We start from the raw sequence: 922,746 nt of genomic DNA, 5'->3' as shown, positions 1-922,746 counted from the left end.
TTGCGGCGGATGTCGTACTCCAGGATCGTTGGGCGAAGAGTCTCTTTCTGCTTTTCAGGCAGGCCGTCGCGGATTGTCTTCTCCACCTCGTCGCGTCGCGCGTTTAGTTCGGCCTTGAGCTTCTCGCGCGCGGCTTTGAGTTCATCGATCTTGGCCGCGTCGCCGTCGCCAGATTCGATGGCACGATCAAGGTCTACGATGCGATCGTAGAGGGCGTTGAACTCTCGGTTGGAAGTAAGTTCCGCAGCGACTGCTTTATTCAAGGCCTCAGGCGATGAGGCGCTTTGCACCGCTAGCTCTTTGAAGACTTCGAGGTTCGTGATTTCATCTTCCACTTTTTCGACAAGCGATTCCAGTCGGCGGATTTCTCGCAGAATTTCCATCTCCCGCGGAGGCGTTTGGTCGACGATGCGGCGGCGGCCGTCTTCGCTTTGTTCGACCGAGAAGCGACGGTTGTCGGCTTTGAGACGATTGACGACGGCGTCGACGGCCGACTCCGGGGCGTTGGCGGGAAACTCTTGAAGGATGCCGTAGCCGCCGATGAGCGGGGCGCTGTCTTTGTCGGACAGGTTGTGGGTGAGGATGGGTTTGAAGGCAGGAGGATGCGGTTCTTGATTTCCGACCGTCTCCCCCTGGTTCGATTGACCGGGGGCGCCCACGTTTGTCGAGTCGGCAGGCGTGCCTGTCGGATCGTTTGTAGACTTGATGAAGTTGTCGATGATTTCTTGAAGGATCGCTTCATCCTCGGCGGCGACGCCTCCCTCAAGGTGAATCGCAAGGATCTCGCTGTCGCTCGGGAAGTAGGCTTTAAGTCGCTGCTGCAGCCAAGTGGCGGGCTCGCTTTGGTTTTTTACGGTCGGCAGTTCGGCGACGGACTGCGAGGTCACAACTTGTTGGAGGAGTGCCTTGCTTCGCAGGCGGGTGACCAGAGCCTCGCAATGGCGCATCGTCTGCGTCTCAAGCGGTTGATGCGGATCGAAAGCCTTTGATGGCGGGGTATGCAAATAGGCCGTTGTGCGCGAGATGTCGCCGGTGAGGCCCGTTCTGGTGGATCTGGGGGGCTGTAGCATTCTTGTCGCGGCGAAGCCGGGAGCGCTGGCGGCACTGCCCCCCGTAGGGCCGGGCTCGCGTGCGAGGAGTTCCAAGAGTCTTAACCTGAACGTCTCTAGGTTATCTTGCTCCCCCACAAGTCTCTCTTCGATAGCTTTACTGCGGGTATCGTACTCAGCGATCTGGGCTCGTAACGATTCGTCGGACGCGCTGGCAAGCTTTTTCCGTATCAATTTTTCCGCTGTTATTTGGTGTTGTGCCAACTCCTCCTCGCTTTGCCGAAGCGATGTCTGCAATCGCTTGATTGCTGAGACGTTCGGTGATCCCGAATCTTTGAGGGCCGCTTGCAACTTGTCGAACTGCTCGGCGATTTGCTGTTGATAAAGTTGAATCGTGGGGTCTTTGGCGATTTCGAGCGCGACCTTCACTTGTAGTGCAGAGCTTCCAGGACCGCTCTGATTCGCGAGCTCTTTCAGGGCTGCGAGGTTTGCGAGTTCTTGTTGCATCTCTCGAATACGAGCTTCGTAATTGCGGACCTCGATTCCAAGTTGAGATATTTCGGCTTGGATACGTGAAGGCTTTCCAGTAGCGGAAGGGGTCGGAGTGTGAACCGTCTCGACGGCGGCCGGGGCCTCGGTGAGGAGGACTTTTAGTTGCTCGTGAACGTGAATTGGGGCGCTGACGGTGACTGCCCATTGAGGGTGATCGCCGGCAATGCGTCGAAATGTGATGTCGTACCCGTCAGTGACTTCGGCAAACTTGCTCAGGGCGACAGGGTGGGCTGCGATCGGGTAGGTAACCGGAATGGCAGCGTTCTCTTGGGGCGCGGCTGCTTGCGGAGGTTGGCCGCTGCCGCCTTGCGCTTGGCTTTCCGTGGCTGTCGTGTTTGCTTGACTGGCGTCGGAAGTCCCTTCAGCGTTTGCACTACCGCCCTGCGCTCGCTCGTCACTGGCGAGCGTGCTCGGTTGGTTGGCGTCGGGAATCCCTCCCCTAGCCCCTCCCTCGAAGGGAGGGGGATTTTCGGCGCTCGCGCCGCTGTAGAGGATGGCGCCGGCGAGGATCGCGGGGAGTAGGAGCGTGGCGGCGAGCGTGCGGCGGGTGATGCGCATTGGTTCGGCCTCGATGTTGAGGATCCGGCGGATGCGGCCGGCGAGGGGGTGGCTCGCCATCGCGCTGGCCACGGCGAGCGAGGGAGCTGGGCCGCCGCGTAATGCGGCCGCGATCGAGACGAGCAGTTCGGCGTATTGGTGTGGCCGATCGGTGTGGCGAATCACCGTGGCGTCGCAGCATTCTTCGCGGTCGTGACGGACTTGCCGGCTGAGGATCCAGGCGGCGGGGTGATAGAAGAGTATTGACTCGACAATCCGTTGCAGCAGGTTGACGAGGTTGTCCCAGCGGCGGACGTGAGCGAGTTCGTGGAGGAGGATCATGTCGAGCTGCTCGGGCGTCCAGCCGGCGAGCGCGGCGGTCGGCAGCAAGATGAGCGGGCGGAAGACGCCGACGAGGACCGGTTGGGCGACGCCGTCGCACGCGGCGAGCGCGACGCGGCGGGAAATGCGGAGGGCGGTGCGCATTCGCTGGCAGGCGTCGAACGCGGGGCCGGCGACGAGCGGCGTCGCGCGGCGGCGGAGGCGTTCAGAGCCGACGAGGCCGGCGGCGAGGAGCGTGAAGGTGAGCGGGGCGCCGACGAGCCAGAGGATGGGTAGGTAGGGAATGGCGGCGGCGAGGGAGGAGAGGTAAGCGGTGATCGGTGACTGGTGATCGGCGGGGAGAGGGGCGCCTCTCGCTGGCGAGAAGCTCGGTGAAGGACTGCCGACTATGGCGCTAGGGAATGCGTCGACGGTTGCGTTGGCTGGCGCCGTCGCCGGTAGTCGGTCGAACCCGTCTCCCCATTCTCCGGTGGATTGCGGAGCTCGTGGTAAGCGGGCGAGATCGATGACTTCGCCCACAACTTGCTCTTCTGGTTCCCTCCCCTTGAGGGGGAGGGTTAGGGAGGGGTGAAGCAGCGGGGACGGGGATTGAACTGTGTCTTGGATGTCGCCTGCAGAGCCGGCGAGCTGCGGGCCGCTACCTGCACGAGTCCCCCCTCCCCAGCCCGGTGCTACGCTCGGACTACCGCCTGCGCTCGATCGCCACTGGCGATCGTGCTCGTTGCTCCCCCCAGGGGGAGGGAGCAGGACAGTATTTACGATGGGAACGCCGTTCACGCTGAGCCACGCGGCGGCGGCGAGGGGGGAGATCGCGAGCGCGGCGAGCGTCGTGAGGCTGATCGCGTAGCGCGTGCTCGGCGCGGCACGGCGGGCGACGAGGCGCAGGATGCCGCCAGCGAGGGCGACGGCGGCGCCGAGCCAGAGCGAGTGAATCATCGTCCAACCGGCGAGTTGCCAGAGCGAGGCGTTCATTGTCGCGAGCCCTTATGCGGGGATTAGCCACGAAGACGCGAAGGCACGGAGAACAGCACGAAGAGAGAACAGCGGCGAATAGAAGTTGCCCTTCAATATTTGATCTTAGTGGTCGTCTTTTCGTCTTCGAGTCTTTGTGGTTGCGATTTTCTTGTCGGTACTGCTGGATTGCTGATCAATCAATTGGCGGAGTTCGGCCAATTGGGCGGGGTTGAGCTGTCCCCCTTCGACGAGATGGGCGGCGAGGCGGTCGGCGGCGCCGGCGAAGAGGCGGTCGACGAGGGCGCCGACCATGCCGGCTTCAGTCCGTTGTTGGGTGACGACGGCGCTCCAGGTGGCGCCGCGGCCGCTGCCGGTGCGTTTGACGAGATTTTTGTCACTCATCACGCGGAGCATCGTGGCGACGGTGGTGGCGGCGACTTCGCGCTCGGTGCGGAGCGTTTCGCAGAGGAGGCTGAGCGAGCAGGGGCCGTGGTTCCAGAGGGCCTGGAGGATTTCGAGCTCGACGTCGGTGGGATGAGGGCTGGGGGCGCGGGGCATCGTGCGGGTCCTCCTGGGTGGCTGCCGTTCAGTCGTCGTCGGCGTGCTGGCGCTAATTCTAACGAATTAGAATAAAGCGAGTCAACGGAATTTTGGAGAAAGTTTGGGAGGGCGGAAGGTCGGAGAGCGGAGGTCGGGGAAGGAAATGCAACCACGAAGACGCGAGGGCGCTAAGTGGGCACGAAGGGAGAGAAGAGGGGTAGGAATAGGTGGGGAGGGGGCAGATGGTCGCGGTCTTCAGGCATGAGATGCTGCGGGCCGTTTTGGTGCTTCTAGCCCCGGGCTCCGCCCGGGGGTCGGTTACCACACCGCGCGACGTAGCCAAACGGAATGGAAGCTCACCCCCGGGCGGAGCCCGGGGCTAGAGGCGTGGCGGCGACGGTTGCTGCTACTCGAATTGCAGCACGCCGAAGTGGGCGGGGCTTTCGGGTTGGTCCGCGGGGCCTTGCCACGACTGCTGCGTTGGAGCGCCGATCGTGCTCGGCGTCGCGCGATGGAGCGAGCAGGCCCAGGCTTGGCCGCTCTTGGGAGCCTTTGGCGTTAGTTCGCTCCAGGGGATCGCGGCCTCCACAATCCAGCGGGGGCTGGCGTTGTTCGCATCGCCCGCGGCGACGTACCATTGCGGGTTCCAGGCCGAGTCGCCCCAGCAGCGCTCAGCGGTCCAGCCGCGAGCGTCGACAAGGAGTTCGTAGTACGACGCGTAGTCGCGATCGAGATCGAGCCGGATGCGAACATGGTCGGCCGCGTCGATCTGACCGTCGCGCGGGCGGGGGCCCTTGCCGGCTGGGTAATCAACGCCTGACGCTTTTTCGCAGACGACGGCGATGTAGAGGAACTCGCGATCGTATGCGAGTTGTACTTGGCTGGCAGGAAGCGGCGCGGATGAGCGCGCTTGCTGTGTACTCTGGCGAGCGAGCGGTTGCTCGGCCGAGGCGAGTTCGGCGTTAGCGTCGTTTTCGCTGGGCGCGGCGGTCTCTTCGTTCGCCTGCAGCGGCATCGGGAGGGCGAGTCCCCAGAACGATTCGGAGAGGATGCCGTCGAGTTTCGGCGGGTTGTCCGCGAAGACGACCGTGGCCGTCGGCTTGGGGGCGCGATCTTTGGCGCCTGTCTCAAGCCAAGCTTCCATCCGAGCGCAGTTCCCCCACGGATCGCCGGGATGGCGATGCCGTAGCGGCGACATGTAAGCTTGCGCTGATTTCTGCTGACCGGCGAGTCGCGCGGCGACGGCGCGCTGGTAGGCGAGTGGCACGCTGTCGGCTAGCTCAGGGTGACGGTCCATCGATTGCGTCGCTAAATGAACGGCGTAGGGGGCTGCGGGTTGGCTAGCCGCCTCGGCGGCGTCCTTCGGTTTGCGACGTTGCTTCGGGACGACGGCGGTATTCGTGCGGGCTTGCGTTAGGTCGGCGTTGGGAGGGAGTTGCCGCAGCATGTCTTGCGCGGCTTGCGACGGCTCGCGGCGGGCGTGAACCATTTCGCTGCTGGCGTAGAGTCGCACCAACCACAGGAGAGCGTCTTGGGCTCGCGGCGTGCCGGGGTATTGCTCGGAGAGGACGCGGCGGGTTTCGGCGGCGAGGTTGAGGTCGCCGGCTTGCAGGTGGGCCGTGGCGAGTTCATCGATTAGTTCGGCGGCCACTTCGTCGCTGAAGGGCCGCGCCATTTGAATGAGCTGCGCGAGCGCTGCCGGTTGGCCGCCGCGATGGCGGGCGAGTTGGCGAATGATTTCGATCTCTTCGGCCTGCTTCGCGACGGCGGCTGCATCGACTTCGCCGGCCGCGACGATCGGCTCGTGGTAGCTCGCTTGGGCGACTTCTTCGGCGAAGGTTGCTTGAGCTTGGGCAATCGATGGGGCGAGGGAGATCGCTAAGCCGCAAGCGGCTGACAGCAGGGAGCAGAGCAGAGGGAAGCGAAGAGAGCGCGAGGGCATGGCTGGCGTCATCCTTGAGGCGAGCGAAGGGCGGCGGGTGATTGTACTGCGGGGCGGGGAGGGGCCCTAGGGCACCTCGGTGTTCGTGAGGCGCTTCTAGCCCCGGGCTTCGCCCGGGGGTGGCGTTGCGCGTGACGACGTCTATCGGAATGGTTGGCGACCCCCGGGCGGAGCCCGGGGCTAGGGGAGGAGTGCGACGTGCCGCCGTGGGGCGGTTGTAGCGGTCGTGCTAGCAGCGGCGGGCGAGTGCCGCTGAAGGCAGGCGGCGACATGGCGGTTCTCCACTATGAGCTACACTTGCGCATTGCTGAATTCCCCGCCGCGCGATGGCGTTTTCGCCGCCGCGTTAGCCCCCGCTCCCGCCGTATGCCCGCCTCGACACCTGCCTCCGTGACGCCAACGTACCCCGACGCGCTCGACCAAATTGTCGGGCGCGCCGGAGCGCTGTTTACGTTGCCGGCCGTCGCGGTCGAAGTGTTGCGGCTCACGGAATCACCGCGGGTCGATGTGCACGCCTTGAAGGAGTGCATCGAACGCGATCCCGCGCTGACGGTGAAGATTCTGCGGGTGGTGAACAGCTCGCTGTTCGGGCTGCCGCGCGAGGTGAGCGATCTCAACCAGGCGCTGGCGCTGTTGGGGATCAAGCCGCTCAAGCTGCTGGCGCTCGGGTTCAGCTTGCCGGAGGGGTTGTTCCTGTCGGCGGCTCGCGACCAGCTTGATTGGTATTGGAAGACGTCGCTCGTGCGGGCGGTGTCGGCCCGCGAGATTAGCGAGCAGTTGTTCGGGAAGCCGGGCGACGATGCGTTTCTCGCCGGGCTGCTGCAAGATATTGGCGTGCTGGTGTTGCTGAGCGAATTTCGCGAGCCGTACGCGGCGCTGTTGAGCGAGGCGATTGCGTCGCAGTCGGATCTCGCCGCGTTGGAACGCGAGTCGCTCGGGTTCGATCATCGTCAGTTGACGGCGGGATTACTCAAACGGTGGAACTTGCCGTCGCTGCTTGTCACGGCGATCGGCGCCGAGCAAGACATTCGCTACTGGGCTCACAACAAAGCGGAGCATGCCCACCTGGTGCGGGTGCTGCACTTGGCGGAGTTGTTCGCGCAGCTCATCGGCCAGCGGCGGTTGAGCGTGCTGCCCGACCTGCTCGATGCGGGCGAAGCTTACTGTGAACTCGACAAATCAAAGCTGAACGACTTGATCGCCACGCTTGAGCCGAAGGTGCGGCAACTGGCGGGCGTGTTGTCGCTGCCACTTGCCGGCGGCGAAGATTACTTGCAGATCATCGTGCAAGCGCACGAACAGATGTCGCGCGTGGCCGAGTCGGTGGCGGCACCGCTGAGTCGCGGGTTGGCGAACGAGGCAGCCAATCCGATTGAAGGCGATTGCCGCGAGACGCAAGCGATGGCCTTGGCGCGGCAGCTGCGGGCGTCGTTTGAAGATTTTTACCGCGGGACGACGGCGGCCGCGTTGGCGGAAACTCCACCTACGAGTGCTGCTGCGAGCACCGAAGAGCCCAACCTCTTCGCAGCCACGGTAAGTCGCGTCGCGGCGAGCCAAGCGGCGCTGGCGGGAACGAGCGAGTTGGAAACGCGGCTTACGCTCGAAGTGGGACGTTGCCGTTCGCTGCGGCGGCCGGTGGGGTTGGCGATCGTCGCGTTCCAGCCATCGGAGTTATTGAGCTCGCTGGAAGAGGGATTGCTGGAGCGCTATCTCGATCGCGCCTGCCGCGCGGCTGACCCGCATCTCACGGTCGAGCGGCTGGGACCGTTGCGGCGCGTCGTGGTGTTGCCGGGACGCGATCGGCACGAAGCGGTGACGGCGGCCAGGCATGTGCACGATGAGCTGCGGGCGCTGATCGAGCCGCTCGTTCGTCGCGAGCAGTTGACGCCGGTGATTGCCGGCGCGGGCGTGGCGTGGGCGGCAACGCCGGCGAAAAACTTTCGCGCGGTGAGCCTGCTCGAAACGGCCGACCGCTGCCTCACGGCGGCGCTGCGGACTGGGGGCGTGAAGAGCCTCGAAGTTTCGTAGCGGCAATTTTTGGCTGCGCCTGACGAATAATAGACAGGATAACTGGACTGCGGGGGATCGACAGGATGAGGGAATGGCGGCCGCGATGCACGGGTCGTTATCGTTCGGTTCATTCTTCATCCAGTCGATCCGCACCATCCTGTGATCCTGCCCAGTCTTCAAAAAATCGCAGCGGCAACCGCAGACGGCTCCGCCTGTCCGAGGCCTCTCAGTTTGCTATGATTGGCGAATGAGCACCGGCGAAAATCCTCCCTCCGAACACCAGCCCCCGGCGACGCCCGGCGGGCAGTCGCTGGTTCCTGCCGGCCGTCCGACAAGCGTCGCCGCGGTCGATCAGCCGATCGCCAAGCGGCCGCTGCAGGGAGACTCGTTCCACGATTCGACGCTCTCGCATCTGCCGGAGTTGATGAAGTCGGACATCGAGAGCGGCGTGCAGATTCCGCCGCAGCGGCAAATCTTGGTGCCGGCAATGTTATTCGTCGCGACGTGCATTTCGACCTTCTGGGTCGGCGCCACGCGCTGGGATCCGATGCAGTTCGGCGTGAGCGTCACTTGGCCGCAAATCGGCGCCGTGGTGCAAGCGAATTGGCACATTGGCCTCGCCTATATGGGCGCCGTGCTGGCGATTTTGCTGACGCATGAGATGGGGCATTTCCTGCAGACCGTGAAGTATGGCATCCCGGCGAGCTATCCGCTCTGTATTCCGGTGCCGTTCAACTCGATCGGCACGATGGGCGCCGTCATTGGGATGGACGGCAGCCGGGCTGATCGACGCCAGATTTTTGATATCGGCATCGCGGGGCCGCTGGCAGGATTGGCCGTCGCGTTTCCCGTGTTGTGGCAAGGGATCAAGGCGCTCGATCTGAGCAGTGCGCCGCAACCGGGCGAGATTGAGTTCTACTTGCCGCTGGTGGGGCAGTGGATGTTGCAATGGGCCCATCCCGATAAGCCATGGGCGCACGAGCAATGGGTCGGGCTGTCGGAGCTGAACCCGTACTTCATGGCGGGGTGGGTCGGCATGCTCATCACCGGCCTGAACATGCTGCCGATCAGCCAACTCGACGGCGGGCACACGATTTACGCGCTCTTCCTCGACAAGGCCCACACGTTCGCGCGGTTCTTCATTTCGTTCGCGATTTTTTACGTCGTGATCAACCTTGAGGAAGCGATCCTCTGGACGCCGATGTTGCTGTTGGTGATCTTTCTGGGGATTCACCACCCGCCGACGCGCGACGACAAGGTGCCGCTGGGCCCGGTGCGTTGGGCGATTGGGCTAGCTTCGTTGCTGATTCCGGTGCTCTGCTTTCCGCTGCTGGGGTTCCGGCAGTAGCGGGGGCGGGCGACGGAATTCGGGTGGCACCGACACTCGGGCGCGAGAGTAGTAGCCAATTGCTTTGATGTGGCCGCCGGCGTGTCGGTGTTGCCGCAGGCAGCAAGAGGCGGCGCGGTCTGGAGGCTTGATCGCCTCTTTTCGCTGGCGCGACCCCGACACTCGGCCGGGCTGCAGTTGTCCCATTCGAGGATTTCTTGCGGCCGAGTGTCGGGGCCACCCATAGGTCGTGGCCGTCCAATCGGTAACGCTCCTTACTCTTTCGGCTTCTTAAAAAACTCCTTCACCGTTTGCTCGCCTTCGAGGTAGCCGAGCGATGTGAGGAACTTGTCCAGCGATTTGGTGGTCGCGTAGAAGTCTTTGCTCGGCTTGTTGGGGCGAAGGTTGAAGAAGCCGTGGCCGCGGCCTTCGTAGAGGTCGAGGTCGCAGCGGGCGCCGGCGGCTTTCATGCGGTCGGTGAATTGGCGGGAGCCGCCGATGAGGTAGTCGTTGGTGCCGATCATGATCAGCGTCGGCGGGGTCTTCGCGTCGATGTGGTCGGCGGGCGACAGCTTGGTCGGGTCGACGCCCATGCGCGCGCCGTAGTTGCCGCCGCGCTTTTCGCCGGGGATCAGCGTCGCGGGATCGAACGAGGCGGCGGGGTTGTAGAGGATCATCGCGTTCGGCGCGGAACTGACGGCGGCGTCTTCGCTCGGTTCGTCGAATTCTTTGATCGTCCCCGTCGCGGCGGCGAGATGTCCGCCCGCCGAACCGCCGCTGGCCGCGATGCGATCGGGATCGACGCCGAGTTCGGCGGCATGGGCGCGGACCCAGCGGATGGCCGACTTCGCGTCGCGGACGCAATCGACGCCCATGACGCCGTGGCGATTCTTCACGCGGTAGTCGGCGACGATGGCGACCATGCCGCGCGAGGCGAGGTAGCGAGACTGCGGCGCGAATTGCTCGGGCGATCCGCCGACCCAGCCGCCGCCGAAGAAGAAGACGATGGCGGGAGTTTTGTCGCTCGCTTTGTGACCGGCTGGTTCGAAGACGTACAGCTTCAGCTCAACGTCGCCGGCTTGCTTGAAGACGTGTTCCTTCACGCCCTCTTCGAACTTCGGCGGATAGCCGCTGCGTTGAGCGAGGGCGGGGGCGGCGATGAGCGATGCGACGGCGGCGAAGACAAGCGAGCGAAGCATTGGAAGACGGCTTTCGTTACGAGGAAAAAATAACGCGATGGGCGAAGCTCGCCCATCGCGTCAGTAGCCTCCGCCAGGCAGGCGGTCAGCCGATGATCGCACCCGCTTACGGGGCCAGCAGCAACCGGCCCGGGTGAGCGAGGTAGCCCTTCACGTCGTTGAGGAACCGCTGAGCCGCGGCGCCGTCGACGATGCGGTGGTCGTAGCTGATCGACAGCGGCATCATCAATCGCGGTTGGAACGAATTGTCGATCCACTGCGGCAGCATGCGGCTGCGGCCAATGAGCAGGATCGCCACTTCCGGCGGATTGATGATCGGCGTCGAGTAGGTGCCGCCGATCGCGCCGAGGTTGCTGATCGTGAACGTGCCGCCGCGGAGGTCTTCGACCTTGAACGTGCCGTTGCGAGCCGCGTCGGCGATCTGCACCAGCTCGCGGGCGATTTGCGGAATGTTCTTGCGATCGGCGTCGCGGAGGACCGGGACGATGAGCCCCTTCTCCGTGTCGACGGCGATGCCGATGTTCACGTATTCCTTGTAGATGATCTCGTTGCCTTCGTCGCTGACCGAGGCGTTGATGATCGGGTGATTCTTTAGCGCGACCGCGAGGGCCTTCACCAGGAAGGGCAGCGTCGTGAGTTTCACGCCTTGCGAGTCGTAGTCCTTCTGGCTTTCCTTGCGGATGCGCTCGAGGTCGGTGACGTCGACGTCGTCGAAGTTGGTGAGCTGCGGAATCGTCTGGTGCGAGTTCAGCATGTTGCGGGCGATCGTCTGCCGCATGCGAGTCATCTTCTCGCGACGGACGGCGCCTTGGCTGTCGGACTCAGGCGAGCCAGGAGGCGTGACGCCCTTGGGGGCCTTCGCTTCCGATTCGGCCTGACTGCGACGAACGTGGTTGCGAACGTCTTCTTCGGTGATGCGATCGCCGGTGGTGCGGACGCGACGGAGGTCGACGCCGAGTTCGCGGGCGAGGCGGCGGACGGCGGGGCCGGCGGCTGCGGAGGACTGACCGTCGCCGGCCTTCTCGTCCGCTTCGGCGGCAACGGGCGCCGGCTCGGCCTTCGCCGCTGGCTTGGCGGCGGGCTTCTTCGCTGGCTTCGGAGCTTCTGGCTCTTCTTGCTCATCGGCGACCGCTTCGTCGACTTGCTCTTCTTCGACGATCTCTTCCTTCGGCGCCTTCTTGGGAGCGGCCTTTGGCTTCTCTTCCTTCTTCTCCGGCTCCTTGGCGGGTTCCTTCTTGGCGGCTGCGCCGTTGCTGGCGCCGCCGGCGGCTTCGATCTCGAAGATGGCGCCGCCGACCGGGACGGTGTCGCCCTCGGAGACGAGGACCTTCACGATCTTGCCAGCCTGCGGGCTGGGAACCGGCATGGTGGCCTTGTCGGTCTCGAGCTCGAGGAGGTCTTGGTCCTTGGTAACGACGTCGCCTTCGCTCACGAGAATCGAGAGGACGTCGCCGGATTCAATGTTCTCGCCGAGCGAGGGAAGGGTGATTTGCGTGGCCATCGTGTTCCGAATGAGTAAGAAGATTAACCACGACGGCACGAAGCACACGACGAAAAATCAGATGCAACGCCAAGCATTGCTTGCCGCCCGCTATCGCAGCGTGCGGTCCGAACGAATCCGCCTACTTCCTCACGTCGTGATCGTTGTGCCGTGGTGGTGAAATGAATTACTTAGAACCGTGCGTTTAGGCGTACAAGGCCGATTTCTTTTCCGGGCTGATGCCGAGGTCCTTAATCGCTTGCGCCACTGCGGCGGCGTCGTACTTGCCGTCGAGCGAGAGCTTGTAGAGCGTGGCGACGACGATTGACTCGGCGTCGACCTCGAAGTGGCGGCGGAGGTTCGCACGGCTTTCGCTGCGGCCCATGCCGTCGGTGCCGAGCGAAAACAAGCGGCCCTTGAGCCACGGACCGAGTTGGTCGGGCAAGATTCGCATGTAGTCGCTGGCGGCAATGATCGGCCCTTCGGTCGCGTCGATTTGCTCCTGCAGGTAGGAGTGGCGCCGCGGCTTCTCGGGGTTGAGCATGTTCCAGCGTTCGCATTCCTGGGCGTCGCGACGAAGCTGGTTGTAGCTCGTAACGCTCCAAACGTCGCTGGAGACGTTGTACTTGGTCTTCAGGATGTCGGCCGCACGGATCGATTCGCGGAGAATCGGGCCGCTGCCGAATAGTTGCACGCGGAGCGAGCCGCCTTCGGCTTCGTTGCTCGAAAGCTTGTACATGCCGCGGATGATGCCTTCTTCGCAGCCGGCAGGCATCTCGGGCATTTCGTAGTTTTCGTTTTCGAGCGTGATGTAGTAGATCGCCGTCTCGTTGTCTTCGTACATCCGCTTGAGACCGTCGAAGACGATGACCGCCGTCTCGTAGGCGTAGGCGGGGTCGTAGGCGCGAACGGTCGGGAAGGCCATCGCGTTGATCAGGCTGTGGCCGTCCTGATGCTGCAGGCCTTCGCCGTTGAGCGTTGTGCGGCCGGCGGTGCCGCCGAGCATGAAGCCCTTCGCGCGGGCGTCGGCGGCGGCCCAGATCGAGTCGCCGATCCGCTGGAAGCCGAACATCGAGTAATAGATGAACATCGGAATCATCGCGACGCCGTGCGACGAGTAGCTCGTCCCGGCGGCGATGAACGACGACATCGAACCGCACTCGGTGATGCCTTCTTCGAGCAGCTGGCCGTCTTTGGCTTCCTTGTAGTAGGCAAGCTGATCGCTATCGACCGGCTCGTAGAGCTGGCCGACGTGCGAGTAGATGCCGACCTGCCGGAAGAGGCCTTCCATGCCGAACGTGCGCGATTCGTCGGGGACGATCGGGACGATCGCCTTGCCGATTTTCTTGTCGCGGAGCAAGTCGGTGAGCAGCCGGACGAAGCCCATCGTCGTCGACATTTCCTTGCCCGGGCCCTTGCTGACGAGCTTGTCCAGCGACTTCGCGTAGTCGGCGAGCCGCGGGACTTCGAGCGTCACGGGGGCGTTGTTGCGGGCCGGCACCGAACCGCCGAGCGCCTTGCGGTGCTCGCGCATGTACTTCATTTCGGGGCTGTTTTCCGGCGGACGGTAGAAGGGCGCCTCGGCGACGCGCTCGTCCGAAATCGGAATGCCGAAGCGAGTGCGGAATTCACGCAGCTCGTCTTCGTTGAGCTTCTTGTTGTTGTGCGTGATGTTGCGGCCTTCGCCTGCTTCGCCGACGCCGTAGCCTTTGATCGTCTTCGCGAGGATGACGGTCGGGCGACCCTTGGTGTCGAGGGCGGCCTGGTAGGCGGCGTAGACCTTCTCGGGGTCGTGGCCTCCTCGCTTCAGCGTGCGGAGCTTGTCGTCCGAATACTTCTTCACGAGCTTGAGTAGCTCGGGATACTTGCCGAAGAAGTGCTCGCGGATGTATTCGCCGCCGGAGACGACGTACTTTTGGTATTGGCCGTCGATGACTTCCATCATCCGTTGGGCGAGCAGACCCGAATCGTCGGCGTCGAGCAGCGGATCCCAATCGGAACCCCAGACGACCTTGATGACGTTCCAGCCGGCGCCGCGGAAGGCGCCTTCGAGCTCTTGAATGATCTTGCCGTTGCCGCGGACCGGGCCGTCGAGCCGCTGCAGGTTGCAGTTGATGACGAAGGTGAGGTTATCGAGCTGTTCGCGCGAGGCGAGCGTGATGGCGCCGAGCGTTTCAGGCTCGTCGCATTCGCCGTCGCCAAGGAAAGCCCAGACGTGCTTCTTCGACAGGTCCTTGATCTTGCGATCGGTGAGGTAGCGGTTGAAGCGGGCTTGGTAGATCGCCATGATCGGGCCGAGGCCCATCGACACCGTGGGGAATTCCCAGAAGTCGGGCATCAGCCAAGGATGCGGGTAGGACGACAGGCCGCCCCCTTCGCCCAGTTCGCGGCGGAAGTTGACGAGGTTCTGCTCGGTGAGCCGGCCTTCGAGGAACGCGCGGGCGTACATGCCGGGCGCCGCGTGACCTTGGTAGTAAACCTGGTCGCCGTCGTAGCCGCTGTCGCCGCGGCCGCGGATGAAGTGGTTCAGCGCCACTTCGTACAGCGTCGCCGACGAAGCGAAGGTGCTGATGTGACCGCCGGGGGACGCCGGGTCGCGGTTGGCGCGGGTGACCATTGCCATTGCGTTCCAGCGGACGAAGCTCTTGATGCGGCGCTCAAGTTCCCGATTGCCGGGGAACGTCGCCTGCTTGTCAGCGGGGATCGTGTTGACGTACGGAGTGGTCGCCGTGAACGGCAGCTCGACGCCGTTGCGGTGGGCGGCTTCGTCGAGGGCGGTCAGCAGCTCCTGAGCGCGCTCGGAGCCTTTGTGCTCCAGCACGTACTCGAGCGATTCGAGCCACTCGTTCGTTTCGACCGGATCGACGTCGTTCGGAATCGGCGAGCGGACTTCGGTTGCTTTTCCTGTTGCCATACGGCTCTGTCCTTAGTTCGGATACTTAACCACCAAGGCGCAAAGACACGAAGGAAGCACGGCAGAACGTCTATCTGCCGCATCATTTCACTGTCATGTCTTCTTTGTGTTGCTTCGCGCCCGTAGTGTCTTTGTGGTGATCTAGTTTTCTTGCGTTTGCTTCCGCTTGGGGCGGTAAATTTCGGTGGCGTAGCCGAGTTGGGCTTCGGCGCTGAAGCCGACCGTTTCGCTGAGGGTGGGGTGGGGGTGGACCGACTCGGCGAGGTCGCGAGCGGTGCAGCCCATTTCGATCGCGAGGACGGCTTCGGCGATCAGCTCGCCGGCGCCGGCGCCAACGATGCCGCAACCGAGGACGCGCTCGGTCACTGGGTCGACGATCAGCTTCGTGAGGCCGTCGGTGCGGCCGTTGGCAATCGCGCGACCGCTCGCTTGCCACGGGTACTGGGCGATTTCGACCTCGCGGCCTTCACGCTGTGCTTGGTCGGCGGTGAGGCCGGCCCAAGCGATTTCCGGGTCGGTGAAGACGACGGCGGGGATGGCCGCCTTGTCGAAGGCCGCCGGTTCGCCGGCGATCACTTCCGCCGCCACTTTGCCTTCGTGCGAGGCCTTGTGGGCCAGCATCGGCTCGCCCGCCACGTCGCCGATGGCGAAGATGTGCGGGTCGCTCGTCCGTTGCTGGTCGTCGATTTCGACGAAGCCCTTTTCGTTGATCTTAGCCTTCGTGTTCTCGAGTCCAAAACCAGCCGACTTGGGGCGGCGGCCGACCGAGATCAGCACGCGATCGTAGGTGTTGGTGAATTTGGCGCCGTCGGGGCCTTCCATCTCGACTTCGATCTTGCCGCCGACGTCGGTGACGCCGAGCACCTTCGTGCTGAGCATGATCGCGTGGAAATGTTCGCGGAGGCGCTTCTCGAGCGGCTTCACCAGATCGCGGTCGGCGCCGGGGAGGAGGCCGTCGAGAAGTTCAACAACCGAGACCTTCGAACCGAGTTCGCTGTAGACCGAGCCCATTTCGAGGCCGATGTAACCGCCGCCGACGACGAGCAGCGATTCGGGGATGTCGGCGAGCGCGAGGGCGCCGGTCGAATCCATCACGCGGTCGGAGCCGATCTGGAACATCTTCGGCATCGCGGGGGTCGAGCCGGTGGCGAGGATGCAGTGATCGAAGGTAATGCGTCCATCGCCGCCGTGAGTGGCGGGGTCGCCCCCTTCAAGCTGCAGCGTTTGCGAATCGACGAAGATGCCGCGGGCGTTGACGACTTTCACCTTGCGACGCTTGGCGAGTTGGCCGAGACCGCCGGTGAGGGTGGCGATCACCTTCTCTTTGCGTTCGCGGATTTTGTCGATGCTGAACTTTGGTTGCGGGAACTCGACGCCCCACTCGACCATCTCGCGGGCTTCGCTGATGACCTTGGCGACGTGGAGGAGGGCCTTCGACGGGATGCAACCGCGGAGGAGGCAGGTGCCGCCCAGGCGAGGATCGGCTTCGACGATCGTAGTTTCCAGCCCGAGGTCGGCAGCCATGAAGGCCGCTGCATAACCGCCGGGACCACCGCCGAGCACGACTACTTGCGAATGCATACCTCTCCTCAGTTCCTTTTCGTTGGCCTTCTCTCGTCGGCCGCGTCTCGATGGACGACTGAACCTAGCTGATCTAACCCTCGCGAACCCATCATTTTAACGGGGGGCGGGGTTCTCACAATGGCATGGCGCCGGGGTGGGAAACGGGCTGTTACCCGCGGGAACGGGCGATGGCGGGGGATGACGGAACCTTAATGATGCGGGGCGGGGAGCGGCGGGGCGGCCTGCGAGTTAGCCCCAGCGGATGGGACTTAACGGGCCTGGCGGGGTAGGGCGTTTTTGGCGGGGCCGGACGGGGAGCCTGGCGGCTGGCGGGGCCTTCAGTATCTCCGTGCGTGGAACGAATTCCTACTCCCTATTTTACGCAGAAGGGGGGCGGTGGTTTTGCGCAGATTGGCGGGGCGGGGGACCGGAGGGATGAACCCTCCGGCTCGCTGGTCATTTTTTGAGGAGGTGGCGGAGGGCGGGTTCTAGTTCCGGGTGCTGGAACTGGTAGCCGGCCGATTGCAGGGCCTGGGGGGCGACGCGGGTGCTGGAGAGGAGCAGGGCGTCTCCCATTTCGCCGAATAGAAGCTTTACGGCAAACGCGGGCATCGGGAGCACCGTGGGGCGGCCGAGGACCCGGCCGAGAGTTTTCGTGAAGCTGAGGTTGGTCGACGGATTGGGAGCGACGACGTTCACCGGGCCGACGACGGGCTCGCTGCGGCTGAGGAGGAAGATGATCGCGCCGACGAGGTCGTCGATCGTGATCCAGCTCATAAACTGCGCGCCGCTGCCGACCTTGCCGCCGAGGCCGAGCTTGAACGGCGTGAGCATCTTGGCCAACGCGGCGCCGTCGGCGCTGAGGACGACGCCAATGCGGATGTTCGTCACCGGAATGCCGGCGTCGCGGGCCGGTTGCGCCGCCGCTTCCCACTGTTGGCAGACCTTGGCGAGGAAGTCGTCATCGGGTGACGAGTGCTCGGTCATCACGTCGGCGCCGCGGCTGCCGTAGTAACCGATGGCCGAGGCGGAGACGAAGACGCGCGGTTTGCGTTCCAGATGGGCGAGTGCGTCGGCGATGAGGTGCGTTCCTTTGACGCGGCTGTCGAGAATCTTCTGCTTGAACGCTTCGGTCCAACGGCCTGCAGCGATGTTCTCGCCGGCGAGGTGGACGACGGCGTCGATCCCTTCGAGCTTCGCGCGATCGATCTCGCCGCGGTCAGGATTCCAGTAGAGTTCGCGGGCTTCGTCCTTCACTGGCCGGCGAACGGCAGCGACTGGCTGGGCGCCGAGCTTGGTGAGTTCAGTCGCGAGTCGCGATCCAACGAGGCCGCTGGCGCCGGTGATGAGAACGCGCTGGTTGGCGAGCGATGGCATGGAGATAAGCGGGGTTAGAGTTTAGTGGGCAGTGGGCAATTAAGCCGCCGTTACGCGAGACGTGCCTGCATAAAGCGTTCCGAAGTTCCCCGTATTAGCCCGTATTTCAGAACCCTAACGCCTGAACCCTCTAGCGTCGCTTTTCCTGATACTCCTTGCTCGCCCGTTCGAGCGTGCGGCGCTCGCGCCAGGTGAGGCTGTCTTTGCCGCTGCGTTGGATCTTTTCGAGGATGACGTCGACTTGCTGGGCTAGCGAGTCTTCCGCGTCGTCTTCGTCAGGGGCATGGACGCGGAGCTTAGGGCGCCGCTTGAGCGATTTGAGGGAGAGGTTCGAGAGCTTCTCGCTGATGGAGCGGGTCGCGTCCGCTCCGTAGTAGAAATAGTAGGTAGCATACGCGGCGCCCGCGAGGTGGACCGTGAACGCAACGGCTCCGTATTGGGCGATGGCGCCCTGCATATCCATCGCCACGCCGATGAGCGCGGCGACCCACGCCGGCATCGGGAACAGGAACATCATCTGGATTTGCATGTGGGGGTAGTTGAAGGCGAACAAAATGAAGATCGCCGTCGTCGCCCCCGAGGCTCCCACGACAGTCGAGAGCGCACCCTGAAGCGTGCAAATCAGCGACCAGACGAGCCCGCCGATGATGATCGAACTGAGATAAAAGAAGAGGAATCGAGCGCGACCGTAACGCTGTTCGATGTAGTTGCCGAAGATTCCCAGGACGACCATGTTGAACAGAATGTGCTTGATGTCGTTTGGGTTGTGAGCGAACCCATACGTCAGTAGGCGGTAGGCTTCCCAAGGGCGGCTCCACCAATCGGATCGGAGCTCAATCATGCCCGTTAGGGCTGGGAAGAGGAGTTGAGCGATATACACGCCAACCGTAATCAGGAGTAGTTGTAGCGTCGCCGTCGATGGCGCGCTGAGCCGGAAGCCCGATTCGTAGTCGCGGGCGTATTCTCGGTCGTAAAGTCCCATGGCGGCTGCTGACTATTGATTCGCCGGAGGCGGCGGAATGGATGCGGAGCGGGCCCTCGAATTGTACGTCGGCGGGGCCGGCGAGGGCGTCAGAGGGGAAGGTAGCCGCAGAAAGACGAGGGGGGAAGGCGGAACCTGGGCGGGACTGTTGCGGTGCGGAAGAAGGCCCAAGCCGGAGGCCCACGGCCTCCGGGAGGCGGGCCGGGGAGGGATTGCAGCGCGTTTGGCGGGGTTGCCCGGAACGCGTGGCGGTCCGATTGAGGCGAAGAATCTCGGGGGTGAGCCCTAAAGACCGCGGGGGATGAACCCCGCGGCTTGCTTGGCCGCTAGGGGATGGGGGTGAGAATCGAGTTGCGCGCCGGGGCGGGGGAGCGCTTGTTGATTTCTTGCAGCTCCGCCAATTGCTCAGCGATCAGCGTTTGGGCGCCGGCGGCGTTTTGCTTGAGGAGGTTGCCGATTTGAGCCTGGCCGTTCGCGATCTGCGAATTGATCTTCGCCAGCAGGTTCTTGATGAACGCGAGGTCGCGCTGCATGTGCGCGAGGTCTTCGGAAACTTCGCCCTTCTCCTTCGTGCGAAGGGCTTCGAGCTTCTTTGCACTCGCCTGGGCGGCGGTGAGATCGGCAATCTGCTGCTTCAGCTCGGCGATGTCGGCCTCCATCACGGAACGCTCACGCATCTTCTCGGGGAACAGATAGCTGTAGTCGCGAAGCGGGCGGTTGTAGAGCGTCTTCACTACCTTCGACGGATCGGCTTTCGCGTCGTCTGGGCCGATTTCATTTCCGGCTTCGTCGAACGTGGCGCGGTGATACTCGTCGTCGTCAGGATTCGCGGGCGTCCCTTGGCGGACGTACTCGTTGACCGTCGACGCGGGCAGGAGCGCTTTGAGGGCGGCTTCATCGAGTCCGGCGAAGAGGGCGTGGTTGTCCGCCGGCATCAGCTCATACAGGCTCCAGGTTTTCTTGGTCTGGATCGATTTGACGATGCGACCGCCGGTGAACGGGTTGAGGGCTTGGACGGGCTCAAGCAATACGGCCGTTTCGTTCGCATTGGCGACTTTGAATTCGCCGATGTACTGGGCGCCTTGGTCAGGAGCGGCGGGATTAGGGGCGCCGTTCTCGAACGCATAGACAATGGCGCCGACGGGCAGGCCATGGCCCTGGGGCGCTGCGGGAGCAGCAGCGGCGGCAGGGGCCTCGGCGCTTGGATCAGCGATGTCGGGATCGACCGCCGGAGCCAGCTGCGCCGGGGCAATCGTGACAGCGACCTGGCCCGTTTTCTGATCGATGCCAGTAGGGGTCGCGTTGCGCCAGACCTTGCCCCGGGCGCGTGAGAGATCTTGCAACCGCGTGATCCAGACGTCGAGGCTCGGCATGCGGCCTTCGGTCTCGGCGTCGTACGGCGTTTCACCGCCAAACGTTTCAGAGTTGAAGACGCGCATCACGGCTGGGTCGCTGCTGATCGTTCCGCGGCGCAGTGCGTAAACGTCGGCCTTCAGGTTGTCTAACTGCGCCTGTTTCGCATTGATGTTCTTGCGAATGTTGCGATTGAGGCGGAACGTTTCCATGCCCAGGAAGAGCGTGGCAATCGACATGAAGAAGATGCTGAGCAGCAGGAGCATCTGGGCCCAGTGCCAGTTCTTGATGCTCATGATGATCGTGATCAGACCGATCAGGACCACCAAGAGAACGACGATTTGCAGAATGAGGGCCAAGGGAATCTGTTCCTGCGCTGCGGGCCGCTGGGTGGCTATTGACTGTTAGCTGTCGGCTATCAGCCAGACGGAATCTCTGCGGACGTTGCTCGGCGATTCTGATTGGCTGATAGCCAATAGCTGATAGCCGACGGCCGCCCTTCAGGCGTCAAACCTGGAGGATTGGGGAAATTGTGCAGCTTTGATGTTAAGTGGCCTGCTTGGCAGCGTCAAGTTTTTGCGGGGCTGCGACTTGCGTCGCGGCGGGTGACCATTGTTTTGGGGGGAACGGGGCGATTTTGCGGGCAATCCACGGAGGCTCGGAGGGCACGAAGGAAGTCAATAAGCAAATACGGGAGAAGTCTGGCCAGGACGCCGCGCGGCCCGAGGGAAGGGCTCTTCATGCCTTCGCGTCTTCGTGGTTCGCTCCCAGGGCAGCGAGCAAGGCGTCGATCATTACCGGGGTGTGGCTGGCGGTGAGGCTGAGGCGGAGGAGGGATTCGCCGGGGGGGACCGAGGGGGGGCGGATCGCGGGGACCCAGAAGCCGGCGTCGTGGAGTCGGCGGCTGAGGGCGACGGCGTCGGCCGCGGCGCCGACTTCGATCGGGATGATCTGGCTGGCCGAGTCGCCGGTCCGCCAGCCAGCCGCTTGGAGGCGTTCGCGGAGGTTTGCGGCCGTGGCGAGTAGCTGCGTGCGACGCTCGGGTTCAGCGGCGACGATATCGAGGGCGACAATCGCCGCTGCGGCGGTCGACGCCGGTTGAGCGGTCGAGAAAACGTAGCTGCGGGCCCGATTCGCAAGATAATCGATGAGCGCCTGCGGCCCGACGACGAACCCGCCGGCGGCGCCGAGGGCTTTGCTGAGCGTGCCGATGCGGATGACGCCGTCCGGTTCGATGCCGGCAGCTTCGGCGAGCCCGCGGCCGCGCGGGCCGAAGACGCCGGTGGCGTGGGCTTCGTCAAGCAGCAGCATCGCGTCGTAGCGGCGCGCAAGCGCGGCGACCTCGGCGAGCGGCGCCACGTCGCCATCCATACTGAACAGGGTGTCGGTCGCGATCAGCGAGCGGCGGGCCATTGGGGCGTGGGCGGCGAGCAACTCGGCGAGATGCGCGGCGTCGTTGTGGCGGTAAATGTGCGTCTCGGCGCGTGAGAGCCGGCAGCCGTCGATGAGGCTGGCGTGGTTCTTGGCGTCGGCGAAGATCGCATCACCGCGATCGGCGAGAGCGGGGACGACGCCCGCGTTCGCGGCGAACCCCGAAGGGAAGAGGAGGGCGGCTTCGGCGTGTTCGAATTCGGCGAGCCGGCGTTCGAGTTCGGCGTGAATAGTGGAACGGCCGCAAACCAGCGGGCTGGCGCCGCGGCCGACCCCGGTCGTGCGGCAGGCCTCGGCAGCCGCGGCGGCGAGGCGGGGATCGGCGGCCAGGCCAAGATAGTCGTTCGAGGCGAAGTTGATCAGCGGCCGGCCGGCGACTTCGATCGTGGCGGTTTGCCGGTCAAACGGCGCCGGCAGCTCGCGCAGCAGATCACGCTGACGGAGGCCTTCCAGTTCAGCGTCGATCCAATCAAGCGGAGCCATGGAGCTAACCGGGGCAAGTAGCCGCCGGTCAACGACCGGCCGGAGCGGAGGGGGAGGAATTTATGATTTAGGATTTCTGATGTGGGGAGGATGCGGGCGACTCCGCTAAGCAAATCGGCAATCATCGATCCTACATCATACCTTTCCCGGTTTCGCTCCGGCGGGTCGTTGACCCGCGGCTGCTGGCGTGACAGCAGGCCTCTGTAACGGCCCCGTAACATGCGGTTTGACAGGGGGCGGCAGGTGCGGAAGAATGCGCGCCGGAACCTTTTCGGGGAACTTTCTCCGCCGCCCAGGCATCTACATTCTCCAGAGAAGAGCGTGAATCCAACGGTCCCCACCGACGCCGAGCTAGTCGAGGCCGCCCGCGCGGGCGATCGCGCTGCGTTTGGCGAGTTGGTGGGACGGTACCAGGATCGGCTCTTCAACACGATGCTGCGGATTGCCGGCACGCGCGAAGACGCCGCGGATGCCGTGCAAGATGCGTTCGTGCAGGCTTACTTGAAGCTCGACGCCTTTCGGGGCGATTCGCAGTTTTTCACGTGGCTGTACCGCATTGCGATGAATCAGGCGCTGACCCGCCGGCGACGAGCCCAGCCGATGGCGTCGATCGACGCGGCCAAAGAGGGAGCCGGGGAGGAACCGATGGACGAAACAGCGGCGCCGGGCGAGCAGATGCTCGTCGACGAGCGGGCCGAGCAGGTTCACACGGCCTTGGCGGAACTGGGTGACCAGCACCGGAAGATCCTGGTGCTGCGGGAAATGGAAGGGTGTTCGTACGAGGCGATTGCGGAGATTCTAGAATTACCGGTCGGAACCGTGCGGAGCCGGTTGTTCCGCGCGAGGTTGCAACTTCGCGACCGGCTGCGGAGCATGTGGGGCGAGGAAGCCCCGCAGGCGGGTTGAAATCAAAAACATTCCACTGAACTAATGACGGCTCAGGGCAACAACGACGACGAATTCGACGACGAACTCCTCAGCGCTTATGTCGATGGGGAGCTGACGGCGGCGGAGCGTGCGCGCGTTGAGGAGCGGCTGCGGAACGATCCGCTCGCTGCGGCGCTTGTCGATGAGCTGCGATCGCTGTCGAACGAGATTCAGCGCTTGCCGCGCGAGCCGCTGGGGCTCGACCTGCGTGCGAGCGTGTTGGCTGAGATTGATCAGGCTCGCGCCGATCTTGCCACGCATGGTCCGGCGACGTTGCCGGAGCCGCCGATTGATCGTTGGGCGGGGATTCGTCGCGGGCTCGTGTGGTCGGCCCTGGCGATTGCTGCGACGGTCGTGATCGCGATCTTCCAACCGCCGGAAGAAAAGCACGCGGGCGAAAACGTGGCGAAGGCGAAGAAGGCGCCCGTGATGGCTACTCCTCCGCAAGAGGAAGCTGAGCAGCTATCGCGGGAGAACGTCGCGGAGCTACGTCGCGCAGATCAGTCGGATAAGAGTCTGCTCGCGGAACAGTCGCACGAGCCGCTGGCCGCTGACAAGCAGAAGGCGGATGAAGTGCCGCCTGGGTTTCGCGCGCAGCTGAGCGCCGCGCCGCCGGCTCCGCCCGCAGGCGAGCCGACGACGCTCGGTTTCGATGCTGCAGCTGCTCCGGCGACTGTCGCACCGGCAGCACCGATGTCGGAAGCAGCGAGCGCGCCGGCCGATGCCTTGGCGACGGAATCGTCCGGGGCGGGCGGCGCTAGGGCGCTGGAATTTAAAGAAGCGTCGCCGGCCGCCGATGCGGCGCTCGCCGCAGCGGAGCCGATGAGCGATGCACCGGCGGAACGGTTTGGCATGGCTGGTGGCGCCGGCGGCGGGGGGATGCCGAGCCTCGGCAAGAAGGCCGAAGAGGTTGTGGCGACCGACGAATCTCAGCGCGCGGCGCTAAAGGCGCTCAAAGCGAGCGAAACGGAAGGAGCGACGACCGTCACGCTCGAACTCGCCAAGCCAGAAGGCGCCGAGTGGTTCCGCGAGTTGCTCGCGAAGAGCGACATTGCCGCGGCGACGCCGTCGCAGAGCGAAGGGGGCGAGCTTGGCAGGCCGCTCGCGCGCGGCATGCAGGCCCGAGGGGGTGCGGTTGCCGCGCACGACAAAGCGGAGCCGGCAGACGCCGTGAGTCGCCAACTCACGAACGACGGAGCGTTCGACAACGAAGCAGATCGTTCCGAACTCGCCGATTCTAAGACCGAAGCGAAGAATGGGGCGCCGGGCGATCGATTTTACTTCTATAGCCAAATGTCGCCGGCGCTCGGAGTGGAATTGCGCTCGCGGAGCGGCGGCGATCAACAGATGGTGTGGGTCGAGGCGTCGTCGCAGAAGATTGAGCAGCTGCTCGCCGCGTGTCGCGCGACGGGGGCGATGGTGTCGGCGGTGAGCGTCGACGGCGCTGCCGCGGTCGATGCAACCGCGCCGCAGCAAACGGGCAAACCGCAGGCGGGCGTTGCCGGCGCTGGTCAGACTGCGGAGGCGGCGGCGCCGTTCGGTGGTTTGGCGGCGTCTAGCAGCGCCGCGCCCGCAGAAGCCGCTTCTGCGGACGCGCGGGTGCGGGTGTTGTTTGTGTTGCAATCGCCGCTGGTGGAAGCATCGCCCGTGGCGCCGGCGGCGCTTCCGACCATTGCTCCGCCAGCGACTGGTGAAGCACGCTAGATCGCTAGGCCTGTCGTCCCCTCTAGCCCCGGGCTCCGCCCGTGGGTCGCGAACCTAACTTTTTCTGCTAAAGCCCCATTCTTGCCCGCCTGAAGTTCGTTGGACAGACGATTTTTCGACAAGGGAATGAGGGCATTTGGGCGAACTCAATAAAAAACCCCCACCGTTTCTGGCAGGGGTTTCTAACTGATTCGGGCTTACTGTTCTGAGTTCACTGGCCTATCCAACTAGTGTTTTGACCGCCTCAGAGACTTGGAGCTTCGATAGCGCCGCAATATTCTTGTCTTTGCAGAAGCTCTTGTAACGCTTGAAGACCTGATTCAACGCCTCACCTTTCTGAACCTGATTGGTGAAGTCTAGAAGTACATCCATTGGGCCATCGGTCTTCTGCTTAGCTTCGTAGATGAAGTGGAGCGCCTTACCCTTTACAACTAGGCCTTTCCAAGCACTGACCATTCTTTTGGCCGGAGCGTTGTAAATCAGTTCACTAGGGCCGAAGAGCTTGGCGAACTTCAATTTTGACAAGGGAAGTTTGTGGGCTGAACTCACCCAACTTAAATACTCTTCATAGGCATCGGCAACAGCTAGGCAATAAGACGAACTTGCCCTAGAAGTGAATTGGGCTTTCCACTCTTCGCCCGAATTCATCGTTTTGCCCACAACCGTTTCAATGATTTCTTGTTTGTGATAAACGGTCTTTCGCAGCAGGTTGTATAAGACCGGGCTACCATCTTCTGCCCTCAACTTTTCTTTGTCCAAGACTGTAACGATTTCGCGCAGGTTCATTCCTGAATCAATCAGTTGCTTCGCTCTAGTCGTCGCTTCTGAAGAGATAACTTTTTTGCGGCGCTCATTGGCCCGTTTGCTGTAGCTCTTGGCAGAGAAGTAATGGATGACAGAGAGAATGTCATTGGTCAGAGTCTCATCGTCGGTAATTTCCTCTTGGGCGAAGTAGATTGCTTCAATGCCCTTGCTCTTGAATATCTTTTCGCACAGAGCGGCCGAGAATCTTACCAATCTGTCTTTGTTTTCGACCAGTAGAATCGAATTGTCCCACTTGCCGGCCAAGACTTCATCTAGGAGCTTGTTCAGAACTCTGCGCTCGAAGTTCATGCCGCTCCCTTGTTCCGAGTAGATTTTGCAAGGCAGTTCGGGATATCGGGCTTGGGCTTCGTTTTTGAGCCTATCAATCTGCCGAGTTAGGTCGCTTTGCCCATCATTCTTTTCTGTCCCATCTTTGAATTTGATGGACGATTGGGCAGAGGTGCTAACCCGACAGTAGCACAGACAGACTTTGGTTGAGCTTTCCTCAGACTCACCATTCGACATAGCTACAACATCAGAGCGAAGCCATCGACGTTGACCAGTTAGGCCAACCCTGTAGCACTTGAGAATTGCATCAGGACCACTAGACCAACGCCTAGCAGTGTTTTCATGAACGCCTAAAAGCCTGCAGACTTCACGCAATGGGATTAACTGAGACTTTGGGGGAAGAACTGGCCCAACATCTTCTTTGCGTTCTGAAGGGCGATTAGAGGCCTTAGAAGAGATTTCTTGGAGTTTGGCCCCTCCCTTACCTTTTTCTCTGTCAACGTCTTTCGTCTGGGGCGCCTTTAGAGACGGCGCAGCATTACACTTAGCCTTAGCCATTGCAGTAACACCCTTACTGTCGTGGTTAGGCGGCTGGTCGTGTTAGCGCACTTCCAGTCGCCGAATTATTTAGCCGGCCATGTTTAGAGATTGGCACGGACTACTAGGAGCAATGGTAAGCTTTCCTAATCAGGGGGTAGCACCACGCGCGACGATGCTTGCCGGAATGGATGCCGACCCCCGGGCGGAGCCCGGGGCTAGAGCGGCGCGTACTTCGTCGCATCGCATGCGGTCGCTTCAAGCGTGCGGCGTCATCGGGTAGACTGGCGTCACTTCAATTCCAGTCGACGTGCCTCCGCTGGCCCGGCTCAACGCCACCGCACCGCAGGGTTTTCCCATGGCAGACGTGACCATTCGCATGCGCCCCAACGGCCCCTTCCTCGTTGAAGGGCCTTTCAAGTTGCTCGATTCTCAAGGACGCGAGTACAAGCTTGATCCTGCGAAGCCGGCGTACGCTTTGTGCCGCTGCGGCCACTCGGCGAAGCGGCCCTTCTGCGATGGGGCTCACAAAGGTTGCGACTTCGTCTCCGACGAACAAGCGCCGGTGCTTGAGTAGACCTCCGCGTGCCAGCAGTGGCGCCCCGTAGTTCCGCTCCGGCGGATCGTTGATCCGCGGCTGCCGACAGCTTATCCCCCGTCGGCGCGCGAAAGTTTGGCGGTTGGCGCGATCGGCGCGGGGCGCCGGACTCGCGAAGATTGCGGCGAATAACGGTGTTGCCGTGGCGCCGCGAGAGAACTCCGCTCTTTTCCACCGCGGCGCCCCTTGCGCCTTGTGGTTTTGCTCGTCGCTAGCGTGATAGAATCCGCGGCCCCGACGAGGCGAGCGTCTCGTCGGCGTATGGAATCTCACGCTGCAAGGAGCGATCTGCATGGCCGCCGGAAAGAACGACTCTGACACCGCTGTTGCTGAAGGAGCGTCGTCGACCGACGAAGCCGCAGGACGGTTCGTCGGACAATGGAATCGCCTGGTCAGTACGACCAATTGGGAAAAGGGGCGAATCATCTGCGAATGGCGCGAAGCGCTGCTCGCCTCCGGCGCTGCGGTCACCGAGTACTCCGATGAAGCGTGGTCGAACCTCGTCGGCCGCGTCACGAGCCAGCACGTCGGCCGGTTGCGTCGCGTCTACCAACGCTTCGGCGACGCGTTCGATCAGTACCAAGGCTTGTTCTGGAGCCATTTCCAAGCGGCGATTGATTGGGAAGACGCCGAGATGTGGCTCGAAGGGGCGATCCACAATGGCTGGTCGGTCTCGCAGATGCGCGGCCAGCGTTGGGAAACAGTCGGCAAGCCAAGCGAAACGATGCCGGCCGACGACGAGGAAGCTGCCGGCGACGATGAAGAGGCGCCATGGCTCGGCGAAGACGAGTCGGAGATGGCGTCGCGCGAAGATGCGATCACCGGCGAATCGGCCGAGGTGAAGTCGGTCGAAGGGACCGCCAAGCGGACGAAAGAAGAGTCGGACGAAGAAGAGGGCGAAGAGGCGGAATCAGAAGGGGGCGAGTCGAGCTCGTCGTCGTACGATGACGAATCGCCGAAGAGCCAAAAGAAAGAGCGGACCCGGCTGAGCGTTGAAGTGGGCGACCTGCCCGACGACATTGCCGATGCGTTTGAACAGTTTAAGCTAGCAATCATTACCCAGCGTCGGTTAGAGTGGGCCGAAACGACGCCGGAGTCGGTAATCGAGTGCCTCGACGCGTTGCGTCAACTGACGCTTGCGCCGATGGATGCGTAGGTCAGGCCTTTAGCCTGACGGCGTGACGTTAGACGTTGCGATGGAACAGAAAAGCCGCGGAGCGAAAGCTCCGCGGCTTCTTTTGTTGCGCTGTTGTTTTACTTCTAGCCCCGGGCTCCGCCCGGGGGTCGGTTTGCAGTAGGGTCGACGTTCCATCGGCATGGAAAGCGACCCCCTGGCGGAGCCAGGGGCTAGGGCGTTACGAGGTGCTGGCCGCGTATTGTTCGGCGTAGTCGAGCGTCCACTGCTCGATCATATTCTTGAACGCGTCGAGGTCGGCGTCTTTCAGCAGGTGGTAGTGATTGCGGCTGAAGTTCTCTTTATTGCGGACGGCGCCCTTCGCCACCACGTCGAGGACGTGGTACTGGTTGTGAGGGCTGACCAGAATCTCCAAGCGGCTGAAGTAGTTCTCGCGCCGGCCATGGCTCATGCCGAAGTCGTCGCGGCGGATGGCGCCTCCCCATCCCTTGTCGCTGATCACTGGTTCGTAGTTGAAGCCCGGGAAGTTTTCAGCGAGCTGCTTGAGGCAACTTTCGATGTGGTCGTTCAGGATGTTTCGATAGCTCGCGTGGAGCCGGCGGCATTCCTCTTCGCTAAGGGCCTTGGCGGCCTGGGCCTGAGCCTCGGCGTCGCGGGCCTGCTGGCCGCGGAGGGTGGCGCGTTGAAGTCGTTCGCGGAAGTCCATGGATGGGCGAAGGGGCGATGATGGAACGGGAGGGAATTTTAGCCCCAGGCTCTGCCCGGGGTAGCACTACGCACGACGATGCCTGTCGGAATGGATGCCGACCCCCGGGCGGAGCCCGGAGCTAGGGGGCGGCGTGCCTGCCGTATTTATCGTAGGCGCTCGCTCAAAAACTACAACCGAGCCGTGCCGTCAGGCCTTGCAGCAGCAGGTCGTTGTCGTGGGGTCCGGTGGCGTCGTCGAAGAATTGGCCCTGGTTGAGCCAGTCGTTTAGCTCATACCCGAGTGTCCCCGACCAGCGGCCATATTTCATGTTCAGGCCGATGATCGCCTGGAACGCGAGGCCGCCGAAGTCGCGGCTGTCGACGTCGACGACGTAGTTCGAGTTCGTCGTGCTGCCGTTCTGCGTGTTGGCGATGCGGGTGACGTCGTCGACGTCCCAGTGGCCGATGAGGTACGCCGCGTAGAAGTTGGCCGCGAGGTTGAACTCGCACGCTTCGCTGCGATAAAGGTTCAGGCCGTTCTCCAGGCCGAGCTTCGGGCCGATGCCCCAGAAGTCGTTGGTCATTGCCTCGTTCACTTGGCGATGGAGCGGCGCGCCGTTGTCGATGTAGTTGGCGTCGAACTGCGAGTCGATGCTCTGATTGATCCAGCCGGCGCGGAGGCCGACGATGGGCCGCAGCATCAGCGATTCGCTCGGTTGGAAGCGGCGGCCGAGATCGAAGTCGAACATGTTGTAGTCGATTTCGGCAGCGACCTGGCCGACGTCGAAGTAGCTTGTTGGCGCCGGGGGCTGGTTCATCTTGGCGCCCATGAACGCCCCGGTCAGCTGGCCGGTCGCGGAGTCGGACGTGTTCGTGTGGAACCGCGTGTAGTAGAACCGTGCGTCGAGATCGCCTTCATGCGACACGCCCGCGCGGAAGCCGGGGTCGAAGCCATACTCAATCGTGCGGTACGCGATGAACTGATTGGCCGGATTGCTGTTCTGATCGAGCGTCCAGTCGACGGTCTCCGTCGCCTTCCAATAAAGGAAGTCGCCGAAGAACTCGAGCGCGTGGGCGCTCGCGTCGTGGCAGAGGAGTTGCCAGCTGAGCGTTAGAAAGAGAATGATACGCCGCATGACGCCCCCTGTAATGTGAGGTCGCCGTGCATCGGTAGTTGCTGGAACGTCGGCAGTCGCTGTTGGTTGGCCCACCACTCGAGTTCATAGCCGAGATGAATCGCCGTCGACACGTGGCCGGGGCGACTCCACCGCAGGCCGAAGAAGTAGCGGATCATCAACGTGCCGAGGGCCGAGTCTTTGACGGTGGTGGTGATGCTCTCCGCGGGGTAGATGAGGAACGGATCGTGTTGGAAGCGGTCGGTGACGTTCCAGACGCCATTCATGAAGGCGCCGGAGAACGAGCCGACGAGGCTGAGGCCGCTCTCCTTCACGCCCCAACGGCCATCGATGCCGAACGCGGGGCCGAGGCCCCAGTAGTCGTGCTGAACGTCGCCGGTCGCGTGCAAGCCGATGAGCGGGTTCTGCCAATCGGTTTGGATCGATTGGTTGATAATCGCGGCCTTCAAGCCGAGCGTGGGCCGGACGGAAAGCGTCTCCGTGAGCGGGATGTCGCGACCGGCGACGAGGTCGATCGTGTTGTAATCGAGTTCCCACTTGATCGACGCAGCAGTGAAGAGGAACGCGTCGAGGCCGCTGGTAAAGCCGCTGAACGATTCGGGAAGGATGAGGTGGGCGCCGTCGGCGATCGAGGAGGTTTGCTCGGTGGGGAAGTAAGTCCAGTAGAGCTGTGAGCTCCAAAGCGACTCGTCGGGAGTGAAATCGAACCCCGCGCGGAGGCCGGCGTTCCAATCGAAGTCGACTTGCGCGGGGGTGAACGTATCGGTTGAAGTCGCGGGATCGGAACTGATGACGCTGGCCCAGACGGAGGAGGTTTCTTGAGAGGCTTGCCAGGCGAGCACGTCGGCGAACGGCGCAAGCTGCTCGGCCGCGACGGCGCTTGCGGCGTCGACGGCGAGTAAAAGCAACAAGAGATAGTTCGTGAAACGTGGCATGCAGAATCGGTTAACGCATCAAATCCAACTTCCAGGCGAGCCGCTGGCTTGATGCCAGCGGAACTCAATCAAAAATCAAAACTCAGTTCGATGAGCCCTCCCTGCAACGACGTCAGGTTATTTAGCCGCCCCATGTTGAACGAGTAAAACTGCATCTGGTTCAACCAAACCTGCGCTTCATAGCCGAAGCTGATCGCCGCCGTCGTTCCCGCGAACTGCTGCGTCCATTCAACGCCGACGAAGCCGCGGGCCATCGTGGCGGCACCGTCGATGGGGCTCGCATCGATCGCGATCGACGTCGGCGTCCCAATTGTCGTCGAGGTCGGTCCGTCATTTTGGTAACGGTCGCTAAACTTCCAGTGGCCGTACATCACCGCGGCCGAGGGCGACGCAACGAGGCGGAGCGAACGGCTCGACGACGTATGGAGCGGAGCGGTCCCTGTGACGCCGATCGCGGGGCCGATGCCCCAAAAATCTTGCTGCAGATTCTCGACCGCGGAATCGAACAGGTAGACGTGCGAGCCGTCGTTAATCGGGTTCTGCCAGCGCGAGTGAATCGTTTGGTCAATGATCGCCGCCTTCAAGCCGGCGTAGGGTCGCAGCGTGAGCGAGTGGTCGACGACGAAGGTGCGGCCGACTTCAAAGTCGATCGCGTGAAAGTCAAAATCCCAATCGACGGCGGCGTTCTCGTAGTGCGGGCCGAACGACGAGCCGTCGGTGTTATCGACGTAGAAGTTGCCGAGGAACGCAGAGTAGACGGCGCCCGAGGCTTGGTTGGTCGCCTGGGTAGAGAAGTTCGTGTAGGCGAGGCCGACGTCGAAGCCGTCGTTTAGTTGCCGGGCCATGCCGACGCGGAGGCCGGCGTTCCAGTCGAACGGGGCGTCGATCAGTTGGACCGTGCCGCTGTTGGCGATGCCGCTGGGGGGAGCGATCTCTTGGGCCCAGTTATCGGCGGCGCCTTCGCGGACGTTCAAGATGAGCAGGTCGGCGAAGAACGAGACGCGGTGAGCTGGCGACGGCGCTGGTTGGAGGAGAGCGTCGTCGAACGAGACGGGCGTTGCGTGTTCGAACTCCGCGGCGGCGAGCTCACTCGGCTGTTCGAGCACTGGCGGCAGCGGGGCGAGCTCTGCGATCGGCTCCGCAGCGCGAGCGGCAAGCGGACAGGGCGCCAGCAGTAGTAGCACGACTCGCGACAAACCTCGCCAACGGCGTTCGGCACGGTCGCCGAGCACGCAGGTGGAGGTTGGACTCTTCATGCGACTTGAGATAAGCAGGGGCCGCGGCGGCAGTCGGCGTGCTAGCAGTCGACGGCTTCGAGGCGTGATCAGGCGGCGAAATGTCGCGGCAATGTCGACCATATCGGCGCATTTTCGCGCGCGAGTGAAGGTTTGCGCCTGCTGTCGACGGAATATGCAGGCCAAGCTCCGCTAGCAGCGGCTTTGGGCACATTTCCGACTTTCGCTCTGATTGGCTCAACGTTGAAAACCGCGCCAGACGATACCACCCAATGCGTGTGAGGGGGCGCATGCGCCATTGATGGCGTGAGCGGCTCATGGATGAGCCCGATGCGTCGCACGCACTGAGTCATCGAGTTACGACATGTCACCGATGGGAGGGACCCCTCGCGATGTCTGCTAGCTACCTGAGAATTTACCGCGGTCCGGAAGAAGTCAGCACGCCGACGCTGGCTAAGTCGACCGCCGGCAAGCCCTGCGTCACCGCCCCGCTGAGCGAGGTTTTGCCGCTGCTCGCCGACGCCGTCAACAGCCGTCGCACTTGGCTGAGCGACTTCGAGGACGACGAGATCACCCTCTCGGCCGACCTGTACGAAGTGCTGCTGGCCTACCAGTATTACCGTCGTCCCTCGGCCTGAGCGGGAATGCTCGCGACCGAGTTTGAACACCTTCGAAGCAGCCCGGCGCCACCCGCCGGGCTGTTTTCGTTGCGCCTGGTTGCTAAGAATACTGAAGACTGGACAGGATTACAGGATGAGGAGGATCGACAGGATTTCGGAAAGAACGAATTTCATCCCGTCGATCCGCGACATCCTGTTATCCTGTCAAAAAAATCGAACCGCGTTCCAGCGCAGCCTCAGGGCCTGTGCGTTGCGCTGACTGTTAGAGAGAGCGAAAGAGCATGTCGACCGTTGATTCCCAGCTTCCGATGGAGCCTGACGATATTTCCGACCTGATCGCGATGTTGCGCGAGTCGACCGACAAGATGCATGCCGATCGCATCGATCGCGGCGACTTGAAGATCCTCGCCCGTACGATTCGCGAGCTGCGGTACGCGTTCAAGGTGTTCGCCGGCTATCGGGGGAAGCGGAAGGTGACCGTCTTCGGTTCAGCCCGCACGCCCTCCGACGCGCCGGCGTACGTGCAGGCGATGGAACTGGGCAAGGAGATGGCCGACCGGCAGTGGCTCGTCGTCACCGGCGCCGCCAGCGGCATCATGGAGGCGGGGCATCGCGGCGCGGGGCGCGAGAACTCGATGGGGCTCAACATCATGTTGCCCTTCGAGCAGTCGTCGAATGAAATCATTCGCGACGATCCGAAGCTTGTAAACATGAAGTACTTCTTCACGCGCAAGCTAATGTTCGTCAAAGAGTGCGACGCCGTGGTCTGCCTGCCGGGCGGCTTCGGCACGCTCGACGAAGGGCTTGAGGTGCTCACGCTGTTGCAGACCGGGAAACGCGATATGGTGCCGGTCATTTTGCTCGACGAGCCGGGCGGCACTTACTGGAAAGACTTTCACGCGTTCGTCGACAAGCATCTGTGGGGCGAGCGGATGATCTCGCACGTCGACTTCCGGTTGTACAAAGTGTTCGACACCGTCGAGGAGACGGTGGGCGAGATCATGCAGTTCTACCGCGTGTTCCACAGCATGCGGTTCGTGCGGAAGGAACTGGTGTTCCGGCTGCAGCACAAGCTGCCGGAAGAGACGCTTGCGGAGATCAACCGCGACTTTACCGATCTGCTGGCGAAAGGCGAGTTCGTGCAAAGGGAAGCGTTCAAGGAAGAGGCGGACGATTACAGCCTCTCGACGCTGCCGCGGTTGGCGTTTCACTTCAATCGACGCAACTACGGGCGGCTGCGGGTGCTCATTGATCTCATTAACGAGACAAAGCCGCCGGCGATTGAAGAAGCGAAGCGGCATGTTCCGCCGCTATCGTAGCGATGTTTCGTCGACCGAATACTAGTTAGCCGGATTCTAGAGGGCGATATTTGGATAACTCGCTCTGGACGTAGCGGCGCAGTATGTGGTAGTCAGACGGTATAGAGAGTTGGATGGTGGCCGTTTGGCCCGCCTAGGCCCGCGGAGCGTCACGGATGACCGCCTCGGAAACTTCCACTAACACCAGCGAAAAAGGCCGCCTAGCGGGCCTGGATCTCCTCCGTCTGCTCGCCGTGTTGTTGGTGCTCGGTTGCCATATGGAGGCGTTGCCCGAGGGGTGGGATTCGCCCCTGCGGCCGCTGATCCGCGAGTGGATGGACAACGGCGCCCGCGGCGTCGACCTGTTTTTCGTGCTGAGCGGATTTCTCGTTTCCGGGTTGCTGTTCTCTGAATATCGCAAGCGGAATGAGGTTTCGATCACGCGGTTCTACGCGCGGCGGGCCTGGCGGATCTATCCGCCGTTCTTCGTGTTGATCGGCGTGACCCTGCTTCATGCGAGGTACGCACTCAATTGGACGCCGCCTCAGGAGTGGGTACTCGCCGAGGTCTTCTTCCTGCAGAGTTACTTGCAGGGGCTCTGGAATCATACCTGGACGTTAGCGGTCGAAGAGCATTTTTACTTCGTGATGCCGTTACTGCTGGCGGCGATGGTGTGGAGAAATCGTGGCGCGGCGAATCCCTTTCGAGCGGTGCCGCGGCTAGTCGGAGTGGTATTGATCGCAGGAACCGCGATCCGGGTGATGAACTGGAAAATGCGCCCAGAATACAACGTTTACGCTCATACATTTCACACTCACCTGCGGCTCGATTCGCTGTTCTTCGGGACGCTGGTGGCATATGTCTACCATTTCCATGCCGAGTCGTTTCGCCGCATCGCCCATCCGCTCCGGTTCGTGCTCATCGCCGCGGGCGTCGCGTTGCTGTTCTCTCGCAGTTTCATTCCCATGAGCATCGCCTACCTGGTGACGTTCGGGTACGCGCAGTGTTACGTCGGCTCGGCGGCACTGATGATCGGCGTGCTGATGTGCGAGATTCCCAAGAACCGAATGATTACGTGGCTCGCGATGCTGGGCACGTATTCGTATTCGATCTACCTGTGGCACATGACCGTCATGCAGTGGGCCGTGCCGAAGATGCACGGCAGCGTCTCTTGGCCGCTGCGACAGGCCATCTACACGGCGGCCGCGTTCATCATCGGCCTGGGGATGGCGAAAATCGTCGAGGCGCCCATGCTGAAGTTGCGGGATCGTTGGCATCCTTCGCGGACCACCGGCAACGCGGTCGTCAGGCTAACGCCAACGACGGAAGCGGGCCAGTTGCAGCAGGCGGCTTGAGGCGCTTAACGCTTGCTCTCCGATTGCACAAAATCAACCAGCGCCTTCACGTTATCCGTCGGCGCTTGCTGCAGCACGCCGCGGCTCTGATTGAAGAAGTGGCCGGACTGCCACGCGGTCCAGGCCGCACCGCCGTGTGGGCCAGCGTATCGCTGCGTGGCGCCGCCCGGAGGCCGTGGGCCTCCGGCTACTACTGTGTTGGGGAGAGTCGGCGCAGTTTTTCGATGCACCGCAGCACTTCGGCGCGGTGCTTCGCGATGATCATCCATTCCGGCAAGCGGCTCGCCAGCGTGGCGTTGCGAATGCCGAGACGCTTCGCTTCGTCGTCGCTCAAGCCAGTTCGGTGATCGGCTTGAATGTATGATTCCAGGAATGAAAGATGTTCGAGGTTGAACGCCCAAAGAACGTCCCCGCAACAATCCGTTTGCAGCCACAGCGACAGATTGAAGTACCAATCATGCGGCTCATTGTTGTTTGCTAGGGGAGTTGTAAGGCGTTTACTCAAGCCGGGTAACTTGCGTTCGTTGGCGTAGCCGCAGTGTGCGCAGGTAAATCTGCCGGATGACTGGCGAATGGAATCGCCAACTCGCGCTACCTGAGCACACGAATCGCAACGTGGGCATCGCACCAAGAAGAGGTTTGTGAATGAGCCTATCCACGTTCCGTCGTCTTGGTGGCGTGATTGCATACTAGCGCTTGCTTTCCGCATGCACGAACTCAACGAGCGCCTTCACGTTATCTACCGGCGTTTGCTGCAGTACGCCGTGGCCCAAATTAAAAATGTGGCCGGGGCGGTTCGCCGCGGAGGCAAGCACCGCGCGGGCTTGCGATTCGATCGACTCGCGGTCGGCTAGCAAAATCGTCGGGTCGAGGTTGCCCTGCACGGCGCGGTCGTAGCCGACGGTGCGCCACGCGTCGGCCAGGTCGATTCGCCAGTCGACGCCGATGACGTCGCCGCCCGCTTCGGCCATCAGCGGCAGCAGCGACGGGTTGCCGGTGCCGAAGTGAATCAGCGGGGCGCCGGGCGAAAGGCCGTCGGCGATGCTACGAACGTGCGGCAGCACAAACGTACGGTAGTCGGCGGGCGAGAGGCAGCCGACCCAGCTGTCGAACAGTTGCACCGCCTGAGCGCCGGCGGCGATCTGGGCGTTCAGGTAGCGGGTGATCGATCGCGACAGCCGCTCCATCAGTTCTCGCCATGCCGCCGGTTCGCGGTACATCAGCGTCTTCGTGTGGAGGAAGTTGCGGCTGCCGCCTCCTTCGATCGCGTAGCTGGCGAGCGTGAACGGGGCGCCGGAAAAGCCGATGAGCGGAATGTGCTCAGGCAAATCCTTGCGAGTTTGCGTCACGGTTTCGAAGACGAAGTGGAGCGACTCGGTGCTTTCGAGTTCGATCACTCGCGACACGTCTTCCGATTCGCGGACCGGGTTGTGGATTTGCGGGCCGTCGCCGGGGGCGAATTCGAGATCGAGGCCCATCGGTTCGAGGATCGGCAGGAGATCGGAGAAGATGATCGCCGCATCGACGCCGAGGCGGTCGACGGCGGTGCACATCACTTCGCTGCAGAGCGTGGGATTCTTGCAGAGTTCGAGGAACGACTGCTTCGCGCGAACTTCGCGATACTCTGCCATGTAGCGGCCCGCTTGCCGCATGAGCCAGATCGGCGTGTAGGGAACCGGCTCGCGGCGGCAGGCCCGCATGAAGGGGCCAGCTTGCGACGGGTGGTTGTCGTGCTGCGTGAGGTCGCGCTGGGCGCCGCGCGGAGCGGCGGCTTGCGTAACGACCGTCGCGTAATGGTTCCAACCAGCGGCGATCGTTTGCTTGCGCTCCAAAATCGACTTCGCCTGCGCGGCTGACTCGGCGACGAGGTGGCCAAGCTTCGGATGGGACGGTTCAAAGTCGACCGGCAAGCCATTCGCGCGGAGCATCTCGCTAGTCGTCGGGCCGACGGAGGCGATGGCCGTTTGGCGGAAGGCGTCGCGAACTTGTTGTTCGAGGTCGAGCTCCTGCGCCACGCGCAGCACGTGCAGCACTTGTTGCGCGGAAGTGAACATCGCCAGGTCGAGTTCGCCGGCAGCGAGGCGCTTGATGTTCTCGCGCAGCGGAGCGGCGTCTTCGGGGAGGTCCCAGCGATAGACTTTGAACGATTCAACGATGGCGCCGCGAGCTTCGAGGCCGGCGACGAGGCTCACGTTCGGCACGCCGTACTCTTGAACGGCGACGGTGAGATTTGCGACCGGGAGCTTCGCATCGAGTTCGGCGAGAACTTCGCGCCAAGTGTTCGGCTCCGGCGCGACGATCGTCGGCGTGATCTGCAACTCGCGCATCACGGCGAGCGGCTTCGGTCCGCGGACGATCGTTTTCACGTCGGCGAGCGCGTCGAGAAAGCGTTGGCGATCGATGTGGCGTTCAACGCGCGCGACCATTTCGCGCGTGCCGACGCCGGTGAGCAAGATCACCGCTTCGATCTGCCCGGTGATGAGACGGTGGCCAAAGTCGACGACCGAGCGATCGGCTTCGACGGGGATTTCGCGCATCGAGGGACTCACGTGCGCGACGCCGCCGAAGCGTTCGATCATCCGCGCCGTGTCGTCGGCTTTGCGACTTTCGAACGAGGCGATGCGAAGTCCGTCGTACGACGGCGGCGATGATCCCATGAAACGGTCGACCTGTGCGTAGTGATGGCGAGCCGTGTTGAGCGACGGCGGCAAGTGTTGGTTAATCGCCCAGTTTATCACACTCGGCGGGCGTCGCCGACTGGCGGGTTTTGCGAGAAATGTCGCGGTTTTCTCGCATAACGGACGCGAGAAATGCGAAAGATGTTAACCGCGAATCTCGCGAATTGATGCGAATAAAATAATTCTGTTCACTCTTGGTCGCGTGCTTCGTTGAGAGTGATCGCGTCGGTTCGTTCTTGCGCGCCAGTGTCAACTAAAATTATTCGTGCTGATTCGCATGATTCGCGGTTCGTACTTCAGTTCGCATTTTCTGATGTGCGCATCAGCACGAGCGCAATCCAAAATGCAAGGCCTAAGGTCACGCGAGCGTCACGCGTTCGACGCTTCACGGTTTGTCAACTACCGCGCGCAACACATTTTGTGGTGTCGCACAAATGCACTGCGCGACGCGCAGAATCCATTCTGCAAAAAGTTGCTTGACACACGACGACAACTCCGCAAAATGACCGCAGGTTCGAACAGGAAGTTTGGTCGAGCGACTCGCTTCCGGCGTGTGTGATTGTGGCCCATCACGCGTCGTGCTGGAGAGTGCTTGGCGGACTTCGTCTCCTGTGGCGGCGCGACTTAGGCTGTGCGTCGCGGTTAGTTGTGTCTCATTTTGCGAGGCGTTGCGCGCATTGCGAACGCCGCCTCTCAACTGGGCACGCAACTTGCCCGTCAGGTCATCTCGATCTGGCGACGCAATTCGGACCAGACCGCTGAGGCGACGCCTGCACTCAGCGTGAAGAACAAAATTTGGCGCTCCTGCGTGGGGGGAATACTCGCAGTGAGAGACGCCATTCGATGCGTTGGGGGGCGACGACTGACTGGATCGACCGTCGGCGAAGTCATTTCGCGTGCCCGGATGTCCTCCCCAGCTTTTTTCGCCGACAAGGCGCCTAAACGGGGCTTGTGGTACCATGCCACAAGCCCCGTTTTTGTTTCATGGTCTCTTATTGCGCCTGCGGAGAGTCGTAGTCGGCTTGTTTGGCGATGGCTCACGCGCTTGTTGCCCTCGGTGCGAATCTCGGCGACCGCGCGCGGCAGCTTGGCGGTGCGATCGATGAGCTTGCGCGATTGCCGGAGTCGCAGCTGATCCGCCGCAGCGGGTGGTTCGAGACCCCCCCGATAGGCGGGCCGACGGGGCAGGGTGCGTTCCTCAATGGCGCGGCCTTGTTGGAGACGGCGCTCACGCCGACAGCATTGCTAGCAGCGCTGCAGCGAATTGAGGATGCTCTCGGCCGCGTTCGCACCGAGCGCTGGGGAGCCAGGGTGATCGATCTCGATCTACTCCTCTGCGATCAACGGACGATCGATGTGGGCGAACTTGTCGTGCCGCATCCGCGCATGGCGTTTCGGCGCTTTGTCCTCGCACCGGCTGCCGCCGTCGCGCCGGAAATGATTCACCCGACCAGCGGCTGGACGGTCGCGGCGCTGCTCAACCAACTGCAGCATGGCGCCAACGTCGCCGCGGTGATCGCGGACGACGAACGGCAGGCTGAAGCGTGGGGCGAGCGGCTGCGTGCTCACTTCCGCGACGCGTTCGTGGCGATTCCCGAGGCGCTGGCGTTGCCGCAAATCGTGACGTGGGCTGCCTATCGCGCGGGCGCCGACGAGTCGCAGCGGCGCCGGCCGAAATTAATTTTGAACTTTTCTACGGCAGCTGCGGCCGCTGGCGAATCGGCGTCGCAGCCCGCCAGACCCGCGTTCCACGCCGGGGCTGGTTCGCGTAGAATGCCTAACCTTCCAACCGGCGGCCCCGTCGCGTGGATCTCTCAACTCGGGGCGGCCGACCCGATGACCGAAGCGGCGGCGGCGATCCAAGCAGTGTGGCCGGAGCTGGCGGCGGTCGCACCCCCTTCGGATTAGCCCGCGATGCCCGCCGCCGTGCCTCGTTCCCTTCAGGTCATCAACGGCGTCGAGGCGATGCGCACTGCCATTCGCGAGGTGCAACGCGGCGGCGAGACGGTTGGCTTCGTGCCGACGATGGGCGCCCTTCATGAGGGGCATCTCAGTTTGATCGACGCGGCGGCCGCGGAATGCGATCGCGTCGCGGCAAGCATTTTCGTCAATCCAACGCAGTTTGGCCCGAACGAAGACTTTACGAAGTACCCGCGGCCGCTGGAGCGTGATCTCGATTTGCTCCGCGAACGGGGCTGCGAGTTCGTGTTCGTCCCCGAGGCGGCCGAGATGTATCCGGCGGGTTACGGTACCTCGATCGACGTCGGCGCCGTCGCCGTGCCGTGGGAGGGCGTCGCACGTCCGGGGCATTTTTCTGGCGTCGCGACGGTGGTGCTGAAGCTGTTCGAATGCGTGCCGGCCGATCGGGCGTACTTCGGGCGGAAAGATTATCAGCAGACGCTCGTCGTGAAGCGGATGGCCGCCGACCTCAACCTGCCGGTCGATGTGCGAGTTTGCGCGATCATTCGCGACGCCGACGGGCTCGCGCTCAGTTCGCGGAACGTCTACCTCAGCCCCGACGAACGGCGGCGGGCGCTGTCGCTGAGCCAGTCGCTGCGGTTAGCGGAAGAAATAATTTCCGGCGGCGAGCGCAAAGCGCTTGTGGTTCGCGAGCGGATGCTAGCACTCCTTGCAGCGGCCGGCGGCGTGAACGTCGAATACGTCGCGATCGTCCGCGATCAAACGGTCGACGAAGTCGCGACGATCGATGGTCCCGTCACGATTGCGATCGCGGCGAAAGTCGGCACGACGCGGCTGATCGACAATGTGCGGATTGGGTAGGAGTGTCAGTTGTCAGTGGTCCGTTGTCAGTCGCTAGTGGATCGCAGCGTTTGCTAGATGATCTTCACAACTGACGACTGACGACTGACAACGGACGACTGACAACGGACAACTGACAAGCCCGCCGCCAACGATCGACAACCGACCACATATTCACCCCAAGTAATATTCCCCAATGTGCTCTGAACTTTTTCGGATTCCGCTGAAATGGGACAACGTGCCGATCTTCGGCGCGGGGGTCTTGCTGTTGCTGTGGGCCGTGTTCAGCGTGCTGGGGCTGAAGTCGACGGCGCGAGCGATGGGTTGGCCGGCGGCTTTGAAAGCCCATCTGCCGACGATCGTCATCGTGTCGGCGGCGCTGGTGTTCTTTGTGCCGAAATACTTTCCCGACGGCGTGCCGATTCGCGGTTACGGGATGATGGTGCTGCTGGGCAGCATCGCCGGCATTTGGATGTCGGTTCATCGTGCGCAACAGGCGGGCGTCGCCGGCGAAGAGATTCTCGGGCTCGCCGTGTGGATGTTTATCTCCGGCGTTATCGGAGCGCGACTGTTCTACGTCGTCGAGTATTGGGACGACCGCATCCGCCAGGCCGATTGGATTTCGACGATCAAGACGGCGCTCAGCTTCACCGAAGGCGGGCTCGTCGTGTACGGCGCCTTCATCGGCGCGATGATCGGCTTCACGCTTTACATGCGGCGCCGCGGATTGCCGGCGCTAGCGATCTCCGACATGATCTGCGCCGGCATGCTCGTGGGACTCGCGTTCGGTCGCATCGGGTGCTTGCTGAACGGCTGCTGCTACGGCGGCGAGTCGAATGTGGCGTGGGCGATCACCTTCCCGCGCGAGAGCGGCCCCGAGATGATCAGTCCCCCCTACGGTGATCAGGCGACGTCGGGAGCGTTCTATGGATTCCACTTGCGTTCGAGTTCCGACGAAATGGCGCCGGCGATCATCGATCGCGTGAACGAAGGCTCAGTCGCCGCGACGGCCGGCTTGAAGGCTGGCGATCGCGTTATCAAGATTGATGAGAAGTTGCTCGCCGGAGTCGCGGGCGCCGAGATGCTTGTCTATGAAGCTTTCCTGCAAGGCAAGCCGATGGTGCTGACAACCAGCGACAAGGCGACGCACGAGTTGCCGGCGATCGAGCCGCCGCCGCGCAGCCGCCCAGTGCATCCGGCGCAGCTCTACAGCACGATCACTGCCGCGCTGTTGGCGTGGGTGCTGTGGTCGTTTTACCCCTTCCGGCGTCGCGACGGCGCCGTGACGGCGCTGATGATTACGCTCTATCCGATCGCCCGCTTTTGCGAGGAATCGATCCGCGTCGACGAGTCGGCGGTGTTCGGCACTGGGATGAGCATTTCGCAGAATGTGAGCATTCTACTGCTTGTGGCGGCCGGGGCGATGTGGGTCTGGTTGCTGCGTAAACCGGCCGGAAATCTGGCTTTTCCCGACACGGCCGTCGGTTCTTGATGAACCCTCGGGGCACTCGCTCCGTTGGGATATGAACGGCTTGCGCTCTGCCACCCCCTGGCTCCGCCAGGGGGTGGCGGTGCGATGGCGCGACGCGCTCGCGTTGTGGAGGCCGACCCCCTGGCAGAGCCAGGGGCTAAAAAATCCTTCAGGATTTTTGCCACTTTTCGTGCAAGGCAAAAGGCTGAGCGGTAACTATCCCCGTGAAGCCTGTGACATGAACTCGTCCACTGGCCAGCGTGCTGCCGAGACCGACTCGGCCGAGCGAATCGATCTGTCGTCGATCCTCTCGGAGCATGGCCGCTGGTTGCGGACGGTGCTGGCGGCGCGGGGCGTCGAGCGGGATGCGCTCGACGAGGTCCTGCAAGAAGTCGCTGCAGCGGCGTGTCGCGGGGCGGAGCAATTGAACGATCGCGAACGACTGGGCCCTTGGCTCTACCGCATTGCGGTCGTCCAAACCTTACAGTATCGCCGACGTGCGGGTCGGCGACGGCGACTCGTCGAGCGCTACGCCGGCAGCGGCGTAGCGCGAGACGAAGCCGTCGACCACGACCCGCTCGCCTGGTTACTTGCGGAGGAGACGCAACAACTGGTGCGGCAAGCGATCGCTCGCTTGTCGCCGCGCGACGCGGAGCTGCTCCTCCTCAAATATACGGAAGACTGGAGTTATCGCGATCTGGCTGAAAAGTTGGGTATGTCGGTGAGCGCCGTCGAGGCGCGACTCCACCGAGCCCGCGGCCGGATGCGATCGGCGCTAGCGAGCATGGCGCCGGAAGTGACGGAATCCATTCGATAGTCGTCTAGCGAACCATGAACCTTTCCGACGAACAACGCGACGCGATGCTGATCGATCGGTTGGTCGACGGCGAGTTGTCGAACGACGAGCGGCGGCAACTGCTCGCGACGCTCGAAGCCCAGCCCGACGGCTGGCGACGTTGTGCGTTGGCCTTCGTCGAAGCACAAGCATGGCGAGGCGCGATGGGGAGTCTCGTGCGGGAGACCCCCATCGTCGCTGAGCCTAAGACGCTCGCTGCGTCTACTGTCGAGGCAGCGGCAGTGAGCGATGCGGCTCGCAAAGAATCGTCGCGATCGCCGTTGGCGACTTGGCTCGCAGTGGCGGCTTCGGTGGTGGTCGCGTTCGGCGTGGGACGGCAAACCGGCGTGATGCGGTCGGCGAATCACACGGCCAATCAGCAGATTGCCTCGTCGCCGGCTGCGATTCCAAACAACAAAACAAGCGAGCCGCGGATCGAGCGCACAGCGCCCGGCGATGCGGTGACGCTCGTAGTGAACGATCGCCACGGCGTGCCGCAGCGCATCGAAGTGCCGCTCGTAGAAGGCCGGCAACTGGGGCGGGCGTTCGGCAATGTGCCGCACTGGTCGTCGCCGGAGTTGGACCGTCGGCTCGATGAGCAAGGGCTCGATCTCGAGGCCCATCGCCGCTACGCACCGATTTACTTCGAGCAAGAGAACAAGATTGTCCCGATGGTCGTACCGGTAGACGACGCCATCGTGCGGCCGGCGAACCGGCCGGTGTACTGAGGAAGGGTGATCGGTGACTGGTGATCAGTGATCGGGAATAGAGCTCAGTTTTTCACATCACTACCACCACTAACAACAGCCGGCGGGGCCGGCGAAGGGACGTGCAACTCAGAGAGAACCGCTAGACGCTCGCCTCAATGCAAGACTTGGGGTTAACACAACGAGTCGAGCGTCGAAATGGGTCATCCTGCCCTCTGCTTTGCAACGTCCTTTCGCCCGCTTCGTTGGAAGCAAGTTCGCGACTTCAGCTCCCGGCTTCGCCCGGGGGTAGCATCGCCCGTGCGGGGACGATTGGTGCTGGACACCGACCCCCGGGCGGAGCCTGGGGCTGAAGGCCGAACGTTCGTTGCATCGCACACGCGTTGTGTTTTATTGAGGAGCGTTATCATGAAAATTCAAAAATGGAAAAGCTTGTGGGGAGCCCTGGCGATTGCCTTCCCCGCGCTTGCGATCGTGGTTGCCCAAACGCCGTCGGCCGTTCACGCCGAAAAAGAAGTTGAAGTCAGCGAAGGTCGCATCGTCGAGCTCTCGCCCAATCGCGGCGACCGTCCCGCCGTTGTGGAAGAGGACGTCGAAGAAGAAGCCGAAGTCGCGGCCCCGAAGTATTGGATCGGCCTGCAAGGTCGGCCCATCGACAACCGTATTCTGCGGACGCAGCTGCAACTGGCGGCCGATGTGGGCGTGGCGATTGAATCGGTGATGCCCGACAGCCCTGCCGAGAAGGCTGGCCTGCGGCAGGACGACATCTTGGTGTCGGTGAACGGCGAACCGCTCGCCGATCTCGCCTACCTGCAAAGCGTCATTGCCGAGAAGCATGACAAGCCGGTGGAACTGAAGATCATCCGTCTCGCGAAGGAAGAGACGATCGAAGTAACGCCGGAAGAGATTCCGGCCGAAGTGCTTGAGCGGCTTGCGGCCCAGCAACTGCAGCAACGCAACCCGATGGGGATGATGCAGGGGGGTAATTTCGATCCGCAGGCCTTGATGGAGCAACTCCGTCAGCAAGGTGGCCAAGGCGGCATGCGAATGATTAACCCCGGCATGATCTTCGGCGGCCAGCCCGGCGCCCAGGTGCCCAACGGCGTCTCGGTGAACGTCACCCGCAACGGCGACGGCGAGGCGACCGTGACTGTCCAACGCGGCGACGAATCGTGGACTGTCGAAGCGGGCGATGAAGAGGCGCTGGCCAAGCTGCCGGAAGATATCCGGCCGTTTGTCGACCAAGTCCTCAGCGGCGGCGCCAACGCCTTTGGCGGCGTCCCGGGGTTTAATCCCCAAGAGCTACCGGGCGTTCCGGGCGACTTGCGGCAGTTCGACGCCGGCGGCAACGGCGAAGGGCTCGATCGCATGAACCAGCGGATGCTTGAACGGATGGAGCGACTGGAGCAACGGCTCCGCGATCTGCAAGAAGAACAGCGTTCGGCCCCGGCTGAGCAACCGCAGGTCGAGGAAGACCCGAGCGCTTGATTTTTGAGGGAACCGATGGGATTAATTTCGTAGTCCCGCGGGTCAGTACCTCCGCGTGCTTCGACCAGGCTCAGCGATGGTCCTGGTCGAAGCTTTTTGAAACACCAAACTAGCTTGGCCGTCGGCGTGCGTGCGGGATTCACACAGCTTCCGCGCGGACGAAAACGTCCCCTCCCAGTTCCGACGGCCAAGCGACCACGGCCGCGGCTCGACTTCGAGCCGCGGCCGTTGGCGTTTTGATGAAAGTCACTGGCTCTGCCGGTGGACGGAGTGCGAGAGAACGCGGCCTAGCGTTCGTCCACCGGCACAGCCGGTGGCTTATGGAATCGCTAGCTCAGTTCAACAACCGGCAGCGGCTGCTGCGAGCGCCGCAACTGCCCGCACGCGGCGTCGATGCGGTCGCCCTTGCGGTGGCGGAATTTCACCCGCACGCCGCCCTCTTCCAGAATCGCGCGGAACGTCTGCCGTCGCTCGGCCGTCGGCGTCCCGTACGGCAGGCCGGCCACCGGGTTGTAGGGGATGACGTTTAGCAGCGCCTCGCGGCCCTGCAAAATGCGGGCGAGCTGCCGGGCGTGCTCCGGGGCGTCGTTGAGGTCCGCGAGCAGCACGTACTCGTAGGTGATCCGTCGCCCCGAGACGTCGAAATAGCGGTCGGCCGCCTGCATGATCGGGTCGAGGCCGATGTTCTTGTTCACCGGGACGAGCTGATTGCGGAGTTCGTCGTTCGGGGCGTGCAGTGAAATGGCGAGCCGATAGTTCTGCTCGTGTCGTGCGAGCCGATCAATTGCCGGCGGCAGCCCGACGGTTGAGATCGTGATGCGGCGGGCGCTGATCCCCAGGCCATCCTCGCGATGGGCCTCGGCGAGGGCGACCAGCAGGCGATCGAGATTGGCGAGCGGTTCGCCCATCCCCATGACCACAATGTGGCTGAGCCGTTCTTCAGGCGACAGCAACCGTTGCAGCAGGAGGATCTGCTCGACGATTTCGCCGGCGGTGAGATTGCGATCGACGCCGTCGAGGCCGCTAGCGCAAAAGACGCAGCCCATGCCGCAGCCGACCTGCGTGCTGATGCAAATCGTGCGGCGGGTCGTATCACGAAGCAACACGCATTCGATTTGTCCGCCGTCGGCGAGACTTAGCAGCAGCTTCTCGGTACCGTCGTCGGCTTGGGTGTGCTTGGCGACTTCGGTGGTCCACAGCTGAAACCGCTCGGCCAGGTCGGCACGCACCGCCTTCGGCAGGTCGGTCATCGCGTCCCAATCGCCGGCCCGTTTCTCGAAGAGCCACTTCCGCACCTGCGCGACGCGATAGCGCGGCACTTTCGCCTCGACGGCCCATTCGGCCAGCGAGGCGTCGACGCTATTGAGCAGGTGTGGTTTTGCGGTTTGGGACATTAATGATGTTCTGAAGATTGAACCGCCAAGGACGCCAAGAGCGTCAAGGAGGAAATGCTATTTACCACGAAACACACGAAGCACACAAAAACGTGCACTGCTGATTGACGCTAATGTTCGCTAATAAGAATTGGAATTTATTAGCGTCCGATCAGCGTTCATTAGCGGTTAGACGTCTTCTTATTTCACTTTTAGTGTACTTCGTGTGTTTCGTGGCCAAACTCCCCGCATTTCCTAAGCGAACCTTGGCGTCCTTGGCGGTTGCCTTTATTCCCCCCGAACTACCGAGAGTTCGACAAAATCGCCGGCAGCCAGGTGCAGAGGTAGTAGGCCCGCGGGGCGGTGAGGTCGAGGACGCCAGCCAGATCGAGGCTGCTCCGTTGCGGCAGTAACTGGCTGTCGGCGCCGAGCAGAGCGCCCAGCGCCGATGGCGGCGATTCGTATTCAACGCAGCGGACGGTCTCTTTATCCTTGCCCGCCAGCGTGGCAGCGCGTTCGATCGCGGCTTCCATGAAGCCAATCTGGTCGATCAGCCCCAACTCCTGCGCTTGCTCGGCGGTGAAGATCTGACCGGTCGTCGCCTTTTTGAGATCGGCTTCGTTTCCTTTCAGCTTCGGCCGGCCCGCTTCGACGATCGCCTTGAAGCGAGCAAAGCTCTGGTCGACCAAGCCTTGCAGCAGCTTGCGTTCTTCGGCCCGCTCTTCAGGCGACAGCTCGCGCGTGGGGCTCCCCATCAGCTTGTACTTGTGGCTCGCGACCGAGTCGTCCTTCACCTTCCAGGTGCTGAGCAGCTCCGACACGTCGTAGTGCGGAATCACGACGCCGATCGAACCGGTCCATGTTGACGGCTCGGCGTAAATGACATCGTCCTGCGTCTTCTGATCGCCCGCCGCCATCGCTAGGTAGTAGCCGCCGCTGGCGCAAATACTCCCCATGCTCACGACCATCGGAATCTCACGATCCTTCACCAGCTCCTTCAGCTCGTGGTAGAGGTAATCGCTTGCCGTGACGGTGCCGCCGGGCGAATCGACCCGCAGGACGATCCCCTTCACGTCGTTGTCTTCGCGAACGCGGTCGATCTGTTTCTTTACAAACCCGTCAGGATCGAGAATCGTTCCCTCGACGCGGATAATCGCGATCTTGTCGGTCGCTTCCTTGCTGAGTGAGTGATACTTCTCTTGCGGCGCGTCGGCCGGGCTGAAGTAGCGTTGGTAGCTAGCATTCTGGCCGATGATGATCATCACGCAGATGCCGAGCACAATCAGCAGCAGCTTGCCATACCGGCCGAAGGCGGTGGGGGCCTGCTGTTGGATGATGACTTGCGACGGCGGCGAGCCGGGGGCGGGGGTGACGGTCGACATGCAAAGAACTCCTGTCCGCTGGAGGCGGCGGGTCGGCGGTGGGGAATCCACCATTCTACTGCGATGGCGGCGAGGCGACATAGTGCGAGATCGCCGGGCCCACACGCATGGTGCGAGCGATTGGCGCCGCTCCAGCGGCGCCAGCTGCCGGTGTTGCCTCGACTTGGCCGAAACCGCTACAGTACGGCATATCTTGCCCGAATTAGCCGCCAGGCTGTGAAGTTACCGCGAGGAGTGCCAGCGTGTTTGTTGCCGCGTCATCGGATTGCTTTCCCGATTTGCCCAAGGATGAGGTGTTGCCGACGCTGGTCGACCTCGAGTTCACCGCCGTCGAATTGCCCATCCGCAACGACTCTCGCTCCTGGATCACCCCGGCCGAAGTCGCCAAGAGTCCCGAGAAGGCGGTCGACGCCTTCCGCGACACCCATCGGCTGACGATCGCCGCCCTCACCGTCGAACCGACCGGCGTGAAGGACGAGTACTACGGCCAGTTCAGCGCCTGCTGCAAGCTCGCCAAGGCGCTGAAGGTCGTGCCGCTAGTGGTTCCCGCGGCCGAGCTCGGCACGCCGTTCAATGAAGAGATCGAACGCCTTCGCGAACTCGTGAAGATCGCGTCGCTCGAGGGCTGCCTCGTCGCCATGCGGACCGAGATCGGGTGCATGACTGAAGACCCCGACACCGCCGCGGTCCTTTGCAACAACGTGAAGGGCCTCGGCTTGTCGCTCGACCCGAGCCACTACATCGCCGGCCCGCGGCAGGGACGCGATTTCTCGAAGGTAATTCCTTACGTCTACAACGTCCACCTCCGCGACTCGACGAAGAGTGCGCTGCATGTGCGCGTGGGGCAGGGCGAGGTCGATTACGGAAAGCTGCTGGGGCAACTTGAGAAGGTCGGCTACAGCCGGGCGCTAACGGTCGACATGCCGCCGCTGGAAGGGCACGAGCATCGGCCCGAAATGCGGAAGATTCGCTTGTTGCTCGACAGCTTGCTGTAACGCACGAACGGTCTAGCCGGCGCATTCGGTTTTCTCGGCAGTTGCAGCGCCCGGCGGGCGCCAGCGACGTACAATTTTGCCGTGCTAAACCCCCCGCTCGCTGACTGGAAAAACCAGAAGCCGGCGGACTCCGTAGAGGGTCCGTCGGCTTTTTTCGTGGACGCGATCACCCCGCAGGCTTCCGAGCCCGATGACTCATCTTCCTAGCGGCAAGCTTGCCGAACTGGTGCGTAAACTCGATGCCCTCGGCCCGGCGCCGACGTTGGTCGATCTCGCCGAGGCGATGGCGACGACGGGACTGACGATGGAAGACGTGGCGGAGTTCGTCCGCCCCAACTCGCGGATGTACAACCGCGCGCTGGTCGCGCTCCGCGAGCAGTACGAACTGCTCGTGATGACGTGGCTGCCGGGCCAAACGAGCGTGCCGCACGATCATGCCGGTTCAATTTGCGTGATGCAGGTGCTGCAAGGCGCGGCAACCGAAGGTTCGTTCCAAGTGGCGGCCGACGGTTACGTCGACGTCGATTACGAGACGGTTGTCCCCGCCGGCGAAATCACTGCCGGGCAAGATGCCGGCGTCCATACGGTCCTCAATCCGGCGACGAGTCGCGAAACGTTGGTGACGGTGCACGCCTACGCCCCGCCGTTGCGGGACTTCCGCCGCTTTATTCAACGGCCGCAGACGCCCACGGCCCCGCAAGCCCCGCAGCGCGACGACACGCCGACGGTGGTCGTGGTCGGCGGCGGGTTCAGCGGTTCGATGACCGCCGCCCAGGTGCTCCGCAGCGCGGCTGCCGTTGGGCAGAAGTTGCGGGTCGTCGTCGTCGAGCGTCGCGGCGCCGTCGGCGAGGGGGTCGCCTACGGCACGCGTGAAACGCACCACTTGCTCAACGTGCCGGCCGGCAAGATGAGCGCCTGGCCCGATCGTCCAGATGATTTCGTCAACTGGGCCCGCACGCGCGACGCGAAGATTCGCGGCGACGAATTTCTGCCGCGGCGTTGGTATGGCGAGTACGTTCGCGAGACGCTGCTCAACACGGCTCAAGAAGTTGGCGCCGCCGCGGAGTTATCGGTTCGCTTCGATGAAGTTCGCCGCGTCGCCCGTCGGCCGAGCGGCGGCTGGCTGGTGCATCTCGCTCACGGCACGACGATTTGCGCCGACGCCGTGGTGCTCGCCATCGGCCATCGGCCCCCGTCCGATCCGATCGGTGCCCGCTGGAGCGGACCGCGGACTCGGTTGATCGCCGATCCGTGGCGGCCGTTCGCGCTCAATGTCGTTGAACCAGACGAACCGGTCGTCGTCATCGGCGCCGGGCTCACTGCCGTCGACGCGGTGTTGTCGCTCGCCCATCCGAAGCGTCAGGCGCCGATCACGATTCTGTCGCGACGCGGGCTGCTGCCGCAATCACACGCCGCGGCGCCGCAGCCGCCGATTGATCTCAAAGCATTGGTGACGGAGCTCTCGGCCAAGCCGGGCGGCATTCGCGCCGTCGAGCTGAGCCGTTGCCTCCACCGCCTCGCGCGAGAAGTCGTCGCCAAGAAGGGGGACTGGCGCACCGTCGTCGACGGCGTCCGCCCGCACACCGCCGCGATCTGGGGGGCGATGTCTGCCCAGCAGCGGCAGCGGTTCCTTGCCCGGCTGCGGCCCTACTGGGAAGTCCACCGCCATCGGATGGCCCTTTCGATTGGCGCCCAGTTCGGCGAGCTGCGCGACTGCGATTGGGTCGACGTCGTGGCGGGCAGAATCGTTTCGGCTCAGTCCGATGGCGCCACGGTGCGGCTGGCGATCGCCGAGCGCGGTAGCAACTGCCTCAAAGAAATCGACGCTGCTTGGGTGATCAACTGCACCGGTCCGGCCCCGTCCAACAGTGCCGCGGCAAACCCCGCGATCGGCTCGCTGCTGGTCGACGGCTGGCTCCAGCCCGACGCGCTCGGCCTCGGCCTGCAGACGACCTCGCATGGCAACGCGATCGGTGAGAATGGCCGCGAGACGGCCGACCTGTTTGTCGTCGGCACCCTGCGGAAGCCGCAATATTGGGAAAGCACGGCCGTGCCCGAGCTGCGGGGCCAAGCGGCCGCCGTCGCCGAACGGACGGTCGCCCTGGTAAAAGAACGCCGCGCCGGCAGCTGGCAGGTCTAATCGCGGCCGACCGGGGCGAAACTTCCGCCCCGCTTTCGGGTATTATCAAGTAGCAGCGGCAACGGCCGTTGAGCTCGCCACGAAACATCCCGAACATAGCGAGCCGGGGCGTCCCGCCCCCGGCAGCCCTTTGGCCATCAGCGATTCCACCGCCGAGCGGTACACCGCGCACGACCCCGACGTGCGCCTGATGCTGCGCGTGCGCGAAGACGACGCCGAGGCGTTCGAGGAGCTGATGCTGCGCTACCAAAATCGCGTCGTCTCGCTGCTGGCCCACATCACGGGTCGCCGCGACATGGCGGAAGACCTCGCGCAAGACGTGTTCCTGCGGATCTACCGCGCCCGCAAACGATACATCCCCGGTTCCAAGTTTTCGACCTGGCTGTTCACGATCGTCCACAACGTCGCCGCGAACGCTCAACGGACGCTGTCGCGGCGGAAGGAAGTTCACCTGGCCGGCAGCAGCGCGAGCGACACTGGGGCCAACGCCCTCGACGCCGCCGCGGTCGCCCAAAGCGGCCAGATGCCAACCCGTCAACTCGACAAGCTGGAACTGCGCGACGCCGTCAACGTCGCCGTCGCCTCGCTCAACGAACGCCAACGCGAAGCGGTGCTGCTCAACAAATTCGAACATCTCAGCTACGAAGAAATCGCCGAAGTGATGGAGATGACCCCCTCGGCGGTGAAGTCGCTGCTGACCCGCGCTCGTGCGAACCTACGCGACGTGCTGGAACCTTACTTGCAGCAGGGGACCAAGGTGGAGTGAGGACTAACCACGAAGGCTCCAAGGCACTAAGGAGAGCACAAAGGTATTAAGAACGTTTCTAATTCGGTTGATCAATTAGTTTTAGTGATTGTGTGATTTCTTCGTGCGTCCTTCGCGCCTTAGATCCTTCGTGGTGCGAATTTAATAAACCAATGCCGCCAACACCCAACGACAACCTGCAACGTCTCGAAGAGATCGTCGCCTATCTTGATGGCGAACTTTCTCCCGAAGAGAGTGCGCGCGTCGAGCAGCGGTTGGCGTCGGATGAGTCGTATCGCCGGCAGTTGCAGGGCATTGAGCAGGCGTGGACGGCACTCGATGCGCTGCCGCAGGAGTACGTCGATGATCGCTTCTCGCGAACGACGATGGAACTGGCGGTGAAGGCTGCCGCGACCGAGGTGCTCGAGCGGACGATGGCGCTGCCGGTGGTGCAGCGTCGGCGCCGGCTGTCCTCGATTTTGGCGGCGGTGGCTGCCGCGGCATTGGCGTTCCTGGTGTTCCGTCTGGCGTGGCAAAGTGCGGACCGCGCGCTCCTCGCCGACTTGCCGCTCGTCGACAACGTCGACGTTTACACGCAGTTCGATTCCCCCGGGTTCCTCCGTTCGCTGCGGAATGAATTCGGCGGCGACTTCCACGAATTCGGCTGTGCCGCCGGCAAGGCTCCGGAGCGGACGGAACGTTTTCAAACCGTGTCGCTCACCAATGGCCGCGACGATTGGCTCGCTAAGCTCGACGACGAAGAGCGCACGCAGCTGCGCGCCAAGTTTAATCGCTTCCACCAACTGCCGGTGGAAGAGCAGCAGCGGATTCGCAAGCTCCACAACGAGATTGCCACGGCGGACGACGCCGCTCAATTGCAGCAGGCGATGCTCGTCTACGCCGACTGGGTCGGCGGACTCCCTCCCGCACGGCAGTACGAACTTCGCACGATGCAGCCCAGCGAACGCGTTCGTACGATCGATCGCTGGCTCGACGAGATGCGCGACGACGCGCTGCTGACGCTTACCGACGAGGAGCTTCATCGGTTCGTGCGCAAGATTCGCGAGCCGCTCGATCAACTCCAACGCGAAGCGACGCGTGAAGCGCTGGAATCGAACGACGGTCGCGGTCGCGGTCGCATGCAGCTCAACCAAATTCCGAACGCGATGTTCCGTCGCGTCGCCATCGGCATGGGCAAGCCGGGCGATTTCCAGGATGCGGCGCTCGAAGCCCTACCGGAGCGGACTCACGAGGCGTTCAAGTCGCTATCGCCTCAGCACAAGGTCGAACGGATTATGACCTGGCTGCGGCAGAGCGAATCGCTGCAGGGCGAAGTCTCGCAGGAGGCCCTCGAAAGCTTCTTCGCTGACGAAAAGAATCTCGACGCCGAAACGCGGGCCAAGCTGTTGAGCTTGCCCCCCGGCGAGATGGAACAGGCGCTGCGGCGGTTGTATCGTTCGCAGCCGGGCCGGGGCTTTGGCAAGCCGTGGGCTTGGGATGGTCCGAAGCAAGAGGGGCGGCGCGGGCCAGGAGGCCCTGGCGGCCCTGAAGGACGCGACGGCCGCGGCGGATTCGGGCACGGAGCTCCCATGGGGCCCAGCGGCGGTCCTGGTGGACCGGGCGGTCGCGGAGGCCATTGGGAGGGCGGCCCTGGTCGTCCCGAAGGCGGCCCCGGCGGTCCGCCGCCGCACGAACGGATGGGCCCCGGCGATCGCGGCGGACGTGGGCCGTTCCCTGGGGCTGGGCCGGAGTTTGAAGGCGAGCATCACGGTCCGCATGAATTCGGCCCGCCGCCGGGGGACGAACCGGAGCCGCCAGGTCCTGACGATGGCGACGACGAAGAGCGGTAACTTACCCGCGTCGCGCCAATAACCCTGCGGCGAACCCGAGCAGGTCGTCGCGCTCCCGGCAGATCGCCGCGTAGCGTTCCCAATCGCCGCCCGCTCGCGCGAGTTCTAGCAGCGTTGGCGCGTGCGGCGACAACTCCCGTCCCGCCGGCGCGAGTTCTTCAAACGCCGCGAGCGCATCGCCCGCCCGGCCGAGTCGCAGCAGCAAAATCAAGTACGTTTCCACCGCCGCCGTGCTGCGCGGATCGTCCCCTTCGGCCCGCGCTTTCTCGCCGAAGAACTCGACCGCCGGATCGACTTCGCGGCCGAGCAGTGCGCCAAACCAGCGGCGATGCGCGGCAAACAGTTCTTCGAACGGCGACTCGCCAGGGTACTGCAAGTCGGCCGGTAGCCGTGAACCGTAATCGGCGATTTCAAACGCCTTCGTCACGAGCGCGGGATCGGTGAGCACGCGTGCATAACGGACGGTGCTCTGCAGGTGCGAAATGTCGAGATGGTAATTGCCGCCGGCGAGCAGTTCGGGATTCTGATTGATCAGCTGCTCGATCGTGAGCGTGTTCGGCGGCGCCGAACCTTTCAGCTTGTTGTAGTGGCCGCGGAGATTGCCGTGCAGCTCGCGGTAGACGTGCCGCAGCAGCACGCCGGCGCACGCGCGGATGTCGGCGGCGTCGAGTTGCTGGCTCATCCCGTCGAGCGTCGTGATCGAGTTGCACGTGCCGTTACGGCCGAGCAGCCAGGCGTAGCCGCGCTCCGGATCGATTCCCTCGAACAGTGCGAGTTCGATCAGTTCATCGGCCCGTTCGTCATCAAGCACGACGCCAGCCAGCCGTTGGCGAATGGAAAACTTGTCGCCTGCCGGCCGCAGGTACATCCACGCTTCGCGCAGTCGGCCCGATTCGAGGAGCAACTCGCCCACTTCGCGACACGCGGCGAGATAGCCCGCCTCAACCTGCGACCGCAGCGGCTCTTCAACGTCGTCGATCGGCGTGCGGCGATCGAGCGGCAAGCCATGGCGGTGGCGTTCTTGCAGCAGCCGCAGATCGAACAGCCGGTGGAACTCGCCCGCAGCAACGAGCGACTGAGCCACCTCGCGAAACATCTCTCCCGGATCGCCCGCGAGGTTGGCCAGGTCGTCGTATTTCGTGATTGCGGTCATCGTTGAGTTTCTCCTCGTTCCCACGCTCCGCGTGGGAATGGTATTCCCGCTGCTCTGCGGCAGTGTTCAGTCATTCTAGCCGATGACTTGCAAATTGGACGCAACGCGTCTGGTGCGACAACACTAGGCCTGAAAAGCCGCGCTACGGCAGCCCAGGGCGAAGCCCTGGGTGGGATTGTCAAACGCTCTCGTAGCCCTGAAGGGGCGCGCCAAGCGATGACTCCGGGGTTATTTCGCCCTTACAGGGCTACGGGAGACATAAACTTTCGTTGCCCCAGGGCTGCGCCCTGGGCTATCACGGCGCGGCCTTATAGGCCTGGAAACACCAGCTCAGTGCCAACAAAAAACCGGCCCGAAGCTGGGCTTCGGGCCGGTTCGCGTTGCGTTCAATTCATCGTCCAAGTCCAAGCGACTACAGCGAATAACCTTCGCGGTAGGTCGGCTTGACGATCGCCATCAGGCTCGGGTCGTCCGGCGTGATCGTCGCGGCGTCCCACTTTACCGGCTCGCCCTTCCAGACGGCCAGGTTGCCGAGCAAAATCGTCTCGGTCAGCGGGCCGGCATAGTCGACGAAGTTCGACACGGCCTTCTTGTTCTTCGGGTCGTGGATCGCTTCGTAGAACTCTTGGACGTGGCCGAGTTCCGGAGCGCCCGGGGGCTTCGGGTAATCGACTTCGAGCCAATCGAGGCCTTCGCTGAGCTCGATGCCGTCGTTGGCGTAGTCGCCCGCGGCGTACATCGTGCCCTTGTCGCCGACGATCAAGCAACCGCTCGCGTTGAGCGACTTTGCCTTGCCGTCCTTGCCCGGCTTCACGAATTCGGCGTACAGGTCTTCCGGCGGCAGGTTGGTGCCGTCGTACCAGTAGAAGGTGAACGGCGCGCGACCGTCGAGCTCAGGGAAGTCGAACTTGATCTTCGACTTCGCGGGGTAGCTGTCGTGATCGTGGCCCGAGGTCTCGGCGACGACCGCCGTCGGGTCGCGCATGTTGAGGCCCATGAACGGCAGGTTGCACGTGTGGCACGCCATGTCGCCGAGGGCGCCGGTGCCGAAGTCCCACCAACCGCGCCACTTGAACGTGTGGTAGCCATCGGCGTAAGGACGCATCGGCGCCGGGCCGATCCAGGCTTCCCAATCGAGTTCCGCCGGCACGGGCTTCTCGGGGCCGCGGGCTTCGCCTTGCGGCCACACCGGGCGGTTCGTCCAGACGTGAACTTCCTTCACCTTGCCGACCTGACCATTGCGGAGCTGGTAAGCAGCCTTGCGCATCGGCTCGTAGGCGGTGTATTGGTTGCCCATTTGGGTAACGACGCCCGCTTCCTTGGCGAGCTTCTGGATCTCGCGAGCTTCCCAAATCGACTTCGTGAGCGGCTTTTGGCCGTAGCAATGTTTGCCCATCTTGAGGGCCTTGGCCAGGATCACCGCGTGTGTGTGATCGGGCGTGCTCACCGTGACAACGTCGACCTGATCGCCGAGCTTATCGAGCATCTCGCGATAGTCTGTGAACTTGTTGTCGGTCTTGTTGAAGCGGGCCGACAGATCAAGGAACTTGCGGTCGACGTCGCAGACGGCGTGGATCTTGCCGAACTTCGAGGCGTTCTCGACGTCCGAACGTCCCTTGCCGTTGACGCCGCAACAGGCGATCTGCAGTTGCTCGTTAGCTGCGGCGCTGGCCTTCAGCGGAACGCCGCCGGCGACCCAATAGCCGGCGCCGGCTGCACCGGCTGCAGCCGAATAACGCATGAAATCGCGACGCGAAGCTTGCCGTTTCTGTGGTTGCATTTTTGAATGCCCCTGGGAGAGATAGTGCGCTGGTGGGAGCACGCTCGATGCGAGTCGACCAACCGGCCTGAAATGCGCGCGGTCGTTACGATCGCCAGAGCCGCCGTTACAAAACGAAAGTCACGGTTCGCGCCGTGGGGTGCGCGCTACGATCGGAGAATTGACCGGCGCCGGTGCGAATCTTGAATTTAACTCAGGGAAAGCAGGCTGGCAACGCGCGGGGCAGGGCGGGACGTTCGGCATGCGGTCTTCAGTTTGCCGAAAGGCGTACGGAGATTGCCCATGGCCGCGAGTAACAGCGATTCTTGCCGAGGTTCGGGGGGCGAGTGAACGCATGCGATGGAAACGTCGACGCAAAATAACGACGCGGCGCTAAGATTTGCGCAGTTACGGAAAGCGCGCCTCGCCAATGCGTTTGAGCGACTCTCGGAGTGCGCGACGATCCCGCAACGCCCATTCAGCTGCGAACGAGCGCACCCCGCGGCGAGTTGTCGCCTCACAATCAAGCAGGCTAGACTAACTGTTTCGCTAGAAGGCTAGTCGACGCATTCCCCCAGATGCATCGTGGCGGCCGATCTGAATATTCAACTGCGTGGGAGAATCTCGCCGTGTCTCGCTTAGCATCGCGTCGTTCGCTATCTGGTTTGTTTCGCAATGCGTGCGCGCTCGCGCTGGTTGCGGTAATCGGCTGCCTCGCCGCCGTCGCGTCGGCCGCTTCGGTTGAAGAACGCGTCGCGGAGCTTCTTGGCAAGGTTCAAAAGAACCCCGCCGGCGAGATCGTCATGATCGATCTCGAGAACCGCCCCGCCACCCCGGCCGACGTTGCCGAGATCGGCAAGCTGCCCAAGCTCGAAACCCTCACGCTGTGGGGTTCGCAGATCGACGACGCGACGCTCGACTCGCTCGCCGGTCTGTCGACGCTCAAGACGCTCACCCTCCGCAACACGGCGGTCACCAATGCGGGTCTGCCGAAGCTCAAGCCGCTGAAGGCGCTTCGTTCGCTGAACGTCCACCGTTCCGCGCAGCTAACCAATGAAGGGATGGCGTCGATCGCCGAGATGCCGGAGCTGACCCACCTGATGCTCCCCTACACGAAGGTCACCGACGACGGCGTCGCCGCGCTCGCTCCGCTGAAGAAGCTGCGCCTGCTCGACGTTCGCGGCTGCACGCTCTCGGACGTTGGCTGCAAAGACATCGGCGCCATGTCGACGCTCGCCGCGGTAAAGTTCCGCAGCCCGTCGATCACCGACGCCGGGGTCGCGGAACTCGGCAAGCTGAAGAAGCTCAAGGGGCTCTACCTCGAAGACGCGAAGCTGAGCGACGACGGCATGGTCCACCTCGGCGGCTTGCCGGAGCTCGACGACGTCAGCTTGATGCGGACGACGATTACCGACTACGGTACCGAGCATCTCAAGAACCTGAAGAAGATGCGGCAGCTCGTGCTCCGCGGCACGTGGATCGGCGACGACACGCTGCAGTACCTCGCCGGCATGCCGGAACTGTTCAAACTCGATCTCAGCGAAACGGGCGTCGAAGGCCCCGGCCTCGCGCATCTCGCCGAATTGCCGAAGCTGAACTACCTCGACCTGTGGGCGACCCGCGTTAACGACGACGCGATGGATCACATCGCGAAGATGGAAGCCTTGGAGTTTCTCAACCTCGACAACACGTCGGTGAGCGACGCCGGACTGAAGAAGCTGACAGGCCTCAAGAAGCTGAAGACGCTGCAAGTCTCGCAAACGCCGGTGACCGATGCGGGCGTGTCGGAGTTGAAGGCGGCGCTGCCGAACGTGAAGATCGTGCGGTAACCGACCGCTTGCTGCCGATGCGTTTTCCTAGCCCCGGGCTCCGCCCGGGGGTGGTAGTTTGTGGGGCGCTGCCTACCGGAATGGCAGCCGACCCCCCGGCCGAGCCGGGGGCTAGATCGTGTTAAACGAAAACCGATAAAATCCCACCTGCTTCACCACGCGCCGGCCGAGCGCGGAGTTCACCACCTCGGCAATCGCGTTCCGCAGTGCGGTCAGCTTCGCCTCTTCGAACATCGGGGCTTTCATCGCGCGGACTTCGACCAGCATCTTCGAACGCAGTTCGGCGCCGCGCATCCGCAGGGCGTCGTCGATCGCTTGCCGGTCGCCGCGCGTCACCTGCCCGAAGACATGGAAGTCGACGACGTTGTCGGTCGAGACGCCCAGCTTGTGGGGCAGCGTGATCCGATAGGTTCCGAGGTCGACCTCTTCGGTCTGGATCAGCTCGCGCGATTCCTGCCGCGCTTTCATCAAGATCGCAGTGTCGTAACAGCCCCCCAGCGGGACCGATGCGAGTGCGAGCGCGACCAAGCGACGGCAGCGTTCGGCGCTGCGGGAATTGGGCTGATGCGATGGATCCACGCGAACTCTCCTCGGCGCAATCGGTGCGATCGCTACGGCTGTAGCGGTGCGGCGGGCAGCGGTTGGAAATGGCGTCCAGACGCTACAGCACAAGTGTAGTGCGCCGGCGCGAGTCGGCTTCGTGACGTAGGCTTTCGTTGTAACGATTGTTCCGGCTCGCCGCCGGCCGCTCCGCCGTTCTTCGATCGCCCTGCTATGCCGTTCGTCGCCGCTCGTTCCATCTCGCTGATCGCCGTCGCGTTGTCGGCGGCCGCACTCGGTTGCAGCAAGCCCGAGGGGCCGAAGCTCGTCGACTATCTCGAAGAAATCGAGTTCGACGTGCCGCTGGAGACGGCGTCGTACGTGTCGCTCGGCAAGTACGACATTCCGATTGCCGCGACGCAAGATCCGACGGATGCCTCGCCGGAAATCGCACCTGACGAAGCGTTTTGGATTCGGCTGCAATTCGAACTCGCGGCGGAAACGAGCCCCGAGAATCAACCGGCCGTCGCCGCCGCCGTCGAAGCCCATCGCGGCGTGTTGAGCGACGCCGTCATCTCGATCGTGCGAACCAGCTCGGTCGACGAACTCGCCGATCCGAAGCTATCCGCCGTGAAGGCTCGCATGGCCGACGTTGCCCGACCGCTGATTGGCCCGCAACTCGTGCGTCAGTTTGTACTGAATGAATTCGACGCCGACGCGCTGGCGAATACTGAAGAAACTCCGCATGCCGAGGAAGCTGCCAGTGGCCACCACTAGTATTACCTGGTCCCGCGAACTCCCATCGTTTGCCACTGTGTTGCAGGGCGGGCGGCTGAGCGACCGCACGCGGCTCGCGCTGCGAATGTTGTTTATCCTCGCGCTGATCGCCTTTTTGCAATGCCCGACGTTTGCGTCAGGCGGCGGAGGGCACGGCGAAGCCGCCGGCGGTCATGGGGCTGAACCCGCGCCACTGCCGCCGCACGATCCGAAGCTGCCGCGCGCGATCGACCTCGGCTCGTTCGACCTCCGCAACTTTCGGCCGACCCACAACGAAATCGCCAGCCTCAAGTTCGCCGTGCACGTCGTCCTGCCGCCGGGAACGACCGACGACACGGTCCGCGAGTTCGAACACTGGAAACGCCGCCTGCGAGATCAGGCGATCACGGCGATTCGCTCGGCAACGACCGACGATCTTGCCGATCCGAAGTTGCAGCGGGTTCACCGCTTGCTTTACTTGCGGTTGAAGCGCGTGCCGACGCCGCAGGGGATCAGTGACGTGTATGTCACTGACTTTGCGATGTCGAGCGGCTGACCGCTCATCGTTGGCAATGGCTAGCCTGTTAAGCACCGCTCCGGCGGGTCGTTGACCCGCGGCTACTTGGTGGACGAGCCGCGGCTGGCGACGTCGTTCGAGCTGGCGGCGCCGAGGTAGGCGAACAAGTCCGCCACCTGCTCTAGCGTCAGCGGATTGAGCAGCCCCGTCGGCATCGCCGAGACGTCGCTCGGTTGGATGTCGTCGACTTCATTGCCGCTCAGCTCCGCCTTCTGGCCGTTCGACTGCAGCACAGTAACGCTGCCGTTCGCCTGCTGCGAGACGAGACCGGAGTAGCTTTTGCCCCCCGCGGTGACGATGCGGGCGGCGTACTGATCGCTGATCACGTGCGACGGGTACACGATCGATTCCAGGATTTCTTTGCGTTGGAACCGCCGAGCGACGGCCGTGAGATCGGGGCCCATCGTCTCGCCGGCCGTGCCGACGCGATGACACGATGCGCATTGGGCCTGCGTGAAGACACGGCTTCCGCGCTCCGCGTCGCCTTGCTTGCCTTGTTCCGAGTTGAGGAACGTCAGCAACTCTTCGTAGCTCCATTTGTCGCGACCGGCGTCGCTCGGCAGCTCCGCCGCCGGGGCGTTCGGAAACTTCGTCGCATACCACCGCTGCCAGCCAGTCATGTCCGTGCCAGCCTGGCCGCTCCAATGGGCGAGCAGCTTCGAAGCGTCGGGGCCGCCGTTCTTGCCGAGCTTGAGGCCCAACAGAATCGTATCGCGGAAAGGCGCCGCGTCGGCCGGCCGTTGGTTCACGCGCGTGAGCGCGCCGAGCACCTCTTGCGCCATCGGGCCGTCGACCGACTTCAGCGACTCAACGAGGACCTTCCAGTTCTCGCCGCCCGGATGTTGGCTGAGGCTCATCGCCACGGGGCCGCGGTACTCGGGTTCGTCGCGATAAATTGTCCGCAAGTATTCTTGCGAGTCGGCGTCGTTGTTGGCGCCGAGCACCGCGATCACGCCAACCCGTAGCCGGCGGTAGAGGTCGCTTTCACCACACTTGGGGGCGATGCGTGTGTCGAGATCGCGGACAGTCGCCAAGACTTCGGCGCCAGGATTTTCGGGCAAGCTGGCGAGCGTCGACAACGCCGAGGCGGGCCACTTATCGCCGCCGGCAATCAGATGCTGCCGTTCGGCCATCGTTAGGTTCTTCAGATAGTCGCGGGTAAAGTGCTCCACATACTTGTCGACGCTGTAGCCGCCCTTCACGGTGCGGGCCTGCTCGTAGAACTTCAACAGTTCCAGCTTCGCGGCCGTGTTCCAGCCCTTTTGGAGCCGCGCGGCGTAAGCGGCGACGTGCAGCTTCTCTTCCACAGGGATGTCGGCTTTCGCGAGCTCCGCTGCGAACTTGTCGGCGGCGCCTTCCACCTGCAGGAACGTCAACAAGCGAACGAGCTCGCGATTCGCGGCCGGTTCGTTCGTCGGATACATCGCCAGAATCGGCGCGGCAATTTGCGGCGCCTTCGCGGCGTCAAGCTTTCCGTGGAACATTGCGACTTCGATCACGCGAAGCAAATTCACGCGATCGAGTTCGGTGATCGGTTCGGCGGCCAGCAGCTTGAGCGACTTGTCGATCACGGCCAGCGAGACGGCCGGCTTCCGTTCGACGTTCACCAGCGCCGTGGCGCCGACGCAGAACGCCTGCGGCTTCGTTTCCTTCATGATGGCCGCGTTCCACGACTCGACCGGAAGTTGCTCGATGACCCGCCGCGCGGCGAACGCGGTAAAGCGGTCGTCGTCACCCAGCAGCGGCAAAATGTCGGCAGCGGCTGGCATCGTCCCGCGACGCATCAGCGATTCGCACGCACAACGTCGCACGAGCGGATCGCTGTCTTGCAGCAGCTTCGTCAGTGCCGTGCGGACGCTGGCGTCGTCGCTGATGTACATCAGGCGGGCCGCCTTCGCCCGGATGGCCGGCTCGACGTCGATCGCCAAATTTTTGAGCAGTTGATCGTTCGGCCGCGGGCCGAAGTACACCAAGAGGTCGATCGCACGAGCCCGCTCGCGAACAATCCGATCGGGGTCGGTCGCGACGGCAATGAGTTCACTTTCCCACTTGTCGCCGAGCGCCTGCCGCACGCCGGCCGCCTTGGCCCGCGCCCAGTCGGCGTCGATTTGCGGTTGCCGCAGCGCCCGCTCGATCCCTTCGCCCATGTCGGTAACTTCCGGTCCCACCGGCACGTTGCAGCGGACGCGGTACACGCCGCCGTCGGTGCCGCGGCCGCCAGTGCAGAAGTAGAGCGACCCATCGGGACCGACCGCGCAGTCGGTGGCGTTCAGCGGGCGGCCTTCGAGGAAGATTTCATCTTCGCCAACGTAGCTGGCGCCGTCGCGTTTGAAGGTGATCGCATGAATCTTGCCGGTCGCCCAGTCGCACGCGAACATCGCTCCTTGGTACTTCGCCGGGTAGGCGTAGTGATCGTAGAACTCGATGCCGGTCGGCGAGCCGGGGCCGATATTCGCGGCCGCGGGGAGGCTGTCGAGGTAGTACTCAGGCCACTTCGACCAACCGCTCCGCCAGCCCATCTCGGCGCCGGCGGGAACGTGGTTCACGCGCGTCGGCCGATACCAGGGCGCCCCGCGATCCCATTCCATGTCGGCGTCGTAGGTGAAGAGTTCGCCGTCGAGATCGAACGCCATGTCGTACGCATTCCGCAATCCGCCGGCGATGTACTCGACGAAGCTGCCGTTCGCATCGGTGCGGAAGATCGTCCCGCCCGGCGAAGGAATGCCGACCGCGTGACCTCCCGGATCTTCGTACTTCGGCAGGATGAGGTCGCCCTCGTACCACAGGCGGTACGGGCTGCGCGAGGTTGGCGTACCGTCGGCCCGCGTGAAGTTGCCGACGATCACATAGATCAACCCATCCGGGCCAAGCCGCAGGCCGTGAGCGCCATGCTCGCCCTTCGAACCCTTGAAGCTGAGCAGCTTGACGACCTCGTCGGCTTCGCCGTTGCGATCGGCGTCGCGCAGTCGGTAGAGGCCCATTCCTTCTGGGCCGTCGCCGACGACGAACAGCCGCAAGCCGATGGCGAGCAGGCCCTGAGCGTTTTGAATCTTATCGCAGTAGGTGGTCGCCTTATCGTGGATGCCGTTGCCGTCGTTGTCGGTCAACAACATCAGGTGCCCGCCCTCTTGCGAGGCGAAGATGTTGCCGCGCGAGTCGAAGGTCATCGCAATCAGCGAACCGACCTCGTCGTCCCGCATGATCCGCTCGACTTCGAACTCTTTGTCGACGGCGAACCGGGCGCCGACGCCTTCGAGGACGATTTCGTTGCCCCAGGGAAGGGCGTCGCCCATTTCGCCGTAGCTGGCGGCGGCGACCCAATCTTTGTCGTTGAACTGCGGCGCCGTCCAGTTTTCAAACTCGCGGACGCTCGTCTTCCACGACTTGTCGGTCGAGAATCCTTCGAACGTATCGCCGACCTGCTTCACAATGACGCGCGCCGCGAGACCAGCGGCGCCGGCGTCTTTGTTGTCGACGCGAATGGCGATCGTGTTGCGGCCTGGTTGCAGTAGCTCCGTAATCTCGTGAACCTGCAGTTGCCGCCAATCGGTGCCCTTGGCGACCTGTTGGCCGTTGACGAAGAGCTCGAACTCGTTGTCGGCCGTGAGATGGATCTCGGCCGCCTCGGCGTTGCTCACGTCGAACGACTTGCGGAAGTAGCAACTGCCGACGGGGATTTCGTTCCGCTTCTGTGAGGGAGACCAAATCCACTCCGCTTCGCCATCGGCGGCGTACGCGACTGGCGCGACGGCGGCCCAGGCGAACAGCAACGTGAAGAGTGCTAGCAGTGAGCGGAGCGTATACAGCATCGGAGAAATCCTTTTCAACCGGCAGCGCCGCCAGCGATCGACGGCGCGAGGGGCGGGAAGAATAGCAACGAACCCCCGTTGCCGGCAATGGAAATGTCGGCGTCGCAGGATTACGAATCCGTCCGCCATGCTGTGACGCCCATTTAACCGCGAGCCAGCGGGGTGAAATGTCCGCTGCGACATGACAGCCATTCGCGGCAGGGCAGGGGACCATAGTGCGGCTTACGCGCGGTCCCCTCGACTCTCATTGACCCGCGCCGAAGAATTGGGCTACGATCCACCCGCATGGGGCAGTTTGCCCCGCTTGCCGTTTGTCCCAACTCGCCCAATCCCCTCAGCCCTGCGGCCTCGCTGCGGGGGCAAGGTGTTTCGCTATGCCAGCATCGAGCACGTTTCGATCTCTGCTGCTTCTCCTCCCTGCCTGCTCGCTGCTCTGGCTGACCTATGGTTGCTCGTCGGAATCAACCAAGACCGAAAAGAGCGTAGAGACCAAGGAAGCACAGGAAGCAGACGCTCCAGCCGAGAGCGCGCCCGCCGAGACGTCGACCGCCGCTGCGAAGGATGGAGGGCAGCCACCCGCCGAGCCGAAGGCTGCGGATGCTGATCCCAACGTTCCGTTCGTCCTCGGCAACGCGCTCCAGAAGTTCGATCCGCCCTCGCTGGAAGAACTCGACAAGCTCTCGTGGAAGGATGGACGGATCGCGGATGGGATGGCGCTTCTGCGTGAAGAGAAGAAGGACGAGCCGGCGCCGACGGTCACCGCCGAAGAAGCGCTGAAGCTCCGCAACGACTCGCCTGAGAACAATGCCAAGATCCTCAGCGCCCTGGGAGTGCTGCAGCCAGAGGGAGGGCAGGGGGTCGAATACGATGCGAAGATGGTTCGTCACGCCGGTGGTGATCTCACCAGCACGAATCCGATGTTTCAAAGCAGCGTGACCGACGGTGAGTTCGCCGATCTCACCGGCTTGGCGATTATGAGCTTTGATCGACAGCTGAAGAACTTCGCGCCCAAGGACGTCGTTGTCTCGTGGCAGACGAGTGAAGATGGCATGATCGACCGCTTCGTCCTTCGCGACGACATCACTTGGTCAGACGGCAAACCATTCACGGCGTACGACGTTGAGTTCACGTTCAAGCTGATCATGTCCGACCATCCGCTGCTGGTCATCCCAGCGATACGCGACAGCGGCACCGACAAGATCAAGGCGATCAAAGCTTACGACGATCACACCGTCGTCATCTTCCACAAAGATCCGCTGGCGACGAACGTCACCAACATTAACTTTCCGATTCTGCCGCAGCACATCTACGAGAAGTCGGTCGCGGAAGATCCGTCGCTCAAGCGGAGCGCCTATCACACCGAGCAGGAAGCGAAGCCCGTCACCGCCGGCCCCTACGAGTACGTAAGCCGTAAACGAGGTGAGGAATTCGTGGTCAGCCGGCGCGAAAGCTACTACATGCACGACGGCAAGCAGGTCCGCGACAAGCCGAACTTTGCCGAAGTCCGCGTGAAGACGATCGAAGACATGAACACCGCGCTGCTTGCCCTGAAGTCTGGCGATATCCAGCAGATTGAACTGCGGGCCGAGCAGTGGGCCGATCAAACCAACGGCGACGACTTTTACGCCAAGAATACGAAGGTAACGGCGCCCGAGTGGACCGAATTCCACATCGAATGGAACGAGCGGACGGCCGACGGCAAATCGCCGAGCGTCTACTTCGGCGATCCTCGCGTCCGTTGGGCGATGACCTATGCGTTCGACTACGACGAACTGATCAACACCATTCTCCGCGGCTTGAACAAGCAGGGCCAAGGGACGTTCCACCCGACGGCCTGGATGTTCCCTAAGAATCCGCCGGAGAAGATCAAGCAAAGTCTCGACAAAGCAGAAGACCTCCTCGAAGAAGCGGGCTGGACCGATAGCGATGGCGACGGCATACGCGACAAGGAAATCAACGGCCGACTCGTGCCGTTTGAGTTCCAGCTGATGACGTCCCAGACGGAAACTGGCATTCAAACCGCCACGTTGATGAAAGAGTGTCTGGAACAGATCGGCGTTGTCGCCAACGTGAAGCCGACCGAGTTCGTCGTCATGCAGGACAAGCTGTTGAAGCACGAGTTCGACGCCTGCCTCGGCGGCTGGGGCGCCGGCACCGATCCCTCAATGCAGTCGAACATCTACGGCACTGGGGCGCAACGCAACTACGGGCAGTACTCCAATCCAAAAGTCGACGAGCTGTTCGAGCAAGGGCTCCGTGAACTCGACCCCGCTAAACGAGCTGAAATTTACGGGAAGATCCACCTTCAGCTCTGGGAAGATCAACCGGTCACATGGCTCTTCTATCGCAACGCATTCTTCGGCTTCAACAAGAGCCTGCGGGGGTACAACTTCGGCGCTCTGGGACCGTTCAAATACAGCCCTGGCTTCAATAGCCTGTACATCCCGGCAGCGAATCCGTAGTCGATGGCCCTCCGGCCCGCTAGCGCGTCCGCTCAGCGTTGGGCGACGGCGGGCCGCACCGCGTCACGTGATCCACGACGTTTCAAACTCTGCAGCGATGGCATGATCAGTTACTTGATACGTCGTCTTGGCATCGGCGTGATCACGCTCCTGCTGATCACGTTTTTGGTGTACGGGCTGGTGCGTAATATTCCGGGCACGCCGTTCACCAGCGACATGGCGCAGATGAACCCCAGCAAGATGATGAGCCCCGAGGCGGTAGAGAAACTGAACCGCCTCTACGGACTCGACAAGCCATGGTATCAGGCGTACTTCTACTGGATGAGTAATGTTCTGCAGGGGGACTTCGGGGTTTCTTACTCCCGCAACAACAAACCAGTCAGTACGTTGATTCTTGAGCGGATGCCGGCGACGGTGCTGTTGTCGGCGACGTCGCTCGTACTGGCCTACTTGCTCTCAGTACCAATTGGCCTCTGGTCGAGCGCGAAAGCCGACTCGCCTGCGGAACGGACGGTCAGCACGTTCCTCTACATGCTTTACTCGCTGCCTTCCTTCGTGGCCGCGCTCTACTTGCAACTCCTCTTTTACGTGAAACTAGGCTGGCTGCCGCTCTATGGCATGACCTCCGATGACTACGCCACGCTCACCACGGCCGGCAAAGCGTGGGATCTGCTGCAGCACGCAACGCTGCCGGTGATCTGTTTCACCTATACCAGCCTCGCGTTTTACTCTCGCTTTATCCGTGCGAACATGCAGGAAGTGTTGCGGCAAGATTACATTCGCACCGCCCGTGCGAAGGGCGTTTCTCCCCGGTCAATTATTCTGAAGCACGCATTCCGCAATACGCTCATTCCCTTCGTGACGTTGGTCGGGCTCTCGTTGCCAGCCCTCTTCAGCGGCGCCGTCATTCTCGAGCAAATATTTTCCTGGCCCGGCATGGGTCGGCTCTATTTCGAGTCGATCGGCCAACGCGACTACAACGTCATCATGGGGCTCACGCTAATGTTCAGCATGTTGACCCTCGCTGGACAACTTCTCGCCGACATCCTGTACGCCGTGGTCGATCCGCGCGTCACTTACAACTGACCAACCGCTGATGCTGACCACGCCCCCCGAAGTTGAGATCACGCTTGCCGAGTCGGCCGAACTCTCGGCCAGCTTCTGGCGCGAGTCTTGGCGTCGTTTCCGCAAGCGAAAGCTGGCGGTCGTTGCGCTCGCGTTCGTCGTGGCGCTCACGGCCATCGCCGTTGCCGCGCCGTTGATCGCCGGCACCAAGCCGATCGTCTGCCGTTACAAGGGAAACATCTACTTCCCCGCCATGGGCTACTACAACCGGGCGTGGGAGAATCCGATCTTTTCGAAGGATCGCTTCCGCGGTCGCTACGCCGGGACGTTGCAGGAGAAAGATCCCGACAGCTGGGCGATCTTTCCGCTCGTCTACCAAGATCCTTATCGCCGGGTGCGCGGAGGCGAGTGGCCGAATCAGCCTGAAAACCCGTTTGGCAAAGAAGGGGCTCCGAATCGCTTCAACTGGTTCGGCACGAATCCTCAAGGTTTCGACGTCTTCGCCTCGATGGTGCACGGCGCTCAGACGGCGGTGAGCGTCGGATTCGTCTCGATGGGAATCGCCGCGGCGATCGGCATCACGCTCGGCGCCCTCGCCGGCTACTTTGGCGGATGGGTCGACGTGTTGATCAGCCGCATCATCGAAGTGGTGATGTGCATTCCTTCGCTCGTGCTGATCCTCGCGCTAGTGGCCATGCTCGATCGCGTCTCGAACGTCCACCTGATGGTCATCGTCGGCTGCACCGGTTGGACTGGCATTGCCCGGCTCACCCGCGCCGAGTTCATGAAGCTCAAGCAACTCGAATTCGTTTCCGCCGCGCGGGCAATGGGCGCCGGCCCCGGGCGGGTGATGTTCATTCACATTCTCCGTAACGCCCTAGCGCCCGTCTTGGTGCCAATCACCTTCGGCATCGCCGACGCGATCCTGATCGAGAGCGGCCTCAGCTTCCTCGGCTTCGGCGCCTCGCCGCCAAATCCGAGTTGGGGGACGCTCCTCTCCGCGGGGCGCCGCTCGATCGAAGAAACCTGGTGGCTGATCGTCTTCCCAGGCGTCGCCATCTTCCTCACCGTCCTGGCGTACAACCTCATCGGCGAAGGCCTCCAAGAAGCCACCGACCCCCGCCTGCGGCAGGACGCCCACTAACTTTCTGAGAATAACCACGAAGACGCGAAGGTACGAAGGAGATCACCAAGGGAAAAGGGTATGATCATGGAGCGTTCCGCCGTTCCTTGCTTCGTGCCGTCTTTGTGCCTTGGCGTCTTCGTGGTGAAGCATTTATAGAAGCTGACAGCCATGTCCACCGCAGTCATCGACGTCGCCGACCTGAAGACCTACTTCCACACCGAAGAAGGCGTCGTCCGCGCCGTCGACGGCGTGTCGTTTCGCGTTGAGGCGGGCCGCACGCTCGGCATCGTCGGCGAGAGCGGCTCCGGCAAGAGCGTCACCTCGCTTTCGATCATGCGTCTGCTCGCCTCGTCGGCGCAAATCGAATCGGGCCGCATCGCGCTCCTCGGTCGCGATCTCGTCCGCCTGCCCGAGCCGGAGATGCGCTCGATCCGCGGCCGCGAGATCAGCATGATCTTTCAGGAGCCGATGACCTCGCTTAATCCGGTCTTCACCGTCGGCGACCAGGTGATGGAGGCGATTCTGCTCCATCAAAACGTGTCGAAGGACGAGGCGCGTCGGCGGACGGTTGAGCTATTCGACGAAGTTGGCCTCCCGTTTCCCGAAGAGCGGATCAACTATTACCCCCATCAAATGTCGGGCGGCCAGAAGCAGCGCGTGATGATCGCGATGGCCCTCTCGTGCAATCCGAAGCTGCTGATCGCCGACGAGCCGACCACCGCGCTCGACGTGACGATCCAGGCCCAGATTCTCGATATCCTCCGCAAGCTCCGCGACGAGCGCGGCATGGCGATTTTGTTCATCACGCACGACCTCGGCGTCATCGCCGAGATCGCCGACGACGTGCTGGTGATGTACCGCGGCGAAGAGGTTGAGTATGGCCGCGTGCTCGATATTTTCTCTCACCCGAAGCACCCGTACACGAAGGGCCTGCTCGCCTGCCGGCCGCGACTCGATTCGCCCTACAAGCTGCTGCCGACGGTCGACGATTTCATGTCGAGCCGCGTCGTCGACGGGCGGCTGGAGATTACCGAGAAGCAACTCGACGCCAAGCGACTGAACGAACTGAAGACGCATGGCCGCGGCCGGTTGCTTCATCCGCAGAGCGAACTCGCTGCCGTGGGCCACGCCGTCGGTGCGACGCCTGCCGCCGATACGCAGTACATCCCCGAAGGAACCAAACCGTTGCTGGCCGTGAACAACCTACAAGTTCACTTTCCCGTCCGCCGCGGCATCCTCGCTCGCACCGTCGATCATGTCCGCGCCGTCGACGGTATCAGCTTCAACGTCTACCGCGGCCAAACGCTCGGCCTCGTCGGCGAGTCGGGCTGCGGCAAGACGACTGCCGGTCGGGCCATCTTGCGACTCGTCGAACCAACCGGCGGCCAAGTCTGGCTCGACGGCGTCGACGTCGCCTCGCTCGGCTCCTCCGACCTGCGGCAAATGCGTCGCCGCATGCAGATCATCTTTCAAGACCCCTACGGCTCGCTCAACCCGCGGATGACCGTCGAAGCCGCGATCACCGAACCGATGGTGATCCAGAAGATCGGCGCCAACCGCAAAGAACGCCGTGACCGCGCCGCGGCGCTGCTTGAAGAAGTCGGTCTGCAAACGGCCCACCTCCGCCGCTACCCGCACGAATTCTCCGGCGGTCAGCGGCAGCGCATTTGCATCGCCCGCGCGATTGCCGTCGAGCCCGAGTTCCTCATCTGCGACGAATCGGTGTCCGCGCTCGACGTGTCGGTGCAGGCCCAGGTCCTCAACCTGCTCAAACGGCTCCAAGAAACCCGCGGCCTCACCTACATCTTCATCAGCCACGACCTGAGCGTCGTGAAGTTCATGGCCGACATGATGGCCGTGATGAACGCCGGCAAGATCGTCGAGTTCGGCCCGTCGGAAGCGATCTACCGCGACCCGCGCGAGGCGTACACGCGGAAGCTGATCAGCGCGACGCCCAACGACGACCTTGATCACATCCGCCAAGTGGTTGCCGAACGCGAACGGACCTGGGCGGCGAAGAAGTCCTAACGATCGACTTAAGGGCGCCTCGCATTCCTAGCCCCGGGCGGAGCCCGGGGCTACAAGGTGACGCGGCTAGGTTCCAGGCCTCGCTCTAGCGTGGCGCTGCTGGCACAAGGTAGATGTTGAGTTGAAACTGCGGCGGGCCGTTCAAGACCACCGGCCCGTTCGGACCGTGGTCTGGCGGAGCCAAGAATATATCGTCCGATGACGTTCCCGCCGCCGCAACTCCAGCGTCGTTTAGATGGATGTTTCGCATCCGTTTGTCCTCTTGCGAGAGAACGCACACCGTGTAGGGCTTCACGCAGCCAGAAGTGCTCAATACATTCTGGCGACACCCGCCGTGGCTGTTGGAGCGGAGAGCGTTCGGGCCAATGATCGGAGCATCGGTCATCAGCGGTAACTCAGCGCCGGGATTGAACTTCAGCGGCTGGACCTCGCCCTCAGCGTTGAAGTAGCCCACAGGGGCCGCATAGCTCACGTTCGCTAAGGCGATCAGCTTCAACAGTTGCAGGCCGGTGACGCTGCTTAACTCCATCGTTGATGGCAAACGACTTAGCGCACCGTCCTCGAATCGTTCCTGGGCCTGTACCGAATCAGGGCAAACGCTCAACTCGAACGCTTGCTGTGGCGTTAGATCCCCGTCATCGACCAGTCGTGTAAAAAACATGATCGACGGTTCATTGCGATTAACCGCCGGCATCAAGCCAGCGTGGCGACCGGCATAATTCTCGATCGCCATTCCCAGACTGCCCATGTTATTGGCGCACTGGTCCGTGCGGGCCGCGGCCCGGCCGTTTTGCACCGCCGGCAGAATGAGCGCCGCGAGAATCAGCCCCACGCCGCTTGCCACGGTCACGTCCGCGAGGCTCCACGAACGCTTGCACGCTCCAGCCGTCTCGGCGGTAAACGCGGCTTGCTTCTTCGAGCAGCGTTTCTTCTCGACTTTGAACTTCCCGCTCGCCGAGTCTTCGACGAAGCAGCAAGTCTTCTTTACGAGGTCGAGCGGCGGCTCGACGTCAACTTTCGCATCGTGAATGCTCGATTCATCGATGGTTGCTAAAGCAGAAGCTGCGGACTCAGCCGGCGCCGACGCGTCGCCGCACGAGTTTGCATCGCCGTCGCCGGCAGTCATGCACTCCTGCAGACGCTGCAGCTCCCAACGCCAGACGACGTCGGTTTCCAGCTTCGCGTCGACTTCCGCGCGGCGCTCCGGCGACAAGTCGTCCATCAAGTAGGCGATCAGGTCTTCAGTCATCGCGGCAAGTCCCGTCCGCGTGCGACATGCGCTTGCGATTCAAAGAAAAGTTGCGACTCAAATAAAACAGGCCCGCCGCTAGGTGCGGCAGGCCTGTTGTTGTTAATCGTCTCCACGGCAGCAGCTGGCTTGGCGCTGACCTTGCATGACGTCCCCTTACGAACGGCTAGCCGGCTGCACGTCGCGCCAAGCTTGGCCGAGTCGTTGGATAGCGGCATGCAAACGGCTTTTGACCGTTCCAACCGGTACCGACATGACCTTGGCTGCGTCACGGTATTTCATTCCCCCGAAGTAAACCAAGTTCACCGCGTTGCGGAGAGGTTCAGGCAAGGCCTCGACCTCGCCCCGCACCCAGGCGCCCTCTTCGCCGCTCTCGACGGCCAGCGCGGGGTCGCCCCCTTCGCTCGCCACCAAGTCAATCAATGTTCCTACGGACTCACTGCCGGCTTGGTGCGGTTGGTTCAAGCTCAATCGACGGTGACGACGATTTCGCCGCTGAGCGTCGATCGCTTGGTTGGTGGCGATCGTATAGAGCCAAGGACGGAACTTCCGGCCCTCCTCGAACGAGTCGCGCTTCTGGTGGACCTGGAAGAACGTCGCTTGGAACACATCCTCGGCCAGGGTGGCGTCACCCAGGAACCGACGGAGGTAATTATACAATTCACGCTGATAGCGAGAGACCAACTCCGAGAAGACGGTCGGGTCGCTAGCTTCGCGGTACGATTGCAACAATTGTTCGTCGCTGACGGCGACCGGATCCATCAGACCCTGGGTCGACGACGTCTTGGTGCGGTTCAATTCTTCCTTGGTATTCTTTTTCATCCTACGAACTCCTCATATTCAGAGAGTTCGACGGTGTTACTAGGAGAAAATCCCTCCTCCTAGCCGTCCTGATCAAAATTCCGCCGACCCGAGCATTCTAACAGTTGCATTTCCATGGGTCGCGGAAATTGCCCGCCGAAGCAGGCCAAGCCATACGATTGATTCGTTCGGCTGGCGCCCGCAGAAGGCCATGTTGACCCTCCGCGAGTACGGATCAGGAGGGATGCAAGTGGCATGCCAGGGGTATAGAAGCGGGCGCGACGGTCCGCCCAAAAAGCGGGGCAAAGATGGCCCTCTGTATGGTCTTACGTCACCGCCCCCAGGGGTGGTTCGCGGGTTCCCGAGGGATTTCCTGACTGCCAAAAACTGCAAAGCCGTGCAAAACCGGCAGGTCGCATTCAGCCAGTCGTCTCATTTTAAGAGCGGCCAGAGATCAAACGGAGGACACTTAGTAGCCGCGGGTCAACGACCCGCCGGAGCGCCCCGCCAAGCCGGCTAAATTTCCTACCCAACGGCCTAAATCCAAGCCATCCGATTCCCCGTGACCTTCTGCGCCAGCCGCCGCGATTCGAGCACCTCCGTTCTGCTATTTCCCGCCTGGATGAGGGCCAGTACAAGGCGTTGATGCTGCGAGATTTTCGCCTACTTATTCTGGTCGTTCCCCTCCTCGCGTGCAGCGGTTGCGCGGCTTCTAAATCTTGTGCACTGTTCCTACTCGAAATCTGGTCACCGGAGAAGGAAAGCCAGTGGCAAAGAGACAATGAAAGGTCTCTTGAACGTCGTGCAGAAGCTGCGGAAGAGCGGCGCCGGCAAGCCGAAAAAACGCCGGCGACCTGACGGATAGAAGCAGTACTCCGCGTCTGCGTTGACTTTAGATTCTCGCCACTCGATTCCCCGCCACCTTCCGTACCAGCCGTCGCGATTCGAGCACGCTCACCGTCGCTAGCACGCGGTGGATCGGCATCTCGCAGCTCGCCGCGACGTCATCAAGCATCGACCCCGTCGGTTCGATCGCTTGCAGCACCGCATGCTCGATGTCGTTGAGCAGCACCTCCGCCGCGATACGAATCGTGCCGCCCCTTTGGTCGGGCGCCGACTCCGCCGGTGTCGTAACTCTCATGTGTTGCTGCGGGAAAATTTTCCCGTGTTAATTATGGGCAGTTACGGAATGGCAGTTGCACCGCTTGATAGTTGACCCGGCGGGTTGGCCTTCCCATACTGTGTCCTCTTCTCAGTTTGGTGGCCAAATCAGGCGGTTTATGACAATTGCAGCTTGTTACGTCTCCTCGGAGGGGGTGGTTTTCGGCGCTGATAGCACCGCCAGCTACTCCGGCCCAAATTCGATGAGGCACTACAACCACGCCCAAAAGCTATTTGAGATCGGTGAGATGGGCAGTACCCTCGGCCTCGTGACTTGGGGACGAGGCGGTTTTCCAGCCGTCTCATACCGGCAATTAGTTGCGGAGTTGTCCGAGGATTTGATCGCGAAGGAGCCGCTCACAGTAGAAGAGGCGTGCAAACGCTGGATTCAGTTATTTTGGAAGCACTACGAGCAAAGTTTCGCGGCAGATTTGGCGGCCTGCCAAGCTCTAGCGGTTAAGTCGCCCAGGACGGTTGCGGAGGACAAGGCCCTTGAGAGCTACATCCGGGCGATGACGGTCGGTTTTTGCATTGGCGGGAGGGTGCGAAAGGACCGCAACCCGATGGCCTACCAAATTGTGTTCGATCCGAGTAAGCCAGGACCACCTATCCCGGTGCCAATTAACAGGTTTCAGCCGATTTTCTGGGGTGTCCCGAACATGATGGAGCGGCTGCTTTACGGCGTCGATGGAACCATCTGCCAAGGCATCTTGGCCTCTGGGCATTGGACGGGGAAGCCCGCGGATCTGAACAAAATCATTGCTCAGAGTGTCCTGAGTCCGAACGCCGAATTACCATTGAGAGACGCGATTGATTGGATTTTCTCGTCGATCTTCGTAACAATCAAAGCTTTGAAGTTCTCCAGTACCCCGCCGTTCTGCGGCGGGCCAATTGAAGTTGCAGTCGTGACGGCCGACCGGCCATTCCGGTGGGTCCGCCACAAAGGACTTGACCAAGCCCTGTCCGACCATGCGACCCGAGGCAAATTTTAGCATGAATCCCTTGTATTCCACGAACGAACCGCAAGTAGCAACGGACTTAGCGCAGCCGGCGTGGGTGGATGAAATGCGTTCGCACTACCAGGAAACTGGGCAAGTGCGACCAGAGGACGCGCAGCGTCTTTTGGGCGATCCTCGCCGGGGAGTGTACATGACCGCAGCGAGTGAGATGGAATGCAACGAGCATTGCATTCTTGGCAGCCGTTAGGCCGCCACTCGTTCGATCAACTCCTTCATAGTCCAAGGCTTCTCCGCTAATGCCGCGGCCATCGCCGGCGTTTGCTTGAGCGTCTTGTGCTTACGGCAAAAATTGTAAAACGCCATAAACAGAGCCTGCATCGCCTTATGGTGACGCAGGCTCTTGCTGTATCCGTTGGTCAAGCGAGTGAAGCGGCGGAGCGTCATCCGCATCGTGAGATTGAGCCGTTGGTGTTACTCCGCGGATTTTGTGGAATAATTGCTAGGCGAAACTCAAACCAAGCTGCGTGAGCATTGAGTGTGTAACCTGAATGCCAAGGCACGGGATTTCCATCGCGATCTCTTCCACGCTGACTTCATCGCGATCCAAGACGCACTGCAGGATGATGTCATCCGGCACGTCTAAATAGCCCCGCTTGGTACGGACCCAATCGCAGAATTGATGCGCCTGCCGCGGCGCTCTCACGAGCTCATGAATGCTCTCCTGCCCACGGAAATAATCGTTGAAGTCGTCCGCCATCTCGTCCTTGAAGTCCTCTAGTGTGAGGTCGATGTCGTACTGTTCGAGATCGATGTTTTCGAGAATCATGGGAAACTCCTTGTGAGGTTGGTGGCTTTACCTACTTGTCCGCCTGCTCAATCAGTTCGCGAACGGTCCACTGGTGGTCCGCGATCCCGGCGGCGACGGCGGGCGTCTTTCTAATGGTTTCGTGCTTGCGGCAGAAATTATAAAACGCGAAGAAAATCGCCTGCATTGCTCGGTGGTGTTGCAGGGTTTTCGAGTAGCCATTGGTCAATCTGGTGAATCTTCTCAGGCTCATACGCAGGGTCAAATTCAGACGTTCGACATGCGAAGTTGAGACGCGATCGAAGTCTGGCGTTCCGTAAACCGATCGCTTTTCGGTCGCTATTATCTTTCCGGGGGAGTAACGACCCGTGCTACGGCCTCCCTGGAAGTTCTTAATCACCTGTCCGAAGTCGACACGCTCACGAAAGCGAAAGGGAACTCCAAGGGTGTAGGTCGACAACCCATCCGCCGACAGTTGGAATCGTCCGGTGGTGGCGCGATCGATCTTGCCCAGGAACAGGTCGCAGGCGGCTCCATCGCGCTGCCCGACGTGATGCGCCACAACAAGTTTCGAGTCGCGATCAACTGCAATCCAAGTCCACCAGCTCCCCTCATCGCCAGTCTTTAGCTGGTCGTAGCGGGTACGCTCTTTCATCGCCACAAAACTCCAAATTTCGTCCGCTTGGATATCCTTAGCCTCGACTCCCTTGATAGAAGCGAGGAGGTTTTCGCAGCGTTCGCCGATCGTGAGAACCAAATCGCAGATTGTGTTCGGTCGCAGCCCCGTGATGCGGGCGGCGGCGCGGATGCTCATTCCCTCAAGCAGGAGTGTCATAGCCATGGCGGCGTCTTTCACGCTCGTTCGCATCGCACCCAAGGGCCGATCGGCGACAATCCAAGTCTTTCCGCAGGTGCAGCAGCGAAGGCGGGGATTGCCCTTACGATCGCGGCCGTGCTTTTTGGTTTGTTCGTGCTGGCAAGTCGAGACAACCATCGCGAGATTCCCTTAGGTCTGGGCTCTCGCTAGACTGGAGGTGTCTAGGCTGCAATTAGCGAAAGCCGGTTGCGGTTCGGCCGCGGTTGTGTTGACGCACTTCCGCGGCTTTTTCTTCTCTAGTTATTGTAGTAATAAAAATACTACGACTCAATAGTTTGGTTGACATTCGGGAATACTTTTCCTACAAAAATTGTATGGCAAAAAAGAAACGCGCAGGTCGACCCAAAAAGCCCCCCGGCCAAGTGCGGTCCTCTGACCTGAGGATTCCCGTCACCGACGCCGAAAAGGCAACCATTCAAGCCGCAGCAGAGGCCGCAGACGGCTCAGGCGGGCTAGCCGCATGGGCGCGAGCCATCCTTATGGAGGCTGCCTCCAAACGCCGATGACGACTAACACTACGACCGCGTGATTCGTTATATAAATCCGCTAAAACCGAGTGGCTACCAACGCACTGGTCACCTCCCTTCGTTCTAAGTCGTTACTGCAGGCGCACTTGCCCAAAGGGCGCAAATTCGCTTGACTGCACGACTTGCGCGATCTAGACTTCATCGCTGAGTCGGCCTCGCCGACGCTCTTTGACAATCAGCTGTAGAGAAAGTGGAGGCGGGGGGAATCGGACCCCTTCAGGCGGATTTAGAGTCCGCTGCTGTCGCCAAACAGTCCGCCCCCTCCAATTTCACAATCCTTCTAGCTGGATTCGAACCAGCGACCCCCCAGTTAGCAGCCGGGCGCTCTATCCGCTGAGCTATAGAAGGCTGGTGAGCCGAAGCGATCGTCCCTTGCAAGTCTGAACGCCTCGACCACCTAAGAATTCTCTACCGCTACGAAAAAGGGCTGGCGCGCATCGCGTGCCAGCCCTTTTTGTTTTTGGCCGTCTTTTTCGGATTTGCCTCGGTACTCATCTAGTCCTCCTCTGCAAGGTAGTGCCGCATCCCCGACCGCCTTGCAAGGCGGCCCGCTTTCACCAAGTTACTTAGCGTGGTTCGGAGCATGTGCTTTTCGTTTGCTGCCTTGGTTGCCGTTCGCCCCAGCAATCGCTGAACAACTTCGCTGGTCGTAATTCCCGGATTCTCTTTCACGGTTCGTAGTACAGCGAGCCCCGGCGGGATTGCACTTCTCTTCACCCCGGCAGGATTTGCCGCCTGCTCCTGCTCGCGAATCAAATCCTCGATCATCTCAAGCTGGGCCGCCGCACTGGCCCTGCGTTCTCGTGCTGCCTTGAGCTCAAACTCCAGGCGAAAAACTTCCGCCGTGAATTTCCTCTCCGCATCCTGCAGGGCACCGCGCCGCGTTTTTAAATCTGGTTGCATTCGGGCTGCCCGCCGACATAGCTGAGTGACGAGAGAAGTATACTCCAGCTGAATCCATGAAGTCAACCGTTTAGCGCCCATAAGGCTCGGCGCGAAATCCATATGGATTTCGCGCCGAGCTCGAAAGGCCCACTGAAGCGACTTCGCGCCGAACGATAAGTCTATTAAACGTAAGGACTTGCGTCGGCGCGGTCCATGCGCGCCCATGATATTTGCTATCACTCGGGCACATGCTATGATTATTTTGCAATGCCACGACCACCACTAAATCCCGCCGATTACGGACTGGAGATCAGCCGGACAGACCTGATCGACCAGTTTGCTGACGACTTCACGGAGTTCAGCCGGGGTAAGTGGACCATCGATGAGCTAGTGCTCCACCCCGGTGAGGCAACGAAGTTCTGCAGGTTTGTCCGTGTGTCGCGAGGCTATGACCTAGTCCCAGACGACGTGATTTTGCGCGCCCTTATGAATCGGCGCAAGGCTTCACCGCGGGCACCTAAGCCACGGTTCAGCTGGTTAGAAGAGGAGCACGGGCAACAGCGGCTGCCCGGACTTGATGAAGAGTCGGCCTAGCCGCCGGCAACGACCGCCCATCGGCCACCGGCGTCGGCCGTGAACCTTACCGAATCGTCCCGCAGCGCCGCGACCAACGACTCTGTAATTAGTCGCCGACTAGCCCCTTGTCGGCATCCGCGTGCCTGAATCGCAATCGCCAGTTCCTTGATTCCCAGCGGTCCCGTTTCGCTCAGGATCACCGCGGCGGCGTCGGGTAGGTTCATCGCCGCCAGTGGCGTCTGGGGCTCGCTGCCGATCCCGGTAGCCACCCAGATAATCTGGCCGTCAGCGTCGCGGCGAATCCGCTCCAGCGCCCTCTGGTCCTCCAGTCGCCTTAAGTGCGACCGCATCGACGAGTCGGGTATTTCGTGCCCGTGCGCTCGCAGCAGCGCCGTTAGCTCGCCCGTGCTGAATTGGCGGTCTTGGGGAATGACCTGCTTGATGGCGTCGACCGCCCGCCGCCCTTTGACGTAGTTGTTGTTGGACTTCTTGACCGGCCCTGCGGCCCCCTCAGGGCCGAGATTCTTCCGCAGCGCTGCGATGGTTCGCAGGGTAGCGGCGTACTCGTCGTGAGCCGATTGGACAGCGGCGTCGCGCTTGTGGCGAGCCTGCACGCGAAGCTTTTGGTAGGAGTCCATTCCCCGATGATAGGGCGCTATAATGCAGCTTCAAGAGACGGGCAGGTCAGCAACACACTGGGGGTACAGCGCCACTCCGCCAGCGGGCCGAGTTCTTCGAGCACGTCGTCGACGCAGGTCACGAGTTTCGCCCCGTCGCGCAGCAAGTGATGCGGGCCGGCGGAACCGGGGCTGTCGACCGGGCCCGGTACGGCGAACACCTCGCGGCCTTGCTCCATCGCGTGCCGCGCCGTGATGAGGGCGCCGCTTCGCAGGGCGGCTTCGACGACGATCGTTCCCATCGTGAGTCCGCTGATGATGCGGTTCCGCTGCGGGAACATTCCCGCGAGCGGCGGCATTGTCGGCGCGGCTTCGCTCAGCACGGCGCCTTGGTGTTCGATCTCCTCGGCCAGCTTTACATGCTCCGGCGGGAACGGATTAAGCACGCCGCTTGCAAGGACCGCGAGCGTGCGTCCGCCAGCCGCCATCGCCGCGCGATGCGCAGCACCGTCGATGCCGCGGGCCATGCCGCTCACCACGGTGATTCCCGCGCGAGCTAGTCCCGCCGCAAGCCGTTCCGCCTGCTTCTTGCCATAGTGCGTCGCCCGCCGCGTGCCGACGATCGCGACCGCCATCTGGTCGGCTGGCTCGATCTCGCCACGGACGAATAGCACGCCGGGCGGATCGGGAATCTCCTGCAGCGAGCGCGGGTACCCGGGCCACTGCGGCAGCAAGATCCGCAGCCCATGCTCGCGGGCGATCGCGAGCTGGGCGTCCAGCTGCACTTCATGCCGCGCGCCCAGAATCCGCCGCGAGATCTTCGGGCCGATTCCCTGCACGCCCTGCAGTGCCGCCTCGGACGCGGCGAAGACCTCCGCCGCGACGGCGAAGCGTTCGAGCAACCGGGCCCGCAGAATGGGCCCCACGTCGGGCGTCAGCGCGAGTAATATCTCCGCGCGGGCGGCTTCGTCGAGATTCAGCGGATCTGCAGTCGTCGCCATGGAGCCAACCATTCGCCGCGGGGTAACTGGACGCCGTCGGTCGAATTTAATTGGCCAGCCGTCGAATTGCAAATCGTGCGTTTCGCCCCAAGATGGAACCCGCGTCCCCGCATCGGACTGGTCGCTTAAGCGACCAGTCCAGTAGCACGCAGGATCCAACGCCCAATCGCTCGCAACTCGCAACTTCCTCCACCAAACAAAGAAGCCCCGACCTTGGGGGAAAGGCCGGGGCTTCCAGTTGTGGCGGGCGACTGTCGCGGGGGAGGCGGGTAGTCGCCCGCTAGACCTCTCCCTGGGGGAAGGGAGGGGTTGGGGGTCTCAAACACTCGGCCTGGTCGCCCCATTGGGCTGGTGGCTTAAGCGGCCAGTCCGCAGCGGCGTCCAGTCCGTCGCACTCAGTAATTCCACTCGACGCCCGTTTGCAGGCCGTGCAGGATCATCGAGCTGCCGGAGTTCACGTACGTCGAACCTTGGCCAGCGGTGAGCCACTGGTTCGGGTTCTGGTTCGTGGCCAGGGCGAGGCCGGTGATGCCCATCGCACGCCAGCCGCCGTACAGACGGCAATGGCAAGTCATCTGGTAGCTCGCTCCGACGCGGAGCTCGCCCAGCATCGAGACGTCGGTCTTGTCGGCCATCGCGTTGAACGCGTCGCCGCTGGAGATGTACCGAATGTTGCCGGTCGTCGAGTTGATGTACTGGTGGGTGCTGATGTCGTTGCCATACAGACCGACCAAGGTGTTCATGTGGAAGCCCCACTTGCACCCGATGCGGTACATGGCGTTCGAACCGAGTTGGAAGCCTAGCAGCTTGTTCTCGGTCCGCGAGTTGTAGTCGAGGTAGCCGGTCGTACCGCCGCTGTAGTTGACGCCGTACATGAAGTAGTCGTCGAGCTCCAGGTACCGCACGCCGCAGACGCCGGTGAGGTTGTAGCGGTTCGGAGCACAGTAACCCGTGCTGCAACCACCCGCTCCGCCGCCGATGCCGCCGCCAACTCCGCACGACCCGCCGTCGCAGCCGCCGCACGGGCCGCACATCGGGGCACAGCCGCACAGGTTGAGACGAAGCAGGTTGAGTTCGATGTTGCGAGCTTGGAAGTTGCTGCGAACGCGGACGTCGTCGATCGAGTAGGTACCGCTGCCGACTGGCGGGCCATAGTTCCAGAAGTTGTTCATCGGCATGTAACCGCCGCCGCCGTTGTACTCGAGACCCGGCATCGGCATCATCGAGTAGTAGTCCGACGGCATGCTCGGCATGTAGTCGAACGATTGCGTGGCGCCGAACAGTTCCCAGTAGACGCCTTCGACGCCCCAGCCTGGGCAGCATGGCGTGCAGCCGCACGGGTCGCCAGCGACGCCGCCGAAGGTGCGACCCAGACGGAATTCAACGCCGCCTTGGAAGCCAGGATCGACGTCGGTTGTGTCGACCGGAATGTTCGGCATCGTCGGGTAGCCGTTCGCCGGCATCGAGTCGTCGACCATGCCGAGGTTGTACTTGTCCGAGCTGTCACGCTGCATCAGCAGGCCGTAGACGCCGCCGAACCAGTAGTTGCAGCTGTTGCGGCAGAGCAGACGATCGGTCATGCCGGGCTGTTCGCAGCCATAGGTCGAGTACTCGGCGGCGCCGTAGGGAGCACAGTTGCCCGTGGCACAGCCGGCCCCTTGCGGAGCAGCGCCGTAACCCGAGGGATAGCTCTCATATCCGGCCGACGGGTAGCCGTAGTCGGGCGACGGCACGGCTTGCGGAGCGGGCGCCGGGGTCGGCATGATCGCGCCGGGAGGGACCGCCTCAGTCGGCGGGTTGAGCGTCATCGGCTGGCCAGGCGCCGGCGCCGGCGTCGGATTCTGCATCGCCCGAGCGACGTAGACCGGCTGTTGCTGCATGACCGGTTGCTGAGCGACAGGCGCCCCGGCTTGCGGGTAAACCTGCTGGAAGGCAGTCGGCTGAGCCGCACTTTGAACCGGTTGCTGAGCGACCGGATACGTTTGCGTCGGGTAGCTCTGTCCGACTGGCTGAGTCGCGACCTGAGCAACCGGCTGCGTGGCCGGGTACGTGCCGTAAACCGGCGTCGGACGCGCGGCGACATACTGCGTCGCGGCGGTGTATTGTTGGTTCGCCTGTTGGGCGACCGTGTTCACCTGCTGGCCGACTTGCTGAGCCGCAGCGTTGTATTGCTGCGCCGTCTGAGCAGTGACCTGCTGCTGAGCAGCCGAGAACTGCTGGTAGGGAGCCGTCGCGGCGACCGGCGGCGCGGCGACTGGTTGAGTCGCGGCCGGCGGAGCGGCGTACTGCTGCTGCACGGCGCCTTGCGGCATCGTGTATGGGTTCTGCGCCGCTTGGGCGTAAGGTTGAGCGGTTTGCGGATACGCGGGGTACTGCTGTGAGTACGCCGGAACGGCGACCTGCAGCGTCGCGAGCGATGACGCCGCGAGCAGCCCCCTTCTTAGGTCGTTGAACAATCGCATCGGACGCAATCTCCTGTACGTTGAGTTCGCCCGCACGGAGGACGCCGCCTGGGTCGGTCGTGGCGTCGCGGAATCCGCGGAGCGAGGTATCTTGAGCGATGCAGCCGTCGATTCCTTCGACAACGACGGCTACATCCTCCCCCGCATGATCCAATCGACCGCTACCGCCGGCAGAGTTCGCGGCATGTCGCGGCCGGCAAAGATGTTTCTGCTGCTATCAGTCGAACGACTGGAATAATCGCGCAACTTTGCCAGGAAGAGGTTGCGCGCACGGAAGAGTTTGCGCAGATTCTCGCGCAGCAGCCGCGGGTCAACGACCCGCCGGAGCGGTTCCAATGGGGAATGCTGAATGGGGAATGGGGTGAGAAGTTAGCGGGACAGTTGTAGGGTGATGCGCCCCATTCCCCATTCGACGTTGAATGTATCACCGCTCCGGCGGCTCGTTGAGCCGCGCGGCTACTGCGGCGTTACGCCGCCTGAGCGACCGGCGTTTGCTGCAGCCCGTAGAGTGCTAGCACTTCGTCGGCCAGCGCCCGGTAATCCTCCGCCCCCGCAGAACTCGGGGCGTACTTGAAGATCGATTGCTCAAAGCTCGGCGCCTCGGCCAAGCGAATGTTCCGCCTAATCCGCGAGGAGAACAACCGCCCCGAGAGCCACGGCTGCTGCCGCTCGGCGCCCTCGGAGAAGTACGTCGAAACGTCGGCGCTGATTTCGGCGGCGAGCCGCGTCGACGAGTCGTACAGGCAGAGCACCACCCCGGCGAGCCGTAGGCGATCGTTCAGCCGGCGATGCACCAGGTCGATCGTCTGCAACAACTTGCTGAGACCATGCAACGCCAGGAAGTGGGGCTGCAGCGGCAGGAAGACGTCGTCGACCGCCGACAGGGCGTTGATGGTGAGAATGCCCAGCGACGGCGGGCAATCCATCAGCACGAGATCGAAGTTTTGCGCCGCGGCGTTTTCCGTAATCGCATCGCGTAAAATCAGCTCGCGGCCCACGACGCCGGCGAGTTCCACCTCAGCCGCCGCCAGGTCGATGTGCGACGGCGCCACCCACAGGTTGTTTTCGACCGATTGCCAACATTCGCCGAGCGTCTTGCCACCGGTGAGCAGGTCGTACGTGTTGGCGAGTTCCCCGCGCTGCGGCCCCAGGCCGAAGTGGAGCGAGGCGTGAGCCTGCGGATCGAGATCGATCAGCCCGACGCGGACCCCGCTGGCGGCGAGAGCGGCGCTCAGATTGACGGCGGTCGTCGTTTTGCCGACGCCCCCCTTCTGATTGATGATGGCGATCGATCGCATGGCAAAGTTCCCGTCGAGGCAATTCAGTTCCCGGCCCCGCCGCGGCAAGTGCTTTAGCCCCCGGTTCTTCAAACCGGGGGCTAACCACCACGCGCCAGCAGCGCCGATATTGGGCCGCGGAGTATAGAACCCGCCCGACGACGCCTCCAGACCATTCGCCAAAGATGCTAGCGGCCAGCTTCGCCGCATCGCCGCCCCCTAGCCCCGGGCTTCGCCCGGGGGTCGCCCCCCATTCCACCGAGCGTCGCCCCAACGTCGCGCGAAGAAGCGTATTAAACAGCAAGCTTTTTTGGAGATCAGGCAGAAGAGAAATGTTCTGGCTCCCTCCCCCTGGAGAGGATTATGCAAGTGCCAGCAGTTCCGGTTGCCGGATTTTGATCCACCGGAGGCCGTTGAGAATGAATTTGGCTTGCACCCAATGTCGGACTCGGTGGAAGCGTCGCACCCAGGCTGGCAGCGGGGCTAAGACTCCTCCGGTGCTTGCCAAGACGCCGAACTGTCGCTCGATGGCGCCACGCTCGCGATAGAGCTCGCGGCCGAACGGCGTGGCCAACAGTTCGATCGATCGCAGGCGGCTCGGGCTTTGGCGACGATGGCCGAGGCCGTTGCGACCGCGACTGGGCGTCTTCTTGGCGACGAGTTGAAACCCGGCTTGCGCCGCCGCATCGTAGAGCCCGTTCGCGTCGTACTGCGTATCTCCCAGCAGATAACCGCCGCCTGGCAGTGATTCGAACAACTGACGCGCGACGGTCTTCTCGCTCACGTTCATCGGAGCGAGCGACCACGTCGTAAACAACGGCCCTCCATTCCACACGGCGTGCAGCTTGTAACCTTTCTGCTTCCCCTTCGCGCCGCGACCCCAGGCGGCGTCCCGGTCCTGACTGATCGGACTGACCGCCAAGGCCTTGCCGTCGATGATGTGGATCCACTGCCGCCCTAAACCAATTAAGATCAGCAGTTGCTGCTCTACCGCCGTCAACAACTCCACGGCGTCCGCCTGCTTCAGTCGTCGACTGAGCGTGCTCTGCGGCGGCAGTGGATCGAGCCGCAGATCAGCCGGCCACTCCTCGGCACACGCCGCCCAACTCGTCGGCCGATCGTGCACCACCGCCCAGAAGTAAACCGCCACAATCTCCGCCGTCGAGTACTTCCAACTTCCCCAACGCTTGTCCAATCCGCGCGCTAATAGGTAAAGTGCCAGCCAGAGTTCGCGTTCCATAAAACTCTCCTTGTCAGGGGTTTGCTACCGACAAGGTGGAACGCGGACTCCTTCTTTTCAAGACGCTGCTAGCAGTTGCATAATCCTCCTTGAGGGGAGGGCTGGGGAGGGGGGAGGAACCCAGGTACCCGCTGCCGTCACCCCTTCCTACCCCAGTGCTTCGCACGGACTACCGCCTGCGCACGGTCGCCACTGGCGACCGTGCTCGTTGCTCCCCTCAAGGGGAGGGGACCTCATGGTTCGAGTTGTTTTCCAGCGCCCCCACATCGCGCAAATACGTCGTCACCGCCGCCGCCATGCGCGCACAAGGCAGCACCTCCACCGTCGTCCCATCCGCCGACAGCTTTCCCATCACCTCAAAGTCGCGCGTGAACAACACAATCTGCTCCGCATCGCCGTCGACGAACCGCAGCGCATACGACCACTCCCGCGTCCCGCCATCCACAGGCTCGACGCCGCGCTCGTCCCACACGAAATTCCCATCCTGCGTGAACACATGCCGCAAGTGAATCAGCCCCGGCTTCTTCCGCAGGTCGTGGTGATCGACCACGTTCCGTCCCGCCACTTGATTGCTGAGATCAACCTCTGCTCCCGCCTCCTCCCCCTCGTCCCCATCGCCCGCCGGCGCCGCCGCCAGTTCCAACAACTGCAACTCCGGCGACTTCACAATGAGCGACCCCGCCGGCCCCCAAAACTCCGCCGAGTGCCGCGAGTAGCTGTACTGGTAAAGCCACGCCCCCCCCGACATCGCAATCGCGAGTGCAAAGATCACCAAAATGATCAGCCGGCCGGAGATCTGCATGTTTAATAGGGAACCGGCGACGGACGCAGGCAAACGCGAATAAATCCTATCTGCGTTAATCCGCGTTCATCGGCGGTTCCAACCCTCCCCGTATTCCCTTGGCGAACCTTGGCGTCCTTGGCGGTTGCCTTTTTGCATTTGGCGATCAGTCCCAGCGTGCATGACGCCCCGCCTGGCAAGCCTACTTTTGCACCGCGGCCCCTAGTATACTGGCTTCCCTCGTGCGGTCTTTACCCTCGTCTTCCACGGCGTTGCGTTACCATGCCCGATACGTTTGATCCCTACCGCGAAGCCCTCGTGCTCGAAACGGAAACCGTCTGGCCCGAGGAATACCTCGCCTGGCCCGCCGTCGATCGCGCCGCCTTCGCCGAACGGCTCCACGCCACTGCCGCCGATGCGGCCCACCTCGAATACGTCCGCAGCCACACCGGCTTCTGCCGGCGGATCGTCGTGACGCCGTGGGACATCGAGCGGATTTCATCTTGAGCTAATGCGGCGCCTGCGGAGCGAATGCGCCCGCCGCCGTTGATCGACAACATTTGAGGACTCGCTGTGCCCGGGAAGATTGAAACGGTTCGCGTCGCGTTGGCCGAACGAAGCTACGACATCGAAATCGGCAGCGGCACGCTCGCCTCGCTTCCCGAGTTCCTCCGCGCTCGCACCGACTCCGATCATGCCGTCGTCATCACCGACGGCAATGTCGAAGGCCTCTACGCCGACGCCGCCAGCGATCTGCTCGTCGGCGACGGTTGGGAAGTCGATCTCTTCGCCGTCGATCCGGGCGAGACGAGCAAGTCGGTCGAAGTGGTCGAAGAGCTCTGGAACGTGATGCTCGACGAAGGCGCCGATCGCAAGTCGATCGTCGTCGCCATCGGCGGCGGCGTCGTCGGCGACCTAGCCGGCTTCGCAGCCGCGTCGTTCGCCCGCGGCCTCGAGTTCTTTCAAGTCCCCACGACGCTCCTCGCGCAGGTCGACAGTTCCGTCGGCGGCAAGGTCGGCATCAATCTGCCGGGCGCCAAGAACATGGTCGGCGCCTTCTGGCAGCCGCGCGGCGTCCTCTGCGACGTCGACGCCATGCAGTCGCTGCCCGATCGCGAGTATCGCGCCGGCCTCGCCGAGGTCGTGAAGTACGGCGTCATCCTCGACGCCGACTTTTTCGCCTACCTCGAAGCCAACATCGAAGCAATCAACGTCCGCGACGCCGAGGTCCTCACGCACATCGTCCAGCGCTGCTGCCGCCTGAAGGCTGACGTCGTCGAGCAAGACGAACGCGAACTCACCGGCCTGCGGGCCTCGCTCAACTATGGTCACACCTTCGGCCACGCCTTCGAAGCAATTGGCGAATACGAAGAACTCCTCCACGGCGAAGCCGTGGCCGCCGGCATGCGCTGCGCGATGCAGCTCGCCGTCCGCCTCGGCCGCGTCGACGCGGCGACCTACGCCCGCCAAGAGACGCTACTCACGGCGCTCAACCTCCTCGTCGATCCTTTGGAAGCCGACGGCCAAGACCTGCTGCGGCTGATGTACCGCGACAAAAAAACTGCCGCTGGCAAGCTGCGGTTCATCCTCCCCAGCCGCATCGGCCACGTCGAACTCGTGAGCGACGTTGCGGAGAGCGACATCCTGGCCTCGCTAGAAGTCTAACGCCGCAATCGTAGGGCGGCGTGCTCGCACCCACCTCTCACGCTAGCCCCAGCCTAGCTAGGTCGGGGCTGCGAGCGAGCCCGTGCTACAAATTCAAAGCAAGTGGCCAAAAATCGCCAATGGTCCGCAGTCACGCGATCCAGTAGGTTCAAGTCAGTCCGCTCTTTGACAACGAACCATAGATCGCCGGCAGCCGCCCGTGGGTAGCCCTGGTTGGCGTACTCGCCTACCAGGGCGGCACAGCCGCAAGAGGCCGTCGTCGCGACATGTCGAAGCGAACTGTCGCCTCAAATGCGACATGAACACGACGGGACTCGCCGCAAACGCATCAGTCGCAACAAGTTAAGAAGACGCCTTAGTGTCGCCAAAAATCGCTCTCGCGATGCGACATGGCACGACACGACATTTAGATCGCTCCGCCGCCGCGTCGCGCGCGTTGCCGAACAGCCACCACTGCCGCGCCGATCACCGCCAACAATCCCGTCGTCGGTTCGGGCAACTCCGGATCGTTAGGATTCCCCGCCCCGACGCCCGTCTCGCGCTGGAAAACCAATTCCAGCGTATCAACCTCCGCCGGGTTCAGCGGCGCGAACACATGCGAAAAACGATCGGTATACGCAAAGTTATAAGCATCGGAGATCGTGCTCATCTTCGCTGCCCACTGATTGTAGAACGGCTGGTTCGGCTGCAGTGCGGCGAACCGCTGGCTCAGCCCGAACCACTGTTGGCTCTCCATCTGCCCGACCGGTTGGCTGTTTACTTCGACCGTGCTGCCGACGGCGCCGATGTTCAGGCCGGCGAACAAGTCGGCGATCACCCAACCGAACAGGTCGTTCTGCGGCGTCATCGGGGCGCCGTCGAGTTTGAAGTTCGGATTGGCCCCGTAGATTGCGGCCGGGTTGTCCAGATCTTGATGACTGAACGTGAGCGTGTGACTGCCGACGGCCGAACCGTTGCCGGTGAGCGTGATGTTCTGCTGAGCGTCGATCGTCGCGGTGAAGTCGTAGTCTTGCGCTTGGTGCGGCGCGGGGCCGCCGCCGGTTCCGTTGAAGTGGCCTTTGATGCGAGCGACTGTGCCGCCGTGACTTTGGCCGTACGTATGGAGATAGTTGAGGTAGCCGTCAAAATTGTCGTACGGCGAAGCAGGCAGCCCTGGTGGCGGGGGATAGACGCTGGGCCCGATGACGCGGACGAACTTGTTCGCCCCGTCGCGCACCACCGCAGCGGCGTGTGGATTGGCGATCGTTTCCATCGCCGCGAGCGTCGCGTTCGTCGGTGCGGCATGCAGCGACTTCACCAGCGTTCCGCCGATGCCCCCTTTGTAGGCGTTCAGGCCCACCGGAATGCTGAAGTAATCGAACGAAGTGGTGTTCGCCACGTCGGCCGGGTTGCCGTGGTAGGTAATCTCGACCTTGTCGTACCGTTTGAGATAGTTCGGATCGACCGAGGCCACCGGCGACGGCTCGTAACCCGCATGGGTGAAATTCCACGGCGTGCCGTAGCCGACGTAGATTCGTCCGCTGAACGAGGTGAGATCGACCCCCTGTGGCAGGGTGTTGAGCGTGTACCAATGCTCGCTGCCGAACTCGCTCTTGGCGAGCGGGGCGTTGGTCGCTTTGTTCGTCGCAGTGAGCGGCTCGCCGCCGACGAAGCCGATGTACACCTGATCGTCCGGCAGGCCCGAGGTGTTCTTGAACCGCACATTCAGCGGAGCGGCATCAGCGGCCGCGACCAACGAGAGAGCAGCGCAGACGAACAGCGACGGCAGACGGCAAAGCATACATTTCTCCAGGCGTGCAACTTCAGCGATGCGCAACAGCGCCTCGCGCCTGGCAGCGTGCGGGCCGCCAATTGATGGGCAGGTCCGCTAGTATGATTGCCGAAACGGGCCGCGTCCAACCGCCCGGCCGGAATGCACCGAAGAAAGAGGATGTCTCACGCAAAGGCGCGAAGGCGCAAAGAAGAAAAAGTCTTCCCTTTGCGCCTCTGCGCCTTTGCGTGAGATCTGTTTAAGTCTACCGAACGCGGCGACGAACCACGCCGAAGCCCAGCAGAGCGCTAACCAGCACGGCAGCGCTCGCCGGTTCCGGGACGAGAGTGAACTTCCCCGGGTTCCCGATGCCGCCGTTCACTGAAGTGACCGAGCCATACGAATCGCCCGCCACTGAGAGCTTCCACAGCGTCGAGTTATGGGCGCCCACCGCGGCCAGCGTCAGCGGGTTCGCGCTCGCGTTGTTCGTCCGCGGGCTGCCGAGCGTTTGGTCGTCGTAGGTCAGCCAGTCGATGCGAACGTTCGAGCTATCGTAGAGGTTGATCTCGTCGGCGCGTCCCAGGTTCTGCGTGTTCTCGCCGACGACCTTCACCGTTGGCGCGAGGTTCCACTCCGTCCGGAAAGCTGCGGCCGTGAGATCGGTGAGGATAACGGATTCGCCGGGAGCGACGATGCCGAAGCCGCTCAAGCTCAGCGAGCCGGCCACCCCCGTGTTGTCGTCGAAGCTCCAACCCGTCATGTCGACGGCGGCTGCGCCGAGGTTGGTGAACTCAACGAACTCGCCGCCGCCACCTTGGTAGGCCCACTCCGTGATCGAAATCGCCGCCGAGGCGCGAACGGCGCCGAAAGCCAAGAGGCACGCAGTCGCGAACGCGAGAGCCAGAGGATGCTTCATAGATGCCTGCTACTTTCTTCTCTGTTGAAACTCTGAGTGGCGCTGTCCTTCGCGGAGGAGTCGACTCGACATGAACGAATCGCGGCGGTCTAGAACCTGCCGTCGGCGAACGGTCGCGCGGTGGATTAGGTCGCCGTCACGGGCGTGACGAGGTCCCTGGAGTATAAAATGCCTCCCGTGCAATTGCCATCGTGCGACACGCCTGCGTCACTGCCGCCACGGGAGCCCTAATCGCTCCTCGCGGCGACCTGCGGCATGCTCGCCGCCGCCGATCGCAGCGTTTTCAGGCAAATAGCCGCTAGAATTAAGGTTCCCGCAGTCGATTAAATGTGTCTCTGCGTGCCAGATGCTGGCATCGAAATGAACGTAAGACTCAACAGCTTTTGAGAAGCTGCGGAGCTCAAAGGGCTTTCAAAACGTTTGTGTATTGACCGTGCTGCTCGCCGACGTGGTGAACGTTTTCTTCAGCGTCGCACCGGCCGGCGACCACGCCCCGCCGGTGAGCAGCCCCCAAGTCGTCAGCCCGCCGACATAGCTACCGCCGGTGTACGTGCCGCCAAAGTAGACGGAGTACGAAGTGCTCTTCGTCAACGCAGCGGTCGAGACATGGAAATAGGAGGCGTTGTACTTCGGCTTGTAAGTGAGGATAACGTTGCCCGCACTATCCTGGATGTGGAGCAGCGAAGTGGAAGCGAGCGCCGTGCTCGACTTGAGGAAGAAGTTCACTTGAGTTGAGCTGGTGCTGGCGGCCTTGGTCATGCTCGAGTTCGAACCGCCGCTGATGAGCGTGCCGCCATTGATGAGGAACGTGCCGTTGTAGTCGATCCCTTCTTCGACGCCGGTCGCGGGCCCATCGATGATTGTGATCCCGCCGGTGATGGTGATGTTGCCGTTCGAGTCGATCGCGTCGGAGCCAGTCACGATAACGATGCCGCCGGAGATGTTGAGCTGGCTGCCGTCGTTCGATTCCGTGCCGCCGCTGACGGTGCCGTAAGTGGCGTTGATGCCGTCGTTCGAGGCGACGATGCTGGTCACGCCGCCGGTGAAGTTGATGATCGGCGCTTCGACCCCTTCGCCGACGCCGCTCGTCGCCGAGATGGCGTTGACGACGTTCGTCCCGCCGCTGATGGTGATCGACGTATCGGAATGAATGCCGTCGTCGGTCGAGTTGAGCGTCGTCGTTCCGTTAGCGATGATGATCGCTCCGGCGGCGACGATCGTCTTCGGATGGTTGTAGTCCGAACCCGACTGCAGGAAGCGGGCGCCAGTGGTGGTGATGTTCAGCGTCGGGCTGCCGGTGGCGCTGCCGATGGTGATCGTGCCGTCGGACTTCAGCCCCTTGCCGCCAGTGCCCGAGCTGGTCGTGGTGACGGTTCCGCCAGTGATGGTGATCGCCACGTCGGCCGAGAACGCGGCGGCCGCGTACGAATCGGTCACGCCCGAAGCGTTCTTGTAGGTCGCCCCGTTGCCGGCGAGCGTCACGGTGATCGTACCGCCGGTGACGTTGATCGCATTGTCGGCCGACAGGCCGCGAGCGCCGGTGGCGGCGGCCGTCCCCGTCACCGCGATGCTGGCCGTGCCGCTCACGTTGATGCTGCCGTCGGCCTTCACGCCGCTTGGGTACGACGGATCGAAGCCGCTGCCACTCGCGGTCAGCACCGTCGCGCCGGAGAGATTGATCGTGGTCGTACCGCCGCTGAACGTCACGTTGCCGTCGGCGTCGATGCCGCGACCTGCTGCGCCGTTGTTCGTCACGCCGATCGTGCCGGCGGTGATCGTCACGTCGGTGCCGGCTTTCAGCCCCTTGCCGGTCGCCGTCGCCGTGATGCTGCCGCCCGAAACAGTGATGGAAGTCTCCGCTTCGATGCCGTCGCCGGCTGCGGTGATCGTGATGTTCCCGCCCGAGATGGTCACAAAACCTTTGGTCGCATCTTCGTCGTTGCTCGACTTGAGCCCGTCGCTACCTGCGTTCACCGTGATCGTACCGCCGCTGACAGCGAGCGAATCGCGTCCCTTGATCGCGTGCTTTACCGCCGTGACGGCAATCGTGCCGCTTGAGATGGCGAGGTCGTCCTGGCTGGCGATGCCGTCGTGGTACTTGGCCGTGACGGTCAGCGAACCAGTGCCGTCGATGGCGAGGTCGGCACGGCTGAAGATCGCCGCGTCGGGGTCGTCGGTCCCCGCGCTCGCGTAGGTGGCGCCGTCGGTTACCGAGTTTTGCGTCCCGGCGGCGAGCGTCATCGTCACGTCGTCGGCGTTGGCGACGTAGATGCCCGGCCCGTCGGCGTTCGTGATGTTGGCGCCCGCCAGGATAAGCGTCACGTCGTCCTCATCGCCCGCATTGACGACCAGCTGCCCGTCGGTCAGCGAGCCGATGATTTTGTAGTTGCCTGCGGCGGTGATCGTCACCGTCGAGCCGCTCACCGTCGCCCCGGCGCCGTCAACGGTCGCCGTCGTTCCTTGCAGCGTGATGGTGGTGACCGCCGCGACCGCGCCGAAATCAGCCTGCCAAGCGGTGAGATCGGTCGCCGTGTAAGTCGTGGCGTAGCCCCGCTGCCAAGCGAGAAAGTCGCTGCCGTCGACGAGGCCATCTAAGTTGAAGTCGCCCGCCGAGAGCGTCAGCACGCGACGGCCTTCCAGGCACTCGAACCGCAGGCCGCGACCCCGCACCGGCGTCACCTGTCGGCGGGCCGATTGCCCAAAAAGCTTGCGGATGCGGTTGGTCCAGCTCAAGTCACTTCTCACGGCGTCCCCCAATCCCAGCAGTATCCCGGCGATGTACGGCCGCGAAGGGGAGCCAAGTCACCAGGCTCGACTGCCGCCTCCGCTGTCATCGCTGGAATCTAAGGACCGAATGGACGCCCGCGACCGCACGCAGAAAATCGCAGATCGAAGAAGAATTTCGGATTTTCGAGCAACTCGCGAGCGGAGAGAAGTCTCACGCAAAGGCGCGAAGGCGCAAAGAGCCGATCCATCCCCGCCTTGCCTTTGCGCCTCTGCGCCTTTGCGTGAGATCCTTCTTCGCACAAGGGAAAGAAGAAGGAAGGCTCAGGCGATATGGCGCACGAGTCCGCCGTCAATGCGAATCGCCGCCCCGTTGATCGCACTCGCCAGCGGACTGGCGACGAACGCCACCGCAGCGCCGATTTCCTCCGGCCGAATGAACCGACCAATCAGCGAGTTGGGCCGATTCTCGGCAATGAACCGCTGCTCCGCCTCCTCGGGCGTGGCGTCGGGGAAGACGTCGCCGATGAACTTCTTCACGCTGTCGGTGAGCGTCGAACCTGGCAGGACAGTGTTCACCGTGACGGCGGTTCCCTTCGTCAGCTCGGCGAGGCTCCGCGAGATCGACAGCTGCATCGTTTTCGTCGCGCTGTAGTGGGCCATCTCGGGCGCCGGCGTGAGCCCCGACTCGCTGGAGATAAAGATGATCCGCCCGCGGCCCCGCGCGAGCATCTGCCGCAGGTAATGTCGGCTCAGCCGCACGCCGCTCATGATATTCACCTCGAAGAGCCGCTGCCACGCTTCGTCGGTCTCGTCGAAGAAGCCGACCGCTTCGTAGACGCCGAGGTTGTTCACGAGAATGTCGACCTCCGCCACGGCGGCAATCGTCGCGTCGCACCCCGCGGCCGTGCCATTGTCAGCAGCAAGCGGCACGAGGTTCGCCGCCGGATGCTCCCGACGAATCGCCTCGATCGCCTGCGCGACGCTCGCCTCGCTACGGCCATTCACAAAGACGCGAGCCCCCTCGGCAGCGAGCGCGACGGCAATCGCCTGACCGATGCCGCCGGTGGACGCGGTGACGAGGGCTGTTTGGGAAGCGAGGTTGAGGTTCATGGCTCTGCTCGGGCGAAGTGACTTGGGAGTGAAGCTGCGCCCGCATTATTCCATGATCCAATACTGCAGGCGAGATAGTCCTGCCGTCCCTAAACTCCCTTGTAGGTGAGCAGCGGCTGCAGCGTTCGCGCGATCTTCGTTAACTCTCGCTGTGCCTGCATCACTTGGCGGATGTCCTTGTACGCCGCGGGGGCTTCTTCACGGAGTGATTTCGCGCGGCGGTGGTCAAACCACAGTCGGCCGACTTGGCGGCGAAGGTCGGCGCCGTTGAACTTGCGGCTGGCTTCAGTGCGGCTGAGGCGGCGGCCGGCGCCGTGGGAGCAGGAGGCGAGGGCGAGCGTGCAGCCGCGACCGGTGGTGTGATAGCTCGGCGCACCCATCGAGCCGGGAATGACGCCCGGTTCGTCGACGGCGGCGGATTGAGCGCCCTTGCGATGGACCCAGTACTCGCTGGCGCCGCCGCTCAGTTGCGCGTGGCGTTCGCGCTGCACGTGATTGTGATCGCTATGGATGAGCGTCGACCAATCGGCTTCCACGGCGAAGTACCGCCGCATGATGCCGGAGAGAGCTTCAAGTATCGCGAGCCGATTGGCGGCGGCATAGCGACGGGCCCACCCGGCGTCGGCGAGATACGCTTCGCCGGCGGCCATATTGGAGTCGAGGTAGCCGAGACCGCAGTCCGATGGCGTGGCACGCTCTTGATGCCACAGTGCGATTGCTTGGCCGACGGCGCGCGAGCCGCTGTGGAGCATCGCCCACAGTTGTCCTTCCTCGTCGGCCTGCAGTTCCAGGAAGTGATTGCCGCGGCCAAGCGTGCCGAGCTGGTAGCGGCCGTCGCGAGCGGCAATCCTCTTGAGGCGATCGTCGCTAAGGTGCAACTCGTCGACGTTCTGCGGCAAGGCTCGCCCCTTGGCGTGCTTGTTCGCCGGGACATGCTCGTAGAGCTGCGACAGCAGGCGAGCGGCGGCGTGTTCGTTGTCGATGATCGCCGCCTCGGAGTTGAACGCAAGGGCCGCCATGCCGCAGCCGATATCGCTGCCGACGGCGGCTGGATAGATCAGCTCGCGCGTGGCGACGACGGCCCCCACGCACACCTCCTTAGCGAGGTGCACGTCGGGCATGATCGCGACGGCTGCGACGTCGTCGCTAGAGCGGAGGCGATCGATCGAGAGGGCGACTTGCCGGTCGACTGGTTCGCTGAGCCAGGCGTTGATCGGAGGCAACGTGGGTTCGCTCATTGGACGCCTCCCTGCGCGGGCGAGGCGAGGTCATCGTCGTGCGGTCCGATGATCACGAAGCTAAGGTTGGGCGCTTTGCGGCGCGTGATTGCGGCAGCCACGGCTGCACGGAGTAAGCCCGTCACCGCGGCGAGTTTTTGTTCTACCCCGACGCGATCGAACGGGACGTCACGCCCGGTGGCGACGAGCGTCACCAGCATTCGTGATGCATCGGGCGCGGGTACGACCGATGCTACGCGCAGCGCGTTGATCGCTGCGTCGCCCAGTTCGCCGGCGAGGATCTGGGCGATCGTCTCGGCCACTTGGCGGCAAAGCTGCTGGGCCTTGCGGTCTGGCTTGTCGCGGTGAGAACGGAGTTTGAAAAATTCACGGGGATCGACGCCGTCGTCTTCATGGATGGCGTCGCAGTGCGCAAGCATTTGCTCGCGCGTACGCTTGTCGAGCGACATGGAAACTCTCTCGCTGGGAGGAAGAATGGCGGCGCAACGTGAGCGCAGCCGACTGATCGATGCGAATCAGCGATGAGCGAGAGCCTGGCCCCGCGAGGCCAGCGGGCGTCGAGAAGGACGCGAGAGGCTTAGCGGAGCGACAGGCTCAGGAGGGCAATTGTGGTAATGAGCGTACGCATGATGAGCTCCTTATGCCGAGGGAAGTTGCCAGTCCGATAGCTCCCAGGACAGCCGCCCCGTCCCAAAGGTTCGCTCTGAATGTGGTAGCCGCGGCTCAACGAGCCGCCGGAGCACCCCGCAAAGTCGGCTGAACTCCCGCGATTGCCCGGCGCCAGCTCCGCCTTTCACGGATTTCCAACAATTCCCTTGACCGCCATATATTTCATATGTAAGATAATGTCATGGCGATTAAATCGCCGATAACTACTTCACGCGGAGATATTTCCCATGTCGGGCGGCTCGCTGCAAGCTGATTTAAAGAAGCGGGAGCCGTTCGCGTCGGGGGAGCAAGAGGCGATGATTGGGCTGTGGCGCGTCAGCGACTGGTCGATGAATCGGTTCGGGGCGCTCTTTCGCGAGTTTGAGCTGACCTCGTCGCAGTACAACGTCCTGCGGATCCTCCGCGGGGCGGGGGAGCCGTTGCCGGTGCAGGAGATTTCCTCGCGAATGATCCAGCCCGTGCCGGCGATGACGGGGCTCGTCGATCGGCTCGAAAAGGCGTTGCTCGTCGAGCGGCGGCGGATCGCGGAGGATCGCCGGGTGATTCACGTAGCGATCACGAAGAAGGGCGAAGCGGTGCTGAAGAAACTCGACAAGCCGGTGGTGGAGTTGCACGAGCGGATTATGGCATCGCTCACGAAGAGTGAAGTCAAGCAACTCGCGGGGCTGATGGAAAAGCTGGCGGGAAAAATTCGCGGGTGTGAGTGAGTAGCGTTTTTTTGCCACAATATCTTACATGTAAGATATTTTGGCGATGGGGCGGTCAGTTGTCAGTGGTCCGTTGTCAGTTGCTGGAAGAGAGGGGCGTCCATCCTTCTTCGCAACTGACAACGGACAACGGACCACTGACAGCGTCATGAAGAGTCGTTGTCAATTCAGAACAGGTCCAAAGAAAGGAAGGCTCAAAATGATTCGCGTACGCAAGAGCAACGAACGGGGCGGGGGTGACCATGGCTGGTTAAAGACCAAGCACACGTTTTCGTTCGGGCAGTACTACGATCCGCAGCAGATGGGTTTCCGCTCGCTGCGGGTGATGAACGAAGACTTCATCGCGCCGGGCCGGGGCTTTGGCACCCATCCGCACGACAACATGGAGATCATCACCTATGTACTCGACGGCGAGCTGGCCCATCGCGACAGCATGGGCAACGGCTCGACGCTGACGCCCGGTCGGTTCCAGCGGATGAGCGCCGGCACCGGCGTGACGCATAGCGAGTACAACGCTTCGCAAGAACGGCAGGTCCACCTCTATCAGATCTGGATCATGCCCAACGTGAAGAATGTGAAGCCGAGCTACGAGGAACTCGACGTGCCGCGGGAAGAGAAGCTGAATCGGCTGCGGCTGGTCGCTTCGCCCGACGGACGCGACGAGTCGCTGACGATCCACCAAGACGCGGCGATCTACCTCGGCGACTTGGAAGCCGGCAAGGAAACGTCGTTGCCGCTCGGCTCGGGTCGGCACGCCTGGGTGCAGGTGCTGCGGGGCGGCGCGACGGTGAACGGCGAACCGCTCACCGCTGGCGACGCGGCCGCAGTGAGCGAAGAGGCTGCCGTCGCGATCCACGCTGACGAAGCGGCGGAAGTGATGGTGTTTGATTTGGGTTGAGGCTTCGCGTCCGTTGTCAGTGGTCCGTAGTCAGTTGCTGTTGGGAATCAAAGTCTTTCAGCAACTGACAACTGACTACGGACAACTGACATTTTCAAATAAACAGGAGAGTCTGTCGTGAATAATCAATTGATCGGTGTGACAAGCTTGGCCGGGCGAGTGTTGCTCGTTGGCATCTTTTTCATGAGTGCGGTGGGGAACAAGATTCCCAACTTCTCGCAGATCACCGGCTACATGGCGAGCCAGGGCGTGCCGGCGCCGACGGTGTTATTGCCGGGGGCGATTGCGTTCTTGATCATCGGCTCCGTGCTGATCGCGATTGGCTATCAAGCCCGCATCGGGGCGGCGCTCTTGCTCATATTCCTGGCGGCGGCGACCTACTTCTTCCACGACTTCTGGACCTTCGACGACGCGGCCGAGCGTCAGCAGCAGACGATTCAGTTCATGAAGAACGCCTCGATGATGGGGGCGATGCTCTTCATCATCGCGAACGGGGCGGGGGCTTGGAGCCTTGATGATCGCCGCGCCGTCGTCGGCGATGCGACGACCGTCTAGCCAAGCATTGCGGTTTACCGATCCTTCGACGACGAAACGTCGGGAGGCAAGGCCCCGTCTGGATTTGCAAACTAGGCGATCGCTTCCTACCTCACTATCAACGACTCACTCACCTAAACACTTACTCACCAATTTTTGGAGATCACCATGGCCAACATCCTTCCCAACACCGACGCGGGGCTCATCACCGCCGACAACAGCGTGCTCGTCTTCATCGATCACCAGCCGCAAATGCTGTTCGGCGTGGCGAACAACATCGATCGCCAGCAGCTCATCAACAACGTCCTGCTGCTCGCTCGCGGGGCGAAAGAGTTCAACGTGCCGACGATTCTCACTACCGTTGAAACTGAATCGTTTAGCGGCGAGATGTGGCCCCAGTTGCTCGACGTGTTTCCCGACCAAACGCCGATCGAGCGGACCGGCATGAACTCGTGGGACACGCAGGCGTTCCGCGACGCGATCAAAAAGACCGGCAAGAAGAACATCATTCTCTCGGGGTTGTGGACCGAAGTTTGCATCACTTGGCCGACGCTCAATATGCTGGCCGAGGGGTACAACATTTACGTGGTCGAAGACGCGTGCGGCGCCACGTCGCAGGCGGCTCATGACGCGGCCCTTTCGCGGATGGTGCAAGCGGGCGCCGTGCGGATGACGACGATCGCCACGGTGCTCGAGTTCCAACGCGATTGGGCGAACCGCGATCACTACAACGCCCTGATGAGCCTGTTCCGCGAATTTGGCGGGGCGTATGGCGTGGGGATTGAGTACGCCTACACGATGGTGCACAAGGCGCCAGCGGCGCGGAAGGTGACGAAGTAGCGTTCGAAATGCAAATGCTTCACTGCGAATCACGCGGGTCTCACGAATAGAAGAATGTGCTTCAATCACTTCTTCTTATCCGCGTCAATTCGTGTGATTCGCGGTAAAAAACTTAATCGCTGGTCGTTAAGACGAGCTTCGCATTGAGGGGACAAATCATGACGCCAGAAGTTGTGCTCTATCGCGGCAAGATCACCACGCTCGATCCCACGCGTCCGGAAGTGACGGCGGCGGCAATCAGCGGTGGACGCATCGTCGCCACGGGGACCGATGACGAGATCCTGGCGCTCGCCGGCGAGGCGACGCAGCGGATCGACCTCAATCATCGCCGCGTGATTCCAGGCCTCAACGACTCGCACCTCCACGTGATCCGCGCGGGCCTCTACTTCAATCTCGAACTCCGCTGGGACGGCGTGCCGAGTTTGTCGCAGGCCCTTGCCCAACTAAAGGCACAAGCGGAACGGACTCCGCCGCCGCAGTGGGTCCGCGTCATCGGCGGGTGGAACGAATTTCAGTTCGCCGAAGGGCGGATGCCGACGCTCGAAGAGATCAACAAAGCCGCGCCCGACACGCCGGTATTCGTATTGCACCTCTACGACTCGGCAATGCTCAACCGCGCGGCGATTCGGGCGCTCGGGTTCGACCGCAACACGCCGAACCCGCCCGGCGGCATGATCGCCCGCGATGCGAGCGGCAACCCGACGGGGCTGCTCATCGCCGAGCCGAACGCCCTCATCCTCTACTCGACAATCGCGATGGCGCCGAAGCTCTCGCGGGAGGATCAGCTCAATTCAACGCGGCACTACATGCGAGAGCTGAACCGGTTCGGCGTCACCAGCGTCGCCGACGCCGGCGGCGGGTGGCAGAATTATCCCGACGACTACGCGGTGATTCGCCAACTCGACGAAGCGGGCCAAATGACGCTGCGAGTGGCGTATAGCCTGTTCGCCCAGAAGGGGGGCGAAGAACTCGCCGACTACACGCGGTGGCTCGGTATGACGCGGCCGGGCGAGGGGAGCGAGACGCTCCGTGTGAACGGCGCCGGCGAGAATCTGGTGTGGAGCGCCGCCGACTTCGAAAACTTCCTGCAGCCGCGGCCTGACTTGAAGCCGGTGATGGAGAGCGAACTCGAAGCGGTTGTCGGCAAGCTTGCCGCGGCCAAGTGGCCGTGGCGGATCCACGCGACTTACGACGAAACGATCGGCCGTTTCCTCGACGTATTCGAACGCGTCCACCGCGACTCGCCGATCGATCAGCTTGGTTGGTTCATCGATCACGCCGAGACCGTCTCGGAGCGCAATCTCGAGCGGATCGCAGCGCTCGGCGGCGGCATCGCGATTCAGCACCGCATGGCGTACCAGGGCGAGTATTTTATTCGCCGCTACGGCGTCGAGGCCGCGAAGCGGCGCCCGCCGTTGCGGAAGATGCTGGCGATGGGGCTGCCCGTCGGCGCCGGCACCGACGGTACGCGGGTGGCGAGTTATCATCCATGGACCTGCCTCTGGTGGCTTGTCACGTCGAAGACCGTCGGCGGCACGGTGCTGCACGACGAAGCCGATCGCCTCTCTCGCGAAGAGGCGCTCCGGCTCTATACCGCCGGCAGTGCGTGGTTCAGCCGCGAGGCTGACGTGAAGGGGACGCTCGCCGTTGGTTCGTACGCCGACCTCGCCGTGTTGAGCGACGACTACTTCCGCGTCGAGCCCGATGAGATTCGCGGGCTCGAAAGCGTGCTGACATTGCTTGGCGGCAAGGTGGTCTACGGCTCCGCGGAGTTCACGTCGCTCTGCCCGGAACTGCCGCCGGTGAGTCCCGACTGGTCGCCCGTCGCTCGGCCGGAAACGCGCGGCTACGACAACTCGGCGCCCGCGCCGCCGCAGCACGCGCACACCCCGATCATGGCCGCCGACGGCCGCGTCTGGGAAACCGGCTGCGGCTGCAGCTACTAGCGGCGGGCGTTGGAAAGTTGCAAAACACTGACGATCAACGGATTGAACATCACCCCGAGCATAAAAACCTGGAAGAGGCCTGGCGCCCATCGCTCGTGAGTCGACGCGCCAAACACGCAGATGGCGCCGACAATCGCCATTACCAACGTAAGCGCCATCGTAGATTGTCGCGGCCAGCCATGCTGGCAATTGAAGATCGAAGTTAAAGGTAGCGCTGTTCCCAGCGACACGAAGGCCCCAACTAGAAATACAGGGTGGTCGCAGACTATCAAACCGACGGCGCAGGCGGCGCTTAATGCGAGACAAAGGGCGAACCAGTTAGAGGCGATGCGTTGATCTCTCGAAAGTGCATGCCGACCAAAGCGGTTGAATCGTAAGAGTAGGTTAAATAGTGGCGTAGCGAACCAAGTGAGCAAAACGAAAACGACGTATAGGATGATGACCGGCAGTATCCAGAGAGCGATCGCGGGATAAGTTTCGGAAAGCGAACCAAGCATTCGCGCGCCAATGAAGCCTCCCAAGAGGATTCCCATCTGGACTTTGCCGTCGAGTCGCGCCATCCAGAGAAAGTAGCCGAGAACGAGACGATAAATCGGATTGCGAGCCTTCAGCGCCTCGACCATGCCATGCCGGGCGTACTCATTCGTCGGATCGAGCCGCAACGCCTCGCGAAACTGATCGAGCGCCGGACGCGGTTTTCCTTCGTGCAGTAGCGCCCACGCTTTGTTCGCATGGGCGTACGAATCGTCGGGATCGCGGGCGAGCGATTCGTCGACCGCCGCAATCGCCTCACGCTGCCGCCCCAGCTTCGTGAGCGCCATCGTGCGGAGATTCATGCAGTCGGCATGCTCGCCGTTGTACTTCAACCCTTCATGGGCCGCATCGAGCGTCGCCTGCCATTTGTTCTGGCTGTACAGCGTGATCGCCAGCCGCGCATAGTTGTCGGGGCTCGCCGGATCAAGCCGCACCGCCTCGCGAGCCGCCTCCTCCGCCTCGGCATACCGCCGCCGCTCTTGCAGCACGGCCGACCGGCAATAGTGGGCATGATCCCAATCAGGCGCCAGTGTAATCGCCTGATTCACCTCCGCCTCAGCTTCCGGCAACCGCTCCTGCCGGGCGAGGCAGAGCCCGAGCAGCGCATGCGCCTGCGGATCGTGCGGTTGTTCGGCGAGCGCGCGCCGCAGCTCCGTCTCGGCGTCGGCGTAGCGCGAGATCTGGAAGAGGTGGGCGGCGCGGGTGAGGGAGTGGTTGGTAGTCAACGCGATGCATCTATGTAAAGGGAACTGCGACGGAAACGCCAGGAAACAATTCGATCGGCGATCGTATCGCAGAATAACGTAATCAAGAAGAAAACGACGAGTAGCGCCACGCCGATGAACGATCCTTGGAAATTAGTCAGCACGGCGCTATAGCATCCCAAAGCCATCAGAAGTACCAGTACTGGTAGACACAGTAACCCCATCTCGCGCCCTGTTCCGGTCTTGGCACTCGCTGCTAGGAGCGGGAATGCAGCGCCGAATTGGCATGCAATAATTCCCAGCGTCGGTTCGATGCCGATCAGTATTGCGCCCGTCAGGATACTTGCGTAGGACCATGCGGATCGGAAGAAAAGCAGTGGCGAGAGAATCATCCAACGCCACGGAATTGAAAATTCGCGCCGTAGCAGCGAGGTTCCGAGTAAGTTGGCTGCGCGATCCAGCATAATTGGGAAAACGAAAAAACTAACGGCGACAATGCAAAACCACACCCAGTAATCAACGAAGTCGCTCTTTCTTCCTGACGAGAGCCCTACTTCTCTCCCGACAAGGGCAAACGCCGCGGCTGACGTTGCGAACAGCGCCCACCGCTGCTTATGAGACCATTGCCAAATGCGGACCGTGCATACGTTGAGCCATCTCAGCGGCCAGATCATGTAGCCGTAGGCGAGGGCAATCGCCGCGCTATCGTTTGCCGTAACGGGATCGAGGCGACGGGCTTCGCGCAGTAGGTCAAGAGCTTGGCTGGCGTTGCCCGATTGGAGGTGCGAGGAACCAAGAGCGTGTTGCGCCGCTGCGTCTTCCGGATTATTGGAAATAGCAGTCTGAAAAAGGGCGTGCGCCTCCCTAAGCTGGCCTGCGCGAGCGAGAAGGTTGCCTTTCAGAAGGATCGAGGGATTGTGGAGCGGGTTGAGTTGTAGGGCATGGTCGACGGCACTTAGCGCCTCACTCGTCTTGTTCCGTGAGGCTGCGATCGCCGCCAACTGGTGAAAAAAATCGCACTGCGGTTCCAATCGGATGGCTTCCCGAACGGCATCCTCGGCCTCGCGCCAGCGGCGTCGATGTTGCAGAATGAAGCTTCGAACGTAGTGCGGGTAAGCGAAATCGGGAGCCAGTGCGATAGCACTCCTAACGGATTTTTCAGCATCTGCGAATCGCTTCAGATTGACTTGAGTCGCTGCAAGCATGGCGAATACAAGCGGCTGGCTAGGGCCGTCTCCTAGCTCTGAAACGAACTCGCTTGCAGCAAGGTCGTATCTCTTTAACTCGAAGAGGACTTTGCCTCGTTCAAAAAGCGAACCCATGAAAGGCAATCCAACTGACGGATCTCAAGTTGGTGACGGTCAGCGCTCATCCCCGTTCGTCACATTTTCAAATGCTTCAAAATATCGTCGTACACGCCCCCTTGGTTTGAATAGAGCGCGTAGTTCCGCGCCGTCGCAAACCACTCCCGCGTCGACGGTTTTACATTTCCCGCGGCGGCGACTAGGTCTTTCGTCCGTAGCGGTTCCAGCTTCCCGCTCTTCATCGCGTCGCGCAGCTTCGCCTCGACCGCCACGTCGACCACCGCTTTGAGATCGGCGCCGGAAAAGTGGTCGGTCTTCTTCGCCACCGCGTCGAAGTCGACGCCGTCGGCCGGCTTGCCGGCGAGCATCAGCTGCAAGATCGACGCCCGCGCTTCGCGATCGGGCGGCGGCACGAACAAGATGCGATCGAAACGTCCCGGCCGACGAAAGGCGTTGTCGAGATGCCACGGGGCGTTCGTTGCCGCGAGGATCAGCAGCCCTTCGTTGGAATGTTCGACGCCGTCGAGTTCCGACAGAAACTGATTAATGAGATGCCGTCCGCCGCTGTGCCGCATGTCGGCCCGGCTGGCGCCGAGCGCGTCGACCTCGTCGAAGAACAACACGCATGGCCGATTGCGACGCGCCTGTTGGAACAGCTCGTGCAAATTCTTCTCGCTGTTGCCAATCCACATGTCGAGGACGTCGCTAATGCCAATGGCGACGAACCCCGCCTTCACCTGGCCGGCCGTCGCGCGGGCGAGAAACGTCTTGCCGCAGCCAGGCGGGCCGTACATGAGGATGCCGCCGCCGACCGTCTTGCCGTACGCCTTGAACAGCTCCGGCTGCTCGAGCGGCAAGATAATCTTCATGCGGATTTCTTCTTTGACCGGCTCCATGCCGCCGACCTCATCGAACGTTACCTTCGGCCGTTCGATGTCGAACTCTGGCGAACCAGGCGGCAACTCGCCGGCGGGCTCGCGATAACGTCCCTCTTCATCGGCCGTGTCGAACGATTGCGATGCACGATCGACGCCGAGCTCCCTCGCTAGTTCCGGGTCGGCGACGTCGGGATCGATGCCGATCGCTTCACGATATTGATGGGCGGCCCGCTGCGACTCGCCGGCCCGCGCGAGCAGCTTCGCGTGCAGCAGGTAGGCCCCGGCTGGCGGGTCGCTCTGCTTGATGAGGTCTTCCACGACCACTAGCGCCGGCGAATTCTTCGACTGCTGATAGTAGGCGTTGGCAAGGCCGAGCTTCAGATCAACCTGATGCGGCACGACGCCGAGCGCCGTGCGGTACGCGGCTTCCGCTTCATCGAAGCGGCCAAGCTTTAGCAGCGACTCGGCCAAATGCTTGTGCAACGGCACGTTGTCGGGCGAGTGGCGCAACGCTTCGCGAAGCGCGTTGATGGCATCGTCGGAGGGAGGCATGGGAGGCCAGGGAGCTGATGTCGGGGAAATAGAGAGGGCAGCATCAGCTTACCTGCGGTTCGGCGTCGGGTGAATAGACCGCTGCAGCCGCGGGTCAACGACCCGCCGGAGCGGTGATGGAAAGAAATGTCGAATGGGGAGTGGGGAATGAGGTAAGAACTCAGCTAGGCGAGTCCTCACCCCATTCCCCATTCAGCATTCCACATTAAAACTCGCTCCGGCGGCTCGTTGAGCCGTGGCTACTTGTCGATCTCCACATGCAGCCCTTTCGACATCCGGTCGCCCGGGTTGGTGACGACCGACTCGGTGGCGGCGAGGCCTGAGGCGATGCCGACCTCCGAACCCATGTCACGCTCGATCTGCACATCGTGCAGTGCGATCCGATTGTCCGCCGTTACCGCGGCGACTTGCGTGCCGAGCGAGTTGAAGATGATCGCGGACGAGGGAATCAGCAGCGGCGTGTAGTCGCGTTGCAATTGCAGCTTTACTTGGGCGTACGAGCCGATGAGCAGCGCGCCGTCGTCGTTCGGCACCTGAATCTCCGTGAGCAGCGTCCGCGTGTTCGGATCGATCGCGCGAGCGGTGCGGGTCACCTTGCCGACGATGTCCTGCGTCGGTTGCTCGCGCAGCACGACTTGGGCCTTGAGATCTTTCGCCACATGGGCGGCATAGACTTGCGGTACGTTGACGAAAACTCGCACCGGGTTGGTGCTCGCTAGTCGAAACAGCGCCTGCGTTTGCGCGTTCCCGGCGGTGACGAGTTGGCCAACCTCAATAGAACGAGCGGTCACCACGCCGGCGAACGGCGCCGTCACCTTCGCGAACGATTGCAACTCAGTGACGCGCTGCAAGTTCGCTTTCGCCACTTGGATCGCTGCCTCGGCGAGTTTCACTTTTGCATTGGCGACCAAGAGGGCCGCCTCGGCGTCGTCGAGCATCTGCTGCGAGGCGGCGACGTTCTTGATCAACCGTCGATAGCGTTGGGCGTTGATCTCGGCGAGGTTCGCGTTCGCCTTCTCGCTTTCGAGCGTCGCCTCGGCGCCGACCAGCTCAGCGGCCGCTTGCATCACTTCGGCGTCGACTTCAGGCGTCGCGATCTCCGCGAGCAATTGGCCCGCTTCCACCTGGTCGCCGATGTCGACGTGCCGCCGCAGCACGTAGCCATTCGTCCGCGGGTAGAGGACCGTTTCCTGCATCGCCTGGATGTCGGCCGGCAGCAGCACGTCGGTTAGCTCTTCCGCCGCGCGCGGCAACGTGACGCGCACCCGCGGTAACGCCGATTTCGAAATGTCGACTTCCCGCGCCAGCGCCCGCTGCTGATTCGCCTTCGGCGTCCAGCCTAAGTAGAACACGCCCACCGCTAGTGCCACGGCGAGAGAGGTAATCAGCGCGAGCTTCCACCGCGCCGGTTGCGGCGCCGGCGGCATGGCGCCGACTTCGTCGTGTTCGGACGCCGCGTGCTGCGGACTCTGCTGCGTGGAATGTTCTGAATGATTCATCGCGTCACCGCTGGTAATGCTTAATAGCTGGTTCGAGTTCTGCGGGTGCCACTGGCATCTTGCCAGTGCTGAAGTGGGTACTCGGTCGCCACTTCTCACTGGCAAGATGCCAGTGGCACACATTCGGTTGCTCTCGGAAGATCAAAAAATTAGTCTGCAAGTTCTGGTTCAAGAATTCGTTCCGGATTCTGCCGCCGGAGCAAGCTATACACAATCGGCACGAACAGCAGCGTGGCAAACGTTGCCATCGCCAGCCCGCCGATCACCGCCCGGCCGAGCGGCGCGTTTTGCTCGCCCCCCTCGCCCATGCCGAGCGACATCGGCAGCATGCCGAGGATCATCGCGAGCGCCGTCATCATCACCGGCCGCAGCCGCGTGACGCCGGCGGCCCACGCCGCCTCGACCGACGATTTGCCGAGTTTCCGTTGATCGTTCGCAAACGTGATGAGCAGAATCGAGTTCGCCGTCGCCACGCCGATGCACATGATCGACCCCATCAGCGCTGGGACGCTGATCGTCGTCTGCGTGACGAACAGCATCCACAAAATGCCGCTGAGGGCGCCGGGGAGCGCCATCAGGATGATCAGCGGATCGAGCCACGACTGAAAGTTGACGACCATCAGCAGGTACACCAGCACGACCGCGAAGATGAGGCCGTAACTCAACCCGCTGAACGACGTCTCCATGCTTTCGATCTGCCCACGGAGCGTGATCGACGTCCCGCGGGGCAGGGTGGGGCGGATCTCGTTGACGATCTGCTGAATCGCCGTCGACGCGCTGCCGAGGTCGGAGCCGTGAACGCTCGCCAGCACGTCGAAGCTTTGCGCGATGTTGAAGTGCGTGACGTTCGTGGCGCCGAAGGTGCGGTTAACGTCGACCAGATTGCCGAGCAACTGATTCTGCGCCGCCTTGCCACCCTGCGTGACGGGGATGTTCTTGATCGCTTCGAGCGAATCCATCGTCCGCTGCGGCGCCTGTACCACGAGCGGATACTGCACGCCCGTTTTGGTATCGAGCCAATAGTTCGGCGACGCTTGGATGCTGCTGCTGAGCGCGACAAGCAAGTCGTTCGAAATATCGCGCTGCGATAAGCCGAGCTGGCTCATCATGCTGCGATCGGCGGCGACGGCGATCTGCGGCGTCAGCGGCACTTGCTGGATGTGCGAATCGACTACGCCCGGAATCGTGGCAAGCCGCTTCGCCAGGTCGCGGGCGATCGCGTAGTTCTTTTCGTAGTTGCCGCGCGGTCCGGAGATTTGCACGTCGATCGGCGCCGCGAGGCCGAAGTTCAGCACCTGCGTCACCATGTCGGGCGGCTGGAAGTAGACCGTGAGATCGGGCAGTCGCTCGGCGAGCGCGTCGCGGATCCGCTTCACGTGATCTTCGGTGGGCCCGTGATGCTCAGCGAGCGTGATCAGCGTCTCGCCATCGGCTGAAGACATCATCGCCCCATCGCTGAGCGCGAGATTGATGCCGCTGTTCGGGATGCCGATGATGTCGACGATCTGTTCGATTTCGTCCGCGGGAATCACGTCGCGGATGACGCGATTCGCTTCGGTGAAGTACCGCTCGGTTTCTTCAATGCGGGTGCCGGCAGGAGCGCGAACGTGGAGCCGAATCTGCCCCGAGTCGACTTGCGGGAAGAAGTCGCGGCCGATCAGCGGCGCGAGGCATGCCGAGAGCGCCACGAACACCGCGAACGTCGCCACCACCGTCCGCGGATGAGAGAGCGCCCACGCAAGCACTAGGCCGTACGCGTCGCGCAGGCGGTTGAACTGTCGATTGAACGCCTCATGGCAGCGCCAAATGATGTTCTGCTTTTGCGGAACCGCCTTGTCTGACTCATTCGGATGCGAGTGATAAAGCTCTACTTCGCTCGCCAGAAAGTAATGCACCAGCGTCGGCACCAGCGTCCGGCTGAGAAAATAGCTCGTCATCATCGCGATCACCACCGCCAGCGCCATCGGCGTGAACAACGACCGCGCAGCCCCCGTGATGAACACCACCGGCACGAACACGATGCAAATGCACAGCGTCGCGACGAACGCCGGCATCGCGATCTGCTGAGCGCCGTCGAGAATCGCCGGCACCAGTCCTTTGCCGAGATGGAGATTGCGGTGGATGTTTTCGATCTCGACCGTCGCATCGTCGACAAGAATGCCGACGGCCAGCGCCATGCCGCCGAGCGTCATCACATTAAGTGAATGGCCGAGGAAGTTGAGCGCGATGATCGCCACGAGAATCGAGAGCGGAATCGAAATGACGATCACCAGCGTGCTCCGCCACGAACCGAGGAAGAGCAAAATCATCAGGCCGGTGAGCCCCGCCGCGATGGCCGCTTCCACCAGCACGCCGTGAATCGCGTGGCGGACGAAGATCGATTGATCGGTCAGCAGTGTCGCCCGCAATGTTTCCGGAAGCGACTGCAGCACGATCGGCAGTTTGTTCTTCACGCCGTCGACGATTTCGAGCGTCGAGGCGCCCGACTTCAAAATCGGCTGCAGCACGCCGCGACGACCGTTCACGCGCACGACGTTCGTTTGCGGCGCGAAGCCGTCGCGGACATTGGCGACGTCGCGGACGTATATCGTCCGATTGCCGATCGACTTCGCCGGCAGGTCGCCGACGGCCGCGGCGATCTCCGGGCTGCTGTTGAGGCGAATGCTGTATTCCTGCTGGCCCACCTTCGCGGTGCCGGAGGGGGCAATGAGGTTCTGCAGGTTGATCGCCTCCGAAACGTCGGCCGCCGAGAGGTGCCACGCATGCAGCTTCTCGGGATCGATATCGACCATGATTTGCCGCGCCATCCCGCCATAAGGGTAGGGGATCTGTGCGCCGTTCACCGTCGCGAGCCCCGGCCGGATGCCGGTGGTCGCGTAGTCGAACAGCTCCTTCTCCGAGAGGACCTCGCTGTCGAGCGAGATCTGCACGATCGGCACGTTCGCCGCGTTGTAGCGCATGACGAGCGGCGGGAACATGCCGGGCGGCATCGACCGCAGCACCTGCTGCGACGTCGCGACCACCTGCGAGATCGAGCTGTCGATACTCGCTCCCTCTTGCAGGAAGATCTTGATGACCGCGATGCCGCCGAGCGATTGGCTTTCGATATGCTCGATGTCGTTCACCGTCGACACGAGCACCCGCTCAAAGTTGCCGACGACGCGCGTCTCCATCTCTTCGGGCGAGATGCCGGAGTAGGTCCAAATGACCGCCACGACCGGAATGTCGATCTCCGGAAAAATGTCAGTCGGCATCCGTCGGATCGTGACGACCCCCATGATGGCGATCAGCATCGACATCACGACGAACGTGTAAGGGCGCCGAAGGGCGAGACGGACAATCCACATAGGTCCGTCGACTGGCAGCGAGCCAGTCGACCCGAAAGGGCGGGAGCCGCGCGGTGGCGGCTGGTAGTGGCGGGATTAATTTATTGATACTTGTGGTCCCCTCCCCTCAAGGAGGAGGGAGCCAGATATTGTTAATTTATGTGTGCGTGCGGGGTGTTTCGAAAATCACGACAAACAACTCGCCGGAACGTCGGCGACGTTCTGATCGGCAGACGGCAACTCGCTCGGCAGCGAACGATTCCGCCAGCGCTCTTTGCACGACATCGCATGCTCGCGCAGCAATCGCCCCGCCAGGGCGCCTTCGCCCCGGTCGAGCGCGTCGATAATCGGCACATGCTCCGCCGCGCGGGCGACGAGCTCCGGGTTCTGATTCCGGGCGATGTTGATCCGCACCCGCATCTCGAACCCGAGCGCTTCCCACGCGTTGAGCAGTGTCTCGTTCCCGGCGCCGCTCACGATGGCGCGGTGGAACGCAAAGTTGTGTTTTGAATAACCCTCGGCATCGCCGACGGTCGCGGCGGCCGTCAGGTCGGCGACGATCGCATGGAGTTCCGCCACATTGCCACGAAACGCCGAGCCGGCGAGTTCCCCGGCTAGCTGCTCCAGCGAGCCGCGAACGTCATACGCCTCTTCCATCTCGCGGCTCGAGATCTCGCGCACATGGGCGCCGCGGTAGGGGATCGATTCCACCAGCCGCCGCGATTCGAGCTCCTTGATCGCTTCGCGGACCGGCGCCTGGCTCGTCGCGAACTCTTTCGCCAGACTCAGTTCGATCAGCCGGTCGCCCGGCGCCAACGCGCCCGAGATGATCCGCTCCTCAAGGGCATCGCGAATCTGATCGCTCACACACGTCCGGCAGCCATCAGGCTGAGGCGAGCGGCGCGAAGTCGGCGAGTGAGTACGCTGAGAGGCCACAGGGCAGGGTCCATTTCGATCGGGAACACCGCTACCGCGTGGCAGCTGATGAATTATCGATAATGAGCTTCCGCGGGCAACGAAACTTGCCCCTAGTGGCGCCGGCGTGGTGGTTTACCACTGCGGCCGCATTCCATGGAGTCGCCGTAGCAGGGCGATTTGCCCCGCATGCACCGATTCATGGCGCGAGCACCACAGCAGCGTGTCCAGCGTCGTCTTTACGAATCGGTGCGGCAGAATCACCGGCCGATCGAGATTGGCCTCGCTTATCGCTCCGATCTCCGCGGTCACGTGACTATTAATGAGGTTCAAGTTCGCCAGCAGCTCGTCGGGTGTCGGGTAGAGACTCGCATCCGCCTGCGGCGTGCTGTCGCGGCCGAACAGTTCACGGTAGCCCGCAGGGAGCCAAGCGGCGTCCTCAGGCTTCGGTTCCCGGTGAAACGCGACCCCCAGCCGGTACTGGGCAATTGAAATGTGCCCCACCTGCCAAGCAATATGAGTGACCGCTGGCGTCGGCATGAAGAACCAGGCGTCCGCCGGCAGGTCGGCCAGCAGCCCCAGGGTGTATTGGCGGGCGTCGTCAATCTGACGCAAAGCGGTGGCGAGCTTAGACATAGAAGCTGCAGGGAATCTTAAGTGGCGAGTGGGGAGCGACATCGGTGGAGAGGGCGATTTTGCCAGTTGGGTTCGCCCAAGTCGCTTGATTCTGCGGGTTTAGGTGCGTTTGTGGGCTTGGGAGCGACCCGCTAGAATGGGGTGCTGCCCAGGCAAAGCCAGCCGCTGGGTCAGACGGGAGCGTCGTTTCCCGGCATCATGAGATACAGTAGTAGTTGCCAGTAGTAAGTGAGAACGCTGCCGCAGCCTCGCGCCGCGGCGGCGACCCGATACCCGGGGAGACCGCAAACCGTGCAGATTAGCGTTTCGACTCGACATGGGCATTTGTCCGAAGCCACGCAGGAAAAGCTGCGGGCCAAGGCCGAGAAGCTCGTTCGGATTTTCGACCGCCTGATGTCGATCGAAATTGTCGTCGACTTGAAGGACGAAGCGAAGCCGAAGGTCGACCTCCAGGTTTCGGCCGAGCACAAGCACGACTTCGTGGCTCACGAACAAGGCGAGAACCTGCTGGGCGCCCTCGAATCGACGATCGGCAAGGTTGAAGAGCAGTTGCGGCGGTATAAAGAGCGTGTCCAGGAACGCCATCGCAATCCCGAGGCCCGGCGGCAGGAAGCGCCGGTGGCGGGCGACGAAGGCGCGGACGACGCCGACGAGTAAGAGGCCGGGCTCTCAAGCCCGCCAGAAGAAACACAATCAGCCGCCGCGAGCGACTGCATCGAATCCATTATTCGATTCATTGAGCGAAGGATACTTTGAGATATGAAGTTCGTTGATTTCGTCAATCGCAACGCCATCCGCACGAACGTGGAAGCGGATACGAAGGAAGACGTGATTCGCGCCATGGCTTCGTCGCTGCTGGAAGCGGGCAAGATTGCCCAAGACCAGTTCGACGGCATTGTGGAAGCGATCCTGAAGCGCGAAGAGCTCGGCAGCACCGGCATCGGCCGCGGCGTGGCCGTCCCGCACACCAAGCACCCGAGCGTCCACGAACTGATCGGCGCCGTCGCCGTCAGCGACGAGGGGGTCGACTTCGACAGCCTCGACGGCGAGAAGGTCCACTTGCTCTTCCTGCTGATCTCGCCCCCCGATCGCCCTGGCGATCACCTGCGGGCGCTCGAGAACATCTCGCGCCAGCTGCGCGACGACACGTTCTGCCGCTTCCTGAAGCAGAGCAAGGAGCCCGGCGACGTCTGGCAGCTCTTGGAAGAAGCCGACAACAATCAGTTTGGATCGTAGTGAAGCTGTCAGCGATCAGCTGTCAGCAGTCAGCCAGAAAAATAGGTCCGCCGCGCTAGTGCGAGCGGACCGCGGATCACGGAGAAGGTTGGGCTGAAAGCTGATCGCTGAAAGCTGACCGCTACTTAGTTCATGTCATCGTCCGCGGCACAACGCGTCGTCGTCATTAGCGACAAGGACCCGTTGGGCCTGCACATCCGACCTGCCGAGCAGTTCGTGCGGCTGGCGATGAAGTTTCCTTGTGAGATTGAGGTGGTTCGCGAGAACCTTCGCGCCGACGGGAAGAGCATCATGCACATGCTCACCCTTGGCGCCGAACCCGGCGTCGAGCTGCGGCTGGAAGCTCGCGGCGACGACGCCGAACAGGCGGTGGACGCGCTTGCGCGGTTCATCGCCAACGGTTTCGTGCTAGAACAAACAGAAAGTCAGCCTCCGACGAGTTCGGACGGCGGTTGAGGTGGCGGGCCGGCTGACGCAGTACGGCCCGACGCGGTTCATCATGTCGAGGTTCGCCGAGCGTTCGCCCCAGCGGCGCTCGTCGAACCTCGGGGTGATGAATATCCACCGAAACACCGTCGCCATCCGTTGGGGATGCTGGCGGACCGAATTGACAAGGCGCGCAGGCCAAAGGCTGCCTGGGCGATAAGCAAACACCGAAGAAATCGACCGAGCCTCGCCGCCCTGCAGCGGCGCTGGCCGACGCGCAGGGCGCGTTGCACGAAGATTTTGACGACGCCGGGGCAAGGCGGGCCCTAGCGAGCGGATGCTTGTCGCAGCAGCACGAACGCCGGCGCGCCCCCAAAGCGAGGGCGCTATGGAACGCCTCCAAGGGATCGCAGTTTCGCCCGGCGTGGCAATCGGCGAAGCCCTGATCCTCGATAACGAAGGATTCCGCATACCGCGGCGGTTCGTCGGACGCGACGCCGTCAGCGAGGAGCTTGCGCGCCTCAATCGCGCCATCGAAGCCGCCACGGCCGAAGTCGACCGCAATCGCGGCCGCGTCGCCAAAGAGCTCGGCGATGAAGTCGCCGCCATCTTCTCAGCCCATCTGCAGATGCTGAACGATCGGCGGCTGCGGCAAGAACTCGAAGAGATGATCCGCACCCGGCACTACTCGCCGGAGTACTCGGTCAGCCGCGCCCTCGGCAAATACGCCAAGGTTTTCCAGTCGCTCGACGGCGAGTACATGGCCGAGCGGGCCAACGATATTTTCGACATCCAGAAGCGGCTGCTGCGGCACCTGCTCGGCACCGCCCGGCAAGAGCTGGCCCACGTCACGTCGCCCGTGCTCGTGCTGGCCCACAACCTCACGCCGAGCGAAACGGCCAACCTCAATCCGCAGTTCGTGATGGGCCTCGTCACCGAGGTCGGCGGACCCGGCAGCCACACGGCGATCGTCGCCGAAGGCCTCGGCATCCCTGCTGTCGTCGGCGTCGGCAACTTCCTCACCGACGTCTCGGGCGGCGAGACGGTGATCATCGACGGCGACCAGGGCCTCATCTTCCTCCACCCAGACGAAGAAACCCTCGCCCGCTACCGCCACGAAGTCGAAGAGCAGCGCTCGCTCGCCGTCAAACTCGAAACACTCCGCGATCTGCCGGCCGAGACGACCTGCGGTTGCCGCATCACGATGCTCGGGAACATCGAGTTCCCCTCGGAAGTGCAGCAATGCGATGAGCGCGGGGCCGACGGCATCGGTCTCTACCGCACCGAGTTCCTGTATCTCGGCCGCGACGACGACCCGCCAGAAGAAGCGCACTTTGCCGCCTACAGCGAAGTCGCTCGGGAAATGCACGGCAAGCCCGTGGTCATGCGGACGCTCGACCTCGGCGCCGACAAGATGCGGACCCTCCCTGATCCGGAGGACGAACGCAACCCGTTCCTCGGGCTGCGCAGCATCCGGCTCGCGCTGAAGAATCGCGATATGTTCCGCGTGCAGTTGCGGGCGATCTTGCGAGCTAGCGCGCACGGGCAAATCAAGCTGATGTTCCCGCTGGTCAGCACAATGCTTGAGCTGCGGCAAGCGAAGATGGTGCTTGCCGATGCGATGGAAGATCTCGAAGAAGCGGGCATCCCGTTCGATCGCAACATCCCTGTGGGGATGATGGTCGAAGTCCCCTCGGCGGTGATCATGATGGATCGCTTTGCCGAAGAGTCCGACTTCTTCAGCATCGGCACGAACGACCTGATTCAGTACTGTCTCGCCGTCGACCGCAGCAACAAGGATGTGGCGAGCCTCTACACGGCTGCCGACCCGGCGGTGATCCGGCTGATTGATATGGCGGTGAAGACGGCCAAGCGATTCGATCGGCCGATCAGCATGTGCGGCCAGATGTGCGGCAATCCCTTGTACACGATGTTGCTGCTCGGCATCGGCCTGCGGACGCTTAGCGTGACTCCTTCGGCAATCCCGGAAGTGAAGCGCGTTTGTCGCAGCGTCTCGATCGAGCAATGCGAGCGCGTTGCAGAACAAGTTCGCGCGCTGGAAACGGCCCGCGATGTGAAGACCTATTTGAAAGAAGAGCTATCGAGAGTGTTCCCGGAGTTCCCGGTTTAAGAAGATGAACCACTAAGACGCGAAGACACGAAGAACAACACGAAGAGAACAACAGAACAACAGAGTAACGGAGACGAGAGAGTATTTCTGGGCGCCAGTGGCGTCCAGGCAGTGCGAACTGGGTACACGCTTGGGGCCTCTCGCTGGCAAACTGCCAGTGTCACGCCACAAAAAAGCGCTACCAAATTTAGTTTTCATAAGCAACCATCCCGCAGCCGTTTGGCTGCGGATCGTCAGTTAGAGACTTACGTAAATTTTCGCCTTAGGCGGCCGAGAGCGACCTTGTTGAACGCGATTGCGATGAATGGCCACGATCGACGGAGCCGGCGCTTAGCGCGGCGCGTCGCTGACCGCTTCGCCGCGTCGATCGCTTCTCGTCTCGATGCCGAGGCCATCTGGTCAGCTTGCTGCGCGAGCCCGGTCGGGCGTCGCGCGGCGCCATCCAACTTAAGAAAGAGTTTCCATGAAGCAGGAGATGCTGATTAACGTCGCGCAGCCGGAAGAGTGCCGGATTGCGATCTGCGAAGACGGAATTTTGGAAGAGTTGTACATCGAGCGGAGTAGCCAGGACAACTACGTCGGCAACATCTACAAAGGCAAGATCGTCAACCTGGAGCCCAGCATCCAGGCGGCGTTCGTCGACTTTGGCGTCGGCCGCAACGGCTTCTTGCACATCAGTGACGTCGAGCCGCAATACTTCCGCCAAGGCGGATACGATCCTGACGTCGAAATCGCGCCCGGCGGACCGCCGCGTCGCGACGAGCGTGATCAACACGACGACGAGTTCGGCGATGATGACGATGACGACAACGAAGAAGACGAGTTGGAAGAGGTCGGCGACAACGGCCGCGCCACTCGTCGCGGGCCGAATGGCGGCGGAGGCGGTCGCACCGCGCAGAAACGCATGCGTCCCGGCGTCCGCCCGCGCATCAAGCCGCCGATTCAAGAGATCTTCCGCCGCGGCGACGAAGTCCTCGTTCAAGTGATCAAGGAAGGCATCGGCACCAAGGGGCCGACGCTCTCCACCTATATCAGCATCCCGGGCCGGTACCTGGTGCTCATGCCGGCGCTCGGCCGCATCGGCGTCTCGCGCAAGATCGAAGACGACGACGCCCGCCGTCGCCTCCGCGACATCCTCCGCGAACTGAACCCGCCGAAAGGCCTCGGCTTCATCGTTCGCACCGCCGGAACCGACCGGACGAAGAAGGAACTGTCGCGCGACCTCGCGTACCTCGTGCGACTCTGGAAGGTGATCGTCCGCCGGATCAAGAAGGCTCCGGCGCCGTGCGACATCTATCAAGAAAGCGACATGATCATCCGGACGATCCGTGACATCTTCACGGGCGACGTCGACGGAATCTACATCGATCAGCCCGAAGCATATGAGCGGGCGAAGGAGTTCCTGCAGTTCGTGATGCCGCGCTACGTCAGCCGGCTCAAGTTGTACGAAGGCAAGGAACCGCTGTTCCACAAGTACAAGCTCGACGATGAGATCGCGCGGATCAACCAACGCAAGGTTCCGCTGCGCGGCGGAGGTTCGCTGGTGATCGACCAGACCGAAGCCCTAGTGGCGATCGACGTCAACAGCGGCAGCTTCCGCACCGACGGCGGCGCGGAAGAGTCGGCGTTCCAACTGAACCAAATCGCCGCTCGCGAAATCGCTCGCCAGTTACGGCTCCGCGATCTCGGCGGCGTCGTGGTGAACGACTTCATCGACATGCGGAAGGATCGCCATCGTCGCATCGTTGAGCGGACCCTACGCGACGCGGTCCGCCGCGATCGCGCTCGCACGAAGATCTTGCGGATTAGTCCGTTCGGCCTGATCGAAATGACGCGGCAGCGCATTCGGCCGAGTCTCAAGCGGAGCGTCTATAAGGAATGCCCTGCGTGCGCCGGTTCGGGCCTCGTGAAGAGCGCCGAGAGCATGGCGATCGAAGTGATCCGCAAGCTGATCATGTGCGCCCAACACGCGAGCGTCGCGCGGATCGCGGTGACGGTCGAGGAGGAAGTGGCGAGCTACATCAACAACCGGAAGCGTCGCGAGCTGACGCGGATGGAAGACGAGCACACCGTGCAAGTGCTGGTGATCAGCCGCGAAGACCTCTCGCCAGAGTTCCTCAAGTTCGACTGCGAAGACGCCAGCGGGCGCGAAGTTCGCATCGAAGGGATGTAGAAGCAGGAACCGCCGATGGACGCGGATGAACGCAGATAATTCTTCATCTGCGTCTATCGGCGTTCATCGGCGGTTCCGTATTTAGTGGCAGTTAAGTAGTGATGGAAGAGAATCGCCCGCGATCGCCGTGGCTCAGCGAAGACGTTTGGTCGATCTGGCTCGGATGGACGGTGCTACTCGTGGCGCTGGCGGCGACGCTCGTCGGCTCGATGGACGGCGAGAAAGCGATCAATCCACTAGCCGTCAGGTCGACCGACCTCGGTTCGTGGGTGAGCAATCCGCTTGATGCGCTCGTCGACAAGCAGGGCGCCAGCGTCGTACCAGGCGTGGCGTGCGTTTTCATCGCGCTGCTCGCGCTCTTCTCGACCGGTCTCGCGGGAATGCGCGAGCGAGTGCGCGGCTTCCCGCTCGCCTTCGCCGCCCTCTTCGCGCTGGCGATCTTCGCCTACTTCCTCGCCGGCCAGAAGGTAGTCAAGCACCTCAACCTGGAGTACGCCCTCTGGGCGCTCACGGCGGGGCTGCTCATCAGCAATACCGTCGGCACGCCGCGTTGGCTGCAGCCGGCCGTGCGGGCCGAGTTCTACATCAAAACCGGCCTCGTGATGTTCGGCGCCGAGGTGCTGTTCCATCTGCTGCTCTCGCTCGGTCCGCCCGGCGTCTTCATCGCCTGGGTCGCCACGCCGACGACCCTGATTCTCACCTACATCTTCGGGCAGAAGGTTCTGAAGATCGAATCGAAGTCGCTCAACATGGTAATCAGCGCCGACATGTCGGTCTGCGGCGTCTCGGCCGCGATCGCCACCGCGGCCGCGTGCAAGGCGAAGAAGGAAGAGCTCTCGCTGGCGATCGGCATCTCGCTGGCGTTCACCGTGATCATGATGGTGGTGATGCCGCCGGTGATCGACTGGCTCGAACTCGGTCCAGTGCTCGGCGGCGCGTGGATCGGCGGCACGATCGACTCGACCGGCGCCGTGGCCGCGGCCGGCGACGCCCTCGGCGAGACGGGCCTGCTCGTCGCCACGACGGTGAAGATGATTCAAAACATCCTCATCGGGGCCGTCGCGTTTGGCGTCGCGATGTACTGGGTCACTTGCGTCGAGAAGTCGCCCGACGGCGCCCGCCCGAGCCTTGGGGAGATTTGGCGACGGTTCCCGAAGTTCGTCCTCGGCTTTATCGCTGCATCGATTCTCTTCTCGCTGATCTCCACGAGCGGCGAAGCGGGCAAGGCCCTCGTCGGCGCCGCGACCGCCACCTCAAAGACGCTCCGCGGTTGGTGCTTCTGCCTAGCGTTCGTCAGCATCGGCCTCGAAACAAACTTCCGCGAGCTGAAGCAGTACCTCGCCGGCGGCAAGCCGCTGATCCTCTATCTCTGCGGCCAGACGCTCAACCTCGCGATCACCCTGGCGATGGCGTGGCTGATGTTCACGAAGTTCTACCCCGACACCGCCGCCGCCCTTGCCCAATAACGTCACTCACCCATCGATCCCCACCAGCGAGCCGTGGCGTCCCGCCCCCGGCGCCCGATCTCCCCGCGCCGCCCGCCTCACCGCCTACATCCTCGCCCTCGCCGCCACCTGGCTCCTCATCCTCCCAGCCCTCGCCCGCATCCCCGCCATCCGCCAGATGATCGCCCGCCACGAGGCCCACGGCGTCGACCCCAGCGCAAAGTTCTACAGCGAACTCCCGGCAATGCCGATGATCTCCCAACGAGTCGAGGCCATCCGCCAGTCCGACCCGGCCGCGTTCGGCCTGCCGGAGCGGCCCCGCGGCGACTGAAACCGTGCCATTTTCGGCCCAAAAGCGGTGGTTCGGCGGCAAATCAGGCCGTCTGCCAGCACTCCCAGCCGGCGGGAGCGCCGTTGTGGCGAACCACCCCTCGACGCCCCGCGGCAAATCAGGTAATTTACAGGGCTCGATTGGGCTAAATCGGCCCACCCTTGGATTCACGCTTTTTTCGGACGAGTCACATGTACGCGATCATTGCAGACAGCGGTAAGCAGTTGAAGGTTGAGCAGGGCCAGGAACTGCTGGTCGATTACCGCGATTTGGCCGCCGGCGCCAAGCTGACCTTTGATCGCGTCCTCGCCGTCAGCGACGGTTCCGGCTCGCTCAAGCTCGGTGCCCCGCTCGTCAGCGGCGCGAGCGTCGTCGCTGAAGTCATCGGTCCGGAAAAGGGCCCGAAGCTCGTCGTCCAGAAGCTTCGTCGTCGCAAGAACTTCCGCAAGAAGACCGGCTTCCGCTCGGTCTGCACGAAGATCCGCATCAGCTCGATCACGGGCTGAACATCGATAACGTAAGCAGCGCCACGGTCGGCGTTGCTCGTCGCTTGGAAGCGCTTGGCTGGCGAGCCGCAGCGCTCCCCGCATGAGGGAGACGGGTTTCCGTAATCCGCTCCCCTGGCGCGACGCTGCTGCGTAGAGTTCCCCTGACGGCGATGAATGCCGGACTTGTGGGGGAGCATCAGCGTGATGCAGACGAAAGCTTTTCTTCCAGGCTTACTGGCTGTTTGCCTCGTCGCGAGCGCAGCACGCGCTGCGTCGTACAGCGAGTTCGTTGCGGGCGATCTGTCTAGCAACCCGCTGCAGCCGACGCCGTTCGCGCTGACGCCCGGCGTCAATGATCTGCTCGGCGAGGCGAGCAGCAAGGACTTCGATTTCCTGCAGATTACCATCCCGGCCAATCACGTCCTGGGCGCGATCACGGTCACGTTTCATGAGGACATGAACCCGGTCTTCGCGGGAATTCAGCAAGGGGCCGTGTGGACGGCTGGTGCGGGAACTGAAGTCATCCCGTCGGCGATGCTCGGGTGGGTCAATTTTCCAACGAACCCCCAGCTCGGCCATGTGGGCGAGAATATTCTCGACGACATCGCCCTCGGCGCCGGTGCGACCGGGTTCACGCCGCCGCTGGCGAGCGGCGCCTACACCATGCTCTTTCAGACGCGTAGCGTCGCCGTGCGGTACGGGCTCAGCTTCAGAGTGGCGCCGGTAAACCCGAACCGGCCAGGCGACTTCAACGGCGATACGGTCGTTGATGGCGCCGACCTTGCGATTTGGCGAGCCGCCTTCAACCAGAGTGATGCCGGCGATGCGAACAGCGATGGCGTCACCGATGGTGCCGATCTACTGATCTGGCAGCGAAACTCCGGATTGACGGGCGCCGCTTCGACGGCGCATGCTGTGCCGGAGCCCTCCGCCGCTTTGTTGGCGATTGGCGCCTGCGCGGGACTCGTCGCCCGGCGCCGCCGGCGGGCGTAGTTACCCCCGCACGGATGCCTACCATTGGCTAGCTACCGATCGTCGCTGCTGAAGGTGACCGTCGCCACCGTGCTGTTCGGCAGCGCACCCGCCGCGATTCGAGCGATCGGCATCGACTCGGTCGCCCTCGGGGTCTGGCGACTTGGCCTCTCCGCGATCGGCATGTCGATCATCCTGGCCGCCGGCCGTCGCGCGTCGTTCAGCGAGTTCCGCAGCGAGGTCGCTCGCCACTGGCGCTTGCTCGCAGCGGTCGGCCTTTTCTTCGGCCTTCACTGGCTCACCTACTTCCAGAGCATCAAGATGGCGAGCGCCTCGATCGGGGCCATCGGCTTCTCGACCTGCGGCGTCCAGTTGCCGCTGCTCGGCTGGCTATTCGGCTTTGGTCGGCCACGCGCGCTGGCAATGATCGGCGTCGCGCTCGCCATGGCGGGAAGCTGGCTCTGCGTGCCCATGGAAGAAGGCGCCGACGGGCAACTTCTCGGGCTACTCGTCGGCATCCTTAGCGGTACGTTCTACGCAGCGCTGCCGATGCTCCATCAACGTCACGCGCACCTCGACAACGAACTTCGCACCTGGGGCATGTTTGTCTTCGCCCTGCCGGTGTTCCTCGTGATGGCCCCGGCCGCCGAGTGGTCGATGACTGCTCGCGACGCGTGGCTGATAGTTCACCTCGGCGTCGTCGTTACGCTGCTCGGCCACTACCTGTGGGTGCAGGTGTCGACCGAATTGCCGCTGCAACTCACCAGCGTGCTCGGCTACCTGCAACTACCGGCGGCGCTGATAGTGAACTTCTTGATAGGCGAAGAGATGACCTTTGCCATGGCGGCTGGCGGCGCGTGCATCGTCGCGGGGAACCTGCTAGCGCTCTCTGGGCCTTTGCACACCGCCAAAGCTGACGAGGTGGACGAACTACCCGGCGACGCCGCGCTCCCGCTAACCGTCGAACTGGAAAACGGCGATCCGTAGGGTGGGTGCTCGCACCCACCTTTGGCCGCCGCGGCTAATTCGGAAGTCCCGACTTAGCGCTTCTCCGCGAAGAGAGTCAATACGGCATGGACGCGCGCGACAAGCAACAAACCGGCAAGGTGGGTGCAAGCACCCACCCTACAAAAAACGGCCCTGGCGAGTAGCACTCGCCAGGGCCGTTGTTTATCAACAGCAGAGAACCGCCTCGCGAACTACTTCATCGCCCGCCGCTTCGCCGCAATCGCCGCCAACCCTATGCCTGCCAACACACACGTGGCCGGCTCCGGCACCACAGGCGTGTACGGAATATCGCCGCCAAACGTAAAATTGTGGAACTCCCCGCCGCTTTGCTGCAGAGCGCTCGCCGCGACGCCGACGCCGTTAATGCCGCCGCCGTTGATCGTCAGCGCCGCGTTTGGCGCCAAGAAGCTGCCGAGCATCGCAATGTTGTTCGTCTGCACGGTCGTCGCAGTGGGATAGTTGAACAACACGCCCGCGTGGTTATTGCTCGGCGAACTGCTGCCGTTGTACGACATGCCGCCGAACTGCGTGACGTCGCTCCCCGCGATGTTGATCAGCAGCGTCGCGTTCGGAAAGCTGTTGACGATCTGCTTGTTGCTCGTCGCTTCCCACACGCTTTCCGAGACGTTGAACACGTTCAGCCCGGCGTTCGTAGCGGTGAGCGTGAGCGTCGAGTAACCGTCGAAGAAGACGGTCGCGTTCGTCGGCAGGGCGCCCCACGCAGCGCTCTTGGCGGTAAGGTCAGCCTGAGCCGCGGCAAAGTTGACCGGATTGCCCTGATAAGTGATGCCGTTGGTCGTGGTCGGCGCCGCGGTGAGGCTCGTTCCCCACACGGCGTTGCCGTTGAACACTTGCCACCCGCCCTGGGCGTTCATGTTGCCGCCGACGACTAGCACGTCGGTGCGAGGATTGGTGATCGGAACCGCGGGGCCAACGCCGCCCGAGCCGACGCCGTAGCTGCTGGCCGTGAAGTTGCCGCCGACCGCGAGACGACCTTCCGTGTCTTGGCCATGAGAGGTGAGATTCCCGAATACAAAGCCATTGAAGGCGTTAGCGGCGCCGAGGTTGGCGGCGCGAGCGCCGGTCGACAGACCGAGCGCAGCAGCGACGGCCAAAGCCGGCGCGCACAGTGAGAGCAGGCGCATTAGCGAACTCCGGATGCAGAAACAGTGGTGTCAACGAACGATGGGGTCGCGCGGAACCCCGGCGCCGGGAAAAGAGTGCGGCCTACCCCCGGCAGAGAGCCCCCAACCTGGGGGGCTGCTAACTCGATTATGGTTGGCGACTACAAACCGGGCAATAGGCCGTTTTTGACTGCATTTCTGGCCCGGGTTCCGCGTGGGGCGCACTTCCTTCGATTGGGCTGAGCCGCGAGAGGCCGTCGTCAACCCGCCATTTCCGGCCACCCCATCTTTTTTAGCCCCCGGTTCTTCAAACCGGGGGCCCGCAGCGCGCAAACGCGTCCCTCCGCTAGGTGGCCGAAAATCCTCGTTGAAGAAAATCGCTAGTTCTCTTAACGTGAACGTTCGTTCATTGCTCGACGGCCGCCGTCGCCATCAGCAATTCACCGGGGCCACAGCGTCAATCCAAATCACGGAGACATGCCATGAAACGCCAGTACATTCGCGGCCGCAACCGCATCTTCACGCCCGAGCTCAAAGTACAGTTTTGCCAGCTCGTTCGCACTAGCGCCACGCTCGTCGAGGCTGCCGAAGCGGTCGGCGTTTCGCTGCGCACCGTGCAGCGCGAACGCAAGTACGACGAAGATTTCGATCACGAACTCTGCCTCGCGCTCAGCGCGCCGCCCGATCCACTCAAGCTCATGCATGCCGCCGCACGCACTCATTGGCGGGCTGCCGCGTGGTTGCTCGAACGAACCCGGCCCGAGCAATACGCCCGCCGTCCGACCAACATGGCGCACGCTGGCCAGGTGAACCACGCGGTCAACGCGGTGATGGAGGCAGTGCTGCAGCTGTTGCCGCCCGCCGAACAAGAGCGGCTATTCCCGTTCATCGACGCCGCATGCCAACGGGCTCTCGACTGCTGCTTCCCAAATCTCGGTCCCTGGGGCCATCCGCGCTCGCCGAAGCTGCCAAACACGCCGCTCGGCAACCACCTCCGCTGGAAGCTGCTCGCTCAAGCGCCAGGCGTTCCCGCCTTCCTCAACGACGACGACCGAAAGCTAGCCGAGGCGTTCACCGAGCAGGACGAGGTAGACGCCGAGCGAGCCGAGGGGGCTGTCCAGCGAGCCGGGGGGGGCATCCCCTCGGTAGACGACGAACTCGACGACGACGCAACCGTCCTCGAAGACGCCGCCGCAACGGCACAGGCGATGCCGCTAGAATCAAGTACGGCTCAAGCCAAACCGCCAGCGCCGCAGCCATCAACTGAAGACCTCTACGAACTCGCCCTCAACGAAGCGATGGCGGAATTCGATTCCGACTGCCGCGAGCAAACAGGCTGCGCGCCAGACAAGCCGCACTGCCGCGCCGCCGATCAATCATCCCCCTGCGGCGAACGCCCGCATCCCGCAGCTTTGCCGGCGACGCCGCTTTCGGAGCAACAAGTTCCGCCGCGCGAGGCCCAGGATCATTTTGTCGCCAAAAATGCACTTGGCGACAAAATACCCGCGCCGCCAGAACTCCCGCCATCGCATCGCCGCCCAACCGCTTAGCCCCCCGGTTCTTCAAACCGGGGGCCGGATCCAACGCACGGCGCAACTGCAACAAACGACCGCAAAACTTTCTGCAGACACCAGGTTGGCGCACTCGCCTGTCAGGGCGGTACAGCCAGAAATAGTCGACATGCGGCTCCAGACTGGTTACATTCTTACGAGCTGTATGAAACGTCGTCGTTCCTTGTCGTCAACTCTTGTCGAGGCGCCTCATGAGAATCTGCTGCCTGCGTGTTTGGCTGGGAGTTATTGCGATTTTGCTGTGCGGCATGTTCGATGTGCACGCGGCGCCTAGCTATCGGCTCGTAGACTTGGCTGGCTTCCAGCCTGACGACATCAACGAGCAAGGGCAGATCGCCGGCGTGATGCCCCCCCGGTTTGGCTCGCCCGTCGCGGGGCTGCTGCAGCCAGGGGCGTCCGCTCCGACGTCAATCGCTTTCGGGACGGAACTTTGGGACGGCGTGCGGTTGAATAACTATGGGCAAATTCTCAGCATGAGCTACGGCGAACCTGGGGGAATGTTGAGCCAGCCATTCTGGACTCCCGATCTGCCCAACGGTGCGTCTGGGGTCATTTCGCAGGCGACTTACCTGCCTGTACCAGGCGCAAATCTTGAAGGGCCCATAGGCCCGGATATCGGCGAAGACGGGACGATACTTGTGAACGGTTGGGATTTCGTCGGCGGTGGTCGGCAATCTTACATTTGGAAGCCATCGACGCCAAATGGGGCGACCGGTTCGATGACGCTTTTCGGCGGCGGCGGCGGGACGAACGTCATCCTCAACAGCATCAACGAACGGGGCGATATCGCTGGCGTCGATGCCAAGGGGGCGTTTGTCTTCATTCCCACCGTCCCCAATGGCCTCGCCGGCGTGCGGTATCCGCTCAGTGCGACTCCGATGGGGCTCGCGAGTTCTGCTGCGGAGATCAATGACGTCGGGCAGATCGTCGGCGCCACGGTCGTCGGCAATCGCCGGCACGCGATGTTCTGGAATCCGCAAGTTCCCAACGGATCAACAGGCGTCATGACCGATTTGGGGCTGCTGCCCGGTAGATTGCAAAGTCGCGCGGTCGATGTCAATAACGCTGGAATGGTTGTCGGCGTCGCTGATGATAATTCCACAACCAGTAGCTCATCGGCCAATCTTATTAACGGCTTGTCGTTTCTCTGGACCAGCAGCGGCGGCATGCAGAACTTGGGCGACTTGCTCGACTCCACCGGCGCTGGCTGGCAGTTATATGGAGTTCGCGGCATCAATGACCGCGGTCAGATCGTTGGCATCGGCTCGTACGACCCCGACGGACCAGGCGGCGTGCCGTTGGAAGTTCGCGGGTTCCTGCTAAATCCGGTCCCCGAGCCGACGACATTAGGGTTGGTCTGCAGCGGATTCGCCTGTTGCCTCGCGGCGCGCCGTCGGCAACGGCGATAGTCGCTATCGCGATTTAGGGTGGCCCGGGTTGGCGTACTCGCCTGCTTGGGCGGTGCTTGCTGAGGGCGTTTCAAGCATCGCGCAAAGAAAGGGTCGAGAGCCTTTGCCGCTCGCGGCAAATAGCTCCCGACCCCATTTGGCGTGGACGCGATTAATCGCTCCGAGTCGTCCTAACCGCGACGGCGACGAACGGCGCCGCAGGCAGCGACGCCGAGCGTCGCCAATAGCAAGGTCGCCGGTTCTGGAACGAGCGTGACCGAGCCAGAGATGCCGGTGAGGTCGTTGGGGTGACCGTTGCCGCCGTTGCCGACGACGAAGTCGAGCGTGCCGCCGGCGGCCAGCGTCACCGTGTCCGTGAACGTCGGCCCGGCGCCGTTGATGCCGTTCCCGACGTCTTGAGCGCTGTTGACCAGACCGCTGTACAGCGGCGGGGCGAGGTTCCCGTTGAGGACGACATGCACGTCGGTCGTCGTGTTCGCGGGGGTGTTGCCTGTGTAGCCAACATTGAAGTTGTACGTGCCGGCGACCGGCGCCGTGAAGCGGATGACGCCGTACTCGGCGCTGCCAGGATGAATCGTCACCTGGCCGGGGGACCAGTACCGACCGAAAGCGTCGATCGTCGATGAGGCGGAGGTGTTCTTCTCGACGTAAACCTCTTCGGAAGCCGACCGCCAGTGGTAAATTGGATTGGTGCCGCCGGTGAGCGGGAGCGGGACGAACGACACGCCCGTCGAGGAGCCGTAGCTCCAGGGGCCGAGCGTGCTGGGATTGTTCGCCGTGTCGAAGCCGGCGGAGATGTCGTAAACGGTTGCCGCGTGGGCGGTGCTGGCGAATAACGCGGCAACGACCGCGACGCACAGCAAGATTCGCTTCATGATGTCTGACCTCGTGATGGAGAAAAGATGGTGTCGCGCGAGACTGCTCTCGCTCTCAGCCTGTTCCGCTGTTTTGCTTGATCGCTTCGAGTCAGTTCGTGCTCTCCGCTAAGCATGCGGGCGGCGGAGGCGTGGCAAGAATAGATCGTCGAGAAAAGGGAGGCGATTGAATGGTAATACAATTGCCAGGATGTAGATTAACTGGCCGGTGCAGGGGCGGCAATCACTTGGAGCGAACTATTTGTCATATTTTTCGGGGGCATCGGAGGCCTGTTTTTGTAGGGTTTTCTGGGTGAAGGCCGCAATTTTAGAGCCGATCGGCTGGCGACCGCCGTCCATCGGTCCCTGATCGCTCGGCGGGGCGGTTTTCAGGCTTTCCTAATCGTGGTGAGTTCGACGCCGATGGAAGCTGAGAGTGCATTACCGACGGGGCAGAGGCGCTGGAAGAGGGCCGTCGGCGTGGGGGTTGTCTCCATACTCGTGGGAGCCTTCGCCGCATGGTCCTGGCGGCCGCAAGCGACGGTCGTGCACGGCTCGATGATCGTCGACGGCGAACAACGCGACTACCGACTCGTACTACCCCGCCAAATCCAAGATCGCCGCGCCCATCCAAAGCGAACCGAGCACGTTGATAAGCGAGCCGAGGGGTTTATCCCCTCGGTCCTCCCCGAGCACGACGTCCCAGTCATCTTCGCCCTCCACGGCGCCATCGACACAGTCGACGAAATGGCCGGATACACCGAACTCGACCGCCTAGCGATCGAAAAAGGCTTCCTGCTCGTCTACTTACAAGGACGGATGCTCAACTGGCCGCCGTTCATCCCGCCGGAGAATCCCGGCATCTACGAACCCGACGTGAAGTTCTTCAACGAGATGTGCGACTTCGTCGTCCGTGAGCACGGCGTCGATCCGCAGCGGATCTACCTACTCGGCGTCTCGCAAGGAGGCGCGGCGGCCAACGCGCTCACGGCCATGTGTAGCGAGCGCATCGCCGCCACCGTCGTCGGCTGCGGCTGGCTGCCAGAACCGCTCGGTGAAACTCCGCTCCAGACTGTGCACAAGTGCCCCGTCCTGTTCCTCGTCGGCGACCGCGATCGGCAAGTGCCGCCAGAGTACGTCCGCAAAGGCTACGACGCGTTCGAACGGGCAGGGCATCCGGTGGAGTTCCGGATGGTTGAGGGTTTCGGCCACGGTTGGCCGCGACGGGAGAATGAACGCGTGTGGGAGTTTTTGCAGGGGAAAATCCTTGAGAACGCGACCAAATGATCGCGGATAGAATCGATCCGACTTGCAGCGGGAGAAATTCGAGACCCGCTAGTGAGTAATGGCGATGCATTTCCGCGACGTGTCGGAAATGTCGACGCATGCAGCTGGCGTCAACTCTGTGGTCGCGGAATGTTGTTGTCATTGACGATCGAAATACTTAGTATTCGACCTGTAGGCCAGTCCATCGCTTGCATTAAGTTCGCAGGGAGATTGCGGATGAGGTCACAATGTTCTTCCCGGCATCTAACGGGATTCACGCTCGTTGAACTGCTGGTCGTCGTCGCAATTATCGGCGTCCTGATCGCACTGCTCCTGCCTGCGGTCCAAGCGGCGCGCGAGTCGGCCCGACGGTCGACGTGCCAAAACAACTTGCGGCAAATTGCGCTCGCCGCCCAAATGCACGAAAGCGTCCACGGCTTCTTTCCTTCGGGAGGCTGGGCTGGCAACTTCCTCGCCGATCCGAATCGCGGCGTCGGCCGCACGCAGCCGGGCGGTTGGCTGTTCAGCACGCTGCCGTACATCGAGCAGCAATCGCTGTACGTCGCCCGCGGCGAGCGACTCGATCAGCCCGAGTTGAGCGTCGCGCTCAAGACGCTGTTCGAGAGCGCGCCGTCGATGTTCTACTGTCCGAGTCGACGCGAGGCGAAGGCGTATCCCTTCAAGCGGGGCGGCAACGGTTCGTGGGCAGTGAACGTGGCGCCCGGCGTACTGGAACTTGAGGGGGTCACGAAGAGCGACTACGCGGCCAACAGCGGCGACACAGAATACAGCGCGGCGGATGCGTTTTCGCACCTCCCGTCGATGTGGTTCCCCAAGGACTACGCATCGTTAGCGTCGGGACCGACTCCGTGGACCGAGACGAACGACGCGACGACGCCGTTCTACCAGACGGGAGTCAGCTTCTACCGCAGCGAAGTGCGAGCGGGGCAGATTGAGGATGGCCTGAGCAACACCTACCTCTGCGGCGAGAAGTTCATGTCGCCAATGTACTACGAAGACGTCAACGGCACCGACGCGATCGGATCGATGGGCGACAACCAATCGGCGTGGGCCGGCTACGAATGGGATAACCATCGCGTTGCCTGGAACCCAAATGCGGATTGGCCAGCGGAAGGCTACCTGCCGCAGCAAGATACAGACGCGCAGGGCCCCAATTGGACCGCAAACCTCTTCGCGTTCGGCAGCGCCCACCCTGGCTCGCTCAATATGGCAATGTGCGACGGCTCGGTGCGCAGCCTGGCGTACGACGTTGATCAAGAAGTCCACCGCCAAACAGCGAACCGGCTTGATGGCGGGCAGCAGTGAGTAGAGGGGGGCCTGGTCTCAGCGCGAATGCCGCCCACTAGCCGGCGATTTCAGAGACCGCGCGAACGATGGCTTCAGCGTTGCAGGCGTACAAGTCTGCTCCGCCGAAGGGGTTTAATTCGAGGAGGCGGAAGGCGCCGTCGCATTCGCAGACGTCGATGATGTAGGCGGTTGCGGGAGGAGGAAGGGTTTGCGCGATTTCTGCTGCCAACTCGCCGGCGGCGGAGCTTAGCGAGGCTTCGATCGGTTTGCGGGTGGCGGCGTCGTACGCCGAACCTGCGACGACCTTGCGATCGACGACGACGAACCGCCACTCGCTGCCGATGGTGCGCACCGGCGCCGCGACGACGGGGAGCGATTCGTCGTCGTAGTAGAAGCCGTGATCGAGCTTGGCGAGCGAGATTTGGTCGACGTTCAGCACCCGGCCGCTAAATGGTTTGAGCGGGCTATCGGGGCGGATGAAGAGGCGCTCTGTCGAATGGAGATCTTGCGAGATGGAGCTGGCGTGGGCGGCGAGTTCTAGCGCGGTGGTGAATCGCCATCGTTCATGGACGAGCCACGGCCGCGCGGATTCGTACCAGGCCGAGCAGCGGAACCGCTCGACGGGGCAAAGCGACCCCGGCGACCAAGCGAGTTCCTCGGCGATGCGAGCGGCGTTGCCGAGCGAGCCATGGAAGACGACGGGCGCGGAGCGAATCGCCGCCGGGACGCCGTTTGACCACCAGGAGTCAGACCAGTCGTAGAGCGGCAGCCCGAGCCGCCGGATCGCCGCCCGCAAGGGTGCGTGAGTTTCCGGAAACACGTCGGGCTCGAGCACCCAGGTCGTCGCGGGCATGTGCGTTTGTTGAAGAGGGATGGGCCGTGCGCAGGGATGTTTGAAAGGGTGGCCGCGACACTCGGCCGCGAGGTATGGTCAATTCACTGTGACGATGCCGGCCGCGTGTCGGGGTCGCGCTAGCGACAGGAGTTGATGGAGCTTATCCCTGGATAGCCTCTTGTTGCTGATGCAACATGACACGCTGGCGGCTAGAGCGGTTCGGAGTGGAGAGTAGATTCGCCAGAGTGTCGGTGCTACCTGCTGTGGTTGTCCGGAACTTGGGGAGGCATCCAGGAGAAGTCAATTCCCTCTAGGTTGAACACGACGGGCTTTTGAGGATTGGCATATTCAGTTTTCGGTGGCAATTCCTGTCTAATGAGTTGCGTCATCGCTTCTTCAAATCGAGCACGAAACGCATCTGCTAGATCGTTAACAACCTTGTGTTCAGATGTTTCGGGATGCATGTGGGCGAAGACGTGAGAGTCAAACCCATTAGTTACGTTCCACGTTGATACGCAGAAAATAGCCTCAATCTGCGTCGTGTCTTTGCGGACGAATCGTTCAACTAGAGGGCCAAATTCTTCTTCCGGAAAGCTTTCATATCCTGTGTTGAGAAATATGAGGCCACCGCGTGCGCTATCATTGTTAATTAAGCTCTTGGTAGAGCGAATCTGTTTGGAGGCAGACTTCACCTGTCCTTGGATAGGGCCGCTGATAATGTCGAAAAATTGCTGGCGGTCGATGTCCGACAGTATCGAAGGGTCGATAGCGATGCCGCTATCAGCTGTTCGGTATGGGGTGAATAGTTTAGCTAACTTCGCCTGCCTTTCGGGCTTCTCGAGGCCTTCTTCTTGCAGGTCTTTCAGCTCGAAAATCCATTCGCCAATTTGATAGTCGGCAATTCGATTGAGATTGTCTGTGTCGAGCCGGGTTCCCCCTACGTCTTCCACGACTCTGTCGATGAACTGCTCGGTCACGCGAGGCGGCAGTAAAAGAGGTAATGCATCTGGGCCTGATCCAAAGTGCCTCGGAAATACCTTCATGGAGACGCCGTTGCGGCGAGCTTCCAGGAAATGCTTCCAAGGCTCTCCGCCTTGTTGGCGAATGCGTTCCTCAATGATTCGATCGCATCCTTCGACTTTGGCGATTTCCCAATGCGTCTTCTTAAGAGCTAACCGAGCCATTTCTATGGCTTCGTCATAGGAGTCTGCTTGGACAAATAGGACTATTTTTGCAGGTTGCCACTCGCGATAGTTGCGGTTGTTACGCGTTGGTTTTGCGAGCACACATACTCGGCCAATCGGAGTAACCATGGTCCTGAAGTTTCTTTAAATGGGGGAGTTGGCTGATCTACCTTGAGTTCGAAGACTGCTTGAAAGCAGCAAAACGGGCGTCGAACAAGCTCGCGGCTCGTTCGACGCCCGTTGCGGTGTCACCCGGTTTTTACTCGCAGCGGAACTCTGGCCGGACCCCTCGGAGTACCTCGGGGTGACAGGGTTCTTGTTGCAGGGGAAGACAAGGCCGCGGGGGTGAACCCCGCGGCTCGCCTTTTTCTTCTCGCTTAGCTGCAGCCCATGCTGTTGCCGCAGTTGTGGCAGAGGTAGCAGTTGCCGTTGCGGACGGTGATCGCGCCGCAGCCGTCGCACGCCGGGGCGTCGATTTGGAACTGCGCGAACTGTTCGCTGCGGATGTTGGGGCTGGCGGCGTCGCTCTTCGTCAGGACGCCGGCTCGTTCGAGCAGCTTGGCGCTGTAGAAGGAGTTGCCGTTACCGGCGGCTTTCGGGTTCGAGCCATTACCGTTCTTGCCGTGACCGTTCGTGTGACCGTTGGTCTTGGCGGCCGGAGCCGGGGTCGGGGACGACCCGGCTCGCTCGGACGATTCAGGCTTCGACGGAGTTTGGGTCGGGAGCTTTTGGCTGCCGGCCGATGCTTCCGAGCTGCTGGTCAGCCCGCCGGCCTTCTTGGCGGCGGGCTTGTGCTGTGTGTCCGAAACCTCGTCGTCGCCGGCGGGGTTCATCGACGGGCTGACGCCTTCGAGCGGCAGGCCCAAGCTCGCTTCCTTGTAGCCGGGGAGGAACGTGATTCCCATCCAGCGGAAGATGTAGTCGATCAGGCTCTTCGCGATGCGGATGTCGGGGTTCTTCGTATGTCCTTGAGGTTCAAACCGCATATGGCTGAACTTGCGCACATAATCTTCCATCGGCACGCCGTACTGCAGGCTCATCGAGACGGCCGTGCCGAAGGCGTCCATCAAACCGCCGATGGTCGAACCTTCCTTGGCCATCGTGATGAAGAGCTCGCCCGGGCGGCCGTCTGGGTAGAGGCCGACGGTGATGTAGCCTTCGTGACCGGCCACGTTGAACTTGTGGGTGACCGACTGACGGGTGTCGGGCAACCGTTCGCGGCGAGGCTTGGCGATGACGGCGGCTTCCTTGGCCTTCGCCTTATCGGCTTCGGTGCCGGTGTTCAGCGGTTGGCTTTCCTTCGAGCCGTCGCGGTAGATCGCGAGGGCCTTCAGGCCGAGACGCCAGCCGTCGAAGTAGGCCTGGGCGATGTCCTCGGTCGTCGTGTCGCGCGGCATGTTGACCGTCTTGCTGATGGCGCCCGACAGGAAGGGCTGGGCGGCGGCCATCATCGTGACGTGAGCTTGCCAGGCGATGCTGCGGGTGCCGTTGCGCGGCGTGAACGCACAATCGAAGATCGAGAGATGCTCGGGCTTCAAGTCGGCGGCGCCTTCGATCGTGTCTTCCTTGTTGATGAAGTCGATGATCGACTCGATCTCAGGTTGCTCGTAGCCGAGGCTGGCGAGAGTGGCCGGGACGGTTTGGTTGACGATCTTCAGCATGCCGCCGCCAGCGAGCTGCTTGTACTTCACCAGGGCGATATCAGGTTCGATGCCGGTGGTGTCGCAGTCCATCATGAAGCTGATGGTGCCGGTGGGGGCGAGCACGGTAGCCTGAGCGTTGCGGAAACCGTGGGCGGCGCCAGCGGCGACGACCTCGTCCCACACCTGCCGCGACGCATCGCGGAGGTACTCGGGGCACTCGGGCTTGATGTGCTCGGTCGCGGCGCGGTGCATTTCCATGACGCGGAGCATCGGTTCGCGATTCAGCTCAAAGCCTTCGAACGTGCCGACGGCTTCGGCAAGTTCGGCGCTCGTCAGATTGGCGGCGCCGTGGAGCAGGGCCGTCATAGCGCCGCAAACGCCGCGACCAGCTTCGCTATCGTAGGCCATGCCGCCCGCCATCAGCAGGCTGCCGAGGTTCGCGTAGCCGAGGCCGAGCGGACGGAAGGCATGGCTGTTGCGAGCGATGTCTTGCGTCGGGTAGCTGGCGTGATCGACCAAAATTTCCTGGGCGATGAAGTAGAGCCGGCAAGCCGCGCGGAAGCGATCGGCGTCGAACGTGCCGTCTTCCTGACGGAACTTCATCAGGTTGATGCTCGCCAGGTTGCAGGCCGTGTCGTCGAGGAACATGTACTCGCTGCACGGATTGCTGGCGTTGATGCGGCCGCTGTTCGGGCAGGTGTGCCAGTTGTTGATCGTCGTATCGTACTGGACGCCGGGATCGCCGCAGTGCCACGCACAATCGGCCATGCGGTTGAGGACGTCGCGAGCTTGGTAGGAGGGGCCGGCCTTCTTCGGGTCGGTAACCCAACGGGTGGTCCACTCGGCGTTCTTCTCGACGGCGTGCATGAAGTCGTCCGTCAGGCGAACCGAGAGGTTCGCGTTCTGGAACATGATCGAGCTGTAGGCTTCGCCATTGAAGTTCGACTCGTAGCCGCCCTTTTCAATCAGGACGCGAGCCTTTTGCTCTTCCTTCCACTTGCATTCGATGAATTCCATCACGTCTGGATGCCAGACCTTGATCGACTGCATCTTGGCGGCGCGACGGGTCTTGCCGCCCGACTTCACCACAGCGGCGACCTGGTCGTAGACTCGCATGAAGGAGAGGGGGCCCGAGGGCTTGCCGCCGCCGGCGAGCTTTTCGCGGTGCGAGCGGAGCGTCGAGAGGTCGGTGCCGGTGCCGCTGCCGAACTTGAACAACATGGCCTCGCTGCGAGCGAGCTCCATGATGTCTTCCATGTTGTCGTCGACGTGCTGGATGAAGCAGGCCGAGCCTTGGGGGAACTCGTAGGGGTTCTCCGGCTGAACGACTTCGCGGGTTTGCGGATCCCAGCGCCAGTTGCACTTGGCGCCGGTGACGCCGTACTGGTGGTAGAGGCCGACGTTGAACCACACGGGCGAGTTGAAGGCGCCATGCTGGTGGAGGCAGAGCCACGACAGGTCGCGGCAGAAGCGCTCGCCGTCTTCGGCGGTGGCGAAGTAGCCGTCTTCGAGCCCCCAATCGGTGATCGTGCGGACGACGCGATGGATCAGCTGGCGGACGCTGTATTCGCGTTGGTCGGTGCCGACTTCGCCGTAGAAATATTTGCTGCAGATGACGTTGGTAGCGAGCTGCGACCAGAACTGCGGCACTTCGCAGTTGGTTTGCTCGAACAACACTTCGCCGTTCTCGCCCTTGATGGCGGCGCTGCGAACGTCCCATTGAACGGTGTCGTAGACGTCAGCCACCTCGACGGGGCAGAACTGGGCGTCGATCTTGAGCCGTCCGTGGAAGCGCTTGGCGGCACTGCGCGTGGAGCCAGCGGGACGGGATTGGGTGCGTGCAGCGAGCGAAGCGTCGGCCATCGCCATAATCAAACCTCCTGTTTCGAGTCAGTCAGAAGGGCATCCTACCATTGTGTACAAAAGTACACACCCCAGCAATCAATCGGCATCGTCGCCGGTCGATCGTAGTACTCTCGTACTACATTTTGGGGAGTCGCTATGAAAACCCTCGGGAAAGGCCGAGGGGAATCAATAAATTCCACTATATATGGTGGTGGATGCCCTGTTGGACACCATATCCAGCGGAGGTGAGGGGACGATCTTACACCTTCGCCAGGAGGCGTCAAACAAGAGTTTGTGGTTTCTCTAAGGTGCTATCACACAATGGGTTGTGGCTTGTGTGAAGCGGTGGCGTCAGCTGGATGAAGGGAATGTGAAGATGCCTAAACCATTATACGCTTGAGGGTTGCGGAAAACCTGGAGCAAAGCGGAGAAGGCCGGCTGATTTCAGGGCGGGGATGCGCAATTCTTAGGAGCGAAACCGAGGGCGCCTTACCTGGGATGCGCAAACCGCCAAGTCTGCCAACCCATCTGGGGGAGAGTCCCTATCGCGTCGCGGGAAGCGACACGATACGCTACGCCGCCCCTTTTCTTTCCGGTCTCCCCCAACCCCTGCGACGCGTCTCTTCATTCCATGTTGCCACGCTGGGGCATCGTGTTGCTGGGGGTAGCGCTCGGCGCCGGTTGCAGCGGTTCGCGCTGGGCTCGCGACGATCCCGACTATGCCGCGAAGTACCCGCAGCACACCGACAACGTGGCGAAGATGACGAAGCAGGCCGTCGATGCGCGGCATGTAAAGGGGAAGGGCGGCCCTTATGCCGGGCTATCGGGGGCGGGCGATCCGTTTGCAATGGGTGGCGAAGCGGGTTGGTTTCAATATCCGACATCGTATTTGGAGTGGCACGGCGGGCTCGCAGGCCTGCTGTACGAGGGCGAAGCTTCGGCCACCGGCGGCGCGACGATCGGGGCGCGTTTGCAATCGCCGTCGCGTTTGGCTCCCTTTGTCGGCGTCGGAACGTACGGCGGGTACACGCCCAAAATGTTTCAAGATAGTCCGAATTTCATCGATGACGACGCAGATGGGCAGATTGACGAGGCCGACGAACTCGGCAAGGACGGCGTTTTGGCCATCTACCCGGAGGCGGGCGTTCATTTCTGGCTGACGCCGGAATGGCGGCTCACCGGATCGGCGAGCTATTGGACGGCGGTGACTGAGAAGGCGGACGGTTTTTGGATGTGGAACATCTCGTTGGCTCGAATTACGCATCCTGGCGCCGCGACGAGCCAGTTGGGAATGGCAACGGCCGCGCGCGAGGGAGGTTGGGAGCCGGGGGACGGGGCGAATGCGGCGGAGTTCGATGCGATTCAGGCGGAGATTCCGGCAACGCTGGAACCGTAGTTTGCGGGCGGCGAGGGAGCGTGAGGGCTCGATGGGCGTTGCCGGTTGACGAGCCTTCATGGGCGCCAAAGATGCCCTCCGTCGGCGTCGCGTGGTACGATAGTGCGATGCACTTTCCACGTCGGTTTCGAATCACCACGTTGCTGATTGCTTCGGCGATGATCGCCTTGGCGGCGGGCGGCGCGCGCATGTGGTACGACGTGCAAGTGGCCCCGCAGCGGGCCGATGAGGCGGCGCTCGCAGCTCCTGAGATGCGCGGCGTGGTCGATCGGTGGTCTGGTCCTGTGGCGACGTGGCGCGGCGGCGGGAGACGCGTTCAACACCTGTGGTTCGACGAGGCCGAGACGTTTGATGCGGCCGCGGCGCATCTGGGCGACCTGACGGCCGTAGAGTCAACGTTCGTGTTGGCGCGGCAGATCATGCCGCATGCCGCCGCGGCGGCGCGCGGAGAGCGTGACGAGGTCATCGAAGCGTGGCGGCGTCATCCAGCGTTGCGGATGGTGGAGATCGACGCTTCGGTTCGCGGGGCCCCGATGGGCGGCGCCGTCGAACTGTACGATCAAGAAGATCGGGCAATGCTAGCGAAAGCGTTGCCAAAGGTGGAGATCGTGTGGATGGAAGTTCACTAGGCCGAAGCGTTGCGGCTAACCGCTGCGAACCTGGCGTCGCGATCGAGCTTCCTTCCCCGCATGAGCAACGCCGACTATCGCTGGAATCAAACGCAGGCCGTCGTCGATTACGATGCGGCGGCTCCGGTCATTCATCCGCAGTATGTGACAGTGCAGGACCAACTGCTGGCGGCGTTGCCTTATGCGGCGAACGTTGCGTTTCGGCTCGTCGACGTCGGCGGCGGTTCGGGGCGGTTGGTCGAGCGGGTGCTTGAGCAGTTCCCCAATGCGACGGCGATCGTGATGGATCAGTCGGAGCCGTTTTTGGGCGTCGCGCAGCAGCGGCTCGAACGGTTTGGCGCCCGGGCGTCATTCGCGCTGCAGCGGCTGCAAGATGACTGGCCGACGGCGATCGGGCCGGTCGACGCGGTGGTAAGCACCTCGGCGATTCACCATCTCGAACCGGCGGAGAAGCAGACGCTGTTTGCGAAGATTTTCGCAGCGCTGCCGAGCGGCGGCGTCTTTCTCAACGGCGACGAACATCGGCCGGCGAGCGATGCGGAGTTTCGTACGCTGCTCGAAGCGTGGGGGCGGCACATGGAGTCGTCGCTCGTCGCGGGGACGATTCCGGCGTCGTTCGATCAAGTGATCGCGAAGTGGCGGCGGCGGAATCTTGACGAGTTTGGCGCGCCGGCGAAGAGCGGCGACGATTGTCATGAAACGATTGAGACGCAGGTTGGGTATCTGCGAGCGGCGGGGTTTGACCCCGTCGAGGTTCCTTGGCAACGCGAGCTGTGGGCGCTGTTTGTGGCGCGCAAGGTGTAAAGCACGCAGCAGAACAAAAATAGCCCCGACCTAGCTAGGTCGGGGCTATTCGTATGTCGGCTGTTCGACTGATTGGCTCGGCGGCGTCTCTTGCGATGGACGCCGCCCCCGGGCGGAGCCCGGGGCTAGATTTGCGAGTAGTCAGTCGGTTCTAGGAACAGCTTCGTGATCGCGGGTTGCGTGTCGGCGTACTTCGCGTCGTCGCGCATGCGGATGAAGTCGGGGGATTCGAGAAACGCCTTCCAACCTTTTTCGTTCGCCGCCATGTCGGGGGCGGCGAGCATGTACTTCAGGTTCGGCTGGTCGTCGCCGACAAGCGTTTCGCCGAAGAAGACGTTTTCAAAACCGCACTTCGGGAAGATGTCGCACTCGCCGTCGTTGAACATCGCGACCTTCGCGCGGGCGCGGTCGTCGTTGTGGTTCTTGTAGGTGCGGAGTTCGAGGACGCGCGGCTTCTGGGCCGGCGGCGTGATCTTGGGTGCGGCGGTGAACGCGAGCATCAGCGAGCTATCGATGCCGTCGTAGGCGGGCGACTCGCGCTTCGCGGTGCGGTAAGCGTTGGTCGCTGCGGTGAACGCTTCGTCGGCTTCGAGTGCATCGCGAGCGGCGGCGAATGCAGCGGGGTTCGGGTAAACGAGCAGCACGTGAACCGACGGGCCGGCGTCGGGACCGATTTCAGTGAAGGCGCCGACGGGGCCGAGGCCGAGTTTCTTCCAAGCGGGGAGGGCAGCCGACTTCAGGTAGTCGTGCAGCGCGGGTTGCTGGGCTTTGTCTTTGAGTCGGTAGGTGCGCCATTCGTAGAGTTCGCGTTCGCCTGGGGCGGGAGCGGCGGCGAGCAATTGGGAAGTCGCCGCTAAGCCGCACGCGGCGACGGAGGAGGCGGTGAGGGAGGCTTTGAGGAAGTTACGGCGTTGCATGATCGCTGGACCTCGGCGGATGCGTGGGCGGAGAAGCGGCGGCGGGTCGAGAGGCGAGGCTTCGACCGTCGGCACATTGTAGTGGAATTGGCGGCCGTCTGCAGGCGAGCGCGGCGCATGAAAAAAGCCCCAACCTAGCTAGGTCGGGGCTAGTTGACGCGTTGTGGCTATTCGGACGCGGGCTACTAGTGCACGCTATTACGCGGCGCTGTGTTTGCCGTTCTTGGTGGAACTCGCAGCGTCGCTCTTGCCGCTGAACTGTGCATGCGGCGCCGGGATCGGGTGTCCATGCTGGTCGCGGAGGAAGCGGACTTTCATTTCGCGCGGCGGAGAGGCGACCTCGATGCCGCCGTTGCGGAGCTTGCGGTCGATCGTTGAGTAGAGCTGGTGGATCGTCGCTCCGCGGTGTTCGAGCGTCGGCAGGAAGCAACGAAGCGCGACCTTGAGGCCGGCTTCCGTGATTCCTTCGAAGACGGCGCTGGGCGATGGTTCCGTGAGGAGGTGCGTCTGTTCGCGGGCCGATTCGAGCAGCAACTCGCACGCGCGGTCGGTGTCGGCGCCGTGCGAGAGGAAGAGCACCACTTCGATGCGGTTCATCTGGTCGCTGAGGGTCCAGTTGAGGAGTCGCTCGGTGACGAGATCCTTGTTCGGGACAATGTACTCTTTCCGGTCCCAGTCAATGATCGTGGTCGCCCGCATGCGAATGCGGTTCACGACGCCCGTTTTGTCGCCGAGGGTGACGATGTCGCCGACGCGAATCGGGCGTTCGAATAGCAGGATGATGCCGGAGACGAAGTTGGCGAAGATTTCTTGCAGCCCGAAGCCGAGCCCGACGCTCATCGCGGCGACGAGCCACTGGATTTTACCCCAGTCGCCGTCGAGGCAGTTGAACGCGACGATCAGGCCGAGGGCGGCGAGGACGTATCGCGAGATGCTGGTGAAGGCGTAGCGGGTGCCGCCATCGAGCGGCAGATGCTGCAAGATCGCGAGTTCGAGTAATGCGGGAATGTCGCGCACCGAGACGAACGTGACGGCGAGCACAATGAGGAACGACGCGAGGTGGCCCCAGGTGAGCATCTCGGCGCCGGGGAGCTTGTGGCCCGCGGGGTAAGCGAGGGCGGGGAGGACCGCGGCCCAAATAAAGAAGAGGCCGACGGCAGTGGTGAAGCCGAGGAAGGTGCGGACGAGCGTCTGCGTTTGCTCGCTGAGAGCGGCCAGGTCGACTGTGTCGTCGGCGGCTTCCGGAGCGGGAGGATCGGCTGAGTCGGTTTCGACCGCGGCGAGGAGTTGAGCGCGGCGTTGCTTCGCTTGTTCACGCGCGAGTTGGCGGCGGTTCACGAGGAGCCAGCGGCGAGTGAGGCCGCCGAGCGTGCTGACGGCGAGCAGCATCGCGACTGTTTCAAGAATGCGGACGGCCGACTGCATCGCGGTGTAGTAGTAACCGACCGCCGCCATGACGGCGAGCGTCGCCGGCAGGAACGTTACGGCGGGACGCCAAACGACTTTGAGCGGCTTCAGCCAGCCGCCGCCGATGAAATTTACTTGGCGGAACGGCGACTTCTTCGCGAGCAAAATGCGGTGGAGGAACTTCGACAGCGATAGCATCACCGTGATGAACAACACCCGGCCGAGCGATGAGCTCCAGTGCGAAGTGATTGTCGTCGGGTCTTGTTGTTGCGTGTCGAGCCCGACGAGCCACAGCACAAGCGGCAGGCTGAAGACGGCTAGCCAGTTCATGCGGCGGCGGAGGTGGTGGAGGCAGGCTTCCGACCAATCGAAATGGGCATCGGCCAGTCCGCCGCGTCGGCAGAGGTGCCGAGTCAGCTCGATGAGCAGCCAACACACGGCGGTGAAGCGAAGCGACGCGCTGAGCGAGCGGACGAACTCGGTGGAGCTGAGGCTGTCCATCGTCCAGCCGAGGCAAGCGAGAAGCGTTGGTCCGGGGAGGGCGAGCACGATGGTGAGCCAGAGCGCGTCGACGGTGGGACGGAGGCGGATGCAGCCGCGCTTGGCGGCTTCTTCGCCGAGCTCGCGCAAACGGTTGCGGGCGGGGCGTTGGGCGACGAGCAGCAGCGTAAAGCCGATGATGAACAAGGCGACTTGGCCCGGTTTGGCCTGAGCGGATTGGACGATCGTGCGGCCGGCGTCGCGCCAGTTGGCAGGGTCGAGGCTCCAGCGACCGGCGTCGAGTGCAGGAAGCCAGTCGGCGCGCGACAGCGGCTGGCAGCTACGGATCCAAAGGACGCGCTCGGCGATGAAGCCGGCGTAGCGATCGGTTTCGGCAATAAGTTGCGTTTCGTTCGTCTGCAGCTTCGCCAGCTTACCGGAATAGTCGTTGAAGTTGTCGACGAGCTGTTCGAGCAGCTCGCGTTTCGCTTCGAGGAGTTGGCGGATCGAGGTGCGAGTGGCATCGCTCAGGTCGCCGGCTTCGGCAGCGAGCTTGTCGGCTAGGTCGTTGAGGTTGGAAAGCTGCGACTGCTGATCGATCAGTTCGAATTGTTCGAGCAAGATGTCGGCGATGCGGGCTTCGCGCTGGACGCGATGACGCCGTAGGGCGCGGAGGTTGGGGAGCTTTGCCTGCTGCTCGCGGAGAAGCTGGCCGTTGACCGCGGCGAGTTCGTCGACTTGGTCTTGCTCGACCGCCTTCGCGTACTTGTCGGAGAGATCGCGCAGCGCGGCGGTGCTGACGCTGAGTTCTTTGGCGATGGCGTTGAGCTCGGCGACGACTTCCGTGCGGCGTTCGGCAAGCACTTTGTTGTCTTGCGCGAGGGCGACGAGCTTCTCTTGCGCGAGACTGACGGTTGGTTGGCTGGCGGCGTCCTCGACTGCTTTCGCGGCAGCGGCGACTTGGCTGGCGGCCTCGTTCTGTCGGCGCTCGCTGATCTGGCTTTGCAGTTGGGCGAGGCGCTTTTCCTTGTTGGGAACGTAACGGGCGTAGTAGTCGCGGCGGAGCTTGATGAGTTGCGCGCCATCGGCGTAGAGGCGTTGTTCACGGCCGAGCAGTTGGAGCGCCGCCCGCACCGCCGTTTGGGCTTGCAGGAGCGAAGCGCGGCGAGCGATCGTGACGACGTCGCTCACTTCTTCGCTGCCGATGGCGTCGAGGTCGGCGGTCAGTTCCTTGAGGCGGAGTTGAGCGTCGGCGATTTGCTTCGGCATTTCCGAAATCCGCTGCGCGCGGCGTTTCGGCTCGGCGATCATCGCCGCGAGTTCCTTGCGGCAATGAGCGAGCGAGACTTCGTTGTTGGCGGCCCGTTCTTCGACCGCCGCGAGCGATTCGCCGCTGACGTCTTGAGCGGGCGGAAGCGGCTTGGCGAGGCGCTCCGAGTAGGTTGCCGTCTCAGCCGGCAGTTCTTTGAGTTGTTTTTCAAAACCTTGTGCGGCGGTGATCTGTTGGACGGCGACGTCGTACGACTCGATCGCTTGCTGGTAGAACGCGACCGCTTTGGTTTTGTCTTCATCGTTCAGTCCAGCCGAGTCGAGCGACTTGAGGCGTTGCTCAAGGTCTTCCTTCGTTTTGGGGTCGAGGACGAGAAGTTCGTCTCGGGGGCGGTCGCTTTCATCGTTGCCGTCGGCGGAAGCGGAGGGCGTCGGGGCGGTGGCGAGAGCGGCTTCGGGCGGCGCCGGAGTTTCTGCGGCCGCCGGTGCGGCGGCAGGCGACGCGGCGGTTTCTGGAGCGGAAGCGACTGGCGCGCTAGTGACAGGGGCGGGCTTGACGGCGGCAGGAACGGCGACCGCTGGAGACGCTGTGGGTGGCGCGGGAGTTCGCGCGGCTGGTTGAGCGAGCGCGATGCCAGTCAAGAACGTTAGGAGCAGACTAGCGACGATAAAAATGCGAAGCATGCGAATCATGGCGTGCCATCCTTGGCAGTGCGGGCGCGGCTCCCGGCGGGAGTCGTGCGCGCCCTCCTCAGCGCGCGGCGGGACGTTGTTATAGTCGCTCGGCGGCGAAGTACAAACCTCGGTGGTGCTAGCAGCGGCGAGAGATTGGAGGCGGGAGGTCGGAGGTCAGGAAATGCGGGGACTGTGGAGACGTTTTGGCATCTGAGTGCAGCGTCGAGCGTGACCTATAGTTACGGGTGGTCCGATTCTTCCAGCGACGACGAACAGGTACGACGAGGCGAGGGCATGGCGATCAATCGAAATACGAAGCTGGCGATCGGCGCGATTCTCACGCTGACGGCGCTGGCCATCGTTGGCGGCCTCTTGTTCCGCGGCGAGTACGCCACGACGCAAGGAGCGGCGCGGACGTTCACGATCAACGACAACTTCACCAGCGTGCGGAAGGTGCTCGTCCGCACCGACTCGGCGAAGCAGATCGTCACGATGGGGGGCGGCAGCGAGTTCATCAGCCAAAAGTGGCAGGCCGGCGGGGCCGACCCCGGCGGAACGCTGCGGGATCTCATCGAAGATCCGAACTGGCGGATCGAGCTCAACGGCACGCTGAAGGTGCTCACGAAAGACAGCTACATCGGCGAGCATGAGATCGCGCTCGAGCAGCACGTCGTCATCACGCCCGACTCGCTTGTGTCGGAGGTCCACCTCAAGGAGCCGACGGCGCGGCTGAAGAAGTACGACATGACGACGAGCTTTAATCGCGATCCGCAGAGCGGCAACACCGTCGTCAACCTGGCGCTGACGCAGGAGATTCTCACCAACGCGCCGTGGTTTGCACATGGGATCGCCGACCGACGGGTGTTGGCATCGGTCGAGACGACGCTGGCGAACCAGGAAGAGGCGATTCGTAAGGTGATCGCGGAGAACATCGGCGACGTGCCGATATTTCCTTTGCGGTAGCTCCCAAGCGCATTCAGACATTAAAAAACGCCGAGGCCCCGCTGGGGACCTCGGCGTTTTTGTTTTTAACTGCCGCTGCCGACCTACTTCCGCCGCGTGTACTTGATCTCCATCGACTTCCACCACTCGTCTTTCTTTCCTTCGACCGGCATCATCATTTCGAAGACTTTTGAGTCGGCGCTTTCGATGCGGGTGATCATTTTGCTGCTCGACGGTTTGCCGGTGCCCATGTCGACGCCGCTGGCGAGCATCGTCGAGGTTTTCGTCTTCTCATCGTAGGTTCCTTCCATCGTCTGCAGGAAGGGGCTCATCGTGTCGATCCAGGTGCCGACGTACTTTTTCTTTTGCGGGTCGTAGCCGAGCTGCATCCGACCGGTGTACTTCATGCCGCCAAAATCGCTTTCGAACTTGCTGAGCAGCCAAAAGCTGCCGAACATTTCGTTCGTCTCGGAGCCTTTGCTCGTCATCGGCTCCGAGTCGGCGGTGGGCCAGAGCTTCACTTCGGCATCCCAGACGCCGACTTCCGAGGCGAGGTGCTTGTGCTCGGGAAGGGCCGGCATTTGAGCGCGAACGGCGGGTGCGACGGCCGCTAGCAGTAGCGCGGCGAGGAGACAACGAGTGAGCGAACGCATGGCGAAACTCTCCTGGGTGACGGACTGTTCGGGACAAGCGAGGCGAGATTATCTCGCGCCGAGGGCGGGGCGGCAATTAGCCGGGGCGATGAGTTGCAGAAACCGGGAGAAATGCCGGGGGGATTTCTTACCGCGAGAAGACTCAGAAGACGCCAAAAGTGAAATGCGGAGAGAATTGAACCACGACGGCACGACGAACGCGACGGAAGGGAGGCTGTTCTTCGCTGTTTTTGTATTTCCTTTGCGTCTCTGCGCCTTTGCGAGAGATTTCTGAAAAACAGGTTTGACGCGAAGACGCGAAGGACCTGACAGCGGCAACCTTCCGTGGTGCTAGCACGCGTGATCGACGGGATTGACGCTCCAGCGCGGCAGTTCTATTCTCTCGGCCGCGCTCGCTCAGGAAGTAGCGGGCCGATGCTAGCTCAAACCACTGACATCCTACTGCAGGAAGCAGCACGCCGATGAACGCCGCCGATTCGACTGTCGCCCCGCCCGTTCCGATGCTCGACGTCAACCGCCAGAACGGCCCGTTGTTGGCCGAGATGGAACGCGCGATCTCCGAAATTGCCCGCACTGGCGCCTTCGTCCACGGCCCGGCCTGCAAGAATTTTGAAGAGGCGACCGCCAAGTATTGCGAGGTCGAACACGCGATCGGCTGTGCTTCTGGCAGCGATGCGTTGCTCTTGTCGCTGATGGCCCTCGACATCGGCGCCGGCGACGAAGTGATCGTCCCCAGTTTTACGTTTTTCGCCACCGCGGGCGCCGTCTGGCGGCTCGGCGCGAAGCCGGTGTTCGCTGATCTGATTCCCGGCACGTTCAACATTGACCCCGCCGACGTCGCTCGCAAGGTGACGAAGCGGACGAAGGCGATCATCCCCGTCCACCTGTTCGGCCAATGCGCCGACATGGAAGGCTTGGCGGCGGCCGCTCCCGGCATTCCGGTCATCGAAGATGCGGCCCAAGCGATTGGCGCCGAGTACCAAGGGAAGAAGGCGGGTTCGATGGGCACGATGGGTTGCCTGTCGTTCTACCCGACGAAGAACCTTGGCGGCTGGGGCGACGGCGGCCTCATCACGACCAACGACGCGACGCTTGCCGCGAAGCTGCGGGTGCTGCGCGACCATGGCCAGAATCCTCGGTACCACCACAGCCTCGTCGGCGTTTGCAGCCGGCTCGATGCGATTCAAGCGGCCGTGCTGAACGTGAAACTCGCGCACCTTGACGACTGGGCGGCGGGCCGCGAGCAGAATGCTCGTCGCTACGCGGCGCAGTTCGCGCGGCTCGGCGTCGATCGGCAGCTTGGTTTGCCGCAGGTAGCCGACGGCTGTGCGATGGTCTGGAACCAATTTACGATTCGCGTCCCCGGTGGTCGCCGCGACGCGCTGCAGCAGTTCCTCAACGAGCGGAAGATTGGTTCGGCGATTTACTATCCGATTCCGTTGCACCTGCAAAAGTGCTTTGCGGCGCTCGGCTGCCAGCCAGGCTCGCTGCCGCACAGCGAGCAGGCGTCGGAGGAAGTGCTGAGCCTACCGATCTATCCGGAGATGACCCGCGAGGAGCAAGATCGCGTCATTGGGGCGATCGCCGAATTCTGCGGCGTGGCTAGCGGCAGCGTGCAGCGGGCTGCATAGTTGCTTGGCCGCGAAGAGGCGCAAGCGACGCGAAAGAAGAATAGAGATAGGAGAGGGGCTCAACCTGTGGTTGAGCCCCTCTTGTTTGTGTTGTTTGTGCCTTCTCGGGGCTATCGCTGCAGCTCAGTCGGCTTTGAACCGCTTGAAATCTTCAGCGCGGCCGCTGGGGCGGAGGGTGCCGAGGCAGCCGAGGATGACGGTGAGGAGGACGAGGGCCCAGGCCATAGGAATACCGTTGCGAGTTGCGAGTTGCGAGTTGCGAGTGTGCTGGAGGTCTGTCGCGACCTTTTAGCCTAATCCGAAATAGGGCGGGCGACAATCCGCCATTGTTTGCTGAGGAAAACGGTGGCGAGTCTCCGCTGAGCCACGTGATTCGTGGTGTTTTTACTCCTCAGTTCTCGCTACTCGAAACCCGCGACTCGCAACTCCTCCCCAGCAGTTCGTCAAACGGGGCGGCGGCTTGGCGGAAGAGGGGGGCGGGCATCGAGACCGTTTCCCATTTAGGCGAGAGGGGTTTGGCGAAGCGGATGTAGTCGGCGGCGCGGACGGCGAGGAACGCGTACCGCTCGCCGCGGAACCAGTAGAGGTCGTCGGCCGGTACTGGCGAGCGGTCTCCGACGACGTGGTAGACGAAGCCGAACAGGGCGAGGCTTTGCGGGCCGAACTGCTCTTGCCAGCGAGCGAGACAGCGGAGGTCGTCCCAGGTCGACCAGTTACGCCAGTATTGCGGATTCGTCACTCCGCTGGGGAAGCGACGCCCTTTCACGTCGACGAGCAGCGTCGCGCCGTCGGCGGGCGAGACGAGAAAGTCGACGTTCTTCAGCGAGCCGGCGGCAATGCGACTGCGACGGGCCTCGTCGACGGCGACGTAGGCGACCTGCCGCGACTGGAGATAGGACTCGAAGGCGGCTTCGTAGTGGTTGTCGCGTTTGGCCATAGGAAAAAATCTCTCGCAAAGGCGCAGAGGGGCAAAGAAATACGCAAAGAAGAATCGATGTTCATCCTTCTGCCTTTACCTCTGCGTCTCCGCGCCTCTGCGAGAGATTTTACAGTAAAGGGTATGAATAGGACGCGGATTAATGCGGGTTGGGTGAATTGTCGCCGGTGAAATGCAGAGAAGGTACATGAAGAACCTTCGCCAACCTCCTGCAGCAACGAATTACTGCAGGTTTTTGCTTCCCGCATTTCCTTTGCGCCTTCGCGCCTTTGCGAGAGATCTTAATAAAGAATGTCTCACGCAAAGGCGCGAAGGCGCAAAGAAGGGAGAGGAGGGGAAGAAAGGCCTAGTCGGCCAGGAGGGGCTGTAGGGCGGCGAGGAGGGGGGAGGGCTCGTTGCCGTTGTAGGGGACCGTCACGCCCGTCGCGGCTTTGAGGTCTTTGACTTGGCACTCGCCGGCGGCGAATTCGGTTTCGCCGATGATGATCGCCGCCTTAAAACCCTGCTTGTCGGCGTACTGGAGCTGCTTGCCCAGTTTTTTTGCTTCGGGGTAGACCTCGACGCCGATGCCGGCGGCCCGCAGTTGCGCCGCGAGCTTGAGGTAGTCGTTGCGGCGGGCGGCGTCGAACATGCAGATGAGGACTGGCGCCGGAGTTTTCACGGCGTCGAGCCGGCCGAGCTTTTCGAGCGCGGCGAGCAGGCGGTCGAGGCCGAGCGAGGCGCCGACGCCGGGGAGTTTTTGGTTGGTGTAGAGGCCGGCGAGGTTGTCGTAGCGGCCGCCGCTGGCGACGCTGCCGATCTCGGGGAGGTCGCCCAGGATCGTTTCGACGACGATGCCGGTGTAATAGTCGAGGCCGCGGGCGATAGACGGATCGAGCTGGATTCGGCCCGCGGGGACGCCGGCCGCGGCGGTGGCGGCGACGAGTTCACGGAGTTCGGCGACGCCCCGTTCGCCGGTGACGTTGCCGGCCACCAGCGGCGTCAGCTGGTTGAGGATCTTCTCGTTGTCGCCGCTGAGCGACGCCATCGCGATGAGGGCGTCGCACTGGGCGTCGGTCGTTTCGGCAGTCCGGGCGAGCTCTTCGCGGACGCCCTTGTCGCCGATCTTGGCGAGCTTATCGAGCGCTCGCAGCACCGCGGCGGAGCGGTCGCCGAGGCCGAGCTTTTCGAGCATGCCGTTGAGCACGGCGCGATGGTTCACGCGTACGGAAAAGTTATCGACGCCGAGCGCCGTGAACAGGTCGTTGATGACGAGCGTCATCTCGATGTCGGCCGTGATCTCGGTGACGCCGATCGTGTCGAAATCGCACTGCATGAACTCGCGATAGCGACCGGTCTGCGTATTCTCGCCGCGCCATACCGAGGCGATGTGGTACCGCTTGAACGGCAGGCCGAGCTCTTGCTGGTGCTGAGCGACGAAGCGGGCGAGCGGTACGGTGAGGTCGAACCGCAGGCCGACGTCTCGGCCGCCATGGTCCTGGAACTTGTAGAGCTGCTTGTCGGTTTCGTCGCTTCCCTTGCCGGTGAGAATTTCGAGGTACTCGAGCGCCGGGGTGTCGATCGGGCGAAAGCCGTAGCTGCGATAGACCCGCCGCGCGGTCTCGATGATCCGCTCCCGCGGCATCATCGCCTCGGGGAGATAATCGCGGAAACCTTTTAATGTGCGCGGCTGAATGAGGGCCATCGGGCGGACAATCTCTTTCTAACTGATAATGCAAAGACTAACCACGAAGGCACGACGATACGAAGTAATGCACGAAGAACTCAGCTTGCAGGCTGTTGGCAATTCCTTCGTGAACCTTGGTGCCTTTGTGTCTTCGTGGTGAAGTATTTCCTACGCCAGCACCGCCAGCGGGTTCGGCTTGCGGCTGCGGATCGACTTGCCTGGTTCTTGAATGACGGCTTCGGTGTATTCCCACACCTGTTCCGGCGTTTCCAAGTAAAAATCGTAGGTCCAGTCTTCGTCGTACTCGCAGTTGTCGGTCGTGTAGTCGCGGCAGATTTGAGGGCGGGTTTCGTAGATGCCGCAGCGGTTGTCGTGGCCGAGGTGTTTGCAGGTCGTGTGGACGAGCATGTACCAATCGTCGTCTTCTTTGAACACGCTCGCCCGGTCGTGGAGCAGGAACCAGCGGAGGAATTCGAACTCCTCAAAGCTCTCGGGGGTGTCCATCGGCAAGGCGAAGTAGCGGCAGCACTTGGCCGTGCAATATTCACAGAGGTGCTGACCCTCGGGAAGGTTCTCGCGATTGATGCGAACGGCGCCAAATGGCGTGGCGGTCGGAAGGGTCGACATGCAGTGGTCTCGTGCGGGTCGGCTTGGGTTTTGGGGTGGGGGTAATTTAGCAGATTGACGGAGGAGTGTCAGTTGTCCGTGGTCTGTGGTCAGTTGCGGGGAGAAGGGGAGCGAGAGGGCGTTGCGAAGGTGCAGGGCGCGAGCCGGGGCGTCCTCGCCCCCGGGGGCGTGGCGGAGGGGGAATGCAGCGGCGACAGCAGCAACTGACGACTGACCACGGACAACTGACGAAACCGCAAATGCGCCGGGGGCGGGACGCCCCGGCTCGCCGACGACTTGCTAGTGAGCCGACTTGCGCCAGAGTCTGAGGACCGATTCTTCTTCGATCGTGGACTGCAGATCCTCCGCAGTAAACCAGCGGACGGCGTGCGATTCTTCGCTCACCTGCGGGGCGAGATCCCCCTCGGCGATGATCAGGAAGCGGACGTCGTGGTGCTCGTGGGCGTCCTCAACTTGGTTGCCGGCGGCGTCGTGGCGGGCGGGGATGATGTGAACGTCGACGTCGAGCGGCGTCGCCTCGGCGCCCGTGGCGGCGTGACGGAGGTTCGGCAGGCCGGTCTCTTCGGTCGCCTCGCGCATCGCCACGTCGGCGGCGTCGGTCTGCCCGTCGGCATGGCCCCCTGGTTGCAGCCAGCGGTTGAGCTTGCGGTGGTGGACCAGCAGGAACCGGTCGCGCTCGGGGGTGGTGATCCAAGCCGAGGCGGTGATGTGGCCGGGGCGGCAAGTGCGGTCGAAGCAGTCGGCGTGGGCGACGACAAGCTGGCGAATCCGATCAGTCATCGCCGCCTCGCTCGGATGGCGGCTGTCGTAGCGATCGAGCAGTTTCAGCAGCGGCTGACGGTGCATGATTTAATCTCGTCTCTTCTCTGCGACTCCGCGCCTCTGCGAGAGATCCGTCTTAAGAAGTCTCTCGCAAAGGTGCAGAGGCGCAACGAAATACGCAAAGAAGAATGAGGGGAGTTGGTTGTTTTTTTTTGACAGGATCAGAGGATCTCGCGGATTTACTGGATAATTCAAAAGACTGAATCGCGGACGGACAATCTCCTCCTTCATCCTGTTGCTCCGCGAAATCCTGTAATCCTGTCCATTCTTCGATCGGCTCAACCTACCACTCGACCGTGGAATAACGACTTGCCGCCAATTCAGTGGTACGGTCGCGGGGCCAGGCGGGGAGCGGTTCGGTGGCTCCCCAGGCGGCGGTGAGTGCGGCTTCGAGAGCTTCGCGTGTCGCGGGGAGGTTGGTGACGAATTGGCGGTGGTCGCGTTCGCCGCGGTACTCGGGACGGCGGGCGGGATCGGCGAGCCAGGTTTCGACTCGGTCGAGCGGAAAGTCGTAGAGCAGCGTGCCGTGGTAGAGGAGGTGGCCCCGTTTGAGTCGCAGGCTGTTGCCGGAGAATTTCACCGGCGGGTCGCCGGCGCGCTCGGCGGGAATCGTGAGATCGCTCGTGCCGTGGCGGGCGATGCCGGGGGCGAACGGGGCGAGGGCGGCGGCGATCGTGTCGAGCACCAACTCATGGGCGCGGTCGACGCTTCGCAATTCCGGCCGTCGCTCGGCGTCGAGCACCACCGCATACATCAGGCAGCCGGGGCCGGTGAGGATCGTCGCGCCGCCGCTGGCTCGACGCAACGCAGCAACGTCGTCGCGACGGCAGGCCTCGGCATGAACCTCGCTCAGCGGCGACGAACGGCCGAGCACCGCGAAGTAACCGGGCGATTCCCACAGTCGCAGGACTTCGCCCGGCAACTGGCCGTCGACGGCGGCGTCGAGGAGCGCCTCGTCGAGGGCGAGGTTGGCGGCGGGCGTTTCGAGCGTTAACGGCAGGTGGTACATTGGACAGGCTGTCGGCCCTTGGCAATCTCTTCAGAAGACTTCAGCGATGTCCTCCAGCATACCGCCGCAGAACGAGTTTTCGCAGGGCGTCTCCGATGCCGACAACCGCTACGCCCGGATGCGGACCTCGTCGGACGAGCTGCTGCCGCCGGTCGAGCCGCCGTCGGCGGGGTTCATCATTCAGCTGTTCGTCATCCCGGCGGTGATCGTCGCCGCGGTGGTGGGGATTTGGTTCGTCATCGAGACGCTCGCCCGTCGCGGCGAGCAAGATCCGGCCAAAATCGTCGCGGCGCTCCGCTCGAACAACCAGGCCCGGTTCCAGCAGGCAAAAGAGCTGGCCGACATGCTGCGGTTGCCGCAGCGTTATCCGGAGCTGAAAGTCAGTCACGAGCTGTCAGGCCAGATCGCCGCATACGTCAACGAAATGGTCGAAGCTGGCCGGCCGGAAGACGCCGAAGTGACGATGCGGATCTTTCTGGTGACGGCGCTCGGCGAGTTTCAGGTGGCCGACGGATTGCCGGCGCTGGTGAACGCGGCGCTCCACGATCCGCAGCGCGACGTGCGGCGGCGGGCGATCAACGCGATCGCCGTGCTGGCCGGTTCGATGGCCGCGCTCAAGCCGCCGCAGCCGCTCGTTGACGAGGAGCTTACCGAGGCGTTGCTGACGCTTGCCGACGATCAGGATGAACTCATCCGATCGGAGACGACGTTCGCGATCGGCGTCGTCGCGGAAGCCTCGGCGACGCAATCGTCGGAGGCCGATCCGCGGCTCGTTGAAAAGCTGGTGGTGCTCGCGGATGATCCGTACACCGACGCTCGGTTCAATGCGGCGGCAGCACTCGCGCGGCTCGGTCATCCAGCGGCGCCGGCGGCGGTGGCCGAGATGTTCGACGTCGATTCGCTCGCCGCGAGCGTGGCGGGGGAGAAGGCGCTCACCGAAGAGGTGACGGAAGAATCGCTCGCCAAGCAGCGAGCGTTCAAGCGGAACATGATCCTCAGCAGCGCCCTAAAATCGACCAATCGCCTGCGGGAGACGCCAGCGTTGCCAGCAGAGGCGTTTGCGCCGCTTGAGGAAGCGGTGGAGGGTTTTCTGAAGTCTTTGGAAAAACTTCAGAAAGAGGGACCCGTACCCGACGAACTCGTCGACGAAGCTGAGCGTACTCTCACTCGGGTCAAAGCGCGGGCGGCCGGCAAGTAACGGTCGTGCCGCCAATTCCGGCAAAGCTTGTCGATTGTGCCGGTTGTTGCGCATGGGGCGGTCTCTTTTGCCGCCGCGCGCACGACTTTCCCATTGAAGGGGTCGTGACCGCGCGTTCCGATGGAAGCAGCGTTTGCCTGCTAGCCTCGTCATAAGCGGCGTCGCGCATGACGCTTAATCCGTTGCTAGCAGAAAATTTCAAGTGTTGTGATTTGCCTTGCGCGCGTTTGTCTCCAAGACTCTCGTAGAGGGGAAGTCTCGTCGGACAACGCGAGCAGGGTAATTGCGCGTCCCGCAGATCTTCTCGGGCACTTTCGTTGGGGTGACTACGATGAAAACCGTTCGTGATGCGCTCGCCGTAGCGCTGGCCGCTGTTGTTCCGTTTGCGTCGACTCCGCAGTTGGCGATGGCCGATTGCTGCGGGCAGACCTACCGGCTGGAATGCCAGACGGTATACGACGAGCAGCAAGTCACCTCCTACCGCATGGAGCAGGAGACGGTCTACGACCAGGTGCAAGTCACCCGGCAAGTCCCCGTCTGGGAGACCCAGCAGCGCGAGCGCCGTTTCATGGTTTCGAAGCCAGTAACGGAAACGTCGACCCGCGAAGAACGCTTCACGGTGATGAAGCCGGTCTACGAGACCCAGCTGCGCGACGCCAGCTACGACGTCGTGCGCACGGTCGCCGAGACGAGCACTCGCGAAGAGCGGTTCGTTGTCCAGAAGCAAGTCTGGGAAACGGCTGAACGCGAAGAACAATTCACCGTGATGCGTCCGGTGGTCGAAACGGTGCAAACGCAACGTCGTTCGACCGTGATGCGTCCCGTGACGACGATGGCGACCCAAGTGATCGATCAAGGCTGCATGGTCAACCAAGTGACGATGTTCCAGCCGGCGCCGACCCGCCGCGGGCTGACGTGGATGGCCGCGTCGCCGACCGTCGATCCGACGACCGGCATCGCCGTCGTGCAACGTCCCGGCTTGGTGTGGGCGAACACGACGCCCCCCGCGCAAGCGGTAGTGCAACAAGTATGGAAGCCGAACCTCGTCGCCCAGCAAGTACCGGTGACGACGATGGTCGCGCAAGAAGTGGTTGAACAAGTGCCGGTGCAAGTGCAGCGCCAGGTTGCCGAGACCTGCGTTCGCAAGGTGCCGGTGCAGGTTTGCCGCACGGTGAACGAAGAGCAAGTTCGCCAAGTGCCGGTGACCACCTACAAGCAAGTCGTCGAGCGGGTGCCGCAGCAGGTCGAAGTGAAGGTCTGCAAGATGGTGCCTGAAGAGCATGTCCGCCAGATTCCGGTCACCACCTGCAAGTGGGTCCAGGAAGAGCGGGTTGAGAAGTTCGAAGTGCGGGTTTGCAAGATGGTCGCCCAGCAGGAGACCATTCAGCAGCCGCGCGTTGTCTGCAAGCAAGTGCCGGTGACGCAAACGATCCGCGTGCCGCGGACGATCGTGATGAAGGTGCCGATCGTCGAGCAACCTTGCTGTGGCGGTTGAGCCGGCGGTTTGCAATTGAATTGATAACCAATCGCAGCCCTGACCTAGCTAGGTCGGGGCTGTTTTTTGTGCGCAGTGGTTGCGGCCGCCGCGTTGACATCGTCTCGTCGCTCGTCGAGACTTGGCCACTATGGCCGACGATGCTCATGACGAACCTGCCGAAGCGGACGCGATCGCGATTCAGCGGCTCTACACGCCGGCGATGTTAGCCGAGCTCGTCGGCGTGTCGGTCGCCGCGATTCGGCGGTGGGAGCGGCAGGGGACGCTGCAGCCGGTGCGAGTGGTGCGGCGGCTCAGTCATTTTGATTTTGAGGAAGTCGGCGTCGCGCGGCGGCTGGCTCAGTTGCTCGCGGCCGGTTGCTCGCTGCGAACGGTCGACCGTCGGTTGGCCGAGATCTCCCGGCTGCTGCCCGACAATCCGCGACCGCTGGCCGATCCGCGGGTCGTCGTCGAAGGTCGACGACTCTTCCTGCGACTCGGCGACGATCTGGCCGAGCCGGGCGGGCAACTGTTGCTCGACTTCGACGAGACCTCGCTCGCGGACGACGACGAGGCGCCAGCGACAATCTCGATCGCTGCCGGCCAGCGATCGAAGCCCAGCGGCAACGGCGCTGCGTTGCAGACGCTCATCGAGCAGTTGCAGCAGGAAGCGATCGATTGGGAAGACGCAGGCCGGCTCGATCGGGCTGCCGAGTCGTACCGCACGCTGCTGCTGGCGGCGGGGCCACAGCCAGAGTTTCATTTCGCGCTCGCCGACGTGCTGTACCGGGCGAACGACTTGAGCGCGGCACGCGAGCGCTACTACTCCGCGCTTGAGATCGACGAAGAGTATGTGGAAGCGCGGGCGAGCCTGGGGTGCGTCCTCGCGGAGACGGGCGAGCTCGAACTCGCCGCGGCGACGCTTGAAGGGGCGCTGCAGTACAGCGCCGACTTTGCCGACGTTCATTATCACCTTGCGCATGTGCTCGATCGGCTCGATCGGCCGGCCGAAGCGCTGGAGCATTGGCGGACATTCCTCGATCTGGCTCCCGAAAGTCCCTGGGCCGCGGCGGCGCGCGACCGCTTGGCCGCCGCTGAGCGTGGCAATTGATGCTCACGCGTCAGTCGATGTTGCGCAGCCCTAGCCCCGGGCTCTGCCCGAGGCTAGAAATTATCTGCTCAGAATGACGACACGGCGGCCCGAACCCTGTAGTCGCAACTCCATAACCGGGTTGCACTTTGCGTCAATGCGCGTATTCTAGACCGACGGCCCAGCGGCCGCGACGAGTCCACTCCCCGCCGTCTTCTCAGCGCTTGTTGATCGCATGAGCGACATCCTGTTTCACTACGAGCGGGTTAGTCCCACGAGTTGGGCTTACTTCTCGTCGTTCTTGATGCTCGCGCTTTTCTTCAAGTTCAACCGCGTCTTCAGCATTCGGAATGTCGATTTGTTTCTGCTGATCGCGCTGGCGCCGGGGCTGCTGCTGGTGCAGTACAGCTACGATGCCGACGGAATTAGCGAGAATGCCCTCGAGATCCAGCAACTCGGTTTTCAATGGCTGTTCGCAGTGGGGATCCTGTTTCTCATTCGGCTGCTGATCGACCCCGCGATGACGCGGCGGCCGCTGCTCGATCCTAATATTAATGCCTCCGGCCTAACGTTTTTGGCTAGTTCGATTCTCTTCTTCTTGATGGCTAACGTCGTCACCGGTCGCGTGGCCCCAAACGACGCGGCTCACGCCTTGCCCGCCGCCGAGTTGAAGGCCAAAGCGCAGCAAGCCGAGGAGGACGACAGTTCCACCGATACCTTCGACACCGAAGGCCCCGGTTACTGGCTGATTTACCTCTTGCCGCGCGTCTCGACGCAGACGGTCATTGTGCAGTCCGAGGATGCGCCCCCCGAGACGACGGCAGAGAAGGAACAGCGCCAGCAGCGGATCGGTGAGATCACGACCCGCGTCGTCGCGATCTCCTCGCATGTGCTGATCGTCGTCGGCCTCGTGCTGATCGGGCTCTGGCATTTCGACAACCTCATCGCGGGAATCGCCTGCGCGACGATCTATTTGCTGCTCCCGTATACCGCGCGATGGTGCGGTGATCCAAAGCATTGCTTGCCAGCGGCGCTGTTGGTGTGGTCGATCGTCATGTATCGCCGTCCGATGGTGGCGGGACTGCTCATCGGCCTCGCCTCGGGGACGAACTACTACCCGTTCTTTCTGCTATCCCTATGGTGCAGCTTCTACTGGGAGCGGGGAATCAAACGCTTCCTGGCGGGGTTCTTCATCGCCATCGGCGTGCTGATCATCACGATGGCGTTCACCGCCGGCAGCCCCGACTTGTTCCTGGCTCAGCTGATGCAAATGTTCGGCATTCGTTGGCCGCGGCTTGCCCACTTGCAGGGGATCTGGCGGTTTTGGGATCCGGCGTACCGCATTCCGATTCTGATCGCGTTCATCGCGTTGTCGATTAGCTTCGCCGCCTGGCCGGGGCGGAAGAATCTCGGCGTATTGATCTCCTGCACGGCCGCGCTCATGGTCGGCGTCCAGTTCTGGCATGCCCACGGCGGCGGGATGTACGTCGCCTGGTATCTGCCGTTCCTGTTGCTCACAATTTATCGACCGAACCTCGACGACCGCATCGCGGCGACGATGGTGAGCGAAAGCTGGTGGGAGCAACGGCGCCGAGCCCGCTTGGCGCCGAGTCGGTAAGCATTCGAGACGCATGGCGATGGACGACGAAACTGAATCTGAACTGCCCGAACGTCCAGCGGGGCGAGCGCCAAAAGCGAACTTGGGTTTGATTCTCGCCGCGACGATCGCGATCGGCCTCTTCCCGCTAATCTTTGGGATCTACGGCTGGCGGGTCGCAGGGCAGGGCGATCAGCCGCTCGTGACCGAACGAACCAAGTGGCCAGCGTCGCTGACCGCATCGTTCACAGGTTCGCCGCTGACAGACGAGGATCTTGAGGCAATCGAACTGACGCCGATCGACGGCGGCTGGTTTTTACGGATGAAGGCAACGCCGACCGCGGTCGAGTACGTGACGACGACGTTAACGCCGCTCGACGCTGCCGCCGCAGCAAGCGAAGCGTCGGCCGTCGTAACGAAACAGTTCTGGGATTATATGCCGCACCGCTGGCGGAATCACAAGCCGTCGGCGAACGATCGCTTCTACGCAGCGCAAGACAGCGGTTGGCTCGCGAGAATCAATGACGAAGACAAGGTCGTGTTGCTGTGGAGCGGTTCCAAACAGAATCTGCGTAACGATCACTGATCGCGGCGAGCATTCACGTGCTGCCGCATTTGCATGTCGACGTACCAAGCCCGCCAGGCGGGTTCATCGTATTCAAATTTCTGGTTGCCAGAGAGTTTGAGCAGCGCTTGCAAGACGCGCTCGTTGTTGTAATCGGTCTTCACTACTTTCGGGGCGTCGCCTCCCATGCTCAGCCCGCCGCCGGGGCCAACGTTGAACTTCTGTCCTCCTTCTGGCCCTCCAGATCCTCCAACGATCTCCTTATGGGTCGTCACAAGTGCGTCGATCAGCGGGCTAAGCGCCGCCGGATCGTTGAGATGGCCAAGCGCGACGCCGGCCAAATTGACCACTGCGTTGTCCTGACTCTTCAATGCATCGACGTAGGGCACGATCGGCACCGGCCGCGGCCAGCGCGCGATGTAGTCGCGGCACTGGGCGCGGATCTCAGGATCGGTCTCAGGATCGAGCGTGTAGGCGACCAATTGTTGCAGTGCTGCGGGATGGTCAAGCTGCGCGAGTACCCGCAGCAGCATTTCAAACACGGCGTCTTCCGGTTCATCTTTCATGATCCGAATGATCGCCGGCGCCGCTTGCGGGTCGCTGATCGCCATGATCTGCGCTTCGCCTTCGCGAACGCGATCTTCGCGGCGATTGTCCATGAAGCCTCGCCACTTGCGCAGCGTCAGAAACCAATCGACGTTGACCGTGTCTTGGCCCTTGTTTCGTTCTCGCAGAGCGACATCTTGTTTCGTGCGGTACTTGCCGTCGAAGAACACCATCCCCCGCTCGGTCATCAACTGGTCGGCAGTGAGCCAGCGGTTGCCGACGCGCTGAAAGCCGAGGCTGCGCCGCGAGGCTTCGTCGTTCGGATCGAGTTCCGCCGCGCGGGCGAGGTGATGATCAGCGTCGGCGAGCATCTTCTTCGAGCGGCACCATTCAGCCAACTCGCGGTGCGCTGCGGGCGTGTCTTGGATCGCGCGACTCCGCTTCTGGTACTCGGCGTCAGCATCGCCTTGCTGCACAATCCGCTGGATCGATTGCCGTGTGAGCGAGATTTCGGCGCCGTCACTGGTGCGAATGAGGTAGTTGCCTGCTTCGTTCCGCTCAAGCGCCTCGCCGGAGACTTCGCCGCCGTCTTTGAGTTCAAAGCGGTCGGCGCGGAGCGTCGGAGCAGCAAACGAGCAAGCGATGAGCCCGAGGGCAATAAATCGTCGACGCATTCTCTTGGTTCCTGTGCTCCGTGGATGAGCCTGCGGGGCGGTCCCGGGCGGAGCAACTTTTATTATACTGAGGCCGCGGCGCGGAAGTCACGCAAATGCCGCGGCCCCCAGTCCTGCGACCCGCGAAATCGGTGCAACCCGTCATGAGCCGCTACGACAGCCCTTCCGCCGAGGAGCACCGCGCCGCCGGGACCGCGATCGCCTGCGGAGTCATCACGGTGAGCGATACCCGCACCGCGGCCGACGACCGCAGCGGCGACCTCATTGCCGAGTTGCTGGCGGCGGCGGGGCACTCAGTGGCCGGGCGGCGGATCGTCCCGGACGAACCAACTGCCGTCGCCGCCGCGATCCACGAGTTCGTCGACGCTGGCCAAGTAGCGGCGATCTTGCTCACCGGTGGCACCGGCGTCGCCCCACGCGATCAAACCCCCGAAGCAGTCGCTGGCCTCTTCACGAAAGAGCTGCCCGGATTCGGCGAACTGTTCCGCATGCTCAGCTACCAGGAGATCGGCCCGGCGGCGATGCTCAGCCGCGCGTGCGGCGGGATGATCGGCGGCGTGGCGGTCTTCTTGATGCCAGGGTCGACTGCCGCGGTCAGGCTAGCGATGGAGCGACTCATTCTACCGGAGCTGGGCCATCTCACGAAGCTAGCAGGTCGGGAGTAACGCGAACTCGCGTCACGTATGGAGTAGCCCTGAAGCAGCCGCTGGTGCCGCCAATTAGAAAATGTTGTGGCCCCCTCCCCCTGGCGGGGAGGGATGGGGAGGGGGGATGAACCCTGGTACCCGCTGCGACCACCCCTCCCTAACCCTCCCCATCGAGGGGAGGGGACCTCATGGTTAAGTTTTTCTGAACCCTTCGCCGCAAGCTGGCAAAATCTGCCAACTTGCTTACCTAACTTCTCTCGCCCCAATCGCCCGCGTCGGGTACTCTCCCGCCGCCTCTCGCCCCAACGGCCCCGTCGCCTCGCGCGCTCGACGATCGGCTGTCATGGGCGGTGCTGCGCGATCCAAGTGCAGTGCAGGCGTTCAAAACGGATTGATCGAACTCATTCGCGCCCAAGGAGCGGGCCGTGCAAAAACTATTATCACTCGCCACGCTCATCGCTATGGGCGGCGGCATTTGGATGGCGATCGGCGGCGGCGCCCTGGACCAGTTGGGGGCGGACCCCAATTCGCAAGCAGTACAAACTGCGCAGCAGACGGCCGGCGCGCCGGCAGCGAACGGGTGGAACACGGCGCCGCAGACCGCGCAGACTCCGCAGGCGACAATCGCCAACATGCCGGTCACGATCGGCGGCGCCGCGCCGCAAGGCCAAGATGGGCTAACGATCAAGATCGCGTCGTTCAACATCCGCGATTTCGGCGACAAGAAGATGAGCGAGCAGCGCGTCGTCGCCCTGCTCGCCGACGTCGTCCGTAAGTTCGATGTCGTCGCGATCCAAGAGATCAGCACGCAAAACACGCGACACATGCAAGACTTCGTGGGGTACGTCAATCAAGGCGGCGGCCAGTACGACTACGTCGTCAGCGAGCGGCTGGGAAACAGCGTGCAGAAAGAACAGTACGCCTACGTTTTCAACACGAAGACGATCGTGCTCGATCGCTCAAGCGTCTACACCGTCGGCGATCCGAATAACCTACTGAGTCGTGAACCGCATGTGGCTAGCTTCCGGACGAACGTCGATCCGAACGTGGCGTTCACGTTCATGTTGGTGAACGTTCACACCGTGCCCGAAGATCCGGCCCTCACCAGCGAACTCGACGTGCTGGCCGAGGTTTACCGGGTCGTCCGCCGCAGCAGCAACGGCGAAGACGACGTCATCATGCTCGGCGACTTCAACGCGAACGATCGCAAGATGTCGCAAACCCGGCTCGGGATGATCCCCGGTCTCACCTGCTTACTGGGCGGCAACGTTTTCACCAACGTGCGGCAGAATGCTCTGTACGACAATCTGCTAATTCACACAGCGTCGACGTCGGAGTACGCCGGCCGGTCGGGCGTCTACAACTTCGCTCAGCCGCTGAATCTCTCGCAGGCCCAGACGGAGACAGTCTCGGATCACTTTCCGGTATGGGCCGAATTCAGCGCGTATGAACTCGACTACAACGGTCGCATGGCCAACCGCGGCGGCGCGACCGTGCGGTAGCGAGATTGGCCTGCTGCCATCCCTAGCCCCGGGCTCCGCCCGGGGGTCGCGTGGCGTTACGTTGCGCGTCGTCTCTCGGCATGGTGACCGACCCCCTGGCGGAGCCAGGGGGTAGAAATGCACCGCTCGCTAACGCAACTGACGACTGCCAACGGACTACGGACAATCCAAAAATTTTCTTGTTGAAACTGGGCCACCCACTCCGCTAGAGTCACACGCACAAGCAAACGGTATTGAGCGGGGGCCAACATCGGCCATCCGCGAAAGCCCGCCGCTGATCCTTCCGAGGGTCGGCGGCGGGCTTTTTTTGTGCGCTCGCGCCACTGGCGGAAAGGGGAGGCTATGCGGTGTCACGTCAATCTCAGCGACGTGCAGCGGGAGATCAAAGACGGCGATCTGCTGCTCTTTCGCGGTAGCGGGCTCGTCTCGCGGCTGATTTCGGTCGCTGGTCGCAGCGACTACACGCACGCCGCACGGGCCGTGTGGTGGGGGAACGATCTCTTCTGCTGCGAAGTTCGCGAGCTGAAGGGAGGCCGTGCGGTGACGCTCGAAAGCCAGATCGAACGCTTCCCCGGCGCCATCGACGTCTTTGAAGCGAACCCGAGTAATCGCTGGCGCGAGTTTAACCGCTACGGCGCCGTGCGGTACATGCGACGGCTTGCCGGCTGCGACTACGGTTACCGCGGCGTGTGGCTCGCAGCGCTGCGGCATTTGCCGATTTGGCGATTCTGGATGAGAGCCGACGGCGACGATCGCCGCGTCGCAAATCAACCGCCGTTCTGCTCGCAAGCGTGTGCGATGGCTGACCGCATCGGCGGCGGCGTCGATCCCGTGCCGCATCTGGCCGACCGCATGACGGAGCCAGCCGACCTCGCGCGCAGCCCATTCTACCGCTACCGGTTCACGTTGGGGGGCCTGTGATGAAGAGCATCTTGCAAACACGTTGGTGCGAAGGCGAGTTAGCGGCGGCGATCGCGACCGTTGCGGCTTGGTCGCTCGTTGGCTTGACGCTGGCTCTGCACAATAGCTCCGCCTCGAGTAAGCGGCCGTCGCACGTCAACAAATGCCAGGCGGTCGTGGGTCAAGCGAACTCCACCGCCGCCTCCTGCCGCATCCACAATCAACTCCCAGGCGGCGTCGCCAACGCCGGCAGCGGCACGCTGATCGATGCGCTGCCCGACGGCAGCCGCGGGTTAGTCCTCACCTGCGCTCACTTGTTCAGCGAAGGAACGGGACAAGTCGTTGTCGAGTTCCCCGATGGTCGCACTCATGGGGCGCTCGTCGTCGCGATCGATCATCAAGCCGATCTCGCGGCGCTCGAGATCGCGCGACCTGCCGCACCAACGGTCGAAGTGAATCGCGAGTTGTCGACGGCCAGCCAACTGACCGCATGCGGCTTCGGACCGGCCGGCGTTTACCGCTGCATCACGGGCTTGGCGATCGGCTACTTGGAAGGGGCGGGGCAAACGAATGTGCGGATCCAGGGCGCCGTGCGATCGGGGGATTCAGGAGGCGGCGTGTTCGACAACCGCGGCCGGCTCGTCGCGGTGGTGTGGGGCGAAAGCAACGGCGTCACCTACGCCAGCACGGGCCGGCCGCTAGGTCGATTTCTTGATCGTGCGTTGGGGCGGCGTGCGACGGGTGCGCTTCCGTCTGCCACATCGCCTGCGAACGAAGCGAATGGCGCCGTTACGTGGTGCCCAGATGGAACTTGCCCGCTTGTCGGACCGCTAGCGGGCGGCGGGCAGCGGACGCCGCTATTCAAGCCGGTTGTTCCGGAGTCGCCGAATGGTTCGTGCCAGTGCGGTGATTCGTTGGCGGCGATCAACGCGCGGATCGGTGCGCTGGAGCAGCGCCCAGCGGCGGCAGCACCGATCGGAGAGGCCGAGCCGCTGAATGGTTCAGCGGAGTCGCTTGATTGGAGCGGCATGGCTCGCTCCGCGGCAACGCTGGCGACCGTACTCCTCGGCGTTAGCGGACCCGCTGGCTGGGGCGTCATCGCCGCCTCGACGGTCGGCGGCTGGCTCATCGGCCGCGGTTTGAAACGCCGCAAGCTGCGAGCGTTGAGCAGCGAGTTACGAGTAGAAGAAGCACCATCGCAATCTGAATCTTCGGCCTCGAAACTCGCTGCTCAGCCCTCGCCGCTTGCCAGTACGGAGGCGACCGCCGCCGCGGCGGGGCCGTTTCTCCGCGACGACGAACGCATTGTCTCGCTCGCCGTCGACGAGCAGGCGCCAATCGAACGCGACGATCGCGAAGCTCGAGAACTTCTACGACTTTCGCAACTGGAGGGACGTGACCCGCTACAGGATGCGGTTGCGGGACGCCTTGCACTCGACCGGCTCGACGCGCTTGCCGAAAGCGACGCTGATCCGCAGCAAGTCGCTTGGGCCGATGCGCTGAGGCGCGAGCTGCGCGAGCGGTTTAATGAAATCGCGCCGACGAAGTTTCAGATTGATTAATGGGGAATGCTGAATGGGGGAAGATGTTGATTGGCTGGGTTTGACCCACATTCAGCATTCCACATTCGCCATTCGAATCAATGTGGTAGCAACATTTTCGCAACGATTCTCAAACTAGAAGGAGTCCATCATGCCTGCCGGCGACCTTCTTGCGGAAGAACAAGTCGACGCAATTGTTGGTTGATCAACTACGGGACTTTCCGCTCGGAACTCACGACGACGGGCCCGATGCGCTGGAGATGGCGATTCGGCTGGCGCAAGGGGTGATGGCGGGCCGGTATGACGACGGGCTGGGAGATAATTTGCTGGGACGGTAATGAAGGCAGGGGAAAGGCAACCGCCAAGGACGCCAAGGTGCGCCAAGGAAATACAGAAAAGACTGCCCGCGAATAACGCGAATCAGCGCGAATCGTGAATTGGACAGGATCGCAGGATCTCGCGGATTTGCAGGATGAAATTCATCTCATCCAAAATCATGTCGATCCGCGAGATCCTGTCATCCTGTCAAAAATCAATTGCCTTCGCCTGCAACGAGGGCGTAACGTGCGGACTTTCCTTGGCGAACCTTGGCGTCCTTGGCGGTTCAATTTCATGAATCGAAACACAGATACAGCAGGGGGAAGCGATGACGCAGTATCTAGATCAGTACGAACAGCGCATCAGCGAAGCCGTCGATTCGCTGTGGGATGCGCTCGTCGATCCGCGCGAGGCGTATGTCGACGATGACGGCATGTGGTGGAACAATCTCAACGAAGCGGGCGGCGGATTCGTCCGAGCAGGGTTGCCGTATCTCAACGAGGCACAACTGGCGGAGGTGCGGCTCGATTGCCGGCGGCTCGTCGCGACGAACGAGTTTGCCATTAACGGCGTCGAGAATCGCATCAGTTACATCGTCGGCTCGGGCCACGTCTATCGGGCGGTGCTGCGCGACGATTCGGCGGCGGGCGCCGCGCTACTCACGGAAGTGCAGGGGGTGCTCAACGAGTTCCTGGCCGTCAACGCCTGGCACGCGCGGCAGCAGGAGATCGTGCGGCGGATGGATCGCGACGGCGAGGCGTTCCTGCGGTTCTTTGCCGGCGTCGACGGCATGACGCGGGTGCGGTTTATCGAGCCGGAGCAAGTTTCTACGCCGAAGGAACTGTCGCAGGAGCGCGCGGCGTCGTTCGGCGTTCACACCGAGGTCGACGACGTCGAGTCAGTTCGCGGCTACTACGTCGACGGCGAACCGATTGCGGCGGGCGAGATTCAGCATCGCAAGGCGAACGTTGATGCCAACGTGAAGCGGGGGCTGCCGCTCTACTTCCCGGTACGGAAGAACCTGCGGCGAGTCGAGAAACTGTTGCGGAACATGAGCGCGGTCGCGGAGATTCAATCGGCGATCGCGCTCATTCGCAAGCATCGTAGCGCTCTGCGAAACGGCGTCGAGCAGTTCGTCACCGACGGCTCCAGCACTTCGGGTTTCAGCCCGGCGACGGGGCGGACGCGCCGACTGGCCACGTACGAGCCAGGGACGATTCTCGACGCCCCAGCGGGGCTGGAGTACGACTTCCCCGCGGCGGGAGTGAACGCCAGTAACTTCGTAACGGTGTTGCAGGCCGAACTGCGAGCGATCGCCGCGCGGCTGGTAATGCCGGAGTTTATGTTCACTTCCGACGCGTCGAACGCGAACTACTCGTCGACGCTCGTGGCCGAGGGGCCGGCGGTGAAGATGTTCGAACGGCTGCAGGCGTCGCTGCGCAACGACGACCTGCAGGTGATGTGGCGCGTCATCGAGAACGCCGCCGCAGCAGGCCGCCTGCCGCAAGACGTGCGGCAACGCGTCGAAGTGCAGATCACGTTGCCGTCGCTCCATGTGCGCGACCAACTGCGCGAAGTGCAGGTGGAGAAGATCGCGTTTGAAAAAGGCATTCTCTCGCCGCAAACGTGGAGCCAGCGATTAGGGCTGGACTACGACCAGGAGCAGAAAAACTGGGAAGGCGCAAGCGATGAATTGCGGGCAGCGAGAACGAAAGGTAAGCCGTGAGTTTCGGCCACTTTATTACTTTCTCGCTGCTCGTAACTCGAGACTCGCAACCAAATATTTCTTCAAATTTTGTTGTCGAAACTGGGCCACTCAATTTGCTAGGATCGAACGCATGATTCAATCGAGCAAATTATCCGAGAAGACGAGCAAGCGGTCGCAAGCCCAAGCCGAGTTTGCCAAGTTGCTGGCGGCGGCCGAGACAAAAGGGTTTCACGGCACCGCGAGCATCACGCTCAGCGTGCAAGATGGCCATATCCAGCATCTGCGCGTGGCGGTCGATCGGATGGTGCGTTGATCGGTCGCAGGGGAAAGGCAACCGCCAAGGACGCCAAGGTTCGCCAAGAAAATACAGGAGGAGATTGAACCACGATGACACGACGGACCCAGCGAACACGACGCGCGGACATTGCCTCCAATTTGTATTTCCTTTGCGCCTCTGCGCCTTTGCGAGAGATTTTTTAAGAGAAAGGCGTGTCTCACGCTAAGGCGCGAAGACACAAAGAGAATTCAGTAATAGCAAGCAGGTATTGAAATGAGCTGAGCCGGCAGCGGCTGAGCATCACGACAAGCCTCGACGGTGATGTGCGATTTGAAATCGCGCATTGTCGTCGAGGCTTTTTTCGTTTCATTCGTCGGAAAGGAGCATCACATGACAGAAGTTCTGCAAGAGTTCGTCGACTCGCGCAACGTCACGCTGCGGGTCGACCGTGCGGCGGGCGTTCTGCGCGGCGTCAAGCTGATTGGGCTTGAATCGCTCAACGGCCGGCGGTATCGGCCCGAGGCGCTCGCTGCGGCGGTTGGGCTGTACGAAGGCGCCAAGGTGAACGTCAATCACCCGCAGGGCGGCCCGCTCGCGCCGCGCGACTACCGCGATCGGCTCGGCGTTATTCGGCAAGTTGAGTTTCGGCCCGACGAGGGGCTATTCGGCAACCTTCACTTCAATCCGAAGCACGCAGTAGCCGAGCAACTCGCGTGGGATGCGCAGCACAATCCGCGCAACGTCGGCTTCTCGCACAACGTCCTCGCGCGACTGACGCGCGAAGGCGCCCAATCGCTGGTCGAGGCGATCACGCACGTTCAAAGCGTCGATTTGGTCGCCGATCCGGCCGCGACGCGAGGACTGTTCGAGCAAGACGAGCGGCCAAACGGCGCGGCAAGCGGCGGTCTGCAGCAGACGGTGCTCGAACAAGCGATCGCTCGCGGCGATCGGCTGGAAGCTGATCTGCAGGCGGCGCTAGCGAGGGAAGCATCGCTGCGACAAGAACTCGCGCTCCGCGAAGCCACTGAAGCGGCTCGCCCGCGATCGAGCGAACCGTGGGCGCTCGCGCAGCGCGGCGTTCGCGTTGAAACGGCGGAGGAGTTCGCCCGCGCGATCCGCGTGCGTGCTTAGCGGTCCTTGGCGGTTCAAACTTCATTTCTTTTTTCAACGGAGAGAGAGCAATGGCGAACGTAATGCGATGGCGGTACGGCGATACGAATCCGGTGGTGTTGCCGGTCGCCGCGCTGACGGTAATCGACATCGGCGATCTGATCTACCAATCGAGCGGCGCCGCGTTGCCGGCGTCGGAACTAGCCGACGTGGGGACCGAGGCTGGCAATCAAGAAGCGTTCCACGACGTGTTCGTCGGCGTCGCAATGCAAGCGTCGCCGAGCGGCGTTTCTAATCCGATTCGAGTCGCCACGAGCGGCGTCTTCGAGTTCGAGTGCATCTCGACAACGGCCGAGATCGGCGACCTGTTCGGCTCCGACGAAGACGGGACCGGCACTGAATTGTTGTCCCAAGTCGTCGCCAAAGTCGCGACGGCGAACCTGGCGATCGGTCGTTGCGCCAAACGCGTCAACCCATCCGCGACGCGGGTGCTGCTTGAAATCGTCAGCACGGTACTGCGCGGCGGACCGCAGGTGATGGCTTAAGAGGGTTCAGCAGTCGGGGTTCAGGGGGCAGCCGAAGAGTGTGGCGTGGCATGCGATCTCTTCTTCCTTTCTGAACCCCGAACCCTGGGCCCTAACAACTTCAAACACAGGGGGAACTCCACACATGTCTCTCAACTACAGAGAACTAAAACGGCGGTTCGATCTCGACGGCGCTGAGCGAACGGCGCGGCATTTGACCGAAGCGCTCGCCAATCGAGACCTGGCGCCGGAAGACTTCAGCATTCGCGATCTTGCCGAGGCGCTCGTGCCGGACGGGCGGCAGTGGGTCGGTATGCTCGATCCGCGCACTAGCGGCGGCGTCAGCGTCGTCGAGGCGGCCGACGGGCTCGACGTGACGGCTTTTCAAACTGTCGCGGGACAGGTGATTTACGCGAAGATTCTCGACGCCTACACGCAAGAAGCGTTTGTCGCCTCGCGACTCGTGCAAACCGTGCCGACGCGACTCGATGGCGAACGAATTCCAGGGATGAAACGGATTGCCGACGACGTCGATGTCGTGGCGCCGGGGATGCCGTACCCGCATCTTGGCTTCGGCGAGGACTACATCGACACGCCGTCGACGCTCAAGCGGGGCTTCATCGTGCCGGTGACGAAGGAGACGATCTTCTTTGATCGGACGCATTTGGTCCTCGCGCGGGCGGCCGAGGTTGGCGAAATCTTGGGGCTCAATAAAGAGAAGCGGCTGCTCGATCTGATTGTCGGCGTGACGAACAACTACAAGACGAACGGCACGTCATATAACACGTACCAAACGAGCACGCCGTGGAAGAACGTCATCACGTCGAATGAGCTCGTCGACTGGACTGACGTCGACGCGGCGGAGCAGCTGTTCGCCGACATGATCGATCCCGGCACGGGCGAGCCGGTGTTGGTGCGCGGCACGACGGCGCTGGTGATGCCGGCGTACCGGCACGCGGCCCATCGCGTCTTCAATGCGGCGGAAGTCACCTACACCGGCAGCGGTGCGGCGACCGCTACGACCGCGGCCAACCCGCTGGGGAACTATCGCGTCCACGAGAGTCGACTTGCGTATCGACGAATCGTCGCCTCGGGCGTCACCGCGGCCGATGCAAAGAAGTGGTGGTTCATCGGCGACTTCAAGAAGGCGTTCGCCTACATGGAGAACTGGCCGATCACCGTGACGCAGGCGCCGATCGGCAGCGAGGCGGAGTTCAACAACGACGTCGTGCTGCGTTTCAAAGCGAGCGAGCGCGGCGCCGCGGCGGTGCTGAATCCTCGCTATGTGGTGAAGTGCACTGGGTAGGCGAGGCGAATCGGTTGCTGGTGATCAGTGACCGGTGAAGAGCGGGGCGCTGCTGGTCCCTCGAGTTGGCCGCTTGCCGTTCGATTCTTTGGCGTGCGGACGGCGAGGGCAGGTGCTCGGGACCGGTGGTTGGCTTGGCAGCCTCGACGTTGGGGTGGCGTCGGGGCTGCCGGCCTTTTCTGACTACGGCGATTGGCGAGCGATCGGCTTGCTCGCCTGAACGATCATTCGGCGGATGACGGGATCATCCAATGAGGTTTTCGTTTTTTCACTTTTAGGGGGATTGTATGTTTGCAGTTTCTGAATGTCGGGGCGTCTATGATATGCCGGCGCCGAACGGTACGGCCGATTACACGCCGCACTTGTTGGCGGCGCTAGCCACGCGGACGGCGGCGAACGAGCCGCGGGATCTTTACTTCCCGCCAGGGGAGTACCACTTTTACGGGCCGCTGCCCACGGAGGACTACGCGGAATTTTTCGACAGCTTTAAATTGTTCGCCGCGCCGACGGCTGCGACTCGGCAACATCGCGTGGAGGGCAACTCGCATCCGATGCGGCGTAACGTCCAGTTCAAGATCCACTTGGACAACGAGTCCGACGTTTGGATGGCGATCGATCGCGACTATCGCCTCGGTCCGATTGCCATCACCGGCGGTATTGCGCTGACGCTCGTTGACAAGGGGAGCATTCTTAGTTTTGGCGATCCGAACGAATCGAATCCATCTTTCGTATCGATCCGCGGATTGAAGCTGGAATGCGATCTCGACCGCGAGAAGCACTACGGTTCGCTCGATACGGGCGACGGGCGTAAATGGCTGATCGACGCCGGCGCGCACGGCTACGTGCTGAATCGCACGAACCAGTCGTTCGGTCTGCGGATGAGTCATTGCTACGACGTGCAACTCGACGTCAACACGCGCGGCCTGAAGTACGGCGTCATCAGCATTCGTTGCGATCGTCCTCGCGGAGACGTCATCGGCTTGTCAAATGGTCGAACGCTGCTAGAAACCGAAATGGACGCGGTCGCACCTTCGCAATGGACGAACGTTTGGGAAGAGAACCCGCTCATCGGATCGTTGATTTCGGGCCACGTCGCTGATTTTCGCGGCGAGACGAACGCCGGAAACTACGCGACGGCGCCGGGAGCGTATCCGTTGCCGTCGACGGTGGATTGGACCATCGGCGTCGGAGGCTCCGCCATCAACTTTACGAGTTGGGACGGCAGCTACGACGCCCGCGACTATTTCGAGCCGTGGACGGTGATCAAGGTCGATCCTGTGACGGCTGACGAACCAGATCGCTATTTGCTGGTCACCTCGGTGTCGGCGAATAGCGTGGGCTTCTGGGACTGGGAAAGCAAGTCGTACGTTTCGCGGGCGATTGGCGGCACTGGCGCCGGCATCACGCGATACTTTGGCATTCCGCTCACGGGGATGGGCTCGCGGTTTGACGCCGCGGCTCGTTCGACAGGCCAGAACAGCATCACGGGCCTGCCTGTGTGCGCGATTGTGCCTGGTCGAACTCCGATTCGACTGTCCGGAAACTCGAACAGCCAGGGACCGGACGCGAACGACCCGTACTTGCCAATCATCGTCGCCAGTTGCGTCGGCGCTGCGGAGTTGGTGTTCGGCGGCGTCGACATGATCGGCAGCGCCGATACGCCTTCGCATCCGCTCGTGAATCCGGGCGGGATCGGGCCGCGTTATGAGCGACGGACTCGCGAGGCGATCTACGATTTGGCGACCAAGTCGTTGATTGCCATGCCGGGACGCGGCGTTAGTGCGATCAACGACGTTGCCAGGCTGCTGACGTTCCATCCCAAGACCGATCCGATCTTTGGGAGCGTTTACGCTTACCGTCCTGCGGACTCGACTGTCGTCGGGTGGGAGATTCGCGATCCGCGACTCCAAAAGAACAAGGCGCCAACGCTGACCGTTCGCGTGTACAACCCGGGCGGCAGTAGCGTGAACGTTTCGGCATGGGGCGGCTCGGGAACGGTGCGCACCGTCTCGGCGGCGCCGGGATGGTCGGACGTGAGTTTCACCCTCGGCAACGCTCTGCAGATCGCGGACATGGGCGGCGACCCTGAAGGAGCAGTGATTGCGCTGCTGGGGACCGGCTACTTCGTCACGCGGGCGTGGATCAGCCAACCGTAAGGTTGATTGCACGGCTCGTTCGAGCGACGCTCCTGGCAGTGAAGGGGACGCTTCGGCTCGATGAGTGACGGCGGTTACGGCTTGGCAGCTTCGACGGGAGGGAACGTCGGGGCTGCCGGGCCTTTTTTGTAAGTTGCGAATTTTGCGTGCCACTGGCGTGTCGCCCGTTCTTAGCCCCGGGCTCTGCCCGGGGCTAGCGTCACGCGCGACAACGCTCAGCCGAATGGTTGCTCACTCCCGGGCGGAGCCCGGGGCTAGAGGTTCGCCAGCGGAGTCGGTGGCTTTTAATTTGGAGAATGATGATGAACGCAGAACAAATCACGGCGATGCGCGAGCAGGCGCTGGCCCAGATGACAAGCCTACTCGCCACGAGCGGGCCGACGATCACGGTGAACGACGAAGAGATTCCGTGGGCGCCGTTACTCGCGGCGCTCGAACGGACCGTCGATTGGTGCGATCGCAAGCTGGCGGAGTACATGCCGTATGAAGTGCGGTCCGTCGGCGAGACTTGAGCGTTCCAAGAATTGAACCGCCAAGGACGCCAAGGAAATACAAGGATGGAACCACAACGAGCACGATGAAGGCTGGCGATACTTTGGGATTCTTTGCGTCTTCGCGCCTTTGCGTGAGCTACGTCTTTCCTTTTAAAAATCTCTCGCAAAGGCGCAGAGGCGCAAAGGAAATACAAAAAAGAGAAGAATGAATTTGCTTCCGTCGTGTACGCTGTGCCGTTGCGGTTCAACTCCCTGCCCCATTTCCTTGGCGCACCTTGGCGGTTAAGGATTTTTGACTTTCACTCAATCGTCGTCACGCGCTGGTAAAGCAGCGCGATGATTTCGCTCAGGTGTTGCGACTCGGCGCTTTCGAGGATGACCGCCACTTGCGTCATCAACTCGCGGCGGCGGTTGGCGGCGGCGGCGTAGGCGAGGGCGCCCTCTTCGGTCAGCTCGCCGCCGACGGCGACGCGGCTGAAGAACTCTTCGAAGTCGGCTGGCGACCAGGCGGCAAACAGCTCAGGATGACGACGCACAATTTGCACCGCCGCCGGATTGGCGCGGCGATCGAACCGGGTCGCCTCTTCGCGGAGGTCGATGAATAAGTCGTCCACATCGATGCCGAGCCCCGTGGCTAGCTTGTGGAGCGTCCGGCTGTGGGGTTGCGTCGTGCCGCGGAGGAGGCTGCGAATCGTCCGTTCGTCGAGACCCGTCGCCTCCACGACTTGTAGCAGCGTCAGCCCCTGCTGGACCATGCAGCGGCGAACATTCTCGCCATGCAGCGTGCGGCGGGGCGTCGGCGGGGCGTCGATCGCGGGAGCTTGAGTCATCGACCGTCGGCTGGGAAACTAGAAATGGCGAGTTTCGGCGGTTGTGTACTTGTGTACACTCCCTGGGCTGCGTAGTCAACTCAATTTCCGGTGGCGGGAATTCGGGGAAATTAACCGCCAAGGTTCGCCAAGGAAATGCGGGGAGAGAATGGAAACACGACGGCACGGCGGGCACGACGTGGGATGGGTTGGTTCTTCGCTGATTTGTATTTCTTTGCGCCTCTGCGCCTTTGCGAGAGATCTTCTTAGTTAAAGAAATGTCTCACGCAAAGGCGCAGAGGCGCAAAGGAAATACGAATGCGGAGATAAGTGAATTTGCTTACGCCGTGTCCGTTGTGCCGTCGTGGTTCAGTTCTTCGTAGATAAGCTCATTTGATGATCGACCGCTCAGATAAATTTTGCATCATCGGCGCCGGCTCGTCCGGGATTGCGGCGGCGAAGAATTTTCTCGCGGCCGGCATTCCGTTCGATTGCCTGGAGCGCGAGGACGACGTCGGCGGCAACTGGTACTTCGGGGCGCCCTGCAGTCGGGTGTATGCGTCGACGCATCTCGTCTCGTCGAAGCCGCTGACTGAGTACAGCGACTTCCCGATGCCGGAGAAGTGGCCTGATTATCCGAGCCATCGGCAGACGCTCGCGTACTTGCGCGACTATGCTCGCCAGTTCGGGGTGTATGAGCGGATTGAGTTTGGCGTTGGGGTGGAGAGTGTTGAGCCGGCGAGAGAGAGTGGGCAGTGGGCAGTGGGCGGTGGGCAGGAGTTAGGAGAGGGAGGGGCGGTAGGCGGAGCGGACGTCTCGGAGTACCTCGATGTGACAGGCGCGGGCGGTACTCTGCGCGGACGTCTCGGAGTACCTCGACGTGACAGGGCTCAGGGGTGGATCGTCCGCACAACTAATGGCGAGGCGCGTCACTACCGCGGCGTTGTCATTGCCAACGGGCACAATTGGGATCCGCGCTGGCCCGAGTATCCGGGCGAGTTCGCCGGCGAGGCGATTCATTCGGCATCGTTCAAGTCGGCGGAAATGCTCCGCGGCAAGCGGGTGCTGGTGGTCGGCGGCGGCAACAGTGGTTGCGACATCGCGTGCGAGGCCGCGCTGCATGCCGACGAGGCGATTCTCAGCACGCGGCGAGCCTACCACATTCTGCCGAAGTTCATTCGCGGCCGGCCGGTCGATCAAGCGAACGAACTGTTGTTATGGCTCCGCGTGCCGTTGTGGGCTCGTCGCGTCGCCGGGGCCATCGTAAGCCATGCGGCTCTCGGCCCGGCGTGGCGCACCGGCGTGCCGAAGCCCGATCATCGGCTCTTTGAAAGCCATCCGATTCTCAACTCGCTGATTCATCACCACGTCGGGCACGGCCGGCTAGCGCTGCGGCCTGATATTGCGAGGTTCAACGGCAGCCGCGTCGAGTTCGTTGACGGCAGCGCGGCGGAGATCGACTTGGTCGTCTACGCCACCGGCTACCGCGTCAACATCCCGTTCATTGATCGCGAGCAACTCAACTGGCAGGGTGACGCCCCACGGTTGTTCATGAACGTGTTCCATCCCGAACGCGACGACCTCTTTTGCATCGGCCTCATCCAGCCCGACAGCGGCCAGTTCGGGCTCGTCGATTACCAGTCGCAACTGGTCGCTCGGTACCTGCAAGCAATCGACCGTGGGAGCGAGCGGGCCGAGGAGTTTCGGCGGCTCAAAGCGGCAGAACTGCCCGACCTGGGGAGCGGCGTGCGCTACATTCAGTCGCCGCGGCACACGCTGGAGGTGGAGCACTACAGTTACCGGCGACGGTTGCAGCGGCTGGCCAAGCGGTTGTCTCGGTAAGGGACGAGCGAATGTTGCGGCTGCTGCCGCTCTTGCTGCCGCATCGCCTCCCTGTCACGTCGAGGTACTCCGAGACGTCCGCTTCGCCTACCGCACTGCTTTGGGAGGATGATGCAGCTGCCAGCCGCATGAATTGCTAACTGTGTTGCTCCCGTGAGGAGCGACACAGTTCCCGGTCGTGATGGCGAACAGTGCCGCCCGTCGCGGGGCTCAGGGGCATCGCGGTGCTTCGAACCAGGGGCTGACGCCCCTGGCTACATCATGCCGCCCCTTCGGGGCTGGGCGTTACGCGGGGCAGCGTCTGCCGGGATGGGCGACGACCCCCGGGCGGAGCCCGGGGCTAGAAGTGATTGCCCCACCAACCGGGCAGGCGCCCCAGTTTTCTAGCGGTCTTTTGCACGGTCGTTACGATCCTTCTCCATTTGCTCGAATCGGGCTGCGGCCCGCCGCAAACTTCGGACGATCTGCCGAAAATTGCCGAAACCTTCGGTTAGCGTCAGATAAGAACCAATGGCGGTCCGGCGAAGGTTTGTCCAGTTCCGGTCTCTTCAAAGATCTACTGCGGAAGTGGCTGGCAATCGCCGGGAAAATCACCACGGTCGACGCGACGGCAGCGACGACGGCCGCGGGCTTTTGCGAACTCAAGAGTGTTAAGACCCTAGAATTCAGGCACTCTTGAGCGTTGGGCTTTTCTCGCTCCCCGATTCGGAACAACTGAGAACTTGGCCGGTCTGGCCCCCAAGCGACTCATCAAGGAACAGAACCATGGCTGTGCGGACTAAGAATGGTCGCCGGGGAGCGTCCCTCGGATTTACGTTGGTGGAACTGCTGGTGGTGATCGCGATCATCGGCGTGTTGGTGGCCTTGCTGTTGCCGGCCGTCCAGGCTGCCCGCGAGGCGGCTCGGCGGAACCAGTGCCTCAACAACTTCAAGCAGTTGGGGCTGGCGATGCAGAATCATCATGGGGCCTTCAACTACCTCCCCGTCGACGTCAATCGGCAACCGAACGATCCAAAACACCGGCTAATGCCGTACTTGCAACTCCTTCCGTTTATGGAAGGCTCGGCCTTGAAGGCTGCATACGACCCGACCAAATCAGCTAACAGCGCGCAAAACAAGCAATTGATGGCGCGTGAAGAGCCGGCGCTCAAGTGCCCTAGCGACGAGTCGTACTTAGTAACCGTCTCCGGAAACGATTCGTCGGAAGATAATGGTGGGGATCGCAAAGCCAGCTACGGCTTTAACTATGGATACGGTAACTACAGCCAACTGTATGCAGATACGTCGCGGCGCGGCCCGTTCTGGGCAAATCCAGGCGCACCTGCCGCGGCGAACAAGAATGAGAACTGGCGGTTTAGTACGGCTAACGGCGCTGCCAAAGATGACAATTCCGGACAGCAGATCGGCTACAAAAACATCAGCGACGGGCTCAGCAACACCTATCTGCAGATGGAAATGCGCCAGGTTCCTTCCGATGTCGAACAGGACCGACGCGGCCGAGTTTGGATTTCCAATCCAGCTGCGTATCAGGTCATGACGCTGATGGGCCCGAATTCAAGTTTCGCCGACGTCACGGCTTGCAGCGACTTGAATGATGCGATTGCTCCGTGCGAGAAGAAAACGGGCAATGCAGGTATTCCGCTAATGAATCTTGCGGCGCGAAGCCAGCACGCAGGCGGCGTCAATGCGTCAAAGTGCGATGGTTCGGCAGAATTCATCAGCGACGGCATTGACTTGGCCGTCTGGAGGGCGTCCAGCACGGCTGCTGGCGATGACCCGCCATTGGTTGTCAATTTGCCGGAAAGCAACGGCCTGTAGCGCCGACGTGTAGAGCGAGCCATCTGATTCAAACCGGCTCCGCCGTTCTGATCTTTTACGCAAGCCTCCCAGCTCATTCCCGCGAACTCCTTAGTTGATCGCGGCCATGAGGGGAGGCGTTGCTATGTCGTGTTCGATTCGCGTCTTTTCTCACCGCACGCGCTCCTCCGACCACAATGCAGGTAGTCCGATGAAGTTCGCCATCTCACGCGTTCGCTGCGCCGCGCTTCTCGCCTTCTCATGCGTTGTTGCGGAGGCGCAGGCCGCCCCCGTCGTCGCCACGAAGCGCACGACGCTCAATCACAGCGAGAAGACCTCAGCGTTTTTTACGGTGAGCGTCGATGGGACGGGGACATACACCGCCGAGGATGGCTGGGCGCCCATCGCCGCCACGCAGGGCGCGGTCGCGACGGCCGTCACGACCAAAAAAAGTTTCTCCATTGCCGGTGACTCGACCGCCGTGGGGAATTGGATTGACGGCAACCGCATCCCCGCCGGCATCACGCTGAAATTCGACGCCGAGCTCACCATCACAGCGATACCGGCGCCTGGAAGCTACCTCACCATGCCCGGCGTCAACTCATCGATCAGTGCCGCTAACCGCGGCATCGGCGTGACGCAGACCTTTGGCCCCACCGGCATCAACGACATCAACCTAAGCGCTGGGCTCGAGTTCAGCGCGGTGACTGTCTCGAACGTCAGCTTCACCGGCACGCCTACCGAAACGGGTTTCACGTTCACGCCGGGAGGCGTTTCCAACTTCGGCACGACCGTGTTTCGTTCGAACGTTTTCCAAGAGGCAAACCACGGCATGGTGTTAACGCCGATCAACGCCCCGGCCAACACGATCGGGTTCGGCACGGCGACGGGAGCGATCGCGAGCAATCTGGTGATGGACAACAACTTCGGCGGATCAGGCGCTTCCAGCAGCGTCTTCGCTCGCCAAACAGGTCCGTACACGCTCGTGGTGACGCAGGGGGCCGGTTGCATCAAGGGCCTCGCGATGGATTACGACGTCACCTACGACGTCTCGGCGAGCGGCGGTGCCGTCAACGCCGACTTCAATGGTGACAGCATTGTCGACGGGGCTGACTTCCTCATCTGGCAACGCGGTTCGGGGATTGCTTCCGGCGCGACGCGTGAGCAAGGCGATGCTGACGGCGACGGCGTCGTCGGGCCGCTCGACCTGGATGCTTGGAAGACGAACTTCGGAACGGGCGCTGCGGCGGTTGTAGTCGCTGCCGTTCCCGAACCGGCTGCCGCTCTGTTGATGGGGGCGGCCGTGTTGTCGATCGCCGCCGTTCGGCGACGGTAAGTGATCGGAACCCTGTCACGTCTTGAGAACCCTGTCACGTCGAGGTACTCCGAGACGTCCGGCTAGAGTACCGTTTGGTTCACCGGCAGGCTGAGCGGACCCCTCGGAGTACCTCGGGGTGACAGGGTTCTGGGGTGACAGGGATCGGCGGTGACGTAGTTCAGGGCGTTAGAGCGGAGCGCGATCGCCCCAGCGGCCGCTGAAGACGAACTCGCTGAGCGGCTTTCTCGTTCGCGGCGCGAGGTCGCGTTGGCGTTGGTGCTCAGGCAGCGAGTTCGGGTCGCCCTCGTAGCCGATGGCGATCGCCGTCAGCGGCTCGATACCGGCAGGGATGGCGAACAATTCGCGGGCTCGTTCCGGATGGATGCCAATCATTTGGTGGACCAATAGGCCGCGCGAGGTCGCCTCGAAGGTAAGGCTAGCGCTGGCGGCGCCAAGATCGTGCGGGGCGGCCAGGTTGGGCTCTCCGTTGCGAGCGTGAGTCGTTGCGTAGCAGCCGATGGCTAGGACGCTGGCGTGGCGAGCCCAAACTTGATTCGCGTCGACCAAGCAGCTGAGGACCTTTGCAAACTCTTCAGCGTTGGAACGCTTCGCGACGATGTACGACCACGGCTGCTCGTTGCGCGACGAGGCTGCCCACCGGGCCGCTTCCAGCAGCGACAGCAAGTCGGCGTCGGAGATTTCGCGATCTGCCATCGCGCAGGGGCTCCATCGCGCGGCGAGATGGGGGTGGATGGGATGGTCTGGGGTGGCTTGTTTCAGTGGGTTCATGGGGATGTCTTTCGTTAGGTCAGAAACCCTGTCGCGTCGAGGCGCCCCGAGACGTCCGGCCAGAGTACTGTTTGGTTCACCGGCAGGCTAAGCGGACCCATCGGAGTACCTCGACGTGACAAGGTTCGGGGTTCTGTCAGAAGTCGATTGCCATGCCGTCGACGCCGAGCTCCGTCTTCGGAAAGACCCGCCGAGCTGCCGTCAGATCGATGCTCGCATCGTCATCGATCAGCGGATTGACGTGCACCAGCACCAGTCGGCCGGCCTTGGCCTTCGCAGCGACGGCGACGACGTCGCTCAGGCAGCTGTGGCCCGTGAGTTCCGCTTGCTCCGGGCAGTCGTCGATGAAGTAGCTCTCGTGGATGAGCAGATCGACGCCGCGGATTTTTTCCACGTACTCGGCGTCGACGTGCGCCGTCGTATCGGTGACGTACGCCAGCGAGCGATCAGGCCAGTCGATGCGGAAGCCTACCGAGCCGCCGGGGTGCCGCAGCGGGAAGTGGGTGAGCCGGCCGCCATCTTGCAGCGTGAACTCCGCCGGGAGCGTCTGCAACTCCAGCGGCGGCATCGCGGGGAACATCAGCTCGGCTAGCAAATGTTCTCGAATGGCTTTCAACTTGTCTGGCTCGGCGTAGGCGGTGACGCGGCCTAGCTGCGGCGCCTCGGCCCGCACGTCCCACAGGTACGTCAGCCCCTGGCAGTGGTCGAGATGAACGTGCGACAGAAACACGTCGAGCGTCTCGGTCTGCACGTGCTTAGCAACGCGGTAGAACCCGGTGCCGGCGTCAAGGACGAGCCCGCTCTCGGGCAGCATCAGGCACGCCGTCTGGCGACGGTCGTTCGCGTGATAGCCGGTGGTGCCGAGGAGCAGCAATTTCATGTCGAGCAAATCGGCCTGGGGGGCGAGGCAATGGGGCCATTGTAGAAAGGGGGGGCGGAAACCACCACTATGGGGGAGCTTACCGTTAAATAGGCCCGCCTGCCGTGACGAGACCGGAGCAACTCTGCCTTACAACTCATGAAAGCGGGCGGCTAGCAATTCCGGCAGCGGAGTTGCACGTGGGCGGGAGGTTGTTGGTAGACTAGGTGCTGCGGCGGACGGCGGTGAGAAACGATGAGGCTGCAACGATGACGTGGCAATGCGTGAAGTGCGATACGCCGATCGAAATTCGGTTTGACGCCTGCGGCAACTGCGGGACGCATCGAGGGACGGCGACGACGGTTCGCCAAGCCACGCCGTTCAAGGTCCGCTTCAGCCTCCGCACGCTTCTGCTCGCCATGACCCTCTTAGCGCCGACGTTCTTGTTGAGCGCGAAGATCTGGGAACAGATTCTCCTGGCTCTGGCCGTGGGGTCGATCGCCACGGCAGTGGGCGTCTTCGTGACGCGCTCGCTGATCGACGCCATTTACCGCGGCATCGATCGTTGGACCGGACGGCGGTAGGGCCGGATGATGCGCAAATAACGTCGAGTTATCCTTCCCCGTGTTTACGCCAACGGCGTTACATCCTCCAGCCCAGGGTAGATCGCGCACGCGATCTACCCTGGGATCGTGTTACCGCACGCATCACAACCCTGAAAGGGTTGCAGATGCTAACGTTGCGGCGTCGGCTGATTCAACCCTTCCAGGGTTGCCGTTCAGCTGGCCAGCATACCCGGGGTAGATTGCTGCGCAATCAACCCCGGGCTGGATGACGGAATCCCGTTGGGATTCGTGTTGCGTGTAGAAGTCGAAGCGAGAGGTCCCGCTCCGCGCTTTCTCGGATGTCGAAGCAACTGGGCGCGTGTGCGGGGTCGCCGGTCTGTTGTTACAACCCGCGGCGATGGCGCCGTGGCGCACGCTTGCCTGGCGGTGGCGGCGGGGCGGGCTTCGGCGGGCCTTCCGGTTCGGCGGGAGTTCCCGGGGCTGAGCCGGCAGCGCCGTTCGCGTGGCCTTCTTGCGGCGGAGCGGCTTGGGCGACCGTGACGAAGCCTTCGATCTCGTCCCGCGTCAACAGCTTGTTGATCAGCATCTCGATCCGCGTTAGCTCGATGCCCTGTTCCGGCGTGACGAACGTGAACGCGATCCCTTCGCGGCCCATGCGGCCGGTGCGGCCGACGCGGTGGACGTAATCGTCCGACGACTGCGGCATGTCGAAGTTGATGATGTGCGAGACGCTGCTCACGTCGATGCCGCGGCCTACGACGTCGGTCGCCACCAGGATCGAACATTCTTCGGCGCGGAACGACTTCATCACGCGGTCGCGGACGTTCTGCGCCATGTCGCCGTGGATGCACTCGACGCCGTGGATCTTCTGCGACAGCTTGCGGTGGACCTTGTCGCAACCGCGCTTCGTGCGGCAGAAGATAATCGTCTGCGGCGGTTGCTCGCGCTTCAGCAGTTTGATCAGCAGATCGAATTTCCGCGAATCGTCGACGGTGAAGTACCGCTGCTCAATCGTGTCGACCGACTTCCCCTTGGGGGAGAAGTCCATGATCTCCGGCTCGATCATGTAACGCTGGGCGAGGCGTTCGATCGCCGGGGCGACCGTGGCGCTCAGCAGCAGCGTTTGCCGTTTGGCGGGGCAGCGGCGGAGGATTTTTTCGATGTCGGGGCGGAAGCCGATGTCGAGCATGCGGTCGGCTTCATCGAGAACGACGAACTCGAGCTGATCGAGCAGCAGCGTGCCGCGGCCGAGGTGGTCGAGGATGCGGCCCGGGGTGCCGATGACGATGTCGGCGCCTTTCTGGAGGCGGGCGATCTGCGTCTTCAGCGGTTTGCCGCCGTAGATGGCGGTGGCGCGGACCTTGCGACCGTGCGAGAGGCGTTCGATTTCGTCGCGAACCTGAACCGCAAGTTCGCGGGTCGGAACCATCACCAGCGCGCGGGGCTGGTGGTTGCGGCCGGGCTGATCGAGCTTCTCGAGGATCGGAATGCCGAACGACGCGGTCTTGCCGGTGCCGGTGCGCGCCTGGCCGAGCACATCGGCGCCGGCGAGGATTCGCGGAATGATGCCGGCTTGGACAGGGCTGGGGACTTCGTAACCGACGTGCTCGAGCGCAGCGAGCATCGTGTCGGAGAGGCCGAGTTCAGTGAAGCGGGCGGTCGGAGCGGGAGCGGTCGCTTCGTCGGCGGGGTCGAGAGTTTCAGCCAAGGGGGGAACGGTTCCGTAGAGGGGCTGCCGAGAGACGGCGGCCAGGATCGCGGCGTTTTCGCGGAAATTGATCGGGTTAGCCTAACATGGGGCAGGGGGGAGGGTCAACTTGGGCCCTTTCCGGCTTGGTTGAGCGGGGGAAGAGGCAACCACGAAGGCGCCAAAGCTCGAAGGACGCACGGAGGGAATGCGGGGAGTTTTTGCCACGAAACACACGAAGCACACTAAACAGGTTGGACGGGGAATTTCACCGCTGTTGGACGCTGATCATCGCTCATAGAACTCATTAATTAAGTCCATCAGCGGTTTAGGTATTCCCGCGATCCCCTCTGATTTGGTGTGCTTCGTGTGTTTCGTGGCAAAAATGCATTTCTTCTTGGCGCTCCTGGCGTTCTTGGCGGTTCAATTCTTCGTATTCCGTCTCTTCGTGCGTCGTCGCGTCCTTAGCGCCTTCGTGGTTCATCCGCGCAACAAAAAAAGGCCGGCCGCGCCCGAGGGCGCGGTCGGCCTGCGATCTATCGCACTTCAAAGCAAGCGGCTTACATGCCGGCCGGCTTCTTGGTGGCTGGCTTGGCAGCCGGAGCGGCCTTCTTTGCAGCAGCCTTCTTCTTCGGCGACTTCTTGGCGGCAGCCTTCTTCGCTGGCTTGGCGGCCTTGGGGGCCTTCTTCGCAGCGGCCTTCTTCTTCGGCGACTTCTTGGCGGTCGCGGCCTTCTTGGCAGCCTTCTTCTTGGGGCTCTTCTTCGCAGCCTTCTTCGGGGCAGCTTTCTTCGTAGCCATAGCCTTACGGCTCCTTCCCTGGTAGCGCCCAGAGTTTAAAAGGTCCCCTCCTAGGGCGCTGAGATAAGGAGGCAAGACCCGGTATCAGGCGAAGCCATTCAACTCGGCCCTCGCGGGCTTCGCGGAAACGCTCCGAGATGTCCTAGAAATTTAAAACGTCCTGTGGGGAAACAATCCTTGCGAACCCAGAAACGAAAGACGGTGCGTCGCGACGATCAATAGGAGGCGAACAATGTATTGATGATTCGTCAGTCGCGATCGGTCCGTGGTTGAAGCTGTTAAAGCGATGGATGAAAGAGTGATAGGACGCCGCGGGTAGTCCAACAGTTGCGGCGGCGGTCGAAGTCGTCTCGTCGTGGTTGTCGAAATCTTGCTTGGTCTTTTATTGAAATGACCTTGTCGCTGGCATGCGACCGCTAACACTGCGCGCATTGAAGCAATTATCGCGGGAACGAGTCAAGGCGAGTTGTAGAAAAATCTCGATTTCGCGCGAGAATATTTTGCGACGCGATGATGAGCACGCGCTGATCTGAGCGCGCGACGCATATGAAGCGCGTCGCTCCGAGGGACTCCGAGGAGTCCGCGAGCGTGATCGATGCGAGGCTCATTGAGAGGCAAAGCGGACCCCTCGGAGTACCTCGGGGTGACAGGGTTCGGGGCAATGCGCGGCGTCGATTATTGCGCCGCTTGAGCCCACGCTTCGAGCGCCCGGTATTGATCCGCAAACGCCGGCGGCGGGTTGCCTTGCGGGCTCTTGAAAAAGCTCGCTAGCCACGGCAACGCCCCTGTTTCGCCGCGTTTTTTCGCCAGCGCCGTGAATCGCACGAGGTCGATCGCGAGCGGCGCCGCGAGGATCGAATCGCACCCTTGCCAGGTGAACTGCAGCGTCATCGGCGTGCCGAGGAACCCTTGGAAGTGGATGTGATCCCACGCCGTCTTCCAGTCGCCGAGACTCTCGATGTGCTCGATCGAAATGAGCGTCTGCGGAGTGTATCCGAGGATGTCGGTGATGAGCCGATCCTTGCTCTGAATCTTCGCCTGCTTGTTGGCGGGGTCGTCGAGCACCTTGCCGTCGAGGTTGCCAAAAATATTATGGCCGACCCAGCTCATGACCTGCAGATTTCGCGCGGCGAACATCGGCGCCAGCACGCTCTTCATCAATGTTTCACCGGTCTTGCCGTCGCGACCGGCGTGACATGTGTGGCGTAGTCGCGCGAGCTCATCGATGCCCGCGGGGAGTGCCCCCAAAGAGGGGGTGAAGTTCACGAACGGCAGCCCGAGATCGAGCGCTGCGATCGCATAGAGCGAGCTCGCCGGCAGCGGGCAGTCGGGCCGCGCGAGCGACGCCTCGGCCTCGGCCCACGTGGCGGGCCAGAGGGCCTGATTCGGCAGCGGCTCGGTCGACGAGACGTTGAGAATCACCACCGTGTCGAGCTTGTGGCGCGTTTGGAAGTCGGTCAGATCGGCTTGCAGTCGCTTAAGAATGTCACGCGGCAGTTGCTCGGCGGGGTTCGCCGGCGGCGGGAAGTCGGCGAGCTCGGTGATCTTCGCCCCCACGTTCCAGAGCGTGCCGGGGCGGATCTCGGCATCGATCTTCTCCAACTCCGGCCGGCAGGCGGCGACCAGCTGCGGCGAAAGGACGCGGCTCTCGCGGTGGAGGCGTTCCAACTCGTCGGCCAGCGGGGCTGAGCGGATCTCGTGGCCGCCGATGACGATGTCGTCCCACTTCGCGAGCGGCAGGTGGGCGAATTGCGGCAGCTCGCTCACCAGGGCGGTGCCGTCGGCGAGGCCGAGCCGCTGGGCGATGATCCCGGCAATGGCGGTGACGGCGACGCCCCCGCGGGCGCCGATGAGCCAGAGACCGAGACGCTGAGTCGTTGCCATCGATGATTCCGTATCTAGCCCCTGGCTCTGCCAGGGGGTGAAGTGCCGGTGGGCGGAGCGTTGCGACGGTGCGACCCCCCGGCGGAGCCGGGGGCCAGGAATAGAGCCGCACGGAGTGCCGCCGGGGCTCGTCTGACGCCTTGGAACAGGCTGCCGCGGGACTTATCATTGTCGCATGCGCCGCGCGGGAGGGTCAACGGGCGGCAGTGCAAGGGATCGGTGATCGGGGATCAGTGATCCGAAGCGACCAACGGCGTTCCAATCGCCAAGAGCCATCTAGCCCCGTCGTTTGCGGTAGGTCGCAGGGCGAGCCTCGCGGCTAGATGGGTTGTCTGTATATGTCAGCCGGTGCATATGGGCGGCGGTGATTCATCACACCGATCACGGATCACCGATCACACCAAAGGGTAATCATGCTAGAGCGAATTGAGGCGGCTCCTAAGGACGCGATTTTGGGATTGGGCGAGGCGTTCAAGGCCGACCCGCGCAGCGAGAAGATCAATCTCAGCGTCGGCGTCTATCAAGACGAGAACGGCAAGACGCCCCTCCTGGAATGCGTGAAGGAAGCGGAACGCCGCCTCGCCGCCAATCCGACGACCAAGTCGTACCTGCCGATCTCCGGCCTCGCCGAGTATTGCAAGGCGACGGCCGAGCTGGCGTTCGGCGCCGGCAGCGAGCCGCTCGCGAGCAAGCGCGTCGCGTGGGCCCAGACCCCCGGCGGCACCGGGGCGCTTCGCGTCTCGGCCGACTTCATCGCGGGGAACCTCAACGGCGCCACCGTCTGGATGAGCGAGCCGACCTGGCCGAACCATCCGCAGATCTTCAATGCCGCCGGCATCACGACGAAGACCTACCCCTATTTCGACGCGCCGAACAACGCGCTCAACCTCGCCGGGATGCTCGCCGCGATCGAGAAGATGGCGCCGGGCGACGTCATTCTGCTCCACGGCTGCTGCCACAACCCGACCGGCATCGACCCGACTGCGGCCCAGTGGAAGCAAATCGCCGACGCAGTGTTCGCCCGCGGCGTGCTGCCGCTGCTCGACTTCGCCTACCAAGGCTTTGGCGACGGGCTTGAGGAAGACGCCGTCGGCTTGAAGGAGTTCTGCCGCCCGGGCGCCGAGCTGATGGTTTGCAGCTCGTACTCGAAGAACTTTGGCCTCTACCGCGAACGCGTCGGCGCCCTGTTCGTCGTCGCCCCCACGGCGGCCGCGGCGAGCAGCGTCCAGACGCAGATCGACAAGGTGATCCGCTCGAACTACTCGAACCCGCCGGCCCACGGCGGCGAAGTGGTCGCGGCGATCCTCCGCGACGCCGACCTCCGCAAGCAGTGGGAAGGCGAAGTCACCACGATGCGCAACCGGATCAACGACATGCGGCATGCCCTGGTCAAGGCGCTCGTCACCCAAGGCGTGCCGGGTGATTATTCGTTCATGACCCGCCAACGCGGCATGTTCTCGTTCTCGGGCCTCACGAAAGAGCAGGTCGAGACGCTCCGGTCCGAGTATGCGATCTATATTGTCGGATCAGGCCGCATCAACGTCGCGGGCCTCACCCCGGCCAACATCGACCGCGTCGCCCAGTGCATCGGCGAAGTCGTGGGCCAGACGGTTAAGGGATAAGTCACGTCATGCAAGGGGGCATGTATGCAGCGACCGACCCGCTACTTCCTGCTGGCACTAGACGGGGCGTTGCTGATCAATTTTTCCGTTGCGGTGGCGATGTATGCGTGCCCTATCTTTTTATTGTCGTTTTATGGCGGTCCTGATTCGAGCAGCAAAGAGATCGCGACTTCACTATCAGTTCGAGCGATTCCGTCAATTGCGATACTGCTGATCACGACAGTCGCTGCAGTACGCGTATGGAAGGAATCGCAGGGCGGAGCTGTTATCACACTACTTGCGGTATTGCTCTCGATTGCACTTTTTATCTACGAGACTCAGTTTCGCGGAGAAGATTTTGCGCTTTTCGGATCGAACCCCGATACCATTTATTTGAAGTGGTTCTGGTATTGAACAACAGACGGATAGCCATCAGTGAATATTCTGTTCGCCACCTCTGAGGCGGCTCCGTTTTCGAAGACCGGCGGGCTCGGCGACGTTTGCGGCGCCTTGCCGCGTGAGCTCGCGCGCCTGGGCCACAAGCCGATCATCATCCTGCCGGCGTTCCGCCAGGCGCGGAACGCCGACATCCCGATCGAACCGACCGGCGTCTCGGTCGAGATTCCGATTGGGCAGAAGATGGTTCGCGGCCACTACCTCCGCACGCGGCTGCCAGGCTCGGACGTGCCGGTGTTCCTGATCGCTCAGGACGATTACTACGATCGCCCGCAGCTCTATCGTGAAGATGGCGAAGACTACAAGGACAACTGCGAGCGGTTCACCTTCTACTGCCGGGCGACGCTCGAAGCGATTCAGCGGCTCGAGCTGCGGGTCGATGCGATCCACTGCCACGATTGGTGCGCGGGCCTCATTCCCGCTTACCTGAAGACCCTCTACGCCGACCGGGCGCCATGGCGCGGGCTCACGAGCCTGCTGACGATTCACAACCTCGCCTACCAGGGCAACTTCTGGCACTGGGACATGGCCCTTACCGGGCTCGACTGGCGTTACTTCAACTGGCGGCAGATGGAGTTCTACGGCAACCTCAGCTTCCTGAAGACGGGCATCGTCTTCGCCGACGCGGTCACCACCGTCAGCCCGACCTACTCCCGCGAGATCCTGTCATCGCCGCTCGGCTGCGGGCTGGAGGGAACGCTGCAGCATCGCATCGCCGACCTCAGCGGCATCATCAACGGCGTCGACTACGACCAATGGAACCCGGCGATCGATCGCTACCTCGGCCCGAACCGGTTCAGCGTCCACGATTTCGCCGCCGGCAAAGCCCGCTGCAAGGCCGATATCCAAGAGCGCGCCGGCCTGCCAGTGCGGAACGACGTGCCGCTGCTCGCCGCGATTGGCCGCCTTGCCGACCAAAAGGGTTTTGATCTGATCACCCGCGTGATGCGGCATTGGGCCGAACGCGTCGACGCTCAGTGGATCATCCTCGGCACGGGCGAACCGAAGTACCACGACTTGCTGACGCAGCTGGCCCGCGAGTTCCCCGACCGCATCGCCGTGCGGCTGGAGTTCAGCGACGAGCTGGCCCACCGCATCGAGGCGGGCGCCGACATCTTCGTGATGCCAAGTCAGTACGAACCGTGCGGCTTGAACCAGCTCTACAGCCTGCAGTACGGCACCGTGCCGGTGGTGCGGGCGACCGGCGGACTCGTCGACACGGTGATCGACGCGAACGAGCAAACCCTCGCCGACGGCACGGCGACGGGCTTTAAGTTTGAGGATTACACGTCGCTCGCCCTCGCCGAAGCGCTCGAGCGGGCCCTCGCCACCTTCGGCGACAAGGCCGCCTGGAACCGCCTGATCGAAGCCGGCATGCGGCAAGACTGGTCGTGGGGCAACAGCGCGCAGCAGTACGCAGAGCTCTACGAACGCACCGTCGCCCGCGGCCCATTGCCAATTGAGTGAGTTGCGCATCAGTAGCCGCGGGTCAACGACCCGCCGGAGCGGTGCCAGAGGATTAACCACGACGGCACAACGAACACGACGAAATGCAAAATCAGGAATTGAACCGCCAAGGACGCCAAGGTTCGCCAAGAAAAGGCAAGTTCTCCCAATCTCCTTTGCGCCTCTGCGCCTTTGCGTGAGATCCTCCTGGGAAGGAATTGTCTCACGCAAAGGCGCGAAGACGCAAAGAGAAGACGAGGCAGAGGGAATTCGTTCGCTCCTCGTCGTGCCGTCGTGGTTCAATTTTCCCGTGTTACTCGGCGGTTAAGTCAGAACGGTTCCCATGCCTGAACTTCGCATCGATCCCATCATCGGCCGGCGGGTGTACATCGCCGAGGATCGCGCGGGGCGGCCGAGTGATTATTCGGCACACGAGGCGACTGGCCGCGTCGTTTCTTCAGCGCCGGCCTCGCCGGCGGCTCATCCGAACTGCCCCTTCTGCGCCGGCAATGAAGCTTACACGCCGGTCGCGGAGCTGACGGTGAGCGATGCCGGCGGCCAGTGGCAGTGCCGCGTCGTGCCGAACAAGTATCCCGCGGTGCGGACCGATCAGCCGGTCGAGGGGGCGTTCGGCGCCCACGAGGTGATCATCGAATCGCCTGAGCATCTACTCGACGTCACCCGGCTGGGGCTGGAGCGTTTAACGGCCGTAGTTCGCGTCTACCGCGATCGCCTCCGTCACTGGGCCGCGCAGCCGGGCATCCGCCATGGGCTTGTGTTCAAGAACTCCGGTTGCGACGCCGGGGCCTCGCTCGAGCATATCCACAGCCAAGTGACGGCCGTGCCGTTCGTGCTGCCAGTGGTCGAGCGCGAACTCGCGGCGGCGGAGCGGTTTTACGGTTCGCAGGGGACGTGCATTTTCTGCGACTTGCTGCAGCGGGAACTCGCCGCCGGGCAGCGCGTCGTGGCGAGCGCCGGCGCCTACGCGGTCGTCACGCCCCACGCCCCACGGCAGCCGTATGAGATGTGGCTGCTCCCCCGGACGCATGCCGCTCGCTTTGACCAACTCGCCGACGGAGCAATCGAGCCGCTCGCCGCTACGCTGCTCGACGCCCTCGAGCGGCTGCAAGCAGTCGCCCCCGGCTGCCCCTACAACCTGCTCCTCCACACGGCGCCGTTCGACGACGAGCACGCGGCGTCGTACCACTGGCACTGGGAAATCGTCCCCCGCCTGGCCCACGAAGCCGGCCTCGAATGGGGCGGCGGCGTCCACATCTGTCCCCTCTCGCCAGAAAACGCGGCCCAACGGCTGATTCACCACGACGGCACGACGGCCACGACGTAAGGCAGAAGACTGAACCGCCAAGGACGCCAAGGAAAGGCCCGATCTCCCCGATTTCCTTTGCGTCTCTGCGCCTTTGCGTGAGATCTTCTGAGGAAGGAATTGTCTCACGCAAAGGCGCGAAGGCGCAAAGGGAAGACGAGGCAGAGGGAATTCGTTCGCTCCTCGTCGTGTCGTCGTGGTTCAACTTCTCCCCGCACAGCCGGTTTCACCTCCCCAGCCCGTCGCTTGGCTCGCGATTCGCATTGCGAATCTTCCGAATCAAATCAACTGTCGTGTCAAAACGCGCCGATTCAGTAAGCTGGGTTGACTTGGTTGCCGCTCGCGGCTGTGCCAGTTAGCCCGACGAATGCCCGCGTCAGGTCAACGTGATTTGCACAATCCGCAGCAAGAACGCTAGCCTCGCCGCGCAAAACCCGCAAATATAGTACGACTCGCCACCCCCGCGCGATTCAACAGGGAAGCCCCGCCGCGCCAGCCCCACTCTACGCCGCCATGAATCAGCCTTTGCGCCTTGTGCTCGTCCTGCACAACCACCAACCAATCGGCAACTTCGACGGAGTCTTCGAGCAGTCCTACCAAGACAGCTATCTCCCGTTCCTCAACGTCTTTGAACGTTACGAGGGGCTGAAGATTGGTCTCCACACGAGCGGCTCGCTGATGGAGTGGCTCGACGCCCGCCATCCCGAGTACGTCGACCGCTTGGCGAACCTGGTCGCCGCCGGCCGGATCGAAATCGTCGGCGGTCCGTTCTTCGAACCGATCATGACGATGATCCCGTCGCGCGATCGCGTCGGCCAAATCACCAGCTACACCGACTGGCTGCAACGCCGCATGGGCGCCAAGGTCCGCGGCATGTGGATGCCGGAACGCGTCTGGGAGCAATCGCTCACCGGCGACATCGTTCGCGCCGGCATCGAGTACACGATTCTCGACGACTTCCACTTCAAGAACGCCGGCCTCGGCGAAGAGCAGCTCGACGGCTACTACGTCACCGAAGAGGATGGCTGCATCCTGCGCGTCGCCCCGGGCAGCGAAAAGCTCCGCTACACGATTCCGTTCCAGCCACCGCAAGACACGATCGAGTACCTCCGCGGCGTCGCCGAGCGTCGTCCCGGCGCGGTCGTCTTCTTCGGCGACGACGGCGAGAAGTTCGGCACTTGGCCCGGCACCCGCGAACACGTTTACGATCGCGGCTGGCTGACGCAGTTCTTCGACGCGCTGCAGCACAATTCCGATTGGATCAAGCTCACGACGCCGAGCGAAGCGTTCGACAACGTCGCGCCGCTGGGGAAGGTCTACATCCCCGAAGGCAGCTACCGCGAAATGGTCGAGTGGGCCCTGCCGGCGTCGCGGATCAATCAGTTCGAAGACTCGAAGCACGAGCTCGAACACCACGGACAGTGGGACATGATCAAGCCGTTCGTTCGTGGCGGCTACTGGCGGAACTTCAAAGTGAAGTACCCCGAAACGAACGAGATGTACGCCCGCATGCAGATGGTCAGCCGCCGACTGCAGGAGATGGTCGACGACGGCGCCGCCGGCGACCTGATCGATCAAGCTCGCCTCGAGCTCTACCGCGGCCAATGCAATTGTAGCTACTGGCACGGCGCGTTCGGCGGCGTTTACCTGCCGCACTTGCGGAACGCCGTCTACCAAAAGCTGATCGCCGCGAACAACCTGCTCGACCAATACGAAAACCGCGGTTGGCAAGCCGACCAGCAGCCGTGGGTTGAAATCAGCTCGGCCGACTACAACCTCGACGGTCGTCCCGAAGTGAAGATCGCCAGCAACCGGCTGCTCGGCCTCGTGTCGCCGGCTGAAGGCGGCCAGCTGTACGAGCTCGACGTAAAGTCGATCTGCCACAACTTGCTCGCGACGCTCGCCCGGCGCCAGGAAGCGTATCACCGTGCGGTCCTTCGCGGCCCGTCGGTCGATGGCGAGAATGTCTCCAGCATTCACGATCGCGTCGTGTTCAAGCAAGAAGGCCTGAACGAACGGCTCGGCTACGATCGCTGGCAGCGGAATTCGCTGGTCGACCACTTCTTCGCGGCCGATGCCGATCTCGCTGCGGTCTCGCAAGGGCGTGCGGAAGAGCAGGGCGATTTCGTCCTCGCTCCGTACGAAGCGAAGCTCCGCCGCAACGATGGCCGCGTCCAGGTGCAGCTCTCACGAACCGGCTTCGTGCAAGGCCGCCAAGTGAAGCTCACCAAGGGCATCACGCTCAACGCCGGCGACTCGACGCTGGAGATCGCCTACCTGCTCGAAAACGTGCCGTCCGACATCGGGCTGCACTTCGCTCCCGAGTTCAACTTCGCCGGTCTGCCCTCGGGCGCCGACGACCGTTACTTCTCGGGCGCCCACGGACATCGCCTCGGCCAACTCGGCCACCAGCTCGACCTGCAAGGCATGACGCAGCTGAGCCTGACCGACGAATGGCTCGGCATCAGCGTCCACCTGAAGTTCGACCAGCCCGCCGCGATCTGGACCTACCCGGTCGAGACGGTGAGCCAGTCGGAGGGCGGGTTCGAACTGGTGCACCAATCGTGCGCCGTGCTGCCTCACTGGACCGTCATTCCGGACGCCGAAGGCCGCTGGAGCATGACGATGCGGATGACCGTCGACACGCAAATGGCGGAATCGCGGATGCCGCAGTGGGCCGAAGCGGCGGCTGTGTAAATGCCTCACCATTAAGGCTCGAAGGTACTGCGAGAGTCACTAAGAAGATTTCGACCGCGAGTCACGCGAGGGGGCGTGACTCGCGGTTTTTTATTATCGATTTCCTTTGCACCTCTGCGCCTTTGCGTGAGGCAATTCTTTCCTCGGAAGATCTCACGCAAAGGCGCAGAGGCGCAAAGGAAATACAAGAGTAGAGGGGCTCGTTCGTTTCTCGTCGTGCCCGTTGTGCCGTCGTGGTTCAATTCGGTTTCATCGTGGCGAGTGCAAACCAATCGACCGGCTGATCGAACGTACTCGCGCCGTATGAGATCGTCGCGAGCAGCGGTGCATCGCAGCGGGCGGCAAGCTCCTCCGCATTTGACGCCAAGCTCGCATCACTGGGCCGCTCAGTCGCCTGGTTCAACACGACGCCCGCGATCGGTAAGTGCGGCGCACGCGTCCGAGCGGTGATGAGCGTTTGCAGCGTCGCGTTGATCACGCCGAGTTCGTTCGCCGCGACGATCACCAGCGGCAGCCCCAGTTCCGCGGCGAGGTCGATGTTGTAATCGACGTCGCTCAGCGGCGACATCAGCCCGCCGGCGCCCTCGACGATGACGATCTCGCTCGCCGCGAGCCATGGTTCGAGGCCCGTCCGCAAGAGCGTCGCATCAACGCGACGCCCCTCTGCCTGCGCCGCCCGCGGCGGCGCGAGCGGCGCCAGGAATCGCTGCGGGCAAACTTGTTCCAACGTCAGCGGCCGCCCCGCCGCTTCCCACAGCGCCACCGCATCCTCGGCGATCAGCCCCTCAGCTGTCGCCAGGCAGCCGCTCGCTGCAGGCTTGTAAACGCCGACGCGCCGTCCGCTCGCGGCAAGCGTTCGCGCAATCATCGCCGCCACATGCGTCTTACCGACTTCAGTATTCGTGCCGGCGATGAGCAGACCGCGTATTGCCATGAAATACTTTTTGCCGCGAAGAGGCGCAAGCAACGCAAGAAATTAAGAATGCGGAGTGGAGATTGCTTTTTGCGTCTCTTGTGCCTTTTCGCGGCTAAAGAACAAGAAACTCTTCCACCGCTTCGCGCATCGCTTCGCGGTCCGGCTTCTCGCCGGTCCACAGCTCGAACGCCACCGACGCCTGCTCCACGAGCAACGTCAGGCCGTCGACCGTTGGCAGCGCCCGCTTGCGCGCGTCGCGCATCAGCCGCGTCGTCGGCGGGTTGAACGTCATGTCGCACACCAGCAACTCCGCCGGCAGCGCGTCAATGTTTAGCGGCAACGCCGCCTTGCCGTCGTACCGGCCGACCGGCGTCGCGTTGAGCAGCAGCCGCACGTCGTTGCCGACGGCGATCTCGCCATTCTTCGGCCACGGCGTCACCCGGCACTCAACCGCCGCCGTGCTTGGATCGCTCTTCAGCGATTCCACCAGCGGCACCGCTTGCGTCGGTTCGACGCACACGAGCTCCAGCGACGCGGCCCCGGCGAGCGCGAGCTCCGCTGCGATCGACTTCGCCGTCCGTCCGGCGCCAAGAATGATCGCGTGCAGCCCCTTCGTCGCCACGTACGGCTCGGCCAGCCGCCGCATCGCGATCCCCTCGGTGTTCACGCCACGCAGGCCGCCGTCGTGCTGCTGCAGGCAGTTCACTTGCCCGCTCAGCCGAGCGGAGTCGCTCACCGATTCGAGATAGCGATGCACCTCGCCGCGATGGGGCGGGGCGAGCATGATGCCGCGGAACTCGAAGATGCGTGCGCCTTTGAGGGCCATCTCAAAATCGACGGCCGAGACCTCGAAGGTGAGGAATCGCCAATCGAGATTCGCCACCGCGAACGCCTTCTCGAGCATGTACTGTGTCGGGTTGCCGGCCACGGGGTCGCCCATCAAGCAACAGACGTCTTGCTGGGGATGAGTCGACATGCGGCGGCGATCAAGAGAAGGCGAAGGGACGGAGAGTCGCGGTCGAACCCAGCCTGCCAGCGAACCTGGCGGCCGTGCGACTGCTACGATCGCCCCATTCTCCCCCGCCAGAGCGGTATTTTCAACCGCTCTGCCGACCGGCCCGCAACCCCGCTCGCAGGGGAATTCGACTGGGGTGACTAGAATGAAGGGAGAAGCACCGAGATCCGCCGTCATCCTTCGCTTCGCTCAGAATTACGGTGTGAGCTCTATCTATCCTCCCACTGCCCACTGCCCACTGCCCACTGCCCACTGCCCCCGTGCCCAACTTCTACCACCGCCCCCTGACTTGGCTCTTCTGGATCGCGGCCCTCTGCCTCGATGCGGTGGCGTTGTCGATCAACAACGAAGGCCCCTTCGCCTCGGCGCTCGGCCTCGGGCAGCTCTTCGTCGTCAGCGGTTGGCTCGTACTCGGCCGCAGTCACTCGCTCGCACGGGCCTCGTGGTTCGTGGCTCTCCTTATCCTCCTCGTCGCACCCGACTACCTCATCCCGCGCTGGCGTTCGTCGATGCATCAAGACGTCGTCTGGCCGCACGTCCTCGCGCTGATGACCGCGGCTGGCACCTTCACCGCATTCGCAACCGCCGTTTGGGCCGCGTTTCTCTGGAACGTCTCCATTCCCGCACCGCAGCCGCCGCGCAAGCCGCAGTATTCGATTGCCGCGCTCCTCGGTTGGATGACAGTCTTGGCGCTGAGCACCACCTGCGTCCGCCTCGCCGACTTCTCGCTCTTGAACGAAACTCCCCGCCACCTCGTTAGCGGCAGCGGCCTCGCCGGCGCCGCCGCGATCTTCATCGCCGCGAGCATTGGCCCCCACCGCGAAAGCTGGCTCGCCCGCCTCCTGAGCGCCATCGGCTTCATCGCTTGCATCGGCGTGATGGCCGCCGCCGGCGTTCCGCTCGAAGCCGCCGCCGTCGCCACAGGCGCGCTCGTGTTCGTCGTTGTGTGGACGATCGTGGTGCGGATCGATGCGCATCGCCAGACGGCGACGCCAGCCATTCCGGCGCCGGTCAGTCAGCTCCGCCTCGTCGTCGACGACGCCTAACCAATCTCGCCCGGCGACTCCGCAATCGGCTAGAATGCCGACTCGGCAAGTTTCCGTTGCCGCCTTCGCAGGCGCGAACGACAATTCTTGCTCAGGCCCGTTCGAGGTCGGTATGAGTCGCTCGCTGCTGAAGCCGTTTTCATCGCTGTATGTCGTGATCGGCTTGTTGCTGACGATTGTCCTGATTTTGGCCGAGTTCGAACCGAGTGGTAATCTGTTCTTCACGGTCGGTTTATTCATCGGCCAGCTGTGGCTCATCGGCGGCTGGGCGGCGGCCGGCCGCGCGTCGCGAATCGTGCGCGGCGTCGGGTCGCTCGGCGGCATGTTGCTGATGACGACCGTAATTAGCTTCATGACCGGCGAGTGGGGACCTGCGTTGGCCCCCAGCTGCATCATCGCGGCCCCGGCGTTCGCCGCGGCGCTCGTCATGAAAATCATTCTCGGCCGACGCGAGCGTTTTCAGTTTCAGATTACCGAAGTACTTGCCTGGATGGTCGTCGTCGCCATTGCCGCGTCGGTGCTGGCGCTAGGCGAATTTCGAGAAGTTCTTTCGGAGACCGAACCGCTCGTGCGAATCGTCATTGTCGGAGGCGTCGCCGGTCTGCTGGTCGCCTTTCACCGTTTCCGACAATCGATCCCCTGGCGACTGCGGCTATTCTGCTGGGGTGGCTTCGCGGCCATGCTGGTCGCCTTCAACCTCATCAACCATCGAACGCCGGACCAAGCCATCAACGATGCTTTTGTCGTTAGCGCCATCTATTTGGCTGGAGCACTGACGGCGAGCGCCGCCGATCGCCGGCTGATAGACGCCACAGCGGCGCAGACGCCGCCGGCGGAGCGGCTCGACGCGATCGCTCAAGAGAATTGACCGCCGCCTGGATCGCAACGTCGCAAGGAAACCTAGCTCCGGGCTCCGCCCGGGGGTCGCGCACCATGCCGATGGAGCGTCGCCCCTACTTCACGCCGACCCCCGGGCGGAGCCCGGGGCTAGAACTGACGAACGATCTAATCGCTCAATAAGATCGAACGACTTTCCAAGGAGCGCTCGCTCCCCCGCCGCGCTTTGATCCTCACATACGGCGCCACAAACTGCGCCCGATGCGCAAAGCTCCCCTGCTCGGCGTCGCGCTCGGCATGCATCGGCTCCAGCACGTCCTCAATCGCAAACCCCGCGCGGCAAATACCGCCCAGCAACTGCTCCCAGCGGTGGAGGTACTCGAGCGTCCCCCGCTCGCGCAATCGGCTTGGTTCGGCAGGGGGCAACGGCCCTTCGCGATAGTAGCGCTCGGCGAGAGCGTAGTTGCCGCCAGAGCGTTCGGGCCGCAGCGTTGCTTGCAAGCTCGTCGGCGACTTGTGCTGGCTTACGTACAACCCGCCCGGCCGCGTCACTCGCGCGACCGCCGCGAACACCGGCGCTACGTCGGCGATGTAGCAGGTGCTCACCGGGTGAATCACGAGATCGAATTCGCCCGCGGCGAACATCGACAACTCGTCCATCGACGTCTGCACGAGCCGGGCGTCGAAGCCGCGCTCGCGGGCGACGGCGCGATCGAGCGCGAGCATCTCGTCGCTAATGTCGACGACGGTGATCTGCGCCCCAGCCGCCGCGTAGAGCGAACTATGCCGACCGCCGCCGGCCGCGAGGCACAGCACTCGCCAGCCGCGAATATCGGGGCCGAGCCATCCCGCCGGATCGACCGTCGCGAGCGGATTCGCGAGTTCGTCGTCACGCGCCGGTTGAGCGAGCGGGACGCCGTCACGCGCGAGTGCATTCCACGCCCGCGCGTTGTGAGCGACGCTGGCCGATGGGCCGGGCGAGTCGTGCTGAGCGTCTCGATGCAACAGAAAAAGCCCGCGAGATGGTTCGGAAAGATAACTCCAGGTGCCCCATCGATTGAACCATCCCGCGGGCAGTTTGTCACCCAGTGATGCGAGTCACCGGTGCGTCTCTTCAACCCACAGTACCGCCCCATACGGTTTTGCCAAGAAATTGGTTCAACGATGTTTCGCCTGCAGTGCCAGCGTTTGGCGAAGGGCCCGCGAATCACGTGAATCCTCGCGAATGAGAAAAAGTTGGCCACAAGCCATTCGCAAACATTCTCGCAATTCGCGGGCTGCTTTTTGATTGCTTTCGGCCACTCAACTTTAGATACTGATCGTTTGGCCAGTAGGGCAGCTGCGCGCCGATCCGCTTCTGGATCCCGCTCGTTCGATCCAGTCGATCCGCGCAATCCTGTGATCCTGTCATAAAACCGAACCGCCCCCCATGTGAGGGGCAAATGCGACACAAAGACGACAGCCATTGCCGTAAATCATCCGGCTGCAACAAGTTACCGCCGTCGCTTAATGTCGCCAAAAATCGCATTCGACGTCACAAGCGATACGATACGACATGAAAACGAGGCGACACGGAAGCGACGCGAACGCTGAAAGCGTTCCGTCATCCAGCCCAGGGTTGATTGCGCAGCAATCTACCCTGGGTAGGCGTCCCAATAAGTCCATAACCCTGTAAGGGTTGAATCAATCGAGTTGGCCTCGGCCGATTCAACCCTTACAGGGTTGTGGAATGTTGGCGCGATAATGACCCAGGGTAGGTCGCTTGCGCGACCAACCCTGGGCTGGTTGATGGAACGCCGTTGGCGTTCTCGTACGGCTTGCGGGAAGAGTGGCCAGCGATCGTCGGTTGAGACTATCGCTGGCGACGACGGACGCTCCACAACCCGCACGCGGCGAGGGCGCCAAGCGCGAGCGTCGCTGGCTCCGGCACCGCGCGGACGTCGGCCATCGCGTCGATCTCGACGGTGTTCGTCGCGGTGAGTGGGTTCGTGATCCGCACGTAAGAAATGCTCGCGAGACCGGTCGAAGCAATGTCGACGCCAACGCCGCCGCCTGAACCGTCGTACGCCGCAATGATTTGAGCGGTCGTCATGCCGGCGACGTTGCTAAGCGCCGCAGGATTCACCGGCTTCGTGAAATCGCTGAGGACTTGGCCATGTTGCGAGGGGAACGCTTCGGTGACGTCGAGGTAACCAACCGTCGGGAACAACCCGTCGGCAACGCCGGAGACGGAGCGGAAGTCGACGCCATCGGCGCTCACTTCGATCTGCCCGCCGCCGATCGAGGCGCTGCCGGTCGCGGTGTTCGGGCCAAAGACGAGTTCGTAAAACGAGTTGCCGAAGATCAGCAGATCGATGCCGTACGGGTTGAGAGGATGGTTTTGCACCGGCTCGTCGAACTGCAACGTCAGCGAACCGCCGATGCCGATCGAGACGATTTCGTGGTCGCGGTAAGCGGAGGAGAAGGGAGTCGTCGGGCCGCCGAAGTTCGCCGGATCGCTGGCGAAGCGGGTCGGCTCGCCGAGGGCGGTCTGCGGGTTGTTGATCGGATTGCCGGTGACGAAGTCGTTGCCGACGCCGGTTCCTTGGATGTACTCGACCATTTTGTCGGCCCACGGATCCGCGGCGAAAGCGGGCGCTGCAGGGCAAGCCGCGAGCAGGCCGAGCGCGGCGGCGGTCAACTTCAGGTTCAACTTCATGAGATCTCTCCTTGGTGAAAGTTCAGTGGTGTGGTCTTAAAAGCCCCCGGCTCTGCCGGTGGACGAAGTACTGGTTGGCTCCGTGTTCGCTACGTCCACCGGCGGAGCCGGTGGCTTTGACAGTCGCTTGGATGCTTTGCGATACGGGCAGTGTCGGCAACCGTTGCCGCAGCACGTTCCGCGGCGGAGCAAATACTCCGCGGTGAGGACGAATCGGCCCCGCTCAAAATAAAAATCACGCCCCGCCACGAGCGGCGAGGAACTCGCTGCTGCCGCGGGCGGCGCGGTCATCGTGTCGGGTGCTTCCATGCGAGGGTTCCATGAGTTCGATTGATCCGTTGGCAAACCGCCGTTGCTACGAGCGCCGCGAGTGCGAGCCCCAGCGCCGTTGGCTCTGGGACTGCTGCGGCGCTACTCATAGCGGGCGCCGCGGTCGTTTGGCCAAAGGCATCGCGCCACCACTGCAGGTCGGCGGCGTCGACCGCGCCGTCGCCGTTGGCATCGCCCTGATTCGGCTCAGCGCCCGCAGCAATGCCGTAGCCTCGTTGCCACGCGAGGAAGTCGGCGCTATCGACGACGCCGTCGCCATTGAAGTCGGCGCTGCCGACGATCGGCGGCGCGGGGGCGGCGAACGGGTTGTCGGCAAACTGCTGGAAGCCCGCCTGGTTCACCGCGGGATGATAGGCCCAGCTTTCCCAGTCGCCATCTTGCAGCGCGCGGCTGCTCATGCCGACCTGCGAGGCCGTCCACGAGCCGCCCGCGAACGGATTGTTGTGCGAGTAGCCATAGTTCCAAAACCCGCGGAACCAGCCTTCGTTGTAGTAGTCGGCGGGGTCGACGGCTTTCGCGAGATCGGCCGGGCCGCTCACTTGCGCGATCCCCGCTTCATTGAACGTCGTGCCGTCGTCGAGCGCGAACGCGCCGTCGCCGTCGTCATAGCCGAGACCGTAGAGCGACGAGCCCAACCCGCCGCCGAAGCCGCCCGACTTCGCGAAGAGCCGCGGATCGGCCGTCACCACGGCATTGAGCAGCGTTTGCCCCGTCGCTGCTCCATCCCAACGAAACCCCCACGCGAGCGTCGTCCGCTCGGTCGTCCCGGTGAGCCACTCGATCGCCACGACGGCGCGGTTGCTTCCTGTGCCGACCCAGAACTCGACGTCGTCGAACGACGCGACCGGTCCCGCGGCCGCCGGCTGCGTGCCGACGCCAATCAACATCGCTGAACAGAGCGACCACCATGCGAGCGCTACGATGAACTGTCGCCGACCACTACGGAGCATGAGCCGCCTCCTCACCCGCGCGGGTCAGCATGGCGTTCAACACGCGTTGGTCGAGCTGCTCGCTCAAGAAGGCGACGTGCCCGTCGCAGAAGACGGCCTGCGCACCAGCGGCGTGGGGCGAGCCAATCTCGTTTTCGAGTCCTTCGGTCGAGTTAATCGGCGTCGCCTGCTCCTGAGCAAACACGTTTTGGCCGTTAATCCACTCGCACTCGACGCGGCGGCGAAGCAGCGACTCGGCGATGGCGACCGTTTGCGAGAGGCCGTCGACGACGTCCCGATAAGCGACCGGCTCGTCGTAGACGAACACGCCGAGCGATCCAGGCTCCAATACTTGGCCGGCAAACCACTCGCTCGGATCGATGCTGAGCGGCGCATCGCGGCCGGCGCCTTCAACGCCGTAGATGCCGCCGTAATCGGTGAACGCCGCGCCCCGCCAGAGATTCGATTCGCTCGCCGTTTCGGGTTGCAGCGTGCTCGGGCAGAGGAACACGTCGACTTGCTGCGCCGCGGCGGGGAGGTTGGGCGTCTCGTCCGACGGCTTGGTGAAGTCGAGCCGGGCGTGCAGCGCCGCTTGTTCGAGCCACGGCAGCAGTTGCGAGTTCCACGACAGGAAGAGTTGCACCCCTTCCTGCGGCGGCAAGCAACCGATGCAGCCGGCCGGCAACGTGCGGCGCTGACCCTCGTAGTCGATCGCCGCGAGCCCCTGCTGCTTGAGGTTATTCGCACAGCGACTTCGCCGCGACGCTTCACGGGCTGCTTGCACCGCCGGCAGCAGCAGCGCGACGAGCACGCCGATGATCGCGATCACCACCAGCAGTTCCACCAGCGTGAAGCCGCGCAACGGCGCGGTCGACTCGCGGCGGGTGGCTGGCGGGCAGGGCATGAGCACTTGCGTCCGTCTCGTCGCGGGCGAGCCGTGGCTCGATTACTCGCCGACCCTGCTGGGGTGCAAACGAAGATCGCCCAGACAATCGGCGGCAACGACGAAACTATCTCGCCATCCGCCCGTCCCTCGCAGGAGCGAATCGCATTGCTGCATGCAGTGGTAGGTCTTCTGACTCCCAGGCTCGACGAAACTCGCCTTCTCGCCGCGTGTGAACCTGGGCGAGGCTTGAAGCCCTCTCAGGGTTCGGACTTGTCGCTTAAGCGACAAGTCCAGCGGCAATGGCTGAAGATGCGTTCGTCGAATCGCGCCTGGTCACAGCGGCGGGGCCGTCCCGGAATCGCACCGGAGTTCCCTGTTGCGTCGGCCGAGCGACACGTGCCCAGCCGACCACCAACGCATGGTGAACCAAACTCTTAAGAGATCGAGTCTAACGCGCCCAATTAGCCGGCGTAAGGAGGGCCTGTAAGTGCTGCGGAGGGAGTAGTTTACGGCTTCACTGTCATTCCGAGCGGGGCGAGGAATCTGGGGGCTCGCTCGGCACTCCAGATTCTTCGTTGCGCTCAGGATGACTGGGGTGGGCTTCAGGAGGACGTTGTTTGCGCGGCCCGGCCCGTTTCGGCGTTGTTCGCACTGACCACCAGATAACCGCCAAGGGCCAAACCGATGAGCGAGATCAGCAACGCAAACATCACCGACCATCGCATCACGCCGGGCTGCGTCTGTTGCGACTTGGCGAGGGCCTGCCAGAACTTCGCATGCTGCCATGCCGCAACACCGATCGCAAGCGAGCCGAGCATCACCAGCCCGACGCCAATCCACGTCGACCCAGCATGCGTCGGCGCGTCGGGGGCGTTGCGAACGATCCGCAGAAATAACCCGAACCGTGCGACGACGAACCCCATGCCGACGAGCGTCAGCCCCGTGCGAACCCACGCGAGCAACGTCCGCTCAGCGGCAAAGTAAATCCGCGGGTCGTCAGCTTCAGCCATGGTTTTCAGCCACCGTTGATCGAAAAAAATGGAACCGCCAATGAACGCCGATAGACGCAGATGAATGCAGCGTGAGCATCCACCCGCGTCTAACGACTTTATCAAAACTATTAGCTTCGTGTCCTTCGTGGTTAGTAGTCTTTTTAGCCCGGGCTCCGCCCGGGGGTAGGTTCGCCGTAGGGACGATCATCCAGTGGTATGGGACGCGACCCCCGGGCGGAGCCCGGGGCTAGGGTTAGAAGTCGAACTGAGCCCGCGTGCCGAAGATGTCAGACTCGGTGTCGTTCCCCACCGGACGGTCGAGGAAGTTATGGATGTAGTTGAACTCGAACCGCGTGAACCGATTAAGGTACCAGTTCAAACCGAACGTGAGATCTTGCAAGTGACCGCCTTGGACGAACTTGTCGTTGAGGTCGAGCGTCGAGTAGCGGCCGGCGATTTCCCAGGCGCCCCAGCTGCCGTTGCCGAAGTTGACGTCGGGGACGACGCGAGTGAAGGCCGCCGTTTTGTGATCGTAGTTGCGGCGTTCGCCGGTGAGCACGTAACCGACCTGGGCGTAACCGGCCGGGAACTGCAATTGCGGACCTGTCGGTTCGTTGAGCATCGCGTACATGTATTCCGATTGGAACACGAGCGAGCCGAAGCCTGCCGCGAGTTCGCCGCCGACGACTTGGTAGCTCTGGGTCGGCAGGAAGCCGGTGTTCACATAGAACGGAATCGGGAAGTCGGTGACATTGTTGGAGTCGAGCTGCGTGAAGCCGACTTCAGGCGTCGAGCGCAGCCGCAGCGTGTTGCCGGCCGGTTCGTTGTAGGTGTAGCTGCCGCCGACGTGCACGACGTTGTTGCACTCGTCGTTGTAAAGCAGCATCGTTTCGCGAGTCGACATGCCGTAACCATTGTCGCCAGCGACGTTGCCGTACTGGTCGGTGGGGAAACGATAACCCGACCAGGCCCAGGTGGCTTGTTCTTCGAAGGCGGTGTTGAAGAAGCCAACGCCGACTTGGCGGAACGGCACGAGCGCGAAGGCGAGCGACCGTTCCATGAACAGCAGTTCGCGGAAGCTCGTGGCCGGTTCCATGCTGAACGGCTGCTTCCATTGGCCGACTTTGAAGTGGCCGACGCCGGGCAGGTCGGCGACGTCGACCCACACATCGGTGAAGTTCGGGCGACCGGGGAACGCGAAGTCGTACTCCATGCGGTACTTCACGTTCTCGGCGAGGAAGCCGTTGGCGCCGAGACGAGCGCGGCGGAAGCCAGCGACGTCGCGGGCGTCGCCGACGACCGCTTGGTTGTCGGCCGGCTGATCGAACCAGATGCCGTCGATCTGCGCGGCGCCGGAGACGATGATCAGCGGATACTTCGGCTTCTCGGCGGGCGGCGCCAACCCTGGCGGGCAGGTCGGGCACTCGCCGAGTTGGATGAAGCTCGCAATCGGGATTACCCCGTTGTCGAGCCGCAGGCCATCGGCAATCGACGAGTTCGCCGCCGCAGGCTTAGCCGGCGCGGCGGGGATCGTCGCGTCCACTGCCTCGGCAAGCGGCGTCGTGGGGACGAACGACAGCTCGGTCTCGCTGTCGACAGGCGGCAGCGCGACGAGCGCTTGTTCAAACGATTGAGCGCCGACGGGCGCTTGCAGTGCAAGCGCGACTAACGTCGAAGCGCAGTGGGGCCAGAGACCCCAGGCGGGACGCTTCATTCCTCGATTCCCTTCGAGCAACGGGCGACGGGGCGGGTAGGGGGATTAACACCAGGAAGATCGACGACGCTTGACGACGGAGCTTAGGTAATGTGAGAAGCTTTGTGCATCATGCGCTTCAGGGCGATCGATTGCATCGGGGCGGTTTTGTGCGTTCGCGTGCTAGCATCGATTGTGCGATTGAAGTCCAGTTCTCGGATCGCAAATCAGCGACGTGCATAACGCGTTTCGCGGTGCGGAAAACGAAAAGCCGCGACCGGCGGTCGCGCTTCACGGCGGCAAGAAACGAAAAAAGCCCCGGAACGCTTGCGGGCGTTCCGGGGCTTTGGGGTGTCGTGACGACTTTGCGATCCGTGGGACCGCGACCGGCGGTCGCGGCTTTATTAATCGAGGAAGCCGCTTAGTTCTTGGCTGCGGCTTGGTTGCTGCAGCTTGCGAACGGCTTTGGCTTCGATCTGACGGATACGTTCGCGGGTCACTTTGAAAATGTGGCCCACTTCTTCCAGCGTGTAGCTGTAACCGTCGCCCAGACCGTAACGCAGCTTGATGATTTCGCGTTCGCGGTAGCTGAGGGTCTTGAGGACCTTCGTAATCCGCGAGCGGAGCATCTCTTGCGCGGCGCCAATCGCCGGGCTCTCGGCGCCCGAGTCAGGCAGCAAGTCGCCGAAGTGGCTGTCTTCGCTGTTACCGACCGGACGGTCGAGGCTAATCGGGTACCGGCTCATGGCTAGCACGCGACGGGCTTCGTCGACCGAACAGCCGGCCGCCTTGGCCGTCTCTTCGATCGTTGGTTCGCGGCCCAAACGCTGCAGCAGCGCCCGCGACACGTTCCGCACGCGGCTCATGGTTTCCACCATGTGGACCGGGATGCGAATCGTGCGGCTTTGGTCGGCTACGGCGCGGGTGATCGCTTGGCGAATCCACCACGTCGCGTACGTGCAGAACTTGAAACCGCGGCGATATTCGAACTTATCGACAGCCCGCATCAGGCCGGCGTTGCCTTCCTGAATCAGGTCGAGGAACGACAGGCCGCGATTGCGGTACTTCTTGGCGATCGACACGACGAGCCGCAGGTTGCCCTCCGACAGCCCGCGCTTGGCCCGCTGGTACTTCGAGTAAACTTCCTTCAGATAGTTCACGCGGTTGCGGAGGCTCGTGGGAGTCTCTTGCGTGATCCGCAGGATGTTGCGGTACTCGATGATCAACGGCTTCCGCTCGGACGCGGGGCGACGATCCTTACGCATCTGCTCAAGCATCGTGCGAAGTTCGTCGACCCGAGCGCTGAACTGCTCCAGCGTCGAAATGTGCGGCTCGATCCGCTGGGTCCGCAAGCCAAGCTCTTCGACCAACATCACCGCGCGGCGGCGACGCTTGGCGAGGTTTTGCCAGGCTTGTTGACGGCGGGCCGGCTTTTCCGACTTGCTGGTGGCAATCCGGTAATCTTCGGCGTTGCGTTCCAGCAGGGTGTCGAGCGTTTCCAGGTTGTGCGGAAGCCGGCCGAGGATCTGCTCCTTTTCGAGCCGATCGGTGACGGATACCTGCACAGTGCGGTCGAAGGGGAGTTCGCCGCGGTGGACGCGCTTGAGCACCTTGTGAGCGGCGCGGATGACGTAATCGCAGGCCAAAAGCCGGCGACGGAAGGCGGTGCGGGTCGTCTCGATCCGGCGGGCCAAGTTGATTTCCTGCTGCCGAGTAAGCAGCGGAATCTCGCCCATCTGGGTCAGGTACATCCGCACGGGGTCGTCGGACCACGATTCGCCTTCCGGCATCTCGTCGTCGAATTCGACTGCGGCCGCTTCATCCTTCACGTCATCAGCCAAATCGAGAGACATGTCGTCGTCTTCGTCGATGTCGTCGTCGAGGCCCTTGGCATCGAGTTCGACGTCGCCGTCTACGGCTACAACGTCATCTTCCAGGTCATGATCCATTAACGTGTCGTACAACTTTACACTCCTCAGCAATCGTGATTCTTAGGGCGTCTCATCTGGCGCGGAATATTCGCTGAAAACCGCCGGGAGCTGGTCGAAGACGGGATGGCCTGAGCTGCCGGCGCGGGCGATGCTCCAAGACTTCATCACATCATCAAGACGCTGCTCGCAAGGCACGCGGTTCACTTGTTGCCGCCAAGCGAAGCGGCAACAAGTCGCGCTAACGCGCCGAATGTTCCCCCAAGAGTTTGCGACAGAGACAACTAATTTTAACACCGATCGATCGTAAGTTGTTGGCTGTTCGACATTTGGTAAGAGATTACAACTGCATTGAAATCGCCGGGGTGCATTAAGCTTTTGCCGACGCAAATGTTCGCTGCAACTGACAGTCTCTACCACTCGAGCGAGGCGCGAAGACTCATGAGAGTCGACGCAACTAGCGCGAGAATCGAACGACCAAGTCATTCGTCCGCTGAATCAAACGCTACGGCGACGAACATATCGCCGCGCCATCATTGGCATCCGCAACGGCTCAATTCAGCAGCAATCCGCTAACTATTAAGGACGCACCGCCAGTCGCCATCGCGCGCTCAGGATAAATCCTGCCGACGCTCGGCGACTGTGAACTGAGATTCGCTGCCCCGGACCCAAGGTAACGCGATCAAATGCGTGCCGTTAATGGCGTGGTTGCCGGCGGCTTGCTTCGTCGGATGACGCGTGGGGGGACACGTCAGAATTACCGAAACGGAGCATTCCGGGGCGAAACCGCGGATTGGCTATCGTGCGTCTGGCTTGATCTGCGTGAAAGGTGGGGAGGGAACCTGGCCGATTCCAGCCTTATAATTTTACCTACCGCAGAATCGGAGTCTAGCAAAAAATCGGAATTACCGGCCCGAGCCGGCCGCTGCATTGCATCCCTATTCACTATGCGCAAACGAGGGCTCGATCTGACGCACGAAGTCTGCGATTCGCGTCAGGTTGCGGGAAATCGCCTACCCATTGCGCTCTTGCGGACGAAGTTCGTCTTCCGACCTGCTAACTCCAGCTCCCTCCTTCCGCGCGAACCTTCATGGACACCTGGGTAGGCTTCGGTCGAACGCACTAGCAGAAAAGAATCGAAAAAGACGACCTCCATGCGGGCGGAGGTCGCGTCGGGGCGTCCGACAAGTGGCCCCTGGGCCGATCCCTAAGACTAGCTTACGGTTGTGCGACGGGGCGGTTCGTTGGACGCAGATCGTTGCCGCGTTTTAGCCCCGGGCTCCGCCCGGGGCTAGAAGCGAATCTAGCGCAGCATGTCCTCGCGGGAGGCCTCGTCGAGATCGAGCCAAGTTTTGCTCAGTCGGCTCCGCTGGGCGATCCGCTTGATCGTGAGCGATTCCTTGTCGATCACCACCAGCAACTGTTTCAGCAGGGAAGACGCCTGGGCGATGTACGCGGCGCTCGTTTCGGCGAGGCGCCAGCTCTTCCAGCGGTCGAGGCCGGGGTGTTCGCCAAAGATCCAGACGAGGCGAGGATCATCCTTCGAAACCTTGGCAAGCGATTGGCACGCCGAGCAGACTCCCTCGCGGAGCACGGCCTTGCTGACCCGCTGCCGGCAACGCTTGCAGTTGACGAACTCGCCGCGGAGGGCAGGGCGACCCGAGACGGGGCAAGGTTCGGTGAACTCCGGCAGGACTCGCAGTCCAGTGACGCTGCAGTCGACCAACTCGCGGCGGAGGACGCGGCGGCCCGACTTCTGGCAGACGGCGATTTCTTCGGCCGGTTCGATTTCCCCTTCGTCGGTCACGCCAAGCGAGAACGAGGCGACGCCCGATTCCTTGCCGACGTATGGCTGCGGCCGCAACAGCGAGGCCCAGCCGCTGAAGGGGTGGTCAACGGTGACGGCGCCGATGGTGAACTGCAGCCGTCCCTCGGCGTGCCGAACCCACAGCACGGCGGCGGCCAGCGGTTCGGCGAGCGCGACTGCAGGATCGCGTTCTGTCGATTGCTTCGCGGCGATCCGGCGGCCGGCGGCGATGAGCGAGCGGATGGCGGCGTCGTCGATCCGCGGCGGATGCTTCAGGATCGGCTCAAGTTCATCGAGGCTGAGTTGCGGCGTGAGTTCATCGCTCACCGCGGAACCGTCGGGAGCGACGAAGATGTGACGCACTTCGCCGTCGTCACCTTCCGCGGCATACGACAACCGCAAGAACGGGTGGTCGGTGAGTTGGCAACCCGCGAGGCGGAGCTGGCCTCCCTCGATAGTGTAGGCGCCAAAAAGCTTGGCGGTGACGTCGTTGACGGCCATCGGCTGCCGCGCGGGGCGGGCGTGCAACACGGGGCCATGCGACGCTAAGCGTTCGCGCAGCCAGCGGCCAAAACGGCTGTCCCAGGCGAGCGGTTCGCGTTCAGAGGTGGCGTGGTCGTGGTCTGCCAAGCGGAGCGTCGCCTTGCCGTCGAACGCACTCCGTTCGCTGAGCGGGAGTTGGACGATCAGTTCGTCGCCCGCCAACTCCGCGGGAATTTGCAGTTCAGCCAGCGCCCAAGCCGCGAAGTGCGCAGCCGACTCCCGATGGACCGAATCCGGCACAATATGCGTCAACGTTGGCGAAGCGGACGAACTCACGGCACTGCAAGTTGCTTGGTGACGAAACTCGACGAAAGAATTTTAACCGCCAAGGACGCCAAGAGCGCCAAGGCAATCCACTGTTCCCCGTTCTTCTTTGCGCCTTTGCGTGAGATCTTCTGATGAAAGAGTTGTTTCACGCAAAGGCACGAAGGCGCAAAGTGAATCGGTGCAGAAGTCGGTTCACGACTTCCGCTCTTCGCCTTTCTTCGTTCCGTAGCGGGTTCGCGGTAAAGGAATTCAGCCTAGGCCGACATTACCGCCGTCTGAGGATGTAAACGACATCCTCGGTAGAACCGTCAATTTCGATCGGTTCGTCAATCTCGTAGCCGAAATCGTAGGTTTCAAGGAGTTCGAACTCGCCGACCTCGCCCAGCAGCGCCGCCATTTGGGCGGCCGAGTACATACGGAAGCTTGATTCATCGTTAATGCGGAACTGCCGCGTCGGCGTGTAAACGTCGAAGCTCATGCCGACACGCTCCTGTCGGCGACGGCGGTTGCGTTCGATGACCCACAGCCGCGAGAGGACCGAAAGGTGGCCGCGACGGGCTGCCCAACTTTCGGTTTCGAGCGGTTCGCCCTTCGTTGGCGTGAGGTGCAGGCCGAGGACGTAAATGCCGTCTTTGCGGAGCGAGCGGGCGACGCACTGCAGGTGGGCGAGCGCCTGCGCTTCGCTGCCGAGGTGGCGGAAGCTGTTGATCGTGTTGAACGCGGCGTCGACGGGGCGTTTCAGCGTGAAGTCGCACATGTCGCCGACGAACGCGGTCGGCTTCAGGTCGTGCTTTTCCAGCCGCTGGTTGCAAAACTTGACCGCCTTCTCGTTGAGGTCGAGCCCCGCCACGTCGTACCCGGCTTGGGCCATGCGAAACATCAATCGGCCCGTGCCGCAGGCAGGTTCGAACAGCCGCTTCACCTTGCCACGAACATGCTTGGCGAAGCACGCCTCGAGAAAGTCGACCTCCGCTTTCCAGTCGGAGCCGTAGACGAGGTCGTAGTACTTTGGGAAGTCGTAGAGGTTGCCGTTGATCGTTTCGAGCATCTGTTTGCCAAGTTATTAAATCGGGGAAAGGCAACCGCCAAGGACGCCAAGGTTCGCCAAGGGAATGCCGTTTTCTTCTTTATTACTTTGCGTCTTTGCGTGAGACCTGTCTTTCTTGAAAAAGATCTCACGCAAAGGCGCAGAGGCGCAAAGGAAGAAATGCAGTGAGAGTTAAATGCATTCGTCGTGTTCGTCGTGTTCGTTGTGTCGTCGTGGTGAGTTCTTCCCCGCATTTCCTCGGCGGTTCATCTTTTTTATTTCTTACCAAACCAACCTTTATCGGTCTCATCCGCGTGGCGGTTCGTCGAGAGCTTTTTGAGGATCTCTGTTTTCAGTTGTTCCAGCACCGACCGCTTGTCGGTGTTTTCCAAAATCTGCGCAACGACGGCCTTTGGCGACTGCTCGCCCCAGCTGGCGCCATGTTGGAAGTAGAACCGCGCCGCCTGGCCGACGATGAACGAGCCGAAGCCCGCCGCGGCGCCTTGTGGGACGGCGGTGAGCACCGTGCCGAAGCCGACTGTGAGCGACTTGAACGCCGAGGAGGCCCAGCTGACTGTTGCTTCGAGCAGCGTGACCAAGCCCGCCGATTTGCCGATCGACATCGCGAGCGACTGGGCGTTGGCGGTGGTAATCGAGATGCCGTAAATGCGGCCGAGCGTCACGACCATCGCCGCGTCAACGGCGACGCCGCCGAGGACGTCGACGACGCCGACGGGGTTAAGCGCCACGGCGAGCGATTTCGTGACGGCAAAGCTCCAAATCGTGCGGGCCGCCTCTTCTTCGCGGAAACGAACGCGGAGAGCGGCCATGCGGTCGCTCTTGTCGGCGGCGAAGATCGCGGCGTTGAGCGCGATCAGCGCCTTGCCGTCGGCGGCGAGCAGTTCGATGATTCGTGCCTTCACCTCTTCGACCTGCGGCGGCTGTTTGCGGTACTCGCTGCGGGTGCTGCCGTCGGCGGCTTCGATCACATACTCGACCTCGCGCGGATCGGCCTGCGCGAGGACGATGTTTTCGGGTCGAATGATTCCCGCGTAGCGCGGGCCGTTCAGCACGGTGAGCAGGTCGTTGAGTTGGTCGGGGCGGTAGAGGTCGGTTTTGTTGAGTACCAAAATGAGCGGCTTGTTGGTCGCGGCGAGATCGACGAGCGCGCGGTACTCGGTGTCGTTGAGATCCGAATCGACGACGAACAGCACGAGATCGACGCGGGCCGCCGCCTCGCGAGCCATCTCGCCGCGCTTGGCGCCATCGACCTCGTTGAGGCCTGGCGTGTCGACGAGCACCACCTGCGAATCGGCGAACCCGGGGACGCAGTAGCCGGCCGACTCCCACGGCACATGCCAAACGTCTTTGGTCCAGCCGCCACGGACGTTCACCGCGGCCCGCTGCTCGCCGCAGAGGGCGTTGATGAGGGCGCTTTTGCCGGTGCTGATCTCGCCGAAGACGGCAATATCGACGCGGCCCGACTGCAACTTTTCAGCCATGCGGCCGAGCTGGCTCATGTCGTCGGCGAGCTCACGGAGCTCGGCTTCGTTGCAGCCTTGAAAGTGAGCGATCGCTGACTGCAGCGCGCGCATCGACGCCTGATAATCAGTATCCGGCTGGGCGGCGGTCGGCGATTGCGGGGCGTTGCTCATGATTTCAGGATTCAACTTCTTTCGTAGCTTCTTGGCGGTTCAATCTTCTTTGTCATCGGTTGAACTAGCAAGGTTGAGTTGCTCGCGGCCGAGCGAGATCAGCCGCCGCAGCGAATCGGGGCGCGTCAGCAGTTTCCACTCGCTGCGGGCGACCTCGGCCAAGCCGCCGGGGGGCGGTTGCATTTCGTTTTGCAGGTACTTCACGAAGACGTTGCCGACCCAACGGGTAACAAGCGCCTGCACCAGTCCCTGCAGTAGGCCGCCGGCGATTGTGCCGACGCCGGGGACCGTTTTCAGTAGCGAGGCGATCATCGTTCCCGCGACCGGCGCCGCGGCGGTGGCGCCGACCATCGCGAGCAAGTTCTTTGAAAGCTGGGCGAGGATCTTTACTGCCATGTCGGCGTCGAGCGGTTGCTTGTAGACCCTCGCTAGGTCAAGCACCATCTTCAGCGTGATCGCCGTCGAGCCGGCGATGTCCAGCAGCGGCAACGGGTTGATCCCCGCGGCCCCGCCGGCGGCCCACATGTAGCGGTTGATGATCTGGTCGGCCCGTTCGTCGAGATGCTTGCGGACTTGCTCCTTCGCATCGTCGACGAGCCCGCGTGATTGCAGCAGTAGGTTGGCCAGCAGCAAGTCGGAGCCGTCGCGCTTTACCACTTCGAGCATCCGTCGCGCGAGAGGCCGCACGTCGGGGGGCGTTTCGACAAAGTCGCGTTCCTCGCGGCCGTCGGCCAGCACGCGGACGCGGGGCCGCTCGCCAATGCCGGCCTGCACCGCCACCACGTCGGCAGCGTCGATCGACGGCAACTGCTCGGCGATTTGCGAGACGAGCTCCTGTTCTTGCCGTTTGTCGTACCAATCGATTTTGTTGAGGCAGACGAGCACCCGCTTCTCCATCTCGCGGAGCGTCTCGACGAGTTCGACCTCGTACGACTTCAGCGGCCCGTCGACCACCAGCAGCACGAGGTCGGCATGCTGGGCCGAGGCGGCGGCGATCGCGGCGCGACTTTCGCCGCGGACCTCGGCCAGGCCGGGCGTGTCGACGAGCACCACGCGATCGGCGCCCGGCCAAGGGACTTCGCAACGGGCCATCGTCGTGCCGCCGATGACGTTCGACGAGAAGATATCGCGCCCGGCGAGGGCGTTCATTAGCGTCGACTTGCCGCTGCTGATCGTGCCGAAGGCGACGATCTCGAGCCGCTCCTTCGATTGCTTTTCTTGGAGGGCGAGGAGTTGGCGCTTCAGCTCTTCGCGTAGTTCTTCTGAGGCGATTTCGTCGTCAACGAGTTCATGGCTGTGGGCGAGGTTGTCTGCGAACTCCGAACGACGTTGGCCGGCGGAGAGTTCGCTGGGATTCGCGAGCCGCTGCGAACGTCGCTGTCGTTTGGCGCGCGAGTTCTTCCAGATGCGGTAGAAGAAGTAGGCCGACGTGCCGCCGAGGACGAGCACCCCCGCCGCCACCGCGGCGAGGTAGGCGTAACCGAGCCACGGATGTCGCTCGGCGATCTTCTCGTAGCCCTCGACCAGATCGGGCACCCACGCGACGAGCGCATAGCCGAGCGCGGCTGCGTAGAGCAGCAGCAGGAAGCCAAGATTGCGCGGTCGCCAGTTCATGGGTTCACAAGTATAGGTCAACGGCCGCATTGTAGCAGGCGGGCGGATTGTGCCTGCTGTAGGCCGCGTTGCCTGCTGGTCGGTAGGGCCGCTATTCTGTCATTCGCTGACGAAACTTGTCCCTTGGATCGCTCCGCCATGAAAGCCGCCTACATCCACCAGACCGGCCCCGCCGAGAACATCGTCGTCGGCGAACTCCCCGATCCGACGCCCACCGGCAGCCAAGTGCTCGTTCGCGTCGGCGCGGCGAGCGTCAACCCGATCGATACCTACATCCGCAGCGGCCTGGCGGCGATGCCGAACATGCCGTTTCCGTTCGTCATCGGCAGCGATCTGGCGGGCGTTGTCGCGGCGGTCGGGCCCGACGCGAAACGGTTCAAAGTGGGCGACCGCGTGTGGGGCGCCAATCAGGGGAAGCTCGGCCGGCAGGGGACGTTCTCCCAGGTGGCGGCGGTCGACGAGCAATGGCTCTACGTCACGCCCGCGCATGTGAGCGACGAACAGGCCGCGGCGCTCGCGCTCGTTGGCATTACCTCGCACCTCGGCTTGGTGGAGCACGCCCAGCTGCAACCGGGCGAGACTGTGCTCGTGAACGGCGGCAGTGGCGGCGTCGGTTCGACGGTTATTCAGATGGCCCGCGCGATTGGCGCCACGGTGATCGCCACCACCAGCGGCGCTGAGAAGATGGAGTACTGCCGCACGCTCGGCGCCAACCATGTGTTCGACTACCGTCACGACGACGTGCCAAAGCACGTCGCCGAGCTGACTGGCGGCGTCGACGTGTGGTGGGAGACCTCGCGGATGCCGAACTTCGATGCAATTTTCGCTTCGATGAAGCTGCTCGGCCGCGTTATCCTTATCGCCGGGCGTGCGTCACGCGTCGAATTCCCCGTCGGCGCTTTCTACACGAAGTGCCTCAGCCTGCACGGCTTTGCGATGTTCATGGCGTCGGCGGAAGTGCAACGGCAAGCGGCGGAGCAGATCAGCGAGTGGCTCGAAGCGGGCAAGCTGCATGCGAAGATCGATCGCGTGGGGACGCTCGACGACGCGGCGGAGTTTCACCGACTGCAGGAAGCGAGCGACAACGGAGCGATTCGCGGCAAGCTGGTCGTGAAGATGTGATTTCAGCCCCTGGCTTCGCCAGGGGGTCGGTCGCCATTCCGGTACGCTTCGTCCTGAGTAGTGCCACCCGCCCCGGCGGAGCCGAGGGCTTAACTCGTTACACCAATCCCCACCGCTTCCGCAAAAACCACTCCGCCGAAAGCAGCCCGACGAACGAGACCAGCACCGGCCAGCTGTCCCACAGAGTGAGCGTTTCGACAATCTCCTCTTCAAACTCATCGGCCCGCTCTTTCAGTTTTTCGAGCAGGTCGGGGAGTTCCTCGGGGGCGAGCCCGGTGCCGCCGGCGTCGGCGGTAATGCGGGCGAGCGACGCCAACAGCAGCGGCTCGGCGGCGGGTTGGTCGAGTTCGACGTCCTGGTCCGAGATCGTGAATCGCGCGGCCGCGTTGCCGACGGTTTCGCCCTGGTCGCGAGCGGCGACGACGATGCGGTAGTCGCCCGGCTTTTCGGTGGCCGTGAAGTTGCCGATGGCGCCGCCGTTGCGCGAGGTCGTCCGCACCGTTTCGCTTGTGCCGTCGGGCTTCTCGACTTGCACGTTGAAGTCGGCGCCGTCGAGCACGCCCCCTTGGGCATCCTCGGCGCCGACTTTGAACTCGACGCGGCTTCCTTGTTGGAACCGCCGTTGGTCGAGCCGCACCCACACCCGCTCGCCGCCGGTGTCGTCCTTCTTAGCGAGCCACAGCACGAGTTGCCGCCAGAAGCGACGGTGGACTTCGCCGAAGCCTTCCATTTGCCAATGCCAAGTCGAGTCGACGGCGAGCGCGGCCGAGCGACCGTCGCCGTACGGCGAGACGATCAGCAGCGGCGAGCGGCTGCCGTCGTTCCCTTCGGCGATGACGCTGGCGATCGTCTTCTTGTTGATGCGGTCAAGCTTGTTGGCGCCGTCGAGCGCCGGCAACTCGCGCCAAATCGCTTCGTTCTGCTGCAGGTCGCCGTCGCGCATGCGGAGGATTGGATGGATCTCGCCGCCGAGCGGGACCGGCAGCATCTTGATCGGTCCGGGGACATGGACGTCTTTGCGCGGCGGTTCGCCGAAGCTTTGCCGCTCGGTGCGGCTCATCTCGATCGGCAGTACGTCTTGCAGCGGCGTGCTCGCGAAGCCGCCGGGGCCGAAGCTGTGAAACCCGCCGAGCATGGCGAGGCCCGTCCCTTGCTCGACTTGCTTGGCCATTTCGCTCCAACTGCGGGCGCTGAGGCCGTTGGCGTCGACGTCGCCGAGCAAGATGACGTCGTACTTCTCTTCGCGGAGTTGGTCGCGAATGTCGAGTTCGTTCGGCTGGTATTTGATCGCCTCGTAATCGACGTGCATGTCGGGGTTCGAGGCGAGGGCGGAGCGCACGAAGCGAGGCTCGATGCCCGGCATGCCGCCGACGCGGCCGGCGCCGGCGAGGTAGAGGATGCGGACGCCACCCTTGAGCACCGTGATGAACGTGCTTTGCTGGTTGTTCGTGGTGATCAGCTCCCCTTCGGGCGATTCGACCTGCAGCGTTACCTTGTATTCGCCAGGCGCCTTGGGCGTGTAGCTGAGCCGCACGGGGTAACGCGTTTTGCCCGGTTCGATGCGAATCGTTTGGGCGTCGACCGGCTCCTGCTTGCCGTCGGCGTTTTCCCAAAGGAGCTGCACCTTCACCTGCTGGTTCTTGTAGCCGGCGGCGGTGACGACGCCTTCGACGGTCGTCGGCGTTTCGGCGAAGACCGCGTCGCTTGCGAGCATATCGCTAAGTCGCAGGTCGTTCGATTCACCGAGCGAGGGTTGGCCGAACGCGAGCGTGTAGAGCGGGATGCCGTCGCCGGCGAGTTGCCGGGCAGCGGTTTGCGGGGGCATGTCGCGCGGGGCGAACGCCCGTTGGGCGCCGTCGCTCAGCAGCACCACGGCGACGATCCGCTGCTGAGCTTCGCGAGCGAGGATGTCTTCGATCGCGGCGCCGATTGCGGTTTGCTGGCCGGTTGGTTCCGCGGGGAGGTCGAACTTGCCCGCGGCGAATTTCAGCGGCTCGCTATCGCGGCCGAAGCCGTAGGCGTGCACGGCCCACGATTCGGCAAGCTCCGCAAACTCGCTGGCGGAGTCGGTGAGCGCCGTTCGCATCGCCTCAAAGCGTGTCTTGCCTCCGGTTGCGTCGGCGACGGTCATGCTCCGCGATAGGTCGGGCAGAACGATCAGCGTGCCGGGGAGCTTGCGGGTGGTGCGCGTTTCGAGCGCCGGCCGCAGCATTGCGAGCAGCAGCAAGATGAGCGTCAGCAACCGCAGCCCCGTGAGTGTCATCCGCCGTTGCAGTGATTGCTTTCGCTGCGAGGGCCCGATCGCCAGCAACGGCGCAAGCGCCAGCGCCGCGGCCATCACAAGCCACCAGCTGCCAACGGGATCGAAGCTCCAACCGGTCATTTCTTAAATGCTAAACCGCCAAGGAAATGCGGGGAGATTTGCCACGAAACACACGAAGCACGCAAAAACAAACAACGCCAGGACGATGTACACCGCGGATAGACGCTAATGATCGCTAATGGAATTCATAAATTAACATTTATTAGCGATCATTAGCGTTTATCAGCGGTGCCAGATTCTCCATCTCACTTTCAGTGTGCTTCGTGTGTTTCGTGGTAAAAATCTTCTCTTCATGCGCTCGGCGTCCTTGGCGGTTCAATCTTTATCTTTACCTTCGCCATAAAACCGATTTGCCAACAAATGTTCCGTTCCCCAAATGACCGCCACGAGGCAGATCGCCCAAGGAAATAGTTCGCGGCCGGAGCGGCCGACGTCGACGTATTCTTCCACCATCTCCAGGTTCTCGGCGAGGCGGAAGCGATCTTTCGGCAACGCGGCTGTCAGTTTCTCAGGATCGAACCGATCTAGATCGCTTAGCTTGCCGCGCGCGTTGACGCTAAAGCCGCGGTCGAGGCGTTGTGATTTGCCGCCGGCGGTGAGCCGATAGTTGCCGAGTTCGTCGGTGACGCTGATCGCAACCTCTTCGCCGCCGGTGGCGGCGACGCGCGAGCCTGCCTGGCCGTCGGGGAGCCGCAGCACGTAGCTGCCGACTTGTTGCTGTTGCGTCAGATGGATGCGTGCGGTTTCGCCCGCCATGTAGTCGAGTCGCTCGTCACCTTCTTGCGAGAGATAGCCGACCAGCTGGTCGACGATGCCAATGAAGGGCCACGGTTCCGACGGCAACACGTTCCAGGCGTCGCGGCCAACGGGATCGAGCGGGTCGGAGAAGGGCGTCGTCGAGACGAGCACGCGGCCACGGCCGGCGGGGCGTTCGATGAACGCTGGTTTGTCGTTGGCGAATCCCGCAATCACATAAGACTCGGGACCAAGCTTGTCGAATGCCCAGTAGCTAAATACGCGGCAGATTTGCCAGGGAAGCTCTTCTCCTGTGTTGCGCAATCCAGCGAGAGCAGGATGATCCAAGCGGCGGGGACGTAAATAGGTGTCGCCGTGCGAGACTCGCTTCAGCTTTCCCGGCAGCAGCCGTTGTGCTGCTTCGCCGTTAAACGAATCGAGGTGGTCAATCGCGTTGTGCCCGAGGAAGATCCCCACGCCGCCGCCAGCGGAGGCGAAGTCCCACAACTGCCCCCAGATCTCGTTCGATTGCGCGCCGGGATCGAGCAGTACCACGGAATTAAATCCTTCGAGCGGCGTCTTCGCCAAGTCGGCGAACGTCGCCACCGTCACGTCGAAGCGACTCGCACCCCCCAGCGAGCCGCTAAGGGCGTACTCCACGAACATCGCTTCGTTTTTTTGCTCGGCGACGATTAGCGTCTTCGCCGGGGGCCGCACCTCGACGGTGAAGTAACGCTCGTTGTCGAACATCAGTGGATCGCTTGCCGTGAGTACGATTGATCCTTGGTGCGTTCCCAGCGGCAACTCCGGGATTTCAAACACCATCCGGCCGCGGCCTTGCTCGTCGAACTCTACGAACCGCTCGGCTCGCTTTTGCGGCTTGCCATCGGCGCCTTGGAGCATGAACTCCACGAGCGGCGGCGAGCCTTTGAGGTTGCTCGTCACGTCGGTCTCGATGTGGAGCGCTTCGCCCGGCCGCAGCACGCTGTGTCGTAGTTGAGGTTCGCCGAGCGAGGCGTTTTTTGGCTCGGCGACGCCGCAATCAACGACGTAGATCCGCACGTCTGGCGCCTTGGCGAGCGCGTCGTTGATTTCCTTGACCCCGTCGTCGTTCCAGGCGCCTTGCGAGAGGTCGGTGAAGACGAACACTTCCTGCCGACGGTCTTCTTGCTCGGCGGCGAGTTGAATCGACTCCAGCACGGCGTCGACGAGCGGCTTCGCTTCCGCGGTCGGCCGCAGGTTTTGCAATCGCGACGCGGCAGCGGTGAGATCGGGAGCGTAGCCGTGCGCGGCGCGGCCGAGATCGGTGACGGCGACGATCGCATCTTCGGGAAGTTTTTCAACGAGCTCGAGCGCGAATTGCGTCGCCTTGTCGAGCCGCGACTCGTTTTGATGGATATATTCCATCCGCAGCGAGTTGTCGACGACAAGATTCACCGCGAGCGGGGCGCTATCCTTGCCGCGCAAGCCCGAGCCTTGCAGCGTCGGTCGCGCGAGGGCGGCGGCAATCCCCGCGATCAGCAGGCAGCGGAGCGCCAGCAACAGCCAATGCCGCAGCTTCATCCGCCGCCGATTCGAATCGCGCCGCTGCTTGACGAATCGCAACGCCGGAAAGGTCATCTCGCGAGGCTTTTGCCGCATAACGAGATGGAGCGCCACCGGAATCGCGACGAGCGCGATGCCTCCTAACAGCAGTGGCGTGAGGAAACCCATGTTGAATTACTTTGGCCGCGAAGATTCGCAGGCGACGCGAAGAGAAAGCTCTCGCAGAGGCGCAGAGACGCAGAGGAGAGGACGGACAGCGATGACGTAACGACGAGGAGGCATTGGTTCGATTGGCATTTGCTATTTATTGTCCATGAGCTGTTGAGAGGGATCTCATGTTCGTAGTTCGCGTTCCTTACACCCCTCTGCGTCTCTGCGCCTCTGCGAGAGATCCTTCTTCGCAAATTTTTTTGGCGTCACTTACGACTCTTCGCGGCTAAAAATCACCCCATATGCCGTCGGCTTAACAAATACTCCATCAGCGCCTTGTCGAACGGCATGCCGGTGTGGAGCGGTAGGTAATCGATGCGGCTTTTCGCGCACTCGCGTTTGTACGTTTCGCGGAACTCGCCGATCGCCTTCAGGTAGTCTTTCCGAAAGCCGTCGGCGTCGACTTGAATCCGCTCGTGCGTTTCGGGGTCGCGGAGTTCGACCAGCCCGTCAAACGGAAAATCGACCTCGGCTTGGTCGAGGACATGAAACACGATCACTTCATGCCCGCCATGTTTCAGGCGCCGCATTGCCGCGAGGACTGGTTCGGGATCGACGAGCAGATCGCTAAAGATCATCACCAGGCTGCTATGCCGCAGCATCGCCGCGAGTTGGATGAGGCTGGTGGCGATGTCGGTCTTCGCCCGCGGCTTGAGGCGGGCGAGATGCGACAGCACGTTGCCGATCTGCTGCCGTTTCGACTTCGGCGGCAATACGTCGATGATTTTCTCGCCGAAGGTCACCAGACCGACTGGGTCTTGCTGGTGGACCATCAAGTAGCAGAGCGCCGCGGCGATGCAGGTGGCGTATTCGAACTTCGACAGCTCCTTCTGGTAGCGGTACGCCATCGAGCCGCTGAGATCCATCGCCAGGTAGCCGGTGATGTTCGTCTCGGCTTCGAATTTCTTGACGTAATACTTGTCGGTCTTCGCGTAGACGAGCCAGTCGATGTCTTGCGGGTTGTCGCCCTGCGTGTACTTGCGATGCTCGCTGAACTCGACCGAGAAGCCATGAAACGGACTGGCATGCAGGCCTTGCATGAAGCCTTTCACGATGAACTGCGCGCGCAGGTCGAGCCGCGAGATCTGGCGGATCACTTCCGGCTTCAGATACTTTTCAACGGCGGCCACTTCTCGCTAGCTCCCGTACTTCGGAATTTCCGGCGTGGGGATTTCCTTCAGTAGCTTCGCGATCACGTCTTCGTTCGTGACGCCTTCGGCCTGCGCCTGAAAGTTCGTGCTCACGCGATGCCGCAGCACTGGCACGGCCACCTTCTGGATATCCTCCACTGCCACTGCAAATCGCCCGTCCATCGCCGCGAGCGCCTTGCCGCCGTAGATGAGGAACTGCCCAGCACGCGGGCCGGCGCCCCAGTCGACCCACTCGCGAACGAACTTCGGCGCCTTCTCGTCTTTCGGCCGCGTCGCTCGGACGAGCGCGGCGACGTACTTAATGATGTACTCGCTCACGGCGACCGAACCGACGAGCTTTTGCAGGTTGAGAATCGCGCGCGACGAAAGGATCTTCCGCACCTCGGGCTTCTCTTGCCGCGTGGTCGACGTGAGGATCTGCTCCTCTTCGCTCGCGGTGGGATAGCCGACCTTGATGTTGAACATGAAGCGGTCGAGCTGCGCTTCCGGCAGCGGGTAGGTTCCTTCTTGCTCGATCGGGTTCTGCGTGGCGATCACGAAGAAGGGCTCCGGCAGCGTGTAGGTTGTTTGGCCGACCGTCACTTCGCGTTCTTGCATCGCTTGCAGCAACGCGGCTTGCGTCTTCGGCGGCGTGCGGTTGATTTCGTCCGCCAGCAAGATGTTCGAGAAGACCGGGCCCTCGACGAACCGGAAGCTCCGCCGGCCATGCTCATCTTCATCGAGGACGTTCGTGCCAGTGATGTCGGAAGGCATCAGGTCGGGAGTGAACTGGATGCGTTTGAACCCCAGATCGAGAATCCGCGCGAGCGTGCTCACCATGAGCGTCTTCGCCAGGCCGGGCACGCCTTCGAGCAAGCAGTGGCCGCGGGTGAAGATCGCGGCGAAGATTTGCTCGATGACTTCGTCTTGGCCGACGATCACCTTCTGCAACTCTTGCTGCATGATGCCGCGATGCTGGCGAAACTCTTGGAGGATGTCCCCCAGGTTGCGTGATGGTTGCGTCGTCGACAACGGTCGAGCCCTTTAAGCGGTAAGTGAGTATCTATCGATTGAGGTCGGCGGAACGCGCTCAATGACAAAATGACGAAATCCGAATGACGAATGAAATGCGAAACTCGCTTGCGTCCTTCATTCGTCATTCGGATTTCGTCATTCGCTCATTCCCAGTCTATAGCTCCCCCAGAAGAGGGACAATTCAACGCTCCAGTTTCCATCTTACGCATCCGCTCATTGTTTACGCAGTCGCCGCAACCTACGATGTGAGCTAGGCGATCTTGCCGCGAAAGTAGGTCGCCGGGCCGCATGGAAGGAGTCTCTGATGCGCTGTCGATCGCTCTTCATCTCGGCATTGGCCGCCGTCGTCGCGCTAGCGCCAATGCTTCGAGTATCGGCACAACAGCCCTCGCTCACCGCCGAGCAAGTCCGCCAGTCGATTACCCAGGGGGTCGACTACCTGCTGAATGAACAGTCGGGGCAGGGGACTTGGGATGATATGGTTGAATATCCGGGCGGCGTCACCGCGCTTTGCACGCTGGCGCTGCTGACGGCCGGCGTCGAGCCGAGCCACCCGAAGATTCAAAAGTCGCTCGCCTACCTTCGCACGTTGCAGCCGGAAAAGACTTACACCGTCGCCTTGCAGACGATGGCCTTATGCGAGGGAGAACCGACCAAGGACCTGGCCCTTATTCAGAAGAACGCACTCTGGCTGTCGCGGGTTCAGATTACCCAAGGTCCCAGAACCGGCAGTTGGTCGTACCCCCTCGGCCCGGGGGTCGGCGGCGACAATAGCAACTCGCAGTTTGCCGTGCTGGCCCTGCACGAGGCCGAACGCGTCGGCGCCAAGGTCGACCCTGCCGTCTGGAAGCTGGCGGCCACCTACTGGAAAGAGTGCCAGAACCCCGACGGCTCGTGGGGCTACCAGCCCGAAAACATGCCCGGCTCAGGCAGCATGACCTGCGCTGGCGTCGGCGCCTGGATCATTTGCTCCGGCAAAGTCTCGGCCGCCGCGGCCCAGGCCGACGCTAACGGCATCCAGTGTTGCCTGCCGCCTGATCAGAACGACGTGCTGGAGCGGGCGCTTGTCTGGCTAGGCCGCAACTTTTCCGTTCGCCGCAACCCAGGGCAACCTGGCGCGGCCAGTCAGTGGCAGTTCTACTATCTGTATGGCTTGGAGCGGGTGGGTAGACTTTCTGCTCGACGGTTCATCGGCGATCACGATTGGTACCGCGCCGGCGCCGAGTACCTCATCAGCCGCCAAGATCAATTCAATCACCAGTGGCTTGGCGAAGGACACTCTGAAGACAACCCGCATGTCGCCACGTCGCTCGCGCTGCTCTTCCTCTCGAAGGGCCGCCGACCGGTCCTCATGGCGAAAGTAAAACATGGGCCGGGCGAGGATTGGAATCGCCACCCCAGCGACGTCGCGAATCTCACCGCTTACGTCGAGCGCGAGTGGAACCTCAACCTCACTTGGCAGATTCTCGACCCACAGGCGGCGACCGTTGAAGACTTGCTTCAAGCGCCTGTGCTGTTCGTCAGCGGCAGCCAATCGCCGGAACTTGGCGGGCTCGAAACGAAGTTCCGCGACTACATTGATCGCGGCGGCTTCATCTTTGCCGAAGCTTGCTGCACCGACGGGAGCGGGTTCAAGGATGGGATGAAGAAGTTCCTCGACAAGATCTTTCCCGAAGGCGAATACAAGCTGCGACAAGCGGGTCCCGAGCATCCGATCTGGCGGATCGACCGGCTCGTGCGGCCCGACTCGCCGTACGTCGGTCGGTTGTGGACGATCGAGTACGGCTGCCGCACATGCGTCGTCTTCTCCGAGGTCGACCTTTCATGCTACTGGGAAGTCTTTGGTCGCGGCCGACTTGATAACATCCCGCAGCAGACGATGCTGCGGATCGAAGATGCCAACACGATCGGCCTCAACGTGATGGCTTACGCCACCAACCGCGAGCCGAAGGGGAAAGAAGAATCGTTTCTGGCAAGCGACTTGGCTGATCTCGACGCCAATGCGGATCGCGGCGTCATCCGCATCGCGAAACTTCTGCACGGCGGCGGCTGCAACGACGCCCCGGGGGCACTGGCGAATCTGTTGCGTTCCGCGTCGCAAGGCGAACTGAAGCTGCAGATCAGCCAGCAGCCGTTCGAGATCTCGGCCAGCGATCCGGCGTTGCCGCGGTTCCACATGGCGTTCATGCACGGGCGGCACGACTTCCGCTTCACGCCGGAAGAGCGGAAGTCGCTCCGCACCTACCTGGAGAACGGCGGCCTGCTGTTCGCCGACTCGATTTGTGCGAGCAAAGAGTTCACGGCCGCGTTCCGTCGTGAGATCGAGATCGTGCTCGAAGGCGCCAAGCTAGCACGCATCCCCGCCGACAATCCGCTCTTCACCGATGCGGCGGGCGGGTTCAACATTCAGCAGGTGAGCCGCCGCGAGCCGGCCGCCGCCCAGGCGGGGCAGCCGATCCGCTCGCGCGTGCAGAAGGTGCAGCCGGAACTCGATGGAATCGAACTCGACGGCCGGCTGGCGGTGATCTTCTCGCCGTACGACATCAGCTGCGCACTCGAACAGCACGAAGCGTTGCAGTGCCGCGGCTACACCCGCGAGGATGCCGCGAAGATCGCCCTCAATGTGTTGATGTATTCGCTGAGTCCCGAGGCGGGGATGAAGGCGCCGTAAGAGCAGCCCGCAAATTACGCGAACCAGCGCGAATGGAATCGAATAGGCCAGTTATCCATTCGCATTCATTCGCGTGATTCGCGGGCTGGCATTTTCCAGCGGAAATTGCGTTCCAGTTGCTTCCGCGGCCCGGTGCTGAGAGAATAGATCGGCTCGCCCCGCAGCGGCGAGCGGCCGAGGCAACGGTCCATTCTTTCGACCCACCAGTGCACTGAGTTTGTAGGCGGCCCAGGGTAGGGGGAGCGCTCGCTCCTCATCGCTATGCCAGGGCAAACATCCCCGATGCAGATCGACCGCCTACGGACCATGCTCGACGCCCCGGCTGAAGCCGAAGGTTGGCTGCGGCCGCTCGGCTTCGCCGACATCCGCACGGGGCACGACAATCTCACCCGCCTGGCCATGGCCGGGGTGCCGCTCGATTTGCTGGGAACGCTGTGCGAGCAGTTCGCTGCGGTGGCGCCAAAGCTCGCCGATCCTGACATGGCGCTCAATAACCTTGAGCGCTACCTGCTCGCCTCGCGCAGTCCGCTGGCCGCGGCCGCGCTCTTTGAACGCGATCGGCAGGCGCTCGCGCCGCTGCTGTTGTTGTTCAATGCAAGCCAGAATCTTTCGGACATGCTCTGCACCGATCCGGAGAGTTACGACCTCTTGCGGATGACCGGCGGCCGGGCCGTCGCTCGCGACATGCTGGTCGAGGAACTCGTCGCCGACGTCCGCGCGCTCAGTAGCGAAGACGAAGTGATGGCGGCGCTGCGGCGCTTCAAGCGGCGTGAAACGCTGCGCATCGCGTACGGCGATATCGTGAAGGGCCATTCCGTGGCCAAGGTGACGCGGCAGATCAGCTACGTCGCAGACGCCATCGTCGAGGCGGCCGTCGACTTCGCTACTCGCCAAGTGACGGAAAAACAATTCAAACGCAACGGCCGCAACCTTCGGCCGCCCCACTTCGTGGTGCTGGCGCTCGGCAAGCTTGGCGGCCGCGAGCTGAACTATTCGAGCGACATCGATTTGGTGATGCTCTATCAGGACGCCGAGGGAGTGAGCGGCACGCCCGACACCGACGGCGGCGAGTTCGCCCAACGGCTTGCTCGCGAGGTGATCAAACTCCTCACCGAGTCGACCGACCTGGGCTTCGCCTATCGCGTCGATATGCGGTTGCGTCCCGACGGCAGTCAGGGGCAGCTTTGCACCCGCATCGACCAGGCGCTCGCCTACTACGACACCCGCGGCCGCACGTGGGAGCGGCAGGCCTACGTGAAGGCCCGCGCGATTGCCGGCGACATCGAACTCGGGAAGACCTATCTCCACCACCTTCGGCCGTGGATCTACCGCCGCTATCTCAGCCTCGCCGACATCACCGGCATCAAGGGGCTGAAGCGGAAGATCGAGAAGCATGCCGAGGAAGCGGGCGTTGCCGAGCGGCACGTGAAGACCGGCCGCGGCGGCATTCGCGACATCGAATTCGTCATCCAGTTCTTGCAACTGCTCAACGGCGGCGCCATCCCGGCGCTGCGCACTGGCAACACGTTCGCCGCAATTGAACGGCTCGAGCAAGCAGGTTGCCTAACCCATCAGGAACGGACGATCCTGGAGGACAACTACAGCTTCCTCCGCAAGGTGGAGCATCGTCTGCAGATCATGTTCGACCTGCAGACGCATGAACTACCGGTCACCGACGTCGAAATTCACAAGCTCGCCCGCCGCCTCGGCTACCGCGCCGCTGGCGGCGTGACGGCGCTCGAAGCATTCAAGAAGGACTACGCCGACCGCACCGCGGTGAATCGCCGCATTCTCGATCACCTGCTGCACGACGCCTTCCCTGAAAGCGCGGAGACCGAGCCGGAGATTGACCTGGTCAACGACCCCGATCCGTCGCCCGAGACGATCGAGCGGGTGCTGGAACGTTACCAGTTCCGCGACGTCCACGCGGCGTACGACAATCTGATGTCGCTCGCCAGCGAGAGCATTCCGTTTCTCTCGACGCGGCGCTGCCGGTTGTTCCTCGCGTCGATCGCGCCGCGATTGCTCGCCGCCATCGCGCAGACGCCCGATCCCGACGCGACGCTCATCACGCTTAGCCGTGTGAGCGATTCGCTCGGCGGCAAGGCGGCGCTGTGGGAACTGTTCAGCAGCAATCGCCCGTCGCTCAACCTGTACGTCACCCTTTGCGCGGCGTGCCCGTACCTGGCGAGCATCCTCACCAGTAACCCGGGCATGATCGACGAGCTGATGGACAGCCTCATCGTGGAGAGGCTTCCCGATTTGGCGCGGCTGAAGGCGTCGCTCGCCGAGCTGACTCGCGGGGCGGAAGATCTTGAGCCGATTCTGCTTAGTTTCAAGCATGCCCAGCATTTGCGGGTCGGCGTGCGCGACATCGTCGGCAAAGACGATGTGCAAGACACGCACGCCGCGCTCTCCGACGTCGCCGAGGCTTGCTTGCAAGAAATCGCCGCCGCCGAAACGGTGAAGCTGATCGACAAGCTCGGTCAACCGACGATCGGTCAGCTGAGCGGGATCGAGAACGCCGAGGGCGAGTTTCCTGCGTGGTCGCCGCGGCCGGAGCAAGTCGGTCAGCCGAGCGAACTCGTCGTCCTGGCGCTCGGCAAGCTCGGCGGCCGCGAGCCGAACTATCACAGCGATCTCGACCTCGTCTTTTTGTACGACGGCGAAGGCTCGACGATCCCCGGCCGTCGCGGCGCCTCGACGAGCAATAGCCACTTTTTCAGCGAGCTGGGGCAGCGGATCATCAAAGCCGCGACGCAGTTCGGCCCGCATGGCCGGCTCTACGAAGTCGATCCGCGACTGCGGCCGACGGGCCGGAGCGGCGCCCTGGCGATGCCGCTGTCGTCGTTCGTCCGTTACTTCCGTGAGGGAGAGGGGCAGCTGTGGGAACGGCTTGCCCTCTGCAAATCGCGGGTCATCGTCGGCTCGCCGGAAGCGGCCCAGCGGGCGATGAGTGCGGTGACCGACTCGATCTACTGTCGCCCCTGGCGTTCGCAAGACGCCCAAGAGATCAAAGAGATGCGACAACGGCTCCGCGAGTCGGCTTCGTCGCAGAATCTCAAACGCGCCGCCGGCGGTACGATGGACGCCGAGTTCATCGTGCAGATGCTGCAATTAAAGCACGGCCTCGATTTACCGCAGATTCGCGTGCCGGGGACGATCGCTGCCCTTGAGGCGTTGCAAGCGGCCGGCGTGCTCGGCAAAGACGACGCCCGCTCGCTGGCAGCGAGCTACCGCTTCCAACGGAGCGTCGAGGCCCGCATCCGGCTGATGGATTCGGCCGGCCGGCACGAGTTCCCCGACGAACCGCGGGAACTAGAAAAGCTGGCGTTCCTACTTGGCTATGCCGACGTCGATCGGCTGGTGCAGGAAGTCGACCAAACCTGGCGTGATACTCGCGAGCGGTTTGAGCGAGTCTTCAGCGAAGCGGCGGCTGAGTAGCCGCGAAGAGGGGCACGAGACGCGAAAAAAGTAGAAGAAGTCTCTCGCAGAGGCGCGGAGACGCAGAGGGATGTAAGGCGATGCCTCGCCTGAACCGCCTGCCCACGAATTGCTATCGAGTGGTTGAGCAAAGGCGAACCGATAGTTTTACCTATCTTCGCCTTTTCTACTCTGCGTCTCGTGCGCCTCTTCGCGGCCACTATTTCCCGCCCAGCACCGCTTCGTAAGACTGAGCCGACAGCACGAAGATCTTGCCGTCGCCCATCCTGCCGGTGCGGGCTGCTTCGACCATCTTGCGGATCACTTCCTCCGCACGCATGTCGTCGACCCACGCGGTGATCTCGACCTTCGGCAGGAACGCTTCGGCGTATTCGCTGTCCGCGTACTCGTCGAGATAGCTTTTCTGTCGGCCGACGCCCTTCACCTCGCGCACGTGGACCGCCTCAAGCGGCGCCCGACGCAGACCCTCAAGGATCCGCTCGGCGAGGAAGGGTTTGACGATGGCGACGACTTGTTTCATGGGAGCGGTCAGCTTTCAGCGGTCAGCAATCAGCCCAGGCAACTGCGACGAACGCCCTTTATTCTAATCGACCGCCGTCGGCCACGGGCTAGCTGAAAAAGTTCTCGCCAAACAGGTCGATCTCGGGCCCGGTTTGCACCTCGACGTCGCCGTTCACTTCAGTGTAGCAGGCGAGCCGCATCGTTTGCTCGTTGCCGACGTAGGCGAGGGCCGCCATCGGATCGGGAAGCGGCACCCGGAACTTGAACTTTTCCATGCTCCCCATCGGGGTGGTATTTTCCATCCCCTTGGTAATCAGCACCCGGCACATGCCGCATTGGCCGAGGCCGTGGCAATTGACGTACTGATTGATCGTGGCGCCGAAGCCGTTAATTCCCTGGTAAAGATTGATGCCAGCTTCGATGGCGGACTTCCGCAGGTTGGCCCCGCGAGGAACTTCAATTTCCTTTTTTTCCTTAATGAACTTGATAATCGGCATGGCCTGCTGATTCCTGTAAGCTGCATCAGGAGGGAAGAGAGGGGCGGTAGCCGCGAGGCCCCGCCGAGCGATACCATACTGTAACGCGCCCCCCGCGGCCACGAAAGTAGAGCCCCGCGGCGCGCCGATGGAGCAAAAACGCCCGCCGCCCCGTGGCCCGCTAAGCTGCCAGCGGCGGAACCCTGCAAAGATCGACCACACCGCACACCCCATTTAGCCGCGAGCCGTCAGGCCGCGCCAGGAGCACCAGCTCGATGGACCGCCAATATTCAAAGTTCCAGCAAAAGGCGATTCAGAACTTCTACGACAACCGCGAGTCGATCTCGCTGCAGCGACTCGGCGAACTGGTGACCGACCTCTACCTCGCTGAGGGGAAGGGCCGCGCGACCAAGTGGAAGCAAATCGCCACCGCCCTGGAACGCGCCGGCGTGCCGAAGACCGAGATCGACCATCTGCTGAAGAAGGACGACGTGACGCTCTTGGCGAAGAAAGTCACTGAACTGACGGGCAAATGACGAATGCCGAAGCACGAATGACGAATGAAGAAAGCGGTTGGTCGAGAGTCTGATGCGACTCCCCCATTCGTCATTCGGATTTCGTCATTCGTCATTCACTTATGAAGCAATATCTAGAGTTACTCGACCACGTCCTGCAGCACGGCGTTCACAAGAGCGACCGCACCGGTACCGGCACGCGCAGCGTCTTCGGCTACCAAATGCGGTTTGATCTGGCCGCGGGCTTTCCGCTCGTCACGACGAAGAAGGTCCACGTTCGTTCGATCGTCCATGAGCTGCTCTGGTTCCTTCGCGGCGAGACGAACATCGAGTATCTCACGCAGAATGGCGTGAGCATCTGGAACGAATGGGCCGACGCCGACGGCGAGCTTGGTCCTGTCTACGGCAAGCAGTGGCGCAGCTGGGCGATTCCCGACGGCGGCTCGATCGACCAGATGAGCGACGTGGTCGAGCAGATCAAGAAGAACCCCGACTCGCGGCGGCTGATCGTCAGCGCCTGGAACGTCGCCGACGTGTCGCGGATGGCGCTGCCGCCGTGCCACTTGCTGTTCCAGTTCTACGTCGCCGAGGGGCGGCTTTCGTGCCAGCTCTACCAGCGGAGCGCGGACATCTTCCTCGGCGTGCCGTTCAACATCGCCTCCTACGCGCTGCTGACGATGATGGTCGCCCAAGCGACCGGCCTGCAGTCGGGCGACTTCGTCCACACGCTCGGCGACGCCCACCTCTACGACAACCATCTGGAGCAAGCGCGGCTGCAACTGTCGCGCGAGCCGCGCCCGCTGCCGACGATGCGGCTCAACCCGGCGGTGAAGGATTTGTTCGCGTTCAAGTGCGAGGACTTTGAACTCGACGCGTACGATCCGCACCCGCACATCAAGGCCCCGGTGGCGGTATGATCGTCTCGCTGATCGTCGCCGCGGCGGAGAACGACGTCATCGGCCGGCAGAACGATCTGCCGTGGCGGCTCTCGGCCGACCTGCAGCGGTTCAAGAAGCTGACGATGGGCCACGCCGTCGTCATGGGGCGGAAGACGTACGAATCGATCGGCCGGCCGCTGCCGGGCCGGCGGATGATCGTCGTCACGCGGCAGGCGGACTATCAGGCCGAAGGCGTCGAGGTGGTCGGCAGTATGGAGGTCGCGGTCGAGCTGGCGGCTAGTTCCGGCGAAACGGAGCTGTTCATCATCGGCGGGGCGGAAATCTTCGCCCACTTCCTGCCGCGGGCCGAGCGGCTATACTGGACGCGCGTTCATACCAGCGTCGACGGCGACGTACGCTTCCCGGCGTTCGATCGCGACGCGTGGCGGCTCGTCGAATCGGTTCGCCACGAGGCCGACGCGAAGAACGAGCATCCGTATAGCTTCGAACTCTACGAACGAGTCCCCTGATGCCTGTCGCCAAGAAGGAAGTCGTCCGCTGCCACTGGGCCGTGGGCGGCAACGAGCTCTACCACCAGTATCACGACGAAGAGTGGGGCGTCCCCGTCTACGACGATCGGAAGCAGTTCGAGTTCCTCACGCTCGAAAGCGCCCAGGCGGGGCTGAGCTGGTCGACGATTCTCAACAAACGCGAAGGCTATCGCCGGGCGTTCGCCGATTTTGATCCAGTGCAGGTTGCCCGCTTCACCGAGAAGCGAATGGAAAAGATTCTCACCGATCCCGGCATCGTGCGGAATCGACTGAAGGTGAAGGCCGCGGTCACTAACGCCCAACGATTCCTCGAAGTGCAGGAAGAGTTCGACGGCTTCGCACGCTACCTGTGGCAGTTCGTTGATGGCCGACCGATTCAGAATCGTTGGGAAGCCCACAAGCAAGTCCCGGCCACGTCGCCCGAGTCCGACGCAGCGAGCAAGGATCTGAAGAAGCGCGGCTTCAAGTTCGTCGGCAGCACGATCATCTACGCCCACATGCAGGCCACGGGCTTGGTGAACGACCACCTCGCCAGCTGCTTCCGCTACCATCAGTGCGCGAAGCTGGCGAAGAAGAAGTTTTAGCCGCGAGGAGTCGCAAGAGACGCAAAAAAAGGAATAGAAGATTGGAGACGGGTGTGTTACTCGTCCCTTTCTTTGCGTCTTCTGTGCCTTTTCGCGGCTACCAACCAAACGCCATCACATCGTCGATGGTAGTCGCCCCGCAGGCCAGCATCGCAAGTCGATCGAACCCTAGCGCACAACCACTGCACGCTGGCAGTCCCGGATCGGTCATCGCTGCGAGCAGTCGCTCCGGCAGCGGCAGGGCAGGGCGACCATCGGCAGAACGTTGGCGGTTCACTTCTTCCAACCGCGTCCGCAGCGCCGCGGCGTCGGTCAGTTCGTGGTAGCCGTTCGCCAGTTCGATGCCGCGCCAGTAAAGTTCGAACCGTTCGCCAACGAGCGTGCCGTCCGCGCGGGTTGCCGTTACCGCGAGTGCCGATTGCGTGGCCGGGTAGTCGTACAGAATCTCCGGCCGATCGGCGCCTAGCCGCGGCTCGACCACGTCGGCCAGCAGCAGGTTCAGCCACTCATCGCGGTCGTCAGCGTGAATCCCCTCAGGCACGGCGACGTTCAAACGCTTTGCAGCCGTGGCTAATTCCTCGCACGTGGCGTGATGGGCGTCGACTCCTGCGTGCGTACGAAACGCCTCGGCATACGTTGTGTGCCGCGCCGCTGCTGAACCCGCAACCGTCTGGCACAACTCGTCGAGCAACTGCATTCCTGCCACCATGTCGTCGCCGGTGCGGTACCACTCAACCATCGTGAACTCAGGATTGTGAATCGCTCCGCGCTCGCCGTAGCGGAACGACCGCGTCGCCTGAAAGATCGCCGGCAGCCCCTCGCAGAGGAGCCGCTTCATGTGGAGCTCGGGCGATGCTTGCAGAAAGCCGAAGGCCAGTTTGTGCGATGCATCGCCCACGCCAAACGGCTCAATATGCAGCTCCGGAATAATCTCCGCATCAATAACAGGGGTCTCAACCTCAAGAAACCCGCGCTCCACGAAGAACCCGCGCAGCCGCGCGAGCATCGCTGCCCGTTGCCGCAGCCGCTCATGCCGCAACTGGAAGTCACGCGCCTCGCTCATGACGCCACGCTATCGTGAGCAAACGTCGCCGGCCCGCCCGGTAGCAGCGGCGGCATCGGGCAGTCGAGCATGTCGCAGACGCCGCGGAGGAGTTCGGCCTCGGCTACTGTTACTTCGCGGTCGGCACAGATTACCGCGGCGCAGGCTGCGACCAGCGGTCGCCGCTTTTTGTCGGCGACGCGCGAGAGGTCGTCGAGCGCCTTGCTCAGTTGGTCGAGGCCGCACTCCTCCGGCGTCAGTAGTTTGACGGCGAGGCCCGGCAGCTTCTCGGCCCCGCGGGCGAGCGCCTTGGGCGCCTCGTCGACGCGATTGTCGGCATACGCCAGCGTCGACAGCAGTACCGAACATTGCGGCCCCATCTTTTGCAGGCCGTAGTAAGCGATTCGCGGCGCCGCCGTCTTTTCGAACTGCGGCGTCAGATGCCGCAGCAGCACGCGATAGAGCGTCCACTCGAACAGCCCCAACCGATTGTCGGCGGCGACGAGCTCCTTGAAGCAGGTGAGGAACTCTTTGTATTGCGACCCCGACATCGCTCGCAGCGAGGGCAATGCCATGTCGACCAGCGGCAACCGCGCTCGCACGTCGAGCAAGTCGATATACGGGAGGAGCTTGTTCGTGAGATCAACGATGTCAGGAGTGGCTAGTTCGCGAAGTCGCTTGAGCTGCTTCGACCGAATCTCGCGATCTTTATCCGCGAGCAAACCGAACACAACGGCCCGCGCGCCGTAGGTTTCGTGAACAGAATCGCGCACCAGCGGCGGCAATGAGCTAACGAGCGCGGCAGCGTACTTGCGATGGGCCTCCTGCGGATCGCCGACTTGGTCGGCCGCCTTCGCCACAACGGCGAGCGGCACTACCTCGGCAGGGGCGCCGCCCGGAACGATTGCCGGTGCGTCGGTAGCAGCGGCCGCGGTGGCGAGGGCCGCCGCAGCACCCGCAATACCGCCGGCCGCGAGGCCAGGTACAGGAATCGCCCCCGTGCGCGGCGCGGGATTGTTGAATGTTTTCGGCGTCACCGGCGGCATCTCGAACGAGCCGTCCCACTGCGGTTCAAGTCGCTTGATTCGCGCCGGCAGCGGCGGATGCGTCGCGGTGAGCGACGTGAGTCCTTCCCACACGCCTTGGGCGAAGAAGAGGTGACTCGCCTCGCTCGCGTTCGCCGCTTGCAGCTTGGAGCCGGTGACCGCGCTGCCGATCCGCTTCAGCGCGCCCGCGAGTCCGGTTGGATTGCGAGTGAACTGCACTGCCGAGGCGTCGGCCAAGTATTCGCGTTGTCGCGAAAGCGCTGCCTTGATGATGTTACCCATCAGCGTGCCGAGAAAGCCGAGCGCCATCACAGCGAGGCCAATCAGCAAGAAGTAAATCGCGGCATTCCCCTTGTTGTCCCGGCTGCTGCGCGAGCCCCCCGAGTTGGCCGCCATGCGGAACACAATCCGCCCGATCAATCCCAGCAGCAGGATGCCGTGCAGCACGCCGATCAGGCGGATGTTGAGCCGCATATCGCCGTTGAGGATGTGGCTGAACTCGTGCGCCACGACTCCCTGCAGTTCGTCACGAGAGAGATGCTCGGCCGTGCCGCGGGTCACGGCGACGACGGCGTCGCTCGGCGAGTAGCCGGCAGCGAATGCGTTAATGGCTGGCTCTCTGTCCAGCAGAAACACCGGCGGCACCGGCACGCCCGAGGCCAGCGCCATTTCTTCGACGACGTTGAGCAGCCGACGTTCGACGGCGTCGGTGGTGTCGCTGTGAATGCGGCGGCCTTGCAAGCTCTCGGCCACGACGTGACCGCCGCCCGAAAGCTGCGCCACTTTGAACAAGCTGCCGCCGACAATCAGCAGCAACGCCGCGCCGCCGGTTCCCAACGGAATCGCTACCTCTTCAGCCGATTGGTCGAGAGGATTATCAAAGCCTTCGGGCCACTCAGGGCCATTGGCAACCATCTCTCTGGCGGGATTCATCGCCTGCGTCACGAACCACGTCACGACCATCGTCGCGCCGACGATACCGATCACTCCCAGCACGAACAAAATCACCAGCCACTTCGTGCTGCGGCGAGCCTGATCTTGCCGTTCGAAGAAATCGGTGGCCATGAGCGGACGGAGGTGTTTAGGTGAGTCGGTGCTTGGGTGAGTAAGTGATCATGGCGGCGCTACGCGTTGGAGCGAATTCAGCAGTGCGACGTTCAGGCTCCAGAGAATGAGTTTTGAGGTCCCCTCCCCTTGATGGGGAGGGTTAGGGAGGGGTGACTGGAGCTGGTACCAGCGACCTACCCCCTCCCCAGCCCTCCCCACAAGGGGGAGGGAGCCAGAGCATTCAAAACAACGGCAAGCTCCGCCGTGGGCTCAAGCTTGGAATGTCACCTACTCACCACGCGACGCAGTCGTTCAGAAGCTCACCTTCGGCGCTTCTGCAATCTGCTTGCTGTCGGCAAATTCCAGCAACTCAGCATCTTGCCCGAAGCCAAACATGCCCGCGAAGAAGACTGGCGGGAACGACTGGCGGTAGGTGTTGAACTGCATCACGGAGTCGTTGTAGGCCTGGCGAGCGAACGCGACCTTGTTCTCGGTCGAGGTCAGCTCTTCGGTGAGCTGGGCCATGTTTTGGTTCGCCTTCAGGTCGGGATACGCTTCCGACAACGCGAACAACCGGCCGAGTGTGCCGCCCAGGTTCGATTCCGCAGCAGCGAGTTGCTTCATCGCGGCCGGGTCGCCCGGGTTGGCCGAGGCCGCCTGCAGGCCGCCAACAGCGGCGTTGCGAGCCGAGATCACCGCTTCGAGCGTCTCACGCTCATGCTTCATATACCCCTTCACGGTTTCGACCAAATTCGGAATCAGGTCGTAACGGCGCTTCAGTTGGACTTCGATCTGCGCGAACGAGTTCTCCAGCCGATTCCGCAGCGTCACCAGATGGTTGTAGATCCCCACGCCGTACATCAGCGTCACAATGACGATGACGGCGACGACGATCAATGCGATCCAACCGCCGCCGATAGCGGCCAGCGTCAGCGACTCAACAGACATGGCGACGGTCCTTTTCTAGGCGCGGGATATGAAAACCGCGGATCACGCTGATTTCGCTGATGGGTGAATGGCATAAGCCCAAAAATGCCCCATCCGCGATATCCGTGGAATCCGCGGTTAGTAATTCAACACTACCTCATTCGCTCAGCTGTTCGCATCCTTGGCACGTTCAATATATTCACCCGTTCGGGTGTCAATTCGTAGGAAATCGCCGATATTGACGAACGCCGGGGCCAAAATCTCTGCCCCCGTCTCCATTTTGCACGGCTTGGTGACGTTCGTGGCCGTGTTGCCCTTGGCGCCCGGCTCGCAGTATTCGACCTGCAGGACGACGTGGTTAGGCGGGGTGACCGCGATCGCCATGTCGTTGTAGACCACCAACTGGCAGTCCATGTTGTCCTTGAGGAACTTCCAGGCCTCGCCGACCGACTCGGCCGACATTTCGTACTGCTCGTAGTCGTCGTTCTTCATGAACACGAACTCTTCGCCCTGGCGGTACAAGTATTGGGCGTTGAATTCCGACACGTCCGCCGACTCGAGCGTCTGGCCCGCCCGGTAGGTCTTGTCGGTCACCGTGCCGCGAAGCAGGTTCCGCAGCTTGCATTCGTAGAGGGCGTTCCCCTTGCCCGGCTTGCGGAAGTTCATTTCGATCATGAGGTACGGGATACCGTCGATCTGAACCTTCAGGCCCTTCCGGAAATCGCTGGTCGAGTAAGTTCCCACTGATTTGTTTCCTGTCGTCCGACTGAAAAAGTGTCTCTATTAGTTGGAGCTAGGTGCGGAGCGAGTTCGCTCCCTAGCCGGAGGGCCACGCCCTCCGGACCCGGACCGCGTGGCGGTCCGGCTAGCTGTCACGCATAATGGTCGTTTGGCCGCGCAGCGACTCCCCTTACGCGAAGCCCTTGCCGCAAACCGAATTGAGCATTCTAACCTCTCCAGAATCGGCTGTCCGCGCCCGTTCTACGGCCACTTCGGCCCCGTGGCAGCGGGAGCTGCGCGACTCGATTCGGGATCCCCGGCGGCTGGTTGAGGTGCTGGGGTTGCCGGCGGAAATGGCGGTTGAAGCGGCTGCCGCAGGGGCTGATTTCCCGCTGTTCGTGCCGCCGAGCTACCTCCGGAGGATCGAGCTGGGGAACCCGGCCGACCCGCTGTTCCGCCAAGTTTGGCCAGCCGCGGCCGAGGCCGAGTCGGCTGCCGGGTTCACCGACGACCCCGTCGAGGACGCCGCGTTCGCCCTCCGCCCGGGGCTACTGCAGAAGTACGCCGGCCGGGCCCTGATGGTGGTGACCGGGGCTTGTGCGATCCATTGCCGCTACTGCTTCCGCCGCCATTTCCCGTACGACGAGTCGCCCCCCAGCGAGCGGGTGTGGGCCGGGGCGGTCGAGACGCTTCGCAACGATCCGACGATCGAGGAGATCATCCTCAGCGGCGGCGATCCGCTTACCGTGGTCGATTCACGATTGGCGCGGCTGGCGGAGCAGTTCGCCGCGATCCCCCACCTCCGCCGCCTGCGGGTCCACACCCGGCTGCCGGTGATGATCCCGTCGCGGGTGAACGACGAACTGCTCGCCTGGCTCGCCGGAACCAGGCTGACGCCGGTGATGGTGATCCACTCGAACCACGCCCAGGAACTTGACGCCGAGGTTGCCGCCGCGCTCCGCCGGCTGCGCGAAGCAGGCGTGCTGCTGCTCAACCAGGCGGTGTTGCTCCGCGGCGTGAACGACACGGTCGACGCCCAGGCCGACCTCAACCTGCGGCTGATCGACCTCGGCGTGACGCCGTACTATTTGAACCAACTCGACCGGGTGCGCGGCTCGGCTCACTTCGAAGTGAGCGTGGAGCGCGGCCGCGAGATCATGACCGAACTCCGCCGCCGCCTGCCAGGCTACGCGGTACCGCGGTATGTGCAGGACCAGCCGGGGGCTGCTAACAAAGTGGTGCTGGCTTGATTGATCTTGCGGCTGATAAGTCTCTCGCAGAGGCGCAAAGGCGCAGAGAATCGCAAAGAAGAAAAAGAGGAAGAGGAACAAAGAAAAATAGAAGACTGATTAGTTAGGAGGAGCTGTAGAAAAGTTCTTCCCAGCTCTCTCCTGCATTTCTTTGCGTTCCTCTGCGCCTTTGCGCCTCTGCGAGAGGCATAAAAACAAACCAATGCCAAGCGAACTGAGCATCTACGACACGCCAGCGATCGACCGGCTCCGTCACGAGCTACGGTTCGATCCCCACGCGCTGCGCCGTTATCGGAATGCGTTGCTGAAGCATGGTCGAGCCGACGCCGATGCGGCCACTGAGCTGCCTGCCGGCGTTCGCGAGGAGTTCGTCCGCCGCGTTGATCTCCATCCGCTGGAATTGCACTGCCGCAACGACTCGCAGCAGGACGGGGCGTCGAAGCTCCTCTTCCGGACGCGCGCCGGGATGCTCATCGAGTCGGTGATTCTCCGCATCGCTACCGGCCGGACGACGCTGTGCGTGTCGAGCCAGGTCGGCTGCGCCGCGGCGTGCGACTTCTGCGCGACCGGCAAGATGGGGATCGCTCAGAACCTGCAGCCGGCGGAGATTCTCGATCAGATCACTCAGTCGCGGCAGATCCTTGCCACCGAGGGCCGGCAGCTGCGCAACCTCGTCTTCATGGGGATGGGCGAGCCGTTCCACAACGAAGAAAACCTGTACGTCACGCTCGAAGCGCTGCAGGCGCCCGAGCTGTTCCACCAGCCGCCGAGCCGGATCCTCGTCTCCACGGTCGGCCTGCCCGACGCGATGATCCGCTGCGCCCGGCGGTTCCCGAACCTCAACCTCGCCCTCAGCCTGCACAGCGCCAATCAAGAGACGCGGCAGCAAATCATTCCCCTCGCGAAGCGATACCCGCTGAGCGAACTACGCCGTGCGTTGGTCGAGCTGAATCGCATTCAGCCCGCGTCGACCGAGGTGATGGTCGAGTACCTGATGCTCGCCGGCCTGAACGACTCGCTCGAAGCGGCCGCGGAACTGGCTGCTTGGTTAAGCGGCTTGCGCGTTCATGTGAACCTCATCCCATTCAACTCGATCGACGACGCACCGCATCTGCAGGGAACCGACCGCCCCACGCGTGAGGCCTTCGGCGCCCACCTCAAAGCGGCCGGCCTGAAGTGCACCATCCGCTACAGCCTCGGCGCCGACGTCGCCGCCGCCTGCGGGCAGCTGGTTCGCAAAGAGAATCGCAAGCACGCAATCGCGATCAAGACAGCGAACTGATTTCGCTCTGCACGGCCACCGGTTGGGTGCCACTGGCATCTTGCCAGTGAGAAGCGTCGAGCGAGTATCCACTTCAGCACTGGCAAGATGCCAGTGGCACCCAAACGCACCGAGTGCGCTGCATCACTTCGCCGCCGCCTTACGCCGGTTGCGGGCCTCGAGCGTCACGCCATTCGCCGTGTTCGGCGAGCTCGATGCTGGGTCGGCGGGGCCGTCGAGCGGGTCGCCTGGTTTGATCCCTTTCAGCCGCTGGGTGGCATACTTGGCGTAGTCGGCGGAGAGTTCCGTGCCGAGGAATTCGCGGCCCAGCTTCTTCGCCACGGCGAGCGTCGTGCCGCTGCCGGTGAAGGGGTCGAACACCACGTCGCCTGGGTTGCTGCTCACGCGAATGATGCGGCCGAGGAGTTGCTCGGGCATTTGGCAGCCGTGAAAGCCCTGGCGTTCTTTGAACGTCCCGGCGACGCGGGAGTAGTACCAAAGGTCGTCCATCGATTGGAAGCTCTCGGGCGCGTCTTGCGGGCGGAGGACCCACGTGTCGTCGGGGAGCCGGCCCTTGGGATTCGCGCGGCTATCGCCGTAGACGAGGGCCCGCGCCGAGGGGACGCGCACTGCGGGGTCTTCGGCATTGAACGTGAACTGCTTTTCGTCCTTGATGAACTGGAACAGGTGGGCGTGCGAGCGGTTGAACTTCCGCGTGCAGTTGACGCCGAAGGTGTAGTACCAAATGACCCAGCCCCGCATGATGAACGGGCTGGCGATCTGCCGCGTCGCGGCGACCTTCAGCTCCGCGGCGTACTCGTCGCCGATCGCAAGCCAGAACGTGCCGCTCGGCTTGAGAATTCGAGAGATCTCGCCGATCCACTCGCCGCACCAGTCGAGATACTTTGCGTCTTCCTGGCTGTCGTGGTACTTGTCGTACTTGTAGCCGATGTTGAACGGCGGGTCGGCGAACGCGAGATCGACCGAGCCGGTCTCGATCTGGCCCATCAATTTCAGGCAGTCGCCCTGATGAATTTTTCCTGGCTTCAGCGGCATCGTGCGACCTGCAAACTAGGCGTCCTGCGGAGAAAAATCGTAGAGCAATGCTGTGGAACAAGGTACCAAAGGGGCGCGGCGTTTGCGACACTCATGGATGTTGAACTCGTTTACCGCTGCTCTTTTCAACTTGTCATTCTGAGGTACTCCGAAGAATCTGGCCGGACTCTTCGGAGTACCTCAGAGTGACAGGGTTCACGTTGAGGTGCCCATGAAATTCGCCTTCTGCAACGAGATGTTTGGCCAAGAGCCGTTTGATCAGGTCGCTTCGACGATGCGGGCGCTTGGTTACACGGGCGTCGAAATTGCTCCCTTCACGTTGTTGCCGCCGACCGACGCGTTCGACGCGCGGCAGGTTCCCGCGGCGCGGCGGCGCGAGATCCGGCAGCAGGCCGAGGCGGCGGGGCTGGAAGTCGTCGGCCTGCATTGGCTCCTCGCGAAGACCAGCGGGTTTTACCTCACCAGCCCCGACGGCGCAACCCGGCGGGCGACGGCGGACTATCTCAAAGCGCTCGTCGAACTCTGCGGCGAACTCGGCGGCACGCTGATGGTACTCGGCTCGCCGCAACAGCGCAACCTGCTGCCGGGTGTCGGGTACAACGACGCGGAATCATACGCCGCGGAGATCCTGCGGGAAGTGATGCCTGTGTGCGCTGCCCACAACGTAACGATCGCGCTCGAACCGCTCGGCCCGGCCGAGGGGAATTTTATGTTGACCGCGAAGAGCGGCGTTCAGCTGGCGAAGCTCGTCGACTCGCCTCATTGCCGGCTGCACCTCGACGTGAAGGCGATGTCGAGCGAGGCGGAGCCGATCGACGTCATCATTCGCGAGAGCCGCAAGTGGCTGGCGCACTTTCATGTGAACGACGCGAACCTACTCGGCCCCGGGATGGGGCATGTCGAGTATGGGCCGATCCTGACGGCGCTCGATGAAATTGGTTACTCGGGTTGGCTTTCGCTGGAGGTGTTTAAGTACGAGCCGAGCCCGCGCGAAATCGCTGAGCAGAGCATTGAGTACTTGCGGAAGATTGAGGCGGCGATTGCGAATGAAAGTTGATTGTTTTGTTTCCTCTGGTTCCCTCCCCTTGAGGGGGAGGGTTAGGGAGGGGTGATCGCAGCGTGTACTAGGTGCCCACCCCCTCCCCAGCCCTCCCCTCACGGGGGAGGGGCCAGAAGATATTTCGGAGTCGCTAGTCGGCGAGCGGTTTCGGCGGGGCGGTGAAGGCGGCAGTAAAGATGCGGCCGTCGCGGAGGCCGAGGGCGATCCAGGCGATCACGCCCATGATCACCGGGAAGATGAACTGGTCGTTGATGCGGACGTGGGTGGCGATGGCGCCGCCGAGATACGCGGTGACGAGCACGGCGCCGACGAAGGCGGTGCGGGGGATGAGGTAGAGAACCGCGACGACGATTTCGATGACGCCGATCGTCTTCATCACCTCGACGCCCCAACCCAGCTTGGCGAACATCTCTTCTTTGCCCTCAAAGTCCATGAACTTGCCTGGGGCGCTGAGGAAGATCATCATCGCTGCGATGAGGATGCTAAGGACCCAGCCGATGATTTTCTTTACGTTCATTGCGAACTCGCTTTGAGTTGTTTGAGTGTTGTTTGTTCTAGCCCCGGGCTCTGCCCGGGGGTCGGTTACCATACCGAAAACCGTCGCCCCTACGCGACGCTACGTCACCCCCGGGCGGAGCCCGGGGCTAGGTTGTTACTCGCCGTCGGGGATGCTGGGCTCGACGAGGTTCGCGAGTTGGCCGAGCGATTCTTGCCAGCCGAGGTAGCACATTTCGGTCGGGATCGCGGCGGGGATCCCTTCTTGCACGATGTTCAGCTCGGTGCCGCAGAGGACCGGCTTGAAGGTGATCGTCACGTTCATCTCGCCCGGCAGGCCGGGGGCGTCGAAGCGGTCGGTGTGGACGATCCGTTCGTTCGGCACGAGCTCGACGTACTTCGCGCTGAAGCTGTGGGCCGAGCCAGTGCCGAAGTTCGTGAACGACATTCGGTAACCGCCGCCGACCTTCGCATCGATCTCGTGGACCTTGCCGATGAACCCATGCGGCGGCAGCCAGCGGGCCATGGCGTCGCCATCGACGAAGGCCTTGTAGACGCGATCGGCAGGGGCGCGCAGGACGCGATGCAAGCGGACGGTGCCTGTTGCGGCGGACATGGTTATATCTCCCTTGGACGGTTGTGTGTTGAGTTAGGGCCTGATTTGGGCCTTCTGCTTAGTAGTCGATTGCCTGAGGCGGGAATCGACAGGGAGAGAAATAATTTCTGTGGGCAGTGGGCAGTGGGCAGTGGGCAGTCGCGGGGGCGTGGCTGCCTCGGCGCAGGGAGCACCATGCACTGCGGAGTGCCTTGGGGCATGCCACCCTTTTGGGAAGGAGAGAATTGCGCCCCGACGCCCCGCCGTTAGGCGCCGGCGCGAAGCTCGGCCAATTGTTGGGCAGTCCCCACGAGCCGGTCCCAATTCTCTTGGATATACTCCGGCGGGCCGCCGATTTCGGCCACCACGGTGGCGACCAGTTCGGTCGGCACCATTTCGATCGCGTCCCAGGGGCAGACTTTGAGGTCGTACGGGTTCGACTTTTTGCCGGGGATGTGGACGCAGACTTCGCAGCCGACGCAGCGTTCGAGGTCGATCTCGCACCACTGCTGCGTCCCCTTCACGATGCCGCGGTCGACCTTCATCAGCACGATGCAGTCGACGGGGCAGACCTCGAGACACGACTCGCAGCCGGTGCAGTTGTCGGCGTTGATGACCGCCAACTCCTTCGGAACTTTTTTCCGCGGACCTTGCTTTGCCATGTCGAACCGCCCGGACAAGAGGAGTGACCTTGTGAAAGCCTTCACAATGATAGGTGGTTTGGGGCCGAACGCCAATTCCGATGGCCTGAAATCGCCGCTGAAAGCTGCTTGACCCCCGGCGGGAGGGGGCCCAAACTCGCAGATTCCGGCTCGCCTTTCCGCGGCGCGGCTCCTTTTCCGCCGGGCGATAGCAGTTTCTTCTCTCTAGCAGGACCAGATTATGTCCCCTCTTGTTCGGTTGGCTGGCATCGTGGCGTTGGGATTCGCGTTGCCGCTGGCAGTTCGGGCCGCCGAACCGCTTACCGCCACGGGGGTGATTCATGGCGATCAGAATGGCGGGACGATCAGCCGGCATTTGTACGGGCACTTTGCCGAGCACCTTGGCCGCTGCATTTACGACGGGTTGTGGGTAGGAACCGATTCGAAGGTGCCGAACACGGGCGGCGTTCGCAACGACGTGATCGCGGCGCTCAAAAATCTGAAGATCCCCAACCTCCGCTGGCCCGGCGGCTGTTTTGCCGACGACTACCACTGGCGGGACGGCATTGGGCCGGTCGGCGAGCGGCCGCAGACGATCAACATTCATTGGGGCCAAGAGGTCGAGACGAACGCGTTTGGCACGCACGAATTTTTGGCGCTGTGCGAATTGCTCGACGCCGAACCGTACCTCGCCGGCAACGTCGGCAGCGGCACGCCCGAGGAGATGCGCGATTGGATCGAGTACCTCACGTTCGACGGGAACAGCGAACTCGCCAACTTGCGGCGGAAGAACGGTCGTGACAAACCGTGGCGGATCGAGTTCTTCGGCGTCGGCAACGAGAACTGGGGCTGCGGCGGCGCGATGCGGCCGGAGTATTACGCCGATCTTTATCGCCGATACGCCGAGTTCTGCCGCGACCTGTCGGGCAACCGGCTCACCCGCGTCGCGTGTGGGCCGAACGGTAACGACGGGAATTGGACCCGCACGGTGATGGAGCGGATCGGCGGGCGGATGCAGGCGCTGTCGCTCCACCAGTACACGCTCGCGGCGCCATGGAACAGCAAGCGGCCGGCGACCGGGTTCGACGAAGCGGCGTGGTTCGCGATCGTCCGCGACTCGCTCGCGATGGAGAAGACGCTCGACGACACCGAGGCGATTATGGACAAGACCGACCCGCAGAAGCGGATCGGGTTGTTCGTCGACGAGTGGGGAACTTGGTACGAAGCCGAGCCGGGCACGCCAGGCTACGCGCTCTTCCAGCAGAACACGCTGCGGGACGCGATGGTGGCGGGGCTGAGCCTCAACATCTTTCACGACCATTGCGAACGGGTTCGCATGGCGAACATTGCCCAGGTGGTGAACGTGCTGCAGGCGATGATCCTCACCGAGGGTGACAAGATGCTGCTGACGCCGACCTATCACGTGTTCGAGATGTACAAGGTGCACCAGGACGCGACGCGGCTGCCGCTGGAATTGAAATCGCCTGAGTATCGGCACGGCGATCAAGCGATTCCGGCGGTGAGCGCCTCGGCGTCGCGCGATACAGCGGGCAAGGTGCATGTGTCGCTGGTAAACGTGCATCCGACGGCGGCCGTGACCGTGACGTGCGAACTGGCCGGCGTCGCCGCGAAGGGGGCGACGGGGCGGGTGCTCACTGGCGACAAGCTGGATGCTCATAACACGTTTGCCGATCTCGATGCGGTGACTCCGAGGGAGTTTGCAGGCGCCAAGGTGGCGGATGGCAAGCTGACGGTGGAGTTGCCGGCGAAGTCGGTCGTGGTGATTGAGTTGGCGGAGTGATCGCTGGCATTAGCGTCGTGTCGTGTCGCGATGTGTCGCATTTCTCGTTTTTGGCGGCACTAGTCGTAAGTTCCGTGCAGCGTTGCGGTTGCAGTGTCGCGTCGGCTGTCGCCGGCGGCACCTTTCGGTCGGCTGTCGCTTTGTGTCGTGTTTCGCGTTTTTGGCGACATAAATCTAAGTTGTTGCTGCGATGGTCCTTATCGCCGGCTTGGCGGCGACAGATGTCGCGACAGTTTGTTTTCCCGTTGCTGCGGTGAACATGCTGTTGCATTGCGCTTTGTTCTAGGCGGCCCACTAGCCGGACCGCCACGCGGTCCGGTGGTAGTTCGTTTGAGATGGCGAATCGTTCGCGCTGCAGCCCGGAGGGCGTGGCCCTCCGGCTAGCGGTTGATGCTTCATCGCTGATTGTGGACAGCGTGCAGTTCTGAGTGAGATCGAGCCTAGCAGAATGGGTGGCCCAGTTTCGACAAGAAAGTTTTTGGATTTGTGGGAGTGAAAATAACCGTTGCGTGGCCGATTTTGTCGGGTTGACGCCACATCAGCGAAACATCGCGCGTATTGCGGATGTTCTTTAACGACTCTATCTTCTCGGTTTCGGCGAGTGGCCGTACGAAACGCGAGGAGGAAGGATGCTCGATCGTCTGCGTCGGCTCATTGAGGAGAATGACTCGCCGGCGGGGCGGGCGTTTGATTTGACGATTCAAGCGTTGATCGTCTTGTCGCTGGTGACGTTTTCCATTGAGACGCTGCCCGATCTTTCGCCGCGAGCGCAGCGGTGGCTTTACGGGATCGAAGTCGCGACCGTGGCGGCGTTTACCGTCGAGTATTTGCTACGGCTGGCGTTAGCGGAGCGGAAGTTGCACTTTGCATTCAGCTTCTTTGGCATCGTCGACTTGCTCGCGATTTTGCCGTTCTTCATTGCGACGGGCGTCGATCTGCGTTCGATTCGCGCCTTTCGCTTCCTGCGGCTGTTTCGCGCCTTCAAGATCGTGCGTTACAGCAAGGCGATCCGCCGCTTTCATCGGGCGTTCGTCATTGCCCGCGAAGAGCTTGTGTTATTCGTCATCATCACGCTGATGTTGCTCTATTTCTCAGCCGTCGGGATTTACTACTTCGAGCACGAGGCTCAACCAAAGCAGTTCGCCTCGGTGTTCCACAGCTTGTGGTGGTCGGTGGCGACGCTCACGACGGTCGGTTACGGCGACATCTACCCGGTGACCGTCGGCGGCAAGATTTTTACGTTCGGCGTGCTGCTGATTGGGCTCGGCATCGTCTCGGTGCCGGCGGGGTTGGTGGCGTCGGCGCTGTCGAAGGCGCGGGCGATGGAAGATGCGAGCGAGAAGGCTTCTGAGATGCGGAATCGTTAGTCCTCAGAGCCGCTTTCGACGCATGATGACGTAGCGTCGGTCGTCCATGCTGAGTTTCTCGAGGTCGATTCGCACGGTTTTGCCTTCCGGCGTGGCGAGCACGACTCGTTTCTTCTCTTCTTTGATGAAGCGCGCAACTAACGTGAAGCGGCCGTCGCTGCTTGTCCATGTTCTGAATGGTTCGTCTGCCCGCAACGCTAGTAGATTTTCTCTAGCTTTTTTCGCAGAGGAAGTTGAGGGCCAATGGCGGATTACGCGGTGGTATTCAGTGGTCGCGAGGTAATAGTCCTTGGAACTTGCTGCCGCAAGAGCCTTGGTGAACAGCTCGCTCGCGTCCGACTCGTTCTTCGCTATTTTCGCGTCGGGTTTTTCGCCTGCATCGCTCCCAGAGTTTTTACTGGCGTCATCAGCATCGAATCCTAGCAGAGATGACCAGGATCGTGAGTCGCGCGTAGTCGTTCGTGCACTCGTTCTAGCTTCAGTCGTTCTCGGCGAAGTGGGAGTGACGCGAATGCTTGGGGAGTACGACGAACTTGACGCGGAATAAGAATAGGACGATCGACCCGGGCTCGATCGGTAGTGCGGTCTAACATACGTGCCATCTTTGCGGTAATAGCCGCGGACATTCACGGCATGAGCGGTCCCGCTGCACGCGAGCGAGCAGAGTAGCGCGGCGCTAAGCAGTATGCATAGCCGAGCGGTGAGATTCATCGCGTCACACTCAAGGCTGTATTGCTGAGGAGACGACGAGTCCGAGCGAGACGATTACAGCTGCCAGGATGATGGCGATGGGAATATTCCCATTCTTGACCAGCTGCCATTCGTCGACGCCACGGGTTGCCAGCGTGAAGAGTTTTAATGCGATGACGATGCCAGCGCCCATGGCAACGGAACCAACAATTGCCCATCCGAAGGTAATTGCGTAGGCTCTGAGTAATTCTTGCATTGAAAACTCCACTAATGGGGTCGAGAGAGACGGATAGGCGATTGCAGTTTAACGGAAGTTGTGTCGTTGGCAATTGCGCGGAGCGGGGTGTGCAACCCCTACAGGGTTGTAGCTGGCGAGGCGGCGGGGTTACCCAGGGTAGATTGCTGACGCAATCAACCCTGGGCTGAGATATGGAACCCCGTTGGGGTTCTCGGAGCTTGTGGGGATTGCGGCGGCGAGAGTCGAATGGGCTAGGAACTGAGGAGGAGCGTGAGTTGCTTCACCAACAAGCTGCAAGCCTGAGCCGGCGCATCGGCGAGAATGACTCGAAGCGGATCGAGCTTGAGCGGTCGCTGGCTGAGGTCGCAGGTGTCGTTTCGGCGGAGCATCGTCGGTTGAGGTGTCGCCAATTGCAGCAGGCCATGCGTCGACCAGCCGAGTCGTTCAACCTTTGGCCGCTCGGCCTCATACTGGTGGGAGGCGTGTTGGCTGGTTCGCCGGCGTTTGTGTTTTGGAAGCTGGCGGGAGGTTCGTATGCGATCGCTTTCGCGGCGTTTTTGGTTAGCGCCGGCGTGGCGGCGTCGACGCTGGCATGGCTCCTGTTTACGTCGAGGGCGCGCGAACTAAACGAGATTATTGAGCATACGGCGTCGCGCTTGCGAACCGCGCGAGAGACTGGAAATAGGTTGCAGGCCGAACTCGCGGACGTTCGTCGCCTGCTCGCGACGGATACGCAAGCACTCGACGCAATTCGGCAATCGCTGCAGTTTCAGCGCGAGACGCTGCTGCGGGAGAATTGGAAGGCGATGCGCGGACTGGAGTGGGAAGACTTCTTGGTGCGAGCCTTTCGGTTGCTCGGCGCCGCCGTGCAGCCAACCGGAACCAGCGGCGACCAAGGAGTCGATCTCATTGCGACGATCGGCCCGCGGTGCTATGCGATTCAGGCCAAAGGATACGTGAGCTCGGTCGGCAATGGCGCCGTTCAGGAAGCGGTGGCCGGAATGGCGCACTACCGGTGCAACGCGTGCGCGGTGATCACGAATAGCCGGTTCACTGCAAGTGCGATGGCGCTGGCGGGAAGTAATCGGTGCCGAATGATTGGCGAGGACGAGGTGCCGGCGTTGGTGCTGGGGCAGTTGGCTTGGTGATATTCGGGGTAAGATGCAACCCCTTCATGGTTGTGAACATCGAGGGGCGAAGTTACCCAGGGTAGATTGCTGTTCGCAATCAACCCTGGGCTGGATGTCTGAACCCCGTTGGGGTTCGGAATGACGCAGTGCCGCATCCCGCTGAAGCGCTGGACCATCGTTAGCTCCGGGGCATCGCAATCGCTGGACTACAAGGTTGCAGGGTAGCGGCCAAGGAAACAATATCGCAATCGATTGGGCGAGCGAACGGAAATCGAACGCTGCAGGCGTTCCAGCTTCCAGCCCGGGGTTGATCGCGTCGCGATCTACCCCGGGACTGCGATCGATTCACATGTTCAACTCTGAAGGAGTTGCGTCAGTCCCAAACGTAGCGCTCGTCGAACTCAACGTCGTACCGCGTCAGCAAGGTGCGAAATTCGTCCTGGAACGAAACCTGGCGGTGATGCTCTTCCTGACGGGCGATGTACTTACGCACCGCGGCGACTTGCGAGGCGCCGATCGAGAAGGCGCCATAGCCGTTTTGCCAGGCGAAGTTTGCGAAGACGGGGTCGGCCCGTTGGAGCCAGAGCGTGGCAGCACGTTTGGTTTCCTTCACGACGTTGGCGACCGTCTGCGTGCGAGCAAGCGTTGAGAGCAGGTGGACGTGATCGGCAACGCCGCCGACGATGAGCGGTTGGCAATCGAGATTCGCGAGAATGCCGCCGAGGTAGGCGTGAAGTTCGGCGCGGAGTTCGCGATCTGTGAGAGCGCCGCGACGATCTTTCGTGGAGAAGATCGTGTGGATGAGGATTCTGGAGAGTGATTGCGCCATATGGCCATCGTGATTGTGGCCGTTTTGGATTGCAAGTTAATTTATTGGGGATGTGCGAGGGCGCTGGGGGAGAGATGCAACCCTTTCAGGGTTGCGGTTTTGAGGCGGCGTGGGTTACCCAGGGTAGATTGCTGCGCAATCAACCCTGGGCTGGATGATGGAACCCCGTTGGGGTTCGGGATGCAGCATCGCAGTACTCACGCCTAATCGCCGGACTATAGGGTCATGGCAGTATCGCAGGGCGATCGGGTGAATCGCTCAACATCGAACGCTGGATGCATAAACCCCGTTGGGGTTCGGGGGGGCGGCGCGCTTCGCTATGCGAAGAACATGCGCTGCAGATCTAGTGTGAAGACGAACAGCATCAGCGAGATCAGGAAGACGAAGCCGACGGTTTGCATTGTCATCACGACGCGTTCGCTTGCGGGGCGGCCGCGGAGGCCTTCCCAGGCTAAGAAGACCATGTGGCCGCCGTCGAGCATGGGGATTGGCAGGAAGTTGATCACCGCCAGGTTCGCGCTGAGCATCGTCAGGAAGATCAGCAGTTTGCCCCAGCCTTGGAAGGCCGAGTAGCCGGCGGCTTGGGCGATGGTGAGCGGGCCGCCGAGCATCGTCACCGGGACTTGGCCGCTGCCGAGCTTGCTGAGGAAGCGGTAGACCATCGTCAGCGAGCGGACCGTTTCGGTACGACCGCGCGTGGCGGCTTCGCTCCAGGTTTCCGCGATGCGGATGCGTTGGATCGATTTCAGGATGATGCCGCGTTCGACGGAATAGAAGTTTTCGCTGGGAACGGGGGTAAGCGTTGCGTCGAGCACTTCACTGCCGCGCTTGTAGGTGAGCTTCAGTTGCGTGCCGTGCGGCAAGTTTTGGAGTTGAGAGAGGACCCACGGCAGGCCGTAGCTATCTTTCTTGTCGCCTTGGCTGAGATCGAATTTCAGCACCGGCGGTTTGTCCTTCATGTCGGCGGGAGGAATGAACTCGGCGGACTGCAGTTCGTCGGCTTCGAGGAAGCCGGCCTCAGCGGCAGGGCTGCCGGGCTTGGCTTCGCTGACGACGGTGAGCGCGCGGTAGGCGACGCCGAGAGCGGGCGCGGGAATGGGATCGTTGCCGGCGATCGGCTCTTCGATCCAATCGACTTTGCGGAGCGGAATCGTCAGCTCCTCGGTTCCTTGGCGACTTTCATCGCCGGCGCCGCGGCGGACGGTGAGTTTGATTTCTTTGCCGGCGTCGCCGAGCTCGGCGAGGGCGGCCGGCAGCAGGAGGGGATCGCGGGTGAGCGACGGGGCGTCGTCGCCGGCGTCGGCGGCGACGATGCGTTCGATGAAATCGCCGACCTTGAGGCCGGCCTTCGCCGCGGGCGAATCTTCTTGCACCGCGGTGATCTTGCTCATCTGCATCACCAGACCGGTGGTCAGTTCAAGCTCCGGTTCAATGACGACGTCGACTTTCTTGCCGCCGGTTGGCTCGGCCTCGGGCTTGTCGGCAGGACGCGTAGCGCCGCGCAGGACGGTGAGCGTGACGGGCTTATCGGACTTCTTCAGCAATTCGGCGACGTACTGGCGGTAGTTCGCGACTGGCGTGCCGTCGACAGCGAGGATTTCGTCGCCGAGTTCGAAGGCGGGAGTCGCTTTGCCGGCGGCGGTGTGCGGGGCCAACATCGCCGGCGGAGCGACTTGCAGCGAGCGGCCGCTCGCAATGCCGACGCGGGCAAGCTTTTCACCTTTTTCCGGGACGAGTTGCAACTTGACTTGCTTGCCGTCGCGTTCAATGACAAATGGAAGACCGTTCTCGAGGTCGCCGAGGGTGACGCTGCCCATCAGTTCTTCGAGGAACGACGGCTTCACAATGTCGTCGATTTGGACGATTTCGTCCCCGGGCATGATTGCTTCGCGCCAGGCCGGCGAACCGGGGGCGGTGCGGGAGACGAACGACGGTTCGTAGGGGACGCCGATCTTGTAGGCGACCGTGGCGAAGATGAACGCGAAGATCACGTTCATGATGACGCCGGCGGAGATGATCGCCATCCGCTGCGGGACGCTCTTGGCCAAGTAGCTGCGGCGGTCGACGACGTAGCTTTTGCCGTCGGGGCCGACAATGGTCTTCGAGTCGGGCGAGTTGCCGGCGACTTGCGATTCACGGAGTTGTTCGTTGATGTTCGAGGGATCGTCGTCCTGGCCGAGCATGCGGACGTAGCCGCCGAGCGGGAGGATGCCGATGCCGTACTCGGTTTCGCCGATGGTGATCGGCGGCCCGATGGTGCGCGGAATGCCGATGCCGAAGATTTTGAACTCGCCCTCGCGGCCGAGCATGTTATTGATCATCGCTCCGAGGGGGACGTCGAAGCCGATGTAGAACTTGGGGCATTTGACGCCGCACATTTTGGCGACGGCGAAGTGTCCGAGCTCGTGGACGAAAATGACCGTGCCGAGGCCGGCGGCGACCATGAGGATGACGAGCAGCAAGTTACCCAGGGCGGCGAAGTCCATCGCCGCGATCAAGCACATACCCACCGAGATATCTCCTGCCGTGCCCAGCGATCCAGCTTCAGTAGCGCATCGAGCGTCGGGTTTGGTTCAAAGTGATGCGCCGAGAGCACGCTGCGGCATGCTGGCACGATTTCCGTGAAGTGTAGCTCACCGTCGAGGAAAGCCCCTACAGCCGCTTCATTCGCGGCATTCAGCACGGCGCCGGTGGTGCCGCCTGATTTAGCGCATTCCTCGCCGAGGGCGAGCGCGGGGAAGCGTTCGCGATCGGGCGGTTCGAATTCGAGTTTCAGCGGTTGCCGCCAATCGAACCGCCGCGCGACGCCGGGGGCGCGATGCGGGTATTCGAGGGCGTATTGAATCGGCAGCCGCATGTCGGGAGGACTCATTTGCGAAACCACCGAGCCGTCGATGAACTCGACCATCGAGTGGACGATCGACTGCGGGTGGATGACCACCGAGATCCGTTCGCCTTCGATGTTGAAGAGCCAACGGGCTTCGATGATTTCGAGGGCTTTGTTCATCATCGTCGCCGAGTCGATGGTGATTTTCGGGCCCATTTGCCAGGTGGGATGGGCGAGCGCTTCGGCGACGGTGACTTGTTGGAGTTCGACGGGTGACAGGTGTTTGAACGGCCCGCCACTGGCGGTGAGGATCAGCCGCGAGACTTCGCTTGGCTGGCCAGACTGGAGGGCTTGGAACAGGGCGCTGTGCTCGCTGTCGACGGGCAGCAACGGGCTACCAGACTTACGGGCAAGTTCGCCGATCAGTTCGCCGGCCATCACCAGCGTCTCTTTATTCGCCAGGGCGACGGTTTTCTTGGCTTCGACGGCGGCCCAGGTGCTCGCGAGGCCGGCGGACCCGACGATCGCAGCGAGGAGGACGTCGACATCGGCTTCACCGGCAACGCGAACGAGCGCGTCGGGGCCGGTGAGGAGCTCGCACTCTTTGGGCAGGTCGGACCAGTCGTACTGCTTGGCGGCGCGGGCGTCGCAGGCGATGACCCAGCGTGGGCGGTGTTTTTTGGCTTGCTCGACGAGTTCGTCGAGCTTCGAGTGGGCTGAAATCGCTACGGCCTGCAGTCGTCCCTGGCTCGCCGTGATCACATCGAGGGCGCTGGTGCCAATGCTGCCGGTAGAACCGAAGACCGCGACGCGTTTCGGGGAGGAGGGCATAAGGGTGCGGGGCAAGGTGTGGAGGTGACTTCGCGAGGGCGTCTGGGCGGCGATTCGCGGGCGTCGGGCGCTGACTTAGCGCTCACGGCGCCGGCTCCGCGGTTTGATAGGAACAATCGTTCGAATCGCACCCGGAAACGGGAAAGCAGCCGCACCATGCCGCGGGGATCGACGTAGGAGGAGCGTCGGCGAGACAGCAGTGCCGGCTGGGGTGGCAGGCGGGCGATCTCGTCTGCCGCCCCGCAAGGCGTCGATCGGGACGCAGCATTTTAGGGATGGCCGAGAATCGCGACAACCCGCGTTGGGAGTCGCCGGCGGCCCGGGGAGGCTCCCTTTCCGCGCCGCAAGTGCTATCCTACCAATAGTTAAGAGCGGCGGCCGAGCTGCGCCGGGGCGGTGATTGCCCCGATCGAGCCGGCTGCCGTACGATTTAGCCGCCTCCGCATGGTGGCTTTGAGAAATTCGACCCACCTCACGGCCGTCTCCAAGCGGCCGTGCTATTCCTGCCAAGGCATCGATCCATGGATCAACCGAAGGACGCTCCCAAGACTCCCAAGAAGCCTGCCGACAAGAAGGCCCCGCCGCAGAACAACAACATGTTGTGGTATCTGCTCGGTCTTGGCGTGCTGCTGCTGTTGCTGGTCACCGTGTGGCAGACGCAGAGCAAGCTGATGATCGGTTGGAGCGACTGGGAAAAGCTGGTCGTCGCCAGCAAGCCCGACGCGCCAAAAGACGCTGACCGCTACATCACTTACGAAGACAAGACGGTGAAGCCGTCGATCCAGTGGCGTCTCAAGGAACCGACAAACATCTACGTCGGCGCCACCGAGGTGAGCGGTACCGTGATGGCGCAGCAGAAGAAGGCGTCGGAAGATGGCAAAGAGAGCATCCTCAACCCCGAGACGCAGTGGCGCGAGTGGGCTCCGACCAGCTTCCGCGTGGCGTCGTACCCCAACATGATGCCGGCCGCGCTGGATCTGTTGTCCGCGAATAAAATCTCCGACTACAAAATCGAAGAGCAGCCGAGCCAGTTGATCGCCTACATCCCAGTGCTGGTGCTGACCGGCATGTTTGTGATGTTGATGATCGTGATGCTCCGCCGCATGGGCGGAGCTGGTTCGCCGATGGCGTTCGGCCGCAGCCGCGGCAAGCTCATCGCGCAAGAAGACATTGAAGTGACCTTCGACGACGTCGCCGGCATCGAAGAAGCCGTCGACGAACTGCGAGAAGTGGTCGACTTCCTGAAAAATCCCGAACGCTACCATCGCCTTGGCGGTCGCATTCCGAAGGGCGTGCTGCTCGTCGGCCCTCCGGGCACGGGCAAGACGCTGCTCGCCAAAGCCGTCGCCGGGGAAGCGGGCGTACCGTTCTTCAGCCTCAGCGGTTCGGACTTCGTGGAAATGTTCGTCGGCGTCGGCGCCGCCCGCGTCCGCGACATGTTCCAACAAGCGGAACAGCGGGCTCCGTGTATTGTGTTCATCGACGAACTCGACGCCCTCGGCAAGACCCGCGGCAGCGGCCAGATCGGCGGCCACGACGAACGCGAACAAACGCTCAATGCGTTGCTGGTCGAGATGGACGGCTTCGGCACGAACAGCGGCATTATCATCATGGCCGCGACCAACCGCCCGGAAACGCTCGACCCCGCGCTGTTGCGTCCCGGTCGGTTCGACCGCCACGTGTTGGTCGATCGTCCCGACGTGAGCGGCCGCGAGGAGATCCTCGAAGTCCATTTGCAGAAGATCAAGGTCGACGAAGACGTCAACGTGAAGCAGGTCGCTGCGATCACGAGCGGCTTCGTCGGAGCCGACTTGGCGAACATCGTCAACGAGGCCGCCTTGCTCGCCGCCCGCAACGGCAAGAAGGCGGTCGGCATGAAGGAACTCAACGAAGCGGTAGAACGCTCGAGCGCCGGTCTCGAGAAGAAAAGCCGCATCATGCAGCCCGAGGAAAAGCTGCGGGTGGCGTACCATGAAAGCGGTCACGCCCTCGTCGCTTATTCGCTGCCGAACACCGATCCGGTGCACAAGGTCTCGATCATTCCGCGCGGGCTCGCCGCCCTCGGTTACACGATGCAGCGGCCTGAGCAAGATCGGTTCCTGATGACCAAGAGCGAACTGGAGAGCCGCATTCAGGTGCTGCTTGCGGGTACGGTGGCCGAAGAAATGGTGTTCGAAGACATCAGCAGCGGCGCCCAGAACGACCTGGAGCGTGCGACCGAGATCGGCCGCAGCATGGTGATGGACTTCGGCATGAGTCGCCTCGGCCGCGTCAACTTCCGCGAGAGCAATCGTAGTCCGTTCCTGGCAACCGGCGGCGACTTCGGTCGCACCAGCACGCACAGCGAGCAGACGGCCCGCGAGATCGACGAGGAAGTGAAGCGGATCTTGGATGAAGGTCTGGAACGGGTTCGCCACATCCTCGGCGAACGCCGTCACACGCTCGAGGCGGTGACGAAGGCGCTGATGGAGCAAGAGACGATCGACTCCGACGTACTGCGGCAGATCATCGACGAGACGACCTCTGGAGCGCGGATCGTGCCCGGGACGGCCGTCGAACCGAAGCGTCCGTCGCGAATTAAGGCCGATGAGCCGTCGAGCTCGGCCACGACGGAGAAGGACGCGGGGGGGATGTAAACTCCGCGTTCGACGTGCCAGCGAACATGCCAGCGATTAGCCCCCGGTTCTTCAAACCGGGGGCTTTTTTTTGATGGACGCATCGACCCCCTTCACGTCGCCAAGTCGTCCATAGTCAGCGGCCGGGGGCTAGTTTTGTTTGGTCGACTTCGAATCGCGTTCTCGCGGCGACTAAGGTTTCGACTTCCGTCTTCCATGCGTCGGGAACTGCGGCTGCGTACTTCTTTCCGCTGCCGTAGAGCATCAGCCAATTCGGCAGCAGGTGATGCCAGGAGGCTCGCTTAAAGCTCTCCCATCGCAGCACGCGGCGTCGCACGATGACGCCGTGATCGCCGAGTAAGATAGGCCGCGCTTGGGCGAATGGCCGGTACAGGAAGTGGGTCGCGGCGACCATCATGAATCCGAAAATCCCGCCGAAGCAGATCGCGGGGAGGACTCCGGGGCCGCTTTGCATGTCGATCAAAGTCAGCGTGAACAAAACTGCCATGGATAGCGATAAGATCAGGAGCGACGCGAAGAAGAGAAACGCAAACGTGGCGATGATGAGCGCCGCGTTCGAATCGTTGCGTAGGTCGGGGCGTCGCAGCGTGAAGCGGATGGGACCGGCCAGCGTGAGCCGTCGCCTGTGCGCTCGCCATTGAAACGCCAAATAGGAAATGTGCGCCGCAGCGATCGTTAGCCAGCAGGTCAGTAGCGTCGCTCGCGACCCTTCAGGCGCCGCCCGGTATGCCATCCCAGCGGCGGCCGCCACGACGGCGCCGATGGCCGTGACGATGAGGAGCGTTCGCAGCGAGAATTTTGAGCCCGGCGACGCGTCATTTAGCCCCCGGTTCTTCAAACCGGGGGCGACGGCGGCATCCGGCGCGCTCGCGGCCGCTTGTTGCGGCGACGTTTGCATTATTGGAAGAGCATTTCGGCGGGCGATGCGTGGCGACCCCCGGTTTGAAGAACCGGGGGCTAAGGGGTTGATTGTGATTCGGACGCTGCTGCGGTGTCGATGAATTTCGTTTTGATGCGGACGAACGCTTCAACGGCTTCGTGCTGTTCTTCACGCACGTCGATGTAAATGTCGCCGCCCATTTGTTTCAGTCTCATGACTCCAGGTCGATCGGAAATCCAATTGGCGCTCCGAATGAATTTCCACGGCGAATAGATGGCGCCGGCGATGGATTTGTCGCAGAGGTAAACAGGACGTTGCAACAAGAGTCGCATCGCGCCTCCCAATACGAAGCCGATGAACAGGCCGTTGAAGACGGCGTGCGCCATGAGGAGGTATGTCGACGCCCACCGGCCGGTGCGGACGACAGTCAGTGATTGCAGCACAACGGCAACGACTATCAGCAGCAACGCGAATACTAGGCCTGCCCGGTTGCCGCTGGGGATCCATTTGCTGCGGCCGATCGCGGTGACTGTGTAGGCAATCGCTCCCGCCTCGGAGGGAATTCGCTCGAGTCGCCGCCAATGATAGACGGTCGTGCACGCGCCGAAGAGGAGCATCGTACTCCAATTCAGCAGTAGAGCGACTTGAACCGACGGCGATTGCTCCCGCCAATAGGGCGCTGCTGCCGCGGCGCCGATTGCCAGCAGCGTCGTTGCGATCCCGATCGCACGCAGCGGAAAGCGTAGCGGGGAGTCGGTTGAGTCGTGGGCGGGAGTTTGGGATGTCATCGCTTCGCTGATGCTCAATTGCGTTGCGTGTTGCGGCGGCGTTTGCATTGTTGGAAGTGTTTTTCGGCGGGCAATGCGTGGCGACCCCCGGTTTGAAGAACCGGGGGCTAAGGAACCGGTTGCGATTCGTGAATTGGCGCGGGGACGATGAATTCGGCCTTGGTGCGGACGAAAGCTTCAACCTCTTCTCGTATCGAGGATGGTACGGCGAATTGGCAGTTCCACTTTTGAAATTGAAGCAGGAGCTGATTGGGATAATCGTCGTTCCACAAGGCGTGGCGGACCTGCGACCATTGCATCGCGCGGCGATCGAACATGACGCCCGTTTCGCCGATATCGACTCGACCGGAGTGAGTCCAAGGGCGGGTGACGTAATCGATCGCGGCGACCATGTAGGCGCCGATCGACGCCCCGGCGATGAATACAGTGACGCAAATACCTACGAACGTTGAAGTCGCCGATCCGTTGCGAAGTTGAAATTGCCCAAAAGTATGGGTCAGCACATAGGCGCTAAAGATGGAATAGAGCAGCACGACCCACGCGCACATAATGATAATGATTGATTCGCTAGAGCGATTGACTCGCTTTAGCTGGAATCGCACAGGTCCAACGAGTTTCTTGCGGCGAATCGAGCCGCGCCATTCGAAGAGCCCAAATAACGTCAAGGCAGTTAGGACCCCCGTCCAGAAGACCAAGACGGAACTTCGCGCCTCCGGATGCGCCTGGCGATAGAGTGGCCCGACGGTTGCGGCTAATAGCGCCAAACCGGTCGTCAGCAGCAACATCGCGCGCAGCGGGAACCGCATAACGGGCGCATGGAAAGTTTGCGCTTCGGTGAGCTCGATTTCTTGTGAGTCAGAGTTGCTCATTGTTAAGCTGCTTAGCCCCCCGGTTTAAAGAACCGGGGGCTAAGGGGTTGGTTGCAATTCGGGCGTTGGGGCGGCGCCGATAAATTTGGTTTTCGTGCGGATGAAGGCTTCGACGGCATTGCGTTCACGGGCGGGGACGTCGATGTAGATGTCGCCGTCGAAGCGGCGGAGTTTCATGATGCCGGGGCGGTCGATGATCCATTCAGCGTGGCGGATGAATTTCCAGGGAGCCACGTAGTTTGCCGCGAGCGGAATTCCGTCGTCGCACAGATACACCGGGCGGCGGACAATCGTAAAGACGCACCCGGAGATGCAGAGCCCCAGCGTGAGGCCTTGGTTCAGCATTGGCCCGAGCGCGTAATCGTCGACTTTACCTGCTAACCATGATGCGAGGAGCAGATAGCCAAGGGTAAACGTGATCCACAGATAGAAGAGCGATCGTCGCGAGCCAAAATACTTGCCATGCGGCGAGTAAACGACGTGCTGGATGTTGCGAGACTGTCCCCGTTGAAATGAGGCCCTCAGGCGCAGCCAGAATGACCCGGCTGTGAGCAGAGTGATCGTCGTCCACAAGATGAAGAGATTGTTTTGCCCGGCGGGACTTACCTGGCGGTAGTAGATTCCGCCGATTGCGGCAGCAATCGCGAATATGGCCGTGACGACCAGCATCGTGCGGATGCGGAATCGAATGACGGGGGCGAGCGGCTGTGGAACGGGTTCAGCGGACATCACGGGTCCGATTGTAACGCATGGGGCGGCTCCGGGCGCAGACGCTTCCGGCTCGGGGTGGGGGAGCGTTCAGTGATGAGCCGGGAGCGTTAGCGTCCGGAGGCTTCGCGAACAGCCTTCACGTGCGACCTTAGCGGTCAGCCGAACTTTTCCGCAATTTTCTAGACGCCATTGCAACCGCAATCAGAATGAGGTTATGGCTCACGCCCCTCTTCATTCTGCGGCCGAATCCGGCATTGGCGTCAAGCTCCTCATCGCGGGAGTGGCGGTCGTCGTCTTGGCTCAGTTTTGGTCGGCGGTGCCGATGGCCGGCGCGATTGGGCTGGTGGCCTGGGGTACCGTGCTGAACGTCTCGCAGCGGCGGGAACTGCTGATTTTGGCCGCTCTGATTTACACGCCGTTGGGGATTCTGGCCGTGATGTCGGAGGTCGACCTGGCGATGGATGCGTCGCTTGCCTGGGCGGTGCTCGCGGGGCTCGACGCGGCGGCGGCGATTACGCTGCTGTACCACCTGGCTTGCCGGACGGGTGATCTGTTGGCCCGCGGTTGAGCGCGCCGTTTGGCGTTGCGGCGATTTCTTTCGTAGCCCCGGGCTTTGCCCGGGGGTGGCGTGGCGTAACGCGCGGCGACGTCTGCCGGTGTGGTGAGCGACCCCCGGGCGGAGCCCGGGGCTAGGAAATCGTCGAACGCCCGGCATCCGTCAGTCCGCATTCGGTGTAACGCGGGCCGGCCGGTGAAGCGAGGTCGCCGCGGCTTGCCAAGTAACCTCGCGCTACCAAATCGCGAAGCGCGTCGTAGAGCCGCCCGATCTTTTCCTCTTCGTAGCCGGAGTTGCAGACGGCATCCTCTTGGGCTTCGCTCCAGGCGCCGTCACTTTCGACAATCGCCCGAAGTACGGCAGCGCATTTGCTGAATACCGTCGAGCCCGCCGACGTGCAACGCTCCACCGCTTGGAGGATGGCGAGTTCTTCGGCAGATAGAGACATGCCGTCTAAGTGGTCAGCGAAAACAGCTCAGGCCCGACGTGTTGCGTGACCACGGCGCCGAAGAGCGTGTGGGCGTTGGCGTCGTAGATCGAGATCGGCAGCGTTTGGCCGACTTGGCGGAGGTTGCCGTCGAACACGACGATCCGGTCGCACATTGTGCGGCCGACCAGTTGGGTCGCTTCGCCTGTTTCTTCGCGGCGTTCGGCGGCCTTGCTGCGGCCTTCGACCAAAATCGGAACTTGCCGGCCGAGGAATCGTTGGTTGTCCGCTTCGCAGATCTCGTTTTGGATCGCGAGCAGTTCGTTGTTGCGGACGCGCTTCGTTTCTTCCGGGATGTCGTCAGCGTACAGGTCGGCGCCTTTCGTGCCCGGGCGGACGCTGTATTTGAAAATGAAGCTGTTTTTGAAGCGGCACTCGCGGACGAGCTCGCACGACAGCTCAAAGTCTTCGTCGGTCTCGCCGGAGAAGCCGACGATGAAGTCGCTGGTGACCGCCGCCTCGGGGAGCCACTCGCGAATCCGCTGGTGCATCTCGCGGTAGTCTTCGATCGTGTAGCCTCGCTTCATCCGCTGGAGCATGCGGTTCGAACCGCTTTGCGCGGGGACGTGAAGATACTTGCACGCCTTCGGGAGATCGCGGACCGCGGCGAGCAGGTCGTCGGTCATGTCCTTCGGATAGTTCGTGACGAACTTGATCCGTTCGAGGCCGTCGATCTCGTGGAGCGAGTAGAGCAGATCGCTCATCCGCGTGGTGCGGTCGCCTTCGCGGTAGCGGTAGCTGTTGACCGTTTGGCCGAGGAGCGTGATCTCTTTGCAGCCTTCGTCGGCGAGCTGGCGGGCCTCGGCGATGATGTCGGCAGGGTGGCGGCTTTGCTCGGGGCCGCGGACGCTCGGCACAATGCAGTAGGTGCAGAACTTGTCGCAGCCGATTTGAATGCGGACGTACGCCTGGAACGGCGTGGGCCGCATCGTCGGATCGCGGAGCGGGTCGAAGCTTTCGTGGCTCCGTTCGATCTCGGTGCGACTGCCATCTTTGCGGCCGAGGCTGACTTCGAGCTGCTGCCCGCCGCCGGCGACGATCTTGTCGATCAGGTCGGGAACCTGATGCAGTTGGCCAGGGCCGACCACGAGGTCGACATATGGGGCGCGTTCGAAGACGGTGCGCTGATGGTTCTGCGCCATGCAGCCGATGACGCCGATGATTTTGTTCGGGTTCTGTTGCTTGGCGTTTTTCAGGCGGCCGAGGGCGCTGTAGATCTTCTCTTCGGCGTGTTCGCGGACGCTGCAGGTGTTGAAGAGGATCGTGTCGGCGTCGCCGGTGTCGTGGGTGAGTTCGTAACCCTGCTTGCGCAGGCTGGCGACGACGAGCTCGCTATCGAGCACGTTCATTTGGCAGCCGACGGTTTCGATGTAGAGCTTTTTGGTCATGCAAACGGGAGGGGTGAATGACGAATGACGAAATCCGAATGACGAATGGGAAGACGCGAGGCGCTTGGCTCATTCGTCATTCGGGCTTCGTCATTTGGTCATTGCCGCGGCCTAGGCGGCGTCGCGATCTTCTTCCTCTTCCGCGGCCGCGGCTGCCGCGACGGCTTGGCGTTCGAGTTCTGTGCGGAGGTAGCCGACGACCTCGTCGCGGCGGGTGATCATCAGCCGGACGAGGGTGACGATCGCCACGTAGCCGGCGACGGCGAACATCAGTAGGTCGAACCGATCAACCATCGCACGGCCCTCCTTTGCCGAGACGCGGACGCTTCCTGCGAACTTGCATCATAGCGTGAAATCGGCAGACGGGACGAGGGGACTTGCGTAGGGGCGGCGTGGGCTGCGCCCGCGGCTAAATGGGCGAGGTGGGGTGGTGAGCGGGAAGGGGTCGGGGGCCTTTTGCCACTGGCCGGCTTGCCGTGTGTAGAGCACTTCCAGTGGCAAAAGGCCCCCGACCCCGTTGGCTATGTACCCAGGCGAGCGCCTACGGGGAGTTGGTAGCCGCGGAGGAATTCGGCGGCATCCATGACTCGTTTGCCGGCGGGCTGGAGGGCGAGGATTTCGAGGGCGCCGGCGCCGGTGGCGACCAGGAGGCGGGGGCCGGCTTCGAGGACCATGCCGGGGGCCGCGGCGGGATCGGGGGAGGGGGAGACGACGCTCGTGCGGTGGAGGATGAGGCGGAGGGGTTCGCCTGCCCCGCGCTGCCAGCTCGTGTAGGCTCGCGGCCAGGGATCGAGGGCTCGAACTTGGTTTTTGATCGCTTGGGCGTCGCGGGACCAGTCGATGGCGCCGTGCTCTTTTTCGAGGCGGGGGGCTTTGCTGGCTTGTTGGCGGTCTTGTTTGATCGGCATTGCCGTGCCGGCGGCGAGGGCGTCGATCACCTGCAGGACCAAGTCGCCGCCGCGGGCCGCGAGGCGGGCTTCGAGCGTGCCGGCCGATTCGTCGGGGTCGATCGGCAGCACATCGATGCCGAGGCAGGGGCCGGCGTCGAGGCCGGCGGTCATCTGAATGACGGTGTTGCCCGTTTCGGCGTCGCCGTTGAGGACCGCCCACTGCACGGGGGCGGCGCCGCGGTATTTTGGCAAGAGCGAACCGTGGAGGTTGATGCCGCCGTGCGGGGCGACGGCGAGTGCGGCGGGCTTCAAGATTTCGCCGTAGTCGCAGACGACGAGCAGGTCAGGCTTCAGCGACTGCAACTCGGCGACAGCTTCCTCGCTGTTCACCGTTTCAGGTTGCCAGAGGGGGAGGGCGAGTTGTTCAGCGGCGACTTGCATCGGCGGCGCTTCGGGACGGCGGCCACGCGGGGGGCGAGTGACGACGCGCAGCACTTGATGCGACGACGCGACGAGTTGCCGCAACGTGGGAACTGCGAAGGGGCCGGTGCCGAGCATGACTAATCGCATCGCCGATGTCCTTAAAAATGCGTTGGCCGCGAAGAGACGCAGGAATCGCAAAAAGGAAAAACATTGCTCGCGTGCTTTGCGAGCTCCATGCTTTTCTTTTCGCGTCGTTTGCGCCTTCTCGCGGCCAAAAGAATTTACGTCCGCAGACGCACGAGTTCATCGATCCGCGCGGCGATTTGTTCGTCGGAGGGAAGCTCGCCGACGTTGCGACGGCTTTCGAAGTCGATTTCGAATTCTTCGAGTTCGCCCGAGATGTCGGCGAGTTCCGTCGGCGTGAGGCGATCGATGAACAGGCGGCCGTCGAGGTGGTCGGTTTCGTGTTGCACGACGCGCGCGAACAGGCCGTCGAGTTCGCCGGTGATTTCTTCGCCGGCGAGGTTGTAGGCCTGGACGGTGATCTTTTCCTTGCGCGTCACGGGTGCGTAGACGCCAGGGATGCTGAGGCAGCCTTCTTCGCGTTCGTGTTGCCCCGAGCCCTTGAGGATCACCGGGTTAATGAAGACATGCTCCGACTCTTTTTGCTCGGGGTCGCCCGAAGGATTGCAAACGAAGAGACGGTACGGCAAATCGACTTGGTTCGCGGCGAGCCCGATGCCGTCGTGCTCGTACATCAGCGCGAACATCTCGGCGACCATTTCCTTGAGCTCGGCGTCGACGCGCTTCAGCGGACGCGAAACGTAGCGAAGCGTCGGGTGGGGGTAGTGAATGATTTCGAGGCTCAAGGAGGTCACCTTCTCGCGTAGCGGCCGATTCGTAAGCAAATAGCGACTGAACGCAAAAAAATGTCGCCTTCGTTTAGTATATGGCGCCGGAGGCGGAGGGCGTAGGTGGGAATGGGGGCGTCGAAAGGGCCTACAATGCGTGGGTTCTGGGACGGGATTTATATGACGAAATGTGAACGCGGCGACGCATCAATGCAAAAACAGCCCCGACCTAGCTAGGTCGGGGCTGCTGGGGGAATCGCGCCGCGAGGGGGATCGCGGCGTCGATTGAATCAGCGTGGCGCTGGGCGAGCGCTACGTTTGCTTACCGCTGGGTGGGATACCACGGAGCACGGACGTAATAGACGCCGAACTGGGCGGTATCTTGTGGGTGGTGGGGCGTGTACGCCCACGGACCTGCGGCGCCTTGGCCGGCGTAGTTGCGGGTGTACTGGTGGTCGATCCGCGAGACGCGCATGCTCGGGGCGCCCCAGCTCCAGTTGGTTTGGAGCTGCGCCGTCGGCGGAACGACCAGCGAGGTCGGCACGCCGTAGTTGGTGTACGCATACTGGGCGTGCCAGTTGTACATGCTCGCGCGGCGGAGCGGTTTCAGGTACGGCATCTCGGCCGTGGCGATCGCCGGGCAGGCGGCGATGGCGGCGGCCACGGCCAGCGTGCAGGCGGCAAGCGACTTGTTCACGTGACGCTTCCTTTGTGTGGGGATGAAGCAGCCAGCGGGGGAGGCGGGCTGCGTTCAGTGATTTAGGTGGGACGCGTTGGGGCGGGGCTGGACTGGTCGCTTAAGCGACCAGTCCGATGTGGCGTGAATGTTTCAGGCATTCTCCAGACTGCCGTTTAGTGGCAGCAGAAAACGGGGTCGATGCCAGCCGCCCAGTGGTCGAGCCACAGGCCGCCCGTGCGGTAACGAACCTTCGACCGCGACCAGCCGGCGCCGGGGGCGTAGGCGTAGTTCGAGCGGGTGTGCTTGTAGGTGTACTCGTGCGGCATGAAGGGCTGGTACGTCGTGTAGGTATGGCCAACGTACGCCGGCACCGGACGGGGTGCGATGTACATCGCCGTGGTCGTGCCGCTCGGATCAGGACCTTCGTAGAAGTTGTAGAACAAGTCTTGCTTGTTCTGGTAGCTGATGACGCGCTTGTAGAGGCCTTCTTCAGCCTGGGCTGACGAGGCGACCGACGCGACGACGCCGGCGGCGACGAGCGCGAGTGCCATGACGCGAATCGACATGAAACGCTCCTTCGTTTGGAGTTCGGGGAGTATTCGGTTGGGGGCAGGTAGGTGGGAAGGCGGAGCTTCCCGGTGGGGCTGGACTGGTCGCTTAAGCGACCAGTCCGAAGTGCGAGGGGATGGCCCTCGCGGGTGGGCGGGTACGGAGGGGAAGCTCGACCCTGGCCAAGCAGGCCGGTTGATCGAAAAGTCCCCCTCGTTGTTCTGTGTGTCGGATCATCCGGGCTGTGACGATGAGTTTTTGTGTGCCAGCCGTAACACCCGCGCCGCTTATGCCGGTGGTAGCATGCCGCAGCGGGTGGGAATCGCCGGATTCGGCCGCTACAATCGCTGCGATCGCCACCTTTTGACATGCGGCGAATCGTGGGCTTGCGATTGCCGATAGGGGCGTTGGAGCTTGGTTCCGCCAAGAGAATTGTGGGAGGGGTCTCCGACCCCGATGCGGCGCGGCGAAGGCGCAGCGGCTTGGTGTGGGAAGCGGAATCGTCGTCGGAGACGCCTCCCACAGAATACTTTCATCACGAAGAGACCTCGCGCGTCGACCTGCTTGGTCGACCGACTCGAACAGGAGTAGTCGCCTTGGCGACCCGCAAACCGATTCAGAAGCGTTCCGTCCCGGCCTCGGCGACGAAGAAGAAAAAGGCTCCGGCGGCGGCGAGCACCGCCAAGCGGAAAGCCGCGCCGAAAGCTGCCGAGGCGGAGGCCGAGGAGTCGGCTGGCGCAGAAGACGCGGCCGCGGAAGCGGATGACGCCGCCGATGAGGCCCCGGCTGGGGGGAAGTCGACCGGTCGTCGCGCGACCGCGCAGTCGATGGCGTCGAAGCAGCGCGACATCTCGGTGAGCGAGTTCTTTGCGAAGAACCGCCACTTGCTCGGGTTCGACAACCCGCGGAAGGCGCTGCTCACGACAATCAAGGAAGCGGTCGACAACTCGCTCGACGCGTGCGAAGAGGCGGGCATTCTGCCGGAGATCTGGGTTCACATCGAGCAGACCTCGACCGACCGCTACAAGATCGGCGTGCAGGACAACGGGCCGGGCATCGTCAAGAAGCAGATTCCGCTCATCTTCGGCAAACTGCTCTATGGTTCGAAGTTCCATCGGCTGCGGCAGAGTCGTGGTCAGCAGGGCATCGGCATTAGCGCGGCAGGCATGTACGGCGTGCAGACGACCGGCAAGCCGGTGAAGATCATCTCGCGGATCTCGGCGAAGAAGCCGGCACACTACTACGAAATTCAGATCGACACGAAGCGCAACGAGCCGAAGATTCTCAACGGCGGCGGCGAAGGGGTCGACATCGCTCCCGGCGACAAGGGCGCTAAGGATATCGAGAAGCACGGCATTGAGTGGGTCGATCAGCCGCACGGCACGCGGGTGACGATCGAACTCGAAGCGAAGTACAACCGCGGCCGCGGCAGCGTCGACGAGTATTTGCACCAGACGGCGATTGCGAATCCCCACATCACGCTCCACTATACGGACCCTGAGGGGAGCACGCGCGACTATCAGCGGGCCGCCGACAAGCTGCCCCCGGAGCCGAAGGAGATTCTGCCGCATCCGTACGGCATCGAGCTTGGTCGCCTAGCGGCGATGCTCGCCGAAGCTGAGGGGATGTCGATCACGCAGTTCCTGTCGACGAAGTTCTCGCGGGTGTCGCCCGCTGTGGCGAAGAAGATTTGCACGACGGCGAAGGTCTCGCCGCGGGCGATGACGCGCAAGCTGGGGCGGCCTGAGGCGGAGGCACTATATCACGCGATTCAGGCGACCAAGATCGCACCCCCAGCGACTGATTGCATTTGCCCCATCGGCGAAGAGCTGCTGCTGAAGGGGCTCTACCAAGTCGTGCCGGGCGAGTTTTACTGCGCGGCGACGCGGCCGCCGTCTGTCTACCGCGGCAATCCGTTTCAAATCGAAGTCGCGCTCGCCTACGGTGGCGCGGCGGCGACGCAGAACGTCGACAAAGAATTGCTGTCCGACTTGCTGGAAGAGACTGACGCCCGCACGATTCGGCAGTTTTTGATCAACACGTTCAACGGGCTCGGCAGCGACGCGGCGGATCGCATCATGAAGGCGGCGGCGCTCGGCACGCGGCAGACCGCCAAGCAGCTGAAGCCGAAAGAGCAAGAGCGGTTGCTGCAGGCGATGCAGAACGTGAACGTCGCCGAAGGCCAAACGATGGAAGTGATGCGGTATGCCAACCGCGTTCCGCTGCAGTTCCAGCAAGCGGCGTGTGCAATTACGCAAACGATCACGAGCACCAACTGGCGGAGCTACGGCCTGAGCCAATCCCGCGGCGGCATGCCGAAGGGGCCGGTTTACATCATGGTTCACATCGCCAGCGTGTGGGTGCCGTTCACCAGCGAATCGAAGGAAGCGATTGCGAGCTATCCGGAGATTCAGAAAGAGATTCGCCTTGGGCTGCAGGCGGTCGGTCGCAAGCTTGGCATGTACGTCCGCAAGCGGATGCGCGTGAAGCAGCAAGGCGACCGGCGCGATATCTTCATGCGGTATCTGAAGAAGGTCGCCTCAGCGGTGAGCGAACTTAACGGCGCCGATGAAGCGGGGCTTTATGGCCAGTTGGTGTTGGTGGCGAAACGCGTCACCGCCGATGCGGACATGAAGCTAGATGATCGCGGGCGGAAGATTAAAGAGCCGACCGAGGAGACTGACTACGGCGACAATGTGATCATCGTCGATCCGGCGAGCCATGCGGCGGCGATTAAACGCACGCCAGCGGCTGCTGCGACGGCTGAGGGAGAGTGATCTCTCGCAGAGGCGCGGAGACGCAGAGAGTAATGCAGAGGCCTCTTCGCACCGCCCTCTGCGTCTCCGCGCCTCTGCGAGATACTTCTTTGATTGAATTTCAGAAGAAATAAAACATAGATGGCCAAGAAGAAACCCCCCACTGTTGCGAAGGCTCCCAAGGTCAAACTTTCGCCGCGCGATGAGAAGACGGCGGAACGGCTCACCGGGCTCGCTGATCGCGTCGTCTCCTATGCGAATAATCGCAAGGATCCGTTCGTCGATATCCCGTCGCGGACCTTGGCGAACGTAAAATACTCGCCCAAGAAGAAGATTCTGGAGATGGGCAATGCCACCAATCGGCGGCAGCTGTTTGATCTCTCGCAGGCGAAGGCCTACATGCGGACGATGCTGGTCGCCATGGGTTCGAAGCGACTCATCGACCAAGGGAAGAGTACCAGCTTGCGGGGGCTCTTCTACATGCTCAAGGGAACGATTGAAGGAACGAAAGAGAACACATTCGAAGAACAGGGCGAGTGCGATACGATTATCGAAGACGTCGAGGTGTTGCTCTCTTCGATCCGCGAAGAACTACACTTGTACGCTGAGAATCGCGGAGCGATGGTGGGCGGCATTGTGCTCACCGATAAGGGCGACGAGATCAATTGCGCTCGCATGGGATCGGGCGGTTACGCGATTCCGTCGATCGTCGAGCCCGACGTGATCGTTTTCGACAAGAAACGCTGCACCGCGAAGTTCATCCTGCATGTTGAAAAGGGTACGGTCTGGCAGCGGTTCAATGAGGACCGCTTCTGGGAGAAGCACAACTGCATTCTTACCCACGGCGCCGGCCAGCCGCCGCGCGGCGTACGGCGGATGCTGCACCGGTTGCACAACGAGTTGGAACTGCCGCTGTACTGCGTGCTCGATAACGACCCGTGGGGGTACTACATCTACAGCGTCATCAAGCAGGGATCGATTAACCTCGCGTTCGAATCGCAGCGGATGGCGATCCCCGAAGCGAAGTACCTCGGCCTGCGGAGCATCGACTTCGAACGCTGCCAACTCTCCGACAGCGTGAAGATTGCGCTGAACGACACCGACCGCAAACGGGCGAAGCAGGTGGCGCGGTATCCCTGGTTCGAGAAGAAGCCGAAGTGGCAAACCGAGATCAAGAAGATGCTGTCGAACGACTTCAAGCTTGAAGTCGAGTCGCTCATCTCGAAGGATATTAGCTACGTGACGGAAGAGTATGTGCCGGCGCGGCTGCGGGATCAGGATTGGCTGGATTAGACCGACCGTTGCCGAGTCGATCGCGCTACCGCGTAATCTGCGCCACGAACGGCCAGCCGATCATCAGCACGCCGACGACGGCGGCGCCGATCGAGACGACCAGCACGGCCCCGGCGGCGATGTCGAGGGCGTCGCGAACTTCGGGGTGTTCTTCACGCGTTACGGCGCGAGCGAGTCGCTCGATCGCCGTGTTGAACAGCTCCGCCGACAGCACAACGGCGACGCAGATAATGAAGATGCACCACCGTTCGTCCGTCATCGTGACGATGCCGCCCGCAACGCCCGCGATCACGGCGACGAACAGGTGGACGAAGAAGTTGATCTCGCTGCGGAACGCGATCTTCAAACCGCGCAGCGCATCGCTAAACTTTCGGAACCAGGTACGCGCCTCGGGTTCGCGCAGGTCGTCTTCCGGTTCCATGTCGGGGGTCATGGCTAGTCTCATTCGAGTCCCATCGCTCCCGCCGGCGGTATGTCGATGCCGGTCGTTTTAGTTATGCGCAGGTTCGGTAGGAACCGCGGCTCGAGCATAAAGTTCACGCCGACGCTGTTCTTCGAGTGGTCGACGTTGAACCCGACTGTCATTAACATCGATTCGCCGATGCGGGTGACCGACATCGTTTCGCCAATGTCGCCTCCGGAATCGAAGTCATAGGCTGCACTGGCCGTGGTGAGCCATTTTTCGCTGAGGCGGTAGCTGTAGCTGCCCATGACGACGTTGCTGGTGATCGGGCCGGTGATCGAGCGCACGCCTGCGTAAATGTTACCGCGGGTCGGGCGATTCATCACGACGCCGCCGGAAATTGTCCGCAGCCCTTCGCCGAACACGTCGGCGTAGCCGTCGGAGACGATCGAGAACCGGTCGCCGAGGTTCCAGCGCATGTCGTAGTCGATGAGGCCAACTTCTTGCCCGAAGTTATCACGATTCGGGTCGGGGAAGAGAGTGGCGTTCATGTCGAAGGCGAACCAATCGACGATGTGCTGATTGCCGACCGGGCCGCGCTTGGTTTGCAAACGATGCCGCATGCCCATGCGGAGGGCCATGAGATCGTCGACGATTTCCGCCGATGGCGAGGTGACCCAGCCTTGGATGCCGGTGCGGAAGAGGTAATTTCGCGGATCGAACTTGGGGCTGGTGATCGTCGGCGGCAGGGCGCCGCTTTGCAGGCGACGGATCATTTCGATGATCGAGGTGTCGTCGATGAAGTCATACATGGGCAGTTCGTCGTAGTTCGCGTTCGCATCGGCGTACGAGAACTCGGCGTCGAAGACCACCTTGTGGGCCAGGCCATTCAGATTGAAGAGCGGATCGCGGACGTCGTCGTAAGTGGCCCACATCGGCAGGCTCGCACGGACGCCGGTCTGGACGTACGCCCGGTCGAGCGGTTCGCCATCGAGCGCTTCGCCCCAGCGGGCGAGTTCGCCGAGCGCGTAGGGGACCACTTTCACCGCGCCCCATTGCATCGGTAGATCAAGCTCTTGCCGCGTGATGAGTTTCTCGCCGGCCACGTTGGCTTCCCACGGCAACACGTCCCACTGCGATTGCAGCGTCGGTTCCGTCGGTTCCGAGCCAATGCGGTACTTGGAATACGACGCTTGCGAATGCTCGAACCAAGTGAGTCGGTCGTCGAGCAGCGACTCGCCGAGCCAGTAGTGATCGACGCGCGGCAGTGACTGCGTTTCGCTCCAGAAGTTGTTGACCTGGGCGTTCGCCTCGAGCATCCACTCGCGATTGTTGTTGTATCGCCGCGCGCGGACGCCGGTTCGCGGACTGCGCAGCTCGTCCCACTCCCGCTCGTAATATTGGTTGAGGAACGTAGTATCGCTGACCCAGCCCGATTCGGCGGTGAACTCCCAACCGCTTTCGAGCCGCTGACGATGCTGGCCGAAGAGGCGGAAGCGGAAGTCTTTCTCCGGCGTGATGTCGCGACGGCCGAGGCCGAGATTATCGTGGCCGTGATCTTTGATCGCCCAGAAGTCGAGGATACCGGTCGACGGGCCGACGAAGCCGAAGATCTCGTTGCGGTTCCATTGGTAGTCGGTGCCGTAGCCGAACCCACGCTCGCTGAGATAGTCGGTGCTGATGTTCCAGTCGGTGCCCTCGGGTGCGTTTTTCATGCCGAGGAGTTCGTAGGCGTCCCAGTCGACCATCGCCTGAGTGCCAAAGACATTGTCGTTGCCGATGCGGACGCGGTTGATGAAGAACGACGGATCTTGCAAGTTCGTCGCGAAGCGGGGCCAGTAGAAGACCGGCACGCCACGCATGTGGATGACGTTCGACTCGGCGGTCGCCGTCTGTTGGTGCGAGATCTCCATGCTGCCGTCGGGAGCCACCAGCGGCAACCCAGTCACGGGATCGATGACCGGCTGCTGGACGTCGGTAAACGTCATTTGCTCTGAAGAGAGATCGTAGGTCGGCTCTTCAAGGCGACTGGTTGTGACGAGTGCGTTTTGGGCAGAGAAGTGCGAGGCGTCGAGTTGGCGAATCGCGTCGGCCTTCAACCGCACAAGGCCGGGATATTGGAAGTCGCCCATTCGCGGGAGCGGCGTGAGGAGTTCGGCGTTGAGGATGACGCCAACCTGGCGGCGGACGTCGTAGAACATGCGGTCGGCGTAGACGACGCGGTCGCCTTGGCGGAACTCGATGTTCCCTTCCATATAGATTTCGAGCGGAGCGTCTTGCGATTGGACGCCGCCGCTGATGTTGCCGCCGGCGCTCCAAATGACGGCGCGATCGGTCGACAGGTCGATCGCGCCGAGCGGGCCCATGCCCGCCGGCATGCCCTCGACTTGCAGGCCTTCGATGACGATGCGCAAGCCGCCGTTGGCATCGGTGATGCGGCCGCCGGTGACCGGATCCGTACGCGAGCTGATATTCAGCGAGGCGTCGCTGCGGGGGAAGATGTCGTACTTCACCATGCCGGGCGGCAGGATGGCTGTGCCGCCGTCGGCGGCGTTGGGGACGAACTCGGTGTACTGAGCCAGCATCAACTGGCGGCGGCGATCAGGATTGAACTGCGCAAGGCCGCGCTCGTAGATCGCCGGCCGGGCTTCGGTCGTGCCGAGGGCAGGAGGGACGTTCCAGCGGAGTGGCGCCGACGTTTCGAGTCGCTGGAACCAGTTGGGGCTCTTCTGCTGACCGAGCACGGCGTCTTCGCTTGCCTTCGCATCGGCGCGGCGAAAATCGACCGCGACGTGGCCGCCGTTGGGCGCTTCGAAGTAGGCGATAACTTTCGTTGGACCTTCGGCATTGCGAGCGTCGATCCAAAGTACGGCTTCTGAACCGCGGGCGTAGGTGAGTCCCTGGTTGAGGTAGCAGTTGCCGCGGAGATGCCAGACGTCGTAGACCCCTTCTTTCCAGCGAGTGCACGAATCAGCGGCGATGCTGATCGGTTCGTGCGTGGCGGTCGAGGCGACTTGAATGTCGTCGGCTCGGGATCCACTCGTCCGTAATGCCGTGTATAGCAGAGCGACCGCGCACAGCATCGCCGTCGTCCAGCGCGACGAGCGCGCAGAGCGAGCGTTGTTCGCGCGGAGCGAACTTCGGCAGCGTGTTGCGTGCTGCGCGATGATCAGCGTGTCGCCCTCCATGGCGGCATGTCGATGAGTGAACGAACGGGGCTCTTCGCGCGCAACTCGGGCGAGTCGCTCGACCTACGACGCGGCGCCAAGAGCGCTCAACCAGAGCGGGGTCAACGGCTTGCGCGCAGCGGGGTCTGCGGAGAGGGGGCGGAGTATAGGAACCGCCGCCGGGAGGGGCAAGCCGCCTTCGCGTGGTTTTCAGCCCCTGCAAGTCGTTGCTAGTCAATGGCTTGCGTCGCGGGTTCGCTCGCTGCTAGCTTGCCATCGTGCCAAATGCGCGCCGTTTGCAGCGACGGCGGCAAGCGTCTGGCGCTGCTAGCAGTGCGTTGCAGTTCCTTGTTGAGTGCGCTGTAGACCTCCATACTGCGAGGCCCACCGCGCTCGGCTCGTCGGACCATAGAGGAAGCGTTTCCACCGCCGTGCTGTCTTTCCAGGAAGTTGAATGACCGGTTTCTCCCATCGCCGCTGGATCAAACGGATGATCCGTCACCGGTACTGGCTGCTGGGATTTGCGGCCGTGTTGGGGATTGCCGCCGCGTTCACGGGCCGCGGGTTGCGGCTCGATCGGTCGATCGAGAGTATGTTCGCGCCGGACGATCCGCTGCTCGTGCCCTATCACCGGCTGCAGCGGACATTTGGCGAGTACGAAGTCGTGCTGGCGATGTACGCCGACAAAGAGCTGGCGACGCCCAAGGGGATTGAGCGCGTGAAGAGCGTGCAGGAGCAACTCAATAAGGTTCCTGGCGTGGCGGCGACGGTGTCGCTGCATGACGTGCCGGGCGGGACGACTTTTGAGGCGAGCGAACTGGGCGACCGATACCGAGAAGTATTTTCCGGGTACACGCACAACGAGGAACTAACGGCGGCGGGGGTGATTTGCCTGATCGAGCGGCCGGGACCCGAGAAGCCGTCGCGACGGGTAACGCTGCGAGGCATGCGCGAAGTCGTCGCCGAGTTGCCGCGCGGAGCGCTTGTCGGCGAGCCGGTGTTGATCGAAGAAGCATTCGACCTGCTTGAGCAGGATGGCCGTCGACTGAACACCTGGTGCACGCTGCTGGTGATGCTAACGATCTTAGCTTGCTTCCGCAGCCCCATTTGGCTGCTGTTGCCGCTGGCGGTCGTGCAACTGACGTTGGCGCTCACCGATGCAGTGCTGGTGTTGAGCGGGCTGGAACTCAGTATGGTCAGCTCGATGCTGGGCGCGATTGTCACGGTGGTCGGCGTTGCGTCGGTGGTGCACGTGCTGGTGCATTACCTGGATGAGCGCCGCGACGGGCATGGGCGCCGGCGAGCGCTGTTCAACACGATTGACCAACTCGCAGCGCCGGTATCGATAGCGATTTTCACCGATGCCGCCGGCTTCGCGGCGCTGATGGTCTCGAAGGTCGGACCAGTGCACGATTTCGGGTTGATGATGGCAATTGGGAGCTTGCTCGTATTGCCGTCTTGCATCCTGCTGACTCCCGGGCTTGTGTGGATGAGCGACTATCAGCAGAAGCCGCAGACGCCGAGCGATGAACTAGCGCTCGGGCGTTGGTTGAACGTGCTGCTCAACTGGTCGTCGACGCATATCCGCTGGCTCGCGGCGGGGGCGGTGGTGCTCGTTGCTGTGTCGATGTGGGGTTCGAACCGGCTTGTCCACGAGACCGACTTTACGAAGAACTTCCGCGCGGATAGCGAAATCAATCGCGCGTATGGATTCGTCGAGTCGGAGTTCGGCGGAGCTGGCGTGTGGGATCTCATGATTCCGGTGCCAGAGGAGAACGACGCACGCACGGCAAAGCCGCCAAAAATCGACGCTCGCCTTTACGTTCAGGTGTTGAACCTTGAGGGCGAACTTCAATCGCAGACACCCGAACTCAGCAAGGCGATTTCGCTGTCGGACACGCTGGCTGCGGGCGTGGGGGGAGCTTCCGGGCTGGCCAGTACAGGAGACTTCGCGCTGCGCATGGGATTGGGCGCCGCTCGCGCGAGAATGCCCCAGTTCGTCGACGCGCTCTTCCAGGACGATCCGCAAGATGGTCGTTGGTGGCTACATGTCTTGCTGCGAGCGCCGGAGCAACTGAGTGCGGATGAGAAAGCGTCGATGATCGAAGAGGTACGCACGATCACGCAAGAAAAATTCCCTGATGCAGAGGTTACCGGTTATTACGTCCTCATGACGCGGCTGATCGAGAGCGTGCTCGCCGATCAGTGGAAAGCATTTATCGTGGCGACGATCGTGGTGTTGGCGATGATGATCGTGGCGATTCGCGATATTCGTCTGACGGCGGTGACAATGTTCCCCAACATCTTTCCGTCGCTCATCCTGTTCGGCGTCATGGGTATCTTAGGACTGAAAGTGAACATGGGGGCCGCGATGATCGCCGCAGTGTCGATCGGCATGTCGGTCGACAGTTCGATTCACTACACGATGTTCTACCAACGATTACGGCGCGAAGGGTTGTCGTGCAATGCAGCGCTGGCGAAGTCGCAGAGTTCGGTGGGGCGAGCGGCGGTTTACTCGACGCTCGCGCTGACTGTTGGCTTCGCCACACTGGGAGTGAGCGATTTTGTGCCGACCATCTATTTCGGGGTGCTGGTGAGTCTGTCGATGATTGGCGGGTTGATCGGGAATCTGCTCATTCTGCCGGTGCTGATTCGGCTGGTGGATGGGGATCAGGCGGCGGCAGAGGGTGTTGGGGCTTGAGATTGCAGTTTCGTCAGCTCTGGAAAGGTGAGTTTGGGATGGGGTTTGAGTGAAATTCGGCGGCTGGGGACCGCGGGGGTGAACCCCGCGGCTCGCTTGGGGAGAAAATCTTTGGAAAGTTTCGGGCGGTGTTTTCTGCGGAAGTCCCTGTCAGTAGCCAATTTGGGGATACTTGCTGCACTTTTTGGACGGAATCGACGTGTCGGAAACTTGATCGCTGTGAAGATTTGACTATTCTGACGTTTAACCGCATGTGGTTTTACACATGCGGAATTTCACCAGAATTGTGAATCGGGTCGACAGGGAAAGAGCTTCGTCAGGGCGAAAGAGATCGCCCGGCGACGTGTTTTGCCGGTGGCTCCGAGGGTGCAAGTTGCTTCAGGAGAGCAACTTACGTTCTCTGGGCTGAGCCGCGACGCATCGCGAGCAGCTCTTATCGTCCGGCGTCTGGAGCGACCGCTCGTCAGGTCCCCAGGGGCTGCCGACTTCTCGTCTGGTGAGCAGATCCTGCCAAGCGTTCTGCCGGTTCGTGCGTTCGGAACAACGCCCGGGCCTAGCCCACCTTTGAAGAGACACCACGCCTAATGAACGGGACCTCCTCGGGTAGCGCCACATTGCGCGCACCCGCGGCCAGACGATCCTTCGCGCGCCCTGTTGCGCTCGTGGGCCGGTCGGCCGCCATGAATGCGATCAAAGCTGTCGCCTCGACCGTCGCCTCGCGGCAGTGCACGGTCATGATTCTCGGCGAAACGGGCGCCGGCAAAGAAATGGTCGCCCGGTATATCCATGCCCAATCGGATCGGTGCGATGCGCCGCTGATTCCGGTCGATTGCTCGGCCCTTTCGGACTCGCTGTTCGAAAGCCAAATGTTCGGCCACGTCCAAGGGGCGTTCACGGGCGCCGTGCGGGAATCGCTGGGCTTCGTCCGTGCCGCGGATGGCGGCACGCTGTTTTTGGATGAAGTCGGCGAACTCTCGCTGCCGTTGCAGGCGAAGCTGTTGCGGGTGATCCAGGAACGCTGCGTTACCCCAGTCGGCGACACGCGACCGCACCAAGTCGACGTGCGGATTGTCGCCGCCACGCATCGCGATCTCGCAGCCATGGTGCGCGAAGGGACCTTCAGGCAGGACTTGTACTTCCGGTTGAACGTCGTCGTGACGACGTTGCCGCCGTTGCGGGAGCGGGCGGAAGATATTGTGCCGCTCGCGAATCACTTCCTGCAGAAACAAGCGGAGCTGTACGACGAACCGATGCGTCAGCTCTCTATGGCGGCCGCGGGCGCGCTGCAGCGTCACCACTGGCCGGGTAATGTTCGCGAACTGGCCAACGCGATGGAGTCGGCCCATGTGCTCGCTCAGGGCGACAGCATCGAGTTGAGCGATTTGCCTGTGAGGCTGCAATCGCCGCAGCCGGCGACGGCGGAAACTCCGGAGCTTTGTCTGACGGAACTGGAGCGGCGGACGATTGCCGAGGCGCTTCGTCGGACAGACTTCTGCAAGGCGAAGGCGAGCCGGATGTTGGGGATCAACATTCAGCGCCTCAACCGTCGGATTGAGCGGTTGAATATTTCGACGCGCGGCTAGATGAGTCGATAGAGAGAAGATGTTCTGACTCCCTCCCCCTTGAGGGGAGGGCTGGGGAGGGGGAAGGAACCCTGGTACCCGCTTCAACCACCCCTCCCTAACCCTCCCCCTCAAGGGGAGGGGACCATACAGTTCGAGTTTCTCGAGCTGCTTGGCGTTCGGCTTCATGCTGCGCGCATTCTTGCCGACTCTCGGCATTGCGATCTCCCGCTCTTCGCATTGCACGTTGCGTTTATGCATCATTCCCGCCGGAGTCTGTCGCCGGATGGTTATTTTAACCTGCCCCGTTCAAAACAACCGGTCGCGTCGTAACGTCTTTGCCGCGTTCACTCCGCCGCCGCATCTCCTGCAAACGGTAGGTTAAAACGACCATTCGGTCGGATTCCTGTGATCGATCGCGGAATTAGTTGTTTCTCTTCACAGAACCTTGTTTTCTGGGCATTTTGTCGCGATTCGCCGGCATTGCGCGCCATTGGCACGCAGTTCGCTTTAAGGGAATGCATTGAAATGAGGCGACTCGCCTCCAGTAATCCTCTCCGAGTTAGTTTGCCTCCGAGTTCGTTCGTATGTCGGCCACGGTTCAACCCACGCTCCTAACCATCGGGATCGACGGCCTGTCGAGTCCATCGGCGGTGATCGACGTTTACGCGGCGTCGACCATTCGCGAAGCGATGTCGACGATACGGCTGATTGGCTTCGACCTAGTGGTCGTGGGTTTGGATCGTCCCGAAATCGACGTGTGGGAAATCATGCATCGCGTGCTGACGGCTTGGCCGCAGCAGCGGTGGCTGGTTGCCTCAAGCTCGCTCACGCAAGAAGAAGAGATTTTGGCCCGTTCGCTTGGCGCCGCGTTGGTGCTCGACAGCGTGCCGGATGAAACATGGTTAGCCGAGTTCGCGTCGTCGCTGCGTCGCCGCGAACCGGAAGCAGTTATTTCCCCGTTGGCGTCGTCCGTCGTTCTCCAAGGCGACTGGCGGCCGGTTGAAGCGTAGTCCGTCGCAGGTGTCTTTACCCGATCAAAGCGAGACGCCTGCTCAATCCACTCATCGAAAGGAGGCCCATTCATAACAAACGCGTTTGTTGCCTGCGGAGGCGACGCCTACACACCGTTTGCTTCCGCGAAATTCTTGCTGGCGTTCCGACCCAATCGCGTCCGCAAGAATGTCTGATCCGAAGTTTTGAAGTCGTTTATTGATCGACCCAAGGCTCAGAGAGAAGTCCCGAACTGCGTCCGTCGTTTCTTTTAGCTGGAGAAATGGCGCCCGCCTCGAACTTCGCACCACGACACGAACACTCTGCCACGCCCGGTCGATCGGTTGATCTCAAGCAATCCATCACACGAGGAGGATCATCGATCCGGATCATTCGACCCTTACCGTGCCTGCTGCGGCGCCAACTCCTCAAGGCGCCGCAGCAGGGGCCACGGTTCCTGCGAAGGGAGCGTTTCACCGCGAGTTCTGTACGCAGAGTTCGCGGCGCAATGCACCAGATCAAAGCCTAGTCGTGCATCGCATGTGTTACGGGTCGGTCCTGCTCATCGCACCACGAAATGCGGGACCAAAGAGTTAGAGTCGCACCACAAGACGCAACGTCGATGTGGGCAATCAACAGGAGATCGCTAATGTCTGTTTCTAAGTTTTGGGCCGCTCTGGGCGCCTGTGGCGTCGCGGCCACGATGCTTGTCGGGAGCGCCAATGCCGCTCCGGTAAGCGTCGACGGCACGCTCGGCGCCGAATGGGCCGGGGCGACCGTGAAGAGCGTCTTGTACAATCCGTCGGCTCCGCTTGGCAACTTCGGCACGCCGACCAACGAGAACGCCACCACCGCGTACGACATCTACACCCGCGGCGACAACAGCTACTTCTACGTCGGCATCACGACGACCGGCAACACCTACACCGGCGGTCTCGACTTCGCCAACCTCTACTTCAGCACCACGCTGACTGGTTCGAACATCGGCTTCGAAGTGACGAACCAAAACGCCTTCGTTCCGGGCGTGCCAGGCAACTACCCCTACACGCCTGGCTCGGCCGACATTCACTACTCAGTGACCCCCGGCACCCCTTCGACTCCTGGCGTCCTTGAATTCGCGGCGCCGTGGGCAGTCTTCACGTCGAACTCGCTCGGCCTGTCGCCGGCCCCGGCAGTTCCGACGACCGCCGTGCAACTGCGATTGAGCCAGTCGTTCGGCTACAGCGTCGCCGGCGGGGCGAGCTACGGCAGCGACCGCTTGGGCCAAGTGGCCGTGGTGCCGGAGCCGGCGACGATCGGCCTCGCTGCGGCCGGCATCATGGGGGCCCTCGTAGCCACCCGCAAGCGTCGGGCGAGCTAGCTGGATTCAATGGGAGGCCGCCGCTCGCTGTGGCGAGCGGCGGCCGACTGCTTCAGATCAAGTTTTGAGATTCGAGTTTTCACACACACACACACACACACATTCAGTCATTTTTTAGGCGGAGAAACGCTAATGTCCATCACGAGATTCGGTTTCAAGGCAATTCTTCTTGGCACTGCTTGTGCCTTCTCGGCGAACGTCGGCTTGGCTGCGGTCGTCACTCAGATTCTCCCGGCGACGCCGAGTCCGGTCGTCGGTTCGTGGTATGAAAGCGGCGTGCAAGGCGGGGCCACGATCGGCATCGTCGACCTGACGGGTGCGGGCGGCAATCTGGAATCGGCTCAGCCGCTGCCGACCGGCGCCGGCAAGATCGTTACCCCGAACGACAACAGCGCTCGTGCCGAAGCCTACACCTACGCTGACTTCGGCGATGCGGCATCGTTCCTCGGCAACGTTCAGCTGGCTTACAACTACTACAAGACTGCCAATCCGCTGAACGCTTCGGCCGCTCCCGCTCTGAAGCTGATCGTCAACTCGACCGCGGGTACGGGCGACAACTACGGCACGCTGATTTACGAGCCCTACTGGAACGGCCCGACCCCGACGGCCGATGCGTGGCAAGCAGTCTCGATCTCGCCGACCGATGGCGGCGGCAATGATGCCAACGGCGGTTGGTGGTGGTCGGGCGGCTTCGAAATCGGCAGCGGCGCCGGCGGTCCCCCGCTTCGCTCGCTCACCGAATGGGTCGCTGCCTTCCAAACGAGCGATCCGACCGATTTCGCCACGGCTCGCGTCGTCGCCCTCGGCATCGGCGAAGGTACCTACAACCCGGGTGAAGTGAGCTACTTCGACGGCATCTCCTACACCGCCCTCGGCGGCGGCCAGACCTGGAACTTCCAAGCTGTGCCCGAGCCGGCCAGCATCGGCATGGCCGCACTCGCCGGCGTGGCTGGCCTCGCCCTGCGTCGCCGGGCTTGCAAGGCCTAACGAGTCTCCTGTCGACCGGCTCTCCCCGTCCGCGGCCTGCGGACGGGGAGGCTAGTCGAACGCGGTTCGCTGATCATTCGCTCGTTCATCTACACGTTCATCAACAAGAAAATAATCGCGACTCGCTTCGCACCACGAACTGCGGGTCGTCGATCTTCCAAGGAGAAAGCTAGTGTCCGTTTCTAAGATTCGTTTCGCTTGTCTGACCGTCGCTGCCGCTGTTGCAGTTTGCGGGGCCTCCGCTCAAGCCGCCTTCACGGGCTTCCAGATTCGAAACAACCCGACGATCAACCCGATTGGCGCCAACACGGAATTCGTCATCCAATCGGCAGGCCAGAAGGCCGCCTACGGCAGCAACGACATCAACGGCGCCAAGATCGGCCAGATCACGAACCTCGGCGTCACTCGGTTCGACGACACCACCCGCTTCACCGCTGGCTCGGGCCCGGCCGTCGGCCCGTACCTCAACATCTGGGTGACCGACGGCACGAACTTCGCCGTGCTCGCCAACGAACCGTCGAACCCCGACTTCCAGCCGCTGTTCATCGACAACGGCAACGGCACTAAGTCGTACAGCCTCGACTTCGCTGACCTGGCCGACAAGCGCGTCCAAGTCTACGAAACCCCGAACGGCGGTTTTAACTCGACGAACACGTGGGTTCACAACTTGGTCGGCATCAATGGCCCGCTGACCTTCGGCGACCTCGCGAACCTGACGATTGGCGCCCCGAGCCCGTCATACATCGCCGGCGGCAACGGCATCGGCACCGGCGCCCCGCGTCAAGACGTTACGAACGTCGCCTACGGTGTGAACTGGGTTTTCGGCGACACGCTGACCAACTACATCAGCGGGATGGAAGGCTACGTCGTCGGCAATGGCATCGCCCAAGCCGTGCCGGAGCCGACCACGGTCGCTCTCGCCGGGGTGGCTGGCCTGGGCTTGCTCTCGGCTGCTCGCCGCCGTCGCAACGCCTAGTTGATTGAAACGAGCTGCGAGTCGTCTCCCGTCTGGTTCGCCAGGCGGGAGACGAAGCAGCGAGTAACGCCTCTCTCGGAATTTAAGTCGAATCAGTTGGTTTCAACGAGCAGTTCGATCCAGGCACTCTGCTCACTGGCCGTTAAACGGCTCTCTCTACAACACACGCGGCAACGAATCAACCTTCACTCCCCGCGACGCCAACGCCCGTCGGGCTTGGCCGCAGGGACTCAGCAGATTTTCGTGGTGCGACGTCGGCGACTTTGTGTGTGGTCTGCCGACGGGCCTTCTCCTGGCTCGCTGCCTCTCGCTCAGCTGATCACTGGGCGAGAGGCGGAGACGCCGGCTACGACGCCCCACGACACCCCTCATTCGAGATCACATTCCTAGTTTTTATCTAAGCCACAACCAGCCCGTTTCGCACCACAAACTACGGGTTCAATCAGGAACACGCTCATGACCATCACTCGCTTCTCGCGCCTCGCCGCTCTGCTCGTCGCCATCGGCATGGCCCCCGCGCTGGCTTCGGCCGCACCGTTCATGAACATCGACTTCGAAGGCGATGCGGCTGGATCGGCCCCGAGCGTGAGCGCTCCGGGCAACCCGATGACGAAGCCCTCGGCGATCGGCGGGTACACGGCAACGACCTCCGACAGCCCGCCAACCGCTGCTAGCGGCACGATCGTGGTCGGCAGCGCCCCGGGCATGGCCCAAGGGGCGATCATGACCACCAATCCCGCGAACGCGGAGCTTGGCGCGCTGTGGATCGACAACAACGGCTTCGGCGCCGTTGGCCAAAAGATTCGGATGTCGTTCGACGTCAACATCCTCGCGGCCCCGACGGTGGCGCTCACCCAGCCGAAGCTACTGGCTGGCGGCGGGTCGGCTGGCATTATCCTCGGCATGAATGCTTTCACGAACAGCGGTTCGCAGCAGTCGTTCCGCTTTGCCGCCGCTCCGACAAGCGAAACGGGCGGCGTGTTCGCCCTCCGCTCGGCCGACAACACCACGCTCGTCGACTTCTTCAACTACGTCGAAGGGACGACGTACAACGTGGCGATCGAAGCCGATTACACGACGGGTAAAGTGAAGGCCTTCGTCGACGGCATCGAAAAGATCTCGAACCACACCTTCTTGCTCGCCAACGAACCGAGCGCTACCACGGGCGAGTACTTCTTCCATCTGAACGGCGAAGCTGGTTACGCGAATTCGGTCGCCATCGACAACATTCAGTCGGCGGTCGTCCCCGAACCGGCGAGCCTCGGCTTGGCCGGCGCCGCTGCTCTCAGTTTATTCGTGGTGCGACGTCGTCAACGCGGCAACGCGTAGTCGACGGGCTATCTCCTGGCTCGCTGCCTTCCGCTTGGCTGATGGCCGAGCGGAAGGCGGAGACGCCGACTGCCGCGATCGTACCGTTGCCGTAGCGATCGCGATCCTCTCAACAAGCCCCCCAATCAATCCCGCCTCGCACCGTCCTAGTCGACGGCTCTCCGCAAAGAACGCTCATGAATCGCACCGTTTGCCTTCGCTCCACTTTGCTCGCCTTCGCGGCGATTTTCCTTCTGGCCGTTCCCGCCGCCGCCGCGCTCGTCTCGCCTAGCAAAGCCAACGGCACGTTCATCGCAGGCTCGGGCATTCCGGCTGACAACTTCACCTCGGTGACGGCGAACACGGGCGATACGATTGCCCTCAAAGGTCGCCTTCGCGATACCGGGCAACCCCTCTCGCAGAGCGGCAACGTCTACTACGTGCCGACCGGGCTGGCCGCCGACAACGTGAACCCCGCCTGGTCGTTTGATTATCAGTTCACGCCGGAAGATGGCGCCGCTGATCCGAATTTCTTCTCACTGACCGACTACTGGCTGACGCTGGAAGTCGACTTCGATCCGACCCCTGGCTCGGCAAGCTTCAAGACCGTGGCTGGTCCCGTGTCGAGCTTGGCTCCGAACTTCTACGCGAACCCTGGTTCGGGCGCCTGGTCGAACAACGTGACGCCATGGGTGGTGAGCGACTCGGCAAACCTCGGTTTCTCTTCGTGGTTCTTGGCGCCGCCGATCGGACCGACTGGCTACGATCCCGACGTGGTCGGCGAGTACGAGATTCGTCTCACGGTATCGGAACTCGCTTTCTTCGGGATCATTCCTGTGCGTGGCGCCGACATCGCCGCGACGAATATCTTCGTGCAGACGGTGCCGGAACCGCGACTGCTGCAATGGCCGGCGTCGCCTGCGTTGGTCTCCTGGCTGCTCGCCGTCGTTGGAGTGCGTGAACCAACTGGCGGTGTGCTGCGTTAAGTAAGCAATCGCTGCGAGTTAGCCGATTCCTGCCAAGGCGAGCTCGCTGAGTGAGTCTCCTGTTCTGCCCGTCCTCTTTCCGGTTCGCCGGACGGAGGGCGGGCAGTTTTCGTTGGTAGCGCGATCAGACAAAAGTTTTAGCTTGCCCCGAAGCGAATGTGATATTCGTCGACCAGCAGCCACACGGCGGTAGCGGCGAGTAGCGTGGCCATCGTGAGGTTGAACGCATGTAGCGCCGCGGGGCGTTGCAGCAGTTGACGAAGTCGCTCGCCGCCCCAGGCCCAAGTAGCGACGCAAGGGAGCGCCACTGCAGCGCTAACCGTGGCGATACCGACCGCGGCGGCTATTCGTCCGTCGCGCGGCATGAACAAGATTGCCGTGTTGATCACCATCACCCACGCCTTCGGGTTCACCGCCTGGAAGAGCGCGGCGCCCCAGAAGTTGAGCGGTCGAGCCAAGTCGCGACGCTCGGGAGCACCGGCTTGGCCGATCTTGTAAGCGAGCCAAAGCAGGTAACTGCAGCCGACCATCGCCATGACCCAACGCAGCTCGCCGATCCAGGCGGAGATTGTGGCAAGCAGCGCCGCGGTCAGCAGTACCTGAATGGCGTTGCCGAAGCATATGCCGAGCATATGCGGAACCGAGCGCCGGACGCCGAAATTGACGCCCGACGCGGTGAGCATCAGGTTGTTTGGGCCCGGCGTGATTGACATCACGAACAGGTAGCTTAGCAGCGTCGACGGTTCGGCCATTGGGGATTTGGGCGCGGGCGGGGAGGTGCGGTATGAAGCCGGTTGACGGCGATACGCGCAGGGACGCGCGGCGACGCCCGGAGGTTCAGGCTGGCAGGGTACGTAGTTGCCGCAGCGTGTTTCAGTCCACGACGCCGTCGCGGATGGCAAAAAAAAATGCGGGCGATCCATTGGATCGCCCGCATTCGTTTTTAACTTCAGAAAACTGTTGCAACTAGGCGCGGCGCCGACGGCTCAAGACGCCGGCAGCGGCCAAGCCGAGCAGGCTGAGCGCGGTTGGCTCGGGGACGGGCGTCGTGAAGAATTGCAACTCCGAGAATTGAACGGAGTTCGCCGTTCCCTTCACGGTCGGGAAGACAATTTTGTACGACGTGTACGCAGTTGAATTCGCGAAGCCGATGATCGGGCCTTCAATGTTTCGCTGATCATTATTAATCGCGGGATCGCCGGGCAACGTGATGCCCCCTAGCGCGATCTGCGTCCATGTTTCGGCAGTTCCTTCGGAGTTTTCCAGGCTCGTGATCGGCGAGTTGGTGCCGTACAAAATGTACGAGGCGGGGTCGCGGGCCGGTGTATCGTTGGCGGTCGTCAGCTGGAAGCTTTTGACGACTGACGAACCGATCGCAGGGGTAATGATCAGCCCCGAACCCTCGCGGCCGAAGTTCAGGTACTTGCTGCCGGCGGTCTTCGCACCGTCAATCGCTTCGACGGGGCGTTCGGTCGGAGGAAAGAAGCTGTCGGTTTGGTCGATGGCGATCACTGCGGCGGTCGGGTTGGCGGCGACGTTCACGCCTCCGCCCGCCGGCGCGTTGAAGAGGCGCGCTTCACTCAATTGGATGCCATTCGGGTTTGCGGCGTTGGCGAGCGTCACCGGATCGAACGCGCCCGTGCCCGCTGAGCGAAGTTTGGTGAAGAGGAGCTTGTAGGAGGCGTAGGCGGTCGCGTTTGGAACGTCGATCGTTGCGCCGGTGGTGTTGAAGGCGATCGCCGGCGACGTTGGGTCGCCTAAGCCGGTGCTGCCGCTGCCGACTAGGGTCCACGAATTTTCGAGGCCCGTTCCGTTGTTGACGGAGGTGATCGCGGCGTTCGTGCCAAACAGTTGGAAAGAGACGGGGCTGCGCTCTGGGGAATCGTTGCCTGAGGTAAAGCTCAAGCTCTGGACAATGGCGGGGCCGCCAGCCGGCGTGACGATGAGCCCCGAGAAGGCTCGAGCGCCGCTAAACCACTTCGTCGTGTTGTTTTCGTCGAAGACTTTCTCAGGGCCTTCGTTGCCGGTATTCGTATTACCCGGCAGGTTACGATCGCCGTCGATGGCGATAATAAAATCACTTGGCGAGAGGATGTTGGCTGCGACCGCATCAACGGCGAGTAGCGCCGTTACTGCGACGCCCAACACAAAAGAAGACCATCTGCGACTCATTAACCAGCCCTTTCGAAGATGAGTGCTTGCCGGGCGTTGGTCGCCGGCAAACTTGCCACGGGAGGTGCGAATCTGAGTAAGAGGATAGAGGATGGACTCTGGACTTACAACAAATTAACCAAATTCCGGACTAACAAATTCGCCCTCAAAAATGTCGAAGGCCGCCTGGGGATCTCAGAGGATTGTGAGAAAACAGGGGCGGCGCCGGGCAGCGGAAGTGAGCCGCTAAGTGCAGCTATTCCGTAATGGCCGAAACTGGCTCGCGCTTAGCGGGGCGGACGTATTCGACGATTCCCGCGTCGATATATTGCCCGCCGTTGTTCTGCCGGCAGTGAATCGCCAAGACGTTTCGCCCGGCTCGGAGGGACGAAATTGCCTCGGCGGTCAGGGGGATTTCGACGTATCCGCTCGTCCAGCGCGGCAGGCGAGCGATCTCCACGCCGTTGAGGTAGATCTCGGCGTCTTCGTCGTGATGGATCCGCAGGGCGAATTCCCTGTCGTCAAACTTCGCCGTCGCAGACGGCGCGGTCGGGAGGTCGAAAGAACGGCGTAGCCAAATGTCGCGAGCGTGCCAGTCTGTCCGCACGATTGCTCCCGGCGTGCCGGTCGTGCCGAAGCCACCTGGCGCCAGCGACCAATTGGAGTCGTCGAACGAATCGGCGGTCCAGTTTTCCGAAGGCGATTCGAGCGAGTACCGCCATAGGACGGGGCTCTGCTCGGCAGTTGCGGCGATGGTGCGCGTTTCCAGCGGGGTCAAATCGACTTGGTCGAAATCGAGGCGATAGATGACGCCATCGTCGAAGCCGACCATCAGCAACTCGCCGCCCACATCTTCAGCAAATGAAACGATCCGCGTCGGCGATCGGCCAATTTCGACGATCTCCTTCGTACTGCGTCCTTCAGGAAGCAACGCCCAGAGTCGTCGAGATTCGAAATCACCGAAGACGTATCGGCCGATCAGCGCCGGAGCCCGCGCGCCGCGATAGACGTAACCTCCTGTGACTGAAACGCCGAGACGGCGCGGGTAGCTGAGAACGGGCGGGACGAAGCGTTCGTTCTCGCGGCGGTATTCGTCGGAGAAAGGCGTCGCTCCTTCGAAGACATTCCAGCCATGGTTCTCGCCGACACGGGCGAGCGTCACTTCTTCGAAACGATCTTGCCCGACGTCGCCGACCCAAAGGTCGTTCGTCTGGCGGTCGAAGCTATAGCGCCACGGTTCGCGAAAGCCGTAGGCCCAGATTTCCGGCCGGACGCCGTCGACGTCGACGAATGGATTATCAACGGGGATGGCGTATGGCTTGTCGGCTTCGGTTTGATCGACGTCGATGCGCAGCATCTTGCCGAGTAGCGAGCCGAGGTCCTGGCCGTGCCCGCGCGGATCGCGTTGCGGGCCGGTGTCGCCCGTGCCGATGTAGAGGTAACCGTCGGGGCCGAAGACGATGCTGCCGCCGTTGTGATCTTGGGTGACGCTAGGAATCTTCAACAGCTGGCGCGGAGGCTGGCCAGAATCTCGCTGAAAGTCTGGTGCGAACGATCGCTCTTCCACGATCGTGGAAATTTGTCCTGCTTCGACGACATGGTACTTCAAGAAGTACCGCCGATTCTCGTTGAACTTAGGATGAAAGGCGAAGCCGAGCAGGCCTGTCGCTCCGCCGCGACGGACGACGCGGGTGAGATCAAGCAGCGGCGTGCGTCGGTCGCCGGTGGACGTTTTCTCGACGATCCAACTCATGCCGGCATGTTCGAGGACGACGTAACGACGATCACTCCCGGGAAAGCGGCCGATCCAAACAGGGTGATCGAAGCGAAGGCTCGCGTCGAATAGTGGCACGAATTGCACTGGTTCCGCGCACGGAGGTATTTCGTTGGGCGTCGACGGCGAAGCTGAGGCGCCGAGTTCCTGGCGAAGTGATTGCAGGTAGGCGAGGAGGTCGACGAACTCGTCGCGAGTCATCGACTTCTCAAGCCCGGCGGGCATCAACGAAACGTCGCTCTCTTGCGTCGCGACGACCTCGGACGCGGGAATGCGGACGGGGCGACTGTTCTCGTCGAGCAGTTCGAGCCATTCGGCCGTGACGCGTTGCATCACCCCGGCGTGCGTTGTTCCCGCATCCGTTTGAACGATCGTGTTGCCGTAGCCGATCGCGATCGTTGCCGAGGGCTCGAGGATCGAGCGGATCAGATCAGGGAGTTCGAACTTGTCGCCAATGCTGCTCAGATCGGGACCGGCGAAGCGGCGATTGCCGTCGACAGTATGGCACTTCGCGCAGTTGGGGCCGGCCGATCGTTCGAAGACGAGCTTGCCGCGCGTGACGTCGCCCTGATGAGCCAGCGCATATTCGGCGTACTCTCGGCGTGCTTGCTCGTCAGCGGCAGAGAGAGAGGGTTCCGCGGCGTGCATCGGCGCATTCCATGCGCCGATTAGAATGACTAGCGAGAGGAGAAACGGCTTCCGCATCAATCAAGCCCGTCGCGTCGAATTACAGGTGACGTTAAACATCTCTCCAGCATGGAAGGCACGAAAAGGGCGGTCAATGAGATAGGACGCTCCTGGGTTAGCATTTACGAAGAGCGGCTCTCAATTTCGTTTGAGTCTCCTTCGACGCCAACCTTGCTTTCTCGAAATGGAGGGATGCGCGCAGCGAAAAGTTGTGGCATTACGAATAGCCCCCGGTTTGAAGAACCGAGGGCTAAGGGTCATGCGTGTTGGAGAAAGGTGCGGTCGGCGATCGATTACCGCCGGCGTCGCACGACGCCCAACGCTCCCGCCGCTAGAGCGAGCGTCAACGTCGACGGCTCCGGCACGGCGGCGATGTAGAAGAAACTGAAATGATCGGTCGTGCCGCAAACCGAGCTGGTGCTCCCTTGCTTCGGCTTTCCTTTCTGGAACTCGCCCCAGACGCCGGTCGATTCGTTGAGCGAACCGAAGACGAAACTGCTCGGGTCGGCTGGCCTGTCGAACTCGACGGCGATCGTTACTGGCGTCCGCAATTTGTGAATCGCGTTGCCGGTCGCTTGATCGATGAGCGAGACGCCGAAGACGAGGGCGCCTTTCGGGGCGGGCGGGAGATCGTCGGGGAGGCTGTCGGTGAAGAGGACCTCGAGCGTGGCCGGGGCGCCTTGCCAGAGTTCGGTTGGGGAGAAACCGAGTTCGGGAATATCGTGATGGAAGAGCGGATTGACCTCGGGCTCGTTGGAGGTGTAGAGGGGATTGGGAGCGATGACGGCCGATCCCTGGGGCGATCCGAGCAGGACTGCAAACTTCGTGGCATGTGAAACGTTGACGCTGGTCAACGCGACCATGAGGGCCAGTGCCGCGACGCTCGAACGCTGCATGAGACGACTCCAGATAAGAAATCCTGCGGGAAGGTGGTGGGGCGAGTTCCCAGCTTAGATGGGGCGTGGCTGGGGGGCAATTCTTTTCCGCAGCGCAATGACCGCATACCGGCCGTTATTGAGTCAACGGCGGCGGCGGACGAACGGCGCCATCGCGAAGATCGTCAGCGGGATGCCTGTTGGTTCAGGAATCGAGACGCTGCTCGGCATGCTGGCGGCGTTCACATATTCATGCTGCCAGATAAGGAAGTCGGCGCCATCGGTAACGCCGTCGGCATTGGCGTCGCCCGCGCGGGTCGCGCCGAACGCCGTTTGCCAGATCGCGAGATCGTCGCCATCGACCGTGCCGTTGAGGTCGAAATCGGCGGCCGGGACGGTGTCGAGAATCGCGGCGTGCATCATCGACGACAGGACTTCGACGTTGGCGAAGTGGCTCAGGTCGGTAGCGAACGTGAAGACGAGGTCGTTCTTCTGATCGATCCAACTGTGAAAGCCGCGGGCCCCGGCAGCCATCGCTTCGACCGGCGGCCCGGCTTGGACGAGTTGATTGACCCAGATGCCGACGCCGTAGTAATTGTTGTCGGCGGGGGAGTTGTTGGTCGGTTGGGAGTCAGTTGTTTGGCGGGTGAGCATCTCGTTCACCGCGGCCGACGACAGGATGCGGACGCCGGTCGCGCGATCGACGCCGTCGTTGGCAAGCATGTCCATGAAGCGGCTGTAGTCGCTGGCGGTCGACTCGACGCCGCCCGCGACGCGCGGGTTGGTATCGCTCGCGATGACGAACGAAGTATTCGTCATGCCGAGCGGCTCGGCGATGCGCTCGGCGAAGAGATCGATGTAGCGCTCGCCGGTGGCGACCTCCGCGGCGGCGCCGGCGGCTTGCATCGAGAGGCCGCCGTATGAAAACGTGCTGCCCGGAGTGAACGCGAGCGGCGTCTGCTTGATGATCGCCGCGGCCTGCCGGAGCGTGATGTTCTTCTGGTAGAGGACAAGCGCCTGCTCATCGCCGGCGATGCCGGAGGTGTGTGAGAAGGCTTGGCGGATGGTGATGTCGCGAAAGCCGGGGGCGTTGTACTCGGGGAGGAAGTCGGCGAGATGGCTGTCGAGCGAGAAGCCTCCATTGCCCGAATCGGCAATCGACATCAGCAGGGCGCCGCTGAGCGTTTTCGTGCTGCTATCGACGTTGGCGGGGCGATTGAGCGACCAGCCGCCGAAGACCTGGTGGTAGATGGGGATGCCATGTTTCAGCAGGCGGATTTCGAAGCCAGAAACGGGCGTGCCGACGTTTTGTCCCGCGAGGGCGCCGTTGGCGAGCGCCGTCAGTTCACTGAAATCGTAAGCGGCGTTTGCCTGGGGAGCGCGCAGCATTGCTGCCAGTGTGGCGATGCAAACGGCGAGCAGGCGTGGCAATGGGTGCGGAATCATACGGCAGGATGCGTGGCGGGTGGGAACTTCATCATCGCACAGCAGCGGGGAACTTCCAGTTCGCGGCGGCCACGGCGGTCGAAACCAGGGCAGTGGTGGAAGTTTTAGCAGTCTTGGCGCCGATAGGAGAGGTGGGATCGTGCAGCTGCAAGCCGGTTGCTAGCACGGCTCGGATTTTACCTCGCGACAGGACGCCACCCATGTATTGCGCGGAATGCGGGACGAAGGGGACGGGAAAATTCTGCACGGGGTGCGGCCAGCGGTTGGCGACGGCTGCGGTCGGCCAAGCGGGGGCGAACGACGGTTCCCTGCCGGCGTCGAACGACTACGACGCGACCGTCGTCCTCACGATCGATTGGTCGGACGTCATCGACTACGAGACGCTGATCGCGATTCCCGCCGTGCGTGATCGCATCGCGCGGGCGTCAGCTCAATCAAAGAAGCGGATGACCGGCGAAGAGATTCTTGATCTTTACGGCAAAGCGCTCGGCAAGCTCGCGGGCGTGCCGTTGCCGCTGTCGATGTCGACGATTGCTGGCGTCGCGCAGTCGACGTACGCGAAGCTGGGCGTGAAGACTGGCAAGTCGCTGAGCGGCGCCTACGTCGTACCAGTCGGCGAGATGCTGGTGCGGCTCTTGTGCTCGCTTGCCAAGGAAGGGCGCACGCTGCGTGACGTGCACCAGCTTTCCGATGGCTGCATTGTGCGGGCGGCGTTGCCGTCTGATCTGTTCGCGCTTGAGGGCGACGTGGTCGTCAGCGTGACGCGGATTGCCGGAGGCAGCTGTATCGAAGCGGCGACCGAGATCCCGGGGCAGATGTTCGACTGGGGGAAAAGTACGCGCTGTTTGGCGGCGATGTTGGCGGACTTGGGAGCGGCGGCCGCAGCGTAGAGGGCGTTTGCTGAATCTCCAGCGGGCGTGGTAGAATTGCTGGTGGAGAATTATCCATGGCGAATCAACTACCAGCCGACGTCGACGCGCGAGTCCAAGCTCAATTGGCTACGGGCGAGTTCCCGACCGCCGATGACGTGCTGCGCGAGGCCCTCGATGCGCTTGAGCGACGCCAACAGTCGTTGCAGCGCTTACGTGAAATGGTGCGCGAGGCGGAAGAGGACGTGACGGCTGGTCGCGTCGGATGCTTCGATGCGGAGGCGACGATGCGGGCGGTGATGGCTCGCGTCGAACAGGTTCGCTCACGGACCTAACGAGTATGCTCCAGGCTCGACGCACATTTGCTGCTGAACGAGACCTCGAGGAGATTGTCTTCCACATCGCGATGGAAGAAGAGCGACCGGTTGTCGCCGAGCGGATTCTCCGCGAGTTGATTCAGCGGTGCGATAGGATTGCGGAATTAGCGCCGATCGCGAGTGAGGGAACAGCGGCTCCGCGACTGGGCGGAGGCGTGAGGTTGCTTTCGCACAAGCGTTGGGTCATTATCTTTCGATACGACGCCGAGGGCGTCGTTGTGCTTCGCATCGCCGACGGTAGCCAAGACTACTTAAATTGGAAGGTCGGCGAATAGTCGAACGTTAGGCTTCTCACTCATGAATCTCCTCTGGATCGTCCTCCCCAGCGCCGCCGTGCTGGGCATTGCCTACGTCACCTACGGCCGATTGCTCGGCAAGCTGCTGCGTCTCGATGCGAAGGCGCCGGTACCGGCAGTGGAGCAGCGCGACGGGATCGACTTTGAGCCGATCTCCGCGGCGGAGTTGTTGCCGCAACATTTCTCCGCGATCGCGGCCGCAGGACCGATCGTGGGGCCGATTCTCGCCGGGCTGATGTTCGGCTGGCTGCCGGCGCTCCTATGGATTCTGATCGGTTCAATCTTCGTCGGCGGCGTGCAAGACATCACTTCATTGGTAGCGTCGATTCGCCATCGGGCGACCTCGATCGCCGAGGTGGTGCGGCTCTACATGACGCGTCGTTCGTACCTGATGTTCTTGGCGTTCATCTGGATCGCGCTCGTCTACATCATCGTCGCGTTCACCGGCGTGACGGCGGCGTCGTTCGTGGGGGCCCCGCTCGCGGAGAACGGCGGCATCGGCGGCGGGGCGATTGCTTCGGCATCGTTGATTTATCTGGGCATCACGCTCGTGATGGGCCTCGCGATGCGGTACGCCGGGATGCCGTCATGGCTCGCGCTCTGCGTCTTCTTGCCGATGGTAGTGCTCGCGATCGTGTTTGGGCCGAACGTGCCGCTCGACCTTGCCGCGATCACGGGCTGGAGTGATGGCTCGGCGGTGAAGCTGTGGAGCACCATTTTGCTGGCCTACTGCCTCGTCGCTGGCGTGTTGCCGGTGTGGCTGCTACTGCAGCCGCGGGGGCAACTCGGCGGGTACTTTTTGTATGCAGCGCTCGGGGCCGGGGCGCTCGGCCTAGCGTTCGGCAATGTCCGCACGGAGTATCCTGCGTTCCGTGGTTGGGAAGTCGCCACGGCAACGGGCGGGACGGCCGCGCTCGTGCCGCTGTTGTTCATCACGATCGCGTGCGGCGCTTGCTCAGGTTTCCATTCGCTGATCGCCAGTGGCACGACGTCGAAGCAACTACGCAATGAAATGGACGCCAAGCCGGTCGCCTACGGCTCGATGTTGCTGGAAGGAATGGTCGCCGTCGTCTCGCTTTGTTGCGTGATGATGTTCGCCGAAGGCTCGCCCGAGCTGGCTGGTAAGCCGAACCAAATTTACGCGCACGGCATCGGCAAGTTTCTCGACGTCGTGCATGTTTCGAAAGCGATTGGCGTCACCTTCGCGCTGATGGCGTTCACGACGTTCGTGTACGACACGCTCGACGTTTGCACGCGGTTGGGACGATTCGTCTTGCAAGAGCTCACTGGCTGGCACGGCCGGGGCGGACGGATCTTCGGGACGGCGGTCACCGCTGGCGTGCCGCTCTTCTTCATGCTGAGGCACCCCTCGGATGCGAAGGTGCCGGTGTGGCAGCTGTTTTGGAATCTATTCGGTGCGAGCAACCAGTTGCTCGCCGCGTTGACGCTGCTCGGCGTGACGGTGTGGCTCTGGCGGACGCGACGCGCGATGTGGGTTTGGTTCGTCGCCGGCATTCCCACGGTGGTGATGTATGTGATGAGCACCTGGGCGCTGGTGACGATGACCGTGCCGGCGTTCCGATCCAGCGAAGGGGCCTGGCAGGCGCCTAGCGATCCGGTGCCGTGGATCGGGCTCGTGCTTCTCAGCCTCGCAGTGCTAATGCTGGTGGAGGCGATCCGCGTGTTAGCGGGATCGAATGAGCCGCCGACAGGGAGCGAGTTGGCGCCAGCTGCGGCGTAAGGGGCGCAGTTGCGAGTGGCGCTCCGGCGGGTCGCGTACTCGCGCCAGAAGACTCGTTGACCCGCGGCTACTTTTCGGCGAGCTTGACTTCGACCATGAGGTCGGCGGCGACATTTTCTAGGGCGACGCGGAGGTCTGCTTCGCTCACGTCGGGAGGCAGGCGCAGTTGGGCGGCGGCGTGGAACAGGGGTTGGCCCGTCTCCGCGGCGGCGCGGCATTCCGTGTTTAGCTCTTCCACGTTGACGCCGAGCGCGGCGAGGACGCCGCTGATCTGGCGGACGATGCCCGGTCGGTCTTGGCCTAGCAGGTCGAGCGCCACCAGCGGACGATCGGCGATGATCGCAATCGCGGGGTCAGGATGGATGACTGTTTCGAGGCCTGACTTTGCTAAGCCGGCCAGCGCTTGCGAGAGCGAATCGGCACTGTCGGCTTCAACCTCGACGCGGAGGATGCCGGCGAACTGACCGGCGAGATGAGCCATGCGGCTTTCAAGCCAATTGCCTTGATGTTCGGCGACGAGTCGAGCGATTGATTCGACGAGGCCAGGGCGGTCGGGGCCGAGAATCGTGAGCACGAGCGAAGTTGTAGGCATGGCGGCGTCTGCAGGGCGAGCGCTTGAGGAGTGTTTAGCGGCTGATTGCCGAACCTCCAGAATAGCCAGAGAGCCACGCCCTCTGGGAGGCGCCTCGTGCGATCGCGGAAGTTTTTCTTGGCGCCGACGGACCGCGTGGCGGTCCGGCTAGTGGGGGGCCGTTGTTGGCTGCAGGCTAAGTGGGCATGGCCCAGTGGCCGCCGTCGCGATAGCGGCGGGCGAGGAGGTTGTTCGCTTCGTTGTCGTTTGCGATTGTTTCGGTTTGCGGATCGAACCTAAGCGTACGGCCGAGCCGAGCGGAGAGGTTGCCGAGGTGGGCGAGCGTCGCCGTCTGATGCGCAGCGACGATGCCTGCCTTCGGCGACGTTCCCTCGCGGATCGCATGCAGCCAATCGGCGTGGTTGTCTTCGACACGAGCGGCGAGCGCGCCGTGTAGTTCTCGTTCACTGCGCACGTTGCGCGGGCCGTATAGTTCGAACTTCCCTCGCTTGCTGAGGAACATCCGGCCGTTCGTGCCGAGGAACTCGACGCCGCTGTCGACGTTGTGCGGGTAGTTCGTTGTCCAAAGCCTTTGCTCGAAGATGAGCATTCGTCGTTCATCAGATCCGCCGGAGCCAGGCCATTCGAAGGTTGCTTGCAGCGTGTCGGGGAATTCTTGGTCATCGTCGAAGTGATACTTGCCGCCGGTGGCTGATATTGAGGCGGGATGTTCTTGCACCCCGAGTCCCCAACGGGCGAGATCGAGTTCATGGCAACCATCGTTGCCGGCGTCGCCCGTGCCGAAGTTCCGCCACCAGTGCCAGTTGTAGTGGAAGCGGTTTGCTTGGAACGGCAGCCACTCGGCAGGGCCGACCCACGCGTCGTAGTCGACCGTCGCCGGTGCAGCGGACGGTTGCTGACGGCCGATGTCCTCGCGCTGCTGGTAGTTCCAACACTTTGCAACGAGCACCTTGCCGATGGCGCCGGCGTGGAGCATCTCGATCGCTTTGATGATGCCGGGCGTCGCACGGGCTTGCGTGCCATGAGCGACGACAAGTTGCGGGCGAGCTGCGGCGGCACCGACGAGCAGCCGCCCTTCGCGAACATTGTGCGAGCAAGGTTTTTCTACATAGACATGCTTGCCTGCGTCGAGAGCGAGCAGCGCGGCCGGAGTGTGCCAATGATCGGGCAGGACAATCGTGACAGCGTCGATGGAGCGATCGTCGAGGATGCGGCGAAAGTCGGCGACCGCTTGCGCTTGATTGCCGACTCGCGCGTGCTGAGCGGCAAGCCGTTCTGAGTCGACGTCGCTGACGGCGGCGATTTCGACGTTTGGCAGGGTGAGGAGCGACTCGGCATGCCGCCGTCCTTGGTTGCCGGCGCCAAGGATGGCGACGCGGACGCGATCGTTCGCTCCGGCAGCTCGTGAGCGACGGCTCGGCAACAGCAACGCCGCTCCGCCGACGGCAGCAGCGCCGAGAAAGTAGCGTCTGGTTGAGAGGGCCATGCGAGCGACTCAACAGAAAAGGGGGCCGTGGGGCGAAAGTTCACCCTAGCCGTGGGAAAACCGAGGGTCAAGGAACAGGGGGCATGGCGTGGTTCTGCCACGGAAGCGCCCCCTCGGCGGAGTTGCATATCTGGCACAGGCATTTGCGGATTCGGAAATGTCTCCCTGCGCAGGCTGAAGCGCCTTCCTGTGGGAATAGAATGCAGAGGTCGCTCGGCGCTCACTGCCACGGCTCCTCCTCAATCATTCCGCGCACCGGCTCGCCCGCTGCGTCATCCTTCACCTCGCGCGGCTGCCGCGTTCACCTCCCATGGCTGATCGACCGCGCGACCGCAAACCGATCGGGCTCATTGGCCTCGGGCTAATGGGCACGGCGATTTGCGAACGGCTGCTCGCGACCGGCTATGAACTGGTGATCCACAACCGCACGGCCGACAAAGCGGCGCCGCTTGTAGAACGTGGCGCCCGTTGGTCGGAGAATCCGCTTCGCGAGTGCGACCGCGTCATTATCTCGCTCTACACGACCGAAGTCGTCGAAGAGGTGTTGAGCCAGCTAGAAGATGCCTACCGCCCTGGAAAGCTGCTGATCGATACGACGACCGGCGATCCGCAGTTAACGGCGTCGCTTGGTGCGCGACTCGCCACGCATGGCGTCGATTATCTTGAGGTGCCGATTTCTGGTTCCAGCGAGCAGACCCGTCGCGGGCAGACGACCGCGATGGTTGCGGGGCCGTTGCGTGCGCTCGACGCCTGTCGCGATCTGCTCGATGCGATCGCCGCGAAGACTTACTACGTCGGCCAATGGGGGGACGGCGTACGGATGAAGCTCGTCACCAATTTGGTGCTCGGGCTCAATCGCGCTGTTCTGGCTGAAGGCTTAGTCTTTGCGAAGTCGATGGGCCTGTCGACCGAGCGGACGCTGGAGGTGCTGCTGAACAGCCCAGCCAGTTCGCGAACGATGGAGAATAAAGGGCCCAAAATGGTGGCGGGCGAGTTCGCGCCGCAGGCCAAGCTGTCGCAGCATCTGAAGGATGTGCGATTGATCATCGACGAAGCGGCGCGACGGGGCCGCGAGTTGCCGCTCACGGCGCTGCATGTGCAACTGTTGGAGCGGGCCGAGGCCGATGGGTTGGGCGAGCTCGACAACAGCGTGATTATCCGCGCGATCGAAGAGGGCCTGTTGCCGGCCACGGCGAGCGGCGCTGCGACGCGAGGGATCGAGACGCTTAGTTCGTTGTTGAACGAAGTCGAGTGAGCTATCGTGACGGAAACGGCGCCCAACCGTGCGCCGGTCGCGATTGAAGTTCACCGAACTGTTCTCCTCTGGTCGAGTTGCGAGCATGAGGCAATGCGTCATCATCGCCATTCTGTGGAGTGCTTGGTGCTCGCACGCTGCTGGCGCCGACGTTCCGCGCATTAAGATCGCTCGATCTGTCGATAGCCTGAAGATTACCGTGGGCGAGGCCCCGTTCGCGACCTTCGTCTACCGCGACGAGAAGATCACACGACCCTACTTCGCCCATGTGCGGGCGCCGAACGGCGTTCAGGTGACGCGCAGCTATCCTCCCGTCGAAGGAAGCGACCCGACCGATCATCCCGAGTTCCACCCAGGCATCTGGCTAGCGTTTGGCGACGTGAGCGGCAGCGACGGATGGAGGCTGAAGGCCCCGGTTCGCTTCGAACGGTTCGTGGAGGAGCCGCACGGCGGCGCGGGGGAGGGGGGCTTTGCGGCTGAGTTCTCGCATCGCGATCAGGCAGATCCAGAGCAAGTGATCTGCCGCGAACTGCTGCGCTGCGACTTGCGGGCGACGCATGAGGGAACGCTGTTGCTCTGGGATTCAACGTTCACCGGCGATCGCGAGTTTGCATTCGGTGATCAAGAAGAAATGGGGCTTGGCGTCCGCATGGCGACGCCGCTGCGGGCAGAGCAAGTTTCCAAGTTTCACCTACCGGCCGGCAACGGCGAGATCGTGACCGCCGACGGCAAACGCAACGAGCGCGAAGTCTGGGGAACGTCGCCGGCGTGGTGCGACTATCGTGGCGTCGTCGACGGCAAGCCGGCGGGAGTAGCGATCTTCTGCCATCCCGAGAACTTTCGGCCAAGCCGATTTCATGTGCGCGACTATGGGCTGATGGTTGCTAACCCCTTCGGCAAAGCCGCGTTCAAGGCGGGCGAGCCAAGTCGCGTGACGGTGCGTCCGGGCGAAGAGTTGCGATTGCGGTACGGCGTGCTTGTGCACGGGGGGGAATCGCCGGAGAATCTGGACCTCGACAGGGCGTTCAAGCAGTATGTTGAGATCACCGGCGATTGACCTGACTCCTCTGCAATCAAATCTGAAGCCGTGACGGCAGCATCTCCCACCGAACTGACGCGCGCTGGACGCTACGCCGTCCTCGCCGCGGCGTTCTTGGGACTTGCGTTTGACGGCGTTGAGCTCGGCCTCATGCCAGTGGCGTCGCTCTCGGTGACGCAAAGTTTGCTTGGGGCGGAGTACACAGAGGCGGACGGCGGCCTCTGGTTCGCGCGATTCACCGCCGCGCTCATGCTCGGCGCCGCGATCGGCGGTAGCCTACTCGGCAACCTTGGCGATCGCATCGGCCGAGCGCGGGCGATGGGGATCAGCATCCTGTTCTACTCCGCCTTTGCAGGGCTTGGGGCGCTCGTCCGTTCGTGCGAGGAGATGTTGCTGCTGCGATTCATGGTTGGCCTCGGCGTCGGCGGCATGTGGCCGAATGGCGTGGCACTCGCTGCGGAGTGTTGGCCGCGAGCATCGCGACCGACGGTGGCCGGCATCCTGGGGGCGGGCATCAACATCGGCATTCTCGCGCTCTCGCAGATCGGCCGCTTCTGGCCGATCACGCCAGACTCGTGGCGCTGGATCTTCGCGATGGCGGCGATTCCTGCTGCGCTCGGCGTTATCGTGTTGACGCTGTTACCGGAATCACCCAAATGGTTGGCCTCTCGTGGCGTCGAGAAAAGGCCGGCGCCGCCATTGCGAACTTTGTTTCAAGGCGAGCTGCTGCCGCTGACGCTCGTCGGCATTTTGCTGGCGTCGATACCTCTGGTAGGAGCCTGGGCTGGCGGCAAGTGGATGCTTCCGTGGGCTGACAGCGTCGCGGGCTCCGCAGCGCCGGGATACAAAGCGACGACGCTGCAGTGGTGGTCGCTGGGCGCAACGATCGGCAGTTTTCTAGGAGCGCCGCTCGCCGGTTGGATTGGGCGCCGGCTTTCCTATTTCCTGATCAGCGTCGGGGCGACAGCACTGACCTGGGCGATGTTTCGCCTCACGGCGCCGCTCGAACCGTCGTTCCTGCCAGTCGTGTTCGCGCAGGGGCTCGTGGCGACGTTATTCTTCGGTTGGCTGCCGCTCTATTTGCCGGAATTGTTTCCGACGCATGTGCGAGCGAGCGGTGCAGGGGTGTCGATGAACATCGGCCGCTTCGCCACCGCCGGCGGCGTACTCGCGGCAGGCTCGCTCTTCAAGTGGTTTGGCGGCGACTACGCGATGCTCGGCGGAGCATGTGCGCTGATCTATGCAGCGGGAATGCTCGTCATTTGGCTGGCGCCGGCGACGGATGGACGCGGGTTGGAGTGAGGCGTCAGCAACTCGTGTCGATGACATGGGGTCCCGGCTTGTGGGCGTTCAGTCGAAGACAGCCGGGCGGTGATCTGCAAATGGTCGTCACTTTGCATCGCGATCACTCTTCCGACTCACTGGATGGCCAAATAGAACCTGCGCTTGTTCAAGCGTCATCGGCAGCGTGTATGCGGGACCTTCTCGCACCACGCTGTATTCAATAAACGGGGAGTTGGAGATGAAGCACACCAATTGACCGAATTGAAACTTGGCGTCAGTTCCTTGGTGGTTGGAGTATCGCGTAAAGCCGTTGGGATCGGCTCGCTTGATAAGCTTTTCCGGCGCCACCAGTTCGCGATCCGCATACGGAACTTCGAGAAAATAAGCTGCTTCCGCCTCGCTGAGGCTAGGAAGATAGATTGGTGAATCGCCGCCCTCGAAGCGGATGTAAATTGGCATCACCACGCCGCCGCCGTAACGCCGGCGATCTTCGCCGGTGGCGAGCATTTCAAACTTTCCCGATGTTTGGCCAAAAAGCCAAGCGGCGGCAAACGTCATTTCGTGCACTTCGTCGTTCTGGCGGCGCAGTTGTTCCTGCCGCTCATGTGCGGCGCGAAGCTCGTTGCGGCGCTCGCGCGTGGGAAACGATCGGTCGGGCTTGGAGGACTCCAACTCCGGCGGCAGGGCAAGCCGCCAGCCTGCTGCATCACGCTCGAAGTGGATGGTCAGGTTGCCTTGAGTGTTCTCGTGTATTTGCCCGACGGCGCGATCCCCTTCGGTCTTCAGGATCACGACTTCGCCGCTCGGAGCCGAGAGCGGGGAGCTTCGGGCTCCAAGGATTTCGCGCGCATCAAGGATGAATGATCTTGGATCGACGATCGTATTGCCAACGGTGCGCAGGACGCTTTCGGGGCCGTCCCCGCCTGGTGAGTCTGCAACTTGGAGCATGCCCATAATGTCGAGATCGTCGAGCTGATGTTTTTTCATAAGATCGAGAGCTTCGGGCGGCGCGTTGGCGCCTCTGGCCGCCATCATCTGTAGTTCGAAAGCAATTTTTGCAGCGCCTATGTGAAGCATTTCGTCTGAGAAGCAATTTAGCAAAGCCGCAGTGTTGTCCGACTCGATGGCGTTTCGATAAGCGGCGAAGCACGCTTCCGGCGTCGCGAAACCCTGCTTAGAGGTAGGTGAAGTAAGAGCGTCTCCAGCGTCGCCGACGGCCGCGACAGCGGCGGGCTTCGCCGCGTCAGGAGACGCACCCTTCGCTGATGGCGACGAAGAGGCGCTCGGTGATCGCCCGCGAGTCGCAATAACCCAACTCGTCGTCGCGCTAATCGCAGCAATGACTGCGGCGCCTGAGATGCCCAGCAGCCAAAGGCGGAGAAAGCTTTTTTGAGCTGGAGGCGATTCGGTTAACGCTGGCGGCGCGGTTGAGGCGGTTGGCGGCGTCGACGAAGCTCGTGCTGTTGGTGAAATCGCAGGAGTCGGCAGAGACGCTGGTTGCCGCTCAGATTGGTCTGAGTTGTGCGACGGAATTGTGATTGCTTGGTCGCACTGAGGGCACTTGGCGCGGCGATTCGCCTGCGATTCAGCGGCTTTGATTGCTTTGCCGCAGCTTGGGCACGAAAAACGAAGCACGCGAACCTCGTCAGCAGGAGAAACGCCGAGTTGATGGCCGTATTATGCACTAAGAAACGGCGTTTGTGCAATCAAACGAGTTTTGCTTATGGTCTTATAGTAGATTCTGCCAAATTTCGTAGTGCCACTCGATCGACCTTCCCGGTTGCATTCAGCGGCATCGAGTCGAGAAATACAATTTCTTCCGGCGCCTTGTACCCGACGCTCGCCCGCGAAAACTTGATCAGCTCGGCGGCAGTCGGCGGCGCTACGCCTGCCTTCAATGCAACATAAGCCCGCACGTTCTCGCCGTGGACGAGGTTGTCGATGCCGATCACGCCGACCGCGGCGACGGCGGGATGTTCGAGTAGCGACTCCTCGATCTCCTGCGGCGTGATATTTGAACCATCGTGCACGATGATCTGCTTCTGCCGCCCGCGGAACCACAGGTAACCGTCGGCGTCTGCCGTGACGACGTCACCCGTGTCGAGCCAGCCGTCGACGAGCGTTTCCGCGGTGGCGTCGGGGCGATTCCAGTAGCCGATCATGTTCGCGGCGCTGCGGATCCAGAGACGCCCCTCACTGCCGAGTGGAACCTCGGCGCCGGCGGCGTTGCGAATGGAGCCCTCATAGCCCGCGACAAGCTTGCCAATCGAACCGACCTTGTTGAGGCCGTCGGGCGGATTGACGGTCGACATGCCGGTCTCGGTCATGCCGTACAGTTCGTCGATCGCCTTGCCGGCGATGGCGGTGAATTCGCGTTCGAGTTCGCCCGAAACCTTGTCGCCGCCGCTGACGCAGAGTCGCAGCGAGCGGAAGTGTTCGGAAGTTGCGTTGTGGTCGCGCACTAGTGCGAACAGTGCCGCGGGCAGCATGCAAAGAAACGTTGGCTGCGTGTCGGCCAGCAGCGGCAACATCTCGTCGCCATCGAGGCGGCGGGGAACCTCGACGCGGACGCCGGCCGCCAAAGCGCCGAACGACATGTGCGTCGCGGCAATGTGCGAGTACGAGGTCGCGGGCAAGAACACGTCGGCGTCGTTGAGTTCGAACCCGGCGATCGTACTGGCGACAATCGAACCGAACGAACGATGACTGTGCGTGACCCCCTTCGGTTTGCCGGTGCTGCCGGAGGTGAAGAAAATGAACGCCACGGCGTCGGGCGACGGTGGAGTGAATTCAGCAGGTGACAGCTCTGTTTGCAGGAAGTGCTCAAAGCTCGGTTCGCGGCCATCAGTGGCGCCAAATGCGATACGTCCCAACGGCAGCGTGCCGGCAAACTTGCTAATCGCGAGGTCGGCATCGCGCTCAGCGTGGTGAAGTAGCACCGAGGCGCCGCTCACTTCGAGGGCGTGATCGATCTCCGGCGCCTGATAGCGATAGTTGAGCGGCGTCGCGGCAAACCCCGCCTTCATGCAGGCGATGTGGTGAATGACAAGCTCCGCGCAGTTCGGCATCAACGTCGCGATACGGTCGCCAGGCTTCAAGCCGAGAGCGAAGTAGTGCTGGGCGACGCGCGTGGAGACGGCGTCGAGTTCACGCCAAGTAAGCTGGCCCTCGCGCGAGACAAGCGCCGGGGCGTCGGGATTCGCCGCGAGCCCGCGGTCGAGTAGTCGCGAGATCCGAACTTCAATCGTCAGCGGCGGACCAGCGAGGGGCATGAGTCGTTCCCGAAGTGATGAGGTGAGTTGACGCTATCGGGAAGTGTAGCTTATCGCGGGGATTTCAGAACAGCGACGCATACGTCCCTTTCCAGCCTCTGGCTCCGCCAGGGGGTAGCGTTACTAGCGGCGATGCTTATCGAAGTGGCAGCCGACCCCCTGGCGGAGCCAGGGGCTAGAAGTGCGGTCACGCCTTCAGCATCGCGTGAATTACTTCACCATGCACATCGGTCAGCCGGCGTTCGATGCCGTTGTGATAGAAGCTCAGCCGCGTGTGATCGAGGCCGAGCAGATGCAAAATCGTCGCGTGGAAGTCGTAGACGGTCGAAACGTTCTCAACGGCCTGGTAACCAAACTCGTCGGTCGCGCCGTAAGTAAATGGCGCTCGCACGCCGGCGCCGGCGAGCCACGCAGTAAAACCCTTCGGATTGTGGTCGCGGCCTGACGCCCCTTTTTGGAACGTCGGCATTCGACCGAACTCCGTGCAGAAGACGACGAGCGTGTCCTCGAGCAGGCCGCGCTGCTTCAGGTCGACGACGAGTGCGGCGACCGGCTTATCGAGAATCGGGCCATGCACGGCGTACTGTTCGTAAAGCGCCTTATGACCGTCCCAATTGCCGACCCCTTCGCCCATCGCGTAGGAGCCGTTAAAGACTTGCACGAAGCGGACGCCGCGCTCGACCAGTCGGCGGGCGAGAATGCAGTTGCGGGCGAAGCCGGCTTTCACGGGGTCGGCGTCGTTGGCGCCGTAGCTGTTGAGCGTGTGGGCTGACTCGGCGTCGATGTTCGCCACGTCGGGGAGCGACATCTGCAGCTTGGCGGCGAGTTCGTAACTCGCGATCCGCGCGGCTAGCTGCGTGTCGCCCGGGAACTGTTCGAGGTGGCGATCGTTGAGCAACTTGAGGAAGTCGCGCGACGCGGCGTCGCTTTGGGGCGTCACGCCGGCGGGCGTGTCGAGGAATCGGACCGGTTGGCTGGCGTTGAACGCGGTGCCCTGGAAAACCGCCGGCAAGAACCCGGGCGCCCAGTGGTTCGTCCCCGATTGCGGCACGCCGCGCGGATCGGGGATCGCGACGAATGCCGGCAGTTGGTCGTTCTCGGAACCGAGGGCGTAGTTCACCCAGGCGCCCATGCTCGGGAAGCCGTCGAGCGTGAACCCGGTGGCCATGAAGTTTTCGCCGGGGCCGTGCGTGTTCGTCTTGCTGGTGAGCGAATGGATGAAGCAGAGGTCGTCGGCCAGCTCGCCGATGCGCGGCAGTAGGTCGCTCGTCATTTTGCCGCAGGCGCCGCGCGGGCGGAACTTGTAACGCGGCGCCGTGAGGTTGCCGTTCTCGCCTTGGAATGTCACCAGCTGATCGGCGCCCGGCATCGGCTGGCCGTTGCGGCGGAAGAGCTCGGGTTTGTAGTCGAACGTATCGAGCTGACTGATGGCGCCGGAGCAGTAGATCATCAGCACGTTCTTGGCGCGCGGCGTGAAATGAGGCGCCCGTGAGGCGTGGGGCCGCAGCGGATCGATCGCCGGACGAATGGGACCGCCCGTCGACGAGCCGGCGGCGTGAGCCAACTTGCCGTCGGCGTGCAGCAGATGAGCGAGCGCAATCCCGCCGAGCCCGATCCCCGTGTGACCGAAGAACTGACGGCGGCTGAGCAAGTCGCGGCCGGAGCGTGAAAGGGAGTTGGTCATGCGTTGTGATGTACTCGCTGCGGACAGTTTATACTCTTGGCGTTTCTTTGCGTCTTCGCGCTTTTGCGTGAGACTAATCGGTAACTTGCTCGCAAAGGCGCGAAGACGCAAAGGGTCGCAAAGAAGATGGTTGTGTTAGGGGATGAACAGTAGTTCGTTGGCGTTAAGGATGCTGCGGCAGAACGTTGGTAGGCCGTGCGAGGCGATCAACTGTTGGCTGGCGGCGAGTTCGAGCTCATCGGCATCGCGCGTGAAGGCCAGTTGGAACGCCTGCTGAATCTGCGCCGCTGCATCGTCGCCGGCTTCCGTGCGTAGCCGATCGGCCAGTCGCTCTGCTTGGTCGATCGTAAAGCGGCTGTTGAACAAGTTGAGGGCCTGAATCGCCGTAATCGACGTGCCGCGTTTGGGGCAAACTTGCCCGCCGTCGGGAGAGTCGAAGGCGCCGAAGATCGCATCGGGCCGCATTCGCACGCGGTGCATGTAGATCATCCGTCGCCATTCGGGCGGGCCAAACTCCATCTTCGGTTCGTACACGCGGACGTAGTTTTCGTTGGCGGCGAACGCACTCCACCCGGGCCCGCCCATCGTCAGGTCGAGCGAGCCGGTGAGCTGCAGTACCGTGTCGCGAATCGCTTCCGACTCCAGCCGCCGGGGCGGGTAGCGCCACAGCAGCCGCGAGGCGGCGTCGACCGCTGCGCACTGTTCGCGCGATTGGTTCGACTGCTGGTAGGTGTTCGACAGCAAGATCAGGCGATGAATCTCTTTGATCGACCAATTGCGGTTAATGAACTCTTGGGAGAGCCATTCAAGCAACTCCGCATGCGTCGGCGGCGTGCCGTTGGCGCCGAAGTCGCTCGGCGTGTCGATTAGCCCCACGCCGAAATGATGCTGCCAGATGCGGTTCACCATCACCCGCGGGGTGAGCGGATTTTGCGGGCTCGCAATCCAGCGCGCGAGTGCTAGCCGCCGCTCTTGTTCCGGTGCGTCGAGCGACAGCCCCAACGTGCCGAGCACGGAGAGGGCGTCGGGGGCGACTGGCTCTTTCGGGGACAGTGGATCACCGCGAAAGAGTCGCCGTGTCGGCTCCGCCGGTTGGCTGAACGTGCCGGCGTAGACCATGGCGCCCTGATCGTTGTAGGGGCGTCGCGTCTTTGAACTGGCGACCTCGCGCCAACTACCGTCGCGCTGCAACGCTTCGATGCGGTAGTCGACCGGCAACCGATCCGCGTATCCGCCCAAGCGGTCGCGGCCCCAGACGACGCGGTCGATCACCTGCGGCTCAGCGAAGTCGACCTGTGCCCAGCCATGGCCGTGCGTTTCGGCGATCCAACTCCAGTCGTTGCCGTACTTGCCGTCGTTGAGATTCGCGAGGCGATGTTTTGAAGTGTCGGCATAGTTGCCCGAGGAACTCGGCCGGCCGCCATGTTCGGCGAGGGCGACGTTGCGCGAAGAATTGTTGTCACCACCGGCAGGCGTCCAGGCTTCGAGTTCGTCGAGGCACGGCTCGCTGCCGTTGTTCGTCGCGGCTACCGTAAAGCGAACAGCCGTCGCTTCGATTGGATCGAAGCGTTCCTCATTCTCCAGCGAACTGACGGCGGGCTGCAGGCCGTCATTAGCCTGTTCGCGATCTGGTTTGATCCAAGGCCGCTCGCCATGGTTCACCCCCGCAAAGACTGCCTGCAACGCGTAAAAATCTTTCTGCAAGATGGGATCGAACTTGTGATTGTGGCAGCGCGCGCAGCCGACGGTCATGCCGAGGAAGGCCGTGGCCGTTGTGTTCGTCATGTCGGCAAGCTCGTCCTGCCGTTGCATGAGCGTTAGTCCCACATCCGGGCTTTTCACTTGGTCCCACGCACCGGCGACGAGGAATCCCGTGGCGGCCGACTCGCCGCTTGCATCACCGGCGAGCTGCTCAACGATGAACTGATCGTACGGCTTGTCGTCGTTGAACGCGGCGATGACGTAATCGCGATAGGGCCAAGCATTGGGACGCGGGACGTTCGTCTCAAAACCGCTCGACTCGGCGAAGCGCACCACGTCGAGCCAGTGTTGCGCCCAGCGCTCGCCGTAACGCGGCGATGCGAGTACTTGTTCCACCAGATCGGCGTAGGCATCTGGTCGCTCGTCGGCACTGAACGCCGCGACCTCTTCTGGCGTCGGCGGCAAGCCGAGCATATCGAAGTACAACCGCCGAATAAGCGTGCGACGATCGGCAGGCGGCGAAGGAGTCAGCCCCTTCTCGCGCAGCTTTGCCATGACGAAGGCGTCGACCGCCGTCGCGATCCATGGATCGCCGTCGTTCGGCGGAATCGTCGGCGCCAGCGGCTGCAACGACCAATGATTCGAAGTAAGGGGCGCCGTCACGGGCTCGTCGGCTGGCCCTGGCCAGTGCGCGCCGGCGTCGACCCAGCGGCGGATCGTTTCGACTTCGGCGGCCGTCAACTTGGCTCCGCTGGGGGGCATCTCCAACTCGCCCTCGCCGGAGACGAAGCGGACGAGCGGGCTCTCGTCGGCGTTCCCCGGTACAATCGCCGCGCCGAACAGCTCGCCGCCCGCCAGCACCGCCTTCTGCATGTCAAGTCGAAGGGCGCTCTCCTGGGCGTCGGGGCCGTGGCAATCGAAGCAGGCGCGGGCCAAGACGGGCAGCACGTCGCGATGAAAATCGACCGCCGTGGCGGCCGGCGCTTCAGCGGCCTGGCCGGTGAGAGTAATCGCCTCGCATGCGATCGTGAAAGCGGCGGAAAGTAGCAGGAGGGTTCGATGCATCGCGGCCTTTCGTTCCCTTTACGCTACCAAGGAGAAGGCCTTTCGGGGGCGACGGTCACCAATCTCGGCAAAGATTTTGTGATATGGCTGAAGCTGCGGTTTGTAGCAAAACCAGCATCGGTAGGCGCCGCTAAGCCGCCACTTCGTAGAGGCATCGATCAATAACGTCGATCGCGTAGTCGAGTTCATCAAGGGTGATGATCAGCGGCGGCGTCAGCAATAAGATGTTCCCCATCGTCAATTTGAAGCTGAGGCCCTTGTCGAGCGCGCGGTACATCACTTGTTCTGCTTGGTCGGTGGCCCGCTCGCGCGTCTTGCGATTCTTCACGAGCTCGACGCCCAGCGTGAGCCCAATGCCGCGGACGTCGCCAATGAGCTCATGCCGCCGGGCCAGTTCGCGGAGTCGATCGAGCGCGTACTCGCCGAGTCGCGCGGCATGCTCGAGCAAACCTTCACGCTCGATCACTTCAATCGTGGCGAGCGCGGCGGCGCAGGCGACGGGGCTCTTCTCATGCGTGTAGTGGCCGAGCGCGCGATCGCCCGCGATGTCGAGTTCCTCACGCGCCACTAGCGCTGCGAGCGGCATGATCCCGCCGCCAAGGCCCTTGCCCGTCACCAGGATGTCGGGCACGACGTCGAAGTGCTCGCACGAAAACCACCGGCCGGTGCGGCCGAGACCTTGCCAAATCTCGTCGAAGATTAGCAGCGTGCCGTGCCGATCGCACGCCTTGCGGATGCGTTGCCAGTATTCCGGCTTCGGAATGTAAGGAGTTGCGCGGCAGGGTTCGGCAATGACGGCCGCGACGTCGGTTTCCTTCTCGAGCATGTACTCGATGTAGTTCGAGCACTTCAGATCGCACCCGCCGCGCGTGCCGCAATCCCACAGGCAGCGGTACTCGTCGGGGGGCGGCGCATGCTCCGTGCCGGGAAGGAGCGGTCCGACGCCGGCGCGGAAGATCGCTTCGCCGCCGATCGAAATCGCATCGAGCGACGCGCCGTGAAACGAGTCCCACATGCTGATCGTCTTGTGCCGGCCGGTGGCGATACGGGCGAGCTTCAGCGCGATGCCGATCGCCTCACTGCCGCCGGGGCAGAAGAGGACTTTGTTGAGATTGCCCGGCGTGATCTCCGTCAGCTTGCGGGCGAGATCGACGGCGACTTGGTTCGTGTAGCGTCGCGTGCAGAACGAGAGTTCGTCGAGTTGTCTGCGGACAGCGGCGACGACGTCGGGGTGGCCGAAGCCGACTTGATGAACGTTGTTACCGTGGAAGTCCATGTACCGCCGCCCTTGGACGTCGGTGACATAGATTCCTTCGCAGCTCTCGAGCGCGTTCAGGCAGGGGCTCGACAGCGACTGGTGCAGGAAGTACTTCGAGTCTTCCGCGAGCAGCCGCTGCGTTCGCTCGTCGAGCGCGGAGGCTTGCCATTCAGTGCGACGGTCGGAGCGATTGACGTCGCCTTCAGACCGTTGCGTGGCGGGATCGAGTTGATGGACAAGGCCCGGTCGGGATGGAACCATGGCGTCGAATCGTGTGCCTGAGATGCCGCTGGACTGCGTCGTCTGTGATAAGTCGTACGCTGGTCGCAATCAATGGTTGAGCGCAGCTTAAATGGTGAATTCGGGAGTCTCCAGGCGAGTTAGCGGCGGGGCTCCAGTCTATTTGCGCCCCGCGGCGGCCAGATTGCGTCGGATCAAACGAGTCACGCGGAAGCGGAGCGGCCGTCATCCTGTGCTTGCGAATCAGCGGATTGGCCTCGATACTTGCCAACGCTCTCTCCCCGCACTCCCCGCCAAGCCTTGCCGATGAACGACGTCGCGCCGCCGCAATTGGAACGAGGCCTCAATACCCTCCACGCCACGTCGCTCAACGTAGCGAACATGCTCGGCGCCGGGCCGTTCATTACCATCCCGGTGCTGCTGGCGGCAATGCATGGGCCGCAGGCGATGGTCGGTTGGGGCGTGGCGATGCTGGTGGTGATGTGCGACGGGCTCATTTGGGCGGAACTCGGCGCCGCGTTCCCCGGCAGCGGCGGGACGTATCACTTTCTCCGCGAGATCTTCCGCGGATCGTGGTGGAGGCGACTGCTGCCGTTTCTGTTCATCTGGCAGTTCCTCGTTAGCGGGACGCTTGAAGTCGCCTCCGGCTACATCGCGGCGTCGAACTTCGCCATCTCGCTGGCGCCGAGTTACAGCGACGCCGTGCGCCACTGGGGCGTCAACGATACGGTCGCCGTCGGCGTGCCGGCGTGCTTGTTCGTCGGCCTCGTCTACTTATTACTGCGGCAGCGGATCGAATCGCTCGGCAAGTTGAGCCTGCTGCTCGTGAGCGGCGTGCTGGTCGCCGTCGGCACGGTGATCGTGCTTGGCGCCTTCCACTTCGACGCCAAGCTGATCACTTTTCCGACCAACGCATTCAAGTTCGACGGCAAGTTTATCATCGGCCTCGGCGCAGCGATGACCGTCGCTGTGTACGACTACCTCGGTTACTACAACATCTGCAACTTGGGCGACGAAGTTCGCCAGCCCGAGAAGACGATCCCGCGGGCGGTGCTGTTGTCGATTCTCATCGTCGCGGGAATCTACATCGCAATGAACCTCGCGTTCATCGGCGTCGTGCCGTGGCAGGAAACGGTGGAGCCGGGGACGCTGGCGAACACTAATATCGCCGCCGCGTTCATGACCAAGCTTTGCGGCGAACGCGTCGCAGCAGGCTTCACGCTACTGATTATTTGGACCTGCCTCGCCGGGCTATTCGCGATGACGCTCGGCTACTCGAGGATCCTCTACGCCGCGGCGAAGAATGGCGACTTCTTCGCCCCGTTCGCGAAGCTGCATCCTACGAAGGGTTACCCGTGGGCGGCGCTCGGACTGCTGAGCGCGATGACGGCCCTCTTCTGCTTCTTTCAACTCGAGCTAGTAATCAAGGGCGCCGTCACTGTGCGGATCCTCGTCCAGTTCATTGGGCAGATCGTCGCGCTCCACTTACTGCGCCGGGAGGGAACGCATCCGCTGCCGTTCCGGATGTGGCTCTACCCGTTGCCGAGTCTCCTCGCGCTCGCCGGTTGGCTGTTCCTGCTGAGAACGAGTGAGATCGCACTCATCTGGCTGCTGCTGGCGGTTTACGCGAGTGGCGTTGCGGCGTTCGCAGTGCGCGAGGCTTGGCTGCGGCGTGGTTGAGAGTGATTGCCTTGGCGTCAGCAGCAACGCTGCGGCATTACTTCGCGCTGGTGAGTTCCAGCGTCGGCGTGTTCTCGCCGCTGCTTACTTCGATCGTTAGACCCGAGTTCTCAGCGCTGGTGTAGCGTTGCGGGACGAGCAGCTTGCCTTGCGGAGCTTCGGGCGAAGTCGATGCACCAACTTCATAGGCGACGACGGCTACCTGGTGCGTCCCGACCATGGCGCCCGGTTCTCGACCTGACGAAAGAGTGAAGGTCCCATCCGATTGAATGGCGCCGTTCGCGCCGCGGCCGGCGGTCGGCTGCGTGAGGACTTGGCCGGTGGTCAGCGGCTGGCCATCGAGCAGCACCTTGCCGCTAACGGGCGCGAGCGAGGGCCCAGAGCCGCCGCAACCAAAGGAGGTCAACGCGGCGAACAGCGTGAGGTGGATGGCTAGTTGGAAACGCATAGCAGATTGTCAAACGTTGCTGAAAGTTGGGAGACAGCGGCGGTTCAGTTGCCGGCGATCGAAACCACCTCGCCCGAGGCGCGGCTTGCGAGCGGGCGGAGCACGCCGACGAGATCGACGTCTTCGCGAACAAACTGCACCGAGGCGTCGGCCATCGCGAAGTGGGCCCCGCCCGGGTGCAGGCTGCCGAAGCTAAGGTCGTTGTTGTAGTAACCGCTGGCCGGCTGGCCGCTTGCGGCGCGATAAGCTGTGTTCAGCGGGTGCATGATGTTCTTGGCGGTATAATTGTAACTATAAATCCCAGTTCTTGATGCGGAACCAACGAGCCACACTCGCTGCGGGCCGACATCCCAGGCGATTTCGCCGATGAGGAAAGTGTTTGTGGAACCGTCGGCGATATCCTTGAAAGAAACCTTACTGCCGGGAAACATCACGCCATTCAGAGCGCATCCTCCCGCGTCAGTGCAAGTCGGTTTGTCGGAAGTCTCGTAGGTCGAAGCAGGATAGGGGTCGGTGGAAAGTGGCGGGCAATTAACTTTGGCGCCCATTACTGCCATGAAGTGCGCTCGGAGCAAATTGAGCTCTTCGGCTTCGTTGCCGCCTGGTTGGGCGGTGAATGTCATTTCGCCGTCTTCCTTCGAAGGGCAGCGGAACGATGGCAACGGAGTTCGAGAAGCATTGTAATTGTCGTCGTGGGACCAGTGCACCTTCGTGTTAATTGTCCTGCCAACAGCCTGCTGCTCAACGTACGGCAGTATTTGGGCAAGGTAACCATGAGAGGTGTATTGCGGAGGTTTGACGACGGGCTGTAATACCGTCGTTGAAGAAGCTGAAGGAAATGCCTTCATCACATCGTGATAATTCTGCGACGCTAGCGCTAACTGCCGCAGGCGGTTCATGCAGTCGGAACGGCGCGCCGCCTCGCGGGCCGCTTGCACCGCGGGCAGCAGTAGCGCCACGAGGACGCCGATGATGGCGATCACGACCAAGAGTTCGACCAGCGTGAAGGCGTGCGGATGGTGCTTAGTTCTCATCGAAACCTCGTGAGCGGCATGGCGCCGCGTCGGTACGGACGATTGAGCGAAGGAATGAGCGTTGACTTTGTTCTCGTTTAAGCCTGATGAGCCGAACGACGGCGGTTGCCGGCAACCAGCAGCGGGATCGCGGCGCCGACGAGCAGCAGCGACGTTGGTTCCGGCAGGGCCGCGAGCGGCGAGGCGCTGACCACGGTAAGGTTCAGCGCGGTGGCGGTCTTCGACAGTTGGAACGCGAGGCCTGCGCCGGCCATGTAGCCCGACGGATCCTCGACGACGAGCGCGTCGAAGTTGCCGCTGATGCCGCTGGTCGTGCCGAACTGCCGCTGCCAAACGAGGAAGTCGCTGCCGTCGGTGACGCCGTCGCTGTTGGCGTCGCCGAGGTTGGTTGAGCCAAAGGCCATCTTCCAGACCGAAAGGTCAGCCGCGTCGACCGCGCCGCTGTGATTAAAGTCGGCCGCGGCGAACGAGGTTCCCGTGAGCGTGATTAGCGGGAAGACGTCGCCGAGCGTTGGGTTGTAAGTCGAGTTCGTGCCGGTGAAGGCGGCTGGATTGACGACGATCTTCAGCGTGCCGTCGAGCGTCACGTTGCCGGCGGCGGTGATCGTATCGTACTGGTGGGCGCCGGTGCCGTTGATCTGCATCACCGTCGTCGAGCCGTCGCCAAGCGTGAGGCTCCCCGAGCGGCCGGAGCCGCTGACGAGCGCGAGCTCTGCCACGTGGCGACCAATTTGCGAGCCGGCGATGCTCGCTTCGAAGCCGACTTCGAGCGTGCCGCCGTTGTTCACTTGGATTTCGCCGTACTCGTAGATCTTCGTCAGCTCGACGACGGGGTGACCCATGTCAACGACGGCGTGATTGTTGACGACGATCTTGGCGCCGCGGAGGTTCTTGCGAAGCTCGATGTTGACGTAGTCGCTGGCGGTCAGCACACCGGTGAAGCTGTTGTTGGCGAGCGTGGTGGGCTCAGTCTGCGTGCCGAGTTCGAACTCGTTGAGCGTCGTGCCATTGGTGCCGCCGCTGCCGAGGTTGGTCGGATCGGTGGCTGACCCGACAACGTTGAGGGCCCCGCTCCCTTGCAGCGTGTTCTCAAGGATGAAGCGGCGTTCGTCGGTCGGGAAGCTCTTGCTGAGGTCGACCGTCACCGTCTTATCGGTGGTGTTGATCACCGACGGTTGCACGATGCGGTTGCCGGTGGCAGCGTGGTCGATCTTACCGTTTTGGTTGTAGGTGAGAACGCCGCCGATCACCTGCGCCGTGTTGGCGTAGATGAAGGCATTCTCGCCGGTCGAGTTCATGTCGATGCGGCCGAAGTCTTTGTCTTTCACCAGGCGCACTTGATCGCCGGTGCCGTTAAAGCGGATCGTGCCAGTGTGAGAGGAGGCGTCCGAGATGATGAGATCCGACCCGGCGCCGTTGCTGTTGACGTCGATGTTGCCGGCGCCGCTCAGTCGTAGGCCGATCGCCACGTCAGCGCCTGCATCGGCGTTGAAGACGAGATCCTGGGCCGTTTGGAGTTCGCCTTGCGCCGAAGCGAGGCTCGCGTCGGCGAGCAACGCGGCGCTACCGAGCGTGAAGGCGCCGCTGACGGTTTCAGTGAGGTTGCCGCCGGCTTCGACGGTAATCTTGGGGATCGCTTGCCCGTTGCCCGCGGCGCTGATGTTGATCACGCCGCCCGAGAGGGCTCGCAATTCCGTACCGGGGAACGCTCCGTTGACGGTGACGGTATGGCCGCTGAGGACGTGATAATTGTGCAGGGCGTCGGGGGCCTGATTGTTAGCCCAGGTGCTGGGCGTTAGGGCGGGGCCGGTGGTCGCCGAGTTGACGGTCAGCGAGGGACCTGCCGCCGTCGATGCCGAGAACTGCAGGTCGTCGATCGCGAGGCCGTCGTCGTCCTTGCTGGTAATCTGGGTGTCGGCCCAGCGGAGCCAGAGTTCAGCTCCCGGCGCCCAAGAGAAGCCGACCGTGGAACTGATCGGCACTACGTTCGCTGGATTGACGCTCGCTGAGGTTGCCGTCACGACCGGGGCCGTGAAGTTGAGCGCCGCCACGCTGTTGTACGTCGCCGTGCTAAACCAGTCGGCGTCGGTGGCGGTGGTGCTGTAGGCGAAGGCGAGCGTTTCGCCGGAGTCGGCGCCCGAGCGGAACTGCTTGCCGTTGTAGCTGAGGGTGAAGCTATTGAGGGTGACGCCCGTGTTGTTCACGAGTTGGAGACCGATGTAGGCGGAGTCGCCGTTGGGCGTCACGGTGGCGGAGTTCACCATGCCGAGCGCTCGCTCGGTGCTGCTGGTGGTCGCGCCGAAGCTGTAAAAGGCGCCGGTGCCGCTGCTGCCGCTCCCTGCGCGGAGCCGTTGGTGACCGTTCGAGCCTCCCTCCGGAGAGACGACGGTCGGGTGCCAGAGGTGGAACCCAGCAAGGCTGAAGTTGCCGCCGGCAGGCGCCGCGGTGTCGTCGATCCAGCCGCCGGGCGTGGAACCCAACGAGCCGTTGGCCGGGTTGGTGGGCAGCGTGTTGAAGTTCTCGGTGTAGAGCCCTTCCGCAGTAGCGTAGGAGATGCCGGCGTGAGTTGTAGAGACAAGTCCCAACCAAGCCCCGCCCGAGAGGCCGACGAGCGAGAGACGTAAAACGCCTTGGCGAAGAGAGGTGCGCATCACGAAGGTAAGCTCCTGTTGAATCGAAGAGAGATGAGCAACCTCGACGGGCGAGGCATCGCCTGCAGTAAACTGCTGGGTGAAAAGCGGAGACGTCGAGTGCGGTCGAACGAATCGTCAGCGGCGGGCACGCGGCCGTTTCTTTAAGCGGATCCGACTGCTCGCGGCGAATGCTGCAACGTTGAAAAGCGGAAGAGAGCGTTGCCCGGCCTCCCCGGTCAGTCGGCTCCCTCAAGAAGTCGGCCGAGACGGGGGATTGCGGACGTTAGTTCAGGGCCGCGGTCGCGCATTTCTGGACGCGAAATATTTTGCAATCTTCAAGCTGCTCCGCGGGGGCGGCGGTCGGTGGCGTTAAGTGCTTTTGTAGAAGAAGGTTGCGGCAATTTCTGCGAGGGTTGGCGAGCGGGCGATTGAGCGGCGATGATGGGGTGCGGCAAGAAGTCGCCGCGCCGCGTTCGCACCGATCTTCAATGACTTGCGACAAATCGAAACGACTTGGCGCGATTCGGCGTCCACAATCGCACGGCTCGGCCATGGAAAATAGCTAGCTCTCCTCTCCCCCTCGTCTAGCGCTTACCAGGTACCGTCGATGACCTCCGAATCGACTCGCGAAGAGTTTGTAAGGCTGCTGACTCAGCATCAGCGCCGCGTCTACGCCTACATCCTCGGCATCGTCCCCAACTGGAACGACGCCGACGAGATTTTGCAGGAGACGAACATCCGGCTCTGGAGCGAGTTCGATCGCTTCGAGCTCGGAACGAACTTCGAGGCGTGGGCCGTGCGAGTGGCGCACTTCCAGATCCTGTCGTGGCGGAAGCGGGTGAGCCGCAGCCGACTGTTCTTTGATCACTCACTCGTGGAGTTGATCGCTCAGGAGTTCGAGGCCCACAGCGCCCTAGCCGACGTGCGGCACCAGGCGCTCCGCGAGTGCGTCGCGGCGCTCGAACCGCGGCAAAGCGAGCTGCTCGCCCGCTGCTATGCCGAAGGGGCGAAGATCAAGCAAGTGGCCGAGACGCTCGACCGCACCACGGCGTCGGTTCACAAGGCGTTACAACGGGTTCGATTGTCGCTGCATAAGTGCATTCGCCGGCGGTTGGCGGCGGAGGGGGTGACATGATCAACGAACAAGACGAAGCGTTCCGCCGCGTGCATGATTTGGTGGCGGCCAAGCTCGACGGCGCCGCCACGGCGGAAGAACTTGCCGAACTGAAGCAACTACTGCACGACGAGCCCGCGCTCCGCGAGGTGTACGTCGAGTACATTCAAGACACGGCGAGTCTGCGGTGGTCGTTCGCTCACACGACGGTGCCGATCGAAGATGACGCAGCGGCTGAGCCGTACGGATCGCTACGCGTTTCCTCAGCGGATGTTGCTGAAGCGCGAGCAACGCAACGATCGCGGCCAGCGTGGAGAGCACTGCTCGCCGTGGCGGCGGCAGCAGTCATCGGCGTGGGGACGTATTTGTTGTTCTTCGCAGGGCAGGGGAGCGGGCCGGCGGCCGGGGGGCCTGCCGGTCCGCTCGCTGCCAACAAGGCCGCGGCACAAGGCGACGAGCCAGCGGCGGCGAACGATCCCAATATGGTCGCTCCCGCGGCTGGGAAGCAGGCGGCAAGCGTGGCGACGGTAACGCGGACGATCGACGCGCTGTGGGAAAACGAACACGAGTTCCCCGAACTGAGTCGCCTGCAGGTGGGCCAAGAGGTCGCGCTCCGTTCGGGGCAGATCGAGCTGATCTTTGACACGGGCGTAGAAGTCGTCGTCATCGGTCCGGCCCACTTCAAAGTTAACTCGCATGAGTCGATGTTTAGCGATCGCGGGACGATTTCAGCCCGCGTCGGTGCGGCCGGCATCGGCTTTACGATCGATACGCCGACGGCGCGGGTGATCGACCTTGGCACGGAATTCGGCGTCGCTATCGGCGACGACGGCGAAACCGAAGTTGCCGTGTTCCAAGGAATCGTCGACTTGGAGTACGGCAGCTCACCCGACGTTGATGCGGATCGGCGCCGATTGAACAAGGGCGAGGCGCTTCGCGTTGGCGCCAACGGGCGCGTCGATCGGGTGATGGCGATCGCGAGCGATCGCTTTCCGGTGTCGGCCTCAGTGCGTCCGAGCGACGGGCCCGAGACGCCGATCATTCGCGACGTGACCGACAACATTCGCGCGGGGGACAGCAATAAGTTCTACCGCATCGTGCGATCGGGTTTGCATGAAGACTCGCCGGCGTTCGTCGATCGCGATCATCAGTGGAACAGCGTGACGGACAAGGGATTGCCGCTCGATCTCGAGGGCGCCGAGTACGTGATGCCGTTCAACGATGACAAGTTTCACGAAGACCTCGCCGTGTGGGTCGACGTCGGCCAACCGGCGAACTTGTACGTTTTCTACAGCGATAGCATGGACCCGCCGCAGTGGCTGAAGGACGACTTCGTCGACACGGGCGCCGACGTCGGCCTCGACGAAGCGAAGTCGGTCTACCACAAAAACTTCGCACTCGGCGCGGGCGCCGGTGAGAGCGTCGACATGACGTTCTCAGTGTGGAAGCAAGAAGTCCGCGAGCCGCGGGTCGTGCAACTCGGCTCGGTCAACAAGCATCGCGCGACGTTCGGCTACAACATGTATGGAATCGCGACGGCGCCGTTGAAGGCGAAGCCGATTGCGGCGGATGTGCAGTAAGCCGCGTGTCGTGTCGCATTGCTTCGCGACGCGAATGCGATTTTAGGCGACACTAAGCGATCGTTGTAAGTTGTTCTTGTGCAGTCATTTGCGGCTAATGTCGCGTTTGAGTTGATGTCGTGAGGCGACATTGAGCGACAGGCGGCAGACGGTTCGCTGCGTCGATCGCGCGTCTGCTGAAGCAGGCGCCGCCAGGGGGACTTAGTTGTCAAAGATCGGGCTCAGCGCACAGCATCGCCTGGGACATTTCTCACCATAGCAAGTCGGAGCGGCGGCGTCCGCGACGATTTTCGGCCACCCCTCTGCCTGAGTCCGCAGGCCGTCGCGAAGCACGCACTCTTGCCCGTGAGCTTCAGCGGCTCATTCGATGTTCCAGATATCGATCGCGGGCGAGTCGGGGTTGGTCGTTTCGCAGGCGGTTGCCAGAAAACGATTGTCGGCAGGCAGGCCGAACATTCCCGCGGCGCCGGCAGAGCCGTTGCGAGCCCGCTTCACAAATGATCCGAAGCCGCGACCGTGGGCGACGGACCAGAGCCGAATGGCGCCATCGTCGCTGGCGGAGATGAGCGTGCGGCCGTCACGCGTGAACGCGAGCTTGCGGACGTAACGGAGATGGGCCACAAGTTCTACCGGCGGGGCGTCACTATCGAGATGCCAGAGTCGAATCACGCCGTCGAGGTGGCCGGTGGCGAGCAGCGAGCCGTCGGGGCTGAGCGCGAGGCTGTCGACGAGCTTGCAGGGAATATTCTTCGAGCGCTTGCGGCTATCGATCGGGATGAGCGTGACGCCCTCGTCATGACCGCCGACGATGAGCGTCTTGCCGTCGTGCGAGAAGATCACGCATTTTGACTTGGGCGACAGTTTCCATTGCCCCGCTTTGCGTTCCGTTTGCGGCTCCCACAGATCAAGCTGTCCGTCCATGACGACCGCCACTGTCGAGCCGTCTGGCGAGAAGCAGACGGCGTGGGGATCATCGTCGAGAGCCAAGTTTTTCTGGACGCGTCCCGAGGCGCCTGCCACCAGCAACCGGTTGGGGCCTTCGCAGGCGACGGCGAAGCGATCGCTGCGCGGCGACCAGGCACAGTGCTTGTGTTTGCGCGTGGAGTGGGCGTATTGATAGCGCACCTCTTCGTGCTCGGCGTCGGCGACGATATAGCCGGTGTCGCCGACAAAGAGGAGGTTTTTGCCGTCGGGAGAGACCTCGAATTCGAGGAGATGATCCTTGGTGACTTTGAAATCGGGGGTGTCTCGACCGCCGAGCGACCAAATTCGAATCCGGCTATCCTGGCCGCAGGTGACGACCTTTTTCGAGCTGACGAAGCGGACCGCCAGCACTTCCCCGTTGTGGGCCTTGAAAACCTGCGGGCGGTGACCGAAGGAGGGGGCGTCGTCGAGATTGGCGTCGATGGGGCAGAGTTCGAGAATTCCATTCTCGTAGGCGATCGCGACGGTCGAGCCGTCGGGCGAGTAGGCCAAGTCGCTGAGTCGGTGGCGAGCGACCGGCGTGCTATCGATTTTATGATCGGAGTTGTGCGGGTAGAGATGGATTCGCGATTGATAGACCTCCCCCGCAACAAAGTACCTGCCGCAGGGGGACCAACGGGCGTGAGTCAGCGTCCCGCCATGTTTGCGCGAGCCGTTCACGATTTCCGATTGCATCTCGTTTAGGTCGTCAGACCAGATTTGAATCAGGCTGCTGCGGACCTCGCTCGTCTCGTCCTGGCGATTCGGAATGAGCAAACTTGGCCGCTTGGGATGAAACTCCAAGGTGTAGCCGCGGGCGTCGCAGGGGATTCGTCGGACGATTTCGCCGTTGAGAGAGAAGAGGCAAACTTCGTGATAACGGATGCCGGCGGCAATCTGCTCGCCGTCGCGATGGAACGCGAGCGACTCGATGTTGCTGTCATGCCGGAAGATTTCTTTCAGCGGCGCATTGGATTCAAGGTCGAGCAGATGAGCTGCAGTGGAGCCGACGACGACGTAGCGGCCGTTCGGCGAGACGGCGACGGAGAAGAGCTTGCTGTCGCCGACTTTGATGGTGCGGAGCAGCGATTGGGTCGGCATGTCCCAGATACGGAGCGTGCCATCGACGCCGACGCTGGCGAGGCGGCGGCGATCGGGGAAAACGGCGATTTCGGTGACGGCTCCTTTGTGGCCTTGCAGCACTGAGACGCGCGGTTTCCGCGAGGCGCCGTAGAGAAGCTTCCATTCGAAGCCCCGCTCATCAGCTTGGCCATCGCGGGGAAGTTGGCGATCGAGCGGCGTGCGGACGGCGTCGCTCCAGCCATCTTTCCAGGCTTCGAATGCCAGATTCATGTCGGCTATGTACAGAAGTTCGGAGGTTTCGTCGAGCGCGTGGCGGATGCGGATCGAATTGAAGGTCCACGTCGCCGCGAGGAGCGCTGCGAACAAACCGGCGAGCCGGACGAACGTGCGATGGCGTTGCGACCACTTCGCGACGCGGTCGACGATGCTGGGGGGCTTAGCGGCGATTGGCTCGCGATTGATAAAGCGCCGCAGATCGGCGGCAAGCGCGGCGGCGGAGGGATAGCGCTGCGCGGGATTCTTTTCGATCGCCTTGGCGACGATCGTCTCCAAGTCGACGGGGGCGTCGGGCGCGACTTGCCGCAGGCGGGGCGGTTCGTCTTCGAGGATCTGCCGCAGGAGCGCCGCTCGGTCCTGGCCGTCGAACGCCGGCCGCAGCGCGATCATTTCGTACAGCGTCATTCCCAGGGAGTACACGTCGGCCGAGGGATCGACGATGGGGTAGTTGGATGAAATTCGCTCGGGGCTCATGTAGCGGAGCGTGCCGAGCATGTCGCCGGTGGAGGTGAGCCCCGCTTCGTCGCTGAGGCGCGCGAGGCCGAAGTCGGTGACCCACAGCTTGCCGGCGTCGTCGAGCAGCAGGTTCGCTGGTTTGACGTCGCGGTGAACGATCCCCTTTCGGTGGGAAAACTCCAGGGCGTCGGCCGCTTGGGCGGCGAGCGAGGCGAGTTCGAAGTAGTCGGTTCCCGCTGCTTGGGGGGTCTTACGGCGTTTGGCGATCTGTTCGGCCAAGCTTTGGCCGTCGATCAACTGCATGGCGTAGTAATGGAGACCATGCTCGCAGCCGACGGAATAAACCGGCACGATGTTGGGATGGTTGAGCGTCGCGGCGGCGAGGGCTTCGTTCTGGAACCGCGCGAGCCGACCTTCGCTGAGGGCGGAGGCGATGGGAAGGATTTTTATCGCGACGCGGCGCCGCAGGGCGAGCTGCTCGGCCTCGTAAACGACGCCCATCCCGCCGCGGCCGATTTCGCGAAGCAGCGTGAACTCGGTGAACGACTTGTCGGGCGGCAGCGGCGCGGAGGCGGGCGCCTCGGTCGTCCAGACGCGGTGGAGGAGATCGATGCAGGCGATTTCCTCTTCGAGTCGGGTCGACGGCGCGTCGTCCGTGTCGGTCTCGCTATTGTGCAGACCGTCCTTGGCTTCGTCGTATTTGAGAAGCTGCGCGGCCAACGAGGACCAGCGATCGCGGTCGCCCGGCGGATTGTTACCCTCGATCTTTCGCATGGGCGTTGAGCTTGCGTGCTAGCTGGCTGATGGCGCGTGACCAAAGTTTTTGGGCCGCATCGGTACTGCAATCGAGCATCTCGGCGATCTCGGCGAACGAGAGCCGCAGTTCGTTGCGGAGGCGGATGACTTGTTCTTGGCGAGCTGGAAGTTGCCGGAGCGCGACTTCGAGTTGCGCGAGCTCTTCGTTCGCCGCGGCGTGCTGGCTGGGGGAACTGAGCTCGTGGGCGAGGACTGGGAGCGATTGCGAGCCTTCGCTGCGCGTGAGGGAACGTTCGCAATCGAGATTCCGTTTGGCGGCGCCGCGGAACCGGCGATTCGCGGTAAGGATGCGGTGCGTGAGGATGCCGTGGAGCCAAGCGAGCAGCTCGCCGCGGGACGTGCCTTTGAATGTTCCCAAGCCGCGGTAGGCCTCGATCAGCGTCTCCTGGACGATGTCGGAGGTGCTGACCTTCACCTGGAGCTGGGCGTCCATCTGGCCGTTTGCCATGCCCTGCAGAGAGTTGCGGAGGACGCGGAAGATTTCGCCGAGGGCTTCGCGATCGCCGGCTTGCGCAGCGGCGATCTTCGACTGCCAATCGGAAGCGGCGGAATCCATAGGTGGCCCGAATATGACTTGGAGCGGGCCCGGTGAAACAGAATAGCAAAGATAATTTGGGGAGAATTCAGTCCCGCGGCCATTGGAGTTATGACCCGCAGCGTCAGGGGAGTCAATCAATTACCTCTTCAGAGGTATGTCGCTTTTCTGGAGATTCTGGGGAGTTGGCGCGTCGGGTTCGCGGCAGAAACCGCGAATACAAGATTAGGGGGCGTTTGCCGCTCCATGCGCGCTAAGTGAATGAGCGCGACGCCACGTTGCCGTAAAGCTGCTTGTATGATGATTCGGTGGTACTTTCTGCATGGTCCGCTCGACGGATTGAGTATCGAGTGTGACTCGGAGGAAGTCTCCGATTGCCCGTTAAATCTCGCGGCTCATGCGTACCGGGAATCGCTGAATGGTTTTCCGGGAGCGACGTTTGACGCCTTTTGGCCGCCGGAACTTCTCGCCCTGGCGGAAAAGATCGAGGCAACGCAGCGGCTGTACTCCTACCGTGTCGTCGCGGCTCGGCGGTACGAGGTTCCTGCCGGCAGCGGACTGGCGCCGGTGCTGTGTGAAATTCGGGCGAAGTACGAGGGCGTGACCGATCGGCTGGTTGCGTACCAGGTTGATCGCCAGGCAGGGGGCGTCGCGGTGAAGATTCGCCGGCAGTGGAATTCCGCCGCGTCGCCGCAGCTTCCCGACGCTCCTTGAGTTTAGAACGGCCGACGGGTCGCTTCGCAATGTTTTTGCCACGCCAGCTATGACCGACATCAGTTCTCACGATTACGAAGCAGCGATTGCGCTGCTGGCTCGCTTGGCAGAGCCGACCGTTGGCCTCGCCGTTCCCGAGCGGAAACGGCAGTTTGCCGGCGGCGTGGCCGAGATTATTGACGCGGATGCATGGGCGTGGGCGTCGGTCGCCGTCGATCATGAGAACCCCGGCGTTTTGGCCGCTTCGTGTCAGATTAGCGACGGTTGGCAGTCGGAGGCAGAGCAGTCGCAAGTGCAAGCGTTGTTCGCACCAGAAGGGGGGCGTGGCATTTCGCAGGCGGCGGTTTACTCGGCGTTGCAAGCGGGAACGCCGACGACGTTTCTGATGCATGAATTAAGGCGGGGCAAGGCGGGGGCCGCATCGCAAACCGGAGAGGAGTTGCAGCTGCTGCTGTCGTTCTTTCCGATCGACGAAGACGCCGCCACGCGGGTGGCGTTTTATCGACGGCCGCAGCGCGCCGATTTCGCGCTGCGTGAGAAGCAGATCGTGGCGCTGTTGTTTGGGCAGGTCGAGTGGCTGCATCGCCACGGAGTACACCCGCGAGCGCAGCAGCAGGCGATCAAGCTTTCGCCCCGCGAGCAGCAGGTGCTGACGCTGATGCTGAATGGCGACACGCGTAAGAAAATCGCCGCGAAACTGGGGATCCGCGAGTATACGGTGGCGGGTTACCAGAAGAAGTTGCACCGGAGCTTCGGCGTAACGAGCCGCGCGGAGTTGCAGGCTCATTTCTTTTTCGGCGGGCAAGCAGATCAACCGGCGTGCGCTACAGAAGCGACTCTCTCGCGCGCTGCAGAGAACTAAGCGCGATTGGTCGCGCGCCCCGTATGTGGGGGTGTTCTCCCTAAACGTGAAGTGCAAGCAGAGCTAGCGGGCCAATCGCGTCGAATTTTGCACGCATTGCCTCGATTGAGACTTCTCACTGCAAAATTGGGCTCTCCCCTCATCTGAGGGGATTGTGTAGAGGCCGCTCCTTAACAAGACTCCAGCACACGGCATTGCTGCGCAATGCCGCAAGGCGGGTGTGGAATGCTGCAGGCCGAGGCCGTTCCGCTCCTTTTCCATCGAGCCAGCCCATCAGGCTGCTGGCTGCGAATCTTGTCGCAACTCAAGAAATAGTCACATCTTATGAGCGAAGCAACGAAGACGAGGCCGCCTCGTTCCTCGTCCACGGACGAGCATGCCGTGGCGGGGAATGCGCCGGCGACGGGGCAGGGGAGCGCGGCCGAGCCGCAGCGCGGCGTGGAAGTCGACGATAAGTCGATCGCCGCCGCCAGCTATGCCAATTTCTGTCGTGTGACGGGAACTCCGGAGGAGTTGATCATCGATTTTGGGCTCAATGCTCAGCCATTCGGCGTGCCGAGCGATCCGGTGCATGTTTCGCAGCGGATCGTCACGAACTATTTCACAGCGAAGCGATTGCTGCACGCCCTGCACCTCTCGGTGCAGCGCCACGAGCAGGCGTTCGGGGTGTTGGAGACCGACGTGAACAAACGCGTCGTGAGCCGTCCCGCTTCGTGATTTCCAGGGCGGCGGTCAACGGCGCCGGCTCGCAACCGGGAAGCGTCGTTGGCGGAGTCGCGGTGCGTCGTCTGGGCAGGCGATGCAACGCAATGCAGGCTCCGTTCCACCGCAGCCGGAGCGTTGGCAACGGCCGACGCCGCAGTTTTCGAATGCTTCTTGCGAATCAATTAGGACACCTTCTTTCCACCGCAACGTGAAGCCGCTCGCGATTCGCGCAGGCTTGGCCCGCATTTAGTTGGGCCCGCCTCCGGCATGAATCTCACGATTTTCGCGACGTTCTGCGAGCTTGGCCGAACCTCGGAGTTATCGACGATGGCACGCAACCGCACCCCGCGTTTCATGAACTTGTTCAGCCCCGAACGGCGCAGCGCCCGCACCAATCGTTGGCGGAAGCGGTTCCAGAAGCTGTCGCTGAGTTCGTGGCAATCGAGCCGCGTCGTGGAGGCGGTGTGCAATGTGTTTCGCGCGGGTTCCGAGGCGACGCGGCTGGTGCGCGGCAGCATGACTTCCCAAATCGTGATGGCCGGCGGCGGCCGTTCGCTGCGGATGGAAGGGCTGGAGGAGCGCTCGTTGCTTGCGGCGGATGTGTTCGTCGACGATAGCTGGTCGGCTTACTCGATCGGCACGTCGATCCCCGACGCCGACAACAATCCCTTGAACGGTTCGCAGGCGGCGGTTTTCGGGACCGATGCGTTTGCCACGATTCAAGGCGGCGTCAACGCGGTCGACGCGAACGGCACGGTTCACGTGAACTCCGGTACGTACAACGAAGACGTTCTGTTGAACAAGGCGGGGATCGGCGTGCTGGGCGCTGGTTCGGGCACGACGACGGTGATTGGGCCGATCGGCGGCGTGTCGGGCGCGACGTTCACGGTGCAGGAAAGCAACATTGAGATTGCCGGCTTCACGATCACGCGCGCCGGCAACAACACCACCGATTGGAACGATCCCAATCTGAACTCAGCCGGCATCGCGATTCAGGGGCTGACGCTTAGCGGCACGGAAATCCACGACTCGGTGATCACGGGCAATCGTACTGGCGTCGACGTCAATAACTCGAACGGCCATACGATTCGCAACAATGATATCGTCAATAATCGGACCGGTCTGATTTTCCGCAATCAGACTGACAATCTGACGGTCGAAGAGAACAACATCACGGGCAACTGGACCGTTGGCGTCGTGTTCCTCGACGCCAGCGGCGGAACGAACTCGCCGGTGCAAACGGCGGCCGGCAGCGACTTCAATAACAACAACATCAGCGGCAACTGGTACGGCCAAGTCGTTGACCGTCAGACGGGTGGTCTGCTGCCGGCGCCGGGCGGCAGCAGCAAGGACTTCGAGGGGAACTGGTTCGGTACGGCGACGCCGACCTACACGACCGCCAACAGTTCGGAGCCTGGCTACGCGGGTCAAATCCCCGTCGCCTTCGGCGGCAGCGCCACCGCTCCGGTTCCGGGGACGTATCCGGAAATCCTCGGCGCGGCGTCGGCGAACATTGATTCCGCGCCAGCGTTACAGACCGGGCTCGATACCAATGTTGAGACGACGCCCGGTCGCGGCATCTTTGGCTTCCAAGGGTTCACGACGCAGGCGGAAGTTTGGGTCGACAACGATTGGGTGATCCTCGTCGACGTCGGTCCGGTTGGGTTGTCGCCGGGCGACTTGGTGGAGTCCGATGGCGATGACGGCGACAACTTCGTCACTGGAAAGTATTTCGCCTACGACGCCTATGATTCGGTGACCGCGGCTCTGGCGGGCGTTTCGAGCGGCGGCAAGATCAATATTCTCGCCGGCACGTTCTCTGGCGCGCTCAACATCAACAAAGACGTCGACGTCGTCGGGCAAGGCGCTGCGCAGTCGATCCTCAACAGCGGACCGCTGTCGACGCCCATCACGGCGACGAACAACTCCGAAGTGTTGGTGCGCGGCCTCACGGTGGCGGGCGGCATCTTCGGCGTCAACGTCGATGGCTCCGACGTGACGATCCGCGAGTCGATCGTCAGCGGCGGCAGCGCGATCGGCATTTTGGTCGACAGCAGCGGCGAACTGGCGGTTATCGACAGCACGCTCACGGGGGCGGGAGCGGGCACGGGCGTGGTCGTCGTCGACGGCGTCGCGACAATCACCGGCAGCAAGCTGAGCGGTCGCGTCGATGGCGTCATTGTCGGCGCCGATGGATCCGCGACGCTCTCGAACAACGATCTCTCAGCAGCCTTCAGCGGCAAGGTGATTCAAGCCGATCCGCTGGCGGGCGTGATCAACGCCTCCGGCAACTACTGGGGGACGACGAGCGAGGGCGCCATCGCCGCGAAGGTGTTGGGAACCGTCGACTTCTCGCCGTATCTCGCAGGAGGAAGTGCAGCGGGCGTTGGCTTTGCCGGCGACTTCTCGTTGGTGTATGTGACGCCGCTTGGCGCGCAGGCGGAAGCGGTCGGCAGGATTCAGGACGGCGTCAATCGCGTTTTGGACAACGGTACGGTTCAAGTGAATGCTGGGAGCTACATCGAAACCGTCGGCGTCGTCGGTCGCACCGGAGTCAAGTTGCTCGGCGCCGGGGCGGCCTCGACGACCATTGCCGGTCCCGCGGCGTCGCCCGCTAATTCCGCGACGATCAAGGTTGAAAACTCGGCCGGCACCGAGATCGACGGCTTCACGATCACTCGCACCGGCAATACGGCAGCGACGTGGGCCAGCAACGGGATGACCTTTGGCGTGTTGCTGGCGAGCGGCGCCACGAGCACGACGATCGAGAACAACATTCTTACGGGCAATCGCACCGCTCTCGACCTTCGACACATCGGGTCGGGTAACAACGTTATCCAAGACAACGACATCGTGCAGAATCGCACCGGCGTCATCATCTGGGACTTGTCGAACGACAACACGATTCAACGCAACTCGATCACCGGCAACTTCACCGTCGGCGTGCTGATGTTCGATACCTCGAACGAAGCGACCGGCAACGTCATCACGAACAACGCGATCGCCGGCAACTGGTATTCGCAGGTCGAGGATCGCCGGCCGTCGTCGAGCGCTGTGCGCGATTTCTCGGGCAACTGGTTTGGCACGAACGCGATCGTCACGACGACTCTCGGCGCGGGCGAGCCTGGCTACAACGCGCTGATTCCGGCGATCTACCCAGGCGGCTCAGCAACGGCGCCGGGCGGGGCGAAGATCATTAGCGGCGACGGGGCGAACAACGTCGATTACTCGCCATGGCTCGACGTCGGCACGAACCTGAAGGCCCCGGGCCAGCTCGGCTTCGACGGCGACTTCTCGACGCTGCACGTCGATGACGCCAGCCCGCAGGCGGGCGTCGCGGGCCGGATCACCGAAGGGCTCAGCCGCCTCGACGATTCGCCGGCGCCGGGGACGCTGATCGTCCACGCCGGCACGTACGGCGAGAATGTCGATTCCTCGGCGAAGGCTGTCAAGTTCGAGCTCGGCACGGCGACGGCGCAGGTGATTCTCAACGGTAACCTCGCGCTGAGCGCCGACGATACGCTGGTGATTGAGCTGAACGGCACGAGCGCCACAACCAACTACGACAATCTCGTCGTCAACGGCAGCGTGGCGCTCAATGGCGCGACGCTCGATCTGTCGCGGGGCTTCGCGCCGGCTCCCGGCGATAGCTTCGTGATCGTCGGCAACGACGGCCTTGATCCGGTCAACGGGACGTTTGCCGGGCTGGTCGAAGGTTCCGTCATCTATGTGAGCGGGATTCCGTTCACGCTCAGCTATGTGGGCGGCGACGGCAACGACGTGACGCTGACCATCGCCCAGCCGAACGTCGTGTACGTGAACGACACTTGGGGCGAGTCGGTCAACAGCTCCGGCGGAACGCTCGGAACGGTGGAGCCAGGCGACGAAGTCGCGGCAGCCGGTCCCGGCGATGCGGCAGTGAGCGGACTCATTTTCGGATACAACGCTTTCGCCAGCATTCAAGATGCAATCGACGCGGTCGCCGTGAGCGGCATCGTGAACGTCTTGGCGGGCACGTACACTGAGCAAGTCATCGTCGACAAGTCGCTCGATTTGCTCGGCCCGAACGCGGGCCTGGCGGGCAACGCCGGCGGTCGCGCTGCGGAAGCGATCATCTTGCCGACGCAGAGCGATCCTGATCCCGACAACGCGCCGAATCCGGTGCTCGTCTACGTCGCGGCGGACAACGTGCGGATCGCCGGACTTTCGTTCGACGGCGACAATCCTGGGCTGACAAGCGGCACGACGCTGAATGGCGCCGATCTCGATGCGGAAGAAGCGATTGCCTCGTACGAGGGCGTCGGCGGAATCACCGTCGAGAACAACATCATCCGCAACTTTAGCTACGCGGGCGTTGATTTCTACAACTTCAACAACGGCGGCGCCGCGACCTCAGGCAACGCCATTCGGCAGAACCTGATCGTGAACCTCGGCGCCTTCGGCTGGGGCATCGGCATTCTGGTTTACAACAATTTCTACGCCGACGTCACGAACAATGTCATCAACGATGTTCGCGTCGGCGTGCAGACCGGCAACTTCCACTTGGCGAATCCCGGCGCCACCGGCAGCATCTCCGGGAATACGATTTCGGCCAGCCGCGCCGGCATCTGGCACAATCTGGCTTATAGCGCAGCCTCTTCGCTCACCATCAACGGCAACACGATTTCGGCGGATTCCGACGCTGGCATCTTGCGCTTCAGCGGCATTTGGGTGACGTCGATCGGCGCCGCGGCGAGTCCTGTGATCACTAGCAATACGATCACCGTTGGCGCCGTGGCGCAGGGACAGACCGTCGGTTACGACCTGTGGAACAACTCGGTCGGCGGCGGCGTGACGATCAGCGGCGGATCGGTGACGGGCGCCGGCTACGGCGTGTGGGTCAACAATTTTGATAGCTATCCGACGGCCACGGGCAGCAATGGCGATTCGACCTCGGCGACCATCTCCGGCGTCGCCATTAGCAATGCGTCGATCGCGGGCGTCTATGCGAAGGACAACGCCAGCAACACGAATTCAGCGACTGTGAACGTCAATGTCGTTGGATCGACGATCACTAGCAGCGGCATTGGCGTGCTGGCCGAAGGCGACGACGCGACCGTGACGCTGACTAGCAGCTCGCTGACGGGCAATACGACCGGCGTGAGCATCACGAGCGGAGCAGGGTTGACGCTTGGCGCCGGGAATGCAATTTCCGGCGGGACGACTGGCATTCGGTTCGACGGCGCTGGCGTCGGACTGACGGGGCTTTCGCTGGGCGACGTTTCGATTTCAGCGAGCAGCGATTACATCACACTCGCCAACTCGGCGTTTGACAATCTCGATCTCGACGCGACCGGAACCACGCTCGGCGGCATTGCCGTTGCGGCCATGACGGCCGCGCAGAAGTTTGCGGCGACCAACAAGATCACCGACGAACTCGATGACAACACGCTCGGTTTGGTGTTGCTGGCGACAAACACGATCTACGTGACGCCGGCTACGAGTCCGACTGCCATCGACAACGACTACACCCGCATCAAGAACGCGATCGAAGCGGCCGGCGACAACTGGACGATCGATCTGCTCGGCACGTTCAATTGGACCGAAACGAACGCCGCCGCGTCGTGGGCGCTTGGCAACGACGGCCTCAGCGGCACGGATGACGACTATTCGATCACCGTGGCCGGCGGTTTGGAAGGCGTGACGCTGACGGCGTCGACCGGTCTCGGCTCGGCGATTATCCAAGGCCCCGGCGACCTCGCGACGGTTAACTTGGAAGGCTTTCTCTACTTCCCCGGCGGCGCCAACTCCGCGGATGACAACAAGAATTGGACGATTTCGAACCTCGACATTCGCGACTTCGACTTGAGCATTGGCATGTTCAACTCGAGTGCGGGCGTTGACGCATTCGATGGGACGACGATCGTCAACAATCGCATTCGTATCGCCACCGACCTGAATGCGACTGTCGCCCCGGCGGACGTTAACCAGAACATCGGCATTCATTACTCGTTCGGCGTCAATCAAACGATTCAGGGGAACTTCATCAACATCCCCGGCAACGGCGTCAGCGACTCGGCCAATGGGCGGTTCGCGACCTCGGTGGCGATGCAGTCGAACACCAGCGGCGGCGCCGTTTACGAAGGCTTGTTAATCGACGGTAACGTCATCACGGTGCTTAATGCTCAGAGCGCCGATCCAGAGACTATTCTCGGCATCTGGGAGAACGGCCACGCTCATTCCAGCGACATCACGGTGAGCAACAACACGTTCACGAACGCCGCGGTGGGTAATAACCCCGCCGCGAACTTGCAGCGGGCGTTCCGCGTGACGTCGCATTCGAGCGGCTCGTCGACGGTGACGTACTCGGGCAACACGGTCAGCGGGGCCAACCTCGGCTTCCAATGGATCGCCGGTTCGAACTTCACCGGCAATCTGGCGGTGCAGGTCACGGGCAACACGCTCACGAACGTCAACACGGGCTTCCTGATTCAGTCGAACGGCGTCGCCAACATCAGCGGCAGCAACTCGATCGTCAACTCGGGGGCGATGGCCGGCGTGGGCGTCGGCATCGACGTTGCCAGCGGTTCGGCGAGCGTTGCGAATAATCAGATTCAGGGCCTGGGCGTCGGCGTTCGCTTCCAGGAGGGGGCTGGCGGCTCGGTGGCCGGCAACGATTTCGATGACGCCGTCGACAACGCGACCGACTTGTCGATTGCATCCGGCGCCGGCGCCGTGACGATCGGCGCGGGCAACGCCTTCGCGGGCGATACGTTCTTCATCGACAACCAAAGCACGCAAAGCTACGACCTGTCTGCCAATGGGACGACCTTCGACGAAGCGAATAGCTATCGCATCGAAGACAAGATTCACCATCGGGTCGACACGAATCTGGCCCTCGGCACCGGCTTGGTGACTTGGGTGGCGAACAACGTTTACGTAACGACGCCGGGCGGCGGCTCGACTGATTCGAACATTCAACGCGGCATCGATGCGGCTACGGCCGGCAACACGGTGAACGTCGAAGCGGGCACGTACGACGAGGCACTGGTCATCGGCAAGGCGATTACGCTTCTCGGTTCGGTCGACGGCGGGGGCGTCCCGACGACGATCTTGCGGCCGCTCGCCACCGTGGGGAATCTCATCGAGATTGTCAGCAGCACGACCGGCGTCGTGGCCATCGAAGACTTTGAACTCGACGGCAATAACGCGGGCGTTCGCGCCGACTACGGCATCCGCATCAACTCGGGAACGACGTTCGCTTCGCTCGCGCTCGACAACCTCCGCGTGAAGGAATTCCGCAACATCGGCTTGTCGATCGACGGCGATGGGGCAGGGCAGTCGGTCGATTCGGTGACGCTCAGCAACAGCGTCTTCACCGACAACGGCGATTCGGGCATCGGCGGATCGGGCGCTATCAGCTTATTCAGCTTCAACGAGAATGCGACGTTGACCAACGTCGACGTGACGAACGCCACGACGGCTCGCTCGGGCATCCAGTTCCGCGGAGCCGGATCGGCGCCGTACTTGGCGGCCGGTACGATCGCACTCAACGACGTCGACGTCAGCGGAACGTACCAGACGCAGATGATCGGCATCCAGCGGTACAACACCACCGCCGGCATCAGCTTCACCGACGTGAAGCTGGGCGGGACCACGTCGGCGATCACGGGCGGATTCGGCGCCAGCTTGCGATTCGACGCGGTCGGCGTCGGCACGCTCGCCTCGCCCGCGACGCTGAGCCTCGGCAACACGACGTTCCGCGGTTTGGCGCCGACGAGCGCTCAGCCGCATGAAATTGAAATTGCACCGGACAATGCGTTCGCGTTCCTTCGTCTCGATGGCACGGGGACGAGTTGGAGCTTTGGCGGTTCGCCGGTGGCTGCGGCGAGCTTGACGTTGGCACAGGCCTTTGCGGTGGAAGACCGCATCCTGCACTACGTCGACAAGCTTCACCCGACTCATGGAACGTACAAGGGCTTCGTTGACATTCAGGCAGGCCAAGCCTTCGTCACGGACGATTCGACGAGCCCGAACCCGCTCGTGGGCGATGGTTCGATTCAGCGTGCCGTCGACGTCGTGGCGACCGGCGGGACGGTGCATGTGGAAGCTGGTTCGTTCACCGAAGCGGTGTCGATCAATCGGCACGTCAACATCATCGGCGCCGGCAGCGGGGCGACGGTGCTCAATCAGCCGGTGACGAACGACATCATCACCCTCACCGGGTCGGGCGCCTCGAACGCGAATCCGTTGCTGCTCGAAGGCTTGCAATTGAAGCCGACGGGCGTCAACACGCACGGCATCATTGTGCCGATGGGCGCGTCGATTCAGCACATCAAGCTTGATGATCTCGTGGCTACCGGCGGCAGCCCGACCGGCCCGGCGATCACGGAGATCGGCCTGCGAATCACCGACAGCGCAAGTGCGAACGACGTTGTGATCGTCGACTCGCTGTTCGAGAATCTCAATCACGGCATATTGATCGAGAAGCACCTCGACATCACTGGCTCCTCGAACGTGACGAACTTGGTCGTCACGAACACCGGGTTTGAGGACAACCAATCGAAGGGCTTCTACGCGGAGAAGCTGTCGAATGCGACGTTTACAAACGTGTGGGCGACTGGCAACGGCAATCTGCCGTACTTCGTCCCCGGGTCTGGCATCGAGATCAATCTCAAGGGGAACGTGCCGACCTACACGAACCTTGTCTTCAACAACCTGACGGTGTCCAACAATGGCGCCGGAGCGGCGGCCGGGGCCGGCCTGCAGATCAAGGCTCGCGGCGCCGGCGACACGGGCGGCGGCGGATTGTACGCCGCGAACCCGGCGACACTGACCAATGTGCAGATCAACGGCGGCTCGTTCGCCGGCAATCGCACGGGCATTCGCGTCGGCGAACCGGGGCAGTCAAACACCAGCCCGACGGGCGTCGTCATCGACGACGTCAGCGTTTCGAACAGCACCGAGACAGGCATCCACATCGTGGGCGGTTCGGCGACGATTCAAGGGGCCACGCTGGCCGACAATCCGACCGGCATTCGCGTGCAAGGGAGTGGCCGGGCGATTGTCACCGACGATAGCGGCGACGACACGACGATCTCCGGCGGAACGGTCGGCATTGAAGTGAATGGCGGCCGGGCGCTCGTGCAGAACACGGCGTTCGCCAACACGGCCGACATCGGCGTGTTGATTCAGAACGGCGGCATCGCTGACTTGGGCCAAACCGGTCCTGGGACGAACTTCACCGGCCTCGGCGTGAGCGTCGGCGGCAACGACTTCAGCAGCTACGTAGCCGCGGCCACCACGTCGGCCGGCGCCATCGTCAACTTGAACGTCGACGCCGTGACTGGCCGGCAAGGGGCTCCGCCGGACGTCACTGCCTTCGGCAATGCATGGGCGGTTAACACGCCGGTTGGCATCGAGAACGTCGTCTACCACGACAGCGATCTCAACACCCGCGGATTCGTCGACTTCGCTGCGTTCGCGTTCACCGGAGCCGTTACGGTTTCATCGAACACGATCAACGAAGGCGGGGCGGTAACAGTCAGTGGTTCGTTTAGCAACGTGCCGCAGGCTCATACGGTGACAATTAACTGGGGGGACGGCAGCGCGCCGACGATTATCAATCTCGCGGCCGGAGTCTATACGTTCAGCAGCACTCCGCACACTTACGAAGACGACGTCGACGGCCCGCCGACTTCTTCGGTCTTCCCCGTCACGGTGACGATCACTGACGCCTCGACCGCTTCGATTGTCGACAACACGAACAGCGTCACCGTGAACAACGTGGCGCCGACGGTGACGATTTTCGGCGGCACGCTGGCGGGCGATGGCCAGACGCTCAACTTCACGTTTACGACGACCGATCCTGGCGAAAGCCCCGACGACGTGTTCTCCCTGCAAGGGATCTCATTCACTTCGCTGTCGGGGGGCGCGAACGGAATGGTGGTTCCCGGGAGCGTCGCCTTCGACCCTTCCACGGGGGCCGGTAGCTTCAGCGTCATCTTCAGCGCTCCTCCCGGCAGCGGAACGGTGGAGATCAGCGTTGGCGTTGCCGACGACGATTTGGCGGCCGGCGTTGATACGCACGTCGTCTCGGTCGGCAACACGCTGCGAGTGACGAACTTCGTCACGACCGACAGCGGCTTCGACGTGACGTTCAATCGGGCGCTCGATCTGAGCGTGCTGAACTTGTACGACGGGGTCAATCCGCTGGTGATTGGCGACGTGCTGAAGGCCTCCGACATTGTGGTGCATGCCGTCGTCGGCAACGTCGATGTGAAGGGTTCGGTCGTCTGGAACGCCGCGACGAACACGTTGAGCTGGGTGAAGACCGGCGGTCCGCTCACCGCCGATACTTATCAGATCACGCTAGTTAGCGGCACGAATGCGTTCGTCGACACGTTCGGTAACACGCTCGACGGCAACGGCAACTTCGTCCCCGGCGACAACTACCAACAGACGTTTAACAAGGTCGTCGTGGGCGGCACGCCGATTGTGAGTCTGCCTGACTTTGCTCGGGCGCCAGGCCAAGCAGTCGACCTGACGGCGAACAATACGCTCGACACGATGCTGCCGGTACGGGCGACTGGCGTGAACGTGCAGGGGGTTAACTTCGAGCTGAAGTACAACCCCGCGCTGCTGACGATCAACCCGTTGCTGGTCACGCCGGCGTTGGCTGGTTGGAACGTGTTGGCCAACCTCAGTGCTCCCGACGTCAACGGGCTCGTGACATTGACGGTCGCCGCGTTCGCAAGTGCTCCGGGCTTCGCGTTTAGCGGCACGCAATCGGTCGTCAGCATCGCGGCTGCCGTGCCGACGACGGCGCCGTTTGGCGCCGTGCAGGTGCTACGCCTGCAAAACGCCGAGGTTAACGACGACGACGCCCAGAACGACGCCGCGATTCAGAAGGTGGCGTTCGCGGGCGACGCGAATGGTTCGGGAATTCTGCCCGGTTCAATTCCGCCGAGCGCGTACACCGCGTTCGACTCGACGCTGATCGCCCGCGTTGTCGTCGGGCAGGATACCGGCTTTGATGCTTACCCGCTGATCGATCCGGCGATCGTCGGCGATGCAAGCGGCAACGGTAGCTTGAACGCCTTTGACGCTTCACTGGTCTTGCAAGAAGCCTCTGGCGCCAACACCCCAGAGGTTCCGGATGAAGTCGGCCCGGGCACGGGTGGCTTTGATCCGTTCGATCCGCTACTGAGCATTGGCGATTACTACGTCAATCTGAACGGGCCGGTCACGATTCCGGTCAACATCAAGATTGAAACGACGGTCGTCGGCATCATTTCCAGCACCTACATCGTGAAGTACGACACGTCGGTGCTCGACTTCGTCGACGTGCAGCTGGGCGACCAGTTCCCCGCGCCGGGGTGGAGCCTGGCCGCGACGGAAACCTCGCCGGGCGTGATTCAGGTGGCGATGTTCGCCACGAACCCGAGCAGCAACTTCGGCGGAGCCGTGGTGGAGCTCGGCAAGCTCAACTTCCAAGTCGTCGCTGCCAACACGGGGCTGGTGAGCTTGCTGCAGATCGATCCGGTCGATCCGAACGAGTCGGGCTTGGTGTGGACTAAGGACAACGGTTCGGCGATCTCGACGTTCGAGGCCGATTTCGATCGCGACGGGGACGTCGACGGGAATGATCTGAGCAATTGGAACGCTGGCTTCGGCACACTGAGCGGCGCTACGGTCGCCCAAGGCGACGCGAACCGCGATGGCGCGGTCAATGACGCCGACTTCTTGATTTGGCAACGGCAGTTCGGCAGCGTTGTTGTGATTCCACCGGCGACGGTGCACTATGCTCCTGCTTCGGCTGTGGCGACGACGACTGAACTGCCTGCGTTGAGCACGCAACTCGCACCTGCGGCGGCGTCGGCAACTCAAGTGGCTCAGACGATTCAGCCAATCGTCAGCGTCTCGGCGCTTGCCGCGATCGACGAATCGCCGGCGCCGACGATCGAGACGCTCAAGCGTTTTGCTTCGCCGTTGCCGTCGGCCGCTTGGTGGCTCGCTTCGTCGACCGCTGAGGAGGCGAGCGAACTCGCCGACTCCGCGGAAGAATTCGATTGGGACGTTGCGTTCGACGAATGGTCGAGCGACGCCGACTCGAATGCCGCGGGATCGACGGCCGTCGCTTCGCTCAAGCGCAAGTCGAGCGACGTCGACGAAGTCGAAGTCGAGGATGCGGAAGACGCCGATTTGTTCGGGCAGGAGATCGACGAAGCGATTCTCTCTTGGCTTGAAGGCTAGTGCTTCTGGTAGTCGCGTCGACGCCGTAAGAATGCAACGCAGGAGAAGGCCGGCGATTGGGCTGTCCTCCCTCCTGCGAGTTGAGGCGGCGTCATCTTCTCGATGATTCGCTACGGATCGAACGCACGTATTGAGTTCGGTGCACATGAGTTCGGCATCTCACTATTCGCCGACGCCCGAAGAAACGGCGATCAGCCGTTTGTTGCGGGCGTATCGCGAGCACCAGGGGCTGACGGCGGCTGTGCTTGCCGAATCGATCGGCGTGACGCCGGCAACTTATCGTCGCATCGAGCAAGGCGAGCGGCCGGTGAGCCTGCTTCAATTGCAGCAGATCTGTCGAGTGCTGAGCATTGAGTTGGACGATCTTGCCGATGGCGCGAAGCGATTGACGCCAGAACGTTCGCCTAAACTTCGCTCGCCGCGGGGTTCCGCTTGCCATGCGAATGCTCCTTGCACTCAGCAGTCCGATTGAGTTAGCGAGAGCTCCGTCTGCGGTGGAACTGCCCAACGCCGGCGGTGGCCGCAAACGCGAGCACCAACGCCGAGGGTTCGGGCACGGCCGAGATCGGCGGCGTGAGGTTGACGACGCCTGAGCTCGAGCCGAAATGCCGCTGCCAGTGGAGGAAGTCGGCGCCGTCGGTGTCGAGATCGCCGTCCGCGTCGCCGCCGGCATTTCGGCCGAACGCCGTTTTCCAGGCCGTGAGGTCGTCGCCGTCGACGTCGCCGTCGTGGTCGAAGTCGGCCGAGAGAATCGGCGCCGAGACGACCTTCAGCTGAACGATTGTGGGGAGGTAGTTCAGTTGGAAAGACAGCCCCGCCGGCATGTCGACCAGCTGCACGTTGCTGAACATTCCGGAGATGCCGTCCGCGGCGGTGAGGATGTTGAATGTCTGCCCGAGCGTCGGGATGAAGCCGCCGTCGAGGTCGATGCTCAGCCGGCCGTTGAGCAAGGCGCCTCCTTCGATCGTCAGACGATCGAATTGGTTGAGGCCGATGCCGGCTAACTCAAGCATCAGGTTGGCGTTGCTGCTTTGTTGGAACTCGCCGAGCGTGACGCGGCCGATCGCTTCGTCGCCCGCGGGCAGCAGCGTCCCGCGGTTGTCGACTAGCACGTTGAGGTTTGCGTTCGCATTCGGTCGCAGGATGCTGCCGGGGCTGACGTTGAGGGCGCCGACGCCGGTGAAGGCGGCGCCCGCTTCGACGACCGTCGGACCGCCGACGAGCGTGAGCTCGCCCATGATGTTCGTCGAGCTCCCCTGCTTGAAGTGAAGTTCGCCGCCGATCGTATTCATGGTCGACGCGCCGGCGATGGTCATGTTGCCGCGGACGTTGACGCCGCGCGTCGATTCGAACGTGCCGTTGTCGAGTGCGAGCGTGGAGGTCGGGCCGAAGTCGAAGGCGAACCCGTTGGTGAGCACGCGGCCGCCGCTGCTGGCCGAGACGCCGCCGCCGAAGGCTAAGTCGGCGTTGTCGCGCAGCTCGAGCGTCGCGCCCGACGTGGCGAGCAGCATGCCATTGTTCGCGGCGCCGTCCCAGTCGTTGTCATTGGCGGCCGTTTCCAGGAGTAGCAAGCCGCTGCGGGCCGCGATCCGCGTGTTGTTGATGATTTTTGCCGTGACGGCGCCGAAGCCGACGAGCCCTTCGGCGTTGCCGACGGTGAGCGCGGCGCCGCGAAGTTCGCCGCCTTTAAGTCGCACAAGATCGGCGACGTTGGAGTTCCAGGCGTTCGTTACGTTGAGGATACCGTCGTGGTCTTCGGTGCCGATTTGGCCGACGTCGAGGATCGGACCATTGATGGTCAGCATGCCGTCGTCAGCGCGGAGGATGGCGGTGTCGTCGAAGTCGACGGCGGTGTTGATCGTGCCGAAGCCGTACAGAGCGCGGTCGGCGTTGGCGCCGAGGAGCCCGGCGCCGGCGACCACGCCGCCCGCGATGCGGTTCGGGACGAAGCCTTGATCGCCGCCGTTGAGGGCGAGCGGTTCGCCCGCCATCGCGATGTTGATCGATCCCTCGATGCTGACGCGAGCGTCGAGCTGCACGTCGCCGCTCGCTTGAACCGTTCCCCGTAGCGTGACGTCGCTGCCAGCGAGCAGCGTCTGGCGATTCCGGTCGTTCGTGAGTTTGAGCACGCCTTCGGGGTTGAGCGTCCAGTGGGCGGTTGGGCCGTCGAGTTGCACCGTTAGGGCGCCGAAGCCGAAATCGCTTTGGACGTCGATGACGTTGAGGCCGCCCATCGCGTTCGAGCGGCCGAAGTCGCTTAATTCCGCGGCCTTGATGGTGATCGGGGCGAAGACGGTGATGACGTCGCCCGTGGCGTCGTCGCCGTCGAGGTCGACCACGCCGCCGATCATGTTGAGCGTCACCGGATCGATGAAGTTGACGGTGCGTTGGAAGAGGAGCTTGCCGCCGCCGGCGAACTCGGCGTTTCCAGAGGGGCTCAACGTGTTGAACTCGACGTGGTTCTCGAAGCTCAATGCCGCCCCGGCGGCGACGTTCACGTCGGCGTCGCCGTTGAACATCACATCAGTGCGAAAGCGAGAGGTGTGCGTGCCGCCGACGATGAGCTTGGCGTCTAGGGCGCCGTTGTCGTCGCCGATGCTAATTGGTTCCCCTTCCCAGTCGGCCGATTGCTCGGCACTGGTGGAGATCATCGTCAGCGTGCCGTTCATGATGAAGCGAGCATCGGCCGAGTTGACGGTGACGTCGCCGTCGGTGAGCGTGATGCTGCGATCAAAGGCTTTCGTCGGTTCGACGAGATCATAGTTGGCGACGTTGACCTTCAGATGTCCGCCTGGGGCGATGTTCCAGTCGCCGGCGTCGAAGTCGAAGTGCCGGACGCTGATGTTGGGCGTGCCGACGACGTTGTTCACGGCGGCTGGCGTGTACATGCCATCGCCGATGATGTTGCCCGAGCGGTAGGTCGCTTCGTTGACGACGACGAGGCGAGTCCCGACGCCAGTGACGCTGGAAGAGCCGTCGCCGAAGGTGATCGGCGCCTCGACGAAGACGAGCCCGTCGACGTTCAGACGATTGGCGAGCACCATGCGCGACGTGCCGCCGATGGTCGACGATCCCGAGTTCGCCGACGCGCCGATGCCGGCGGCGAAGATGCCGTTCATCGTCCACTCGGCGGGACCGTTGACGATCAGCTTGGCGCCGCGGCCGCCCAGGATAATGCGGTCGTCCATGTCGCCGTCGTCGTCGAAGCGCTCGGCGTTGATCGTGAAGGTCACTTCGTTGCCGACCAACTGACGTTGGCCTTCATTCAGGCCGTCCCAGTCGAAGGTCGCGACGTTGACTGTGGTGTTCGAAGTGACGCTGGAGGCTGCCGCGATGCGCAGCGTGCCGGCGCCGTTCACCGAGGTCGGACTTGCAAAGCTTGAATCGGCGCCGAGTTCCAGAATGCCGTCGGCGGCGATGTTGACGACTGCTCCTGTGCCCAGCGTCGTCTTCGGCAGCGCGAGCGTGCCGTTGCTCACGTTGAGGGCGCCGCGGATGTTGAGTCCGTCGCCGGTGATGCTGGAGATCCCGGCGCCAGTTTTGTTGAGCGTGCCGGAGATCGTCCACGCATCGGAGGTAACGTTGACGACCGCTTTGCCGTTGTCGACCAGGTTGAGTGTGCCGCTGAAGTCGTTGCTGCTGTTGTCGACTTCGTCGACGGCGATCGTCAGTAGCCCCTTGCCGCGAACTGTCGTCGTCGCGTTGCCGGCCGTGCCGTCCCAGTTGAAGTCGCCGCTGTCGGTGATCGTCGTGTTGCCGGTGACGATCAACTCGCTGTTGTTGTTGAGCAAGAAAGCTCCGCGGTCGATCCAGGTGCTGCCGGTGAGCGTGAGTTTCGCGGAGTCGGCCACCGTGACGTTCGAGTTGCCGATGAGGTAATGGCCGTCGAGAAGGACGTCGCCGCTGATGTTAAACGTCGAGGTCGAGACAATCGCCGCGTCGGCGCCAGTGCGGAGCGTGGCTTGGTGATCGCCGCCGGCAAGCTGAACCGTGGCGTTGGTCATGAGTAAACGTTGCTTGAACTCGACCAGGTCGCGGCTGCCGATTAATAGCGTTCCGCCGAATGGATCTTCGAGCGGTGCGTCGATCACCAGGGTGAGCGCGTCGGCCAGCGGATCGGCGACGTTGTTCGAAACGTTGACGACGCCGAGTTCGTTGTCGCCGTCGAGGTCGACGTAGTCGATGCCGCTTGTTTGCAGCATCAGCGTGTTGTTCTGCGTGCCGCCGAGACCAACGGCGAGCGTTCCGGAGTTATCGAAGGCGTCTTCGGCGGATGTGTCGGCGTCGCCGAAGATGATCAGGCCGCCGCCTTGAACTCGAGCGTTGGGGCCGACGTCGATCGTCGCGGCGTAGACGGTGCCGCCGTTCATCGTCATCGTGGCGGAGTTTTTCAGCAGTAGGTTGTTGGCTTGAAACGAAATGGCGCCGGGCGCGGCGTTCGGATCGACCCGCAGCGTGCTGCCGACGCCGTCGACGGTCGCTTGGCCGAGCACGATCAAGCGATTGCCGTTCGTGAGGAAGTCGGCCCCGTCCGAGAGAGCAAACGACGTGACGGTGTCGCTCACGCCGTCGCGCGGCACGAACGTGACGACCGCGTTGGCGGCGACGGCGCGATTGCCGATGAGGACGTTGTAATCGAACCCTTCGGCGCCGTTGTCGGGAACGCCGAAGGGAAACCAGTTGCTTTGAACGTTCCAATTGCCGCTGCCGGCGTTCCACTCGTTGTTGACGAGTTGTGCCGACGCCGTCCGCCCGGCGAGGGCGACGATGAGAACGAGCGAGCGAATTACCGTGCGATTCATCGTGATGTCCTAGTAATCTGACGCTACTGCGTCTTAGTTGGCGAAGTGATTCTCAAGCGTTGCCGGTCAGTGCGCAGCGGTAGCGCCGTTGTTCTGTCGATGGCTCTGCGCGCAGATCAACGAAATGCTGGCGCAGTGCGCGGGAAGTCCGGGAAGCACCGCGGCGTCATCACGCCGCGAGTGCGAATGCTAAGGGGCGCTGCGAGAGCAGGCGTGTCACGCGCCCATGCTGCCGCCGCGACGTCTCCTCTTCGCGGCGGTTCTGTCTCCATCTTGGGCCGATTGGCAACGTGAGCGTCACGGTCAGATCGAGATAATTTTCGAGCATGTGGCTAGCGATCGCTGCGGTTCCGGACAGGCGGCGTCCGCGACGCAGCCGTACGGAGTTCAGCGAGGAAACAGGCCAAATGTTTCAGGGAGCGGAGACAAAGAGAAAGGCCCCAGCGTTGAACACGCCGGGGCTATGGCATGTCTGTAGTAGTGGCCTAATCTAACGGGCCGCCGCTGCGGTCAGAAGCGGCCGCTACGAGCGCTTTGCCGCCGGACGTTTCGGGGCCGCTGAAGCTTTTTTCGCCGTGGGCGTAGCCTTCTTCTTGGGGACGCTCGTTTTTGGGGCCGGTGCGCTTGCTGAACTAGTTTCGACGCTGCTCGCAGCGCGGCGGGCGTTGATCATCTCGACCCGTTCCTTGGCCGCTTGCGCCGCCTTCGCCTCGCAGACGAGGTGGTACTCCTGGTCGCTGAGCAGCTTGCCCGACTTGCGATCGACGAGCACGGGATCGGCGACGGCGCCTGTCTTGATGTTGACGATGTGGATCCCTTTGCCGGCCTCGGTGCAGTGTTTGTTGCCCCAGGCGAGGAGCGCCCAGAGGACCGGCTGGAAGTCGCGGCCGCGTTGCGTGGGGACGTATTCGTAGCGGGGCGGGCGGTCACAGTACTTGCGCTTCTCAAGGATATTCGACTCGACCATCGCCGCGAGACGCCGCGAGAGCATGTTCGGCGCGATCGAGAGGCTCTTTTCGAATTCGTCGAAGCGAGTCAGTCCGGCGAGCGCATCGCGAAGGATGAGCATGCTCCACCATTCGCCGACTTGTTCGAGGCTGCGCGCGACGGGGCAAACTTCGTTGCTGAGATCTTTGCGTTGCATACGACGATCACGTGAAAAGGGCCGCCGACGTTCGCTAGCAATGGCCGCGACGCCGTTTCTTCATGTACTTACGAAGTATTCTACGCAGGCGCCAGGTTCTTCACGATGGAGATTCTGGAGGCTGTATCGCGGTTGGCCGCGATTGCCTTGCGAGTTATTTTCGTCGCCTTGACCTCATCTTCGACACTAACTATTATCATGAAAGTTACTGGCGGAGGCAAGCCGAAGAATACGCATGCGACTCCCAAGTTTGGGTCGAGCGTCACGCAAATTGCTTTGTCTCCCGAACCATGACCGAGCAGAAGCGTCTCTTTGATCGAGCGTTTCTCCCGCCCCGATTGATCGCTGCCGCTGGCGAGGGCTAACGAACGTTAGTCCCGCGGTGGACAGTTGATTTCCTGCCATCCTCGGAAGAGCCAGTCCCATGTTGAATTCCCGCTATCGACGGGGTGCGCTGGCGGTACGCGCCGCCGCTCCCGTTGTGCCTTTGTTGTTTGCGATCGCCTTCGCTGCCGGATGTTCGCAGCAAGTTGAAGTTCCTGCTCCGCCGCCGGTGGAAGTCGTGGTCGGCAATCCGGTGAAGGCGCCGATTGTCGAGTGGGACGAATACGTCGGCCGACTTGAAGCGATTGAGTTCGTCGAAGTGCGCGCACGCGTGAGCGGCTATCTCGACGCGATCTACTACGACGAAGGCGAGCTGGTGCGCGAGGGCGACTTGCTCTGCTTAATCGACCCGCGGCCGTTCCAAGCGGAGGTCAACCTGGCCAATGCCTCGCTCTCGGAAGCGAAGTCGCAAGTGGAGCAAGCCCAGGCGACCGAGCGACAAACCGAAGCGGAACTGAAGGTGGCTCAGTCGCAGTCTGATCTCTCCGAGACGCTGCTGAAGCGGGCGAAATCGCTGCTCGACAAGCAGGCGATTCCCGAGCAGGAAGTCGACATCCGTCAATCGGAACAGCGGCAAGCTCAAGCGAGCTTGGAGGCGACGGCGGCTCGGCTAGCCCTAGCGAAGACGGCGACCGCTTCGGCGCGGTCGGCCGAGGAAGCGGCCGACGCGAGGCTGGAACTCGCGCAGCTCAATCTGGGGTACACGCAGATTCGCGCCCCGATCACCGGCCGCATCGGCGCCCGCGAGGTGACGATCGGCAACATGATTAGCGGCGGGGTCGGGCAGTCGACGATGATCACGACGATCGTTTCGCTCGATCCGATTCACGCCTTCTTCGACGCCGACGAGCAAGCGTTCTTGAAATACCAGAAGCTCGAAGGAAAGCCGACGGGCGAAGAGAACACTGAGGGAAAGAATCCGATCTTCGCGGGGCTGGCCGACGAGCCGGATGAGTTTCCGCATCGGGGGCATCTCGACTTCTTCGACAATCGCATGGATTCGGAAACCGGCACGATGCGCGGGCAGGCGATTCTGCCGAACCCCGACCTCAAGCTGACGCCGGGGTTGTTCGCGCGGTTGCGCATTCCGGGGAGCGAGCGGTACGAAGCGGTGTTGGTTCCCGACTTCGCGGTGAGCGCCGACCAATCGGAGAAGTACGTGCTGCTGGTGAATGCCGACGGAAAGGTCGAGCGGCGGAACGTGAAGCTTGGGCCGCCGGTTCGCAATCTGCGCGTCGTTCGCGAAGGGCTCGACGGCAGCGAGCAGCTCATTCTGCGCGGATTGCAGCGTGTGATGCCCGGCGTCGAAGTGGTCGTGAAGACTGAAACGCTCGCGCTCGATGCGGAGGGATTGCCGAACGATTTTGAGCGCGTGCCCCAACGTGAATGGCTCTCGCAGCCGCGGACGAATTCGCGGCCGGTCGACGAACGCGAGCTGGCCAACGCGGCCGGCGAATCGCGGCTCCCTGTTTCGAAGCGCGCCAACTAGAGATCGACTCCCATGAAATTCGCCCATTTCTTCATCGATCGGCCGATCTTCGCGACGGTGATTTCGGTGGTGACCGTCATCCTCGGCGGCATCGCGTACCTTACGTTGCCAGCGGCGCAGTACCCCGACATCGTGCCGCCGACGATCGTGGTGCGAGCCATGTATCCGGGGGCTTCGCCGGAGGTGATCGCCGACACGGTGGCGACGCCGATCGAGCAGGAGGTGAACGGCGTCGAGGACATGCTCTACATGTCGTCGCAGTCGACGGTCGACGGCGTGATGCAGTTGACCGTGACGTTCAAGCTTGGCACCGATCTCGACAAGGCACAGGTGCTGGTGCAGAACCGCGTGTCGACTGCGGAAGCGAGATTGCCGGAGGATGTGCGGCGGCTGGGCGTGACGACGATTAAGTCGTCGCCCGACTTGTTGATGGTGATTCACCTCGTCTCGCCGAAGAAGACGTACGATCAGCTCTACATGGGCAACTATGCCCTCATCCAAGTGAAGGATGCGCTATCGCGGGTCGATGGCGTCGGCGACGTGACGATGCCGGGCTTGCGCGAGTACAGCATGCGGGTCTGGATCGATACGGAGAAACTCGCCCATCTGTCGCTCACTGGCGACGATATTTTGCGGGCGATTCGTGCGCAGAACGTGCAGGTGGCGTCGGGCGTCATCGGGCAACCGCCGCAGTCGGTCTCGGGCGATTATCAGCTGACGATCAACACGCTGGGGCGATTGCTCGAGCCAGAACAGTTCGAGGACATGGTCGTCCGCACGGGCGCCGATGGCCGAGTGATTCGGCTGCGCGACGTGGCTCGGATTGAACTCGGCTCGCGGGAGTATACCGTCAACACGTATCTCGACGGCGAGACGGCGGTGGCGATTGCGATCGCGCAGCGGCCTGGTTCGAACGCCCTCGCGACCGCAGCGGGCGTCGAGCAGACGATCGAAGAGTTGTCGAAAGAGTTTCCCGAGGGGCTAGAGTACCAGATCGTCTACAACCCGACCGTGTTCGTGCGCGAGTCGATCGATGCGGTGATTCATACGCTGTTCGAAGCGGCGATCTTGGTGGTGATTGTCGTGCTCGTATTCTTGCAGAACTGGCGGGCGAGCCTCATTCCGCTCATCGCGATTCCGGTATCGCTCATCGGCACGTTCGCGGCGATGTCGCTGTTCGGATTCTCGCTCAACATGCTTTCGCTGTTCGGACTGGTGTTGGCGATCGGCATCGTCGTCGATGATGCGATCGTCGTCGTGGAGAATGTCGAGCGGCATATCGCGCTCGGGTTGCCGCCGCGCGAGGCGACTTACAAGGCGATGGACGAAGTGACCGCGGCGGTGATCGCCATCGCGGTCGGTTTGTCGGCGGTGTTCGTGCCAACGGCGTTTATCGGCGGCATTAGTGGTGAGTTTTACAGGCAGTTCGCGCTGACGATCGCCGTGTCAACGCTGTTGTCGGCGTTCAATTCGTTGACGCTTACGCCCGCGCTGTGTGCGCTGCTCTTGCAGCCGCACGGGGCGAAGCGAGATTTATTCACGCGGTTCTGGGACTTTGCTTTTGGCTGGTTCTTCCGGCTGTTCAATCGCGGGTTCGATCGGACGAGCACGCTCTATGCGGCGACGGTGAAGTGGAATCTGCGCAAGATCGCGCTGCCGCTGCTGCTCTATGCGGCACTGATTGGGGCGACGGTGTACGGATTCAAGGCGGTGCCGGGCGGGTTCATTCCGCGACAGGATAAGGGATACCTCATCACGGTGTTGCAATTGCCCGACGGGGCGTCGCTCGCACGGACCGACGCGGTGGTGAAGCAGGCGACCGAGATCATCATGAAGCATCCCGGCGTCGGCTTTGCGGTTGGTTTCTCCGGCTTCTCGGGCGCCACGCGGTCGAACAGCCCCAACGCAGCGGCGATCTTCATCGGCCCGGCGAGCGTGAAGAACGAGGGCGAGGTGGCGCCGCCGATTCTCACGCAACTCGATAGCTTGCAGCAGGCGCTGATGGCGATTCCCGATGCGAGTATTTTCGTCGTGCCGCCGCCACCGGTGCAGGGGTTGGGAACCGCCGGCGGGTACAAGTTCCTCGTGCAAGACCGCAAAGGGAATGGCGCCCAGGCGCTACAGAAGGCGACCGACGAACTGATCGCCGCCTGCTACAAAGAGCCGGCGCTCGCGGGCGTGTTCACGACCTATCGGGCGTCGACGCCGCAATTGTTCGCCGACGTCGACCGCGTCAAGGCGAACATGCTCAACGTGTCGCTCACCAGCGTGTTCGACGCGCTGCAAACGAATCTCGGCTCGGCGTACGTTAACGATTTCAATTTGTATGGCCGTACGTTCCAGGTGCGGACCCAGTCGGAAGAAGACTTTCGCGATCAGGCGGAGGACATTCGACGATTGAAGACTCGCAACGCGAATGGCCGGATGGTGCCGCTCGGTTCGGTGGTCGACGTGAAGTGGCAGAGCGGGCCCGATCGCGTCGTGCGGTACAACATGTTCCCTGCGGCGGAAGTGCAGGGGGATACCGGGGCAGGGCATAGCTCGGGCGAAGCGATCGCGACGATCGAACGGCTCGGCCGCGAGATCTTGCCGCCGGGGATGACGATTGCTTGGACGGAGATCGCCTACCAAGAACAACTCGCGGGCAACACGGCCCTCTACATCTTCCCGCTCTGTGTGCTGTTCGTGTTCCTCGTTCACTCGGCCGAATATGAGAGCTGGTCGCTGCCGTTGGCGATCATCCTCATCGCGCCGATCTGCTTGCCGTTCGCGCTGGCCGGCGTCTCGGCTCGCGGGATGGACAACAACCTCATCACGCAAATCGCGTTCGTCGTGCTCATTGGCCTCGCGGCGAAGAATGCGGTGCTCATCGTCGAGTTTGCGAAGCAGCTCGAAGAGGAAGGGCATTCGACGATCGAGGCGGCCATCGAAGCGTGCCGTCTGCGGTTGCGGCCGATCGTGATGACCTCGTTTGCATTCTTGCTCGGCGTGTTGCCGTTGGCACTGGCCGAAGGCCCGGCGTCGGAGTTGCGGCAAGTGCTGGGTACGTCGGTGTTCGCCGGGATGCTCGGCGTGACGATGTTCGGGTTGATTTTGACGCCGACGTTTTATGTGGTGCTGCGGTTCCTGTCGGATCGGTTTTGGCGGCGCGGGGCGAAGTGAGCGGCCCGGTCGATGCACGCGTTACTGCGGCACGAGGCCAATCGCGCCGACTGGTTCGGTTTGCACCCCGTCGCCGACTTCAAGGCTCGACGATCCGCTCGGCGCGGTCTCTAGGCTGCCGGCAAGGAGCAAGCCGTCGATCTGGACCTCGGAGATCCGCAGCGCTCGCACGGCTTCCAAGTAACCAAGCTGCGTGTGCGAGTACGTCCGCTGGGCGGTGAGCAGCGCTACATAGTTCGTCTCGCCCGCCGTGTAGGTCTTGCGGGTGAGATCGAGCGACTCGTCGGCCGCCGGTAGGATGACATCGCGGTAGCGGACGACTTGATTGCGGGCGTTCGCGTATCGTTCGAACGTCGGCGCCAGCCGATTGCGCAAGTCGAGTTCAAGTTGATCGCGTGCACGACTCGCCGCGACTAGCTCGGCCTGGGCACGGGCGACGCCGCCTTGGTTGCGATTGAAGACGGGAATCGGGACGCTCACCGCGACGCCGCCGTCGGGTTTGCCGTTGATGCCGTTGTCCATCCAGTTGACGAGGCCCTGCACCGTGACGTTCGGTACCGGCTCGACTCGTTCGCGTTCGATCGCGGCGCGAGCGCGCGAGATCGCCATCGACGCCGCGGCCATTTCGGGGCTGAGGGCCAGCAATCGGCCGAGGGCTTCGTCGAAGTCGATTTTCTGGGGATCCCCGAGCGGATCGCCGACGAGCGCCTGTGGCGCGAGCGAGGGATCGCCGATGACGGCCGATAAGCTGCGCCAGGCGGCGGCGTAGCGATTGCGGGCGTTCTCGGCGAGAATTTGCGAGTTCTCAATTTCGAGCTGAGCCTGCAGGACGTCGGACTTGCCGACTTCTTGCGAGCGGTACAGCGCATCGACCGTCTTCGCGCTCTGTTGGCCGATTTGCGTGAGGTTGTTCGTTAGGTCGATTTGCCGTTGTGCGAGCAGTACCTGAAAGTAGGCGACGCGCACGTCGGTCAGCACGCGGAGTCGTTGGGCTGCGAGTTCTTGCTCAAGCCGCATGCGCTCGTTCCCGGCGACGGCGCGATTCAGCGCGAGCTTGCCGCCGCGAACGATTTCCTGGCTAAACAGCACGCCATGCTGCTCGGCGAGTCCGCCGCTGCCGATTTGCTGGCCTTCGTAGCCGACGCTCGGGTTGGGCGCCAAGCCGACTTGCACCCAAGTTCCGCCCGCAGCGGCGACCATCGCCGCTGCGCGTTGAACGGAGGGGTTGCAACTGAGCGCCATCTGCTCGAGGTCTTCCAGGCCGAGGCCGGCTGCCTCTTCGGGCGTCGGCAACGGAATGGGCTCTGCTGCGGGCAGCACCGAGTCGGCCATGCGCAGATTGACGTGGCTTTGCGCCACGGCGCGGTTTGAAGCGATTGCGATGCAGCAGCAAACGACAAGGCGCCGCCATGCGCCGCTGCGAGGCGTTAGAAAGACGTTGTGATTGATGTTGAACATCTGGCGGGATTCCTTTCCGCAGCAGCGTCGCTGTTTCACTTCTGTTTTATTGAATCAGCGACGGCTTCTCCGAACGTGAGCTTTCGCAGCGAAGAGGGATGCTAGGCATGCCTCAGTGCGGTAACGATTTTGGTTTGAGCCGCCTGCCAACCAGGCGCGATGCCTGCCAGTAAGCCGACCGCCAGCGAAGCGATGGCGCCCTGCAACGCGATGTCCCACGAGGGACGAAACGCGATCGTGACGCCCTCCGCGGCGACCGACATATCGGACCAAGCGAGGAACAGCATGCCGCCGACAACGCCGAGGCCGCCCCCCAGCACGCTCAGCAGCACGCTTTCCGTGATGACGAGCCGAAAGATCCGCAGCGGTCGGAAGCCGAGCGTTTGCAGGACGGCGTGCTCTTTGATTCGATCTTGCACCGACATGATCGTCGTCGTCGCGACAAGCGACAGGACGAGTGCGACGCAAGCGTATCCAAGCCAGTGGATGAAGCCGATCAGCTCGGCGAGATCGGAGAGCGTGTCGGCTTGGAACATGCCTTTGGTGCGCGTCGTCGTGGCGACGGGGCCGGAGTGGAACTCGGCGTCGATGGCGGTGGCGACGGCGTCGGGATTCGCGCCGTCGGCGAGGTGGACTTCGAGCATCGTCACTTGGCCGACATCGCTGAGGCCGCGGGCTCGTTGCAGGAAGTCGAGGTGCGTGTAGATCAGCGCTTCGTCGGAGGCACTGTTCGAGGCAAAGACGCCGGCCACGAGCACAGTAACGTCGCCGATGGTGAACTTGTCCCCCGGCTTCAGCTTGCGGCGAGCGGCGACCGCTTGGCCGACGAGGGCCGCATCGTCCTGGCGAGCGAATGCTTCCCAGTTGCCTGAGCGGATTTCCAGCGGCCGCCACTGCTTTAGTTGCTCGGGCTGCATGCCTTGGAAGACGATCGCGTCGAGGCTCGCGCGGCAGTTGTTCGTGAAGACCATGATCGGTGTCACGTCGGCGACGCCGGGCAGCTTCGCAATCGTCGCGGCGTAATCTTGCGGAAGCTTGCTGCTCTGCGGGCAGAAGCGATTTTCCTGGAAGACGATGAGCGTTTGCCCAGATTCTTGATTCTCCGTGAGCGCGAACAGGCCATGCTGAACGGCGCCGACGAAGCAAAAGACTAATAGCGCTACCGCGGCGCCGCTGATTGTCAGCAGGCTACGCGTGCGATGCCGCCACAGGCTCTTCGCGATGTAGGGAATAAAGTTGAACACGGCAGGGAGTCCTTAGGCAGTCAGAGCGCGGGGGAGGATCGGCTTGCCGTTCTCAATGAGTTGGCTTCGTTCGAGCCGCAGGCGCCGCGTGGCACGGATGGCGGCGTCGGCGTCGTGCGTCACCATCAGCAGCGTCATTCCGAGTTCGCGGTTGACGCGTTGCAGCAGGGTGAGAATCTGCTCGGTCGTGTCGTCGTCGAGGCTGCCGGTCGGTTCGTCGGCGACGACGACGGTGGGATTCGCGACGATCGCCCGCGCGATGCCGACGCGTTGCTCCTGGCCGCCCGACATTTGCCGCGGATAGTGGCCGGCGCGGTTGGTGAGATCGACGGCGGCGAGGGCGATCTCGACCCGCTTGGCCCGTTCGGCTGCCGACATCGGCAGCAGCAACAGCGGCAACTCGACGTTTTCGTAAGCGGTGAGGACCGGGATGAGGTTGTGCGTCTGAAAGATGTAGCCGATGTTCGCGGCCCGCCAATCGGCGAGCCCGCCGCGAGAGAGCGAGGTGATTTCCGTGTCGCTGACGACGATGCTTCCCGAAGTGACCTCGTCGATGCCAGCCACGAGGTTCAACAGCGTGCTTTTGCCCGAACCGCTGGCGCCCATCAACGAAACGAAGTCGCCCTCCTCGATGTCGAGGTGGACGCCGTCGAGCGGGCGGATCGTTTCTTCGCCGCTCACATATTCTTTGCGAACGTCGATGACTTCTACGAGCGGCATGTTATTTGATCCTCTAGTCGGGAGCGTGTTTTATTGAACGACAGGGCTTGTCGTGCGTGCGGTCGGCGACATGCCGGCAGGCGAACCGCCGATGCTTTGATCGTTGTCGACGATGCGAATGCGTGCGCCGTCGGTGAGCTGCTCGCGGCCCGTGGCGACGAGCTTCATCGTCGGGTCGACCCCGGCGGCGATTTCGACCAGCTGATCGGTGCCCGCTTTGCCGAGTTCGACCGGCGTGCGGCGGGCGACGCCGTTCGTTGCGTCGGCGATCCAAACGAACTTGCCGCTGTCGCCCTCCTGCACCAACTGCCGCGGAACGAGCAGGCGGAGCGCGTCAGCGATCTCTTGCTGGTCGGTCACTGGCTGCGGCGGCGCGACGAACGTTACTTTGCCGAGCATTTCGGGCGTGATCACTGCCGGCGGGTTGTCGATGCCGACCTTCACCTGCAGCGTGTTCTTCTGGATGTCGGCCCGCGTAGTGAGCCACAGCACCTTGCCCGCGAGCGGCTGGCGCGAAGCGGCTGTTTCGATGGAGACTGGCTGGCCGATCTGCACCTGCGGAACGTCTTCGAGGCGAACGTCGACGCGCACCTGCAGTTTCGCGGGGTCGTACATCGAAGCGACCGCGCTAGAGTTTTGCTCGGAGAGGGGATCGAGCCCCGATAATCGCTTGCCGGGGCGAGCGTCGACCGTGAGGATGCGGCCTGAGATCGGCGCGGCGACCGTCATCCGGTCGAGATTTAATTGGGCGGCGTCGACTTCCAAATGGGCCTGTTCGTGCCGCGCCTTGGCCGCCGCCAGCGATGCTTCTGCAGCGGCGACGGCACGCTTGGGTTCCGTCATCAATTCCAACTGCTGCCGCAAGGCGTCGCGTTTGCGCCCGAGCGCATCGATCTGTTCGCGGAGCTTCGGGCCGCGGGATTGCAATTCGCCGAGAGCACTCTTCGTAGCGGCGAGTTCGGCGGCCGCTTCGCGCGTGACGCGTCCGGCGACCGCATCGCCGGCTTGTTCTTTGCGGGCAAGATTTTCAGCTGCCAACTGTTGGCGGCTCGTTGCGCTTTCGATCGCAAACGGAAGATTGCCGAGGCCGAGTTGAGTTTCCGCAAGCAACGACTCGGCGTCGGCGAGCGCGACCCGCAGTTCGTTGGGGTTGGCGAGCGTCGATTGCGCGGCGGTGAGCGACGCTTGAGCGCTTTGCAGGTCGGCTTCGGCGAGCCGCAACTTGGCGTCTGCTTGCTGCACCATGAGTTTGGCGTCAGCGTCGTTTAATTTGGCGATCGGTTCGCCTTTCTGCACGAGTTGGCCTTCGACGACGAGCATATGCTCGACGACGCCGCTGGCGAGGGCCGACGCCGTGACGGCCGAAGGTTGCGGTTCGATCCAACCGGCGGCTTGAAACAGGGGCGTTCCTTCTTGCTGAATCTCGGCCCGCGTGACGATCACCGGCACGACGGTCACCCCCTGCGCGGGAAGCAAGGTATCGCGCATCGCGGCGGCGAACAACGCTCCGAACGCCGCGAGAATCGCAATCGGCACGATGTAGCGCGTGCCCCAGCGACGCCGCACGGGCGATTTGGTCGCCGCTGCCGGCTGACGCGTCACGGCGAGTTGGCTGAGATCGACATGCGACATGGTCGACGCTTCTGGTTGCAAAAAGTTTTTGTTTACACGAGGCCGAATCAGGTCACTGAGTTAAATAGCTTTGATCGCTTCCACAACGGGGAGTCGCATCGCCTTGGCCGCCGGCGGCAAGGCGCCGACGATGCCAAGGATGACCGCGGTGATGCAGGCGATGGCGATGCCGACGCTATCGACGCGAAGCATGAACGCTCCCATCGTGAACCGTACCGCCGTGCCGTTGACGAACAGTAGTCCCAACAGGCAGGCGATCAGCGCGCCGCAACAGGCGAGCAGCGTCGCTTCTTGGATCAGCGTGAGTAGGATCGCGCGCCGCCGATAGCCGATGGCCTGCAGCGTGGCGAGTTCGCGGATGCGGCCGACGACGGCGCCGTACATCGTGTTGAGCCCCGCGAAGACGCCGGAGCCGGCGACGAGGCAGACGACGATCCAACCGAGCATCCGCACGGGACGATAGTGTTTTTGGAGGTCGGCGTAGTAGGCCATTTCTCCCACGGATTTCAGTTCGAGATCGATCCGCTCGCGGCAGAACAGATCGACGTCTGCGGCGGCGTCGGCCGAATCCATCGTGACGGCGACCAAGCTGAGGTCTTGCCGCTTGAGCGCGGACTGCAAGTCGTTCAGCGGGCACCAGACTTCCGATTCAAACGCCGCGCCGCCGGCAGCGAAGACGCCGCTAATCTTCCAATCGCGACCATCGAAGCGAATCGTTTGCCCGGGCTGCAACGCCGCCTCGTCGCAGCCGAGCTTCGAGTGAACAAGCCGCCCGGCCAGCACTTCGCCCGGTCCCGGCCACGTTCCCTCGATGATCTGCACCTGCTGGCGAACGAGCGGCGCCGCCGTCGTCACGCCGCGCACCAAGCCGAGCCCTTCTTGATCGTTCACTGAGATCCGCGTCCCCAGGTACAGCTCGGGCGAGATGAATTTCTCGCCGAACTGCGACCGGACTCCGGCGACGCTAGCGGCGAGCAGCGCCGGAGTCCGTCCAGGGATCGCAGAGTTCTCGATGTCGGCGCCGGAAGACATCGCATACACCAAGACGACGTTGAGTTGTCCGGTGGCGGCGAGCGATGCTTCGAGGCCGCGAATGAAGCCGACGACGACCAGCACCAGCAGGATGACGATCGACAGCCCGCCGAGCGTCAGCGCACTGCGCGACGGCCGGCGAAACAGGTTTCGAACGCCATAGTCCCAAGGTAACAGTCGTCGCATGGTTCTCTCACTTCCGTTCGCAGCGTTTACCGGCGGATAAAGACGCCGTCGGCCAACACTGTAAAATTGCCGCTCTCGTCTTTGCTCGCTTTGCCGCGGATGACGACGAAGTCGTTCTCCTTCACGCCCAGGAGTTGGCGCGAATCGGCCGGGACAAGGGCGCCGTTGTCGACGACCTTCACGAGCGTGGTGCATTCGGCGCGCTCGTCGGCGCAGCAATCGCCCATGCAGACTTCGCCTTCGGCGCTTTCAGTGCCTTCGGCGACGACCGCCATCGAGGCGTCTAGCAGCATGAACGCCGCGCGACCTTCGACCCATGGCTTGTCGGAGCCGCCGATGCGGCCAACGATGACCAGCGGATCGCCGTTGCTCGCTGTTTCGCGGGCTTCGATCACGCCGACCGCATCATCGGGTTCTTCGGCCAGCAGGTACTTCTCACCGTTGACGATGGCGCTGGTCGCCGTGGCGCTGCTCTCAGGCGTTGTGGACGCTGGGCTCCCGCAGCCAATGCTCAAGCTGAGCGCGCTCGCGATGGCGGTGATATACAGGGACGCTTTCATCGAGTCCCTCCGACTGATTGAGGACGTGAGCTAACTTGCGGAGCGGCTTGAGTCGGTTCCAAGGTGAGCCGGCCGAACGGACCGGTGACCGACGAAGGCGTGAGTCCCAACTGCCGAGCGGATGACAGCATCGGCCACGGCGAAAGTTGCACGTTCTTCGCCGGTTCGACGATTAGTTGCGACTTGTCCGGCAGCAGCGTGACAGTTTGAACGCCCTTCATCGACTGCACCGCGTTGCTCAGTTGGGCGATGGCGTTGGCGTCGGTGGCAGGCGCTACGGAAATCACATAGCGCCCGTCAGCGGCGCGGCTAGCGGCATCGAGCTGGTCGGGACGAACCAGCGAGATCGCCGTGTCGCTGGCGACGAGCCGCGACGGTTTGCCCTTTCCCTTTTCGACCGCGTTCCAGAGTCGATCGGCGGTGAGCTTCGGCGAGGGTTTGGCCGTGACGGTGACGAGCCGCTTTTCAACGTTGGCGGAGACGTTCATCACGCCTGGCGCCGTGTAAAGTTGGGCGGCAATCTTCTTGGCGCACCCTTGGCAGCACATGTCGTCTGCCGTGATCTCGTAGGTGGCGACGTCGGCGGCGACGGCACGCGAGGCGTGGAGGGCAGCTGGCGCTGCGACGGCGGCCAGCAGTGCAAGCGGCTTGGCCCAGGCGGCCATTCGATGCAGTTTCACAAGGTACTCCCTGGATAAAAATCGAGGCGGCGGCGACGAATCCGTCCGTCGCAGCGCAGGCGGGCGCCTCGCGACAATTCGTGCAGTAACGGCTGCTCAGCGTGAGTCAGCGACATGCCCAGCGGGCAAAGATCGAAGCGAGCAATGCTCAAATGATGAAGCGGCAGAGCTCCGCGCACACCGAGACGGTTCGCGGAAGATCGCTGGCGTGCGCGTCCGAAACGCGTTCGGAATGGCGATTCAAATATTGAACGACGGCCGTCAGATTGCCATCGAGCGGCATCGCATCGAGGACTTCTTGGGAGTCGACGACCGAGGATGTTTGCGTCGGCACCGGCGAGGCGCAGCAGGCGCAAGGCTGTTCGCTAGGGCAGTGATCGGAGCTATGCGAATCATCGCAAAGTTCGTCGCCACAGTGGTGATGCTGCGGGCTCGCGGCGGTTGGCTTCGCTTGTTTGCAGCACGTTCCACATGGACGCGGCTGGGCTGTTTCGTCGTGCGGGCAGGTTCCGGCCGCGTGGCAATCTGCTAGCAGGCAAAGTGCCCGGCACTGTTGCGCTCCGTTAATTGACAGCAACGCCAGCCCGAGGGCGGCGATTAGTCGCGTCAATAGTGGGGAGCGGTGGAACATGTAAGCCGGCTGGAAAAACGTGAGCAACCGTCAATCTCAATCGTCGCAATCGCTACTACGAGATTAGGTTAATAACGCCGCGGCGGCAAGAAGAACCCAGCTTGCCTGCCTTTCCGTCGTCTGCTCGCGCGTGTGCAACCTGTTGAGCCGTAGTGAGATACCGCAATTCCGCGCGGATGGAACAGGAGTTGAGCCTATGCGCACCGCGAACCCCGACCGCCGGCTCTCTCCCGCAGACGCTCACCGCACGCGCGCGTGAGCGGATAATCGCGCTGGCGATCACTCCGCTTCCGTCCGCCTTCGCCTCGCGAACGAGGGTTACAGCAGTTCGTCCTCTGAGGTCGTGCAGTAACGATCTTCGAGGATGCCGATGGCGGCGTCGCGCCGCGCGAGTTCAGTTTCCTTTGCGGAGAACTCGTGCAACTCGCCGCGCCGTGCACGGTGCTTGGGGTTGGCCCATGCGACCGAATCGCTCTCAGTGCGACCGTTGCGTTCAACTTGCAGCCAGCCGTTCGCCGATTCACGGCGCCGGATCGGTTGCAGGTCATCGTCTCCGAACGCCGAGAACGCGGCTTCGAAGCGGCGCTGCGACGCATCGCCGGCTGCCAGGAAGGGAAGGCCAGCCGGCGTGGCGAAGTCGGCGCTCGTGGACGTTGCGAACAAGGGAGCCGATTCTTCAACAAGCATCGCGCTCGACGAAGCTGGCGCCATCACCGCGGCAGCGGTCGCTGCGGAGGTTGATGAAGCGGACGCGGCGACCGTCTGCGACTGACCGAAGTTGGTTTTCCAAATCGTGAGATCGGGCGCGTCGACCTGCATGTTGCCGCTGCCGTCGGCGCCTACCAGCGCCGGCGTGCGGTTGCCGAAGGTCCGCTGCCAGGTGAGGAAGTCGGCTCCGTCGACGCGGTTGTCGCGGTTGTAGTCGCCGGCGAGGCCAGGATTGCCATCCCAGCCGGGCGAGCCGCCGGTCATCGAACTCGCCCGCCAGTTGACGCCGGAGTTCGGATCGCCCGTAAGGTTGAAGAACTCCAGCGACGGACCGTTGCCGTCCGGGGCGGTGGGCCAGGGCGCCGCGTCGTCGTACTCGATCGTTTGCAGCACCGTGCCATTGGCGGCGACGAGCGTGATCACTTCGCCACCGTTGCTGAGGTTCGCCGTGCCGTAGCCGCCCCCTGCGATGTAGACGCCCGTGCCATAGACCGACTGGAAGGCGGTCGGGTTCTTCGGCACGACGATCCGTTGGCCGGCGGCCAGGGTGAGCCCGGCGCCGAAGGTGTATGACGTCGAAGCGAACGTCGCGAGTTGCACGCCCTCGAGATTGAGGGTTTGCGTGCCGGTGTTCAGGACTTCGATGAACTCGAGGTCTTGCGAGTCGACGACAGCCGGATTCGTGGCGGGGTTGTAGTGGAGTTCGCTGATCACGAGCGCCGGCGTCGACGCGTTGGCGCCGGCGACGAACTCCAGCGGAGCGGACCAATGGCTCCAACGGCCGGTAGCGTCTTGGTAGCGAACGCGGGCACGGTAAGTGCCGCCCGGCGTCGCTGCCGAGGCCGGGACGTTGATGACATTGTTGTTGACCGTCAGCGCGCCCGAGTCCCAGCTGGCGGTGAATTCATCGAGGAACGTCCGATTAACGTCCAGTCCCGCGGCGACGTCGGTGACCATGGCGAGACGCCACTGCACCGCGCCAAAGGTGCCGTTGCCTTGAGGATCGGCGAAGGCGGTCGTTTGGAACGCGAGGCCGTCGGCTGGCTTTCCGGCGGCGCCGACGTAAGTGATCGTCGGCTTGTTGGGGATTTGCGCTTCTTCGCCAGATGCATTCAGCAGACCGTCGAGGTACGACGCCCGGCCGCCGGGGCCGACGTCGCCGCCGGGCCAGCTGCCGCCGACGAACGCAAAGTTCATCATGTCTTGCACGAGGGCGGTAAGCGACGTCGCGCCGGCGCCGCCGAGGCCGTTGTAGTTGCCGGCGTCGTTCGGAGCGCCTTGCCAACGTGCGCGGTCGGCGGCTTCGAGCGGCAGGATCTTTGACACGAGCTCGTCGAGCATCCCCTTGATCTGGTCAGGCTGCCAGATGAGATCTCGCAATTCGCGGAGCGTGTTGTAGTACGCCGGATTGATCAGCGAGTTGCGGTAAGCGACGTTTTGGTTTTCGAACAGAGCGTCTTGGACAAGGTCTTTGCCGTCGTTCCACGTGGGGCCCCACGTGGCGTCGGTATCCCAGAGCATGATCCACAGCTTGCCGAAGTTATCGTTCTGCGGCAGGTAGTCGGGCTCGAAGTAGTAGACCATGTTCTTGTTGCCGGTAGGCCAATAGTCGTAATGGCGCACCGCTTCCGCCAAGGCGCGGAAGATGAAGTACTTCTGCAGATTGACGCGGAACTCGATATCGGTGCTCGCGCGGCCGAAGATCTCCTCCATGTAGTCGTGGTCGGAACCGTCGCTCACGGCGAACGGAGCCTGGTAGTCTTGCTGCCGCAGGGCGTCGTTCGATTGGTTGATGAGCTTGTAGAGGTTGCCCGCCTCCATGTCGTGGGCGTCGAGGAACCGTTTGTCGTAGTCCTCCATCGCGAAGTTGATGCCCCAGAAGTCGCCGCGCCATTGGTCGGGGGCTTCGGCGGCGCCGTCGATCACGCGGAACTGGAACCAATGGGTTTCCGCCGCCGGCAGGCCCATGAGGTTCGACAGCATCATCGTCATCGCTTCGTTGAGCGAGTAGGTGAGCGTTTGCCGATTGTCGAAACCCTTGCCAGTAGTGAGCGTCTTCCACTTCTCGGGGTAGGGCACGCCGTTGTTATCGAGCGGTTCGAACCAGCTGCCGTCGTTGAAGCGGAATCGCATGCTCCGCTTGCCGTCGGTGAGGTACCGGCCGTTGGCGCCGCGGAGGCGGTAGGTGATGTTGTCGTAGACGACGCCGTTGTAGACCATCGTACCCGACCAGTTGTACGCGCTGCGGGCTTCGGTTCCTTGCGGGATTTCCTGGCTCGGCTCGTAGCCGTTGACGGCCGTCATGTCCTCGGCACGCGTCAGGAACTGATAGATCGGGAGCGAAGCGAGCGCGGCGGCGTTGGCGACGACTTGGTTCGCGTTGTTTTTGTATTCAGGGACGCCATCGTAGACAAAGTACGCGAAATTGAGCGACGAATCGTCGTCGTAGGGAACAGTGACTGATTTGCCGAGCGCGTCGGTGACGACGATACGATAGCGCACCAGCGTGCGATGCGACTGCGGCGGCAGCGCGACGGAGAAGATCGAGTCGCCGGCCGCCGTATCGACGCCGGCGCCGTTGTCGAGCATCGAAACGTTCGTCCAGCTGGCGGCGGCGAAGTAGGCGGGGTTGGCCGTCGGTTGCAGCGTCTCGTCGGCGATCAACTGATCGATGGGGACGGGGAGCCGCGCGGGAAGGTATTGGCCGGGTAGCACGACCTGATACTGCAAGACGACCGACGCGACGCCTTCTGGATCGGTCACCTTAGCTGAGACGGTGACGGAGCTGCCGGAGACGGGATTCGCCGTGTGGTTGACCTGCCGAATCGCCGGAGCGGCGTTCGTGGCGAAGACGTTGTTCTTCGCGCCGGGCGTGGCGCGAGGATGCTCGACGACGACTTTCACCGTGCGGGTGTTCGTCCCTTGCGCGTTCGTGGCGCTGAGCGTGTAGGTGGTGGTTTGCGTCGGATTCAGAATAATTTGGTTCTGCCCCGTGACCGTGCCGACCCCTTGGTTGATCGAGATCGACGTGGCGCCGGCGACGTTCCAGGCGAGCGTGACCGATTGCCCGGCAAGAATCTCCGCAGCGCTTGCCGTGAAGGAGCTGATCGTTGGGCCAGGAGCGACGGCGTCGGGCCCAGCGGCGTAGCTTGTGGAAACGTCGGCGGCTGTGAGGGCCTTGTCGTAGATTCGGAATTCGTTGTGGAAGCCGTCGAACAACGGATCGCCCCACTGCGAACGGCCCAGCCAGTTGTTGACGTCTTCGATGTCGATCAGGTCGATGAGCAATTGGCTCGTGCCGACGAGGACGCCATTGACATACAGCTTCTGCACGTCGTTGACGGTATCCCAGGTGGTGACGAACTGGTACTCGACGCCCGGCGTCGGAGCGTTCGTCCAATCGACGGAGCTTTCAGTTTGCGTGCCGCCGTTGCGATGGGTGAGCCGCAAGGTCCCCGACGAAGCCTGCGGAATGAGCGTGATGTATTCCTGATTAAGTGCGCCGGTCGAGCGATCCTCGCCGCCGGTGCTGCGGCCGAACGAGAAGATTTCCGCCCAAGTGCGATTCGTCGAGACAGTGCCCCACCACTCGAAAGTGGCGTTGCCGGGCAGGCTAGAAATGATGCCGTTCGGCAAATTGACGTAGGCGCCCGAAGTGAATGGCGTTTGGTCGGAGTTTTGGCCGGAGTTGGCGCTGACGTTGAGTCGGCCGCCGCTGTAGGTGGCGATGCCGCCTGGATCGACGAGCGCACCGTTCGAGCCGCCGACGCTGTCGTTCAGATTGCCGTTGAAGCTCCAGCGGTGGACGATGTTGCTGAGCAACCCCGTACCGGTTGGCGGCGGCGGATCGCTGGGGGCGGGGAACATGGGCGTGACGTACGACGGGCGCCACGAACTGCCGAGGTTGTTGTCGAGCGCTGGATTGATCAGCTCCATCGAGGCGCCGTTGCCGTCGGAAGCGATCGGCCAGGGAAAGCTGACCTTGTAGTCGACTTGGTCGATGACCTGGCCTTGAGCGTTGCGGAGCTCGACGAGTTCGCCGTCGCTGCTCAACCCGCCGGTGTAAGGTCCGATCGAGTTGACGCCGAATTCCGCCAAGATCGTCGCGGGGCTCTGAGCGATGACGAGGTACCCGCCGGCCGCAATTTGTTGACCAGGCGCGAACGTGTACTCGATGCCGTCGGTGAAGGCCCAGTTCGAAAGATCAACCGCCGTCGCGCCGGTATTATAGAGTTCGATGAACTCTTCCTGGCTCGTGTTGTCTTCGGGGTTGTAGTGCAGCTCGTTGATGACGACCGCCAGCACGCGACGATCTTCGAGCGGTTCGTAGCGCAACTTGCGGGGCGCAGACTTCTGGCGAGAGGTGGAAGTACGCGACGACGATGGTCGCCGATTGCGATGCGAAGATGCCATGCGAGCTCTGTTCCGTGCCGTCTTCAGAGGAGAGTTCCGAGAGGAGTCAACTATTCAGAATAGTCGGGAAATGCCGGCTCAGCTACGTTTCCGCGGGAATAAGAAATGGTCACAAAGAGGGTTGAGAAACGCGTGCAATGCGGGTCGCCGTAGGGCGTAAGAGCTTGCTGAAAAGCAAGGCTGGCGGTGGCTGGCCGTGAAGAGAGACCTGCCAACCAGTGCCTCGGATCGACGGCTGGCGGCTGGGGATTGGAGGACTGAGTGCGTCGCCGTTTGGCCGAGCCTTGGCGGCTAGTGAGGCAGAATTCTCGCCGGTTTGTAACGAAAATAGTTGTTCCTCGCTTGCTGAGTCAGTGACGCGACGACCACCGTCGCGCAGGGCGCTTCTTTTTGAAAAGCGAGGTCAGCACGATGTTACTTCCAAAATTCAGGCACTTGGCGTTCTCCTTGGCGGTGGCTGCCTCCGTGGCCGCCCCCTCGGCGTCGGAGGCCGGCCCGTTTGGCGACATGATTAGCGGCGGCATGGGCGCCGCACGCAGCGTCGCCCGACGTGGCGCCGATGTGGCGAAGACGACTGCCGTTAGGAGCGCGGGCGCAGCGAGGAGTGCGGCGAGCCGCGGGACGCAAGTCGCGCGGAGCGCAGCAACTCGTGGCGTGAACGCCGCCCAACAAGCAACCGCCCGTGGGGTGATTGTCGCGCAAGCCGCCGGAGCCCGCGGGGCCACCGCGGCCCGCAACGTCGCCAGCCGTGGCGTCGAGGTTGCTCAACAAGTCGGCACGCGCGGCGTGAATGCGGCAGGATCGGCCGTGAATCGCGCGCGACTCGCGCAGAACGCCATTCAAAATCGCCTGAATCCTGGCGGCGGCGTGCAGAATCTCGTCGACGCCGGCAATGGCGCCGTCGCCGCAGGGGTGGCGCGCTTCGCCGGCGCGACGCAGATCACCGCCGCTGCGCCGCAGCAATTGGCGGGCGGGGTTCCGCAAGGAATCGTCGGCAACCTCAACCCTGCTCAATCGCTAAAGCTTGAGCAACTGAAATCGAACGTCTCGCAGCGAATTCACAACGCGGAAAACGCCGTCGCGGCGATTCCGCCCAAGCTCGTCGATAAGGCAGGCCAAGTTGCTGGGGCCGCCGGTCTTCCTCCGCTCCCGCCCAGGGTGAAGACGTTCGTCAACGACGTCGCGGCGTTGCCGCAGATCGCGGCGAATATTCCAGTCGGAGCGGTCATCAAGTCGAAGTTCCCCGCACTTAAGGACGGCGCCGGCCAAGGCCAACTGCTCAACGGCGTCGCCGCTGCGGGGGGACAAGCGATCGCAGGGAACGGTCTCGTCGGCGATGCGTTGCAAGCCGCCGGCGCCATTCCGAACGGGGCGATCAACCCGGCCAACGGACTTGTCGACAACGGGGGCGTGATCGACGCCGCGCTTGCCGGCAGCGAGTTGGCGGCCGGGATCGTTGAAACCGTCGACGCGGCTCAGCCCGATTTGTTGGCAGCGGCGATCCCGGCGGGAACAGTGCGTTCCATCGTCGCCAATCGGCCCGTGAGCGGCGGCGGAATGGTCGCGGCTCCGGCGATGGAATACGCAAGCGTTCCCGCTGAGGAAGCGTTCATCGAAGCAGCTCCCGCGGAGGCGGTGGAAACATTTGCCGCGATGTCGAACGCCGATCTTGTGCTCGAAGACTTGCAGTTGGTGGCGAATGCCACGGCGATCGCGGGTCCGGCGTATCGCGTGCAGTTCCGCAACCAAGGCTCGGCGTCGGCCGGCGACTTTTACGTCGTCGTCCTCGCCGGCGTTGCCGCAACGCCAACGGAGGACGCCCCGCGAGCCGTGCTGCACGTAGCGAGTGTGGCTCCCGGCGAAGCGGTCGAAGCGGTCTTGCGATTGCCAGCCGCCGCGATGCGAATGACCGACGCCAGCGGCGCCCACCAAGCGATGACGCATCTGTTCGTGTCACTCGACTTCACCGACGCGATCGCGGAGGTCGATGAAACGAACAATCTCGCGGTCGTCGAGACGGAAGCGTTGACGACGGCGATGCGGTAGACGTGGAGTCGTTAGAATTAAATAGACGGCAAGCGGCGCTCGCGGTTAGTTCGCGGGCGTCGCTTGCTTGATTTATTGAGATTCAGCAAGTAAGCCGAATTCAAGCCACCGGCTTCGCCGTCCATTTGCTGCGTCCACCGGCGGAGTCGATGGCTGTTGTGTTAAATCCGTTCTCTAAGCCTCAATGGCCGTTTAGTTGCTTGAGGGATGATAGGGCAATGAGCTAGTCGATGCGACGGAGTGCCAGTACGAAGCCGGCGACGGCGATTCTGCTCATGAGAAAAGCTCCGTGGATAAGGGATTTAGCGACTGTCGTAGTAACAGAGCGGAACGGCCGTGACCACGTTGCTAGTGAAACGATTGCCGTCGTCGTCGATTTGCGAGTCGCGAATTCCTTCTCGTGCACGGAACAGAATTGACGCAAGATTCGATCCGATTAACAGTTGCATATCGGGGGCTAGCGGGTAGGAGATTTTCGTCGCACCGACGCGAATCTTGCATTACAATCAGACCCGCCCGTAGAAATTGGTCGGTGCGGACTCTATCCGCCAAACGCAACTAGGAGACTGCTCGTGAGTCATTCCGTTAACGCCGTTTTCTTTATTGCCGGTTTCATCTCCATCTGCAGCCCGGCAATCGGTTTCGCCGCACCGCAAACCTTACCGGTGCAGCAGATCGCCAAGCTCACGCCCGACGACGGGGGGCCTTACAAGTACTTCGGCATTTCATCAACGCTCAGCAGCGATTGGGTCGTTGTCGGCGCTCACTACACGAATACGGGCGGCGCTTATGTCTTCAACGCGAAGACGGGCGGCCAAGTCAGCAAGCTCCTGCCGAACGACTTTGGCGCCTCTGACGAATTCGGTCAATCAGTAGCAATTTCAGGGCGACGGGCACTCGTTGGGGCGCCGTCGGACAGTGATCAGGGCGCGCGCAGCGGCTCCGCTTACATCTTTGATGTGACCACAGGCGCGCAGTTGGCGAAACTCCTTCCATCCGACGGTGCAGCTAACGCCGTTTTTGGTTGGTCTGTGGCCGTCGATGGCGATATCGCCGTCATCGGTGCACCATCTGCCAGCCCCAAGGGGATGTCGAGCGGTGCAGCTTATGTCTTCAACATCTCGACCGGGGCTCAACTGGCCAAGCTCGTGCCGAACGACGGAGGCTACAGCAATGAGTTTGGCGGGGCGGTGGGCATCAGCGGCGACCGAATTTTGGTTGGCGCTAAAGGTAACGACAACTACAGCGGCGCCGCGTACGTGTTCAGTGCCTCGACGGGCGCGCAGATGGCGAAGCTTGTGGCCAACGACCGCTCTTCCGGCGTGCGATTCAGTCAGGCGCTCGCTATTGACGGCGATACGGCAGTGATCGGCGCTGGACTGGATGGCCCGAACGGTCAACTCAGTGGTTCGGCCTACCTCTTTGACCTAACGACGGGGCAGCAGCGAGCCAAGATTACTCCGCACGACGGGGCAGCGAATGATCGGTTCGGCGACTCAGTTGCAATCAGCGGCAGCGTTGCCGTTGTGGGGGCCTTCAACAAACCAGCGAGCGCTGGTGCGGCTTACTTGTTTGATGCGGTTACGGGCGTCGAGCTAGCCAAAGTGCTGCCGGAGGGCGGAGCAGGGGAAATGCGTTTTAGTAATTCGATAGGTATCTCCGCCAATCGACTGGTTTTCGGCGCGTACCAGGACGGCGCGAATGGGATCAACAGCGGGGCGGCATTCCTGTTTACCATTCCCGAGCCTAGCGGCTTGGCGTTGCTTGCGACCGGAGCCCTAGCCGCATTGCTGCGAACTGGCAGAAGGGCTTAAGTCGCTCGCGCGACGGAACTACCGCGGTGCTTCTCTGCCTTCGCCACGCCCTGGCTACGATTTGCTTCGCGTTGAGCCTGGCGTGTGCGGTATTGTGGGGGTGGAGTCGCACGGCGCCTTTGGCTGTTGTGTTGGCATACCACTCGCTCTCAGGCCAGGATTGGACCTTGGCAACAGTCAGGGGGACGGCAGTCCTTTATGGAACGCCGCGAATTACGAATCCGAGAGTACTGAATAGTACGTACGGCGAAAACGAACGACTGCGAGCGGCGGTTGTCGAGTGGCAAATCCGTCACTCGCGCTCGGGGTTGTTCGGGAAGTATGGATACGTCACCTATTTTCCCCTATGGTATCCCGCCCTCGTCTCCGCTCTCGCCGGCATCGGCGTCTTGCGGCTGGGCCGTCGCTTCACGCTCCGCTCGGCGCTGATCGCGACAACAGTGGCGGCGGGGCTGCTGGGGATCGCCGTGGCATTGTAGACTGGTCGTTCCGCTCGCCCCCTCCACGAAACGACCCCGCATGTATCCCGTCATCGAAGTGACTGCCGTCGCCGCTCTAGCCATGTACGGCGTGTTGCGCGGGGCACGGAAGGACTTCGATCTCGTCGGCATCTGCTACATCGCGTTCGCGGTCGCCTTCGGCGGGGGAACGCTGCGCGATCTGCTGCTCGATCGCCATCCGATCTTCTGGATTGAGAACGATCACCTTGCCTGGATTGTCATGGCGATCGCGGTGAGCGGCGCCTTTTTGCCGAAACTCATTGCACGGCTCGAGCCGATCTTGTGGATTCCAGACGCGCTGGGATTGGGGCTCTTCAGTATCTTGGGCGCGGTGTACGCGATCGACTGCGGCACGGGGCGATTCGTCGCCATTTTGATGGGGGTGATCACCGGCTCGTGCGGCGGCGTCATTGCCGACGTGATTTGCAATGATTTGCCTTCGGTGTTCCAGCGTTCGCCGCTGTACGCCACTTGCTCGTTTCTGGGAGCACTTTCCTACGTGGCGCTTCACGCGCTCGGCGTCGATTCGTCGGCGGCGATGGCGATTGGCGTGACCGTCGTCGTGGCGATTCGGATTGGAGCAGTCCGCTGGAACTGGCAGTTGCCGCCGCATACGCGTCCTGGCGAGCCGCCAGGTTGACGTTCTGCAAGCGCGGAGCGGGGGCAACTCTGCCGCCGGTCTCAATTGCAGTTAGCATGTCGCCTTCCCCTCCATCTCCACAGGAACTTAGCGATGTCGATGCCTGAAGAGACGAACCAGTTGCTGCGAGAAATTCGCGACGTCATGGTGTCGCAAAACGCTAAATACAGCGAGTATTTGCGCGAATCAGAAAAGCAGATAGAGAAGACGCGCGAGATCTATCGCGAGTACGCCCAAGGAGCGCAGCGGCGGCAGATTGTTTGGATGATCACTGTCACGGTGATCGTCGTGATAGTTCTCATCAATCGCTGAGCTCGTCGCCGCATTTGGAGGTGCGACTTGCTTTCGTGCGAGCAACGCGGGAGTAGAAGGACTTCCATCGACTAGATCTTCGGCGCGATTTCCTGCCTTCAGAGAATTGTTCGCCTGCATGGAGGGCTGCAACTTGCGACCATGCTCGCATGTGCGACGGTGCGGACTTGCGCACTGATGATAGCGGGCCGAAGGCCGGTAGTGGGGACTCTGCCGCCGCAGCAAACTTAGTTCACGATCGGCAGGCAAGTGCGACGAAGCTGGCTTCATACAGCCACTTCGATGGCGCCGTTTTTCGGAAATCCGAAGTCGCGGAAGATTGGATCGATGAACCGCCTGCCTCGACTGCTAGCACTTACTTGCGGCCTCTGGGCGGCGCCGTTCGGTTGGTCCGCTGCCGCAATCGCGGAGGAAGCGGTGCAAGGGTTGCGCCAGCCCTCGGCGATGAACGCCGCGGCTCGCGCAGACTCTGCCTTCAATGTCGCGATGCTGCAGCCAGGCGAGGCCGAGGAAGCTGAAGGCGACGAAGACGCTGAGACAGATGATGAGGCGATCGATGCAGAAGGGTACGGTTCGGCCCCTGCGAGCGGCCCTTACCCGAAGCCCAAGCCGAAGAACCCGTGCGCCGAATCGCACAAGAATCTGTTCTTCCTCAATGACTTTAGCTATCTGAAAGATCCCTCGTACCACGGCGATTGCCTCGGCGATCAGTTGAAACTGATGCCGCTCGGCATTTACAGCGATTGGGGAACGCTCGACGTCGGCGGCCAGTATCGCCTGCAGTACAAGCACGAAGTCGGCATGGGCAACGCCGTCAGCGGCCCTGGCGCCCTGCGGTTCGAGGATACCGAGTTCGACCTGTTCCTCAATCGGATGCGGCTCTACGGCAACTGGCGGATGACCGATCAGACTCGCGTCTATGTCGAAGGCATTTATGCCGACACGACGACCGACGACGGGCAGTATCGCCCCCGCATCACCGACGACAATTTCGGCGACATCCTTGACGGCTTCTTCGAGCACTCCATCGCCGACGGCATATGGACGGCGCGAGTCGGTCGGCAGGAAATGTTGTTTGGCGCTCAACGGTTGATTTCGCCGCTCGACTGGGCGAATACTCGGCGGACCTTCGAAGGCGCTATGCTGTTGTACGAGGACGGCCCTTGGTCGGTTGATTCGTTCTATACGGCCTACGTTCCGCCGCGAGCGAACGAGTTCGACAAAGCCGACTGGCAGCAGCAGGTATATGGTTCGTACGCCGTCTACACCGCAGCGCCGAACAACACGCTCGATCTTTACTACATCGGCTACGACAATCGTCGTCCGGGCGAGATCGTCAGCGACTTCTCGCTTCACACGTTCGGCTCGCGACTGTTCCGCACGTTCGAGAACAACTGGATGTTCGAAACGGAAGGCGGCGTTCAGTTGGGGCGGCAAAGCGGGCTCGGCAAAGATCAGCGGGCCGGGTTCGCGACGGTCGGCTTGGGCCGCAAGGCGCCAGATCACGAGTGGCGGCCGGAGCTGTGGACCTACTTCGATTACGCCTCAGGCAACGACGGCGGCGACGACTTCACGCGGTTCAATCAACTCTTCCCGCTCGGTCACAGATACTTCGGCTTCATCGACGCGGTGGCACGGTCGAACATCCAGTCGCCGAACGTGTTACTGACAGCGAAGCCGCCGCAGACCGACTGGGAACTCTTATGCTGGTACTGGTACTTCCGCGCCGACCAAGCGGGCGACATCGTCCCCGCGCTGAGTGCGACGGAATTGCAAAGTCTCGACAGCCGGTTCCTGGGCCAGGAACTCGACCTGATCGCCAAGTACGTCATTGGGCCGCGGTCGAACATTCTGTTCGGGTACTCCCACTTCTGGCGAGGCGATAAGATTCTGGCGCCGCAGGATGCGGACTTCGCCTACAGTCAGTGGGAAGTGAATTTTTAGCGAGCAGGCCGGAGATCGCACTAACTTGCTTTAGGCCGCTCGCCGAGCGGGGTAACCTGGCAGCGGTGAACAACGTCGCGATGATCTGTTTGGCGAGTCTTGCACTGTCAACGGAGTTGCGAGGTCGTGACCGGGATGGTACGTCGCCGCAACGCTACTACCGCGAGACTGACAATCGCCAGGGAGCCAGCGGCGGGTTCCGGAACCGCGCGGGCCAGCGCTAGCCCAGTCGTGCCATTGGCTAGTTGGTAGTAGAAGATCACGTCGCCCCGATTGTTGATGTTCGGCGTATTGTAGATTTCGGTGACCTTGGAGCCGAATAAGGAGCCGCCAACTTCAATCACCTTGTCGTTGACGGGGTCGCTGCCTACGTAGATGCCGCGCACGTTGTTGTCCAGCGTACCGGTGAACGCGATGACGCCCTGATTGTTAACGTCCACGGTTTGCGAGAACTCTTTGAACGGGCCAGCCGTGTTGAGCACTTTGGCAATTGCGCCGTTATTGTAGGTGAAGACGCCGTAGCCTAGCTGTTGATTGGCATAAGTGAAGGCTATGGTTCCTGCATTGTTCAGGCTTGGGCGGATCTGCGGGTTGAACGTCCCTAAACCCTCGACGATTGTTTCGCGAACTTGGCCATTGGGGACTTTGTAGAATCCGGTCGTATTGACTGCGTCGTGAGCAGCGTAGAACGTGACGTCGCCGGCGTCGTTGATTTCCGGGCCGCCGAAGTCGCGGAACGAACCCGCTGCGTTGGCTAACTGCGTCGACATTCCGCCAATGTGTTTGTAGACGCCAGTGCTCGCGAGGGAGTTTCCTGCGCCCGAGTAGGCGATAGCGCCGTTGTTATTAATCGATACGTCGCCGAACGGCAGGACTGGCCCGTTTGGCGCAACAACGGTCGTCAAGCCGTTTCCCGATCCGGTGTAGAGACCGTAAGACGCACTGTCGGCGGTGGCGACGAATGCGACGACTCCAGAGTCGTTGATTGCAGTGGAACCGATGGAAGTGAATGAATTCCCGGGCTCGACGATCGTTGTGATTGTCGAGCCGTTGCTTGTAAAGACTCCGCTGCCTGCGCTAGTGAATCCTTGAAATGCAACAACGCCGCTGTTGTTGAGAGAGGCGCCGGCTCCGGGCCCCGTTAGCGTGCCCTCGCTGTCAACGATTTTGACGAAGTTGTAGGCGGCAGCCTCCGTAGAAGCTGCGGAGAGCGAGGCGGCAAATAGCAGAATGGCTGACAAGCGTAACGTTTGAATCATTAGTGCGAGTTCATCGGCTTGAGAAGCGGACATGCGAAGCAAGTGGTCGCATTCTAGTTGCGATCTAACATGCTGTCGATAAGTTTGGCTTTGCGCTAGAGACGCCTGGAGACGCCATATTTTTCGGTAAGTAGCGATTGCCGCTTCTCATGCCGTGGCGGCGCCTCCTGGGGAATCGTTGAACCCGTAAGCAGGTTTAGCGCCGGAGGAGAGGGGCGAGAGCCGGACTGGGAGTTTCCGGAAAGCAAAAAAGCCCGATGAATTCGGGCTAGTGCTGCAGCGATTGCTACCAAAAGCAAGGCTGCTGAATCAAATTGAGTACCCCGTAGGGGAGTCGAACCCCTGTCTGCGCCGTGAGAGGGCGCTGTCCTGGGCCACTAGACGAACGGGGCGCAAGTGACGTGAATCGAGAATTTTCCGCCATGAGGGGCGGGTTGTCAATCGGGTCGCGTCCGGAGGAATCAACGTAGCCGGCCGTTGCGGCCATTTAGCCGCGGGCGCTAGCCCGCGTGTGGTGCGGGCGCGGTGCGATTGGACGGTGTGAGTTGGCGCCGCAGAAATACCCGCCGCGAGCGGGCGGGGCTAAATGGGCGTGACGGGCGCGGCGGGGCGGCGTTATGTGGGGGCTAGGAAGTGATGCCTTTCGTCAGCGCCATGAACGCCGTTTCGAGGTTGATTTCTTCCTCGGTCAGCCGCGTCAGGCGGTGGCCGGCGGTGACGAGCGCCTGCGATAGCTCGCTGTAGTCGTGCTCGCCGGTGGTGAGCGTCACCCGCAGCTGGCCGTCGTGGGCTTCGACCTTCTCGACGTAGCTCGCTTGTTCGATCAACCGCGCCGCGGCGTCGCTGTCGCCGGCGATGCCGATCCGCAGGACTGTTTGCTGGCGGACGAGCTTCATCAGTTCGTCGACGGTGTCGTTGTAGTGGAGTTCGCCGCGCTCGATGATGCCGACCTTGTTGCAGATGTCGGCGAGCTCGGGAAGGATGTGGCTGGAGACCATGATGGTCTTGCCCATGTTGCGGAGCTCTTTGAGCAGGCCGCGGATCTCGATGCGAGCCCGCGGATCGAGGCCGCTGGCTGGTTCGTCGAGCAGCAGCACCTGCGGGTCGTGGAGCAACACGCGCGCCAAGCCGAGGCGCTGCGTCATGCCGCGCGAAAGACTCGTGACGAGGGCTTCGCGTTTGTAGCCAAGGTCGACCAGTTCGAGCACTTCGTCGCAAATCTTCCGTCGGGCGTGCCCTTTGATGCGATACGCCGCGGCGAAGAATTCTAGGTACTCGATCACCTTCATGTTGTCGTACACGCCGAAGAAGTCGGGCATGTAGCCGATGATGCGGCGGATTTCCTTCGGCTTCGAGTAGATCGAATAGCCGCCGACGTACGCTTCGCCCCAGGTGGGGTTGAGGAGCGTCGCGAGGATCCGCATCGTCGTCGTCTTGCCGGCGCCGTTCGGACCGATGAAGCCGAACACGTCGCCGCGTTCGAGCTTCAAGTCGATCTTATGGATGGCGTAGAGGTCGCCGTACTTTTTGGTGAGGTCGCGGGCTTCGATCATAGGAGGGTTCAGCGGTCGGGGTTCAGGGTTCAGTAAAGGCGAAGAGATCGGGGCTCTTAACTGAACCCCGAACCCTGAACCCTCTACTCTTCCTCTTCCAACGGAATCACAAACCGATAGTACACCCAGCGGCGGTCGTGGTCGCTGGCGAGCGGGAGGTCGCCGTTTTTCCAGTTCGATCCGGGGGCGTCGACGCCGCGGGCGAGCAGGATCGCCTGCTTACCGGCGAGGAGTTTCGTCATGTCTAGGAACGATTGGTAGCGATTCGGGCCCTGAGCGTAGGTTTCGCCGCCGAGGGCGCTGTAAAACATCATCGCGACGGCGAGTTCGTTAACGTCGGTGCTCGTGGCATCGAGCGTGATCGGGCCGCTGCCAGGTTGGTTCGCGGTTTGTTTGCCGGAGACTTTCAGCAGGGCGGTGCGAACTTGCGTTGGTTGGAGCGAGTCGTCGATCGTCGCCACGGCGCCGTCGGCGAGGTCGGGCAGGGCGTAGGCGTAGCGGCCATGCATCAGCACGCAATCGGTTAGCGCGACGCCGGTGCGGTTGGTGAGATGGCCTGCGACCAGGTCGTCGTCGAGGCCGCGCAGTTCCGCGGCGATTGGTTCGTTGAGTGCGCCGGTCCAGCGGCCAATGAGCGTTCGCGTCGACCATTCCTGCACGGGGAGGCCGGTCATTTCGGTGAGGGGCGGGTTGAAGGCGTAGCCGCTCTCGAAGAGGGTAGCTTGGGCGCCGCTGCTGCGCATGCCGTCTAGGCCGTAGCCAGTGGCGCCTAGCCAGGCGACTAGGGAGGCGTCGCCGGCGCCGGGGTCGGGACGACCCGGCTCGCTGATTGGGTTCTTTGCGAACGATGGCGCTAGCGACAAGTTGTAGCGTTCGACGCGGGGGCTGAAGAAGTGGGTGTATACGGTGCCGCGTGCGGCGCCGTTCGCCACGTCGACGTCCACGAACTCGACTTGGTTGACGCGCAGGCTATCGCCCTTCATCCAGTGGGCGGCCCAGTACGCGGCCGCGGAGACGCCGACAACCATCAGCGGGAACGTGATCCAGGTGAGCTCCATCCGCCGCAGCAGATTCTTCACTAGGAAGTAATCGCCAGGGCCGATTAGCAAGATGTAGCCGATGACCAGCAGCGCCACCAAACCAAACGGCGCCGTCGTGACGCCTTCGAACGAAGCATCGAGTCCGCGGCGCAGCCGATCGACCAGATCGTCCTGGTAGCCGTAGTTCGTGTTTTGGCTGTCGGAGGCGGGCCACTGCAGTGCCTGCCGCAGGAGATTGACGCGTCCGCCCCAGTCGCCGAGCGGAGCGGCGTCGGGATCGAACGCGACAAAGGTCACCTCGCCGAGGCCTTGCCGCGAGCGGATCACCAGCGGCAAGTCGCTGGAGTTCTGGCCCGAGAAGGCGAGGATGCGGCCCTCGACGTCGACGATCCGGGGCGTTTGCAGCCGCAGGTTCGCGCCGCCGGGGATCGATTCGTTGGCAACCGCAAAGCCTTCGATTGGCTGTGCTTCGCGGAGCGTCGTCATCTCTTCGTAACGGCCGGGGACGAATGATTCGAGCGGACCATCGGGGCCGATCAGTTCGGGGGCGTTGGCGCCGCAGAAGATGACGAGCCGACCGCCGAGTTCGACCCACTTGCGGAGGGCTTCGATGCGGGCGGGGTTGGCTGCGAGCGGGCGATAGAGTTCCGCATTGCCGCCGCCGAGGACAACGAGGTCGAACGCTTCGTAGCCGTACCATTCGGTGGGAAGGTCGGCGGCGGTCGGGATTTTGACGGCTTCGGTGGCGGTTGCGCTGTCTTGGTTGCTATCGGAACGTGCGAGCTCTGCCAAGCCTCGCTGCATGCCGAAAACGCCGACGAAGCGAGTCGTCGCCGGACTGCCGAAAGGGATGAACTCGTCGCCTGGTTCAGCATTGGGGACGAACAGCTTCTTGATACGCGTGCGGCCTTGCTCGTCGAGCAGGCGAACTTCGTACTGGGCGCCATCTTGCCCGGGGCGAATGAAGAGCCGCGCCGAAGAGGTTTTGCCGGCGAAGACGCCGACGGGACGATCGGCGGACGTGAAGACGGAGGTCGGCACCCCTTCGGCATCGGGGGTGATGATTTGCACGATGCCGGTGAAGGCGTCTTCGCCACCTTGGATGACGACTTCAACGGGCGTCCAGCAGCCGAACTTGTACTCGCCGTCGAAGCCGAGTTTTAGTTTCGTGATGGCGAGCTTGGGGGCGGCGGGGGCCTGGGCCCGAGCGAGCGATGGCGTTGCCGTGAGCAACGCGAAGCAGATTAGGGTAAGGATGAGTTTCCAGCCCCTGGCTCCGCTAGGGGGTAGCGCCGCGGACCGCAGCGGCGTGGAGCGGCGTTCGACCCCCGGGCGGAGCCCGGGGCTAGAGGGAACAGTCGGGTTCAGCGGGGAATCGCTCACGGCTTCTCCGCATCGTCGCAGGTGCAAATGAGGTGGCCGCAACCGGGGCAGCCGCTGCCGTACTTCTTTTCCAGGGCGGCCGAGAGGTCGATCCCCGCGACATTGGCGATCGTCGTCAGCCAGGCGAGCACGTCGGCAAACTCCATCGCCTGTTCTTCGTGCGTTCCTTCGCGGAGCGCGGCGGCGAGTTCGCCCACCTCCTCCATCAGCCACATGAACGTCCCGTCGACGCCGCGGGCAACGTCCTTCTCGTGATACATCCCGCGGATGAGTTGCTGGAACTCGCGGAGCGAAACGTCGGCTGGCATAGGCGAAGACGCTGAATGACGAATGACGAAATCCGAATGACGGAATAGATATTGTACTGGGAATTGGCGGCGTGGCGACTGTAGTAGCCGCCAGCGAATAGTAGCCGCCGGTCAACGACCGGCCGGAGCGGAACTCGAATGGGGAATGCTGAATAGGGAATGGGGCGGAAAGCCAAGAACGCCCCCTCCCCATTCCCCATTCGCCATTGTTCGAGTTCCGCTCCGGCGCTCGTTGAGCCGCGGCTACTCGTCGTTGAGCAGCGGGGGCTGGGGGGGTAAGCTCAACGGCTCCATCTGCCACCAAGCGAATTGCCCGTATGTCTGAGTTTGTCACCGTTGCCCGCGTGGGAGCCATTGCCGAGGGGCAGGGGGAAACGTTTCAGGTCGGCGAGCGGCTGGTGGCCGTGTTCAATCGCGGCGGCGAGTATTTCGCCATCGACGATCTGTGCCCGCACATGGGGGCGTCGCTCGGCGCCGGCTACATGGATGAGGAAGGGGTAGTGACCTGCCCCTGGCACGCCTGGCACTTTTCAGTGTGCGACGGGACGTGGTGCGACAATCCGCGGATCAAGATCGATGCGTTCGAGACGCGCGTCGTGGGTGATGAGATTCAGGTCCGCACGACGCCGACGAAGGTCGAGTAGCCGCGGCTCAACGAGCCGCCGGAGCGGAACCAAATAATGGCGAATGGGGAATGCTGAATGGGGCGTTGAGGGAGGCGTTCGTGACCTCACCCCATTACACATTCAGCATTCCCCCTTCGATAACCGCTCCGGCCGGTCGTTGACCGGCGGTTACTTCGGGCGATTACTTGACGTTCGGCACCCACTTCACGCCGATCGTTTGTTCGATCTTTTGCTCGACAGTCTGGCCCGCGGCGTCTTTCAACTCCGGAATTTTGAGATTTGAAATCTTCAGGTTCGTCACTTGCTTGATGGTCGATTGCTCAAGCCGGCCAGCTTCGGCGTTGAACAGAATCTCGCCGTTTGATTCCTGGCTCGGCACTTCCACCGTCACTTCGCCGCCGGAGAAGCTGATCTCGACCTTCGCCGTGAACTTTTCAAGCTTCGTGTCGTCTTGGACGGTCGGGCCTTCGTACTTGTAAGTCGTCACGGCCTTCTGCGTGCCAACGACCGGCAGCTTCGATTCCGTGGTGCTCGTCCACTCTTTGCCCACTGTCAGCCCCTCGGGTAGTACGAAGGACGCCTGGCCGACCAATTTCTTGAACCCTTCGGCACTGGCGAGTTCGCCCATTTGCGGAGCGCCGGGTTGGTTCTTCAAGGCTTCGGTGACCGCATCGGGAACCACGACGTTGGTCACTTCGCCGCGCGGGGTCATGGTGATGACGAAGACGTTGCCGGTGATCGCCTTGAGCAGCGGCGCCGCCATCGCGGCCTGGCCTTGAGCGGGTTCCTTCGAAGCGGTGTCGATCTCCGACTTCAGTCCGTCGCTCGTGGTGACCGTCATCCGCATGCGATCGATCTTTTGTTCGAGCACAGCCGAGCCGTCGGCGTTCACTTCCTTCACCGCCCACGACAGGTCGATCGTGAGGAGCGTGTCGACCGACATGTCGCCGCCGGCGCCCGTCTTGGTGACTTTCGTTTCCTGGTTCATTTGGAAGCGGTTCACCAGACCGGGCGAGAACTTCCAAGCGATCGCATCGGCCGCCTGCGCGAGCGTGGCCGAGGCGAGGAGGAGCGTGGCGAAAGCGGCGCGAACCGTGGGGGCGATGAGCGACGGCATGGTTTTGTGTTCCGTATGGTCGGCTGTTCTAAGAGCAGCAGTAGATATGTCGAAGAAAGATCAAAGCGACGCGAAGGCTGCCGGCGAGCCCCTCCCTTGACGGGAGGGGGCTTCTTGCCGCCTGAATCATACCACGAACTTGCCGCCTGGTTCGACCACGACCGGCTCGGCCGCGGTTTGGCGGCGAACTAGCTCGGCCCAGGCGCCAGCGTCTTGGGCGATCGGGGGCCAGGTGTTGTAGTGGCAGGGCGCGACTTTTTTCGGGTTCAAGAACTTCACCGCCTCGACCGCGTCCTCGGGGCCCATCGTAAACTGGTCGCCGATCGGCAGCACCGCGAGGTCGAGCCCGCCGAGGCCGATCAGCTTCATGTCGAGGAACAGGGCCGTATCGCCGGCGAAGTAGAGCCGCTTGCCGGCGATCTCGATCAGCAACCCGCCGGGGACGCCGCCGTAAGCGCCGTCGGGCGTGCTGGAACTGTGGTGGGCGATGGTGAACTTCACGCGGCCGAACGGCGGCTTGACGCTGCCGCCGGGATTCATCGGGATGACTTTGTCTTCAGAGACGCCTTCGCGTTTGAGCCACTCGCAGACTTCAAAGTTCGCCAGCACCATGGCGCCGGTGCGCTTGGCGATCGCCGGGGCGTCGGCCACGTGGTCGAAATGGCCGTGGGTGAGGAGGATGAAATCGGCCTCGGCTTGGGCGGCCTTGATGGGGGCGGCGGAGTTGTCGTTCAGGAAGGGGTCGATCAACAGGCGTTGGCCTTCGGCCTCGAGGGCGAAGCAGGAGTGGCCGAGCCAGGTGATTGTAACGGACATGCGGATTCTCGCGGGCAAGTGACGGTGGACGTGCTGCCTGCACTTGTACCCCGGTGGGTACAATGGAGGCAAGCGTGGGGGCTAATCGTGGCGTTGTGCGGAATGATCATTGAATGGGTGCCACTGGCGTGTCGCCAGTGGGAACTGTCGCCACGGTAGCCCTACTAGTCGGTTTGTAAGTAGCCAGAAAATTAGGGTCGCTTGTTGCTTGAGTTGATGGGGGCGTGTACCCAGTTCTCACTGGCGACGCGCCAGTGGCACCCGAATTGCCAAACGCGGGCTATCGCCCTGGTAATGGTTCCTGCGGCATGAGACGTTTTCATTCGGGTTCATCTGGGGTTTTGATGCAGCGGTTGCGATTGTTGGCAAATTGTTCGCTCATCGTAGCGATCGCGTGTGGCGCGATCGGGTGGGGCGACGCGCCGACAGTGCTTGCCGCGAACGCCCCGCCGCCGCGCGAGGTCGACGCCCAGCGAGCCGCGGCTGCTGGGATCCGCGAACTGACCGGCCAGCACATTCGCCTGTTCACCGATTTGCCGTCGAGCCCCGCCGTCGACGAGCTGCCCGCGGTGTTCGACGCGGCGATTCCGCTGTGGGCGAAATATTTTGAACTCGACGAGCGTTCCGTACGCGGCAAGTTCGCCGGCTTCCTCATCAGCGATCGCGAGAAGTTTGCGGCGCTCGGGCTGCTGCCTGAGGAGAATCGAGACTTCGCCAACGGCTACAACCGCAACTACGAGTTCTGGCTCGTCGAGCAGCCGAGCGACTACTATCGCCGGCACCTGCTGCTGCACGAGGGAACGCACGCCTTCATGCAGACGCAACTCGGCGGCGCCGGGGCAGGGTGGTATATGGAAGGAATGGCGGAACTCCTCGGCACGCATCGCTGGAGGGACGGTCAGCTGGAACTCGGCGTGATGCCGGCGTCAAAAGAGGACGTGCCGATGTGGGGGCGCGTGAAGATCGTTCGCGATGCCGTGAAGGCTGAGAAGCCTTGGCCGATTGAAGCAGTGATCGAAGTCGACAATCGCCGCCAGCTTGATACCGAGCATTACGCGTGGACCTGGGCGCTGGCGGCGATGCTCGATGGGACGCCGGCGTTTCGCGAGGAGTTTAGGTCGTTGAAAGGCGTCGTTGCCGATCCGGCGTTCAACGACAAGTTTCGAGCAGCGTATGGCGCTAAGTGGCGGCTGCTTAACCAGCAGTGGGCGGCGTTTGTCGCTCAGCTCGACTACGGCTACGACTTCGAACGAATGGCGATCGCGTTGCAACCCGCCAACAAGCGCGGCGCGACGGAAGTTTCCATCGCCGCCGACCGCGGCTGGCAGGCGACCGGCTGGAAGCTCGAAGCAGGCAAGTCGTACCGCATCGCCGCGAAGGGTCAGTTCCAAATCGCCAACGACGGTGAACCGTGGCCCTGCGAACCGAACGGCGTGACGATCGAGTATCACGACGGCATGCCGCTAGGCGTCTTGCTTGGCGCCATCGCGAGCGCGAAGCCGAGTGAGGGCGATCCGTCGTTCGCCAAGCCGCTGCTGATCGGCAGCGCGGCGATCATTCGCCCGAAGAGCGACGGCGTGCTTTGCCTTCGCGTGAATGACTCGCCGGCGAAGCTGGCGGACAATGTGGGGAGCGTGGAGGTGGGTATCGCTCCGCAATGAGCGAATAGCTCCTAGCCGCGAAGCGGCGTCATGCCTTAGCCGTGGGCGTAAGCCCACGGTCACGCGCGAAATTACGCAGATAGCCGCGCAGCGGCGACATGTTCCCTACTCATAGATGCTGGTGCCGCCGCTGCGCGGCTTGGGTTGCTTAGCGAGTCTCATTACCGTGGGCTGACGCCTACGGCTAAGAGATTACGCCGCTCCGCGGCTTAGAAACGAGCCGGTAGCCCGCCGCCTACCAATAAACATACCGCTGAAACAACTCCCGCTCCTTCGGCGGCAGCGTTTGCACGTCGGGCACCAGGAAGCGGTTGTCGTCGAGGTCGAGCAGCATCTTGCCGCGTTCGCCGAAGTCTTGTACCTGGCTTTGGCTCCACCGCATCGTGAATCGCCGCGGGCCATGCGGGGTGCGGACGTCGCAGTGGAGGTGGCCGAGTTCGAGGTTGATGGCGTCGACGCCGTCGATCGTTTGCAAGAAGTAACGACGATCGAGCGCCGAACGGACGAGCCGCTGGGCCTCCGCCGGCCATTCCTTCAGGTTGCGGAGGATGCCGACTTCTTGTTGCTCGCCGTCGCGGGTCCAGACGCGCAGGCTGATGTAGTCTTCGGGATTCGTTGCGGGGAACAAGTTCACCGCGAACACGCCGCGGTGAACGTGGTCATTAGCAAGCACCACCGTCATCGTGTCGCGGGCGCCGGCACAGATCTCGGCATCGCCTGGTAGCAGCCACTTCGGCAGAAACTTCTTCGCTTCGGCCGCTGCGTCTTGCTCGGCGGTTGCCTTTGCATCGTCGACGCTGCCGTCATCGGCCTTCTCAAGCAGATCGTCGATCGAAGCCTTTGGCGAAGTCTGCGACTGGAGCCGCACCAGCTTCGCGTAGCGGCCATTCTCGGCAATGAGCTGCTCGTGGCTTCCTTGTTCCACTAAGCGGCCGCGATCGAACACTAAGATGCGGTGCGCATCACGCAGCGTCGACAGCCGGTGGGCGATTGCGATCGTCGTCCGTCCGCGGGTGAGCGCTTTGAGCGCCTGCTGGATCGCCTGTTCGCTCTCAGCGTCGACACTGCTGGTCGCTTCGTCGAGCACCAAGATCGGCGGATCGTACAAAATCGCCCGCGCGATCGAGAGGCGTTGTCGCTCGCCGCCGGAGAGGCCGGCGCCCCGCTCGCCGAGCCAGGTGTCGTACCCCAGCGGCGAGTTGAGGATAAATTCGTGCGACTGGGCCGCCTTCGCCGCGGCGATCGCTTGTTCCTGACTGCTCGTCGGCAGGCCATACACGAGGTTGTCCCAGATCGTGCCGCGGAACATGAACGGCTCTTGCAGCACGACGCCGACTTGCCGGCGAAGTTGGTGGGCCGCCAGTTGCCGCACGTCGACCCCGTCGACGAGGACGCGCCCTTCGTTGACATCGTAAAACCGGCAGAGCAGGTTCACGAGCGTCGTCTTGCCGCTGCCGCTCTTGCCGACGATGCCGATCGTTTCTCCCGGCTCGATGGCGAAGTTCACGTCCCGCAGCACCGGCTGATGGCGTTCGTAGCCGAAGGTCACCTTGTCGAACTCGATGCGGCCTTGCACTTCCGGTAGGTCAACTGGTTCAGCAGGATCGTTCGATTCCACCGGCGTGTCGAGGAGTTCGAACACCCGTTGGCAGCCAGTGAGGAAGTTCGTGAGCCACGTGGTGAACTGCGACAGCGTCGCCAGCGGCGTGTAGAACATCGCGAGGTACGCGAGGAACGCCATGAGCGAACCGAGCGTCATCTTGCCGGCGAGCACGTCGCGGCCGCCAACGTACCAGACGATGAGGCCGCCGAGGCTGAAGATCAGCTGCATCGTCGCCGAGAAGGCGGCGGTCGAGTAGTCGACGCGAATGCGCGAGGTCCGCAGGTAATCGCTAATGCGGTTGAAGCGGTCGTACTCGCGATCTTCCTGTGCGAACGCTTTTACGACGCGGATGCCGGACAGCATGCCGGTCAGCATGCCGGCCTGCTTGCTGCTGCTATCCCAATATCGGTAGTGCTTCGGATGGACGCGTTTCCAGAAGAACCAGCTGCCGGCGATCACCAGCGGCGCCGGGATGAGCGTGTAGACGGCCAGCTTCGGGTTGAGCGTGAACAGCATCACGCCGACGGCGGTCACTTGGACGATCTGCAGCAGAAAGCCACCGGTGATTTGCTGCAGTAAGCTCTGGATCACTTCGCTGTCGTAAGCGACGCGGCTGGTGATCGAGCCGACCTGATGGCGGTCGTAGTAGCCGAGGCCGAGCGTGTGGAGTTTTTCGACGAGCTTCGCCCGCAGGTCGAAGGTGAGCGCGACGCCGACGCGGGTGGCGAGCCGGCCTTTGGCGAAATTGACGACGCTCAGCACGATACGCGCAATGGCAAGCGCCGAGACGACTGCGAAGAGCGCCGTCAGCAGCGATTGCGGATCGAGCGCTTGCTGGCCGCCTTTAAGAATGTCGTCGACGAGGTATTGCTGAAGCTTCGGCGGAGCGAGTTCGGCGGCGACAGCCACCAGCATCAGGCCGCACATGATTGCTGCCGTGGCGCGATAGGGCCACAGCATTTGTCCGAGCCGGCCGATGATCGCTGTCCGCGGCAAGCAGCGGGGGCAGGCCTCGCCCGGCGTTGGCAGTCGCTGGTCGCACTTCTCGCAGTGGGTTTTCTGCAGCGTCTCGCCTTCGTGGATCTCGATGGCGCCGGTGGTGCGCAGTTCTTCGAGGCTACGGGCGACGCGGTGAAACCGATCGGCCTCGGCGTTTGAATAGCGGGCCAGGTCGACCCAGTGGTCATCGACGTACGCTTGCAAGAAGCCGGAGCCGACGGCGCCCTGGGTGCGGAACTCCTGCACGTCGGCGACGGGGACGTAGCTTTCGACGCGGGGCGATGACTGGGTGGCCGCTCCTTCAGCTTGCTCCGAGACAGCCGCTACGTTCGCGTGGGTGGCGACGATCCAATGCCGCCGCGGCTTCCCCGAGAGGGAAAGATCGGTGCTGGTCGACAGCAGCACCGGGACCCCGTTGAGTCCCTGAACGTCGAGTTCCTTCTTGACGGCGAGCGGCAGTTCTTCGTGAAGCATAGCGGTCGTAATAATCGTCTCCGGGTGAAACGTGCAAGATGAACCCGTGCGGGGGAAGTGCTATCTCACAGTGTGGGAGGGGTCTCCGACCCCGAAGCGGCGTTGCAGAACCACCACCGCTTGTGGTGGCGAGCGGAATCGGCGTCGGAGACGCCTCCCACAGAGGAAGGCGTCAAATCGGCGGCCAGTAAGTCGGCGGGAGGGTGGGCATCACAGGAAAGTCGCCGGGGGCCGCCGGAGGGCGGTACGCAGAGGCCCCGCTGCCAAAACTGAGCGGGAACATAGGATTATAGAAGTTCGCCCCGCGCCGACCATTCTTGGCGGGCCGCGCCCACGAACGCTGGCGCTTGCGCCGGGTGCGCGATTCGCGACGATTGACACCCTCCGCCAGTGCTCTGACAATGACAATGCTGCGTCTAAATGGAGTTGCGATAATCAGTTGCGATGCCACGCCTATCGCCTGCTATCGCGCTCACTGCTTAGCCCCCGGTTCTTCAAACCGGGGACCCGCGCCGCACAACAATTTTGCCCCCAACTCGACACGTCGCTTCAGCCCCCAAAGAGCCCCCGTTGATGAGCAATCCCCTCGCCGCCGCTGATCCCGAAGTTTGGTCCGCCGTCGCCGATGAAATCCAGCGCCAGCAAGATGGCCTGGAGATGATCGCTAGCGAGAACTACACCAGCCCCGCCGTGATGGCGGCTGCTGGCAGCGTGCTCACCAACAAGTACGCCGAGGGTTACCCCGGCAAGCGTTACTACGGCGGCTGCGAGTACGTCGACGTCGTCGAGAACGTCGCCATCGACCGGGCGAAGAAGCTGTTCGGCGCCGAGTTCGCCAACGTGCAGCCCCACAGCGGTTCGCAGGCTAACACGGCGATCTACCTCGCCGCCCTCGAGCCGGGCGACACGGTGCTGGGCCTCGACCTCGCCCACGGCGGCCACCTCACCCACGGCATGCGGCTGAACATTTCGGGCATGCTTTACAACTTCGTCAGCTACGGCGTCCGCGAGAACGACCATCGGCTCGACTTCGACCAGATTGCCAAGCTCGCCCGCGAGCACAAGCCAAAGCTGATCGTCGCCGGCGCCAGCGCGTACCCCCGCGAGATTCCGCACGGCAAGTTCGCCGAGATCGCCCGCGAGGTTGGCGCCAAGCTGATGGTCGACATGGCCCACTACGCCGGCCTTGTCGCCGCGGGGCTGCACGACAATCCGGTGCCGGTCGCCGACTTTGTGACCACGACGACGCATAAGACGCTTCGCGGTCCGCGTGGCGGCTTATGCCTCAGCAAGGAAGAGTACGGCAAGACGATCAACAGCCGCGTCTTCCCCGGCATCCAAGGCGGCCCGTTGATGCACGTCATCGCCGGCAAGGCGGTCTGCTTCGGCGAAGCGCTGCAGCCCGAGTACAAGACCTACATCAAGCAGGTGATGGCGAACGCCAAGGCCCTGGCCGAAGTGCTGACGGCGGGCGGTCTGCGGCTCGTGAGCGGCGGCACCGACAACCACCTGATGCTCGTCGACGTCACTCCGCTGGGGATCGGCGGCAAGCAAGCCGAGCACGCCCTCGACGCCGCCGGCATCACGGTCAACAAGAACATGATTCCGTACGACCAACGCAAGCCGATGGACCCGAGCGGCATCCGCGTCGGCACGCCGGCGCTCACCACACGCGGAATGGGCGTCGACGAGATGCGCACCATCGGCGGTTGGATGCTGGAAGCCCTCCGCGCCGCCGACGATGCGAAGGTGCATGCCGGCATCCGCGAGCAGGTTCGCGAGTTGGGCGCCAACTTCCCGGCGCCGACCGTGGCGGATCAGTTTGCCGATGCGACGTCGGCTGTTTGATCTCACTGAATTGAGCGTCCTTTTATTTTTTGACAGGATGACAGGATGACAGGATCGCGCGGATCTACAGGATGAATGCAAGGCTAGGTGAAATGCATTCTCATTCGCGTCGATTCGTGTGATTCGCGGTGAGTAATTTTCAGAATCCTGTCGATCTGCGAAATCCTGTTATCCTGTCCATCCCCCAATCGAGCACCGCAGCGAAGGCAAGATGTCAGACACCACCCGCGACCGCGTGCTGATCGCCGATGACAACGAGGCGAACGTCGAATTGCTGGAGGCCTATCTGGCCGACAGCGAGCTCGACGTAGAGATTGCCGTCGCCGTCGATGGGCAAGACACGATGGAGAAGGCGGCTTCCTTCAAGCCGCATCTCATTCTGCTCGACGTGATGATGCCGAAGCTCAGCGGCTTCGAGGTCTGCCAGAAGCTCAAGGGCGATCCGGCGACCAGCGGCATTATGATCCTCATGGTCACCGCGCTCAACGAGCACGGCGACATGGAGCGGGCGGTCGACGCCGGGACGGACGACTTTCTGTCGAAGCCGGTCGACAAAGTGTCGCTGGTGAAGCGCGTGGAGCAAATGTTGAAGCTGCGGAATGTGACGGATGAGTTGGAACGTCTTCGCCGCTACATCGAACAAATGGAAGCGGAACGCTAGGCGTCCGGTAAAATGAGTTTGGGTGCCACTGGCGTGTCGCCAGTGGGAAGTCTTGAAACGGCGTGGCTGCCGGACGACTTGCAAACAGCCTGAGGATGGGGCCGCCTGCTACCTGGAACTGATGGAGACCGTGTGCCAGCTTCCCACTGGCGACACGCCAGTGGCACCCCGATTGAACTGTCCGGAGGTGCGATGAAACGCTGTTTTCTAACCCTCGCTTTGCTTCTCCCCGCGTCGAGCGTCGTCGCCCAAGAGCCGGCTCCGGATGCCGTCGCGAAGGCGCCGCAGCAATCGGTCGACGAACTCATCAAGCAACTCGGCTCCGAGCAATATTCGCAACGCCGTCGCGCTGAAGAAGAGCTGATGCGGCTCGGCCCCGCTATCCACGATCAGCTGAAGCTAGCCGAGCAGCACGACGATCTCGAAATCGCCGAGCGGGCGAAATACATTCTGCAGAGCATGCGGGTCGAATGGATTCAGCCGCAAGATTCGCAAGAAGTTCGCCGCGCGTTGTCGAGATTCGGGGATCTTTCGGCGGATGAGAAAGAGAGTCGCATCCGCATCCTCGCGGAATTGCCGAAAGGGCAGGGGCTGCCGGCGCTCTGCCGCATTGCTCGCCTCGATCATGTGCCGAAGATTTCACGCAAAGCTGCGATCGCGCTGCTCGACGTCAAGCTGACTGCCGAGGACCGACAGGCCGTCGTCGAAGCTTGTCGGAAGGAACTGCAAACCATCGATCGTCCTGCGACCGAATGGATCGCGATCTGGATGCGGGAAGCGCAAGACCGCCAGGCGACGCTGGCGGATTGGAACAAAGCGATCGATGCCGAGCGGGAACTGCTGAAGGAAGAATCGCTCGACACGGACTACTATACGGTCTATGCGCTGCTGCAGCGCCGGCTTGATATCTGCGACGAACTGAAGCTCACCGACGAAACGACGAACGCCCTGCTGGCGATCGTCGATTTCATGGGAGGCGAAGGCGATCGGCGCCAATTCAATGCGAGCTTGGTGCATGCCCTCGAATGGCTTGCCGAACACGAAAGTTGGGATTCACTAACCCAAGTCTACGAGAAGTACCGCGGCAAGATCCATGGCGATCGAACGCTCCTGTACTACTACGCCGCCACGCTCGCGAAGGCGGGGAACCTCCCTGAAGCGAACAAGCTCGCCGATCGCGCGTTCGAGATGAAGGCCGACAGTGAGTTCGAACGGCTGGTGATCGCCGAGCGTTTGGCCGCTCTTGGCTCGGTCGAATGGGCGATGCGCGACTACCGCGCGGCGATCGACGCGCTGCCGGCGACCGACTTCGAATCACTGTACGCGCGACGCGAACTAGCGACGTGGCTGCACGATCGCCAGGAATATAAAGCGGCGTCGGACGTGCTAGCGGAGTTCTTCACCGCGATCCAAGCGAAGGAAAATCGAGCCGCGCGAAAAACGCTGCTGCAGCAAATTGACGGGCAAGGCTATCTTAACGCGCTCGAAGGCCGGCAGCTCTTGTACCTTGCGAATTATCAGCACGCTCGCGGCGAGTACGATTCGGAGCGGGAGACGCTGGAGAAGGCGTACGAAAAATCTGATGGCGACCCCGATCTGCTCATCGCCATGTCGCGTCTACCGAACGTGGACGACGCTTACAAGCAGCAGGTACGAGACCGCATCACGAAGATGAGTGATCTCTATCTCAACGAGATCGAGCGGATGCCGGAAGATCCGTCGAAGTACAACCAATGGGCCTGGCTCGTCAGCAATACCCAACAGACCGCCGACGATTATCAGAAAGCAGTACGACATTCGCTCCGTTCCCTGGAACTGTCGCCGGACGAACCGAGCTACCTCGACACGTTGGGGCGCTGTTACTTCTCCGCCGGCGACGTCGAGAACGCCATCAAGTCGCAACAAAAGGCCGTGGAGTTGGCGCCGCAGTATCAAATCATGCGGCGGCAGTTGGCGGAGTTTGAGCAGGCGAAGAAGTAATTCTCTCTCGACTCCAAACGCTAATAAGTTTTTGACAGGATAACAGGATCGCGCAGATTTACAGGATGAATGCAGAATGATCGTTAAGCTGCATTGCTCATTCGCGCCGATTCGCGTTGCTTTGAAAGCCAGTTAGGAAGCGAACATGGCACAGCGATTGTTCAATGTCGAAGGCGTGCGGCTGGCTTGTGAGGACGTTGGTTCTGGGCCGCCGATTGTGCTGCTCCATGGCTTTCCGCTCGATCACACGATGTGGAATGCTCAGATCGATGCGCTGCAGTCGCAGTTCCGCGTCATTGCTCCCGACTTGCGAGGCTTCGGCGACTCGCACTTAGCCGACGGCGACGCCGAGAACGGCGTCGGCATGGAACGTTATGCGGCCGACGTGATCGCGCTGCTCGATTGGCTGCAGATCAGCGAACCGGTCGTGCTGGCAGGCCTGTCGATGGGCGGCTACATCGGTTGGCAGGCGGTGTTGCGCTGGCCCGAGCGGATTCGCGGGCTGATTCCTTGCGACACTCGCGCGGCGGCCGACGCCGAGGAGCCGCGGGCGGCGCGGTTCAAGATGGCCGAGGCGGCGATGCAAGCGGGCAATTCGTCGCCGGCGCTTGTGATGATTCCGCGGTTGCTCGGCGCCGAGACGCGGGAGCAGCGGCCGGAAGTGGAGGTCGCGCTACGAGCGATGATCGAACGGCAATCGGCCGAGACGGTTGCTGCCGCTCAGCGCGGCATGGCTCGACGCGAAGACGTCCGCGGCAAGCTCGACGCGATCACCGCCGACTCGCTCTGCATTGTCGGCGTCGAAGACGTCATCAGCCCGCCGGCCGAGATGCACGAGTTTGCCCAACTGCTAGCAAAGTCGGGCGACGACGACGTGCGAATCGTCGAGATCGAACACGCCGGCCACATGACGCCGATGGAGAACCCCGCGGCAGTCACCGCCACGATCGCCGCATTCGCGCGGCAATGCTACGGGCTGTAGCCGTACTCGCTGGTAGCCGCGGCTCAACGAGCCGCCGGAGCGGTGATGAGAAGATTCACCACGAAGGCTCCATGAGCACGAAGAATCACTGAGGGAATTCGCCGCAAGCAGCTCGACATCAACGCTCTTAGTGCGTCGTCGTGCTCTTTGTGCCTTGCTGGTTCGTCTCTCGAATCACCGCTCCGGCCGGTCGTTGACCGGCGGCTGCTGGGACGGCTTTCAGCCGCCCAGGCGGTACCACGACTGGATCTTCAGCACGGCCGAGTCGTCGGGGAAGGTGTGGAACGCCTGCACGCAAAGCATCTTGTCACGCGATTCGATGTTCACGTAGCTGAGGGCGCCCGTTTCAAAGCGGCCGCTTGGTTGGAAGCGTTGCAGCATGCCTTGGCGGGTGCCGGCAAGGGTGAGCTCGCGTTGGTACGCGGCGAACTTTTCGTGGTCGGCCGGTTCGAGCGAGAAGCTCATTTCGTAAGTGAGTCCCGGGCGGATCTCGATGCGGTCGGTCCGCTCGCCCTTAATGCGGTAGGACATCAACCGCCGACGTTGCGGCAACGGGTGGTGGGCGCCGGCGGCGACTTCGGTGAGCGTGAGCCCGCGATGCTGCCAAGTGACGACGTGACCGGCGGTGGTGATTTGGACTGTCGCCTTGTAGTCGCCCCGTTCGACGGTGCGCGACTGCTGGATGTCGAACAACTCCGGATGGAGCGAGCGACCGTACAGCTGATAAACCAGTTCGGCGAGCTTCGGGCGAACGGAAATCACAGATGAGTCTTCTTATAAAGTCTGACGTCGACGCGCCGTGCTAGCGGAGATCGGCGTCACATGTCTCGCGGTTGGGGGAGTCGTCGACGAGTCGCTGCGGCGTTCGCACAATTCGCGTCGCACAACGACTCGTCAGCCCCGATTATACTTGGAGCGGCGAAAGCGAACAAACGAGGATTTCATTCACAAAGTTTGTTTCGCACATTCAGCTTGACAGATTCCGAACACCTGCGCGCGATCGCCGCGCGACAGTGCTAGCATCCGCGCCGCGGCGAACCCTTCAATGCCCAGCGACAGTGCAAATATCTTCCGCATCCTTGCACGAGAACTCGGCCCGCAGCATTGGTGGCCGGCCGAGACGCCGTTCGAAGTGATGATTGGCGCGATGCTTGTGCAAAATACGGCGTGGAAGAATGTGGAACGCGCGCTCGACAATTTGCGAGCCGCCGATCTTTTGGCGCCGCTGCGTCTGGCCGTGGTCGGCGAAGAAGAACTTGCCGAGCTGATTCGCCCGGCCGGGTATTACCGGCTAAAAGCCAAGCGGCTGCGGCATCTGCTCGCGTTTGTCGTCGAGCGTTTTGCAGGTTCAATCGACGCGATGCGAGCTGTGCCGATCGATGTCATGCGGCGAGATCTGCTCGCAATTCATGGCGTGGGCCCCGAGACGGCCGACTCGATTCTTAACTATGCGCTCGACCATGCGGCGCTGGTCGTCGACGCCTACACGCACCGCATCTGGACGCGGCATGGTTGGATCGAGCCGCGGGCCAACTATCACCAGCTACAAGCCGAAGTCGCCCGTGGCGTCCCGGCCGATGCGCAGACGTACAACGAGCTTCACGCGCTGATCGTCAACGTCGGCCATCACTGGTGCAAGCGAACCCCGAAGTGCGAAGCATGCCCGCTGCGCGAGTTGCTCCCCGCGAGCGGGCCAGTCTGCTAGCAGTAGCCGCGGCTCAACGAGCCGCCGGAGCGGTGATGGAAAGATTCACCACCAAGACTCAAAGAATCTCGAAGGGACGCGCCGCGAGCAGGCTCAGCGATAGTGATCTTAGTGCGTCGTCGTACTCTTCGCGTCTTGGTGGTTCGTCCTTTGAATCACCGCTCCGGCCGGTCGTTGACCGGCGGCTACTAGCCGTGCTAGCAGCGCCGCCAAAGTGACGTGGCACCCTGTGCCGACATTACTTACTATCTCGCGCGCCGCAGGCTGCGCTATGGGTGCAGTCGCGTGCTTCGCTTGGTTCGTTGTTCGTTCGCTCGGAGGATCCGCCGTGAGTTCCCTTCGCCCACTGGCCACGATTACATTGCTGGCCGTCGTCGGCGTCGTGCTGTACATGAAGATCAACGAAACCGAACCGGTCATTCCGGAGGGCGTTGGCGAATGGACAACCGGCCAATTAGAAATCGGCGGCGATGGCGCTGCCGCCGTCCCTGGTGTAGGCGGGCTGGCGGAGACGCCGAAGCTCGACGCGCCGCCATTCGACGCGATGGCTGCGGCGCCTGCAGCGCCGGCTGGCGACTCCGCCCCCGCGTGGAAGCCGGAGCCGATCCTTTCGAGCAAGACCGACGCCGCCGAGGCGCCGAAGTTTGATCCGACCGCCGCAGCCCCTGCCGACAAGGGGGCGACGGCTGAGTCGTCGCCGGTCGCGCGTTCGGCTGATGCATCGCAAATTCCCGACATGCCGCCGCTGCCTGAATCGAACTCGACGGCGAAGGACGCCGCTCCTGTCGTCGCCGCCGCGGCCGCTGCAGCCGCGGTGCCGTTTGTGAACACGCCGAGCACCGGTAACGCAGCGCCTTCCGCAAGCGCCCCCGCCGCGGAGAGCAGCGCGGCGGCTCCACCCGCGCCTTCCTCGAATCCTTACGCCGTCACTCCCGATGCGAGCGCCGTCGCGCCGCCGCTCGAAACACCGGTGGCGGGCTCGACTCCAGTGGCTGATGTGCCGCCGGTCGCCGAGGCGCCGGTCGCAGCAACCGAACCGATCACGCCGACCGACGCGAGCAAGGGTTCGATGTACGCCTCAGCCCGCGTTGCCGTGCAGGGCGACCTTGATCGCGGCGAACTCGCTCAAGCGCTGCTCAAGCTTTCGGAATGGTATGGCGATCCATCGCTCACGCCTGAGGAAACGCAAGAAGTCGACATGCTGCTCGGCCAACTCGCCGGCGATGTGATCTACGAAGGCCCGCCGGCTCACCGCCTAGCGCCGAAGCATGTGGTCGCCACGGGCGAAACGCTCGAGACGATCGCGCAGAAGTACAACGTGCCGTGGGAATTGCTCGCGAACATTAACCGCATCAGCGATCCGAAGGCCGTGCAAGTTGGCCAGGAGCTGAAGGTGCTGCAAGGACCGTTCTCTGCCGTGATCGACCTTGGCAAACGCCGCATGACGTTGATGCTTGATCGTCGGTACGCTGGCCGGTTCAATATTGAACTCGATCCGGCGACCTCGATCGAAGAGGGAACCTGGAAAGTCGATCAGAAGCTGATCACCCCCGTCGCCGGCGGCATCTACGGTCAGCCCGCGGGCGCGACGGAAGATCGCGGCTTGCTCCTTTCGAACGCCGCTAACCCGACCGCTCAGCCGGCGCTGCTCCGCGGCCCCGGCAGCCCCGACCCCGTGTCGGCGCCCCCCGCGGCTCGCGTCATTCGGTTGAAGTCGGGCGACGTGAAGGACGTGTACGACATTCTTTCTGTGCAGTCGACGATTACCGTGCGGCGGTAGTCGCCTGCCGGCGAGCCCCTGGCCAGGGGACGGAACTTCGTGGTATACCCCGGCGTTTGCCAGTTTTCATTAGCTAGCCCGCCGGGAACGCGTCCGACCATGTACGACAAACAAGCGCTTATTGCCCTCGTCAAAGAAACCGCTCTGCAGTTCGGCGACTTCACGCTCGCCTCGGGGAAGAAGGCGACCTTCTACCTCGATTGCCGCAAGGTGACGCTCGACTCGCGCGGGGCGAAGCTGATCGGCGCCGGGATGCTGGAACTGCTCGGCGACAAGCTGCCGCAACTCGTCGGCGGCATGGCGATCGGCGCCGACCCGATCACCGCTGCGATCCTCACCCTCGCTGGCGTGCAAGGCAAGCAACTCCGCGGCGTGATGGTTCGCAAAGAACCGAAGCAACACGGCACCGGCAAGTATGTTGAAGGCCCCTACGCCGCGGGCGAAGAACTCGTCATCGTTGAAGACGTGGTGACCACCGGCGGCTCGTCGCTGCTCGCGATCGAACGCTGCGAAGCGGCTGGCCTGAAGGTGAAGCGCGTCTTCGCGATCGTCGATCGCCTCGAAGGAGGCCGCGAAGCGTTTGCCGCCAAAGGTTACGAACTTACTACATTGCTGACGATCAAAGACTTCGGCATCAACCAGTAGCCGCGGCTCAACGAGCCGCCGGAGCGTTGATAGAGAGATTTACCACCAAGACTCCAAGAGCACAAAGCGTCACGAAGGAACGCATGGCAGCTCGAGCCGATTTGGCATTCGCTATCGATAGAGTAGGAGAGCGCTTCCGACTCATTCCAGTTCTTTGTGCGTTGTCGTGCCCTTCGTGGCTTTGTTGTTAGTTCTTCGTATGCCCGCTCCGGCCGGTCGTTGACCGGCGGCTACCATGGAAACTTCCCTTCACCGTCAGCTGAAAGCGATCTACGCCGGCGACGATGGTTGCTGCGAGGTCGTCCATGGTAAGTACCGCATCGACGCCGTGCGGGGTGACGAGTTCATCGAGATTCAGCACGGCTCGCTCGCAGCGATTCGCGACAAGATTCGCAAGCTGCTCGCCAAGCACAAGGTGCGGATCGTCAAGCCGATCGTCGCCAACAAGCTGCTGGTGAAACTCGACGAACGCGGCGGCGCCGAATTGAGCCGACGACGCAGTCCCAAACGGGGCAAGCTGCTCGACGTATTTGAAGAGCTCGTCTACTTCACCCGCGTCTTCCCGCACGAGCGGCTGACGCTCGAAGTGGTGCTCGTCGACGTCGAAGAGCGCCGCTTCCCTGGTCGCGGCAAACGGCGTCGCCGGCGGAGCTCGGAGCGTGATTTCCAAATCGAAGACCAGCGCTTGCTGCAAATCGTCGATTCGCAAACGTTCGCCACCACGGCCGACCTCAAGCGGCTGCTGCCGAAGCGAATGCCGAAACAATTCCACACGGCCCATTTGGCCGAGAGGCTGAAGACGCCGCGGTTCACGGCCCAGCGGATCGCCTACTGCCTGCGGCAGATGGGAGCTGTCGAAATTGTCGGCAAGGAGGGGAACGCGATTCTCTACTCCTACGCCAGCAAGAAAGCGGCCTGAGCGTGCCCTTGGCGGTTCAAACTGAAGCCTCGTTGCGGGCCGCCCCAGCTCGCCCTTGCGGCCCTCCAGTCAAAGGCGTAGGCTGCTAAGATTCGCCTCAATCACCCAGTTGACCCAACCTCTTTCGCCCCCAAGGTTTCCAGTAATGAGCGACGGTTTTTCGGCGGTCGGCGGAGCGCCCGTCCGGACTCTGTCGGGGGTGCAGATTCTCGGCACCGGCAGCTACGTTCCCGACAACGTTGTGACGAACGCCGATCTCTCGTCGCTCGGCTGCGATCCCGAATGGATCGTCCAGCGGACCGGCATTCGCGAACGCCGGCACTTGCCGATGGGCCTCGCGACCAGCGATATGGCGGTCGCCGCCGCTGAACGTTGCCTCGAAGCGGCGAAGATCGATCGCGCGGAAGTCGACCTGCTGATCGTCGGCACGATGACGCCTGATCGCCTGTTGCCTGCCGTAGCCACGAAGGTGCAGACGCGGCTTGGGTTGAACTGCGGCGCCGTCGACCTCAACGCCGCTTGCGCGGGTTTCACCTACGCGCTCACCACCGCGATGCAGTTCATCGCCACCGGCTGCAGTAAGAGGGCGCTGGTGATCGGCGTTGATGCGAACTCGCGGATGGTCGATCCGACCGACCTCAAAACGTATCCGCTCTTCGGCGATGGCGCCGGCGCCGTGCTGCTGTCGGCCGGCAGTCCCGAGCAAGGGGCGCTCGCCTACACGATTGGCGCCGATGGTTCGGGGATGGAGCTACTCCATCGTCCCGGCGGCGGCGCGGAAACGCCGTTTAGCCTCACGACGACTGAGCCGAATTCGTGGTACCTCAAGATGGATGGCCGCCCCGTGTTCAAGTGGGCCGTCCGGCTCGTGGAAGATACGACGCGGCAAGTCCTCGACGCCGCTGGCCTCAGCACCGAACAAATTGATTGCTGGTTGTTCCATCAAGCCAACGTCCGCATCCTCGACGCCGCGATCGAAGCCCTCGGCATCGAACGCGAACGGGTCGTCATGCACATGGATCGCTACGGCAACACCTCCGCGGCCAGCATTCCGATCGCCCTCGACGAAACCGTGCGCGCCGGCGGCATTCGCCGCGGCGACCACCTGATCATGTCAGGCTTCGGCGCCGGCCTCGCCTGGGGCACCATCGCTTGGCGCTGGTAATGCGAAACGGTAGCCGCGGGTCAACGACCCGCCGGAGCGACCCATCACAAATCTCTGCATCATCTCGGCCACGTCTAACGAGTGCCGCTCCAGCGGCTCGTTGAGCCGCGGCTACTTTTAACGAGCATCTTATGGCCACTTCCAAAGCTAAGTCTCCCAAAGCCAAATCGTCCGCCAAGCCGAAGGCCAAGACCTTGCCGGCTCGTGAAAAGGTGAAGGTCGAAGATACCTGGGATCTCGACTCGCTCTTCAAGAGCGACGAAGAGTGGGAAGCCGCCTTCGAGAAGTGGAAGAAGCTCATTCCGAAGTTCGAGAAGTTCCGCGGCACGCTCGCCGATGGGCCGAAGCAGCTGGCCGCCTGTTTGAAGTTCGACGAAGAGTTCGATCGCGTCGGCGAACGGCTCGGCACCTACGCTTTTCTCAAGTCGACCGAAGATCAGGCCAGCAGTAATTACCAACGCATGAAAGGCCGCCAGCAGCACGCTGGCAGCGAGGCGAGCCAGGCCGCCAGCTTCATCCGTCCGGAGATCCTCGCGATCCCCGCGAAAAAGATGAAGGAGTACACGGCCTCGAAGGAGCTGGCCCACTACAAGCTCGTCCTCGAGCGGATTCAACGCTACAAGCCCCATACGCTCAGCGACGGCGAAGAACGGCTGCTCGCGATGCAGAGCGAAATGTCGGACGCCTCGAACCGCATCTTCCGCCAGCTGAACGACGCCGACCTGAAGTTCGGCATGGTGAAGGATGAGAGCGGCGACGAGGTCGAGCTCTCGCACTCGTCTTTCTCGGCGCTCCTCCACTCATCGAACCGCGAGGTTCGCAAAACGGCGTTCCACCAATACTACGACGTCTTCGCCGCTCATCAGAACACACTAGCGGCGACACTCGGCGGCTCGGTGCAGCGCGACGTTTACTACGCAAAGGCCCGCGGCTACACGAGCGCTCGCGCCTCGGCCCTGTTCCCCGACAACGTCCCGATGTCGGTCTACGACAACCTCATCGAGGAAGTCCACCGCCGCCTGCCGGCCCTCTACCGCTACTTCGATCTGCGGAAGCGGAAGATGAAGCTGAAGAAGATCCATCAGTACGACACCTACGTGCCGATCCTCAGCGACCTCGATCAGACCCGCAACTGGAAGCAGGGCGTCGACGCCGTAATGAGCTCGCTCACGCCGCTTGGCGACGAGTACTGCAGCGTGCTGGAGAAGGGGCTCACCACCGCCCGCTGGTGCGATCGCTACCCGAATCGCGGCAAGCAGAGCGGCGCCTTTAGCTGCGGCAGCTTCGACGGCGCGCCCTACATCCTGATGAACTACCAGCCGACGGTGCTCGACCATGTCTTCACGCTCGCCCACGAGGCGGGCCACTCGATGCACAGCTACTACTCATCGAAGACGCAGCCGTTTATCTACTACGACTACGTGATCTTCGTTGCTGAGGTGGCCAGCACGTTCAACGAGCAACTCCTCAGCCGCAAGCTGATGGATGACGCAAAGACTAAGGAAGAACGAGCCTACCTGATCAACCGCGACATCGATGCGATCCGCGGCACGATCATCCGCCAAACGATGTTCGCCGAGTTCGAAAAGCTGATCCACGAATCAGCCGAAGCGGGCGAGCCGCTCACCGTCGACGCGTTCCAGAAGATCTACGGCGATTTGCTGTCGCTCTACTTCGGCCCCGACTTCGCGATCGACGACGAGCTGAAGCTCGAATGTTTCCGCATCCCGCACTTCTACCGGGCGTTTTACGTTTACAAGTACGCCACCGGCCTCTCGGCGGCGATCGCGCTGAGCGAGCGCGTGCTCAACGGCGGCAAGCAAGAGCTAAACGATTACCTATCGTTCCTCAAGGGAGGCTGCTCCAAGGATCCGCTCGACCTGCTGAAGGACGCGGGCGTTGATATGACGACGCCTGCCTCGGTGGCCGCGGCGCTCGACCGCTTCGAATCGCTAGTGAAGGAACTTGACGAACTGCTGTAGCCCTCGTTCCCACGCTCTGCGCGGGAACGCCAACAACGCCGCTCGGCGGCAACGGCGTCTCTGATGGCAGACGAAGAGACACTCAGTTTCCCCGCCCGAGGATGCCTCGTCGCCGCTGGGGTAGCGGTTGTGCTGCTCGGCGCCCTTTTTGTGGCTGGAATGGTCCTTGGGCCGCGCGCGGTGGAGAGACAACGCGCAGCCAGAGTTGAATCGATGTTCAACGAAGCTAAGCGTAGCTCAATCGCCCATGTCATCATGGAACCGGAAGTTATTAATAAGCTTGCGGAGGATGAAGAGTCCGTTGAAGAGTTGGTCGAACTCAACCTGAACTCGATCAACTTTCACGACGTCGACATGACTCCTGCAGGCAAACTGTCAAAGTTAAAGACGATTTGCGCTTACTCCTGCACCGACGTCGAGAATCTCCTGTCAGCCCTTCAGGGGTCGACCTCGATCGAAGAACTTTCTTTTGATTCAACGTTGCTCTCCGACGAAGGCATTCAACTGCTCGCGACGTTCCCAAATCTGAAAAAAGTCTATTTCAGTTACATTGCCGACAAGAAACGCGTTGATCAATTGAGGGCTACGATCCCCAATGTCTTCGTTGAAGTGAGACAGACGGATTAGTCGTGCCAATTTTAATTCAGCACGCAGAAGTCGCGGCAAAGTGCGGGCTTTGAAAGCGATGAGGATTACGAAGACATGTTGCTAGCCCCGACCTAGCTAGGTCGGAGCTGCTGCGCGATGCTGCTACGCAATCAACTCTTCCGATTGATAAACAACATCAGAACGACGCCGATCAAAAGCCCGCCGCCGAGGATGGCGACCATCGGCAGCGGGGCGTATTTTTCGTCCCACACTTCCATGCCGTGGTGCAGGTTGACGCCGAAGATTGCCGCCAGCGTCGCCACCGGAAAGAAGCAGGCGACGAGTGTGTTGAGCCGATAGGCGGCCGTCGCGGCGCGGCGACTCGATTCGGCTTCTTCCTCAGCCCGCTGGGCAACGGCGAAGTCGAGAGCCGTTTTCGAATCGTTGTGCAGGAGCTCTGCGGAGCGAGCCAGCGCGTAAGCCCGGTCGCGCCACAGCAGCAACTGTCGATCGTCTGGCGCCGCTTCGCGTGCATCTTGCAGCGCTTCGTGCAAGTTGCGCGTTGTTCGCACCAGCGGGTTGAGTTGGTTGAGCAAGTTGAAGTACTCGCGCGCCGTCTTCGCCTGGTCCTCGGCGTCTTGCAGACGGTCGATCATCCGCTCGTATTCGGCGAGCAATTGGCCGACGCCGGGCTGGCTCGGCGCCGTGCCGGGAGGCGTCCACTGGCCGTTGGCGTCGCGCCAGAAGAAACGGCCCTCACGCTCTGGTTCGTCTGGCTTCGGCGGGGCGTGGAGAATGACGAGCAAATGGCCGTCGGCCTTCATCGTCCGCTGGCGACCCGGCTGATCGCCCAACCGGCGATGGAACTCGTCGGGGACTTGCCACGAGAGCGGAAGCAACGAGCGGACGCTGGGGTGAGCCATTCAGTCGATTCCTGGAGTGCCTCTAAACTAGCCCCGGGCTCTGCCCGGGGGTGGCGTGGCGTAATGGGAAGCGTTGCGTACTGGATGCCGACCCCCTGGCGGAGCCAGGGGCTAGGGATGCAATCGCATCATCACGCTTACTTCGCTGCCGCCGCTGGCAGGCTATCAGGTCCGAACTGCGTAATCCAGTAGAACGGTTTTTCCGCCTCATCGACGCGCAGGTCGCCCACCAACCGGCCTTTGCTGAGGACCTGGTCGACTGCACGGCGGATATAACGCTTGCCGTGCTTCAACTCGACGTCGACCTTCGCGGGATCGATCTTGCGGACGGCGAGCACCCGTTCGTCGAACAGCAGCGGCACTCCCATGGCGGGACCGAGTGCTTCGAGCGCCTCGGCCAGCGTGTATCCGGAAATTTCAATGTTCGTGAACCGATACATCCCAGGCACGGTTTCGCGGTCGGCCTTCGCCGGTTTCCAACCAGCTGGCCAGCCGCGGCGTTCGCGCGAGGCGGGAATGACTCGCAGCGTCAGCGGTTGGCCGAGTTTTTGTTCCGGAAATATCGTGAGCGTCGCCGGTCGTAGCGCGATGGCGAGCGCCGTGCCGGTCGACAATCCTTTGAGTTCTCCGTTAAGCGGCGGCGCGGCGTTGAGCGCCGCTTGCGCCGCGGCGTCGATCACCAGCGGCGTCGACAATCCAGCCTTCAGTGCCGTGACGATCGCTGCGGGCTTCATCCCTTTGGTGCTGATCGTCACTGGCGGCGATAGTTCTTCGTACAGACCTTCGAATTGTTGCTTGGTCAGCCCGAAAATTCCGCGTTCGACTCCCTGCTCGGCCGACTTCTCCGGCAGCGATTCAAAATAGGCTTGCAGCCGCGCACGATCGGTCACGGCAAACGTCCCGCCCGGCAGCACGAGTTGATCGCGACGATTGAGGAGGCCGACGAGTTTGAAGCGTTGGCTCTCCCCTTCGCCGGTCGCTTTCACGGAAGGTTCGTCGCCGCCATTGGCGCCGCGGAGTCGGACGCGGTAGAGATCCATGCCGTTGAGGAGCTTGCCCCAATCTTGCATCGCGCCGAACGGGGCGCCCGATTCGGCGGCGACTTCGATGTCGATCGGCAACGCGGCGCGGGCGACTGCGTTGGCGGAAAAGAAGAGGATGGAACTGCAGATGAACGCCGATAGACGCTGATAGAAATTATTTCGTGGTTCAGTCATTTCAGAATTCCTTGGAGAACCTTGGCGGTTCAATCTCTTCGCTACATTGGAGAAATTATAGCATTCGGAAATATCGCACCGTTCCGCAGTAGCCGCGGCTCAACGAGCCGCCGGAGCGGTGATAAGAGGGCGATCGAAGTTCGACGAATAGGACGCGAATTTTCGCTGATTTGGCGGATGTTCGCGAATTAAAAAATAGAGGGATTGCTTGCAGGTGTTCGTCGTTTGGAGAAATGCGATCCGCGTTCATCCGCGTCCCATTCTTTGAACCCTGCGTCGATCGCTCCGGCCGGTCGTTGGCCGGCGGCTGCTGCGGTGGCGGCGGCCGGTTGCGACCGCCGGGAAATTGACGACAATGCGGCTTTCCGATCTTATCCTGCAGGAGCCACGCGAATCATGGCGCGCCCCGTCACTCTGTTCACCGGCCAGTGGGCCGATTTGCCGTTTGAAGAACTTGGCCGCCTGACCCGCGAGTTTGGTTACGACGGCAACGAGCTCGCCTGCTGGGGCGATCACTTCGACGTGGCGAAGGCGACTTCCGATCCGGGTTACATCGCCGCGAAGCGCGAGCAACTCGATCGCTTCGGCCTGCAGTGCCACGCGATCAGCAATCACCTCGTCGGCCAAGCGGTGTGCGACGTGATCGACGAGCGTCACAAGTCGATCCTCCCGCCGCACGTGTGGGGTGATGGGAAGCCGGAAGGCGTCAACAAGCGGGCCGCCGAAGAGATGAAGGCGACTGCCCGCGCCGCGCAGAAGCTCGGTGTCGGCGTGGTGAACGGCTTCACCGGGTCGAGCATCTGGCCGTACCTCTACTCGTTCCCGCCGGTGCCGGAGTCGATGATTGAAGCGGGCTTCCAGCAGTTCGCCGATCGTTGGAATCCGATTCTCGACGTCTTCGGCGAGTGCGGCGTCCGCTTCGCGCTGGAAGTTCATCCCACTGAAATCGCGTTCGACATCCACACGGCGCGGCGAGCGCTCGAGGCCGTCGGCAATCGCGAAGAGTTTGGTTTCAACTTCGACCCGAGTCATCTCATTTGGCAAGGCATCGATCCGGTGGAGTTCATCCGTGAGTTCCCCGACCGGATCTATCACGTTCACGTCAAGGACGCGATCGTCACGCTCAACGGCCGTAGCGGCATCTTGGCAAGCCATCTCAACTTCGGCGATCCGCGTCGCGGTTGGGACTTCCGTTCGCCCGGTCGCGGCGGCGTGAATTTTGAAGAGATCATTCGGGCGCTCAACGCCATCAAGTATGACGGCCCGCTGTCGGTCGAGTGGGAAGACAGCGGCATGGAACGCCAGCATGGCGCCCGCGAGGCGTGCGAGTTCCTGCGGAAGCTTGATTTCTCGCCGAGCAACGTGGCGTTCGACGCGGCGTTCGATCGGTAGGACGGCGCAATTGTGCAAGTGGTAGCCGCGGCTCAACAAGCCGCCGGAGCGACTGTCGTTTGAGCCACTGTCTCAACGGAAAACCCCGCTATCACCGCTCCGGCCGGTCGTTGACCGGCGGCTACTGGGGGCATGCTAAAATAGAGGCGTGCCACTTGCTCGACCTTGCCGCTGGTTGTTTTTGCTAATCGCTGCTTGCGTGGGGGTGGCGGCTGCGCCTTGTTGGGGGGAAGAGGCGCCGGGGGCGGGACGCCCCGGCTCGCTGTTGTTTGTGCCTAGTGATGTTTACAACAGCACCGGCGCGACGCAGGAGATAACGGCTTCGGCGAAGGCCGCAGCGGAGACGGCCTTTGCGAAGGCTCGTGCCGCTGTCGAGGCGGGCGACGTCAGCGTGGCGATTCAACAGGCGTGCCAAGCGGTCGCGCTCGATCCAGATCATACCGACGCACGTCGCTTGCTCGGCTATCAGCGCGTCGGCGACCAGTGGGCCGGCAAGTACGCCCAACACATGCTCGGCACCGGCCACGTTTGGAGTCGCGACCACGGTTGGATCAAAGCCGAGCATGCCGACAACTACGAGCAAGGTCTCCGCCCCTGGGGCAAGAAGTGGATCACTGCCGCTGAGGATGCCGAGCGTCACCGGTCGATTGAGCATGGCTGGACGGTGCGGACCGATCACTTCCAGGTGATCACCAACGTCGACCGCGCCGCCGCGGCGGATCTTGCGATTCGTTTGGAATCGCTCTATCAACTCTGGCGGCAACTCTTCGGCGAGTTCTCGCTCACGACGGAAGAACTGCAGGCCCGCCTCGATGGCAAAGAAACCGACGGCTTCCTGCGCCGGCCGATGAAGGTCGTCTACCACCGCACTCGTGATGAGTACAACGACGCCCTCGTCCGTCGCCAGCCGCAGATTGGGATGACGCTCGGCATCTACTTCGATCGCGAGCGGGAGTCGCACTTCTTCGCCGGCGACGATCAAGATCCCGGCACGATCGCCCACGAGGCGGTCCACCAGTTCTTCTACGAGTCATCGTCGAAGCCGACGCGAAACCTCGCGGCGACGGCCAATGCCTGGGCGGTCGAAGGGGTGGCGTGCTACTTCGAGACGCTGCAGGAGTTGAAGCAGCTCGCGTCGAAGCTCGCGGGCGGGCAGGCCTTCGCGATCGGCAAACCCGATGCGGGGCGGATTCCGGCGGCTCGCCATCGCCGCGTGACCGACAATTACTACGTGCCGCTAGCGGAGCTCGCGGCTTTGGGAATGACCGAATTGCAGGGGCGGCCCGACATCGCGCCGCTCTACAGCCAGTCGGCGGGGTTGGCGTCGTTTTTCATCGATGGCGAGGACGGGGCCTACCGGCGCCCCTTTCGGGAACTCCTCCGCCTGATTTATGCTGGGCGGGACGAAGCCGGCTCGCTCCCCGAACTGTGCGGGAAATCAGCGGGCGACCTCGATCGCCAGTACCAGCAGTTTATGGAAAGCCTGCCGGTAACCGCCGTTCTCGCCCCCTGAACCTTCCTGCCACTTGGATCCCTCCTATGATGCCGCTGCTCGCCCACGTAACAACCGCCGAATACCCGCTTGGCTTGGCCCTGTTTCTGGGCGGAATCGGCGTCGGGCTGGGAGTTGGCATCGGGATTGGAATTTTGAAGTATTTCCGGCCTCGCTAAGGCGACTGGCTGGATTTCACGGGGAATTGTCGGTGCAGTCGCCCTTTGGCGGCCGATCCGTACGTTGACCGCCCCCGGGGCGAGCGATTACCATCGAGCGTTCCGATTGCGGTGGCTATAGCTCAATTGGCAGAGCGCCAGATTGTGATTCTGGAGGTCACGGGTTCGATCCCCGTTAGCCACCCTTTCCAGGCCGCTGGGCGACGTTTGCGTCGTCCAGCGGCCTTTTTTTGTGCCGCTCAGGCGTAGTGAGCGGCACTGGCTGAATGGTTCACAGGGAACAGGGCGATCGCGGCGCCGACGACTCCGCCGATGAGGTGGGCCGACGCCAGCGGAATGAAGCCCGCCTCGCCGCTGTCAACGAACAGCGTGGCCCCCGTGGCGGTTTCGTACGCCGCCTTCGCGAGGAAGGCCGCCAGGGCGAACGGGGCGGCGACGCTCAGCCAGCCGCGGCCATCGCGTCGAGATTCCCGCCAGAGGCTGGCGACGAGCAGCGTGAAGAGCGCCGAATCGAGGCCGCTGAGGCCGCGGTAGGTTTCGATTTCCGGCTGCAGGAAGAAAATGGCGCCCGAGATCGCCACGGCGGCGGCGAGCAGCGTCGCCACCGTGCGGCCGACGCTCCGCCAGAGACACGCGACGCCGAGCACTAGGAACGTGGCCGCGTCCCAGAGCAGATGGTCGAAGTTCCAGTGGACGAGGTGCCCGGTGAGCAGCCGGCTCCACTCGCCGTTGGCGATCGCTTGGCGGTTGAATTCCCAACCTTCGCCAGCGAGCGGCGTAGCCCACGCGATGACCGCCATGCCGACGATGGCGAGCAGCAGCAAGCCGCCGCCGCGGAACTTGGCAGGTTCGGGACGCTGCAGCGTAGGGAGCGGCAGAGTAGTTGACGGAGTGCTGGCGGCGTTGTGGGAAGTGGTGGTGTTCATGGGAGCGTTATTGATGGTGAATGGCGTGGGCCGGTGAGTAGGTGCTTAAGTGAGTAAGTGACTGAATTGCTGACTGCTGAGAGCTGATCGCTGACAGCTCTTCAAAAAAACAGGATGGCGGCGCCGTGTGCTGGGCCGGAGAGCAACCAGCCAGCCACAGCGCCGGTCGCCGCCATCCTCACCACTCCACTTCGTTACGCGGCGGGGTCGAAGCCAACGCGCGGCCGTCGTGGCCGGCACGTCCAGGCCCCCCAGCCGCCGATGACTAGTAGCAGGCCGCCAGTGAGCGGATCGGTGGCGCCGCCACCACCGCCTCCGCTATTTCGCGGGGCGTTGCCCGTGTTGAAGTCAAAGCCACGCGACTCCCGCGGGGCCGGCGCGTTGTTCTGCGTCACTGGGCTATTCGCAGCGAGCGGTTGGCTCGACTTATTCGGGGTCGATTGAGCGACTTCATCGACCCGCTTCGCAACTCCCTCCGGACCAAGTTGTGCGAGCGCTTCTTCTCGCAGTTGCTGGAGCGCTTCGCGACGCGACTGCAAAGCGGCGCCGTCGCGTGCCATGCGGGCTTCGTTCTTCCGCTCGATCGACCAGCGTTGATACTCGGCGTCATTCTCCAGCACGATAAACGACGCATACTCGCTGACGATCGAGTAGCCTTCGCAAAGTTCGACGATCTGATTGCGGAGCGAACCGGGCGAGCCGCTACGGCGCTCGTCGTTCATCAGACGTTCGACGCGATGCGACGCCCAGGTCCGTTCGATTTCGGGATTGGCGTCGTCGACCTCGGGGAGCGTCGCGTCGAACGACTCGTCGACCGGTTTGCCGAGGACTTCAGCGTTCATGCTCACCTGCAGCTTGCCGCCGTCGCGGTAGCGGCCGAAGACTCGCACCGGCGAACCGTGGTAGAGGTCGGGGAGTTCTTGCGGTTCGACGTCGTACACATCGACGCCGGCGAACTGGAGGTTGAGCTGCGACATCGCCGGGCGGGTCAGCTTGCGACGGAATGCCTGGGCTTGCCGCTGGAAGTCGTCGCCCGGTGACAGGAACGCGGCTAGGCCGCCCGATTCGCGGGCGATTTGCTCCAAGAGCGGCTTATTCACTTCGTTGCCGACGCCGATCGAAAAGACGCGGGAGCCGGCCGGACGATCGGCGATCAGCTGCAGCAATTCGCGATGTTCGCCCGCTTCGGTGATGCCGTCCGAGAGAAGGACGACGTTCAGTTGACGGTCGGTATCGCGATACTTGTAAGCCGTTTGCAGGGCAGGACGGAGGATCGTGCCGCCGCGGGCTTGTTGCGATTGCAGGAACTCTTTCGCTGCTGCGTGGGCGGCTTCATCGGCTGACTTCAGTTCTTTGAAGAGCAAGTTCGGCTGCAAGTTGAACGTCATCACCTCCATTCGATCTTCCGGGCCGAGAGCTTCGATGAACGATTCGATCGAGCGGCGCGACGTGCCGAGCTTGCCGTCGAGCGCCATACTGCCGGAGACGTCGAGGACGAAGACGTAGTCCATGCCTTTTTCTTGTTGCTCAAGTTCCTGGCCGGCGGTGATCGTCATCATGAAGTAACCGTCGTCGCCGGCTTCCTTCGAGGTAATGAGATCGATGCCCGACTGTGGGCGTTGCAGTCGGTAGGAGACGACGACGTCGCGACTAAGGTCGCCGCCGTCGACTTCGAGGCTGGCTTGCGAGTAGGCGTCGCTGTGCTGAGCGATCACGAAGTCGTCGCCATGCGAGGGGCTTTCCATCGCCGTGATCGGAACTTCGCTCTTCGCTTCGAGTGAGAAGGAGAAGCGGCCGGTGGTCCGCTCGTCGACTTTCTGATTGTCGGCGAGCGTCGCGAGCGGATAGACGTAGGTCGCCCAATCGTGATCGACTTCGAGTTCCTGGTAGTACGTTACCTTCACCCGTTGTTCGCCGCGGGCGGGGATGGGGAAGATCCGCATCTCGAAGCGTTTGTAGTTCACCTGTTCGAGTAGGCCGGGGTCACGTTTGACTTGCTTGTAGCTGTTGTAGATTTCGCGGGCTCGCTCTTTCTCGACGACTTCGCCGATCATTTCCTTGCCGTTGATCCACATGCTGAAGTTGGCGACGCTGGCGCTCTTCGGCACGGGGAAGACGTAGAGGGCTTCGACGATGCGGTCTTCCTTGTTGACGAAGACTTGCTCGACTTCCGTGACGGCGATGCCGTTGTTGACGACGACGCGGACGTCGTGCTCTTTGGTTTCGAGGACGCCGCCGAGGCCGCCGTCGGCGATGAGCTGGCCGGCGGCAAAGACGGGGGTGGCGAGGGCCATCATCGCGATGGCGGCGACTGCCGCGAGCGCGGCGATGGCGACCGATTTCACTTCTCGAGTGAGCATGGGAGGGGCTCCAAGGCGGGAGGGAGTGGGCCGCGACTCAATCCGCGGCGGGCGGCAGGTCACGGCGACCTCCGCAGCCATTGCGGGCTAACGCAATGCTTGGGCCAGAAGAGGCTGTATGGCATAAGCCTTTTTGTAGTATTGGTTTGCGGCGAATTGGCGTCGCTTGGGTGAAGTCGGATGGTGACGGTGGGCTACAATTGATGTCGGCCTGGCCGGCATTCAATGTAGCGCCCCTCGAGCAGCCCTATGTCGCTCTTCAATCCAGCTCAGCGTCGTCTTGCGGAAGCCATCGCAAAGTTGGGGTACGCCAATCCGTTTCACTCGCAACGGATCGAATGGGAACGCGAGATCCTCGGCGACGAATTCAGCGGCGCGCAGGCCGTTTGGAGTTTGCAACTCGCCGCGACGACGCCCGATCAGAACCACGCGCGAATCTCAGCCCTCACGGCGACGCTTGTCCGAGAGGCGAGCGCCCGGCTGGCCGAGGGCGTGAAGGCGGAGCCGAGCGAGATCGAGCTTTACTCAGACGCGGTGCTCTATCACCTGTTCGATGATTACCGCATCGAGTTCCAGCAGATGATCGAAGCCGCGCACGCCGGCGAGCCGGCGACGCAGGTCCGCTTTTGGCGGAAGTTCAGCGACGACGTCACGCGCTATTTCACCCCGGGCGGACGGCAGCTGGGCATTAGTTACGACCCGACCCACATGCTCGCGTGCTACTTTCAGTTTCGCCGTGCGTTCTTTCACGTCTACTTTTTCATCGTCGGGCGATCTCCTGCAGCGGCGCGGTTGCGCAGCATGATTTGGGAGTCGATCTTCACGCATGACTTGCGTCGTTATCAACGATCGATCTACCGCTGCCTCGGCGACGTGACGACTCTGATCACCGGTCCGTCGGGTACGGGCAAGGAACTGGTGGCGCGGGCGATTGGTCTGTCGCGCTACATTCCGTTCGATGCCAATCGCGGCCGGTTCGTGGAAGACTTTTGCGCTGGGTTCCATCCGGTGAATTTGTCGGCCCTATCGCCGACGCTCATCGAATCGGAATTGTTCGGACATCGCCGCGGAGCCTTTACTGGCGCTGTTGCCGATCGCGTCGGCTGGCTGGAAACGTGCCCGGCGCATGGGGCTGTGTTCCTCGACGAGATTGGTGAACTCGATGCGTCGATCCAAGTGAAGCTGCTCCGCGTGCTGCAGAGTCGCACGTTCCAGCGCCTGGGCGATACGGTCGAGCGGCGGTTCCCGGGGAAGGTGATCGCGGCGACGAATCGCGATCTGGTGGCGGAGATCGACGCCGGCCGGTTCCGCGAAGATTTTTACTATCGTCTGTGCGCGGATCGGATCACGACGCCGACGCTGCGGGAACAGTTGGACGAATCGCCGGAGGATCTCGAACATTTGCTGTTGGTGAGTGCCCGCCGCGTAGCGCCGGAGGAGGCTGAACCGTTAGCGGCGGAGGTTGCTGAGTGGATCAACAAGCATCTTGGTCCGCGCTACACTTGGCCGGGGAATGTGCGGGAGCTGGAGCAATGCTTCCGGAACGTGATGATCCATGGGGCGTACACGCCGGCGGTGAGCGCTAAGGCGGCAAGCGGCGAGTGGGAGTCGACGGCGCGGGCGATCCGCGGCGGCGAGTTGACTGCGGAGGAACTGTTGCGGCGCTATTGCCGGATCGTGCACGATCACTGCGGCAGCTACGAGCAGACGGCGAAGCGAACGGGGCTCGATTGGCGCACGGTGAAGAAGAAACTCGCCGAGTAGCCGCGGGTCAACGACCCGCCGGAGCGGTGATCGATAAGGCTCGCGACGCAGAGCGTCGACCTTCCCGTTCCCACGCGGAGCGTGGGAACGAGGCGCCCCTCACCTAACCTCTCCCCGCGGGGGAGAGGGGGCCTAGCGTGCAATCGTCGCTTCGAGATCCTTGCTCAGCGTCGGCGCCCCCGCGTTTACCACCGGCCCCGCTTGGCCGCGGTCGTGGCGGCTCCACCAGACTTCGGCTTGCTCGATCGACCACTCCGCTGCGGCCGGCGAGCGGGCCAAGCGTTGCGCGAGATCGCGGGCCGTTTGCGGCCGCTTCGATCGCGACTTCTCCAGGCATGCGAGAATCGCCTCTTCCAACTCCACCGGCACCGGCTGCCCCAGCCGTACCGAGGGCGCGACCGGCTGCTCGTTCATGTGCTTGTCGCACAGTTCAACGACCGACGTCGCTTCGAACACCGTGCGGCCCGTTAGCAAGAAGTAGCCGACGGCTCCGACGGCGTAGATGTCGCTACAGCCATCGACGGAACTAGGCATCTGAATCGCTTCGGGCGACATGTAGAGGGGCGTCCCCGCCATCGCGCGGTCGTCGCCGTCGCGCTGTTCTTCGCGGGCTTTCACGAGACCGAAGTCGAGCACCTTCACCACGTCCGACTCGCCGCCGCGGCGGGTGAGGAACAGATTCGCCGGCTTGACGTCGCGATGAACGAGTCCCTTCGAGTGCGCTTCGTAAAGCGACCCACACATTTGCCGCATCAGGTGGATCACTCGACCGGCAGGTTGCGGGCCGTAGCGCTCGACCAGCGTCTGCAGATCGATCCCTTCGAGGTACTCCATCGCGTAGTAGAAGACCCCTTCGGGCGTGCGGCCGAAGTCGAAGATTTGCACCGTGTTGGGGTGCGTCAACTGGCTGGTGATTTGCACCTCGCGCTCGAAGCGAGCGACCGATTGATCGGTGACGATTGCGGCGTCGAGCAGCTTGATCGCCGTTGGCCGTCGGAGCATCGCGTGATGGCCCTTGTAGACGACGCCCATCGCGCCGGCGCCGAGCTTCTGTTCCAGCTTGTATTGGCCGAGTTGCTTCGCTTCGACGGCCGCCTCGCGAGCCTCACGCTGCAGGCGGGCGACGCGAAGCGTGAATAGGAATATCGCGATGGAACTAAGCATCAACAGGCCGAGCAGGCCCCAGAACGTTCGCTTGAGAATGTAGAGCGGGCCATAGGCTTCGCTCATGTCGACCTCGGTGGCGAGGCCGAAGTTGTACTTATCAAGCCATGTCCAGGCCGCGACCGACGGGACGCCGCGATAGTCGTTGTGGCCCTCGAGATCGATGCCGCTCTTGCCGGCGGCGGCTGCGGCGACGACCGCGGTCGGCGGCATTTCCGAGCGGCGAATCTTCGGCCGGAAGCCGGAAGTGAGGTCGCCGCCGGGGTCGCGCACCAGCACGGTGAGAATCGAGTGGGCGTCGGGTTGATCAGGCAGGACGCCGAGCAAGATCAGCTCGTCGTCGAACCGGCTGTTGGAGAGCATCAGCCCGTCTTTGTTGAAGGCGTAGGTTTCGCCTGACTCGTTGATGCGTCCTAGCTGCAACAACTGCGTGAAGTCGCGTTCGGGTTGAATGCGCAGGCCTAGCGCCGCGATAACTTGGAAGTTTTCGTCACGGACCGGGGCGCTGACGATCATCGTGGGGACGCCGGTGCGGCGCGTGCCGTCCGCTTCGCGGAGCGCGGAGACACTGGGGTAGGGGGCCGAGACGCTGCCGACGCCATCGAGCGCTTTGTCGACGAACTGCTGCATGCCGGCCGGGGCGCCGATGCCGACGAGCTCGGGTTCCGACGCAGCCTGCGTTTTTCGGTCGCGATCAACGAGGACGTAACCGATGTAGTGGTGGGAGTTCATCGCCGGGCCGAGGCTGTCGGCGAGTTGTTCGCGGAGCTTGGCAATTGCGGCTTCGTTGGTTGCTTCGCCGTTGGGTTTGAGAGAGGTCAGCAACTCGTCGACGATGCGGCGCGTTTGCGCGTTGTTCGCCATTGCTTCGGCATTGCGCTCCTGCGTCGCCATCCAGCGCTCGATCATCGAGCGTTCGACTTTCAGCAGCGTCTGCAAACTCGAATGCAGATTGGCCTTCATCGTCGATTCGATCGCATGATGAACGGCAAAGCCGAGCGTCGACAACAGCACGATGGCGATGATCGGCCACAGCCAAAGCTGTTTCTTAAGGAAGAGCCGCGTGCTGGTGAGCGTGTGCGAAACACTGCGGGCGGCCCAGGTCATGTGAGCGGCGGGGGCACGGCTGCTGCCGTGGTGAGTGCTGCGGCGGAAGCGGTCGAGGAGGCTCATCGGCGAAGAAGAAGGCTTTGGTGAATCGGTGTCGGAAAGCGGTATGGCATATTAGTCCCTGGCTCCGCCAGGGGGTTGCGCGGCGTCAGGGCACGTCACGCGGTGTGGAGGCTCACCCCCGGGCGGAGCCCGAGGCTAGGAGGGCGGCCACGCAGCCTCTTGGGGAGGAATTCTGCAGTAAAATCGAGTATAGTCACCCGATTGGCCCGGTGGTTGGCCCGTTGATTTCCCGAGGCGCTCGTTATGCAGGATTCTGAACAGTCGAGCCGCCCCGAATTCGCGAAGCCCGGGACCTTCTACCTAGGCCGGGACTACGACGTCGGCCTCAGTCAGGCGGGCGAAACGCCACTGCTGTACGACAGCCAGAACCTCACCACCCACGCCGTTTGCGTCGGCATGACCGGCAGCGGCAAGACGGGCCTGTGCATCTCGTTGCTGGAAGAGGCGGCCCTCAACGGCATCCCGGCGATTTGCATCGACCCGAAGGGGGATCTCGGCAATCTGCTGCTCGCGTTCCCGGAGTTGCGGTCGGACGATTTCCAGCCGTGGGTTGATTCCTCGGTCGCCAGTCGCAAGGGGGTTTCGACAGAGGAACTGGCCCGGCAGACGGCGGAACTCTGGAAGTCCGGGCTCGCCAAGTGGGACGAAGATGGGAATCGCATCCAGCGATACGTCGATCGCGTCGATCGGGCGATTTACACGCCCGGTTCGAGTGCGGGGTTGCCGCTGACGGTGTTGAAATCGTTCGACGCGCCGCCGCAAGCGGTGCTCGATGACGCCGATGCGCTAAATGATCGGATTCAGGGGGCTGCGTCGGGGTTGCTCGCGCTGCTCGGGATCACTGCGGATGCGGTGACGAGCCGCGAGCATATTTTGCTATCGAACGTCTTAGGCCAAGCGTGGCGTGACGGCCGTTCGCTCGATCTCGCCGGTCTGATTCACGAGATCCAGCAGCCACCGTTCAAACGGGTCGGCGTCGTCGATCTCGATACGTTCTTCCCGGCGAAGGATCGCCTTGAGTTCGGCATGCGGCTGAACAACCTGCTCGCGTCGCCGTCGTTCGCCAGTTGGCTCGACGGCGAATCGCTCGATGTGCAGCGGTTGCTCTACACGGCAGAGAACAAGCCGCGGCTGTCGATCATCTCGATTGCCCATCTCACTGACGCCGAGCGAATGTTCTTTGTGACGATCTTGCTGAACGAAGTGATCGCGTGGATGCGTTCGCAACCGGGCACGAGCAGTCTGCGGGCGATCCTCTACATGGACGAAGTCTTCGGCTTCTTCCCGCCGACGGCCAACCCGCCGGCGAAGCGGCCGATGCTCACCCTGCTCAAGCAGGCCCGCGCGTATGGCTTGGGCTGCGTGCTCGCGACGCAGAATCCGGTCGATCTCGACTACAAAGGCCTTTCGAACGCCGGCACCTGGTTCCTCGGCCGACTGCAGACGGAGCGTGATAAGGCTCGCGTGATCGAGGGACTGGAAGGCGCCTCGGCCGAAGCTGGTGCGACGTTCAATCGCAAAGAGATGGAAGCGACGCTCGCCGCGCTCGACAACCGCGTGTTCGTTATGAACAACGTCCACGCCAGCGGGCCGCAGGTGTTCCAAACGCGGTGGGCGCTCTCGTACCTTGCGGGCCCCCTCACGCGATCGCAAATCAGCACGCTGATGGCCGATCGCAAACGCTCGGCGGGCGCCGCTTCAGCGGCCCCGTCTGCAGCGCCCACGACGTCGCCCTCGACTCAAGCCTCTGCCGAGTCTCCCGCACCCGCCCCCCAACGCCGCACGCTTAACTCCGCCGCAAGTAGTCGTCCAGTCCTTTCCGCCGACATCACGCAACGCTTCTGGCCGCTCGACGACAGCGTGAAACCAGCGGTTGGCGAGCGACTTACCTATCGGCCCGGGATGTTCGCCGTCGGGCGGCTCCATTTCATTCGGGCAAGTGACGGAGTCGACGTGTGGCGTGACTTTGCCGCGCTGCAGCCGGTGCATGGCGAACTCCCGCAGCCGCTGTGGGAAACGTCGCAGATCATGGCTGAACGGCCGACGCTGCTCGACGAACCAGAGCCAAGCGCCGCGTTCGGCGATTTGCCGGGCGAGATGGCGGTCGAGCGGAACTATCGTCGCTGGGACGACGACCTAAAGAATCATGTCTACCAATCGGAACGGCTCACGCTGTGGGAGTGCGCGGAGTTTGACGCCCGTTCGTTGCCAAACGAATCGGACGACGCATTTCGGCAACGATTGCTGCCGGAGGTGATCAAGCGAGTTGAGAAAGAGGTCGACGAGGCCGAATCGGCGGTGATTGAGACGCGGTGGTGGTTCTTCAGCTTCGCATCGCAGGCGATTGCGCGCGGGGCGGAAATCATCCTAGTCCGCGTCTTCGGCGGTCGCAGTCGCAAGCAACTGGTCACCGCGTCGCTCTGGAGCCAAATGTCGAAGGACCGGCAGAAGAATGCGGAGGCGAAGTCCCGCCTCCGTGAGAAGGAACGCGACCTCGAACGCCTCAAGCGGCTCATGGCGCCGCCCGGCGAGGAAGTCGACGCCGACGCCGAACCGTTGCATGAACTGAAGCTAACCAAGATCGAAGTCCCCCCGCGGAAGGGAGACATAGAAGTGCAACCGGTGGCGCTGATGTGGCTGCCGTGGTGGATCGGCGACGACGGTGCGGCGCGCACGGCTTACTGAGAGAATACGAACCGCACATTACTTGGCGCCCTTGGCGGTTCAAATTGAATTTGTCCCTTACTGATAAGACACGATATGAACGAACGCGAACGTTGGATTATTTACCCGCTGCTGTTCTTCGCCCTCGGCGCCGCGCTCCGTGACAAGTTCACGCATGAAGTGAAGACCGATCAACTTCGCGCCGGCAAGATCCTGTGCGAGGAGCTGGTCGTTTTCGATTCAGAGAAGCCCGACCGCGCGGTTGCCAAGCTAAGTTCCAACCCGCCGCTCAAGAACTCGCCGAATGCCGATCGCTACGGCGTGTTCGTGCTGATCGACAGCGAAGGGAAAGAGTTGTGCGGCGTGACGAACAATCAATTGCAAGTGAGTCGCATCGCTTGCAACGTCGTGTCGATCCTCGATCCTCAGAATCCCAATCGCGCCCTGGCGCTGCTGACGTCCGCTGCTGGCGCGAAGGCAGACGGCTCGGCGCGGCGGTTGGGAAGCCTGATCGTCACCGACAGCGATGGCGTCGAGCAGTTCGGCCTCGCTGACGACCAACTCCGTATGCGTCAAGTAGTTTGTGAAGGCGTGGCGGTCGTCAATCCGGGCAACCCCGCGGAAATTTTGGCCGGGTTGGGTTCGGTACCTGTAGAGGTCGAAGGCCAGGAAGGCGAAGAGAAAAAGGGGGGACGGATTGGCGTGCTGGAACTCAATCATCAAGCATTGATCAGCTTGCGCGGGAATCCCTCGGAACGGCCGTTGGAAAATCAGCCTCGTGAAAAATCGACGCCTGAACCGGACGGTTCGACCGATCAGAATAGCGACGCCGAGGAAACTCCGGCGAAAAGAAGTCCAGCTCCCCCAGCTGCTGAAACGCCCGAATCCTCGACGGAAATTAAGGATGAGAAAGCGTAGCGCCGAGCCGCGCGTTAAACGCTTACGATGATTCGAGCGGTAGCGGGGGAGCGGGCCGATTCTTCGGAAAAGTCTGCGTTCCTGCCCAACGAGTGCGTTGCATTGGGGCTCCCCGCAACGCTACGTTAGTTGGGCACTTTTTGCCCGCGACAGAATCATCATCCGCTGCCTGCTGGCAAGGAGTACCTCATGCGGCCCGCGACTCATATGCTGCCTGCACTCTCCCGATCACGATTTCGGTACGACATTTTCTCTCTTCTTCGAGCGGTCATGCCAGCAGAAACGCCCACGCCGCGATCTGAGATGAGAAGCGTCGCCGAACTATTGCGCCGTCGTGCCGCCGAGCGTCCCGATCAATTGGCGTTCGCCTTCCTTGCCGAAGCGGGGTCGAGCGATGCCGATCAACGTGTTGAATGGACGTACGCAGAGCTTGATCGCCGCGCCCGTGCGGTGGCAGTTGAGCTCGGCCGCATCGCAGCGCCAGGCGACCGAGCGGTGTTGATCTTCCCCCCGGGACTTGATTTCATCGCCGCGTTCTTCGGTTGTCTCTACGCTGGCGTATTGCCCGTGCCGGCGACTTACCCGAAGCCGCGTCGTCCGTCGTCGCGACTCGATGCGATCGTCGCCGATTGCAAACCAACCGCCGCACTCACCACGAGCGAAACGCTCGGCCTGATGCAGCTCGACGAACAATCGCCGGCTGTGCGGACATTGGAGTGGATCGCCGTCGACCGTTGCCGTGATGCGGAATCGTTCAAGCAGTTGGTTCCCAGGACGCCAAGCGACGCCGCCTTCCTGCAATACACTTCCGGCAGCACTTCGCAGCCACGTGGCGTTGTGGTGACGCATGGCAATTTGCTCCACAACCTGGAGCTGATTCGCAATGGCTTTGGGTTGGCGACGGCGGAAGAGGCCCTAACGCCGCAGTCGGGCGTCTTCTGGCTACCTGCCTATCACGACATGGGACTGATCGGCGGGATCCTGACGCCGATGTATGTCGGCGGTGCGTCTTATTTCTTGGCGCCCGCGACCTTTCTACAACGGCCGATCACTTGGTTGGAAACGATCTCGAAGACTGGCGCTGCGATCAGCGGGGCGCCAAATTTCGCTTACGAGCTTTGTGCTCGCAAGATCACGACCGAGCAGTGTGCTGGGCTTGATCTCAGACGCTGGCAGCTTGCCTTCTGCGGCGCCGAGCCGATCGATTCGCGAGCGCTCGATGAATTTGCAGCCACATTTGGACCGCAAGGCTTCCGCACCGCGGCCTACTACCCTTGCTACGGCCTAGCTGAGGGAACGCTGATGGTGACCGGCGGCGGCGGGGCCAACGGGCCGCGCGTGCTTCATGCCGATCGGGCCCAGCTCGCGAAGCATCGTCTCGCTGCCGTCGCCGCGGGCGAGGCATCGCAGCCGCTGGTGAGTTGCGGCCGGCCGCTCGGCGATCAGCAGGTTCGCGTCGTTGACCCGCAAACGTTCGAACCGTGCCTCGAAGGGCACGTCGGCGAGATTTGGGTTAGCGGCGGCTCTGTTGCCAAGGGCTACTGGAACCACCCGGAAGAGTTATGGCAAACGTTCGGCGGCCGGTTGGCCGACGGCAGCGGGCCATTCCTGCGGACGGGCGATCTCGGCGCGTTCGATGGCGGCGAACTGTTCGTCACCGGTCGTGCGAAGGACGTCATCATCATTCGCGGTCGCAATCTCTATCCGCAGGATGTCGAGCGGACCGTCCAGCAGGCTCACGCCGCAATCGACCTCGGCGCCGCCTTCGCGGTGGAAGTCGACGGCCACGAGCAGCTTGTCGTTGTTCACCAAGTCCGTCGCGAGCATCGCCGCGACGACATGACGCCGGTGCTGCGAGCAATCCGTGCAGCAATCGTCGAAGAGCATGACGTCGATCCGTACCAAATTGTGCTCGTGCGACCGGGCGGCGTTCCGCTCACGTCGAGTGGTAAGATTCAACGGAGCCGCTGCCGCGAGTTGCTCTCTGCGAATGGTTTGGAGCAACTTGCCGCCTGGCAGCAGTCGCCCGCCGCAACGCCGGCGGACGAACTCGCCGAAACGGTAACGTTCCGCGCCGATGCCGCTGTTGCGGTAGGTGCTGACGGCCGTCCAGAATTTCTGCACCGGCTCGCGGAACTGACTCCGCCGGAGTTGGCCGAGCAGATTCAAACCTGGATGATGAATTGGCTCGAAGAGCGAGCCGAACCGGGCTCCGGCGAAATGTCGCCAACAGCGCCGTTCGCTGAGTCGGGGATGGATTCGCTTACCGCGCTGGAACTGAACGTCGAGTTCGAGAAGGTTCTCGGAGTTCGCCTGCCTCCGGCAGCGGCGTGGAGCTATCCGACGCCAGAATTGCTTTCTCGCTACCTCGCGGACGAGATGCTGGGAACAAGCTCGTTGACCGCGGCGGGCGGCAACGAAACCGACTCTTGGTTTGCTGCGATGGAAGCCGACGGCCGACAGAAGTAGCCTGCGCGCCGAAGCTCGCCTACTTCGTCGAGCTGTTTGTCGTCGCGGGCGTGACGTTGGCGTCGACGCTCGGCAGCAGGGCCAGCGGCTGCACGACCGAGGGCGCAACGGGCGCCGCGGGCAATTGCACCGGCGGTAGCGGCTCTGCACCAAATGGGAGCGTTGGCGCCGGAGTCGTCGGCGCCGTTTCCTCGGCAGGCGTCTTGATCGCTTCTTTCTCGACTGGGATCCCCAGGCCGAGCGGATTCGACTCCAGCGAATGCTGGTCGTAGGTTCCGCCGCCGACCACTGGCTGGCGAGCCGACGCGTAGTTCAGCACTCGTGGCCGGCCTCGCAAACGGTCGCGTTCGGCCGCATCGGCGTACGCCTTGTCGGGCCACCGCGATTCGGCCAGCACGACGCCGTCGTAATCGAGCAGCGTCCCCTTGGCGAAGTGGACGTTCTTGATGGCGATCGCATACTCGGCCATCGCCTGATAGTAGCTGCTTTCGGCTTCGGCCAAACGCCGTTGCGCTTCGAGCACGAAGTCGAGCGGCGCCTTGTCGGCATCGTACGCTGCTTCGACGGCGTCGAGTTGATGACGGGCCGCATCAAGCCGTCTGCCGGCTGTTTGCGTAACGACAACCGTGCGGTCGAACTCCGCCATCGCGTTCGCGGCGTCGTGGAGCACTAAATGCTCCTGCTCTCGCAGCACAGCGCGGGCGCGGGTGAGTTGCAGTTCAGCGTTGCGTGCCGCGGCGGCGCCTTGGCGGAAGCCAATCGGCACGTTCAACTCGAAGCCGACTTGCCATTCCTGGAAGTCGCCGCTTACTAGATCCATGTAGGCGTTGTCGAAGCGGTCGCGGCCGGTCGAATCGCTAGCCAGGAGATCATGGCCGAAGCCGCGCCACCGCTGCCGAGCGACGGCGTCGAGCCGCGGGAGCAGATAATTGCGGCTAGCAATCTGTTCGAGTTCAAACCGCCGCGTGACCCAGCGCTGACGGCGAAGTTCAGCGCGACGCACAAGCGATTCACGCGTGATTTCGGTCCAATCGAAGCGAATCGGCGCGCTCACCGGTTCGTCAGACGGGCGAATCAATCGGCCGTCGCTCGGCGGGAGGCCGACGAGCATCCGGAGCCGACGTTCGGCGACTTGGACGCCACCGCCGCCGCGGAACGTGCCGCCGCCGCTGCCGTTGTTCACGCTGGTGCCGCCAAGCAGTCGGCCAGCCAGGGCGTTCTCGACGTCCTCTTGGAAGCGGTAAAACTGTTCGCGAGCTTGCGCTTCCTTTTCCGCTTCGCCGCCCCGGCGACCGGAAACATACAACGCGTTGATCCGCCGCCACGTTTCGAGCGCCGCATCGCGGGCGGCGATCTTGGCGTCGAGATCGCGGTAGGCGAAGTAGAGATCCCAGTAAGCGTTTTCGACGTTGCTTAGCAGGTCGCGCACCGAGATTTCGAAATCGGTCAGTTCGACGTCGGTGTTGAGCCGCGCAACGAGCACGCCATTGTAGAGGCCGGGCGTATTGCTGGGGCCAGCGATGCGGTTGAACTCGACGCCGGCGCCTTGCAACAACGGCTGGCGAGCTTCGATTTCGAAGTTCGTGTTCCAAGCACTGGGGAACAGATTGCTGGGGGCGTTGTTCGCGTCGTAGTCGGTATAGTGCCGCGCGGCGAACTGCGTACCGGTGGCCGAACGTTTGGCAATCTGCGTCTGCTGCACGAGCAGGTCTTGGTTCAAGAGCCGCGTGCCGCCGCCGAAGAACTCGTTGTTCAGCGCGCGGTCGTTCTTCTCGCCGAAGACACTGCTGGTGAGCTGCGCGTCGAAGGCCGCGAGCGCCGCATCAACGCCGAACCGCGGGTTCGTTTCGACGACCGCGGGATTCCAGTACGTTTCGACAGTACCAGGCGACCGGAGGACCGTGCCACCGAGGTCGCGAATGACGTCCGATTGGGCGAGCGTGATCCGCACCGCCTCTTCGAGCGTCATGTTCCAGTATTCCATCTGCCCCAGCGAGGCGAGCGTCAGCGGCTGCACGGCCGCCCAATCTTGCTCGTTGTGGCTGCAGGGAGAGACCTCGGGGTACTCGATCTTTGTCGCCAGAGCCCGATAGCAGGTGTCGTCGACCGCCTTGAACGCCGCCTTCTCGCGCACGCGGCACCCCTCGGCCAGCACGAGGCTAGCGAGCAGCGACCATACGAAAGCGGGATGACGCGTCCAGCGCATGTGGCGATAAGCGATGAGCTATCGAGGCGCCAAGCGACCGCGGGTGGTCGAGAACTTGGAACCTCGAAGCAGTTTTTCGTCACGGTAGAACCGGTAGAGCTACGAATTTCGTTAGAACCCCGATCGCTTGCGCAATCTGCTTATTCTGCCGCACTGCGATCATGTTGCTGCCGAAATCGTTCCGCTGGCGCCGGCCCGCTGCGAGCGGGTTCTGCGCGAGGCTGCGTATACTGGACGGGATGTCTCCTCGTTCTCCACTCACCGACGCTGCCGATGCTAGCTGGCTTCAGCTCGAGGAACTGGTGGAGCGCCTGCACGCGGCGGCTCGCAGCGACGCGACGCCGCGGGAGTTTTACCGCCAGTTGCTGGCGGAAACATGCGCGGCAGTGAGAGCGACAGGCGGCGCTGGTTGGCGACGCGTGGCGCCAGAACGGCTTGAGGTCGTTGCAGAGCTACGATCCGAATCAGCGGGCGTGTTGCCCGACATCGCGTCGCGGCGTGACGCCGTGCTGCGAGCCTTCGCCGCTTCGTCGTTAGGGCCAACCATCGCGGGGGACGTCGCCGGTTTTGAATCAGTGATCGCGCCGATCGCCGACGCTGCAGGCGCCGGGGCGCCGGGCCATGGAGTGATCGGAGCGCTCGAGCTTTGGTTTCCGCCGAGCGATAGCTCGACGGTTGCGCAGGGGCGCCGCGAGTTGGCGGCGACGCTCGCCGCGATTGCCGCTGACTTTCATACGCTGGCCGAACTGCGTGAACGACGCGCGACCGCCGGGTTGCAGCAGCATGCCATCGACTTTTTGCGTCGTATCCAGCAGCCACGCGATCTGGAGGGGACGGCGTTTGCCGTCGCCAACGAGGCCCGGCGACTGCTGCAGTGCGATCGCGTGTCGCTACTACTGCGTCGCGGTGAAGGGTGGCGGCTAGTTTGCGTAAGTGGCGTCAGTCGTGCTGATCGGCAGAGCGAAATGGCTCGCCTCGCCGCTCGGCTCGCGGAAGACGTTGCCAATTGGGGCGAGCCGATTGTGCACGTCGCCGATCGGCTCGACGACGCTGATTTGCCGACGCGATTGGCGGCGACGCTGGCCGAGCATCTCGATCATTCGCACGCTCGCCAGTTGGCCGCGGCGCCGTTTTCTTTTGATGATTCGCACTTGCGTGACGAGCGAGTCGCCGGGCAGGGGGGCGAGCGCAGTTCGAATCGCTACGATCTAGTGCTCATCGCCGAGCGTTTTGATGGTGCGGCGGATGATGCGGTGCTGCGGCAACTCATCGAAATTGGCGAACTCGCGGCTCCCGCGGTTGCGAGGGCGGCGACGCTCGATCAGTTTCCGGTGCGGACGATGCTGGCGTGGTCGGATCGATTGGCGGCGCTCCGCGAACCCGTTCGCCGCCGCCGAGCGTTGTGGACTGCCGGCGGCGTGATCGCCGCGGTGCTCGCACTGATCTTCGTGCCGGCGACGCTGACGGTCGAGGCGCCCGCGACGCTCGCCGCGTCCGTCGAGCGCGAGATCTTCGCGACCGCGACTGGTTCCATCGTCGAAGTTCGCGTCACGCATGGCGATCGCGTGAAACAAGGCGACTTGTTGATTGTGCTCAGCGATCCGGAACTTGCCCTCAAGCTGCAACAAGTGCGGGGCGAGATCGCGGCCGCTCAAGAGCGGCTCGATGCGCTCGCTGTGACGCGAACTGACCGGACGCTCCGCGACCGTGAAACGGAAGATCGTCTGCCGCTCTCCGCCGAACAACGGCAACTCGAAGAACGGCTGGCCGGGCTGCAAATGCAACGGCAACTGCTTGAGGAGCGTCACGCGGCCCTCACGCTACGGAGCCCGATCGATGGCGAGATTCTCACCCCCGATGTGCAAACGCTGCTCGCGTCGCGACCTGTCGAGCGTGGCGAGGCGCTTCTCACCGTGGCCGACGCATCGACCGGTTGGTTCGTCAATGCCGAGGCGGCGCAACGCGATGTTGGCGAGATCCTGGCGGCGCAGCGCGCTGCGTCGGGCGATAACGCCGAGGTGACCGCGAGCGTGCGGCTCTCTGGCGATGTGGCACAAACTTATCCCGCTCATTTGATGGCCGTCAGCTCGGCTGCGCCGCTCGCTGCCAATGGCCTCGAAGACGCTGTGCCGCCGATGCAGGTGCGGCTCGCGCTCGACGGCGAACCGCCCGCCGAAGCTCGGCCCGGCATGGCGGCCGTGGTGCGGATCGATTGCGGCCGCCGCTCGATCGGCTACGTATGGCTGCACGACGTGTGGGCGACGGCGTACCGCTGGTTGACGTTCTAGAAACGACAAGAGTGAACGAGACGCGATGAAACTGCTATTCCACATCCCGATGGTTGCATCGCTGCTGTGTGGCACGCTTGCCGGCGCGGCCGAGACGACGATCGATTCCGTCGTCTTGCGGCCGATGGTCGAGGCGGAAGTTCCGGCGCGGCAGACCGGCGTCTTGGCGACGATCGCCGTCGAGGAGGGGGCCGTCGTCGCGGAGGGCGAGCTGTTGGCGTCGCTCGACGATCGCGCCGCCAAACTCGCGGTGGCGAAGGCGGAACTGGAGCGGGCTCAGGTGCAAGCGAAGGCAGCGAGCGAACTGCGAATCGAGTACGCCGACAAGGCGCTCGAAGTGGCCCGTGCGGAGATGAAGCGTTCGAGCGAATCAAACGAAAAGTTCGCCCGCAGCATCTCGCAGTCGCAGCTCGACGTCGAGCGGCTGACTGCGGAGAAGCTGGAACTCGAACGCCGCCAGGCGGAGCACGAACTCGAGATCGATCGCTACGAACTAAAGCTCAAAGAGAACGGCGTTGAGTCGGCGCGGCTCGATTTGGAACTTCATGCGGTAAAGGCGCCCTTCGCCGGCGTGGTGGCGCTCGTCCGCGGCAGGGCAGGGGAGTGGGTCGAGCCAGGCGCGCCGGTCGTGCGACTGGTCGCCGTCGATCGCTTACGGGCCGAGGGGTTCGCGCCCGCCGAGATTGCCGCCACGACGCCAGTCGGCAGCAAGGTGAAGTTTGCTGTCGGCGCCGACGGCGACGCCTTTCCCGCCGCCGGGCACATCGAAGGGACGCTTCGCTTCATCAGTCCAGAGATTGATCCGATCACCGGCCAAGTGCGCGTGTGGGCGGAGATCGACAATAGCGACGGAAAGTTCCGCCCCGGCCAGCAAGGGAAGCTGAGCCTGCCGGAAATGACTACAGCTCCAACAAACTAACTCGCACCTCGCCGCTCGCTACCCGCAACTCTTCCCATGCCTGCCGCCGACTACCGCCGCGCCGTCGCCGATCGCATCCTCCCGATGCGCACGCGCGGCGATCTACAGATCGTCGAAACGGCGTTCGCCAGCGACGCGGCGTACATGGTGAAAGACCCCGTCACGGGCGAGATCTTCCAGTTCTCCAGCGAAGAGCAGGCCCTGCTTACGGCGCTGCGGCAGCCGGTTAGCCTGCGCTCGCTGCAGCGTGAACTTGAAACGAGCTTCGCCCCGCGGCGGGCGACGATCGAGCAGATTCAAGAATTCGTCAATCGCGTCTACGAGCAAGGGCTGCTCGTCGGCGAGATCCCTGGCCGCGGCGCCGAATTGTGCGAGCGCGGACGCCGCCACAGCCGACGCGAGCGTTGGTCGAACCTGCTGCAACTGCTGTCGATCCGCGTCGGTGGTTTCAACGCAGGTCCGCTCGTCGATCGCCTCTATCGCTCGATCGGTTGGATGTTTTCGCGAGCGGGCGCCGTGGTTGTTGGGGTGCTGATGGTCGCCGCGATCTATGTCGTCTTCAGCCACGCAGGGCGGATCAATGCAGGGTTAAGCGGTCTGCAGCAACTGGCGCAGCCGCGGTGGTTGCCGCTCTGGTTTGCCGCGGTCGCCCTGGTCAAGGTCGCCCACGAGTTCGGCCATGCGATCGCTTGCCGCCGCTTTGGCGCCCGGCCGCGCGAGATGGGCGTTCTTCTGCTGGCCGGCATGCCGAGCCTTTACTGCGACGTCTCTGATGCGTGGCGGCTACCGAGCAAGTGGCAGCGAATTGCCGTTTCGGCCGGCGGCATGTTTGTCGAATTGATCATCGCGTCGCTCGCCGCGATTGTCTGGTCGATCAGCGAACCAGGCATCGTCCAAGCGATCGCGCTCAGTCTGCTGATCGTCTGCAGCGTCGGAACGCTCGCGATCAACGCGAATCCTCTGCTGCGTTACGACGGTTACTACATTCTCTCCGATTGGCTCGAAACGCCAAACCTCGCGGAGCGAGCCCGCGGTCTGGTCAGCGGAGCGTGGCGTCGCTGGTTACTCGATGAACCGGACGCCGTCGACCCGCTGCTGTCGCCCGCCAAGCGGAAGACGCTGTGGCTCTACGCGATCGGCGCCAAGGCGTACCTCGCGCTGGTGATGACCGGGCTGTTCATCTTGATGCTCAAGTTGGCGCGGCCCTATCAGTTGCAGAACCTCGTATACAGCCTTGCCGCGGTGACGCTGGCGGGGATGCTCGCCCAGCCGATCGCAGCGGCGGTGCGGTTGGCGACCAATCCGCTCGTGCGGTCGCGCTGGCGTTGGGATCGTGCCGCGCTCTCGGCAGGTGCGTTGCTGCTGGGATTGACCGCGCTCTACTACCTCCCGATGGATCGCCGCGTTGAGGCGCCGCTCGTGATCGTGCCGCAACAGAATCATCCGCTGTTTGCCGTTGCGGCTGGCGAGTTGCGTCGCGCGCTGCCGACCGGCGCCGAGGTAGCTGCCGGCGACGTCGTCGTGGAACTTCACAATCCGGAACTCGAACTCGCCCGCGCCGAGGCCGCGGCGACAGTCCGCGAGCGGGCTGTCCGCGTCGCCCAGTTGCGGGCGCTACAGGCAACGTCGCCCGCCGCTGGGCGGCAACTCCCCGCGGCTCGAGCCGAACTGGCCGATGCCGAGGCTCAACTCGCCGAGTACGAGGCGATGGTCGATTCGCTAACCATTCGCGCGCCGCACGCCGGCCGCGTCGTCGCTGCTCCTGACCGGCCAGCCGATCGCCGCCGGAGCGATCAACTCGCGACGTGGAGCGGCTCGCCGCTTGATTCGCACAACCTGGGCGCTTGGATCGAACCGAAGACGCCGCTCTGCGTGATTGCCGGCAGCGCGGCCGCAGCGGCTTGGGCCGGCGTCGAGCAGGCCGACGTCCCGGTCGTCAGTGCGGGGCAGACGGTGCGCGTGCTCGTCGATGAGCAACCATTTAACGCCATCACGGGCCGCGTCACGCATGTGGCGAGCCGAGGCCACGCCAACCATTCCGCCGATCGCGATGGCACGCCGCCGGCCGCTTCGCCGCTCGGTGACGTTCGCTATCACGACGTGAAGATCGAACTCGACGACGCGCTGCCGCTATTGCCTGGCTCGCGCGGCGTGGCGAAGATCACGATCGAGCGATCGAACTTAGGCACGCTCGTGATGAACGCACTGGGACGGACGTTCCACCGCGTGTTCTAGCCCCGGGCTCCGCCCGGGGGTCGGTTTCCATGTCGTTGAACGTCGCGACGCGCAGCGTCACCCCCGGGCGGAGCCCGGGGCTAAGGAATCAAGAACACCAAGCCTACCGCGACGGTTGCTTCAACCACGGCAGCCCGCGTATCCCACGGCATAAAGTTCCGCTGCCACGGCACGCGATCGCCCGGCCGGTAGTAGCCGAGCGTGTAAACGCATTCGCGCGGCGGGTTGACCGTCATCTTGTACGGCAACGCCGGGATCGTCAGGAAGAAGTGGGCGCCCGAGACCAACGGCTGCACGCAGGGGCGGCAACCGTAGCCGTAGCGTTCGAGATTCACTTCCTCAAAGTAGAGCGGCCGGTGGCAGAACTGCGTCGCCGACCAGTTAAACATCTGATCGCCCCAGCCCCCTTCGAGCCGTGGGTCGCCGACGATCGGCATCGTCACTGGCGGCGGATCGCCTTCTTGGCGGGCCATGGCGCCTGGCATCTCGCCGGGCGGGAGTCGCGTGTCGACGCCGACGCTGGTGATCGGCCGGTAGATGCGTCGGGCGTCGGCCTCGGGATCGTTGAGAGGTTCGTCGCGTTCGTCGATTGCTTCGGCCTCGGCGGCCGCGGCTTCGCGTTGGGCGTCGATAATGGCGTTGTCGATCGGCGGCTCCGCCAGCGGCGGTTGCTTGAGCGATTGCGGCTGCTGCAGCGGCGCCGGCGCCTGGTAGGCGGCGCTGGTGGCGCCTTCCTGCGGTAGGTCGAAGCGGCTGGTCGTCGGCTCGGCGAGCAGGTCGCCCGCCAGCAATGTCACAGCCGCCGTTGCCAGCAACGTGCCGCGGCGCCAGAGCGGTAGTCTCGACTGAGTATTCATCAGCGGGTCGACGGAACCGGGTCGCTGGGGCCTTGGAGGCCACTCGCCGCCGCGCCCCGACGGCGCTGGCAGAAGGCCCTCATCGTCCAGATTTCGACCCGCTCCAACCCCTTCCTCCAGTAGAAGCGGCGCCGCCCGCAAACTTTGCCACGGCGGCTGCGTATGGGTGGAAGCGTCGGCGTTTCGCCCCCAGTCGCACACCGCTAGCCGGAGGGCCACGCCCTCCGGGCGGTCTGCCGTGCGAGCCAATGCCACGCGAAACGCCCCCCGGCCCGCGTGGCGGACCGGCTAGGGCTGATGGGGCGATTGGCGGTGCTCCGAATCGGCGCAAGTTGTTTGACACCCTTGTGAAATTGACGGGATAATCGAGGCTGACGCGATTCTTCAGGGCGGCGATCGCGTCGACATGCTTCTCACCTTGGACTCACCGACAGCCTATGGCCATTCCTCCGCGCCGCCGTTCGCGCTCGCGTTCCACTCGCGCCGCAGCTCCGAAGTTCACGCTGGCGCCACGCCGGTTGGAACCGCGTCGGATGCTCGACGCCGCCGCTCCGGCGCTGGCGCTCGAAACTGTGGCCGTTGGCGCCGCGTTCACGCCGTCGAGCGACGAGGCCGCTGCCGCCACGCCGCCGGTCGCCAATCTCAACGGCAACACGGCGCCGAGCAGCATCAACATTCAAACGCCGATCGTGATCAACGAGAACGGCGTTGCCACGCTGTCGCTGACGTTCGTCGATCCCGACGCGAGCGACGCGCACACGATCTTCGTCGACTGGAAAGATGGTTCGACCCAAACGTTCAACCTCGCCGCCGGTCAAACTAGTTTCTCGACGACGCATCAATACCTCGATGACAACCTTCCTGGCCCGGCGACGGAAGACTACGACGTTCTGGTCCGCGTGACCGACTCAGCGGGCGAGTTCAGCGAGGTGACCTCGAAGATCACCGTCAACAACGTCGCCCCGTCGAACTTGCAACTCGCGCCGATCACGCCGATCAACGAGAATGGCGTCGCGACGCTCAAGCTGACGTTCGACGATCCGGGGACGCTCGACACACACACGGTGGAGGTGAACTGGGGCGACGGTTCGGCGGTGCAGGTCTATAACGTGCCGACGGGCGATCGCAGCTTCACCGCAACGCACCAGTATCTCGATGACAATCCGACTGCAACGCCATCCGACACGTACACGGTGAGCGTCCGCCTCGTCGACGACGATCTGGGCGTGACGACTGCCACCACGACGGCGACGGTAAACAACGTTGCTCCGAGCAACGTGAAAGTGACGCCGGTGGCGAGCATCCTCGCCGAGGGTGGGCAGGCCTCGCTGAACGTGACGTTCGACGACCCCGGCTCGCAAGATACCCACCAAGTGGAGATCAACTGGGGCGACGGCAACACGACGGTGACGACCGCCGTTGGCCATTCGCTCAACGTCAATCACACCTATGGCGACAACGCCACTTACGCGATCATCGTCAAAGTGATCGACGATGACGGCGGCGCTGGGTTCGGCTCGGCGGCGGCCTTCGTCAGCAACGTCCCGCCATCGAACGTGAAGATCGATCCGATCGCCACGATCGACGAAAACGGCGTCGCGGTGCTGAAGCTGACGTTCGACGATCCGGGGACGCTCGATTCGCACACGGTCGACGTCGATTGGGGCGACGGCGCGATCGAGACGGTCGCTGTGGCGGCCGGTTCGCGCACGCTCACCGCAACGCACCAATATCTCGACGACAACCCGACCGGCACGTCGTCTGATGTTTATACGGTGAAGGCGACCGTTCGCGACGACGACGGCGGCCAAGCAACCGGCAATGCGACGGTGCAGGTGGTGAACGTTCCCCCCAGCAACGTCAAGGTGACGCCCGTCGCCAATATCGTGAATGAAGGGAGCCAAGTTGCGCTGACGGTGACGTTCGACGACGTCGGTTCGCAAGACACGCACCAAGTGGAGATCAACTGGGGCGACGGCAACACGACGGTTACGAGCTCCGTTGGTCACTCGCTCAACGTCAATCACACCTACGGCGACAACGGCACGTACGCGATCACGGCGAAAGTGATCGACGATGACGGCGGCGTCGGGTTTGGTTTGGCCGCCGCATTGGTGACCAACGTTCCGCCGTCTAATGTGAAGATCGTCCCGATCGCCGCGATCAATGAGAACGGCGTGGCGACGCTGACGCTAACGTTCGACGATCCGGGTTCGCTCGATTCGCACACGGTCGACATCGACTGGGGCGACGGCACGGTCGAAACGGTGGCCGTGGCGGCTGGTTCGCGCACGCTGACCGCGACGCACCAGTATCTCGACGATAACCCGACAGGTACCGCGTCTGACGTTTACACGGTCACGGCGACGGTTCGCGACGACGACGGCGGCCAGGCGATCGGTAACGCCACAGTGCAGGTTGCCAACGTTCCGCCGTCTAATGTAAATATCGGCCCGATCGCCGCCATCAACGAGAACGGCGTCGCGACGTTGAAACTGACGTTCGACGATCCGGGGACGCTCGATTCGCACACGGTCGATATCGACTGGGGCGACGGCACGGTCGAAACGGTCGCCGTGGCGGCAGGTTCGCGTAAGCTGACCGCTACGCACCAGTATCTCGACGATAACCCGACCGGCACCGCCTCTGACATTTACACGGTAACGGCAACCGTTCGCGACGACGACGTCGGCCAAGCGGTCGGCAATGCAACGGTGCAGGTAAACAACGTCGCCCCCAATAATGTGCAGGTAACCCCCGTCCCCAACGTCGTCGACGAAGGGAGCCAAGTCGCGCTGACGGTGACTTTCGACGATCCCGGTTCGCAAGATACGCACCAAGTCGAGATCAACTGGGGCGATGGCAACGTCACGTTGGCGAATGCCACCGGTCACGCGCTCAACGCGACGCATGTTTACGGCGACAACGGCACGTACACGATCACTGTGAAGGTGACCGACGACGATGGCGGCGTCGGCTTCGGCTCGGCTGCGGCGCAAGTGAACAACGTCCCGCCTTCGAACGTGAAGATCGAACCCATCGCCGCGATCGACGAAAACGGCGTCGCGACGTTAACGCTCACCTTCGACGATCCTGGTTCCCTCGATACCCACACAGTCGAGATTGATTGGGGCGACGGCACCATCGAAACGGTGGCCGTCGCGGCCGGTTCGCGCACGCTTACCGCGACGCATCAGTATCTCGACGACAACCCAACTGGCAGCGCCTCCGATGTTTACTCGGTGAAAGCGACGGTCCGCGACGACGATGGCGGCCAAGCAGTCGGCAACGCGACGGTGCAAGTCAACAATGTCGCCCCGGGCAACGTCGTCGCAACCCCCGTGGCGAGCATCATCACCGAAGGGAGCCAGGTTAATCTCGGCGTCACCTTCGACGACGTCGGCTCGCAGGATACACACCAGGTCGAAATCACCTGGGGCGATGGCCACGTGACCGTTGGCACGGCGACAGGGCACACGTTCTCCGCCAGCCACACCTACGCCGACAACGGCGTTTACGCCGTTTATGTAAAGGTGATCGACGACGACGGCGGCGTCGGCGAGGGCTCGGCGGCGGTGCATGTAAACAACGTGGCGCCGACGCTTACGGTTCCTGGATCGCAGACGGTCAACGAAGGGGGCATTCTGTCGCTGCCGAACATCGGTCAGTTCACCGACCCCGGCTTCAACAATCCGCTCAACGCCGGCAACGTCCTCAACGGCGGCGAGACGACCGAAGAGTTCACCTACGAAATCAACTGGGGCGACGGCTCCGCGAACAGCACGGGCGCCGCGACGATCGATCAGCTCGGCGGCGTCGGCACGCCGACGGCCGGTTCGTTCGACGGCAGCCATGTCTACGCCGACAACGGCGTCTACACCGTCACGGTGACGGTGCGCGACGACGACGGCGGCGTCACGACGTCGACCTTCCAGGTGACGGTACTGAACGTCGATCCGTCGCTGACGTTCCAAAATCCCGCGATTGTCGTCAACGAAGGGACGCCGATCACGCTCGGCGGCATCGGCGTCGGCGCTTCGGATCCTGGCTTCGATAACCAGGCGCTGGGTACGAAAGAAACATTCCACGACGCGACGGTCGATTGGGGCGATGGGACGGGACCGCAGTCGCTCACGATCACCCCTCCGGTGAGCGGTTCGCCCGGCGTGGCGACGACGGCCGACTTCGTCTCGGCGCCGCACGTCTACGCTGACAACGGCACATACACCGTCACGGTGCGATTCCGCGACGATGACGGCGGCTTCGTCGATCGGACGTTCACGATCACCGTCGAGAACGTCGCCCCGTCGCTCAATCTCACCAACGGCGTCTTCGTGATCGACGAAGGGCAAACGCTCAATCTGCCGAACCTCGGAACCTTTAGCGATCCCGGCTTCAACAATCCGAACAACCCCAACGGCGCTTCGATCGAGTCGTTTTACTACACGATCGATTGGGGCGATGGGACCACTCCTCAAACGGGCCAATTGCCGGCAAGCGTCACGAACGGTTCGGCCGGAACGGCAACGATCGGCACGCTCGCCTCGTCGCACAAGTACGCCGACAACGACGCCGACAACAAGTACACGATCACCGTGACGCTGTTCGACGACGACGGCGGCTCGGTGACGAAAGAGATCGAAGTGACGGTGCGGAACGTCAACCCGACGCTCAAGCCGCTTGTCGCCACCGACGTCAACAACAAGGGCGAGACGACGCTCACGCTGCAGTTCACCGATCCGGGCGCCGACAAGTTTAACGTCCAGGTCGACTGGGGCGACGGGACGGTCTCGACCTACCCCGTCGACATCGCCGGGAATGGGCAGACGCAGATCTTCACGCATAAGTACAGCGGTCCGCCCGATCCGCTCAATCCGACGGGCGACATCACGCTGACGGTGCAAGTGTTCGACGACGACTTCGGCACGCCGGGAGTCGTCGCCATCGGCGCGAGCAACGTCGAGACGGTCGACATCTCGCAGCCGGGCCTCGGCGCCGAGAAGTTCCGCATCGACACCTCGCCGCAGGTGGCGATTCTCACCTTCCCCGATCGGCAAGTCGTACCGCTGTTGCCGACGGCAGCCGAATCTCGCCTCGTCACCGTCGTCACGACCGACGATGGCGGCGGTGGCGGCGATACCCGCGCGGCGAGCGAACGCTACCTCGAACTGTGCGTGATCAATCCCGACGGCACGCCGGGACAGCGCTTCCGGTTGCCGTCGAACGTGCTGAATAATCTGCCGGCGCTCTTCAAGAACCTGCCCGACAATCACTATGTGATCTACCTCGTGCAGTCGGAGACGAATGCAAGACGGCTCGTGATCGACGTCTTCGTTCGCAACGGCAAACTGATCGATCCGGGCGACGACAGCGAAGGCGCCCGTGATCGGCCGCCGACCGAAGAGGCGACCACGCAACCTGCCGAAGAACAACCGGCTGCCGCGCCCGCCGGCGATGAAGGCGACGACGGAGCGGCCGTCGACGCGCCCGCCACGCTCGAACCGCTGGCCGACCTCGGCTTGCGGCCGCGCTCGTCGACGGCGATCTACCACGGCGCCACGCTCGCCGGGGTGGCGATCGCCCTGTCGGGGGCCGGAAAGAGCTCCTACCACCAGATGGAAGAGGCGATCGCCCGGGCCAAGCCGGACCAGTGGAAGCGGCTCCGGTCGGCGCTCACCCGCCCGAAGAAGCCCCGTTAGCCCGCAGAATCGCTCCAATCCGACGGCGGGCTGCCCGTCGCTGGCGAACGGATTGCCACGTCCTGCCGGAATCGGGGGCGCGGCAGCGGTTCCAGTTTGCCCCGTGATTACAATCGAAGCTTGCCTGCGGCCCGGTTTTGTCGGGCCGCTTCGACTCGTGTTAGTTGCCGATTAACTGATGTCTGCCTGCCCCAACTGCCAACGTGAGATGGACGCCGCCGCCGTGAAGGCGGGCCGTTGCGCATCGTGCGGCGCGGTGGTGAGGCAACTTCCGCGGCGGAACATCTCTGAGACGGGCAAGGCGCCCGAGAGTTCGGCGGCGACGTGGACCGGCGATGCCCCGCGGCCAGACTCGGGCAACATGCAAACCATCGCCGACGTCGGCAAGGTCGGCAAGCCGCCGTCGTCGGGCGATGGCGAATGGTTTCTCTCGGAAGAAGAGTCCGACGCGAATCAGCGCAGCAACGAGATGACGATCGAGCTGCCCGCGGCCGGTTCAGGCAGTTCGTCGAGCGAGACGATCGCGTCGCTCGAACTGAGCAGCATGAGCCTTGAGCTCACCGACGATGAACAATCTAGCCCGAAGACGGTCGCGTTCAACGCGGAGCAAACGATTCAGTTCCTCGGCGGCTCGTCGGCGATCGACGAAAGTGGGCTAACGTCACATTGGGAAGGGACCGTTGCCGGCGGCTCGTCCGACGCCAATGTGACGATCAAGCAAAAGGAAACGATCAACGGCTCGTTCATCAGCAACTCGTCGCTGATCGTCAAGTCGCGAAATGTGCGGACGAGCGGCGCCACGAGCATGGTGACGATGTCGCCGGCCGACGCCCCCGACTACGAACTGCTGAACGTCATCGGCGAAGGCGGCATGGGCGTCGTTTACGCGGCGCGGCAATCGTCGATTGCGCGCACCGTCGCGCTCAAGATGCTCAAGGGCGAGGACAGCAAGAACGCCGCCCAGCGCGAGAAGTTCATCTCCGAAGCGGTCGTTACCGGTGAACTCGACCACCCGAACATCGTCCCGATCTACGACCTCGGCGCCAACAACGACGGCGCTCTCTTCTACTCGATGAAGCGAGTGAAGGGGACGCCGTGGAACAAGGTGATCAAAGAGCGTTCGCTCGATGAGAACATCACGATTCTGCTGCGCGCCGCTGACGCGGTGGCGTTCGCCCATGTGAACGGCGTGATCCATCGCGACCTGAAGCCCGAGAACATCATGCTCGGCGACTTCGGCGAAGTGTTGGTGATGGACTGGGGCCTTGCCCGGGTGAGCCCCGACTTCCCCAACGCAGCGAGCGTCTCGCAATCGGACGCGATGGGCGGCACGCCCGCCTACATGGCGCCCGAAATGGCGACCGGTCCGATCGAGAAGATAACCGCGGCCAGCGACGTCTACTTGCTCGGCGCTATCTTGTTCGAGGCGATCGTCGGCAAGCCGCCGCATAGCGGCAAGACGGTGATGGCGTGCCTCTTCTCGGCCGCGAAGAATCAGATCATCGCCACCGATCGCAACGGCGAACTGATGGACATCGCCCTCAAGGCGATGGCGACCGACCCGGCTGAGCGGCACGCGACCGTGCCGGAGTTCCAGCAAGCGGTTCGCGACTATCAGTCGCACTCGCAAAGTATTCATCTGGTCGAGCATGCTGAGCGGCACCTGAAGGCAGCCGCGGAGCAGCAAGACTACGAACTGTATGCTCGCGCGAACTACGGCCTCGAAGAAGCGCTCGTGCTGTGGATCGGCAACCACCGCGCGGCGGCGCTACTCGATTCGGCTCGCGTCGACTACGCTCGCCTCGCGCTGGCCAAGGGCGACTACGATCTCGGCGTTTCGTTGCTCGACGAACAACGCGAATCGCATCGCGAAACGCTCGCCGAACTGCGCCGCGGGCTCGCGGAGCGAGCATCGCGGCAGAGGCGGATCAAGCTGCTGAAGGGCGCCGTAGTGGCGCTCGTTGCGGCGGTCGTTGGCATTGTTTCGATCGCCTTCGTCGCCGTTCGTTCGCAGCGCGACGAGGCTGTGTCGCAACGCATTCGCGCGGTCGCCGCCGAGGATGAGGCGAAGCAAAACTTCGCGACGGCGGAGGTGGCACGCGATCGGGCCGAGAAAGAAACAGTACGTGCCGTGAAGGCCGAAGGGGAGGCGAATGACAACCTTGTAGTCGCCGTCGAGCAGCGGCAGAAGGCGGAGGCTGCCACCATCGCCGCCGAGAAGGCTCAGGACGCCGAAGAATACGCCGCGTACGTCGCCCGCATCGGGCTGACGAAAGCGAAGATCGACGAAGGGGCCTTCGATCGCGCCGCGGAACTGCTCGCTCAGTGCCCGCCGGAACTTCGCGGCTGGGAGTGGGGCCGGCTCGACTATCTCTGCAATCTTGCGGAACGCTCGTGGAAGAACTCGGCGCCGATTGATGCAGCGGCGTTCGCGCCCGATGCTACGCACGTGGCGACCGGCGACTGGGATGGTAAGGCGACGATTTGGAATTTGCAAACTGGTAAGCCCGTGCTTGAGTTCCCTCAAGGCGAGTATGTGCACGCCGTCGCCTACGATGGCGCCGGCGCCCGCCTTGCTGCGGGCGGGAGCGACGGCGTCGTCAACGTCTACAGCGTCGCAGACGGCAAACTCCTCGCCAAACTTGTTGGCCACGAAGATGCGATCCTTAGCGTCCGCTTCTCGCCCGACGATCGCTACTTGCTCACCAGCGGCTACGATCACACGGCGCGGTTGTGGGATCTCGCCACCGGCAGAGAAATTCAAACGCTGCATGGCCACACGTGGTGGGTGTGGTCGGCCGAGTTCTCGCCTGATGGCAAGCAGATCGTTACCGCGGGGCAAGACGGCAAGGCAATCGTCTGGCAGCGGAGCGATAAGGCTACCAGCGGCGAGTACAAACAACTGACCGAGTTCACGCGCCACCGCGGCCCCGTTTACGCGGCCCGCTTCTCGCCCGATGGCCGCCGCATCGCCACGGCCGGATATGACGGCAAAGTCCTGCTATGGGACCCGACCGAGACGCAAGAAATCGACATCGCACGCCGGCTCGACGGCTCCGCGGATCCGCCGGCGCACGAGACGGAGTTGCTGGCTCACCGCGGACCAGTCCGCACGCTTGCGTTCGCACCCGACGGCGCAACGCTCGCCAGCGGCGGGCAAGACAACGTGATCGTCGTGTGGGATCTCGCCGCGGCGAAACCGCTCAAGCAACTTCGCGGCCATGCGAGCCATGTGCGCAGCCTCGCCTATTCGGCGGACGGGCAGCAATTGCTCTCCGGCGGTCGCGACGCACAGATCAAACTCTGGCGGCCGGCCGCGTACGCGGAGCAGCGCCCGCTCGACGGCGGCGACGAAGACTCGCGCTACGCGATCCTCTCGTCCCGCTTTTCGCGCGACGGCTCGGAGATTGTGACGGCCAGCGCCGATCGGAGCGCTTCGGTTTGGAACGCAGCATCGCTCGGGCGGTTGGAGCAACTTGCCGAGGGGCACGACTTCCTCGCGAGTTCGGCGGTGTTCTTTGCGGATGGTTCGCGTCTCGCCACCGGGGCCGGCGACGGTACCGTGCGGCTGTGGGATGTGGCGACCGGCGCCGAGAACCTGCGGCTCGATGATACGGGGCGGACGGCGGCGCTCGCCGTAAGCGGCGACGGTTCGCTGATCGCCACCGGCGGAGCGGGCGGCTCGGCAATCATCTGGGACGCTAACAGCGGCACGAAACTGGCAACGGTCGATGGTCATCAAGCAGAAGTGACGGCTGTCGCGTTCGCACCCAACGGCCAACTGCTCGCCACCGGCGACGACCAAGGGCATGCTCGCTTGTGGCGCTTCGATCCCGCGAGCAAAACCTGGCAAGCGGGCGCTTGGCTTCGCGGCCATAGCCGGACGATCACGGCGCTGACGTTCGCCGACGATGGCGCCCGGTTGATCACCTCCAGCGGCGATAACACTTGCGGCCAGTGGGACGTCGCCGCCGGCAAAGAGATTCGCGCCGGCGTGCTGAAGCACCCCGAATGGGTGACCGACGTTGCCGTGAGCGCCGACGGCAAGCTCGCGCTCACCTCGTGCGACGACGGCAAGCTGCGGCTCTGGTCGCTCGCCGACGCCAAGCTGCTGCAAACGATGGAGTCGCCGACGCCCGAGACGGCGTTCACTTCGATCGACTTGTCGAGCGACGGGCAATTGGCTGTCACCGCTTGTTCCGCCGATGGGACGGTACGGCTTTGGAATCTTGCTGATGGGACTGAGCTGACGGTCAGCGACGAGGCATCGGGCAAGCCGCAGCCGTGGCTGAACCTGGGCGATGACGGCGGGCTCGTGTGGGCCGCGCGGTTCACGCCCGATGACCGTGGCGTGCTGTCGATCGGCGGCAACGACGCGCGCATCTTCAATCTCGATAGCCGCGAGCTTGAAGTTCGCTTCAGCCCGCATGGCGTCGTCGCCTCGGCCGACCTCTCGCCAGACGGAAAGCGTGTCGTCACCGGCAGTTGGGATCGCTCGGCGAAGATCTGGGATCGCGCCACCGGCAACGTGGTCGCCAAGATCGACGCGCTGCACGACGGGTTCATCAACAGCGTGCGCTACTCGCCCGATGGAACCAAGGTGCTGACGGCGAGTGACGACGGCACCGCGCGGCTCTGGAATGCGGCCGACGGCTCGCCGCTCGAACCCAAGTTCGGCGACGGCAAGACGCGGTTCCGGCAAGCGGTCTTCTCGCCCGACGGGACGCGCGTGCTCGTTTCGGCGGAGGACAAGACAGGCAAGGTATATGACGCCGCGAGCGGCGAACTGCTGCTGACGCTCGTCGGACATGAGTGGGCCGTGCGCAGCGGCGACTACTCGGCCGATGGAAAGTGGATCATCACCGGCAGCGATGACAACATGGCGATCGTCTGGGACGCCGCCACGGGCGAACAGCGGCAGACGCTGGCCGGCCACACCGGCGCCATCACCAGCGTCGCGCTCACCGCCGACGGCGGACGGGCCATCACCGGCAGCGAAGACAATGGCGTGAAGCTGTGGGACGCTGCTACTGGCAAAGAACTGCTCACGCTCGCCGGGCATGGCGAGGAAGTGACTTCGGTGAGCTTCTCTCCTGATGGGAGCCAGGCGCTCACGAGCGGCCGCGACGGGCGGACGCTGCTCTGGCCGACGCTGCCTTGGGGCGGCGAGCAGGCCGCAAAGCCGTAGCCGCGCTTTAGCCCCGGGCTCCGCCCGGGGGTCGGTTTCCAAGCCGCTAAGCGTTGCGGCGCGCAAAGTCACCCCCGGGCGGAGCCCGGGGCTAGCGATGCTGCTAGCAGCGATGGCGTTGCTCTCTTCGGTCGCCTTACTCTCGCGACAATCCTCAAGATCTACCCAACCCCTTCCGATACCTCCAAGGGGAATCGTCTCGCTGTGCGCCCAACGGCGCCGGCAAGTCGTTTCGCGATCGACCACCTCATCCAATTCGCAGCTGCCGCGTGAGCCACGATCCACCAACCACCGGCTACGACCCGCTTGCCGCGCCGCTGCGCGATGGCGAGGGGATCGTGAAGTGGCCTGTGCTGGCACAGCTGCCGTGGGTTGGCGACGAACCGCTGCCGACCGCGGCCTCGTCGGCGCCGACAGACATCTTGCCGTTCGTCGATTCGACGCCGCGGCCTTACTCGCCGCCAGTGCTCGCCGCCGACGACGTAGCGATGGAATACGCTCCGCTGCCGCAGTTGCGGATCGTCGATCCGAACTTGCCGCAGGGCGAACCATACGTCGAAGCGACGGCGCCGAACCGTCGCCTCCATCCAGCGACGCCGCGCGGCGAAGCCATTGCTGAACCACCGCATATCGCGCTCCACCGTATGCCGGCCGAACCGGCGGGCGAAGCCTGGGCGCCCGAGCGGCCGCTCTATGCCACTGAGATGCGTGCCGCCGGGATGCCGATGCTCGACCGTCGGCCGCGCGCGGCGAGCGAGCCGGAACTTCCGACGCTGCGGCCGACCGCTCCGAAGCAGCATCGCCGCTTCGATCCGCCGCAGCCACGGCGTGCCGAGGAGTTCGCGTTTCAGCATCGTAACGATTCATTCGCTGCTCAGTTCTACGAATGGCACACGTCGCGGAAGCCGCAAGTCGGGCTGATCGCGGTCAGCGTGTTGTTGCTTGCCGCCGGCGGAATTTACGTGGCGACGCTCGGCCGCAGCAAGCCGGCGCCGCAGGAGACGATCGCCGAGGCTCCGACGCCGAACAGCGAAGTTCGACCGCTGTCGGTGGCGCCAATCTCCACCGCTGTGCCGCCGGCTTCAACTCCCAACGAGACATTCGCCGCACCGCTGCCGACGACTCCGGCGCTCGATCTGTCGCCGAAGGCCGAAACGCCCGGCGTTGCACCGGCGCCAGCCGCCGAGGTGCAGCCGCCGGCTACGAACAGCGCCGAGGCTGAAGCCACGGCCGATCCGATTGCCGCGTATCTAAACTCGCATCCGGTCGGGCCGGTCGCTCCGCAAAGTTCGCAAACAGCAGAAACGCAACCGCACATAACGGCGAAGGTCGTGCAGTCGGCGCCGCAAGTTCAGCCGCAGCCGGTTACCGTCGCTCCGCCCGTGGCGACGATGCCGGTTCAGGCCCCCGTGTTTGCACCGATTGCCGCGCCGTCCGCGAGTTCGCTTTCGCCGTATCCAACGACGCCTTATCCGCCGCTTGATTTCTCGCTCGTGGCTCCGCAACAGAACGGCGCCGCGCCGGCCGTGGCTGGATCGCTTGGTCCGGCGTTCAATCCGCCGCAACCGCCGCGCTAATTGATTCACTGAAGGAGCGCCGCCATGAGCGCTATCGACCAGGCGTTTATTCGCGCCTACGAAATCGACGAACCGGTTATTGTCGCTTCCAGCCGCGCGCCTGCGCCAGCTGCGCCGTCGCCGCGCGCTCCGGAAGCAGCGAGCAGCTACGCCGATGTGAGCATCGTCGAAGCCGCCGTCGCGCAGCCGCAGCGTGTCACTGCGAGTCCTGTTGCTCCACGAGCACCGTGCCAAGCTCCCCCTGTTCAATCGCAGCCGCAGCCAGTTTTCGCATCGGCGCCAGTGCCGACATTCGCCGCTCCGCCGGTTGCTGAAGCAATTGCAGCGGCTCCAGTCGCTGCGCCGCAGCCGAGCGAAACGAATCGCCAGCGTCGGCCGTTGTCGACCTTTGCTCAGTCGACGCCGACCGTTGAAGGCCGCTTCAAGCCGGCGCTCGAAGTTGATTCGTTCCGCTGGCCGGTGGTCGACGAGCAGTTGATGTTTCGTTGCCGGGCCCAGTTTCAGCCGGCGCTGTCGGCGATTCTGGCGGCCGACGAAGATGGCCGCAGCCTGATCGGCATCGGTTCGCAAGGAGCAGGCGTCGGCGGAACGACGCTTGTTTGCTGTTTGGCTCGCTTGCTCATCGAGACGGGCAAAACAGTGGCGGTCGTCGATGCGAACTTTCTGAAGCCGGGGCTGGCGAGTCACTTGGGACTCGCGGCTGCCGTCGGTTGGGAAGACGTGCTTGCCGGCAACGTATCGCTGGCCGAGGGCGTCGTCCACTCGCTGAGCGATCGGCTGTCGCTGTTGCCGCTCGCGACCGGCGGCGTCGGCGCGGCGAGCCGCCTTGAGTCGATTCATGCTTCCGTTACCGCGGGCGTGCTGCGTTATCATTACGACATTGTCCTGTTCGACCTGGGCGTCGTGAGCGAGCGGCTGCAAGGGCCTATCGCTCGTCGCGTTATTCAGCAGTGCCGGCTCGACGGGGCGCTGGTCGCCTCGGGACGCGGCGCCGCTCAGCCTCAGCAGCTACTTCAGTCCGCGCCTGAACTGGCGACGATTTGCCTCGGCGTCGTCGAGAATCAACTCCGCGCCGCCTAAGACCACCCCGAGCCGACATGTACCTCGATTACTGGCAACTCGACGCGAAGCCGTTTGAACCTGGCTGCGATCCGCAAACGTTTTATCGCGGGGCCGCGTTTCAGTCGGCGATCAACAAGCTGCGTTATGCGATCGAAAATGGTCGCGCGGCGGGCCTTGTCGCTGGCGCTGCGGGCGTTGGCAAGACGTTGCTCGTTGAAACTCTGCGGCAACAACTGAGCGAGCAGTTCCAGCCATTTGTGCGGGTCGTGTTTCCGCAGATGACCGAACGTGACCTGCTCGTCTATCTGGCGGAGCAGTTCGGCGCTCCGCCGGCAGATCCGCCGCGTTACACGATCGAGGAAAGCCTGCGGCGGTTGGAATACATTCTCGCCGACAACGTGGCGCGGAAGCGGCACGCGGTCGTCGTCATCGACGAAGCCCATCTGCTGGAAGACAGCGGGCTGCTCGAGCCGTTGCGATTGCTGCTGAATCTTGGACCGATTGGCGCTCCTCCGTTCACACTGTTGTTCGTCGGGCAGCCGACGCTCGGGCCGATGGTTCAACGACACGGTGCGCTCGACGAGCGGATGGATATCAAGGTGTTGCTGCCGGCGATGTCGGCGAGCGAAACCGCCGATTACGTGACGCATCGCCTCGAAGCGGCCGGCGCCACTCGCGAGATCTTCGCGGCCGATGCGCTGAAAACGGTGCATCAACTCACCGGCGGCGTGCCGCGGCGGATCAACCGGCTGTGCGATTTGGCGCTGCTTGTCGGGTTCGCCAACGGGCAGCACACGATCGATGCGGAGTCGCTGCATGCGATTCATGGCGAGTTGGTGACGGTGCCGATGGCGGCTTAGTCTTTCTCGGGCCGCTCCGGCGGGTCGTTGACCCGCGGCTGGTGCTTTTTGTCGCTTTTCGTGTTTTTGGCGACACAATTCGTAAGTTGTCGCGTGGCAAGGCGTTAGGCGAATGTCGTCGGCGACAGATGTCGCGACACATTGTTAATTGCCCTCCAGTGGTTTTGGAAGCCGCGCAACGTGATGCGTTCGCCTTCGCGTGGCGGCAGGTGCAACCTAGCAGATCTTGGGGATGAGATCTCGCGCTGTTTTCGGCCACCCTCATGGCGGTGATCGCCTAACTCGCGACGTGGTTCGTTACGCGTTCTAGCCCCGGGCTCTGCCCGGGGGTGCGTTGCGAGTCGCGACGCGTAGCGGGATGGAGAGCGACCCCCGGGCGGAGCCCGGGGCTAGGGGGTAGACTGGGGCCATGTCTTCTGAACAGCTTCGCCAACTTGCTCGCCAGCTGCTTGCCGGCGAATGTGATCTGGAACAGTTCGTGTCGCGCGCGGCCGTCGAGGCGCAGGCGGCTGCTGCTGCAGAGGCGGCGACCGTCGACGTCGATCGGGCGGCGCGGTGCGGGTTTCCCGAAGTGATTTATGGCGAGGGGAAGTCGGCTGCAGTGATTGCGGCGATTGCTCGGCAGTTGCTTGAGCGCGAGCAGTCGGTGCTGGCGACGCGGGTTGATGCGGCGAAGGCGGCCGAGTTGCAACTGGCGTTCGCCGGGCTGCGATACAACGAGACGGCGCGCACGGTGCGTATCGATTCGCCGATGGCTAAGCCCGCGGGCTCGCGCGGGAGCGTCGCGGTGATCTCGGCTGGGACGACTGATTTGCCGGTGGCGGAAGAGGCGCGCGAGACGCTCGACTGGATGGGGGTTGAGACGCGGTTGATTCAAGACGTCGGCGTCGCCGGGCCGCATCGATTGCCGGCGCGGCTTGAGGAGTTTGTGAACTGCGATGCGATCGTCGTGGTTGCCGGGATGGAAGGGGCGCTGCCCAGCGTCGTTGGCGGGCATGTGGCGTGTCCGATTTTCGCCGTGCCGACGAGCGTCGGTTATGGCGCCAACTTCGGCGGCGTGGCGGCGCTGTTGTCGATGCTCAATAGCTGTGCGGCGAACGTGGCGGTGGTGAACATTGATGCGGGGTTCAAGGCGGGATACTTGGCGGGGATTGTGGCGACGCGGGCAACTAAATCATGAGGTTCCCTCCCCTTGAGGGGGACGGTTAGGGAGGGGTGACAGAAGCGTGTACCAGGATTCCACCCCCTCCCCAGCCCTCCCCTCAAGGGGGAGGGAGCCAGAACATTCATCAAGGCCAAGCCGGCCGACGGCAGCGTAAGAGGATACTTGCATGAACGACGTCACCAACGAGCCGTTGCCGATTTTGCCGCCGCGGGAGCGGGATGCTCACAAGGGCGATTTCGGTCGACTGATTATTGTCGGCGGGTCGCGCGGGATGGCGGGGGCGCCTGCGATGGCGGGGCTCGCTGCGTTGCGAAGCGGCGCGGGGCTCCTCTCGATCGCGACGCCTGTTTCGACGCAGCCGCTGGTGGCGGGGTTCAGCCCTTGCTTCATGACGATCCCGCTTGTGGAAGACGACTACGGGCTGCTCGATTACGCAAACGTCGTCGACATGTTGGCGGCTCGCGAGCATTTCGACGTGTGGGCGTTGGGCCCCGGCCTCGGCCAGAGCGAAGGGGTGACGGAGCTCGTCGCGCAGCTCTATCGTGACGTGCCGCGGCCGATGGTGGTCGACGCTGATGCGCTCAATGCAATGTCGCACGCACTGCAGAGAAATCCACAGGCGCTGGCCAAACCGGCGGGGCCGCGGGTGTTGACGCCGCATCCGGGCGAGTTTGCGCGGCTGACCGGCGTGGCGCCGGGCGGATCAATGCCCGAGCGGGCGGAGGCAGTCGGCGAGTTGTGTCGACGTGATCCGAGCGGGCAGACGGTGGTGATTCTGAAGGGACATCAGTCGCTAGTGGGCGATGGCGAGCGCTACGCCGTGAATAGCACCGGCAACCCCGGGATGGCGACCGGCGGTTCGGGCGATTGCCTCACGGGTGTGATTGCGGGGCTGCTCGGCCAGAAGTTGAGCGCGTGGGATGCGGCGCGGTTGGGGATGCACCTGCATGGGTTGGCGGGCGACTTGGCGGCGAAGGAGTTGGGGGAGGTTTCGTTGATCGCCAGCGATTTAGTGACTTACTTGCCGAAGGCGTTTCAGGCTCGGTGAAAACGTCGAGAGCCGAGTATCTTTAGGCCCATCGGGCTGCGCTGTGATAGCCCAGGGCGCACCCCTGGGAACATTCGGGATTCGAAATCGAAAGCCCTGTAAGGGCGCGCTGAGGTTAGCGCGCCCCTACAGGGCTTTGTTGATCGTGGTGGGCGGTAACCCAGGGCTGTGCCCTGGGCTTTCATGGCGCGGCCTTACAGGCCTGAGGAGCGGTGCTTGCAGGCGTGAGTTGCGGTGCGCGTGGGCTGTCCGAGAAAGACGCTAAGAAGAGACGCGGTGTGGAGGGGCTACGTTTGCCGGGATGGAGGCTCACCCCCGGGCGGAGCCCGGGGCTAGGGAGAACGGGCTCATTCCGACTTGTTCGCGCTGGCCGCGGGCGCCTTCTTGCGGGCGGTTGGCGCCGCTCCGTTTGCTGCGGCTGGCGGCGCTGTGATTTCGGCGGTGATTGATTGGCCGGCCCACTGCACCGTTAGCTTCGCGGTGAAGATTTCTTCGAATAGTTCAGCACGGCGGCGGCAGGCCCAGACGTCGACTTCGGGGTATTCGTTGGCGCTGACCGTGAGGACCACCTGGCCGGGGGCGCCGTCGACTTTCACTTCGCGAATCGTTTGGTTGTGGCTGCGGTCGAGGCCGCCGGCGATGCGAAGGATCGCGGCGAGTTGTCGCACGCGGAGGCGATCGGGCTCGGTCAGCTCGCTGAAGTTTTCGTGCTTCTTCTTCGGCGGCGAGCCGCGGTGGTAGCGAGCGACGTTGGCGATGATCTCCAGCTCTTCCGGCCGAAAGCCTTCGAGGCGGCTGTGGAGAATGAGATGGTACGAATGCTTGTGATGGCCTTCGTAGTTGATCAGGTAGCCGACGTCTTGCAGGCGGGCGGCGACTTCGAGCAGCCGGCGATCGCCGGGCGGGAGTTCGTAGAGTTGCGCGAGCCCGGCGAAAATTTCGCCGGCGAGTTTGGCGACGTGCCGCGAGTGAATCATGTTCACGCCGCAGGCTTCGGCGAAGCGATCGATTTGTTCGTCGTGGCTCGGCGCCGAGGTCGAACTGGTGCCCTGCATCTGGTCGATCATCGTCAGCAGCAGGCCGTCGCGAACGCCGTAGGCGTGGACCTGCAGCGTGTTGACGCGGAAGCGGCGCATCAGGGCGTCGATCACCGCGAGGCCGGGGATGATGATGTCGGTGCGATCGGCGTTGAGGCCGGGGGTCGCTTTGCGTTCCTCCGGCTTCATCTTGCGGAGGCGGTCGATGAGGTGGCAGACGTCGGCCCGCGACGCGCGGTAGCCGGCGGCCGGCAGTCGCGAGAGGCCGCGGCCGGCCATCAGCATGCTGGCGAGGCTGGTGAACGTGCCGCCGGAACCGATGAGCAAGTGCAGCGGAGCGGCCGGCTTTTCGGTCGTCTGGCGGAGCTCGCGATCGATCCAGCGTTTGAGCGGTAGGAACTGTTCGTCGGTTGTAAGTTCGCCGCCATACTTTTCGGCGAGGCGCACGGCGCCGAGTTGGGTGGCGTAAACCGCTTCGACGAGTTCGCCGTTGGCGAGGACGATTTCGGTGCTGCCGCCGCCGATATCGGCGAGGACGGTGTTTTTGCCGGCGAGATCGAAGCGACGGCGGACGCTTTCGAAGGCGAGGTGGGCCTCCATGTCGGCGTCGATGATTTCGATTTCGAGGCCGAGCTCGTCCTGCATGCGGCGGCAGAACTCGGCGCCGTTGGTCGCTTCGCGGACGGCGCAGGTGGCGATCGAGCGGAAGCTTTCGACGCCGAAGCCGGTGACGATCGACTTGAAGCGGCGGAGCGCCGTCAGCGAATCTTCGATTGATTTGGCGTCGAGATCGCCGTGGGCGGCGAGCGAACGGCCGAGGCGGGTGGTTTCGCGCTCTTCGTCGAGAATGCGGTAGCGGCCGCCGGCTTGGGCCTCGGCGACGACGAGGCGGATGCTGTTGCTCCCGATGTCGATCGCCGCGAGGCGCGGGACGACGTCGGGGGCCAGATACGTTTGTTGCTCACTCATGCGCTAGCGCGGGCTCGGTGGACATTCCGTTGCAGCCGATCGCTCGGCCTGCCGCTAGCTCCATTGTACGTTCGCGGCAGAGAACCTGAGCCGTGGTTTTACGGCTTCTCGGCCCCGGTTTCAACGGTCGCAGCGGTCTTATCGCTCTCGGCGGGCGCGGCTGCGGCGCTTTCTTTCGGCTTCGCGCCCTTCTCCTTCGCCGCCTTGATGTCCTTGGCGAGTTGTTTTTCGGAGACGAATTTCATCGAGGCCGAGTTGAGGCAGTAGCGCAGGCCGGTCTTCGTCGGGCCGTCGTTGAAGACGTGGCCGAGGTGGGCTTCGCAGCGGCGGCAGCGGATTTCGGTGCGCGGGTACTGCATCTTGTGGTCGATGTGTTCGGTGACGGTATCCTTCGCGATCGTCTTGTCGAAGCTGGGCCAACCGCATTCGGAATCGAACTTGGCGTCGGCCTCGAAGAGGGGGAGTCCGCAGCCGGCACAGCGGTACTCGCCCGGCTTGAAGAAATCCCAGAACTCGTTGCGGAAGGGGCGCTCGGTGTCGGCTTCGCGCATGATCCGGTACTGGAGACGCGTGAGCCGTTTGCCCCAGTCGATTTGGGTCCAATCGACGCTTTCGGGGTCTTCGGCTTCGGCCTTTGCGGCGACCGCCGCGGCTTCTTTTTCGCTGGCTTCCTTGGCGTCCTTCGCGGTGGTTTTGTCAGCCTGCGATTCTTGGGCGGTGGCCAGCGTGACCATGGCGCCGAGTCCGAACATTGCCACGAGTGCGAATGCTAATTTTGACATTGAACGAACGCTCCGTTGCGCGGATTGAATGAGAGGCGGGTCGGCGAGCGAATCGTCCACCGGTGGAACCGGTGGACGTCAGGTGCGACTGCCGGCTTATTCCTCTTCGTCGTGCGACTTGTCGTTGACCTTCAGCTTGTCTTTAAACGCTTTGCGGAACTTGATTACCTTCGGCTTCACGACCGCGCGGCAGTAGGGTTGCCGCGGGTTCCCTTCGAAGTATTGCTGGTGGTAATCTTCCGCCGGATAAAACTTCTTGAACTCGGTGATTTCGGTCACGATCGGCGCGTCGAATGCGCCCGACTCGTCGAGCCGCTGCTTGTAGTGCTCGGCCTCTTTGCGTTGTTCGTCGTTGTGATAGAAAACGGCCGACCGGTACTGCGTGCCGTAGTCGGGGCCTTGTTGATTGAGCGTCGTCGGATCGTGGGTCATCCAGAAGACTTCGAGTAATTCCGGAAAGGTGATCGCCTCGGGATCGTAGGTGACCTGAATGACTTCCGCATGGCCGGTGGCGCCGGTGCAGACTTGCTCGTAGGTGGGGTTGGCGACGCGACCGCCGCTGTAACCGCTGACGGCCGATTCGACTCCCTTGAGTTCTTCAAAGACGGCCTCGGTGCACCAGAAGCATCCGCTGCCGAAGGTGGCGACTTCCAACTTCTTCTCCTTTTTGTCTGCCGACGCGGGGCTGGCCTTTGCCGGCTTGTCGACGGGTTCGGCGTGACTAGCCGAAGGGGCGAACGCTCCGGCCAAGGCGATCAATCCAAGAAGCGTGATCTGCCGAGAGAGATTGCTCGTAACCATCGAAGACGCCGGTGGCGACCCTGGGGTGAGAGGGAATCCCATTGTACTGGATTGATCGGGCGGAGAGTGAGCCGCGACGATTCTACGCGGCGGAATCCCGCTTGGTTCGCTGGGGCATGGCTGGTCACTTCGCTTCGCGATCGAAAATCAGGATGTCGGAGATTCGCTCGCCGATGGGGATTGTGGGTTCTTCGAGGTCGCAGTTGAACTGCAGGATGACCGCCGCCATGCGATCGGGGTAAACCTGCGAGCAAAGGCGGAAGCCGCGGGAGTCGCCGTTGTGGTGAATGCGTTCTTCGCCGCGGTATTCGTCGAGGAACCAGCCAAAGCTATAGCTACTGCCGTCGCGAGTCGTCTTCACCTGCGGCGAGAACATCGAGTCGTGCGACTTGCCGCTGAGGAGGCGCCGCTCGGCGTGGCCGCGAAGCCACTTGGCATACTCGTCGACCGAGGTGTAGACGCAGCCGTCGCCGCGGGTGGCGCTGGTGACGCTTTGGTCGGCGCGGACCCACTTGCCGTCTTGCTTCGTGTGGCCGTACGCGCGCTCCGGCACTACGTTGAGCCCATGCTGGAAGACGTTGGAGTTGGTCATCTTCAGCGGCGAGAAGACGTCGTCTTTCATGAAAATTTCGAAAGGCGTCTTCGAAGCGCGTTCGACGATCAGACCGAGGAGGACGTAGCCGGAGTTGGAGTATTGCCACTTCGCTCCAGGTTCGAACAGCGGAATGTCGGTCTGCATCAGCAGCTGCAACACGTCGAGGTCTTTGAGCTGCAGCGTGGTTCCCTTCGGCACGAGGCCTTCGTAGTCGGGAATGCCGGAGGTGTGGGTGAGCAGGTGCCGCACCGTGATCTCTTCGCCGTATTCCGGGAAGCCGGGGAAGAATTTCGTGAGCGGATCGTCGAGCGAGATGAGCTCGCGATCGACGAGCATCAAGATCGCCGTGGCGGTGAATTGTTTGGAGACGCTCGCCATGCGGAAGTTGGTGGTCGGCGTACAGGGGACGTTGTTCTCGACGTCGGCTAGTCCGTAGCTGTGGCGGAAGACGATTTGGCCGTCATCGATCGCCAGCACCGAGGCGCCGGGAGAATCGGGGAGGGCGGCTTCGACTTTCTTGATGAGTTCGGGCGAAGACTTGGGGAGCTGAGCAAACGTCGGATGCATGCAGGCGGCGGCCAATGCCGTGAAGATGGTGAGGGAGAGGAGCGGCTTTGCGAGGGGGGAGGTCATGTCGTGATGGCGTCTGAGGGAGAAAGCGTGGAGAGTGGCCGTGCGTTGTCTTCGCGGCGATTGGCAGCCGCCTGCGGTTTGAGACTGTCTTGGTTTGCAGTCCGTTTGCTGCGCCGGCGACCGGATCTATTGTCCCGAACGATCGGGCTTGTTTTCAACAATAAAGTTTAGAGATTCTTGCCGGTGCAACCAGCCGGGGCAGGGCGCCGACTGCGCGAAAGTTTGCGAACGATGGTTGCTGCGGCGTATACTCCGGGCTCATTGTGCCATTTTGCTCAGCATGGTTGGGGAGAGGCGCCGCGCATGTCGGAACAAATGGATGGGCAAGAGAAGCAGTGCCCCAAGTGTGCGGGGGCGATGGAGCAGGGGTTCGTCGCCGACTTAATGGGCCCCTTGGCGGGCGACGTCTCGAAATGGAACCCCGGGCCGCCGAAATCGGCATTCTTCACGCTGACGAAGCGATCGTACAAAGAACTGCCGATGGCGGCGTTCCGCTGCGCATCGTGCGGGTATGTGGAGTTCTACGCAGCGAAGGAGTTCGGCCGGCAATGAGGCGGGCGGCAGGCCGCGAGGTTACAAGCTGAGCGAATCGACCAGCTCGCGAGCAGCGGTGAGGGAGATTTTCTTGGTGGCTTGCGCCAGCTGAGTCGCTTCGATGAGGCGGCCTTGAGACGCGAGCGAGCGGATCAGCTCGTCACACTCAGCGGGGGAGAGCTCTTGCCATGGTTCGGAACGAATGGCGGGCGCGTCGTCGACGGGGACGTCGCGGGCGAGTTCACTCAGCAGGCGCTTTAGTCCTGGCGTGAGGCGGTACGTCGAGCTTGAGAAGAGGATGCGCAGCGTCGATGTGTTGTGCACGCGGACGAGTGCGCTGTTGCGTGAGACTCGCGTCTGCAGCAGGCCGCCAAGCGCGCGATGCGGCGGCATTTCGCGGCGTTGTTCGGCGTCGACTCGCTGCTTGATCTCGGCAGCGGTCGCCTCGTCGACTTGCAGCTCAAGGTAGACTTCGCGATGCTGCGTCGAATGCTTTCTTTGATTGGGCGTTGTGTAGCGGTAGTCGAAACGCCGGGCGCTCAGCAACTCGCGATTCGCGAGGTAGACGATCGTTTCGCCTGGTTCGGCGTTGTGGTATTCGCAGTCGCGCAGATTGAGCCAGACGCCGTTGCCGTCGAGCGCGATCGCCCAATTGTCGCGGCGGCCTCGCTTCCGCCAAGAGCGGAGCATTACGGGGCAAATCAACAGGGCGAGCAGGGCAGTTCCGTAGGTAACGATGCCCGGCGCCTCGAGGCGATGCCAGACGAACGGTATTCCGCAGAACACGGCGACGAACACGAGCAGGCCCCATCGCTGCTGTCGACAGACGAGGGTGGCGAGCGGCGTAGGGTCGTAGCTGGTGGTATAAAATTGCATCAGCGCGGAGCGGGGAGCGGTGTCGCAGCGGCAATCGCGTTATGCAAGCATACCTTAAGAACTTCCACTGCAAAGCTAGCGGCGATGACCCGCTTGTGGCGCTAGTAAGACGACCTTGCCGCGAGAGACGCACTTCCTCGGCTAGCACGGCTTTCAACTCGCCGGTAATTTCAAGGGTAAAGGGAGTTTGCCGACAGGGTCGCAGAACGATTAAATAGGACTCTAAAGTGTTTATTTGAGGTGACCTGGCGATAGCGTGGAGATGAAGGAGTGGATGAACGACGTCGAGTATGGCTTCACGGGGTACAGGCTTCGACGTCGGCTACATGTTTTAGAGCAGCGAGTTCAAGAACGGCGCCCGCCAGCGGCTCATTGCCGGCTGACGGGCGCTGTCGAGCGGGGGATGACGATGAGCCGCCTGATCACGCGACCCTCTTGCGGTTGAGATTCCGCACGCGCTTTCAGCAACGGCGGCGTCGGCGATTCGTGATCAAGGCGCAGGCGCCAAGCGCCACGAGCGTGGCGGTAGTCGGCTCCGGAATCGCGAGTACGGCAATGTCGGCAATTGCGCCTACCGTGCCGATGGTTCCGAGATCGGTAACGACGCCTGTGGCGAGGTTGATCGAGCCGAGCGTTCCGCCATCGAGCACAACGAACGCCGTGCCAGTTTGGCCGGAGATGTCGAACGCCGAGTCGGGCGACACGGCGAGGCTCGTCAGCGCGACGGTGTTTAGCGTGCCGTCGTTCGGCGGGACCTGGGTGACGAGGGTGCTGAGAGCGCCGTCGAGGTTGTAGAGCGTCGTGGTCGCGGCGCCAGCGAAGCTGTTCGTGTAGGCCGAGGCGTAAATCTGCGCAGGTGTGCCGGCGTTGGCGTCGCTCGCGGCGTACGCGATCGCGCCGTCGAGTTGCGTCAGGCCGGTGGCGACGTTGATTCGCAGGCTTTGGCCCGTGTCGGTGATGACGCGCAGGCGATCGGCAACGGGATTGAAGTCAACGCCGAAGTACGTGCCGCTGACAGAACTGTACGGCGTGGGCGGCGTCACGTCGGCCGGATCGGCCGCGAGCGTTGCGGCCAACGTCGCTACGCCTGTGCCGACGTTGATCGAATAGACGCGACCAGTTGGCGGGCTGGCGCCGGCGGCGCTCACGGCAAAGCCGTAGAGCGTGTTGTTCGCAGGCCGGACGTCGATGCCGACGAGCGAGTCGCCGGCGATGAGCCCTGTTAGTGCGACCGTGGAGCCGAGCGTGCCTGGCGAGACGCTGTTGAAGGTAATGAGTTGATTCGTCGCGGTGAGGGCGACGATCGGCTCGGCGACGGCGGTTTGCGCGACGCCGAGCGCGAGTGCGAGTAGTAGTAACGTATGACGCATGTGGAGCAACTCCCAGAAATTTCGGTGCAATGTTCGATTCCAGCGACGCGGCGCCTACACGCCGTAGAACAGCGGGACGTTCACGTTGTAAAAATCGGCCTCGAGGTATTCGAGCGCGAGTGCGTAGTTGAGGATGGCGACGTCGTTGGCCGCTGAGCGGGTATTGCTGAAATCGAGGGGCGGGCCGCCATTGAGGCTCGCGATGAACGACCCGGCGGCGCCGCCGACTTGCGACGGGGTGAAGGCCGCGTCAAACGAGAGTTCCATGCCGAACGCGTTGAGCGTCATCGGCTTCGAACGGAAGCTGTTGAAGAAACCAGCGTGACGCGCTTCGACGAGCGCGATTGAAGCAGCGGCGCTTAGGTAACCAGGATCGAGAATCGCCGGAGCAGCGCCGAGGTAGGCGCCAACGCCCGTGTTTTCGAGGGCCGTCGCGACAGTGAGGAAGGCGTTGAGATTCGGCTGCAGCAGATTTTGGAACGTTGGCTTCGGGCGAGCGGCGGCGCCGAGTCCATTGAGCAAGAACGCGACGTGGTCGTTCTCGTGGCGGCGCACGAGCGCCATCTGCTGCCGAGGTCCGGTGGGAGGCGTCGCGCTCTGGGCTGCGGCGTCTCGGGCGACCAGGCCGACGAGCGCGGCTCCGGCCGCGATGCCGCCGGTGCGGAGGAAGCTGCGACGTTCGAACGCCGCAAGTTTGGCGCTGTCTGCCGCGACGGCGAGGACTTCGAGGCAATTCTCACTAGAAGCCGACATAGTACTCTCCAAAATGGGCGTGTAACGGCGAACAGCGGGTGGCGAACGCCAGTGCTGCGCAATGCAGAAGCTGAGCGCAAAACGGCGCTAGACAGCTCTGACCGGATCGAATGAAGGGACTCGCTCCCGTGCGCGACGGGCGTTCATCTTGAACGCGTTGACACCTATCGCTGACGTTCCTGTGACGTGGCGAGTCGAGAATGAAGCGAAGCGTGCGACTAACTTCGTGCGACCGATTAACTGGCAGCGCTTCGTGACTCTGAAAGCAATACGACTCTGCGTGCTCGTTGGATGCGAAAACTTCGCAGATTCCGCCATGATCGGTTCAAGCAACTCAGTAGCAAGCTGATCGGAGCGGTGTGTGACGCAACGCAGCGAGTAAGCGTTGTGCTCGGCAAGCGAGACGGCCGCCGGGCAGAGCGACACGCGGTGTACGTCCTGAGGCGGATACTCACGGATGCTAGCTTGCGGTTTGCCGTTGCGATTCTGCGCAACGGCTAGTACATTTCTCGCCCTTCACCGGGACGTAAGAAATGAAGCCGCGCATACGACTAGACTACGCTGATTTTTGGGGCATCTTCCGCCCGCAGAACAATTACTTCACGCATCTGCTCTCGCCGCATTACGAGATTGAGATCGCGGAGCAGCCCGACTTCCTGATCTATTCAGGGTTCGGGAACACGTTTCGGCGGCGAACCGGGACGCGCATCTTCTACACCGGCGAGAACTGCCGGCCGAACTTTCGCGAATGCGACTTCGCCTTCACATTCGATTTCGTTGATCGCGCGGAGCATTATCGCCTGCCGCTGTACGCCTGGTATGGCGATCCCGGCATGCTCGTAAAAGGCGAGGTCGACGCCGAGCGGATCCTCGCGCAGAAGACCTCGTTCTGCAACTTCATTTACTCGAACCCGAAGTGCAAGACGCGGAACAAGTTCTTCGAGCTGCTCTCGAAGTACAAACGCGTCGACTCGGGCGGCAAGCTGATGAATAACATCGGCGGCCGCGTGGCGAACAAGCGGGAGTTTATGAGCCGCTACAAGTTTACCATCGCGTTCGAGAACGATTCTTATCCGGGCTACACGACGGAGAAGATCGTCCACCTGATGATGGCGGAGAGTTTGCCGATTTATTGGGGCAATCCGCTGGTGCATCTCGATTTCAACCCGCAGAGCTTCGTCAACTATTTTGATTACGGCAGTCTCGAGGCGCTTGTTGATCGCGTCATCGAGATCGACCGCGACGATGCGCTCTACTGCGAGTACGTGCGGCAGCCGTGGTACCACGGCAACGAGGTGAATGAGTTTGTACGGCGCGAGAACGTGCTCGATGCGTTCGAGCGGATTCTCTCGGCAAGCGGGCCGGTACGGAATCGGCACATCTTTCGGATTCTCGATTGGCGGGCGGCGCTGCCGTCGGCGAAGCGGCGGAAGGCGGCGTAACGCGCGGTACGCACGCCTCCGCGCGAGCAGGGCGGAGTTCTCACCGTACTGCAGTTCTTCTGCGTCGTCGCTGCAACGCTAACATTATGCACCCGGTTAGCATTGCCGCCGCTGCGGAGGGTTCAGGGATCGCGACGGCCGTCGATAGGTAAACGCCGGTGCGATAGCCTTCATTGTACGAGAAGAAGACAAATTCTCCACGGTCGTTGAAACTGGATCCTACGCCATCTTGATTGCCGGTGGAGCGACCCATTCCGAAATGGATCGACTTGTTAGAACTAGGCAGGAAGTCGCCTTCTTGGGCGATGTTGTGGAGATTGCCGGCGACGTCGGTGGCCCAGAGCGCGTTGTATGTTCCGAAAGCGACCTGCCCGCGATTATTGAGGATGAGGCTTCCCGAATAGTCAGTAACGTCTCCTAGAACCTCCTTGCCGATAGCAATGTCGCCTTCCCGAGCGACGAGTTGCAAATTTCCGGCAAGATCGCGGAGCCAGATTCCGCTGTCATTTGATTTGTCGACACCGGGGCCAGCGATGCGGGCGGTAAAGGCAACTTGCCCTTGCCCGTTGATGACCGGCCGCGCTGCCGCAGGCATGCTGAGCGTTGGATTGAAGTCTGCGAAAACGGCGTCGATGCCGGGGGCTGCGTCTCCAGTTTGGGCGACGAGGCGCAAATCGCCGGGCAACCCGGCCCAAACGCCTTCTCCTGTGGAAGCGCCTTCGACGTGCTTCGCGAAAAAGGTCACTTGCCCAGCGTTGTTGAGGCTTGGCATTGAGAATCTCGCGAACTGCGCATTCCGCAATCCGGGAGCTTGTTGGCCGCTCTTCACTGCAATGACAAGCCCCTGCACTGGATCGTCGATGAATACGCCGACTCCGCCGCCGATCCCGAGTTCAGGAGCAGCGACGGTGGCGACCAAGACCGATTGGCCATGGTCGTTCATGCGCACGGAGTCCCAGGGAGATGGGATGCCGACCACCGTCGCTCCCGGCGAGTACTGCGGCACGCTCGTGCCTGTACCGGCAAGAAGTCGCAGTCCGGCGCCGCCTCCCTCCGACCACACACCCTCCACCGACTGCGGGGCGCCTGGTCGGTCGAGCTGAGCGTAGAACGCCGTCTCGCCTCGTGCATTGATCACAAACGGCGCCGAACCCTTGTCGTACAGGGTGATCATGGCATTGTCTGCGATGGCGTCGTTGAAGGGCGACCATGTCGTGCCGGCGGGAGCTCCGAGAACTTGCGTCCCGCTGTGGGCAACCAGCCGCAGTTCGCCGTTGGGGTTCTCCGCCCAGATTCCGGAGGACCATGTGGAAGGACCTGTTTCGATGTACCCCAGAAACCCAGCGGCTCCGCCGGGGCTGATTTGCAGATTCGCGATCGATAGGAACCGAGCGCCCGGGGCAAGACCCGGCGCTTGCTCGCCAGCGCGGGCGATGTAGTTTCCGCTGGAAGTTCGATAGGCCGAGTTGATACCGCCGTTTTCGAACCTTTCGTTCGCAAAGCCGCGGAAGGCGATGCCGCCCTGGTTGTCGATCGATGGCGTGCGTAGCTCAGTCCAGTAGGCGCCGTCTGGCGCTGGAGTTGTCAGATCGAACGGCAGAGCGATTGGCGTGATCGTACTTTGGCCATGACTAAGGGAAGCGACGCTTAGTAGCCAAAGGGGCACTGTGAGACGAGTGAAGAGGCGGTTTGCCGACAATCGCATTAGCGTCGCTCACACGGGTGGAATAACATTGAAGCAGTCCAGCCTAGGCGTTTTGAAGGCGCGACGCACTAGCGTTCGCGGCTTGAGCCTCTCTGGTTAATCGTATCATAACGTTCGTTGATAGCCGTTGCAGCGGCAGTTTAGCGGCGGGCATCGCATGGCCATTGAGTCAATGCCAAGTCCGCGCTTCATTGGTTCGTGTCGGAACTAGCTGCGAACCTGGGACTGGCGCCGGCGCTGGAGAGGCGTCAAGTTGAACGTTCGAGCTGCAGCCGCTTCAGTTCATCGGCATTCGGTTTGCATCAGACGAATTGCTTGCACTGCGTTAGCGCTCACCTTCCCGCCTCTAGGAGTTTGCCATGCTCTCTCGCCGCCATTTCATGTCGACCGCTGCCGTTGGGACGACGTTTCTCGCTGCCGCCGATTTGCTCGCCAGCGGCGAAGGTTCGGTGATGATGACCAAAGGGAAGCTGGTCGAGGGGCCGTTGCCGACGAACAAAGAAAGCGGCGGGAAGTATCGGCCGCCGTATCGCGTCGGGGTTGGATGCGTGGCAATCGGCAACGGATTCGCACCGACGACGGATGAAGAGTCGCAAGCGGCGCTCGAAGCAGCATGGGCGGCGGGCGTCCGCTACTTCGATACGTCGCCGTTCTACGGTTACGGGTTGAGCGAGCGGCGGCTAGGCCACTTCCTGCATAACCACCAGCCTGAAGAATATGTGCTCTCGACGAAAGTGGGCCGCATCTTCAAAGCGACGCGCGAGCAGCCAAAACCTTCGCTGTGGAAAGAGCCTTCGCCGTTTGCGTTCGAGTATGACTACACGGCCGACGGCGTGCGGCGGTCGATCGAAGATAGTTTGCAACGGCTCGGCGTGTCGCAGATCGATATCGTGTTCATCCACGACCTCTCGCCCGACAACGGCGACATGGGCGAGAAGTGGACCGAATATTTTGAAGTGGCGCAGAAGGGGGCGATGCCTGAGCTGACGCGGATGCGCGAGGAGGGGCTCATCAAAGCGTGGGGCTTCGGCGTGAATCGTCCCGAACCGGCGCTACGGGCGGCGGAAGTGGCCGACCCCGATCTGTTTTTGCTCGCGACGCAGTATTCGCTGATTGAACATGACGAAGCCGCGAAAAAAACGTTGCCGACGTTAGAAAAGAAAGGAGTGTCGGTGGTCGTCGGCGCGCCGTTGATGGCGGGCTATCTCGCCGGGCGTGAGCGTTACCTCTATGGCGGCACGATCCCAGAGTGGGCGCCGGCGAAGCGGGAAAAACTCTCGGCCGCGGCGGCGGAGCATGGGATCGACTTGCGAACGGCGGCGCTGCAGTTCGCGAATGCACCGCAGGTGGTGTCGGCGGTGATCCCTGGCGCGCGGACGCCGGAGCAGGCGATTGCCAACGCGAAGTCGCTGCAGGTCGAGATCCCGGCGGAGTTTTGGGAATCGCTGCGTCGCGAGGGGCTGATTGCGAAAGAGGCGACCGTGCCGGGCGAGGCTTAGTTGGAAGTCTCTCAGTTATAAGTCTCTCGCAGAGGCGCGGAGGCGCAGAGAATACGCTAAGAAGAAGTTAGGGGGGCACTGACGGCGTTATTAGTGTTCTGTGTCCTTCGTGTTTCCTCTGCGCCTTTGCGCCTCTGCGAGAGACAATAATCCCACGTCAATCAAGGATGCGGCGGCCACTCCGACGGCGTAGCAGAGTAAATCGCTCCAGAGGAAGCCGTGGCCGAGGGCTAGCGCGCCGAGGCGGGTGGCGCGGATCGAGTCGATCCAGGGGGCGTGGTAGAGCTGACTCAGTTCGACGGTGAACGAGATGCCGTAGGCGATGGCGGCGAGCGTTGTCGTTCGCGCGCGGGGCAACGCGATGCTTGCCAGCCAGTAGACCATCGTCGCCCATAAGGCGTCGCCGGCGTACGCGGCGATGAACGGCGGCAACTGGTCGCCGTAGCGGCGCGAGGCGAGGCCGAGGGCGATGGTGGCCGCTAGCAAGACGGCGTTAAGGCTGCGCGAGCGCGGCGCTGGATGACCTTCGTTAACCAACCTCATCGGCCGCCTTGCGTCGCGCGAGCTGCGACGTTGCCCCGCGTTTGGCCCACCAGCCGACGTTTGTGCCTTCAAGGTTGAGATCTCGCAACGATTCGATCGCGTCAACCACGGCAAGCGATCGATTCGTAATCGGCGTGCGCGAGAGGTCGAGGCGGCGGAGTTGTTGGAAGATGCTGAGGTGCATCACGTCGTCGTCACTGAGCCGGCAGCCGGGGAGTTCGAGGGCTGCGAGTTCGCGGAGCGACGGGTAGCTGTGGACGAGGGCATCGATGAACGGCGTCGCGTCGGGCGAGTCGGCGAAGCGGATCGTCGTCACGTGCTCGGTGAGTTGGGCGAAATCGCCGTAGGAATTTTCTAGCCAGTCGGGCGAGTACGCGGTGACGGTGGCGCCGAGTTGCTCAAGTCGCGCGATCGCGTCTTGCAGCGCGGCGTAGCGGGCCATCTTGCCGGCGATCCAGCCGCGGCGGTCTTGGCGGAATTCGAGGTAGGCTTGGGCCCGCTCGAAGGCCTGATGCACGGCGTTGAAGGCTTCGGTCGAGCCGCCGCGATCGGGATGAGTGGCGCGGGCCTTCTCGCGATAGGCCTGCATGACGTCCTCGATGGCGTAGGGGGGCGCCAGGCCGAGGGTGACCATGAACTCGGGGCGGTGGTCGTGAGAGTCTGGCATCGGTAGGCGGAGTTGAGTTCGAGCTGGAAGCGAAACTTTATCTAAGCGAGATCTTCGGTATTCAGGAGACGCGCCGCATGGTGAACGGCGACCAAATACACGCATTCGCCTTCTGAGCGATAAATGATTCGGTAATTGCCTTGAACAAGTTGGCGATAAGTGCCGCTGTCATCCTCAGGAATTACTCCGCCAAGTTTAGGATGTTCTTGCAGTACCTCGACTCGGTTAACAATCTTTTCCGCGAATCGGCACGCGGCTACTGGCGCATCCTTGGCAATAAACTTCAGCAGCTGCTCAAGGTCGTCTAGCGCCTGCTGCGCCCAGATCAAGCGAGCCATTTTTGCAGCCGCTGTTTGGCCTCGTCATGGGGGACGACTTCCCCTGCCTCGATCTGGCGTTCCCCGATTTCAATTTTCTCTAGGAGATAGACCTTCTCCAGAAAGGCGTCGACGTTCACGTCGTCGGGGAAGGAGTCGAGGACTTGCTGGACTTGTTGCTTTCGCATGACCGGGCTCGCGTTAGGGCTCGTTGCCTACCGGGAAATTATACCACGGCGCTAAATGAGCGTGCACTACCGGGGAAATCAACGCAAGCGTGCGTTAATCGCCAGAAACAGCTGCCGTGAAACCAGCACGGAAAAGCCTGCTTGGCCGTGAAGGAGCTTGTCAGGTAATTCGCTCTTCAACGGAGTACCCCATGCTCTGGTCTGAATACCAAAGCTCGTACCAAGGTTCCGCATCCTTCAGCGTGAGTGCAGTGCATCGCAGTGGTGGGATGCGGTAGGCGGGGTCGCTGGGCCACGCAATAGTCCACGGATTCACTACAATCGCGGCGTCGGAATCAGCCTGGTAGAGGTAGTACGACTCTCGAAAGAACTCCTCGTACGCCTCGACGTCTTCGTCTTGAAGTTTCCAATACTCGAATCGCGTTAACCCGAACGACTGCAGCCAGTCCTCGATCTCGCGTGATCCGAAAAGGCAGAGTGCGTAGAACGGCGGGACGCATTTAGCGCGATATGCGTAGAGGGGGATGCCGCTGCATTCGTAGTCCTTCGCAACCCGGACGCCTTCGTCGTGTACGCGGAAGAACCGTCTACCATCAGCCTGGGCGTACTCAAAAACAGCTACAGCGCCCCGTTTCGGCAATTCCAGTTCCGTTAGGAGGTCTTCATCGAAGCTAAACAGATGTTTGCGCGATCTTAAGGCGACGTCGCGGCGCGAGACCTCATTCGGTAGGTCTGCGCGAACGCCGCCCCAGTACCCGACGACGCCACGTTCGTTGGGTGTTTCGCTTAGAATAAAAACATCACGGGTAAGGCGTTCGGCCTCGGACTTAAGAAGTTCGATCATGCCGTGGCTCACACATTGTAGGCGCCCAACCTACGCCCCGTACTTGCCCAACCGCGCGGCATTCGCCAGCGCCAGCGTCATGAGGTGCTTCGCCTCAAATTGCCCCAGCCCGCCGCGTAGACAGTCGCGTTCGCCGAATTGTTCGACGCCGTCGGTGCGGCAGTTCTTCGCCCACAGCAGCGTCGGCACCGGGTGCCAGCTGTGGCTGGCGAGCATGCTCGGCGTGCTGTGGTCGCCGGTGGCGATGAACACGTCCGGCTTGAGGGCCATGATCTTCGGCACGGCGGCGTCGAATTCTTCGGTCCGCTTCACCTTCGCGTCGAAGTTGCCGTCTTCGCCGGTGCTGTCGGTGTACTTGAAGTGGATGAAGAAGAAGTCGTACTTATCCCAGTTCTCTTTGAGGACTTGCATTTGCTCGTCGAGCGTCTTCGCGTGGCCGAGGATGTCCATGCCGACGAGTTGGGCGAGGCCCTTGTACATCGGGTAGACGGCGATGGCGGCGGCGCGGAGGCCGTAGACCTCTTCGTAGCTCGGGATGCTCGGCTTGCTGGCGACGCCGCGGAGGGTGCAGCCGTTGGCCTTCTTCTCGGCCTTGAGGAGTTCTTGCGCCTGGCGGACGAATTCCTTGAGGATCTTCGCGGTCGCTTCGCTCTCCGGGTTGCCGGCGACGGGGTCGAGCGGCGGGACGCCGGTGACTTGCGGGTCGGTGTCGTGCACGAAGTCGCCGAGCTTGCCCTTGTTGGCGCCGGTGCCGCGGAGGACGACGACGAAGCGGTGTTCCTTCACCGGCTCGACGAAGATCTGCACGTCGGGGATCTTCACTTCACGCAGCTTGATGGCGAGCGGTGCGGACTCTTCGCTGGCGATGCGACCGGCGCGGCGGTCGCTAATTTTGCCGGCGGCGTCGAGCGTGCAGAAGTTCGCGCGGATGGCGACGTCGCCTTCTTCAAGCTTGAAGCCGATGCCGGTCGCTTCGAGGGCGCCGCGGCCGATGAGGTAAGTGATCGGATCGTAACCGAACAAGCCGAGGTGGCCCGGGCCGCTGCCGGGGGCGATGCCGGGCGCGACGGGGATGCTGCTGCCGCAGACGCCTTCGCGAACGAGCTTGTCGAGGTTGGGGGTCTTCGCGGTTTCGAGTTCGGTGAGCCCGCCCGGTTGTTGCGGCAGGCCGCCCAGGCCGTCGGCGACGAACATGACGATCTTCGAGTCGTTCTTGACGAAAAGCTGACGGGTGAGGGCGTGGGTATCCATGGCGGGCAGACTATCGGCTGGAGGGTGTGAGGAAACAGCGAACCCGTGATTTTAACGGGCGGCTGCGACCGGGGGCAGGGGCACTTGCCGGGGGGGCGGGGATGGGGAGGATATGGGGAATCCTTCGGGCGAAATGCGAACCACGAAGGCTCGAAGAAACGAAGGACGCACGAAGGAAAAAGCAGAAGGACGAGTTAGAAGTTTCGGCGGGGCGCTGCTGATTGACGCTGATATGACGCTAATTGAAAAAGAGTTCTGATATTCATTGGCGTCCCATCAGCGTTCATCAGCGGTGGTGAAATCTTTGTTTCTTCGTGCGTCCTTCGTGTCTTCACGCCTTTGTGGTTTAATCCAAGCTCCAACGTCGCTCACTAAGCTGACAGCTCATTCAGATAAGTAAGGAAATCCGTAATGGCCGATCAACTCATTTCGTACGACCCGAGCGGGGTGTTTTTGCCGGAGCACGGAATCACGCCAGCGCAATTGGCCGACCTGGCGGGACATCTGGATGAAGCTCGCGACGAAGTGCTCGCCGACGCGCAGCTGTGGGCCGACGGCGTTGAACCTTCGGCCGAGAAGAATCCGCTCGATGCGGGGTTCCATGAACTGCCCGATCGGTTGCTGGGCGACTTCCGCTCGCATGGCGCGAAGAGCGAGTTGGCCCGTATTAAGGCGGCGGCTGATCGTTTGAGCGCCGAGACCCAGAGCGTCGTCGTGCTGGGCATCGGCGGTTCGTACATGGGCGCTCGGGCGCTGCTCGAGGCGTGCTGCCACCAGTACTACAACGAAGTCGAGCCGGCGATGCGTCGCGGCCGGCCGCGGATTTACTTCGAAGGGAACAACGTCGACAACGACGCGCTGCTCGACCTGCAACGGCTGCTGCAAAGCCGCGGCGATCAGTGGGGCCTGGTGTGCATCAGCAAGAGCGGCGGCACGCTGGAAACGGCGGCCGCGTTCCGCATTCTGCTGCACGACCTGACGGCGTCGCTCGGCAAAGACGCTGGCGACATCGCCAAGTATGTGATCCCGGTGACCGGGACGAGCGGCAAGTTGTTCGAACTGTCGAAGGCCCTCGGCTGCAAAGAAGTCTTTGAAGTTCCCGACGGCGTCGGTGGACGATTCTCGGTTCTCTCGGCGGTTGGCTTGATGCCGGCGGCGCTGTTGGGACTCGACATCGAACGGCTGCTGATGGGCGCCGCGGCGATGAACGAACATTTCCGCAACAACGGCCCGGCGACGAACATCGTCCTGCAGTACGTCGGCGTCTGCCACCTGATGGAAGAGCTGCGCGGCTGCTACACCCGCATCCTCTCAACGTGGGGCAAGCGGCTCGAAGCGGCCGGCCTGTGGTACGACCAGTTGCTGGCCGAGAGTCTCGGCAAGCACGAAGTCGGCGCGTTGCCGCTCACTGTGGTAAACACCCGCGATCTTCACAGTCGCGGGCAGCAGCACCAGGAGGGCGCCCGCGACAAGCTGATCACGAACTTGATCGTCGATACCCCGAGCCGCGGAGCGATCAAGATCGGCTCGAGCGATCGCAATCAGGACGGGCTGAACGAACTCGCGGAGAAGAGCATTCTGCAGGTGCTCGCGGCTGCGATCGAGGGAACAAACCAGGCGTACCGCGAAGCGAATCGCCCGACGGCGGACATTCACTTGCCGCAGCTGGACGAGTACACGCTGGGGCAGTTCTTCCAGTTCATGATGCTCGCCACGGTGGTTGAGGGGCGGCTCATCGGCATCAATCCCTACGGCCAGCCGGGGGTTGAGGCTTATAAGAAGAATATGAACGCGATCCTGCGGCGCTGATCGTCCGCTAAGAAATCTCTCGCAGAGGCGCGGAGGCGCAGAGGAAATTCCTTGATAGCCGCGAAGAGGCGCAAAACCCACAAAAGGGAGAGCAAGTTCGCTCTTCTCGCGTCTTTTGTGCCTCTTTGCTGCTGTTCTCTGCGCCTCCGCGCCTCTGCGAGAGATCTTTACCGCGGCTTCAGAATCTTATCGAAGGCCTTGTTCAGCTCTTCGCCGATGATACCGCCCGCCGCTTGTTGAGCCGCTTGTGTGACGAAGCTGCCGACCGCGCGGTTGTCGACTTGGGGCTTGGCGAACGTGCCGGTGACGGGGATCTGAATCACCTGGCCGACGAGCGACTGCAGCGCCGGCTTGCTGCCGACCCATTTTTGTTGGATCGGCACCTCGATGACGATGTTGAGCGTTTCGTCGAAGCCGACCGAGCCGTTCGAGCGGACCGGGACGTCGTCGATCAGGAACTCGAGATTCTTGTGATAGACGCGGCCGTCGACGATCGTGACGTCGATCGCCTTCTCGCTCATCGTCAGGCCTTTGATCGGCTCGGCCGTGGCGGTCGGCGCCCGATTCGGGGCGACGGCGCCAATGATGCCGCCGATCCCTTGGTTGATATTGCCGAGGCCCTGGTTCAGGTTATCGGTGAGATTCTGGCCGATGTTCTGGCTGTTCTTGCTGAGGGCGTCGATCTGCTGAATGAGCACGGCGATGTTTTGAATCATCGGGCCCGGCGTCACGGCGAGATTGTGAACGGTCAGGCGACCATCGAGTCGGCCGGCCTTCGGTTGACGGAGCGGAATTTTAGCTTCGTTGAGGAAGAACGAGAACGAACCTTCCGTCCGCGCGGCGCCGGCGATAATCGGGGCGGCGTACTTGAGCATCCGCTCGCTGACTTCGGGCGAGATCGCGACGTTCGAAATCGTTTGCCCGGACGCCAACTCGAGCACCTGCGGATTCGCATCGAGCAGCACGCGCGGCGTCAGGCTGACGCGGCCCGTCTCGCCGACGGTGAGTTGCAACGGCGTGAAGTTCGCTTGCCCGTCTTGAACCTTGGCGTTCAGCTGGGCCGGCCCGATGGGCAGGCCGAAGACGTTCGCGGCGCTCCAGCCGGTGGCGGTGTCGAGCGTCCAACGACGTGACCAGTGGGCGAGCGGAGCAGTGGAGATCGGCAGCGCGGTAGGCGCGGCAACGGTGGTTGAGATCGGCATGGCCGATCCGTTCCACTCGTTGGCGTTGTTGAGCGGCGGCGTGGTGGGGAATGCTTCGCCGGAACCGTTCGTCGGAATGGGAACGCCGGGAATCGCTCCCCCGGATCCTCCCGGCGAGGCTGGGGAGGCGGAAGCGTACAGCTGGCCATTGGCGACGAGCTTCGCTTGGTTCGCGCCGGTGATCTGAATGTTCGGGCCGAGGTACGCGGTTAGCAGGCGAGCTAGTTCCGCGGCGTCGTAGGTAAAGTTGATGTCGCCCTTCACGAGGCCGGCCGTGCGGAGTTGGTCGATCGAGCCGCCGCCGTCGAGCTTCATTGTCTTGCCAGTGACGTGCATGTCGCTCAACTGCAGCCGATCGTCGGCGTTGGTGTACGACGCTTGCGTGGCGAAGTCGATGCGGGGTTCGTTCCAAGCAAGCGAGCCATCGGCGGCGTTGACCAACTGGAACGGAGCCGACGAACCGCGAATCGTGGCGGTCGCGCGTTGAGCGTCGCTGGCGAGCTGCAAAAGCCCTTCGAACTGTCCGCGCGGCCGGACGCCGTCGCTGGTTGGGCCGCCAAGCAAATCGCCCCACGCAGACATGCGATCGAAATCGCCGCGGAACGCGACCTCGCCGCGGGCGGTCGGCGGGCCAACGTCGGCGAACTGGACGGAGACTTCTCGCGTGCCGAAAGCGATTGAGCTGCTGCTGAGTTGATATGCCTTTGAGGTGAACTGGCGCGTGGCGGCTTCCCAGCGGAAGTCGCCGGCGGCTTGGATTTCTTGCTCGACGATTCGCGTCGTGCCGACCTGCGCGGCAAATTCTTTGACATTAAACTGCGATTGGTCGACTTGCAGCAATCCCGGCGCCGCGCGGAGTTGGGCGTCGATAGTCGATTGGCCGGCGAGTTGTTCCGGCACGCCGGCGACCCATGGCCGCAACCGGCCGGCCCAGCGTTCGAGCGGGCCGTTGCCGCTGATCTTCACGAACCACGAGCGGTTGGCGTCGGCGAGATTGATCGGTTCGAGCAGTTCGGCGGCCAGACGGTCGTCGGGACCGATGACCGAGAGAGTCGCTTTGTCGATCCGTTGTGGTTGGTACTGCAGTCGCGAACCGTCAGCTTGGATTTCGACGCGAACTTGCGGGTCGTTCCAGACGACCTTGCCCGCGCGGCGAACGTCGATTTGCTGCAGGTCGAGTTCGGCGCCGGCGGCGAAGCGATCGGCGCCAGTGTCGCGGATCGAAAACTTGCCGGAACCAGTGCCCTGCAATTGCCACGCGGAGAGATCTTGGAACTGGCCGAGTTCTTCGGCGAGTTCGGCGAGATTGAATTCGAGGTTGCCTTCGAGCCCGCCCGACGTGCCGTCGGCGGTGGCGCTGGCAAAGGTCGAACGGAGCAACGCCCGCTGGAGCTGCGGGCCAGCGGCGGTCTCAATGGCGTCGACGCCGACTTCAAACGGTTTCGTCCAGCGGATGGGGCGCTGGCCGTCGGTACCGACGAGGTTTTGCAGCGCGGCCGCGGCCGTCCAGGTGCGGCTGGCGCCAGTCTTTTCGCTGCGGGCGGTGATTTCCATGCTGCCGGCGTCGACCTGCACGCCGGGGCGAAGGCGCAACGTGCGAGGCAGCATCCGCGTCAGTTGCGGCAACTCGGCACGGGCGGTGATCGTCGCGTCGCTTGTGGGGAGCGACTTCAGACTGAGCTGTTGAATCTCTTGCAGGTTGAACTCGCCGTTGAGTTGCGCCTGCAGCCAGTCGCCGTTGGCGGTGCAATTGCGAGCGGTGAGGCGGTCGCCAGCGAGCGTCGCGTCGAGCTTGATCGCGGTGCTGGCGAGTTCGAGCAAGTCACCCGAGAGGGCGACGGCGGTGAAGCGGAGATTCGCGGCGTCGATGTTTCCCTTCGCGGCCACCCAACCGCCGGGGGCCATCACGCTGTTCGCAGCAACCGGCGCCGTGGGATCGACTGGCGGCAACGCCCACGCGACGTTGAGGTCGGCAGAAGCGTCACCAGTGACCTTAGCGCCGGGCAGCACCCGCGCGAGCCACGGCTCGATCGGCGCAAGCGGCAGGCGATCGGCGATCAGCTGCATCGTCTGGCTGTTGGTCGCCGGAGCGCCGTTGACGGGCGCCGCGGGTGCGAGGTGAAACTTGAAGCGACCCGCTTGGTCGGCTACTGCAGCGGGCGCAGGCAGGCCGGCGGTGGCAGGGGGGCCAAGCCGCATGACGCCGTCGGCGACGACGTCCCAACCGGCGGAGGGGAGCGGTTTTGCCGTGGCCGCGAGGCCGACGACTTGCCACTGCTGGCCGGTCGCGAGGTCGTGGCCGACGAGCATGCCGTCGACGATTTCGACTTCGAATGATTTCGGCGCACTGGGGCCGCCGCCCGACTCTTGCGCTGATTGGACAGCTGCCGCGGCGATTTGTGCGACGAGGTCTTCGACGCTGCTGCCGCCGTCGCGAGTTTCAACGTGGAGCACCGGGCGCGTGAGTGTGATCTTGCCTAAGGCGTTGGCGTTCGAGAGGAAGCCGATCAGCGAACGATTCGTCTGGATGCTTTCAGCTTCAAACTGATGCGTTCCCTTGGCGTCGATGAACACGACGCCGCCGAGGGCTTGGCTGCCGGTCCACGAGAATACGGCGTCGCGAGCCGTGAGCCTGCCGACCGTCGCTGGAACTGCTTTGGCAAGAAGGGAATTGCGGAGGGGCGAATTGGCGATGATCGTCGGCGCCGCGACGGCCAGAGCGATCAGGGCTCCGAGGACGGAGAGAAATTTCCAACGACCGCCGCGGCGGCGTCGCGCGCGACGCGACGAGGGAAGTTCGTCCACGTCGAGCTGATCGTCGTCGGTGAGTCGTCGCCGTCTGGCCATGGGTTCGCCTGGAAATGAAGGCGCGCGAGCGCAACGGGCGCCGGCGCGGGCGAACGGATTCTAGGCGCAGCGGTCGCGGCGTCCTAGGCGAGTTGGGCGGCTCGGGTGCTAGCAACTGCTGGGCGAGTAGCTACTGAGCGTGTAGCTGTCATCCCGAGCGGAGCGAGGGATCTAGACCAATCGAGCGGTGCTAGATGTTTCGCTTCGCTCGGAATGACTCAGAAATCGCCGATCAGGCTGACAGTCTAAAACCGGTGTGCTTAACCGACCGGGGCGTTCCAGAGAAACTTGCCCGTGTCGCGGAGGGCGACGATTTGCTGCACCGAGTGGTCGCTCTTCCGTTCGACTGCCTCGAACGAATTGAACGCATTGTGCGGCGTGCAGATGACGTCGTCGCGGCGGGCGAGTTCCAGCGTGGCTTGTACCTCGGCGTCGTCGGAGGGCTGCTTCGTGCGGAGGGCGACGGCGAGCTTCGACTCGTGGTTATAAACGTCCATGCCGACGGCGCTCAGTTGGCCGGCGTCGAGCGCGGCGACGAGTTCGGCCGAGGGGCTCAGCTCGCCGCGGGAGACGTTGACGAAGACCGCGCCGCGTTTCACCTGCTTCCACTGAGCAGCGCTGAAGTAGCCGTGGTTCGAGGCGTTGAGATCCATCGCACAGACCAGCACGTCGGCCTGCGGCAGCGCTTCCTCGATCGAGACGTAGTTCACGTCGGCGTGCGTCGGGGCGCGGTCAACGGCGACGACATGCATGCCGAGCGCGGCGCCGATGCGGCAGACTTCGCGACCGATGTGCCCGACGCCGACGACCGCCAAGGTGCGGCCTTCGCATTCAAAACCGGTGATGCCGTCGCGATGGAAGTCGTGGAACTGTCGCATTTGCACGGGTAAGCGGCGTAGGAGCGACATCCAGAGCAGCATCGCCTGCTCGGCGACGGCGCGATGGCAGTAAAGCGGCAAGTAGCCGAGCGCGACTGGCGCCTGCGTCGCGGCGGCGTAGGCCGTGAGGTGATCGTAGCCGGTGCTGCGCGAGATGATCGCCTGCAGCTCGGGCGCCCACGCGAGCGGGAGGATCGACTGCGTGCGGACCGAGATCACCCGGGCCGGCGGCGTGGCGTGGCCGGCTTCCTGAATGGTGAGATCGGTGTAGCCGGCCGTGAACGACGCGGGGAGCAACCGGCGCAGAGCTTCGGCTTCTTCTTCAAACGCTTCGTAGAAATAGACGTCTAGCATGCAGAAAAATCTCTCGCAGAGGCGCGGAGGCGCAGAGTGGATCGCTGAACAAAACTAGCGTGGTCCAACGCAAGCGATCATGTCCTCTGACAATTCTAACCGGCCAGAGCCCGTTCCTCTGCGGCTCTGCGCCTCTGCGAGAGAAATTCCCGCATCACGGAAGACTCCGCCGGTCAAAGCTCGAAGTTGAACGTTCGAGACAGGTACCGCCAGACGCGTTGGATGACCGTTTTGGGGGCGACGTCGATGCGGGCGGCGCCGGTGAGGCCGTTGTTGAGCAAGTCCTGGGCGTTATTGAGCCGGGCGGTGACCTGGAACGACGTGTTCAGCGGGCTGATCGAGCCGTCGGGGTTCTGCTGGGCTGCGAGGGAGCCGCCGTTGGTGCTGGCGAGTCGCGTTGGCGCGGCGGTGACATGCTCGCCGCTGATGCTGGAGATCTGCGTCTTGAACACATGGTACGCCGATTCTTCGAACATCAGCTGCACTTCCTGGCCATCCTTTACGAGATCGCTGTCGTCCTGGTCGACGATCATCACCGCTTCCCATTCATTGGGATCGCCGATCATGCAGATGAGATTTTGTTGACCTTGCGGCGAAAGGCTGGAGCCGATGTTGCGCTCGTCGAGCGGGGTGCCGGTCCACTGGGGAAGCTCGGCGGCATCGGTGCGGGGGCGTTGGAGCGTGCGGAGCGGCGGGATCACGACGCCGTCGCGCGGCGCGACGATCGTGAGCCGCGTGAGGTCGGTTTCTTTTTGGGCGAGCTCGCGAATCACGCCGTCGAGCTTCTTGCGTGCAGTGTCGTAGTCGCCCGCGGCCTTGTCGGCCTTTGACGGCTGGTAAAGCAGCGAATCGAGATTTTCGATTTCCGTTTCGAGTGCGGCGCGTTCGCCTTGGAGGCGGGCGATCTCCATTTCCAGATCGAGGTTTTCGAGTTGGGCGATCAAGTCGCCCTTTTTTACGTGCTGGCCAGACTTGACGCCGATTTTCACGAGTCGACCGGGGACTTCGACGTAGACGTTCTCGGCGTCGTAGGGCTGCAGTTCGAAGGGCGACATTACGTGCATCGGCAGCGGAACGAGGAACAGCGACGCGACGATGCCGGCCAGCAGCGACAAGGTGATGTAGAGTCGAACCCGCTTCACCTTGCTCCACCTCCCGGGGACGCGAAAGAATTTCCAGACGGCCATCGCTGGCATGACGAACATGCCGTAGATCGAGGCAATCGCGAGCGCTTGCCCCAGCACCTTCAAGCCATACGGCTCGAACACCTTATTCAAGAAAAACAAAATCGAGAAGAGGACCACCCAACGGTAGAGGGCCGAGGCGATGGTGTAGAGGGCGAACAACGCCTGATGACGCTTGGGAAGGAACGGGTCTTCCTGCTCTTCGAGCCCCAGACACCATTTGCCGAGCTTGCGGTTGAGGATTGTGCTCGCCTTCTGCCGCAGGTTGGGGATTTCGAGGATATCGCTGAGGATGTAGTAGCCGTCGTAACGGAGCAAGGGATTCGCGTTGAACATGATCGTGCTCACCGAGCTGACGAACATCACGTTCAAGCAGAAGTAATTCAGCGGCCCCGGCTGGCTGAACCACCAAATGAAGGTGCATATCGACGCGAGGCAGACTTCGACGTACATCCCTGCCGCGCCGATCGCAGCGCGATGCCAACGATTGGGGAGCATCCACGAGTCGGAGACGTTGCAGTACAGGCACGGCGTCATCACCAGAAACATGACGCCCATCTCGTGGCACTCGCCGCCGAAATGTTTGCACGACATGCCGTGGCCGAACTCGTGGAGAATCTTCGTCGCGGTGAGCGTGATGGCCAGAGCCAGCCAGTTTTGCGCAGAGAAGAACGAATTGAAGTCAGGCAGTCGCGACTTGAAAATGTCGAACTGAACGATCACTAGCGACAGAGCCGCCGCGGCGAGCATCAGCGCGCCGATCGTCGCCGCTGGCGTGAAGAACCAGCGCACGTACGGGTAGAGCCAGTTCAGCAGCCGCTCGGGGTCGATGCCCCGCATGCGGAACGCCATCACGTTGCTGAGGGCGCCGAGCAGTTCGCGGCGTTTCTTTTCGTCGCGACGTTCTTTGAGCGCCCAGCCTTGGCCGGTGGCGTCGGAGAGCACGAGGCCGCTCTTGTGGAGCATGCCGATAAAGTTCTGCAGTTCTTCGACGCGGATGGTTTGCGGCGGGAATTCGGCTTCGAATTGCTGGGCGATGTCGTCGAGGCTCGACTTGCCGTCAAGCATCTGCAGGATCGCGAACTCTTCCTCTTCGAAGCGGAAATACTGCAACCCGACCGGATCTTTCACAACCCAGTAGGTGCGGCCCTGGTAGCGCTGCTTGCGAAACTTCAGGTCGGGGCGAGCGCGGATCGTGAGCTTGCGCGACGAGCTAGAGACGATGCTGTCGGCAAGGGTGGGCATGGGGAGGACGTGATCGGTGACTGGTGATCTGTGATCGGTGGCGGAATCTCGTTCCCACGCTTCGCGTGGGAACGTTGGATTCGACGCTCTGCGTCATTCAACTTGTTGAATTGTTGGTTGGTTCAAATACATGCCGCGGAGCGGCGGAACGCGCGTCGCCACGCGGAGCGTGGGACGAGGTTTGCGCGCCGAGGTCACTTCGCTGGCGCCGCGATGCCGCGGGCTTGCGGCTGCGCCGGCTGGCTGGCGTGGATCGTCATCTCAGCAAACAACCCCGGTCGTACCAGCCAGTAGTCGCCTTCGCGCTTGTTCTGAATCTCGGCGCGAACCAAGTACTCCTGGTTCACAGGATTCACCGTCTGGCTGACGTACGTGACTCGGCCCGGCAGCGTCACCTGGCGATCGCGGGCGAGTCGGACGCTGACGGTCACGGGCTTGCCCGCGAGTTCGGAGGGGTCGAATTTCTTAGCATCGACGCGGCTCTCCACGCGGAGAACGTCGAACTTCACGAGCCGCAAAATCGGATCGCCCGGATTGACCCACTGCGATTCCTTTTGGAAGAGCTGCTGGACTTCGCCTTCGAACGGGGCCTTGATGATGCGGCGGTCGAGACCAATCTCGGCGACTTTTAATTCAGCGCTTTTAACAGCCGCTTCCTTTTTGGCGATGATTTGATCCTTCCGGGCTTTATCGATTTGCAGGTTCGAACGATCGAAGACCAGCTTCTTCTGGAGGATCTGGATGTCGGTCACGGCGTTGCGCTGATCGGTATTGGCGGCGACGTCTTTCTTCCAGTCAACTTCGGCGACGTCGCGGGCCAGGATCGCATACTGTTCTTCAACTTTATCGTTCGCCCGTTCCGTGGCGGCGTCGAGCGTCAGCTTGGCGGCATCGACTTGCGCTAGTGCCAGACGTTCGTCGATTGTCGCCAGCACGCCTTTCTGGCCAACGCGGTCGCCTTCCTTTACCGCTAGTTTGACGAGCGTCCCTTCAGCCTCGGCGGAGATGATCGAGTCTTCCTCGGCCGTGATCGACGCGCCGCTGAAGACGGGGTCGCCATTGGCGTCGACCCGCTCTTGATTACCGAGCCGATATGTCGGCATCTCTGCCACTTGAGCGAAGAGAGCCAGAATCACGAGGAGGGAAGATGACATTGGATACTCCGTTTGTCAGTAGTCAGTGGTCCCTGGTCAGTTGCGGAATACATTGAGTACCGCTCGCAACTGACTACTAACCACGGACAACGGACGCCTTTACATTCTGAACAAAATTCGCGACTGGATGAATTCCCACAACTCGTGGAACCAGACGTAGCCGATCGGCTTTGTGCCGCAGCGGATTTTGGCTCTCACGTCGGCGCCGACTTTGAGGTGTTCTTTCAGAGCAGCAATCGCCTGCTCGGTGGCGACGCCCTCGGGGCCAAGCTTGGCTAGTTCCGTCTGGTCGAACGCTACGGTCATCGGCACGAGGTTGCCTTTTTCGCCCTCAGCCTCGGCCGAGGGGGCGATGTAGGTGACGCGACCGGCGAGTTTGTCTTCGACATCGACGTTCGTTTTGAGGATGAAGGTGACTTCCAACTGGGCCTTGGGGTCTTTGGCCTGCAACTCGTGCAGCTGGGCGCGAATGTGGCCCATCTTTGCTTCGGGGACCTTGAGCTCGAGCTCCCAGTCCTGCGTCATGTCGGCGATTTCCATGATCTTCGTGCCAGTGCCGACAGGGCGATTGCGCAGTAGCTCTTGAACTTTACGCGTGACGACGTTGCCGTCGATCGGGCTGGTGATCTTGAGCCGAGCTTCTTGCTCGTCGAGGATCTGCAACTGCTTCTGCAGCGTCAGCGCTCGCGTTTGGATCTGGATGATCTGGCTTTGTATATCGAGCAGGTCGGCTTCCGGCGTGCGTGCTTTGTCGAGCGACCCCTCTTGAGCTCGCTTTGAACGGTAGTCTTGCTCGTTGGTGGCGATTTCACCCTCTAGCTGCGCCCGTTGGTCCTCCAAAGGCGAACTCCGCTGCTTAGCGAGTAGCTCGCCCTTCTTCACCGCCTGACCTTCCGTGACGTACACGTCGGTAATGCGCCCGTCGGCCGCGGCGAAAACGTTCGCACGGACTTCCGGCTGTAGCTTGCCGTCGGCGGTGACGTTGAAATCCCACGGAAAGAGCCACATTGCCAGGGCGGCGGCGACGATGGCAATCGACGCGAGAATGGTCTTCGGCAGATTGCGGGCCGTGACCAGCACGCGGCTTTGGCCAATCAAGCGCCAGAGGGGCAGCAAGAACAAGCCTTCGTGCGCTTGAGCGTTCGTGAGCGCGGTGGCGCTGTGACGGCGAACGACGTCGACCCGCTGCATCAACCCGTCCGGGGCGCGGCTGTCGACGAGTTGTTCAATAATGATCGCGCCGAGCATGTTCTCGCGTTTGCGGTCGCGCGTTTTGTCGTCCGCATGCGGATCGTGCTCGCGGATCGGCAAGACGGCGATTTGCTTCGTATGCGATTCGTCGACGTACTCGTTAACGGCCTTCTCGACTTGCGGGGCGAGATTTTGCGAGTCGCCCGTGTACCACAGGTCCTCGCCGCTGCGGACAACGACCGTGGCGAGGTTGCGCAACATGCGGACGACGTTCGAGCGTTTGTCGAAGGTGTCTTGGCCGCTGATCGCTTCGACGACGTACGAACTTCCCTTGCGGAGGACGACGGTGACGCGATCGCAGCCGATCAGCCGGCGGCCTTCGTTGGCGATTGTGAAGGCGGTCTGCCGCGAATCGAGCCGCGTGTGGACCGACGCGGTGAAGCTTTCGAGTTGCTCCCACAGCGACTGCTTCGTGACGAAGTGGCGCAGGCGGCGAGTTTTGAGGTACTCGCCGGCGATCTCGCACATCTGCACGAGGAAGCGAAGGTAGCCGCGCTGGGTGGTCGGCCGGGCGCCGACACGTTGGAAGATTTCAACGAGGCCGTCGACGCCGCGATCGGTTTTGATCGGAGCGACGACCAGCAGATATTCGGTCGGGTTGGCGGCGCCTGCATCCTCGGGGCCTTCGCCGGCGCCGGAGTGGGGCGGAATGATAAGCGGCTCGCCCCGCTGGGCGATGCTTGCCAGCAGCTTGCCGTGCTGGATCTGAGCCGCCTGGCTGGCAGCTAGTCCGGTCTGCTGGAGGTTGACCTGATACTGCAGCTTGAAGGGTTGCCCCTCTTCGAGCGTCCAGACAACGCCGCCGATGGCTGCTAGCGCGGAGATTGATTTTTCGAGGAGGGCGGCGAAGAAGTCGGTCTCTTCGATTTCGCTCTTAGAAAGAGCGACGACCTCTTGGACGAGTGCCTGGATCTCCTGCTTCGCGCGATTGACGGCATCATCATCGGGTTGCGACGCGCTGCTCACGTGTTCGGGAGTCCGTGTGCTCATGGATATCGAAAGAAGGGCTCAACGGCGGAGCCGTCGGAAGTCGGCGAAAAAGGAGCCGCCGTCCGCCCATGCTGGCAGGGGCGGTCGAGGGCAATTTTTCAATTCTCACGCCTTGCCCGCCGGCAGTCAAATTGTTGGTAGACAACGACTTGGGGGCAATTTGCGATGACCTTGCCGGCATTTTGGCAGGAGTCGCCTCGCCGCGGCCTATTTCAGTTTTTGCCAGGAAAGAGACTCGCCCTCCGCATTTTCGGCAAGATCAATCCAATCGGGCCGAAGAAGCTGGAATATCGTTGCGAATGCTGGCGCCCCTTCCGGGGTGGCGTGCCAGGAAGGAACAGCGGCAAACGGGCCCGCAATCGGCGTAAATCACTGCAAAACCGTGACTTCTGCCTGTTGGACGGTGGGTTCCCGAATGCTAGGATTGTCGGATGTGCCGATGTACAGGGTTCGCTGACTGCGCGCCTGCTGTTGGGCGGCGAGTGGCGTTCCTTAGGCAACGAGACCAACGTTTTTATGGCAAAGCAAAAAGAAGAGGCCCTTGAAGTTGAAGGGGTCGTGACCCAGGCGCTAGCGAATACGCGCTTCCGCGTCGAAATCGAGGGGGGGCATCAAGTCACCGCTCACGTCGCCGGTCGCATGCGAAAGAACTTCATCCGCATCGTCCCGGGCGACAAGGTTCGCGTCGAACTCTCGCCGTACGACCTGACCAAGGGCCGCATTACGTTCCGCGAACGCTAAGCCGTCGCCAGCGCTGGGGGGCGCTATCACACGCTGCGGCACGACTGCGCGCAAGACGAGCGCAGCTTGAACGCATGACTGCGCCGCAGTATTGACCGGTGCAGACGCCGCGAGGTTGCCGGCGTCCGCGCACCGACCATTGATGCGATGGAGAGGTTGCACGGTTTCTGAAAACCGGTTTGCCATTTTTTCGGCGACCGCTTGGCCGGTGCAGTCGACTCCGCCTATCTTCTACCGTTTCGCCTGCTGCTACGGCGCTTCGGCGCCTTTCACCTTACTTTGGATGGAGATCTCAGGTGCGAACTCACCTCACGCGTTGGATGGCCGTTTGCGGCCTCGTCGTCGGCGCCATGGCGGCCCCGGTTGCGCAAGCTCAATCGCCCGGCGAAGCGAAGCCGGTCGCGATCATCACGTTCGCCGGATACGACGAACTGATGAAAGACCTCAACTTCATCGGCGAATTGGGCGACCAGAAGGGCGCCTCGGACATGGTCGAGCAATTCGTCCAGCTGTTCACGCAAGGCAAAGGCTTGGCCGGGCTCGACAAGACGAAGCCGATTGGCGCGATCATTCAAACCGATGGCCTCTCGCCGAGCGGCGCCCTGTGCCTGCCGGTTAGCGACGTCAACGCCTTGCTCGACGTGACCAAGGGGATGGGCGTCACCGCCACCGACATCGGCGACGGCGTCTCGCAGATCAAAACGCCGCAAGGCATGGGCGCCTTCCTGAAGAAGAGCGACGGTTGGGCTTTGCTGAGCCTTGATCCGTCGTGGCTAAAGTCGATTCCGGCCGATCCAGGAGCCGAATTCACCGCCTTGGTGAAGGAATACGACATTGCCGCCCGCGTCAAAGTGAAGAACTTGCCGGAAGCTCAGCGTGAGCAAGCGATCGAGGCATTGAGCCGCGGCGCCCAGCAAGGCCTGGCGAAGAAGAGCGACGAATCGGACGCCGAGTTTGCCAAGCGTCGCGAGGCGATCGAAGCTCAGATCGCGCAAACTCGCGAGTTCATTTCTGATTTGGACGAGGTGACCGTCGGCCTAAAGATCGACGGTGAGAAGTCGAACGTCCTGCTGGACTTCGTTTACACCGCGCTGCCGGGGACGAAGCTGGCTAAGCAACTCGAAATCAACAGCAAGGTAAGCACCAAGTTTGCCGGCTTTTCGAAGCCCGAAGCGGCGATGAATCTATCGTTCGCATCGGAAGCGAACAGCGTCGATCCGTCGCAAGTGAAGCAGACGATTGAAACGATTCGGACCTCCGTCACCAAGGAAATCGAGAAGACCAGCAAGATTAAGGACGACGCCTCGAAGGCCAAGGCCAAGGAAGCCCTCAACGATTTCCTGGCCGCCGTGCAAGCGACCGTCGAAGCGGGCGTCACTGACGGCGGGGCTTCGCTTGAGCTAGGCGATAACTCGCTGAGCTTCGTCGCCGGCGCCTATGTCGCTGATTCGCAAAAAGTCCTCGATGGTTTGAAGAAGTACGCCGAGGTGAAGACGGTTGATATGCCGAAGCTGGAGCTCGACGCCGAGACGGCTGCTGATGTGAAGTTCCACAACGTCACCTACAAGATCGAAGCCGACAACGAGAAGGCGAAGAAATTGCTGACCGAGAATGGCCACATGATCGTCGGCGTCGGCAAGAACGCGGTCTACTTTGCACTCGGCGCTGACCCCGTCGCCGCCGTGAAGAAAGCGATCGAAGCTTCGGCCAAGTCGCCGAAGAAAGAGATCGCGCCTTTCGAACTGACGGTTGGCCTGACGCAAGCTCTTGAGTTCGCCAAGTCGGTTGCCGACGCGGACAAGAAGCCGATGATTGAAAACCTGCAGGCCGCCGTGAGCAAGGCTGGCAGCGACGCCGATCACGTTCGCCTGTCGGGCGAGCCGGTGAAGAACGGCGTCCGCACCCGGCTGCTGCTGGAAGACGGCGTCCTGAAGGCGATCGGCACGGCCGCCAACCAGGCCCGGATGCAAGGCGCCGGGGCCCCCCGCGGGTTCTAAGGCCTGTTGAACGAGGCTGATTTCGATTAGATTTTTAGGGCGGCGGTCGCACTGGCGACCGCCGCCTTTTTTCGTTTTCAAACTACAATCGCGAGCGCCTGCTCGCACCATCGACGAGTTTCCCGCCATGCCCGCCGCCGCTGCTTCCAAGTTTCCGCTCACCGTTACCGAAGTCGCCGGCCAGCCGGTCGTGGAACTTGCCAAGAAGTTTGGTACGCCGCTGTTCGTTTACGACGCTGAGATCGTCGCCGAGCGCGTCGCTGACCTCGCGGTATTCGATGTCGTGCGTTACGCCCAGAAGGCGTGCTCGAATTTGGCGATCCTCGACGTGGTGCGTCGTAGCGGCGGCGTGGTCGACGCGGTGAGCGCCGGTGAGATTCAACGGGCCCTCGCCGCCGGCTTCAAGCCCGGCTTCGCCGAGCCGCCGCAGATCGTGTACACCGCCGACATCTTCGATCGCGAAACGCTGGAACTGGTCGCGAAGCACGAGATCCCGGTGAACTGTGGCTCGCCCGACATGATCGACCAGTACGGCGCCGTCTGCCCAGGCCGCGGCATTACGCTGCGGATCAACCCCGGCTTCGGTCACGGCCACAGCCAGAAGACGAACACGGGCGGCCAGCAATCGAAGCATGGCATCTGGCACAGCCAACTCGCCGATTGCGTTGAGCGGGCGAAGCGGAGCAAGCTGTCGATCGCCGGCTTGCACATGCACATCGGCTCGGGCACCGACATGGAACACCTCAGCCAAGTCTGCGGCGCCATGGAAGCCGCGGCGCTGTCGGTTGGCTCGTCGATCCACTCGATCAGCGCCGGCGGCGGTTTGCCGACGCCTTACCGCGAAGGCGATAAGAAGGTCGATATTGCGGCCTACTACGAATTGTGGAATGGCGTCCGCGAGCGGTTGGCGGCGGCCTTCGGCCATCCGGTGAGCCTGGAGATCGAGCCGGGCCGCTACCTCTCCGCTGAGGCCGGCAGCCTGATTGCCGAGATCCGCGCCGTGAAAAAGATGGGCGACAACCTGTTCTACGTCGTCGACGCTGGCTTCAATAATCTCGCTCGGCCGATTCTGTACGGCGCCTATCACCCGATGGCCGTCGCGTATGCCAGCGGCAAGAGCGAAGGGGCGACGCAGCCTGTCATCGTCGGCGGTCCGCTCTGCGAATCGGGCGATATTTTCACCCAGGAAGATGGCGGTTACGTCCGCAGCCGCGATTTGCCGGTCGCCGCGATCGGCGATTACGTCGTCATCGGCGTCGCCGGCGCCTACGGGGCGGTGATGGGCAGCAACTACAACAGCAAGCCGCTGGCTGCTGAAGTGATGGTTGAGAAGGGGAAGGTCCATCTCGTGCGCGAACGGCAGACTTTCGCCGACATCATTCGCGGCGAGCATATCCCCAAGTAAGCGGCGACGCCGTTGACGTTGGCGCAATCAAGTCGCGGCGGCAGTTTCCTTTGCTTTTGCTTCGACACTTGATTCGACGTACTGCCCCGGCGTGACGCCCGTCGAGCGTTTGAAGACGCGATAGAAATGCGTGGCGTCGCTGAAGCCGGCGGCCACGGCGGCGTACATAATTTGCCCCGTCTCGCGCAGGCGCTCCTGGGCGTAATTCACGCGCTTCTGGTTGAGGTATTGCACGACCGTTTTGCCGGTTCGTTGCTTAAAGATGTCGGAGTAGCGCCGGCTGCTAATGCCGCACATGTCGGCGAGGTCTTTCACGCGGATCGGCGTGTGGAATAGATCGTCGATGTACTCGAGCGAACCTTCGAAGGCTTGCTCGCGCGACGGTACGGCCGACTTGCCAGTCGGATCGCCGCGGAGGAAATGGACTAGTAGCTCAAGCAGACCCGCGTGGAGCATCGCGGTCGATTCCGCGTCGTGCCGCAGTTGCTCGGCCAGCATTCGCTTGAACGAGTCGCGGACGCCACTGCGGCGATAAATGTTGAGTTTTACTTGCGGGAATGGATCGCGGAATTTTTTCTTCAGCTCAGCGAGCAGGGCGGTTAGCGGCGACGATTGCTGTACCACCTCGTCGGAAAAGTACGCCATCACGAGCGTCATCGGCGCCGAGTGGTCGTCGACGAAGCGGTGCGTTGCCTCGGCAGGAACGAAAATCAATTCGTCCCGGGCGAGCGTCACCCGCGACTGGCCGTACTCCAGCGACCCGTGGCCCACCGGCACCCAGCAGAGCTTGTGGAAGGTTCGCCGCTCCGGCGGCATCGAAAACGAGGAGGAGTGGTGGCTCTCGAAGACGAGAATCCCCCGCTCGGGTAACTGGTGATACGCAGGCCGACTACGCCGTTCCACGATCGGAACTCCGGGCACGAGAATAAGAAGAGAGAAGAGAGGCGTCGCCTGCGGGCTGGCGTAGAGCCGGATCCCGGTAGCCAGGTTCCGAATAATCCAGCCGGCGACGACCGTGAGTGTTATCCGGAACGGCCACAATTCATAGGCAATTTGGCGTTTATTTCCGAATTGGCTAGTTTCTTTGTGCGGAAAACGCAAGTCGCGCGCCGATGCTCCGTCGCGAGATGCTTGCCCCGCAACGAGTTCGGACGATTCGCCGCCGCGCGGTAAACTAACGGGCTGCTCAACCCACCTCACCCCGTGAACTCCGCAATGGCCTGCATCCACCTTCAACAGCTCTACGACCTGTGCCGCGAACATGAGATCAAGCTGGGGGGATCGGACCTGATCCACTTCGTCTGCGAACAGTGCGGCAAGCAGGAAGTCTGCCCGTCGATGCTGATCGACCACCACGAGCCGGCCGACATCGTCCCGCCGCTGGCCCGCGCGGGCTCTGCCGACGACGCCATGCGACCGTAATGCCTCACTCGAATCCGCATCGTGTTCACTAGCCCCGGGCTCCGCCCGGGGGTTGCGCACCATCCCGATGGTACGTCGCCTCTATTCCAAGCCGGCCCCCGGGCGGAGCCCGGGGCTAGAGATGCGTCTGCCGCTTACCTCCGTGCAAACCCAACGGATTGAATCACCTTTCTCCCCGGACGGGCCGATGACAAATGAAGAAGCGTCTTGTGGGAAGGCGTTTCTCGTCACGGGCGAGCTATGGGGAGTTAGCTAGCATGCGTTTCTTGGGCGTCGCTGCGCAGGTGACTGCCATTGTGAAAACGTTTGAACGGCCCCGTTCGCTCGATCGGCTGGTCCGGACGATTCGTCGGCGCTATCCGCGGCTGCGGGTGATCGTCGGCGATGATAGCGTCACGCCTTATCCCCGCACCGACGTCGAGTACGTCCGCTTGCCGGTCGATATCGGCGTCGCTGCGGGCCGGAACGCGCTGCTGGAACTTGTCGAAACGCCGTACTTCCTCACGCTCGACGACGACATGGCGTTTACCGCCGAGACGCGGATTGAGCTGCTGCTCGAAACGCTCGAACGGCATCAGGCCGACCTAGTCGCCGGCGATTTGATCGACTGTGAGCAGCGTTGGCCGATGTGGGTAAGTCGCCGCCGCCAGGTTTACCACGGCGTGATGCGCCGCGAAGGCGACACGCTGCAGCTGATCCCGGGCCATGCCGGCAGCCGTGGCGAGGCGTTCGAATGCGACCTGACGCCGCAGTTCTTTCTGGCGCGAACCGCCTTATTTCGCGAGATCGGCGGTTGGTTCGCCCCGCTGAAGTTCGACGATCAACATGAGCTGTTCCTGCGTTTGAAGCAGCATGGCTGCCGGGTGCTCCATCGGCCCGACGTTTCGGCCGAGCATTGGCAGGAGAGCCCGCTGGTGTACGCGGCGTTCCGCGCCCGCGACTACGCCCCGCTGGTGGCTAGCCGGCATGGCCTGCGGCGGATTACCGATCTCGACGGGAACGAACGCGAGTTCCCGCTGGTCGAGCAGGCTGCGTAACGCAGATTCTCCGACTTCTTCTGCAGTCGCGTAACGCGAATGCTAGCGTTCAAATCGGCCTCGCCGTTGAGCGACTCCTTTGGCTACTATCCGGCACGTTGAAATTCGTGCCGCCGTCGCCTTTGCGTGGAGTCGATCAACCAGTGTCCTCGCCGCTCGAAATCTCCGTCGTCGTTTCGACTTACCAGCGCCCCGGCCACCTGAAGCGCTGCTTGCAGTCGCTGGCCGCGCAGCAGGGCGTCGACGGAAAGTATGAAGTGATCGTCGTCGACGACGGCTCGCAGGACGAAACAGCCGAGATGGTGGCGCGGTTCACGCGCAATGCCGCGTTCCCGGTGAAGTTCGCCACGCATCCGCACGAAGGTTTTCAGTTGGCCCGTTGCCGCAACGCCGGCATCCGCATCGCGACGGCGCCGTACATTCTGTTCACCGACGGCGACTGCATCTTTCCAGCAAATCATTTGCGTCGGCACCTCGACGCCCGGCGGCCGGGGATCGCTCGCGCCGGCGATTGCATTAAGCTCGATCAGGCTGCAAGCGAGCGGATCGACGAATCGGCGATTCGGAGCGGCGCCTTCGCTAAGCGAGTCTCGTTCAAACAGCGACTGAAGCTGCGTCGCTTGCACGCAAAGCTCCTCGCCTATCAGATGCTCCATCGCGACAATCGCGTAAAGCTCACCGGTTGGAACATGGGCGTGTGGCGGGAAGACTTGGAACGCGTCAACGGTTTCGATGAGCGCTTCCGCGGCTGGGGCTGCGAAGACGACGACCTCGCGCGGCGGCTCCGTCGCAGCGGCGTCCGCGTGGCGACTGCCCTTGGATACACGCACGGCTATCACCTGTGGCATCGCGTCCACTCGACAACGCCGCAGCAGTGGAGCGCCGGCCCGAACGTCGCTTACTTCCAACGGCCCGCGGTGCTCGCGCGTTGTCTCGAAGGCATTCGCAGCCGTAGCTTGCAGCATGTCTCGACGCGCGTTACGGGTGGGCCGTCTCACGCTGAACTGTCTCGGCAATTGGCTCACTCGCTGCGCGAGAGCACGACCGGCGTCGAAGTCGAAATCTTGCTATGGAACGACGGCCCGGCAAACTTCACCAGCGATCGCGGAGCCTGCCGGGTGCTTGTGGCGACGCCGGAGGCGGTGCTTCCCGAAGCTGTCCAACGTGCCGGACACGCAGTGCTGCGGGCTGAGCTTCAGCAAGGGCCGGCCGCGGTGATTCAAGGGCTGCACGATTTGTTGCGCGGAATCGAGCCTTTGGCCGCTCCTTCTCGGCTGGCGGCTTAGTCGCCGGCCGCTGTCGGCCCGCTCCTCCGAAGCCATCTTGCGGCGCCGTTGCGCTGGCAGGGCAGGGGGCCTATCTACCTACGGGCTGCCGAGCGCTATAATCTTGGGCAACGCCGGCGACGCGCTCTCGACTTTGCTTGCCCGCGTGCGACATACCCACTTCGACCGGATCGCGCGGCGGCCCGGCTGGTTCGTAATAGTAGCTCTATGATTATCCCCGCTTCGTTGTTGTTCGATTCGGAACGTCGTCCCCGCAATCTAGCGCAGCTGCGCTCGTCGGGTTGGGTGAGCAATACGGTAAAACAAGAGATTCACGACAACTTCTTGCGAAAGTTGAAATCTGGCGAGGAACTTTACCCGGGGATCATCGGCTTCGACGATACCGTACTGCCGGAGTTGAACATCGCGCTACTTGCTCAACACGACCTGCTCTTCCTCGGCGAGAAGGGGCAAGCGAAGAGTCGGTTGATGCGGCTCGTGAGCAGCTTTCTCGACGATGCGATTCCGTACATCGACGACCCGGCGATTCCGCTGCACGACGACCCGTATCGTCCGATCACCAAGCGGGGACGTGTGTTGGTCGATACCTCGCCGCCGGACGATGTGCCGATTGCGTGGTGGCGCCGCGAAGATCGCTACGCTGAGCGGCTTTCGCCCGGCACGAAGTTCGCCGACATCATTGGCGAGATCGATCCGGCGAAGCTCGCGCAAGGCGTGAGCATGAGCGCCGAGGACGCGCTCCACTTCGGCCTGATCCCGCGGATGCATCGCGGGATCTTCGCGATGAACGAGTTGCCGGAACTGGACGAACTTGTGCAAGTCGGCCTGTTCAACATCCTCGAAGAGCGCGACGTGCAGATCCGCGGCTATCCCGTGAAGTTCGACATCGACGTGATGATTCTCTTCAGCGCGAACCCGGCGACGTACAATCGCTCAGGGAAGGTGATCCCGCAGCTGAAAGACCGCATCGGGTCGATCATTCATACGCACTATCCGCTGGAACGCGATCTAGGCGTGCGGATCCTCGAGCAAGAGGTCGATCAGCCGAAACCCGTCGTCGACGACTCGCACGACGAAGAAGCGAGCCGGGCCGTCCCCGACCCCGGCGCCCCCGACGTCGTCGTCCCCTACTTCATGAAGGAACTGATCGAGGAAATCAGCCGCGCCGCGCGGACTTCGAAGTACGTCGACCACGAGTCGGGCGTGAGTGCTCGTCTGTCGCTCTCCAACTACCGCACGATGCTCGCCTCCGCCCGCCATCGCGCCGCGGTGCTCGGCGAATCGCCCGCTGTGCCGCGGATCAGCGATCTCGGGCACCTCTACGCCTCGTCGCTCGGCAAGCTAGAGCTCGACCTGATGGGGACGCATCAGATGAGCGAGCGGCAGGTGCTCGACGCGGTGATGGCCGAGGCGATCGCCACGGTCTTTAGCGAGTACGTCGACAAGCATGGCCTCGCCGAGATTGGGCAGATCTTCAGCGAAGGGGTGAAGATCGAGGTCGGCGACATGCTCCCGTCGTCGCACTATGCCGATTTGGTAAAGCGCGTGCCGCCGATCTGGGACAAGGCGTTCGAAGTGAACGCCAGCCAAGACCCCGCCGTGCGGGCGGCGTGCATCGAGTTCGTCCTCGCAGGTCTGTACGCTACTGACCGCATCAGCCGCAGCCAGCGGCATGGGCGGATTACTTACGAGATTTGAACGCTGCTCAAGTGACTCACGCCGTCACTAACGGCAGGAAGTCGTCGACGGCGGTGGCCTGTAGGAGGTTCGCATCGCTGCAGAGGGCGTTGAGCTTCGCGAATCGTTCCGCGCCGATTTTGGGGGCAATGCTCTGCTCGAACTTCTTCAGCAAGAGCGGAATGCCCTCCGCGCGGCGCTCGCGGTGGCCGATGGGGACGCTCACTTCGACGCGCTCGGTGTGCGTGCCATCGGTGAACGTCACTTGGATTGCGTTGCCGATGTAGCGTTTGTCGGCGTCGTAGTAGTCGCGGGTGAACGTCGGGTTCTCGACGACCCGCATCTTGGCTCGTAGCGCGTCGATGCGGAGATCGCCGGCGACGGCATCGTCGTAGTCTGACGCGACGAGGCGGCCGAAGATCAGCGGCACGGCGGCCATGTACTGGATGCAGTGGTCGCGGTCGGCGGGGTTGGCGAGCGGGCCGGTCTTATCGATGATCCGCACGCCCGGCTCCTGCGTTTCGATGGTAATCGATTCGATCTGGTCGAGCCGATCGCGCACCGCGGGGTGGAGACGCATGGCCGCTTCGACGGCGGTTTGGGCGTGGAACTCGGCGGGGAACGAAATCTTGAACAGGACATTCTCCATCACGTAGCTCGCAAGCGGGCGGGCGAGCGTCACCGGCTTGCCTTTGAACAGCACGTCTTGAAAGCCCCACGTCGGCGTGCTCATCGCGGCGGGATAGCCCATCTCGTCGGTGAGGGCGATCAGCGCGAGCCGCACCGCGCGGCTCGTGGCGTCGCCGGCGGCCCAGCTCTTGCGCGAGCCGGTGTTGGGGGCGTGGCGGTAGGTGCGGAGGGCGCCGCCGTCGATCCAGGCGTTGGAGACGGCATTGAGCGTCTGCTCGCGATCGCCGCCCAACAGTTGCGTCGCGACGGCGGTCGAGGCGATGCGGACGAGTAGGACGTGATCGAGCCCCACGCGATTAAAACTGTTCTCCAGCGCGAGCACGCCTTGGATCTCGTGGGCCTTGATCATCGCGGTCAGCACGTCGCGCATCGTGAGCGGCGCGCGGCCGGCCGCGCGGTGGCGGCGGCTGGCGTAGTCGGCGGCGGCGAGAATGGCGCCGAGGTTATCGGAAGGATGGCCCCACTCGGCGGCGAGCCACGTGTCGTTGAAGTCGAGCCAGCGGACGAGCGCGCCGATGTTGAACGCCGCCATCACTGGCTCAAGTTCCCAACTGCAGCCGGGTACCCGCGCACCGCCGGGGAGCGTGGCGCCAGGCACGACGGGGCCTAGCAGCTTCGTGCAGGCGGGGTAATCGAGCGCCTGAAACAAGCAGGCGAGCGAGTCGAGCATACAGTAGCGGGCCGTGTCGTACGCGAGGTCGCTGTCGATCCGGGCGCTCAGCGCGTAGTCGGCAATATCGACGAAGAGCTGATCGGGAGCGGGGCGCTTGGCGGATTTGTAGTCGTGAGCTGACATCTGTTACGTTCCAATAAAATTTAACCGCCAAGGACGCCAAAAAAATACGGGGAGATTTACCACGAAACACACGAAGCACACTAAAACCTTGCTAACGCTTTCTCTGCGTCTCCGCGCCTCTGCGAGAGATCCTAAATAAGAAATGTCTCACGCAGAGGCGCGGAGACGCAGAGGGAAGGCGGCGGAGTCTCTCATTTGGCGTGCTTCGTGTGTTTCGTGGTAAAAATGCATTCCCTCTAAATCATCGCTTCTCGATCGGCACGAACTTGCGGTGGTCGATGCCGACGTATTCCGCGGCGGGGCGGATGAGTTTGTTGTCGGCGCGTTGTTCTTTGATGTGAGCGCACCAGCCGCTGACGCGGGCGACGGCGAACAGCGGGGTGAACAGCGGCGTCTCGATGCCGACGAAGTGGTACGCGCTCGCGCAGTAGAAGTCGGCGTTGGGGAAGAGCCGTTTCTCGTCGCGCATCAGTTGTTCGATCGCTTCCGACACGGGATACAAGTAGCCGTCCGCGGCATCGACGGCGAGCTGATGCGACCAGTGCTTGAAAACGTCGTTGCGCGGGTCGCGGTGCTTGTAAACGGCGTGGCCGAAGCCCATCACCTTTTCTTTGCGGGCGAGCATCGCGCGGACGGCGGCAACCGCCTCGGCTGGTTCGCGGAACTGCTCGATGAGGGCCATCGCCGCCTCGTTGGCGCCGCCGTGGAGCGGGCCGCGGAGGGCGCCGATCGCGCCGGTGACGCACGAGTAGAGGTCCGACAGCGTGCCGGCGATGACGCGGGCCGTGAACGTTGAGGCGTTGAATTCATGCTCCGCGTAGAGCGTGAGCGACGCCTCAATAAACCGGCGGTGTTCGTCGCTCGGTTCGCGGCCAGTGAGTAGTCGCAGCACTTGGCCGGCGATCGTGGCGTCGGGCGTGGCCGTGTCGATGCGCTCGCCGAACCGTGTGAAGCGATACCAGTAGCCAAGCATCGACGGGAGCGAGGCGAGCAGTCGCTCGGCCGCGGCGTCTTGCTCGGCGAAACTTTGCTCGGGATAGAGCGTGCCGAGCGTCGAGCAACCGGTGCGGAGAACGTCCATCGGATGGGCGTCGCTAGGGATCCGTTCGAGCACATCACACAGCGGCGTCGGCAGCGCTCGCATGCCGCGGAGGCGCTGTTCGAACTTGTCGAGTTCGCTGCGGGTTGGCAGCTCGCCGTAGAGGAGCAGGTATGCGGTCTCTTCAAAGACGGCGTGCTGGGCGAGGTCTTCGACGTCGTAGCCGCGGTAGCGAAGGTTATCGCCGCCGGCGCCGACGGTCGAGAGGCTGGTCGTCCCCGCGACGACGCCGCGGAGGCCAGATTGGATCGGACTCTCTGCCATCGCTCACTTCTCCGGGTAGAGCTGATCGAGGAGTTGTTCGTAGCGGTGATAGTCGAGCACCGCGTACAACTCATCGCGAGTTTGCATCTGGTCGACGACGCTCTGCTGCGTGCCGTCGCGGCGGATCGCGGCGTAGACCGACTCGGCGGCGCGGTTCATCGCACGGAACGCCGAGAGGGGGTAGAGGGCGAGCCGCACGCCGGCCGCGGCGAGTTCCTTGGTCGTCAGCAGCGGCGTCTTGCCGAACTCGGTAATGTTGGCGAGGACCGGGACCTTTACGGCCGCGGTGAACTTGCGGTAGTCGTCGAGCGTCGTGAGGGCTTCGGCGAAGATCATGTCGGCGCCGGCGGCGACGTAGCGGTTCGCGCGGTCGATGGCGGCGGGAACGCCTTCGCTCGCGACCGCGTCGGTGCGGGCCATGACGACGAACGCGGCGTCGCGGCGGGCGTCGACGGCGGCCTTCAAGCGGTCGCACATCTCGGCAGCGTCGACGAGTCCCTTACCGGGGCGATGGCCGCAACGTTTGGCGGCGATTTGATCTTCGAGGTGAAGCCCGGCGACGCCGGCGCGTTCGAACTCGCGGACGGTGCGTTGAATGCCGAGAGCGGAGCCGAAGCCAGTGTCGGCGTCGACGAGCAGCGGCAGGTCGGTGCGGCTAGTGATGCGACGGGCGTCTTCGCAGACTTCGGCGAGGTTCGTGACGCCGAGATCGGGGAGGCCGAACGAGGCGTTGGCGACCCCAGCGCCGGAGAGGTAGAGGGCGCGGAAGCCGGCCCGTTCGGCGAGCAAGGCGGCGTAGGCGTTGATGACGCCGGCCACTTGCAGGGGGCGTTCAGCTTCGAGGGCCGCGCGAAAACGTTCTCCGGGTGACGCCACGACGGTTGCCTCGCTGCTAGATCGAACGATGAAACGAAAAAACACCGCGAGCGACGCCGCCGAATGGCTTCGGCGACGCCGCTGCGGTGATTCTAACGGATCGACTGCTGGGGGAGAATCTGTCTCTTGGTGTCGTTCGCGCTTCCCCGCGCGAGTCGCTCCGAAAGATTCGCAACGTCACATGGCAAGCCTCTTCCAGTTCCTTTGGCGTAGCCCGCCACTCTGACGCCGATGTTGCGCCCCCCTTTGGAAACGCAGGATGCTTATCAATCAATGGTGTCCAGAATCCACATCGGCGCCAGAGCGGCGGGCTACGGTTGGCTTGGTTGGTTTTGTTTAATGTTCCTCGTGGTTTGCGGGGCCAATTTTCATCGTGCTCCTCCCCCGAGATTCAGCGCTACGTATGGCGATGTCTATCGGGATGGAGGCTTACCCCCGGGCGGAGCCCGGGGCTAGGGGGACGGATACGCGACGTAGTAATAGTTGATGATGTCGTGCGGCAGTTGTTCGACGCGGACGTCGTTGAAGCCGGCTTCGTCGAGCATTTGCAGTGCGAGTTCCTTGCCCCACGCGGCGCCGAGGCCCGGGCCGCCGCCGGCCAGCGACACGCTCATGCAGTGCATGCAGGAGATTGTGTAGAGGAACGGACCGACGGGGTGATTCATGTTGCCGTGCACGCAGCTGGCCGCGCCGATGTCTTGCATCAGGAACAAACCATCGGCTCGCAGGGCGCGACGGATGTTCGCCAATACGCGGTCGGGCGCCGGTTGATCGTGGATTGCGTCGAACGCCAGGACCAAGTCAAAGTCGTCGGTCGCGTCCCACTTCGCGGCGTCGGTGCATTCGAACCTTAGGTTCGTTAGCCCGAGCTCCGCCGCTTCGGCGTTGGCCGCGCGAATCGTCTCCTCGCTGCAATCCACCCCGGTGAAGCGGCTGTTCCGAAAACGCTTCGCCAGGTGAATCAACGCCTTGCCGCGCCCGCAGCCGACGTCGACCGCATCGATGCCGCGATGTAATTCTTCAATCAGTCCCGGCACGAGCGGGAGGATGTGGTCGTCGAGTCCGCCGACGACGGTTTGGTTGCTCTCCTCGGCCATCACTTCGTGGAAGCGGCCGTACGCGGAATAGGGGACGCCTTGGCCGTGCGTGAAGGCGTCGACGATTTTATCTTCAACACTGCCCAGGACCGCGAACCATTGCGCCACGGAAGCAAGGTTATTGGGGCTCGCGGCCCTGGTCAGCAAGGCCGCCCGCTCAGCGGGAAGCCAGTATCGATGTGTGTGAGGGTTGTGCGAAACAACGCCGCCGGTGGTCATGGCGCCGAGCCATTCGCGAACGTATCTCTCGTTGAGGCCGGTCACCTCGGCGATTTCGGTACTCGTCGATGGATCGAGGTCGGCAAGCTTGTCGAACAGTCCCGTGCGATGGCCGATGGAAATCATCAATGCCAGCGCGGCGTCGTTGTAAACGTTGAGGAGCCGTTCGGCGAAGACTTGCACTTTCTGAGCGCCGTCTTGCTCTTCGCGGGATAGTTCGTTCATCGCGTGACGAAGCTCGCGGTCGTCGAGTTCGCTGTCGACGATGGTGTCTGCGGTGGCCATGAAAATCCTTTAACCTCTGCTCTTCGTGAACCGTGCGATCATGGCCGGCAGGCAACTCGGCGATCGTGGAGGAGCTGAATTGCATTTGGCGTGCCAGTTGATTGTGGCTCGCAGCGGAAGCTGGTTTTCCCGGGCTTTTCCTGTGGCGGCGCGCAGCGGGTTGGTTGTGCCGTGGGCCGTGAGCGGCGGATGGCACAAGCCGCGGTTCATCGTGAGACGACGAATCTCATTTTGAGCGGCGATTTTGTCGCCGGCCGCCTTTTTGTCGCGAAGGCCGTTTTTGGCGACAGAATTCTAAGATGTTAGTGCTGCTGGAGTTGGCGTGTCGTCTGGCTTGTCTCTGACGCGTTTGCGTTCCCGCGTATGCAGTTAGAATGCGGGGCATGCTAGGTGCGATTCTCTATTTCATGGTGGCCTCGACGATTGTCTCCCTGTTCATTTACTCGCAGATAAGAGGGCGATCTGAGTGGAGAGGCATGGCATCGAGGCATAAGGCGGCCTGCATTGTGGTGATGCCGATTGCAGTCGCCATTATGGTTCTGTTCATGATTCCGGTGATGCTTCTGGCCAGCGTCGTCAGCATCATTGGTGGCACGTACGCCCTCGCTCGGCTCGTGCTATTAGGGACGCGGCCGCCACCTAAAGCTTTCGATGATCCTGACTTGGAGGCGAGGAGCGACTGAGCTTAAGTGCGCCCCGCCTTCTCGATTTAAAGTTTTCATCGGGTGTGTTCGTGTGTTCAGTGTGTGGCATTCAGCCTAGCAAAGTCAGTGGCCGAAATCAGCAATAAAGTTTCCAGAAATTTCCGCTGGTGAAGACGCGTTCGCGGCGGGTAAAATTGTCGCCGGTGTTGAGCAGGTTCAATGGGCGATGGCTATGGATGGTGAACTGCAGATTCGGGCGCTGGGACGTGACGAGATGGCGTTGCCGCTCGATTGGGCGGCGCGGGAAGGTTGGAATCCGGGGTTGCGTGATGCGGAGTGTTTTTTCGCCACCGATGGTGGCGGCTTTTTGGTGGGGGAGCTGGCCGGCGAGGCGATTGGGACGATCTCGGCGGTGCGCTATGGCGACGCGTTTGGGTTTATTGGGTTTTACATCGTGCGGCCGGACGTGCGCGGACGCGGATATGGGATGCAGTTGTGGCGCGCGGCGATGGAGCGGCTGGCTGGGCGGAACGTTGGGCTCGACGGCGTGGTGGCGCAGCAGGCGAACTATGCCAAGTCGGGGTTTCGGTTGGCGCATCGCAATGTGCGTTACCAGGGAACCGCTGTTAGCGAGGGGAGCGTCCTCGGTCAAACGCCGTCGCGCTGCGAGATCGTGCCGATGAGCGAAGTCGCGCTGAGTGATGTCGCCGCGTACGACCGGACGGTCTTTCCGGCGTCGCGCGAAGAGTTTCTCGCGGCGTGGCTGCCGCAGTTGCAGGCCGGTGCTTGGGCGGCGGTCGATGCGAATGGCGTGCGTGGGTTCGTCGTCGTGCGGCCTTGTCGGCACGGTTGGAAGATCGGGCCGTTGGCGGCTGATGATCTCGGCGTGGCGCGGCAACTCTATGCTGCGGCCGCCGCGCATGCGGGGCAGGGGGCGACGCTATTTCTGGATGTGCCGGAGCCGAACCATGCGGCGGTGCAGTTGGCGCGTGAGTTAGGGATGACGCCGGTGTTTGAGACGGCGCGGATGTATACGGGCGCCGCTCCTCAGGTCGAGTTGGCGAAGTTGTTTGGCGTGACTTCGTTCGAACTGGGGTGACGAATTCAGAGCAGAGGTCGTTGCGCGGCGGGGCGTGTGCACTAGTCGAGCTTGTTTGACGAACTGTTCACCGTGAGACGTTTGCGCTGGATCTCGGTGAGCCGACGAAGATTATTCTGGGTGATTTGACGAAGGGAAATAGCCGGAGGCCAGCGGCCTCCGGGAATGTAGAGCGACTGAGGCTGGTGATTCTTGTTTGGTTCCGCTTCAATAGCGGGATGCAAATTTCTTCACTCGACCACCTGGTGCTGACTGTCGTCGACATTGAAGCGACGCTCGCGTTCTATGCGACGGCACTCGGGATGACGGCGGTCACCTTCGGCGAAGGTCGGCGGGCGCTCGCGTTCGGTGCGCAGAAGATTAATCTGCATGAAGCGGGACGCGAGTTCGAACCGAAGGCTGCGCGGCCGACGCCGGGGTCGGCGGATCTTTGCTTCCTGACCGACGTGCCGTTGCCCGAAGTGATTGCGCATCTCTCAGCCTGCGGCGTCGCAGTCGTCGAGGGGCCAGTCGCACGAACGGGCGCGATGGGGCCTATCTGTTCGGTCTACGTGCGCGACCCGGACGGAAATCTGGTTGAGATTGCGAACCAAACCACGGCCACGATTGACGATTGAAAAACAGATGCACCTTCGTGAAGGAACGCCGGCCGACTGGGATCGCCTACTCGAAATCTGGGAGGCGTCGGTGCGGGCGACTCACGCTTTCTTGAGCGAGGAAGATATCGCGGCGCTACGGCCGGAAGTGCGGGATGCGGCGTTGCCGGCGCTGGAACTATGGGTGCTGTGCGGCGACGATGGCGAGCTGCTCGGCTTCATGGGGCTCGATAGCGCCAAGCTAGAGGCGCTGTATATCGCGCCGAGCAGCAGCCGGCGCGGCGGGGGGCGGATGCTGGTCGAGCGCGCCCGACGGTTGAAGGGGCCGTTGGCGGTGGACGTCAACGAGCAGAATCCCGCGGCGTTGCGATTCTACGAGGCGATGGGGTTTCGCGTGTGCGGACGGTCGCCGCTTGATAGCGCCGGGCGGCCGTTCCCGTTGTTACACTTGGTTGAGTAGGCTCTGCCCTAAAACGTCTTGATTGGAATTGGAACGCCGGAACGAACGCTCGAAAGCGAAAGCAACGTCCCAGCGGGACGACCGACAATAGCTCAGCAATTCATTGCTGGGCTATTGTCGAATCTCCCTCCGGGAGACGAAGGCGCGACTCGCTCGAAACGTGCTTTTGGGGCAAAGCCTAGAGCGCCGGCAATGCATCGAATGCGGCGTCGAACTCTTGAAGCTCCACTTCCGTTGCTGCGGAAGCATCGAGCTCGTCGGCGGGCAATTCTTCGATAAGGCCAGAACTGGTTGTGTGTTGCGAGCGGAGGCGCGGCGACCACGCTTGATCGAATGCGTGATGCGTCCGTCGCGAGGGAGCGTCGAACCAGCGTTCGCGGCGGATGGCGAGCAATGGGGCGTTCGGCGGCAGTGACGATTCCGTCCTCCAGCCCGCAAGAGAGGCGAAGGCGGCGTCGACCGTGAGGGAATCGCCCTCGTCGGCAGCAGCGGCACTGAGCGTTGGCGTCTCGTTTTCGGCTAGCAGTGACGCGACTGCAGCGGGCGACACCTCGGACAACGGCGTCGAAGCGGCTGACGCGCTGGCGGCAGCGGTGCTACTGGGCGTGGCACTGGGCGCCACGTCGCCGAACCGAGCTTTCCAAATGTCGAGATCGATGTTGTTGATCACGCCGTCCTGCGAGCCGTCGGCGCCGCTGCCGATCGGGGTCACGGCGTCGCCGTAGGTGCGCTGCCACGCGAGGAAGTCGGCCCCGTCGACGACCGAGTCGCCCGTGTAATCGCCGGCGAGGTAGGTTGTGTACGACATCTCGACCAACGGCGACCAGGCGCCTGTCGAGGTGCGGAAGCGCGCGCGGATCGTCACATCGCTGTTGAGTGCGAATGGGCTAACGTAGGGCTGAACGGCAGCCGAGGGGTTGATCGCGCCGCCGACCAGCCGCGGATCGGTCTGGCCGTCGGTCGTGTAATAAATGCTCCCCCCGCCGACGGACGCGAGCGACAGCAGCGAACCAAACGGAACGCGATTGGACGTGAGACTGAACGCGGGGATCGCGACGTACAAACCATCCGCTCGCAGTTGTCCCAGCACCGTGCTGCTGCGACTGCGGAAGTAGGTGTTGCGCAGCCAGTTGATCTCGGTTTGCCAAGTTGATTTGTTGTAGGGGACGGCCACCTTGGAATCTCCCCATCGCGCCGCTTCGGCGATGATGGCGGGTTCGACTTGCGCGATGCGCTGATTCATCAGCGCGACGCTCGCCTGCGGCGTCATCGGTCCGCCGTTGAAGAAGTATTCTTGGACCTTCTCAATGAACCGCTGTCGGTACTCGGGGTGCGACAATAAGTCTTGGTGGAGATAGGTCGGATTAAAGTAGTAGAGACTGTTTTGATTGCCGTTGTTGAAGGGGCCGGTGCGATCGATGTTCTGCGTGCTATGCCCTTGCCCCTCGGCGCCGAGCGAGTGCTCGTTGTCGTGAATGAAGAACTGGAAGCCCTCGTCCGCTGCGGTGCGATTGTAAATGCCGAACCAGTTGTTCGCTTGGTTGTCGCCCAGGAAACGCGAAAGGCTGGAGTCGTAGCCGCCCGTGTAGAAGATGATCAGCATGTAGTTGATCAAATTGTCGGCGTCGAGCAGCACGGGAAGCGACGGGTTGCGCGTGCCGTCGGGATTCAATCCCTGCAAGGTGTAGTAGTTGTTCGCGTTCGTCGTCGGGTTGACGGCTAAATTCTGCGCCAATTGGTAGAGTTGCTGGAACGCGGCGTCGTTGCCGGCGTCCATCTGATAGCCGAGACCGTCGTTCCAACCTGACTTCACGACGTCGTAATCGGCTTCGTCGCCGCCGAGATAAGTCTCGCCGTAGAACTCTTCGACGCGTTCCTGGGTTTGATAGATCCCCCAGTAAACGCCGTTGAGGTAGAGGTGGTAGTAGCGGCTGCGGGTGTAGGGATCGCCGAGTTCGCGCTGCATGTCGCGGCCGAATACTTCGCGAACGAACGAGTTGAGCGGATTGCCGTCGAACGACCAGGAGTAGTTCTGATCGGTGCGTAGATCGATGACGTCGAACTCGCTGGCGCCTTCGTCGCCGAACAGCGGGTAGTCCAGCTTGCCGTCGCCGTACTCGCTGCGGAAGTAGAGGCGAAGCGAATGTTTGGGGTTGGCGCCGCTGCGGCTGTATCCGCCGCGGATGCGCAGCCCCGCGTTGACGGCAAAGCCCTCCGAACCGTCGGGGTTGAGGAGTTCGGCCGATGCGGCGCGTTCCCAACTACGGCCGTCGTTGTAGGCGTTAACGTAGATGCCGGTCGACGGGTCGAAGAGGTTCGCCAAGTCGGTGGTGATCGACAGCGAAGGAAGCGACGCCAGCGAGTCTTTGATCGCCTGCGCGCCATACAGGTTGACGATGTCGGGATCGATGCCGTAGTTGATCTCTTGGCCGTTGACGCCGCTCGCAGGCCAGCCGGCGGGGATTTGCCCCAGCGGAGACTGATTGATCACGTCGCCGAGGAAGAGATAGGTGCTCGATTCGATGAACGACGGCTTGAAGCCGGTCTTGAACGCGATGGCTCGCAGCGTCGTCGTGGCTGTGATGGTGATCGGGCCGGTGTAGAACGTGCCGTTCGTCGGAACGAGCGCGGCGTTGACCATGGGCGTCGAGCCGTTGGTGGTGTAAACAATGACGGCGCCGGGGGTGGCGCTCAAGATGGAAACGAGCTGCGCAGCATCGTACAGGCCGTGCGGCACGCTGAACGTCGGGGTCGCGGCGAAACCGGCGGTCGGTGCGGCGATGTTGGCGTAACCAGGCGTCGGCGTTTCGAAGAAGCCGATGTTCTCCGGCGAAGTGATTTGTGCGCCGAAGCCGACAAGGATGGGCGTCAGCAGCATGTCGCTGCCGGCGGCAAGGTTGAGGGCGTGAATGGCGAGCACGTTTTGGCCGAGGCGGAGCTGTGGAATCGCTGCGCTGACGTCGAACTCCTGGTACAGCTTCGACTGTGCGTCGTCATGGGCGGCGGTTGCTTGCGAGTCCCAGCGGGTAACGTCGGGGGCGTTGGATTCGGCGATCTCCACGCCATTCAGGTAAGCGCGGAAGCCGTCGTCGTACTTCATCCGCAGCTTGAGCTGATGGATCCCCGAGAAATTGGCGAGATCGAACGCCATACGGACGTAGAGCGAGCCGATGCCTGAGGGAACCGTCGTGGCGATATCGGCGACATAGTTGACGGCGTCGCCGGGATTGTTTTCGTAACCAAGGCCAGTGGGGCCGACGATGTTGAAGGCCGCGTCGTTGAAGCCGACGCTCGTCCAGGTCGCGTCGTAAACGCTGGAGGTCGGCGACCAAGCCTTCGCGGTTGCCCCGGCGTCGATGAGGGTGACGCTGGAGCCGAGGGCCGTCATCCCGCGACCGTAAGAGACGTCTTCCGTTTGGGCGGGGAACTTTGGCGCGAACTGGTCGATGATCGTCACGCCGTCGGCGGCGACGAGGCCGAGATACTCGCCGTCGGCGCTGAGGTTGAAGCTGGTATGAATCTCGCCGTTCGGCTTCACCATGTTCTTGCTGGACGCGAAGACGATCCGAAAGCCGCCGCCGGCGATCGACGAACCCGCGGGGAAGGTCCATTTCGAGAGATTGTTGGCGTTGTCGGTGAGCTTCATCCCGCTCAGGTCGACCGCCTCGGCGCCGGGGTTGAAAATCTCCACCCAATCGGAGGAGTCGCCGTCGTAGTCGTGGAGGCTCTCGTCGTTCGAGGCGACGATCTCCGTGATGCGCAGCATCGACGCATCGAGCGGCCAGCGCGGTTCAAGGAGTTCGAGTCCGAGGCGGCGCGCGTTTTCGGATGAGCGAGCGGGAGGCCGTTGGCGCATGAAGTTCAGTGTGTTGGTGGTGCAGGAAGAGGTACGCCAGCGGAATTAGCTGTTCGCGCGGCCGCGGGAATTCGGCGAGGAGACCTCCATCGTAAGGAGCGGCGACGGGGTTTGCTATGCGGTTGGCAGGGTGAGAGCTACTGTTGCGGAGCATCGAGATAGTGAAGGGATGCCGGTAGCGCTTTGAAGTTCGAGCGATGACGAGCCGTTTGACCGGGCGCGCGGCCTGCAGCTCGCGCTCAAATGGGCTCACTCTGGATCGGGACCTCGACGCTGGGGCATTGTCTCCTCTTGCTAGCAGCTACCGGACGGACGCGCCCGTCCACAAGGTCGTCCCAAGCTCTCAACCGCCTGTCAAACTTGCGCGGTTATGCCGGTTGTTTGTCGCATCTCCTAGTGGGATCAAGTGTTACAGCCGTTTCGAGCTGCCCCCGGCTAATCCACCCTGCCGATATTTTGGTCATCGCCTGTATGACCCGGACCCTCGTGGGTACTCGAAAATGGATTTTCGACGTTACTCGGTGCAACCTGCCAGCGGCTCCCGCCGGCATCATCCCTTGGTTGTTGCCGTTTGTTGGGGACTCTCGTGCATGACGCTCATGAGCGGCTGCATGACGAGCTGCAAAGAGTACTTCCAGAATGGGTTCAAAGTCGGCCCGAACTACTGCAAGCCGGCCGCGCCTGTGGCCGAGCACTGGATTGATTACGCGGATGCTCGCGTCATCAGCCAGCCGCAGAACAACTGGGCGTGGTGGTCGACGTTCAACGACCCCATTCTCAACGAGCTGATTCAGACCGCCTCGCAGCAAAACCTCACGCTGCGGCAGGCTGGTTTCCGCGTCATGGAAGCCCGCGCGCTCGATGCGTATGCTCGCGGCAATCTGTTCCCGCAATCGCAAACAGGCTTCGGCGGTTACCAACGTAACCTGTTGAGCGAGCAGGTTGGGTTCACCGGCGGCGGCGGCGGCGGTTTGCCAGGCATCTCTCGCGAGTTCAGCGTTTGGACCTTGGGCACGCAGTTCCAGTGGGAACTCGACTTCTGGGGTCAGTTCCGCCGGTCGATCGAAGCGGCCGACGCGCAGCTTGACGCGTCGATTGAAGATTACGACGACGTACTCGTGATTCTGATCGCCGACGTCGCTTCGGCGTACGTCGACGTGCGGACGCTGGAACAACGGCTCCGTTACGCTCGCCAAAACGTCGAGAGCCAGAGCGGCTCGCTGCGTTTGGCTGAAGACAAACAACAAGCGGGCGTGTCGAGCCAGCTCGACGTGTCGCAAGCTGTTACGAACGTGTCGCAAACGGAAGCGACGATTCCGCAGTTCGAAGCCGACCTGCGTCGTGCTGAGAACCGCCTCTGCACGCTCATGGGCATGCCGCCGCAAGACATCAAGGCGGTGCTCGCTGGTCCGGGCGGCATCCGTCCGATCCCGACGGCGCCCGCGGAAGTGGTGCTCGGCATCCCGGCCGACCTGGTTCGCCGTCGTCCCGACGTCCGTCGCCAGGAACGGTTGGTCGCTCAACAAAGTGCGTTGATCGGCGTCGCCGAAGCCGACCTCTACCCGGCGTTCTCGATCACCGGTCAGATCTTCGTCCGAGCCAGCCAGTTCCAAAACTTGTTCCTGTCGAGCGCTACGGGCGGCAACGTCGGCCCGACGTTCAGCTGGAATATTTTCAACTACGGCCGTATTCGCAACTTGGTCGCCGCGGAAGAAGCCCGCTTCATGCAACAAGTGTCGCAGTACCAACAAACGGTGCTCGATGCGAATCGCGAAGCGGAAGACGCGATCGTCCAGTTCTTGCAAGCTCAGGAGCAGGTTCGCATCTTGCGGACCGGCGTCGCCGCGGCGGCTCAATCGCGTGACCTCGTGAACGAGTTGTACCAAGGCGGTCAGGCGGACTTCGGTCGCGTGTTCGTCGCCGAACTCTTCCTCGTGCAACAACAAGACGCCCTTGCGGTGTCCGAAGGGACCGTGGCCCGCAGCCTAGTGGAAATCAACCGGGCCTTAGGCGGCGGTTGGCAGATTCGCTTGAACGGGGCCCCGCCAATCGAGCTGCCGCCGGTGGAAGAGATTCAACCGGAGCAGGTCAACGGCGATGGAGCCAACGTGCCGACGCCAGTCGATCCAAACGCCGCGACGGACGAGGCGGATGGAGACCCTGCGTTGGAGCCGACGCCGGCGATCGATTTGCCTGAAAAGTTCAACGGGCAGAGCGAACTGCCGGAAGTGAAGTAAGGCGGCAGGCTAGGTGATCAGTGATCGGTGATTAGATGCTGTGAGTTGGTTGGAGCGTAGCGTATGTCGATTGAATCGATCTTGAAGTCGCGGACTGCGGTGCTGGCGATCCTCGCGGTGACGATCGCCGTGGCGGCGGCTGGGCGGCGGGCGTACGGCGAGGAGCCGATCACGCTGCAGCAGCCGACGACGACGCTCGTGGTGAAGGCGAGCGCCGAGCGGAGCCCGCTGCGGCGGAACGAATCGTCGATCATGCGAAAGGAATCGAGCCAGCGTGTGGCCATGCTGCAGCCGACGCCGCCGGTCGCTCCTACGGCCCCCGTTGTTCCCGCGTCGCCGCCTGCCGCACCGGTCGTGAATCAACCTGCCGCGATGCAGCCAGCCGGCGTGGGAGCTCCTTTCACTCCGCACTACCTCTGCTTGTGCCCGCCGTACTGCGGCAAGCCGATGCCGTGCGTCGATTGCTGCTACAAGTGCTGTCCCGATTGCTACTGCTCAAAGCCGATGCCATGTCCGAACCCGTGCTACAACTGCACGTGCGACGACTACTGCGCGAAGCCGATGCCGTGCAACTTTCCGAAGCCGCTGTGCGGTCCGTGCGGACCGTGCCGGAAGTCGGAACCGTGCCCGTTGTATACGCCGTGGCCAGCGCGTGGGCCGTGCATCACGCACTAGATTGCATCGCCTCTCTATCCCCGGGCTCCGCCCGTCGATAGAAGGCATTCTACGAAGCCGCGAGCACTGTTCGCCGCCATACTCGCTGCGTCACAACGCAAGCGAGACCGCCGGCAGCGAGTAGAACCGCCGGCATGGGCTCGGGGACTTCGCTGACGGTTACACCGGCTGCTGGTGCGCCGAAATTGGCTCGCCAGATCGCGAGGTCGGCGCCGTCGACGCGGCCGTCGCCGTTGGCGTCGGCGCTAAGATCGAACGGCTGCGACGCCGAGTTCTGCCAGATGATGAAATCGGCGCCATCGACGATGCCGTTGCCGTTGAAGTCGCCGCGCGACTCATTGAACGGGCCGATTTCGAATAGGACTTCCTGGTAGTCCGCCACGCCGAGGTTGGCGCCCGCCTGATCGCTGTTTCCCCACTGGACGTTGCTGGGGTGGTTGGCGAGCAAAATCCCGTCCCAGGTGCTGTCGAGGACCACGCCGTCGACGGAGAACGCAACTGTCGCCGTCTGCGGCGTGTTGATGAACTGAAAACGATGGAGCGCGGCCGTACCGAGTCCGTTGTTTGTGAGTTGATACGAGCGCGTCGTCTCGTCGTGAAGCGTGACGCGGAGATCGCCGCCAGCGGTCAGGTCGAGCATCATGTGGTAGGCGCGGCCGCCGAGGAAGGCCGACATGCCGAGGTTCGGCCCGCCGCCGAAATCGTTGACGTAACGGATCGTGCTGCTCATGCGCCAACCGTTGACGGCGATTCGCGTCAGGTCGGGCGAAAGAAAATCGGTGACGTAAATCGAGTTCGGCAGAGAGGCGCGTTGATCGGTGACGCGCCAGGCGTTGAGGCCGGAGCCGCCCGTATTGACCGTCCCGACGCCGGCGGGGCCGATTGCACCGCTGTTGAGGTCGTACCAACCCCACAGTTCGGGACTCCAAACTTTGGCGGGGGTGCTCGTCGGGGTCGTGGGGCCGGCGTGGTACTCGGCGTAGACCGAACTGGCTTCGGCCGTCGCCGGCAGCAGCCCGACGGCTAGCGCAGCGGACGCGGTCCAGGTGAAAACTCGGCTCATGAAAATCAACTCCGCACTTCTCGTTCCGGAAGAAGAGTCGGCAGGCCGGGAGCATCGTCCGGCGACCTGCGGGCGGAGGATTTTTTCAGGCCGAGCCGCGCGAGGCAATGGCAATTGACGAGGGCGTTGTCCGCCTGCCAGCAGTTAAGCGGCCGCTTGTGCGTGCGGTCTGCCGCACAATTGCAGCGGGTGCGGACAGGCCTGGCTCGGCGCCTGCGGGCTGGCAATTGCTAGGGCGCTGCAGGCTTGGGGACGAGTTTGGCAAACAGAGCCGCGTCCGCCTCTTGAACCTGTCCGCTGGTGTTGCCGACGAAGCGGATGCCGTCCTTACCGGTCTGTTCGTAAACGACGATGCCGCCGTTGGCCTTCGCCGCGGGGCCGTAGTTGATGACCAGCGGCTGCCCGTCGCGGTCGGAGACGAACAATTCGTCGATGCTGCCCACATCAAGGATGCTCAGGTCTGGCTTGACGTTGGCGATTTGCTCCTTGAACGCTGCTTCGTTCGCGGGCGGGCCGCCGAGTGCCGAGGTGGCGCTAAAGTAGAGTGAGGCAATCGCGCGGGCGTGCGCATGCTCTTTCACTTTTCCGCCGCCGGAACTTCCCCCGCAGCCAGCGAGCGCCGCTAAGCCAATGGCGAGCGGAACGAGGCAAAGACGAACGCTACAGGCTTTCACTGGAGGTTCCCCGCATCGATGTTCTGCTCATCGGCCCGGTGGCCGAGGTAATTGAACACCACGACGTCGATGCCGTAGCCGATGGTTCGCACCGAGGCGTCGGCGAACCCGCCAGCGATGCCGGCGGCGTGGGCCGAACCGAAGGAGTACGCGACGGCGCCCGCTTTCGGATTTGTGCCGCTGCCCGCGGGCGGTTCGTAGTCTTGATCGGACTCGGGCAGACAGATTGTCGTGCGGAGCGTATCGAAGTCCCACCCATCCGACCAACCGCGATCGTCGTGGCCGGCGCCCCCTTCGTAGAGTCGCGGTTCGAGCCGCTTCTCGCTGATGACGAGCGTGTTGCTCGATCCGTCCGAAATCTGGTTGAAGCCAATACGAGTATAGAAGCCAGTCTCCTGTTTGCCGGTCGAGCAACGCGCGCAGTTGTTGGAGCGGACGATGACGCCCATGGCCGGAGAGTAGCCTTTGCTCTTACTGGCAAGAGAATTGGCCGTAGTACCGCTCGTCGTTTCTTGGTCGATCGTGGGCGTGCCGTCGCCGTTGATCATGAAGCGGGGACCGCCGCCATTGCTACCCCACATCTGCTGCAATTGGCACCCCTTGGTTCCCCAGTCGGGCGACAGTTGAATTGCCGTGTTGTAGAGCGTTCCCATTTCGGCGGCGGTGTTGAGCGGCACCACCGCGGCATAGTCCATGAGGTAGGGCCCTGCGCCCAGCGAACGCGTCGGAGGACGCCGCGAAGGGCAGTGGTACATTGCCACGTCAGACTGCTCAAGTTGCGCCGTCGTCTTGATATTTTGAATCGCTTGAGCTTCCAGATAGGGAAGAATCTGGAACGCCCAACTTAATCCTTGCCGATCGGGGCCCAAGGGAGTTCCAGACGTCCCTACGTTCTCGACGCCGGGCTTGGAGTCTGTCAAGAAATCCTCAATTCTCGGCCAAGGACCAATGCCGCCCGAAGGGAACGCGCGTTTGGCCGACTCGTGATTGTGCATCGACAACATCACCTGCTTGAGATTGTTGACGCACTGCGAACGGCGGGCCGCTTCTCGCGCCGCCTGGACGGCAGGAAGCAGCAGCGCCACCAGGACGCCGATGATGGCGATGACGACCAGCAACTCAACCAACGTGAAGCCGAGTCGAATGCCGGACGACTGTTGAGGACGACGTTTCATAGCAGATTCCAAATCGACGAAATATCGAGAATTGATCAGCAAGGTAGACCGATCGAGGGCCGCGTCGGCGACTCTCGATCGGCCTCCCCAGGTGGAGACGGTTGCTGCGCTTAGCGGCGTTTGCGGCCGACGACGCCCAGACCGATCGCTGCGGCGACAGCCAAGGCTGCGGTAGCCGGTTCGGGAACGGCGCCGATCGCAACCGTCGCGCCAGCGCCAAAGTTGGCCTTCCAATCGTCGAGGCTGCCGACCGCGGTGTCGCGCTGCCAGAGGAGGAAATCGGCGCCGTTGACTAAGCCGTCGGCGTTGAAATCGCCAGGGGTGGCAGGCACAGCCGACGTCGGCATCACGCTGATGTCGTCGATGATCGACCCGGCTTGGTTCGTGCCGCGCGAGACGAAGAAGCGTTGAGCGGCTGCAGACGTTTCGGTGTAGAAGCGGATCGGATCAGCGTTGGCTTTCGTGCCGTTGACGAAGAAATCATATGTTTTCGTCGTGTAATCCATCTTGAACTTGAAGTTGTACCACGAGTCGGCGGTCCAGAGCTGACCCGACTTCACCCACACCGCGGCGCCGGCGCTGGCGCTGGCGAAGTCGATGTGCCGCTCGAGCACGTTGGTGTACGGGTCGGCGCCCGACGTGTCGACGCCGAAGCGGACGGCTGCGGCGCGAACTTCGTTGTTGTCGGCAATGCCGATGAACATGTTGCCTTGGCGTTCGCCGATCGTTTTGTTATTGCCCGCGGGCGTGCCGGCCGGGTCGGCTCCGAGGCCCGAGGTCAGCGGCCGCGCCCAGAAGTTGACGGTGACTTTGGTTTCGCTTTCCAGGCCGGTGAAGACGTCGCGGACAAAGTACCCGCTTGACTCGACGTTGATGTTTTCTTTGGAGACGAGCAGAGCGCTGTTGCCGCTGTGGGTTGTTTGACCGACGTTGAGGCCAGCCGTCGTGAGCTCGGCGGCGATTTCGGCGGCCGTCTGCACGCGCGGCGAGCGTGCGGCGGATCCGAGATCCCAACCATCCTGCAGGATCAGTGAGCCTGTAGTGTAGGCGACCGGATTGCCCGGGCCGACTTCAGCTTCGAAGCCGGTAAAGAACCCAGGGGTTTGAGCGGCGGCGCTCGAGGCGGTCAAGATAACCGCGGCGGAGGCGAGCAATCCCAACTTCAATCGTTGCATCGACATCGTGCTTCCCTCAATCGTGAATAAATGACTCGAATTTTCGTGACAAAAATTGTGCCTGGATCGTCTACTTCAAAAACTTGCCGAGGCGAGATCGCGTCGGCCTAGACAAGATGGTTGCTAAACGCCGCCCCCGCCTGGGCGAACTGCCCCCCAGCTCGATTCGGGCGAGGGACGGCGTCGATTGTTCGTGATGAAACTTTCGGTACGTCGCGTGGTCATAGAGTCGAGTTGCCTTGAGCCGGCTGCGGCGCCTCCGCATCAGCCGAGTCTTGATCGCTACGGTGATTCGTCGTGGTGTCTTTGGTTGCTGCGAAGTGCCGGCTGAGTTCTTCGGGCTTGAGCACGCGGTCGTAGACAGCGACGCTCGCTAGCTGGCCTTGCCAGCGTTCCGGCGAGATGTCGCCGTCAGCGCCGGAGGGGTTGCGGCCGAGGCGAGCGCGTCCTGCCGTTGCCAAGCCGACCGGAGTCTCGCGCGTCGTGAGCCATTCGACGGGCGTTGCCGCTTTCTGCGCTTCGCGATCCTGTTGGGCGAGGAAGTCCAGCGGATCCATATCTTGCGAGTCGTTGTTTTCTTCAATGACGGTGAGCGGGCGGAAGCGAATTTCCGCGGCGGAACCGTTGAGATAAAGGCGGGGCGTGCCGGCGGCGTCGACCGTGACGGCGACGTGGACCCATTTCCCGGGCTCAAGATGCGCCGCCGAGACGCAGTCGTACTTGCCGTAGACAGTGAAGTGCAAACGGAGGTCGTCGTCGCCAAACTGGTACCAACCTCCGTTGACGACGCCGAGCGCCATGCCGCTGCGCGGGCGATCGAAGGTGGAGAAAATACGCTGCGGGCCGACTGCGGACTGAGGCAGCACCCATGCCTCGTAGGTGCAGTCGGCGACGGCGCCGAGCGCTTTGTCTTCCTCGACGTCGATGCCGTCGTGATCGCCTTCGAACTGTGCGACCACGGCGGGCGCCGGTGGCGAGAGGCCGCGTTCCCGATTGTCGACGGCGAATATGCCTGGGTTGACGGCTGAATCGAGCGCCAGTTGGCCTTCGCTTTTCAACGTTTCATTCGGTTCCACGTTCCCCAGTCGCCAGCTGGCGAGCGGGCGGCTCTTGAGAACGGCTAACTCGTAGGCGGATGCGGGAACGCGGCGGACGAACTTGAGTTCATCGAACGCGACGTCTTCCGCGATTCCCTTCACGCTGAGTTCAGCGGCGACGCCGCGTTGCAGCGTTCGGCTCGGCTTGGCGCCCTTGCCGGCGACGAAGGCGACCTCGCCGTCGAGCACGTGGATGTTCGCTCGGCCCGATTCGAGAACCTCGACGCCGAATTCCGTCCCCAGATCGATGAACGACGCCGCCGCGGAGTGTAGGGTGAAGCCCAATGCCTCATGCGGCACCCGCACCACGACGCGACCGTTGACGAGCTTCGCGCGATCGGGCGTGAGAATTTCGATTTCAGTCGGACCTTCCACGACGATCGAGACGCCGGAAGTGAACCGCAACTCAGCGACGCCCCGTTCGACGACGACGGAGCCAGCGGGAAGCTCCGCTCCGACGGTAATCGCGGCATCATTGCGTCGCAGCCGGGCGTCGAATGCGTTCACGACGGCGGCGATCACCGGCAACTGTTCCGGGGCGGGCGCCTCGGCAACCGTTGGGTCTTGAGAGGTCGAGGCGGTCGGCGCAAATGCGTTGAACGCTAGCAACAACACCGCAGCCACGGCGGCGACCGCGGCGTAAACCCGCATGTGCGGAAAGCGGGGTTCCTCGATGCGGAGCGATTTGCGGTCGAGCTGCTCGGCCCGGCGGGCTGCGGCCAACGCTTCACGGTGCGCTTGTTCCTCAGCTTCGATGGCGCGGCGACTGGAGGTTGCTTCTTCTTCGTCGAGCAGGCTGGCGATATGGTCAGGGTCGATGGTGTCGTTGAAGGCGCCTTCGAAAACGAGACTCCGCATGTCGTGCTGCATCATCACGTCGCGGAGGCGACTGTGGATGACCGAGGCCCGCACGAACGTCCGCATGTTGGCTCGGCTCGCCTTCAGCCAGTCGCGCAGCACTTCGGCCTCGGCAACCGTCAGGCTGTCGTCGAAGTAGGCGCTCAGAAGTTCGGCGTAATCGCGCATAGAAGGTCTTTAGAGAGGCCGCGGCTTGGCTTGGGCGGAGGTTTGGCGTTCGATGCAATCGCGAAGGGCGCGGCGAACGCGGTGGAGCATCACCGAGACGGCGTTGGAGTTCATGCCGGTCATCGTGGCGATCTTGCGGGGTGTCAGCTCGCGGACGTACCGCATTTCGAGGAGTTTCCGCGGGCGGCCTTCGACGCGTTCGATGCAGCTTTCGAGCGCTGTGTGCATCGCCGAGATTTCCGACTCCATGTCGGCGTAGACGTCGGCCAGCTTCAGAATCGCGTCGTCGTCGAAAACGTGGCGGTCCTTAGCATGGGTGCGGTGGTGCTGCAGCAGCTTGTGGCGGGCGACGCCGAGCACCCAGGCGGTGAACGACCGGCTGGGATCGTAGTTGGTGAAGTTTTCCGCAGCGGCGGCGGCGGTTTCTTGCAGCAGGTCTTCGGCCTGGTGGAAGTCGCACAGCGAAGCGCGGAAATACGTCGAGACGATCGGGTGGGCTTTCGTCCACAAGATGCTCAACTGCCGCGCTTGGGCGGTGGAAATTGTGCTGGCGTCGTCCATTGCAGGGATCGGGCGCAGGGCCGCGGCGAAAAGCTGGGAGGAGTGCGTCGAGAAGTTCCGCTATAAGAACTTCACCAATCGTGCCAAAACCTTACGCACTTTTTTTGCGTGGTTTTGGCGGAGAGAAGTAAGGGCCGCCGTCGTAACGGGTTACGGAATTTGGCGGAGGCTAGATGACGAGAAGCTGGGGGCCGAGCCCGAGCTTCCTGCGCTGGGCAGTTTACCAACGTTGCCGGAGGTTTGGCGTGGTGGAATCACGCAAGTAGAGCCCGCGCGGGATGATGAACTGTCTCGCGGGTAGAGCCTGCAGAAACAAAAAAAGGCGGATCCCGACGAGCGGGATCCGCCTTTGCGTGAGTAAATATTCAGGCGAAGTCTTACCGGCCGCGGAACATGCCGCCCGAGCGGAAGCTGCGCGACGACGAGCGGTTGCCGTGCGAGCGTTCCCAGTTCATCGAGCCGTAGTTGACGCCGCTGATGTTGAAGCTGCGGTAGGGATTGTTTTTGCTGACGGGGTTGGCCGAGCTGCAGTTAGCCAAGCCGGCGACGGCGGCCACGACGAACAAGCCAAGGATCGTTTTGCGAAGCATGATTCGAGTCTCCAAAAGTGCCTGGGTAAAATCGTAGCCGTCCGCGATGCCCATAGCCGCTCGGGGAACGACAGGATACGCGCGAGCTGCCATTGCTATACGGATGCAGCGCGAGGCGCGGCCCAATTGTTACCGACTTGTAGCAATCGGCGTGCGGAACTTGCCGCCTCGGTCACTGGGAAACCTTAGCTCATCCCGCCGAACGGGGGGATCAGAGAGTCTCGACGCCCCATTGGCGTAGGTGCGACTGGATAAAGTCGATGAGAGCCCCGTTCGCGGCGGCGCCGCGGCTGTCGACCCATAGCGGCTCGCCAAACGCGAAATGGACGGTCAGGGAGGGGTTCAGCTTGCCGAAGTCGCTGACGGGCCAGCCGAGCGGCCAGGCGTAGGTGTGCAACGCCAGCGGAATAATCGGCACGTTCGACCGTTCGGCCAGTTTGACGCCGATCGAGTTGAACGTCGCCGGATCAAACGTCGGCCGGCGGGCTCCTTGCGGGAAGACGATGATCGACGTCCCCGCGGCGAGCCGCGCGGCGCCTTCGGTGAGCATCGTCTTCAAGTCGGCGCGCGGATTGGTTTGCGTGACGGCAATCGGGTTGCGGGCGCGCATCACATGCTTGAAGACGGGGTAGTCGAGCAGCGATTGCTTCACGACGAAGGTGACCGGCTTCAGCGGACGGATCAGCGCCGGCAGCACGCCCGTTTCGAGGCTGCTCATGTGATTGCCGACGATCAGGCAGGGGCCTTCGAGCTTCGCGACGTTGTCGAGCCCCGTGATGTCGAACTGGCACCCCACTCGCTCGAGTGCATGGAGAATCCGCGTGCTGGTATCGATCCAGGCCTGATCGTCGTAGCGGCCGCGTCGCGCGATCGCGCTCGAGCGGAAGATATTCCGGTAGAGGCTCTGATAAAACTGCAACGACGGGGTGAGCCGAGCCAACGCCGAGGCGCGACCGGGCGGCGTGCGGTAGGCGCCGTCGACGATGTTCAGGCCATTGGTGAGCGGGGCAGGAGAGGCGGTGGCTTGCGACATGGAACGGACCGGCGAGCGTGGCGAGAACAACGGCCCATCCTGAGGCCGGCAACGTAATTATCGCGCAGAATGCGCTCGGCCGCCACTGCGATTCGTCCGCCGCAGGGCCTCCAGGTAATCGCCAAGGACGCCCAGATCGCCAAGCAAATTCAGGAAGCAATGCGGACTGCTTTCGCGAGAGCTAGTTTGCCGCGTCGAGCGTCGGGAAGGGGAACTCTTTCGACGGGACGTGCGATTCGCGGGCGATCGCGTCGATCTTCGCCACCACGTCGGCATGCTTGGCAGCGACGTCGGTGGTTTCTTTGGGGTCGGCGGCGAGGTCGTAGAGTTGCCACGGTTGCGGGCCTTGGAGGAGGCCGGTGCGGACGCCTTTCCAGTTGCCGTGGCGGACGGCTTGGACGCCGCTGTTGTTGGGGAGTTCCCAATAGAAGTCGCGGTCGGTTCTTGGTTGAGCCTCGCCAAGGAGGACCGGCAGCAGGTCGACGCCGTCGATGTCGGTCGGCGGCTTGACGCCGGCGACATCGCAAAGCGTCGGCAGCAGGTCCCACATTGCCGCAGGAGCCGTCTCGGTGCTGTCGGCCTTGATCTTGCCGGTCCAACGGGCGATCAACGGGATGCGGATACCCCCCTCGTAGACCTCTTTCTTTCGACCGCGGAGGCCGGCGGAGGAATCAAAGAAGTCGGAGTCGGCGCCGCCGGCGCGATCGTAGGTCGGGCCGTTGTCGCTGGTGAACAGGATGATCGTGTCGTCATCGAGGCCGAGTTCGGCGACCAGGTCGACGATCTCGCCGACGCCGGTGTCGAGCTGGCTCACCATCGCCGCGTAACCGGCGTGCGGGCGGGGATGCTCGGCATAGTGGCTCTGCTTCTTGTGCGGCGACTCCGGCATGCCGTCGTACTTTGCGAGTTCCTGCTCCGTTGTTTGGATGGCAAGGTGCGGGATGATCACCGGCATGTAGAGGAAGAACGGCCCGTCGCGATGTTCGCGGATGAAGGCCTTCGCGTTCTCAAGGAACTTGTCGTGCGAGTGAATGGCGCCGAGCGCATCTTCGCCTGTGTTGCCCGCAAGTGTTTCCTTCTCGCCATTGCGCCAGAGGAACGCGGGATAGTGGTTGTGGGCGTGCCGCTGGCAGTAGTAGCCGTAGAAGAGATCAAAACCTTGCGTGGTCGGCGAGCCGGTGGTGCCATAGTGGCCGAGGCCCCACTTGCCGGTCGCGGCGGTGGCGTAGCCGCGATTGTGGAGGAGTTCTGCGAGGGTGACCGTGTCGTCGGGAATGGGGCGCTGGCCGGTGAAAGGGGTGTCGTACTTCTCCGCGACCCAATCCCAATGGCCTGATTCGCCATTGTCGCGGATGAAGCTATGGCCGGTGTGGCGGCCGGTCATCAGCGTGCAGCGCGACGGGGCGCACAAGGGCGAGCCGGAGTAGAAATCGGTGAACTGCATTCCCTGACGGGCAAGTGCGTCGATGCGGGGCGTTTTGATTTTTGTTTGGCCGTAGCAGCCGAGCTCGCCGCGGCCGAGATCGTCGGCCATGATGAGGATGATGTTGGGATGCTTGCCGGCTGGTTCCGCGGCTTGCACGCTGGTGCATGGCAACCAAGCGATGGCGAACACACCGAGAAGCAAGCAACGCACCCTAGCCCCAGGCTCCGCCAGGGGGTGGCACATCGCGGGACATTGCTTACCGGAATGGCGAGCGACCCCCGGGCGGAGCACGGGGCTAGCGGTGGGGAGGTTCATCTTCGTTGCAGTTCCGCTTTGTTAACGCTTGTCCGCCTCGGCCATTTCCTTCTGCACGTTCGACAGGGCCGAGTCGTAGAATTTTACTAAGTCCTTCCGCAGCTTCGCCAGCGACGGCTCGTGGGCGTACATCATGTGCCCGCCGTGGTAGTGGTCGATGACGAAGTTGTCGCGGACCGCGGGAACGAGGTTCAGGTGGTCGCGGGTGTACTTCATCGCGAACGCCGGCGTGGCGAGGTCGTAGTAGCCGGTCGCGGCGAACACCTTTAGGTACGGGTTCTGAATCATCGCGTCGCGGAGCGTGCTCGACGCATCGACGAAGCGATTGGTGAACTCGCTGTAGTCCCACGGGTGGACGTTGCCGGTAAGGATTTCGTAGACGCGATCTTCCTCGACCTTCAGCGTGCCGCGGAGGTAGTCGTTCAGCGCCGAGGTAAACGCGCCGAAGACGGCCGAGGCGCTCGGATCGTAGTCGGTCGTCGACTCGACCTCGTCGAGGGCGAGGCCTGAGTAGCGGCTATCGAAGCGGCCGATGATCTTGCCTTGCTTGCGGAGGAGTTCCTTGCCGAAGCGGGCCATCGGGACGCGGAGGTTCGAGGCTTCGATGTACTCTTCCGACAAACCGGTGAGTTCCGACATGCGGGAGACGATCTCTTCACGACGCTCTTTCGGCAGCGAGTCGCCGGCCATCAACGCCCGCAGGTAGGGGCCGGCGGCGAATTTTTCAGCCGCGGCAGCGACTTCTTCGACCGTTTGCTTCTGCAGGTCGTCGCTAAGGGCCTTGTGATACCAAGCCGTGGCGGCGTAGCCGGGGATGAACAGGGCGTAGGCAACGTCGTTGTTGCCGTAGGCCATCAGCGTTTGGAAATCGACGACGCCGGAGACGAGGACGACGCCGTTGAGATACATGTGGTAACGGTCTTGCAGTTCGCCGCTGAGGCCGGCGGCGCGGATGCCGCCGTAGCTCTCGCCGAGGAGAAACTTCGGCGAACCCCAACGGCCATACTTCGTCGTGAAGTCGTGGATGAACTGGCCGATGCTGCGGATGTCTTCGTCGTAGCCGTGGAACTGCTTCTTGTCTTCGCCCTTCGCGGGACGGCTAAAGCCGGTGCTGACCGGATCGATGAAGACGAGGTCGGTAACGTCGAGGAGCGAGTATTTGTTGGGGATCAGCTCGTGCGGCGGCGGAAGCGTGCCGGCGTCGCTGTCGAGCTTCACGCGCTGCGGACCGAGCATCCCGAGATGGAGCCAGACCGACGAGCTGCCGGGGCCGCCGTTGAAGGCGAAGGTGATCGGGCGGCGGTTGGGCTTGGGGGCGTCGTCGGCCGAGTCATCGTCAGCTTCCTTGTCGTCGTTGGACTGCGGCTCGCCTTCGGATTCTTCGCCTTCCCCTTCGTCGTCGCTCTTTTCCTTCTCGTTCTTCTTGCTGCTCTTGGCGGCTTTCTCGGATTTCTCCGACTTCGGCTCGTCCTTCGTGTAGGCGACGTAGAAGACGTGGGCCTTTGGCGTGCCGTCGTCGCTCTTGATGAGCATCTTGCCGGCGGTGGCGGTGTAGGCGATTTCCTTGCCGTCGATCGTCACCGTGCCATGCGTAACGACGGGTTCGCCGTCGGCTTTCTTTTCGTCGTCCTTCTTCGCGTCCTCTTCTTTGGCTGCGTCCTTCGACTCTTCTTTGGAGTCGGCGGCCTTGGCCTTCTCGTCAGCTTCTTTGTTCGGCTTGGCGGAGAGGGGCGAGACGATCGCGAAGAGGGCGATCGTCGCGATGAGCAGCGAGGCGAGCGTGGTGCGGTAAGTCATGGCGAGAGAACCTCGGAGTCCGTTCAGTGGTGGCTAGTGTGTTGACCGAGTCGACCGCGACGCGAAAGGCGCCGGCGGCGATAATTTGCCTTACTACGATATGCCTTGCGTGATGAGACGGCGCCGGCGGGCGAGAGCTTAAGTTGCCTGCGGATTCCGGCGGGCCGCCAGGATGGGGCGGCTACGCTAATTGTGCCGGCTGGGGCGGGGCCGCGTCCAGACGCTGCGGCGCAGGGGAGGGGAGAAATTTTGACCGCGAATCACGCGAATTGGCGCGAATGCGAGGAAACAGTTCCGCGTTTTTATTCGCGACGAGTCCGCCATGAGTTGGGTTGCTGGCTCGCATGCACCACAGCTGCTACCGCCGGGGCGTCGCCAAACATTTCGTAGATGATGACATAGTTAAATCGATGCATCACCACGCGGCGGATTTCCTGCTCGGACTGATTGGTTTCGAGACGGGGAAAGCGTCGCGGAAATTGTGCGATCTGCTCCAAAGATCTCGCAAATGCGTCCACGAATTCCGAGGCAAGCTGAGGACTAATGCGAGCGAAGCGCTCGGTTGCTGCCGTCGCGTCGGCGACCGCGCCTGCTTCCAGCCGCGGCCACTTCACGTGGGACGCCTCGCACGATCGACGACTGCCCGCAGCTGGGCAATCGCGTCGGCGCCGTCGACCATCTGCGCGTCGCCGCGATGCATGGCGGCGGATCGCTCGCGTAGAACCTCGTCCCAATCGCCGGTGCGAGCAGCGGGCGGAAATGATTCGTCGAGGCTGGCAATCAGCTGAGCGGCCAACTCAGCCCGTGCTTCGTTGGGTAAGTTCATCGCGGCGTTGAAAATCGGGAGGGCGTCGCTACTCATGCCGTGATTATATCCCGAACAGGGAGTTATTTGCGACAGTGCGAAGAACTTTGGCCCGCAATCGTCACCCCGTTTACTGGGTGTGACCGGCCGCCGGCACGCGGTAGCGCGCGAGGAACCAGCCGTCGCCGAGGTTGCTGGAGCGGACGAGCTCATAGCTCCCTTGCAAGCCGCCGGTGAATGACGCGGGCTGTTCTCCGGCGGGGTGCCATTCGAGCCAGGCTCCGGCGTCGCCGTCGGCGAGTTCGAAGCGGAGTCCGCCGGCGTCGGAGCGTTCGATCGCGGAGATCGAGTTGCTCGCCCCGGCCGCGCGCACTTGGTGGAGCAGCATCAGCATTCGCGGGCCCGCGGGCGGGTAAGCCATGTAGGGGCCGAGGCCGGGGATCTCGTGGCCGTCGGCCTTGGGCCAGCGCTCGCGCAGGGCGGCGGCGATCGGTTCGATGGCGGCAACCTCACGACCAAGCCGGTAACGCTGGCCGGTCCAGGCGACGTCGCGCCACGAGACGGCGAGCCCCAGCCACGCGGCAACGAGCGCCGTATACGCGAGCCACGAGCGGAGCCGCCGATGGCGTTGCGGACCGAAGAGGAGCGCTAGCCCAACGGCAACGACGCCCGCCGCCGCGAGCACGACGATGATCGTCAGCGCCCGGGCATGCGGGCTGTCGGTCGCCACTGGCTCGGCAGGAACGCTCGCGTGGCCGAGGTCGTGAAGCACGACGCTGTGGGTGGTGGCGAGACGATCTTGCTCGTAAGCCAAGTGCCGCGCAACAACCGGGTCGTAGGCGATCCAAGCCACGGCGCCGACGAACAACGCGACGTTTACCGCCCAGAGCAACGAGAAGCCGACGCTCGCCAGCGATCGCCGGCGAGCTGGTTCCGCGGCTACTAGTTGCTCCGGTTCAGTCACTTCGTCTCGTCGTTGCAGTGCGACAGCGCCAGCAGCGCGAACGACGTCGCGAGGTTCTTGTCTTGCTCAAACCACTGGCGATTCGCGTTGGCCCACGAGCCGTCGTCGTTTTGCTGCTTCGCCAGTTCGGCGGTGAGGTCGGCCCGCCAGTCGTGCGATTTGCCTTCGGCGTCGACGACCGCATCGAGGTTCGCGGCGTCGAGCGCCGAACCAAACGTGTTATAGTAATAGTAGAGGCCGGCCGAACCTTGGCCCGGGTTCTCGGTGACCGAGTAATTCTTGCCGATCCACTCGAGGGCGGCCTTCACCCGCGGGTCTTCCTTGGTGAGGCCGGCGTAAACAAGGCTCTTGAAGCCGGCGTAGGTCATCGAGCCGTAGCTCCGCAGGCCGCCGTTCGCGGTGTAGCTTTCGTCTTCCGAGGGATCAACTTTCTCAGTCGGAATCACATAGAAAAAACCGCCGTCGTTCACTTTGCCGGCGAACTCGGTTTCGTTGTACTCGCTCTTGAGGTTCTGGCAGCGCGAGACGAACACGAGCGCCCGTTGGATCGCTTCGTCGTCGTCCGGGGCGTCGACCGCCTTGAGGGCGTCGATCAGGTAGCTGGTGTTCGAGAGATCGGGCCGCTCGGGACCGCCGTAGCCGACGCCGCCGTACCAGACGTTCGACTGGTCCTCTTGCCCGGCGGCGACGCCGTATTGCAGTCCGCGGACGAACTTGTTCGCATCGGCGATGATCTTGTCGTAACGCTTGTCGGCGTTTGCTTCGGTGAAGGCGAAAATCGCGACGCACGTTTCGTAGTTCTTGATACGGCCGTTGCCGTAGATGCCGCCGTCCGGTTTGACGAAGCCTTCGAGCGCCTTGAAACCTTTTACGACCATCGGATCGTCGAGCGGCACGTCGTTGCGGAGCAGGGCGGTCAGGGCGAGCGCGGTGAGCCCGGGGCCGGCCTGGATGGTGAAGGTCCCGTCTGCGGCCTGGCCGGCGGTGCGGAGGTACTCGATACCGTCGGCGATCACCGCGGCGCGATCCGCCGTTTCGGCGGCGGCTTCAACGGCAGCCGCCTGGGCGTGCGCCGTGGCCGCGAAGCCTGGAGTGAAGAGAAGCAGGATGGTGAGGCCGATGCGTGCCGCTTTCATGGAATCTCGCGCTCCGTGTGGATCTCGGTGGGGACGCCCGATTTTACCGCAACGGGGCCGCAGCGCGCAGCGGGTGGCTTGCCTGCTGCGGGTAGGCAGTGGCGAATACGCAAGACAGTTCGCATGCTACCGACTAGGAGGTGTCGATGGAGTCGGCGCCAGTGGCGATCGGCGCGCCACGTCAGGCGGCTGGCAAGGGCCCTGAAGCCACTAGCTTCTTAAGTCGCGAATCGACGGTGAGATTCAATCCTTCCAACGTCCGCGCGCCAAGAAGCAGCAGATCGCCCTGTTCAGCGAACACGACTTCATCGATCGTGAACGAATCGTCGACATGCAGAATCGCGAAGCCAACGGATCGCGTGATCTGCACGCCGTTGGCCATCACGAAATGCAGATCCTTCTTTTCTCGGAGGACGCCGATTTGCTCCAGAAGTTCACCAGTGATCCAGGTGTACTCGCTGCCCGTGTCGACGAGCAGGCGGTCGAGCGAAACCGATTGCTCACGGTCAACAATATTGGCCACGCGACAGCCGACTGAAAATGTGCCCATAAAAACCTCTGAGGTCGATTCTAACACATTCTGCAAACGGAGCGCTTCCTCACCCGCTCTTGCTCACTCGTCAGTCACGCAGCCTTCGCTCGCGTTTTTCACATTCTTGATGTACTTGTAGAGCGTGCCGCGGGTGGCTTTGAACGCCGGAGCCTTCCACGCCTTCCGGCGATTCTCGAACTCCGCGTCGCTGACGTCGACCGTGATGAGATTCGCCTCGGCGTCGAGCGTGATCTTGTCGCCGTTCTGCACGAGCGCGATCGGGCCGCCGACTTGGGCTTCTGGCGTGACGTGGCCAACGATAAATCCGTGGCTGCCGCCGCTGAACCGGCCGTCGGTGATGAGAGCGACGTCGGCGCCAAGGCCGGCGCCCATGATGGCGCTGGTGGGGGTGAGCATTTCCGGCATGCCGGGGCCGCCCTGTGGGCCTTCGTAGCGAATGATGATCACGTCGCCCTTCGCGATTTCCTTCCGCTCCATCGCGTGGAGCATGTCTTCTTCGCTGTCGAAGCAGCGGGCCGTGCCGTTGAAGACGAGCCCTTCCTTGCCGGTGATCTTCGCCACGGCGCCGTCGGGACAGAGGTTGCCGCGCATGATGCGGATGTGGCCCGACGCCTTCAGCGGCTTGTCGAGCGAGTGAACGATCGTTTGGCCCTTCTTCAGGCCTGGGAGCGGAGCGAGATTCTCGGCGATCGTCTTGCCGGTGACCGTTTTGCAGTTGCCGTCGATCAGGCCATGTTCGAGCAGCATCTTCATCACGGCCGGCGTGCCGCCGACTTCGTGGAGTTCTTCCTGCACGAACTTGCCGCTCGGCTTGAGGTCGGCCAGATAGGGCACGCGGTCGCTCACCGCTTGGAAGTCGTCGATGGTGAGCTCAACGCCCACCGAGCGAGCCATCGCCAGCAAGTGGAGCACGGCGTTCGTCGAACCGCCGACGGCCATGATGACGACCATCGCGTTTTCGAAGGCGGCGCGGGTCATGATGTCGCGCGGCTTCAGGTCGAGTTCGAGCAGCTTGTAAATCGCCTTGCCGGCAGCGAGGCACTCGCCGATCTTGTCGGGATTCTCGGCGGGGATCGAGCTGCTGTAGGGCAGCGTCATGCCCATCGCTTCAATTGCCGAGGCCATTGTGTTGGCGGTGTACATGCCGCCGCAGGCCCCGGCGCCGGGACAGCTGTGGCGGACGATGTCCTTGCGTTCGTCTTCGGTGATGCGGCCGGCGAGGAATTCGCCGTAACATTGGAAGGCGCTGACGATGTCGCGTTTCTGTTCGTCGTTGTTCGTGCGCGTGAAGCCCGGTTTGATCGTGCCGCCGTAGACCATGATCGCCGGGCGGTTGAGCCGGCCCATCGCCATCAGGCAGCCCGGCATGTTTTTATCACAGCCGGGCAGGGCGACGAGGGCGTCGTACCACTGGGCTTCCATCACCGTTTCGATCGAGTCGGCAATGAGGTCACGCGACTGGAGCGAGTAGCTCATGCCGCTGGTGCCCATCGAGATGCCGTCGCTGACGCCGATCGTGTTGAACCGCATCCCCACCATGCCGGCGGCCTGCACCCCCTTCTTCACCTCGCCCGCTAGGTTGAGCAGGTGCATATTGCAGGTGTTGCCGTCGTACCACATGCTCGCGATGCCGACCTGCGGACGATTCATGTCCTCTTCGGTTAGTCCGGTGCCAAACAACATGGCCTGGCTAGCGCCCTGCGACTTCGGTTGCGTGATGTGGCGAGAGATTTTGTTGAGCATGCTAGGAAGGGTTCAGGTGTCAGGGTTCAGTGAGTAGCCGCGGGTCAACGACCCGCCGGAGCGCCTACCAATGAAACGCTCCCACAAAATCGCGAGCCTTCCATTTTAACCACAGAGGGCCGAACGCGGCAGGCGGTTCGCGGGGCGGGAAATTAGGGCGTTTTTGCCGAGAGTTGCGCTGATAGGAGTTCAGAAGAGGTTAACCACGAAACACACGAAATGACACGAAAAGATTACTGGGATAACAGATCGCTCTTTCTGCGTATTTCTTTGCGCCTCTGCGCCTTTGCGTGAGACCTGTATTTAATTGCTCTCACGCAAAGACGCGAAGACGCAAAGAATCGGAAAGCAAGCGCTCCGGCGGGTCGTTGACCCGCGGCTACTTGATGAGTCTTTGCATGAAGACCACGTCGAGCCATTGGTCGAACTTGCGGCCGATCTCGGGGAACCTCGCGACTTCGACGAAGCCATGTTTGCCGTGGAGGGCGATGCTGGCCGTTTGCTCGGCGCCGATGCCGGCGACGATCGCGTGGAGGTCGAGCTCTTTCGCTTGCTGGATTTGATGCTGAATGATCGCCGAGCCGATTCCTTGCCGCTGATGGTCGGGGTGAACGTAGACCGAGTTCTCGACGGTGAAGCGGTAGCCTGGCTTCGAGCGGAAGACGTTGAGCGATCCCCAGCCGACGATTTTCTCTGCACCGTCGGTTAGCGTAGTGACGACGATCACTGGATGAATCTTGTCGCGACCCGCGAACCAGCGCTGGCGATCTTCAAGCGGCAGCGGCGCGAGGTCGTACGTCGTCGTTGAGGTGACGACGTAGTGATTGTAGATGGCGTTGATCGCCGGGAGGTCGTGCTCGGTGGCGGGGCGAATGGCGAGGGACATCTAAGCGGGTGATTGGTGACTAGTGATCGGTGACTGGTGGGCGAGCAACAGTAAGTAGCCGGACCGCCACGCGGCCCGGGTTGAGGCGGCGTAAGGCGTCGCAGGTCGTCCGCACATCATCCCGGAAGGCGTGGCCTTCCGGCTAGAGCAGATGAGGCCTTCTGTTGCCGGGAGGTTCGTCGAGGCGTTGCGGTCAGCGGAACCGTCGGCCCAGAAGGCGGATGTTGGCAGGCCGCTCAGCGCTTCGACCCACGGCTCGCCGTAAACGGCGGCGACATGGTCACATTCAAAACTCGCGGCCCGGCCGGGGCTGTACCGCCAAGACGGGTGGGCGACCTCATACTCGACGCCGCCGCGGGGATGGTGCGAGTAGCCCCAGTAATGCTCGGCGATATATTGTTCGTGCGAACCCTCGGCCAACGGCAACGCCTCGCCGGTCGGTTCGAGCGTGAGCCGGCCGCTGCCGCCGCGGTAGCGCCAGCCATATTCCAAACGTCGCGGAACCTCGCCGTCGCCCGGCACGAGTTCGTGCGTCATCGGCACAGCGAGGTAGCGCTCGCCGTAGAGCAGATTCGCCACCAACGCCACGGAGCGGCTTGGGGCGAGTTCGCGAATGAACGCAACGCCGCGGCGCCAACCCTCGGGCGCCCGTCGGCGGATGTAGAACCGCAGGTTCACTTCGACGAAGCTCGCGTGAAACGGAATCGGCACGCCGCAGAAGGTGGTCCGCAGAAATTGGAACCCGATCACCGAAGCGTACGACTCGCCGTTCCAATCGTCGAGTTCCGTTCCCGGCGGCACGAGCGGTTGCAGGATGGCGCGATCGACGGCGTAGTTGAGCATCGCCAGGTGCCGCCACTCGGCGGTGAGCAGCGGCCGGCGCGTGGGCCAAGTAAATGGCCTGTTAGCATCGATGGATTCAACAGCGGTAATCATCACAAGCTATTGGGGCAGGTGGTTAAGGGACTTGGAGGCCTTTTGTGGGAGGCGTCTCCGACGCCGATTCCGCTCACCACGACAAGCCGTTGTGGTGGTGCAACGTTGCATCGGGGTCAGAGACCCCTCCCACACACGCTCCGTCTCAATCACTCACCGCAAAACCCCGCCGTCATTAACCAGCGTTTTGCTGGGCCGCCGTCACTTGCTTGTACGTCGTGTAACCACCGCTAAGGTTGCGGACGTTGAAGCCATTCTGCAATAGGATGCGCGTGGCGATGTAGCCGCGCATGCCGACCTGGCAGTAAACGATGATCGGCTGCTCGCGGTCGAGTTCACCGAGCCGTTCGCGGAGCACGTCGACGGGGATGTTCACGGCGCCGGGGATGTTGCCGGCGGCGAATTCCCCGGTCATGCGGACGTCGAGGACCAATTCGCCGCCAGCGCCGGCCTGCTGCGGCAAGTCTTCGCAGTGAGCGATCGGGTGGTCGCCGCGCACGACGCCCGACGCCACGAAGCCGGCCATGTTCACCGGATCTTTTGCCGAGCCGAATTGCGGAGCGTAAGAAAGTTCGAACTCTTCAAGATCGAATGCGGTCATCCCCGCCTTCACGGCTACCGCGAGGACGTCCATCCGTTTGTCGACGCCGTCGCGACCAACCGCTTGCGCGCCGAGCAGTCGGCCGCCGTCGGGTTCGAACAGCAGCTTGATCGACATCTGCTTGGCGCCGGGGTAGTAGCCGGCGTGATTGGCGGGGTGAATGTACACTTTCTCGAACGGCGTCCCCGCCTTACGGAGCACCTTCTCGCTGAGGCCGGTCATCGCCGCGGCCATCTCAAAGGCGCCGACAATCGCCGTCCCTTGGATGCCGGCGAATCGCGTCGACCGACCGAAGATGTGATCGGCCGCGATGCGACCTTGCCGATTGGCCGGCCCAGCGAGCGGAATCTGTGCCGGAGTGCCGTCGACAAGATTGCGCGTTTCGATCGCGTCGCCGACGGCGTAGATGTCGGGATCGCTCGTTTGCATCTGACCGTTCACCTGGATGCCGCCGCGTTCCGCCACGGCGAGCCCACAATTGACCGCCAGATGATTCTCCGGCCGCACGCCGACGCTGAGCACCACCATGTCGGCCTCCAGCGACTCGCCGCTGCGCAACCGCACGACGACGCCGTTGCCGGCCGGCTCGATCGCTTCGGCGGCGTTGCTCAGCTTGAGCGTGACGCCTTTCTCGCGCAGGTGAGCGGCGAGCGGCGACACCATCTCGGCGTCCCACGGCGGAAGAATCTGATCGGCGAGTTCCACGATCGTCGTCGCGATGCCGCGGTGAACGAGGTTCTCGGCCATTTCGAGGCCTATAAAACCGCCGCCGATGACGACCGCTCGCTTGGCGTCCTTTGCCGCGGCGTGAAGGCGATCTGCGTCGCGGAGTTCGCGGAGCGTGAAGACCTGCGGCAGATCAACGCCCGGAATGTTCGGACGAATCGGCGCCGCGCCAGGCGAGAGGATCAACTTATCGTACGGCAGGTCGTACTCGTCGCCGTTCTCCAGGTAGCGAAGTCGCACCGTGCGGTTCGCGCGATCGATGGCGATCGCTTCGGTCCGCGTCCGCACGTCGAGGCGGAAGCGTTCCATCAACCGCTGCGCGGGGGCGACGAGCAGCTTGTCGCGCTGCTCGATGACGCCGCCGACGTAGTAGGGGAGTCCGCAGTTAGCAAACGACGGCGCTTCGCCGCGTTCGATGAGCACGATTTCCGCCTGCTCGCTCAACCGCCGCGCCCGCGCCGCCGCCGAAGCCCCGCCTGCCACCGCGCCGATGATTACGATCCGCATAGTTGCTTGTTCCCTAAGTTAGTCATCATCTGTGGCAGGTTCATTTTTTGACCACGAAACACACGAAATGACACGAAAGAACTCGAGTGACATTTAAGCCGTTTCTCTCAATGTGTTTCTTCTTTGCGTATTTCTTTGCGCCTTCGCGCCTTTGCGAGAGACCTGTATTCATTGATCTCACGCAAAGGCGCGAAGGCGCAAAGAAGAAAGACAAATCAGAGCATTTCTTTTCGTTCCTTTCGTGTGTTTCGTGGTTAAAACGCATTCGCATTTCAAGAACGATTCCAAGGCATCTTCGCCAGCATCATCCCCATGCCGCAGGTGTCGGTGACGCCCGCGAAGACAAGCCCTGCGCCGATGAACGCTGAGAGCCACACGAACGCGGGGTGGACGAACCAGGCGAGCAAGGCGCCGATGAGGGCGAGCGAGCCGGCGGCGATGCGGACTTGGCGTTCAAGCGAGATCGTCGACTTGCCGCGCACCACTGGCAGGCCGGCCGCGACCCAGGCGTTCGTGCCGCCGTCGACGTTCACGACGGCGAATCCTTTGGCGGCGAGTTGCTCGCAAGCGCGACGTGAGCGGCCGCCCCCTTGGCAAATGAGGTAGAGCGGCCCCGCGGCGGCCGACTGACGCAGATCGTCCGTGCGGCTCGCGAGTTCGTCGATCGGGATGTTCTGCGCCCCCTCGGCGTGGACGCCGCGAAACTCGGCCGGCGTGCGCACGTCGACGATCGCGACCGGCTGGCCGGCGCGGCGACGCTGTTCGACTTCGGCGGGCGGAAGGTTCTGTGGAGGTTGGGCGGACGACATGGAACGTCCCTCGCTGTGTTGAAGTGGGCGTTGCCCTAAAAATTTGTGAGAGGGGTCTCCGACCCCGAAGCGGCGTTGCGATGCCACAATCGCTCGCGGTGGCGACCGTATTCGGCGTCGGAGACGCCTCCCACAAGACGCGGTGGCCAGACCGCGCTGGCCTCTCGCTGAATCGGAGTCGGCCGACAGAGCTGCGCCGCTGGCGCAACTGCGGAATTGTAGCGAATTCCCTGTGCAGGCATACTCCGCGTCCCGTAGCGGATTTCGCTAACGAAATGAGGAGGGTGGACGTCGCGTTGGAGTCGCTATCGCAGTTACAGCTAACCATCCGCTGACACATGGAGTGTGTCTGCTACAAATCCACTTGAAATTGGCCACTCGATTTGGTAGTGTACGTCTGAATACTCGTGGGCCCGCTTCTGGATTTTGGACGCGGCTGCCCGCGCATCGCTCGGCTCTTTGAAAACTGAATCACACCTGCGTTCCGTCTGTCGCAGATTTCTCTGTGACGGAAACGGACGCGATGCGCGCCTAGCGGAAGAATTTGCCTGCCCAAAAGTCCGAGATGACCATAAAAACCACTTGGTCAAGACGGTCAAGACGGTCAACACGTAGCTGTCGCCAGAATCGACGGCAAACTGACGCCTGCACACGGAGGGCGCCTGCGACTTCACGCGGCGCGGGTTTGGCTACTCGCGGCTTCGATCGTGCGGCCGTTGGCGTCGATCAGTCGGGCGGAGCCCATCTTGGCGACGGCCAGGGCGCTAAAGTCGCGGTTCGTCTTCGCCGCGGCGTCGTTCCAACGCCAGGCGACCGAGTCGAGGCAGACCGCGGCCTTGATGCCAAAGCGGCGGGCGCGGACGAAGAATTCGAGCCGTTCGTCGACGAGCAGTTGCGGATCCCAGCCACCCATCGCGCGGACCTTGTCGGTGCGGGCGACGAAGAAGTTGTGAGCGACGTCGCAGCCTTGAACGCCTTCGACGCCGGGGCGGGCGCCGGCGGTGATCTTCACCGCTTCGGGCGTCGCCTCGACCGTGCCGTGGCCGGGATCGGCTTCACGCTTGGTGAACAACCCGAAGCGGCGGCGGCAGCTGATCATGTCGCCCGCGGCGAGGTCGCACTTACCGCCGGCGACCGCTGCTAGCAGTTTGTCGACGTGCGAGCCGCGGTTGAGTTCTTGGTTGTCTTCGAGCAGCAGGAAGTAGGGCGTGCGAATCCGCGCGAGCAGCGCGTTGCGGCAAGCGCTGACGCCACTGTCGACCGGCATCTTCACCGGCTCGGCGCCCGCCATTGTCTGGGGCTGGCGGCTATCGTCGGCGACCAGCACCTTCACCTGCGGGTAGAGCCACGCCACGCTGTTGATCAATCGGGTGACGCTCTGCTGGCGTCCGCTGGTGTAAACGATAGCAGTCAACCGAGAGAAATCAGCGCTCACGATAGCACCTCGCGACGACAAAAGCAGAGAAGCGACGGCAGATACAGTTAAAGGTATCGAGCAGTCGCAATCGCGAAGTTCAGCAGGAACGTTAGCCGCGGCAAGCTCGCCGCAGCTTGCCGATTTCACCCAGTAGCCGCGGGTCAACGACCCGCCGGAGCGATGTTGAATAAATGTCGAATGGGGGGAGCAATAGCTTCAAGCCGTCTTCGCAGCCTCCGCCCCATTCCCCATTCAGCATTCCCCATTTGTATCCGCTCCGGCCGGTCGTTGACCGGCGGCTACTTGAAAAGCGGGGCTAACGCGATCTTTTCCATCTTGTTCAGCGAGACGGGCGGTTTGCCGATCGCTAGGTGGAGCGTCAGGTCGCGGGGTTCGAAGATCATTGTTTGCAGCGTCATCTCGCCTTGATTAGCGCCGTCGAGGGCCAGTTGGATCTCGCGGACGTCGACCTTGTCCGCGAGGTCGTCGATTTCGAGCGCATCGTAACGCGAGCACTCTTCGCCGACGCTCATGCCGTCGCAGCGAAAGTGGTTTGTGCAGCGGACGATGCCGTTCTCAGCGTTGCGACGTTCAATGTGGTCGGGCGTGATCTCGAACGTCGCCCCGCCGTTGCGGTCGCAGACGGTAAGGTTCATCCACGTGGTCGGCTTGACGCTGCGGAGCAACTTCTCCGCTTCGTCGACAGTGGTGCACTCTTCCATGATGCGACGGAAGACGAACGCCAGCGGCTCGCCGTTCGGGTTGAATTTCCGCGAACCGTCGGCCGAGCGTTCGACGTCGAGCGTTCCCGCGGCAAGACCGGCGTCGTTCATCGCCGAGATGACGCCGACGAGTCCGGGGAAGCCAATCGACGCGAATGCATGTTTCCCCTCGGGGCGGTAGACGATCACCATGCTGTACTTGTCGAGATCGCCGAGCGTGGGAAAGTCGAAGTTGCGGCCGAAGATTGGCGCGCCGGTTTTGCTGCGCGCCGGCTCGACCACGACGGCGGAGCAGCCAAGGCGGCGCAGTTCGAGCAGCGTGTTGCCGACGGCGAGTTGGTCGCTGGTGATGTCGCTATTAGCGGCGATCGCGGCGAGTTCTTGCTGATGCGCTTGCGGCGCCCGCGAGATGAGCGTCTTGCCGGCTTGCGTCACCAGCGGCCAGAAGGATTCGACGCCGAACCGCTCGGCGAAGCGCTTGGGGAACTCGACCATCCCCTTGCCGGGGCCGGCGAGCAACTCCGCATGCTGCCGGCCGATTTCCTCGGGCGTGCCGGTGAGAATGGCAACGGGAACGTTGCCAATGAACCGCAGCTCAGCGCCGTCGATTTTCTTGGCAGTGAACAGCGACTCCGCCGGCTTGGCGAGCAGCGTTCCCGTGCCGACGGCGACCATCCCGAAAGCAACAACCCATGCGGCAATCAATCGATGCATCTATTTACTCTCATGTATTTCTCTGCGCCTTTGCGCCTCTGCGAGAAACTTTTTCAGATCTCACGCAGAGGCGCAAAGGCGCAGAGGGGAGGGGGGATTCTTTAACGTAGTTACCATTCTCACCTCGTGAACGGCGAATTGTTATAACAGAGACCAGCCGATCGATCGCACCCCGAAATCTGCACGCAAATTATAGGCGCCGCCATGCCTGCGACTCCCGCTTTTTTCTACTTCGATTTGGGCAACGTCCTGCTGTCGTTCAGCCACGAGCGGATGTGCCAGCAGATGGCCGAGGTGGCCGGCGTCTCGGCCGAGCTAGTGCGGCATGCCCTGTTCGAGGCGAAGGGAAGCGCCCGCAGCGTCCAGTGGCGGTTCGAGCGGGGCGATCTCAACGTGCTGGCGGTGTACGACCATTTTTGCGAGACGCTTGGCGTTGAACCAAATCGCGAAGAGCTGTTCGCCGCGGGGCGCGACATCTTCGAGGTGATCGAGGACAGCGTCGCGATCGTCGAGCAGCTGGCCGCGAGCAGCCGCCGGCTGGGGATCATGTCGAATACCAACACGCTCGATTGGGAGTTCGTTACGTCCGGTCGCTATCCGTTTCTCAACAACTCGTTCGAGCACTACGTGCTGAGTTTTGAGGTCCGCTCGATGAAGCCGGAGCCGGCGATCTACGAACACGCAGCGCGGCTGGCCGGCGTCGAGCCGGGGCAGGTCTTCTTTACCGACGACCGCCAAGAAAACGTCGATGGAGCGCTGGCGGTCGGGCTTGATGCGACGTTGTTCGTCGATGCGGCGAAGTTGCGTGCGGATCTGGCGGCTCGCGGCGTGATGTAAATGCGGGGATTTTTTGCCACGAAACACACGAACGGACACGAAAGAATACGAGCGGTATGTAAGCCGCTTCTCCCCATGTGTTTCTTCTTTGCGTATTTCTTTGCGCCTCTGCGCCTTTGCGAGAGACCTGTATTCAATGAATCTCACGCAAAGGCGCTAAGGCGCTAAGAAGAAGGAGCCAGCGGAAGTTTGATGGCTTTCGCTGGCTCCTTTATTGATGACGCTACTTGGTTCGCTCCGGCGGGTCGTTGCCCCGCGGCTGCTACAGGTAGGTGTTGATGAGGTTCTCGATCATTTCTTGGCGGCCGCTGCGGTTGCCGGCGGCTTCGCCCTTTTCGAGCATCAGCTTCTCGAGCGAGGCGAGCGAGTGCTTGCCTCCCTCGATCTCGGCGCCCAGCCCGCTGTCCCAGCTCGCGTAGCGATCCTTAATGATCCCCGGCAGCTTGCCGTCGGCTCGCATCGCGGCGGCGATCTTCAGGCCCTGCGCGAAGGCATCCATCCCGCCGATGTGGGCGTAGAACAGATCGATCGGCTCGAAGCTTTCCCGCCGCACCTTCGCGTCGAAGTTGACGCCGCCGGTGGTGAAGCCGCCGTACTTCAGCACTTCGTACATGCACTGCGTGGTGAGGTAGATGTCGGTCGGGAACTGGTCGGTGTCCCAGCCGAGCAGCATATCGCCCGTGTTGGCGTCGATCGAACCGAGCGCGCCCGCGGCGCCGGCGACTTGCAGTTCATGCTGCATCGTGTGCCCGGCGAGCGTCGCGTGGTTCGTTTCGAGGTTTAGCTTGAGGTGATCCTTCAGGCCGTACTCGCGGAGGAAGTTGAGGCACGCCGCCGCGTCGCTGTCGTACTGATGCTTGGTCGGTTCCTTCGGCTTCGGCTCGATGTAGAACTGACCCTTGAAACCGATTTGCTTCGCGTAGTCGACCGCCATGTGGAGGAACTTCGCCAGGTGGTCGAGTTCCCGCTTCATGTCGGTATTCCAGATGCACTGGTACCCTTCGCGGCCGCCCCAGAAGGTGTAGCCGACGCCGCCGAGTTCGTGCGTCACTTCGAGCGCCTTCTTCACCTGGCCGGCCGCGTAGGCGAAGACCTCGGCGTTGGGGCTCGTGGCGGCGCCATGCATGAACCGCGGATTGCTGAACAGGTTCGCGGTGCCCCACAACAACTTGATGCCGGTCCGCTGTTGCTCTTCCTTGAAGACCTTGACGATCGCATCGAGATTCTTGTGGCTCTCGGCGAGCGTCTTTCCCTCGGGGGCGACGTCGCGATCGTGGAAGGCGTAGAAGGGGGCGCCAAGCTTTTCGATAAACTCGAAGGCGACGCGAGCGCGGTTCTGCGCGTTCTCCACCGAGTCGCTGCCGCTCTCCCACGGGCGGACGGCGGTGCCGGGACCGAACGGATCAGAACCGGTGCCGCGGAAGGTGTGCCAGTAAACGACGCTGAACCGCAGGTGGTCGCGCATCGTTTTGCCTTCGACCTTTTCGTCGGCGTTGTAATGCCGGAACGCGAGCGGGTTCTTGCTCTGGGGACCTTCGTACGGAATCTTGCCGATTTCGGGGAATGCTGGCATAGCGATCGTGGGGGCTAAGTGAGTAGTGAGTTGAAAGGAGCCGCCGGTCAACGACCGGCCGGAGCGGCGCTCAGAAGCGTTCCGGCCGCATGAAAAGTGTCCACGCCTTCGCGGCGTAGCGATTTTATCAAATGCACCGGCTGTCGCCACGTCCCGGGGCGGGTTCGTGGACACGTCCGCAGGACGCGACTACCCTAGAAAGACCGGCGTTTGCGGCCGGTTCGCGAGTTTCCGGAACAGAACCAAGACGACGCAATCGCAAAGGTTTTTTGCGTGATTGCGACGTTGTCGTTGAGCAGACCCCATTGATGCAGTTCAGTCGTCATCTACCTCGCCTGTTGGCGGCGTGCGTCTTGGCTTCTTCATTGGCCTGCGCTTGGCGCGCGGAGGCGACCGTCATTCGATTTACGACTTCGCTCGGCAGTTACAACGTACGGCTCTTTCCGACGTTGATGCCAGTTACCGTCGACAACATGCTCGATTACGTCAACGCGGACCGTTACAACGGCACGTTTGTTCATCGCAGCGTTCCAGGATTCGTCATTCAGGGAGGCGGCTTCGCCTACAACGCAACCACGAATTCAGCGCCTCCAATTCAACTGTATCCGGCGATTAACGACGAGCCGGGGGGCGGGGTGGCAGGTCCCTCCAACTTGCGAGGCACAATTGCCATGGCGAAGTCGGGGCCTAACACCGTGACGAGCCAATGGTTCATTAACCTTGGCAACAATTCCTCGCTCGATAGCCCTGCTCGACCAGACGGAGGTTTCTCTGCATTCGGCCGCGTTCTGGGAAATGGCATGACGGTGGTTGATGCGATCGCGGCGCTAACGCCGTATGATCTTGATGGAACTAGCTCGTCCTTATTTGATGCCGTTCCGTTGCGGTCAGCGACCGGTGCGCTCAATGACGTGCTAGTCCACGTCACCGATGTTTCCGTTCTCAATATTCCTGCCGGTGATTTTAATATCGACGGCAAGGTGGATGCCGCCGATCTGGCCGTTTTGAAAGCCGACTTTGGGTCCACGACCAAGGCCGAGGCCGACGCCAATGGCAATGGCCGCGTTGATGGCGCCGACTTTCTGATTTGGCAGCGCACGTTTGGGCAGAACTTCGGCGCCCCCGCCGCCGCGGCGGTGGCCGCCGTCCCCGAACCCGCCGCCGCGACGCTCGCTTTTCTAGCCGTCATCGGCTGTAGCTTGGCGCGTCGCCGCAAGTAGCCGCGGGTCAACGACCTGCCGGAGCGATATCATAAGGCGGCTCGCCGAGACAGAGTCCGAATAAGTCTCTCGCAGAGGCGCAAACGCGCAGAGAAACGCAAAGAATGCAGAAGAGGGATTGTTGGGGATTAACTCACGGAGTTAGTTCTGGTCTTGCCTCTGCGTCTCCGCGCCTCTGCGAGAGACTTCTTCGACGGAGCTACCGCACGAGTTGATTCGGCACTGGACCGCTCCGGCCGGTCGTTGACCGGCGGCTGATGTTCGCTGCACGTTGAGTCCGCTACACTGCTCGGTGGACGCCGTGTCGTGTTCAGGTTCAACGTTCTTCGGGAGGCGCCGATCATGCGTACGCTTTTACTCGCTTCGTTCCACTACTTCGTCGCATCACTGCTCGTTCTAGCGGCTGGCGGCTTTTCATGTGTGCAGGCCGCCGACCCCGTTGAGGAACGCCTCAACAACACGCCGCGCCATCACGAGTGGGGCGACATCAAAACTCCCGAAGGACGGACGCTGAAAACGTTCGTCGTTTTCCCCGAAGTGAAGGAGAAGGCGACCGCCGTCGTCATCATTCACGAGAATAAAGGTCTCACCGATTGGGAACGCAGCGTCGCCGATCGTTTGGCCGAAGCGGGCTACGTCGCAGTCGCGCCCGACTTCCTCAGCGGCGCCGGGCCCGATGGCGGCGGCACGTCGTCGTTCGCGTCGCGCGATGCGGCGACGCAGGGAATCTATGGCCTGAAGCCTGAGCAAGTGACCGCCGACCTCGACGCCGCCGTCGACTACGCGGGCAAGATCGAAGCGGCCAACGGCAAGGTGGCGGTCATCGGCTTCTGCTGGGGGGGCGGCAAGTCGTTCGCTTACGCAGCTCACAATCCGAAGATCGCCGCCGCAATGGTTTGCTACGGCACGGCCCCCGAGGACGAAGCGGAACTGAAGAAGATCGAGGTTCCGGTCTACGGGTTCTACGGCGGCAACGACGCCCGCATCACGTCGCAAGTTCCGCGCGTGACCGAGTCAATGAAGAAACTCGGCAAAACGTACGAGCCAGTCGTCTACGATGGCGCCGGCCACGGCTTCCTCCGGGCCGGCGAGCAACCTGGCGCCAGCGAGGATGACAAGAAGGCGTTTGCCGAAGGTTGGGAACGCGTGAAGAAGATTCTCGCCGAGCTGTAATCGAACACTAGATTAGACTCGCACCGCTAATAGACGCTGATCGAACGCTAATGGAATTCTAGTGGCGTCTTGTCAGCGTTCATTGGCGGTGCGTTTCTTTTTCTAACCTACCACGTCGACGCCGCTGGTGGCTCGTTTCAGCGCGTCGACGATCCCTTTCCAGTTGGCATAGCCTGAGGTTGGATCGCTCGCTTTGCCCGATTGCTCGATGAACTTCATCGCTTCCTGAGCGGTGCTGAAGTAATTCACCGGCTTATTTTGGAAAGCGTTCGTTTCGTCGTTCGAGAGCGGCACGAATTCGCCGTTGGCGCCGACTTTGCCCAACGGCATGCCAGCCGTTTGCAGCATGAAGAGCTGCGTTAGATCGATCTCGCCTTTGTCGAACAACTGCTTGGCGAAGTCTTTCATCTCCTTCGGCGTCATCTGCGTGAAGTCGGGAGAGTCTTCCTCGGGCGCGGCGACGTCGATTTCGCTAGTCGCTGAACTCGCCGCTGCGGTTTGTTCCGTCGACTTGCCGCCGGTTGCCGCCGACGATTGGCGCGCCGCTAGCAGCGCAAAGATCGAATCGTTCCCGCCCTGAATCCGCATGAGAAGTCCCCCCCGGGAGCGAGTGCGGAAATGCCGCAGCACGCAACGTGCTTTTCGGCTACTTCGCGGGGGTAACTTGAGCCGCTGACGTCTGCTACAGCTGCATGCTGCCGGCAGGACGCACGCGGGGCGGGCGGCAGGCGAGACTGCACGCCAAGTTGCATGCAGCGCGACTCTACCCGTGCCTGCCTGCTAGACCGAACGTTGCCAACTTAGCTTCGAGTTCGCTGGCGATTGTCGATTGGTCATTGCCAATACGTCGCTGCTTCTGTGGGAAGCTCGATTGAAGCTCGCCAGCACGATCAACTAAATTCAGCTGGCCAGTCATCGCTAGTTGCGCAGCGCTAGTCGAGGGGGCTTGGGAGAGCCGCGTCGCCCAGCCGCGAAGCTTGGCGTCCGTCACGGAGTCGTTTCGATCATCGGCGTCTTTCTCTCTTCTGTCCGCCGCCAGCCAGGCGAACGCCGCATCAGCGGCGCTATCGAAAAGCACGTCATCGGCGCCCTCGCTCACAGCTGGCGCTGAAATCTCTTCGCCTGCCATCAGCGACGCGACGGTAAGTTCGCTCAAGGCGATTGCATCGTCACTGGCCGCGACGGCCGTGGAGCCCCCAGTTCCATATCCGGTTTTCCACACGCCCAAGTCGCCGCCATTCACGGTTCCGTCGCCATTTCCGTCGGCGCCGCTGCCGGCGGGGGTTGCCGCGGCCCCGTAGGCTCGTTGCCATGCTAGGAAGTCAGCGCCGTCGGTCACGCCGTCGTTATTGTAGTCGCCGCGGGAGTCGGGCATCTTCGCCCAGACCTCATGCCCGTAATCGGGCGTAGTTGCCGAAGCGAAGACTCCGCCAAGGTGGCCACCAATCCAACGAATCGCGCTGCTGCCGGCGCCGGGCACGAAGTCCTTCGCCAACACAGTGCCCGCGGGCGTGCCGTCCGATTTCCATAGCTCTTCGCCATGAACTTCATCGTACGCGCTGAAGTACAGCGTGCCGTAGACATTGGTCAACAAAGTTGGAAAGCCCGAGGCCGTTCCTGGCGCCAGGTCGGTCACCCGGTAGGTTCCGACGTTTGTCCCGTTGCTGCGCCAAATCTCTACGCCGTTAACCCCATCGTCGGCGGTGAAGTAGAGAATGCCGTTCACTTCAACCATGCTCAGCGCGCTGAAGCCGGCGCTCGATTGACGCAGGCCGGCGACGCGGTACGTGCCTTCCGCCGTTCCGTCGCTGCGCCACAATGCGGAGCCGTACTCGCCGTCGTTGGCAGTGAAGTACAGGACGCCGCCAAGGTTGATGAGATTGCTCGGATTCGTCGAACCCGTGAGATTGATGTCCTTCACCAGCATCGTACCGGCGGTCGTTCCATCGGTCTTCCAAAGTTCCCGATTGATCGAACCGTCGTCGGCGGTGAAAAAGAGTTGGCCGGCGACTTCGACAAACGACTGCGGTTGGCCGCCGATGCTGTTCGTAAACGCGTCCAGTTTTTGGGCGACGCCGCCTTGCACCACCCACGGATTGATGCCGGAGTCGTCCTCGCCTGCGAACAGGAGTTTGTTGCCGAAGGCGACGACGTTTGACGGTCGTTTGTCCGCTTTAGGAGAATACCCTGTGACTCGCGATGTTCCGGCAAGGGTGCCATCGCTTTGCCAGATGTGGAAGAAGTCGTCCTCATCGTGGGCGGAAAAATAGAGGGTTTCGCCGACGAGCGTCAGATCGCTGAGCGAATAGTCTCCGTCCGCCGGCCGGATGTCGGTCATCCGCCACGTGCCGGCTTGCGTCCCGTCGGTTGTCCAAAACTGCCGCCCCGTTTCGTCGGTCCAGGCAAAAAGGTAAAGACGGTCGCCCAACACTTTGAGGCCGCTAATGGAGGCGCCTGACCCGAACAACAAAGTCGTCACGTCGACCGTTCCTGCGGGCGTGCCGTCCGACTTCCACAGTTTCCCGCCGGCGGCGAAATAGAGCGAACCTGCGAACTCGGCTCGATCGATGAACGTCGGCAAGCCAGAATTGGAAATGTCTTTGAAAATCGACGTCCCCGCGATGCTGCCGTCCGTGCTCCAAAGTTCCGCTCCCGTCTGCCCAGTCGCCCCGCTGAACAGTACGCGAGACCCGATCTCCAAGAAGGATTTCTTGGGAGTGGCTGCGTATTGAGGATTCGACGACGAAGTCCGTGCAGAATCGAGCTGCGCTAGTTTTTGCCAGGTCGTCGTTAGGCCGTCGCTCACATAGAGGTCTTCGTCGCCTGTTCCGCCCACGAGGTACAGCTTTCCTTGTGCGCTTTGTAATTGCAGATTCTCTAACTGGAAGGACACAAGCGGCAATACAGAAACCCCTGTCGTTCCGGCTGCTGTGCCGTCTGTTCGCCAGAGCGCCCTCGAATTTGAAGATACAGCAGTGAAGTAAAGCTGGCCGTTATGCACTGTAAACTGCGGGTCGGCCGCTTTGGAGCCGTCTGTCGCCATGCCGTTAGAAGAACCAACGAAGAGGTCCTTCACGAGGGTCGTGCCAGCTGTAGTTCCATTGCTCTTCCAGAGCTCCAAGCCTGAAGTTCCATCATTCGCAACAAAATAAGCTTCTCCGTTGAACGCGAAGAAGTGTTGAGGCGCGAATCCTGGAACAGAGGCTGGACCGCTCTTCACCATTACCGTGCCAGCTGCGGTTCCATCACTTTTCCAGAGATCGTATCTCCCTGGCGAAGTAGGCGACGTCGCTGAAAAATAGAGCGTGCCGCCAGCATTGACCAGATCAGCGTCGATCCAGGAACTGATCACAGGAATCGCTCCCCCCGAACCGGGAACGATATCTTTGACGATCGCTGTGCCTGCCGTAGTTCCATCGCTTCTCCACAGCTCCATCCCCTTGGCGCCGTCATTGGCAAAGAAGTAGAGCGCACCGTTCATCTCCGTGAGCTGTTGGACTCGCGTGCTAATCAGTGTTGCGAAGAACGATCGCAACAGAATCGTTCCAGCCGCCGTTCCGTCGGTCTTCCAAAGCTCCGTTTGAGTGCTCGTTGTGCGCGCAGTAAAGAAGACGGAATTGCCGACGGCAACGATTTCTGAAACGACTGGGCCAAGCGACGGTCCTATGGCCGTCGTGCTTAACCGTTCGGTGCCGGCCGCCGTTCCGTCGCTCTTCCAAAGTTCGGCGCCGTTCACGCCGTCATTCGCCGTGAAGTAGAGGACGCCATTGACGTTCGTCAACTGCCCCGGCGCCGATCCGTTTCGGCCGCCGCGAATGTCCTTCACGATTTCCGTCCCTGCTTCGGTGCCATCGGTCTTCCAGAGTTCGGCGCCGGTCGTCTCCGTCCAGGCGACGAAGAAACCGACGTCTCCCACGCGAGTTAGTTCCGTTGGCTGCGAGCCGAGGCTGGATGTGTGGGTGGTCGCGTTCACTAACAGCTCAAAGTCAGCCGCCAGAACCCGGCGCTCTTCGAGTGTTTCGAATCCCAGCCGGCGTACTTTCTCGCCTGGACGTCCAAAAAAATCCATGCAACCTCCGGGTGAGCGATGGGCGCCCAATCGGCAAAGTGGAGAGCATCAGATGAGTGCACGACAATCGCGACGCGCGACCATTATGCTCGCGCTCGACGATAAAAGAAAGCAATTAGCTCGAAAGACCAGAAAGGCCAAATTGGCCCCTTTTCGAGGCTTGTAAGCTGCTGCAATCTCCGCCGCTACAGTTGGTCCACTACCCGAATCGTCTCCAGCGTCGGGTCCGACGCATAGCAGTGCGCCCCACCTGCAAGCAGCGAATGGCAGACATCCAGAATCTCGCCCGTCACCTCTTCGCCCGGCATCAACAGCGGAATCCCTGGCGGGTAGAACATGATGCTTTCCGCGCAAACGCGGCCGATCGATTCGTCGAGCGGCACGGCCTGCTTGGGGCCAAGCGCCGCGTCGCGAGGCGTCATTAGGAGGGGCGGAACGGCGGGCTGCAGTAAGTGGCCCGCTTCGGCGATCGACGAGGCTTCGGGCGTGCGCGGGTTCGCGCTGATTTGCTTCAGGCCCGCGAGCAAACGGGCCTTCGCGTCGGTGTCGTCGCGCGGGCTGAGCACGAGCGCGATGTTGAACCAATCGGCAAGTTCGTCTTCCATTTGATATTCATTGCGCAGCAGCAGCTCCGCGTCGTACCCGGTCCAGCCGGCGCCGGCGACGTTGATCACCATTCGCAACGGATCGCGACGATGACCGGCGAGGCGGGGATCATCGGCGGGGTTGAGCACCCGCAAGCCGGGCAGGGAGTTGATCTGCGCGGCGAGTTCCTCGGCATCGGCGACCGCTTGCGCGAAGAGGGCGGCGCCGTCGCTCGCCATGAAGCGGCGATTGACGTCCATCGAGACGAGCTGCAGGTAGCTGGGGCTTGTCGTCTGCAGCAGATTGAAGGCATCGCGAACTTGCGCGGCGCTCACTGGCGAGTCGTGGCCGACGTGCAGCTGTGCGGTGCCGACGAGTGAGCCGAGCGTCTTGTGACAGCTTTGCGCTGCCAGGCTGGCGCCGCTCCGCATGGCCGAGGTCGGGGCGCTTCCCACCGGCAGGAAGTTGAGATGCGGGCCGTGAGCTTCGTCGATCAGCAGCGGCACATTGTGTTGACGACACACAGCGACGATGTCGTCGAGTTCGCGGGCCAAGCCGTAGTAGCTCGGCCGTGTGAGCAGCACGGCCGAGATGGGGCCTTCGGCGAGCGCGGCGGCGACAGTTTCGCCGGTGACGCTGAGGGCGCCCGATTGCGGCAGCACGTCGTGGTGGAGGAACTTCGGTCGCGCTCCCGAAAGGACTAGCGCTGACGCCACCGAGCGGTGGACGTTCCGCGGCAGCAAGATCGTGCCGCCGGGCGGAACCGCGGCGAGGATCATCGCCGCGATCGCCGTCGTCGCTCCGCCGCCGGTGTAGAACGTCGCCGCCGCTCCGAAGAGCTCCGCCGCCAGCTCTTGCGCTTCCTGCACGCAATGCGTCGGGTGGAGCAGGTTGTCGGTCGCGGTCATCGCCGGCAGGTCGTAATCGAATAGCGGCTGGCCCCACAGATCGACGAGCTCCGGCGGCGCGAAGCGGCCCGCCTTGTGCCCCGGCGTGTGGAACGGGTAGGTCTTCCCGGCGATGTACGAGCGCAGCGTCTCGTAAATCGGAGCCCGAGTTTGATCCAGCGCAGCGGGTTGGCGATTCGAGTGGTTCAACGTAAACAACAACTCCCAGGAAACATTTTAGCCCCCGGTTCTTCAAACCGGGGGCGAGCGGCGATCCACTTTCCGCCCCCGGTTTGAAGAACCGGGGGCTAATAAAAAAACAATGGCTGGGGCGGCGCCAGTCGGCCATCCCCAGCCATTGAGTCGTTTTACTTCGATCCGTCGGCAACCGTAGGCGATTAGGCCTTCGAGCCGTTTACCACGTGGCCATTGGCATGACCGTTCGACTTGGCCTTCGGACCGCTGAGGGTCGACTTGCCATTGGTCGTTGTGGTGCTCGCCGCGGTCTTGGTGACCTTGGTCGCCTTCACGGCGGTCGAGATCCGATCGATCTTCATCGGCTGCATCGGACGCTGCAGCGTCGACGTCGAGACGCCCGTACGCATGGCGGCCATCATGCCGGCCGCTTCGTAGTAGTTGTCGACGTACTTCAGTTGGCCCGCACGGAACGGCAGTTCGCTGAGGTCGTTCCGCATCAGGTTCGTGTTGTTGCGAACCGCGATGACGGGGATCCCTTGCTCGATAGCCGCCAAGGTCGGCAGGCCAACGCAGCCGTCCGGAATGACGAGCACCGAGACGTCTTCGGCCGTGAGGGTCGACGGGTCGTAGGCGCCGGTCACGTTGGTGATGACGCGCGGAGCCCGGTTGAGGCCCTTCAGGACGCAGAACAGGTAGGTGCTGCTGATCACCTCGGCCGCCTTGCGGGGGTCGACGACGCCCCACCGCTCGGTGCGAATCGCTTCGCTCGACATCGTCGGAGCGTGGGCTGTCGGCACGTCGAGGACGGTGCTGGTCGTGTGGGTGAGAACCGCTTCGACGCCGCCCCACGGGTTCGGGCCGCCTTCGCCGAAGTAGGCGCGGTGCAGCTCAACCGTGTCGATGTGCGGCGTGATGCGGGTCGCCAGGGCGACCGCGTCGTAGCTGCCGCGCTTCGAGCGGAGGATGTCGAGCAGACCTTGCAGGCCGTTGATGGCCCCGGTGACGCGGCCTGAGTCGGCGACGCCGGTCTTCATCTCGAGGCCTTCCTCGAGGACGACGACTTCGTCGATGTCCATGCCGAGCGTGGCACGGGCGCCTTCAGCACAGTTGATCGTGTTGTCGACGACGTGCGGAGCGTCGGGACGCTCTTCGGTCACCAGCAACACGCGGTTCTGACGGACCTTTTGCAGGCCGATGGTGCCCATCATCAGGCGGCAGATCAGCGAGCCTTCAGCGTAAAGGCTGTTCTCGGCCTGCTCGTTGATGTCCGACGCGTTGACGACGTTCGGGTGGATCACCAGGTTGTCGCACTGCGAGGCGATCAACCGGGCGGCCGGGGTGGCGTCGCCGGCGTGGCCGCCGATGGCGCAGTCGACGCCGGTCGGGATCAACATCACCGCGTTGAACTTGTCGGTCCGCTCGCCCTTGCGTTGGCGGTAGTCGAAGACCGACGACGGCAGCATGTTCTTCGGGCTGGTCAGGTCGCCGAGGGCTTCCATCTCGCAGACGTGGCCGAGGCGGTTCTTGCCGACCATGGCGACGCGGATGGGGGCAGCCTTCTTGCCGCAGGCGTCAGCGACGGCCTTCTGCAAGCTGGCAATCGGCGAGCCGCTCTTCAGCCAGCCGGGAACGATCACTTCTTGTTCGAATACCTTCATGGAGAGGCCTCCTTCCTGGGGCATAGCCGGCCAAAATGGGCGCGACCAGGGGCAACCACAGAGCTGTGTTTAGGTGGTGTGCAGCCAGACAACCTTGCCCGAGGGGTCGCTTGCAAGTGCGACCTGGTACGCGGTCCACGGCGGCGTGGATACTGACGCGTTTTGACGCCCGAAAACGTCGGGCCCGTTGTTCGACCTTCGGCTCAGCCGATAGGTGCTGCGAGACGGTTAGTCCCGGTTGGGGACTAAAGCGGAGACTGCCGGCCGGCGGGACGATCATGTCCCCAGACGGCAAAACGAGGGCTGGGTCAGACGACTCAACGTCTGAGGCGACCCCTCCAGGTGGAGCAGAGGGCGACGCGAGTACGGAGGGCAGAGCGGTCGATCCAGGAGCGCACCAAGCACGAAAGCCGGGCCAAACGGCAAGAGACGGCGACAAAATAGTCTTGGGAAGTCGCTGTCAATTCAGGAGAGGCCTTTTGGGTGCGAAGTTTGGTCGTGAGACCGCTGGATAGGAAACCGCCGTCGTGGGAGGTAGCTCGTGAGAGTCACTTGAGCAAGCTATACGTGAAGACTCGCTCAATGGTTTGCAAGTTATCGACTTTGGACAAGACGTGCAATTGGAGAATTGGTGAAAAATGCTGGAGAGCGCCGCTGGCGCTAGCGGCGACGCCACAAGTAATGCGCCGCGAGCCGGGGCGTCCCCGCCCCCGGGCTAGTCAGTAGTCAGTCGCTCGCCTGAACCCCGAGCCCCGCCACCGGAACCCTCTCCACTCCCCACCGGCACGACATTCGCCTAGAGTGCGGCCATGCGATTATTTTACTGTGATAACTGCCGGCGAACCGTCTTCTTCGAAAACTTCCGCTGCGTGAAATGCGACCACACGCTGGCTTACCTGCCAGAGCTGAGCGAAATCGTGTCGCTCAAGCCGGCCGGCGAGGGGCTCTGGACGCCCGAGGCGCCGGAGGCGGGCGGACGCACCTACCGGCTGTGCGAGAACTACGCCGAGAAGAACGTCTGCAACTGGGCCGTCCCAGCCGATCAGGAAGAGCCGCTGTGCGAGGCGTGTCTGCTGACCGAGACGATCCCCGATCTCGCCCAGCCTGGGCACCACGAGGCCTGGTACGCGCTGGAGGTCGCCAAGCGGCGGCTCGTCTACAGTCTGCAGGCGCTAGGTCTGCCGGTGGTGCCCAAGTCGGTCGATCCAGAGCGAGGGTTAGAGTTCAACTTCCTGGCTGATCCGCCCGTCATCGATGAGGAGCACCCCGCCGTCCTCACCGGTCACGCCAACGGCACGATCACGGTCAACCTCGCCGAAGCCGACGACGCCGAGCGCGAGAGCCGCCGCGTGGCGATGCACGAACCCTACCGCACGCTGCTCGGCCACTTCCGCCACGAAGTCGGCCATTACTACTGGGATCGGCTCATCAAGGACAGCGGCTGGCTCGCGGAGTGCCGCGCTGTCTTCGGCGACGACCAGGAAGATTACGGCGAAGCCCTTAACCGCCACTACCAGAACGGCCCGCGACCCGATTGGCAGTCGCAGTTCGTCTCGGCCTACGCCAGCGTCCACGCCTGGGAAGACTGGGCTGAGACATGGGCCCACTACCTCCACATTACCGATACGTTGGAAACGGCCACCGCTTGCGGCTTGGCCCTCCGCCCGCAAGCTCCCAACGCCCGCCGCGTGAAGCCCCGCTTTTCGCTTGAGAAGGCGGAGCACGCCTCGTTCGACGACATGATGGACGATTGGTTGGCGATGACCTACGTCCTCAACAGTCTCAACCGCGGCATGGGGCTGAAGGACATGTATCCTTTCGTCCTCTCCCAGCCGGCGATCGAAAAGCTCCGCTTTATCCACAGAGTTTGCACTGAACCGGCGCCCGCGGCCGTTGCTGGTACGGTGAATCAGTTAGGCGCGGCAGAGGGGGCGTCCGAATCGCCCGGCGTCGTATCGCAAGCTCAGTCAGCGTGAGTCGTCGTTGAGGAGCAACACGTCCTAGCTCGCCATCAAACTGATGGCGCAGTGACGGCGATTTGACGCCACTAAAGTTTGGCTGACGCCGTGCGGATGCGCGCGTCTCGAATTGCTTATGCACAGTAAAGCGTTGTGCGGCAACCTGTTGCAGCGCAATCTTGTCGTTGACGTCTCCTGCGGGCGCGCCGCTTGCATCGACGGTCTGGCACCGTTAATTCTCTCGCGACGTGAGATCCTGATATGCTGATAGTGCGTGAGAATTAGTGCCGCCCCATCGTCCCTCTTCAGGCGAGGCGCCAAGTGTTGAACTTCAGTTTCATTTTCCATTGCCGGCGTTTCGTTCAGCTTTCCTCGCTCGCGTTCGCCGCGTCATCGGCCGCCGCCGCTCCGAGCCAGGGCTTGCCGGAACCGCGGCCCGTGGAGCGGCCAGCATCGATCATTGCCCCCACGGCTGCGCCCGCGAAGGCTGAAACTTCCGCGGCGGAACCAAATCCCAACGCGGCCTCGCAACTGACCGTCGAGGCGCTTGCAGCGCAGCTTGTCGGCGAAGTGCAAGAACGCGACGCATTGTTGGAGGAAGCCATCGCAGCCGATCCCAACTTCGCGCCCGCGCGGTGGCAGCGCGGCGAGATGCTCGATCAAGGCAAATGGCGGAGCGTGGCAAGCGTGCAGAAACGCTTGGCTGCGAATCCGAGCCGCGAAGAATACCTCGAGTTGCGAGACTCTTCGCCCGACACTCTGGCTGCGCACGCTGAATTAGCGCAATGGTGCATGCGCAACGGTCTGGCGAACGAGGAGCGATTTCATTGGATGAAGGTGTTGTTCGCCGATCCTCGCCATGAACTCGCGCAGTCGCAGTTAGGATTGCAACACTATCGCGACGGTTTGTACACGAAGGAGGAAATCGCTGACTTCGAAAAGAAAGAAGTTGAGGCCACGGCGAACTTGGCAAAGTATCAGCCAATATTTGCTGAAATCTGCCGGACTGTCACCACAACGTCCGACGGTAAAGCGCGAGCCTCTGCATTAGCGTCGCTCGGAAGCGTCAACGAACTTGCCAAGTTGCCGGCGTTAGCCAACGCGATTGCCCGCGAGGCGAGTCAGGCGTCCCCGGAAGATGCGTACGACTTATCGATGTCGCTGATTGACTCGCTCAGTCACGTGCCTCACCGGCAGGCGACCTCGACGCTGCTCAACCTCAGTCTGTTCGCTGAGGCCCCTGGCATTCGCCATGCGGCGGCGTTGGGCCTCAAGTCGCGGCCGGTCACGGATTACGTGCCGCAGTTGATGGCTTCGATGGCGGCGCCGATCCAGGCTGAAATTGGCACGGTAGTACAACCCGACGGCACGGTGACATATGCCGAGATCCTGTACCAAGAAGGGCCGTTGGCGGATCGGACCGTGACGCGCGGTCGTACGGCAATTCCTGTCAGTAGCGGCCAGCGCACCGACCTGCGCACGGATCGGCGCGCCGATCCTCAGCGCGTCTCCGCGATGCGCGGCAACGCCGCGGCGATGGCCATGCAGGCGCGGCGACGCGTGGCGTTGGCGAACGCTGAGGCGGCCGCGGGAAATACGCGGGTCCGCGAAGTCCTTAGCACCGCATTGAGCTTCGATCTTGGAGAGGACCCGAAGCGATACTGGGGAGAGTGGACGAAGTACAACGAGCTCCAATTCGACGAGCACCCCCTCTACGGCTACAACGATCTCCAAACTGAGTACGTGCCGACGACTCACTCATGCTTCATGGCGGGAACTCCGGTTTGGACGCAGGAAGGACTGCGGCCGATCGAGACCATCGTCGTCGGCGATCTGGTGCTTGCCCAGCATCCCGAAACTGGCGAAATCGCGTTTCGGCCTGTATTGGAAAAGACGCTCGGACCACCGACGCAGACGGCGGCGATTGGATTGCCGGACGAAACGATTGTCGCCACTCTGGGGCATCGATTCTGGGTCGAACGACGCGGTTGGGAGATGACGAAAGCGCTAAAGCCCGGCATGTATTTGCATGCGGTCGCTTCGTCCCTGCCGATCGAAACGTTAGATGCGGGGCAGCAACTCCGTTGTCACAACATGGTCGTCGACGGGTTCCACACCTACTTTGCCGGCCGGTCGCAGATCCTGGTGCATGACAAGACGTGCCCGCAGCCGACTACCTCAAAGACGCCTGGCCAGGCGTTCTTGGTCGACGCCGCCCCTTCCGACGCGAGCCGATGATTCCCTGTGCAGTCGCGTTAGAACGGCTAAATTGCCGCACAAAAACGATCAGCTTGTCCGCCGTGAGGGGAAAACGCTATCTTACGAGCCGGAACAGCTTCGTTTAGTGGGTACTGATACGGGGGCTAGAGGCATGGCTCGCAGTAAGTCAGTGGTGTTGTGCGCCTGCTTGGCGCTTGGTTCGATCGCGCCGCTTGATTGGGAGCCAGCGCCGCAACTCGTCGCGGCGGAAATCAAGCCGCAGCTAGCCGACTCCCCGAAGAACGCATCCAAGTTGGTGGAGCAGGCAATCTCAGCAGGATTGACCGGCAACGCCGCGGAGCGAGGCATCCTCCTCAAGCGCGCGGCTGAGGCAGACCCCGACTACGCGCCAGCGAAGTGGCAACGGGGCTTGGTCAATTTCGAAGGCGCCTGGCGTACGCCCGAAGAAGTGGCGTCGCACATTTCGGCTGACAAGCGTTGGCAAGAATACGATTCATTGCGGGCCGAAGCGAAAGATACGCCCGCCGACCATCTCCGCCTCGCGCAATGGAGCATGCGGCAGGGGCTGACCGCGGAAGAACGCTACCACTGGGCGAACGTCCTCGCGGCAAACCCCGGTCATGCCCAAGCCCGGCAGCGTTTGGGCGCGCAAGAGTATCAAGGCATGCTCTTTACCCGCGAGCAAGTCGCGGCGGAGAAGGCTCGCCTGGAACAAGCCAAGCGTGATGCCACAAAGTTCAAGCCGCAGCTCGCGCTGTGGTGCAAGAACGCAACCAGCGAGTTGAAGGCGACGCGCGAGAAAGGTCTCGCCAAGATTCGGGCCATCGACGACGTCGCCGCCATTCCGGCCCTCCGCGACGCCGTGAGTCGTACGATTGGAACCGCCGGCGGCAAGGAACACCGCTCCGAGTTGGTGCTGGCGATGACGGCGGCCCTCGCCGGCATCCCCGAGCATCCGGCGACCTTGGCGCTGACGGAGCTGTCGGTCTTCTCCAGCTTGCCTGAGGTTCGCCTCGCCGCGGCCGAGGCGTTGCGCTCGCGCCCGCCGACCGACTTCGTGCCGCTGCTCATGGCGACGCTTGAGGCCCCGATCGAAGCCGAGGTCGACGTGATGGCCGCTCCTGACGGGACGGTGCGTTTCGTCGAAACGCTGACTCAGCAACAGCAGACGCACATCGCGGCGCAGGTGCGGAGCGTGAATTTTGAAGTCACGGGCGCCTTGGGTCGCGGCCGAATGAACACGGGCGTCGCGCTGAATCGCAATCTCAACGCGACGTCGCGCCGCGTCGAAACAACTCAACAGCAGCTTGACGAACTCAACGCCGCCTCCGCCGAGCGAAATGCGCGGGTCATCCAAGTGCTCAAGAAAGTTCTCGACGAAGAACCGAGCAAGGAAGACGTCACTGCGTGGTGGCAATCATGGCAAAACTACAACGAGTTGAGCTACGGCGCGATCAATAAGGTCGTCGAAACACGTCTCGATGAAACGTACGTGACCAAGCTCGAGCCGCCTTGCGAGTGCTTTGCGCCCGGCACGCTGGTATGGCGGCAGTCGGGGCCGACGCCGATCGAACAAGTTCGCGTGGGCGACATGGTGCTCGCGCAGCATCCCAGCACCGGCGAGCTTGCCTATCGCCCGGTGCTCGAAACAACTGTCGGGCCGCTTGCACGGGTGATGAAGCTGAAGCTTCCGAACGAAGAGTTCATCTCGACGTTGGGGCATCGGTTTTGGGTCGACGGCTCAGGCTGGGCGATGGCGAAAGAGTTACAGCTCCCCGCTTCGCTCCACACGCTGCAAGGGACCGCGAAGATCGAAGAGCTGGCGTTAGACGGCGAACTCGAGTGCCACAACCTGGTGGTGGATGATTTCCACACCTTCGTCGTCGGCAAGTCGCAGTTGGTAGTGCACGACAAAACCTGTCCCCAGCCGACGCTGGCGCTCTCTCCTGGCTTCGTACCGAAGCCGGGTGTAGCGCGCGACATGGCGAAATCATTCACTGGCGTTAGTCCCTAGACGGTGGAGCGTGCGGTTGCTGCCGCACGCTGGGCGCCAATGGCGACCAGACGATGTACGGAACGCATCGTCCAGGCACGGCGGTTCGCTCGAATCGCCCGTCGATCGGAACAGATTCTCTTTTCATTAAATCGTATCACGAGGGCAAGAGGCATGTCTCGTACGAATGGAACGCTCCGTTGGAGCGTTGCGGCGCTCTGTGCGCTGACCGGCAGCCAGTTCTTCGCGCAGGCGGGTGAAGTGTCGCCGCGGAGCCGCTCAGCCGATTATCCTCGCCACGCGCCACGCCTCGTCGAGCAGGCGCTGACGGCAGGATTGGCGGGCGACCAGCAGCGCAAGGCCGACCTCCTCAAGCGGGCGAGTTCCGCCGACGGCGACTTCGCCCCCGCTCGCTGGCAGTTGGGCGAAGTAAAGTTCGAGGGCGAGTGGCGGACTCCCGCTGAAGTCGCGAAGTACGTCGCCGCCGACGAACGTCGGCAAAAGTACGAGAACATGCGCGAAGGAGATGTTGCATCGGTCGAGGAACACGCCGATCTCGCGGCCTGGTGCATGCGACAGGGGCTCGAGGCCGAAGAAAGATACCACTGGGCCAACGTCATTTTGGCAAACCCCAATCACCATCTCGCACAGCAGCGTCTCGGCATGCGCGAAGTCCGCGGCAGACTCTACACGCAAGAGTGGATCGACGCCGAAACGAAACGCCGTGAACAAGCCAAGAAAGATCTCGAGGAACTGACGCCGACCTACCTGCAGTGGTGTCGAGAGGCGACCGGGAACCTCAGGGTGAATCGCGACAAGGGGCTCGCGAAGCTGCGTGGAATTGACAAGCCGGCCGGTATTCCAGCGCTCCGCGAAGCCGTGCGGCAGACCGTCCGGACCGACGCCGGAAAAAAATACGACCGCGAGCTCGTTCTCGCGATGACGGCAGCGTTCGCCAAGATGCCAGAGCACGCAGCGACGTTGCAACTCGCTGGCTTGTCAATCTACTCGAAGCACGCTGATGTGCGGCAGGCGGCCGCCGAAGGATTGCACTCGCGGCCGACGACCGACTATGTGCCGCTGCTAATGGAACTCTTGCAATCGCCATTGGAAGTCGAGGTCGACGTTGTCGCGGCGCCTGACGGCATGGTGCGAATGATCGAAACCGTGTCGCAGCAGAAGCGGTTCTACGAGGCGGCCCAAGTCCGGTCGACGAGCTACGAAGTCGAAGGCGCCCTGGGAAGGAACATGGCGACGACGGATCCATCCAGAGTGCTCGCCGGCAATCTGCAATCGGCAAATTCGCGAGCGGCGCGGACGCAGTCGCGCGTGGCGACCGAAAACGCTGCGCGCGCGAAGCAGAACGAGTTGGTTCAACAGACGCTCAAAATTGCAGCTGGTTTGGGCCAGTCCAGCAGCTTAGGCGAGTCGACCGAGGATGCCGCCTACTGGTGGGAGGCATGGAAGCAGCAAAATGAACTCTCGTATGCTTCGATGGAGCGGGTCTACGAATCGTACCTGGATGAAAGGTTCGTCCAATTTTATGAGCAAGCGCCGCCGCCGAGCGCGGGCATCGTCGCGGAAGCTCCGGCGTTACAACATGGCGCCTGCTTCGCGCCAGATACCTTAGTCTGGAAGCAATCGGGCCCGACGCCGATTGAACTGATTCGCGTTGGCGATCTCGTCTTAGCGAAGCACCCGACGACTGGCGAACTCGACTACCGACCCGTCCTGGAAACGACCCGCGGCCGCATGACTCAAGTGCTGCGAATCGAACTGCCGAGTGAGAACGTCGTCGCGACGCTTGGCCACCGTTTTTGGGTTGAAGGCGTCGGCTGGCGGATGGCCAAGGAACTGAAGGCGGAGATGCCGCTGCATACAGTGAGAAACGCGGTACTGATCAAGAGTCTCGAGAAGGTGGAAGATATGGAGTGCTGCAACCTCGTCGTCGACGAGTTCCATACCTTCGTGATTGGTCAGTCGCAGGTTCTAGTCCACGACATCACCTGCCCGCAACCGACGCTGGCCATCACGCCTGGTTTGCTGCCGCCGAAGGGTCGACCGGACGTCGCCAACTCGACCTCAGACCAACTATCGGCTGCGGGGCGATAGACGCGGCGTCCTTTCCGAAAAACCGAGAACGTTATTCAGCGTCGCGGGTAAGCTTTTCGAGTAGGATAAAAGGGCCTGCCCCTCTGGATCCTGCCGTCATGCCCGCCCGCCTCTCGCCGCTTTCACTTGCCTTCATCGTCGTCGCGCTCGTTCTGTGCGCGACAGGCGACTCCGCCCGCGCGCAGTTGCCGACGGCGACCGGCAAGCAGATCGCGATGAGCAACGCCGCCTGGAAGTTGTTCATTCCCAGCACCTACGTCCAGCGGCCGGGGGCCGTCGCCGATCTGATTGTCCACCTCCATGGCGATCCGCAAACGTTTTACAACAACGCCAAGTACGCCAACCTCAACGCGATTATCGTCACGGTGAATTACAGCGGCCTGTCGTCCGCTTATCAGACGCCGTTTTCGAACGCGAGTTTGTTCCAGACGATCGTCGACGAAGCGCTGGCGAAGTCGCGCCTCGAAGCAAATGTCTCTGACAACTTAATTTGGGATCAGCTCGCGCTCTCCACGTTCAGCGCCGGTTATGCCGGTGCGCGGGAGATCATGAAAAGTTCTAGCTACCGAAATCAGATCGACGCCTATCTGGCCGCTGATTCGATTCATGCGAGCACCGACCCTAGCGACCAAACGCCGCTCGACGCGCAGCTGGTCGACTTCAAGACGTTCGCCACGCTTGCGAAGAACGGGCAAAAGACGTTCGTCCAAACGCACTCGCAAGTGCCCACTAGCGGCTACGAAAGCACTACCGAAGTGGCGAACGAAATGTTGCAGCATCTCGGCATCGCGGCGACGGCAGTCAATCAACCTGGTTTGGGAACGCTAACGTACAACCGCACCGCGCAGACCGGCAACTACAAATTGTGGGGAACAACTGGCTCCGACGCGGCGGCTCATACCAAACATCTGCAGTACATCGGCGATTTCCTTGAGGAGTTGCCGCTCGCCAAAATTCCCACGCAATCGGCCGACTTTACCAAGAATGGTCGGGTCGACGCTGCCGATCTTTCGTTGTGGAAGTCTTCGTTCGGCGTAAACGCCCTGGGCGACGCCAACGGCGACGGCGTGACCAACGGCGCCGACTTGCTCGCATGGCAACGGCAAATGGCTGCTGCCGTCGGCAGCGGGGCGACCGTCGCGGCTGTTCCAGAACCCGCGACGATCCAGATGGTCGCGGCGTCGCTCGCTCTGAGCGTTCGTTATGCCCGTCGTCGCTCGTCGAGGCAATTCCGCAGCCAGCGCGTTTCACCGCGCAGCCACAGCAGGCCGACGACGTTGAACAGGGCGAGCGCCACAATCGCTCCGTTGACGGCGAGCATCGCGCCGCGCGCGCCGCGCGCGACGCCGGCGTTCACGCCCGCCGATTCGCGGAACATGACGACGAGGAACATCAACAGAAACAGGCCCAGCCCGCGCATGCCGAGCAGCACTTTCGTCTCATGCGTCTGCGGTGCCCGGCGCCATCGCACGACTTCCCAAGCGAACGCGACGAGTTGATAGCCGATCAATCCTGCCAAACACCATTGGACGCTGCGGTCGGCCAGTAGATCGAACAGCTTCTTGTCGGCGCCGATCGTCAGGGCGAGGACGATAAACAACGTGCCGACGCCGCCGCAAGCGAGATCGACGAAGATGCCCATCTGTGGTTGATGTTTCACGCGCAAGTGCTCCGTCGCGGCGTGCATCCGGCCTTCGCGCAGCGCGCCGGCGACGACCCACACGTGCCAATCGTCGAACTTCGTTTGCGCGAACCGTTCGACGGCTGGCGACATCAGCAGATATCGAGCGATATCAAGCAGTATCGCCAGCCACACGCCGATCAGCAGAAACAGCAAGAGCTGCTCCGACGACCAGCCGAACCACAACACGCCGACGATCGGCATGCCGCCAATCAGCAATGTTTCGAACGCCTCGGCGAACGTTTGGCCGACGAATGGAGGGCCGCGCCGCGACAGCGCTGCGGGAGCGTTGCGGTGGAAGCGTTCGAGGTCGGCCGCAGTGATCGGCGATTGGGGGAGTTCTTGGCGATCGGCCATGCTAGTTGCTTGTCGAAAGGGGCGACTCAAGGGAGCAACTAGCTTGAGCGAAAGGGCAGGGCGATTGCAACAGCCATTGGCGAGCTACGGTCGCAATCTTAGAGCCCGAGTTCCGACAACCCGGGGTGATCATCAGGACGCCGTCCCTGCGGCCAATGGAACTTCCGCTCCGTTTCGCGAATCGGCAGGTCGTTGATGCTCGCGATCCGTCGTTGCATCAACCCTTGGGCATTGAACTCCCAATTCTCGTTGCCGTAGGAGCGAAACCAGTTTCCTGAATCATCGCGCCACTCGTAGGCGAAACGCACCGCGATTCGGTTCTCGTGGAATGCCCACAGCTCCTTGATGAGTCGATACTCGAGCTCCCGCTGCCATTTGCGCGTGAGAAACGCAACGATCGCCTCGCGACCAGTGAGGAATTCCGCGCGATTCCGCCAGACGCTGTCGACCGAGTAGCCGAGCGACACGCGAGCCGAATCACGACTGTTCCAGGCATCCTCCGCCAAGCGAGCCTTCAGTGCGGCCGACTCGGCGTCAAAGGGCGGCAATGGCGGGCGAGATTCATCTTGGCTTGGCATGACAACGAACTCCCTGTGATTAGCAGAATTGGCGGCTGCCTATCGATCAAGGGTGATAGTGTAGTGCACGTCGGGCGATTTGACTTGCCTCGCAAACCGGCTGTCTGACTGCGACTGCACTTATGACTCGACTAGAGCGACGTGGGCGCAGTCTTCGAGTGGCCGAAAAAGAGCTTCAACAAGATGCAGAAATCGGCCGCGGGATTCATTAGGATCGACTGCAACCACCGTTCTTTGACAATTCGACCACCTTTAGTGCACCGCCGACGCCTCTGGCTGCCACGATCTGCATCGCCGACTTTTGCGCTTCCTCATTGAAAGCGAAAAACGCAAAAGTCCCCGCAACGTAGCGCGTGTCGCTTCAAGATTCCTCGGGAAAACAAGGCTCAGACGGTCGGTGGCGGGGGAGCGGCGTCGACTTTTGCATCTAAAAAACGGGGCCCCCCGTTGGCGTGCAAAAGTAGAGAGCTCGGCGGCGGTTGAGAAGAGACGCGAAAACGCCGCTTTTTCGGCCCCGGACGTCGGGGATCATGCCGGTGGATGTCACACCGCGTCGTGTTGCCTCAAGCGCAAAAGTCAAAGGCCGAGCACGTTCAAAAAACGCGTTGATGGGTGCCGGCCGCGAGCTACACGCAGATGAGCCGCTACCGAACGCCGACTAAGCGGCGCCGTGCGCGTCGGTGCGAGCCGGCTCGGCGTCGGCGGGAGGAGTCGCCAGCTTCGTTCCGGTGGCCGGCGTCGAGGCGACGGGGACGGCAGATTCCGTCGCAGGTGCGGGGAGCCCTTCGACGCCGCTTTCCGCAGCATCGTCGCGGCTCGCATCCGCCTCCGTCGAGTCGTTGTGGAACTCGGGGTAGTACTGCAGCTTCCGCGGGGCGCTCGTTTCCGGTTCGGAATAGATGACGTTGTTCAGGTCGGTGCGGAAGCCGTTCAAGTTGCGACGAAACTCTTGATACGCCTTCCCCCATGTGCGCGCCACTTCGGGGAGGTCGCTGCCATACAGCAGTAAGGCGACAATGGCGAGAAGCGCCATCTCGCCAATGCCGAAATTCAGGAATGCAAGCGGCAGCAACATGAGGCGGCGAGTGCGAGTATCGGTCGCGCCGTTCAACGCGACAATCGTCGAGCGTCGGCAGGCAAGGCGAGCAGGTGGGCGGCGACTAGTTCAGACGGCGTTCTTCGGCGCGGCGAGCATCATCGAGCGAGGCGTTCGAGTCGGGCATCTCTTCGCCCTTCAAACCCTTCTTGAATTCGGTGATGCCGACGCCGAGCGAACGCATGACCGACGGGAGACGCGTGCCGAACAGCAGCAACACCACCATGCCGAGGATGACCATTTCCATCGGACCAGGCGCCCACGCCAGCAGATACAAAGCAGATTCAGACATCGGAAGCCTCGGCAAACGTGGCAGGCGGCGCCGGTGAGAAAATCGCGTAAATCCGTGCGACGACACGGCATCAGACGCCCGCCAACTGATTTCAATTTTAACGGCGCGGGGGGGCAAGTCAAACCGCCGAAACCCCCCGCGAGCCTCCCGCCGCGTAAGGTTTCGCCGTGAAAATCGGCACAATTGTGCAGGTCCGCCAGCGTGGCGATTGCGGAAAATTAACGGCCGCAACGCGGAAATACTGAACCGCTCACCGCGGCGGCACGGCTTGCCAGTCGGGGTGGGCAGCGATGTCGGAGGCGTCAACCGACTCTTCCGGCGGCACGTAACGGTAGTAGACCTCGAGGCACATGGCGCCGAGCGCGGTGGTGAAGACGCGGCCGCCGTAGCCAGCCCAGATGCAGGTTTCTGGCCACGAGCCATCTTTGTTCTGGGTGGCGAGGAGCGTTCGCGTGAGCGCGTCGTTCCAGCGCCGCCACGCTTCGCCTGCCTCGGGCGTCGTGTGTTGAGCGCGGTGGAGTGCAAGCGTCGCGTAGTACCAGTAGTAGAAATTGACTTGCGCGGTCGAGGGAGGTTCGGCCGAGAGCGAGCCAATCGCTTCACGTAGTGCCGCAGCGCTGAGCGCGCCGTCGGCGCGGCCTGTCACCAGTTGGCGGCAGTAGAGCGCTTCGGCGGTCATCGTTCGCGTCGGCCGCGCTTCTTCCGGGCGGTAGACGGCGAGCCCGCCGGCTTGGCCCCGTTCGACCTGACGCAAGAAGCGATCGACGCGCGTCCAGATGATCGGCGGCACGGCGACGTCGCAGCGTTCGGCGCTACGAAGGATCATCACTTGCCAACCAAGCTGGCTGGTGTCGCCCGTATCGCCGGGGCGATAGCGCCAGCCGCCATCGGTGGGGTGTTGCGCAGCAATGGTAAAGCGCGTCGCGCCGCGGACTAGCGGGCCGAGCCGTTCGTCGTCGGTCATTGCCATCGTTTCGCTCACTGCGAAGGAGGCCATCGAGTGGCAGTACATTTGGGCGAAGAGACCGGCGTCGCCGCAGAGGTTGCCGTCGGGCTGCTGCGAACGGCGGAGGAACTCCAGGCCGCTGCCGACGTGCGGTTGGTAGAGTCCTTCTTGATGGGTGTGCCCGGCGCCGAGGAATGCCAACAGCGCAAGGCCGCTGACGCCGGTGTCGGCCTGAGCGCCGGCGCCTTGGCGGTCTTGGCCGAGCACATAATACTCGCGGCCAGCGCCGTGACGCTTCGCGTCCCAACGGCCATCTTTCGATTGAGCGGCAGCGAGCCAATTGAGCGCCGCGCGGACGGCGCCTTCCGTCTGCGTGTTGCCGCCGCCGGCAGCGACGATCTCTGTTCGGTTGGCGGCGAAGCGCGCCGCGTAGGGCGCCGGCAGTTGTTTGCGTCTCGGCAGACTGACGGGGCTCGCCGCTGGCGCTTCCGCGACGGCGGCTGGCGGCGCGATCGACTCGTCGGCCGAGGCGAGCGGCTTGGCTGTCACGTCGTCCGGCGCGCTGGCAGGTTCCGCTACTGGCGGCGGAGTCTCGACGGCGACCTGTTCGTCGGTTTCGTTGAGAGTGGGCGCCGCAGGCTCAGGCTCGTCCTCAGTTTCTTCTGCGGCTGGTTCTGGCGCCGGTTCCGCCTTGGCGAGCAGTTGCGGCGCCTCGAACGGCTCGGCCGGCGGCTTCTCAGCTTCGTCGGCTTTCGGAGCGTCGTCCGCGGATTCGACCGTCTCGACATCGGTCGCGTTGGGATCTAGTTCGAACTCGTCAAACGGCGTCGGCGTCGCGTCGGTCGACGTCGCGATCGCTTCGAGCTGATCGGGGAGCAACGCCACCTGAATCGGCGGGCCGTAGCCGGGGCCGCCGCCGGCACTGCCGACGGCAATTTGCACGGTCGCCGTGAGACACGCGAGCAGCACATGGACCCACAGCGAGAGGATCGCACACTTCTGCCACGGCTTGATGTTGCGGAGTCGCGTCCGGATCAACCAGATGATTGCCACGGTTGCCGTGAGCAAGCCGATCCAAACGCAGATCCAGAACGTCGGCAGCTGGAGCAGAGTGGCGAGCGGTAACGATTGGTGGAGAGGCATGCTCACCGCCTTTCGCCGGAAGCCCCTTGGGCGACCCGCACGCTGACGGAGAGTTGGCTGATGCCGGCTTCTTTACACGCTGCGAGAGCGTCGGCGACGTGCTGGAAGTCGCAACCCGCATCGCCAAGGATGACGACGCCGACGCCCGGCTGTTCGGCTTTCGCCGCGGCTAGCTTCTGCGTGAGTTGTGCGAGCGTGACGTCCTCGCGGTCGAGGGCGATTCGCCCGCCGGCGTAAACGGCGACTTGGCGAGACTTAGGCGCGGCGTTGGCCGCATCGGCCTTGGCGACTTCAGGAAGCCGAAGGTCGATGTCGCGCTGATCGCTGCTGAACTTCGAGGCGCACATGAAGAAGACGATCAATAAGAACACAACGTCGATCATCGGCGTCAGATTGAGCGCCGGCAGCTCGTCTTGTTGCGTCTTGATTGGCATGAACGTTAAGCAGCCTTCTTCACTTTACTGGTCCGCACGGGCCGATTGCGACGGTCTTCGAGTCCCTCCGCCGAAATGAGGTGGACGAGATCTTGGCCGCGGCGATCGAGCTCCATTACCAGTGAGTCGACGCGACCGATGAAGTAGAGGTAGAGGATGAGCGCCGGAATCGCGACGCACAGGCCCGCGGCGGTCGACATGAGCGCCGTGCCGATGCCGCCGGCTAGCAGCTCCGGTCGACCCATCGCCGAGCTGCCGGCAATTTCGTTGAACGCCTCGATCATCCCCCACACCGTGCCGAGCAGGCCGAACAGCGGGCAGACAGTGGAGACGCCGTTGATCGCGCGGAGATAGCGCCGCATCGAGCTCGCGGCCCGTTCGCCTTCGTCGATGATCGCTTGCTCAACCTCGACGGCGGGCTTGCCCCACTTGCGGAGCGCCGCAGCAAAGACTTCGGCGACGAGGCTGTCGTTCTCGTCGCACAGCTCAAGGGCGCCTTGGCGGTCGACGGCGCCTTCGCTGATCTGCAACAGGAAGCGTTCGACGAAAAGCTTCGGAATCACGCGGCTCCGTCGCAGCGCCATCGCTCGTTCGAAGACGACGAGCATCAGCACGAACGAGCAAATGAAAATTGGAATGACGAGCGGACCGCCAGCGAGCAGCACTTGCCAGAGGCTGGTGGTCGGAATCGTCGTCTCCGCGGCGACTGGCGCCGCTTCGAGGGCTTCCTCGGCGGCGCGGGCAAGCGGCGCGGCGAGCATCGCGGCCAGTGCGGCCGTCGTCGTGAGTGCGGCTCGTCGAGCATCCATACGCTGTCTCTGCAATCGATGCGTGGGAGTTTTCATTGTGACGCACGAAAGCCTCGACCAACTGGGTCGAGGCTTTGCGCGGTGTTGACTTTTCGCCGTTCGGACCTGGTTTACGGTCCGTAGGGGCTGCCCTTGCCGGTGTCGACGTTGCCGACCATGTGCAGATGGTTATGGTCGACGTAGATCACCTCGCGAGCGTCTTCGTCGCGGAGGGTGTGAGGCACTGGCCAGCCGATGCGGCGGACGTCCTCGAAGTAAATGGTGCACTTGTAGTGAGCGTGGTGCTGCTGAGCCGGGCCGATCATCGGGTAGACGCGCGGCGGATCGATGTAGTCGGCGATCTTTTCCTTGACGATGCGAACGTTGTTACGGTTCCGTTCGAAGAGCAGCGGCACGCCGCCTTGCACGGGCATCGCCTTTTCTAAGGCTTGCATCACCTCGTCATCGCTCGGCGGATCGAGGGCGACCACTTCAGCGCCCGAAGTGATCGGACCCAGAATCGGAGCACGGTCGTAGCGCTCGTGATTCCAGAACTGATCTTCGTGCTTCTTCTGCTGATAAGCAGTGATCGGGATGGGGGTCGCCATCCAGCCCAAGCTCGGACCCAGCGTGGTGCAGCCAGTGCTCCCCAGAGAGCCGAGGGCCATGGCGATCAGCAACGCGGTTGGGGCGGTTCTACGACACATCCTGCTAACCCTTCGATGAGTGGTTTCGACGAGGTCTTGGTTCGTTCGCTGCGATTGAAACCAAGGCGAGTGACCGCGGCCCACTGACCCAAGCGGTCTCTTCAGAGTTTGATATCGTGTGATTCTGGGTAGAACTTGCGGGATATTCCGATTGAATCGGCAAAAAAGTTGCAAGCGACGAGTGGCGCGTTGCTAGCAGTGCAGTTGCGAGTCGCGAGTCGCGCGAAGACTGTGCTGGCATTCCGAGCGGTGCGAGGAGTCTAGCGGACCCCTCGGGGTACCTCGGGGTGACAGGCTTCTTGCTCGCAACCCGCAACTCGCCGCTCGTCACCCGCAACTCACGAAAAAACCCCTGTCGACCGAGCTCGGTCGACAGGGGCGGAAGGCTATCCATGCAATCGCAGACTTCAGACGCTTAGTGGCAGTCCTTGCAGTCTTTGAAGTCGAGGAACCACCAGCCGTCGTCCCATTCCAGGGTGACCTTACGCCAGCCCAGCGGAACTTGCGGATAGGGGTAGAACGGACCGATGTACGGCCAAGCGGCGGCCGAGTACTGCTTTGGATAGGTGAGAGCCGCGTAGTTCGGGTGAGCGGCGTAGCTCGGCCACGCGTAACCCGGCATCTGCGGATTCTCGTAGTTCACGGCCTGACCAGCGGCAGCAGGCATCGGGCCAGCTCCCATCGGACCGCCCATGCCTGGGCCACCCATAGCGCCCGGACCGCCCATGCCCATTTCCATGCCTGGCTGTCCGCCCGGAGGGCAGTAGCCGGCGGTTTGGACGTTCGGGCCCATCGTGCGAGCGTAGGGCAGCGGAGCGCCAGTGTTGCCGCGAGGAGCGGCAGCCTGGGTGCGAGTCGGCATCGGACGAGCGGCAGGTTGGAACTGCCCTTCGTCTTGGAAGTTGCCGGCGGACTGCACAGGCTCGCTAGCAGCGGCGCCCGGCTTCACGTCGAGCTTGCAGATGACGCGTTGAACGCCATTGCTTTCGCGAGCGATTTGCTCAGCGATATCCTTCTGCTCGGCGCTCGTCACCGAGCCCATCAGCCAGGCGACGCCGTTCTGATATTTGACGCCGACGCGGTAATCTTTGAGATGACCGCTCTCTTTCATGTTCTGAGCAATCTGCTGAGCGATGGCACGGTCGCCGGCCGTTTCGGCCGAGACCTTGCTCACCGGCCCCCACGCCAGCGTGGCGATCGCGAGGCCAAGAATCAACTTTCGCATGGTCCCCCTCCTGGGATAGTCGTTTGCTAGCAGGCGTTCCCTTCGTGGGGCGGCGTGCGCTAGCCTTTGTCTCGAATGGCTTGGAATAGGCTCGTGACTAGCGAGCCGCCAAGCGGCTCGGGACGGGCGCATCGCGACGCCGCACCGATGTTGGGCGCTTTCCCCACGGCGCGAGGCTCCGTCTGCATACTGATTTCGGCAGGAGAGGGCGCCGAAAGGGAGCCTTTTTCCGATTTTGCGGGCAAATCGTTTTATGCCGCGTCAAGAGCAGTCGCGCGTCAGGCAGTCCGCGATCAACCTGGAGGGGCTTTCACTAAACCATCGTCCACGATGGGAGCCGCTTCCACTGCGCCTGCGGCTGGATTCGCGGCCGGGAACCAGCGATCTCGCAGAGCTAGTGCGGGCATTTCGACGAGCTTCGCCATCACGATGCCGACGACAAAAGACGCGGCGATATACAGCGCGGTTTCCAAAGCAAAGGGCAGCGGGGCGACTTTGCGAACCACTGGCATAGCCCAGACGCCCACCGGAAGGTGCCATAAATAGACTGAATAGGAGAAGAATCCCAGCCAGGCAATCCATGAGGCGATACGGCTTTTCGGAGATTCGCAAAGAAGCACTCCCAGCAAGATCGACCCCGCCGACAAAAACAAGATGGTGAAGCCCCACTTGTAGAGAAAGGGATTGCTTTCCAGGTTGTACCAAAACGGCGGCAACATCCCGGCTACTCCCACGGCGATCAAGCTCCATCGCCACGGTCGGAGCTTGTCGATCGCTTCAGGCTTGAAATGCCAGAAGTAGGCGAGCGCGACCCCGAAGAAGAGCGAATCCATTCGAATGACGGATGGAAATACATTCTTCCAGAGATCGAACGGCCCGGTGCGCCAGACTCGCAGCAGCAAGCAGGCCGCCGCGACGACAATCGCGATTAGCGGGATCGACGCGAATGGGTTGCGTTGTTCGTCGCGCTTCCCCCAGACCGCTGCCAGGCCGAGCAGGATAAAGGGAAGGATGAGATAGAAGTGCTCTTCGACGGAAAGCGACCAGGTATGTGCCCATAGGCCGCGGAAGTAACTCTGGCAGAACGTTAGTTCAGCGAGCAGGCCGCTTACCTCAATCTCCTTCTTGAAGGCAATTCGCATCAAGACCGTGACGAGGATGAACACCAGGAAGGCTGGATAGATTTTCCAGCCGCGCCGAATCAAGAATCTGCCGACAGTCAGGCGGCCCCGCTTCTTGTACTCGGAGAATAGCAGGCCCGAGACGAGGAAGCCGCTGAGGACGAAGAAGAGATCAACGCCGATCCAGCCGCCCCGCAGCCAGCAGTCGTAGAACCACTTGCCCGGCGTGTCGCTCGCTGCCTCGGGCATGTGGCGACCAAGCACCAGCAAAACGGCGACGCATCGCAGAATATCAAGGCCGAGAAGTCGTTGAGGCGCCATGCACTCAGCGTAATTGGCTTCGGCCGCCCGAGCAACGTGCTGCTGATTCTTCCGATTTTGCCGACGGGATGAACTACCAGCGAGTCGCCAGGTCCTTTTCGCTGCGAATCGACTTCTGCAACGCGTCGAGCGCTTCGAGGCAGCGGGCGGTGACGCTCCGCTTCTTGCCTAGCGATAGCGCCAGCGAGCGGACGTTGCTGTTCCGGCGCGATAGCTCAAGTATTTGCGAGTGCACCTTCCGGAACTCGTCGTAGGCGGCTTTGGCCTTCTCGGCGTTTGCTTGCTGCGCCGGACCGCTCAATTCAGAAAGCTTCTGCAATGCGCTTTCGGCTTCTTGATTGAGGGCGGACATCTTGCCCTCGATGCGATCCATCTCTCCATCGGTCGTTTCAGCGATGTGTCGGCTTTGCATCGCGTAGATCTTGCCCGCCGACACCGCGGCTTGGAACGCCGCCGTCGAGAGCGCCGCTCGATCGCCGGTCGCATCAGTGGCGGAGATCATGTCGTTGAGCGCGGCGTCGAGTCGATCGAGCGACTCCGCGGCTGGCCCGTAGGAAAGCCGCAAGGCTTTCAGATTCGTGTTCTCGGCGTCCAGGTCGAGGATCTCTTCGTCGACTGTTTGGTACTCCTTCCAAGCGGCGTCGAACTCGTCGAGCAATTTTCGTTCTTCGGTTCGCTGGCTGGCGTCGATGAGCTTGCCGAGTTCGAGTCGCTCCACTTCCACGGCCGCCGAATCATTGACCGCATCGTCGGCGTTGGTTTTTGATTCTTCGTCGGTTTCCGCTAGGACCGCCCGTTTCTCGGCCTCGGCGGAGGCATGGAGGTTGAGCAGCATGCTCGCGACGAGTTGATCCTTCTTGGTGCGCTCTTCAAGGGTAGACGACAGGCCGCGGTTCGCGCGCATGACGCCGAGCAGATACGCGCCTGATAGCAACACGATCAAAATGACAACGGCGACAAAACTGGTGCGAACGCTCGATTTAGTTTCTTCAACGCTCACGGCGATAGTTTCCTGTAGCACCACATCAATAGCGGGGCGGTTGGTCCCTCGATATCCTTGTAATCGACCTCCGATGTTCACGCAACGGACCACCCTTATCACCGCGCCTGGAGGGCTTTTTATCGATGGTGTGAGTCAGGAGCAGAGATTCGAGCTTCTAGACCGCCTTGGCTTTGGCTGAAACGCGCCCACGACGTCGCGTGCCATCGCGATCCAGACGACATGATCGCTCTCGATTCAAGAAGTGAGATGCCGATCATCGTGAAAGCTGCCTTTTTTCGAGGTATCTGGTTCATGCTGGTTGCTTCCTCTTGCCGGGCAATTACAACTGAGGCTGCTTTTCCAATTGCCGAATCTACTCTGAGGGGATGCTACTGTGAGACTTCAACTCGGTTCGTCGCGCGCCTTGCTATTGGGCGTCATGGCGTGGGCCTGCTGCCAAATTAACGTCGCGTCGGCAGTCAGCTACCAGTTTCTGAACGTGACCAGCACCGGCGCCACGACCAGTCAGTTCACAAGCGCCAACGGCAATGGCGTCATCAACGTGTCGCAAGTCTTCTCCGCGGGCGGCGCGGGGCCCCTCAACAACGTCAACACGGCGATCTTCCCCTCCGAGTTCACGACGCTGTTCCCAGGCACTGGCCAAGTGCAAGGACATTTGGCTCAGACCAACAGCAATTCAACGTCGGTTATCTCGTTTGATCTGACCGGCTACAACCTCTCTGCCAGCACCGTATTCGGCATCTGGAACATTTTGAACGACGTGGTGACGCCAGTCTACGACGTGAAGCTTATAGACGCGGTGAACGCGATTCAACCGCCGTCTACCTTCAACCTGATCGGCAACCAAGACAACCAGACGCAAGTGGCGGGCGCGAACAACTTAGTGCTCAACACGGCGACCGGAGTGTTGAGCGTCGGCGCGCTCATCAATAACAGCGGCACCCATACCAACGCAGCCTTCTGGAATAACATCCCGCTCGGCACGAAGCAGATCAACGTCTACGGGAATCTGCCAGTCAACGTTGGCGGAGACGGCGTTGGGTACTACTTCGCTGAAGTCGTTCCCGAGCCGAGCAGCGCGACTATTGCGTTGGTCGCGATCGGCATGACGGGGCTAATCGTCCGCAAACGCTCTACCTAAGTTCGTCTGCGGCACGACTCAAGTTCCTCCGCGCGACTGCTATGCGGCTCGCGCACAGTGAGATTGCGCGCGGTGACCCGTCGCGAACGATAGCCGTCGCAGAGCGGGCTGCCGGTGAAGTGAAGAGCCGCAGGGTAGCGCAGGCGCGTGCGCGATGCGCATTTCGCTCGAAGCGGCCGCTTAAGCAGGTTCGTGCTGCTGGCAGCGGAAGTCGGCCACGGCGACGACGATCATCACCGCGAGGGTCGCGCCGCTCACTGTCCATAACGGCCAAGCGAATTGTTCGCCGGCGAGCGTGGCGACGGCGACGCTCGCGAGACCAACAAGGAAGGCAGCTTGCAACGGGACTTCAGCCGCTGTGCTGGCATAGACCCGCACGAGGAATGCGACGATCAGTCCAAACAGGTGAATGGCGATCCATCCAACTTGCAACGAGATTGCAGTATCCATGGCTCGGCCGAGAATCCGTTCTCGGTTCCTATCGCGGGTGTGGCGGGTAACGCCGCGTCAGGTGCATCTTGCACGATCGTGCGGCGGGGTTTTCGAGGCGGCGACTTGATGTCGCCGTGCGGTGGGATGTGGGAATGCGATCGGCGTGCCAATCGCGATGAAGCGAGTTTTTCCGTCTCTTTTTTGGATTGAGTGTGAAGCTTTTACAACTGCGGGGAAAGTGTGGCCTGTTGCGACGCTAGCGAATCGGGTTTTGCCAGCACTCGATAGGCGACACATGGTCGGCGATCAGCCATTTCACTGATCGCGCGCTCTCAAGCGGCTCACGATAAACCAACTGGCCGGGAGGTTGTTCCATCCCGACCAGTTGGAGAGTTTTAACAGACTCGAGACGAAGTCGTGGTGCTACTTCGCCGGGGCGTTGTTGTTCGCCACGCGCGATTCGAGCAACTTCTTAATTTCGTCTTCGAGCTCAGTGACTTGCAGATTCGTGTTGACGACTTGTCCCTTGTCGTCGACGAGAATCGTCATCGGCAACGTGATGATGCCCATCTCGTTGGCGAGCCGGCTTTCGAAGCCGCCCGGTTCGAAGAGCTGCTTCCACAAGACGTTCTTGTGATCGCCCATGAACTTCGTAACCTCGTCCTTCGAGTAGTCGAGGTTGACGCCGATGACGTCGAACTTGGCGCCGCCGTATTTCTTATAGAGGTCGGCGATGGTTTCAGCGTCGCTATTCGCGGTGGGCGACGAGGATGACCAGTAGTGGACGAGCACCACCTTGCCGCCGAACTGGGCGAGGTCGACGTTGGCGCCTTTCAAGTCGGCGCCCTTGAGCGGAATCGTCTTGCCGACCGAAGTGAGGCGGCGAATGGCGCCTTCCGATTTGGAGGCATTTGGGCTCTTGCCGAAGTCGGCCACCAAGCGGCGATACCACTTTTCAGCGGCTTCGTTGTCGCTGTTGAACTCGCTCGCCATCGCGAGCTGCAGCAACGCTTCTGCGACGTGATCGCCCGACTTGTGCTTGTCGACGAATTCCTCCAGCTGCTTCAGCCAAGCTTCTTGAATCTTCGCGTAGTCGGCCTTCGGTTCGGCAATGCTCTTGCCCCAGGCGGCCTGCATGCGGCGGAACTCGACGTGCGTCCGCAGGTTTTCGCTCGCTTCGTCATCGGCTAGCTTCTTCTCGAGGGCTTCGAGACGCTCAAGGCCTTCAGGATAGCTTCCGTCTTGGACGGCGAAGCTCACCATATCGGCCATCTGTTGCAGCCACTGTTCACGTTCGGCCGGTTCCTTCGCGATGCCGGCGAGTTCTTCGAGCAGATCGGCGCGTTCTTTGTTGAGAGCCGGCTTCGCATCTTCGGCAGCGGTTGCGAGTTGATCGTCGACCTTTTGAATCGACTCAAGCAGCTTCTGCATCTCTTCGGTCGGTTCGTTGCCGGCGACTTGCTCCGGAGCGCCTTGCGGCTGCGGTTGGACGCCGGCCGAATCGTAGAAGAAGCCGGCCAAGGCCGCGTTGCCGCCGCCGAGTGCGGGGCCGTCGATTAGCTTCCAAGCGCCATCAACGTTGACCATGCTGCCGATCTGGACCTGCTGCGGCGTTTCGCCGGCGAGCACCATTGCCCAGACGTCTTCGTAAACCGTGAGATCCTTCGAACTGCCGCGGGTGCCGGCGGGGACGGTGCCAGGACGCAGGCCGCCAAAGTCGGCGAATTCCGACTTCGCATCGATCTTGCCTTCCGCAACCAGTTTCGTGAATGCCTTCGAGGCATCCGCAACGCGGGCAGTCAGTTTGTCGGTCAGTTCTTTCGAAAGGCCGAGCTTGCCGATCTCGTCCGAGGTGAGCAGCAGTCGTTGGAAACGGGCGGGGTCGTTCGTGCGGATCGCCGCGATCACTTCTTCCGAAGCTTCCTCGGGCGAGATGAACTTCCAAGCATCAATCTTGCCGTCTTCGTTTTTATCGACGCCCCACCGCGAGCCGCCAGTATGGAACCAGCGGTACTGGTCGGCCTTGCCGTTGAAGTTCAGGTCGGCGTCGCGGTAGACCTCGAGGCCGTTCTTGTAATAGCTCCAGGTATCGACGACGTTGTCGCCGTTCGAGTCGGAGAATTGACGCAGGATGACGCCGTTCGGATCGCGGACGACCCAGGCAGTCATTTTGCCGATTTTCTCGGGGTTGATTTTACAGTTCTTCGCCTGGTCGGCGCCGGGCGTATCGAACTCAATTCCGGATTGGACTGGCGCCAGCTTAAGAGCGTCTTCGACCGACGGAGCGGCAGCCTGGGCCGACGTGGCGAGCGAGACCAATCCAACTGCCAGGAGGGACGAACGGCGAAACGGGAGAGACGGCATGCCTGGAAATCCTTCGGGTCGGGTAACGAGATCGCCGCCGCGGCTGCGAGGCCAGCCGTCGACTTCCCCGGTTTATAGTGCCGATCTGCGGAACGAGGCCAGACCGATTGCACCTGTTCTGCCACCTGGACGACAGGTTTTTCGCGAAAAATCGCCGCGTTTTAACGGCCATAACGCGTCGAATTCTTCGACCGTTGCCCCTTTGACAGCGACCGCCTGCAATCTAGAATGTGGGACTTGCTTGTTTCGCCGACAGATCGCTGGGGACTGCCAACGCCCCGACGTGCGAGAAAACGCGGCGTCTTTCATGCGGGCGCATAGCTCAGTTGGTTAGAGCGCAGCCCTGATAAGGCTGAGGTCCCAAGTTCGAGTCTTGGTGCGCCCACTTGTTCAGTTGTACACTGCCGTAACGGGTCGTTACGGCCGGCAATTTCTGAGTCTGCCTGTTTGGCAGACTCTTCTACACCGCTGCTTACGGCTGCTGACTGCACCGCATTTTGCACCGCCGGTGCAGATGCCTTCGCGGCTTTCTCGAAGTCAGCGTCCGTCACCTGCCAGTAATGCTTCTGCGCGACCATTTGGCTGTGCCCCAACCACTCCGCCGCCACGTGCGAAGGGAACTCTGCAGCGAGCTCGGTCGCTCTGGTCGCTCGTAGATTCTGGAACAGCTTTGGCCACGGCTTCAGCCCCGCCTTCGCGATGATTCGCTCAAGCTGCGTCCGCAGATTTGAATTGGCGTCGCGGTAACGGGTGATGACGTGAGCCTTGGCGCGGTCCTCCGGCTCCAACGCCAACACGTCCTCCTTCGCGAGCTCCCACGCATCCTCAAGGTAGGGACGCAGTTCAGGGAAGATCGGAATCACTCGCGACTCCTGCCCTTCGTGATGCTCTGTCTTGGGGCTCCGCACGGTCATCTTGCCGTTCGCCCAGTCGATGTCGATCCAACGCAGGGCCAAGTGCTCGGACGGGCAGCGGAGGCCGCCGTAGCGGCTCAGGGCGAATAGCAGCTGCCACTGGATGTCCGGACAATTTTCGAGCACCTTGTCGGCGTCGCTTCGGCTGATGAAGTGATCGCGAGACCGATTGGCGCGCACCGACACCCCCTTAAGTTCACCGAACGGATTCTCCGCGATGAGCCGACGTCGAACCGCTGTGCGGAAGAACTGGCGAGCGATGCCACACCGCCGGCGAACGGTGTTGTCGGCCAAGTTCTCGTTGGTCGATAGCCACCGGCGCCAGTCATCAGCGTCTGCGGGCGTGATCTCCGCGAGCGCCTTGCCCGCGCCGAAGAATCCGACCAGGCATCGGTGCGTGTGGCTATATACTGTCGCCGTCGAAGGCTTCACGTCGGCACGCGACTTAACGTAGGCCGCTAGGAACGCCCCCAGCGTCGACTTCTCAGGCGTTGCCTTTTTCGGAACGAGCCCGACGTTCGCAAGCTTGTCGTAGAGCAGCGACTCGAGCTTGCCCACCCAGGCGGCAGTTTCAGCGTCCCAACTGGTCTGCGAGATCGCCGCGGCGTTCAGCGCCTCGACCTTGGTTTTAATGTTGTTGGCGTCTTTCTGGGGCATCTTCCCCAGCCGAATTGAGCGTCGCTTTCGATCGCCGGCGACGAACTGGATCGTTCTGTTGCCGGACTTGTCTTTTGATAAACTGGCCATTTGCATCTACCTTTCGTGGTGAATGAATCGGACGGTTGCTGTGGGTAAACGTCAGTTCAACGTTCGATCGCTTCTCTGGTTGACGGCTACGATCGCCGCTTTTCTCGGTGCAGTGACGACCTCCGGCATTTGGAGGGACACTCCTGCAGAGAACATGCTCGATCTGATCCGAGGCATCGGATGGTGGAATTACGCTGTGATAATTTCCACGGGTCCAATCCTCGTTGCCGTAGCCGACGACAAGCCTTGGTGGGGCGTCTTGTGGGGTGGCGTCTGCTTTTTGATTACGATCTCAATTGGCTCGTTTCTGCCTTGCTGATGCTCGCATAGTCCTTAGCGGACTAGTTGGGCGGTCGCCAACGTGCGGCCGCTTCTTGAGTTGCGTGTTCATCTCCTAGCGCGCCGGGCGAAATCCGGTGCACGGGCGGGCAAAAAAATATCAGCGGTGGGCCGGCTGCTTAGCCATTGGTGGGTCTCCAAGAGGTTAGGGGGAAATATTGACTCGAATCTCTTCTGGGCTTATGCTCGCTCTTGCGGCCGTGGGGCAAACACGGACACCAAACGATGAACCGCTCAATTATCAGCCGGAAGTCTCTAATTGATTCCCGCTGGAAAGTGCGTGACGGCCACGCCTCAGTTCTGCAAGGCGAGGAACCTCGTGAGCGATCTCGCTTGACGACTTTTCTTGCGGCTCTGTCGCTCCTCCTGGCCGGCGCAAACGCAAACGCGGCTTCCTTGCTCGTCGACATCCATTTAACAAGGACAGCGGAACACGGTACGGATGAGTTTTCCCTCGAGGTGCCAGCTTCGACTGGAACGACTTATTACGCTCCAGATGGAACGGTCTTCACAAAATCACAGCGGACTGTTTCGGGTTTAACATTCGCAGACGTGATCAGTAGATTTGCGAACCGGTGGACAATCGTAGATGGCTTTAACTTGCCTGCTGGTGCTCCCGAGCAACGACACTACTTCTCTTTATCGCCAACCCTGCAATTAAGCGATTTCCGGCCCTATTCGACTTTCATCTCTCCAAGCGATGGGGGGATAGTCCCATCAACTTTTCAGGTCAATTGGCGGGGAGGTGGATCGCTTGAGGTTTACGGCACGCCTTACACCTACAAACAAACTCCAACAGGGGTGACGCTAACCGTTAAACCTTTCGGCAATCCTTCTCGGGTTGCAGTCACACTGAATGTTGTCCAGTGGAATAACCAGGCGCCCAAGGTTGTGTCGGACACACTAAAACCACAGAACACCTATGCTGTTGATCTAAAGATCCGAAGTGCCGTTTCGCGTACAGTGCAAGCCATCGTGCCTGAACCGACATCGATGCGAATGGCGTGGCCGGTATTCTTCGGTCTCGCCGCCGTCCGCCGTCGCAAATAACCCCGCCGCCTGCCCGCGGCGGGAATGGGGCGATCATCACGCGCTCTCCGCAAACCGTCCGTGTGGCATCGTCGTGAACTGGCTGTCATCCGGGCGGCCGTCGATCAGCCACCAGTACTCCGGATTGTCGATCACCACGCCGGCATCGGTGAGCACCTTTCGCAGCAACTCCGACTTCTGCACCATGATGTGCAGCCGCTCTAGCTCGCCCGTGTGGCACTCGATCGACTGTTCGCCATTGCGCCAGTAGCCGAGTTTCTTGTCTCGCTTGCTGACGGTGCCGCAGTTGTACTTTCGCTTCCCTTTTTCCTTGTGGCCCCATGCGCCGCAGTAGTGGCAGTGACCCTTCGGAATCGGCGGAACGGCGAGTTGGTGCAGTGTTACCTGACAACGCTCCAGGATGCTCAAGAGCTGGTAGTCGACAGCGATCCGCCATGGCCCGAATCGCTTGCGGTCGTCGTCCGACGTGACTTCCATCGAAGTCTCTTCCATCTCGGCGAGATCACCGACGACCCTGCCGGATGGCATCTCGATAATCCGCATCAGATCGGCGGTCGAAACGGTTGCGCGGCCATCCTTCAATTCGAGAACGATAGTTTCCGAGACACGCATGGTTTGAATCCTTCCATGGCGCCGCTCGGATAGTCGCGAAAAGAAGCCGCCCCAGCGGGGCGATCACCCCTACCACTGAGGCGACTCTGACAACCCGATGAAGACGCGAAAAGGCCGAAGGCCCGCGAACGCAGTAAGAAAGGGGAGCAAGTCCCCCGTCGCCATCTTGCTCCCCCGCTACCGGGATCAATGCTTGAATGGCAACCTACGCGCGCGGGCCTTCGGCCTGATGTTGCAATCATCGACTTGTCCTTGCTCTTGACCGTGTTTCTTAGGCACGGGTCAGCGAAGCGCTGACGGCCGTCAGTATGAGGGGGTTGGGGGCAATTTGCAATAGCTAGCCGGCTTTGGGTAAAAACGGTGTATCGCCCAGTTGGAATTTTTATATAGTGGAGAGAAATTAGCTAATCGATACCTATTGCACCGGGTAAGTAGTACAGGGAGTGCGATGTCAGAGTTAGCGCACTACCGGGCTATGCCTTCAAACCCATCAGCACTCAACACGCAGGTACAGCAGAATGCCCTTCAGCAGGTCTGATCTTCTTGGATGGACAAGCGATGCAGAGGCGGTGTTTGACAGAGCGATCGCTCTGGCTACAGCCAACGGCGATGGATGGGTTACGCCACAGCACCTATTCTTGGCGCTAAGTCCTCGAGGAGGGGCAGCGGAACTAGTCGCGGAAGAGGGCTACCAGCTAGAAGACTTGCAGGAGGCGTTTAAGCAAACAGGCATGCGAAAGCACAGGCCTGGCTCTTCACCGCAGCTTTCGCCCATGTTTATCAGGGTCTGCAAGCGCGCCAGCAATGCAAGATTGCCTCACTTCGGAGGTAGCTTCAAGCGGGTAACCGAGCGCGACCTGTTCATGTCCCTTAGTGCTGTTGCATCGCCCGTTGCTTATTATCTCGACACGCTAGACCTTAGGAAGCGCCCTGGCCGCTCGCGGTACGGGAAGACATCCGGGCGTCTATCAAACGGAGATGCGATTGACCTTTACATCGACGCCGGTGACGCATCGAAAGAGACTATTCAAGCTGTGCTAGACGCGATCACCAACTTACATATCGCGGCAGGCGGCTTCGGAATTGAATTCATTGAAGATGACACGTTCCTCCAAATAACGGAGGGTGTCGAACAATGAGCGAAGCAGCAGAAACGCCTAGCGATATTATTCTGAAGTGGATCGCGAAGCCGTTTGTGGTTCCAAAAAGAGTCGTACAGTCCGGCAGCGTGGCTATGCTGTCAGTCGTCCAGACGCTCTTGGAAATGGTCGACTCCCACCTTGCCACGGACATTCAACGCCTGAAAGAGGCGAATCTGAGAATCATCGAAGCTGACGCGAGACTGCGCGGAGCTCAGGCGGATGAGAAGGCAGCGGAGGCTCGGAAGAAATTGAGCGAGGCGATAGCGGCCGCCAACAAGAACGCACTTACAGCACATCGCGAGGCCCTCCGACTCGTTGAACGTCAGGCGGCCGTAGAGCAGACTAATGCAAATACCAGAGCGATAAATAGTGACGCGATGGCCAGGCAATGCAAAATGATGGCCGAGGCTCAAGCGGAGCTATTAGACGCCGTCAGCCGCTTAAGGCAGGAGGGTGGAGATCTTCTGCTTGACCGGCGAAATCTGAATAAGCTTTTGAGAGACTTGAAACCGGGTGGGTCTGATGGGGAACTACGGCATTAAGTGGCCTCTGCACTGCTCGCACGGCCGGCGTCGAAGATCACGCTGCTGGAGATCGTGGAAGCGATCGACGGGCCAATCGGCGCCACTGAGCCAGTAGCGATCCAGGGGGTGGCGAAAGCTTCGGTCAACGCGGTCGGGAAAGCGCTGACGGGCGTTGCGGAGGATACGCGGAAGCGGCTGGCTGCCGTTACGCTCGCAGACCTTCGCGCGACGAAGGCGGCGTGATTAGAATACCTCAGAACTCAGACATACTGACGACGGAGGCACTCTGTGACTAGATCTTGCCGGACGCTTGGATTCTTACCGTTAGCGATCGTCTGCTTCGCTGTTTGCGACGTGACGCGCGCGAACTTCAAAAAGCACGGCGATTTCACGGTCGCGCCTGGCATGCGTTTCGTCAATGTCCAAGAGGACTTGCGCTCGGGTTTTATTTACTTCAGCACTCCCCTCCAAGTTGCCAATGGGATCAGCTTTCCCAGCAACAATTTCGACTACTTCGCACCCGACGGCCAGTTGGGTTATAGCGAGCTGACGTTTCTAGTGAATAGCACCGCTGGCGTGGGAGCAATTAGGCTTCAAGCCTCCGGCGTCTACTCAGCTTCGGGCGGAAGTTCCGCGTCCGAAGCTATTGCCGTCATTGCTTCAGTGCTCGATTACGAGGTCATCGATGTCGATGGCTCCCCCTATCCCACTTATCCGACTTGGTTGCGATTTGACGACGCCATAAGCAGGTCGCTCAGCTCAACGGGCGAATCGCATGTCGACGTTCCGTGGAATATTGATATCTTCATGAACCTCAATACGGGGTTAGCGCCAGGCCAACGCGTAACGTCCGCGGCGATTACCGCACATCACCAAGCCTACTTGTTGCCGGGGGCCGTTGGAACCGCGAGCGTGCGGACGGACAGCGTGCAGATCACCGCTTATGCCGTCCCAGAACCAACGTCGCTCACGATGTGCGTTGTGGGAACGGGTGCGGTCGTTTCGATGGTGCACCGCAGTCGGCGCCATTGAGTCGACCGCAAATTCTTCCCGTTTCTTGCCCCCGCGTAGTGCTCCACCGCTCCGCTGGCCGCAACGATACCCAGTCATCCCGCGCACTCGGCTACCGTTTGCCGCGTCGGATGCATTCCGGACAGATAGGGCGGTCAGTCCATCTCCAGCCTAACTTATAAAGCTCGGCGGCAGCGCTTTCGTGACGTTTGCTGCGAGCCGGCTCGTAAACCGAGTATTCTCGCTTAGGGTCTAGCGACGCGGCATCTTCACACGTTCCGCAAGGCAAGCGTAGCCGCCCGGACTGTGGGTAGATGGCGTTTGCAAGATTTAGCCTGATTTCGTCGTCAGTCAGAGATTGCATGCAGCCCACTATACCCGCTGGCGACGGGCGGGGCGAAGAAGGGAACATCAGCGCCCGAACCGTCCGCCGTTGTCAGGCTTCAACATGGATATAGCTAGGGCGACCAAGAGCACAATTGCAGCGGCGCGACACGCTATGTTGAGCCACACCCCGTATCCAACCGCGGGCAAAAGTTCCTGTAAGTCAGTAACACCCTGCTGGCTAGCAAACGCAATGAATCTTGCTCCGTAGAGCCCCAGCTCTCCGAAGCAGACTACAGCGAGCCCGAACGCGATGTAGGCGAATGAATTCTTCATACTCAGCATTTTACCCTCGCCGCTCCCCAGCGAAAGCAGACCTAGCCGCCGGATTCTGCGGCGGGGCTAAAGCAACGCGGGCAGCAACAGGATAGCGAGCCCGAATATGACGCTCACGATGCCGACACGTCGGAGGAATGCAGGATTTGCCAGCCCGTCTGGCAGCCCCAGTCCCCGAGCCAGTGCGGCCAATCGTTCAGCAAAGGCGATGTAGATGCAGCCCATGCCGGTCATCATCAGCACGAGCGGGAGCAATTCTTGGAACAGCATGCCGCCCATTCTAACCGCAGCCGAGGCGGGTGGCACCGACGGTCTCGATTTGCACCGGTTGGTGCATCGTTCGGCGATGTCTAATGATGCAAGTTCCGATCTAGCCGGGCGTTGCGACGAGCCGTTCGTGTCTTGAATCGACTACTTGCGAATTGGATGCTAAGGCGTCACCATTGCCGGAAACCAATTCCGAGGATTTTGGCATGAACAAGGCGGACTTCGACGCACTCGACCTCGCTAAGATCAAGAGCATGCTTGGAGTTCAGGAGGAGAACCTACACCTCGACTTCAAGCAAGCAGCAGGTACGTTCACTTCCGCCGACGATAGGAAGAACTTGGCTAAGGTGATCGGTGGTTTCGCGAACTCCGATGGTGGCGTGTGCATCTGGGGAGTTGACGCCCGCAAGGACGGCGACGGACCTGACGTGGCTCAGAAGATTGTGGCACTACCCAACGTGACCGCCGCGGTCGCTCGGCTCAACGAACTCACTGCGCAATCTGCCAATCCAGTGGTAGACGGCGTGGTCCACAAAGCCATCCCAGAAAACGGCGCAAGTGGTGTTGTCGCAACCTACGTTCCGGCTAGCGACTCGGGGCCGCACATGGCCAAGCTGACCGAGGATCGTTACTACAAGCGTAGCGGCGAGAGCTTCATCAAGATGGAGCACTTCGACATCGAAGATATGTTCGGACGCCGAGCTAAGCCACAGCTTTCGCTCATTTACAGGGTCGAAGGCAAGGGCGATATGGTATTTGCAGTGCTGTCCATAGTGAACGACGGCCGCGCGGCTGCGATTTCCCCATATCTTTCGCTTCTAGTAGCGAAGCCGAACGGAGTGCACATACATGGGCTTGATGGAAATGGAAACCACGGTCTTTCTATGCGGACCGAGTATCGCTTGAGCGAATGGATAACGTTCGGGGGCGTTGAGGGAAACTTGGTTTACCCAGGTGTGACTTTCGACGTGACTGCAATCAAGCTGAAGGAAAATCCAGAAGCAATGAACCGACCGCCAATTAAAGTGCAGTACCGTCTTGCAGCCGCGAATTTTCGTTTAGTTGAGGGGGAACTCGAGATTCCGCAAAGGAATACTGTGGTGTAGTAGCATTGCAAACTATCTGCTGGCCTAAGAACAGCCTCTCGTGGCTCACCTTGCACCCATTAACGCACCGTGACCCGGCGAAGAGCGCACTATCCCCAATTGGGGACGCCGCTTACGCGATGCGGTTCCAGTCCACGTAGGACTAAATTATCGCTGCGGCTCCAGTTCTCAGCAGCCAAGTCGGAAGTAAGATGGCGGTGTTGGCGTCAACTCGACCTCTAATCACCACCGCCAGGAGCCCGTGCATGTCGTCGACCTCATTCAGTGCTCGCCACAATCGTGTAGAGCAGCTGCTCTACTGGCTGCGAATTGCAACCAACGTCAGCTTCGCTTTGGCTCTCGCAGCGGTCATGTTCATGATGTTCAGCGCACTGAGCTTCTTGGGGAGCTTGCCGGCCATCGCGTTGTCGCGGTTGATTACCGGGATCTTGATCGCGGCCGGAGCGACAGTCGCCTACCTCTGGTCGATGGCAACGATCGAAGCAATCGCACTTCTCGTCGACATCGAGGCCAACACGCGCCGCGACGCGTCCTCGGCCCCGTAGGGGTGCTCCGCGCGGTTCGCAACGCCGGCGGAGCGGGTCAAATTGTCAAAGAACTCCGACTAGGCGTCGGTTATCACTTGCCGTTCTGCCGAGCAGCTCGCCTCTGCTGGCTCGCCTCTGCTGGCTCGCCTCGGTTTCTAGCCGCTGAATCCGCTCAACTAGTTCGCGTAACGTTTTCGTAAGGGCACGCGACACGTTGTCGGCTTCAAGCTCAATGTCCTGACGCATTTGCTGGAGATCAGATAGTGCTTGTTCCGGAGGCTTTCCGCCGGTTGCCTGCATCTCGGCTTGCCGGCGCCGCTGAAGCTCGGCTTGCGCTACTGCCATCGGGTCCTCGCCCGTGACCTTCGCTCGCGTCTTCTCGGCAAGCGCACCAAGTCCCTGGTCGAGCTTGGCGAGGAACACCGCGGCGATGTCCTGCCCGGCTTGCCCGCCGAGTTTCTGCAGCTGCAGCGCCTGCTGGCGGGTGAGGTCGCCGTTGTTCGCCGCTTCGAGCAGCTTGCGCAATCTAGCCTGTTCGCCGCCGTTGAGGGCACCTATCTGAGCGCGAATCGACCGCGCTTTCTCTTCTTCGATCTTCACCGCGTGCTCGGCTTGCTTAACCTCGCGTTCGCGCAGCTCGATCAGCTGGATTTGGTCGTCGATCTTTTTTGCGGCGACCTCGGCTTGGTCCTTCTCAAGGTCCAACAATGCTTTGGTGACCGCCTTCTCGTGCTCGACAGCCGCCACGGCCTCCTGAAGCATCGCGACGTTCTCAGCCGGATCGAAGCGGCCGCTGCGGGCCGTGTCGATCGCGCGCGTTGTAATCGCCCCAGTGTTTTGACCACGGGCTTTGTTCAGCGCCTCTTCTTTCTGCGCCGCGGTATCGAGGTAGCCGATCCGCTCAAGCTGAGCATCGTTCATGATACGCAGCTGTTCGATGTATGCTTCCCGGTCAGCAACTGACTTGCTGATCGCGTCTTGATATCGTTGCTCCGCCGCTGCGGCTTCGGAGGTGGACGTTGTCAGCGCGTTGTAAACCTCAACCACCGCCCACAACGCCACGGCGCCGACGATCATATACGGATTCTTGGCAACCGTCTGATTCAGCGCGTTCACCGCAATTGTAAGGCTGCCGGTTGCCCCCGCCGATGCTGCTGCCGCCGCAGCCGACGCGGCATATGCCTTCGCGAGCGCTCTCTGGACCTTAACTGCACCGTCAGCTACGTCCAACAGGCCTTGGATGAAGAAGACATGTTTCACCGCGGCAGCGATGCTCTCATCTTCGGAGCCGGCGAGCAACGCGAAGCCACGGGCCATCTGCAGAGCGCCCTTGGCGGCCTTCACCGAACTATCGAGCAGTTCAATGTTCGCCTTCGCAAGCTTCTCCGCCTTATCCTTGGCAGCCTGCTCTGCCGCTGACTTGGCTTCGATTGAATCGGTTGCCTCTTTCACGGCGGCGTCAACGTCGTCCATCCAAGCGTTCGTCTGCTGCTGAGCCTTTCCGGCCTTCGACAACGCATCAACGTTCTTGTCCCATGCAGACGCTTGCTTCTCGACCGCCGCTGATTGCGAGCCGACTGCAGCCGTTGTCTTCTCAAAGACCGCAGCAGCGTCGGCCGACGCCTTGGCGATCGCGTTGTGTTGATCCGTCAGAGCGCTGTTGATCGGCGACGCGTTGAGCTTGGGCATTGCTAGCTCGACGCCAAGGATGATTCGCCCCTCTCTAACGATTGGTCCGGCCATTGCTAATCCCTTTCAAGTGTTGAGATGCGCGTCGGAGCGAACGCTCTACCTGTTCGATAAACCGCACGTTGCCCACCGAGATCTTTGCAAACTTCGCGGGTGTGATTAGGTCGGGGGGCATACGCCTCCACTCTTGAGCGACCGTCTCGCACATATCAGCCTGCTCTTGCATTGCCTCAGCGAGCTGGGCAATCACCGTGTCGTCGTACAATTCGGAATCAGAGAACTCACCTGCCATAATTGCCTCGCTTGGTGCAGCGCGTTGCATGGACTATTCGCGTAAGTGGTTACTGGGTCGTGCGATTCGTCGTTGTGTTCGTGTCCTCGGACGACTGCAGCATTCGGACAAGTTCGTGCTCGCCATTGCGCTGAGCAATCTCAATCGCTCGCTGTCGCGACATCTCGTCGCAACGTTGGGCCTCATCGGCCGGCGTGCACTCAAGCAGCGCTCGGTGTCGTAGGTTGAGATACTCCTCGTCAGCAACCAGAGCTGGCCAGATTCGGCGAATCGCCGCCTGCAACTCATGCTCGTGGCTATCGGTGTAGATTGTTTCCAGCGAAAGCATGCGTCGTTTATTGCTTGCCAACATGGCGAGCCTCCAATGCAGTTAGCCTTGCCTCGTGTTCGATCACCTCTCGCAACTTCGGAGACGTCGCCAGGATCGCCCGTGCTGCCCCGAGACGGACCTTGGCGTTGTCACACCCCATCAACTCCTCCAACGTATCCACGGCCGTCGTGGCAGCGTTTGCGAGCTTGCCGACCGCCGCGCCCCACAGTTCATCACGAGCCGCCGACACTTTCTGTCGGAAGTCTGGCTGCGACGTCCGGCGTTGAGCGGTTCTCACGCTGAACCCCGAAAGCGCAGACGCCTCCCGCAGACTGGCGCCGGTCGCCAGCGCGAGGATCAAAGCAATCTCGTCTCGTTTGCGTTCGGTGCTCAACTACCAACTCGAATGATGTGGGGCCAGGCTGATCTTCGGGACCGCGGCCGTTATCGGGGATTACGATCGTTACGTTGTCGCCAACGATCAGCGTTCCAGTGAAGCCTGCGGGCGGGCATGGCTCGTTGAACGATGGCGATGGCGACAAGTTCATCTGCTCCAGGCGTGCGAGGCGGTTCTCGATTCGTGAGTGCATTGCTGAGTAACCTCGATTACAAAACTTAAAGGAACGTCGGGACTCCCCGGCGAAGCGATCGGAAGGTCGCCCAACTTCGAAGACGCTCGATCGAGTAAGTGAGAAACCATCTCTTGGATTGCAACGGATTCAACTGATAACTTGGCAAACGCAACCGGAACCATCCAATCAGGCGCCAGCGATCGGTAGACGTTCGCCAGTCGGCGCATCCCACACGCAAGCGTCTGTAGTTCCTCGCGAATCTCGTCTAACTCGGATGGCATCGTCTCGTCCTAGCGTTCAATCTACTAAGGGCAGGCACGACGGCCGCGGACGGCCGGAGAAACCCCTTAGCCGCCGCGCCTGCAATCAATCAAGTTGCTGCTCGGCGCCAGTCGAGAAGTTGCTCCTGCAATTGCTCGATCCGCTGGTTGCAGAGCGCGACTGCGCGATCAATCTGCGACATGCGAGTTCTGGCCTCACGCAAGCCGGCTAACCTTACTGCGGCCTCCGCGCCACCTCTCCGCTCCCAGAACGCCTCATCACGCAGCACATTGACCGATTCCTTGCCAGTTGCCGGGTCGATGCCCGCGCCCCTGCCAGGACGCATTACGCTCCGCAGGCTATCCAGCTCGGCAAACAGCTCCTCCTGCTGACGGGTTACCGTTTCGATCGCGCGGAGAATGCTAGGATCGGCGGTCTGCTCCATCTCCATGCGCGCCCGGCCTACTCGCTGGAGAGCGTCTCTGTGGGCGCTGATTTGCTGCCCGTGCTCCTGCTGGAACTTCCCAATCGGCCCGAAGACGCCATCCAGCTCACGCTGCAGCTGAACCCTGCGCTCATGGCATTCGGTGGAAATGCGTTCGCATTCGGCCAGCAACGCTGCGAGCCGATCCCGAGAGTCGTCGGCAGCTGCAATTTGCTCCGCCAGTCGGCGGCGAGAGCTGAGGCTGTCAACGAATCGCTGGTATGCGGCTTGCGTTATTCCGGCGTCAAGCAACGCTAACGAACGCTCGCGAACGTCTAATGGCTCGCCGGCGGCCTCTCGGTAGGCAAACTCGCGGACGACGTCAGGGATGGACGTGTTGGGCGATTGTAGAACTGCGGTGGTCATGGTTTTGGTTCTCTGGCGGATGTGGATTGATGTATGGAAAACGACTAGCAGCAGGGCAACTCAGCCGCCTCCATGAAACGGCGCTCGTAGTCTGTTGGGCTATGGGGCAGCTTGGTCTCCCACGAGCGGCGCTCCGCTTCCTGCAAGTCGTGCAAGGCAGCAGCTTCACGCCAATCAAACGGCGCCTCTGGTGCGTCTTGCCCGTCTTCGACGAATCGCTTCACGACTCCGCGGGGCGTGCTGCTGTTCTGCTCCTGCTTGGTTTCAGAAGTCTGATCGGTGAGAAGCTTTCCGGACTCGCGGAAGCGCCGCTCGTAGTCCAACACCAGCGACTCCTCGGCGCGTCGCTCGGATTCTCCGCCGTCGCCTTGAATCAGGTCCACGATGATTCGGATGGCTTCGATGCGCTCACGGGGCGAGTTGACTTCCATCCCGCAAACGGCGATGGCTGCGGCGCTGAACACCCGATCTCGCAGCGTGAGCGGCGCAGGTTCGCTGGCGCCAGGCCCCTCGGCGCCAGCCGCGACGGCCAGTCCGTCCTCTCCGAGTTGGGTCGATTCAATGAAGCGCGGCCGACTCGCCGGGCGTCGACGAAGGGTTGTTTGAGACATGCTGGCAATCCTTGAAAGTGGTGAAAATGTGGCCAAATGCGGCCATTTCGGGCCAAAATGCACCGGCTAACGCTCGCCGGCAGGTGAATTGGTGGTAGTTTCGGGGCGTTCTGCTTCGTGTTCGGGTCGCTGATGGACTGCAGGCTCGACGCGGACGCACTTCAGGCCGAACGATCGCAACAACTTCTTCAGCGCCATGCGGACGCGGCGCACGCCATCCGGGTCGTCGGCTTGTGGTTTCGCTTCCAGGGTGAGGTGGTACGTGGTCGGCATGGGTACGTGGTCGGTTGCTTAAAATCTCGTGGTCGAACTTCCAGGCCGGACGTGGTCGGGTGGTCGGCTCCCCCTTTAGGGAGCCACCCCGACCGCGAACGGCCCTGGTCACCCGGTCGGTGACGTGGTCGGCGAGTAATCGACCACGTCCTCAAATCCCTCTCCGCTCAGTCGGTAAAGACGGCTCTCGTTTCCTCTGACGATGGTGCTGGTGAAGGTCACGTGCCCTTCAGACTCGAGCTTGTCCAGCAGCCGGTCTTGGCGGTCTTTACTGATGCCTGTCTTGCCCCGTAGCTGCCTCGGCGTCATCGGTTCGGCGAGCAATGCGTCGCAGATCGCGGTGCACCCCTCTTTGTCGCGCTCGGCCGCCCGTTGCTCGTTGGGCGCCATCCGCCCCTTCAGCTTGCCAGCGTCGGCCCACTCGTCCGGCCGAAAGACCGGAAACGACCACCGCAAAGCAACCGGCGCCACCGGCGGGAACGACCGAACGGCGGCGTCGAGCACCAGCACGCCCTCGTCCTCGTGCTCCCGTAGCACCATGTGGCAATCAGCCGCGCGACTCTGAGCGCCAGCACCGGCGCCAACATCGGTCACCCGCTTATCGCTCTGGCTGCCCTTGCTCATGTGGTGGACGACGATCAGGGCCGATTCGGTTTCCGCGGCGATCTGATCGAGCAGGTTGTAGACCAGCGTTTCAGCGGCGTTGTCATTCTCGCTGGCGCCCTGCGCGGCGAATCGGTACTTGGCGTCGAAGATGATCAGCTTGTACTCGCTCCGCTTCACCATCTGCCGAAACGTGATGAGCAGTTCCTGCAGGCTGCGAAGGTTGCCGCGAAGGCACCAGGTATCGATGCCGTCGCGGTACTCTTCGAAGGGGAAGCCCATCGCATCGCCCACCGACGGGATGCGGTGCGCGAGCGTCTGCGGATGCAATTCGTTGTCGACGATCAGCACGCGGCCCTGGGAAACGGCGAACAGCCCCAGCCATTCTGTGCCGGTGGCGACGTTGATCGCCAAGCCGTACATCGCCCAGCTTTTGCCTACTTTCGGGTTGGCGATAAAGTTGGCCGTCTCGCCCGTGCGAATCAGCCCGTGGATCACGGGAGGGCTGAGCGTTCGGAACGATTCGGTGAGTTCTGCGAGCGTGAACCGCGGGAAGTCCAGCGAAACGGCAGCGGCGCGCGCGTCGATCGCCTGCTGGACAAGCTGCCGGCCGTTGGGTTTCGCGAGCACGTCGCGCAGATCCTGCTTGCTTCCCATCTCGCCAGGCAGACGCACCGTTGAAAACGTGCCGACGATTCCGGCCAACCGTCGGCGGGTCTTACAGACGCGAGCGAGGAATTCTTCGTCGGTGACGGCGCGCACTTCTCCCGGCCTGGTCGATGCTCTCTGCCAGCACTCTGCCTATTTCTTCAGGTGGAAGTTGATCACGTTATCTTCGCTTTTCACTTCAGCCTCAAGCGGCGTGCTGGTTTGCGATGCATAGTTCTCAGGAACCAATCGTTGAACGGTCGGACCCGCCGCGGTCTGCGGCATCTGTGATTGCTTGATCTCGTCGGCAAATGATTTCGCCGGCGGCGGCCCTCCGCTCACGCGGACGGCGTCGATCACTACCTTGTGCGCGCCAAGGAGCGCGCCGTCGCCTGCTTCAAAAGTCGTCAGCTTGTACGCCCCTCCCAGACCGAGGGCGCCTGCAGCAGGGCGTCCGCCCGGTTGATGGAAGGTGATCGTCCCCGTTTCCACTGGGTTGCCGCCGAAGGTGACGACGCCCGACACCGGCGCCACAGGCGGATGGCCATCGCCACAGCCGAGCAGGATGCCGCTCGCAACCAACAAAGTTATGACAGTCCAGCGAGCGGGCGCTTTGCGAATGATTGTTTTCAAAACTTCACGTCTCCGTCGCGAGTGGCCATGGCGCCTAACTGCAGCGCTTCGAGCGAGTCGGCGAGGAACTCAACGTGCCCGTCGACATACGCAAAGTTGGCTCCGCTGGCGTGCATGCTGCCGAATGGCAGGTCATTTTCAAGCTCGGGTTTGAGCACGCCGAACGATTGAATCATGTTGAAGTTGAGCGCGTAGATGAGTGCGCGCACGGATCGGCCGTACGACGTCTTGGCGGGATCGCAATTCGTTTTTGCCGCGTCGCCAACGCACGCGGCGCCGTCGTACCAGGCGCTGGGGCCGCCGATCGTGTTGACGCCGTAGCCGCTACCGATGCCGTACAAATTGGGATGAATGCTTTCGCCGATGCCGAGCGTATTCGACGTGCCGTCGATGACTTTAGCCAATTCGACTCCCCGCTCTCCGACGAAGAACACGCCGTCGTTGAACACCTTCCCTCGAAACCCCGTGGCGGCTTGGTTGAGTCCGCCCGTGATGCCGAAGTAGTCGCGACGCGGCTTTTCTTCCAGAAAGACCGCCATTGAAGGGCATTTAAAGACGGCGACTTCGGAGTTGGCGAGCTCCTGGTTGGCGGCCGCGTTCGCTCCGCCATGCGCCGTATCGTTGAGCCATCGCGACCAACCTTGCTTGTAGTCGTATCGTTGCTCGACGACGCCCTGCTCAAAGTACGGCATGATGGCGATGTACATGGGGTTGCCGCGACAATCGCTTGCGCTGGAGTCGTTGCAATGCTCGGGGACCTGAATCTCGGCCCCGGCGGGAAGCGTACGTTTGGCCGATTCGTAGTTGAGCGCGGCGAGGGCGATCTGCTTGAGATTGTTCACGCATGCGGAACGCCGGGCCGACTCTCGCGCGGCTTGTACGGCCGGAAGTAGCAGCGCCACCAGCACGCCGATAATAGCAATGACGACCAGAAGTTCGACGAGCGTGAACGCCGATCGAGTCGACCACGCTGGGAGCGTCGCCGGAAGCAGTGAACTTCGATGCGAAGGCGCCCGCCCTAACGGACGGCGGCAAGCGAGCGATGCGGCGGCGCGCATAGAATCCCCCCAATGACTCACAGAAATCGACCGCCGGATGAGATCGCGGGGGGCGCGATGGCATCTCGGATGACGGCGTCATGGTCCAAAAGCGATATGATGTCGACGACGTCGAGCCACATTATGGCACGGCTTAACGGCGGCGGGAAGGCAGATGCACGGAAAGTCCGCGAGTCACATGCGAATGCGACTTCAGATTTCCTTCTGGATTGTCTGCTGAGCTTTCATCACCTCTTTCATAAATTGCTTCCGGTCGAGTTTTTCCAACCCGCCTTCGCGCTGAATGCCATATACCCGAACTTGGCCCTTGGACCTGGTCACGAATGTTCCTGGGGGAAAGGCAACGCTCAAGCGATCTGCGGTAATCTCTTGGTTAATGGAGTTGATTGAGACTTCGGCGTGCGTTGGCTCTGAGCCGTCGAACTTCTCGACCCAACCGCTCGGCGCGAAGCCGACGATCGCGTCCTTGCGGTACTCGATTGTTAAGCAGCTCATGTTTTTGCTCCGAAGTCGCGTTTCCCAACGCAGTGGGATGTATCCTCGCTCGGGATCGACGTCGATCGTCGATATCCACTGCTCGTGCTTGTGCGGGATGACGATTCGACGGCACTTGACGTCATCGGCGACGACGTCGAGTTCTTCCACATACATTTCGTCGTCAAGCCATTGGGACTTTCGGATTACTTCTTGGGGATGCAACCACAGAAAGATCGGCAAACAAGGTTGGTAATTGAACACGGCGCCATGCCTGTTGGGAGCGAATTCGACGTATCCGAGAGAGTGAGATTTTTCCTGTTGCAGCGTTCGATGCTCGTCGCCGTTAATCGAGAAGCGAAGAGTCAGTGGCATCCAGCGATCGGGATCGCGGGGCGACTGAATGTTCGTCACGGTTGTCGTTGCCGCGCGATCTTTGCACAGCAGGAGCTCAGATTGGGTGCGGATAGTGGCATCATCCTTAGGCGCAGGGTCGTCTGCGAAAGGATCATCGGCGTCGGGTGGCAGTGGCCGATCGCCTCTGCCACGAACGGTTTGGGAGAGCGATTGCGTGGCATCCAGCGCCCAGATGGAGGTTGAGCGCTCCGTCCAGGAGGCGAGGATCTGTTGTAGCTCCGCCTCGCGCGGATCATGCGTTGCAGCGGGTTCCCCAGCTTCGCATCTGAATGTGCCAGCGGCGGCGATAGCCAAGATGACGAAAATAGCGCAGTGTTCCAGTTGACGCATACATGACCTCTTCTGTCTCGTGTTCCGTGCGAGAAGAAGTGAAATGTATCCGTTGGTTGACGCTATTCAAACTAACGTCAGCGATGCCCCGGAAAATTGGGAGCGAATCGCAGCTATTTGCCGTGGCTAGAGGACCTGCGTCTCGCTGCATTCGAACCGAACCGCCGATTACGCGAGTCCGTCGGAGGCCCTTGCGAGTCGTTTGCGAACAGCTCCCCCGCTGGCCAGCGCAATGGCCGCGAGCAGATGAATGGTGGTAGGTTCCGGAACGGGCGTCGCCGTGGCGACCGATGCAGCGGCAAAATTGGCGCGCCACGTTTCCAAATCGCTCTCGTTGTAATTGCTGCCGAATCCACGTTGCCAAGCCAGAAAATCAGCGCCGTCAACGAGGCCATTGTCATCAAAGTCGCCGGCGACGCCGTTCGCGGCGTATTCGAGAAGGAGCGAGTTACCCAAGCGGTTGATGCTCCAGACGCCGTTGACGTCGTTGGTCGCCGCAAAGTCAGCGGCGTCGATCACGAAACGATCGGTCGCGAAGCCGCTGATGCCGCCGCTGGCCGTGGCGAGCGTCCACGAGTAGTTACGCGCGGCGCTCCAGTTCTCGACGCTTCCAAGCACGCCGCCCATCAATCCGGCGACGTCGATGACGAACGGGTTCGCCACGGTGGCGCTGATTGAAAGTGAGCCGTTGATCGCGAGCCAGTCGGCGCCGCCGAGGAGGCCGCGTTTGCCGCTCTGCGACGTTTGGCTGGGATCGACCGCAGCGACTTCAAAGCGGAACGCGCCGCCGCCCGCCCACGTTTGAGCGCCGGTCGTGAGCGTACCAGTCGTGGCGCCGGGGGAGATCATGCTACCTGTTTGCAGTGCAACGGCGCCGCTGATTGATCCGTTGCCAGTCAGCACGGCGCCAGATTCGACGATTACGGCGCCCGTGCCGGTGGCCGATCCAGTCGCGTTGCTCACTTTCAACTTGCCGTTGCCGACGAGCGTGTCGCCCTGATACTGGCTGGCGGCGAACAGTTCCAACGTGCCGTTGCCACGTTTCGTCAGCCCGCCGGTTTTTCCTGCCTGATTTTTGATCGGCGTGCTCAGGCCGGCGTAATAGCTCTTCGTATCAACGACGCCTGCGACGGCGCCGAGTTGAAACTGAAACTGCCCCGTCGTGAGTTGCGTCACATCGGCCGTGAGAACGAGCTTGCCGTTGTTTTGCAGCATGATGACGCTGGCGCCGTCGCCTGTGGCGACGGTTCGTTCAAAGCCACGTGACGTGGTGAAGACGCCCGCCCCGCTGCCGTCGCCGATGATCAGCGACGCGATACCTGTACTATCGGGCGCGGGATCGAGCTTGATGCTCGCCGTGCCGGCGTAGGTGAACGATCCGCCGTTGGGGATCGCTAGCACCGGGGAGAACGAACTGCTGCCGCGGGCGATAATCGAGAGTGGGCCCGTTTGCGTCCACTCGCCGGTCACGTTCACGGCGGCGTTGCGGCCGACGTACAGCGGGCCGTCGTTGACGACCGTTCCGGCAGCGTTGAGGATGCTCTTGCCTTCGCCGCTGGGCGTTGTGTTGCCGAGGTGAACCCGACCGGCAGCACCAACGTTCACCTTCGCGTTGGCGAGGAAGTCGACCGTCACGTCGGAGGCGTTGTTGGGGCCGATCGTCCAGCCGCCGTCGGCCGCTCGTTGGTCGCCGCTGACCGCGACGTTGCCGCCGAGGACGGTGGTTCCGCCGCGGTAGCCGTTGGCGCCTTTAAGATTGAGATCACTCTCGCCCGACTTGGTGAGCGAAGCGTTGCCGGTGATTGCGCCGTTGAACGTCAGCGTCTTGTTGCTGCCGGCGTAGAGCGTCGTGTTCGCGGGAAGCGTCAGGGACGCATCCGAAACGTAGCCAAAAGTCGTCGGCTGATCGAAGGTCGTAAAGCGAATTGTCGGCGTTGCGGCCGCGTCGGTGCTAATCGCGATGCCGACCGAGGCGCCGGCGCGATCGCCGCTGGGCAGGCCGAGCGAGACCGTCGCAGATTTGCTGAAGCCATCGAGCCAACTGCTGCCGCTGCCGGCGAACTTGACGCTGTTGAGGTCGATCGCGAGCGGCAGCGACTTCGCTTCAGGACTCGACGCGGTGAACTGCAGCGCGTTGGTTGGCCGCCGCATGATGACGGTCGAGGGATCGCTCACGGCGAACGATTGACCGTTGCCCAGGTTCAACGAACTAGCCGAGTAGAACGCCGCCTGCGTCACGTCGAGGCTCGATTGCCGCACCGCCTGCACAGCGCTCGTGTTCCGCAAGATTTCGATGGAATTAGCCGCGAGGTAGCCGTCCATTTCGCCGACCGTGAGACCCGGGACGGCAATGTAGTTGTACGAGCCGCCGGTAAAGCCGTTGCCGTGGTTCAGGTAGAGCGTGAAGACGTCTTTGCTAACGGCGGTGTCGTCGTAGCGTTCGTTGATCGACTCCCACGTGCCGGTTTGCGTGTAAGCGCGAAACGTCGCGTTGCTCACGGGCGTGGGGAAGAAATAACCAATGCCGTCGTGAAAGACCCATTCGAGGTTGTTGGGCGTCACTGTTTGGCCGAGCGCGATTGTTTGTCGAGAGGCGTTGTCGGCGGTTTTATAGCTGACGGTTCCTTTGAGCAGCGTTTGATTGACGGTTGTGTTGACGTTGTTGACCGAGTTTGGCGCATCGATCGCGGCGCCGAGGGCGACGAACTCGTCGTCGAAGAAGAACCAGGACTTGTTCGCTTTGACGTTGAAGCGATTGTATTTGAACGCCGAGGCGCCGTACTCGCCATCGGAAACGCCGCCTGCGTACGTGCTGGTTCCCGTCACGCCGAAGTCGTCGGTCGGCTTGAGAGAACGCGAATCTTGCTCGACCGTCGTTCCCGGCAGGCGCCGCCAGTTCCAGACGGGCATGATGTTGTCGTACTCGTTGCCCGTCCGCATGATTAGGTTGACGCCGTCGCTTAGGTAGAGGTTCTTCAATCCTTCATTGTTGCCAGTTTCGGGCTGCACCGTGCGCGTCGACGAAAGCTTGACCGAAGCGTAGAAGTCAGGCCGCTGATGAACGGTAAAATCGGAACGCCAGAAATGCTTATTGCCGCTGAGCGAAAGTGTCGGGCTCGCGACGCCGCTGGAGTTGGCGGCGAGGATCCGCTCGCGAAACGCCGTGAGTTCCGCCGAACGATAGCCGGGCGTCGAGTCGATGATTGTTTTCAGCTGACCCGAAAGTGCGGCGGCGTTGTCGTCTTGGCCTTTGCGAGTGATCTCGCGGCCGCTGGCGGTGTAGTCGACCACTTGCCCGCGGACCATCCATTGGGTGCCGTCGAGCATGTAGTCGATGAGCGCCTGTTGATTGTCGCCGGCGAACGCGAAGTTCGTGTCGCCGTTGAGTTCGAGCGCTTGCGTCACGCCGCCAATGAACGACGAGCCATACCCTTGGTTGTAAAGTTGTCGGCCATGCTGGTGAAATGATCCATCGCGTTGGATTCCCTCGCCGGTTGTCACGACGAGTGTGTCGCCGATTGCGGCAAAGGCGTCGGCCGTGATGCTGTTACTTCCGGCGACGACGCCGCGGCTAATGCCGGCCATTGCCCGTTCGACGCGATTCATGCCGGTGTTGAGGCTGGTGGTGCTACGTGAGCGGTACGCCCGCTCCAAAACATCGAGGCCGCTGTTTCGCCGGGACGACGAGAGCGCACTGTTGATCAACACCATCGCATTGCCGAGTTCCTGCGGCGCGGAGATTTCGTTGTAGTACCAGTTGTCGCTCAGCGGATTACGGCTGATCCAGTAGTCGTAGGCCTTCAGGATGTCGTCGCGGAGCGCCGTGTTCTGATAAAGCGCGTTGGAACTGCTCGAGTACGCCTCGGCCATGGCGGTGAGACGCGTCAAATGGGTCATCGGCTCCCAGTCGACGCGCGATAGCGAGCCGTAGTCCACGTCCGACCAACTTCCATTGGCACTGAGGCTGGAGCGGTAGCCGTTGACAGTCGACGCGGAGGGAACGGAACTCAGCAGATCGGCCACCAGGCGATCCCGCACGGTCGCCAGGTCGTCGGCGTGAAGGGGACGCCCGAAGCTCGCCGTCAGCGCAATCGCAATCGCTAAAAGAGCAGTGCGAACAGTGATCGATAAAACACGTGAGCGAAGAAGCACGTTCAAAAGCTCCGAACGAGAAGGCCTGGGACGGCAGCGTGTGGTCCGCCGTCCCAGGAGGAATTGGCGTCGCTTACGCCGAGCAGGGATTATGCCATCCGGCGGCGAATAACCACAGTCGCGACGCCGCCGAGCATGAGCAAGCCGAGCGACGCAGGCTCGGGGACGGTCTTCAACGTGCCGCTGACGGAAACGTCGTCGATAGCCCAGATTTCGCCGGTTGCATTGTTGGTGCCGACGACCTTCAACGTGAACGATGCCGCTGAGTCCGGAATGTTTAGCAGTAGTTTGCTATAACCATCGGTTGTCCGGCTAGCGCCGCCAGCAGGCTGAAACTTCGGAACCGGCGTGCCGACGGTAACTTCCGCGACGCCTGTGCCTGAGGTAAACGACCAACGGGCATTCGCATTGCCTTCAACCGTTAGGTCTGGGGTCGCCGAGAAGGCTGCTCCGTCAAGCGCGACGAAGACCTGCACGAGATCAGCATTGTCGTTGCCATTGCCCGAAGTTTTGCTGATGGACGCGAGCCGCAGTTCCACGGCCACGTCTTCGTAGTCGGTCAGCGAGACGGAATCGAACGTCAGCGTGCTGGCTTGCACGGACGCCGCCGTGGCGCTGTGTTGGAAAGAATAGCTGCCGCTGCGGACGCGCGAACTGGCCGGAGTGTCGGCCGCCAGGCTCTCATTGCTGACGCTTCCGCCCGTGCCGGTGAGAGCGTAGCCCCAGCCTTGCGTCGGCGTCCCCTCAAATCCTTGCGACTGAATGACTGCGCCGTGCGCCGACGCAGCGGCGAGAGCGATCGCCGCCGTCGCGATGAAAACGGGATTCCTCATTAGCATTTTCTCCACTTAGGTGTTCTTCGAGAAGTAAAACGATTTGCAAAAGCTGATGGCGAAGGGTTTGCCTGGATGCGGAAAGCGCGGAACCTGATCGCCATGGCGAACGGTTCGCGTTACGCGGCGGCGGTACAGCGATAAGAAGCTGCGGAAGAGCCGCGGCTGTACCGTGATTGCTGGGAGCGAAGGGAGTCGATTCGAGAACAAGCGGCCATCAGACGTCTCAAGGAGGCGGAAATATCACGGAACGAGCCTGTGCGGGCAATTCAGTGCAACTAGCATGCCTCAGCCGGCATTTTGCTCGATAAGCTGCAAAGAGGAGAGACTATCGCCGCTTCGTTAAGCTTCTGTGTGCTCAAGATAAATCTTGACTGTTAGCCGAGCCGCGAAATGCCCGCGAGGCCTTGCTCCGTCACGGTTGAGTCGCACTAGTGCTTCGCGAGTGTTGCCGTAGATGGCGGCGCCGGTTTCGCGCACTTGATTCTCGTAGTTCAACCTCTAGCGTGCGAATTTCCTATTCAGCAGCTAGCCATCGGGGAACTCCGTTCGGTTCCGGGCTCGCGGCGCCGAGCGCCTGCGATTGACCGCAGGCGTCGTGCGGCTTGCCGAATTGCCGGCAATCGCAGCCGCAGCGTAAGTACGGCTTTCAGTCGATGAACCAGCCTGTTTTGCGTTAACTCGCAGCGGTGCGAGACGCAGAATCGCGCTCGTGCAATCGACGGACACGATCGGCGCGTGCGGCGCGAATCTCGCACGATTCCGCATCGAATTCAGCGCCTAGTCTTCGCTGTCCGCCCGTCGCGTCGCTTCACGAGCGATGAACGCCAAGTGGCGGACGCCATGCAAGGAGTGTTCCGCGCGATGGTCGCCGGAGCGCACGACAAGAAAGGGGCAACGCATGCAAGACACGCTTGCAAACGACCGAGCGATGGCTGACGACAACAGTCAGTTTCTCACGTTCACGCTGCAGAACGAGGAATACGGAATCGAGATTCTGCGCGTGCAGGAGATCAAGGGGTTCTCGAAGATTACACCGATTCCGAACGCGCCGTCGTTCGTCCGCGGGGTGATGAATTTACGTGGCACGGTGGTGCCAATTATCGATCTTCGCGCTCGCTTTGAGATGACGGAGAAAGAGTACGACCAGTTCACATGCATCATCGTCGTGAACGTCGGCAATCGGGTGGTCGGCCTCGTCGTCGACACCGTGTCTGACGTGCTCAACATTCCGACCGATTCAATTGCCGATCCGCCGGAACTGGCTTCCTGCGGTGAGTCGTCCTGCATCACCGGCATGGGGAAGCTGGGCGAGCGAATCGTCATGCTCCTCGACACGGGCCGACTCGTCGGCGCCGAGAGCTTGGAGCAAGTCGAAGTCTCGGCGGCGTAACCTGAACGATTAACGCCTCAAATAATGAATTTATCCGACGTAGCGTCGGCATCTTTAAGGAGAGTTTTGCAATGACTTGGTTTTCTCGTATGAGCGTCGGCGCGAAGCTGTTCGCTTCGTTCTCGGCTCTGTTGGCATTGATGCTCATCATGGGCGTCATTTCGATCTGGAAAATGTCGGATCTTAACAGCAATGTCACGGAGCTTGCCAACAACTGGATTCCGGCTCGCGGCGCTGCCAACCAGCTGAACACGGCGACTTCCGACTATCGCGTGGCAGAGTACCGGCACATCGTCGCCGACGACGGACAAGAAATGCTCGCCGCGGAAGAGATCATGAGCGAGCAGCGTGAAAAGATTCTGGCCACCAAGAAGATTCTCGACGAGTTGGCAGCTTCGCCGGAAGAAGTCCAGCTCTTGGCTGACATTGCGAAGGCAACCGAGAGCTATTTCGCCGCGAGCCAGCAGGTCGTCGCCCTCTCGCGGGAAGGCAAGAAGGAAGAGGCCGAGAATCTGATGGCGAGCGAATCGAACGCCGCTCGCGAAGCGATGGATGGATTTATCGCGAAGGAGCTCCAGCTGAACGTCGATGGTTGCGAGTCTGAAGCGACCGATGGATTGAACGCTTACCAAACGGGTCGCATGGTGACGCTTATCGTCCTCGGCGTTAACGTCGCTCTTGGCTTGGCGCTCGCTACGATGATCGCGCGTTGGTTCACGCGGGCGATCGTCGAAGTCGACGATATCTCCGGCAGCGTGGCCGCCGCTTCGCAGCAACTCGCTGCGGCGAGCGAGCAGCTGAGCTCGGGCGCCCAGCAATCGGCTTCAAGCCTGGAAGAAACGGCCTCGTCGCTGGAAGAGATCACCGCGACGGTTCGCCAAAACGCCGACAACGCCGACCAGGCCAACCAGCTCGCGAACAGCTCGCGTGAGACGGCCGAAAAGGGTGGCGCCGTGGTGGCTCAAGCGGTCGACGCGATGGGCGAGATCAACCGCTCGTCGCGGAAGATTGCCGACATCATCACGACGATCGACGAGATCGCGTTCCAAACGAACCTGCTTGCCCTCAACGCTGCGGTCGAAGCCGCTCGTGCCGGCGAACAAGGTCGTGGCTTCGCGGTCGTCGCCGGTGAAGTTCGCAACTTGGCTCAGCGTTCGGCGACGGCCGCTCGCGAGATCAAGGGTCTCATCGAAGACTCGGTGCAGAAGGTTGAGACTGGTTCGGAACTGGTGAATAAGTCAGGCGAAACCTTGGGCATGATCGTCACGAGCGTGAAGCGGGTGACCGACATCGTCGCGGAGATCGCCGCTGCTAGCCGTGAGCAAACGGTCGGCATCGAGCAGATCAACAAGGCGGTTGCTCAGATGGATCAGGTAACGCAGTCGAACGCTTCGCAAACCGAAGAGATGAGCGGCACCGCCGTGGCCCTCTCCGGTCAAGCCGAGCAGCTGCAGTCGGTCGTGGCTCAGTTCAATCTGAATCGCGAAGCGAAGCAATCGCCGAAGAAGACGAGCTACGCGGCTCCGAAGGCAACGGCTCCGTCTTACTCGACCCCGAGCAAGCCGGTCAAGCGGAAGGCTGCCAAGACGACGAGTCGTCGGGTCGAAGAGCTCGAACTGGTCGGCGCCGGCGCCGGTCACGATGGGTTCGAGGAATTCTGAGCTAGTATCTCAGAGCGTTAAGTGAGTGAACGGCCCTCGGGGCGACTCCGGTCGCTCCGAGGGTTTTTCGTCGCAGCAGAAAGCGATGCATGCCGAACAAGAGGACGATGGCAAGAGGCCAGAGGAACCACGGCGCGATCGCCGTCCACGCGGGCGGCGCTTCGGCGACCTCAACGACGAAAGGGGCTTCAACTTTCTTGGCAGCGGCCGTGATATGCACGACGCCTCGCCATGGCCCAGCGGTGGGGATAGTTAGCCAAGCGGAACGGAGTAGTTTGTTCGTCGCCTGTTCACGCATCGCTGGTCCACTGACGGAGCCTGTGGATTCAACTGCGAATGCCATGCTCACTGCAACATCGGCGTCTTCTACAACGGCATGGTCGCTCTCGCGTTGGATCAACACGCTGAGGTCGACCAAGCCGACTCGCGGCGGGTCGGGGGCGACAAAAATCGAAATCACGAAGCCATCGATCCGTTCGACGCCGATGAGTCGACCGCCGTCGGCCGTGGCGGTGCGACTTGACGTCATGCTGAGGAGCAGCCAGCAGACGAATAACATCGCGTGAGGAAATACTCGCGGCCTCATCGCGACACCTGCTGGGCGATCGCGTCAGTTTCGCTGGGGAGCGTGCCGCGCATTTCCATGGGCTGTAGCAAGATCCAAACGCCGCTGGCGTAAAGAACGATCGCGGCGGCGCACCAGGGAATTGCAGCAAACAGCGCCCGACGTCCGCTAACGGCCATCGATTCGCCGATGCGGAGCATGGCATACAGCGATAGTAACAATCCCGATCCCAGGGCGACGAGCTCGAAGCGAATGATCCAGTCGGCCGCGGGACGGCAGCAAGCGCAGATCCAGGCCGGCGGGCCAAGCCATTCGACGCCCAGATCGGTGGCGAAGCGCTGGGTGGCGGGAATGATCGTGTCCCAACTGGCGAGAAAGTGGAACGAGTAGTGTGCCAGCCACATGCCGAATCCCAGCGGGGCGAGGGCCAACGTGAATCTCGCAACGACCTTTGATGTGGTTTCGGTTAGTCGACCCCACTGCCGGCTGAGCAGGCCCGTCGTTACGGCGGCGAGTAGCGGAATGACAATGATCGCGCAGGCGTAGAACGCCGTCGGGATGGCGAGGGGCGGAAGATCGCCCCAGTCCGCGCGGAGTCGATCTTGCCATGCCAACACCGGCGCTACCATGCCGGCAGCATTCGCAAAGGCGCCGAAGACAAGTACGAGGGCCAGCGCGGCGACGTCTGGCCGTGCGCTCCAGCGGCCGATGCCTGAGCGGAGCCGATCGCTCCAGATGGCGCCGCCCGGCGTCGTCGTCAGCATGCCGACGTTTCCGTGCGGGCAAACGTGGACGCAATCGAGACAGAACGTGCAGTCGAAGTTCCCCGCCTTGCGAGGTTGGTAGAGTCCCATCTCGCAACCTGGCAGAGTAGCGGAGCCGCGGATGCATTCTTTTGTGGTGCAATTCGCGCAGACGTTGGCGTCGCGGACGGTGACTTCCAGTGGCGAGACGAGCGATTGCACAAAGTTGAATTGACCGATCGGGCAGACGTACTTGCAGAATGAGGCGCCGGCGAAGAGTGAATCGACCAGCAGTGCCGCCGCGAAGTAGGCAAGGGCAATCCACGCCGTCAGCCAGGGGCTGTCCCACAGCGCGAAGGCTTCGTAACTCCATAGAAAGAGGGCGACGAGCGCGACGGCAAGCCATTTGTTCCGCAGGGCCCGCGGCCAACTTCGCGTCGGTTGCCAAAAACGGCGGGCGATGCCGCGCGGCAGCGTGAACGGGCACGCCATGCAAAACAGATTGCCGGCGATCAGCAGCCCGAAAATGAGGACGCCGCGCCAGTGGATCCACGGCAGCACGCCCGCAAGATTGAGCGGGCTCAGTTGCGGGCCAAGCAATCCATCGAGGATGACGGCGACGGCGAGCAAGCCGACGGTGCATTGCAGCAGCGGCCGGAAGTGGCGCCAGCGGAGCAGGGCGCCGAGGAGCGGCATGCGAAAGAGATCGAAGCGGTGAGTTGTTTGTGCCCGCGCCGGTTGGTTGAGAATTGAGAGCAGGGCTGCGGCGTGAAGTTTGCGATTCGCATGGGTGTTTGCATTAACCCCAACGGGGTAGCAGTCCATAGCCAGGGGCGTCAGCCCCTGGTTGCGGGTTGGAGATGAATTGAAAGCCCCGATAGGGGCGACAGTGGTCGTCGGTCGCGCTGAACTTCTGTCGCCCCTACCGGGGCTAAGACCTTCGCGGTGCGTGGGTTCCAGGGGCTCACGCCCCTGGCTATGGACTGCCATCCCTACGGGATTGGGAGAGGAAGTGCGTCGGTACGAATGCGTTGATCGCCGCCACGTCGAGGAACTCCCTCGCAACAACTTCACCGCGATGAGAAACAACGGCAACAAAAACGCAATCGACCCCGGCACCCACATGATGACGCCCGCGGCCGCTTGATCATCGATTGCCGCGATCCCTGCGATGCGCGGGGCGTTTGCATAGTGCGGGTAGATCACGCGCGACGAAAACGTGAGCCAAGCCGCGAGCACCGTGTTCTGCACATCGGCAAGCAGTAGATAGGGAAGCAGCAACCACTGCGACCAATTTGGCCGGCTCGGGTACGGACGAACCACCGGATACCAGAAGAGCAGGGCGGCGGCGGTGAACAGCACATGCTCGATGAAGTGCCAGCGAGCGCTGCTGAGGGCTAGATCGTAGAACCGCGGGGCATGCCAGAACCAAGTGACGCCGACGTAGATCGGCCACGCAACGAGCGGATGCGTCAGCCGTGCGAACCAGCTCCGCAGTCGCCGTGAGCGCAGCAGTGGCGCCACCCACACGCTGCGAATCGGTTTCGGCAGACCGAGCATCGTCGGCAGCAGCGGCCAACCGAGCCAGAGCAGCGGCGGGGCGACCATCATCAGCAATAGGTGCTGCACCATGTGGATCTGCAGCCACAGCGAGGCGAACGGTTCGAGCGGGGAGGCGAGTGCGAGGAAAATCGCGAACAGTCCGCCGCAGAACGACGCTAGCCGCCAGAGGCTCCAGCTCTCAGGATCGCGGCGATGCAAGCTGCTCCAGCCGCGAACATAGATTCCCGCAGACAGCAGTAGCGAGGCGACAAGCCACGGCTCGCTCGGCCAGGAACGGACGAAGGCGTCGAGCGTGGGACTCATGGCGCCCTCACTCCGTCAGCGCGGCGGGCTGCGGCGTCGTGCCTTCGATGGGCGAGTCTTCAACCGATCCCGCGGGAACTTGGCCGTTCGGCCGTAGGCTGACGAGGAAGGCGACGGTGGCGTCCATCTCCGCCGGGCTCATCTGCTTGCCGTACGCCGGCATGTTGCCGCCGCCAGGCGTGCCGTTGCTAATTTGAGTGATGAGCTGATCGCGCGTGAGGCTCGCGCCGATCGTCGTGAGATCGGGGCCGCGACGGCCGCCGATGCCGTCGAGTGCATGGCAGTTGCGGCAGTTCTTGAATTGGAACACCGCGGCGCCTTGCAGTTCCAGCGGCGAACGACCGTCGAGCAAATCGACCGGCACGGGATCGCCGCTCCAGGCATTCATCACCGGCGACCAAGGAGCTTGAACGCCTTCATATGTGAGCACGCCGAGCGTGGTGTAGATCACGATCACTAGCAGCACGGCGACGGGGCGGCGGCTTGGCGCCCGTTCGCCGCGATTGCTGATGAACGGCACGAGGAACAAGGCGCCAAGCACCAAGACCGGGAAGACCAGCATGATGAAGGTCTCAATGGCCGGCGGGCTGAGCGACAACAGCGCGAAGAGCCACAAGAACGGCCACTCAGGACGCGGGTTGGCGCCGGCGAGCGTCGGGTCGGGGGGCTCGTTCGGTCCCTTGGGCCCTACGACCGCGGCGATGATCACGACGATCGTCACTGCGAGCGCCGAGAAGAAGATGTCTTTCAGCAGCGCGTCGCCGAAGAATGGGACGCCCCGCTTCAGCTCTTCATGATAGGTCTTGTCGTACGTCGCCGGATCGACGACTTCGCCCGGCACCGGCGGCGCACTGATGCCGCAGCGAAGCACTAACCACAGATGCAATCCAAGGAAGGCGAGCAAGGCGCCCGGAATAATAAAGACGTGCAGCGCGAAGAAGCGACTGAGCGAACTGGCGCCGATGATCTCGCCGCCGAGCAGCGTGTGGACGATGAACGGCCCCAGCACCGGAACCCGCCCCGCCATCGACCCGCCGACGGCGAGGCCCCAGTAGGCGTCGGTATCCCACCGAAGAATTTGCCCAGTGAAGAACATTCCCATCGTGCATGCGAGCAGCAACACGCCGACGACCCACGTGAGCTCGCGCGGATACTTGTAGGCGCCGTGCAGAAAGACCTGCGTCATGTGGATCAGCAGCATCACCACCATGCCCGAGCCGGCGTAGTAGTGCAGCGCTCGCAGGAACCAGCCCCACGGATGTTCGTAGTCGAGATAGAGCAAACTCTCGTACGCCTTGTCGGCCGACGGCACGTAGACCATCGACAGGCCGATGCCGGTAAGGATTTGAATGAGCAGCAGCGTCATCGACGCGCTGCCGAAGACGTACCACCACCCCATCGGCCCATCGATCGACCGCGGCACCGGATGGCGCATCATCGGCCAGAGCGTGGCGCTCGCGCCGGCGCGAGCGTCGATCCATTGGCCGAGTTTGAGGAGGAGTTGGTACATCTGTTTTAAGATTCAAGCGAACCAGTGAGCGTGTCGTGCAGCGTGGGGTAGTGAGGGGCTTCGATTTCGAGCTTGCCGTCCTTTACGCGCCACACGCAGTGGAACAGGCCGCGCGGCGGGGGGCCGCTCGCGCGTTCGCCGGTTTCGTAGTAAACGCCGCCGTGGCAGGGGCACATGAACAGCCCCGATTGCGGGAACCACGAGACGGGGCAACCCAGGTGGGCGCAGTTCGCGGCCAGTACGAGGAACTGCTCCTTGCCATCGTCGCCTTGGCCTTGGTAACGGACATGGACGCCGGTGAGCGAAGTCATGCCGTCCCACGGCTGACGCAGCGGGTTGTCGAAGTTGATCGTGCGAGTTTCACCAAGCGGGAAGTCAGCGAGGGCGCCCATCTCGACCCACATCGCAGGACGCGTGCGGCGGGCGAAGAAGTAACCGAGGATCGGCAGCGTGAGCAAGCCGGTGGCTGCGGCGCCGAGCAGGCCGGTGAACCAGCGGAAGAATGCCCGTCGCGGCGGCGTGGCGCCGGGGCATTCGTGTTTCACGACGGTAGTGGAAGGTGTTTGAGTATCCATACGATTCAACTAGCTGGGCGTGTTGCCGTGCGGCTTTCGCTTACTCTCCGGCGTTGGCGTTGGAGGGACTATCGCGCCGCCAGGAGGCGAGCAGCGCGACGAGTTCGTCGATCTCTTCCGACGTGAGCGGTTTGAAATCGTCGGGCCGGCCCTCCGCATCGGCGTAGTTCGGCATGCCGAGGTCGTGGCGGCCGGTGATGATGATTCGCCGTAACGCTTGGTCGCTGATGAGAGCGAGGAACGCGCGATCGTTGATGGCGCCGTTGGTATAACCCGTTTCGCCGCCGGCGCCGTTGGGGCCGTGGCATTCGGCGCAGGCCCGTTCGAAGAGGGCGGCTCCCGCAGTTGTTGCGTCGGCGCTCAACTGCAGGCTGCCTTGCGGAGCCACGTACGGAGGTGCATCCGCGACGAGCGCGGCGAGTTCTGCTTTGTCCTCCTCATCAATTGGCCAGTGCCCTTGGAGTCCATTGGCGAGGATCTGCACCTGCTCCGCAGTGAGCGTGCCGCCTTGCTCGGTCGCGAACGCGGGCATCGGCGTGCCGTTGCGGCCGTTGCGGATGACTTCTATCAACTCGGCGGGAGTGACGAGGGCGAGGAACAGCGGATCATTCAGCGGCGGCGCGGGGCCATGTTGTCCGTCGGCGCCGTGGCAGCCGGTGCAGTTCTGCCGGAAGAGCGTGGCGAAGTCGGTAATTTCGTTTTGCGGAACGGGACGATCGGCTGGCAACGGCTTGCCGGGGAAATCGGCGTTGCAGCCGGCGAGCGACATGCATGCGAGCGCCAGTAATGCGCTGCGAAGCGTTTGCTTGTAGCTTGGCGTCGATCGAGTTGAAAACGTTTCGCGGAACAACCGGTTGCTTCCTGCTTCTAAGTCACACGCTTCGATGACTACTTATTTGCCAGTAAGATATTCGTCCCGCGGCTCGGGCCCCCGGCCTGCCGGCGGGATGTGGACTTCGACCGATCGCACCACGACGATCGACGCGACGACGCCAAATACGAACTGCGAGGCGACGAACCAGGGCCACTCGACCACTCGCTGTAGCGTTGGATTCACCACGCCCATCAAGCCGTAGCTAAGCCCGGTCCACAGCAGCGGCATCACCAGCCCGCCCCATGCCATCGGGCCAGGGATCGACGGCACGCGCGGCAGCACGAGTCCGAACGCCAAGCCGAACAAAATCGAGAGCACCAGGTGCACCATCATCGCCGTGGCGAACCACTCGGCGTGATAGCCTTCAAGCTCCGCGGTGGTGAACTCGCCCGAGTGTTGCGTCACCATCGCCGCGAGCAGATTCGCGGGGTACCAGATGCCGTGCCGCGAGATGACACCCCACAACATTGCGGGGAGCGGCATCAACAGGCCGCCGACGAGGCCGCCGATAACGCCGCTCGCCACCGGCCGCCAGGCCCGCAGCCGCATAAAGACGATGGCCGCGATGATGCCGAACACCAATTGTGAGAGCACGAACGAGAGCCAATCGACTCGCGCGCGAAGCGAGGGATTCGCGGCGCCCCAGGCGAAGTAGCTCATCGCGGTCCAGAGGAGCGGCATTAAGAGTGCGCCCCACGCGATCGGCTTCGGCACGTCGGGGAGCGTCGGCAGCAGCACGCCGTAAAGCAGACCGATGATCAGCGACGTCACCGCGTGGATCACGCAGCCGGTGATGAACAATGGCAGGTGGAACTGTTCGAGCTGTGCCGTTTCCATCTGGCCGACGTTCGGCAGCACCATGCCGGCGAGCAGGTTGATTGGTAGCCAAATGCCGTGACCGCTGGCGAGGCCGTACAGCATTGCGGGGAGTGGCATCACGATGCCGCCGACGATGCCCCCTTTGACGCCGGCGGAAATCGGATGGACTCGCACCGGCAAGCGGAGTCGATAGCCAGGCATGCCGACTTGCAGTCGTGCGACGGCGCCACGGCGGGCGGCGATCGTTTGGGGACGTAGTGCGGCAGCGACGCGCGGTTCGTGGACGTGGCCGCGACCAGGAATGAGTTGGCTGACCCACATCGACAGTCCGACGACGAACAGCACAGCGCCGACGACGAGAAACGCCAGACTCATCGCCACGCCCGCAGCGAGCAGTGCGATGCTGAGCGCGAGCACAAGCGGCGCGACCGTTGGCGCCGGGAGTTCAATGGCGTCGTCATCGCGAGCCGAGTCGTGGGCGAGTTGCGGGCCGTCGCTCATACCGAGCCCCCTTTCGCGCCGACGTAAACGACCAGGAAAACGACGATCCACACCACATCGACGAAGTGCCAGTACCACGAAACAAGCTGCACGCCCGTTTCATGTTCCTTCGTAATCGCCCCGCGGGCGGCGAGCAGCAAGATGATCGACATCGCGATGACGCCGACAGTGACGTGCAGGCCGTGGAAGCCGACGAGTGTGTAGTAGGTCGTCCCGAACAGGTTGCGGCTGATCGTCAGGTGCTTTTCCGTGATGAGGTCGTGCCACTCGTACGCGGTGCCGACGAGAAACGCGACGCCGAGGGCAATCGTCGCGGCCCACAGCAGCTTGAAGCTCGCGTTGTTGCCGCGTCGGAGCGCCCCTTCGGCGAAGTGGATGAAAATGCTGCTCGCCACGAGGCAGAGCGTCGTGCCGAACGCGAGCTTCAGCGAAAGCGCTTCGGCCGGCAGCGGCCCAACCACGTCGCGGCCGAGGAAGGTGACGTAGGCGACGATCAGCGTGCTGAAGAACGCTACCTCGGAAACGAGGAAGCTCGCCATGCCCCATTGCGCAGCGTTGAGGGTTCGCTCGGGAGCGATCTCTGGCGGAATCGGGAGTTCAGCGGCTGGGTAGCTCATTCGTACTGCCAATCAGGATCGTCGGGATGCTTTAAATCCCACAGCGGTCGGCGGCTGTGGACGATCGGCTGCGTTTCGAAGTTGTAGCTCGGCGGCGGCGAACTGGTGGTCCACTCGAGCGTCCATGCATCCCACGGATCGTCGCCGGCGGGTTTGCCTTTCCAGAGCGAGGCGATCAGGTTGTAGACGAAAATCGCGTAGCTTGGCGTTTGCACGAGGGCGCCGATCGTGGTGAGTTGATTCCACCACTCCCAGTCGCGGCTCGGATCGTAGGTGTAAATCCGTCGCGGCATGCCGAGGATGCCCGAGACGTGCATCGGCCCGAACGTGAGGATGAAGCCGATGTACAGCAGCCAGAAGTGCCACACGGCAAGCCGTTCCGAAAGCATCCGGCCGGTCACCTTCGGATACCAGTAGTAGATCCCGGCGAACGTGCCGAAGAGCGTGCCGCCGATCAGCACCCAGTGGAAGTGGCCGACGACGAAGTAACTGTCGGAGAGTTGGAAGTCGAACGGCGCCGCGGCGAGCATGATGCCGGTGAGGCCGCCGATGAGGAACATCGAGAGAAACCCGAACGAGAACAGCATCGGCGATTGCAGGCTCACCCGTCCGCCGTAGATCGTCGCCAGCCAGTTGAAAAACTTGATGCCGGTTGGAATCGAGACGATCAAACTCGCGGCGGCGAAGTACAGGTCGAGCGTGCGGCTCATACCGACGCAGAACATATGGTGAGCCCAGACGCCGAGGCTGATGAACGCGATCGCCATCGTCGCCGCGGCCATGAACTCGTAACCGAACAACACCTTGCGCGAGAAGACGGGAATCACCTCCGACACCATGCCGAAGACCGGCAAGATGAGGATGTAAACCTCGGGGTGGCCGAAGAACCAGAACAGATGCTGCCAAAGATAGGCGGAGCCGCCGTTTTGCACGTCGAAGAAGTGGGCGCCCAGCTGCCGGTCGAACAGCACCATCACTAACGCCGCGGTCAGGGGCGGAATGGCAAGCAGCATTTGGAACGAGGTCCACAGCATCGTCCACGCGAAGAACGGGATCTTCCGCATCGTCATGCCAGGCGCCCGCATGCCGAGAATGGTCGCGATGAAGTTGACCGCGGCGCCGATCGTGCCGATACCGCTGATCAATAGACCCAGCGCCCAGAAATCGGTCCCGCCGTTGCGATCGAACGTATGCTCGGTGAGCGGAGCGTAAGCGAACCAACCGATTTCTGGCGCGGCCCCCGTGATGAAGCTAAGGTAAACGAGCAACCCGCCGAAGAGGGTGATCCAAAACCCGAACGCGTTGAGCCGCGGGAACGCCATGTCGCGGGCGCCGAGCATCAGCGGCAGCATGTAGTTGCCGATGCCGATCAGAATCGGCATCCCCACGAAGAAGACCATCGTGGTGCCGTGCATCGTGAAGAGCTGATTGAAGACGCTCGGCCCGATCACCTCCGCCCGCGGGTAGAAGAGCTGCCACCGCATGAGCAGGGCCTCGATCCCGCCGATGACGAGAAAGACGAGGCTCATCAGGACGTACATGATGCCGATCTTTTTGTGATCGACGGTCGTCGTCCACTCGTGGAGCGCAGCGGCCCAACCGCGCGACGTATTGTACGCGGCGGCTGAGCCGGCATGCTCCAACTGATGTGAACGGTCGACGGTGGCCATAGCTTGTCCTTGCGAACTGGTTACTTCAGCGTTCGCAGATACTCCACGATTTGGTTCTCTTCTTCACTACTCAACCCGAACGCCGGCATTAGCACGCCTGGCTTGATCGCGTGCGGATCGTGCACCCACTTCCGCAGGTTGCTCCGCGAGTTCGGCACTTGCCCGGCGGCGATCGTGTCGCGGCTCATCAAGTGGGTGAGATCCGGGGCGCCGTTGCCTTGGGCGGCCGTGCCGGTCACGCGGTGGCAGTTGACGCACGAGTTGGCGAGGAACGTAGCTTTGCCTTCAGCGACGGCGGGATCTTCGACCGCGGGCGCCGCCTCGTTCGCCAGCCAAGCCTCGAACTCCGCCGGCGTTTCGGCTACGACGCGAAGCATCATGTTCGCGTGCTGGGCGCCGCAGTACTCCGCGCACTGGCCGAGGTAGAGTCCCGGCTGCTCCGTCTCGAAGGAGAGCAAATTGCTTCGGCCGGGAATGAGATCGACCTTCCCACCCAATCGCGGGATCCAGAAGCTGTGGCACACGTCGCCCGACTGCAGCGTGAGATGGACGGGCCGCTGTGTCTCGCCATCGCCGATGGGGATGTGCAGTTCGTTGGCCGTGATGAAGCCAAGCTTGCGGCCGTCGTAGCTGTCGTAGCGATACTCCCACCACCATTGGTGGCCGATCACGGTGACGAACAGCGACTGGTCCCCCTCGAGCGGTTGCACGGGAGCGGCTTCCACCTGCCAGAGCGTGCGCGTGGTGACGAGCACCAAGAAGAAGACGATCATCGTCGGCGCGGCGGTCCAGGCGATTTCGATCGGTTCGCTGCCGTACACCTGGGCCGGCTCGCCGGGGGCTTCGTTCTTCTTCCGGCGGAAGCGCCAGATCGAATAGAACAGAATTCCTTCGACGACCAAAAAGATGATGCCGATGATCGCCAGAGCGAGAATGGCGAGATCAACGATCCAACCAGCCTGCGGCGAGGCAGGAGAGAAGATCGACACGTCGGCCATCCGTCCTTCGACGGCTGCCAAGAGCATCGATAATCCATTCGCATCCACTGCAACTCTCCGACAACGTCGCTGCTTCCCGTGGCGACGCGGCCCAGTATATCGCGAATGTCCGGCGTCGTCATCCGGTTATTCTTGGCCGCTCGTAAAGTTTGCCGCATCTCGATAGGCAGCGTGCGTGGCGATGCGGTATTCTTTCGCGTGTCTCATCGCCTCCCTTAGGACAATCGCTCGCCATGTCCAGCGCCGAACAAACGAGACTTGATCAGTGCAATGCCGGCGAGGGCGAATGGCGGCGGTGGGGATCATTTCTCAGCGATCGCGCTTGGGGCACCGTGCGCGAGGATTACAGCGCGGACGGCGATGCTTGGAACTACTTCCCCCACGATCATGCCCGCAGCCGCGCTTATCGCTGGAACGAGGACGGCCTCGGCGGCTTTTGCGACGACAAGCAGCATCTTTGCCTCGCCGTCGCCCTGTGGAACGAGAAAGATCCGATCCTCAAGGAGCGGATGTTCGGCCTCAGCAATCCGCAGGGGAACCATGGCGAGGATGTGAAGGAGTATTACTTCTTTCTCGACGGGACGCCGACCCATTCGTACATGCGGATGCTCTACAAGTATCCGCACGCTGCGTATCCCTACGATGATCTGGTGAAAGTTAACGGTGAGCGGAATCAACTGCAGCCGGAGTACGAGCTGTTCGATGCGTTGGAGGCCGATTTCCGTGCGAACCGCTACTTCGACGTGACGATCGAGTACGCGAAGGCGAGTCCCGAGGATATTCTCTGCCGGATCACCGCGGTGAATCGCGGGCCCGACGCGGCGCCGCTCCATATCTTGCCGCACTTGTGGTATCGCAACCGTTGGTCGTGGGAGGTTGGCGCCGAGCGGCCGGCCATTCGCGTTGCCGGGCCGATGGCGGCGTACACCGATGCCAAGATTCTCGGCGAACGCTGGTGGTACGTACGCAGCGGCGATAGCCGGCCGGTCGACCTTTTCTTTACCGAGAACGAAACGAACTTCGAGCACCTGGGCGAGGGGCCAAACCGTTCGCCGTATGTGAAAGATGGCATCGACGAACGCGTCGTCCACGGCAACGCCGCCGCGGTGAACGATCGCCAGGGGAGCAAGCTCGCCGGGCATGTTCGGTTCGATATTCCCGCGGGGGGGACGTCGACGGTCGAGGTTCGCTTCCGCGCCGAACCGCATGCCGCGCCGTTTGGCGGCTTCGACCAGATATTTACAACGCGGCGCCGCGAGGCGGACGAGTTCTACCAAACGACGTTGCCGGCGAAGCTCGGCCCCGACGAACGCGCCGTTGCGCGGCAGGCGTGCGCGGGGCTGTTGTGGTCGAAGCAGTTCTACCACTTCGACGTCTTCCGCTGGCTCACCGGCGACGAGCCGCAGCCGGCGCCGCCCGCCGAGCGGTGGCATGGCCGCAACCATCGTTGGAAGGAACTGCACAACGCCGAAGTGATTCTCATGCCCGATACCTGGGAGTACCCCTGGTACGCGAGCTGGGACTTGGCGTTCCACTGCATCGCGATGGCGCGGATCGATCCGTGGGTGGCTAAGAATCAACTGCTGCGGATGGGTTACGAGTGGTACCAGCACGCCAACGGCCAGTTCCCGGCATACGAGTGGGACTTCGACGATGTAAATCCGCCGGTGTCGGCGTTCGCCTCGTGGCGGGTCTATCAGATCGAGAAGGAGGCGACCGGCCATGGCGATCTCGAGTTCCTGAAGGAGATCTTCCAGAACGAGATGCTCAACTTCGCCTTCTGGGTGAATCGCAAGGATAGCGGCGGCCGCGATATCTTCGGCGGCGGGTTCCTGGGGATGGACAACATCGGCTGCTTCAATCGCGATACGCCGCTGCCTAACGGCGAGATTCTCGAGCAGAGCGACGGCACCAGTTGGATGGCGCAGTACAGCATCGCGATGCTCACCATCGCCGCAGAACTGGCGAAGTACGATCCCGTCTACCAGAACATGGCACTCAAGTACTTCGAGCACTTCCTCTACATCGCCCACGCGATGACGAACATGGAAGGGCAGGGGATCGATCTGTGGGACCACGACGATCAGTTCTTCTACGACGTGGTGTTGATGTCGGACGGCACGACGCATGCGCTGAAGATCCACTCGATGGTCAGCCTGGTACCGTTGTTCGCCGTGCTGACGGCGGAGCCGAATCGCTTCGCGGGGCTTGAGCTGTTCGTCGAACGGGCGGGCTGGTTTCTGAAGCATCGGCCTGACTTGCTCCGCAACGTCGCCCCGGTGGCAATTCCGGGGCCGAACAACTCGCGGCTGATGGCGATCCTCACCCGCGAGCGGCTCACGGCGATTATGGAGCGGATGCTCGACCCTGCGGGCTTTCTGTCCGACTACGGCGTTCGCTCGCTCTCGCGGTATCATCTCGACCATCCCTATGTGCTGAAGGCGGAAGGGCGCGAGTTTGTCGTGAAGTATCTGCCCGCCGAGTCGGATAGCCGGCTGTTCGGTGGCAACTCGAATTGGCGCGGGCCAATTTGGTTTCCGGTGAACTACATGATCGTGCGGGCGCTCCATGAGTTCTGGCGGCACTTCGGCGATGACTTGAAGGTGGAGTTCCCGACCGGTTCGGGCGTGAAGAAGAACCTCGACGAGGTGGCGTCGGAGCTTTCGGCGCGGCTGGCGCAGATCTTTCTGCCCGATCGCAACCAAGGCGGGCGGCGGCCGGTGTGGGGCGACAACGAATACTTCCAGACCGACCCAAACTGGCGCGACCATATTCCGTTCCATGAGTATTTCAACGGAGACACCGGCGCTGGGGTGGGAGCGAGCCACCAGACGGGTTGGACGGCGCTGATTGTCGCGCTGCTGTTCGAGTATGGAGGGCGGCAGTGAGATGAATGGCGCCACGCCAGGGCGAGCGGTTCCGATTGGCGCCACGGTCGACGCCGCGGGGGTGAACTTTTGTTTGCACGCAAAGCACGCGACCGGCGTGACGCTGCAACTGTTCGCAGCGGCGGGCGATGCGCAGCCGGCGCGTGAGTTCGTGCTCGATCCGGTCGCGAACCGCACGTACGACTACTGGCATGTGCATGTGGCGGGCGTGCAGGCGGGGCAGCTGTACGGCTACCGTGTGGCTGGGCCGAACGAACCTGCCAAAGGATTGCGGTTCAATCCCGCGAAGCTGCTGCTCGATCCGTACGCTCGCGCGACGGCGAACCTGGCCAACTACCAGCGGCCCGCGGCTTGCGGCGGGGCAGGGGAGAACGCCGCCGTAGCGCTGAAGGGCGTCGTCGTCGATCCCGCGGCTTACGACTGGGCTGGTGATCAACCGCTGCAGCGGCCTTACGTCGATTCGATGATCTATGAACTGCATGTCGCGGGGTTCACAAAGCATCCGAACTCCGGCGTCGTTACACCGAAGCGAGGAACCTATGCAGGCCTCATCGAGAAGATTCCCTACTTGCAGCAACTCGGCGTGCGGACGGTCGAGTTGATGCCGGTGCAGCAGTTCGATCCGACCGATGCCCCCAGCGGCGTGAACTACTGGGGCTATCAGCCGGTCGCCTGGTTCGCGCCGCACGCGGGCTACAGCTCGCAGCAGACGCCGCTGGGCGCCGTTGATGAGTTTCGCGATCTGGTGAAGGCGCTGCATCGCGCCGATATTGAGGTGATTCTCGACGTCGTGTTCAACCACACCGCCGAGGGAGACGAGCGCGGGCCGACGCTCTCGTGGCGGGGGATCGACAACGAGGCGTGCTACATTCTCGACGCGAACGATCTGTCGCGGTACGTCGACGACACCGGCTGCGGCAACACGGTCAACGCGAACAGCCCGGTCGTGCGGCGGATGATTCTCGATTGCTTGCGGTACTGGGTGACCGAGATGCACGTCGACGGGTTTCGCTTCGACCTAGCGGCGAGCTTGTCGCGGCGTTGGGACGGCGCGCCGCTCGAGCGGGCGCCGATCTTGTACGACATCGAATCCGATCCGGTGCTTGCCGGCACGAAGGTGATCGCCGAGGCGTGGGACGCGGGCGGGCTGTACTGCGTGAGCGACTTTGCGGGCGATCGCTGGGGCGTGTGGAACGGACGGTACCGCGATATCGTGCGGCAGTTCGTCAAAGGCGACGCCGGCCAAGTGGCAACGCTCGCTGATTGCCTCGTCGGCAGTCGCAACTTGTTCCATGAAACAGATCGCAATCCCGATCGGAGCGTGAACTTCATCACGGCGCACGACGGGTTCACGCTCAACGATCTCGTCTCGTACGATGCGAAGCATAACGAGGCGAACGGTGAGCAGAACGCCGACGGGTCGAACGACAACTACAGTTGGAACTGCGGCGTCGAGGGGCCGACGGACGATGCGGCGATCGAATCGCTTCGCCAGCGGCAGGCGAAGAACTTCCTGGCCATTATGTTCCTTTCCGAAGGGCGGCCGATGCTGCTGATGGGGGACGAGGTTCGTCGCACGCAGCGGGGGAACAACAATGCCTACAGCCAAGACAGCGAGCTGTCGTGGTTCGATTGGGACGATGCGACGCGGCACGCGGGGATGCTGCGGTTCACGCGGGAGCTGGTCGCGTTTCATCAGCGGTCGTTGTTGTTTCGCAGCTGGGCGTTCTGGGGCGAACCTGGGGCGCCGCAAATCACCTGGCATGGCGTGCGGTTGAACGAGCCCGATTGGGGCGATGGTTCGCATGCCGTGGCGTATGAATTGACCAGTTCCGACGGGGCCGAGCATTTGTATGTGGCGCTGAACGCGTATTGGGAACCGTTGGAGTTCGCGCTGCCGCCGTTGGCTGCTGGTGCGCAGTGGCAGCGATTGATGGATACGGCTCGCGAGAGTCCGGACGATCTTTGCGTTCCGCCGGCGGCGCTCCTTGCGGGGCAGACAAGTTACCGGTGCGAGGCGCGTTCGTCGGTGGTGTTGATCCGTGCGTGAATCCGCTAAATCCGTGAGAATCCGCTTTCCGTTCTTAATCGCTAATCGTGACCTACATTTGTGCCTAGCCAAATCCCTCCCCTGGCCCCTCCCTTCAAGGGAGGGGGAGCAGTCGCCATGGCCGAACATTACGACGTTATCATCATTGGCAGCGGAGCCGGCGGCGGCACGCTGGCTCGGCATCTCGCGCCGTCGGGCAAGAAAATCTTGTTGCTCGAACGCGGCGATTGGCTCAAACGCGAGCCCGAGAACTGGAGCGCCGAGGCGGTCTTCATCGACAACCGCTACGTCTCGAAAGACGTCTGGTACGACAAGCGGGGCAAAGCGTTTCAGCCGGGCGTGCATTACTTTGTCGGCGGCGCGACTAAGATGTATGGCGCCGCGCTCTATCGGTTGCGGGTTGAGGACTTTGCCGAGCGGCAGCATCAAGACGGCGTCTCGCCGGCTTGGCCGATCAGCTACGACGAGCTAGAACCGTACTATCAGCAAGCCGAGGAGATGTATCACGTTCACGGAGCCCGCGGCGAAGACCCGACCGAGCCGCCGTCGAGCGGGCCGTATCCGCATCCGGCCGTGTCGCACGAGCCGCGGATCCAGAAGCTGGCCGACGACCTCGCCCGCGCCGGCTACCATCCGTTTCACTCGCCGTGCGGCATCATGCTCAACGAAGCGCAGCTGGCGTTTAGCCGCTGCTGCCGCTGTATCAACTGCGACGGGTTTCCCTGCGTGCTGCACGCGAAGAGTGATGCCGAAACGCTCGCCGTGCGACCGGCGCTGGAGTTCCCGAACGTTACGCTGCTGACCAACGCGATGGTCGACCGACTGGAGACGAGCGCTGACGGCCGCCAGGTGACGCGGGTCGTCGGTACGCACGAAGGGAAGCCGGCGGAGTTCACCGGCAGCGTCGTCGTCGTCTCGTGCGGCGCGGCGAACTCGGCGAAGCTGTTGCTCCGTTCGGCCAATGACAAGCATCCGCGCGGGTTGGCGAACGGCTCCGACCAAGTGGGGCGGAACTACATGTTCCACAACAGCCAGGCGGTGCTCGCGCTGTCGAAGGAGCCGAACCCGACGATCTATCAGAAGACGCTCGGCCTGAATGATTTTTACTTCGGCATGCCGGGGTACGAGTTCCCGATGGGGAACATTCAGATGGTCGGCAAGTCGCAGGCGCCGATGTTCCGCGGCGAGAAGCCGATTGAAACGCTGCTCGCCCCGCAGTGGTCGTTGGAGATGATCGCCAAGCACGCGGTCGACTTTTGGCTGTCGACCGAGGATTTGCCGCGGGAGGAGAACCGCGTGACGGTCGATGCCGCGGGGACGATCACGCTCAGCTACACGCCGTCGAACACCGTGGCCAAGAACAAGCTGTACGGGAAGCTGAAGTCGATGCTCAACCAGCTCGATATGCATGACCATTTGATCCCCCGCAACTTGTACATGAAGAACGAAATCGACCTGGGAGGCGTCGCACACCAGGCGGGGACGTGCCGGTTTGGGAGCGATCCGAAGTCGTCGGTGCTGAACGTGAACTGCCAGACGCACGAGGTCGATAATTTGTATGTGGTCGACACGAGCTTCTTCCCGAGCATCGGGGCGGTGAACCCGGCGCTGACGGCGATGGCGAATGCATTGCGGGTGGGTGATCACTTGCTGCAGCGGCTTGGTTAACACATAAGCAAATCCACTTCTTTCTCTGCGCCTTTGCGCCTCTGCGTGAGATCTCTCGCAGAGGCGCAAAGGCGCAGAGGGGGAACAAAATAAAGAAGGATGTGATTGATGAATCTCAAAGGCAAAGTCGCTGTTGTTACGGGTGGGAATAGTGGGATCGGGTTGGCCATTGTCGAGGAACTGGCTCGGCAGGGGGCGAGCGTGGTCATCGACTACATCTCTCATCCGGAGGCGACGGCGGCGCTGGAGAAGCAACTCGCTGGGCTCGGCGAACAGGCGATTGGCGTTGAGGCCGACGTGAGCAAGGTCGCTGATCTTGAAAAACTCGTCGCCGCGGCGGTGGCGAAATTTGGGCGGCTCGACGTCATGGTGAACAATGCCGGCGTCGAGACGCGGACCAGCGTGCTCGACACCACCGAAGCGCAGTACGAGAAGGTGCTCGACATCAATTTGAAGAGCGCCTTCTTCGGGACGCAGGTCGCCGCGAAGCAGATGATCAAGCAAGGTTCTGGCGGACGGATCATCAACATCACCTCTGTGCACGAAGATTGGCCGATGCCGGGCAACACGGCGTACTGCCTCTCGAAGGGGGGCATGCGGATGCTCACCCGGACGGCTGGCCTGGAACTTGCCCCGCACAAGATTCTGGTGACGGGAGTTGGACCGGGCGCCGTGGCGACGCCGATCAACACCTCGACGATGAACGACCCAGCACTGCTGAAAAAACTCGACGACGCGATTCCGCTCGGCCGGATGGCCCAGCCGGGGGAAATCGCCAGCGTGGTGGCGTTCCTGGCGAGCGACGCGGCGAGCTATATCACGGCGACGACGATTTTTGCTGACGGCGGGATTATGCAGAGCAGCCCGGGGCTGTAGCCAAACGATGGTCCCAAGCTGTTGTCGCGTCGCTTTGTGTCGCGTGACGCGATTTTTGGCGACAGTAATCTAAGTCCTTTTGAGGTAACAGGTTGAGTTGTCGTTTTGGGTGTCGTTTTGGGTGTCGTTTGGTGTCGTGAGGCGACAGATCGGCGTTTGGTTGAGGGGCTGGAGTGCTTGGGATCTGAACGCTCCGGGGGCGGGACGCCCCGGCTCGCTGTGCGCAGCATGAACGTCGCCATGCATGTGGTCGTTTGTTCAGTATCTCAGGGTGGGTGGCCGAAAGCAACGCACAAACCGAAATTACGGCTCGCGGCGAGCGGACTTGTGGGGAAGTCGCGATCGCTTTCCAATAGCCGCCTGCACAGCAGGATGACTGAATACGACCGCAGGCGTTCGCCTGGTCAACCGACCGCTTCAACCGGAAACTCGGCATCGCCATGACGGCGCCTCATAAACCATCTAAACCGACCGTCGGCTGGCGCGAATGGATCGCGGTGCCGGCCCTAGGGATCGACGCCATCAAGGTGAAGATCGACACGGGCGCCCGCAGCTCGTCGCTGCACGCGTTCGACCTTGAAGAATTCGAGCGCGACGGGGCCCGTTGGGTGCGATTTGTGGTTCACCCCCTGCAGCGCGACGCGAAAACTACGCTCCAGGCAGAGGCTCCTGTGCTAGAGTTTCGCCATATACGGAGTTCTAACGGCCACACGACTCATCGGCCGGTGGTTCGGGTCGATATCGAGGTCGACGGCCAGCGCTGGCCGATTGACCTCACGCTTGCCGCTCGCGATGAGATGGGATTTCGTATGCTGCTTGGCCGCGAAGCAGTGCGAGGAAAGTTTGTCGTCGATCCGGGCCGTTCGTACGTTGTTAGCCAGCCGCGCGTTTCGAAAGCATCATTGAAGAAGCCAGCTAAGAGAAAGAAACGGAGATCAGAATGAGGATCGCCATCCTGTCGCGGCGACCGTCGCTCTATTCGACGACGCGACTGAAAGAGGCCGGCAAGAATCGCGGACACGATATGTCCGTTGTTGATTACTTGCGCTGCTACATGGACATCACGTCGCGGCGTCCGCAGGTGATTTACCAGGGCGAGCCGCTGAAGGTCGACGCGGTGATTCCGCGCATCGGCGCCTCGAACACGTTCTACGGCACGGCCGTGGTGCGGCAGTTCGAAATGATGGGCGTGTTCGTCGCGAACGAGTCGCAGGCGATTAGCCGTTCGCGCGATAAGCTTCGCAGCCTGCAACTGCTGGCCCGCGACGGCGTCGGGCTGCCGGTGACTGGTTGCGCGCACTCGACCAAAGACATCGACGGCGTCATCAGCCTCGCCGGCGGCACGCCGCTGGTGGTGAAGCTGATCGAAGGGACGCAAGGCGTCGGCGTGATTCTCGCCGAGACGAAGAAGGCGGCCCAAGCAGTCATCGAGGCGTTCCGCGGACTCGACGCGAACATCCTCGTGCAGGAATACATCAAAGAGGCAGGCGGCAGCGACGTGCGTTGCTTCGTCGTCGGCGGCAAAGTGGTCGCGAGTATGAAACGGCAAGCGGGGCCGGGCGAGTTCCGCTCGAACCTGCACCGTGGCGGCACGGCGGAGAAGGTGAAGATCACGCCGGAAGAGCGTTCGACGGCGGTTCGCGCTGCCCGCACGATGGGGCTGAACATCTCCGGCGTCGACGTGTTGCGTTCGAATCACGGAGCCGTGGTGATGGAGGTGAATTCGTCACCAGGGCTCGAAGGGATCGAGAAGTCGACCGGCGTTGACGTGGCGGCGAAGATTATTGAGTTCATTGAGAAGAATGCGAAGGCGGGGCTGCAGCGGGATAAGGGGAAGGGCTAAGCGGCTTGGCTGACTGCCTTGGTTGGGATTCAGAAGAATTGAACCGCCAAGGACGCCAAGGTTCGCCAAGGAAATGCATTGGTTGGTTCCCTTCGTGTTTCTTTGCGCCTTCGCGCCTTTGCGTGAGACATGTCTTTTTAGATCTCACGCAAAGGTGCGAAGGCGCAAAGGAAAAGAATTTGGAAGTTTGAACCACGACGACACGGAGAACACGACGAGAGAAATAAAAGCAGCTCCGTGCTGTTGTCACGTAAAATTTTCTTACGTTGTGTCCGTCGTGTCGTCGTGGTTCAATTCATGCACTATGACGGTAGTCGATCGAGCAAGGCGGCAAGCTCTAAGAAAGTCCGTTCCGTCGAGAACTCAGGGATGAGCCGTGGCTAAAGTTAGCAATTTGCCGATCGAAGTCGCCGGGGTGTTTGTGAACCCGGGCGAGCGTCGCCGGATTGAGATTCCGGTTGCGAAGCTGCCGACGGGGACGAGCCTCACGCTGCCGATTATGGTAGTGAACGGCGCCAAGCCGGGGCCGACCGTGTGGATTAGCGCGGCCGTTCATGGCGACGAGGTGAACGGCGTCGAGATCATCGGCCGCGTGCTCGAGAAGATCGCTCCGCGCGAGCTCGCCGGTTGTCTCATTACCGTGCCAATTGTGAATGTGTTCGGGTTCAACGCCCAGTCGCGGTATTTGCCTGATCGGCGCGATCTCAATCGTTCGTTTCCTGGCTTGGAGCGGGGTTCCGTCGCGGCGCGGCTCGCGTTTCTGTTTATGCAGGAAGTCGTGGTGAAGTGCCAGTACGGCATCGACCTGCATACGGGGTCAAACCATCGAACCAACTTGCCGCAGATTCGTGCGAACTTGCACGATGAAGAGACGCGTCGGTTTTCGGAAGCGTTTGGGGCGCCGGTGATCATGCATGCCGGCGCCATCGACGGGTCGCTGCGGAAGGCGGCGACCGATGCGGGGATTCGAACGTTGGTTTACGAAGCGGGTGAGCCGTTGCGGTTCGACGACGAGGCGATTCAGCTCGGTCGCGACGGCGTGCTGCGGGTGCTGCAGGCGCTCGGCATGCGGGCGACGGCGCCGCGACCGCGGACGAAGCACTCGGCGCTGATCGCAAAGACGTCGTGGGTGCGGGCATTCAACAGCGGCATCTTGCGGCTCGACGTCAAACTTGGCGCGAAGGTGTCGGCGGGACAGCAACTCGGCATGGTGGCCGACGCCTTCGGCGACGACGCCGCGCCGCTCATCGCCGCGGAAGAGGGGATCGTCATCGGCCACACGAACAACCCGCTCGTCCAGCAGGGCGAGGCGGTGGTGCACCTAGCGACAATGGCGCCTGATGGCAGCGAGGCGACGTTGCCGGAGGTCGATCCCGAAGGCCGGCCGGTGGTGGAACCTTAGAGGGTAACGGCCTCTTCTGTATTTCTTTGCGCCTTCGCGCCTTTGCGTGAGACATGTCTTTTTTAAGATCTCACGCAAAGGCGCGAAGGCGCAAAGGGAATGCAGAGGGGCTGTCGCTGCGTGCTGTCGTTGTTCAGCTTCTTACAGTTTGATCTTCACCGGCCCGCCGGAGATGCCGCCGTCGACGAGGAGCGTTTGACCCGTGACGTAGGCGCTCGCGTCGGAGGCTAAGAAGACGATGGCGCCTTCGAGGTCGTCGGGTTTGCCGGGACGCTTCAACGGGATGCGATCGGTGAGGTAGTCGACCCACCCCTCTTGTTCGTAGAGGGCGCGGTTTTGGTTTGTCTTGAACCAGCCGGGGGCGAGGCAGTTCACCGTGATGCCGTGCGAGCCCCAATCGTCGGCGAGGCTCATCGTGAGCTGCTTGATGCCGCCGCGGCTGGCGCCGTACGGGCCGAGGCCGGCGTAGCCGCAGACCGAGGTGACCGAGCCGATGTTGATGATGCGGCCGTAGCCTCGCTCGATCATGTGGCGGGCGATGCCCTGAGCGACGAAGAACGAGCCGCGGAGGTTCGTGTCGAGAATCAAGTTCCAATCGTCCCAAGTGACTTCGAGCGCCGGCTTGCGGACGTTGCAGCCTGCGTTGTTCACCAGAATATCGATCTTGTCGACTGCCACGAGAGCGGCTTTGCACATCGCCTCGATGCTGTACTGGTCGCGGACGTCGAGTTCGAGCGGCACGACTTGCCGGCCCATCGCTTCGATTTCGTGGCAGAAGGGCGTGAGATCGGCGGCCTTGCGGCTGGTGACGATGAGGTCGGCGCCGGCGCGGGCGAGAGCACGGCCGAAGATTTGGCCGAGGCCGCGGCTGGCGCCGGTGATGAGTGCCGTTTTGCCGGTGAGGTCGAAGTTGTCGGTGCTCATTGCGTGAGTTGCGAGTTGCGGGTTTTGAGTTGCGAGTTTTGACTAGCCCCCGGCTCTTCAAGCCGGGGGGATTGGTGCGTTTCGACGTGGGCGGCTCGTCGTTTCGTCTTCTTCCGGCTCCCTCCCCCTTGAGGGGAGGGCTGGGGAGGGGGGCGAAGCTGGTACACGCTTCCAATCACCCCTCCCTAACCCTCCCCATCAAGGGGAGGGGACCACAAAATTCAAATTGTTCATGCAGACGTTACGGCGTGACGACGACTTTCATCAGCCCCGGTTCGTGAGCGTAGAGGCGTTCGAACCATGCCGGTGCGTCGTCGATCGAGATCGCGGCGCTGAGCAGCGGTCGCACGTCGACGGCGCCGCTGGCCATCAGGTCGATGCACTCGGGGTATTCTCCGCTCGAGGCGCAGGTGCCGTGGAGGGTGAGCTCGCGGGTGACGACCGCTTGCAGCGGTAGCTCGATCGTCGGCGAGACGTTGCCGACTAGCGTGACGTGACCCCCTTTGCTTACCGAGTTGACGGCGGTCTGCACGGTGGGCGTGGCGCCGACGGCTTCCCACGCGGCAGCGACGCCGCGGCCGGCGGTGAGTTCGAGAATCGCTTTCGTCGCGTCGACTTGCTTCGCGTTGAACACGTCGGTGGCGCCGAACTTCTTGGCGAGGGCCAGGCGATCGTCGTCGACGTCGACGGCGATCAACCGGCGGCAACCGTAGTGACGCAGCACCTGCACGATGAGCAGGCCGATCATCCCCGTGCCGACGACGACGACGTCATCGTCCTTCTTCGGGACGGCTCGCTTCACGCCGTGGACGGCGACCGACACGGCTTCGATGAGGGCGGCGTGTTCGAGCGGCAGCGCGTCAGGAAGGCGGTAGAGAATGTGCGCGGGGACGGCGACGAACTCGGCGAACGCGCCGTGACGACGGTAGTCGCCGCACGAGACGCCGAGGACCTGGCGGTTGTCGCAGAGGTTCACGCGGCCCGCGCGGCAGTAGCCGCACTCGCCGCAGTAGACGGTCGAGTCGAACGTGACTCGCTCGCCGACGTGGAAGTCAGCCACGCTTGAGCCGACCGCTTCGATGACGCCCGCGGCTTCGTGGCCCATCACCAGCGGCGGAATGCGGCGGCCAGTCGAGCCGTCGTAGCCGTGGACGTCGCTGCCGCAAATGCCGCAGGCGCCGACGCGGACGAGGACTTCGTTCGGGGCGATCTCGGGCGTCGGCATCTCGACGACGTTTAGTTTGCGGTATTCGCTGAGGAGCAGGGCCTTCATCGGCGTGGCGGCAGGAGTGGGAAGGGCAGGGGAAGGGAGCCCTTCAATATAGCCGGAGGGGGACGCCATGCGGGAGTGCGGCGCCTGGCGGGTGGGGATTGAGACGCTTCGCGATGGGAGCGCGCAGCGGTCTGGCTGAATCGAACCTATGCGGGCGAGAGGGAGCAGCACGAATCCCAACGGGATTCAATATTTCAGCCCGGGGTTGATCGCGCGAGCGATCTACCCTGGGAAAATTGGGGAAGAAGATTCGCCAACCCTGAAGGGGTTGAATCATGCCGCGTGGTGGGCGTCTTATTCAACCCTTTCAGGGTTGGGGGCATCTGATTCGCGGATACCCAGGGTAGATTGCTGCGCAATCAACCCTGGGCTGGAATATGGAACGCCGTTGGCGTTCATATGCGCTTCGCTTGGGATGACGTCACGACGAGATTAGAAACCGGCGCCGCGGGTTTTGGTTTTTACGCGGGCGAGGCGGCTGTTCGTTGTGATGTAGAGCGTGCTGCCGTCGTCGCCCCAGGCGCAGTTGGCGACGAGGTCGTCGGTCGAAATCGTGCCGAGGTGTTTTCCGTCTTTCGAGATCACCAGCACGCCGCCCGGTCCCGTGGCGAACAAATGGCCGTCCTTGTCGACTTTGAAGCCGTCGGGCGAACCCTTGAGGCCTTTCTTCGCCAGTTCGGTGGCGTCGAAGAAGATGCGTTCGTTGGCGAGCGAGCCATCGGCTTGCACGTCGAAGGCCCGCCACAACGGGGCGGTGCTGTCGGACTGGCCGACGTAGAGAATCTTTTCGTCGGGCGAAAAGGCGAGGCCGTTCGGTTTCGTCATCGCGCGGGTGGCGAGGGTCACCTTGCCATCGGGGCCGCAGCGGTAGACGCCCATGAAGTCGATTTCGGCCGTCTTCGGGTCGCCACCCTTGAGCAGGCCGTACATCGGGTCGGTGAAATAGATGGCGCCGCTGGAGTGGCGGACGAGATCGTTCGGGCTGTTGAAGCGCTTGCCTTCCCAGCGGTCGGCGATGTTAGTGAACTTCGCTTCAGGCTTTTTGCCGGCGGCTAGCGGCGCCTCAAGGCGAGCGATGCGGCGATCGCCATGCTGGCACATCACGAGTTGATCTTTGTCGTCGATGACGAGGCCGTTCGAACCGAGTTCGCCGCCGCGGGGGACTTCGCCTGTGTAGCCGGCGGGATTGAGGAATTCTTCGAGGCCGTCGCGTTCGTTCCACTTGAAGATCGCGTTGCGAGGGATGTCGGAAAAGAGCAGCGACTTGTCGGCGGCCCACCAGACGGGGCCTTCGCTCCAGACGAAGCCCTCGGCGATGATCTCGACCGGCGCGTTCACGTCGACGAGGGCGTCGAGCGCCGCATCGTGTCGTTCAATCTTTCCTACAGCGCGAGGTTCAACGCCCATCGGTTCGGCTCCCATACAACGAATGACGCACCACGACATCAGCAGTGATGACAGAGCAATATGCTTTGGAAACGTCGTCATGGCAATTGGCTCAATGAGTGCAAAACTGCACGTGAAAAGAATGGGCCGGGGGTCGCTGTTTGAGCGGCCGCGCCCGAGATTAGTCTGCCGCAAGTGAACGAACAACCTACCACGGGCCGCCAGCAAATGCGACAATCGACTTTCCGCCTCATCGCCGCGTCGGGCTCGTTCGGCCGGTCATTCTCTTGTTGTTCGTCTTTTTCCGCTCGAGCTTTGCATGGCCGATCCGCACGCTTCTTCGACTTCGCCGCCCACCGCGCCGCTGATTGGTTCGCGGGAGATGCCGCCATGGCAGATCGGCGAGTTACGCGAAGCGCCGCCGATGTCGCTGAAAAGTTGGACGCAGCTGATTGGTCCGGGGCTTGTGATGGGGGGCGCCGCGATCGGCGCCGGCGAGTGGATGGCGGGGCCGCTCACCACGGCGAAGTACGGCGGCGCCATTTTGTGGTTGTCGACGCTCTCGATTCTCGGGCAGGTCGTCTACAACCTCGAGATCAGCCGCTACACGCTTTACTCGGGCGAGTCGATTTTCACCGGCAAGTTTCGGTTGCTGCCGGGGCCGTTCTTCTGGCTGGCGCTGTATTTGGTACTCGACTTCGGTTCGGTGTTTCCGTACATCGCTTCGGCGGCGGCGACTCCGTTGGCGGCAGTGATGGTGGGCGAGATCGCGCAGCCGGAGCGGACGTATGAGTTGCTCGGCACGTCCATGACCGGCGACACGTTGCTGCGGACGCTGCGCTACATCTTGTTCATCGGCATGATGACGCCCCTCATTTTCGGCGGGACGGTCTACAACTCGTTGAAGGGGTTGATCAGTTTCAAGATTGTGGTGGTGCTCGGGTTTCTGATCACCGTGGCGTTCCTTTATTCGAACGCGGAGACGTGGGTTGAGATTCTCACCGGCTTCGTAAAATTCGGCAGCGTGCCGGTGATGGGGGGCGGCGACGATGGCGAGCCGCTGACGAAGAATATCTTCGTGTCGATGTGGAATGGCGAAGGCTTCCCCGATATCGATTCGCGCATGCTGGCGGTGCTGGGGGCGCTCGCGGCGATCTCCGGCAGCGGCGGGCTCACGAACACGGCGATCAGTTCCTACACCCGCGACCAAGGGTGGGGGATGGGCGCCAACGTCGGCGTTATTCCGAGCATGGTTGGCGGCGAGAAGATGCAGCTGTCGCATACCGGGATGATTTTTTTGGTCACCGCCGAGTCGCTGCGGCGGTTCCGCGGGTGGTATCGCTACGTGCTGCGTGATCAGCTGGCTGTCTGGATGCCGGCGTGCTTCGTCGGCATTGCCTTGCCATGCATGCTGTCGATTCAGTTCCTGCCGCGCAACACGCAGGCACGCGATTGGGAAGCAGCCGCGCTAACGGCCAACGGTCTCCGCGATGCCGCCGGGCCGGAGTGGGGGCAGTTCATGTGGTTCGCGATGCTGTTTTGCGGATTTCTTGTGTTGGCGCCGAACATCACCACCACTGCCGAGAATGCGCTGCGGCGGTGGGTCGAGGTGAGTTGGACGGCGCTGCCGCCGCTGCGGCGGTGGGATCCGCACCGCATCCGCTACCTCTTCTTCGGCACGCTGTGCGCGTACGCGGCGTTCGGGCTGGTGTCGCTTACGCTGTGGGATTCGGTGCGGCTGCTGAAATGGGCCGCTGCTCTCTACAACGCGGCGATGGGTTTCAGCTGCTGGCACGTGCTGGCGGTGAATCTCATTCTGCTGCCGCGCGAGCTGCGGCCGAATTGGTTTCTGCGGACGGGCCTGCTGCTGGCGGGCGTGTTTTTCATGGGGCTGGCGGTGATTTCGGGCTACAGCATTTGGAATGAGGTGAAGATTTGAGCCAGCAGGCGGCGATTGGTTTCGCTGCGGCAGCCGGAGCCGTTTTCGGCCTTGAAAACGGCTCCTTGTCGGGTGGCGGAAAGTGAGCTAGAATTGCGAATCTGACGCGGGGTGGAGCAGCCAGGTAGCTCGCGAGGCTCATAACCTCGAGGTCGTCGGTTCGAATCCGGCCCCCGCCACTTTCAGTATTCCCAAGTCATCATTGGACTTAGGTTACCCGACCTCGCTGGTCGGAGCGGCTCTTTGCCGAAGCCAAAGAGGGAACGCTAAGCGGGATGTTTCAAAGACATCCCGCTTTGCGCCTCTCGCAGCCTCAGCAAACTCTCATGCCGCGTCTCTTTCATCGTCCCCCGAAGTATCGTCTTCACAAGTCGACCAAGCAGGCGGTCGTCTCGTTTCTAGGGAAGCAACTCTTCATCGGCCCGTACGGCTCGCAGAAGAGCTTGCAGCGATATCAGGAACTCCTGAAGGAGTGGGAAGTCGCTCGCCACGAGGGTCTGGCAAAGTCCGCCTCAGCGACGCACGGCCAGCACGAACTCGACATCGACCTGGGTAGCATTACGGCGGCCACGCTACGTCAGAAACGGCTTGCCGGGTCTCCAGTGGCCCTAAGTGAACTCATTCTGGTCTATCGTCGACACACCCACGAATACTATCGAAAGAACGGTGAGACGACGCGAGAGGCGGGTTCGATTGACGACGCCCTGCGCATCCTGCGGCGTCATCACGCGACCAGTTTCGCGGCCGACTTTGGCCCCGTCGCTCTCGACTCGCTACGTGACGCGATGGTGACGGAGCTCGATTGGTCGCGGAGCTACATCAATAAGCAAGTCAATCGAATTCGCGGAATGTTCAAGTGGGCAGCCGCCAAGGAAATCGTCGACTCCAAATGTTCGATAGCATTGAAAGAGCTGCCAGGACTGAAGAAAGGGCGGAGTCGTGCACGCGAATCGAATCGGGTCGGCTGCGTGAGTGATGCCATCGTCGAACTTACCGTGGCGGCTCTTCCGCAAGTCGTCGCAGATATGGTGCGAATTCAACGATTGACGAGCGCTCGACCTGGAGAAATCTGTAGTATGGCTCCGGCGGAGATAGACATGTCCGATGACGTTTGGATTTACACGCCCGCCGAGCACAAAACGGAGCACTTTGAAAAGGACCGCATCATCGCCATCGGTCCGAAGGCCCAAAGTATCCTGACGCCATACTTAGTGGGACGTCATCCGGGTGCGTTTTGCTTTTCACCTCGAGAGTCCGAATCATTGAGGCGGCGACAGGCAACCGCAAATCGCAAGACGCCGCTCAGCTGCGGCAACCGACCTGGAACAAACCGAGCCCCCGCCCCGAAACGGATTGCTGATAGTCGTTACACGACGGCGAGTTACCGCCGAGCGATTCACCGGTCGTGTGAAAAAATCGGAGTCGAGAAATGGTCGCCCAATCGGCTGCGGCATACGGCATCGACTGAAATCAGAAAACGCTTCGGAATCGAGGCAGCACGCGCGGTCGATGGGCATGCACAGGCATCGACGACTGCTATCTACGCTGAGAAAGATACTCAGCTCGCTATCGAGGTGATGCGTACATTAGGTTAGATCCCTACACGGTCGAGTGCTCGATTAATCGCGTCGATGCCGCTCGAACCGATTTGCGCGACGGGAGGGTCTAATGAAAAGAATCTCTCTAACGCTTCGTGTGACGTAAAGCGAATACCTCCAAGCAGCTGCGACTCAAGCACTCGTCCGCGCGCTCCCTTGGTCGCCCAGCGGTAAACCGTCGAGTAGTGAATCTTCCGGCCGCTGCGGTGCGGGACATGGTGTGGAACATCAGAGAGGGGGAGGGGGGTCTCCCGGCGGATATCTATCGGTGACTGCATCGAAGGAGCTCCACTGAACCTCGAAAGGACTTCTTCTACCTTAGCCTGCAAGGTGATAAATGAGCGTGACGCGAGGGTGACACCCACGATCTTTCGCCGAAATTGACTTCGCTTGCCGAGGCATGTTATGGATCGCTCTTTTTTCTCAGGAGTAAATGGAAAGTCGATCTGCCCGGATGGCGAAAAATCATGAAGATGTGCTTCAACGAGACGTCGACTTACTCGTTAGCGCACTACTGCCTGCATCTGGCGGCCCGCCAACATTAAACAACGACACGGGAATAGCTACTTCCGGGACGCGGGAGTCCATCGACTTAGCCTTCAACCAAATTGTCGCTCGGCTGATTCCGGAACTTCAGCTGCATCTAACCTCGTTAGAGGGCAAGAACTTTGGACCCGAAGTCAATGCGGAGCTATCGAAAGCCGTAACGCGGTTACTGAAGCGGTTAGGGTGCTTTCTAGAATGTCCGCATTGCAAGTCGCCAGCTACACTTCGCTACACTGTCTATGATCGGAGCCGCGGGCCTCAATTCAAGTACGAGCACTACTTCGAAAAGTCGAGGCATGGCGGTACTCGCCACGTCGGGCCATTGAAGCTAATTCCTGCGTCGAAGGCTCGATGAGAAATTTTGTTGACCAAGGACGTACGTCGCGTACACTTAAATCGTGAGGTGCTGCTGTTGGCCGCACTATGGTGATTACTATTTTCTCGCAATTCTTTATTCAACTCTCCTGACGCGCTATACAAGGAATGAGCTTCGAGCACGACTGCGAGCTACTGTGAACCTGAAACGGGCGAGAGTTTATCGAACTCACGCCTGTCGTGTGTCGAAGTAATTTCCTGCGGACTGGGACGGCGAAACGGATAAGGTTGCCTTCGATGCACCGCATCAAGGGGCCTTCTATGTCGTCATCTTCAAGCTCATCTCTTATTGAGCCTGCATTCCTTCGATTGCTCGTTCGCAAGAACGAGCTAATTGCGGTTGAGCAGTTAGTCAGGATACTCGAAATCTACGGGCGCAGGTCCAAAGGGATTCGGGCTCGCATCGACGCGGCTGTCGAGGCCTCCGCCGACCTCTCCTATGGCACAGTGGAGATTAACCATCTCGCCGTCGGCGCTTGTGAGCGTCTATGGACCGATTCGGATCCAGTGTTCTCCCCATCCGAATGTGTGCTGGCGCTGCAGGCTAATTGGGTGGCGTGGAGAAATTTTGGTAGTCACCAAGTTTTGCACTGCGGAAACCAGCCACTCAACATCCCGTGTGCAATTGCGACCGCGAAAATTCTGCGTACTAGTGCGTGGATTGGTTTGCGGAAGGCCAATGATGTCATTGCAAAAACGTGGGAAATTATTCCTGACGAGCGGTGGCGTTTTCGTAGTTTTAGCTGCGCAGCCCTTTATATCTCAGAAATGGGACAAAAGACTCTCGCCGTTTTTCCCTGCGGCATGTGGACGGGTGACTATCCGCGGGGTCTCGAAGCGCAGGTACATAACATCATCGACTACGCGAATCTGCAGCGCTTAAGTATTGAGGTCTACTCGCTACGTATTCCAGGACGTAGGTGGCCAGGCGAGGAGACGAGCTTCGACAAACGGCGGCGTATGCACTTGGAGCGACAGTGGGTTATTGTGCGCAATTTGATATCGAATCGAACCTTGTTCGACACTGACCTCCCTGACGTACCCGTCAGCTGAGAAATCCGCGCGTCGCCGAGCGAGATTCTATGCTTCGCGCGGCCTTGGTCACTTTGTCAGTCGCGGCGAGCGAGCGCTAAGGTGGACCTCGCTTGCGATGATCATAAGGAGTGTAGCGGTGGTTAATTCCACAACCAGCTTTCCGCTATTAAGCAATCTGCCACTGCAATCGCCATTCGATAACCGCAACGAGCATAAACGTGTTGCATCAGAATTGCGAGGTCATGCCTCTCTGCATTTAATCGATTGGGTCGACACCCCGTTACGCCTGACGGGAATCGTCTTGGATGCAGGGCATCTTGTGCAAGTCGCGGGACACGACAAGCTTCTTCAGCCCGCGAGCATTGCGCTGCTTGCTGAATTGATATTGGCATTGTACGAACACCCTCATGCGCCGTTCGTGTCCGCCGATGACGGCAAATATTGCCACCGCACGTCGGCCTCGCTGCGCCAACTCGTGAAACGCACTCGTGCAGATCTCGGCTCGGCTCGGCTACGGTGATCCACAATCGCCGAACCTTTGGTTATTGTTTGGCGGTTGAGCCTGACCTCATCGAAGTTCCAGATGCCATCTTTGGCTTGCCGCGCCACATCATTTCCGATCGCTTGCGAGAAGATCTTCGATTGTCTCGCGACAAGCGATTGGCGTTGTACTGTTCGATCGAATAGTCGATCGCCGAAAAGCAATGTTCTGCGTTTGTAGCGATCAATCTCGGCACTTTGCGAATCTGTATCTCTTTGCATCAGTTCCGGATGCTAGTCATGAAGTCTACGTCTCAAGGACTCATCGCTATGTACTCACACAGCCCCGAACAAAATGGTTATTTAATCGGTCACGCTGAACGCGCGTCACACTCTACATATACCTTCGACAAATCGGGGGCCTACCTGTGTCGAAACAAGCACGAGCGTAAAAGAAGCGAGAAGTAGCTTTTTTCGTGCGCCGCCAAATTCAGTTGCAGATTACAAGGCACTTGTTCGGTATCCGTCGCCTCAATTAGTGGCGTTTAGTACATACCATCGTCTCCACTTTGGAGATGTCCGTATGCCCGGGAAACTACCAACGTATCGCTATTTTCAATGACAGCTGACTAAGGACGTGGTGGGCACACAAGCAACAGCAGACTGAACTATAAGGAAACACTAGTTATGAATGCATCAAGCATTTCCGAAATCGAACAACTCGTATCGAAAGAACGCGCGGCAGTGGCCACTGCACTTGAAGAGGCACGCAAACAATTGGCGTCGTTAGAGGCCGACATCAAGAAGCTTAATGCTGTCGAGAATGCCCTCGCTGGCACGACAAGCCTAAAGGTTACCAAGACCAGAGCGAAGCCATTACTGCCTGCGGTTGGAAAGCCCGAAGTTATTCAATTCATGCAAAGCGTGCTCGAACAACATGTCATATTGGAAGAGAAGGTTCTCAAACAACATGTTGAGCAATTGGCGCAGCAAAGCGGTTACTCGCGATTAGGAATTGGAATGCGGATTAAGGATGCATTTAGCGACCCGCGATTCACAGTTACGGCCGACGGAGTTCGTTTGAGCTTGAGGGGAAGTCTCCCTCGACCAGTTGAGAATTTAGGTTGATCGAATCCTCGCCTTGGATAGCAGTGTAGGGCTTCGCCCTGCTCTTTTATTCCGATGGTTGCGTCGACTCCGCGACGGCGTGCGGCAAGGGTCGTGCCAGAATACTGTCACGCCCCTTGCATTTTCGCACGCCTGCTACGCCGCCTCACCATCGGCACAAGGTGGAATCCGGCGTGAACGCCGGATGCTCTGTTAACGCTTCGCTTCGCTTGGAAAGGCCGCGTGCTGTTCCTGGCGTCATGAAAACAGCACGCGGCCTTCCCAAGCCGAACCGAGGTGTCCCTTCGGGTTTGGATAGCGTGCTTAACTAGCCAGCAAGCTGGAAGGAGTAAGTTGGCGCTTTGAAAGGAAAGAAGATGAAAACAGAAGAGAAAAGCGAAGTGACTAATGACGATACGGCGACTCGTCACAACGAGTCGCAAACAACGAGCAACCTGAGCCACGTTGACGTTGACGACTACTTTGGAGGTTGTCCGCATTGCGGGCTTAATGACGGGTATTTGAATGTGGGACCAAATCACTGGTTCACTTGCGACAAGCACAAAGTCCGATGGTGTGGCGGTTCAAATCTCATGGGGTCGTGGAGGGCCGAATCAGAAAGCGACTGGAAAGAGAACGAAAGGGACTTGGCGAGGTTCGAGACGGTAATGCCAGTATTCAGCTTTGCCGAATTGGAACTACGCAGGAACACGCCGCCGTGTCCATCAAGAGTCCCAGTAACTCACACCGATTATTCCGTAGATGTCGCAGCGGCGTGCATTCGCTATCACCCCGCCTTGGATAGCGACTTCGAATGTTGGGCAGAGTCGTGCGGACGCGAGCCCGCAGAACTACGACGGATGACTGAGACAGCAGTATGTACGCATCACCACGCAGCTGTCATAGAAGAGTGTCACAAAGCACATCACGGACGGCCAGATACGTTCACTCTTTTATTCGAGGGTCTAACAATCTTCTACTCGCTGCAAGAAGGGTGCATCTTCATTCGCGGCTACGGATACGAGATTGACGGGGAGCCCATGGATGATTTTGACGGTGGCGGTTTCTACAGTTGATTGCTGAATCCTGGTTGTCGTGCTCGGCGGGAAAACTCCGTAGTTAGTTACATATTCATGATATCGAGGTTGGAGGTGGACACGACCCCCTCCAACCTCCGTTTGCAATCCCAACCAGTGGTCGCCGCTGTTCACGCAACGTCCTAATTCTCCAACATCCGCGTCTTCGCAATTCAGCTCTGTGGCAACTGGGCACAAGTCAGCGTGAAAGTGCCCGTGCGACTCGCTTTCTCAAGCCATGAAATGCACGGTGGTACAGAGCCGTTCAGCATCACACCTGATGCACCATTCGGTGCACACAGCGCGTAACTTTTTCGATTTAACATGTTTCGCCACTGTCGCTTGTAGTCGTAAACATTCCGTAAACGCCTCGCCAAACCGCCAAAATAGGATGCCAGAGTATGGCCAAGAAAAAGCGATGTTTGATCACCTTCGAACTTCCAGAGGCTGTTTACAGCTCACTTATCGAAGAATCGCGGATGCGAGGCTTATCGTCTCGACACCAACGAGCGCGTGAAATCCTGGTTGAACACTTCATCAATCACGAGCTGCGGCAACTGCATGATCGCGTCAGCGAAGTCGACCGCGCCGTTGCGTACTTGGGCGAACTCATACGGCGGACGAGTTACAGCGTCATGGTTCATGCCGCGAAATTCCCTAGTGAAGACGCCAATGATTGGATTCGCGAGCATATGCCGCGCACTGAAAGATAGCGAGGACGTGAGATGGCTGCTTCTATTAGCATGGCTGTGCTGGCTGCTTACTACGTTATTGTTGATCCGTCGCTTTACTATCTCACCGGCAGTACAGCGATTGGAGAATGGTATGGAAAAGGGGCGGAGCTCTTGGGCTACGTCGGCCCCATTCTTCCCGAACAGTTAACTCACGCGTTTGCAGGACTAAGTCCAGACGGTGAACGCTCATTAGTACAGTCGCAAAGCGGTAAGACACGTCAACCCGCGTGGGACATGACATTCAGCGCGCCAAAATGCGTGTCCGTACTTTGGAGTCGCTTGGATGCACTCAATCGGCAACGCATCGAAGCGCTAGTTCTCGAAGCGGCGAAGCGGGCAATCGACTACATCAACGTTGAGGCGTTGAAAACCCGTCGTGGACACATAGGAAGCCGAGTAGAGAGCGCTGAAGGTTTCTATGCGTTGTTCCCGCATGGCACAAGCCGCGCGCTCGATCCTCAGCTCCACGTGCACGCGCTCGTTATGAACCTTTGCAGCCGCCAGGATTTGAGCGCGGGAAGTATTCGAAGCCGAGACCTTTACTGGCACAAGATGGCCGCCGGTGCACTTTTCCGTGCGGAACTCGCGTACCTCCTGGCCACCAAACTCGGCTTATCAATCGTTCCTAACGGTTGGAAGTTTGAAATCAAAGGGGTCTCGGAGGCTCTCTGTAAAGAGTTCAGCAAACGTCGAACGGAAATCGAACGACTCGCAAGGCAAGAGGGTTGGTCAAGTCCCCAAGTGCTCGCCCTACTAGCATTAATCTCGCGAACGAAGAAAAGGAACGTTCCGCTTGCAGAGTGCTTCGCTATTTGGGCAGCGGTCCCCGACAAGTTCGGGTTCACACAGAAGGCGGCGCAAGCGTTACTAGCCGAGGGTGAAAAGAAGCTGAGATCGCAAGCGACTGAGCAGGTAGTGAAAGATAGCGATCGGAATGCAGTTGCCGTCAGGGACGAAAAAAATTCTCAGCTTATTGGTGCGTTCTTGCAGTCGGTTGACGCGTTGAGCGCCAGCAAGTCCCACTTTCCCGAACGCGACTTAGTGCGTGAGACCGCTACCCGCGCACTCGCCTGCGGAGCCTCCGCCGCAGAGATTCTCGAAACTGTAGCGAAAGGTGTGCGTCGATTCGAGAATCGAATCGAAATTCATCGATCGGACTATAGCTCTTACTCGACTAAGCAAAACATAGCGGCAGAAAAAGAGTTAATAGCGCGGGCGACCAATAATCGCGACACAATCAAACACGTCGTGCTTGAGAAATACATCCTACAGGCGATTGCGAAGTCCGAGCAAAAATTGTCCAAGCAAATTGGTCTTCCCGTCAAACTGACGGAAGATCAGAAAGCGGGAGTTCGGCACATCACCGCAGAGCCAGGCGATCTAAAACTGGTTCAGGGATACGCGGGGACTGGTAAGACGCAACTATTGGCGGCGGCTTCAGCAGCGTGGACAGCGGCAGGCTATCAAGTATTCGGCGCCGCGATCACCGGGCGGGCGGCGCTAGGCTTGCAGAACTCCACTGGCATAACCAGTTCAACGATCGAACTACTGTTGCGCCGCCTTCAGCCTGAGTTCAACCTACAGGAGATCTTCAAATTAGCCGCGAAGCAATTAAAGGCAGCTATCAAGGAAATCTATTACGACGGAATAGAAGCCAGGAAATGGCTTCGCAATCCGTTCGAGCAGGCGGTGAAAGAATCCGCTTCCGGAATAGCGTCGATGCTGGTTGGAAGTCACAAGCCAAACAAGCTTCCTGAATGTCAACTCACCGACAAAACCATTCTTGTCGTCGATGAAGCGTCCATGCTACCAACAGCCGTCCTCCTGGCGTTGAAGCAGGAGTGTGATAAGGCGCACACCAAGCTAGTACTTGTAGGCGATGCGCATCAGTTGGCGCCGATTCAGGCTGGCGGTCCTTTCGCTTCACTTGCTTCACGCGTGGGATCCTGCGAGTTAACAACTGTAGTTCGTCAGAAGCAAGAGTGGATGCGGGAGGCGACCTCGCTTCTGATTGCTGACGAGCCACAGAGAGCTCTTGAGTGTTATGCCGCTAACGGCGCATTGCATCTTGCTCGCCACCAACGAGCTGCTATGGACCAACTCGTAGCTGACTTCGGTAAACTTCCTGAACACAAATTCGCAAGCGCAATTGCTTTGACAGCTACCAACGAAGAATCAAGGCAAATCAACGCGGGCGTCCAAGCAAAGCGCAAAGCTGCCAACCACCTAGGGTTGTATTCCGTAGGCCTCGCCAACGGTGAGCGTGCTTACGTCGGCGACCGCGTTATGCTCACGCGCAACGATTATCGCCTTGAAGTTCGAAATGGCTTGTTGGCAACGGTCATAGGGATTTCACATCCACGCGGGCTCATGGGCTCGGCGTCGTTAACTCTTCGTCTTGACGACCACCAAGAGAAGGGGCTTTTGGTGCCGAAAATTCGAACGGTGACCATTGACCTTAATAAGTACCCCAACATGCAGTTAGGTTACTCCGCAACCACGCATAAGGTTCAAGGAATAACCGTTAGTACAAGCTTTGTACTAATCGGCGACACGATGCTTAGCAAGGAGCGGGCCTTCACACAGCTGACTAGGGCGTCGCAGGAATCGAAGATCTATGCAGCGGAGGCCCAAGTCGGCGACTCCATCAGTCAAATCGCCCAGCAACTTAGCAAGTCCACTGCAAAGGACTTAGCACACGATCATCGAATAGTGCTTCAACCGAAAACGGAGATCGACCGTCGCAGGGGACTTCTAAACGAACTGCTGTCGAGATTGACGCCGCCGCCAATGGCTCAACCAATAAGAAACAACACCAAAGCGGAACTCACAAACGTCAAGCTCGCCAGAAGTCACACAGGTGCTCTGTGGAGCCTAGTGACTGACGTTAGCAAACTGAGTGACGAGCGACTGAAATCTACTGTCGCAATTGCTCTGGAGCAAACTGAAGCGAAGACCATCAACGCCGAAATTCAATCCCGACGCGCGGCGGCACAGGTGCTAGGAAGCGAGTGGATTTCTCTACCCAATGGTGAACGCGTCCATGTCGGCGATCGGGTCATACTGAACCGCGAGAGGCAGCAGTCGACGCTCGGAACGGTGACGTATTTGGAAACTGGAGTAGCAATTCTGACAGGTGCCAAAATCCTCGTCACTAGCGACGCGTCTTTAGACGGTCGCAAGCTCCAATCGCTCATGCTGCCCGCCTGTGAGTTTCCCAGATTGCAACTCGGCTACGCGACTTCAGCGGACAAGGCGCGCGAAATGTCTGTCGACTCGTCGTTCGTGATTCTTCCCGAAGGTGGAAGATCGCCACAGCCCATCGCCTCGCTTCTGACCATCGCGGCAAAAGATGTATCGATATACGGAGTGCAAGCTTACTACGGGCCGCTTCTAAATGAGGGAGTAAACGATTATTCGATTACCGAGCAACTAAACAATCGCAACGCTCTGCAAGAGCAACAATCCAATGCATCGAAGACCGACGCATTTTATGACAAGGAAGTAGATCAGAAGTCGCAAATAGAAGAGCAGTACCATTTGCAAAGGGCTAACGATGAACAACTTCAATTGTCGTGGGAACAACAATTTACCCTCTGAGGGAGATCGCGATTCGCGAAATCCGATCCCGGAGCAGCTTTTTAATCCGGCGATCCAGTTCGAATTGACGAGCACGTTCCATCAAATCTTCTCGTCGAGCACCCATGTCTCGCTGCCATCTTCCTTCAATCTGCCTTACTGGCAACGGTGTATCGCCGCACCTGCGGTCGCTGCGGAAGAAAGCAAACTGAGGGTTGAGCATGAGCAAGCCCTTCGATTGTATGCTGACGAAGTGGCGAAAATAGAAGCCGAGAACAGACGGCGTACCTTAGCAAATCGAAGAACGGAACGAGATCATGCTAACGCCGTCGCCGTGTTTCGTGACCAGTACCGGCAATACGAAAGCGACTTGGATGAGCGGAGGCAACGCGAGCTCGAGACGAGAGAATGCGCCAGGAAGCAAGTCACTACTGAATGCATCCAGAATCTTGAAAGATCCCTGGACGGCCAACGCACACAGATGCATGAGGCATTGGACCAAGTTCGCGAAGCGACAGATGACGAAAAGCGATGCAACGAGGCTATTCAAGCTTCTTGGTTCTTCATCGTTACAGGATTTGCCACGCTCCTATGGTGGATACCCATCAGTTGCGTTTGTGCATGTTTATCGTTTTTGGCGTGGTGGGCGAATAAGGGCGAGTATCGCGCAAAATTCGCAGGCAATCTGAACGCTTACAGATTGTTAGAAAAGCCAGGAAATGATGCTAAGAAAATCGTGTTTGTGCTGCGAGGCGACGGTCACTCAAAAAGTGGCGAGGAGGTCGTGTCTTCGCCCGTGTACCTGGCGGAGTCCGTAGCGCCCGGAACTGTCGAATCAAGAAGTTCAATCGAAGCGTATCCTCTTGGCCATTACGAGCGACATGCCTTCGAGCAAAAAACATCCCTTTTTGATCAAATTCTGTGGTTCGGATTATTTTGCTGCGTGGCCATGCCGGGAATTGGGCTTATTGTGATGCTCTTTATCGTCACCACTCCCAGTGACGATCTGAAGGAGGTAAGAAGATCGCTTGACGTTTGGGAAATTATTGCGGGGCGAAAAAGGAGATTAAGTGCGCTACTAAAGAACGACTTGAAGAAGCCCGACGTCATGCGGGCGTTAGTCAACGCCAAACTCAACGGCGCTCATCTCCCGAAGCCAACTATGCCACGTGAGCCCGGAACCCCGAGCCACGAACGACTGCTTCCGCTTCCTTCGCCGCCGGTCCTGCAAGTGCCTAAAAAACCTACCGCCCCGGGCTGGTGTTTTGACACGTCTGAATGCGACAACTTTTCCCACATTTTAAAGGGCGCCTGTGTCTACAGCGGGCAGCACGTCAGAACCCTAGCACGCTTTCATCTCTTTGCGGACAAGGTCGTTCAACCGTATCAAATGATGGGTAGCGTACCCATTCCTCTCGTTGAAAGGGCTCCAGGCACGCTCGTCCTTGGCAGCCCGGGGTCGGGGAAAAGCACGTTCATTTGCAAATTCGCATCGGCATTACTGCCTCTAACGCGTGATCAAGCCAATAGGATTGCGACACGTAAGGGAGAATTTAGGCGATTTCCGCGCTCCGGCGACGAGTTCGGTAGAAGTCACACGCATCAAGCCGTCGTCTACAACGCGAAGGGAGAGTATCTCAACCACCTCAAGGCATTCGGGTTCGATCAAGACGTCGATTTGTTTAACTTCGATCCAGCAGACCCGAAGTGCTATGCATGGGATGTCGCCGCGGACATCGATAGTGCCGATAGCATCACGCAATTTGCCGAACAGCTTATTCCTCGAAACACCTCCGCGAAACAAAGCGATGGATATGAGATGTGGCTGTCGAACGCGCGGGGCGCTGTTGAGGCGGTAATTGTGTCGTTTCGTAATGCCGCACGAGCGGCCGGGAAGGTTCCAAATTGGAATTTGCGAGACTTAGTTCGCGCATTTGCTACGAAGGAAACACTAAAGAGAGTTCTGCTTTGGCACGACAATCCTCAGGAAAGAGTGAGCCGATATTTCGATCTTGCGAGCTCGCAGCAGTCCAGCATATTCGTCACGTTGTGGGAAGCAATTGATAAATTCGCAGTGATCGGCAATCGTTGGCACGACGCAGAGCAACAGGGGAGAATTATCAGTCTCAAGCAGTGGGCGCGCTTTGGTAGTCGCACAGTCTTGTTGCTGCCAAACACGCTACTGAATGTGCAGAGGTATGCACCCCTTAACGCTACGCTTCTTAAGGCGATCACCAACATTGTATTAACGCATAAGTATTCTTATTACTTCGACAGTGAGGGTAAACAGCGTTGCTACCGTCGCGAATTTATCTTCGATGAGATTGGAACTGCCGGGCGAATGCATGATCTTGAACGACTAATGTCTGAAGGAAGGTCGTTCGGAGTGAATGTCACAATCGGCTTACATCAGCTGTCACAATTGACGGAAACGTACGGAGAAAACTTGTCGGAAACAATCCTAGGACTGTGCGCCAATCGCGTGTTCCTAAGAACCGATGACCAAAGAACGGCGAAATGGATGAGTGAAAATATAGGAACCTGCGTGAGAGCGTACGACAAGAAGTGTTACACCTATGGGATTGCGAACGGAAAAAGCTTCACCACTACGGAGCAGAGAAGTTCGGGTACTACCGAAGGTAACAACCGTGGGACCGTGACCGGAATTACGGTAGGAGCGACAAATACAGTGGCGTCGTCAATTAATGACTCGACATCTGTGAATCGGGGCCATTCCTCGACGCCCGGGCAAAACCCAACCACATCTCAAGGGAGCGCTGATACAACAGGCACCGGCTCCACTAATTCTCATGCTCAAAATGTGTCCGCCAGTCTTTCGAAATCTGAGGGATCCAATCGTAGTAGTCATGTCAACCGAGCGTCCAGCGTTGCTAATGGTGGCACAAGCACTTCTAGTTCGAACGAATCGAACAGCACAGAGCTTCGTGGGGAGGCAACGATTGAGATTCACGAGTTTATGAGCTTTCCCCAGCCTGCTGCTACGGGCCTCTGCGAAGTGGTGATTCACGTTCCAACGCTTCCTCCGTGGCGTGAGCAATTGTCCCATGACCAGATGGCACCACTTTATGATTGGCCAGAACGGTTGCAGGATTGGCCCACGTCCCGCTCACCGGACGAAGATGAACTAGTTAGTAGGTCCGTCGCTTGGTCGACGGAAGACCTTGAACGACTCGGGCTTGATACCGTGCCGCTTCCTGATGAGGGATCGGAAAGCAAAGACGAGATCAGAAGACTTCAATCACAAAGCCCACCTGATGAGATCGAGCCAAAGCTACTCGGAGGAAATTCAGAGAGCGACAAAGAGGAAGGGGAGGGCGAGGACGACTTGCCGCCGGGCGATTTTAAATGGTGAGTCGGAAACTTCAAGGGACCCACACTGAGTCGTCGATGGCGGAAGTTCACGAAGCAATCTACAAGGGAGTGCACAAATGATCTCCGCTCGAAAGACGTGCGTCAGCAGATTTGTTTTCAGTTGCGAAAAGTGCAATCAGAAACTATCGGTCCGTCTCTGGACGATCGGGCGTACGTTGGTCTGTCCGAAGTGCCAGAAAAAGGTGACGGTCGAAATGCCGAAACGAAAATCTGCCACGTCGCCTCAAACTCGCTCTCAAGCGGCAGCGATAGACCCACTAGCAGAATTTGTTTATGCCGTCGCGCTATTTGCAAATAGCATGACATTTAACTCAGGCGATGACAGTAAAGCCGAGCTCTATAATCGACACGATGACCTGCTATTTGACCCGAACGCTTATCCTGCCAAGATGCTCGCACTGCTCGCGAAGTTCGCGTCGCGACTCAAGCGTGAGATCTCGATCAGCAATCAGAGCGGTCGTAAAATGCCGTACGCGGACTGGGATGTCTTTGAGGCTTCAAAGCAGTTCACCCGCATCTATCGTGCAATGGCGAATGTGGATGGACGGTACACCGCACCTTTCACATTGCCTGACGAAACGTGGGAGGACACGCCGAGAAATCGAGCCAAAATCCCCGATATTGTGTTGATGCAGATAAATAGTTTCCGACCCGCAACATCCGCGTTTTCTAAGTATTTGAGTAACTCGAGCATTTTTAGCGTTGGGAATGTGATGGAGGTGTTAACGGAAACCACATTCTTAAAGGGTGAAGTCGCCTTAAGTCCACCATCGTAGTCGCTTTGTGTTGTTGTGCGATTCAAGCAGAAATTTGCTTAGGTATTCGGGTTGCGCTACTCTGGGCTGTTCACTCTTAGTCGGACGTGGGATTTGGCGAGAGCCTCGTGACTCTGGCCAAACCCCAGCGGTGCATCCACGCAGGGTTCTATGACTGTTTTGGATGTGGTTGTTTGTGAAGGAGCCATTGCTATGGCGTCAGCGACAAAGAGCGAGGCAAAGAACAATGCGGCGAAGTCGCGTCCAGTCTTTGCGAAAACCTACTTTCCCGTCCAGGTAGCCGTCTTCGAACATGCGAACGACGGTGGAACGAACTTTAGCATTAAGCTAACTCGTTCATTTCGCCGGGATGAAGAGAGCGAGTGGGAGACGACTGAGTATCTCGGCGTGCAGGATTTGCTTCCGGCTGCTCGGTTGTTAGGCGAGGCGTATGATGTGATTCAGGCCCGTCTCAATGATGCGTATCGCGAACGTCAGCAAGCAGGAAATGGCAATAACAATCAATTCTGATTGTAAACCCATTTTCCAACTCGTTTCGCCCTTGGTTGTCGGTTGCACCGCTTCCAAGGGTTTTTTAGACCATTCCTTGCAAATCGCCGTCTTTATCTAATCAAGAAAGCCTCCGCTCCGGCTCGACAAAGGGACGGCGCCCCGTCCGCCTCTGCCATCGCATCGGCCCGCTACGGCGGGTGACGGGCCGATGCGATGGCGACGGCGAAGGGACTTCGGCGAAGTCTCATACATAGAATTAAAGACATCGTCCGAACATGTGCTATGCACTCGTTGTGCTAGCCGTATTTCCCCTGAACTTGCGCCCCAAGCGTACCTGCACCGTTTGGTTCTCTTAGCCGTTGGCTATCGACAAGTCTGGTAAAGCGTGAATTGCCTCATTGCCAAAGAGGTGAGCCAGACGTTCCAGGGCGGTAGGTGATAGTGCCTGCGTGAATAGCAAAACTAGATTGGTCTTCGGACGAGAGCAGACAACGTAGAATAAATTTCGGTTGCGTTCGTAGGCTGGCAATTCATTCTCGCTAGGAGTGCGAGCCATGACTTCTAGCATTTGATTGAAGTCGTAAATGTTCCATCCTCTTCCGAAGACCACTAACACGTTCTCAAACTGTGCTCCTTTCACGCCGTGTTTGGTTTCGAAGGATGTGTGCCCTTGAATGAACTCCGCAAACGCCGTCACCTCAGAATACGCAACGTCTCTCAATGCTCTTGTTCGAGCAGATCTTTCATTCTCAGGTTCGTTCGCGTTCTCTTCACTGCGCTGCACACCGTTCGGAATCTCGATCTTCGATGACTTTAAATGGTCAATAACTTGTCCGACTGTGCCTGTCTTTCGAAGCTCCAGGAGTTTATCCATGTCTCTCTTCCAGGCGACTTTGTCCTCCTTCGATGTGATTGCCGGACGCCCAACGCCTAAAGCATGGAACATGCTTCCAAGCTTTCCTTCCTCGTAGGCCCGGCACACGGGTTCCACCATGTCAACGAAGAACGCGACGTGCGGATCCTCCTTCTTAACGTATGACTCGTTTCGATCGAACACGTCCGCAAGCTGTCGGTAGCCTTGCTCTGCTGCTAGAACTTTGTGCGTCAGCATAAGAATCTTTGTCTTGTCGGCGGACAGATCCCATCCACTGTCCGCCAACTGCGTCTTTAACAGAAGCAAGTATTGATGGCCGTCCTCAGGCGCGAGATCGCCCTTTCGGTGGGAACCAGTGTCCCTGGCTCCAGACCAAGCGTTTGTGTGATAGACAATAGCCGACCCTAAAGCTTGTGGATTCGTGACGGCCTGCTGTAACTCAGGTCGCATCTTGTTAAGCACATTCACTATCGCTGGTACTGAGCGAAAATTGGACTTCTTACCAATTACTTCAAGTTTTCTCTGATCAACTGCACCGCATCCAGTCCCATAAATCTTCTGCCAGTGATCGCCGAAGAATCCTACCAGTGGCCCAGTTTCAGCGCCCACGAGATGAGTCAGTATGGCTTCCGCAAAGTTCTTGTCAGTGTCCTGGTACTCGTCTATCAGAATCACCGGATAGCGGCCAGCCAGGACTTGCCTGAACTTCGGCTCCGCCAGTAGTGCGATCGTAAGCGAAAGCACGTCGTCGTGGTGAAGGGTAGCATCGCCATTGGTGATGCTCGGGTATCCCAAACTGTAATTGACTGTGCTAAGTGTGGGGCTTCCAGCCTCTTCCAATCGCTTTTCCCACTTACCTATATTTGGCAGGTGAGCGCGAAGACTAGACTGGAAGGGCCTCATTAGAGACCAGCAAAATGAGTGAATCGTGTCAGCGTTAATGATCGGGTGACGATCCGTGCGTGCTCTGATTTCGTCGGTCGCAACGTTCGTGAAAGTGATGCAGGCAACCTGCTGGTTATTTCTCGACAGCTTGATGCCCTGCGTCTCGATCAGGTACTGCAGTGTGCCGATCAACGAGTGAGTCTTTCCAGCTCCGGCACCCGCCTCGACCAGAAATGACTTTCGCTGATCGATGCACTCAAAGATTCGCCGCTGGACCTTCTCGGCTACAGCCTCAGCAGGGTTTATCGCCGTAGATTTAGCCACGTTTCTTTCCCCCACTGGGTTTCTTGGTCGGTGTTCCAGCGCCTTTAGCACTCTTTGAAGCTTTGACACTCACTTTTGGCGTATCGCTCTTCGAGGCCGCACTCGCGGTTTCTACGGGAATAGGGGTAACCGAAGGAACTTCGGCAAGCCACGTCAGGCCCTGAGATATGTAGAGCGGCACCTTCCAGTTATTCTCTTTAATTGCATACTTCAGCGCAAACTCAGCCTTATTCTCATCGGCGGCCTTGTCGTAAGCCGTCAGTGCGTGAGTAGAAGCTTCGCCGGTAATTTCGAACAGGTTCAGGTTGGCAAGCATGAACGCATCTTCAAAACTCCGTCCGCAGGGACCGCCCGGTGTCTCAGGAATTTGATATGCAAGGCGGATCATTCCATCCGTCTTGTCCTCGTCCGCCTTCGCGAGCAACGTTGCGGGCGAGATGTCTTCGTCAGTATCTTTGAACCAAGTTTTGACGCATCCATTGCTTGTAAACATTCCGTCCGCCACGACGCATTTAACCCGCTTGTTGGCATCGTTCTTTTTGACTGAATCAAGATCCGTAATGATGAGCGTCTTCAGTTCGAGGAACTCGAGCAGGTCGAAGAACTTATGGGCATAGGCGCCGCAGATTTCTACGACGGCCACATACTGACTGGAAAGCTTCTTCGTTAGACCCTCGTCGACCTTCTCAATCATCTTGGGAAAAAGTAATCGCTCTGCGCAGCCTTCAATAAGAGATGCTTTGTCAGCGAAAAACAGATCACACCGAGTGAGCGTCATGTACTGATGGAGAAACTCTATGTCGTCTTGGTGTGTCCCCTTTAGTCCTTGTCGAAGGTCTTTGATCCGCGTCTTACGAACGTGAGAAGCGTCCGTCTCGGGGCTTGCAAGAAAGTAGCGAATGATTTCGAAGCGAGCTTCGTTCGCCATGTGGCTTGAATGAGTTGAGACAACGAACTGCACAGGCCATGGCTCGCCGTCGTTGTACTCAACCTCGAAAAACTTGGCGATTCGGCTTAGTTGCTTGATAAACACCTCAGCCATTTGCGGATGCAAATGTGCCTCTGGCTCTTCGATAAAGATTATCTGAACACCTGGGCTATGGCTTTCGGTTTGATAAGCCTTAAAGAACTCAAATAGGTGCAGCAGAATGTAGATCAAGTTCCTCGCCCCAAGGCCATTGTACGCCTCCGGTAGGCTTACCCCGTGCGAACCCGCGTACCGTATCTTGGTGTGATTCTGAAGTAGTTTGGTTACATCCAGCGATGTCTCAGTCGTGAGGTTAGGGTCTGTCAGGCCCGGGTAGCCGAACATACTGAACGCAGGCGTGATCGCCTTCAGATTGACATTGATATCGGCGTCGATCTGGAGACGCATCCGCTCTACGGCCGTATCGAGTTCCTCTGCCGCTCCCTGGTCAGCCTCATTGGCAAGGCCCGACTTGGCTTTCTCGAAAAGAGAATTGAGTATGCCTCCAAGCACATCGTTGTCGCGATGCGTGGTGTCATCCAGCGAACGCTGGGCGTTGATAAAGCCGCTCCTCAGGAGTTTGGTAAGCGTGCTCCAGTCGAGTTGCTTAGTGTTGGTTGGATCGTTGGGATCTGCGGCGTGGAGCTTTGCGCGGAAAAGCGGCTGCACTCGTTCCTTCATCGCCGCATAAAACGCTGCAACCTCCTCGGGATTTCCTTCGTCCGTAAGCGTTAGGTCAGCGAACAACGTATCGAGCTTTCCATCGTCAAGTTCGTAACGCGCGACAATCTTGGCGTCGGTGCAATCAGGATCGAGGTCGACGATGAAATCACCAAGCAATCCTAGCTGGGTATCTTCCTTGTATGAAACGGTTAGTGAAACCTCGATCGAAGGCAATATTTCACGCACCTTGTCTTGAGCACCTCCAGAAAGCTTCAGTCTGAAAGCCTCTATGAATTCCAGATGCGCCGCACAGGAGAAGTCTTCAAGCTTGAACGTCGGAGCTCGCTCTGCGAGTAATCGGCGGAACAGCTCTGTGAGCGATGTTTTCCCACTATTGTTCCGCCCAACTATGACGGTGACGTTGTCTTCAAGCGTGACCTCGACGTTTCGAAGCAAACGGAAATTCTTTATGTGAACCTGGTGGATGCGCATACGCTATCGCCCTTATAAATTTTCACCCGCAGCAACTCTACACTCAGTTAGTGTCGGCAAATACTGTACTACACCTCCGCTGTATGTAGCAAAGGCGACACTTCGGCCGACTGGTGGCAGGTTCAAGTCCTGGAACAAGCGTGGAGAAGAGGCGTAACACCTTTCGATAGACTAGGTAATCTCAAAGTAGCTTTCCAGCCACAAGTTGATAAACTGCCGCCATGACACCTCATCAACAGACCTCGTCAACTGATACCGCCAGCCCAGCAGCGACCGGACAAGCGGGCGGAGTTTTCGAACAGCACGTCGACGCGCTGTTCTTGTCCCTTCTACTGGTTCAGGGCCTCCCACCCATCATCAAAGATTCAGTCGTTGAAGAAGTCCGCCTGCAAACGGCTTACGCTGGGTGGGCCACCGATGACGTACTAGTACTGGTTCGCAACGGAGGAGGTGAGATATGTCATCTTGCTTTGCAAGTGAAGCGAACTATTACCGTAAGCGCCTCCGATACGGACTGTGTCGAAACTGTTTCCGGGTTCTGGAAAGACTTTAACGACAGCGCGAGATTTAACAAGGAGCGCGACCGGCTTGCAATCGTCGTGCAGCACGGATCAAAAACGCTCATGCAGGATTTCGCGCCACTCTTAGATTGCGCTCGGGCCTGTCGTGACGCGGCCGATTTCCAATCGCGGCTTGAAGCCAAAGGTTACCTCAGCAAGAAAGCTCACACGAATAACGAAGCGATTCGAAAGATCTGCGATGAGGCAAACGGTTCAGCCATTACTGACCAGCAACTGTGGGCGTTTCTGAAAGTAATCCATGTTCTGTCCTACGACCTTGCAACGGCCACTGCTCAGACTGAATCACTCGTAGTGACGATGCTCACCGCAACCGCCACTGGCCACGATAAAAAAACTGCATCGATCTCAAGTTGGAACCACTTGGTGAAGCTTGCAGGCGAATCGATGGGGACGGCGAAATCATTTCGCCGAGACGCCCTACCATCAGAACTGCTTACGGCTCACGTAACTGTAAGTCCGACACAGCATGAAGCGCTATCAACACTCGCTTCTCATGGAAACACCGTCCTCAATGGCATCAAGGACTCAATCGGTCGAACTGTAACCCTAGAGCGGGGCGAAGTTCAGTCTAAGGTCGCCAGCGCAATTGCAGACAGCCGAGTAGTAATCGTCTCAGGCCCCGCTGGAGTGGGGAAGTCGGCAGTTGCAAAGCATGTCGTTGAAGAGCTGTTGCAAGATCACTTCGTCTTTTCATTTAGAGCAGAAGAATTTGCAACTGCTCATCTAGACACCACTCTTCGAAATGCGGGAGTGAAGATTCCAGCTGACGAACTCCAAGGAATTCTGGCAGCTCAAAGTCGAAAGCTTGTCTTAGTAGAGAGCGTCGAACGGCTACTTGAGCACGCTACTCGTGACGCTTTCAGCGATCTTCTACAGATTTTGAACGACAAAGGTATCAACCTTGTTCTCACTTGCCGCAGCTACTCGCTTGAGATTGTCAGAGCCTCTCTCATCGTTCCACTAGGTGTTCCGTATGAGATTGTCAATGTTCCAGAACTCAATGACTCAGAATTGGAAGAGGTTGCAAAAGCGATTCCTACGTTGAACCGGCCGCTGGAGAGCTCCACACTGAAGAAGATCTTTCGGAATGTTTACATTCTCGATAAAGCAGCGCTCATGGATTGGCCAAGTGACGCAAAGCTTCCACAAAACGAACGCGCATTTAGGAAAAAGTTCTGGTCTGAGATTGTTAGAAAAGATCAGGAAACCGCAGGAGGATTTCCTCAGCGTCGTGAGCGTGCCTTGCAAGAGATTGCTCTGCGCCGCGCACGCGCGCTAACCCCGTACGCTGAATGCAGTGATCTCGACAGTGCAGTCGTGGAGGCTCTCAAACGTGACGATCTGGTGTCGCATCCTCGCGAAACACAGAACCTCGCCGCAACTGCTCACGACGTTCTTGAAGACTGGGCCCTTATCGGCTGGATTGACGAGCAGTTCTACGCCGCACAAGGCGACTATGCCAAGTTTCTTCAGAAACTTGATGCGAGCCCAGCAATTCGTAGAGCCTACCGTCGTTGGCTTCAGGAAATGCTTGAGTGCGAGCCTAAAACGTCGGACGCACTCATCGAGTACGTTCTGAAAGAGCCAGCGATCTCACCTCAGTTGCGAGACGATACATGCGTCTCCACTCTTCTTGCATCGAGTTGCGCCGAGTTTCTTGCCCGTGAAGAGAAGCTTCTTCTCGCTAACGAATGTGAAATCCTAATTCGCATGATTCACCTGCTTCGAATCGCATGCGTAGAAGTGCCGTTTTGGGTGAAAGAGTCGGCAGCACAATCGTCCTTCTTTGTTCCAAGTGGTGCATCCTGGCAGGCAACTCTGAAGCTTGTTTATAAGCACCTCGACAAATTGCTTCCCAAAGCGAACCTGTTGGTACTTGGTCTTATTGATGATTTTGCTAGAGGGGTGGCGTGGTGGAATTCTTACCCACCTGGTTCAAAAGAGGCTGCCGAAATCGCTCACAAGCTACTGCCTGATTTTGAAGACTACGATTTTGACGAGCAACGAAAGACAGCACTTGAAGTCATCGCAAAGATTCCGCGAGCTGCCCCAGAGAAATTTCTCGCACTGATTGAGCTCGCAAGGGGAACGAGGGAAGAGCGTCGTTCCGTCGAAGACTTCGTAGAGATCGTTCTTGAAGGGATGACTTGTTTCGCAGCAGCCAGAGACTATCCCGATGAAATGATCGGACTCGCTGAGTCGCAAATGCTTCTTGCCGAAAGCGATGTAGCGATCGCTCTCCAGTACGGCGATGGACTCGGAGTGGACACCGCATTCGGCATAAGCCACAAGCTGCACAAAGACTTCTTCCCCGCAAGCGCATACAGGGGATTCTTCTTGCCGCTTCTAAGGAAGCACAGCGAAAAGGGAGTCGCATACTTATTGCGTCTCTTCAATCATGCTGCCGACTGCTACGTAAACCCAAAATACGGAAACTCGCTTGAGCCAGCATACGAGGTCGAGATCACTTTGCCGGACGGCACCAGCAAAAAGCAGTGGTGCAATAGTCGCTTGTGGCGCCTATACCGCGGCACCTCCGTTGGCCCCTATGTGCTTCAGTCTGCCTTGATGGCGCTTGAGTTGTACCTGTCCAAAATACCCGAAATAGATCCTGATTTTTTTCGAGCCTCTACTTGATACGCTTCTTCGCGAGAGCCGAAACGCCTCGATTTCGGCTGTAGTGGCTAGCGCCGCTACTGAACATCCGAAGCATGCAGGTAAAACAGGCGCTTCGCTACTTTCTTGTCGTGAGTTTGTAACGCTGGATAAGGAGCGTCTAATCGCTGAGCAGCAAGCCATCGTGCTCTCCAGCAGCTTCTTAAGTCGCTCTGATCAGAAGGTGTATGATGATGAGCGAAAAGCATCCAATGCTCTACCGCACCGAAAGGCAGAGCTTGAGACCATGGCGATCAACCTGCAACTTGGAGGGTTCGCTGAACCAGTGCAGAAGATTATCGACGAACACAAACGCAAGCTCCCTGAGGTTAGTAAACAAACAGTAGCGGATCGCCAGTGGAGGCTTGCTCTCCACAGGATCGACCTCAGAGGACTCGCACCAAAGGAAATTGAGCTTGAGGGGACTGCCAACGGCGAAGCGCCGTCGAAGCAAGCATTTATTCTTGAGCCGCAAGGAATCGAAGAAGACATCCAGGAAATGCTTGATGAAGGCGCACCCGCCCAGCAAAGATTCAACGAAGATATGGGACTCTTCAACTGGGCAGTTCAAAAGTTTCATCGCAAAGTAGTCGAGGAATCTGGGGATAAGACATGGGAGAAGATGTTAGCTCGTGCTAAAGCATTAGCTGAAGAGAAAGTCGAAGATGATGAACAGCTACCACTCTCATTCCAGGCTCCGCGATATGCAGCCGCTGCTATCGTGCGGGACCATTGGGACGATCTAACACCTGATGACCGCAAGTGGTGCCTTGAGATGCTGATTGAGTCTCTTCAAAGAGGGATGGACGAATCGGGCGACTACGTATTCATGGCAAAGAACATGCTCGATCCGTCACGTCCGGCAGCTTTCTGCATGCCCATCATCCTTGGCAAAGTACTGTCGGCCGACCTCAAGCCGGTCGCCATGAAAGGGCTTGCGATCGCACTGACACATTCAACTAAAGAGGTAATCGCATGCGCTGCTCAAGGAGTCGGGGTTCATTTGTGGCAAAACGATCCTGGGCTCGCTGAATACATAACCTCTGCAATGGTGCAGAGGACTAATGACATTGATCGCCTACTTAAAGAGGACGACAAATTAGACTACGTGAAGCGCAGGGGGTTCTTCTCGATTACTTCCGAAGTCAATGTCAAGGTTAGAAAACTTATCGAGGAAAGTGGGGACGTGTCTTCTGAAGAAATCGCCAAACTCAAAATGCTCGGCAGACATACTCGCTACGACGTAGATGTACTCCTTGCACTTGTTCAAGATCCTGGTGAGGAATCCTTTCCCCGTTTAATCTATGCGAAATCAATTGATGCTTTGGTTCATTGGTGGAATCTCGACAAGCGAACGCGCCGTGAATCTGAACGCGTGCCACATGAACAACTCTTAACAATTGTTGAGAGAACTGCAAGCTACGCGCTGCTATTGCCGACCGCCGACGGGCTAAAGTTCTGCGAGCCAGTTCTTGAATTGGTCGATAAAAATTTTCAAGACGTCGCTAAGTTCGTTCAGTACATCATTAATGCCGAAGACCAGTTGCGTACGGGAGCACACTTCTGGGCTCTGTGGCAAGCGTTCGCTGATCAGCTGAAGTCAGCAAAGTGGCTGACGAAACTAGATTCAGATTATCCAGGCTACGACAGTTTGATCACTGCCGTCTTTTTCGGCCCAGCGGCAACTAGCAAGAGATTTCACTGGCCGCCGCTTGATGGCCATGCCAAAGATGTGGACGAACTGGCTCTAGCACTGCCAGCCCACCATCGCGTGCTAGATGAGTACGTGATGTTCCTCTACTGTATGGGCGAAAAATCTTTGCCAGATGCGTTTGTAACTCTTACTGGAATTGTGGGAAGAGGGGACGCAAAGTTACTTCTCTCCCAATCCAACACGGTATTCTGCCTCGATCGCATGTTGCAGCAGTATGTGTACGGATTACCGCGGATGCTGAAAGAGAAGCCTGCGCTTCGTGAAGCGGTGCTCAAGCTTCTAGATGCCTTGGTGGAAGCAGGGTCTAGCGCAGCGTACCGAATGCGGGATGACTTTGTGACGCCGCTTGCGGGGTAGCACTAAAGCGTTGACAAATAATACCTTTTGTCCCATTGGATCTGTAAGAGGCTCTAGGCATGGATAACAAGCTGCCCGATGCATTGCGGCACATAGAAAGCGAGGCGATCAAGATCGGATTCAAGATGTCCTGTTCGGTCATCTTCGGTCGCCTCTTAAGGACGCTATCTGCATCGAAGCCAAAGGGGACACTGCTTGAAATTGGAACCGGAGTTGGAGCAGGAACTTCCTGGATGCTCGATGGAATGGATCGCAGCTCCAGATTATGTTCGATCGACATTGATCCAAATGTCATGGCCGTCGCTCGGAAGCACTTATCCTCAGATCAAAGGCTAACTCTACTTGATGGCGACGCCACTCACTATCTAGCGCAGGCTCCTTCGGATTCTGTGGACCTGCTATTCGCGGATTTCCGTCCCGGGAAATTTGAGAATCGCGATGACGCCATCCGCATTCTGAAGAACGGAGGGATTTACATAGTTGATGACCTATTGCCACAGCCGACTTGGCCTGAAGATCACCAGGGACGGGTCGATCAGTTCTTAAGCGAAATTTTTGTTGAGCCCCGACTAAGTGTGGTGCATATGCCGTGGGACTCCGGGATAATTATCGCTACTAAAAGAGATTCATAAAATGCTACCTGATAGTATTCTGGCCAATGATCTAAAACTCGCCGGTGCGAGTCCTCTGCGTGCTACGCCACCCGTGCGTAGCTTGCTGTCAGCACCTGTCGTAGTTCCTCATAGGATCATTGCTGCGATTCTCGTTAAGGGTGATGACGCTCCGCATGCGGTGCTTCCAACGTTCGTAGAAGACGAGTTGGAAGGCGTGGCTAAGCAACTTAGTTCTAGGGGCATCAAAGCGGTTAAGGTGTTCGTTGACTCGTACGCTCCTTCTCATGATGCCAGTGCTGTGTACGATGCGAATGGACTGTCGCCCCGCGCAATTTCAAAGCTAAAAAGTGCAGCTCCGGAAATTTGCGTGATCACTGACACGTGCCTCTGTTCCTATACAGATCAAGGGAACTGCGCACTGACCAGTCAAAGCGGTGAGATCGACGAAGATGCAACTTTTGAGAAATTCAGAGCCCTGGCGGACATCCAGCTAAAGGCCGGAGCGGATATACTAGGTCCCGCTCCGATGATGAATGGAGCCGTCTCGGCCTTGCGCAAGCATCTCGACGCCACTGGCTACAGGCACGTTCCATTAATGCCGCATCTGTCATGGCGATCGACTCTTTATCGTACCTATCGGGCAGCAATGAATACTGGCTTGGGTATTCAACGTCAAGCATTTCAAATTGACCCCACGCGCCCTGAGCAGTTTCTTTCGATGGGGGAGCGATTGAAGTATGAAGGCGCTGATATTATTCAAATGCAGCCAGGCCTGTTTAGTCTAGACATGGCTAGTCGCATGCGAGAACATCTCCAGATGCCGGTTGCACTGTACTCAGTTTCGGGCGAGTATGCGATGATGAAAGCTGCTTGTACGAGCAATGACGAGTTTAAAGAGATCTTGCACGAACACGCCACGGCCTGCCTGCGCAGCGGCGTTGATTTTATAGTGACGTATGCTTGGCAAGAGCTCACAGATTCCCAGGGAGAATGCTGATGGCTTCAAGCATACGCGTTGGTACGCGAGCCAGTAAAATGGCTCAAGTTCAAGCTGACGAAGTTATTCGGAAAATGCAGATCGCGTTTCCGAATGTCTTATTTGAGAAGTGCGTCACTAAAGCTGATGCGGACACTCATGAGAACAGCTTGAGAATGCACGGTGGTAAAGGGGGCTTTGTCAGCCGACTGGATTCGGGGTTGGTGAGCCGGGAATTCGACATCACGGTCAACTGTCTGAAGGACATTCCTAATGCACATGAACGTTGCGAGTCCATCGTAATCGCGGGGGTGTTGCCTAGGGACGATACACATGACGTCGTCGTCACGCGAGCGGGAGTGATGTTAAAGGACCTCGCACCCAACAGTGCTATTGGCACCGTAGCTCCTCGCAGAATTGCGCAGGTGACACGTAACCTACCTCATCTTAGGTGTGTTCATTTCCGTGGCAGCGCCGACACGCGTATTACCAAGCTCGAGGCTGGGGCTGTCGACGCGGTGATCCTTGCTGGATGTGGTTTAGAGCGGATCGGGATGCGTGATAAAGTCACAGAAGAACTATCTGAGGACTTGTTCCCGCCTGCATTTGGTGCTGGCATCGTTACTATTGATTGCTTAGCTGAACGGCACGACGTGAGATCGCTCATCGACGAGATAAGTCACCGGGACACATTTCGCTGCATGACAGCGGAGCGTGGGTTTGTCGACGCCATTCAAGGCAACTGTACGACAGCGATGGCAGGGAAAGCGATTTGCAACGAAGATGGCCGGATCTCAATTAAAGTTTCAGTTTACTCTAGCGATGGACGCGATCAGCTTGAAGGCTACGACTCTTGCCCAGCCGGGCAGGAGGCTGAGATGGGTGAGAGGCTAGCTGCTTCGATGGTTCTGAAAGGGGCGCGCGATATTATGGCGCTGTAGGCGTGCACATTGCGGCGATCTGCTCAGTTCTAAGTCCTGCGCCATGGATGCACCCGACTAGGGAGTCGCGGCTGGTCCACGCGAGGAAGGAGTTCAGGGCCGTAATAGCCTTTCAGGTTTCCAGTAGATTGTTGGGTCTTAGAAATGAGCGTAAGCAGGGATTGGACGATCATTGGCAGTCGCATTTCAGCAGCGACTGCTTGCAGAGAGCCCCGCGCTCCGCTACCAACGATACGGCGCTACTGTAATTCGCTTATCTTCCAATCGGATCTGTGATTGGTTAGCCGGATCGGTGTTTCGATCCTCGGCACCTCATTCTAGACAATTGCAAGAAGGCGAAGGTGCCTGCCGCGCGATCAGCTACGTCAAGCGCTAGCAGCTCGCAGCGAGATGATATGTGCCAATTGCTGATTCATCGATTCGATGCACAGTTTCAACCAAGTTGGTGAGCATACCAATCATCATTGCGGCCGACATGACATGCTCATCATTTAAGGAATACTGGCTGGGGAAGTACTTCAAGAACTTTTCGTCCACAGTGCCATTTCTGTGGGAATACAGATGCCGTATTTGCAATATCCTCTCGATCTCAAGTTGCTGCTGATCGTCCAGTTCATCGAGGCATTTGATATGCTTGTTTTCGGCAATAAAGCCCTTGACGCTGCCCCGCTGCAATTTGCTAATCTTCTTTCTCGCCCAAATGTCGATGAATTCTTGAATGTCGCTGCAACTCAGGATTTCCGCGACCGTGACCTGTTCGTTGGATCGCAGTGTGGCGGGGTTCGCGAGGTAAATCTCGTACAGCAAGTCTGATAAGTAGCCCTCAAAGATATCCGCACAAGAAGAAAACAGTATCCGCATCAAGATCTTACCTTCGCGGTTGGACGTCGCCGTCGTCGGCGAATCCGGGTACAGAAGTATGGCCAAATCGTCTGCAATCTTGAGCACGCTCTGAATGTGACTGTTAAACTTTCCCTTTGCGCTAGTGGCGCGTTGATTGAATTGATCAATTCGCGCGGAGAGAGTTTGTAGGCTGGGGTAGTTGTTCTCTCTGAATGCTACTGCGGTGCGACCGACCTCGATAGTCCGGTTGCCCTCTCTCCGATACTGCTTTCCGTTCGTGGTGATCGGGATCTTCGACTTGGCGACGCTCAGAACCAACAGCGCCTTGTCATTCAGCTCGCTGTATTCGTAGGTGATTTCAGGACGCGGAGAAAGGAGTCCTATCGCCCTTTGAATAATTGTGTCCGCATGAAAGTCCTTGCTGAGCCCTGAAATCAGTTTCGTCCCGCTTCCTTCGTCTACGCCGAGCACGAGATGGCCCCCATGCGAATTCGCGAATGCGCAAAGTACTTGAGCCATACTTCGGGATGGCGGCAATACCGCTTTGAATTCAAGTGAGTCGCTCTCTGGCCGTGCCACAAGATCTGCAATTTGTGCTTGTAAACTCATCTCTCGTTGCCGCCTAAATAGGAAACTTCTTGATTTTGGTCGTTTTAAGAATGTGCCCTAGCGTCACGCGCCGCTGCTTAGTTCCGAGATCAACCCAAAGTTCTGAGTCCTCGTAATCCAGCACGTCTCGCTCGGCGGTGTAATAGATGATGACTTCATGGGAGTATGCAGGCCGGGCGACGATCTGAATTTCGCGGCCGTCTTTCGTAATTCCTGCCAGTACTGTGGGGGCGACTTCCTCAACGTGTGTCATGTCGTAGCCCGAGAGCGTCCGCAAGTGGTTAGTAATCTGAATTTTGGCTCGTTCGATCAACTTCTGCGCTATCCGGAACATAGCCAGAGTAGGCACTGATTCGTGAGAGAATAGGGCAGCCAGATCTTGATCTTTCAGGGCTTCTTCCCATTCCGCTTGGGATGTAATGCCCATGCTTGCGAGCGCTTCTTGAGTGATTTGCAGGGCAGGGCGATGAGTTCTAATTAGTAATTCTCTCAGTTCAGCGATGCTTCCAACTCCAGTATCGCGCATTAGCTCGTCTAGCTGCTCGGCCTTTCCCATGTTCTCCATTAGCACCTCGTCGTCGTAGAGCAGATGCTTTTGACTGTAGAGCTCCGGGAACAACTGCGGTGCTCTCTCCGGATTCTCCCTAAACCATTTGAGAATTCGGCCAAAGGGCTCTTGGCACAACTGGGCAGCTTCGCGATCGTGGGCCTTCTTGAGCGCGCGGGTTGAGATCTGATCGACCACATCTTGTAAGCAGATCGTTCGTTGCTCCGGAATTTCAAAAGTGAAGCTACGCGATGCGAGCAGGCTTCGAACGTCGTGGTCTAGGAGGCCTAGTATGTCCTTAAAGTCTTCTTCAATGTCTCCGCTCTCTTTGTAAAGCTCTGCGAGTTGGCGGAAGGAGCCATGCTGATCGGGGAAAATGGCCTTTGTGTTGACGAGCACGTCCCGATGTTGCTTGTCATCATCTAGCAGCGTGTAGAAATGCTTAAGCCATTTACCGACTACCGCGCCTACAAGTTCGACAGCCAGCTTATCGACTGTCTCACGTCCCTCTACGAATTCGCAAAGCACAGTTGTAGTCAGGCGTCCGCACTCCTTCCAAATGAGAGGGTGCCACAACTCAAACTCTTCTTTAGCTGGCAAGCAATGCGGAAACCAGTGTAAGGCAAGTGCCCATATCATTTGTCTTACCTCTTTCCGCGGCGAATGCGGAAACCAAACATAGATCGAATTGTCCTCCTGCAGCATCGCAGCCTTCTCGGATTCTTTCGCGGTCGTCACCGTGCGCGCGTGCAGGAGACGTTGTTGCACCGGGTTAAAGACATTCTCGTCGAACCAGTCGGCTGTAACCCACGGTAGGGCGCCAGGCAACGGGTGAATGTTAAATAGCTGATAAAGATTTTGCCAGTTGTTCAACACCGCGATCTCAAGCAGCTCGAAAAATAATTCGATGGCGTCACGGATAATCTGACGGTTAATTGCGACAAGCGGATCAGGTCGAACAGTCCCAGTCAGAAGGATTCCATCGCGAGCATCAGTGGCTTCAAAATGCGGGTTGTTCACAATTGCTGGAAAAGGAAATGATTCCGTTCCAACGAGCGGAAAATCGCAGAAGAGCCTTGGAACGCTGGGCGGTAGGGGTTGGATGTAAACCTTGTCGTCGACCAGTGATATTGGAACAGAAAGACTTGTAAGTCCTTTGCAAATAGTAGCGATGGTAACTGAAGCGCCGCTTCCTTGCTCCGAAGGTTCGCTCCTCCATACGTGCGTGATCCTAACCCTGCCGCCTGCAATAGCAGGTGCAGCAGTAGCACTGAAGCGGGTGTTTCCAGGCGACAGCGATACCGATAGTACCTCGGGGACGAGAACAAGGGCGTACGGAAGGCAACTGTGCAAATCATCGAGGCCATCTTTCGCCACACGCTGTGACAGTTCGTCTGCCATATGGTAGATGAATGATGTGTTGAACGCTTTTGGATCGTAGGGGTGATATGTCGGCAGCTCATCTAAGTTCTGAACTGATTGCTTCGCGGATTCCACCGCGGCAGCTATTGTTGGCAAGTCGTAGCCGCTCCGGTCGAGATCAAATTGGAATTTCTTAAATTCAAGCTCTGGCTCTTTCGCCAGTCCTCTCACCGTGACCCGTTCAGAGAGGAGGTGAGTGGTGAGAAATCCCGTCCCAAATTTGCCAGTCGTCGTTCGTAAGCCGCTTTCGTCTCTCTCCCTGTCTTTTGTTGAAATCTGCTCGATCAGAAAGCGAATGTTGTCTGCGGTGAACGGCTTCCCTGTGTGCATGAATTCGAGTTGATCGAGATCGTCGCTCTGATCGATGCCAATATGCACACCGCCCTTGTGATGCACGTCCCGTACGTTCTGCACGAGCTCCCAGACCCAACGCCGCCTGAGAGTAGGAGAAGTCTCAGCTTGGGTACGGATGACGCGCATCTCCTTCTCAATTTTCGTCGCAATATTCTGAAGGTGTGCTTTCTCTTGCGACGCACTCAGTTTTTTTCGGTAGTCCATTTGTGAATACACGCGGAAAGTATGGGGGGCTGGAAGGCCACTAAGAGTCTGTAGTTTAGGCGGGTTTAGAGGCGTTTCCAGCGCCAAAAGTATCCCGATGTTACTAAGAACGGCAACTGCGGGAGATACGAAGTCAATTTGAGTAGCCAGCCGATTAGCAGTAATGTAGTAGAGACGCATGCCAAACTAGACGTGTTTGGCATCGGTAGGGTAGAAGAGAAGGGTATTCGTCGGCCTCACTTTTCCATAGTTGCAGCACGAGCATGGCTATTCGGAACAAAAATGACTTGCTCCCTACTCTAGATATGATGCATCATAAAGGACGTTATGGTGCATCGGATCGCGGGAAGGGGACTACCTTTCAAATGCTGTTTTGCCCGAGAGCTGCTAACTTTATTTTCCGCTAAAAGGAATGACGCACGAACTGACAGCACGTGATCAACGCAATCTTAATCGTATCGGTTTCACGTCGCTGCCCGGCGCCATCAAGGCTGCAGGAGATGCAGGCGCACGACGCTTTCTCGAATTCTTCGTTGTGACGATTCGTAACAGGAACACGAGACTCGCCTACGCACAAGCAATTCGGCAATTCTTCGAGTGGACGGAAGCTCGCGGCGTTCGATCATTGGATGGCATTGAGCCTGTTGTCGTCGCTGCGTACATCGAAGCGCATCAAGGATCTCCGCCGACCGTCAAGCAGCACTTAGCGGCTATTCGCATGCTGTTCGATTGGTTAGTTACCGGCCAGATCGTGGAGAATAATCCGGCAACGTCCGTTCGCGGTCCAAAGCATATTGTTCGACGTGGAAAAACACCCGTCCTCACTGCCGACGAAGCGCGGCAATTGCTCGACTCAATCGATACGTCGACGGTGATCGGCTTACGCGACCGCGCACTTATCGGCGTGATGATCTACACATTTGCGCGCGTGAGTGCGACGGTAAGTATGAAAGTCGAAGACTTTTACGCCGAGGGAAAGCGATGGTGGCTTCGACTGCACGAGAAGGGAGGCAAGCAACACCAAGTCCCTGCTCATCACAACGCTGATCAATACTTAGACGACTACCTGACCGCCGCTGGGATCGCTGCGGCAAAGAAATCTCCACTCTTTCGTACGATTGATCGGCGCGGCCGTATGTCCGATGCGGCGCTGACTCGCAATGATGCATTCCGCATGGTCAAAAGGCGAGCAGCTGCCGCTGGTCTTTCATCCGCCATTACATGCCATTCGTTTCGAGCGACAGGAATTACCGCCTATCTTGCAAATGGCGGCGCGCTGGAAAAGGCCCAAACGATTGCCGCTCATGAGTCGCCTCGAACAACTAAGCTGTACGACCGCTCACGAGACGACGTGACCATTGATGAAATTGAACGAATCATTATCTAAGGCTCAGTCGCGTGCTCCGCACTACCCCACACTGAAGAACGTGACTAACTCCTGGCTGGGGCGGCAGTTGCTCTACTTCTACGGCCATGATGATTGGAATAATTTCGCCATCGCAGATACTTGCCGATTACGCTCCTTGCGTTTCACTCCGTGGGACGTAGCCTGAGTTCCGCCCGGGTAGACAGAGAGCTGCCTACCATCGTTAGAGTCGTGTCTAGTGGGGAAAATCACATGCGGTACGTTTGGATCCATGTCGCCGTTGCCGGAGCCTTAATCGGTGCCGTTTCTGCTCCCGTTTCTGCTCAGCATTTTCACAGCAGTCATCATCATCACGACGCCGCTGGGCACCGCGTCGATGATTCTGGTCACCACATCGACAACCAAGGGCACCACACTGGCTGGCAAGGCGTGTACGACCACAACGTGACGCCGAGTTACTATCAGCAACCGAGCTATACCCCGTCGTACGTCACGCCGCACGTTTCGAACTATCCGCAGTTTAATGCTGTAGTCCCCGGCAACGTTCTCCCCCGCCCCGCAGCTGCCGCATTCACGGGCGGCCCAATTCAAATCGTTTGCCCAGCTGGTGCCGGTGGAACCGTCAACTACGCACTGAATAATTTTAAGTACAGCATTCAACCTGGGCAGTCGCAAACGATTCAAGCCGACCGCGATTGGATCATCACATTTGGTCGAGGCGAAAGTTTTGGCAGCGCCAAGTACGCACTCACGCCCGGCGTCTATCAATTCGCCGTTACTGCCAAAGGCTGGGAACTTCAAAAGCAGCCCGCCGTGATCGCGCAGGCACAGCCCGAAGCGCCGCCTGCCCCACCTGCGCCGACCAATTCGGTTCCGATGATCGCGAGCCCCGACGCTTCAGCTGGGGTGACGACGGCCAATGCGCCGACACCGACGCCCACGTTGGCTCAATAGAGGCGTCAGCTACAGCATCAAGCGGTCGACGGACGCTCCGTCGGCCGCTTGTTTTATGCGCGCAGTAATCTGAGGCCGTTAAGGACGACCAGTAGCGATGCGCCCGTGTCGGCTGCAATCGCGCCCCACAGTGAAGATAGATTGGCCAGCGTCAGCATGACGAAGAGGAGCTTGACTGCCAGTGAGAATCCAATGTTCTGGCGAATGATGGTGAGTGTCCGGCGCGAATGTCGTATAAGCCATGGAAGTCGCGAGAGATCGTCTGACATCAGCGCCACGTCCGCCGTCTCGATCGCGGCGTCGCTTCCCACAGACCCCATCGCGATGCCAATAGTTGCTAAAGCTAAGGCGGGTGCGTCATTTACGCCATCGCCGATCATGCCCACGTGTTGATATTTGCTCACCAGCGCCTCGATGGCGGTGACCTTGTCCTCCGGCAACAATTCCGCCTCAACGCCGTCGACACCCGCTCGCTTTGCGATCGCTTCCGCCGTTGGTCGGTTATCACCGGTCAGCATGACAAGATGCTCGATTCCCAACTCTCTCAACTCCTGGAGCGTCGCCTTCGTCTCCTGACGTAGTTCGTCCGCCAGTGAAATGAGCCCGCAGACGTGTTGTTCATTTCCGACGACAACGATTGTTCGACCTTCTCCTGCCATCGCCTCGACACGTTCGTGAATGGCAGTCGTCTCCTGCCCCCGCTCCTCCAAATACCGATGCGATCCGAGCCAAAACTCTCTGCCGCTGAAGCGGCCACGAGCGCCCTTGCCTTGGATGATCTGAAATTGGTCAGCCGCTTGAAAAGTGATTTTCCGTGCAGCGGCATACTCCAGAATCGCTTTAGCAATCGGATGATCGGAATTCTGCTCTAAGGCTGCCGCTCGCTCAATAAGTTCTATGTCGGTATGCTCATTGAGTGGAACGACCTCAATCACTTGCGGGCGTCCGAGCGTCAGCGTACCAGTCTTGTCGAAGGCGATAGCCTTGAGGTGCGCTGGCGCTTCGAGAAACACGCCTCCTTTGACTAGTACGCCTTGTCGAGCCGCCGACGCCAATCCGGCGACGATGCTAACTGGCGTGGAAATTACTAAGGCGCAGGGACAGGCAATCACCAATAATACCAGAGCCCGATACAGCCACTGCGACCAATCGCCGTCGAACGCGAGTGGTGGAATCAAGAACATCGCGATTGCCAGCACCATCACGACAGGCGTATAGACGCGCGCGAACTTCTGCACCCATTGTTCCGAGGGCCCGCGGCGCGACTGAGCTTCTCCCACCATCCGAATGATTTTTGCGAGGGTCGTCTCCGACGCGTTCCTCGTCGACACGATCACCAGCGCAGCGTCGCCATTAATGGTGCCCGCGTAAACATCGCTTCCCACGGCTTTCGCCACCGGCACGCTTTCGCCCGTAATAGGCGCTTGATTGACTTCGCTGCTCCCCTCCTTAACCTGACCGTCAAGCGGGATGCGCTCGCCAGGTTTCACCATAAACGAGTCGCCGACAGTTACTTCGGTCGGCGCGACCTCCGTCGTCGATCCATCTGGCGCAATGAGCCGGGCCGTCGGCGGGGACAGATCCATCAACGCCGCCACGGCTCGGCGGGCGCGGTTCACGCTCCATGATTCCAGTAAAAGTGACAGCGAGAACAAGAAGGCGACGGTCGCCGCCTCCAGCCATTCGCCGATAGCAATGGCTCCGATGACCGCCACGGTCATGAGCAAATTCATATCGGGTTGCAATCGCCGCAGCGCGCCCACAGCTTTCGGTAGAACGAGCCAGAGCCCCGCAGCGATCGCTACTCCAAACAAGACTTTAGAAGGCAGTGGCGGCGTAGCTTCTACTCCAGACGATGCAGCGGCAGATTGCGTCCACTGCCACAACTGAGCGAGCACGATAGCGATCGCGCTAATTGATGTAAGAATTAACCTCCCCTGTCGGTCCCAGAAAGAACTCTCTGGCGGCTGCTCCATGCCGTCGTCTATGATTTCGCGCCCTCGCATTCCTGCTCGCTCGATTGCCGCCAGCACTTGGTCCGACGTAACTCTTGCAGGGAGTGCGGCGACAGTCATCGTTCTTGAGAATACGTTGAAATCGAGCAGCTCACGATCTTCGACCAGCGGCCCGACCTCGGTCAGCAGCGCAGATATTTCCTCAGCGCAGTCCATCCCTTCAATGAAGAATCGACGTGCCATCGCGTTCGACTTGGGTTGAGGCATATTCAGTTTTCTCGCGCACGGCTTAAGAAGCTGCGACTCACTGAAGTCGCGCTGACATAGATATGCACACTACTCCTGGCCGCATCACGAGAAGGCGGCGCTCGACCACTGAAGGTTAGATCCTGCGCGCCGTTCATCCTGGATAGGTGAACGGCCACGCAGGGATTAGATGCTCAGAGATTCAGCTGGTCGATTGTCACTATTAGTGGGCGTGTTCGGCGCCTTCCTCGTGGTCGTGCTCCAGCGTTCCTCGGTACTGCTTGCCGTTAATCGTGACCACGAGTTGGACCTCAGCGTGACCCTCTGACAAATCTGCAATCAGTTCCTTATCAGCCAACGAAAATTGCGACGATTTGCCCGCTCCGTCGCTGGCCGCTGGCTTCGCAACCAGCTTGAACTGCTCTGCTTTGCCATCGTGAGTGATATTGATGGTGACGTCGGCCGCGTCGATGGCAACGGGGGCCTTCGCCGAACTATCCAGCACGTAGACCGTTGCTTCTCCTTCGTGAACGATTTCCGCGTGATACTCTTCGCTCCCAAGCTCGACGATGTCGCCTCCGTGCGGCCCGACGGTAGCGTGCTCGTGAGCATGCTCTTCGTGTCCGGCTGCTTCATGCCCCTTCTCAGCGGTCGGCGTGGGGGCTTTTTCGCTACATCCGATCATGATCAGACTCACGACGAACAGTGTCGGCAATGTGCAACAGAATGACTTGAACACTTTCACTCCTCCTAGTATTGGAATAGGTAGACAGATAACTTGTGGTCGCTGACAGATGGTCGGTCTCTTAGCTCTCTTCATGCGCAACAAGCGTGACTTGCCGCTGATCGTCCTCGACGACGTGTTGAGCGCTTTTCAGTCCCAGCGTCCAGAACAACGCGGGATGAACGAAGAAGTCGAGCAGCGTCGAACTGATGAGCCCGCCGACAATCACAGTGGCGACGGGGTAGAGAATCTCTTTGCCAGGTTCCCCCGCCGCAAGCGTCAAGGGGATCAGTGCAATACCCGCGGTTAGCGCAGTCATCAGCACTGGAGCCAGCCTTTCCAGCCCTCCTCGCAAGATCATCTCTTTCGTCCAGCCCTCGCCTTCATACTTCACTAGATGCAGGTAGTGATTGAGCAAGAGAATACCGTTTCGAGACGCAACGCCGACAAGGGCGATGAAGCCCACCATCGCCGCGACGGTGAGCGTCTGATTGGTGACGACCAGCGCCGCCACCGCACCGATGAACGCCATTGGCAAGGCCGCCATCACTTGTAACGACAGATTCACTGAACGAAACATCGTGAAGAGCACCAAGAAGATGCCAATCAGCGACGCCACGAACAGCACTGAGATCGTGCGAGAGGCTGACTGTTCGCTTTCAAATTGCCCGCTGTATTCGGTGAAGTAGCCGGTCGGTAAGGCTTTCTCGATGGGAGCCAAACGATCCTTAATCTCTTCGACGACATCAACAAGTCCCCGACCGCTGACATTGCATTGGACGACGATTCGCCGTCTCACTTGCTCGCGATTGACTGTGTTCGGCCCTCCCGACATATAAATGTTGGCAACGTCTTCGAGCTTCACGGCGCCGCCGCCGGGCGTATCGATGGCGAGGCGCTTCAGCGCTTCGATATCTTCTCGATAGCGATCGTCCAATCGCACTAATAAGTCAAACGTTCGCTGACCGTCAAGCACCGACGAAACGACCTTGCCTTGCATCGCCGTCTCGACGAACTCGTTCACGGCCAAGCGCCGCAGTCCAAACTGTTCGAGCTTGTGTCCGTCTGCTTCGATACGCAACTGCGGAATGATGACCTGCTGTTCGATCTGAAGATCGCGGACGCCCGGCACTTGAGCAATAACCGATTTCATTTGCTCTGCTTCGCGTCGGAGGACATCGAGATCGTCGCCGTACAGCTTGATGGCGACTTGAGCTTTCACTCCGGACAGCATGTGCGATATCAAGTGCGCGAGTGGTTGTTCCACCGCGGTCACGATCCCGGGAATATCGGCGAGCGCTTCGCTGATCTCATCGATAACCTCTTCGCGTGAACGTTCTGTGCCTTCCTTGATCGTGGCGATAAACTCTGTGACCCCCACCCCTTCCGCATGTTCATCCAACTCGGCGCGGCCAGTCTTTCTTACGAATGCCTCCACGTCGTTGACTCCGCGTAAACGCTCCTCCACCTTCGCCGCAACTTCATTGGACTTTGCCAGCGATGTCCCCGGAGGTAGCAGGACGTTCACCTGCATCGCCCCTTCGTTGAATGGCGGCAGGAAGTCTCGATCCAAACGCGTGAGTGCGACAAATGCGACAACCACCGCGGCGACCGTCACCAGAAGCACGGGTTTGGGGAAACGCAGGCTGAATCGAATAACCAACGAAGCCAGGCCTTTGAGTCCCCGCAGTACGAAGCCGTCCTCGCCGTGCTCCATCAAACGGGCGTGCCCGAGCAGCCAGTACGACAAAACGGGCGTCACTGTGAGCGACACGAAAAGCGAGGCAAGAATCGATACGATGTAGGCCACGCCGAGCGGCCGAAAGAGTTGACCTTCCATGCCAGATAAGGCGAACAGCGGAATGAAGACCAGTACGACGATCATCGTGCTGAACACGATGGAGTTGCGGACTTCAGTGCTGGCTTCATACACGACCTGCAACGGGTCTTTGGGATTTGGACTTTGCCGATTCTCTTTTAAGCGCCGAAAGATGTTCTCCACATCGACGATAGCATCGTCGACTAACTCACCGACAGCCACTGCCAATCCGCCGAGCGTCATCGTGTTGATAGAAAAGCCAAACCATTTGAAGATGAGCGCCGTCATCACGAGCGACAGCGGTATTGCGGTTAATGTGATGAACGTAGTTCTCAAATTCATCAGAAACAGAATGAGAATAATCACGACCAAGATGCCGCCGTCGCGAAGCGCTTCGATGACATTTGCAATCGCTAAATCAATGAATGTTTTCTGCTGGTAGAGCGCGGGCAGAATGCGCACGTCGGGAGGGAGCGAGACTTTCAACTCCTCTAACGCCTTCAACACGTTGTCGGTCACTTCGCGAGTGTCGGCGCTAGGCTGCTTATTGATGGTCAATACCACCGCGGGACCGCCATCGAATTCTCCTTCCGCAGTGCGGGCGAACGCAGAGCTATCGCCGCGTTTGACTTGCGGTCCTTCGACGATGCGAGCGACTTGCGACAATCGCACCGATTGACCGTCGCGGTACGTGATGACAATCCCGCTGATCTCTTCAAGAGATTTGATGCGGCCAAGCGAACGAACCAGGTACTCATTCGGGCCTTGCTGATCGAGATACCCACCTGCGGTGTTTTGATTGCTCTCCAGCAGCGCTGTTTCCACTTGATGGAGCGTCACGCCGTACCGAACGAGTTCGTTCGGGTCGACGAGGACTTGAAACTGTTTACGCTCGCCTCCCATCACGATGATTTGTGACACGCCAGGGATCGTTAGCAGCCGCTGACGCACGACCCAATCGGCGAGCGTGCGCAGTTCCATGGGCGATGTTTTGCCGCCTTCGCTGTACATTCCCACGATCTGGATTTGTCCCATGATCGAAGAAATTGGTGCGAGTTGCGGTTTCACTCCGTCGGGCATTTGGCTGGCGACGAGCGCCAGTCGCTCGTTGACAATTTGCCGATCGTTAAAGATGTCAGTTCCCCAGCCGAACTCGACGTACACGACGGACAGTCCAATACCGGAAGTACTCCGAACGTCTTCGACGCCCGTGGCTCCGTTGAGCGCCGTTTCTAAAGGAAACGTGATAAGGGTTTCCACTTCTTCAGGCGCCATTCCGGGCGCTTCGGTCATGATCGTCACGCGCGGACGATTAAGGTCAGGAAAGACATCGATCGGCAGACGATACGCCTGCCAACTCCCGTAGATCACCAGGAAGATGGAAACGGCGATCACCAGCAGGCGATTCCGCAGCGAAAAACGAATGATGGCATTCAGCATGGCCGGATGTCCTTTCTCGGCCGGTTAGTGATTATGCCCAGCGTGCGGATCAACTCCGCCGCCAGACTTGTTCTTGAGTGCCAGATGCATCTGATAAGCGCCGCGACCGGCAATGACGTCACCCGGGAAAAGAGCCCCGTCATTGGCGATGACGGCAGATTTGTTGTCGCGATACTCGACGTGGACCGGCACGCGGTCAAAGTTCTTGCCGTTCTGCCGGTAGACGTAGAACTCAGCGCCTTCTTCGACCACGGCTTCGATTGGCGTTACGATGCGATCCGTCAGTTTTTCAATCGGTACGTGCAGTTCGAAGCGTTGCCCCGGCTTGAATTCCCAATCAATAAACCGCCTTCCCTCCGGCGTCTTCTGATCCAACACCATTTTATTGGGAAGCTGGAGATAGAAACGAAATGCGCGCGTCTCCGGATCGATAGTGTCGCCTAGATACAGTAGTTTTAAGTTGTCAATCGTCGCTGCATCTTTGTCGCCGGTCAGCAGCGACGCCGAGATCGTCCATCCTTCGCGAGCCGCATTACGAAGTTGCAGTGCGTCGTCTTCGAACGCTCGTCCTTCCAAGTAAAGTTCGCAGTGGTCAGCCAGCACCGCCAACTCTTGGCTAGCGTCCACTTGCTGACCGGGCGAGACAGGAAGCCGTTGCACGTGGAAGGCGTGGTTCTCAGGGCAATTTCCGCTTGCATGTGAGTGACTTGGTGCGAAGACGGTGACGCTTTGCAGCAGTTGCCGAGTTTTCAAAATCTCTTGCACCTGCTCGGTCGTTAGTCCATGCAGGAGTAGCGCCTGCTCCGCCGACCGCAATGAGACTTCAAGTTTTTGCTTTTCGTATTGCTGTTCAAGAATCCGTTTGCCAGCTACGACTCCTTCACTCAACGCCTCCAAACGGCGAATCTCGCGGTCAACGATCTCTAGGTTTTCTGCCGTCTTCAAAAACTCCTGTTGAGAAGTCACCAGCTCCTCGTGAGTCAGTCGCACTTCGAACATCGGGCTACCTGGTTCGATGGCCTCGCCTTGCACTACAAACACCTTGGCGAGAACGCCGCCGAACGGCGATGAGAGCTGGATCTGAGTTCGTCCCGGCTGTTCCACCACAATCGCCGGAAGGCTTTCGGTTCGTTCGAACGATTGAAGCGCGACTGTGACTGGTACGAAACCAATGTTTTTAAGTCCGCGGTCGCTCAAAGTAATTGCATTTGCGGACGATGCGCCGTGCGCGTGAGCGTGTTCCGCCTCGTCGCTGTGGGTTGCGGACTCCGCTTCTCCGCCACTCGCTGCGCCCTGAAGCATTCCGCTCCAACGACTTCGAGTGAACCATGCACCAGTGGCAATGGCGACGACGATCGCTGCCGCGATCGCAAAGCGATATGTTCGGCGACCGGAGACGACCTGCGCGGATCCAGGCACATTTTCCATAGAACGACCTCTGAGTCGGGAGGACTTTTCCCAACGGAACAGGCGTGAGTGGTAACCAGATAGGTTGCCGAGGAGGGCAACGTCGATTCGATCGATGGTGCGGTGAGCTGGGCCCGCTTAGCAAGCAAGCGTTCGCACGAATTCGTCGGATGGAAGAGCGTCCGACTACACCTGGAGCACGCCCAGGTCGAGATAAAGGCGCAGCGGCGCCGTTGCCGCGAGAAGTGCTCGGGCCGCTGCCCGGTCGACGCAAGGTGCGGACAGACTAACGAGGTCCTCGAAGCGGCAACTTACGAACCCAAGGAACTCCATGCCGAGCACGAGACTGTCGGCACAATCCTTATTGACCAACCATTGGCAATGGTCGTGAGAGCACTGCTGCTCACTGGGTTCAGGCGAGTGTCCCGCAGGATCCGCTGGCGTAACGTTTGGCCCCTGAGGTGCGGACTTCGCGTGAGAGCAGCACGAGTGAACGCCTTCGACGGCTGCCTCGTCCATGCTGTGAGCAACGCAGCATTCCGACGCCTGACAGCACTCAGCATGGTTCGCGCAGCATCCAAAGATGGCGTGAAAGACCAAGCAAAAGGCGGTAAGTGTCGTGACGCTACGTCGCATTCGCAAACCGACTGAGTTAAGTGTGTTGGTAGGTCAGGTATTCTATCTATTTGTCGCCGGGGCCGCGATAGGGAGGGGTTTACTGGGGCACAAGTCCGATCGCGCCGACCGGTTCGGTCTGAATCCCTGCATTTATGGCGGGATTTGCCGCTCCACTCGGCGCACTCTCTAAGCTCCCCGACAATAGCAAGCCGTCGATCTGTACTTCGGCGATGCGGAGTGATCGAACGGCATCCAGATACCCCAGCTGCGTCTGCGAATATGTTCGTTGAGCGATGAGCAACGAATTGTAGCTTGCTTCGCCAGCAGTGTACGTCTTTCTAGTTAAGCTTAACGATTCCTCCGCCGCAGGTAGGATGACGTCTCGATACCGCGTCACCTGATTTCGCGCGTTCGAATAGCGTTCGAAGGTCGGAGCCAAGCGATTTTGCAAGTCCAGCTCCAATTGAGTCACCGCTCGACTTGCAGCCACTAACTCCTGTTGCGCCCTAGCCACGCCTCCCTGGTTGCGATTAAAAACCGGAATGGGAATGCTGACCGCGAGCCCGCCATCAGGCTTGCCGCCAATTCCATTATCTTGCCAGTTCACCAATCCTTGCACGGTCACATTCGGAATTGGTTCGGCACGCTCGCGTTCGATGGCGGCTCTTGCGCGCTCGACAGACATCGACGCCGCGGCCATTTCTGGACTGAGGGCTAGGAGTCGACCAAGCGCCTGATCAAAGTCAAACTCACGCGGCGGTGCGGCGGCGTCCCCTAGCAGTTCTTGACGGGCAATCATGGGATTGCCTATCACGGCCGAAAGACTGTGCCACGCCGACTCGTACCGATTGCGAGCATTCTGGGCAAGTATTTGGGCATTCTCAATTTCGAGCTGAGCTTGCAGTACATCCGAACGTCCGACTTCTTTCGCTCGATACAGAGCGTCGACGGCATGAGAGCCCTCGCCGCTAATGCGAATCAGATTCTCTGTAAGGTCAATTTGACGCTGCGCGAGGAGGACTTCGTAGTAAGCGACTCTCACGTCGGTCAATACGCGTTGCTGCTGCGCGCCCAGTTCCTGCTCTAACCGCATTCTCTCAGTGCCCGCAACGGCGCGATTCAGCTGGAGTTTGCCGCCGCGCACAATTTCCTGACTGAATAGCACCCCATGCTGTTCCGCTAATCCCCCACTGCCAAGTTGTTGGCCTTCGTACCCGACACTCGGATTGGGCGCGAGTCCTACTTGCACCCAATTGCCCTGAGCGGCGCCGACCAGGGCGGCCGCCCGCTGGAGCGATGGATTTGACGACAGCGCCATCTGCTCAAGTTGTTCCAGCGTCAAGCCACATGTTTCTCCCGTGTCTGGCAGGGGCACCGGAACCTGCTCTCGCTCTGGAATTACCGAATCAGCCATCCGCAATCCAATGTCATCGCCCGCCTGTACGTTGACGCCGACGCCAATGAAGCTCGCACACCACACGATGGTGCGCAGCGTCTTTGCAATCCCTGTGCGATTGAGCGGCGACGTCATACGTGAGGGCGACCTCATGTGGCGACCGAGACTGTTGCGAGCAATTCGATTCATGGCCGGGATTCCTTTCCCTAGGCGATTTAAAGCGGCTGGGAGCGGTCATGCTTCCGCAGACGCTCTGAATTTAGTGCGAACACCCGCTAGCACAGGCATTCGAGGATGAAGGAACAACCTTCGCGCGTGTTGGGTAGTTCGCTGCGTTGCGACTTCCGGAATTGTATTGATCGAGCGGTACTTCTCCGTTCAGCGTCATGGCGACTGAACCATCAATTCGTTTCGAAGCAGACTGGATGGCGGAATCGTTAAGAGTGGCCGATGCGAGTCCACCCTCCGCACTCGTCGTTCCACCTGTTTCATTCGCCGCTGGCGTAGTAATCGCAGCTAGATCGTTCCGCCGTATCATCGCTTTATTCCACTGACATCCCGTCGTCGAGGCGGCGACCAGCAGCAATGCAACTTGGAGAGTAAGTGATTTCATAACGGAACCCAATATTGGATTGATCTGTCAGCTCAGCGTTTTCAGATTGAGGTGGTTTACGGTATTACGCATCACGCATGTCTTAACGCAGTAACAATCTTCGTTTGGGCAGCTTGCCAACCCGGCGCTAAGCCCGCAAGGAGCCCGACCCCTAGGGAGGCGACGGCGCCTTGCAGCGCGATATCCCACGATGGTCGGAACGCAATGGTCACGCCCTCAGCAGCGACCGACATATCGGACCACGCCAGGAAGAGCATGCCCCCGATCACTCCAAGTCCGCCGCCCAAGACGCTCAACACCACACTTTCCGTAATCACCAATCCGAAAATTCGGCGCGGCCGAAATCCTAAGGTTTGCAGTACAGCGTGCTCTTTGATGCGATCCTGTACAGACATCACCGTCGTCGTCGCTACGAGCGACAACACTAAGCCGACGCAAGCGAATCCAAGGTAATGGATAAATCCGATCAGCTCGGCAAGATCGGAGAGCGTATCTGCTTGAAACATACCCTTGGTCCGAGTCGTCGTTGCAACAGGACCTGCGTGGAACTCTTCGTCGATCACTTTCGCAACCGCGTCCGCGTTCGCACCCTCATTTAGATGAACTTCAATCTGCGTCACCATTCCCACGTCGCTTAAACCACGCGCTCGTTGCAGGAAATCAAGGTGCGTGTAAATCAACCCTTCGTCAGCGGCATTGTCCGCCGCGAATATGCCCGCCACCACGACAGTGATGTCGCCAATCGTGAACTTGTCGCCCACTTTGAGTCTGCGTCGCGCCGCCACAGCTTTGCCGACGAGCGCTGCATCATCTTGCCGAGCAAAACCATCCCAGGAGCCTGATTGCAAATCAAGCTTGCGCCATTTCTTCAGCAAATCAGTTGCCATTCCTTGAAAGACAATTGCATCGAGACTTGCGCGGCAATTGTTCGTGAACACCATGATCGGCATCGCATCAGCGACGCCCGACTGTTTGGCAATCGTACTTGCGTAATCCTGAGGCAGCTTGCTGCTCTGCGGGCAGAAACGATTCTCTTGGAAAACGATCAACGACCGACCCGCCTCTTGGTTCTCAGTGAGCGCGAACAGTCCGTGCTGAACAGACCCAACGAAACAAAAGACTAGTAGTGCTACTCCGGCGCCGCTGATCGTCAGCAAGCTCCGCGTGCGATGTCGCCACAAGCTTTTGAACGTATATGGAAGGAAGGTCAGCATGTTTATGCGGTCCTCAGTGCACGAGGGAGGATTGGCTTGCCGTTCTCAACGAGTTGTCCGCGTTCGAGTCGTAATTGACGCGTAGCCCGTTGTGCTGCATCGGCGTCATGCGTCACCATGAGCAGCGTCATCCCTAGTTCACGATTGACGCGTTGCAACAGTGATAGAATCTGTTCAGTCGTGTCGTCGTCCAGACTCCCTGTAGGTTCGTCTGCGACGACCACCGTGGGATTGGCTACGATCGCGCGAGCGATGCCCACACGCTGCTCTTGCCCACCCGACATCTGTCGAGGGTAGTGCCCCGCTCGATTCGTGAGATCAACCGCTGCCATGGCGATTTCCACGCGCTTAGCACGCTCGGACGCCGTCATCGGCAGCAGAAGCAGCGGTAGTTCCACGTTCTCGTACGCAGTAAGCACAGGAATGAGATTATGCGTCTGGAACACGTAGCCAATATTCGCTGCTCGCCAGTCTGCCAACTTTCCGCGATTTAGTTCGGTGATATCGGTGTCACCGACGAAGATGTGACCTGAGTTCACCTCATCAATGCCAGCCACCAGATTGAGCAGCGTGCTTTTCCCTGATCCGCTTGCGCCCATTAAGGAAACAAAGTCTCCCTCTTCAATGGTCAAATGAACCCCATCGAGCGGACGGATTGTTTCTTCGCCGCTCTTGAATTCTTTGCTGACGTCTACAACTTCAACTAATGACATAGTGGCACCTCGTCTCGTGTTATTCGACCGCGGTGGTCGTTGATTGCGTGCTCGCCGCTTGCGGCAGACTGTTACTAGCGGTCGTCGTGGCCAGAGACGATTTGTCTTCGCCTGCGATGCGAATGCGAGTTCCGGCCACCACTGATTCGCGACCGCCGACCACCAGCTTCGATGTTGGGTCGAGTCCGGTTACGATCTCGACAAGTTGATCAGTCCCGGCTCGGCCAAGTTCCACCGACTTGCGAGCAGCGATGCCGAGCTCTGCGTCGGCAACCCAGACAAATGAACCGGTGTCGTCGGTAGTCACCAACGATCGCGGAACTAATAAGCGCAGCGGCTCTTGCCCTGCGATGTCAGCTGTCACTGGTTGCGGCGGTGCAAGGAATGTAACTTGCCCCAGCATTTCCGGCGTAATGACTTGTGGCGGATCCTTGATGGCGACTTTGACTTGGAGCGTATTCTTTTGGATGTCGGCGCGCGTCGTGAGCCACAACACTTCGCCTGTCAGCGGAGCTTTCATTGCGGCGGTTTCGATGGTGGCAGGCTGTCCGACCTGTACCTGCGGCACGTCTTCGAGCCTCACGTCGACGCGGACTTGAAGAGACTTGGGATCATATAATGTGGCAACAGTGCTAGAGGTTTGTTCAGAAAGCGGATCCATGCCAGCGAGGCGCTTTCCTGGTCGAGCATCGATTGTAAGAATGCGACCGGTGATTGGTGCACGGACCACCATTCGCTCTAGATTCAAGCGAGCCACATCGACAGCCAGCTGCGCTTGATCCTGTCTTGCCTTCGACGCAGCAACTTTGGCTTCCGCCGCCGCAACTGCACGTTTTGGTTCTGTCATTAGCTCTAACTGCTGCCGGAGGGCTCCTCGCTTTCGAGTGAGCGCTTCCACCTGTTCTTGCAATGTGGGTTGCCTCGATTGCAATTCAGCGAGCGCGCCTTCTGCGACCGAAAGTTCCGCCGCGGCCTCACGGAGAATGCGCCCGGCGACGGCGTCGCCTGCGTCCTCCTTACGAGCCAAGTTTTCCGCGGCAACCTGTCGGCGATTCTGAGCAGCCTTAATTGCGAACGGCAGATTGTTGAGCGTCAGTGTCGTTTCCGCTAAGAGCGAATCCGATTCCGCTAGCGCTACTTTCAATTCGTTGGGATTCTCAAGCATCGCTTTCGCCGCGGTCAGCACGGCGTCGGCATTTTGCGCGTCCGCTTGAGCCAAGCGAAAGTTCGCGTCGGCTTGCTGGAGAGTAATTCTCGCGTCAGCGTCAATTAACTTCGCGATCGGTGCGCCAGCCTCGACCATTTGTCCTTCAACAACCAGCATCTCTTGGATAACTCCCGCGGCGAGCGCGGATGCGATGACTGGAGATGGCTGAGGTTCGATCCAGCCAGCTGCTTGAAACAGTGGCGTCCCTTCTTGTTGAATGTCCGCTTTAGTGACAATCACGGGCGTCACCGTGACTGCGTGCGCTGGAAGGAAGCTGTCACGAGCAGCCCAACCGAATAGCCCCCCAAATGCGCCGAGAATTCCTACGGGGACGGCGTATCGCGATACCCAGCGGCGCCTGGCTTTAACTGGAGTGCGGCTGACGGCCTGCCGTCTCACGGCCAATTGACTGAGATCGACTCCCGCTGCGGGAATCGGCTCCTGACCACTCAACTGATGCTTGGTGTCACTCAACGCATTCACCGTTTTATTAAATGGCTTTGATCGCTTCAACGACGGGTAAACGCATCGCCTTCGCGGCCGGTGGAATCGCACCGACGACGCCAAGAATCACTGCGGTCCCGCAAGCAATTGCAATTCCGACGCTGTCGACTCGGAGCATGAAAGCGCCCATCGTGAAGCGAACTGCGGCGCCGTTGACAAACATCAGCCCAAGGACGCAGGCGACCAATGCACCGCCGCACGCGAGTAGCGTGGCTTCCTGCACGAGCGTCAGCATGATCGCTCGGCGACGGTAGCCGATCGCCTGAAGCGTCGCGAGTTCACGAATACGACCAACAACGGCGCCGTACATCGTATTGAGACCGGCAAAGACTCCAGATCCCGCCACCAGGCAAACGACCACCCAGCCCAGCATGCGAACTGGCCGGTAATGCTTCTGCAAATCGGCGTAGTAGGCTGTCTCAGAGACTGATTTCAATTCCAAGTCGATGCGCTCGCGGCAGAATAGATCAACGTCGGCCGCCGCCTCCATCGAATCCATTCCGACGGCGACCAAACTAAGATCTTGTCGTTTGAGCGCTGATTGTAAGTCCGCCAGCGGCGCCCACACTTCGGATTCAAACGCTGCGCCGCCAGCGGCGAAGACGCCACTGATCTTCCATTGCCGCCCGTCGAATTCGATCAATTGTCCCGGGTGCAATAACTCCTTCTCGCAGCCCAATTTGGAGTGGGCTAGTCTGCCAACCAGCACTTCCCCAGCCGCGGGCCAATTTCCTTCAAGAATTTGAACCTGCTGCCGCACCAAAGGGGCCGAGGTCGTCACGCCGCGGACTAACCCCAGCCCCTCGCTGCCATTCTCGCCAACTGTGATACGCGTGCCTAAATACAACTCAGGCGACACGTATTTGACTCCGTGCTGCTGTCGTACTCCCGCAACGCTCGCGGCAAGCAGGGACGGCGTGCGGCCCGGAATCGCTGAATTCTCAATGTCTGCGCCGGAGGAGAGGGCGTACACCAGCACGACGTTGGGTTGACCCGTTGCTGCCAGCGACGCTTCAAGTCCGCGAATGAACGCAACGACGACCAACACCAACAGCACAACGATGGATAGCCCCCCCAGCGTGAGCGCACTGCGGGACGGACGGCGAAATAAGTTTCGCACGCCGTAGTCCCAAGGGAGCAATTTCATAGCCATCGTCGTGATCCTTCTCAGTCAGAGAACTACTAGCGCCGCACAAAAACGCCTTGCGCCAGAACGGTGAAGTTTCCACTGTCATCCTTGCTAGCCGTCCCGCTAACGACGACCGTGTCGTCTGCGCTAATTCCTAGTAACTTTCGTGAGTCAGCGGCAACTAGCTTGCCGTCGCCATCGACGACCTTCACTAGCGTTGTGCACTTTCCTCGCTCTTCCGCACAGCAATCATCGAGGCAGATCTCGCCTTCCTCGTTGTCTGCGCCTTCGGCAACCATCGCCATGGACGCATCAAGCAGCGTGAACGCAGCACGCCCTTCGATCCACGGGTTCGCGGCGCCGCCGATGCGACCGACAATGACGACGGGTTCGCCATCCTTAGCTGAATCACGTGCCTCGATCACTCCGATGGCGCCATCGGGTTCGTCCGCCAACAGGTACTTCTCGCCATTGATGGCGGCTGGCGTTGCTTGGGCGGTCGGATCAGCAGGCGATGATCCAGCACACCCTATTAATGCACTTGCCGAAAACGATAGGATCAAGCATTGGATCGTTAGTTTCATCGCACAGAACCTTTCATCACTTGCCGAGCCGATACTTTCGCCGTGCTCGGTTCGATCGTTAGTTGTCCGTAGGAACCTACAATGGCCGACGGCTGTTGTCCGCTGCGTTCAACGGCCGACGCTAATGCGAACGGTGAGAGGTGAACGCCAGGATGCGCTTCGACCACTAGCGCATCTTGGTCGAGATGCAAAACGACCGTTTTGACTCCGCGAATTGTCTGAAGTTCACGGCCGACCTTGTCAGCGACTCCGCTGACTTTGAGATCTACGACGACGACTGTATAAACGCCTGGCGAGGCCTGTTGGGTGGCGGGGTCGAGCGGCGTGAGTGTATAGGTCGCCTCGGAAGAAATGAGCTTCGAGGGCTTGCCTTTCCCCTTCTCGACGGCGCTCCAAAGCTTCTCCACGGTCAACTTCTGTGAAGGCTTCGCGGTAATCGTGACAGTCCGCCCTGCGACGTTAGCGTTCACATTCGAGACGCCGGGAGCAGTGTAGAGCTGCGCGGCAACTTTCTTCGCGCATCCTGCGCAGCACATCTCGTCCGCGGTGATTTCATATGTCACAGCGTCCGCAGCCTCTGCGGTTCTGACATGCAAGATGCCGCCAGTTGCTAGAGTTAAAGCCAGAAGTGCGAGGCGATTGACGCCTCCAGACAGATAACGGCGCATGCGGGAACTCCAATTAAGCTGGATAAAAGAGCGGCGGATCATCCGCCGTCCGGGGCGCAGCACGATGCTATGGCAACTTGCGGGCAGCGCGACTTCAATCGCTAGAGCGAAGTCACAAGTTCGCTTAAGAAAGGTTGAGAGCTATTGCTCAAACCAAAAAGCGGCAGAGGCGGACGCATACTTCAAATGCCCGCTCAACAGATGGATTCTCAATTGACCGACTTATTTCGGACGAAGTCACTCCCAGATCAATAATCGCCGCATTCGGCGCAATACTGGTCGCTAGCACGTCAACGACTGTATCAGCCTCAACAAGCGAAGGAGCTTGCTGCGGCGGCGTCGGTTGGCAGCACCAGCAACTATTAGGATTGGGGCAATCATGCCAATGCTGTTCGCCGACAATCTTAGGCGAATCGGTCGAGCAAGCTTCAGCCGAACCAACTTGGCCCTTCTCAGAATGCTGGCACGATTTACGTGCCCGACTCTGGCTGCATTTAGTGTCGCCGCCCTCAGATTCTGAGGCCGCATCGACGCAGTCGGTCAGATGGCAAAAGGCGTGCGTCTGTTGTCCGCTGTTCATCAGCATGAGCGCGAGGCCGCACGCGGCGACCAGTCGCTTCATCTTTTGACAGCGGTAGAACACTGAAAGCCTTTTGAGCACGCAGAAACCTTCTACTTCTTCACAATAGGGATTATCGGCAAAACCACACCTTTAGCTTAGGTCATTGCTCCACCTCGGGCAATAAGAGTCTCTATGTACATCTCCGGAAGCCCATGGAAACGGCTTACGTCTGAACAACTTAGGCTCAATCGCGGGGACACACAAATGCTTGAATTAGTTGCACTGAATTGCTGCTAGCGAAGTGTTCCCTTCTGGAAACTGCACCTTCCGATAGTAAATGTTGCGGTCCTACAGAGGCGAAAGCCGCGTGTTCGCACCCATCAAATAGCTCCAAGCCTGGTACGGCTCGACGCAGTCACCCGTTCGGCCGACTAAATTCAGCTCTACTCTGTTGACAAAGAAATGCTCCTGCAATCGCTGGACTTCGTTCAGCGAACTGCAATGCAAATCATCACCGCTTTGGAAATAGCGGCAAGCGGCCGTCGATGATCGTAGTTCCGTCGTCAATGATCGGTCTGAGGTTCTTGTTTGAGGTCGCTAGTACGCACGCCACCGGCCTCATTCTCCCTTCTGCGTAACCATTCCGCGGGACTTTAGGCTGAAGAGTCAGCACTTAAATCTTCTTTTGTGCGTGCAAATTAGGGCCGATGCCGCCGCGAGGGACAACAAGCATGCACTTGGCTCCGGGATCGCGACGACTGTCGGAGACGAAGGCACGCCATAATTACGCTGCCAAGCTAAAAAGTCCGACCCATCAGTGACGCCGTCGCCATTCGCATCGGACCGTCCGTTTTATCCGACATCTTCCTTCCACTGACTGAGATCGTCGGCGTCGACATCGCCATCAGCATCAAAATCACCGGGAGTAATCTCACCAGCCCACCACGCTAAAGCATAATCTTACGCGTCGTCGACCCCGCCTCCAAAGTGAGACACCTCTATTTTATAGTTACCTGCTTCTACTTCGAAGAAGATGTGTTCCAGGTTATCGACCGTCGTCACTGAGCTGTGCTTTACGGTGCCGTTGCTGGTATCGATGAGTGAAATATTCAGATCACTCATGACCGTTGCTAATCCGGTCTCATCCACGGGAGAGTAAGTTGAGAAAAGGTCGGTCGGCAGATAAGGATCGTCACTTGTCTTTACGACTGTTCGATTCCACGCGAGAGTGACTGCAATCCATCCGGACGTCTGCCCGTTGAATGTGTACTCAACGTTGTTAAGGAAACCGACTGAGCCGTAATCCCAGCCAATCAGTGGAACAGTCCCAGCGTCGTACTCGCCGACTTTGAAATTATCAAATGCATTTTTCGCGTTGAGATGTCCGGCTCCCATATGCTCATCCAGTGAGACAGACTCGTCTGTCCCGGCTGTCGTATCAGTCCACTTTGTCACTCCATCTTGCAGAAAGTTGTCTCTCTTCGAACCATGTACGTTATTTAGCTTATCTGCGGTGTTGAGCAGGATAGCCTTCATAACTTCTGGTTCTTTTGCGTTGTCAGACCATCGCGGCGCATTTTCTAGAATCCTTTTGTTCGTCCACTCTTGGAGCAATGCGACAGTTCCCGCAACATGCGGGGAGGCGAAGCTCGTTCCACTAGCAATTGATGGGCTGGAACCTTGGCCAGTCATTACGATGTCTACGCCGGGAGCAATGATGTCGATGGTTGTACGAACGCCAGGTTCTGCGTCGAAATCGTTGAGGTTTAAATCCGCCACTCGCTGGAACGGCCCGCTCCCCGACGTGAGGCGATCCGAAGCAGCAACTGTAATACAATTGAAGTTATCTTGAGGGACATCAACGGGAACAGATTCACCTCCGCCTAGTACATATAAAACGTCATGCTCGTTTGTTGACCAATCGACGAATTGCGTCGCATGCTGGTTTCCGTCTGTATGCTGAAATTCGTCCGCAAGAGGACGTCGCGCACTGACGTTTATAACTCTCACATCAGCGGAATGAGTGGCAAGTCGGTTCGCAGACATGGCAAATCGCTGATCTGTCGTTAAGCCAACGGGCGCCCCATTAATCGCTGAGGCATATAAGCTTGCCGCAGGTGCAACACCTTGCAAACTCGGAGTTGTGGCATTTGCGATCATGACCCCCGCAACCTGAGTCGCGTGAAGGCCTTCACGGTCTTCCTCTGGTTCGAGCGGCATCGTTTGGTATATGACATGGGCGGAATTTGAGCTGTCGTCCGTAGTGCCAGCAAAAACGTTAGCTGGCTGCACTTGATTGTGAACCCACATGGGATCGTCGAAAGGCGTCGCGTTCTTCACCGGCATGCCTGGCCTGCCGGACTCTACCTGCCCAATCGCCACTCCGCTTCCAGTGAGGCCTAGGGCCCTCGAATTGATGCCGTTGGGTCCAGTTGAAAATTCTGATGCAGAAGCTTTTAAAGCGAATGCTAGGACGGCAATAATCAGCACTGGCGATCGTATGTCAAACTCCATTATTTAGCGGCTTTCGATACCTCCACGCTGAATGATGCATTTACAAGTCGTTCCACCGGAACGCTAGCTAATCTCGCCACAATATCCTTGGGCCCCATATCTTCGCCTCGCTTCATAGTCACTTTGAGCTTGCCCGGCGTAAGCTCGCCGAGGGGTACAAGAGCAAAATGAGCAGACGAGCTCATTACCTCATGAGCATTGAGGTGGTAGTCAACAATTACTTCGTCACCGGAGGCACTCACTTTATCCACGCGTAACGAACGTCCGGAGGCATAGGCGAAAATCACTAGCGAGCATGGATCGCCTTGCCGCACGTCTCTCAGTGGCTTGCGCTTGCCTGCAAATACGTCTCGCGCGTTCGCCAGCGCCTCTTTCCCTAGCCCGGAGACAATGAAGCCTTCTCCTGCCTTCCCGTTCCGTTTTGGAACGTTCCGCTGACTTAGTGAGTGAGCAATTTGTTCGACCATGCTGCTGTTAATGAATTCTTCAGCTGATTGCGGGTCTTGCTTCGGGGGGGGACTAGCTCTTTAACGTTGCTCGTACCGGGAATATTCAGTCCCCAAATGTTCTCAAGTGGGATCTCCTCACCACGGGCCGCTGAGCACAAGATCGCGGGAACAAGCAAATACAGAATACGCTGCATTTTAATATCCTTTAACATCACGCCCCATCGCCCGCGTTTGTACCGTTAATCGCGTTCAAAATCAGGTCTTTATGGAGATTTATTTAGCTGCATGCAGTGATGCGAATGCATATTCTTAACAACACTAAAACTGCGACATGAAGTGCCTGCGATAAACAATATGCCTAAGAATACGTTTCAACGCATCATTCCTTCAGTGCCTCCATTTGGAGGATATATAAGCATAGACAGCAAGAACAAATCGAAAAAATCCGCGAGCGAGGTAAAAATAGTCCACGTCATCAAGCAATCCTCCAGCAACAAGTTGAGTATCTCCGTTAGCATCAATTTCGAAGAGCTTCGCCCAATGCGTGCGGACGAAATGCACGCCGTGATTGTTTTAAGCTGAGCCATCCGAGAGATACTGGATGCCGGTCACCGGACGATGACGGTCGTGTTCCAGGGAAATCCCTTCGCCCTCTCCCCGGATGGCGGATCGATTAAAGTTGAGTAGCAGCCGCCCTTGTGGCACTCTAAGCCAATGGAGCAAAGACTTATTTTTTATGACCTGGAGACAGGCGGGCCTGATCCGAAGCGTCACCCAATCATTCAACTTGCGGCAATTGCAGTTGATGAGGGCTGTGAACCTATAGAGGCGTTCGAAGCGAAAGTTCGCTTCGATAAAAGGAATGCCAACGCTCACAGCCTGAGAAAGAGGCACTATCATCCGGGCATCTGGGCGCGGGAGGGCCGCAGTGCTAAGGAAGTCGCCATTGAGTTTGGATTTTTTCTTAGGCGACACTCAACGAAGACAGGCCTCTCGGCGCAAGGGCAGTCGTATAGAGTCGCACAGCTGGTGGCTCACAACGCGGCTTTCGACGGCCCATTTCTGGTAGCGTGGCACAAACGGCTCGGTGTATATCTTCCCGCGCATCGGATGGTGCTCTGTACCATGCAACTGGCTATGTGGCACTTCACAATCTCCCGGACTTCACCTCCGGCGAACTTTCAACTGGCTACACTTTGCGAACGATTTGGCGTGCCGTTTCACGCAGCGAAAGCCCACGACGCCCTTGGCGACGTGACGGCGACAGCGCGTCTATTTCAGACGCTGATTCACAAATCGCTATAGGACATGCTTGTGTGAGCAACGACCGGGCTTCTTCTCGTGGCGTCGCCATTTGATTTCACGGGTGCTAGCAGCGGTAAATTACATTGCTGAAACAACTGGAAGTTGCGATTTCCTTTTCGGAGATCATAAGAAGAATATAGCACACTCCTAATAAGGGTCGAGTGATGCCGGTCTTCAGTCAATTGCCGATCGTCTACGCATGGCGAAGCGGAGATCATTGGTTCTACGCTGATAATCGCAACGACGCTCCTGCCGAAGCCGTTGAAGCGCGTCGCATGTACGACGGCGAACAAGTGACGCTAGTCGTATCCCGCGTAACTCGCGGAATGTTCGTCAGGGGAGCTTCCCGTTGGGGGCAACCAGAGCAGCGCAATGCTAGCTAATTGCATTGGGCCACGAGGGAAACGCGAATACTCAAACAAAGCGTCAATCCTCGCAGCGCGATAAGCGCCCGTTTAGGGCAAGTTGAGGTATGCCTTCACGTCTCACGCGCCAGCAACTCGTCGCGCAGCTTGCCGTTGAAACTCTCAATGTAGCCATTTTCCCATGGGCTGCCCATTGTGACATTTTCCGATTTGCAGGCTGGTGGATCGACTAATGTTGAGTAACAGCCGCCTTCGTGGAACTCGTCGCCATGGAGCGAAGACTCGTTTTTTATGATCTAGAAACAGTCGGACTTCATCCGAAGCTTCACCCAATCATTTAGCTTGAACCTCGTCCGCGTGTTTCGCAGAGAGTTAGTCGCGTAATGAAAGCAGTGGCTCGCTGAAATCGACGGCCAACTGGCGCACATCGCCAGTTCGTCACGTTGACTAACTTCAGAACGATTAGCGAGTTCAATCTTCCTCACATTTCGTCGATGTGTTCTGCGTCCAGTATCGGCTGCCCCTCGCGCGGCGCGCTTCCACGTGGCAGACGAATCGTGAACGCGGTGCCCTCCTCCGCGGTAGAGCTCACATCGATTCGACCACTATGCGACTTGGCGACTTCGCGCGCGATGTACAATCCCATGCCAATGCTGCCAGGGCGATTTTTTTTCGGGTGCTCGGCGCTGGAGCCGCGAATGAGTGGGTCAAAGATTTTCTGCAACTCCCCGGGTGGGATTGGATCGCCGCCGTTATGCACCTCAATGAACACATTCGACGCTTCGCCGCGGAGTGAAAGCGTGACAGGGTAGTCGGCCGAGCCGTGCTGGAGTGCGTTTCCCAGGAGGTTCGAGATGGCCTGGCGGACCCGGTCGGAATCCCACTGACCATTCAGGTCGCCTTCAGTGCGGAGTTGAATGTTCCGAGCGGGGTTAGCGGTGCGAAATTCTTCAAACAGTTCGACAGCAAGGTTGCCAAGGTCCAATGACGCGGGCGTGACGGGCATGCCCGCGCCCAGCCGAGTGCGGGTGTAGTCGAGTAGGTCTGCAATCATGCGTTCCATGACCGACACGTTGCGGCTGATCTGCTCGCCGCACGCGATAGCCTCGGCGGGATCTGTAGAAACAAGCGGCACCAGTTGCGCATTCATGCCAATTGAATTGAGCGGATTGCGTAAATCGTGGCCGAGTATCGCTAGGAACATATCCCGGGCCTGATCAACGCGACTTGTGTAACTGGCGACGGCTTTAGTAATAGACTGGTCGATTGATTCGTTGAACCGGGTGATATCATCGACGTCGCGATCGTGTTCATCGGGCGAACTCTCGTCCCAAAGTCGAAGTACGCTCGCGCGCAACGCGCGATACTCGCTCATTACTTCCAGTAAGTCGAAGCCAAGGCCCAGGCGGTCCACCGCGTGGGACTCCGACGCTCCGTCGAGAGTATCACCCTCCTGGGGGGGACTCAGGCCCTTGGACTTCTTCGCGCGCTCGGCCGCGCTCTGCGGCGCCTTCATATTGCGTGCGGTGGCCTGTAAGATTTGACCGGCGTGATCGCGCAGCGCGAGCTGGTCAAGATGTTCACCCGCTCCGACGCTCCGGGCGAAGACTTCCCACTCGGCCAGAATTGGCTCGACGCTCGACAGAATGAAATCGGCAAGACGCATCAACGCCTCCTGGTAGGCTTATCCGCGCGGAGTGGGATCGCTTATTCTTACGGCCACCGGTATGCGCATGCTGAGAACGCCAACGGGATTGCACGAGATCCGTAGCGGTTGCCGCCAGGTAGTACTGTATTTTGGTACAGAAGCGTACGCCGGCATGAGGTTAGCAGGTCAACAACAGTTAGAACACCTAGCGACTGTTCAGCATAGCTGTTCCTATTTCTTCGTCCGCTCCACGTTACCGCCCGCCAACCCGCTTGGGGCTCGAAATCCCCGGACAAACCTTGTCACGGTGCAAGCGGCCCTGGTTGGCATGGCATCAGTCTGAGCAAATGTCCCTCAATACTTGTGTTTTAGGAGTGCTGTGAAGATGTCGGCAAAGGCAGATCCAGCAGAATGGTCTGAGGAGGAGCTCTGGCAGACAATCACGGCTAACGTCACCGATTACGCAATTTTCATGCTTTCAGCCGACGGCAAAATTGCTACCTGGAACGCGGGAGCGCAAAGGATTCTCGGGTATGCCGAGGATGAAATAATCGGCCATAGTTTTTCCGAGATTTTCACGCCCGCCGACGAGAGCCAGCAGCAGCCGAGGAACGAATTACGAATTGCCGAGGAGCGTGGGCGCGCAGAAGACGAACGATGGCATGTGCGGAAAGATGGCTCCGCCTTCTGGGCGAGCGGCGTAGTCACTCCCCTGTGGGACAAGAACGGAGCATTGAAGGGTTTTGCAAAGGTCCTTCGTGATATCACGGATCGAAAGAACGCTGAGGACAAACTGCAGGAGGAGAATCGCCGCAAGGACGAATTTTTGGCGATGCTTTCTCATGAGTTGCGAAATCCGCTTGCAGCAGTTAAGAATGCTTCTCAGCTCCTGAATTCAGGCGACGAATCAGTAACGCAAGAAGCCGCGGGAATAATCCAGCGTCAAACGGACCTTTTGATTCGCATGGTCGATGACCTGCTAGATGTCTCTCGCGTCACGACTGGAAAATTCCAATTACGACTGCAACAGGGCACGCTTCAGCAAGTTCTTGAACAGTCCATCGAGACAAACCGCCCACTCATCGCGAACCGCTCTCAACAGCTTTCTATCGACGTCCCTCAAGAATTCGTCTGGCTTCGCGCCGATCCTGCGCGATTGGCCCAAGCGATTGGCAGTCTGCTTCATAATGCAGCTAAGTTCAGTGACAATCAGGGGGAGATTATTCTTTCGGCGAAGCGGCTTGGAAACGAGGTGCACGTCAAAGTCAAAGACAACGGGGCTGGAATTCGATCGGATCTTCTGCCGCAGATCTTCGAGCCGTTTGTCCAATCCGATAATTCGCTTGACAGGACAATGGGCGGCCTCGGTGTCGGATTGGCTTTGGTCAAACGCATCGTGGAAATGCACGGTGGAATCGTCGAGGCGCATAGTTCAGGCGTCGGAAATGGCAGTGAGTTCGTTGTCAAGTTACCCGTCGTGCCCGAACTCGAAGAGACGCGTCCCGTCTCAGCGCCGCAGGGACTAGCTACGCCATCACTGCGAATCCTGATTGCCGAGGACAATGTTGATACGTCAAAGAGTTTGCAATTGCTCCTCCAAAAGTCTGGGCATCAAGTTGAAACAGCCAGCAACGGACGAGAAGCACTCGAGCGTGCTGCGCGCATGCGGCCTGCGGTAATCCTAGCAGACATTGGGCTTCCTGTGATGGACGGCTTCATGCTCGCCGAGCGAATTCGAGCTCATGATGAGCTGAAAGACACTTATTTAATTGCAATGACTGGGTATGGTCGTGCGGAGGATTTCGAACGATCGAAGCAGGCTGGTTTCAACCATCACTTAGTTAAGCCTGTCGAGCTGAAGCGGTTGTTTGAGCTTCTTTCCTTCGTGCCGAGCTAACTGTCCAGGGTAACGAACCTAACACTTAGCCCTCAAAAAAGTTTGCCATTGATTACGGAGGACATGTGTCGGAGTAGTATATTTATCGCTACACGATGCCGTCGCGCGAAGAAAAGGAAGCGACGTTTGAGGAACTATTCGGCTAGCTCCTAACCGCATGCATTTCTCACGATTGCGATAAGATCTACCTCGCTAGCTGCTGCGGCACTGCCGAAAGTCTGTTCGCGCCCGTTTGCAGTAATCCTGGCGACGATTCATTCACCAGCCCTTGCTCGTTGTCCGCGCGAAGAGATGCAATGAGCTCCGGATACGTTGCCCAGTCGGCGGCAGTGAACTGGCGCGTATCGACGTACGCCTGGCCCAACCGAACGTTCTGCTTCTTGACTAAATGAAAACCGTCCTGGGCACGAACCACGTGGAAGTTGGTTGCGCCTAAGCACGCCAAGATGCCAAAGCCGATCCCTACTGTGAAAGCAAACACTCGACGCATCGCAAGTCTCCTTCGTTAACGCAGGTCGGCTGCTGCACCAACCGATTGCCGGAGTAACAGACAGTGAGTTGAATATCCCGTCACCAGTTCGGAATCAATGCCATATGAGTCGCCGTCGTGGTGAGTGAGAGCATTGCCGCCACTGCCATAGAAACGCGACTAGTATTGCTAGCGTCGCTAATTTTGGAGCAAGCAAGTCCACTTTTCGCAGTGCACCCTCAAGGTAGCAGTACAATGCACATTGCAGCGCCGGATCTCGGCGCCAATTTCGAGTTCACGGAGGTGATCATGTTCAGGAAACGCTTAACGGTTGGCGCATTTGTGGCGTGCGCTGCGGCTCTAGTAGGCATTGTCTCGGCGCAGCAAGTGGCTGAGCCGAGCGGCGCGCGGCGCGCTGTTGATAAAGCTCAAGACGCGGCTGAAGCTGTCGGTGATCGTGTTGGCGACGCATTTAACGGGGCCAAAGAAGAACTGTTGCGGGGCACCGTCGTGATGTTCCAAGGCACGCCAAGCGACAACCAGGAAGTGAATAACAGCGGGTTAATCATCGTGAGCATCCCCGACTCCCAGAGTCGTCAGCCGCAGCATATTTCTGTCAAGCCACAACCCGAGCGGGATTTCCAACATCTCGGTCAAGTGCAAGGCATGAACGCAATGAATGGCCAGCCGCAAGTGGGCGGCGGATTCACCTTTGATTTGTGGAGACCGCGAAACGAATGCGATGCGACCTTTATGGTGACTTACACGCCGAATGGGGCCAGCGAGCCCATCGAGCAGACGTATCGCGTCAGAGTGGTAGCGCCCGAGAAAAAAGTCCAGTAGGTGCGCGACTGCAGCCGACGGCAACGCGCAGGGAGCGTTTGCCCTCTGCTGGAGTTCACGGTCACTAGGATTGCAAGTGCCTTAGCGTTCGGCTCAGGGTGTGCGAAGGTCCCGCGGTATGCCATCTTCATAGCTCATCTGTCAGTTCGGGGTGGGTCGCGGCGTGGTGGACGGCGACGCTATTGCGTGCCCACTCTAGAGCCACTGCGATCCGTCGATACTGGATTGAGGATCGATCGCCTCGGTTGCACACGGGACAGCGCCAACTCGCGATGTAGTGGCTCTCTTCGACGGGCGCAGCAATTAACTCGTAGCGGTTGTGACCGAGCCGAATTCGCTCACGAATCACTTCCCTGCCTGGAGTCGACATTGGCAATGCTTCCTTTTAATTAAAGAGGCAATTGCTGGTTGGGAATGGTCAACTAGACGACGCCGAGGACGATCGCCGCACCCGCCGGTCAGGGGTGCATGAGGGCACGCGAACTTCAGCTCCGCTAAGCCGAATCATCAATCGCTCGGCAGCGTGTGCGCCATTACTGCGAAACCGCCGTTGTCTCGGCGTGAAGCCGAAGCGCCAATCGATCGTACTTATTGCCGGTCGCCTATCGATGGCTAACGATTCGAATGCTCGGTTAGCGTAGCGATCACGGCGCCCATTTTTGTGAGCCCGTATTGGTGACAGGCGGCGCTGATCTCGCGCAGTCGGTCGGCAGAATGCCGATCACTGGTGCGCAAGTCGCAGCAAATCCCGTGAGCTTCCTGCAGCATCGTGCGCTCCGGCTCGGTGAGGCATTCGATGACCCGAGAATCGAGTTCAATCGGAAAAGTCGCGTTGGTCGTCATCGTTTTCTCGTCATACGGTGTGGAGCCCACCGGCATGTGACGCAGCCTCGGCGGGAGCTCTGTTTCCATCGTACTCTAGGCCACCTGTGTTTCGGGACGACAAACTCGCAGATCGTGGGCTTTCGCTGTCGCAGCCCAATCGCGTCGTCCGCTAACGTCAACCCTAGCGCAACAGCCCGCGCCGCGAATTAACAACTCAATTCAATGCGACGCTAGCGTCGAAGGTCACTACGGAGCCTCCCGCCAACGCCCTGCCCACGAACGCATCCATGAAACTTAGCAAAAACCTTGGCATACTACTCCTCGCCGCCTGGCTTCCCCTTTTCTGCTTGCTGACGACGCCGCTGCTCGGTATCAGCTTCTCTCATAGCGGCGATGTTCCAGGCGTGCTCGCCATTGGTACCGGCGTGCTGCTAATCATGCAGCGTTAGCGGCTCGCGGTTGCTTGCCGCCTTACTACAGTTCTTGAGCAGAGAAATCATTATGAGTACAGCTATCGACTCTTGCCGCGAGGCGCGCGGCGAAGCATGTAAAGCGGCGCACATCGGCGGCTGCGTTGCCGCGATCGTCGTGATGACCATCGTCGTGCCCGCGAAACTCGGGGGCTATCTGCCCGCCAGCGTGTCCTCGGTCCGATTGCTGCTATTTCCGGTACTCGCTTACGGCCTTGGGGTCGCCGCGATGCTCTGGAGCTTGGGACGCGCCATCAAGCGATCCCAATCGGTTAAAGACGCCGTGGAGATTCCGGCTGCTCGCCCCCGACAGGCAGGCTGACAGTGGTACCATTCCTTAATCGCCGCCGAGAATCCAATCTAATATGCGTCGACTTCCTCGGCCGCCCGAGCCGCAGCGAATTTAACGTGTGCTAGCCGCGCCCGCATGCGGTGGCTTGTCGCATTCGGGCCAATGCCGCTTGCGCACGCCGCCAAATTTGGGCTAGCTATAAATCATTTCGACCGTCGTCATGGTTCGTCATGCCATTCCTCCGTCGGCAAAACCTCTGCCGTTTCAGGAGATGGCTGGCGGAGACGCTTTACGAGCAGATCGATTCGCGGATGGCGTTCTCCTTCAAGGGCTGGGTCGCCCTCTTGGGTCCCCCCCGGAGTCGGGACGATTTTAGTTGGCCGCTGACACTCTCACGACGCGTGGACCGTTTGGGTGCCTAGGCACGGCCCGAAAACGGTCCGTTGCTGAGGACGTGAACTGGCACGTGGTGGTCGGAGAACAACCGCGCCTGGGCGCGGCCCAAGGTTTCTGATTCTGATTCGAAGCCCTCGTCGCTTGTCCTCTGCACACCACACACGGGGCACTTCAATTCGACGTAAAGTTGGCCATTGCGCTCAATTGCGGTGAGGACGCAGGAAATGCCGCCTCGTTCATAAATTCGCGAACTCATAGTTGCCCCCCATCAGCGTGACGCCGTAGCAACTAGTGCGCCGAATTGGTGACTAAGGCCCCATCGTTGAAGGGGAGTCTCTTCGGCCATAACAAAGTATCTACCAGCTGCGAACTAGCAACCTCGACGAGTCGCGCGCGCCATGGAAGAATCTTGCCGCTGCCGCGCTCGCTAAATCTACGAAGGCCAAGTACCACCGTTGTCACTAGTGGCAAGCCGTAATTCCGCCGAGCCCGTTGAAACCTGTTTCGTCTACCATCTGACTTGCCAGCTGCGAAGGGGCGCTGCTTCGGTCGCCTTTCAACAATCATCAGCCCGGAGACCTACGGATGACGGTAAAGATCATCGGCCGCGGTGAGCGGGAAGTTCATCGCGTCACCTGTGAGCGTTGTGGATCAGTCCTGGAATTCAGCGGCGCTGACGTGCAGAGCGAGCCTCAGTATAACGGGGATGGAGAGTACGCCGGCGAGCGGCGATGGATCGATTGCCCGCAATGCAGCAGCCAAGTCTCCGTCGAGACGACGACTTGACGCTTTGCTACGCGGTCAGGAGCGTCCATTCGCACGCAAGGGAGGATCGCCGGTGCCAGAACAACTCGACCTTCTACTGCTTACTCGCGAGCTTTCACCGCCGCCTCTTTCATCAGACGCCGCGCGGCGCAATCGCCAATCTGATGCCCGACCATGACAACGGCCTCATCCAATTCCCTCGCTACTTCCTTCCCCGTCCGTTCACCGCTCAAGACGGCCTGTGCAATCAGAACGTGGTGAGCAATATAGCGGGCATCTTGCTCTTTGCGGCAGGTGTGCCATTGGTCCCCGTCTAGCAAGACCTGCCAGCCAACGGTCGCGACGTGGCGGACGGTGATTATGGGTTCTTCCATGACGCCTCCAGGTGAATAAATCTGCAATTGTGTGTTGGGGCGACTCGCACTAATTCGAATGGCGTAGCCAGCTACGTCCGCATAACTGCCGGGTGAACTCGTGGGGCCGAGGACACGTCGGAACATACCTGACGGTCGTTTACTCGTCGCTGCTCAGCCGCACGCGCTACGCGGCGGACCCAGGGTCATACAGCCGCATTCCTGAACCTCGCGCCGAGCCGTGCGCATAGAACGCCAAGAGCCGTCGCCCGGCCTCGGTCGTCATTGTGTCTTGGAGGTACTGCACGGCGGCATTGCGTCCGATGCCTGAACGGTAAATCGCCCCAAACGCCGCCCGCAACTCGGCGCGTTCGCCGAGAGTCAAACCGGCCCGCTTCATGCCGACGCGATTCTCGGCAACGACGTTCCCTTCTTGATCGGTGATGCAGAATGGCGGCACGTCCTGAGTGATCCGGGCCAGCATTCCGACTAGCGACAGCTCGCCGATCCGCACATGCTGATGGACCGCCGCGTTGCCGGAGATGATCGCTCGCGGACCGACGTGCACGTGTCCTCCAAGCAGGGCGCCGCTCACCAAAATGACGTCGTCGCTCAGTTCGCAGTTATGACCGACGTGCGAGTTCGTCATCAGCAGGCAACGTTTGCCGATAATGGTTGCCGTCCCTGCCGCCGTCCCGTGATGAACGGTGGCCCCTTCGCGAATGACACTCCCTTCGCCAATGCGGCAGTAGGAGGCTTCGCCGTAATATTTCAGATCCTGCGGCGCGTCGCCGACAACGGCTCGGGAATGGAGGCGGCAGCCTGCCTCCAGCATGGTGTATCCCATGACGATCGCCGCTGGCGATAGCACGCAATCGGGGCCGATCGTCACCGGTCCGCTCACAACTGCGTGGGGCCCGATTGATGCGCTGCCGTCAATCTCCGCAGCACTGTCGATGACGGCGGTAGGATGGATCGGCATGGCTCCGCGAGCTCCTGACAGAACGGTCTTGGCAGGTCGATGAATGCTGCGATTGGGGGCAGCAAAATGACACTTCGCGATATTGCCGCCAGCACTATTGAGGGACGCCAGCGAAATGTTGGCTAGATAGTTGCCAAACCTCGGGCGAAAATCAATGGCAGATGAATCGCCTCACCGACGGCATCACCAGCTCGGGAGCAGAGCAAGCCCGTGGCATCAATTGTGTTGGACTGGCGAACCTGTTTCATAGGCCGAGTCGTGCGCAGTGCGCTCCTCTTCCGGGGCTGCGACTTTCTCCCTACCAAATGAGCAGCCCGAAGCGACAGTAATGAGCAGGAGCAAAAGGAGACGAGGTTTCATCGTGGCCCCGCTAGCTTGAGAAGTTGGCACTTGGACGGTCGTCGTATCGGTCAATTCGGCACTGCCCCATCAGCCAGTTGGCGCGATGGTCATTTCGCGTATCACGTGGCGTTGAAGGAGACGGTGTTTATAGACATTCTAGGCGCCGCAGCGTCGCCAATGCGGCTAGCCCTGCTTGCATTAGGCGCAAGAAAAACGCCGGAAAGCGACTGAGCGCTCCCCGGCGTCTTAATGCATCACGTTAGTGAATGCGGCTGGCGATTAACCAAGCCGAACATTCTCAGCACGCTTCCCCTTGGGACCCATGCCTTCGTTGTATTGCACAGCTTGGCCTTCGTAGAGGCTGTCAAAACCAGCCCCTTCGACCGAGGACGAGTGGAAGAAAATATCTCCACTGTCGCCTTGAATAAAGCCAAAACCTTTGTCAGTCAACTTCTTAATAGTACCTTGCGACACGTAACATTCTCCTGCACGCAGTCCTCGTGAATGGCGCACCCGCGTACCGTGCAACTACGATCGGGAGACGCTTTAGAGGCCCGTTGCCGGGCGCTCAACGTAAGAGAGCAATCTGGTCCACACCGTGGATCAACATCGCCGAAAACCAGCTTTATGCCGGTCAAGATGAAGGGCAGAGGTCAACAAGAAGAAGGGCTGACTGGGCACGATCGCGGTCCAGTGGACCACTAACGCTCACAATCGACAGAGCCTCTCGCATATGCCTTCGCTGTCTTAGTGCCCCTAGTATAGCACACAGAGTAGTACGGGGCAATTCGATTCCCCACGCGAGCGAATTTGGCCCGCTGCCAGCGACCCGCGGCCGGCTAGGAGTGCAAATTTCTCACGGCTGTTGAAAGAAACGACTGACGTGATTACGATCTCAGCGATTAATTCTGCCATTCGTCGGATCCCGACCCTCATTTCAACACCGTATTCTGAGAGTTCCATGGCAAAGAAGAAGAAAGCCAAGGCAGCTAAACTGCGCGAGAAGAACCCGCAAAGCTATGGCGTCATTTTCTTGGATCAAATCGCGCCGCCGATTCCGGTCAACGGTCCTAAACCGATCGAAATTGATCTGACTCTCGACGAGGGGCTGAAGCTTCACTTGGCGCTACTGCAGGCGCTTTCGGAGCTGAACCGGCTCGATCGACGTTCGCCGCGCTCGCGGGCGCGCGGAATTCGATTCTCGCTCTACCCAGATCAGAATCGGCTAATGGTGGAACAGGGCAGCGTCAAAGACAACAGCGCGCCTCGCTGAACTTTGTCGAACCTAGGGGAACCTTTGCGCGCCAAACGGCGTGTTCCCACATGCGAAGTCGCCGGTGCGACGTACGGTTGCACGACGTAACTCGCCGAAGTTCAACTTGACGTCACAGCTCCACTCAGAAGCCGCTACTAAGGAAAAGCATCGGCAGGAATACCTGCTTCGAATGAAACGTCTTTCGTGCCCGGGTGGCGAGGATGGGCAGCTGTTTAAGGCTGCCCTCCCCTTAAAGAGCCTTATACATCGCTAGGGCGTCGACGTTCCCCCCGTGACGGATGAGCGAATGCTTTGGGGAGAGTCCCGACGATCTCAAATCCTAACTGCTGCCACAGACGCACGGCACGTTCGTTGGTGCTAACGACTAGGTTGAACTGCATCGCCCTGAATCCCATCTTGCGAGCACGTTTCAGGGAGTGCTCGCACATACTCCCTGCGATGCCGCGACCAGCGGCTTCGGCCGCAGTGATGTAACCACAGTTGGCAACATGCGAGCCCCCGCCAAGTTGATTCGCTCGAAGGTAGTAAGTGCCGAGTATCTTTCCGTCCTCTTCCGCGACAAACGTTGCTCGGTCTTCCCCCGTCCAATAGCTCATGGCTTGAGCTTCCGCCATATCAGCAGGTAACGCGTACGTTTCACCTCCACGAATTACAGGTTCGATGATCTCCCAGATTCGCGATGCGTCTGCTGCTTGAGCCGCTCGGGTTTTCATACGCTGCCCCCTGGTCTTACGAACCCGACTCGAATGTTCGAATAAGTTCGTCAAACAGCTTTTTTGAGTAACGATAGTTCGTGCGAGCCAAGGCCGCCAAGCAATCTCTCAAAGCGACGCGACCTTCTCTGGCCGCACTCAATATCACTCCGAGCGTCCCCGTCACCTCAAGACCTGCGGCCTGGGCGACTTTCACTCCGTCCCGCTCGTCAATCAGTAGGAGAGCTCCGATTTCACTCGCTAGTGAAATTGCTGACGCCTCCCCTCTATCCAGCCTTGCTACCGCAGGCAATTGATTCTGTGGCTCTCTCACTTCGAGCCATGAGGGAAGGTGTTTCACCCACCGCTTGAGCTTCTCAGGCGAAGCTTGTTGATTCATTTCGTCAATGACGTCGGGCGTCGTGACGACCTGGCCGAACAATTCCGGGAGCAAATGAACCTGCTCGATGAGAATCAGGTAATGAAGCGGGGATGTATCTGAGACGACAATCATTTCGCTCGAAGCTGCTCAAGTCTGGCCGCTTGATTCATGACTGTATCGAGAGACGGTAGGTCGTCAACGACCCCATGCTTACTCAGCAGCTCTTCCGTTTGAAAACGGTCCAGGCCGAGCGTCAGACCGAGTTCGTGGTGGGTAATCGTGCTGCGACGGTAGAGGTCAATGAGGAGAGCTTCCTTGGCCGTCTGGTCGAGATCGACAACCTCTCTACGAAGGTGGGCTTCGAGTGCCGATGGAAGGTTAATGCATACTGACATAAGGTTGCTCCTCTTTCCTCAATAATAGCACGGCTTCTCTGCAATAGGCAAACCCGAACTACGCCGTCTGATCCACCTCCAAGGGCTCGAACGCCTTCACGATGTTCCTTCTCCAGCGGACCGACTCCATCAGTACCTGGTCGAAACCGGCTGCCTTTCGCTTCTTATTGATCAGGCGAACTATCTTTCTGAGTTGACGCCAGAATGGCTTGTAAGGTTCAAACGGCAGAGCGTTTATCTCCATCGCCAGTCGGTCCGCCGTCCGATGGCACGCAATGGACAGGAAGTAGGCCCGCAGCTCGGTGTATCGTTCCCTGGAGATTAATACCCGAGCGTGAAACTTTTCGTCCCGCACCGGAGCTTCAGCCTTCGAGCTTTTCTTTTTGAAATCCCCCCTCTTCAGATAGATGGAATATCCTTCAATCTGAATCGGAGCTTCGCGGATGTCTCGAAGCTGAGACTGCTCCGCCGACTTCATCGGGTGACTCCCCTCAGTCGCCATCAGCACCCAGGTTCGGTCGAACCTGACGTACTGAAGTTAGCGAGCCCCTTCTCTTTCCGACGGGCTCGAGTCCACTCGCTTTGTACGACCTCGTACTTTTCAAGCAACTTTTTGTCGATGGCTCGGGGGTCTTTCCCCTCGCCAACCGTTCCTTGGACGTAGTGACAGTAGCCATGCCGCAGCAAGCAAGTCGCGATGCGTTGCACGAATCCCGTCACCGAAGTCGTCTCGTATTTGTATGGTTCCTTTCTCATTTCCAGCCCCCTTTCATGACGACTCAAACAGCAAGCCGTCATAAAAAGGGGCAAGCTTCTTGCTTGCCCGGAAAAAACATTCAATGCGAAATCAGCTTGGCGACTGATGCGGAACTATCCATCGTTCTCGCCTCAAGCCAAGTAGGTGACTTCGCAAAACCTCGAAGGTAAAACCTATCCTTCGATTTTTGCGAACCTTCCATGCCACGCAGCCGCATTCAATCTCGCGGGCTGCTACTAAACTCTTAGCAGCAGCCCGCCCAATTTCATGCTAACCGTGTTGCTAAACACCTCGGTGAAAAACCGTCGTGTGCAAAGCACACGTCGCCTGTCCACCGCCAATTCGCTGCCAAAAGACTTCTCTTCTCCCGAAGAGAACTCGTTTGACCACCATGCTTCCAACCAAGGACCGCCGGAGCCCTCCCAGTGGAGGACCTCCGGCACAGTTATCCGTCTGGCTTAGTAAGCCAGTCGTCGCTTTCGTCGGCTCTCATGCTCGGGGTACCACCCCCAAGCGAGCACGGGTCATGACTGCCTTGCCATGACCATCGGGACGGCTCCGCCGCCCGGTCACGCTGACCGGAGCGGTTTTTGCCTAAGCCAAAGAGGGAAGTTTTCACGACTTCCCTCTTTGCGGCTCTCGCAGGCTTGGCAAGCTCTCATGCCGCGGGTCGTTTACCGCCCCGCAGCACCGCGTGCAGAACAAGTTGATTTCGCCAGTGGCTCGCTCTTTCTCCATGCCGGTTCAGGCTGGCAGTCGATGGAGATCGCGAATTGTTCGCTGCATGCTTCGATCGTTTGAGTTGACGTTCTCGATTTGCCGCTGCTCGGCGAGCACGCGCGCGATCTGCGTGAGGCGTCCGTAAATCATGAAGAAGCCGCCAAGAATCAAGAAGACGAGGCTGCCGACCGGAGGGGGATCATTTGAGGCAAGCCCGACGATTTCGATGAAGCCGGCTGCAATGAGTAGCAGAACTCCCGTGATACGCAGCGTTAGTTCGCCCGTTGTTTCGATGCGAATGAAAGCGGGCGAATGCGTCGACTCGTTCATCGTTTGCTCCCAACAATTTGATTGGCGGCGTCTTTGGCGGATTCTCTCCGCGCGGCCGAAGCGACTTGGTCTGGCCGAGGGTGTGGATTTCTATACGAATCTTAGGCGTGCTGCGAGAGAAGTCAGGGCAGTATTGCGAATTGTTAACACTAACGTGCCGCTCAGCGGCTTATGGCGAAGCTTTCGAGATCGTCATGCTTGCAACTGAAGCGAGTATGTCATTGCCCGTGCGCCTCTACGGTCAATCTGCGTCAGCATTCGACAATTGCACGCTCGCCTTCCATTAGTAAAGACTCAATGCGGAAATAGACATAATTAGATGTATAATTTGTCAATTAGGTTTTTCTTGAGCGCCTGTGGCGAGTGAAGTCCTTGCAGAACTACTGGCGCTCATCGCCTTTCGGGTTCAACGTCGGACTGTTCAACCTCTTTGTCGCGCGACCTTGAAGCAGCGGCTGCGTGATGCAGATTAGATGCGAGTCGAGCAACCGCGCGCCGCGTTTCGACCCTTCTGAGCGGGCTCGTCTAGGCCTGCCGCCGCTTCATCACGACTGAAATTCGAATCCATAACGGACCATGGTCTGCGGCGACTGAGCGTCGCGATAAGTCGATGCGAGTTTTTAAATTGCCTCGCTCGCGACTCGAAAGACGCTCACGCGTAATTCACCGTTTATTCATCTAGCAAGAACCCGGCCTCAACTTCTCGCTCCCTAAACTCAGTCTCGCCGGTGAATGCTGCTTTGGTTGGGCCTGACCATCCTTGATACCCATGGTCAGGACGGGCATCTCGCCGGTTTTTTAAGACACCCTCTCTCCGGGAGCTCGAGATGAAACGTCCGATTCGTCGTTGTGGAGTCGCATTAGCACTTGGGATTTGCCTCGCGCAAGGCGCTCTAGGGGCTGTTTCGTTCACCGGGAGCTACTCGGAAACGTTTGATTCGCTGCCCAACTCGGGCGCCGCCACCGGGTGGACGAACGACAGCACTCTGTCGGGTTGGTCGGCGTTTAAGCGTCCAGCTCCTGGAACTCCGCTGGCGTCGATCACGCCCGGCACTGGCAGCGGCAATGCCGGGGCGCTCTACAGCTTTGGCGCCGCGGGCGACGCCGACCGCGCTCTGGGCGGACTTGGCTCCAACGGTACTTATTGGGGCAGCCCAGGGACCGGCACTGTAGCGGGCTGGATTGCCGTTGCCCTCACCAACGGCACCAGTTCGCTGATTGATTCCGTGACGTTGGCCTTCGATGGCGAGCAGTGGCGCGACGGCGGCAATACTAACGCTCAGACGATGGTGCTGGAGTACGGCATCGGCGCCGCATTCGAAGCGGTTACCTGGACGGCTCCGGGCGGGAACTTCGATTTTGTTTCTCCGATTCACTCGGCCACCGGGGTGGCTTTAAACGGCAACGACCCTGCCAATCGCATGGCCGGCCTAGGCGGTAGCCTCAGTGGCCTGCCGTGGGGCGTCGGCGAAACGCTCTGGGTTCGTTGGATCGAGAACAACGACACCGGCAATGACCACGGCCTAGCGGTCGACAACTTTTCGGTGACCTCCTCCGTGGTTCAACCGCCGGCCGACGATGCGGATTTCAATGCCGACGGCAAGGTCGACGGGGCGGACTTCTTGGCGTGGCAACGCGGGTTCGGCGCGGGCTCGACGCTCGGCGAAGGAAATGCCAACGGCGACGGCGTAGTCGACGCCGCTGACCTCGAAATCTGGAAGGCTCAGTACGGCCAGTCTTCTGTAACGGTTGCCGTCGGTGCGGTGCCCGAGCCTTCGACTTGCCTGTTGGGCGCGATTGGCTTGGTTGTATCTCTGGGCGTCGTTCGTCGCCGCTCGTAGCAGTGCATCGATTCAGCAATTGAAACCCCAATTCAAATTTCCAGCATCGCCTAAACATCTTTGGAAGGGTTTGTCTAATGAAACTAAAAGTTCGGTACGCGCTCGCGGCCCTTGCCGCGCTGGGGCTCGCTGCCCCAGCCAGTGCGGCGGTGGTCCACAGCAATCCGATTACAGGTTCCAATCCGGGACTAGTGAGCCCCTACACGACCGGGCAAACGGTGGCGGCCAATTTGTCCGCTTCGGGTATTGGCCATGGTGCGGGCGCCACGGGCTCGAGCGCCAACGACCGCTACGCCGCCAACTCCTGGAATTCGGCTAGCCTCGACAACACGGCTTACTTCGATTGGACGCTCACGCCATCGAGCGGGTTTTCCATCGACTTCGCGTCGTTGACCGGCAATTGGCAGCGGTCGAGCACCGGGCCTAGCTCCTACTCGCTGCGATCCTCGCTCGACGGTTATGGAGCGGACCTCGTCGCAGGCTCCATCGGCGGATCAGGGACGGCCGAAGCTTTTAATCTGAGCTTGGCTTCCGCGACGTTGAACTCCGTCGTCGCCCCGATCACGTTCCGCCTCTACGCCTGGGGGACGACGAATGCCGCGGGAACGTTCAGCATCAACGATTTTTCGTTCGATGCGGCGATTGCCGCCGTGGCGACGGGAAACAACTCGGTCATCACCGGCCCTGTTCCGCAGTCGTTTGGTCGCGTGATGGTCGGGCAAACGCCGTCGATCAATTTCAATCTCAGCAAAATCGGCAGCGATGCGACGACCTATGCGGCGACGCCGAACAACAGCGGCGTCGTCGTGACCGCGGACGGAGCGATTGCCAGCGGCAGTCAGAGTGAGAACGTCTCGCTGCAGCTGCAGAACAACGCCAATGGTTCCGCCAGCACCGGGCTCAAAGCGTTCTCCGTGGCAGTCGACAATTTGGCTGCTACGAGCGCTGCCGCCGGCCAAGGCTCAGCAGATCCTAACGATGCAGTCGCCGTTTCAGCGACTGTCGTGGCGAACCGCGTGCTCGCCGCCTCGCAGGTCGATCTGGGAAGCGTGATCGTCGGCGCCGCGACTCCGTCGCAACTTACGACCGTCACCACCACGGGCGACGACAATAACAACACCCGCGTGACGCTCGACGGCGGTTCGGCGACCGATGGTTTCGTCACGGTAGCGGCCGCCGCTACGCAGCTGTTCGACGATTCGGCGGACTCGACGCCTCGCGGCGTTGCCGGAACGTTTGCCACGGCTGGCGCCAAAAGCGGCAGCGTCGCCCTTGCTGTGACGGGCGAAGGTCTCGCTGGCGAAGCGGTGCAGGGCACGGCAGTCGACTACGTCGCTACGGCGTTCGATCCCAGCGCCGCCGCTTTCTTGTCGAATGCCGGCACGACGCTGACGCTCGACTTCGGCACGCTGCTCCAGGGAAGCGGCGTTCATGCGCTTGGCGACGCGATCTACAACGCGCTGCAGACGTTGGACTACACGGCGGGGCTTGACCTCGATTCAGTGCTTGGCAGCGGCGACCAGAGCGTGCTATCGGCCGACTTGGTCAGTGGAGCGTTTACAAACCGCGCTGCGGGACAAGCGAACGCCTTCGACTTCCTCGCGTCCTTCGATGCCAATGCTCCGCTCGGCACGTACTCGACGACATACACGCTCGGATTCTCGGATGCCGACGGCATAGCCGGCGCCAGTTCGTTCGGCGCTCAGCAGCTGACGCTGCAGTTGACCGGCACGGTCGGCGTCCCCGAGCCGTCGACGTTTGTCATGGGGCTTGCCGGTTGCGTGGCATTGCTCCGCTGCCGACGGATGCTGGCATAGCCTGCAGCTTTGATTTCTTGAACGCCGCCGCACTCAGCAATGCGTGCGGCGGCGTTTTCTTTAGTGCGATTTCCCGCGTTTTTCGGATCAGTGCTGGGCAATGCGCCGATTAGATCATTGCCACGCACGACGTCGACCGCGTCGACGCCTCACGTTTTGGAGCATTGTAGTTCGCTATGTTCATTTGCCGGTTCCGCGCTATCGTTACGTTCCTCGCCCTTGTTTGCTTAACTGTTGCCGCCGCCCACGCGCAATACAATCCGCCGGCGAGCTACTACAACTCGGCGACCGGCACGGGCGCGACTCTTAAAAGCCAGCTGCAGACCATCGTCAGCAGCATGACCGGCATCAACTACGGCAATGCTCGTTACTCGGCGCTGGCGACTGATGCGGATCCCAATTCTCCCAACAAGATTCTACTGATCTATAACCGGGCGTCAGTTGCAGCCACATGGGATGAGGGAGCGACATGGAATCGCGAGCATATCTGGCCGGTCTCTCGCTTGGGCGTCGGCGATCCCAGCAATTCGACCACTAGCGCGGCAAGCGACCAGTTTAACCTGCGTCCAGCGAACCCGAGCATCAACTCTTCTCGTGGTAATGCGCCCTTCGGTACTGACAGCAAGACCGGCGCCTATGGCAACAACGGGGCGTATTTCTACCCTGGCGATGCAGATGCCGGCGACGTAGCTCGCGCCCAGTTCTACATGGCGACGCGCTACAGCCAGTTGACATTGACGGACAATACGCCGTCGGGGACGCAGATGGGCGACCTCTCGTCGCTGCTCAACTACCATTTCCGCGACGTTCCGGATGCGTTCGAGCAACGTCGAAACCATGCCATCTATGGACTCGCTGGCGAGAATAGCCCGGCAATCACGAACTCTTACGCTCAGAAGAATCGGAACCCGTACGTCGATCACCCAGAGTTTGTGTGGTCGGTGTTCGTCGACCAGATGAATGATAGTAGTATTTCGATTCAGGGAGGAACTTCCACGGGCGGCGGCGGATCGGCCCTCGATCTCGATTTTGGTCGCGTCCTCGTGGGTGCCGCGGTTCCTGCGAATCGCTCGGTGACGCTTAACAAAGCCGGCCTCGACGGCACCTACTTTCAAGTGACGCCTACGGGCAATGCGACTAGTTCGTTAACGGGCCGCTACAACGCCTTCCACAACTCGACGACCGACTCCAAGGTCGTCAGCATCGGCGTGACCGGCGGCACTGCAACTCCCGGCCTCAAAAATGGCCAAGTGACGATCGACAACCTCGACATCACGACGCAGGGCGGCCTCGGCGTCGGCGCCAACGACGCTAACGACGTGATCACGACCAAACTGAGCGTGCTCGATCACGCCAATCCGTCGTTCAACGGCGTGAGCGACGTCAATCATCTCGCATATGACTTTGGTACGGTGGCACTAGGAAGCGCCGCCCCTGTGTTTAGCTTTGATCTCTTCAACCTGGGCGCCAACAGCGGGTTTACGGCCGGTTTGGATCTCGATGGAGTGAGCGGCGCCGGCAACGTAGCCGCATTCTCAACGACCCTCGCGAGCTTCACGGCGTTGGTGGCCGCCAACAGCAACAATTTCTCCGCATCGCTGAGCACGTCGACGTTGGGGGCGTTCTCGGCGACTTACACGTTGAACTTCTCCGATGAGAATCTGCCGGGCGCGGCGTCGGTCGCTCCGCTGACTTTGTCGCTGACCGGCATGGTGGCTGCGGCGACTCAATCGGCGGATTTCAACAACGACGGGCTTGTGGATGGCGCCGATTTTCTCGTCTGGCAACGAGGTTTCGGAGGCGCCGGCGGAGCACCCGACGGCGACGCGAATGGCGACGGCCTCATCGATGCGGCCGACCTAGTGATCTGGAAGGGACAAGCTGGGGCGGCAACCGTAGTTGCCACGACCGTACCTGAACCTCAAGCGGTCGTATTGGCAATCTTCATGGCGGCATCCGCCGCGTGGTCGCATCGCCGGACAATTCGCGGCATCGTGCGCGAGCAAATCGGCGTTCTCTCTGAATATTGATCAAGCTTGGACCATTTTGCGACCTACCGCCTGACACAATTGTTGCGGTAACGGTGCAGTGGTCGTATGCGAGCTGCCATTTCCAATCGCGGGCTTGCGCGACGCGTGCGCCGTGCGGTGTTAGCGCTGCCAAGTCGCTCACGATCGAACTTACGATTCGCAGAGGCGCTTCGCTATGGGGAAAAGATTGAAAGCCAATCGTAACAACACTCGCCGTCGCGGTGGCGAGAAGCCGTACCCGTGCCCTGGATTCACGCTCGTCGAACTGTTAGTCGTCATCGCTATCATCGGCGTACTGATCGCGCTGTTGCTGCCAGCCGTCCAGGCGGCGCGGGAAGCGGCGCGCCGCTCTCAGTGCGCGAATAATATCCGCCAGCTGGCTATCTCCGCGCAGGACTATCACGGCGCGAAGAATGAATTCCCGCTTGGCATGGAGATGATGCCCGGGCTGAACACAACCCGAGCGACGATGTTCGTGCGGCTGCTTCCTTATGTTGAGCAAAACGCTCTCTACCAGAAGTGGGATTTCAACCCGACTGGTGCGGGCCAGTTCCCATCGAAGAGCATTACAAACAGTGTCGCTACCTCGCTCGCGGCTACGCTCATTCCGAGCTTCGTCTGTCCGTCGGATCAGTTTGCAGAGAACCCCTATCTGCTGCCAGGCGGCGCTCCGCAGGCCTTTCCTGCGCAAACGGCCGCCGGCGCCGCTACCGGCTACTACTCTGGAACTAGCTACGCCGGCAATTACGGCGAGGGCTCGTACTACACGCAGTACTCGCAATTCCGCATTCGCCCCAGCGGCATCTTTTTTCTCACGGGGCCAGACGCCACGTTAACCACCGGCCTGCACGTGTTGGCAGACGACCATCGCAATCTCCCGCCGGTGAGAATCGCAGCCGTGACGGACGGAACCTCTTCGACGCTCATGTTTGGCGAGAAGTTTCACTACGACGAGTTCTTCGATAGTTGGACCAGCGGCAACAGCGGGTTGAAGATGCATCAGGTCTCCGCATGGGCTTGGACTGGCGGTATGAAAGGGACCGCTCACATTTTTGGATCATCGGCCGTGCCCATCAACCAAACGGCTCGTCACTACACGAGCTCGCCGAACGACATCCAAGCTCAGGATCGCCGCTTCAATGGTTGGGGCAGCGGCCATGTCGGCGGCGTGACATTTGCGTTCTGCGACAGCTCCGTCCGTTTCATCGCCGACGCGATCGACCAAGTGACGCTCGTCGGGCTCTCCACGCGGGCGGGCGAAGAGATCGTGCAATCCAGCCCCTAAGTGATTGAAGTTGAATTCAACCATTAGCGAGACGATCCGTGAAATTGGCGACGCCGTGCACGACCTTCCAACGACCGTTCGTTATCGCGATAGCGATTGCCGCCATTTCCTGCGGCTGTAGCGACCGCGAGTACGAGATCGCTGAAGTCGAAGGCGTTGTGACGATTAACGGCCGCCCTGGCGACGGCATTCGGGTCGAATACGCACCCGACGGCTCCCAAGACGGTAAAGGCCCCTCTTCGACGGCGGAGACGGACGACCAAGGCCGCTTTCAGCTGCAGTTCTACGATGACGACATCGGCTCGATGCAACGAGGCGCAGCCGTCGGCTGGCATCCAATCGTCGTCACCGACCGGCGCCTCGCAGAATCCGCAACAGGGCGCAACCTCAGAATGCGCTTACCCGCAGAATACATGTCAATTGGATCGACCCCGCTGAAGCGCGAAGTTGTCTCAGGTAAGCAGTCCCACGAAATCACGATCCCTTAAGCAAATTAGTGAACGCAGCAGGCTCGGCGTTCATTAACAGACTCTTCGCGCAATCGCAACCAAGCGTCGATTACACTCTCATGAATCTCTCCTTGCGAGGCGGCCCACACGTTATAAGGCTTCCTGAATATGGCGCCGGTAGTGTCTGACAAGACGTCAGCGACAGGACTTCTGCATGCGTACGCTTCGATTCCGGCAGCTGGCCGGGGAGAAGCGTACAACGAACGCATATCGCATGTGACGGACGCCCAAGAACGCCTTGGCAAAGTTGCAGGGCGTCAACTATCGATGGCCGAGAGTGAGTCTGATGCAACTAAGTCGGTGCTGCTGGTGGCGTCCAGTTCGCCCACCCGAACTCACTTTCGCGAGTTGATCGCGAAAGGAGGATACCGCGTCGCTGCGGTTTCGAGCGCCAACGAAGCATTGCGTTTGCTGCGGATCGAGGTCTTCGCCCTCGCCGTCGTTCACGAGGTCGACGACAAAACGCCGTCGAGGCTAAGCCGCGAAATGAAGTCGCTCACGGACGAAGACTTGCGGCCGCCACTGCCGGTGGTACTGCTCGCATCGACGTTCGATCCTGATTACGCGGTCCGTTGCCTACGGGCCGGATCGGACGATTACATTACCGGCCCGCACCTCGAACCACGCGTGCTCCTCGCGAGACTCGAAGCCGTATTACGTTCTTACCGTCGGCAAAGCACGGAGCGAGAACGCGAAAGGAAACTGCCCGCCCATGTTGGCGACATCATGATCGATCCCGAGCGATTCCGCGTCGAAGTCGACGGCAGCGCGGTTGAAGTGACTCGCATCCAGTTCATGCTGCTTTACGCAATGGCCAGCCAGCCCGATCGCACGTTCACGCGCACACAACTGCGCGGGATCGTTGCCGAGCAAGGCGGCAATCTAGACGACGGATCGATCAAGTCGCATATTCACCATCTTCGCCGACGTCTCGGAGTCGCCGGAAGGCAGATCGAAACGGTGCGCGGACACGGGTATCGCTTAGTTGAATAAAACAAGTGGTTGAACAATTTGCCGGCGATGCCGAGTATGTCGCCGAGCGCGGCGATTACGAGTGCAAAAGAGGGCGCGGCCTAACAACACGGCGGAGGCCCAACCTAATCGTAAGCTGATTACAATTCGCCGCGTCTTACTGCTGCCGCGCGTTCCCAAATTCGGGCCGTCATTTCTTCCGACGCCGAGGAGGTGACGGCGTCCATGAGACGTTGAAATTCAGCGGGCGACAGCAAAGCGAAGTCAGCGGCCCGTAGGTCGGCGCTTACTTGAGCGATGAACTTCGCTTCGTCCCTCGATTGAACATCGAGCACTTGCCCGAGGAACGGAACGAAGATGGCGTCAGTGATCGTCGCTGCTGGATCGACTAGTGCTTGCATGGCTCCCTCGCGGTGTGAAAAGATCGCTGCGACGGGCCGGTCCACCGGGGCGGCGGCCGATGTCGAGCTCAGCTGAATGCAAGCATAAGCGGCGAATATGAAGAACTCTCGCGAATCGCCGAAGCCCAAGAAAGCGGGCTGCCAGTGACTCGCCGCTTTCTTCACGGCCTTCACCCGCCTGCAAACAGCGTGGCGGCCCCTGAGATTGCGATTGGCACGAACCCCAGAAACCGCCGCGCTGAGCAACGCGGCGCGTTTCGCTGGAGGAGTTCCCAAAACAAGGTCGGAGAGGGAACGGCGAAACGGCGCAGCTGAACGCTACTTCAAAGAGGTTAAGGCGTAGTTTGGAGGCGCTGAAAACGGCGCTGCAGTAGTCATCTGCAGCAGCGCTCTGGCATAGAGGTAAACCGGGTTCACCGGATCGAATCCTCGGCACTCGGTGCATTCGCCCGAGCCGATGCAGACGCTGCACTGGCGTTTTGATCCGCGCGGGCCAAGGCAAGGTTTTGATCCACGCCCGCCGCATGCACGGCAGCAACCCGTATCGTAACAGTCTTTGCAAACGCTCATGCGGAGCCTCAGCGGAAGAAAATCGATCGCTCCAGCGAGGTCGCATGCTCGCTGGAGGATTTAATGCGAAGAGTGAAACGCGGCGATTTGACGGTTCGCTGGGCGTTTGCCAGATGCACTGCGTTAGCTGGAGGATAGACGCCAACTGTTAAGGCAGAGTTCAGAAGATGCGAATTCTACGGCATGCAGTTTCGCGGGATTCCTCAATCGAGCCTCCGCTCCAGCATTGACTGCTGCGGATATCTCGGCCATGACGATGTCCGTCACGTCGACTGCCTTGAGAAATGCAATTCGATCTTTGTTGCAGTGCGCACTCTCTCGGCGTGTGTAAACGACGACAGCCACCGCGATTGCGGTGGCTGTCGCTCGCGTTGCATGAATTACGACTGACGAAGCGAGTCGACTTAAGATCGTCGCCGTGCGAACATTGCGGCGGCTAGAGCCGTGGCGGCTAGCGCAATCGCGGTCGGCTCGGGTACGGCGGAGATTGGCGGGGTCGAGCCGACGCCGAAGTTGGCGCTCCAAGCCGCGAGGTCGAGATCGTTCACCGCTCCGTCGCCGTTGGCGTCGCCATCGCCGAGCAGGGCGCCGGTAGCGAGGCCGAAGCCGCGTTGCCAGATCAGGAAGTCGGCGCCGTCGACGAACGTGTCAGCGTTGAAGTCGGCGTTGACTGGCGGTGCAATGGCGGTGATTTCATACGAGATCGGCGTGCTGAGTTGGAAACCCTTGAGCGCCCATGCGCCGACGTCAGTCTTCAGGGTCAGCGGCACGTCGCCGCCCGCGGGGCTAAACGTCGCGCTGAGCGTGTTGGTGATCGGGATATTGCTGACGACCGTGCCGGTGGAGGTGCCGAATCCCCACGTGTTGGTGCCATCGGACAGGGTGGCGCCTTCCGTGCCGATGTCGAGGCTATTCGAACGGAAAGCCGTGAAGCGAGTGGTCCCGGTGGAAATCGGCGTGAAACTGAACAATCCCGTCGGCGTTCCGCCCCACACGAAGTTGCTGGCAGTGATTGCGCTGAAGTTCAGCTGTTCACCGGCGTCGAGATTTCCGTAGTTTTGGTTGGCGGTGTTGGCGATCGCCAACCCGTTGCCGGTGTTGCCGTTGGCGGTGATGAGGTTCATGCCGTTGGCCGACGCAATGGTAAACAGAATGTCGTAGCTCAGCGTCACGCCGGTGGGAACCCCATTGCCGTTAAGCCAGTCGTCGGCCGTATCGGCCGTGGCATCAGCGCCGACGGATGTGGCGTTGCCAGTGATCGTGACGTGGCCGCTGACCGTCGTGCTCGACCCCGTGGGTGAGGAGCCGGGGCCATTCGGGGTGCGAATGCTGCCGGTAAGCCCATTCGACGGGCCGATGGTGTATTGGGTGCCGTCGGTGGAGTTGGTCGAGCCGGTGAAGAACGGCGAGCCGGCGGAAGTCGTGGTGCTGAACTGGTCGTGGCTGTGGTTCGAGAAGCCACGGCCGGTGATCGTAATGGCTTGGGCGGGCGTGACGGCGACGCCAGCGAGCCATCCAGTGAGCAGAGCGATGAGTGCGGGCGAGAGAAGGGGACGACGCATGAGGGGAGGATCCTGGGTAGTGACTGGCGAGTGGTGACTGATGACTAGTTTGCAGAGAGATGGGGGACGCTCGGCTACTGGCCGTTGCCTTCGGCGTCGTTCGCGTAGAGCGGCGGATCGTCGCCGGCGATGGTGCTTTGGGCGCGCCAGATGGCGAGATCGACGCCGTCGCTGATGAACTCGGCCGAGCCATCGCACTTCGAGGCGTTGACGCCGCCTGCATGAGTGCTGCGAGACGCTAAGACATACTGTCCCTGATTGGCGGCGCCTTTCTTGGGCAAGCAGGGCGCTAAATGGCCGTTGTCTAGGGAGCAGACAGTGACGTCAGGCGCTGCGGAATTCGGGGCCATCCGGGTCATGATTTGATATGAGCCCGGCGCGAAGATCCACACCCGCGAACGTCGATCCGCGTCGTCCGATTCTACGGATGGAACTTGGCGCATCTCCAACTGCAGGAACGTGTTGCTCAGACCATCGCTGATCTGCTTGAAGTTGATCTGTTGCCCGGAGTTATCTTGCTCCTTGTTGGTTGCGTTCGGATCTTTGCCGAAACGCCAGAATTCCATCTGGGCTTGGCTGGCCGTCATGCCGGGAACAGCGAGGCTAGGATTCGCCCAAAACGGTCCGCGACGGGCGGCATCGACGGCAAGTTGGGAGAATGTGCCGTAACCGTAGTTGAATCCGTAATTCGATTTGCGATCACCTCCTTTATCTTTTCCGCCAGCAGCATGGATTTGCGATTCATCGCTGGTGCAGTGGAGCATCGGCTCCGGCCGTGAGAGTAACTCAAGATTCTTCGTGGCTGTTGGGGCGACGGTGAAGTCATATGCCGCGCGGACCGTTGAGCCTTCCATGAAAGGCAGGAGTTGAATGTACATCTGTGAGCGATGCTTCACTTGCGACGGCGGACCGTTAATGTCGACCGGCAGGTAGCGGAACGCGTCGTGATGATTCTGCATCGCCAGCGCAAGCTGCTTAAAGTTGTTCAAGCATTGGCTGCGGCGGGCGGCCTCGCGGGCGGCTTGCACGGCTGGCAGCAACAGCGCCACGAGGACGCCGATGATGGCGATCACGACCAGCAGTTCGACTAACGTAAACCCGGAAAGGCGGCGTTGGCGCCCGATCACTGGCATCGATTCATTCCTCGTTATGGCCTCGCACGGCAAGGCGGGGCCTCGCTCTCGGCCGGCCCCCTTATGCCAGTGACGTGCCAAACGGCGGCTGGGGCGTGATTTTTGCGGGAAGCGCTGCAAACAAATGCGCAATGACAAGAGAAAAGACGAGTAAGCTAGCTCGCGAATATGTTCGACAACGGGCGTTTTGCCCAGCAAATAGCGTAGTTTGCCGGGAAAAGGCGGGTTGAAGGGTTTTCCCCAGCGCCTGGTGAGAGGGAATGGGCGCCAGCATCCGGGCGCCGCGATGGAAACCGGATAGTCATCATCAGCCACGGGTGGTCCGTGTTATATGACGGTCGCCCGTCTTCTGTACAGGCTGATATCCCTCTCAAGAGGGCATCAGTCGCGGGAAGTTGTCGCTAAATACGCCTTCGCCAGGCGATTACTTCTTCGCGATGGGAGCGACGGTGGGGCGGCGGGTTGATTCGCCCTCAAATAGCGCGGCGCTTTTGGGTTCGAGCAGTTTGGCTCCGTCGAACTGATCGGGGCCGAAGATCCAATCGAAGCAGGCCCCCAGCACTCCGGCGAGCTTCGGCATTTGCAGGCCAGTGATCGACGGGCAGAAGAACTCGGCCGGCGGTTCGATGTTCATCGCGCAGATCGAAAGTTCTTTGCCGACATGCACGCCCCGTTCCCAACTCGCACGCATCATGCCGATGGCGGCAGGGCAAGTGGTGCCGACAAGGGCTGTTGCTTCAACCTGGCCGTTGTCGAGCAGTCGCGACATTAGCTTGTAGGCGGCGATCGTCGGGTCGGTGTAGGGAGCGGCGGGGTTGTCCCACAGGCGACCGGCGATTCCCTTGCGTTCGATCCATTGCCGCCAGATTTCGATGCGGCGGCGAATCTCGGCGTTTTGGTTCTGGGTGTTGACGCAATCGATTTGCCGGTGCCCCAGGTCGTAAAGGTGGTTAAGCACCTTCTGGATGCTGGCTTGCGAGAAGAGGCGGATCGACCTGATGCCGACGTCGGAGTAATCGCCGTCGAGCATCACGATCTTTTTGGCTTTGAACGCATCGATCAGCCGCGGCGGAATCGGTTCGCCGGACGGAATGACGATCGCGCCGCGAGCCTGGGCGGCTGCTTCGACGATAGTGCTTTCATCCCAGTGGACGAACTGCACCGGCCGCAGGCGGACTTCGCGTTCGTCGGCGAACTCAGAGACCATACCGCGAAGCTGCGTCAGGTAGGTTGACGCATAGGCGGGATAGAGGAGCACTACCTCCGCAGGGCGGGTCCGCTTGGCGTACGACGGGTGGACGTCGAGGGCGCCGGACGGATGACGAGTGAGCACTTTCAGCTCAAGTAATTCAGAGACGGCCCGGCGAGCCGTCATATAGCTAACGCCGGTATCCTCGGCGATCTTCCTCTCGCCAGGGATGCTGCTAAGCAGGTAGTCGCCTTCGTCGATGCGACGCTGGATGACGGACATCACCTCCGTGTATTTGGCTGGGGCGGGCATGCGTGCGTCGCGAAAGGCGGAATAAGTTCGGTGCTCGTTAATTCGGGGTTGGCAACTCACGGGACCGCTAGCGTCGCAGCGGGCGTGAGTGAATTTGCAATGTGCGGCTGCCGGGCGTTCCTGCGAAACAACCGGCTAATGCCGACGGCGTAGCTACGCGGCGGCCGTAGAAAGCGTATCTCAGAAAAGAGCGATAGAACCGTTGACACCCTCTTTTTCTTAGCATAGCATGAACGCTACAGGTTGCAAGGATGAGGCAACCTACTTCTCCGATATCGTCTTGATCGAAAATTTTAAGTCGACTCTTTTCCTCCAAGTTCTCGCTCGCTATTCGTCGCATCGGCTCTCATTTGCGTGTGCAATTGGCGGCGGTTTGACCTCGTTCGGCTGATACCAACGTTTTTCATTTCCAGACGCGATTGATCGCGTCTCGACCTCTTCCGTCAACACTCCTCTCATCACTCTTGAACACCTTCGAAGGGAGAAAGATCCAATGATGAAGTCTTTGCGTCGCTGCGCCTTGATGGCAGCGCTTGGCAGTATGTTGCTGTCGGGAGTCGCCCAGGCAGATGCGCTGATTACCAACTTCGATAACTTCGTTTCCGACGCGCTCTATCCGTCGTGGGCGCTGCCGTCGAGCACGGTCGTCTCCGGCCCCACGAGCTACAACATCACGGCGACGGGCTACGGCAGCAATTACAAGTACATCGGTTTTCCGGAGATCGTCGGCGCCGGCAACAACACGATCGAGCTGACCGTCAACTTGAGCGGCCCTGCGGCTGCCGACGGCATGCTGGGCCCGATCATCGGCCTCATCGACGGCGACGGCACGCACGTCAACTACGCTTGGTACGGACAAACGTTGGGCAGCCACGTATTGACGATGCCTGTCGATTCGCCGACGTGGACTGCCGTGGCGGGTTCGACGCCAGGGCTCGACCTCAACACGCTCACGCACATGCACATGCAACTCGATCCGGGCGGTTTTGCATCGCAAGGGCAGTACACAATCCAATGGCAAAACCTGCGGTTGACCAACGTGGTGCCTGAGCCGGCGACGTTGACGCTGGCCGCGTGCGCCGGGGCCTTGGTGCTGGGTTGCCGCCGCCAACGGGCGAAGCAGTAGGACTCATCGGCGGCCGCCGTGCACTGCTGCTGGGGGCACGCAGTGCACGGCGCGCCGTTGTTGCAAAACAAGTTCGGGATTCTACGAGACGGGGATGCGACTCACATGAAGAACCTGCTCACTCTCATCGCTATCGGCGCGGCCGCCTGCTTGTCGTTGTCGCAGGGCGGAACGGCGCGAGCCGATGTGCAGATTACTAGCTTCGACTTAGGCTTCTACTTCGAAAACGACCTCTACGCCTCGTGGAAATCGCCTTCGGCGGTAATCGACTATGGCGCCACGAGCTACAACGTTACCGCCACAGGTTACGGCAGCAATTGGGCCTATATCGGCGCGTCGCCGATTCAAGGCGCCGGCAACACGCACATTCGGCTCGATGTGACGCTCGAAGGACCGCCGGCCGCCGAGGCTAAATTGGGACCGATCATCACGCTCGTCGATTCGGACGGCACTCGTAACAACTACGCCTGGTTTGGCCAATTGCTCGGCAACAACATCCTTACCTTGCCGATTACGTCGCCGACGTGGGTCGAGGCGCCCGGAACGACTCCCGGGCTCAATCTCAACGCGATCGATCATTTGCATTTGCAGATCGACCCGGGCGAGTTCGGCACGCAAGGCGCCTACACGGTGCGTTGGAACGATCTGAGTTTGATCACGCAGGCTGGCGTGCCGGGTGATTTCAACAGCGATAGCCGCGTCGATGGGGCTGACTTCCTCGTCTGGCAGCGCGGCGGATCGCCGACGGCGCTCAGTCAGGCGGACTTGGCGACTTGGAAGGCTAACTTCGGAACTGGAGCGGCAGCGCCCGCTGTGGCGGCCGTGCCCGAGCCGGCGACATTCGGTTTGTTGGCGGTCGCTGGGTTCGCGTTGTACAGCTTTGGCCGGTCGCAGCGAGTCGCGCGCTAACGTGCGAATGGCGAGCAAGCGGGATTGCAGAGGAGTTGCATATGTCCAAACGAATCAATAACGGTTTGCGAATTGCCCAGCGGAGCGGCGGCTTCACGCTCGTGGAACTGCTGGTGGTGATCGCCATCATCGGCGTCTTGGTGGCGCTCTTGCTGCCTGCGGTGCAAGCGGCGCGCGAGGCGGCGAGGCGCTCGCAGTGCACGAACAACCTGAAGAATATCGGGTTGGCTTGTCTGAATCACCATGACGCGAAGAAGTGCTTTCCGCAGAGTATTCCGCATGTGAATGGCTGGGACAACTTCACCGCCGAGTGCGGCGGCAGCAATTCTGTCGTGCAAGAGACCGTGCCGAGACCAGCGCCGGGCTTTAACGGCAAGGGTTGGATTGTCGACATCCTGCCTTACATCGAGCAGCAGTCTTCCCATGCTCAGATTGTTGCCAATTACGTTTGTCCTACGGGTGTGGACTTTCGTGCCCGTGCTACCATCGGCTTTGGGATGGGCAACTTGGTGATTCGCCCAATTGTTTCCACTCAGCTTCCGATATTGAGTTGCCCTTCAGACGACTCGGCTGCGCCGTCGGATGGCCAGCAATGGTACTGGAACACTCAGCCAGGTACGATTACCGCGACGACAAGTTATAAGGGGTGCATCGGCGATTCGCTGCTTTCGGTGGCCGCTGAACGTTGTAGCACCGGCGTCGATCCCCCCGCCAGCAACATCAGCGGCTCGCCGGATACTCACAACACGATGTCGAACAACGGCATCTTCCAGCGAGCCAGCATCTGGCGGCCGATGAACATGAAAAACATCACCGACGGCGGCAGTAACACATTCCTGGCCGGCGAGAACGTCGTCTTTACCGATTACCACTCGGCGGCGTTCTTCTCTGACGGCGACTGGGCGACTTGCAGCATCCCGCTGAACTACCTGCCGATTCAGCTACCCCCAGAGAGTTTCAAGGATACGACGATTTCGAAATCGGTCCGCGGCTTCAAGAGCATGCACGCCGGAGGCGCCCAGTTCGTGATGGCCGACGGCTCGGTGCAGTTCATCCAAGAGGGGATCGATATGCTGAGCTATCGCGCCCTCTCGACGCGCGACGGCGGCGAAGTCGCCCGGCTGCCGTAGTTAGCAACAGGAACCTAGCGAGGGCTCGGCGTGCGCCAGTTCAGCAACTCGTTCGTTTATCCCGCGTTGATGTTGTCGACCGTGCTCCTCGGTTGCGGCGGCACGAGCAACCAAGCGACCGTCGATGGCGTCGTTACGCTCGAAGGCGCCCCGGTTCCTTCGGGTTCAATCTCGTTCGTCCCTGCGAGCGGTGGGACGCAGTCGTACGCGATGAGCGACGCGTCGGGCAACTACGAGGTCTACACCGGCCGCGAGGCGGGCCTCAAGCCGGGCGAGTACAACGTGACGATCGTAGCCCGCGAGCGTCCGGCGGTGAATCAGACCGAATTGGGCGGCCCGGCGCCGGCCGGGGCGGCGATCACGCCCGCCTGGTACGCGTCGCCGGAAACGTCGGGGCTAAAATTTACTGTCGCGCCCGGGGCGAATGAGATTAACCTGGAGTTGTCGAAGCAAGCTCCCGCCGGCTGGCGCGAGCCGGCGAAGCGACGGTAAACGACTCCTCAACTCTCCGCGCGCCCTCTCTGATTGGCAACGCCCCTTTGAGCCGACTCCTCCGATCGCTGTCGATGTTTGCAGCGCTGCTACTAGCAGCGTCGCCGCGCGTCGCCGTCGCGGCCGATCCGGTCAAGACGAATCCAGCGAAGGTCTACATGCACTACATGCCGTGGTTTGAAACCCCGGCGACGCTCGGCGGCAGTGCGTGGGGCTGGCACTGGAAGATGAACAACAAGAATCCCAACGTCGTGGATTCGGAGGGGCGTCGCCAAATCGCCGCCCACTACTATCCGAAGATCGGCCCGTACGCCTCTCGCGACGCCGACGTCATCGAGTATCACCTGCTGCTGATGAAGATGAGCGGCGTCGACGGCGTCATGGTCAATTGGTACGGCGTGCAGGGCTCGAACGGCGACATTAACGACCTGCTGACGAGTTCGAACGCGATTATCGCCCAGACGAACGATTTCGGTCTCGACTACAATGTCGTTCTCGAGGATCGCTTCTCGACGAATATCAATCAGGCCAAGGCAAACATCGCTTATCTGCGCGACAATTACTTCAACGATCCGAACTACATTCGCATCAACGCCGACAACGACCCGCTATTGAACGTTTTTGGGCCGATCACGTTTCAGCAGCCGGCGCAATGGACGGAGATTTTGGGACAAGCTGGCGAGCCGGTCGATTTCCAGACGCTGTGGTACGAGCGGAACGATGCGGGAGCGAACGCCGACGGCGAGTATGCGTGGATCTATCAAGACGCCACCCGCACGTACGATCAGCACGTTGAAGACTTTTACAAGTTCCGCGCGACGGCGGCGGGATCGTATGGCGGCGTCGCGTTCCCTGGCTTCAACGACTACTACGTCCAAGGGGGCGTCGGCGACATTATTCCGTTCGACATTCCGCACAACAATGGTGCGGTGCTCGACCGGACGCTGAGCCTCGCCAACCAGTACGCGAGCAAGCTCGACTTCGTGCAGCTTGCGACCTGGAACGACTTCGGCGAAGGAACGATGTTCGAACCGACGGTTGAAACCGGGTACGACTATTTGTTGAAGCTGCAAGATTTCACCGGCGTCGAGTATGGCGAAGCGGAACTGGAGTTGGTCTTTCAGCTCTATCGAGCGCGGAAGGCGTATGCGGGCGACGCCGCGAAGCAAAGCCTGCTCGACAATGCGGCGACGCTATTGAATGATCTACAGATTGGCGACGCGCGGTCGATCATCGACAACCTGCTGCCGCCGGGCGATTTTGACGGCAACGGCACGGTCGACGGCGCTGACTTTCTGGTCTGGCAGCGCGAGAATGGCAGTACGGGATACTACCCGCTCAAGCAGAAAGCCGCCGATGGGAACGCCGACGGCGTTGTGAACGACGCTGATCTGGAGTTGTGGCGGCAGTACTTTGGGTTTGTGAGCACAAGCATTGGGGCAGCGACTGCTGCGTCGGTGCCGGAGCCAGCGACGCTGCCGCTTCTTCTCACGGCGGCCGCTTTCTGCGGATTACGCCGACGCCGCTAAGACTTGGCGAACGTCGCGGCTGCATTCCTAGCCCCGGGCTCCGCCCGGGGGTGCAGTACGAGCGACTCGGCCCTTTGGAATGGCAACCGACCCCCGGGCGGAGCCCGGGGCTAGAGGCAAGGCGTCCAAGCCCGTGCGGCCACTCCAGCCGCGGTTTCTATAAATCGATGCCTCGACGGGGATCCGCGCGACCCCCGGCCCCGCGACCTGGGTTGAGAACGGAGAGGCGCTTCGGCGGAATGAAGAAACGGCCTGTGTACCCGCCGAATTGAGGATCATCGAGATGGATTTTGCCTGCGCGTCGTTACCACCGGAACAACCGGACGGTCGCGGCGGCCATTTCTCGATCCAATCGACGACGGCAAACCGCAGCACGGCGAAAGTTGACATAAGCTTGCCAATGTCCCTCAGGCTTTTCCCCGTCAGAGATCCGTAACGACTCAGCAGCGAGCCGCTACCGATGATCGAAACTTCCGCCGTCGACGATGACTACGCCGCCGTTGGCGGCGCAGTCTGCGAACTCGATGACGCTATCGAGCGTTGCGGCAGCTGCAGCACGCCCGTGATGCTGCGGCGGCCGAGCGTCTCGGCGCCCGCTAGCCCGTGGCTCTGCCGGCGGTGCGGTTCGGTTTTCTTTGCGCGACCGCAAGAGAAAGACGGCAAGCTCCTGCGCGGCGTCGCCAAGCCGATCTGCTACCACGAAGTGATGCGCGAGCTGAACGTTCACCTCGGCGCCGGGGCGCAAACGGCGAGCAAGCGCGATGTGATGCGACTGGTGGAGTGCTTCGCCAATCGCAAATTCATGGGGACCGACACGCGTGCTCAGCGGCGGCATATCGTCGCGGCGCCTGTGACGGTGATTCCGCTCAGCGGCGATTTGCGGATCACGGCCCCGGCGGAGCGGGTGCTGACGCTCAATGTCTCCGGGGGAGGCGCGGCGCTGTTTCATACGCGACGGATCCCGCAACCGTATCTCGCAATTGACTTCACTTACGCCGGCGTCAATTTGCTGCCGGTCGTTCTGGAAACGACCCGCGTTCGCCAGGTGGCCAACTCGTATGAGATTGCCGGGCGGTTCGTTTGCCGGATCACGCCGTAGGCAGCTAATTTTCGCCGCGTAACATCGCAGGCATGCATCTGCCCGGTGGCGGCACGGAGTTTGCCCCTGTGGGTCTACCTGACGACCCACGAACCGCAGGCGGCAGGCCCGGCGATGTTGTTTCCTTCCCGAACGCTGCACGAGTTGCCGCGCGTCTTGCGCGGGGCGTTCTTTGAATGGCACGAAGACAAGGTGCCGCGGATGGCAGCGGCGATCGCGTTCTACGCCGTCTTCTCGCTGACGCCGATCGTGGTGATCGCGTTCAAGATCGCCGAGCGGAGCTTTGGCTCAGAGGTAGCGCTCCGCGAGATTCTCGCACAAGCAGCCTTCCTGATTGGCAACGACGGGGCGGCCGCAATCGAAGGGCTGATCGCCAACGCCCAGCCGCGGGCGGCGACGCCGATTGCGACGGGCATCGGCATCGCCACGATGATCTTCGCTGCCACGGGCGTCTTCACGGAGCTGAAAGATTCGCTCAACACGATCTGGGAAGTTCAGCCAAAGCCGGGCTTGGGAATCGTGCAGATGATCATCGACCGCTTCTTTGCGTTCGCGATGGTGCTAGTGATCTGGTTTCTGATGCTGATTTCGCTCGTGACGAGCGCCGCGATGGCCGCGGCGGTGCGGGTGGCGTCGCCATACGTCGTCGGGGTTCAATTCATCGAATCACTCTTATCGCTGGCGCTGATCACGCTGCTGTTCGCGCTCATTTACCGCGTGCTGCCGGATGTGAAGGTGGCGTGGCGCGACGTGTGGCTGGGGGCGTTCGTGACGGCGGGGCTGTTCGTCATTGGCAAGTTGCTGTTTGGGCTCTACTTGGGACACAGCTCGCTCGGTTCGAGCTACGGCGCCGCGGGGTCGCTCGTGATCGTTATTCTATGGGTTTACTATTCGTGCCTGATTCTGCTGTTCGGCGCCGAGATGACGCAGGTGCAGGCCCGCATTCATCACGTGCCGCTGGAGCCGACGGAGAAGGCGGTACATGTCACTGAACACGCCCGCGTGCAGCAGGGGATACCGCGGACGAGCGACGTGCAGGCCGCGGCGAGGGGCGACGAAGTGAGCCGATGGTAGTGCAGTAAGTTGCGCCAATTACGCTGCTTCGGGTTCGCCGGTTATCCTCCTGCGAGGCGACGAGCGCTGCGCGCTGGCGCGCAGCGTATCCCAATCGATCGACAGCCGCCCGCCGGCGGCTTGGTGCTGCTCGCCCCAAGAGGTGAGCAATTCGAGGCAGGCATGATCGATGTACGACAGACGGTCGAGTTCGACCTGAACTTCCGCGTCGCTGGGGAACTGCTCGAGCGCCGCAGCCAGTTTCGGTAGTCGCACAAATGTCGCCGCCCCGGCGAGTCGCATGCGGTAGCTGTTCTGCGCCTTGTCGTGATCAACCTTGATGCCAAGCCGCGAGAAGGTGTAAAGGAGCTTGGCCGCGGCGAGCGCGATGCCGACGACGACGCCGACCAGCAGGTCTTTCGCAACGATCGTGATCAGCGTCGCCAGGTAGATGGCGACCTCGCCCCAGCCAAACTCCAGGAGTCGTTTGATTTCCTTGATGTTCACCAGCTTGTAACCGGTGTAGACGAGCACCGCGGCGAGGCTGGCGGTAGGGATCATTTGCAATAGGCTGCCGAGCACGACCACAAACACTAGGAGCCAAACGCCGTGCAGGATGGCCGAGAGGCGAGTTTTGGCGCCGGCTTGCACGTTGGCCGAGCTACGAACGATGACGCCGGTCATCGGCAGGGCGCCGAGCGTTCCGCAGATGATGTTGCCGACGCCTTGAGCGGTCAGTTCGCGGTCGTAGTTCGTGCGTTGACCATGCGCCAACTGGTCGACGGCGGTGGCGCACAGCAGCGTTTCGGCGCTGGCGATAATGGCGATAAGCGCCGCGGTTTGCAGCAACTCGCCCCAGTGGGCGTTTTGCAGCAGCGTGAGCGTCGGCAGGCGAACTTCCTCCCACAGGCTGCCGGGAAGTTCAACGTAGAACACCGGCAGCACCAGAAAGTACGCAGCCAGCAGCGCCGCGACGATCGCGATCAGCGGCGCCGGGACGAGCCGCAGCTTGCGCGGCGAAAACTTCTGCCAAAGAACAATGATCAAGATCGTGCTGATGCCGAGGATTGCGGCGATACGGTGGTTTCTTAGGCGTTTGGCAGCGACGTCGATCGCGGTCACGGCGGCTTCCTGCGTGGCGATTGCATCAACCGCTTTGCCTGAACGAAGCGCCGCCTCAGCGGCTTCGCTGCGGGCGATCGCTTCCTGGAGCGCGACCTTGGCTGCATTGAGGTGAACCTGGCCGTCCGAGGCGCCCTCGGCCGCGACCATCTCGTCGCGAAGTTGCAGTAGGTGCTGCGTAATGCGTTCTTGCTCGGGGATGAGCGTTCTGAGCTGCGGCTCTTCGACGTTCTCAAGCGCCGGGCTCGCTGGGGCAATGTGAGTGTAAGGAATGAGCTCCGCGGCGTGGACCCGCATGTTGACCTGATCGTGATGGAGGTCGGCCATCTCCTGGAGCGCGTGGCGGCGGAAGACGCGCTCTTCTTCGCTGGCAAGCGGCGGGCCGTTGAATGCCTTATAGATCGCCTGCGGGATGGTCGCGAGATTTTCCAAGCCGCTGCGACGCGGTTTATCGTCGACCATCACATGGAACTGACTGGCGAAGATGAGGACGCCGATGCCCGCAAGCATGCCGTGAATGACGGCAGGCGAGACGGCGCGGAACCAGGGGCCGAGCTTCAGTCCGCCGGCGACGATCTGCATCACGCCGGCAATGAGGACGGCGAGGCCGAGCATCTCGAGACCGAGCCGCTGGATGATTTCGAGAACGATGACCGTGAGGCCCGCAGCGGGGCCGCTGACTTGCAGTTGGCAACCGGCGAGCGAGCCGGCGACGATGCCACCGACGATGCCGGTGATGAGGCCCGCCGCCACGGGGGCCCCGGAGGCGAGCGCGACGCCCATGCAGAGGGGGAGGGCGACGAAGAAGACGACGATCGACGAGAGGAAGTCTTGCTTCCAATAACGCAGTGGCGAGGCTGGTTCAGATTTGTTCATTGGCGGCTCGAGAATTGCAATCGTCAAATGTTCTCACCACAAAGAACACAGAGGCCACAAAGAAAAAGCACGAAGAAGATTGGCTGCCTCAATGGACGCCCTCTTCTCCGTGCTCTCTGTGCCCTTTGTGGTTAGTCGCCTGCGTTTAGATCGCTCGCAAGTGCGGCATGATCGGACGGGGTTCGAAGCCTTGGTCGCCCACCGATTCGAACTGCCCGTCTTGCGGATTGAATGCGAAGACTTGGCCTGTTTCGAACTTATAGACCCAGCCGTGGAGCCGCAGTTCGTTGCGTCCCATCGCGGCTAGGACGCTGGGATGAGTGCGGAGGTTTTCGAGTTGGACGAGGACGTTTTCTTCGACTGTCGCGGTGAGCCTCGCCTGCGGATCGGTGATGTGTCCATAATTTTCGCGAATGATGCGCGAGGTCGCCTCGGCGTGGCCGAGCCAGCCACGCACCGAAGGGAGGTTCGTCACTTGGCTCGGGTCGAGCAGTGCGCCCATGGCGCCGCAGTGGGAGTGGCCGCAGACGATGACATCCTGCACGCCGAGGACAGCGACGGCGTACTCGATGGTCGCCGCTTCGCCGCTGCTGGTATTGGAGTAGGTGGGAACGATGTTCCCCGCATTGCGGAGGATGAATAGTTCGCCGGGCTCGGTCTGGGTGATCATGTTCGGATCGATGCGCGAGTCCGAACAGGTGATGAACAGCGCCAGGGGCTTTTGCCCCTCGACGAGCCGCTTGAAGAAGCGCTCGTGAGTGGAGAACACGTCGTTTTGGAAGCGATGAACGCCGTCTACTAGTTTTTGCATGATAGGTAAGATTCCGAATCGTAAGTCGGTGAATGGCGCAGCCGATTGTTAGCCGCGGCATATAGGTCGAAGCAAGCAGCCGGAGCCGACGGGTGCGAGGCACGCTCGCGCAGGCTCGATTAGGCAACCGCAATTCGACTGGGTGGAAGAAACGCTCTGGCAAACGCCGCCGAGTTCGTCGAGCGACCTCACAGGCGCACCGCAGGAGCGCGCCGGAGGGGATTGCCCTGCTAACAGCGCAGCGGAAGAGCCAGTCCGGCCGAGAGGTGCGGAATCGAATCAATATAATGCGCCGCTAAGGCTGGCGAGCGACAAACATGGGCCGCCACTTGGCCGCTCTTCACCGGATAGGCGAGGTCGACGTAGCGGAGGCTGCGTCGTAGTTCGCCGACTGGTTTGGAAGCGGTTGCGGCCTCTTCCTGAACCTCAGATTCGACCTCGGTCTGCACGAGCGAGAGACTCGGGATCGAGCCGTACGCGACTAGCGCGACCGCGAGTACAACTGATCGAAACGCGCACTGCCCGCCCCATTGGCAGACGGCGTTTGCGGCGTTGATCAGTGAGCGAATCATGGCGTCCAGAGGGGCCGCTGGGCCCAAAAAAATTGCTTGCCAAAACCTATTGGTAGTCGCTGATACTTCTAGTTGGCGGCTAGGGAAAAGTCAACGCAGCCCGATCGGGCCACGGCTGCACGGGCGTCAATATCTGCATCGGCACTGGACACTTCGGACGCCAGCAAAACCGAGGAAAAGAAGCCGCTGACAGCGGCAAGTTCGCCCACTTTCGGCCGACATGATCTCAGTTAGTCGCTGGGTGCTCGCATCGCCGGCCCCTGGCCAAGCTGCTCGTGGCGGGCGGCGATCAATTCGTTGGCGGCGCGGTAGCGCGATGTCAGCCCTGGCTGCGGAAAGAGGCCCCCGCCGAGCAGAAGCGCCGCGAGGGCCAGTACGGCTATTCGTTCCGGCAGGCGACTTTGCAGCGAGATCGTCGGGAAGTACCGCTTGCCCGTGAAGATGCGAAAGTAGGCCTGCAGCACGGCGATGCCGTTGAGCGCGGCAGTGAGCACCGCCAGCAAGCAGATCCACGGGTGCACGCCGACGGCGCCCTCAAGCAGCAGTTCCGCGCCGACGAAGCCAATCGTGCCGGGGAAGCCAATACTCGCGAGGCCGGTAATTAAGAAGAACGCCGCGAGGGCAGGCGTGTGTTCGTAGAGACCGTGGAATTCGTTGAGCGAGAGGCGGCCGGTGCGAGATTCGATCGCTCGCAGCGTCAGGCCGAATCCAGTGAGCGCCAGGCCAACCGAGATCCACAGGCAGAGGGCGCCGGTCAAACCGATCGGCGTTACCGTCTCGAGTCCAACGAGCACGAGCGACGAGTGGCTCAAGAATAAATAGCAGAAGAACCGCCGGCCGTCGCGTTGCACCAGCGCCATCCCGGCGGCGTAGACGGCCGTGACGATGGAGATCAGCGCGAGGCTTTGGAGAGAACAATCGGGAGCCGTCGGCAGCAGCAATCGCACGGCCGCGTAGACGCCGACCATGGGCGTGACGAACAATAGCGACGTGCCGAACGCGGCGTGTTCGAACAGGTCGGTCATCCAGCAGTGGAGGGGCACGGCCCCGCAGCGAAGCAACACGGCGGCGGTCAACAGTCCGAACGCGAGGTTCGAGGGCGCCGTGCCGGGCGTCGTTCGTTCGACAAGCCACCATCCAGCGACGAGCAGTGCAACAAAGAGCGACATGTGAATCGCAAACACGCGCACTGGTTTGCCGCCGGTGCGGAGTTCCCACAGCGGGGGAAGCGCGCCGATCGCGAGCAAGGCGACGAGGCCCCACGAGTGGCGGCAACTGAGCGTTGCGAGCAGGATCGTCTCGGAGATCAAACTGATCGCGAACGGATAGTGGCGAAACTTCGTTCGCAGCGTCGCGAGTGCGGTGACGAAGCTGATCAGCGCCACCATCGGCAACAACGGCGCACTTAACTCGTCGATGACGAAGAACTCGACGCCGAAGAGGCGCGGGGTGAGCGACCAGCGGTCGTGTGCCGCAACTTCATGGAGTGAACCAAAGTCGAGCCAAGCTCCCGCCGCGGAAGCCAGCGACAATCCGCTAGCGACGAGCGTGCGGCGCTGGGCCGCCTCGGGGTTGCGCAGCGTGAGCAGCGACAGCGCGCCGAGCGCTGGCAGCGCGATCGCCAGTTGCAACCAGGGAAGGTGGAGTTCAGTCACTGTAGGTCGTCGGCGACGCCTCCCGTTGCTTGGAGGGGATTGGCATCGCGCGACGTTCGGCCTGCCAGGAAGCTCGTCCAGCGTCGTTCCATGGCGTCGCACAGCCGGAAGAAGCCGAGGAGCGGGCGAACACAGTAGTCGCCGAGCAGCGTGTCGAAGAAGCCGCGTTCGAAGGCCAAGCGGAACGCCTGGCGACGCAATGATGCGGGCACAATGCGTTGCCAGACCGTTGCCTGCTGCGGGAGATGGCCGCCGATAGCATTTTCCAAGTCGTGGTAGTCGTGCAGCAGCGTCGGCGCCCGCAGGAGCTGCAGCGTTCGCAAGCAGGCATGGCCGATGATGTGAATCAGCGCGACGTACCGCAGGCCGCAGCCGATTTCGACGAAGATGATGCTCACTTGCGTGAGCGAGGCGAAGGCGAGGGCGCTCTTCACGTCGGTTTGCACTCGTGCGGCGATCGCTCCGAAAATTGCTGAGACAAACCCGAGCACCACCACGGCGATGCACAGGAGCGGCGACGCCTCCAGCAGCGGGCCAAACCGCAGGAGCAAGAAGGCGCCAAGATGAACCGACAGAGCGCCGTAGAAAATGGCGCTCGACGGCGTGGGCCCTTCCATTGCGCGCGGCAGCCAGCCGGAGAACGGAACGAGCGCGCTCTTGCCGGCCGCTGCGACCAACAGCAGCAGGCCGACGAACAACGCTTGGTTCGTCGTGAGCGCTGCGTGCCCCGCGGGCCACGGGCTGTTCCCCATCAGCCCGACGAAGTCGCCGCCGCCAGCGAGGTGGTGGAGCGCGAGCGTCGCCAACAGAAATGCCGCATCAGCCACGCGGTAGACGGTCCAAACGCGCAGCCCGTTGCGCACTGGCGCCGAGCGTTCATGGAAGAAGCCGACGAGGAGCGCGGACGACAGGCCGACGAGTTCCCACCCGGCGAACAATGTTTCGATTGTGCCGGCAAGCGAGGTGACGACCATCCCGAGCAGGAACATCGCGTACAGCACGAAGAATCGCCGGTAGCCTGGCTCGCGATGGAGGTATTTGCTCGCAAACGCTCCGGTCACGCCGCAAAGGGCAAAGGAAAGTATCACGAACGGGACCGAGAGCCGGTCGAAGACGAATTTGAACGTGAAATGAAGATGCTGCTCTTCAATGGCGAGCCAATGGCCCAGGCCGAGATCGATCAATCGGCGATCGGTGATCAGCATCAGCGCGAGGATGCTAATCGACGCCAGCAGCCCCGTCACCACCGCGGCTTGCGTGAGGCGGCTCATCGTTCGCTCGCGTAGCGGCCAGCCCGCGAGCGACGAGACGCCCAGCGTTGCCAGCAATAGCGCCGGGCAAGCGACGACGCACGTCCCCAAGAGTTGGATGAGTTGATCGGAACTCATCGCGGGGTCCTCCCCTTGGGCTTGGAGACGAGCGTCGGCGAGATGGACGCTTGGATCGAAGCGTAGCCAAGATGATCACGCCAACCGCGGTACCAATCGATCGAGGCCGCCGCTTCCGGCAGCTGGTCGGATTCGGTGACGTATCGCTCGAATCGCCCGTTGCGGAAGAGGTGGATCGTCGCATCTTCAGGTCTCAGCGTCGCCAGTTGCACCCACGCATTGCGGCAAAGCCGCGCGATCGTCGGGTTGGCGTCCACGATCCGTTCGAGCGCTGCTGGCGTCGTTTCAATGACGAACAAGATTCGCAGCGGTTCATGGATTTCAATCATCTGTGCGGAAAGCCCTGGTCGCAAATCGCTCGTCGCCCCTTCCATTACGCCCAATAGCGACGCGATGTTATGGGGTAACTTCGATCCGCAGCCGTAGCCCTCGACGTCGACGCAAGAGAAGTAGTACTCCAGGTTGATGCCTGAGCAAACGGGAATCACCGCCGCGAGGACTCGCGCCAGGGTTACCGAATCGGCAGTATCTTGAGTCGGATCGTATGACGCCAGGAAGGTGCGTCGATCCATAAACAACCCGCGGCACCGTGCGCGTCGTCCGACGAAGACTGCCGCGTTGGTCGCGTGGTTGTACTCGGGGCGCGCCTGCGACAAGTCTTCGGAGCGTTGTTCAACATGCGCGAGCGCCGCGGCGGGCGTGAGCGATAGCTCCGCCGATTCAAATCGCCGGCAACGCTCGTGGGCGTTGCGGCGTCGTGCTTCGTCAATGGTTCGCTGCGTGGTCGCGAACGGTTCTTGGTGAGTGACGGGCAGGCGATCGAGATCGAAGTAATCGACGCCGTCAGTGCAGGTATTGTGAAAAATGCCGACGAAGTAAGCAGTTGCAGGAATCGCTAGCCCGCGGTCCGCCAATCTTGCTCGGACGCGCGGGTCGTTCGCCATCTGGCAAAAGGCGCGAGCATTCGGTCCGCCGCTGCCGCCGCTGCAGGCGCCGCAGTTGTACGCGCTTTCGTGCGGGTTGTTCAAGCTGGAGGAGCCATGCCCGCAGAATAGCACCAACCTTGCGAAATTGCGGGTGAGTCCCATCTCGCGAAGCGTTTGCTCGACGACGTCGGCCATTTCGTCAACACTGTAGCCGATGTGCCCTGCGTCGGGGCCGGGCGTTGGTTCGCTTCGTTCGAGCAGCAACTGCGTTGCTTCGGGCGGGCGGACGATCTGGCCAAATAGCTTGCGGATCTGCGCGGAGGTGCGCGGAAAGAGGATGCGGGTTACGAGCGGCACGGACGCGAGCGTGCCGGCGAGCGCGGTGACGGCGCCGCCCAGGAGCGAACGACTGCCGCGGTGAAATTGATGCGAGACCGCGCCAACCAGCCGCCGATGGCGCGCCCGACGACGATAGACTTCTTCGAAGGCGTCCGCAGGCGCCTCTTCAACGTAGTGCTTCGGTTGGATAGCCACTGGACAGAGAGGTCGGCGATGGGCGTCGGCGGCGCCGCGGTAATACATCGCTACGCCGAAGAAGCCGGCGTAGCCGAGCGTTTCGCACGCGGGGTCGATTTCCTCCAAGTGGCGTCGGAACGATTCTTCGCGATCGTCGATGCAACAAACAATCTGGAACGACGGCGCCTGCCGCGAGATGACGTTATTTGGCTGCGGGGAGCGATTGTGAATGGCGAGGGCGTCGAGCGTTTGATTGCGGTACCGACGCTCATAGGCCAATTGAAACGTGCGGCGGCGCTCGAAGTCGTCGAAGGCGGAAAGCTCGTCCGCCAGCTGCCCCCAAGTCTTTTCAGGCAAACGGAAGAGTTCTTCCGGCATGATGCCTTGCACTTGGCAGAGCTGGAACATTAAGAACGCCAGTTGCGTCTTGCCGGTGGGCGTGCGCGCGGTGTGAATTGCCGCGACCCGTGCGCGGAGCGTGGCAAGCGGCTCTATATCGCCCAACGCTTCCTTGGCGACATAAGCGGCGGCGTAGCGATCGAGTAGCAGTCGCACCGCCAGGAATTCGACGAGCGTTCTCCGCGGCGCCGGCCGCACGGCCCATTCGGCGTTCGTCTCCATCTGCCAAATCATGCCGGCCCAGCCGCGCAGCGCAAGCAGCGATGCGGCGATGAACTCGTCGCGTTCTTCGCCAGAGACGCCAAGGAGGTTGAGCGATTCCTCGATGCAGGCGAGCGGCGTGACCTGCTCGCGTTGCAGCCTGGCGATCTCACGCTTCACGCCTGTGAGCCAGTGAGGAACGACGCCTCCCGACAGACCGTACACCTTTAGGAACGACTGATAGAATCCGGCGTCGCGATCAGGAAGCGGCCAGTGGGCGTATCCTTGGTCGAGGAAGGCTGCGGCGTAGCGAATCAGCACTTCGTTGGCCAACTCGTCGGCGTCGACGCCGGTCGCCGTCAGCAGGGCGTCGCGATGTCTTGAGGCTGCGGGAAGTGGCTGCGCCGCTCGGCCAGTGCGCTGGACGCCGTCGAAAGAAAGTCGCCACAGCAGTTGCAGGCAGACTTCTTCCCAATGAGCGTCGTGCCACGATTCGATCTTCTGGCGGTCAAAACGATCGAGCGTCTGCTCGATCAACTGCTGCAGCGACGACCCGTCGACATGTTCCGACCTCGCGCTGCCGATGCGGAAGTCGCGCATGATCCAGCGGCGCGTTCCCTCGATCAGCCGCCGGCGAATCTCCGGCGGGACGTCGCCGCGGAAGGTACGAAGGGCATCGGTCTCGGCGACCATCCACCGGAGCTCGGGGCTCGGTGCCGTGCGCAGAGAATGCTGGAGGATTGCGAGCCGCAGATGGAAACGCGTTCCCAGCAGCCCAATCAGTTCGTCCGCGCGATCGGCGAGGTCTGCTTCGAGGACGGCGGCCAGATCTTGTTCTTTGATCCGCCCACGCGCGAGTTCGCGCCGGTAGCGTTCTTCGGCGAGAAAGGGTTGGCTGCCGTAGACGCGCTGCGAGTGAGCGAGGGCCTCGTCGAAACGCAATTCTTCGAAGGTGTGAAGCGTATTATGGTGGACGAAGACCGTGATCGGGCCCTGAGTCGGCAGCAGATGGGCGGCGTGCTCGATCGAACGGAGCAGCCGATCGGCTTTCTCTGGAGGCAGGTCCGTCGGGGCAGGGCGCTCAGAAGAAGCAATTGGCGCCACAGCGGGAGGAACTCCGATCAGGAGCTTCGAGGGAGGGCAGGTGACGGGTAGGGGGCCGTTTAGGAGGGACGGTCGTTTTTCATGTTGCAAAAAGCGGCCAGCGATGGCTCCGAAACGCATTCGTGTTCGAAATTACCTTTCGATTTTGTATACTTTCGCTGATCGGCGGCAGCAGTCAACGGTAATTACAAATTTGACATACCGCTGTTACTCTCGTGCTGGTACGGATTTCCGCTAATTAGCCCGTCGCCCCCAGTGGCTGGCGGACGCTATTCTTAATGATAGGACTATCGCAATCATAAAGGTGAAAGCCACCGGCTCTGCCGGCGGACGATGTGCGAATTGAGTCTGGCGGCAATTCGTCCACTGGCCGAGCCGGTGGCTGCAATGGTCGCTTTCATCGTTCAACTCCTCGCCTCACTTACGGAACAGATGCAGTATGGAAGTCCTTGTCGTAGAAGATGACGACATTCTCGGGAAAGCGATCCGCCGCGGTCTCGAAGACGCCGGTCATCGTTGCACGCTCGCCGCCACTGGGGCGAAGGGGCTCGACGTCGTCGTTGCCCAGAAGTGCGACGCCGTCGTCCTTGATCTCATGCTCCCGGATCAGTCGGGGATCGACGTGCTACGCACTATCCGCAGCCAGGGAATTCGCACACCGGTGATCATCCTGACTGCCTTGGGGTCTGTCGAAGAGCGCGTCGACGGTTTGAATGCCGGCGCCGACGACTACCTGATTAAGCCATTTTCGTTTCCTGAACTGCTCGCGCGGCTTTCGGCCGTGGCGCGGCGCGCTCACAATTTGACGGCCCAGAGCCTTTGCGTCGGCCCGCTGTCGCTCGATCTGGCGACGCGACGGGTCACGCGCGACGGTCAGGAAATCGATCTCACGCCGACCGAGTTCAGCCTGCTTGAGTTCCTGATGCGGAACGCCGGACAAGTGCTGACTCGCAAGATGCTGAGCGAGCATCTGTGGGATTCGAACTGGGAAGGCGTCACCAATGTGATCGAAGTTCACATCACGCGGTTGCGCGGGAAGATCGATCGCGACTTCGGCGAGCCGTTGCTGCAAACCGTCCGCGGCCGAGGCTATGTGCTAAAGGGCGTCTAAACGACGCTGGCGCGGAGCGAGAGACGGCCTTGTAGACCATTTTTACGGAATGACGCCATGCCGTCGTTGAATCTCGCCAAGCGCACGCAGCCTCAGGGGCCGACGTGGCGGACCTTGCGGTTTCGGCTTGCCGTCTGGAACGCCCTCGTCGTCATTGTCACGGCGCTCGTGACGCTGATCGGCCTTCGCCAGGGCGTGCGCTGGGCGCTCGTCCACGAACTCGACCAGGTGCTGATCGACGACGCACATGAGATCGTCCTCTCGATCAACTCGGTGCATCACGGCAATCTGGAGTCGCTGAAGATCGACCTGGAGCGCATGGCGCAGAGCCATGAGCATCGCGGCTGGTACGTGAAGCTGGTCGACGATCGCGGCGATCAGATGTGGGCGACTCAAGATGCGCGGCCGCGGCTGCCGCGGCCCAGCATTGAAGAGGACGCGACCCCTGTGACCTTCGAGGGGTACCGCATCGTCCAAATGCACGCTCCGCACGCGATCGACGGCGTCGCCGGCATCCGCGTCGGCGCTACGCTTGATCGCATCAACGAGGACATGGCGCGAATCGATCGTTGGGTGCTGCTCGCCGCCGCCGCCGTGTTGTTGGCCGCACCGATTGGCGGATATTGGCTTGCGTCTCGCGCCGTGCACACCCTGGGCGAGATCATCACTACCGCCGCGCGACTCCGCCCGAACCACCTTGAAGAACGTTTGATCATTCGCGGTTCAGGCGACGAACTCGATCAGCTTGCCGAGACGATCAACAGCCTCCTCGATCGCATCGCCGCTTACCTGAACGTGAAACGTGACTTTCTGGCGAACGCGGCGCACGAACTGCGGACGCCGCTCGCCGCGATTCGGAGTTCGGTGGAAGTCGCCCTCAACGGCGCCCGCTCTCCGGAAGAGTACGAAGACCTGATGGTCGACGTGATTGAAGAGTGCGGCGCGCTCGAGGCGCTCGTCAATCAGTTGCTGCTGCTGTCGGAGACCGAGGCAGAGCTTCCGGTAGCTCAGTTTCAACAGGTTGATTTGAACGAGCTGGCTTTCAAGGCCGTCGACATGTTCTCTGGCGTTGCGGAAGCTCGCGGCGTGAAACTGCGAGTCGGCCGGGTCGACTATGCGATGGTCGAAGGGAACCGCAGCCATCTCCGGCAGGTGCTCAATAACTTGCTCGATAACGCGGTGAAGTACACCCCTGCCGGCGGCGAGGTGACGGTTGAAGCGATTGTCGACGGGGCGAGCGTCCGGCTGAGCGTTGCCGACACGGGGGCGGGAATTTCGAACGAAGAGCAGCAGCATATTTTTCAGCGATTCTTCCGCGCGGAATCGGCTCGCACGCGCAGCCCTGGCGTCGGCGGCACCGGGTTGGGGCTTAGTATCTGTCAGTCGGTGGTTCATAATCACGGCGGCGAGATCGCGTTCAACAGTGCGATCGATCGGGGCACAACCTTCACGGTGACGTTACCGCTCGCCGACAACACGACCCCTGAAGAGAGTCCCTTCCAAGGTAGCGGCATGACACGCGTCGTTTCGATTCTGTTCGTTCTGTTTGCAACGCTCGCCAGCGTTGCGCCGCTGCAGGCTGCGGAACCGACCGGCGCCGCGCGGCCTAACATCGTGCTGATTTACGCCGATGATCTCGGCTACGGCGACGTCTCGATCAACGGCGGCAAGATTCCGACGCCGAACATCGACAAGCTTGCCCAGCAAGGGCTCTCCTTCCGCGACGCCCACTCCTCGGCGCCAACCTGCACGCCGTCGCGGTTTGCGTTGCTCACTGGGCAGTATGCGTTTCGCCAAGAAGGAACCGGCATCTTGCCGGGCGATGCGAACCTCATCATCAAGCCTGGCACGCCGACGATTGCGAGCCTGCTGCAGAGCGCAGGTTACAAAACTGGCGTCATTGGCAAGTGGCACCTCGGCCTCGGCGAAGGCAAGGTGAACTGGAACAAGCAGATCAAACCGAGTCCCGAGCAGATCGGTTTCGACGAGCACTTCATTATCGCTGCCACCGGCGATCGCGTGCCGTGCGTCTATGTCTCCGGCGGCCGAGTCGTCGATCTCGATCCGGCCGATCCCATTGAGGTGAGCTACGCCGAGCGAATCGACCTGTCGCCTTCCGGCGCCGAGCAACCCGAGAAGCTGAAGCAGCGTTGGTCGCATGGCCACGATCAATCGATCGTCAATGGCATCTCGCGGATTGGTTGGATGACCGGCGGCGAGCAGGCTCGCTGGATCGACGAGGAGATGGCCGACGTGATCTCAGGGCAGGGCGTCGAATTTATTGAGCGTCACCACGCTGAACCTTTTTTCCTGTTCTTCGCGACGCAAGATATTCACGTGCCGCGCGTTCCCCACTCGCGGTTTGTAGGCAAGAGCGGCCACGGGCTGCGTGGCGACGCGATCATGCAGCTCGATTGGACCGTCGGCCAAGTGCTCGACGCGCTCGAGAAGCACAACCTCGCCGACAACACGCTCGTGATCTTCAGCTCCGACAACGGTCCGGTGCTCGACGACGGCTACGTCGATCAAGCGAACGAGTTGCTTGACGAGCATGATCCCAACGGACCGTACCGCGCGGGGAAGTACTCGGCGTTCGAAGGGGGAACGCGCGTACCGTTCTTCGTCCGTTGGCCGGCGCGCGTACCCGCCGGTGGGACGACCGACGCACTGTTCGGGCAAGTCGATCTCGCGGCTACGCTGTCGGCGCTCGCCGGCGCGAAGATTCCGACTGGTGCTTGCCAAGACAGCCGCGGTGAACTCGACGCACTGCTCGGAGAAGACAAGGCAGGCCGGCCGCATTTAGTGCACGAAGGCCGCGACCCTCACTCGTTGCGGATGGGATCGTGGAAGTTTGTGCCCGCCGGCCCGTCTCGCGACAGCCTTAACCCCGGCCCGCCGACGAAGGTCGCCAAAGGGGGCGCACTCTACAATCTCTCCGCCGACGTCGACGAAACGACGAACCTCGTCGACAAGCATCCGGAGCAGGCCGAAGCGATGAGAAAGAAGTTACGAGCAATCGCAACGTCCCCCGACCGCTCGTAATGGGGCGCGGTTTCGCTAATCGCTCCAGTTTCACGTTGCGGGTCGGCGTGCGGCGAGCTGTTAGTTCCCAGTATCTTGTTACCGAAGTCGTTGCCTACTGAGGCATTGCAGCGATTTACTCGCCGGTCGCTTGGCTCGAGCGAACAGGCGCCGCCGCAAAAGGCGCTCGCGTCGGCGCCCCACCGCGGGTGTAGCTGGCTGCCCGTCGGTATATAATGACCCGGCCCGCTGGGCGCGAGGTGAGACCGTTCAAACCCCGAGGCAATGATCGCCATGCGGGATGCGTTGCGACGATTGAGGATTGTTAGTATCGCGCGGAGGCTTTGTCGCCGCGCTCCGCTGTCGTTGCTGGCTCTCTCGCTGTCGTCACTGCTAGTCGCCTCCTCCGCTCGCGGCGAAGAGGCCGCGCTCGATCCCGCGGCGGTCGAATTCTTCGAAACCCGCATCCGCCCCGTGCTGGTCGAGCATTGCTATTCGTGCCACTCCGCCGCGGCTGGTTCGCCGAAGGGCGACTTCCGGCTCGATTCGGCGGAACTCCTGCGCAGCGGCGGCCCCGGCGGCGCGGTGATTGAACCCGGCAATCCCGCCGAAAGCACGCTCATTTCAGCGCTCAGGTACGAGTCGTACGAGATGCCCCCGTCGGGCAAGCTCTCCGACGAGATCATTGCCGACTTTGAACAATGGGTGGCGATTGGCGCTCCCGACCCGCGCACCGAAGCGGCTGCCGCCGATGAAGCTCCAACGGTCGACCCGCGCAAACATTGGTCGCTGAAGGCCCCGCAGAAATCCGCGGCGCCTCCGGTGAATGATCGCGCATGGACGCGCACCGTGATCGATGCGTTTATTCTCGCGCGGCTGGAAGCGGCGAACGTCAAACCATCGCCGGCAGCCGAACCGGGGACGCTTCTCCGTCGATTGCACTACGATCTGACCGGCCTGCCGCCAACCGCCGCGGAGTTGGAGCAGTTTGCCGCGAACTCCAGCGACGCCGAATACGAACAAGCCGTCGACCGCTTGCTCGCCTCGCCGCAATTCGGCGAGCGGTGGGGCCGTTACTGGCTCGACGTTGCTCGCTACGCCGATACGAAGGGTTACTGCTTCCAAGAAGACCGCAACTATCCCAACGCCTTCAAGTATCGCGACTGGGTGATCGGCGCCTTCAACGGCGATATGCCATTTGACCGGTTTATCGTCAATCAGATTGCCGCCGACCAGTCGGGTGATCCGAACGCTGCGGCGGCGAGCGGATTCCTCACGCTCGGCCGGCGGTTCCTCAACGACGCGCAGCTGATCAATGACGATCGCATCGACTTGATGACGCGCGGCCTGATGGGGCTGAGCGTCGCGTGCGCTCGCTGCCACGATCACAAGTACGACGCGATTCCCACGGCCGACTATTATTCGCTCTACGGCGTGCTGGCGAGTTGCACCGAAACGCCGCGCGACGATCTGCCGGCAGCGATGGCCGACGCCCCGCAACCCGCGACGCAGCACGTCTTCCTCCGCGGTAACAGCGGTTCGCCCGGGCCGGAGGTGACGCGGCACTTCCTCAGTTGCTTCGCGGAAGGCGAGCCGCAGCCATTTCAAAACGGCAGCGGCCGACTCGAACTCGCCAACGCGATCGCCAGCCGCAACAATCCGCTCACGGCCCGCGTGTGGGTGAACCGTGTGTGGGGCAAGCTCCTCGGCCGCGGTATCGTGGCGACGCCGAGCGATTTCGGCGTCCGTGGCGAAGCGCCGACGCATCCCGAACTGCTCGATTGGCTCGCTGTTACCTTCATGGATGAGTCGTGGTCGACGAAGCGGCTCATTCGCCGCATCGTCATGTCGAATGTCTACCGCCAGTCGAGCGCTCCGCGGCCCGATTCCCACGAGGCCGACCCGACGAACGCGCTGCTGGCCCGCATGAATCGTCGCCGCCTCGATATGGAGTCGCTCCGCGACGGCTTGCTGCAAGCCGCCGGCCGCCTCGATGTCACGATGGGTGGTCCATCGGTGCAGCTCACGACTGCTCCGTATTCGAATCGCCGCGCGATTTACGGCTTCATCGAACGCCAGAACCTGCCGGCGTTCTTCCGCACGTTCGACTTCGCGAATCCGAACACCCCGGCCGCGGCCCGTCCGCAAACGGCGTCGCCAAGCCAGGCGTTGTTCATGCTCAACAGTCCGTTCGCGACCGAGCAGGCGCGGAGCCTCGCTGAACGGAGCGCCGCGGTTCCCGAAAACTCGCCGCCGCTGGCCGACACCGATCGCGTTTCACAGCTTTACCAGTTCGCGCTGGGCCGCAAGCCGAGCGTCGAAGAAATCGCCGAGGCCGCCACGTTCGTCGCCGCCGGCGCCGAGGCCGATGCGGCCGCGCAGGTCGCCTCGCAGCCGCGGTGGCAGTATGGCTATGGCACGTACGATCCGTTGAGCGATCGCGCCGACTTCCATCAGTTCCCGCACTTCGCAAACGGAACCTGGAACGGCGGCGAGGCCTTCCCTGATGTCGAGACCGGCTGGGCGATGCTCAACGTCCAAGGGGGGCATCCGGGCGACGCGACCCACGCCGCGATCCGCCGGTTCACCGTCCCCGCTGCCGGCACGCTGCGGATCGAAGGCGAACTGCAACGGCACGCCGCCGAAGGGAACGGCGTGTTGGGGCGAATCGTCTCCAGCGCCCGCGGCCGCGTCGGCGAGTGGCACGTCCCGACCGGCGGCAGCGCGACCGGCGTGGAATCATTCCCCGTCAGCGCGGGGGACACGATCGACCTGATCGTCGATTCGATCGAAACAATCATCACCACGATACGTTCTTTTGGAAGGCGAACATCACGCTCACCCGGGAAGACGGCACGGTGGAAGCTTGGAGCACGCTCGACGGCATCGACGGTCCCCGGCCCGCCACGCCGGCGCCGCTTGATCGCTGGTCGCAGCTGGCGCAGGTGCTGTTGATGTGCAATGAGTTTGCGTTTGTGGATTGAGATCGAATTTTGTGGAGACTTGCGCGTCTCTCGCAAAGACGCCAAGGCGCAAAGATACGCGAAGAAGAATGCGATGAACGTGAGCAAACTATAGATGAAGCTCAGTTGAAAACTGTGTGAGTCGCGTGTTTAGTATTTGATTTCTTTGCGTTCCTTTGCGCCTTCGCGACTTTGCGAGAAACTAACGGCCTCCAAGCAAAGCAAAAGACCATGCCACACCAACCACGCCCGGAACATCTCGCTCTCACTCGTCGCGAGTTGCTACAACGTTGCGGCATGGGGCTCGGCGCGCTCAGTCTCGGCAGCATGCTAGCCGGCGAAGCGTCGTCGGCTGAGATCGCTAATCCGCTCCTGCCGCGGGTCGCGCATTTCCCGGCCAAAGCAAAACACGTCATTCATCTCTTCATGAACGGCGGCCCGTCGCACATCGACACGTTCGATCCAAAGCCGCTGCTCAATAAATACGCCGGCCAAAATCTGCCGACGCAAAATCTCGCTACTGAGCGCCCCACCGGCGCCGCCCTCGGCTCGCCGTTCAAGTTCAAGAAGTACGGCCAGAGCGGCATCGAGGTGAGCGAAATCTTCGCGAAGACCGCCGAATCGATCGACGACATCGCCGTCATCCGCTCGATGCATGCCGACGTGCCGAATCACGAGCCGTCGCTGATGCTAATGAACTGCGGCGACGCCCGGCAGATTCGCCCCAGCCTCGGCTCGTGGGTTTGCTACGGCCTAGGCTCGCAAAATCAAAATTTGCCAGCGTTCGTCGCGATGTGCCCCAACGGCTATCCGATCCAGGAAACGCAAAACTGGCAATCGGGCTTCCTGCCCGGGGCGTTCGAAGGCGCCTACCTCGATACGCAGCACACGGCCATCGAGCAGCTCATCGAGAACATTCGCAACGAGGCGATTACGCTGCCGCGGCAACGCGAACAGCTTGACTTGCTCGCGAAGCTCAACCTCCGCCATCAGCAAGCTCGCCAGGATGATGCCGCGCTTGAGTCCCGCATCCAGTCGTACGAACTCGGCTTCCGCATGCAAACCGAGGCGGCCGAGGCATTCGACGTCAGCCGCGAGCCGCAGTACATCCGCGACATGTACGGCCCCGGCACGCAGGCGCGGCAAATCCTCATCGCCCGTCGGCTCGTCGAGCGCGGCGTCCGCTTCGTGCAAGTGTGGCACGGCGAAGGGCAGCCGTGGGACAGCCACGACGACCTTGAGATCATCCACCGCAAGCTCGCCGGCGAGTGCGATCAGGCAATCGGCGCGCTGCTCGTCGACTTGAAGCAGCGCGGCTTACTCGATGAGACGCTCGTCATTTGGGGCGGCGAGTTCGGCCGCACGCCGTCGGTCGAATTACCGACGGCCGGCGCCAATCAAGGCAAGGTCAACGGCCGGGACCATAATCACTACGGCTTCACCACTTGGCTCGCTGGCGGCGGCGTGAAGGGGGGCCAAGTCTACGGCGCCACCGACGACTTCGGCTTCAAAGCGGTCGAGAACCGCGTCCACGTCCACGACCTGCACGCGACGATCTTGCACCTCCTGGGCTTCGATCACGAGCGCCTCACCTACCGCCACGCCGGCCGCGACTTCCGCCTGACCGACGTCCACGGCCAAGTGGTGAAGCCGCTGATTGCCTGAAGTAGCCGCGGGGCAACGCCCCCGCCGGAGCGTCGCTCACAACGGCGAACCCAACCAAGCGAACAAAGTTCTCGCCCCTCGTATCTTCCGAACAAACGATGCCAAAGAAATCAACAATCCTGCAGTGGACGCCTCTGTTGGCTCTGTGGCTCGCGATGGGCGTTTACGGACGGATGAAGCTGCGGGCGGAGATTGGCCATCCAAACTACGGAGATGCTTGCATCGACGTGTTCTTGACCGGCGGCGATCAGTCGCAACAAGCGGCGCTAGTTCAGTGTCTGAACGAGGAGTTCGCGGGTAACACGGACGCTTCGATAGAGAGTCACGCGTACAACGTGCCACTACTCCGAACAGGCCTCGTGAAACTTAGTTACTCTAAGAGCAATCCTCTGGATGCGACATTCGTTGCTGACAAGATCGAGCGGCGATTCCCAGATATCCAGCCGGCTATTTTCGATTCTGTCCTGGCCAAGGATGAGTAGCGACGCTCACTCGAACATCCGCTGCAATATCCGCTTCGAATTGCCGCCGCGTTATTGCAGATCGGCAGGTCAGCGCTAGGTTGAGTGGCGGCTCGACTAGGATTTGACAGGATCACAGGATTTCGCGGATTGGATGGATTGATTGCAGCCCGAGGTCGCTACACGCTGATCAACTTTGGCGTTTACTGTAAATCCTGTTGATCCTCCCAATCCTGTTATCCTGTCAATTCTTCAATCAACTCAGCCATCTATGCCGTGCAGCGGCGCGCTGCGAGCAGCCCGCCCAGCGCCACGCTTGCTAGCGCTATCGTCGCCGGCTCAGGTACGGCGCTAACTGCGGCGATGCCGGGCGCCGGGCCGCCGAACTGGCTCTTCCAGATCGTGAGATCGGCCGCGTCGACCGCGCCGTTGCCGTTGGCGTCGCCGACGCCGTTGTTCGTACCCGACCCGAACCCGCGCTGCCAAATCAAAAAGTCCTTGCCGTCCACCGTGCCGTCGTTGTTGAAATCGGCGTCGTCGATGGCGAGCGTTTCGGAACTGAGGCCCACGAGCACGACGTCGGTCCCGCCGCTCCCCGCGACGGCCGCCACCGAGCCGGCGACCGGATCGGTCCAGGTGATGTCGCCCGTATAGCTGATCGTCCAGTTGTACTTCGTGTTGCCGAACGTCGCCGAAACGGTGTCGCCCTGGCGATAGTGGACGGAGCCGGCGGCGTTCGAGAAGACGCGATCGTCGTTGAAGACGGCATCGCCGTCCAAGTCGCCGGTGCCGTTGATGATGCCGCTGAACGTGCCGCCGAAGTTGACGTCGAACAGCCCGAGATTCTGCGGCACGCCCACCGTGAGCGTCGGCGCCGAGTCGAGCAAAAGTTCCAGCCGTGAGGAGCGCGTGCCGATGCTGTCCGCATCGAGACCGTTGTTGATGGTAAGGTTGCGGTCGACTTGAATCGGCCGGGTGCCGCCGTTTTCGAAGTGGAACTCGACCGTCGCGACGCCCGTGGTGATGCCGTCGCCGTTGTTGCCGTCGGCGGCGAGCGTGAAGTCGAACGTGCGAACATGCCCAGCCGTCGTCGGGTTGTGCATGATGAACCGGCCCCTGCCGCCAGTGCCGTTGGTTGAGCTGCCGGCCGAAAGGCGAATTCCCTGCGTGCCGCCCGCCTGCTGCACTTCGAGGACGCCGCCGCGGTAGTCGTAGGTGCCGTTGCCCCAGCCGGAGGTTTCGCGCTGGCCGAGATCGAGCGTCGCCGTTGGCAACCGCAGCGAACCGCCCGTCTGCACGATCTTGCCGAGGTTCGCCGCTTCGGCAGTACTTCCCGAGCGGCCGATGATCGTTGTGCTTTCGATGACGAGATCGCCGCTCTTGATGGTGAGGATGTTCGTGTTGGTTTGATTGCGGGTGATGTAGAGGCGGTAGATTGTCTCCGGGCCGTAGTCGCGCATGACGCCAGGCGTCGTGACGAGCGGCGAGCCGGTGGGGAACGTCACGGAACTGGCGGCGGTGAAGAAGGGATCGTTCGCGGGATCGTAGACGACGCCCTCGCCGGTGAGGTTCCAGGCGCCGGCCGTGCCGATGTTGATTTGCGTGTCGCCGCTGGCGATCGGATCGATCGGTGGCAGGACATTGTTGGCGTTGCTGTTGGCGTTCCAGTTGACGGGATCGAACCACCATTGGGTGTTGGCTTGGCCGTCCCAGGTGATGGCGGCGTGGGCGGCAGGAGCCGGCGACAGTATGGCGAGTAGCCCGGAAGCGAACAATCCAAAAAGCTTCGTCGATGGCGAGCCTTGGTGCGAAAGCATGCGTGATGTCTCCGGACGATGAGATGGCATTGATGAGAGTCAACCGAGCGGTCTGCTGGGAGGTCAGCGAGGCCGCCGATCGGAGTTGGTTTTACGTGGGATCGAGTTGTAGATTGAGTTCCTGCGATTCGCCCGCGGCGACGGTGAGAGCAATGCCGGACGCAGTTCGTTTCGCATAGCGCGCGGGGATAGTCGCCGGCATTTGCCCCATGTCGCCGCGATCTTCCGTGATGGTGACGTAGTATTCGCCAGGTTCGATGCCGTCGTCGGCTGTGGCTCCGCCTAGCTGGAAGGCTCCGTCGGCATCGGTGACGGCGCGAGCCCATTTGCCTGTTGCATCGGAGCGTGCGGTGACGGTCGCGCCGACGAGCGGCGAACCATCGGCGCGAGTGATTTGCCCGCCGATCGAGGTGCGGAGCGAATCGCCGCAACCCGCGCACAGCATGAGCGCGACTGCGAGCGACGGCATTCGGTGCTTTAACAGGCTCCAGAACATGAATAGCCTTCGCTCAGAAAGAGCACTACGGCCGGCAGCTTGTAGCTGTGCCGTTCAGAGCGTACAAATCGTCGCCAGCCCGCGTTGCCATGCGATCGAGCACGGGCAAGTCGGTCTCCTTGGAAACGGACTGCACGCTGCCATCGCACATGACGAAAAGCACGATGCCGGAGTGAACGCCGCCGAAGCCGTTGTCGCCTCCCTCGGCTTTGTTCAATTCGCACTTTTGGCAGAATCCGCGACCTTCGCCAAGCATGATGGCTGCATTGTGATCGCCATTGAAGGAGTGGCCCGCTTCCGAAGCGTAACGGCCGACCTCGCCGCCTAGCACCGTAAGCGACGTACCGTCGGTGACGTTCTTGAGCGCCGTCATCCCTTTGAAGCCGATGACGCCCCGATTGCCGGCGCCGCCGAAGCGGACTTTGCTTCGGTCGCACTGCGGAATGGCTCCATCGGCATAGTGGCCCATGCCGCCATCAAAGTCGGTGACTTGAATCAGTGTTCCTGCATCATTCGTGGCGAAGACTGGGCAGGTCGAACCAAGCACTGCTCGGTAGTCCGCCAGCGCTCCAGAGTAGCCAACCGTTGTGCCGGGGATCTCCGGGTCGCCGCGAACGTGAGAATGTCCGTCCTGTGGAATTTCCGGGACCAGGATCGCGCGATTCTCGTGAGACTGCGACGGACAGTAGTACGCTTCGACGCTAACATTCCGCGTTGCGAGTGTTTGGTCGTAGTAGCAACCGAGCTGCGAGTTCCACAGTTTCTTGACGCTCGCTTGCTCCATGTAGTCGAGGATCAGCGCCAGCCACGTCTGCTGGCCATCTGCCACGCGCGACGGCGGCAGTTCTCGCCGCGAGTCGTGGTAGTTTTGCGTCGCTAATCCGACTTGCTTGAGATTGTTCTGGCACTGTGTCCGTCGCGCGGCTTCGCGGGCGGCTTGCACGGCCGGGAGCAGCAACGCCACAAGCACGCCGATGATCGCGATCACCACTAGCAGCTCGACGAGCGTGAAGGCTCGCGCCGCGATGGCGCATCTTGCCCGCCGAACCTCAGGAGGCTTGCCGCCACCGGTGGCAGTTGACGCCGGTGCAGATTGGTCCATGGAAATCCTCTGCGCTAAGCGATCTCCGTGCGCATTCGCGAACTGACGCGATGTCGCGTCAGCACGATGGCATGGAGTTAGGGAGTCGAGCGATCTTCGGCTACGACAACGACGAGCAGGTCGGAATCGACGTACTATTGGAAAAGGATTGGTCGGGCGTCGAGCTTGTTAGGCTGCGGCCCGTTCAATCGCGTGCATCATGCAATCTAATCAGCGAACGACGGCACACCACCGAAGGCTTGCCGCTGCCGTGATTGATCTTCGCTGTGGCGAGGTTTGCAGTCTAGTGTCATTTATTGCAACATTGGTCCGAAATTACGCACGTCTGTGCGATGCTGTCTGCGGCGTGGATCAGCGAATCGAGCAACGCGGTGGCGAGGCTTCGCGAATGCATTCCGTAGAGCAGTTCCGCAGACTGCGAGCAGGCAAGCGAAGTGGTTCAGTCGGCTTCGCTCATGCGCGGCCGAAATGTCGAGAATTTCGCCACCAAGCGTCCGCGATCGTGGCGTTGCGTGTCATCGTGGTTAACTCAATGCACTGGCGCCATCATTGCCAATTGCCTAAAAAATAAGATTGGACGGTGCGGAACTTCAGTTTCGCGACGTAATTGCCATGGTGTTGCGTCTTTTCGGAATAACATTGCAACATTGGCTACTTGGATGCAGAAGTCCCGCGAATAGACTGAACGCTGCAGTCGCCAGTGCGGACGCTACTTCTCCATCTTCTCTGCAGCGGTCTTGCAGCCCCTCGACGCTCAGCACGACGCGAGCCTCAGGACTTCAAGTCGCGCCGATTGGTTCGCACTCGGCATCTCCTTGGTTTCTCATCTCTGGGAGGGACGCTCATGCACGTTACGAATTGGCGACTCGCTGCGGCGGGTTGTCTGCTTTTCGGTCTCTCGTCAGCGGCTAATGCCGCGATTCTAGTGAACGACCGCTGGGTCGACGGAACTGACTCGGATCCGGCATCGCCCATCTACTCCGAAATGGGCGTCGACGCCGACTCCGACACCGATCTGGAAGCGGCCTGGTTTCAGGGGGGCGGCGGCACGCTCGATCCCACCGGAGGCGGTGGACCGCTGGCAGGCTCCGTTTCGACCGGGTCGTCTTCATGGACGACCTACTTCACGCCCGAAGCTTCGCCCGTGACGCTGGCCAACACGGGTGATTCGCTTCGGGTCACTTGGACGTTCACGCCGCGCACCGTCAACGCGGGCAACACGAGCCAAGATTTCCGACTCGCTGTCGTCGATAGCCCTGCCGCGACTCGGCTAGCAGCGAATGGCGCTCCCGGCTCGGGAACCTATAGCGGCTACTCGATGTTCATGAATATGGGCCCGACGCTCGGTAACAGCAATCCCTTTCAGCTGCGTGAGCACGACGGCAACGGCGCCCTCCTAAGCGGCAGCGGCGACTGGCTCGCGCTCGCGAACGGCGTCGCCACCGGCGCGACTGGTTACGGGAGCGACACGCAGTACACGTATGTGATGACGCTCACTCGCAATGCGTCGAGCGGACTGGACATCGTCAGCACGATGAGCGGCGGCAACGTCGGCGGCGCCGGCACGGCGACCGTTGGCTTCACCGATACGACGCCGAGCTTCACGTTCGACACGTTTGCATTGCGGCCATCGAGCGCGAGCGGCACGGCGGCTCAGTTTGATACGAGTTTGTTTCGCGTCGAGTTTACGTCAGTGCCGGAACCAGCGACGTTAGGCCTGTGCGGGCTGGCGACGCTGGCTGCGTTGGCGGTCGCTCGGCGTCGTCAGTAGACATTTCGGGTGCCACTGGCAAGATGCCTGTGGCACCCATTGTGATGTCTCCCGAAATCCATGTGTGAAACTTTTGCACGATACCTTCAGCGGGTTGAGGTCATGGTCTGCGCACTGGGCAAATGGAAAGCTACTGCGGCTTTCGTCGCTGGAATCGCCGTGAGTCAGTTCGTCATGGCCGCGCCGCCGGCGTTTCCCGGCGCCATTGGTCAGGGCTCCCAAGCCACCGGCGGTCGTGGCGGCGACGTTTACCATGTGACGACGCTAGAAGATTACGACCCGAAGACCGAGCCCAAAATCGAAGGCTCGTTCCGCCATGCGATTCGCTCGGCCGAGGGACCGCGCACCATCGTCTTCGACGTCGGCGGCGCCATTCCACTCCACGCGGAGCTGGAAATTCGTAAGCCCGATCTCACCATCGCCGGTCAAACGGCGCCAGGCGGGATCACTTGCTGGGGCTTCCCTGCCGAGGTCTCCGGTACAAAAAACGTGATCCTTCGCCACATGCGCTTCCGCACCGGCGACTTTAACGCGCGCCCAACGCCAGTAGCCGCGGGTCAACGACCCGCCGGAGCGAACCTCAAAAAACTAAACCCCGCCTCCGCCAACGCGATGTACGTCGGCAACGAGAGCGAGCGAGTGATCCTCGACCACGTCTCCGCCGCCTGGGGCATCGACGAAGTCCTTTCGGTGACGCGGGCCCGCGACGTGACAATTCAAAACTCGATCATCGCCGAGGGGCTCAACAATTCGTTCCACCCGAAGGGCGCCCACGGCTACGGTTCACTCATCCGCGGCGAACTGACGGCTGACGATCAAGCTAAGAACGTCGGCGGCTACACTCTCTATGGCAACCTATGGGCCCACAATCGAGCTCGCAACCCATCGATTGGCGGACAGCAAACGCTCGACGATGGGCAAACAGAGGGCGATCGGCGCCGCACCGATCTCAATCTCGCGAACAACGTCGTCTACGATTGGGGCGATCAAGCCGCCCATCGCAGCGAAGGGGGCGACGTTCGCGTTAACTTGCTCGGCAACGTCTTCATCTGCGGCCCGGCAAAGAAGGCGAAGTATTTCTTCCGCGAGAAGACGCCAGGGCGCAGCGAAGTCGTCGCCATAGGTAACTGGCGCGACCTTGATCAAGGCGACGATCACGACGGCGTTGTGCCGACGGATGACGCGGAGCTGGCCAAAGGTTTTGACGGGTTTGGCGAAGGTGATCAGCTCGCCACCGCTGGCAAGCCACTGCCGTTTGGCGAGCAAGTTGCCGCAGCGACTCAACCGGCGGAACAAGCGTACGAAGCTGTACTCGCCGGCGTCGGGGCCTCGCTTTCACGCGATGCGATCGACCGGCGAATCGTCGACTCGGTACGGAAGCGGACCGGCGGGTTGATCGATTCGCAAGAAGAGTTCCGTGGCGCCGACGGCAAGCTGCTAGGCATCGACGATTTGAAAGAACAAAAGCGGCCCGCCGATTTCGACGCCGACCACGACGGCATCGCCGATGCGTGGGAACGCGAGCATGGGCTTGATCCGGGTGACTCCAGCGATGGCAACGGCACATCGCTGAGCGATGAAGGCTACACAAACTTGGAAGTCTACATCAACGAATTGGCTAACAAGAACTAGCGCAACGTGAGCTCTGCATGCCGCTGATCAAGACGCCTTTCGCATTGTGTGCAGTTGCGTTCATCCTAGCGATCGTCGCTGCGGCGCACGCCCATGCCCAGCTCCCCTTCTTCCCCGGCGCCGAGGGATTCGGCGGTTCATTCACCGGCACGGCGCCGGCCGGGGGCTGGTTTTCCAACGCCTCCGTCTACCACGTCACTACGACGGCCGACACGCTCGCCCCCGACGGCAAGCCCGCCGTCGGCACGCTGCGGGGAGCCTTCTACGACGCCGCCCGCAAGCAGATGGCAAGCAACGTGATCGTCGTCTTCGACGTCGGCGGCACATTCCAACTCACTCAGGGCAGCCTCGATATCAAGACGGTCAACAACATCTACATCGCCGGCCAAACAGCGCCGAGCCCCGTAACCGTGTACGGCAACACGACGCAAATCACTAAGAGCAACAACACCGTTAACAGCAACGTGGTACTCCGCTATATGACGTTCCGCAAGGGAACGGGCGACGGTGAAGATGCGATCACGTTCGCCGGCGGCAACGGAGCAGGGCAGACCGTAGCGACGAACATGATTCTCGACCACGTCTCCGCATCGTGGGCCGAAGATGAAGATCTCTCCGTGGCGAACAACAATACCAATGTCACGGTGCAGTACTCGATCATCGCGGACGCGCTCACGAACAGTCACGCCTACGGCTCGCTGATTCGTCCGCAGATCGATTCCAGCGTGACGTTCCACCACAATCTCTATGCGAGCAACGCCAGCCGACAGGCCCGCTTCGGCACCTACAACGCCGCGACGCTGACGGCTGACTTCCGCAACAACGTCATTTACAACTGGCGGGACCGTGCAAGCTACACCGGCGGTAGCAGCGAGTCGGAGCAGGAGTTCACCGACGTCAACTACGTCGGGAACTACCTCGTTGCCGGGCCGAACACCACCGGCCCCGCGAACCGCGCGTTCTCGGTCGACAAGAACGTTACCTCGCGCGTCTATCAGTCGGGCAACTTCGTCGACGCCGACAAGCAGCTCAATCCTGGCGGCGTGCCGAACGGCAGCGATTTCGGTTGGGGGGCGTTCGCCGTCTCGACGCCGGTCACCGATCAAACGATGACGCAAATGGCGACGCCGTTCGCGACGGCGCCCGTCACCACGCAAACGGCGCCCGCAGCGTATGAGCAGGTGCTCGACCATGTCGGCAACTTCTGGTGGAACCGCGAAGCGATTGATCAGCGGATCATCAATAACGTGAAGACAAACATCGGCCCGCCGGGTGGCGTCGGGGCCGCGGCGCCGAACGCAACCGAGTTGGCGAACCTGCTCGCGGCGCCAACGACGACTCGGCCGGCCAATTGGGACAGCGATAACGACGGCATGCCGAACGCTTGGGAACTCGCCCATGGCCTCAATCCCAATTCCGGCGCCGACAACCAGCTCGACTTTGATGGCGACGGTTACGTGAACGTCGTCGAATACCTCAACGAAGCGGGCGAGTTCCCGGCCCCTTCGCCGATTGTCTTCAACGGCGCCACGAACACGCGCTACGCTCAAATCACGAACTGGCGGACCAACGATGGCGGCGTTACTGCCGGCAGCAATTGGCAACCCTCAAAGTATGACGCGGCGGTGGTCAACGGCGGCACGGTTGCGGTCGACGCTGTCGGACAGCATGCGGGAGTCTTGCAAGTGGCGCCTGCGGCGGGCAGCGCGGCGACGCTCAACGTCACCGCGGGTTGGATCGACGTGGCCGAACGGTTGGAAGTCGGCGTCGGCGGCAACGGCACGGTGAACCAGACGGGGGGATTGGTGCTCGCCGACGAAGTGCTGCTGGGGGGCGGCGTCGGGGCAAGCGGCGAGTACCATCTCTCCGGCGGCGTGTTGCGAACCGGTCGGCTCGCCAAAGGCGCGAGCGGCGGGACGTTCCAATTTACCGGCGGCACGCTGAGCGCAGCCGTCGTCGACTTCGATCTCGTCAACAACGGCGGTCTCATCGCCCCCGGCGAGAGCCCCGGCCTAATGCAAATCGACGGCGATCTCACGCTCAACAGCGGCGTGCTCGAAATCGAAATCGGCGGCACGCAGTTCGGGCAGTTCGATCGCCTGGAAGTTGACGGCACGGCCGACCTCGGCGGCACGCTGCGAGTCGCGCTCGTCAATGTCGGCGGCGGCGTCTATCAACCGCAGCTGGGCGATTCGATTCCCTTCCTCGCCGCGAGCGGCGGCGCTGGCGGCATATTTGATACGTTCGAACTGCCCACGCTCGCTCCCGGGCTGGCATGGCAACTTAACCCTGGCAACGTAACGGTCTTCCTGAACGTCATCGCCGCTGCGCCGCTCAGTCCGGCTGACTTCAACGGCGACGGGCTCGTGAACCGCGACGATTTGGCGATGTGGCGCACTGGCTTCGGCAGCGCCGGCCAAACGAACAACGCCGCCGGCGATGCCGACGGCAATGGCACGGTCGATGGCGCCGATTTCCTTGTTTGGCAGCGAGGATTCACGCCTGCCGGTGGTGCTGCGACTTCCGCGGCAGTCCCCGAGCCATCAAGCTTGCTCCTCTGCATACTCGCCGTCCTTCGTAGCCGCGGGTCAACGACCCGCCAGAAATCTGATCAATGGCGAATGCTGAATGGGGAATGTGGGAGTCGGTCGTCACTCTGACACTTCCCGCTCCTCATTCAGCATTCCACATTCCCCATTGGTACCCGCTCCGGTCGGCCGTTGACCGGCGGCTATTGTTGCGTTCGAAGTGCCAACGCGTTTCAGGCGACATAAAGCTAAAGCGTTCCTACAACAGATTTTATGGTCATTTTTCAAGCGATATTCTCAATTTGAGGCGACACGAAGCGACAACGCGAAGGCAAAGTGTGTGCGCACCGCTGGCGCACAAAGAGAAGAAGGAGTTGGGTTTTCAAAGAACCGCTGTTCAGCTTAGGGCAGAGTAGGGCGGATTGCCACGAGCGATTTTTGGCCACTTGAACAGCTGGCAACCGCGGGTCAACAACCCGCCGGAACGCTGCTAAATGGCAAATGCTGAAATAGGAAGTGTGGGAAGCGTTCGTGACTTTCTCATTCCACATTCCCCGCTCGTATCCGCTCCAGCCGGTCGTTGACCGGCGGCTACTGCCGCAGTTGCGGAACGCAAGATTCGCCAATCCAGAACCGCTGGCGCCGATTCGTCCTGACGCGCACGCCCGCAGCTTAAAATGACGGCTCTCTTCGCACTCAACACGTAGCCGGTCGAGTCTTCTCCTTATGCCGCTCCGTCTCTCGCTTCTCCTTGCTGCGACATTGATCGTTCATGGCGTGCCCGTCGCCGCGCATGCCCAATCGCTCCCCGCCTTCGCCGGGGCCGATGGCGCCGCCTCGTACGTTACCGGCGGCCGGGGCGGGCTTGTCTATCATGTGACGAAGCTCGACAAAAACTATACTGACGCCGGTCTCGGCACGCTTCGCTACGGGCTGAGCGATTCCAACTTCAGCGTCGGTGGCGTCGTGCAGCCGCGGACGATTGTGTTCGACGTCGCCGGTACATTTTGGCTTGGCCGCTTCGGCGCGGAGAGCGGCCACGACAACGGCTGGGATACTAACAGCCGCTACAACCTCGGCAGCCACGTCACCGTTGCCGGCCAAACGGCGCCCGGACCCGTTACCATCATGGGCGGATTGGTGAAAGCAAACGGCACGAATGCGATCCTTCGCAACGTGACGATCGCCCCCGGCTACGGCATGCGCAACTTCTCCAAACCCGAAGAGGGCGTCCAACCGACGCCGGGCGATTTTCCGGACTCTTACGTCTACGATGCGATCGACATCACTGGGACGAACCTGATGATCGACCACGTCACCACGGCGTACGCCACCGACGAAACGATCTCGGCCAACGAACTCGCCAACAACGTCACGATTCAGTACAGCAACATCTCGCAGGGGCAGAACTACCCGCAAGCCGACGCCGAGGCGAGCGGCATCATCTACACTGGCCACGGCCTCGGTTCGCTGCTGCAGGGAGGTTCAAACGCGAAGTTCAGCATTCACCACAACTTGTACGCCCATCAGAAGGGGCGGCTGCCGCGCGTCGGCAGCGAAGTCGGCACGGGGGCGTTCAACGACTTCCGTAACAACGTTTTTTACAACTGGCTTGGCACGGCCGGCGGCGGAGCGAGCGGGCAGCCAAGCTTTAACAACTTTGTCGGCAACTTTTACCGGGCGGGGCCGGGTGGCGACAACCCCGTCGGCGGCGCGAGCACCGCGATTACCACGGCGAGCGGCGGCACCGGCATTTTCAGTGGCAGCAACTCCAGCGGCACTCGCGTCTACCACTCGGGCAATCTGAAAGATACGAACAAGGATGGCGACGCCAACGACGGCGTCGCGCTCGCCAACAGCGATTTCGGCGCTTCGAACTTTCAGGCCGGCCCCGTCTGGTCGGGGGGCGTGCCAACCTACAACGGCGTTACCGATACGGCGACCACGGCGTACAACCGCGTGCTCGACACCATGGGCGCGAACTGGTGGACTCGCGATAACGTCATCGACACGCTCGACGAACGCATCATCAACGAAGTCCGCACCGGTACGGGCAAGATCAAGGCGTGGGCCGACGATCCATTTAATTCTGATCCCAGTGAGGGCGTCGAGTGGCGGGCGATGCTTGCTAAGCGGGCCGATCCCGTCACCGGCGCTGCGCCGTACAATCGCGCCGCCGACTGGGACGTCGATGGCGACGGCATGCCCGGCTTCTGGGAACTCGCCCACGGCCTCGACCTCAGCGCCGCCGACAACAACGCCGACTTCGACGCCGACGGCTACACGAATCTCGAAGAGTACATCAACGACGTCGCCGCTTGGCCGGCGCCAACGACGATCGTCTTCAACGGCGGCACGAACCAGCGGTATGCTCAAATCACCAACTGGGACGCAAACCCCGACGCGGCGCTGACGCACAACTGGCAGCCGTCGCGCTACGATGTCGCGGCGATTCCGAACGGGTCGGTCGCCGTCGACGCCGTTGGCCAGCATGCGGGAACGCTTGCCGTGGCGCCTAACGCCGGCAACGTCGCAACGCTGAATGTCACCGCCGGTTGGATCGAAGTCGCCGCCACGCTGCAAGTCGGTGCGGCAGGGCAGGGGAGCGTCAATCATTCCGGCGGCGCGGTCGCGGCGAATGCGATCACGCTCGGCGTCAGTGGCGCCAACGCGGCGGGCGTCTACCGACTCTCGGGCGACGGCCGGTTGCGCGTCGGCCAACTGGCGAAAGGCGCGAATGGCGGCGTCTTCGAGTTCACCGGCGGCACGCTCACGGCCGACGTCATCGACTTCAGCGTTGTCAACCAAGGAGGCGTCCTCTCGCCTGGCGAATGGATCGGCGTCACCGAGATCCACGGCGATTTGACGATGCAGAGCGGCGCCATCGAGCTGCAGATCGCCGCCAGCGCGACGGGCGGCTTCGATCGGCTGGCTGTCAGCGGCGCTCTTGCCGCCGGCGGCACATTGAGCGTCGAAATCGGCGAGAGTTTTGTTCCCGCGGTCGGCGACAGTTTTGATTTGCTCGACTTCGCAGCAGTCAGTGGGGCCTTCGCGCTTGAGTTGCCGACGCTTCCCGCGGGCATGGCGTGGGACGCGAGCGACCTGCTCGCCACAGGGACGTTGGCTGTCGCCGCTGCACCGCTTGCCGGAGCCGACTTCAACAACGACGGCTTCGTTAACGGCGATGATCTTGCCATCTGGCGCGCGGGTTTCGGTTCGACGAGCCAAACCACCAATGCCAATGGCGACGCCGATGGCAGCGGTACAGTCGACGGGGCCGACTTTCTTGTCTGGCAGCGGAACGCGGCGCCTGCCAGCAACGCATCGTCCTCAGTGGTTCCTGAGCCGGTCGCATGCGTGTTGCTGATTCTGGCTGCTGGGAGTACGGCGCTACAGAGCCGGTTCCGCAAGCAGCGTAGATAGATCGACTGACGGTCGCCGCGCACGACTCCGTCGATTTCACGCAGGCCATCGCCGGATTTCGCGGTCGCAACTACGCTGCATGCTCTGCTGCTTCGACTCTTGTTCGCCGCTCCGGCCGGTCGTTGACCGGCGGCTACTACTGTGAAACGACCGTCGACATGCGGAATCACAGCTAGGCGGTTCACTTTTCCGCAAGTAGAATCCTCCCTGCTCTCAGCGACCTTTTCGATCCCTCTGATGAGGCTCACATGATGCTCACGCTCCGCCGCTGCCGTGCCGCGATTGTTAGTCTTCCGCTTGCGCTCGTCGCTCTTCTGCTCGACGCGCCGAGGGCCGTCGCTATCGACCTTGAGCCGGTGATGCTGCAGTATCAGGCCGTTCCCGGCACGACAGGGTTCTTTCACGCCCCGTCTATTACGGTTTCGGGTCTCAACAACAGCCGCAAGGTCGTCACTTGGGGCGGCTGGCCCGGTAATCCCTTTTCTCACAACGGCATCTTCATTTGGGAGAACGGCGTCCTCACCGACCTGCTCCGCAACGACGACGTGCAAAACGCTCCCGGCATCGGCCAGCCGGTGGTTCAAACGCAGCCCGGGTTTCTCGACCACAATGGCAACGTCGCCGCTCCCGCGAGCTTTGGCGTCGATCAGGACGACGTCAATTACATTGGCCCGAATCGCGCCGGCCTCGCGTTTATCAATCGCGTCGGCGGCGCCGATGCGCCCGGCAACACGGACCCGTGGGAACCCTTCGTCAGCGTGAAGGGGAACAACAACGGGCAGATGGTCTTCTACGGCCGCGTCGGCAACAACGACCTGGGCCTGTGGCGCGGAACGAACTCGGCCAACTTGGTGAGGTTGGTGCAAGAAGACGTCACCCTCATTCCCAACACGGCATTCGTTGTTGAGGATGCATCGTTCGAAACACCGTGCATCACGAGCACGGGCGTGGCGTTGTTCGACGTCGGCTACGGCCCGTCGGGCGATGAAGAAGCCGTGCTCGTCGGTACGAGCGACGCCAATCTGCAAGTCGTCGCACGCACCAACTATCTCGACGTTCCTGGTTTGCCTGCCGGCACGAAGTTCACCGGCGTGCAGAAGGAAGCGATCAACAACGCCGGTCACATTGTCATGGGCGGCGATTGGGGCGCCTTCGGCAATAGCGGGCTCTTCACGACCGCACGCGGTCTGTTGGAGCCGGTTGTCTTGAGTAATATTACTAATGTGCCAGGCGTCCCCGGCGAGAAGTTCGACTGGCTCCTCTCCAGCGTAACCATCAGCGGCAACGACGACATCTTCTTCACCGGCGAATCAGATGTCAGTGCGACCGACGGCGTCTACAAGTGGAGCAACGGCGTCCTCTCCGCCCTCGCGACTGAAGGCCAAGCGGCTCCCGGCGCCAACTCGACCTTCAAGTTCTTTAATGGCGTCCATACAAATGCCGCCGGCGACATGATGTTCGTGGCCGAACTCGCCGATGAGAACGTCGGTCTGTGGTACGTCGCCGCCGGCACGACGACCTTGGTGCGGCAACTCATCACGGGCATGAACGTCGATGTCCTCGGCGACGGCACCGACATCCGCCCCATCGCCGAGCTGTCGATGCCGGGCACGTTCGGCGGCCCGCAAGGGGGCGGCCAACTGCGTTTCAACGATCACGGCGATTTCATCGTGGAGCTTGCCTTCGAAGCCGGCGTGAACACGCGGCCGTTGGAAGGAATCTACATCAGCAGCGTCATTCCCGAACCGACGACGCTGGCGTTGGCATCTCTCGCGGCGGTTGCATGCATTGCCTCGCGCCGCCGTTGAGTTTTCGCTTGCGCGTCTTCTAGTCCCGGGCTCCGCCTGGGGGTGACGCTGCGCAACGCCACGCTTACCGGTGTGGTTGCCGACCCCCGGGCGGAGCCCGGGGCTAGACTCGCCGCCAGCGTTAAAAGAACTACGAAGAATCGCCATGCTCAACGGCCATCGGCCGCTGTGGTGCGGGGGCGTACGGTAGTCGCTCCGCAGCGGCGCAGGTAATATCAACACCTCGCGTTCACTGCCGATCACACCGCCGTTCCGAGCGAAATCAATCGCTCGCCATCCATGAAGCCCCGACTCGTCGAAAAGCTCGCCGCTCTCCGCCAGAATCTCGATTGCGGCCACTTCATCCTCGCCGATGCGAAGGACGCCGACATGGCGTGGGGCGTCACCAGCCCCGGCGAACCGTACGGTGGCGCCGCTGCGACGAAGACCGACAAAGCGGCCGCTCGCTCGAGCCGCTATCGCTCGATCGCCGACTTCCGCGATCAGATCCGTGAGATCGTCCGCCAAGGCGCCGTCGATATCATGCTCGCCTCGGTCTCGACGATAGATCTGCTCGCCCACCGTGAAGGATTGTTCGACGCCAGCGACGTCACGCCCGCCATCCGCGCTAACGACGCCACCGACGTCTGGATTCCGCGCGGCGGCAACTATCGCCAATCGCCGTCGCTGCCGTTCGCGAGTTGCTATCTCGAAGAAGCGCAATACGGCAGCCTGATGGCGACCGAAGATGGCGAGCCGAAGGTGAATCTCGGCCTCTACTCGGCGACGTTCAACAACTCGCTCGACAGCGACTACGCGACGCTCGAAGCGTTCCGCGAGTTCCGCGCTTATGCCGAGCAGTGCGGCTTCCACTACTTTCTGGAAGTCTTCGCCCCGAACATCGACGGCGTCGTGCCGGCGTCGGAAGTCGGCGCCTTCGTCAATGATCACATCTGTCGCATGCTCGCCGGCGTCCCGCAAAGCGGCCGGCCCGAGTTCCTCAAGATTCCGTTCTTCGGCCCTGAAGCCCTCGAAGAACTCGTTTGCTACGACACGAGCATGATCGTCGGCGTCCTCGGCGGCAGCAGCGGCACGAGCTTCGACGCCTTTACGCTCCTTACCGAAGCGAAGAAACATGGCGCCCGCGTGGCGCTGTTCGGACGCAAGATCAAAGACGCCGAACACCCTCTCTCGTTCGTCGCGATCCTCCGTCGGGTCGCCGACGGCGAACTCGCCCCGGAAGAAGCCGTTCGCGCGTACCACGGCGAACTGCAAAAGCTAAAGATTGCCCCGCGGCGAGCACTCGCCGATGATCTCCAGCTTACCGCCACCGAGCTAAGCTACGCCCGCTAGCGCAATAGCTGCGCCTCCAGCAGTAGCCGGGGCTCAACGAGCCGCCGGAGCGAGCCTCCTACCGCGACGCCCGACGCCGCACAGCCGCGAACGCCATCCCGCCCGCGAGAAGCAATCCCAGCGAAGCAGGCTCCGGCACAGCGCTGATCGGAGTCGGCGGACCGCCAAAGTGGCTCTTCCACAACGCCAAGTCAGCCGCATCGACGTTGCCGTCTCCATTAGCGTCGCCGGTGGTTGCATTGGGTTGCCCAGTGAGTCCGAAGCCCCGCTGCCACGTGAGAAAATCGGCGCCGTCGACGTCGCCATCGCCATCAAAATCGCCGTTCGACGGATTCACATCGAGAAACGGCGTCTCCTGCGCGGCCGCGTAGCGGTAGATCCCAGCCGTCCCATCGGCGTCCTCGGCGAACGCGAGCCCGGCATATCCGCTCGTGAAGCTGGAGTGGGAGACGGTAACCTGCGGTAGCGCCGGCTTACCAGCCGGGTCATTGGCGGCCCATGCGTAGCCGGTCAATTGATTGCCGACGGCGTTGAATTCCATCACGACCTCAGTGCCGGCGTTGAACGCGAGGTCGGCGCCGCCGAGGTCAACGGACGCGCCGCCGCCCGTAAGCGCTTGAATGTTCAGATTGCCGCTTAGGTCGAGGTACAGCAGGTAGCCCGTCAGGTTCTGTGGGTTGACGCGAGCAGTGAGAACCAGATTGCCCGCTTTGTTGTTTGGATTGTTGGGATCCGGCAGCACAGTCCCCTGCGTCCGAACATAGGTGGGGCCGAGCGTGATCGGCACGAGCGCCGACATCTGGTTCGTGACCGATCCAGCAGCGGGTTTCATGTAAAAATCGCCGCTCGAGGCGTCGTATGTTCCCGGGAAGGGGCCGGCGCCGTTGAGGTTGAGAACCCAGGGAACGGGATTTCCGTCCGTGACGCTGCCGTCGCTGAAGTCGTCCACCCATGCAGCACCCTCGGTCGCTTGCGGGAGAAACATCGCTAGGCCCATCAACGTGACGAGCGACCAACGCGAACGAGGGGCGACAAGCATGGAAACTCTCCGATGCCAAATGAGCAGGGACAACATAAACGCCGTCAAGCAGCCAGTGCGGCGCAAGGCCGCCGTCGAAAAGCCTGGAAGAGACTTGTACCTCGACGCCGCTCGGCATCTCGGTGGAATCAAAAGAAAAGAGCAAGAAGAGAGCCGTCATCGCTAGTTGCCAGCTTGGCGATAAACGACTCTTGGAGCGTAACGAAGCGCCCGCAATGAGTCAATTAATTTCAATATTCTAGTTGAGCTCCCAGTAGCCGCGGCTCAACGAGCCGCCGGAGCGGTGCCAGAGAAATGTGGAATGCTGAATGTGGAATGGGGTATCGGCGTCTCCCCTTTCCACATTCAGCATTCCCCATCTCCATTTTCTTGTCCTCTCCCGCAATTTCCGGCTTACGCGCCATTCTCAAAAATCATCTCTTGACCCAAATTCACTGTACTAGTGCAATTGGTACAGTGCCGAGGTTGAGATGAAATTTCAATGCGATTCCACCGCCCGAACGCCTATCTACCGCCAGCTCATCGAGCAGGTCCGCGAGGCCGTCGCTCGGGGCCGAGTTCAGCCGGGCGACCGGCTACCGTCGGTCCGCCAGCTCTCGAAAGACCTGGTGGTTAATCCGAACACGATCGCTCGTGCTTACACCGAGCTCGAGCGAGAGGGAGTGCTCAACACCCGCCCCGGGCTGGGGGTGTTCATCGCCCCCCGGCAGGCAGAGCTTACCCACCAAGCCCGCGAACGTCGGCTCGCCGCCCTCATCGACCGCTTCCTCACGGAAGCCGTCCACCTCGGCTTCGCCGCCGAACAAGTGACCGAAATGCTCCAAAAAAGGATCGGCCAGTTTCAATTTGCAGGAACGAAGGAGTAGATCTGCGTCAGAGGTCACTCCCCATTCAGCATTCCTCATTCTCCCTTCAGCATTCAACTCAAAATGCTCCCCCTCACCACCACTCGCTTAACAAAGTTCTACGGCAATCGCCCAGTCGTGAACTCGGTGAACCTCGCGATTCCCAGCGGCTGCGTGTACGGCCTGCTCGGTCGCAACGGCGCCGGCAAGAGCACGCTCATCAAAATGTTGATGGGCATGGTGCAGCCCGACGCCGGCGAAGCGACGCTCCTAGGCCACAACGTCGCCGAGATGCCGGCCGAGGTGCGACAGCGAATCGCCTACATTGCCGAAGGGCATCCGCTCTACGACTGGATGACGATTCAGCAGGCGATCGACTTCGTCGCGCCGTTTTACACACGCTGGAACGGCCGGCTCGTCGACCAGATCATCGACCACTTCGAACTCCCGCGTCGCGGCAAGCTCCGCCGCCTCTCCAACGGCCAGCGGGCCCAAGTCTCGCTAGCGCTCGCTGTGGCACCCGAACCAGAACTTTTAGTCCTCGACGACCCGACGCTCGGCCTCGACACGGTCGTCCGCCGCGACTTCCTCGAATCGCTCATTCAGATCATCCAACGCAAAGGCCGCACGATCCTGTTCAGCTCGCACATCCTGGGCGACGTTGAGCGCATTGCCGACCGCATTGGCGTGATGGTCGACGGCGTGCTTCGCGTCGATTGTCCGACGGAACATTTCCGCGAGTCGATCAAGCTCGTCACGCTCGAATTCCGCGGCGTTCCGCCCGATTGGCCGGGCGGCGGCGGAGTCGTCAGCTCGCGGCACGTCGGTTCGAACCTCGAACTGATCACCGTCGGCTTCGACGCCGAGCAACGCGAGCTAGCCGAGTCGCTTGAGCCGCTCGCAATCGACGTGCTTGATCTGAATCTGGAAGATGCGTTCATCGAATACACCCGCGGGCCCAAACGCTCGCTCCCCCTGTTTGTCACGGAGTCGACTGATGATTCGTACGCTCGTCCTCAAGGAGTTGCGTGAGAGCTTGCCGATCGTCGCAGTGGCGGGATTGGCGGCGGCGTATATCTTGGCGCAGCGATGCGGCGTCAGGGTCTTCGCGTTCTTTGGCGGTACTTCTGTCAGTATGCCTTTCCTTGACGATATCTGGATAAACGTCGCCGTTCTTGGCGGCATCCTCGCGACCTCGCTCGCGCTCAAGCAAACTCAGTGGGAGGAATCGAAAGGAACCTTTCGTTACCTTTTATTTCGGCCGATCGCTCGCAAGGAACTCTTCCTTTCAAAAATCGTCGTTGGGTTGGCGTTGGTTGCGGTTGTCATGGGGGCCTTTATCTTGATTTACGGCGTTTGGGCCACGTTGCCTGGACGCCACGCATCCCCCTTCTATTGGTCGATGACTGTCCCGTCGTGGCACGCTTGGTTTGTATTGCCAGCGATTTATTCAGCCGCCTTCGCTAGTGGACTTCGACCCGGTCGATGGTTTGGCTCGAAATTGCTGCCTTTAGCTGGATGCGTCATTATCGTCTTTATCTGGCTCGTGCAGCCTTGGCCATGGATCGCGCTACTGGTCTCGACGTTGCTGACTGCGCTCTACGTGAGCGCTGCACTCGACGTCGCCGAGAGCCGAGACTACTAACCCGAGCAACGTGGGTGGACTTGCTTCATTCATGCTGCATTCTACGGTACTCCAAACGTACAATCATTAGGGCGAGAGATGACCCACAAGCCAACATACAAGTCTTTGCGACTTCTGCTGATCGTCACGCTCGGCGTGGCGGCCGTTTGGATCGTGGCGGGAGCTATCGCGCTGATCCAATGGGAGATGGCGAATCAGGGCAATGGCAATGAGTCGTTGGTGATAGACGTTGAGGGACAAGCGCGGATCGATAGTTATCAAGTCGTCGGCGGTTTCGCTAAGCGCCGACCGATGCGCACTCTCGACGGCGAAGAAGTTAGCGGTTTGCAAGCTGCCGCCGCACCACGCGCCAGCCTGCCCGTCGCTCGTCCGTACCGCCCGTTCACAGATGGGCCTATCGTTTGGACGGAACGGCTTCTGTTCGCCGACCACGGCGACTTTTGGTATCTCGTTCGTGACGCCGCCGCTGACGGTCACGCGTATCTCGTCGCATACGATCGCGAGACGAAATTTCCCACGCGCTATGCCGCCCGTTCTGGATTTTCGACCGGCCCGCCGCTGCCTGAGGATCATTTCAACGTAGGGCCGCCGTTCAACCATCAGTCGCGGCGGGTCGTGGGAATTGCCTTTCGCAATGACGTGAGTTACGACAACTACGCGGACATCGACCCCAGGGGAGCCACGCCTCGATCGTGCCTTTATGTCCTCGATGACGGCGAACTCCTGGGAGTCGACGTCACTCGTAGAATTATCGATAAGTTGGGGGCATTTCCCGCAGCTCAAGCGTTGGCGATCACCGAGCGACCTCAAGTGTCAGGTCCTCAGATTGGCGATGAGTCCGAAGTAGAGGTGAGAATGGAAGATCTTGCGGCAGCGAAGGCGCTAAGAGAGAGTGCGTTGCTCATCCGCATGCCGGCGAGCTTCATCGTCCTGGACCCGCGCAGCGAGCAACGCCAAGAAGTCCCCCTGCCAGAAGAGTTTCAAGCGGGCGACTTGGATGTTTATTCGCTCCGCTCGGGCGGTTTCGTTCTCGATCGCAAGTCGCGTCGTCCTTCTGCCACGGTGCATCACCTCGCTTGGCTCGACCGCGAGGGAAAAGTTGAGCGTACGAAAGAAGCTGCAATCGAAACCCATGTAGATGCCGGTCCGCGAGTTCAGGCAATTCTTGCGACGCTCATGCTACCAACGCTGCTTTTTCTCAGCTTGATCGTGGTATGGTCGGCGCCTCGCATGTTAAGTGAGGCGAGCAGCGGTCTCAGCTACTCGGACGCACTGCAACAAAGCATCGTGGGTGCATGGCCTGCAGTTCTTGTGCTCGTCGTGATCTCACTTGGCTTCGCCGCGCTGGTCTACCGCTGGCAACGCGAGAACAACCGCCCGCGCCCCGTCGCTTGGGCCGTTGCCGCGTTCCTGCTCGGCGTGCCGGGGTTCATCGCTTATCTGATCCTTCACGGCCGGCCAAGCGTCGCCCGGGCGCGCACCCACAAGATCGCGACGGCCGAGCCCAAACTCCTCGGCATCGAAATCTTCGCGTAATCGAACCGAGCGCGCACACACACAAGCCAGGGTTCGGACTGGTCGCTTAAGCGACCAGTCCACGCGACGTTGGACTCCGCGTACCGAACACAAACGCGAACGCGCGAGAGTGAGCTCAGTTCGCAGGAATTTTGAACAGCTCGGTATCGACATGCGCTTCGCGCATGATTTCCTGCATCCGCGCCACTACCTCCGGATGCTCCGCCGCTACGTTCTTCGTTTCGGCGAGATCATCGGCGAGGTTGTACAGTTCCAGCGGCCGATTGGGATCGCTTTGGAAGTCGAGTCGCACGGCTTTCCAATCGCCTTGCCGTACGGCCTGCTTGCCGCCCCGTTCGTGGAACTCCCAATAGAGGTAGTCGTGCTCCGGCTGCTCGCCCTTGCCGTAGAGCGTTGGCAGGTAGGAGAGGCCGTCGGTATCGGCCGGCGGTTTGATTCCCGCCGCTTCGCACGCAGTCGGCACGAAGTCCCAGAACGCCGAAACATGGTCGCTCGTCTCGCCCGCGGCGATCTTGCCCGGCTGCCACGCAATCATCGGCACGCGGACGCCCCCTTCGTACATATCGCGCTTGCCGCCTTTGAGCGGGCCGCCGGAGTTGAAGAAGTTGCGATCCCACCCTCCTTCGCTCATCGGCCCGTTATCGCTGGCAAACATCACGATCGTGTTGTCGTCGATCCCCAGCTCTTTCAGCTCGTCGAGAATCTGGCCGACGGCGTCGTCGAGGTTCGTCACCATCCCGGCGAAGGTCGCCTTCGGATGCGTTTCGTTGCGGTAGTGCTTGTCTTTCGTGTGAGGCTTCTCTGCAAACTTACCGACGAACGGATCACGCCACTTTGCGGGGACGTTCAAGTCGGCGTGAGGCGCTTGCAGCGAAAGGTGGAGGAAGAACGGCCCGTCCTTGTGTTCCTTGATGTACTCCTTCGCATCGGCGACGAACATGTCGGTCGAGTAATGCTTCCCTTCTTTGCCATGGTTGTCGGGGTACTGCACCTTCTCGCCGTCGCGCCACAGCACTTGGGGGTAGTAGCGGTGCGCAGCGCCGTGGCTGATGTAGCCGAAGAAGTGATCGAAGCCTTTCTCAGCCGGATGGTTGCCGTTTTGCGAGTTGCAGGCGAGGCCGCTCTTGCCGATCATCGCGGTGTGATAGCCAGCGTTCTTCAGCAGTCGGCCAATCGAGATGTCTTGCGGATCAGGACGGAACTCGATCGGCCCGTTCGCTCGTTGGTGGACGTGCCCCGTATGCTGGCCCGAGAGCAAGCAAGCCCGCGACGGCGCGCAGACGGTGCAGCCGGCGTAATGCTGCGTGAACCGCATCCCCTCGTTCGCCATGCGATCAAGGTTCGGCGTCTTGAAGTTTTTCTGCCCGTAGCAACTGAGATCGCCGTAACCGAGATCATCGGCCAGGATGAAAATAATGTTCGGCTGCTCGGCGGCTTCGCTCTTCGCGCTAATCATTGCTAACGAGGCGAAGAAGGATAGAACCACGACGGCACGAAGAGCACGACGGGCGAAGAAGGAGCGATTCAAGTTAGTCATCGTTGCGTACATTTTTTGTCTTACGTCGTGCTCGTTGTGCCGTCGTGGTTCAGGTTTTTTTAGTACTGCGGAAAGATTAAACGTTCGGTAGCTCATATCCCTTGCGTCGCGGGCGGTCGAGCAGCTCGCACGCTTTGGGGTCTTCGGGGAACGTCTCGGCGACGGGATCCCACTTCAGCGGCCGGCCGACTTCGCGGGTGATGTTCGCCAAGTGGCAGACGCTGATCGAGCGGTGGCCGATCTCGACGTCGGCGTTCGGCAACTCGCGGGTGCGGATGCAGTCGAGCCAGTTTTGAATGTGCGGCCGCGCGATCCAGCCGTCGCCTTCCCACTTGTTTTGCACGGCCGGCTTGGGGGCGTCCTTCGCGAAGCCGGGCGGGTTGGTGGCGAACTTGTTGCGATTGATTTCCATCTTCGCGTCTTCGCCGACGAAGATGCCGCCCCCCATCGGGCCGGTGTTCTCGAGTTCGAAGCTCACCTCGACGCCGTCGTCGTACCGCATGCCGACCTTGCCGTTCGTGCCGGGCGTGATTGGCCATAGTTCAACGGGCCCGGTGTCGCTCTTGCCGAGCGCCCACTGAATCTGGTCAACGCCGTGAGCGCCCCAATTGGTCATCTCGCCGCCCGAGTAATCGCGCCAGCCCATCCATGCGAAGCGAAGCGAACCATTGTACGGCCGTAGTTCGGTGGGGCCGCACCAGACGTCCCAATCGCCGCCGGTCGGCACTGGCTCGGCGGGGAAGTTTTGCATCGCCTGCGGACCGACATAATTGACGGCGAGCACCTTTTTCAGCTTGCCAAGCTTGCCGTCGCGGACGAATGCACAGCAGTAGTCGTTGATCTCCATGCTCCGCTGTTGCGAACCAACCTGGAAGACGCGGCCCAGCTTGCGCGCCGCGTCGGCGAGGATGCGGCCTTCGCGAATGTAAGCGGTGAGTGGCTTCTCAGCGTAAATGTCGAGCCCGGCCTGCATCGCCCGCATACAGGGGAGGGTGCGGCCGTGATCGGGAGTCGCCACGACCACCGCGTCGAGCTGCTCCTTGTCGAACATCGTGCGGTAGTCGGTGTACGTCTTCCACTGCTGCTTCTTCTGATCGAGCGTCTCGGCCATCCGCTCGGGGAAGCAATCGGCAAGCGCGACGATGCGGCCCCCCTCGGGTACCTGATCCATCAGCTGCCGCGCGCGGCCGCCGGTGCCGATAAAGCCAATCACAATTTGGTCGTTTGGCCCGATCGCTCCCTCACGTCCCAGGACTCGCGCCGGGATGAAGGTGGGCAGCGCGATCGCGGTGCTCGCAGCAGCGGCTGTTTTGAGAAACGTGCGGCGCGAAGCAGTCGAACGATGATCCATCGAGAAGAACTCCGGGGGGCGGTCGTAGCCTAGCGGCGAGAAATCCGCCTCAAGGGAATCGGGCAGGAAAAGTCGGGAGATTAGCCCACGTTCCGAGCTTCTCATTCTATCTGGGCATGATGGGCGAGAGGAGAAGCTGAGAAGTTAAAGGCAGGGTCTGGGGATGATGCTCCTCGCTTTCCCTGGCGCAGAAAATACGCCCGCTTTCAGCAAGATTCTTGCACTTCAAGCGTTCAGCCGTGGCGCCCGGCTGGTGGCGAATAACGCAAAGCTTTCCGCACGGTTCTACACACTTAACCTCCATCAGAACCCTCAAGGCGGCACGCGAAACATTCGCTCAGAACTCGCGAACTACCTTATCGGTTGTGCCGTAAATAACGTGTCGTCCGTCATTTGGACGGCCGCCGACCGAGCTGGAAGTATTTTAGGCCGGCAGGTGGCTAGTTTCCGCTCCGCCGTTAATTGCGGAGACGCCAACTGCCAGCGGCGATTACTCAAAGTGCTGCGGGTAAACGGCTTTTGAGCGCACGGTCTCGCAGAGCCAGCCGCTCGGCACAGAGTTTGCCTTATGTTCAGAGCAACTGAAAAACGGGGCCAGACAAGGCCCGTGGGGACACGAATAGGAGGAGATGTGATGAGCCAACGAACACTCAAGATGCGGATGGCGGAGATTCGACGCAGCTGGTCACGTAAGGAACGCGAAAACCGAGCCGTTCTTGGCGAACGTCGTTGTTTGGAACTGATGTTCCAATCAGGTATGGTTCGCCCTTGCTTGGCGACTGCCGCGCGCGCTCCGGCCTAATCGACTATCTAAGTCGTTGCTTCGGATTGCGATCCGCTCAGCGTTGGTGTGGATGCCCAGCGAGAGCTAGCCCGCAGAAAATTCTTGTCTCGCTAATTTGATTCACGACCCAGGCCGTCGAGTCTCATCGACTCGGCGGCTTTTACTTTGCGCGACCACGACACGGCGCTGCCGTTCAAAGAATGGCACACGTAATGCACATGGTTCAGGGGTGCGTTTTGACTGCGGCGAGCGATACCCTCGCGCGTCAATCAGCGCCACACTTTTGGAGGCGAGAGTTCGATGCCCAAGCAAGATTGCGTAGCAGCAGTTTTCGACACTTACTCAAGTGCAAGCGAAGCCCGGCGACAACTCGAAGCTTTAGGGTTTGGTCATAATATCTCGGTGATCAGTCGAGAGAATGCCGAACGCCTCGACGCGGCTGGCCCGCTCACTCAAGGCGACGAGATGGAGAAGTCGGCTGCCGTTGGCGCTGCCACGGGTGCGACGCTGGGATTGCTTGCCAGTTCCGCGTTGCTCGTGATCCCTGGTCTTGGCCCGGTGCTGTTCGTCGGTGCGATCGCCAGCGGCATCACTGGCGGCATCGTTGGCGGGCTCGTTGGCGCCATGACTGGCTGGGGGATCAAGGAAGATCATGCCCAGGAGTATGAGGAAGAGCTACGCCGCGGCAAATCGTTGATCGTCGCCAAGGCTGATCCGCTCCATTTGGCGGAAATTGAAGAAGCGTTGGAGAAGTCTCCGGCCGAGCAGGTGAGGCTCCACGCCGAGTCTGCGGATGCCCACGTTGATGCGTAGCAGTCGCATCAGCCAGCTGATGGCGCCGATTTAACAGTTGCGACCGCGATGTCGATTGCGAGAGTGACCCGGCGGGGCGATAATCAACGTTTGACCACGTCGGGGTGACGCGGCCCACCTGCGCTCCGATTTCAGGCCGACTGCATGAATCCTCCGCTACCCAGTGACGCCGCGACGCCGTGGGGTGCGAGTGCGCTGGGACGGCAATTGGCCGGAGTTGATTGGTCGGTGCGTCCGCTCGGAGCCCCGACCGCCTGGCCAACTAGCTTGCGCACAGCCTTGCACATTGTGTTGACGAGCCAACGGCCGCAAGCGGTCTGGTGGGGGGCGAGTTTCACTCAATTAGCGAACGACCGCTTCCAGTCTCAATTCGCTGAGCGAACTGCGGCGATAGGCGCGTCGGCATCTGAGCTGTGGGGAGACGTTTGGGAGGTCGCCGGCGATCAGATCGACGCTGCGATGAGCGATAGCTCGAACGCGCTAACGCCAATCGTGATCGCAGGCGTCGAGGGACGCGATGGAGCTGGCTCGTTAACGTTGCTTGCTCTACTTAGTGACGACGGGCGGCCTGGTGGATTTCTTTGCGAATGGAATCCGCAGCTTGCAAGCGCCACGGAAGCGGAACTCGAAGAACGCGAGCTTCGCTACCGCCTCGTCGCCGAAGCGACCGGCGACTACATCTGGGACTGGGACCTCGCGACCGACCGCGTGGCGCGCAATGCCGGCGCTGAGACGCTTTTCGGCTATCAACCGGAAGAGATTGGCGGCGACTTGAACTGGGGCGTCAATAAGATCCATCCTAAAGATCGCGACGGCGTCCTGCGAACGATTAAGGTCGCGATTGAGAGAGGCGAAAAGGCATGGTCGGCCGAGTACCGTTTTCAGCGGGCCGACGGCAGCTACGCGCAAGTGGCGACGCGAGGCCATGTGATTCGCAACAGCGAAGGGAAGGCGGTGCGCGTCATCGGCGCGATGCGCGACCTTACCGAGTCGCGTCAGCACGAACAGGCCCTGCGCGACGTCGAGCAACGGTTCCGCGCCGTGACGATGAACGCTCCGGTGGCGATCTTCATCAAAGACCTTGAAGGCCGCTACACGCTTTGCAATCCGGTCGCGTCGCAGACGCTCGGCAAGCCGCGGGGCGTCATCGGCATGACCGACTACGACCTGATGCCGCGTGATGCAGCCGATCGGCTCCGCGAGCGCGACCGGGAAGTCATCGCGTCCGGGGAGGCTGCGGAGTTCGAGGAGTTCGTCCCGCAGGGCGGAATCGATCGGCACTTCATCGCCGCGAAATTTCCGCTCCGCAACTCGGTGGGAGAGATCGTCGGCGTCGGCGGCGTCGCCGTCGACGTCACTGAACGCAAGCAAGCGCAGCAAGCGCTGCGTGAGAGCGAACGCCGGCTGCTCCTGGCGACGCAGACGGGTAAAGTTGGCGTCTGGGCGTGGGACATCGCTGAGAATCGCGTCTCGTGGTCCGAGTCGTTGCAGGGGATCATCGGCGTCGCTCCGGCCGACTTGCAGCCGGAAGCCGACGGGTTCGAATCACTCGTTCACCCAGACGATCGAGCGCTCGTTCGCGACGCACTGCTCAACGCGGTTGAGAAAGACGTGCCGCTGGAACTTGAATTCCGCGCGCAGCGCCCCAGCGGCGAGGTCATCTGGCTCTTCAGCACGGGGTCGGTGATCCGCGAAGGAGGCCGCGCGGTGCGGATGCTCGGCGCCACCCTCGACGTGACCGACCGCAAGCAAGGCGAGGATGCGCTCCGCTCAAGTGAAGAGCGGTTTCGCACTTTGGCGAGCCATGCACCCGTGGGCATTTTTCAAACCGACCTCAACGGCGACAATCTGTTCGTCAACGAGGGTTGGTGCGAGATGGCGGGAATGTCGGCCGCCGAGGCCCGCGGCAACGGTTGGATGAACGCGATTCACCCCGACGACCGCGCGCAATCTCTCGCCGGCTGGCAGCAGGCGCTCGCCGATGGGGCTTCGTCCTCGGCTGAGTTCCGCTTCCAACGCCCCGGCGGGGGCGTCACGTGGGTTCAGGGGAACGCCGTTCCGCTGTGCAATGTGAGCGGCTGCACGATCGGCTACATCGGTACGGTGGTCGACATTACCGCACGCAAGCAAGGCGAAGCGGCCCTGCGTAACAGCGAATTGATGTACCGCGCCATCGGCGAGTCGATCGACTACGGCATCTGGATCTGCGACGCCGCGGGGCGCAACATCTACTGCAGCGAATCGTTCCTGAACCTCGTCGGCATGACGCAACAGGAATGCTCCGACACCGGTTGGACCGACGTTCTCCACCCCGACGACGTCGAACAGACGATTGCCGCCTGGCGGCAATGCGTGCAATCGGGCGATGCGTGGGACGTCGAGCATCGCTTTCGCGGCGTCGACGGCAAGTGGCATCCAGTGCTCGCCCGCGGCGTGCCGGTGCGAGACGAGCATGGCACGATCATCGCTTGGGTTGGCATCAATCTCGATATCAGCGACTTGAAGCGGATCGAAAGCGAACTCCGCGATAGCGAAACGCTCTTCCGAAACATGGCCGACAATGCGCCGGTGCTCATCTGGATCCATGGCGTCGGCGGCTGCCAATACGTGAATAAGGAATACACACGGTTTATTGGCGCCGAACTCAATGAACTCCAAGGGATGAATTGGACGCGATTCATCCACCAGGATGAGCGCGATAAGTTCGTCGAGAGCTATCGGCAGGCGTTCAAGCGGCAGCAAGCGATCGACGCGCAAATTCGAATGCGGCGCGCTGATGGCGAGTACCGGTGGGTGACCTTGAACGGTATGCCGCGGTTCCGGGGGGACGGCGCGTTTCTTGGCTATGTCGGCTGCTCAGTCGATATCACCGACATGAAAGCTTCGGAGAGCGCTTTGCGCGAAGCCGATCGCCGCAAGGACGATTTCTTGGCGATGCTCGGCCACGAATTGCGTAATCCACTGGCGGGGATCGTCACCGGCGCTCAAGTGCTGGCGATGCTCAATCTTGATCAAGAAGCGAACGAGATGCAGGCCGTCATCGCACGGCAAGCGGCGCAGATGTCACGGATCGTCGACGATCTGCTCGACGTCTCGCGCATTGCTCGCGGCAAACTGCGGCTCCGTCGCCAGCATGTGAATCTCCGTGAACTGCTGCGGGACACGATCGACGACTACCGCAAGGCTCGCCTGCTCGAGCAATGCGAACTTCAGATCGAACTACCCGAGCACGATGCGTGGGTCTTCGCCGACTCGGCCCGCCTAGCACAGGCGTTCTCGAACCTGATCCACAACAGCTACAAGTTCAGCGATGGACCGAATGTCATTTCGGTCACGCTCCACGCTCACGCAACCGATGGCGACGCCGCGATCGTGGTCCGCGATCAAGGAATCGGGATGACCGACGAAACGCTCGCTAGAATCTTCGAGCCGTTCAATCAGGCCGACAACAGCTTAGAGCGGAGCCGCGGCGGCTTGGGGCTGGGGCTCGCACTGACGAAGGGCTTGGTGGAACTCCACGGCGGCGGCATCTGCGCCCGTAGCGATGGGGTAGGGCAGGGGGCCGAATTCACGATCACGTTGCCGCGATCGACGCCGCCGCAAGCCGTACAGCCGGAGCCGCCTAAAGCAGAGACGCCCGCCCGCCAGGAGCGGATTCTTATCGTCGACGATCGCCGCGACGCGCTCCTCGCGCTCAACCACATGCTGCGGCTCGACGGCCACATGGTGGCGACCGCCGAGGATGGCGCCGCGGCCGTTGCGAAAGCAGTTGAATTCCAGCCCCGCGTGGTGCTGTGCGACATTAGCCTGCCGGGCGAGATGAATGGCTACGCCGTCTGCCGGGCGCTGCGATCGCTTCCGGAAACAGCCTCGGCCTACCTAGTAGCGGTCACCGGCCACGGGCACGACGAGGCCCGTCGGGCGTCGAAGGAAGCAGGCTTCGATTTCCACGTGACGAAGCCAGTGGGAAAGGCCGCGTTACGCGACCTGCTAGCCAATCGCCCCCACCTCTAATCGAGCCGCCAACGATTCGTCGGAATCGGGTATTCCGGCTATTTCCTTGGCGGGCGGCGACTCTAATATTGCCACTGTGCCCTACGCCTTGGCTGGCGTGGGATGTTAGGGGGATTCTGCCAGACCAAATCGATTCGGTAGTCTCGTAAATTTAGATGGCCGAGATAGAATCGAAAACTTCTGCCAACGGCGGCGGGGGCCTTCGTGCGCCCGAGACGCTGGGGAGAAATATCGAATAACCGCCGAGCGCCGCAATTGAGCTCGGAGAAAAGGAATCAATGGCGAGTTTGTTGGTAATTGATGACGACCGCACTGTCCTGTTGCTGGTCAAAAAGGCGTTCGCCGATTCGGACGTCGAGATTCACACTGCCAGCGACGCGGAGTCGGGCATGGCCGCCTTGCGCGAGCACAAGCCCGACGTTTTGCTGCTCGATATCCTTCTGCCGGAAGTCTCTGGCATGGAGCTGGCCCGCGAGATTCGGGCGATCGATCTCCGCCTGCCGGTTATCTTCATCACCGCCACGAACGACAGCGACACGGCGATCGAAGCGATGAAGATGGGGGCGTACGACTACCTCCTCAAGCCGCTTGATATTCGCCAAGTTCGCTCGCTCGTCGAACGGGCCCTCGAAACCCGCCGGCTGATGAACTCGCCGGTCCGCCTGCAAGAAGCGGAAACTGATTCCGAAGATAGCGACGTGCTGGTCGGCCGCAGCCCGAAGATGCTCGAGGTTTACAAGCAGATTGGCCGCGTCGCGGCTCAGGACGTCACCGTGCTCATCCGCGGCGAGAGCGGTTCGGGCAAGGAACTGATCGCCCGAGCCCTCTACCAGCATAGCCATCGCAACGACCAGTGCTTCATGGCGGTGAACTGCGCCGCCCTGACCGACACGCTGCTCGAAAGCGAGCTGTTCGGCCACGAGAAGGGCGCCTTCACCGGCGCCGATCGGCGCCACATCGGCCGCTTCGAACAGTGCAACGGCGGCACGATCTTCCTCGACGAAGTCGGCGACATGTCGCCGGCGACGCAGAGCAAGGTGCTGCGACTGCTGCAGGAGCAGAAGTTCGAACGCGTCGGTGGACACGACACGATCTCGGTCGACGTACGGCTTATTTCGGCGACGAACCGTGACCTGGAGCAGATGATCGAGGACAACGAGTTCCGGCTCGACTTGTTCCACCGGCTCAACGGCTTCGAAATCCAACTGCCGCCGCTGCGGGAACGCCAGGGAGATCTCAAACTGCTACTCGATCACTTTCTCAAGCGGTTCAACAGCCAGCTGAGCAAGGGGATCACGAGCATCTCGCCCGAGGCGCTCGACTTGATGGAGAAGTATCCCTGGCCGGGCAACATTCGCGAAATGCAGGGCGCCGTTCGCCGTGCGATGCTCATGGCGACCGGCCCGACGATCGTGCCGGAGTTGCTTCCAAAAGATATCTTGGAATACCTGCAGCCCGGCTCCGCGCCGCGGCGCGTGGCTGGTGCGTCTGCAAGCGATGACGGTGGCGCCGTCGATTTGGCGTCATTCCTCGACGAGCGGATCAATTCCGGTTCGGAGAATGTTTACCAGGAGTCGCTCCAGTTCATGGAGCGTTACCTGCTGACTCGCGTGCTGCGCGAGACGGCAGGGAACCAATCGAAAGCCGCCTTGCGACTCGGCATCACTCGCGGCAGCCTCCGCAACAAGATGCGGGAACTCGGGATTCAAGTCGGGCAGGTCGTCGAAGGCGATTGATCGCCGTGGATCACCAAGGCTTGAGCTTCCAGCCAAGCACGAAACCGATGCCGAACGCCCACAGGGCTACGACTTCGGGGCGCTCGCGGGCGTACTCCCGAAAGAACGTGGTCGCTGCGTCGCAGGCGTCGAGACCGTGGGCGAGTTGATCGTCGCCGCCGAAAGCGGGCGGCCGTGCGCCGGTGCGTTCAGCGAATTCTGAGTAGTGGGCGGTAGCCATAGCGATAAGTCTCCGGGGGGAGGTGAACGCTAAACCATCGCGGGACGACAGCGCCTAGCGCGGAACGTCGTCGGGGGTGGTTCGCAACGTTTCTTTTAGCCAGTGAACGTTCTTGCGAAGTTCTGTACTAAAGCGATCGAGGATTCGTCGATCACGCTTGAGTAGCCAGATGCCGATGCCGGCGGAAAGGCTCGCCAGCGCGAGGCCAGTCCCGGCTGCAATCATCATCGCGCCCCACAGCGGCAGATCAGTTTTCGCTTCAAGCAAGTAACCGAAGCTGAACAGTGCTACCGGAGCCGTCGCCAGCAAGATGATGCCGGCGGCGAGCAATGCAGCAAGTGGACGAATAAAGCTGTGCACCCACTCCCGCACGTCAAGTTGTAGCAACTCGGCCTGCAGCTCCATCAGCGTGAGCACATCGCTCCCCAATTGGCGGAAGCTCCGACTCATCGAGGCGGCAGGAGCGGCAGCAGTCGTGGGACGTCGGTCGAACGCCATTAGCGCTTCACCCATTTGCCAATCAGTAGACCAACCGCGAAGGCGGCGCCGATAGCTAGGGCAGGATGCGACGCCACCGAACGAGCCGTCCGGTTCACGATGCCCTCGCCAGTGACTGCAAAATCGGCGACTGCTTCATCAGCCGCAGCCGCCGCTGCCGAGACTCGCGACTCGGCGGCTTCGGCCGCCGTTCGAAAATGATTTTGGAGGCGATTGTGCATGGCATCACCGCGGAATGTTGAACTCTTCGAATGACTGCTCGTCGTCCGGCGTCTCGGCAGGCGATGCCGCCTTGCCGCCGAACAACGAACTCCAATCGCCTGATTCCAATCGAGTTTGTGCGAAGTTCATCGCCGTGCGAATCAGGAACGGCGTGGCTAATCCCGCCACTGTTTTGAGCAATCCGCTCGGCGGGCCCTCAACCGTCACTCCACTCACGTGATGCTTTTTCAGCAACTCGATCAGCTCTTTCGCATCCGCCGCTCCAGGCGTTGGCGGGGATTTCCGACGCGGGATGAGGAAGAACCCCAACCCCGCTGCGGCCCCCGCCAACAAGAACGGATGATTCTTCACGTAGTAGCGCCAGTCCGACAACGTCTTCGCCGATTGCACAATGGTTTCAACCTCTTCGCCGGCAGTGCGGCGAACGGCTTCCATGCGGCGGCAAATGTCGTCTGCGTCGCTAGCCATGTGATGTCAGTAGCCCTGCGTCTCTAAATCGCTGTTCAGTCTTGAGTTGCGGCCGTCGTCGGATTAGACCGGCGGACGTCCACGTAATGCACCCGCTACGGCGCTGATCAAGAATAGCACAATAAAGACGAAGAAGAGGATTTGCGCGAAACCCGCGAAACTGCTGGCAATTCCGCCAAATCCGAGCAATGCGGCGACCAGCGCCAAAATCAGCATGGTTACTGCGAGCGATAACATGACTCTACTCCTTCTACTACTAACAGTGGGTAATCGCCGCCCCTAGAGCGAGGCGTGCGTGCAATTCGTCTACCGCGACCGCATCACGAGGCCAAGCACCACGCCCGTGATCAAGCCCGCACCGAAGCCAACCGCGAGCGACTCGATCGGCCGCTGCTGAACCATCCGCTCGGTCTGAACGTAACCGCCGCGTACCGCGTCACTCGCGCGACCGCGAGCATCGCCCAGCGATTCAGCAGCAGTGCCGGCGTAGCTGCGAACCGCTTCGGCGACCTTGCTGACGCCCGAAGCGCCATTCGAGGTTACTTCGCCGAGGTATTGCTCGACTTTCTCCCGAGCTTCGCCAGTCTTCTTCTGGATCATGCCGACGAGCTGGTCGACGCTACCACGAGCTTTCTGCAGGTCGTCGCTGGTCAGTTCGCCCCAGCGTTCGTGCAGCTTGCCTTTAATCTCGTTCCAGTTCCCTTCGAGCGTTTGTTGGTTCAGTTTCATCGCAGCTTCCTTTGTTCGAGTGGTGTCGGTGTATCGTGACCCCTGGGCCATTAAACCGCGTCTCAATGAGATCGCGTCAGGCCTGAAATACTCGATTGCAACCTGCGTGCCACGAGCGGAGAGCGGGCGGTACTGCGGTTCGCGTCGAAATCGCGAAGAACGTTGATCGTTTGGCGATCTGCCGGACAATCCCGCGGGATCCCCGCGTGGTGGGCAGTTTGTCCGCAGGGGTGATTGCCAAACCGCCAACAGTGCGGGGAAACTGGATTGCTAGCGACCAATCAAGACGCTCAGTGCTGGCAAGCGAGCGGCCGCGCGCGCGCCGCGTTCCCGGCGGACAGACTGATTGGCAGGCGATCAAAGAGCGAAAATCGCTTGATTTCTCGATGTGAAGAGCACCTAGCAGCGAATCGCTTGTGGTAGTGGTCCCTTTCGCATCGCTTTCCTATGCAAATTGGCACGATGAATGCATTGCTCCGCTTCCGCACGCGGGGCTCGCCAAATCACGGAAGCGCCGACGGGCGAAAAACCATATCTGATGTCACGACGTTGCTCTGGTGTCCGCACCGTCGCCGAACAGATAGGGTTGTCGCCCGTCGGCTTTTTTAATGGATCTGCAGGATCGATCCTCTCGTCGCGATTCACTCCCTAATACTTGGACTGCTTCTGTGGTCCCTCCGCACTGGATCCTTCACCGTCATGCACGAAGCACTTCGCATTCGTCCCCGCCACAAATCGACTCCCGCCTCTGCGACTCCAGCCCTCGACTTCCATCGCTCCAACCCGCTTGAACGCCGCGACAGCGACCATCAGGCAAGCAACCGCAGCCGGCTGCAACTGGCGAGCGAGAACGTCAAAGCGACGCTCGAATCGCTCGGCTATCCGGTGCTCGGCAGCGTCAGCTGCGCCGCGGCTCAGGAAGGGCTCGTTCTCTCGGGCGCAGTTCCCAGCTATTATCTGAAGCAGATGGCTCAAGTTGCCGCCCTGCGGGTCGCCGGCTCCGTGCGGGTCGTCAATCGGCTCATCGTCACATCGTTCTAGGTTCATAGGAACGTCGGCGTCGCTCGCCGACGTCGCGCATGGCTCGATCTCGCACGCCGTCCGGCGCTGGTTCGCCGCTTCTCACCTTGGCATCGATCGTGGTGGCGATCGCTGCGCTACACGTCGCGAAGGAGATCCTGCTGCCGTTGGCGCTAGCAATCTTCCTCAGTTTCCTGCTGACGCCGCTGGCGGAACGCCTCGAGCGCTGGGGCCTGGGGCGAATTCTCTCCGTGATATCCGTCGTGGGAGTGACGTTCGTCGTCTTGGGAGTCCTCGGTTGGATCGTCACGAGTCAGCTGCTCAATCTCAACGAGCAGTTGCCGGTGTGGCGGCAGGAGATCATTCGCAAAATCGAGGATTTGCGTCCCGACTCGCCGATGCTGGCGAACGTCAATGAGGCGATCGACGAAGTTACCAAGAAGTTGAATGAGGATGCGAAGCCGGCTACTCCGCCGTCAGAGGATGCAGCCGAAGAAGCGCCAGTCGTTGCGACGGCGCCTGCAGTTGCACCTCCGGCGGAGCAGCAGGATGGCAGCCTTTGGGCTCGCCTCAAGCGAGAGTTTGATAACCCGTCGAACGGAACGCTCAGCAATAGTGGCGAGCCGGTCGACGTCCGTGTTGTCGGCATGCCTCCCTCGCCGCTCGGGCAGATGCGAGATTGGCTCGGCCCGCTCGTCGCGCCACTAACGACGGCTGGCATGGCCATCGTCCTCGTCATCTTCATCTTGCTCAAGCGCGAAGATCAGCGCAATCGCCTGCTGCAACTCTTCGGCGCGTCGAATCTGCACGCATCGACCGAAGCGCTAACCGATGTGACCGACCGCGTAAGCAACTACCTTCGCATGCAATTCCTAATCAACGCCGGCTACGGCCTCGCGGTGGGGTTGGGATTGGCGGCGATCGGCGTGCCGAGTGCCATTACCTGGGGCGTCCTCAGCTTCGCGTTGCGGTTCCTGCCGTACATCGGTCCGTGGCTCTCGGCAATCATGCCGCTGGCCGTCTCGATCGCTGATTCCTCTGGCTGGACGGCGCCGCTGATGGTGGCTGCGCTCTTCGCGGTGCTGGAATTGCTCGTGAACAACGTCGCGGAACCGATGCTCTACGGCCGCAGCACGGGCGTCTCGGGCGTTGGCGTTATCGTGGCAGCGATCTTCTGGACCTGGATTTGGGGTCCGATCGGGCTGGTGCTCGCGATGCCGCTCACCGTGTGCGTCGTCGTGATGGCCCGCTACATTCCTGCAATCAATTTCCTCGCGGTGCTGCTGGGCGATCATTCGACGATGCTGCCGCCGGAGCGGATTTACCAACGCCTCCTCGCTGGCGACAGCGACGAGGCCGAGGAACTTGTGACGCCGCTACTCACTGATGGCTCGCTGGCTGCAGCCTACGACAATGCGGTGATCCCCGCGTTAATTCTCGCCGAGGAAGATCGACACGCTGGCCGGCTCCACGACGGACAAGTCGGCATAGTGCAAGAAGCGGCCCGCGATCTGGTCGAAGATCTTGGCGAACTCGACGCCAAGCAGGCCGCTGCTGCACCGAAGCCGGATGGGGTCGAAAGCGCCGGTCGCCGAGCAGTACGCGTCCTTTGCATCCCGCTTCGCGACCAAGCCGACGACATTAGCGCGGTGATGCTTTCGCAACTGCTGCAGAAGGAAAATTGCGAAGTCGAACGGGCGGCAATCTCTGCACTAACTAGCGAACTAGTGGAAGCGGTCGAATCGCAACGGGCCGACATCGTGGTTTTGTCGAGTGTTCCGCCGCTGCCGAGCCGCAGCAGCCGACTGCTGTGCCGCCGCTTGCGCGATCGCTACCCGCAGTTGCCGATCGTGATCGGCTACTGGGGCGGCGACCGCGATGAAGCGATTCGCCGCCGGTTAGCCGACGACCAGTCGGACATCACGACGACGCTCGCCGCGGCGGTGGAACGCGTTCGAGCGATCGCAGCGAGACCGCAACTAGCCGAGAAGGCCGGGTAATTACCCGTGGCGAAGCATCCTAGCTCCGGGCTTCGCCCGGGGGTCGGCATCCATTTTCGGTACGCGACGCCCCACGGTGCGGTGAACGACTCCCGGGCGGAGCCCGGGGCTAGAGTACGGTTGGAACGTTCCGCTCGCGCAACAAAAAAGGCGCCGACGACCGAAGTCGCCGACGCCTCACACTCGCAAACATCTAGCTGCGATTACTTATTCTCTTGGAGCAGCTGCTGCAACGTGCTCACTTCTTGCTGGACGTTGCGTTGGTGATCTTGCCATTTCATCAGCTCTTCGCCCTTCAGATCGTCGGTGGCCTCCTTCACGCGATCACGCTGGGCCTTAAGTACGTCGATCTGCTTGGCGATCGCGTCAGCGTCGGCGCCCTCGGCGTTATCATGACGTTCTTCAAGCTGAGCAATCCGCTCGTCGGCCAGAACAAGTTGTTGATCGACCTGCTTCGCGAAACCGTCGCGAGCTTGCGTCGCGTTTAGCTCAGCTTCCTTCTTCTGCAGATCAGCCGCAGCTGCGTTGACGTCCTTCTGTTCATCTCGAATCTCCGCGTTGCCTTCAGCACGCGTTTCGGCAACGTTTTGCTGAGCTTCCGCCACGTCTCCCGCAGCGTCGGCATCGGCGTCTAGCACGGGCTTCATCGCTTCATGGCGAGTTTCGTCGGCGTCTTGTTGTGCTTCAGCCGTTGCCTCCGCGGCGTCGTGTTGGGCTTCCGCAACGTCATGTTGTTGGTCGCGGAGTTCCGCTTGAGCGTCGGCCACGTCGCTACGAGTCGTCGACTCTTGGCATCCGACGAACGCTAACGTCAGTCCAGCGGCGAACAGGCGTGAAGTAAGTTTGAGTGACATAACACTATTCCTTTTAGCAATTGATTTACGTGGTGGCGGTTACTGCGAATGCGATCGCCTAGATCGACTGCAGCGAGCTCAACTGCTCGCTGAATCGCACGTCGTACAGAACTTTTCAACTTCTTCTTCGGCTCGCTCGCGAGCATAGCCATAACGGGCTTGAAGCTTGCCCACCAACTCGATTCGCTTTCCCTTGATGGTATCGACGTCGTCGTTGGTCAGTTTGCCCCATTGCTGCTGGATGCGACCCTTCGCTTGCTTCCAATTGCCCTCGACTTGATCCCAGTTCATGGCTTCCTCCCATATGGAAAAGTTCGTTATGAGCTGCTCTCCGTCGGCGCGACTAGAAGTCGCAGCCGCGGAAGAATAAAGCGAGAATGACAATCGGCAGCGGCAGACCAATCAGCCAAGCAAAGATGCCGTACTTGATCTTGCCGGCGCGATTGAGTTGCGGTGTGGGACGCGCGGATGGACGTTGGCGTTTCATGGCTCTCTCCAGTGTCGTTAAACATCGCCGGCTGGAATGGTCGCTCGACTGCATGGCGAGTCGACTAAGCGGCGAGGATGATTTGTCGGCTGGCTGCCGCACGCACGACGGAAACGCAAGTGACGTGCCAATGGCATTTTTTGCTGAAAAATAGGCCTTTCGACGTGCTCGCGACGAGTTGCGCGCTGGTCGTCAACTCGACGAATCGGCAGCGCGGCGTCCACGGCGAACGCGCACCGGCGCATACAAACGATCTACAATCGTTACATGACTTCAATTCGTCAGACCCTTCTGGCGGCGACGCCGGAACGGAGTTTGCTTCCACTGCCATCGCGGGGGTGAAATTCAGTCGAGACTCGACGAACGTCGCAGCGACGTCGCACGCCGCCGGCGAGTCGGGACGCCAAGCCTTAGGACAGAACCATGAGCAGCATCGCGTCGTTACGAGACGATAGCGACTCGCCGCCGTCTCCGATGAATGTTGAAGAAGCCCTCAGCCGCCTGGCCGGCGACCGCGACCTGCTGCGGGCGATCATCGAAATCTTTCTCGAAGATGCGCCTCCGCTCTACGAGAAGGTACGCCAAGCGGTCATGCGCAACGACCTGCCGACGCTCCATCGCGCCGCCCATAGCTTGAAGGGGCTTGCCGCCACGCTCAGCGCGCACGACATGGCGGCCGCCGCCTCGCGGCTTGAGCACATGGCGTCGGCGCGATCGATGCCGGACGGCGCTGCCGCGGTCGGCGAGCTGGAACAGCGACTCCGAGAGCTGACCGACGCGGCCAAGCGGTTCTTAAAAAACCCGGGGTGAGCGGCGCCAGGCGGCCCGCCGCGAGCATTCAGCCGGCAAACTCGTTGCAAATTGGCCCGCTTCACGCTTGAGAAGCTGATTGTGACGATTGCCCGGCCAATTTCCCGCCCCGCCAGAAACGAAAGGTATATTGAAGCGACCTCCTTCTCTTCACTCGTCGCTTGCCTGTCGAAGGCGTCTTATGTTCACGACTCGTCGATCCATTGGTGCCGCTGTTGGTCTCGCGCTGATGCTTCCGCTTGGCAGTGGTTGCTCGCAGTCGCCGACTGAAACCGTCGCTCAGCCAGCTGCTCCAAACGCCGCCCCTGCTACGACCACGACAGCGCCGGCAGCCGTCGATGACAGCGCACTCGCCGCAGCTGCCCAGCAGTCGGCGGCAGGTAGCAAGCTGCTAGAGCAAGGCGACTATCAACAGGCCGTCGAGCACTTCACCATGGCGCTCAAATCGTCGAACGCCGCGGTGCAGCCGCCGACGGGCGACGCCGCCTCGGCGGAACTCTACCGCAAGCGCGGCATCGCGTACCTCCGGATGGGCTTTCCCGACACGGCGAAAGACGACTTCAGCGATGCGATCGCGTTCGCTCCCAACAACACTGCCGGTTACGAGCAACGCGCGGTCGCCTACATGGAGTTGGGCGATCGCTTCAACGCCTTGCGCGATGCGACGCAAGCGATCCGTCTCAACCCCCACAACGCGGCCGCGTACCACACACGCGGCTTGGTCTACCTGAGGCGTGAGCAGTACGATCGCGCGGTGGCCGATCTCGAGCAAACGCTCGTGGAAGATCCCGCGCTCGCCGCCATCGTGACGCCGAAGCTCGGCGAAGCGTATTATCGCTGGAGTCGCGACCTGCAAGACGACGGCGCCACGCTTGCCTCCGAGGAGAAGCTGGCTCGCGCCGAAGCGATCGCCCCCGAATTCGTCTTCCACGAGCAGCAAGAGGCGCTCAAGCCCCAGGTGGCTGAAGTCGAGATCATCGAACAAACCGTCGCGAAGCCGGTCATCAGCGGAGCCGATGAACATTACGCGCGAGCTCGCGAGTTACAGGTGCGCGGCGAGAACGATCAGGCGATCATCGAGTTCACCGCCTCGATCACGCTCGATCCCGATCAAACCGAGTCGTACCTCCACCGCGGTGAGACGCTGCTGGCGATGGGTTTTCCCGACACAGCCCTCGAGGACTTCCAAACGGCCGCGGCGAACGGCGATACGTCGAACGAGGTGAATCGCCTGCAAGCCCGCGCGTTCTTGAACCTCGGCAGCCCGAATCGGGCGGCCATGTCGGCGACCGACGCCCTTCACAGCAATCCGACCGACGCCGGGATGTACGCCATCCGCGGCGAGGCGTATCTCATGATGGAAAACTGGGATCGCGCGATCACCGACCTCGACGAGGCGGTGCGGCGCGAGCCGGCGCTGAAGGATTCGTTGGCGGAGTTTCGCACGTCGGCGAAAGAAGGGCGTGCCGATGCGTTAGCGCGGCGGAATCAAACGGCCTACGCCCAGTGATTGTGCGTTGCACCGTTTTTTCTAGCCCCGGGCTCCGCACGGGGGTGGCGCAACGCGCGGTGATGTCGACCGGCATGGCGGCCGACCCCCTGGCGGAGCCAGGAGCCAGGAGCCAGGGGCTAGGGGGATGTAGCTTCCGCTACGCCAAAATCCCCTTCACCACATGCGCCTCTTCCACCCCGGTCAGCTTCGTATCCAACCCGCGGAACTTGTAGGTGAAGCGCGAATGGTCGATCCCCAGGCAATGCAAGATCGTCGCGTGCAGGTCGCGTAGGTGCACCGGGTTCTCGGCGATGTTGTAGCAGAAGTCGTCGGTGCTGCCGTACTCCATCCCCGGCTTCACGCCGGCGCCGGCGAGCCACACGGTGAAGCAACGGCCATGGTGATCGCGACCCATGCCCGGATCGCCGAGGCTCCCCTGGCTAAACACCGTGCGGCCGAACTCAGTGGCGAAGATCACCAGCGTATCGTCGAGCAGCCCGCGTTGACGCAAGTCTTTGATCAGCGCCGCCGTCGGTTGATCGACGTCTTTGCACTGGTTCGGTAGCTGCTTCTGGATGGCGATGTGCTGATCCCACCCGCGGTGGAACAACTGCACGAACCGCACGTCGCGCTCGAGCAGCCGCCGCGCGAGCAAGCAGTTTGCCGCGTAGCTTCCCGCCTTCGCGACTTCGGGGCCGTAGGAGGCAAGCGTCTCGGGCGATTCGTCGCTCGTGTCGGTCAGTTCCGGCACTGAGGTCTGCATGCGGAAGGCCATTTCGTAGGCGTTGATCCGCGTGAGCGTTTCAGGGTCGCCCAGCTCGCGGGCCCGCAGGTGATTGAGGTGGGCGAGATCGTCGAGCATCGCGCGGCGCTGATCGCGAGTCGTCCCTGGCGGATCCTTGAGGTAAAGCACCGGGTTAGCGCCAGGCCGCAGGCCGACGCCTTGATGCGACGACGGCAGGAAGCCGCTGCCCCACAGCCGCGAGAAAATCGGTTGGCCGGGGTTCTTCCCTGAGCCTTGCGACACCATGGCGATGAACGTCGGTAGATTCTTGTTGAGGCTGCCGAGCCCGTAGCTCATCCACGCCCCCATGCTCGCGTAGCCCGGCTGCTGGTTGCCGGTGTTGATGTAGGTAATCGCCGGGTCGTGGTTGATCGCCTCGGTATGCATCGACTTGATGATGCACATCTCGTCGGCGATCGTTTGCATGTGGGGGAGCAGGTCGCTCATCCACGTTCCCTGTTGGCCGCATTTCCGACCCGGCCATAGCGGCGCGACGACCGGGAACGCCGACTGGCCGGAGGTCATGCCGGTGAGACGTTGCTCGCCCTTCACTGATGGCGGGATTTCTTTGCCGTGGAACTTCGTAAGATTCGGCTTGTGATCGAACAAGTCGACGTGCGAGAACCCTTCCGATTGGAACAGGCAGAGCACGCGCTTCGCCTTCGGCGCAAAGTGTGGCAACCCTAACGAGTTGGTCGCGATGCCGCCCGTCGCCGCAGCGAACGTGCTCCCCGCATGGCTCGCGAGTAGCGAACTCAGCGCCGCCGTCCCTACCGTTCCCGCCGCGCCGCCCAGAAAGGTGCGCCGCGTGATGTGCCGTACGAATTCTTCAGATGGATCGATCACGTTAATTCCTCGTCACGGCTTCACTGAGGTTCATCATCAACGACGCCACTTGCGACCACGCGGCATGCTCGGCGAGCGGAATCTGCTCGTCGCGCACCGACTCGCCACCGGTAAGGTATTCCTTCGCGGCCGGTTCATCGGCGGCATAACGCGAGCGTTCGCGGCCTAGCATCTCGGCCAGCACCACCAACTCTTCATCCGTCGGCGCCCGCGACGTGCATTCTTCAAAACCCCACCGCAACCGCGTGGCGTCGTCGCCACCGTGGCCGATCATCCGTTCCGCCAACGCCCGGGTCGCTTCGACGAACTGGACGTCGTTGAGCATCACGAGCGCCTGCAGCGGCGTCGTCGTCGAGGCCCGTTGGATCGTGCAAATCTCGCGATTAGGGGCGTCGAACGCCGCCATGTTCGGCGGCGGCACGGTCCGCTTCCAATAGGTGTAGAGTGAGCGGCGGTACAGCTTTTCGCCATGATCTTGCACGAACGCCTGCGAAGTCGCGGGCGAGCTGCCGTAGTGGCTGATCTCGCGCCACAGGTCGCCCGGCATGTAGGGATTGACGCTCGGCCCGCCCACGCGGTCGACGAGCAAGCCGCTCGACTTGAGCGCGCCGTCGCGAATGAACTCGGCCGACAAGCGGAACCGCGGTCCGCGGGCGAGCAACTGGTTCGCCGGGTCGCGCGCGATCAGCTCTACGCTGGCCGCGGAGGTTTGCCGATAGGTCGCCGAGGTAGCGATCTGCCGCACTAGCCGCTTGACGTCCCAGCCATGTTCGATGAAGTCCACCGCGAGCCAATCGAGCAGCTCGGGATGGCTCGGCCATTCGCCTTGAGCGCCGAAGTCGGCGGTGGTCTTCACGATGCCCGTGCCGAACAGCGTTTGCCAAGTGCGATTGACCGCCACGCGCGCGGTGAGCGGATTGTTCGGCATGATGGCCCACTGCGCGAGCCCCAGCCGATTCGCCGGGGCGCCCTCAGGCAGCGCCGGCAGGGCGGCAGGCGTGCCAGGCGTCACCTTCTCCGTCGGCGCGGCGTAGTTGCCGCGTTCGAGAATAAATGTCTCGCGCGGCGTTTCGGCCTGATCCATCACCATCGTCGAGAATTTTTCCGTTAGCACGCGAACGCGCTCTTCGAGGTTGGCGAGTTCGATTCGCTGCCGCGCGGCGGGCGCGCCATGCTCGGCGTAGTACTTCGCGAGCAGTGCGAGGTCGGCGTCGCTGCGATCGTTCACGCTCCGCTCAACGGCGGCGATCACCTCGGCGGGGAGGTCGCTGTCGGGGTCTTCGCCATACACGGCCTCGAATTCGAACTTCGCCGCGGAGAGCGCGTTGCCGTGCCCAAAGTTCACCTGCGCGGTGAGATAGGGCGTCTGCTTCGCGAAGATCGGCTCGTTGAACGTGACGGTGAGGTGCGCCGGTCCCGTGACGGCAATCTTCGGCGACCAACCATTGTCGTTGAGCGTGTTGAGCACATGCTCAGGGCGGTAGTCGTCGCGCCATGAGTTAGCCGTTACTTGCTTCGCGTCGAGCAAGCGGTGGAGGTTGATCTGATCGCCCGGCACGACGTCGACGCTCGCCGAGAACGACGTGACGACGAACGTCCCCTGATCGGGCGCTCCCGCTTCGGGCGAGTACATTTTGCCATGCCCGCGGCCGCCGCCCGGCGCCTTGTCGTCGTGATGGAAGACGATCCGCAGACCCGTCATCGGGCGATCGTCCGCGGGAAGCTCCAGCGACATGTCGTAGGCCACCATTCCCTCGGGTTGCGTCACCCGCGCGAAGCGATCCGCTTCGACGCCGAAGCCGAAGCCGCGATTGGGGGCGCTCACCTTCAGCAGCTTGGCCGGCTTCACCACGAAGTCACGACCGCGCGCGGCGAGCTTTGCACGATGCTCGCCTGCCCAACTTTCGATGGCCACCGTGTCGGGAGCAGCCAGCGCTTGCTTGAGCTCCGCGATGCGACGCTGCAACTCGGGCAACTCCGTATCGGGCAGCGTCGTCTTCGCTTGGAAGTAAGGCCGTGGATTGACGCCTGCGTTGCCGTCGAGGCCGATGTCGCTCAGCGTGTTGAAGTAAGCGAAGAACTGGTAGTACTCGCGCTGCGTGAGCGGATCGTACTTGTGGTCATGACACTGGGCGCAGCCGAGGGTGAGTCCCAGCACCGCTTCGCCGAGCGTTTTCACGCGATCGGCGTTGTAGTTGGTAAGATTCTCCTCGGGAATCGTGCCCCCCTCATGGGTCACCATGTTGTTCCGCTGGAACCCGCTGGCGACGAGTTGGTCGTCGGAGTGATTCGGGATGAGATCGCCGGCGAGTTGTTCGTAGAGAAACTGGTCGTACGGCATGTTCTCGTTGAAGGCGCTGATCACCCAATCGCGCCACACCCACATGTGGCGGCCGCCGTCGATTGAGAAGCCGTTCGTGTCGGCGTAGCGCGCCGCGTCGAGCCATTCGAGCGCCATCCGCTCGCCGAAGTGGGGGCTGGCGAGTAGTTGATCGACCGAGCGTTCATAAGCGTCGAGCCGTTCATCGGCGACGAACGCTTCGACTTCTTCCGCGCTCGGCGGCAATCCCGTCAGGTCGAGGTATAGCCGGCGGATCACCATCCGCCGGTCGGCGGCGGGCGATGGCTGGAGGCCTTCATCTTCGAGCCGTGCCAACACGAATTGGTCGATCTCGTTGCGAGGCCACGTTGATTCGAGCGTCGGCTCCGCGGCTTTCACCGGAGGAATGAATGCCCAATGCTTCGCGTAGACGGCGCCTTCGTCGATCCACTGCCGCAAGATTTCCTTTTGCTCGGCCGTCAGCTCGCGATGCGAGTCGACCGGCGGCATCACTTCCGATTCATCGTCGCTGGCGATCCGCCGCCACGCTTCGCTCGCCTCGGCGTCGCCGGCGACGATCGCGGGCAGGCCGTCGCGATCGGCCAGCGCCGAGTCGGCTTCGTCGAGCCGCAGATCGGCCTGTCGGCCCGCCTCGTCGAACCCGTGGCAGGCAAAGCAGTTCTCGGAAAGGATCGGTCGCACATCGCGGTTGTAGTCGATCTTCCGCTCGGCCCCGCGCGTGGCCGGGCAGATCGTGGCGAGCAGCAAAAAGACGGTGAGCCGCGCAAGTTTGCACGGGAACCGCCGCCAACGCCATTGTTGGGGAGCGCGATCGCGCTCAAGAGGAGAGTGTGGCATAGTCTCGCAATTATAAACGGCATTCCCACGGAGTGGCGATGCATCACACCATCGATTGAGCCATGAAATGGGCATCCCAAAGTTGACTGCGCACCGTGGATTTCAACGCGATCTGAATTGATCGTGGCGGACGATCCTGCCATATATTCACCGAATGGCGGCCGCGGTTACGGACAAAATCCCTCGTTTCGAGACGGAGGTGGACGACGCAACGCGTTGAAACGGGGCCGAGCCGTGTGTTTGGCGACGGGTTGCGAGCGGCAGGTGGCCGCCGGCGGCGGAGCGGTGTAAGCTGTCGGCATGGTGAATGCACTTTCGCGCCTTTTGTTACTGGCTATGCTGCTGGTTGTGGCCTGCTCCTGTCCAGCTTGGGGTGAGTCTCCGAGCCAAGTCGCGGCGGCAGCTGCCGATGACTCGATCGAGCGTGACTACTCTGGAGATCTCCCTCGAATTGCGCCGCTGGAGCCAGAGCAGGCTCCTAAATCGTTTGAGATCGAGCCTGGTTTCGCCCTGGAATTGGCCGCTGCGGAGCCGGCGACGACCGATCCGGTCGCCCTCGATTTCGATGAGCATGGCCGGATGTTCATCGTCGAGATGCTCGGCTACAGCGAGAATCCCGACGATATGCTCGGCTGCATTCGCGTGCTGGAGGACGCCGACCATGACGGCCGGTTCGAGAAAAGCAGCGTCTACGCCGATGGGCTCGAGTGGCCGACGGCGATTCTCTGCTACGACGGCGGCGTATTCGTGGGGGCTCCGCCGGAGATTCTGTACCTTAAGGACGCCGACGGCGATGGCCGGGCCGAGGTGCGGAAGGTCGTGTTCACGGGTTTTGGGACGCATAACGTTCAGGGGTTACTGAATTCATTTCGCTGGGGTTTGGAGAACCGGATTCACGTCGCCGTGAGCAGCTGCGGGGCTGATCTGCGGCGGGGCGACCAGCCCGACGCCGAGCCGCTGGTTCTCCGCGGGCGGAACTTTTCGTTCGATCCGAAGACGCTCAACGTTAGCGCCGAAAGCGGGGCGAGCCAGCATGGCTACTTCATCGACCCGCTGGGGCGAGAGTTCACGTGCAACAACAGCAACCACATCCAGCAGATCGTTGCTGACGACGCCGACCTGTCGCGGAACCCGCATCTGCAGGCGCCATCGTCGCTGCGGAGCATCGCGATCGAGGGGCCAACGGCCGACGTGTTTCGCATCAGCCCGGTCGAGCCGTGGCGCGAGATCCGCACACGGCTGCGGGCGAAGGGCATTGTTCCCGGCATTGTTGAAGGAGGCGGCCGACCGGCGGGTTACTTCACGAGCGCCACGGGCGTAACGATCTACACCGGCGATGCGTGGCCGGCGGAGTACCGCGGTAACGCCTTCGTCGGCGATGTGGGGAGCAACCTCGTGCATCGCAAGACGCTTGAGTCGCGACCCGATGACATCGCGCTCGTCGCGCGGCGGGCGACGCCGGGGCGGGAGTTCGTGGCTTCGCGAGATATCTGGTTCCGACCGGTGCAGTTTGCCAACGGGCCCGATGGCAATCTCTACATCCTCGATATGTACCGTGAGGTGATCGAGCATCCCGATAGCTTGCCGCCGATCATCAAGCAGCATCTCGACCTCACGAGCGGTCGCGACAAGGGGCGGTTGTATCGAGCGATCAGGGCTGATCGCACGGCGGAGCAGAAGCGTGAGCAATTCAGCCGCGCATTGCCGGGCGATGCGAAGACGACGGACGAACTGGTCGCGATGCTGGGGCATCCAAACGGTTGGCATCGCACGACAGCGGCGCGGTTGTTGTACGAGCAGAACGATCCGGCGGCAGTCGAGTTGCTTAGCGGCGCGCTCGCTTTCGACGAGTCGAAAATGTCCCTTGAGGGGGGCTTGCTGGCTCTCAACGGATTGCAGGACGCCAACCAGCCCATTAGTTACGCGATTCTCCGCTCCATGGCAGCGGAAACTGATTCGACGCTTCGCGAACATGGGGTGCGGCTCGCTGGAAGTAGGCTTCGCAATTGCGCTGAGGGTAGATCGACTGAGCGAATGATTCTCGAGGCGACGTTGTCGGACTTGGCCGAGGATCCAGACCTCAACGTTCGCTATCGAGTGGCTTTCGCCTTGGGGAATAGCCTCGCTGCGACGAAGGTCGAAGCGCTGGTGAAGATCATCAAGCGAGACGTTGAGAACGCTGACATGCAGATCGCCGTACTGAGCTCGGTTGCTCAAGGCGCCGAGGCGTTGTTGCACGAATTGATTGCTGATCAGAAGTTCGCATCGACGCCGGCAGGGCGAGGGTTTCTGGCTGAGGTGGCGCGGCAGATTGGCGCTCGCGGCGAGCGGAAAGAGCTCGAGTCGCTTGCCGCTGATGTGGCGGCTGCGCGAAGTTTGAACCAAGCGCTTGCCAGCGATCTGCTGGTGGCGGCGTTGCGCGGCGCAGGTGGGCGGGCTGCCGAGGTCCGCGCCGAGTTGAGTCTGCAAGAGAAGGCCATCGAGCCGTTGATTGACGAATTGGTGACGGCCGCGGTGCAAGTCGCTGCGAACGATGACGCGGACGCCGCTGTGCGAGTGGCGGCGATCAACCAACTTGGGATGGGCAAGTTCGCAACGGTGGCGCCACTGTTGGGGGAATTGATCGCCCCGCATCAGCCGCAGGAGGTGCAGACGGCGGCGCTGGCGGCGCTGGGCGGGTTCGATGAGCAAGCGATTGCGGAGCCGATCGTCGCCGCGTGGCGGGGGATGAGCCCCGCGTTGCGGCTGCAGGGGGCGGAACTGCTGCTCGCGCGGCCGGCCACCTCGTCGGCGCTGGTGGCGGCTATCGAACAGCAAGAACTCTCGACGCGGGATCTTGATCCGTCGACGACGCAGCGGCTTACCACTCATGCTGATGCTCAGGTTCGTGAGCGAGCAGCCAAGGCGCTCGCTGCCGGCGTCTCTTCGAGGGCGGACGTGCTGGAGGCGTATCGCGAGGCGCTGCAACTGGTGGGGAACGCGGAGCAGGGGCGGGCGATCTTCCGAAAGAATTGTGCGGTTTGCCATCGCCGCGAAGGGTTTGGAACAGAAGTCGGCGCCGACTTGGCCACCGTCGTCACGCGGACGCCGGAGGCGCTCTTGGTGAACGTGCTCGACCCCAATCGCGAGGTCGATCCGAAATTTATTCAGTACAATATCGTCACCGTCGACGGGCTGGCCCACAGCGGCGTCGTCTCGGCGGAGACGGCGAACACGGTGACGCTCACCGGCGCCGAGAAGGCGACGCAGACGGTGCCGCGGGCTGACATTGATGTGATGGAATCGACCGGATTGTCGTTGATGCCGGAGGGGTTTGAACGGGAGATTGATGTGCAGGGGATGGCGGATCTCATTGCGTATTTGCGGAGTGAGTTGTGAGTGCGGCGAATACATAAATGCCCGCGACCACCGGTCGCGGTTTTATGGAGGTGGTATGCGATATTTGTGCGCGATATTCGGTGCATTGATCGTGGCGGCAGGAGTCGATGCGGCGGCGCCGCGGTTGGCGGTGGGGACGTTCAAGGTCGATGTGACGCCGCCGATTGGGACGCCGCTGTGCGATGCGCTGTGCGATCCGGCGTCGGCGATTGACGGCCAGCTGACGGCGCGGGGCGTTGTGCTCGTGCCGGCGGGCGAGCAGCCGGTGGTGCTGGTGGCGCTCGATTGGGTCGGCGTCGGCAACGACGGGCAGGATGCTTTTAAAGAGGCGATTGCGGCCGCGGCGGGGACGACGCCCGAGCGGGTGGCGATTCATGCCCTTCATCAACACGATGCACCGGGGTGCGACTTTGGTGCCGACAAGCTCGCGAGCGAGTATGGCCTCGGCGGGAAGCTCTTCAAGGTTGAGTTCGCGCGGGAAGCGATCGCGCGGACGGCCGATGCGGTGAAGGAGGCGACCGGCAAGGTCGTGCCAGTGACGCATGTGAGCCACGGCAGCGGGAAGGTTGAGAAGGTTGGTTCGAACCGTCGCTGCCTTGGCCCCGACGGAAAAGTCAAATGGGTGCGGTACACGGCGTGTACCGATCCAGAGGCGGTTGCTCAGCCCGAGGGGATCATCGATCCGCAGGCCCGCGCGATTGGATTCTGGAATGGGGATGAACCGGTCGCGATTCTCACTTACTACGCGACGCATCCGCAAAGTTACTACGGCAAGGGCCGCGTGAACGCCGACTTCCCGGGGATGGCCCGCGCGCTGCGCGAAGAGGCTGTGCCGGGGCCGTTGCATGTTCACTTCAATGGGGCGGGCGGGAACATTGGCGCCGGGAAGTACAACAACGGGTCGCCCGAGATGCGGCCAGAACTTGCCAAGCGGCTTGCGGCGGGGATGGCGACGGCGTGGGAGTCGAGCGAGAAGGAGCCGATCGACGAGTCGACTGTGATCGATTGGTCGACCGAGCAAATCGCGTTGCCGCCGGGGAAGCATCTCAATGCGGCGGAGCTGACGGCGACGATCGCGGATAAAAACCTGCCCGAGTTTGATCGCCTACAGGCGGTGCGGCATCTGCAATTTCTGCGCGAGTGCGAAGCGGGCCGGCAGGTGACGCTCGGTCGGATGCGGATCGGCGAGGTCGATTTGCTCCACTTGCCGGGCGAGCTGTTCGTCGAATACCAACTCGCGGCGCAAGGGCTGCGGCCCGACTCGGAGGTGTGCGTTGCGGCCTACGGCGACTACGGCTCGGGCTACATCGGCCTGCATGATTCGTATGCTCAGGGGGGCTACGAGACGAGCGACCGGGCGTCGCGGGTGGCGCCGAGCGTGGAAGGCGTCCTTATGAAGGGGATCCAGCAGTTGATGAAGTGACCGCGATGTGCGGACTGCTTCGCTAAACCGTTTGCTCAACTTTCTGCTGGGCGGCCGGCTCGTGTCGCGAGTCATGTCGTGTCGCATGTCGCATCGACTCCGAGCGAAAAAGCGATTTTAGGCGACACTAAGACGTCGCTGTTAAGTCGTTTCTGTGGAAGGCGTTGCGTCGAAACGGTCGCTGCTATCGCCTATCGCGAGGCGACATTAAGCGACTTGATGCGACACTACGCGACATCACCGCGAGAGCGGAGACGGTTGCAGTGCGCGTGAAATTGTCAAAGAACGGATGCCGGCGAAACAGCGGCGGACGCGCGCGAAGGGTGCGCACGACCGCCGGAGCGTGGAGTTGAGCATGGCATAATTGGTGGCCCAGTTTCAACACAAAAGTTGGCGGAAAGTGGGCAAGGGGCAGTCGGCGGTAGGCAGTTGGAAGTACCGCCCATCAACGCAGTCGACTGAACACTCATTCGCGTTCATCGGCGGTTCCTCTTCCAGCGGCAACGACGCTCCGTCGGCCGATGCTGGCGCCGGGTGGCGTTGACCGGGGTGGCCGAAAGTCGTATCTAGCTCGGCTTCTCCGCAGCGATAGCTGTGCCCGCTGGTATCCTTATGCTTAAACTGCTCACTCCTTGTTGTTTGCTCTTGGCCCTTGCCGGGTGCAAGACCCCGCCGCCGAGCTCGGGCTCGCTGCTGTCGTCGGACCGCAGTCGCGAGATTAGCAGTTCGCTTGACCAGAAGGGCGAGTATGTGGAGAAGATGGAGCGCGAAGCGCGTGGTCTCAAGAGTGAGATTGAGTAGTGCGCAGGTTCAGAATGGTCGCTGAAGCGACGCAGTCCGCACATTAGCTGATCGATTTTGGCGACTGGTGGGTCGAGCGATGGGACTTTCCGTTCGATGCGAATGCGGCCAGACATTGCTTGTGTCGGCTAGCGATGCGGGGACTGCAATCGCGTGTCGCTGCACCCGAAGCGTCGAGGTGCCGAGGCTATCGGCGCTGCGAGCGATGGCTGGAGCCGCCGACGATCACGGCAGCGTGCTAGAGCGGGTTCGCAGCCAGATCAAACGAGGTGAATTGCCGAGCAACGTGATTTGCCCGCTCACCGAGCAAGAAGCGACGACCACGTTGTGGTTTGAGGTCCTGTGCGAGCGCGAATGGTCGCGACGCTCCGACGCCGACGATGGAAAGGTGATGCTCTTTCTGATGTTCGGCGGGTGGCTGGGCATGTTGTACGCCGTCATGCGGGGCGGCGCGCTAGAGACGCTTGGCAGCGACGTGTCACTTATGGCGCCGTTGCGACTTTCGTCGTCAGGGGCGGCCGAGGTGAAGCGAGTCCGCTGGCAGCGCACTTTCAAGCGTCTGCTCTCAAAAACGCCAATCTACAAAGAACTGCTGCGCTCGTATCCGCAGGCACGCATCGTGCGCGTCGTTGCCGAGTACTCGACGCTGGAAGGCCCGGGGCTCATTCCGCATGCGGGCATTCTTGCGCGACGCGTCGCGCGATAGCGCGGCGGCGTGGGCTGGCGTTTCCGCTGGTTCTGACTGGTCGCTGAAGCGACGCAGTCCGATTGTTGGGCGCACCTTATCGGTTCGACGATGGGGCCGATCGGTTTCGGCGGTTCAAGGTGTTCGTGGGCGCTAATGAATGGGCCCAGTTCTTGGGGCGTTAAGTCGAACTCGACCAGCGCTCGGCTAAGTATCGGCGAGGGATTCTGAACGACGCCGAGGAGTAGATCGAACGGGCGAACTTGGCGTCCGTCGCTAATCGCTGCGTCGCACACGTCGCTGATGATCTGCTTCAAGTGCGGAGTCATCGGCGGCTTACTGCACATATAGATAATGTCCGGCATTTGGAAGTGGACGCGGAGTCGCGCCCACATCGACTCGGCGGTGACCATGAACTCGTCTTTGACCGCCTGCATGACGGGCGTGCGGGACGACAGCAGGCCCATGAGGAAATGCTCGGGCGGGTAGTAGTCGACTCGGCCAGCGCGGGCCAATTGGCTTCCCGAGGCGATGATGCGATTGATTTCGGGAGTGAAGACGGCGGCGAGTTTAGCTTGGTCCAGCTGCATGGCGAGCGTCTCCGGGCGATGGGAGCGACGCCGTCACTATACCTCCGCGGTGCGGCCGAGGTGCAGGGCCCACGAATGAGGGGGAGCGACGCGGACGGGACTGCTAGCGGCCGGAGCTTACGCTTCTGTAAGGATGTGGGCGGCGAACATAAAATCGGGCTCAGGAACGATCTGTTTGCTGACTGGCGCGCGGATGTGGACCGATAAGTCGAGAGTCGGGACTCATCACTCTTTTCGGGCAATGAATGCGTATTCGCGGGCGCCAGCAATTGATTGGTTGCTTCTTGGGAGCGTGGCTGGCGCTCGGAGTCGGCGGCGCTCTCGCCGAGGATGCGGCGTCGCTTAGCAGCTCCATTGATACAACGGCGCCAGCGGTCGTTTCGCTCGAAACGCGGCTGCAGCAGTTGGAGCAAAATCACACGGCGCTCGCGACGCAACATGAGGAAATGATCGTCGAGAACCAGCGGCTGCGGTCGCAGGTCGAGGCGATGACGGCGTCGCTGGACGAGGCGCTCGAGCGGTCGTCTGGAGACGGCGGCGGAGCGCAGGCGAACGGGGGCGGGCCGATCGGGCAGGGGCCGAGTTCGCGGTGGAGTTTCGACGATCAGCCGGATGATATTCGCGGCGACGAGCCGGAGCCGGCTGAGGGGGAGCAACGGACGGCGTCGACGTTTGGCGAAGGCTTTAAGTGGACGACGCACGATGGCGAGTACGACATGGCGTTTCACAACGAAACGCAGCTCGACGTGCGGGCGTACGAGCAAAGCGACTCGGAGCCGGTGAACCAGTATGGGTTCTACATTTCGCGGATGCGGCTCTATTTCAACGGCAGTCTCACCGAGCCGATCGAATACAGCGTCTCGTTGAATAAGGGGTTGGGCGATCTCAACTTGCTCGACGCCTATTTCAATTTTAACTACGACTCGCGATTTCAATTTCGCGTCGGACGGTTTCGCGTGCCATTCACCTACGATTGGTACGCGCTGAGCAACCAGTTCTTGCCGACGCCGGAGCGGTCGGTATTTGCGATCAACTATGGCTACAACCGCAACTGGGCGTTGATGCTGCATGGCGAGCGCGGGGATGAGAAGGGGGAGTACGCGGTGGCGTTGTCGGCGGGGCCGCGGAATCAGTACTACGATTTCAACGCCGACAAGGACGTGCTGGCGTACCTGAACCTGCGGCCGTTGCAAGATAACGAATCGCTGCCGGCGCTGAAGTATTGGAACGTCGGCGGCTCGATGGCGTACGGCATTCAAGACCAAGCGCCGCGGCCGCGGCAGTTTTGGACGTCGCTCAACGCGACCGACAGCGAAGGGGCCGACGAGGCGGCGCCGTGGTTCTTGGAATTGAACGACGATGTGCGCGAACGCGGGCCGCGGCATTTGTGGGACGTCCACTCGGCGTTGTACTATAAGCAGCTGACGCTGATGACCGGTTGGGAGACGGGGTACAACAGCTACTCGGTCGGCGACGACCCGTACCAGCGGGTGCCGACGCATGGGTGGCATGCGCAGTTTGGCTACTTCCTGACCGGCGAGGAACTGACGCGGCGGACGTTCGTCGAACCGCTTCATCCGTTCGACTTGCGCGACGAGAAACGGGGCCTCGGGGCGATTGAAGTGCAATCGCGTTACGACGAATTCACCGTCGGCGACGAGATTTTTTCAGGCGGCTTCGCTGATCGCAACGAGTGGACCGGGCATGTGAAGACGATCGACTCGGGGGTGAACTGGTATCTCAACAAGTTCACGAAGATTTACTTTGACTGGCAGCATGCGATGTTCGCCCAGCCGATTCCGTACCGGCCGGGGGGGATGCAGCATCACAGTAATTTGTTTTGGACTCGGTTTCAGATTTATTTTTGAGCCTGCCGAACGCCAGTTCGCGTTGTGGACTGGAGGGGTTCGACTGCGAGCATCGGTTGGGTTGGCCTCTTGCGGCTGCGCCGCCCAGGTAGGCGAGTACGCCAACCTGGGCTACCCGCTAGAGATATAGAATTGGTTGCAGCATGAACCAGGGTATACTCACCGGTGTCATGAGCGCTGGTGGAGTAGATTAGCAGTCGCGGGTAATTGCGATGACGAAATCACTGCTGTGCTACATGTGTGATCGGCCCAGTACATCTAAAGAGCATGTGCCGCCTCGATGCTTATTTCCAGAGAGCAAGGACGTTGGAATTCAGTGTAGGGAAAATCTGATCACAGTTCCGTCGTGCGAGAGACACAATAGCGCTAAGTGTGCTGACGACGAGTTCTTGATGGTTAGTCTCGCTGGAATCATCGGTAACAACTCAATTGGCTACAAGCACAAGTTCTCGAAGGTTAACAAGGCGATATATCGTAGTTCGTTCTCGCTCTTGCAAAAGGCGATGCTAAACCAAAAGTGGGAGGTTATAGAGCTTGCCCCGAATAAATTTATTGATGTGATTTGGGGGACGCCTGATCATTCTCGGCTGGAGAATTGTTTTGATCGAATTGCCAGAGGCTTGCACTACCACCACTTTGCAGAACGGTTTCAGGGCGTAACGAAAACCGTGTTAGGGTTTCTGAAAGTTGAATCGGCGAATGCCAAAGAGTTCCAAAGATTTTTGCGAGATAAGGTGTCTCTCGAACTTCAAGGAACGGAGAGACTTGGCGAGAATCCCGACGTATTCTCGTTTCAATTCACCTCCCCGGATCAGTTTGGATTGTATCTGCTGCACTTGCGGTTTTACGGTGGGCTCGATGTCTACGTAGGGCTAATCCCTGATGGTAGCGAAGCTCCGAAAAATCTCGCCATGCACCTAATCGATATGGGTATTACCACAACGATTTCGATTGGTGATGAGAAGTACTGCTTTAACAATAACCGAGAGTAACTGGTTAGGCTGAATCACTTTGTTGGAGTTGATTGAGTAGGTTTGGTACGCGGGGTTTCGATCTCCGTCTCATCAAACACCTTGCCGTCGGCGTCGATGGCTTCGAACTTCGCTTCGCCATTCGGGTCGAGTTCCACCCGCCAGAGGTGGTTGCGGGATTCGGCTTTGGCGAGCCACCAGGCGGCGCCTGGTTTGGGGACGGGGCGGGGTTCGACGCCCCAGCAGCCGTCGCCGAGGTAGAGGATGCCGTTCTCGTCGTCGCGCTCGCGATTGCGGATGCGGTGGGTTCGTTTGAACGTGTGGTGGTCGTTTTCGAAGACGGCGGTCATGCCATAGCGTTCGAAGTTGGGGACCCAGTGCTTTTGCAGGTCGAGCGCAAGCGGGGCGTCGATGGCGCCGCCGTCTTTCGGGCCCTTCGCGGTGCCGAATGCCGGGAAGTGGTAGCCCGCGAACAGAAACTGTTGGTCCGCGCGTTCGGCGAGAGCCTTGCCGAGCCAGTCGGCTTGCGGGCCGATGACGGGTTGCGTGTGTTGCGTGTCGAGGATGACGAGCGAGAGGTACTTGCCGAAGTCGAGGGCGTAGTACGAGCGATCGCCCGGCAGCGCGAAGATGCTGTAGAAGTAGGGGGCGTCTTGCGGGATGCGGCCGTTGTAGTGGCCCTTCACTTCGTGGTTGCCGATGCCGATGACGAGCGGGATGAGCCGCTTTTCTTTGCCGACGCTGTAGCGGCGCCACGACTGCAGCCAGTCGATCCAGTGCGTGCCGTAGACGCCGTTCTCGTAGGCGATGTCGCCCATCAGGACGGCGAAGTCGGGGTCGAGCTTTTGCATTTCGCGGTTCATGTCGTCGAGCAGTTCGCGGCTATGCATCATGTCGCCGCCGGCGACGAACGTGAGGGGCTCGGTGAGCTTGGCGGGCATCGTGTCGAAACGCCAGAAGTGGGTGACGTCTTCGGTCTTATCGCCGATGCCGAACTCGTAGCGCGTGCCGGGTTCGAGGCCGGTGAGTTCGGTGCGGCGAAGTTGGAGCGTCGTCGGGCCGACGGTCGATTGGCTGGCGGGCGTGGCTTTCTGCCACTTGGTTTCGGGCGAGTGTTTCTCGCCGTCGTATTTGCGGTAGAGAATCGTCGGGCTGCTGTGGGCGTAGATGTCGACCCAGGTGACGGTCATCGTCGTGGTGGGATCTTGCTGCCAGGAGAGGAAGAGGCCGATGAGGTCTTCGGCGTGGGCGGCGGAGGGGATGAGTAGTAGGAGGGCGACGAGTAACGTTCTGGTGGCGTAGAGCATGATGCAAATGGGGAATGGGGAATGCTGAATGGGGGAGAGTCGTGCAGAGTTACTGACCTCTGGACTCCGACCTCTACTCTCTTTTGCGGGGATACTTAATGCGGCAGCCGCGGGGGGCGGTTTCTTTGGTGGTTGGTTCGTCGCCGGCGAGGAGTGCGGCGAGGGCTGGTTCGAGGTAGTTCGATTTTACTTGATCGGCGTAGGTGCTGTCGTCCATGGCGCCCATGTAGACGATGCGGCGTACTTCGGGTTTGCCGGCGGAGAGCAGGAAGAACTCGGGGGTGTAGTTGGCGCCGTAGGCTTGGCCGATTTGTTGCGACTTGTCGTGCAGGTAAATGAACGGGAATTTTCTGGCTTCGGCCCGTTCGCGGAGGCGGGGGAGGGCGTCGGCGGGTTTCGCGCTCGCGCAGATGGCGACGACGGCGGTTTCGTCTTGATGCTTTTCGGCGAAGGCGATGATGCGGTCTTCATAGTCGGCGGCGACGTCGCAGCTGTTGCAGATGAAGACGACGACGACCGGCAGTTTGGCGTCGAGATCGGCGAGTGAATGTTCTTTGCCGTCAACGCCGGGGAGTTTTTCCCAGGCGGGGGCGGCGTCGCCGATGTTGAGCGTGGGGTTGAACTCGCCCGCGGAGCCGATGGCCGCGCAGCAGATCGCGATGGCAAGCGAGTAGTACGCAATGCGAAGGGGGGCGAGCACGGCAGGCATCGCAGTCGGCCTCCGGTTCGAGGGACGTAAACCGATACTATACCCCAACGATGGGCGACGTTCGACCGTTGGCGATCGCGCGGAGCGCCCCGTTTCTCCGACGATTCAGCGAAGATGAAGAAGATTTTAAGTTTTCACTTCGGCCAATTGGCGAGCGCGACCTCCGCGACGCTGCGGAGTTGCTCGGGCGTGGCGCCACTGGCGGCTTGCACGGCGAGGCCTTGCATCACCGTCGAGATGTAACGCGCGAGAGCGTCGGGATCGGCGCCCTTGCGGAGTTCGCCGGCGGCGGCCGCTTGCGCGAAGCGGGCGCGGATTGCTTGGTCGTGCTCGCCGCGGCGAGCGACCAAGTCGCGACGGATCGATTCGGACTCTTTGCCGCAGGCGAGGGCGCCGTTCATGATGAGGCAGCCGCGGGGGTTCTTCGGGCAGCCCAAGCGTTCGGCGGCGCCGAGGATCAGCCGCTTGGTGACTTCGGCGATCGTGGGGGCGGCGAGGCACGCGGCCAGGTGGGCGGCCGGCTCTTCGAGATAGCGATCGACGGCCTTTTTGAAGAGCGCTTCCTTATTACCGAAGGCCGCGTACATGCTAGGGCGGTTGATGCCCATCGCTTTGGTCAGCTCGGGGAGCGAGGCGCCTTCGTAGCCGCGGCGCCAGAAGACGCGCATCGCCCGGTCGAGCGCTTTGTCGGCGTCGAAACTGCGGGGTCTGCCAGCGGCCATGGGAACGCTCCTTTTTTACCGATCAGTAAATTATAGCACTTGCAGTCAAATTGCGCACGGGATATTTTTTACTGAACGGTACAGAACACTTGGCGAACCGGCTGCGTAACCAGCTCCAGGCGAACCAATCGTCCAGTGCCAGCCGGCTTCGTCGGTCAATCGAAAACCCACCTCAAGGCCGCCACGTTCCCCACAGCGGCCGTTGATCGACGAAGTTGATGGCTTTTATTTCGTCTACAGGTTCAACTACCCCCCTTCACACCCGCCTCGCTTAAGGATTCCTCCCATGGCTACGCTTGCCGGTAAAGTTGCCCTCGTCACTGGCGCCTCGAAAGGGATTGGCGCCGAGATCGCCCGTGAGCTTGCGGCCCAGGGCGCCGCAGTCGTCGTCAATTACTCGAGCAGCAAGGCGGGCGCCGACAAGGTGGTCGCCGATATCACGGCGAAGGGAGGTAAGGCGGTGGCGGTCGGCGCCAACGTCGCCGATCCGGCCGACGTGGTAAAGCTGTTCGCAGAAGCGAAGAAGGCGTACGGCAAGGTCGACGTCTTGGTGAACAACGCGGGCATCTACGAGTTCGCAGGGATTGAGGAGATCACGCCCGAACACTTTCACAAGCAATTCAACTTGAACGTGCTGGGGCTGCTGCTTGCTACGCAAGAGGCGGTGAAATTAATGGGCCCCGGCGGGAGCGTCATCAACATTAGTTCGATCGTCTCGACGACTGCGTTGCCGCAAACGGCCGTTTACAGCGCGACGAAGGCTGCGGTCGACGCGGTGACTCGTTCGCTGGCGAAAGAACTTGGCCCGCGTGGCATTCGCGTCAACTCGGTCAATCCGGGCATGATCGAGACCGAAGGAACGACGGCTGCGAACATCACGGCTCATGACGGCGAGTTCCGCAAATTGACGGAAGCTCAAACGCCGCTTGGTCGGATTGGCCAGCCGAGCGACGTCGCCCCGGTGGTCGCCTTCATGGCTTCGAGCGCTTCGGGGTGGGTGACTGGCGAAGAAATCCGCGTCGGCGGCGGGTTTACTTGATTCTCGCCGCGGCCGTTCTCTGGCAATCAACAATCGCGTTGCTCTCCTCTCGCGTGATCGCGGAGGAGGGTAGCTGCGACAATGAGGAGCATTCCGATGTCACAGCAATTGCAGGGCAAAGTTGCGCTCGTTACGGGAGGTAACAGCGGGCTGGGGCTCGCCACCGCCAAACGGTTCGTCGCGGAAGGGGCCTACGTGTTCATCACTGGCCGGCGTCAGGCGGAGCTCGACGCGGCGGTGAAGGAAATCGGTTCGAACGTCACCGCCGTGCAAGGAGACGCGTCGAAGCTGGCAGATCTCGACCGATTGTTCGCCACGATCAAAGAACAGAAGGGGCGGCTCGACGTCGTCTTCGCGAATGCCGGCACGGCCGCGTTCGCGCCGCTGGGGGAGATCACCGAAGAGCATTTCGACACGGTGTTCAATCTAAACGTGAAGGGACTGCTGTTCACGGTACAGAAGGCGTTGCCGTTGATGCCCGACGGCGGTTCGATTGTGCTCAACGCCTCGTTGGTGTCGATCAAAGGCTTTCCGGCATTCAGCGTCTACTCCGCGACGAAGGCGGCGGTGCGGTCGTTCGCGCGCGGGTGGGCTGTCGACTTGAAGCCGCGGCGGATTCGCGTGAACGTTGTTAGTCCCGGCACCGTAGTGACGCCTGGCTACAAGAACAGCTTGAAGCTGACCGATGAGCAAATTCGCGGCATTGAAGCTTCAACCGCCGAGGCTGCGCCTGCAGGGCGTGCCGGTACGCCTGAGGAAATTGCTAACGTCGTGCTGTTCTTGGCGTCTGACGAGAGCAGCTTCGTCAATGGCGTGGAACTGTTTGCCGACGGCGGACAGGGGCAAATTTGAACGACTGCACGTCGTAGCAGAAGTAGAGAGCGCAAAAAAAAATAGCCCCGACCTAGCTAGGTCGGGGCTATTGGCGTTTTCGGTACTTTGGCATTCGCTGCTGTGCGGCTGCAAGTCACTTGCCGACTAGCGGCGTCGCATACGGGTGATCGCCAGCAGGCCGCAGGCGGCGAGGCCAATGGTCGCCGGTTCAGGGACCGCGGTGACGTTGAAGGTGAATTGGTAGCTGAACGGGCTGGTCGTGTCTTGAATCAAGAACGAGTAGGCGCCGCTGGGGAGGGGCGGGGTGAAGCCCGAGCCGAAGCCGACGCCGTTGACGCCGATGTCGGCCAGCAGGTTGGTGCCAATGAGACCGGCGTCGAAGAGGGCGTAGCCCATCAACGTTTCGCCGACGACCCCGAAGCCGAGGCCGGTCGTCCAGGTTGCGCTGTTTTGCAGGCCGACGAACGATTGGTAGCCCAGGTTCGAGTAGGCGTCGAGGTAGAGCGACGAGAGTTGGTGGCCATCGGGGATGGTGAAGCTGATGACGTCGTAGTCGGCGGGCGTGCCGGCGGTGCCCTTAATGACGTTGGCGCCTTCGGTGAAGGCGATCGTCGTCGGAGTGGCGGGGACGCCGGAGATGTCGCCGCTGACCGATTCGTCGTAGTTCGCAGCGGCGGCGATGCCGGGAAGGCACGCGAGCGCAGCCGCAAAGAGGGCTCGGGACACGAAATGCTTCATCTGTTCCTCGTGGTCGTCGTCAATGGAGAGAAGTTTGGCTTTATGTCGCGACAGCGGCCGCGCAGCCAAGCGGCGTTCCAAGTCGCCCGTCGCGCCTCAGCGAGGGGTGAATATTTATGATAAGCCGAAACGGTGTGGAACGCCACGTTTGAGGGGCGGAAAGGTTCTCAAACTGCCCTGCGAACCGGCCGGAATTGGCCTGAGAATAGGATGTCCAAGGCGTTTAGGCTGCAGTGGGCGTCGGCGTGCCGTTGGAGCTTGCGGCAACAATTGGCGGGATTTCTAGCCCCGGGCTCTGCCCCGGGGGTGGCGCTACGCGCGACGGAGCCGACCGGAGTGGAGAACGACCCCCGGGCGGAGCCCGGGGCTAGGGCACCGGCTAGCGGCGGGCTTCCCAGGTGCCGAGAACGCCGACACGCTCGCCGGGGACGTTGCCCCACCGGCCATTGAGAAGTTGCCGGCCATCCTCTGAAACCTCGGCTGAGAACGAGCCGGGAGCGAGGATCTCGGGGTTGTCGGTGTACTTTCCCTCGATGTAGAGCTGGCGCGTCGCGGGATCGTAGGTGGCGGTGACTTGCTCGCGGCCAAGCGTCTGCTGTTGCAGCCGCCATTCGAAGAAGCCAGTCACCTCGATGCGGTCGCCGAGGTCGTGCTGCGACAGAAACCGCAGCGTGCTGCCGGCGTAGTCGTTGCCCTCGTCGTCGACGCTGGAGGTAATCGTCCAGGCGCCGATGGTGAAGTTCGGCGCTCCGTGCGTTGCCGGCACGTCGCGAGTCGCGGCGATGGCCGCGGGTTCGACCGGCTGGCTGCGGTCAGGCAAGAACCACGGGAGCAAGGCGGTGATCAGTGCCGTCACGCCGCTGATGAGCGCTGCGATCACGGTGCCGGAAGCCAACAGCGAACTGCGCGAAGATTGTTCCGACATGCCGACGCTCTCCCCCGATCTCTTGCTAGCAGACAAGGTGCGCATCAGCGCACACGCCTTGCCCCCTGATCGGCGTTCAAGTGCAGAAACTTGAACTTAGCCGCCGGTCAACGACCGGCCGGAGCGAACCAACTTCAGCTTTGCGCCTCAACAGCCCGCCTAACGAAAATGCTCACTCGCCGCTGAGCTCTCCCCCGAAAGCTCATCGAGATGCGGCGCCCGACTCGTCCAGGGACTCGTTTGCCAATTGTCAGCAGTCGGCCGATCGGAAATGAACCGCGGCAAGTGAAGGCGGAAGTAGTCAGCCAGCGCTTGGAGGAACGGTTCGTAGATCGCCTGCAGTTCGCGAAGCTGCGTGATCTGCTCGTCGCTCAGCGGACGATGGGCAAGGCTGAAACAGCGGCGAAGCTCTTCGTCGTTGAGACGTTCGACAGGCGGCTCACGCGGCGGGAGTTGGAACACTAGGCACATATCGACGGCCGCGTGGCGTGCCATCGCGAACGTCAGCCGTGCCCGCAAGCGCGAGCCTTCGATGCCATGCACGAGCAAGAGCGACGCGGCGTCGAGCACGAGCGCAAGCGCGGCGAGCCACGATTGATTGTCGTGTTGCGAGCGGTAGTAGCAGAGAACCGGGAACGAGAGGTGGCTTTCGAGCAGCTCCGCTGACCAGATTTCCCACTCGCCGAGGAAGCGGTCGGTTTCGATCCGCTCGCCCGTTCCGCCGAGGCGCCGCCACAGTTCGTACACCGTCGGCGGCGAACCGGCGCGAGCGTCGAGCAGTGTGATGTTCCGTTCGCGGTTAGAGAAGGCTTGGTACAGCACCGGCAGATAGCCGATCACCACGGCCATGAAGCCGAAGCCAATACCGGCTTCGGAGACGGCGAGCAGCTTGCCGACGTATGTCACCGGGGTGACGTCGCCGTAGCCGAGCGTGAAGAAGGTTTCGCCGCTGTGATAGAGACATTGGCGGAAGTCGCGATTCGACGGCGGCGTGAGCGTGTGGCCGAGCCAATGCAGCAGCGCGAAGCCGGTGACGATGAGCAGCATCCAGCAGATGAATAACCCGAAGAGCGACAGCGGGCCAAAGATGCTGAGGAGGCTTTCGCGCGTACGACCAGTGCGCGGCAAATCGCAGAGTCGGCGCCAGGCGGTCCATGTGACGCGGAAGTAAACCCGCGCGATCCGCAAGCGCCGCGTGACGCGTCGCGGCAGGACGAGCGTTTCAAATGCGTCGTACAGGGCGAGGAAGATCAACGCGAGGCCGAAGAAGGTGCTGAGGTAGAACAGCATAGGCGCCAACGTTGAAGTGAAGCGACGTAGCCGCGGGTCAACGACCCGCCGGAGCGTGTTGCAGGTAAATGGTGGTTAAGGCGAGACGCGAGAACACTCACGGGTCGACGCGTTCCCACGATTCGTCTTCCGAAATTCCCAACGAATGGTAATCGACGCGGCCATCCTCTCCAACCAGCTCGTATTCGAACCAAGGCATGCCATATTCATCAACATGATCAATGGCGACGACTGGATCGAGCGAGATGATTCGCTCCAGCGTATCGGCCGTCCAACCAGCCATCTCCGCGCCGGTTAGAAGTTCTTGTTCGCGCTGGCGAAGATCGCTGTCGGGAACGCGGAGTAAGCGAATGCGATCGCCAGGTTTTAACGTTCGCCAGACTTCAGTCATGAGTACGCCCTAGTATTTCAGCACAATCTTCCCAAAGTGCGAACCGGTCTCCATATGCCGCAGCGCCTCGACGGCTTCGTCGAAGGCAAACGTCCGATCGATCACCGGCTTCAACTGCGCCGTCGTGATCGCGGCATTGAGATGTTCGAACATTTCGCGCGAGCCGACGAAGATGCCTTGCAGCGCGAGCGTCTTCATCAACAGGAACATCGGGTTGACGCCTTCGCCTTGGGCCAGCACGCCGATGACGCCGATCTTGCCGGCGATGCGCGCCGAGGAGATCGATTTGCCGATGGTTCCGGCGCCGCCGACTTCGACGACGTGATCGACGCCGACGCCGTTGGTAAGGCGGAGGACTTCCTTCTCCCACGCGGGATGCGTTTTGTAGTTGATCGTTTCGTCGGCGCCCAGCGCGCGAACGCGCTCGAGTTTCGCGTCGCTGCTGCTGGTGGAGATGACCCGCGCGCCGTGTAGTTTCGCGAGTTGCAGCGCGAAGATCGAGACGCCGCCGGTGCCGAGCGTGAGCACCGTCTCGCCCGCTTTCAGATTCCCGAAGACGACGAGCGAGTTCCAGACCGTGACCGCGGCGCAGGGGAGCGTGGCGGCTTCTTCGAACGAGAGATAGTCGGGGATGCGGACGAGCGACTGTTCGTGGAACGTGCCGACTTCGCGGAGAACGCCGGGGAGATCGCCGGCGCCGAGCGTGGTGCCAGCCTTGGCGGCGTTGTAGGGGCCTTCGAGCCAGCCTTGGGTGAAGATCGGGCAGACGCGATCGCCCGGTTTCCACCGCGTGACCTCGCTGCCGACGGCGACCACTTCACCGGCGCCATCGGAGAGCGGAATCGCGGGGAACCGGGCCTTCGGGTTGTAGACGCCCCAGGCGAAGAGCAAATCGCGGTAGTTGAGCGAGGCTGCGCGAAACCGCAACGCGACCTCTTGGGGGCCTGGCTGCGGCTCGGGGAGGTCGACCCGTTTCAAGCCATCGAGGCTGAAAGATTCGTATTGGAAAGCCTTCATCGTCCGTTTCTCGGCGGTGATGGGTGAGTTGGGCGAAGAGCGCTGTCCCTCGTTTTAGGAAGCGGAGAGCCCATTGTAGCGTTCGGATTGCGCAAAAGTTCTCTAGTGGATAATTGCCAAATATACGAAAACTGGCCGCTACGGTCCCCCAAAATCGCGTCGTCTTGCCGATTGGTCGACCAGCGCCGCAGCCTGGGTTGGTTGTTCTTCATCCGTCGATCTCGCTATGCAGCCGCTTCGACGTTACTCGCTGGTGGAATGGAGCGCTCTCGTCGTCGCCGCGCTGGCGATGTCGCTCGGCGCGACGATGATCATCGCCTGGCTAGCAGGCTATGCCGATCTGCTGCGGTTGGCCAATCCAGGGCCGACGTTGCGATTCAATACGGCGGTGATATTCGCGTTGAGCGGGGCCGCGCTTTTCTGCAGCGTGACGCACCGGCGGCAAGCGGCGACCTGGCTGGCTGGAGCGGCGCTGGCGTTCAGCGGGTTGCACTTCGTCGAAGTCGCCAGCGGGGCGTCCATCGGCATGGAGTCGGTCCTGCACGAGCCGAGCGAGGCGTTGATCAAGCGCGTCGGCGACGGCCGAATGGCTTTGGGCGTATCGCTCTGCTTTATGTTGCTAAGCGTCGCGATTCTCGTGCGAAACTTTCCGCGGTTCGACGTTGCCGTGGCGTCGCTGGCAGGAATCGTCGTCTGCATGTTGGCGCTCGTGGCGTTGAGTCGTTACGTCATGGGAACTGATTTACGCGTCGGTTGGCAGCTGACCACCGGCATGGCGCTGCCGACGGCGGTCGGCTTGTTTTTGCTGGGGGGCGTCGTCGTGGCGATGGCCTATCGCGAAGCGGCGGCGGACGGATCATCGTGGCTGGCTTATCCTGCGTCGTTCGCGCTGGCGGCGGCTAGCGTGCTTGTGTGGCGAGAACTGGTCGACAACGAAACGCTGCAGCTGCGACGGGCGACGGCTGTGGCGGCGGCGGGCTTGCGTCTGCAAGTTCGCGAACAACTTCAGTTACGGCTTCAAGCAGTCGATCGCTTTGCCGATCGTTGGGGAGTGCTCGATCGACCGCAGCAGCGGAAAGATGCGCGGCGGCTGCTCGAAGACTTCGGCGGCATCTTGGCGATCAACTGGATCAATCCCGAACTACGGATAGCTTGGGTTTGTTCCGCCGGCGAACGCGAGGACGTCTTCGGCAAAGTGTTGCCTCCGGGGCCGCGGCATGACGCGGTTGTTCGCTCGCGAGAGACCGGGCAGTTTGCGTTCACGCCTGTGTTGGCCCTAATACACGGCGAATCGGGGTTCATCGGCTACTTGCCGACCGTCGGCAAATCTGGCGACGTGACGGGGTATATCGCGGCGGTGTTTCGCATCGATACGATCCTGGGCGGCTTGGCCGACGACCGTCGGCACGACGCCTACAGCTTTAGCGTCGAAGAAGGCGGGCGGACCATTTTCGCCAGCGCCGACGAAGCGACGGCGGATTCCACTGTCGCCGAATCGACGATGCTCAAGCTCCGCGGACTCGATTGGCGTTTCAAGGTCTGGCCCACGCCGGAGACCGTGGCGCTTCATTACTCGAAGACTCCCGATCTGGCGCTGGCCAAGGGCCTGCTGAGCGCGCTGCTGTTGGCGGCGGCGATCAATATGCGCCAGCGGGCATCGCGACAGACGGCGGAAGCGGAACGGGCGGCGGCGGCCCTGCGAGACAGTGAACAGCGCTTCGATCTCGCCGTGGGCGCATCGCAAGACGGGATCTGGGAATGGCGGACCGACCAGGCTGGCTTCTACGCCTCGGCGCGCTACCGTGAGATTTTCGGCTTCCCGCCCGGCGACGAGAAACTAAGCGTTGAAGAGTGGTTCACCCGCGTCCATTCAAGCGACGTGGCCGAGGTGCGGGCAGCGATTGACGCTCATTGCCAAGACCGCGCTCCGTACGACGTCACCGTGCGTTATCTCACGCTGCATAACCGGTGGATTTGGGTGCGGATTCGCGGACAAGCGGCATGGGACGCTACGGGGCGGCCCTACCGCATGGCAGGGTCGGCGAGCGACATCACCGAGGAACGCGAATCGAAAAAGCAACTGCTCGCCCATGTTGAGGCGATTGCAGGTTCGAATCGAGCCCTCGCCGAAATGGCTGAGGCGGCTCAGGCCGCGGCGATGGCGAAGGCGACGTTTCTGCGCAACATGAGCCATGAGTTGCGGACGCCGTTGAACTCGATCATCGGTTTTTCCACCGGACTGCTGCGGCACGTCGGCGTTCATGGACTCGACGATCATCAGCGAAATCGCATCGAGCGGATCGCCGCGAGCGGACGGCACCTGCTGGCGCTCGTCAACAACGTACTCGACCTTGCGAAGGCCGAGGCGCGTGAGCAAGCGCTGATGATGGAGCCCGTGGATGTTGCGGAGCTGTTCGACGAACTGATTGCGATGACCGAGCCGCTGCTGCAGAAGCGTCCCGGAGTAGAATTTACCGTCGTCGTACCGGACGATTTGGGGACGCCGCTGCTCGACCGGACGAAGTTGAAGCAGGTGCTGCTCAATTTGCTCGCCAATGCGGTGAAGTTCACCGACGCCGGCACGATCACGCTTGCCGCGCGATCGGACGAGGAGAACTGGATCTTCGCAGTGTCGGATACGGGGATTGGGATTCCGTCGCAGGATCAGAGCCGCATCTTTGAGAACTTCGAGCAGGTCCATTCCGCTGGGCGTCATGCGGAAGGAACAGGGCTGGGACTCGCGATTTGCGCGACGTTCGCGTCGGCGATGCAGGGCGAGATTACGCTCGAAAGCCAAGCGGGCGCGGGCAGCACCTTTGCGCTCGTCGTCCCGCGAACGATCGAACTCGAGGAAGAACCCGAACCGCCTGCGTTGCAGCCGACGCTCAGTGCAGAGCAAGCCGCTGCCGATGCCTAAACCAACTGACTACGAATCGACCGCACGCACTGACGACGTTTTCCAACACCGGCAAGCCCACGAAGCCAGCCTGCAACCGACTGCTTGAGCGAAGTGATGAAGACAGTTCTGCTAATCGAAGACAACGACGACAACACCTTGCTGATTGAAGACATCTTTGCGTTTGAAGGGGTTGCTGCGCAGTTGGTTTCGTTCCCCTCGGCGGAAGAGGCGCTGGAGTTTGCAGCGCACAGCCCACCCGATCTTATTTTGATGGATATCGGACTGCCAGGAATGTGCGGTTTGGAAGCGACGCGGCGATTGCGCGCCCACCCAGCGACGTGCAACACGCCCATTTGGGCGGTCACAGCGCGGGCGATGAAAGAAGACGAAGAGGCGGCCCGTCGCGCGGGCTGCGACTTCTACATCACGAAGCCGTTCGACCAAGAAGATCTCGGCTACATGGTGAAGTTCGTCGTCGCGTCGACGATTAGCGACAATCACGTGTCGCCGCCGCAAATTGTCCCGCCGCATTTTTCGCAGGACCGCCGCGAGGCTTCGAACGACGGCGACAACGCAGGACGCCGGCCTCGCTGATAAGTCTGCTACTGGATTCTGCAGTCGTACTGCGCGTACTGGCTAACTATCGAACAACGCGATAGCCGAGGGCGGCTCAATAGCAGGTGGAGCCACCCTCGGCGCACGATGATTTAGCTTGGCCGAAGCGACGGTCTCATCTTCCGTCGCTTCGGCTCATGCCGCATGCGAGGGCGAAGGGGCCTACGCATGGGCGTAGGCGTTTCGCAGGTCGCGAACTTTATCGTGGCCTGCCTTCACCTTCGCATACTGTCGAGTAAGCACGTCGTTGACGGCCGAGCCGGCCGTCTCTTTCAGCACGTCTTCGTACATTTCTTTGATGGCATCCTCGCCGCGCTCGGCTTCGTTGAGGATGACGCTCGCATCGCCGCCGTTGATGGCGGCGCGAACGTCGATCCAAGCTCGGTGAACGGTAGCCGCGAACGAACCGTCGTGCTGCGGCTTCTCGCCGTTGAAATTCACAATTTGCTGCAGCTCAGTGGTGTTCGTGCGGCGTTCGTCGCCGAGCTGCTTGAAGAGGGCAGCTAGTTGCTTGTCTTTCACCTTGTCGGCAACTTCGCAGAAACCCTTCTGGCTATCGATGTTGATCTGAATGAGGTCTTGGACCTTCTCGATCGTTTGCTCGCGGAGGTTATGTTTAGTTTCCATCGCTGCTCACTCCTGTCACTTAACTTGTGGCTTGTCTCGTGCTGGCGTCCTGCATTTTGAGAGAAGCGAACCCCATGCCGAAACTGCGGGCAGACCGGTAGCCGGGCTCTGCCAAGTCGTGACGGGATCGCAGGTTGCAGCGATTTACCGCGGCTTCGGTAGCCACAGGCAAGTGCTTGCGGCGTGGGCGAGTGGAGAACGCCCGTTGGACGAGTTGCTTACTTAGCGACCGGCTTGTCGTCTGGCGACCAGAGTTCGACCGCGGCCGTGCCGTAGTTGCCGAGGTGATAGACGCTCGCTCCGGTGATGCGGAATTTGAACGCGGGGAAGGGGGCCGCGATCAGCCGCTTCACGAATGGCGTGTTGCCGAGGCCGACGGTGACGTGCGGGTTGAAGTTTTTGCCGCTGCGTTCGGGGACGTAGCCGTTGACGTAATCGACGATCGACGGGGCGATGGCGGCTCCGTCGGCGGAGGGGACGAACGCATCGGCGGTTCCTTCGACGGCGAACGGTTCGACCGCGGCGATAATGCGATCTTGCAAGTCGCGGAGCTCGCTCGTCGGCTTGATGACGATGCCGGCGAGACCGAGGTCGCCGACAGGGAGCGAGTAGTAGCCAGTCGCTTCGAGTTCGAGCGCTGTCGGCTTCGCGACGGCGAACACGCGATCGAGTTCTGCCTCGATGCGTGCGAGATCGTCTCGCCGCACGAAGCGTTGGATCGTCGAGATGTGGGGCGTGTGGAGTTTGTCGAGCGAGAAGCCGGCAGGGTAATCTGTGCGGAGCTGCTCGTTCGCCTTCGTGGCGGCGGCGAGCATCGTTTTGTCGGGGTGGAGCAGGACGTCGATGGCGACCACGTCGGGCAGCGGTTGCAGCTCGGCGGCAGGGGCGGCCGCGTTCGCAGCGAGCACGAGCGAGACTACTGCGAACGTTGCCAGAAAACGTTGAAGGGGGTTCATCACATCGCATCCCAGAACAAATTGCGGATCGCCGACTATTCTAGCCCCGGGCTCGGCCCGGGGGTCGCTCACCGTACCGTGGGGCATCGCCTACCGAAATGGAAACCGACCCCCGGGCGGAGCCCAAGGCTAGTATCCGTAGTGGGCCGCCGCGTGCAGCTTCGCCTGCTCTGCTTGATCGAGCCCTTCGATGTGCACTGGATCGAATGCATGGTCGCGGGTGAGATGTTCCCAAAACGTCATGCCGCTGACGTCGGCTTCGGGGACTTCGATCGTCTTGAGCCAGATCTTCAGTTCGTCGGCGTGCAGGCTGCGGAGCCACTTGCTCGGCGGTCGGCCGTGGCGGGCGCGGCGCTTTTCGCTCGGCTCGTGTTCTTCGTGATCGTCTGACGGGGCCGGCGGCGCGACGTCGGCTGATTTCTTCGCCACGTCGGTTGGCTCGGCGCCGTCGGCTAACTTTTCGCCAGCGGCGATTGCTTCTTCGGCCTTGAGCGTCGGTTTATGACGCCTCACCTCGGGTGGGACGAGTTCATCGGCCAGGTAGCCGTCGTTCGCCGGGGCTGCTTCGCCCGTCTCCATGCGAATCGGCGTGGTGACGCCACTGAGACGCCACGCGCCGTCGACGAACGTTTCGCGCTCGAACCAGCGCCAGACGCCGTTGTCGGCGAGCCGCCAGTGGGTTGGCAGCGTTGTCGCGGGCTTGGCGCCATCGCGCATCATCGCGGCGGCGAGTTCGTCGAGGCCGTAGACGCGCAGCCGATCGGCGATGGTGAACAGGCCGAAGCTGAACCAAAACGTGAAGGCGCGGCGATTCATGGCGGGAGCGTGCGGGCAGGACTGGCTGGGGCGACGCGAGCCGCGTCGAATCGCGCCGCAGCGAATTGCGGTGGATTACGCAATTTTAGGTTTGGCTCGGGCGCCGAGATGGTCGAAAGTTGCCGGCAAATCCGTCATAATCGGCGTTCTTCTGCTCGGCTCCGCCATCACGGCGGGGCGTGGCACGTCACGAGTCGGCTTCGGCCGCCAAGCAAAGGGCTTCTCATGTTGCGATTTCGTTCACTGCTTGCCGGCTGCGCCTGGCTGATGTTGGTGGTCTCGGCGGGGCGTGCGGACGACTCGACAGCTAAGGGCTGGATCGAACTGATCGATGGGCCGAAGCTCGACGCTTGGCAAAGCGAACGAAGCGGTTGGACGATCGTCGGCGATGCAAAGCAAGACGCTAAGCAGCCACGGCGGCTCGTCACGCAGCCAGGCGAAGGAGTGCTCGTGAGCGACGGCGATGGGGTGAACTTCCACACGAAGCAACCATTCAAGGACGTGCAGCTGGAGTGCGAGTTCATGATTCCTGAGCGCTCGAACGCCGGGGTGAAGCTCAACGGGCAGTACGAAATTCAGATTCGCGACACGGCGGCGATGAAGGAACTGACCGGCGACATGTGCGGCGGCGTCTATCCGCGGGCGAAGCTCGGTCCGCCATACGCGCACATCGACGAAGGAATCGCGCCGAGCGAGAACGCCGCGAAGCCGGCCGGCGAGTGGCAGACGCTGAAGCTGACGTTTTACTCGCCGCGGTTCGACGCCGCCGGCAAAAAGGTGACGAACGCGCGGTTCGAGAACGTGGTGCTGAACGGCAAGCAAGTTCACGAGCGGGTCGATCTCAAACATCCGACCGGGGCCGCTTGGAATCTGGAACCTGAAGTCGCTGAAGGAGGGCTGATGTTGCAAGGCGACCATGGGCCGGTGGCGTTTCGGAAGATTCGGGTGAAGGAGTTGGCGGAGTGAGGGGAGAAGTGGCGTAGGTGAGTAGATGTCTAGGTGATTGAGTAGGGGCTACAATCACCTAGTCGTCTCGGCACTTACTCACCACTCGCATCGCCGCGCGTCCTGCAAGAGTATCCACCCTCGTCTAATCTTCCCCCGCCGCGAAACGTCCCTTCATGAGCAACTCGCCTTCTGTTGACTGGCTGGCCGAGTTGCCGGTAGCGAGCGCGTTGCCGCGGATCGTCGCGGCGTCGCGGGGTGGGGCGGTCGTGGTGACGGCGCCGCCTGGTTCGGGCAAGACGATGCTCGTGCCGGCGGCGGTGCTCGATGACCTGCCCGCGGGACAGAAGGTCGCGCTCATCCAGCCGCGGCGATTGGCGGCGCGGGCGGTCGCCCGGCAGATCGCGCGGTTGCGCGGCGTGCGCGTTGGCGGCGAAGTTGGCTACTTGGTCCGCTTCGATGCCTGCGTCAGTCGCGAGACGCGGCTCGTCGTCGAAACGACCGGCATCATGCTGCGGCGATTGCTCGATGACATCGAGCTCGCAGGGATTGGCGCCGTCGTGCTCGACGAGTTCCACGAGCGGACGATCGAGATGGATCTCGTGCTGGGGCTGCTGTTGCGCGTGCGGCAAACGTTGCGGCCCGATCTGCGGATCGTCGTGATGAGCGCGACGCTCGCCGCCGAGCCAGTGGCGCGGTTGCTAGGCGATTGCCCGATCGTGCATGCCGAGGGGCGGCGGTTCCCGGTGAGCGTTCGCTACCAACGCCGCGGTGAGCAGCGTGAACTCCCCGATCTCGTCGCGGCGACCGTGCCCGAGGCGCTGCGCGACACCGACGGCCATCTGCTGGTGTTTCTCCCAGGCGTGGGCGAGATCATGCGGTGCGAGGCGACGCTCGCGTCGCTGGCCGAGCGGCAAGGCTTTGCACTACTAAAATTGTTCGGCGATTTGCCGCCGGAGGAGCAGGATCGGGCGCTGCTCGACACGGGGCAACGGAAGATTATCCTCTCGACGAACGTTGCCGAAACGTCGCTCACCATTCCGGGCGTGACGGCGGTGATCGACTCGGGCCAAGTGCGGCAGTTGCGCGTCACGCCGGCGACGGGTTTGCCGCGACTGGAACTGACGCCGATCTCGCAAGCTTCGGCCGAGCAGCGGGCAGGGCGCGCGGGACGAACGGCGCCCGGCGTTTGCTGGCGGTTGTGGGAAGAGGCGTCGCATCGGCATCGCCCTGAAGCAGACATTCCCGAGGCGCTTCGCAGCGATCTGGCGGAGCCGCTGTTGCAGTTGTTGGTGCTGGGGGAGAGCGAAGAGTTTCCGTGGCTCGACCCGCCGCCGAGCGAAGCGGTGGAGAACGCGCGGCGATTGTTGCACATGCTTGGGGCGATCGATGCGGAGAATCGCGTGACGCCGCTCGGCAAGGAACTCTCCCGCTTGCCGGCGCATCCGCGGTTAGGGCGGTTGCTGCTCGCCGGGGCGCATCACGGCGTGCTGCGTGAAACATCGATCGCGGCGGCGCTGCTCTCGGAGCGTGATCCCTTCCGTACGGCCGACCAAGGGCGGCGCGGGCCGCGCGATCATCAATCGGTGCGAACCCGGTCGGACGTGGTTGATCGCGTCGCGGCGCTGCAGGCATTTCACGGCGGGATGCGACTCACGGATCCAGCGCTCGAACTTCACCACGGCGGCGCTCGCAATGTGCTCCGTTCGGCAGAGCAGCTTTATCGGCTGGTCGACAGGGAACTCGCACCGCGCAGCGAAACGCCGGAACTAAGTTTGATGCAGGCGTTGCTCGAAGCGTTTCCTGATCGGCTGGCGAAACTACGGGGCGGGACGCAAGATCGGGCGACGATGGTTGGCGGCCGCGGCGTGCGGCTCGATGGCGGCTCGCGCGTGCGAGGCGAGACGCTCGTGCTGGCGATTGATCTCAACGATGCCGGCGGCGAAGCGCGGGCACGATCGGCGTCCGCCGTCGAGCGAGAGTGGTTGCCCGAGGAGTTGCTCGAAACTCGTGACGAGCTGTTTTACAACCCGACGCGCGGGCAGGTGGAAGCCCGCTCGCGCACCTACTGGAGCGATCTTCTTCTTGAGGAGACGCCGGTGGCGATCAGCGATCGCGTGGCAGCAGGGGAGATTCTAGCAAGGGAAGCGAGGCCGCAGCTCGATCGGTTTTTGCCGTCGCCCGATTCCGCGGCGGGAAGTTTTTTGGCGCGAGTCCGCTGGCTGGCCGAATCGCTACCCGAGTTGGAATTGCCGCGGTTCGACGCCGAAGAGCTCGCGGCGATGTTGCCGGAAGTTTGCGTCGGCTTGCGGTCGCTCGACGACATTCGCACCGCCGACTGGCTCTCGCGGTTGCAGCAGGAAGTTGGCTACGAGCGGATCGCGGAGATCGAACGCTTGGCGCCGCGGGAGTTCGAGCTCACGAACGGCAATCGCCACCCGCTGACGTACGAGCCGGGCCGGCCGCCGATGTTGGCGGTGAAGATTCAAGAACTCTTTGGCGTCCGCGAAACGCCGCGCGTCGGCGGCGGCCGCGTCGCGGTGTTGTTGCACCTACTTGGCCCCAACCGCCGGCCGCAACAAGTGACGGCCGACCTCGCCAGCTTTTGGGCAAACACTTATCCCGAGGTGAAGAAAGAGCTGCGGCGGCGCTACCCGAAGCATGCGTGGCCGGATGATCCGCTGGCGGTGCAAGCGACGCGGTCGGGGTTGAAGCGGGATATGAAGGAGTGAGGTGACTGGTGATTGGGGGACGAGACGCGTGCGGGGTGAGCAGCGTCAAAGCCTCCGAACTAGCGAAGCATCACCTTGCTGGAGGCAAGCGTGATAAGAGTTTGAAGCTAGGGCCAACTACGCGACCTACTTCCAGGGCGGGAAGCTTCATAGTCTCTAGTTGTTGCATGAGTTGGTGGAAGCCGCTTCGGTCTAACGCGGGGCTAAGCGGTATCAGATATCCGATGTGGCTTACTTCCGGATCTCCGTAGCAAAGGCTTACATGCCGTGCGAAGGGATGAAGGCGTTTCCCGCCGATCCAAGGAATCTGAGCCCATTCAACCTCCGTATCTCCAACAGTTACTCCGGTACTGTCTATTTGCACATTTATTGTGAGAGCTCGACGCCATGCACGAATGTGTCGAGCGCCGGCCCATCCGAGTACGGCGCCAATTGGAATGAAAAATAGCGCAAATAGGAGCGAGTGCAGGGACGTCCCCTCCGCTTCAACTACTGCCGCACCCGCCATAGCAAGTGCAACGCAAACGATAATGACTCCTGCTAGCCCAAAAAGCAGCCCCGTCGCCAGCTCGTGCCTGTTGCGATACGAGTAGGTCTGCTGCAAGAACAGCTGCATGGCGTTTCCTGAGCGTGGCGGATCCTGCCGATCAATCGCCAATGCCGATTACTCCGGCGAGCGGGGCAGTTACATGCGGTTCTGCGGACGTCGGCTTCCGAAGGTGGACAGAGGTTCCAATCGGAGTGAGTTGAATCTCGACGCTCACGCGCGTCCCGTCCGGTATAGGAAGCGGCTTTTCGAGTTGCAGAACGCCGTCGAAATAGACGGCTTGGACGCGGATCATCATGCAAGTTCCAATCAAAGATCAGCAGGCGTCTCGCCAATATATGCTCTTCGTCGGAGATGCTAACATAAGCACTTGCACGGCTTCGATGATAGCCGTCATTGATGCGTTCTGCGAGTGAAAGCGTTGAGCATGAATTTCGTCCGTCGAGCGTTGGGCTGGTGTGGCCGATTCTGCTGCGCATTCGGTTGGTGGTTCGTCGGCATTTGGTCGGCGCTGGCGATTTACTTCACGGGGCCGGGATCAAAATGGTTCACGGGCGCGCTGGCTGTGGCGGTGGTCGCGCTCTTCTGGTTCGCGCGGCGCGAGCCGTTGCGGCTGTGGCAGTGGTTTCGTAAGAGTTGGCCGGAGAAACGGCTGACTAGCACAGCACTCGTTGCGGCGGCGGCCATTGCAATCTACTACTTCGGCTTCGTCACGCCCGATACGAACGTCGAGTGGTCGCCCGAGCAGGCGCGGCATCCAATCGTCGAGATCGACGGCGACAAGATTCATGTGCAGAACGTGCGGAATTTTACCTGGCGGTCGCGGACCGATTTCACGCCCGGATTTTACGATCGGACGTACGATCTCTCGAAGCTGAACTCGATGTATTACGTCGTGGCGCCGATGCCGGGGCTCGATGCGGTGGCCCATGTGTTCGTCTGTTTCGGTTTCTCCGATGGGCAGACGGTCGCCGTCTCGGTCGAGGGGCGGCGGCGGTTGGGGCAGCCGTATCAGCTGATTCCCTCGATGTTTCGGCAACTGCAACTGATGTACGTCGTCGGCGACGAGCGCGACATCGTGGGGCTCCGCGGCAAGATTTGGAAAACGCCGGTCTTCTTTTACCCGGCGCGGGCGACGCCTGAACGGATGCAGGCGATTTTCAAGTCGATGATGGAGGGCGCCCATCAGCTTGAAGAGCATCCGGAGTTCTACAACCTCATCTGGAACAACTGCATGACGCGGATCCTCATGCACCTGCGGCGGCTCGGCGGGCATTCGCTGCCGCACGATTTGCAGGTGCTACTCACCGGGCTCTCTGATCGCACGGCGTTCAACCTGGGGTACATCGACACTGACCTCACGTTCGAGCAAGCCCGGCGGGCGTTCCGCGTTGACCCGTGGATGGAGACGACGCCGCTGGACGAAACGTTTGGGGCGCGGCTGCGGGAGACGATCGAGCGGCAGGAGGCGGAGGAGCGGGAGGCTGGGAAATGACGAATGACGAATGGGGAATGGGGAGAGCACCGGCAACGCGGTGTGTTGGTTCTTTCTGAACCCTGAACCCTCAATTGGCACATCTGTTGCTCCTCGTGAGAGTGGCTCACCCCACTCTCTTTCACAGGAGCGACGTCATGATCCCCTCCACCGTAGACCGCGTGCCGCAGCAGACGGCAGCCCATGTGAACGAGCAGATTCGGCGGCAAACGGACGCTAGCATCGCCCGGACGATGACGGCGGGGCCCGCGGCGATTCGCGAAAGGTTGGTCGAGCTAGATCGCGAATGGGACATCGAGCGGTTGCTCGAGGCGAACGCTTCGACGGCCATCTTGGTCGGTTCGGCGCTAGGAGCGTTCGTCAATAAGCGGTTCTTCGCGGTGCCGGCGGTGATTGCGGCGTTCCTACTGCAGCACGCGATTCAGGGCTGGTGCCCGCCGCTGCCGGTAATGCGGCGGCTTGGCGTGCGGACCGCGGAGGAAATCAATCGGGAACGTGAAGCGCTGAAGCGGGCGCTGGAGCATGATCGCGTGGGGCGGCGGGCTTCTTGAGCGACTGAGCCCTGCATTCTATAGCCCCGGGCTCCGCCCGGGGGTTGTTCACCGCACCGTGGGGCAACGCGTACCGGAGTGGACGCCGACCCCCGGGCGGAGCCCGGGGCTAGAAGACAACCAGCAAACGAAAAACGGCCGGCAGCGCACTTAGCGCTGCCGGCCGTTCGACTTTCAATCGTAAGCGAAGTTATCCGCTTACTTCACTTCACGCGGCTTCAGGGCCAGCGACAGCATCACCCATGCCCAGCCGTTGAAGATCAACTCGATGCCAATGAACAGGCCGATAACCCAAAAGGCAGAGCTCGGCCATCCTCTGTAGATCAACATACCGAGCATTAGCGTAACGGCGCCGTTGAGTAATACCCAACCCCAACCGGTGAATTGTTCGCTGAGGGCGAACACGATACGGAGGATGCCGCTGAAGACCAGGAAGAAGGCCAAGAGCAGCGTCAGTTGCACCGCGCTTTGCATCGGCGCGTCGACGATCATGATGCCGACAACCGTGTAGAGGATGCCGATCAACAAGTGGATCAGCGTGCCGCTCCACTTGCCGGCCCAGAAGGCGCTGATGATTTCGGCAATACCGCCGGCGAGCATCAAAAAGCCGAAGGCGACGACAGCCACCTCGGTGGTGAACACCGCGCAGCCGAGCGAGATCGTGCCGAGGACGACCATGCCGATGCCGAGGGCGAGGAACCACTTCCAATGATGGCGAAGCGTTTCGACTTCAGCGGCAATGATAGTGCGGAACGGGCCGGGGACGGGGGTGACGGGGCTGTCCATAGTTCTTCTCGCGATTCGGGTGACGAAAGTGAATTGGGCGTGCGTCGGCACGCGTAGGTTGTGCGGCCAATGACGAAGGAACCGTTGCGTCCGCTTCGACCGGAAAGGCTAGGTTACGAATTGCGACTCGTCAAAGGGGGCTCAAAAAGCGGCCAAACGGTGGAAACGACGGCTTTTTGAGGCAACGGAAGAAATAGTCTCACGCAAAGGCGCGAAGGCGCAAAGGAATTAATAGAATTGCTTGCTACTTTCTTTGCGCCTTCGCGCCTTTGCGTGAGACATTCACCGATGTCGTTAGCAGAGATGGCATGAAGCGCGAGTGACGATACTGCTGGAAGGAAAAGCATGAGTGCGAAGTTGCCGATTATTTACCTCGCTCGTCACGGGCAAACGGCGTGGAGCAAGTCGGGGCAGCATACGGGGCTGACCGACATTCCGCTGTTGCCGGAGGGGGAGTACGACGCCGAACGGTTGGGCGCGCGGCTGCAGAAGCTGGAGTTCGCCGCGGTGTGGACGAGCCCGCTCGCGCGGGCGTCGCGGACCTGCGAACTGGCGGGCTTCGGCGGCGTCGCGACGGTTGATCGCGATCTCGTCGAGTGGGACTACGGCGAGTACGAGGGGCTCAAGAACGCCGAAATTGTCGCGCGGCAACCGGGCTGGCGGATCTATCGCGACGGTTGCCCTGGAGGAGAATCGCCGGAGCAAGTCGCCGCTCGCGCGGATCGCGTGCTCGAGCGAGCCCGCGCGGCAGGCGGCAACGTGCTGCTATTTTCGAGCGGGCACTTCACGCGAATGTTGGGGGCGCGGTGGATCGGGCTGCCGCCGCAGAATGCGGAGCTGTTCACCCTCGCGACGGCGAGCTTGAGTGCGCTCGGATACGAGCACAATGTGAGCGAGCCGGTCATTCAGTTGTGGAATGACGTCTCGCACTACGAGGAGTGATGAGAGAAATCTGTTCTCGCCTCGGTGTTCCAGAGGGGCATTTCGATAATAGCCCAGCACTTTCAGTGCTGGGACAGATGCGGCAATAAAAAAATGAGCCCCGGAAGGGCGACTGAAGCTCGCACTCTCAATCGCTCCTCCAGGGCTTCGTTACTTGTACGACCATGCCACCCAGCACTCGTAATGCTGGGCTACTGTCATGCTTCCCGCTGGGGTAGCAGCGGCGAAGTCACTTCGCGACGACGTTCACCTGATACGTCTGATCGACCGGATCGCCGCCGCCGTTTGGGGTGTACTTCACGTTGATCGCCGCCTTGCCGGGGGCGAGCGTCTTGAATAGGAACCAGGTGTAGCCGCCGCCCATCATCGGCTGGCCGGCGTTATTCGTGCGAATGCCGCGGACCTTGCCGAACGATTGCGCTGCCTCGGCCGGCGTGACGGTCGGCTCGGCGACTTCGGTCGGGTGGCTTTGCGTGTCGGGGACTTCGACGATCACCAACCCGCCGGCGTTGATTTCTTGCGGCTCGGCGGCGAGGGCTTCGTCTTTCTTCTCGACGCGCTTCAAGATAATCACGCGGCCATCCACCGCAGGCACGGCCGTGTTGGCGTTTTGCTCGATGAGGCCTTCGGCGACTTCGGCCGCAGCCCCGACGGCGCGGCGGATTTTCTCGCGGCGTTCGTTCGTTTCCTGAGCGACCAGCGTGCTGGTGGCGACGGCGGTGACGAGCAACCCGCAGGCAGCGGAGCGGAAAGCATTCATGGAATATCCTCCGAAGAGCGTTGGAGTGGTGGAGAGAGAGTTCGCGGGAGCGATCGAGAAATATAGCTGGTAGCCGGCAATTGGCTGCGTAATGTCAAACAGTTCAACGAAAAACTTGCGGTAGCTTAGACAATAAAAGCGGATGTGTCCGAGAAAGGTCGCCGAGGAGGCCCAACCTCCGTGCCGGGCCGCCTCGACGTCAGTTGGGCGGAGGCGCGTCGTCGATGGCGAGGTGCGGGATGTCAGACGCTGTGTGGTTCGGTTTTTTTCCCCAGTCGTCAGGAATTCGCGCGGCCGTCTGGGGGTCAGGGTGTTGGTTGAGCGATCGCTGGGCCTGTGAAAGCGTTTGCTTCAGCTTCAGCCGTAACTGCTCGTTGGCAGCGAGAATTCGCTCAGTTCGCTTAAACAGTTCGGCCAAATCCATTGTTCTGCTCCGTTGCCGCTTTCCCGGACGGAGGTTCCGCAACCGGCGTGCCGTTAGCGCCAATTGGCGGGAGACCGCGATCGGCGAGCCTTCGCCTGCGCTCCCCCGGCGGCAGAACGGGGCGGAGCGGCACAACTCGGGTAACCGGGGCGGCGACGATTTGCTATCTTCTCGCATCGCCATAGGACACTCTGTTGCCGCCGCCACTGAAAACTGCCGACTCGACTGAATCCAGCGCCGCGACCGCGGGGCTCGCGCCGCTGGCCGCGTTGTCGCTGGTCGTGGGGAGCGCCTCGGGATTGATGGGCGCCCTGTTCCGCCGCTCGCTCGAATGGGCCGACCGCCAGCGGAACGCGCTCGCCGATTGGGCGCAGGCTGAGGAGTGGTTGGGGCTCGCGGTGCTTATCGCCGCAGGGGCGGTCGCGACGGGGTTGGCAGCGTGGCTTGTGCGGCGGTTTTCTCCTGAAGCCTCCGGCAGCGGCATCCCTCATGTGGAGGCGGTGCTCAACAAGCGGAAGCCGCAGGCACCGCTGCGATTGATTCCGGTGAAGTTCTTTGGAGGCGTGCTCGCGATCGGCGCGGGGCTCGCGCTCGGCCGCGAAGGGCCAACGGTGCAAATGGGGGCGAGCATCGCCCACTTCATCGGGCGGATTGGGCGTCGCAACGTCGACGATTGCTTGACGCTGCTCGCGGCCGGCGCGGGGGCCGGATTGGCGACGGCGTTCAACGCACCGATTGCCGGCGCCGTGTTCGTCATCGAGGAACTTCTACGGCGATTTGAAACGCGGTCGTCGATTGCGACGCTCGGCGCTTCCGCGAGTGCGATTGCCGTGAGCCGGCTTATTTTAGGGCAGGGGCCTGACTTCACGCTGCACGACCCGCGCTACCCTGGCACCGGGGCGATTTTTTTCTTCCTGGGACTGGGGCTGATCACCGGCATCGCGGGCGTCGCTTATTGCCGCGCGATTTTGGGATCGCTAACCTTCGGCGCGAAGCTGACGCGGATTCCTGTCGAACTGCAAGCGGCGGCGATTGGCGCGTCGGTCGGCGCGCTAGCGTGGTTCGCCCCCAATTGGGTCGGCGGCGGCGAAGCCCTCACCGAGCAAACGCTCACGACGACGTTCCCGGTCGGGCTGCTCTTCGGGATGCTGGCCGTGCGGTTTGTGCTGGGGCCCGTGTCGTACGCGGCCCGCACGCCGGGCGGATTGTTCGCGCCGATGCTCGCCGTCGGCACCCAGATCGGCGTCATCTACGGGATGATTGTCGGCGGTTGGTTCCCGACGATCGAATCGCACCCCGCCTCGGCCGGCGTCGTCGGCATGGCGTCGTTCTTCACCGCGGTGGTGCGAGCGCCGCTCACTGGCATCGTGCTGGTGATCGAGATGACCGGTAACTTCACGCTATTGCTGCCGATGCTCTCGGCCTGCTTCGGAGCGATGCTCGCGGCGACGGTGTTGCGCGAACCGCCGATTTACGATTCGCTGGCCGACCATAAGTCGGGGAAGTGAAACGAATCGGCGGCTTCTGGCGAGGCATCTGACGTTTCGGCGTTCTGCTCTAACGAAACTGGCGCGTTGATACCATGCAGGCGTCGTTTGTCGCCGGTGGCGTTTGGCTCGATGGAGTGCGGAGCGCGAGTAGCCGCGTCGTTTTGCTGCCAAATGAACTCTTTGAAGTTCGCAGGCGGCGTTAAATCTTTGCTCTCAAGCGTTCGCAGCGTCAATGCTGGGCCGTAGGCGTTGGCGGCGAATGCTAAGTCGATGAGTTCTGCACTGGAAAGTTGGGCGGTGCGCGGCGTTGGGCTTGGTGGAGCGGAGGTCTGCGCTTCCGGGGCTGCGACTATTGCTGCGCTGCTTGCCGGGACCGCTGAAGCGGTCGCCGCCGCTGGGACTTGTGCTTGGGCCCCGTAGTTCCGCTGCCAGTACAAAAAGTCGGCGCCATCGACGAGGCCGTTGCCATCCGCGTCGGCCGAGATGCCGGGCGTGATCGTCTGACCGAACGAACCTTTGAAGACCGCAAGATCGGCGGCGTTAGTCGCGCCGCTCGCGTCAAAGTCTCCGGCGACGAACGGCCGTTCAGGATCAACGTACCCTGAAGGAACCACGACCGGCGTCGTCTTCGGAATCGGCGTGCCGAAGTTCGGCGTGCCGTCGGCGTTGAAGGTGAACTGCTGAATGAGAATGTCGCGGTCGTCTTGCCAGTTGTTCGGATCGTGGTGAGCGTGGTAGACGATCCAGTCCTCGGTTCCATCGGGCGACTTCACGAACGAGGCATGCCCGGTGCCGACGATGTCACCGGCTTGTTTGAAGACGGGCGTCGGCGACTTGACCCACGAGCTGGCGCTCATGATCGGCCCGATGCCGTTGTAGGTGATCCGGCCGAGCGCGTACTCGTCCCGCCAGTAGCCGCTGCCGGAGTAGATGATGTGGAGCTTCCCCTCGTGGACGAGAACTTGCGGGCCCTCGTTGATGGGCATGCCGTACCGCTCCCAGTTGTAGGTCGGCACGGAGAGCACCGCGCGCTCGCCGCTGATCGTCCAGGCGTTTGACATCTCGGCGATGTAGAGATTTTGCTGCCCGTCGACCGTGCCGGGCCAACCCGACCAGATGAAGTAGAGCTTGTCGGCCCACTGCAGCACGGTACCGTCGATGGCGAAGCGGTCGGTCGTCGCCGCGAGTTGCCCTTTGTAGACAAACGTCCCGAATGGATCGGCGGCGCCGCGTTCGAGGACGTGCATCCGATGCGTGGCGTTGTCGATCCCGTCGGAAGCGGTGACGTAGATGTACCACTTGCCGTTGATTTGATGGAGCTCGGGCGCCCAGATTTGGCCGGAGTAGTTTGTGCCGGCGGGGGCCGTCCACACCTTCTTGCTGACGCTGGCCGGGTCGCTCGGATGGATATCTTCGAGATGCTCAGCCCGATCGATCCAGACGCCGTTGCCGGCTGAGCGGACATGCAAGTATTGCCCTTCCCACTGGATGACGAACGGATCTTGGCCGGGGCCGAGCGGATTGGTCGCCGTAAGTTGCGAGGGCTTGGCGGCGCTCAGGTGATCAGCGGGCAACACTTCAAACGCACCGTTCGTTTGCCGGTCGCTTTGCCACGCCAGTTCGATCTCCGCTTGTCCGGTCACGTCGCCGTACTCGATGCGGATCTCGTACCACTTGCCGGCTTCGAGTTGCTTGGCGCCGAGATCGACGGCGACAGTGTGGGGCGTCCAGTTGTCGATCAGCAGTTCGTTGCCGATCCAGAGCCGTACGCGCTCGTCGCTCGTGACGCGAAACTGATAGGCGTCGCTGAAGTCGGGCCGAATGAAGCCAGTCCAAGTGACTCCAAACCCATCGGCCGGGATGGCGGCGACTGGCGTCCCGGTTCCCCAATTGAAGTCGATCGTTTGATCGACGCGCTCGATCACGTTCCCGGATGAGTCGGCGTAGACGCCGAGCAGTCCCGACGGGCTCGCGTAGAGTTGCGACGTCGGAATGTTCTGCCGCGCCTGGCTAGGCGTCGACCATTGCAGCCGGAAGGTGGAGTTGCCGGCGACGTTGAAATACTCGACCTGAATGTCGTACTGCTGTCCGGCTTGCAGCGCGATGGCGCCAGACTCAAGCCGCGAGCCTTGGACGTTCCAGTCGTCGATTAGCAGTTGGCCGTCGACCCACACGCGGACGCCGTCGTCGCTGAGCGTGTGGAACGTATAAGTTTCGGTATTGATCGCCTCGACTCGCCCAAACCAACGGGCGCTGAACGCCGTAGCTTCGACGCCCGGCGCCGGCGGAGTCGTCCCCCAGACGAAGTTTGGCTGCTCGACGCGCTCGAAGGCGAAGCCGGTGAGGTTCTCGTTGTGGAAGTATTGCGCGGTGAGTCCGGAGCCCGAGAGGACTTGCCGCGTTTCGAGCGATTCGAATCGCAACGAACGGCAGGCGGAGGGGAGTGCGGCGGCGCAACGGGCAGGGACGATCATGATTCCCTTACGATAGACCGCCGCTCCCGCGCGGACAAACGATCGGCGGGAGCGGCGGTGCGGTTGGCCGTAGGCTAGTGAGGCGATAGCGGGTGGGAAGCATCACGTTGCGATGAATCCCTCCCCCTTGCCCCTCCCTTCGAGGGAGGGGGACTATGCGCGGCGGCGGGCGGCGAGGGCCATCACGCCAATGCCGAGGACGCCGAGGGCCAGCGTCGCCGGTTCGGGGACGGCGCTGACGCTCGGCGCGCCGCCGAACTGCGTTTTCCAAATCGCCAGGTCGGCCGCGTCGACCGTGCCGTTGCCGTTTGCGTCGCCGGTGGTCGGCGTGCCCGCCGGGCCGAAGCCGCGCTGCCAAATGAGGAAGTCGGCGCCGTCGACGATGCCATTGCCGTCGAAGTCGGCGTCGGCCGCCGGAGCGGGGACGAAGAGAAACTGATCAGGCGTCAGCACGGCGTCGCTGATGCGAACCTCGTCGATCTTCGCGTTGGCCCAGTCGGTGACGTTGTTGTCAAACATGCCGCGGCCAACCGTGTACGAGGTGTTGCCGAAAACAATGACCTCGCCGAGACCATTGGCGAAACTGCCGCCGGTGATCGAATCTTTGAGAACATAGTTCCCTGTTTCGCCGGCGACCCAGAGTTGAGCGTCAGTCGCATTGAGCGTGAAAGCGACATGATTCCATTCGCCCGCCACGACCGTTTCGTGCGTCGCGAGGTTGTGGATGACGCCGTTGCCGTCGATCCATTCGACGAAGAGTTGATTTAGCACGCCGCCGGGAAAGTCGTCGCCGCGGACGAGGAACTTTAGCGGCGGGACGGGGCTATCGAGCGGCTTGCCATCTCTGCCGAAGAGAGCTTGGTAGCCGCCGACGGCGTTCATGTTGAACGCGAGCTCATAGGTGACATTGCTGAAAAATTGGTTCTGGACCGGCGCGCCGGCCGTGTAGTTGTCGTCGTTTTGGCCGCCGCCGTCATCAGTCCCTTGCGAGGGATTGGGGCCGAAGTCGAGCGACAGCAGATTGGGGGCGCCGCTGCGGAGGGCGAGCGGCGACACGTCGGTCGTGTAGGTCGCCGCCGTGAAGGGCGCCGCGGCCGACGAGAAGGTTTGCATGTGGTTGCCGTTGCCCGAAGCGTCTAGGACCGTGTTTGGGCCGTCGGGGACGCGCTGGCCGGCGACCCCTTCCTCATGACGCCAGTAGGCGACTTCAGCGGCGCCTGCAGCCAGCGGGGCGATCGCGCTGGCGGCGACCGCCGCCGCACAGAGCAGGCGGCGGGAGAGCGAACGGTTCAAGCGGCAAATGGTGAACAACATGAAAAGCCTCCTCCGAATGGTGACAATCAAGGCGTGCCTCGCCACGCAATCGTGGTTCGAGTCGACGACGGCACGCGGACTGGCGCTGGTAGGTTGGTCTGCGCATCTCATGCGCGACGATGCTGCGCGTCGTACGCAGCGCGAACTGGGGACGCGACGAGGGATGAGGGCCGCCTCAGGATTCGTCGCGCGGGCCGGGCAGTTGTTCGAAATCACCCGCCACGGCGTCGTGCAGTCTATCAGAATCACCGCTGGCTGGCTAAGTGGACAAGGAGAATGGTTGTCAGGTAGGCCGGGAAACAGCGTTTTCTCGTGGGAGGAGAGAACTTGCTGGCATGCCGAACGCGATCGAGGACGGCGTTACAATAGCCGCGTGTCGAAAAAAACAGCCGGCAGCCACTAGGGGCGTATTCGTGCGAATGCAAGCGACGGAGAGACGAAGCGGGCCGATACTTTGGACGGCAGCGGTGTGCGCGATGTTGGTCGCCGAAGTCGCCAGCGCAGCGGCGCCATGTCGCATCGAAGTCGTCGACAAGGAAAATGGCTGGCCCGTGCCGCTCGTCGAATTGCGGACGACCAACGACATCGTGCTGGTGACGGACAACGCCGGGCTGATCGCGGTCGATCAGCCCGATCTGCTTAGCCGTGAAATTTGGTTCGGCATCGCGGGGCACGGCTACGGCGTACGGCCCGACGGGTTCGGCTCGCGCGGCGTTCGCGTCACGCCCAAACCTGGCGAGACGATTCGCATCGAAGTCGAGCGGTCGATCATCGCCAAGCGACTCGGCAGACTCACCGGCGGCGGCATCTTTGCTGAAAGCCAGAAGCTCGGCGAACGCCGCGAATGGAACGAGTCGGGCGTCTTCGGCTGCGATACGGTGCAAGTCGCCAACCATCGCGGCCGGCGGTTCTGGCTGTGGGGCGACACCGATTTGCCCTTCTATCCACTTGGGGTGTTTGATAGCACGAGTGCGACCACTTCGCTCAGACCGCTGAAGCGGTTCGAGCCGCCGATCGCGCTGGAGTACGATTACTTCCGCAACGAAAAAGGCGTGCCGCGCGGCGTCGCCGATTTTCCGGGCGACGGGCCGACGTGGATCGGCGGGTATGTCAGTTTGCCTGATGGCGACCGGCCGTCGAAACTAGTGGCAACCTATCAAAAGATCAAGCCACCGCTCGATGCGTATGAAGCGGGCGTTTGCGTTTGGAACGATGATGCGGAGCGGTTTGACCCGCTCCGCAAAGTGTGGACGAAGAGCGACGCAACCCCCAAGCGGCCGCTGATGCCCGACGGGCATCCCACGTTCTGGCGCGACGACGCGGGAAAAGAATGGCTGCTCTTTGGCAATCCGCTGCCAAACTTCCGCTGCCCGGCGACGTTTGCCGGTTGGAAAGACGCCGCGCAGTGGGAGCGACTCGAACCGCAACGCTCGATCAAGTCGATCGACGGCGCCGAAGTGACGCCCCACACCGGTTCGATCGCGTGGAACGAATATCGCGGCCGCTGGGTGACCGTCTTCATGGAACGATTCGGCAAGCCCTCCGCCTTCGGCGAAGTGTGGTACGCCGAGGCCGACGCCCCGACCGGTCCCTGGGGCCCCGCGGTGAAGGTGCTGTCGCACGACAACTACACGTTCTACAACCCGCGACTGCATGCGGAACTGACCGACGCGGAGTCGCCGGTGCTGCTGTTCGAAGGAACGTACACCACGCTCTTCGCCGACCGCCCGCAACCGACGCCGCGGTACGAGTACAACCAGATGTTGTACCGGCTTGATTTGGATGACCCGCAGTTGGCGGGTGCGCGAGGGAAAGAATAGCGGAGGCGAGTCGCTTAGGCCGCCGCGACGTCTTCGAGGATCGCGCCGCAATTTCGCGCGTGCTGTCGCTGGTGGAGATCGAGGTTCGCGCCGCGCAGATCGACGAGGTAGAGGTTGACGTTGCCGAGCTTGGCTCCGCGTAAGTCGGCATTGCGCAGGTTCGCCTTACGAATTTCTTCGGGGCGTTTGTAGCTGCGGTCTTCAAAATCGTCGTTGTAGAAACCTGTCATGCTCCCCTGCAACGCGATGGGGCTGTTGACCAACCCGCTGCGAGACGAGCCCATGTGGAACGTGGCGCCCTCCAGATTGACGCCGCGAAGATCGGCGCCCTCCCAGTCGATTTCGGCGAGTGCGGCGCCGCCGAGGTTGGCGGCGTAGAAGTTGCCGCTGCGCATCTGCGAGCCGGTGAGGCTCGCGTGCCGCAGGTCGGCCCCGCGGAAGTTCGCCTCCGGCATGGCAACGTCATCGAGATTCGCGGTGGAGAGTCGAGCTTGCTCCATGATCGCGTGGTGCAGCGTCGCGGAACGCAGGTCGGCACCGTAAAGATTCGCGTTCCGCAAATTGGCCGCGGTGAAATCGGCTTCGTCGAGTTTCGCCTGCGTGACGATGGCCGAGGAGAGGTCGGCGCCGGAGAAGTTCGCCGCGATCAGGTGGGCGCCGCAGAAGTTGGCGCGTGTCAACTGAGATTCGCTGAGGTTCGCGGCGGCGAACTCGGCGTCCATGAACTTGCCGTCGGTAAGATTGGCTTGCGAAAGATTGGCCGCCGTGAAGACCGCGCCTTGGCCGTCGGTTTTCATCAAATCGGCCGCTTGCAAATTCACTCCGTAGAAATTCGCCTGGCGAATGTCGGCGCTAGTGAAGCGAGCAGATTGCAAGTTGGCGTCGGAGAAGTTGGCGCGCACTAGGTCTGCCTGTCGCAAGTCGATGCGCGGCCACTGCACGCCGCGGAATTGAGCGCGCGGGAAGTGATGTCGAAGGTCGGTGGCTGGCGAGGGCGCCCAAGTGGCATCAGCCGCGGCGAGCAAACTCGCAATAGTTGACTGTGACGAACGCTGCCGTGGGTCGCCGATCGCACGGCGCAAGGCGTCGATGGCGCCGGGAGCCTGGCGACAACGCAGGCTGGATTCCTGTACCAATGCGTACGGCAAGTTGTCGGGCAAGACGCACGGGTCGGAGCAAATGGCGGCGACCACCGCATCGGCTGCGAGTCGTGGTTTCAACAAATCGTGCGACAGCATACTCAGATGGACGTGATCCGGGACGCGGCTGTCGCTCCAAGCGCGCAGGGCGTCGAGGGCTTGGCGCGGCTGGCCAGGCAGCATCAGCGTGAGGCACAACTCACGAGCCGCCGTGAGTTGCTCGGCATCTAGACGCTCGCAGACGTGGCGATAAAACTCCGTTTGCGGATCGCGAGCCTCCTGGTCCGCAAGCAAGCGATTGATCAAGATCGTCGCCATGTAGGGAGACCAACCGCGGTTGGCCGCCGGGCCGAGCCGCGCCATCACCGAACGACACGCGGCGGGATGCGCCTCCAGTAGAAATTCGATGATCTGGTCGGCCCGCCACAGCGCCATCGGCAGTCGCAGCGCGGGACGCTTCACGTTCATCATCGAAGCGACGACGCAGAGCAAGTGACTGGGGAGCGCCCCGAGTTCTTCGGGCGACGCCATATCGACCAGGTGGAGTTCTGGTTTGTCGGCGAATCGCGCCGCTAGACACGACAGTGCCGTCGCTTTGCCGCTGCCCAGCTCGCCGGCGAGTTCCACGACGCCGCGAAAACCGTCGGCCAACAATTCGCCGATCACGTCGTCTAGTGGACGTTCTTCGCCGTCGTAGACGACGCGCGGGCGAACTGGCGGAATTGCGGGAAGAATGGGGATCATAACGCGTGAACGGTGCCTTGCATCTCTGTTCCGGGAGATTCTCGGATTGTAGATGAACCGGAGCGAAAACGCGAAATATGACAGAGAGCTGGGGGCGTCGTAGTGATCGAACGATCTTCCGGGCGCGAACTAGGACGTGCCGGCTAGCAGCCCTCAAAAAGATTTCTCGCCAGCTGTTAATCTTCGCCGCATGTCGCGGTTTCCTGCATGGGCATGAACCAGCCACTCAGGAAACCAAGCCATGTTTCGCGGACATCTCCAAACCGGAATCGCTCACGTCGGGCTCGCTCTGCGCGATCCGGAAGAATTTGCCGTCGTTTGGAACGAAGGGCGGAGCGACTATCGCTGGCCGGTGTGGGCCGCGCTGCTCACGACGGCGATCGCCGGGACGCTCACCTATGGGATGACGATGGGGCTGCTCGGCGGCGCCGGCGACATCTTTTTTAAGGCGTTCATTTGCACCCTCTCGGCGGGGCTCGCGTGGGCGATTCCGCTGCCGGCCCTCTACATCCTCAACAGCCTTTCGGGCTCGCGACTCTCGGCAAGCAGCACGTTGCTGGCGGCGCTCGTGACCGTTAGTTGGGGCGGGCTCGCAATGATCGCGTCGATCCCGATCAACTGGTTCTTCACGGCGACGATCCCGCACGCGGGATTCGTGCTGGCGGTGAACCTTGTCGTCTTCACGGGCGTCGGCGTGGCGATGATCGACGTCTTTCGCCGCGTGATGGCACGGCTCGAACCGCAGCATGTGACGCCGGTGTGGTGGCTGCTGCTGGTCGGAGCGATCGGCGGAGAGCTGTTTTTCTTCTTCGGATTGTTTGAGTTCTAGCGAAGGCGAAAGGGAAGGGCAGAAGGTTTATCCACTGCCCACTGACAACTTCAGTTCGCGTGAAACCAAAATAAAGGCATTCCAAAATGCAAACCACCGAACAACTTCTGGACGCCCGTCGTCGGGGTCGTGACTCCACATTGCGAACCCCGGCGGCGGGAGGGGCGGGACTGACCGGGAACGAGTTCTGTGCGGTCGAAGTCGTCGAACCGCCGGCGCCGCCACGGCCGATCGAGCCGCGCGAGCTAACGCTGCTTACGTTGATTGAACTCGTGCTGAAGGATCGGCGGCGGCTCTACCAAGCCCTCCGCGTGCCGGCGGCGACGCCGGTGATGTTGCCGCGGCTGCTGGCGATCTCGCTTGCCGGGTTCGTGCTGTACGGGCTCGCGATGTCGCTCGTTTTCACGGCGACGGATCGCTGGCCCAGCCTCACGGCGCTACCGACGTGGCTCGATTCGCCGCGGTCGACGCTCTTGCAGTTCGCGCCGATCGAATCGACCTGGGGCAAGCTCGGCCCCTGGATCAACGGCGAAGCGGCGGCGCTTGTGACGGCGTACGCCTTCGGGTTAATCGCCGCGAGTGCGGTCTGCTTGCCGAGTCTTTACTTCTACTGCCTGCTCGCCGGCGTGCGGATGACGATGCTGGAAGTCGTGCTGCACACGGTGAAGTCGAAGGCGGTGGCGGCGGTGGCGCTCGTCGGCATCTTGCCGATCTACGTCGCCTTCGCGATGGGGATCGTCATCTTCGGCGGCGGCGAACTGGCCCTCGCGGCGACGATGTGGCTGGGGCTCGTTCTGCCGTTCATCGCCGGGCTGTGGGGAACGGTGGCGCTGTACCAAGGTTTCGCCCCGCTGTGCGACACGATGGCCGCGGACCGTCGGGCTCGCCGCGAATGCTTCTTGCGACGGCTCGTGCTGTCGTGGTCGGCCTGCTACACGGCGGTGGTGCCGGTGATGATTTACACGATTTGGGAAACGCTGTCGCGGGCGTGAGTAAAGGGGCTGTCAGCTATTGGCTGTCGGCCGTCGGCCAGAGATGTAAGAAGCGTCGGTATTCGTCTTTGCCTGGCTGAGAGCCGACAGCCGATAGCTGACGGCCCGTAGCCGCTTCACGAAGAATTATCCGAACGAGAAACTCAAACAATCATAAAGGATGCAATCTATGGGACTACTCAAACGAATGAGCAACCTGCTCTCGGCGAACCTCAACGATCTGATCGATCAGTGCGAAGACCCTGAAAAGCTGTTGCGGCAAGCGGTCCGCGATATGGAAACGGCGCTCGGGCAGTTGATGGATGGCGCCGCGCGAGCGATTGCCCATCAGAAGTTGCTCGCTCGACAGCTCAACGATCAACATCAGGCGATCGCGCAGCGGGTGCGCACGGCGGAGCTCGCCCTCGCGCGCGGCGACGAAGCGGCAGCCCGACGCGAATTGCGGCGGAAGATCGAGCACACGCAACTTGCCGACGCGCTGACTCAGCAGACGACTTCTGCCGAAGAGTTGAGCGAACGGTTGCGAAGCCAGGTCGCCGCGATGCGACTCAAGTTGGCCGAAGCGCGGCGGAGATTGGCCGAGATCTCGGCCCGCAACCGGGCGGCCGTCGCGCGGCGGAAGTTCGTCGCGGCGCTGCCGACCGAGGCGAGTGGCGGCGACGCGATCAATGCGTTCCAGAGAATCTGCGCGAAGGTCGAGCAATCTGAGGCCGAGACCGAAGCGCTGTTAGAACTGCTTGGCGTCGGTGATTGCGACGAAACATTCGACATCGACATTGAAGAAGAACTCCGCGCGATGCGGGAGGCGGCAGGCCATGTTACTCCTTGAAACGATGATTTTCTATTTGGTGTTCGGCGTTGTCGTTGCGGTGGCGAGCTACCTCCAGCAAGGTAAGCCGGAGGACGACGACGGCGGGAACGCTCGCGAATCGTTCAGCGTCGCACTCGCCATGCGACTTGGTGCGGCGTGCCTCTTCTGGCCGTTTTACTTGCCGATGCTGCTGTCGGCAGGGCAGGGTAGCAGTGAAGAAGAAGCGCTGGGCGCCACGCCGCAGGAAGAGAACGGTGGGCTGGTTGAGTGCGATGCGTTGGCCGCGGCGATTGCGCAAGTCGAGGCCGAACTCGACGCCGCGCTGCAGGGGCTCGATGGTTGGGCCGAGGATGTGCTCAACTGCGAAGAGCGGCGGCTGGTCGAACTGCGATCGGCGTGGCGTTCGCAAGCGGAGCGGATCCGGCAGCTTGATCGACTGCTCGGCGAGACCGCGATGCATGTCGATCCGCTCGCCGCGGCTGCCGCGGAAATTGGCGCCGCACGGCACAGCGAGGAAGTCCGCCGCGAGAATCTGCGGCAGTTGGCCGAGCTACGGAAGCAGCTGCATGCCGATCTGATCGGCACGCTCGCCTGGGTGCGCGAACTGGTGACGATGATTCACTTGGCGAAGTTCAGCGGAGCGCCGGCGGCGCGAGCGGAGGAGCTGGTGGTACAGATTGCGGCGGCGGTGCAGGGGCTGTCGGAAGTAAGCGCGTGGCGCGAAGAGGAGGCGGTGGCGCGGATTGGGGTGGATGCTTGAATGGGGTCGGGGGCCTTTTGCCACTGGCGGGATTGCATGAAGTGGAGAGTCGCTAGTGGCAAAAGGCCCCCGACCCCTTCACGCTTTGCCAATTCTATCGTGGTGCAACATGCCGACGCTTCGCGACGACATGCCACACTCAGACCTCTCGCCGCCGCACCTGTCGCCAGTACTTCCATCCCGGCAGCGCAAAGCAAATCCCCGACACCACGCCGAACAGCGTCAGCCCGAGGTTAGGCATCACCGTCTGCACTTGCAGCCACGCCATCGCCAGGCCGGTGAGGCACAGCACCGCGGCATGCACGTAGAACTTGCCGGAGAGCATTGCCGCCTTCATGAGAAACACGGCGCCGCTTACCGGGCCGAGCACCGGCGAGAGCGTGAGCACTTGCAGGCCGAGTTGCCACTCGATGACGTACATCGACGCATCGATGATCATGCTGCCGGCCCACACGTGGGCAATCTGCCGTTCGACGAACGTGATCGGACCGCTGCGATGGCGGAGGTTCCAAAAGATCGACGCCCAACTGCCGAGGCCAAGCGTCCACAGCGCGATGTAAGGCCACCGCGACGTGACACCGGCGAGCTGAAATCCGTTGGTGATCATGCAGAGCACGAGCAGCACCGCCGCGTGCAGCATCCATAGCAGTCCCCAATTCTCGAGGATGCTCACGTGATGCGTTTCGCGAAACGCACGGGTGATGATGCCGGAGAAGCGGCCCGACCGCGCGGCGATCGGCTCATTCGCGAGATAAGCGTCGAGATCGTCAGCCAACTCACCGGCTGAGGCGTACCGCAACTCGACCGGTTTCTGCAAACACTTCATCGCGATCATTTCGAGATCGCGATCAACCCGCGGGTTGAGCAGCTGCGGCGCCACGGGATCTTGTTCGAGCACGAGCAGCACCGTGTCGACCGGCGTCGCCCCCTGGAACGGCGGCCGGCCGGTGAGCGTCGCGTAGAGAATGGCGCCGAGGCTGTAGACGTCCGACGCCGGGCCGATCGAACCGCGACTGCCGGCCGCTTGCTCGGGACTCATGTAGCCCGGCGTGCCGAGGATGGCGCCCGTTTGCGTAAGCTGAGCGTCGTGCGGCCGATCGCCGTCGTCGCTCGCTGGCGTCAGTCGTTTCGCCAAACCGAAATCGCTGACGTAAGCCTCCGCTTGTTCGTCGATGAGGACGTTCGACGGTTTGAGATCGCGATGCAACACGCCTTGCTGGTGAGCGGCCGCGATCGCGCGGGCGATCGGCGCGAGTAACCGGGCCGCTTCGCGCGGCGGCAGCGGTCCGGTGGCGACGCGTTGGGCGAGCGTCTCGCCGGCGACGTACCGCATCGTGAAGTAGGGCAAGTCGCCATGCTGGCCGACTTCGTACACCGGCACGATGCTCGGATGATTGAGGCGGGCCGCCGTCTCGGCCTCGCCGCGGAAACGGGCGAGGTCGGCCAGACTCGCCGTGGCGCCGCGGAGCACGATCTTCAGCGCCACGATGCGGTCGAGACTCCGCTGCCGCGCGCGGTAGACGACTCCCATGCCGCCGCGACCGAGCTCTTCGAGCAGTTCGTAATTGCCGAAGTCGCCGTCGAGCGGGATGCCGGTCCGCGTCGGCCAAGGCTTTCCTGTTGCGGCGTTCTGCGCGCTCGCCCAGTGCGCGGTAGCATCCGACTCGCTTTGAAACTCCTCGGCCAGTGCCGCGACGCCCCACAACTCGCGCAACTCGTCGGCAAGGTCGGGGTGTGCAACGGCGACGGCGTCGAGATCAACCGCCTGACCAGCTCGCGCAGCTGCGAGCAACGATTCCACTAACTCGGCCAGTCGCTCGTCGCGATCGTCGGCCGTGTGATCCGGTTTGTTTGGCAGTAAGCCCATGCGGCGATCGCTTCCTACCACTGCGAAGGCGTGTCGCCAAGAATCGTCTTCAACTGCCGCAGCGCTCGCAAGTAACGCATCGCCGCCGCGGGTTGGCTCAGGCCGAGCAGTTCCGCCGCTTCGCTGTTTGTGAGTTGCTCGGCATGTCGCATGAAGATGATCTCGCGATCGGCCTCGGCGAGCGTTTCGACCGCGGCGTTGAACCGCTCGGCAAACTCGCGGTGGAGCATCGCCGCGGCCGGCGTTAACTCAGCGTCGCGCACCAGCGCCGCCGGCGGGAGCATGCTCGTCCCTTCGCCGCCGACCGATTGCTCGTTGGCGACGCTCCGCTTATCGGCCAGCTGCCGGCGATAGACGTCGGCGAGCCGATCGCGGGCGATCTGTCGCAGCCACGCATGGAACGGCAGCTTCGGATCGTGAACATAGTCCGCCAACCGCCGACTCGCAGTGAGCAGTGCGTCTTGCACGACGTCGCTCGCGTCGACGCGGCGGGCCAGCCCCCGATTGAGCCGGCCGCGCACCATCCTCTCGAGCGACTGCCGATGCCGCTCCATCAAGCGGTCGACGGCGGCACGGTCGCCCTCGCGGGCGCCGTGGAGCAGCTGTTCAGTTTCGTCGGCGTTCGGCCACATTTGGCAGAGGTCTCAATCGCTGGCAGCAGGCAACGCAACGTCCCCTCAATTGTAGCCCATCGCTCGTCGGTTCGCTGTTCTCGAAGTATTCGTTAGGCTGCCGTTAAAAATCCACTTCCCAAGTGGTTCAGTCAAGTTCAGAATGGCGACCGCGTTATCCGCGAAACTCGCTCCGGCCGATGATGAGCCGGCCCCGCAACTTGGATTTCCGCCTGTGCCTGCCGCGACTCCCCTGACCAGCATCATTTGCTTCATCGTCGCCGCGTTCCTCGGCGCCGTGGGGCAGTTTCTGTACAAGAGCGGCGCCGCCGCGGCGAATAGCGGGTGGCTGAGCTATTTGCTCAACGCGAAACTCGCCGGCGGCGTGGCGTGTTACATCGCCGTGATGGTGTTGTTCGTCGCGGCGTTCAAGCAAGGGGGCTCGCTGCTGGTGCTGTACCCCATCTACGCATCGACGTTCATCTGGGCGGCGCTCATTGCGTGGCGGTTCGAGGGGGCGACTATTTCGCCCGTCAACGTGTTGGGAATGCTCGTGTTGATTGCTGGCATGTTCTTGTTGGGATGGAAGTCTTGATGAGCGAAACGCCGTACGAACCGACCGAGCGGCGGCCGATTGCCAGCCGCGACACCCGCTGGGCGGGCCGCATCGCCGCGTGGCTCATCAAGATCGGCGCTTCGCCGAACGGGATCTCGGTATTCGGCATGGTCGCCGCGTCGGCGGCGGGCGTGGCGTTTGCCGCGACGAGTCACACCGGCGAGGGAACGGCGCGAGTGCTGTGGTTCTTCGGCGCGCTGCTGTGTCAGGTGCGATTGCTCTGCAATCTGTTCGACGGAATGGTCGCGGTGGGGCGGCAGATCGCTTCGCGGACCGGCGAGTTGTACAACGAGGTTCCGGATCGCGTTTCCGACGCCGCGATTTTTATCGGGCTCGGCTACGCCGCAGGCGGCGACCCGGCCCTCGGCTACTTGGCGGCGCTGTTGGCGGTGTTCGTTGCCTATGTGCGGGCGATGGCCCGCTCGCTTGGCGCCCCCAACGATTTCTGCGGGCCGATGGCCAAACCGCAGCGGATGGCGATCGTCACGGTGCTTGGCGCATGGTTGGCGTTCTCCCCGCTCGCGTGGCGGTTGCCATGGAGCGAAGTTCGCATCGCACTTGGCCTCGTCATCATTGGCTGCCTCGCGACGGCGGTGCGTCGTCTCGTCCGGGCTGCGACCTTCCTCAAAACTGGTTCCGCATGAGCGTTACTGACCGCCTGTTCGATCCCACGCATGCCTTCGATCACCCCGCCACCGTCGCGATGGTGGCCGTGATCGTCATCGGTTTGATTGCCGCGTCGATTATGATTCGCGTCCGCAAGCGGCAGAGACGACTCAGCGACGACACCTATCGCGAACTCATCGCGCGGACGCGGTCGTGGTACATCCTCGCCGCGGCGATGGTCGTGCCGATCTTGCTCGGCGCCGCGTGGGTGTACTGCTTCTTTCTGCTATTGAGCCTGTTCTGCTTCCGCGAATTCGCCCGCGCGACGCAACTCGACGAGTCTCGCATCGAGTGTGCGTCGGTCGTCCTCGGGATCCTGGTGACTTACTTCGCCCTCGTCGATCACTGGATGGGGCTGTTCACCGCGTCGTGGGCGTTTGGCATCGGGCTTGTCGTCGTCGGCAGCTTGCTTCCCGACAATCCGCAGGGATACATCCGCCGCACGGCGGTCGCGATCGTGGGGTTCGCCCTCTTCGGCATCAGCCTCGGCCACTTGGCCTACATTGCGAACGATCCGCTCTTCCGGCCGATCTTGCTCTGGCTGCTGATCTGCACCGAGCTAAACGACGTCTTCGCGTACCTGTGCGGCAAGAAGTTCGGCCGTCGCAAGCTGTTGCCGAACACGAGCCCCAACAAAACAATCGCCGGCGCCTTGGGAGCGGTGCTGCTGACAACGCTGCTTGCGGCGCTGCTGGGAGCATGGGTCTTCCGCGGCACGACGGTGAATTACTGGCCCCACCTCGTGATGCTCGGGCTGATGATCAGCATCCTCGGTCAATGCGGCGACCTAGTGATCTCGTCGATCAAACGCGACTTGGGCGTGAAAGATATGTCGACGCTCATCCCTGGCCATGGCGGACTGCTCGACCGGTTCGACAGCCTGCTGATCGTCGCGCCGGGCGTGTTTCACTACCTCAACTACGTGAAGTCGACCGGCGTCGGGTGGGACCAGCCCGAAAGAATCATCACCGGCATGTGAGCGCCGGTGGGCAAACAAACATGTGTGCCACTGGCATCTTGCCAGTGAGAGGCGCCGAGCGAGTACCCACTTCAGCACTGGCAGGATGCCAGTGGCACCCCGCGCTCATCTAGCCTTACGCTTCGCGCGTCAGCCCCAGCACCGTGCCGGCCAAGTGCCGATTCGTCGCCACCGCATTTCCGGTGTGCACCGAAGGTTCGCCGCGCCAATCGGAATAGTGCCCGCCGGCGCCGTCGATCACCGGCTTGAGCGCCGCGGCATCCCACAGGCTGATGAACAGGTCGACCATCACGTCGGCCCGGCCGGTGGCGACGAGGAGGAATCCGTACGCATCGCCCCAGGTGCGCGACAGGCGGCACGACTTTTCGAGATGATTGTAAACGTCGCGAACGCTCTGCTTGCCGAGGCGGCTGTACTTGCCGACTTCGGTGGTGACAAACGTCGCTTCGGCCAACCGCTCAGTCGACGAGACGCGGGCCTCGACCGGGGCGCTATCGCCGATCGCAAACCACGTTTGCCCGCCCGTCGCGGCGTAGACGATTTCATCGGTGGCGGGCGAATAGATGACGCCAATGAGAGGCTGATCGTCCTTCATCACCGCGACCAGCGTCGTGTAGAGCGGCACGCCGGCAATAAAACTCTTCGTCCCGTCGATCGGATCGAGCACCCAACGGTACGGCGAGGTGCCTGGCTTCTCGCCGAACTCTTCGCCGAGGATCGCATCGTCGGGGAACCGCACTGAGATTTGCTCGCGAAGGAGCGTCTCCGACGCGCGGTCGGCCGCAGTGACGGGCGAGCCGTCGCCTTTGCGTTCGACGTCGAGCGTCGACTGGCGGAACCAGTTGAGCGTGATGGCGCCGGCAGCGCGGGCGGCGGAGACCGCCAACTCGAGGCGGGACTGAACTTCAGGATCGGCGTTTGAGTGCGTCATAGACTGCCCAAGCTACTAAACTCCGCGACGAGCGCCGAGGGGAGGTTAGCCGCGGAGGCGGTCAAGGGCATTCTGGCTTGGGTTTCGCGGCTACAACGTCGTTTCTTTCGTGCGCAATTGGCCTCCCACCGGTGCGGAAGTGGAGACTCGCTTGGCATCCCTCTCCGGCAGGATGCTGTTGGTATTCTTCCTCAGGCCTGAAGGGCCGCGCTGAGATAGCCCAGGGCGAAGCCCTGGGGAACGTTCATGCCCCTGCTACTGGAAGCCCTGTAAGGGCGCGCGAAGGCCTGCGCTAGCGCGCCCTTACAGGGCTTGGGAATGTTGGGGACGGCTACACCCAGGGCTGCGCCCTGGGCTACCACAGCGCGGCCTTACAGGCCTGAAGGCGTAGCACTGGCATGCAATGGGGTGGCGGGGCTTCGTTCTTTCCATTCCCCATTCAGCATTCAGCATTCGACATTGAATTGCCGCCGCTCCGGCCGGTCGTTGACCGGCGGCTACTTGGCGCGAACTTTTTCTGACATTCGTAAGAAAAGTGCGCGAACTTTCGCCAATAACCGACATCTATATCTATCAGAACGACGCCCTTCGACTTTATCGGGTATAGTTCGGATAGGAGAAATGCTTTCCATGTTACGGCCCAGTCAACACCTTTCGATGCTCGCGGCAAATATCGTCGGCCCGACGTTTGGCGAACAGCCGAACAAACGGTCCCAGTACGCGCTCGCCGGTAAAGGGCATTGCTGACGCTTGGCCAACTCTTTTGATAGAGCCATAAGGCCCGGCGTCGCTGCGACGCCGGGCCTTTTTCGTTGGCTCGCGGCGCACGGATGCACCCACGGCAACTCGCGGGCTGGTAGCTGAGACGGTCTAGCGGCGGTCTGAAGAACCGCAGACGAGGATTCGAGCGCCTCCCAGCCCACTCTGCGCTCGCGGTGCGCGCATGCATAACGAACTGCAGAAACAAAGCAAACGATTGTTAACAAGCCCTGTTCGTCTATTGGCCTGAGGATGGCGGCCTTTCAAGCCGCAGAGGGCGGGTTCGAATCCCCCACAGGGCGTTGAGAGGGTTCGGTGGGCGGGGTTCAGGGTTCAGGAAGGAAAAGTTTTCTGTGCATTTCCTGAACCCTAACGCCTGAACCCTCCTCGGGTAGTCGAGAGCTGGTCGCTCAAACGCGTCTGATAAGCGCGTGGCGCTGCGTTCGATTCGCAGGGCTACCACTCCAGAAAGGAACGTCGCATGAGTCAAGAAAATAAACATGACATCGCGAGCCACAAACGGCTTCGTGGTGTCAACAGCAGCATACTCGACTTTTAATCGAGGCGGTGCGAGTGCAACTCTCGCCGAAGCCACTTGGTCGTTGGATCTGTAGGAAGCGAAGAAGGAGAACCACAACGGCACGAAGGACACGACGGAATTCAGATGACGTGAATGAGCGACGACGACGTTGGCAGCTCAAACCCGCTCTGTAGCGTCAATTAATTCGGTCTTTCGTCGTGTCCTTCGTGCCGTCGTGGTGGATGAATTGCAGCGTTAATTTGGGGATGAAGCTGAAAGGCAAAGCACCCGGCTCTTAACCGGGACGTTGCGGGTTCGACTCCCGCCAGCCCCACTCAAGTTCTTTGACAATTTACTTTTGCCAAACAAACGGCGTCCATGATGTAGCGGCAGCCTACTGCCTTGCCATGGCGGAAGTGCGGGTTCGACTCCCGCTGGACGCTTCTGAGTTTGACTGTGCGTAGGGAAGATGGTCATCCCGCGACGCTTGGGACGTCGAGATCGCTGGTTCGAATCCAGCCGCGCAGACTCATTGCGGAGGGGCAACTGTTGGTAGTTGCGCGTGCCTGTTAAGCACGTCCCCCGCTGGTTCGATCCCAGCCTCCGCAGCTTGTGCCGTCGTCGCCGGCGGCACGAATTTGTTGCGGCGTAGTGTAAAGGTTTGCACAACTCGCTTTGAACGAGTTAGCGTCCGTTCGATTCGGGCCGCCGCTGCTTGATCAATAGGCGAAGGAGACTGTCCGGTTGGCCGAGGACGCTGTCTTGAAAACAGTTGCCCGCAAGGGTCGGGGGTTCGATTCCCTCAGTCTCCGCTCGATGGTCCCGTGGCTCAGCGGCAAGAGCAGCTGCCTTACAAGCAGACAATCGGTGGTTCGAGTCCACCCGGGACTACTGAACAAAGGATGAAGGACGAAGGCGGAAGGTTGAATGAAATGCATTCTTATCGTCCACCGTCGTTACGCCTTCGTGATCCAGCCTGGAGTGGACGGTCGTCGCGGCGACAGAGCGTGGGTTCAAATCCCATCGAGGGCGCTCGCGGTAGAGTGTCGCGTAAGAAAATTGGCGATCAATATATTGATTTCGGCCGCGACAATCGAAAAAGTGTTTATGTATATGCGTTTTGTTTTTCGCAGGACTGTCCGCGAATACGCCGAGATTACCTCGCGCCCAGTAGGTGATGTCGGTGGAGACGGTAATCTCGGTGGAGACGCAAATCGCCGAGCGAATTCGAGACGTGTTCCCCGCGGCTGGCTGTAAACCAGTTGTCACGAAACAAGCGGGGTGGCGACGAATGGTTCAATTCCTTCACGTCTCACTCGTAGAGAAAGGTTTAATGCCCCGTTGGTCTATCGGTAGGACGCCAGGTTCTCAGTCTGGAACGGCCGGTTCGATTCCGGCACGGGGTGCTTATGGCCGAGTGGTGGAATTGGCAGACACGCGACGCTCAGAACGTCGTGCCGTAAGGCATGGGAGTTCGACTCTCCCCTTGGTCACGTGATCGCATCGAAAGTAGTCGTCGCGATTCTAGCCCCGGGCTCCGCCCGGGGGTCGCGCCGCGTTCCTTACGGCGACGTCTACCGAAATGGAGACCCACCCCCGGGCGGAGCCCGGGGCTAGAGCAAAACACGTTAGCGAGTGGCAGGCATCCCGGCTGGGTCTCATAAGCCCGGTTCCGCTTGGTTCGAATCCAGGACTCGCTACTCCACAGTCGGGTACGCAAATTGGCAAAGCGGCCAGGTCGAGAGCCTGGCGTCTGCGGGTTCGCCTCCCGCTCCGACTACTTAACGAGGATCACTGAATCGATGGGACGCTGGTCCAACGGGACGACGCCTGGTTTGCACCCAGGAAATCGGGGTTCGATTCCCCGGCGCTCCACTGCACACGACGACAACTAAACGGAAGGTAGCCGAATAAGGCTGGTCGGGCCGGTTTGCTAAACCGTGCGACCGCGCGAGCGGTCGTGTGGGTTCGAATCCCACGCCTTCCGCTGTGACCGATCCCGAAGTGGTCGAGGGGCCTGGCTGTGAACCAGGTATCAGGCGGTTCGAGTCCGCTCGGTCACCCTGCCTCGCGAGTGTGATGGACGGCACAACGATCTTCTAAATCGTAAGACGATGTTCGATTCATCGGCGAGGCGCTCGCAAATTACCTAACCACATACTTACTCACCCATCACTTACCAACGCCATCAAAAATGTCATGAACACCTTGCAGCGACCAGTCCTGGTACTCAACCGCAACTGGCAACCAGTCCACGTGGCGACCGTCGCGCGGGCGCTCGTGCTGTTGTGGAAGGAAGCGGCCCGCGTGGTCGACGCGGCCGACTACCAGACGTTCACGTGGGACGATTGGTCGCAGCTTCGCCCGCGCGACGACGAGCGCTGCATGAACGGCGTCAACGTCCGGTTCCGCGTGCCGGAGGTGATCACACTGAACGATTTCGATCGTCTGCCGCGGCGGACGGTGGCGTTCAGCCGACGCAACATTTACAAGCGAGACCACTTTCAGTGTCAGTATTGCGGCGTCACGCCGGGAAGCGAAGAGTTGACGATCGATCACGTCATCCCACGCGCTCACGGCGGCGTCTCGAGCTGGACGAACTGCGTTCTCGCTTGCGTCGACTGCAACAGCCGCAAGGCCGACCGCACGCCGCAGCAAGCGCGAATGAACCTGAAGCGAGTTCCCGTGTCTCCTGAGTGGCGGCCGGCGTATGGCGATCATCGAGTCCGATTGGAGAGTTGGTCGAAGTTCGTCAGCGAGGCGTACTGGAACGTGCCGCTGAAGAGTTAGTTGGCAGTTTTTTTGTGGGAGGGGTCTCCGACACCGATGACGGTTCCTTGATCGACGCCGGTTTCAATCGCAACGCGAAATCGGCGTCGGAGACGCCTCCCACAGATAGTTGGCATGACGTTAACGAGAGGTAATCGTGTCCCCCGTCGGTGCGTTCGGCGCGCCGGCCGCATCGACGGGGTTTTCAGGTCTGTGCTCCTGGGAGAGCAGTCAGCCTCCAAAACTGACGGACCGGGTTCAAATCCTGGCGGACCTGCTGAAAGAAACATTCCGGCGTGGCAGAGCGGCGATGCAGCTGTTTTGTAAACAGCCCCACGGGGGTTCAAATCCCTCCGCCGGATTTTTACAGATGCCGATTTCAATCTAACGCAGAAAGGAGCGCACTATGCCGAGCTACATTCGCTTCGAAACGCATCGTCGGTGCGCTCGTTTCAGGCGGCGACTTGGCGTCTTTCGCACTGCGGGCGAAATTCGCGGAACGACCGATATGCCCGAGGTTACGGCTGACTGGTTGCACGACGCACTGACCTGGTTCAACCGTCACCTGACTGTCCCTAGCTACGAGTGCGTCGATCATCGTGGAGTGTTTTGGTTTCGCAGTGAAGCTGGCGACGTCATCTCGCGCATGTGGGAACTCGTGGCGATTCTGCACGACGAGGGAATTGGCGTCGACATTAGACGCACGGATCGGCCCGGTCAGATTGTCCACCGAGACGAGCAGCAAGTCGCCGCGATTCCGGGCAAGCGGTAACAAACAACGCCCAGTGAGTGTGCCGGAGTCGCACGCGACGCTTTGAACGTCGAAGAAGGGGTTCGATTCCTCTACTGGGTTTTAGCCCCTGGCTCTGCCAGGGGCAGCACGACGCGGGGCCTTGCCGACCGGCATGGTGGCCGACCCCCTGGCAGAGCCAGGGGCTGAAGAAAAATTCCGTCCTCGGGGTGTGCCGGAGTCGCACGCAACCCTGCGAAGGTTGAAGACCAGGTTCAATTCCTGGCGAGGGCACTGGTGAGTTTTCCGTTTCCTAGTTTTTGGAGTAGTTCCATGAACGCGCATCCGATTGAACGGCACTTCGCCCGGATCGGCGCGCGCGCTAGACTGAGCGCGGGCGCCCATCGGCGCCTGCGGACCAATGGCGTTTCGATCGACATTGGTCGCGACGGCGACGGTGAATTTTTCGACGTCGCTTTGGCAAGTCCCACGCCCGCCGAATTGATTGTGCTCGACGTTCAGCCTGCCAGCCGCCATCTGCTGTTGATGGCGACCGACGGCACGGGCAAGCACAAGTTTCTGTGCGGTCGCGACGAGCGGCATTGGTTCGTCGCTGCTGTGCCGGAGACGCGGTCGGCTTCGACGGTTGAAACGGCGATGGAGGCGCTCAAGCCCGACGTCGTCCGTTCCGAGCAAACGCGCCGCAGCGTCAAGCCGCGGCTCCGCAATCGTCGTCGCAACGAGGCGTTCGTCCGCCAAGGCGAGTGGTTCTTCGTGCCGCTGCCGTTGGGAACCAAGGTGAACGAATCGGTCATCCTGCGAAACGAACGTCTGCAGCGCGGCGCCGGCAAGCCGCACATCGTCGACGAACTCGTTCGCGACGGCGGCCAGGCGGTGTACGTCAGCAAAGCGTATCCCAACGGGCTTACCCCGCGGGAATATATGAAGTTGATCAGCCGTCGCCCCGAGTTGCGTTCGATCGGCTGGGTGATCCAGCGACGCAACCCTCGCGCGTTCGTTCGCGGGAAGGTTCGTCACCCCGATCACAAGACGATCAAGCTCGACGATTGGCGACTGGTGGTGATGAACACCGAGACCGAATCTGCGGCCATGCAGCACGTGGCCTTCATCGATTAGCGCGTTGGGCCGTCGGCGACGGCGGCCCAACGTTTCAATTGATCGACGCTGAAGCCCAACGGCGAGGCGGCTGCTTGCAACGCAGCTCGGAGCGGGTTCGACTCCCGCCGGCGTCTCTTATAAGTGATTTGCATGTTTATTCAAGCAAGGTCCGACGCGTCGAAACCAGCGGCGCGCTCCGCTCCACTAAACCGGTTAGCGCAGCGCGTTCCGAACATGGGATCGACATGGCGCGTCGTCCGCCACCGGTTAGCTCAGTAGGCAGAGCACCAGATTTTAATCTGGCAGTCGCGGGTTCGACTCCCGTACCGCACCGCGAGTGTGAAAAACTCGCTCCAAGAGCAGGGCGTGCAAGCGTCTCGTCCCACCAAACCCCGAGGGCAGCGAACGAATAGATTGATCGGCCGCGCATCGCCGTACTCGCTTCGGCGAGACGTCGAGCGCGGCAGCGCCCGCCGACGCTCTGTAGTGCGTGGATTCCGCGCTCGCGTCTGCAGCGTTTGACGCAAGTGAGAAGTTGACCGCCGCTGCGAAGCATTTGCTTCGCAGCAAAGTCGACCGATGCTCGCCGACGACGCTGTAGTCGCGATTGCTCAAACGACGCTCCGCGTGCGGAGGCGTGATTAATCGTTCGCTTCGTTGCCTGAGGGATTTTTCGAGAATCATGCGAACCACTTAACAGTGCGACGCATCCAATATTTCCTGTAGTCAAATTCTAGCCCCGGGCTCCGCCCGAGGGTCGGCTTGCAGCACGTTAGATTCAGCGTCAAACGTAACGCCACCCCCGGGCGGAGCCCGGGGCTAGGAAGAGTTCACTAATTGAAACGACATTCGCCGCATAGTCACAACACGAAAGGAGGTGCGGCCATCATGTTCAAACGAGTACACATCCACAGCGACGAAGTCGGCCTATACTTCCGCGACGGCGAGTTCCAAGGCCTGCTCGATGCGGGCCGTCGTTGGATCTTCAATCCGCTGTGCAAAGTGCGGATCGACGTCGCGTCGCAGCGGCTGCCTTGGCTCCGCCACGACAAGCTCGACGTGATCGTGAAGAGCGGCGCTCTGACGGGCCGTGCGCAAGTGGTTGACCTGAAGGACCACGAGCGGGCGCTCGTCTGGATCGACGGTCGCTTCAGCCACATCTTGCCGCCGGGCCTGTACGCGTACTGGACCGGCTTCAAGGAAGTGCGCATCGAAGTGATCGACGCGCGGAAGGTTCGCTTCCAGCACGACGACTTCAACGTGATTGTTCGCAGCCAGCAAGCGTCGCAAGTGCTTGACGTGTGCACGGTAGATCGCCACAAGGTTGGCGTTGCGTTTCAGGACGGCGAGTTCATCGAAACCTTGCCGCCAGGCCAGTACGCTTGGTGGCGCGGGATGGGCGACGCCCGGGTGACCGACGTTGACCTCCGCGAGCAGACCCTCGACGTCGCTGGTCAGGAAATTATGACCGCCGACAAAGTGACGCTCCGCATGAATGCGGTGGTTACTTACCGAGTGGTTGACGCACGGCAGTCGATCATGGTGGCCGACGGCGCGACGCAGTCGCTCTACCGCGAGGCGCAACTCGCACTGCGGGGGATTGTGGCGACGCGCGATCTCGATTCGTTCTTGACCGAGAAGGATGCGGTCACCGGCGAGTTCGAGGAAGCGGTCAGCCGTCGTGCGGGCGAGTTGGGACTGCAGATCGTCTCGGTGGGCGTGCGCGACGTCATCCTGCCGGGCGACATGAAGGACCTGATGAACAAGGTGACCGAGGCCAAGAAAGCGGCCGAGGCCAACTTGATCGTCCGTCGCGAGGAAACCGCCGCGATGCGCAGCCAGGCGAACACTGCTCGGCTGCTTGCCGACAACCCGACGTTGATGCGGCTCCGGGAATTGGAAGTCCTGGAGCGAGTCGCCGCGAGCGGTAAGCTCAACGTGGTGCTTGGCGAGAAGGGCCTCGCGGATCGCGTGGTCAATTTGTTGTAGCTAGCTGACGACCGGAGGCCGGGGATGACTCGGCCTCCGGATTTTCTGTGCGCTAGACCATTCTGCCGCTGCTCCCGCTAGCACAGATCTCAAGGCTATTGCCGAGGTTTTGGGGCCCTCTCTAGCGGGATTTGAGGCTCGAATTCTGGGAACCCGAGGCAGTTGCAGAATTTTCTGCGAAATGATGAGCAGTTCTGATCGGCCTTCGCAACTAACTGAAATGAGGGACCACTCTGCTTCCTTCTGGAGTAGCTCTCTGTCCGCCGTTTGTTGCGCTGCCCCGCAGCAAACAGCCACAGGAAGCCGCGTCGGCCCACTCACCTTCGCAACGTCGGGTGGGTCGGCGCGGTGGACTGTTTTTCGCAGAGAGCGACTGGAGGCGTGAAAAGCGGGGTTAATTGAGCTGGATCGCGGCGGTGGCAGTGCTGCTCGCCGACGACAAAATGCAGCCGCCGGCCTTCGAAGCGTAGGCGGCGCGCTCGTCAATCTGACGCATTCACATGCAGCCGTTCGCGGCTTGCGCAGTGCTCTGCACCTCTCCGTTTCTCGCGTCATTTCTCTGAGCCACCTATGCAAACCGGCTAAATGGCGGATTTGCCCCGTCGGTTGGTCTACTTGGCGGCATTTAACTTGTTGTCTTGCAACGGGTTGCGGCTGTCGTTGCGTCGCGCGGGCGAACGTGAAAGACTAGTGGAGGTCTCTTCACGCCACACGCCCCAACGGACTGATACGCCGTGCGCCGAAGGTCTGCATTTACGCTGGTCGAGCTCCTAGTGGTGATTGCCATCCTAGGAGTTCTCATCGCGTTGCTACTGCCGGCAGTTCAAGCGGCTCGCGAGGCAAGCCGACGGACGTCTTGCCGAAATAATCTCAAGCAGTTGGGACTCGGGCTGCTGACGTATCACGATTCCCAAACAGCTTTTCCTTGCGGCGGATGGGGCTTTTATTGGACTGGGATGCCGGAGCGTGGATTTGGTCCACGGCAACCTGGAAGCTGGGGGTATAGCCTGCTGCCCTACATTGAGCAGCGCCCGCTCTGGGAGTTGGGGCGTAACAGCAACATTGCTGAAGCGAACGCTCGGCTTGTTCAACCGATGCCGCTGTTTAGTTGTCCCACGAGGCGTCACGCCGAAATCATTCCGATCTCGGACAAGTATCCGTACTTGAAGACGCTTAAGCCGTTTGGCTCTCCCCCAGGATTGGCGCATAGCGACTATGCAATCAATAGCGGGGCGACGCTGATCGTGGCCAATCCAGGTCCTGCGACGCTGGCGGCTGAATACTCACACGACTGGCCGCAACCTGAAGGAACTTCCGCCGACCCGGCAACGCAGTTCACTGGCATCTCGTACTTCCGCACGGGTACGCCGCTCGACCGTATTATCGACGGCGCTTCGCAAACGTACTTAGTCGGCGAGAAGTACATGCATTCCGAGCACTATCTGACTGGCGAATCCAATGCCGACAACGACTCACTTTTCACGGGCTTCTGTTCGGACAACCATCGGCACACGAGACTCGATCTAACGCTCGCCGCGGACGATTCGCTGCCTGCTTCCAGCCTTTTGGCCCAGAGTCGATTTGGCAGCGCCCACGCGGCCGGGGCGAATATGGTTTACTGCGATGGCTCGGTGCAAGCAGTGAGTTACGACGTTGATCCGTTAATTCACTACCGCGCCGGGCATTGCTGGGATCAAGGAGCGGATCCGCCGCAGTGAGTTACATGTCGTTTAGATTCGCATTTGCGGAGAAGTCGCCGATTTTGACGAAGTGCATCAAGATTGATTGGGAAGAACATCAGCGGCCGGCAACATCGGCGACGAAGTTGCGAAAAGAAGGTAACGCATTCACGCGCGTCCACTTGGTTGAGTTGTAATTCGAGAAGATCTGCCGCGATTGGCGGTCTCGCTCCAGAGTGCAGAAATGGCAAGTGACGCAGATCCATCGATGACGGCAGATTCCTTTGAGGGATTGATGCGGCAAGCGTCGTGCGGGTCGGAAGAGGCCGTGTGGCTGCTGCTAGACCGATATTCGAAGAATATCCTGCGCGTCGTGCGCCGGCATTTGCCCTCCGAGCTGCGCTCGAAGGTCGACTCCACCGACATCGTGCAATCGGTTTGGAAGTCGCTGATCCGCAAAGGGGCGAAATTCGACGAGGCCGCAACGCCGGAGAAACTCGTCGCCTACTTAGCCGGGATGGCGAAATTCAAAGTGTACGAAACCCACCGCCACTACACGACGACGAAGGCGTTCGACTTGGGCCGCGAGCAGTCGCTCTCGCGACCGGGCGACGGCGACGCTGCCGCGATCAACAGTCGCCCGGATGCCGATCTACATGACACGCGCGCTCAGGAGCCGCTGGAAATCATCAGCACGCGCGAGAATTGGCAACGAGCGATCAATAATTCAGGCGATCGCGGGCGCCAAATCGTCGAGCTTCGATTGCAAGGCTTAACGTACGAAGAGGTGGCTGAGCGATTAAATATTAGCGTGAGTACGGTTCGGCGCGCCCTCGATTCGCTCCTTGAATCGCTTTCAAGCTAGCATCGTCAAACTGCAAGAAGTCTTTGAATCAGTTAGCGCCAAGCGGCGGCAGAAGGCTATGGAGACGAACGCACCTTACGATTCGGTTCGCGCCGAGGCCGACGCGCTCCGCGTCGTCGCCGAATTGCAGACGCTGCTCGAATCGGACAAAGATCATTCATTCCTCGTGGAACGCGCGATTGAACGTTTCTCCAATATTAGCGCCGTCGATCACGCGCCGTCGATCGAAGATTACTCGCGGTGGTTGACCCCATTGGGCGAGTCGTTGCGTAGCTCGATTTGCCGTCAGTTGGAAGTCGAAGGGTACTTCAATCGCCAGTCGTGGTTCCACTCAATTAGCGAAGTCGCCGACTGGCCCGAGGCAGGCGACCGCGTCGGGGCGTTCCTGCTAGTGGAGCAAGTAGGGAAGGGAGCCCACTCCCGCGTGTTTCTGTGCCGTCAGGCAGGCGTCGGCGATCGGCAGGTGGTCGTCAAATTCACTCGTAATAGCCTGTTGGAAGCCGACCTGCTCGGCCGGCTGCGGCATCCGAATATCGTGCCGATTTATTCGGCGTCGTCAGACCCCCAGACGAAATTGGCGCACATCTGCATGCCGTTCGTGGGGCGGAGTACGTTGTGTGAATTTATCGAGGCGGGCGCTCAAAAAGATGCGCGTGCCGGCGACCTCCTCTCGTCCGTCGCCAATGCGTCTCGCCGGCCCACGGACTCCGTTGAAGTTACAGACGTTCCGCCCGCTCGGCCGCGTTTTTACGATAAGCACGATTGCGTGGCATGGGTGGGCTGGCGGTTGGCATTGGCATTGGCACACGCGCACGATCAGGGGGTCGTCCACGGCGACGTGAAGCCTTCAAACGTCTTACTGGCATGGAATGGAACGCCGCTGCTCATGGATTTCAACTTGAGCGGCAGTTTGTCTCACTCCGTAGAGGCGAAAGGCGGAACGCTCCCTTACATGCCGCCAGAACAGTTGCAGGCGGTTGCCCTAGAGTTTAGCGATGCCGCTTACGACCAACGTTCCGACCTCTTCTCGCTCGGCGTTCTACTGTACGAAGCGCTGAGCGGACGGTTGCCGTTTCCATTGTCGACGGCGCCGGGCGATCGGCGAAGTTTGGCGACTGAGCTCTTGAAGGCGCAGCGAGAAGGATTCACGCCGTTGCTTTCACTGGATTCCACAATTCCCCCAAGTTTGGCTGCTGCAGTGGAACGTTGCATCGCGTTCGATCCGCTGGAGCGACACCAGTCGGCCGGAACGCTTGCTGACGTCCTAGGCGCCGCGTTCACGGCGAGAGGCAGGCTTCAGCGCGCCGCCAGACATCACCGTCGTCCGTTGATCGCCTGCTCGTTTGCCCTCACGGCTTTGATTGCAGGATCCGGCGTGGTTTACGCGTCCCGTCCGCCGGAGGAAGTCCGCCTGTTCAACGCAGGGATTTCGATGATGCGGGAGGGCCGTTGGGCAGACGCGAGAATTTCGTTGGACCGCAGCCTTTTGCTTCAAGCCGACGCCCCAGAGGTACAGTTTGCACTTGGCTTGGCTTCGTTACGAGCAGGCGATACGTCGCGAGCGCAGGAGTGCTTCTTCAGGGCCAATCGCCAGCAGCCTTCTGCCGCCGCAGCGGCTTACATCGCGTACTGCGATTGCAAACGTCACAACTTCTCGGGCGGTATTCCCGCAGGGGAGAAGGCGATTGAATTAGCGCCCGAGTGTCCCGAGGTGATGAACAATATTGCTTTGGCTTATGAGCTCGGAGATGGCCGGCTCGGTCCATTGGAGAAACTGCTTACTGCTCGAAAGTATTTGTTGCGTGCGAGCGTTGCGCTGCCTAACTCTCCGTCGGTTCGTTACAACTGGCTTTTACTGCAATTGGATCTTGCCGATCAGACCGGGACGAGCATTACTCATGCAGACGCCGAGGCTGCGATTCGACTGGCTGAAGAGTTTCCAATCGACGGAAAGCTACAGGTTGACGCGGCTCGCATCCTGAGCTTGCGAGCCCCTCTTGAGCCAGCCATGCAAATTCAGGCAATCCAATGTCTGGAACGAGCCGCTAAGCAGGGGTATCGAGTTTCGCCAACACTGCCGACATGGCGGCCACTGCATTCATCCGTAGCGTTTGTGGAGTTAGCGACTCAGTCGCAAGCAACCAAGTCGCAAAAGACTAAGTCGACGAAGCCTTACAAGCGGCCCTTGGAACGAGTCATCGAACCGGCATCGTTGCTGCCGGTCAGTCTGCGGTAGCATTGGCGCTTGCAGGCGTAGCGATGCTGGCAGCGCGCATGATTTTTGCAGCTTCTTCCTACCACTCAGGTTGGCGTTGCAGATAACCGTAGTCTGCACGTCGCGAGAAGTGCAATCTTAAAGTTGAGCAATGTTGCTCTTGCGCGTTCGGATTGAATGAACAGATGCGCTGCTGAGTCGCAACTATCTATTTAGACCGGCGTCGCATCTAGCGCGCCTTCTTACCGCTTGCCGCCGAATCTCGGCGTGGAGTTTTTGTCATGAGAAGTTGGCTGCGGAGTACGCGCGCGCGCACAGTGTCGCCGCGACTGCGATTTGAATCATTGGAGCAACGGTTAGCGCTTACTGGCGCTCCGACGGTAAGCGGTTTTCAGGTTAGCAGCACTGCCTGGGATGCAGGATTTGTCGGCTATTTGCATAGCCAAGGATTGGGCGACGGCGGATGTCGCGTCCCGGTCGGTTCGTCGGGGCAGATGGCGTCGTTGCCGTGGACTAACATTGACAAACTGATCTTCAAATTCAGCGAGGATGTACAAGTTCTCTCAGGCCATCTGTCGTTGACCGGCGTTGGAGTTGCGCATGTCGACGTTGCAGAATTTGAATACGACCCGCAGAGTTTCACCGCGACGTGGACGCTCAGCACCGCATTGCCGAAGAACGGCTACCGAGTGGAGCTAGACGGCGACGGGATCTTGCCGATTCGCGACATTTTTAACAATGCACTCGATGGCGAGTGGACGACGTCGAGCAGCGTCTATCCGTCCGGGAACGGCGTGAACGGCGGGGATTTCGCCTTCGAGTTTCGCGTTCTACCAGGCGACGCGGACCAGAATGGCGTCGTCAATTCGCTGGATCACTCAGCAGCGACGGCGCTTAGCGGTTTCACGACCGCTTCCAGCGGCTACGCGCCGCTGGCGGACGTCGACGGCAGTGGAAGCATCTCCTCGACCGACGCGGATCTAATTAGCGCTCGTTTAAACCAAAGTCATGTGATTGGATCGCCGGTGGGCGCATCCGACGACGCGCCCTCGTCAAAGGGCTGGCGGTCGACGACGGTCAACAAGAACGCTGTTGACGCAGTCTTCGATCTTTGGGACGACTTCGCTGATGCCGAGACCGCCGACAGCGCCATCACATACCAGATCACGTCGACTTCAAATGCATCGATCTGGTCGAACCAGTCGATCAACGCCGTGACGGGTAAGCTTCATATGGTCCCCGCTCTGAATGCCACGGGATTGAGCGCAATCACTGTCACGGCGACCGATTCTTCAGGGCAGACTGCATACATGAAGTACATTGTCGACCTGGGGGGCGTGAATCAGGATCCAACAGTCTATTTCGATTCGGAATTAAGCGTTGTCAATGGCAGGCTAACTGTCAGCGGGTGGGTGGCGGATGACGGCGAGGTCGAGGGGCTGTACGTCTGTTTTTCCGGCGTGATTGTGTGCCAGGCATACGTTAAGGCAGGCGGAACGTTCAGGTTCGTTATCGACCTCCCCGAAGAAGACCCCGACTGTTGGGCGACCGCCGTCGTCTTCGACCCCTTCGGAGCTCAGAGCCTCGAGTACGAGGGATGGGTCGGAGCGTAGTGACGCCTTCGAGGCTTTCTACCGACCGCACTTCGCCGTGCACATGAGTTACGCAATCAACTCCGGCACCACTCGCGCCGGCAAGACGCCGGTCAGCTTCTGATCGAGCCCCTGGTGCTTCACGGTGAAGCGTTCGTGATCGAAGCCGAGTTGGTGTAGGATCGTCGCGTGGAGGTCGCGGACCGGCAGCGGATTCTTCACGATGTTGTAGGAGAAGTCGTCGGTCTCGCCGTAGACGGTTCCGGCGTTCACGCCGCCGCCCGCCATCCACATGGTGAAGCAGCGGGGATGATGGTCGCGGCCGTAGTTTTGGTCGGAGAGTCCGCCTTGCGAGTAAATGGTGCGGCCGAATTCGCCACCCCAAATGATCAGCGTCTCGTCGAGTAGCCCGCGTTGCTTCAGGTCCTGGATTAGGCCGTAGCAAGGTTGATCGACGTCGCGGCATTGGTCCGGCAGCCGGCCGGCGACGTTCGCATGCGTGTCCCAGTTGTTGTGGTAGATCTGCACGAAGCGGACGCCGCGCTCGACCATACGGCGGGCGAGCAGGGCGGTGTTCGCGAACGTGCCGGGCGTCTTTGCCGCTTCGCCGTAGAGCGCGAACGTCGACTCCGATTCGGTCTTCAGATCGGTCATCTCGGGAACGCTCGACTGCATCCGGAAGGCGAGCTCATACTGCTGGATGCGCGTGTGCGTCTGCGGATCGCCGAGCTGGCGGTAGTTCATTTCGTTGAGCGTCTTCAACCCGTCGAGCGTCGTACGGCGGACGTCGCGATTCACTCCCGGCGGATCGTTGATGTAGAGAATTGGATCGCCGGCGGTGCGGAAGCTAACACCGGCATGTTCGCCGGGCAGAAAGCCGCTCGACCAGAGCCGGGCCGAGATCGCCTGCACTTGTTCGGTGTTTGTGGGGCGCGCGACCATTACGACGAACGTCGGCAAGTCGTCGTTCAGCGAACCAAGACCGTACGACGCCCAGGAGCCGAGGCAGGGACGGCCGGTCACCTGGTTGCCGGTTTGGATGAACGTGATCGCCGGTTCGTGGTTGATCGCATCGGTCTGCATGCTGCGCATGAACAGCACGTCGTCAGTTTGCTTCTTCATCCACGGCATCAGCTCGCCGACCCACGCGCCAGATTGGCCGCAGCGTTCGAACTTGTATCGCGACGGGGCGATCGGAAACCGCGTTTGCCCGCTCGTCATCGTCGTCAGCCGTTGGCCCATGCGGACCGACTCGGGCAGGTCCTTGTCGAACCAGTCCTTCATCACCGGCTTGTAGTCGTAGAGATCCATCTGCGGCGGTCCGCCGACCATGTGCAGGTAGATGACATGCTTCGCCTTCGCAGGCAGATGGAGGCCATGACCTGGCGCGGGCGCTGCCGCCGTCGAACCAAACGCCTTCCCCGCGAGCGAGGCTAGCGCGGCGCCGCCGAGCAAGTGCGAACCTTGCGACAGGAAGTAACGGCGGCTAATGTTCGTCCGCAGTTCGTTCAGGAAACTCATGAGAAAAGCTCGCTACTTATTGAGAGTCTCGTCGAGATTCATCAGTTCATTGACGACCATCGTCCACGCCGCGAGTTCCGCCTGCGGGACCTTGGCGTCGGCTTTCGTTTCGCCGACCTTCAGCAGTTGCTCCGCTTCGGCGGAGTTAGCGGCGTAAAACTCGGCCAATTGGTCGAGGCTCTGTTCGATAACCACTTGCTCCTCCGGCGTAAACTCACGCGCCAAGAGGCGGCTGGCGACAAACGACAAGCGATGCTTGAACGAAGGCGCCGCTTCGAGCAGCGACCGCTGGGCCAGTTGCCGGGCCGCTTCGACGTACTGCGGATCGTTGAGCGTGACGAGCGCTTGCAGCGGGGTATTGGTCCGCTCGCGCACGACGGTGCAGTGCTCGCGATTCGGGGCATTGAAGATATCCATCGATGCAGGCGGGGCGGAACGCTTCCAGAACGTGTACATGCTCCGACGGTAGAGCGCTTCGCCCGTATCTTGTTGGTAGTCGCGCGTGTTCGAACCGATCATCGCAACCGCTTCCCACACGCCCGGCGGTTGGTATGGCTTCACGCTCGGGCCGCCAATCTTCGGCGACAGCAAGCCGCTCGCCGCGAGGGCGTAGTCGCGGACCATTTCGGCGTCCATGCGGAACCGCGGGCCGCGCGAGAGGAGGCGATTGTCGGGATCGAGTTCCAGTTTCTCGGGCGTCGTTAGCGCACTCTGCCGGTAGGCGGAGCTCATCACCATCTGCTTAAAGAATCGCTTGACATCCCAGCCCGATTCGCGGAAGTCGACCGCTAACCAGTCGAGCAGCTCTGGATGCGACGGCAACTCGCCGGAAACGCCGAAGTCGCCGACGGAGCGTACGAGGCCTTGGCCGAACACTTCTTGCCAGAATCGATTGACCGTGACGCGCGCCGTCAGCGGATGGTCGGCGCGAATCAACCACTGGGCGAAGCCGAGCCGATTGCGCGGCAAATCGGCGGGGAAGCTCGGGAGGAACGCCGGCGTATCGGGCTGCACTTCGTCGAGCCGCTGATCGTATTCGCCGCGGTTGAGGATGTAGGCCTTCGCCATCTCGCCGCGTTCTTGCATGACGTGGGTAATCGTGCCGCGGGCCTGGATGTCGTTCCGCTCGCGGGTGAGCGCGTCGCGTTCGGCGGCGAGTCGTTTGCCGTCGTCGTCGACGTTCGCGAGCCACCAGCCGAATAGGGCGTCGGCGCTCGCGGCGTCGCGTTTCTCCGGTGGCGCGGCCACCAACGACGCAAAGAGCGACGCATTGGCGAGGGCGGTCGCTTCGCTGGGAGAGAGCGCGCGATCGTAGAGACGGACGTCTTCGACGCTCACGCCTGACAGAGGTGACGTGACGTGTCGCTGACCGACCTTCAGCGGCACCTCGGTGTGAATCGTTTCCGTCAGACTGTCGGCCTGGACGTTCGTCGGCTTTAACTCGCCGTTGACGTAAACTTGGATGCCGCTTGCCTTGCGGCTGCCGTCGTAGGTAACGGCAACGTGAACCCACACGTCGGCCGGCAACGCTTCACTGGTGACGGCCTTCAGCGCGTTCTCGGGCCACTTGTGAACGATGTGAGCGCCGACGCGGCGGCCTTCGACCCACATGTCCCAGCCGCGATAGTCTTTGCCGTCGTCCATGCGGGCGACGATCGACCCGCTGGCGTCGTTGCCGGGAAGCTTGACCCACGCTGCGGTCGAGAAGGGGCGATCGCCTTCGAAATCGCCAGCTTTCGCTACCTCGAGCGCGGAACCTTGGTTGAGGTAAGCGGCCTTCGCGCCGGTCTTACCGTCTCGCCATTCGACGGTGGCATTGCGTTGGACCGAAGTCTTCTGGCCATCGAGCGTGTAGGAAACTTCATCGCCGCCGTCGTTGAGCGACGCTAGCAGGTGCAGGCCGGACGAGGGAATCCAACACTCGGCGTCTTCGCGTTTCGACTTGGCGAGCCATTCGTCGAATGCCGGCCGCGCCCCATCGCGGCGAGCGGCGACGGCTTGTTCCGCAGCGGGGACGAGGCCCTGCAACTCGTCCCACCGCGGCAGATCGGCTTCCAGCGGCACCATCACGATGGGCGGCGTATCTTTCACATTGCCGTCCATTGGCGCTTGCGTCGTGTTGTTGAAGAACGCCGACAGCGAGTAGAACTCGCGCTGCGACAGCGGGTCGAACTTGTGGTCGTGGCAAACGGCGCAACCAGCCGTCAGGCCGAGCCAAACCTGAGCGGTCGTGTCGGTTCGATCGCGCGTGTAGAGGACGGCGTACTCTTCGTCGATCGCGCCACCTTCGCTGGTTGTGATGTTGCAGCGATTAAATCCGGAGCCGATCTGCTGATCGAGTGAGCGTTTCGGCAGCAAATCGCCGGCGAGGTTCTCGATCGTAAACTGATCGAACGGCATGTTCTTGTTGAACGCCTTGATCACCCAGTCGCGGTACGACCACATCTCGCGATAGTTGTCGATGTGGATGCCATGCGTGTCGCCGTAGCGGGCCGCGTCGAGCCAGTAGCGGCCGCGATGTTCGCCCCACTTCGGCGAAGCAAGCAGCCGATCGACGTACTTTTCGTAGGCGTCGGTCGATTCGTCGGCAATGAACTCTTCAACTTGCTCAGGAGCCGGCGGCAAACCGGTGAGGTCGAGCGCGACGCGACGAGCGAGCGTGCGGCGGTCGGCTTCGGGCGCTGGCGCAAGTCCCGTCGCCTGCAGCTTGGCGAGCACAAACGCATCGATGGGGTTACGAATCCAATCTGCTTGCTGCGCCGCGGTGGGAGGAGTCGGCCGCGTCGGCGCGATCAGCGACCAATGGGCCTCGTATTCGGCGCCCTCTTCGATCCAGCGAACGAGCGTTGCCTTCTGTTCGTCGGTGAGGTGCTTTTTCGTTTCGGGCGGCGGCATAACCTCCGATTCATCCTCGCTGAGGATGCGGCGAATCATTTCGCTAGAATCGGGATCGCCCGGGACGATTGCCGCCATCTCGACGGCGTCAGCTTGCCGGTCGAGCCGCAAACCAGCTTGTCGTGAGGCGCTGTCGGGGCCGTGGCACGAGATGCAGGCGTCGATCAAGATCGGCCGCACGTCGCGGTTGTATTCCAGAGGTGCTTCCGCAGCGTGGCTGGCTGCGGCGAGCATCGCCCAGCCGAAAGCCAGTGCCAGCGCCTGCGCGTGACGCGCCAGCGGCCAATGGCTGCGTTGAAGAAGTGAGCGGGCCGATATCGAAACAAGATGGAAACGTGCCATGACACCCAAGCAAGCTAGCGGCTAGTTGTCAGCGTGAAGTGAACGAGTCGATGAGAGAGGTTGATAAGACGGCGCAACCGCGATTCGTTCACGTCACCATTGTTCCCGGGGAGGCCACGATCGGCCAGTTCCGGGCTGTGTCCATTCTAATCGATCGCAGGCGTTTAGAAACGGCATGCAGCGTTAACAAATCGCACGGAGGCGACGCGCGTCGACACTTGCGCCTTACTGGAATTATTCCAAATGCGCATAAATGCAGGGCCCAGCAGCCGGAATGAAGGGGAATTTCGCGCTATTTCGAAATGTCGTGAAAATTGCGAAAAAGCCAGTAAGGATTCGTCAGCCGCCGAAGTCGCCCCAGATCGCCGGCGCGTTGTACGCCGCGGGTCGCGGCATCGCTTGCGGCGGGACAGCCTCGTCTGAGAATTCCAGCAACAGCTTGCGCAACTCCGCGACGCGCTCTGGGTGCTCGGCCGCGAGATTTTTCTGCTCGTAGGGATCGTCGTTGAGGTTGAAGAGTTCCGTCGCTTCGCGGCCGAGGTATTGCGCCTGCTTTTTCTTGTTGCCCTTCGCGCGAGGTTGCACCGCGTTTGCACGAGCAATGAGCTTCCATGCGCCCGCGCGAATGGCGCCTTCAGTTGGCGTCGTGTTCAGCAAGATCGCATCGTGCGGCGAGGGGGCGCCGTCGGCGAGCGTCGCTGACGCGTCGAGGCCGTCGAGCGGTTGGTCGCTCGTCGGCGTGGCGCCGCAGAGCTTGTCGAGCGTCGGCCGCCAGTCGACGGCGTGAAGCGATTCGGTAATCGTCGATCCCGGCTTGATGTGTCCCGGCCAGACGGCGAAGGCGGCTACGCGGACGCCGCCCTCGTAGAGGCCTCCCTTGCCGCCGCGATACTTGCCGTTGTCAGTGATTTTGCCGGGGCTCGGGCCGCCGTTGTCGCTGGAGAAAATGAAAATCGTGTTGTCGCGGACGCCAGCCTTGTCGACGGCGGCGATCACTTCGCCGATCGCCGCGTCGGTGGCGGTGAGCATCGCGGCGTAGTTGCGGCGCTGGCCCTTCAATTGCGGGTAGGCATCGACGCCACCTTTCGGCGGCTGATAGGGCGAATGGACCGCGTTGAACGGCACGTAGGCGAAGAATGGGCGCTTGCCGGCGTTTTGCGCGACGAACTCCGCCGCCTTCTCGCCGACGAGCGCGGTTGAATAGCCTTCGTCGCGGCAAGTCTGCCCGTCGCTGTGCCAATCGAATCCGCCGTCGCGATCGTGCGTGAAGTAGTCGAGCGCGCCGTTGTAGTGGCCATACTGACGCGTGAAGCCGCGCTGCATCGGCAACTGCTCTTTCGCAGCATGCCCCAAGTGCCATTTGCCGAAGATACCGGTCGCATAGCCCGCGGCCTTCAAGTCGTCGGCGATCGTTCGCTCATCGAGCGGCAAGCCATGTTGCGCCCAAGGCTTCACGACGCCCGACTGTAGGCCGTGCCGCATCGGGTAGCGGCCCGTCAACAGGGCCGCGCGGGTGGGGCTGCAGACAGGCTGAACGTAGTAAGCGTCGAGCGTGGCGCCGGTCGCGGCGAGCTTGTCGATGTGCGGCGTTTTGATCTCTTGGCCGCCCATGAAGCCGCAGTCGTTGCGGCCGAGATCGTCGATCAGGAAGTAGATCACGTTGGGCGGCGCGTCGGCCGCCGTGGCGATCGAAGCCGTTAGTGACAAGTACAGCAGCGAGGCAACGAGTAGTGCCGTGTGTTTCATGGCGACTTAATGAATTGAGTGCGGGGCTAACTGCCAAGCGTGTTCCGGACCACTCCCGTGGGGATGGGAGTGGGGGGCAACTCTGGCGCCAGCTACCGCACGTCTCCCGCGCCCTTCCCATGAAGGGGAGGGGACCTCAACATTTAAACCCTACGGCGTCGCCGCGGTTGCGGAAGAAGATGCTGAAAGAGCAGCCGCAGATACCTTTGTGCGGCCATCTCCTTCAACGTCGCGGCGCCAACGCTGAACTTCCTTCGTCAGCGACGTCACGAGTTCGGGATGCTGCTGTGCCAAATTGTGCTGTTCGCACGGATCGGCCGTGATATCAAACAGCTCGGGATTGGAGCCGTCAAATTTGACGAGCAGTTTCCACTGCCCGTCGCGGATGGCCAGATCAGGCCGACCCGGACTCCGCTTCTTTTTCGCAGATGGCGGGCGAATCCAGCAAAGCGTTCCGTTGCGCATTTGCTGCTCGCCGCCGAGTAGCGATGCGCTGAGGTCTTCACCGTCGAACGCAGTCTCTGCAGGCGGGGAAACGTCTACGAGCGTGAGCAGCGACGTGACGACGTCGATCGAGGAAATCACTGTCTTGTTGTTCTCGCCGCCGATCGCTTCTTGGTGAAGCAGCCCGGGGCCCCACACCACCAACGGCGCCCGGATGCCCCCTTCGTAAAGAATCCCCTTCGAGCCGCGCAGCTCGCCGCCATCGCCGGCGCCAGGCTCGAAGCCATTATCACTAGCGACGAGAATCAGCGTGTTGTTCTTCAGCTTGTCGTCGTTGCGAATGCGATCGAACAGCGGAGCAAGCTGGCGATCCATGTTTTCGAGCACGGCGAGATAGCGCTCGCGTTTGCTTGAATCACTCGAGACCTTCTCGGGCGGATGAAGCGGCGTGTGGACGTCGTCGGGCCAGACGTTGACGTAGAATGGCTTACCGTTGGCTTCGGCCTGTTCAATGAACTTGATCGCTCGGCCGACGTACTTGCCCGTTTGCTGGCTACGGTTGATCCACTCGACCCTACCGCGACCGAGCTTCGCACTTGCTTGGCCAAGCTGTAGCTTCCGCAATTTCTCGCCATTGTGATCATCGAGTAGCGGCAGCATACGATCACCGAGGCCTTCGAACTGCGTCAGCGATTCGTCGAAGCCATACTCGGTGATCAGCGGAGCATCGCCCACGTCGCGACCGCCGCCGAGATGCCACTTGCCGAAGTGACCGGTCGCGTAGCCCGCCGACTGCAGCGATCGGGCGAGCGTCGGCGCCGCGGGGTCGAGCCAATTCGGAATGCCGCGGACTTCGTTCTCTTTACGCGAAGCGATGAATGTCGTGATGCCCCACCGCGAAGGGTACTGGCCAGTCGTGATCGCGACGCGCGACGGCGAGCAGATCGGGGCGTTCACGTAAAACTGCGTGAATCGCACGCCTTCGCGGCAGAGCTGGTCGATGTTCGGCGTGCGCGGGTGATCGTCGGCGAAGAACGGGAAGTCGGCGTAGCCGGCGTCGTCGACGTAGACCATCACGATGTTGGGGCGCGACGGTTCAGCGGCCTGCGTGAGGGCGACTTCCAGAAGGCAGTAGACGCAGGCGAGAGCCAGGGCCGAAATGTAACGCATGAATCTCAGTGACACGACGACCCTTCAGTTGCTGCCCAATACCGCCAGTTGATCCGTCGAATCAGTTCGATGCGTGCGCCGCTCGCTTGATTGCGTCGCTAGGCTGCAGGTTGCGGTTTCAGCTCAATCTTGTACTTATTGCTCAGATAGCCGGTGACGGCGCGGAGTGCATCGCCTTCCAGGGCGCTGTTGAAGATCATCAGCTCGCCCAAGTCGCCGGCAAAGAAGAACTTCATGAATCCATGTCGGCCGATTGTTTTCCGTGACGTTACGCCGGCAGGGCGCAGCGCGGGTTTCTGGTCGATCAATTCGCCGTTGATCCACAGCGAAGCCAAGTGCTTGTCGAGGTCGTAGCGGTAGACCAATACGACCGGCACGCCGACGCCGATGGGCGGCGAGTACATTTCGGCTTCAGAAACGTCCTTGCCGTCGAGTCGGCCGGCGAACAGCTTGCCGCCGAGGCTCGTCGGCTTGAAGCCGAAGTCCAAGGGTTCGCCGATTTGCAGCACGCCTGGTTCGTAGGTGCTGCTCACCAAACGATGCGGCGGGCCGTTGTAGTTGAGAATCTGTCCGCCTCGTTTGCGTCCCGGGCGCTCGGCGGCCTCGCTAAACTGGCAGACCATGACGATCGTTTGGTTGTCGGTCGTTTCGAGCGGGGTCGTGACCAGGAATTCGTCCGTGCCGTTGAAGCTAAGCGCAGGCTTGCCGTTGATGCCGTTCGCGACCAGCTTGGGTTGCGCGGCACGTTGCGGCTGGAAGGCGTCCTCCGCGGTGACGTTGTCGCCAAAGAGGATGTCGGACCACGCCACGACCCCGTCTCCGTCTTGTGGTCGCGCCGAAAGGTCGGCCGCAAGCCAGAGCGCTAGGCCGCTGCGATCGGGCAAGAAGTCGTAGTCGGCCCTGCGAACCGACACCGGCTCGGTGCGAGCGAACAGCGCACCGTTGGAGGCGATCTTGCTCGGTTCTTCGGCGTCGCTGTTGTACTTTAGCGCGTGGTTCGCGGTGAGGCGCGTCAACTCGCCTTCGTGTCCATCGTGCTGGTCGACGCTCCGCGACAAGACTTCTCCGGAGAAAACGTGAACTTCGGAGTCGCCGCTCGCGTCGACATTGACGCCGAACACCGTGCCGAGGTCGATCACCTCCGCATTGGGCGAGCGAATGCGGAAGCCATACGCCCGCTTCGGCGCCGTGACGGCGACGCCGCCGCTGCGAATCGTGCCGTGCATCGCGCTGTCGACGACAAAGTCGCACGGGCCTTGCAGCACCGCTTCAGCGCCGCTTTCGAACGTAACGCGAACGACGCCGGCCTTCAATTTGATTTGCGTTCCCGCCTCCAACTGCTGGCCGTAGTCGAGCGGGGCGGCGTTCTCAGCCCACTCGCACTTGTCTCGATCGAGATGCGTGAGCGTCGCGACGATCGAGGCGTCGACCTCTTCGGGGGGCGATTCGTCGATGGCTTCGAGAATGGCTTGCTCGGGCGTTGCGGCTGATTGTTCCGCCACTTGCGCGCCGTCTCGCGATGGGGTTCCCAGCGAGTAAGCCATGGCTGCAATCAGCAGCGACGCCGCGAGAACGGCGAACCAACCCCACCGTGCCGTGCGACCGCCCGTAGGGGCAGGCAAGCGGTTGACGGGGGCTGTTTCCTGCAGCACTTGCTGCAGCAATTCGCCCTGCAGCGCTTCGCGGGTCCAGGTCTGCAGGGCCATCCACTCGAGGAAGGTCGCGGCATTATTCGCGTCGGCGGCGATCCATTCCTCAAGCGCGAGAAACTGCTCAGCGCTCAAATCGCCATCGAGGTATCCATTAAATAAGTCTTTCGGGGGCATCAGTGCGTCACCCTTTCCTGAGCAATCCGCCGCGACACGCATTCCTCGAGCGTCGCTCGCACGCGGTGCAGCATAATTTTGACGGCGTTGCCCGTCATTTCGAGCTCGCCGGCGATGTCGGCGATCGAGCGTTCGCCCGTGTAGCGCAAGTCGAGCACCCGCCGCCGCCGGCCGACGATGCGGGCCAGGCAATGGCGGAGCGCCTCGCGCTTGAGGCTCCCCTCTTCCTGAGCTAGCTTCTCGGCCGCGTCGCCCAGCGTTTGCAACGTCGCGTCTGAAAAATGCTGGCGGTCGCGGGCCTGCTCCCGGAAGTAGAGCAGGGCCCGATTGCGGGCGATGCCAATCGACCACGCCAAAAACGACCGCTCAGGTTCGTACGTGTGGTACTTCGTGGCGACGGCGACCGCGACTTCCTGCAGCAGATCTTCTGCGCGGTGGAAATCGTAGATGGTTGCCGTGAGGTACGCGAAGACCGCCGGACGCGCCTGCTCCCAGAGCGCGGCCAAACGAGCCCGCTCCTCGTTGGCTGCATCAGATTTGCTAGTAGGTCTCGCGCCGCTCATGGATCGCCAGCAAATTCACTGGTCCGCCGGATGATTTGCTATGTCCTGTAGTCTCTTAACGGGAAGCCGCCCGGGGTTACTCCGAATCGGCGAAAAAGTGTGAAGTCTCGGTGAATGTGCGGGAAACTGGCCGCCATTATAGCGTTTTCGGCGCCCTGTTTGCGAAGCGGCGACCCTCCCTCCCGCCGGTCGGCGCTGCCGACCCCCGCAACCTGCCGAAAAGTTCCCGCCAGCAATGATTTTCTGCGTAACCCCCCGTCTCGCCCCGTTAAGTACTCTCGAAAGGGCGTGTGCGAAGCCCGAACAGCGACCTTCGGCCCCGCCGGGACAGACGGGGAGGGGGAAGGGTTCTCCCAGGTCGCTCGCAGGGGCGTCCTCTCGTTTGCCAAGCGGGGCAGCCGCTTGGCGAGCATTGAGAGCGGCGTCGGCAGTGGGGCAACACTGCGATGCGGGACTTCTCGTCGATCAGCACACGCGCGGCGGCATGCACAACTCTCCGAAGCGGGCGGCGTTCACGCTCGTCGAACTTCTCGTCGTCATTGCGATCATCGGCGTCCTGGTGGCGCTCCTCTTGCCCGCTGTACAGGCGGCGCGTGAAGCGGCGCGGCGGTCGACGTGCTTGAACAACATTCGGCAGTACAGCTTGGCCGCGCAGAACTTTGAATCGGCGATGGGGCACTTGCCCGTTGCGGCGGGGCGGAAGGGCAAGAACGGGAGCGACTTCGGTAACACTCGCGACAAAACGGTCCCGCTTCAGTTGCTTCCATACATGGAGCAGTCTTCGCTCTCAGGTCGGTTCAATCCGGCATTAGCGCTGGCTGATCAGATGGTGATGTTTCAGCAGCCCGATCCGGCATTTCAGTGCCCGTCGGCCGAGCAGCAGAAAGTGCTTTGGGCCGCTGGTAACGACGCCAATGGCGACTACAAGACTAGCTACGGCATCAATTGGGGTAGCTTTCGCTGGAGCAATCAAACGGCGCCAACAGGCACTGGCTTTCCTGGCATGCCGAACATCGGTGGACCCGGCCCGTTCGAACTCGACGCCAACGGCGATGGCGCGCCAATCGCTATGAAGCACATTACCGATGGTCTCTCTAATACGTACTTTTCACTCGAAATGATCCCAGCTCCATCGGGCAGCGCTGCCGCTGAACTTGATCGTCGTGCCCGAAACTGGACCCCTGCGGCGTCTACGCACCAGATCTCGACGCTGCTCGTTCCCAATTCCAAACGCTGCAGTGCGGTGAACGCCGCTCCCGACGACGCAACCGGCTGCGGGAGCGACGTCGGAGTCTGCATCGATCGCCCGGAGATGGGATTGCCCTGTCAGCCCTTGGCTGAAGCGAACTTCGCCCAATTCACGCTCGGCGCCCGCAGCAACCACCCCGGCGGCGTGCACGTTTCGATGTGCGACGCCTCGGGCAGATTGATCACCGACGGCATCGACCTGATGGCGTGGCGCTCGATGTCGAGCCGCGCGGGAGATGAAGTCGTTTCGGCGAACTGACGCCGCGCCCTTTTCACTATCTCATCTGCAGCACAACGTAATCAAACTCTCTTCGCATGACGGCGGCCGCCGAGTGCGACTCGCACTATCCGCGCCGCAGGCGGCGCCAAATCCAGGCTGGAGGATCATGATGAATTACCAACGGACGAAAAAAGCGGCGGCCCTCGCGGCGGCTTGCGCGATTTTAAGCGGCCCGCAAGCTTGGGGCGCCAACCTGATTTGGAACAAGACGACCGGCAACTTTCAGGATGCCAACGCCTGGTCGTACACCAACAGCGGCGCCGAAGCGCAGACCACGGATCCTTTCGCTTTCCCTGGTCAGGGAGGCATTCCCGGTGCGAACGTTCTGTATGTAGTCAACAACGGCGACACGACGCTCAACACTACCTCGGCGATCAACGGCGCCGGCAACGAAAACTTAGTGTATAGCGTTCAAGTTGGCAGCAACGCCGGCGCCGCGAATGTGGCAGGCCCCAACGATCACCGTGGCGCCGGTACGTTGCGAGTGACTGGCAACACGCCGCTGTTGGTCTACTACGCGGCGCCTCCTGCCAGTGAGCCCTATGGCCAGTTCGTCGTCGGCGCGAATGCTCCGACTGCAGGAACGGTGGTTTGGGACAGCACGAACGCGCTCACAGTTCACGGCGCCATGCGCGTCGGCCAGGGGGGAACTGGCACGTTCACGCAGAACAACGGCACGGTTCACACCGGCATCAATACCGCTGCGAGCGGCGTCTTCTTCGCCGTGGGGAACGGTTCGAGCGGCACGTACAATTTGAACAACGGCATCCTGAACGTCGGTGCGGCGCTCGATTCCCCAACGAGCCAAGAAGTTCGCCGCAATAGTCGCATTGGCGCCGGCGCGAGCGGCGTAGGCGTCATGAACATTGGCGACGGCACGGGCGCCGCCGCTTCGGCGAAGTACGCCACTTGGGATGACTTCACGGTCGGCCACAGCGGCGCCACCGGCACGATCAACATCAAGTCCGACGGTCGTTTGGAAGTCAACTACGCCGCGCTCAACGGCGCTGCCGGCGGCGGCGCTGGCGCGACGGCGCCGTTCCTCGTCAACACTGGCCAGATCAATCAGCAAGGGGGCTCGTTCGACGCCGACGGCATCGTCCAACTCGGCATGGTTGGCGCCTCCTCTTACAACGTCACCGGTTCGACTGGCTCGATCAACATGCGGGCGTTGGAAGTTGGCGCCACGGGGACGCTCAAATTCACATTCGACGCGGGGGGCGTCACGCCGTTTGTCGTCGAAGGCGATACCAACACCGCGGGCGACACCGCCAAGGGGCTGACCTTGGCGGCGACCTCCGCGCTCAGCCTCAACTCGTTCAACGCGTACAACTCGAACAGCACCCTCACGCTCGTCAACTCGCTCGATTCGACGGTATTGGCGGTCGGCACGTTCGGCAACTACACGCAGGGGCAGTCGGTTGGCACCAACGCCCTCGGCACGCAGTTCTACCTCAACTACTACGGCGGCGTGGATAACAACGACATCGTTCTGCAGACCACGACGCCCGGCAGCTTGACGAGCGGCCTGGTGTGGAACACGACGTCGGCGAATTTCACGGCTGGCTTTGCCAGCGGCAACGGCAACTACGGCGTCGGCACGTTCCCCGCGAATCCCTTCAGCGGCGGCCAGGAACTTTACCTCGGCAACAACGGCGTTGCCGCGCTCAGCGGCGCTACGAGCGAATCGGTCGCGCTGCTGCATGTCGGCACCGATCAGGCCTCGGCCCGCATCGCCAATCGCGACGGCAACGGTACGGTGAACGCGACCGGTTCGGTGAGTCTCAAGTCGAGCGCCACGGGCGGCGCTGGCGACGTCATCGTCGGTTCCGGCGGTCAGAGCGGTACGATCAACTGGGGGAGCACGGGCACGCTTGAAGCGGAAGCGAAGCTGTGGGTCGGCGATGGCGGCACGGGCGTCGTCACTCAAACCGCAGGCATCGTTAGCGGTGGTACCACGGTTGCGGGAACTTTCCTCGCCGTCGGTCACGGCGCGGGGGGCAGCGGCACGTACAACCTCAACAATGGCCAATTCCGGCCGACCGGCACGCTCGATAACGCGCTCGGACGCGTTACGGCGATTGGCGATCTGGGGGCCACTGGCACGCTCAACGTCGGCGATGGAACCGGCGCCGCCGGATCCGCGCTGCTGGAAGCGAACAACGATCTACTGATCGGCCGCGACGGCGGCACAGGAACGCTCAACGTGAAGTCGGATGGCCGCATCCGCCTCGACAGCGTTACCGGCGGCGTCGGCGGCAATGCTGAGCTTAACGTCGGCAATGGCAGTACCGGCACGGTGGTACAGACTGGCGGTTCAGTTTCGACGACTGACCTCATTCGCATCGGCGTTGGCGCCGGCAGCGTCGGCTCGTACACCATCAGTGGCGGCACGCTCGACGGCGCCACGGATGGAACGGGCGCCTTCCAAATCGGTCGACAAGGCGCCACCGGCACGCTTCGCATTGAAGGGACTGGCAAGGTGACTCACGGCGCCGAGTTCTTCGTCGGCAACGAAACAAACACCGGCGGCACCGGTCGCCTGGAACTTATTGGCAGCCAGGCCGGCTTGCAGATCGGGAAACTTGAGAACGCCCCCGGCGGCGTCGCCGGCGTGAACGAGATCATCCGCTGGGTCGCTGATGCGAACGGCGTCACGCCGATGGTCGTCACCGGCGCCGGTCCGACGGCAGCCAGCGTTCAGCTGCAAGATCCCACCGAAGTCACCGCGAACACCGGTTCAGGCGCCACGCTCTCGGGCGATGGCATCGCGCTCGAACTAAACCTCTCTGCCTTCACCAGCAGCGGCATCCTGAAGCTGATTGATAACCAGACCGCCGAAGCCGTCACTGGCTTCTTCGAGAATGGCAGCTCGCTTGACCTCTTTGAAGAAGGGGCGTTGATCACTGGCACCGGTTACGCCGGCACGGTGAACATCAGCTACATCGGCGGCGATGGCAACGACGTCGTGCTGAACCTGGTGGGCAGCATCGTGAACAATGCTGACTTCAACGGCGATGGCAAGGTTGACGGCGCAGACTTCCTGTCGTGGCAACGCGGCTTCGGCGTCAACAGCGGCGCGACGCTGGCCCAGGGCGATGCGAACGGCGATGGCGCCGTCAACGCGGCCGACCTCACGATTTGGAAGGGCCAGTTCGGCGTCCCGGCGCAAATCGCCGCGGCCGCCGTGCCGGAACCCCACTCGATCGCTCTGGCGTCGGCGGCATTCGGCTTGATCGCCGTTGCCCGTCGCCGCGGCGTTCGTCGCTAGTCGGTTCGAGAACACGTTAGAAACTTTTTTCACGACGACAACGACTCCCCACGTTCGCTTGGTCGAGGCTGCTCGGGGCAGAGAGCCTGGCGAAGCGGACGTGGGGTTGTCTGCGTTTAGAGAGCGATCCCTATCACCATCGTCCATTTCGGAAATGCCTTGTTGCTTACCCGGTACGCCATACTTCTGCTGCTTTCCGTCGCGACGATCGCCTTGCCGCAGGCGAACGCCGCTGCGCCGAACATCGTCATCATCAACATGGATGATTTCGGCTGGGGCGACTTCGGGGCCTACGGCAGCGCCTACGCGCAAACGCCGAATGTCGACCGCCTGGCAGCGGACGGGTTGAAGTTCACGCAGTTCTACTCGGGGGCGCCGATTTGCTCGCCGTCGCGGGCGACGCTCTTTACCGGCCAGTACGCAGCTCGGTCGGGGATCAACTCGTTCATCGACAGCTCGGCGTCGAATCTCGCGCGCGACAACGCGAACAGTCTGCCGCTTACGTCGCCGTCTATGGCTCGCGCGTTCCAGGATGGTGGGTACGCGACGGGGCATTTCGGCAAGTGGCATCTCGGCGGCGGTCGCGACGTTGGCTACGAAGTCGGAACCACTGCCGGTACGAACGTCACGGCGCCGCGCATCGTCGACTATGGCTACGACGAAGCCTGGACGCAGTTCGAGGGCCTCGGCAATCGCATCATCAACGTCGAACCGTACGGCGGCACGGCGGCGGGCGTTACGACTCAGCCCAGCAACTATTTCAACGGCCTCAACCAGCAGAGCGACGCCCGCGGTACGGGCGGCGGCCTGGATGAAATCGTTTACCTCGAACGCCAGTATAACGCGACGTTCATGATCGACCGGGCGATCGACTTTCTCGATCAGTCGAAGGCGGCCGATCCGAATCAGCCGGTCTTCATGAACGTCTGGCTCGACGAATCGCATACGCCGCACGTCCCGCCGGCGGCGCTACAGGCCAAGTACAACGCCCTCTATCCGAGTTTGCCGGCCGAGTCGCGCGATTATCTTGCGATCCTTGAATACGCCGACGAACAGATTGGCCGCCTGATCGATCACATCGACCAGCAAGGTCTCGGCGAAGAGACGCTCATTCTCGTGATGGCCGACAATGGCGCCGTCGGGGCGAACGCGAACAGCATCGGGTCGAACGGGCCCTTCCGCGGTTCGAAGGGCTCGATGTTCGAAGGGGGCTTCCGCGAGCCGCTGATCGCTCGCTGGACCGGCAATGTTGCCGCGGGCCGGACCGACGACGACACAGTCATTTGGGGCGCCGACATGTTGCCGACGCTGCTCGGGATCGCCGGCGTCGACGCACAGGCGGGCGCTGCGTTCGATGGCGAGAACATGAGTCAGGCGTTGCTCAGCGGCCAATCGCAGACGCGCACGACGCCGCTGTTCTGGAATATGAACCGCGGCACGGAAGATCGCCACGTGAACCCGAATCCCGCCGGCGCAGGCGCCAACGGCCAAGAAGCCTTTGCGATTCGTTCGGGCAATTGGAAGCTGCTGCTCAACGCCGACGGCACGGCGCCCGAACTCTACAACCTCGCCAACGACGTCGGCGAGACGAACAATCTCGCTACGTCGCAGCCTGCCGTCGTGCAAGATCTCGCGAGCCAAGGTCTCGCGATTCGCTATTCAACGCCGTCGCGGAATCTGCCCGACACGGCGACGCCGATCGTGCGGCTCAAGGCGCAAGACCTCGCTGCACTCGGCAACGGCGCTCCGGTCGGTGCGTGGAGCGATTCGGCCACCGGCGATTCATTCAACGGCACGGTGTCGCAAGCGAACGCGGCGAATCGGCCGACGCTCGCCGCCGGCGCTCTGAACGGCAAGGCGGTGGTGACGTTCGACGGCGACGATGCGTTGCAATCATCGACTTCCAACTCGTTGCCGACGCCAGGACAGGGGATCACTGTCTTTGCCGTGACGACCAGCGATACTTCGGGCGCCACGGCGGAGCGGCTCGGCCAAATCGGCCGCAGCAACGGCGCCGCGGGTAGCGTCGCCGGTTTGGATGTTTCGAACACGCCGACAACGACCGCGAACGGCGGCGCCGGCTTCCGCTACAACGACGGTTCGTCGCTTTACGACACGCCGCTCGCCGATTCCGGATTTCACATCGTCGTGTGGCAAGTCGACGACGGGCAGGCCTATTCCGACGCCAAGCTGTTCGTCGACGGCACGCTGCCGGCCAACACGTTCACCGGCAGCGGCAGCACGACGCTGAGCACTGCCTTCAGCGGCAACGACCTCGAACTGTTGCTCGGCACGGGGCGGTCGGCGAGCGGCTCGTTGCTGACGACCGACTACTTCAGCGGGCAACTTGCAGAGTTCGTCGTCTTCAACGATCAGCTTTCGGTGGGGCAGATTAACCTCGTCGCCAACTACCTCAGCAGCGAGTACGCGCTGCCGTTCGCTTACGACACGACGCTTAACGTCTTTGATATCGACGGTCTCGCGTGGACGGGCGGCACGGCCAACTTCACGGCGGCGTGGAATGCCGGCAATGGTTCAGGCGGTCCCGCGCCGAATGCGACCAGCCCCTTCAGCGACGGCGGGCAGGCGCTGTTTCTCGGCAACGGCGGTACGGCGCAGTTCAACGATTCGACCGTGATCTCACCCACCGATCGCATTCAATCGCTGCGCGTCGGTACTGCTCATGCCGGGTTGATCATCGACAACGCCCAAGGCGACGGCACGCTGATCGCCTCGGGATCAAAGAGTCTCACCATCGGCAATGGCGCCGTGCCGACCGGCAGTAGCGAGACGGGCGACGTCATCGTCGGCGAAGCAGGGTACAACGGCGCCGTTACATGGGGGAGCAGCGGCACGTTGAAGATCGAGGGACGCCTTCGCATCGGGCAAGGAGGCACGGGCGTCTTCACGCAAACCGCCGGCACGGTGTCGGCGGGCGACGTCGGCGGCACGCTTAAGTTCCTTGGCGTCGGCAACGGCGCCGGCTCGCACGGAACTTACAACCTAAACAACGGCCGGCTGCAGACCGGCGGCGGACTGAGCGGCGTCGAACTCCGCCAGCTGCGCATTGGCGCGGCGGGGGGCGTCGGCGTGGTGAACGTTGGCGACGGCACGGGCGCTGCCGGCACGGCGCGGTTCGAGTCTCGCGACGATATTTTCGTCGGCCAGGACGGCGGCGACGGCACGTTGACGATCAAATCTGACGGCGCCATTGTGCTGCAAGGAAGCAACGCCGAATTCCACGTCGCCAATGCCAACGGCGCGACTGGCCTCGTGATGCAAAGCGGCGGCAGCGTCAGCACGCAGGCGATGTTCGGGGTCGCGACAGGCGCTGGCTCCTATGGCGAGTATCAACTCAGCGGCGGCACCGTCACGGCTTCGGGACTGTTGCGCATCGCCGCCACCGGTTCCACCGGAAAGCTGCAGGTGAGCGGCACAGGGTCGCTGACGTCGTCGGGAAACATCTATGTTGGCCACGGCGACTACGCGGGCTCGCAGGGAACGCTCGAACTCGTCGGCAGCGACGCTTTCATCCAAGTCGGCCGGCTGCAAAACGCCCTTGGCGTCGATGAAACAATCCGCTGGGTCGCCGATGCCGATGGCGTGACGCCGCTCAACATCGTCGGATCCGGCGGCGTCGAACGGGTGCAACTCCAAAGTCCGATCGAAGTCGCGGCGAACACCGGCGCCAACGGTCAGGGCAATCTCCGCGGCGACGGCATCGCGCTGTCGCTCGATCTGTCAGCGATCACTGTCAGCCGCACTGTCACGCTCGTTAACAATCTCACGACGCAGGCTGTTACCGGTTTCTTCGAGAATGGTCTGACCGGCAACCTTTACGAACAAGGTGAGCAGATTCTCGGCACCGGGTTCCACGGCACGGTCTCGATCAGCTACGTCGGCGGCACTGGGAACGACGTGGTGCTCAGCCTCGTCGCTTCGCCGTTCTCGCGTGCTGACTTCGATTTCGACGGTGACGTCGATGGGGCCGACTTCCTGGCTTGGCAGCGCGGTTACGGGCAAGCGACGCCCGGCGATGCCGACGGCAACGGGGTCGTCGATGCCGCCGATCTGGCGATTTGGAAAAACGAGTTCGGCTCGGCCGTCGTTGCCGCCGCGACTCCAGCAAATGCCACGGTCCCTGAGCCGAGCGGTTTGCTGCTCGCTATGATGGCCGGGTTGCTGCTGCAGCGATTCCGATCATCATATGTTGTGGAACTCGAGCATTAGCTCACTGGCGGGAAGAGCGTTCATGATTGGCATCTATCGTAAGTTCGGCGTTCGTTACTTAGCGCTCGCGCTGTCGCTCTGCTTGCTCGCTCCCGCCAGCGGATCGATCATCCTCAGCGAGATCATGTACGACCCCCAGAATGGCGCTGCCAATCGCGAGTGGGTCGAACTCTTCAACACAGGTAGTTCGTCGATCGATATCAGCGGCTGGCAGTTTGGCAAGCCGCTGGTCAATGCGTGGACCTCGGCCTTTCCAACCGGCACGACGCTCGGCGCCGGGCAGGCGCTAGTGCTCACGCCTAGCGCGTCGACGTTCGATGCCGATTGGGGAACCGGCAAGAACCGTCTGCAGGTTTCCAGCTTCCCCGCATTGCCGAACGATCCGAACACCAACGTCAACAACGCGACAATCGCCATCCGCAACAACCTGGGCGTCGTGCAAGACACGGTCGTCTATCGCGACGGTTCCGGCTGGCCGACCACCAACGGCAACGACGGCAACAGCATCTATGTGCTGCCGCAGTATCTCAACAGCACGGCGAACGACTCAGGCGCCAATTGGAAGCCCTCTTCGCAAGGTCTCTACGGCGCCTACTGGCGTGGAGCCGGCGGCGACAGCGAGAACCACGCCTCGCCCGGCTACGTTGCGACGACAGTGCAGCCGAAATTCGCCCCTTCGCCGGACGCTGTTTGGTCGATGGTCGTCGTCCCCGACACGCAGAACTACGTCGCCCGGCCAAACGATACCCACATCTTGCAAAAGCAGATGGATTGGATCGTCGACAACAAGGAGGCGTTCAACATTCAGGTCGTGCTGCAAGAAGGCGACATCGTCAACCAAAATAGCAGCACTCAGCAGTGGCAAGCCGCTCGCGAAGCCTTTAGTACGCTGAATGGCGTCGTGCCGTACATCATGGCGACTGGCAACCACGACTATGGATTCTTCAATTCCGAGACTCGCGACACAAAGTTCAACACGTACTTCAAGGCGACCGACAACCCGCTCGTCGACCCGGCGAAAGGGGGCATCCTCAAAGGGACGATGGTTCCTGGCGAGTTGCAAAACGCCTCCTACGAGTTCACGGCCCCCGATGGCCGGAACATGCTGATCTTCTCGCTCGAATTCTGGCCGCGTGACAACGTGGTCGACTGGGCCAAGGGGATCGCCCAGCAGCCGCAGTACGCCGATTCGACGGCCGTGCTGCTGACGCACTCGATTGTTAATTCCGGCGACGGCTACTGGAGCACCAACGAAGATTCTTACCTCATGGAAGGTGGGAATGACGGCAGCGACCTCTGGAACAAGCTTTTGAAGCCGGCGGGTAACTTCGAGATGACCTTCAACGGTCATATCGGCGGCGACCAGGTCGGCTATCGCGTCAACAAGAGCAACTCCGGTGACGACGTCCATCAGATGCTCATCAACTCGCAGTTCGAAACCAATGCCGGCAACGGCTGGATGCGGGTGCTGGAGTTCCTCGCCGACGGCGAAACGGTTCGCGTGAGCACCTACTCGCCCCACTTCGATCTTTACCGGACGAACGCGGCGAACCAGTTCGATATCACGATTTCGCCGCTGACGAATCCGGAATTCGCACTGGTTTGGAACAACAATAGCGGCGTCGCCACCGCGGTGACCGATGGCTTTGCGACCGGCAACGGCAGCGGCGGCGTCGGCGTTTCGCCAGCGAGCCCTTGGGCCAGTCCGTACAACACCGGCACGCAAGAGCTCGTGCTCGGTTACAACGGCATCGCGACGGTCACCGGCAACGCCAGCCGCACCATCGGTGCGATGCGCGTCGGCACCGATCAAGCCGATGCGATCATCGCCGGCCGCAATGGCAACGGCACGTTCAACGTGAACGCCAACGTGAATCTGACGGTTGCCAGTACTGCCGATAGCAGCGGCGACTTCATCGTCGGCGAAGGGGGCTATGCCGGCATCGTCAATTGGAATAGCAACGGCACGCTCGACGCCCAGGGCAAATTCCGCGTGGGGCAGGGGGGCGTTGGCACATTCAACCAGAACAGCGGCGTCGTTAGCGGCGGCACCTCGACGGGGACGCTCAAGTATCTCGCGATCGGCGTCAACTCGGGCGGCGACGGCGAGTACAACCTCAACGGCGGTACGCTCCGTCCCGGCGGCGGGCCGACAGGGCCGGCTGATCGGCAACTCATCATCGGCGACGTCACCGCGATCGGCGTGCTGAATATTGGGAACGGCGTTGGCGCCGCGAACTCCGCGCTCGTCGAAACCGACGACGACGTCATCCTCGGTCGCGGCGGCGGAGCGGGCGCGATCACTGTCGCCGCTGACGGCCGGCTCGCGATGGTCGGCAACGGCGCCGCGCTCGTTGTCGGCGCCGACGCCGGCAGCGTCGGCATGGTGATTCAATCGGGCGGCGCGGTGTCGATCGACGGCGAACTCCAAATCGGCGCCGACCTTGGCGCCGTTGGCAAGTACACCGTCTCCGGCGGTAGCACCGTGAGCGCCGCCGATGGCGCCGGCGCTCTGCTCATCGGCCGCTCCGGCGGCGAGGGGACGCTCCGCGTCGAAGGGACGGGCAACTTCCGCCATCAAGCCGAAGCCTTTATCGGCAACGTCTCGAACTCCGCCGCTCGGGGACGCTTGGAAATTATCGGCAGCCAAGCGCACGTGCAGTTCGGCCAGTTGGAGAACGCCGTCGGCGGCGAAGCGGGCGTCAGCGAAGCGATCAAGTGGCAAGCCGACGCTGGCGGCGTCGCGTCGCTGGTGATTGACGGCAACGGCTTCCTCGCTGCCAATAAGGTGCAGTTGCAAGATCCGCTCGAAGTCGCTGCGAACACCGGAACGGGCGTTTTGCTCTCCGGCGACGGCATCGCACTCGAACTCGACCTGTCGGCCTTCACGATGAGCGCGACGCTCATGCTGATCGACAACCGCACTACCGAAGCGATCACTGGGTTCTTCGAACGGGGCGACTCGCTCGACCTTTACGAAGAGGGCGCGGCGATCCTCGGCACCGGTTTTAACGGCACGGTGCACATCAGCTACGTCGGCGGCACGGGCAACGACGTTGTGTTGAATCTTGTCGCCGGCTCGCTCAACAACGCCGACTTCAATGCTGACGGCATCGTCGACGGCGCCGACTTCTTGCAGTGGCAGCGGAATGCCGGCCTAGCGACTGGCGCTCAGCTTAGCCAAGGCGACGCGAACGGCGACGGAGCGGTCGACGCCGCCGACTTGGCCGTTTGGAAAGAGACGTTCGGCACGACTGGCAACGCGCAAAACGCAGCCGCCGTTCCCGAACCGACCGCTGTTTGCTTGATGCTTAGCAGCCTCGCCGCCGTCGCCGCCATCCGCCGCAAGCGGTAGCTACACTGCGTTTGCATTCTAGCCCCGGGCTCCGCCCGGGGGTCGGTTACCATTCCGGTCGGCACTGTCGCGCGCAGTGCAACCCCCGGGCGGAGCCCGGGGCTAGGGGGCTCGCTCAACGATTTCTCGTTGAAGGCGAAAGTTGGCGACATTCACCGGCGCTTCCGCCAGCCAGCGGCGGCGAGTGCTATGAAGCAGATCACGAACGTACTCGGCTCTGGCACGGCCGTACTGGCAACGCTGCTCGCCGCCTGCCCAAACGTCTGTCTCCACAATTCCAGCCCCGCCGGATCGCCGAAGTCGCGTTGCCACACAAGAAAGTCGGCGCCGTCGACGATCCCGTCGCCATTAAAGTCCGCCGAAGCGGGCGCGGCCGTGAGTTGCAGCACGACGTCGTTCCCCGCCGAGCCGACGCCGCTCGCGCCGAGATACGAGATTGTCACCGCGCCGTTAAAACCGGTGCCGAAGATCGTGGCGCCTTCGCCGTATAGCATGCCAGTCGAGCCATTTTCGAAGAAACCCGTGACCGGGGCGGTCGAGCGATTGTCGATGAGCGTGATCGTTTGCGTTCCGGCGAGCGCCGCGAGGTTGAGTTCCAACGCGACGCCGTTGCCAGTGATCGAACCGCCGGAGCCGACATTCGCCGCCAATTCCGCGAGGCTCTGCAGTTGCACCGGCTGAGCAGTCATTCCTGCCGGCGTTACGACCAGCGGCGTGATGCCCGCTGCATCGGCTTGCCAGGAGATTGTTTCGCTGCGGTCGCTACCAGTCGCGTTGGCGAGTTCGCCAATCTGCACGCTCGCGCTGCTGCCGACAAGTTCTAGGCGGCCACCGCCACCGCCTTGCGCGCCGCCTGCAAGTGTGAGCGTGTCGCCATGCGTTACGATTGCCGTGCCTTCGACTCGCAGCGTCCCTGTGGCGCCGTCGCTGCCAAGTGCAAACGCCCCGCTGCCCCCAGGGGCCAACGCCAGCATTCCGCCGCTTAGGCGGTAACGGGCGCTGCCTGTGGCGCCGGCGCCTATCGTCAAACCGGCGCGGTAGGCCAGCGCTCCGCGGGTCTGCACGACATCGCCGCTGCCGAACTCGCCCACTCGCAGCCGGCCCTGCGCGTCGAGCGTTCCGGTGCTGTTCCAGTTAAGCGTCCCTTGAAAGCCCCCTTCGCCGACGACCAAATCGCCGGAGGTGTTCCCACTGTTCGATAACGCCAAGCTGACGCTACCGCTGACCGTCAACGTGCCATCGCCGTTGCGGCCGGCGATGAAGCCGCTCGCCACGTCGGTGCCGATGCGGAGCGACCCTACCGTGCGGCTCGCGCTGCCGGAGAACGTCGCCTTGCCGCCGTAGCCGACGATGAGCGTCGGCACTCCGCTCTCCCACGGGCTCACCGGGAAAGAACCGACGCCCAGGCTGCCGTTGCTCGTCGCGAAGCCGTCGGTCATCGCAACGGAGGCGCCCGAGTTGCCGTTCCAGACTAGCGTCGGCGTTGCGTCGAGGAGCTCGAGAACGCTCAACAGCGGGTGATGATCGGATGCGACGTTCGTCGTCGCGTTGACGATGAACTGGCTGCGCGTGACGACGTTCCATTGCAGCGAGGAGCGCGCGAAGATGTAGTCGATCTGGTTCGCGCGATTCTTCCCCGAGTTGGCGATGTTCGTAACGTCGGTCCACTGGTTCGCGAGCGTGTTGAACGCGGTCGAGCCAGGATTAAAGTTCATGTCGCCCGCCAGAATCGATGGGACGGCGGAAGTCGACACGAGGTCGTTGATGTAGCCGGCCGACGCGATTCGTCCTGCGCTGCTGTCGTGCATCAAATGCGTGGCGAAGAACTTAAACTCGGTCGTCGTCGGGTTGGCGTCGACCGATAGGTTGAGCTCCAGCACCGCGCGGGCTTCGACGTTGTCGGGATTCGGCAGCGCCCGATTGACGGTGCTGACGACGCTAATACTCGGCTTCACGAGCACGCCGTTGCCGTAGCCGCCGCCGTCGAGATTCCGCGCCTTGCCGAAGAAGCTGGTCATCCCGGTCAACTCGCCCAGGCGAGCCACTTGATTGACGTTGTTCGTCCGCGGGACGTCGTTGTCGACCTCCTGCAACGAGACGATGTCGGGATTCGCGGCGGAGATGACGCTCGCCAGGCGGTTCAGGTTGAGGACGCCGTCCTTCCCTTCGCCGTGGTGAATGTTGTAGGTGAGTACCCGCAAAATCGCGGCGTCGGCCGAGGTCGCCGCGCCCGCGGTGAACGCGGCGAAAAGTGCCAATCGTCGAAGCATCAAACCAATCCGCCCATCTTCATTCCGCAGCCAGGCCGCCCTGCCATCGGGTAGCCGCGATCCACCTCGAATGCCGCGTCCAGCCCGACTGTGCAGCCGTACTACTTAGGATTAACCGCACCAGCTCCGCTGTTACTCAAATTCTCCCCAGAATTTAGGAATGCTTCGGGTGTGTTAAGTCTTTTGTGCGTATGAGCTTACGGTTGTTCGTGAGGGGCGTTGTTACCGCTGGTAGCGGATTCGGGGAAACCTTTCCGCGTCGATTGATAAATATTCCGGTACAGGGCGCGAGACGGCGAGTCTCGGAATCGCATTCAAACCTCCCCGCGAGGCCCTGTCGTCAGGCGGCGTCACTCATTCATTTGTCCCATCGAAGCTAGGCGGCATCCCGATTTCTCCGCACGGCGCTCTGCTGGAGCGCCGCACGCCAGCCCTTCTCGAATGCGATTCGAGCGAGGCGCTCCCACGGGAATCGTCAGCTTCGTGGTCGACGCCGCATTTCCAGTTTGATCAGACCGTCGAAGCGTAGTCCGTCAGAGCAGCAAGGAGAGTCCGTCGTGAGAGCCAGCAACGCCCTCGTCAAGCTTTTGTCCGCCGCCGCCCTCAGCGCGTTCACGGCGCTGCCTGCGGAGGCCGTATCCCTCTATTGGCAAGGAACAACCGGCACGCTGACCGATGCGACTTACTCCGACGGCGTGACGACTGGCTTAGCGCCCACGTCGGCCGACGTCGCCTTCTTCGGCAACAATGGCGTCGCCAGCGTAGCGACTCCCGGCACCGTCGAATTGAGCCGTCTGCGAATCGGCCACAATGAGGCGACGGGCGGCGGCACCGGCGAAGTGACGGTGAGCAACGGCGCCGTGTTGAGTCTCCTCGGCGGAGCTGCCGGCACCGACAACGCCGGCCTCACGGTCGGAAATTCCCGCAACGGCACGCTCGTCATCGACGGTGCCGGCACAAGCGTCACTTCCAACCGGCTGATTGTCATCGGCAACGCGAACAGTCAGGCAACTCGAACTGGTACCGTTCGCATCACTAATGGCGGTGCGCTCACGGCGACCGTCGGCAACATCCAACTCGGCTACGGCGCCACCAACGGCCAGCAGGGGCATCTCATCGTCGAGAACGGCACGGTGACCGCCATGAGCGCCGGCGCTCAGCTGCTGATTGGCGATTCGACCGCCACGTCGTCCTTCACGCTGAACGCTGGCACGGTGCAAATCAACGCCGCGGTTGAAGTCGCTACTTCGAATAGCAAGACCGGGAATGCGTCGAGCTTCACCATCACCGGCGGGACGTTCTCCAGCGGGTTGGCGTTGACCAACAACTTCTTCGTCGGGCGCGGCGCCAGTACGGGCGCTTCGTTGAACATCTCGGGCGGGACGATGAGCGTCAGCGGACGGCTCCTCATGGGCGCCGGTACGGCGACCGGCGTCGTTGGCAATCACACCGGCGGGACGCTCAGCGTCGGCAGCGACTTCCGCGTCGCAGACAACGCGACTGCTGGCGCGACGACTGATTCGACCTACAACCTGAGCGGGACCGGCATTCTCAACTCCGCCAACGGCGGCATCATCGCTCGCCAAGGAACGGGCAAGTTCCTGCAAACCGGCGGACAAGCCAACTTCAATGGCGCGCTCTCAATCGGCGCCCGCGAAACGGCGGCCAATCCGGCGAACGGCTTGTACAAGGTCAGCGCCGGGACGTTCAAAGCAGGCGCCAACACGGGTGGCACCGGCTTGAGCATCGCTCCGAACGGCGTCGGCGAGTTCCGCGTTGTCGGCGATGACTCGACGATCGACGTCCTCGGCAACCTGCTCGTCAACAGCACTGAAAATGGCTCCGGCACGCTCGCGTTCGAATTTGAAACAGGCGATCAGCTCTCGCGAGTCAACGTCGCCAACGCCGCGACGTTCAGCGCCGGCTCAAAGCTCGTTCTAGACGTCGCGAACGCCAGCCCGACGCAAACGTCGTACGACTTGCTAACCGCTCAGACGATCACCGACCTCGGGTTGGAGTTTACTGCCCCGGTAGGCTGGAACTTCCAGATCGTCTCCGGCGGCGCCGGGCAGATCTTGCGGGCCTTCTCGGGTTCGACGCCGACGCTGCCTGCGGACTTCAATGACGACGGCTTCGTCAACGCCGCCGATCTTGATATCTGGAAGCAAGCTTACGGCACGACGACCGCGGGCGATGCAAACGGCGATAACGTCACCGACGGCGCCGACTTCCTCGTCTGGCAGCGGCAATTCGGCACGACGCCGATCGCGGCGGTTGCAGCCGCAGTGCCAGAACCGGCGACGCTGTCGACGATTCTCGTCGCGAGCTTGATCGTCGCCGGTTCGCGTCGGTTGACTGCCGCAAAGCGTCGTCTGGCGTAGTTCGGAGTTGACGGGCCTCGCAACGGTGCAGAAGAGCTTTGCAGCTAAACTCGGAAAGCTGTACCTCAGGTCGCTATTTGGAGGGCGTCTGCGCTGGAGGGTCCGAGTAAATTAGCTCGTCTTGGAAGCCAAGCGTGTCCGGACTTTCGCCCACGAGTACCGCAAGGAAGTCGGTCCAATACGCATACTTCCTAACTTCGTCTTTCGATTTGCCGTTACTCGACAAATCGAAGGCAGCTTGACGGCGGCCCCTGTCAGTTTGAGGCACATAGTCGTGTGGCGCCGGTGGAAGACGATACAGGCGAATCGACGTAAGCTCACACGAATCCAAAGTTCCATCTACAGATGGCTTCAGGCCCGTTAGTAGCAGGTAGGTGGCATTGGGCCACTGAAATCGAATCCAGCCGTATAAATCTCCTTGGGGGCCGTGGGTTCCGCTAAGGAACGCAACGTGATTTTGCCCGCACACTGTGATGGCATCTTCAAAGGTTTGGCCACAATTTAGCTGTTTGACCGAATGCTCGAGCTCCGCCTCTTGCCAGAGGAACCGGCCGGCCCAATAGAACCAAGCCAGTACCGCCACCGCAGTGAACGCGACGAGCAAGCTCCTGAGGCTGAAACGAATTCGCCAGCTCTTCCGTGTGGCATCCATAGCACCGCCTAAAGAGACTCTTGTAAACGCCAATCGGCCGTCGCGAACAGCTCAGCGGCGTCACCGAGATCCGAAGGCGGCATTCTATCCCGATTCCGGAGGCTGCGCACTTAGGCGGCATCGACCCGACGTTCGGCTGCACTTTCAATCAAACGCCTGTACCCAGATTGGCCGCCATTTATAGGCGTTCAGGCGCCAAGTCGTGCAGAGATCCCGCCGAAAGTCCGAACATGAAGCGGAACTTAACTGCGGCTCACAAGAGGTTCAGTTGGCAATCGTAGGATTGGGTGAGCGTTGAATTGGCAACGCTCGCTCGAACCGAAGGAGATTGCCATGTCTGCCGACAAGTCACGCCTGTTCTCGATCTATCGAGGTTCAGATGCGATCGTCAGCCTGGCGTTGGCCACGCTGATCGCCGGCATCGTCATCGCTGCATGCCGCTGGACGACGCACGTCATGTCGTTCGACCGCGCGGAACTCGACGGCATTGCGTTCCTGGCAGGGATTTATTGGATCCTGTCGGTCGTCGGTTACTTCGTGCCGCGGGCCGCGAAGCCGTCGCGTTCACGGATTGAATCGGCTCGATATGCTCAGCTGGAACGCCCGGCCGCTCGCTCGGTGCGCGCGGCGATGGTCGAAGCGTAGCGCCGCCCGATCAGGCGGCGTACTCTTCGGGAGTGCCGAGTACCGACAGCGCATACCCCGCGCGGACTACTGAGGCAGCGGCTGAGCGGGCGCGCTATTCTGCGCGGCGTCGCGCGGATCGCCGGGGATCTTCAGTTGAATGTTCGGCAGCGGGGCCGCCGGATCAGGCAACGTCGGTTGCGGGGCGGCGGGAGGAAGCACTTCCTCCGCCGGCTTTAGTTCCACCGGCTGCTCAAGGATGATCTCAGGCGGCGGCAGCGGGATCGGAATCTGCACGCCAGTCACCGGCGCCACGCCGCCGCCGAGCGCCTGGTAGGCGTTGACGATCGCGGCCAGCTGCTGCTGCTTCGTTTGGATCATCACCATTCTCGCTTCCATCAGATCGCGTTGCGAGAACAGCACGTCCATGTACTCGACGCGAGCACTTTGGAACAACTTCGTCGAGTTATCGACCGACGCCTCGAGAGCTCGCAGTTGCTCTTTCTTGATCTCGATGCTCTTGCCGTAATTCTCGACCTTCGACAGCCGGTTGACGACTTCGGTAAACGCCGTGAGCACCGTCTGCTGATAGTCGTAAATCGCCTGCAACTGCTTGGCGTTGGCGGTAAGGTAGTCGGCCTGAATCGCTTTCTTGTTGAGGAGCGGAGCGATCAGGTCGCCGCCGACGCCATAGACCAGCGAGTCGGGGCTGTTGAACAGATAACGGGTGTTGAACGCCTCGTACCCGACGCCTGCCCGCAGGTTGAGCGACGGATAGAACCGCGCCCGCGCGACGCGCACGTCGAGCCCGGCCGCTTGCAGTTCACGCTCGGCCTGACGGATATCGGCTCGGTTCTGCAGCATCTGGGCAGGGAAGCCAACGCTGAGCGCCTGCAATTGGAGATTGAGGAACTTCGCCGAATCTCGATCGACGTACTGCGGGAAACGACCGAGCAGGAAGTTGATTTTGTTCTCGACCTCGATGATCTCCTGCTTAACGATCAGCTTCTCGCTTTGGTTCTTGCGAACTTCCGCTTGGAACCGCTGGACGCCGAGTTCGGTGTCGCGGCCCGCCTCTTTCATGTTTCGCGACATGTCGAGGCTTTGTTGCTGGATGGCAATGGTTCGGTCGAGCGCTTCCATCCGGTTGTCGAGCGCCATCAACTCGTAGTAGTTCTCAGACACTTCGGCGACGAGCCGGGTGATCATGTAGTTCTGACCATCCTGCGTGCCGAGGTACCGCAACGTCGCGGCGTCGCGAGCGTTGCGCAGCTTTCTCCAGATGTCGATTTCCCACGTCACGTCGGCGGCGACGAGGAAGTTCGGCAGCGGCTCGGGGAAGTTCTTGCCCGGGAACGGCTGCAGCTGATCCTCGACGGCGCCTTGCGGCGTGAAGAGACTCGGCTTCTCCAAGTCCGCGCTGGTCCGCAGGCCGACAAACGGCAGATAAGAACCGCGCCGCGCCAAAATCTCGAAGTTGGCGATCTGAATGTTCTGGTTGATGATCTTCAGTTCCTGGTTTCCGGCAATCGCTTGCGCGATCAGGCCGGAGAGCACCGGGTCGTTGAAGAATTCTTCCCAGCCGAGCATTGCCGTGCTTTCCTGCGTGGCAACGCCGTTGAAATCGCACGGCAACGGGGCCGCCGGCTGGGCCTTTTGCAGCCCAGGGATGCAGCACCCTTGCACCGACAGCACGAAGCCCAGGCCAACCGCCAAGGCGCGTACGCGCTTCTTAATGGCCTTCGCGCTCGAAGAGTTCGCTGAGCGGTTCATCGTGTTCATCCCTGATAAGTTTCTTTCCGTCGGCTACCATGCCGAACAGATAGTACAGTCCTGGAATCACGAGGACGCCAATGACCGTACCGATGAGCATGCCGCCGACGGCCGTCGTGCCGATCGTGCGGTTACCAATGGCGCCAGGTCCAGTCGCTCGAACGAGCGGAATCAGACCGGCGATAAAGGCGAACGAGGTCATCAAAATCGGCCGGAACCGCAGCTTGCCGCCTTCCAGCGCGGCGTCTCGAATCGAGAGCCCTTCCTGGCGTCGCTGCACGGCGAATTCAATGATCAGAATCGCATTCTTACCTAACAAACCGACCAACATGACGAGACCGATTTGGGCGTAGACGTCGTTCGCCAAGCCCAACGCCTTCAAAAAGGCGAACGAACCGAACAGACCGATCGGCAGCGAAATGATCACCGCCAACGGCAGCATAAAGCTTTCGTACTGACCGACGAGCACTAGGTACACGAACATCACGACGATCAGGAAGATGTAGACCGCCGTGTTGCCCTTGCCCGCCTCGTCGTACGACAGACCTTGCCAGCCAATGGCGAACCCGCGCGGCAGCACTTCGGCGGCGACTTCTTGGATCGCTTTGATCGCCTGACCGCTGCTGTAGCCCGCTGCCGGAGCGCCTTGGATGGCGGCCGTCGTGTAGAGGTTATATCGGGTGATTTCGTTGAGTCCCTGCTTCTTTTCAATCTTCATGAACGCAGAGTAAGGAACCATCTCGCCTTCGTCGTTCTTGACGAACATATTTTCGAGATCTTCCGGCATCCGGCGGAATTCCGGCGCGGCTTGGACGTACACTTTGAAGAACTGTCCGAAGCGGACGAAGCCTTGTTCCCACGTGCTGCCGACGACGATCGACAGATTGTTCATGGCGTCGGCGATCGACACGCCCTTTTGCATGGCGACGTCGTTGTCGATGACGATCTCATACTGCGGATAGTTGCTGGCGAAGAACGTGAAGAGTCCCTTCAACTCTTTACGCTTCGAGAGCGCTTCCATGAACTTGTCGGTTACCTCGCCCATCAGCGTGTAATCGTTGCTATTGGTCTTGTCGAGCAAGTTCAGCGAGAAACCGCCAGCGGCGCCGAAGCCTGGCACGGCGGGCGGTTCGTAGAACTCAAGCTTGACGTTCGAGATGGCGCGACCCTTCTCTTCGAGCTCCTCGATAATTTGCTTCGAGGTCAGCTTCCGCTCAGCCCACGGTTTCAAGTTGATGATGCAGGTACCGGCGTTCGAACCGCGACCTTCGGTGAGCACTTCATAACCGGCGAGCGACGAGACCGAGGTGATCTCGGGAAGCTCTTCGCACACCTTCTGCAATTCATGCGACTTGGCGTTGGTGTACTCCAGCGTCGAGCCTGGCGGCGTCTGAATAATGCCGTAGATGATGCCCTGATCTTCCAGCGGAATGAACCCGGTCGGCAGCACCGTATTGACCATCACAATGCCGACGCAGAAGGCGCCGACGATTAGCACCGTGAGGAAACGAAGCGACACGATCCGTTGCAGGATGCCCACGTAGCCGCCGGTAATCTTCTCGATGCCGCGGTCGACGAGACGCAGCACCATCGCGAGCGGACTGCGCGAGGGCTTCTTATGCGGATCGTGCGGCTTGAGCAGCATCGCGCACAGCACCGGCGTCAGAGTCAGAGCGACGACGCCGGAGAGCACGATCGACATCGCCATCGTCAAACCGAACTGGCGGTAGAACACGCCGACCGGCCCGGTCATGAACGTCACCGGAATGAACACCGCCGTCATCACCAAGGTAATCGCGATGATGGCGCCGCTGATTTCGTGGACCACTTCCTTCGTCGCCGAGTAGGGCGAGAGGTGCTTTTCATGCATTTTCGCATGCACCGCCTCGACCACGACGATGGCGTCGTCGACCACGACGCCGATCGCCAGCACGAGCGCGAACAGCGTAATCAGGTTAATCGACATGCCGAAGGTCAGCATGAAAAAGAACGTACCAATGAGCGACACCGGCACGGCAAGCGTCGGAATAAGCGTCGAGCGGAAATCGCCGAGGAACAAGTACACCACCAACGCGACGAGGATAAACGCCTCGAACAGCGTATGGAGCACTTTCTCGATCGATGCTTCCAAGAAGCTCGAAACGTCGTAGCTGACTTCGAAATTCATTCCCGGCGGGAACGACGCTTCTTTGATCTCCTCGAGCTTCTCCTTCACCTTCTCGATAACTTCGGTGGCGTTCGAGCCGGGAGACTGCTTCAGCACGATCGCCGCGGACGGATTTCCGTCGATGTCGGAATACAAGTCGTAGAACGAAGAACCCAAGGTCACGGTGGCGACGTCCTTGAGCCGCAGAATTTCACCCTTGGGATTCGCACGCAGGATGATATTTGCGTACTGTTCCGGTTTGTCGTACCGTCCCACCCAGGTGAGCACGTATTCGATCGTTTGCGACGTGCGCCCCGTCGCCTGTCCGAGGCGTCCGGGCGAACCGATCATGCTTTGCTCGGCAATCGCCTCCATGACGTCTTCGGCAGAGATATTGTAAGCCCGCAGGCGGTCGAGATTCAGCTCAACGCGCATTGCATACGCGCGATTGCCGAGGATCGTCGCGCGGCCGACGCCTTGAATGCGCTTGATTTCCGGCAGGATGTTAACGTTCGCGTAATTGAACAGGAAGTTCTGATCGACCTTCTTGTCGGTGCTATACACGTTGACGTACATCAACATGCTCGCCATGTTCTGCATGACGATGATGCCTTCCCGCTCGACGATCGGCGGAAGGTTGTTCTTCACCGCTTGAATGCGGTTATTGACGTTCAGCACCGCGACGTTTGGATCGGTTCCCGGCTCGAAGACGATTTGGATCGTCGCTTCGCCGGCGCTGGTGGCCGAGGAAGTGATGTACCGCATGTCCTGAACGCCGTTGATGGCTTGTTCCAGGATGATGAGCACCGAGTCGACGAGCACTTTCGCGCTGGCGCCCGGGTACGAGACCGCGACGACGACGCTCGGCGGCGCGACGGACGGGAACTGCGAAATCGGGAGCGAATTAATCGCCAAGCCGCCCATGAATACAATGAGCAGCGAGATAACGATCGCTAGCGCCGGTCTGTGAAGAAATTTTGCGAACATCGCGATTGGCGCCTATTCTGCCTTAAACTTCAAATGAGAGAGAGCTTCTTCCGGTGGAATGAATTCGAACTCCACTTTTTCGCCGTCGCGAACCTGCCGAATTCCCTCGAGAACGATCTTGTCGCCCGGGTTAATGCCCTCCTTCATGACGTAGATGTCCTCCATCTCGTTCTTGACTTCGATTTCGCGCTGATGCACGATGCCGTCATCTCCGACGATATAAGCGTAGCGCTTCGCGAGAATCTCGAACGTCGCCCGTTGCGGAATCACGACTGCGTCTTTCTCGACGCGCTTAAGCAAAATGGTTCCCGTTTGGCCGTACCGTAAAACGCCGGTCGGGTTCGGGAAGTCAGCTCGGAAGGCAATGTTGCCGGTCGTGTTGTTGAAGTCGGCCTCGATGGCGCCGATGACGCCCGGTTCGTGAAACTGCTGGCCGTTCGCCAACATCAACTCGACCTGCGCTGGCGCGGTCCCTTCAGCTACTTCGGCTTTGTACTCGAGGTACCGCGCCTCGGGGACGTTGAAGTAGACCCACATCACGGCGTTGTCGGACAGCGTCGTGAGAATGTCTCGCTCTTCGATCAGGCTGCCTTGTTGTTCGTGCAGACGATCGACGATGCCGTCGAACGGCGCTTTCACGTCGGTGAAGTTGAGCTCGGCTTGAGCCAACTGCACCTGAGCCTTTGCTTTGTCGAGCTTTGCCTGCGCCAGCGCCACTTCCTGCGGCGAGACGACGTGCTGCTCGTAGAGCTTCTTGGCGTTGTTGAATTCAATTTGCGCGAGGTCCGCTTCGGCGATCTCGGCGTCGAGCTTCGCCTGATACAGCGTCGGGAGAATCTTGAACATCAAGTCTCCCTCTTTCACCGACTGACCTTCTTTGACCTTAATCTCTTGAAGGTAACCGCCTTCAAGGGCGCGAACTTCGATGTGCCGGCGCGAGCGAATCTGGCAGACGTAGCTCTGCGTCGTCGTCACGTCCTTCACCAGCGGGCTCGTCACGACAATCTTGTGAGCTTCTTCGTGATGGTGCTCCGGCTCATGACAGCCCGACAGGGCGACAATCAGCCCCAGGCTAACGGCGTAGTAGGGAGACAACTTCATAGGGCGTTCGATCTGGCTTGTTGCCTGCTGGGCGGCAGTCGGCAACCGTGGTGAACTAAATGGTTTGGTCTGTTGGCTCAGCCCGCTTTCGCGAGCGAGGAAACTTCGACTAGGCTTCCTGTCTTACCTAGTCCTTGCTAATTACTGCCGCCCGCTTCAGAAGGTTCGAGCGACGCTTGCGGAGCTACTTGCCTGGCGATAGCCCCTCGCGTCGACTCGATCCGACTTATCGTCATAATCGGAATTATTAGAGTCAATGATTTGACGAAGTGGCATTAAATCTCCTTAAGGTTCAAACGGGTGGTGTACGCACGTTTAGAACCCTAGAGGAATGCCCTTAATTTCGCCCTGGTTTTGCTAGCTGGAGGCGCTCACAGCGGGCTACCGCGTGGTACGCAGCTCGGCACGTGAACATGCCAAAACACCGCCCGGCGCGCCGCGGACGAGGTCGTTCGCCCTCAAAAGGGTTGCGCCGCCCGTCGCGAGCCACGCGGCCGCCTTATAGAAGTTACGCCTTGAGGCTGCGGCGGGTCGGCGCACGCCATGATGCTGTCTGAGATGTCATCAATGGAGCCACAGCACGGCGTAAGAAGCGGCCGCTTCTTACTTTTCCGCAAGGGCGTCGTTGATCCACGCTGCCGAGGTCCGCGCCGCATCGGGCGGTATGGCGTGCCCATCGACGGACGAGACGTGCAATTGGATATTTCGAGAGGGGCCTTTCGCGGCCGCCGAAAGCGCTCGCGCCAACTCAATTGCGCGATCGGTGCTCACACGTTCGTCTCGATCTCCGATCGAGATCCAAACTCCGCGATCTGCCAACTTGTCTGCGCACCGAATCAGCGAAAGGGAATCGAGCAGCGGGGAGTCTTGGGCGCCCTCAAATTCTCTGAGGGACCGCAAATCGGCTACTGGAATGTACGCCGCGACGCATTTCACGCGCGGGTCGGCGATGGCGAAGTGGCAGGCTGAAAAACCGCCCCGCGAGGTTCCGCAAGCGGCAACTCGCGCGGGATCGGTGTACTGCTCCTTGATGAGATAATCGAGGACGCGCGAGGCCCGAGTCGTGAACTCGTCCATGAAATTCTCGCCACCGTCGACGCGCTGGCGCCACCCTTTGATCTCCGCGGCTTCGCCCGGGCGACGCTGTTCTCCGTGGCAAGGGAGATCGAGGGAAACGCAGACGTAGCCTTGTTTCGCGAGGAAGTTCGCGGCTTGCCTGTATACATCGCTTCCCAACGTGTGTTGAGCGTCGAGCGCGAAGATGAAAAGCGTTGGCGCGGGCTTCGCAGGCTTCTTTCCCAGAATAGAAAAATTGACGCCGTCGGCAGTTGTCAGCGTTTGCACTTTGCCGGAAGCGACGTCGTCGGCATTAGCAGACTGGGCGCCGGCTAGGATCAGCAACGCGCAAATAGCAGGCCATGTAACGGATCGCAGCATCGCTGGGTACTCTTCGAGATGATATTTACGGAAGGCAACGATCAGCGATCAGGCCGTCGCGCGCGACAGTGCTAGTCTAGCAATGCGACGCCGAAACGCGACCGCCGCGAAGGACGCTGCAACTGAAGTTAGCCCGAGTCCCAGAGGTTCTGGAACCGCGATGCTGGGCGATGGGGAAGGGGCGGTGACGTGCTCCTGCCAAATCAGAAAATCAACGCCATCGACGTCGCCATCGCCATCGCCGTCTCCGGCGGCCGCGGTGGCTCCGCTGGATATGGGGAAGTTCGATTTCCAACGGTTAAGGTCTGCGGAGTTAACTTGGCCGTCGCCGTTGAAATCCCCTGGCGCCGTGACGGAGAGGGTGAGTATGTCGTTGTCGCCGAAGTTGGCGAGCTGATACGATCCCCCTCCCACGAGTTGCTCGATGACGACGCCATTCAAGCGTGCCGCCAGCGGCTGTCCGGCGAGCGCCGAGGTATCGACCTTGAGCGTGCCTTCAATCGTTTTCACATTAGAAGCGATGCCCAGTTCGAAAGACCAGTCGTTGCCCGTCAGATCGTAGCTGAGATCTCCCACCGAGTTTTGGCCGTCGCCCAGCCACAAGCTGAAACGCTTCGTCGTGACGAAACCGGCCACGACCAGCTCGTCCTGTAGATTCAACACTGGCTGCGGAATGCTGCCGTTGAGCAGTCGCGAGAGATACCACGATTCGCCTGCATTCTGTTGATTGGCGTCGGGGTAGCCGTGCGGCCAATTCTGCAATTCAGACGCTTCATTCACGCCGTTGTTGTTGAAGTCGACGTACTGTCCCGTGCCGCCAATGTGGACCGTAATGTTGTCGAATTCGCCAGGCGAGGTTGCCGCGGCGATGGCCGTGTCGCGGTACTTGGTGACGTTCACCGGCGGGCAAGTCGGTTCGTTTTGATTGACGAAGAGATGAATCTCGCTGTACGGATTGTTGGCGGAAGCCAAATTCGACGCCCGCGATTGGAAGCGATCTTGGATCGTGGCGTTGTTCAGCGCCGGGTTGCCGATGTCGGCGACCATCTGGCTGCGGTGCGACGAATCCGAGCCATTGGCGTACCAGCCGTTGACGGCGTCGTACCCATAGTCGCCCATGCCGAAGTAAGACGAACCGGCGCGGAAGTAGTCGGGAAACTTGGTAAGCGCCGACATCGCGTTGCCGCCGCCGCCGGAGTAGCCGGTGATCGAGACGTTGCTGGCATTCACGCGGGTAGGATACGTCGCCTTCACGTACTCGACGGCGTCGTAAATATCGTAGATCTCCACGCCCCCAGAATCGCGGACGCCGTCCGAGCCGTCGCGGCCGCGGAGCGAGACGCTAACGACGAAGAAGCCGGCGTCGCGCAATCGCTGGGCGTTCGCACGAACCTCGGCCGCTTTGCCGGTGCTGCCGGAGTAGCCATGCATCACGACGGCGATTGGCGCGCCGGAACGCGTCGATTCGTAATTCAGTTCCGCCTTCAGGTCGAGTTTTCCGCCAGCGTCGCTCGTTACCGACGACTTGTAGGTCATCGTCGACAAGATGGACGCTGCCTGCGTCGCCTGACCGCTCCACTGCAGGACCAGCGCGGCGGCTAGCGCGCGAAAACAACCCAGCGGTCTCATCAAAAGAATCTCATTCAACAAAGGGTGCGTATCGTCGCTGATTGCTTCTTACAAGTTCGCGAGCGAATTTCGTCTGGCGTCAATTTCAGGAGGCGATATCGAAGTCGACGTCCGCCGCGCCTGCTGGCGGGATTTCCACGACGGTCGTGCCATCGCTGAATTTCTTCGGAATGCGGTCGGCTGCGGGCTTCGGTTGCGGGCTGGTTCCGTCTTGCGTATCGCCCTTATCGAGACTGATGTAGACGTGATGCGAGCCGATCACGGCGCCGACGCTGTCCTCTTTGATGGTCCGAAGATCGTAGCGTCCCTCCGCGTCGGTGATGCCGAACGACGACGGCCCTGGCGCGATGTCGTCCGCAGACTTAGCGATTGGCTGGTACGTGACGCTCGCGCCGGCAACCGGCGTCGTCCCCTCCATGACGCGGCCGCGAACCTCGACGAGCGACGAACCGTCGCTGCAGCCAGTCCACGAGAGCAGTCCGAGGGTCAAGCCGTAGGCGACAAGCGTTTGAGAACGAAAGCGAGTCATAGGTAAATATAAAGTCATTACGATTGCGGGGCCGTTTAAGTCGAGTGCTGTCGAGTGCTAGGGAATGTTCGTCAACTCTTCGCCGGCAATCGTACTGGCTTCGCAGAGGACGTTCATGTCGATGTTGTCTGAAATAATACGAACTGATCCGTCGCACAGTGCGAACTGCAGTCCACCGGCGTGAAAGCTGCCCCAGCCACCTTTGCATGGGGTTTCGCCGCCGTCCCCGCCGACTTGGACGCAACGTTCGTAATCGGTAAGTAACATCCGAGATTGCGGCAGCATGGTCGACTTGTTGAAGCCGGCGTACGAGTAGCCCCAGAAAGTCTGTTGCCCGACGGTGGCGCCCGTGGTCGCCGACGCTTTCTCGCCAATAAGCAAGGTATTGCTCAAACCATCTGTAATCTGTTGCGGCTTGACGGCCTGATAGGGAATGTTGCCGACAGTGTGCAGCGGCCCCCGGTACGCAGCCGGCAAGGGAAACAATGAACCTGATTGAGCGGCGAGTTGAGCGCCCCACCAGACCTCGGCAAGAGTGTTGTCGGAGCGGCCGGTCACGCCGCGATAAGAGCTCGTGCGATACTGCAATCCAGAACCTGGCCCTGCGCTCGGCTTTTCAAGCTGATTGGCGCCGTCGTCGGTGGGGCAAGCGTACGCTGGAACAACCGACTGCGCGACTTTGAGATTTGCGAGGCTGGTCGCCTTATCGTTGTACATGCTCTGGTCGTAGGACGCATACAGCGCCTGCTGCTCAATCATCGGGAGTATTTCTATCGCCCAATTTGAGTAGCTGTACGCCGAACAGCAGGCTCCCGTCACGACTGCCCCGGGAGGGAGCGTTCGCTTCGCGGCGATATAGTTGTGAACGCCCAAGGCCATTTGCTTGAGGTTGTTGCCGCACTGAGAGCGACGCGCCGCTTCACGCGCCGCCTGAACGGCGGGCAACAACAGAGCGACCAACACTCCAATGATCGCAATCACCACCAAGAGCTCCACGAGGGTGAACCCGGCAGCGTGCGCTTTTCGGCCAATCTGCGACTTACGCAGTGAACTTGAATGGCTCAAGCAATTCATCACGCATTTCCTTAGCAGCTAAGTTTCCAAGAAGGCCATCTGATCTACCGGCGACGGCTAATGAAAGCCAACCCGACGATGGAGGCGAGCAGTAGTGAAGCAGGCTCCGGGACGGCAGCGATGCCAGACCCGGTAAAGTTGCGTTGCCAAATCAGGAAGTCGACGCCATCGACGTCGGCGTCGGCGTCGGCGTCGCCTTGGGCGACGGTAGCACCCGCCGCGATCGGGACGTTTGTCTTCCAAGCGGCGAGGTCGAGGGCGTTCACGCTGCCGTCGGCGTTGAAGTCGCCCGGAACCGCCGGGGCGACGAGGCTGGCCACCGTCACCTTGATGGCGCTCCCAGCGCCGGCGCCGTAGTCGAGCGTCAGCTTCACGCTATTCACGCCGGCCGGGCTATCGACGATGTCGTCGAACGACGCAAACGTTCCGGTCAGCGTCCCGCCGTAGTTCATCAGCGTGAACTGCTGTCCGACGCTCGGCGTCGTAGTGAACTTAATGCCCAGGGCGCCGTTCAGCGTGGCGTTGGTCGTCACGGCAATCGGGCTGATGCCTGCCCCAATGTCGAAGGCCAGCGTGGCGTTTGCGTTCTGCACGAAGTTGTTGTTGAAGTTGATCGTCGGCGAGCTGCCAATCACCTTGAAAAGGGCCGTCGCGTCGCCGGTTGCCGCGCCGTTGACGACGCCGCCAATCCCGTCCAGCGAGGTAATGCTGAGCGATCCGCCGCTGATCGAGTACGATCCGTTCGCTCCGGCAAGCGCGCCGATCACCATCGCGTCGCCCGCGGCCCGAACTGCGGTGACGGCTCCGGCGGTTTGCACGAACGTTCCGGTTCCCGTCCGCCCGACCTGAATGTAGTTGCTGGTGGTGACGGAGCCGCCGCTCATGTTAAAGGCGCCAACGCCGGCGAGCCCGACCACCAGCGGCCCGCCGAAGTCCATCGTGCCGCCGCTGAGATTGTAAGTGCCGTTCGACGGCGTTACGAACGATCCGCTGACAGCCGAGACGCCCAGCGTTACGCCGGTGCTCGCACTGGTGCCGTTATACGCTCCGCCTGTTTGCGTCACCGTTCCTGTGCCGCGACCCGTCGCGTCGCCCCAACCGACCTGCAAGCTGCCGTTGATGTTGAGCGTGCTGCCCGGCAATATTCGCAATAGTCCTGTCCCGCGGGCGCCAACGTAGTGGGCGCCAGTCGCCGAGGTCGTGAGGTTCGCGCCGCTGCGGAGCTCCAAACCGCCCTGGCTGGCGGTGAGCTCGCCGATGAGAAAGCGTTGGACCGCTACCGCGCTGTCGATATAGGGATAGTCCGTCACGCCATTCACCGAGTTGATGTACGGCAGATCGCCGGACCCTGGAACCGCGACGGGCGCATTGGCGTTGTCGACCCAATTGGCCGTCATGAAGTTTTGCGCTCCTACGTTGGCGCCGTAGTAGGCGTTTGCAGCGTGGGAAGCCTCGGCTCCGCACGCCATCGGCGCGGCGACGAGCAAGAGAAGTTTGCGGCCGATCTTAGGCAGAGAAGCGTGAATCATGAAGGATCTCCGAGTGCGAAATGAAGCGTGCGGATCGATTGACGACTGCGGTGCGGCTAGTGACGCACGGCTGCCCCGGCATGCATAGCGGCGACTCCGAATAGGCAGTTCGGAAGTCACAGCACCGCAGCCGCCAATCAGTATCAATCGTTCAAGGTTTCAGTCGGGCTCCTGCCCCCGCGTGAAGCGGCTCTTCGTGAGCCTGCTCGCATTACTTCCGGGCGAGAACTCCTCGCCGACAACTTAGCGCGGCGACGATCGCGCCGCATGCGACGAGCACGCCCGTCGCTGGCTCAGGCACCACGGTCAGCACGACCGCACTGTTGGTTCCCGTGCCGTAGTCAAGGCTCAAGGTAATCGTGTTCGGTCCCAGCGGGCCGTCGACGACGTTGTCGAACGTTCCGAAGGTTCCAGTGAGCGAACCGCCGTAGGTCATCACCGTGAATTGTTGGCCGGGGCTGGGCGACGACGAAAACAGGACGTTCAACGCTCCCCCGAGCGTCGCACTCCCCGTCATCGCAATCGGCGTGATGCCCGCGCCAATCGTCAGATCGAGATTCGAGCCTGCATACTGCTTGTAGTCGCCGGCGATCGCAATCGAGGTGGCGCCATTGCCGACGACTTTGAACGTTCCACTGGCAGTTCCCGCGACGATGCCGTTAGCAACTACGGCGGGGCCGGTCGTCGTCGTGACGCTGAGCGATCCGCCGCTGATTTCGTACTTGCCGACGCCGCCTGCCGCGGCGCCGATAACCATCGTGTCTCCCGACGCGCGATTAACCGTCAGCGATCCTGCCGTTTGCGTAAATGTTCCCGTGCCGGTTCGCCCAATCTGCAAGAAGTTGCCCGTCGCCACGGATCCGCCGTTCATATTGAACGTGCCGATGCCTGCTTGGCCCACGACGAGCGAGCTTCCAATATTCATCGTTCCCGCTTGCATGTTGTAAGTTCCAACCGAGGCCGCCAGCGGTCCGGCCGCAGCCGAGACTCCCAGAATCAGCCCGCCACTGGCGCCTGTTCCGTTGTAGGCGCCCCCCAATTGATTCACCGTGCCCGTGCCGTGCGCAGCCGTATCTCCCCAGCCAATGTTCAGCGGACCATTCACGTTAGCCGTGGCGCCCGGCTGGATTGTCATGATGCCTGTGCCGCGGGCGCCGACGTAGTGCGCTGAAGTTAGCGACGTGGTCAGCGTTCCGCCGGTGCGAATTTCCAAGCCGCCTGAGTCAGCTGCCTGGTCGCCAATCAAGAACCGTTGAACGGCGACGGCGCTGCTGACGTACGGATAGTTCACAGCTCCGTTGACGCCGTTGATGGTTGGCAGGTCCCCCGACCCCGGAGCCACGCCGCCGACCCAGTTGGCGCCGACGGTGAAGTTCTGCGCGCCCGCAGGATTCGCGTAGGTGATTGTCGCCGCCTCGCTCGCGTTGGGCGCCAGCGCCCAACTCAGCAAGGCTGCGCAGCCAAAACGGCGCGCGAGAACCAGGTTTGCACACAGCATTAGTCAATCTCCCTGAAGTCAATCGAAGTAGTTCTTCAAGCGATCATGGCGACGCGCACAAGATCGACCCCCGCCGCCTTCACTGTTTCTGGCCTGTTTTCTCTTGTTCGAGCGGTACTGCGGCGATGCCGTACATCGCCGACAGCACTTTGTCGGAGCCAATGGATCCGAGCTTGATCCGGCCCGCTTTCGGGACTTTGCGTTCCCAGATGGAAAACGCCTGATCGATCGATTGCCCTGGCCCCACCGCGCGATCCAATGCGGTAATGACCTCGCCCTTTTCCGTGAACGATTTGCCCATGTCCAACCCGATCCGATCGCCGAATCGTTGGTAGTCGCGCCGCAGCCATTCGGGCGGCGCGACCCGTTGGTCGTCAAAGATGATGAACAGCCGAGCCGGTTTGCTGAGCGTCACTTCAATTTCAATATCCGAGCGGAACTTGTCGTTGTTGAACGGCTTCACATAGTCGGCGCCCAGCAGGTACGCGGGCATACCGGCGCTGGTGAGGCCGTTCCATTCGTGCTCTTGTCGATCGACGTAGGCGAGGGCGTCTTCGCCCATGCCCCCCGGCACGATCTCGTAGAATTTCTTCATGCCGTCGTTGCGGATGTTGTCGGTGACGTTCGTGATGATCGCCGACGACTCGTCCTTCGCGCCGGTGAGCAGCCGAAACGTGCCGTCAGTCCCGGTGGCGACCGACATGATTCGATTTAGTTCGCCCACTTTGCTGAACCTGACCCCGTCGCCTCCGAACAAACGCTCGACGCGCGAGCCTTCGATCATCTCGGGCGATTGCCCCAGGCGGAGGTCGACTGAGCCTTGGAAGACGACCAACCCCGTCCCCGTGGGGCTGCCGACGTCGAGACCGAACTGCGTGCCGAGATCGGTGACTTCGCCATCAGGCGTCTCGACGACGAAGCCGTAGCCCGAGGGCTTTTTGACGTGAACCTTGATGCGACCCTTGTTCAACCGAGCGCGCATCGGGCCGAGCAGCTGAAAGTCCGCCGGTCCTTCCACGACGACCGAACCAATGTCCGGCAGCTCAAGCGTGGTCGTGCCCGAGCCGAGTTGAACGGATGAAATCGAGGGCGTTTCCGTCGTCGCTAGCTGCGAAAAGTCGAGCGGCGCTCGATTTTCTTTCGTGCGCTCATTGCTCCACCATGCCAGGCCGCCGACGGTGACGAGCATGGCGGCGCAGAGGGCCATGCCATAGGCGACCCAACGCGACATGCCGAAGAGTGAAGCGCCGCCCGTCCCGCTGATCGGCGCAATGGCGGTCCCGCCACCGATCGCCGATTGCCCGGCGGCAGACGCCACCGCGTCCTGGCTCTTGCGGAATGAATCGAGCGCCTGATCGGCCCGCAGGTCGATCGCGAGATCGATGTGGAGTTGGCAGTAGTCAAGGAAATATTCGATCGCCGCCGGATGTTCCACCAACCATTTATCGAGCAGCGCGGCGTCTGCGTCGGACAGCGTGCCGTTGAGCAAGCCGTCGAACCAGCGCTGGGCTTCGCGAGTAACTTCACGCCTGTAGCTCATGATTGTCCTTCACTCGCCAGCGTGCGCTCAATGCATGCGTACAAGGCCCGGCGAATCCGCGACAAGCTGTCGTAGACGCTCCCGACGGGGCGTCCGACGCTCTCGGCCGATTTGCGAATGCTTTCGCGGCCGTTGTAGCACATTGATAGGAGCTGTTGGTCTTTTGAAGAAAGTTTGTGACGGCAGCTAGCCAAAGCGCGGAGTTTCGCCTGTTGCGTCTCGGGCTGCCAGTGATCGTGTTGCGGAACTAGCTCAAGCAGCTCGTCTGAAAACAAGAGCCGGCGTCGACCCTTCGCTTTGAGATGGTCCAGCGCCTTGAAGCGAGCGATCGAACAGGCCCAGGCGTAAAAGTCGGTGCCCAGTTCGAACTCACTGAATTTGTCCCACATGGTGATGGCCGCTTGCTGAAACACGTCCTCGGCGTCGGGGAGGCTGTGCACCATCGCAAATACAAAACGGAACAATTGGCTTTTGTGCCGAGTTAGCAATTCAACGTATTGCTCGTCGCGATTTCCGCGCGGCGGGTTGGTTGCGGCATCTGCCAAGGTGAGCTCCTGAACTGCGTTAGCGGAGATGAACTCTCTGCCCGACTTCCAAATTCACAGACCTTCTGTTGCGCCGCCTAAAAGCGCACTCAGTGACTCGCCTGAAAAGTAATTGCTCGACTCAAGAAAACCTCTGCCGCGAGAGCCAGTTTTTCTTTGAATTTGTTCCGCGGGGCTGCCGAAAACAGGCTCGAAGGCTGCGTAAGACCTTGAGGAATCGGCAATTACGAGGACCCTCGCGCCCAGCAAAAATTTCTCAGACTCGAAGCTAACCGTGGTCGCTTTGAACGGCTGCGGCTACCGTCGCCGCCGTGTGGAATCGGCTGACGGCTTCTTGTCGTGGGGCATAACGATTTGGCGACGAGAGATGGCGCCTTCGCTACGCCGCGCGGCAAAACATGCCGCAGGTTCAAGAGTATGATCGTTGCTCAAACCAGTTCGCCCAGTGGGAAACTCAGCGAATGCGCGAGATCGATCATGGGGAGCAGTGAAAAGACAGTTGTCGAGGCGGGCGGCGGCCGGGAGACGCTCTTCCGTCGCGCTCTCCCAAGCGAGCCGGGGCGTCCCGCCCCCGGCCGAAAATCCCCAGGCAACATTCTCAGCTGAACTGCTAGAGTGCAAGTTGGTCGCTGGCCTTTCAGCTTTGCAGCCTACTAGTCGCGCGAACGACGAGCGAAGTCGAAACGCAGCGCAGCACGCTGCTAGCGCTGCGACGGCGAGGCATCCTCAGCAGGCCTGCCGAGGCGCGAACTCTCTTTGACAATTCGGATAAGTGTGAGAGCGCCGTTGCTCGCGTTGCTCGCGCCGACTTTTGCGCGTCCAAAGAATCGTCAGAAAGTGCAAAAGTCGAGACTCAATAAGAGCTCGCGCCGTCTACTTTATGCGGCAAACGTCGAAAGAAAAGTCGCGTGCCAAAAAATCGCGGAGAGACTTTTGCGCCTAATTAACCGGGGCCCCCCGCCGGCGCGCAAAAGTCAAAATTCCCCCGCGAGAGGGGTGGTCGAGAAATGGGTCTTGAGCTGCCGCGCGAAACGCATGCATGCCAAGAGATGAGTCGGACGTGTTCTCCTCTTTCGCATCGCGACGGCTTCAATGAACTCGCGGGAAGTGCGGTCGTTCAGAAAAGCTCTTTGGGCTTGAGCGTCTGCGGGATCGGCACCGCGGTGCGGAGCTTTTTGTTCAGCCGTTCAATGAAGTGCGCGGCGAGCGCGGGCGATTCCTGCTCCTCGTTTTGATGCACGAAGAAATAGAGTCGTTGCAAGCCGGCGCGTTTCCACTTGGCGATCCGCTCGACCCAGTCGTCGAGTCGCGCGCGATCCGATTCGGCGTCGTTCGCTCCGACCCAGCGAACGAACGCGGTCGGCGTCGTCAATCGCATGTGCATGAGGTCGCGCCGGCCGGCGGTGTCGACGAGCACGTTCGTAATGCCGTGCGCTTCGAGCAAGTCGTAAAGTTTGCTCGAGACTGCCGGATCGTTGTACCAATTGGTGTGGCGGAACTCCATCGCGAGCGGCGCGTCGTACGTCCAGTTTTCGGCAAACGTTGCAACGCGATCGAAATCCTTCGGTGCGAAATCGTCGCGCATTTGCAAGAACGGCATCGCCAACTTCTCGCCAAGGTGCGACATGTTGGCGACGTTGCGCTCGACGACCTCGGCGACATCCTTGAGTCGGCGAAAGTGCGAGATCGTTTGCTCGAGTTTCGGGAAGAACCTGAAGTCATCCGGCGTCGCCGCGCGCCAGTTCTCAAACGTCGCGGCCGGGAACAGCCGATAGAACGTCGCATTCAGTTCGATGGAATTGAACTGCGTCGAATAATACGCGAGTTCGTCTTTCGTGCCGCGCGGATAGAAATTCTTGAGATCCGCCTTGTTCCACTTGGCGCAGCCGATGCGAATTTCGAGTTCATCCGACGACGGCGCCTTCAACGCCTGGGCCGTGTCGGGATGGTCACGCGGGATCGTGAAGTCGATCGGCTCCGGATTGTCGACTTGCCCGAACTTCATACGGTTCGCTCCGTGGATTAGCCCTGCGCCGCCGAACTTCGCTGATCGCGGCGCGAACATGGCTGGCGATCAAAATTGAGATTCAGGCTCCTCGCCCCGTTGAATAAGACGAGAATCGATCGAACCTTTCCCGTTGTTGGGAAGACAATAGTTTACCGCCCCACGGTCGGCAGCGTATAGCAGGCGTGGCAGACACTGAGCACCCGGCCGACTCAGCAGCCTCACCGCTTCTCAGACGCGATGCGCAGCGCTCCCTGCTGCCATCGCCGCGATGAGGCGTGAGGGCCGGTGAATTGACGTGGGATGGCGTAATCCTTGCAAGAATGTAGTTGCTAGGAGTCCCCAGCTACGTCGTTCATAGCTAAAATTGCGTTTCCGACGAGGCGGCTATTATCTCGGTGCGGTCGAAGGACGCCGAGCGCCGCCAGCGCAATAAATCTCATCAGCCTCACCCAAACAGCGACCAGAGCCGACGCCACTATGAGCAATCGATTCTTTCTACACAGCGGTCTAGCAATCCTCATGGCATTAGCCGTCCTGCCTCGCGCGGGAGCCGAAGAAGCCGTTTTCGACGCCGTTCCCCACGGCGTGGAGGCGTACATCTACGGTTATCCATTGGTGACCATGGAGATGACCCGGCGCGTCATGACCAACGTTGAGAAGCCCGCCGGCACGCGAGCGCCGATGGGGCAGATCGTCCGGATGCGCGAGTATCCGACCGCTCAGTTTCGCGACGTTACCGCTCCCAACGCCGACACGCTGTACACCACCGCATGGATCGACGTGGCGAAGGAGCCGTGGGTGCTGAGTTTGCCGGATGCCGACGACCGGTACTACCTGTTCCCGATGCTCGACGCTTGGACCAACGTATTTCAAGTGCCCGGCAAGCGCACCACTGGCACGGGGCCGCAGAAGTATGCAATCACAGGCCCGGGATGGAAAGGAACCCTTCCGGCAGGCGTTATTGAATACAAGTCGCCGACTGCGATCGTCTGGCTGCTCGGCCGGATCTATTGCACGGGAACCCCGAAAGACTACGCAGCCGTGCACAAGTTGCAGGATGAAATCTCGCTCGTACCGTTGAGTTCGTACGGACAGCCCTTTACGCCGCCGGCCGGCAAGGTTGATCCGAGCATCGACATGAAGGTCGCAGTACGCGAGCAGGTCAACTCGCTGAGCGCCGCAGACTATTTCACTTTGCTCGCCAAGCTGATGGTGGAAAATCCGCCCTCGGCAGCCGATGCGCCAATGCTGGCGAAAATGGCCAAGCTGGGGATCGTTCCGGGCCAGCCGTTCGATGGCAGCAAGCTCGGCCCGGTGGCGAAAGATGCGTTTTCGGAAGTGCCGAAGCTGGCGAATGAAAAGATTATGCTGTGGCTGAAAGAAGGCGTCGTCGCAGGCGATATGAAGCTTGAGCACGGCTGGCTCTTCACCACCAAGACCGGTGAGTATGGCGTCAACTACATTCAGCGAGCGTTGATCACCGCCATCGGCCTCGGCGCCAATCGCCCGCAAGACGCCGTGTATCCGACTTCCGAGGGGCCAAGCATTCTGGAGTCGTACACGGGCGCGAAAAAATACGTGATGCACTTCCCTAAAGGCCAATTGCCGCCGGCGCAAGGGTTCTGGTCGCTCACGATGTACGACAAAGATTACTTTTTCGTTAAGAATCCCATCAACCGCCAAAGCATCAGCGCGCGACAACCGCTGAAGTCCAACGCCGATGGCTCGGTAGACCTCTACATTCAGCATGAGAGCCCCGGCGCGGATCGAGAAGCAAACTGGCTTCCCGCTCCACAGGACAAGTTCATTCTCATGCTGCGGCTCTACTGGCCGACAGAAACGCCGCCTTCGATCATCGACGGCACCTGGGAGGTTCCGGCAGTCAAAGCGGCGGATTGATTTGCGGAATAGAAGCCCTACGAGGCTCTCTGAGCAGCCGGCCGCGATGATTTCGATCATGGCGGCCTTTTTTGTGCGCACCTCTTGCCGCCCTTGGCCGAAAATCACTAGACGCATTTTCCGCTTTTCCGCGCGAATTATTAAGTTCGCGGTTGGGCGTTCAGCCTAATAGTCCCGCCAAGCGACGCTCCACGCTACGCTGCAGCACCATCGCCAGGCCCCCGCGCACGGCATGTCGGACTAAAGATTCCAGCGTATGCCGATGGTTCTTCGGCAATTCGGCCCACTGGATATAGCGAGCGGGTGATTCGATTCTCCTCTTTCGGCGTGCGAGCTACTCGATGTTTCCGTGAGCAGAGCGCTAGTCGATTGCTGCTGTCGAAGCAAGCGTGCGATTCGATGGTCGTGGAAACGTATCGTACGTCCGCGCCGCAGAAATCTTGCTAGTTGCGTTAGTGGCACAGCTTGCGCAGTCAAACACATCGAACAAGCTGCGATACTCTTCTTCGATGTTTGAATCGACGGTAGCACTGCAGGTGCTGATGAGTTTATCCGCTAACACTGAACTGGCGATAGATGACTTGCATTAAGATTTCGGATTGCTAGTTTGATGATCGTCAATGGAACTCATCACCGCTATCCGGAATAGTCGAGGCAAAGGACATGAGAAGCCGCCCCTCTTCTTGGAAGAACGTATCTCGTTTGCTAGGCATGAGGTTTTCCAGTACACGAAAGCCATGCCGGTCTTCGTCGCGGCGGTATTCGCTAGAGCATCTAGAAAATCGTCAGATGCTGACAGTGATCACGGTGAACGTTGATTACGACGAGCAAGACAACAATATTTCTCCCGGCAACGATATTTCGTTGCGCGATGCGATCTATTCCGCAGCGTCCGGCGATACGATCAATTTTGCGAATGGTTTGAGTGGCCATACTTTCCTGCTCAATTTTGGCGGAGAGTTGCTGATTGACAAAAACCTCACCATTGACGGCGTCGGCAAGAACATCACGATCGACGCCGGCGGCGACACTCGCGTTTTCAGCGTGACGAGCGGCGCCATTGCTACCATCCAGGGCGTGAAGATCACGGGCGGCGGCGGGGTCGCGGAAGGCGGGGGGATTTATAATCTGGGCAACTTAACGCTCGACGGCGTCGAGGTCGTAGGCAATGACGCAACCAGCGCGGGCGGCGGAATTGCCAGCACTAACGCAGCGAAGCTGCATCTGCTCAATAGCACCGTAGACGACAATGAGGCCCCGAACGCCGGCGGCCTGCATGTCGTGTCTCACGGCGGCCAGGGCGAACTGGAAATCGTCAATAGCACCGTTTCGAACAACCGTGCAACGGACGCTGGCGGCATGGCGGGAGGCCTTTACCTTTGGAACGGCGTCTCCGGCACGATCGTCGCCTCAATTGAGAACAGCACCTTCTCTGGGAATACGGCGAAGTATAGCGGCGGCATTCGCGTTAATACCTCGGGCATTAATCTCTCGTTGATCAACGCGACGATCGCCCGGAATGAAGGCGACCAATCGGGCGGCTTGCAAATCTTCAACACGCCCGTCGTCAGCCTTTACAACACGATCTTGGCGGAGAATACGACGACATCCGACGTCGAGGCCAATCTCTGGGGCTCGATCGCTTCGGGTAGCAGCAACAATTTGTTTGGCTCCGACGTGACCAGCGGCCAGATTCCGGCGAATCAGGGAAATATTAAGCTCGCTGCCGGCAAGAGTGCTCGACTAACTCCCTTGGGAGCTTTCGGAGGGACCACGAAGACACATGCGTTGCTGCCTGATAGCCCGGCCATCGATGCCGGATACGCAACGCCACCCGGCGGCTTAGCTTCCCTTGATCAGCGTGGCAGTGGTTACAGCCGAGCAACCGACGGCGCTGGCAACGGCTCGGCAATCGTCGACATTGGCGCTTACGAAGCCCCCGCGGTTATCGTCGTTTCAACGGACGACGATCCGGCCAGCCCGTCAGGCGGCCATACGCTGCGTACGGCCATTGTCGCCGCCAACGCTACGCCTGAGCCTAATCGAATCAAATTCGATTTGACCGCCAACTCCACCATCACCCTCGCCAGCGGTCAGCTTGCAATCAATGGCGATCTGTGGATCGACGGCGGCGGCTTGAACTTGACGGTCGACGTCAACACGGCAAGCCCTAGCAGCCAAGGCCGCGTGCTAGAGATCGCAGCAGGCAAGACGGTGACTCTGAAAGACCTGACGCTTACGGGCGGCAACGTAACGGGCGCGGGCGGCGGTATTTTGAACGCGGGCGATCTGACGCTTTTGCACGTAGCGGTGTTGGACAACGAGGCGTCGGTGTCTGGCGGGGGGATCCAGAGCGTAGACTGGGTCGGCGGCACGGCGTCGTTGCATCTGATCGACAGCACGATCGACGGCAATCGCTCGGTCACGGGCAGCGGCGTGAACGCGGTCGTCGCCTCGGGCGAGGCGTTGGAGATCGTCGGCAGTACGATTTCCAACAACGTCGGCTTCACGAGCTATTCCGAGGGAGGCGGCATCGCGATCGCCGGCGCTAGCGGAGGCGCGGTAACGATCAGCAACAGCACGATATCCGGCAACAGCGCTCTTTACAGCGGCGGCGTCCGTATGCAGAACAACAACGCGGCGACGACGATCGTAAACTCGACGATCGCCTACAACTTCGGGGATCAAGGGGGCGGCTTGCAGCGCCTGGGTTCTACGACGGCCAAGGCGCTGCTTTATAATACGATCATCGCCGAGAACAAGAATTACTTGAAGAGCGCCGACAGCGACGTCAACGGCAGCGTCCATGCTGACAGCGCGTACAACTTGATCGGCCGGGGCGGTGCGGGCGACCTGACCGACGGCGACGCTCATGAGAACCTGGTGCTGACGAGCGGCGAGAACGCGGGACTAGCGCCGTTAGGAGACTACGGCGGCAAGACGAAGACTCACGCGCTGAAGGTCGGCAGCCAGGCGCTCGATCACGGCAGCACTGCGCTATTGGCCTCGGGGCTCGATCAACGCGGCTACGCACGAGGCTACGACATGCCCGGCGTCAGCCCCGGAATAGGCGGAAACTCCGATATCGGGGCCTTTGAAGCTAGTGAGGCAACGACTCTGATCGTCCGTAGCGACGGTGATCGAAATGACTCGGTCGATTTGCCTGCGACAATCAACTCGCTGCGACTGCGCGAAGCGTTGGCGCTATCGGCGGTATTGGCTGGCGAAGAGACTATTTACTTCGACAAATCAGGATGGGCCGATTCTGAAATCAGCTTAGGCCTCGGGCAGCTGGAGGTCACTCATGATGTTGTTATCAATGGTCCAGGGGCCGATGAGGTTACGGTGAATGCCCAGGAGGGGAGTCGCGTCTTCGAAGTCAGCGCTGGCGTTGCGGCGACGTTCCGCGGGCTAACGATCACTGGAGGCAGCACTGCCGGAGTCGGCGGCGGAATCTCGCAAAGCGTCTACAGCGCCGATAATGCGCTGACCATCGACGGGTGTCAGATTGAGTCAAACTCCGCGCAGAATGGCGGCGGTCTCTATTTTAGAGGCGGAGATTTGGTAGTTACCAACTCTACCTTCTACGACAACGACGCCGACAATGGAGCCGGCGTCTACCTCAAGGAGGTTGCGAAGGCGGACGTCATTAACACCACGATTTCCACTAACATCGCAACGGCGAGCGGCGGCGGCATCTACAACGCAGACTCGTCAGCGCCGAAAATCATCAATTCAACGATTGCTTACAACCAGGCTGCCACTGGCGGCGGTCTTTACAGTGCAACTGCCGGAGTTTTGGTAGTCAACACGATTGTCGCCAAAAATACGGCGACTACCTCGCCCGATATTGACGGCACGTTCAACGGCGGTAGCAGAAACAACTTCATTGGCGTCGACCGTGTCACGTTGAATGGCATCGACAACGAGGCAAACGGAAACACCGTGGGCGAGGCTCCGGCGCCGCAGCCGCCGCTGGATCCGCTGTTGAAGTCGCTTGGCTACTACGGCGGACCAACTAAGACGCATGCCCTCAACGGCAGCAGCCCCGCCAAAAACAAAGGCGATAATAGCATTCTCGAAGAGTACGATTTAGTCTTCGATCAGCGTGGCTCCAATCGCACTCGCGATGAATTCGATCGGGTGGATATCGGTGCGTTCGAACTCGCTTTCGACGAGCTTTGATTTGGCGTTGATGGGCGCCGACGCACCCTTTTAGAGCCTATCCATTTCACTTCAGTGCAAGCGACGGCTCTTTTGCGAAGTTAAGGCTAAGGGCTAACAGAGCTCCAAGCGTGATGTGCCTGATATGCCGACCGTTTTTTAGATAATAGTCATTGTTGGCGAATCGCAGATTTCGGTCACAGAGCACGGCAACGGGGATGGTCGGCGCGGAGCGACTTCGGATGAGGCATTCCCCGACCGGATGATCACTAGAGGCGATTGGCTCGCGCTGGTCCCACGCAGACCGAGGTAGCAATCGCAGCCGTTCAGCGTGACGACGACCTAGCCGGAAACGTTGTGCTTGCGACGCTTGGGAAGAGCGCCAACGCGGGGCGGGGTACGAGTCTCCGGTAATTCCGACGCTAAAACGGGATGTACCGTTTTAGCGTCTGAGGGAATCCCCGCACCGCCGAACGCCGAGAGGTAACACGAACTCTTCTCTCGGCGGGGTTTAGAACAAGTCGGGCTGAAAGGATTTGAACCTTCGACCTCTGCGTCCCGAACGAGCTGATGCCGACCCCACAAAACACGGGAATACCGAGAATTCTAGGGTAAAAGGTCAGTGTAATCTTGACCCAAACTGACTGCAACTGACTCATTCGGCGGGGTGCCGTGCATTTTACCGTGCATTTTTCGACCTCTGCGTCGACTCGCTTATGTACACAATTGCAGGGCAGGGGAGGGCAATCGACCACCCATTTTGAGTCGTGCGGTTGTCAGTACTTTCCCGCCTCGGTCCGTCAACGGTGTAGGACAGTCACCGAAGTCGCAACTGCGGGCATTCGAAGGCGGGTGCGAAGCAAGGACGCACCATCGGCGACTGAGGCGCCTACTCTTCCTCCCCATCTATCTCGATTTCTACGTCGGCAAGCATTGCCCTTACTTCAGTCTCGATTTCGTTGGCAATCGGCGTGTACAAATCAGTCTCTACGTCGGGGGTTTCGATCGTCACAACGAGCGCATACCGGGCAAGGTTCCCCCAACGATCTAAGTGCCCGCGACAACGCCACCAACCATCGACCGGGTAAACTCCAATTATGCCAGATGCCGCCAATTGTGCCGCTGTGCCATGCCATCGGTCGGAATGTATTGATCCGCGAGTTCTTAGTTGGTCTCCAAGTTCCCACTCGCGAGTTTCCTTAACGCCCTTCGGTTGCTTTTTGGGATCGTCCCAGCTTTTCTTATTGAGCCTTTTCTCGAACTGATTCTGGCTCTCGTTAGGCCTCTTCACATCGAAGCGAAGGCCGAATGACTGGTAACCGTGTTTGTATCCCCATCCGCGGCGGCCTGGACTTGGGTCTACGAAGTAGGACAGCGTAACTCGCATCGAAATTGGAGTGTCGCCAAGGTCCTCAAGCATCTGAGTGGGCCACGGTAAGTGGTGAAAGTGCATGTCCTTCTTAATCGGCTCAGCACCGCCTACTCTGGTATATGGCTGTAGTGCCTCTTGTGCTACCAAAGTCACCACGTTCGATGCGCTCCAAAGCGCGCGCCCTAAACTTGGAACACCGTAGCCATAGCATCTGAGGCGATTAAGCTTGGACTGGCGATCCGCTCCAGGAAATTGATCGAGCATTTCAGGCGTCCATTCGGCCGAATGCACCATCAATGCGCGAATAGTCTCTGGCCAGTAGGCGTCATATTCTGATTGTACAATCGCTGCAATTCTGGCGGCCAATGCTGCTGCGGCGCTCGTTTCACAAAAGTGAGTGAACTGGACGCCTGTTGCAGCGAGACGAGTTGTCAGCAAAGCCAAGTCTTCGATGTAAGAAACCGCTCCGCCTCCCTCGACACCGGCGGTATTGCCTCCCTCAAGAACTATGTCTGGCTTGAAGGGCCAGTCATTGGATTCCCAAATCATCGTTGTGCGTGACGTTGGGCATAGTAACCCTTTAGGAGCGACGGGAGCAAATCCATCAAACTCCTCAGACGCGATATGCGCCTTATCGGTGTATGCACCAACCGTCAAAGCGTTCCAGGCTTGTGCCGGGTCCTCGACGCCTTCTTGCTCATTTAGTGAGGGATAGTCGTCTCGCACCAAGTCGCCGCGAAGATTGCCCGCTGAGATGATGAAAAGGTGCCTGTCGCCGTCGTAAACTCCTGAGGCTAATTGGTCTATCTCAGCTGACCAAGAAGATGGTTCACCCTCATCGCACCGATTAGCAGTGACAGCCATACAGAAGACACGTTTTCGCGTTGGCGAAGCATCTTTAGCCAACCACACTGCTTCTGCCGTGATTGCACCATAGTTTGCCGGAGGATTGTCGTCACCATCCGGCAGAATTTTGACTGACTCAAGTCGATGGGCGAGTACTACTCCGTCGAAGCTATTGAACACTCCTGTCAAGCACCCATACAGCGCGATGCCCGCCATACAAGTGCCATGCCCATCTTGGTCCGCTGAATTCCAAGCCGGGTCGACAGCAAGGGTATGCTCTGCACTTAATGCGAGGGAAAGAAGGCGATGCTCGCGATTAACGCCTGTATCCAGTATGCATATCGCCGGAGAAGCTGCTGCTGGCTCTTGGATTCGCGCCAGTGCTTCATCAATAACCAAGCCTTGGTCTCTCGCTGGCAACTCGATATAAGCGGTAGGTACTTCGATCGCGCGTCGCAGCTCTGCCAGATAATCAAACAGCCCTCGAATTTGCGAGAACTGCTCCAGAGTGCCGAACGCAATCACAACCACTCTCTCGGGAAATCGAATTGCGCGAGCGTCAGATCGCAGCCCTGCCCGTTTAGCTTCTGCTTGAAAGGTTTCGACAACCCCGGAATTGCCGTCGCCGCTCAGCCATACTTCCCACCAGATCGCCCGATTGGTCTCCGCAAGTGATGACGGATCGTCCGTCCAGAAAGCGGGTAATGCGGCCAGCCGGACGGCGGAGATGCTCTCAACGAACGGCTGATTAAGCGGATTGCCTTTCTTTGTTCGCTTTGCGCTGTCGTACTCCTCAAGCAATTTTACAAACACCGACAGTTTTGAATCAGGTACGCGTACGGTCGCCCGCATGACGCCAGCGGCGTCGATTTGAGAGGTTAATAACTCAATTCCTTCGCCTCTGCGTTCGAGACTCTCCAGCTTAAGCTCAAAATCAGGCTCACTGCTGAATTCAAGAACTGTGAAATCGGAGTCGAAGTTTGGCTCTTTCGCGGCCTTCAATCCAGCCTTATCAGATTCTGAGGCGACTAATTGCTTTCGCAATTGAAGGCTGTGCGTTCCACGGTCAGGCCGTGGTGGAAGAGAAATTGCTGCGCGTTTGCCGTCGCCGGGAAAACTGTAATCAACTCGTTGGGTAAAACCTACTGGCCTAAGATGAGGAAGTCGCGTCATCCGCATTACCGCTCGCGAGGTGGCCCTTGTCGACGACGTATTGATTCAACCAATGCGCTAGAAGAAACGAAGTCCGCACCATCGAGCACGGCGTCTTTCGCTGAGTCGTCACACGCTTTCCCAATTTCGGCATGGCTCAAACCCACTGCCGCAATCTCAATTTCGTTCCAGTCAAGTTCACTAACTCCGAATCTATGCAAACGGTTTTCAATCAGCGTTCGCACTTCATTTGGGGAAGGAAGGTGATAGACGATAACATGGTCGAACCGACGAAATAGCGCCGTGTCTAGTAAATTTATATGGTTTGTTGCAGCTATTACAAGGCTATCGGAATCGTCATGCTCCAAGAATTGGAGGAACGAGTTCAGAACGCGGCGGATTTCGCCAACGTCGTTCTTTGCTGCTCTGTCACTTCCAATTGCGTCAAATTCATCGAATAGGTAGACGCCGCGCGTGCTACGCATCGCCTGAAAGACTGCGTGCAGCTTCGCTGCTGTTTCCCCCATAAATTTCGTAATGAGGCTATGCAACTGCACTGCCAATAGTGGGAGCTTTAGCTCGCCGGCAAGCGCCGAAGCCGTCATACTCTTACCGCAGCCGGGAGGTCCGACTAAAAGCAACTTACGCGCTGGTGACAGCGCATGACTTCGCAGTCGGTCAAGTTGACGATATTCCTCCACCACGCGGACGAGTTGCGCCTTTGTCGGGTCAGCAAGTACAAGCTCGGCCAAATGTGTTTTCGGATAAGATGCGATCAGCAGCCCGGCAAGCTCACCCACTGGCCTCGCTATAGGGACTGAACCGATTTGCCCTTCCGCTACCTTTCGCTTGACCTCCTCAACGATGTCGCGAATCTCTTTGGCAAGATTCCCTTTTCCTTGTCGCGCGGCAGCAGCGGCGATTTGCGTAGCTACAGACAGGAAGTGACGGCTGTCGCCTTCCGCGTAGCTTTGCAGTAATGCCTTGACCTGTTCGCCGCTTGCCATCGTCTACCTTCTCGTAAGGATGCTAGCACTCATATTAGAGAAAGATGCTGGCATTCGCCATGATCTGTCGCCGTGCCAACTTCAGATTGCAGCTTATCCCGTGCCATTGCGCCTCGGGCAAGAGCGGTTCTCCCGCTGCCGAGTTCAAGTTGCTTCCTGTTGAGGCTTGCGACGATTTCGAGCGTTCCAGCATGAAAGCATTTCTCCAACCGCCAACCCTAGTAGGCCGTAGAGCGCCAACCCCAGGGCGACGTTAACGGCATGCTCATTACCCACCGTGACGGCGGTCCGTCTCCCAGACGAAAAACCACCCGCCGGCCGCCACCGGCATCGCCGCAATGATAGAAACGGTGCGAGAATGTCCCGGATTCGGCATCGCGGAGCAGCCGCGGCCAATATGCTTCGGTCGCTTCGACGGCGAAGAAACTGCATGCAACGCTGCTCAGGACGACCAGCCCGCGAGCATGCGAATGATGTAGCGTTTCATCATTCACGCCGCGTCCGAACCCGGTCACACGCCGTTCCGGCCAGCAGCCTCAACGCTCCATAGAGCGCCAGCCCAATGGCGATGTTGGGTCCGATATCAAGAATCCACCAGCCTTCACCCCACATGAGCCAGCCGCCGAGCGCCATCGGCCAAGCGGCGAACGCCACAATGCTCATCACAACCTCGGCGGCCGTACGCAGCACGTTCGGGACATGGTCTCTGCCCCAGTACTGGTAGCTGTAGTAAACCGCCAGCAGCGCCAGTCAAAACGCCCACCCGGCCAGTATGTAGATGAGGTAACGGCGCGGCACAGTTAAGACCTCCACGCGAACCGCGCCTAAGGGCGACGACTAACTGCCTTCCGGACCAGCTCGCTTTCGTCCTCGCTCAAGTCTTCAATAACCTGAGCCCTCAGTAACTCCGGATGCTGCCGCATGATCTCTACGACATAGCGGCGTGCCCACCACTGTTCGCTCATTGACAACTTAGTCAACTCTTCTTGAGCTTCCGGCAGCGCCTCCCGGAATTGCGTGGTAAAGGCATGCTTCTTGAGCCAGAGCGCGTTGGCGACAATGTGTTCAGCTAGGAGCGTTTCGCGACGCCCCCGCGATGCACGCTTCTCTTTGGCCTCCAGCGGCGATGGCTTAATGGCGTCTCCAGTTGCCTCAAGCTTTTCGCGTGCGATGCGAGTATGGGCCGCAGTATCGACGCTGGCAGCCTGTATGACCAGCAAAGCCTCACCAGGCGACCGCTCAAAGAGGAAATCCACGAGGGGTTCAGGGATGGCGTCCTGCCGCCGCGCGTAGTCTCTGAAGTCCTCGAAACCTAGCCCTTCCAAAAGGTCATCGACGAATCCGTGCAGCGCACGGTTGCTTGAGCCCAGGTAGGGCGCGAGCACTCGGATGGTAGCCTGAGGCGATACGTGTAGGTACCGCCAAACAGATAATGCAACGACGGCGTGCGTATCCTCCGAACTTTCAGTCGTCGCTACCCATACGGCTAGCTGCTCGATCGTCTGCTCTTCGCCACCAGCAAGTTCCTTGACTGCTTGCGCTTCCTTGAAAACCTCGACGTTGCTTAAGTCAACGACGCCGGGGCGACGCATCGTGTCGAAGGTCTGCTGAATCTGAGCCTGAACCTCGGGCTTAGCGTCTGGCAACTCTTGCGCAACGCACGGCGTGCAAACGAGATATATTGCGATGAGCAGGGGTTTCATGCTTGTCATTGTAACGTCATAGGTGCCATCGGCACCTCAATTGCTATAAACCGGCCGTCTGAAGCGAATGGGTGCGCGTCCTGTCCTTTCCTTCCGAGCGCGGAGGCGTGGAGACCCCGGCGTATAACGCCAGCGGCGCCTCATATTCGTCACGGGCGCCACGTTGGCGCCAATCTCTATAGCGGCGCCAGACGGGCGCCTCCTTTCCAAGTTTCTTACTCCAAGTCATTTGGCGCCGACCATCGGCGCCTGCATGCTTGTGATGTTCCCACCGGAGGCCAAGTCATGTCGAACGTCATTCGTCAAACCCGTTCTCAGGTCGAAACGCTCACTTGGCTTCGCGCCATCTTGCTAATCTGTGCCGAGGCCCGCCGAGGCCTGGATGAAGTTTCTGAAGCTCTTCGCGACGGCGAGGTTCGCACAAGTTGTGCGACGTACGTTGCGGAATCTTGTCTGGAGAGTACTGCTATGATTGTGTGCAACTTTGGAGATTTCAGCGATTTACAAGCCGCTGCCGAATTGTTGATCGAAGGCGGGCACGCTGATCGGGTCAAAGAAGCTGCGAAGTTTGCAACGAGCAAGCTCGAAATACTCGATCTGGGCGGAGACGTGGATTGGACGCCGAATGACGAAGACGACGCTCACAACCTGCTGTTTGAGCTGGTGGATGAGAACTACGACGAGATTGCTCTTCTCGGCTTCTCGATGTACGTCGAGAGGCGTCTCGCTGCTTAAACACATTCGGCCCGGCCAGCGACTTCGCTGGCCGGGCCTTTTCTATTGGAGTCCACTCTGATGCACAACTTATCTGACAACCAGCTCCTCGCCGCGTGGCGATCGGGCAGCCGGCTCGCGGAAGCTCATTTGATCTACCGCCACCGGGCAGCCCTCCTCGCATCGATTGTCCGCCGCATCGGCGACATTGAGGCAGCCGAACGCATTGCCGATGCCGCGTTCGCGGACGCGCGCGAGCACTTCAATCCAATTACGGAATCATTCTTCTGCCGGCTGCTGCATGTCGCTCAGAAGGAATCTGAAGAGCTGGTGCCACCGATCATCAAGCTCGCTGCCAAATACATGGTGCCTGGGTACGACGTTCGCGACGCTGCGATGACCGCAGCCCTCAAAGCGAAGCTGCTGCTGACGCCGGAGGGACGCGCTAGCGTGGCCAAGTGGAAGCGGGACGATGACCATCCGCTGCGAGAGTTGCTCAATGCCATCGACGATTGCGATGACCCGTTTGAACTTGGACTGGTGTCGCGATACCTAGCGGCATAAAAAAAGGCCCCGGTCAGCATCACGCTGACCGGGGCCTTTTTCGTTTCTACAATTCGAGAAGTCCGCGACGGATGTCGCGGCGGAGACCACGGCCGATGTTGTCAAGCGTCTGCTTGTCAGTCGGGCCACCGTTGACGGAGACGTTGATGTCGCCGATGCTGGTCACGCTACCACCGCTTTCGCGGTAAGCAGGCCGCTGTCCGGCATTCATTGCCTGGAGCTGCGAAAAGAACTGGCGACTGGATTTGGCGTTCATCACGAACTCGCCAGGGCTGAGCATGGCGGGGATCGTATCAACGCCGCGTGCTCCGCCGCCGGAGGCAAGGTGCATCATGCCGCCGAACGCTTGAGCAACTGTCGAGGGAGTGCTTCCGCCACCAGCAGCCGCCTTCGCGGTCCGCTCGGCGGCCTCGGCCGCGCGTTCCCAGGCACTAGCGATAGATTGGGCGGAGCTAACCGAGTTCGCCATCGCCTGTTGAGCACCTTGGAACTGGCCGGCTGGATTCTGCTGAAGGACGGCGTTGTAACGATTCAGTTGCTCAGTGAGCGCGGGGTCTACTTCACCCTGTTGCTTTTGAAGCTCTTGGTACTTTTGGAACTTGATGAGAATCTGATCGATCGCTTCGATGTCGCTGGCGAAACCGAGCTTGCCGACGAGAGGGTTCTCGCCGTTGAGCGCCGCTTGGCCGAGTTCATTACGCTTCGCGATGACTTCGGTCAGCTCCTCATTGGTGATCTGGCCGTCTTCTTGGACCTGGCCCATCAACTCGATCAAGCCACCGAACTGCTCACGGATGCCATCAGAGAAGTCGCCTTGGAAGCTGTCCCGCTTCGCAGTCCGGCTTTCGATGCCCGCGAAGATCGTGTCGATCTCCTTTTGCAGGTTGTCACCCGCCGGCCCGAGAGCCAGCGCGTCATCGATCTTCTGCCGCGTTTCGGCGGCCAGCTTCGTGACTTCTTCGAGCGCTGAGTCGACTTGCTCAGGCGTGATCAAGTCACGTCCGACTGCCTCGCTCAGCCCCTCGATGTCGATGCCGGCCTTCAGCTTGAAGTTGGCGAACGCCTTGTTGAGATCAGCCTTGATCTTTTCGGAGGCCTCGTTGATGTCGAACGCCACTTGAAGCGGCGACTTCGACAGCTCGCTTTGGAATTGCTGCACGAAGCTCGCAACGCCGAGCGCTCCCGCGGCCGAGAGACCATCTTGAGAAATCGCGGATTCGGCGATCTTCTTAAGTGCATCCTGTCGTGCCGCTTCACGCTTAACTTGCTCTTCGACGCTGAAGCGTTCGCCTTTTTCATCGAACTCCCCGGTATTTTCCAGGGCGATCTTGACTTGCTTCTTCAGCTCTTCGGTGATCGCTTGCTGAGCTTTCCGCTCGGCCTCGATCGCTTTCTTGCGTTGTTCCTGAACTTGGATCAGTCGTTGCTCTGCGGAGATTTGCGTTCCCGTGATCTTGGTAAGATCGCGATACGCACGATTCTGCAATTCGCGACTGTCACCAGCCGTGCTGAGCGCTTCTTCGCCAATCGACTGCGCCTTATCGAACAGACGAATCGCATCATCGATCTTCTGAGGGTCGCCCAACATGCTGCCTTCGTTCAGCAGATTTGTCGCCTGCTGGGCAGTCTGAAGGGCTCGATTCGAGAGGGCGATGACTTTCTGCGCGGTGTCCAGACCTTCAAGCTTGCGCCCGAAGTCGCGGTCGCCTTGACGACCTTGGACATCACCGATGCGGCGTCCGCTGTCTCCTTGAAACTCCGTCGCATCTTGCGAGGCTTTCGCCAGGGCTTCCACTAAGCCCTGTCGGGCTTTGAGGATCGTGTCGAGGCCGGCAGTGGCACTGTCGACCATCTGCTCGTTGGCCTTACGAGCATTTGCGACATCCGTCAGATAGATTTTGTTCAGCTGTTGGAAAACCAGGCGCGTCGCCTTCATCCGATCCTGATCAGCTTTGTTCGCCGCATCCCGCTTTTCTTTGAGCCCGTTTTTGAAGGACTTCAGTTCGGCTTCGTTGGCCTTTTCAATGGCCCGCAGATTCTTGTCCCGTGCTTCGGCCAAGCGATTGTTGATCGCCGCACCGATGGACTCGCCGATGCCTGCGGCTGCCGGGACGAGGAGTAACCCGCCCAACGCTCCTGAGAATCCGACGCCTGCCAATCGAGCTGCAGTGAACGCAGTGGCCAGGGCCGTCAAGCTTACGCCCATACCGACGATGAGCTGATCGGCTGACTTGATGTAAGGCACCAACGCATCTGCGCCGCCAGCAAGATCGGAGAAATTCGCGATCGTCTTCAGAAGCGCTTGCCCAAGATCAACCGTAAAGGCACTCTTTAGCTTATTGATCTCCGACGTAACTCGCTCAGCGTCCGTGGCGGTCGCCTGCAGGAACTTTTCGTTGGCGAAGTCCTTGCTAACCGATTCCATCTCACGGATGTTGTCGGTCAGCGACTTTAGATCGTCGCCCGTCAATGAGGCCACGCCTGCGAGACCGCGGACGTTCGGGAAGAGCTTCGCCATCTGGGATACACTGCCCTCCGTCGCGCCTTCCAAAGCCGACAGCGTGCCGGCGAGGCCCAAAGTCTTGATCGCCGACTCGCCGGAGCTGAAACCCATGGCGGCCAACGTTTCTGCCATCGTCTTCGATGGTTTCAGGAGCGCCGTCGTAATCGCGCGGACCTGGGTCAACGCTTCCGAAGTCTTCGATCCGCGGACGGTGATCGCAGCGAGCGAACCGTTAAGCTCTTCGAGCGTAAGCCCAAGCTCGGCAGCGACGGGACCGACTCGGCCGAAGCTATTGGCCAGCTCAGAGGCCGAGATACGACCGAGGTCCACCGTCTTGAAGAAGACGGAGGCGACGCGATCCGTGTCGCTCAAATCAAGCTGATACGCCTTCAGGGCACCCGAGATCAAGTCGACGGAGTCAGCGACCGTACTTCCAGTAGTGCGCGCGAACTCGGTCGCTTTCGCAGTCAATACAAGGGATTCGGCGAATTCACCGACCTGATTAGAAATGGCCTGATACGCGCCTGCAGCTACGTCGAGCAGTGGCACGTTCAGATTGTCCGCGATTTCGCGAACGGAGTCGCTCAGGGTCTGAAGCGACGCACCGCTGCTGTCGATCGTGCTGATGAGCGCGAGCTGACGTTGGAAGTCGATCGCCTCTTGCGTCGTCTGCCGAAAGGCATTCCGCAAATGGCTGAGGGCCCGGACGATAAACTGAGTGAAGACGATCCGGGACAGGAGCTGCAAGCTCGTCGTCATACGGAGCGACGAATCTTGCACTTGCTGGGCGGTCTGCTGCGACTGATTACCGATGCGGACCAGCGCGTTGCCGATCTTTACTGATGCTGATTGTCCTGTGACTCCCGCAGTCTGAAGACTCGTCGCCAGCTGTGCAGCAGCCGATGCCGCTGCTTGCGCATTAGCGCCGGGAGCCATGTTGCCCTGTGCCGCAGCGACGGCGGCAATCGCGGATGCGGCTGCCGTGCCTTGTTTGCTGAGCTGGATGAACGCGCTGACGGTTTTGCCGGCCTGGGTATTGAACGGCGAAAACGAAGTAGCGGTCGACTTTAGTCGGTTTTCAAACGTGACCATCGCTCCGTCGAGCTTGGTCAACTCCGCGAAGCACTGACTCGCATCAAAGCCGAGGGTCTGTGTGATCTGATCCATGATGAGCGCGCATAGAATCTGCGCAGTTGGTTCCGAGGAGGAAGTGCGCAGAAATGCGCGAAAAGAGAATCAGCCGAGCGCCGCGACGACGCAGCGCTCGGCTAAGGATGCACTACAGTGCCCCAATGACCCTTGATTGGGCCTCCGCCAACTTGTCGAGTGCGGCGGCGGCCTCGGCGGCGTGCTGAGCAATCAGTTGCAACAGCGCCACGGTCGTTTGAGCTTCAGCGTTGAATTCGACTAAGTCGTTGGCTGTCATAGGTCGAGCTTCGAGCGGTTTGTCTTCCAGAGGTGCATAAATTCATCGGTCGAGATTGACGTTACACTGACCTTCCCACTTTTGTTGGTGGGCAAAGCCGCCTTACTCGCCACAAAGTCTTTGAAGAGCCCGCCGAACCGATCGGGCTGTGCCTTCATCTTCTTGACAGCATCCAAAGGGGGCAGACGCTCCACGGTCTCTTTGCCTTCGGCGTCTGTACCTGGCAGATCGACGACGATGTTGCCGACGTCATCCATTGCGGTGCGACCACGAAGATACTGGGCAAGGATCGATGGGCTATATGCATCTTCGGCGACCGCAGCGTCGTGCAATGCATACGTGATCTTCGCATCATTGTGCCGGGCTTCGATTTCGTCAGCTCGCTTCTTCTGCTCGGCCGCTTCCTTCTTGAATTTAGCGCTCTCTCGGCGATCATTTTCTTCGCGAACGCGAAGGTGCTGTCGAGCCTCTGCCAGCTCTTGCTCGGTCAGATTCTTTGACTCACTGATCTCGGCGAGTTGGCGCTCAGTGTTCGTGAGCTGTGTCCTGTGCTTGCGTTTCTCTTCCGCCAAAGCAGCGTTAAATCGCTTTTGCTGGGCCTCGTTGTAGGCAACATCGTCGCCCTCGTTATCGAAGCAGACGAGAACGGGATGTGAACAATACAGACTGTGCATAACTAAAACCTCAGTGCCCCCAAGACGGTTGATCGCGAGGACCTGGGGTGCGGTCGCTCACAAAGAGAAAATAAAAGATGGCGGCGAAGGGCTAGGAAGAACCCCTCGCCGCCGAAGCTCGACGCCCACCCTGTAGGCGGAGCTAAGATTGAAGATTGTAGATTTCAGACGGCGTCAGATCGCGCGGCAAGAGAAGCTGAGCATCGGGATCGAGCACGAGCGGCATGGTTGAAATGAACCGCGACCTTGGTCCTTCGAGGTTGCCGATGTACTGCGAATCAACTTGATTGGGGCGCGCACCGAGATTCGCTGCCGGGCCGATTGGGAATCCACCCTTAGTGAGAGTGCGCTCGATCCTGCGTTGCTGAAGCCAATGTAGAATCATCTCGTCGTCATCGAGCCAGGCTAGGAACTGTTTGACGAAGTGGCCGTAAGGAGAAATCGCGCCTGAGACTTCGACGTACCCGGAGGCGTCGAGAAAGTCGAAGAGATCACTTACCGCCATGACAATCCTGGGACGAACTTTCGGTTGTTGGTGCCCGGCATCGTGCGATGCTGCGGTGGGAGAGCGCGGGTAACGACCGTGCGAGTCCACTCGTATCGCTCGCTGGGCTGCAATGCGTCGCGGAAGCGATCGAAGAATTCGCCGAAGGCAATCTGTCCGAAACTTGGTGCACAGTGACGAGCAATGAAGTCAGTCATCGTCTCCGCCCGATCCCGTGCAACGGCACCAGATTTCAGGGAAGACATCACGCGGACTGCTTCGGGCTTCGGCACGCCCTGACCGACCAAGTAGGCGAGTGCATCGGCGTCTTGGACGAATTGTTCGACAGCGAAGCCTTTGCCGGAAACGTAACGGAGATACATAATGCGACCTTTCAAGTTGCGACCAAATAGAACAATGCCGGCGACGACAGCAGCGAGCGGGTCGCAATCGCTTTGCTGCCGATGCGAGTCGTCGCCGGCAATTGAATTGATGAGGGAAGTTACACCCTGAGTTCACGACGCCGTTGCCGCTCTTCGGCAATCAGCCGTTCCTGCTCCGCGGCAGCGTCTTCTCGCTGCTTAACTTCGCGCTCGTGAATGGCCAGTCGCTCCGCAGCGAGACGATTGCGCTCGTCACTGATGACGTTTGCCTTGATCAGTTCGACGTGAACTGCTGCGAGCATCTCGTGTAACGCTGCGATCTTCGCGGTGAGCATGTCGGCCCGGCCCTCGTCTGCGAGTGCGGCGACTTCATCGTTGAGTTCGGCGAGATCGGCGCGAACTGCCGCCGACCACGATGCCTGCCATTCCCTGGCGGAGACCGGCGTGTCGAGCATCTTCATCGCGTCGGCGAGGGTGACGCCTATGAGTGCCTCGCAGATGGAGTTGGCCGCGGAAGCCCGCGGGACTTCGTGACAAATGACACCGCCGCCAGCAATGACGGCCGAAAATAGATTCTTTGAGCTGCGGAAGGTGACGATCATCGGCTACTGTTCGTTTTGGATGGCGGATTGGTCCATGCACGCTTCGTGGAGCCAAGTGATTCGATGAGGCCGGGGCGCAGCACGGCGGACCGTGCTGTTACACGAGACTTGCCCCGGCTTGACTCAGACAGCCATTTCAGAGGTGGCCAGTGAAAGGCCCAGCACAGCGGTCCGACGATTGGCGAGCCCAAGCTCGAAGCCACGTCGGGTCAGTTCGGACACGATCCGCGTGCGGCCCCAAGCTGGGCGATCAGCAGGCAGAATGGTCTGCTGGAGGCGTCGCACAAAAAGCTTTAGTGGGACGGAACCGGACGGAGAGGCGACACATTGGGTCGCGAGAAAATTATCGAACAAAGGAGGAACCTGTGGGATGCGACCACGGTTAATGATTGAGACTATTGGAGCCGACTGAGGGCGTCCATTGGGCCTTCGAGCTTTCGGCGGTGGTCGACCCGCGCGAGCAGGAAGGAGCGGACCTCCTCCTGGTTTTTGGTGCTGACCCCGCCGCAGCCGCGGCAGTAGTCGGAGCCGTGCTCCTGGCGGTTAGGGCATTGGCCGTGCTTCCCGGTGCCCTGGCACTGTTCGGGATGGCCAGGAGGAACTCGATCCATTCGGGCGCTCGCGGGAGACAAGTCTTGACATAGATAGACTAGGGGCGTTTTGGCGATTTTTTCAGAATCGTAGAACTTTTGTCCGAAATACACGCTCGGGAGTTACTGAGTTACTCAGACAGTTACCCAAATAGTTACCGACTTCAACGCGTCCAATCACCTCGCTCTCTACGCGACATACGCACAAACCTCTTAAATAAATAGATTGGAGGAGGAGTAGAACTAGAAGAATCATATAAGGAGTTACTGAGTTACCGAGTTACTTAGACATTCACGTATATCTGAGTGTGATTTTTTTCTCTATATAGCGATGTGGGGCTGAGTAACTCGGTAACTCAGTAACTTTTCAGATTCTTCTCGGATTTTCTCGATTAAGTTGGCCCTCGCCGCCCGTTAGGGCTGAGTAACTCGGTAACTTTTGCGGTTGATCTTCGCGCCACACGCCCTAGCAGGCCCTGAAAGAAAACCACCACTCAGGAGTCGCACCCTCACCTCGCATCGCGTCAGCGAGCCTTGTAGGCGTCGTGGTGACATCCTGCGACTCAGAGGACCATATCATCGACATTAGAGTATCTGCCGCGTGGGCTGGTGACGGGGACGGGTCTCGATGAGCGACGCCTCGGCCGGACAGGCGGGACCGCCTTCAGTGTGGCGTCGTGACCTGAGTCGGTGTTCGAGAATGCGAACGCAATAGCCAAGTCGGTATTCCTTCGCTCATTCGCGGCGCGCCGAACGTCACATCACGGCGCTAATCTCCGGCGCTTTGCGCGAATGCACCACTCTCGCGCGGTTGTACGCGGTTGAGCGCAAGCTCAGGTTTAAGCCGAGGTCGACCCACCGTCCGATCTGCCAGCCGCTCACATCGCTCAACTCGGCAGCGGCGCCTCGACCCTCTCAAGCCGCCGTCGTACCGACGATCGTGCTGACGGTGGCGCCAATCGTGGTCAACGCGGCGACGCAGCTTGAGGCGCCAATAGCGTACTATCGACTCCGATATTTCCCAAATTCTCTCGTTACATCGCTTCAACGTTCGTTCGTGCGATGTAAAATTGAGTATCACCAGAGGGAGTCAACATGAAGATCATCGCCTACGTCCGTGTCTCAACCAACAAGCAAGCCGCGTCAGGGCTCGGTCTGGAGGCTCAGCAGGCCGCTGTAACTGCGTTCGCTCAATCCAACTCGGCTACCATCGCGTCAGAGTTCATCGAAGTAGAGACAGGCAAGCGAGCCGACCGGCCCGAGCTGGCTCGGGCCATTGCTGCTTGTCGTCGCCAAAGGGCGACGCTCGTGATCGCCAAGCTCGACAGACTCGCGAGAAACGTCGCCTTTGTGGCGAACTTGATGGAGGCACGCGTGCCCTTCGTCGCCTGCGACAACCCAAATGCAACGCCACTGACCGTTCATATCTTGAGCGCTGTAGCCGAAGATGAGGCCAAGCGCATCAGTCAGCGGACCAAGGACGCGCTGGCACGTGCGAAGGCCAGAGGTACTGTGCTCGGCAAGCCGGCCAACCTCACCGAATCGGCACGACGCAAGGGCACAGTAGCCAACATACAGGCAGCTCACAGGCACGCAAGTCTCGCCTTACCCCTCGCACGCAAGCTCCGCGATGCAGGTGAGACGTTGGTTGCGATTGCCAATCACTTGACTGATGGTGGGATGCTTACCCGCACAGGGAAGGCATGGAGTGCGACGAGCGTGCTTCGATTGCTGGCTTGACGGGAGGGGGAGGGTCAAATAAGATAATTACAACCGATTTAAACGACCCTAGCTTCGCCCGGCCCCTTCCCCGCTGATTGCGCAATTTTTCAGAGCACTGACGCGTCAAACGTTGAGAGGTGCGGCGAATTCACCTCGGAGCGTAAATCACTTCCAGCTTTGCCACTAGATTCATTGTCGCGTGCGTCAACAAGCAGGTTATGGGCGATTGTGTGGTCTGCCCCGCTGTGGTCGGAAAGTCGGTCACGGTCTTGTGAGGACGGCGAGAGGAGTGAAGTCGGTCCGCGATAACCTCAGCGATGCTGAGTCAATCTCCGTTCGCTGCCAATTCGTATACCAGATGGCTATATTGTGCGTGGGGTAACCATCTGGACCAATGCTTCTGATCGAGAATCTTGGGGAATAATAATGGCTCTGGAGCCCGGCGGCTACGCTGATAAGGTTGGAAATCGCTATGAGGACCTTTGGGTCGCCCGGCAGTTGTTGCGCGTCCTGAACGAAGAGTTGTCCTCCGTAACTGTAGAAGCAGTCGGAGAAGACGAAGTGGGAACAGATTTATGGATTGTTCAAAAGAACGGCGTACGCCAAGCCCAGCAGTGCAAAGTCCGCAACGTAAGCCGAGATCATTGGTCGCTCAGCGACTTAGCCAATAGAGGAATTCTACGTGGGATTCAGACACAGCTTGCCCGTGATCCAACATATGAATTTGCACTCGTCACAGCCATTTCTGCAACGATAGTTCACGACATTTGCAAGAGTGCACGCAATTCGGCCGGCGACTCGGAAAACTTTTACGCAAATCAAATTCAGGCGATTGGCGAAGACCGGCGGCAGGCATTTCGGGCATTCTGCGATTACCTGGACCTCGATAGTGATTCAACAGACGATCGCTACACGGCCTTTACCTATCTCCAACGGATTTTCATTGAGCATTGGCCAGATACAAACACTTCGCGTAGAGACCTCAATGGTCTCGCGCAGGTGTTGGTAACGGGCGACCCGGCAACAGTCATTTCGGTGCTGTCCGGACTAGCGCACGAAATGCTTCGGAAACCTATCGATACTCCGCTGGTGTGGGGCTATCTCGAATCCAGAGGCCTCCACCCTCGCAAACTATCTTCAGATGATCGAGTTATGCCGGCGATCCAGGCGCTGCAACGGCAATTCCGCGAATCGATTGGTTCCGACTTGATTGACGATAAGCTGATTGCACGACAGGAGGCAGTCGAAGTAGTCAATGCAACTAAGAAGCATGGCGTTATCGTACTTCATGGAAGCCCCGGGCACGGAAAAAGTGGTGTTTTACTTGAGTTAACCGAAAGACTTCGAGAGGAAGGCATTGTTTTTCTGCCAATCCGGTTGGATCGGCAGACGCCGGAAAACAACTCAAGGCAGTTCGGTGTCAACTTGGGCCTGCCTGAATCCCCTGTGCATTGTCTTGATGCCATCGCTAGCGCTGGGGCGGCAGTGCTCATTCTTGATCAACTTGATGCCATCCGCTGGACATCTCGTCACTCAATGAACGCATTGGAGGTGTGTCGTGCCATTCTGCGCGAGGTCAGACATCTACGAGGAGGTGGAAAGCAGATCAGCGTTGTCCTTGCCTGCCGCAGTTATGATCTCAGAAATGATCCAGAAATAAAAAACTGGATCGCTACAGAGAAGAACAATGGGAACGTAGCCGAAGTTGAAATAGCTCCATTTCCAAGGGAAACGGTTACTTCAGTAGTACAGCAGGTCGCAACGGTCACTCTCTCAGAGCGACAGCTGCAGATTTTGGAGTCGCCTCAACATTTAGCAATGTGGGTTCGAATTGTTCGATCACGCGGCGCATTCGAATTCCAAAATCGCGTTCAATTAATGCGAGAATACTGGGATGACCGTCTCCGTGAGTTAGGGCGTTTGGGACTTTCCTCGGCTGATGTCGAGGCCGCAATTCAACCAGTCTTGGATTACATGGATCGCGGAAGCGTAGCTGCTCCAAGAAGCCTTCTATCGAACGCGTCAGTGCGGGACGGTCTACTACATGTTGGGCTGCTCCAGGAGAGCAATGGTCAAGTAACGTTCGGCCATCAAAGCTATCTTGACTATCAGATCGCCAGTCGAGTGGTACGACAACTTCACTCTGCGGAACAGAACGTTGGTGCTTGGCTAGGCGGCGCGGAAAAGCAGTCGTTGTTTCGACGAGAACAAGTTCGACAAGCTCTTTGCCTGTTGAGCGAAGAGTCTCCTTCGCGCTTTCTTGATATCATTATGGAGATAATTGCGAGTGAGAAAGTGCGCTTTCACTTGAAGCACTTGTGCTTAGAGGTCATCGGAGAACTTGACTCGCCTTCCACAAGTCTTCTGGTTTATCTGAAAGAAATATCGGACCACAAAGTCTGGGAAGAGCATGTGGTTGCTACCACCTATGTCTGTCATGCCCCATTCATTACTGCTTTGATTGAGAGCAAGACAATGAATGTCTTGTTGGAATCCGAAGAGAAGCGTAATACGGCGCTTTGGATTCTACGTTCATCTCCCAAGCCCATGGCCGATGCAGTTACTGCTGTCCTTGAACCTTACGTGGAGCGCGGCGGCGACTGGTTGCCGCAAATCCATGGGTGCTTGTCATGGAATGTAGAGGACGATTCGGATGTGATGTTCGAGTTGCGGCTGAGATTGGCGAGGCAAGGCGTATTTGCAGGATACGTGAATTGGGACAACTTATCTCTGCAAAGAGCGTGGAGGCTGCTTGAGGCAATTGTGTCGTCGTGGCAGCCTGAAGATCTGCCACAAGACGCACTTAGAAGCCGCGGGAAAGCGGAATTTGAGGCGTGGTCGCACGAGGATATTAAGCATCTTGCCATCGCTGTACAAGAATCGCCCCATGATTCTTGGAATAGCTTGGTTGGCCATATTGTTCGGCTCTACCCGCAGGGAAGTGAGACTGAGGACGACGCATTAGAGTTGTGGTTAGACGGCGACCGCTTCGAGCGTCGCCGAGGTTTAGAATCCGTCCCTAACGTACTCGTGACTCTAGCCATCAGCGCGGGTAAACACGCAGCAGTAGTCGACGCCGACGTTTTTTGGAAAGCAACCGAATCACTGCGATGTAGTGATTCCGCGGTCGTCAGGTTCCTGCTGATCGAAACTTATGCCGATTTGCCCGATCGCGTGGCAGATCAGGGGATCGCTTGGATACTTAGTGACCCGACTCTTTTGAGTGTGGGTACTGGCGAAAATGAACCTGAATGGATGCCGACGGCACGCCTGATTTCTGCATTGTCACCACATTGCAATGATGATTTATTTCAGCAACTTGAAGTGACTTTGCAGCGTTATCACTCGCCTAGTGAGCTGCGTGACGCTAAGTACTCGCTCCCTTGTTGGAAACGAGGCTACTATGGCGACTACTGGGGCCGCGCTCAGTATTTTTCACTGCGTGCTCTGTGTTCTCACAGACGCTCCGAAGACATAACCGGCCTGATTGGTGTTTTAGAACGCAAGTTCGCGGACTACTCTGAACGTCGCTTCGTTCGTCGTTCAGAGCCCCAAGGAGGGACAGTTACGTCAACGCTAGCCGGTGCGCTCCACCGCATTTCTGACCGCTCCTGGTTAGAAATCATTCAAAACCATCAGCTGCCAAGAGTGCGAGGAAGAACCCGACGTTACCGAGATGGCTATGTCGAAGAGTCGAGCGTATTTCAATTTTCTCGTCAGCTATGCGGAATCGCAAAGAGATTTCCGAAACGGTTCGGTCGACTGGCGACGCAATTTCCGAGTGGCTCGCCAGTCGAATACAAAACAGCGATGCTGGAAGCGATTAAAGAAACCCAACCCCAGAATATTCCTGAAAGCGAAAAACTCACATGGCAACCAGTTGATACCGAAACGATCGAAAAGGTACTGGACTCGTTCGGTAAAGAGAATGATGGGTCTTACGCTCGCCAATTCTGCTGGCTGCTATTTGAACGACCGCAGGACCACTGGTCCGAATCCACCCTTGAAACGCTGATTGAGTATGCCACCAGCCATCCAAGCCCGGAAGGCGACAGACCTCGCCGCAAGAAGGGCGGCAATAGTCCCGATGAGCCGGAGGTCGCAGTCAATGATTTAGAGACGGAGGCATTGAACTGCGTTCGTGGCGTCGCTGCGATGGCAATTGGCGAACAACTGCAGGCGACACCGGAATTAGTTGAGTTCTTCCGCGAGACTATCGAACGACTTTGCACCGATCCTCATCCTGCCGTTCGCGTCGCAGCGGTCAGAATGTGCCTTTCATTTCTCTCTGTAGATGAGGATTTCGCGATATCGTGCTTCTTACGCGCCGCATCTGACGATCTTCGCGTAGCAGCATCAAGGGGTGCCCCGTACTACTTCAATGTCGGCATGATTCGGCACCGGGAGAAATTCTCGCCGATTATCACTCAAATGCTGAAGGCCGAGCACGACGAGGTCGCTGAGCAAGGAGCTATGGAAGTCGCAGCACGATGGCTTTTCCATGACTGCTTTTCAGATGAAGTGAAAGAATGCATTCAAGGCAGCGTGGTGCATCGCCGAGGGCTAGCAAAAGTGGCGGTCGATTTTTCGGCCGATTCGGATTACTTCGACAAGTGCAGAGTGCTCATCGAATCGCTTGTAGAGGACGACGATGCAGAGGTGCGAAACGCAGTTTCCAGATTTGCGCGCAAGCCGGATGTATTATCATTGCCTGGCGGCGTCGACCTGATGACTGTGTTCGTTAAGTCGAAAGCATTTTTGGACGATCCAAGTGTGCTCATGTATGCCTTACGAGAATACGCAGGGAGTCTTTTGCCATTTGCCGAAGTGCTCCTGACGATTTGCGATCAGTTCGTTGGTCCTCTTAGGGAGTCTTCCCGCGATCCTCGCAAGGGAGGTATGCATGACGTGTCACAGTTCCAAGAAATACTGCTTCGCTTGTACGAACAGGGAAATGATGCCGCTGATTTGAAAATCGTGAATCGTTGTTTGGATGCGTGGGATGCGCTAATTGAAGGGCGGGTCGGCATGACAAAAGAACTCTCACGAGCGTTAGGGTAGCACCAACGTCTTGGGCAAACTGCAATGTGGCATCGCCGACGCCCCTCAAATTACCAACTTCCCCAGCACCAAGTCCGCAATATGTTCCTCGCCAATCAGCTTGCATCGATTACTCGCAGCAAGTATCTCAGCGCTCCCCGTGAAGCGGCTATTGGTGATCACAGCGCAGGCGTTACATCGGTAGTGCGCCATTCCAGCCACAGCTTCCTGAACTGCGCCATTGCCCACGGAACTGTAATAACCCTTCGCTTGAATCGCATATCGAAGCGGTCCGATCTCGACGACCAGATCGACTCCCTGGTCGCCGGTCACTCGCGTCGTCTCCACAGTTGCGCCTAAAAGCCGAAACGCTCGGGCCAGGAATTGCTCCCAATCCGTGTCGCGCATCGCGCGCCAATTCTCTTTCAGTAGTTCCTCACGCTGATACTGAACCGACTTTAAAATGGCGTCGAGCGATTGTTGGTCGACACGAATGACTCGATCGACGTTCGATAGTTCGACGCCCAAGGCCTCGGCGGTTTCTTTGGCAGTTCGTAGACGCAACTCAGCATTCTGAATAAGCATTGCCAATTGAACGTCATTCGGCACAAACAGCAGCCACGCCATGAGCGCCCCGGACGTTCCCTCGATGACCAGGAACGGAATGAACGCGATGCCGAAAGAGCCTGTAGCCGCTTGGGCGACTAAAAACGGAAGGACGCCGCATGCAATCGATCCCACGAGGATCACCCCAAGCGGCCAGAGATTGTAGTCCTGTGCTGGCCGTCGCAGTATTCGCTGCCAATAGCGAAACGCGTAACGCGATCTCGCTTGGGATTCTTCGCGGCGAGCCATCGCCGATTGACTCGCCAGTTGAACCTTGATCTTTCGATTCTCGCCAAGGCGTCGGCTGAGAACGGCCGCTTGTTCGTGTTCGGTCATGGTAACTGATAAGATGATGTCGAGATAAGTTAGCTACCATCTTACTGTGGGATGTCCAAAATAGAAGTTGACCGCGAATGGCTTCATTCCATGCCTTCATCTAGCTATTGGCGATCCCTAGCATTAGGCTACACCACTTCGAGTTGTCCCCAACTCGATCGAGGCTAGCACTGCCGATTGCCCCTTGGTCGCCGCATCCGCAATCTCGGCCAGTGGAAAACAAATGACCATCCCATCAAGAATCCTTACTCGCTTGCTCGTCAAACCGGCGGATCTCAGTTCACAATTTGAAGGCTTTGAAGTCATTGGCACATTCAATCCAGCGGCCATTGAATATGATGGTGGAGTCGCTCTTCTAATCCGCGTCGTTGAACAGCCACTCCAAAAGAAATCCGGCTTTATTGCACTGCCTTACTGGGATCACCTCCAGGGAGCGATTTCCATTGATTGGCAACCGCTGAGCAACGTGGAGATGGTTGATCGCCGCATTGTGCGGCTCAAATCTAACGGGTGCATCAGGCTAACTTTCATCTCTTACCTATTGCCTGCATTTAGCCAGGATGGGTTGACGATCACTCGATTCGGCGAAGAGCGGATGTTGCCAGCAACGAAGTATGAGACGTTTGGCGTCGAGGATCCAAGGCTCGCCAAGCTCAATGATCGCTACTTCTTCACGTACGTGGCAGTCTCGCCATTTGGCATCTCTACGGCACTTGCCTCGACCACTAACTTTGAGTCATTCGAGCGCCACGGAATTATTTTTTGCCCCGAGAATAAGGATGTCATCCTCTTTCCAGAGAAGATCGGCGATGAGTTCGTTGCGTTTCACCGTCCCAATCCGAACGGACGCCTTTCACCGCCTGAAATGTGGCTGGCGCGTTCGCCAGATTTGATCCATTGGGGAAGTCACGAACGACTAATGGGGAGCGAAGCCCATTGGGCCAACGTGAAAGTGGGAGGAGGCACTCCGCCGCTCCACACGTCAGCCGGCTGGCTTTCGCTGTACCACGGCCATATTAAGCCAATTCCAGAGTCGTCTGGTCAGCATGACATTGGGGAGTACGCGGCGGCGGCAATGCTGCAAGCGATTGAAGATCCCGCCCGCATCCTTGGCATGTCGCCGCAACCAGTTATGCGCGCTGAGGCCGATTTTGAACGATATGGTTATCTACCGAACATCGTCTTTCCGACCGCCATGTTGAGTCGAGGTGAATTTGTGGATGTCTATTATGGCGCTGCGGACACCTCGACAGGCGTCGCTCGGTATCGACTTTCGGATCTATTGGATGCGACCGCGCCATATCCCCCGCTCAAGCTCGCTTAGGCGCTTCCCGTTCAAAGATCTGCGCATAAACCCGTTCATAGGATTGCACCATCGCATCCACTGAGAAGAGTTGCTCAACGCGCCGACGGCAGTCTTTGGGACTTATCTCTCCCGTCCTCTCAACTGCCTCGACCGCCTGCGAAATGTCTCTGACGACAAAACCCGTCTGACCGTCGGCGATGACTTCCCGACATGAGCCGCAATCCATAGCTATCACCGGGACGCCTGCGGCATTAGCTTCCACAAGCACCAATCCAAATCGTTCGGGGATCGTATTGAGATGCAAAACAGCCGCCGCTTGTGAAAAGAGCTTGTTTTTGCCCTCAACATCGACCGGTCCAATATAGGACACGTTGAATCCGTCGATGAAAGGTTCGACTTTCTCACGAAAGTAAGCATCGTCTTGAATGATTCCCGCGATGATTAGGCGTCGTCCACTTCGTCTAGCGACATCGATGGCTAGATGGACGCCTTTGTCCGGGTGAATTCGGCCCAAGAAGACCAAATCGCCGCCACGCTGATCGTTCAGCGGGTAGAGGGATAAGTCGATGCCGTTATAGACGGTAGCCAGGTATCGTAAGCTTGGATGTCGATCTGAGTCGCTTATCGAGACGAAATACCCGTCTCGATACTTTTCGTAGACAGGCATAATCTGCGGCGATGAAAAACCATGAATGGTCGTTAACACTGGAGTATGAACGAGGCGGCTGTACGTCAGCGCCATGAAGTCATAGTGACTGTGAATCAAATCGAATTCTTCGGCGTGCTCGAACGCTTCCGAGATATGCAAGCATTCGGCGACCTTGGGATCGACGCTGCGATCCTCTTCGTATCCCGTAGGCACTACTGATCGCAATTGGGCCTGAGTGACCGAATCTCCGGTGGCAAACAACGTCACATCCCAGCCTCGCGCTACCAATCCTTCGGCGAGATTGCTGGCAACGGTTTCCCAAGCGCCATATTGGCGGGGTGGCGTTCGCCATGCGACCGGTGACAAGATTGCAATTGACTTCCGCTGTTTCATTAAATCAATTGCCCTGTCGTCGGCATCATTCTTTACCGGAACTCAAGATCAAGTCAGCCTTGCCAGCATGACGCGTTGGAGCGATGCGAAGGCTGGCGCACCGCGCTCGATCAGCGGATGCTTAATTGAAGGCGCCTTGGAATCGCTAAGCCGCACGCTTGCCACTGTCTTCCAGTCGTCTCAGCGCCTCTCGCTTACCAATGCCGCGCACCGCAACCAACTGAGCCAGCTGTTCTTGACGAGGGCGCGACTTGCCGTGCTCCCAGTTGTAGATGGTCAGCGACGACACGCCTACAAGACGGGCATAGTCAGCGGCTGAGAGCCCCAGTCGCGTCCGTTGCGCCTTCACCGAGCGAGCCGAAAATCGTACGGACTCGTCAATCTTTTGCGGTGAGGGTTTACCCTTCTGGAGAGAGGCGATCCTCTTCTCCTGCTCGCGAATCTGTCGTTTGAGCTTGGCAATCTCTCGCCGATGTTGCGCTACCGCTCTCGCGGTCACTTGAGTCGCCGCTTTAATTTCCTTGCGCGCCAAACGGCGGATTTCTTCTTTCAGAGCTTCTGCCAGTGTCGTCATGGATGCCTGTTCCTGGGTGATCGTAACTATTGCACTTTAATTGCTAAATGCCGGTATGTCATCCCTTTGTGTGGAAAGCGTTCCAGTTGCGATCACCGGCACCACGCACATTTCAACCACGACAATTCCGACACTACGATTTTTGTGTGACATTTGCCTGATCGGTACGCTAAGACATTTGCTAGGCAATCCTGTCGTTTCAAGGAGAGTCCGATGTCTACCGTCGAATGTGCGCCAATCAGGCCATCCACTGACCTCAGTAGCTTGCCCCAGCCGCGCCCGCGGGTGGCTCCGACGAAGCTGGTGAAGCTTTGTTACACGATGGTTCACGCTGCCGAAGCAGTCGGAATCCGCGATCTGGCCGACGGCGAATATCTGCCGACTGACACAACGCTTGAAGCAGGAATCGACCGCCAGCTTAACTACCTGCTCGATCAAGTCGGCTGCACCCGTCCCGGCTTTCGACTACTAGAAATCGGCTGTGGTTACGGACACCTGCTCCAACTGGCCATAGCGCGCGGAGCCGTCGCCGTCGGCATCAACATCTCCTCGGAGCAAGTGCGCTACTGTAACGAACATGGCGCTCATGTTTATTGCTGCAACTACCGTGATTTGCTAACCGCCACGGAGTGGTACGGCCAGTTCGACGGGGTAATCGCGAATGGATCGCTGGAGCATTGGGTCCAACCCGAGGATGTGCAGGCGGGCAAGATGGACGCGATCTACTGCGAGTCATTCGACATCGTGCATCGGTTGCTTGCCCCTGCCGTCCCTGATGCCCGGTACGTCACGACGGCCATCCACGTGAAGCGCGAAGTGAAACCCGAGTATCTGCTTACCCCCTGGGGGCGCCATCCCCGCGGCTCGGATCGCCGCCACTTCAGCCTGCTGCACAACTGGATGGGAGGCTATTATCCAGTGGATCGACAGCTTGAGAAATGCGCATCGCCATTTTTCGCCTTAAAAGCAGAGGTCGACGGCACGGCGGGCTACAAGCAGGCCAACGATTACCGAATGGCCCGTATGATGAGTGGCTTGTACACGAATCCGAAACTCGTCTGGCGAATCGTGCGATCGTTGGCCCGGCACCCGCGAATCACCGGGACCATGATCGAATCCTACTTTATCGAGAAATCATGGGACTGGCAATTCCGGGGTGACGACCCGCCGATGAAGCTCTTACGACAAACATGGCAAATTGCGACGTAATGCGCCGCGCCGAAAGTGGCATTCGCACGTGGATCGTTTTCGATCGGCAGAAACTAGCGAATGCAGACTATGGTACGCAACGCACCTACTTAGACGATCGTGAAGTCTCTCCTCACGCGATTTCAGACTACCCTTCGACCTTGAAGTAGCTGCACGACCAGCACCACGAGGGCGATAACTAGAAGGACGTGGACCAAGTTACCCGCGACACCAAACCCGAGCCCCAAGGCCCACATCACGAGTAAGATCAGCAGAACAGTCCATAGCATAAGTCACCTTGATTTCAACAAAACAATCGAAACAACCGATGCTCAAGGGTGGTTCATAATCGAGCTTCGGGCTCATTACCGGCGACTGCGCGACTAATAGGCTCCACCGCCACCGAAAAGCAGGATCAGCTCAACATTTAAAGAACAGGTCAGTATCGCTCATGCTTTGGTCTGCTCGTGGATAACAGTGTTACTGGCGCAGCCAAACACGGTGACAGTTTCACTCGGTTACTTCTTTCGCGGAATTCTTTGCTGCATTGGCGGTTGTCTGCGCGTGGCTTCCAACTGTGCGGTCGCCGCTCAATCCATCACAGCAGATTACCTCGACACGATTATCAATTTGTTGGATGTAGTGAAGTTTCCCGAGTAGCTCCTGTAGCAGTTGTTTCAAATAGTACGTCGGTACGATCCCCTCGATGATAAGCACTTCGTCAACATGGGTAAACGTAAACTCTTTGATCCGGCCAGTAAAATGAACAGATGCGGATAGGAGTTCGCGCACGTCGCGTTCAACCGAGTTGATAGCTGGCGATCGATCCTCTTGCGTAGTATCCACCGTGCGTCCCATTGAGTAATAAGTGAAAATTCGAATGCCTGACCGTGGATCGCTTAACCGCTTGGTAGCGCCGCTGAGTTACATGGAACAGACCGTTGATGGGCTCTCGACTGAGGACTCATCACTAACTTGCTCGCAAGCATGCTTAATAGTGGTCTCTAGTACTGCCAGATAGCATGGTTTTGTAATGACGGCGAACGCACCTTCCGACTTTGCTTGACACAGCGGATAGTCATAACCAGAGAGAATGATGATTTGCATATCACTCTGGATTCGTTTGAGTCGTCGCATCAACTCTATTCCGTCCATGTCTGGCAGGCTGAGATCGAGTAATGCTATCTGGAACTCACACCGCTCTACTTCGGCAAGTGCTTGACGCGAGTTCGATGCGCTCGCAACACGGAAGCCTCGTCGGCTGAGCAACGTGGTCATCGCACGTAGTTGTTCACACTCGTCGTCAACAATCAGAATAGAACATGTCATTCGAATATCCCTTCGAAATTGAACGTGCGCTTGAGCCAAATTCAGGCAACTTGACTTGTGACGATCATCGTCCTGGCAACCCATGATCCCGCCGAACATCAATTGACTTGCGTAGCCGTCGACAACGTGGTGTCCGCGCAGCCCCACGGCACGCAAGCCAATCGATTGAGTGCGTTTTCTATTTCTTAACGACGACTGACGTGTCTGTCGCCGTCTTTGGGGGTGTTACGCCTTGTGACTTCATCATCGCCGCATGCGCGGCATTCGCCGTCGTGACAGCCCTTTGGACGGCTGCAGTCTGCTCGGCGATTTTAGCCGCGTCAGGCTTGGCTTTCGCCACCTCTGCGTTCAGCTCCGTTTGGTGCTTATCTGCTTCGGCATGCTGACTGCGCATGACCTCTACGTGCTTCTTGGCTTCGGCCTGCTCGCTTGCCGTCAGCGATGCCTCAAGCTCCTTCACCTGCGACTTTGCAGCGTTGAGCTGGCGACGAATCTCGTCCGAATGAGTTATTGCCGTCTTCGGATCGATCGCGGTGTGTTGGGTCGCATGATGCATGGCGTGATCATGCAACACGTGGCTATGATCCAATATGTGCCGATGATGCAAGTACATGACGTGATGGCTTGCTTCCCGATGACTGCCGGGAGCGATCTGCGACGGCTTCTGAAGAGGATCCGCCAGACTCGCGCTCGCCAACGCGCATACGATGATCGCCGCCGTAAGGGACATTTGATATCGCATCGTCATTTCTCCTTCAAATTGAGGAATTTCATGTGCTCGGCGTGCTGCGGCGACGCCGCAGGCAAAGCTTGCCGATTCTGGGATTGGAAATTCATCATATTGTGTTCAATTTGTCATTGGGTTGACTGGTCGCGTCACTCATCAATGCCATGTTCATCCAGGGACTGAGTGAAGTCCTTCATCCTCAGCGCGACCAAGTCTGTCTTGCGCGTCGCCGCCACGTTCGGCCTCTGCGGTCGTCTGCGACGTGAGCAGATAGACCTGCACCATTGCGCCGGACGTAAATGCATGCACAACAGTTCCTGTAGACGGTTCGATCTCGGCGGCCGCCTCGCGAACTTCCCGGCCAGTGATTCGGGCGATCTCTCGTCGCATCTCGTCGTTGGAACTCGTGAAGAGCCGACGATGGTACTCTTGCACCTGAGCCATTCCCTCTGGACTTTGTGCCAAAGCTCTCTCTGCGGGTGACAACGCATCGAGTAAGGTGACTACGAGCGTATCTTCGCCCATGACGACCGTGACGGCCTTCGGAGCGTGACCAGTGCGTTGTTGCTGCATGGCCTTGGCTATTTTAGCGATCTGCTCTGCAGCCGATTGTGTGGACGATGACACGATGGATTGGTCCTTTGTTGTCGCGGGCAATGCTGCGGGCAACAACGAAAAAAGCCGACGTAATTGAACGCCTATTTAGCGTTCAAACACGTCGGCTTACTTGCTAACGAGTCGCCCAGCCTTAGCCGAACTGCTCTTTATCTAGTCATCCGAGCATACAGGTCACTCGCTTCGCTTTCGAAACCCTTTTCGATGGCGTCGACTTGTGCGAGCGACTCAGTAGTTAGACTCTAGCTCAGGACTAAGAAATGAACACCCCTAACTAGTTTAAATTGTTCGTAATGCAATTATGCTGCATCCCCTCAGCGTAGTCCTGTCGTTGTTGCGATAAACGTTGCATAAACCTAGTTGCGTGAGCTGGGCGGCCATTTACGGGGCAAGCATGAAGTCAATCGGCGAAATCGAAGCAGCGATTTGCGAAGGGATTTCTCGCTTTGAACTTGAACATATGGGAAGAGGTCCGAGTGATATTCGAACATTCCTCTTAGGCGATTTAGTACTTGTCCGCCTTCAAGGAGTGCTAACGGCGGCCGAGCAGCATCTCGTTGCTTCACTTCCGGCGGACAAAGGGCGGGATCTGCTCAAGCAAGTCAGGACCCACCTAATCGAGACCGCGCGACCAATAATGGAGGCTATGGTCGAAAGCATTGTAGAAGTCTCTGTGGTGTCATTACACCATGACATCAGCACGAGAACGGCCGAGGAAATGCTGATTTTCACGCTTTCGACGGCCCCAGAGTGTCGCGCCCGCAATAAACGTTAATTGAAGTCTTCGCGCAAATACGTGGGCAGATAGGAAGTTATCGCGCAATTGTTCTCTTACCGGTTTAGTGAACTAGACACTCTTCTAAATTACATTCGCGACATTTAGTCAGACAGACCTTACGTCCTCCTCTGCTCAGCGCGACAATAATGCCTGTGTTTCAGTTCCAGCGGTGAGGAGCATTGACATGCGATGTGGAAACTCATTTTTATCAGATGACGGATTTGATGCTGCTCTAACTGGTGAAGTGGTCTCCTGTGAATCATTGGCGGACGCACTGGCCATTAAAGCGGCCAACCAGATTCTGTGTGGCAGTGATCGTGCGGCGTACAAGCCCGCCTACTTGGAGAGTCTCGTTCGCGTTCTCTTAAAGTACGGCCGCACCCGTGCGGCTTGCCTATTGAGTGGCAGCGTGATCGGATTGCTCTCGCAATGCCTGCAAGTATCGCCTGATTCTCAAGAAATGATTCGCAAATGCCAACCAGCCGCTCTTCAGGCCGAAGGCGCGATACGGTGACGCTGGCTACTGGTCGACACGCAGTCAGCTTGATTCGGATATAACCATCGTCATAGCTGTCGTCTTCTCGATCTCGCTCTCTGCGAGATGGATCTACTCGCCGTGTGGAATGGCTTCTGTCGATTTGTCGGTACGCGCATTGCACGGCCATAAGACGCAGAGATTGCTGCGTGAGCGTCAAATCGCCGTTTAGACACCGCTTCACAAGTTAGTGAACGTCCTCCGGCATGATGCGAATCACTTGAAAGGAGTTGCGCCCACACCACAAGCAGTCGCCAATTGTTACGAAACACACCTGTAAGAAAGTGAGAGTGAGTGAAATGAGAATTTCCATCATAACGGCATTGGGATGCATGCTTTGCGTCGCGACAGCGTATGGAGAGACGAAGGGGACAAATCAGTCGGGCCACGAAGGACTCGACCACGAGATCGCTGCGTGCATGTTGCTGGGCAATCAAGAGGAGATCGCCCTCGCGCAGTTTGCGGAACAGCACGCCGAGCATGCGGATGTGAAGGAGTTTGCCAAGGCGCTAGTGGCGGCGCACACGAATGCCGTGGCTATGATTAAGAAGGCGGCGCCCGAAGTCGCCGACCTGCAACTCTCTGCGGGTAAGAACGGCGCAACTGTTGCGCATGAAGGGCAGAATCATGCCGCGATTGGGCTGCTTCAGCAGGTGAAGAGTGAGTGCCTTTCACTCACTGAAAAGGAGCTTGGTGAGTATAAAGGGGCCGAATTCGACCAGGCTTTCATTGGTCAACAGCTTGGCGCACACGTCGGTATGCTGGCCCAGCTTCGAGGCAGTAACAGTTTCGCCTCTCCTGAACTCCAGAAGGTGATCGCTGAAGGCGAGAAGACGACTGAGGCTCATATGGCTGCGGCAAAGAAAATTATGACTCAGCTCAAGGCTGACGCCACGAAAACGGCTCGTGTGGGACAACGTGCCACCGCACAGAGCCGGTAGGTGAGCCCGCGTTCCATCAGACCCAGTGCGGCGTCTAGTCGCTGCATTGGGTCCTTCTATAGTCTTAGCGTTCGGTCGTTTGAGAGATGAGCGGCATCCGTTCGCGCAAGACCCTGTTCCGATGGATGTGGCAGAAGCACTGAGTCTGGAATTCATCTAGGATTATGTGTGGCTTGAAACCATGAACGAGACGCACCAACGCCATTGGCCTGGCCTCGGGAATCAAGGTGACGCCTCCCAATTGTTGACCGTTAGGCACTCCATGCGGCGTTTGCTAGTTGTAATTCTTGGCATTCACTGCGGGGCCCGGACTTTCGCAGGCGACGACCCGAGTTCCTGCTATGAGCGCGCGAATCGTGTGCAAATAATTTGCGTAACCCCGGCAGGCAAGCTTCTGGCCGCAAAGCTCGACAAGATGGATGTTGAGCATCAATGGCTTCGCAGTGATCTACGCATTGATTGGCGGACTGGAGCGCCAATCGGTGAACAGGAGGGAACTCCGCTTCGAGAGGATGAAACCCATTGCAGCGCATTTGCCGCCGCCGTTGCTGAGAGGTTCGGGATCTATTTGCTTCATCCTCCGGAGCATGCGCTGGAGCTTTTGGCCAACGCTCAATTCGAATGGCTAGCGGGCGTTGGCGGCCGAAATGTCGGATGGCGGCCCGTTGGCAGCGCTGTCGAATCGCAATGCCTGAGCAATCAAGGAGAACTGGTCGTCGCTGTGTTTGAGAACCCCGATGTCCGCCGTTCTGGACATGTCGCGATTGTTCGACCTGAGACCAAAAGCATCGCCCTCATTACACTGCACGGACCGCAGGTTATGCAGGCGGGTTTTATTAACTACCGGTCAACCGACCTCGCCACTGGCTTCGCCCGTCACAATGGTGCTTGGATTCCGCACAGGAGCAGTGCAGTGCGATTCTTCTCGCACTCGTTGAGTGACGCGCGTCCGTTGATAGCGTGTCGACGTTTCTTAACTGGCTACGATCGATGTCGGACTCGATTTACTACAATTCGTGCTAATGGGCGATGTGGTGCAAGCACTAACTAGAGGTGTTCGGTATGACGGATATCGAACAGGAGAGGACGTTCTGGTCGTCGACCGCTGACGAGTTAATCCTACGGTTGCAATCCAGCGTCGAGGGGCTATCGAGCATGGTAGCCGAACAGCGATTGCACGAATTGGCGCCCAAATCATCCAAACGAAAGCGACATGCTGGGCTGCGATTATTCTTTTTGCAGTTCAAAAGTCCAATCACGCTAATCCTGATTGCTGCTGCGGCACTTTCGATCTTCCTGCATGACACAATTAATGCTGTCATAGTACTTATAATTGTCATTGCCGGAGCCGTTCTTGGCTTCTGGCAAGAGCGAGGCGCTGCTAACGCCCTCGAAAAGCTTCTGGCTCTGGTATCCACTAAGAGCACGGTATATCGAGATGGACGGAGCATCGAGATACCTTCGGATCAGATTGTGCCCGGTGATGTAGTCGTATTGTCTGCAGGAGCTACGATTCCCGGCGACTGCCTTCTACTTGAGGCCAACGAGCTACACGTCGATGAGGCGGCTCTTACTGGTGAGTCATTTCCAACCGAAAAGCGTTCAGGCGTGCTTCCCGCGGAGGCACTACTCGCAGAAAGGAGCAATGTGCTCTTCTCTGGAACGCATGTGGTGAGCGGTGCAGCGAAGGCACTTGTCATCTTCACCGGCTCCGCCACCGAGTTCGGTAAGATCTCGCAACGCCTTGAACTGCGACCGCCGGAAACGGATTTTGAGCGTGGAGTGCGACAGTTCGGTTACCTGCTGATGGAGGTCACGACGATCTTGCTCATCGTGATCTTTGCCGTCAACGTGCTATTGAAGCATAACCCGCTCGAAGCACTAATGTTTGCTTTGGCGCTGGCCGTAGGGCTCACCCCTCAATTGTTACCCGCGATTATTAGCGTCACTCTGGCGAACGGTGCTCGTCGCATGGCGACCCTTAAGGTAATCGTGCGACGGTTGTCCTCTATCGAAGATTTCGGCAGCATGAATGTGCTTTGCTGTGATAAAACGGGGACGCTTACAGCGGGAATCGTCACTATTCATTCGACTTTGGATCCGATCGGAGCGCCGAGCGAATTACCGCTTCACGCTGCATACATCAACGCGTCGCTGCAAGCGGGCTTTACAAATCCAATCGACGACGCCGTTCGCAAATGTCAATCGACTGCACCGTCAACGTATCGAAAGGTTGACGAATTCCCCTACGACTTCATACGCAAACGGCTGACGGTAGTGGTCGAGAATGGTGGAACGCACTGGATGATTAGCAAAGGTGCAGTCGACAATCTGCTGTGCGTCTGTAATCGAGTTAAGCTGAGCAATGGCGTTGAGGCCGATATAAGCGAATTCTCAGAAAGGATCCACGACAAATACTGTGAGCTGAGTGGGCAAGGGCTTCGCACTTTGGGAGTCGCTGAACGGCGCTTTGAGGTGAACTTGCCATCGGAACGCGAGCTTGAGGAGAACATGTTGTTTCTTGGGTTTCTAGTTTTAGAGGATCCGCCAAAACCCGAGATCAAGGAAACAATCGAGCATATTACGAAGCTGGGAATTACGCTCAAGATGATTACGGGCGACAATCGCCATGTAGCGGCATTCGTCGCGAAGCAGGTGGGACTGCCCGAGTCGGCATTGATGACGGGCAGTGAATTGCGGCAATTAAGCGATGACGCCCTTCTGCACCGTGCAGGGGAGACGAGCGTCTTTGCGGAGATCGAACCGAACCAGAAGGAGCGGATCATTCTCGCGCTGAAGAAGGCTGGAGAAGTCGTCGGCTACCTTGGTGACGGCATCAACGATGCATCCGCTCTGCATGCGGCCGATGTCGGCATTTCGGTCGATCAAGCAGTAGATGTCGCGAAGGAGGCGGCTGACATCGTCTTGATGGAGCGCGACCTCAACGTCCTGGTTCAAGGCGTCCGCGCGGGACGAGAAACTTTTGCCAACACAATGAAGTATGTGTTCATGGCAACCAGCGCCAACTTTGGGAACATGTTTAGCATGGCAGGCGCGTCATTGTTCCTTCCTTTTCTTCCGCTGCTGCCGAAACAGATACTACTTCTCAATTTGATGGCCGATTTTCCGGAGATGGCAATTGCCGACGATCTCGTGGACGAAGAAATGCTAACGTCCCCGCGTCGCTGGGATATCGCCTTCATTCGAAGATTTATGCTGGTTTTCGGAACTCTAAGCTCCCTTTTTGATCTTGTGACGTTCGGAATTCTGTTGAAGCTGGGCGTCAGTCAAGCGCAGTTCCGCACCGCATGGTTCTTCGAATCACTCATTTCCGCATGTCTTGTGGTGCTAGTAGTACGTACTCGTCGGCCGTTTTGGAAAAGCCCGCCCGGCCGACTGCTACTCGTAGCGAATGTGTTGATGGTCAGCGCTGCGGCCATATTGCCGTTCATGGCCTGGACAAGCGTGCTCGGATTCGCACCTCTTTCGTTTGATCTAGTGCTCATACTGTTGGTAGTCATCGCAGCTTATGTCGGGACTGCCGAGGTGGCAAAGCGCTCGTTCTATAGCTGGGGGCGTCATGACGAAAATCAGTCATGATCTGCCTCTGCAGGCGTGGCTGTGCCGGAGCCAACTGCAGCAGTGATTGCAATTGTCGGCGAAGGACTAGGGAGCCGACTTTCCCGTCGGGACCGTTGTCGAGGAGAGCTGAAGTTCAAGCTCACTCGGGTCAACGTGGACGACTTGAAGATCAGACGGATTGATGCAGTTCTTTGAAGTCAGAGCGACTTTCGTCTTGCCTGCTTCGAAACCCTGAAGGTCGACTCGCACTTCGAGCGTGTTTGGCGTCAGCAGGGCGAACGCCGGTTCGGAGCCATTGAGCGTCACCCGAACATTTTCCAGAGCGTCGTCATTCATGACCAAGTTTCTCGGGACGTTCCGAAATTCCAACGGAACGGCAAAGCTTCTCTCGATCGTATCGGCGTGACTCGCATAGAGCACCCACGCGACGGCCGCAATCGTCACGGCGGCGACTTTTAACCCCAGCCGGCCAACGAGCGGCCCTGCAAATCGAGGTTGATTTGGTACGGGATATTTCTCGTTGAGGAACGCACCGATTCGCTGTTTTAGCTCGATTGGCGTGGTGACCTCGTAGAGTGCCCCGCCATAGGCAACACTGATCGCTCCTCGCTCCTCCGAGGCGATTACGATCAGAGAATCGACCATCTCGCTTAGTCCTAGGGCTGCACTGTGCCTCGTTCCCCGGCCTCGAAGTTCGTTAAGGTTGTTTGACAAGGGCAGGTGCGCGCACATCCGCACGATTCGACCATCCTGCACGATGACTGCTCCATCATGTCCTGGTGTGCCAGGGTCAAAAATGCTTTGCAGCAGAATGACGTTGACAGGCGCAGAGAGGGTAATTCCTCCCCTGAGTAAGGAATCGAGAGCATCGTGCCCCTGAATTACGACCAGGACGCCGACCCGTTGTTCTGCGCTCTTGGAAACGAAATCGATCAATTCGTCGATCGGTTCGCCCGCCAACCAATCCTCTGCGCGAATCTTGCCTTTCCACCGCCAACGTAACAGGATCGCACGGCGAATATCTTCCTGGAATGCGATTGCGAAGAGTACCAAGAGACCGAGCGCTGCGGAGCGTAACGCCAATTCCGTCAGATACAGTTCAAAAGCACTGGCCGCCAGGTAGACGCCGACAAGCCCCGCAGCTGCCAACAGTAGGGTTCGATTGTGCGTTGTCCACAGAAGGTAGAGCATCGCGTAGACGAGGACCGAAGCAATGGCAATATCGACGGCATCCATCGCCCCGAACGACTCGATCGACTTTTCAATAGATAGCGCAAACCCGAGCATACCGCCTCGAATGGCCGATGTACCCAAACTACCGGTCTAGGTAATTGTACGCACTGGCGGTTACAGGCAGACCTGATCGCAATTAATGAGGAAGCACTGTTGTTGGACAGTTTTCTCGGGACGGACTTCCGCGGTTTGCGCGATAGGTTGCACTGCAGCAAGTGCGATCGGATAGAATCAGTCGAGCGAAAGGACAATGCTTATGGAGTCTTCCGGCCCCACACCTGAATTGCTACTCAAGATGGACGCGTATTGGCGGGCCTCCAATTATCTCGCGGTCGGTCAGATTTACCTTCGCAGCAACCCGTTGCTTCACGAGCCCTTAGAGGCCGAGCACATCAAGGCGAGATTGTTGGGTCATTGGGGCACGACGCCAGGACAGAACTTTACCTACGTCCATTTGAACCGAGTGATCAAGCAGTATGATCTGAACATGATTTACATCTCGGGGCCGGGACATGGCGGACCGGCGTTGGTGGCCAACACCTATCTGGAAGGATCGTACACCGAGTTTTATCCTGACGTGACCCAGGATGAGGCGGGCGTGGCCAAGCTGTTCAAGCAGTTTTCGTTTCCCGGGGGCATTCCAAGTCACGTTTCGCCCGAAACGCCCGGATCGATCCACGAAGGAGGCGAGTTGGGCTACTCGCTGAGCCATGCGTTTGGAGCCGTGTTCGACAATCCAGAGTTGATCGTGGCCTGCGTCATTGGCGACGGCGAGGCAGAGACTGGCCCGCTGGCCACTGCCTGGCACTCCAACAAGTTCCTTAACCCCGCGTCGGATGGGGCCGTCTTGCCGATTCTGCACCTTAACGGTTTCAAGATCGCCAATCCCACCATCTTGGCTCGAATCGGATCTGATCAGTTGGCGGAGTTAATGAGGGGATATGGCTACGAACCATTTTTCGTCGAAGGCGACGATCCGGCGACGATGCATCTCCTCATGGCGACGACTCTAGATACGGTAGTGGGCAGAATCAAAGAGATTCAGCGCGCCGCGCGGACTGACGGCTGCTCAGGCGTACCGGCGTGGCCGATGATTGTGTTGCGATCTCCCAAAGGTTGGACAGGTCCCAAGGTAGTCGACGGCGTCCAGATCGAAGGGACCTGTCGATCCCATCAGGTGCCGCTCACCGAAGGGGCCGAGACGCCCAGTCATATACCGCTCCTAGAAGCATGGATGAGGAGTTATCGCCCAGAAGAGTTGTTCGACGAGTCGGGCCGTCTCCTCGCCGAATTGGCCGAGTTGGCGCCTCGCGGTGAGCGGAGAATGGGCGCCAATCCTCATGCCAACGGCGGTATCCTCATGAAGGCGCTGCGGATGCCTGACTTCCGAGAGTATGCCGTTAGCTTTGCATCGCCCGGCTCCGTCGATCGGTCAGATACGCAGGTGCTAGGACAATTTCTAAGGGATGTAATCAAACTAAATCAGGCGCATCGCAATTTTCGCATCTTCTCCCCCGACGAAACCGCGTCGAACCGGCTTTCCGCCGTCTTCGAGGCTACTTCAAAGCAGTGGCTTGCCCCCATCGAAGCGAATGATGAGCATCTGGCTGCCGAAGGCCGAGTGATCGAGATGCTCAGCGAGCACCAGTGCGAGGGATGGCTAGAGGGTTATTTGTTGACGGGTCGGCACGGACTGCTCAATTCCTATGAGGCCTTCATTCACATCGTCGACTCAATGTTCAACCAGCATGCCAAATGGCTGAAGGTAACGCGCAACATCCCCTGGCGGCGGCCAATCGCCTCCCTGAACTATCTGCTCGCATCGCACGTCTGGCGCCAGGATCACAACGGGTTTACGCATCAAGATCCCGGGTTCATCGACCACGTCGCCAACAAAAAAGCCGAAATCGTTCGCGTCTACTTTCCGCCGGATGCAAACTGCCTTCTCTCAGTGATGGACCATTGCTTGCGTAGCACGCACTACGTCAACGTCGTCGTCGCCGGCAAGCATCCGGCTCCGCAATGGCTTGGCATCGACGCCGCCATCGCACATTGTTCCGCGGGAATCGGGATGTGGGAGTGGGCCAGCAACGACCAGGATGGCGAGCCTGACGTGGTGATGGCCTGCGCCGGGGACGTGCCGACGCTCGAAACGCTCGCGGCCGTTCAGTATCTCCGACAAGCATTGCCCGAACTCAAGATTCGCGTCGTCAATGTCGTCGACCTCATGAAGCTCCAACCTGCCAGCGAACATCCACATGGTTTGACCGATTATGACTTTGATACGCTCTTCACGAGAAACAAGCATGTGATCTTCGCATTCCACGGTTATCCGTGGCTGATCCACCGACTCACGTACCGTCGTACGAATCACGCTTATTTGCACGTCCGCGGCTATAAAGAAGAAGGGACAATCACGACTCCGTTTGATATGGCAGTGCTGAACGATCTTGATCGCTTTCACTTAGCTACTGATGTCATCGATCGCCTGCCCCAACTTGGCTCGCGAGCAGCACACCTAAAGCAGGCTCTCCGAGATAAGCTATTCGAGCATCGCCAGTACATCAACGAACACGGCGAGGACATGCCGGAGATTCAGAACTGGAAGTGGGAGCTGAGTTGAAAGTTATGCTCAGAGCAAACCGAAGGACTTAAACTTGTCCGAAGTATTCAGCCCATTCCCGATGCAGCGTCTGATCCTTGCCGTCAACGCCGGCTCGTCGAGTCTCAAGGTCGCCGTCTTCGAAGCAAATTCGGCTCCAGTTCGCCTTGCCTCAGCGAAGGTCGAGCGCATCGGCGCATCCGACGCCAAGATCACCCTTGCGATCGGCGGCGAGGCGTCATGCTCCGAAGCAGTGGTCGCAAGCTCTCACGATGACGCACTTGCTGCGATCATGTCTGGCCTACGGGGCAAGATTAACGATACCTCGATCGCAGGCGTTGGTCACCGTCTCGTTCATGGCGGGCCCGACCATTCGGCTTCGGAGGTGATAACGCCGAACTTGCTGGACGATATCCGCCAGCTCGAAATCTACGACCCAGAGCATTTGCCGTCCGAGTTGCAGGTGATCGAATCGCTGAAACGACGGCTGCCAAATATCCCGCATGTGGCTTGCTTCGACACGGCCTTCCATCACGATCTTCCGGCGGTTGCGCGGCGACTGCCGCTGCCGCGACGATTTGACGCATTCGGCATGCGTCGCTATGGGTTTCATGGGCTTTCCTATGCCTACCTGATGGACCATTTGGCGCGATTGGATCACGAGGAAGCGCGGGGACGAATCGTTCTTGCGCATTTGGGCAACGGCGCAAGCTTGGCGGCGGTGCGAGACGGCAAACCCATTGACACCAGCATGGCATTCACGCCTGCCGCCGGCATTCCCATGAGTACCCGATCAGGCGACATTGATCCTGGATTGATTGAGTATCTTCTGCGGTCCATGAGCATCACCGTTCAAGAGTTCAACCGCGTCGTCCATCTGGAATCAGGCCTGTTGGGGGTCTCCGAGACTTCCGGCGACATGGAACTGCTTCTGGAGCGCGAATCAACTGATGCGCGAGCAGCCGAGGCAGTGGCAATCTTTTGCTACCATGTCCGCAAATATATCGGAGCGTACGCCGCCGCCATGGGAGGACTCGATACGCTCGTTTTTACGGGAGGAATCGGCGAACGTGCAGCGAAGGTTAGACATCGTGTCTGCGCAGATCTTCAGTTTTTCGGGGTCGAACTCGGTCCGACGCTAAACGAAACCAACGCCGAGGTGATATCAAGCGGAATCCTTCCAGTAAAAGTACGAGTCATTGCAACCGACGAAGAACAGATGATTGCACGGGATGTGATCGCAGCGATTGAGTAAAAGCGATTCGGCCACATGCGTCGTGCCTCTTAGTACGCGGTCAGCGCCCATGGATAGACGATTTTTGGCAGCTGATTGACGGCTGAAGCTGGCAATAGGCGTCGTGGATTAGCGTCGCGCTCGCACGTTAGTTTGCGATTTGGTAGCGTGGATGGGTATAGTGGGGCGATGACAATTCGCCACCCAGAGGTTCATCGGATCACGCGCATTGGATGGCTTCGCGCCGCCGTGCTTGGGGCTAACGATGGAATTGTCTCCACCGCGAGTCTAATCGTCGGCGTCGCTGCGGCCGATTCCACGCGGAACGCAATCGTCCTCGCCGGCGTTGCGGGACTGGTGGCTGGCGCCGCGTCGATGGCCGCGGGCGAGTATGTTTCGGTTAGTTCTCAAGCCGACACGGAGCAATCGGATCTCGCTCGCGAGCGAGAAGAATTGGCTGCGGATCCCGCCGGCGAACTCGCCGAGCTAACCAGTATCTATATTGGGCGTGGCTTGGACCGGGAAGTTGCCGTCCGCGTCGCCGAGCAATTGACGGCGCAGGACGCTCTCTCTGCCCACGCCCGAGAAGAATTAGGTATTACCGCAGGCATGGAAGCGAGGCCAGTTCAAGCCGCATTAACGTCGGCAGCAGCGTTCGCCGCGGGGGCGATGCTACCGCTGAACGCTGCCGTGGCATCGCCGCCCTCCGTGCTACTGGCAGCGGTCGTCGCGTCATCGTTGTTTTCCCTAGCTCTGCTGGGCGGGGTAGCCGCGAAGATCGGCGGGTCAAAGCTTAGCGTCGGTGTAGTTAGAGTCACCGTATGGGGTGCCATTGCTATGGCGCTTACGGCCGCTGTAGGACGGGCGTTTGGCGTCAGTGCGTAATGCTTAACTCACGCCACTTGCGGAAACGTAAGTCCGCAAACGTGATACGGGTCAATCCTTTACCAAGATCGTGGAACGAAGGATGCGATGATGGTTTCACATTCGTCAATCTTTTTCTGCGATTCACTGTTAGCACGTTGATGGCACTTACAAGGCTCGTGCAACGCGACTTCCGTCCAGAATTGATGGACCAGAGCGAAATGCCAAGAGCCGAGCATGAACGTGCGCTCCACGGGCTGCGACGGCTGAATTTCGCCAGCGGCGTGGCTGGGCAGCTTTGGCGACAGATCACGTCCCACTCTGGCGTCACGTCAGGACGACGCCTGCGACTCCTCGACGTAGCCTGCGGCGGGGGCGATGTCGCGGCAAACATCTGGAAGCGCGCTCAGCGACAGGGCATCGCCGTAGACATCGTCGGCCTCGACTGTAGCTCCACAGCATGTGAACAGGCCTTCAAGCAAGGTCGAGCTGCTGGCGCATCGATGAAGGTGATATGCACCGACGCCGTTCGATCGCCTCTGCCTAGCGGCTTCGACGTGGTGACGTCGTCATTGTTTCTTCATCATCTGTCCCGGCCGGACGCCGTGACGCTACTAGCTAAAATGGGGGGTGCGGGACGCCTGCTTGTGGTCAGCGACCTGCGACGATCTGCTATAGGATATGTCATCGCGCACGCAGCATGCCGTCTGGTCACGCGTTCGCCGATCGTCCACTACGACGGACCACAATCAGTTGCCAATGCCTTTTCAATTTCGGAAGTCGCCGAGCTGTGCGATGAAGCAGGTCTCTCCACCGCCATCGTCCGCCGTGCGTGGCCATGGCGTCTGATAATCACGAGATATAAGGAATAGAGCCGATCATCCTTGCAACCGATCAGATGACGGCTATTCACGAAAGCGATCGCTGGGACGCCATTGTCATGGGCGCAGGACCGGCGGGAGCTATTGCGGCTCGCCAGCTCGGGCTGCAACGCAAGCACGTGCTGTTGATCGACAAAGCAACATTGCCGCGTGACAAGGTGTGCGGAGGTTGTTTAGGAGGGGCGGCGCTCACGCTGCTGAACGGCGTCGGCCTGGGCCATGTTCCAACTGCCTGCCAAGGCATGCCGCTGAGGACATTTGAATTGTCCAGCGGGGGCATTACCGCTCGCATCCCGATCGGCGAGCGCATGGCCATCTCACGTCACACGTTCGACGACGCGTTGGTACGCGAAGCGATGCGGGCAGGCGTCGTCGTCTGCGACAAGGCGCACGGAACGCTTCAACCCGTCACCGAAGACAACTGTCGGACGGTGACGCTGCGTCAGATGGGTAATGAGGTGCGGGCACGTGCAGACGTTGTCATCGTTGCTACGGGCCTCGCGAACGTCCCGTCAGAGTGCGTTGCGAATGCGGCGCACCAATCATTGATTGGATTGGGCGCCCTGTCAGATCATGCGCCATGTAATTACGTGCCGGGCTCGTTGCACATGGCTTACGGCTCGGCTGGCTACGTCGGCATAACGGCCGTTGACCGAAGCCGTTTCGACATCGCGGCAGCGATTGATCCACGCGCCCTCGCCGCTGCAGAGTCGCCGGGGCGCCTCGTCCAAGAAATTTTGCGAGCGTCCGGCTCGATCTTGACGGCCGACTGGGAGAATCTCCAGTGGCATGGAACGCCGAGTCTCACCCGGCGAACATTGCCGATCGCATCGCACCGTTGTCTGTTGATTGGCGATGCGGCGGCTTATGTGGAGCCATTCACCGGCGAAGGAATCGGCTGGGCGATGCAGTCAGGCGCGTTGGCGGCGTCACTGCTGACAGGGTCGCTTGGTCAATGGGACGATACGATCGAATCCCGCTGGAAGCGACTCTTTGATAAGACCACAGGCAATCGGCACAGATTCTGCCATACGCTCTGCCGGTGTATGCGAATTAAGGCTGTTCGCCAGCTTGCCGTTCGGGGATTGCGCCAAGCTCCTTGTCTCGGCGAGCCCGTCGTGAGGATTCTGGACCGGCCCTTCGGCCACACTTGCTGAAAGTAGCGCTCAATGGATGTTGAATTACTGTCGGTCGGCGTCGCCGTCCCGGCGCATGAAATCACTCAAGAAGCGTCTCTGGCGCTCACCGAGCGCATCTGTTGCGTCGACAGTCGGCAAAGGCGATTCGCCAAGGCCTTGTATGAACATGCCGGCGTTGCCACTCGATATGGCGTGCTGCCGCTGGCGGAGGCCGATCGCTGGGCGCCGAATGGATCATTAGATACGGATGGGACGCCTAATCTCGGCCCCTCAACCGAAGCCCGGATGGAGTATTATCAGCAGCACGCCTTACCGCTCGCGCTGGAAGCTTCCGGGCAGGCGCTCGACCGCTCGGGTTGCCAGCCAAGCGAAATCACGCATGTCGTCACCGCGTCCTGCACAGGTTTCACAGCGCCCGGAGTCGACCTGGGGCTGATCCAGCATTTACGGCTTCCGCCGACGACCGAGCGCATTCATGTGGGCTACATGGGCTGTCATGGCGCGATCAACGCGCTTCGCGCGGCACGCGGTCTGGCTTGCGCTGATGGTCGCAACCGCATTCTCGTTTGTAGCGTCGAACTCTGCACGATTCACTACGCATTCCAGTGGAGCACAGAGCGCATGCTCGGCAATGCTCTTTTTGCTGACGGCTCAGGAGCCGTCGTGCTGGGTGCACGGGAGATAACCGCGAACGAGTCAAAACATCCATGGCGCCTCGCCGCGACAGGCTCCTACGTATTCCCAGACACCGCCGACGCGATGACATGGAGCATAGGCAATCATGGATTCGTGATGTCTATTTCCAGTGAATTGCCGCGGCTCATTCAGGCGAATCTCCATGAATGGTTGTCCGTGTGGCTCGAAAGGCAGGGACTTGGAGTCAGCGATGTGAGCTTATGGGCTGTTCATCCGGGAGGGCCGAGAATCGTCGAGGCCGTCGAGGCGGCCATGGGCCTGACCCATGAGCAAACAGCGATCTCGCGGCAAGTGCTATCGACCTACGGCAACATGTCGTCTGCTACGGTACTCTTTATTTTGCAATCGCTTTTTGACGGCGGCGCTCAGCCTCCATGCGTCCTGCTAGGGTTTGGGCCGGGTCTCGTCGCCGAGGCTGCGCTATTCATATAAGTTTCTGCCGCAACTGCACTGATCTATTCGCTCGCGAAATCGGGCATTTCGTCGCCACTTGGCCCGTAGCTCGATGGGACCGCGACGCTAAGCAAGCGGAGATACACGCCAAGCTGCCCTCGATGGTGATACCAGTGGTTGAGCATAATGCTCCTCAAGAAAGCGGCGCGTGGTAGTGACACGACGACATGTCCTCCCTGAGTGACGCGAAACGTCTCGCTCATGCGCTCGTCGTCTATCGTAGGTAGAGTTTGCCGCAGGTACGCGGCGCTCTGGTTGAGCGCATCAAGAATCTCGCGTAGCGCGGCGGGCTGCGGTCGCTCGCTGCTCAAGTCTGGCACTGGCGCCTCGTCAGGCTCTGATAATCGCAGGACGCCCTCGGGGACTTGGGCAATGTGTAAGGCAAGTTGCCCAGCGGTCATCGATTTCTCGTGAGGCCGCCAAGCGAGCCGCTCCTCGGGTACGCGTTCGAGAAACTTTCTCGTCGGGCCGAGTTCCTGCTCGAACTCGGCAAGGAGTGACGTTCCAATCTCGTATTCAGGCGTCATGGTCTTCCTTCAGCGTGATTTGGTTTCCGCGCGTTCGCGAATTTGATTGATCCACTGAGTCCAGCCTTCCGGCATACCGTCGCGATGCTCGGGCAAGATTAGCCCCATGGCGCGGTGAGCGAACGTCAAGAGCGTTCCATCGCCGTTGGTCTTCAGGCGATACTGAACATGGTTCACCGCCGGGTAAGACATCGGCATCGGCCCGGTGATTTCGAGGAGCGTCGGCGGCTTGATGACTTGGACATGGCCCCACAGATGTCCCGCGTCATTGCCGAGATCACGAAACCACCGACCGCCGGGCCATGGCTCGATCTTCATGGAGAGCGACTTGCCGTCTGGCATCTGCGCCCAGTTCGTCTAGCACGGCTTCAAAGGCGATCTCGATTGGCGCTGCAATTTCAATCTCTTTGCGAATTGTAAATGCATGAACCTCTTCGTGTTCAGTTGTCATACATACCTCGGTTGTGATTTAACGTGTACCGTCCCGTCCCGCCTTGGACTTGCGCTCAGCGCGCTCCTTGATCCGATCTATTTGATGGCTCCAGTGCCGCTCAAATTTATTGGCCCAATCGTGCACCGCTTTTAGCTCCTTCGCCTCTAACTGGTAGAGACGCTGCTGGCCCTGCTTAGTCACCGAGACGATGCCGACCTTGCGCAGCACGCCCAGGTGCTTTGAAACTGCCGGCTGCGGCATTCCTAACGTCAGGACCAGGGCTCCGACGGCAAGCGCGCCCCGACGGGCGAGCACTTCAATGATCTGGCGCCGCTTGGGCTCGGCAATGGCGTTGAATACGTCGGTAGTTGTGGAGGCGCGAGGCATGGCGCCAATATATTCCCATAACGGAATATGTCAAGAATCGAAACGAATCTGCTGCGTTACGGACGAAGTCAGCCTCAGAGGTGTGGGCCTCCATTCCCAGGGACGAGATGATTGTCTAGTCATTCGCCAAGTTCAGGAGTTCGCATGGAGTTTCGGCCCAGACATTGTCTGGGACGTGGCCAAGCTGCACAGCTTTGCCATTTTCGCCCGATGCATGCAGATCGCATAAATCAGCAAGGGGAGGTTTGGCTCATGAGATAACTAGCGAGACCAACTACGCGTCAACAGCGTCCAGGACCGAGGACAGAGCGGATAGCGCAGAACCAAGGCTTGCCGGAGGCAGATAGCCAAAGCCCAACCGAAACACACGGTTGGTTTCGCCAAACCATGTTCCGGATGCGAGTTGCAAGTCATGGTGAGGCAATAGCCCCCAGAATCGCGAGGTTGCCGTCTCGTCCCACGCATCTCCGCGCAGGCGCATACAACATAGTGCACCGGCGTCTGGCTGCACCCATTCAATGCGCTTGCGCTCCGCGTCGCACCAAGCCGTCACTTGCTTGAGAGCGCTGCCGAGCAATTGTCGTCGTGGCGCAAGCACCTTTTCTTTATTACGCAGCAGAACCGTAGTGAGCGCCTCATCCAGCACCGCCCCAGAGATCACGGTGTTCATCTTAGCGACTGTCAGACGCGATCGAAGGTCGGGCTCCGCTACAGTGAGCCACCCTGTACGCAAGCCTGGGGCGCCGAGAGCCTTCGATACCGATGCGCCGGTGACGATGCGAGCATCGAGCCCTGCAAAGCTGTCCACGGCCCTGGCGTCTCCATACGTTGCCTCTCGATAGGTTTCGTCGATGAAGAGTAAGGCTTCGGGCGAGCGCCTTTCCATTAGGCCGAGCAGTCTTTCGATTTCCGCACGTGAGGTCTGAACGCCACTGGGATTCTGAGGTGAAGCAATGCTTACAAGTCTGGTCTTCGAAGACAACTCTGCTTCAATCCCGTCCAAGTCCAGTCGATAGCTCCGCTCAAATGTCAGTTTGACTTCGCGAACGTTGACGCCGGCGCCAATGAGGCAGTCACGGCTCGGCGGGAAGCAGGGCGTTGCGAGAACGGCGTCGTCACCAGGACGGCAGACTTCAAAAGCAAGGAGGAAGAGTCCCAGCGCGACGCCCTGCGTTGTGATCACCTGCTCCGAAGAGACTTTACAGGCATCTGCGATGGCCTCGCGAAGCTCTAATCCGCCGGCGGACTTACCATACCCCAGCGTCAATCCGCGGATACTTTCTAGATCGGCCAAATCTAGAAGTTCGCCAACCGTCAAATCTTGGGATGTGCTCTCCGCCAGATTGAACGGTCGGTTCACATCGAGCAATGAGATGATTTCATTGTACGGAAATCTTCCAGTCCACTCACGAGTAATGTCGCTATCGGAGCCAGGTTGCTTTCGTTCTTCAGAATTACCTTGGAGAGCGCTCATGCCCTTTCCTTATGTTTTCGAATGCTACCATCGCAACCCATCTTGCGCAGCTCTGGCAGACGGAAGGAGTTTGAGAACGAACATTCGAGCGTGACGCTTTAGAACCTGATCAACACCCACATAGCCAACATAGGGTGTTTTGACCGGCAGGCTAGCCGCAGTTTCACTCAGGGACAGTTAGGCGCCTCTGTGGAAGCGGCCACCAAGCTGATCCGCATCTAAATAGCCGGCGACTCTCGCCCCGGGCAGCGGGCATCTCTGATTCGTGCCGCCGTTGGCCTTAAACGCAATTTCTGGGAATCGCGCCCCTAGTCGAAACTTTCAAGCGTATTAGAGGCAGAGAACACACTAATCGATTGCGGCTGTTCGGTTGTAACGCCTGCGCTGGCCGGAATCTCGTCGCCTGCGGCAACGCTAGCGCCCCCACCGGGCGTCGTCGGGCGTAGTACAGTGCCAGTCGAGGAGTGCTCGGCAGGCGACGAACTCTGAGGGGAGACAACATTGAGTATGAACAAACACTCTACCGCGAACCCGTACGCCCGGCAGATTCCCAGGGGTGACGAGCGACCGGCCGTTATTCCATTCAACCGCACAGACGCGGAGTCTGTCGATGATCTTGTCGACAAGATCATCGAATCGATTCCGGCTGAGATGCTGATTAAAGCTGTTGCCTCATTGAACGAACGCACACGCATCCAATACTCGCCGGCAGAACTTCGCAAGCGATTCGATAGGCTTGGAGTGCCAGAGCTTGATTTGGAAGCCGCTGAAGGTATCGAAGTCTTGAAAGCCGAGCTTATCGAGAGTGCAAAGGCCTTCGCACTGCTCATTGCGGATGAAGCCGCAGAGGAAGCCATCGAAAACGGCGATTTCGATGATCTCTTCGACGATCTCGTGGATGCGGTCGTCTATGAAATTGTCGTTTAGTCCCCTCAGTCGCCGGGACGGGGCATTCGTGGCCTGGCGCGGCGCTTCACTTTTAGGCTCACGCCCCAGCGGGCGCTAGGCGCAACAGGTCCCTAGTTTCCGGTTTCGCGCCGCCATTACGGGCGGTCGTGCGAATTAACCTTTGTAGCCGATCGATCTGCTCGGCCGCTGAATTCTTCTTTGAGGAGACGAATGATGCCCAAAATGTTGTTACCAAATGATGCGTGGCTGAAGGCCAATGGCTACAGCGAACTGGTCAAAGCGAGGAAAGACCGCCCGGAACCATTTTTAATTCCCCAGGAGCCAGACTTCATCACCGAACGTGCGATCCTCGCTCGCATCAACAGGAAGCTCGCCGCTGAGTACGAGAAGGTGGGCATCAACCGCGGCGGCCATGCTCGATATCACCACAAGGACGCGTACCGAAACGTCTTGCTTGGCGAGTTTGATGATCTCGAATCGTTCGCCCGCGAGTGCGGTGTGATGACCGCCAACGAAAGAATTGGAAGGACCTACGAACCCGCCGGGGACAGCCGTGGTCCGCTCTCGCCGTGATGCGGCTACTAGGGGCTTAATGGGATTCGCACTCCCAGCGCGGCATCACGCACCAGCTCATTCTCATCTGCTTGCAAGTCGATTATCGCCTCTTCGATTTGAAGTTCGGGATGCTGTCGCATGATCTCTGCGGAGTAGAGACGCACCCACCATTGATTATGCTTCGACAGCTTGGCCAAGTATTCCTTGGCTTCGGGAAGTGTGTTTTCAAAACGCTCGTGGAACTTGTTCTGCTTCGCCCAGATCGCATCTTCGACGACGTGCTCGGCCAGCAGGAACTCGTCCGGCCGCATCGGTTTCACACGAGGGGCAGCCAAGCCGGCTTCTTTGCGATTGGCTTCAACATTCTCCGCCACCTTTTCAAGGGCAGCGATCGCATCGGCCCGGCGGGTCGAACGATGGAACAGGATCAGTGCGCGCCCCGGCGAACGCTCATAGACGTACTTGATGAACGGACCGGGTGGAAAGGAGTTGCTCCGTAGGTATTCCAGATAGTCTTCGTAATTCACTGGTCGCAACGGGTCGGGCCGGCCCACGTTGTCATGCCCCTGGAACCAATCCCGAACAAACGACCGCAGCTTGGGATTCGGCGAGTCCAGGTGAGGTGCTAGGCGTTGAATAACAACCTTCGGAGGCAGGTCAAGCAAATGCAATAGCATGAGCCCTATGAGAGGCTGCATCTCCTCGCCATCAGGGTCACCAGCGTAGATCGCAATTTGCTTGACGATTTCGCCTTTGTCGGCGACGGAATCTTTCAGCGCGATTGCCTCCTGGACTGCCTGAGCATTCTCGTGGAGGCCGCCGGGATGTCGTTTCGCGGTACCGAGGACTTTCTGGATTCGCTCCTGGATGGCCGGATCAGGCTTGCTCAACTCCTGCGCTCCGCAAGGCGCACAGATGCACGCTGCCAAGATGAGTGCTAGACGCATAGTCCCCTCTCTGCCACCGCAACTAAAGATGGAGTGCCCTATCCCAGTTAGACCCAGCACGATCGTTTAACTCAAGACTCTTCTGGCGCTGCTACTTACGCCGCTACTCTTCAATGATGGCGCTTAGCCAATTAGGCGGTCCTTCTTTGTAACACATGGCTGGAATACTCCTTTCGTGTGGTGGCGATGCTCCTGCGCGGTCTGTTTCACGCAAAAAAACTGCGGACATCCTCATTGTGGTAGGCCCAGGTGATTGAGCGCAATAGAGAGTGTGATTGATTTGTTCACTAATAGAACGATTTCGGCCGCCGTGCCTTGTCTAATTTGCTTAAAATACCTAGTTTATTGGTGTTGACTGAAGATGTTGCCATGCTAAATTTGCGTGCACTCCCAAATCCCCTCATTTGACACTTAGGGTGCTAGCAATGCGAATCTACGTGATAGCTGTCGGAATGTTGGTCACGATGCTTACGTCAAGCGTGGCTGAAGCGGGAGTTTTCGGCAGAGGTCGATGCCGTTCTACATGTGCACCGGCGAAACGCTGTGCCCCGGCATGCGCACCAGCTTGTGCGCCAGCTATTTGTTGCGGTGCTGAGGGGACCAGCTCTTCGCCCCGCACCGTCCTTGAGGCGGAAATTCAACAGTTGCAGCTCCAGGTCAACGACCTTCAGCAGCGAGTGCAGCGGCTTGAGCAATAGGCTGAGCGATTTAGTCGCCTTCAGTCTTATTTAGGCGTTGGAGTGTTTTGCAGTCGA

Annotated in this window: 702 protein-coding genes, 26 tRNA genes, 2 pseudogenes and 1 riboswitch (2 of these 731 cut by a window edge); of the genes and pseudogenes, 349 read left to right on the top strand and 381 right to left on the bottom strand. The window is 61.3% G+C overall.

Features of this window, described 5'->3' with window-relative positions; translation table 11 throughout:
* From ACQY7R_RS19110 to ACQY7R_RS19100, 3 genes are all read right to left on the bottom strand, one after another.
* Positions 1-3,452 carry the start of a M56 family metallopeptidase gene (locus ACQY7R_RS19110; RefSeq protein ID WP_428307163.1) on the bottom strand. The gene continues 3,544 nt to the left of window position 1, outside the view, so the window shows 3,452 of its 6,996 coding nt (coding positions 1-3,452); it begins with the start codon at positions 3,450-3,452; its stop codon lies off the left edge, out of view.
* A 105-nt stretch (positions 3,453-3,557) separates the two neighbouring features.
* Positions 3,558-3,992, bottom strand: a complete 435-nt coding sequence (locus ACQY7R_RS19105) for a BlaI/MecI/CopY family transcriptional regulator (protein ID WP_428307162.1) — start codon at positions 3,990-3,992, stop codon at positions 3,558-3,560.
* A 388-nt stretch (positions 3,993-4,380) separates the two neighbouring features.
* Positions 4,381-5,916 carry a hypothetical protein gene (locus ACQY7R_RS19100; RefSeq protein ID WP_428307161.1) on the bottom strand — a complete coding sequence of 512 codons (1,536 nt, stop codon included), beginning with the start codon at positions 5,914-5,916 and terminating at the stop codon, positions 4,381-4,383.
* Between the two features lie 366 nt (positions 5,917-6,282).
* On the opposite strand from ACQY7R_RS19100, the gene ACQY7R_RS19095 reads away from it, so the two are divergent.
* Positions 6,283-7,944, top strand: coding sequence for an HDOD domain-containing protein (locus ACQY7R_RS19095; protein ID WP_428307160.1), 1,662 nt, complete (start codon positions 6,283-6,285; stop codon positions 7,942-7,944).
* A gap of 229 nt (positions 7,945-8,173) precedes the next feature.
* Positions 8,174-9,274 carry a site-2 protease family protein gene (locus ACQY7R_RS19090; RefSeq protein ID WP_428307159.1) on the top strand — a complete coding sequence of 367 codons (1,101 nt, stop codon included), beginning with the start codon at positions 8,174-8,176 and terminating at the stop codon, positions 9,272-9,274.
* Between the two features lie 254 nt (positions 9,275-9,528).
* Here the strand turns inward: ACQY7R_RS19090 and ACQY7R_RS19085 are convergent, their stop codons facing one another.
* Positions 9,529-10,452, bottom strand: coding sequence for an alpha/beta hydrolase (locus tag ACQY7R_RS19085; protein WP_428307158.1), 924 nt, complete (start codon positions 10,450-10,452; stop codon positions 9,529-9,531).
* 106 nt (positions 10,453-10,558) lie between these two features.
* A complete protein-coding gene (locus ACQY7R_RS19080; RefSeq protein WP_428307157.1) occupies positions 10,559-11,953 on the bottom strand; it encodes a 2-oxo acid dehydrogenase subunit E2 in 1,395 nt (464 codons plus the stop codon).
* 10 nt (positions 11,954-11,963) lie between these two features.
* Here ACQY7R_RS19080 and ACQY7R_RS19075 point away from each other — a divergent pair, with 10 nt between their 5' ends.
* A complete protein-coding gene (locus tag ACQY7R_RS19075) occupies positions 11,964-12,113 on the top strand; it encodes a hypothetical protein (RefSeq protein ID WP_428307156.1) in 150 nt (49 codons plus the stop codon).
* Positions 12,114-12,137: 24 nt separating this feature from the next.
* Here ACQY7R_RS19075 and aceE read toward each other — a convergent pair whose 3' ends face one another.
* The 6 genes from aceE to bioF form a co-directional block, all read right to left on the bottom strand.
* Positions 12,138-14,846 (bottom strand): pyruvate dehydrogenase (acetyl-transferring), homodimeric type, encoded by a 2,709-nt coding sequence (gene aceE, locus ACQY7R_RS19070; protein ID WP_428307155.1) that lies wholly within the window; start codon positions 14,844-14,846, stop codon positions 12,138-12,140.
* Positions 14,847-14,987: 141 nt separating this feature from the next.
* Complete coding sequence (gene lpdA, locus ACQY7R_RS19065) at positions 14,988-16,427, bottom strand: dihydrolipoyl dehydrogenase (protein ID WP_428307154.1); 1,440 nt, start codon at positions 16,425-16,427, stop codon at positions 14,988-14,990.
* Positions 16,428-16,865: 438 nt separating this feature from the next.
* The gene (locus ACQY7R_RS19060; protein WP_428307153.1) at positions 16,866-17,786 is read right to left on the bottom strand and encodes a TIGR01777 family oxidoreductase; all 921 of its coding nucleotides are present in this window, start codon (positions 17,784-17,786) and stop codon (positions 16,866-16,868) included.
* 130 nt (positions 17,787-17,916) lie between these two features.
* Complete coding sequence (locus ACQY7R_RS19055; RefSeq protein ID WP_428307152.1) at positions 17,917-18,768, bottom strand: rhomboid family intramembrane serine protease; 852 nt, start codon at positions 18,766-18,768, stop codon at positions 17,917-17,919.
* Positions 18,769-19,094: 326 nt separating this feature from the next.
* Positions 19,095-20,480, bottom strand: a complete 1,386-nt coding sequence (locus tag ACQY7R_RS19050) for a hypothetical protein (RefSeq protein ID WP_428307151.1) — start codon at positions 20,478-20,480, stop codon at positions 19,095-19,097.
* A 379-nt stretch (positions 20,481-20,859) separates the two neighbouring features.
* Positions 20,860-22,035: an 8-amino-7-oxononanoate synthase gene (bioF, locus tag ACQY7R_RS19045; protein ID WP_428307150.1), complete on the bottom strand. Its 1,176-nt coding sequence runs from the start codon at positions 22,033-22,035 to the stop codon at positions 20,860-20,862.
* A gap of 321 nt (positions 22,036-22,356) precedes the next feature.
* On the opposite strand from bioF, the gene ACQY7R_RS19040 reads away from it, so the two are divergent.
* Both ACQY7R_RS19040 and ACQY7R_RS19035 read left to right on the top strand, forming a co-directional pair.
* A complete protein-coding gene (locus tag ACQY7R_RS19040) occupies positions 22,357-22,941 on the top strand; it encodes an RNA polymerase sigma factor (protein WP_428307149.1) in 585 nt (194 codons plus the stop codon).
* A gap of 24 nt (positions 22,942-22,965) precedes the next feature.
* On the top strand, positions 22,966-24,666 hold the full coding sequence (locus ACQY7R_RS19035) for an anti-sigma factor family protein (RefSeq protein WP_428307148.1): 1,701 nt from the start codon (positions 22,966-22,968) through the stop codon (positions 24,664-24,666).
* Between the two features lie 219 nt (positions 24,667-24,885).
* Here the strand turns inward: ACQY7R_RS19035 and ACQY7R_RS19030 are convergent, their stop codons facing one another.
* Positions 24,886-26,316 (bottom strand): IS607 family transposase, encoded by a 1,431-nt coding sequence (locus ACQY7R_RS19030; RefSeq protein WP_428307147.1) that lies wholly within the window; start codon positions 26,314-26,316, stop codon positions 24,886-24,888.
* Positions 26,317-26,653: 337 nt separating this feature from the next.
* On the opposite strand from ACQY7R_RS19030, the gene ACQY7R_RS19025 reads away from it, so the two are divergent.
* Together ACQY7R_RS19025 and ACQY7R_RS19020 are read left to right on the top strand one after the other, a co-directional pair.
* Positions 26,654-26,872: a CDGSH iron-sulfur domain-containing protein gene (locus ACQY7R_RS19025; protein ID WP_428307146.1), complete on the top strand. Its 219-nt coding sequence runs from the start codon at positions 26,654-26,656 to the stop codon at positions 26,870-26,872.
* A gap of 313 nt (positions 26,873-27,185) precedes the next feature.
* Positions 27,186-28,049, top strand: a complete 864-nt coding sequence (locus tag ACQY7R_RS19020) for a hypothetical protein (RefSeq protein WP_428307145.1) — start codon at positions 27,186-27,188, stop codon at positions 28,047-28,049.
* Between the two features lie 199 nt (positions 28,050-28,248).
* Here the strand turns inward: ACQY7R_RS19020 and ACQY7R_RS19015 are convergent, their stop codons facing one another.
* The 4 genes from ACQY7R_RS19015 to ACQY7R_RS19000 form a co-directional block, all read right to left on the bottom strand.
* Entirely contained in the window at positions 28,249-28,734 is a 486-nt protein-coding gene (locus ACQY7R_RS19015; RefSeq protein ID WP_428307144.1) for a hypothetical protein, read from the bottom strand.
* A 163-nt stretch (positions 28,735-28,897) separates the two neighbouring features.
* Positions 28,898-29,851, bottom strand: coding sequence for an Lpg1974 family pore-forming outer membrane protein (locus ACQY7R_RS19010; RefSeq protein ID WP_428307143.1), 954 nt, complete (start codon positions 29,849-29,851; stop codon positions 28,898-28,900).
* Positions 29,827-30,786 carry an Lpg1974 family pore-forming outer membrane protein gene (locus ACQY7R_RS19005; protein WP_428307142.1) on the bottom strand — a complete coding sequence of 320 codons (960 nt, stop codon included), beginning with the start codon at positions 30,784-30,786 and terminating at the stop codon, positions 29,827-29,829. Before ACQY7R_RS19005 ends, ACQY7R_RS19010 begins: the two co-directional genes overlap by 25 nt.
* A gap of 68 nt (positions 30,787-30,854) precedes the next feature.
* Entirely contained in the window at positions 30,855-32,042 is a 1,188-nt protein-coding gene (locus ACQY7R_RS19000; RefSeq protein WP_428307141.1) for an Lpg1974 family pore-forming outer membrane protein, read from the bottom strand.
* A gap of 371 nt (positions 32,043-32,413) precedes the next feature.
* Here ACQY7R_RS19000 and ACQY7R_RS18995 point away from each other — a divergent pair, with 371 nt between their 5' ends.
* From ACQY7R_RS18995 to ACQY7R_RS18985, 3 genes are all read left to right on the top strand, one after another.
* The gene (locus ACQY7R_RS18995; RefSeq protein WP_152101511.1) at positions 32,414-32,659 is read left to right on the top strand and encodes a hypothetical protein; all 246 of its coding nucleotides are present in this window, start codon (positions 32,414-32,416) and stop codon (positions 32,657-32,659) included.
* Between the two features lie 263 nt (positions 32,660-32,922).
* Positions 32,923-33,960, top strand: a complete 1,038-nt coding sequence (locus tag ACQY7R_RS18990) for a TIGR00730 family Rossman fold protein (protein WP_428307140.1) — start codon at positions 32,923-32,925, stop codon at positions 33,958-33,960.
* Between the two features lie 155 nt (positions 33,961-34,115).
* A complete protein-coding gene (locus ACQY7R_RS18985) occupies positions 34,116-35,294 on the top strand; it encodes an acyltransferase family protein (RefSeq protein WP_428307139.1) in 1,179 nt (392 codons plus the stop codon).
* Between the two features lie 190 nt (positions 35,295-35,484).
* On the opposite strand, the gene ACQY7R_RS18980 is transcribed toward ACQY7R_RS18985, so the two are convergent.
* Both ACQY7R_RS18980 and hemE read right to left on the bottom strand, forming a co-directional pair.
* Entirely contained in the window at positions 35,485-35,799 is a 315-nt protein-coding gene (locus ACQY7R_RS18980; protein WP_428307138.1) for a hypothetical protein, read from the bottom strand.
* Between the two features lie 184 nt (positions 35,800-35,983).
* Positions 35,984-37,951: a uroporphyrinogen decarboxylase gene (hemE, locus tag ACQY7R_RS18975; protein WP_428307137.1), complete on the bottom strand. Its 1,968-nt coding sequence runs from the start codon at positions 37,949-37,951 to the stop codon at positions 35,984-35,986.
* A gap of 1,053 nt (positions 37,952-39,004) precedes the next feature.
* On the opposite strand from hemE, the gene folK reads away from it, so the two are divergent.
* From folK to ACQY7R_RS18945, 6 genes are all read left to right on the top strand, one after another.
* Entirely contained in the window at positions 39,005-39,880 is an 876-nt protein-coding gene (gene folK, locus ACQY7R_RS18970) for a 2-amino-4-hydroxy-6-hydroxymethyldihydropteridine diphosphokinase (protein ID WP_428307136.1), read from the top strand.
* An 18-nt stretch (positions 39,881-39,898) separates the two neighbouring features.
* A complete protein-coding gene (gene panC, locus ACQY7R_RS18965; protein ID WP_428307135.1) occupies positions 39,899-40,753 on the top strand; it encodes a pantoate--beta-alanine ligase in 855 nt (284 codons plus the stop codon).
* Between the two features lie 175 nt (positions 40,754-40,928).
* Positions 40,929-42,224, top strand: a complete 1,296-nt coding sequence (locus ACQY7R_RS18960) for a prolipoprotein diacylglyceryl transferase family protein (protein WP_428307134.1) — start codon at positions 40,929-40,931, stop codon at positions 42,222-42,224.
* A 217-nt stretch (positions 42,225-42,441) separates the two neighbouring features.
* Positions 42,442-43,020 (top strand): RNA polymerase sigma factor, encoded by a 579-nt coding sequence (locus tag ACQY7R_RS18955; RefSeq protein WP_428307133.1) that lies wholly within the window; start codon positions 42,442-42,444, stop codon positions 43,018-43,020.
* Positions 43,021-43,034: 14 nt separating this feature from the next.
* Positions 43,035-43,766 carry a hypothetical protein gene (locus ACQY7R_RS18950; RefSeq protein ID WP_428307132.1) on the top strand — a complete coding sequence of 244 codons (732 nt, stop codon included), beginning with the start codon at positions 43,035-43,037 and terminating at the stop codon, positions 43,764-43,766.
* Positions 43,767-44,153: 387 nt separating this feature from the next.
* Entirely contained in the window at positions 44,154-45,233 is a 1,080-nt protein-coding gene (locus tag ACQY7R_RS18945) for a S1C family serine protease (RefSeq protein WP_428307131.1), read from the top strand.
* Between the two features lie 329 nt (positions 45,234-45,562).
* Here ACQY7R_RS18945 and rlmN (ACQY7R_RS18940) read toward each other — a convergent pair whose 3' ends face one another.
* Both rlmN (ACQY7R_RS18940) and sppA read right to left on the bottom strand, forming a co-directional pair.
* Complete coding sequence (gene rlmN / locus ACQY7R_RS18940) at positions 45,563-46,627, bottom strand: 23S rRNA (adenine(2503)-C(2))-methyltransferase RlmN (protein WP_428307130.1); 1,065 nt, start codon at positions 46,625-46,627, stop codon at positions 45,563-45,565.
* 281 nt (positions 46,628-46,908) lie between these two features.
* The gene (gene sppA / locus ACQY7R_RS18935; protein ID WP_428307129.1) at positions 46,909-47,988 is read right to left on the bottom strand and encodes a signal peptide peptidase SppA; all 1,080 of its coding nucleotides are present in this window, start codon (positions 47,986-47,988) and stop codon (positions 46,909-46,911) included.
* Between the two features lie 242 nt (positions 47,989-48,230).
* Between sppA and ACQY7R_RS18930 the strand changes: the two genes are divergently transcribed.
* From ACQY7R_RS18930 to ACQY7R_RS18915, 4 genes are all read left to right on the top strand, one after another.
* Positions 48,231-48,983 carry a sugar phosphate isomerase/epimerase family protein gene (locus tag ACQY7R_RS18930; RefSeq protein WP_428307128.1) on the top strand — a complete coding sequence of 251 codons (753 nt, stop codon included), beginning with the start codon at positions 48,231-48,233 and terminating at the stop codon, positions 48,981-48,983.
* A 190-nt stretch (positions 48,984-49,173) separates the two neighbouring features.
* A complete protein-coding gene (locus ACQY7R_RS18925) occupies positions 49,174-51,123 on the top strand; it encodes an FAD/NAD(P)-binding protein (RefSeq protein WP_428307127.1) in 1,950 nt (649 codons plus the stop codon).
* A 130-nt stretch (positions 51,124-51,253) separates the two neighbouring features.
* The gene (locus ACQY7R_RS18920) at positions 51,254-51,889 is read left to right on the top strand and encodes an RNA polymerase sigma factor (RefSeq protein ID WP_152101495.1); all 636 of its coding nucleotides are present in this window, start codon (positions 51,254-51,256) and stop codon (positions 51,887-51,889) included.
* A gap of 152 nt (positions 51,890-52,041) precedes the next feature.
* Complete coding sequence (locus ACQY7R_RS18915) at positions 52,042-53,718, top strand: anti-sigma factor family protein (RefSeq protein WP_428307126.1); 1,677 nt, start codon at positions 52,042-52,044, stop codon at positions 53,716-53,718.
* 1 nt (position 53,719) lies between these two features.
* Here the strand turns inward: ACQY7R_RS18915 and ACQY7R_RS18910 are convergent, their stop codons facing one another.
* Together ACQY7R_RS18910 and ACQY7R_RS18905 are read right to left on the bottom strand one after the other, a co-directional pair.
* Positions 53,720-54,871: a hypothetical protein gene (locus tag ACQY7R_RS18910; protein WP_428307125.1), complete on the bottom strand. Its 1,152-nt coding sequence runs from the start codon at positions 54,869-54,871 to the stop codon at positions 53,720-53,722.
* Positions 54,872-55,283: 412 nt separating this feature from the next.
* A complete protein-coding gene (locus ACQY7R_RS18905) occupies positions 55,284-56,651 on the bottom strand; it encodes a Gfo/Idh/MocA family protein (RefSeq protein WP_428307124.1) in 1,368 nt (455 codons plus the stop codon).
* A 608-nt stretch (positions 56,652-57,259) separates the two neighbouring features.
* On the opposite strand from ACQY7R_RS18905, the gene ACQY7R_RS18900 reads away from it, so the two are divergent.
* Positions 57,260-58,459 (top strand): leucine-rich repeat domain-containing protein, encoded by a 1,200-nt coding sequence (locus tag ACQY7R_RS18900; RefSeq protein WP_428307123.1) that lies wholly within the window; start codon positions 57,260-57,262, stop codon positions 58,457-58,459.
* Between the two features lie 111 nt (positions 58,460-58,570).
* Here the strand turns inward: ACQY7R_RS18900 and ACQY7R_RS18895 are convergent, their stop codons facing one another.
* Entirely contained in the window at positions 58,571-59,038 is a 468-nt protein-coding gene (locus tag ACQY7R_RS18895) for a hypothetical protein (protein ID WP_428307122.1), read from the bottom strand.
* A 195-nt stretch (positions 59,039-59,233) separates the two neighbouring features.
* Between ACQY7R_RS18895 and ACQY7R_RS18890 the strand changes: the two genes are divergently transcribed.
* On the top strand, positions 59,234-59,776 hold the full coding sequence (locus ACQY7R_RS18890; RefSeq protein ID WP_428307121.1) for a hypothetical protein: 543 nt from the start codon (positions 59,234-59,236) through the stop codon (positions 59,774-59,776).
* The gene (locus ACQY7R_RS18885) at positions 59,763-60,311 is read left to right on the top strand and encodes a hypothetical protein (RefSeq protein WP_428307120.1); all 549 of its coding nucleotides are present in this window, start codon (positions 59,763-59,765) and stop codon (positions 60,309-60,311) included. Before ACQY7R_RS18890 ends, ACQY7R_RS18885 begins: the two co-directional genes overlap by 14 nt.
* 62 nt (positions 60,312-60,373) lie before the next feature.
* Here the strand turns inward: ACQY7R_RS18885 and ACQY7R_RS18880 are convergent, their stop codons facing one another.
* On the bottom strand, positions 60,374-64,141 hold the full coding sequence (locus tag ACQY7R_RS18880; protein ID WP_428307119.1) for a DUF7133 domain-containing protein: 3,768 nt from the start codon (positions 64,139-64,141) through the stop codon (positions 60,374-60,376).
* Between the two features lie 374 nt (positions 64,142-64,515).
* Between ACQY7R_RS18880 and ACQY7R_RS18875 the strand changes: the two genes are divergently transcribed.
* From ACQY7R_RS18875 to ACQY7R_RS18860, 4 genes are all read left to right on the top strand, one after another.
* Positions 64,516-66,603, top strand: coding sequence for an ABC transporter substrate-binding protein (locus tag ACQY7R_RS18875; RefSeq protein WP_428307118.1), 2,088 nt, complete (start codon positions 64,516-64,518; stop codon positions 66,601-66,603).
* A gap of 102 nt (positions 66,604-66,705) precedes the next feature.
* Positions 66,706-67,689 carry an ABC transporter permease gene (locus tag ACQY7R_RS18870; RefSeq protein WP_428307117.1) on the top strand — a complete coding sequence of 328 codons (984 nt, stop codon included), beginning with the start codon at positions 66,706-66,708 and terminating at the stop codon, positions 67,687-67,689.
* Between the two features lie 10 nt (positions 67,690-67,699).
* On the top strand, positions 67,700-68,812 hold the full coding sequence (locus ACQY7R_RS18865; RefSeq protein ID WP_428307116.1) for an ABC transporter permease: 1,113 nt from the start codon (positions 67,700-67,702) through the stop codon (positions 68,810-68,812).
* Between the two features lie 150 nt (positions 68,813-68,962).
* Positions 68,963-70,822: an ABC transporter ATP-binding protein gene (locus ACQY7R_RS18860; protein ID WP_428307115.1), complete on the top strand. Its 1,860-nt coding sequence runs from the start codon at positions 68,963-68,965 to the stop codon at positions 70,820-70,822.
* Between the two features lie 85 nt (positions 70,823-70,907).
* Here the strand turns inward: ACQY7R_RS18860 and ACQY7R_RS18855 are convergent, their stop codons facing one another.
* The 3 genes from ACQY7R_RS18855 to ACQY7R_RS18845 all read right to left on the bottom strand — a co-directional run bounded on the left by ACQY7R_RS18855 (position 70,908) and on the right by ACQY7R_RS18845 (position 74,013).
* Positions 70,908-72,071 carry a DUF1559 domain-containing protein gene (locus tag ACQY7R_RS18855; RefSeq protein WP_428307114.1) on the bottom strand — a complete coding sequence of 388 codons (1,164 nt, stop codon included), beginning with the start codon at positions 72,069-72,071 and terminating at the stop codon, positions 70,908-70,910.
* A 156-nt stretch (positions 72,072-72,227) separates the two neighbouring features.
* Entirely contained in the window at positions 72,228-72,893 is a 666-nt protein-coding gene (locus ACQY7R_RS18850; protein ID WP_428307113.1) for an RNA polymerase sigma factor, read from the bottom strand.
* An 871-nt stretch (positions 72,894-73,764) separates the two neighbouring features.
* Positions 73,765-74,013 (bottom strand): hypothetical protein, encoded by a 249-nt coding sequence (locus ACQY7R_RS18845; RefSeq protein ID WP_428307112.1) that lies wholly within the window; start codon positions 74,011-74,013, stop codon positions 73,765-73,767.
* A 139-nt stretch (positions 74,014-74,152) separates the two neighbouring features.
* On the opposite strand from ACQY7R_RS18845, the gene ACQY7R_RS18840 reads away from it, so the two are divergent.
* Positions 74,153-75,025 carry a hypothetical protein gene (locus ACQY7R_RS18840; RefSeq protein ID WP_428307111.1) on the top strand — a complete coding sequence of 291 codons (873 nt, stop codon included), beginning with the start codon at positions 74,153-74,155 and terminating at the stop codon, positions 75,023-75,025.
* 210 nt (positions 75,026-75,235) lie between these two features.
* On the opposite strand, the gene ACQY7R_RS18835 is transcribed toward ACQY7R_RS18840, so the two are convergent.
* The 8 genes from ACQY7R_RS18835 to ACQY7R_RS18800 form a co-directional block, all read right to left on the bottom strand.
* Positions 75,236-75,442 (bottom strand): hypothetical protein, encoded by a 207-nt coding sequence (locus tag ACQY7R_RS18835; RefSeq protein WP_428307110.1) that lies wholly within the window; start codon positions 75,440-75,442, stop codon positions 75,236-75,238.
* 49 nt (positions 75,443-75,491) lie between these two features.
* Positions 75,492-75,818 (bottom strand): hypothetical protein, encoded by a 327-nt coding sequence (locus tag ACQY7R_RS18830; RefSeq protein WP_428307109.1) that lies wholly within the window; start codon positions 75,816-75,818, stop codon positions 75,492-75,494.
* 31 nt (positions 75,819-75,849) lie between these two features.
* Positions 75,850-76,653 (bottom strand): IS1 family transposase, encoded by an 804-nt coding sequence (locus ACQY7R_RS18825; RefSeq protein WP_428307108.1) that lies wholly within the window; start codon positions 76,651-76,653, stop codon positions 75,850-75,852.
* Between the two features lie 823 nt (positions 76,654-77,476).
* Positions 77,477-77,549: transfer RNA gene (locus ACQY7R_RS18820), tRNA-Ser, on the bottom strand.
* Between the two features lie 147 nt (positions 77,550-77,696).
* Positions 77,697-78,104 (bottom strand): hypothetical protein, encoded by a 408-nt coding sequence (locus tag ACQY7R_RS18815; protein WP_428307107.1) that lies wholly within the window; start codon positions 78,102-78,104, stop codon positions 77,697-77,699.
* A 572-nt stretch (positions 78,105-78,676) separates the two neighbouring features.
* Positions 78,677-79,300 (bottom strand): hypothetical protein, encoded by a 624-nt coding sequence (locus ACQY7R_RS18810; RefSeq protein ID WP_428307106.1) that lies wholly within the window; start codon positions 79,298-79,300, stop codon positions 78,677-78,679.
* A gap of 17 nt (positions 79,301-79,317) precedes the next feature.
* Positions 79,318-80,280 (bottom strand): DNA-processing protein DprA, encoded by a 963-nt coding sequence (dprA, locus tag ACQY7R_RS18805; RefSeq protein WP_428307105.1) that lies wholly within the window; start codon positions 80,278-80,280, stop codon positions 79,318-79,320.
* A 395-nt stretch (positions 80,281-80,675) separates the two neighbouring features.
* Positions 80,676-82,742: a hypothetical protein gene (locus tag ACQY7R_RS18800; RefSeq protein ID WP_428307104.1), complete on the bottom strand. Its 2,067-nt coding sequence runs from the start codon at positions 82,740-82,742 to the stop codon at positions 80,676-80,678.
* Here ACQY7R_RS18800 and ACQY7R_RS18795 point away from each other — a divergent pair.
* A complete protein-coding gene (locus ACQY7R_RS18795; protein WP_428307103.1) occupies positions 82,729-82,980 on the top strand; it encodes a hypothetical protein in 252 nt (83 codons plus the stop codon). The genes ACQY7R_RS18800 and ACQY7R_RS18795 overlap by 14 nt on opposite strands.
* A 229-nt stretch (positions 82,981-83,209) precedes the next feature.
* Here ACQY7R_RS18795 and ACQY7R_RS18790 read toward each other — a convergent pair whose 3' ends face one another.
* The 3 genes from ACQY7R_RS18790 to ACQY7R_RS18780 all read right to left on the bottom strand — a co-directional run bounded on the left by ACQY7R_RS18790 (position 83,210) and on the right by ACQY7R_RS18780 (position 86,094).
* Complete coding sequence (locus ACQY7R_RS18790; RefSeq protein ID WP_428307102.1) at positions 83,210-84,040, bottom strand: ParA family protein; 831 nt, start codon at positions 84,038-84,040, stop codon at positions 83,210-83,212.
* Between the two features lie 340 nt (positions 84,041-84,380).
* On the bottom strand, positions 84,381-85,259 hold the full coding sequence (locus tag ACQY7R_RS18785; RefSeq protein ID WP_428303583.1) for a transposase: 879 nt from the start codon (positions 85,257-85,259) through the stop codon (positions 84,381-84,383).
* A 217-nt stretch (positions 85,260-85,476) separates the two neighbouring features.
* Positions 85,477-86,094, bottom strand: a complete 618-nt coding sequence (locus ACQY7R_RS18780) for a hypothetical protein (protein ID WP_428307101.1) — start codon at positions 86,092-86,094, stop codon at positions 85,477-85,479.
* A 228-nt stretch (positions 86,095-86,322) separates the two neighbouring features.
* On the opposite strand from ACQY7R_RS18780, the gene ACQY7R_RS18775 reads away from it, so the two are divergent.
* Complete coding sequence (locus ACQY7R_RS18775; protein WP_428307100.1) at positions 86,323-86,547, top strand: hypothetical protein; 225 nt, start codon at positions 86,323-86,325, stop codon at positions 86,545-86,547.
* A gap of 66 nt (positions 86,548-86,613) precedes the next feature.
* The gene (aroB, locus tag ACQY7R_RS18770) at positions 86,614-87,705 is read left to right on the top strand and encodes a 3-dehydroquinate synthase (RefSeq protein WP_428307099.1); all 1,092 of its coding nucleotides are present in this window, start codon (positions 86,614-86,616) and stop codon (positions 87,703-87,705) included.
* A gap of 406 nt (positions 87,706-88,111) precedes the next feature.
* Here the strand turns inward: aroB and ACQY7R_RS18765 are convergent, their stop codons facing one another.
* The 6 genes from ACQY7R_RS18765 to ACQY7R_RS18740 all read right to left on the bottom strand — a co-directional run bounded on the left by ACQY7R_RS18765 (position 88,112) and on the right by ACQY7R_RS18740 (position 95,895).
* Positions 88,112-89,485, bottom strand: coding sequence for a beta-1,3-glucanase family protein (locus ACQY7R_RS18765; RefSeq protein WP_428307098.1), 1,374 nt, complete (start codon positions 89,483-89,485; stop codon positions 88,112-88,114).
* 235 nt (positions 89,486-89,720) lie between these two features.
* Positions 89,721-90,371, bottom strand: coding sequence for a lamin tail domain-containing protein (locus ACQY7R_RS18760; protein WP_428307097.1), 651 nt, complete (start codon positions 90,369-90,371; stop codon positions 89,721-89,723).
* A 411-nt stretch (positions 90,372-90,782) separates the two neighbouring features.
* Positions 90,783-93,116 (bottom strand): carbohydrate-binding domain-containing protein, encoded by a 2,334-nt coding sequence (locus ACQY7R_RS18755; RefSeq protein WP_428307096.1) that lies wholly within the window; start codon positions 93,114-93,116, stop codon positions 90,783-90,785.
* A gap of 303 nt (positions 93,117-93,419) precedes the next feature.
* A complete protein-coding gene (locus tag ACQY7R_RS18750) occupies positions 93,420-94,208 on the bottom strand; it encodes an SDR family NAD(P)-dependent oxidoreductase (protein ID WP_428307095.1) in 789 nt (262 codons plus the stop codon).
* Between the two features lie 89 nt (positions 94,209-94,297).
* The gene (locus tag ACQY7R_RS18745; protein ID WP_428307094.1) at positions 94,298-95,446 is read right to left on the bottom strand and encodes an RtcB family protein; all 1,149 of its coding nucleotides are present in this window, start codon (positions 95,444-95,446) and stop codon (positions 94,298-94,300) included.
* Positions 95,443-95,895, bottom strand: a complete 453-nt coding sequence (locus ACQY7R_RS18740; protein WP_428307093.1) for a hypothetical protein — start codon at positions 95,893-95,895, stop codon at positions 95,443-95,445. Before ACQY7R_RS18740 ends, ACQY7R_RS18745 begins: the two co-directional genes overlap by 4 nt.
* A gap of 447 nt (positions 95,896-96,342) precedes the next feature.
* On the opposite strand from ACQY7R_RS18740, the gene ACQY7R_RS18735 reads away from it, so the two are divergent.
* From ACQY7R_RS18735 to ACQY7R_RS18715, 5 genes are all read left to right on the top strand, one after another.
* Entirely contained in the window at positions 96,343-96,822 is a 480-nt protein-coding gene (locus tag ACQY7R_RS18735) for a MarR family winged helix-turn-helix transcriptional regulator (RefSeq protein WP_428307092.1), read from the top strand.
* 199 nt (positions 96,823-97,021) lie between these two features.
* Positions 97,022-97,720, top strand: a complete 699-nt coding sequence (locus ACQY7R_RS18730; RefSeq protein WP_428307091.1) for a pirin family protein — start codon at positions 97,022-97,024, stop codon at positions 97,718-97,720.
* A gap of 117 nt (positions 97,721-97,837) precedes the next feature.
* Positions 97,838-98,275, top strand: coding sequence for a DoxX family protein (locus ACQY7R_RS18725; RefSeq protein WP_428307090.1), 438 nt, complete (start codon positions 97,838-97,840; stop codon positions 98,273-98,275).
* Between the two features lie 147 nt (positions 98,276-98,422).
* Complete coding sequence (locus ACQY7R_RS18720; protein ID WP_428307089.1) at positions 98,423-99,094, top strand: hydrolase; 672 nt, start codon at positions 98,423-98,425, stop codon at positions 99,092-99,094.
* Positions 99,095-99,252: 158 nt separating this feature from the next.
* On the top strand, positions 99,253-101,040 hold the full coding sequence (locus ACQY7R_RS18715) for an amidohydrolase (protein ID WP_428307088.1): 1,788 nt from the start codon (positions 99,253-99,255) through the stop codon (positions 101,038-101,040).
* Here the strand turns inward: ACQY7R_RS18715 and ACQY7R_RS18710 are convergent.
* The 7 genes from ACQY7R_RS18710 to ACQY7R_RS18680 form a co-directional block, all read right to left on the bottom strand.
* Positions 101,037-102,299 carry a tetratricopeptide repeat protein gene (locus ACQY7R_RS18710; protein ID WP_428307087.1) on the bottom strand — a complete coding sequence of 421 codons (1,263 nt, stop codon included), beginning with the start codon at positions 102,297-102,299 and terminating at the stop codon, positions 101,037-101,039. The genes ACQY7R_RS18715 and ACQY7R_RS18710 overlap by 4 nt on opposite strands.
* Entirely contained in the window at positions 102,296-103,600 is a 1,305-nt protein-coding gene (locus ACQY7R_RS18705; RefSeq protein WP_428307086.1) for a tetratricopeptide repeat protein, read from the bottom strand. The genes ACQY7R_RS18710 and ACQY7R_RS18705 overlap by 4 nt, the downstream gene beginning before the upstream one ends.
* Positions 103,601-103,659: 59 nt before the next feature.
* Positions 103,660-105,012: an AAA family ATPase gene (locus ACQY7R_RS18700; RefSeq protein WP_428307085.1), complete on the bottom strand. Its 1,353-nt coding sequence runs from the start codon at positions 105,010-105,012 to the stop codon at positions 103,660-103,662.
* Between the two features lie 239 nt (positions 105,013-105,251).
* Positions 105,252-106,511, bottom strand: a complete 1,260-nt coding sequence (locus ACQY7R_RS18695) for an efflux RND transporter periplasmic adaptor subunit (RefSeq protein WP_428307084.1) — start codon at positions 106,509-106,511, stop codon at positions 105,252-105,254.
* Between the two features lie 149 nt (positions 106,512-106,660).
* Entirely contained in the window at positions 106,661-109,858 is a 3,198-nt protein-coding gene (locus tag ACQY7R_RS18690; RefSeq protein ID WP_428307083.1) for an efflux RND transporter permease subunit, read from the bottom strand.
* A gap of 165 nt (positions 109,859-110,023) precedes the next feature.
* Positions 110,024-110,704: a GntR family transcriptional regulator gene (locus ACQY7R_RS18685; protein WP_428307082.1), complete on the bottom strand. Its 681-nt coding sequence runs from the start codon at positions 110,702-110,704 to the stop codon at positions 110,024-110,026.
* Between the two features lie 183 nt (positions 110,705-110,887).
* On the bottom strand, positions 110,888-111,388 hold the full coding sequence (locus ACQY7R_RS18680) for a DinB family protein (RefSeq protein WP_428307081.1): 501 nt from the start codon (positions 111,386-111,388) through the stop codon (positions 110,888-110,890).
* Positions 111,389-111,616: 228 nt separating this feature from the next.
* Between ACQY7R_RS18680 and hpf the strand changes: the two genes are divergently transcribed.
* The 10 genes from hpf (at position 111,617) to ACQY7R_RS18630 (ending at position 121,577) form a co-directional block, all read left to right on the top strand.
* Positions 111,617-112,045 carry a ribosome hibernation-promoting factor, HPF/YfiA family gene (gene hpf, locus ACQY7R_RS18675; protein ID WP_428307080.1) on the top strand — a complete coding sequence of 143 codons (429 nt, stop codon included), beginning with the start codon at positions 111,617-111,619 and terminating at the stop codon, positions 112,043-112,045.
* Positions 112,046-112,147: 102 nt separating this feature from the next.
* On the top strand, positions 112,148-112,624 hold the full coding sequence (locus ACQY7R_RS18670; RefSeq protein ID WP_428307079.1) for a PTS sugar transporter subunit IIA: 477 nt from the start codon (positions 112,148-112,150) through the stop codon (positions 112,622-112,624).
* A gap of 132 nt (positions 112,625-112,756) precedes the next feature.
* Complete coding sequence (locus tag ACQY7R_RS18665; RefSeq protein WP_152101458.1) at positions 112,757-113,080, top strand: HPr family phosphocarrier protein; 324 nt, start codon at positions 112,757-112,759, stop codon at positions 113,078-113,080.
* A 358-nt stretch (positions 113,081-113,438) separates the two neighbouring features.
* Entirely contained in the window at positions 113,439-115,181 is a 1,743-nt protein-coding gene (gene ptsP / locus ACQY7R_RS18660; protein WP_428307078.1) for a phosphoenolpyruvate--protein phosphotransferase, read from the top strand.
* Positions 115,182-115,644: 463 nt separating this feature from the next.
* Positions 115,645-117,354, top strand: a complete 1,710-nt coding sequence (locus ACQY7R_RS18655; protein WP_428307077.1) for an Rne/Rng family ribonuclease — start codon at positions 115,645-115,647, stop codon at positions 117,352-117,354.
* Between the two features lie 101 nt (positions 117,355-117,455).
* On the top strand, positions 117,456-118,820 hold the full coding sequence (locus ACQY7R_RS18650; RefSeq protein WP_428307076.1) for a YeiH family protein: 1,365 nt from the start codon (positions 117,456-117,458) through the stop codon (positions 118,818-118,820).
* The gene (locus tag ACQY7R_RS18645) at positions 118,810-119,130 is read left to right on the top strand and encodes a hypothetical protein (RefSeq protein ID WP_428307075.1); all 321 of its coding nucleotides are present in this window, start codon (positions 118,810-118,812) and stop codon (positions 119,128-119,130) included. Before ACQY7R_RS18650 ends, ACQY7R_RS18645 begins: the two co-directional genes overlap by 11 nt.
* A 191-nt stretch (positions 119,131-119,321) precedes the next feature.
* Entirely contained in the window at positions 119,322-119,636 is a 315-nt protein-coding gene (gene rplU, locus ACQY7R_RS18640) for a 50S ribosomal protein L21 (RefSeq protein ID WP_152101453.1), read from the top strand.
* 186 nt (positions 119,637-119,822) lie between these two features.
* Complete coding sequence (locus ACQY7R_RS18635; RefSeq protein WP_428307074.1) at positions 119,823-120,611, top strand: PEP-CTERM sorting domain-containing protein; 789 nt, start codon at positions 119,823-119,825, stop codon at positions 120,609-120,611.
* 24 nt (positions 120,612-120,635) lie between these two features.
* On the top strand, positions 120,636-121,577 hold the full coding sequence (locus ACQY7R_RS18630) for a DMT family transporter (RefSeq protein ID WP_428307073.1): 942 nt from the start codon (positions 120,636-120,638) through the stop codon (positions 121,575-121,577).
* Positions 121,578-121,789: 212 nt separating this feature from the next.
* Here ACQY7R_RS18630 and ACQY7R_RS18625 read toward each other — a convergent pair whose 3' ends face one another.
* On the bottom strand, positions 121,790-122,743 hold the full coding sequence (locus tag ACQY7R_RS18625) for a choice-of-anchor A family protein (RefSeq protein ID WP_428307072.1): 954 nt from the start codon (positions 122,741-122,743) through the stop codon (positions 121,790-121,792).
* Between the two features lie 461 nt (positions 122,744-123,204).
* On the opposite strand from ACQY7R_RS18625, the gene ACQY7R_RS18620 reads away from it, so the two are divergent.
* Positions 123,205-124,272, top strand: a complete 1,068-nt coding sequence (locus tag ACQY7R_RS18620) for a hypothetical protein (protein WP_428307071.1) — start codon at positions 123,205-123,207, stop codon at positions 124,270-124,272.
* Between the two features lie 212 nt (positions 124,273-124,484).
* Entirely contained in the window at positions 124,485-125,702 is a 1,218-nt protein-coding gene (locus ACQY7R_RS18615) for a PEP-CTERM sorting domain-containing protein (RefSeq protein WP_428307070.1), read from the top strand.
* 170 nt (positions 125,703-125,872) lie between these two features.
* Here the strand turns inward: ACQY7R_RS18615 and ACQY7R_RS18610 are convergent, their stop codons facing one another.
* Positions 125,873-126,577: a PEP-CTERM sorting domain-containing protein gene (locus ACQY7R_RS18610; RefSeq protein ID WP_428307069.1), complete on the bottom strand. Its 705-nt coding sequence runs from the start codon at positions 126,575-126,577 to the stop codon at positions 125,873-125,875.
* Between the two features lie 480 nt (positions 126,578-127,057).
* Between ACQY7R_RS18610 and ACQY7R_RS18605 the strand changes: the two genes are divergently transcribed.
* On the top strand, positions 127,058-127,843 hold the full coding sequence (locus tag ACQY7R_RS18605) for an alpha/beta hydrolase family esterase (protein WP_428307068.1): 786 nt from the start codon (positions 127,058-127,060) through the stop codon (positions 127,841-127,843).
* 216 nt (positions 127,844-128,059) lie between these two features.
* Positions 128,060-129,148 (top strand): DUF1559 domain-containing protein, encoded by a 1,089-nt coding sequence (locus ACQY7R_RS18600; RefSeq protein ID WP_428307067.1) that lies wholly within the window; start codon positions 128,060-128,062, stop codon positions 129,146-129,148.
* Between the two features lie 37 nt (positions 129,149-129,185).
* Here the strand turns inward: ACQY7R_RS18600 and ACQY7R_RS18595 are convergent, their stop codons facing one another.
* The 3 genes from ACQY7R_RS18595 to ACQY7R_RS18585 all read right to left on the bottom strand — a co-directional run bounded on the left by ACQY7R_RS18595 (position 129,186) and on the right by ACQY7R_RS18585 (position 134,661).
* Positions 129,186-129,983: an ATP-grasp domain-containing protein gene (locus tag ACQY7R_RS18595; RefSeq protein ID WP_428307066.1), complete on the bottom strand. Its 798-nt coding sequence runs from the start codon at positions 129,981-129,983 to the stop codon at positions 129,186-129,188.
* 236 nt (positions 129,984-130,219) lie between these two features.
* On the bottom strand, positions 130,220-131,278 hold the full coding sequence (locus ACQY7R_RS18590) for a hypothetical protein (RefSeq protein WP_428307065.1): 1,059 nt from the start codon (positions 131,276-131,278) through the stop codon (positions 130,220-130,222).
* A 248-nt stretch (positions 131,279-131,526) separates the two neighbouring features.
* Positions 131,527-134,661 (bottom strand): vitamin B12-dependent ribonucleotide reductase, encoded by a 3,135-nt coding sequence (locus ACQY7R_RS18585; protein ID WP_428307064.1) that lies wholly within the window; start codon positions 134,659-134,661, stop codon positions 131,527-131,529.
* A gap of 607 nt (positions 134,662-135,268) precedes the next feature.
* On the opposite strand from ACQY7R_RS18585, the gene ACQY7R_RS18580 reads away from it, so the two are divergent.
* The 3 genes from ACQY7R_RS18580 (at position 135,269) to ACQY7R_RS18570 (ending at position 137,466) form a co-directional block, all read left to right on the top strand.
* Positions 135,269-136,033: a hypothetical protein gene (locus tag ACQY7R_RS18580; RefSeq protein WP_428307063.1), complete on the top strand. Its 765-nt coding sequence runs from the start codon at positions 135,269-135,271 to the stop codon at positions 136,031-136,033.
* Between the two features lie 71 nt (positions 136,034-136,104).
* Positions 136,105-136,662 carry a hypothetical protein gene (locus ACQY7R_RS18575; RefSeq protein ID WP_428307062.1) on the top strand — a complete coding sequence of 186 codons (558 nt, stop codon included), beginning with the start codon at positions 136,105-136,107 and terminating at the stop codon, positions 136,660-136,662.
* Positions 136,663-136,722: 60 nt separating this feature from the next.
* Positions 136,723-137,466, top strand: a complete 744-nt coding sequence (locus ACQY7R_RS18570; protein ID WP_428307061.1) for a class I SAM-dependent methyltransferase — start codon at positions 136,723-136,725, stop codon at positions 137,464-137,466.
* Positions 137,467-137,591: 125 nt separating this feature from the next.
* Here ACQY7R_RS18570 and ACQY7R_RS18565 read toward each other — a convergent pair whose 3' ends face one another.
* On the bottom strand, positions 137,592-138,383 hold the full coding sequence (locus ACQY7R_RS18565; protein ID WP_428307060.1) for an NIPSNAP family protein: 792 nt from the start codon (positions 138,381-138,383) through the stop codon (positions 137,592-137,594).
* Positions 138,384-138,581: 198 nt separating this feature from the next.
* Positions 138,582-142,232, bottom strand: a complete 3,651-nt coding sequence (locus tag ACQY7R_RS18560; RefSeq protein WP_428307059.1) for a mechanosensitive ion channel domain-containing protein — start codon at positions 142,230-142,232, stop codon at positions 138,582-138,584.
* A gap of 276 nt (positions 142,233-142,508) precedes the next feature.
* Here ACQY7R_RS18560 and ACQY7R_RS18555 point away from each other — a divergent pair, with 276 nt between their 5' ends.
* Positions 142,509-143,177 carry a hypothetical protein gene (locus tag ACQY7R_RS18555; protein ID WP_428307058.1) on the top strand — a complete coding sequence of 223 codons (669 nt, stop codon included), beginning with the start codon at positions 142,509-142,511 and terminating at the stop codon, positions 143,175-143,177.
* An 83-nt stretch (positions 143,178-143,260) separates the two neighbouring features.
* Here the strand turns inward: ACQY7R_RS18555 and ACQY7R_RS18550 are convergent, their stop codons facing one another.
* The gene (locus tag ACQY7R_RS18550) at positions 143,261-143,809 is read right to left on the bottom strand and encodes a DUF1579 domain-containing protein (RefSeq protein WP_428307057.1); all 549 of its coding nucleotides are present in this window, start codon (positions 143,807-143,809) and stop codon (positions 143,261-143,263) included.
* Between the two features lie 461 nt (positions 143,810-144,270).
* On the opposite strand from ACQY7R_RS18550, the gene ACQY7R_RS18545 reads away from it, so the two are divergent.
* Positions 144,271-145,440 (top strand): DegT/DnrJ/EryC1/StrS family aminotransferase, encoded by a 1,170-nt coding sequence (locus ACQY7R_RS18545; protein ID WP_428307056.1) that lies wholly within the window; start codon positions 144,271-144,273, stop codon positions 145,438-145,440.
* Positions 145,441-145,831: 391 nt separating this feature from the next.
* On the opposite strand, the gene ACQY7R_RS18540 is transcribed toward ACQY7R_RS18545, so the two are convergent.
* The 5 genes from ACQY7R_RS18540 to ACQY7R_RS18520 form a co-directional block, all read right to left on the bottom strand.
* Positions 145,832-146,377 carry an HYExAFE family protein gene (locus ACQY7R_RS18540; RefSeq protein WP_428307055.1) on the bottom strand — a complete coding sequence of 182 codons (546 nt, stop codon included), beginning with the start codon at positions 146,375-146,377 and terminating at the stop codon, positions 145,832-145,834.
* A gap of 346 nt (positions 146,378-146,723) precedes the next feature.
* Positions 146,724-148,061, bottom strand: a complete 1,338-nt coding sequence (gene hisS, locus ACQY7R_RS18535) for a histidine--tRNA ligase (RefSeq protein ID WP_428307054.1) — start codon at positions 148,059-148,061, stop codon at positions 146,724-146,726.
* 150 nt (positions 148,062-148,211) lie between these two features.
* Positions 148,212-148,670 (bottom strand): YkgJ family cysteine cluster protein, encoded by a 459-nt coding sequence (locus tag ACQY7R_RS18530; protein ID WP_428307053.1) that lies wholly within the window; start codon positions 148,668-148,670, stop codon positions 148,212-148,214.
* A gap of 279 nt (positions 148,671-148,949) precedes the next feature.
* A complete protein-coding gene (locus tag ACQY7R_RS18525; RefSeq protein WP_428307052.1) occupies positions 148,950-149,516 on the bottom strand; it encodes an NUDIX hydrolase in 567 nt (188 codons plus the stop codon).
* A gap of 259 nt (positions 149,517-149,775) precedes the next feature.
* Positions 149,776-150,501 (bottom strand): lipoate--protein ligase family protein, encoded by a 726-nt coding sequence (locus ACQY7R_RS18520; RefSeq protein ID WP_428307051.1) that lies wholly within the window; start codon positions 150,499-150,501, stop codon positions 149,776-149,778.
* Positions 150,502-150,547: 46 nt separating this feature from the next.
* Here ACQY7R_RS18520 and ACQY7R_RS18515 point away from each other — a divergent pair, with 46 nt between their 5' ends.
* The 5 genes from ACQY7R_RS18515 (at position 150,548) to ACQY7R_RS18495 (ending at position 156,446) form a co-directional block, all read left to right on the top strand.
* On the top strand, positions 150,548-151,699 hold the full coding sequence (locus ACQY7R_RS18515) for a HEAT repeat domain-containing protein (protein ID WP_428307050.1): 1,152 nt from the start codon (positions 150,548-150,550) through the stop codon (positions 151,697-151,699).
* A gap of 331 nt (positions 151,700-152,030) precedes the next feature.
* Complete coding sequence (locus ACQY7R_RS18510) at positions 152,031-153,194, top strand: hypothetical protein (protein WP_428307049.1); 1,164 nt, start codon at positions 152,031-152,033, stop codon at positions 153,192-153,194.
* A 130-nt stretch (positions 153,195-153,324) separates the two neighbouring features.
* Positions 153,325-154,284: a MerR family transcriptional regulator gene (locus tag ACQY7R_RS18505; protein WP_428307048.1), complete on the top strand. Its 960-nt coding sequence runs from the start codon at positions 153,325-153,327 to the stop codon at positions 154,282-154,284.
* A gap of 214 nt (positions 154,285-154,498) precedes the next feature.
* Entirely contained in the window at positions 154,499-155,881 is a 1,383-nt protein-coding gene (locus tag ACQY7R_RS18500) for a hypothetical protein (RefSeq protein ID WP_428307047.1), read from the top strand.
* A gap of 19 nt (positions 155,882-155,900) precedes the next feature.
* Positions 155,901-156,446 (top strand): hypothetical protein, encoded by a 546-nt coding sequence (locus tag ACQY7R_RS18495; protein WP_428307046.1) that lies wholly within the window; start codon positions 155,901-155,903, stop codon positions 156,444-156,446.
* Here the strand turns inward: ACQY7R_RS18495 and ACQY7R_RS18490 are convergent.
* Positions 156,440-157,645 (bottom strand): HEAT repeat domain-containing protein, encoded by a 1,206-nt coding sequence (locus ACQY7R_RS18490; protein ID WP_428307045.1) that lies wholly within the window; start codon positions 157,643-157,645, stop codon positions 156,440-156,442. The genes ACQY7R_RS18495 and ACQY7R_RS18490 overlap by 7 nt on opposite strands.
* A gap of 143 nt (positions 157,646-157,788) precedes the next feature.
* Here ACQY7R_RS18490 and ACQY7R_RS18485 point away from each other — a divergent pair, with 143 nt between their 5' ends.
* The 12 genes from ACQY7R_RS18485 (at position 157,789) to ACQY7R_RS18430 (ending at position 170,146) form a co-directional block, all read left to right on the top strand.
* Positions 157,789-158,310 carry a MogA/MoaB family molybdenum cofactor biosynthesis protein gene (locus tag ACQY7R_RS18485; protein ID WP_428307044.1) on the top strand — a complete coding sequence of 174 codons (522 nt, stop codon included), beginning with the start codon at positions 157,789-157,791 and terminating at the stop codon, positions 158,308-158,310.
* Positions 158,311-158,717: 407 nt separating this feature from the next.
* The gene (locus tag ACQY7R_RS18480; protein WP_428307043.1) at positions 158,718-159,794 is read left to right on the top strand and encodes an endonuclease/exonuclease/phosphatase family protein; all 1,077 of its coding nucleotides are present in this window, start codon (positions 158,718-158,720) and stop codon (positions 159,792-159,794) included.
* Between the two features lie 342 nt (positions 159,795-160,136).
* The gene (locus ACQY7R_RS18475; protein WP_428307042.1) at positions 160,137-160,715 is read left to right on the top strand and encodes a hypothetical protein; all 579 of its coding nucleotides are present in this window, start codon (positions 160,137-160,139) and stop codon (positions 160,713-160,715) included.
* Positions 160,715-162,256, top strand: coding sequence for a S1 family peptidase (locus tag ACQY7R_RS18470; protein ID WP_428307041.1), 1,542 nt, complete (start codon positions 160,715-160,717; stop codon positions 162,254-162,256). The genes ACQY7R_RS18475 and ACQY7R_RS18470 overlap by 1 nt, the downstream gene beginning before the upstream one ends.
* Before the next feature lie 176 nt (positions 162,257-162,432).
* Positions 162,433-162,573 (top strand): hypothetical protein, encoded by a 141-nt coding sequence (locus tag ACQY7R_RS18465; RefSeq protein WP_428307040.1) that lies wholly within the window; start codon positions 162,433-162,435, stop codon positions 162,571-162,573.
* A gap of 308 nt (positions 162,574-162,881) precedes the next feature.
* Positions 162,882-164,279 (top strand): phage portal protein, encoded by a 1,398-nt coding sequence (locus ACQY7R_RS18460; protein ID WP_428307039.1) that lies wholly within the window; start codon positions 162,882-162,884, stop codon positions 164,277-164,279.
* Positions 164,280-164,391: 112 nt separating this feature from the next.
* On the top strand, positions 164,392-164,574 hold the full coding sequence (locus ACQY7R_RS18455; protein WP_428307038.1) for a hypothetical protein: 183 nt from the start codon (positions 164,392-164,394) through the stop codon (positions 164,572-164,574).
* Positions 164,575-164,928: 354 nt separating this feature from the next.
* Positions 164,929-165,669 (top strand): hypothetical protein, encoded by a 741-nt coding sequence (locus ACQY7R_RS18450; protein WP_428307037.1) that lies wholly within the window; start codon positions 164,929-164,931, stop codon positions 165,667-165,669.
* A 50-nt stretch (positions 165,670-165,719) separates the two neighbouring features.
* The gene (locus ACQY7R_RS18445) at positions 165,720-166,193 is read left to right on the top strand and encodes a hypothetical protein (protein WP_428307036.1); all 474 of its coding nucleotides are present in this window, start codon (positions 165,720-165,722) and stop codon (positions 166,191-166,193) included.
* Positions 166,194-166,317: 124 nt separating this feature from the next.
* Complete coding sequence (locus tag ACQY7R_RS18440) at positions 166,318-167,478, top strand: hypothetical protein (protein WP_428307035.1); 1,161 nt, start codon at positions 166,318-166,320, stop codon at positions 167,476-167,478.
* Positions 167,479-167,765: 287 nt separating this feature from the next.
* Positions 167,766-169,634, top strand: a complete 1,869-nt coding sequence (locus ACQY7R_RS18435) for a hypothetical protein (RefSeq protein WP_428307034.1) — start codon at positions 167,766-167,768, stop codon at positions 169,632-169,634.
* A gap of 302 nt (positions 169,635-169,936) precedes the next feature.
* Positions 169,937-170,146, top strand: coding sequence for a hypothetical protein (locus ACQY7R_RS18430; RefSeq protein WP_428307033.1), 210 nt, complete (start codon positions 169,937-169,939; stop codon positions 170,144-170,146).
* 281 nt (positions 170,147-170,427) lie between these two features.
* Here the strand turns inward: ACQY7R_RS18430 and ACQY7R_RS18425 are convergent, their stop codons facing one another.
* On the bottom strand, positions 170,428-170,958 hold the full coding sequence (locus tag ACQY7R_RS18425; RefSeq protein WP_428307032.1) for a helix-turn-helix domain-containing protein: 531 nt from the start codon (positions 170,956-170,958) through the stop codon (positions 170,428-170,430).
* Between the two features lie 375 nt (positions 170,959-171,333).
* Between ACQY7R_RS18425 and ACQY7R_RS18420 the strand changes: the two genes are divergently transcribed.
* The 3 genes from ACQY7R_RS18420 (at position 171,334) to ACQY7R_RS18410 (ending at position 175,912) form a co-directional block, all read left to right on the top strand.
* On the top strand, positions 171,334-172,779 hold the full coding sequence (locus ACQY7R_RS18420; RefSeq protein WP_428307031.1) for a flavin-containing monooxygenase: 1,446 nt from the start codon (positions 171,334-171,336) through the stop codon (positions 172,777-172,779).
* 765 nt (positions 172,780-173,544) lie between these two features.
* Positions 173,545-174,597: a DUF1559 domain-containing protein gene (locus ACQY7R_RS18415; RefSeq protein ID WP_428307030.1), complete on the top strand. Its 1,053-nt coding sequence runs from the start codon at positions 173,545-173,547 to the stop codon at positions 174,595-174,597.
* 190 nt (positions 174,598-174,787) lie between these two features.
* Positions 174,788-175,912 (top strand): hypothetical protein, encoded by a 1,125-nt coding sequence (locus tag ACQY7R_RS18410; RefSeq protein ID WP_428307029.1) that lies wholly within the window; start codon positions 174,788-174,790, stop codon positions 175,910-175,912.
* Positions 175,913-176,080: 168 nt separating this feature from the next.
* Here ACQY7R_RS18410 and ACQY7R_RS18405 read toward each other — a convergent pair whose 3' ends face one another.
* On the bottom strand, positions 176,081-176,608 hold the full coding sequence (locus ACQY7R_RS18405; protein WP_428307028.1) for a nitroreductase family protein: 528 nt from the start codon (positions 176,606-176,608) through the stop codon (positions 176,081-176,083).
* Between the two features lie 211 nt (positions 176,609-176,819).
* Positions 176,820-177,563, bottom strand: a complete 744-nt coding sequence (locus tag ACQY7R_RS18400) for an MBL fold metallo-hydrolase (protein ID WP_428307027.1) — start codon at positions 177,561-177,563, stop codon at positions 176,820-176,822.
* Positions 177,564-177,811: 248 nt separating this feature from the next.
* On the opposite strand from ACQY7R_RS18400, the gene ACQY7R_RS18395 reads away from it, so the two are divergent.
* Positions 177,812-178,126: a hypothetical protein gene (locus tag ACQY7R_RS18395; RefSeq protein ID WP_428307026.1), complete on the top strand. Its 315-nt coding sequence runs from the start codon at positions 177,812-177,814 to the stop codon at positions 178,124-178,126.
* 364 nt (positions 178,127-178,490) lie between these two features.
* Here the strand turns inward: ACQY7R_RS18395 and ACQY7R_RS18390 are convergent, their stop codons facing one another.
* From ACQY7R_RS18390 to ACQY7R_RS18380, 3 genes are all read right to left on the bottom strand, one after another.
* Positions 178,491-179,816 carry a DEAD/DEAH box helicase gene (locus ACQY7R_RS18390; RefSeq protein WP_428307025.1) on the bottom strand — a complete coding sequence of 442 codons (1,326 nt, stop codon included), beginning with the start codon at positions 179,814-179,816 and terminating at the stop codon, positions 178,491-178,493.
* 539 nt (positions 179,817-180,355) lie between these two features.
* Complete coding sequence (locus ACQY7R_RS18385; protein ID WP_428307024.1) at positions 180,356-180,595, bottom strand: hypothetical protein; 240 nt, start codon at positions 180,593-180,595, stop codon at positions 180,356-180,358.
* A gap of 675 nt (positions 180,596-181,270) precedes the next feature.
* The gene (locus ACQY7R_RS18380) at positions 181,271-182,479 is read right to left on the bottom strand and encodes an inositol-3-phosphate synthase (RefSeq protein WP_428307023.1); all 1,209 of its coding nucleotides are present in this window, start codon (positions 182,477-182,479) and stop codon (positions 181,271-181,273) included.
* Between the two features lie 413 nt (positions 182,480-182,892).
* On the opposite strand from ACQY7R_RS18380, the gene ACQY7R_RS18375 reads away from it, so the two are divergent.
* The 5 genes from ACQY7R_RS18375 (at position 182,893) to ACQY7R_RS18355 (ending at position 190,003) form a co-directional block, all read left to right on the top strand.
* Positions 182,893-184,101: an aromatic amino acid transaminase gene (locus ACQY7R_RS18375; protein WP_428307022.1), complete on the top strand. Its 1,209-nt coding sequence runs from the start codon at positions 182,893-182,895 to the stop codon at positions 184,099-184,101.
* A gap of 24 nt (positions 184,102-184,125) precedes the next feature.
* Positions 184,126-184,494: a hypothetical protein gene (locus ACQY7R_RS18370; RefSeq protein ID WP_428307021.1), complete on the top strand. Its 369-nt coding sequence runs from the start codon at positions 184,126-184,128 to the stop codon at positions 184,492-184,494.
* A 21-nt stretch (positions 184,495-184,515) separates the two neighbouring features.
* Positions 184,516-186,003, top strand: coding sequence for a glycogen synthase GlgA (gene glgA / locus ACQY7R_RS18365; protein WP_428307020.1), 1,488 nt, complete (start codon positions 184,516-184,518; stop codon positions 186,001-186,003).
* Positions 186,004-186,325: 322 nt separating this feature from the next.
* A complete protein-coding gene (locus ACQY7R_RS18360) occupies positions 186,326-187,327 on the top strand; it encodes a galactose-1-phosphate uridylyltransferase (protein WP_428307019.1) in 1,002 nt (333 codons plus the stop codon).
* Between the two features lie 492 nt (positions 187,328-187,819).
* Entirely contained in the window at positions 187,820-190,003 is a 2,184-nt protein-coding gene (locus tag ACQY7R_RS18355) for an alpha-amylase/4-alpha-glucanotransferase domain-containing protein (protein ID WP_428307018.1), read from the top strand.
* A gap of 238 nt (positions 190,004-190,241) precedes the next feature.
* Here ACQY7R_RS18355 and bioD read toward each other — a convergent pair whose 3' ends face one another.
* Together bioD and ACQY7R_RS18345 are read right to left on the bottom strand one after the other, a co-directional pair.
* Positions 190,242-190,937, bottom strand: a complete 696-nt coding sequence (gene bioD / locus ACQY7R_RS18350; protein ID WP_428307017.1) for a dethiobiotin synthase — start codon at positions 190,935-190,937, stop codon at positions 190,242-190,244.
* A 94-nt stretch (positions 190,938-191,031) separates the two neighbouring features.
* Positions 191,032-191,895 (bottom strand): shikimate dehydrogenase family protein, encoded by an 864-nt coding sequence (locus ACQY7R_RS18345; RefSeq protein WP_428307016.1) that lies wholly within the window; start codon positions 191,893-191,895, stop codon positions 191,032-191,034.
* Between the two features lie 299 nt (positions 191,896-192,194).
* Between ACQY7R_RS18345 and ACQY7R_RS18340 the strand changes: the two genes are divergently transcribed.
* Entirely contained in the window at positions 192,195-192,980 is a 786-nt protein-coding gene (locus ACQY7R_RS18340) for a hypothetical protein (RefSeq protein WP_428307015.1), read from the top strand.
* Between the two features lie 112 nt (positions 192,981-193,092).
* Entirely contained in the window at positions 193,093-193,848 is a 756-nt protein-coding gene (locus ACQY7R_RS18335; RefSeq protein ID WP_428307014.1) for a hypothetical protein, read from the top strand.
* A 137-nt stretch (positions 193,849-193,985) separates the two neighbouring features.
* Here the strand turns inward: ACQY7R_RS18335 and ACQY7R_RS18330 are convergent, their stop codons facing one another.
* The 12 genes from ACQY7R_RS18330 to ACQY7R_RS18275 all read right to left on the bottom strand — a co-directional run bounded on the left by ACQY7R_RS18330 (position 193,986) and on the right by ACQY7R_RS18275 (position 210,186).
* Entirely contained in the window at positions 193,986-194,822 is an 837-nt protein-coding gene (locus ACQY7R_RS18330; protein ID WP_428307013.1) for a class I SAM-dependent methyltransferase, read from the bottom strand.
* Between the two features lie 847 nt (positions 194,823-195,669).
* Complete coding sequence (locus ACQY7R_RS18325; protein ID WP_428307012.1) at positions 195,670-196,515, bottom strand: PEP-CTERM sorting domain-containing protein; 846 nt, start codon at positions 196,513-196,515, stop codon at positions 195,670-195,672.
* A gap of 36 nt (positions 196,516-196,551) precedes the next feature.
* Entirely contained in the window at positions 196,552-196,806 is a 255-nt protein-coding gene (locus ACQY7R_RS18320) for a DUF5522 domain-containing protein (RefSeq protein ID WP_428308908.1), read from the bottom strand.
* Positions 196,803-197,795 (bottom strand): dockerin type I domain-containing protein, encoded by a 993-nt coding sequence (locus ACQY7R_RS18315; protein ID WP_428307011.1) that lies wholly within the window; start codon positions 197,793-197,795, stop codon positions 196,803-196,805. Before ACQY7R_RS18315 ends, ACQY7R_RS18320 begins: the two co-directional genes overlap by 4 nt.
* Complete coding sequence (locus ACQY7R_RS18310) at positions 197,785-198,678, bottom strand: DUF1559 domain-containing protein (RefSeq protein ID WP_428307010.1); 894 nt, start codon at positions 198,676-198,678, stop codon at positions 197,785-197,787. Before ACQY7R_RS18310 ends, ACQY7R_RS18315 begins: the two co-directional genes overlap by 11 nt.
* Before the next feature lie 144 nt (positions 198,679-198,822).
* A riboswitch (cobalamin riboswitch) is annotated at positions 198,823-199,091 on the bottom strand.
* 171 nt (positions 199,092-199,262) lie between these two features.
* Positions 199,263-199,670, bottom strand: coding sequence for a YidH family protein (locus ACQY7R_RS18305; protein WP_428307009.1), 408 nt, complete (start codon positions 199,668-199,670; stop codon positions 199,263-199,265).
* Between the two features lie 235 nt (positions 199,671-199,905).
* Positions 199,906-201,366 carry an OprO/OprP family phosphate-selective porin gene (locus ACQY7R_RS18300; RefSeq protein WP_428307008.1) on the bottom strand — a complete coding sequence of 487 codons (1,461 nt, stop codon included), beginning with the start codon at positions 201,364-201,366 and terminating at the stop codon, positions 199,906-199,908.
* Positions 201,367-201,749: 383 nt separating this feature from the next.
* Positions 201,750-203,309 carry a sigma-70 family RNA polymerase sigma factor gene (locus ACQY7R_RS18295; RefSeq protein ID WP_152101384.1) on the bottom strand — a complete coding sequence of 520 codons (1,560 nt, stop codon included), beginning with the start codon at positions 203,307-203,309 and terminating at the stop codon, positions 201,750-201,752.
* Positions 203,310-204,576: 1,267 nt separating this feature from the next.
* Complete coding sequence (locus ACQY7R_RS18290; protein ID WP_428307007.1) at positions 204,577-205,899, bottom strand: hypothetical protein; 1,323 nt, start codon at positions 205,897-205,899, stop codon at positions 204,577-204,579.
* 256 nt (positions 205,900-206,155) lie between these two features.
* Positions 206,156-206,938, bottom strand: coding sequence for a class I SAM-dependent methyltransferase (locus tag ACQY7R_RS18285; protein WP_428307006.1), 783 nt, complete (start codon positions 206,936-206,938; stop codon positions 206,156-206,158).
* A gap of 254 nt (positions 206,939-207,192) precedes the next feature.
* A complete protein-coding gene (locus tag ACQY7R_RS18280) occupies positions 207,193-208,572 on the bottom strand; it encodes a DUF697 domain-containing protein (protein ID WP_428307005.1) in 1,380 nt (459 codons plus the stop codon).
* A gap of 39 nt (positions 208,573-208,611) precedes the next feature.
* Entirely contained in the window at positions 208,612-210,186 is a 1,575-nt protein-coding gene (locus ACQY7R_RS18275; RefSeq protein WP_428307004.1) for a YcjF family protein, read from the bottom strand.
* 138 nt (positions 210,187-210,324) lie between these two features.
* Between ACQY7R_RS18275 and ACQY7R_RS18270 the strand changes: the two genes are divergently transcribed.
* Entirely contained in the window at positions 210,325-211,308 is a 984-nt protein-coding gene (locus tag ACQY7R_RS18270; protein ID WP_428307003.1) for an NADPH:quinone reductase, read from the top strand.
* 97 nt (positions 211,309-211,405) lie between these two features.
* On the opposite strand, the gene ACQY7R_RS18265 is transcribed toward ACQY7R_RS18270, so the two are convergent.
* The 4 genes from ACQY7R_RS18265 to ACQY7R_RS18250 form a co-directional block, all read right to left on the bottom strand.
* The gene (locus tag ACQY7R_RS18265) at positions 211,406-213,691 is read right to left on the bottom strand and encodes a hypothetical protein (protein ID WP_428307002.1); all 2,286 of its coding nucleotides are present in this window, start codon (positions 213,689-213,691) and stop codon (positions 211,406-211,408) included.
* Positions 213,692-213,946: 255 nt separating this feature from the next.
* Positions 213,947-216,079, bottom strand: coding sequence for a BatA domain-containing protein (locus ACQY7R_RS18260; protein WP_428307001.1), 2,133 nt, complete (start codon positions 216,077-216,079; stop codon positions 213,947-213,949).
* A 275-nt stretch (positions 216,080-216,354) separates the two neighbouring features.
* Positions 216,355-217,251 (bottom strand): DUF58 domain-containing protein, encoded by an 897-nt coding sequence (locus ACQY7R_RS18255; RefSeq protein ID WP_428307000.1) that lies wholly within the window; start codon positions 217,249-217,251, stop codon positions 216,355-216,357.
* A 6-nt stretch (positions 217,252-217,257) separates the two neighbouring features.
* Positions 217,258-218,247, bottom strand: a complete 990-nt coding sequence (locus tag ACQY7R_RS18250; protein WP_428308907.1) for an AAA family ATPase — start codon at positions 218,245-218,247, stop codon at positions 217,258-217,260.
* A 343-nt stretch (positions 218,248-218,590) separates the two neighbouring features.
* On the opposite strand from ACQY7R_RS18250, the gene ACQY7R_RS18245 reads away from it, so the two are divergent.
* Positions 218,591-220,957 (top strand): DUF4159 domain-containing protein, encoded by a 2,367-nt coding sequence (locus tag ACQY7R_RS18245; protein ID WP_428306999.1) that lies wholly within the window; start codon positions 218,591-218,593, stop codon positions 220,955-220,957.
* A 282-nt stretch (positions 220,958-221,239) separates the two neighbouring features.
* Positions 221,240-224,401 (top strand): hypothetical protein, encoded by a 3,162-nt coding sequence (locus tag ACQY7R_RS18240; protein ID WP_428306998.1) that lies wholly within the window; start codon positions 221,240-221,242, stop codon positions 224,399-224,401.
* A gap of 199 nt (positions 224,402-224,600) precedes the next feature.
* On the opposite strand, the gene ACQY7R_RS18235 is transcribed toward ACQY7R_RS18240, so the two are convergent.
* Positions 224,601-224,921 (bottom strand): P-II family nitrogen regulator, encoded by a 321-nt coding sequence (locus ACQY7R_RS18235; RefSeq protein WP_428306997.1) that lies wholly within the window; start codon positions 224,919-224,921, stop codon positions 224,601-224,603.
* An 88-nt stretch (positions 224,922-225,009) separates the two neighbouring features.
* On the bottom strand, positions 225,010-225,399 hold the full coding sequence (locus ACQY7R_RS18230) for a ferredoxin (protein ID WP_428306996.1): 390 nt from the start codon (positions 225,397-225,399) through the stop codon (positions 225,010-225,012).
* Positions 225,400-225,653: 254 nt separating this feature from the next.
* Between ACQY7R_RS18230 and ACQY7R_RS18225 the strand changes: the two genes are divergently transcribed.
* The 4 genes from ACQY7R_RS18225 to ACQY7R_RS18210 all read left to right on the top strand — a co-directional run bounded on the left by ACQY7R_RS18225 (position 225,654) and on the right by ACQY7R_RS18210 (position 227,906).
* Entirely contained in the window at positions 225,654-225,914 is a 261-nt protein-coding gene (locus ACQY7R_RS18225) for a hypothetical protein (RefSeq protein WP_152101372.1), read from the top strand.
* A 101-nt stretch (positions 225,915-226,015) separates the two neighbouring features.
* Positions 226,016-226,810, top strand: coding sequence for a thymidylate synthase (locus ACQY7R_RS18220; protein WP_428306995.1), 795 nt, complete (start codon positions 226,016-226,018; stop codon positions 226,808-226,810).
* Positions 226,807-227,301: a dihydrofolate reductase gene (locus ACQY7R_RS18215; protein WP_428306994.1), complete on the top strand. Its 495-nt coding sequence runs from the start codon at positions 226,807-226,809 to the stop codon at positions 227,299-227,301. The genes ACQY7R_RS18220 and ACQY7R_RS18215 overlap by 4 nt, the downstream gene beginning before the upstream one ends.
* Complete coding sequence (locus ACQY7R_RS18210) at positions 227,301-227,906, top strand: DNA-3-methyladenine glycosylase I (protein WP_428306993.1); 606 nt, start codon at positions 227,301-227,303, stop codon at positions 227,904-227,906. Before ACQY7R_RS18215 ends, ACQY7R_RS18210 begins: the two co-directional genes overlap by 1 nt.
* 97 nt (positions 227,907-228,003) lie before the next feature.
* Here the strand turns inward: ACQY7R_RS18210 and epmA are convergent, their stop codons facing one another.
* The 4 genes from epmA to efp all read right to left on the bottom strand — a co-directional run bounded on the left by epmA (position 228,004) and on the right by efp (position 232,712).
* Positions 228,004-228,969: an EF-P lysine aminoacylase EpmA gene (gene epmA / locus ACQY7R_RS18205; protein ID WP_428306992.1), complete on the bottom strand. Its 966-nt coding sequence runs from the start codon at positions 228,967-228,969 to the stop codon at positions 228,004-228,006.
* Entirely contained in the window at positions 228,966-231,059 is a 2,094-nt protein-coding gene (locus tag ACQY7R_RS18200; RefSeq protein WP_428306991.1) for a M48 family metallopeptidase, read from the bottom strand. The genes epmA and ACQY7R_RS18200 overlap by 4 nt, the downstream gene beginning before the upstream one ends.
* 294 nt (positions 231,060-231,353) lie before the next feature.
* On the bottom strand, positions 231,354-231,989 hold the full coding sequence (locus ACQY7R_RS18195; RefSeq protein ID WP_152101366.1) for a LemA family protein: 636 nt from the start codon (positions 231,987-231,989) through the stop codon (positions 231,354-231,356).
* A gap of 144 nt (positions 231,990-232,133) precedes the next feature.
* Positions 232,134-232,712, bottom strand: coding sequence for an elongation factor P (efp, locus tag ACQY7R_RS18190; RefSeq protein ID WP_428306990.1), 579 nt, complete (start codon positions 232,710-232,712; stop codon positions 232,134-232,136).
* Between the two features lie 194 nt (positions 232,713-232,906).
* On the opposite strand from efp, the gene epmB reads away from it, so the two are divergent.
* Positions 232,907-233,938, top strand: coding sequence for an EF-P beta-lysylation protein EpmB (epmB, locus tag ACQY7R_RS18185; RefSeq protein ID WP_428306989.1), 1,032 nt, complete (start codon positions 232,907-232,909; stop codon positions 233,936-233,938).
* Positions 233,939-234,140: 202 nt separating this feature from the next.
* A complete protein-coding gene (gene rlmN, locus ACQY7R_RS18180; protein ID WP_428306988.1) occupies positions 234,141-235,220 on the top strand; it encodes a 23S rRNA (adenine(2503)-C(2))-methyltransferase RlmN in 1,080 nt (359 codons plus the stop codon).
* Between the two features lie 123 nt (positions 235,221-235,343).
* Here rlmN (ACQY7R_RS18180) and ACQY7R_RS18175 read toward each other — a convergent pair whose 3' ends face one another.
* Positions 235,344-236,255 carry a DNA-methyltransferase gene (locus ACQY7R_RS18175; RefSeq protein WP_428306987.1) on the bottom strand — a complete coding sequence of 304 codons (912 nt, stop codon included), beginning with the start codon at positions 236,253-236,255 and terminating at the stop codon, positions 235,344-235,346.
* Positions 236,256-236,466: 211 nt separating this feature from the next.
* Between ACQY7R_RS18175 and ACQY7R_RS18170 the strand changes: the two genes are divergently transcribed.
* Positions 236,467-237,312 (top strand): sugar phosphate isomerase/epimerase family protein, encoded by an 846-nt coding sequence (locus ACQY7R_RS18170; RefSeq protein WP_428306986.1) that lies wholly within the window; start codon positions 236,467-236,469, stop codon positions 237,310-237,312.
* Between the two features lie 133 nt (positions 237,313-237,445).
* Here the strand turns inward: ACQY7R_RS18170 and ACQY7R_RS18165 are convergent, their stop codons facing one another.
* From ACQY7R_RS18165 to ACQY7R_RS18155, 3 genes are all read right to left on the bottom strand, one after another.
* On the bottom strand, positions 237,446-237,832 hold the full coding sequence (locus tag ACQY7R_RS18165; RefSeq protein ID WP_428306985.1) for a DoxX family protein: 387 nt from the start codon (positions 237,830-237,832) through the stop codon (positions 237,446-237,448).
* Positions 237,833-237,967: 135 nt separating this feature from the next.
* Positions 237,968-238,426: an SRPBCC family protein gene (locus tag ACQY7R_RS18160; RefSeq protein WP_428306984.1), complete on the bottom strand. Its 459-nt coding sequence runs from the start codon at positions 238,424-238,426 to the stop codon at positions 237,968-237,970.
* A 245-nt stretch (positions 238,427-238,671) separates the two neighbouring features.
* Entirely contained in the window at positions 238,672-239,067 is a 396-nt protein-coding gene (locus ACQY7R_RS18155; RefSeq protein ID WP_152101358.1) for a 4Fe-4S dicluster domain-containing protein, read from the bottom strand.
* A gap of 220 nt (positions 239,068-239,287) precedes the next feature.
* Between ACQY7R_RS18155 and ACQY7R_RS18150 the strand changes: the two genes are divergently transcribed.
* Both ACQY7R_RS18150 and ACQY7R_RS18145 read left to right on the top strand, forming a co-directional pair.
* Entirely contained in the window at positions 239,288-240,847 is a 1,560-nt protein-coding gene (locus ACQY7R_RS18150) for an alpha-N-arabinofuranosidase (protein WP_428306983.1), read from the top strand.
* 629 nt (positions 240,848-241,476) lie between these two features.
* Positions 241,477-242,214, top strand: a complete 738-nt coding sequence (locus ACQY7R_RS18145) for an ion transporter (protein ID WP_428306982.1) — start codon at positions 241,477-241,479, stop codon at positions 242,212-242,214.
* A gap of 3 nt (positions 242,215-242,217) precedes the next feature.
* On the opposite strand, the gene ACQY7R_RS18140 is transcribed toward ACQY7R_RS18145, so the two are convergent.
* The 3 genes from ACQY7R_RS18140 to ACQY7R_RS18130 form a co-directional block, all read right to left on the bottom strand.
* On the bottom strand, positions 242,218-242,925 hold the full coding sequence (locus ACQY7R_RS18140) for an SHD1 domain-containing protein (RefSeq protein ID WP_428306981.1): 708 nt from the start codon (positions 242,923-242,925) through the stop codon (positions 242,218-242,220).
* Between the two features lie 10 nt (positions 242,926-242,935).
* A complete protein-coding gene (locus tag ACQY7R_RS18135) occupies positions 242,936-243,160 on the bottom strand; it encodes a DUF350 domain-containing protein (RefSeq protein ID WP_428306980.1) in 225 nt (74 codons plus the stop codon).
* Positions 243,161-243,393: 233 nt separating this feature from the next.
* Positions 243,394-243,531: a hypothetical protein gene (locus ACQY7R_RS18130; protein ID WP_428306979.1), complete on the bottom strand. Its 138-nt coding sequence runs from the start codon at positions 243,529-243,531 to the stop codon at positions 243,394-243,396.
* Positions 243,532-243,564: 33 nt separating this feature from the next.
* On the opposite strand from ACQY7R_RS18130, the gene ACQY7R_RS18125 reads away from it, so the two are divergent.
* Complete coding sequence (locus tag ACQY7R_RS18125) at positions 243,565-244,290, top strand: restriction endonuclease (protein WP_428306978.1); 726 nt, start codon at positions 243,565-243,567, stop codon at positions 244,288-244,290.
* Positions 244,291-244,645: 355 nt separating this feature from the next.
* Here ACQY7R_RS18125 and ACQY7R_RS18120 read toward each other — a convergent pair whose 3' ends face one another.
* From ACQY7R_RS18120 to dxr, 3 genes are all read right to left on the bottom strand, one after another.
* Entirely contained in the window at positions 244,646-245,101 is a 456-nt protein-coding gene (locus tag ACQY7R_RS18120) for an IS200/IS605 family transposase (protein ID WP_428306977.1), read from the bottom strand.
* A 317-nt stretch (positions 245,102-245,418) separates the two neighbouring features.
* Positions 245,419-247,605, bottom strand: coding sequence for a site-2 protease family protein (locus ACQY7R_RS18115; RefSeq protein ID WP_428308906.1), 2,187 nt, complete (start codon positions 247,603-247,605; stop codon positions 245,419-245,421).
* Entirely contained in the window at positions 247,596-248,759 is a 1,164-nt protein-coding gene (gene dxr / locus ACQY7R_RS18110; protein ID WP_428306976.1) for a 1-deoxy-D-xylulose-5-phosphate reductoisomerase, read from the bottom strand. Before dxr ends, ACQY7R_RS18115 begins: the two co-directional genes overlap by 10 nt.
* 521 nt (positions 248,760-249,280) lie before the next feature.
* Between dxr and ftsH the strand changes: the two genes are divergently transcribed.
* Positions 249,281-251,395 carry an ATP-dependent zinc metalloprotease FtsH gene (gene ftsH / locus ACQY7R_RS18105; protein ID WP_428306975.1) on the top strand — a complete coding sequence of 705 codons (2,115 nt, stop codon included), beginning with the start codon at positions 249,281-249,283 and terminating at the stop codon, positions 251,393-251,395.
* A 115-nt stretch (positions 251,396-251,510) separates the two neighbouring features.
* Here ftsH and ACQY7R_RS18100 read toward each other — a convergent pair whose 3' ends face one another.
* The 4 genes from ACQY7R_RS18100 to ACQY7R_RS18085 are packed head-to-tail and all read right to left on the bottom strand — an operon-like array spanning position 251,511 to position 254,661.
* The gene (locus ACQY7R_RS18100; protein ID WP_428306974.1) at positions 251,511-252,293 is read right to left on the bottom strand and encodes a hypothetical protein; all 783 of its coding nucleotides are present in this window, start codon (positions 252,291-252,293) and stop codon (positions 251,511-251,513) included.
* Positions 252,294-252,352: 59 nt separating this feature from the next.
* Positions 252,353-253,111, bottom strand: coding sequence for a hypothetical protein (locus ACQY7R_RS18095; protein ID WP_428306973.1), 759 nt, complete (start codon positions 253,109-253,111; stop codon positions 252,353-252,355).
* A gap of 59 nt (positions 253,112-253,170) precedes the next feature.
* On the bottom strand, positions 253,171-253,932 hold the full coding sequence (locus ACQY7R_RS18090; RefSeq protein WP_428306972.1) for a hypothetical protein: 762 nt from the start codon (positions 253,930-253,932) through the stop codon (positions 253,171-253,173).
* Positions 253,933-253,971: 39 nt separating this feature from the next.
* The gene (locus ACQY7R_RS18085; RefSeq protein ID WP_428306971.1) at positions 253,972-254,661 is read right to left on the bottom strand and encodes a hypothetical protein; all 690 of its coding nucleotides are present in this window, start codon (positions 254,659-254,661) and stop codon (positions 253,972-253,974) included.
* A gap of 196 nt (positions 254,662-254,857) precedes the next feature.
* On the opposite strand from ACQY7R_RS18085, the gene ACQY7R_RS18080 reads away from it, so the two are divergent.
* The gene (locus ACQY7R_RS18080) at positions 254,858-255,211 is read left to right on the top strand and encodes a hypothetical protein (protein ID WP_428306970.1); all 354 of its coding nucleotides are present in this window, start codon (positions 254,858-254,860) and stop codon (positions 255,209-255,211) included.
* 121 nt (positions 255,212-255,332) lie between these two features.
* Here ACQY7R_RS18080 and ACQY7R_RS18075 read toward each other — a convergent pair whose 3' ends face one another.
* From ACQY7R_RS18075 to ACQY7R_RS18045, 7 genes are all read right to left on the bottom strand, one after another.
* Positions 255,333-255,647, bottom strand: a complete 315-nt coding sequence (locus tag ACQY7R_RS18075) for a hypothetical protein (RefSeq protein WP_428306969.1) — start codon at positions 255,645-255,647, stop codon at positions 255,333-255,335.
* A gap of 5 nt (positions 255,648-255,652) precedes the next feature.
* Positions 255,653-257,074, bottom strand: coding sequence for a tRNA (N6-isopentenyl adenosine(37)-C2)-methylthiotransferase MiaB (gene miaB, locus ACQY7R_RS18070; protein WP_428306968.1), 1,422 nt, complete (start codon positions 257,072-257,074; stop codon positions 255,653-255,655).
* A gap of 111 nt (positions 257,075-257,185) precedes the next feature.
* Entirely contained in the window at positions 257,186-257,368 is a 183-nt protein-coding gene (locus tag ACQY7R_RS18065; protein WP_428306967.1) for a hypothetical protein, read from the bottom strand.
* 227 nt (positions 257,369-257,595) lie between these two features.
* Positions 257,596-258,534, bottom strand: a complete 939-nt coding sequence (gene fmt / locus ACQY7R_RS18060) for a methionyl-tRNA formyltransferase (RefSeq protein ID WP_428306966.1) — start codon at positions 258,532-258,534, stop codon at positions 257,596-257,598.
* A gap of 134 nt (positions 258,535-258,668) precedes the next feature.
* On the bottom strand, positions 258,669-259,256 hold the full coding sequence (def, locus tag ACQY7R_RS18055) for a peptide deformylase (protein ID WP_428306965.1): 588 nt from the start codon (positions 259,254-259,256) through the stop codon (positions 258,669-258,671).
* A gap of 304 nt (positions 259,257-259,560) precedes the next feature.
* Positions 259,561-259,935, bottom strand: a complete 375-nt coding sequence (locus ACQY7R_RS18050) for a hypothetical protein (protein WP_152101344.1) — start codon at positions 259,933-259,935, stop codon at positions 259,561-259,563.
* Between the two features lie 155 nt (positions 259,936-260,090).
* Positions 260,091-260,483 carry a hypothetical protein gene (locus ACQY7R_RS18045; RefSeq protein ID WP_152101343.1) on the bottom strand — a complete coding sequence of 131 codons (393 nt, stop codon included), beginning with the start codon at positions 260,481-260,483 and terminating at the stop codon, positions 260,091-260,093.
* Between the two features lie 579 nt (positions 260,484-261,062).
* Here ACQY7R_RS18045 and ACQY7R_RS18040 point away from each other — a divergent pair.
* Positions 261,063-263,243, top strand: coding sequence for a DNA topoisomerase VI subunit B (locus ACQY7R_RS18040; RefSeq protein WP_428306964.1), 2,181 nt, complete (start codon positions 261,063-261,065; stop codon positions 263,241-263,243).
* A 120-nt stretch (positions 263,244-263,363) separates the two neighbouring features.
* Complete coding sequence (locus ACQY7R_RS18035; RefSeq protein ID WP_428306963.1) at positions 263,364-264,515, top strand: DNA topoisomerase IV subunit A; 1,152 nt, start codon at positions 263,364-263,366, stop codon at positions 264,513-264,515.
* Between the two features lie 25 nt (positions 264,516-264,540).
* On the opposite strand, the gene ACQY7R_RS18030 is transcribed toward ACQY7R_RS18035, so the two are convergent.
* Both ACQY7R_RS18030 and ACQY7R_RS18025 read right to left on the bottom strand, forming a co-directional pair.
* The gene (locus tag ACQY7R_RS18030) at positions 264,541-264,948 is read right to left on the bottom strand and encodes a diacylglycerol kinase (RefSeq protein WP_428306962.1); all 408 of its coding nucleotides are present in this window, start codon (positions 264,946-264,948) and stop codon (positions 264,541-264,543) included.
* Positions 264,949-264,956: 8 nt separating this feature from the next.
* On the bottom strand, positions 264,957-268,106 hold the full coding sequence (locus ACQY7R_RS18025; protein ID WP_428306961.1) for an organic solvent tolerance protein OstA: 3,150 nt from the start codon (positions 268,104-268,106) through the stop codon (positions 264,957-264,959).
* 433 nt (positions 268,107-268,539) lie between these two features.
* On the opposite strand from ACQY7R_RS18025, the gene ACQY7R_RS18020 reads away from it, so the two are divergent.
* The 8 genes from ACQY7R_RS18020 to ACQY7R_RS17985 all read left to right on the top strand — a co-directional run bounded on the left by ACQY7R_RS18020 (position 268,540) and on the right by ACQY7R_RS17985 (position 278,958).
* On the top strand, positions 268,540-270,786 hold the full coding sequence (locus ACQY7R_RS18020) for an efflux RND transporter permease subunit (RefSeq protein WP_428306960.1): 2,247 nt from the start codon (positions 268,540-268,542) through the stop codon (positions 270,784-270,786).
* Positions 270,787-271,370: 584 nt separating this feature from the next.
* Entirely contained in the window at positions 271,371-272,369 is a 999-nt protein-coding gene (locus tag ACQY7R_RS18015) for a sigma-54 interaction domain-containing protein (protein WP_428306959.1), read from the top strand.
* Between the two features lie 566 nt (positions 272,370-272,935).
* Positions 272,936-273,361, top strand: a complete 426-nt coding sequence (locus ACQY7R_RS18010; RefSeq protein WP_428306958.1) for a hypothetical protein — start codon at positions 272,936-272,938, stop codon at positions 273,359-273,361.
* A 629-nt stretch (positions 273,362-273,990) separates the two neighbouring features.
* Entirely contained in the window at positions 273,991-274,701 is a 711-nt protein-coding gene (locus tag ACQY7R_RS18005) for a PEP-CTERM sorting domain-containing protein (RefSeq protein WP_428306957.1), read from the top strand.
* Between the two features lie 132 nt (positions 274,702-274,833).
* Positions 274,834-275,688 (top strand): PEP-CTERM sorting domain-containing protein, encoded by an 855-nt coding sequence (locus ACQY7R_RS18000; protein ID WP_428306956.1) that lies wholly within the window; start codon positions 274,834-274,836, stop codon positions 275,686-275,688.
* A gap of 172 nt (positions 275,689-275,860) precedes the next feature.
* A complete protein-coding gene (locus ACQY7R_RS17995; protein WP_428306955.1) occupies positions 275,861-276,664 on the top strand; it encodes a PEP-CTERM sorting domain-containing protein in 804 nt (267 codons plus the stop codon).
* A gap of 456 nt (positions 276,665-277,120) precedes the next feature.
* Positions 277,121-277,993, top strand: a complete 873-nt coding sequence (locus ACQY7R_RS17990; RefSeq protein WP_428306954.1) for a PEP-CTERM sorting domain-containing protein — start codon at positions 277,121-277,123, stop codon at positions 277,991-277,993.
* A 176-nt stretch (positions 277,994-278,169) separates the two neighbouring features.
* A complete protein-coding gene (locus ACQY7R_RS17985; protein ID WP_428306953.1) occupies positions 278,170-278,958 on the top strand; it encodes a hypothetical protein in 789 nt (262 codons plus the stop codon).
* Positions 278,959-279,095: 137 nt separating this feature from the next.
* Here ACQY7R_RS17985 and ACQY7R_RS17980 read toward each other — a convergent pair whose 3' ends face one another.
* The 5 genes from ACQY7R_RS17980 to ACQY7R_RS17960 form a co-directional block, all read right to left on the bottom strand.
* Positions 279,096-279,710: a LysE family translocator gene (locus ACQY7R_RS17980; RefSeq protein ID WP_428306952.1), complete on the bottom strand. Its 615-nt coding sequence runs from the start codon at positions 279,708-279,710 to the stop codon at positions 279,096-279,098.
* A 214-nt stretch (positions 279,711-279,924) separates the two neighbouring features.
* A complete protein-coding gene (locus ACQY7R_RS17975) occupies positions 279,925-281,130 on the bottom strand; it encodes a PEP-CTERM sorting domain-containing protein (protein ID WP_428306951.1) in 1,206 nt (401 codons plus the stop codon).
* A gap of 235 nt (positions 281,131-281,365) precedes the next feature.
* Positions 281,366-283,531, bottom strand: a complete 2,166-nt coding sequence (locus ACQY7R_RS17970; RefSeq protein ID WP_428306950.1) for a PQQ-dependent sugar dehydrogenase — start codon at positions 283,529-283,531, stop codon at positions 281,366-281,368.
* A 332-nt stretch (positions 283,532-283,863) separates the two neighbouring features.
* Entirely contained in the window at positions 283,864-284,466 is a 603-nt protein-coding gene (locus tag ACQY7R_RS17965) for a PEP-CTERM sorting domain-containing protein (RefSeq protein WP_428306949.1), read from the bottom strand.
* A 123-nt stretch (positions 284,467-284,589) separates the two neighbouring features.
* On the bottom strand, positions 284,590-285,891 hold the full coding sequence (locus ACQY7R_RS17960) for a serine hydrolase domain-containing protein (RefSeq protein WP_428306948.1): 1,302 nt from the start codon (positions 285,889-285,891) through the stop codon (positions 284,590-284,592).
* 200 nt (positions 285,892-286,091) lie between these two features.
* Here ACQY7R_RS17960 and ACQY7R_RS17955 point away from each other — a divergent pair, with 200 nt between their 5' ends.
* Genes ACQY7R_RS17955 through ACQY7R_RS17940 form a run of 4 tightly spaced genes read left to right on the top strand, consistent with a single transcriptional unit; the run spans position 286,092 to position 289,174 of the window.
* Positions 286,092-286,781 (top strand): hypothetical protein, encoded by a 690-nt coding sequence (locus ACQY7R_RS17955; RefSeq protein WP_428306947.1) that lies wholly within the window; start codon positions 286,092-286,094, stop codon positions 286,779-286,781.
* 56 nt (positions 286,782-286,837) lie between these two features.
* On the top strand, positions 286,838-287,095 hold the full coding sequence (locus ACQY7R_RS17950) for a ribbon-helix-helix domain-containing protein (RefSeq protein ID WP_428306946.1): 258 nt from the start codon (positions 286,838-286,840) through the stop codon (positions 287,093-287,095).
* Positions 287,096-287,100: 5 nt separating this feature from the next.
* On the top strand, positions 287,101-287,412 hold the full coding sequence (locus tag ACQY7R_RS17945) for a type II toxin-antitoxin system RelE/ParE family toxin (protein ID WP_428306945.1): 312 nt from the start codon (positions 287,101-287,103) through the stop codon (positions 287,410-287,412).
* Between the two features lie 22 nt (positions 287,413-287,434).
* Positions 287,435-289,174 carry a carbon starvation CstA family protein gene (locus tag ACQY7R_RS17940; protein ID WP_428306944.1) on the top strand — a complete coding sequence of 580 codons (1,740 nt, stop codon included), beginning with the start codon at positions 287,435-287,437 and terminating at the stop codon, positions 289,172-289,174.
* Between the two features lie 67 nt (positions 289,175-289,241).
* Here the strand turns inward: ACQY7R_RS17940 and ACQY7R_RS17935 are convergent, their stop codons facing one another.
* Together ACQY7R_RS17935 and ACQY7R_RS17930 are read right to left on the bottom strand one after the other, a co-directional pair.
* The gene (locus ACQY7R_RS17935) at positions 289,242-289,766 is read right to left on the bottom strand and encodes a glycine cleavage system protein R (protein WP_428306943.1); all 525 of its coding nucleotides are present in this window, start codon (positions 289,764-289,766) and stop codon (positions 289,242-289,244) included.
* Between the two features lie 175 nt (positions 289,767-289,941).
* Positions 289,942-291,252, bottom strand: a complete 1,311-nt coding sequence (locus ACQY7R_RS17930; RefSeq protein ID WP_428306942.1) for a Gfo/Idh/MocA family protein — start codon at positions 291,250-291,252, stop codon at positions 289,942-289,944.
* A gap of 310 nt (positions 291,253-291,562) precedes the next feature.
* Between ACQY7R_RS17930 and ACQY7R_RS17925 the strand changes: the two genes are divergently transcribed.
* The 3 genes from ACQY7R_RS17925 (at position 291,563) to ACQY7R_RS17915 (ending at position 294,848) form a co-directional block, all read left to right on the top strand.
* Positions 291,563-292,507 (top strand): NAD(P)-dependent oxidoreductase, encoded by a 945-nt coding sequence (locus ACQY7R_RS17925; RefSeq protein WP_428306941.1) that lies wholly within the window; start codon positions 291,563-291,565, stop codon positions 292,505-292,507.
* A gap of 85 nt (positions 292,508-292,592) precedes the next feature.
* Entirely contained in the window at positions 292,593-293,564 is a 972-nt protein-coding gene (locus ACQY7R_RS17920) for a DUF6807 family protein (RefSeq protein WP_428306940.1), read from the top strand.
* A 30-nt stretch (positions 293,565-293,594) separates the two neighbouring features.
* Entirely contained in the window at positions 293,595-294,848 is a 1,254-nt protein-coding gene (locus tag ACQY7R_RS17915; protein ID WP_428306939.1) for an MFS transporter, read from the top strand.
* A gap of 87 nt (positions 294,849-294,935) precedes the next feature.
* On the opposite strand, the gene ACQY7R_RS17910 is transcribed toward ACQY7R_RS17915, so the two are convergent.
* The 5 genes from ACQY7R_RS17910 to pbfA all read right to left on the bottom strand — a co-directional run bounded on the left by ACQY7R_RS17910 (position 294,936) and on the right by pbfA (position 304,071).
* Positions 294,936-295,907: a hypothetical protein gene (locus ACQY7R_RS17910; protein WP_428306938.1), complete on the bottom strand. Its 972-nt coding sequence runs from the start codon at positions 295,905-295,907 to the stop codon at positions 294,936-294,938.
* 644 nt (positions 295,908-296,551) lie between these two features.
* Positions 296,552-298,102 carry a class I adenylate-forming enzyme family protein gene (locus ACQY7R_RS17905; RefSeq protein ID WP_428306937.1) on the bottom strand — a complete coding sequence of 517 codons (1,551 nt, stop codon included), beginning with the start codon at positions 298,100-298,102 and terminating at the stop codon, positions 296,552-296,554.
* 187 nt (positions 298,103-298,289) lie between these two features.
* Positions 298,290-299,786, bottom strand: coding sequence for a DUF1501 domain-containing protein (locus ACQY7R_RS17900; RefSeq protein ID WP_428306936.1), 1,497 nt, complete (start codon positions 299,784-299,786; stop codon positions 298,290-298,292).
* A 135-nt stretch (positions 299,787-299,921) separates the two neighbouring features.
* Positions 299,922-302,552, bottom strand: a complete 2,631-nt coding sequence (locus ACQY7R_RS17895; protein ID WP_428306935.1) for a DUF1553 domain-containing protein — start codon at positions 302,550-302,552, stop codon at positions 299,922-299,924.
* Between the two features lie 130 nt (positions 302,553-302,682).
* Positions 302,683-304,071, bottom strand: coding sequence for a (R)-1-hydroxy-2-aminoethylphosphonate ammonia-lyase (pbfA, locus tag ACQY7R_RS17890; RefSeq protein WP_428306934.1), 1,389 nt, complete (start codon positions 304,069-304,071; stop codon positions 302,683-302,685).
* Between the two features lie 285 nt (positions 304,072-304,356).
* On the opposite strand from pbfA, the gene ACQY7R_RS17885 reads away from it, so the two are divergent.
* Positions 304,357-305,730 (top strand): APC family permease, encoded by a 1,374-nt coding sequence (locus ACQY7R_RS17885; protein ID WP_428306933.1) that lies wholly within the window; start codon positions 304,357-304,359, stop codon positions 305,728-305,730.
* Positions 305,731-305,767: 37 nt separating this feature from the next.
* Here the strand turns inward: ACQY7R_RS17885 and ACQY7R_RS17880 are convergent, their stop codons facing one another.
* The 3 genes from ACQY7R_RS17880 to ACQY7R_RS17870 form a co-directional block, all read right to left on the bottom strand.
* Positions 305,768-306,178 (bottom strand): hypothetical protein, encoded by a 411-nt coding sequence (locus ACQY7R_RS17880; protein WP_428306932.1) that lies wholly within the window; start codon positions 306,176-306,178, stop codon positions 305,768-305,770.
* Between the two features lie 44 nt (positions 306,179-306,222).
* Positions 306,223-307,212: a DUF1559 domain-containing protein gene (locus ACQY7R_RS17875; protein ID WP_428306931.1), complete on the bottom strand. Its 990-nt coding sequence runs from the start codon at positions 307,210-307,212 to the stop codon at positions 306,223-306,225.
* A 77-nt stretch (positions 307,213-307,289) separates the two neighbouring features.
* Positions 307,290-309,866 (bottom strand): hypothetical protein, encoded by a 2,577-nt coding sequence (locus ACQY7R_RS17870; RefSeq protein ID WP_428306930.1) that lies wholly within the window; start codon positions 309,864-309,866, stop codon positions 307,290-307,292.
* 586 nt (positions 309,867-310,452) lie between these two features.
* Between ACQY7R_RS17870 and ACQY7R_RS17865 the strand changes: the two genes are divergently transcribed.
* Positions 310,453-310,980: a sigma-70 family RNA polymerase sigma factor gene (locus ACQY7R_RS17865; protein ID WP_428306929.1), complete on the top strand. Its 528-nt coding sequence runs from the start codon at positions 310,453-310,455 to the stop codon at positions 310,978-310,980.
* Complete coding sequence (locus ACQY7R_RS17860) at positions 310,977-312,539, top strand: FecR domain-containing protein (protein ID WP_428306928.1); 1,563 nt, start codon at positions 310,977-310,979, stop codon at positions 312,537-312,539. The genes ACQY7R_RS17865 and ACQY7R_RS17860 overlap by 4 nt, the downstream gene beginning before the upstream one ends.
* A gap of 360 nt (positions 312,540-312,899) precedes the next feature.
* Here the strand turns inward: ACQY7R_RS17860 and ACQY7R_RS17855 are convergent, their stop codons facing one another.
* Positions 312,900-316,091, bottom strand: coding sequence for a protein kinase domain-containing protein (locus ACQY7R_RS17855; protein WP_428306927.1), 3,192 nt, complete (start codon positions 316,089-316,091; stop codon positions 312,900-312,902).
* Entirely contained in the window at positions 316,072-316,689 is a 618-nt protein-coding gene (locus ACQY7R_RS17850) for a sigma-70 family RNA polymerase sigma factor (protein WP_428306926.1), read from the bottom strand. Before ACQY7R_RS17850 ends, ACQY7R_RS17855 begins: the two co-directional genes overlap by 20 nt.
* 276 nt (positions 316,690-316,965) lie before the next feature.
* On the opposite strand from ACQY7R_RS17850, the gene ACQY7R_RS17845 reads away from it, so the two are divergent.
* From ACQY7R_RS17845 to ACQY7R_RS17825, 5 genes are all read left to right on the top strand, one after another.
* A complete protein-coding gene (locus ACQY7R_RS17845; protein ID WP_428306925.1) occupies positions 316,966-317,382 on the top strand; it encodes a hypothetical protein in 417 nt (138 codons plus the stop codon).
* A gap of 49 nt (positions 317,383-317,431) precedes the next feature.
* Entirely contained in the window at positions 317,432-318,244 is an 813-nt protein-coding gene (locus ACQY7R_RS17840; protein WP_428306924.1) for a helix-turn-helix transcriptional regulator, read from the top strand.
* Between the two features lie 324 nt (positions 318,245-318,568).
* Positions 318,569-318,961 (top strand): DUF3467 domain-containing protein, encoded by a 393-nt coding sequence (locus ACQY7R_RS17835; RefSeq protein WP_428306923.1) that lies wholly within the window; start codon positions 318,569-318,571, stop codon positions 318,959-318,961.
* Positions 318,962-319,276: 315 nt separating this feature from the next.
* Positions 319,277-331,183 carry a right-handed parallel beta-helix repeat-containing protein gene (locus tag ACQY7R_RS17830; RefSeq protein WP_428306922.1) on the top strand — a complete coding sequence of 3,969 codons (11,907 nt, stop codon included), beginning with the start codon at positions 319,277-319,279 and terminating at the stop codon, positions 331,181-331,183.
* A gap of 145 nt (positions 331,184-331,328) precedes the next feature.
* Positions 331,329-331,655: a helix-turn-helix domain-containing protein gene (locus tag ACQY7R_RS17825; RefSeq protein ID WP_428306921.1), complete on the top strand. Its 327-nt coding sequence runs from the start codon at positions 331,329-331,331 to the stop codon at positions 331,653-331,655.
* Position 331,656: 1 nt separating this feature from the next.
* Here the strand turns inward: ACQY7R_RS17825 and ACQY7R_RS17820 are convergent, their stop codons facing one another.
* Positions 331,657-335,985 (bottom strand): beta strand repeat-containing protein, encoded by a 4,329-nt coding sequence (locus ACQY7R_RS17820; protein WP_428306920.1) that lies wholly within the window; start codon positions 335,983-335,985, stop codon positions 331,657-331,659.
* Between the two features lie 523 nt (positions 335,986-336,508).
* Complete coding sequence (locus ACQY7R_RS17815; protein ID WP_428306919.1) at positions 336,509-337,129, bottom strand: winged helix-turn-helix transcriptional regulator; 621 nt, start codon at positions 337,127-337,129, stop codon at positions 336,509-336,511.
* Between the two features lie 424 nt (positions 337,130-337,553).
* Here ACQY7R_RS17815 and ACQY7R_RS17810 point away from each other — a divergent pair, with 424 nt between their 5' ends.
* Together ACQY7R_RS17810 and ACQY7R_RS17805 are read left to right on the top strand one after the other, a co-directional pair.
* Positions 337,554-339,002 carry an efflux RND transporter periplasmic adaptor subunit gene (locus ACQY7R_RS17810; protein WP_428306918.1) on the top strand — a complete coding sequence of 483 codons (1,449 nt, stop codon included), beginning with the start codon at positions 337,554-337,556 and terminating at the stop codon, positions 339,000-339,002.
* A 12-nt stretch (positions 339,003-339,014) separates the two neighbouring features.
* Positions 339,015-342,164, top strand: coding sequence for an efflux RND transporter permease subunit (locus tag ACQY7R_RS17805; RefSeq protein ID WP_428306917.1), 3,150 nt, complete (start codon positions 339,015-339,017; stop codon positions 342,162-342,164).
* A 21-nt stretch (positions 342,165-342,185) separates the two neighbouring features.
* Here ACQY7R_RS17805 and ACQY7R_RS17800 read toward each other — a convergent pair whose 3' ends face one another.
* The 8 genes from ACQY7R_RS17800 to ACQY7R_RS17765 form a co-directional block, all read right to left on the bottom strand.
* Positions 342,186-343,622: a TolC family protein gene (locus ACQY7R_RS17800; RefSeq protein WP_428306916.1), complete on the bottom strand. Its 1,437-nt coding sequence runs from the start codon at positions 343,620-343,622 to the stop codon at positions 342,186-342,188.
* Positions 343,623-343,723: 101 nt separating this feature from the next.
* Complete coding sequence (locus tag ACQY7R_RS17795) at positions 343,724-344,866, bottom strand: ABC transporter permease (RefSeq protein WP_428306915.1); 1,143 nt, start codon at positions 344,864-344,866, stop codon at positions 343,724-343,726.
* A 12-nt stretch (positions 344,867-344,878) separates the two neighbouring features.
* Positions 344,879-345,586 (bottom strand): ABC transporter ATP-binding protein, encoded by a 708-nt coding sequence (locus ACQY7R_RS17790; protein ID WP_428306914.1) that lies wholly within the window; start codon positions 345,584-345,586, stop codon positions 344,879-344,881.
* Between the two features lie 30 nt (positions 345,587-345,616).
* Complete coding sequence (locus tag ACQY7R_RS17785; protein ID WP_428306913.1) at positions 345,617-347,218, bottom strand: efflux RND transporter periplasmic adaptor subunit; 1,602 nt, start codon at positions 347,216-347,218, stop codon at positions 345,617-345,619.
* Positions 347,219-347,278: 60 nt separating this feature from the next.
* Entirely contained in the window at positions 347,279-348,436 is a 1,158-nt protein-coding gene (locus tag ACQY7R_RS17780; RefSeq protein WP_428306912.1) for an ABC transporter permease, read from the bottom strand.
* Between the two features lie 26 nt (positions 348,437-348,462).
* Entirely contained in the window at positions 348,463-348,996 is a 534-nt protein-coding gene (locus ACQY7R_RS17775) for a hypothetical protein (RefSeq protein ID WP_428306911.1), read from the bottom strand.
* Positions 348,993-349,676, bottom strand: a complete 684-nt coding sequence (locus tag ACQY7R_RS17770; RefSeq protein WP_428306910.1) for a heavy-metal-associated domain-containing protein — start codon at positions 349,674-349,676, stop codon at positions 348,993-348,995. Before ACQY7R_RS17770 ends, ACQY7R_RS17775 begins: the two co-directional genes overlap by 4 nt.
* Positions 349,677-349,824: 148 nt before the next feature.
* Entirely contained in the window at positions 349,825-350,010 is a 186-nt protein-coding gene (locus ACQY7R_RS17765) for a hypothetical protein (protein ID WP_428306909.1), read from the bottom strand.
* 51 nt (positions 350,011-350,061) lie between these two features.
* On the opposite strand from ACQY7R_RS17765, the gene ACQY7R_RS17760 reads away from it, so the two are divergent.
* Positions 350,062-350,208, top strand: coding sequence for a hypothetical protein (locus ACQY7R_RS17760; RefSeq protein WP_428306908.1), 147 nt, complete (start codon positions 350,062-350,064; stop codon positions 350,206-350,208).
* A gap of 417 nt (positions 350,209-350,625) precedes the next feature.
* Here ACQY7R_RS17760 and ACQY7R_RS17755 read toward each other — a convergent pair whose 3' ends face one another.
* A complete protein-coding gene (locus ACQY7R_RS17755) occupies positions 350,626-355,428 on the bottom strand; it encodes a lamin tail domain-containing protein (protein WP_428306907.1) in 4,803 nt (1,600 codons plus the stop codon).
* Between the two features lie 411 nt (positions 355,429-355,839).
* Between ACQY7R_RS17755 and ACQY7R_RS17750 the strand changes: the two genes are divergently transcribed.
* Complete coding sequence (locus ACQY7R_RS17750) at positions 355,840-357,474, top strand: hypothetical protein (protein WP_428306906.1); 1,635 nt, start codon at positions 355,840-355,842, stop codon at positions 357,472-357,474.
* A 302-nt stretch (positions 357,475-357,776) separates the two neighbouring features.
* Here the strand turns inward: ACQY7R_RS17750 and ACQY7R_RS17745 are convergent, their stop codons facing one another.
* Entirely contained in the window at positions 357,777-357,923 is a 147-nt protein-coding gene (locus ACQY7R_RS17745; protein WP_428306905.1) for a hypothetical protein, read from the bottom strand.
* A 123-nt stretch (positions 357,924-358,046) separates the two neighbouring features.
* Between ACQY7R_RS17745 and ACQY7R_RS17740 the strand changes: the two genes are divergently transcribed.
* The 5 genes from ACQY7R_RS17740 (at position 358,047) to ACQY7R_RS17720 (ending at position 362,684) form a co-directional block, all read left to right on the top strand.
* A complete protein-coding gene (locus tag ACQY7R_RS17740; RefSeq protein WP_428306904.1) occupies positions 358,047-359,288 on the top strand; it encodes an FG-GAP repeat protein in 1,242 nt (413 codons plus the stop codon).
* A gap of 167 nt (positions 359,289-359,455) precedes the next feature.
* On the top strand, positions 359,456-359,767 hold the full coding sequence (locus ACQY7R_RS17735) for a hypothetical protein (protein WP_428306903.1): 312 nt from the start codon (positions 359,456-359,458) through the stop codon (positions 359,765-359,767).
* 40 nt (positions 359,768-359,807) lie between these two features.
* The gene (locus tag ACQY7R_RS17730) at positions 359,808-360,428 is read left to right on the top strand and encodes a trimeric intracellular cation channel family protein (protein WP_428306902.1); all 621 of its coding nucleotides are present in this window, start codon (positions 359,808-359,810) and stop codon (positions 360,426-360,428) included.
* A gap of 93 nt (positions 360,429-360,521) precedes the next feature.
* The gene (locus tag ACQY7R_RS17725; RefSeq protein WP_428306901.1) at positions 360,522-360,740 is read left to right on the top strand and encodes a hypothetical protein; all 219 of its coding nucleotides are present in this window, start codon (positions 360,522-360,524) and stop codon (positions 360,738-360,740) included.
* A gap of 282 nt (positions 360,741-361,022) precedes the next feature.
* On the top strand, positions 361,023-362,684 hold the full coding sequence (locus ACQY7R_RS17720; RefSeq protein ID WP_428306900.1) for an alginate export family protein: 1,662 nt from the start codon (positions 361,023-361,025) through the stop codon (positions 362,682-362,684).
* Positions 362,685-362,791: 107 nt separating this feature from the next.
* On the opposite strand, the gene ACQY7R_RS17715 is transcribed toward ACQY7R_RS17720, so the two are convergent.
* The 5 genes from ACQY7R_RS17715 to ACQY7R_RS17695 form a co-directional block, all read right to left on the bottom strand.
* Entirely contained in the window at positions 362,792-363,976 is a 1,185-nt protein-coding gene (locus ACQY7R_RS17715; protein ID WP_428306899.1) for a choice-of-anchor tandem repeat NxxGxxAF-containing protein, read from the bottom strand.
* A 286-nt stretch (positions 363,977-364,262) separates the two neighbouring features.
* Positions 364,263-364,335, bottom strand: a tRNA-Glu gene (locus tag ACQY7R_RS17710).
* Between the two features lie 234 nt (positions 364,336-364,569).
* Positions 364,570-365,496 carry an ABC transporter ATP-binding protein gene (locus ACQY7R_RS17705; protein ID WP_428306898.1) on the bottom strand — a complete coding sequence of 309 codons (927 nt, stop codon included), beginning with the start codon at positions 365,494-365,496 and terminating at the stop codon, positions 364,570-364,572.
* Positions 365,497-365,579: 83 nt separating this feature from the next.
* Positions 365,580-367,919 carry a hypothetical protein gene (locus ACQY7R_RS17700; protein ID WP_428306897.1) on the bottom strand — a complete coding sequence of 780 codons (2,340 nt, stop codon included), beginning with the start codon at positions 367,917-367,919 and terminating at the stop codon, positions 365,580-365,582.
* The gene (locus ACQY7R_RS17695) at positions 367,916-368,227 is read right to left on the bottom strand and encodes a MazG nucleotide pyrophosphohydrolase domain-containing protein (protein ID WP_428306896.1); all 312 of its coding nucleotides are present in this window, start codon (positions 368,225-368,227) and stop codon (positions 367,916-367,918) included. The genes ACQY7R_RS17700 and ACQY7R_RS17695 overlap by 4 nt, the downstream gene beginning before the upstream one ends.
* 317 nt (positions 368,228-368,544) lie before the next feature.
* Between ACQY7R_RS17695 and ACQY7R_RS17690 the strand changes: the two genes are divergently transcribed.
* The gene (locus tag ACQY7R_RS17690) at positions 368,545-368,871 is read left to right on the top strand and encodes a Rieske (2Fe-2S) protein (protein ID WP_428306895.1); all 327 of its coding nucleotides are present in this window, start codon (positions 368,545-368,547) and stop codon (positions 368,869-368,871) included.
* Between the two features lie 163 nt (positions 368,872-369,034).
* Here ACQY7R_RS17690 and ACQY7R_RS17685 read toward each other — a convergent pair whose 3' ends face one another.
* A complete protein-coding gene (locus tag ACQY7R_RS17685; protein WP_428306894.1) occupies positions 369,035-369,970 on the bottom strand; it encodes a DUF6263 family protein in 936 nt (311 codons plus the stop codon).
* A gap of 126 nt (positions 369,971-370,096) precedes the next feature.
* On the bottom strand, positions 370,097-370,786 hold the full coding sequence (locus ACQY7R_RS17680) for a metal-dependent hydrolase (RefSeq protein WP_428306893.1): 690 nt from the start codon (positions 370,784-370,786) through the stop codon (positions 370,097-370,099).
* 362 nt (positions 370,787-371,148) lie between these two features.
* Here ACQY7R_RS17680 and ACQY7R_RS17675 point away from each other — a divergent pair, with 362 nt between their 5' ends.
* Positions 371,149-372,447 carry a hypothetical protein gene (locus ACQY7R_RS17675; protein WP_428306892.1) on the top strand — a complete coding sequence of 433 codons (1,299 nt, stop codon included), beginning with the start codon at positions 371,149-371,151 and terminating at the stop codon, positions 372,445-372,447.
* 235 nt (positions 372,448-372,682) lie between these two features.
* Here the strand turns inward: ACQY7R_RS17675 and ACQY7R_RS17670 are convergent, their stop codons facing one another.
* Entirely contained in the window at positions 372,683-375,523 is a 2,841-nt protein-coding gene (locus ACQY7R_RS17670) for a DUF1854 domain-containing protein (protein WP_428306891.1), read from the bottom strand.
* A gap of 573 nt (positions 375,524-376,096) precedes the next feature.
* On the opposite strand from ACQY7R_RS17670, the gene glyA reads away from it, so the two are divergent.
* From glyA to ACQY7R_RS17650, 4 genes are all read left to right on the top strand, one after another.
* Entirely contained in the window at positions 376,097-377,371 is a 1,275-nt protein-coding gene (gene glyA / locus ACQY7R_RS17665) for a serine hydroxymethyltransferase (RefSeq protein WP_428306890.1), read from the top strand.
* Between the two features lie 211 nt (positions 377,372-377,582).
* Positions 377,583-378,032 carry a response regulator gene (locus ACQY7R_RS17660; RefSeq protein WP_428306889.1) on the top strand — a complete coding sequence of 150 codons (450 nt, stop codon included), beginning with the start codon at positions 377,583-377,585 and terminating at the stop codon, positions 378,030-378,032.
* 192 nt (positions 378,033-378,224) lie between these two features.
* Positions 378,225-380,012, top strand: coding sequence for a hypothetical protein (locus ACQY7R_RS17655; RefSeq protein WP_428306888.1), 1,788 nt, complete (start codon positions 378,225-378,227; stop codon positions 380,010-380,012).
* A gap of 145 nt (positions 380,013-380,157) precedes the next feature.
* Positions 380,158-380,994 carry an alpha/beta fold hydrolase gene (locus ACQY7R_RS17650; RefSeq protein WP_428306887.1) on the top strand — a complete coding sequence of 279 codons (837 nt, stop codon included), beginning with the start codon at positions 380,158-380,160 and terminating at the stop codon, positions 380,992-380,994.
* 219 nt (positions 380,995-381,213) lie between these two features.
* Here the strand turns inward: ACQY7R_RS17650 and ACQY7R_RS17645 are convergent, their stop codons facing one another.
* Complete coding sequence (locus ACQY7R_RS17645) at positions 381,214-381,756, bottom strand: DUF2617 family protein (protein ID WP_428306886.1); 543 nt, start codon at positions 381,754-381,756, stop codon at positions 381,214-381,216.
* A gap of 283 nt (positions 381,757-382,039) precedes the next feature.
* Between ACQY7R_RS17645 and ACQY7R_RS17640 the strand changes: the two genes are divergently transcribed.
* The 7 genes from ACQY7R_RS17640 to ACQY7R_RS17610 all read left to right on the top strand — a co-directional run bounded on the left by ACQY7R_RS17640 (position 382,040) and on the right by ACQY7R_RS17610 (position 389,817).
* On the top strand, positions 382,040-382,699 hold the full coding sequence (locus ACQY7R_RS17640; RefSeq protein ID WP_428306885.1) for an endonuclease III domain-containing protein: 660 nt from the start codon (positions 382,040-382,042) through the stop codon (positions 382,697-382,699).
* 328 nt (positions 382,700-383,027) lie between these two features.
* The gene (locus ACQY7R_RS17635) at positions 383,028-384,479 is read left to right on the top strand and encodes a LysM peptidoglycan-binding domain-containing protein (protein ID WP_428306884.1); all 1,452 of its coding nucleotides are present in this window, start codon (positions 383,028-383,030) and stop codon (positions 384,477-384,479) included.
* Positions 384,480-384,578: 99 nt separating this feature from the next.
* Complete coding sequence (gene pyrE, locus ACQY7R_RS17630; RefSeq protein WP_428306883.1) at positions 384,579-385,124, top strand: orotate phosphoribosyltransferase; 546 nt, start codon at positions 384,579-384,581, stop codon at positions 385,122-385,124.
* Between the two features lie 235 nt (positions 385,125-385,359).
* Positions 385,360-386,043, top strand: coding sequence for a hypothetical protein (locus ACQY7R_RS17625; RefSeq protein WP_428306882.1), 684 nt, complete (start codon positions 385,360-385,362; stop codon positions 386,041-386,043).
* A gap of 145 nt (positions 386,044-386,188) precedes the next feature.
* A complete protein-coding gene (locus ACQY7R_RS17620) occupies positions 386,189-387,208 on the top strand; it encodes a beta-ketoacyl-ACP synthase III (RefSeq protein ID WP_428306881.1) in 1,020 nt (339 codons plus the stop codon).
* 131 nt (positions 387,209-387,339) lie between these two features.
* Positions 387,340-389,190, top strand: coding sequence for an oligoendopeptidase F (gene pepF, locus ACQY7R_RS17615; protein WP_428306880.1), 1,851 nt, complete (start codon positions 387,340-387,342; stop codon positions 389,188-389,190).
* 63 nt (positions 389,191-389,253) lie between these two features.
* Positions 389,254-389,817: a hypothetical protein gene (locus tag ACQY7R_RS17610; RefSeq protein ID WP_428306879.1), complete on the top strand. Its 564-nt coding sequence runs from the start codon at positions 389,254-389,256 to the stop codon at positions 389,815-389,817.
* A 131-nt stretch (positions 389,818-389,948) separates the two neighbouring features.
* On the opposite strand, the gene ACQY7R_RS17605 is transcribed toward ACQY7R_RS17610, so the two are convergent.
* A complete protein-coding gene (locus ACQY7R_RS17605; RefSeq protein ID WP_428306878.1) occupies positions 389,949-390,701 on the bottom strand; it encodes a hypothetical protein in 753 nt (250 codons plus the stop codon).
* Positions 390,702-390,838: 137 nt separating this feature from the next.
* The gene (locus tag ACQY7R_RS17600; RefSeq protein WP_428306877.1) at positions 390,839-391,918 is read right to left on the bottom strand and encodes a hypothetical protein; all 1,080 of its coding nucleotides are present in this window, start codon (positions 391,916-391,918) and stop codon (positions 390,839-390,841) included.
* Positions 391,919-392,314: 396 nt separating this feature from the next.
* Between ACQY7R_RS17600 and ACQY7R_RS17595 the strand changes: the two genes are divergently transcribed.
* The 4 genes from ACQY7R_RS17595 to ACQY7R_RS17580 all read left to right on the top strand — a co-directional run bounded on the left by ACQY7R_RS17595 (position 392,315) and on the right by ACQY7R_RS17580 (position 395,165).
* The gene (locus ACQY7R_RS17595; RefSeq protein WP_428306876.1) at positions 392,315-393,310 is read left to right on the top strand and encodes a sugar phosphate isomerase/epimerase family protein; all 996 of its coding nucleotides are present in this window, start codon (positions 392,315-392,317) and stop codon (positions 393,308-393,310) included.
* Positions 393,311-393,581: 271 nt separating this feature from the next.
* Positions 393,582-394,823: a hypothetical protein gene (locus tag ACQY7R_RS17590; RefSeq protein WP_428306875.1), complete on the top strand. Its 1,242-nt coding sequence runs from the start codon at positions 393,582-393,584 to the stop codon at positions 394,821-394,823.
* 26 nt (positions 394,824-394,849) lie between these two features.
* Positions 394,850-394,981, top strand: coding sequence for a hypothetical protein (locus ACQY7R_RS17585; protein WP_428306874.1), 132 nt, complete (start codon positions 394,850-394,852; stop codon positions 394,979-394,981).
* A 111-nt stretch (positions 394,982-395,092) separates the two neighbouring features.
* Positions 395,093-395,165 (top strand) — tRNA-His (locus ACQY7R_RS17580).
* Positions 395,166-395,220: 55 nt separating this feature from the next.
* On the opposite strand, the gene rrtA is transcribed toward ACQY7R_RS17580, so the two are convergent.
* A complete protein-coding gene (gene rrtA, locus ACQY7R_RS17575) occupies positions 395,221-395,907 on the bottom strand; it encodes a rhombosortase (RefSeq protein ID WP_428306873.1) in 687 nt (228 codons plus the stop codon).
* A 194-nt stretch (positions 395,908-396,101) separates the two neighbouring features.
* Positions 396,102-398,267 carry a VIT and vWA domain-containing protein gene (locus ACQY7R_RS17570; protein ID WP_428306872.1) on the bottom strand — a complete coding sequence of 722 codons (2,166 nt, stop codon included), beginning with the start codon at positions 398,265-398,267 and terminating at the stop codon, positions 396,102-396,104.
* A 249-nt stretch (positions 398,268-398,516) separates the two neighbouring features.
* Between ACQY7R_RS17570 and ACQY7R_RS17565 the strand changes: the two genes are divergently transcribed.
* Entirely contained in the window at positions 398,517-400,031 is a 1,515-nt protein-coding gene (locus ACQY7R_RS17565) for a sigma 54-interacting transcriptional regulator (RefSeq protein ID WP_428306871.1), read from the top strand.
* Positions 400,032-400,163: 132 nt separating this feature from the next.
* On the opposite strand, the gene ACQY7R_RS17560 is transcribed toward ACQY7R_RS17565, so the two are convergent.
* Entirely contained in the window at positions 400,164-402,368 is a 2,205-nt protein-coding gene (locus ACQY7R_RS17560; protein WP_428306870.1) for a serine/threonine protein kinase, read from the bottom strand.
* Positions 402,369-402,611: 243 nt separating this feature from the next.
* Between ACQY7R_RS17560 and ACQY7R_RS17555 the strand changes: the two genes are divergently transcribed.
* The 3 genes from ACQY7R_RS17555 (at position 402,612) to ACQY7R_RS17545 (ending at position 408,419) form a co-directional block, all read left to right on the top strand.
* Positions 402,612-405,053, top strand: a complete 2,442-nt coding sequence (locus ACQY7R_RS17555) for an ATP-binding protein (RefSeq protein ID WP_428306869.1) — start codon at positions 402,612-402,614, stop codon at positions 405,051-405,053.
* A gap of 75 nt (positions 405,054-405,128) precedes the next feature.
* Positions 405,129-405,950, top strand: a complete 822-nt coding sequence (locus ACQY7R_RS17550; protein WP_428306868.1) for a hypothetical protein — start codon at positions 405,129-405,131, stop codon at positions 405,948-405,950.
* Between the two features lie 303 nt (positions 405,951-406,253).
* Entirely contained in the window at positions 406,254-408,419 is a 2,166-nt protein-coding gene (locus ACQY7R_RS17545) for an AMP-binding protein (protein WP_428306867.1), read from the top strand.
* Positions 408,420-408,438: 19 nt separating this feature from the next.
* On the opposite strand, the gene ACQY7R_RS17540 is transcribed toward ACQY7R_RS17545, so the two are convergent.
* A complete protein-coding gene (locus tag ACQY7R_RS17540; RefSeq protein WP_428306866.1) occupies positions 408,439-410,625 on the bottom strand; it encodes a TolC family protein in 2,187 nt (728 codons plus the stop codon).
* Between the two features lie 239 nt (positions 410,626-410,864).
* Here ACQY7R_RS17540 and ACQY7R_RS17535 point away from each other — a divergent pair, with 239 nt between their 5' ends.
* From ACQY7R_RS17535 to ACQY7R_RS17525, 3 genes are read left to right on the top strand one after another with little or no spacing between them, the layout of a single operon-like run.
* Positions 410,865-412,913: an efflux RND transporter periplasmic adaptor subunit gene (locus ACQY7R_RS17535; RefSeq protein ID WP_428306865.1), complete on the top strand. Its 2,049-nt coding sequence runs from the start codon at positions 410,865-410,867 to the stop codon at positions 412,911-412,913.
* Between the two features lie 25 nt (positions 412,914-412,938).
* A complete protein-coding gene (locus tag ACQY7R_RS17530; RefSeq protein ID WP_428306864.1) occupies positions 412,939-413,832 on the top strand; it encodes an efflux RND transporter periplasmic adaptor subunit in 894 nt (297 codons plus the stop codon).
* Positions 413,833-413,868: 36 nt separating this feature from the next.
* Positions 413,869-416,067, top strand: a complete 2,199-nt coding sequence (locus ACQY7R_RS17525) for a site-2 protease family protein (RefSeq protein WP_428306863.1) — start codon at positions 413,869-413,871, stop codon at positions 416,065-416,067.
* A gap of 80 nt (positions 416,068-416,147) precedes the next feature.
* On the opposite strand, the gene ACQY7R_RS17520 is transcribed toward ACQY7R_RS17525, so the two are convergent.
* The gene (locus ACQY7R_RS17520) at positions 416,148-416,924 is read right to left on the bottom strand and encodes a hypothetical protein (protein WP_428306862.1); all 777 of its coding nucleotides are present in this window, start codon (positions 416,922-416,924) and stop codon (positions 416,148-416,150) included.
* Between the two features lie 437 nt (positions 416,925-417,361).
* Here ACQY7R_RS17520 and ACQY7R_RS17515 point away from each other — a divergent pair, with 437 nt between their 5' ends.
* From ACQY7R_RS17515 to ACQY7R_RS17485, 7 genes are all read left to right on the top strand, one after another.
* Positions 417,362-422,623: a beta strand repeat-containing protein gene (locus ACQY7R_RS17515; protein ID WP_428306861.1), complete on the top strand. Its 5,262-nt coding sequence runs from the start codon at positions 417,362-417,364 to the stop codon at positions 422,621-422,623.
* 178 nt (positions 422,624-422,801) lie between these two features.
* Entirely contained in the window at positions 422,802-427,811 is a 5,010-nt protein-coding gene (locus ACQY7R_RS17510) for a protein kinase domain-containing protein (protein ID WP_428306860.1), read from the top strand.
* A 269-nt stretch (positions 427,812-428,080) separates the two neighbouring features.
* Positions 428,081-429,388, top strand: a complete 1,308-nt coding sequence (locus ACQY7R_RS17505; RefSeq protein WP_428306859.1) for a hypothetical protein — start codon at positions 428,081-428,083, stop codon at positions 429,386-429,388.
* A 24-nt stretch (positions 429,389-429,412) separates the two neighbouring features.
* Positions 429,413-430,468, top strand: coding sequence for a tyrosine-protein kinase family protein (locus tag ACQY7R_RS17500; RefSeq protein ID WP_428306858.1), 1,056 nt, complete (start codon positions 429,413-429,415; stop codon positions 430,466-430,468).
* Between the two features lie 17 nt (positions 430,469-430,485).
* Entirely contained in the window at positions 430,486-431,310 is an 825-nt protein-coding gene (locus tag ACQY7R_RS17495; protein ID WP_428306857.1) for an ExeA family protein, read from the top strand.
* A gap of 409 nt (positions 431,311-431,719) precedes the next feature.
* Positions 431,720-432,490: a nickel pincer cofactor biosynthesis protein LarB gene (gene larB, locus ACQY7R_RS17490; protein WP_428306856.1), complete on the top strand. Its 771-nt coding sequence runs from the start codon at positions 431,720-431,722 to the stop codon at positions 432,488-432,490.
* A 151-nt stretch (positions 432,491-432,641) separates the two neighbouring features.
* Positions 432,642-433,523 carry an NAD(P)H-hydrate dehydratase gene (locus ACQY7R_RS17485; protein ID WP_428306855.1) on the top strand — a complete coding sequence of 294 codons (882 nt, stop codon included), beginning with the start codon at positions 432,642-432,644 and terminating at the stop codon, positions 433,521-433,523.
* A gap of 347 nt (positions 433,524-433,870) precedes the next feature.
* Here ACQY7R_RS17485 and ACQY7R_RS17480 read toward each other — a convergent pair whose 3' ends face one another.
* The 4 genes from ACQY7R_RS17480 to ACQY7R_RS17465 form a co-directional block, all read right to left on the bottom strand.
* Positions 433,871-435,529, bottom strand: a complete 1,659-nt coding sequence (locus ACQY7R_RS17480; RefSeq protein ID WP_428306854.1) for an HD domain-containing protein — start codon at positions 435,527-435,529, stop codon at positions 433,871-433,873.
* A gap of 98 nt (positions 435,530-435,627) precedes the next feature.
* Entirely contained in the window at positions 435,628-436,311 is a 684-nt protein-coding gene (gene msrB / locus ACQY7R_RS17475; RefSeq protein WP_428306853.1) for a peptide-methionine (R)-S-oxide reductase MsrB, read from the bottom strand.
* Between the two features lie 96 nt (positions 436,312-436,407).
* Entirely contained in the window at positions 436,408-437,112 is a 705-nt protein-coding gene (msrA, locus tag ACQY7R_RS17470; RefSeq protein WP_428306852.1) for a peptide-methionine (S)-S-oxide reductase MsrA, read from the bottom strand.
* Positions 437,113-437,236: 124 nt separating this feature from the next.
* On the bottom strand, positions 437,237-438,340 hold the full coding sequence (locus tag ACQY7R_RS17465) for a serine hydrolase domain-containing protein (protein WP_428306851.1): 1,104 nt from the start codon (positions 438,338-438,340) through the stop codon (positions 437,237-437,239).
* Positions 438,341-438,643: 303 nt separating this feature from the next.
* Here ACQY7R_RS17465 and ACQY7R_RS17460 point away from each other — a divergent pair, with 303 nt between their 5' ends.
* Positions 438,644-438,892: a PF20097 family protein gene (locus ACQY7R_RS17460; RefSeq protein ID WP_428306850.1), complete on the top strand. Its 249-nt coding sequence runs from the start codon at positions 438,644-438,646 to the stop codon at positions 438,890-438,892.
* 21 nt (positions 438,893-438,913) lie between these two features.
* Here ACQY7R_RS17460 and ACQY7R_RS17455 read toward each other — a convergent pair whose 3' ends face one another.
* The 3 genes from ACQY7R_RS17455 to ACQY7R_RS17445 form a co-directional block, all read right to left on the bottom strand.
* The gene (locus ACQY7R_RS17455) at positions 438,914-439,750 is read right to left on the bottom strand and encodes a hypothetical protein (RefSeq protein WP_428306849.1); all 837 of its coding nucleotides are present in this window, start codon (positions 439,748-439,750) and stop codon (positions 438,914-438,916) included.
* Positions 439,751-440,211: 461 nt separating this feature from the next.
* The gene (locus ACQY7R_RS17450) at positions 440,212-441,120 is read right to left on the bottom strand and encodes a DUF4394 domain-containing protein (RefSeq protein WP_428306848.1); all 909 of its coding nucleotides are present in this window, start codon (positions 441,118-441,120) and stop codon (positions 440,212-440,214) included.
* Positions 441,121-441,174: 54 nt separating this feature from the next.
* On the bottom strand, positions 441,175-441,873 hold the full coding sequence (locus tag ACQY7R_RS17445; protein WP_428306847.1) for a ferritin-like domain-containing protein: 699 nt from the start codon (positions 441,871-441,873) through the stop codon (positions 441,175-441,177).
* A 533-nt stretch (positions 441,874-442,406) separates the two neighbouring features.
* Here ACQY7R_RS17445 and ACQY7R_RS17440 point away from each other — a divergent pair.
* Complete coding sequence (locus tag ACQY7R_RS17440; RefSeq protein ID WP_428306846.1) at positions 442,407-443,315, top strand: glycosyltransferase family 10 domain-containing protein; 909 nt, start codon at positions 442,407-442,409, stop codon at positions 443,313-443,315.
* A 40-nt stretch (positions 443,316-443,355) separates the two neighbouring features.
* Here the strand turns inward: ACQY7R_RS17440 and ACQY7R_RS17435 are convergent, their stop codons facing one another.
* Positions 443,356-444,981 (bottom strand): DUF7453 family protein, encoded by a 1,626-nt coding sequence (locus ACQY7R_RS17435; protein WP_428306845.1) that lies wholly within the window; start codon positions 444,979-444,981, stop codon positions 443,356-443,358.
* Between the two features lie 398 nt (positions 444,982-445,379).
* Here ACQY7R_RS17435 and ACQY7R_RS17430 point away from each other — a divergent pair, with 398 nt between their 5' ends.
* On the top strand, positions 445,380-446,519 hold the full coding sequence (locus tag ACQY7R_RS17430) for an aldo/keto reductase (protein WP_428306844.1): 1,140 nt from the start codon (positions 445,380-445,382) through the stop codon (positions 446,517-446,519).
* Between the two features lie 90 nt (positions 446,520-446,609).
* On the opposite strand, the gene ACQY7R_RS17425 is transcribed toward ACQY7R_RS17430, so the two are convergent.
* The 6 genes from ACQY7R_RS17425 to ACQY7R_RS17400 all read right to left on the bottom strand — a co-directional run bounded on the left by ACQY7R_RS17425 (position 446,610) and on the right by ACQY7R_RS17400 (position 450,329).
* Positions 446,610-447,062, bottom strand: coding sequence for a DUF2809 domain-containing protein (locus tag ACQY7R_RS17425; RefSeq protein ID WP_428306843.1), 453 nt, complete (start codon positions 447,060-447,062; stop codon positions 446,610-446,612).
* Complete coding sequence (locus ACQY7R_RS17420) at positions 447,049-447,729, bottom strand: hypothetical protein (RefSeq protein WP_428306842.1); 681 nt, start codon at positions 447,727-447,729, stop codon at positions 447,049-447,051. The genes ACQY7R_RS17425 and ACQY7R_RS17420 overlap by 14 nt, the downstream gene beginning before the upstream one ends.
* Before the next feature lie 41 nt (positions 447,730-447,770).
* Positions 447,771-448,067 carry a type II toxin-antitoxin system RelE/ParE family toxin gene (locus ACQY7R_RS17415; RefSeq protein ID WP_428306841.1) on the bottom strand — a complete coding sequence of 99 codons (297 nt, stop codon included), beginning with the start codon at positions 448,065-448,067 and terminating at the stop codon, positions 447,771-447,773.
* Positions 448,055-448,234 carry a hypothetical protein gene (locus ACQY7R_RS17410; RefSeq protein ID WP_428306840.1) on the bottom strand — a complete coding sequence of 60 codons (180 nt, stop codon included), beginning with the start codon at positions 448,232-448,234 and terminating at the stop codon, positions 448,055-448,057. The genes ACQY7R_RS17415 and ACQY7R_RS17410 overlap by 13 nt, the downstream gene beginning before the upstream one ends.
* A 160-nt stretch (positions 448,235-448,394) precedes the next feature.
* Positions 448,395-449,078 carry a hypothetical protein gene (locus ACQY7R_RS17405; RefSeq protein ID WP_428306839.1) on the bottom strand — a complete coding sequence of 228 codons (684 nt, stop codon included), beginning with the start codon at positions 449,076-449,078 and terminating at the stop codon, positions 448,395-448,397.
* 30 nt (positions 449,079-449,108) lie between these two features.
* Positions 449,109-450,329: a 2,3-bisphosphoglycerate-independent phosphoglycerate mutase gene (locus tag ACQY7R_RS17400; protein ID WP_428306838.1), complete on the bottom strand. Its 1,221-nt coding sequence runs from the start codon at positions 450,327-450,329 to the stop codon at positions 449,109-449,111.
* Between the two features lie 411 nt (positions 450,330-450,740).
* Between ACQY7R_RS17400 and ACQY7R_RS17395 the strand changes: the two genes are divergently transcribed.
* Complete coding sequence (locus ACQY7R_RS17395; RefSeq protein WP_428306837.1) at positions 450,741-452,138, top strand: glucose-6-phosphate isomerase; 1,398 nt, start codon at positions 450,741-450,743, stop codon at positions 452,136-452,138.
* Between the two features lie 167 nt (positions 452,139-452,305).
* Here the strand turns inward: ACQY7R_RS17395 and ACQY7R_RS17390 are convergent, their stop codons facing one another.
* The 5 genes from ACQY7R_RS17390 to ACQY7R_RS17370 all read right to left on the bottom strand — a co-directional run bounded on the left by ACQY7R_RS17390 (position 452,306) and on the right by ACQY7R_RS17370 (position 463,243).
* Positions 452,306-456,187: a hypothetical protein gene (locus ACQY7R_RS17390; protein WP_428306836.1), complete on the bottom strand. Its 3,882-nt coding sequence runs from the start codon at positions 456,185-456,187 to the stop codon at positions 452,306-452,308.
* A 260-nt stretch (positions 456,188-456,447) separates the two neighbouring features.
* Entirely contained in the window at positions 456,448-457,419 is a 972-nt protein-coding gene (locus ACQY7R_RS17385) for an NAD(P)-dependent oxidoreductase (protein ID WP_428306835.1), read from the bottom strand.
* A gap of 173 nt (positions 457,420-457,592) precedes the next feature.
* Positions 457,593-459,848 carry a biotin/lipoyl-binding protein gene (locus tag ACQY7R_RS17380; RefSeq protein ID WP_428306834.1) on the bottom strand — a complete coding sequence of 752 codons (2,256 nt, stop codon included), beginning with the start codon at positions 459,846-459,848 and terminating at the stop codon, positions 457,593-457,595.
* Between the two features lie 194 nt (positions 459,849-460,042).
* Entirely contained in the window at positions 460,043-461,002 is a 960-nt protein-coding gene (locus tag ACQY7R_RS17375; protein ID WP_428306833.1) for an efflux RND transporter periplasmic adaptor subunit, read from the bottom strand.
* Positions 461,003-461,101: 99 nt separating this feature from the next.
* The gene (locus tag ACQY7R_RS17370; protein ID WP_428306832.1) at positions 461,102-463,243 is read right to left on the bottom strand and encodes an efflux RND transporter periplasmic adaptor subunit; all 2,142 of its coding nucleotides are present in this window, start codon (positions 463,241-463,243) and stop codon (positions 461,102-461,104) included.
* 516 nt (positions 463,244-463,759) lie between these two features.
* On the opposite strand from ACQY7R_RS17370, the gene infA reads away from it, so the two are divergent.
* From infA to lysA, 3 genes are all read left to right on the top strand, one after another.
* A complete protein-coding gene (gene infA / locus ACQY7R_RS17365; RefSeq protein ID WP_428306831.1) occupies positions 463,760-463,984 on the top strand; it encodes a translation initiation factor IF-1 in 225 nt (74 codons plus the stop codon).
* Between the two features lie 296 nt (positions 463,985-464,280).
* Entirely contained in the window at positions 464,281-465,981 is a 1,701-nt protein-coding gene (locus ACQY7R_RS17360) for a hypothetical protein (RefSeq protein WP_428306830.1), read from the top strand.
* A 127-nt stretch (positions 465,982-466,108) separates the two neighbouring features.
* Complete coding sequence (gene lysA, locus ACQY7R_RS17355; RefSeq protein ID WP_428306829.1) at positions 466,109-467,386, top strand: diaminopimelate decarboxylase; 1,278 nt, start codon at positions 466,109-466,111, stop codon at positions 467,384-467,386.
* A gap of 27 nt (positions 467,387-467,413) precedes the next feature.
* Here lysA and ACQY7R_RS17350 read toward each other — a convergent pair whose 3' ends face one another.
* Positions 467,414-468,289 (bottom strand): helix-turn-helix transcriptional regulator, encoded by an 876-nt coding sequence (locus ACQY7R_RS17350; protein WP_428306828.1) that lies wholly within the window; start codon positions 468,287-468,289, stop codon positions 467,414-467,416.
* 300 nt (positions 468,290-468,589) lie between these two features.
* Here ACQY7R_RS17350 and ACQY7R_RS17345 point away from each other — a divergent pair, with 300 nt between their 5' ends.
* The 4 genes from ACQY7R_RS17345 (at position 468,590) to ACQY7R_RS17330 (ending at position 472,829) form a co-directional block, all read left to right on the top strand.
* Complete coding sequence (locus tag ACQY7R_RS17345; RefSeq protein WP_428306827.1) at positions 468,590-468,808, top strand: hypothetical protein; 219 nt, start codon at positions 468,590-468,592, stop codon at positions 468,806-468,808.
* Positions 468,809-469,065: 257 nt separating this feature from the next.
* Positions 469,066-469,845 (top strand): glycosyltransferase family 2 protein, encoded by a 780-nt coding sequence (locus ACQY7R_RS17340; protein WP_428306826.1) that lies wholly within the window; start codon positions 469,066-469,068, stop codon positions 469,843-469,845.
* Positions 469,846-469,988: 143 nt separating this feature from the next.
* On the top strand, positions 469,989-471,131 hold the full coding sequence (locus tag ACQY7R_RS17335) for a glycosyltransferase (RefSeq protein WP_428306825.1): 1,143 nt from the start codon (positions 469,989-469,991) through the stop codon (positions 471,129-471,131).
* A gap of 207 nt (positions 471,132-471,338) precedes the next feature.
* Complete coding sequence (locus tag ACQY7R_RS17330) at positions 471,339-472,829, top strand: magnesium chelatase (protein WP_428306824.1); 1,491 nt, start codon at positions 471,339-471,341, stop codon at positions 472,827-472,829.
* A 16-nt stretch (positions 472,830-472,845) separates the two neighbouring features.
* Here the strand turns inward: ACQY7R_RS17330 and ACQY7R_RS17325 are convergent, their stop codons facing one another.
* The 4 genes from ACQY7R_RS17325 to ACQY7R_RS17310 all read right to left on the bottom strand — a co-directional run bounded on the left by ACQY7R_RS17325 (position 472,846) and on the right by ACQY7R_RS17310 (position 478,134).
* Positions 472,846-474,294 carry a bifunctional 2-methylcitrate dehydratase/aconitate hydratase gene (locus ACQY7R_RS17325; protein ID WP_428306823.1) on the bottom strand — a complete coding sequence of 483 codons (1,449 nt, stop codon included), beginning with the start codon at positions 474,292-474,294 and terminating at the stop codon, positions 472,846-472,848.
* A 241-nt stretch (positions 474,295-474,535) separates the two neighbouring features.
* Positions 474,536-475,657 carry a bifunctional 2-methylcitrate synthase/citrate synthase gene (gene prpC / locus ACQY7R_RS17320; protein WP_428306822.1) on the bottom strand — a complete coding sequence of 374 codons (1,122 nt, stop codon included), beginning with the start codon at positions 475,655-475,657 and terminating at the stop codon, positions 474,536-474,538.
* A gap of 3 nt (positions 475,658-475,660) precedes the next feature.
* The gene (gene prpB / locus ACQY7R_RS17315) at positions 475,661-476,533 is read right to left on the bottom strand and encodes a methylisocitrate lyase (RefSeq protein WP_428306821.1); all 873 of its coding nucleotides are present in this window, start codon (positions 476,531-476,533) and stop codon (positions 475,661-475,663) included.
* A 452-nt stretch (positions 476,534-476,985) separates the two neighbouring features.
* Positions 476,986-478,134, bottom strand: coding sequence for a class I SAM-dependent methyltransferase (locus ACQY7R_RS17310; protein WP_428306820.1), 1,149 nt, complete (start codon positions 478,132-478,134; stop codon positions 476,986-476,988).
* A gap of 476 nt (positions 478,135-478,610) precedes the next feature.
* Between ACQY7R_RS17310 and ACQY7R_RS17305 the strand changes: the two genes are divergently transcribed.
* The 4 genes from ACQY7R_RS17305 to ACQY7R_RS17290 all read left to right on the top strand — a co-directional run bounded on the left by ACQY7R_RS17305 (position 478,611) and on the right by ACQY7R_RS17290 (position 480,933).
* A complete protein-coding gene (locus ACQY7R_RS17305) occupies positions 478,611-478,817 on the top strand; it encodes a hypothetical protein (RefSeq protein WP_428306819.1) in 207 nt (68 codons plus the stop codon).
* A gap of 187 nt (positions 478,818-479,004) precedes the next feature.
* Positions 479,005-479,877: a GNAT family N-acetyltransferase gene (locus tag ACQY7R_RS17300; protein WP_428306818.1), complete on the top strand. Its 873-nt coding sequence runs from the start codon at positions 479,005-479,007 to the stop codon at positions 479,875-479,877.
* Between the two features lie 218 nt (positions 479,878-480,095).
* Complete coding sequence (locus tag ACQY7R_RS17295; protein WP_428306817.1) at positions 480,096-480,494, top strand: VOC family protein; 399 nt, start codon at positions 480,096-480,098, stop codon at positions 480,492-480,494.
* Positions 480,495-480,501: 7 nt separating this feature from the next.
* Positions 480,502-480,933, top strand: a complete 432-nt coding sequence (locus tag ACQY7R_RS17290) for an acetyltransferase (RefSeq protein ID WP_428306816.1) — start codon at positions 480,502-480,504, stop codon at positions 480,931-480,933.
* Between the two features lie 178 nt (positions 480,934-481,111).
* On the opposite strand, the gene ACQY7R_RS17285 is transcribed toward ACQY7R_RS17290, so the two are convergent.
* Positions 481,112-484,699, bottom strand: a complete 3,588-nt coding sequence (locus tag ACQY7R_RS17285; RefSeq protein WP_428306815.1) for a CotH kinase family protein — start codon at positions 484,697-484,699, stop codon at positions 481,112-481,114.
* A 701-nt stretch (positions 484,700-485,400) separates the two neighbouring features.
* Here ACQY7R_RS17285 and ACQY7R_RS17280 point away from each other — a divergent pair.
* Both ACQY7R_RS17280 and ACQY7R_RS17275 read left to right on the top strand, forming a co-directional pair.
* Positions 485,401-487,026, top strand: coding sequence for an efflux transporter outer membrane subunit (locus tag ACQY7R_RS17280; protein WP_428306814.1), 1,626 nt, complete (start codon positions 485,401-485,403; stop codon positions 487,024-487,026).
* Positions 487,027-487,089: 63 nt separating this feature from the next.
* A complete protein-coding gene (locus ACQY7R_RS17275; RefSeq protein WP_428306813.1) occupies positions 487,090-487,701 on the top strand; it encodes a hypothetical protein in 612 nt (203 codons plus the stop codon).
* A gap of 49 nt (positions 487,702-487,750) precedes the next feature.
* Here ACQY7R_RS17275 and ACQY7R_RS17270 read toward each other — a convergent pair whose 3' ends face one another.
* From ACQY7R_RS17270 to ACQY7R_RS17165, 22 genes are all read right to left on the bottom strand, one after another.
* A complete protein-coding gene (locus tag ACQY7R_RS17270; RefSeq protein WP_428306812.1) occupies positions 487,751-488,764 on the bottom strand; it encodes a dockerin type I domain-containing protein in 1,014 nt (337 codons plus the stop codon).
* A 230-nt stretch (positions 488,765-488,994) separates the two neighbouring features.
* Positions 488,995-489,438 (bottom strand): hypothetical protein, encoded by a 444-nt coding sequence (locus tag ACQY7R_RS17265; RefSeq protein WP_428306811.1) that lies wholly within the window; start codon positions 489,436-489,438, stop codon positions 488,995-488,997.
* The gene (locus ACQY7R_RS17260) at positions 489,435-490,613 is read right to left on the bottom strand and encodes a DUF1559 domain-containing protein (RefSeq protein ID WP_428306810.1); all 1,179 of its coding nucleotides are present in this window, start codon (positions 490,611-490,613) and stop codon (positions 489,435-489,437) included. The genes ACQY7R_RS17265 and ACQY7R_RS17260 overlap by 4 nt, the downstream gene beginning before the upstream one ends.
* A gap of 110 nt (positions 490,614-490,723) precedes the next feature.
* Positions 490,724-491,794, bottom strand: coding sequence for a hypothetical protein (locus ACQY7R_RS17255; protein WP_428306809.1), 1,071 nt, complete (start codon positions 491,792-491,794; stop codon positions 490,724-490,726).
* 215 nt (positions 491,795-492,009) lie between these two features.
* Complete coding sequence (locus tag ACQY7R_RS17250; protein ID WP_428306808.1) at positions 492,010-493,911, bottom strand: LamG-like jellyroll fold domain-containing protein; 1,902 nt, start codon at positions 493,909-493,911, stop codon at positions 492,010-492,012.
* Between the two features lie 9 nt (positions 493,912-493,920).
* Positions 493,921-494,472 (bottom strand): sigma-70 family RNA polymerase sigma factor, encoded by a 552-nt coding sequence (locus ACQY7R_RS17245; protein WP_428306807.1) that lies wholly within the window; start codon positions 494,470-494,472, stop codon positions 493,921-493,923.
* A gap of 377 nt (positions 494,473-494,849) precedes the next feature.
* On the bottom strand, positions 494,850-495,062 hold the full coding sequence (locus ACQY7R_RS17240; protein ID WP_428306806.1) for a hypothetical protein: 213 nt from the start codon (positions 495,060-495,062) through the stop codon (positions 494,850-494,852).
* 211 nt (positions 495,063-495,273) lie between these two features.
* Positions 495,274-496,095: a lysophospholipid acyltransferase family protein gene (locus tag ACQY7R_RS17235; protein WP_428306805.1), complete on the bottom strand. Its 822-nt coding sequence runs from the start codon at positions 496,093-496,095 to the stop codon at positions 495,274-495,276.
* Between the two features lie 181 nt (positions 496,096-496,276).
* The gene (locus tag ACQY7R_RS17230; protein WP_428306804.1) at positions 496,277-497,710 is read right to left on the bottom strand and encodes an arylsulfatase; all 1,434 of its coding nucleotides are present in this window, start codon (positions 497,708-497,710) and stop codon (positions 496,277-496,279) included.
* A 147-nt stretch (positions 497,711-497,857) separates the two neighbouring features.
* Positions 497,858-499,633, bottom strand: a complete 1,776-nt coding sequence (locus ACQY7R_RS17225) for a S10 family peptidase (protein WP_428306803.1) — start codon at positions 499,631-499,633, stop codon at positions 497,858-497,860.
* Positions 499,634-499,935: 302 nt separating this feature from the next.
* Positions 499,936-500,247, bottom strand: a complete 312-nt coding sequence (locus tag ACQY7R_RS17220; RefSeq protein WP_428306802.1) for a type II toxin-antitoxin system RelE/ParE family toxin — start codon at positions 500,245-500,247, stop codon at positions 499,936-499,938.
* Positions 500,244-500,495 carry an addiction module protein gene (locus ACQY7R_RS17215; protein ID WP_428306801.1) on the bottom strand — a complete coding sequence of 84 codons (252 nt, stop codon included), beginning with the start codon at positions 500,493-500,495 and terminating at the stop codon, positions 500,244-500,246. Before ACQY7R_RS17215 ends, ACQY7R_RS17220 begins: the two co-directional genes overlap by 4 nt.
* Before the next feature lie 73 nt (positions 500,496-500,568).
* On the bottom strand, positions 500,569-501,402 hold the full coding sequence (locus ACQY7R_RS17210; RefSeq protein ID WP_428306800.1) for a hypothetical protein: 834 nt from the start codon (positions 501,400-501,402) through the stop codon (positions 500,569-500,571).
* Positions 501,399-502,538 (bottom strand): prenyltransferase/squalene oxidase repeat-containing protein, encoded by a 1,140-nt coding sequence (locus tag ACQY7R_RS17205; RefSeq protein ID WP_428306799.1) that lies wholly within the window; start codon positions 502,536-502,538, stop codon positions 501,399-501,401. Before ACQY7R_RS17205 ends, ACQY7R_RS17210 begins: the two co-directional genes overlap by 4 nt.
* Before the next feature lie 181 nt (positions 502,539-502,719).
* Positions 502,720-503,061: a hypothetical protein gene (locus ACQY7R_RS17200; protein ID WP_428306798.1), complete on the bottom strand. Its 342-nt coding sequence runs from the start codon at positions 503,059-503,061 to the stop codon at positions 502,720-502,722.
* Positions 503,062-503,151: 90 nt separating this feature from the next.
* Positions 503,152-504,834, bottom strand: a complete 1,683-nt coding sequence (ilvD, locus tag ACQY7R_RS17195; protein WP_428306797.1) for a dihydroxy-acid dehydratase — start codon at positions 504,832-504,834, stop codon at positions 503,152-503,154.
* A 379-nt stretch (positions 504,835-505,213) separates the two neighbouring features.
* The gene (locus ACQY7R_RS17190) at positions 505,214-505,720 is read right to left on the bottom strand and encodes an N-acetyltransferase family protein (protein WP_428306796.1); all 507 of its coding nucleotides are present in this window, start codon (positions 505,718-505,720) and stop codon (positions 505,214-505,216) included.
* Positions 505,721-506,656 carry a YqjF family protein gene (locus ACQY7R_RS17185; RefSeq protein ID WP_428306795.1) on the bottom strand — a complete coding sequence of 312 codons (936 nt, stop codon included), beginning with the start codon at positions 506,654-506,656 and terminating at the stop codon, positions 505,721-505,723.
* A gap of 175 nt (positions 506,657-506,831) precedes the next feature.
* Positions 506,832-508,490, bottom strand: a complete 1,659-nt coding sequence (locus tag ACQY7R_RS17180; RefSeq protein WP_428306794.1) for an FAD-dependent oxidoreductase — start codon at positions 508,488-508,490, stop codon at positions 506,832-506,834.
* Positions 508,491-508,762: 272 nt separating this feature from the next.
* Positions 508,763-509,299, bottom strand: a complete 537-nt coding sequence (locus tag ACQY7R_RS17175) for a rhodanese-like domain-containing protein (RefSeq protein ID WP_428306793.1) — start codon at positions 509,297-509,299, stop codon at positions 508,763-508,765.
* A gap of 670 nt (positions 509,300-509,969) precedes the next feature.
* Positions 509,970-510,734, bottom strand: a complete 765-nt coding sequence (locus tag ACQY7R_RS17170) for a glycosyltransferase family 2 protein (RefSeq protein WP_428306792.1) — start codon at positions 510,732-510,734, stop codon at positions 509,970-509,972.
* A 281-nt stretch (positions 510,735-511,015) separates the two neighbouring features.
* Positions 511,016-512,152, bottom strand: a complete 1,137-nt coding sequence (locus ACQY7R_RS17165; RefSeq protein ID WP_428306791.1) for a C45 family autoproteolytic acyltransferase/hydolase — start codon at positions 512,150-512,152, stop codon at positions 511,016-511,018.
* A 204-nt stretch (positions 512,153-512,356) separates the two neighbouring features.
* Here ACQY7R_RS17165 and ACQY7R_RS17160 point away from each other — a divergent pair, with 204 nt between their 5' ends.
* Positions 512,357-512,989, top strand: coding sequence for an HAD family hydrolase (locus tag ACQY7R_RS17160; protein ID WP_428306790.1), 633 nt, complete (start codon positions 512,357-512,359; stop codon positions 512,987-512,989).
* Positions 512,990-513,251: 262 nt separating this feature from the next.
* Here the strand turns inward: ACQY7R_RS17160 and xylA are convergent, their stop codons facing one another.
* On the bottom strand, positions 513,252-514,562 hold the full coding sequence (xylA, locus tag ACQY7R_RS17155; protein WP_428306789.1) for a xylose isomerase: 1,311 nt from the start codon (positions 514,560-514,562) through the stop codon (positions 513,252-513,254).
* A gap of 308 nt (positions 514,563-514,870) precedes the next feature.
* On the opposite strand from xylA, the gene ACQY7R_RS17150 reads away from it, so the two are divergent.
* The gene (locus ACQY7R_RS17150) at positions 514,871-515,782 is read left to right on the top strand and encodes a peptidylprolyl isomerase (protein ID WP_428306788.1); all 912 of its coding nucleotides are present in this window, start codon (positions 514,871-514,873) and stop codon (positions 515,780-515,782) included.
* 342 nt (positions 515,783-516,124) lie between these two features.
* On the top strand, positions 516,125-516,955 hold the full coding sequence (locus ACQY7R_RS17145) for a dienelactone hydrolase family protein (RefSeq protein ID WP_428306787.1): 831 nt from the start codon (positions 516,125-516,127) through the stop codon (positions 516,953-516,955).
* A 102-nt stretch (positions 516,956-517,057) separates the two neighbouring features.
* Here ACQY7R_RS17145 and ACQY7R_RS17140 read toward each other — a convergent pair whose 3' ends face one another.
* The 4 genes from ACQY7R_RS17140 to ACQY7R_RS17125 all read right to left on the bottom strand — a co-directional run bounded on the left by ACQY7R_RS17140 (position 517,058) and on the right by ACQY7R_RS17125 (position 524,352).
* Positions 517,058-517,543: a hypothetical protein gene (locus ACQY7R_RS17140; protein WP_428306786.1), complete on the bottom strand. Its 486-nt coding sequence runs from the start codon at positions 517,541-517,543 to the stop codon at positions 517,058-517,060.
* Positions 517,544-517,718: 175 nt separating this feature from the next.
* Positions 517,719-521,024, bottom strand: coding sequence for an ELWxxDGT repeat protein (locus tag ACQY7R_RS17135; protein ID WP_428306785.1), 3,306 nt, complete (start codon positions 521,022-521,024; stop codon positions 517,719-517,721).
* 185 nt (positions 521,025-521,209) lie between these two features.
* On the bottom strand, positions 521,210-522,706 hold the full coding sequence (locus ACQY7R_RS17130; protein ID WP_428306784.1) for an aminotransferase class I/II-fold pyridoxal phosphate-dependent enzyme: 1,497 nt from the start codon (positions 522,704-522,706) through the stop codon (positions 521,210-521,212).
* Between the two features lie 188 nt (positions 522,707-522,894).
* Positions 522,895-524,352, bottom strand: coding sequence for a DUF3326 domain-containing protein (locus ACQY7R_RS17125; protein WP_172992300.1), 1,458 nt, complete (start codon positions 524,350-524,352; stop codon positions 522,895-522,897).
* 809 nt (positions 524,353-525,161) lie between these two features.
* On the opposite strand from ACQY7R_RS17125, the gene ACQY7R_RS17120 reads away from it, so the two are divergent.
* The 5 genes from ACQY7R_RS17120 to ACQY7R_RS17100 all read left to right on the top strand — a co-directional run bounded on the left by ACQY7R_RS17120 (position 525,162) and on the right by ACQY7R_RS17100 (position 534,134).
* Complete coding sequence (locus ACQY7R_RS17120; RefSeq protein WP_428306783.1) at positions 525,162-526,328, top strand: zinc-binding metallopeptidase family protein; 1,167 nt, start codon at positions 525,162-525,164, stop codon at positions 526,326-526,328.
* A 303-nt stretch (positions 526,329-526,631) separates the two neighbouring features.
* On the top strand, positions 526,632-528,548 hold the full coding sequence (locus tag ACQY7R_RS17115; protein WP_428306782.1) for a polymorphic toxin-type HINT domain-containing protein: 1,917 nt from the start codon (positions 526,632-526,634) through the stop codon (positions 528,546-528,548).
* Positions 528,549-528,681: 133 nt separating this feature from the next.
* Positions 528,682-530,544, top strand: coding sequence for a polymorphic toxin-type HINT domain-containing protein (locus ACQY7R_RS17110; protein WP_428306781.1), 1,863 nt, complete (start codon positions 528,682-528,684; stop codon positions 530,542-530,544).
* Between the two features lie 153 nt (positions 530,545-530,697).
* A complete protein-coding gene (locus tag ACQY7R_RS17105; protein WP_428306780.1) occupies positions 530,698-532,635 on the top strand; it encodes a polymorphic toxin-type HINT domain-containing protein in 1,938 nt (645 codons plus the stop codon).
* 98 nt (positions 532,636-532,733) lie between these two features.
* Positions 532,734-534,134, top strand: coding sequence for a hypothetical protein (locus ACQY7R_RS17100; RefSeq protein WP_428306779.1), 1,401 nt, complete (start codon positions 532,734-532,736; stop codon positions 534,132-534,134).
* A gap of 637 nt (positions 534,135-534,771) precedes the next feature.
* On the opposite strand, the gene ACQY7R_RS17095 is transcribed toward ACQY7R_RS17100, so the two are convergent.
* The 10 genes from ACQY7R_RS17095 to ACQY7R_RS17050 all read right to left on the bottom strand — a co-directional run bounded on the left by ACQY7R_RS17095 (position 534,772) and on the right by ACQY7R_RS17050 (position 544,324).
* Positions 534,772-535,251 (bottom strand): DUF1348 family protein, encoded by a 480-nt coding sequence (locus ACQY7R_RS17095; protein WP_428306778.1) that lies wholly within the window; start codon positions 535,249-535,251, stop codon positions 534,772-534,774.
* Positions 535,252-535,909: 658 nt separating this feature from the next.
* Entirely contained in the window at positions 535,910-536,326 is a 417-nt protein-coding gene (locus ACQY7R_RS17090) for a Sec-independent protein translocase subunit TatA/TatB (RefSeq protein ID WP_428306777.1), read from the bottom strand.
* 85 nt (positions 536,327-536,411) lie between these two features.
* Positions 536,412-536,639 carry a twin-arginine translocase TatA/TatE family subunit gene (locus ACQY7R_RS17085; protein WP_428306776.1) on the bottom strand — a complete coding sequence of 76 codons (228 nt, stop codon included), beginning with the start codon at positions 536,637-536,639 and terminating at the stop codon, positions 536,412-536,414.
* A gap of 250 nt (positions 536,640-536,889) precedes the next feature.
* Positions 536,890-538,728 (bottom strand): hypothetical protein, encoded by a 1,839-nt coding sequence (locus tag ACQY7R_RS17080; protein ID WP_428306775.1) that lies wholly within the window; start codon positions 538,726-538,728, stop codon positions 536,890-536,892.
* Positions 538,729-538,730: 2 nt separating this feature from the next.
* A complete protein-coding gene (locus tag ACQY7R_RS17075; RefSeq protein ID WP_428306774.1) occupies positions 538,731-539,162 on the bottom strand; it encodes an ExbD/TolR family protein in 432 nt (143 codons plus the stop codon).
* A gap of 5 nt (positions 539,163-539,167) precedes the next feature.
* Positions 539,168-539,971: a MotA/TolQ/ExbB proton channel family protein gene (locus ACQY7R_RS17070; RefSeq protein ID WP_428306773.1), complete on the bottom strand. Its 804-nt coding sequence runs from the start codon at positions 539,969-539,971 to the stop codon at positions 539,168-539,170.
* A gap of 110 nt (positions 539,972-540,081) precedes the next feature.
* Positions 540,082-540,618: a hypothetical protein gene (locus tag ACQY7R_RS17065; RefSeq protein ID WP_152101984.1), complete on the bottom strand. Its 537-nt coding sequence runs from the start codon at positions 540,616-540,618 to the stop codon at positions 540,082-540,084.
* 454 nt (positions 540,619-541,072) lie between these two features.
* Positions 541,073-541,882 (bottom strand): BON domain-containing protein, encoded by an 810-nt coding sequence (locus ACQY7R_RS17060; RefSeq protein ID WP_428306772.1) that lies wholly within the window; start codon positions 541,880-541,882, stop codon positions 541,073-541,075.
* Between the two features lie 293 nt (positions 541,883-542,175).
* The gene (locus tag ACQY7R_RS17055) at positions 542,176-543,324 is read right to left on the bottom strand and encodes an acyltransferase family protein (protein ID WP_428306771.1); all 1,149 of its coding nucleotides are present in this window, start codon (positions 543,322-543,324) and stop codon (positions 542,176-542,178) included.
* A gap of 73 nt (positions 543,325-543,397) precedes the next feature.
* The gene (locus tag ACQY7R_RS17050; RefSeq protein ID WP_428306770.1) at positions 543,398-544,324 is read right to left on the bottom strand and encodes an MCP four helix bundle domain-containing protein; all 927 of its coding nucleotides are present in this window, start codon (positions 544,322-544,324) and stop codon (positions 543,398-543,400) included.
* A gap of 376 nt (positions 544,325-544,700) precedes the next feature.
* Here ACQY7R_RS17050 and ACQY7R_RS17045 point away from each other — a divergent pair, with 376 nt between their 5' ends.
* A complete protein-coding gene (locus tag ACQY7R_RS17045; protein WP_428306769.1) occupies positions 544,701-545,468 on the top strand; it encodes a PEP-CTERM sorting domain-containing protein in 768 nt (255 codons plus the stop codon).
* A gap of 180 nt (positions 545,469-545,648) precedes the next feature.
* Here the strand turns inward: ACQY7R_RS17045 and ACQY7R_RS17040 are convergent, their stop codons facing one another.
* Both ACQY7R_RS17040 and ACQY7R_RS17035 read right to left on the bottom strand, forming a co-directional pair.
* Positions 545,649-545,918 (bottom strand): hypothetical protein, encoded by a 270-nt coding sequence (locus ACQY7R_RS17040; protein WP_152101149.1) that lies wholly within the window; start codon positions 545,916-545,918, stop codon positions 545,649-545,651.
* Positions 545,919-546,323: 405 nt separating this feature from the next.
* Positions 546,324-548,264 (bottom strand): redoxin family protein, encoded by a 1,941-nt coding sequence (locus tag ACQY7R_RS17035; protein WP_428306768.1) that lies wholly within the window; start codon positions 548,262-548,264, stop codon positions 546,324-546,326.
* Between the two features lie 311 nt (positions 548,265-548,575).
* Here ACQY7R_RS17035 and ACQY7R_RS17030 point away from each other — a divergent pair.
* Positions 548,576-548,649, top strand: a tRNA-Ile gene (locus tag ACQY7R_RS17030).
* Between the two features lie 169 nt (positions 548,650-548,818).
* On the opposite strand, the pseudogene ACQY7R_RS17025 reads toward ACQY7R_RS17030, so the two are convergent.
* A pseudogene (locus ACQY7R_RS17025) lies at positions 548,819-549,835 on the bottom strand (tyrosine-type recombinase/integrase); the annotation flags it as partial.
* 654 nt (positions 549,836-550,489) lie between these two features.
* On the opposite strand from ACQY7R_RS17025, the gene ACQY7R_RS17020 reads away from it, so the two are divergent.
* The gene (locus tag ACQY7R_RS17020) at positions 550,490-551,314 is read left to right on the top strand and encodes a hypothetical protein (protein ID WP_428306767.1); all 825 of its coding nucleotides are present in this window, start codon (positions 550,490-550,492) and stop codon (positions 551,312-551,314) included.
* A 36-nt stretch (positions 551,315-551,350) separates the two neighbouring features.
* On the opposite strand, the gene ACQY7R_RS17015 is transcribed toward ACQY7R_RS17020, so the two are convergent.
* On the bottom strand, positions 551,351-551,926 hold the full coding sequence (locus tag ACQY7R_RS17015) for a hypothetical protein (RefSeq protein ID WP_428306766.1): 576 nt from the start codon (positions 551,924-551,926) through the stop codon (positions 551,351-551,353).
* Positions 551,927-552,444: 518 nt separating this feature from the next.
* Here ACQY7R_RS17015 and ACQY7R_RS17010 point away from each other — a divergent pair.
* The 4 genes from ACQY7R_RS17010 to ACQY7R_RS16995 are packed head-to-tail and all read left to right on the top strand — an operon-like array spanning position 552,445 to position 554,624.
* Positions 552,445-553,065 (top strand): hypothetical protein, encoded by a 621-nt coding sequence (locus ACQY7R_RS17010; RefSeq protein ID WP_428306765.1) that lies wholly within the window; start codon positions 552,445-552,447, stop codon positions 553,063-553,065.
* Positions 553,062-553,610: a hypothetical protein gene (locus tag ACQY7R_RS17005; RefSeq protein ID WP_428306764.1), complete on the top strand. Its 549-nt coding sequence runs from the start codon at positions 553,062-553,064 to the stop codon at positions 553,608-553,610. Before ACQY7R_RS17010 ends, ACQY7R_RS17005 begins: the two co-directional genes overlap by 4 nt.
* Positions 553,611-553,835, top strand: a complete 225-nt coding sequence (locus ACQY7R_RS17000) for an Rrf2 family transcriptional regulator (protein WP_428306763.1) — start codon at positions 553,611-553,613, stop codon at positions 553,833-553,835.
* A gap of 45 nt (positions 553,836-553,880) precedes the next feature.
* Positions 553,881-554,624 (top strand): hypothetical protein, encoded by a 744-nt coding sequence (locus ACQY7R_RS16995; protein WP_428306762.1) that lies wholly within the window; start codon positions 553,881-553,883, stop codon positions 554,622-554,624.
* A gap of 705 nt (positions 554,625-555,329) precedes the next feature.
* Here the strand turns inward: ACQY7R_RS16995 and ACQY7R_RS16990 are convergent.
* The gene (locus ACQY7R_RS16990) at positions 555,330-555,533 is read right to left on the bottom strand and encodes a hypothetical protein (RefSeq protein WP_428306761.1); all 204 of its coding nucleotides are present in this window, start codon (positions 555,531-555,533) and stop codon (positions 555,330-555,332) included.
* A 203-nt stretch (positions 555,534-555,736) separates the two neighbouring features.
* Between ACQY7R_RS16990 and ACQY7R_RS16985 the strand changes: the two genes are divergently transcribed.
* A complete protein-coding gene (locus ACQY7R_RS16985) occupies positions 555,737-556,636 on the top strand; it encodes an AlbA family DNA-binding domain-containing protein (protein ID WP_428306760.1) in 900 nt (299 codons plus the stop codon).
* Between the two features lie 245 nt (positions 556,637-556,881).
* Positions 556,882-557,181 (top strand): hypothetical protein, encoded by a 300-nt coding sequence (locus ACQY7R_RS16980; RefSeq protein ID WP_428306759.1) that lies wholly within the window; start codon positions 556,882-556,884, stop codon positions 557,179-557,181.
* 45 nt (positions 557,182-557,226) lie between these two features.
* On the opposite strand, the gene ACQY7R_RS16975 is transcribed toward ACQY7R_RS16980, so the two are convergent.
* The 5 genes from ACQY7R_RS16975 to ACQY7R_RS16955 form a co-directional block, all read right to left on the bottom strand.
* Positions 557,227-558,906: a hypothetical protein gene (locus tag ACQY7R_RS16975; RefSeq protein ID WP_428306758.1), complete on the bottom strand. Its 1,680-nt coding sequence runs from the start codon at positions 558,904-558,906 to the stop codon at positions 557,227-557,229.
* The gene (locus ACQY7R_RS16970; protein ID WP_428306757.1) at positions 558,887-559,174 is read right to left on the bottom strand and encodes a hypothetical protein; all 288 of its coding nucleotides are present in this window, start codon (positions 559,172-559,174) and stop codon (positions 558,887-558,889) included. Before ACQY7R_RS16970 ends, ACQY7R_RS16975 begins: the two co-directional genes overlap by 20 nt.
* A 19-nt stretch (positions 559,175-559,193) precedes the next feature.
* Entirely contained in the window at positions 559,194-559,496 is a 303-nt protein-coding gene (locus ACQY7R_RS16965) for a hypothetical protein (RefSeq protein ID WP_428306756.1), read from the bottom strand.
* A complete protein-coding gene (locus ACQY7R_RS16960; RefSeq protein ID WP_428306755.1) occupies positions 559,480-559,848 on the bottom strand; it encodes a hypothetical protein in 369 nt (122 codons plus the stop codon). The genes ACQY7R_RS16965 and ACQY7R_RS16960 overlap by 17 nt, the downstream gene beginning before the upstream one ends.
* A 548-nt stretch (positions 559,849-560,396) precedes the next feature.
* A complete protein-coding gene (locus ACQY7R_RS16955; protein WP_428306754.1) occupies positions 560,397-560,732 on the bottom strand; it encodes a hypothetical protein in 336 nt (111 codons plus the stop codon).
* 39 nt (positions 560,733-560,771) lie between these two features.
* Here ACQY7R_RS16955 and ACQY7R_RS16950 point away from each other — a divergent pair, with 39 nt between their 5' ends.
* Positions 560,772-561,029 (top strand): hypothetical protein, encoded by a 258-nt coding sequence (locus ACQY7R_RS16950; RefSeq protein WP_428306753.1) that lies wholly within the window; start codon positions 560,772-560,774, stop codon positions 561,027-561,029.
* A 152-nt stretch (positions 561,030-561,181) separates the two neighbouring features.
* On the opposite strand, the gene ACQY7R_RS16945 is transcribed toward ACQY7R_RS16950, so the two are convergent.
* From ACQY7R_RS16945 to ACQY7R_RS16910, 8 genes are all read right to left on the bottom strand, one after another.
* Positions 561,182-561,748: a hypothetical protein gene (locus tag ACQY7R_RS16945; protein WP_428306752.1), complete on the bottom strand. Its 567-nt coding sequence runs from the start codon at positions 561,746-561,748 to the stop codon at positions 561,182-561,184.
* A gap of 66 nt (positions 561,749-561,814) precedes the next feature.
* Complete coding sequence (locus ACQY7R_RS16940) at positions 561,815-562,021, bottom strand: hypothetical protein (RefSeq protein WP_428306751.1); 207 nt, start codon at positions 562,019-562,021, stop codon at positions 561,815-561,817.
* A gap of 108 nt (positions 562,022-562,129) precedes the next feature.
* Complete coding sequence (locus ACQY7R_RS16935; RefSeq protein WP_428306750.1) at positions 562,130-563,386, bottom strand: AAA family ATPase; 1,257 nt, start codon at positions 563,384-563,386, stop codon at positions 562,130-562,132.
* 39 nt (positions 563,387-563,425) lie between these two features.
* Positions 563,426-563,905, bottom strand: coding sequence for a hypothetical protein (locus ACQY7R_RS16930; RefSeq protein WP_428306749.1), 480 nt, complete (start codon positions 563,903-563,905; stop codon positions 563,426-563,428).
* Complete coding sequence (locus ACQY7R_RS16925) at positions 563,902-564,963, bottom strand: DUF1559 domain-containing protein (protein WP_428306748.1); 1,062 nt, start codon at positions 564,961-564,963, stop codon at positions 563,902-563,904. The genes ACQY7R_RS16930 and ACQY7R_RS16925 overlap by 4 nt, the downstream gene beginning before the upstream one ends.
* 192 nt (positions 564,964-565,155) lie before the next feature.
* Complete coding sequence (locus ACQY7R_RS16920) at positions 565,156-566,184, bottom strand: hypothetical protein (RefSeq protein ID WP_428306747.1); 1,029 nt, start codon at positions 566,182-566,184, stop codon at positions 565,156-565,158.
* 168 nt (positions 566,185-566,352) lie between these two features.
* Entirely contained in the window at positions 566,353-570,336 is a 3,984-nt protein-coding gene (locus tag ACQY7R_RS16915) for a polysaccharide lyase family 8 super-sandwich domain-containing protein (protein WP_428306746.1), read from the bottom strand.
* An 89-nt stretch (positions 570,337-570,425) separates the two neighbouring features.
* Entirely contained in the window at positions 570,426-571,169 is a 744-nt protein-coding gene (locus tag ACQY7R_RS16910) for a PEP-CTERM sorting domain-containing protein (protein ID WP_428306745.1), read from the bottom strand.
* 901 nt (positions 571,170-572,070) lie between these two features.
* Here ACQY7R_RS16910 and ACQY7R_RS16905 point away from each other — a divergent pair.
* Positions 572,071-572,562, top strand: coding sequence for a chemotaxis protein CheW (locus tag ACQY7R_RS16905; protein WP_428306744.1), 492 nt, complete (start codon positions 572,071-572,073; stop codon positions 572,560-572,562).
* 71 nt (positions 572,563-572,633) lie between these two features.
* Entirely contained in the window at positions 572,634-574,223 is a 1,590-nt protein-coding gene (locus ACQY7R_RS16900) for a methyl-accepting chemotaxis protein (RefSeq protein ID WP_428306743.1), read from the top strand.
* Position 574,224: 1 nt separating this feature from the next.
* On the opposite strand, the gene ACQY7R_RS16895 is transcribed toward ACQY7R_RS16900, so the two are convergent.
* From ACQY7R_RS16895 to coxB, 9 genes are all read right to left on the bottom strand, one after another.
* Positions 574,225-574,782 (bottom strand): hypothetical protein, encoded by a 558-nt coding sequence (locus ACQY7R_RS16895; protein ID WP_428306742.1) that lies wholly within the window; start codon positions 574,780-574,782, stop codon positions 574,225-574,227.
* Between the two features lie 23 nt (positions 574,783-574,805).
* Positions 574,806-577,397 (bottom strand): cytochrome c oxidase assembly protein, encoded by a 2,592-nt coding sequence (locus ACQY7R_RS16890; protein ID WP_428306741.1) that lies wholly within the window; start codon positions 577,395-577,397, stop codon positions 574,806-574,808.
* 7 nt (positions 577,398-577,404) lie between these two features.
* Entirely contained in the window at positions 577,405-578,907 is a 1,503-nt protein-coding gene (locus tag ACQY7R_RS16885; RefSeq protein WP_428306740.1) for a cytochrome b N-terminal domain-containing protein, read from the bottom strand.
* Positions 578,908-578,912: 5 nt separating this feature from the next.
* A complete protein-coding gene (locus ACQY7R_RS16880; protein WP_428306739.1) occupies positions 578,913-579,482 on the bottom strand; it encodes a ubiquinol-cytochrome c reductase iron-sulfur subunit in 570 nt (189 codons plus the stop codon).
* Positions 579,483-579,522: 40 nt separating this feature from the next.
* Entirely contained in the window at positions 579,523-580,251 is a 729-nt protein-coding gene (locus tag ACQY7R_RS16875) for a cytochrome c (protein ID WP_428306738.1), read from the bottom strand.
* A 123-nt stretch (positions 580,252-580,374) separates the two neighbouring features.
* Complete coding sequence (locus tag ACQY7R_RS16870; RefSeq protein ID WP_428306737.1) at positions 580,375-581,676, bottom strand: hypothetical protein; 1,302 nt, start codon at positions 581,674-581,676, stop codon at positions 580,375-580,377.
* Positions 581,673-582,293: a cytochrome c oxidase subunit 3 gene (locus ACQY7R_RS16865; protein WP_428306736.1), complete on the bottom strand. Its 621-nt coding sequence runs from the start codon at positions 582,291-582,293 to the stop codon at positions 581,673-581,675. The genes ACQY7R_RS16870 and ACQY7R_RS16865 overlap by 4 nt, the downstream gene beginning before the upstream one ends.
* Positions 582,290-583,963 (bottom strand): cytochrome c oxidase subunit I, encoded by a 1,674-nt coding sequence (gene ctaD, locus ACQY7R_RS16860; RefSeq protein WP_428306735.1) that lies wholly within the window; start codon positions 583,961-583,963, stop codon positions 582,290-582,292. The genes ACQY7R_RS16865 and ctaD overlap by 4 nt, the downstream gene beginning before the upstream one ends.
* A gap of 20 nt (positions 583,964-583,983) precedes the next feature.
* Entirely contained in the window at positions 583,984-584,988 is a 1,005-nt protein-coding gene (gene coxB / locus ACQY7R_RS16855) for a cytochrome c oxidase subunit II (protein WP_428306734.1), read from the bottom strand.
* A 206-nt stretch (positions 584,989-585,194) separates the two neighbouring features.
* Between coxB and ACQY7R_RS16850 the strand changes: the two genes are divergently transcribed.
* From ACQY7R_RS16850 to ACQY7R_RS16820, 7 genes are all read left to right on the top strand, one after another.
* Positions 585,195-587,849 (top strand): MGH1-like glycoside hydrolase domain-containing protein, encoded by a 2,655-nt coding sequence (locus ACQY7R_RS16850; RefSeq protein WP_428306733.1) that lies wholly within the window; start codon positions 585,195-585,197, stop codon positions 587,847-587,849.
* Position 587,850: 1 nt separating this feature from the next.
* Positions 587,851-589,899, top strand: coding sequence for a glycogen debranching protein GlgX (glgX, locus tag ACQY7R_RS16845; RefSeq protein WP_428306732.1), 2,049 nt, complete (start codon positions 587,851-587,853; stop codon positions 589,897-589,899).
* A gap of 117 nt (positions 589,900-590,016) precedes the next feature.
* The gene (locus ACQY7R_RS16840; RefSeq protein WP_428306731.1) at positions 590,017-591,567 is read left to right on the top strand and encodes a GMC oxidoreductase; all 1,551 of its coding nucleotides are present in this window, start codon (positions 590,017-590,019) and stop codon (positions 591,565-591,567) included.
* Positions 591,568-591,675: 108 nt separating this feature from the next.
* Positions 591,676-592,443 (top strand): SDR family NAD(P)-dependent oxidoreductase, encoded by a 768-nt coding sequence (locus ACQY7R_RS16835; RefSeq protein WP_428306730.1) that lies wholly within the window; start codon positions 591,676-591,678, stop codon positions 592,441-592,443.
* 440 nt (positions 592,444-592,883) lie between these two features.
* The gene (locus tag ACQY7R_RS16830; protein WP_428306729.1) at positions 592,884-593,387 is read left to right on the top strand and encodes an ATP-dependent zinc protease family protein; all 504 of its coding nucleotides are present in this window, start codon (positions 592,884-592,886) and stop codon (positions 593,385-593,387) included.
* Positions 593,384-594,286: a 30S ribosomal protein S6--L-glutamate ligase gene (rimK, locus tag ACQY7R_RS16825; RefSeq protein WP_428306728.1), complete on the top strand. Its 903-nt coding sequence runs from the start codon at positions 593,384-593,386 to the stop codon at positions 594,284-594,286. The genes ACQY7R_RS16830 and rimK overlap by 4 nt, the downstream gene beginning before the upstream one ends.
* 376 nt (positions 594,287-594,662) lie before the next feature.
* The gene (locus ACQY7R_RS16820) at positions 594,663-595,688 is read left to right on the top strand and encodes a succinylglutamate desuccinylase/aspartoacylase family protein (RefSeq protein ID WP_428306727.1); all 1,026 of its coding nucleotides are present in this window, start codon (positions 594,663-594,665) and stop codon (positions 595,686-595,688) included.
* A gap of 141 nt (positions 595,689-595,829) precedes the next feature.
* On the opposite strand, the gene ACQY7R_RS16815 is transcribed toward ACQY7R_RS16820, so the two are convergent.
* The 3 genes from ACQY7R_RS16815 to ACQY7R_RS16805 form a co-directional block, all read right to left on the bottom strand.
* The gene (locus tag ACQY7R_RS16815) at positions 595,830-596,612 is read right to left on the bottom strand and encodes an SDR family NAD(P)-dependent oxidoreductase (protein ID WP_428306726.1); all 783 of its coding nucleotides are present in this window, start codon (positions 596,610-596,612) and stop codon (positions 595,830-595,832) included.
* Between the two features lie 241 nt (positions 596,613-596,853).
* Complete coding sequence (locus tag ACQY7R_RS16810) at positions 596,854-597,954, bottom strand: galactitol-1-phosphate 5-dehydrogenase (RefSeq protein WP_428306725.1); 1,101 nt, start codon at positions 597,952-597,954, stop codon at positions 596,854-596,856.
* A 363-nt stretch (positions 597,955-598,317) separates the two neighbouring features.
* A complete protein-coding gene (locus ACQY7R_RS16805; RefSeq protein WP_428306724.1) occupies positions 598,318-599,373 on the bottom strand; it encodes an SMP-30/gluconolactonase/LRE family protein in 1,056 nt (351 codons plus the stop codon).
* A 217-nt stretch (positions 599,374-599,590) separates the two neighbouring features.
* On the opposite strand from ACQY7R_RS16805, the gene ACQY7R_RS16800 reads away from it, so the two are divergent.
* The 3 genes from ACQY7R_RS16800 (at position 599,591) to ACQY7R_RS16790 (ending at position 602,805) form a co-directional block, all read left to right on the top strand.
* Complete coding sequence (locus ACQY7R_RS16800) at positions 599,591-601,210, top strand: Nramp family divalent metal transporter (RefSeq protein ID WP_428306723.1); 1,620 nt, start codon at positions 599,591-599,593, stop codon at positions 601,208-601,210.
* A 105-nt stretch (positions 601,211-601,315) separates the two neighbouring features.
* A tRNA-Met gene (locus tag ACQY7R_RS16795) sits at positions 601,316-601,389 on the top strand.
* A gap of 117 nt (positions 601,390-601,506) precedes the next feature.
* Positions 601,507-602,805 (top strand): tyrosine-type recombinase/integrase, encoded by a 1,299-nt coding sequence (locus ACQY7R_RS16790; RefSeq protein ID WP_428306722.1) that lies wholly within the window; start codon positions 601,507-601,509, stop codon positions 602,803-602,805.
* Here ACQY7R_RS16790 and ACQY7R_RS16785 read toward each other — a convergent pair.
* On the bottom strand, positions 602,802-603,086 hold the full coding sequence (locus ACQY7R_RS16785) for a DUF1580 domain-containing protein (protein WP_428306721.1): 285 nt from the start codon (positions 603,084-603,086) through the stop codon (positions 602,802-602,804). The two genes, ACQY7R_RS16790 and ACQY7R_RS16785, sit on opposite strands and share 4 nt — an antisense overlap.
* 880 nt (positions 603,087-603,966) lie before the next feature.
* On the opposite strand from ACQY7R_RS16785, the gene ACQY7R_RS16780 reads away from it, so the two are divergent.
* From ACQY7R_RS16780 to ACQY7R_RS16770, 3 genes are all read left to right on the top strand, one after another.
* A complete protein-coding gene (locus tag ACQY7R_RS16780; RefSeq protein ID WP_428306720.1) occupies positions 603,967-604,782 on the top strand; it encodes a hypothetical protein in 816 nt (271 codons plus the stop codon).
* Between the two features lie 118 nt (positions 604,783-604,900).
* Positions 604,901-605,284: a hypothetical protein gene (locus tag ACQY7R_RS16775; RefSeq protein ID WP_428306719.1), complete on the top strand. Its 384-nt coding sequence runs from the start codon at positions 604,901-604,903 to the stop codon at positions 605,282-605,284.
* A 647-nt stretch (positions 605,285-605,931) separates the two neighbouring features.
* Positions 605,932-606,372 (top strand): hypothetical protein, encoded by a 441-nt coding sequence (locus ACQY7R_RS16770; RefSeq protein ID WP_428306718.1) that lies wholly within the window; start codon positions 605,932-605,934, stop codon positions 606,370-606,372.
* A 1,543-nt stretch (positions 606,373-607,915) separates the two neighbouring features.
* On the opposite strand, the gene ACQY7R_RS16765 is transcribed toward ACQY7R_RS16770, so the two are convergent.
* Positions 607,916-608,071: a hypothetical protein gene (locus ACQY7R_RS16765; protein ID WP_428306717.1), complete on the bottom strand. Its 156-nt coding sequence runs from the start codon at positions 608,069-608,071 to the stop codon at positions 607,916-607,918.
* A gap of 81 nt (positions 608,072-608,152) precedes the next feature.
* On the opposite strand from ACQY7R_RS16765, the gene mobF reads away from it, so the two are divergent.
* The 4 genes from mobF (at position 608,153) to ACQY7R_RS16745 (ending at position 616,419) form a co-directional block, all read left to right on the top strand.
* Positions 608,153-611,761, top strand: a complete 3,609-nt coding sequence (gene mobF / locus ACQY7R_RS16760; RefSeq protein WP_428306716.1) for a MobF family relaxase — start codon at positions 608,153-608,155, stop codon at positions 611,759-611,761.
* Positions 611,718-615,113, top strand: a complete 3,396-nt coding sequence (locus ACQY7R_RS16755) for a type IV secretion system DNA-binding domain-containing protein (RefSeq protein ID WP_428306715.1) — start codon at positions 611,718-611,720, stop codon at positions 615,111-615,113. The genes mobF and ACQY7R_RS16755 overlap by 44 nt, the downstream gene beginning before the upstream one ends.
* Before the next feature lie 76 nt (positions 615,114-615,189).
* Entirely contained in the window at positions 615,190-615,909 is a 720-nt protein-coding gene (locus tag ACQY7R_RS16750) for a hypothetical protein (RefSeq protein WP_428306714.1), read from the top strand.
* A 150-nt stretch (positions 615,910-616,059) separates the two neighbouring features.
* Positions 616,060-616,419: a hypothetical protein gene (locus tag ACQY7R_RS16745; protein ID WP_428306713.1), complete on the top strand. Its 360-nt coding sequence runs from the start codon at positions 616,060-616,062 to the stop codon at positions 616,417-616,419.
* A gap of 334 nt (positions 616,420-616,753) precedes the next feature.
* Here ACQY7R_RS16745 and ACQY7R_RS16740 read toward each other — a convergent pair whose 3' ends face one another.
* Both ACQY7R_RS16740 and ACQY7R_RS16735 read right to left on the bottom strand, forming a co-directional pair.
* Positions 616,754-618,484: a UvrD-helicase domain-containing protein gene (locus tag ACQY7R_RS16740; RefSeq protein ID WP_428306712.1), complete on the bottom strand. Its 1,731-nt coding sequence runs from the start codon at positions 618,482-618,484 to the stop codon at positions 616,754-616,756.
* Positions 618,477-620,606: an ATP-dependent nuclease gene (locus tag ACQY7R_RS16735; RefSeq protein WP_428306711.1), complete on the bottom strand. Its 2,130-nt coding sequence runs from the start codon at positions 620,604-620,606 to the stop codon at positions 618,477-618,479. Before ACQY7R_RS16735 ends, ACQY7R_RS16740 begins: the two co-directional genes overlap by 8 nt.
* A gap of 221 nt (positions 620,607-620,827) precedes the next feature.
* Here ACQY7R_RS16735 and ACQY7R_RS16730 point away from each other — a divergent pair, with 221 nt between their 5' ends.
* From ACQY7R_RS16730 to hemC, 5 genes are read left to right on the top strand one after another with little or no spacing between them, the layout of a single operon-like run.
* Complete coding sequence (locus ACQY7R_RS16730) at positions 620,828-623,824, top strand: NACHT domain-containing protein (protein ID WP_428306710.1); 2,997 nt, start codon at positions 620,828-620,830, stop codon at positions 623,822-623,824.
* Between the two features lie 43 nt (positions 623,825-623,867).
* A complete protein-coding gene (locus tag ACQY7R_RS16725; RefSeq protein WP_428306709.1) occupies positions 623,868-625,913 on the top strand; it encodes a hypothetical protein in 2,046 nt (681 codons plus the stop codon).
* 59 nt (positions 625,914-625,972) lie between these two features.
* Positions 625,973-626,545, top strand: coding sequence for an O-methyltransferase (locus ACQY7R_RS16720; protein ID WP_428306708.1), 573 nt, complete (start codon positions 625,973-625,975; stop codon positions 626,543-626,545).
* A 1-nt stretch (position 626,546) separates the two neighbouring features.
* Positions 626,547-627,524 (top strand): hypothetical protein, encoded by a 978-nt coding sequence (locus ACQY7R_RS16715; RefSeq protein ID WP_428306707.1) that lies wholly within the window; start codon positions 626,547-626,549, stop codon positions 627,522-627,524.
* A complete protein-coding gene (gene hemC, locus ACQY7R_RS16710) occupies positions 627,518-628,444 on the top strand; it encodes a hydroxymethylbilane synthase (protein ID WP_428306706.1) in 927 nt (308 codons plus the stop codon). Before ACQY7R_RS16715 ends, hemC begins: the two co-directional genes overlap by 7 nt.
* 372 nt (positions 628,445-628,816) lie before the next feature.
* On the opposite strand, the gene ACQY7R_RS16705 is transcribed toward hemC, so the two are convergent.
* Positions 628,817-629,896, bottom strand: coding sequence for an AlbA family DNA-binding domain-containing protein (locus ACQY7R_RS16705; RefSeq protein WP_428306705.1), 1,080 nt, complete (start codon positions 629,894-629,896; stop codon positions 628,817-628,819).
* Positions 629,897-629,909: 13 nt separating this feature from the next.
* Entirely contained in the window at positions 629,910-632,603 is a 2,694-nt protein-coding gene (locus tag ACQY7R_RS16700; protein WP_428306704.1) for a sacsin N-terminal ATP-binding-like domain-containing protein, read from the bottom strand.
* A 232-nt stretch (positions 632,604-632,835) separates the two neighbouring features.
* On the opposite strand from ACQY7R_RS16700, the gene ACQY7R_RS16695 reads away from it, so the two are divergent.
* Both ACQY7R_RS16695 and ACQY7R_RS16690 read left to right on the top strand, forming a co-directional pair.
* Complete coding sequence (locus ACQY7R_RS16695; RefSeq protein ID WP_428306703.1) at positions 632,836-633,810, top strand: tyrosine-type recombinase/integrase; 975 nt, start codon at positions 632,836-632,838, stop codon at positions 633,808-633,810.
* Positions 633,811-634,041: 231 nt separating this feature from the next.
* A complete protein-coding gene (locus ACQY7R_RS16690; RefSeq protein ID WP_428306702.1) occupies positions 634,042-634,743 on the top strand; it encodes a hypothetical protein in 702 nt (233 codons plus the stop codon).
* 53 nt (positions 634,744-634,796) lie between these two features.
* On the opposite strand, the gene ACQY7R_RS16685 is transcribed toward ACQY7R_RS16690, so the two are convergent.
* The 14 genes from ACQY7R_RS16685 to ACQY7R_RS16620 all read right to left on the bottom strand — a co-directional run bounded on the left by ACQY7R_RS16685 (position 634,797) and on the right by ACQY7R_RS16620 (position 654,523).
* Positions 634,797-636,941: a heavy metal translocating P-type ATPase gene (locus ACQY7R_RS16685; RefSeq protein ID WP_428306701.1), complete on the bottom strand. Its 2,145-nt coding sequence runs from the start codon at positions 636,939-636,941 to the stop codon at positions 634,797-634,799.
* Positions 636,942-637,167: 226 nt separating this feature from the next.
* Positions 637,168-637,629: a hypothetical protein gene (locus ACQY7R_RS16680; protein WP_428306700.1), complete on the bottom strand. Its 462-nt coding sequence runs from the start codon at positions 637,627-637,629 to the stop codon at positions 637,168-637,170.
* Positions 637,630-637,750: 121 nt separating this feature from the next.
* A complete protein-coding gene (locus ACQY7R_RS16675) occupies positions 637,751-640,927 on the bottom strand; it encodes an efflux RND transporter permease subunit (RefSeq protein WP_428306699.1) in 3,177 nt (1,058 codons plus the stop codon).
* A gap of 24 nt (positions 640,928-640,951) precedes the next feature.
* A complete protein-coding gene (locus tag ACQY7R_RS16670; RefSeq protein ID WP_428308905.1) occupies positions 640,952-642,229 on the bottom strand; it encodes an efflux RND transporter periplasmic adaptor subunit in 1,278 nt (425 codons plus the stop codon).
* An 820-nt stretch (positions 642,230-643,049) separates the two neighbouring features.
* A complete protein-coding gene (locus ACQY7R_RS16665; RefSeq protein WP_428306698.1) occupies positions 643,050-644,483 on the bottom strand; it encodes a TolC family protein in 1,434 nt (477 codons plus the stop codon).
* Positions 644,484-645,032: 549 nt separating this feature from the next.
* Entirely contained in the window at positions 645,033-646,175 is a 1,143-nt protein-coding gene (locus ACQY7R_RS16660; RefSeq protein WP_428306697.1) for an ABC transporter permease, read from the bottom strand.
* A gap of 2 nt (positions 646,176-646,177) precedes the next feature.
* Positions 646,178-646,888, bottom strand: coding sequence for an ABC transporter ATP-binding protein (locus tag ACQY7R_RS16655; protein WP_145430513.1), 711 nt, complete (start codon positions 646,886-646,888; stop codon positions 646,178-646,180).
* Between the two features lie 19 nt (positions 646,889-646,907).
* The gene (locus ACQY7R_RS16650; protein WP_428306696.1) at positions 646,908-648,335 is read right to left on the bottom strand and encodes an efflux RND transporter periplasmic adaptor subunit; all 1,428 of its coding nucleotides are present in this window, start codon (positions 648,333-648,335) and stop codon (positions 646,908-646,910) included.
* Between the two features lie 250 nt (positions 648,336-648,585).
* Entirely contained in the window at positions 648,586-649,752 is a 1,167-nt protein-coding gene (locus ACQY7R_RS16645; RefSeq protein WP_428306695.1) for an ABC transporter permease, read from the bottom strand.
* Between the two features lie 29 nt (positions 649,753-649,781).
* On the bottom strand, positions 649,782-650,312 hold the full coding sequence (locus ACQY7R_RS16640) for a hypothetical protein (RefSeq protein WP_428306694.1): 531 nt from the start codon (positions 650,310-650,312) through the stop codon (positions 649,782-649,784).
* The gene (locus ACQY7R_RS16635) at positions 650,309-650,980 is read right to left on the bottom strand and encodes a heavy-metal-associated domain-containing protein (RefSeq protein ID WP_428306693.1); all 672 of its coding nucleotides are present in this window, start codon (positions 650,978-650,980) and stop codon (positions 650,309-650,311) included. The genes ACQY7R_RS16640 and ACQY7R_RS16635 overlap by 4 nt, the downstream gene beginning before the upstream one ends.
* Positions 650,981-651,128: 148 nt before the next feature.
* Positions 651,129-651,641 (bottom strand): hypothetical protein, encoded by a 513-nt coding sequence (locus ACQY7R_RS16630; protein ID WP_428306692.1) that lies wholly within the window; start codon positions 651,639-651,641, stop codon positions 651,129-651,131.
* Positions 651,642-652,502: 861 nt separating this feature from the next.
* Complete coding sequence (locus ACQY7R_RS16625) at positions 652,503-654,032, bottom strand: S8 family serine peptidase (RefSeq protein WP_428306691.1); 1,530 nt, start codon at positions 654,030-654,032, stop codon at positions 652,503-652,505.
* Positions 654,033-654,055: 23 nt separating this feature from the next.
* Positions 654,056-654,523 carry a hypothetical protein gene (locus ACQY7R_RS16620; protein ID WP_428306690.1) on the bottom strand — a complete coding sequence of 156 codons (468 nt, stop codon included), beginning with the start codon at positions 654,521-654,523 and terminating at the stop codon, positions 654,056-654,058.
* Between the two features lie 696 nt (positions 654,524-655,219).
* Between ACQY7R_RS16620 and ACQY7R_RS16615 the strand changes: the two genes are divergently transcribed.
* Positions 655,220-655,810 (top strand): exonuclease domain-containing protein, encoded by a 591-nt coding sequence (locus tag ACQY7R_RS16615; RefSeq protein WP_428306689.1) that lies wholly within the window; start codon positions 655,220-655,222, stop codon positions 655,808-655,810.
* A 484-nt stretch (positions 655,811-656,294) separates the two neighbouring features.
* Here the strand turns inward: ACQY7R_RS16615 and ACQY7R_RS16610 are convergent.
* Together ACQY7R_RS16610 and ACQY7R_RS16605 are read right to left on the bottom strand one after the other, a co-directional pair.
* Positions 656,295-656,369: pseudogene (locus tag ACQY7R_RS16610) on the bottom strand (integrase core domain-containing protein); the annotation flags it as partial.
* A gap of 287 nt (positions 656,370-656,656) precedes the next feature.
* On the bottom strand, positions 656,657-657,841 hold the full coding sequence (locus tag ACQY7R_RS16605; protein WP_428306688.1) for a sensor histidine kinase: 1,185 nt from the start codon (positions 657,839-657,841) through the stop codon (positions 656,657-656,659).
* Positions 657,842-658,208: 367 nt separating this feature from the next.
* On the opposite strand from ACQY7R_RS16605, the gene ACQY7R_RS16600 reads away from it, so the two are divergent.
* A complete protein-coding gene (locus ACQY7R_RS16600; RefSeq protein ID WP_428306687.1) occupies positions 658,209-659,720 on the top strand; it encodes a hybrid sensor histidine kinase/response regulator in 1,512 nt (503 codons plus the stop codon).
* Positions 659,721-659,904: 184 nt separating this feature from the next.
* Here the strand turns inward: ACQY7R_RS16600 and ACQY7R_RS16595 are convergent, their stop codons facing one another.
* On the bottom strand, positions 659,905-660,210 hold the full coding sequence (locus tag ACQY7R_RS16595; RefSeq protein ID WP_428306686.1) for a hypothetical protein: 306 nt from the start codon (positions 660,208-660,210) through the stop codon (positions 659,905-659,907).
* A gap of 234 nt (positions 660,211-660,444) precedes the next feature.
* On the opposite strand from ACQY7R_RS16595, the gene ACQY7R_RS16590 reads away from it, so the two are divergent.
* The gene (locus ACQY7R_RS16590) at positions 660,445-661,032 is read left to right on the top strand and encodes a hypothetical protein (protein ID WP_428306685.1); all 588 of its coding nucleotides are present in this window, start codon (positions 660,445-660,447) and stop codon (positions 661,030-661,032) included.
* A gap of 612 nt (positions 661,033-661,644) precedes the next feature.
* Here the strand turns inward: ACQY7R_RS16590 and ACQY7R_RS16585 are convergent.
* The gene (locus ACQY7R_RS16585; protein ID WP_428306684.1) at positions 661,645-661,875 is read right to left on the bottom strand and encodes a hypothetical protein; all 231 of its coding nucleotides are present in this window, start codon (positions 661,873-661,875) and stop codon (positions 661,645-661,647) included.
* Between the two features lie 269 nt (positions 661,876-662,144).
* On the opposite strand from ACQY7R_RS16585, the gene ACQY7R_RS16580 reads away from it, so the two are divergent.
* The 3 genes from ACQY7R_RS16580 (at position 662,145) to ACQY7R_RS16570 (ending at position 663,801) form a co-directional block, all read left to right on the top strand.
* The gene (locus tag ACQY7R_RS16580; RefSeq protein WP_428306683.1) at positions 662,145-662,306 is read left to right on the top strand and encodes a hypothetical protein; all 162 of its coding nucleotides are present in this window, start codon (positions 662,145-662,147) and stop codon (positions 662,304-662,306) included.
* A 52-nt stretch (positions 662,307-662,358) separates the two neighbouring features.
* On the top strand, positions 662,359-662,649 hold the full coding sequence (locus ACQY7R_RS16575; protein ID WP_428306682.1) for a hypothetical protein: 291 nt from the start codon (positions 662,359-662,361) through the stop codon (positions 662,647-662,649).
* A gap of 951 nt (positions 662,650-663,600) precedes the next feature.
* Positions 663,601-663,801 (top strand): hypothetical protein, encoded by a 201-nt coding sequence (locus ACQY7R_RS16570; RefSeq protein WP_428306681.1) that lies wholly within the window; start codon positions 663,601-663,603, stop codon positions 663,799-663,801.
* 80 nt (positions 663,802-663,881) lie between these two features.
* On the opposite strand, the gene ACQY7R_RS16565 is transcribed toward ACQY7R_RS16570, so the two are convergent.
* The 3 genes from ACQY7R_RS16565 to ACQY7R_RS16555 all read right to left on the bottom strand — a co-directional run bounded on the left by ACQY7R_RS16565 (position 663,882) and on the right by ACQY7R_RS16555 (position 665,931).
* Positions 663,882-664,154, bottom strand: a complete 273-nt coding sequence (locus tag ACQY7R_RS16565; protein WP_428306680.1) for a hypothetical protein — start codon at positions 664,152-664,154, stop codon at positions 663,882-663,884.
* A 166-nt stretch (positions 664,155-664,320) separates the two neighbouring features.
* A complete protein-coding gene (gene lpxA / locus ACQY7R_RS16560; RefSeq protein WP_428306679.1) occupies positions 664,321-665,115 on the bottom strand; it encodes an acyl-ACP--UDP-N-acetylglucosamine O-acyltransferase in 795 nt (264 codons plus the stop codon).
* 621 nt (positions 665,116-665,736) lie between these two features.
* Positions 665,737-665,931 (bottom strand): cold-shock protein, encoded by a 195-nt coding sequence (locus tag ACQY7R_RS16555; protein WP_428306678.1) that lies wholly within the window; start codon positions 665,929-665,931, stop codon positions 665,737-665,739.
* A gap of 409 nt (positions 665,932-666,340) precedes the next feature.
* Between ACQY7R_RS16555 and ACQY7R_RS16550 the strand changes: the two genes are divergently transcribed.
* Positions 666,341-666,730 (top strand): hypothetical protein, encoded by a 390-nt coding sequence (locus ACQY7R_RS16550; RefSeq protein ID WP_428306677.1) that lies wholly within the window; start codon positions 666,341-666,343, stop codon positions 666,728-666,730.
* 242 nt (positions 666,731-666,972) lie between these two features.
* Here the strand turns inward: ACQY7R_RS16550 and ACQY7R_RS16545 are convergent, their stop codons facing one another.
* The 6 genes from ACQY7R_RS16545 to ACQY7R_RS16520 form a co-directional block, all read right to left on the bottom strand.
* Positions 666,973-667,329 carry an N-acetyltransferase family protein gene (locus ACQY7R_RS16545; RefSeq protein ID WP_428308904.1) on the bottom strand — a complete coding sequence of 119 codons (357 nt, stop codon included), beginning with the start codon at positions 667,327-667,329 and terminating at the stop codon, positions 666,973-666,975.
* A 133-nt stretch (positions 667,330-667,462) separates the two neighbouring features.
* Positions 667,463-667,939, bottom strand: a complete 477-nt coding sequence (locus ACQY7R_RS16540; RefSeq protein ID WP_428306676.1) for a DUF3368 domain-containing protein — start codon at positions 667,937-667,939, stop codon at positions 667,463-667,465.
* Entirely contained in the window at positions 667,936-668,202 is a 267-nt protein-coding gene (locus ACQY7R_RS16535) for a hypothetical protein (RefSeq protein WP_428306675.1), read from the bottom strand. Before ACQY7R_RS16535 ends, ACQY7R_RS16540 begins: the two co-directional genes overlap by 4 nt.
* 58 nt (positions 668,203-668,260) lie before the next feature.
* Positions 668,261-668,680 carry a hypothetical protein gene (locus ACQY7R_RS16530; protein ID WP_428306674.1) on the bottom strand — a complete coding sequence of 140 codons (420 nt, stop codon included), beginning with the start codon at positions 668,678-668,680 and terminating at the stop codon, positions 668,261-668,263.
* 23 nt (positions 668,681-668,703) lie between these two features.
* Entirely contained in the window at positions 668,704-668,958 is a 255-nt protein-coding gene (locus tag ACQY7R_RS16525) for a hypothetical protein (RefSeq protein ID WP_428306673.1), read from the bottom strand.
* A 745-nt stretch (positions 668,959-669,703) separates the two neighbouring features.
* Complete coding sequence (locus ACQY7R_RS16520; RefSeq protein WP_428306672.1) at positions 669,704-670,009, bottom strand: hypothetical protein; 306 nt, start codon at positions 670,007-670,009, stop codon at positions 669,704-669,706.
* 827 nt (positions 670,010-670,836) lie between these two features.
* Between ACQY7R_RS16520 and ACQY7R_RS16515 the strand changes: the two genes are divergently transcribed.
* The 6 genes from ACQY7R_RS16515 to ACQY7R_RS16490 all read left to right on the top strand — a co-directional run bounded on the left by ACQY7R_RS16515 (position 670,837) and on the right by ACQY7R_RS16490 (position 678,484).
* Positions 670,837-671,850: a PEP-CTERM sorting domain-containing protein gene (locus ACQY7R_RS16515; protein WP_428306671.1), complete on the top strand. Its 1,014-nt coding sequence runs from the start codon at positions 670,837-670,839 to the stop codon at positions 671,848-671,850.
* Positions 671,851-671,927: 77 nt separating this feature from the next.
* Positions 671,928-673,667, top strand: a complete 1,740-nt coding sequence (locus tag ACQY7R_RS16510; RefSeq protein ID WP_428306670.1) for a hypothetical protein — start codon at positions 671,928-671,930, stop codon at positions 673,665-673,667.
* Between the two features lie 176 nt (positions 673,668-673,843).
* The gene (locus tag ACQY7R_RS16505; RefSeq protein WP_428306669.1) at positions 673,844-675,697 is read left to right on the top strand and encodes an endonuclease; all 1,854 of its coding nucleotides are present in this window, start codon (positions 673,844-673,846) and stop codon (positions 675,695-675,697) included.
* A 187-nt stretch (positions 675,698-675,884) separates the two neighbouring features.
* Positions 675,885-676,982, top strand: coding sequence for a DUF1559 domain-containing protein (locus ACQY7R_RS16500; RefSeq protein ID WP_428306668.1), 1,098 nt, complete (start codon positions 675,885-675,887; stop codon positions 676,980-676,982).
* Between the two features lie 38 nt (positions 676,983-677,020).
* Positions 677,021-677,470: a hypothetical protein gene (locus ACQY7R_RS16495; protein WP_428306667.1), complete on the top strand. Its 450-nt coding sequence runs from the start codon at positions 677,021-677,023 to the stop codon at positions 677,468-677,470.
* Between the two features lie 141 nt (positions 677,471-677,611).
* Entirely contained in the window at positions 677,612-678,484 is an 873-nt protein-coding gene (locus tag ACQY7R_RS16490) for a response regulator transcription factor (protein WP_428306666.1), read from the top strand.
* A gap of 119 nt (positions 678,485-678,603) precedes the next feature.
* Here the strand turns inward: ACQY7R_RS16490 and ACQY7R_RS16485 are convergent, their stop codons facing one another.
* The 4 genes from ACQY7R_RS16485 to ACQY7R_RS16470 form a co-directional block, all read right to left on the bottom strand.
* The gene (locus tag ACQY7R_RS16485) at positions 678,604-678,864 is read right to left on the bottom strand and encodes a hypothetical protein (protein ID WP_428306665.1); all 261 of its coding nucleotides are present in this window, start codon (positions 678,862-678,864) and stop codon (positions 678,604-678,606) included.
* A 974-nt stretch (positions 678,865-679,838) separates the two neighbouring features.
* Positions 679,839-680,996, bottom strand: a complete 1,158-nt coding sequence (locus ACQY7R_RS16480) for a hypothetical protein (RefSeq protein ID WP_428306664.1) — start codon at positions 680,994-680,996, stop codon at positions 679,839-679,841.
* Positions 680,997-681,070: 74 nt separating this feature from the next.
* The gene (locus ACQY7R_RS16475) at positions 681,071-682,129 is read right to left on the bottom strand and encodes a DUF1559 domain-containing protein (RefSeq protein WP_428306663.1); all 1,059 of its coding nucleotides are present in this window, start codon (positions 682,127-682,129) and stop codon (positions 681,071-681,073) included.
* Positions 682,130-682,553: 424 nt separating this feature from the next.
* Positions 682,554-683,630, bottom strand: coding sequence for a substrate-binding domain-containing protein (locus ACQY7R_RS16470; RefSeq protein ID WP_428306662.1), 1,077 nt, complete (start codon positions 683,628-683,630; stop codon positions 682,554-682,556).
* A gap of 493 nt (positions 683,631-684,123) precedes the next feature.
* Between ACQY7R_RS16470 and ACQY7R_RS16465 the strand changes: the two genes are divergently transcribed.
* The 7 genes from ACQY7R_RS16465 to ACQY7R_RS16435 all read left to right on the top strand — a co-directional run bounded on the left by ACQY7R_RS16465 (position 684,124) and on the right by ACQY7R_RS16435 (position 690,989).
* Positions 684,124-684,756 (top strand): hypothetical protein, encoded by a 633-nt coding sequence (locus tag ACQY7R_RS16465; RefSeq protein ID WP_428306661.1) that lies wholly within the window; start codon positions 684,124-684,126, stop codon positions 684,754-684,756.
* Positions 684,757-684,861: 105 nt separating this feature from the next.
* Positions 684,862-685,665 (top strand): hypothetical protein, encoded by an 804-nt coding sequence (locus tag ACQY7R_RS16460; protein ID WP_428306660.1) that lies wholly within the window; start codon positions 684,862-684,864, stop codon positions 685,663-685,665.
* A gap of 41 nt (positions 685,666-685,706) precedes the next feature.
* Positions 685,707-686,795 (top strand): DUF1559 domain-containing protein, encoded by a 1,089-nt coding sequence (locus ACQY7R_RS16455; RefSeq protein ID WP_428306659.1) that lies wholly within the window; start codon positions 685,707-685,709, stop codon positions 686,793-686,795.
* 30 nt (positions 686,796-686,825) lie between these two features.
* Positions 686,826-687,287: a carboxypeptidase-like regulatory domain-containing protein gene (locus ACQY7R_RS16450; protein ID WP_428306658.1), complete on the top strand. Its 462-nt coding sequence runs from the start codon at positions 686,826-686,828 to the stop codon at positions 687,285-687,287.
* A 47-nt stretch (positions 687,288-687,334) separates the two neighbouring features.
* The gene (locus tag ACQY7R_RS16445) at positions 687,335-688,816 is read left to right on the top strand and encodes a glycoside hydrolase family 99-like domain-containing protein (RefSeq protein WP_428306657.1); all 1,482 of its coding nucleotides are present in this window, start codon (positions 687,335-687,337) and stop codon (positions 688,814-688,816) included.
* Positions 688,817-689,276: 460 nt separating this feature from the next.
* Positions 689,277-689,915 (top strand): hypothetical protein, encoded by a 639-nt coding sequence (locus tag ACQY7R_RS16440; RefSeq protein WP_428306656.1) that lies wholly within the window; start codon positions 689,277-689,279, stop codon positions 689,913-689,915.
* 45 nt (positions 689,916-689,960) lie between these two features.
* Positions 689,961-690,989, top strand: coding sequence for a YihY/virulence factor BrkB family protein (locus ACQY7R_RS16435; protein ID WP_428306655.1), 1,029 nt, complete (start codon positions 689,961-689,963; stop codon positions 690,987-690,989).
* Positions 690,990-691,007: 18 nt separating this feature from the next.
* Here the strand turns inward: ACQY7R_RS16435 and ACQY7R_RS16430 are convergent, their stop codons facing one another.
* The 6 genes from ACQY7R_RS16430 to ACQY7R_RS16405 all read right to left on the bottom strand — a co-directional run bounded on the left by ACQY7R_RS16430 (position 691,008) and on the right by ACQY7R_RS16405 (position 700,538).
* Positions 691,008-692,966: a SulP family inorganic anion transporter gene (locus tag ACQY7R_RS16430; RefSeq protein ID WP_428306654.1), complete on the bottom strand. Its 1,959-nt coding sequence runs from the start codon at positions 692,964-692,966 to the stop codon at positions 691,008-691,010.
* Positions 692,967-693,111: 145 nt separating this feature from the next.
* Entirely contained in the window at positions 693,112-693,777 is a 666-nt protein-coding gene (locus ACQY7R_RS16425; RefSeq protein WP_428306653.1) for a carbonic anhydrase, read from the bottom strand.
* Between the two features lie 230 nt (positions 693,778-694,007).
* Entirely contained in the window at positions 694,008-694,349 is a 342-nt protein-coding gene (locus ACQY7R_RS16420) for a hypothetical protein (protein ID WP_428306652.1), read from the bottom strand.
* A 230-nt stretch (positions 694,350-694,579) separates the two neighbouring features.
* Positions 694,580-696,004 (bottom strand): proton-conducting transporter membrane subunit, encoded by a 1,425-nt coding sequence (locus tag ACQY7R_RS16415; protein ID WP_428306651.1) that lies wholly within the window; start codon positions 696,002-696,004, stop codon positions 694,580-694,582.
* On the bottom strand, positions 696,001-697,392 hold the full coding sequence (locus tag ACQY7R_RS16410; RefSeq protein ID WP_428306650.1) for a proton-conducting transporter membrane subunit: 1,392 nt from the start codon (positions 697,390-697,392) through the stop codon (positions 696,001-696,003). The genes ACQY7R_RS16415 and ACQY7R_RS16410 overlap by 4 nt, the downstream gene beginning before the upstream one ends.
* Positions 697,389-700,538, bottom strand: a complete 3,150-nt coding sequence (locus ACQY7R_RS16405; protein WP_428306649.1) for a DUF2309 domain-containing protein — start codon at positions 700,536-700,538, stop codon at positions 697,389-697,391. The genes ACQY7R_RS16410 and ACQY7R_RS16405 overlap by 4 nt, the downstream gene beginning before the upstream one ends.
* Before the next feature lie 439 nt (positions 700,539-700,977).
* Between ACQY7R_RS16405 and ACQY7R_RS16400 the strand changes: the two genes are divergently transcribed.
* The 5 genes from ACQY7R_RS16400 (at position 700,978) to ACQY7R_RS16380 (ending at position 709,780) form a co-directional block, all read left to right on the top strand.
* Positions 700,978-701,649, top strand: coding sequence for a response regulator transcription factor (locus ACQY7R_RS16400; RefSeq protein WP_152101108.1), 672 nt, complete (start codon positions 700,978-700,980; stop codon positions 701,647-701,649).
* Positions 701,650-701,706: 57 nt separating this feature from the next.
* The gene (locus ACQY7R_RS16395) at positions 701,707-704,691 is read left to right on the top strand and encodes a sulfatase-like hydrolase/transferase (protein ID WP_428306648.1); all 2,985 of its coding nucleotides are present in this window, start codon (positions 701,707-701,709) and stop codon (positions 704,689-704,691) included.
* 273 nt (positions 704,692-704,964) lie between these two features.
* Positions 704,965-707,625 (top strand): PSD1 and planctomycete cytochrome C domain-containing protein, encoded by a 2,661-nt coding sequence (locus ACQY7R_RS16390; RefSeq protein ID WP_428306647.1) that lies wholly within the window; start codon positions 704,965-704,967, stop codon positions 707,623-707,625.
* Between the two features lie 239 nt (positions 707,626-707,864).
* Positions 707,865-709,298: a DUF1501 domain-containing protein gene (locus ACQY7R_RS16385; protein WP_428306646.1), complete on the top strand. Its 1,434-nt coding sequence runs from the start codon at positions 707,865-707,867 to the stop codon at positions 709,296-709,298.
* 98 nt (positions 709,299-709,396) lie between these two features.
* Positions 709,397-709,780, top strand: coding sequence for a hypothetical protein (locus ACQY7R_RS16380; protein ID WP_428306645.1), 384 nt, complete (start codon positions 709,397-709,399; stop codon positions 709,778-709,780).
* Between the two features lie 248 nt (positions 709,781-710,028).
* Here ACQY7R_RS16380 and ACQY7R_RS16375 read toward each other — a convergent pair whose 3' ends face one another.
* From ACQY7R_RS16375 to ACQY7R_RS16365, 3 genes are all read right to left on the bottom strand, one after another.
* The gene (locus ACQY7R_RS16375; RefSeq protein ID WP_428306644.1) at positions 710,029-711,576 is read right to left on the bottom strand and encodes a dockerin type I domain-containing protein; all 1,548 of its coding nucleotides are present in this window, start codon (positions 711,574-711,576) and stop codon (positions 710,029-710,031) included.
* 91 nt (positions 711,577-711,667) lie between these two features.
* Positions 711,668-712,045 carry a carboxypeptidase-like regulatory domain-containing protein gene (locus tag ACQY7R_RS16370; RefSeq protein WP_428306643.1) on the bottom strand — a complete coding sequence of 126 codons (378 nt, stop codon included), beginning with the start codon at positions 712,043-712,045 and terminating at the stop codon, positions 711,668-711,670.
* A gap of 52 nt (positions 712,046-712,097) precedes the next feature.
* On the bottom strand, positions 712,098-713,174 hold the full coding sequence (locus tag ACQY7R_RS16365; protein ID WP_428306642.1) for a DUF1559 domain-containing protein: 1,077 nt from the start codon (positions 713,172-713,174) through the stop codon (positions 712,098-712,100).
* Positions 713,175-713,224: 50 nt separating this feature from the next.
* On the opposite strand from ACQY7R_RS16365, the gene ACQY7R_RS16360 reads away from it, so the two are divergent.
* From ACQY7R_RS16360 to ACQY7R_RS16330, 7 genes are all read left to right on the top strand, one after another.
* Positions 713,225-713,428, top strand: a complete 204-nt coding sequence (locus tag ACQY7R_RS16360; protein WP_428306641.1) for a hypothetical protein — start codon at positions 713,225-713,227, stop codon at positions 713,426-713,428.
* A gap of 590 nt (positions 713,429-714,018) precedes the next feature.
* Positions 714,019-714,945 (top strand): PEP-CTERM sorting domain-containing protein, encoded by a 927-nt coding sequence (locus ACQY7R_RS16355; RefSeq protein ID WP_428306640.1) that lies wholly within the window; start codon positions 714,019-714,021, stop codon positions 714,943-714,945.
* Between the two features lie 159 nt (positions 714,946-715,104).
* Positions 715,105-716,577, top strand: coding sequence for a pectate lyase family protein (locus tag ACQY7R_RS16350; protein WP_428306639.1), 1,473 nt, complete (start codon positions 715,105-715,107; stop codon positions 716,575-716,577).
* Positions 716,578-716,594: 17 nt separating this feature from the next.
* The gene (locus ACQY7R_RS16345) at positions 716,595-719,237 is read left to right on the top strand and encodes a dockerin type I domain-containing protein (protein WP_428306638.1); all 2,643 of its coding nucleotides are present in this window, start codon (positions 716,595-716,597) and stop codon (positions 719,235-719,237) included.
* A 594-nt stretch (positions 719,238-719,831) separates the two neighbouring features.
* Positions 719,832-722,528, top strand: a complete 2,697-nt coding sequence (locus ACQY7R_RS16340; RefSeq protein ID WP_428306637.1) for a hypothetical protein — start codon at positions 719,832-719,834, stop codon at positions 722,526-722,528.
* A 248-nt stretch (positions 722,529-722,776) separates the two neighbouring features.
* Complete coding sequence (locus ACQY7R_RS16335; RefSeq protein WP_428306636.1) at positions 722,777-724,336, top strand: DUF7453 family protein; 1,560 nt, start codon at positions 722,777-722,779, stop codon at positions 724,334-724,336.
* Between the two features lie 279 nt (positions 724,337-724,615).
* The gene (locus ACQY7R_RS16330) at positions 724,616-725,668 is read left to right on the top strand and encodes a hypothetical protein (RefSeq protein WP_428306635.1); all 1,053 of its coding nucleotides are present in this window, start codon (positions 724,616-724,618) and stop codon (positions 725,666-725,668) included.
* Positions 725,669-725,726: 58 nt separating this feature from the next.
* Here ACQY7R_RS16330 and ACQY7R_RS16325 read toward each other — a convergent pair whose 3' ends face one another.
* The gene (locus ACQY7R_RS16325; RefSeq protein ID WP_428306634.1) at positions 725,727-726,707 is read right to left on the bottom strand and encodes a dockerin type I domain-containing protein; all 981 of its coding nucleotides are present in this window, start codon (positions 726,705-726,707) and stop codon (positions 725,727-725,729) included.
* A 470-nt stretch (positions 726,708-727,177) separates the two neighbouring features.
* Here ACQY7R_RS16325 and ACQY7R_RS16320 point away from each other — a divergent pair, with 470 nt between their 5' ends.
* From ACQY7R_RS16320 to ACQY7R_RS16305, 4 genes are all read left to right on the top strand, one after another.
* Positions 727,178-727,573: a GntR family transcriptional regulator gene (locus tag ACQY7R_RS16320; protein WP_428306633.1), complete on the top strand. Its 396-nt coding sequence runs from the start codon at positions 727,178-727,180 to the stop codon at positions 727,571-727,573.
* A gap of 63 nt (positions 727,574-727,636) precedes the next feature.
* Complete coding sequence (locus ACQY7R_RS16315) at positions 727,637-728,584, top strand: ABC transporter ATP-binding protein (protein WP_428306632.1); 948 nt, start codon at positions 727,637-727,639, stop codon at positions 728,582-728,584.
* Positions 728,585-728,588: 4 nt separating this feature from the next.
* Complete coding sequence (locus tag ACQY7R_RS16310; protein ID WP_428306631.1) at positions 728,589-729,197, top strand: ABC transporter permease; 609 nt, start codon at positions 728,589-728,591, stop codon at positions 729,195-729,197.
* 78 nt (positions 729,198-729,275) lie between these two features.
* The gene (locus tag ACQY7R_RS16305) at positions 729,276-730,733 is read left to right on the top strand and encodes a hypothetical protein (protein ID WP_428306630.1); all 1,458 of its coding nucleotides are present in this window, start codon (positions 729,276-729,278) and stop codon (positions 730,731-730,733) included.
* 115 nt (positions 730,734-730,848) lie between these two features.
* On the opposite strand, the gene ACQY7R_RS16300 is transcribed toward ACQY7R_RS16305, so the two are convergent.
* On the bottom strand, positions 730,849-732,189 hold the full coding sequence (locus ACQY7R_RS16300; protein ID WP_428306629.1) for an arylsulfatase: 1,341 nt from the start codon (positions 732,187-732,189) through the stop codon (positions 730,849-730,851).
* Positions 732,190-732,346: 157 nt separating this feature from the next.
* Positions 732,347-733,621, bottom strand: a complete 1,275-nt coding sequence (locus tag ACQY7R_RS16295; protein ID WP_428306628.1) for a Gfo/Idh/MocA family protein — start codon at positions 733,619-733,621, stop codon at positions 732,347-732,349.
* A gap of 163 nt (positions 733,622-733,784) precedes the next feature.
* On the opposite strand from ACQY7R_RS16295, the gene ACQY7R_RS16290 reads away from it, so the two are divergent.
* From ACQY7R_RS16290 to ACQY7R_RS16270, 5 genes are all read left to right on the top strand, one after another.
* Positions 733,785-734,144 (top strand): hypothetical protein, encoded by a 360-nt coding sequence (locus ACQY7R_RS16290; RefSeq protein ID WP_428306627.1) that lies wholly within the window; start codon positions 733,785-733,787, stop codon positions 734,142-734,144.
* 111 nt (positions 734,145-734,255) lie between these two features.
* Positions 734,256-734,423: a hypothetical protein gene (locus ACQY7R_RS16285; protein WP_428306626.1), complete on the top strand. Its 168-nt coding sequence runs from the start codon at positions 734,256-734,258 to the stop codon at positions 734,421-734,423.
* A 282-nt stretch (positions 734,424-734,705) separates the two neighbouring features.
* Positions 734,706-735,218, top strand: a complete 513-nt coding sequence (locus ACQY7R_RS16280) for a DUF1269 domain-containing protein (RefSeq protein WP_428306625.1) — start codon at positions 734,706-734,708, stop codon at positions 735,216-735,218.
* Between the two features lie 288 nt (positions 735,219-735,506).
* Positions 735,507-739,232 carry a PAS domain S-box protein gene (locus tag ACQY7R_RS16275; RefSeq protein WP_428308903.1) on the top strand — a complete coding sequence of 1,242 codons (3,726 nt, stop codon included), beginning with the start codon at positions 735,507-735,509 and terminating at the stop codon, positions 739,230-739,232.
* A gap of 278 nt (positions 739,233-739,510) precedes the next feature.
* The gene (locus ACQY7R_RS16270) at positions 739,511-740,968 is read left to right on the top strand and encodes a sigma-54-dependent transcriptional regulator (protein WP_428306624.1); all 1,458 of its coding nucleotides are present in this window, start codon (positions 739,511-739,513) and stop codon (positions 740,966-740,968) included.
* Between the two features lie 10 nt (positions 740,969-740,978).
* Here ACQY7R_RS16270 and ACQY7R_RS16265 read toward each other — a convergent pair whose 3' ends face one another.
* The 6 genes from ACQY7R_RS16265 to ACQY7R_RS16240 all read right to left on the bottom strand — a co-directional run bounded on the left by ACQY7R_RS16265 (position 740,979) and on the right by ACQY7R_RS16240 (position 743,105).
* Positions 740,979-741,188, bottom strand: a complete 210-nt coding sequence (locus ACQY7R_RS16265; RefSeq protein WP_428306623.1) for a hypothetical protein — start codon at positions 741,186-741,188, stop codon at positions 740,979-740,981.
* Positions 741,189-741,242: 54 nt separating this feature from the next.
* On the bottom strand, positions 741,243-741,701 hold the full coding sequence (locus ACQY7R_RS16260; protein ID WP_428306622.1) for a phage holin family protein: 459 nt from the start codon (positions 741,699-741,701) through the stop codon (positions 741,243-741,245).
* Positions 741,686-741,907, bottom strand: a complete 222-nt coding sequence (locus ACQY7R_RS16255; RefSeq protein WP_428306621.1) for a hypothetical protein — start codon at positions 741,905-741,907, stop codon at positions 741,686-741,688. Before ACQY7R_RS16255 ends, ACQY7R_RS16260 begins: the two co-directional genes overlap by 16 nt.
* Before the next feature lie 4 nt (positions 741,908-741,911).
* Entirely contained in the window at positions 741,912-742,376 is a 465-nt protein-coding gene (locus tag ACQY7R_RS16250; RefSeq protein WP_428306620.1) for a hypothetical protein, read from the bottom strand.
* Between the two features lie 63 nt (positions 742,377-742,439).
* Complete coding sequence (locus ACQY7R_RS16245; RefSeq protein ID WP_428306619.1) at positions 742,440-742,613, bottom strand: DUF1328 domain-containing protein; 174 nt, start codon at positions 742,611-742,613, stop codon at positions 742,440-742,442.
* Positions 742,614-742,682: 69 nt separating this feature from the next.
* Positions 742,683-743,105, bottom strand: coding sequence for a CsbD family protein (locus tag ACQY7R_RS16240; protein ID WP_428306618.1), 423 nt, complete (start codon positions 743,103-743,105; stop codon positions 742,683-742,685).
* Positions 743,106-743,804: 699 nt separating this feature from the next.
* Here ACQY7R_RS16240 and ACQY7R_RS16235 point away from each other — a divergent pair.
* Both ACQY7R_RS16235 and ACQY7R_RS16230 read left to right on the top strand, forming a co-directional pair.
* Positions 743,805-744,146, top strand: a complete 342-nt coding sequence (locus ACQY7R_RS16235; protein WP_428306617.1) for a BON domain-containing protein — start codon at positions 743,805-743,807, stop codon at positions 744,144-744,146.
* Between the two features lie 38 nt (positions 744,147-744,184).
* Positions 744,185-746,125, top strand: a complete 1,941-nt coding sequence (locus ACQY7R_RS16230) for an AI-2E family transporter (protein WP_428306616.1) — start codon at positions 744,185-744,187, stop codon at positions 746,123-746,125.
* Between the two features lie 203 nt (positions 746,126-746,328).
* Here the strand turns inward: ACQY7R_RS16230 and ACQY7R_RS16225 are convergent, their stop codons facing one another.
* The 3 genes from ACQY7R_RS16225 to ACQY7R_RS16215 form a co-directional block, all read right to left on the bottom strand.
* Complete coding sequence (locus tag ACQY7R_RS16225) at positions 746,329-746,979, bottom strand: hypothetical protein (RefSeq protein ID WP_428306615.1); 651 nt, start codon at positions 746,977-746,979, stop codon at positions 746,329-746,331.
* Positions 746,980-747,057: 78 nt separating this feature from the next.
* Positions 747,058-747,270: a CsbD family protein gene (locus ACQY7R_RS16220; RefSeq protein ID WP_428306614.1), complete on the bottom strand. Its 213-nt coding sequence runs from the start codon at positions 747,268-747,270 to the stop codon at positions 747,058-747,060.
* Between the two features lie 52 nt (positions 747,271-747,322).
* A complete protein-coding gene (locus ACQY7R_RS16215; protein ID WP_428306613.1) occupies positions 747,323-747,466 on the bottom strand; it encodes a hypothetical protein in 144 nt (47 codons plus the stop codon).
* 423 nt (positions 747,467-747,889) lie between these two features.
* Between ACQY7R_RS16215 and ACQY7R_RS16210 the strand changes: the two genes are divergently transcribed.
* Positions 747,890-748,276 (top strand): Hpt domain-containing protein, encoded by a 387-nt coding sequence (locus ACQY7R_RS16210; RefSeq protein ID WP_428306612.1) that lies wholly within the window; start codon positions 747,890-747,892, stop codon positions 748,274-748,276.
* A 181-nt stretch (positions 748,277-748,457) separates the two neighbouring features.
* A complete protein-coding gene (locus ACQY7R_RS16205; RefSeq protein ID WP_428306611.1) occupies positions 748,458-749,786 on the top strand; it encodes a tetratricopeptide repeat protein in 1,329 nt (442 codons plus the stop codon).
* Between the two features lie 139 nt (positions 749,787-749,925).
* Here the strand turns inward: ACQY7R_RS16205 and ACQY7R_RS16200 are convergent, their stop codons facing one another.
* Complete coding sequence (locus ACQY7R_RS16200; protein ID WP_428308902.1) at positions 749,926-751,404, bottom strand: DUF1501 domain-containing protein; 1,479 nt, start codon at positions 751,402-751,404, stop codon at positions 749,926-749,928.
* Complete coding sequence (locus ACQY7R_RS16195; protein WP_428306610.1) at positions 751,400-754,576, bottom strand: PSD1 and planctomycete cytochrome C domain-containing protein; 3,177 nt, start codon at positions 754,574-754,576, stop codon at positions 751,400-751,402. The genes ACQY7R_RS16200 and ACQY7R_RS16195 overlap by 5 nt, the downstream gene beginning before the upstream one ends.
* Positions 754,577-754,924: 348 nt before the next feature.
* On the opposite strand from ACQY7R_RS16195, the gene ACQY7R_RS16190 reads away from it, so the two are divergent.
* The 3 genes from ACQY7R_RS16190 to ACQY7R_RS16180 all read left to right on the top strand — a co-directional run bounded on the left by ACQY7R_RS16190 (position 754,925) and on the right by ACQY7R_RS16180 (position 760,178).
* Complete coding sequence (locus tag ACQY7R_RS16190) at positions 754,925-757,954, top strand: PVC-type heme-binding CxxCH protein (protein ID WP_428306609.1); 3,030 nt, start codon at positions 754,925-754,927, stop codon at positions 757,952-757,954.
* Positions 757,955-758,009: 55 nt separating this feature from the next.
* On the top strand, positions 758,010-759,377 hold the full coding sequence (locus tag ACQY7R_RS16185) for a hypothetical protein (RefSeq protein ID WP_428306608.1): 1,368 nt from the start codon (positions 758,010-758,012) through the stop codon (positions 759,375-759,377).
* 612 nt (positions 759,378-759,989) lie between these two features.
* Positions 759,990-760,178, top strand: a complete 189-nt coding sequence (locus ACQY7R_RS16180; RefSeq protein ID WP_428306607.1) for a hypothetical protein — start codon at positions 759,990-759,992, stop codon at positions 760,176-760,178.
* Positions 760,179-760,757: 579 nt separating this feature from the next.
* On the opposite strand, the gene ACQY7R_RS16175 is transcribed toward ACQY7R_RS16180, so the two are convergent.
* A complete protein-coding gene (locus ACQY7R_RS16175; RefSeq protein ID WP_428306606.1) occupies positions 760,758-761,453 on the bottom strand; it encodes a hypothetical protein in 696 nt (231 codons plus the stop codon).
* 245 nt (positions 761,454-761,698) lie between these two features.
* Between ACQY7R_RS16175 and ACQY7R_RS16170 the strand changes: the two genes are divergently transcribed.
* Both ACQY7R_RS16170 and ACQY7R_RS16165 read left to right on the top strand, forming a co-directional pair.
* Positions 761,699-763,321: a porin gene (locus ACQY7R_RS16170; RefSeq protein WP_428306605.1), complete on the top strand. Its 1,623-nt coding sequence runs from the start codon at positions 761,699-761,701 to the stop codon at positions 763,319-763,321.
* 392 nt (positions 763,322-763,713) lie between these two features.
* On the top strand, positions 763,714-764,313 hold the full coding sequence (locus tag ACQY7R_RS16165; protein WP_428306604.1) for a hypothetical protein: 600 nt from the start codon (positions 763,714-763,716) through the stop codon (positions 764,311-764,313).
* 14 nt (positions 764,314-764,327) lie between these two features.
* Here the strand turns inward: ACQY7R_RS16165 and ACQY7R_RS16160 are convergent, their stop codons facing one another.
* From ACQY7R_RS16160 to ACQY7R_RS16150, 3 genes are all read right to left on the bottom strand, one after another.
* Complete coding sequence (locus ACQY7R_RS16160) at positions 764,328-765,599, bottom strand: fibronectin type III domain-containing protein (protein ID WP_428306603.1); 1,272 nt, start codon at positions 765,597-765,599, stop codon at positions 764,328-764,330.
* A gap of 73 nt (positions 765,600-765,672) precedes the next feature.
* Positions 765,673-766,308: a redoxin domain-containing protein gene (locus ACQY7R_RS16155; protein WP_428306602.1), complete on the bottom strand. Its 636-nt coding sequence runs from the start codon at positions 766,306-766,308 to the stop codon at positions 765,673-765,675.
* A 134-nt stretch (positions 766,309-766,442) separates the two neighbouring features.
* Entirely contained in the window at positions 766,443-767,030 is a 588-nt protein-coding gene (locus ACQY7R_RS16150; protein ID WP_428306601.1) for a TetR/AcrR family transcriptional regulator, read from the bottom strand.
* Positions 767,031-767,316: 286 nt separating this feature from the next.
* Here ACQY7R_RS16150 and ACQY7R_RS16145 point away from each other — a divergent pair, with 286 nt between their 5' ends.
* The gene (locus tag ACQY7R_RS16145) at positions 767,317-768,069 is read left to right on the top strand and encodes an SDR family NAD(P)-dependent oxidoreductase (protein WP_428306600.1); all 753 of its coding nucleotides are present in this window, start codon (positions 767,317-767,319) and stop codon (positions 768,067-768,069) included.
* Between the two features lie 96 nt (positions 768,070-768,165).
* Positions 768,166-768,921 (top strand): glucose 1-dehydrogenase, encoded by a 756-nt coding sequence (locus ACQY7R_RS16140; protein ID WP_428306599.1) that lies wholly within the window; start codon positions 768,166-768,168, stop codon positions 768,919-768,921.
* A 126-nt stretch (positions 768,922-769,047) separates the two neighbouring features.
* Here ACQY7R_RS16140 and ACQY7R_RS16135 read toward each other — a convergent pair whose 3' ends face one another.
* Positions 769,048-769,629, bottom strand: a complete 582-nt coding sequence (locus ACQY7R_RS16135; RefSeq protein WP_428306598.1) for a hypothetical protein — start codon at positions 769,627-769,629, stop codon at positions 769,048-769,050.
* Positions 769,630-769,632: 3 nt separating this feature from the next.
* Here ACQY7R_RS16135 and ACQY7R_RS16130 point away from each other — a divergent pair, with 3 nt between their 5' ends.
* Entirely contained in the window at positions 769,633-769,761 is a 129-nt protein-coding gene (locus tag ACQY7R_RS16130; protein WP_428306597.1) for a hypothetical protein, read from the top strand.
* A gap of 259 nt (positions 769,762-770,020) precedes the next feature.
* Here the strand turns inward: ACQY7R_RS16130 and ACQY7R_RS16125 are convergent, their stop codons facing one another.
* From ACQY7R_RS16125 to ACQY7R_RS16110, 4 genes are all read right to left on the bottom strand, one after another.
* Positions 770,021-770,566, bottom strand: a complete 546-nt coding sequence (locus tag ACQY7R_RS16125) for a hypothetical protein (RefSeq protein ID WP_428306596.1) — start codon at positions 770,564-770,566, stop codon at positions 770,021-770,023.
* A gap of 159 nt (positions 770,567-770,725) precedes the next feature.
* Entirely contained in the window at positions 770,726-771,856 is a 1,131-nt protein-coding gene (locus tag ACQY7R_RS16120) for a potassium channel family protein (RefSeq protein ID WP_428306595.1), read from the bottom strand.
* Positions 771,857-771,953: 97 nt separating this feature from the next.
* On the bottom strand, positions 771,954-772,247 hold the full coding sequence (locus ACQY7R_RS16115) for a hypothetical protein (RefSeq protein WP_428306594.1): 294 nt from the start codon (positions 772,245-772,247) through the stop codon (positions 771,954-771,956).
* A gap of 9 nt (positions 772,248-772,256) precedes the next feature.
* Positions 772,257-773,264 (bottom strand): zinc-dependent alcohol dehydrogenase family protein, encoded by a 1,008-nt coding sequence (locus tag ACQY7R_RS16110; protein ID WP_428306593.1) that lies wholly within the window; start codon positions 773,262-773,264, stop codon positions 772,257-772,259.
* A 226-nt stretch (positions 773,265-773,490) separates the two neighbouring features.
* On the opposite strand from ACQY7R_RS16110, the gene ACQY7R_RS16105 reads away from it, so the two are divergent.
* Together ACQY7R_RS16105 and ACQY7R_RS16100 are read left to right on the top strand one after the other, a co-directional pair.
* On the top strand, positions 773,491-776,181 hold the full coding sequence (locus ACQY7R_RS16105) for an ATP-binding protein (RefSeq protein WP_428306592.1): 2,691 nt from the start codon (positions 773,491-773,493) through the stop codon (positions 776,179-776,181).
* A gap of 96 nt (positions 776,182-776,277) precedes the next feature.
* Positions 776,278-776,757: a response regulator gene (locus tag ACQY7R_RS16100; protein WP_428306591.1), complete on the top strand. Its 480-nt coding sequence runs from the start codon at positions 776,278-776,280 to the stop codon at positions 776,755-776,757.
* A gap of 183 nt (positions 776,758-776,940) precedes the next feature.
* Here ACQY7R_RS16100 and ACQY7R_RS16095 read toward each other — a convergent pair whose 3' ends face one another.
* From ACQY7R_RS16095 to ACQY7R_RS16085, 3 genes are all read right to left on the bottom strand, one after another.
* Complete coding sequence (locus ACQY7R_RS16095) at positions 776,941-777,405, bottom strand: PA2169 family four-helix-bundle protein (protein ID WP_428306590.1); 465 nt, start codon at positions 777,403-777,405, stop codon at positions 776,941-776,943.
* A gap of 218 nt (positions 777,406-777,623) precedes the next feature.
* Complete coding sequence (locus ACQY7R_RS16090) at positions 777,624-778,361, bottom strand: 2'-5' RNA ligase family protein (RefSeq protein WP_428306589.1); 738 nt, start codon at positions 778,359-778,361, stop codon at positions 777,624-777,626.
* Positions 778,362-778,490: 129 nt separating this feature from the next.
* Positions 778,491-779,177: a hypothetical protein gene (locus tag ACQY7R_RS16085; protein WP_428306588.1), complete on the bottom strand. Its 687-nt coding sequence runs from the start codon at positions 779,175-779,177 to the stop codon at positions 778,491-778,493.
* Positions 779,178-779,402: 225 nt separating this feature from the next.
* On the opposite strand from ACQY7R_RS16085, the gene ACQY7R_RS16080 reads away from it, so the two are divergent.
* Together ACQY7R_RS16080 and hrpB are read left to right on the top strand one after the other, a co-directional pair.
* Positions 779,403-780,143 carry a 3-keto-disaccharide hydrolase gene (locus tag ACQY7R_RS16080; protein WP_428306587.1) on the top strand — a complete coding sequence of 247 codons (741 nt, stop codon included), beginning with the start codon at positions 779,403-779,405 and terminating at the stop codon, positions 780,141-780,143.
* A 155-nt stretch (positions 780,144-780,298) separates the two neighbouring features.
* A complete protein-coding gene (hrpB, locus tag ACQY7R_RS16075) occupies positions 780,299-782,854 on the top strand; it encodes an ATP-dependent helicase HrpB (protein WP_428306586.1) in 2,556 nt (851 codons plus the stop codon).
* Positions 782,855-783,501: 647 nt separating this feature from the next.
* On the opposite strand, the gene ACQY7R_RS16070 is transcribed toward hrpB, so the two are convergent.
* Entirely contained in the window at positions 783,502-783,699 is a 198-nt protein-coding gene (locus ACQY7R_RS16070) for a hypothetical protein (protein ID WP_428306585.1), read from the bottom strand.
* A 129-nt stretch (positions 783,700-783,828) separates the two neighbouring features.
* Between ACQY7R_RS16070 and ACQY7R_RS16065 the strand changes: the two genes are divergently transcribed.
* Positions 783,829-784,896, top strand: a complete 1,068-nt coding sequence (locus tag ACQY7R_RS16065; protein ID WP_428306584.1) for a DUF4105 domain-containing protein — start codon at positions 783,829-783,831, stop codon at positions 784,894-784,896.
* Between the two features lie 137 nt (positions 784,897-785,033).
* Positions 785,034-785,447: a hypothetical protein gene (locus ACQY7R_RS16060; protein ID WP_428306583.1), complete on the top strand. Its 414-nt coding sequence runs from the start codon at positions 785,034-785,036 to the stop codon at positions 785,445-785,447.
* 198 nt (positions 785,448-785,645) lie between these two features.
* On the opposite strand, the gene ACQY7R_RS16055 is transcribed toward ACQY7R_RS16060, so the two are convergent.
* Positions 785,646-786,233, bottom strand: coding sequence for an HdeD family acid-resistance protein (locus ACQY7R_RS16055; protein WP_428306582.1), 588 nt, complete (start codon positions 786,231-786,233; stop codon positions 785,646-785,648).
* A gap of 345 nt (positions 786,234-786,578) precedes the next feature.
* Between ACQY7R_RS16055 and ACQY7R_RS16050 the strand changes: the two genes are divergently transcribed.
* Entirely contained in the window at positions 786,579-787,175 is a 597-nt protein-coding gene (locus ACQY7R_RS16050; protein ID WP_428306581.1) for a histidine phosphatase family protein, read from the top strand.
* A 229-nt stretch (positions 787,176-787,404) separates the two neighbouring features.
* On the opposite strand, the gene ACQY7R_RS16045 is transcribed toward ACQY7R_RS16050, so the two are convergent.
* Both ACQY7R_RS16045 and ACQY7R_RS16040 read right to left on the bottom strand, forming a co-directional pair.
* Positions 787,405-787,935 carry a hypothetical protein gene (locus ACQY7R_RS16045; protein WP_428306580.1) on the bottom strand — a complete coding sequence of 177 codons (531 nt, stop codon included), beginning with the start codon at positions 787,933-787,935 and terminating at the stop codon, positions 787,405-787,407.
* Positions 787,936-788,134: 199 nt separating this feature from the next.
* Positions 788,135-788,359 (bottom strand): hypothetical protein, encoded by a 225-nt coding sequence (locus tag ACQY7R_RS16040; protein ID WP_428306579.1) that lies wholly within the window; start codon positions 788,357-788,359, stop codon positions 788,135-788,137.
* Between the two features lie 194 nt (positions 788,360-788,553).
* On the opposite strand from ACQY7R_RS16040, the gene clcA reads away from it, so the two are divergent.
* Positions 788,554-789,867 carry a H(+)/Cl(-) exchange transporter ClcA gene (gene clcA, locus ACQY7R_RS16035; protein WP_428306578.1) on the top strand — a complete coding sequence of 438 codons (1,314 nt, stop codon included), beginning with the start codon at positions 788,554-788,556 and terminating at the stop codon, positions 789,865-789,867.
* On the opposite strand, the gene ACQY7R_RS16030 is transcribed toward clcA, so the two are convergent.
* Both ACQY7R_RS16030 and ACQY7R_RS16025 read right to left on the bottom strand, forming a co-directional pair.
* Positions 789,831-792,323 carry a PA14 domain-containing protein gene (locus ACQY7R_RS16030; protein WP_428306577.1) on the bottom strand — a complete coding sequence of 831 codons (2,493 nt, stop codon included), beginning with the start codon at positions 792,321-792,323 and terminating at the stop codon, positions 789,831-789,833. The genes clcA and ACQY7R_RS16030 overlap by 37 nt on opposite strands.
* A gap of 153 nt (positions 792,324-792,476) precedes the next feature.
* Positions 792,477-793,637: a LamG-like jellyroll fold domain-containing protein gene (locus ACQY7R_RS16025; RefSeq protein WP_428306576.1), complete on the bottom strand. Its 1,161-nt coding sequence runs from the start codon at positions 793,635-793,637 to the stop codon at positions 792,477-792,479.
* A 476-nt stretch (positions 793,638-794,113) separates the two neighbouring features.
* Between ACQY7R_RS16025 and ACQY7R_RS16020 the strand changes: the two genes are divergently transcribed.
* Positions 794,114-795,457, top strand: coding sequence for a hypothetical protein (locus ACQY7R_RS16020; RefSeq protein ID WP_428306575.1), 1,344 nt, complete (start codon positions 794,114-794,116; stop codon positions 795,455-795,457).
* 14 nt (positions 795,458-795,471) lie between these two features.
* Here ACQY7R_RS16020 and ACQY7R_RS16015 read toward each other — a convergent pair whose 3' ends face one another.
* The gene (locus ACQY7R_RS16015; RefSeq protein ID WP_428306574.1) at positions 795,472-797,340 is read right to left on the bottom strand and encodes a pentapeptide repeat-containing protein; all 1,869 of its coding nucleotides are present in this window, start codon (positions 797,338-797,340) and stop codon (positions 795,472-795,474) included.
* 241 nt (positions 797,341-797,581) lie between these two features.
* Between ACQY7R_RS16015 and ACQY7R_RS16010 the strand changes: the two genes are divergently transcribed.
* From ACQY7R_RS16010 to ACQY7R_RS15995, 4 genes are all read left to right on the top strand, one after another.
* Positions 797,582-798,169, top strand: coding sequence for a hypothetical protein (locus tag ACQY7R_RS16010; RefSeq protein ID WP_428306573.1), 588 nt, complete (start codon positions 797,582-797,584; stop codon positions 798,167-798,169).
* 86 nt (positions 798,170-798,255) lie between these two features.
* A complete protein-coding gene (locus ACQY7R_RS16005; protein WP_428306572.1) occupies positions 798,256-799,161 on the top strand; it encodes a hypothetical protein in 906 nt (301 codons plus the stop codon).
* 169 nt (positions 799,162-799,330) lie between these two features.
* Complete coding sequence (locus ACQY7R_RS16000) at positions 799,331-799,990, top strand: PspA/IM30 family protein (protein WP_428306571.1); 660 nt, start codon at positions 799,331-799,333, stop codon at positions 799,988-799,990.
* The gene (locus ACQY7R_RS15995; protein WP_428306570.1) at positions 799,977-800,732 is read left to right on the top strand and encodes a hypothetical protein; all 756 of its coding nucleotides are present in this window, start codon (positions 799,977-799,979) and stop codon (positions 800,730-800,732) included. The genes ACQY7R_RS16000 and ACQY7R_RS15995 overlap by 14 nt, the downstream gene beginning before the upstream one ends.
* Before the next feature lie 139 nt (positions 800,733-800,871).
* On the opposite strand, the gene ACQY7R_RS15990 is transcribed toward ACQY7R_RS15995, so the two are convergent.
* Positions 800,872-802,599 (bottom strand): serine/threonine-protein kinase, encoded by a 1,728-nt coding sequence (locus tag ACQY7R_RS15990; protein ID WP_428306569.1) that lies wholly within the window; start codon positions 802,597-802,599, stop codon positions 800,872-800,874.
* 14 nt (positions 802,600-802,613) lie between these two features.
* Positions 802,614-803,231: an RNA polymerase sigma factor gene (locus ACQY7R_RS15985; protein WP_428306568.1), complete on the bottom strand. Its 618-nt coding sequence runs from the start codon at positions 803,229-803,231 to the stop codon at positions 802,614-802,616.
* Between the two features lie 142 nt (positions 803,232-803,373).
* Here ACQY7R_RS15985 and ACQY7R_RS15980 point away from each other — a divergent pair, with 142 nt between their 5' ends.
* Genes ACQY7R_RS15980 through ACQY7R_RS15970 form a run of 3 tightly spaced genes read left to right on the top strand, consistent with a single transcriptional unit; the run spans position 803,374 to position 805,471 of the window.
* Positions 803,374-803,805, top strand: coding sequence for a hypothetical protein (locus tag ACQY7R_RS15980; RefSeq protein ID WP_428306567.1), 432 nt, complete (start codon positions 803,374-803,376; stop codon positions 803,803-803,805).
* A complete protein-coding gene (locus ACQY7R_RS15975) occupies positions 803,805-804,470 on the top strand; it encodes a CDP-alcohol phosphatidyltransferase family protein (protein ID WP_428306566.1) in 666 nt (221 codons plus the stop codon). Before ACQY7R_RS15980 ends, ACQY7R_RS15975 begins: the two co-directional genes overlap by 1 nt.
* Positions 804,467-805,471, top strand: coding sequence for a phosphatidate cytidylyltransferase (locus ACQY7R_RS15970; RefSeq protein WP_428306565.1), 1,005 nt, complete (start codon positions 804,467-804,469; stop codon positions 805,469-805,471). The genes ACQY7R_RS15975 and ACQY7R_RS15970 overlap by 4 nt, the downstream gene beginning before the upstream one ends.
* 115 nt (positions 805,472-805,586) lie before the next feature.
* Here the strand turns inward: ACQY7R_RS15970 and hisN are convergent, their stop codons facing one another.
* Complete coding sequence (hisN, locus tag ACQY7R_RS15965; RefSeq protein ID WP_428306564.1) at positions 805,587-806,402, bottom strand: histidinol-phosphatase; 816 nt, start codon at positions 806,400-806,402, stop codon at positions 805,587-805,589.
* Positions 806,403-807,252: 850 nt separating this feature from the next.
* Between hisN and ACQY7R_RS15960 the strand changes: the two genes are divergently transcribed.
* The 30 genes from ACQY7R_RS15960 to ACQY7R_RS15815 all read left to right on the top strand — a co-directional run bounded on the left by ACQY7R_RS15960 (position 807,253) and on the right by ACQY7R_RS15815 (position 820,660).
* Positions 807,253-807,324: transfer RNA gene (locus tag ACQY7R_RS15960), tRNA-Phe, on the top strand.
* A gap of 64 nt (positions 807,325-807,388) precedes the next feature.
* Positions 807,389-807,463: transfer RNA gene (locus ACQY7R_RS15955), tRNA-Glu, on the top strand.
* A gap of 219 nt (positions 807,464-807,682) precedes the next feature.
* Positions 807,683-807,755 (top strand) — tRNA-Lys (locus ACQY7R_RS15950).
* 188 nt (positions 807,756-807,943) lie between these two features.
* Positions 807,944-808,015, top strand: a tRNA-Lys gene (locus tag ACQY7R_RS15945).
* Between the two features lie 38 nt (positions 808,016-808,053).
* A tRNA-Gly gene (locus ACQY7R_RS15940) sits at positions 808,054-808,124 on the top strand.
* Positions 808,125-808,135: 11 nt separating this feature from the next.
* Positions 808,136-808,209 (top strand) — tRNA-Pro (locus ACQY7R_RS15935).
* A gap of 5 nt (positions 808,210-808,214) precedes the next feature.
* A tRNA-Asn gene (locus ACQY7R_RS15930) sits at positions 808,215-808,290 on the top strand.
* Positions 808,291-808,324: 34 nt separating this feature from the next.
* Positions 808,325-808,395 (top strand) — tRNA-Gln (locus ACQY7R_RS15925).
* Between the two features lie 17 nt (positions 808,396-808,412).
* Positions 808,413-808,493, top strand: a tRNA-Ser gene (locus tag ACQY7R_RS15920).
* Positions 808,494-808,499: 6 nt separating this feature from the next.
* A tRNA-Val gene (locus ACQY7R_RS15915) sits at positions 808,500-808,572 on the top strand.
* A 444-nt stretch (positions 808,573-809,016) separates the two neighbouring features.
* Positions 809,017-809,087, top strand: a tRNA-Glu gene (locus ACQY7R_RS15910).
* A gap of 5 nt (positions 809,088-809,092) precedes the next feature.
* A tRNA-Leu gene (locus ACQY7R_RS15905) sits at positions 809,093-809,174 on the top strand.
* Between the two features lie 213 nt (positions 809,175-809,387).
* Positions 809,388-809,461: transfer RNA gene (locus ACQY7R_RS15900), tRNA-Leu, on the top strand.
* A gap of 24 nt (positions 809,462-809,485) precedes the next feature.
* Positions 809,486-809,556: transfer RNA gene (locus ACQY7R_RS15895), tRNA-Ala, on the top strand.
* 22 nt (positions 809,557-809,578) lie between these two features.
* Positions 809,579-809,668: transfer RNA gene (locus ACQY7R_RS15890), tRNA-Ser, on the top strand.
* 2 nt (positions 809,669-809,670) lie between these two features.
* Positions 809,671-809,744: transfer RNA gene (locus ACQY7R_RS15885), tRNA-His, on the top strand.
* Between the two features lie 136 nt (positions 809,745-809,880).
* On the top strand, positions 809,881-810,471 hold the full coding sequence (locus ACQY7R_RS15880) for an HNH endonuclease (protein WP_428306563.1): 591 nt from the start codon (positions 809,881-809,883) through the stop codon (positions 810,469-810,471).
* A 186-nt stretch (positions 810,472-810,657) separates the two neighbouring features.
* Positions 810,658-810,727: transfer RNA gene (locus ACQY7R_RS15875), tRNA-Trp, on the top strand.
* A 13-nt stretch (positions 810,728-810,740) separates the two neighbouring features.
* Positions 810,741-810,812: transfer RNA gene (locus ACQY7R_RS15870), tRNA-Thr, on the top strand.
* A 146-nt stretch (positions 810,813-810,958) separates the two neighbouring features.
* Positions 810,959-811,222, top strand: coding sequence for a hypothetical protein (locus tag ACQY7R_RS15865; protein ID WP_428306562.1), 264 nt, complete (start codon positions 810,959-810,961; stop codon positions 811,220-811,222).
* A gap of 179 nt (positions 811,223-811,401) precedes the next feature.
* A tRNA-Arg gene (locus tag ACQY7R_RS15860) sits at positions 811,402-811,474 on the top strand.
* Positions 811,475-811,513: 39 nt separating this feature from the next.
* Positions 811,514-812,317 (top strand): hypothetical protein, encoded by an 804-nt coding sequence (locus ACQY7R_RS15855; RefSeq protein WP_428306561.1) that lies wholly within the window; start codon positions 811,514-811,516, stop codon positions 812,315-812,317.
* A 44-nt stretch (positions 812,318-812,361) separates the two neighbouring features.
* Positions 812,362-812,433: transfer RNA gene (locus tag ACQY7R_RS15850), tRNA-Cys, on the top strand.
* 132 nt (positions 812,434-812,565) lie between these two features.
* Positions 812,566-812,630: transfer RNA gene (locus ACQY7R_RS15845), tRNA-OTHER, on the top strand.
* Between the two features lie 557 nt (positions 812,631-813,187).
* The gene (locus tag ACQY7R_RS15840) at positions 813,188-814,288 is read left to right on the top strand and encodes a slipin family protein (RefSeq protein WP_428306560.1); all 1,101 of its coding nucleotides are present in this window, start codon (positions 813,188-813,190) and stop codon (positions 814,286-814,288) included.
* A gap of 734 nt (positions 814,289-815,022) precedes the next feature.
* Positions 815,023-816,006, top strand: a complete 984-nt coding sequence (locus ACQY7R_RS15835) for a DUF1559 domain-containing protein (RefSeq protein ID WP_428306559.1) — start codon at positions 815,023-815,025, stop codon at positions 816,004-816,006.
* 5 nt (positions 816,007-816,011) lie between these two features.
* Positions 816,012-816,164 (top strand): hypothetical protein, encoded by a 153-nt coding sequence (locus ACQY7R_RS15830; protein ID WP_428306558.1) that lies wholly within the window; start codon positions 816,012-816,014, stop codon positions 816,162-816,164.
* 71 nt (positions 816,165-816,235) lie between these two features.
* The gene (locus tag ACQY7R_RS15825; RefSeq protein ID WP_428306557.1) at positions 816,236-816,832 is read left to right on the top strand and encodes an RNA polymerase sigma factor; all 597 of its coding nucleotides are present in this window, start codon (positions 816,236-816,238) and stop codon (positions 816,830-816,832) included.
* Positions 816,813-819,068, top strand: a complete 2,256-nt coding sequence (locus tag ACQY7R_RS15820; RefSeq protein WP_428306556.1) for a protein kinase domain-containing protein — start codon at positions 816,813-816,815, stop codon at positions 819,066-819,068. The genes ACQY7R_RS15825 and ACQY7R_RS15820 overlap by 20 nt, the downstream gene beginning before the upstream one ends.
* A gap of 260 nt (positions 819,069-819,328) precedes the next feature.
* The gene (locus ACQY7R_RS15815) at positions 819,329-820,660 is read left to right on the top strand and encodes a dockerin type I domain-containing protein (protein WP_428306555.1); all 1,332 of its coding nucleotides are present in this window, start codon (positions 819,329-819,331) and stop codon (positions 820,658-820,660) included.
* A gap of 48 nt (positions 820,661-820,708) precedes the next feature.
* Here the strand turns inward: ACQY7R_RS15815 and ACQY7R_RS15810 are convergent, their stop codons facing one another.
* From ACQY7R_RS15810 to ACQY7R_RS15785, 6 genes are all read right to left on the bottom strand, one after another.
* A complete protein-coding gene (locus tag ACQY7R_RS15810) occupies positions 820,709-822,160 on the bottom strand; it encodes a DUF1501 domain-containing protein (protein WP_428306554.1) in 1,452 nt (483 codons plus the stop codon).
* 12 nt (positions 822,161-822,172) lie between these two features.
* Complete coding sequence (locus tag ACQY7R_RS15805; protein WP_428306553.1) at positions 822,173-825,289, bottom strand: DUF1553 domain-containing protein; 3,117 nt, start codon at positions 825,287-825,289, stop codon at positions 822,173-822,175.
* Between the two features lie 447 nt (positions 825,290-825,736).
* Complete coding sequence (locus tag ACQY7R_RS15800) at positions 825,737-827,143, bottom strand: arylsulfatase (RefSeq protein WP_428306552.1); 1,407 nt, start codon at positions 827,141-827,143, stop codon at positions 825,737-825,739.
* Positions 827,144-827,293: 150 nt separating this feature from the next.
* Positions 827,294-828,757 (bottom strand): sulfatase-like hydrolase/transferase, encoded by a 1,464-nt coding sequence (locus tag ACQY7R_RS15795; protein WP_428306551.1) that lies wholly within the window; start codon positions 828,755-828,757, stop codon positions 827,294-827,296.
* Positions 828,758-828,855: 98 nt separating this feature from the next.
* A complete protein-coding gene (locus ACQY7R_RS15790; RefSeq protein ID WP_428306550.1) occupies positions 828,856-830,583 on the bottom strand; it encodes a hypothetical protein in 1,728 nt (575 codons plus the stop codon).
* Positions 830,583-831,089, bottom strand: a complete 507-nt coding sequence (locus ACQY7R_RS15785; protein ID WP_428306549.1) for a sigma-70 family RNA polymerase sigma factor — start codon at positions 831,087-831,089, stop codon at positions 830,583-830,585. The genes ACQY7R_RS15790 and ACQY7R_RS15785 overlap by 1 nt, the downstream gene beginning before the upstream one ends.
* A 541-nt stretch (positions 831,090-831,630) precedes the next feature.
* On the opposite strand from ACQY7R_RS15785, the gene ACQY7R_RS15780 reads away from it, so the two are divergent.
* The 4 genes from ACQY7R_RS15780 to ACQY7R_RS15765 all read left to right on the top strand — a co-directional run bounded on the left by ACQY7R_RS15780 (position 831,631) and on the right by ACQY7R_RS15765 (position 843,530).
* Positions 831,631-832,653, top strand: a complete 1,023-nt coding sequence (locus ACQY7R_RS15780; protein WP_428306548.1) for a DUF1559 domain-containing protein — start codon at positions 831,631-831,633, stop codon at positions 832,651-832,653.
* 130 nt (positions 832,654-832,783) lie between these two features.
* On the top strand, positions 832,784-835,945 hold the full coding sequence (locus ACQY7R_RS15775) for a dockerin type I domain-containing protein (protein ID WP_428306547.1): 3,162 nt from the start codon (positions 832,784-832,786) through the stop codon (positions 835,943-835,945).
* 162 nt (positions 835,946-836,107) lie between these two features.
* Positions 836,108-840,175 carry a sulfatase-like hydrolase/transferase gene (locus ACQY7R_RS15770; protein ID WP_428306546.1) on the top strand — a complete coding sequence of 1,356 codons (4,068 nt, stop codon included), beginning with the start codon at positions 836,108-836,110 and terminating at the stop codon, positions 840,173-840,175.
* A gap of 22 nt (positions 840,176-840,197) precedes the next feature.
* A complete protein-coding gene (locus tag ACQY7R_RS15765; protein WP_428306545.1) occupies positions 840,198-843,530 on the top strand; it encodes a lamin tail domain-containing protein in 3,333 nt (1,110 codons plus the stop codon).
* A gap of 152 nt (positions 843,531-843,682) precedes the next feature.
* Here the strand turns inward: ACQY7R_RS15765 and ACQY7R_RS15760 are convergent, their stop codons facing one another.
* On the bottom strand, positions 843,683-845,800 hold the full coding sequence (locus ACQY7R_RS15760; RefSeq protein ID WP_428306544.1) for an endonuclease/exonuclease/phosphatase family protein: 2,118 nt from the start codon (positions 845,798-845,800) through the stop codon (positions 843,683-843,685).
* A gap of 557 nt (positions 845,801-846,357) precedes the next feature.
* Between ACQY7R_RS15760 and ACQY7R_RS15755 the strand changes: the two genes are divergently transcribed.
* Both ACQY7R_RS15755 and ACQY7R_RS15750 read left to right on the top strand, forming a co-directional pair.
* Positions 846,358-848,181 carry a beta strand repeat-containing protein gene (locus ACQY7R_RS15755; RefSeq protein WP_428306543.1) on the top strand — a complete coding sequence of 608 codons (1,824 nt, stop codon included), beginning with the start codon at positions 846,358-846,360 and terminating at the stop codon, positions 848,179-848,181.
* Between the two features lie 985 nt (positions 848,182-849,166).
* Positions 849,167-849,478 carry a hypothetical protein gene (locus tag ACQY7R_RS15750; protein WP_428306542.1) on the top strand — a complete coding sequence of 104 codons (312 nt, stop codon included), beginning with the start codon at positions 849,167-849,169 and terminating at the stop codon, positions 849,476-849,478.
* Positions 849,479-849,544: 66 nt separating this feature from the next.
* Here the strand turns inward: ACQY7R_RS15750 and ACQY7R_RS15745 are convergent, their stop codons facing one another.
* From ACQY7R_RS15745 to ACQY7R_RS15690, 12 genes are all read right to left on the bottom strand, one after another.
* Positions 849,545-851,230, bottom strand: coding sequence for a TolC family protein (locus ACQY7R_RS15745; RefSeq protein ID WP_428306541.1), 1,686 nt, complete (start codon positions 851,228-851,230; stop codon positions 849,545-849,547).
* Positions 851,190-854,363, bottom strand: coding sequence for an efflux RND transporter permease subunit (locus tag ACQY7R_RS15740; protein ID WP_428306540.1), 3,174 nt, complete (start codon positions 854,361-854,363; stop codon positions 851,190-851,192). Before ACQY7R_RS15740 ends, ACQY7R_RS15745 begins: the two co-directional genes overlap by 41 nt.
* A gap of 12 nt (positions 854,364-854,375) precedes the next feature.
* Positions 854,376-855,464, bottom strand: a complete 1,089-nt coding sequence (locus ACQY7R_RS15735; RefSeq protein WP_428306539.1) for an efflux RND transporter periplasmic adaptor subunit — start codon at positions 855,462-855,464, stop codon at positions 854,376-854,378.
* 603 nt (positions 855,465-856,067) lie between these two features.
* Entirely contained in the window at positions 856,068-856,901 is an 834-nt protein-coding gene (locus tag ACQY7R_RS15730; protein WP_428306538.1) for an alpha/beta hydrolase family protein, read from the bottom strand.
* A gap of 48 nt (positions 856,902-856,949) precedes the next feature.
* Positions 856,950-858,530: a prolyl oligopeptidase family serine peptidase gene (locus ACQY7R_RS15725; RefSeq protein WP_428306537.1), complete on the bottom strand. Its 1,581-nt coding sequence runs from the start codon at positions 858,528-858,530 to the stop codon at positions 856,950-856,952.
* Positions 858,531-858,615: 85 nt separating this feature from the next.
* Positions 858,616-859,059 carry a hypothetical protein gene (locus tag ACQY7R_RS15720; RefSeq protein ID WP_428306536.1) on the bottom strand — a complete coding sequence of 148 codons (444 nt, stop codon included), beginning with the start codon at positions 859,057-859,059 and terminating at the stop codon, positions 858,616-858,618.
* Positions 859,060-859,116: 57 nt separating this feature from the next.
* Entirely contained in the window at positions 859,117-860,133 is a 1,017-nt protein-coding gene (locus ACQY7R_RS15715; RefSeq protein WP_428306535.1) for a DUF1559 domain-containing protein, read from the bottom strand.
* 44 nt (positions 860,134-860,177) lie between these two features.
* Positions 860,178-861,662, bottom strand: a complete 1,485-nt coding sequence (locus ACQY7R_RS15710) for a dockerin type I domain-containing protein (protein WP_428306534.1) — start codon at positions 861,660-861,662, stop codon at positions 860,178-860,180.
* A 211-nt stretch (positions 861,663-861,873) separates the two neighbouring features.
* On the bottom strand, positions 861,874-863,160 hold the full coding sequence (locus tag ACQY7R_RS15705; protein ID WP_428306533.1) for a hypothetical protein: 1,287 nt from the start codon (positions 863,158-863,160) through the stop codon (positions 861,874-861,876).
* A gap of 79 nt (positions 863,161-863,239) precedes the next feature.
* The gene (locus tag ACQY7R_RS15700) at positions 863,240-864,700 is read right to left on the bottom strand and encodes a FecR family protein (RefSeq protein WP_428306532.1); all 1,461 of its coding nucleotides are present in this window, start codon (positions 864,698-864,700) and stop codon (positions 863,240-863,242) included.
* Complete coding sequence (locus tag ACQY7R_RS15695; RefSeq protein WP_428306531.1) at positions 864,697-865,245, bottom strand: sigma-70 family RNA polymerase sigma factor; 549 nt, start codon at positions 865,243-865,245, stop codon at positions 864,697-864,699. Before ACQY7R_RS15695 ends, ACQY7R_RS15700 begins: the two co-directional genes overlap by 4 nt.
* A gap of 1,117 nt (positions 865,246-866,362) precedes the next feature.
* Positions 866,363-867,250 (bottom strand): DUF72 domain-containing protein, encoded by an 888-nt coding sequence (locus ACQY7R_RS15690; protein ID WP_428306530.1) that lies wholly within the window; start codon positions 867,248-867,250, stop codon positions 866,363-866,365.
* A 522-nt stretch (positions 867,251-867,772) separates the two neighbouring features.
* Between ACQY7R_RS15690 and ACQY7R_RS15685 the strand changes: the two genes are divergently transcribed.
* Positions 867,773-869,152 (top strand): DUF1254 domain-containing protein, encoded by a 1,380-nt coding sequence (locus ACQY7R_RS15685; RefSeq protein WP_428306529.1) that lies wholly within the window; start codon positions 867,773-867,775, stop codon positions 869,150-869,152.
* Positions 869,153-869,941: 789 nt separating this feature from the next.
* Complete coding sequence (locus tag ACQY7R_RS15680) at positions 869,942-873,337, top strand: choice-of-anchor Q domain-containing protein (RefSeq protein ID WP_428306528.1); 3,396 nt, start codon at positions 869,942-869,944, stop codon at positions 873,335-873,337.
* An 868-nt stretch (positions 873,338-874,205) separates the two neighbouring features.
* On the opposite strand, the gene ACQY7R_RS15675 is transcribed toward ACQY7R_RS15680, so the two are convergent.
* The 4 genes from ACQY7R_RS15675 to ACQY7R_RS15660 form a co-directional block, all read right to left on the bottom strand.
* Complete coding sequence (locus tag ACQY7R_RS15675) at positions 874,206-876,707, bottom strand: S8 family peptidase (protein ID WP_428306527.1); 2,502 nt, start codon at positions 876,705-876,707, stop codon at positions 874,206-874,208.
* 5 nt (positions 876,708-876,712) lie between these two features.
* On the bottom strand, positions 876,713-877,693 hold the full coding sequence (locus ACQY7R_RS15670; RefSeq protein WP_428306526.1) for an AAA family ATPase: 981 nt from the start codon (positions 877,691-877,693) through the stop codon (positions 876,713-876,715).
* Positions 877,694-878,179: 486 nt separating this feature from the next.
* Entirely contained in the window at positions 878,180-878,356 is a 177-nt protein-coding gene (locus tag ACQY7R_RS15665) for a hypothetical protein (RefSeq protein ID WP_428306525.1), read from the bottom strand.
* A 161-nt stretch (positions 878,357-878,517) separates the two neighbouring features.
* On the bottom strand, positions 878,518-879,396 hold the full coding sequence (locus ACQY7R_RS15660; RefSeq protein ID WP_428306524.1) for a hypothetical protein: 879 nt from the start codon (positions 879,394-879,396) through the stop codon (positions 878,518-878,520).
* A 285-nt stretch (positions 879,397-879,681) separates the two neighbouring features.
* On the opposite strand from ACQY7R_RS15660, the gene ACQY7R_RS15655 reads away from it, so the two are divergent.
* On the top strand, positions 879,682-880,131 hold the full coding sequence (locus tag ACQY7R_RS15655; protein ID WP_428306523.1) for a hypothetical protein: 450 nt from the start codon (positions 879,682-879,684) through the stop codon (positions 880,129-880,131).
* A gap of 60 nt (positions 880,132-880,191) precedes the next feature.
* On the top strand, positions 880,192-880,674 hold the full coding sequence (locus tag ACQY7R_RS15650; protein WP_428306522.1) for a hypothetical protein: 483 nt from the start codon (positions 880,192-880,194) through the stop codon (positions 880,672-880,674).
* Positions 880,675-880,720: 46 nt separating this feature from the next.
* Here ACQY7R_RS15650 and ACQY7R_RS15645 read toward each other — a convergent pair whose 3' ends face one another.
* The 6 genes from ACQY7R_RS15645 to ACQY7R_RS15620 all read right to left on the bottom strand — a co-directional run bounded on the left by ACQY7R_RS15645 (position 880,721) and on the right by ACQY7R_RS15620 (position 887,357).
* Positions 880,721-884,344: a phage tail tape measure protein gene (locus tag ACQY7R_RS15645; protein WP_428306521.1), complete on the bottom strand. Its 3,624-nt coding sequence runs from the start codon at positions 884,342-884,344 to the stop codon at positions 880,721-880,723.
* A 112-nt stretch (positions 884,345-884,456) separates the two neighbouring features.
* On the bottom strand, positions 884,457-884,603 hold the full coding sequence (locus ACQY7R_RS15640) for a hypothetical protein (RefSeq protein WP_428306520.1): 147 nt from the start codon (positions 884,601-884,603) through the stop codon (positions 884,457-884,459).
* Positions 884,600-885,277 (bottom strand): hypothetical protein, encoded by a 678-nt coding sequence (locus ACQY7R_RS15635; RefSeq protein WP_428306519.1) that lies wholly within the window; start codon positions 885,275-885,277, stop codon positions 884,600-884,602. The genes ACQY7R_RS15640 and ACQY7R_RS15635 overlap by 4 nt, the downstream gene beginning before the upstream one ends.
* A gap of 142 nt (positions 885,278-885,419) precedes the next feature.
* A complete protein-coding gene (locus ACQY7R_RS15630; protein ID WP_428306518.1) occupies positions 885,420-885,872 on the bottom strand; it encodes a hypothetical protein in 453 nt (150 codons plus the stop codon).
* A 391-nt stretch (positions 885,873-886,263) separates the two neighbouring features.
* The gene (locus ACQY7R_RS15625) at positions 886,264-886,746 is read right to left on the bottom strand and encodes a hypothetical protein (protein WP_428306517.1); all 483 of its coding nucleotides are present in this window, start codon (positions 886,744-886,746) and stop codon (positions 886,264-886,266) included.
* A 395-nt stretch (positions 886,747-887,141) separates the two neighbouring features.
* On the bottom strand, positions 887,142-887,357 hold the full coding sequence (locus ACQY7R_RS15620; RefSeq protein WP_428306516.1) for a hypothetical protein: 216 nt from the start codon (positions 887,355-887,357) through the stop codon (positions 887,142-887,144).
* Between the two features lie 1,074 nt (positions 887,358-888,431).
* Between ACQY7R_RS15620 and ACQY7R_RS15615 the strand changes: the two genes are divergently transcribed.
* Positions 888,432-889,076: a recombinase family protein gene (locus tag ACQY7R_RS15615; RefSeq protein ID WP_428306515.1), complete on the top strand. Its 645-nt coding sequence runs from the start codon at positions 888,432-888,434 to the stop codon at positions 889,074-889,076.
* A 408-nt stretch (positions 889,077-889,484) separates the two neighbouring features.
* On the top strand, positions 889,485-894,119 hold the full coding sequence (locus ACQY7R_RS15610) for an NACHT domain-containing protein (RefSeq protein ID WP_428306514.1): 4,635 nt from the start codon (positions 889,485-889,487) through the stop codon (positions 894,117-894,119).
* Between the two features lie 45 nt (positions 894,120-894,164).
* On the opposite strand, the gene ACQY7R_RS15605 is transcribed toward ACQY7R_RS15610, so the two are convergent.
* Positions 894,165-894,953: a restriction endonuclease gene (locus ACQY7R_RS15605; protein ID WP_428306513.1), complete on the bottom strand. Its 789-nt coding sequence runs from the start codon at positions 894,951-894,953 to the stop codon at positions 894,165-894,167.
* Between the two features lie 310 nt (positions 894,954-895,263).
* On the opposite strand from ACQY7R_RS15605, the gene ACQY7R_RS15600 reads away from it, so the two are divergent.
* Positions 895,264-896,364, top strand: coding sequence for a glycosidase (locus tag ACQY7R_RS15600; protein WP_428306512.1), 1,101 nt, complete (start codon positions 895,264-895,266; stop codon positions 896,362-896,364).
* On the opposite strand, the gene ACQY7R_RS15595 is transcribed toward ACQY7R_RS15600, so the two are convergent.
* A complete protein-coding gene (locus tag ACQY7R_RS15595; protein WP_428306511.1) occupies positions 896,351-897,388 on the bottom strand; it encodes a glycosyltransferase family 4 protein in 1,038 nt (345 codons plus the stop codon). The two genes, ACQY7R_RS15600 and ACQY7R_RS15595, sit on opposite strands and share 14 nt — an antisense overlap.
* 145 nt (positions 897,389-897,533) lie before the next feature.
* Entirely contained in the window at positions 897,534-897,962 is a 429-nt protein-coding gene (locus tag ACQY7R_RS15590) for a helix-turn-helix domain-containing protein (RefSeq protein ID WP_428306510.1), read from the bottom strand.
* A 213-nt stretch (positions 897,963-898,175) separates the two neighbouring features.
* Here ACQY7R_RS15590 and ACQY7R_RS15585 point away from each other — a divergent pair, with 213 nt between their 5' ends.
* Complete coding sequence (locus ACQY7R_RS15585) at positions 898,176-899,171, top strand: SAM-dependent methyltransferase (protein WP_428306509.1); 996 nt, start codon at positions 898,176-898,178, stop codon at positions 899,169-899,171.
* 122 nt (positions 899,172-899,293) lie between these two features.
* Here ACQY7R_RS15585 and ACQY7R_RS15580 read toward each other — a convergent pair whose 3' ends face one another.
* From ACQY7R_RS15580 to ACQY7R_RS15560, 5 genes are all read right to left on the bottom strand, one after another.
* Positions 899,294-899,440, bottom strand: a complete 147-nt coding sequence (locus tag ACQY7R_RS15580; protein ID WP_428306508.1) for a lmo0937 family membrane protein — start codon at positions 899,438-899,440, stop codon at positions 899,294-899,296.
* Positions 899,441-899,660: 220 nt separating this feature from the next.
* Positions 899,661-899,996: a hypothetical protein gene (locus ACQY7R_RS15575; RefSeq protein WP_428306507.1), complete on the bottom strand. Its 336-nt coding sequence runs from the start codon at positions 899,994-899,996 to the stop codon at positions 899,661-899,663.
* Between the two features lie 78 nt (positions 899,997-900,074).
* A complete protein-coding gene (locus ACQY7R_RS15570; protein ID WP_428306506.1) occupies positions 900,075-900,479 on the bottom strand; it encodes a response regulator in 405 nt (134 codons plus the stop codon).
* Positions 900,480-900,657: 178 nt separating this feature from the next.
* Positions 900,658-901,221 (bottom strand): hypothetical protein, encoded by a 564-nt coding sequence (locus tag ACQY7R_RS15565; RefSeq protein ID WP_428306505.1) that lies wholly within the window; start codon positions 901,219-901,221, stop codon positions 900,658-900,660.
* 153 nt (positions 901,222-901,374) lie between these two features.
* Complete coding sequence (locus tag ACQY7R_RS15560) at positions 901,375-901,833, bottom strand: DUF2294 domain-containing protein (RefSeq protein WP_428306504.1); 459 nt, start codon at positions 901,831-901,833, stop codon at positions 901,375-901,377.
* A 382-nt stretch (positions 901,834-902,215) separates the two neighbouring features.
* Here ACQY7R_RS15560 and ACQY7R_RS15555 point away from each other — a divergent pair, with 382 nt between their 5' ends.
* The 4 genes from ACQY7R_RS15555 (at position 902,216) to mgtA (ending at position 907,675) form a co-directional block, all read left to right on the top strand.
* Positions 902,216-902,596 carry a DUF2294 domain-containing protein gene (locus tag ACQY7R_RS15555; RefSeq protein ID WP_428306503.1) on the top strand — a complete coding sequence of 127 codons (381 nt, stop codon included), beginning with the start codon at positions 902,216-902,218 and terminating at the stop codon, positions 902,594-902,596.
* Positions 902,597-902,783: 187 nt separating this feature from the next.
* Positions 902,784-903,113 (top strand): hypothetical protein, encoded by a 330-nt coding sequence (locus ACQY7R_RS15550; RefSeq protein WP_428306502.1) that lies wholly within the window; start codon positions 902,784-902,786, stop codon positions 903,111-903,113.
* Between the two features lie 320 nt (positions 903,114-903,433).
* Positions 903,434-904,075 (top strand): DUF4142 domain-containing protein, encoded by a 642-nt coding sequence (locus ACQY7R_RS15545; RefSeq protein WP_428306501.1) that lies wholly within the window; start codon positions 903,434-903,436, stop codon positions 904,073-904,075.
* 1,062 nt (positions 904,076-905,137) lie between these two features.
* The gene (gene mgtA / locus ACQY7R_RS15540) at positions 905,138-907,675 is read left to right on the top strand and encodes a magnesium-translocating P-type ATPase (protein WP_428306500.1); all 2,538 of its coding nucleotides are present in this window, start codon (positions 905,138-905,140) and stop codon (positions 907,673-907,675) included.
* A gap of 66 nt (positions 907,676-907,741) precedes the next feature.
* On the opposite strand, the gene ACQY7R_RS15535 is transcribed toward mgtA, so the two are convergent.
* Entirely contained in the window at positions 907,742-908,944 is a 1,203-nt protein-coding gene (locus tag ACQY7R_RS15535) for a diadenylate cyclase (RefSeq protein ID WP_428306499.1), read from the bottom strand.
* 202 nt (positions 908,945-909,146) lie between these two features.
* Between ACQY7R_RS15535 and ACQY7R_RS15530 the strand changes: the two genes are divergently transcribed.
* From ACQY7R_RS15530 to ACQY7R_RS15505, 6 genes are all read left to right on the top strand, one after another.
* Entirely contained in the window at positions 909,147-911,513 is a 2,367-nt protein-coding gene (locus tag ACQY7R_RS15530) for a phosphoketolase family protein (protein ID WP_428306498.1), read from the top strand.
* Positions 911,514-911,547: 34 nt separating this feature from the next.
* The gene (locus ACQY7R_RS15525; protein ID WP_428306497.1) at positions 911,548-912,747 is read left to right on the top strand and encodes an acetate/propionate family kinase; all 1,200 of its coding nucleotides are present in this window, start codon (positions 911,548-911,550) and stop codon (positions 912,745-912,747) included.
* A 168-nt stretch (positions 912,748-912,915) separates the two neighbouring features.
* Positions 912,916-913,611, top strand: coding sequence for a VIT1/CCC1 transporter family protein (locus tag ACQY7R_RS15520; protein WP_428306496.1), 696 nt, complete (start codon positions 912,916-912,918; stop codon positions 913,609-913,611).
* The gene (locus ACQY7R_RS15515; protein ID WP_428306495.1) at positions 913,611-914,462 is read left to right on the top strand and encodes a methyltransferase domain-containing protein; all 852 of its coding nucleotides are present in this window, start codon (positions 913,611-913,613) and stop codon (positions 914,460-914,462) included. Before ACQY7R_RS15520 ends, ACQY7R_RS15515 begins: the two co-directional genes overlap by 1 nt.
* 26 nt (positions 914,463-914,488) lie before the next feature.
* A complete protein-coding gene (locus ACQY7R_RS15510; protein WP_428306494.1) occupies positions 914,489-915,628 on the top strand; it encodes an NAD(P)/FAD-dependent oxidoreductase in 1,140 nt (379 codons plus the stop codon).
* A 12-nt stretch (positions 915,629-915,640) separates the two neighbouring features.
* Entirely contained in the window at positions 915,641-916,738 is a 1,098-nt protein-coding gene (locus ACQY7R_RS15505; protein ID WP_428306493.1) for a type III polyketide synthase, read from the top strand.
* Between the two features lie 23 nt (positions 916,739-916,761).
* Here the strand turns inward: ACQY7R_RS15505 and ACQY7R_RS15500 are convergent, their stop codons facing one another.
* From ACQY7R_RS15500 to ACQY7R_RS15485, 4 genes are all read right to left on the bottom strand, one after another.
* Entirely contained in the window at positions 916,762-917,286 is a 525-nt protein-coding gene (locus ACQY7R_RS15500) for a DinB family protein (RefSeq protein ID WP_428306492.1), read from the bottom strand.
* 9 nt (positions 917,287-917,295) lie between these two features.
* Complete coding sequence (locus ACQY7R_RS15495) at positions 917,296-917,604, bottom strand: SRPBCC family protein (RefSeq protein ID WP_428306491.1); 309 nt, start codon at positions 917,602-917,604, stop codon at positions 917,296-917,298.
* A gap of 151 nt (positions 917,605-917,755) precedes the next feature.
* Positions 917,756-918,106, bottom strand: a complete 351-nt coding sequence (locus ACQY7R_RS15490) for an ArsR/SmtB family transcription factor (protein WP_428306490.1) — start codon at positions 918,104-918,106, stop codon at positions 917,756-917,758.
* A gap of 274 nt (positions 918,107-918,380) precedes the next feature.
* The gene (locus ACQY7R_RS15485) at positions 918,381-919,580 is read right to left on the bottom strand and encodes a pyridoxal phosphate-dependent aminotransferase (protein ID WP_428306489.1); all 1,200 of its coding nucleotides are present in this window, start codon (positions 919,578-919,580) and stop codon (positions 918,381-918,383) included.
* A gap of 501 nt (positions 919,581-920,081) precedes the next feature.
* Here ACQY7R_RS15485 and ACQY7R_RS15480 point away from each other — a divergent pair.
* The gene (locus ACQY7R_RS15480; RefSeq protein WP_428306488.1) at positions 920,082-920,507 is read left to right on the top strand and encodes a hypothetical protein; all 426 of its coding nucleotides are present in this window, start codon (positions 920,082-920,084) and stop codon (positions 920,505-920,507) included.
* A gap of 195 nt (positions 920,508-920,702) precedes the next feature.
* Positions 920,703-921,062, top strand: a complete 360-nt coding sequence (locus tag ACQY7R_RS15475; RefSeq protein WP_428306487.1) for a hypothetical protein — start codon at positions 920,703-920,705, stop codon at positions 921,060-921,062.
* Positions 921,063-921,070: 8 nt separating this feature from the next.
* Here ACQY7R_RS15475 and ACQY7R_RS15470 read toward each other — a convergent pair whose 3' ends face one another.
* Positions 921,071-921,934, bottom strand: coding sequence for a hypothetical protein (locus tag ACQY7R_RS15470; RefSeq protein ID WP_428306486.1), 864 nt, complete (start codon positions 921,932-921,934; stop codon positions 921,071-921,073).
* 765 nt (positions 921,935-922,699) lie between these two features.
* Positions 922,700-922,746: the 3' portion of an esterase/lipase family protein gene (locus ACQY7R_RS15465; protein ID WP_428306485.1), read on the bottom strand. Its footprint extends 1,186 nt past the window's final position; 47 of the gene's 1,233 nt are visible here — the last part of the coding sequence; the start codon falls outside the window, past its right edge; the stop codon is at positions 922,700-922,702.

It is taken from the genome of Lacipirellula sp. (genome assembly GCF_965279485.1).
Classification (GTDB): Bacteria; Planctomycetota; Planctomycetia; order Pirellulales; family Lacipirellulaceae; genus Lacipirellula.
This window is presented reverse-complemented; position numbering and strand designations above follow the sequence as displayed.

Bases quoted from the DNA above. Each gene is read 5' to 3' on its own strand.
- ACQY7R_RS17775 (WP_428306911.1), bottom strand. From the start codon at position 348,996: ATGAAAGCGTCCCTGTATATCACCGCCATCGCGAGCGCGCTCAGCTTG.
- ACQY7R_RS18505 (WP_428307048.1), top strand. From the start codon at position 153,325: ATGGCCGACGATGCTCATGACGAACCTGCCGAAGCGGACGCGATCGCG.
- ACQY7R_RS18075 (WP_428306969.1), bottom strand. From the start codon at position 255,647: ATGTCTCTATCTGCCGAAGAACTCGCCATCCTCCAAGCGGTGGAGCGT.
- ACQY7R_RS16170 (WP_428306605.1), top strand. From the start codon at position 761,699: ATGCGTATTCGCGGGCGCCAGCAATTGATTGGTTGCTTCTTGGGAGCG.
- ACQY7R_RS17415 (WP_428306841.1), bottom strand. From the start codon at position 448,067: ATGGCTCGCTTGATCTGGGCGCAGCAGGCGCTAGACGACCTTGAGCAG.
- ACQY7R_RS18355 (WP_428307018.1), top strand. From the start codon at position 187,820: ATGAATCAGCCTTTGCGCCTTGTGCTCGTCCTGCACAACCACCAACCA.
- ACQY7R_RS17725 (WP_428306901.1), top strand. From the start codon at position 360,522: ATGTCGATGCCTGAAGAGACGAACCAGTTGCTGCGAGAAATTCGCGAC.
- ACQY7R_RS17445 (WP_428306847.1), bottom strand. From the start codon at position 441,873: ATGTCGGCTTCTAGTGAGAATTGCCTCGAAGTCCTCGCCGTCGCGGCA.
- ACQY7R_RS17205 (WP_428306799.1), bottom strand. From the start codon at position 502,538: ATGAAAGCGGCACGCATCGGCCTCACCATCCTGCTTCTCTTCACTCCA.
- ACQY7R_RS18520 (WP_428307051.1), bottom strand. From the start codon at position 150,501: ATGTACCACCTGCCGTTAACGCTCGAAACGCCCGCCGCCAACCTCGCC.
- ACQY7R_RS19005 (WP_428307142.1), bottom strand. From the start codon at position 30,786: ATGCCACGTTTCACGAACTATCTCTTGTTGCTTTTACTCGCCGTCGAC.
- ilvD (WP_428306797.1), bottom strand. From the start codon at position 504,834: ATGCTCAACAAAATCTCTCGCCACATCACGCAACCGAAGTCGCAGGGC.
- ACQY7R_RS17070 (WP_428306773.1), bottom strand. From the start codon at position 539,971: ATGGATGCTCGACGAGCCGCACTCACGACGACGGCCGCACTGGCCGCG.
- ACQY7R_RS17385 (WP_428306835.1), bottom strand. From the start codon at position 457,419: ATGCTAGACGTCTATTTCTACGAAGCGTTTGAAGAAGAAGCCGAAGCT.
- ACQY7R_RS17110 (WP_428306781.1), top strand. From the start codon at position 528,682: ATGGCTCGCAGTAAGTCAGTGGTGTTGTGCGCCTGCTTGGCGCTTGGT.
- ACQY7R_RS19010 (WP_428307143.1), bottom strand. From the start codon at position 29,851: ATGCGGCGTATCATTCTCTTTCTAACGCTCAGCTGGCAACTCCTCTGC.
- ACQY7R_RS17655 (WP_428306888.1), top strand. From the start codon at position 378,225: ATGAAACGCTGTTTTCTAACCCTCGCTTTGCTTCTCCCCGCGTCGAGC.
- ACQY7R_RS16180 (WP_428306607.1), top strand. From the start codon at position 759,990: ATGCTTAAACTGCTCACTCCTTGTTGTTTGCTCTTGGCCCTTGCCGGG.
- ACQY7R_RS17245 (WP_428306807.1), bottom strand. From the start codon at position 494,472: ATGGACGACGCCAGCACAATTTCCACCGCCCAAGCGCGGCAGTTGAGC.
- ACQY7R_RS16165 (WP_428306604.1), top strand. From the start codon at position 763,714: ATGGTTAGTCTCGCTGGAATCATCGGTAACAACTCAATTGGCTACAAG.
- ACQY7R_RS16670 (WP_428308905.1), bottom strand. From the start codon at position 642,229: ATGCTTCAGGGCGCAGCGAGTGGCGGAGAAGCGGAGTCCGCAACCCAC.
- ACQY7R_RS17860 (WP_428306928.1), top strand. From the start codon at position 310,977: ATGATCAACGAACAAGACGAAGCGTTCCGCCGCGTGCATGATTTGGTG.
- ACQY7R_RS16005 (WP_428306572.1), top strand. From the start codon at position 798,256: ATGCAAACCACCGAACAACTTCTGGACGCCCGTCGTCGGGGTCGTGAC.
- folK (WP_428307136.1), top strand. From the start codon at position 39,005: ATGGCTCACGCGCTTGTTGCCCTCGGTGCGAATCTCGGCGACCGCGCG.
- ACQY7R_RS18085 (WP_428306971.1), bottom strand. From the start codon at position 254,661: ATGTCCGCTGAACCCGTTCCACAGCCGCTCGCCCCCGTCATTCGATTC.
- ACQY7R_RS16735 (WP_428306711.1), bottom strand. From the start codon at position 620,606: ATGCGCATCCACCAGGTTCACATAAAGAATTTCCGTTTGCTTCGAAAC.
- ACQY7R_RS17300 (WP_428306818.1), top strand. From the start codon at position 479,005: ATGGCTATGGATGGTGAACTGCAGATTCGGGCGCTGGGACGTGACGAG.
- ACQY7R_RS16155 (WP_428306602.1), bottom strand. From the start codon at position 766,308: ATGCCTGCCGTGCTCGCCCCCCTTCGCATTGCGTACTACTCGCTTGCC.
- ACQY7R_RS15730 (WP_428306538.1), bottom strand. From the start codon at position 856,901: ATGCTGCGATCCGTTACATGGCCTGCTATTTGCGCGTTGCTGATCCTA.
- ACQY7R_RS18370 (WP_428307021.1), top strand. From the start codon at position 184,126: ATGCAGCGACCGACCCGCTACTTCCTGCTGGCACTAGACGGGGCGTTG.
- ACQY7R_RS18435 (WP_428307034.1), top strand. From the start codon at position 167,766: ATGTTTGCAGTTTCTGAATGTCGGGGCGTCTATGATATGCCGGCGCCG.
- ACQY7R_RS18000 (WP_428306956.1), top strand. From the start codon at position 274,834: ATGTCCATCACGAGATTCGGTTTCAAGGCAATTCTTCTTGGCACTGCT.
- ACQY7R_RS16295 (WP_428306628.1), bottom strand. From the start codon at position 733,621: ATGGATCATCGTTCGACTGCTTCGCGCCGCACGTTTCTCAAAACAGCC.
- ACQY7R_RS15780 (WP_428306548.1), top strand. From the start codon at position 831,631: ATGCACAACTCTCCGAAGCGGGCGGCGTTCACGCTCGTCGAACTTCTC.
- ACQY7R_RS18120 (WP_428306977.1), bottom strand. From the start codon at position 245,101: ATGGCGCAATCACTCTCCAGAATCCTCATCCACACGATCTTCTCCACG.
- ACQY7R_RS16090 (WP_428306589.1), bottom strand. From the start codon at position 778,361: ATGAACCCCCTTCAACGTTTTCTGGCAACGTTCGCAGTAGTCTCGCTC.
- ACQY7R_RS16805 (WP_428306724.1), bottom strand. From the start codon at position 599,373: ATGACGACGTTTCCAAAGCATATTGCTCTGTCATCACTGCTGATGTCG.
- ACQY7R_RS18010 (WP_428306958.1), top strand. From the start codon at position 272,936: ATGTCGGCCACGGTTCAACCCACGCTCCTAACCATCGGGATCGACGGC.
- ACQY7R_RS18515 (WP_428307050.1), top strand. From the start codon at position 150,548: ATGTCCTCCAGCATACCGCCGCAGAACGAGTTTTCGCAGGGCGTCTCC.
- ACQY7R_RS16750 (WP_428306714.1), top strand. From the start codon at position 615,190: ATGATCTCCGCTCGAAAGACGTGCGTCAGCAGATTTGTTTTCAGTTGC.
- ACQY7R_RS16480 (WP_428306664.1), bottom strand. From the start codon at position 680,996: ATGCGTCGTCCCCTTCTCTCGCCCGCACTCATCGCTCTGCTCACTGGA.
- ACQY7R_RS18500 (WP_428307047.1), top strand. From the start codon at position 154,499: ATGAGCGACATCCTGTTTCACTACGAGCGGGTTAGTCCCACGAGTTGG.
- ACQY7R_RS15495 (WP_428306491.1), bottom strand. From the start codon at position 917,604: ATGAAGATCGAGCCATGGCCCGGCGGTCGGTGGTTTCGTGATCTCGGC.
- ACQY7R_RS16890 (WP_428306741.1), bottom strand. From the start codon at position 577,397: ATGAGTCCCACGCTCGACGCCTTCGTCCGTTCCTGGCCGAGCGAGCCG.
- ACQY7R_RS15825 (WP_428306557.1), top strand. From the start codon at position 816,236: ATGACGGCAGATTCCTTTGAGGGATTGATGCGGCAAGCGTCGTGCGGG.
- ACQY7R_RS15815 (WP_428306555.1), top strand. From the start codon at position 819,329: ATGAGAAGTTGGCTGCGGAGTACGCGCGCGCGCACAGTGTCGCCGCGA.
- ACQY7R_RS18415 (WP_428307030.1), top strand. From the start codon at position 173,545: ATGGCTGTGCGGACTAAGAATGGTCGCCGGGGAGCGTCCCTCGGATTT.
- ACQY7R_RS16335 (WP_428306636.1), top strand. From the start codon at position 722,777: ATGATGCTCACGCTCCGCCGCTGCCGTGCCGCGATTGTTAGTCTTCCG.
- ACQY7R_RS18735 (WP_428307092.1), top strand. From the start codon at position 96,343: ATGTCGGGCGGCTCGCTGCAAGCTGATTTAAAGAAGCGGGAGCCGTTC.
- ACQY7R_RS16545 (WP_428308904.1), bottom strand. From the start codon at position 667,329: ATGAGCTATTGGACGGGGGAAGACCGAGCAACGTTTGTCGCGGAAGAG.
- ACQY7R_RS15555 (WP_428306503.1), top strand. From the start codon at position 902,216: ATGAAGTCAATCGGCGAAATCGAAGCAGCGATTTGCGAAGGGATTTCT.
- ACQY7R_RS17885 (WP_428306933.1), top strand. From the start codon at position 304,357: ATGAACGACGTCGCGCCGCCGCAATTGGAACGAGGCCTCAATACCCTC.
- ACQY7R_RS17705 (WP_428306898.1), bottom strand. From the start codon at position 365,496: ATGATCGAAGCCCGCGACCTCACCAAAAAGTACGGCGACCTCTACGCC.
- ACQY7R_RS16485 (WP_428306665.1), bottom strand. From the start codon at position 678,864: ATGCAAGCACTAGTCGATCCAGCAGCGACGATCACTGACGCCATCTTC.
- ACQY7R_RS16360 (WP_428306641.1), top strand. From the start codon at position 713,225: ATGTCGCGTCAGCACGATGGCATGGAGTTAGGGAGTCGAGCGATCTTC.
- ACQY7R_RS17760 (WP_428306908.1), top strand. From the start codon at position 350,062: ATGCGAATCATCGCAAAGTTCGTCGCCACAGTGGTGATGCTGCGGGCT.
- ACQY7R_RS16390 (WP_428306647.1), top strand. From the start codon at position 704,965: ATGCGGGATGCGTTGCGACGATTGAGGATTGTTAGTATCGCGCGGAGG.
- ACQY7R_RS18220 (WP_428306995.1), top strand. From the start codon at position 226,016: ATGAAGCAATATCTAGAGTTACTCGACCACGTCCTGCAGCACGGCGTT.
- ACQY7R_RS16755 (WP_428306715.1), top strand. From the start codon at position 611,718: ATGAACAACTTCAATTGTCGTGGGAACAACAATTTACCCTCTGAGGGA.
- hemC (WP_428306706.1), top strand. From the start codon at position 627,518: ATGCTGATGGCTTCAAGCATACGCGTTGGTACGCGAGCCAGTAAAATG.
- ACQY7R_RS16580 (WP_428306683.1), top strand. From the start codon at position 662,145: ATGAAACTTAGCAAAAACCTTGGCATACTACTCCTCGCCGCCTGGCTT.
- ACQY7R_RS17525 (WP_428306863.1), top strand. From the start codon at position 413,869: ATGCCTGCCGCCGACTACCGCCGCGCCGTCGCCGATCGCATCCTCCCG.
- miaB (WP_428306968.1), bottom strand. From the start codon at position 257,074: ATGACCAAAAAGCTCTACATCGAAACCGTCGGCTGCCAAATGAACGTG.
- ACQY7R_RS16145 (WP_428306600.1), top strand. From the start codon at position 767,317: ATGGCTACGCTTGCCGGTAAAGTTGCCCTCGTCACTGGCGCCTCGAAA.
- ACQY7R_RS17940 (WP_428306944.1), top strand. From the start codon at position 287,435: ATGAATCTCCTCTGGATCGTCCTCCCCAGCGCCGCCGTGCTGGGCATT.
- ACQY7R_RS17850 (WP_428306926.1), bottom strand. From the start codon at position 316,689: ATGGATTCCGCCGCTTCCGATTGGCAGTCGAAGATCGCCGCTGCGCAA.
- ACQY7R_RS16280 (WP_428306625.1), top strand. From the start codon at position 734,706: ATGCCCAAGCAAGATTGCGTAGCAGCAGTTTTCGACACTTACTCAAGT.
- ACQY7R_RS16675 (WP_428306699.1), bottom strand. From the start codon at position 640,927: ATGCTGAATGCCATCATTCGTTTTTCGCTGCGGAATCGCCTGCTGGTG.
- ACQY7R_RS17745 (WP_428306905.1), bottom strand. From the start codon at position 357,923: ATGCAACTGTTAATCGGATCGAATCTTGCGTCAATTCTGTTCCGTGCA.
- ACQY7R_RS16230 (WP_428306616.1), top strand. From the start codon at position 744,185: ATGGCTCGATCTCGCACGCCGTCCGGCGCTGGTTCGCCGCTTCTCACC.
- ACQY7R_RS18230 (WP_428306996.1), bottom strand. From the start codon at position 225,399: ATGCCGATTATCAAGTTCATTAAGGAAAAAAAGGAAATTGAAGTTCCT.
- ACQY7R_RS18490 (WP_428307045.1), bottom strand. From the start codon at position 157,645: ATGCGTCGACGATTTATTGCCCTCGGGCTCATCGCTTGCTCGTTTGCT.
- ACQY7R_RS15830 (WP_428306558.1), top strand. From the start codon at position 816,012: ATGTCGTTTAGATTCGCATTTGCGGAGAAGTCGCCGATTTTGACGAAG.
- ACQY7R_RS17605 (WP_428306878.1), bottom strand. From the start codon at position 390,701: ATGGCTCACCCCAGCGTCCGCTCGTTGCTTCCGCTCTCGTGGCAAGTC.
- ACQY7R_RS18470 (WP_428307041.1), top strand. From the start codon at position 160,715: ATGAAGAGCATCTTGCAAACACGTTGGTGCGAAGGCGAGTTAGCGGCG.
- ACQY7R_RS17990 (WP_428306954.1), top strand. From the start codon at position 277,121: ATGACCATCACTCGCTTCTCGCGCCTCGCCGCTCTGCTCGTCGCCATC.
- ACQY7R_RS17650 (WP_428306887.1), top strand. From the start codon at position 380,158: ATGGCACAGCGATTGTTCAATGTCGAAGGCGTGCGGCTGGCTTGTGAG.
- ACQY7R_RS18650 (WP_428307076.1), top strand. From the start codon at position 117,456: ATGGAAGAGAATCGCCCGCGATCGCCGTGGCTCAGCGAAGACGTTTGG.
- ACQY7R_RS16315 (WP_428306632.1), top strand. From the start codon at position 727,637: ATGCTCCCCCTCACCACCACTCGCTTAACAAAGTTCTACGGCAATCGC.
- ACQY7R_RS18335 (WP_428307014.1), top strand. From the start codon at position 193,093: ATGAGTCGCTCGCTGCTGAAGCCGTTTTCATCGCTGTATGTCGTGATC.
- ACQY7R_RS15580 (WP_428306508.1), bottom strand. From the start codon at position 899,440: ATGCTATGGACTGTTCTGCTGATCTTACTCGTGATGTGGGCCTTGGGG.
- ACQY7R_RS16680 (WP_428306700.1), bottom strand. From the start codon at position 637,629: ATGATCGGATGTAGCGAAAAAGCCCCCACGCCGACCGCTGAGAAGGGG.
- ACQY7R_RS16525 (WP_428306673.1), bottom strand. From the start codon at position 668,958: ATGAGAAAGGAACCATACAAATACGAGACGACTTCGGTGACGGGATTC.
- mgtA (WP_428306500.1), top strand. From the start codon at position 905,138: ATGACGGATATCGAACAGGAGAGGACGTTCTGGTCGTCGACCGCTGAC.
- ACQY7R_RS18170 (WP_428306986.1), top strand. From the start codon at position 236,467: ATGAAATTCGCCTTCTGCAACGAGATGTTTGGCCAAGAGCCGTTTGAT.
- ACQY7R_RS16575 (WP_428306682.1), top strand. From the start codon at position 662,359: ATGAGTACAGCTATCGACTCTTGCCGCGAGGCGCGCGGCGAAGCATGT.
- ACQY7R_RS18455 (WP_428307038.1), top strand. From the start codon at position 164,392: ATGATTCAATCGAGCAAATTATCCGAGAAGACGAGCAAGCGGTCGCAA.
- ACQY7R_RS18080 (WP_428306970.1), top strand. From the start codon at position 254,858: ATGGCTCACGCCCCTCTTCATTCTGCGGCCGAATCCGGCATTGGCGTC.
- msrB (WP_428306853.1), bottom strand. From the start codon at position 436,311: ATGTCAAAATTAGCATTCGCACTCGTGGCAATGTTCGGACTCGGCGCC.
- ACQY7R_RS16745 (WP_428306713.1), top strand. From the start codon at position 616,060: ATGACTGTTTTGGATGTGGTTGTTTGTGAAGGAGCCATTGCTATGGCG.
- ACQY7R_RS18020 (WP_428306960.1), top strand. From the start codon at position 268,540: ATGACCGGTTTCTCCCATCGCCGCTGGATCAAACGGATGATCCGTCAC.
- ACQY7R_RS19100 (WP_428307161.1), bottom strand. From the start codon at position 5,916: ATGCCCTCGCGCTCTCTTCGCTTCCCTCTGCTCTGCTCCCTGCTGTCA.
- ACQY7R_RS16590 (WP_428306685.1), top strand. From the start codon at position 660,445: ATGCACATTGCAGCGCCGGATCTCGGCGCCAATTTCGAGTTCACGGAG.
- ACQY7R_RS18140 (WP_428306981.1), bottom strand. From the start codon at position 242,925: ATGAATCTCACCGCTCGGCTATGCATACTGCTTAGCGCCGCGCTACTC.
- ACQY7R_RS15740 (WP_428306540.1), bottom strand. From the start codon at position 854,363: ATGTTCGCAAAATTTCTTCACAGACCGGCGCTAGCGATCGTTATCTCG.
- ACQY7R_RS16430 (WP_428306654.1), bottom strand. From the start codon at position 692,966: ATGAACAAATCTGAACCAGCCTCGCCACTGCGTTATTGGAAGCAAGAC.
- ACQY7R_RS17560 (WP_428306870.1), bottom strand. From the start codon at position 402,368: ATGAGCCTCCTCGACCGCTTCCGCCGCAGCACTCACCACGGCAGCAGC.
- ACQY7R_RS18760 (WP_428307097.1), bottom strand. From the start codon at position 90,371: ATGAAGCATCCTCTGGCTCTCGCGTTCGCGACTGCGTGCCTCTTGGCT.
- ACQY7R_RS18095 (WP_428306973.1), bottom strand. From the start codon at position 253,111: ATGCAAACGCCGCCGCAACACGCAACGCAATTGAGCATCAGCGAAGCG.
- ACQY7R_RS16040 (WP_428306579.1), bottom strand. From the start codon at position 788,359: ATGGATTTGGCCGAACTGTTTAAGCGAACTGAGCGAATTCTCGCTGCC.
- ACQY7R_RS18235 (WP_428306997.1), bottom strand. From the start codon at position 224,921: ATGAAACAAGTCGTCGCCATCGTCAAACCCTTCCTCGCCGAGCGGATC.
- ACQY7R_RS17380 (WP_428306834.1), bottom strand. From the start codon at position 459,848: ATGCCCACCCTTGCCGACAGCATCGTCTCTAGCTCGTCGCGCAAGCTC.
- ACQY7R_RS18275 (WP_428307004.1), bottom strand. From the start codon at position 210,186: ATGAACTGGCGACCGCGCAATCTTGGCTTCCTGCTGCTGCTCTACGCA.
- ACQY7R_RS16085 (WP_428306588.1), bottom strand. From the start codon at position 779,177: ATGAATCGCCGCGCCTTCACGTTTTGGTTCAGCTTCGGCCTGTTCACC.
- ACQY7R_RS17865 (WP_428306929.1), top strand. From the start codon at position 310,453: ATGACCTCCGAATCGACTCGCGAAGAGTTTGTAAGGCTGCTGACTCAG.
- ACQY7R_RS16385 (WP_428306646.1), top strand. From the start codon at position 707,865: ATGCCACACCAACCACGCCCGGAACATCTCGCTCTCACTCGTCGCGAG.
- ACQY7R_RS19000 (WP_428307141.1), bottom strand. From the start codon at position 32,042: ATGAAGAGTCCAACCTCCACCTGCGTGCTCGGCGACCGTGCCGAACGC.
- ACQY7R_RS17305 (WP_428306819.1), top strand. From the start codon at position 478,611: ATGGCATCGAGGCATAAGGCGGCCTGCATTGTGGTGATGCCGATTGCA.
- ACQY7R_RS16265 (WP_428306623.1), bottom strand. From the start codon at position 741,188: ATGGCTACCGCCCACTACTCAGAATTCGCTGAACGCACCGGCGCACGG.
- ACQY7R_RS18995 (WP_152101511.1), top strand. From the start codon at position 32,414: ATGTCTGCTAGCTACCTGAGAATTTACCGCGGTCCGGAAGAAGTCAGC.
- ACQY7R_RS17120 (WP_428306783.1), top strand. From the start codon at position 525,162: ATGCGATTATTTTACTGTGATAACTGCCGGCGAACCGTCTTCTTCGAA.
- ACQY7R_RS18625 (WP_428307072.1), bottom strand. From the start codon at position 122,743: ATGCGCCTGCTCTCACTGTGCGCGCCGGCTTTGGCCGTCGCTGCTGCG.
- ACQY7R_RS18845 (WP_428307112.1), bottom strand. From the start codon at position 74,013: ATGAGAGTTACGACACCGGCGGAGTCGGCGCCCGACCAAAGGGGCGGC.
- ACQY7R_RS17625 (WP_428306882.1), top strand. From the start codon at position 385,360: ATGGAAACTTCCCTTCACCGTCAGCTGAAAGCGATCTACGCCGGCGAC.
- rlmN (WP_428307130.1), bottom strand. From the start codon at position 46,627: ATGTCCCAAACCGCAAAACCACACCTGCTCAATAGCGTCGACGCCTCG.
- ACQY7R_RS18925 (WP_428307127.1), top strand. From the start codon at position 49,174: ATGACTCATCTTCCTAGCGGCAAGCTTGCCGAACTGGTGCGTAAACTC.
- ACQY7R_RS17555 (WP_428306869.1), top strand. From the start codon at position 402,612: ATGCAGGATTCTGAACAGTCGAGCCGCCCCGAATTCGCGAAGCCCGGG.
- ACQY7R_RS17610 (WP_428306879.1), top strand. From the start codon at position 389,254: ATGGCAGACGAAGAGACACTCAGTTTCCCCGCCCGAGGATGCCTCGTC.
- ACQY7R_RS18945 (WP_428307131.1), top strand. From the start codon at position 44,154: ATGAAAATTCAAAAATGGAAAAGCTTGTGGGGAGCCCTGGCGATTGCC.
- ACQY7R_RS18665 (WP_152101458.1), top strand. From the start codon at position 112,757: ATGTCATCGTCCGCGGCACAACGCGTCGTCGTCATTAGCGACAAGGAC.
- ACQY7R_RS16195 (WP_428306610.1), bottom strand. From the start codon at position 754,576: ATGCCACACTCTCCTCTTGAGCGCGATCGCGCTCCCCAACAATGGCGT.
- ACQY7R_RS17950 (WP_428306946.1), top strand. From the start codon at position 286,838: ATGGCGAATCAACTACCAGCCGACGTCGACGCGCGAGTCCAAGCTCAA.
- infA (WP_428306831.1), top strand. From the start codon at position 463,760: ATGGCAAAGCAAAAAGAAGAGGCCCTTGAAGTTGAAGGGGTCGTGACC.
- ACQY7R_RS18430 (WP_428307033.1), top strand. From the start codon at position 169,937: ATGAACGCAGAACAAATCACGGCGATGCGCGAGCAGGCGCTGGCCCAG.
- ACQY7R_RS15750 (WP_428306542.1), top strand. From the start codon at position 849,167: ATGTCTGCCGACAAGTCACGCCTGTTCTCGATCTATCGAGGTTCAGAT.
- ACQY7R_RS17440 (WP_428306846.1), top strand. From the start codon at position 442,407: ATGAAGCCGCGCATACGACTAGACTACGCTGATTTTTGGGGCATCTTC.
- ACQY7R_RS17310 (WP_428306820.1), bottom strand. From the start codon at position 478,134: ATGGCCACCGCAGACACCATCGTCGACAGCGAACTCGACGACCGCGAG.
- hisN (WP_428306564.1), bottom strand. From the start codon at position 806,402: ATGACGCACTCAAACGCCGATCCTGAAGTTCAGTCCCGCCTCGAGTTG.
- ACQY7R_RS16045 (WP_428306580.1), bottom strand. From the start codon at position 787,935: ATGAATGCTTTCCGCTCCGCTGCCTGCGGGTTGCTCGTCACCGCCGTC.
- ACQY7R_RS15640 (WP_428306520.1), bottom strand. From the start codon at position 884,603: ATGACAGCCAACGACTTAGTCGAATTCAACGCTGAAGCTCAAACGACC.
- ACQY7R_RS17585 (WP_428306874.1), top strand. From the start codon at position 394,850: ATGATGCCGCTGCTCGCCCACGTAACAACCGCCGAATACCCGCTTGGC.
- ACQY7R_RS15725 (WP_428306537.1), bottom strand. From the start codon at position 858,530: ATGAGACCGCTGGGTTGTTTTCGCGCGCTAGCCGCCGCGCTGGTCCTG.
- ACQY7R_RS18810 (WP_428307106.1), bottom strand. From the start codon at position 79,300: ATGGACTCCTACCAAAAGCTTCGCGTGCAGGCTCGCCACAAGCGCGAC.
- ACQY7R_RS18195 (WP_152101366.1), bottom strand. From the start codon at position 231,989: ATGTCTGTTGAGTCGCTGACGCTGGCCGCTATCGGCGGCGGTTGGATC.
- ACQY7R_RS18165 (WP_428306985.1), bottom strand. From the start codon at position 237,832: ATGAACGTAAAGAAAATCATCGGCTGGGTCCTTAGCATCCTCATCGCA.
- ACQY7R_RS18025 (WP_428306961.1), bottom strand. From the start codon at position 268,106: ATGGAGGGCGACACGCTGATCATCGCGCAGCACGCAACACGCTGCCGA.
- ACQY7R_RS19020 (WP_428307145.1), top strand. From the start codon at position 27,186: ATGGCCGCCGGAAAGAACGACTCTGACACCGCTGTTGCTGAAGGAGCG.
- ACQY7R_RS18670 (WP_428307079.1), top strand. From the start codon at position 112,148: ATGAAGTTCGTTGATTTCGTCAATCGCAACGCCATCCGCACGAACGTG.
- ACQY7R_RS15790 (WP_428306550.1), bottom strand. From the start codon at position 830,583: ATGCCCCCGAAAGACTTATTTAATGGATACCTCGATGGCGATTTGAGC.
- ACQY7R_RS15665 (WP_428306525.1), bottom strand. From the start codon at position 878,356: ATGAGCATTGTGGCGTTCGCCGCTTGGCCGATGGCGCTCGGCGGCTGG.
- hisS (WP_428307054.1), bottom strand. From the start codon at position 148,061: ATGGCCCTCATTCAGCCGCGCACATTAAAAGGTTTCCGCGATTATCTC.
- ACQY7R_RS16595 (WP_428306686.1), bottom strand. From the start codon at position 660,210: ATGCGTCGAGTGTTTGCTTTCACAGTAGGGATCGGCTTTGGCATCTTG.
- ACQY7R_RS18680 (WP_428307081.1), bottom strand. From the start codon at position 111,388: ATGTCTAAGCTCGCCACCGCTTTGCGTCAGATTGACGACGCCCGCCAA.
- ACQY7R_RS18815 (WP_428307107.1), bottom strand. From the start codon at position 78,104: ATGCAACCAGATTTAAAAACGCGGCGCGGTGCCCTGCAGGATGCGGAG.
- rplU (WP_152101453.1), top strand. From the start codon at position 119,322: ATGTACGCGATCATTGCAGACAGCGGTAAGCAGTTGAAGGTTGAGCAG.
- ACQY7R_RS18005 (WP_428306957.1), top strand. From the start codon at position 273,991: ATGTCTGTTTCTAAGTTTTGGGCCGCTCTGGGCGCCTGTGGCGTCGCG.
- ACQY7R_RS18405 (WP_428307028.1), bottom strand. From the start codon at position 176,608: ATGGCAGATCGCGAAATCTCCGACGCCGACTTGCTGTCGCTGCTGGAA.
- ACQY7R_RS18315 (WP_428307011.1), bottom strand. From the start codon at position 197,795: ATGCTCCGTAGTGGTCGGCGACAGTTCATCGTAGCGCTCGCATGGTGG.
- ACQY7R_RS18540 (WP_428307055.1), bottom strand. From the start codon at position 146,377: ATGGCCAAACGCGACAACCACTACGAAGCCGCCTTCGAGTCCTATCTC.
- ACQY7R_RS18305 (WP_428307009.1), bottom strand. From the start codon at position 199,670: ATGGCTGAAGCTGACGACCCGCGGATTTACTTTGCCGCTGAGCGGACG.
- ACQY7R_RS18830 (WP_428307109.1), bottom strand. From the start codon at position 75,818: ATGATTCTCGAAAACATCGATCTCGAACAGTACGACATCGACCTCACA.
- ACQY7R_RS15530 (WP_428306498.1), top strand. From the start codon at position 909,147: ATGGAGTCTTCCGGCCCCACACCTGAATTGCTACTCAAGATGGACGCG.
- ACQY7R_RS18395 (WP_428307026.1), top strand. From the start codon at position 177,812: ATGACGTGGCAATGCGTGAAGTGCGATACGCCGATCGAAATTCGGTTT.
- ACQY7R_RS17715 (WP_428306899.1), bottom strand. From the start codon at position 363,976: ATGTCCGCTTCTCAAGCCGATGAACTCGCACTAATGATTCAAACGTTA.
- ACQY7R_RS17065 (WP_152101984.1), bottom strand. From the start codon at position 540,618: ATGGCCCTCGGCTCTCTGGGGAGCACTGGCTGCACCACGCTGGGTCCG.
- glyA (WP_428306890.1), top strand. From the start codon at position 376,097: ATGAGCAATCCCCTCGCCGCCGCTGATCCCGAAGTTTGGTCCGCCGTC.
- ACQY7R_RS18115 (WP_428308906.1), bottom strand. From the start codon at position 247,605: ATGTGCTTGATCGCGGCGATGGACTTCGCCGCCCTGGGTAACTTGCTG.
- pepF (WP_428306880.1), top strand. From the start codon at position 387,340: ATGGCCACTTCCAAAGCTAAGTCTCCCAAAGCCAAATCGTCCGCCAAG.
- ACQY7R_RS18410 (WP_428307029.1), top strand. From the start codon at position 174,788: ATGAAGTTCGCCATCTCACGCGTTCGCTGCGCCGCGCTTCTCGCCTTC.
- bioD (WP_428307017.1), bottom strand. From the start codon at position 190,937: ATGGCAATACGCGGTCTGCTCATCGCCGGCACGAATACTGAAGTCGGT.
- ACQY7R_RS17515 (WP_428306861.1), top strand. From the start codon at position 417,362: ATGGCCATTCCTCCGCGCCGCCGTTCGCGCTCGCGTTCCACTCGCGCC.
- ACQY7R_RS18065 (WP_428306967.1), bottom strand. From the start codon at position 257,368: ATGGTTGATCGGTTCGACCTACTGATGTTCGCCGTCGCCGGCTACGTG.
- ACQY7R_RS15720 (WP_428306536.1), bottom strand. From the start codon at position 859,059: ATGACTCGCTTTCGTTCTCAAACGCTTGTCGCCTACGGCTTGACCCTC.
- ACQY7R_RS16340 (WP_428306637.1), top strand. From the start codon at position 719,832: ATGCCGCTCCGTCTCTCGCTTCTCCTTGCTGCGACATTGATCGTTCAT.
- ACQY7R_RS17095 (WP_428306778.1), bottom strand. From the start codon at position 535,251: ATGCCAAGCCAAGATGAATCTCGCCCGCCATTGCCGCCCTTTGACGCC.
- ACQY7R_RS17450 (WP_428306848.1), bottom strand. From the start codon at position 441,120: ATGCGTCATACGTTACTACTACTCGCACTCGCGCTCGGCGTCGCGCAA.
- ACQY7R_RS17880 (WP_428306932.1), bottom strand. From the start codon at position 306,178: ATGCGTTTCCAACTAGCCATCCACCTCACGCTGTTCGCCGCGTTGACC.
- ACQY7R_RS16215 (WP_428306613.1), bottom strand. From the start codon at position 747,466: ATGAAACGCCAACGTCCATCCGCGCGTCCCACACCGCAACTCAATCGC.
- ACQY7R_RS15620 (WP_428306516.1), bottom strand. From the start codon at position 887,357: ATGGATCGAGTTCCTCCTGGCCATCCCGAACAGTGCCAGGGCACCGGG.
- ACQY7R_RS18800 (WP_428307104.1), bottom strand. From the start codon at position 82,742: ATGCGATTGTTCAACGACCTAAGAAGGGGGCTGCTCGCGGCGTCATCG.
- ACQY7R_RS17680 (WP_428306893.1), bottom strand. From the start codon at position 370,786: ATGTCCGTTACAATCACCTGGCTCGGCCACTCCTGCTTCGCCCTCGAG.
- ACQY7R_RS17975 (WP_428306951.1), bottom strand. From the start codon at position 281,130: ATGAGTCGCAGATGGTCTTCTTTTGTGTTGGGCGTCGCAGTAACGGCG.
- ACQY7R_RS17820 (WP_428306920.1), bottom strand. From the start codon at position 335,985: ATGAATCGCACGGTAATTCGCTCGCTCGTTCTCATCGTCGCCCTCGCC.
- ACQY7R_RS18690 (WP_428307083.1), bottom strand. From the start codon at position 109,858: ATGTGGATTGTCCGTCTCGCCCTTCGGCGCCCTTACACGTTCGTCGTG.
- ACQY7R_RS17290 (WP_428306816.1), top strand. From the start codon at position 480,502: ATGCACCTTCGTGAAGGAACGCCGGCCGACTGGGATCGCCTACTCGAA.
- ACQY7R_RS16440 (WP_428306656.1), top strand. From the start codon at position 689,277: ATGATCGAAACTTCCGCCGTCGACGATGACTACGCCGCCGTTGGCGGC.
- ACQY7R_RS17340 (WP_428306826.1), top strand. From the start codon at position 469,066: ATGCGTTTCTTGGGCGTCGCTGCGCAGGTGACTGCCATTGTGAAAACG.
- ACQY7R_RS17125 (WP_172992300.1), bottom strand. From the start codon at position 524,352: ATGAAGGTATTCGAACAAGAAGTGATCGTTCCCGGCTGGCTGAAGAGC.
- ACQY7R_RS17980 (WP_428306952.1), bottom strand. From the start codon at position 279,710: ATGGCCGAACCGTCGACGCTGCTAAGCTACCTGTTCGTGATGTCAATC.
- ACQY7R_RS17690 (WP_428306895.1), top strand. From the start codon at position 368,545: ATGTCTGAGTTTGTCACCGTTGCCCGCGTGGGAGCCATTGCCGAGGGG.
- ACQY7R_RS16235 (WP_428306617.1), top strand. From the start codon at position 743,805: ATGCACGAAGCACTTCGCATTCGTCCCCGCCACAAATCGACTCCCGCC.
- ACQY7R_RS15795 (WP_428306551.1), bottom strand. From the start codon at position 828,757: ATGCGTTACATTTCGGCCCTGGCTCTCGCCTGCGTCTACTGCCTTCTG.
- ACQY7R_RS16570 (WP_428306681.1), top strand. From the start codon at position 663,601: ATGACGGTAAAGATCATCGGCCGCGGTGAGCGGGAAGTTCATCGCGTC.
- ACQY7R_RS17595 (WP_428306876.1), top strand. From the start codon at position 392,315: ATGGCGCGCCCCGTCACTCTGTTCACCGGCCAGTGGGCCGATTTGCCG.
- ACQY7R_RS18740 (WP_428307093.1), bottom strand. From the start codon at position 95,895: ATGTCGCTCGACAAGCGTACGCGCGAGCAAATGCTTGCGCACTGCGAC.
- ACQY7R_RS16865 (WP_428306736.1), bottom strand. From the start codon at position 582,293: ATGAGCTACCCAGCCGCTGAACTCCCGATTCCGCCAGAGATCGCTCCC.
- ACQY7R_RS16945 (WP_428306752.1), bottom strand. From the start codon at position 561,748: ATGTCTCAAACAACCCTTCGTCGACGCCCGGCGAGTCGGCCGCGCTTC.
- ACQY7R_RS18510 (WP_428307049.1), top strand. From the start codon at position 152,031: ATGAAAACCGTTCGTGATGCGCTCGCCGTAGCGCTGGCCGCTGTTGTT.
- ACQY7R_RS16635 (WP_428306693.1), bottom strand. From the start codon at position 650,980: ATGCGCCGTTATCTGTCTGGAGGCGTCAATCGCCTCGCACTTCTGGCT.
- ACQY7R_RS17540 (WP_428306866.1), bottom strand. From the start codon at position 410,625: ATGCGCTGGACGCGTCATCCCGCTTTCGTATGGTCGCTGCTCGCTAGC.
- ACQY7R_RS16700 (WP_428306704.1), bottom strand. From the start codon at position 632,603: ATGCGTCTCTACTACATTACTGCTAATCGGCTGGCTACTCAAATTGAC.
- ACQY7R_RS16105 (WP_428306592.1), top strand. From the start codon at position 773,491: ATGCAGCCGCTTCGACGTTACTCGCTGGTGGAATGGAGCGCTCTCGTC.
- ACQY7R_RS18720 (WP_428307089.1), top strand. From the start codon at position 98,423: ATGGCCAACATCCTTCCCAACACCGACGCGGGGCTCATCACCGCCGAC.
- ACQY7R_RS18200 (WP_428306991.1), bottom strand. From the start codon at position 231,059: ATGGCCACCGATTTCTTCGAACGGCAAGATCAGGCTCGCCGCAGCACG.
- ACQY7R_RS16465 (WP_428306661.1), top strand. From the start codon at position 684,124: ATGATGAAGTCTTTGCGTCGCTGCGCCTTGATGGCAGCGCTTGGCAGT.
- ACQY7R_RS17935 (WP_428306943.1), bottom strand. From the start codon at position 289,766: ATGCCTACAACTTCGCTCGTGCTCACGATTCTCGGCCCCGACCGCCCT.
- ACQY7R_RS17810 (WP_428306918.1), top strand. From the start codon at position 337,554: ATGTTGAATTCCCGCTATCGACGGGGTGCGCTGGCGGTACGCGCCGCC.
- ACQY7R_RS18565 (WP_428307060.1), bottom strand. From the start codon at position 138,383: ATGCAACGCCGTAACTTCCTCAAAGCCTCCCTCACCGCCTCCTCCGTC.
- ACQY7R_RS18240 (WP_428306998.1), top strand. From the start codon at position 221,240: ATGCAGATCGACCGCCTACGGACCATGCTCGACGCCCCGGCTGAAGCC.
- ACQY7R_RS16030 (WP_428306577.1), bottom strand. From the start codon at position 792,323: ATGATCGTCCCTGCCCGTTGCGCCGCCGCACTCCCCTCCGCCTGCCGT.
- ACQY7R_RS16645 (WP_428306695.1), bottom strand. From the start codon at position 649,752: ATGGCTATGAAATTGCTCCCTTGGGACTACGGCGTGCGAAACTTATTT.
- ACQY7R_RS18840 (WP_428307111.1), top strand. From the start codon at position 74,153: ATGACAATTGCAGCTTGTTACGTCTCCTCGGAGGGGGTGGTTTTCGGC.
- ACQY7R_RS15990 (WP_428306569.1), bottom strand. From the start codon at position 802,599: ATGGGCTTACTGCCAAACAAACCGGATCACACGGCCGACGATCGCGAC.
- ACQY7R_RS17620 (WP_428306881.1), top strand. From the start codon at position 386,189: ATGAGCGACGGTTTTTCGGCGGTCGGCGGAGCGCCCGTCCGGACTCTG.
- ACQY7R_RS18270 (WP_428307003.1), top strand. From the start codon at position 210,325: ATGAAAGCCGCCTACATCCACCAGACCGGCCCCGCCGAGAACATCGTC.
- ACQY7R_RS17600 (WP_428306877.1), bottom strand. From the start codon at position 391,918: ATGACTGAACCACGAAATAATTTCTATCAGCGTCTATCGGCGTTCATC.
- pyrE (WP_428306883.1), top strand. From the start codon at position 384,579: ATGTACGACAAACAAGCGCTTATTGCCCTCGTCAAAGAAACCGCTCTG.
- ACQY7R_RS18325 (WP_428307012.1), bottom strand. From the start codon at position 196,515: ATGAAGTTGAACCTGAAGTTGACCGCCGCCGCGCTCGGCCTGCTCGCG.
- ACQY7R_RS15800 (WP_428306552.1), bottom strand. From the start codon at position 827,143: ATGAAACACACGGCACTACTCGTTGCCTCGCTGCTGTACTTGTCACTA.
- ACQY7R_RS18130 (WP_428306979.1), bottom strand. From the start codon at position 243,531: ATGCTCCGCCGAAACGACACCTGCGACCTCAGCCAGCGACCGCTCAAG.
- ACQY7R_RS17955 (WP_428306947.1), top strand. From the start codon at position 286,092: ATGTATTGCGCGGAATGCGGGACGAAGGGGACGGGAAAATTCTGCACG.
- ACQY7R_RS15805 (WP_428306553.1), bottom strand. From the start codon at position 825,289: ATGCTCGCCGCAGCCAGCCACGCTGCGGAAGCACCTCTGGAATACAAC.
- glgX (WP_428306732.1), top strand. From the start codon at position 587,851: ATGAATGGCGCCACGCCAGGGCGAGCGGTTCCGATTGGCGCCACGGTC.
- ACQY7R_RS17780 (WP_428306912.1), bottom strand. From the start codon at position 348,436: ATGCGACGACTGTTACCTTGGGACTATGGCGTTCGAAACCTGTTTCGC.
- ACQY7R_RS16150 (WP_428306601.1), bottom strand. From the start codon at position 767,030: ATGGCCGCTGGCAGACCCCGCAGTTTCGACGCCGACAAAGCGCTCGAC.
- ACQY7R_RS18705 (WP_428307086.1), bottom strand. From the start codon at position 103,600: ATGGGTTCGCTTTTTGAACGAGGCAAAGTCCTCTTCGAGTTAAAGAGA.
- ACQY7R_RS15685 (WP_428306529.1), top strand. From the start codon at position 867,773: ATGGCATTAGCCGTCCTGCCTCGCGCGGGAGCCGAAGAAGCCGTTTTC.
- ACQY7R_RS17455 (WP_428306849.1), bottom strand. From the start codon at position 439,750: ATGCAATTTTATACCACCAGCTACGACCCTACGCCGCTCGCCACCCTC.
- ACQY7R_RS15645 (WP_428306521.1), bottom strand. From the start codon at position 884,344: ATGGATCAGATCACACAGACCCTCGGCTTTGATGCGAGTCAGTGCTTC.
- ACQY7R_RS16870 (WP_428306737.1), bottom strand. From the start codon at position 581,676: ATGAGCGACGGCCCGCAACTCGCCCACGACTCGGCTCGCGATGACGAC.
- ACQY7R_RS17720 (WP_428306900.1), top strand. From the start codon at position 361,023: ATGGCGCCGTTTTTCGGAAATCCGAAGTCGCGGAAGATTGGATCGATG.
- ACQY7R_RS17225 (WP_428306803.1), bottom strand. From the start codon at position 499,633: ATGACTTACCGCACCACGCTCGCCTCGCTGCTCATCGCGACGATCGCC.
- ACQY7R_RS18045 (WP_152101343.1), bottom strand. From the start codon at position 260,483: ATGTCGATTCGCGTCATGGCACTCGCGCTCGTCGCCGCCGGCGTCGTC.
- ACQY7R_RS17400 (WP_428306838.1), bottom strand. From the start codon at position 450,329: ATGGATACCCACGCCCTCACCCGTCAGCTTTTCGTCAAGAACGACTCG.
- ACQY7R_RS17090 (WP_428306777.1), bottom strand. From the start codon at position 536,326: ATGTTGCTGCCGCTTGCATTCCTGAATTTCGGCATTGGCGAGATGGCG.
- ACQY7R_RS17235 (WP_428306805.1), bottom strand. From the start codon at position 496,095: ATGTCGCAAGCCACCGCCTCTCCTGCCCCGCTCACCAATGGCCTGAAC.
- ACQY7R_RS18475 (WP_428307042.1), top strand. From the start codon at position 160,137: ATGCGGTGTCACGTCAATCTCAGCGACGTGCAGCGGGAGATCAAAGAC.
- mobF (WP_428306716.1), top strand. From the start codon at position 608,153: ATGGCTGCTTCTATTAGCATGGCTGTGCTGGCTGCTTACTACGTTATT.
- ACQY7R_RS18450 (WP_428307037.1), top strand. From the start codon at position 164,929: ATGACAGAAGTTCTGCAAGAGTTCGTCGACTCGCGCAACGTCACGCTG.
- ACQY7R_RS17840 (WP_428306924.1), top strand. From the start codon at position 317,432: ATGACCGACATCAGTTCTCACGATTACGAAGCAGCGATTGCGCTGCTG.
- ACQY7R_RS17390 (WP_428306836.1), bottom strand. From the start codon at position 456,187: ATGGCCAGACGGCGACGACTCACCGACGACGATCAGCTCGACGTGGAC.
- hrpB (WP_428306586.1), top strand. From the start codon at position 780,299: ATGAGCAACTCGCCTTCTGTTGACTGGCTGGCCGAGTTGCCGGTAGCG.
- ctaD (WP_428306735.1), bottom strand. From the start codon at position 583,963: ATGGCCACCGTCGACCGTTCACATCAGTTGGAGCATGCCGGCTCAGCC.
- ACQY7R_RS16695 (WP_428306703.1), top strand. From the start codon at position 632,836: ATGACGCACGAACTGACAGCACGTGATCAACGCAATCTTAATCGTATC.
- ACQY7R_RS16015 (WP_428306574.1), bottom strand. From the start codon at position 797,340: ATGATCCCCATTCTTCCCGCAATTCCGCCAGTTCGCCCGCGCGTCGTC.
- ACQY7R_RS15675 (WP_428306527.1), bottom strand. From the start codon at position 876,707: ATGACGCGACTTCCTCATCTTAGGCCAGTAGGTTTTACCCAACGAGTT.
- ACQY7R_RS16850 (WP_428306733.1), top strand. From the start codon at position 585,195: ATGTCCAGCGCCGAACAAACGAGACTTGATCAGTGCAATGCCGGCGAG.
- ACQY7R_RS18955 (WP_428307133.1), top strand. From the start codon at position 42,442: ATGAACTCGTCCACTGGCCAGCGTGCTGCCGAGACCGACTCGGCCGAG.
- ACQY7R_RS18135 (WP_428306980.1), bottom strand. From the start codon at position 243,160: ATGCAAGAATTACTCAGAGCCTACGCAATTACCTTCGGATGGGCAATT.
- ACQY7R_RS17905 (WP_428306937.1), bottom strand. From the start codon at position 298,102: ATGCCCCTCGCTGGTCCGCCGCTGACGATTGAAGTTCGGATCTCGCGA.
- larB (WP_428306856.1), top strand. From the start codon at position 431,720: ATGTCTTCTGAACAGCTTCGCCAACTTGCTCGCCAGCTGCTTGCCGGC.
- ACQY7R_RS16980 (WP_428306759.1), top strand. From the start codon at position 556,882: ATGTCGTCGACCTCATTCAGTGCTCGCCACAATCGTGTAGAGCAGCTG.
- ACQY7R_RS15600 (WP_428306512.1), top strand. From the start codon at position 895,264: ATGACCATCCCATCAAGAATCCTTACTCGCTTGCTCGTCAAACCGGCG.
- ACQY7R_RS17015 (WP_428306766.1), bottom strand. From the start codon at position 551,926: ATGCGTGTCTCGGAAACTATCGTTCTCGAATTGAAGGATGGCCGCGCA.
- ACQY7R_RS18695 (WP_428307084.1), bottom strand. From the start codon at position 106,511: ATGAATCATTCAGAACATTCCACGCAGCAGAGTCCGCAGCACGCGGCG.
- ACQY7R_RS18245 (WP_428306999.1), top strand. From the start codon at position 218,591: ATGCGCTGTCGATCGCTCTTCATCTCGGCATTGGCCGCCGTCGTCGCG.
- ACQY7R_RS15760 (WP_428306544.1), bottom strand. From the start codon at position 845,800: ATGCTTCGACGATTGGCACTTTTCGCCGCGTTCACCGCGGGCGCGGCG.
- ACQY7R_RS16875 (WP_428306738.1), bottom strand. From the start codon at position 580,251: ATGTCGCTCGCCGGCTGCAACGCCGATTTCCCCGGCAAGCCGTTGCCA.
- ACQY7R_RS18570 (WP_428307061.1), top strand. From the start codon at position 136,723: ATGAGCAACGCCGACTATCGCTGGAATCAAACGCAGGCCGTCGTCGAT.
- ACQY7R_RS16620 (WP_428306690.1), bottom strand. From the start codon at position 654,523: ATGGTCGAACAAATTGCTCACTCACTAAGTCAGCGGAACGTTCCAAAA.
- ACQY7R_RS15715 (WP_428306535.1), bottom strand. From the start codon at position 860,133: ATGAATTGCTTGAGCCATTCAAGTTCACTGCGTAAGTCGCAGATTGGC.
- ACQY7R_RS16260 (WP_428306622.1), bottom strand. From the start codon at position 741,701: ATGGGTGAAGCGCTAATGGCGTTCGACCGACGTCCCACGACTGCTGCC.
- dxr (WP_428306976.1), bottom strand. From the start codon at position 248,759: ATGCCCTCCTCCCCGAAACGCGTCGCGGTCTTCGGTTCTACCGGCAGC.
- bioF (WP_428307150.1), bottom strand. From the start codon at position 22,035: ATGGCTCCGCTTGATTGGATCGACGCTGAACTGGAAGGCCTCCGTCAG.
- ACQY7R_RS17215 (WP_428306801.1), bottom strand. From the start codon at position 500,495: ATGAGTAGCGACGCCCTCCCGATTTTCAACGCCGCGATGAACTTACCC.
- ACQY7R_RS18215 (WP_428306994.1), top strand. From the start codon at position 226,807: ATGATCGTCTCGCTGATCGTCGCCGCGGCGGAGAACGACGTCATCGGC.
- ACQY7R_RS17730 (WP_428306902.1), top strand. From the start codon at position 359,808: ATGTATCCCGTCATCGAAGTGACTGCCGTCGCCGCTCTAGCCATGTAC.
- ACQY7R_RS16325 (WP_428306634.1), bottom strand. From the start codon at position 726,707: ATGCTTGTCGCCCCTCGTTCGCGTTGGTCGCTCGTCACGTTGATGGGC.
- ACQY7R_RS17270 (WP_428306812.1), bottom strand. From the start codon at position 488,764: ATGAGCCGAGTTTTCACCTGGACCGCGTCCGCTGCGCTAGCCGTCGGG.
- ACQY7R_RS18590 (WP_428307065.1), bottom strand. From the start codon at position 131,278: ATGGTTACTCCGATTGGCCGAGTATGTGTGCTCGCAAAACCAACGCGT.
- hemE (WP_428307137.1), bottom strand. From the start codon at position 37,951: ATGGGATCATCGCCGCCGTCGTACGACGGACTTCGCATCGCCTCGTTC.
- ACQY7R_RS17425 (WP_428306843.1), bottom strand. From the start codon at position 447,062: ATGAGGTTGGTTAACGAAGGTCATCCAGCGCCGCGCTCGCGCAGCCTT.
- ACQY7R_RS18545 (WP_428307056.1), top strand. From the start codon at position 144,271: ATGAACGCCGCCGATTCGACTGTCGCCCCGCCCGTTCCGATGCTCGAC.
- rrtA (WP_428306873.1), bottom strand. From the start codon at position 395,907: ATGAACACCACCACTTCCCACAACGCCGCCAGCACTCCGTCAACTACT.
- ACQY7R_RS18915 (WP_428307126.1), top strand. From the start codon at position 52,042: ATGCCGCCAACACCCAACGACAACCTGCAACGTCTCGAAGAGATCGTC.
- ACQY7R_RS18615 (WP_428307070.1), top strand. From the start codon at position 124,485: ATGAGAATCTGCTGCCTGCGTGTTTGGCTGGGAGTTATTGCGATTTTG.
- ACQY7R_RS18485 (WP_428307044.1), top strand. From the start codon at position 157,789: ATGAGCCGCTACGACAGCCCTTCCGCCGAGGAGCACCGCGCCGCCGGG.
- ACQY7R_RS17910 (WP_428306938.1), bottom strand. From the start codon at position 295,907: ATGCTTCACATAGGCGCTGCAAAAATTGCTTTCGAACTACAGATGATG.
- ACQY7R_RS18875 (WP_428307118.1), top strand. From the start codon at position 64,516: ATGCCAGCATCGAGCACGTTTCGATCTCTGCTGCTTCTCCTCCCTGCC.
- ACQY7R_RS15970 (WP_428306565.1), top strand. From the start codon at position 804,467: ATGAGCGTTACTGACCGCCTGTTCGATCCCACGCATGCCTTCGATCAC.
- ACQY7R_RS16990 (WP_428306761.1), bottom strand. From the start codon at position 555,533: ATGCTGTTCCAAGAATTGCTCCCGCTCGTGCTGATGATGACCGGCATG.
- ACQY7R_RS18555 (WP_428307058.1), top strand. From the start codon at position 142,509: ATGGCGATCAATCGAAATACGAAGCTGGCGATCGGCGCGATTCTCACG.
- ACQY7R_RS16365 (WP_428306642.1), bottom strand. From the start codon at position 713,174: ATGGACCAATCTGCACCGGCGTCAACTGCCACCGGTGGCGGCAAGCCT.
- ACQY7R_RS17930 (WP_428306942.1), bottom strand. From the start codon at position 291,252: ATGGCCCTCTCAACCAGACGCTACTTTCTCGGCGCTGCTGCCGTCGGC.
- ACQY7R_RS17835 (WP_428306923.1), top strand. From the start codon at position 318,569: ATGAGCGAAGCAACGAAGACGAGGCCGCCTCGTTCCTCGTCCACGGAC.
- ACQY7R_RS15565 (WP_428306505.1), bottom strand. From the start codon at position 901,221: ATGCGATATCAAATGTCCCTTACGGCGGCGATCATCGTATGCGCGTTG.
- ACQY7R_RS17520 (WP_428306862.1), bottom strand. From the start codon at position 416,924: ATGAATACTCAGTCGAGACTACCGCTCTGGCGCCGCGGCACGTTGCTG.
- ACQY7R_RS18855 (WP_428307114.1), bottom strand. From the start codon at position 72,071: ATGACTGAAGACCTGATCGCCTACTTGATGGACGACTTGTCGCCGGAG.
- ACQY7R_RS18950 (WP_428307132.1), top strand. From the start codon at position 43,035: ATGAACCTTTCCGACGAACAACGCGACGCGATGCTGATCGATCGGTTG.
- ACQY7R_RS17105 (WP_428306780.1), top strand. From the start codon at position 530,698: ATGTCTCGTACGAATGGAACGCTCCGTTGGAGCGTTGCGGCGCTCTGT.
- ACQY7R_RS18090 (WP_428306972.1), bottom strand. From the start codon at position 253,932: ATGAGCAACTCTGACTCACAAGAAATCGAGCTCACCGAAGCGCAAACT.
- ACQY7R_RS19105 (WP_428307162.1), bottom strand. From the start codon at position 3,992: ATGCCCCGCGCCCCCAGCCCTCATCCCACCGACGTCGAGCTCGAAATC.
- ACQY7R_RS16880 (WP_428306739.1), bottom strand. From the start codon at position 579,482: ATGGATACTCAAACACCTTCCACTACCGTCGTGAAACACGAATGCCCC.
- ACQY7R_RS17670 (WP_428306891.1), bottom strand. From the start codon at position 375,523: ATGCTTCACGAAGAACTGCCGCTCGCCGTCAAGAAGGAACTCGACGTT.
- ACQY7R_RS15840 (WP_428306560.1), top strand. From the start codon at position 813,188: ATGTTCAAACGAGTACACATCCACAGCGACGAAGTCGGCCTATACTTC.
- ACQY7R_RS18595 (WP_428307066.1), bottom strand. From the start codon at position 129,983: ATGCCCGCGACGACCTGGGTGCTCGAGCCCGACGTGTTTCCGGAAACT.
- ACQY7R_RS19060 (WP_428307153.1), bottom strand. From the start codon at position 17,786: ATGCCATCGCTCGCCAACCAGCGCGTTCTCATCACCGGCGCCAGCGGC.
- ACQY7R_RS17970 (WP_428306950.1), bottom strand. From the start codon at position 283,531: ATGCACGCCGCGGAACCCTCTCTCTCTGCCGCTGACGAGCAAGCACGC.
- ACQY7R_RS16565 (WP_428306680.1), bottom strand. From the start codon at position 664,154: ATGGAAGAACCCATAATCACCGTCCGCCACGTCGCGACCGTTGGCTGG.
- ACQY7R_RS18225 (WP_152101372.1), top strand. From the start codon at position 225,654: ATGGACCGCCAATATTCAAAGTTCCAGCAAAAGGCGATTCAGAACTTC.
- coxB (WP_428306734.1), bottom strand. From the start codon at position 584,988: ATGCTCTTGGCAGCCGTCGAAGGACGGATGGCCGACGTGTCGATCTTC.
- ACQY7R_RS16225 (WP_428306615.1), bottom strand. From the start codon at position 746,979: ATGTCACTCAAACTTACTTCACGCCTGTTCGCCGCTGGACTGACGTTA.
- ACQY7R_RS15980 (WP_428306567.1), top strand. From the start codon at position 803,374: ATGGCGACCGCGTTATCCGCGAAACTCGCTCCGGCCGATGATGAGCCG.
- ACQY7R_RS15490 (WP_428306490.1), bottom strand. From the start codon at position 918,106: ATGCCTCGCGCCTCCACAACTACCGACGTATTCAACGCCATTGCCGAG.
- ACQY7R_RS16060 (WP_428306583.1), top strand. From the start codon at position 785,034: ATGATCCCCTCCACCGTAGACCGCGTGCCGCAGCAGACGGCAGCCCAT.
- ACQY7R_RS19075 (WP_428307156.1), top strand. From the start codon at position 11,964: ATGAGTAAGAAGATTAACCACGACGGCACGAAGCACACGACGAAAAAT.
- ACQY7R_RS17825 (WP_428306921.1), top strand. From the start codon at position 331,329: ATGAGTTCGGCATCTCACTATTCGCCGACGCCCGAAGAAACGGCGATC.
- ACQY7R_RS18425 (WP_428307032.1), bottom strand. From the start codon at position 170,958: ATGACTCAAGCTCCCGCGATCGACGCCCCGCCGACGCCCCGCCGCACG.
- ACQY7R_RS16305 (WP_428306630.1), top strand. From the start codon at position 729,276: ATGACCCACAAGCCAACATACAAGTCTTTGCGACTTCTGCTGATCGTC.
- ACQY7R_RS17965 (WP_428306949.1), bottom strand. From the start codon at position 284,466: ATGCAGCGTTCGAGCGTCGCGGCACTGGCCCTCATGGTCGCGTTGACC.
- ACQY7R_RS18745 (WP_428307094.1), bottom strand. From the start codon at position 95,446: ATGAGCGAACCCACGTTGCCTCCGATCAACGCCTGGCTCAGCGAACCA.
- ACQY7R_RS16095 (WP_428306590.1), bottom strand. From the start codon at position 777,405: ATGGAAACTAAACATAACCTCCGCGAGCAAACGATCGAGAAGGTCCAA.
- ACQY7R_RS17325 (WP_428306823.1), bottom strand. From the start codon at position 474,294: ATGTCAGCTCACGACTACAAATCCGCCAAGCGCCCCGCTCCCGATCAG.
- ACQY7R_RS16355 (WP_428306640.1), top strand. From the start codon at position 714,019: ATGCACGTTACGAATTGGCGACTCGCTGCGGCGGGTTGTCTGCTTTTC.
- ACQY7R_RS18890 (WP_428307121.1), top strand. From the start codon at position 59,234: ATGCCGTTCGTCGCCGCTCGTTCCATCTCGCTGATCGCCGTCGCGTTG.
- ACQY7R_RS17480 (WP_428306854.1), bottom strand. From the start codon at position 435,529: ATGAGTGAGCAACAAACGTATCTGGCCCCCGACGTCGTCCCGCGCCTC.
- ACQY7R_RS17165 (WP_428306791.1), bottom strand. From the start codon at position 512,152: ATGCATCGATTGATTGCCGCATGGGTTGTTGCTTTCGGGATGGTCGCC.
- ACQY7R_RS18550 (WP_428307057.1), bottom strand. From the start codon at position 143,809: ATGCGTTCGCTCACTCGTTGTCTCCTCGCCGCGCTACTGCTAGCGGCC.
- xylA (WP_428306789.1), bottom strand. From the start codon at position 514,562: ATGCCAGCATTCCCCGAAATCGGCAAGATTCCGTACGAAGGTCCCCAG.
- ACQY7R_RS17410 (WP_428306840.1), bottom strand. From the start codon at position 448,234: ATGCGAAAGCAACAAGTCCAGCAAGTCCTCGACTCCTTCCCCGACGAC.
- ACQY7R_RS18960 (WP_428307134.1), top strand. From the start codon at position 40,929: ATGTGCTCTGAACTTTTTCGGATTCCGCTGAAATGGGACAACGTGCCG.
- ACQY7R_RS18635 (WP_428307074.1), top strand. From the start codon at position 119,823: ATGCAGACGAAAGCTTTTCTTCCAGGCTTACTGGCTGTTTGCCTCGTC.
- ACQY7R_RS18030 (WP_428306962.1), bottom strand. From the start codon at position 264,948: ATGACCCCCGACATGGAACCGGAAGACGACCTGCGCGAACCCGAGGCG.
- ACQY7R_RS16920 (WP_428306747.1), bottom strand. From the start codon at position 566,184: ATGCGTCAACTGGAACACTGCGCTATTTTCGTCATCTTGGCTATCGCC.
- ACQY7R_RS16940 (WP_428306751.1), bottom strand. From the start codon at position 562,021: ATGCCGACCACGTACCACCTCACCCTGGAAGCGAAACCACAAGCCGAC.
- ACQY7R_RS17375 (WP_428306833.1), bottom strand. From the start codon at position 461,002: ATGTCATCTTCCCTCCTCGTGATTCTGGCTCTCTTCGCTCAAGTGGCA.
- ACQY7R_RS16895 (WP_428306742.1), bottom strand. From the start codon at position 574,782: ATGTTATTCGTCTGCTGGCTGCTCCTCAGCATGACGTCAAGTCGCACC.
- ACQY7R_RS16290 (WP_428306627.1), top strand. From the start codon at position 733,785: ATGATGCTCCTCGCTTTCCCTGGCGCAGAAAATACGCCCGCTTTCAGC.
- ACQY7R_RS16285 (WP_428306626.1), top strand. From the start codon at position 734,256: ATGAGCCAACGAACACTCAAGATGCGGATGGCGGAGATTCGACGCAGC.
- ACQY7R_RS18445 (WP_428307036.1), top strand. From the start codon at position 165,720: ATGGCGAACGTAATGCGATGGCGGTACGGCGATACGAATCCGGTGGTG.
- ACQY7R_RS15655 (WP_428306523.1), top strand. From the start codon at position 879,682: ATGTCGAACGTCATTCGTCAAACCCGTTCTCAGGTCGAAACGCTCACT.
- ACQY7R_RS18860 (WP_428307115.1), top strand. From the start codon at position 68,963: ATGTCCACCGCAGTCATCGACGTCGCCGACCTGAAGACCTACTTCCAC.
- ACQY7R_RS19025 (WP_428307146.1), top strand. From the start codon at position 26,654: ATGGCAGACGTGACCATTCGCATGCGCCCCAACGGCCCCTTCCTCGTT.
- ACQY7R_RS17150 (WP_428306788.1), top strand. From the start codon at position 514,871: ATGCAGTTCAGTCGTCATCTACCTCGCCTGTTGGCGGCGTGCGTCTTG.
- ACQY7R_RS15570 (WP_428306506.1), bottom strand. From the start codon at position 900,479: ATGACATGTTCTATTCTGATTGTTGACGACGAGTGTGAACAACTACGT.
- ACQY7R_RS17640 (WP_428306885.1), top strand. From the start codon at position 382,040: ATGCCCAGCGACAGTGCAAATATCTTCCGCATCCTTGCACGAGAACTC.
- ACQY7R_RS17405 (WP_428306839.1), bottom strand. From the start codon at position 449,078: ATGATCGAACTTCTTAAGTCCGAGGCCGAACGCCTTACCCGTGATGTT.
- ACQY7R_RS18495 (WP_428307046.1), top strand. From the start codon at position 155,901: ATGGACGACGAAACTGAATCTGAACTGCCCGAACGTCCAGCGGGGCGA.
- ACQY7R_RS17855 (WP_428306927.1), bottom strand. From the start codon at position 316,091: ATGCGAAAGATCGAGGGTAACAATCCGCCGGGCGACCGCGATCGCTGG.
- ACQY7R_RS16125 (WP_428306596.1), bottom strand. From the start codon at position 770,566: ATGTCGGAACAATCTTCGCGCAGTTCGCTGTTGGCTTCCGGCACCGTG.
- ACQY7R_RS15605 (WP_428306513.1), bottom strand. From the start codon at position 894,953: ATGGCTCGCCGCGAAGAATCCCAAGCGAGATCGCGTTACGCGTTTCGC.
- ACQY7R_RS15625 (WP_428306517.1), bottom strand. From the start codon at position 886,746: ATGATCGTCACCTTCCGCAGCTCAAAGAATCTATTTTCGGCCGTCATT.
- ACQY7R_RS16830 (WP_428306729.1), top strand. From the start codon at position 592,884: ATGACGGCGCCTCATAAACCATCTAAACCGACCGTCGGCTGGCGCGAA.
- ACQY7R_RS17565 (WP_428306871.1), top strand. From the start codon at position 398,517: ATGTCGCTCTTCAATCCAGCTCAGCGTCGTCTTGCGGAAGCCATCGCA.
- ACQY7R_RS16475 (WP_428306663.1), bottom strand. From the start codon at position 682,129: ATGCCAGTGATCGGGCGCCAACGCCGCCTTTCCGGGTTTACGTTAGTC.
- ACQY7R_RS16185 (WP_428306608.1), top strand. From the start codon at position 758,010: ATGCGATATTTGTGCGCGATATTCGGTGCATTGATCGTGGCGGCAGGA.
- ACQY7R_RS17460 (WP_428306850.1), top strand. From the start codon at position 438,644: ATGTCGGAACAAATGGATGGGCAAGAGAAGCAGTGCCCCAAGTGTGCG.
- ACQY7R_RS16615 (WP_428306689.1), top strand. From the start codon at position 655,220: ATGGAGCAAAGACTTATTTTTTATGACCTGGAGACAGGCGGGCCTGAT.
- ACQY7R_RS15710 (WP_428306534.1), bottom strand. From the start codon at position 861,662: ATGATTCACGCTTCTCTGCCTAAGATCGGCCGCAAACTTCTCTTGCTC.
- ACQY7R_RS16400 (WP_152101108.1), top strand. From the start codon at position 700,978: ATGGAAGTCCTTGTCGTAGAAGATGACGACATTCTCGGGAAAGCGATC.
- ACQY7R_RS15505 (WP_428306493.1), top strand. From the start codon at position 915,641: ATGGATGTTGAATTACTGTCGGTCGGCGTCGCCGTCCCGGCGCATGAA.
- ACQY7R_RS17960 (WP_428306948.1), bottom strand. From the start codon at position 285,891: ATGATTCCGCACCCATTGCCACGCCTGCTCGCCGTTTGCATCGCCACA.
- ACQY7R_RS16205 (WP_428306611.1), top strand. From the start codon at position 748,458: ATGTTCACGACTCGTCGATCCATTGGTGCCGCTGTTGGTCTCGCGCTG.
- ACQY7R_RS17285 (WP_428306815.1), bottom strand. From the start codon at position 484,699: ATGCTGCGCATCACGGAGATCGTCGCCTCGAACGACGAGAGCCTCCAC.
- ACQY7R_RS17985 (WP_428306953.1), top strand. From the start codon at position 278,170: ATGAATCGCACCGTTTGCCTTCGCTCCACTTTGCTCGCCTTCGCGGCG.
- ACQY7R_RS19015 (WP_428307144.1), bottom strand. From the start codon at position 28,734: ATGGACTTCCGCGAACGACTTCAACGCGCCACCCTCCGCGGCCAGCAG.
- ACQY7R_RS18160 (WP_428306984.1), bottom strand. From the start codon at position 238,426: ATGTCCGCCGCAACAGGCACCGTCCGCTTGCATCGCGTCCTGCGCGCC.
- ACQY7R_RS17685 (WP_428306894.1), bottom strand. From the start codon at position 369,970: ATGCCGTCGCTCATCGCCCCCACGGTTCGCGCCGCTTTCGCCACGCTC.
- ACQY7R_RS17255 (WP_428306809.1), bottom strand. From the start codon at position 491,794: ATGTCGATGCAACGATTGAAGTTGGGATTGCTCGCCTCCGCCGCGGTT.
- ACQY7R_RS19095 (WP_428307160.1), top strand. From the start codon at position 6,283: ATGCCCGCCTCGACACCTGCCTCCGTGACGCCAACGTACCCCGACGCG.
- ACQY7R_RS15545 (WP_428306501.1), top strand. From the start codon at position 903,434: ATGAGAATTTCCATCATAACGGCATTGGGATGCATGCTTTGCGTCGCG.
- ACQY7R_RS15550 (WP_428306502.1), top strand. From the start codon at position 902,784: ATGCGATGTGGAAACTCATTTTTATCAGATGACGGATTTGATGCTGCT.
- ACQY7R_RS15985 (WP_428306568.1), bottom strand. From the start codon at position 803,231: ATGTGGCCGAACGCCGACGAAACTGAACAGCTGCTCCACGGCGCCCGC.
- lysA (WP_428306829.1), top strand. From the start codon at position 466,109: ATGCCCGCCGCCGCTGCTTCCAAGTTTCCGCTCACCGTTACCGAAGTC.
- ACQY7R_RS18155 (WP_152101358.1), bottom strand. From the start codon at position 239,067: ATGGCAAAGCAAGGTCCGCGGAAAAAAGTTCCGAAGGAGTTGGCGGTC.
- ACQY7R_RS15475 (WP_428306487.1), top strand. From the start codon at position 920,703: ATGCCCAAAATGTTGTTACCAAATGATGCGTGGCTGAAGGCCAATGGC.
- ACQY7R_RS15485 (WP_428306489.1), bottom strand. From the start codon at position 919,580: ATGAGCGCTCTCCAAGGTAATTCTGAAGAACGAAAGCAACCTGGCTCC.
- ACQY7R_RS17660 (WP_428306889.1), top strand. From the start codon at position 377,583: ATGTCAGACACCACCCGCGACCGCGTGCTGATCGCCGATGACAACGAG.
- ACQY7R_RS17145 (WP_428306787.1), top strand. From the start codon at position 516,125: ATGCGTACGCTTTTACTCGCTTCGTTCCACTACTTCGTCGCATCACTG.
- ACQY7R_RS16510 (WP_428306670.1), top strand. From the start codon at position 671,928: ATGAAACTAAAAGTTCGGTACGCGCTCGCGGCCCTTGCCGCGCTGGGG.
- ACQY7R_RS17800 (WP_428306916.1), bottom strand. From the start codon at position 343,622: ATGTTCAACATCAATCACAACGTCTTTCTAACGCCTCGCAGCGGCGCA.
- ACQY7R_RS18655 (WP_428307077.1), top strand. From the start codon at position 115,645: ATGAAGCAGGAGATGCTGATTAACGTCGCGCAGCCGGAAGAGTGCCGG.
- ACQY7R_RS16320 (WP_428306633.1), top strand. From the start codon at position 727,178: ATGAAATTTCAATGCGATTCCACCGCCCGAACGCCTATCTACCGCCAG.
- ACQY7R_RS16965 (WP_428306756.1), bottom strand. From the start codon at position 559,496: ATGTTGGCAAGCAATAAACGACGCATGCTTTCGCTGGAAACAATCTAC.
- ACQY7R_RS17060 (WP_428306772.1), bottom strand. From the start codon at position 541,882: ATGCGAAAGTTGATTCTTGGCCTCGCGATCGCCACGCTGGCGTGGGGG.
- ACQY7R_RS15615 (WP_428306515.1), top strand. From the start codon at position 888,432: ATGAAGATCATCGCCTACGTCCGTGTCTCAACCAACAAGCAAGCCGCG.
- ACQY7R_RS17790 (WP_428306914.1), bottom strand. From the start codon at position 345,586: ATGCCGCTCGTAGAAGTCATCGACGTTCGCAAAGAATATGTGAGCGGC.
- ACQY7R_RS16535 (WP_428306675.1), bottom strand. From the start codon at position 668,202: ATGTCAGTATGCATTAACCTTCCATCGGCACTCGAAGCCCACCTTCGT.
- ACQY7R_RS16065 (WP_428306584.1), top strand. From the start codon at position 783,829: ATGAATTTCGTCCGTCGAGCGTTGGGCTGGTGTGGCCGATTCTGCTGC.
- ACQY7R_RS15535 (WP_428306499.1), bottom strand. From the start codon at position 908,944: ATGCTCGGGTTTGCGCTATCTATTGAAAAGTCGATCGAGTCGTTCGGG.
- ACQY7R_RS16110 (WP_428306593.1), bottom strand. From the start codon at position 773,264: ATGAAGGCTTTCCAATACGAATCTTTCAGCCTCGATGGCTTGAAACGG.
- ACQY7R_RS16210 (WP_428306612.1), top strand. From the start codon at position 747,890: ATGAGCAGCATCGCGTCGTTACGAGACGATAGCGACTCGCCGCCGTCT.
- ACQY7R_RS19055 (WP_428307152.1), bottom strand. From the start codon at position 18,768: ATGGGACTTTACGACCGAGAATACGCCCGCGACTACGAATCGGGCTTC.
- ACQY7R_RS16050 (WP_428306581.1), top strand. From the start codon at position 786,579: ATGAGTGCGAAGTTGCCGATTATTTACCTCGCTCGTCACGGGCAAACG.
- ACQY7R_RS16375 (WP_428306644.1), bottom strand. From the start codon at position 711,576: ATGCTTTCGCACCAAGGCTCGCCATCGACGAAGCTTTTTGGATTGTTC.
- ACQY7R_RS17185 (WP_428306795.1), bottom strand. From the start codon at position 506,656: ATGATTACCGCTGTTGAATCCATCGATGCTAACAGGCCATTTACTTGG.
- ACQY7R_RS17945 (WP_428306945.1), top strand. From the start codon at position 287,101: ATGCTCCAGGCTCGACGCACATTTGCTGCTGAACGAGACCTCGAGGAG.
- ACQY7R_RS18530 (WP_428307053.1), bottom strand. From the start codon at position 148,670: ATGTCGACCCTTCCGACCGCCACGCCATTTGGCGCCGTTCGCATCAAT.
- ACQY7R_RS16250 (WP_428306620.1), bottom strand. From the start codon at position 742,376: ATGGCTAGCGACGCAGACGACATTTGCCGCCGCATGGAAGCCGTTCGC.
- ACQY7R_RS17035 (WP_428306768.1), bottom strand. From the start codon at position 548,264: ATGCCGTCTCTCCCGTTTCGCCGTTCGTCCCTCCTGGCAGTTGGATTG.
- ACQY7R_RS15995 (WP_428306570.1), top strand. From the start codon at position 799,977: ATGTTACTCCTTGAAACGATGATTTTCTATTTGGTGTTCGGCGTTGTC.
- ACQY7R_RS16705 (WP_428306705.1), bottom strand. From the start codon at position 629,896: ATGAGTTTACAAGCACAAATTGCAGATCTTGTGGCACGGCCAGAGAGC.
- ACQY7R_RS16530 (WP_428306674.1), bottom strand. From the start codon at position 668,680: ATGAAGTCGGCGGAGCAGTCTCAGCTTCGAGACATCCGCGAAGCTCCG.
- ACQY7R_RS16835 (WP_428306730.1), top strand. From the start codon at position 591,676: ATGAATCTCAAAGGCAAAGTCGCTGTTGTTACGGGTGGGAATAGTGGG.
- ACQY7R_RS19080 (WP_428307157.1), bottom strand. From the start codon at position 11,953: ATGGCCACGCAAATCACCCTTCCCTCGCTCGGCGAGAACATTGAATCC.
- ACQY7R_RS16410 (WP_428306650.1), bottom strand. From the start codon at position 697,392: ATGAGTTCCGATCAACTCATCCAACTCTTGGGGACGTGCGTCGTCGCT.
- ACQY7R_RS18035 (WP_428306963.1), top strand. From the start codon at position 263,364: ATGGCCAAGAAGAAACCCCCCACTGTTGCGAAGGCTCCCAAGGTCAAA.
- ACQY7R_RS16380 (WP_428306645.1), top strand. From the start codon at position 709,397: ATGCCAAAGAAATCAACAATCCTGCAGTGGACGCCTCTGTTGGCTCTG.
- ACQY7R_RS18345 (WP_428307016.1), bottom strand. From the start codon at position 191,895: ATGTCGACTCATCCCCAGCAAGACGTCTGTTGCTTGATGGGCGACCCC.
- ACQY7R_RS18715 (WP_428307088.1), top strand. From the start codon at position 99,253: ATGACGCCAGAAGTTGTGCTCTATCGCGGCAAGATCACCACGCTCGAT.
- ACQY7R_RS18870 (WP_428307117.1), top strand. From the start codon at position 66,706: ATGATCAGTTACTTGATACGTCGTCTTGGCATCGGCGTGATCACGCTC.
- ACQY7R_RS16885 (WP_428306740.1), bottom strand. From the start codon at position 578,907: ATGTACCAACTCCTCCTCAAACTCGGCCAATGGATCGACGCTCGCGCC.
- ACQY7R_RS16780 (WP_428306720.1), top strand. From the start codon at position 603,967: ATGCACCGCATCAAGGGGCCTTCTATGTCGTCATCTTCAAGCTCATCT.
- ACQY7R_RS15765 (WP_428306545.1), top strand. From the start codon at position 840,198: ATGATTGGCATCTATCGTAAGTTCGGCGTTCGTTACTTAGCGCTCGCG.
- ACQY7R_RS16515 (WP_428306671.1), top strand. From the start codon at position 670,837: ATGAAACGTCCGATTCGTCGTTGTGGAGTCGCATTAGCACTTGGGATT.
- ACQY7R_RS19030 (WP_428307147.1), bottom strand. From the start codon at position 26,316: ATGGCTAAGGCTAAGTGTAATGCTGCGCCGTCTCTAAAGGCGCCCCAG.
- ACQY7R_RS15515 (WP_428306495.1), top strand. From the start codon at position 913,611: ATGCTTAACTCACGCCACTTGCGGAAACGTAAGTCCGCAAACGTGATA.
- ACQY7R_RS18990 (WP_428307140.1), top strand. From the start codon at position 32,923: ATGTCGACCGTTGATTCCCAGCTTCCGATGGAGCCTGACGATATTTCC.
- ACQY7R_RS18750 (WP_428307095.1), bottom strand. From the start codon at position 94,208: ATGAACCTCAACCTCGCTTCCCAAACAGCCCTCGTCACCGCGTCCACC.
- ACQY7R_RS16690 (WP_428306702.1), top strand. From the start codon at position 634,042: ATGCGGTACGTTTGGATCCATGTCGCCGTTGCCGGAGCCTTAATCGGT.
- ACQY7R_RS18600 (WP_428307067.1), top strand. From the start codon at position 128,060: ATGAGGTCACAATGTTCTTCCCGGCATCTAACGGGATTCACGCTCGTT.
- ACQY7R_RS18400 (WP_428307027.1), bottom strand. From the start codon at position 177,563: ATGAAATTGCTGCTCCTCGGCACCACCGGCTATCACGCGAACGACCGT.
- ACQY7R_RS18610 (WP_428307069.1), bottom strand. From the start codon at position 126,577: ATGAAGCGAATCTTGCTGTGCGTCGCGGTCGTTGCCGCGTTATTCGCC.
- ACQY7R_RS15700 (WP_428306532.1), bottom strand. From the start codon at position 864,700: ATGAGCTACAGGCGTGAAGTTACTCGCGAAGCCCAGCGCTGGTTCGAC.
- ACQY7R_RS17485 (WP_428306855.1), top strand. From the start codon at position 432,642: ATGAACGACGTCACCAACGAGCCGTTGCCGATTTTGCCGCCGCGGGAG.
- lpxA (WP_428306679.1), bottom strand. From the start codon at position 665,115: ATGCCGATCCATCCTACCGCCGTCATCGACAGTGCTGCGGAGATTGAC.
- ACQY7R_RS16600 (WP_428306687.1), top strand. From the start codon at position 658,209: ATGTCGGCAAAGGCAGATCCAGCAGAATGGTCTGAGGAGGAGCTCTGG.
- ACQY7R_RS17875 (WP_428306931.1), bottom strand. From the start codon at position 307,212: ATGAGAACTAAGCACCATCCGCACGCCTTCACGCTGGTCGAACTCTTG.
- ACQY7R_RS16370 (WP_428306643.1), bottom strand. From the start codon at position 712,045: ATGCCGTCGCTCGCAGTCGCGCTCATGCTGTGCGCGGGTTGCGGCGAT.
- ACQY7R_RS18125 (WP_428306978.1), top strand. From the start codon at position 243,565: ATGCGTCGACCAGCCGAGTCGTTCAACCTTTGGCCGCTCGGCCTCATA.
- ACQY7R_RS16815 (WP_428306726.1), bottom strand. From the start codon at position 596,612: ATGAGCACCGACAACTTCGACCTCACCGGCAAAACGGCACTCATCACC.
- ACQY7R_RS16540 (WP_428306676.1), bottom strand. From the start codon at position 667,939: ATGATTGTCGTCTCAGATACATCCCCGCTTCATTACCTGATTCTCATC.
- sppA (WP_428307129.1), bottom strand. From the start codon at position 47,988: ATGTCGACCGTCACCCCCGCCCCCGGCTCGCCGCCGTCGCAAGTCATC.
- rimK (WP_428306728.1), top strand. From the start codon at position 593,384: ATGAGGATCGCCATCCTGTCGCGGCGACCGTCGCTCTATTCGACGACG.
- ACQY7R_RS16730 (WP_428306710.1), top strand. From the start codon at position 620,828: ATGACACCTCATCAACAGACCTCGTCAACTGATACCGCCAGCCCAGCA.
- ACQY7R_RS16970 (WP_428306757.1), bottom strand. From the start codon at position 559,174: ATGCAACGCGCTGCACCAAGCGAGGCAATTATGGCAGGTGAGTTCTCT.
- ACQY7R_RS16925 (WP_428306748.1), bottom strand. From the start codon at position 564,963: ATGCGCGCCGCCGCATCGCTCGCTTGCCGCCGTCCGTTAGGGCGGGCG.
- ACQY7R_RS18765 (WP_428307098.1), bottom strand. From the start codon at position 89,485: ATGCTTTGCCGTCTGCCGTCGCTGTTCGTCTGCGCTGCTCTCTCGTTG.
- aceE (WP_428307155.1), bottom strand. From the start codon at position 14,846: ATGGCAACAGGAAAAGCAACCGAAGTCCGCTCGCCGATTCCGAACGAC.
- ACQY7R_RS16140 (WP_428306599.1), top strand. From the start codon at position 768,166: ATGTCACAGCAATTGCAGGGCAAAGTTGCGCTCGTTACGGGAGGTAAC.
- ACQY7R_RS16020 (WP_428306575.1), top strand. From the start codon at position 794,114: ATGTTGGTCGCCGAAGTCGCCAGCGCAGCGGCGCCATGTCGCATCGAA.
- ACQY7R_RS18585 (WP_428307064.1), bottom strand. From the start codon at position 134,661: ATGGCGATGGCCGACGCTTCGCTCGCTGCACGCACCCAATCCCGTCCC.
- ACQY7R_RS18265 (WP_428307002.1), bottom strand. From the start codon at position 213,691: ATGACCGGTTGGAGCTTCGATCCCGTTGGCAGCTGGTGGCTTGTGATG.
- ACQY7R_RS18440 (WP_428307035.1), top strand. From the start codon at position 166,318: ATGTCTCTCAACTACAGAGAACTAAAACGGCGGTTCGATCTCGACGGC.
- ACQY7R_RS17100 (WP_428306779.1), top strand. From the start codon at position 532,734: ATGCCCGCCCGCCTCTCGCCGCTTTCACTTGCCTTCATCGTCGTCGCG.
- ACQY7R_RS18360 (WP_428307019.1), top strand. From the start codon at position 186,326: ATGCCTGAACTTCGCATCGATCCCATCATCGGCCGGCGGGTGTACATC.
- ACQY7R_RS16080 (WP_428306587.1), top strand. From the start codon at position 779,403: ATGTTGCGATTTCGTTCACTGCTTGCCGGCTGCGCCTGGCTGATGTTG.
- ACQY7R_RS15705 (WP_428306533.1), bottom strand. From the start codon at position 863,160: ATGCTGTGTGCAAACCTGGTTCTCGCGCGCCGTTTTGGCTGCGCAGCC.
- lpdA (WP_428307154.1), bottom strand. From the start codon at position 16,427: ATGCATTCGCAAGTAGTCGTGCTCGGCGGTGGTCCCGGCGGTTATGCA.
- ACQY7R_RS16270 (WP_428306624.1), top strand. From the start codon at position 739,511: ATGGCGAGTTTGTTGGTAATTGATGACGACCGCACTGTCCTGTTGCTG.
- ACQY7R_RS15775 (WP_428306547.1), top strand. From the start codon at position 832,784: ATGAATTACCAACGGACGAAAAAAGCGGCGGCCCTCGCGGCGGCTTGC.
- ACQY7R_RS16900 (WP_428306743.1), top strand. From the start codon at position 572,634: ATGACTTGGTTTTCTCGTATGAGCGTCGGCGCGAAGCTGTTCGCTTCG.
- ACQY7R_RS16115 (WP_428306594.1), bottom strand. From the start codon at position 772,247: ATGACTGAAGTCTGGCGAACGTTAAAACCTGGCGATCGCATTCGCTTA.
- ACQY7R_RS17175 (WP_428306793.1), bottom strand. From the start codon at position 509,299: ATGTCGTCCGCCCAACCTCCACAGAACCTTCCGCCCGCCGAAGTCGAA.
- ACQY7R_RS17280 (WP_428306814.1), top strand. From the start codon at position 485,401: ATGACGAGCTGCAAAGAGTACTTCCAGAATGGGTTCAAAGTCGGCCCG.
- ACQY7R_RS18460 (WP_428307039.1), top strand. From the start codon at position 162,882: ATGACGCAGTATCTAGATCAGTACGAACAGCGCATCAGCGAAGCCGTC.
- ACQY7R_RS17495 (WP_428306857.1), top strand. From the start codon at position 430,486: ATGTACCTCGATTACTGGCAACTCGACGCGAAGCCGTTTGAACCTGGC.
- ACQY7R_RS17750 (WP_428306906.1), top strand. From the start codon at position 355,840: ATGTTACTTCCAAAATTCAGGCACTTGGCGTTCTCCTTGGCGGTGGCT.
- ACQY7R_RS19035 (WP_428307148.1), top strand. From the start codon at position 22,966: ATGACGGCTCAGGGCAACAACGACGACGAATTCGACGACGAACTCCTC.
- ACQY7R_RS16720 (WP_428306708.1), top strand. From the start codon at position 625,973: ATGGATAACAAGCTGCCCGATGCATTGCGGCACATAGAAAGCGAGGCG.
- ACQY7R_RS18285 (WP_428307006.1), bottom strand. From the start codon at position 206,938: ATGCTCGAAACGATCAACGGCAACCTCTACGACTTCCCAAAGTACTAC.
- ACQY7R_RS18380 (WP_428307023.1), bottom strand. From the start codon at position 182,479: ATGGCAACGACTCAGCGTCTCGGTCTCTGGCTCATCGGCGCCCGCGGG.
- ACQY7R_RS18575 (WP_428307062.1), top strand. From the start codon at position 136,105: ATGCCCTCCGTCGGCGTCGCGTGGTACGATAGTGCGATGCACTTTCCA.
- ACQY7R_RS16765 (WP_428306717.1), bottom strand. From the start codon at position 608,071: ATGAACCATGACGCTGTAACTCGTCCGCCGTATGAGTTCGCCCAAGTA.
- ACQY7R_RS18620 (WP_428307071.1), top strand. From the start codon at position 123,205: ATGAAACGCCAGTACATTCGCGGCCGCAACCGCATCTTCACGCCCGAG.
- ACQY7R_RS16505 (WP_428306669.1), top strand. From the start codon at position 673,844: ATGTTCATTTGCCGGTTCCGCGCTATCGTTACGTTCCTCGCCCTTGTT.
- ACQY7R_RS16130 (WP_428306597.1), top strand. From the start codon at position 769,633: ATGCTTCATCTGTTCCTCGTGGTCGTCGTCAATGGAGAGAAGTTTGGC.
- ACQY7R_RS16420 (WP_428306652.1), bottom strand. From the start codon at position 694,349: ATGATTCGCTCACTGATCAACGCCGCAAACGCCGTCTGCCAATGGGGC.
- ACQY7R_RS18310 (WP_428307010.1), bottom strand. From the start codon at position 198,678: ATGCCCTGCCCGCCAGCCACCCGCCGCGAGTCGACCGCGCCGTTGCGC.
- ACQY7R_RS16175 (WP_428306606.1), bottom strand. From the start codon at position 761,453: ATGCAGCTGGACCAAGCTAAACTCGCCGCCGTCTTCACTCCCGAAATC.
- ACQY7R_RS15735 (WP_428306539.1), bottom strand. From the start codon at position 855,464: ATGAAGTTGTCTCCCTACTACGCCGTTAGCCTGGGGCTGATTGTCGCC.
- ACQY7R_RS17370 (WP_428306832.1), bottom strand. From the start codon at position 463,243: ATGAGCACACGGACTCCCGAACACGTGAGCAGCGCGTCGCAACCCGAT.
- ACQY7R_RS16000 (WP_428306571.1), top strand. From the start codon at position 799,331: ATGGGACTACTCAAACGAATGAGCAACCTGCTCTCGGCGAACCTCAAC.
- ACQY7R_RS18260 (WP_428307001.1), bottom strand. From the start codon at position 216,079: ATGGGTTTCCTCACGCCACTGCTGTTAGGAGGCATCGCGCTCGTCGCG.
- ACQY7R_RS16520 (WP_428306672.1), bottom strand. From the start codon at position 670,009: ATGAACGAGTCGACGCATTCGCCCGCTTTCATTCGCATCGAAACAACG.
- ACQY7R_RS17295 (WP_428306817.1), top strand. From the start codon at position 480,096: ATGCAAATTTCTTCACTCGACCACCTGGTGCTGACTGTCGTCGACATT.
- ACQY7R_RS16660 (WP_428306697.1), bottom strand. From the start codon at position 646,175: ATGCTGACCTTCCTTCCATATACGTTCAAAAGCTTGTGGCGACATCGC.
- ACQY7R_RS16055 (WP_428306582.1), bottom strand. From the start codon at position 786,233: ATGGACAGCCCCGTCACCCCCGTCCCCGGCCCGTTCCGCACTATCATT.
- ACQY7R_RS17250 (WP_428306808.1), bottom strand. From the start codon at position 493,911: ATGCGCGATTACGCCGAACTTCTGAGCGCCTACTTCGACGACAGCCTG.
- ACQY7R_RS16455 (WP_428306659.1), top strand. From the start codon at position 685,707: ATGTCCAAACGAATCAATAACGGTTTGCGAATTGCCCAGCGGAGCGGC.
- ACQY7R_RS16245 (WP_428306619.1), bottom strand. From the start codon at position 742,613: ATGTTATCGCTCGCAGTAACCATGCTGATTTTGGCGCTGGTCGCCGCA.
- ACQY7R_RS17140 (WP_428306786.1), bottom strand. From the start codon at position 517,543: ATGCGGATTCAGGGCGGGAACGATTCGATCTTTGCGCTGCTAGCGGCG.
- ACQY7R_RS17695 (WP_428306896.1), bottom strand. From the start codon at position 368,227: ATGCCAGCCGACGTTTCGCTCCGCGAGTTCCAGCAACTCATCCGCGGG.
- ACQY7R_RS17180 (WP_428306794.1), bottom strand. From the start codon at position 508,490: ATGCGGATCGTAATCATCGGCGCGGTGGCAGGCGGGGCTTCGGCGGCG.
- ACQY7R_RS18420 (WP_428307031.1), top strand. From the start codon at position 171,334: ATGATCGACCGCTCAGATAAATTTTGCATCATCGGCGCCGGCTCGTCC.
- ACQY7R_RS15880 (WP_428306563.1), top strand. From the start codon at position 809,881: ATGAACACCTTGCAGCGACCAGTCCTGGTACTCAACCGCAACTGGCAA.
- ACQY7R_RS17530 (WP_428306864.1), top strand. From the start codon at position 412,939: ATGAAACTGCTATTCCACATCCCGATGGTTGCATCGCTGCTGTGTGGC.
- ACQY7R_RS15595 (WP_428306511.1), bottom strand. From the start codon at position 897,388: ATGAAACAGCGGAAGTCAATTGCAATCTTGTCACCGGTCGCATGGCGA.
- ACQY7R_RS17020 (WP_428306767.1), top strand. From the start codon at position 550,490: ATGAACCGCTCAATTATCAGCCGGAAGTCTCTAATTGATTCCCGCTGG.
- ACQY7R_RS17815 (WP_428306919.1), bottom strand. From the start codon at position 337,129: ATGCAACGCAAAGATCTCAGCAACGAAGTTTGCCCCGTCGCGCGCAGC.
- ACQY7R_RS16585 (WP_428306684.1), bottom strand. From the start codon at position 661,875: ATGACGACCAACGCGACTTTTCCGATTGAACTCGATTCTCGGGTCATC.
- ACQY7R_RS16345 (WP_428306638.1), top strand. From the start codon at position 716,595: ATGCCGCTGATCAAGACGCCTTTCGCATTGTGTGCAGTTGCGTTCATC.
- ACQY7R_RS16715 (WP_428306707.1), top strand. From the start codon at position 626,547: ATGCTACCTGATAGTATTCTGGCCAATGATCTAAAACTCGCCGGTGCG.
- ACQY7R_RS18300 (WP_428307008.1), bottom strand. From the start codon at position 201,366: ATGAAGCGTCCCGCCTGGGGTCTCTGGCCCCACTGCGCTTCGACGTTA.
- ACQY7R_RS16025 (WP_428306576.1), bottom strand. From the start codon at position 793,637: ATGTTGTTCACCATTTGCCGCTTGAACCGTTCGCTCTCCCGCCGCCTG.
- prpC (WP_428306822.1), bottom strand. From the start codon at position 475,657: ATGGCAGAGAGTCCGATCCAATCTGGCCTCCGCGGCGTCGTCGCGGGG.
- ACQY7R_RS17040 (WP_152101149.1), bottom strand. From the start codon at position 545,918: ATGGATACTGCAATCTCGTTGCAAGTTGGATGGATCGCCATTCACCTG.
- ACQY7R_RS16100 (WP_428306591.1), top strand. From the start codon at position 776,278: ATGAAGACAGTTCTGCTAATCGAAGACAACGACGACAACACCTTGCTG.
- ACQY7R_RS16810 (WP_428306725.1), bottom strand. From the start codon at position 597,954: ATGGCGTCCCCCTCCGGCTATATTGAAGGGCTCCCTTCCCCTGCCCTT.
- ACQY7R_RS15660 (WP_428306524.1), bottom strand. From the start codon at position 879,396: ATGAAACCCCTGCTCATCGCAATATATCTCGTTTGCACGCCGTGCGTT.
- ACQY7R_RS17260 (WP_428306810.1), bottom strand. From the start codon at position 490,613: ATGAAACGTCGTCCTCAACAGTCGTCCGGCATTCGACTCGGCTTCACG.
- ACQY7R_RS16655 (WP_145430513.1), bottom strand. From the start codon at position 646,888: ATGTCATTAGTTGAAGTTGTAGACGTCAGCAAAGAATTCAAGAGCGGC.
- ACQY7R_RS17055 (WP_428306771.1), bottom strand. From the start codon at position 543,324: ATGGCGCCTCAACGACTTCTCGGCCTTGATATTCTGCGATGCGTCGCC.
- ACQY7R_RS18835 (WP_428307110.1), bottom strand. From the start codon at position 75,442: ATGCGGATGACGCTCCGCCGCTTCACTCGCTTGACCAACGGATACAGC.
- ACQY7R_RS16330 (WP_428306635.1), top strand. From the start codon at position 724,616: ATGAAGCCCCGACTCGTCGAAAAGCTCGCCGCTCTCCGCCAGAATCTC.
- ACQY7R_RS16395 (WP_428306648.1), top strand. From the start codon at position 701,707: ATGCCGTCGTTGAATCTCGCCAAGCGCACGCAGCCTCAGGGGCCGACG.
- ACQY7R_RS18730 (WP_428307091.1), top strand. From the start codon at position 97,022: ATGATTCGCGTACGCAAGAGCAACGAACGGGGCGGGGGTGACCATGGC.
- ACQY7R_RS18865 (WP_428307116.1), top strand. From the start codon at position 67,700: ATGCTGACCACGCCCCCCGAAGTTGAGATCACGCTTGCCGAGTCGGCC.
- ACQY7R_RS17900 (WP_428306936.1), bottom strand. From the start codon at position 299,786: ATGACCAACTCCCTTTCACGCTCCGGCCGCGACTTGCTCAGCCGCCGT.
- fmt (WP_428306966.1), bottom strand. From the start codon at position 258,534: ATGCGATTAGTCATGCTCGGCACCGGCCCCTTCGCAGTTCCCACGTTG.
- ACQY7R_RS15690 (WP_428306530.1), bottom strand. From the start codon at position 867,250: ATGAAGTTCGGGCAAGTCGACAATCCGGAGCCGATCGACTTCACGATC.
- ACQY7R_RS17545 (WP_428306867.1), top strand. From the start codon at position 406,254: ATGAGAAGCGTCGCCGAACTATTGCGCCGTCGTGCCGCCGAGCGTCCC.
- ACQY7R_RS17190 (WP_428306796.1), bottom strand. From the start codon at position 505,720: ATGTCCCTCGCCATTCGCCCCGCCACCGAGCACGACCTCCCGGCGATC.
- ACQY7R_RS16985 (WP_428306760.1), top strand. From the start codon at position 555,737: ATGAACAAGGCGGACTTCGACGCACTCGACCTCGCTAAGATCAAGAGC.
- ACQY7R_RS17830 (WP_428306922.1), top strand. From the start codon at position 319,277: ATGGCACGCAACCGCACCCCGCGTTTCATGAACTTGTTCAGCCCCGAA.
- ACQY7R_RS16905 (WP_428306744.1), top strand. From the start codon at position 572,071: ATGCAAGACACGCTTGCAAACGACCGAGCGATGGCTGACGACAACAGT.
- ACQY7R_RS18775 (WP_428307100.1), top strand. From the start codon at position 86,323: ATGCCCGATACGTTTGATCCCTACCGCGAAGCCCTCGTGCTCGAAACG.
- msrA (WP_428306852.1), bottom strand. From the start codon at position 437,112: ATGGTTACGAGCAATCTCTCTCGGCAGATCACGCTTCTTGGATTGATC.
- ACQY7R_RS16425 (WP_428306653.1), bottom strand. From the start codon at position 693,777: ATGCAAAAACTAGTAGACGGCGTTCATCGCTTCCAAAACGACGTGTTC.
- ACQY7R_RS15855 (WP_428306561.1), top strand. From the start codon at position 811,514: ATGAACGCGCATCCGATTGAACGGCACTTCGCCCGGATCGGCGCGCGC.
- ACQY7R_RS16800 (WP_428306723.1), top strand. From the start codon at position 599,591: ATGGCCGATCCGCACGCTTCTTCGACTTCGCCGCCCACCGCGCCGCTG.
- ACQY7R_RS17920 (WP_428306940.1), top strand. From the start codon at position 292,593: ATGAGGCAATGCGTCATCATCGCCATTCTGTGGAGTGCTTGGTGCTCG.
- ACQY7R_RS16685 (WP_428306701.1), bottom strand. From the start codon at position 636,941: ATGGCACGTCGATTCTTCATTGAAGGGATGGACTGCGCTGAGGAAATA.
- ACQY7R_RS17395 (WP_428306837.1), top strand. From the start codon at position 450,741: ATGGCCGATCAACTCATTTCGTACGACCCGAGCGGGGTGTTTTTGCCG.
- ACQY7R_RS16120 (WP_428306595.1), bottom strand. From the start codon at position 771,856: ATGCTGTTCTACCTCAGCACCTTCTTCGGCCTCGCGTTGATCTTCCTC.
- pbfA (WP_428306934.1), bottom strand. From the start codon at position 304,071: ATGGTTCCATCCCGACCGGGCCTTGTCCATCAACTCGATCCCGCCACG.
- ACQY7R_RS17845 (WP_428306925.1), top strand. From the start codon at position 316,966: ATGATGATTCGGTGGTACTTTCTGCATGGTCCGCTCGACGGATTGAGT.
- ACQY7R_RS18905 (WP_428307124.1), bottom strand. From the start codon at position 56,651: ATGCAACCACAGAAACGGCAAGCTTCGCGTCGCGATTTCATGCGTTAT.
- ACQY7R_RS17465 (WP_428306851.1), bottom strand. From the start codon at position 438,340: ATGACCTCCCCCCTCGCAAAGCCGCTCCTCTCCCTCACCATCTTCACG.
- ACQY7R_RS16160 (WP_428306603.1), bottom strand. From the start codon at position 765,599: ATGCTCTACGCCACCAGAACGTTACTCGTCGCCCTCCTACTACTCATC.
- ACQY7R_RS16640 (WP_428306694.1), bottom strand. From the start codon at position 650,312: ATGAAACTAACGATCCAATGCTTGATCCTATCGTTTTCGGCAAGTGCA.
- ACQY7R_RS18880 (WP_428307119.1), bottom strand. From the start codon at position 64,141: ATGCTGTATACGCTCCGCTCACTGCTAGCACTCTTCACGTTGCTGTTC.
- ACQY7R_RS18790 (WP_428307102.1), bottom strand. From the start codon at position 84,040: ATGCGATCGATCGCCATCATCAATCAGAAGGGGGGCGTCGGCAAAACG.
- ACQY7R_RS17805 (WP_428306917.1), top strand. From the start codon at position 339,015: ATGAAATTCGCCCATTTCTTCATCGATCGGCCGATCTTCGCGACGGTG.
- ACQY7R_RS18910 (WP_428307125.1), bottom strand. From the start codon at position 54,871: ATGACCGCAATCACGAAATACGACGACCTGGCCAACCTCGCGGGCGAT.
- ACQY7R_RS18700 (WP_428307085.1), bottom strand. From the start codon at position 105,012: ATGCCTCCCTCCGACGATGCCATCAACGCGCTTCGCGAAGCGTTGCGC.
- ACQY7R_RS15975 (WP_428306566.1), top strand. From the start codon at position 803,805: ATGAGCGAAACGCCGTACGAACCGACCGAGCGGCGGCCGATTGCCAGC.
- ACQY7R_RS15585 (WP_428306509.1), top strand. From the start codon at position 898,176: ATGTCTACCGTCGAATGTGCGCCAATCAGGCCATCCACTGACCTCAGT.
- ACQY7R_RS17080 (WP_428306775.1), bottom strand. From the start codon at position 538,728: ATGCCTCTCCACCAATCGTTACCGCTCGCCACTCTGCTCCAGCTGCCG.
- ACQY7R_RS15635 (WP_428306519.1), bottom strand. From the start codon at position 885,277: ATGCACAGTCTGTATTGTTCACATCCCGTTCTCGTCTGCTTCGATAAC.
- ACQY7R_RS19085 (WP_428307158.1), bottom strand. From the start codon at position 10,452: ATGCTTCGCTCGCTTGTCTTCGCCGCCGTCGCATCGCTCATCGCCGCC.
- ACQY7R_RS17010 (WP_428306765.1), top strand. From the start codon at position 552,445: ATGCCCTTCAGCAGGTCTGATCTTCTTGGATGGACAAGCGATGCAGAG.
- ACQY7R_RS17510 (WP_428306860.1), top strand. From the start codon at position 422,802: ATGTCTGCCTGCCCCAACTGCCAACGTGAGATGGACGCCGCCGCCGTG.
- ACQY7R_RS18150 (WP_428306983.1), top strand. From the start codon at position 239,288: ATGTCCCCTCTTGTTCGGTTGGCTGGCATCGTGGCGTTGGGATTCGCG.
- ACQY7R_RS16010 (WP_428306573.1), top strand. From the start codon at position 797,582: ATGTTTCGCGGACATCTCCAAACCGGAATCGCTCACGTCGGGCTCGCT.
- ACQY7R_RS16240 (WP_428306618.1), bottom strand. From the start codon at position 743,105: ATGAAACTGAACCAACAAACGCTCGAAGGGAACTGGAACGAGATTAAA.
- ACQY7R_RS17500 (WP_428306858.1), top strand. From the start codon at position 429,413: ATGAGCGCTATCGACCAGGCGTTTATTCGCGCCTACGAAATCGACGAA.
- ACQY7R_RS16220 (WP_428306614.1), bottom strand. From the start codon at position 747,270: ATGAACTGGGATCAAGTCGAGGGCAATTGGAAGCAAGCGAAGGGTCGC.
- ACQY7R_RS18560 (WP_428307059.1), bottom strand. From the start codon at position 142,232: ATGATTCGCATGCTTCGCATTTTTATCGTCGCTAGTCTGCTCCTAACG.
- ACQY7R_RS18015 (WP_428306959.1), top strand. From the start codon at position 271,371: ATGAACGGGACCTCCTCGGGTAGCGCCACATTGCGCGCACCCGCGGCC.
- dprA (WP_428307105.1), bottom strand. From the start codon at position 80,280: ATGGCGACGACTGCAGATCCGCTGAATCTCGACGAAGCCGCCCGCGCG.
- ACQY7R_RS17330 (WP_428306824.1), top strand. From the start codon at position 471,339: ATGATTATCCCCGCTTCGTTGTTGTTCGATTCGGAACGTCGTCCCCGC.
- ACQY7R_RS16605 (WP_428306688.1), bottom strand. From the start codon at position 657,841: ATGCGTCTTGCCGATTTCATTCTGTCGAGCGTCGAGCCAATTCTGGCC.
- ACQY7R_RS17420 (WP_428306842.1), bottom strand. From the start codon at position 447,729: ATGCCAGACTCTCACGACCACCGCCCCGAGTTCATGGTCACCCTCGGC.
- ptsP (WP_428307078.1), top strand. From the start codon at position 113,439: ATGGAACGCCTCCAAGGGATCGCAGTTTCGCCCGGCGTGGCAATCGGC.
- ACQY7R_RS15680 (WP_428306528.1), top strand. From the start codon at position 869,942: ATGCTGACAGTGATCACGGTGAACGTTGATTACGACGAGCAAGACAAC.
- ACQY7R_RS15670 (WP_428306526.1), bottom strand. From the start codon at position 877,693: ATGGCAAGCGGCGAACAGGTCAAGGCATTACTGCAAAGCTACGCGGAA.
- rlmN (WP_428306988.1), top strand. From the start codon at position 234,141: ATGCCAAGCGAACTGAGCATCTACGACACGCCAGCGATCGACCGGCTC.
- ACQY7R_RS15650 (WP_428306522.1), top strand. From the start codon at position 880,192: ATGCACAACTTATCTGACAACCAGCTCCTCGCCGCGTGGCGATCGGGC.
- ACQY7R_RS15610 (WP_428306514.1), top strand. From the start codon at position 889,485: ATGGCTCTGGAGCCCGGCGGCTACGCTGATAAGGTTGGAAATCGCTAT.
- ACQY7R_RS18850 (WP_428307113.1), bottom strand. From the start codon at position 72,893: ATGAAAAAGAATACCAAGGAAGAATTGAACCGCACCAAGACGTCGTCG.
- ACQY7R_RS18385 (WP_428307024.1), bottom strand. From the start codon at position 180,595: ATGGCTACGAAGAAAGCTGCCCCGAAGAAGGCTGCGAAGAAGAGCCCC.
- ACQY7R_RS17785 (WP_428306913.1), bottom strand. From the start codon at position 347,218: ATGTCGCATGTCGATCTCAGCCAACTCGCCGTGACGCGTCAGCCGGCA.
- ACQY7R_RS16910 (WP_428306745.1), bottom strand. From the start codon at position 571,169: ATGAGGAATCCCGTTTTCATCGCGACGGCGGCGATCGCTCTCGCCGCT.
- ACQY7R_RS16785 (WP_428306721.1), bottom strand. From the start codon at position 603,086: ATGCAGTCACCGATAGATATCCGCCGGGAGACCCCCCTCCCCCTCTCT.
- ACQY7R_RS18320 (WP_428308908.1), bottom strand. From the start codon at position 196,806: ATGACCGCGCCGCCCGCGGCAGCAGCGAGTTCCTCGCCGCTCGTGGCG.
- ACQY7R_RS16665 (WP_428306698.1), bottom strand. From the start codon at position 644,483: ATGACGTCGCCGCTCAATCGCACAGGGATTGCAAAGACGCTGCGCACC.
- ACQY7R_RS17550 (WP_428306868.1), top strand. From the start codon at position 405,129: ATGAACGAACGCGAACGTTGGATTATTTACCCGCTGCTGTTCTTCGCC.
- ACQY7R_RS17535 (WP_428306865.1), top strand. From the start codon at position 410,865: ATGTCTCCTCGTTCTCCACTCACCGACGCTGCCGATGCTAGCTGGCTT.
- ACQY7R_RS19090 (WP_428307159.1), top strand. From the start codon at position 8,174: ATGAGCACCGGCGAAAATCCTCCCTCCGAACACCAGCCCCCGGCGACG.
- ACQY7R_RS18525 (WP_428307052.1), bottom strand. From the start codon at position 149,516: ATGCACCGTCAGCCGCTGCTGAAACTGCTCGATCGCTACGACAGCCGC.
- ACQY7R_RS16470 (WP_428306662.1), bottom strand. From the start codon at position 683,630: ATGCCCGCCCCAGCCAAATACACGGAGGTGATGTCCGTCATCCAGCGT.
- ACQY7R_RS17005 (WP_428306764.1), top strand. From the start codon at position 553,062: ATGAGCGAAGCAGCAGAAACGCCTAGCGATATTATTCTGAAGTGGATC.
- ACQY7R_RS18175 (WP_428306987.1), bottom strand. From the start codon at position 236,255: ATGCCGCTGAAGCCAGGAAAAATTCATCAGGGCGACTGCCTGAAATTG.
- ACQY7R_RS17160 (WP_428306790.1), top strand. From the start codon at position 512,357: ATGCCTGCGACTCCCGCTTTTTTCTACTTCGATTTGGGCAACGTCCTG.
- ACQY7R_RS18580 (WP_428307063.1), top strand. From the start codon at position 135,269: ATGTTGCCACGCTGGGGCATCGTGTTGCTGGGGGTAGCGCTCGGCGCC.
- ACQY7R_RS15520 (WP_428306496.1), top strand. From the start codon at position 912,916: ATGACAATTCGCCACCCAGAGGTTCATCGGATCACGCGCATTGGATGG.
- ACQY7R_RS15500 (WP_428306492.1), bottom strand. From the start codon at position 917,286: ATGACGCCTGAATACGAGATTGGAACGTCACTCCTTGCCGAGTTCGAG.
- epmA (WP_428306992.1), bottom strand. From the start codon at position 228,969: ATGAGCGAGGCGCGTGACTTCCAGTTGCGGCATGAGCGGCTGCGGCAA.
- ACQY7R_RS18100 (WP_428306974.1), bottom strand. From the start codon at position 252,293: ATGCAAACGTCGCCGCAACAAGCGGCCGCGAGCGCGCCGGATGCCGCC.
- ACQY7R_RS15810 (WP_428306554.1), bottom strand. From the start codon at position 822,160: ATGAGTTTCCTGAACGAACTGCGGACGAACATTAGCCGCCGTTACTTC.
- ACQY7R_RS18210 (WP_428306993.1), top strand. From the start codon at position 227,301: ATGCCTGTCGCCAAGAAGGAAGTCGTCCGCTGCCACTGGGCCGTGGGC.
- ACQY7R_RS18785 (WP_428303583.1), bottom strand. From the start codon at position 85,259: ATGGAACGCGAACTCTGGCTGGCACTTTACCTATTAGCGCGCGGATTG.
- ACQY7R_RS16975 (WP_428306758.1), bottom strand. From the start codon at position 558,906: ATGGCCGGACCAATCGTTAGAGAGGGGCGAATCATCCTTGGCGTCGAG.
- ACQY7R_RS17240 (WP_428306806.1), bottom strand. From the start codon at position 495,062: ATGCTTCGCAAAACGATCCTTGGCTTGTTCGTCGTGGCCGCCGTCGCC.
- ACQY7R_RS16070 (WP_428306585.1), bottom strand. From the start codon at position 783,699: ATGATGATCCGCGTCCAAGCCGTCTATTTCGACGGCGTTCTGCAACTC.
- ACQY7R_RS17085 (WP_428306776.1), bottom strand. From the start codon at position 536,639: ATGTCTGAATCTGCTTTGTATCTGCTGGCGTGGGCGCCTGGTCCGATG.
- ACQY7R_RS17075 (WP_428306774.1), bottom strand. From the start codon at position 539,162: ATGCCAATCAAGACGCAACAAGACGAGCTGCCGGCGCTCAATCTGACG.
- ACQY7R_RS16255 (WP_428306621.1), bottom strand. From the start codon at position 741,907: ATGCACAATCGCCTCCAAAATCATTTTCGAACGGCGGCCGAAGCCGCC.
- ACQY7R_RS16300 (WP_428306629.1), bottom strand. From the start codon at position 732,189: ATGATTAGCGCGAAGAGCGAAGCCGCCGAGCAGCCGAACATTATTTTC.
- ACQY7R_RS18280 (WP_428307005.1), bottom strand. From the start codon at position 208,572: ATGAGCAACGCCCCGCAATCGCCGACCGCCGCCCAGCCGGATACTGAT.
- ACQY7R_RS15745 (WP_428306541.1), bottom strand. From the start codon at position 851,230: ATGAACCGCTCAGCGAACTCTTCGAGCGCGAAGGCCATTAAGAAGCGC.
- ACQY7R_RS15865 (WP_428306562.1), top strand. From the start codon at position 810,959: ATGCCCGAGGTTACGGCTGACTGGTTGCACGACGCACTGACCTGGTTC.
- ACQY7R_RS18375 (WP_428307022.1), top strand. From the start codon at position 182,893: ATGCTAGAGCGAATTGAGGCGGCTCCTAAGGACGCGATTTTGGGATTG.
- ACQY7R_RS16955 (WP_428306754.1), bottom strand. From the start codon at position 560,732: ATGGAGCAGACCGCCGATCCTAGCATTCTCCGCGCGATCGAAACGGTA.
- ACQY7R_RS16460 (WP_428306660.1), top strand. From the start codon at position 684,862: ATGAAGAACCTGCTCACTCTCATCGCTATCGGCGCGGCCGCCTGCTTG.
- ACQY7R_RS15510 (WP_428306494.1), top strand. From the start codon at position 914,489: ATGACGGCTATTCACGAAAGCGATCGCTGGGACGCCATTGTCATGGGC.
- ACQY7R_RS17755 (WP_428306907.1), bottom strand. From the start codon at position 355,428: ATGGCATCTTCGCATCGCAATCGGCGACCATCGTCGTCGCGTACTTCC.
- ACQY7R_RS17135 (WP_428306785.1), bottom strand. From the start codon at position 521,024: ATGGATTTTTTTGGACGTCCAGGCGAGAAAGTACGCCGGCTGGGATTC.
- ACQY7R_RS18985 (WP_428307139.1), top strand. From the start codon at position 34,116: ATGACCGCCTCGGAAACTTCCACTAACACCAGCGAAAAAGGCCGCCTA.
- ACQY7R_RS17570 (WP_428306872.1), bottom strand. From the start codon at position 398,267: ATGCTCACTCGAGAAGTGAAATCGGTCGCCATCGCCGCGCTCGCGGCA.
- ACQY7R_RS17275 (WP_428306813.1), top strand. From the start codon at position 487,090: ATGTCGATTGAATCGATCTTGAAGTCGCGGACTGCGGTGCTGGCGATC.
- ACQY7R_RS16840 (WP_428306731.1), top strand. From the start codon at position 590,017: ATGGCCGAACATTACGACGTTATCATCATTGGCAGCGGAGCCGGCGGC.
- ACQY7R_RS15590 (WP_428306510.1), bottom strand. From the start codon at position 897,962: ATGACGACACTGGCAGAAGCTCTGAAAGAAGAAATCCGCCGTTTGGCG.
- ACQY7R_RS17895 (WP_428306935.1), bottom strand. From the start codon at position 302,552: ATGCATCGAACCCTCCTGCTACTTTCCGCCGCTTTCACGATCGCATGC.
- ftsH (WP_428306975.1), top strand. From the start codon at position 249,281: ATGGATCAACCGAAGGACGCTCCCAAGACTCCCAAGAAGCCTGCCGAC.
- ACQY7R_RS18145 (WP_428306982.1), top strand. From the start codon at position 241,477: ATGCTCGATCGTCTGCGTCGGCTCATTGAGGAGAATGACTCGCCGGCG.
- ACQY7R_RS16770 (WP_428306718.1), top strand. From the start codon at position 605,932: ATGAATGCATCAAGCATTTCCGAAATCGAACAACTCGTATCGAAAGAA.
- ACQY7R_RS17430 (WP_428306844.1), top strand. From the start codon at position 445,380: ATGCTCTCTCGCCGCCATTTCATGTCGACCGCTGCCGTTGGGACGACG.
- ACQY7R_RS17925 (WP_428306941.1), top strand. From the start codon at position 291,563: ATGGCTGATCGACCGCGCGACCGCAAACCGATCGGGCTCATTGGCCTC.